This window comes from Spirosoma pulveris (genome assembly GCF_054781875.1).
Window position 1 is genome coordinate 461,372 of record NZ_BAAGTO010000001.1, and the last position, 922,746, is coordinate 1,384,117.

Below are 922,746 nucleotides of genomic sequence, written 5' to 3' on the forward strand. Positions count from 1 at the left end.
TTCGCTGGGAACCGTTTTGCCACCGGCCGATGCCGTAAAAGCTTCCACATTTTTAGCGTATTCGCGAATCAGGTAGGACCCCGGTGTCCAGACCGGCATTTTGATGTCTACATAGCCATTTTTCTTCGCGTTGGTGGCAGCGGCCACGTTCTTCAATTGCATTTCCACCTCAAAATAGTGCGTTTGTGGCTCAGGCATCGAGAGCACATACGTTACGGTGGGTGTGGGTGCCGGTGGATTTTCTTCGGCGGCACGTGTTGGGGTAGCAGTTGATGAAAATGGAGAGAAAAATGTCCAGACAGTAAGTAAATACAGAAGCCGGGCGTTTTTTTTCATACGGAAACAGGAATACCTTCGTTTTTTGTCCAGATTTGACGTGATATTTGTCAATTTGTCGGCGAAACTACGACTCAATTCAGACAAAAAGTAGTTTCAGGGCCATTGTTTCAGGTTTGATTGGGGCTACCCAACGGTTTGCTGTTTTAAGCCGTACGTCAAATTTGTCACACCAACCCGGAAACGTTGAACCAATTTTTGCTCTATGCCCTATTCAACCACCCAAACGGGTCACTACCAATTTTCCAGCATGGTCTTTAATCGGTTGCTGTTCACGCTGACCCTTGGGCTGCTTACTACCCTATCAGCTTTGGCCCAGCGAACCCAGAGTAATGTTGAACCCGACTACCACTACCGAAATGGACTTGAACTCTTCGAGAAAGCCAATTATGCGGCTGCCCGCTATGAATTTCGGCAATACCTGGAGCCCCGGCGGGGCGACGGTGCCAAATCTCTGCTGAATACCAGTGACCAGAACGCAGTAGAAGCAGAATACTACATCGCCCTGACGAGCCTTTATATCGATGAGCCGGGGGCCGAACTTCTGGTTGACCGTTTCGTTAAAAATAACAGCCAGCACCCGAAAGCCGGGCAGCTTTACGGCGATCTGGGTACTTATTATTACAACCGCCAGGATTATACCAAAGCCATCGACTTCCTGGAAAAAGCCGTCCGACAGGGAGGCAGTTCGGTGCAGCAATCGGGTTATAAATACCAGTTAGCTCTCTCCTATTATAATACGCAGAACCTGCAAAAAGCGCTGCCCCTGCTGAATGAAATTAAAGTTGACCCCAACTCGCCCGATGCCCCAGCCGCATCGTACTATGCCGGAACAATAAACTTTCGGAACAAGAACTTTAATGAAGCCGTCGCCGATTTTCGCCGGATCGAGAACAACCCGACCTACCAAAACCAGGTACCAAACTGGATTGCCCAGTCGCTTTACCGGCAGCGTCGGTACGACGATCTACTGGCGTATACCGAGCCTCTGCTCAAACGAAACAATGGTGCGGGTATGAGCGAGGTGGCACTGTTTACGGCAGAAGTGTTTTATCAGCAAAACCAGTTTGCCAAAGCCATTCCTTACTATAAATCGTATATCAACACGGCGGGCGCCAAAGCACCCGGAGCCGTTAAGTTTCGTTACGGGCAGTCGCTCTTCCGCACGGGTGCTTACAATGACGCCATCACCCAGCTTAAAACATTGGCGGGTGGCAAAGATACAACGGCCCAGTATGCAGCGTATACGCTAGGTGTCAGCTACTTACAAACCCAGAACCCGACGTACGCCCTGAATGCCTTCGATCAGGCCGGCCGCTTATCATTTAACCGTGAAATCCAGGAAGAAGCGCGTTTTAACCATGCCAAACTGCAGCTCGACCAGAACAACGGAGCTGATGCGGTAAAAGAACTGACGGCATTTCTGAAGCAATACCCCGACAGTAAGTTTGAGAATGAAGCGAACGAACTGGTTGGCGAAGCGTATTTTGCTTCCAACAATTACCCGGCTGCTATCGCTTACATAGAAGGGCTGAAACGCCGGACCCCGAAAATTAACGCCACCTACCAGCGGCTTACCTACAATCAGGGCATAAACGATTTCAATGCCGAACGGTACCAGCAGGCAGTGGCCAACTTCGATAAGTCGCTGAAATACCCAACTGATACCGGTTTACAGCAGGCCGCCCAGTTCTGGAAGGCGGAATCTTATTCCGCCGGTAAGCAGTACGACACGGCGATTCCCCTCTACGCCAGCCTATCCAAGTCAGGCGGGTCGGATAACTACGCGAACAAGAGCTTGTACGGCCTCGGCTACGCCTATTTCAACAAAAAAGATTATGCCCGTGCTATGCCCTACTTTCGGGATTTTGTGAGTCGTAGTACCGATGCGGAGGACAAAGCCCAGCTTCAGGATGCTACCATCCGGCTTGCCGATACCTACTTTGCGACGAAGCAATACGAAAATGCGCTCCGTTCGTATGATCAGGCCATCACGCAGAACGCCCCAGACAAAGATTATGCCTCGTACCAGAAAGCGGTAATCCTGAGCTATGTTGGTCGGGATGCAGAAGCAAAAGCCCAATTCGACCAGGTTCAGCGCCAATACCCAACTTCACGCTTCGTCGATGAATCCCTTTTCCAGAAAGCGAATGTCGACTTTGAGAAAGGATCGTACCAGGTAGCCATTCAGGGTTTCACGAAATTGATTCAGGATAAGCCAAATAGTGCTTTAATTCCGGCGGCTCTGCTGAAACGGGCCATTGCCTACGGAAACCTGCAACAGTATGATCAGGCGGTGGCCGATTACAAACGTATTCTGGATAACTACGGCGAGTCTGACCAGGCGCAGAGCGCCCTGCTTGGTATTCAAAACACGCTCAACGATGCCGGCAGACCGGAGGAGTTTTCGCAAGTGCTGGGTCAGTATAAAAAGGGTAATCCGGGCAGCACGGATGTAGAGCGGGTACAGTTTGACAATGCCAGGAATATTTATGCCAGTGGTAAATACGAGCAGGCGATCCAGTCGTTCCTCACGTTTATGCAGGAATACCCCGCCAGTCCGAATTTGAATCAGGCTCGGTATTACGTAGCTGAGTCGTATCGTCAGACCAACGATGTAGCAAATGCCCTTCGGTACTACAACATGGTAGTTGCCGATAACAAGTCGGATTATCTGGTTCGAGCCGCTACCCGCGCTGCAGAGCTGGAAGTAAAACAGAAAAACTATGGCCGGGCGGTTCGCAATTACCAACTTATCCAAAGCCGGGCTGGCAGCAAAGCTGAACAGGTTACGGCTCAACTGGGGTTAATGGATACGTATTTTGTATACCCTAAACTGGATTCTGCAGCGGTCATTGCCCGGGAGATCGCGGCTGGCGGCAATGTGGTTCCGGGTGCTCAGAACCGGGCTCAGTTAATGCTTGGAAAAATAGCCCTAAGCCGAAATGACTACAAAACCGCTCAGGCCGATTTTGACAAAACGATTTCCCTCGCCAAAGATGTGTATGGTGCCGAAGCGCAATATTACCTCGGTGAAATTCTGTATCGCCAGAAAAAATACAAAGAGTCGGTAGCGACGCTGTTAAAATTTAACGAGCAGTTCAGCGATTTTGAGTACTGGAAGGGCAAAGCCTTCATTCTGGTCTCGGACAACAACGTCGCTTTGGACGAAATTGCCCAGGCCAAAGCCGTCCTGAACTCCATTATCGAAAATTCATCCGACGAAGCCATCGTTACCGAAGCCAAACAGAAGCTGGCAACGCTGGAGTCAAAAAATTAATGAAAAACGAAGAATGAAATGTGAAGAATTAACCAGTCGTTTTGAAAGGCCTAATTTTTCACGTTTCATTCTCCTTTTTTCACTCAACACGCATCACTTTCCACTATGATCGTACGCCCCCTACTCATCCTCACCCTGCTTGCCGCATCGGCAACGGTTTTTGCCCAGCAACAGCCCAAACGCCCAGTTAAGGAAGGAGAGGTTGACAACCAGGAAATTACCGTTGAAAAGAGCCGAAAGATTGAGCTGCCACCGGCCAATCGAATTTTCAATAAAATTCCATCCAGTAAACCCTCCGTCGAACAACGGAAACTGACCTACGAATTTGAAGACCGGAAACTGACTGTTGGCGACCCTCGGATCACGCCCGGAATTCTGGCACCTACCCTCGGTCAGGCAGATGATACGCCAGCATACAACAACTACCTTAAGCTGGGTGCCGGGAATTACAGCTCGTTTCTGGGAGAAGGTTTTTTCGGGATCAACAACCAATCAAATCTGGCGCTAGAAGGATCGGCCCGGCATTTATCCTCAGCCCTGGGTCCGGTCGATGGCAAGAACTCCGCCCAGAGCGACACCCGCATACGGGTTACCGGGAAGTATCTGGCGGAAGCCTTTAAACTACAGGCCGACCTCGGTTACGACCGCAATGCCTACAATTTTTATGGGTACAGCCGCGAATATGCTGCCCAACCCGCTTTCGATGCCGATCTGATCAAACAACGGCTCAATACGATAAACTTTAAACTGGGCATTGAAAATACGAACTCGGATAATGCCATTGATTATTCCCTGCGAACAGGCGTCACCTCGTTAAAGGATCGCTTTAACGCATCGGAGACGGATTGGGGTACGAATCTGAATGCCTCCGTAGGGATTTCGGATAACTTCTTTGCGCTGCTGGCAGCCGATGCATTCGTTACACAACGGTCTGATGGCTCCATTGTCGATAACCGAAATCTGTTTCGGGTGAAGCCCACCTTTAAGTATACCTCGTCGTTGTTTACGATCACTGCCGGTATCAATGCCGTTAACCAAACGGACCAGCGGCAGGGCATCAACGAAACACGTGCCTTTCCGGTCATTGATGTAGATGTCGTTCCGATTGGTAACGTCCATATTTTCGCCGGTGTCGACGGAGATATCAATCGTAACACCCTTCGCTCGTTGCTCGGTGAGAATAAGTGGCTTTCTCCACAAGTATTGCTGGTTAACACTGTTAAGTCATGGGATATTTACGCCGGTTCAAAGGGAAATCTGGGGGGTGGCTTCTCGTACGAAGGAAAAGCATCGTATGCCCGTTATCGGAACTTCTCGACCTTCAACAACACCAAACCGGACACAACAAAGTTCTTTGTGTTGTACGACGGAGGTGTATCCAACGTGTTAACTTTTTCGGGGCAGCTGGGTTATGCACAGAAAGACAAGTTCCGTTCGACCTTCAAAGCTGATTACTTTAACTACAGTCTCGATAGATTAGAAGCCGCCTGGGGACGCCCTCAAGTAGCCGCAACCTGGAGCAACTCATACATTTTGAACAAAAAATTATTCGTCACCGCAGATTTGTATTTTTATCAGGGAATTAAAAATAAGAATTTCACGTCTGGGACCGTCTACACGTTAAAACCCATTTATGACGCCAATCTGAAAATTGACTATTTCTTAGGAAAACAGATTTCTGCTTTCGTAGCATTAAATAACATATTTGGCCAGAACTACGAGCGGTATTTGTATTATCAGACGCAAGGGCTTAACTTTCTGGGAGGAATTAGTTATTCTTTTTGATAATCCCGAAAAACACTATGGCCGCCGTTAATGAGTACCTCAAGAAGTTGCTGTATCAATACGACTGTGTTGTGGTTCCTGAGCTTGGAGCGTTTCTGACTCATTACCAGCCAGCAGCTTTTACGGAAGCCAGTGGTTTATACCTTCCACCCCGCAAACGGATTGCCTTTAACGAAGCACTACGTTTCGATGACGGTATTCTTGCCAATTACATCATGCTGCATGAACCCCTAACCCGCGAGGGGGCCCAGCGGCATATCAGCCAGTTCGTTTCTGAACTGCGTAAAGAAGTAGAAACGGCAGGTCGGTTTGAGATTGAAAGTATCGGTACATTTACTTATAATGACGAAAACCGTCTGCAATTCGACCCGAGTTTCCGGCATAATTTCTTCGGCGAAGCCTACGGTATGAGTGCGGTGTCAACGCAACTGGTAAACCGTAAGCCTCAATTAGAACCAGCTCTGGAAGCCGTTCCAGTTACAACACTCGGACCGGTTCTGGTTCGAGAGGACGACACTACGCTGACACCCTACCGCCCCGCCCGTACCTACTGGCGTGCAGCCGCAATTGCCTTACTGGTTGGCTCGTTAGGAGCGTTTAGTTATTTCTCGGTTATAAATCCGGGACAGCCTTTCCAAAGTAGTTTGAGTCCGGCTAACCTCATCCAGATCCCAGCGTCGCTGCTTGACCGGTTTACAACAAAAAAAGCTACGGATAAACCAGCAGCCGCTGAAGAAGTAAAGTCTGAAACTGCTGATTTGAATGAGCCTTCACCAGCGGCAACTGTTGCGGTCGTGCCTGAAACGCCGGCTCAGCCCGTTACCGGTACACCCTCTGAAACTGTTGCTATTGCTAAGGAAACTACACTGGCTGAAAAAACAGCTACCAAAGAGGTTGTGGTAGCAGCCAAACCCATTCGTACGGAACCTTACTATACGATCATTGCCGGTAGTTTCACCAGCAAACGAAATGCATTGCGGCTGAAGCGTCGACTCCGTAAAGCAGGTTATGCCGATGCATTTGTGATTGCGCCAGCCCGGAAAGGGCAGCTTTATAAAGTAGCGGCTGCCGGTTCAGCCGATCGGAATGAAGCCATTACCAGCATGGCCGCTATTGACCAACTGGCGGGTGTCGAATCCTGGATTTATAAGAACTAGTCAAAAGCCATTTCATTGTTAGCCTAGTTATAGTAAAAAAGACCGCCTGGACAAGGTGGTCTTTTTTACTTTCGGGAAATAGGTGAACTCCCTTTCCAGAAAGCTTTCCAGCCTTAGGAAAGCACATTCATGAGAATAATAGCGATATGAACGAATGTACTTAGTGCAAAGGCGGGAAAGATATATTTTACGGGCATAGCCGATAAGACAGGAACCAGGATGGCCAAAAAGCCAAACATACTAACCAGAAATTGCCAGTCTCCGCCACCAAAATATGCCATCGTTAGCAGAAGAACCGGCGACAGGATACAACCTTGAATAGCCATAGCGGTAATGGCCCATCCGATTCGGTTGAATTCGGCTTTTTGTACGTAACTGTTGTAAAGCGAGAGCCAGTTTGTTTCGGTTGAACTGGTATACGAGGTTGTTGAATGCGAGAGCGTTGCCATGATTAATTGCGTCTGAATTACATCACAAAGTAAAGACATATGTGCCCGGCGTTGCCTGAAGCAGGTCAGGCAGGGACGTGATTATCATCAGAAAATCGACTGACAAAAAACGAGGAAGCTGCCTGAGTAGCAGCTTCCCCAACTCACTTCGATTTATAGAAACAAACCAACTTTTCAGCAGTCAACTACACGACACCTTCTTTAATTTCTTCCACTACGGCCGGATCGAGCAGGGTTGACGTATCGCCCAGATTACCAAGTTCGCCCTCGGCTATTTTACGCAGAATCCGTCGCATGATCTTTCCGGAACGCGTCTTGGGCAGTCCACCCACAAACTGAATTTTATCCGGTTTGGCAATAGGGCCGATGATCCGGCTCACAGTAGCCAGAATATCCCGCTTCATCAGATCGCTGTCATTGTCAACCGGGGCCTGATCGATGATGACATAAGCGTAAATACCCTGTCCTTTGATATCGTGCGGATAGCCCACCACCGCGCTTTCAACCACACCCGTATGCATATTGATGGCATTTTCTACTTCGGCAGTACCAATTCGGTGCCCGGAAACGTTCAGCACATCGTCCACGCGGCCCGTAATCCGGTAATAGCCGTCCTCATCGCGCAGGCAGCCGTCGCCGGTGAAATATAATCCCGGGTAAGTAGCGAAATACGTTTGTTTGCAGCGTTCGTGGTCGCCGTAGGTTGTTCGCAGCATACCGGGCCAGGGGAACTTGATGCACAGATTTCCGCTCACCCCATTACCCTCAATTTCTTTCCCGTTCTCGTCCACCAGAATAGGCTGAACACCGGGTAATGGCAAAGTGGCGTAAGCTGGCTTGAGCGGTGTGACGTTGGCGATGGGCGAAATCATCAGGCCGCCGGTTTCCGTTTGCCACCAGGTATCGACAATTGGGCATCGGTTTTTACCAATATTATCATCATACCAATGCCAGGCCTCCTCGTTAATAGGCTCACCGACGGAGCCAAGTACTTCCAAACTGCTCAGATCATGTTTATTAACCACATCGAGTCCAAAGCTCATCAGCGATCGGATGGCTGTGGGTGCCGTATAGAGGATATTGACCTTATGTTTGTCGACAATGTCCCAGAAACGACCGGCATCAGGCCAGGTGGGTACGCCTTCGAACAACAGGGAGGTGGCTCCACAGGCTAATGGTCCATAAACTATATAGCTGTGTCCGGTAATCCAGCCGATGTCGGCTGTGCAGAAATGCACCTGCGGACCCGTCCGACCGTCCTCTTTGTACTGGAATACATTCTGAAATGTGTAAGCGGCATAAACCATGTAGCCGCCAATGGTGTGCACAACACCTTTTGGCTTTCCGGTTGAGCCGGAGGTGTATAAGATAAAGAGGATATCTTCGGCGTCCATCTCTTCGGCCGGGCAGTGGGCCGTCACCTGCTTTAACTCCTGCTCCATCCACACATCGCGGCCTTTGAACATAGCAATGGGCGTACGTGTCCGGGTCATGACAATTACCCGCTGCACACTGGGACAACCAAGCAAGGCATCATCTACCGTTCCTTTTAGCGTGATTTCCTTGTTTCCCCGGTAAGCTCCATCGGCAGTAATGACCAGTTTGCATTGCGCGTCGTTGATCCGGTCGGCGATGGACTGGGCGGAGAACCCGCCAAACACGACGGAATGTATGGCACCAATACGGGCACAGGCCAAAACAGATATGGCCAGTTCGGGAACCATAGGCAGGTAAATACAAACACGGTCCCCTTTCTGAACGCCATTGCGTTTCAGCACATTAGCCATCCGGCATACCTGATCATGCAGCATGCGGTAAGTGAGGGTAATACTGGCTTCGTGCGGATCGTTTGGCTCCCAGATGATAGCTGGCTGGTCGCCACGGGTAGCTAGATGTCGATCCAGGCAGTTTTCAGTGATGTTCAGTTTTCCGCCAACGAACCACTTTATATTAGGTTCGGTAAAATTCCATTGCAACGTTTTCTTCCAGGGTTTACGCCAATGAAATTCCTGAGCAATTTCGGCCCAGAAGGATTCAGGATCGTCGACGCTATGTTTGTAAGCCGTCTGGTACTCGTCAAAAGTTTTAATGATCATGGGTAGTGAATGTATTGTTACTGACTAGTAAACTGGTGTAAGGTGGTTCTATGGTTTAGTCGGTCTCGAACAACTGACCGATTCGGCGTCTGGTCAACTCAGCGTTTAGTTCGTCAAGAATCAATGGATCGTCGATCGTGGCCGGGGTTGTGTAGGATTCGCCATCTGCTATGTGCCGTATGATCTTCCGTAGAATTTTGCCAGACCGGGTCTTGGGTAACCGTTTCACCACCAGTGTATTCCGAAAATAGGCGACCGCGCCAATCTGATCGCGAATAAGTGTTACCAGTTCCGCTTCAAGGATGGTTTCATGGGTCTGTACGCCGTCTTTCAGCACAATAAAGCCCACCGGGCGCTGGCCCCGTAGTGGACAGGCAATGCCTACCACGGCGCATTCGGCAACGGCGGGGTGGCTACTGAGGATTTCTTCCATTTCGCCGGTCGACAACCGGTGGCCCGCCACATTTATGACATCATCCACGCGCCCCATAATGAAGACATACCCCTCTTCATCCACATACCCCCCATCGCCCGACAGGTAATAACCGGGGAAGCGGCTCAGGTAAGAAGCGCGAAACCGTTCGTCGTCCTGCCAGAGGGAAGGCAAACAACCGGGAGGCAGGGGAAGCTTTAGACAAACCAGTCCCATTTCATTCGAGCCGAGCCGCTGCCCATCCTCATCCAGTATCTGTAAATCATAGCCACATACGGGCTTAGTAGCGGAACCGGGCTTTACTGGCAGGAACTCTATCCCCAATGCATCAGCGACCATCGGCCAGCCCGACTCGGTTTGCCACCAGTGGTCAATAACCGGCACCTGCACAATCGATTCCAGCCAGTGAAGTGTTGGCGGATCGCACCGTTCTCCGGCAACAAACACACTTTGGAGCGACGAAAGATTGTACTGACGACTCAATACGGCCTCAGGATCTTCTTTTTTGATAGCCCGGAAAGCGGTCGGCGCGGTAAATAATACATGGACCCCATAGGTCTGCACCACCCGCCAGAACGTGCCGGCATCGGGCGTCCGAACGGGCTTACCTTCGAGAATAACCGATGTACAGCCCTGAAGTAGTGGCCCATAAACCGAATAGCTATGCCCAACGGCCCAGCCAAAATCAGACGCGGTAAACATCACCTGTCCGGGTTGTAAATTATACACCGCCTGCATGCTGTACTTAATAGCAACCGCATGTCCGCCATTATCGCGCACGATTCCTTTTGGCTTGCCGGTAGTGCCCGATGTATACAAAATATAGAGCGGATCGGTCGCTTTGACGGGCACACAGTCGGCAGGTTGCGCCTGGCTGACCAGCGAATGCCAGTCGTGGTCCCGACCCTGCTCAAGCTTGGCAACACATTGCATGCGCTGCAAAATCAGGCAATGCTCAGGCTGGAAGCTGGCCCTCCGGAGGGCTTCATTTAACAGGGGTTTGTAGGGAATAATCGTCGTAAACTCGATACCGCAGGATGCCGACAGAATGACTTTGGGTTGGGCATCTTCGATGCGAAGGGCCAGTTCGTGAGGTGCAAATCCGCCAAAGACAACCGAGTGAATAGCTCCCAGTCGGGCGCAGGCCAGCATGGCAAAGGCCGTTTCGGGAATCATTGGCATGTAAATCACGACAGTATCGCCTTTGGTAACGCCCAGCGCCTGCAAAGCTCCCGCCAGTAGAGCAACTTCATCGCGCAGTTCCCGGAAGGTAAACTGCCGAATGGTATTTGTTACGGGTGAATCATGGATGAGGGCTAACTGATCGGCCCGGCCATTCTCAACGTGGTAATCAACGGCGGCATAACAGGTATTGAGCCACCCATCCGCAAACCAACGCGTCAATTCATATTCATCGGTCGAAAGAATTTGCGTGGGAGGAGTGAACCAGGGAATGCTTTTGGCTCGCTCTGCCCAGAACTCCTCCGGATGATTCAGGCTAAACTGATGCCAGTCGGTATACGTGAGAGGAAGGGTCATGAGTGGAAGTCTCCGTTTTTCGGGTTCAGAAATGCTCACTGTCTGTGTGGACCAGCGAATGGCTTATACCTTGGGTTTTATGTTTAATTCGTTGACTTTAGCGATTAGCTCGCGGGTAGAGAACGGTTTGGGGATGTACAGATCAGCCCCCAGATCGAGTCCTTTCTGTATGTCTTTATCCTTACTTTTGGCACTTAGGAAAACAACTTTACAGTGTTGATAATCGGGCGATTGCTTAACAAAGCGGCATACTTCATACCCATCTACCCGAGGCATCATCACATCAAGGAGCAATAAATCAGGCACTTCCTGACGAATAATATCGAAGGCTTCGGCCCCGTCACGGGCAATAAAAACGCGATACCCTTCTTTTTTCATCAAAAACTCCAGCGAGAGCAGAATACTCGGCTCATCATCGACAATCAGCACTTTCATAATGACTTGAAATGATTTTGGCTAATGTAAAGTTTTTATTGACTTTATCTTAACCTAAGCGCCTGCTACCATTAAAACCAGCCTTTAGCATTTGGCAGGCAACGAACAGGTAAACTGCGCACCTTGTCCCGGCACACTGCTAACGGTAATTTGCCCCCTGTGTAATTCAATGATCTTTTTTGAGATAGCCAGCCCCAGACCACTTCCCTTGGGTTTTCGTAGCGTCTGGTTATTCGCCTGATAAAATTTCTCAAAAATCAGTTGCTGCACGTCCGGTTCAATACCAACACCGTTATCGCGGACAGTTAACTCGATCTGCTCATCGTTCAGCATTAAACAAATCGAAACCTGACCCGTACCGGAGGGTGAAAATTTAATAGCGTTGGAAAGCAAATTGATCAGTACCTGCATCAGTCGGTCCCGGTCACCATCTACATAGGCTTGCGTTGGTAAGGGGCAAATTTCCAGCGTTACCGCTTTATCGCGCGCTAATTGCGCCATATTCTCAACAGCCTCCACAATTAAATCTACCATCGAAATTCGCTCGGTAACCAGATTATAGCGCCCTGAATCATACCGTTCCAGATCGAGGACCTGATTGATGAGTCGCGAAAGTCGCTCCGTTTCCCGAATAACCCGGCTTAGAAACTCCTGCCGCGTGGACTCGTCCATATCCGCCTGATCATGAAGGATTTCAGACAGCGCTCGGATCGACGTCAGGGGCGTCCTTATTTCGTGCGTGACGGTCGAGACAAAATCATCTTTCTGCTCATCCGATTGCTTGAGCCGCTCATTGGCCTGACTGAGTTGCAGCGTCATCTGCTGAAGTTCCGCCGATTTCCGCGTCAACTTCTTATTGACCGTCATTAACTCCTGCGAGGCTTTCAGAATATGAATTACCTCGTCTACGGAAAGCGGTTCTTCGTTCGTTACCGATGCCACCAGGATACGGGCCGATGCCGTTCCGATAGCGCCTGCCAGCCACTTTTCGGCATAAGCAACCATTCGCGGGTCGGCGTAGGCACTTTTCGAATCCAGCTGATTCCGCTGACTATACCGGTCGAGCGCCCGCCGGGTGGCTTCTTCCCCAAAGAAAGTGGTCAGCAACGACCGCAAATCGGTGGTTAGGGCCTGTCCATTCCAGGGCGTCGTTTGCTCGGTCGTCCGTGAAAATTGAAATACGTCGACAAAGAGTGTGGCTTGCGACTGATCAAGCACACGCTGCGACCAGTTAAGCGAACCCCAAACGTACGCGCCGATATTGACAAACATCGACCAGAATAACGCGTGCGAGATTGGGTCCAGCCCCGTGAGGCCAAGTAATGCATAGGGTTTCAGGAAGTTCAGTCCCAGAGGGCCTTCGTTCACAAAGGAGTCGGGCAGTAGACCGGCCGTCACCAGGGAGGGTAATATCAGGGTGTATACCCAAATCAGCGCTCCTGCGAGCAACCCGATCTTAGCGCCATAACGGCCACCCCGTTTCCAGAATAACCCACCAATCATTGCCGGCGTAAACTGGGCTACCGCTACGAACGAAACAACCCCCACCGATACCAATGAAAAATGATTACTCACATAATGGTAATAGACATAGGCCAGCAACAGTAAACTGACAATGGTTACCCGGCGGATATTGATGACCAAACCACTTCGCGAAGGTGTGCCGGACGCTGGATCAAATCGTTCCAGCCAGCCGGGCCGACTCACCAGAAGCGGCATGACCACGTTGTTACTGATCATAACGCTAAGGGCAATCGTCTCCACGATAATCATACTCGTTGCCGCCGAAAAACCTCCGATATAGGCCAGTAGCGCCAGATTCGTTTGCCCAAACTGCAGCGGTAGAGATAACACATAGTTATCGGCATCGATTGCCGGACCAAGCATCAGTTTACCGGCAAACATCAGCGGCAGCACAAACAGGTTTATTAAAAACAGGTACAACGGGAAGAGCCACATGGCTTTGTTCAGGTGCTTTTCATCCACATTTTCAACAACGCCAACCTGAAACTGCCGGGGCAAAAATAGTACGGCCATCATGGATAAACAGGAGTACCAAAACCAGTTGGTCGTTGAGGCCGTTGAACTGAAGGTAAACAGCCGCGCCAGCGAGGGCACAGCAGCCGCTCGTTCGAACAGGTCGACGGGTCCGTTGAACAGTACAAACGTGACAAACACCCCAATGGATAAAAAGGCGACGAGTTTAATTACCGATTCAAACGCAATAGCTGTCACCAACCCTTCGTGCCGCTCGGTAGCCTCCAGTTTTCGCGTCCCAAACAAAATGGTGAATAATGCCAGCACCAGACTAATTACCAGTGCCTGGCTGCTTAAGAAAGAAGCCGACGTTCCCGGTACCGACTTCCCGGACATCACGGCAAAACTGTTCGTCACGGCCTTGAGCTGAATGGATATGTACGGAATGGCTCCAAGCACACAAAGTACCGTTGCCATTACGCCAAGGAGTCGGCTTTTTCCGTAGCGCGACGAAATAAAATCGGCAATGCTGGTAATTCGCTGCGTTTTGCAGATTCGAATAATCTTCCGCTGAATCGTCCACCACAGGGGGGCGCCAATGGTTGGGCCGATGTAAGCCGTCAGGTACTCAATACCATCGGAAGCAGCCCGCCCAACACTCCCGTAAAATGTCCAGGCAGTACAATATACGGAGATCGACAGGGCATACAGGTAAGGATTGTTGACCAGACTCCGGCCCGTTTGTGGTCGATGTTCAGCCCAGTAGGCTACCCCAAACAACAAACACAGGTACAACAAAGAGCAAACGACCAGCGTAACACTATTCATTGGGCGTAGTCGATTCGTCAGAGTGAGCCCGGTGGATTAACCACCCGATACCCCCAATTAAGCTGGCCCAAACAGTAAACACGTATAAGTAAAGAACCGGGATACCCAATACTCGCTCAGGTCGGTTCGCGATGGCGAGAATCGGACTATTCAGCAGCAGCAGGAACAAAACGCTGATTAACAAAAGTCGACTTTCTTTCATGGTCTTATGGTGGGCAGAAGGGTTGGGGCATTGGGCGTGGGCAGAGGGCAAGGGGCTTGGAGTTAAGGAAGAGTTTGCTATCGAGATTTTACCACCTCCATACCCGCGCCCCTGCCTATACCCATTGCCCCAACCCCGCTGCCCTTACCTATTTATTCTTCGTCGTAATCGCCGGCGAGTGCGTACCGGCCAAAGGTGATCAAACCACCGACCACAATGGGTACCAATACCAGTAATACCACCCAGCCGAATACATTATCTTCCAGTTTTTCGCTGGCTATTTTGACTAAACTGTCCAGGATTCGGTCGTAGGCTACGAGCAGACCCAATAGAATCCAGACAACCCCCATGTATTTCTTGATTGATTTCATGTGTCTTATAGTTCGGGAAGAAGCCCGCAGTTGCCAGCCTCTGTTCAAGTGAGAATTGTTTAACTTCAGGCAGAGGCAATTGAGGCTGCCTGGCCTTTTGCTTATTTTTAGCGTTGGCTGATCAGGTTCCGTTGTTAGTCGCGCTCGACGGCTTTGGCGCTGTTACTCAGGTAAAGCAAGCCAATCACAAAGGACACACTCGCCACAATGATCGGGTACCAGAGTCCTTCCAGATAAGCTTTGGGAACAACGGGAGCCGCACCAGCCGCTGCCGCAGTTTCATTCGCCTTCGTAGCCGTTGCCACCAGTGCCGTTGCAATAAATGGGACCAGCCCACCAAAAACACCGTTACCAATATGGTAGGGCAACGACATCGAGGTGTAGCGAATACGAGTCGGGAACAGCTCAACCAAAAAGGCAGCTATTGGCCCGTATACCATCGTTACATACAATACCTGAAGTAATACGAGGAAAATCATCACCATTAGATCGCCCGTCGACATCGTCACCGATTTGACTACCTCGGGCTTTGGCTTTTCTACCGATGCATTAGCCGGAACAGTCTGCTTCGACACTTCTTTATAAGCGGTACCATCGGCATAGGCTTTGGTTGTCGTTGTGGTGATCAGCGAATCGGCAGTGTTCGCTACCAACGCTTTTATAACGTCTACCTTCGTCTGTTCAGTCAGCTCCTGTTTCGTCTTCAGATCCGTCAGGCTGTACATTTTCTCGTAGATGGGCCGATACGTCAGAATGCCCAGGGCCATACCGGCCAGCATGATTCCTTTACGACCAATTTTGTCTGACAAACCCCCAAATATGACGAAGAATGGTGTGGCAATCAGCAGAGCCACCGCCACGATAATATTGGACTGAACAAACTCGACATTACAGGCTTTTTGTATAAATGACAGTGCGTAAAACTGTCCGGTGTACCAGATAACGCCCTGTCCCATGGTAGCACCGAACAAAGCCAGTAATACCATTTTCAAATTTTCACGCTTGCCAAAGCTTTCAGCCAGTGGATTTTTAGACGTTTTCCCTTCTGATTTCAGCTTGGTAAATACCGGCGACTCCGACATCTTCAGGCGGATGTAAATAGAAACGCCTACCAGCAAAGCAGATAAGACAAAGGGTACCCGCCAGCCCCATTTGGCAAAATCTTCGACGCCAACCAACTGCCGGGTGGCCACAATCACGCCCAGCGACACGAACAATCCTAAGGTTGCCGTTGTCTGAATAAAGCTGGTGTAATAACCGCGACGGCCTTCGGGAGCATATTCTGCTACATAAGTAGCCGCTCCACCGTATTCACCTCCCAGGGCCAGCCCCTGAATCAGGCGCAGTAATAAGACGAGTAACGGAGCCCAGAAACCGATGGTCTCGTAACCCGGAATCAAGCCGATAAAAAAAGTTGATCCGCCCATCAGCACCAGCGTCACCAGAAACGTATATTTTCGGCCAACGAGATCGCCTAGCCGACCAAACACTAAGGCTCCAAACGGACGCACAATGAAACCGGCGGCAAATGTTGCCAGCGTGGATAGCAAGGCAGCCGTTGGGTTATCTTTTGGAAAAAATTGGGTCGATAGAATAGCCGCCAGACTACCAAAGATGTAAAAATCGTACCATTCAATGAGGGTTCCCAGCGAAGAGGCACCAATTACGCTTAGTAACGTTTTGGTACCGGCTACGGATTTGGGGGTTTGTTCTACAATCATTTTTATTGAGGTATTGAGGGTTTGGAATTCACGTACTAAATAGAGTTTTTAGAAAGAATATACTGTTGTGATCAGCAAACGTGTGTTCGTAATCTGATCCGCCCCGGTCACTTTAGCATCCGTCGATGAGGTGCCATAGCCAGCCGTTGTTAGTTCCAGCTCGGTTCCAACGCGAAACCGGCCCGAAACAACTTCCAGTCGGGGTGCTACCCGAAACAAATTATCGATACCGCCCCGTCCGCCAATGCCGATACCACGTCCGTAAGCAGCAACCGCATTGGAATCATTACCCGTATTTTTTGAATAGCCGACAAATATGGCCGGTATTACAGTTTTACCATTGCCCGTCAATTCAGCCCATACCGATGTAATACCCGTTGGCTTATAGACCGTTTCCAGGGCGGGCGTTGTACCTGTTGCTGCCGTACCATAGGCTAGAAAGCCGCCCAGCATTACATGATCGGTCATGTTCGAGCCTTTGAGGGCTTCAACCTTCAACGTAGTGGTTCGGCCAACTACCTTCAAATACGCCATAATGGCCGAACTACCCACCGTGGCCTTACTCACTACTAAAGAAGTTCCGCTACCCGTCGAAAGTCGGGGCCGAATAACTTTATAATCGAAAGCCAGACCAGCCACTACCCTATCCTGCTTCAGTTGCAGTTGCGCATGCAGATTAGGAACCGCCGAATTCCGAATGTATTCGGACGATCCTCCGTTTATACCAATACTGGTGAAATCGCGTTGCGCGATCACGGCCACTATAAGGCTGACATGTTTTCCCAAGTGTTCGGTAAGCCGAATTTGCGGGCTTCGATTAAACGGCTGAAATGGAATGCCGGTGTTGAAGTTTACCACACCCGGAAATACCTCAGGCACAAACAGAGGATGCCAAAACTGCCCAAACCCCAGTTGCCGCTTTGCCCAATCAAGTTTGGCCCAGGCGTGCCGTAACCGAACCCCGCCCACGGCGGCATCCGACGGCCCAAACCATTCCATTTCCAGCAATCCCGACGTTTTAGCACCAAAGGCATCAGGACCGGTAAATACGGCGCCAAGCCGACTATTAATGGCTAGCATATTGAAATTTGCAACCGCATTGACATCCTGACCATTTATATCAAGCTGTTTATCCCGTGGGTACAAATCCACCGAAGCTTCACGCAGGTTAATTGTCTGGCGGGTATCTAACGAAAAATCGTTTCGTACAAAGCCGGTAAATTTCAGGTTGATGGCCGACGTTTCGGCAGGTTTGTTTGTACCGACAGCCTGTCCGGCATTGGATGGTGGTATCGAATTCAGCGTGGTTACAGGGGTAGTCAGTGTCAACACCTGGGGAGCTGTCGACTGCGACCAGGCAACTTCTCCCAGGAGCAGTCCGATACTCGTAAGCGTAAGCGAATGAGACAGTTTCATGAATCGTAGGCAGGGTTTTGAGAAGTCGTTTGACGATTCAAAACACCCACAAAGCCAGCTAACTGTCAACTGATTGGCATAGATACGGTCAATTGCTATAGATAGCTTTATTTAGCTCTGGTTTTCGTTACCAGACATTTTCCTGAAATTGCCTTCCCTACACTTTTGACTATCTTTTTACTGCCAAGTAGGTATTCATTCCTTGAACCGCTCCCATTTGATAAGCATGAATTTATCACCCAATTCTGTTACGATCATACCGGCTCCCTCTGTATTTTTTCGATCCGAATAAAATTCTACCAACTCTCTGTGGTTAAGTATTTTATAGGTTGGATGATAGGTGTTATTCTCTGGAATCTTGATTTGATACTTCTTCACCCAATTCATGACCGACACATGACTAATACCCAGTAACCGTTCGATCTCGCGAAAGCTAACGCCCTCAATATAAAGCTGTAAGGCTTTGATAACGTAATAAGAGCTGATCCCTTTCCCAACTTTCCCAACCGTAAAGTTATAGCGGCATTTCTTACACCGAAACCGTTGACGCTGGTTTACAACACCATTTCGGACTGCATCCACTGCATCACATTTCGGACATTTTAGCGTTGCCATCTCACCCGTATGGTTATCTATACATATTTAGCAAATATATAGCAAATTAGCAGAATGAGTCATTTTTTTCTGGAAAAAGTCAAATTCATCCGTAAGCTCATCTTCTCTCAATCAGTTGAAACTCATGTTAAAACTTGTATTCCCATTTGAAATCGGAAGCGGTTACTTTACCATTGATGAAAACACTCTCTCGTAAATAATTCGCGGTATAGTCATTTGCTGGTAGGTAACTTGAATTGACTATATGTCTGCCATTAAGGACTCCATCTGTTCATGTTTTGCTTTCATGAACTTTGCTTGTTTGAAACCACGAATGAATTACACATGTTACCCTATGGAATCCCTGTAAGTGGTTCTCTACCATAACCGTAGTTTATCGTCCATAACTACAAGTTGGGCAACACATGAACTAAAAAAGGGGTTTAATCAATTATACTTGCAAAGAAGTCAACGCCGGAGTTTGCCGGCGTTTCGTTTTAATAGATTAGTTGATTAAATCTATAGACTATATACTTTTCCTATGTCTATCCTATTGACCGATAACGTTAGCCCGGCAGCCAGACGCGACATTCTGGATCTTGAGCAAAAAATCAGTTCGTTCCGCTCGGGCGATATAGCCGATGAAGCTTTCCGTAAGTTCCGCCTAACGCGCGGTGTATATGGTCAGCGACAGCCCGGTGTGCAGATGATCCGTATCAAATTGCCTCATGGACGGATCACATCCGATCAACTTGTTCGCATTGCCGACTTGTCGGATAAATATGCAACGGGGAATCTCCATGCCACCACCCGGCAGGATATTCAGTTGCACTTCGTAAAACTGGCCGATTCTCCTCAGTTGTGGGCCGAGCTGGAAGATGCCGGTATTACCCTGAAAGAAGCTTGTGGCAATACCGTCCGTAATGTGACAGGATCGGCCCGCGCCGGGATTGACCCGCTGGAGCCATTCGATATTACGCCCTACGCTTATAAAGTATTCGATTATTTCCTGCGTAACCCAATCTGCCAGGATATGGGTCGTAAGTTCAAGATTTCACTTTCATCGAGTGAAAAAGATTCAGCTTACGGCTACATGCATGATGTGGGGTTGGTAGCACGGATTCAGGATGGCAAGCGGGGCTTTAAGGTTATGCTGGGTGGTGGCCTTGGCGCACAGCCTTTCTCCGCGCAAACGGCCTTCGAATTTCTGGAAGAGGACCGCATTATTCCATTTATTGAAGGCGTAATTCGTGTATTTGATCGCTATGGCGAACGCCAGAAGCGCCACAAAGCCCGCATGAAATACCTCCTCAATGACATCGGTCTGGAGGAGTTGTTACGCCGGATAGAGGAGGAAACGCCTGCCTTGAAAAACAAACTGTTCTCGGTTGACAGTACACCGTCTGTGTCTGAACAGTACGCCGATCGCCCGGAAGTGAGCGGCTATACATTCGAAACCGAGAATCAAAAGCTGAATACCTGGTTCAAAACAAACGTTTTTGAGCAGAAACAGGCCGGTTGGTATGCCGTTCAGCTACGGGTGCTGCTCGGCGATATGCATTCCGACACTGCCAGAGCACTGGCGCAGATCGTGAAGCAGTTTGCCGCCGATGACATTCGGGTAACGGTCAATCAGGGGTATCTGCTACGGTTTATCCGTCCGGAAGACCTACCCGCTGTATTTGATGCGCTTGATGCCCTAGGTCTGGCAGAACCGGGTTTTGATACGACGGCCGACATTACCACCTGCCCCGGTACCGATACCTGTAATCTGGCTATTTCCAGCAGCTACGGAATTACCCGGGCACTGGAACGGATGATGCACGATGAATTCCCGGACCTTGTTTTCAACGATGATATCAAGATCAAGATATCGGGCTGTATGAACGGCTGCGGCCAACACTCCGTTGCGAATATTGGCTATCACGGTTCTTCGTTAAAAAACGGTGCCTATGTACTGCCTGCCCTGCAAGTATTGCTGGGTGGTGGTTTCAACGGTAGAGGTGAAGGATTAATTGCCGACAAAGTCATTAAAATCCCGGCAAAACGCGGTCCGGAATCCCTCCGCTCGCTCCTGCGCGATTTTGAAGCCAACGCTTTCGATGGTGAATACTACAGCGATTACTACGCCCGGCAGGGAAAGAATTACTTCTACCAGTTGCTCAAACCCATCGCGGACTTGAAAACACTGGTTGACAGTGACTACATCGATTGGGACCATACGGAACAGTACGTGACAGAAGTGGGTATTGGCGAGTGCGCCAGTGTACTCATCGATCTCGTGGCTACTACGCTCACCGAAGCCAGCGAAAAGCTGGGCTGGGCGCAGGAAGCCCTTGGTGAAAGCCGCTGGGCCGATGCGTTGTACCATGCGTATAATGTGTTTATCACTGGCGCACGGGCCGCGCTCATGAGCCGCGATATTCCAACCAATACGCAGCACGGCATTGTCAGCGATTTCGACAAAACGTTTGCGGCTGGATCGTCGCAGGGCAATGGAATTAGCTTCCATGAATCAGAAGGCGACTTTAAAGCACTGGTATTCAGTATCAATAAGCAGGAGCCTTCCGAAGAATTTGCCCGTCAGTTCATCGCTAAGGCAGAAACATTTTTGCAAGCCGTTCAAGTCTACCGCAATCAGCAAATTGAGCAGGAAGGCGCACCCGAGTTGCAGGAATTGACTCAAGCACAGGATAGTTAATTGTGTGTATGATATATGCTATAGGGTGTATGCCAAAAACGTAGCATAACCTGCCATATACCATACATCCTACATCATATAGTAAAATGAAACTGACTCTCGTCGGAGCCGGACCAGGCGATCCGGACTTAATAACGGTAAAGGGAATTAAGGCATTGCAACAAGCCGATGTGGTCATGTACGATGCCCTGGTTCACCCCGACTTATTGGAGTACTGCCGCCCCGACACGCTGAAAGTGTATGTGGGGAAACGGCGGGGTGCTTACTCGTGCATGCAGGAGGACATTAATCCCCTCATCGTCCATTATGCTCAACAATACGGGCATGTGGTGCGGTTAAAAGGTGGCGACTCCTTCGTATTTGGCCGTGGGTTTGAAGAAATTGAGTTTGCCCGTCAGCACGGCATCGAGACACAGGTAATACCAGGCTTGTCGAGCAGCTATTCGGTACCGGCAGCAGCTAATATTCCGCTAACTACGCGGGGTATATCTGAAAGCTTTTGGGTGGTAACGGGCACGACGAAGGCGGGTCAGCTTTCCAACGACCTGAGCCTGGCAGCCCAGTCGACTGCTACCGTCGTCATTTTAATGGGCATGCATAAACTGGCTGACATCATGGGGGTTTTTGCACAATATGGCAAAAGCGATACCCCTGTCGCCATTATTCAGAACGGCACCCTCCCCGACCAGCAAATGGTTGTTGGGCGTGTTCAGGATATTATCGAAAAAGTGAACGAATCGGGCGTTGGTAACCCGGCCATCATCGTTATAGGCGAAGTGGCAGGGCTTACATTGTCAGAGATTCGGACTCTGGAAACAGCGCATAAGGCATAGGAAAGCAGTAAATAAAGTGCGCTAAACCAGGACGCCCTTACCAATTTGGTAAGGGCGTCCTGGTTTAGCGCAACCTGACAGCAAAAACAATTAATTTGTAAATGTTTATTCACTTTCTATTGACGACTACCTTAAGCCTTTATCCCTCAACATCTGACTGATTCTATTTGTGAGATCGATGGAAGCTTCAATCTCGGCTTTCCGAATGGCAACACTCTCAACATTAAAGCCAAACGGAATCAAACGTTCAACACAATGAGTGGTAAGCGCTGCTGCAATCTCAAAGCACAACTCTACCGATTTTTCGAGAATATCTTCCGATGTTTTCAACTCCTCTTTCAATTCATCCGGCACGTGAATTCCCAGCCATTCCATAAAATGAAGCGTTTTTACTGAACCACAGGCTGTAATGGTAAAAATGATTGTTGGAGGAGAAATCTGATGCCGGTTGCAACAAAGGTATAGGTCATCGATAAGTTGTTTGGCATAGTTAAGATTGAACACACATTGAGAAATGAAGTATGATACCCCGCATCTAACCTTATCCAATATTCTGACATCCTCATCATTTAGGAGATTATGTCTTTCAGGAATCGTTACTGCACCAATTACGGACGTGTCCCGGTGCTTGCTCCAAATCTTATAGGCTTCCTGGAGACTGGTTTTAACCGGAAAATCAGGGGCTGGCACGCCAACAAAAACAGGATAGAAGTTGTGATCATGAAGTTTCTCCAGCCAAACAACCAACTCCTGAACAGAAAATTTACCGGCGGGTCGATAGATTATTTTGGGGACCGTTAAGGCATCCAGATAGCCGGAAGCAAAAACAAGCGGATCAAGCGCTGTGATAAAGGGAAAGGGCCTTTCTTCTGTAGTGCGCGCTAACTCATCCTGTACATCATAGACTACAAGGGCATCAATATCCAGGTCAGTGATTCGTTCAACGGTTTTTTTGGCAATTTCAGCAACTCGTTCAGGTTGAGTATTAGCTTTTGGTGGTGTAATCCCATAAAGCAAAACGCCTGATGAAGCAGATTTAATCTTCTCTAGAAACATTATTAGAATTTAACTTTAGTTTGCTTAGGTCAGCAACAATTGATGGAAGCCGTTATGACTCCTTTTGTTCCCTGGGCAAAAGTACTTATATACTGAACTTTAACTTGACATCAGATCAATTTAAGCGAAGGCTTGTTTTAAGAGATGGCATCTATTGCCTGAAAAGCCAATAACCGATTAACTGCAAACCGCTTTGTAGCGCATAGGGTCATCTATTGGCTGTTCGCTCACCATGTATTAATCTCACCCATTAACCGAATACAAAAAGCCCTCCCCGTTGCCGGAAAGGGCTTTTAGAATTTACATTAATTAAAACCTCGGTTCAGATTACTTCACTTCTTCGTAAGGCACGTCCGAAACATTGTCCCCGGCGGGTTGGCCCTGGCCGTTGGCTGAGCCGTTGCTACCATCACCACCGAAACCGGCACCATCCATTGGATTAGCCCCTTCGCCATTAGTGGCGCTGTACATTTCGGTAGAAGCCGTAGTCCAGGCTGCGTTCAATCCTTCCAGGGCTTTATCGATAGCCGCTGCGTCACGGGCACCATGTGCGGTGCGGAGTTCAGCAAGAGCCGCTTCAATAGCCGACTTGTTACCTTCCGACAGTTTGTCGCCGTATTCTTTCAACTGCTTTTCGGTCTGGAAAATCATCGAGTCAGCCGCGTTGACTTTCTCAACAGCTTCACGCTCCGCTTTGTCGGCGGCTTCGTTGGCTTTGGCCTCTTCGCGCATCCGGTTGATTTCCGCTTCGGTCAAACCGCTCGACGCTTCGATCCGGATTTTCTGCTCTTTACCGGTGCCTTTATCTTTTGCCGTTACGTGCAGAATACCGTTGGCGTCAACGTCGAAAGTTACTTCGATTTGTGGAACACCGCGGGGTGCTGGTGGAATATCCGACAGAATAAACCGGCCGAGTTGACGGTTCTGAGCGGCCATTGGACGCTCACCCTGCAGAATGTTGATTTCTACACTTGGCTGATTGTCCGATGCCGTCGAGTATACTTCAACTTTCTTGCTCGGAATTGTTGTGTTGGCATCCACCATTTTCGTGAATACACCACCCATCGTTTCGATACCCAGCGAAAGCGGGATAACGTCGAGTAGCAGAACATCTTTCACTTCACCCGTTAACACACCGCCCTGAATGGCAGCACCAATGGCTACGGCTTCGTCGGGGTTAACAGCTTTGGATGGCTTCCGGCCGAACAATTTTTCAACTTCTTCCTGAACTTTAGGAATCCGGGTCGACCCCCCTACCAGAATCACTTCGTCAATCTGGCTGGCCGACAAGCTCGCATTTTTCAACGCACGACGGCAGGGCTCCAGACTACGCTGAATCAGCGAATCGGCTAATTGCTCAAATTTCGCGCGGCTCAGCGTCCGAACCAGGTGTTTGGGGATACCATTCACCGGCATAATGTACGGCAGATTAATTTCGGTCGAGTTCGAGCTCGACAATTCAACTTTCGCTTTTTCGGCGGCTTCTTTAAGACGTTGCAGGGCCATTGGGTCCTGGCGAAGATCGATCGCTTCGTCCTTCTTGAATTCGTCGGCAAGCCAGTCGATGATTACCTGGTCGAAGTCGTCACCACCCAGGTGCGTATCTCCATCGGTCGATTTAACTTCGAATACGCCATCACCTAACTCCAGAATCGAAATATCGAATGTACCGCCACCAAGGTCGAATACGGCAATTTTCTGATCATGATTCGTTTTATCCAGACCGTAGGCAAGCGCTGCGGCTGTTGGCTCGTTGATAATCCGTTTTACGTCCAGACCGGCAATAGCACCAGCTTCTTTAGTCGCCTGACGTTCGGCATCGTTAAAGTAAGCAGGGACCGTGATAACGGCTTCCGTTACGGTCTGGCCAAGGTAATCCTCCGCTGTCTGCTTCATTTTCTGCAGAATCAGGGCCGAAAGCTCCTGTGGCGTATATTGACGATCACCGATACGGACGCGGGGCGTATTATTCGGGCCGTTCTCAACGTCGTATGCGACGTTTTTAATTTCGTTTGTTACTTCGCCGTAGCGCTTACCCATGAAACGCTTAATCGACGAGATCGTATTTTTGGGGTTGGTGATGGCCTGGCGTTTGGCGGGAGCGCCTACTTTGCGTTCGCCGTTGCCGTTGTCCATAAACGCGACTACCGAGGGTGTGGTCCGGGCTCCTTCGGAGTTAGGGATTACGACCGGCTCGTTGCCTTCCATCACGGCCACGCACGAGTTCGTGGTGCCTAAGTCAATACCAATAATTTTTCCCATGACTGGATTTAGTTTCTGTAAAATGCTGTGGTTGTAAACTGACAGACACAACCTATCTATCAATACAAATGCCAGCCCGGAAAAATGTTCGATTTGCTGTCAGATTGGCAGAATAATACAATTAACTGGGCCATCTTGACGGGATATAGGCATATTCATTTAAATTTATGGCAGTCTTTTATGCCTGCTAATCGCCTGAGCCCTCGTTTGTCGAGATGCCCCGAAGCTCCGTTTTTCACAACACATTTTCACCTTGATTATGTATGCAGCTTGTTAAAGCTCTCCATCAACTGATCGCCTTTCTGCTCGAGATAGCCATGCTTATCACGTTAAGCATGTGGGGATTTCACGGCGTTAAATCAACTGTGGCGAAGTGGTTGCCCGGCTTAGGACTACCCATTCTGGCTGCCATATTATGGGGTATTTTAGCCGCTCCTAAATCCAGTTACCGATTAGACCTACCCTATAGATTACTCTTCAGCTTTACCCTCTTCGGAATTACCTCCTTCCTGTTGTATCGGCTGGGGCATACGACGCTGGCTATTCTGTTTATTGTGTTAGCCGTTTTAAGCACCCTCCTCGAACTGGTCTTCGACTAGCAGGCGTTCGAACCAAATCATTTACCATCCAACAAAACAAATACAGGTTGATAATGGATCGAAAAAAAAAGGCAGGCCTGCTGGGCCTACCTTAGTCAATTGCTTACCCATAAAAGTATAAGACGAATTCTATACCTAAACAGTGGTAAGCTCTTTATCCAGCCAATTTGATAGCAGATACTGTTTATTTACCTCCAAACAGACCACCCAGCATTCCACCGAGTCCTCCGCCACCACTGTTACCTCCCTGAGCAACCCGCATAAGATCACTCATATCCAGTTTACCATCAGCCATTGCCGATCCGGCCATGCCCATCCAGTCAATTCCCTGCTTGCCTGTAGCTGCGCCCAAGATTGAGTTTGTATCAACACTGGAATCGTTCGGATCAGCGGCTTTGTTCGCCAGTTTACTCAATACCATTGGGACAACTGCGCTGGCCACCGACATGGCTACCTGTGGCGAAATTCCTAATTTTTCCATCAAGTTCTGCTCAACATGCTGCTGAACACCCTGGGTTACGGGGCTTTGCTGGAGGTTTCCGCCACCATTGGTGAACATACCCAGGAGACCTCCTAATCCCCCCCCCTGAGCCTGCTGACCAAGACCGCTCATAATGCTGCCGGCAACCGTTTGCATTACGCTATCATTTTGACTGTTAGGTATAGCCGGGTTATTGATAACGGCCTGGCCCGACTGCTGCTGAACCAAATTCATTAAGGTCTCTAACATGATTTCTTTGATTTAGAAAAAAGTAAACAGGATTAGGTGGTGAGAATATCCCATCAAAAAATATAGACTCAACAGTATACATCAACCATAAACGGTTAATTTTAGTCTTGAATCTCACTCCTCCTATGACGAACGAAAACCCGAAAAGTAGCGATGATGTTTCTAGAAATGTACTTTTTAATGAATTGGTGAGTCCACTAGTCACTGATTTACTGTATCCGAGCGAATCGGATGAGGCTATAGCTGTGGTCACCTGTTACCTTAAACAGCCAGATCCGCTTACCGTCTCTCAGATCAAAGATTGGCTGACGCTGCCCCCTTCCGTATATGTTGAGGAGATGAAAGAGGCTGACTTCTGGGAACCAGTCATAACCGATCAGGACTGGTATGAAGAAGAGGAGAAAGAGCGGACCACCAGATTTCAGAATCTGAAGCAAGTACTGGAAAGCACCTTAACTGTCCGGCAGGTATTTTGGGTAGGCGAAACAGAAATAGATGTGTATCTGATAGGCCTTCAGGCAGGTGGAGATCGGAGTGGAATTAAAACAAAAATTGTACAAACCTGATAGTAAAAGTGGGAAGTGAGTAAAAGAAGTTAAAGACTCCTATTACTCACTCCCCACTCCTATTACTTATCTCTGTTTACTTCACCTGTGCAACAACGGCAGCAAATGCTTCCGGGTGATTCATGGCCAGATCGGCCAGTACTTTTCGGTTAAGTTCGATACCCGACTTGCTTAGGGCACCCATGAATGCCGAATACGACATACCATGAATACGTGCGCCGGCATTGATACGCTGAATCCAGAGTGACCGGAAATCGCGTTTCTTGGCACGACGGTCGCGGTAAGAATAACCAAGACCTTTTTCGACAGCGTTCTTAGCAACTGTCCAAACATTTTTACGCCGACCAAAATAACCTTTGGCCAGCTTCATTACTTTCTTCCTGCGTGCCCGTGAGGCTACGTGATTGACGGAACGTGGCATTTTTTGTTAAATGTTTTTTGATGATCGGCGGAATCAGAAATAAAAAATGTGGAATGAACAGTAAAAAATTATTCCTCTTCATTCAGGATTTTTCATTTTTCATTCACTTCAAAGCCGGGCATCGGGTGAAACGTGAACCAGACGCAACCGCGTCTTTCTTAATCCTAGACGTTCAGCAACGCTTTGATACGACGCTCGTCTGGACCATCAACTAAAGCCGCGTGTACTAAATTACGCTTCTGCTTAGTCGTCTTTTTCGTCAGGATATGACTGTGGAAGGCGTGCTTCCGCTTGATCTTTCCGGTGCCGGTCAGCTTGAAACGCTTTTTGGCAGCCGAGTTTGTTTTTACTTTTGGCATTGCAGTAACCCGCTTTGTACGGAAATTTAAGTAAACAGGCCGCAAAGATACGAAAAAATCAGCAGACTGTGTGAATGGAGGTAAGTTTTGTAAAGTCTATCCAACAATACGACAAATTCCCTTTAGGAAGCACTGTTAGTTTGCTTCCTAAAGGGAATTTGTCGTAACTATTAACAATCAACAAATAGATTTGAGCCGAGTGTAAGTCATCTCATGCAAAAAATCTGGATCGATTATTTTTTAGGGGTCGCTACTTTAGGCGACAGGAACATGCTCATCCGCTTGCCTTCAAGCTTGGGTTCGGCTTCAATTTTGCCGTATTCTTCCAACCCTTTGGAGAACCGCTCCAGGAGTTGGAAACCCCGATCTTTAAAGACAATGGCCCGGCCAACAAACTGTACGTAGGCTTTTACCTTCGCTCCTTCTTTCAGGAAGTTAATGGCGTGCTTCAGTTTGAATTCAAAGTCGTGGTCATCGGTATTGGGGCCGAATCGTATTTCTTTAATAACGACTTTGGTGGCATTTGCCTTAATTTCTTTCTGCTTCTTCTTCTGCTCGTATTTGAACTTGGAATAGTCAACGATACGGCAGACGGGTGGCACCGCATTGGGTGACACCTCCACAAGGTCTAGGTTTTGCGCTTTGGCCATAGCCTGCGCTTTATTGGTCTCGTAGATTCCCTGCTCTACATTTTCGCCGACTACCCGCACTTCGCGAGCCAGAATGCGCTCATTAACTTTGTAGGGTTCTTCAACCACACGACGGGGTGGTCTCCGCTGGGGTAATGCCATAAATTGTGTTTAGTGTGCTATTTTACTTCGTTTGGAAAACGTACTGTGGCTCAAAAAGTTCGGGAATCTATCGAAAATACTCGTCCGTTGCAAGTTTGATTTGTAAAGTGGTGAAATGGTGAAGTGGTAGAGTGGTTAAACGATAAAATAGTCAGTTGGTCGATCGGCCCAACTTTAGTATTTACAACTACGCCACTCCACCACTCAACCACGCTATACTTTCACCTCAGCTTGAAAAGTCCTGATGAAGTCCGCAATGGGCATACTGCCAAGATCGCCCTGGCCTTTCCGCCGTACGGAAACTGTACCTTCGGCTGACTCTTTATCCCCAACGATCAACATATAGGGTACTTTATTAACTTCGGCATCCCGTATTTTACGACCAATTTTCTCATCGCGTAAGTCGACGAAGCCCCGGATGTCGTTCTCCTGCAAAGTAAAGAACAGATCGTTTGCGTAGTCTTCGTACTTTTCAGAAATGGGCAAGATCGCAATCTGATCTGGCGATAGCCAAAGCGGGAAGTTACCGCCCGAATTTTCGATAAGAATAGCGATAAACCGCTCCATCGATCCAAACGGTGCCCGGTGAATCATAACCGGCCGGTGCTTCTGGTTATCGGCACCAATGTATTCCAGTTCGAATCGATTCGGCAGGTTGTAATCTACCTGAATGGTTCCTAACTGCCATTTCCGCCCAATAGCGTCCCGCACCATGAAATCAAGCTTAGGGCCGTAAAAAGCCGCTTCGCCCAACTCCGTTACGGTTGGCAACCCTTTTTCGGCAGCGGCTTCGATAATAGCCGATTCTGCTTTTTCCCAAAGGTCGTCGGAGCCGATGTATTTGGTTTTATTTTCAGGATCGCGCAGTGAGATCTGGGCACTGTAATCCGAGAACCCAAGCGTATTAAACACGTACAGCACCAGGTCGATTACCTTCATAAACTCTTCCTTCACCTGATCGGGGCGGCAAAAGATGTGGGCATCATCCTGCGTAAAACCCCGTACCCGTGTCAGTCCATGCAGCTCACCCGACTGTTCGTACCGGTACACCGTGCCGAATTCGGCCAAACGCAGGGGCAGATCGCGATACGAACGGGGCTTAGTTTTATAAATTTCGCAGTGATGCGGGCAGTTCATAGGTTTCAGCAAGAACTCCTCGTTCGGGTCGGGAGTTTTAATAGGCTGGAATGAATCCTCACCATATTTTTCCCAGTGACCCGACGTTACATACAACTGCTTACTGCCAATGTGGGGAGTTACCACGGGAGAATATCCCGCCCGGACCTGTGCTTTTCGTAAGAAATTCTCCAGACGTTCGCGCAGCACCGTTCCCTTCGGAAGCCACAAGGGTAAACCCGCGCCAACTTTTTCTGAAAAGGCGAATAATTCAAGTTCCTTTCCTAGTTTGCGGTGATCCCGTTTTTTAGCCTCTTCCAGTAAAAACAGGTACTCATCGAGTTCTTTCTGCTTCGGGTAGGTTACTGCGTAGATGCGGGTCAACTGTTTATTCTTTTCATTTCCGCGCCAGTACGCTCCGGCCACGTTCATAAGCTTAGCGGCTTTAATGAACCCGGTATTCGGGATATGCGGTCCCCGGCACAGGTCGGTAAAATCGCCCTGTGAATAAAACGTAATCGTTCCATCGGCCAGTCCTTCCAATAAATCGAGCTTGTAAGGATCCCCTTTTTCTTCAAAATAAGCAATCGCGTCGGCTTTGCTCATTGGCTTACGGATGTATGCCTGTTTCTGGCGGGCCAGTTCCAGCATTTTATCCTCAACCTTCTTAAAGTCTTCCTGCGAAAAAGGCTGTCCTCCCAAGTCGACATCGTAGTAGAATCCCGTTTCGATGGCTGGTCCGATACCAAACTTTACACCCGGATACAACGATTCGAGGGCTTCGGCCAGTAAGTGTGCCGACGAATGCCAAAAGGTAGCTTTCCCTTCCGAATCATTCCAGGTCAACAACTGAATGTTCGCATCTTCGTTTATGGGCAGAGTAGCGTCCTGCACTACCCCGTTCACTTTGGCAGCCAGCACGTTACGTGCCAAACCTTCACTAATTTTCGTGGCAATATCCAGGCCTGTACTTCCTTTGGGATATTCCCGAACGCTACCGTCTGGCAGCGTCACGCGGATTTGTTCGTCCTGCGCAATCATACGTGTATACTCATTTATTTGTGGGTACCCGCGGCCTACCTACAACTGTAAGCCACTTAATTGTCATGTATACTATTGGCTGTTCGTTCTATAACAGCGGTGATTTCTCTTACGGTTCCTGTTCTGTTAACCTATATCAATTGATCGGTTTAACAGTTCGCTGGAGCGAATCACCAGCCTGAGTTGTCACACGTGCTTTCGGCTGAATGGTTGAAATGCGTACCCGTGTCGTATCAATTTCGGTTCGGTTTCGGCTTTGCCTAGACGCTTTAGCGGCTGTATCCGACAAAAATAAGGAGTTATACGAGTTTTGTGCGTACTGCCTTCGTTGAGAGCGCCATAAACCGGCCGCGGCTTGTCTGTCAGCAGCATTTTGCAGGGTTGCTTTACTGTAGGCGGCTATGGCCAAGTCATACTGCCCCATTTGTTCATGACAGTAACCAATGTACGTATCAATGCGCGGGAACTGTGACCGCAATTGTTGCACTCGCTGATAGTTGTTCAGCGCTGCGTAATAATTTCTATATTTCTGATTGATCAGTCCCATCTGAAAATAGGCCTGATAATAGGCAGGTTGCCTCTTAATCGTTTGTTGATAGTACACCATGGCACTATCGAGTCTTCCTTCCGTATGGTAAATAAGCCCACGTCCATAATACAGCCTTGGATTATGCGGAAAGTACCGTAAAGCCTGACCGTTGTAAACTAAAGCCGAGTTCAAATCTCCCGTTGTTCGGTAGATGGAAGCCAGTTGGTTATAGGTTTCCGGGAAGCGGGGTTTTAAACGAAGGGACTGCTGGTATAAATTCAGTGCTTGAGCAGTATCACCCTGACGAGCCGCCATCAGCGCATTATAAAAATAAGCTTCACCGTCATAAGGAGCCATTTGTAGCGCTTTGGCGACGTACAACTTCGCTTTGTCGAACTGATTCTGTTGTTGTAATAAATCCCCCTGCAGCGTGTAGAGTTCCGGGGTATCGACGCCAAGAATTTCTGCCCTTTGAGCGTTTTGTAAGGCCTTGGCCGGTTGCTGTAAGGCCCGCAGCACCTGAGCACGCGTTAGGTAATAGGCTCCGGAGTTATCATTCCGGCTTATAGCCTCGTCAATGTCGGCCAGGGCTTCGTTCAACCTGCCCATAGCGAGCAGAATAACGGCCCGCTTGGCATACGCTGAGGCTGGCGACGATTGGTTGATCGCCAGCGTAAGTGCCCGCAACGCACCTTCAACCCGGCTGCTATCGCCCGGTTTTGGAAAGTCTGGAATGCGGGCTGACTGTCGATCGTCACTACTACAGGCAAATAAAGAGATTGATACAGCCAGTGGTAAGAAGAAAGAGCGAAAAAGGGGAAGAATGAACGTGTGCGTTCCAGTCAGCGTAAAACGCACGTTCACTTTCCCCCTCGTTCGCTCCTGACTATTTTTCATGATGAAAATCGATAAAATACCCCTAATGGAAGCCGTTTCTGGTAGTTATCCTGCATATAAAGCTCTCCCCATTCCGGGTTGGGCACCTCACCAAAAACCTGATCCATCAGGTTGTCCAGAATAAGCGATGAAAACCCCAGCGAGTACAAATTGATAATAAAGAAAAAGTCATCTCGCTCCAGTAGATCTGCGCAGGATTTAAGAAGGTCATTAAGGTGTTCTTCAAGTACCCACTTTTCTCCGTCCGGCCCGCGGCCATAGGCAGGTGGATCAAGAATGATGCCGTTATAACGATTACCCCGACGAACCTCCCGACGAACAAATTTTACGGCATCTTCCACTACCCAGCGGATATTGTCCAGCTCACTGTGGTCCATATTTTCGCGAGCCCAGCTAATAACCGGCTTCACTGCGTCGACGTGGGTAACATCGGCGCCGGCTTGTCGGGCAGCCAGTGAGGCACCACCGGTGTAAGCAAACAGATTCAGAAATTTAGGTCGGGGAACGTTTGCTGAGATCGACTTTATTTTGTCGTGAATGTATAACCAATTGTCAGCCTGTTCGGGAAAAAGCCCAACATGTTTAAAGGTTGTCAGCGCCAGTTTAAATTTAAGCTTAAGCCCTCCCTGTTGAAATGACACATACCATGGGTCGTGCATATCAGGCGAAGTCTGCCAGTCGCCCCGTTCGGGTGATTGACGGTCCCGCCGAAAAACGGCGTGTGCCCGACGCTCCCAGTCGGCATCACTCATCGATTTATCCCAGATTGCCTGAGGCTCGGGCCGGGCTAAAACATAAGCTCCAAATCGTTCGAGTTTTTGAAAATCTCCTGAATCAATAAGCTCATAATCTGCCCAGGGTGAAGGAGTAATTATTTGAATATCAGCCATAATAGTAGTCCGGTAAAGAATGAAGAGATTAGTTTGCCTTATTTTTCAGCATTCATGCTTACTTCTTCACTCATTACCTGACCCATTTTAAGTATCAGCTCAAACTCGTCGGCCCGAACAGGCATAACCGACAGGCGGGATTGTTTAATGAGGCTTATGGTTGACAACATCGGCTCGGCTTTTATCTGAGCCAGGGTAACGGCTTTTTCGAACGCCATAACCGGTTCCAGTTCAACGGCTACCCAGCGTGCGTCATCCGGTACGGTCGGGTCCTGAAAGTAGTCCCGTACTACCGTAGCCAGACCAACAACGGCCGGATTGGTAACACTGTGATAAAACAGAACCTGATCGCCGATAGCCATTGATTTCAGGTTATTGCGAGCCTGGTAATTTCGAACGCCATCCCAGGTAGCACGGCCTTGTTCAATAAAATGATGCCACCCGTATGTATCGGGTTCAGACTTAACGAGCCAGTAGTTCATGTAGTAAAGTAGGTGATAGTAATGGAATGAGTAGAATTGAAGATGTAATCCGTTGGTTAAAACTCATTCCACAAATTTCACTCACTCCACTCTTACACTACCTGTCAATAATAATCGTCGTGTTCGTGGCTGCTGCCAAAAGGGGAACCATACTCGTCGATATCGTCATCTTCATACCGGGAGCCGCCCACTTTGTAACTCAGGGCTTTCTGGATGATCATGATTTGCCCGGTATGGTACATATCATGGTTAATGACTCCATGCAGCATATCGTAATATGTATAATCCCGACCAGGTACGATATCTTCCAAAAACTCATCGTCATCCCGTTTATCAAGTTCGTTGATAAGCTCTTCCTGACTCAGGCTAAGCTCCATTTCGAGAGCTTCCCATTCAAAATCATCAATTTTATCCGGTAACGCCCCAAAGTTTTTATCGGGCGTTTTAATATCAAATGTTTCATCGCCCTGCATTTTTTTAACGCAGAAAATACGCCAGCTGGTCATGTGGAAAACCAGTTCGGCAATGCTGTGGGTGTTTGGTGCAATTCGTCGCCCGGCCATGTCGGGCGTTACACCTCGAAGGACATCAACTACTGAAGGACCATGCCAGGCTTCTTCACCTTCGTACGTCGTATTCAATAAGTCGATGATACGGATCAATTCATCGTTAGGTATCATAATCAATTTGTCATAGAGTCTCCTGATTGTCAAGACACCTATTCGTCTTTATTTTCAGCAACGTCTATTGTATAACGTCAATTCAATACAAGCTTTTTGAAAATATTTATTCTGACCAAACAATAGACTGATCCATTCTTCCTTAAGACGGGTCGGTCTGTTCAGGCAAACAAAACACAAAGGTAAGGCAATATCAATGGTCTTGCGAAAAACAGACAACACTTTTACCAAGCGTATGTTGCCAGAGCTTTCTCATAATTCAATTTCGTATACGTGAAGAGTGGCATGTTTTATGTTCTATGTTAATCCAGGCCGATCAACGCCCACAAGAATTACACGATCGTACAGAAAGGCAAAGCAGGTAATGGCACACACTCGTTTACGCTTATTTTTTATTTTTTATGTACTGGCATTCCAGGGCTTTAGTCAGGTTCGCAAGCCCGTGCGCTATCGAACCGAACTTGGGAGTTATGTAGCCACATCGGGAGAAACTCCATTCTGGCTCCTGGCGAATCAGTACGGAATTGTGCCTAAGGAAGCGGCTTTGATGACCCTCCGGCAAGCGGTTCGGGTAGATTATCATGACGCACCACAAACTAAACTGGATAGTTTACGGGCTGTTAACCGGCAAATCGACTGGGGCTGGGGTGCGGAGGCAGTCCTTAACGCCGGATATACCTACAAGCTGCTTATTCCGGAAGCCTACGTAAAGGTTAAATTTGGTAAAGCGCTGGAAGCCTGGGCAGGAAGGCGACGTGAACTGGTGGGCCTTGTCGATTCAACACTTACTTCCGGCTCCTATGCCTGGTCGGGAAATGCCCTGCCCATGCTAAAAATCCAGTTGGCTATTCCCGACTATTTACCCCGCCATGCGTTGATTAGCTTTAAAGGTTTTTTTGCTCACGGCTGGTTTGAAGAAGACCGTTTTATTAAAAATGTTATGCTTCACCAGAAGGCAATATACGGCCGATTTGGAAAACCGGGCTGGCGACTCAAACTCTATGGAGGAATAAACCATCAGGTTATGTGGGGCGGAAATACGGAACGCCTGCCGGGATCAGTTATAAAAAATAACCAGTTACCTAACCGTTTCATTGATTACATCGACGTGATTACCGCCAGTTCGCTCGGCAACCGCACCAATGTCGATACGAATCGTGTAAGTTCGTTTGACCGGGAAAACCGAATAGGCAATCACCTGGGTACCGTGGATATTGGCTTTGAGTACGTAGCCCGTCAATTTTCCATTTTCGCTTACCGCCAGAGTATCTATGAAGATGGTTCTCTTTTCCATCTGACCAATTTAAAGGATGGACTGCACGGGCTTCGATTCCGAAATCGGCGGCCTGCGAAGCCTACCGGCTTACGGATTGACCAGTTACTGCTGGAGTATTTGTTTACGCAAAATCAGGGCGGGCCCCTATTCCTGGAAAATGACGCCCAGCGGGGACGCGACAACTATTTCAATCATTCGCAGTATCAGGATGGATGGTCCCGCTTTGGTTTAACCATGGGAACGCCCTTTATTACCCCAACCCAGGACAGTCGAAGCGAGTTGCCTCAATACGGATTTACCAATAATAACCGGGTCGCTGTCATGCACATTGGCCTTTCCGGCAAGGCTTATGACTTTTTAACTTTTCAGGCGAAAGCATCTTACAGCGAGAACCTGGGTACCTACGAAATACCCTTCCTACAACCGATTCGTCAATTTTCATCCGTTTTAAGTCTTTCAGCCCCTGTTTCCAGTTTACACGGACTAACAGCTAACGCATCTGTCGCTACAGATATTGGTGATCTTTATACCAATAACATTGGCTTTTATGTAGGGATTCGAAAAGAAGGGCGAAGCCGGAAATGAGCGCGGAGCAGACCGTTCAGGAATTACGTTTCCGCTCCCAATTGCCTTTCTCAGGTTGGGGACGAAGTAGATACACATCAAGCAGCGCATACGGGCGAGCTAGGTATTCCCGAATCAGGGTGCGCAATGAATATCCATCGGGAACATCCTGGGCGGCAAAGGCAATGGCTTCGATTCCCTCATGATTACCAATATAGAGGGCGCGTGCGTTGTGGAAGTTCTGAGAGATAATCGTAATCTTTTCCTGGTTGAATACGTCTTTACAGCGCACTACTGAATCGAAGGTTCGATAGCCGGCATAATCGAGTGTCATGACTGATGCGGGAATGCCCAGTTTCACCAACGCCCGCTGCATATCGACGGGTTCGTTATAGTATTCAGAATCGTTGTTACCACTCAGAATCAGGTATTTCACTTTGCCTTCTTTCCAAAGCCGGGCGGTGGCTTCCATTCGATACCGGAAAAACAGGTTTTCTTTGCCTGTCCGAACAAATTTGCTGGTTCCCAGAACCAGCCCTACGTCATTGACCGGTAACTCGTGAATATCAAAGTAAATCTGGTTACGTGTGTTATAGACTACCCACCAGTTACTAACCAGCACGACAGTAGCGCCAATAAACCCTAAAGCAATGAGCAACTTAATGACACGCTTGACCGCACGGACTCCAGCCGCTTCACGGGGCATGTCGTTACTGTAGTCCGTTGCCAAGGTCGTATTCATTTAAAGAAGGCTTAAATGGGTATCCTTACCATACCTATATACGCTTTGTTGTAGGCCATTGGATGGCCTACAACTTAAAGTACGTCAATTTTTTAAGAGAACAAGCCCAACTGAATCGACTCTTTCTCTTCTACTTCCGGAGCGGCAACCGTATCGGAATCCACCACAAGTTCCGGAGCAACAGATTCTTTTACAAGTTTTGGTGCCAGCAGTTTTACATCCTTTACTTTGGCAAAAGGCAATTTGTTTCCAAGCGCCTTCCATCCACGAATATCAATAAAGCCTTCCGGCTCCAGAACCATCTTTTCCAGCGGCCCCCGATCTTTCACCTGATGAGTGATTTCAATTCGGGGATAACGGTCGGCGGTAACGGACAGGTTCTTAGACCCTTTTGCATCACCAATGAAGCTAAATTTCTTGTCGATCGTGGTTGTTTCAACTTTAAAGCGCTTCACATACCAGGCCTTCTGATTAGCTTCATAATACACAGCAGACAATACTGTGTCGGGTTCGAATTTAACCAGAATAGCTACCTCATTAGGCTCGTATCGATTGGTCAGGTCGAAACTCGTCAGCTCATACTGCCCTTCCTTATAAACGACGAGTATACAGTCTTTCGCATCGAAGTTACCTAACAGTCTACCGCGCTCATCCCGGTTAAGCCGCCCGAGGTGCTCATCGTACCAGATATCCACACCACCCAGCGTTGAGACGCCACCCGATTTCTGAGTTATTTTACGCACGGGGTATTTGGTTAAAATATTCCCCTGTGCAGACCTGTTTTTGATGCCAACAGAAGCAAAATCAAAGTCAAATTGCTTGATCTTAGCCGTACACTGGGCCGTCAGATTAATCGTAATGACTTCAGCCTCTCCATTATCGTTGGCACTAAAATAGGTCAATTTAGATTTCGGATTACCCATAGTCAGGTCGTATTCCCGATCACGCGTAACGCCCGTTACCGGAAACCGCTTGGTCATCGAAATGCCGGATTTCCCGTCCAGATAAACCAGGTTGTAAATCTTGCGCTCATCGTTCTTCTTGAATACCGAAACATATACAATATCCTTGCCGACAAACACTTTCTCCGCAACTTTAACGACCATACATTTTCCATCACGCCGAAAAATGATGATGTCGTCAATATCCGAACAGTCACTAACGTATTCATCTTTCTTCAACCCATAGCCAATAAAGCCCCCTTCGCGATCGACATACAGCTTTTGGTTGGCAGCGGCCACGATACTGGCGGCAATGGTGTTGAACGCCCGGATTTCCGTTTTGCGCTCGCGGCCTTTGCCGTATTTCTTTTGCAATTCTTTGTAATAGGCGATGGCAAAGCGCGTGATGTTGGCCAGGTTATCTTCGGTTTCGGCTAGTTCCTGCTCCAGCCGACGCATCAACTCTTCCGCCTTGAAGCCGTCGTATTTGGAAATTCGTTTAATTTTAATTTCCGTTAACCGGATCAGGTCATCTTGGGTAATGACTCGATAAAACAGCTTTTTGTGCGGCTTGAGCGCCTTATCGATCGCTTCGAGAACAGCCTCAAAGGTTTCGCATTCCTCAATTTTACGGTAAATCCGGTTCTCGATGAATATCTTTTCCAGCGAACTGTACAGCAGTCGCTCCATCAATTCACTACGCCGGATCTCTAGCTCGCGTTGCAGCAGGTGCACCGTTTGATGCGTGTTCACCCGAAGAATATCGGTTACACTAACAAAATGCGGCTTATCGCCAATGATAACGCAGGCATTGGGCGAAATGGATACTTCACAATCGGTAAAAGCATACAAGGCGTCGATGGTCACATCGGGCGAAACGCCGGGTTGCAGATGAACCAGAATCTCGACGTCTTTAGCCGTGTTATCGACTACTGCTGCTACGTTGCGACTGGGTGCCTTGATCCGGATTTTTCCTAATTCAGCCGCCTTGACAATAGAATCGATCAGTTGTGAGGTTGTCACTCCATACGGAACATCGCGAATGGCCAGAATCTTCTTGTCGACTTCTTCAATTTTGGCCCGCACCCGGACTTTACCACCCCGATGTCCGTCGTTATAATTACTTACATCGATCAAGCCGCCCGTTTGAAAATCAGGAAAAAGCGATACGGGTTTATCCTTAAGAATATTTATTGAGGCTTCAATGAGTTCATTGAAGTTATGGGGCAAAATCTTCGTCGACAGGCCAACGGCGATCCCTTCAACGCCCTGCGCCAGCAGCAGCGGGAACTTGACCGGGAGGGTTACCGGCTCCCGTTTACGACCATCGTAAGACAGTTGCCACTCGGTAGTTTTGTCATTATAAATGGCATCCTGCGCAAACTTGGACAGCCGTACCTCGATATAGCGCGGGGCAGCGGCACCGTCGCCGGTACGCACATCACCCCAGCTTCCCTGCGTATCGAAAAGAAGTTCTTTCTGGCCAATGTTGACCAGCGCTTCCCCAATAGACGCATCGCCGTGGGGGTGAAACTGCATCGTTTGCCCGATCACGTTAGCCACTTTGTTGAAGCGGCCATCATCCATCTCTTTCAGGGCATGAAGAATCCGGCGCTGAACGGGTTTCAAACCATCTTCAACAGCGGGGACCGCCCGCTCAAGAATAACGTAGGAAGCGTAATCGAGAAAGTAATTTTCGTATAAGCCCGACACAACCGTCTGGTCATGCAGCACTTCAGTGGTTGTCTTAATTGGTTGCTCTTCCGGTGCAAGGTCATCAGTCAGATCGGTGCCTTCGGCAGATGGGTTTGCCTCTGGCTGCTGATTGTCGTCCTCTAGCGGTTGTTCATTTTCTTCGTTTATCATTGACTTGCTTCAGGAACTATTCCACAGGATAAGTACGCAGATTTATCAAACAGTGTAATACATGTTGACTCCTTAAATATACAAAAAAAAGTTGAAAAACGGGCATAATTCAGCCAAAACGGGCAATTCACCCCAACTTATACTTAATAGCCCCGGCCTAGTTCGACGGCATTCTGCAAGGACTCCCCCGCCAGGAAGCGTGTTAGGTTTTCGAGAAACAGAATAACTTTACCCGCGTCTTCGTCTGGCTGTCCACCGCCCGTGTGCTGCGTTAATACCACGTTTGGCATCGTCCACAACGGGCTTGCTGTCGGCAACGGCTCCGTATCGGTTACATCCAAAACCGCCCCACCCAGATGCCCGGATTGCAGAGCACTGATTAAAGCTGGTTCGTCGGTTGTGGTTCCCCGACCCACGTTGGCGTATAAACTACCGGGACGCATGGCCCTGATTACGGCTTCAGAAACAAATCCTTTGGCTGTGCCGGGTAGGCAGTTGATGACAATATCCGTTTGGGGTAATTCGTCGATCAGTTCAACGGCTGAATGCAGGTCGGCTGTGTGGTCGGTGCGGGCCAGCATTTTGACAACGCACGAAAACCCGGTAAGCATTTGCCGGACTGCCTGCCCGATGGTTCCCGTTCCCAAAATAATGACCCGTTTATGTGACAACAGGTTAGTATGGGAACGAATGGGAGCCCCAACCCACTCCGACCGGTATTGAAGCAAAGTTAACTCGGGAATGCAGCGGTAAAATGCCAGAATACCTGCCAGCATGGTTTCTGCACAGGGGCGGGCAAAGTAGTCGCCCATGTTGGCAATTGCGGTCTGTATCTGGACATTTTTGTAGCCGTCGAATCCGGCCGAGTCGAGCTGCCAGAACTTCAGAGCGGGCATCTTTTCTGAAAACCAGGCGGCCGGGGGATTGCCCAGGATAAAATCGGCTGACCGGAAAGCCACCTGTTGTTCTTCTTCAGGAATATCCTGCTTAAAGACAGCGTTTATACCAGCCGGAAGTTGTTGCAGAAGGCTGGCTTTAAGGGTATCGTTGAGGGCGGGGTTGACGAAGAGTTGCATACTATATGTACAGAAAATCGGTTATTTTGGTTGCGTTCATCTGTCACACGGCTGAAAAGTCACGCAGAGAAAACCGGCAAGTCCTCCATGACGCATCTTTTCAGCCGTATGTCGCTGTTATTTCAAGCCTTTCAATTGACCAAGCAGCCAATTGGTCATTTTTTCGGTCTGTTCCGGATAGGTCCAGTGGCCCGTATCCAGCGATGATGCGGTGTCCAGCATCTTAGGGCCGGGGATCACGTTGTAAGCCGCGTACATGGAGGTAGGCGGGCAGGTCTCATCATTGAACCCCCAGGAGTAGTAGCCCGGCACGTTTACCTGTCGGGCGAAATTGACCACATCATAATAACCAACCGTTTTGATCCGGTCGGGCTTATTGTTATAGGCCAGATTATCGCCAGCGAACAAATGAGGCCAGCCACCGGCGCGTCCGTTGAGGTAACCTGTCATATCACTCAAAGCCGGATAATAGGCCCCTACCCACTTGATTCTGGAATCCAGACCAGCCGTAACGATACTGAGCGCTCCCCCCTGGCTGCCACCTGTAACAGCCATATTCTGTCCGTCGTACTGCGGCATACTCGCCAGGAAATCCACTGCCCGCACACAACCCAGGTAAACCCGTTTGTAGTAATACCGGTCCTTATCGTCGAGATTAGCGGCTTGGTAGCCATTTAAAGGGCCTCGGCTCAGGTTGTCATACACGATGGGGTCCATCGTTACGGGTACGCCATGAATGCCCACTTCGAGCGTAATAAATCCCTTTTCAGCCTCAGCGATCATCCCCCCGTAGGGACGAACACCAGCGCCCGGAACACGCAATATGGCCGGATACTTACCTTCCTTTTTTGGAATGCACAAGATCCCGTAGAAGCGCGAATTATTGATATTCTGTAAATTGAGTTGATACACATTGGTTAACTCCGTACACCGTTCGGGCAGCAACGTCATGCGGGCATCCATTGGCACTTTGGCCAGATCGGCTTTCGCCTTATCCCAGAAAGCTTTAAAATCGGGGGGATTGGCTACCGTTGGTTTAATGGTTAAAGGCTCGAAGCCAGCCGTCGTTAGCCCCCGGTATTCTTTCCCATCGAGTTCAACGGTGGCAATGCAACGCAGGAAACCGGCGGTTTTCATCGTGCCGCCCTCCAGGGCAAGAGTCCCCTCTTTTAATGTAACGGTTTCTCTCTTGGTCGGCTCCATCTTCTCCGGTCCGATTTCGTACCGAAGTTTAGCCCCACGAAGCAGTACGTTGCTTCGGTAAACCGAAATATTGAATTTGACCGGTTCGCCGGTCTTATAGAGCCAGTCGGCGTGGTCGGGCGTAACGATGACCTTAACGAGCCGTTCGACGGGCTGAGCCAGCCCCATCTGAACCCATATCAGGAGCAGACCGGGCAGTAGTAGTTTTTTCATGGATGATCGATTGCGGGTTTGTTCTTTCATCCGGATAAAGCACCTGCCTCCCCATTTATAACCAGATGCTCATCAGGCCACCCGCATGGGCGTTTGCTGGCCCTGACGCACAGGCTGCATATTCACAAGGCACCGGACAAGCAGTGTTAACGGGAAAACGATGTCGACGCCCCCCGGAATTTTTGACAGAAACATACTCAGCACAAGCAGCAACGCGGTAATTCCGAAATACATCGTCCGGCGTTTGGCGGTAGCTGTTGAACTGGTTGCCCAGTAAATTAGCGGTAGGTGCAGTGGCATCAGAAACAACAGGGTTGGATTCCAGCCCGTAACGCCATCGTCCCGGATTGCCCAGAGCAGCACCAGGAACCAGCCCATAAAGCCACAGATGCTGAATAAAAACCGGTCGAACCAGCGGTCAACCCTCCCGTAGGTTACGTATCGGCGGATCGTGAATACCGCGATAATGATTCCCAGAATGGTAAACACAACGTCGGGATCGAAAAAGATGGGGACTTGCTGCCGAAAGGTTTTTTGCGCGGCATATATCGTCTGGTCATTCTGCACGAATGGGATCAACTGCCCATTTGCCTGACGCACCGTCGCTTTATTGAATTGGTCGTGCACCTGATCGGGCAGGTACATGGCCCGCCAGCCGTCGGTCTGTTCGTTTGCGGGCCAGCCAATGGCCAGATTCATTCCTAACTGATACCAGGGCCGTTCGTTGAGGTAGTCGTTCATCCAATCGCGGTACGACTTGCCCGTCATTCGGTCGCGGGATGGAATGATCAGACTATCTCCACACGCTTCAACGATCATGTCGCGAGGCCGGGTGGCGCAGTTATCGTAGTAGAACTTGTACCGATACTCCCGGTTTTCGGGTTGGTAATTCTTTTGCAAGGCGTCGAAGAGCCGCTGACGCTGGGTGGGTGACAGGTTCAGTTGCTGCTCCCGAATGCTCCGGTTCGTTTGCTGGTAATAGTATGCGACCTGGAATAAATTATGAACGGACACAAAATAAGGAAGCGTACCCCGCAGGAATTTGAGAATAAAATAGTCGGCGCGGTAGTCAAATCCTCCATAGCTATAATCCTGGTCCATGCCCAACGCAGGATCGACAAACCGTATTTCGGTATGTCCAAAGGCCGACGAAATGTCATCATCACCCGGTCCGTATGTTATCAGGCTAACCCGCGCCGAAGGGGATAGCGTCTGGCTAAATGACGACTGATGCAGGCTGAGCGATACGATCAGCGCCATCAGTAGCTTATACATCAGCTTTCCAGTCACCAGGCTCTCAGCTCCCGGCCAACTACTCATCTTCCTCGTCATTTTCGGTATTCTCAAGTTCAGTATCATATACTCGTTTAGCCTTGCCACGGCTTGGTTCTTTGCCCTGTACACAAACGACGAGTTCGCCTTTAATGGTTTTCTGAGCAAAATAAGTAATTAGTTCGGACAACGACCCACGCTGATTTTCTTCAAAGAGCTTGGTGAGCTCCCGCGACACACTGGCCGGACGGTCATGGCCGAACACATCGGCAAACTGCTGAAGGGTTTTTAACAGGCGGTGGGGTGATTCATAAAAAACCATCGTCCGCTCCTCGCCTGCCAGTTCGGCCAGCCGGGTCTGTCTTCCTTTTTTGTGTGGCAAAAAGCCTTCGAAGGTAAACCGGTCATTGGGCAGGCCGGAGTTGACGAGGGCCGGAACAAAGGCGGTAGGTCCGGGCAGACACTCGACCGTTATTTCATTTTTGATGCATTCACGAACGAGCAGGAAGCCCGGATCTGATATACCCGGCGTACCCGCATCAGAAACCAGGGCCAGCGTTTTGCCTTCTTTTAACTGATTGACCAACCGCTGAACGGTTTGGTGTTCATTGAAGATATGATAGCTGTGCAGAGGTTTACTAATATTCAAATGGCGCAGCAGAACACCCGACGTGCGGGTGTCTTCGGCCAGAATGGAATCGACACTTTGCAGGACTTTAATAGCTCGCAGTGTTATATCATCAAGGTTACCGATGGGCGTCGGTACGAGGTACAATTTCATGCTGCAAGATAGTCGATAGTCGGCAGTCAACAGCCGTTTATGGTCTTATTACCGTCTGCACTGGAAACTCCTGACTAACCGACCAGTGCATCAATCGCTCCGGCCATCGTGCGATCTTTTTCGGTTACGACATTACCTGCATCGTGGGTCGACAGTTTGATGGTGACCTGGTTGTATACATTCGACCACCAGGGATGGTGATCCATTTTCTCGGCAATGAGTGCCACGCGGGTCATGAACGCAAATGCCTCACTGAAATCAGTAAATTGAAAATTACGACTAAGCTGGTTATCCTGTTCCTGCCACATAAACGTTAGTTTTTTAGAATGTTCGTTCAATTGACTCCACAAATATGAAAATACTTTAGTATAAACTAGTAGCCATTCTTGGTACTAGTAGCTAATCCAACGTTTGCCATAAATAAACTAAAATATTTTTTTTTAAATTTATGGTTACCATATAATCATTTTTTGTTAACTTTTCAGAGCTATTTTAAATATGTTGTTCTAGTTGCTAGTTAATTCTGAAGGACCAGGATTAGGTAGATCCCACAACTTCAACAAAAAGAGTGCTAGTGGGAGAATGTGGTAGATGAGAGAAAGGTATCAGGGCCAGTGTCTTACGCTGGCCCTGCCTATTTTAGGCGCTTTATAAAAATTCACAAAAAAAGTCTGCAAGAATTACTTGCAGACTTCAACTCAGAGAGGAAGATACGCCAATAGGGCTATAGTATTTCAACTCCTTAATGAAAAACTTACTTTACGTAGCCGTAAAGCCCTAAGTAACCGGGTTGAATTGAAAGGAGTATGTAATTACTACTACTATCGTTGCAACTCACTTGCAACCAAGCCCCTCCTATGTCAGCCTCCGTCAAGGTCATCCTGCACACAAAAAAGTACACGGATGGAACCCAGCCTGTCATGCTCCAGTGCATTGTTAAGTCATTAACGGGTACGATCTGAAAGCGCAGAATCCTCTGCCGGGTGAAACCTCAGCAATTCGACGCCACTGACGGACGTGTCATTAAGCACCCGAATGTACTGGTTTTGAATGCAACCATCATCGATGCATTCAATAAAGAAAAAAAATTGAACATGGCCCTGATGAAAGGGAAGCCCATTGACCCGGCCGATATCATTGCAACTACGGTTGCAACTCTAAATCAGGATGCTTATTTGCTCTTCCACGGCAATCGCTACGTGGAGCGTTGTAGGCAGAAGGGACAGTTTCACACGGCAGAGAAATACGGAGGTCATCTCACCAAACTGGCCGAATACCTCGGTATGAATGCACTGGGTGTGCAGAATGAAATCCATATGGATATCGTCGATGAAGACTTGCTATTGAAGTGGGCTAATTGGCTACGGGTGAATGGTACCAAATCGGTCTATACCCTGCACCGCCGGATTGCCTTTATCACAACCCTTTACAATGATGCCCGCAAGCGCAGGCTGACCACTGGTAATCCAACGGCCTTTCTGGAATTCAAAGAGCAGAAGGTACGCAAGCTCAAGCTCACGCCGGAACAACTGGCAGCACTGGAATCGGTGCCGTTGACGGGGCGGCTCGATGATGCCCGCAATACCTTTCTGATGCAGTTCTTCGCGTACGGTACCCGCATCAGCGATGCCCTTAACTGGCGAAAGGAAAACATCCGTAAGGAAGGCAACACCTGGTATCTGGAGTACACCAGCATGAAGTCCGGCGATCTGATCGATGTCCGTCTCAACCCGAAAGCAAAGGAGATTGTGAGCCGATATTTGGAGAAGGTACCGGGGCTGTTCCTGTTACCCTGGCTGTCGGGCTACGAGGAAGTACCGAAACTCACAGACCAGCAAAACCGGGAGCGGCTCATCCAGCAGATTGAGAGTAAGACAGGGATGGTCAACGTGGCCCTAAAGGAAGTTGCCATTCTTGCTGAAATACCGGTAAATCTCACCACCCACGTGGCCCGGCATACCTTCGCGACGCTAGCTGATAGTAAGATATCGGGCAAACGGAAAATCAGTGCGGCCCTGGGTCATTCAAAGTTAGCAACCACCGAGGTGTACTTGTCGGAATTGCATCAGAGTGATGTCAATGATGCGATAGAGGACGTGTGGAAGTGATTATAATTTCAAGTCAATTTTGTTTAATTTCAAAGTTTTATCAATTGAGTTATGTATAGATTTATAATCATTTTTATTTCTCATTAATAACCATTTAGATTCTAAAAGGTCAACTTCGACATCTTTAAGATATGGTTTAACAATCGTTATTGCATTATGAAATCTTATATTTTCAATTGCGATAGAGAAGTAAAATGCCCCGATTATAAAGTAAAAAAAGCTATTAACGAGAAATAGTGTCAAAATGATTTTTTCAAACAATCTAACACCTTCTTTATTCACAGATAAAGGTTGTCGCTCACGTATCTCTTTGATAGCAAATTTTAAATCATCCTCTAATAATAGTTTATCTTTATCGTCTATTGAAGGAAGATTAATTAGCCCTACAATTTGCAAGACCCTATTATCATAGCGATGTTGTTTTCTATATATGCCATTAAACATAAAAATTGCATAGACCAATATCGCACAGAATATTAATATAAAAATAGTAACAGCGGACAAATCCAATAACGTCCCTTTACTCATTTTCGAATAATATAAATTCGAGAACCTAACACTTACATTTGTCAGGATACCAATTATATAAGGTCCAATATTATTTAGAAATATGTCAATAAAATAGAACACAAAACTACATAGTAAACTAATTAATATAGCTTCTTTATTTCTTTTTAATATTCCCATCACTATATCTTTAAATTGAGTTTTTTGGAGAAATCATTTTACAATCTTTACAACATATTCAGTGGATTCAGGAAGTTCCCTGACTTCCACAGTAGCTGCAAATCTTTCTGCCTTACTAGTTTCATAGGTCCTCGGGCAAACATGAGCCAGTCTGGATCACAATCGATCTCCATGAGTAAGTAAACCATTCGAATCGTCACATCTACTTTCCCCACCTAAATAGCCGAAACAGTTGTCTGATCAATGCTTGGCTTTTCGTCAAACTGGGACTGTGATAAGCCCAGGTGCTTTCTGAACTGACGAAACCGGGTGGTCATGGTGGCGTAGTGCGGGTTGGTGATCGTTGCCATAGGGCACGAAGTTTTGTCGTAGTTTTATTTCCCATATAAAGTGCAGCTCTTTAATATGGGAAATATTCGATTGAATTGTTAAAAAATGAACTGGTTTAACAACGAATTAAAATGAGTCTGTATGGCTTAACGATTCCACTTAAATCCGGCCGTATTAAACTCAATCTGCCTTGTGCCTTCGCTGTAAAACTCAACTTCAATAACCATCTTTTTTGATTTCTTTAGTTTAGAAATCAATGAGCTGGTAGCGTTGAAGAATATTATATCAGAACTATAATCGGCCGCTCCTGATGTTGAATACGTTACAGGCTTACCATCGTCAAATCGAATTCTGGCTGAGCCATCTTCAGCTGAATTGGAAATGAATTGCCCCTTACTAACCTTCAAATAAATATCAGTTTCACCTTTCTTTTTTCGAACAGTAAAGGAGGCTATTGATCCACCATTATAAGGAAAATCAAACTCAAGTGGCTCTTTTGCATCGATTGATGCAATGTGATACTTACTACCCATCTTGTCTGTATCACTGTAGTAACTCCAAGAATTTGTCGGCTCAGAAGGCTCTACGGGAACGGGGGTTGTCGAACTTAGGCTTGTATCAATATCAGTCAGGTTAGTTGTCGTTGTATTTCCTAAATCCTGCTTATTACCTGGTAGTAAAAGTGAGAGCAGCAGTAAGCCAATAAAAATACCCGCTAACCATTTCCAGGCGCTCTTATTGCTCTCCTTAACAGTTACCTGGCTATGAGCGGGGGTGACAGTGGTTGATTGGGCAACGTTTTTAGAAGCGTATGTTTTACTTTCCTGTATCTCCTCCTCAACTTTTTCTTCAGCTTGCAGAATAGCCGCTTTCTGCATGTTAAACTCGGCATCGGTAAGAACTCCCTGCTCTTTTAGCTTAGCCAGTCTTTCTAATTTACTTAATGAGTCTTCGTTCATTTGGTGTGGTTAGTTTAGGTATAGATTATGGATTCAGTAATTTCTTCTTCTGGGCATCGTATTCCTCTCTGGTCAATGCCCCGGCATCGAGAAGTGACTTCAACTTGAGTAGCTCATCGGCTACACTGGCCACGGTAGTTAATGAAGAAGATTTACGAAGAGCGGGCGGGGGAAGAATCTCCCCGGCTTCGATGGCGTTTTCTATTTCGACCTGGTAACGAATCAGCGTACCAGCTCCCACGATTGCAGCCATCGAAAAGCCGGTGCGTTTAAAACCGACCATGTTCAGCTCCTTAATGACCAACCGATTCCCTGTATACTGACTGGGCAGGTAATTTTTTACCAGCTGTCCGGCCCGGTAGACGGCTGACATCGAAGAAGGATTATGATAAGCAAAGGCAAAAGATTTATCGGGCAGGGTGCCCCGTCCCATTTGAAGGGTATCGCCCACCTTGACAATCCATCCGTGAATGGAAGTTTGGTACCCGGCATCAAAGTCTCTTCCAAAGAGTCGTTTGGTGCCTTTCATATCAGCATCGGTTACGGGTGTTTTACGGCTAGATTGCTGGTAATTGTCTTGGGCGCTACTGAAAAACGGAATTAATAGAAGAAAAGCGAAGAATAGTTTCATGGGTTAGTTACGGTTGAGATTGATCATTGAAAGTATATTTACATTAATGACGGCTGTGCTCTTTTCTGTAACATATAAATGTATTTCTATAATTAATATACCCTTAATAGTTAAAGTCATATGGCTTCGCACTATTGAATCTGTTTTCGATTCGAAAACGTTTCATGACTGCAAAGTCTGGATGCGATTTACAAAAAAATGTCACCAAAATTACCAATTATCTATCTTATTTCATTGATGTGATTATCTAGCGAGCAACTGAAAGCCATCACTACCATAGATCTAAAGAGAGTACCTATCTTCTGCAAGACTACTCGGCTTAAAATTCTTTAAGAAGCGGGTATTTAATAAAATAAAGGCTGTTGAGTAGTTAAATAGGTCAATTCAAGACCGTAAAGCATGCGAAATACAGGGAAACAACGCGAGTAATAAACGCATGTAAGCCAATTTCACCATCTGATCATTTCAATAGTTCTTTTATTTATTACCAAGTATTCAAAATCGAACCAAGCGACCTTGAACCTTATTTAAAAGACTACTAATCTAAACGAAAGAATCCCATAACCAGCTAAAAAACAGCTCATTATGGGATTCAATGCAGAGAGGAAGAGATTCGAACTCTCGATACGGTTGCCCGCATACACACTTTCCAGGCGTGCTCCTTCAACCACTCGGACACCTCTCTAAAAACGAAGTCAGCAAGTTGGTTTGCTGACTTCCGGCAGAGAGCGAGGGATTCGAACCCCCGGTACCCTTGCGAGTACTTCTGATTTCGAATCAGACCCATTCGACCACTCTGGCAGCTCTCTTTGTCCTTTTGGGAGTGCAAAGATGCATGTTTGACTGTAAAAACGCAATAGCTAATTTATAAAAAAAGTGATTATTCACTCATTTCGCCACTAATTGGCTGAGCAAGAAGTAAGCGCAGTTTCCCCGCATCCTGTTCCTGGCCAAGCAAAACCATCAGTTTTGTAACAGCGGCTTCGGTGGTTATATCGGCCCCACTAACGACCCCAATTTGCAGCAACTGCTTACTGGTTTGGTATTGGCCCTGGGTTACGCGGCCCCCTTCACATTGCGACACATTGAAAAACACAACGCCCCGGTCAATGGCTCGCTTAATGGTATCCAGAAACCAGCCATCGGTAGGCGCATTCCCAGCACCAAACGTTTCCAGAACCACCGCCCGAAGATTGGGAATGTTCACGATCGACTCGACAACCGGTTGTGTGATTCCAGGAAAGAGCTTCAGAATGGTTATGTTAGAGTCCAGTACAGTGCGAAGGCTCAATCGCAGGCCGGGCTGGTAAGGGCGGATGAACAAGCGATTGTAGTCAATACTCACCCCCGCCGTGGCCAGATGCGGGTAATTTTCGGAGGCAAAGGCATTGAACTGAACACTTTCCTGTTTAGTAGATCGGTTGCCCCGCAACAGCAGCGAATTGAAGTACACACACACTTCCGGTACAATAGGAATACCTTTATGTGTTGCTGATTCGCTACCGTCATAAATCGCGGCCGCAGAGTCCACGGCGGCCGCGATTTCGAGGGCGGTGATGAAATTTTCACGGGCATCGCTGCGGGCCACACCGATTGGCAGTTGAGCCCCGGTGAGAATAACCGGCTTATTCAGCCCAACCAGCATAAAACTCAACGCCGATGCCGTGTATGACATGGTGTCTGTGCCATGAAGAATGACAAAACTGTCATATTCATCGTAGGAGTCCTGGATAATCTGTGCCAATTCGACCCAGATAGCAGGCTTCATATTCGATGAGTCGATGACTTCCTGCAGGGTGAGTATCGTAATATCGAAGTCGAGTCGATTTAACTCTGGTACGCGATCAAGCACCCGATCAAAATCAAACGGAATGAGACCGCTGGCTTTGGGGTCATAGACCATTCCAAAAGTGCCACCGGTATAAATTACCAGCACCGACGCCCTCGATTGTCGGGGCGAAACGGGGCTTATATGAACTGTCTTGTAAGGCATTAGTAATGCTACTATTAATACAAAAAAACGGACAACAGCCGCCCTCTGTGCGCAATTACGCTCTAACCCGGCAATAAATTAGCGTATAAAGCAGGAAGCAACGAAAGCGCGTTGGTCGTTGTGTGCCGGGCTACATCATCAATATTAATTTGCTTAAGGTCGGCTACGCGCTGGGCCACCAGCCGGATGTAAGCCGGTTCGTTGCGCTTGCCCCGATAAGGCACCGGTGCCAGATAAGGAGCATCGGTTTCCAGGACAAGGTGCTCCAGACCGATGTGTGGGAGCACTTTGTCCAGTCCGCCGTTTTTAAACGTGGCTACCCCGCCAATGCCAAGTTTGAAGCCAAGATCAACAGCCCGGTTCGCTTCGTCCAACGTCCCGACAAAGCAATGAAAGATGCCCGTCAGTCCGGATAGAGCCAATTTCTCGATCAGATCAGCCGCTTCGGCGAACGCATTTCGGTCATGACCTGAACGAGTATGCATGGATACCGGCAAGTGCTGTTCTGCGGCCCAGCGAAGCTGCGTCTCAAAAGCGGCAAACTGTTGATCGACGTAGGTCATGTCCCAATAAAAATCCAGTCCGATTTCGCCCACGGCCATGAAAGCATTTCGGTTGAGGGCATCCTCTACTACCGCCAGTTCTTCGTCTACGGTGTCGTTGACATAGGCCGGATGCAATCCCATCATGGGCAGACAACGGTCGGGGTACTGCTCGGCCAGCGCCATCATACCGGGAATGGTCTCTCGGGCGCAGTTCGGCATCCAGATCTGGCTAATCTGCTCTTTCTCAGCTTGGTGGAGCATAGCTTCCCGGTCTTCCTCAAACTGGGAATCGTAAATATGGGCGTGGGTGTCAATTAAAATCATTATCCGTCAGTTGATAAGTGGCAAGTCAGTGATACACCCTTCCTTTCCACTCAATTTTCGTTGGCATCAGGTAGAAAACTACCGCCAGAGGGCCAATGATGAGTTGGTAAATTTCAAATAGCAACGCGTAAGGCCATAAGTTGGTTTGCCTCAACCGGCTCAACCCGAACGAAATGATCATCGTTTGCATGAGTAGCCTGGCGACATACACTCCCACAGCCAATACCGGCGAGAACCAGCCCAACAGGAGAAACAAAGGTGCCGCCAGATACTGAACATAGAGCGAGCTAACCATCCAGATTGGCAACTGGCTGGCTCCGCGCATCCACCGTTTGCGCTGATGCAGAAAGGCAGTCAGAGTGTCAACCGCTTTCGTCCGGGCTAAAACGTCTTCGTTCAGCAAGTTTTTGAAACCGTAGCCTTTGGCTATAATGGCCCGAAAAAGTGTATAATCCTCAACGACCGAAAATTCCAGCGACTCATAGCCGCCGATAGCCTTATATCCTTCCCGACTTACCGCCATGTTGTTTCCCATAGCAGTAACCGGCAACCCCATGCTACTCACCAGGTGCGTAAGTGTCAGGTTATACAGCCAGTCGATGGTTTGAAGCTTATGGAAAATTTGGGAACCTTCGGGAAGGGTAACACCCGTGACAATACCGGTCTGCTTTTGAAATGATTGACCCATACAAGTCAGCCAGTTGGTCGGGACCTGGGTATCGGCGTCGGTAAAAAAAAGCAGTTGGCCGCGAGCCTGAATAGCGAGTTGAGCCAGCACATTGGCCTTGCCCTGCAAACCCACGGCTGATTCGCCGATGTGAACCAGTCGGTAAGCGCGTTTATTTTGAATGAATTTGCTTATGACCAATGCAGTCTGGTCGGTTGATTGGTCATCTCCAATAAGCACCTCCAGCTCATCAATTGGATAGTTGAGGTGACTAATTGCCTCAAGACAGGCAAGAATGGTGTTTTCTTCATTGCGGGCCGCAATCAAAATACTAACACGGGGACTATCCGGCTGAGACGAATCTGACGAGTTAGTAACCGGCATAAACGGGTTGTGGCACAGAGCGGAACGAATATCCACGGGCGGCAAAATAAGCCAGCATCCGGGGCAGAACGTAGCGCATCGTAGGCCAGGCCTTTACACTATCGTGAAACACAACGATAGAACCCGGCCGCGTGTATTTAATAGTTTTCCGCAGGCAGACATCAGCGGGCAGGCTACGGTCAAAATCACCCGTGAGCACATCCCACATTACAATGGAATAATTTTCGAGCACTTCGGCCACCTGCGTTTTTTTTATGCGTCCGTAAGGGGGGCGAAAAAGGGAGGTTTCAACATTTAGCAACGACTGGCATTTTTGGATATTTTCCAGATAGACGGCATCTTCCGTTTTCCAGCCATTCAGGTGATTGAACGTATGATTCCCGACCATATGCCCGGCTTCCAGTACCTTATATAGAATGTCACGATGCTTGCGAACATTGTCACCAATGCAGAAAAAGGTAGCCTGAGCAGCAAAACGGTCCAATTGCTCCAGCACAAACTCAGTCACATCAGGAATTGGCCCGTCATCGAAGGTCAGATAGATCGTTGGTTCAGTCTCCTGATCGATCCTCCACCAGAACTCAGGGTATACCGTCCGGAGTAAAAAATTAGATTTATGCAGAAAGAATGACAAATTAATGTTGATTTAGGATACATGATGCCAGATTTAGTGCCCATGATGCGTTATTATCACACCATTCAGCACCTATCGTTCATCACACATCAAGTAAGATTTCTTCCTTTCCAATGGTACCCCTTTCCCTGAGCGGCCAGACCAAAGAAAATCACATAAAATGGGTATACAAACTGTGTTAGCGGAATGACGTTCACAGACGATTTTTTTTGTAAAAAAACAAGAATCTGCCGTAAAAACAAAAATTCAGGTACAAGCTTTAAACCAATAACGAGTAGTGTTACATTTCCGTTTAAATAATTGAGCCACCAGCCCAAAACAGCGACAATAGGGACAACATTACACAGAAATATAAATACTGCCAGCAACGATGGCAGATAGCTGTCGTAGGCTCGCCATTTACTCGCCCATCGCTTCCGCTGGTTGTAAAATCCCCGCCACGTCTGGTGGGTTCCCGTCCGAACAATAGCCTCCGGACTTTTCAGAAAACGAACACCATCTGAATAGCGCGCCGAAATCTTATGCATCAAAAACTCATCGTCGCCGGAGGCCAGGTGATCGAAACCGGCAAAGCCGCCCACCTCGGCAAACACATCCTTTACGTAACATAGGTTAGCTCCGTTGCACATGGTGGGTACACCAAGCTGCATCGTACACGCACCGGAACCGATAAGACTCGAAAACTCAACTGTTTGCAGGGCATCGAAAACAGTACGCCCGTCGGTGAACGTTACCGGCCCCGATAGCAGTCGGGCACCTGTTTGACGCTGAAATGCAGCAAATGAAGCCAGCCAGTTGGGGCCAACCCGGCAGTCACCATCGGTCGTCAGGATCAACTCGCCGGTGGCCATAGCGATGCTTTGGGTGATGGCCCGTTTTTTTGGCGACGCCGTCCGCTCGTTGGTCAACGGCAATGGGCGGACCGTGAACGAGGCCGATTGTGCATACTCCCGGACAATGGCCAGCGTAGCATCTGTCGACGAATCATCGGCAATAATGACCTCAAAAGAAGCATATGTCTGGCGACTCAGGTCGTCCAGCAGGTTCAGTATATTATCGGCCTCGTTACGAACGGGGATCACGACGGTAATAAGCGGACCACCAGTCGTTTGAGCCGATGGATGAATCGTTGGGATGCGTAACCAGGCAATCCAGAGTACGAAGGTAAACAGCGCATAGAGACCACTGATTACCAGAAGGATGATTGTCATTCAGCGGTTAATTTGAGTTTCCAGACCCAGATCAGGCCTGCCAGTACGGGCGTCAGTACGTTAGCGACCCAAAGCGTTAGGGTGACCGTTATCAGTACAGATGCCGAAAGGCCAAAGGGTGCGAACACCCATAACGAAGCAGCTTCCCGAACGCCCAGATCGCTCAGTAAGTTGAACGCGGGCGTAATGGTTTTTGCCAGAAAGACCAGCCCAATACCGGATGCGGCCATAGCGGGGGGTAGCATCAGCCCAACCAGCCGCATGGCGAAGTAAAACTGGGCGGAGAAAATCAGATACCGTAACCCAGCTACCGCGAGTGCAAGTGCGATTTCCCGGTCCGAATACTGAATAGCCACCTGCCAGTAGTCGGCGAAGCGGTTCAGGCCCGAACGGCCAGCCAGCTGCGATATCATTGACCGACGAACAACTCCGAACAACACCCCACCCAGCGACAAGAGCGTAAGTAACGCCAGCAGCCATTGACCTGTTTGGTTGTTTCGCTCGGGAACAAGGCTAAGGTGCTGCGCCCAGGCAACCGTACCAAACACAATAGCGACGTAGAATTGCATGCCGCCCGACACCAGGGATGCCCCAATGGCACCCGCCCGGTTGGTACGCAGCGACAAAACCCGGCCGGCCGTATCGCCCAGTTGAGCCGGTAAAGTGAAGCCTAGAGAAACCCCGGCCAATACCCCCTGGTACGCCTGCCAGAATCCGGTAGGCACCACCCGACGGAGCAGAATCTGCCATTTAAGGGCCTCAAGCCCCCAGTTGACCGGCGTGAGTAGTACCAGACAAACTGCCCAGCGTTCCGGGTGCTGAACCCCCTTTACTTGTGCCTTGACAACCGCCCAATTGAACGGCTGCTGCCTTAAAACATGGGCGATGTAACCGATGAGGGCTAAAAACACGGCAATTTTTGCCCAAAAGATGATTTTTTTACCCGGTTTCAGCGACAAAATAGAGGAGAACACGTTACTTTGTAATAGAGCCAACACCCAATCATGATTATTAAACCTACTTCATCGATCATTCAGCCAGTCGTTACACCCGAGAAAGTGATTTTGGGGGTCGATCCGGGCACCATGATTGCCGGCTACGGCATTATTTCGGTGAAGGGAGGTACAATGAGCATGATTCAGTACGGCGTGGTTCAGTTGAGCAAATATACAACCTACCAGCTGAAGCTGCAGAAACTCTACGAAACCATCCTCCGGTTAATCGCCGAATACCACCCCGACGAAATGGCGATCGAAGACCCGTTCTTCGGCAAAAACGTGCAAGCCATGCTCAAACTGGGCCGAGCGCAGGGTGTGGTCATGGCGGCTGCGTTATCGCGCAATATCCCCATCGTCGAATACGCACCGCGCCGGATCAAACAATCGGTTACCGGCAATGGAAATGCGTCTAAAGATCAGGTATCTCAAATGGTCGGGCATTTGCTTAAGGAGGACCTCGACCCTAAATTCTTCGACGCTACCGATGCGCTGGCGATTGCCGTTTGTCATCATTTTCACGAAAACGCGCTGCCCGTAGCTCCCGGCAAAAAGAACAAAAAAGGTGCCTGGGGCGCTTTCGTCAGCGAAAACTCCGACCGGATCCTTTAAACCGTTTGGGGTATTCACCGACACATTCCGGCTATAAACCCTCAATTGGGTTAGCCCGTTTCTCTTTTCGGCGAATTCCGAACTAATTTTCCGGTATGAATAACCGGCTCTCGCAGATCGCAATTCACCTGCTGGGGTGCTTAACTTTTCTGGCCCTGCCTTATGTCTTTTCCGACGAAGGCTTTTCCAGACTGGCCGAGTTGCAGCACAACCCGCACGAACAGCGCACACAGGTATCGTACCTGCTGACGATTGCCTTTTTTTACATAAACTTCTACGTACTCATTCCGAGACTCTATTTTGCCAGAAGGTATATCCTGTATGCGCTTGCCTCACTGGGCTGTTTTTTACTGATCGAAAGTACGCTGGCTACCATCAATCGACGGGGCATTAGTCCCTCCGCCAGCCCAACCTCTGCACCTCCACCCTCTCCGGAAAGACCCCGGTACCCCGGAAGTCCGGACGACTTTCCTCCGCCATTTCCGGCCGATCGGTTGCCCCAATCCGGACCACGGCAGCCGGGCCTTCCCTCAGAGCTGACACAAACCTTTTTCCTGACACTGGCCGGGTTTCTAATGGCGCTGGCATTGCGCATCAACAGCCGCTGGCGGGAGACCGAACAGGAAAAAATACAGACGGAACTTTCGTACTTAAAAGCTCAGATCAATCCTCATTTTCTGTTCAATACGCTGAACAGCATCTATTCACTCGCCATTGTTGAGTCGCCCCAAACCGCGGCCGCCTTGGTCGAACTGTCCTCATTTCTTCGGTATGTCATTCAGGATTCGCAGAAAAACCGGGTTTCAGTACACAACGAGCTGGATTATATTCGACAGTACATAGCCTTGCAACGACTGCGGCTGGGCGATACGGCCGAAATAGCGTTTACGATTGAGGGCAATCCCACCCACCAGCAGATTGCTCCCCTCCTGCTGATCTCTTTCATTGAAAATGCGTTTAAATACGGCGTCAGTCCTGAAGAACCCTCACCTATTCAAATTAGTATTAGCCTCGATGGTCAGTCCATTCATTGCCACATAGTCAACAAAAAGGTTAGGGTGTTTCAGCCCACTGCTGTTGCAAGCGGGATTGGGCTAGCCAACACAAAAGCGCGTTTACAACTTTTATATCCGAATAAGCACCAGCTGCGTGTCAGCGATCAGGCAGATCGCTTTACTGTTGATTTATCCATTACACTGTCATGATTCGAGCCATTGCCGTTGACGACGAGCCCCCCGCCCTGCGGATACTCACCCATTTCTGCCAGCAGGCCGGTTTAATAGATTTACGCAAAACATTTACCCGAACCGACGAAGCTTTACAGTATATCGGGCAGTTCCCGGTCGATCTGCTGTTTCTGGACATAAACATGCCGTCTATGTCGGGCATCGATTTTTACCGGGCTATTACGCGCATTAATCCGGCTGATAACCAACCGATGATGGTTATTTTCACAACCGCCTACGGAGAATATGCGGTTGAAGGTTTTACCCTCAATGCCGTCGATTATTTGCTCAAACCATTTACGTTCGAGCGTTTTGTACAAGCGGCCAATAAAGCCGCTGACTTTTACCGCTGGCAACAGCAAGCCGATACGACGAATGAGGCTTATGTGTTTATTCGCGCCGACTATACCCTGCATAAAATAGCACTGGCAGATATTTTATACATCGAAGGGCTGGATGACTACCTCAAAATCCACCTCCGGTCCGAGCAGGCAAGTACAACCAAGGCTGGTGCGCCAAAGCCTATCGTGGCCCGAATGACGATGAAATCCATACTCGAACGGCTGCCAGCCACCAATTTTGTTCGGGTGCATCGGTCCTTTATCGTTCCCCTAAGCCGTATCGAAGCCGTCCGAAACAAGACCATCTCCGTTGATAGCCGTGAAATACCCATCGGAGCCAGCTACGAAGTCGACTTCCTGAAACGTTTCGGTCGTTGAGATAAACCCTAACGTTTACCGACACAATGTTGCCATTTACCTATATCTAGTTAGCCAGTGCAACGAAACAGCCCCTTCCTGCGCTACTGGGAGAAAGCGAATTTAATTCGACTGAAATAAAAACTCACTCTATTTTTCAACGTATTCGGACGAGTTAACTCCATCTTCTGTCTTATGGAACGTAAAGAATTTTTAAAACGTGGTTTTGTCAGTTTGCTGGGCATCACAGCAGTAGCACCGCTCATAGGGGCCTGCTCTTCATCGACGATTAGCCCGGACAGTACGTCCACCACAGGCATTACTACGTCAACGGGGTCTACAAACGGCAACTCATCCAGTAACTGCACCGTTACTCCCTCGGAAACGGAAGGGCCTTTCCCCACCAAAGTACCGTCCAGCCTCGTAACAAAGGATATCCGCTCCGACCGAACCGGGGTTGCCTTCACCATGAATATCACCATCAAAAATGCCAACGCCAGTTGTGCAGCACTGGCCGGTGCGCTCGTTGATGTGTGGCATTGTGACAAAGACGGCTACTACTCAGAATATGGCGGCACCGGCATGCAGAGTGCCGATTTTACGAAAGTAGACTTCCTGAGAGGCCGACAGACTACAGACGTCAATGGGTTGGTTTCATTTACATCAATCTTCCCGGGATGGTACTCGGGTCGGGCACCCCACATTCACGTCCACATCTACAACTCGGCAGGTAAGTCGCTGCTGGTCACGCAAATTGCCTTCCCGTACGATGTTAGTAACACGGTCTACACAACGGCCCAGTCGTACGGCTACACGAAAGGAAAACAGGATACCCTTAACGAACGGGATAATGTTTTTTCGGATGGATTCACCAATGAATTAGCTACGGTTTCAGGGAGTATAGCGGGTGGGTACACGCTCACCCATACAATTGTTGTCAATGCCTGATGAAACCAGGTCAACCTGACGGAATGAAGCACCGGTCTATAGCGCTCGGCATAGTTTATAACTATGTTGGAGCGTTATCCGGTCTCTGACCGGAGTTCAATAGCTAGCCTAAGTATACCGGTGAGAGACCGGATAACACCCGGACATAGTCATAGACTATGCCTGACGTACACCCGCTTATTAGCAATGATCGACCGTACAACGCAGGCTCAACTGTATGTAGCCGACCAACGAGGCTGCTCACAAAGTCGTTTTTTTCGGAGTTATCACACGTTTAACTTCGGGCAGTACGCAAATGCCTGCCGGACTCCTTTTGGCGGGTTACAGGTATTAAATGATGACACCCTTAGTCCGGGAAATCGGTTGTCGGTAACGGTCGATGCCGACACTGCCGTTGTACTGATTCCATTGGTGGGTGGCCTGGAATTCAGCAGCCCGTTTGCCAACAGCTTTTTGGAAGCAGGGCAGATTCAAACGGTTTGGCTAACAAAAGGAATGGCGTACGAGGTCATCAATCCGTATGAAACGGAATTGATCAATTTTGTTCAGCTCTGGTTTTCCGGCAATCCCGAATCGGCTTCCGTCAGCCAATCGGTTATTGACTTGACAACCACAAATCAACTTCTGCCCGCCTTCACCCTAAATCCGCTCAATGACGACACGCAAACCGCAGGTTTAGGCTTTATCGGTAGATTTGACGGACGGTCAGAGGGGGTTTACACACTTAATAATCCCAAGAACGGCGTTTTTGCCTTTGTATTAAGTGGTGTTTTTGAGGTTCAGAACCGATTACTCCATGAACGTGATGGCTTATCGCTGATGACGATCCAAGGTGCTGAGGTAGACTTTGAAGCCTTATCCAACAACGCCCTACTTCTTCTTCTGGAAGTTCCCATGCATGGTTAATGTGTATATGCCGTTACAAACGATAGTATATACTGTACTGAAGGCTTCCGTAAACACGAAAAACGGTTAATACGCAGGTCGATGCGGTAGCCTTGCCATCGTTAAAGGCAGGTTTCCAATTTAGCTTTTCGGGCGTCCACTCGGGCATGTTCCGAATCACCTGCTGCACGTAGGAGACGGCTTCGGGCATTTTCGTATTTTCGGACACGTTCGTATTCAACAATACGCCAATGCCCGTCACCTGCCCGATTTCATTGATGGCAAGTGTAGCGGTAACCCGCCGGATACGTTCGCCATCCACCAGCGGCCCGAGTTTTTGCTTCATATAGGCCGAAAGATCATTGGGTTTCCCCAGAAACTGAGCTGACTGGTAGAAGGGCTCGCACGCTTCCCTGACCCCATCCATTGTAAAGCAACTACTCTGTGTCATACGGCCGTTGCGGTAGTACTCTTTTCGCTTGATAGACCCATCTTCATAAAAGACCATGAACGGGCCGTGGAGTACATCATCTTTGTATTCGCAGGTAATATAAGGCTTCCCGGTGAGGTACATGATTTTCGTAGGGCCATACCGGAATATACGGCTAAGGCTATCCAACCGAAAGCCGTTTGGCAACGTTTGGGGCAAGATTTGATAGGAATCCTGGCGAAATAAAGACCCGTTTTTCAACAGTGTCCGAACTGTAAAGTATTGGTTGCGTTTACCGAAATAGAGAATTTCTTCGTCGTACTCTGCATGTATACGACGCACAGTCTGGCTGTTTTTAGCCAGATCGGGTTGCGCCTGAGCGGGAAGGCAGAACAACAGGCCAAGTAACAGTATGTAAACAGCATTCATAAACCAAACGATCTGTCTATTTTTCGCGCATTTCGCAGTGAGCAATTGCTCAACAATAGGCACAACAGACTTACTACTAATATAGTTATTATCAATTTATGTTTTAATCCTCTTCTGTTTTTTCGGCTATGGCCATTCTCCAGCACACGTTTCAGCTTCCTGCTTATCCACGCGGTTTTCACCTGATCACCAGTACAATAGAACGGGAGTTTGTCGATCTTCGGCGCATCAAGACTGGCTTACTGCAGGTATTTATTCAGCATACATCGGCCAGCCTGACCATCAATGAAAACGCGGACCCAACCGTCCGGGGCGATTTCGAGCGATTCTTCAACCGGACCGTCCGCGAAAATGAACCTTATTACGAGCATGACTATGAGGGTTCAGACGATATGCCCGCCCACCTAAAAGCGGCTCTGCTGGGGCACTCCGTCACCATCCCCATCACAAACGGACGGCTGAACCTCGGCATCTGGCAGGGTATTTATCTGGGTGAGCACCGCAACAACGGCGGTCGACGCACACTTGTTTTAACTGCCTGGGGAGAATAAGCTGCGGTAAGCATTGCCTTAGTGAACTAAATCCCTTACCTCGCCTACGCTCGTTACCGGCAACTGACAAGCCCGGTTATAGCAAACATAAATCGCCGTTTGTCCATCAACCAGACCCCGGTGTTGCAAAAGGGGTAGTCCATCCGGGCCTGTTTCCTGTAAATCGCTCGTGCCGCATAACACCCTGTTCGGGTAATAATCGGCATCCAGCTCGGCCCGAAATGGCTCGGCTTCCGGCCCAACAATGGCAATCTCAGCCGTGGGCCGGGCTCGCAGGGCGAATTGGGCAGCCCAGTTGGTCAGGTAATCGGCGTTTTGCTCCACCAGTGGCTGTACCCGCCCCAGCATTTGATCGGTACGTTCGGCGTAGGCAGGTCGGTCAAGCAGTAAACTCAGGATGTACAAATTTTCGGCCATCATTGAATTGGATGATGGTATAACGTTGTCGAACAGCTCCTTCCGACGGGCAATCAGTTCTTCGCTGTTCTTATCGGTGAAGAACAGGAGCGGCTCCGGACCGGTGAGTTCATCAACGGATGAATCCGCAAAGTTCGTCAGTACATACTGCATAAGCTGATCCGCTTCGGTTAGCCAGCTACGGGTAAACGTGGCCTGGTACAATGCCAGAAGACCGTCGATCACGGCGGCATAATCGTCGAGGAAACCCGCCTGCCGCGCTCGTCCGGTACCGCCTTCGGTCACTTTATAGGTATGCCAGAGTCGACCATTCCGGCTATCGCGTATTTTTTTGAGCAGAAAATATGCCAGTCGCAGGGCGAGCGTCAGAAACTCCGGCTCACCAAAAACGCGGTAAGCCGTAACGAGTCCTTTCAGCATGAGTCCATTCCAGGAACAGAGAATCTTGTCGTCGAGTCCAGGCCGGATGCGTTCGTTACGCACCCGCAGCAGCCGCGTATGGGTGGCATCCAGACGAACATTCAGATCGGCAGCCGACCAGCCCATTCGAGCCGCAAACTCTTCATCGGATTCTATTCGGTGAAGGATGTTTCGTCCATGCTCCCAGTTACCGGCTTCACTAATGGAATAAAGGTCAGCAAACCAGTCGAAATCAGCACCCAGGATTTCTCTCAGTTCGGGGGTAGTAAACGTATAAAATTTGCCCTCTACCCCTTCGCTATCGGCATCAAGGGCCGAATAAAAGCCACCTTCCGGGCTCAGTAATTCTCGCTGGGCAAAGGCAATTGTCTGGTAAACGACATGCTTGTACAGCTTATCTTTCGTCAGGCTGTAGGCTTCTGAATATAGGGTAAGCAGTTGGGCATTGTCGTACAGCATTTTTTCGAAGTGCGGAGCAAACCAGTCGGCGTCCGTCGAATAGCGGGCAAATCCGCCCCCCAACTGATCGTAAATACCGCCCAGCGCCATGCGATCCAGCGTGATACGGACCAGTCCCAGTGCCTGTGCCGCCGTTTCGATGGAATCGGCTGGTTGCCGGGACGAAGTGGCTGCGGCCACGGCCTGGTAGCGAAGCAGGAATCGCCAAACACTGGGCATTGGAAACTTGGGGGCCCGACGCATTCCACCCTTCTCATCGTCAGCTTTTACGGCTACTTTACGGTAAAGTACATCCAGCATTTCGGGGGCAAAAAGCGGGTCGTTCTGCGTCAGACCGTAGCGTTCGGCATCGGATAGGTTCAGTTCGCGAGCAAACCCCTCCGCCGACTGAGCCAGGTCAGCGCGGTGTTCGTTAAACGCATTGTCGATACTTTCCAGCAGGTTCACCCAGTTTTTGGGTGGCAGATAGGTAACCCCATAGAACGGCTTGGCGTCGGGCATGAGGAACACGTTGAGCGGCCAGCCGCCCTGCACACCCATTGCCTGCACGGCATCCATATAAATGGCATCGACATCGGGGCGCTCCTCCCGGTCGACTTTAATGCACACAAAATGCTCGTTCATTACCCGCGCTACGGCTTCCTTCTCGAACGACTCCCGCTCCATAACGTGGCACCAGTGACAGGCCGAGTACCCAATGCTGACAATGATGGGCTTGTCTTCGTCAATGGCTCTGGTCAGGGCTTCGTCGCCCCACGGATACCAGTTTACTGGATTTTCCGCATGCTGAAGAAGGTATGGGCTGGTTTCGTATTGAAGTTGATTAGGCATAAGCTGGAATGGGCATGACGGCACGGGGGGGTGCAACCCACTGATCACAATCCCTGAATAACTATTTTTTTTGACTGAATCTGGTCGCCACTTTGTACCCGGAGAAAATAAATGCCCGCTGGCAAATGCGCTATGTTCAGACGCTCCTCAAGGGTGCTGACCTCCCGTCTAACCACGGGCTGACCACTTGTGTTCAACAATGTGAGGCTGGCGGACGAAGCAGGTAATCTACTGAACTTGACGGTGAGCAGGGTCTGAGCCGGGTTCGGGAACACGATCATCTCGGCCAATAAAGGCTCGTTTGCCGTCACGACGCCCATATCGAATTGGCACAGATACACTTCACGCCCGATGAGTTCGATGGTTTGCTGCCAGGTTTTGTACCGGACCGTCAGTGTAGTTTTAGCGCCTTCTTCGGCATAGGGGTTTTGAGCCGCAACCAGGATTTTATTGCCTTTGGCTACCCCCCGCCAAACGGGAAGTTCTTTATCCAGTAGATCGCGGGCGGGCGTTTCGATGACCAGCTCGTAGGTTCCCTGAAACATATCGGCAAAGCGCGACAGTCGAAACAGTCCATGCGTAAAATGCTCATAAGCCGCGTAGATATCGGTTCGAGTTGGGGCCAGTGTGGGATTTTCCCAGAGCCACAAACCGGCCGCTCCCGAAAAGAACGGGAAAATAGCCGTGGCTTCTGCCATAAACCGCTGAATGAAATTCGGGTAACTGGTCGAACTGTCGTGATAGCGCAGCCAGACCCAGGGTACTACGGGTTTGTTGCTCCAGGCCCGATTGACTTCGACCTGAAACAGCAAATAGGCCAGATACTGTCTGGCAAATGGATTCGGGTAATCGTAGAAATAATAAGCGGATGGGGATAGCGAATTCAGTTGTTCGTAATACGAGCCGCCGATGCTTCGACCCGTCGAATCCTGAACCAGGTAATTCGTCCGGGCGAGATTGGTTGACCAGTCGGCCCAGGAGAATGTTGAAACGTTCATATACGTATTCAGAACGGGCGAGTCGGCGTAACTGGTCAGGCTGATGTTGGTCAGGTCGGCATGTTGGCGCATATACCGGGCGGCTTCGGCATACAGATTCCGCATATCCCGCTTGTAAGCGGCAATGAAGCTGGCGTCGGACAGGCTACGATAGCTTGCCGGGACACGGGTATCGGTTTTAATCCTTAAGATACGGGTATCTGTTTCCAAAATCCGCTCAATATCGAGCGCCAGCCGACTAATGGGCAGTACATACAAACCCGCCGAATTTTTCTGACCACCCGCCAGACCCGACAGGAAACGATCCCAATTGGCGCGGTAAGCGTTCAGATCATTCGCCCACGGACTTTCGATGGTTTCCCAAGGCTGGCCCAGTCCGGTAGCCACGCCATAATACACCACAGCCCGTTGGGCAGGTTTCACGAAAGAACCAAACTCATTATCTTTAACATCGACCAGGTGGCTGAAACCGTGCCGGAGTGGACTCGCCTGTGTATCGGTAAAACGGGGGCCACCGTAAATGATCGGGAAAGGCAGCGAAAATTCAGGAAATTTACTCCACTCAATTTGATTCGGCTGTGTAACCGGGGTAAAGCTTAGTCGCTCGGCACATTGCAACTGAGCCGTGGCCATGGGCATTAGCCCCAGCCAAAATCCAGCAAAACAGAGAAAGAAAAAGCCAAATGAAACGCGCATTGCTTGAAGTTTCGGTAAAACTACGGAATTTTAGGAGCCCAATAAGCGGGTAGCGTTATCCTTTCGGATCAAGTCGATAACGCTGACTCGTTCTAAAGCTGTCCACTCGGTAAACGAATTGGTCAACCTTGCTCGTTACTCTTCTGCGTATGAAACGAAATCAACAACTCCATTCACTTATGTATCCCGTTCGAATTCTTCTTTTCTGTACTGTGCTGTTCAGCATCCTGACCGGTTGCTCGACGGATAACGGCACCGACCCGAATCCAGTCGGAACCTCTCAGTCAGAATTGCTCGTGGCCAACAACTGGGTAACCAATCGGGTATCCACACCCGACGGGCAGGAAATCAATAGAAGCCGCTTAAACCTATCAACCCAGGTGCTGTATGACCTCAATATGCAGTTCCGAAACAACGGAACAGTTCGGGCGCTCGACCCCAAACAGTCCAACTCAGTCGTTAACCAGGGAACCTGGGTGCTGGCGTCCGACAGTAAATCCATCGACGTGGATGTGCAGGGATTTAAAGGCAATTTCCCGATAATTCAACTCACGAAGAACAAGCTCATCCTCCGCCAACGCGCCCCGGTCGACGGGAAAGATGCAGATATTAATCTGGAGTTTATACCAAGCTTGTAAGTGGTGCAGTTGAGAAGTGGTGCAATGGTGTCGGCTCCGGGAACGCCAGCCCGGTCAGACCCAACACCACTGCACAATTTCACCGACTCCACCCACTCCACTATGAAATTTGAAACTGAGCCGGGCTTTTTTATTTATGCCGATGCCTGGGGTGAGCCGGCAAATCCGCCCGTTTTGCTGTTGCACGGGGGCGGCCAAACGCGGCATTCCTGGAGTGATACGGCAAGCGTGCTGGCAGAAGCAGGCTGGTACGCCGTGGCCCTCGATGCCCGTGGTCATGGTGACAGCGACTGGTCGGTGGAGGCCCACTACAGTATTGACTACCTGGCCAGCGACCTCCGAAAAATCTGTGCTACCTTCGACCAGAAACCTGCGCTTGTGGGCGCATCCATGGGTGGTATGACAGCCCTTGTTGCGGAAGGTGAACGAGATCCGGCCTACCCAGCCTCCATTTGCTCGGCCATTGTGCTGGTCGACATAGCCCCGCGTAGTGAGCAGAAAGGCATAGAACGCATTTTCGCTTTTATGAGTCGGAATCTGGACGGCTTTGTCAGCCTCGACGAAGCCGCCGAAGCAGTAGCCGCCTATCTGCCCAATAGACCGCGCCCCTCAGACACCAGTCGTCTGGAAAAGAACCTGCGTCTTCGGCAAGGGCCCGACGGCGGTATGCGTTACTATTGGCATTGGGACCCAAACATGCTGAACATCTGGCGAAACAGCACCGGTCCTGACAAACAGACGAGCAACGAAAATCGATTATACCAGGCCGCTCATTCGCTCACCGTACCAACGCTTATTGTTCGCGGGGGCATCAGTGATGTTGTAAGCGAAAAAGTTATGGCCGAATTTCTGGACGCGGTACCCCATGTGCAAAGTATCAGCGTTGCCGACGCCGGACATATGGTTGCAGGCGATTCGAATCACGCCTTTACCAACGCCGTTATTGATTTTTTAAGTGGCGTTAATGTGGTAAGTAAATAGTGTAGTAAACAAATAGTGTAGCAAGTGATGTAAGTTTGCCAGCCCTTAACCAATAACTTACTTCACCGGCTCCACTTACTTCACCATTTTTAATGAAAAACTCCCCCCGTACATTAACCGCCTGGACGTATTATGACTGGGCTAACTCGGTTCACTCCCTGGTGATTGTATCGAGTATCTTCCCGGTTTATTTCTCCGCCACAGCCCTCAACGATGCCGGTGGTCCGATCATTAACTTTTTGGGATTCTCCGTCAAGAACTCAGTCCTTTTTTCGTACACTATTTCGGCGGCTTTTCTATTTACCGCCCTGCTTTCCCCCATCTGCACGGCCATCGCCGATTACAGTGGCCACAAGAAAGCTTTTATGAAGTTCTTCTGCTATCTTGGGGCCATCAGTTGCAGTCTGCTTTACTTTTTTACGAAGGAAACGACCACAATTTCGGTAATCTGCTTCTGGCTAAGTCTCATTGGCTGGAGCGGCAGCATTGTCTTTTACAACTCTTACCTGCCCGATATCGCTACCGAAGACCAATACGACCGAGTGAGCGCCCGTGGCTTTTCGATGGGGTACATCGGTAGTGTGTTGCTCATGATCATCAACCTGGTCGTTATTCTGAAGCGGGAGTGGTTCGGTAACATCTCCGAAGGCTTAGCCTCCCGAATTGCCTTTCTGACCGTGGGTCTGTGGTGGTTCGGGTTCGCCCAAATCCCCTTTAGCCGACTGCCGGATGGCGAAAAAAAGAATACGGCTGAGGGTCAGGAAGGCAATTATCTGCTGAATGGCTTCAAGGAGCTGCGACAGGTGTGGGCAAGTTTGCAGCAACAACCGCTGGCTAAGCGATTCCTGGTTTCCTTTTTTGTCTACAACATGGCGGTGCAAACGGTCATGTATGTGGCTACCATTTTTGGAAGCGACGAACTAAAACTTCCGGGGCAGAGTCTGATCATTACCGTTCTTCTGATTCAGCTCGTGGCCATACCAGGCGCTTACGGTTTTTCGCGGCTTTCCGAATGGCTCGGCAATACGCATGCGCTGATGGTGGCCGTTGTTATCTGGATCGGTATCTGCGCCGGAGCGTACTATGTACAAACACAATCGCAGTTTTTTGTGCTGGCGGCTATCGTCGGTCTGGTTATGGGCGGTATTCAATCGCTCTCCCGATCCACTTACTCCAAACTTATCCCTGTCACAACCGACACCGCATCTTTTTTTAGCTTCTACGACGTGACCGAGAAGCTCTCTATCGTTTTGGGGACGCTCGTTTATGGCTTGATCGAACAAATTACGGGGAGTATGCGCAATTCGGTACTCGCTCTGTTACTGCTGTTTGTGATTGGTTTTATGCTTTTGTGGCGAATTCCTTCACAAAAAGTTTACCGCACCCATTTGCAGAACGCAGAAGTTTTGTAAGTTTGCAACCCGATCAACGAACATTGACCGGGCTCAAAGGAGGTTAGCTCAGTTGGTTCAGAGCGCTGCTTTGACAGAGCAGAGGTCAGCGGTTCGAGCCCGCTACTTCCTACCAGGACGTGTAGTCCGAAATTTAAAAACCGCGAAAACTGTCTGTTTTTGCGGTTTTTTTATGCCTATCTATACCTTCAGGAAAGGGGTTGAACATAGAATCTTCCGCTACAAGTCAAATCCGTCCGTTCAATACCCAGCATACGTTTTGATTGACAGGCATGACTAAAAAATGGAATGCCCCATAAAACTGCCGCTATGAATCGATCAAAAGCGCTAGTTTTCACATTAGTAACCGGATCAGGTTAGCGGCCTCACTAGGCCCGTCCAGTCTGGTCAAGCGGTTGTAAGCGTCCTTCCGACTCTCAACGGACGAATCATCGAAGCGTTTGTAGGTTGCCCAGTCGACATAGGCAGTGTTTTGATCCACATCGAGAATACCTCCTCCGCCAACGGCCATCCCGTCCAGTTCCGGTTTATAAACGACGGTTAGTGTGATCGCGGCTTCGCCTTTCGGGTAAAAAGTCCAGGAGAGTTTCATTTTTGCGCTTAAGATACTATAGCGTGGTCCCGCTACCGTTTAATTTATTAGTTAAAACTTACTTAGTCGACTAGCAGTTAATATAAGCAGGTATTTCTTTTACGTTTATCCTGTTACCAGTAGTTCATTTGAAACCCATTACAGCATACGATTTTCAACAGGCACAAGCGGATCATCTACGTTTAAATAATCAGTTAAAAGCTAGTTTGTCTAACGAAGCAGCTGATCAGCCCATTCACATCCTGTCTCAATACGCCTGCCCCCTTGGTCGATGGCTCTACAACCATGCCTTGATCGACCACGAAGAGATTGACGAGGTTCGCGAACTGGAGCAGGTTCACGCCTTCCTGCATACCAATAGCCGGGAGTTAGCCGGGGCGTTCAAAGCAGGGCAGATCGAAGAAGCCCGTCAGGGACTACCGGATTTTGAGAAAGCCACAGATCGGCTCGTTGACTTATTACGTATCCTTGACCGTAAACTGCATACCAAAAAACAGAAGAGTGTAGTACTGCCTGCACAGGAGATACTGCACGATCTTTTTATGCAGGCTCCTGCTATTCAATGCATCCTCACCGGCCCCACGCATATTTACACCTTTGTCAACTCAGCTTACGAAGAATTAATTGGCGGACGTAAGTTGCTGGGATTGCCCGTTCGGGAAGCGCTGCCGGAACTGGCTAATCAGAATTTTTTCGAGATACTGGATAGCGTTTATGCACACTCGAAACCCTTCGTGGGTAAGGAGATGTTGACTTTGCTGGATAATGGTCAGGGGTCGATCAGGCATGCTTACTTTGACTTTATTTATCAGCCCATTAAAAATGCCCTCGGGCAATCGGAAGGTATATTGGTTTCGGCTTATGAGGTCACGGAGCAGGTGTCTGCCCGAAAAAAAGTTGAAGAGAGTGAGACCCGTTTCCGCGCCATTATCGAAGAAGCGCCTGTTGCCACCTGTCTCTTTGTCGGGCCCGATATGCGGGTTGACGTTGTCAACGATTTAATGCTTCAGTACTGGGGCAAAGACCGTTCTGTACTGGGCAAACCACTTGCCGATAGTGTTCCCGAAATAGTGGGGCAACCCTTTCTGGATATTCTCGACAGCGTATTTAAAACCGGGAAAACCTACCAGGATAAAGCTGCCCGTGCTGAACTTAGACTGGACGGTGTTTTAGGCACCTACTATTTTGACTTTACCTATAAGCCCCTGTTAGATAAAGATGGGCAGGTATACGCTATTATCGATACCGCCGTTGATGTGACCAATCAGGTACTGGCACAACAACAGCAGCTACAGTTAGCGGCTATTGTCCAGAAAGTGCCCATTTGTGTGATAATTACCGAACTGGATGGCAGTTTTCGGTATGTAAATCCCTTTGGTAAACAGTTACTTGGCCTCACCCCGGACGAAGTAGAGACGAAGCACCTGAACGACTTTATTGTCGAGGAAGATATGAATATGCTGCTCAACGAAGCCGTACCCGCTTTACTGAGCAGTCATCATTGGGAAGGTAAACTTCTAATGCGCCATTTTCAAACCGGGGAGCTAATACCGGTCGATACAACCTCTCTTGCCCTGACCGATCCGGCTACGGGTCACCTGGACGCGTTGGTTGCCGTTAACCGCGACTTACGGCCCGAACTTCAGGCTCTGGAACAACAGAGGCAAATTATGCAGGAACTTCGGGCCAGCGAAGAACGCTATCGGCACTTATCTTCGGAACTGGAAGCACAGGTCAACCTACGCACCGCCGAACTGGCTGCTATAAACGAAGAGCTGGCCGTTACTAACGAAGAACTGGCATCGGCCAACGAAGAATTTGCCGCTACCAATGAAGAACTGGAAGAAGCAAACCAGCTTTTCAGTCGTTCCAACCAAAACCTCGAACGATTTGCGTATATAGCCAGTCACGATTTACAGGAACCCCTTCGTAAAGTCCAGCAATTTGGCGATCTATTAAGCGCTCAATATGGCGCTCAACTAGGTGAAGGGATCAACTACCTCGAACGCATGCAGGCAGCCGCATCGCGCATGTCGACCCTGATTCGGGACTTGCTCAGCTTCTCCCGCATTTCCACATGGCAAAACGTTACGGCGCTGGTTTCGCTGAACAACGCCATAGAAACCGTTCTCAGTGATCTGGAATTGCGTATTCAGGAGACCGGGGCCATTATCGAGGTAGCGCTCCTGCCCAACATTCAGGGGGATCGTTCCCAGTTGGAACAGCTTTTTCAGAATTTGCTCAGCAATGCCCTGAAATTCAGCAAACCGAATCAGGCCCCTCACATTCATGTCCACTACGACATCCTCACCGCAGGAAACTTGCCCGTACTGGTTAAACCTACCCGACAGGCGCGGGCATACTACCGGATACAGGTGTCGGATAATGGAATTGGTTTCGACGAAAAATACGCTGACCGGATATTTCAGATCTTTCAGCGGCTGCACGGCAAAAGTGAGTTTGCCGGAACAGGTATCGGTTTGGCTATCTGCGAGAAGGTAGTTGCCAACCACGGTGGAGCCATCATCGCCAACAGCCAGCCAGGTGAAGGGGCCACGTTCAGTATTTATTTTCCGATCCAGAACTAGGGGGCAGCGACCACATTACCGGATCAAAGGTAAGACAGTCGGGTACGGCAGCCCGATCGCTTTGGCCCTTCTTCGTCTGCCCGTCATAGCCGCACTTTGTGTGCAGGCGAAAATCGTGTACCTTGGGTAATCCTAGTCGATACTCTTTGTTAGCACACCGCCCTATGACTGTCCGCTCAACTTACACACTCCTGCTGATTGTATGTGCGTTGGCACAGGCAGGTGAATCCATCGCACAAGCTAACTGGCTTCCGGCATCTATGGAAAATGCCCCCGATTCTGCCAGGGTATGGGCACTTGGGCAGGTTGGCGATTCGCTGGTCAGCGGTGGACAGCTCAAAAATGCACGTCAGGCCTATCAGCAGGCGCTTCAGCTAGCCCAGCGGCTGGGCAACCCCGCATCGATCGGCCTGGCCTATCGGGGGGTGGGGTACTGGTACGAACACGTGAGCGACTACACTCAGGCCATAGCGTACTACCAGCGGGCCTTGAGTGCGTTCAAAAAAACGAATGACGTCCGCAATATTGCCAGCACTCTGTATTTCATAAGTTTTAGTTATGATCGGCTCCATGATGATAAACAGGCCTTTCACTACGCAGAACTAGGAATGAAACTGGCCAAACAGGCCGGGATCAACGAAGTGTTGGTGCAGTTTTATGAACAAATGGCTCATCTCCTGAGTCACCGAAAAGACGAAAAGCAGGCGGACGCCTACATGCAAAAAGCATTGGCCTACTATAAACAAAAGGGTGATTCGTTAACCTACTATACAGCTTTGTTCAATTCGGCACTGATGGACAAAAACTGGCAGCTATATACCCGCGCCGAGGACAAATTCCGCCAGGCCGAACGGTTTGCCACCAGGGAGAAGGATGGGTATTTTCTTGGGTTTATCTGGGCCAGTATGCCCTACGCACTCATTCCGCAGAACAAACTGGATGAAGCTGAAAAATACTGTAAGCAAGCACTAAAATGGGTTCAGGAAACGGGTACAAATAAGTACAGCGTACTCGCCGACATCAATGACCACCTGAGCCATATTGCGGAAAGAAAGGGCAATTACCAACAGGCCTTGGCTTACTATAAACAACAGGTAATTAACCGGGACAGCATCGTCAATGAAACAAAAAACCGCCAGTTGGCCGAACTGGAAACCCGGTACCAAACGCAGCAGAAAGAGGCCGAGATCAATCAGCTCCTGAAGACCAATGCCTTGCAGGAACGCCAGATCTGGACAGGTATTGCCGGGCTGATAGTACTTACGCTATTACTCGGAACACTTTTTTGGCTTTACAGGCGTGTGCAGCACAGCCGTTTAAAGATCCAGCAGCAGTCCGACCAGATGGCACTGCTAATGAAGGAGTTACACCACCGCGTGAAAAATAATCTGGCCATTGTGTCCAGCCTGCTGAAGCTCCAGTCCAATCGGCTCAGCGACGAAAAGGCGGTGCAAGCCGTTCGGGAGGGGCAGCAGCGGGTCGAAGCTATGGCTATGATTCACCAGCGATTGTACCAGACAGAACAGGTAACGACGGTGGATATGCGGGAATACCTGACCGACCTCTCGGCCAGCCTGATGCGGGCGTATGGACACCAGGCCGACGAATTTGATTTGCTGTTGACGGTCGAGCAACCCAAACTTGATGTAGACGTTGCCATGCCCCTGGGTCTTATCGTTAATGAATTAGCCACGAATGCCTTCAAGTATGCCTACCAAAGTCAGCATAGGCCCTTTCTTCGCATTGCGCTACTGAATCAGGCGTCGGAATCGGGCATTACGCTGGAGGTGCAGGATAATGGACCGGGCATCGATGTAGCCGCCTGGCAACTGACATCGGCTCCATCGTCGTTCGGTAAACGGCTGATCGCTTCCCTCAGCGAACAACTGGAAGGTGAGTTTAAATTTCATCGACAGGATGGCACCCTGTTTCGCCTGTTTGTGCCCGAGGTTCGTCTCCAGGCCTGATGCCTACCCCATTTCGCCAGAGTAAGCGACGCAACTTCCCCGCTTTTTTCGTTGACCTTTTGTATTCCTTTACCTATGATAACTGCTAAAAAACCAGAACCTGCTCACGCAAAGCCCCAAGCATTTACTCATAAAATCCGCATTGTCACTTCGGCCTCGTTATTCGATGGCCACGACGCAGCTATTAACCTGATGCGTCGGCTGATGCAGGCATCCGGGGCTGAGGTTATTCACCTGGGTCACAACCGTTCTGTGGCCGAGATTGTGGATTGCGCCATTCAGGAAGATGTTCAGGGCATTGCCGTGACCAGTTACCAGGGCGGCCACCTGGAATTTTTTAAATACATGTACGACCTGCTCAACGAACGCGGGGCTGGTCATATTAAACTCTTTGGCGGTGGAGGTGGCACGATTCTCCCCTCCGAAATTGACGAACTTCATGCCTATGGAATCGCCCGTATCTACTCACCGGACGATGGCCGGGCCATGGGATTGCAGGGGATGATTGATGATTTATTGACGCAATGTGACTTTGATACCCCCACCCCAACTCAAAACGATACGCCCACCCAAACAGATGCTCAGCAAATTGCCCGGCTGATTAGCCAGGCCGAAAATCACCCGGATCACTTCCTCAAACAGCGGCTCCTTCCCGACTCTACCCGGTATGCTCCCGTATTGGGCATCACCGGCACGGGCGGAGCGGGAAAATCCTCCCTCGTCGATGAACTGGTGCTTCGTTTTTTACGCACCTATCCTGACCGGACCCTAGCCATCATTTCCGTCGATCCGTCCAAACGCAAATCGGGGGGGGCATTGCTCGGCGACCGGATTCGGATGAACGCCATCCACTCCCCTCGCGTGTACATGCGATCGCTGGCCACCCGCCAGTCCAATCTGGCGCTGAGCCGCCATGTTCAGGATGCAATCGACGTATGTAGGACAGCTCAATTCGACCTGATCATCGTGGAAACATCGGGTATTGGGCAGTCCGATACGGAAATCACGGAACATGCCGATAAAACGCTGTATGTGATGACGGCCGAATATGGAGCAGCCACGCAGTTGGAAAAAATCGACATGCTTGACTTCGCAGACGTCATTGCCATTAACAAATTCGACAAACGCGGCTCACTCGATGCCCTGCGCGATGTTCGGAAGCAATACCGGCGAAACCACAATAGCTGGGACATTCCGGATGATGACCTTCCAATTCTGGGTACGATTGCCTCGCAGTTCAACGATGCGGGCATGAACCGGCTTTTCGACCGGCTGATGCGGCTGTTGGGTATGCAACAGCCACCCGCGGAAACGGTCAATCTACACAATACCATCCACCCTACGCCTAAGGCGATTATCCCCACCGATCGGGTTCGCTACCTGGCCGAAATTGTGGAAGAAAGCCGACGTTATGCCGATTTCGTGAACGAACAAACGACGCTGGCCCGACAGCTTTATCAGTTATCAGGTGCTATCGGGCTGCTACCCGACGGCGCCGGGAAAGAAGAACTTCAGCGTTTGTTTGCCGAGCGGGAAGGACGTCTCGATCCAGACTGCCGCCAACTCCTGCAGCAGTGGCCTGCCATGCAGAAACGGTATACGAACGAGTTCTACGAATTCACCGTGCGGGATAAAGTAATTCGTCAGCCGCTTTATACCGAGACGCTTTCTCACCTGAAAATACCCAAGGTCAGTCTGCCCAAATACAGTGATTCAGGGGATGTGCTGCGCTGGCTTTTAACCGAAAATGTGCCGGGCGAATTTCCGTTTACGGCGGGCGTATTCCCCCTGAAGCGGGAAGGCGAAGACCCTACCCGGATGTTTGCCGGCGAGGGTGGCCCGGAACGCACCAACCGGCGGTTTCACTACGTATCGAAAGGCTTACCGGCAAAACGACTCTCCACTGCCTTCGACTCCGTCACCCTCTACGGCGAAGATCCGGCCATGCGACCCGACATTTTCGGCAAAATCGGTAACTCAGGTGTGAGCATCTGTACCCTGGACGACGCCAAGAAACTCTACTCCGGCTTCGACCTCTGCAACCCATCCACATCAGTGTCGATGACCATTAACGGACCTGCCCCTATCCTGCTGGGCTTTTTCCTGAACGCGGCCATCGATCAGCAGTGCGAAAAATGGTTACGGGCCGAAGGGAGGTCCTATACCCGCAAAGCCACTGACCCCATCTACCAGGGAGAACTTCCGGAGGGAAATGACGGGCTGGGCCTGCTGCTTCTTGGCACTACCGGCGATCAGGTGTTGCCGCCTGAGGTGTATGAACAACTCAAAGCCGACACCCTCCGAAAGGTTCGCGGGACGGTTCAGGCCGATATTCTGAAGGAAGATCAGGCCCAGAATACCTGTATATTCTCGACTGAATTCGCGCTGAAGATGATGGGCGATATTCAGCAGTATTTCACGGATAACCGGGTACAGAATTTTTATTCCGTTTCCATATCGGGCTATCATATTGCCGAAGCCGGGGCCAATCCCATTTCGCAGCTGGCCTTCACACTTTCCAATGGGTTCACGTTTGTTGAGTACTACTTGAGCCGGGGGATGCACATCGATGCTTTTGCACCCAACCTATCGTTCTTTTTCTCGAATGGCATGGATCCGGAATACACTGTATTAGGCCGGGTTGCCCGACGAATTTGGGCTAAGGCCATGCGGCATAAATACAAGGGGAACGACCGTTCTCAGAAACTGAAATACCACATTCAAACGTCGGGGCGGAGTTTGCACGCGCAGGAAATTGCCTTTAACGACATTCGCACTACCTTACAGGCGCTGCTGGCCATATACGACAACTGTAACTCTCTGCATACCAACGCTTATGATGAAGCTATTACTACCCCTACCGAAGAATCAGTTCGGCGGGCAATGGCGATTCAGTTGATTATAAACCGGGAATTTGGCCTGACGACAAACGAAAATCCTTTGCAGGGAGCGTTTATCGTCGACGAGTTGACGGAGCTGGTCGAAGAAGCCGTTTATCAGGAATTTCTGGCCATCAACGAACGGGGTGGCGTATTAGGCGCCATGGAGCGGATGTACCAGCGCATTAAGATTCAGGAAGAGTCGATGTATTACGAGACGCTGAAACACAATGGCGACCTGCCGATAGTCGGCGTCAATACCTTCCTCGACCCGGCGGGCTCGCCTACTGTTGTACCTGCCGAAGTCATTCGCTCCACCGATGATGAAAAGCGGTATGCTGTCGACTCCTGCCGGGCTTTTCAGGAACACCATCGGGCTAAAGCCGGGCAGGCACTGCGTGAGCTGCAAACCGCTGCCCTGACTAACGGGAATATTTTTGAGAGCCTGATGGAAGCCACAAAGGTGTGTTCGCTGGGGCAGCTAACCAATGCACTCTATTCGGTAGGCGGAAAGTACCGTCGAAATATGTAAGCAATTTACCATCCTGACTTCCGACAATGACGAACTGATTCGCATCAACCCTCTCTATGTTTACTACTTTTTATATTTTCATTAAAATTCGATTTAATTCTTTATAATTCTGCACTGTAAGTAACTTAAGGCTACCCCATAAAGGCGGTTAAAACGTGCTTATTTCCTTAAAAAGGGCTTGCCGGAGGGCTAGATGATTTACCTCACCGAATCCGCTGACATTCATCAGTGGCCAAGCTGACAAACCACTATACTTTTGAATGAACGTAACGATTAACCTTCATGCTATTATTATTCACAACCCAGGACCAAAACGCCAGCCAACGCAATTTTTCATGGTGGTTTGCCACTATCGAAACGGCTTTAGACGCACTTAGCAGTATTGCATCGCGAGGGGATCAGCTTATGAAAGCAGAGATCATTGACGAAGATCACCGGATTTCCTTACCTGTTGAAGCCTTTGATGGCAGATTCTTATCACCTGTAATCAATGAGCTTGAATCTGAGTGGCAGTATCTGCTAAATGAACCTGTCAGACGCCGGTAGTACCTGATTAGAATGAGGTTAATAATACGCCAATCAAGCATGGACTGATACCCACCGTTTACTTTACTTCACCTCCCGTAACGAAACTGATTAAAAATACCTGGTACCGTAACTTGTAAATACCTGCCGTAACTTGTACATAAACCGTAACTGTTAACTAGTGCCGTAACGCGTAAATACACTGTAATCTGTAAATACTACCGTAACAAAAAACCATGAAAGGCTGAAAAGTCCGGGATTGGGTTATCAAAGGCCCAATCCTGATTAGAGTGATTTCGACTACCGTACCATACCGTTGCTATTACTTATAGTATTTATCCATAGTAGTTATTCAAAAATTCGCTTTAAAACCCGTCTTGAGGGCTAGAAGAGAAACAAGAGTCAGCAGACAGGTACTAAAGTCTCTCCCGAATGGCACGTTAGCCATTCGGGAGAGTTCGTTTACAGTCATCCTGTTTTAGTCTGACCAAACCGCCCAGTAGAAACAGTCATCAACGTCTGTTTTGCTGTTCATTTCTATGCGAACTTTGTAAAGGGTGGTTGCACATAGAAACCCATATCCTTCCTCATGAATACTAACTATGCCAAACGACTCGTCCTGTTGCGCAATCCGGCCGTACAACGGGAACTGGCGCGTCTCGATCCTGTTCGCGACAACCAGCGCATGGTGCATTTACTGACGGCCTATGAATTCCCTTTCGACATTACCCGGTCGCTGGAACTGGCCCTGTTCCACACCTATGCCAGCCCGCGCATATCGGGTTTACTGGCCCGCACCGGCGAATTTGAACGACATGGTCAAAAGCGGTACGACGATACCAGTCGGCTGATTTCTGAGTTTCTGGAGTCGGGCTACGACAGCGAAAAGGGTATGCGGGCCATCACCCACATGAACCACATCCATAATTACTACAAAATCGACAATGCCGATTATCTGTTTGTGCTGGCTACGTTTGTCTTTTACCCCATTGACTGGATACGCCGGTACGGATGGCGGCAACTGACGACAGCCGAAGAACAGGCATTTTTTTATTTCTTCCGGGAGGTGGGCCGACGCATGAACCTGCACGACCTGCCGGATACCATGGCTGATTTTCGGGAAGCTACGGCTGCGTATGAGAAGAGGCACTTTCGGTTTACCGAGAGCAACCGCAAGATTGCGGATGCCACCGTTCGAATTGTTCAGGGCTGGTTTCCCCGCTTTCTGCATCCGGTGGTGCAGCCCGCTTTCTCGGCGCTCATCAGCGATCAACTTCGAACCGCATTCGGGTACCCGAAACCGCCGGGCTGGTTTCTGGGCCTGACATCAGCCGCCTTATGGCTTCGTAAATGGCCTCTTCGCTGGATTACGTTCAAGCCTTACCCTGCCCTCATTGAGAATACAAGCTTCCGCAATTATCCGGATGGACCACCCGCTATCGAAGCTGTTGGCCCGGAAAATATAGTTCGGGAGCTTCGGAAAAACTGATAAGCATCAGTCAGTTTTTCGGGCGGTACGCACCGGCAGAAAGACGTTAACGGCCGGATGCATGGTAAACAGCCGAAATCCAGAACCGTCATTGACCAGAATCCCACTCGACCGATTACCGCCCACAATCGGGTTACCGCAGTATTTTGTCCAGTGAATCAGGTCTTTCGACACCGCTACGTTCGTGGACCACTCGCGCCAATCAGCAAAAGCCGAAGCGTGATAATAGGCATAATAGGCTCCTTTGTAGCGAATAACCTGATTCATGGCCACCGCATGGCGATCGTAATCGGCCGGTCCTTTTGTGAGTACCGGCTCATCCTGCACATTTGTCCAGACGGTTAGGTCTTTGGAAGTTGCGAGCCAGACAGCGGCATCCTTTCGTTCGTAAAAAAGGTACCAGGTACCTTTTTCCTGCCAAATGGTGGGAGTACCGTATGGCCCTGCACTCAGCGGCTGGTGGTTGGTGTAGCGGATGTCAATCGGGCCGCGTTCCAGCCAGTGGATTCGGTCGGTGGACGTAAGCAGGTGTGCCACATCATTCTGCCCTTCCGCAAACATGTAATAGGTAGTACCATATTTCACCACCGACATATCTTCTACCCAGGAGGAAGCATGGATTGGATTCCCCTTGTAACGAGTCCAGGTGAGTCCATCCGGCGAGGTGGCATACCCCAGGGAGCGGGTTTGATTGGTCCCCTCCCGGTAACCCGTATACCACAGGTGGTACAGTCCATCTTCGTACAGAATGTACCCGCGCTCACGAATTTTCTGATCCCAGGTATCGGCACCGGTACCGGTAAAAACCGGGTTGGCCGGGCTTGCCGAGAAGGTAGTCAACTCAGCGGGGAAAGCCGGTGCCGCCGGGTTGTTCAACGGATCGACCGACACAAATGACAAACCAGCCGCCACAAGAACCAAGGCTGGCAGGATAAGATAGCTGGCGATTCTGCCTGGGTTATGCATATGTTTTACGGACAGCAAAGCCTGTCGATAATTTGTCAACGATTTATTCCCGTTACCAGACCAGAGTTGCGACAGCACCACCGGCCAGAGTAGCCTGGGTATATCTATTCTGACTGATAATACGGATTCGCTGCGTGGATGGGCTATCGTTCAGTAGAATCATGACCGTTTTTCCATCAGGTGTCTTAAACGCAACGTTGGGCAGGGACTTAGGCAGGTCTGAATCGATACGCACCGAACCCGGCCGGACAAATTTTGCCGCCAGTGCCACAATGTAATAGGCGGGATTCCGCTTTACGGTATTGTCCCGGATCGTTAACGCTCCCAGACATTGATCACATCCGCCGGGCGTGTGCGGCTTTTGGTCGGGGTCAGCGGCCAGATTCCACTCCAGCACCGTGCGGCTCCAGTTGCGGGTAGCCCCGATAATCAATTCCCGAACATGCCAGTTCAAGTCCCCTTTCAGATTGCCGGGCGCCCCAATCCACTGTTCGGTAAAATAGATATTCTTGTCAGGAAACGCCTGGTGAACCTCCGAAAGCGCGCTGATCGGGCCAGCGTACAGGTGGAACGCCGAACCATCCACGTATTTACGCACTTCAGGATCGGCCAACACCGACAGCGGATAGTCCGGCCGGTCGGCATTGTGATCGTACAGAATAATTTTGGTTTTAATCCCGGCTTTTTTAAAGGCCGGGCCCAGACTTTTCCGGATGAAAAGCGCCTGTTCGGCGGGGAGCATCAGCATACTGGGGTTGTTGCCCGGATGCAAGGGTTCATTCTGAATGGTTATCGCATCGATCGGAATACCTGCTTTCTTCATGCCCTGAATGTACCGGACGAAATACCGGGCATACACATCGTAGTACTCCAGTTTCAGGCTTCCACCTTTTGAATTTCCGTTGGACTTCATCCATACAGGTGGCGACCAGGGTGACCCTAAAATTTTGAGGTTAGGGTTGATTGATAGGATCTGTTTCAGAACGGGAATCAGATGCGGCTCATCCGGGGCCAGACTGAATTTAACCAGGTTCGGGTCCGTTGCCCCCGCTGGCAGATCATCATACGAAAATACCCGTTCATCTAAATCCGATGCGCCAATGCTAACCCGCAGGTAGCTAACACCAATGCCCTTACCTGAAGTCGAAAAGAGTTCGGTGAGGAGGGACATCCGGGCAGTGGGCTCCATTTGGTTTATGAGCAGGGCACTCCCCCCCGTTAACGTGTACCCGAAGCCATCAATAGTTTGATAGGTTTTGGCCGGGTCTACCCGGATAGTTGCCGGTGAGTCAGTCACGTTTTTACTTTCGCGTGATACCAGCGGAGCTTGTTTTTTAAACAAAACCGCATGTACTGGATCGGTCAGCCAGAATTCGACTTGCCCGGAGGTACCCGATTTTAACGGCGACTGGGCCGATACAGGGTGTAAAATGGAATAAATAAGGCTGAGAGAAAGCCAGCAAAGTGGTTTAGATTGGCACATGTGCGAGTTGACGTCGAGCTACAATCCAGGCTCTTGTCCGATCGAAAAGGCAGTTACTCCGGCGTCTCTACTGAATAGAACCGGAAACCGGCAACTTGCTCACCAGTATTACCCTACCCTCGCGTGTTCGGTTGAGCTGGTTCTAAACTACTTTTTCCAACTCGTACCGGATATCGCCTTGATTAACCCAGGCAGCAACTGAATTAAACCATACAGAACTACAGCCACAAGAAATGCCTGATAAGCGCCTATTTTTGTTGTGGCATTGGCTACAATGACGAACAGACCGGCTGGAAAATTATGGCGAAAAAGCCTGACTTATAGTGCCTGAGCGTTTGGGTCGGCTTAACAAGTTCCTTACGTTGGAAGTATTAATTTGATTAGCCGGTCTGCAACGCTCACACGTCAGTATAGGTTACACGGTAGAAGAAGGAGACGAAAAAATAAAAGATTACTTATTGTGATTACGCTTTCTATACCTGAACGCACCTACATACAAACTCACCTGACCGACAATGTCAGCGCTTTACTGCTAAAAGCGGCACCGCCTGGTCTGGATATCAGGAAACTGGCCGCTCAGATAGCTGCCCGGCAAAAAGCGAAAGATAAACTACCCACCTGGTACGCAAATGACGCCCTGGTGTTTCCACCGGGCCTTTCGGTTGAACAGGCATCGTCTGAGGAGACCGCTCAGTATAAAGCTTCGCTCGTGAGTGGGAATCGGTTGCTGGACCTTACCGGCGGCATGGGGGTTGACACCTGGGCTTTTTCCCAACGTATGAAACAGGTTATCTACGTAGAGCGAAACCCGGAACTTGCCAGTCTGGCTGCTTATAACCTGCCGCACCTGGGAACGGCTAACGTAATTATCCATACGGCTGATGGTCTGTCCATCGTAAGGACGTCAGCCGAAGCTCCTGCCGACTGGCTATACCTGGACCCACATCGGCGAGATGAGACGGGGGGGAAAGTTGTTCTGCTTCAGGATTGCGAACCGGACATTACCCAGCCCGAAACGTTGATGGCCTTGCAGGAAGGGTCGAAGCGAATTTTACTGAAAGCCTCCCCCTTGCTCGACATTGATCTGGCGGTTCGACAGTTAGGAAAAACCGTCGAATCCATTCATGTCGTTGCCGTACAAGGCGAAGTGAAGGAAGTCTTATTTGTACTTGGCAGTCAGCCAATTGACTCAAAAAGTATTCAGGTTAACAGTGTTAACCTGATCAATGGACAAGCCTTAACCTTTTGTTTCAAACAAGATGATGAACGATTGGCAGAGGTACCGTTTGGAGACCCGCAGACCTACCTGTATGAGCCCAATGCGGCCGTTATGAAAGCCGGTGTTTTTCGATTGGTCGGTGCCCGATTCGGGTTGACAAAGCTAGCGCCCAACAGCCATTTATATACCAGTACAGAACTTCGCAAAGACTTTCCGGGGCGTGTTTTCAGATTCAATCAGTTGATCAGACCTGATGCAAAAACGGTTAAACTGGCCATCCCTGACTTAAAGGCTAATCTAACCGTTCGAAACTTCCCGCAATCTGTAGCCGAATTAAGGAAAAAATTATCTTTACGCGAGGGCGGAGATATTTACATCTTTGCAACCACCCTTCTCAACGGCGATAAACGTTTGTTAATAACCAAAAAAGTTGCCTGACAGGTTGTTATTTTTTTCACCTCTCCCGGCTAACGACCGGACTTACTCACTATACTCATGAAAATTATTTTACGTTACTGCCTGACCTATTGCCTTTTAACCTATTCTTATTCAACCATTGCTCAAACTATTTATGCGGGCGAAACCACGGTTGAGAAGGCCAAATTACCTGGCTTGTATTTAACCCTTCAGGGCGACGGCAAACAGATTGAAAAAGATTGGGAAACCAAACTTCAAACATTTGGGCGCACTGCGTCGTCCAGAGGGACGTATCGGGTAACTAATGCTAACATCCCCTCCATATCACCAGAGCCAATCAATCTGGTCAGTACGGTCAAAACAACGCGTACCTCGGCAACTATTTTTGCTTCTTTCGATCTTGGCAACGGCAATTTTGTAACGACTGGCGGAACGGGTTATGCTGCTGCTGAGGCACTCTTAAAAGAGTTTTCAACGAATTCATTATACGGTCAGGAGGTTCGACTGGCCGAAAGCAGTTTCGACGAAGCCCAGAAGAATCACCAGAAGCTTGTTCGAAACGGAGAGCGCCTGCAGCGTGAAATCGAACAGAATGCTAAAGAAAAAGAACGGCTGTTAAAACGTATTGACGAGAATGCCAAACAGCTTGAGCAGTTGAACAAAGACATCACGACCAACAAAACCGAGCAGGAAACCGCACTTGTGGAGTTGGATAACCGAAAAAAGAATGTGGAAGCCGTAAAAGCCAAAAAGATCAATTAATAGGCTCCATGTTTAGCTCCCCTTCTACTGTCATGTTTGTAATGCAAACAGATACAAAGTAGGTAGTTTATAAAATATTTTAAATTTAACGCCAAATTTAACCCCCTTTTGCCAACAATCTGTCCACACAAGTCGTTGGAGTACATTAGAGGGCAGGTGACTGCCTTCTTAGGGGTTGCTCAAGTAACTAATTTGAGTGGTTCCTAGGTGTGGATAGATAGCGGAAAGCCCGGTTACTTTGTGGCCGGGCTTTTTTTTCAGTATTCTTCAAAAGGCAATAAAGCCTTAAAATCACCATGCAAGTAGTTTTAAACGCCAACAGCCTTCTTACCCTATTATTATAAATGGTATAGGGAATCAACCGCCCAGCTGCAATGTGGCTGGGCGGTCTTGTTACCAGTGAAACCGGTTTGCATGCACACGCTTAGCGCTACACTCATTTTTTGTAGAACACCGGTTCAGGCCGTTCAGCCTGTCGCTAAATAACCTTATCTTCGCTTTGTCAGCTTCTTTCAGTCAGTTGTCAATTGAACAAATTCGTATGAAGATTTTCAGTTTTGCATTTGCGCTGTTTATTACCCTTTCCAACCTGGCTTCTGCACAGAAAAAGCCGGTCGAAAACGAAAAGTTTGTGCTCCTGAATAACGGAGCCACCATCGGTATGATCATCAAGTCGGTAATGAAGGCCGATAAGCAACGGCTTAAGCTGAGCGAGCAGCAAGTCCCAAAAGCCAAAGAAATTATTACAACTGCCGTCGTCAACTTTAATGACGGGGTGAAAAAATTAAAGGCCTCCGGAATGACAAATAAAAAATTACGGGCGCTGGCTGTTACTGTAGAAACGAATAAAGTCCTTGCATATAAAGCGATACTAACGCCCGCTCAATACGCTATTTTGGCTGCCGGACATAAAAAAACATTTCCGGAAAGTAATGTCTAACGGTACACTGCCTCAATCCTTCACACAAACGATGCGTAGCTATGAACACGACAGTCTTACTCATTGGCTTGACATTGCTTATCGCCTGGTATATCAGGGATAGATTCCTGGAGAAAAACAGTAAATCTCCTGCACCGGGCGACTATCGGGGAGTTGTCCTGAAACGCCCAGGCAGCACAGTAGAGGACAAGCAGTTGATTAATAACAACCCCGAACTAGCTGCCAACCCCACAAATGAGCCTATGGTAGGTCGAGTCTATTATGGGATTCCGGGACAGAGTTATAAAGGGTACATCTGGAAAGGCCGCATCTTTACCGAGAGAAGGTGAACCACAATCAAGCTTTTTCTTAGATCTGGTGACCCCTTCTCAGACCGGTCCAATGACCGGTCCCCCCTTAGTTTCCTTCCTTAAAAAACACCCGTTTGACCCGCTCACTGACGCCGGTCAGAATTTCGTACGGGATGGTGCCGATGCGCCGGGCCAGCTCTGTGATGGGCAGTTCAGGGCCAAAGACAATCACCTCGTCACCTTCACTGACCGACGCTGCTGTTACATCGATCATCGTCATGTCCATACAAATGTTCCCAACGGTTGGGCAGCAGGTTCCGTTTACCCAAACTTCGCCAACACCATTGCCCAGTCGGCGGTCATAGCCATCGGCATAGCCAATCGCCAGGGTGGCAATCCGGGCCTGGTGGTCAAGTACCCCCCGGCGGCTGTACCCAACCGATTCTCCGGCCTCAACCGTTTTGATCTGGCTGACAACGGTCCGTAGAGTACCCACGGTTTGCAGGGCCGTCTGCTCGGTACCGGTTGCTTCGACACCATACAAACCAATCCCTAGCCGAACCATATCGAGCTTGTAATCAGGGAAACGCACAATACCGGCGGAGTTAAGCAGATGACGCGTGGGCAGGTAGCCCAATTCCGTCTCCAGATATGTGGTGCATCGCAGGAAGGTTTCGTACTGCTGTTTGGAGAACGGATTGAACTGCGCATCGTCGGCTCCCACCAGATGACTGAAAACCGTGGCAATGTGCAAATCCGGGTACCGCTTGAGAAAGTCGGTTACGATCATCAACTCACGCTCAAGAAATCCCAACCGGTGCATTCCGGTATCTATTTTCAGGTGGATCGGGTACGGTTTAGAATCATTATTCGCCATACGCTGTCGTTCTCCAGCCAAAAATTCACCCCATTCCCGCAACAGACGCAGGCTATAAATTTCGGGCTCCAGTTGGTGTTCCAGCAAGGTGGCAAAGGTTTCCGGAGCCGGATTCATGACCATAATGGGTAAGTCGACACCATTCTGCCGGAGAGATACGCCCTCGTCGGCATAGGCTACGGCCAGGTAGTCGACCCGGTGAAATTGAAGCAGTTGCGCTACTTCGGCACTACCACTGCCGTAGGCAAATGCTTTGACCATCACCATGATCTTCGTTTCTGATGGTCCATCGCTTCGACTGATCCGTTCGCGGTAGTAGTTCAGGTTGTGGGTCAGCGCATCGAGGTTAATCTCCAGAATGGTTCCGTGTACTTTCCGCTCCAGGCGATGTACGATGCGTTCGAACGAAAAAGGTCTTGCGCCTTTCACCAGAACCGAACTATCCCGAAGGTCGCTAAATGAAAACTGAGTCAGAAAATCGTCCGTCGTAGCGAAAAACTGGCTATTCTCCTTAAAAAATAACTTATTCCGACTCACAACCGGACCGATCCCGATGAACTGCCCCACCTCATTGGCCCGCATCAGATTACTCACCTGCTCGTATAACTCGGCTTCGGGCTGTCCCGTCTGCAACACATCGGACAGTATTACCACGCGTCGACTGCGGGTGCCCTGCTGGTTCAAAAACCGCAGGGCGAGTTGCAGACCCACCATGTCATTATTGTAGGAATCGTCGATTAGCTCGCAGTTGTTGATGCCTTCTTTCTGCTCCAGCCGCATGGAAACGGGCCGTAAGCGGTTCAGCCGGATTTGCAGTTCCGCAGCCGTCCAGGTTCGCAGCGACAGCATCGTAACCAGGCAATGCATAAGGTTTTCGACGGATGCCGGGTCTGTGAATGGCAGAATCAGTGGCTGGTCAATCGTGACGTTTCGGCCGGTCAGGCTTAATTTGTCGCCCTGCACATGGCCCTGATACAACGCATTACGCCCGGTAAGCGACCAGGTAATAAACCGCATGTCCGGGTTTACAGCTCTCAGGAGCATGTTCACCTCTTCATCAATATCTGCGTAATCGGTGCAGTAAACAAGGGCCCCGGCGTGAATAAAGAGCCTTAGCTTTTCGGCAACTTTCTGCTTTCGGGTCCGGAAGCCTTCATCATGGGCGGTGCCTATGTTTGTAAAAATGCCGAGGGTTGGTCGAATGATGGCTTCCAGCGCCTGCATTTCCTGCGCCTTGGAAATCCCGGCCTCAAAAATACCCATCGTGTGGCTTTCGGTCAGTTGGTGTACCGATAGCGGCACACCTAACTGCGAGTTATAGCTTTTGGGACTTCTGGCAATGACATAGTCATCGGCCAGCAGTTGCGCCAGCCATTCTTTTACTATCGTTTTTCCATTACTCCCCGTAATGCCAATGACCGGGATGCGAAACTGCCGACGATGATCGGCGGCCAGCACCTGAAGTGTTTGCAGGCTGCTGTCGACCTCTATAAATTGGGCATCGGCATAGGCGAGCAGTTCTTCACGTCGTTCGGGGGTGAGTGCCGACCGCTCCACGACAAACTGTCGAATACCCTTCCGGTACAGATCGCCAATGAACGCGTGCCCGTCGTGGTGCTCGCCCTGAATTGCGAAGAAAACCGCATCGGTAGCCAACGTATCCGATGCGTGGCCGGTCACCTGCCTCGAATCGGTAAACCAGTGTTGGTTCGTCAATTGAAATTCTTTTGTTAACATAAACAGGTGTCAGCCATCCGGCCTTGACGCAATGCTAGTGCCGAACGGCTCCGGTAATCACATCCATCCGCGTCGTTTGAAATAAATGATTTCGCCAAGGGCAATACACCCCATAACAATCAAGGTCCAAAAATAACCCCAAGGCGACCTTAATTCAGGCATGTTACTAAAATTCATGCCGTAAATACCTGCAATAAAGGTTAGCGGGATGAAAATGGCCGATACGATCGTCAGCGTTTTCATGACCGAGTTCATCCGGTTATTCACGATGGAATAATAAACGTCCATCAAACCGGCTATCATTTCACGATAGGAATCCAGTGTTTCAATGACCTGATTGACATGGTCGGACAGATCGCGCAGGTACGGAATTGTGCTGTGCTGGATCATGTCTGACTCGCCCCGCAGCAGCGTACCCACAATATCCCGGAGCGGGTTGATTGTCCGACGAATGAAGGCGAGTTCTCGTTTAAGTTTGTACAGATTAGACAGCGTCTGCTGGCTGGCCCTTTCCTCCACGATCTCCTCTTCCAGCTCATCCATCTTCTCGCCGATCCGTTCGGTGATCAACAAATAGTGGTCAACCATTACATCCATCAACGCATACAATAAATAGTCGGCCCCATTGCGACGCGTCTTCCCCGAGGAGGCTTTTATCCGGTCGATCACGGGTTCAAAAATATCCTGAGACCGTTCTTCCTGAAACGAGATCAGGTAGTTCTTCCCCAGCACCAGACTCACGTGCTCCACATCGATCTCCTGCCGTTTGCGGCTATGATGCAGGTATTTGAGCGTTATGAATACGACCGTGTCGTCGTACAGATCGAGCTTCGGTTTCTGTTCGGTATTGACCACATCTTCGAGTAGCAGCGGATGCAGATGATACTGCTGACCAATGGCGGATACCACATTGGGTTCGTGAATACCATCTACATCAACCCAGCTTACGAAAGGGGCTTCGGCGGCCGGTATCTTACAGACACTCAGTCTACTGCTATCATCAATGGAGTAGTCTGTAGCGTTGTAATCAATTCGTTTGATTTTTGTGGCGTGTTCGATCTCCTGACCTACGTAGGTGAGCGTACCGGGTGATGTACCAAGCAATTTCTCGGCTGAACGATTGTGTCGGCGTCTCGACATAAAATACCAGATAATCCGTCTACCAGACGGGTGTAAGCAGCTTTTGGAGTTAATCGCTAACGCAAACAGCGGCTAAAGTGTTGCAAAGATAAACCAACTACACGGCTCGTTAGGGAATGTTCAGAAAATGATGTTTTAGCGATCTTACCCTCTTTTCAAACAGCATGTCCTCCTTACCTTTGCCCATCAGCCCAAAGGCTGATTTACGACGCTATACTTCCTATGAAAAAATCGCTCTCCATTGCTGTCCTTTTCCTGACGGTGTTCGGACAAAACCTGCTGGCTCAATCGTCAAAATCTCATCCGTATGTCGTGATCGGTTACGTAACCGGCAGCGGCTGGACCAAAGACCAGATAGAAGCTCAGAAACTGACCCACATCAATTATGCGTTCGGTGTGCCTGACGAAAAAGGCGAAATTGCCCCCCTAACGGCCAAAGATGGCGAGAACCTGGCAAAACTGACCTCCTTGCGAGCCAGTAACAAAGACCTTAAAATTTTACTCTCCATTGGTGGCTGGGGCGGCTGTAAATACTTTTCCGATGCGGCTCTGAACGATGCCTCCCGCCAGAAATTCACAAACAGCGCGGTAGCCATTTTGAAAAAACACCGGCTCGACGGTATCGATATCGACTGGGAATACCCCGACCAGATTGGCGCAGGCAATATTTACCGTCCGGCCGACAAGAAAAACTTTACCCTTTTTCTGAAATCCCTGCGGGATGGGCTGGATAAACAGGGAAAGCTGGATAAACGCACGGGTGCGAATCATTACCTGCTCACTGCCGCCACCGGGGGCGATACAGCCTTTGTGAACCATACCGAACTTGGCAAAGCCCAGAAATTCCTCGACTATGTCAACATCATGACGTACGACCTGTATCACGGTAATGACAAAGTGACAGGGCACCACAGCCCGCTATACCAATCGGCCAAAGGCGACCACGCCCGTAACAGCAGTGCCGACGCCGTCGATGGCCATATTCGGGCGGGCGTGCCGGCCAGCAAAATTGTCCTGGGCCTTCCCTTCTACGGACGCGGCTGGTCTGAAACCCGCGACCAGGATAACGGGCTCTTCCAACCGGCAACGGGCAAACACTACTTTATCAGCTATGACGAACTGATGGCCAAATACATCAATAAAGAGGGGTACACCCGCTACTGGGATGAAGAGGCCAAAGCGCCTTATTTATGGAATCCAACGTCGCGTACGTTTATCTCCTACGCCGACCCGGAGTCGTTCATCTACAAAGTAGCGTATGTAAAGTCGAAGAAACTGGCCGGGGTCATGTTCTGGGAATACATCTACGACCTTCAGCAGAAAAGCATCCTGCTCAATACGCTGGTACAGGAATTAAACAAGCCGAAGTAAAATAGATATACTGAACACCTGGTAGTTTACTTTTTTGGAGATGACGGAAATTAACTCCCCTGCCCTGACGCATCTGGCTCAAGACCCGGTTATGGCTCGCATCATGGCGGAGACGCCCGCGCCTAAGATATTCAACGATTACGCCAGTGATGTTTATCTGGCGCTGCTCGAAAGCATAGTGTCGCAGCAGATTTCGGTAAAAGCAGCCGATGCGATCTTCGCCCGGTTTAGGGCGCTGTTCCCGGAGAACTACCCTCAGGCGAATGAGCTGCTGCTGAAAACAACCGACGAACTACGCAGCGCGGGCTTATCGTTTCAGAAAATCAAATACCTCCAAAGTGTTGCGGAGTTCTCACTGGATAATCCCATCGACCGGGCTCATCTGGATGGTATGACAGACGAAGAGATTGTGCAGTACCTTATTCCAATTAAAGGAGTTGGGCGGTGGACTGTTGAGATGCTGCTCATGTTTGTACTGGATAGACCCGATATTTTCCCCATCGACGATCTGGTTATCCGGCAACGGATGCTTCGGGCCTATCCCGTCCAGACCGAAGGGCTTACCGGAAAAACCCTGTACAAAAAGCTGCATGAGATAGCCGAACCCTGGCGACCTTACCGTACCACTGCCAGCCGTTACCTCTGGCGGTGGCAGGCCAAATAAACAGGTAGCCGCTGGACAATCAAAACCGCTTGACCTTAACGGCTACTTTCGATTGCACTTTGATCAACACCTGAATCCCGTCGGGCCGGACTACGATGCGTTGGGGTACCAATCGGAAAGTATCAATGTTCAACGCTGTTTTCTGCCCCACTTTAGCATTTGCAAATGCGGTTTCAATCTTGTTGGGGATGGATGATATTTGCTGGCGCAGTGGAATGACCATGGCTGCCTGAATGGTATCGCGGAGGTGGTCGTGCAGGAGCCAGTCGGCCGTAGCGAACAGCCGCTCTTTGGTATCGACATCAAAGTCGACCTCGTTCATGCGCAGCGTGTTGGTGAGTGTATCGTACTCGGGATCTCCGTGAAAGAACAGCGACCCTTTCACTTTGCCGCCCACATCGGCCTTTAGAATAAGCTTACGACCACTTCCGTAAACCGACGCACTTTTGATGGTTATGTTGCCACCGGCCAGATTAAGCTTTTGCTTGGCCAGCGTTTGGGCAAGTACCGAATTAACATCCGTATAGGGAATAAAAGCCAGCACCTCAATACGGGCCGAATCGGGCAGACTATTTCTGCGCAACAATCGGGGCAGCATAATTAAGCTGTCGACCATCGGCTTTGGTCCAAGATGCGTTTTCACCCGAAAGGCAATCTGAATGGGTACAGTTATCTGCTTTGCGTTGCCGTAAACGGGTGCCACCGCAATGCTGAACGGTCGGGGAAGCAGCCAGAAATTTTCGGGCACCTTGGCAATGCGCAACGGGTTTTGCATGTCCCGCCAGACTTTACTCACCTCCCGGTCAAGACGCAGTCCGTCGTACACAGCTTTGTCGATGGCCTTCTCAATGTCTGCTTTGCGCTTATCGAGTATTTTCTCGGCAATACCTTTTACATTGACTTTTATGCCTAAAAGCTGCACTTTAGGCTCCTGGAGCCATTGGTAGTTTTCAAACCTGGACCTGGTGGCCAGCCGCCACTGTGTGCCCACGCCAACGGGACTGTTAAACGTTACAGAAAGTGCACAGAGTGTTCGACTTTTGCGTTTCGCACTTTTGCGCAGACCAATCGGATTTGTGTACCAGACTTCAAGCGGGGCCGAGAAATAGACTTTCCGATTGGCGTACCGAATCCGAACGGGACCGGTACGCTCCACCCGAAACCGCCAGGCTTCGCCTTTATGCCCTTCAAAGGTCTCTTCGGGCACCAGTGTTTTCTTCAACGACTTGTTGATCTTCGCTTCTAAATCCCGGATATTGAAGGTTAGATTCCCCGCCATGTAGGACACAGGCTCGGTGACCGCCGGTTCAAATTCTTCCTGAACAGGCGCGTCCGGACGAACGTGTTTGCACGCTTCCAGACCAAAAACAAAAAGGAGTATAGTGAAAAATACGGTTGTTCGTTGAGTATTCATTTGCTCAACAAACAACCGTATTTTAAAAATGTTATACGGAAAATCCAATATTCATTTTTCGGCAGTCTTAACCGACACACTGGTGTCGGTCGCGCAGCCGCAGCCTTTGCCACAGCCTGCTTTTTTAGCCGAAAAGCTCTGGTATGCCCTATTGCCCAAGTAACCGACTGCAACGGCAAAAATCAGAAAAATGATGAGTTCCTGCATTGGCGTAAAAAGATGTAGGGTGTATGATATAAGGCGTCTGATATCACATCATATAGCATACATCTTTTTACACCCATCCGTTCCGTTGGGCCAGTCGGAAAGCGTGCTGGTAATGGTGTTCACCGTGCCACGCATACATAGCGATGACCTCCTGCATAGTGAATGTACGCTGACTGCCCGGATGAAAATAAGTACGGGTCAGTTCGGTTTCGGTGAGTGATTCCAGTACCGTTACCCAGCGATGATGCAGGTTGCGGAGTATGACCAGCGACGGCGCAATATCCAGTTTCGAATCGGGTAATCTGGCCCACTCCCCTTCCTCATAGGGCGAGATGGTCGGGTTCGACTCCGTAAGGGCAAGTTTAGTACGAACGTACGCGTTGATGTGGCTGTCGGCCACATGATGCACAAGTTGGCGAATCGTCCAACCCTCCGGCCGGTAGGGTGTATCGAGCCGGTCATCGCCCCACTTTCCAACCAGCTCCGTTAGTTTGAAAGGCATCTGATCGATTTCCCGGATGTGTTGTTTTGTTTCTTCGGCAGAAAACGACTGGCCATAAGTAAAATCACCAATCGGATATTTGAGGATTTGTAAATCGTCCATAAGACTGATCATGCTTTACTAAATAACGATGTAGAAAGAGATGCAGACTTAACTTAACTTCACTTCACTTCACTGACAGCCAGAGTCTGTCAGTGAAGTTCTTGTTCAACTTTGTTCAAATGTCTTTTCCGCATCACTCAGACGGCTAAAGGCTGTCTGGCAATCAGGACCAAAACTCCTGAATTACCCTGAGTAACTCCGGGTGAACGCCACTGCCGGCAATTACATCCCCACGGAACAGGAAGGCGTCGCCCCCTTCAAAATCAGTGACCCGTCCACCCGCTTCACGAACCAGCAGAACGCCGGCGGCCATATCCCAGGAATTAAGGTTGTATTCGTAAAATGCATCGAAACGGCCGCAGGCTACATACGCCAGATCGATAGCAGCCGACCCCATCCGGCGCAGGCCGTGGGTTTGCTGCATCAGCGACTCCAGAATGTGGAGATACGGCTGCATTTTGTCGAACGTATAATACGGGAAGCCGGTAGCAATAAGGCTCTCACCCAGTTGGGTAGCGGGCGACACAGAAATAGGGCTCTCGTTGCAAAAAGCCCCACCACCCTGCCAGGCGGAAAAACACTCGTTTCGATTGGGATCATAGATCACACCGGCAATGGGTGTGTTCCCCTGCGCCAGGCCAATGCTCACCGAAAAAACGGGCAGATCATGGATAAAATTAGCGGTCCCGTCGAGTGGGTCAATAATCCAGTTCAGGGCCGACTGGTCGGCTTCCTGGCCGGTGGTTCCTTCTTCTGTAATGAATCCGGCTTCGGGCAGCAGCTTGCTTAGTTTCTCGACCAGTTGCTTTTCGGTTTCTTTATCGACGTAGGATACCAGATTGTTCAGGCCTTTGTACTCGATGGCGTCGCGTTGGAAACGGCTGCGCTCCTGTAACAAAAAAGCACCCGCATCCGTAGCGATGGTACTAATCTCGCGGGTAACCGCGGCTAAATCAATTGCCATGTTAAACTTCTTAATTGATCAAAGACATGCTCTTTAGGCGCTGGCGCGCGCATTTGCCCGTGCCAGCGCCCTGCTCAAACACCTTACGCCATTATTTTGCCTAAGGCGTTATTGTATAAATCGTTGGCTTCGGCCAGCGTCATCACCGTTGTGTTATCGACGACAAACGCAGGAGATGTGCCCGTTACCGTTCCCAACAGCATAAAGGGCATGATCGTATCGTGCAGATAACCTTCAACAGTTTTCTGATGTTCGGGCGAGACCGTTACCACAACGCGGCTCTGGCTTTCGCCAAACAGGAACGAATCCAACCGGTGGCGGTCGTCCGATACAATTTCGAAACCTTTATTACCCGCCATCGCCGACTCAGCCAGCGTAACGAACAAACCACCGTCCGATATGTCGTGTGCCGACAGAATCCAGCCGTTTCGGTTCATGGTTTTGATACCTTCCTGAACGTGCCATTCATCGTCGAACTCAAAATAAGGAGCGGGCGACGCTTTGATGTCGAGGTACGAATACAAATACTCTGAGGAGGCAATGTCGTTGGTCGACTGCCCGATGAGGTAGATCAGATCTCCTTCATGTTTAAAGTCGAGCGTCAGTTGGTGAGCCGGATTTTCCATCAGACCGAGCATACCAATGGTTGGGGTCGGGAATACCGGTCCATCGTCGGAACTCTGGTTGTAGAAGCTCACGTTGCCGCCCGTTACGGGGGTACTGAACCGACGGCAGGCTTCGCCCATTCCCTGAACAGCCTCCACGAAATGCCAGTAGACTTCGGGCACGTACGGATTCCCGAAGTTCAGGTTGTTGGTCACGGCCAGCGGCTCGCCCCCGCTGCAAACGATGTTGCGGCAAGCTTCGGCAACGGCGATCATCGCCCCCTGGCGCGGGTTCGCGTTCACGTACCGACTGTTGCAGTCGACCGTAATCACGATGGACTTATCGGTTGCCGGAATGCCGGGGCCTTTCACGCGCACCACGGCCGCATCAGACGGCGCATTTGTGCTTCGGTTGCCTGTACCCACCATAGAATCGTACTGTTCATACACCCACTTGCGCGAACAGATATTGGGATGCGAAAGCAGATGCTCGGCAATTTCCCGGATATCTTCCCGCTCAATATCATCCACATCGTCGATGTCGAACTTGGCGAATTCCTTTATATATGCGGGTTCCTTGTACTCCCGGTGGTATACCGGCGCACCGCCACCCAGCACGAGGTCGTAAGCTGGTACATCGGCCACAAGTTCGCCGTGGCGGTAGAAATGCAGACGGCCGAGGTCGTTCTCCCCTTTGGCCGTCACCTCGCCAATTTGGGCGCAGTTAAGGTCCCATTTGTCGAAGATCCCCTGGATAATGTGCTCTTTGCCTTTCTCAATAACCACCAGCATCCGCTCCTGCGACTCCGACAGCAGAATCTCGAATGGAGCCATATTGGGCTGACGGGTAGGTACTTTATCGAGGTCGATAATCATACCATGTTCCCCTTTGGCGCTCATTTCGGACGTTGAGCAGATGATGCCGGCAGCACCCATATCCTGAATACCGATCACGTAACCCGTTTCAATAATTTCCAGGCTGGCTTCGAGCAGGAGCTTCTCCATGAACGGATCGCCCACCTGAACGGCCGGAAGCTTATCGGTCGATGCGGCCGAAATATCTTCCGAGGCAAACGTAGCGCCGTGAATACCGTCTTTACCCGTTGCCGAACCGACGATGAATACGGGGTTACCAACGCCAAAACTGGTTGCTTTGGCCGATTTGCCTACCTCAACGATACCCGCCGAGAATGCATTGACAAGTGGGTTGGTGTTATAGCACTCATCGAAATACAGCTCCCCGCCAACGGTTGGGATACCGAAGGCATTACCATAGTCGCCGATGCCTTTCACCACACCGCGCAGCAGCCGCCGGGTTTTGGGCAGCGTCAGGTCGCCAAAACGGAGGGAGTTCAGTTGAGCAATGGGTCGTGCACCCATCGTAAAAATATCGCGGTTGATGCCACCCACACCCGTTGCTGCTCCCTGGTAGGGTTCCAGTGCCGACGGGTGGTTGTGCGACTCAATCTTAAACGAACAGGCCAGTCCATCTCCAATGTCGACCAGACCCGCGTTTTCTTCCCCGGCTTTAGCCAGCATCCGGTCGGAGTCGCGGGGCAGCGTTTTGAGCCAGACGATGGAGTTTTTGTAGGAGCAGTGTTCAGACCACATTACCGAGAAGATACTCAATTCAGTGAAATTTGGCCGACGCCCTAAGATTTCGGCAATACGGTCAAATTCTTCGGGCAGCAGGCCCAGTTTCCGGGCGGTCTCAAGCGAGGGTAGCGATTCGAGGGTATCCATTATAGAGAGCGAAAGAGTGAACGAGTGAAAGAGCTGATAGTGAAGACGTTTACATTCGCACGTTCACTTCTGCGCTCTTTCGTTCTTTTAATCGTTGCCCAAAATTACGGTTTTTGAGCGAATTGGGGCCTTAAAGGTTGACAAATCTCAAAACGTTCGTATATTTGCACCCAAGAAAGAGAGATGGCAGAGTGGTCGATTGCGGTGGTCTTGAAAACCACTGACTGTAACAGGTCCGGGGGTTCGAATCCCTCTCTCTCTGCAAAAGTCCCGTTTACATTGTAAACGGGACTTTTTTTATGTTGTAAATAACAATCAGACCCAGTACTTCTCCTGATCGTCTTCCATGAAACCGAAATAAGTTAGTTGTAAAAAAATAAAAATACTGAAGAAGTAACGAGTCACACTTCTCTCTTGCCGTTTTTTTGAATGCCCCATCTCCCGGATCCATTCCTTCATAAATGAGATGACAGCCTCATCCGACTTTTCTGATTGCCCTGTTAGTAGCTGGTAAATCAAGTGAATACACTGCTTTTACCTTTTTGTTAACTAACTCTTTGGATTGTGTACCCATACGCTTTACTGATCGGCAATGGCATCAATAATATTGTCCCTAATAACAGCTGGGCCGATTTGCTGGAAGACATGGTTCAGTTTTGTAAGGTCGGGAATTTAATGAACCATCAGGCTACCAAGCCGTTTCCGCTGCTTTATGAAGAGATTTTCCTTAGATCACTCCAGGTAACCCGGCGTAGGGAAATTGATTTAAAAACGTTCATCGCCCGGAAAGTCGCACAAATTGAGCCCAACGAAATTCATGAGCGTATCCGGGAGTTTGGCACGGATGATATCATCACGACCAATTACGAATTCTCTCTGGAAGGGCAGTTGCCGTTAAAAAACAGCGGGGTGATCGATGAGAAAGTGTACAGCGTGTTCCGCCACTACGAAGTGAATGCAAAACGGTACTGGCATATTCATGGCGACTGTCGGGTACCCAACAGCATTAATTTAGGATTTGAGCATTACGGAGGGCAACTCCAACAGATGCGGAATTATGTGGTAAGCGGCACTCATTACAAAAGTACAGCCTTGCCGAAACACCCCTTTATTAAACGATTGAAAACAAGAGAATCGATGGGTCTATCCTGGATTGACTTGTTCTTCACGACCGATATTTACATTCTCGGCTTGAGCCTTGACTTTGTCGAATCTGACTTATGGTGGTTACTGACTTATCGCGCCCGCCAGCTATATTATCGTAGCCGAGCCGACATCAACAACAAGATCGTATACTTTCTGCCCAGCGAATACGTAGCCAACGCACAGAATAAACTTGATTTTTTTGCGGCCAACGGGGTACAGGTTATCGACACATTATCCGGTGTCGATAAAGTACAGTATTACCATCAGGTACTCGACTATATCGAGCGGGACACTCACTGAAAACGATTAAGGTCAGTAGTTATACGACTTCTTCGGTTTAACACACTTAATCCCGATTGAACTGTTTAAATTTAACCGCATCTTTTGCTTTAGTGGACTATCAGCCACGAATTGAGCAATTATTAATTACCGTCAACCCATGTTTAAAATTTCACTAAGCTTCCTTTCCGCGTTCCTGTTTAGTTTTGGATTAGATGGAAACCTGGGGCAACTCAAAAAACCAGACGTTACCCGAACCGTAGTCCATGCACCGGATTACCCGCCCGATTTGCAGGTAACGAACTTCACGGGTCCTGATCTGACACCCAGCCCCGCCTGTCTGGCGGTGGCACCAACCGGCGAGGTATTTGTTGGCGTCGATAAACAGGGGTCGCTTGGTAAAAAGCCGGACATGGGGGCCATTGTGCGGCTGGTAGATGAAAATAATGACGGCAAAGTAGACCGGCATACAACCTTTGCCAAGGTGAATAACCCACGGGGTATTATTGCCCTGGGCGATCAGGTGTTCGTGCTGCACGCTGTCTTCTCGGCCGAAACCGGCAAAGCAACCGGGATGGATCTGGTGGTCTTCGACGACAAAAACGGCGATGGTGTGGCCGATGGCCCTTCCAAACCACTGGTCGAACACATCAGCAACGTTAAATTCATTCAGGAGCGGGGTGTCGACCATGCGACAAACGGTATCCGGATGGGTATTGACGGCTGGATCTATATTGCCGTGGGCGACTTCGGGTTCCACAATGCCGTAGACCGTTCGGGGAACAAGCTAACCATGCTTGGCGGTGGGATTGTACGGGTACGGCCCGATGGTACAGAAATGGAGGTCTTCTCGCATGGAACACGCAACATCTATGATGTGGCCATTGACCCCTACATGAACATTTTCACCCGCGACAACACCAACGACGGCGGAGGCTGGAACATCCGCTTCAGCCACCAGCTGCAATCGGCCGAGTACGGCTACCCGGTATTGTTTAAGCATTTTACCGACGAGATCTTACCTGCCCTGGTCGACGTAGGGGGTGGTTCGGGCACAGGGGCTTTGTTCATGGATGAGCCTACCTGGCCACAGAAATACAACCAGGTACCCATGATGGCCGACTGGGGGCGGAATCAGCTGTACATCCACCGCGTAACACCTGATAAAGGTACCTTCACCCAACAGGAAGAAGCGTTTATTAAACTTCCGCAGATTACCGATGTAGACGTGGACGGATCGGGTCGGCTGTATCTGGCGGCCTGGAATGGAGCAGGTTACTCGGGCAATCCCGATAAAGGCTACGTCGTACGGGCGGTACCACAAAACTGGACCTATGAGGCTTTCCCGAATCTCAAAAAAGCGTCGGTAAAAAAACTGGGTGCTTTACTTGCCTCGAAGAGTGCCGTGGCGCGTTTGTATGCTTCACAGGAGTTGCTGAATCGGTCCGGAAAACAAGCAGCCAACACTGCCTGGAAGGTAGCGTCGGATCAGAAATTGCCGCTTGCGAACCGGGTGGCTGGTATCTTTACCTACGCCCAGGCCACCGGCGAGCAGGGGATCGACAAGCTGGTACAGTTAACGCAGGATGCGGCCGTGCGGGAGTTTGCCCTCCGTGCGCTGGCCGACCGAAAACCATTGGTCAAAAAAGTCCCCCTGGAGCCTTTTGTGCAGGGTGTGAAAGACCCATCGGATCGGGTGCAGGTGGCTGCGCTGATCGGCCTGGGTCGTCTGGATCGTCAGGAAGCAGCCGCTACCTTACTGCAGGTTAGTGTCCCTAATTCATTTGTTGCACCGGGTAAAGATGTAGAAGGCCCGCACGCTACCCCCAATGCTTCATTGGTACCGGCCCATCTAGCGGTTCGATCACTGGTGAAGCTAAATGCCGTAACGGCCTGTTTACAGGCAATCAACTCCCCCAACGCTACCCTGGCGCTGTGGGCGCTGCGGTACATGCCTACACCGGAAGCTGTCAATGGGCTCATCAGTGCTTACCGGCTGGCTAAAGACGTTACCCTCAAAACCCAAATCCTAACTACCCTTGGCCGTTTGTATAAGCAGGAAGCTCCTTACGATGCATCCTGGTGGTGGAGCACCCGTCCGGATACGCACGGTCCCTTCTATAAATCAGTTGTTTGGGAATCCTCTCCAGCCGTCAAAGACCTCCTGCTAACCGAGTGGAAGCAGACCGCAGATAAGCAGTTTTTCACCGATATGAACAGTCGACTCAGGCTGGACATTCCCGAGTTTGGCGTAGAAGAGCCGGTTGCAGTGCAGCAGGAGAATAAAGTAGACCTGGATAAGATCCGGAGTAAAAAAGGGCAGGTTGGCGAAGCATCCATTGAAGATGTCATGCTGGCGATGGCCAAACTACCGGGCGATGCAGCCGTGGGCAAAACCCTGTTTACCCAGCAAGGCTGCGTAGCCTGCCATAGCCTCTCGAAAAGCGAGACGATGAAAGGTCCGTTTATGGGACAAATCGGATCGATCATGAACCGGGAGCAGATTGCCGAATCCATTCTAAAACCAAATGCATCCATTTCGCAGGGGTTTGCTTCGGTATCGGTTACGGCGAAAGGAAACAAAAGCTATACCGGCTTCATCACGGAAGAATCCGCTACCCGACTGGTTATGCGGGACATCACCGGCCAAGTCTACACTATCAAAAAGGCTGACGTGCTGACTCGTAAGGAACTGGACTCGTCCATGATGCCAACGGGCTTAGCCAATGCACTGTCTTATGACGAGTTTGCGTCGCTGATTACCTTTTTGTCGCAGCAGAAATAGCCCTGACGTATACAAACCGGACGCTCCAAGACCAGTTATTCGCCTGGTTTTGGAGCGTCCGGTTTTATGCATACTATACGGCTGTACATTAAAAATTTCATGCCTGATATTAAATCTACAATCGGTATATACTACAAGCCCACTTACCCGTGTTATTAGTCTTTATAATGACGATATCGGTTTATAAGCGAAACTACTCAAGAAAAAAATTAGACTAACGGAAGAAATTATTGATTTATAGGGAGTCAATATTCCAATTTATTTCTTCTGGATTCTGGCATGATGCCTATGTCTTAACATCCTTGTTATAAGTCACTTAATCTATTCACATTTATTCTTTTACTAAGATTGATCAATTGTCTATTTATATAATTTTTGCATAACTAGTAAACAAAAGAGCGCGATTCTTTTTAACAATTAGATATAAACTGTAAACAACCGTTTATATTTACTAATTGGTTATTCCAATTTCGTAACTTTGCATTTACTTTGTACTACCGTCATAACTAGTTAGCCTTATGAACATTAAGAAGAAATCACTGCTACTGCTACCCGGTCCCTGGACTTTGATAGTTGTTATCTCAGTTTATGTGTTCTATCTATTACTATCGGCTGTTCTGAGTTAATCTTGTAGGCTTATACTTCTTCGCCCAGATTCACACACCAGCCCGGTTCTGTTTGAGAACAGACCGATATATAGTTGCGTCCGAGTCCTTGAAGAATCCTATTTATAGTAAGTGCTTCTACTCAATCTTGTGAGCTAAGATGCTGTTGGGCCTAACGTTCAGGTTTATTTGTAGATTGTATCCGGCTCTGTCGTAGGTACGTTGTTAAAACACTTTTACTTGTTTGCTTTATATTGACTCAGGTCAACCTTGTCTGCTAGTGCTTTATTTTCAGCATTAGGACAGTCCGGTTAATGTACTTACAGCGACAGATGATACCTCAAGCGGCTAATTACCTGCTTTCTCAGTAGAGCACTTCCTCTCCTACCTTTTGTAGTTATTACCCCTTGGCTTGTTAGTTGGCAAGCCCGATTTACGAGCGGCACTTAACGTATATGGAAAAAGTCATTGCAAAATCCCGTTGGTACCGGCTTCTCCCAATTGCTTTTATCACCTATAGTCTGGCTTATTTAGATCGGGCAAATTTCGGATTTGGTGCAGCCAGTGGCATGGCAAAAGATCTGGAGATTACCCCGGCTATGTCATCACTGCTGGGTTCACTATTCTTTTTAGGCTACTTTTTCTTTCAGGTACCGGGAGCAGTTTATGCCGAGAAGAAAAGTGCGAAATCCCTGATTTTCTGGTCCTTGATCCTATGGGGGGGGCTGGCTATGGCAACCGGTTTTATCAGCAATGTCAATCTATTGATTATCATCCGCTTTATGCTGGGCGTAGTCGAAAGTGCAGTAATGCCCTCGATGCTCCTTTTCTTAAGTCGGTGGTTTACTAAAGCAGAACGCTCTCAGGCCAACACATTTTTGATTCTGGGTAATCCAGCTACCATTCTCTGGATGTCCATACTATCAGGTTATCTGGTACAGGCTGTTGGCTGGCGGTGGATGTTTATACTTGAAGGTTTACCGGCTATTATATGGGCATTTTTCTGGTGGCGACTGGTTGATAATAAGCCTGAAGATGCGAAGTGGCTAACCTCCGCCGAGAAAGAAGCCCTTATCGATCAGCTTCAACGGGAACAACAGGGTATTAAACCTGTAAAAAACTATGCAGAGGCTTTCAAGTCCAGGATTGTCATATTGCTTAGTCTGCAATATGCTTTGTGGAGTATCGGCGTTTACGGCTTTGTCATGTGGCTGCCATCTATTCTGAATGCAGCCCCTAACATGACGATCGTTAAAACAGGCTGGCTATCCTCAATACCTTACGTGTTAGCCATCATTGGCATGTTAAGCGCATCCTATTTCTCAGATAAAACGCAGAACCGCAAAACATTTGTCTGGCCTTTTTTATTGATAGGCGCTATTGCCTTTTATGGTTCTTATTTAATCGGTGCCGATAACTTCTGGATTTCATTTACCCTGCTCATTGTGGCTGGTGGGGCTATGTATGCGCCTTACGGTCCATTTTTTGCAATTATCCCTGAATTACTGCCCAAGAACGTAGCAGGAGGAGCTATGGCCCTCATCAATAGCTTTGGTGCCCTGGGTTCCTTTATAGGCTCCTATATAGTTGGCTATTTAAACGGCTCTACCGGTAGCTTTGGCTCCTCCTATCTATTCATGGCAGGCTCTCTTTTGCTCTCCGCTGTTATAACGCTGATTGCACTGAACAAACCAGTCACTATGCCGCAAGATAAACCGGTAACCATTGACTAAGTCCATTTTATCGTCTTGTGAATGGTTACTACCGTCTAATTATTCCTGACCTTGCCTCAGTTAATACCCACGAGATCAATCTCAAAAACGAGTATAGAATTTGCCGGAATATCATTCTGCTCCTGCGCGCCGTAAGCCAGACTTGGCGGCAAAAAGAGTACTATTTTACCACCGGGAGCAATTAATGGAATCCCCTCCTGCCAGCCCACAATAAGCTGGTTCAGGTTAAAGCTTATGCCTTCGGCACTGTCGAATACCTTACCATTTGTCAGTCTCCCCGAGTAGTTAACGGTCACATTAGAACATACGGTAGGCTTTGTACCTACTCCCGCCGACTGTATGGTATAGTAAAAACCCCGACTGTCTGCTTTGGCTTTAATTCCGCTTGTTTCTATGAACAGCTGTAGCGCCTTGATCTCTTCACTTGGCGCTTTAGTCGTAACGGCGGACTCCGTACACGGTCCCCGTTCCGCCTGCTGGCATCCACTGACAAGCACTGACCAGACAACCAGTACGAACCATTTTTTTTTCATCATGCACACCATCTCTAAAAGTATAAACTTTACTGTTTGTCAGGCTTAGACCGACTAAGCCGTTTAGGTTGTCTCACTGCTTACCTGCATTTACTCATGTAAAACTAAACAAACCGATATTTACTACGAGTTTTATTTTTTCGTGGTTAGAAACATGATGTATTTATGATCTGCCAGGAGTCAGTAAAAATCTTTGTACTCTATATGCTTAGTTTCACTAAAGGATAGTTAACGTCAAAAATCAATTCCTTTTCGGGCAATAGCCTGTAAATGATTGACTAAACGGTAAAGATTCAGTTATTGGTGGTTATCTGGTAGGATATCAGTAGGGTTAAACAACCTAAGTTGAATTTCACTACCTGCCCTTAAAATCTTGAAATTAAATTATAGGCACACTAATGCATAAAAATCCTAACATAAATTACTTGAAAATCAAAAAGTTCAAAGAATAAGTCAAATAATAGAGCTCAATTAGCACTCAATACTAACCTACTTAAACTATATATTTATAATAATCAAGATAATAATTCTTCAAAATGAATGTTTATTAAAAATACTAAGTTTAATTTTTTATGATTTCATAATATTTAAAAATAAAGTTATTCATATAATGATTTACGTTAATAAAAAAGTTATTATTGTCTGTCCGTAACCTCAAGATTGCTTTATGCTGTTCACGTTCTCTACAATAAACGCAGACACACAGATACGAAATTATTCGTGGTGGTTTAATAACCTTGAATTTGCATTCGACGCAGTAAGTCTTCTCACGTTAAAAGGCTGCCAAATTATTACTATTGAACTCCATGATGATGAACAACGCATTCAGCTGGCAGCTGAAGCGTTTGATGGAAACCTTATTTCCGACCATATAAAGGCCCTTGAAAATGAGTGGATTGAACTGTTAAACGAGTCAATAAATATGCGTTGATACGTTTCTGGTTAGCTGGGCTAGTACAAGACAATAATGTTCCTATAGCTAATTTGAAAAAGTTTTGGGACGGTTGGGTTAGCCTAAACTATTGTTCAAATATTGACTACATGTAGTTAAATGTCAATTCCTCCGCAGGCTCTATTTAACGTCAAATAGAGCCTGCGGAGGAATTGACATTTAAAGTTCTCTTGTGTTACAGGCCGATCGTTATTCTAGCGTAACATTCTTCAAAAAAGTCCTCCGGGAAGTCCTTTTCTGAGCCCGCTAATTGATGTAAGTACACCAAAGGATATTGACTAGACGGTACTTTTCTATAGACACCGTATGCCGATTCAGATTGATCCGGAAAAATTAGGAGTTAATTATTTGACTCGATAACAAGGTTTATTTTGAAGGAGGATGCCTATTATTCCATTACTAAGAGTTTGATTTATTTTCATCAAAGGAAGTAATATTGAAATTTTCGAAAAGTATCATTTTGATATGAGACCAATCACTCGTTTTTGGTGATTTTATAAAGTTTGCCTATAAATCGCTGATTAAATACCTCATAACGTTTTCTCATATTGTTGTTCTTACACCCAGTTTTTTCCTTTACCCAGCAGCTTCTGCGTTTTCTCTTCCAGGCTTCCGGGCTCGACCCTAAAATCATAAACCCAATTTGCCTGTGGGGGCATACTCATTAGTATAGACTCGGTACGACCATTGGTTTCAAGGCCAAACTTTGTCCCTCTATCCCAGACAAGATTGAATTCGACATAACGGCCACGGCGCAGTAACTGCCAGGCTTTTTCCTGCTCACCGTACGTCAACGCACGATTTTGATGCATAAAATGGGTGTAGATGGGGGCAAACGCTTTTCCAACATCCTGTACGAAATCGAACAATTGCTTTTTACTGCAACTGTCAGTCGGTTTAAGGTAATCAAAGAAAATACCGCCAATTCCTCGCGTTTCCTGCCGATGTGGAATATAAAAGTAATCGTCTGCCCAAGGTTTAAACTTCGTATAATAGGTTGGGTCATGACGGTCGCAAACCTGTTTGAGCGATTGATGAAACCACCGGGCATCCTCTTCTACTATATAATGAGGGGTTAAATCAATACCGCCACCAAACCAATTATGGCCTGTACTCATTTCGAAATAGCGGACATTCATATGTATTATTGGCACGAGTGGACTGTGCGGATGTAAAACGATGGATACACCTGTTGCGTAAAATTCTGCCGGCTCATTGAGGTTCAGCGTACGGAGGGTTGCCTCAGTCGCTTCGCCATGTACGGCTGAGAATCCGACTCCTCCTTTTTCAATGACAGTTCCGTTGGTCATAATTCGTGAACGGCCTCCCCCGCCACCCGGCCGCTGCCAGGAATCCTCCCGAAATTTCCCTCTTCCATCGGCCTGCTCCAGCGATTGACAGATTTGATCCTGAAGTTCTTTAAAGAAGTCCGTAATTTGTTCTTTTGTGATTGTGTCTGTCTCTGTTACCATACTTACAAAGATACTACAAGGATTACTCTGCCAGTTTAAGCGCGTACCGTACCGGGCGAGGTTTATCTATTAAAATAAGCAAACCTCGTTCTGCCAGTTGCCGCAGCAATTTACCTGCTCTATACTCAGATATATTAATAAGTTTCCCAAACTTGTCAGGCGTGATGAATTCGTTCTTTCGAAGGTACTGAATCAGCGTACGTGCCATTGGCGATTTAAGTAGTTCACGATCCGCCATCTGGGGTGTTATGATCAATTTGCTGGTCGGTACTGACTTATCTTTCATTCGAACGTAAATGGTACGTTTACCAGACTCATCCATCACATAGTGTGGTTTATCATCACTTTCGAGTATAGAGATAATTAAAACGATCCGACCATCGGGGGCCATGGTTTCATAGGTTATTGACAAGGCTGGTTCAACCAAACGGTCAGTCGCTTCTTCAATTTTCTGCATCTCTCGAAACTCGGATGTCACACCTACTATCTTTCCATTATCTGCGACACCAATCAAGAGTGTCCCTCCAGATGTGTTGGCCAAAGCAGCCAATGTTCGGGCTATACGATAGGCAGACGAAAGGGTACGTTTAAATTCCAGGCGGGAGTGTTCACCCTGTTCAATTAGATCATTAAGTTGGTTTCGGGTCATATATCAAAATTGTTACCACCTCTACTTTTACCTTTAACAAGAGTATAATTTAGCCAAACCAATATCAGGCATAAAGGACAAATTTTTTATACACATTACCATTTAAAAGAATGACACTACTCCTTTAACAATAGTCAGGACGATCTTTCATAAAATGGAATATATATTTTCATAACTTTTATTAAAATCATACTTTCATATAAATAAACCCTTAACACATATGGCATATATAAATTAATAAGTTAACCATATTTGCCTTCCAGTTAACTTTATTATTTGTGTCTGATATCAGTAAATTAACGAATTTTTCATCAATATATAAACACATATATATGCATTTGTCACAAAGAAATAATTTAATTTTATCGTTTGTACTTGCAGGTTTAAAGAACTCTCATTCCGATCTGTTAATTAATACTTCGATTTATAGGTTCACTGTAACGGTTAAATGCTCTGGTATGTTATAAGCTTTCTCTTTATCACATCCCACTCCCAATTAGACAACATTGTTATAGATGGCTTATCAAGCACGTTAAGTTACTGGGGCTAGTATTTTGATCACCCCTTAATTAATACGTACAAATCAAGCCGCCAGACAGCCAGAATAGGACTTTCCCATTCTACCTATCTGACGGCTTGATTAGATGAATTCAGAATTTGTTCAGCAAAAAAAGAGACTATTCTGCTGAGGCATTTAGTTTCTTACGACCTCGAGGCTTTCCTGTATACTCAGGCTTTGGGTTTTCATTCGTAAATTTCAGCTCATAACCAGTTACACCGTCTTCATAGTCAAATGGTTTTACCACGAAGTTGTATTTCGTCTCTGCGAAATCTATACCTCCCTTCTGTAGTATAATAGGAAGTGAAATGGCATAACTTTTTGCTCCCTGAGCCAGTTCAAACGTTTGCTCTTCGCCTTCGCTTCCTGGGATCAGATATAAAGATTTTATTTTCCGTTTCCCATCCTGCGTACCTACCTTAAACCGGTTGTTGCTAGGATCAAGTCCTAATTGTGAGATCGCTTTTGACGGGAAAACCAATTTACCCGTTGATGAAATATAGCCAGTAACAGGTGATGTCTTGGCAACAGGCTTTTCATCCTTTTTCTTAGCTTCGCTATTCTCATCAGGCGAGAAGAACCGTATTTGCTTCGCTTTCATTCGACAGTGTATTAATTAAAATTGACTAACAGGTTTTGCAAATATAGGTAGTCTTATTTTCAAAAAAGAAAATCTAATCGATAGAATATTTTATAACTGACTTCTTTCCCCAGAATGTAAATTGTTATCGGATAAAAACCACTGTTTATATAATTCTTTTAAAGATAAGCCTGGGATACGCAAAAATGAGAGGTGCAAACTGCCTATTACTTAATAAATCCTATAGTCAATTATCATCAAACCAGTTTTTATCGATCAAAAAAAAACTCAATACAATTAGATGTATTGAGTTTTTTTCCAGTGGAGACGGAGAGATTCGAACTCTCGTCCAGTCAAGGAACCCGTCGTGCCTTCTACATGCTTAGGTACTCTTAGAATTGTCGGGAATCGGCCCGGTGTGTACCAAACCAAGCTTCATCCGTAGGTGCTTGTGTCTTACTCGGCCGTTAACACCATAAACCGAGCCAGCGCTGCGAGTCGATGCCTCCTGATCCAGCCAGCAGCACGTAGGCCGGGGAGACAATGGCTATTGCTTAATCCTCCGGATTAGGCAGCCATGGCGTAGTTATATTCGCCAGTTATTGTTTTGACGATTTGTTTGGGCGGGAAATACCGTCAACTCCCGACATGCTTACACGCGACCTCAGCAAGCTGTCAATTCCGGTCGTCCCCAAATTGTCATGCATACACGAGTGTGCATTTTATGAACTTGAAACTTGGTGTTTTGGTTCAGTTTGCCCGTGATAAAACAACTTAGTTTTATCAAAACAAGTAGAACTAATTTGTATTGAACGAGTTATATTCGTTCATGTTAACCGTTTATCTGCCGTTTTGTCGATACGCATATGACGTTTACGTCTTTTGAAATAACACTTTATCAACAGTTAACGCCTTTTTTTGAGCGGCAGGGATTCGTTTTATTACCTGATAAAAAACAATATCGAAGAACAACCTCAACGGGGTTCCAAACTGTAATGCTCTTGTTTAGTAGTTTTAATGAGGAAATAATACTAGGCGTTACGCTTGGATGTCGTAATGAACAGGTTGAACAAATTGCTCAGCAATTTTTGAGTAATCAAGTTATGAGTCATCAGGATTCAATTACGCTTTCTGTGCCAATCAATCAATTCCGTGACTTCCAATTCGCCCGATTCAAAATTCATAATGACGAAGAGCTGATAGATGCCTGTTGGCAAATCGAGCTTTTCTTCCAAACTACTGGTTTTGCTTTTTTTACATCCTCATGTACTTTGCCAGTATTAGACCGTCTGCTGAATGAACACGCGGCTTATCCCTGCCAGTATGTATTTAACCAATTACACCGTTATTATAAGGGGCTGGTAGCCGCACATCTCGCGCACAACGCGCAGTTCGATAATTTAATTGAGCACTATAGAAACATGCTGGGTAAACAGACGCATAACCCTCATGAACAAATTCAATTTGAACGACTGATCACCTATCTGCATCACTACTATCCGAATTAAATGCGATCGATTCTGCACTGCTAATCTGCGTAAAGGTGTATTGATGACTGGCTTTCAATTACTTCTTCACGAACTTTTCAATACTATCGACGAGTCCTGGTGTAAGTGTTAATGTAGGGTCAGAATAGGTTTTAATATTTTCAGTACGGTTGAGGGGTGCGTTTTTTAAGATATGGCTCATTTGGTCCATTAAAATTAATTCCGCGTCGGGTCGGGCAGCTTTCAGTATTTCAGCCTCTTTCGTAGACACCTGTAGATCATGTTTACCGTTTATAATTAAAACCGGCCCTGAAAATTGCTTTATCACGGTTGCCGGATCATATACCATCCATGAGATCAATCCGGGTTGATTACCTGGATTAAAAAGTCCCATTAAAAACGGATTTATGCGCTTCACGGGATGGCCAGCCTTTAACGAATCCAGTAGAATGTTGGCTACCGCACTGAGTGTGTCGGGGGCACCGGCTTTCACCTGATCCTTTAGTATATCGGCAATATTTCGACCAGCTCCGGCCAGTGAAATGAACTTATCAGCTTTTGTTTTTTCTGCTGCCAGCATACCAACTAACGACCCTTCTGAATGGCCGGCAACAATGACCTTTGAAAAGCGTCTATCTGCCTTTAATTGATCAATAAATCCAATGGCATCGCTTACAAAGAATTCAAAACGATGTTCTGCCGGTTTAATCGTTTTCATGGCCGCCTGAAGATTTGTACCCGATCCACGTTTATCATATCTGGCCACGGCAACGCCTTTATTAACTAAACTGTCGGCCAGCATTTTATAGGTGTTAGGTTTCATTCCATACGGGTTATTGCCATTTCGATCGGTTGGACCGGAGCCGGCAATGATCAACACAACCGGTATTGCCTTTTTAGGATTGGCAGGAATGGCCAATGTTCCTTCCAGCGTTAAGTCGGCGCCAGTTGGCACGGTTATTTTATAGTGAAGAGCCTCTTCAGTTTGGGCCAATGCGTGCAGTGAAAATAATAGCAGAAGTATTAAAATAGAAATATTAAAACGATTCATGATTTGTCGGTTTTAGCGGTTGATAATAGTACTTAGTTGCGTCAGTGTGCTTTTTCCTGCTGAAAATAGATGTATGAGTAGACGGCCGGTACCAGGGTGACAAGCAGAATGAGACCGACGATAACGCCCACTTTGTAAGGCATTGGCAGGAATAGAGCAAGTAGTAGGCTTACCATGCCCCCCGCTACCATTAGCCGACCGCCCATCCGGTGGGTTTTTCGCCAGACAACCTCATTCCCAATCGTCCAGGGGGTGCGGATACCTATAAACCAGTTTGGTTTGATAGTTATCATGTAATTACCAACACCCACAAACGAGAGACTGACGATTATCATCAAAATCGTCATGAAGCTATTGTTGGAAACAGCGTGACCGGCCATATAAAAGACCCAGATCATTATGGCCGATAACATGAGTGTCAACACCACACGCAACTTTTGATAATTTGTCGTTTGCAACTGACCTCCCGAATGAATTCGGGGCAAAAAGCGCAATACCACGTAGAGCAGTAGTGAAATACCGACTGTGAACAGGCAGGCCTGTTCTTTGGCCATCCATCCGTTTGCTTTACCGGATAAATCGTAATGCGTGGTAATCTCAGCGGGAAGTTGATTCCAGCTCATGCCGAAGTAGATCAGGGGGGCCATCAGAAGACCAATGATCAGGACTTCAATGAAAGTAGTATTCGTTTTCATGATTGACAGGGTGTTAACGGATCAGGATGCCTTTTGGGATGTAGTCGATTCTATGGTAGATGTGTCGGTTTTTTGAAAGCTCAGTAGCCAGGCCAGCAATTCATCGAGGACGGTGGTATTGAGGGTATAATTGATAAATTGTCCCTGTTTGGTGGCTTCGACCAGGCCCGACTGCCGTAATAAATCGAGGTGATGTGAAATACTGGGCTTGGACATATCAAATCGCTCGGCAATTTCGCCGGCGTTCATGTCGCCCCCGCGCAGCAGGTCCAGTATCTGCCGACGGGTTGGGTCATTCAAGGCTTTAAATAAGTTGTTCATCAGCGTAGACTTAAACGTTTAGACAAATATCTAATTATTAATTTAGACAACTATCTAAATAGTAGCGAGCGGTAATTATTATGGATAGGCGGTAAAACTCCCTGGCAACCACCAGTCGTAGTCTAAGTGGTAGGTTTCTGGTTAAATGACTTAACCAAAGCAGCCGAATCGGGCTTTGCCATGTCTGTTAATGGAGTTACCTTTGCAGATGTATAGTCAGAGTATTGGCCCTGATGTCAGTGCTTTGGCCTGTTCTACGCTGAGTTACTAGTACACAGGCCTTTTTTAACTGTTGATTTTATTATGAAGCCGCTTCAGATTCGCTTAACCACGCTTACCATTATTGTTCTGGCAACAGCCTTGTTCAGATTAGTGCCGCATTGGTATAATTTCACGCCCATTGCGGCCCTTGCCTTATTTGGAGCTTCCCGATTCGAGCGTAAGTGGCTAGGGCTGGCCGTACCAATGGCTGCTATGCTGCTGAGCGATAGTTTGATTGGATTTCACGGAAATATGGGCTCTGTTTATTTAAGCTTCGGCCTTACCTGGCTTCTCGGACTCTGGGCCTTGAAGCAACCAACAGCCGGGCGTATTGCTGCCGCTTCGGTGGCGTCATCCCTCCTGTTCTTTTTGGTAACGAACTTTTCGGTTTGGTATGGCAGCACGTTTTACTCACAAACGGCTTCTGGTCTATTAACCTGTTACACCGCAGGACTGGCGTTTTATAACGGTACATCGTTCTTTCTAAACGGTATCCTGGGCGACCTATTCTTTAGTGCCATTTTATTTGGGTCATATTACCTGCTCCAGCAGCGATACTCCGTACTGAAACCAGCCAGAAGCTAGTTTTTAATACATACACTTACACTCTTCAATCGATTCCCGCCGATTCAGATTCGCTCTGACTCTCGGCGGGAATCGTTGCATTCGGGCCCCTTGTGTCATTGAATAGGGATTCACTCGATTCCTTGCAAACACTTTCCCCTCAGCCTCACTCCTACCGAAGACTGCCATATTTCCGGTTGATCAGTTCCGCAACTAAACCTGTCCAGCCTGTCTGGTGACTGGCTCCCACCCCCCGGCCATTATCGCCGTCGAAGTATTCGTAAAAGAGTACATAATTCCGAAAATGGGGGTCTTTATATTTTGAATGCTTCCCAAAAGAGGGCCGTTCGCCATGATCATCTTGTGTAAATAAGCTGATAAGTCGGTTGTTCAGCTCTCTGGCCACCTCCCGCAGGGTTATCTGCTGACCGGAACCTATTGGGAACTCGACCGTGAAGCTATCCCCGAAATAGTGGTGGAAGCGTTCGAGGCTTTCGACCATCAGGTAATTCGTTGGCATCCATACCGGGCCACGCCAGTTACTGTTGCCCCCAAACATGCCGCTATCGCTCTCGGCGGGGGTGTAGGTCAATCGAAAGGTGGTATGATCCAGCGTAAATTCATAGGGATTTTCCTGGTATACTTTCGATACAGCCCTTACACCGTGCGGACTTAAAAACTCCTTTTCGTCCAGTACTCTAGCGAGCAGCGCTTTCAGACGGAACCCCCTCAACAGGCTGAGCAGTCGTTTTTCATCAACCCCTTTTTCAGCGTACCGCGACACCTGGTGGTATAAGTCGGGGCGGTGGCCCTGGAACCAGACCATTCGTCCGACAAACTCCGGATTTGCCTGTAAGAGCTCAGCATCCAGCACTTCCACCGCAAACATGGGAATGAGTCCTACTAGTGTACGGACCTTCATCCGGTATATTGTGCCGTCTTCCATACGCAGCTGATCGTAGAAAAACGCGTCTTCTTCATCCCATAAGCCAACGTTTGTATTACCGATATGCGTGATGGCCCCAGCGATATACAGGAAGTGGTCGAAAAATTTTGTAGCCATTTCGTCATAAACCGGGTCATGGCGGGCCAGTTCGAGGGCGATACGCATCATATTCAGCGCATACATGGCCATCCAACTCGTTCCGTCGGCCTGTTCCAGATGACTTCCGTCCGGAAATGCCGTGTTCCGGTCAAACACACCGATGTTGTCCAGGCCAAGAAACCCTCCCTCAAAAATGTTGTTCCCCGACTGATCTTTCCGATTCACCCACCAGGTGAAGTTAAGCATGAGTTTATGGAAGATAGCGCGCAAAAACGTCAGGTCCTGCTCGCCCGGTGGCTTACGCTCCAGTTCGAGGTGGTAGATCCGCCACGCAGCCCAGGCCTGAACGGGTGGATTTACATCCGAAAAATTCCATTCGTAGGCAGGCAATTGCCCATTTGGGTGCATAAACCACTCATTGGTAAGCAGCATTAATTGCTGCTTGGCCAAATCCGGGTCAATGATGGAGAGTGTTATACAGTGAAAAGCCCAGTCCCAGGCAGCATACCATGGGTACTCCCACTTATCGGGCATAGAAATCACCCCCGCATTGATGAGTTGTAGCCAGGTGTGGTTGCGTCCATGCAGGCGCTCGGGGGGCGGAGGTGGACTGTTGGCATCGCCAGCCAGCCACCGGGAAACATCATAGTAATAATACTGCTTGTTCCAAAGCATACCGGCATAAGCCTGTCGCTGAACCAGTTTCTCATCGTCAGTAGCGTTTACCGGCTGAACTTGCGCATAAAATTCATCCGCTTCGTACTTTCGGTTGGCTAACAACGCATTGAACGTGGCGAAAGGTTTTTCAAGACCCACTCCAACCGGTCCGGTCGCTTCGAGCCGAAGGCGAACAACGGTCGAACCACCGGCTGGAATCGTGAGCAGGTAATGCGCTGCGGTTTTCGTTCCTTTTTTCGCTGGATTAACCGTATCGCTACCGTGCAACAGATAGTCATTGATGCCATCTTTAGGATAAGCGGAACCCGAATGTGTGTCATAAAGCCGTACCAGGTTCGACTCATTCTCACAGAACAACCAATCGGGTTGTCCTTCGGCATGAAGGATGTATCGACCCAAGGCTGAATCCTCCACCGACACCGTTCCATCGGGTTGCAATATTAATGACGGATGATAGTTGGGTACGCCATCGGTATCATCACCGAAGATCCACGTATTCCGAAACCAGAGCGTTGGCAGTACATGTAACATAGCCATTTCCGCCCCCCGGTTATGAATGGTAATGGCCATCAGAATATCCTGAGGTCCCGCTTTGGCGTACTCGACAAACACATCGAAATACCGATCCTGATCGAACAGGCCAGTATCCAGTAATTCAAATTCCGGGTCAAGCCGCCCCCGTCGACCGTTTTCTGCGATCAGCCACTCGTAGGGATAAGCCGCCTGCGGGTATTTATACAGCATCCGCTGATATGAATGGGAGGGCGTATTGTCGAGGTAGTAATAAAGTTCTTTCACATCTTCACCATGATTACCCTCGGCATTACTGAGGCCAAAATAACGCTCTTTTAGGATAGGATCCTGCCCATTCCAAAGCACTAACGCGAGGCACAGCTGCTGCTTGTCATCGCAAAAGCCCGCAATGCCATCTTCTCCCCAGCGATAGGTATAGCTACGGGCTTTGTCGTGGGTCACAAAGTTCCAGGCATCTCCATTGGCGCTGTAATCTTCGCGCACGGTTCCCCATTGCCGGTCGGAGACATAGGGGCCCCATTGCCGCCAGGCCGGATCATTCAGACGATTGTGTTCGGTGGTCAACTGCTTACGTGTATGTATGATGCAGGGTATAAAGTATACGGTGTATGTCGCAATATTATACGGTATACTATACCCTACTTCCTATAGCATACGTAGTACGACACACAGCTTCAACTTACCCATTATCAGCGAAACTTTCAAAAACGGTCATGCCGCCGTCGATGAAGATGCTGGCTCCTGTAATATAATCAGATTGATCGGAAGCAAGAAATACAGCCAGATTACCGATATCCGATGGCTGACCGATACGGTTATAGGGAATCAGTGTCATCAGGCTGTTCAGCGCTTGTGGCGTTTCCCAGGCAGACTTATTAATGGGAGTCTGGATGGCGCCGGGGCAAATACTGTTAACCCGAATGCCTTGGGGGCCATATTCCTGGGCCAGCGATTGCATCATTAATTTGATACCCCCTTTAGAAGATGCGTAATTGACATGTCCGGCCCAGGGAATTACTTCGTGTACCGAACTCATACAGATAATTTTACCGGTTGCAGACGAAACTTCTGGTCGTGGTCCACGGCGTAAGAACTCCCGGATGGCTTCCCGGGCGCACAAAAACTGTCCTGTCAGGTTCACCTTGATCACGGTGTTCCACTCCTCAAGAGTCATTTCATGAAATTTAGCATCGCGCTGCAAACCTGCATTATTGATCAAAATGTCAATTGTACCATACTTAGCCACAATATCAGCAAAAAGCTTGGCCACCTCCCCTTCTTCGCTTACGTCGCACTGAATGACTGTTCCGGAGCCACCCGCGTCGGTGATTTCTTTAAGCACCGCATCGGCCGATGACTTACTCTTATCGGAGGAGTGGTTGATAACTACCGTTGCACCCGCTTCTGCCAATGATTTAGCCACACCCGCGCCAATACCACTGCTCGACCCGGTGATTAAGGCAATCTGTCCCTGAAGTACTTTTTCCATACGATTTTATACTTGTTTATACAGTAAGACGAATCAACTGCCTTTGGTTTTGCGGAAACGTTTTGGTTAGCCAGATTTTAATGTCTGTACTTGGATAGTGCGCAACGAATGTGCGGTTGGGGCACGAAAAACGGACCGAGTTTCCGAACTAAAGTGTATCCGAATTAGAGTAAGCGCTCCTCCCGGTTTGCCCTTAAAGTCGGAATAGTTTCGGTCAGTTATTGTGAAAAACGAGCGCTATGATTTAGCCACAAGCACTAACTCTAAATTTATCATTTTCCAGAAATAGGATTATTAGGCACAAAATTAGGTGTACAAACGTATAGAGTACAAAAATTTAAAATTATTAGAAAAATACAATCTATAAGTGAAAAATAGGGACTTGTTGCACTTTTCCAATAAACGTCCTAATTTGCTCAGAAGGAATATAATTAAAATATGAAGTTTTCTTAAATAGCTGGTTATCAGTCGTCGGCCTATTGCGCTGAACTGCCTTTGTCGCACACCTTTGTCACGGTAAAACAAAAAAATTTCAAGCCAATGAAAAAATTCCGTGTAACAATCGCTGTAGTTCTGTCAGTCATGAGTTTAGCCAGTTTCCAGGGTGCCAAAGCTGACACAGGATCAGGAATGAGTGGTGTGAAAGTAGAAAAGTCCGAACAAAAGAAAGTACGTATTTATACACAACCGGGGACACCCGTTGACGTGGCACTGATCGATGCCGACGGCAACGTTCTCTACCGGGGCACCATCTCGAAAAAAGTCAAACAAACTACCTCGTTAAACCTGAACAATCTGCCCGACGGTCAGTATTTTTTGACAGCCAGCAATGATGCCTGGTGGATGTCGCAGGGGTTGACAATCAAAGGAAACGCGGTTAATGTCGACGAGCGGGGATTACAACAACTGACAGAGCCAACTGTAACGGCTTATGAGAAAAACAAGATCGAGCTGACATTACCTGCTAAGAACATCAACGAAGCCAGCGTGGCTATTTACGATGCGCAAAATGTGTTAGTTCAACTTGATTCGTTTAAAGGTTCAGTTCGTCGCTTTGATCTATCGGCTCTCCCCGATGGTGCTTATACCTTCGTTGTAGGTCCAAACGAGAAGAAATTCACGACCCGGGTAGACATCCAGCACTAAGCTGACCATTTATTCTGATAGCCCTCGGGCCATTCATTACTACACCTCATCTTACGAGTGGCCTGTCTTTTCGGACATGACAGGCCGCCACTCCATTCCCGCCCGCTGCTTTCTAACGAACGCAGCGGGCTTTTTTTATGCCAGCTGGCCCCGCAATTTTAAGATGGACAACTCTTTCATCTTCGACTCGAATACAATATCGACCTCCTTCCCATACGTATTCACGGCAGAGTAGAGCCAGTCGGCATGCGCTTCCTTACGGGCTTTGGGGTCTTCATGCTCCTGCCGCGAATCGGAAAAATGAAAAACAGGCCGTACGTCCCAGGTAGCATAGGCCGTTAGGAAAGCTTCCTGCTCGGTCTGCTGACCGGGGTTTAACGAGTGATGGAAATAATCGAAAACGATTGGCGTACCAATGGTGTCGTATAAATACAGTAGATCCTGTACCGTATACAAACTCGGCCGGTCGTCGTTTTCCACCGTCAGGCGGGCGCGTAGATTTTCGGAAAGTAGACCGAAATTTTTAGCAAACCGGGTCAGAGTGGCCCCTTTATCGCCATAGGTCCCGCCCGCGTGGATATTTATTTTGTTCCAGTGTGAGGGCACTAGCCTCATTAGATCGAACAACTCCGACTGGTATTCCAGATCCGTGATGGTGTTGTCCAAGACTTTACCTTGCCCGGCAAGGTGATTGAACGGACCGGGGTGAGTGGTTAACCGAATAGGCCGACTTCCGATTTCCTCAAGGGTTTCCCGAATATCGGCATAGTCGGGCAACGAACTGATTTTATACTCAGAGGCCCATGGAAACAAGTCGGATGAGATCCGAAATAGTTTAAACCCGTGCTCCAGATTCCAGTCGACAATTTTCAGCAAGTCCTGTACGTTTTTCAGGGCTAGTTCCGATGCATAGGCAATTCCTTTCTCGTAGAATGTCTTTTTAATCATTCCCCGATTTGTCGTGATTTTTTCTGCCTGTAAACTCAAATTTATGCAGGCATAGCCAACATTGAGCGGTGTTGATTCCATACGGGGATAACTAAAATGTCCATCTTCCAGTTTTAAGATAATGACCGTTCGTTCAAAAGTCGAGTTAGAAAGTCGGTAGTCATCGACAAGCGACTTATCTTCCCAAAAGAAGTCACACACTGGTTCAAAACATTTTCTGTCAGAAACTCTCCGAGATGAAAGACTTTACACACGACCAGATAAATGATATTGCCATTGCCTATTGCGATATGGCGCGTTCGCTAACTGAATTCCAGGTTTTGCACTGGCCAGAGCTTACCCATGAACAACAATTGGATTTGAATGCTTATCAGAATAGCTTACTGACCAGGGCGCATGATATACAGAATCGAACAACCCGGCCCGCTTTCCCAAATCCCTCTCAGATAGCAACCTGTATCAGGCTGGCTACAGAGAAGGCGCAGAAGAGCCTTCAACGAATTAATAATTTACCGGTTGCCCTAAATGTTGGCGCTATAACTGTGGCTATTGCCTCATATGCTGCCAGGGCTAATGCACAGGGTATCGACGTTTTACTGCGTGAACTGGAGGATTTGGAAAATTACCAGGCAGGCAATTAATCTTTATTGGTTAGCCTGTCAGGATTCTATTGGGAAACGTTTCACCAAAAAACGGTCAGGGCCATAATCTTTAAAAGATTATGGCCCTGACCGTTTCTGAACTAGTTTCTACTTATAGAATCAAACCCGAGGGTGATTTTACACCAACCAGCTCAATGTCAAACGTTAAATCCTGCCCGGCCAATGGATGATTGGCATCCAGCGTCACGTTCGTATCAGTCAACGTACGAACAATAACCGGGATAGGTCTTGGATTTCCATCTTCATGCATATTCAGGGTCATGCCTACCTCAAGTGGTATATCTGCTGGAATATCAGAGCGCTCCAGAGTAAAAATCATTTCTTCATTGGCTGGTCCGTAGGCGTCCTGAACGGGTATGTTAATCGTTTTCTTTTCGCCCTGGTTCATGCCCGTTACACCATCATCGAACCCTTTAATAACCTGCCCACTGCCAACAGTGAACTCCAGTGGTGTACGACCTTCTGATGAATCGAAGATCGTTCCATCACTTAGTGTTCCGGTATAATGTACCTGAACGGTATCGCCAGATTTTGCTTGTGCCATATTGCTATGTTGTTTTCGTAAAAAAGTTAACGTAAAAGTACCGGAACTTCCGGCAAAAGAATGGGCTATACGCTAACTTTTGACCAACTACCTACCGGGTCCAAAAGTTCACGGCTCAGCGAAGCAGTACCATTACGTTTCTATTTGCAACTACTTAATAGGCTGCTTTATAGGCAAAATAAAATTTATACTTAAAAAATTCATCATTTCGCGCTATATATCGGATTCTTTTATATATATTTACTAACAGCAAGTCAAACTAATTGAATTGAAGCCTATGGAACCATCAGGAAACGAGTTTTTGAGAGGTACGCTCAAAACGATCGTACTGAAACTTTTAGCCGAACCAGGACCGGGCAGGATGTATGGCTATGAAATTACACAGGCAGTAAAAGAGCGCACTCAGGGGCAGATTGCGCTTTCGTTTGGGGCATTATACCCTGTTTTGCATAAGCTGGAACAGGAGGGGCTGTTATTAACGGAAACCGAAGAAGTGGAAGGCAGGCTCAGAAAGTACTACTCATTAACCCCTCGTGGCAATGAAGTTGCCGTTCAAAAAGTCTCTGACTTTGAGCGATTTATGGAAGTCATGCGTCAACTCCTGCAATTACCCGTCCAGTTAGCACCAAGTCATTAACCAGTTACTTTCTTCACGGTTTAAACTGAACTATCGTCATGGAAAAACTCAACCCTCAACAACTGGCGACGTTACACAACCATTTGATTCAATCCGGCTCAACAGATGTGCTGATTGAAGAACTTCTCGACCACCTCGCGTGCGAGGTCGAACAGTATCTTTGGCTTGGTCTTTCTTTCGACTCGGCACTTAGCAACGTCCTCGAGCAAGCTAATATTAAAGCCGTCCGGCACCTGCGCGAAACGTACCAGATTGAACTGGCCATGACTGATGAGCAACTGGAGCATGCCAGTTTGGACGATATTGTCTTCGAGTTTCGCAATAAAGCCTATGGCGCCTATGATTTACGACGGGCATACCCGATCAATCTGCGAAATGCCTTTATCATGACTCTTAGCCTGTTCATGATGGGTATGGCTATGATGGATAGACTTGGTCGGCCTACATGGTCGTATTTAAGCCTGAGTGGCGCAGTTTGGCTCCTTGGCCTGTGCGGTGTCACATTTGCAGTTGTTAGCTGGTACCTCCAGCACCTACGTCAACAGCAGCTCTACATGCGGTAAAGGTGGTTCGTGGTAGTTAATAATTGGTAGCTATCCTACACCATTAAGCACCTACGTAGCCTTGAACTGTATTTTCTTAACCACACAGGCACAAAGTGTACAGCGTTCGATTTGGTAAAAGAACGCTGTACACTTTGTGCCTGTGTGGCTATTTAATTTTCAGAAACTTAAGCCTCAATCTATACCTCAATAAGCGCGGGCAAACACAACGCGCCCTGTCGATGGTTTACCCGATAGAATATCGACACCCTCTTCGGCCTCCTGATCAAATGGTATACAGCGGATTGTTGCCTTTGTAGCTTCTTTAATAGCCTCTTCCGTTTCGCTGGTACCATCCCAGTGAGCAAGGATAAACCCGCCTTTATCAAGCTGTGCCTGAAACTCGTCAAACGTATCTACTTTGAAAGTGTTCTCCTGGCGGAAGGTTTTTGCTTTAGTATAGATTGTCTCCTGGATGTTCTCGAGCAGATTCTTAATGTGTTCAGTCAATCCTTCGAACGGGACGGTTTCTTTGGTTTTCAGATCTCTACGGGCAATTTCTACTGTTCCGTTTTCAAGGTCACGACCACCCATAGCCAATCGGACGGGCACACCGCGCAGTTCGTACTCGGCAAATTTCCAGCCGGGCTTGTTGGCGTCAGAATCGTCGTACTTAACCGAAATACCCGCTTTCTTCAACTCCTGAACCAAAGGCTTTATCTTAGCCGATAGCAATTCCAGTTGCTCTTCGGAGCGGTAAATCGGTACGATGACAACCTGAATGGGTGCCAGCTTTGGGGGCAATACCAAACCATCATCATCCGAGTGGGCCATGATCAGGGCACCCATCAGACGGGTAGATACTCCCCAGGATGTACCCCACACATAATCAAGTTGATTCTGTTTGTTCAGAAACTGAACATCAAACGCTTTGGCAAAATTTTGTCCCAGGAAATGTGAGGTTCCGGCCTGTAAAGCTTTCCCATCCTGCATCATGGCTTCAATACACAATGTATCGTCTGCACCGGCAAATCGTTCGTTAGCGGTTTTTGTCCCTTTCACGACCGGTAAGGCCATCCACTCCTCAGCAAACTGTGCGTAGATGTCGAGCATCTGTCGCGTTTCGAATTTTGCTTCTTCGGCTGTAGCGTGGGCTGTATGGCCTTCCTGCCAGAGAAATTCGGCCGTGCGCAGGAAAATTCGGGTACGCATTTCCCACCGAACCACATTGGCCCACTGGTTTATGAGTAACGGCAAATCACGGTACGACTGAATCCAGTTTTTATATGTACTCCAGATAACCGTCTCGGATGTTGGGCGAACGATGAGTTCCTCTTCGAGCTTAGCCTCCGGGTCAACGATAACCCCCGAACCATCTTCTGCGTTTTTCAGGCGGTAGTGCGTTACAACGGCGCACTCCTTGGCAAACCCTTCAACGTGCGAGGCCTCTTTGCTTAGAAACGATTTGGGAATAAACAGCGGAAAGTAAGCGTTCTGGTGACCCGTTTCCTTAAACATGTCATCCAATGCACGTTGCATTTTCTCCCAGATTGCAAACCCGTAAGGTTTGATAACCATACAGCCCCGAACCGCCGAATTCTCGGCGAGATCGGCTCGTTTAATTAACTCATTATACCACTCGGAGTAGTTTTCACTACGGGACGGAATCGCTTTAGCCATGCGTTATTTTAGTCAGTTGCGGTCGAAAATTGCCAGCTTGTTGTCTATATCCTCACCGGGTTCAGCCTGTTTGAAACCAGATGAGGTTACTGTATACCAGCGGATGATTCCGGACCAAAAATTAACTTTTTTTAAGTTGGTTTAAACCTTTTGTATCAAATTGGAATCTAACATGTAGATAACTTGCAAAGATAGGTTTTTACTCTATTTTTGTAATCAAACAGGTCATTCCTGTGTTATATATTGAAGAAGTTCTCTACATGAGCCTTTGTTACTCTAATATCCTGGCCAAATGAAAACGCAACCCTTATATCGCTTCCTGTCACTGGCGGCTTTGTTGGGTATCTGGAGTTGTACCTCCAGTCACCAAACAGCGCAAAACGCGGGTGAAATGGATGATTTGTATGGTAACTCCGGCAATGCGCCCGTGTATGCCAGCAATTCATCAGACTACTCTTCGGTTGCCCCGCTAAACGGTCGGCAGCAACGGCAGCGGTCATCTCGTAACGCTAATCCCGATTATAATGATGATCAGCAATACGGTACAAACGGTGGTACAAATTCAGATGAGTATTACACTGAGTTAAGCGCCCGTAAGTTGAACCGTGGTCTTTCGCCCGATCCGGGTTGGAATGAGACGGATTCCTATAACTCCGGTTTTGTAAACGGCTATAATGCCGCGTCGACCTCTGCTTATAGCTGGAACCGCTGGGGCTTTAACAACACCGGCTTCTACAGTGGGCTGGGACTTGGCCTTGGCCTGGGTGGATTTGGCGGGTACAACCGGTTTGGCTTCGGCTTCGGTAGTCCCTTCTATTCGCCCTATTATGGCAGCGCCTTTGGCTATTCGCCCTTCGGGTACGGCTATGATCCATTTTACAGCTCTTATGCTTACGGTGGATTTGGCGGTATGTACAGCCCATACTACTCACCCTTCGGCTATGGATACGGCAGCTATGGCGGGTATTATGGCAATCCGGTTTATGTAAACAACGTTTATGTATCTGGTGCTGACCCTTACCGAAACAGAACCTATAACAGAACTACAGATCGGACGTCAGGCCGGTACAATGCTGCTTTTGACAACACGGCTCGTACCTACAATCCGAATGGGGGCCGTAGCGCCAATACCGGGTCTGCTTCGTCAAGCAACCGGGGTAACAGCGATGGGTATTATGCCCGTCCGAGCAATGGCAGCAGCCGGGGTTCTTATTACTACGACAACAGCGCGGGTTCCAGCAGCAATGGCCGTTCGGGCAATGCCGTAACGAACGCGCCTTCGTACAACAGTAACTCAGGCGGTGAATATTATGCCCGCCCACGGGAAAGCAGCCGGGGTAGCTATACGCCTTCGAGCGGCAGCGGTCGTAGTGGAAGTGGCTTCTCACAATCACAGCAAAGCTACCAGCAGCCATCTTACCAAAGCCAGAGCCGCAGTTACCAGCAACCAAGTTACCAGCAGCCAAGCTATAGCGCACCGAGTCGTACCTATAGTGCCCCAAGTGCTCCCAGCTATGGTGGTGGTGGAGGGGTTTCCTCCGGTGGCGGAGGTGGCCATTCAAGTGGTGGCGGACGTGGCCCACGATAGTTTTAAAAATTAATGTAAAAAAATCCCCGCTGATCAGGACAATTGGCGGGGATTTTCGTTTTGTAAGTGTTGCGATGACTACGCATTTTATGAAGCCCGATTAAACATTCATTTGATTAATCAGTCTAAGCCCTACAACGTAGTACACGCCACCAATCGCTTTATACACATGAACAAGCAGTTCTATTTTTCGATGGCCCTGGTGCTATCATCTTCGTTGGCATTTGGCCAGGGAGCCGCCTTCGACTACGCAGATGATGCCTTTCGTTTCTCCGATTTTACGCAGAACGGTACTGCCCGTTTCCGGGCACTCGGTGGTAACCATGCTTCCCTTGGTGGCGATGCCAGTAACCTCTTTGGAAATGTCGCCGGGCTGGCCTTCTACAACCGTTCCGAACTAAGCATCAGCCCGAATTTTACGTCGGTCAGCAACCAAAACTCGTTTTTGGGCCAGCAGACAACCAGTACGGGCAGCAAAGTAAACGTAGGCCAGTTTGGTCTTGTACTCGCGGGAAAATCCACGGGAAGCAGCCGTTGGCGACGGACGGCCTTTGGCATTACGTATTCCCAGTCGGCTAACTTCTTTGACTACACGGATGCCAGGGGACTAAATAACAACCCAAACTCATCTATTGCTCAAACGTATATCAATGCGGCCAACAGTGCTCAGTACAGCGAAAAGGAGCTTAGCGATTCGTTCCTTCCAGGAAGCCGGAGTGCAGATTTCAGGGAAGCCGCTGCTTACGGTCTCTATTTGATCAATCCTACCGAATATAGCCCTACTAGTGCTGGTCCGCCTTATACTCGCTTCGATGCTACCCGGCAAAAAGACCAGCGGGCAACCCTTAGCCGTTCAGGTGCTCACTCGCAATGGTCTATTGCGTACGCGGGCAACCTGGATGATAAGCTTTATATCGGTGGCTCCATTGCGTTGACCCATCTACGGTATTCCTCAGAGTACACGTTCCTGGAAATACCCGTCAATGGAACCGTATTTAATAATTACGGACAAGTGAACAGTTTCAGTGTAAAGGGAAACGGGATCAATGCTACCCTCGGCTTAATTTATAAACTTAGCCCTCAGCTTCAGGTTGGTGCCAATCTGATAACCCCTACGTTCAGCAGTGCCAACGAAGTGTTTTCTCAGACCTTAACCGCTGTTGTCAAAAGCCCAAATCCCGAAAATATTACGCTGAAAACGAATAGTGTTGACGTGGTGGACCCATCGAATAACTTCGAGTATTCCTTACAGACTCCTTTACGGGCATCGGGTGGCGCTACGTATTTCCTTGGCAATAACAAAATCGGTTTCATTACCGCTACGGCTGAATATGTAGGCTATCAAGGAATGCGGGTACGGACATCGGCATTTTCAAATCAGCAGGATAACACCGATTTCAAAAATGACGTAAAACGCTTTGTACAGGAAACCTATCAGAACGTGGTCAACGTACGGGCTGGTGCCGAGATCCGGGCAGGTCTGTTGCGGATTCGTGGCGGAGTAGCCTATTTGCCCAGCGCCTATAAGCTAGACCTCGATCGGGTAGCGAAAACTGATCGGGATAAGATTTTGCTATCGGCAGGACTGGGCGTCCGAAATGAACGATTTTTTGCCGATATAGCCGGCTCTTACCTGACCTACAAATCGGGCTTTACAGCCTTCGAACTTCCTAATGCCGTCGATACGCCCACGCTTTCAACTAATAACCGGAACACAAATCTGATGCTTACGGTAGGGGTATTTTTCTGAGCCCAAGTATTTATAATGACAAAAGCGACCCTAAGGGTCGCTTTTGTCATTATAAATACTTCCCAACACGTTGCAGTATTTCTTCTTCCGTTGTTTCGCCTGAAATAATAATGTGGGCCTGTGTGTAAATTGGAAGCCGACTGGTGTGGCGGGCCTTTAAGACCTCCGTCAGTTTTGGATCTGCTGCGTTATTGAGTGGCCTGTCTTCCTGCGCATGCGCCGTTATTCGTTGTACCAGCACATCGACGGGTACATCCAGAAATACTGAAACGCCCGTTGAGTTTATATAGGCCATGTTGTCGTGAAAGCAGGGCATCCCACCTCCTGTTGAAACAACCATATTACCTCCGGGCCGTATTGTGCGCAACACCCGACGCTCGGCCTCTCGAAAATACGCTTCGCCCGATTCGGCAAAAATTTCGGCAATGGTCCGACCTTCCTCTCGTATAATTAGTTTATCGGTATCGACAAATCGATAGTGCAGGGTTTCAGCCACTCGCTTACCCAGTGTACTCTTGCCAGATGATGGCATGCCAATTAAGAAGATATTTTTCAAGGTTAGAAGTCAGGAGTTAGGAGCGAGAAGGGAGAAGTGTGAGTAAGGAGTCATTTTATGACATTTATGATGCGTCAGCAACTCCTCACTCCTCGTTCCTAACTCCTATTTACTTAAAGAAATTACCTCTGCTGCGTCGGGTGTTGAATTAAAGTGCCACTTCCCTTTCACAACGCCATTATCTAATAGCCAGGTACCAGGATTTGACCGCATGATGGTCTTCAGAACGGTGGCATCCGCCTTATAATACGGCACTGTTTCAAGCTGAAATTCTTTACGGAATGCCTTTATCTCGTCATCGCTGGTGGAGGTCAGTATATAGGCTGTCACAGCCGAACCCTTTAGCCCTTCTACCAGAGCCCGGATCGCGGGCAAACTGCCGGCATCAATATCCGCCGTGTTTTTAACAATAATAAACAGTTTTTTTCCCTCGAATGTCTGCTGAGTGAAGTCGCCTTCGTCGTTCCAGATGCGGTAGTCGGTGATTTTGGGTTTGGCATTCGGGTTTACCAGCACCATTTCCTTGAATTTGTAGCTCTGATCGGTCGGGTACTGCTCAAACTCCGCGGTCTTGCCCTCTTTCTCCATCACGTACTTGTACCGCATCGGTTCGGAAGGCTTCATGCCGCCTGGAATGCTTTTGCCAACGGCATAGGGCAACATATCAATTGGCGGCAGAAACTGAACCGCGTATATACCCAGACCAAGCGTGAGCACGATTGTGATACCAACCAGCCAGCCCGTATTCCGGGAACGCAGCCGATTGCGGTGGCCTATGATGAATAAGATGAGCACCATCAGGACGATGTCTTTCGTAAAGGATGTCCAGGGCTTTAATTTTATGGCATCGCCAAAACAACCGCAGTCGGTTACCCGGTCGAAGTATGCGGAGTAAAAAGTCAGGAATGTGAAAAAGGTAATCAGAAAGAACAACAGCCAAACGGTAACTTTGGGTTTGTACGAAGCCAGTAAGGCAACACCAAGAATCACTTCGGCAGCACAGAACAGCACGGACATAGCCAGAGTGAATGGCACCAATGCCATGAAAAAATTGTGCATGAACGGCAGATCTTGCGCAAAAACTTCAAAATATTCCTCAAACTTAATCTGCGTACCTACCGGATCATTCAGTTTGATCAGCCCGGAAAAAATAAAAACGATACCGACCAGAATACGGGCGATACGGGCGGCAATCAACATGGGTGGCGTGCCGGTTTTAACTTTAGGTTGCGCTGTCGGTGTATTCATATTTACAATTACGAATGAAGAGCTATCAATGAAGAACAAGAGAAGATAAGGCTACCTTGTTCTTTACTACGAACTTTTCATTCTTCATTCAATAGTCAATTTGATTAAACAAAAAACGGCGTAATTGATCATATCCATATAATTGGCATCAACCCCTTCCGAAACCAGTGTATTACCCTGATTATCCTCGATCTGCTTGGTACGCAGCAACTTCATCAGGATAATGTCGGTCATTGAACTTACACGCATCTCGCGCCAGGCTTCCCCGTAATCGTGGTTCTTGGCAAAAAGCAGCTCAATAACCTGGCCAACTTCATGATCATACAGCGTTTCGAGTTCGTCGGTGGGAATTTCAGTGCGCTTATCATCTGCTAACCGCAACTGGATCAGAGCCATAACGCTATAATTAATAATCCCAACAAACTCAGGCTCTATTCCCTCACCCACGCGGCTCACGCCCGTTTCCTGCAACGTTCGAATGCGCTGGGCTTTAATATAAATCTGATCGGTGATACTTGGCAGGCGTAATATCCGCCAGGCGGTTCCATAATCCTTGTTTTTTTTAAGGAACAAATCTTTGCAGCGTTGGATAACCTGCCGATATTCGGATTCGGTATTGTGCACGGTTTTCAGTTTACGGTCTTCAGTTCAGCATTGATTTAAGGCTCGTTTACCGTAACCCGCAACCCGCAAACCAAAAACTAATTTCATGCCGAAAGTTACAAAAAAAACGCTGAACTGCCGGGGGCGGCTCTTCGATTTAGGCCAACCGGCCGTCATGGGCATCCTAAATATAACCCCCGATTCATTCTTTGCCGGAAGCCGCGTTTCCCTGGATGAAACCCTTTCCCGAGCTAGCCAAATGATGACAGACGGGGCCTCTTTTTTGGATATTGGCGGGTACTCTACCCGGCCGGGTGCCGCAGAAGTAAGCCCATTGCAGGAAGCGGACCGGGTCCTTCCGGTCATTGAATCAATTTTGAGCAACTTCCCTGAAGCCCTGATCTCCATCGACACTTTTCGCGCTTCGGTAGCCCGGCAGGCTGTCCATGCCGGGGCCTGTCTTATTAATGATGTATCCGGAGGAACACTTGACTCGGCCATGTTCGAAACGATTGGCAACTTGGCCCGTTCGGGGCGGGGCGTTCCCTATGTTTTGATGCACATGCGGGGAACTCCGCAGACCATGCAATCCATGACCACCTATCGACAATTAACGGTTGATGTGATCGATGAACTCGCCATCCAGTTGGCCAGGCTGCGTAGCCTGGGAGCAATCGACATAATTTTAGATCCCGGATTTGGCTTCGCCAAGACGCCCGCACAAAATTTTGAGCTGTTAAGTAAGCTGGACGAATTCCATGTATTCGAGGAACCCCTCCTGGTTGGTTTGTCGCGTAAAACGACCATCTGGAAAACCCTGAATATCAAACCGGAACAAGCGCTGAATGGAACGACAGTACTTAACACGGCAGCCTTGTTGAAAGGGGCATCTATTTTGCGCGTTCATGACGTTCAGGAGGCCGTTGAGGCCGTAAAACTCACTCAAAAAATTAATTTTCTTTGAGTGGGGTATTGCGTTTACCAAAACAATTGCCTACTTTTGCATTCCCAAACGACGAACACCCCCTGTTAGTTAAACGGGAAACGATCTGGTAGCTCAGCTGGTAGAGCAATACACTTTTAATGTATGGGTCCTGGGTTCGAATCCCAGCCGGATCACAAAACTTCAAAAGCCGCTCATTGAGCGGCTTTTTTTATGTCTTCGCCTTAATCCAGCCCCCTTTAGTTTTTTAAGTTTCAGCGTTACATGCTACGCTTGGTAACGACCCCTTCTCTATTCTTTTTCAGCGTTACAAGGACTACGGATACAGGCTCACACCCTAGCTTATACGCTTTTCTCTTAGCTGACTGGCTTGATTTTCCTGCTTCTTTTTTTAGAGTCTGAACCTATTCTTTGAAAAGGCAAAAAATGACAACTATAAGCTACTATTTTAGAGCAAAGTAGACCCATGCTGGTTTACAAATTGTTATTTGCCAAGAAGAATTATAATCAAAATCACAATAAATACCGCCAACTATAAAATTCTGACAAAGGCAGTTTTTGCCAAATTTTTTTAGTAGTATATTGCGTGACTTTGTCACAAACGCCCGTCAGCCCGGTTGTATCTTCTGCTTTAGTTTAACACCAGGCTACCCTGTTAATTTAGATTTTCTTAATTTTCGCCCTAGTTCTTTGCGATTTTGGCAATCAAAGTCAGGATGAACAACGGCCTTACCCAACACTGTTACGACCATGTCTGATCAGGTTGACCAATTGGCGGGGCTCTACCGCCCCGAGTTTGAACACGACAACTGTGGTATCGGCTTTGTGGCCCATATCAAAGGCCGCAAGTCCCACAAGATTGTTTCGGATGCTCTCCAGATGCTTCGGCGTATGGAGCACCGGGGTGCAGTAGGTTCCGAGCCAAATTCTGGCGATGGTGCCGGTCTGCTCATCCAGATTCCGCACGAATTCTTTGTGGATGAAACCCGTAAGCTGGGCGTTCACCTCCCTCCTGCACTCGAATATGGTGTAGGTATGGTCTATTTTCCAAAAGATGTTTGGCTTCGCGAAGAATGCCGGGCCGTGCTTAACCGAAAAATGAAGATGCTCAATCTTGAGCTTCTTTGCTACCGTGTTGTGCCGGTAAACAACAACGACTTGGGGAATGGCTCAAAGTCTGCCGAGCCGCAGATGGAACAGGTGTTTATTAAACGCCCGGCCGACGTAACCAATGCAGACGATTTTGAGCGTAAACTTTACATTCTTCGGAACTATAGTACCCGCATCATCAACGAGACAATTGCGGGCGTAGATACGTTCTACTTCTCGTCGCTCTCGTGCCGGACAATTACCTACAAAGGGCAATTGACGACGCTTCAGTTGGAACCTTATTTCCCGGATCTTCAGAATGAAGAAGTAGTATCGGCACTGGGCGTGGTTCACTCGCGCTTCTCGACCAATACTTTCCCATCTTGGAAACTGGCCCAACCGTTTCGGTACATTGCTCACAATGGGGAGATCAATACGGTTCGCGGAAACGTAAACTGGATGAAGGCGGCCGAAGGTCTGCTGGAATCGTCGAAGTTTACGAAAGACGAAATGGACATGCTGCTGCCCATCTGCGACCAGCGCCAGTCCGATTCGGCTAACCTCGACAATGCCATTGAATTGCTGGTCATGAGCGGGCGGTCCTTGCCGCACGTGATGATGATGCTCGTTCCGGAAGCCTGGGACGGCAACGAACATATGGACCCCATGCGGAAGGCGTTCTACGAATTCCACGCAGCTCTGATTGAGCCCTGGGATGGTCCCGCATCGATTTCCTTTACCGACGGCCGTATCGTTGGCGCTACGCTCGACCGGAACGGTCTTCGTCCGTCGCGATTCTGGGTGACGAATGAGGATGTCGTTATTATGGCGTCTGAAGTAGGTGTACTCGACATTGACCCCGCTACGGTGGTATCGAAAGGCCGTTTACAGCCCGGCAAGATGTTCCTGGTCGATATGGAGCAGGGACGGATTGTGGCCGACGAAGAAATTAAAGCTGAAATGGCCGGTCGTCAGCCGTATCAGAAATGGCTTGACGAAAACAAAGTCCGGATTCAGGATCTGGAAGCGCCCATTCGGCAGTACAGCAATTACGAACCAGCCAAGCTTCTCCGGATGCAGCAGGCTTTTGGCTTCACGTCCGAAGACTTGCGCATGATTCTGGCACCGATGGTCGAAACGGGGAAAGAAGCCCTTGGTTCCATGGGTACCGACGTGCCCCTGGCGATCCTGTCGGAGCAGAGTCAGCACATGAGCCACTACTTTAAGCAGTTGTTTGCGCAGGTGACCAACCCGCCCATCGACTCCATTCGGGAACGGTCGATCATGTCGCTGATCTCATTCGTAGGCGCTACCTACAACCTGCTGAGCGAGTCGCCCAAGCACTGCCGCCAGGTAGAGCTCGACCAGCCGGTACTGACGACCAAAGAGTTTGACAAGCTCCGGTTTATCGACAAGCCAAACTTCCAGGCCAAAACTATCAACTGTCTGTTCACGGCCGATGGTCAGGGTAAATCCCTGGAGCGGGCACTTGACCGGATTTGCCGCTATGCCGAAGATGCCATTCAGGACGGATACTCCATTCTGGTGCTGTCCGATCGGGCCATCGACTCCAGCCACGCGCCCATTCCGTCGCTGTTATCGACCTCGGCCATTCACCACTACCTGATACGTCAGGGATTGCGAGGTAAAGTTGGTATTGTGGTTGAAGCGGGCGATGTGTGGGAAACGCACCACGTCGCTACGCTTATTGGCTATGGCGCATCCGGGGTGAACCCGTACATGGCGTTCGAGACCATCGCTAATATGAAAGAGAAAGGCTTGCTGGCCGTGGATTACGACCTCGACAAGCTCTTCAAAAACTACATCAAAGCGGTTAACGGCGAGTTGCTCAAAATCTTCTCGAAGATGGGCATCTCCACGCTTCAATCGTACCAGGGTGCTATGATCTTCGAGTGCCTGGGGCTGAACGAAGAGGTCGTTAGTCGTTATTTCACCGGCACCGTTTCGCGCATTGGCGGCATGGGTCTGGACGAAATAGCCCGCGAAATTCTGGTGCGTCACTGCGTGGCGTTCCCGGATATGCCCGTGTCGGCACCACGCCTGGAAGTGGGTGGTATCTATCAATGGAAACAGCGGGGCGAAAAGCACATTTTCAACCCGGATACGATTCACCTGCTGCAACAGTCGACCAAGAAGAACGATTACTCGATCTTCAAAAAGTACTCCAAACTGATCGACGACCAGACTCAGAAAGCCATTACGTTGCGGGGTCTGTTGAAATTCAAGAAAGGGGCATCTGTCCCCATCGAAGAAGTAGAACCCATCGAAAGCATCTTCAAGCGCTTTGCGACGGGTGCTATGTCGTTCGGGTCGATTTCGTGGGAAGCCCACACCACCCTCGCTATTGCGATGAACCGCATCGGCGGCAAGAGCAACTCCGGCGAAGGTGGCGAAGATGAACTGCGCTATACCCCGCTTGAAAACGGCGACAGCATGAACTCGGGTATTAAGCAGGTAGCATCGGGCCGTTTTGGTGTCACGAGTTATTACCTGACTAACGCCCGCGAGCTTCAGATCAAAATGGCGCAAGGTGCCAAGCCCGGCGAAGGTGGTCAGCTGCCCGGCTTTAAAGTAGACGACTGGATCGGTCGGACGCGTCACTCAACCCCTGGTGTGGGTCTGATTTCGCCCCCTCCTCACCACGACATTTACTCGATTGAGGATCTGGCCCAGCTGATCTCTGACTTGAAAAACGCCAACCGGGCTGCCCGCATTAGTGTGAAGCTCGTGTCGGAGGCCGGTGTCGGTACTATTGCCGCCGGTGTTGCCAAAGCCCACGCCGACCACATCCTGATTTCCGGACACGATGGCGGTACGGGAGCCTCTCCCCTGTCGTCGATCCGGCACGCGGGTCTGCCATGGGAGCTGGGATTGGCCGAAGCGCACCAGACGCTGGTTCGCAACAAATTGCGCGGCCGCGTAACGGTACAGGCCGATGGTCAGATGCGTACCGGTCGGGATCTGGCGATTGCCGCCCTGCTCGGCGCTGAAGAATTCGGTGTAGCCACGGCCGCACTGGTAGCTACGGGTTGTATCATGATGCGGAAGTGTCACCTGAACACCTGCCCGGTGGGCGTGGCGACGCAGAACAAAGAGCTTCGTGCCCTGTTTACCGGCAAGCCCGAGCATGTCGTGAATATGTTCACCTTCCTGGCAATGGAGCTGCGCGAGATCATGGCTGAACTCGGTTTCCGCACCATCAACGAAATGGTTGGCCAGGCTCAGATGCTCGAACTGCGTGACAATTTGCCGCACTGGAAATACAAGAAGGTTAACCTGAACGCTCTGCTGTATAAAGAGCCCACCAATCTCGATGTGGCACTTTACAAGCAGGAAGAGCAAAATCACTACCTGGATGACGTCCTCGATCGGAAACTGATCGAACTGGCGCAACCGGCGCTGGCAACAGCAGAAGCCGTGTATGGCGAGTTCTCCGTTCAGAACATCGACCGGAGCATAGGCACCATGTTATCCAACGAAATCTCCAAAGTGTACGGTGGTCCGGGTCTTCCCGACAGCACCATCCATATTAAGCTGCGGGGTACGGCAGGACAGAGCTTTGGCGCCTTTGCTACGGCGGGTATCAAACTGGAGCTGGAAGGCGACGCAAATGACTACTTTGGTAAAGGCCTTTGCGGGGCTCAGCTGATCGTCTATCCAGACCGCGCTGCTCAGTTCAAACCGGAAGAGAACAGCATCGTTGGTAACGTATCGTTCTATGGCGCTACCTCGGGTGAAGCCTTCATCCGCGGCATGGCCGGTGAGCGTTTCTGCGTGCGTAACTCGGGAGCCAAAGTCGTGGTCGAAGGCGTGGGCGACCACGGTCTCGAATACATGACAGGTGGTTTAGCCATTATTCTGGGTCAAACGGGGCGCAACTTCGCGGCTGGTATGTCGGGTGGTGTGGCGTACGTGTTCGATAAGGACGGCACCTTTGCCTCTAAAGTTAACCCCGAAATGGTGAACTTGGAATCACTCACCGACGAAGACCAGGGCATTATCCGGGAGTATGTGGAGAAGCATTTCCAGTACACGACAAGTAATCTGGCACTGGCACTTCTTGAAAACTGGAATGAGCAGATCGGCCAATTTGTGAAAGTGATGCCGACCGACTTTAAGAAGGCTCTGGCCGGGCGGGGCATCTCGCTGGCCGATCAGATTCGCGACAAAAACATTGTTTATCAGGACATAACCGTAGATGTGACGCACGGGTAATTGCGAAGTAAGAATATGGGAAAACCTACCGGATTTTTAGAATTTACGCGCGAACTACCGAAAAAGCGCGACCCGCAGGAGCGGATTCACGACTACAAAGAAATTGAAGTTCAGTTTTCTGAACAGGACTCCCAGCGGCAGGCTGCCCGTTGTATGGACTGCGGGACGCCGTTTTGCCACAGCGGTTGTCCCCTCGGGAACATCATACCAGAGTTCAACGACGCGGTCTATGAACAGAACTGGGCTTATGCTTACGAGATTCTGTCAACGACCAACAATTTTCCGGAGTTTACGGGTCGCATTTGCCCGGCTCCCTGCGAAGCATCGTGCGTATTAGGCATCAACAAACCACCCGTTGCTATTGAGTTCATCGAAAAATCAATAGCCGAGGTCGCTTTCGAGCGTGGGTACGTTACGCCTAAACAGCCTAAAGAACGTACCGGCAAACAGGTTGCTGTCGTTGGTTCGGGTCCTGCCGGTCTGGCAGCGGCTGCCCAACTAAATAAAGCCGGACACACGGTAACTGTTTTCGAACGGGCCGACCAGATTGGTGGACTCCTACGCTACGGTATTCCCGATTTCAAACTCGAAAAGTGGACCATAGACCGGCGTCTGGCGGTAATGGAAGCAGAAGGCATTACCTTTAAAACGGGCGTAAATGTGGGCGTTGACATTAAAGCCAATGCGTTGCTGGACCAGTTTGACCTGATCATGCTAACGGGCGGTTCTACTGTTCCCCGCGATCTACCCATTCCGGGCCGGAATCTGAAAGGCATTTACCCGGCGATGGAATTCTTAAGTCAGCAGAACAAACGCAATGCAAATCTGCCGGTGGAAGTTGATCACCAGGGTGCCAAATACGGTGATGGTGAACTGTGGGCTACGAACAAAAATGTGGTGGTCATTGGTGGTGGAGATACCGGTTCTGACTGCGTAGGTACTTCCAACCGACACGGAGCATCCAGTGTGACGCAAATCGAACTGATGCCGATGCCACCGAAAGACCGGGCCGAGAATACACCCTGGCCCAACTGGCCCATGATGCTCCGCACCAGCACCTCACACGAGGAAGGCTGCGACCGGCACTGGTCCATCAACACCAAAGAATTTATCGGCGATGAAAACGGCAATCTGAAAGCCCTGCGTATTGTTGACCTGACCTGGAAAAACGAGAACGGTCGTATGCAGATGGTGGAACTGCCCGGATCGGAGCGCGACATTCCCTGCGAACTGGCGTTGCTGGCTGCGGGTTTTCTACACCCACAACATAACGGCCTGCTGGACGATCTGGGCGTCGAGTACGACGAGCGCGGCAACGTAAAAGCAACCAACTACCAGTCGACGGTGAACCCGAAGGTATTTGCCGCTGGCGACATGCGCCGGGGCCAATCGCTGGTCGTTTGGGCGATTTCGGAAGGCCGCGAAGCCGCCCGTGCCGCAGACTGTTACCTCATGGGTGAAACCAGGCTGGAAGCAAAGGCCGTTTCGATGATTGCAGTGGAGTAGTCAATAACTTTATATTGACAAAAAAAAGCCCGGCGTCAGATGATTCCGGGCTTTTTTATTAAGTTATATTTTCAGTTGTCAGCGAATCTAACATGCACGAATACGCTACCTGTAGCTTAAAAATGACAGACTTCCTGTGGGCCTTTCACACATTAGATTCTATCCGATCATTTACTCGTTCAGCATTAGTTAGACAAAAAACAGCCGGCCAAAATGGCCGGCCGTTTACTCCTCTCCCTTCTTTAAATTAATATCCAAAAGGTCTGTTCCCTGACCCACGATTGTTGCCATACCCTCCGTTGCCATAACCCCGGCCCCGATCAGCCATACGCTCGTAAGGCCGCATCCGCTCAATAACCCGGTCGCGCTGTTCCGGTCCGAGAACGGCCATCATATCGATAAATTCGCGCTGTCTGGCTTGACGGAAGAAGTCGCGCTGGCGTGGATCTCGGGCATTGATATTTTGCGTTTGCTGGCTGAACCGCTCGCGGATTCTGCGTATTTCACGCTCCTGCCGACGAGTCAGGTTCAACTCCCGATCCCACCATTCCAGATGACGTTCAAACTGGTAATCGTCATAGTCGTAATTGTAATTCTGCTGGCCATAACCCGGATAGTTCCTGTTCTGGTTATAGTCTGGTTGCTGGTTGTACCCCGGCTGTGATGGGTAGTTGGAGTTGGGCGAAGGGTAGCCATAGCGCTGTGCCCAGGCGCCAGTAGAAAGTAAGGCAACGAATGTGGCGGCAGTGATCAGTACTTTTTTCATGGTAGTGAATTGTTTCAGGTTGTATTTGTCCTTTTGAACAACTCTCCTACAAATGGTTTAATTAATTCTAAAAATTAATCTAAAAAATGCCCGCTTAAGCGATAAACTACATATTCACCTTCTGATGATTGACTGATTTGTATCTTAGTTACCCATCCGTTTGGTTAAGGGCCCTTATTCACTTACTCTCGTTTAATTGTGGTTATTTATAATGCTAAAGACTGGCTGGGTGCGCTTCGGCATTTTCATACCAGTTATGTTATCCGGGTCCTTCTGCGCCGGGTTCTTCTGGTTGGTGCTTATGGGACACTCATTACCTTCATTGACCAGCACAGAATCAATATCGATTTACCGATTGACGGTACCTTCTTTTCATTACTGGGAATTCTACTGAGTTTACTCCTGGTGTTCCGGACCAACACCGCTTACGATCGATTTTGGGAGGGTCGTCGGCAATGGGGCATGCTGGTCAATTACAGCCGCAATTTTGCGGTATTAATGGATGCCCTTCTCCCCGAGACAGACCGCGAAAACCGGCAGTTCTTTGCCAGGGCGCTATCCAACTTTGCCGTGGCACTCAAAGGGCATTTACGAACCGGTGTCAACATAACGGAGTTGGAAGAAACCGGTGGCAACGACCGGAAAATGCTGGCTCAGTCCAGGCATGTCCCCAGCCGTATTGCTGCCTTGCTGATGCGTCGATTGCAGAAACTGAAACAACAGCGGGTTCTCACTGATGGTGACATGATTACCATCCGTACCTATCATCAGGCTTTTCTGGACATTACCGGCTCCTGCGAACGGATAAAAAATACGCCTATACCCTTTTCGTACAGCTTTTTTATAAAGATGTTTATCACCTTGTACCTGCTCATTATGCCGCTGGTGCTGGTTGAAACGTATGCATATTTCACCATATTAGCGACTACGTTTGCTGCCTATGCCTTGCTCGGCGTTGAGATGATTGGTGATGAAATTGAAGAACCGTTCGGACTGGACTGTAATGACTTACCCCTCAACCAGATCTCCCAGACAATCCGGCGGAACATGCACGAAATCCTGACGGGAGAAATTCCTGTTGCCCAACTAACCCAGTTGGAAGGTGATTACCAGAAGGTTAATTAATGATTGGTGTAGTGGTTGATTCGTGCTGTGAGTGGAGTAGGTAATACCTATTCAACCATTTAACTCACGTCACGAATCAACTAATACTTGTACTCCTCCAAGGGAGCTTCATTTTCCCGTTTCAATACGCGCTCATATCGCGACCGGTCGAATTCACCTTCGTTATTGGCGATGAAGATTGTGGCGACTGTGTTGCCGATGATATTGGTAATCGATCGCGCTTCCGACATAAATCGATCTACACCCAGCAACAAGGCTAAGCCTTCGACGGGTATTACTTTGATAGCCGTGAGTGTACTGGCCAAAACGATGAAACCACTGCCTGTTACCCCAGCCGCCCCTTTTGACGTGACCATCAGGATACCAATTATCGTTAACTCCTGCCCGATTGTCAGGTCGACACCAAATACCTGCGCCAGAAAGATAGTGGCCATGACCAAATAAATCGTCGTGCCATCCAGATTGAACGAATAGCCCGCTGGAACGACCAGCCCCACGACCGAGCGCGAACAGCCCAGACTTTCCAGCTTGTCCATGATCTGTGGCAGCGCCGACTCCGACGATGAGGTACCCAGCACGATCAGCAATTCTTCTTTTATAAATTTCAGGACTGCCCACAGGCTGATTTTATAATAACGAAGGATCAGGTTCAGCACGACAAAGATGAACAGAATCATGGTGGCATAAACCGTTCCCATAAGTTTGGCCAGGGGTAGTAGCGTACTCAGGCCGTATTTACCAATGGTAAACGCCATTCCGCCAAAAGCGCCCAGCGGAGCCAGTACCATTACCACCGCCAGGATATTGAAAAATACTTTTGACAGGCGCTCAAATGTCAAAATAAGTGGTTTGCCGGTTTCGCCCATGCGGGTAAGACCAACGCCGAAAAGAACTGAGAAAACCAGTACCTGCAATATCTCTCCTTCGGCAAACGCCTTGATGGCATTACTGGGAACGATATGAATGAAAAATTCGGTCCAGTCCATACCGGCCCCCTGCTCTGTGTATTTGCTGATGTCGCCCCCTTTCACGGCCGCTGTTTGAACGCCATCGCCCGGCCGAATAAGGTTGGCCAGCACTAACCCAATAGCCAGTGCTCCGGTCGTAACGACCTCAAAATAAAGGAGCGCTTTACCGCCTACCCGCCCTACCTTTTTCAGATCGCCCATATTACTGATCCCCAGCACAATGGTCAGGAATATTATGGGGGCAATGACCATCTTGATCAGATTGATAAAGAGGTCGCCGAGGGGTTTGAGCTTGGCGGCTGTTTCAGGAAAGAAATACCCGGTCAGGATACCCAGCGTAATGGCAATCAGTACGCGAACGGTGAGGTTATTGAGAAGTTTCATTGGGTGAAAGATACTGTAAAATGGATAATGAAGAATGAATATTTGTTTGATATCCACACTAAGAGGTTATTCATTCTTCATTATCCATTTTACATTCTTTATTACACAGCATGTGCTTTCACCACTTGCTGTTTGATTTCATGAATGCGTTCGTTGAAGTTCATACTCAAAAAGTCCAGATTTGGTACCAGGATCGTTTCCAGTAACTCTTTCACCGCTGCATCGTGCGGAATGCGTTTTCCGGTAGCCACACTAACATATTTTGAGGTAACCCATAGTACATTTTTGAGATGGGTCTTGCCATCGTCGGTCATAATGTACTCCGTAACCGTCGTGTCTTCGTTGACATAAATCAACCTGGACAAAATACGCACCCACTCACTCACCCGCGCCGGCCGAACATAGGCAATCTGATGCTGATAAACCACCCAACTGGTTTTCAACTCCTGAAATAGCTGGCCGGGATTGAAATCATATAACTTGGCAACCTGATCTTCACGGGCATTAAAGTAATAATCGAAATACTTCGCGTTGTTCAGATGTTGCAGGGGGTCGCAGTCCTGAAAGCGGATGATAACGCGCGATTCGGTTTCGGTTGGGTAGCTGCGTTGAGGGTCACGTTTGAACATATCTTTTGGCGGGCAATCCCGTCTGAATTTATGGTAGTGTAAAGATTTACTCAGTTGATTAACTCGGTAGGTCGCTCGTGCGCCTTATTCGATATTAATGAATTAGAATACATAAAAATCAACCGAAACATTTCAATCGACAGAAGAATGTCCCTACGCTATCGAGTATCCAGCAGGCATCAAATTGTCATATAAGCCTATCTTTTGGGGCGGGAAACAGCCCAATCAATTGAATCCCAACAATCCAGGTTCAGACAATTTTATGCAATATTTGCGTTAGTACAACAAATTCGTCGTTTTCTATCAATTCATTAACATCCATGAAATCAATACGTTTTTTACTCCCCCTGTTCGTGTTCCTGTTCGCTCTCACTGGTTTCACACCCGTTGACGACTCCGAAGGGGTAGTTGGCACCTGGCTTAATGGCACCAAAAAGGGGCATATACAAATTTACAAACAAGGTGGTACCTATTTTGGCAAGCTGGTCTGGCTAGGTCAACCGGTAGACCCCGCAACGGGCAAGCCCAGAACCGACGAAAAAAACGCCGATGTTTCCAAACGTGCACGGCCGCTGATGAACATGCTTCTGCTGTATAACTTCAAGTACGATGGCGGTAATGTCTGGAGCGATGGAAAGATCTACAACCCGGAAGATGGCAAGGAATATAATTGTAAGATGACCCTCAAAGACCCCAATACACTTGATGTTCGTGGCTATGTGGGTATTTCTCTCCTGGGCAAGACGCAAACCTGGACAAGAATCAAATAAGCACTCGTTCGTAAAACGTTTGTCGGTATGCATACCCTCATCATTGGCGCGGGCCCGGCAGGATTGGCAATAGCCGGTCAACTGGCGCACCGGAACTTACCCTTTACGGTGCTGGAAGCCAGTGAACACATTGGTGTAGCCTGGCGTAATCATTACGATCGGCTACACCTTCATACCGTTAAAGAGTACTCAGCTTTACCCCACTTCCCTTTCCCCACCGACTATCCCACGTACGTACCCCGGCTTGAGTTCGTAGACTACCTCGAACGCTATGCCGAGCATTTTGGTATCAAGCCGGTTTTCAACCAGAAGGTAATCGGCATCCGGCAAAACAAAACGAATAAAAAATGGGAAGTCCAGACCGAAAGCGACCGGTTCACCTCCGAACGCGTTGTGGTGGCTACGGGCTACAATCGGATTCCTAATCTACCGGAATTACCCGGTTTGAGGGACTTCCGGGGGATTGTGTGGCATAGTGTTGACTATCGGAACGGGTCACCTTTTCGGGCTGAGAATGTCCTGATCGTGGGGATGGGAAATACCGGAGCCGAATTGGCGCTGGATTTACTAGAACACGGGGCAAAGCCATTTATATCCGTTCGGGGCCCGGTCAATATCGTCAGGCGGGATACGTTTGGGAAGCCGGCCCAGCCCACGGCTATTTTTCTAAGCAAATTTCCGAACTGGTTTTACGACTTCATGGCGGGTTTGTCCCAGCGACTGAGCGTGGGCGATGTGTCGGCCTATGGCTTAGGCAAACCAAGCCATCCGCCTTCCTACGATACCCGACGGGGTAAGATTGCCGTCATTGATGTGGGTACGCTCGATCAAATAAAAGCGGGTAATATTACGGTTTTGCCGGGAATTGAGCGGATCAACCGGAAATCCGTAACCTTTACCGACGGCCGAGAATTTCCTTTCGACGCCATCATTCTGGCCACTGGTTACCGACCAGGGCTATCGGCTGTGCTTGGGGATACCGTATCAGAGAAAGTCCTGAATGAACGCGGATACCCTAAAAAGCTATGGTTCAATGAACCGGATTTGAAAGGGCTGCACTTTTTGGGCTTTTCAATCCCCATAACCGGGGTTCTTTATCACCTCAACCTGGATTCAGAAAAACTGGCGAAACACATCGCTGAAAACAATTTCGTCACCACTTAGTTCTATTATTGTAATCACGGTGATTACGTAATATCATTCAACGTTATAAACACTACGATCATGAACGAGACAACCCTAAAAGGAGGCTGGAACGAATTGAAAGGTAAAATCAAACAAGCCTATGGCGACCTAACCGACGACGATCTAACCTACCAAGATGGCCAGGAAGACGAAATGTGGGGTAAAATCCAGCAGAAAACCGGCAAGACCAAGGATGAGATCAACAAAGCGATTGCCGATCTATAATATAATTAGTTAGTTCGAGTGAAGAAGCCGAAGCCTTTAGGGAGTCGGCTTCTTTCTTTTTGAGGACTTTCCAACCAACCGGCAACAAAATAGCCAGCTGACAAAGGCAGCTGGCTATTTACTCTCACACCAGAAAAGGCGCTTTTCCAACTAAAAGACACAATGAAACTTACTGCTTCGTTGCGTAAAAACCCATTGAACAATGCTACGCACTGACGTAACAAATGTCATTGTTTATGGAAGACGAATAGCGCTGAAACGATTAGAAAAACATTAGAAATCCGCCCTCGATCTACCATAGGCAGTCCTTTGTTTTTTAATTTTTAAAGGTGTGTCTTAGGCGAAAAGATTTTTTTACCCCTTGATGTGAATTGATAACGGGTAGTTGTCCTGTTGAACTCAGGCAGCATTGTTAAAGGCCCGTGGAAGTTTCACGGTAAACGTACTGCCGTTGGCTAGTTGACTAACCACAGTTATGCTTCCCTGATGAAGCGCAATTATGCGCTGACAAATCGAAAGTCCAATGCCAAACCCATCGTATTTCAGCGCATTACTGGCACGAAAAAATGGTTCGAAAATTCGGGTTATGTCCGCTTCGTTCATACCAATACCAACATCCTGCACCGTAAACCAGCATGAACCCTTATCGGCCCCGATGTAAACCAGCGCTTCGTGATTTGAAGAGTATTTACAAGCATTATCCAGTAGATTCAGTACGACACGCCGAAGCAAATCTTCATTTCCCTGAACTTGCAGCTCTGTTTCGGGCATCATGTCATAATCAACCAGAATCCGGAATGTGGATTGGGTGGCGAGCAACTCGTCCTGAGCCGAAAAGATTATCTCATCGAGCCGGACTGTCGTCAGCTGTACACGAGACAGATTCTCCAGCGTTCGGGCCAGGGATAGCAGGCTGTTGGATAAGGCAATAAGCCGATCGGTATCAGCCAGCAAATTTTGCAGAATGGCTTCGTACTCCTCAGGACTTAGGCGTTGGAGAAGACCGAGCTGAATTTCTGACTTCAAGGCCGTTAATGGTGTTCTCAATTCATGGGAGGCATGAGAAACGAAACTCCGCTGCTGGTCGAAGGCCTGTTCCAGGCGGACCAGCACGTGATTGAAGTTAATCGCCAACTGATCGATCTCGTCCTGCCGTTTTCCTTCATTCAATCGCTGCTGCAGGTTGTTGGCGGTAATGGTCTGCACCTGTTGATTGATCCGGGATATAGGTTGCAGCGACTGACCGGCAAAAAAGAAGCCGAGTGCCAGCGTTAAACCGATCCCCCCCAATAAGCTCCAGATTAGCGTATGTTGCAGGTTGCTGAGTTTGGCTTTCCCAAATTGGTCATAGGCCGATGCCAGCACTACCAGCGACTGTCCATTCTCCTGATACAGCAGGCCAACAACTTCGTTCTCTCCGTCGGTTAGTTCAAGCTGTCGATCCTGACGCACCCGATTAAGCAAGCTCGGCCGGTAATGAATAATCTTATCGTCGATGCTGGCATATATGAGTTTGTCCTGAGAATTAAATATCAATATTTTCTCATCTATAAGCGCAGACAGTGAATTTCGGTCGATGATTTTGAGTAGGTTATGATCAATTTCTTTCACTTCTACCAGAAACCGCATAGTTGTCCGGGCTTTTCGTTTCAGCCGTTCATAAAATTCCTCCTTCCGGTAATGCGCCGACGTGGCGTAAACGACAACCGAAAACAAAAGCAGAATGGAAGCTACAATGAATGAAAATTGCAGTGATATACGGTTTCGGATCGTCATGGACGATTAGTCAGCTTTAAGGGTGTATCCTAATCCGGGACGTGTCTGTATAAGTTTTACGTCAAACTCTTTATCTATCTTTTTGCGGAGGTAGTTGATATATACCTCTACCACGTTAGTACCCGGATCGAAGTTAAAATTCCAGACTTTTTCGGCCAAATCTATCTTGGAAACTACCTTTCCTTGGTGCCGCATAAGGTATTCCAGCAAGGAAAACTCCTTGGGGGTCAACTCAATGAGCGTGTTCTGCCGCCGGACAATCTTTGACGTAACATTCAAGGTCAGGTCAGCTATTTGCAGACTTTCCTCACTCGTTGAACTGACCAGTAAATCGGACCGTCGAAAGCAGGTGGCTACCCGGGCGCTTAGTTCCCGCAGATCGAATGGTTTTACAATATAATCGTCGGCTCCACATTCCAGACCTTCAAGCTTATCCTCAATCTCGCCCATGGCCGTCAGCATGATGATGGGCAGTGTTGGGTGTTCAGCACGAACAGTACGGCAGATTTCATATCCATTTACGTCCGGCAGATTGATGTCCAGGATAATCAGCTCATAGTGGCCGGTCAGCCCAAACGCCCGACCACTATACCCGTCGTAAGCCACCTCAGTGTTGTAACCCAGCAAGCGCAGGCTACGGCTGATGTTCTGAGCAATGCGCCGGTCATCTTCAATTATCAAAATAGTACGCATGGTCAACGACGATCAGAATAGCAAGTATGTCAATCAACAATCTTGACTGGAGTATTTTCAGCTGTGGGCAAGTTAAATGATCATCATGTACCAGTCTTTTCACAAACCAACCGGCCATTCAGCAAAGGTGTTTATCCAGCTGATCAATTCTAAGCTTTTTCTAAGCTATTTTCTTTACACATAAGCGGCATTTGTTCTTCTTTTGCTGGTTGCAAGCTTCTCAAAGCACTCCCTGTTGCTTGCTCAACTCACTGAAAGTAAGATTACTATATTCATGTTCATACTCATCCTGGTTTTTGTTATTGGTTATATTCTTATCACGCTTGAGCATCCTATTCACTTCAATAAGACGGCGACTGCCCTCATTACCGGCGTTGTTTGCTGGATACTATACATCCTTTCCGTACAGGATACCGAACCTGTTCTGGAGCAGTTAGCCCATCACCTTGCCGAAATTGCTCAAATTCTTTTCTTTCTGCTGGGTGCCATGACCATTGTTGAGCTCATCGACATTCATGGTGGCTTTACCATTATCACCGACCGTATTGCGACCCGAAATCCAAGAACACTTTTGTGGCTTATAAGCGGGCTGACGTTTATGCTATCTGCCCTGCTCGATAACCTGGCCTCTGCGATTGTGATGGTTTCCGTTACCCGGAACCTGGTTCGGGATGCCGAACAGCGTCGGTTAATGGCGGGTATGATCATCATTTCGGCTAATGCGGGTGGGGCCTGGTCGCCCATTGGCGATGTAACAACGACAATGCTCTGGATCGGCGGACAGGTGACAACGGCCAATATCATCAGCCAGCTTGTTCTGCCCAGTCTGGTTTGTTTGCTCGTTCCGCTGCTTTGGCTGACATTCTCGATCAAAAACCCTTCCGAAGCAATTGGATCGAATAGCCTTGGCATTAGCCGACCTTATGTTACGCCCGTTCAGCGACGCGATCGGGGCATTATGTTCGGCACTGGACTATTGGCCATTGTTCTGGTACCTGTTATAAAATCACTTACTCATTTACCGCCCTATATGGCTATGATGCTTTCGCTGGGAATTGTCTGGGGAGTCTCCGAAATCATTCACGCAGACAAGGACGAAGAGGATCGAAAACGCTACACGGCGGCCTATGCCCTGAGCAAAGTCGATGTCCCAAGCATCCTGTTCTTCTTTGGTATTTTACTGGCTGTAGGTGCGCTGGAATCGACTGGCATCCTGAAAAATTTAGCCCTTAGCTTGAGTGAAGCGATCAGCAATCTGGATAGTATTGTTCTAATTATCGGCATCGCTTCGGCTATTGTTGATAACGTACCGATTGTTGCTGCAGCCATGGGCATGTATGATCTGGGTACCCACCCTCCCGATGACAAATTATGGGAATTTCTGGCTTATTGTGCGGGAACAGGCGGTAGCCTGCTGGTCATTGGCTCGGCGGCAGGGGTAGCGGTTATGGGTATGGAACGAATCGAGTTCGGCTGGTATCTACGTCGCGTTTCCGGGCTCGCACTGATGGGCTATGTGGCTGGCGCAGCCACGTACTTGCTTATTTACGCCCTTACCCATTAAAGAAAGGCGAAGTTCCTCCCGGCCTGCCTTAGAAAAACCTTAGAATCTGCCAGTTGTAAATCTTTTGCTGTTAACCGTCCGTTTCCTTAAGACAGTATTTAGTCAGACTACAATTTATCAGGTGGTTTGATCATAAACAGCTCAAGGTTATGATTCTTGTAAATTCAGGTAAAGAAACCCTGCTCGATCTGGCAGAAAAGGCCCACGATCAGTCTATTTCCATTTTCATACCGACCCATCGCCGGGGGAAGCAGGTAAACGAAAGGCAAGACCAGATTGCCTTTAAAAACCATGTCCAGACAGTCCGTTTGGCTCTTGAAGCCCGTATGGTACGCAGTAATGACATCGATGATCTTGTGGAACCGATGGAAGCCCTGCTGGACAACCCGCAATTCTGGCGACATCAGCGCAAAGGGCTGGCTGTTTTCAGAAACCCAGATCATTTCTCCATTTTCCACAGCCCAATTCCCTTTACGGATAGCTCGCGGCTTGATTCGCGTTTCCACTTGCAACCTTTACTGCCCTTTGTTCAGGCCTTTACTATCTATTATATACTACAGATCGGCAAAAATGGCGTATCTCTTTACCAGGCAGACCCCTTTTCGATTACGCTGATTGACATAGCGGAGGTAATGCCTTCCGGACTCGATGCCATTACCCAGTACTATGACTTTGAAGAAGAGTTACAGGGACGTACCAAAGGTCGGGGCGGCATGGCTGCGGTGTACACCAGCGACGATTCCAACGAGGATCAAAAAGCAAAGGATCACCTACTGGCTGATTACTTTCGGCTGGTGAACGAGGGCATCATTAAACTGATGGGCACACAAAATGCTCCCCTGCTGCTGGCCTCCGTTGCGTACTACCAACCCATTTACCAACAGGTAAATACTTACCCATATCTTCACGAGGGCGGTATAACGGGCAATTTCGACCACGTAAAGCCCGAAGATATGCATGAAATGGCTAATGAACGGCTCAGCAAGAAGTTCAACGAGACGCAACAGCAACGCATCAACCAGTATCAGAATAGCCTTGGCAGCGATTTGGTTTCGAGTGATCTCCGCCAATTGCTGGAAGCGGCCGTAACCGGCCGTATCGAGGTACTTTTTCTAGAAGAAGATACTGAATTGTGGGGCCAGTTTGACGAAGTTACACTGGCGACAACGATCCACGATGAGCAACTGGACGGCGATGAATCGTTGATTGAAAAAGTAGCGCTGCTTACGCTTCGTCATGGAGGAGAAGTGTATGTACTGGATAAAGCCAGTTTTCCAGACAGTCGTAACTCCATTAACATTACAGCGCTTTATCGGTTTTAATATAAACCGGGAGCTATCTGTAAACTGAAGGCAAACCCAAACAGTAACATAATCCTATGCAGTACTCAGTAGATAGTATCAAAATAGATTTACAAACGGTTGGTTTTAATGAAACGACTGAATTAGTAGAACAAGTTGAGGCCGAACTCCGACGAATCATGCGTTTTCGAAGCGACATCGTTGCAGCAGATATCTACCTGCGGGAAGAAGGCCGCAACCCAACCGACAATAAACTTGTCCGCTGGCGGCTGGGCATCCCCGGAAATGATCTTTTTGCGGAAGGCCATGGCCCGTCGTGGGCAGCCGGACTTAGGGATGCCGGAGATAAGCTACGTCGGCAATTCATCGACTGACCAGTATTGCAATAACGCACAGTCCTGGAGCCAACTCCTTATTAACCAACATATTGACTCCAATTCTCATGGGTATAACTTATCTCTAAAAGGGGCAGGTTGTACCCATCTGCCTACCATGACATTACTTTCCTATGGAGTCTTATAATTTAGTTTTAGTTATTGTAGCCGTTGCCATTTTAGCCGTTGCCTGGCTGCCGTCCTTACTTAAAGAGTATCCGCTTTCGTACCCTATTCTATTCGTTATTGGTGGGTGGCTATTGTACCAGCTACCGGTGTCCTTGCCAGACCCCTCTCCTCTGGCAAACCCAAAACTCACCACCCATCTAACCGAGTTGTGTGTTATCATAGCCTTGACGGGAACGGGCCTGAAGATAGACCGTCGGTTCAGCTTACGCGGCTGGCGGCTTCCCATCCGGCTGGTATGGCTTACTATGGTCGTTACCATTGCCGCTTTTTCGGTTGTGGCCTGGGGTTGGGCTGGCTGGCCGATGGCGTCGGCCTTGCTGCTAGCCGCCAGCCTGGCGCCTACTGATCCCGTTCTGGCAGGGGACGTGCAGGTAGGCGATCCCAATGAAGGACAGGAAGATTCTGTCCGGTTCGCGCTGACGGTTGAAGCTGGCCTCAACGACGGCCTGGCCTTTCCATTTGTGTACATGGCGATTATGCTGGCCCAAACAGTTTCAGCCTCTACCGCCGATTTCACCCATTGGGCCCTGCACGATCTGGCCTTTCGGGTAGGTGTTGGCATACTTGGCGGGTGGTTATCGGGCCAACTCCTCTCCTATCTGATTTTTGGTCTTCCGCAGCGGATCAGTATAAAAACCACCGCCTATGGGTTTGTGGCCCTGGCGGTTACCCTGGTTAGCTACGGGCTCACGGAACTGGCCCACGGGTACGGCTTTCTGGCGGTATTTGTTGCAGCTATTACGGTCCGGAGCCGCGAACGTACACACGAATACCATACGTACATGCATGCGTTTTCGGATCAGATGGAACGGCTATTGATTGCGTTACTGCTGCTCTTATTCGGAGGGGCTATAGCAAAGGGGCTTTTGGCAGCACTCACCTGGCAGGATGCCCTGCTGGGGTTACTACTGGTACTTATCATCCGGCCATTAACAGGCTGGATAACCCTGGCTGGAACTGGGGCACGTGGCCTGAAACGCTGGATAATAGCAGGCTTCGGTATTCGGGGGATTGGCTCGCTGTTTTACATAGCCTATGCGCTGGAACATGCTTCTTTTGCCGATCCTGCCCGTATTTGGTCCTTAACCGGCTGGACAATTCTGATCTCGGTATTCATACATGGCATGTTGTCCACCCCCGTCATGAAACGACTGGATAGAAAAGTGAATGGCGTTGGTGAGGTAAGCTATTAGTTTAACGGCTTACTTCACCAACGCCACTCACTTTTCTGATTAAACCCACTCCACTAACTTAACCATTCTACACCTGCGGTTCCCATCCTTTCTCGTACTGCCGACTCCAGAATTTCATAGCTTCGGCATCTTTGATGTGGCCGTTCTTTGGATCGACCGCAAATGATTTATTTGTCCGGTACGAAATATTGGCCAAATGACAAAGCAAGGTGCTTTTGGCGCCATCGTCGATGGTTGAGTTCTGTTTGGCTTTACCACGGATGGCCTCAAAGAAATTCATCATGTGGAGCGTTGTCATGTCGCCACCACCGCCCAAAGCCGTACCCGACTCCGACCCTTTCGACTTGCTTTCCTTGATGGGTTTACCATCCCGGCTGAAGAGTGTGTAGCCATCCCGGTCGACATATACGCTGCCGTTGGTGCCATAAATAACCGTCCCCCGATCAGAGCCAAACGTTTTATAGCCGTTCCGGCTGTTACCATCCCACTTGATGATTTTATCGCCGGGGAAACGGAACGTGGCATCCATTGTATCGTAAACCGCCCAACCATCACCAGCAAAATATCGTTTGGCCGCTTCTACCGTTACAAATTCCGGATACTCGACCTGTAGCGCCCACCGGGCCATATCCAGTTCGTGGGTGGCATTATTGCCTGCTTCAGCGGTGCCGTACTGCCAGCCGTACCAGTGCCAGTTATAATCCCAGGTATCGTGGGTGTAGGCCGTACGGGGAGCCGGTCCCTGAAATAAGTCCCAATCCAGTCCATCCGGTACGGGGGCCTTCTTCGGAATGGGCACCTCCCCGCGCGAATTGGCGTAAAAGGCAACCGCTTTAAACGCTTTGCCGATCACTCCGTTATGAATCTGGGTCACAATATCAATCGACTCGGGTGCCGACCGCTGCTGATTACCCATCTGAATAACTTTACCGTACTTCTTCTGAATTTCCATCAGAATTTCGCCTTCGCGGGGATTGTGACTGCACGGCTTTTCCACATACACGTGCTTGCCCCCCTGCACGGCCAGCCAGGTACCCGGTGCATGCCAGTGGTCGGGGGTCGCGTTGATTAGTACATCGACATTCTTGTCGGAAATAACCTTCCGGATGTCGTTCTCCAGCTTAGGCGTATAGGTGATGTGCTTGGAAAACTTCTGAACGGCGGCTTCCCGCTGCTTTTTCATTACGTCGCACAAATACACCAGTTCGACGTTGCTTTCTTTTTTGGAGATCGGCTCATAATACGCGCTCAACCGCCGACCCAGCCCGGCAATGGCAACGTTCAGCCGTTCGTTGGCCCCAATTATTTTATTGTAGCTTTTGGCCGTCATTCCATTGGCGAGCCCCCCAAAGGTTACCCCGGCAGTACCTAAGGCTGCTTTTTTTATAAACTCTCTTCGTGAATTTTCCATTAGAACAGGTTTCTACTAAATGAATGGTCAGACTGAATTAGTCCATGATCATCCTGACAGAATAAACGCGGTCGGTGAACGGTTTACGCCTTTCGTTTTCCCGGTTTTGACGTATCACATACCCCTTTAAAGTACCCAACGGATTCGGCAATGCCGGCCAGCGGGTCTTTCATGTCTTTTTCATATTCAAGACTGCAACAGCCATCGTACTTTATTTTACGAAGCATAGTGACAAACGCCGGTACATCAATTACACCCCGTCCCAGTTCGCAGGTTTTTCCTTCTTTGGAGGCTGCTGTAACGTTTTTCAGGTGAATGTCGAATATCCGTTTGGCGTACTTTTCCAGGTCGGCAACCGGGTCATCGCCAAAACGCTTATCGTGGCCCATGTCGAAACAAAGCCCGATACGAGGGTCAAGATCCTTTACAGCGGTATAAACCGATGTGGCACTTGGGAACAGTGGAATGTCGGGGCCGTGGTTATGGATGGCGTAGCGGATGTTATACTCCTTTACTTTTTTGTCGATGTATGGCAGGTCTTCCGGGTTGGGAATACCCACCATCAGGTTGACACCCACCCGCTTGGCATAGTCGAAGCCGTTGTCGATCTCCTGCTTCGTTTTCATGTAGATTGGCCCCACGGCATAACCTGTCACGCCAGACTGCTTCAACTTTTCGTGGAAGGCAGCAATCTCTTCGGCGGTACTGGCGTAGGGAAGATGAAAATCTTTGATACACAAGTAGTGTACATCCGTTTTTTTCATCATCTCAAGGGCCGGGTCAAGCTTAAAATTGACGAATGTAAAGCCTGCCATACCCAGCTTAAATAGGTCATCGCCAGAAGAGCCGCGTGTTTCGGGCGTATTGGCCAACGACAGGGCCGGACTGACACTGGCCAGTGCCAGGCTCCCTCCGGTATGTTTAAGAAATGAGCGTCTTGTGGTCATCCCGATTAAAGAAATAGTGTTGAATCTAAAAAACGCTTCGACCCCTTTTCTACTGACAGAAACGTTCGTTGTCCGTTGGAAAACCTTACAGGGTTTACGGTTGGTATTCCATTAACACGTGAAAAAATCAGCTTAATAATTGATTTTTTCCGTTTCGCGTAAACAAGCGGGTATCTTATTTTGAAAGGTTATTCCTTTGGTCATCCATCCGAAAAAAACATGAATCGGTTTGTCCTTATTGGCCTGTTCCTTTGCTCTTTTACCGCTTCTGCGCAAACGGTACTGTCATCTGTGCAGGAAGCCCTTGCGTTGGCTCGGCGTAACAATCCAGACCTTACAAATGCCCGTCAGAATAGCTTTATACAGGCTCAGCAGCGGTCTGCAAGTCGGGCGGCTCTCTTGCCACAGGCACGGCTATTCACCAACTTCGACTACAACTACGCCCTTCCGGTGCAGTTGGTTCCCGCCGAATTTTTAGGGGGTAAAGCGGGCGAATTTCGCACCCTTCAATTTGGACTACCCTATGTGCTGGCAGCCGGTGCGGAAGTAAACCTCCCCGTTGTTAACAGACCGGCACGGGCCGATGTGGGCATCACTTCCCAAAACCTACAAATTGTTGAGAACCAGAATCTGGTGTTGCAGGATGACATTTCGACCCAAACGGCGCGAGTGTACCACGCGGCCCTGCTCACCCGCTCAGCCATCGCCATCACGCAGCGAAACCTCTCAGCGGCCGATACACTCACGCAAATTGCCCGCGACCGGCTGGAAAAAGGCCTGATCGAACCGCTGGAGTACAACCGCATTCGCTCTGTACAACTAACTACGGCCGATGTGTTGTACCAGAACGAACTGGCATTTGTCCGTAACCGCAATCAGCTCAAACTGCTGCTGGGTCTGACGCTGGCTGATAGCCTCGTGCTTACCGAAGAATTATCCGCTCGTCCGGCGGCCTCGGCCGTTCCCTTATCGGCGACACCGCAAGTCGAACGGCCGCAAGTGAACCTACAGCAGGCGCGGGTTGAACTGGCACGGCTGCAGCTCGACCGCGAACGACTGCAGCGCTGGCCTACACTGTCAGCCTATGGCCGGTACACCCAACAGGCCCAGCGCAGCGCCATTAATTTCCTGAGTACCAGTCAGCCCTGGTTTCAGATTGGCGTAGCGGGCCTTCAGTTGAACTGGCAATTTTATACCGGGGGCCTGCGCACCAGCAACCTGACTCGCGCCCGCCTGCAACTGAAATTAGCCGAGATGCAGCTTACCTACGAGCGCAACAGACAACAGGTCGATACGGAAGATGTACGAAATACGTATAATCAGGCCGTTCGGTCGCTGGAGTTAAACCGGCAGAATTACGAACTCAGCAGCCAGAACGTACAAATTGCGCTGATTAAATACCGGTCGGGCCTGTTTGCCTACGACCAGTACCTGAACGTGTTCAACGAAGCGCTGACCGCCCAAAACCGGTTTCTGTCGAATTTATCCAACACCTTTATCAATCAGACAATATTACAGATCCGAAACGGGCAGTGACCTTATAAACATACCTAAAAGCCGGGCCGACGCTTCGGTTTTCGAGAACGGCAACGGCAGCCCGGCTTTTAGGTAACGTGACACCATGAAAACAAACATCTCCATACTTCTTCTCATTACGATCCTGGGAGCAGCCTGCAAGTCAAGCACAGAAAGCACGACACCCACTTACCGGGAACTGACCGAAGCCGTTTATGCTTCCGGCAATGTGTACCCCCGCAACGAATACACGGTTACAGCCGATGCGACCGGTATGCTGCAACAACGGCTGATCAGCGAAGGCGACTCCATCCGGCAGAATCAACTGTTGTTCGTGCTGGAGAGCGCTTCGGAAGATGCCCGTCAGCAAGCTGCGGCCAACGCGTACCGACAGGCGCGGGCCAATTTAAGCGCCAACTCTCCCATTCTGGCTGAATTGGAAGTACAGGTCCGCAACGCCCGGACCCGCGTTGTCAATGATTCCATCAATTTCAACCGCTTTAAGGAGCTGTACGGCCAAAATGCTACCTCACGAGCCGAACTGGAACGGGCCGAGCTGAACTACACAATCTCCCGTAATAATCTTCGTGCGCAACTCAACACCCTGCAACGCAACCGGAATCAGATTCAGCTCGATGTCGAAAACAACCGAAGCCAACTGGTCACGACCGAAGTGGCCGGCCGCAACACACGCATACGAAGCTTTGTGAACGGCAAGGTGTATGAGGTGTATAAAGACCCCGGCGAGGTTGTACGCGTGGGTGATCAACTGGCACTGGTGGGCAGTGGCAATCAATTGTTTGCACAACTGGCCGTTGATGAAAGCGATTTCGGCCGGATACTGCCGGGGCAGGAAGTTATCCTCAAAGCGGATGTGTATCCCGATAAAGTGTTCAAAGCCCGCGTGAGCAAGATTTACCCGAAGCTCAACCGCACCGATCAATCATTCCGGGTAGATGCCGAATTTACCGGCGAGCGGCCTGCCTCGTATTATGGCCTGACCGTTGAAGCCAACATCATTATCAGCCAGAACAAACACGTGCTGACCATTCCGAAAACGTACGTGATCGGTACCGATAGTGTGTGGGTGGAACAGGATGGAAAGAAGCAGAAAGTGAAGTTTCGAAAAGGTGCCGAGAATTTCGATCTGGTACAGGTGAAGGGTGGCTTGACCGAGGCTTCTAAACTTATTTTGATTGAGTGAACGATAGACTGAGTGAAGATAAACCCCACTAATTCGCTCATTCTATTTTTCATTCAGGCTATCATTTTAAAAATGGATATACGAATCGCATCTCAAATTGCTCAGACGCACCTGCTGGCCAAGAAACGTCAGACTTTGGTTGCCATGCTGGGCGTTACCTTCGGCATTGCGATGTTCATTACGATGATCTCATTCATGCAGGGCGTCAACCAGTTCCTGGAAGATTCGGCGCTGGATGCCAGCCCGCATATCCGGATGTATGACGAAGTGAACACCCAGCGACCGGGCCTGATTGAGCAACTGAATCCGGGTAAGTTTAACGTCATCTACCACCAAAAGCCCAAAGATGAGCAGTCCCGCATTAAAAATGGAATGACCATTGCCGGGCGTATCGAACGGGCACCGGGCGTGTTGGGTGTTTCGCCCCAGGTGGCTACCCAGGCATTCTATAATAACGGACCCATCCAGATTTCGGGAACCATTTCGGGCGTGGATATCGACCGCGAAAACCGATTATATAAATTAACGAGCCGACTTAAATCCGGTAGCCTGAATACCTTAAAGACCAATCCGGACGGCCTGATCATGGGGTCTGTTCTGGCCGAGAAACTCAACGTTCGGGTTGGCGATAAAGTAACGGTAACAACGCCAAAGGGAGGTATCCGAATTCTGCGGGTAGTGGGTACATTTGGGTTCGGCATTGGCACTGTCGACAACACCAAGAGCTACGCTAACCTCTCTACTGTGCAGGAAATACTGCAACGAGACCCGAGCTACATTACCGACATACACATTAAAATGTTCGATCCTTTGCAGGCAATCCCCTTTGGAAAACAGTTACGGGCCATGTATGGGTATTACACAGAAGACTGGGCCACGGCGAACACGGCCATTCTGGCGGGCGAAAAAATCCGGAATATGCTGACCTATGTGGTGTCGATCACGCTGCTGGTGGTGGCGGGATTCGGTATTTACAACATCATGAACATGACCGTTATCAACAAAATCAAAGACATTGCCATACTGAAAGCTACGGGTTTTGAAGGACGTGATATAATTGCTATTTTTCTTTTACAGGCAATTTTTATTGGTTTCACCGGGGGGCTGTTGGGATTAGGCATCGGTTTTGGGCTCAGTTATTTACTGTCAATCACCCCCTTCGATGCCGGTGGTTTTATCAGTATCAAAACATTCCCGGTCATTTTTGAGCCGAAATATTACATCATGGGACTGCTCTTTGGCGTTGTCACGACCGTTCTGGCCGGGTACTTCCCTTCCCGAAAGGCCTCTCAGGTCGATCCCGTTTCCATTTTAAGAGGATAGTTTTATGATGTAGGATATAGGATGTATTCCCTGTCATCTCACCTGTCCTCCTGTATCATACATAATACATCCTACATCCTATATCATACATCTTTTATGAGCATCGTTCTTTCGGCCAGAAACCTCAATAAATACTTCTACGATCCGGAGAAATTTCGGGTGCTGACGGATATTTCCTTCGCTGTTCAGAAAGGTGAATTTCTGTCGATTGTCGGAAAATCCGGCTGCGGAAAATCCACGCTGCTTTACCTGCTGTCTACTATGGATACGGAGTATGAAGGACAAATTGAAATGGCGGGTATCAACTTAACAGGGCGCAGTCAGGACTTTCTGGCGCACTTCCGTAATGAGCACCTGGGCTTTGTGTTTCAGTTTCACTTTCTTCTTCCCGAGTTTTCAGCCCTCCAGAACGTGATGCTTCCCGGCCTGAAGCTGGGTAAATACCCGGAGAAGGAAATCGAAGAACGGGCCATGGCTAAGCTTCGGTTGATCGGTATGGATGCCTACGCCCGCAAACCGGCCAGCAAATTGTCGGGTGGGCAACAGCAACGGGTAGCCATCGCCCGTGCGCTCATCAACGACCCCACCATTATTATGGGCGATGAACCGACCGGCAATCTGGACAAAGCCAATACCGAGAATGTATTCGACATTTTTCGTGATCTTGCCAGTAAAGGGCAGACTATTATTGCGGTTACGCACGACCCGGATTTTGCAGCCGGCACGAACCGAACCATCGAAATGTCGGACGGGCTAATTGTTGGCAATCATGAAAATAAAGTTTAATAAATACGTCGAGTTCCTGCTGCTCTGGATAGCCATGGGCGGACTGGTTGCTCGCCAGTGGATTGTGCCGGACATTACCTGGCAGGTTCAGGCCTTCCTTTTTATAATGTCGTTCATCATGTTGAATCTGGTCTGGATCTTCCATTATCAATTCAACGAATGGTTGAACCGTCGCATGCCGTTTGAGAAAAATGTCCGCAGGCGCATCATTGTCCAGCTTTTAGGCGGCTGGACCATTGTGAAATCCGTTGCCGTTCTTTCCGGTTACTTTGTTGCGCTTCGGTTCTTTCCCCCTGCGTTGACGCTGCTGAATAAATTTGGCTTCATCATTATCGGGATGATGATTTTTCTGGTGAACACCATCATTTGTCTGGGGTTTATTGCCAGCCATTTACTCCGACGCTGGCAGGAAAACGCACTCCGCACGGCCCAGCTTGAAAAAGAAAAGGTACAAGTGCAATTAGACAGTCTGAAAAATCAGGTTAGTCCTCACTTTCTGTTCAACAGCCTTTCGTCGCTGGACAGTCTGATTGATGATAACCCGGTGCTTGCCCGTCAGTTTCTGCAACAGCTTTCGAAGGTATTCCGGTACGTACTACAGCATAAAGAAAAGGCGCTGGTACCCCTCGAAACGGAGTTGGCTTTTATTAAAAACTACATTTCACTCCTGCACACCCGTTTCGACGGTGCGTTCATTGTCAGGTGCGAGGTAAATGCCGGTGCTATGGAACAACTGATCGTGCCGGTTACCCTCCAGATTTTGATCGAGAACGCCATTAAACACAATGTCATCAGCGAAGCGCGACCGCTCACCATTACCCTGAGTACGCAGGGTGGCTACCTATCCGTAACAAACCCAATTCAGCGGAAACGGCAGGTCGAGACATCGAATCGCCAGGGACTGGAAAACCTGAAACTGTTGTACACATTCTTAAGTCAGAAACAGGTAGAGATCGTCGAAACGGATGCTTCGTTCCAGGTTCGGCTCCCGTTGCTTGATGTTGACAAGTAGTTCTTTTAATCAGCATTCCCGCAAACCCTCACACCTCATGACTATTCTGCTGATCGAAGACGAGCCCCTGATTGCCCGACAACTGCACAAACTGGTGAATCAACTCGAGCCGGACGCCGTCATTGACGGGCCAATTTCCAGCGTGCATGGCATTTGTGATTACTTCACCAGCGGACGAAGCCCGGATCTTGTCGTTGCCGATATTCAATTGTCGGATGGAGTGAGTTTCGAAGCCTTTGCCCAGATCAATTTAAAGGCGCCGGTCATTTTCACGACGGCTTATGACGAATATGCCATACGAGCTTTCAAACTGAACAGCATTGACTACCTGCTCAAACCGATCGACCCCGATGAACTTCAACAGGCATTGGCTAAATACCATCGGTGTGCGGCCAACGGGACGGCAGACTTTAGTGAGCAGTTCAGGCATTTCCTGGCCCACATGGCTTCTCCGGCTACAGCACCGCCTTACAAACGTCGGTTCTCGGGGCATTATCTCCGGCAAATTGTTACGGTTCCTCAGGAACATATCGCTTATTTCCTCCGGAACGAACTGATCTATCTCTGTACAACCGAAGGCAAAAAACTAATAACCGATTATAAAACACTTGATGAACTGGAAGAAGTAGTTGATCCTGCCTGCTTCTTTCGTGCCAACCGCCAGTGTCTCGTACACCTGAACGCCATTGAGGGTTACCGGCCTCAGGATAACAGCAAACTTCTGGTCATCCTGAAGTCGCCAAACGAATCGCTTGAGTTGTTGGTGAGTAAACAAAAAGCTGGAGCGTTTAAACACTGGCTTGAAAGTTAGTTTGTACATATAAAAACAGGCAAGCCATTAATTGAACTGTTAAAAACTCTAAAATTTCTTGTTTATCAGGGCTTTATATGTAATTATACGGATAAAATTCCTCACCCTTTTTATTCTATCCGTATGAACTACAATCAAACCCGAACAGGTGGATTTCCGTCGTTGCGGTGCTGCCTGAAACTGCTTACCATTACGCTTCTTCTGGGCAGACCATCCCTCACACATGCGCAGACGACGTCGGCGAAACTTCCCGAAGGCATCACAAAAACAGCATCGGTCGAAGGCATTACCGAATATCAGCTAAAGAATGGGCTGCGGGTGCTGCTTTTTCCGGACCCCTCCAAGCCGACCATCACGGTCAACGTTACTTATCTGGTCGGCTCACGGCATGAGGGCCTGGGTGAAACCGGTATGGCCCACTTGCTGGAGCATATGGTCTTTAAGGGTTCGCCCAAGCACAAAAACATTATGCAGGAACTGACCGAACACGGCACCTGGCCCAACGGTACAACCTGGTACGACCGGACGAATTACTTCGAAACCTTTTCGGCCACCGACGAGAACCTGAAGTGGGCACTCGACCTTGAATCGGATCGGATGGTGAATAGTTTTATCGACAAAAAAGACCTTGAAACTGAATTCACCGTCGTTCGTAATGAGTTTGAGATTGGTGAAAACTCGCCCCAGTGGACGCTTGAGAAACGGGTACTGTCGTCGGCTTACCTCTGGCACAACTACGGTAAATCAACCATCGGCTCGAAAGAAGATATTGAACGGGTACCCATCGAAAGTCTCAAAGCTTTTTACCAGAAGTATTACCAGCCAGACAATGCCGTCTTGCTGGTAGCAGGCAAGTTCGATGAAGCGAAAACCCTCGATCTGGTGAGCCAATACTTCGGTTCTATTGCCCGGCCAGCCCGCCAGTTGGTCAAACCGTATACTGTTGAACCTACTCAGGACGGCGAACGCCAGACGACGCTCCGGCGCGTGGGCGACACCCAGGGTGTAGCAGCTGCTTACCATACCCCATCCGGCTCGCATCCCGATTATGCGGTGATGGACGTGCTGATGGACGTACTCACCAACGAGCCATCCGGCCGACTTTATAAAGCACTGATCGAGAAGAAGAAAGCAGCCTTTCAATACGGCTGGACACCCGCCCTGCACGATCCCGGCTTCGCTTATTTCTACGCCGAACTTCGAAAAGATCAGTCACTCGACTCGGCCCGGACTGTCATGCTGGCCACGCTCGATGAGGTAAGCAAACAGGCACCAACGGCGGAAGAAGTAGACCGGGCAAAAACTAAATTACTGAAGGACATCGACCTGCTCTTCAAGAACACCGACCGCCTGGGTCTGCAACTGAGCGAATGGATCGCAACGGGCGACTGGCGGCTGGTTTTCCTCTACCGGGATGCCCTCCGCAAGGTAAAGCCTGCCGACGTCCAACGGGTGGCTGCCGCCTACTTCAAGCCCTCGAATCGTACCGTGGGCGTATTTATCCCCGAACAGAAACCCGACCGCGCCGACGTGCCCGAAGCGCCTAACGTAGCGGCACTGGTAAAAGATTATAAAGGAGAAGCCGCCGTTTCATCGGGCGAAGCATTTGACGTAACCCCGGCCAACATCGACGCACGCACCAAACGCGGAACAGAAGCCAACGGACTTAAATATGCGTTGCTGCCCAAAAGCACACGCGGCAATTCGGTGAACATGCAGATACGCCTACGCTACGGCGATGAAAAAAGCCTGATGAACCAAAGCCTGGCGGCTCGTTTCACTGCCCAGATGTTGCAACGGGGCACCAAAACCCGCTCCTATCAACAGATTAAAGATGAGCTGGACAAACTAAATGCCCGCGCTTATGTGTATGGTTCCGGCCAGTCGGCCATTGTCCAGATCGAGGCTGAAAAAGACAAACTGCCTGCTGTGATGAAGATTGTCACGGACTTCCTGAAAAACCCAACCTTCCCACAGGCCGAACTGGACAAAGTGAAACAGGAAGCGCTGGCGCAAATTGAATCACAGAAACAGGAACCACAAGCCATTGCCTGGAAAACCCTGAGTCGATTGACCGAGCCATATCCTAAAGGGCATCCATTCTATACCATGACGTTCGACGAGGAAATCGACGCCATCAATAAATTGACGCTGGCCGATTTAACCGCTTTCTACAAAAACTTTTACGGAGCCAACAACGCAACGGTATCTGTAGTGGGTTCGTTTGACGAAGTCGCCGTGCGCAAGCTGATTAAGGACGACCTGGGGAACTGGAAAGCGTCCAAACCCTTTACACGTATCCCACAGACGCTCTTTGCCGACCTGAAACCGCAGACGCAGACAATTCAGACCAATGATAAAACAAGCGCCGTTTTTGCAGGAGGTTTACAGTTTGCCCTCCGCGACGATGACCCCGAATATCCGGCTATGGCCATGGCCAATTACATTCTGGGAGAAGGCATGCTCAACTCGCGGCTGGCTACGCGTATACGAGTGAAAGATGGGTTAAGTTACGGCGTTGGTTCCTATGTTTATGCCGACGACAACGACCGTGTTGGCAACTTCGGTTCGTACGCTATTTACAATCCCGAAAACGGTGAGAAATTTGATAATGCCTTCCGGGAAGAGGTCCAGAAGCTCGTGAAAGACGGCGTAACCGCCGACGAAGTGCGGGCGGCTAAATCGGCCATGCTTCAGGAGAAGCAGTTGGAACGTTCGCAAGACGGGTCGATTGCCAGCAAATGGGCCCAGTATCTGACCAAATCAGAAGGCCGCACGTTTGCATTCGACGCCAATTTCGACAAGAAACTCGAAGCCCTGACGCCTGAGCAGATCAATGCCGCGCTTAAGAAATACCTCGACTATTCAAAACTTACGATGGTAAAAGCGGGCGACTTTGAGAAAGCCGCAAAAAAAGTCGCCGACAAGCAGCCGGCTTCGTCGGTCGGTAGCGGATCGAAAAACTGATTACCGTTTTTATTAATTCAGGATAAGAGGCCAAGGCTTGGAACCACTTATCCTGAATTAATAAAACGATATTTATTTCTACTCATATGCTTTTGCTAAACCTAATAGTTCAGAGACGGCCTTCCACTCTAAAAGTATAATATGACGAATGTGGCCTTTGCTAAAATTAAATTCAGGTGTTACCTCAACTAGTTTGCCACCCGCGTCTTTTTTAGTAAAAGTGGGACTAGTGTTAAATAATTTAAACTTATTATTTCCAGTCATTTTAAACTCTAACTCCCCAACTTTGTGAGGATTTCTCTTTAGATAGCCATAACTATATAATTCCTGTAAGCTAACAGCGGTTTTACTGTGCTTCTCTTCAATAATTTTATCCATAGCCATCAGATCAATAGCCTGATTAACGATTTTTATAGAGGTCTCCTTGTCTAAAGTTTGGGGATTACATACATCATTTACTAGTTGGCCTTTCATTAAAAATCTTGTCTGTTTTAAGATATCACCCCAGTCAAGGGCCAGATCTATATTAATATTTTTGCCTGTTTTATTTTTTATCTTGAGTTTAGTCAGGCATTGAGTAGACAAGTCCCTCACCCGCAACGCTATATTGCTCTTCAAAACGGCCAGATTTTCTATAATTTTTTTATCATTTTCACTTAATTCATCTGACTCATCGTAGTATTCTTTAAACAACTCAATTAAGGAGTCGATAATACTTCCTGAACAGTTCCAACCGCTAATAACTATTTTTAGCTTTGCTTTAAACGCCAAGTTGTCCCTGTTTTCAGTAAACTGTTTAAAAAAATCGTATTTATTTTTGGTATCGAAAAGCCAGTCGTCAGGACTTATAGCCTTTCCCTCATGATTTGTATAGTTAGGGTGGTGCGCCTGTTGAGCAGTAACTTCATTAAAAAAACTTATTTTATCATATCGAAGTCTGCGTTGCTGCTTAACAATGCTTCTTTGTTGTGGATTCACTGACTCAAAGCTTGCCTGTCCAACTCCAGAGCTTTGACTTTTATTGGCAGGTTCTAAATTCAGCTCACTAAACGAACCACTTCGGCTAATCCTTCCTGAAGTTTCCATTATCCTGTTTCGGAAAAAGATCCTAAATGTCTATTATGCCTATGAAATTACTTGAAAGTCATAGGCCAAGCCATTCTATTTTAACAAATGGTAGATTAAACTAATGCTCTGGAAAAGTTTATTCAATAAATCAGTAAGCTCTATAGATGGCACCACTCTTCTTAGACCTTTACCGCTTCGTTGTACAAGACTGTAGCGAACTTAAAAACTTCATTCAGAACCTCGTAGAGCCAATCCAGAATTTCCTGATTTAGCTAATGGATGGTAGTCTTTTCCGCCCAAAAAAATGATAAATTAAGCATCTGAAGAGTAAGATTGCGAAATCCTGATTCACTTTTAGGCTATTTAACTATATTTATCGTTATTTACCTAAAAAATAAGTTTGATTATGAAAACCGGCCTTTTCTTCGTTCTTTTTGGGTTGATTACGTTATCCTGTTTGGCGCAGGACCGAATTGTTTTGCTCCGCGACACCACGCGCTTACACCTTTCGGTAGCGGAATTGAATAAGAAATATCCACCTGCCTTTCCTTCTAAAGTTGGCGAGAAAAGTGTTTTTGAGTGTCATGGAAAGATGTTCATGGACTCGATGCATGCCGGCCAACAGCGCTTTTTCAGCTTCATCGAACGGAATAAAAAACGACTGCCCAAGCCGGGCATCCTCATTCAAACGCAGGAATTCATTCGACCTGATGGAAGTTACGACCGGGTGTTTTGTGATTTCTCCGGTTCGGACTTAACCGATCAACAGGAATTTCAACTCCTCCAGCTTGTGGCGGAGTGGTATGGGCAGCACCCGTTCCCCATAAAAACCCCGGCCGGTTTTCGGTGGGGTGGCATGACAATGCTGGGTAATGTAAATCCCAAACGCACCGTTCGACGGGGAACCGGCATCATTAGCACGTTGGAAGCCGCCGAGAAAACCACTCGGCCCGACACGGTAACCATGCTGGCATTTAACCAATTAAATCTGACGAGTATTCCAGACATTGTGTACCGATTCCCAAAACTGGAAGAGCTGGATTTATCTAAAAACAACCTGCACGAATTACCCGCCCGCCTTACCGCCGATATCCCAAACCTGAAACGTCTGAGTGTATTGTACAATTCGATTCCGAATGATAGCGTATTCATCACGCGCAACAAACACTTGGTTTCACTGAATCTGCAAGGCAACAAACTGACGCGAATCCCTGAATCTGTCCGGCAGAATCGCCGACTTGAGAGTCTTTGGATGGGAAATAACAGATTGGCTGATTTGAACGTCAAAACGCTACGTCGAATGCGCCGTTTAACCGATCTGAACCTCTACAACGCTGGGCTGACTGCCTTGCCAAAGTCCATTGGTCAACTGAAACGGGTTAAGGTGCTGGACTTATATTACAATAAACTTACCCGCTTGCCGGATCGACTCGGCCGGATGAAACGTCTGGAGCAATTAGCCATTGCCCATAATGAGTTACATGAGTTACCCGCTTCGCTGGCTCGGCTGCGCCGGTTACAGGTGCTTTTTGCCCATCACAATCGCATCAGTCAGCTTCCCGACGATTTTAAAAAGCTTAACAAGCTGCGGGTGCTTGATCTGGGATATAACTGGTTCAATGTGGCACCACCAGCCATTGGCTCGCTGTCTGCGCTGGAAGAAGTAGACTTTAATAACAACAATTTACGGGAATTTCCAACGGCACTTATCCTGCTCAGAAACCTGAAAAAAGTGTATCTGGGCAGTAATCCACTTTTTGGAACCGAAGCCATGAGCAGTCCATACGCCAGCCAAATCAGGCAATTGGAAGCCAACAAGACGCAGGTTACTTACTAGCTTCAGTTACAACTTTGACATGATTTTTTATAATCTATTCCAGATAGCATTAAAAATTGATCATCTAACGGATAGAAAATGAGCCTGTTGGTGTTACGAAACATTATCAGTCTCTGTTCGCATGCAAGCCGTCACGTCTCCCGTCTCTACTAACCCAAACCGCGTCACTCTCTGGGCAAACTTAATCTCGGTGTATATTTTATGGGGGTCAACCTATATGTTCATTCACTTTATGACTGAACGGATGCCTCCGCTGTACATGATTTCAGCGCGTTATCTGGTAGCAGGCACGATTCTCTATGGCTATGCACGCTTGACGGGCACCCCCCGCCCTACCCTTGCCCAATGGAAATCATCCGCCATTATTGGCGTCCTGCTGCTCAGTGTCGCAAACGGCTGCCTGTCGTTAGGTATACAGTATATTCCGAGTAGTATGGCGGCTTTACTGGGTGGTTTATTGCCGGTTTTTCTTCTTTCACTCAACTGGGTATCGTTTGGCCGCAAACGTCCGAGTAATCTGGCCCTCGCGGGCCTTGCCATTGGACTGATCGGTATTTTTCTGCTGGTAAAACCTGATAAAATGCAGACAACCAGCGGAATCGACGCCAAGTTGATTGGCTTTGGCCTGGTAGCTCTCGGTAACTTTTCGTGGGCTGTCGGCACGCTGCTGACACCCCGTTTATCGCTACCGTCGGCTACCATTTCGAGCGGTATTCAAATGATATTGGGTGGACTTATCCTGTTACCGGTCAGTTTAGCGCTGGAGCCGGTCAGCCTGCTCAGTATTTTTCACGCCCCCCCCAAAGCCATCTATTCCATGATCTATCTGGTTATTTTTGGCAGTATCATCGGCTTCTCCTCATACTCCTGGCTGGCCCGCAATGCTAGCCCGCAACTCCTGTCGACCTACGCGTTTGTCAACCCCGTAGTCGCGATGTTACTCGGCACAACGTTCGCAGGAGAGATTTTCTCCAGCCAGTCGTTTCTCGGTGCCGCCATCGCCCTGGTTGGCGTGGTGCTGATTACGCTGGGAAGGAAGTAATTGGTGGAGTGGGTGATAGAATGAGAGAATAAAACTTGCGTTAGGTATTCACTCATTCTATCACTCATTCAACATTAAACCGGCGGGGGGCTGATACTTGTCCAGCCTCCATCGACCACCAGACTTTGGCCCGTGATGTGTCGGGATGCGGGCGATACCAGAAATAAGGCGGCATTGGTTATGTCATCTACCGTAGCGGGGCGGCCCATTGGTGTAATGCGGGACCAGATCGGGATGTAAGTCGGATCATCAAGCGTCCGTTCGGTGAGGGTAGCGCCCGGCGCAATGGCGTTGACGGTGATGCCCAGGGGCGAAAAGTCAATGACCAGTTGCTTGGCCAGCATCTCCAAACCCGCTTTGGTCATACTGTAGACCGGCAGACCCGGATGCGCCTGATGCCCCACTACCGACGACATGAACAACACACTTCCCCCTCGCCCCTGCTCCCGCATTTGGTTGGCAGAAAGCTGCGCCAAAAAAAAGCTGCCCCGCAAATTAAGATCCACTATTTTCTGAAACGCTTCGGGTGTTGTGGTGAAGATATCACCAAAAATAGTGATACCCGCGTTGGCAATGGCGATGTCCAGCGACCCGAACGTACGAACCGTCGTCTCGACCATGTGCCGGATGAACTCAACGTCGGACGCATCGCCGGGGCAAGCAATACACTGGCCGGTTTTGCCCGCTTTTTGTTCGCGCTGAATGGCTGAGAGGGCTGCCTGGGCGAGCGTTTCGTCAAAATCATTGAGCACCACATTAGCCCCCTGCTGAACCAGCGCCCGCGCAATGGCGAACCCAATGCCTTGCCCGGCCCCGGTAATGAGTACCGTCTGTTTACTAAAATCGATCATAAAATAGGATTGGTCTTCGACCAGCCTGATTGGCCAGAAAGTTACCTGCTTTTTGGTATGATATGGCCTTTTTTAGCAGGGAAGCCAATCTAATGCGAATCCCGCTTTACTTCGCTGCCCGAAGCACCGCGCAAAAAATCAAAATCAGCGCCCTGGTGGGCCTGGGTTACATGACGGATATACAAGTTTACGTATCCCCGATCGTACCCTAGATCAGCTGGTTTGAAATGCACCAGCCGACCCGCCAGTTCCTGATCCGATACATGCAGGTGTAAACTCCGATTCTCAACATCGAGGGTGATGAGGTCGCCGTTTTGCACCAGCGCCAGATTCCCCCCCACAGCCGACTCCGGCGAAACGTGCAGCACAACGGTGCCAAAGCCGGTGCCACTCATGCGCCCATCCGAAATACGAACCATGTCATGAACACCCTGCGCCAGAATCTTTGCGGGCAGTTGCATATTGCCGACTTCGGGCATGCCGGGATACCCCCTCGGACCCACATTTTTTAGAACCAGCACACAGGTAGGGTCCACATCCAGATCCGGATCATCGATGCGGGCTTTGTAATCGTCGATATCTTCAAACACAACGGCCCGGCCAGTATGCTGCATCAGGGCGGGTGTGGCTGCTGAAGGCTTTATCACGGCGCCATTCAGACAAAGGTTGCCCCGTAAAACGGCAACGCCCGACTCCGGCTTGAACGGCTGATCGACCGAGGCAATAACGGTCGGATCGTAACATTTTGCGTCGGCACAGTTTTCGCCAATTGACTTTCCGTTCACAGTCAGGGCATCGTTATTCAGTACGTCCCGCAACTCGCGGATGATGGCGGGCAAGCCACCGGCATAAAACAGATCTTCGACGAAGTGCTCACCGGAAGGTTGCAGATTGGCCAGCAACGGAATTTTCGCCGATAAGGTGTCAAAATCGTCCAGCGACAGATCGACGCCAACCCGTCCGGCAATGGCCGTCAGGTGCAGAATGAAGTTCGTTGACCCACCCAGTGCCGCATTGACCATAATGGCATTCTCGAACGCCTGCCGGGTTAATAGCTGCGATGGCCGGGTGCCTTCCTTCACCAACTCAACCATCCGGACACCCGTCATGTGCGCCAGCACTTTCCGACGTGAATCGGCGGCAGGAATGGTGGCATTATCCGGCAACGACAACCCCAGCGATTCGACCATAGCGGCCATGGTGCTGGCCGTTCCCATCACGGCGCAATGGCCCTGACTGCGGGCCATGCTTGCTTCGGCGGCTACAAACTCGGACTGGCTCATCTCGCCCATCTTGAACGATTCGGCAAAACGCCAGAGATCGCTTGTCCCGATCTTCCGGCCCTGAAAACGGCCGGCCAGCATCGGCCCACCCGACACCACCATTGTTGGAATATCGACACTACACGCGCCCATCACCAGTGACGGCGTGGTTTTGTCGCAGCCGCACATCAGAATGACCCCGTCGATGGAATTACCCCGAATGCTCTCCTCCACGTCCATACTGGCCAAATTACGGAACAGCATGGCCGTGGGTTTAATCTGACATTCGCCCAGCGACATCACCGGGAACTCCAGCGGGAAACCGCCCGCTTCCCAAACACCCCGCTTGATGGCTTCGGCCAGTTCGCGAAAATGGGCGTTGCAGGGGGTCAACTCCGACCAGGTATTACAAATGCCGATAACGGGCTTTCCCTCAAACTCATGATGCGGGAAGCCCTGGTTCTTCATCCAGGCACGATATATAAAGCCGTCTTTTCCGGTGCGGCCAAACCAATCTCTAGAACGTAAAGGCATTTTAAGTAAGCAATGATCAGTAGGCAGTAAAGTATATCAGGGGTCTATTTTACTTTGAAACCCGAGAAACTATTTACTACCCCGAGAAGTAAGCCAACCGGCCACATACCCGGCTTCAATTCAATACCAGGAGGCAAACGGGCACGATCGTCTCTATCACCCTGATTCCTTCCCTACCGACAGCACTCTTTGTTCGGGTCTTTAAGACAACAGCCAGCATACAGATCAGGAAGATTCCTATTGCAATGGCCTGTACAAGCCCGCCAGCCATTCGATAAACACCATCGCCCTGCCAGTCGCCCAGCATACGCATCAGCAGACCAAGCAGTTGCCCGATACCACCCACGTACAGAATCGGGTGGAAAAAGACGCCTTGTCTGCCCAGAATACCGGGCAGGATGATAGGCGCATGCGCAAAAATCATGGAGAAAACGAAGCCCGCAAAAAACGAATGTAAGCTGGCATCATAGGCAAAAGGAAACGCCGTCGGCAGCGCAAATAACAACCCGCTGAGCAGCAGCCAGCCATACCCAAGCAGTAACATCGTTCCGCTGTAGCGCGACTGACCTGCTTTTCTAAGGGACTTTACAGCCATATCGAACTGCATCAGCCAGGCGGCTACGCCGATCATGCCTATGCCCATTATTCCCTGCCCAACCCCGTGAAAGGGTTTTAACACACCAATTATCACGAGCCCGATGGCTCCCCATAAGAGTAGCCGCTGCCACGGTTTGAGGGGTAAAAAACGGCTTAGTTCAAGGCGTTCGGCAACAATTGTCAGGAGCAGAAAAGCGATCCACCAGGGGGCAGCCAGTGCATAAAAGCCGGTTTTGAGTACCAGTACATGGCCGATAACCAGACAGACACTGCCACCAAACAGCAGGTAATAATAACTATGCCGGAAGCGAACCAGAAACAGATAGGTCATTAGCGCCATGCCCAAACTACCCACAATCAACAGCCAGATTCCGACAACAGGCCATCCCGACAAAAAGGCGGGGAGACTTAATCCGTTCAGCGCGGGTGCTATTAACGCCCAGCGATTTTTGAACACGACGGCCCGTTCGAGTAGTATCACGGTTCCTAAAAATGAGCCAACCATAAGCGCCCCGTGCTGTCCGGCCGTTTCAGACAGAGGTATCGCCCAGCCCAGCCGCACCAACCCCGTCAGCACAGCGAGCACCAGTGAGAGCATGGCAACTGGAAACAGAACCGGGATAAACGAAAATGATTTCATAGTCATCCGCAAAATTAGGCCGGCCCCACCGGCCCGAATCCTGATAAAAATCAGTCAGCCGGCTTTTCTTTGTCAATATCCAGAATAAAAGACCCTATTATCTTTATATCTAAAAAAGCGGTCCACCCCCGCGTACACTATCTGTAAATAGATGATACCATGAAAATGGATTTTGATTTTGAAACGCCTGCCCGAACGGTAGGTGAAATCGTGGCAGCCGACATTCGTACGGCCGAAGTATTTAAACGATTGGGCATTGACTTCTGCTGCAATGGAAAACGTACGCTGTTTGAGGCCTGCGTGCGGGCCGACGTACCCCTAAAGGAGGTTTTAGATGCATTACATAAGCTCCCGACCGACGAACGTCGGTCTGCCGAGCAATTTGATGAATGGGAACTGGGTTTTCTGGCCGATTATGTTTTAAATGTGCATCATGGGTACCTCTACACGAATCTGCCGTTCATTGAAGAACTTGTCCTGAAAGTAACAGCCAAACACGGCGACCGATACCCGACACTTCATCTGGTTGAGCACGCCTATCTGGCCTTGAAAGCCGATTTGCTGTCGCACTTACAGAAAGAGGAAGTCGCGCTTTTCCCGATTATAAAAGAGCTGGCAGCTTTCAGACGAAACCCCGATGCGTCCGTGCCGGTACGACCTTTATCCATCAAGGCCCCCGTCGACTGTATGGAGCACGAACACGAGTATGCCGGGTCGCTGCTATTCCAGCTTAGGGAGTTTACCAATGATTACACCCCCCCGGTCGATGCCTGCAACTCCCACCGCCTGATGCTGGCCAAACTTGCCGAGCTCGAAGCCGATTTGATGCAGCACATTCATCTGGAGAATAACATCCTGTTTCCGAAGGCCATAGCCCTTGAAAACTAAAGCTGTATCCTTAAAACGATTACCCATTCTACCTTCGGCGGATCATTCATGATACACTACCACCCCACACCCTCGCCAGCCAATGCCTGGAAAACAGCGTTGGGCTGGTGGGTCGTGGCTGGCGGCATAGGCGTGTTGATCCGGTACCTGCTGGTCTACCCGGTGGCCAGTCTGAGCTATCCATTTTTACTCCACGCCCACTCCCATGTGGTATTGCTGGGCTGGACATTCAATGCCCTGTTTCTGGCATTGGCTTCCAGTTTCGGGTCAGCAGAACGGATAGCCAGCTATCGAAAAATCTGGTTAGGGTTTCAGGTATCTATCCTGGGTATGCTCGTATTTTTTCCCATTCAGGGCTATGCCATCGGGTCGATTGCAGCATCAACTTTACATGTTTTTATTGCCTATTACATGGCATATTGTCTTTGGCGCGATCTGCGTTCCAATAAACGTCTGTCGGCTTCGCTCGTTCGGTGGGGGCTGTACTTTTTGGTTTTATCGACCCTTGGCCCCTACGCGGTTGGCATCCTCAAAGTCCGACACATGCAGGAAACGATCTGGTACCCGTTGTCCATCTATTTCTACCTGCACTTTCTCTACAATGGCTGGTTCGTATTTGGCTGTCTGGCCTTGCTGTTCCGTTGGCTTGAAAGTTGGCAACTGATGCCCTCCGCCAGGAATGGTAACCGTTTCGTCAGGGCGCTATCGCTGTCGGCTTTCGGGACCCTGGTGTTATCGGCCTTATGGGCCGAGCCTCCCGTTTGGGTGTGGCTGGCAGGGAGTGTGGCGGCCCTGCTCCAGGCGAGTGCCGGAGGGTGGTTTCTGTGGTGGCTCTGGCAAAGACGAGTTACCTTAACCCAGCATCTTGAACCGCAGACGCATGCGCTTGCCAGACTGGCTTTTCTGAGTTTTGGCCTGAAGCTGTTGCTACAACTCCTGTCGGTGCTACCCTGGGCTACCCTATTGGCGTATACGCAACGCAATCTGGTTATTGCCTACCTGCATCTGGTGTTCATTGGCGTCATCACGTTTTTTCTATTGGCCTGGGCAATCCAACAAGGGTACATTCACCGTTCTGTCTTGGCAATACGCCTGATCACACTATTTTTTTTACTGACAGAAAGTGCCCTGGTCGCTGAATCAATGTGTCAACAGGCAGGCAGTTACCTACCCCATATTGGTGAATGGTTGCTAATTTTTTCAGTTGGTTTATGGCTCGGTGTGTGCCTCATCTGGCTCCGGCAGTTCCCGATCAGGTCCAGCAAGTTCTTACCGTTATAGTGAACTAACAGTAATTCGATTGACAGTAGCAACATTACGGCGAGACGGAACGTACTGTTTTCTCACTACATGCAACGCTTAAAACGGTTTTCGGGCGACTACGTCATGGTAAGTGAAAACAAACTTACTTATTCGTAGCAAAGGTTATTGCCTTCTCATCCCAAACGGGTGCATTGACGAGGCTTTCGATCACCTCTTCCGGATGGTCAACAAACGACCACATGTCCAGGTGCTTCTCGTGCATGAAATTTTCACTAACACACTTCTCAAGCATTGTCCGTAATGGGTCATAAAATCCGTTGGTGTTTAGAATAATGATCGGTTTCGTAAACTGCCCGAGCCGCTTGAGTGTAATTGCTTCCAGGAGTTCTTCGAGTGTTCCACTTCCACCGGGCAACGTTACCAGTCCGTCAATGTCTTGTAAAAATTTAGCTTTCCGTTCGTGCATGGTATCGGTAAACTCAAAATCAACCACTTGCTTATGCGCCCATTCGACGTCATTCATGAATTTGGGCATAATACCCTTAATCCTCCCTCCATTCGCTATAACCGTATCCGCAAGCTTACCCATTAACCCAACGGCCCCGCCCCCATACACAACGTCAATAGAAGCCTTGACAAGTTCGATTGCTAATTTTTCGGTTGCATCAAAATAGATGCGATCAACCTTTGCACTTGAAGCGCAGTAAACACAAATTTTCATTTTTTGCTGATTTTAACCCTATCTGATATTAGCACTTCGGATGCCGCCGGGGAATTGGATAGTAACGTCCAAAATTACCACATTAAGAACGAAAGAGTTTGCCGGAAAAGTCACTGAAAATAACGTCAACGAGTTAGACGCTCATGATTTGTCCTGAATCCATGTCCCCGAAATCACTTTTCGCCCCAAAGCTGCTAAATAAACCTAAACGCTGCCTTGTCAGGGCAGTTGGCTTGCTTCCGCGACCTGTTGAATTAACCCTTCAGCCCGCTGCCTGTAGCCCGGCAACCTGCCCACGCCAAACGAACTACAGAACCCTTAGTTTATAATTTCTGCTGTTGGATCCGCATTAATTCTTGCTATGTTTTCGCGCCACGTCTGTAGTTCGTCCGGTGTTAGTCTCACCCAATCGGTGACTTCGCCAACGATTTTCAACGGTGCCAGACTTCGGTACGAGCGGGTTGGATTGCCTGGAAATTTTTTATCTGTAACATTGGGGTCATTCTCAAAACTTCCTGTCGGCTCAACAATGTAAACGCGTTCATTTCCATCACCTTTGGCTAGGGCTGCGGCAAGCCCCGCCCCATTAACCAGGGCAGTGAAATAAATATGATTCATTATGATTTCGGGATTATAATTTGACCTGAACCCTGCTGTGAGCAGATCCCCAATCTTCAAATCCGCTTTCGTTCCGTGATAAAAGGGTCCGTTGCTCAAAATGTCGGACCCGTCAGATGTACTACTTCTGGTTTCCATTCTTATTCACTTTAGTTGTCTTGTCGCCCACGACGTACCCACGCAGAGCGAAACACGATATACTGACAATGCTGCCAACTGATTGCTCACTCTGGTATTGATGATAAAGCCGCGATCAAATCAGGTAGAAACACCGCCAATGTTGGATACTTTTTTCGGTTCGACTCATAACGCTGTAATTGGGCTGTAAAAAAAGGAAGATACATCCAGTTAGCATAGGCTGTGCGGAGTTTCTCCATGACATCGGGTCTTTTAAGCTTTTGTGCGATTCGTATCTCGCCAGCCCGAACCAGATGTTCGTTAAATGAAGTCTCCCAATCACTATATTGAGCTTGTCCCGAAATAGGTCGAAATAAGTGCTTGTAGGCTGCAATACTCGACGCAAAGGTGGGCAGGGCCGTAAGCGGATTGACAAAAGTATGACCAAACTCGTGTACAGATAAATTTCTGATCGCATCGGGATCATCGAAACCAGTATCAATTACCAATCCATTCTGTAACAACTGTTCTTTTAAGGGGGCTGCAATTTGGTTAGCAATTGCCCCATTGGGTGTAAGCACTTACCAGGCCATTCCCCACTCGGCTTTGAAAAAAGGATTTATAACAATACGATAGGCTGCTTTTCTGGCCCCGTAATAAGATTCCATCTGCGGAATGAAATCAGGGGAAGGCAGATTCTGCTTTACCTGCGCTAACGCCATTGCATAGACAGCATGATACTGTCGTTGAAAAGCACCAAACTTGGCATCCTTGTAGAACTGACTGACCAGTTGAATATAATCTTCAACCAGGTATTGGGCTGAATCCGCATTAGCATGAACAGCTTGTAAGATTTCCGGTGATATGGGTGAATGTCGGCGTGGGTTGGGGAATCCTGTGTAAAAAAGCGGAAGTAAATAAACCCCCGTTCCTAACTTATCAGTCATCCAAAGGGTACGTTTTACAGCCTCATGTTGCCGGAATGGTGCAAAATAATTGTAGCTAATCCGCATCAGACGAGTTATGCGGTACATATAAGGGTCTGCTGTCGAGTCCTTAAGAAACTCAGGTGAGTTTTGAACGTTAAGGGCGTTCACTAACTCAACGCCTAAGTCAGTGTCAACCAGAATACGTTGCTTCTGTGCCTGTATAGTTAAAGCAAGACATAATAGCGACGAGCATAAAACGTACCTGAAAGACTTACAGTTTAGTATACACATTGCCAAGTTATTGTGTAGTCCATTAATCACAATTTACTTTTTAGGACGCCCGCCTAACTAACTACGCTACAAGTAGCGATATATCGGCAAAATACACAACACCTGTGGTTACGACTGAACTGATTAATCCAACTTGTAACTTTTCCGTTGGCTGATATTTATTAATCTAATTGTCGAACCTTAATGTATGCCCTTTAAAATCAGATGTGCCGATAATCTTTTGTCTTCCTTCTTTCGTTACTAAATAATCCGTGCCTTTAGATCGCAACGCTACAGTCAACAAAAAAAAACCCGTATTGTCTGTATAAGATTTAACCGTTAAAATAATAGCAATCTATCTACCAGGAGCATTTACTTTTTGCGCCCAGAAGCTTGTACTAAAAGCTACGACTTTGGTAGGCCAGCCAATGACCAAGAGGGCTGATGAATGAGTAAGTAACTAAAACCAAGAAAGGTAGTTGCTGGGTTTACACACTCATTTATTTTGCCTGCAAACTGTCGTACAGGATGCGCTGCCTATCGCCTGAAACTTGCCTTGTGATTTTAGCTTTTGTTAGGCTTCCAAAATACTCCGGGCAAGAAGCCAAACTATAATTTAAAAATGTCAGTGTCAACAGATGGGTTTGCTTCTTTGACGGCTTCGATAAATCTGGCGAAACTACCCTCTAAGGTGGAGGGTAGAACCCTCACGGACTTTAGCTCGTCAGCTAAGTATGTTATCTCTTAATAGCGAACATGGTGCTGGTTTGTCAGCCATGTTAGTTTGATTGATTTAATTGATGAAAGTGGTATTTTGTCTTCCCGGTTTTTTCTGTAGTAGAAATTATCATCGAAATCAATAGGAGAATAAAATTAGCCGAACGTATAATACAGAGATACGGCAATAAATGGTAAAAAATGAAGTAAGTTCTTGATGTCACAAAGGTCTTTCGCTAAAAAAATCTCGACGCTGGCATAAATCAAAGAAAGTAAAGCAACGAGGCTAAACAGTCTTTTAAAGTGCGCCGGATAGTGATTCATCATCTTATCATTTCGCTCACTGGACCGTTTCCCGTGTCAACCGGCACCCGCCTTGAACGCCCTTTTTGGACCCGCCACCAAACGACCATGAGTTCTGATGGTTTTGTAAGCAACTTGACAAAACGCACGATACGTGCAGCTGACCTTTTCACCTTGTTTGAATTGGGTGCCCCGTCGCACTCCAAGTGATTCCTGTCAGAAGTAACACCCCACCACAGACCCGATTACGATGCTCGTAATGCAGCCTCTTTTCTTACAGCTAATTCTGCATTTATACGAAGCGACGACTCAGAGATACCTATAGTTAAACTACCAAAACAAACTAAGCCTAAACCGCAATAAAGTAAAATTCGGTTAGTAGTTTCTAGGTCACTAGTGAACAAATCCCCCTTAAAAGCGTGGAGGAAAAACACTAAAGACAACGCGATTAGGATGCCTTTGAGTACTCGCTGTAGAGTTATTCCAGAACGCACTTGCTGCTCGAGTTCTTCGTTACTGAACTCAGAAAAGGATTTAACTATAAAGGGTCTGCTCATGGTAATGGGAATTCAATGTTTATCATTGGTACTTTGCTTATTGTCGGTAAGCTCCTCTGTCGGCAGGAACGCATTGGCAGACGTGCTGTCCACCAGACTTTTACTTATCAACAGGTACGCGGCAAACTAATAAAAAATCTCACTATCAGCATGTTAATCTGTCGCACGAAACCCGCCCACGCCACTTACCTGGCCGAATCACCCAACACCCGCGAGGGCTGATGGTGGATGAGTTACTTGACTGAATGCACGTACTTCCGACCTTTACACCCTCGCCTTCGTTGGGCTGAGATGCTTACCTTCGGGGGCGAGCAACCTGTCGCCAGACAAGCTGACTACACGAAGCAATGACGACGTACTTTTTACTTGTTTGCGCCCTCAACGTTTTGAAGCTTGGCGAAGTGGCGGAAATCGAAGCACGAATGTTCGGTTTTGCACAATAGTTCAATCGAAGAACCGCCATTAAATTTAGCACCAAATCTGCAATTTTGCCAAACTGCTGCAATAGGTAACGTCATTATATACCTAATTCAATAGATTTTATGTTGAATAAATTTATTTGCCCAATTTTATCTTGATGAATTACTATCGTAAGTTTAGCAGGGTGCTTAAATTTCATTTCACTTAATTTAAATGTCCAAAGCATAATCTTTAATAAATCTTCATCACTTATATTTTTGTGTTCTTTTATTCGTGTTACTCCAGAACCGAAGACAGGAACAGCAACAGGCCTCTGAGCATAAACACGATTAACTCTATCCCAAAAATTAATCAAGAATTCAATGTATTCAGGCATTGTTAAAGTTGCTTTATTATGCTCATCAAATTTAGAAAATGCAGTTAGTATGAATTTTTCATAAACTATAATTGTGCTTAGTTTAAATTGTACATTTTTGCCGCCTAACCTTCTGTATTTTTGAGAGTTAATTACATCTAATTCATCTAAATTTTCTGTAATGAAGGCGTCAAGTTCATTGACTCTCCCACTAAAATGTTTATTAATGAAAATACCATTAAGCGATTTAGAAGATATTACTTTCTCGTCTACTAAAGTGTCAAAATATTCGTTAAATGGAATAACCTTAAGACCTTCCTCAGCAAATAAATCACCACATTTTACATTTACATTACTACCATCAATATCAATATTAATATCCGTAAGTTTATTGGCTATATACCAAATTATTATATATGCTATAATTAAAATAACAAATGATAAATAGCCGAAATACTTTAAATATTCTTTGTGTTCATCAGGTATAATATTAAAAAGTAATACAAATGATAATATTCCAGATATTATTGAAAAATATACCCAAAACTTATTTCTTACCCCTTTGTCAAAAAAATTAACTTTCATTCTAATTAGTGATTATAAAAATAGTCATTAGGCTTGCCACTAGTATCAACTTTAAAAGCTGAGTTATTTAAAGCATTACGTATTAAATCCTTGTTCATTGGAACATGTAGTACAGGCACCTTATACTTAGAATCTCTAAAAACTGGCAATTTATTCCATAAATTTTTAACAATATTGTTTAAATTATTTTTATCATATGTAAGCAGGTCTTCCTTTGTTTTCAAGTCAGGATAAATTACAATGACAGGAAGATTAAGTGTATTAATTCCATAATCAATTTCTTCTCTTAAAGCCCTTGAATTTGAGGTGTAGTCACTTAAAAACAAGATAATATTTCTTGAATTTCTTAGTCTTTGTCGAAGTCTTGGTTTAAGAGTAGTTTCCCAATCACTACTATCTCGAACATTATATGTTGTATCATGAGAATTGTTAAAAGGGAATGAATTATCTAAACCTTTCCATGCTTTTAGCATGTTATAATAACAAAAATCTTTAGTTGCATGAGCACTAAGAGGTGACTCATGGAATGGCTCACTTACGTAAAACGCAGAATAATTGCAGAGTTTACTCATAATTTAAATTTGTTTAGATATTTTTTAGATGATTGTTGGTAAGCTACTGCCTATAACTCGCAGGCTGCCGCACTTTTTATGCAAAATACGCACTTTACGTTTTGTATTACTGTACTAAGGCTTTGCTTGTCGGGACGTTTACACTGTCGACCACAACCTGAAAGCGCAAGCCTAATGCTGCCTAACTAAGGCGTTCGACTTGTCAGCCGAAACCCGGAAATGGAAGCCAAAACCTGACCTCTGCGGCCTGCAACCTGTCGCCCACAACCCGGCACACAAGCACTTTATGGCCGATTCACCCAACATGTTATTATACGCAAAACCACTAAATGTTAATGCACTATTTACCAGTTGGTTAGCATTTAGCGCTCGCTTATAATTGGACTTTCAATTATAAACAAAAATTAGCATAATGAATACAAAATCTGCATTAACATTGATGTAATTTTTGTCAAACCCTCCCTCTCTCTACCGCCAGATTACGGATTGGTCAATATCGGCCAGGGTGGCTTTGCCGGTGAGGGCCATTGTCAATTCCAATTCGGTCCGGAGAATGGTGAGCACTTTTGCGACGCCCGCAGCCCCGCCATAGGCCAGGCCAAAACAGATGGGTTTACCGACTAACACCGCATTGGCACCCAGGGCAATGGCTTTGACGACATCGGTGCCCCGGCGTATGCCGCCATCCATCAAAATGGGCACGCGTTTAGCTACCCGTTCGGCTATACGCGGAAGGGCCTCAATGGTGGCTGGTACCGTATCCAGATTACGTCCACCATGGTTCGAGACGACAATGCCGGATACGCCTGCCTGCACGGCGATTTCGGCGTCGTCGGGATGCAGAATTCCCTTGAGCAGAATTGGGATTTTCGCGAACGATTGCAGCCAGTCGACATCGTTCCAGGTCAGCGACTTCGTGAGCGCGAAGGCATCGGCCATGTGGGGCGTTCGTATGCCCTCCGGCATGGCGAAGTTGACCCGTTGCTGCCGGTTTCGAACGCCCGCAACGGGTGTATCGACCGTCACACAAAGCGCCCGGCAGCCGTGCGCTTCGGCTTCCTGCACTAACGCTTTTGTCCGTTCCCGATCGTCGCTCACGTAAAGTTGAAACCAGAGCGGCTGCGTTGCCACCGAGGCAATGTCGCCCAGGGGGGTGGTTGTAAATGAGCTGACCACATAGAGAGCTTCGGCGGCTCCGGCACCCCGGGCGGTAGCCAGCTCACCCTCGGGGTGCATGGTTCTGTGATAGGCCGTTGGCGCAATGAGGATGGGATAAGCCAGATCGAGTCCGAATAGGGAAACCCGCGTGTCGATCCGACTCACATCCACGAGTACCCGCGTGTTGAGCCTCAGTGCATCCAGCGCCTGCCGGTTCCAGCGAAGCGTAAACTCATCGGCGGCTCCGCTGGCTACATATTCATAGGCCATGGGTGTCATTCGCTCCGCAGCCAGCTTTTCTACATCAAACAGATTGATAAGTTGGTTGACTTCCAACAGATCGCGTTCAGCTACATTCATCGGGCTACGTACCCGTTTACTTTTTTGTGGCGGGTACCGCTTCCATAAGCAGCGCATAGGCTTTATTTAATGCTTTGCCGCCCGCTTGGGCCCCTTTGTAATGCCCCAGCCGAACTACAACCAGTTCATGCGAGGGAATAATTGCCACGGATTGGCCACCCGCACCCAACATCATATAAGCCTCCTTGGGAATGGGCCGGGCACCATCGCCGTTGATCCAGAACAGACCGCCGTAAATGGGCCGACCGTCGGCAACCCAGGATTCGGCCAGCGTGCTCACAAATTTGGTAAAGCCGGGAGCCAGAATCCGCTCGCCGTTCCAGACGCCATCCTGCAGGTACAGATTACCCAGCCGGGCCCAGTCCCGACCCGATGCAAACTCATAGCCCTGGGTCAGGAAATTGCCGTGGGGGTCCGTTTCCATGACCATCGTACGCACCCCGATCCTGTCAAACAAGGCACGTTGCGGAAACGTATGATATACCTCACCCATTTTCTCAATACCCAGGCGATTTAGGTAATTGGTCAGCACAGGGTCCGAATTCCGATAGCGCCCTACTGTATTGGGCAACCATTGCTGGGGCAGATTAGCTGCGTAGTCGAATGAATTACCCGCATCGGTATAGAGGTACAAATGGTCGGGGTAGCCAAGGGCAGGGTCATAATCGGGGTCCTGTGGTGCCCGGCAGTATAAGCCGCTGGACATGTGCATAATGTCCATGATTCTGATTTTGGCCCGGGGATCGCCTTGGCCCTGCCACTGCGGAATGGGTGCCGGTTGTTCGAGTGTATACACACCCTTGTTAATGAGGATACCCAACAAAGTAGCCGACAGGCTTTTGCCCATCGACCAGCTTTCCAGCGGGGTATCTTTCGTGATGCCTTCGCCATAGCGTTCGGCAATGACCCGGCCTTTGTACGTGACCACAAATGCCGCCGTTTGTGCCTCGGCGGGCTCAAAGGCGGCATTGATAGCCTGCTTCACCTTAGCCATATCAACTTCCGCGGGCATAGGTCCCGTTGGCAGCACATCGCCCATGGGCCAGGGCGTTTTGGCCGCGTCAGGCAGATGACGCGGTACTTTTACCGGTTTATAGGCCAACGAGGTTTGTCCTTCGGGCAGGGTTACACAGCCCTGATCACCGGTGTAGATGGCCGTTCGGGTGATGCCATTCGGCAGGGTGATTGACACCGATTTACGGGTATAATCGACAACGGGCTTCCCGACTTTAGCCCGCTCTTCGTACGGACTCGTGAAATAACCCACATTTTCAGCCGCAAAATCGGGCTTCAGTCCCGTAATGAACACGGCCGAACACATGATCTTCGCGTAACCCGAGGTGTGGTGCGACAATGCATCGCCCGGCGGACCTTTGTAAGGCGTTTTTAACGAAAGTTCATTGGCCCGCGCCAGCATTTTATCGCGTACTGTCTGCGCCTTGCCTGATAGGGAGGTTACGACAAAAAACGTAGTTGCAACGATTTGTAGCGGTCGATTCATGGTGTTAAAGGGATGAAATGTATAGGCTGGTACTACTTCTGGAAGGCATCCAGTACGCGTTTCACGATGCCATCCATCGCTTTTGTATCAATCCAGCGAACCACCATAACCAGGTCATGCTCCGTATCGACATAAATCATATTCGTTCCATTGCCCAGATGGTAATAGCTGGTGGCTGATGCGGATGGCAACAGTTTCTGATCCGTGTTTAGGAAGTAGTTCATGTAGCCGTAGGTAGGCTGAGCCGGTGTCGGCGTACGTGACTGGTTAATCCACTGCTCCGAAATGAGCTGCCTTCCGTTCCAGTTGCCTTTATTCAGCGTTAGCAGCCCAAAGCGGGCCATATCCAGCGCGTTGATGAACATACCCCCGCCCCAGTGGCCACCCCCGCTGACCGATTGCACGGCTTGCCCGTCCAGCACGATCCATGAATTGCGGTAGCCCGCCCAGCGCCAGGTGTTCGATGCTCCAATTGGGTCCATCACGTTTTCCTTCAGCACCTGCGGGAGGGGTCTGCGCCAGACGCTGGTGGCGGCTAAAGCCAGGGCATTTACCCGAACGTCGTTATATTCATACACCGCACCGGGCAGATTACGTTTGCGGTTCAGCCATTTGGCGGCATCCGGATCGGGGCGGTCGGCCCAGTCGGGTTTGCCCCAGAGTGTCCCCTCCCAATCGCTGGTTTGGCGCAGCATATGATCCCAGGTAATGGTGCGGTTGTGCGGTGTTTGAAACGGGGTAATCAATTCGGGTTTACCAAAGTCGTCGGCAACGCGCGTAACGGGTTGATTGTACAATTCGATTGGCGGTACATAGCCCGCAACGGTGTCATTCACGCTATGGATCAGCCCTTTATCGACGGCCAAACCAACTACGGTCGACAGAAAGCTTTTGGTCACACTGTGCGTAATGTCGCAACGCTGGGGTTCGCCCCATTCGGCCACAATGTAGCCTTTGTACACAATGACCCCGGTGGGTTCGCCCCGGTCGGCAAACGGTCCTACGGCGTAGCCAAACGGCTCCTTACCGAACGACTGGTAGTGCGACTGCTCCATACTGCGGGGATTTTTTATCTCATTATCCCGATGAAAGGCAATCGCTTCCTGAATTTTGGCACCCGACAGTCCCATCTCGGCGGGAGTTTTGCGGAGCCACTGATGCGCGGCTGGAAAGTACGGACTGGCTTTGGGCGTAACTTTCTTTTGGGCAACGGCAATGGTGCTTACGAGAACGAACAGGAGACTTAACTTCGAGGGCATTTTCAATTGAGGTTGTCTTGTGTAAAGCACCCAATAAACAACATTTTCGGCAATGTTTACACGGCTGAACCAATTGATTGGTCTGATGAGACAACCACTGTCCACTGTCTTTAACGAAATGGCAGTGCTGAGATCCTAACCACTTTTTTACCAGGAAAGACCCCCAAAATTTAACTTTATAGTTGCCCCTCTAAATTAGTGGAACTCAGTTTGTTCGCCATTCTTTCAGCCAAAACTCCCGCTTCATATTAACAATCCCTATATATAATATTGATTATCAAGGCACTAATTAAAACCTAGTTTCGTTATAGACTAATTACCAACCTGATTTAGTTTTGTTGAAAAAAGTAGGATTTCCTCTGTTGATGGCCATCATTCGCCCGGCTGTCACGGTTGCCGCCAAGCTGATTGCACCCGCTGTGGGCTCTTCGGCACTCCCTAATTTTCACCCTTCCAAAACCAGTGCAGTAACGCGGTCTGACGCGACCTGTCTCCTGACTCGCCGGACGGATGTATCTACGATGCTTGTTCCTGCGACAACGAGTGCGCCCGACTTACCGCTCCTCGACGTTAATTTTTGTGGTGAATGTTTACCCCTCGACCAGACCGATGTTGTTGACCGCTGGAAGCATGTGTTCACGCTTTTCCGGAGTCACTCCAGCGATTTAGGTAATCTTCGCCAGCGGGCGGAGGCTTTTTTCCCGATTATCGACCCAATACTGGAGGAATATGAGATTCCGGACGATTTTCGGTATGTTCCGCTTGCCGAAAGTGCCTTACGACCCAAAGCTGTTTCGCGGGCCGGGGCGGCAGGCTACTGGCAGTTGATGCCGGGTACCGCCCGTGCGCTGGGGCTCAAGGTAAGCGGCAAAACAGATGAGCGGTTCAATGTTCAGAAAGCTACTGTTGCTGCCTGCCGGTATCTGCGAAAATTGTACGACCAGTTGGGTTCCTGGTCGCTGGTCGCTGCGGCCTACAATGTCGGGCCGGGCTATATGAAAAATCAGCTTAAACGGAACGACCACCGTGACTACTACCGGATGACTCTGCCGCGCGAAACCCGGTATTATCTATATCGAGTGCTGCTTTATAAAGAGATCCTGTCTCGCCCGGATGATTATTCGTCTTTTTTGACCCCCGAAACGCAAACGGCTTACCATCCGTTTAACCGGTTCGTTCTGGAACGTGCCAGTTAGTACACAAAGCCCTCCATTTTGAGAAAAAGAAGGGTTAACCACAAAGGCCACAGAGAAATAGTCCTCTGTGACCTTTGTGGTTAACCCTTCTTTTCTTCAGTCGTTAAACCAACCGGATACCCTTCTCTTCCAGAACGATCTTACGCTCCCGGTAGAGGGTGCCAATGGCTTTCTTGAACGTCTTCTTGCTCATTTCGAGGGTTTCATAGATTATTTCCGGCGAGGTATTATCCGTAAGGGGAAGAAATCCATTTTCGGCTTTCAACGTAGCCAGAATCCGCCGGGCATTCGGCTCCACGTTTTCGTAACCTGTCCGCTGCAGGCTTACATCTACCCGGTTATCGTCCCGAATATTCTTTATGTAGCCGATCAGCGGATCGCCGGGGCGGACTGTCCGAAATATCTCATTGCTGTATACCAACCCTTTATACCGGTTGTTGATGATTACATTGACGCCCAGATCGGTAAGTTCGTAAGCCAGCAGCTGCACCTCATCGCCAACCTGCAGGTCTCGTACATCCTCGTCCAGAAATCGGCTTACTTTACTCGACGCCACCAGCCGGTTAGTGCTCTCATCAAGATACATGAATACCACGTACCACTGGCCCACTTCCATAGGGCGGGCCTGTTCGCGGTGGGGTACCAGCAGGTCTTTTTCCAGTCCCCAGTCCAGAAACGCCCCCGCACTGGTCACGGCAACGACTTCCAGGCTGGCAAACTCATCCCGCTGAATGGCGGGCGTCAGGGTCGTCGCAATCGGCCGATCTTCCGAATCGGTATATACGAACACATCGATATCATCATCGACCGAAAGTGTGTCGGGAACGTATTTATTCGGAAGTAGTAAATCGTTATTAAAATCCTGCGTCCGTCGGTCAGACAGGTCGCCCAGGAAGTAGCCAACGCTTGTTTCGCGCAGGGCTGTCAGGGTATTTATTCGTCCAATGGTAATCATAAGCAACTGGCCAACCCATCGGCAGACGGGTCATATGGGCTACAAAGGTCGTTTTTTTATGTTCCTTTCCCACCGGTTTCTCTTGATAGATTCCTGATGAGACTATTTCATTAAAAAAAAGGCACATTTGCACAGTTTTTTTACCGCTGAGGCAATTTTTAGTCGGAAAAGTCATGGCAAACCGATTAACTCAAGTTCAACCAAAACCCTAATCGTCTAAATCAGTTATACCTCTACATCCGGCAGGGCGTATCCCGTCGGCTTTCCCTCCATTTTTTGAATGCAGTCTGATACTACAAAAACTACTGGTCGTGCTTCAGATCGGCCCGTTGTTACCCGGCGGCTTGATAGATTTTTACTTGGCTTAGCGGATGTTTCGTCCTTTGTGGGCCGTTTCTTTCGGGAAGCTCTCTTGCCTCCTTACGAATTTAAAGAGATTGTTCGTCAGTGTTACGAAGTCGGCTTTCGCTCGTTGCTGCTGATCTCCACAACGGGCTTCATCACGGGTATTGTCTTCACGAACCAATCCCGCCCGTCTCTATCCGAATTTGGTGCTACATCATGGCTGCCCTCACTCATAGCCATCGCCATCGTTCGGGCGCTGGGGCCGCTCGTAACGGCACTTATTGCTGCGGGCAAAGTGGGATCGAGCATTGGAGCCGAGCTGGGGTCGATGAACGTAACCGAGCAGATCGATGCCATGGAAGTTTCCGGCACCGACCCCTTCAAATTTCTGGTCGTTACCCGTGTTCTGGCCACATCGTTTACCATTCCGCTGCTAACGATGTACACCATTTTTGTGGGCCTGATTGGCGCGTACATCAACGTCAACCAGAACGAGCAGACAAGCTTTACGTCGTTCATGCAGGAGGTTTTTGGCGCGATCACTTACCTGGATATTTTTGCCTCCGTACTTAAATCAATTGTTTTTGGTTTTACCATTGGCATGGTGGGTTGCTACAAAGGCTATCACTCATCGAAAGGCACGGAAGGTGTTGGGAAAGCGGCAAACTCAGCCGTCGTTACCTCTATGTTTTTAGTGTTTATCGAAGAACTCCTCTCCCTGCAAATTGTAGGCGCCATTCGGGGAAGTTGATCAAAAGTGAAAGCGCTCTTATATACAATGACACCATCTACTGAATCTGTAATTTCAATTAAAGGGCTTCGAAAGTCTTTCGGTGATCTTCACGTCCTGCGAGGAGTCGATCTGGAGGTAAGCCGGGGCGAAAATGTAGCCGTACTGGGGCGGTCGGGAACGGGTAAATCGGTGTTGATCAAACTCATGGTTGGCCTGCTCAAACCCGATGCAGGCAAAATCCTTGTGCTCGGACAGGATGTCGAAACCTTGCAGGGTAAAGAACTGGACTTGTTCCGGCAGAAAGTGGGCTTCTCGTTTCAGAGCAGTGCCCTGTACGACAGCATGAGCATCCGCGAAAACCTCGAATTTCCACTGGTGCGGAACGTCCGGAACCTGAGCCGCGGAGAAATTGATAAGGCCGTCGAAGAAGCACTGGACGACGTGGGCCTTTCCCAAACAATCAACCAGATGCCGGCCGAGCTATCGGGCGGGCAACGAAAACGGATTGGTATTGCCCGGACGCTCATCCTGAAGCCTGATATTATGCTCTATGATGAGCCCACGGCCGGGCTGGACCCGATTACAAGTATCGAGATCAACAACCTCATCAATGAAGTCCGGGAGCGATTTGGGGCTACGTCAATCATCATTACCCACGACCTGACCTGTGCCAAAACTACCGGCGACCGGGTGGCTATGCTGCTCGACGGGAAATTTGAGCGGGTAGGTCCGTTTGACGAGGTATTCGCCGACCCTGATGAGCGGATACAGCAGTTTTACAATTACAAGTTTGTGAATTAAACAGTCTGGCACGTTTCCAGTTTTCTGTATACGGTTTATAACATTCACTACTATAAACAGTATACCGTACATTAAAATCAAACCTATTCAATGAGTACAGAATCGAACAAACGCTCCGTTGTCGTTGGCATCTTTGTCCTGCTGGGCATCATCATTTTCGTTGCCGGGGTGTTTGTACTGGGCGGTCAACAAAAACGTTTTACAAAAAGCTTTAAACTCATGGCTGTTTTTAAAGACGTGGGTGGCCTTAAAGTGGGAAACAACGTCTGGTTTTCGGGCGTAAAGATTGGCACTGTTAAGCGAATCAGCTTTTACGGCAATGCGCAGGTTGAAGTGGACATGAACATTGAGGAAAGTTCGAAACAGTACATCCGGAAAGACGCCGACGCAACGATCAGCTCCGACGGGCTGATCGGCAACAAGATCGTGGTCATTGCGGGCGGTACTACCAGCCACCCGGAAGTTGAAGACGGCGACCGGATTAAAACATCGGCCGCGTTGAGTTCCGACCAGATCATGGCAACGCTGCAGGAAAACAATAACAACCTGCTCAAAGTAACCAATGATTTTAAGGAACTGGTTGGTAATCTCCGGCGCGGGAAAGGCACCGTAGGTGCTGTTCTGACCGATTCGTTGGTAGCCGAGAATTTCAAAAAGGCTATGCGTAATCTGGAAGTGGCTTCGGGCAACACGGTAAAAATGACGGGCTCTGTTTCGCAGTTTGCCGCCCGCCTGAATACGAAAGGAACGCTGGCGCACGAATTAGTGACCGATACTACCATTTTTCGACGTCTGAGCCGCTCCGCAGCTTCACTGGAGGGCGCGGCTAAATCGGCTAATACGACGGTAGCTACGCTGGGACAAACGTCCCAAAACCTGAACCGGGCCTCGGAAAAGCTGAACAATACGAACAGCCCACTGGGCGTGCTGCTAACCGACCAGGAAACGGCTGCCAATCTCCGAACTACATTGAAGAATTTAAGTCAGGGATCGGTTTTACTCAATGAAGACCTTAAAGCGGCTCAAAGTAATTTCCTGCTGCGCGGTTTCTTTAAGAAGAAAAACAAAGAAGAAGCCAAGAAAAAGGCGGACAGCACAGCAGCCGTTCAGCCGTAATTGACAGGCAGTTCTACAAGAAACGGGACTTTACTCAATTTTGAGTAAAGTCCCGTTTCTTGTAGAACTGCCTGTCAATCAATGGTTATTTATTCGGCCGTTAACCAATACCTTATTCTTTCTGTACTGAACTGGCACCACTCAGTTGTTGCTGCACCGTTGGTGTACCCCGATAACGTACGGTGCTGGCACCACTGGCCTTGACTACCAGTGAGGTGCCCACATTGATGTTTGCTTTACTGGCCCCCGAAACGACTACATTTGCCTGATCTACGGGGTAGCCAAATGCCTGTATTAACGATGCACCCGACAGGTCGCTCGTGAGGGAAGTTCCCTGTCCGGTCAACCGCAGGACAGAAGCACCGGACAAGACAACATTCAGCCGACTGGCCGGAGCCGAAACCTGACTTTCAGAAGCACCCGATAAGGCGATGTCGAGGTTTTCTATGTTAGAAAAACCACGCACCGTCGAGCGGCTGGCACCGGAAAAATCAACAGCCCGGAGCGTTGGCATTGTAATTGTAAACGCAGTTTGGTACTCCCTCCGACGGGGGTTTCGGTACCGGGCATAGAGCGTACCATTCCGCGTATACACATCAAGGTCATTCAGATTTCGCCGGTCGCCTTCTACCACTACCGAAAAGGTGTTTCCCTGCTGTACGGTGATGTTAAAAGCACTCCCCATATCGACCCGGTCGAATCCGGTGAAAGCATACGTTTGTGTATCACCCTGATAGGGTCCGGCATCCTCGCGGATTAGTGAACAGCTGGCTAAGCTGAGTAACAAAGCGATTAAAATGAGACTGAATAATGGGTTGGACGTTGGTTTCATAACAACTGGTTGTATTTGTTTTTGCTGAATGACAACCAAGTTGAACCTCACCCCTATCTCGTTTCAAAAATTATCAAAAAAAAGGTAAATTTAAATTACAACCACTTAATAATCAACAGATTACCATCAATCCTATTTGAGATTTAAGCTTGACGGTGTTTTTGTCATTCCGACGAAGGAGGAATCGTCGAGTGAGGAGGTGTGCAGTAATTACCGAAGATTCCTCCTTCGTCGGAATGACAAAAACGCGCTTGTTTGGGGTCAATTTGTAAAAGTTTATACAGCTTCATTGGGAAGTGCTATAACCTATTAGCTAAGACACTTTCTTCGGATCAATCACAACGTGTCTAATTCGCTGGCGTTTCCAGGTATAAGTAATCTGAAGCAGGCCATCGGCGGTTTGGATAACCGCCGGATAGGAGTACTCACCGGGGGTATTTTCGAGCACAGCCAGTGTCTTCCAGACTTTACCGTCGGCCGAAATAGCGACTTCCAGCGGGGTACGCAGGCCACCTGACTTCCCAGGTGTCGGTGAAACCGGATTGTACACCAATACCTGCCGACCGTCGGCGAGGGTAACAGCATCCGTTCCGGAATTTGGGTTAGGCAGGGTCGTTTTTTCTAACGGAGACCAGCTTTTCCCCCCATCTTTCGACCAGGTTTCCGCTATGAAACCCGTTTTCTGACTTCGGCAAAGTGCCTGTAACAGCCCGCCGGGATGAAACAGGATACTGGGCTGGATAGCGCCGTCGTTCACACCATCGTTGATCGCTTCGGTTCGCTGCCAGGTTTTGCCCCAATCGCTGGTTTGCTCAAAATGAACCCGCCAGTTATGGTCTTCAGAACTGCTGGGGCACAGCAACACGCCCGAAGCCAGCAAAACCGGTTTATTCTTGATCGGTCCGGCAATTCCATCCGGCAACCGTTCGGCCGCCGACCAGGTCTTCCCGCCATCTGCCGACCGTTTCAGCATCCCCCACCAGGTGGACGGGCTGGGTCCAACTTTGTAGAACAGCAGCAACTCACCTTTAGGTACCTGAAACAAGACCGGGTTCCAGCAGGGGAACCGTTTGCCGTCCGGTTGAACACCGGTAGCCACTTCAACGGGCGTTGTCCAGCCTGAACCTAACCGGTGACTTACCCAGATGCCCACGTCCGGGTGCCGCTCACGCGTCCCACCAAACCACGCAGCTATCAAGCCCTGCTGCGATGTTTCCGCAATGGTAGATGCGTGGCATTCCGGGAAGGGAGCCTGTTCATAAATGAATTCACTTTTCAGAACGGCCGGGCTGGTAGGTTGCGCCCTAAGGTCTTGAAGCGTACAGGCAAGAAAGGCAATGAAGGGGATCAAATATTTTTTCATATCTCAAAAATGCACAACGCAACGGTACCTACTCACAGGAATGTACCCTTGATAAAACATAGCTGGTTTACATTACTTGATCAATGCTGATGGAACACTCGTTCCAGTGGGGTCGCCACGGGCGAATTATCCGGATTCGTCTCCATCAAGTCGGCCATGTAGGCCCACCAGCGCTTCATAATGGGCAATCCGGGCAGATCGGCGGTGGTGTGGTTGGGCAGTCGTTTCTGAACTGCGAACAGGGTTCCTGTATTCCGGTCGAGGTAAATGGAATAATCCCGAATACCAGCCTCTAGTAGGGCCTGGGTTAACTCGGGCCAAATTTCGTCATGACGGCGCTGGTATTCGGCCTCAACGCCCGGCTTTAATTTCATCGTAAACGCTACTTCTTCCATCATCGGGTTTCATTGGTATTAACACAGAAATAGCAGATAGAACGGCTATAAACAGCGGTCCTGATCCGTTACATCCGTGTTCCTATTGTTTCAGTTTATACAATTCCGTACCGGCCAGCAGAAAACAGCCCAGGCCATAATCCTCAAAATCGGGCTTGCTGTCGTAGGTTACCGGCTGACCATCCTTGGGCTCTTTGCCCGTTCCCTGCACATACCCCAGAAAACCATTCGGGTGAACCGATTCGGTAGCCATGGCATTCCAGGCTTTGGTGATGATGGGTTTGTAGACGTTGCCGTCCAGCAAGCCGTGGTTAATCCCCCAGGCCATTCCATAGGTGAACAGGGCCGTTCCGGTAAGTTCTTTGCCACCGAAGTTGGCCGGGTCGTGCAGGCTCACATTCCAGAAGCCATCCGTTCGTTGCAGGGGTGGCAGAGCTTGCATCATCTCAAGGTACGTTTTCTCATACTCGTCGCGATGGGGAGCGTCTTTCGGTAAGATGTCGAGTACCCGAACCAGCGCAGCCACGACCCAACCGTTCCCCCTCGACCAGTAGCAGTCTTTTCCGTTTGGTTCTTTGTAGGGCGGCACAAAATCCTTATCCCGCCACCATAACCCGTCTTTTGGATTATAAAGCCCATTGCCGCCGTGTCGGGTTTTCGAGTACATGTATAGCTGGTACATCTTCTCGAAATAGCTCCGGTCGTTCTCCAGCACGCCTAGCTGTGCAAACACGGGCATCGCCATTTGCAGGGCATCGACCCAGTTCCAGTCATCAACTTTATCGCTCTTCACCATCGCATCGATGGACGCTTTAATGTCGTGCAGTCGTTCGGGCTTTTTATCAAACTGATAAAGGTCAATGTAGGTCTGGCCGCAGCACTGGTCATCCGCATTACGCGTATTGACACCGCTTCGCAAGCCCCACTGGTGTTTTTCGCCCCACTCGAGAGCGTAATCATAACAAGGTTTCTTTTTATCAATTCTGTACAGAGCCATCAGCCCTTCGTAATAGACGGCCCGCGTCCAGATGTTACTGGGGCGTGTTTTGTTGGTTACGATTTCCTGACCGGGATCGGGCCACGTTGCCATGAAGTAGGCATTAGCCAGCGTCATTTTTGCCAGAATCTCCTTCCTGGCAGGAAGTTTCTGCGCCTGTACAGTGAATGCAACAAACAGCCATAACAACCTAAGGCCGCCAGAAAGCGGTTTATTAGTCATATTAAAAAAGTTACCTAAAACAATTTAAGCGACAACGGGCCCCGTATACTTTTTGAGCTCAACGCAATCGGTAGGCATGGGCAGTGCATTCCAGTGATGATGTACAGCCAATGCTGCTCCCAATGCCGACGCCTGAGCTACAGACGCGGCATACACATCCAGGTCAGGAAAAGCGCGGGCGAGGAGGTTCATGTAAATCGGGTTTTTTCCGAAGCCGCCATCGACGAAAATCCGTTTCACCACCACACGGCTGCTGGACGTATCGTTCAGTACCAGATTAGTCGAGACCAGTTGCTGGGCCACAATATCGAGGATAAGCTGATGGTAAGCCTCGTCATAATCAGCAAAATCTGCCAGGTCACGCTGCCCAAATAAAGAGCCCTGCATGGACAAAAGCTGCTTGCCTTTCGCATCGGCTTCGGTCGTTACCTGACTGACATGCTGGCGCAGTTTCTCAATGGTTTCAGGATTGTACCCCACCTTGATGTATTGATCGACGGGAACAGAAAAATGCCCGGCAAGGCGCTTGATCTGCTGTTCGTGCTCGTAACCGGCGAACAACCGGGACGATTTGACAGACTGCCCTTTGTAATGCATGTAGTTCAGACAATCGTACTGCAATTCTTCGGCGGTGAGCGGGCTACTATTGAACGGGTTCATGCTCACGCACCAGGTTCCGGTCGAGATCAGCACAAAGGGGTTTACTTCTCCATCGTTCTGTGTAGAGGCCAGATACGGAATCAAAGCCGCCGAACTGTCGTGCAGTCCCACCCCCACCTGAACGGATTTGCCGCTGAACGTCATCGCTTTGGCCGAATCTGACGGTACGATGGGCGCCAGATATCCGGCCACCTGTTCCCTATCCACCCACTCATGATACCCTTGCCGGTCAAAATCCCAGAGCATGGTATGGCACCCGATGCTGGTCAGTTCAGAAACCGGCCAGTTGGTAATCAGGCTACTTACGTATTGCGGCAAATGCAGCGTGTAGGCCAGCTTCGCCATTACATCCGGCTGTTCGTACCTGAGTCGATACAATTGAAGTCCGGAATTAAGGCTCCCCAGCGAAGGGGAAGCTGTTTTGCGGGTTATACTGGTTTCTGGCCCGTAGGCGTCGAAGAACTGCTGAAGGAGTGCAGGCGGATACGCTTTCAGGTAATTATAAAGGGGACAAAGCGGCTTGCCTTCCTGGTCCACATGGACCATGCTGGCCCCGTACGTTGAGAAGTTTACGGCCCGGACGTCATAATCAGGCAAGGCTAAAACCTCGTCCAGCGCTGTTTTTACCCAGTTTGTGAGCCGATGAACATCTTCGCACAAGTCGCCGTCCTCATCCGTAATCTCCGTAAACTGCTCAGACCGCTCGTGAACAATCCGGTAGCTTTCATCGAAGAGAAACAGCTTCTTATTGGTTTTCCCAATATCGAAGACGGCAATAGCAGACGTTTTTTCCATATAGTATGTCTGATGTATGATATAGGATGCAGGCAGGTATTTACATTGTCACCCATACTGCCTACATCCTGTTTCATACATTTAATTAAAGTCCCGTAGCAACTGTTTTGGCTCCGCGTTCCCCGATCAATTGCTGGCGAACATCCAACTGCCGGTATAAACCAAGGGGATTGAGCGACGCACCCGCCCGCCGACGCGCTTCGGCAACCAGTGGCCGAACATCCGTACGGAAAGCATCCTGTAGAATTTCCTGCGCCCGAACGGCGTCGTTGGCTTCGCGGGCCTCTTCCAGTGCTTCGCGGTCAACTAACAGGGCCTGGGCATACGCCAACTGGATAGCTTCAACCGACTGAAGCAGGTCTTCGAGCGGGTCTTTTACATTGTGGCTGGCGTCGATCATCCAGCCTAGGTCGGTAGCGTGGTTCATACCTTTGGCATCCAGGCCGTCGACCAACTCGGTGAAGATGAGGAAAAGCTGATATGGTTTGATGCTACCCGCCGTCAGGTCGTCGTCACCGTACTTGGAATCGTTAAAATGGAAACCACCCAGTTTGCCCTGATGCAGCAGAATTGCAACGATCTGCTCGATGTTGGCATTGGGCAGGTGGTGACCCAGATCGACCAGCGTATACGCTTTCGGGCCGAGTTTGTTGGCGTAGAGGAAGCTGCTGCCCCAGTCACCAACGGTCATCGAATAAAAGTTGGGCTCGAACGCTTTGTACTCGACAAAGACTTTCCAGTCGTCGGGTAAGGCCGCGTAAATTTCTTCCAGGCTCGACAGTGTCCGGTCGAAGGCTTTCCGGAAATTAAGCTGCCCGGGAAAACAGGAACCATCCGACAGCCAGACGGTGAGGGCCGTAGAGCCCAGTGCTACGCCATGCCGGATCACCTCAATGTTGTGGTCGATCGCCTGCCGACGAACGGCGGGGTCGGCATGCTGGAGCGACCCGAATTTGTAACTCAGTTCGGCATCGGGCTGGTCCTGAAAGGTGTTGGAGTTAACAGCATCAAAACGCAGACCATGTTGAGCCGCAAGTTGTTTGATAGCCTCCGGATCGGTTGGAATGTCCCAGGGAATGTGTAGGGATATAGCACCACTGGCGCGGTTTAGGGCGTGCAGCAGGCCCACATCGGCAATTTTCTCTTCCAGGCTGCGCGGTTCTCCCCCACCCGGAAACCGGCCGAAGCGGGTGCCGCCGGTACCCAGTGCCCAACTCGGTATTGCAATCTGAAAGTCAATTAGCTTCTGGATGATTGGTTCCGCCTTAGCGACCTCTTGTGTCCAGTAAGACAGTTTACGCTGGTGACCTTCCAGCAACGTCTGATTATACTCGGCGATGTGTTCGGGTTGAAGATTCATAAGGGTTTAGATGCTTTTTTGTACCCACTATTCTAAATAATGGAATGTATACAGTTGTCACAAAGAGCGATTGGCATCTTTACCTCGTACGGGTGTACATCCTGAATCAGAAAGAACACCATCGTACAGTTACATTCATGGATGAATTTAACCGGTTTAAGGCCCACTAAGGATTACCAACCGATGATGTTTGATGAATTGAGCAACCGTTAAAATGGTTGATAATGACGCGTGATCCGTTTGACTACCTCACAAATAAATTTGTGGTCAGATAAAAGCTATTTGTGCGGTACGGTTTATGACTTTTAAAACAAAAAGCCATAAACCGTACACTTTTTTTTACCGAACAAAGGCCATGGCTACACCACCGTCGACGTTCAGCACGTTGCCCGTTGACTTTGACAATAAGCCGTTTACGAAAGCCAGACAAGCGTTGGCGATATCATCTGGTAAAATGATTTCGTTCAGCAGAGTACGCTTGGCGTAATAGCCGGGCAGTTCTTCGACCGTCACGCCATAAGCTTTGGCACGACCCTCGGCCCAGGCACCCGCCCAGATTTTGGAATCGGAGATAACGGCGTCGGGGTTCACGACATTGACCCGGATGTGGTCTTTGCCCAGTTCGGCGGCATTCAGGCGACTCAGGTGCAGTTGAGCGGCTTTGGCTGAGCCATAACCGGCATTGTTCGGACCCGAAACCAGCGCGTTTTTGCTGACAATATTCAGCACATCACCGCCCAGTTTCTGCTTCCGCATCACCTCAACGGCTTGCTGAGTTACCAGGAACTGACCTTTCACCAACACGTCGTACAGCAAATCCCAGTCTTTTTCGGTATGTTCTTCAATAGGCTTCGAAATGCTCAGGCCAGCGCAGTTCACCACGATATCGACCCCGCCAAAGGCGAGCGCAGCGGTACTGTAGGCGTTGGCAATGGTGCCGGAATCCGTTACGTCCAGCAGGGCGGCTGCGTAGGCATCTTTGCCATATTGCTTCTGAAATTCGTCGTTGGCACCGGCCAGCCGGTCGGCGTCATTGTCGTTGATCACCACAACGGCTCCTTCGGCCAAAAACGCTTTGGCGATGGCTTTACCGATTCCTCCGGCGCTGCCTGTAATCAGAGCAATTTTCCCCGACAGTGGTTTCGGTTTTGGCATCCGCTGAAGTTTCGCTTCTTCCAGCAGCCAGTATTCGATATCGAATGCTTCCTGCTCGGGCAGGCCCACGTAATCCGAAACCGCTTCGGCCCCTTTCATTACGTTAATGGCGTTGGTGTAAAACTCGGCTGCCACCCGTGCCGTCTGCTTGTCTTTGGCGAAGGTGAACATACCCACACCCGGCCACAAAATTACCACCGGATTCGGGTCGCGAATGGCGGGGCTGTTGTCATGCTTGTTGCGCTCGTAATAGGCCTCGTAATCGGCCCGGTAATCCGCGAAGGCTTTGTCCAGATAGGCGCTGCTCTCTTCACCCGAAAGCTGTTCGGGGTCTAATACCAGCGGGCGGATTTTGGTGCGCAGGAAGTGGTCAGGGCAGCTGGTACCCAGCCGCGCCAGCCGGGGCAGATCGTTGGAGTTAACAAATTCGAGTACCCGTGCATCGTCGGTAAAATGACCGATCATCCGGCGGTGACCCGACGCCAGACCGCGTAAAACCGGCATAAGTGTTGCGGCCTTCGACTTGCGGGTGTCGGCATCTGTATTTTCACGGGCGGGGCCACCAAATACCGGGCGTTTTTTGCCGTAGTTGGCATTCAGGTACTCAGAAGCCTGCTCGATGACTTCCAGCGTATTCATGTACGATTCGTAAGACGTATCGCCCCAGGTGAACAGGCCGTGTCCACCGAGGATAACACCCCGTAGATTCGGGTTATTTTTTACGGTTTCTTCGAGTTTCAGGCCCAGGTCGAAACCGGGTCGCTGCCAGGGAAGCCAGGCAAGCTGGTCGCCCCAGATTTCGTGCATGATGGCTTCTCCATCGCGGCTGGCGGCAATGGCAATCAGCGCATCGGGGTGGAGGTGGTCAATATGTTTGAATGGCAACAAGCCATGCAGAGGTGTATCAATGGAAGGCGCGGCACATTTGGGGTCGAACAGACAATGGTCGAAGAGGCCAACCATTTCGTCTTCAAACTCAAGGCCCCGGTACCGCTTTTTCAACGCATGAAGCCGGTCCACGTAGAGATTAGCGCATCCTTTTTTGGTTAACGTACCAATGTCTCCACCCGATCCCTTTACCCACATCACTTCGACTGGCTCGCCTGTCAGTGGATTAGTTTCCATCAACTTAACTGATGTATTTCCTCCGGCATAGTTCGTTAGGCGCAGGTCGGCACCGAGCAGATTTGAGCGATAGATAAACAGCGCGACTTCGTCGCCAGCCAGTTCTGCCGCCTTTTTATCGTCCCAGAGGTAGCTAACATAATTGAACGCTTGCGTGGTATTCATAGAAATTAAGTAAGTAGTATCCGTCAGCAATCTTGTTTTAGACAAAGTAAGTGCAATATTTTTTCTCCTGCTTCATGTACTCTCCTGTTAGTGTTATTAAATAATTTTATTGATAAGTCCTAAAGAAACGGGCAGGAGAGAACAGGTGAGTTTTGGTAAAGTGAGTCAATACATTCGAAAAAAATTAAGAAAAAGTGGCCGTATTCCTGGGTGTTATCTTTCATGCGCTGGGGGGCTTTGCCTCTGGCAGTTTTTATCTACCGTACAAAAAAGTCCGTGGCTGGGCATGGGAAAGTTACTGGCTGATTGGTGGTCTGTTTTCCTGGTTGGCAGCCCCCTTGCTTCTCGGTTCACTTACCGTACCCAATCTCTTCGATGTGCTGGCTAAATCACCCAGCGACACCATTTTCTGGACGTACTTCTGGGGGGTTTTGTGGGGCTTTGGTGGATTGACATTCGGCCTGGCCATGCGTTATCTAGGCCTGTCGCTGGGTATGGCCGTTACGCTGGGCCTTTGCGCCGTTTTTGGCACACTCGTACCGCCCATCTGGCAGGGTCAGTTTGGCACGCTGGTTGGCACCACATCCGGGCAGGTCATTATGCTTGGACTGGCTGTTTGCGTATTGGGCATTTCCGTTTGCGGCATCGCCGGGATGATGAAAGAACGGTCGCTGACCGATGAACAGAAAAAGGCTGTCATTACCGAATTCGATATCCGTAAAGGGCTGATGGTCGCCGTATTCTCGGGTATTATGAGCGCCTGTTTCTCATTCGGCCTCACCGCCGGGCAGCCCATCGCCGACCTGGCCGTTAAGAATGGGACGGACCCGTTGTACATGAACAATGCCGCGCTGGTCATTATCCTCCTCGGCGGACTAACCACCAACGCCATCTGGACCATCTACCTGAACATCCGTAACAAGACGTATACAGACTATGGGAATATATCCACCCCCATATTGACAAATATTATTTTCTGTGCCATGGCTGGCTTTACCTGGTATTTCCAGTTCTTCTTCTACGGCATGGGCGACAGTAAAATGGGGGAATACCGCTTTTCGGGCTGGACACTCCACATGGCCTTTATTATTGCTTTTAGCAGTTTCTGGGGCCTTTACCTCCACGAATGGCGGGGCGCCAATAAGCCAACCATGCGTACGATCTCGCTGGGCATTACCATGGTTGTGCTCTCGACGGTTATTGTCGGGGTGGGCAACTACCTGGCCGAGTAAAGTCTCGTTTCAAAAAAATGACTGTGGGGGTCAAGTGTCAGCTGCTTAACGCTGACACTTGACCCCCACAATTGGTTTACGGCTTATTTAAAATACCTCCCGCGCAATTTTCATGATATTGTCGGACTTGCCCATGGTGTAAAAGTGCATAACGGGGGCACCCGCTTTTATTAACTCGCGGCACTGCTGAATGCACCACTCCACCCCTACCTGGCGAGCCTGCTGGTCGTTTTCGCAAGCTTCTACGGCGCGGACCAGATCCTCGGGCATGTGCAGATGGAACAGCTTTGGCAGAATCTGAAGATGCTTGCGGGTACTAAGTGGTTTCAGCCCCGGTATAATGGGCACCATGATACCCTCCTGCCGACAACGCTTCACAAAGTTCAGGTACTTGGCATTGTCAAAAAACATCTGGGTTACGATGTAATCCGCCCCTTTATCGATTTTCTGTTTGAGGTACTGAAAGTCGATATCGTGATCAACGGCTTCGAAATGTTTTTCAGGATAAGCCGCTACACCAATGCAGAAATTACTGGGCGCCAGGGCCGTGTCTTCTTCGTGCAGGTAAACACCCCTGTTCATATTGGCAACCTGCTCAACCAGTTCACTGGCGTAGGAATAACCATTTTCTTTGGCTTTGAAGGTCGAGAACGGCTTGGCGGGATCGCCACGAAGTACCAGGGCATTATCGATGCCCAAATAATGCAGGTCGATCAGGAAATCTTCGGTCTCCTCCCGACTGAACCCTCCGCAAAGCACGTGTGGCACGGGGTCCACGCCAAAGCGGTGCATAATGGCGGAACAGATGCCTACGGTGCCAGGTCGTTTGCGGGTCACTATTTTCTGAATGGTGCCATCGGGTAGCGGCCGTTCAATGTATTCTTCGCGGTGGTAAGTGACGTCAATAAAAGGCGGTTTGAACTCCATGAGCGGCTCGATGTTGTCGAGTAGGCTTTTCAGATTGTCCCCCTTGATGGGCGGAATGACTTCAATTGAGAAGATAGGTTTGCCGTTGGCGGCTTTGATGTGTTCAGTAATTTTGGTCATTTCATTAAAACTCACAGATGAACGGCAGGCACCGCTTACTTTTTCATAAAACGCCCCAGTCCCGACAAATAAATAGCCGTTGCAATCATGATAACGACTACCGCAGCGCCAATTACAAGGAGTAACTCTCTTTCTGTTGTGAACCGTTCAATGACAAAGGATAGTCCAAAAAAGATACTTCCAATTCCCACGCAATACAGACCTGCGTAGCGGGCCAGTTCGCCTTTTTTTGACGGATTGACTTGGCGGCTATCCACATTCGATAAAAGATTTATTGCCTTGTATCGCCAGATGTAAGCCCCCAGCACCGCGAGCCCAAGAGCCGTACCCAACATCAGCATGTTCATAGCAGCGTGCGGTTTATTAACGCGAAAACACCGCTAACCGCAGGTAAATTCCATTGGCCAGCCCATTGCTCCAGGGCTGTATATCGAGTCGGCGGCCCAGTTCGCTCTGGTTTTTAACCTCGTGCAGTTTGGGAATTCCCCAACCCACCAGCGAGCCGAATGCAGCTCCCGCCAGTAAATCGGTTGGGTAGTGCAAACCAGCCTCATAACGCAGGATGGACGTTGCCGAAGCCAGCCCCAGAGCCCCTACCCACACCACGGGTTTTAATCGGGAATGCGGGAAATAATGCCGAAAGACTTCGCCGGTGAAGACGGCTGTAGAGAAGGAAATCGTGGCATGGCCGGAGAAAAACGACTGGCTGGCATCCCGTGTTAGTTTCTCTTCCAAAGGAGCTGCAGGATTATAGACAAAAGGCCGGCTCCGTTGTGTAATGGCCTTTATCGTCCGTTCGATACCACTGGATAGCGCCACCGTTTCAATGTACATTACGGCAACGGTTTTAAAATCCTGTCGCATCGGCTTTGTGCCCAAAGCCAGCAAGCCCAGTGTCGCTATATTTCCAGCCAGTGTTACATCGCTAAGTTTATCGGCAGTGGGCGACCAGTGGTAGGTAGCTTTCCGATCGAAGTCGTTAACATCCATGCGGTTAAGACCGGCTACCTGACCAGCTGTCAGCGGGTCAACAGTGGAGCCGAGCAGGACAGATGTACCAAATGGAGCGACACCCGCACCCAGCAGAGTCAGTTCCCGGCCCGTTTTTAAGGCATAAGGCGACTGTGCCAAGGAAACATTAAGGTAGCATGTCGACTGAAGAATAAAGAGTAAGCCTAAAACCTTTTTTCGGCAACCAAATTCTGAAATATTCATCATAGCTTAACTAACAAACATTCTTACAGTACGTTCATCACTTCGGGAACATCCGCCAGGTACACTAATCGTCCTTCCACTTCCGCATAGCCCATATCCCGGTACAAACGGGTAAAGTATTTCAAGGTATCCACAGGCGAATACGTCTTTTCGAATTCGGTTTCCGATTCGGACGTCGTCTGTCCTACCGGCAAACTAACTTTCGATTCATACTGCACCAGCACAATGCGACCATCTGGAAAATGCACTACGCGGTTTGGGGCTCCATGCACCCGTTTATTACTCAGAATACTGCGGTCTGTGTCAATACGCAGGGTTGAATCGAACAGAACGGCTAAAGCCGGATGCGAAACAATCATCCGCAAACTCTGCTTCAGTTCGTCGCACTCCACCTGACGAACGAGGCCTTCGCTCACGAGCTGACGGAGCACTTTGTCGATGCTTTCAGGCCCCCTGATCAGACTCAGTGCCGCGCAAAGCTTACGGTCGCGTTCGCGCGTTCGCTCAAACGTAGCGACATCAAACATCCGGTCGGCCTGTCGGCGTAGCTGTAAGTCCTGCCCCCGATGCCCGCTTACAATTTGATCCAGCACGATTTCATCGAGGGATTCATCCGTTTTATGGTGCGGATAATAATCAGCGCAGAGGCTGATCGGGTAACTGAATACGCCCTCCTGCCAGGCACAGCCGCAGTTGCGGGCCACCTCACTATCCCGCAGAAACGCGTGCAGCCAGTGGCTAATGGTGTTCTGCTGGCCTTTGCTGAAATCCTTAGCTTCGCTGATGACGTACAACCGATCCGTCGGTCGGGTGAAGGCCACGTAGAGCATATTCATATTTTCCAGAAAGGTACGCGTCAGTTCCTCTTCATACTGTGCCGCTACGACAGCCGGGGCACCACGCAGTTTACTGGTCGTGTTGGCGGGTGCCGATATCAGCCGGGTTAGCTCTCCAACACTATCTTCATATGTCAGCATATCGCTCCGAATACCACTCAGGTCGAGCCAGATGGTACTATCGTTGATGGGTTCCACCCGCCAGTTGGCGAAGGGAATAATAACTACAGGAAACTCAAGACCTTTCGATTTGTGAACCGTCTGGATACTTACCGCATTACGGGCGTTGCCCTCCACCGAAATCTTTTGCCGAACGCCTTCCCAATACAATAGAAAGTCGCTCAGGTGGCCGCTCCGCTTTTGGTTAAACGCCAGCACTTCGTCGAGAAACCGAAAGAGGAATGGGTTATGCTCCGCCTGATTGAACAGGTTAAACTGCGCAGTTAGTTGCTCGGCCAGTTCGTACGGGTTGAGTTGCCCCAATGCGTAGGGATCGAGAGGAAATCCTTCTTCGGCCAGGTACGCATAGAGGGCGTCGATGTCACTTTCCGCAACGGCTCGCAGTTTGGCGGTGAGGGTATTATCCGGAAAAATATCCTGCACGACCCGATGGAACAGGTACAGCAATTCATAGCGAAGCAGTTTCTGGTCGGGCCGTTGCAGTAGTTGCATGAGCGTCACCAGCCATTTGACCGGATCGGAGAACTCCAGCGACAGCGAATCGGCCGATACGAGCGGAATTCGCCGGGCATTGAGCTCGTTGGCGAGGGCTTTGGCGTGAGATTTCTTGCGGCACAGAATCGCGATATCACCGTATTTGTAGCCATCATCCAGGGCTTTATTCAGGTGTTCCATCGCTTTTTCGAGCATCCGGGCGGTCAGGTCTTTATCCGTTTCTTCGTCCTTTGCCACAAAGTCGATCTGTACATGCCCGGCGATGTTAGCCTTGGGCTGCGCCTTCTGATGAAACAGTTTCTGCCCATCGAAGACATCGGTCAGCTTCGGGTGGTCTATTTCGAACTTGCGGGCAGTAAACTCAAAAAAGTCGTTGTTGAAGTGAACGATGGGTTCGGCACTGCGCCAGTTGGTATCCAGAAGTTCGTCTTTCAGATGCCCGTCGAGCATATCGATGCGGTCTGCTGTCCAGGAGCCGGGGTTGTGCGCCTGTTTCAGACTATCGAGGTCTTTGCGATGCAGGGCAACAATCTGGTCCATATCGCCACCCCGGAAACGGTAAATGGCCTGCTTTCCATCGCCCACGGCCAGGTTGAAATGGCCCGCACCCAGAGAGTTTTCGATGAGCGGCAGGAGGTTAGCAAACTGCAACCGCGACGTATCCTGAAACTCATCGATCAGGATGTGGTTGTACTTCGTTCCCAGTCGCTCGTACAGGAACGGCACCGGTTCCGATGCCACGATGTTCAGAATTTTCTTGTTGAATTCGGAGATATGTACCCGGCCGTCTTTCCGCAGCAGATCATCGAACTCCAGCCGCATCTGCTTTAGCAAGGCCAATTTCTGCAGATGGGGCAGCAGACAATCGAACAGCGTTACCTGATGGTTACTCTCTTCCCGGATACGATTTATGTGCTCAAAACAGGAACATAATTCGCTGGCGATAGACTCAATTGAATTTGTGATACTAGCTGGAGTTTTAGGCAAACACCATTCTCCAGAATCAATCTGTTTCCGGTGCGTATCCGTTGGCTCTTTTTCAAAATTCTTAAGCGCAATCGTTTTAAAATATGCAGCGACGCTGTTCTTCTTGCCTTTAAAATTATCTTCATCCAGCCCCGCATCGGTAATCAGTTTCCAGGCGCGTTGCCCCTGCCCGATAATATCCGTTTCGATCTGCTGATTGTGGTTCAATAACTGCAACCGAATGGCCCGCAATGCCCCCGGCGATAATTTCTGTGCCGCATTGACAGCTTCATAAAACTGGTCGGAGGTGAGGTTTCGACCAAACTCTTTCAGCAATTCAGGAAGCTGGTTCCAGCTTTTGCCCTCGGCAGCCGTATGGGTGTAGTACTCGCTCAAGATGGTCGTTATTTCCTCCATCTCGTCGGTACCGGCCTTTTCGATGAGGTTGTCAATGGCCAGTTCCAGCACTTCGTCGGTATCCATTTCGACATCGAACGAATAGGGCAACCCAAGTTCATCCGTAAAGGCCATTACGACCCGCTGGGTGAAGGAGTCAATGGTGGTTACGCTAAAATCGGCATACCGGTGCAGAATCGTTCTAAAAACAGAGGAGGCCCGGCTGCATACCTCCATTTTCATTTCCTCGAAAAAGTCGGTGCCCGGCGTAAGGTCGTACAGTTCAGCAACCAATTCGTTGAGGAGCGGGGATTCCTTCTTCCCGGACATCTCCGACAAGTTTTTTAGAATCCGGTTCTTCATCTCGTTGGCGGCTGCGTTGGTGAACGTAACGGCCAGAATACGGCGAAAATAGTCATCCTTCTCACCCGGTCGCAAGGCCAGCTTCAGGTACTCTTTCGTCAGTGTATAAGTTTTCCCCGACCCAGCCGAAGAACTGTATATTTTGAACATGGGTGTTTTTTTAGGAGTGAGGAGTGAGAAGCGAGGAGTGAGAAGCCATCCGGCGGCATTTATGACGCGTCAGCCCTCCACACTCCCCGCTCCAAACTCCTAGTACCCCTTTAAAAATTATACCGCAACCCGATTCCGGTGTTCAGGTTGAGGAAGAAAGGTGCCTGGAGCAGCTCGACATACGCCCCGGTTTCTAGAAAGAATGAATAGGGCTTGTTTACCGGGAAATATTCGAGGCCGCCAATGCCTGAACCACCCAGCGACAGGGTATTCTGATAATCGCCATTGAGCCGAAGCGGATACGTTCGTCGGTTGTTGATCTGCCCGCCAAAGCCGTAGTAGGCCCGAATACTTTCGCTTTTGGTAAGGGCGGTGTGCCACAGATAGTGTCCCTGTATGGCCAGTCCAACCGTTTTGTAATCGCCGGGACCGTAACTTCGTTTGGTGCCGTAGAGACCGCCGTAGGTGCCGATGTTCAGGTCGAAAGCGTGGTTATTGCCAAAATACTTGCGGATGTTTACGCCCGATGGCTCACCCAGCCGGACCCCTACCGACCAGTTGTTGTATTGAGCCATAGCGGCATTCGATGTTGTCAGCCAGCCTAGCAAAGCCAGTGCACTTACCAATACTAGTTTTCTCATAGAGCAATTTAACGTTTGTTCTGCTTAGACCATCTCCACTCCCCAACGTAACAGGGTCAGGATTTACCAGACAGGCCGGTCACGCATTGGACACAAGTTCGGGTTTAGTAGCTTCGTCGCCCGTGCCGAGGGGTAAATTAGTGCTTGGCAGTACGTCGGGCATTTGCCGGAGTACGGCCATCAACCGCTCGTTTTCGGTCGATGTACCCACCGAAATACGCAGACAACCGTCGCAAAGTTTCACATTTGAGCGGTCACGGACAATAACCTGCTGGCCGATGAGGTATTCGAACGTTCCTTTGGCATCCACAAACTGAACGAGAAGAAAATTTGCATCGGAGGAGTGTACGACCTGCACCGCTGGCAACGCCCGTAATGCATCGGCCAGCGACTGCCGTTCGGTGAGGATTTGCGCCACCATGGCATTCTTTTCGGACTCATTGCCCAGGGCTTCGAGGGCCAGTGCCTGCGTGGGTGCCGAGATATTATACGGCGGCTTTATTTTATTCATTACCCGAATCAACTCTTCGGAAGCAAAGCACATACCGAGTCGCAAAGCGGCAAGTCCCCAGGCTTTCGAGAACGTCTGAAGCACAACCAAATTGGGGTAGTTATCCAGCTCGCGGGTCCAGGATGGCGTATCGGCAAAGTCGATATAAGCCTCATCGACAATAACCAGAGCCTGCTTGGCCGCGTCGAGAATTGTACGGATGGCTTCCGGCTGGAGCAAATTACCCGATGGATTATTGGGTGAACACAGCCAGATTAGTTTTGTGGTATCGGTAATGGCGGCCAGCACGGCAGCGGTATCCACCAGAAAATCGGGCGTTAGGGGGACTTTCGTAATCTTAACGTCGTTAATCGACGCCGACACTTCATACATGCCGTAGGTTGGCGGCATTATCAGCACCGAATCGACCCCTGGCGTACAGGTAGCCCGAACGAGCAGGTCGATGGGTTCATCGGAGCCATTGCCCAGGAAAATCTGCTCTGGCCGAACGCCCTTAATGGGCGCCAGCCGTTGTTTGATGGCCCACTGGTGTGGGTCGGGGTAGCGGTTGTAGTTTCCGGTGGTAGTGGAACCCAGCGGATTTTCATTGGCATCCAGAAATACCCCCTCTTTACCGGTATACTCATCACGCGCGGAGGAGTAAGGCATCAGGGTAAGAATGTGCGGGCGGAGGAGGTTGTTGAGACTAAACATGGGCGTACGATCACATAAAAGAATGGCGCAAATATACCGCCTTCCCGCCGACCTAACCAGTTTTGGCCTCAAACAAGCTCATTCATTCCGGACAAGCTTGGTCGTCATTTTCCCATCCAGAGTTTGAAATCACTTACTTTTTCACGGCTGACAAGGGCCTCTTTATCGAAGATGGGTTTTAATTGCAGGGCCAGCCGATTGCCAAAATAAGGCTGAATCTGCTCCACGGCCTGATGCGTCACAATAACCCCCCGATTGATCCGAAAAAAACGGGCCGGATCAAGGGCATCGGAAAGCTCATCGAGAGTGTAATCGACCAAAAACTTCTGCCCGGTATGCATGGCAAAAAAACTGTAGCGATCTTCGGTATAAAAGTACGCAATCTCACCCACCTCTACCGAAAGCATTCGCTGGCCCTGGCGCACCAAAAACCGCTGGCGAAAATCGCGGGATACCTGACTCTGAAGCTGTTGCAAAAGCTTTTCAATATTGACGCTCGGCGTTTCGACAGACCGGCTGCGGAGGTCCTCATATTTCCTGAGGCTGCGCTGCAAATCCTCCCGCTGTACGGGCTTCAGCAGGTAGTCGATGCTATTCACCTTAAAAGCCTGTAGGGCGTACTCATCGTACGAAGTGGTAAAAATAACGGTGCTGCGCACGGTGGTGCGTTCAAAAATCTCGAAGCTCTGTCCATCGGCCAGTTCGATATCCAGAAAAATCAAATCGGGCTCCGGCTTACCGGTCGACCGCAAATTTTCCAGCCAGTCGACGGTATCATCAATGCTTGCGGTTACGCCCGCTACGAGCAGGTCGGGTGCTACTTCGGTCAATAATTTTCTGAGCTTGCGGACCGCTAATTCTTCATCTTCAACTATCAGGGCATTCATAGGTTCGTTTGCGTTTTTGTCAGTAGAGGTAAGGTAACCGTAAAATTATCAGGACCGGCCACGATAGCCAGTTGAGAACAGCCCAGTAGCTGGTATTTTGCCTGGATATTCATCAGCCCGAACTGAGTTGATTCAAACCGGTTCAGGCCCGACCTTATATTCTTCCGCTGGAGATTATTCCGGACGATCAAAAACCCGTCATCGGTCGTTAAAATTTCGATTTTAAGCGGTCGGCTCGCCAGAATGACGTTGTGTTTCACCGCATTTTCGACCAAAAGCTGAAGCGTTAGCGGAGGGATCCGGTGCTGCCGATATCGTTCATTTACATCAATGGTCAACTCTAGTCCGGCCCCGTGTCGTGTTTTGAGCAGGTGGTAGTAAGACTCAATAAACGTCAGTTCACTTTCCAGCGACGTCAGTTGATCGGCATCTTCGTCGTCGGAATCTTCTTCCGCCACTCCCCTATTTTCGTCATTTCGCCGAGTAGCAGACGACCGTTTGGCAGGCTCTCGATTCGTCTGGAGCATGTATCGGTACACACTGGCCATTTCGTTGACAAACTGCTCCGCCCGCTGGGGTTCATCGGCGATCAGTGACGACAGTGAGTTGAGGCTGTTGAACAGAAAGTGGGGATTGACCTGACTTTTCAGCCCTTGTAACTGGCCCTGCAGATTTTCTTTTTTGAGCTTCTCCTTATTCATCTGGTGCTGCTGCCACCGGTAAAGCGAGTAGGCGGTTTCGTAGATGCCAACCAGTAGAAGAATGGCGATGAAATCGAAGATATAGACGTTCGATACGTTATTGTAGGTAAGCTGCGAGCCAAAGGGCCGGTAGTGGATGAAGTACCAGGTGTACACCAGCAGGAACGTACCCGACAAGCCGCAGAATGCAGCCACGGTCAACCCCGCCCGAAGCACCGTTTGTCGCAGACCGGGATACCGATGCGCAATGGCGTTGGCCGCCCAGTCGTGGGTAATGAACGCAATTGTCGACAGTAGCCAGATAAGCAGAGTAGCCCCCACAAACGGCCGCCAATGGCTTAGATACGATTGTCCGATGAGCAAATAACTGATCAGCGGCACAAACCAGGGCATCAGCAGCATGTAAGACCACATCCCACGGGTCGTCAGGCGAAGCCAGCGACGAATACGGTCAACGTGTGTCTTGTTCATGGCTAGTCTGATTGGCTTACCGGGTTAGGTGGAAGGCGGCAATGGGCTGGAATTCGGACAACGAATAAAGATAACGTCAGGGGTCAGAAAAGGCGCGTCTGGCTTGTCTCAACTGGCATAATTGCGGGATGGACTGTAGGCGGAAGCCCATTAGCCGGTGCCCGAAAACAGCAAAGGCAACGCCACCCGATAGTAGGTGTCTGTCGACTCGATGGCAGGCGATTTTTCACTTAACCGCCGGTACTTTGCCGTTAAGCCACTCAGGCCGGGGCCGCCCATCTCCAGCCGGATTACCTTCCGCAGACGGTTGTTGGTTACCTGCAGCCAGCCTTCAGGTGTTACATCAATCCGAATAACCAACGGCTTTTCGGCCGACATCCCATTGTGTTTGATGGCGTTGTCGATCAAGGTTTGCAGTGTTAGAGGTGGCAGACGGTAATCGGTGAAGGGTATTTTTTGCCGGTCTGGTCGCTTGATCTGAAGGCTCTTCCCATAGCGTATCTGGAGAAGGTCGGCATAGGAATCGATAAACTCCAGCTCGGCCAGCAGGGTCACCAACTCACCCGGATCGCCGGTGGATGCCGCATCCATCTGCCGGCCAGGTTGCAGCATGTACCGATACACCGAGGCCAGTTTGTCAACGAACTCTTCTGCCTGGCTGGGCTCCTCACTAATCAATACCGAGAGAGAGTTAAGGGCATTGAACAGAAAATGCGGATTCAGTTGTCCTTTCAGCGAATCGTACTGCCGCTGGATAATCTCGCGCTGAAGTTCTTCATCTTCCTGAAGGTCATTGTTCCATTGGCTGTACATATACACCAGCCCCAACACCATACACAGAAATATGCCAAACAGTAAACCCAGCACCAGAATTGGCTGCATGGCCGACCAGGTAAACGGAGTGCCTGTTAGCGGCACAAGGCTATACACCCACACATCCAGACAGGCCAGTAAGCCCGTCAGTGTAATAACGGTTGCCAGCATAACCAGCATCCTGACCAACGTCTGGCTGGCCGTCGGGTAGCGCTCAATAACCGCCCGGATGGTAAGTGTTAAGGCAACGACAGACAGCCAGTAGAGCCCAACTATCAGACCCGTTCCTACCGCAAACACCAGCGGATCGGTAAAGTAGCGTGGACCGATGAGGTAGTAATTACCAACGGGAAACAACAGGACCATCATCAACAAATGATACCGCCACTCGTATCTGGAGAAGAAACGAGGTCGGCGAATCACCCCTGCAGGACGATTTATCCAGTTGGTACGGTAGGCCATCATAAAATGAATACCGAATTTGGCATTCACGCTGTTCACTGATGGCATAAAATCGAATGAACTGTAAAAATTTCTGTCTGAACTGCGAAAAATAGCGTATGAATTGTTTTGTTATGCCTTTAGCAAGTACTTACTAGTTTATACCATGCTCTTCTCAGAAACTTATCCCGGTCTGGATCTTCAATTCGTTTACGTATGACTGCTTACTTTCTGATATGTTTAAGCTGGTTACTGTTCGGCGCTTTTCATAGTATTACGGCCACCAACTGGTTTAAGAATCTATGTTTACGGTTCATCTCCCAGTCGTATTATCGGCTTCTATACAACGGACTGGCCCTGTTTACCTTTATCCCTGTTGTACAAACCCTTCGTTTGGCCCCCGCCGAGCCGGTTGGTGAGTGGATAGGCTCCGTTTGGATTGGCGGCTACTTACTAACGGTGGGGGCATTCATAACCCTCGTTACCCTGCGTAAATATGACCTGGCCGAATTCATTGGCTGGCCTATCGATCATGCGGAGGCCACCCATAACCAGTTGCAGGAAGGCGGATTGTTCAGGTATGTCCGGCATCCTTTATACCTGGGTACCCTCGTTGGCCTGGCCGGACTCATTGCCCTTCAACCTTATTGGAAGCATATTCTGTTTAGCCTGGCGGCTTTCGGCTACATCCGAATTGGTATTTTTTACGAAGAAAAGAAGTTGATCGAAACCTTTGGCCGACGGTATATCCAATACCAACAGCGGGTTCCAATGCTTGTTCCCACCTTTTAGATACTGCAAATCGCTTCGTTACTTCCTGCCAACCAACTAATTTAAGACCTCTCCTGCCTATTCCGGATTTGGGCGATCAGCCCGTCTCTATAGGTGTTTACGTACAGCATCCTGACAACGCAAAAACACCAGACTCCTCCCTTTTTAGGAGGAGCCTGAGTAAATTCACTTCATTGCAAAGAGAGTAAATTCCGTTCCGGCATCATCCTCCCCTTCAATACTAATTTTAGTACCTTTAATTTTTGCGATCGTATTTCCGTTGTAGTGCAGTTCGATAGTTCCACTGCCAGAATCGACAACAGCTACATCCTCGGCGGCATCATCGGCAAAGGCTTCGTTTGTGGCTTTGTGAACGATAGCCAGTTGAATAGCCACCGTAGTAGCTGTTTGCCGGGTTAGTTCAATGGTTCCCTTCAGATTGGTATCACTGGCCGGATAGGTTTTACCACCGGTTTTGATCTCGGAGTAGGTATACGTCCCGGCTACCTGTGCCCCTAAATCGGGCGATGGGACGACATTATCGCCTTTCTTACAGGCCGTTACTAATGTGGCCACCAGCAGGATGAGCAGGGCCGAAAAGCGAATGTTGAATTGATGGTTCATGAGTAGTTGTTGTGATCAATTAAAAAGAGGAAGAGATCAGACCGGAGACCGGCCCGGTTGAGATTGATTTGCGACCGGGCCGATAGACCCGGCCATGGGTTCGTCAGTATTTAGAACTTCGCGGTGAGGCCCAACTTGAGCGCCGAAACGCCATAGCCTACCTCGGCAAATGCACCGATCTTCGGGCTGAACAAATAGCGCGCACCGGCATGAATTCCAAGCCATATACCGCTGTTATAGCCACTGCCGTAATCGCTGTAACTATAGCCGTACGAATCACGATACTTGGCATGACGGAAACCCAGTGAGGCCCCGATATAGGGGTCGAAGTTCGAATTCTCCACTCTAAGCGCGTCGCCCAGGTGGTACGACACTCGACCACCGGCATAGATAAACGTATAGCCACCCGAGTAGTAACCATAGTTATAGCGGAAATAGTCGATAGAGCCGCCTACCGATACGTTGTTCTTTAAGTCAACTTCGGCCGAAATACCCAGCGGCAACCCGCCACCGTAATACGTTGCCAGACCAACACCGGCATTTACGTAAACATGCTTGTCACCGTTCGCTTTCACCGGTGCGGCCGGGCCGCTTTGGGATGACGACGGTACCACCGCCTGCGACCTGGATTCTGTTTGACGGGTTGCCACGGGTGCAGGAGCCGGTTTTTCCACCGTTGCGGATGGCTGTGCATCCGCCTTGGCGACTGGCGCTGCTGTGGGCGCTGTCGTCATTTTTTTAGTCTGCCCTGCCGACGTCCGGGCGACCGTCGTGGCCGGCTTAACCGCTGGTTTAGTAGCTGTTCGTCGAACGGGCTGTTGTGCCGAAGCAGGACCAAACGAGAGGGAGATAGCAAGGGCTACTAGGGATAATCGGGTAATCGTTTGCATGATTGATAAGTTGTTTCTGTTTTTTTTTGAGGAACGATACAAACCTACGATGCAGGCCGGGGGGGGACCAGCACCGCCTGCCTGAATCGTAGAAAGAGCCGTGTGAAATGCGATGGGAACCTTGTGAAGTGATACTATGGGCTAACAGGGTGTGTTTACCCTTAAAAAATGCCGCTCATAAAGTGTACTCTCCACTAAATAGAGAGATTAAATTAAAACTGGTTGATTTCTATATATTTGCTTATCCTCTTGAGACCCTTTTATCCGATCAATGACCTACGAAGCTCTGTCTCCGCTCTTTCTGGGTATGGTCCTGGCAATGCTGCTGACAAACACGGTGCAGTGGTTCATGTACCGGGAGCGCATCTACGGTATTTATTCATTATACACCATAACCTGGGCGATCTACTTTACGATCAATCATTTCAGCCAGCCCCTGAACATTGCTAATTTTGAGAAACTACTCCTCTCGTATTCGGGCTACATTCTCTACCTTGAATTAGCCAAGATCTTCCTCAATCTTCGCGAGCGCCCTAAGTTTCTCCGCTGGGTAACGGTAGTTCAGGGCCTGCTGGTTGGGTACTGTGTCATCAAAACGTACATCTACCTATTCACGGATTTCTGGCAGTCGCCGGTGCACCAGATTCTGCTTCAGCCGGTGCGCTTTGCGCTGTTGGGCGTTGGGAGTTATATTGTCTACTCGTTCTTCAGGTCGACAGATATGGTGGCCCGATTTTTCGTTGCCGGAACGGCCTCATTACTCCTCAATCATTCCATTACGACCCTGCTGCTGCTACGCTCCCCGGATCTTAACCAGCAGTTGTTGTTCTGGCAACACCCTGATCTGTATGTTCAGACGGGAGTGGTGCTGGACCTGATCTTTTTTGCGTTGGGTATCTCCTACCGGCACCGGCGGGAAGCTGTCAATAAGGCTGTGGTGGAAAAGGATCTGGAGCGCGAACGCGAACAGCACCGTCGGGAATACCTGGAAGCCGATCTGGCCCTTCAACGGATGCATCAGGAAAAAACAGAAATGCAGATGCGGGCTTTACAGAGTCAGATAAACCCTCATTTTCTCTTCAATGGACTGAATACGCTTTCGTCCCTGATCGACGAAGACCCCCGGCAGGCGGGTGAGTTTGTCGATGAATTATCTAAAGTGTACCGGTACCTGCTCCGCAGTAATGAACATGAACTGACAACGCTAAACATTGAGCTACGCTTTATCTCGTCCTACTTCCATCTGCTCAAAACCCGCTTTGGCTGCTCCGTCAGTTTAGACATTGACGTCGATGAAGCGTATCAGGAAGCTCTTTTGCCTCCCCTGACGTTACAGTTGCTGGTCGAGAATGCGGTAAAACACAACGTAATTATCGCACAGAAGCCGTTAAAGATCCGGATTTGTACCACCCCGGATAAGATGCTGGTTGTCGAAAACAGCCTGCAGCGCAAAACGCTGCGCGTTGAATCGAACGGGGTGGGGCTCTCTAATATTACGGTGAAATATCAGCTCCTCAATCAGCAGCAGCCCATTATTCAGGAACATGAAGGCTGGTTTCAGGTGAAGCTTCCCCTACTCTTCGCCACCCAGCCCGTTTCGTTGAAGGAATTTACGTAAGCTTTGTCGGTCGGATACCCTGCTCAAAGCATCTGCTGCATGGTTACCATAGGCCGGTATTCTTCCCGCATTACCTCGAACGACAGCCTGGATGTACCGCATAGGACGAAGCCCATCCGCTCGTAAAATGCGATGGCATCGAGGCTGCTTTCCATGGCTTTGAGCCAGACAACCTGCCGGCCCATCTGCCGGGCGTTCTCAATCACGAATTGTACGATTCGGGTACCTATGCCTTTCCCAGTGGCTGTTTTTTGCAGGTAAATCCGCTCCAGCTCAAGGGCATCCAGTGAAGGCTCACAAGGCGATGACTTGAGCAGATTTAGCTTCAGGAAGCCAACCGGTTTTTCGTGCAGATAGATCAGGTAAAAGCGGGCATTCGTATCAAGCAGCTCCTGGGTCAGCGCTTCGGGCGTGAATGAACGGGCCAGGTACCAGGCCCCACCGTCGTGCCATAAATGCAGGTAATGATCGCAATAAGCCCGAATAGCAACTTCGGATAAACGGGGGGCGTCCGTTACAGAAAGGGCTTCGTAGCGAAGCATTTGTCGGGAAATCATGGTATTTACAGATCAGTACCGGGGGTAGGACGCCACTGAAAAGCCCGTTCGTCGATGGCCCGCATGGTACAGAGAACTCCGTTCAGGTGGTCGTATTCGTGCTGGATCAGTTCGGCGATGCGCCAGTCGGTCACATCCCAGGTGTGGTTCTGCCAGTGTTCGTCGCGGTAGGTTATCGTGAGTTTTTTATGCCGCCGTACCCGTACCAGCAGGTTTGGGAAGCTCATACAATCGTCCCAGAGTTCGTCGGTTTCGTCACTCAGCACCACCAGTTCGGGGTTAATGATAACCTGCGGACGGTCGACATTCAGATAAACCAGCCGTTTCATGATGCCAAGCTGGGGCGCTGCAATGCCACGGCCAAACTGGTATTTGGCCCGAATCTCTTCCATGACATTGTGTAAATCTGCCACCCAGCTCGCCACAAGCGGCAATTCCGATTCGAGAACGGGTTCGCAGGTTTCGTACAGGCGCGGGTCGCCCAGCAGCAGCAAGTCGGCGAGGTGTTTCATTCGAGTGCGTGGTGCAGAGTGTCGACCAGAAGGGCCACTTCTTCGTCGGTATTGAAATAATGGGGCGAAATGCGCAGGGCCGCCGTTAACATGCCTTTTCGGGTGTAATCCAAAATAGCGGCCCCGTGCGTACTAACCGACGTATTGATGCGCTTGCCCGCCAAAGCCGATTTTAAATCAGCAGCCGTTTTCTGTTCACTATACAAGATAATGATACTGGAAAGCTGTGTGCCTTCGTCCAGCAATCGAACACCCGGTAACTGGCTTAGTTGCGTACGTAAAGTGGCGCACAAAGCAGCATTTCGTTCGGCAATCGCATCCAGACCAACGTTAAGCGCGTAACGATGGGCTTCGGCAGCGCCCAGGACCAGTGCATACGGAAACTCCCAATCCTCAAAGCGCCTGGCTGTCGGCTCCAGCCGAAAGGTATCGGCCGACTCCCATTCTGCCCCGTGCAAATCAACGAACAGGGGAGCCATGTTAGCCGCCAGCGCCTTTTCCGATACGTAGAGAAAGCCCATGCCACGCGGTCCCCGCAAAAATTTACGGCAGGTAGCGGTTAGAAAATCGCAGTGAATACGACTCACATCCACGGGCAACTGCCCTACCGACTGGCAGGCATCGACCAGATAAAGTACGTCCTGTTCCTGGCAAAGCTCCCCAATGGCTTCGACCGGCTGCACCAGACCGGAGTTTGTTGGCACCTGCGTTACGGCCACCAGCCGGGGATGAAGCGACTTGATTTTATTGGCCATATCATCCACCGACACGCCACCGTTGCCTTCGTCAGCCGCCCGGACGATTTCTATACCGAACCGTTTTTTTAGCGACAGAAAAGCGATCTGGTTGGATACGTAATCGTTGGTGGTGGTGAGAATCACGTCCCCCTGTTGAAAGGGAATTGACGATAGCGCGCGAGCATACGAGTCGGTTGCATTGGCCGTGGCGGCAATATGCTCCGCTGTTGTGTTCAGCAAGTCGGCGGTGGCGGTATAGAATCCCTGAATCGCTTCTTTCCTGACTTCGGCGGCTTCGTAGCCACCCATCTCTGCTTCCAGCTTTATGTGTTGATAGATAGCGTCGATAACCGGCTGCGGCATAAGCGAAGCACCGGCATTGTTGAAATGACTAACGTGTTGAACGCCGGGAGTATCGGCGCGCCATGAGGTAAGGTCAAGCATGAACCAGAGTCAGGAAGGCTTATAAAATCAATTCCAAAAGGATACTAGCCAGACCACCCAGCTGGCTCATTCTTTTTATCCGTTTAGCCAGCAAAATAACAACATCAAACCGGATTTACTTCGGACAGGCTTGCCATTCGCAGGCTTACGGCCCGTTTGTGGGCGTCGAGGGATTCGGCTTCGGCCATGGCCTCCACGACCGGGCCGAGGTTCTGAATACCTTCCGGGCTGATGTGCTGAATGGTGATCTTCTTCACGAAACTATCCAGCGATACCCCACTATACGCTCGGGCAAATCCGTTGGTTGGCAAGGTATGATTGGTACCCGACGCATAATCCCCGGCCGATTCGGGCGTGTAGTTACCCAGGAAAATAGACCCTGCATTGATGATTTTTTCCGCGACGGCTTCGGCATTGGCAACGCTCAGGATCAGGTGTTCGGCGGCATAAGCGTTTAATAGGTCAACGGCTTCTGCTTCATTTTCAACCAGAATCGCTTTGCTGTTTTCCAGCGCTTTGGCGGCCAGATCCCGACGCGGCAGCTTGCTCAACTGTGTGGGTAACACCAGATTGACCATCGACACGAGTTTTTTACTGGTCGATACCAGCAGCACCTGGCTATCAGCGCCGTGTTCGGCCTGCGAGAGCAAGTCGGCGGCAACGAACGACGGCACCGCTGTATCGTCGGCATAAACAGCCACTTCGCTGGGTCCGGCGGGCATGTCGATTGCCATTCCTTCTTTAGCAACCAGCATCTTAGCCGCCGTCACATACTGGTTGCCGGGACCAAAAATCTTGTAGACCTGCGGTACCGACTCCGTTCCATAGGTCATGGCTGCAATGGCCTGTGCCCCCCCAATCCGAAATACCTTCGTGATGCCAACGAGTTTGGCCGCAAAATAAATGGCCGGGTGATTACTGGGCGTGCAGAGAACCACCTCGCGGCAACCCGCCAGTTGGGCCGGAATGCCCAGCATAAGCACCGTACTGAACAGGGGCGCAGTGCCGCCCGGGATATACAGACCCACTTTTTCGATGCCAACGCTTTTGCGCCAGCAAACGACTCCCGGCATGGTCTCGACTTTCTCGATCGGCTGCTTTTGCCGCTCGTGAAAGGTCCGGATGTTCTGGTAGGCTTGTTTAATGGCCGTCTTCAACTCGTCGCTCAGCTGACTTTCGGCGGCATCAAGTTCCGAAACTGGCACCTCCATCCCCTCCGCCGACAGGTCGACTTTATCAAATTTCAGAGCCAGTTCGGCCAAAGCGGCATCGCGCCCGGCGCGAACCTGGGCAAGAATGGGCGCAACTACCGCTTCAATCTGTTGTGTCGACTGCACCGGGCGAGCCAGCAACGCAGGCCACTCAGCACGATCGGGAAAAGGAATGATATTCATGTTTTTAGGAATGAGGGGGGAGTATTGGGAGTGAGGAGGGCTGACGCCAGTAGTGTTTTTGCGTCAGCCCTCCTCACTCCTCGCTCCTTTTTTAATATATCATTTTTTCAATGGGAATAACCAGAATACCCTCGGCACCGGCGGCCCGGATGGCTTCAATGTTTTCCCAGAATTCATTCTCGTTCAACACCGAATGAACCGAACTCCATCCCTCGGTGGCCAGGGGCGTTACCGTTGGGCTTTTCATGCCGGGGAGTAAGGCCGTAATCTGGTCGAGTGCGTTGTTTGGCGCATTCAGCACGATGTATTTATTATTTTTTGCCGCCTGCACCGACTTGATCCGGAACAGCAGCTTATCGACCAACGCCTGTTTACCCGGATCAAGTTCCGGACGGGCAATGAGGATCGCTTCCGAACGAAATATCGTCTCGACTTCCTTCAGACCGTTGCTGAGAAGTGTGCTTCCGGAGCTGACAATATCGCAGACGGCTTCGGCCAGACCAATGCTGGGCGCAATCTCTACCGAACCGCTGATTTCATGGATTTCAGCCTTCACCCCTTCTCCGGCCAGGTAGTGACCCAACAGGTTAGGGTACGAGGTAGCAATGTTTTTACCATCCAAATCCTGAATACCAGACCACTCCGTACCACGCGGTATGGCAATGGACAAACGGCATTTGGAGAAACCTAACTTATGTACCGTCGTTACCGGTCGACCCGTTTCAACGGCTACATTCTCACCAACGATACCCAGATCAGCCACGCCATCTTCCACGTAGCCGGGAATATCGTCGTCGCGCAGAAACAGAAACTCAGCCGGAAAATTCGATGAAACAGATTTAAGCTTACCGGTGCCGTAGTCGAATCGAATACCACATTCTTTAAACAGCTGGTACGAATCTTCGCTCAGCCGACCGGATTTTTGCAGTGCAATACGTAATACAGAGGACATTACTTGATGGATAATGGGTGTTGTATGCTGTGTGTCATACAGCTCATGACGCCATTCGTTTCCGAAACAGGCACCAGAAACAGGAATTGATTAGGACAACAAAAGTACGTGAAAACGGGGAAGGACCTGTTGATCGTCCAACACATTGGCTTAAAGGCCACGATGATGTCGACGATGTCGAAAAGGAGAATGGGTAGTCCGTTGGGAAATCATGCCGCAAAGATAGAGGAGATGGGATAACTTTTCAAAATCGTTTAGCACTACCCACCAACTCCCTATCTTTGCACTATGCTTTTGACACAGGAACAACAAACTAAACGAACAGATAACCCGTCGACAACCGCGCTGCCCGTAATGGAAGCGTTTTACACGCTTCAGGGAGAAGGAGCGCACACGGGTCGGGCTGCCTATTTTATCCGGCTCGGGGGCTGCGATGTAGGCTGCCACTGGTGCGATGTAAAAGAATCGTGGGATGCCGACGCTCATCCAAAACAGTCGATCAATGGGCTGGTGCAGGGTGCTCTCCAATACCCCGGCCGGATGGCAGTTATTACGGGTGGCGAACCCCTCATGCATGACCTGACGGAGCTTACCGCAGCCCTGCAATCGGCTGGCTTCAGGACAAACATCGAAACATCTGGTGTTTGCCAGAACGTAACGGGCTCATGGGACTGGATCTGCTTCTCACCCAAGAAATTCAAGAAGCCAAACCCAGCGATCTACGAGAAAGCCGACGAGCTGAAAGTAATCATCTATAACCAATCTGATTTTGCGTTTGCCGAGTCGTTCGTACCTTATTTACGACCCGACTGTAAACTCTTTTTGCAATCCGAATGGGGTCGCTCCAATGAAATGCTGCCTCGCATCGTTGATTACGTAAAAGATCATCCGCAATGGCAAATTTCGTTGCAGACACACAAGTTTCTGGATATTCCCTGAAAGGTTTATGGGCGATGGGCATTGCGTACTGGCTTAAGCGACTGCCTGTTTTTGCGCTACTGGTTACCCTCTGCCCTCCGCTCTTCGCCCAATCGACGAAGGCAAAGGAACTGTATGCTCAGTCGATTAAACTTTTTGGCGAACGTAAGGCCAGAGAAGCAATTCCGTTTATGGAACAGGCCATCAAACAGGACCCTGATTTCACGGATGCCTATATCAAGCTGGGACAGCTTTATGAGTTCACCCGGCAGTATGAACCCGCGCTTTCGGCTTATCGAAACGCCATTAAACTCCAGCCCGACAGTCCAGTTTCCGGGGCGGCTTACCAATCGCTGAGCAATACGCTGCTCCGATTAGGCCGCTACAGTGAGGCACTCCCTTTTCTGGAAAAATACCAGACACTTTTTGCTCCCCAATCCGCACAGGGAAAACGGATTGCCCACCAGCTTGAAACGGCCCGCTTTGGTCTGGAGGCCATGCAGCATCCGCAGGCCGTTGACCCTAAACCGTTGTCTTCCGTCCTGCAAACGACGCCCTCCCAATACTTCCCGGTGCTCACGGCCGATGAACAGACCCTTGTTTTTACCGCCCTTAAACCCGAGGGTGATGAAGACCTGATGACGGCCACGTTCAACGGCGAAACCTGGTCTCCGCCGGTATCACTGGCAGCGAGCATCAATACGCCCGAGAACGAAGGCACAGCCAGCCTGTCTGCCGATGGACGAACGCTGGTTTTCACGGCCTGCCAGGGCCGGAAAGGGTTTGGCAGCTGCGATTTGTACGTGAGCCGCAAAACGGGTAGCGACTGGTCGAGTCCGGATAACCTGGGACCTTCCATAAACTCACGCTATTATGAATCCCAGCCCGCTTTATCGGCCGACGGACGCCAACTGTATTTTGTGTCGGATCGTCCGGGGGGCAAGGGACGGCGTGATATCTGGCGGAGCACCCTGAGTACCGATGGCAGCTGGACCGAGCCGGTCAATCTGGGCGAGCCGGTCAACACCAGTGCCAATGAGGCATCGCCCTTTCTTCACGCGAACGGGCAGAGTTTGTTTTTCGCGTCAGAAGGTCATATTGGCCTGGGCGGGTACGATCTGTTTGTGGCCGATAATGGCCCATCGGGCTGGTCGACGCCTACGAACTTAGGCTACCCGATCAACACATCGGAAGATCAGGCATCGCTCTTTGTAACTGCCAACGGCATACGGGCCTATTATTCATTTGAGGAGCAGAAGGATGGCATTTCGCAAAAATCACGCCTGTACACGTTCGATTTGCCGGAGTCGTTGCGGGAGCGCGTGCGGCCCGTGAGCTTTTTAAAGGGAACCGTTGCCGATGCCAAAACAAAGAAACCACTGGCCGCTACCGTTGAGCTGGTGGATTTGAGAACCAATCAGATTGTCTCGCAGGTAAAGGCAGATGCCCAAACGGGTCAGTATACGGCCGTGCTGCCCAGTGGGGGTGAGTATGCACTTTATGTAAGTGTTCCTGGCTACTTATTTAAAAGTCTGTCTTTCGACTTTACCCAGAAAACCAAAGGGGAAGGCCTGACACTGAGCGTACCGCTGGAACCAGTAACAACGGGAGCCTCGGCAAATGAAACGCTGAACAACCTATTTTTTGAATCTGGCCGGTATGACTTGGCAGAAAAATCACGCACTGAACTGGACCGTCTTTCGGTATTTATGCAGGCCAATCCAACCGTAAGCGTTGAAATATCGGGGCATACCGACGACAAAGGCGATGCAGCCGCCAACCTGTCTTTATCCCAGAAACGGGCACAAGCGGTCGTCACCTACCTCACGAAAGCGGGCATCCAGTCAAACCGGATCAAAGCAGTCGGGTATGGCAAAACCCGCCCGCTGGTACCCAACACCACCGACGAAAACAGAAGACTAAACCGTCGGATCGACTGGAGAGTACTTTAAGAGGGATGTATGATGTATGATATAGGATCTTGCGCCAGCAATACATCATACATCTTTCTTCATTCTTCTTCTCTTTGCTTTCCGAGGGATTTTTTTCAATTTTGTGTATGTTGTCAAAATACTCCCGCTTTTTGAGGGAGATTATTTTTTAGTTACCAGACGACTTCGCTCCCATTGCAATGACTTCCGAACATGTAAAGTGCCTTATTATAGGTTCTGGCCCGGCCGGTTACACAGCCGCAATTTATGCAGCCCGTGCCAACGTCCAACCCGTTTTATACCAGGGTGGGCAACCCGGTGGCCAGCTCACCATCACGACAGAAGTAGATAACTTCCCCGGTTACCCCAACGGCGTACAGGGTCCGCAAATGATGCAGGACCTTGAGGCTCAGGCCCGTCGGTTCGGTACAGATATTCGGTACGGTATGGTTACGCAGGTCGTTTTCTCAGCGAACCCGACCCTCGATACTCCCCACCGGGCCATCGTTGACGACAAACACGAGATTACTGCCGACTCCATCATTATCTCGACGGGGGCATCGGCCAAATGGCTTGGACTCCCCTCCGAGATGCGGCTTAATGGCCGGGGCGTGTCGGCTTGCGCTGTCTGCGATGGATTCTTTTTCCGGGGTCAGGACGTAGCCATCGTCGGTGCCGGTGATACAGCGGCCGAAGAAGCGAGCTACTTAGCCAACATTTGCCGGAAAGTTTATATGCTGGTTCGCCGGGACGAAATGCGGGCTTCGCAATTCATGCAGAAGCGCGTTAAAACGGCTCATAACATCGAAATCCTATACAATACCTCTACCGAAGAGGTGCTGGGTGATGAAGACGTGACGGGGGTTCGGGTGAAGAACAGCGAAACAGGCGAAGAACGAATTCTTGACGTGACCGGCTTCTTTGTCGCTATCGGTCACAAACCCAATACCGATATTTTTCAGGACTACCTTGAGCTGGATGAGAATGGATACATTATCACCGAAAAAGGCAGTACCCGAACCAACATACCCGGTGTGTTTGCCTGTGGTGACGCGCAGGATAACATCTACCGCCAGGCAGTAACCGCAGCCGGAACGGGCTGTATGGCCGCCCTGGACGCCGAACGTTATCTGGTCACGCTGGAAATGCAGGGTGAAGAAATTGTTCATTAAAAAACCAGTCGTTAGTTATTGATTATCCGTTATTGGTTAATGACCAATAACGGATAATCAATAACTGGCGAACTTATTTACGTACAATGAGAGAAACCGCTACACGGTGGCTTTTAGCTATCGGGTGCTTGTGTTTGACCGTAACGACACAGGCCCAGGAGCGCGGGCGATTTAAAAATAACCTGCGCATTACGCCAAAAACGGGCTCGAACCCAAATCTTCCGGTCGTCGAACAGCCGCAAAAAGCGGACGACCAATTTGAACAGGAGGCAACACAACTGCGCTTCAACAACCAGTTTGAGCCGAAAAAGGAATTAAACCCGGTTGTCAGTGAAGATACCAGTCAGATTGATCAGGGTGAAACCAGTGTTGTTGAAGTTATTGATTCCGTGCTGGTTGGTACCGAATGGGTTAAAATAGCGGATTATTACGCCGTTTGGGATTCCCGCACCATCGACCCTTATAACATTAATCCCCTCGAGTTTGACGAAGCCATTGACATCAAGCTGTACGACCCTCCTGCCAACCGGTTTTGGTCGCCCCCGCTGAACGAAGGAAAAATGACCTCGAACTTTGGGTATCGCTGGGGACGCTGGCATACCGGAACGGACCTTGACCTGGAAACAGGTAACCCGGTTTACTCTGCCTTCGACGGCATTGTTCGTATTGTTGGCTGGGATGGCAACGGCTATGGCCGTTATGTGCTGGTTCGCCATTACAACGGTCTCGAAACGCTGTATGGGCACATGTCTAAACAAACCGTTGAGCAAGGGCAATTGGTCAAAGCAGGTGACCAGCTGGGCCTGGGCGGTAGCACTGGACGTAGTTCGGGCCCTCACCTTCATTTCGAGACCCGGTATGAAGGCAACCCGTTTAGCCCTTTGAACATCTATTCGTTCCCGGAAAACAAAATCAACTCCGATCACTTTCTGCTGACAGGGTCTGTTTGGGATTACCTGCGTGGAAGCCGCTCATCGGATAACAGCTACAAGCCCAAGTTCAAACGTACGGTATTGCACCGCGTCCGTTCCGGCGAAACCTTAAGCTCCATTGCTGACCGGTATGGCATGTCGGTTGCATCGTTGTCGCGTAAGAACCACATGTCGTCCCGGTCGCGTATCCGGCCCGGCCAGAAACTCCGGGTGCATTAAGCGAGTTTGCGAACGAAACCTTTGATAGTAGGGTAAGTAAGTCAAGCGCCATATCTCCAGGGTATGGCGTTTGACTTACTTACCCTATACCTCAACCCTCATTCAATTCTTTATTTAGTGGCTGACTCAACAACGATCATGAAATCCTTAGTTTACCTGAGCAGCCTGCTGATGTTCCTGAACGGCTCTGGAAAGTCGACCGCTGCATCGAGAGTAGACGCGCTTCCTATTACGGCATTGAATCTATCAGAAACACCTGGGCAAGCGTCTTTGCCCAAGTCGGCTTCCGAAGCCAACCCGTTACCTCCTGCCGGTAAATGGGTGTACGAAACGAAAGTCGATAAGTCGGGGAGCAAGGTATATAAGGCATCAGTCACCTCGCCAACTCCGCTGGAATTCTCTTTTCCCTACGCGGGTGGTTCGGTCGCTACGCTGACAATACGGCATAAGAATGACGATACGTTTCTCTATCTCGAAATATCCAGAGGACAATTTAACCGAACCTTTCAGGGGGGCAATGCGCGTATCGCGTTCGATGACAAACAGGCCCGAAATTATACCTTTTCAGCTGCTGAAAATGGCCGAGCCAACATCATATTTTTCGATGATGCCGCGAAGTTGATCTCGCAGATGAAGAAGGCGCAGAAAATGACTGTCATCGTTGAGTTTTACGCCCAGGGACGCCGTACAATTGACTTCAGCACCACTAGTCTAACGTGGAATCACTGAGTGAGCCATACCTGTCCGAACCATTGCCGAAACCCGGAGGTTATGCCTTCTCAGGAGAAGTTAAGGCCTTATCCTTGACTTAATACGCCCGTGGACCAGACAATCTTACTCATTACACCGCCCTTTACGCAATTAAATACCCCCTATCCGGCAACGGCTTATTTAAAGGGATTTTTACAGACAAAGGACATTAGCGCCTATCAGGCTGATTTGGGTATTGAGGTGATCCTGGCTTTGTTCTCGGCAAAAGGCTTGTCCGCTCTGTTTGCCCAACTCGACGCAGCCGATGCCGAGTTGTCTGATAACAGCTACCGCATCTGTCAGTTGCAGCATGATTACATCAGCACAATAGATCCCGTAATTCGGTTTTTGCAGAACAAAAACCCTACCCTGGCCCATAGCATTTGTGACCGGACGTACCTTCCCGAAGCGTCCCGATTTGCGCAACTGGAAGAACTGGACTGGGCTTTCGGGACGATGGGCCTGCATGATAAAGCCCGCCATTTGGCCACGCTCTACCTCGAAGACCTGAGCGATTTAATTCAGGAAGCCGTAGATCCTCATTTTGGCTTCAGCCGGTATGCTGAACGGCTGGGGCGGTCTGCCACCCATTTCGATGAGTTACACGACGCCCTCCAGGCGCCTTATACCTGGGTTTCGTCACGGCTGGTCGAGCTGCTGGAACAGAAGATTCAGCAATTTCGCCCCACCGCCGTCTGCCTGACTGTACCCTTTCCCGGCAATCTGTTTGGTGCCCTGACGTGCGGCAATTACCTCAAAGAGCATCATCCTAACGTAAAAGTTGTGATGGGCGGGGGGTATGCCAACACAGAACTGCGCTCCCTGACGGAGCCCCGCGTCTTTGATTATGTTGACTTCATCTGCCTCGACGATGGCGAAGCTCCACTGCTGACATTACTTGAACACCTGTCCGGTCGGCGGGACTTAGCGCAATTGAAACGCGTGTTTGCGCGGACCAATGGCGTTGTCACGTATTACAACGGTGCCTCCGAAAAAGACGTACCCCAGCGAGAAACGGGCACGCCCAATTATCGCGATTTACCACTGCATGATTACCTGTCGGTCATTGAAGTTGTCAACCCCATGCACCGGCTCTGGAGCGACGGCCGCTGGAACAAACTAACGCTGGCCCACGGTTGCTACTGGGGCAAATGTTCTTTCTGTGATATAACGCTCGACTACATCAAACGGTACGAACCCGTAACCGCTTCGCTGCTATGCGATCGAATTGAAGAAATCATCGAACAGACCGGACAGACCGGGTTCCACTTTGTGGATGAAGCGGCCCCACCCGCCCTCATGCGCGACCTGGCGCTGGAAATTCTTCGCCGGAAACTTACTGTCACCTGGTGGACAAATATTCGGTTTGAGGTAAGCTTCACGCCCGATTTATGTACTTTATTGAAAGCCTCGGGCTGCATTGCCGTGTCGGGCGGCCTGGAAGTAGCCTCAGACCGCCTGCTGGAACGAATGAAAAAAGGCGTAACCGTTGCTCAGGTGGCCCGCGTAGCCGATGCCTTTACGCAGGCCGGTATTATGGTACACGCTTACCTTATGTACGGCTTCCCGACGCAAACCATGCAGGAAACCATCGACTCGCTGGAAATGGTACGGCAGTTGTTCATGAACGGCATTGTTCAGTCGGGTTTCTGGCATCGCTTTGCCATGACTGCCCACAGCCCGGTTGGCGTTGACCCCGCCGGGTTCGACGTGATGCGCATCGGGCCCGCTGAGCCGGGAAACCGACTGGATGTTTTTGCAGACAACGACCTGGAACACGCCGACCCCACGGGGGCCGACCACGACCTGTTCGCCGAAGGATTACGAAAATCGCTGTTCAATTACATGCACGACGTAGGGTTTGATTTACCCCTGCAAAAGTGGTTCTCGTTTAAAATTCCGGTTACGTCCATACCACCCCGCTACATTGAAAAGGCCATTAGCCAACAGCCGGGCAAAGAACCCCGCTCAAACGCGCTTGTGATCTGGCCGGGAAATCTGCCTACCCTTGAGATTTTCGAATTACAGCAGGGCCGAAAGGTCGTTCGGATGGCCGAGCTGGAGTTTTACAGTAAACAGGGACATTGGCTGCTCGAAACAAACGTCGAAACCGGCCAGTGGCTAGCCGATACGCTTCCTTTACTTTCTCTAAGGCAGCAGGAACCCTGCTCGGTGAGTACCTTAAAGGCGCTTTACGAAGCCGGGCAGGCAGGTAGTTTTTCGGCCTTTATGCAATCTCCTGCCTGGGCAAAACTCCGCGAACAGGGATTGCTACTTGTCTGAGGCAATTACCACCCCCGTAAAGTGGCCCCGGACTTGATCGCTACCGGCGAGCCATCGGCCAGAAAAACAGAATGCGGAGGCTGTTCAAAGAACGGGACAAATGCAGCACCGTATAGTTTGGCTATATCACACCGCACGTCGTAATCCCGCACCGGATATATTGACCAGGGAACATGGACAACTTCATACTCCGACGTTCGGCTTTCGCCTTTCTTCAGCGACGAACGCTGGGTATATCCCCAATAATGTTCGGTAATAAAGGCTTCTTCACTTTCCTGTACCAGGGGATGTCCATTAAGATCGGCCTTAACCTGAATAAAATTCCAGTCAGACCCTACTTTCCAATCATACCGAATTAGTTGAGAATCGCCCTTACGGTCCCAGGTATGGCGCATGGCATGGGTAGCATACGGTTCGCCGTAGAGGGTGTTGGCAACCAATGAGATAGCAAGCTTAGGCACGATCTCTTTCACAAAGACAACCCCCCGTTTCCAGCCATCCTGCGACTTCCGACGTACGTAAAATCGAAGGTTAAACTCCTCGAACTCCTGGTGAAACGGTACGGCAAGCGCTCCGAACATTTTGACCCGCTGAAAATAAAAGCCTACCAGACTCCCATAACAGACACCATTAAACTCATCCAGCTCGGTGCCAAAGGGCACAAGTGGTTCGAGCACCCGACGATCAATGGCATAATTGGCAAAAATTAAATTCCGCCATTCGGCAGTCAGGAATGTAAACGCCATAGAAAGTGAAATCAAGTTGATGAAGTAACAATCATCCAAAAATAGGTTTCAAAGCGCAATTTTTAACAGATTTTTGCGCTTATTGGGCAAAATCATGTATATAGTTCTCAATTTTTGTTAACTTTTCACAGCAATTCGTCAATGGGTTATATTTCAACTTACGGATGAGCTTAGATGAAGAAATAGCGATCTATCAATTCGGGCAAGGGATTATCTCACACGAAGTGCGGGTAGATCATTTTATGCCACTAACGACTGATGAGAAAAAATTCTCCTTTTATGCACTATATAAGCTGATCCGGCAGCTAAATCCACTGGATGCCGATGTTGAGGCAGCCCTTGCTGAAAGCCCGTTAGATACTAGTTACAAGCCCGGTTTTAGCCTCAAATCACGCTGGCTTAACTTGACAAGCTTAGTGCAGTTAGAGGCAGAAAACAATTATGTATTCCTGTTATATTTATTCAAAGCGGCCTATCAGCGACAGTATAAGGTAAACAAGGAAAATCCTGCGACATGGCGGTATCAGGATTTATCTGACCCGAAAATCGTACAAAACATACTGCTGACGCACCAAAACCTAATCGAGACAATTTATTCGGACCCAAGCTATCGAAGCGAGTTTTTGAGTTTAGCCAAACTTTGGCATGATCAAAATAACTTCCAGGATATGAATACGCCGAAAAACGCGCCCGAGCGTGCGAATCACTATATGAATTACGATGACCTCGTGACGGCGTATCTAAATTTGTCTCCGCTAAAAAATATGCGCTCGATCGGGGTACTGCATCACGCAATGAAAAAAGCATTATCGATACAGTATAAAGTAAACATACAACAAGTAGAACGACTAATTACCGAAATAACCGAAATGCATTTACGAGAAAAATACAATACAACTTCAAACCAATAAAAGCAGCTGTCGAACTTTGCAATGGCCAGGCGTACATCGGTAGGCCTGTTGCGCAGTTAATACCCATTATATCCGTAACTCTATGCGTCTGTACATGTACCTATTCTTCTGTCTTGCCAGCAGTACGCTGGCTTTCGCTCAGGACAGGATCATAACGAAAGAAAACGACAAAATTCCCGGGAAGATCACCACGACATCCAGCCACCTCATTCGTTTCTTCAACCGGTTTACCAACCAGCCCGACTCAATAGCAACCGGGCTTGTCCAGGAAATTCGATACAATGATGATTCGCTGCGGGTTCTGGTGATTCCGGAAGTAAGCCGAAATCAGTTTTCGAGCCTCTCCTCATCCGAATTTATGGAGGCTATTTATTTCACAGATTACGCGCTATTACTGCAAACGAAAACTGTCCGGAACGATCTGTCCTTTGCTCCGGGATCGACGGCTAAGACCGCCCGGCTTACAACCGATTCAAAAACAAAACTAGCTGTCTGGGCCGCTTCATTTAAAGTACATCCCGAACTATCCTTTACCATTACGCTGTATTGGGACCCGGCAGGTACCAGTCAGCTCACAGCCGAAAGTCGTGCCAATGCGCTTCGTAGTTTTTTGCTTTCCAGAGGAGTCCTTCCGGCTAACCTGACCGTTCATGCGCGCAGAAAACCAGAACTTTTAGGGGGTAAGGCTTCCGTTGCACAGGGGGTTGAATTCAGGTGTAATGCGGTGAAAGGCATATCCGTTCTCTACGCGGCCCCCTATACACCTGCCCAGCAGCCAGTAGCTCTCCGTCCTGCCCCTCCTCAAGTTGTTCAGACACAGGCGCCTGTGCCTGTTGCGGTCACACCAGCCGCGCCCGTTCAACAAACGTACAAGCCCAGTGAGTCAATTCAATTATTGCCAAGAACGCAAAAACGGTATAGTATCACGGCTTATTTTGAGGGTTTGTATACCTTCCAGCCACTCTCAGCGGATTGGGTTGATCCAAACACGGGACCGGGTAATCTTCAGGGGTTTGGCGGAGGCTTGTTTTACACCTATTACCTGAAACCTCGCCTTGGCTTAACGGCGCAGATCGGCTATTCCTCATGGGCTGTCCGCAGGCGCTACCTAAATGAAAAAGAGGTCGTTATGTTCACCAACGATCAGGTGTTAAGCCGCTTTTCGGCTCAGGTAGGTGTCCGTCTCTATGCTACGTCTTCAGTCTATATTCAGCCGATGGTGGGTGTACAACAACTAACGCTGGTAAGTGAGAATTCGGCAACGCATCCCTATGGCGTTAACAGGCTGAAATTCGATTCGTTTTTGGAGAGTGCCGGGGTGTCCGTGGGGTATAAGGTTAGACGGCAAAGTTTATTATTTGACGTAGCCGCCCAGTACTATTTAGTCCCCAATAAGGCATTTGTTGGGGTTACACAGCCACTCCATTTTTTTGGTCTTCGTTTAGGGATCGGTTACAGGCCAGAAAATTAATAGCTCATTGTCAACGCTTCAGCATTACCTGCACATGAAAAATAATTCCATCCTCCGTACTTGTTCATTAACTTTTTCATTAAAACGGTCATTGTATTCCGTATCGATTCTGCTCACTTGCGTATTTGGTCTTGGCATCAGCAGTTGTCGCCGTATCATTGACCTCCCTGTAGCGAGTCTGAATGCCAAGCCATCGGCGGCTGCTACGGCCAGTATATCGACGAGCCCCGCAGGTCTCGATAAGATCACCTTTTCCGTCGATGTGTTCGTCGTTGATAAAAACGGACGACTCATTACGGGTCTGAAACCGGAAAATTTTAAAATCATCAATAGCGTCGTTAATTCGTATCAGCTCATTGATGTGACAACATCTGATTTGATCTCTAAATCGGGGGGATATTCGGCCATGCTGCTCCTCGACCAGACGGGGAGTATTAGCACAACGGATCCAAATAATCTGCGGATTGAAGCCAGTAAAATCTTTTTAAATAATCTCGGTGCCAATGATTATACGGCCATGATGAGCTTTACGTCCAGTTACTCAGGATTTGTCAAGCTACACAGCGGGTTTAGTAAACAGACAGATGGGATGAAAAAAACGTTGGATACGCTGGCGCTGAACGTAAGTGGCGGAACTCCTCTCTATACCTCATCGATCCAGTCCGTTACTTATACAGCTCAAAAGGGCCCAACATCCAATAAAGCCGTTATCGTGTTCACCGATGGAGAGAACAATGTAACAACCAATACACTGGACGATGCAACGGCGAAAGCCATACAGCTAAAAATTCCACTTTTTACGGTTGGTCTGAGCACCGACGTAAATGTTAATGTGCTTGCTCAAATGGCGAACGAAACCAGTGGCGCTTTTTTCTATGCGAAAGATGCCGGTCAGCTGATTTCAACGTTTGGCACCTTGGGAAACCTGCTTCAGGGAAAGGGCCAAATTTACCGAACAACCTGGTCTGTTACGAAGACAGGTAGTAAATGGGCAGCCGGTCAGATAATAGCAACAACAATCTACGTAACCCTCTTCGACGGGACGGTTATCGAAGTGCCCTTCTGGCTGAAAGTCAAGTAAGTTCATTGCTACGAAAAATGGATGACCAGTACTGGTCATCCATTTTTCGTTTATAGGACATCTGTCGGGTCATTTAACTCCCAAACCAAACCTTACTTCTGCTCGTATTTGTCTTTATACGTCTTGTAAAGGCGTTTATGCCGGTCATCAAGGTTTACTTTCCGGCCCTGAATGAAAACATGCTCGATCACGTTCGTACGCATATCGAGTGCATCGCCAGCCGAGACAAACAGGGTAGCCTGCTTTCCTTTTTCAAGGGTACCAACCAGGGCATCGATACCCAGAATTTTGGCCGTGTTTGACGTAACCATTTTTAGCGCTTCTTCGCGGTCGGTAACGCCAAATCCGGCGGCCGTACCAGCCAGAAACGGCAGGTTGCGTGTACGCCACCACTCGTCGGCATAACTTAAACTGACCAGAATACCGGCTTTGTGTAAAATACCCGGCATACGGTAAGGCAAATCCACATCTTCATCTTCACGATTCGGTAGCCGGTGGAGACCGCTCAGGATAACGGGTACATTGTTATCTTTCAAAAACGAGACAACCCGATTGGCTTCCTCACCCCCTACAATAACGACCTTCTGAACTCCCGCCGATTTGGCAAAAGTTACTGCTTCGATAATGTCCTTGCCATAATCGGCCCGGATGTAGAGGTTCTGTTTTCCCGAAAACAAGTCGCGCATGGCTTCCAGCTTGAGGTTCATGACAGCGGGAGGTGGCGAGGCCGCGTAGGCTTTTGCATCGGCGAAGGTTGCCTGCAAAACATCAATAGCCGGTCCGCGCTTATCGTTTTTCTTGATGACAGTCGTAAAGTCCTCAAAGTTGAAATCACGGGCAAAGTAGGTAGGCCAGTTGAGCCAGATGCCATCGTCTTTCTTCAGAGCGGCATCTTCCCAGTTCCAGCCGTCGGCCATCATAACACTCGAACTTCCGGAAACCGTACCGCCCTGGGGCATGGCCTGTGTAACCAACACCCCATTGTTCCGGATGGTAGGGATGATTTCCGAATCCGTATTGTAGGCAATCAACGCCCGGATGTTCGGGTTCAGGATACCGATTTCCTGCTTATCGACGGTAGCCCGGACTGCGCCGGTTTCCTGCAAACCTACCGTCGACGCCGGAGAGATGATGCCGGGATATACGTGCTTACCCGACGCGTCGATGACCTCCACATCGGTCAGATTCAGCTTGACAAGGGTACCATCGACCACATTTGTGATCACCCCGTTGCTGAACAGCACAATACCATTGGGAATTACCTGCCCGGTGCCTACGTGCACCGTACCACCCATGAGGGCAATCGTTTTGGTCTGCGTTTTGGCTGGGGCTGGATTCTGTCCATAGCTCAGGAACGAGGCCAGCGTAAATATAGAAACTAAGATTTTTTTCATGATTGTTTGTTCTAACCGTCAGCTTATTTACCCTCTTCTCCTTCGGCCATTACGCCTTCAACATCTTCGCAATGCCACATCCGGGCCCTTCGGGGGGTAGGCCGGGTGGTCGATGCGCCGGTCGCTTTCGCTGTCAGCATCTTCTGGATAATCCGAGCCCGTTCGGCCTGCATTTGCTCCCGTTTCTGATCTTCATCTTTCAGACTAAAATAAACGGCCCCGTCGATCATCGTAATTTCCGGACGGGCGTAAATAGCCAGCGGGTTAGCGTTCCAGAGTACCAGATCGGCATCTTTACCCGCTTTAACACTGCCCAGTTTACCATCCAGATGAAGGAGTTTAGCGGGATTGAGGGTTACCATTTTCCAGGCATCTTCTTCGCTCAGTCCGCCGTATTCTACTGTCTTGGCCGCTTCCTGATTCAGGCGACGGGCCATTTCGGCATCATCGGAATTGATCGATACCGTAACGCCCTGCCGGTGCATCAGAGCGGCATTGTACGGGATAGCATCGTGCACCTCCATTTTGTAGGCCCACCAGTCGGCAAAAGACGACCCACCGGCGCCATGTTTCGCCATTTTATCGGCCAGTTTGTAACCTTCGAGAATGTGCGTGAACGTGTTAACCTTAAAATGCAGCGAATCCGCCACCTTGAGCAGCATATTGATTTCCGACTGCACATACGAGTGACAGGTGATGAAGCGCTTATTAGCCAGAATTTCGGCAAGGGCATCAAGTTCAATGTCCCGGCGGGGCATCATTGCCGTTGCCTTTTCCTTCGCATTCAGCTTGTTGTAAGCTGCCCAGCCCGCTGCATATTCCTTGGCGCGGGTGAAATGGTCCATAAATACTTGCTCCACACCCATCCGCGATTGCGGGAAACGGGTCAGGACGCCGGGATTTGGGTAGTTGGCCTGCTTGACGTTCTCGCCGAGGGCAAACTTAATGAATCCGTCCGCCCCTTTGATGAGCATGTTCTCCGGCGATTCGCCCCACTTCAGTTTCACAATAGCCGACTGCCCGCCAATGGCGTTAGCTGAGCCGTGCAGCAGTTGCGAGGTGGTAACGCCACCCGCCAGTTGCCGATAGATATTGACGTCTTCCGGATTGATTACATCCGACATACGCACCTCTGCCGAACTCGACTGCCCACCTTCGTTAATGGACAGCAGGGCAATATGCGAATGTTCGTCGATGATGCCGTTAGTCAGGTGCTTACCGGTTCCATCAACCACCTTAACATTGGCCGGAGCCGTTAGGCTTTTTCCAATTTTAGCGATTTTACCATCGGTGATCAACACGTCCGTACCGGCCAGAATCCCTTCCTTTTCATTGGTCCAGACCGTTGCATTGCGAATCAGCACCGCTTCGGCTTGGGGTTTCTGCGTATTTCCCATACCCACAAACGGATAAAGAATAGCACTTACCGCTGTAGTCGATGTGGCTGTAGCGCTGGTGGCAGAGGTCGATGCGGCCGTTGATGATCGTGGGGTATCCACCGCTTTTACTGCCGACCAGGCAATCGGTTTACCATCCGGCGATTCGCCATCTCCTTTCAGATTTGTGGGTGAAGTCCGGTAGCCCGTCAGGCGAATGGTACCGGGTTTCCGCTTATCGAGTTGTATCTGCATCGAAATCAGATCACCACTTACCGAAACTTTGGGAGTAACTTTAACCGTATCGACCTGAATTTGGTAGTCGGGCTTATCAGCAGACTTGCCTGTAATGTTCAGTTTAAGATTCGATTGGGAGCCCATTGTCAGGTTCCAGGTTCCGCGCAGATCTACCAGATCTTTGTTGTTCACCAGGTACTGTTTGCCCAGCATCCAGTTTTCGTAGATGATATTATCCGCACTGAACAGGTTGCCTGAGGTGATAATGAAGTTCGCCAGCCGCCCTTTCTGTAAAGTGCCCACCAGATCGTCGGCGCGGATTAGTTTGGCCGGTACGGTTGTCAGGGCTTCGAGGGCTTTTTGTTCGGGCAGGCCATTTTCGATGGCTTTCCGCAGGTTTGCCCAGAAATCGGCTTTGTTCCGAAGTCCCGCTGTTGTCAGCGCAAACGGAATATTGGCAGCGGCCAGTCGTCCGGTGTTCATGGGTGCCATTTCCCAGTGTTTTAATTCGGCGAGCGACACGTTGTCCGCATCCCAGGCATCTTCCACATCGTATGGCTGGGGGTAATTCAACGGAACAATGAGCGACGCCCCCGTGGCTTTCACTTCGTCGAGCCGCTGGTATTCATCGCCCGTACTACGGATGATGTACTGAATACCGAACTCGTCACCTATTTTATCAGCGCGAACGATGCCCAGTTTGTCATTGGCCTCAAAAATAGCGGGTAAAGAGCGATTACGAGTCAGCGCATCGAGCGACAAGTTAGCCTGTTCTTTACTACCGGACCGCTTGTACCAATCGGCATCATACATCGCCTGACGCAGCAGAGCAACGACGCCCATCATGGAGTTTGGGTACTGCTGACCGGAGGTGCCTTTGCTGAAGGAGTAATGCGCTGTTGCACTGGGTTTCAGCACGAGCGTGTTCTCCCGGTCATCGGCCAGGGCGACCAGCGCGCCGGTACCACGGGCAATACCATCGTGCAGATGGGTGAGTACGGCACCAAAGCCCAGTTTCCGCAGCTCATCGGCTTTCACAGCATTGGCTTTGAAGAGTACACTGGCTTCGTTTTCGGGCTGGATAGCCTGATTCCAGTAATAGGCTCCTTTCTTGTTCGACTCATACTGGGGTACGCCACCACGTCCACCACCGGCACCACGGGTAATTTCCGGCATCCCGTAATCGGAATCAATGTCGATCAGGGCGGGGTAGATACGCTTTCCTTTTAAATCGGTGGTTACGGTTCCGGCGGGTATATTCACCGATGCGCCCACGGCCTCAACACGCCCATTACGGATAAGCAGCGTCGCGTTTTGAAGGGTAGTTTGTGGATCAACAACGATGGTTGCATTAGTAAAGGCATACATACCCGGTCGTTCATCATAGACACCATTTCGCGGAAAGGTCGTCTGTGCCACAGCCGAGTACGTCAGACCAGCCGCAAAAACTGCTGCCAGAAAATGTTTTGTCATGAACTTGTTTGGTTAGCTGATGTTTGGGGTTAACGCCCAAAAATACGAAAATCAACTGTGCCTTTTGCCACTTTTCCCAAATAATATTTTGTATCTTAGTTGTTACTTACGGTCTTTTTAGATGAAAAAACTGTACTTTAGCTAAAACAGATATTCATTCACCATGCGATTTATTTTTATCTCCCTGAGCCTGCTGCTTCTCAATTTACCAGTCTTTTCGCAAGAGCAGACGGAATACATGACCCAGACCACCCGAGATCGGATCAACTTTGCCAATCTGAATATCAACAACAACGCAACACTTTTTACAATTAAAGGTCCTGCCGGAACATTGATTGGAACCCCCTATCTGGACACAACCTGGCAGGCGGGTAATGTAAAATTTTACAACAAAATAGGCATGTCCCTCACTACCGACTCCCTCGCCGGCGTACCGGTCCGACTCGACTTACTGGCCAACGAAGTTGATGTACGGGCAGGCGCAACCGGCATTAAAGCGGTCAAGGCAAGTGCCGTTCGCTACGTTGACATGAACAATACGTATGGCTCTGTCAGCCGGTTTATCAACGTGCAGGAATTTCAATCGGAAGGCCAGTCGCTTACCGGTTTTTTTGAGCAGGTAGTCGCGGGGAAGTTAAGTCTGCTTATGCACCCTTCCGTTCATATTCAGAAAGGCAATTATAATGTGGCGATGAATGTAGGTAGTAAAGATGATCAACTACTAAAAAAAATGGATTGGTACGTGGCCCGTGGTAAACTGGCAGTTAAATTTTCGCCTGGCAAGAAAGCGATCCTTGAACTCATGGCCGATAGGAAAGACCAAATCGACGCCTTTCTGAAAAACAAAAAGCCTGATTTAAGAACCAGAGATGGGCTGTCCAGCACGTTTGCCTACTACAACAGTTTGTAAACCGACTTAACTAAGTCATGTTGAGCCAATAGCAAGCAAGCAGCACATATTTGCCGTCTTCAACGTATTTCATCTTGGTTCAGCTCACGTTTTTTTTAACGAAACTAAAATAATTATCTAACGGCCACATAACTAATTTTTTCACCAATTTTTGTATACTTATAAATTAAGTAATTCAGTAAATACTTAGCCCTTATTACTCTTTTTGCTCGTGATAAAAGCCGATAAATACTCCCCTGTATTTATCGGCTTTTTTACTATTAAATGTAAGTTAATTGTATGATCAATTACAGAATATAATTTTAATTATTCAAAATACTATTCCGCAATTACCATTCAATTCAAAATAAGAGTTTAACTAATTACCCAATCTCAAACTATTTTTTATGAATCGTGAGCCAATTAGTTTTAGGTGAAAGAGACGTTCTTTTTTAACCTAACACTAATTGTTTATGAGAAAAATTATAGGTCTGAGCTTGCTCTTGATCGGCGTACTCAGCATGACTGCCTGGGCGCAGGATCGACGAGTTATTGGAAAAGTTACCTCCGCAGAAGACGGCTCCCCCCTACCCGGCGTTTCGGTCGTACTGAAAGGCACCACAAAAGGAACGTCGACCGATGCAGGGGGGATCTTCGACATTTCGGTTCCGTCGGCCAAAGGCACTACGCTTGTCTTTAGCTTCGTTGGTGTAGCCAGTCAGGAAATCCCTATTGGCAACCAGTCCGAATTGAACGTCAGTATGGTATCCGACTCCCGTTTACTCACCGAAGTGGTCGTTACGGGTAGCGGGGTTGCTACCAGCAAAGCCAAGCTGGGGATTGCGGTAGAAAGTGTTTCAGCTAAAGACCTACCCCAGACGCCCACCGCTTCGATCGACCAGGCGTTGGTTGGTAAAATACCCGGAGCCCAGATATCTTCTACCAGCGGCAACCCCGGCGATCCGGTCAATATTCTCCTCCGGGGTATCAACAGCGTGCAGGGGGGTACCAAACCCCTTATTATGGTTGATGGTGTTCAGGTAGCCTCCACCGACATCAACTCGCTCGATCTGAGCAACGTCGACCGGGTAGAAGTTGTGCAGGGAGCCGCATCGGCCTCTATTTACGGCGCTCAGGGAGCCAATGGCGTTATTCAGGTCTTCACCAAAAAAGGTAAAAAAGGCCGGACGGCAATCAATTTTTCGACCAGCTATTCAGCAAATGAATTTCTGAACACCGGCAACGTACATAAAGCTCAATTGCACCCGTACCTGACCGATGGCAATAATAATATTGTCGATACACAGGGAAACATATTGGACTATACACAATATGGTGCAATTGAGGGGATTTCCTATCAGTACGGTGGGGCCACTCGCTACGCCATTCAGGATATCCGAAACGTAGCCGACAAACCGTATAATGCCAACCTGAAATACTACGATCACTTCAAACAGGTATTCCAAACCGGTAGTACGACGAACAATACGATCAATATTTCGGGGGCTTCGGAAAAAAGTGATTTCAATATTGCTGCCGCGAACAACCATACAACATCACCGATTCTGACGAAACAGAACGGCGCTATTGACCGCAGTAACCTGTCGGCCAATGTCGGCACGGAGTTGTTCAGAGGATTTACCATTCGTTCCACAACCCAGTTGGTATACACCAAAAATACCCTTAAGCCCGGGCTGGGCGCGAGTTATGGCCCGCTGAATGGTGGTAATGGTCAGGTTGGCTCGGTCTATTCGTTTTTGAATACCTCGCCCTTCTTCGACCTGACCCGCAAACTGGCCGATGGCACCTACCCGGTTTACCCAACAGCGGACTTTCTAAGTGTCAATGCAGGTAATCCCTATTACCAGGCTACTTATACGGACGCCATCAATAACAAGATCGACGTTCTTCAGAACTTCAACGCCAATTATAAGGTCAATAAGTTTCTGGAGCTCGATGCCAAATACGGCATTAATTACCGAAACGAAACCGCCCGCTGGACGTACTTTAACCAATCGCAGAATACAAGCTCTGAGTATTACCAGTCGTGGTCAAGCAACTATGCCCCGGACAATAAAGGTGAAATTGACAACTTCCAGTACAACAACACCTTTCAGAACTTCCTGGGTACGGCCTTTATCCGTACGGATTTTCAGGACGACTTTCATTCGAAGTTACCCATTCAGACCAGCACCCAGATTTCTTTCGATTACCGTAAGAATAAGTCGAATCGGTACGATACCTATGGTTTAAGCCTGAGTACGGCTCCACCCTATAATGTGGCGGCTACGTCGTCGCAGGCAGTGGCGTACGATATTGTTACGCCGTTCATCACTTATGGCTATCTGGTGAATCAGAAAATAGATTTCGGTGATTACGGCGGCATAACGGCCGGTTTCCGTAGCGACTGGTCGTCGGCATTTGGGGGCGGGTCTACCCCGTTTACGTTCCCGCACTTCGATGCACACGTGGCTCCGTTAACGTTCTTTAAGAACAGCGGCCTTAACAATACCCTGCCTTACTTCAAACTGCGGGCGGCATACGGCGAAGCGGGTATTCAGCCGGGTGCGTTTGACCGCTACCCCGTATTGAGCCAGCGTAACCTGGGCACGGGACTGGTGTACACCGTGCCAACAACTACACAGAATCCGAACCTGAAAGTAGAAGTTTCGAAGGAATTTGAGGTGGGTACCGACTTTACTCTGGGCGGGAATGCCGGGCGGTCGTGGTTAAACTCGCTTTCCGGGTCGTTCACGTACTGGAAACGCTCCAGTGAAAATGTAATCTATACGGTAAGTATCCCCCCTTCTCTGGGATCGACGGGGCAGCTGACGAACGCCATTAACATGTCGTCCAATGGGGTTCAGTTCTCGTTAACCTTGCCCGTATACAATTCGAAGGGGTTGAAGTGGGATTTCACCACCAACTTCGGCCACCAGATTTCCATGATCGATGCCATTTCGGGGGGTGCCGACATCATCCTGACCTCAAATGCCGGAAGTACTGCACTGGTGCTAACGGCGGGGCAACCCATTGGTCAAGTCTACGGGTACAAAACCCTCACGAGTCTGGACTTCACCAACCAGGAAGGAGTTAAGTATATAACCGATGCCAACCGGGCCAATTACACCATGGTTGGCAAATACGTTGTGGACAAGACGACCTATCAGCCCCAGTTCACCAACGAAACCTACCCGCTGATGAACCCGAACCCGAAATTCAACGCATCGTTCATCAATGGGTTGAGCTTTAAAAATTTCCTGACCCTGAACGTCCAGTTCGATTGGGTATACGGCAGCCATTTATACAACCAGACGAAAGAATGGATGTACCGCGACGGCATCAGCGGTGATTTCAGTAACCCCATAACCATCGACGGCAAAACGGGGGCGTTTACGGCCTATTACGCCGGTGCCTATTATGGTCTGTGGGGAAGCACCCGGGGTGCGGGCAACAACGCGACGAAAGACTTTTTTGTAGAAGATGCCTCGTTTGTTCGCTTACGCAACATCTCCCTGGCCTTCGATCTGGCGAAAGTGGTTCAGCTACCGTACTTCAACAGAGCGCAGATCGTGTTCACGGGCCGCAACCTGCTCACATTCACGAAATACACCGGCTATGACCCGGAGATCAGCTCAGGAACGTCGAACTCCTCATTCGACCGGGGCGTCGATCATAGTACTCTGCCTAACATTAAATCGTACCAGGTAGGTCTGAATATCGGCTTTTAAGTTCTGACGTCGTACGGCAAAATGTACAATTCGTTTGCCGGCCTAGTCAACTGCGGATAAGTCTCTTACCACTTACAACTCAATTTTGCACAAGATGAAACTCTTCCATAAAAATAGATTTCTTACAACGGCCTGTTTAACGGTAGCACTCCTGAGTGGAGTATCCTGCAAGGAGCAGTTGGATGTTGGCAACCCAAACGCACCAACCACGGCGGCCAACGTCAACACCGAAGCGGGTATTATCTCGTTTGCTCAGGGGGGTGTCTATGTCAATGGTTTTTACAACGGGGACGACTGGCTGGGGAACAGCTATTTCTCGTTGCCCTGGGGCTATAGCGAACTGATGGCCGATAACCTCGGGGCCGATGCGTCCAACAACCAGATCACCACCATCGGCGTACCCGATTATATTATTCTGGATGACGGAACAAAGGTGTCAAATCCGTCTCCGCAGGTGGGCATCATCCGGTCGTATAATACACGGGCGGCTACTGGAGCGGGCAACAACCCGCTTTATTACCAGTGGCTGAATATGTATGCGCTTAACAATGCCTGCAACCAAACGCTGGATCTGGTAGGCACCATTCCGTTTGCGGGTGATGCGGCCAGCCGCTCCAATACGATAAAAGCTTGGGCTTACTGGTGGAAAGGCTATGCGTATGCCTCCATCGGTTCCATGTATTACGCGGGCCTGATTGAGGACAAGGCGGGCGTAACCAATAGTGACTACGTGCTACACGATGCCATTATCAACCAATCAAATACGTATTATAACCTGGCCGCAACTACCCTGACCGCAATCACCAGCAACAGCGATTATCAGGAAGTGATTTCGCAGCTGATTCCGGCGTTCACACAGGTGGGCAACGGGGGCGTTCCCACAATCGATATGTGGAAGCGAAACATCAACACGATGCTGGCCCGTAACATTCTGGTCAATAAACTGGCTCCGTTTGTGAATGGCAATCCGGCAGCCACCATTACTAAATCCTCGACGACAGCCATGACCCCGGCCGACTGGAACAGCGTCCTCACCCTGGCTACTGCCGGAATCAAACAGGGCGATGTTGTCTTTACCGGCCGTAGTACGCCCTCAAACTTTTTCTTCTCGGCTTCGGGCGGAACAACAGCCGCACTGACAACGGGGGTAAATACGTCGACTACCTTCAAGATCAGTGAGCGCTTCATTCAATCCTTCAATGCGGGCGACAAACGACTGTCCAACAACTTCAATACCAACACGACTTATAAGAACAATTATACCTTCACAACCCGGTATAGTTTGACTGCCAATGGGAACGGCATGCCCGGCGTATACGTCTACGGCACCAAAGATGTGGGGGCTTACGAACTTTACATTGCAGGTAGTTATGAAGAAAACCAGTTAATGCTGGCCGAAGCCAACATTCGCCTTGGTAACATCGAAACTGGCTTGGGCTCTATCGATGCGGTCAGAACGTACCAGGGTGCAGGGGTAGCAGCCGTGAAAGGAACCGGCTTAACACTGCCCGGAGCCCTAACCGAACTGACAAAAGAAAGACGCGTTGCCCTGTTCGGGCGCGGGCTGGGCTATTATGATAACCGACGCTGGGGCTGGACGTACGACATCTCCGTGGGCGGTGGCAGCTACGGCAATACGCTGGTGACCACGGCGGGAGTAATTAACAAAAAGGTTACGATTAATTACAACTTCATGGACTACTGGGATGTACCCGCCGATGAAGCCGTATTAAACCCAACGACCTCAACCGTGGCAACGCAAAACCCGAATTACTAAGTTTTAAAACGGTGTAGGGATTTTCAATAAAAAGCGCCCCTGAGAATTAATTCTTAGGGGCGCTTTTTATTGAAAATATGCCTTCCTGAACACAAGTCACTAGCTGGAAGAGCCGGGCGAGTTACCAAATGCTACTACCTGAACCCATTTTTATACGGGTAATCCTTATATTAGCCTGTACGTTTTGTGTAACGTATATTAGCGAAGGACATACAAACCTGTCTGATTTTAAATTAACCACGCTTCAATCAACCCTTTTTACACATTTCAGTGCATCAGGATGTTCCTATTCTAAAAAGCCATTCATGAAATCTGTTTCTAGTTTGCTGGTGGGTGTTCTGGCAATTTGGTCTTCAGCTGCAGTCTATTGTCAGTCCATTCAACTACCGCTTAAGGATTCAGTTTCTCTTGAAAACGCTCCCCGGCGTAAGCCTGTTCAACAGCAGGATATTGCCGACTTTGTTAAACGATTATACCCACGCCTGCACATTACTCCGCACGACTCGGCTACGCTTCAGGAAGGAAAACGCTTTGTGCTGGTCATCCCTCAGGTGGGATATACATTACAAACACGGGCACTGGTAGCTGTGCTGGTGAACACCCCGTTCCGTATGGCAAACGCCAACATGTCGTCCATTACGGGTCAGCTTTCATACACCCAGAACAATCAGATTATACTAACCGCCAACTCATCCATCTGGGCGCGCAACAACCGCTTTCTGTGGACGAACGACTGGCGGCTGATGCACTACCCACAGGCAACCTATGGTTTAGGCATGTACACGACCACCGACCGGGTCATTAACATGGATTATTCGTATTTCAGGTTTCACCAGAACTTTCTACGCAGGCTGGCACTCAATTTATATGCTGGCTTAGGCTATAACCTGGACCTTCACTGGAATATTGATAGTTATAATAGTCGGCGGGAAGTAACCCGCATTTCGAGATATTCCCAGGGAATCGAGGGGCGATCGGTTTCATCGGGGCCTACCGTACATGTGTTGTATGACAATCGTCAGAATGCCATTAATCCAAGTGGCGGACTCTTCGTTAATGCCATGTTTCGAGCCAACCTGAATTGGCTGGGAAGCGACGAAACGTACCAATCCGCCCTTCTGGATGTTCGCAAGTACATCCATCTACCCGGAAATTCTGACAATATACTGGCCCTATGGTCGTATAGTGCTCTCACGTTGAACGGAAATCCACCTTTTCTGGACATGCCCAGTACGGGTTGGGACAATACGGGCAATGTAGGCAGGGGGTTCATTCAGGGGCGATTCCGGGGCAAGAATCTGTTATATGCCGAAACCGAATATCGTTTTAACCTAACTGCCAATCGGCTACTGGGGGCAGTCGTTTTCGCCAATGCCCAAACCGTGTCGGAACTGACCAGCGGCCAATTTGAAAAGGTGGTCCCAGCCGTGGGCGGAGGTCTTCGAATTAAAATGAACAAGATCTCCAGAACCAATCTATCCATCGATTACGGGTTTGGCTTTGACGGATCGAGCGGCCTTTTCTTTAACCTTGGTGAAGTTTTCTAAGTAGGTATTATACGGAGAGGAGGTCCCTGACAACCGGCAAACGGTTGTCAGGGACCTCCTCTCTGTAGTTAACTAAGACCTAAATTAGTTCTCGGCTACTGGAGTTGACTCCGTTGGTTTCCGGGACTGTGTCTGCTGGTTCGCTTCCTGCCCTTCGCCTTTCGGTCCCCGCCGACGTTTTTTACGACGTTTTGATTTCTCGGCCGCATCGCCAGTCGACGTAACGCCACCAACATTCAGAACAGCTTCGGTAGCTACAGCCGCCTTTGGTTCAGCCAACCCGACCGCATCGCCTGTACGCGGCTGCCCGTTTCTGGCGTCATTCCGGCGTTCACCCTGGCTGCGGTCTGCGCCGTTATCCCGACGTCCGTCGCGTCGTCTACCTCCATCCCGTCCTCCCTTACCCCCGGCATTGGCACCACGAGCGTTTCCACCCCGCGAACTATCGCCCCGGCGCCCACTGAACCGCTTTGGATCGAACACCGGCGATTTGCCCATGCCCAGCTCTTCGGTAATGGCTTGTTTGTCTACCTCGCGCTCGATGAGTTTTTCAATGCTGACGATCCGATTCTGATCCTGATCGCTCACGAAGGTAATGGCCGTTCCGGTCGTGGCGGCCCGTGCTGTCCGGCCAATCCGGTGAACGTAATCTTCAGCATCGCGGGGAATATCATAGTTCACGACGTGCGTCAGGTTGTCGATGTCGATGCCCCGCGACAGAACGTCGGTAGCAACCAGGATTGGGAACGCTTTATTTTTAAAGTCCCGCAGTACGACCTCGCGGTCATCCTGCTCCAGATCGGAGCTAATGCCACGGGCTTCGTAATTCAGCTTACTCAATGCACGAACGATGCTATTGACTTCCGATTTACGGGAGGTAAACAAAACCATGCTTTGCACCGGCTTGGTGCTGTTTTTTATTAAATGAGCCAGCAGAGGCAGTTTCTGATTGTCGAACGCCATATAGAACTGCTGATCGATACCCGCAGCCGGTTTCGAAACGGCCAGCCGGATTTCTTCAGGCTCCGTTAATATTTTCTTCGAAAACTCCCGGATTTTATTGGGCATCGTCGCCGAAAAAAGCAGCGTTTGGCGTTTGGCAGGAATCTTCTCGACAATATTCATGATATCGTCCGAGAAACCCATGTCGAGCATCTTGTCGGCCTCATCGAGTACCAGATAGTCGATCTTATCAAATTTTACGTAGCCTAGCTGCATGTGCGCAATCAGGCGTCCGGGTGTGGCAATGATAATATCGGCGCCCGTTTCGAGCGCTTTTCGCTGCTTATCCCAGTCGTCGCCTTTTCCCCCACCGTAAATCGCAATGCTGTTGGCCTGTACGAAATACCCAAAGCCTTCTACCTGCTCGTCGATCTGTTTGGCCAGTTCCCGTGTAGGCACCAGAATGAGCGTACTGGTATGGTCGTGGTCGGTATGGGAGATTTTGTCGAGAAGGGGAATAAGGTAGGCAGCTGTTTTGCCGGTGCCCGTCTGCGCACTGGCGATCAGGTCTTTTCCGGCGAGGATTGTTGGGATAGCCATCTCCTGAATCGGAGTGGCTTTTAAGTAATTCATGGCGTCCACACCGGCCAGCAGGTCGTCGTGGAGATTAAATTCCTGAAATGTCAAGGTTACAGCTTAATGATGGTGAAAAACCGCTGACCTTCACTTCCGGGCCAGCAAACCGCTTGATTTGAAACAAATATAACGAAAAAGCCGTACAAATACCGCATTCTCGGGGCCATCTCTAGCCAGTGATTACGCAATTGGAGCGACTCAAAAAAAATGAACACAGATGTATACCAATATCATAAATTCACAAATTTATAGTGTTGCGTATATACATCTGATATTATTTACTTAATATTGAGATTTATTAAAGTTGAATTTTACATCCACATGCGTAACGTTTACTTAGTCTTTCTTCTAGTACTTAACAGTGCTTTTGTTTTTGCTCAAACCCTGAGCGTTGAATCCATACCCAATGCCTGTTTGGACCAGGAAAGTCTGCTTACCTACAGCTCCACCGCGACCTTTTCTGCCGATAATGTTTTTACCGTCGACATACGCGGTTACTACAACGAATCGTATTCAAAAACATTTACAGCCACCCAAAAAAACGGAAAAATAGCCCTGATCGTCAAGGATCTTAACTTTCCTGACTTTGTCCTTCAGAGTGGATTGCAGATTCGTTTGTCCTCCACGAAGCCCGCGCTAACAAGTGCGTGGTCCAGCTATTTTAACCTGTACCGAAGAGCAACGGTTAAACTCACGGCCCCAACCACTCAGGTCATCAATTCGCTGGAACCAATTGGGTTACCGTTTGTAGCAAATGGATCAGGGCCAATAACTGTTGTCTTATCGGATAGCAGTGAGTTTTCAATCCCGGGTGGTTATTACTCCTCGAGTACCTTTAACGCTACCCAATCGGTGAATCCCAAAGCCACCACTACCTACAGCATTGCCAAGGTCAGTAACATGTGTGGTGTGGGCGTGGGCAATGGGTCCGCTACGGTGCAGGTCAACCCCATCAGTGTTCGAACGGCATCCGTTAATTCCAATCAATTGTGTGTTGGCAGTGAGTTACGCGTCGGGTACTCAACACAGGGCAGTTTTGCGGCTACCAACCAATTCAAGATCCGGCTCACCAGCTACAATGTCTATTCCGGTCAGGAATACCCTTCGATCAGCTACGAGTTCGATGCTGTGCTGGATAATGATCTTTTAAAAGCGACGATCCCGTCCACGGTGTCCGCCCAGTCAAATTATACGGGCTCTTACTATTCCGTCCGGATACGGTCCAGTGCCCCCGCCACCCTCAGCGACCATGCGGGTTATTACGTTGCCATCCGACCTACGCCCACGGTCGAATTCACGACGGAAAGTCGCACGATTGCGCCCGGTCAAAGTGCCGACATGGGGGTTAAATTTCAGGGGCAACCCCCGCTAAGTGCGCTCCTGAGCGATGGAACGATTCTGCGCTCCGAGTATTACACAGATTACCCCGTGTTAACCTCCGTTCGGCCCAGCCGGACCACTACCTACACCGTTCAGTCCTTCCAAACGGGCTGCGGGTCCGTTCCAGTTAAAACAACAAGCAGCGTTGTTATAACCGTCAGTCCGGGAATCACCATCGACTCGGTCAGCCAGGGACCCATTTGCGAAGGGCAAACTCTGCGAATCAAGTTTTTTCATAACCTTACACTCGGTGCCAGCAACCAGTTCATGGTTCGTTTCCGACACAGTTCCGGTGTACTGTCTGAGGCTATCGCGGCACAGCAACAGGGGAACTACCTGATTGTGAAGGTACCCTCGTTTGCCTTATCGACAAGCCAGAACTATCGCAATCAGGCCTTTACCATCCAGGTCAGCAGTACACAGCCGGCTTATAGCTCTGAAGAGAAAGGTTCGTTAACCATTCAAACATATCCCGGAATGCGCTGGTCGGACAATAATATCTATACCCTAGACAAACCGCAGCAACAGGTAAACTGGTACTGGTTTGGCGATGGAGGTGGCCCCTACCAGCTTGAGATGGAAACCGGTGAAAGCGCCGGAACTACCATCTGGGATAATGTGTCAGGGATTTCAGTGCCGGGTAATATGTCCCGAAACTTCCGGGTAAAGTCGATCAAAAATGCCTGTTTCGTTACCAATAACCCCTCTCAGGTGTCGTTGACGGTTAAGAATACGGACGGTTATTTTATTTATGTCAAACCCTATAAAGGGATTGCCTGTCAGGGCGACAGTATGGAACTTAGCTTTGAGACAACCGGCGCGTTTGCACCCGGCAATCAATTCCGTATCCAGGCGCGGGGCGGTAGTTCGTGCTGCGATTTTCCGGATACCTGGGCAACGACCACAACAGCAGGAACTATCAAATTTAAACTCCCAACCGAATTTGGCTGGTACAGCACCGGCGGCAGTGAAGTGGCGTTCCGCATTGCCTCCACAAATCCGGTTGTATTCAGTGAAGATCGGGCTTTGAGCATTCATCGTCCGGTTTATAGTATAAATATCAGCGGGCTGCCGGAAGACCTGCTGCAGCCCGGCACCGTCAACCGAACCATTAGTTACTATGGTGGCACACCAATTACGATTAATTATACCCTCGGGGGAGCCAACTATAATCTCGTCTCATCGGGTTGGTACAGTACAGATATCAGTTACCCGGTTAATAGCACGACAACCTTTACCGTCAATTCAATTGCCAATGCCTGCGGTCCGGTACCGGTCAACCAGTCGACGACCCACCGGATTCTTCCTTATATCTTAAAAACGCCATCCATTGCCGGGCAATCGTACGAACCCGTTTCCTTTTGCGCCGGGAGTACGCTCACCCTACCCTACCTGATGATTGGACAGCCCGATCCGGCCATCAGTATTTCGGTCCAGTATCGGCCAGTCAGCGCCACAGAATTTCGTACCCTGGCGACGTCCATCCGAACAAATCCGGTAGCCATCACGCTACCCGATACCCTGCAGGCGGGCGATTACGTGATTCGGCTGGTTTCGAACCTGGCTATTGCATCGGCTAACCAGACGATTCGGGTGCGCCGAAAAGCAACGGCGCTGGTAACAACAGAAAGTGGCGCTTCAACGCTCGAAATGTATCCCGGCGGGTCGGCCGCCTTACGGATGAACTTTACAGGTTCGCCCGACTGGACCGTTTTGTTTACCAACGGGCTTCGGCAAGTGTTCTCAGCTAGTCCGAGCACAACCTATGTGAACCCTAAATCAAAGACTACATACACTATTCAGGCGGTTTCAAATTCCTGCGGTTATGGTACGGCATCGGGCGAGGTTTCCGTCCGCATCAGACCTACTTTATCGATCAGTTTGAACACCAGTTCGCTCTGCGTTGGCACTAAAATTCCTATCACTTATAATGCCCATGGCGATTTTGAACCCGACAACCGAATAAAAATTGGTTTGGTTGAAGGAACTACGGTGCGTTGGCTCGACTCCACCAAAACCACACAGGGAACCTTTCAGCTTACCCTGCCGGGCAGCCTGACGGCAGGCGGTAATTATACGCTGAAACTGGTTTCTACGAATCCGGTTCAGGAAACACAAACGAGTTTATTACTTTTATCGCCCCCCGTCGTTACCCTCGGTGGCAACGCCATAATCAATCCGCAACAAACCGCCATCATTCGCCTAAACTCAAACCAGCCATTCAACGGCTATAATTACCCCATCCGGTACACATTATCCACGGGTGAGTCGGGCGAATTTTATCCCTGGTCGCCGGTGTTGGATCTAAGCGTCAGACCAACCCAAACCACTACCTATCGATTGGCAGCTGTATCGAATAGTTGCGGGACAGGTCAATTCTCAGGCTCCGCCACGGTAACCGTCAACCCGCCCTCCGACCGTCAGATAACGACCCTGGAAGTCAATAACTCCACAATGATCTGCTCAAATGATACCGTACGGGTAGTTTTTGACACAAAAGGAGCGTTCTCCGCCACGAATCGATTCACGGTACAATTGTCTGATTCGACCGGCACTCAGTTCAGTGACCTAACCACCTTTAATACAACAAGTCCGCTAAAAGCGCTGATTCCGGCCAATATGCCCCGTGGCTCGTTTTATCGGGTACGAGTAGTGGCGTCGGATGCGGGCGTAATCAGCTCAACCAACCCCATACCACTCTTGCTTCGGCTGGCGGCAACAGCCGCTTTTGAATCGGCGACTCTTGGCTTCACTCCGGGAAAGCCGGTGAAGTTGAACATAAACCTGACGGGCGACGCCCCCTGGACAGTCCGGATCGGGAATGAATTCAATCCGGTCACTACGCTGTACGCAAACAGTTCGCCTTATTCCATTGACCTGTCGCCGACGGCGGCCTCTACCATTTACAAATTATATCAGGTAACCAATGGATGCGGGGTCGGTAAATTAGCAGAACCTTCTGTGGTTCAGATCAGTGTACTGACGGCCAATGACCCGGCTCTGGGAAAGCAGTTCGTGGTGTACCCGAACCCAACTACCGGTGCGGTGACGATTCGGCAGGAAGGGTCGGCAACGCCCTATCGAACACGCATAACTGACCTTCAGGGGAATGTGCTACAGCAAAAAAGTTCGGCAAAAGAGATTGACGGACAAGACCTGTCCATACTGCCAACCGGCGTATATTTGCTGAATATTGAAACAGATAAAACCAGTGTAATTTATCGCATTCTTAAACACTGACGGGTTCAGGCAGCAGAAATAACTCCTGTTCCAACCTGTTATCTGTGCTGCAACCTTTGCCCGGTAATGAAAAAAAGACTACTCCTGTTTTGTTTCCAAGTTTGTATTCAATCCGTTTTCGCCCAGACGTCAACGCCCTCACTGGAAGATACCCTTCAGTTAAACGAGGTAGTTGTGCGGGGGTATGCCTCCAACCGTCGATTGCTGGAAACACCGGCTTCGATCGGGCTCCTGTCGCGCCGTGATCTGAACCAACGTTTCGGCACGCCTACGCTGGTACCGGCCCTGAACACCTTACCGGGTGTTCGGGCTGATGAGCGATCGCCGGGGAGTTACCGGCTGGCTATTCGGGGAAGTGCCATCCGGTCGCCGTTTGGGGTTCGGAATATCAAAGCCTACTGGAATGAGCTACCGCTTACCGATGCGGGCGGTAACACACCCCTCAACGCACTGGATGTGCGGGCACTGGGGCGTATTGAGGTCATCAAAGGACCGTCCGGCAGTTTATACGGAGCCGGAACCGGAGGCACCATTCTGTTCAGCGGCTTAGGCGTACCGGCGGGTCAAACCAGTGTGGAAGTATCAGCCCTGGGCGGCAGCTACGGCCTGTACGGCAATGGCATTTCGGTACAGACCGGCAAAAACAACTCGGCCATTTCGCTCAACTATAACCATTTACAATCCGACGGCTATCGCGACCAGAGCGCCGTGGTGCGGGATAACCTGAGTCTGGTGGGCTCGTTTAACGTCAGCCCCAAACGAACCATTTCGGTGCTGGCCCTATACTCCGACCTGCATTATCAGACACCGGGTGGACTAAACGAGGCTCAGTTCCGCGCTAACCCCCGCGCTTCCCGTTTTGCCACTGCCACCTTACCCAGCAGTGCCGCCCAACAGGCAGGTATCTATCAGAAAGTGGGTTACCTGGGCTTTTCGCACGAATACCGCTGGAATGACCGGATTCAGAACACTACGGTTATTTATGGCTCTACCACCGACTTTGCGAACCCATTCATCACCAACTATGAGAAACGCACCGATCAGGGGCTTGGCGGTCGAACCATTACCCAGATACGCTTCCCGAACGGACCACTTCCAACCGTCGTGACAGTAGGCGCCGAATACCTGCGCAACTTCACCGTCGACCGGAATTTCGGGAACCGGGGCGGCATTGCCGATACGATTCAAACCGATGAAGAACTCATTGCCCGGCAGTCGACGGTTTTCCTGCAAACCGAAACGGAGTTGCCCGCTCGTTTCCGGCTAACGGCCGGTTTGAGCCGAAATGACATTCGCTATGGCTTCACCCGTTTTTCAACGCGGGCGGCTGGTGGTGCTCCGGCTATTCCATTAACCCGGAACTTCACGCCCGTATGGTTGCCACGCGTTGCGTTACTGCGCACCTTCGGCCAGAACGTTTCGGCTTTTGCGAGCATCAGTACCGGCTATTCGGCCCCATCGACGCAGGAAGTACGGCCTTCGGCGGGTGGCTTTAACACAACGCTCAATGCCGAACGGGGAACGAGTTATGAGGTGGGCTTACGCGGGTCGGCTTTCCGAAGCCGGTTACGGTTCGACATAGCAGCTTATCAGTTCCGACTAACCGAAACGATTGTCAGGCGGTCGGATGCCGCCGGTGCCGAGTACTTCGTCAATGCGGGTCGCACCGATCAGCGAGGGCTGGAAGCTCAGCTGAGTTACGATTTTTTCTCCCCCGCCTATTACCTGTCGCCAGCTGCGTTTTTCTCGGTGGTAAGGCTCTGGAACAGCCTCACCCTCACCGAATACCGGTTCCGCGATTATAAGCAGGGTACGGCGGATCTATCCAACAACAAGGTTCCGGGCGTAGCGCCGACAACGAACGTAACGGGTTTCGACGCGGAGACAAAACTGGGCATCTATGCACACGTTACGTACCAGTTTCTGTCGCCTTTCTACCTCAACGATGCCAATACTGTCCTTGCCGACCCCACACAGCTGCTTCAGGCCACCCTGGGATTCCGGCATTCGCTTGGTAAAAACTGGACGATCGATGTGTACGCCAGTGGCGATAATCTGCTTGACCGAACCTATTCGTTGGGCTATGACCTCAACGCCGTTGGTAACCGGTACTACAACGCAGCCCCCGCCCGAAATGGCGTTGGTGGCGTTCGGTTACGGGTGAAATGGTAATTTATAAAGGACAATGTATAATGGAGAGTGAAGGATAGTGATTTATATTCTTAATTATCCATTATACATTCTTCACAACACATTACAAAAAGTCTTGTTAACCGTCACCAACTTCACCAAAGCCTACAGCGGTCAACCCGTGCTGACGGTGCCCGAATTGCATTTGCCGCCTGGCTTCCATTATTTCCGGGGTGGGAATGGGTCAGGTAAAACGACGTTTTTTCGAACGGTAGCCGGGCTGCTGCCTTTCTCCGGAAAAATTGAACTCGAAGGTAAATTTGACATTACCCGTGACCCGGTAGCTTACCGGATGCGGGTCAACTATGCCGAAGCTGAGCCCGTTTATCCTACCTTTCTGACCGCCCGCGACCTGTCTGGATTTGTGGGAAAAGCGAAGAAAGCACCCGCCGGACAAATTGAATCGCTGTCGAAACTGCTGGGAGTCGATACATTCTGGACACAGCCAACCGGCGAGTTTTCGAGCGGAATGCTCAAGAAATTATCCCTACTCCTGGCGTTTCTGGGCACCCCTAGTCTGGTGCTTCTGGATGAGCCTCTCACAACCCTGGACGTGGCCACCGCCGATAAACTGTTCGAGTATATCCGGCAACTCCGCACCGATCAAAACGTTTCGTTCCTGCTTACCTCGCATCAGGACATTAGCCTGACCGAACTACCCTTAACGAGTACCTGGCAGGTTGGCAATGGTATTATTGTCCCTACAACTTAAGCCTGGCTATGCTAATCGTATTAAACCGGGTCTTTGTACGTGCCTTTTATGCCCGAAACGCGGGTACGTTTCTGGTCATCCTTCTGCTTGCTTTTGGTTTTTTAAGTGCCGTGGAGCATAAGGCGTTGATTACGGCGGCCCTTGGTTCATCTTTACTGCTGGGCATCGTTTTTGTTTTGTGGGGTCTGTACCTCCTCAAAACCGTATCATTTATCCAGCAGGAATTAACGGTCCCCGAGCACTTGTTTTTGCAAACTTTCTGGCTCATCCCCTCATTGACCAGATGGTTACTATGGCTGATTATTCAGGTAAGTCTGCTTTTACCCATCATTGCTTATGGTGGGTGGATGATTCAGATTGCCAGTGTCTATCAGCGGTGGGATTCCCTAATTGCGATTGTTCTTGTTTTGTCGGGCCTGACTGTTACGGGCGTTGCGCTGGCCGACTATCGGCTGAGGCATCCTAATCCCAGTAGCCTCCGGCTCCCGCAGGTTTCCATTCCATTGCGGTACGAGCTGTTTTTCCCGACCTATTGGCTGCGTCATGAACCCCTATCGCTGGTGCTGACCAAAGCGTTTTCGTGTCTGTTGCTGGTGGGTGTTTGTCGGCTCTACCCCACGGATGACTACGACCAGCGTTTGCTTCTGATTGGACTTTTGCTGGCTGTACTGGGCCATTCACAAGTGGGCAGTCAGGTGAGTGCGTTCGAACGCAAATACCTGCTTTTGTTACAAAACCTGCCCTTTTCCCGTTTACAGCGTCTCAGCCGGTATACACTTATGTATGGACTGATCTGGATGCCCGAGCTACTTGTTCTCCTGCGCAACTGCCCCACCGAGATCCGGCTGGATTATGTCATTTGGCTCTGGCTAACGGGCTGGGGCTGGATTCTGCTGTTGCATGTCCTCGCCTATCCACAAACCATTGATCCTGAACGCTGGCTTTCCGGTGTGCTGGCCGGTTTTATTGGCGGACTGCTGGCCATTATGTTCGGCTTGCCAGTAGGTATCTGGCTAATTGCAGGTTGGTTAGCAGCGTTGGGAGTGTGGTTTCGATCATCTAAATATGATCCACAGTACTAATTAACGTGAATAATTACCGAGTCGGCACGAGATAGCTGAAAGTCATACCTCAAAATCCATTACTTACGTCAATTAGTACTGTACTTAAGTCCGTCAACTTTCCCGTTCAAAAACTTGCCTCTCAAGTACAATCTTTACCAGCCTCATCTTCTACTCGCTCTTCAGCACGTGCGCGGGATTCTTTCGGGCGGCTTTCAGGGTTTGTGAACCAATCAGGAAGAGAGCCAGCAGCATAACAATAAATGCGCTGAGGAGAAGCTCGCTTAAGCCAATGGGTTGGTGATAGGCGAAATTGACCAGAATGACTTTGTCAAAAAAGAAGTAAGTGACCGGCAGGGCGATCAGGGCGGCCACTGCCAGAAGTCCTAAAAACCCCCGACTCAATAAATAGATCAAACCTCCTTCACTGGCACCCAATACTTTGCGAATGCTGATTTCCTTTAGCCGGGTTTCGGCTGTGAATACGACCATACCGAATAAACCCAGCGATGAGATACAGATGGCCAGGAAAGCGATGAAGCCAATTACCTTGAGCATCATCGAATATTGACTATAGGCATGTTCAATCTGGTCATCGTAAAAGGTAGCATCGAGCGGATGAACTTTATCGATCTTCCGCCAGGCATTGTCAATACTGGCCAAGGTACCGGGTATGTCGGTAGTCGAAATTTTTACATTCAGATACCCTCTGTTCTCATTGGAATAATAGCGAAAGGCCATGGGCTCTATTTTATTCTCCACAGTGCCATAATGAAAATCTTTTACGACACCCACAATTGCTAATTTCCGACCATCGGTCGTCACCATTTCACCCAGTGCGTTGACCGGGTTACGATGGGCGATATTGAATCGTTTAAGGAGTTGCTCATTGACAATAATTTCGGTTTCAGCGCCTTCAACGGGTCGAGTCGTAAAGTTTTTACCTGCTATCAACTTGTGCTGGTGCAGCGGCAGGTGTTGTGCATCGACGAAGTTGAGCCAAACCCTGGCTGAATCCTGCATGTCTTTGTACTTCATCGTGGAACCCGACAAACTGCCCAGGCTGGTCACAATGTGCGACCTGGCTATATCTTTCACCGCCGGTATTTCGCTTAGTTCCTTTTTAAGAAGGGTGCTGTTATTTCCCTGCATCCGGATGTTTAAAATATTCTCGGTGGTAAAACCTAAATCAAGCGAAATGAAACTCCGGTATTGCTTGTAACCGATCAGGGTGGTGGAAATGAAGAGTAGCGAGATCGTGTACTGAATAATGATCAATGCCTTTCTTAGGCTAACCCGCCGGAATACTTTAATGGAAGACGCATCCCGAAGCACCTGAAGTGCGTTGATCCGGGCGAAGAACAAAGCGGGCAGGAAACCAGCAGCAAGGCCAACGGCTGTCGCCAGCGCCAAAAAATAGAGAATTAGCCGACCCGACAAGTCAAGGGAAACCATATTTTCTATAAATGGATTGAGGGCCATGAACTGCGTACGCAGTATCAGAAACAAACCTACTGACAGCATAAGGGCCATCAACGCGATGATCACCGACTCAGCCAGAAACTGCCCCAGCACATGACTCTTGAGGGCACCGATGATTTTACGAATACCTACTTCACGCGAGCGCCTTAACGAACGGGCAATGGAAAGATTGGTGTAGTTGAAGCAGGCAGAAAGAATAATCACAAAAGCCAGGCCAGCCAGAATCCAGGCAACTACTGGCGGAATACTGGGGCCAATCTCGTTTGCATAATGCGTTCCTATCGCAATTTTAGAGAGAGGCTGTAGCGAGAGCGTTATTTTTCGGTTTTTCAGCAACACATTTTCAGAAGCACTTAACCGATCCAGATTGCCCTGAATGGTTTGTTGGTTTACATTTTCAGGAAGAACCAGATAAACGTAGTTCGTGTATATATTCTCCCAACTGGCGAGTTCACCATCCATATCCGATTTTATCGATTCAAGCGTCGTAAAGGAAACCAGGGCTTCAAAACGAAGGTGCGACAGCTTGGGAACATCTTTTGCGATTCCGGTAATCGTATACGTGAGGGTATCAAACCGAAGCGACTTACCGAGTGCATTGACATCACCAAATAATTTCTTAGCCGTCTTTTCGGTCAAAACCAGTGAATAGGGTTCTTTCAGTGCTGTAGCCGGGTCGCCCTGGAGCAAAGGAAACGTAAATACCTTAAAGAAGGATTGATCGGCCCATAGGGCTGTCATGGGCACTTTTGTTTCGGCATTTATCTGCGCATCGCCCGAGAACTCCCGCCGAATCAACGTACTTTGTTCAATACCACCGATGGTCTCCCGAATCTTTTTCCCCGCTTTTATCGATGTGGATGCGAAGTTCATCTCAGGCTGACCCACCGATTGATCGTTGGTGACAACTCGAAAAGTCCGATATTTATTAACCTGAAAATCATCATACGTGAGCAAATCCGTCAAAAAAGCAATGACCAGCAGGCCCACAGACATGCTTACGGCCAGCCCGAAAATATTGATGAACGAAAATAACTTGTTGCGTACCAAACTGCGCCGGGAGGTTTTGAGATAGCTGCCAATCATGATCCAGTGAACAAAGAGGTTTATGAAATCGGGTTTGCGAATGGTATACAGTCTGAAGAATTTCAGCACATCAAGGCAGTAGATCAGCCGGGCCTGTTTGGCTCCTTTAGCCAGCACATTCCGGTCAAAGTATTCATTCAGATCGCCCTGAAGGTCTTCCAATAAGTCGGGGCGGCAATACCAGTTGAGCAGCCGTTGTGCCCAGCGGGGCGGCTGCACGGATTCCGGCTGGTTTTTCACGTCATCGTTCTGGCTGGTGGATCGTTTCATATCGAACCCTCCAGGTTAAAACCAGGAATAATCCGCCAGAGGGATTCCCGCACGTCTTTGGCGTGGGTTAGTGCTACTTTTCCGGCATGTGTTACTTCGTAATAACGCTTGCGTTTGCCCCCACGGGCGTTCGTTGCCTCTCCCATCCGGCTTTTTACCAGCCCCTTTTCTTCCAGTCGATTCAAAACGGCATGAACAACGCCCAGCTTTGCCGCCCGCCCCGTGTGCTTTTCCAGTTCATCACAAACAGCCACGCTATACGCATCGTTGACTAAAGCCGCAATGGTAAGCAGCACCAGTTCTTCAAATTCTCCCAGGTTTGTTCCCTTCATGGGCTTACTTTATTTGTAGTAAATCTCATTAATTCACTAAATGTATGTAATATACTTTTATTAATACAGTATTTGTATGTAAAATATTTTCACGCTGAGACGCAATACCTTGCATCTCATTCTCGCATCAGCCAAAACTATACCCTATCCTTATGTTCGACATTATCGTTTATGGTGCTACCAGTTTTGTAGGCCAGATCATTACGCGTTACCTGTTCGAGCACTACGGTGTTGATGGCTCCGTAAATTGGGCCATTGCGGGCCGGTCGGAAACAAAACTTCTGGCGGTAAGAAAGTCCCTGGGCGAGATGGCATCCACACTGCCTTTTATGGTAGCGGACGCGCAGTCGGCCGAAGCACTTTCCGGGTTGTGCAGACAAACGAAGGTCGTCTTATCGACAGTTGGGCCTTATGCGTTATACGGTGAGCCACTGGTAAAAGCCTGTGCCGAAACGGGTACGGACTATTGCGACCTGACCGGTGAGGTGCATTGGGTAAAACAGATGATCGGTCGATACGAAGCCCTTGCTCAGCAAACGGGTGCCCGCATCGTACACTGTTGCGGCTACGACTCAATCCCGTCCGATATGGGCGTTTACTACCTGCAACAACAGTCGAAAGCTCGCTTCGGTACAACCTGCGCTACGGTGACAATGCGCGTGAAAGCTGCCAAAGGGGGGGCATCGGGTGGCACCATTGCCAGTGTTCTCAATCTGGTTAAAGAGGCTTCTTCAGATGCGGACCTGCGCAAAGAGTTGGCTAACCCCTACTCGATCTGTCCGCCAGTCGATTACAAACGCCCCAGACAGCAGCCCGTTTTATCGGTGAAATACGATGTGAATGCAAGGTGCTGGATGGCTCCTTTTATCATGGCGGCCGTTAATGAACGGGTCGTTCAGCGATCCAACGCCTTGCTGCACTATCATAAGGATTTTACGTACAACGAAGCCATGCTGGTGGGAAAAGGTGTCGTTGGCTTTTTAGCTTCTACAGCCGTCACGGCAGGCATTGGGGGCTTCATGCTGGCCGTAGCTACCCGCCCACTCCGATCACTAATCGGCCGATTCCTGCCCAAGCCGGGCGAAGGACCCAGCCCGGAAGCCCAGCGTACGGGCTTTTTCGTGCATGACGTATACGGAAAAACCGAATCCGGGAAGACGATACAGATACGCGTTTCCGGCGACCGTGACCCTGGGTACGGCTCAACGGCAAAAATGATCGCTCAGGCGGGGCTTTGCCTGGCACAGGATCTGGCGAAATCAGACAAACCCGGCGGCTTTTATACACCAGCCACCGGGTTTGGGCATCAACTTATTGACCGGCTCCAGGCTAACGCCGGCTTAACCTTTGCGGTTGTGACTACGGCCTAGCGGCCGGTAATTTGATCGAGAATATAATTGATTCGTGCGGCCGTTTCGCCGGTACTTGTGCTTTTACCAACTCCCCGCAAGTCGCTGACGACTAAGTCGATGAGTGGTTGCTGAACATGTTCAGGAAACGGAATCATGTATTCGTCCAACCCCGTTTCCGTTTCGACACGGATGATAAACTTCTCAAAGAAACAGAACGTGATCTTGCCCCTGGAGCCAATCAGTTGTGTCTGGTCCATACGCTGCTCTTTGTTTACCGTAAAACACCAGCTTCCGGTACCCACAACACCCGATTCAAACTCGAAATTTGCCACTACTATGTCGTCGGCGACATACAGACCAGCCTGGTTTCGGGCAAAACCGCCGGCGGTTTTGATCGGACCGAGTACGTACTCCAGAAAATCGAACTGATGGGATGCCAGATCGTGAAAAAGCCCACCACCCGATACCTCGGGCGAGACACGCCAGTTAGGCTGCGTTTGCCCTTCGGTGACGATGGGTTGCTGGTGCAGCTGAATTGTCACGCACCGAATGTTGCCGATAACTTTTTGGTCGATGAGTTCTTTTACTTTCAAAAAATACGGCAGCGCCCGCCGATAAAAAGCAACAAAAAGTGGCACGCCCGTCTCCCGACTTACCTGGTTCATGGCTTCGCATTCGGCGGCATTGAGAGCCATTGGCTTCTCGACATAAACTGGTTTACCGGCCCGCATGGCCCGAATGGCGTAATCGGCATGGGTATCGGGGGGCGTAGCAACGTAAACGGCGTTAACATTGGGGTTGTTAATGAGGGCGTCGGCATCGCTATACCAGACGGGTACATTATGCCGAAATGCATAATCGGCCGCTTTTTGGGCATCCCTCCGCATCACGGCTACCAATGCAGAATTGGGTACCTTGTTGAAAGCAGGCCCACTTTTCACTTCGGTTACATCGCCACAACCGATTATACCCCATTTTACCTGATCCATATACTTTTTCTGGCAGTTACTGACTAAACGCGTAAAGTGATTATAGAAGCAAAACTATTCATTTCCGGAGACCGTGTTGTACTGACTTCACTAAGTGAATCGAAGATAAACTGTGAACTGCCACAATCGTGTTCGGTTATGCGTATTCAACAGGCAATGTAGACCAATGCAAGTTTGGTTTATGTTGTTGTGGATAGAAAATAAAAACGCTGGCTCTTCTGGGGCCAGCGTTTTTTGTTGCGCGAAAGGGGGACGTTTTTAGCTCTTCTTTTGCTTATTAACGGCAATCTGCTTGTCGGCTATGGCGGTAATGGCGGCCACCAGCCGATCCAAATCTTTAGGAGAATGGTAGATATGGGGCGTTACCCGTACGCCTTTAATGTTCTCCCACTCAATCCCCACCGTATGTATTTTGTACTGGTTCAGCAGTTGGCCGTCTATTTCGGAGGGTTTCATGCCGTCGATGGAAAACAGCGCCACCGCTCCTGCATATTGTGGTTTGAAAGACGTATGAATTTTAACGCCGGGAATGTCTTTGACCCGCTCCATCCAGTAATTTTTGAGGTAGTGTGCCCTGGCAAACTTACGGGCCGAGCCAATGCTGTTATGAAAATCGACAGCCGTTCCAATAGCCATTTCGGAGGCAAAGGAGCGCGTTCCCAGACTTTCGAATTTACGAATATCTGGTCCGTCGGGTTCGTTGTTCGACAGCAGCGCCCAAACGTTCTTAATCTTGTTCTGCCTGATATAAAGCATCCCACTGCCAAAAGGCGCACAAAGCCACTTATGCAGACTGCTCGCAAAGTAATCGCAGCCCAGATCGGGAATTTTGAAATCGAATAACGCAAATGAGTGGGCACCATCGGCAATAACCTCGATACCGCGCTTGTGGGCAGCATCGGCAATCTTTCGAACGGGCATCACCTGCCCGATCCAGTTAATCATATGCGTAACATGCACCACCTTTGTACGGGGTGTGAACGCCCGGATGTACTGTTCGGCCAGCGCATCGTCGTCTTCGCTGGGCAGGTTTAGATCGAGGTAAACCAGCTTGATACCATCCCGTTTTTCGCGCTGTTTCCAGGCATTGAGCATGTTGGGGTAGTCCTGTTTCGTGAGCACGACTTCATCGCCCGCTTTCAAATTCAAGCCGAAGATGACCGTGTTCAATCCTTCGGTGGCATTTCGGTTGATGGCAATCTCTTCTGCCGAACAGCCCCCCAAATCGGCCAGTTTGCTCCGCAGGGCTTCGCGGCCCTGATCCAGAATCCGCCACATATAATAGGATGGGGCTTCGTTGCAATACTGATAAAACCGGATGTGCGCATCCTGTACCACTTTGGGCTGCGGACAAACGCCCCCGTTGTTTAGGTTGAGCAGATTAGGGGACACGGTGTATTCTGACTTTATCCAGGACCAGAAATCTTCATCCTGCGCCCACTCAGCGACCGACTTCAACCCGATATCGGCCATGGCGACCGGGTTGGCAAACGTTTCGGGTAAAAATTGTGGGAGCGTGAGCGCACCGGTCGCTGCGGCTGCTGTTTGGCGGAAGAATGTCCTGCGGGTTGCCATAGTTGCTAGGGTATGTACATGAGGATGAACGTGTTCACGCTAAAACTACAAAAATTTCGCAGATTACTGAACATACACCCCCCGGAATAACGAAGCTGAGCAAGCGGCCCGCCCAGTTAGCCCGATGAACAACCGGATAGCCATCGTCTGTAACGGCTTAACGGCCTTTGAACTTACGCGAACGGGAGTGTGACGGTAAACGTAGTCCCTTTCCCTTCTGTACTTTCTACCTCGATCTGCCCCCCCTGCAGCCTGACATATTCCCGGCAAATAGCCAGACCAAGGCCCGTTCCCTGAATGGCATTTACATTGGTGGCCCGGAAGAATTTATTGAACAAATACCGTAGTTCGTTAGCCGGTATCCCTATTCCATTATCACTAACCAACAGCCTTACTTCCAAAGGCTTAAACTCAAGAATCAGGCGGGGCGGGGTGCTGGAAAACTTAAGTGCATTACTTAGCAGATTGGTTAATACATGGGTAAGCAAATTTTGATCTACCTGTATATCAACAGGGCAGCCACGCACATCGAGTAGAACCGACTGACTATTATCCTGACCCTGGCTAAAGGTGGACTGGATCAACTCCCGGCTCAGGGCTACCAGATCGACCCATTCCAGATGTAGCCGGACTTTTCCCTCATCAATTTTACTTAACGTGAGCGTATCATCGATCAACATATTGAGCGAGCCCACCTTGGTAAACAGCACATCGATGTGGCGGGTGATAAGGGCTAAAGATGGATCGGGCACAAACCGTTTGACGTAGAAGCTTATGAGTTCCGCACTCGAATTAATGACGGTTAAGGGCGTTCGGAACTCATGGGAAGCCGTTTCGATAAACTGTGACTTCAACTGGTTCAGCGTTCGCTCTTTTTCGAGGGACTCTTCAAGAATGCGCTCTTTTTCAATGGTTACCGTGATATCGGTGGCGATCCCGACCCAGCGGATAGGCACGCCGTCCTGATTCCTGGCCAGAAACACCCGGGTATGCATCCAGAAAATGCGCCCGTCGCGATGGCGAATCCGAAAACGGAAGCTGAACTCGGGTTCCGGGCTCAAAAACGACTCCCATACCGCAGCTTGATCTTCCTCCACAATACAGGTCAAAAACGTAAGCGGGTCTTCATATAAAGATTGTGGACTCTGGCCGCTAAACGTTTCGTAAGCCGGGTTCATGTAAAGAAACCGAGGCTCATGCAAATCCCGAATCCAGAAAATCTCATCGACATTATCGGCCATTTCACGAAATCGCTGCTCGCTATCCTGAAGCTCCTGACGAGCTGCCTGCTGGTCTACTTTGGCCTGCAACAATTCAACATAAAGAGCCTGATCCTGAAGCTCCTGCCGTTGTTGCAGCACCTCGCTGGTCCGCTCCCGTATCTGCTTCTGCAAATACACCTGCTGCGCTTTTATTTGCTGAACCCGTAGCCGGTATATGCAGTATAGCGTACATACCATCAACAAGATACTCAAGCCTTTAAACCAACCTGTTTGCCAAACCGGAGGAATAATGTGCAAACGGACAAACGTGCCTACTTTGTTCCACGCCCCGTCGTTATTGGAAGCCCTGACCCGGAACACATAATCTCCCGGATTTAGGTTCGTGTAGCTCACTGTACGCTTGACACCCGCCGGAATCCAATCGGCATCGAAGCCTTCCAGTTTATAAGCGTACTGATTTTTGCCCGAAAGCGTATAATTCAACGCAGCAAACTCAAACGACAGTACCGATTGATCGTAGTTGAGCGTAATATCACGGGTTTCGCTGATAACCTTCTTTAGAACAGACTGCGGGTCGTCAATTCGAACCGACCGGTTAAACAACTGAAAATCGGTAATGTAAACGGGTGGAATGAAGGGATTGTCGCGCAGGCGGTCGGGATTAAAACTATTGAGGCCGCTTACGCCCCCGAAATATAACTGCCCATCCTTTCCCGCAAAACAAGCCATCCGGTTAAAGGAATTTTCCTGCAATCCGTCACTGGCGGTATAATTTCGAATGATCTGAGTAGCAGGCTTAAACGAGCTCAGTCCTTTATTGGTACTTAACCATAAGGTACCCTGTTTATCTTCAAGGATACCTTTTATCACTTCGTTAGCCAGCCCGTTCTCCTGACGGTAAGTGGTAAATGTTCGGGTGCGCGCATTGAATCGACTTAAGCCGCTATTGGTACCAATCCAGAGTTGACCCGACTTGCTTTCAAAAAGGGCATTTACCTGATTATTGGGCAAGCTTCCGGCATTTTTAACATTCCGCATGTACCGGGTAAACTGCTTCGTTCGGGGATCAAGGACATTAATGCCCCCCCCATCCGTGCCCAGCCAGATGTTACCGCTTCGATCCTCCCACAAGGCAGTAATGGTCTGGTAACTGAGCTGGCCAGCCTGATCAGGATGTGCATCAAACTGAGTACTGGTATTTGTTTCAGGGTCATAGCGAATGACGCCCCCTTCGAAGGTCCCCAACCAGAGGATGCCGTTTTTGGCTTCCAGAATCACATTTACACTCAATGGGCTAAAATTCCCCTTTGGTTCAAAGGTGTCCTTTTCCCGGTTGAATAGGGTTAGACCGCCTTTAAAACTACCCGCCCAGATACGCTTCCGATGGTCTTCATAGATGGCGAGGATAAAATTCCGGGGATTTGACGAAGCATCCTGCCCGATACATTGGTAAGCTTTAAAAACAGACTGACCTTTTTGGAGGATATTTATACCTCCGCCATCCGTACCCAGCCATAAGTCGCCCTCTTGGTCGACCCGAACCGTTAGAATATTATTATGGGTCAGCTTACTTGTGTTTTGCGGGCTTCGTTGGTACAGGTTGAATTTTGGCGGGAGGGCGTCCAATTTATTAACACCGCCCGAATAGGTGCCTACCCACATCGTACCAACGGGGTCGCGATACATGGAGTAAATAGAGCCATTGTTAAGGCCGCCGGTATTATCGGCCTGAAAGGTGTAATAGGAGAAGGTACCGTTGGGGTGCATGAGCGTAATTCCCCCATTTTGGGTGCCGACCCATAAGGTATGGTCGTTGCCCTCGGCCAGCACCATTACATCGTTATTGGAGAGCTGCCCCGGCTGCTTCGTAGAATGCTGGATGTGTTTAAAGACCCCCCTGGCTCGGTCGAGGAGATTTAAGCCGCCACCTTCGGTACCTACCCAAAAGTGGCCTTTGGAATCTTCCAGACAGGTGGTTACCCGATTATGGCTTAAGGAGTGAGGCAGAGCCGGATCGTGCTGAAAATGAGTAAAGGAATTCGTTCGCGGATCCAGCCGATCCAGACCGCTGCCATCGGTTCCAATCCAGATAAAGCCGCTCTGATCAATGAAAACAGAACTGACTCGATTGTCAATTAAGCTGGTGGGATTAGCCGCCTGATGGGTAAAATGAGTAAATGTTTTTCGTTGCGGATCAAATCGATCCAATCCCCCCCCGGCCGTACCTACCCAGAGGTACCCATATGCATCCTGGGTGATGGCCATCACCTTGTTATGACTGAGGCTGTTCGTCTTCCCGGCCAAGTGTTTGTAGTTGGTAAAGGTTTCGGTGCTGGCATCAAACAAACTGAGACCGCCATCATCGGTACCTACCCATAAATTGCCTTGTTTATCTTCAAAAACAGTATGTATGAAGTTATGACTCAGGCTATTGACTTTGCGGGAATCATTCCGGTATACGGTATAGGTATAGCCATCAAACCTGTTTAGCCCATCCTGTGTACCAAACCACATAAACCCTCTACGGTCCTGTAAGATACAGGTCACATTGTCCTGAGAAAGGCCATCGCGGGTGGTTAGGTAGATAAACTGCCCTGTTTTCGACTGAGCCTGAAGGGCTTGACCCGGCCAGAGACCAATAAGCAGTAAACAGAATAAAAAGATGGGCATGGTTCGATCGGCGGGACACAAGCAACTTTATAGCAATAATAGATACTAAAATAGAATCATTTATCAATTTTTAATAACTCACAATATACATATTATTCTAATCAGTACATAAAAGCAGAAGGTACCTTCCAGACTGTTTTGGCACCTGCTTCACTAAAACTGCGTATTTTAATCTAATTAAAAATTAGCCATCACGCATATTTATTCTTACTTGCTTATTTTCAACTTATCTATGCAAACTCACCTGTCCACCTAAACATATGAATTTATCAAAACTAAAACAACTGACCAGTATTCAGCTTTTTACAATCTTCCTGCGGTATCTTCTTGGCGGGGCGTTTGTTTTTGCCAGTATTGTTAAAATTCAGGGACTGCGCTTCACTACCGATTCGGGAGCGAATGCCCCAATTCATGATGCATGGCATTTTTTTGAGACCTTATACCAATCAGGTCTCTACTGGCAATTTCTTGGCTGGGGACAATTGATTGCCGGTTTTTTATTGATGACCCAACTTTTCAGCACATTGGGAGCAATGCTATTTTTCCCCATTATCGTGAACATCTTCGTCATAACGATTTCCTATTATTTCGCTGGCACACCCGTTATTACGTTCTTGATGCTTCTGGCAAACCTATACCTGCTTGTGTGGGACTGGAATCGGTTCAGGATAGTAGTATTACCGAATCAGCGAACGTTTGTCGAAGAGGTATACCCGCTCATGCAAAAGTCAGCCTGGGCGTATTTGGGCCTATTTTATGCAGGTCTTTCTCTACTGGCCAAGTTGGCTATCCAGTCGTTCGTAACGCTCCTGCTGGTGTTTGGTGTTGCGTTGGTCGCAGGTCTGGCGGTACTGATTTATACACTGGTAAAACACAAAAAAACGATTTTATTAGTGGAGCATTGACTACCAATCATTGCAACCGTTCGTTACTAATTCGAATCCGGTAATAAGCAGCCTTTCCCAATAAAACGGCTACCAACAGTCCGAATGAACGATCACCTCAAGCTTCTCACTCTATTCGCTCTAACGGCTTTAGGCTTCACGCAGGATGCACCTCCACGGCAGGTACTGCCCACTTTTGTTCAGACCCTGATCAACCAAACAGAAAAACTGCCAGTCTGGAATCCCCCGGCTAGCATCTACCGGTACACCTACAATGGTCAAACGGTGTACTATCTATCAGCCCGGTGCTGCGATATACCCAGTACATTATTCGCTGAAGATGGCCGTATCCTTTGCTTTCCATCGGGAGGGTTTGCTGGCTCCGGGGATGGAAAATGTACCGACTTCTTATCAGCCCGATCGAATGAAACCCTTATCTGGCAGGATACCCGACGAAAAAAATAAGCAAGTTGGTTCGTTGTTATCAGCCCTTAGTTGACAGTTACTGCCTCAGCTATTGACCAACTTACCTAGGCGGCTACATCACGCTCCCGGCTCTTCAGGCTCACCTGCTGAAGTGACTTTGTCAATTGAGTCAGAACCGGGGGTTTTGACATGTACTCATTCATTCCCGCAGCCAAACACAATTCCCGATCTTCCAGCATAGCATCTGCTGTCAGGGCAATGATCCAGGGTTGCGGAATGGGTTGCTCGCGTATGAGCCGCGTTGCCTCCAGTCCATCCATTTCCGGCATTTGTATATCCATCAAAATCAAATCAAATCCCTCGTGCAACCGCAAGAGTACTTCCTGTCCGTTACTGGCAACGGTTGGTGAATAGCCAAGCTTGTTGAGCACCCGAACCAGAAGCTTTACATTGATCGGATTATCTTCAGCAATCAGTATCTGCAAAGGGTACTGATTGGCAAAATCAGCTTTATACGCCGACTGCGAACGGTCGGTATGATGCGGAGATGCACCTACATGGGGTGTAAGTGCCTGATGAATTGACTGCCCCAGGTGGTTGTAATGGATGGGCTTGGTAATCATTCCGGAGAACAAATCGGCATGCGCTTTTCGCCGTTGATCACCTACCCAGCTCAGCAGGATAACCGGCACATCGGGGAAATTGCTTTTTAGTTTTCCGGCCAGTTCAATTCCATCCATTTCCGGCATTTGCTGATCGGTAATAACCAGATCGTATGGACCATGTTGAGCCATTAACGCGAGCGCTTCCCGGCCCGATCCGGCCAGGGCAGGCCGTAGATGCCAGTGCTCAAGTTGCATACGAAGCACCTGAAGACTGGTTTGATTATCATCCACAAGTAGTACCGACTTCCCTGCTATTAGACTATCCGGCCCATATGCAAGACCTTGCTTTTGCTGCGCCACCGTCTGGCATACCAGCGTAAACCGGAAGGTGGTACCTGTCCCCTCTTCACTTTCAACCCGGATGTCTCCACCCATCAGTTCAATCAGTCGCTGGCTGATGATTAGCCCCAGACCCGTGCCGCCGTATTGGCGGGTATGAGACGAATCGACCTGAGAAAACGCCTTGAAAAGTTGACCGAGTTTATTAGCAGGAACACCAATACCTGTATCCCGCACTGTTATGGCTAACTCCACCGTCTGATCAGGCCGTTTAGAAACGAGCTGGACGTGAACCATAACTTCGCCTTCATGCGTAAACTTAACGGCGTTGCCAACCAGGTTTATCAAAATCTGCCGCAGGCGCAGACTATCGCCCAGAATTTGAGGAGGCACCTGCTGGTCAATCTGATAGATCAGATCGAGACCGGTTTGTCCGGCTTTGCCCGCAAACATATCCAGCACTTCTTCCAGGCAGGATCGCAATTCGATGGGTTGTTGTTCCAGCTCCATCTTGCCGGATTCAATCTTGGAGAAGTCAAGAATATCGTTGATCACGCCCAACAAACTTTCGCCACAGCTACGAATGGTCTGGGTGTATTCCCGCTGTTCTTCAGACAGGGGCGTATCTTCCAAAAGCGATGTCATTCCGATCACGCCATTCAGCGGGGTACGAATTTCATGACTCATAGTAGCAAGAAACACACTTTTAGCCTTATTAGCGGTTTCAGCTTCGAGCCGCGCCTGCTGTTCCTGCGCCGATTGCTGGGCTAGTTTTTCGTACTGTTGCTCTAACTTCTCATTCAATATCTGCAAATGAATGGCCTGTTTTTCAAGCTTCATTTTTTGCAGAGTTACTTCGCGGGTTCGCTTATGAACCTGACTTTGCAGAGTTATTTTTTGAAGCCGGATATTATGGACCCGCATTCGGTAGGCTATGTATAAACCACTCAGAAAGATAATCAGGAGCAAGCCTCTGAACCACCAGGTTTGCCAGAAGGGAGGGATAATATGCAGATTAACAAACGTTCCGGTATTGTTCCAGACACCATCGTTATTGGACGCCTTTACCCGAAAAACGTAGTTGCCCGGATCAAGGTTTGTGTAGGTTGCCGTTCGTTTAGTACCTGCCAGTGTCCAGTCTTTGTCGAAACCTTCCAGTTTGTAGGCGTATTGATTTTTGTCGGGGAAAGCGTAATTCAGGGCAGCAAACCCGAACGACAGCACCGACTGGTCGTAATTGAGTGTAATATCGCGGGTAGCGCCAATCAACTTCGTCAGTGGCGACCCCGTATCCTGAACACGAACCGGTTTGTTGAAAATTTGGAAGTCCGTGAGATAAACCGGAGGACTGAATGGGTTATACGCTAAACTATCGGGATAGAAACTATTAAATCCGCTCAGTCCCCCAAAAAAGAATTGACCACTGCTGCGACTCTTAAACATCGATGACCGATTGAACGAGCCCTCTTGCAACCCATCACTGGAGTCGAAGTTTCGTACAGCAAATGTTTGTGGGTTAAAGGACGTCATTCCTTTATTCGTACTGAGCCATAACGTGCCGCTTTTGTCCTCCAGAATTCCCTGGATCACGTCGTTGGCTATCCCTTTCGACCGACCGTAGGCCGTAAACGTCTGCGTCTTCGGATCGAATTTGTTCAGCCCCCCGTTGGTACCTATCCAAAGTTGACCCGTTGAACTCTCAAACAGGGTAGTTACCATATTATTGCTCAGGCTTTTGGGATTCTGACGTTCATACTGGTACTGGGTAAATTTATTCTGGTCCGGATGGAACACATTGATGCCTCCCCCTTCCGTTCCCACCCAGATATTACCGGTATGATCTTCCCAAAGTGTTGTAATCGTATGGTAATTAAGTTGACCAGGCTGTGCCGGATTAGCCCGATACCAAGTTGTGGCCCCCGTCTGTCTATCGTATCGGATAAGGCCATCTTCGAAAGTACCCAGCCACATCGCGCCATTCCGGGCTTCAAGAATAACACTGATACTCAATTGATTAAAATTACCTTTCTGTTCAAATGTGTTGCTGACACGATTAAACAGGTAGAGTCCACCTTTATAATTACCCGTCCATATTTGCTTGTGAGCGTCTTCGTAAATGGCCAGTACGTAATTACGGCCATATAAAGAGGCACTTCGACCTTTATCCTGGTAAGCAGTAAAAACAGATTTACCTTTCTTCAACACGCAAATCCCCCCACCATCAGTCCCCAGCCACAAGTCGCCCCGATGGTCCTCCCGAATGGCAAGTATATTGTTGTTTGTCAAATTGTGGGTGCTGACGTTGGTGTGTTGATAAAGTTTGAACTTTAGCGGAAGAGCATCAATCCTATTTACCCCGCCGGAATAGGTTCCAATCCACATGGCGCCCACCCGATCCCGGCACATGGCATAAATAGAGCCGTTATTTAATCCATCGGCATCATCCTTGTTATATCTATAATGCGTAAATGAACCATCCTGATGGAGCAGATCAATACCTCCGTTTTGCGTTCCAATCCAGATGGTGTGGTGACTGTCTTCGGCCAGCACCATTACGTTGTTCTGGGGCAGTTGAGCCGGATGATCTGACGGATGCTGATAGCGCGTAAACTGGCCGGTTGCGCGGTCAAGCCGATTCAATCCTCCCCCCTCTGTTCCCACCCAAAAGCGCCCTTGTGTATCTTCCAAACAGGTAGTCACCTGATCATGACTCAGAGAACGCGTATCGGATGGGTTATGTCGATAGTGGGTGAAAAGGCTGGAAGTCCTGTCGAACCGATCTAATCCTCCCCCATCTGTACCCACCCAGAGTGCTCCGGAACGATCGATTGAGAGCGAGCTGATACGATCATCGCTAAGACTACCCGGCTTACTGGATTGATGCGTAAAATGCACAAACGATTTTTTCCGGGGATCGAAGCGATCCAGTCCACCACCGGCGGTACCCACCCACAAGTACCCTTGTGCATCCTGGGTTATTGCCATGACCTTATTATGACTAAGGCTGTTTTTTACACCGGGTAGGTGTTGAAAATTAGTGAAGACTTCAGTATCCGTATCAAATAAGCTTAGCCCACCCTCGTCGGTTCCTACCCATAAGCGCCCCTGGGCATCTTCAAAAATTGTGTGTATATAACTGTTGCTCAGGCTGGACGATTTCAGAGGATCGTTCTGATATAGGGTAAAATTATAACCATCGAATTTATTCAGGCCATCGCGGGTACCAAACCACATAAACCCACGCTTGTCCTGTAAAATGCAGGTTACATTATTCTGAGAAAGACCTTGATCAGTTGTTAGATGCGTAAATCGTACGGTATACGACTGCGCCTGAGCTAATCGAAGAACAATTAGCCCGGAAAGAATTAAAAAAAAACGAAAAAACATCTTTAAAGTTTAAGCTACGGCATATTAGTATGTAAATATAGGAATATCTAATGTATTTATTCTATGAAAGGTTACATAATATTTACATACAAGCACTTTTGTTACTAACTCAACATCAGTCAATTGACAGCCTGCTATCGACTACAAAAAATAAGCGGAACCCTCAGGATTCCGCTTATTTTTTGTACAATCAACAATTCATCTGCCGAATTTGGGCACGACAGTTTATCAGGGGAATTTCGGGAATTTACTGAAATCTGGTTTTCGTTTTTCCAGAAAAGCGTCTTTACCCTCCTTTGCTTCTTCGGACAAGTAGTAAAGCAGCGTTGCATCGCCCGCAAGTTGCTGAATACCAGCCTGCCCGTCGAGTTCAGCGTTGAAAGAGGCCTTGAGCATCCGAAGAGCCAGGGGACTCTTTTCCAGCATCTTGCGGCACCAGGATATGGTTACTTCTTCCAGTTGATCGAGGGGGACCACTTTATTGACCAAGCCCATATCCAGCGCTTCCTGGGCGTTGTACTGATCGCATAAAAACCAGATTTCACGGGCTTTTTTCTGCCCCACAACCCGCGCCAGATAGGATGCACCAAACCCACCGTCGAACGAGCCAACTTTGGGGCCTGTCTGTCCAAAACGGGCGTTTTCAGCCGCAATGCTGATGTCGCAAACTACGTGCAGCACATGCCCGCCACCAATGGCGTAACCGGCTACCATAGCGATTACCGGTTTGGGTATACGACGAATCTGCATTTGCAGATCCAGCACATTCAAACGGGGTACTTTATCAGTACCTACGTAACCACCATGCCCTCGTACAGATTGATCACCTCCCGAACAAAAGGCTTCTCCGCCTTCGCCGGTCAGGATGATAACTCCTACACGCTCGTCCTGGCGGGCCAGCTCCATGGCTTCCGACATTTCCGTGACGGTCAATGGTGTAAAGGCATTCCGCTTGTGAGGCCGGTTGATGCTTATTTTAGCGATGCCGTCGTAGTAGCTGAAGATAATTTCCTGGTACTCTTTGATCGTTTCCCAGGGGTAGTTGCTTTGCATAAATTCAAAAGAGTGAAAGGGCGAAAGAGGAAATGAGCGAAAGAATCTACAGCTAACCTATGGCCTTCGTCTCTCGCTCATTCCCTCTTTCACTCATTAAATGAAACTTCGTGATAGTACACATCCCAGGTATGGTCGGCCATCATGCGGACCGTAGCGAGACAGCGTTCAAACGGGAATTTACGGCCCCATTCGTTGGGGGCGATCATAGACAGAAGATCGGTTCCATTTTTGCGCTGATAAAAATAATAGGTATGACCCACTACGGGTTCAAAACTCATCTGGGCCGAATAAATTCGCTCCGATATTTCGACCCGGTTCCGAATGGCAGTGGCCTGTTCAGCAAGCAGTTGCATTTGTTTATACAGCTGGCTCAACTGCATGTCTGTCTGCTCGCGCATGGCCGATACCGCCCGACCCGTAATTTTACCCTTATCTTCAGGACGTATTACGGCCCCGCCCGCTGTGTGCGCATAGGTGAGCAGACCCGGCGATTCGGCTACTTTATCCGGAGAAATCGGGTTGACGAAAATTTTTGCTTCTTCCATACTTGATGATTGGGTAACAGCCCGGCAAACGTCTTTGTTTGCTGTCGTTGAATGACAAAAAATAAAGCATATTTACACCCCTAACAGGCCTAATGCCACAAAAGTACGTTAAAACGAATATGGAAACCACCTTTACCCCCGCAGAGAACACGATAATGCCCCGCCACGAGTTTTTCCGTCTTGTAGGTACAAGTATCGGCGCTATCCTGTTGACCCGTTGCCTGGCGGGCTGTTCTGCGCAGGGAAATTCAGAACCGACCCCAGATCCTGCCCTGAAAATAGATTTCACACTTCGTCTGGACGAAAAAATCAATGAAAATCTGCTCGTTAAAGGGGGCTATGTGATCAAAAACGATATCATTGTGGCCCAAACGAAAGACGGTCAATACGTAGCGGTGTCTGCAAAATGTACGCATCAGGGAACTGAATTGACCTTCAAATCTGTCGAAAACCAGTTTTATTGCCCCCTCCATCAGTCCCGCTTCAATACAACTGGGCAGGTTGTCGTTGGCCCGGCTACCCAAGCCCTCACCCAGTACACTGTTGAGGTTAACGCGGCCGCACAAACAATACGTGTGCATAATTAATGATGACGCTTATCTCGCCTAACCCTAATTCCTGGCCAACACCCGAAACGCCATACGAGGAAGAAGCGTTGGCTTTTTGCCGATCCTGGCTGGGAGGGCAGCAGCAGTTTACGCTGTACACATCCGGCTCAACCGGCACCCCAAAACCCATTCTGTTGACCCGCTCGCAGATGCAGGCGAGCGCTCAGCTAACCGGACAAACACTGGGTTTGCAAGCGGGTGACGCAGCCCTTGTTTGTTTGAACATTCGCTACGTGGCGGGAATTATGATGCTCGTTCGGGGCCTTGAACTGGGTCTGCCCATGACCATTATTGAGCCATCCGGTAACCCCCTGCTCAGCTTTACACCTGGAGCCGACGCGTTTGCGTTTACAGCCCTTGTTCCGCTTCAACTTCAGACCATACTGGAGCAAAGTCGGGATAAGCTTCAACTCCTCAACGGCATGAAAGCGATTCTGGTTGGGGGAGCCGCCACCAGTTCCGCACTCGAAAAAGCCCTGCATGTGGTTAAAGCACCCGTTTATGCCACCTATGGCATGACGGAAACCGTTTCGCACATTGCCCTCCGCCGACTTAATGGGCCTGATGCCAGCGACTTATTTACGGCTCTCAATGGCGTTCAGTTGGGTATCGATGCACGGGGTTGCCTGCACATCACGTCGGCCGCCACTAATTTCCAACGCATCCAGACAAACGATGTCGTTGAACTGCTACCCGATACTGGAACCGGGAACACACAGTTCAGGCTGTTGGGACGAGCCGACCGGGTTATTAACAGTGGTGGGGTGAAGGTACAGCCAGAACAGGTAGAAGATCTCATAAACAACCGATTGACTTACCAATCCACTAAGAATAGAGGGCTGATCCCCCGGCTTTTCGTCGCTGGCCTACCCGACGAACGATTGGGCCAGCGCGTTGTGGTGATCTGCGAGCAGGTAGCCATACCTCCACAGCAATGGGCCCAGATTCTGGAAGTTATCCGGGAGAAGCTTGGCTCCTACGCCGTGCCCAAAGAGTTGATACCTGTTGCCCGATTTCTGGAAACTCCGACTGGTAAGGTTGATCAGAAAGCGACTATAGCCCAAATACCTTAACTTTGCCGGCCTAGTCAACACGACTTCTTATGTCCTTCCAAAGTCTTCAGATTCGTTACCAGACGGCCCGGTCACTGCCCGCGCCGTATTCATACTTTTATACTCTTTCCATAAAAACCATTGCGGCCAATGCCGTCGAGGTAGATCTGGCAATCACGTATCCGGACCGGGACGATATTGACGACGACGAGCTCATTGCCGAAGGCTACACCCGGGATGATGATTTTGCGTGGTCGGGTCGACTTCCGAAAGCCTGGTGGGAAGCCCTTGCCAATCTTGTTCGCAAAACAAAACTACAACCCGGTATCGAGGAGGATTTAGGCGAGGACGATGATTTCTGGGAGATTACCGCGGCAACGGATAAAGGCAACACGACCAGCGGTAGACCCGAAAAACCGGATGACTGGCAGTATCTGATGCAGGAATTGATTCAGGCAACGTACGAAGCAATGGGTCGCGAACGCCCGTTTGAGCTAATCTACCTGAACCTAAGCAATCCATCCGGCGAACATGAATTGCGGCTAACCGCTTCGTTTGCCGAGCGGTCGGTTAACATCACATCCGTTGAAAACCGGAAGGAGCAAACCAAAACCGTACCCTGGTCCACCTTGCTCCACGTGATGAGCCAGGTGTATAATTACGATTACGACCCCGACGATGCGCAGCTGAAACGTCCCCGACGCGACGGGCAGTGGCTCAACCTAGGTACCGAAGAATGGTATGACATCAGCGACTACAAAGCCCTCACAAAACTGTTTCGCGATCTGTAACGACCTGTTTACCAAAAGCTGTTTTAGTGATTGGTTATTCGTTACCGAATTAGCAACCAAAGTATTAACCAGTTACTCACCGGCTCCAAACTTCAGACGAGGCCATCTCGCCAACCTGGGCTTTGCGCTCCAGAAGGGATAAACCTGCATCAGCAAGGCATTGCTGCCAATTTACCAGACTGCTGCTTTGGATACCGGCGATAAGCCTGAAAAATCGGATCATTGTCCATAAGAGCACCTTCTGCCACCAGATTGAAGGCGCTACAAAATCAGTGACCAGCCACGTCCCACCGGGCTTTAGTGCACGAAGTAAGCTGGGAATTAGGCGATTCTGTAGGGTTTGTTCATTGAAAAGGTCCAGTAGAAACGGCGTTATGACCACGTCAAACTGGTCGCTGGCATCGAGTGTTGTTTCGTCGCCTACCCGAAACGTCACAGTACCGGGCAGCGATTTGCGCGTCATTCGTCGGGTGGCGCGGGCTACCATGCGGCTCGATGTTTCGAGATAGAGTACTCGTTCTGGCTTACAATCGACCAGCAGTTGCTCCAATAGCCAGCCTGTTCCCCCACCCACCAGCAGCACGGAGGATTTGGGCGTTACCCGGTCCAGAAAGATACCCTGTGCCCGCTGTAATTTCCGGCCAAAGACCAGAAACGCCAATGTGTCATAAACGGGAGCGATCCAGTTGAAATTACCTCCGGGATTTTTTTTAACGTCCATTTTTGCCGTCGTGAGTGGTTAACAGGTCATCCACTGGTACTAACCGAAAACGGGTTAACCTGTTAACCACGCACAACAACTCAGGCGGCTACTTTCGCAGACACCGTCTGCTGACTCTCCGCTCCAACGACCACCGCTTCGCCAAGCAGTTGTATCGTAATGGGTTGAGAAGAAAAATTGGCCACCGTCACATCCTGTTGGGTAGTGGTAACCTGCAGCAGTACACCCCGATAACGAATTTTAAATGCCAGGGACTGCCAGTTATCCGGGCAATAGGGGTTGAGGACAACCCGGGGATCGGCACCGTCCACCTGTTCAATCCGTAACCCGCCAAATCCTTTCACCACCGCCAGCCACGTACCGGCCATACTGGTAATGTGACATCCATCTTCGGTGTCGTTGTTGTAATCGTCGAGGTCGAGCCGGGCAGTGCGCAGGTACATTTCGTAGGCTTTCTCTTTCATACCCAGTTTGGAGGCCTGAATCGAGTGAACGCAGGGCGAAAGTGACGATTCGTGGACGGTCATCGGCTCGTAAAAGTCGAAGTTCCGGCGCAGGGTGTCCGTATCGAACTCATCTTCGAAGAAATAAAGCCCCTGTAACACATCAGCCTGCTTGATGAAGCACGACCGCAGAATCCGGTCCCAGGACCAGTTCTGGTTGATAGGCCGCTGCCCCTTCGGAATATCCGAAACGGGCATCAGGTCCTTATCCAAAAAGCCTTCCTGTTGCAGAAAAACGCCTTTTTCGTCATCTGCAGGCAGGTACATTTTCTCAATAATTTGCCGGGCCGTAGCCAGTTCCTTCTCTTCCCGGAAGTGAATCCGGTCGATCAGGTCCGCATACTTCTCGGCGTCGAGTACTTTCACTTTCGCCACGGCTTCGGTGGTGTACCGGAGCGTCCAGGCGGCTATGTAGTTGGTATACCAGTTGTTGTTGACGTTGTTTTCGTACTCATTGGGCCCGGTTACGCCTAACATTACGTACTTTTCTTTCTCCTTCGACCAGTTGACCCGCTGGCTCCAGAACCGGCTAATGGCAATAAGGACTTCCAGACCATACTCAACCAGATACTGTTCATCGCCGGTGTAGCGAACATAATCGAAGATGGCATAGGCAATGGCACCATTGCGATGGATTTCCTCAAAGGTGATCTCCCACTCATTATGGCATTCTTCACCGTTCATGGTTACCATCGGATACAAAGCCGCCCCGGCCCGGAAACCGAGTTTCTGAGCATTTTCGATGGCTTTACCGAGTTGCTTGTAGCGGTACACGAGCAGATTTTTTGCTACTTTCTGGTCGGCGGTAGCCAGGTAAAACGGCAGGCAGTACGCTTCGGTATCCCAATAGGTCGACCCGCCGTACTTTTCGCCGGTAAACCCTTTGGGTCCGATGTTCAACCGCTCGTCTTCACCGGTGTAGGTCTGGTTCAACTGAAATATATTGAACCGAATACCCTGCTGAGCGGCAATATCGCCCTCAATGATGATGTCGTTGGTTTTCCATTTATCTGCCCAGGCTTGCTTTTGCTCGAACAGCATTTTCTCGAATCCCTTCCGGGTAATCCGCTGGATGTACTGATGCGCATCCTTAATAATCGTATCCGGGTCGTAGTTGAGCGACGAAATATTTACGGCATACTTATAAATGACCGTTTCCTGCCCTTTCCGGCAGTCGAGCGTCATCCGGTTAGCCACGTACTTTTCGTACTTGAGTGGTTGCGACTGATAGTCGACTTTTACGCCGTCCTGCTCAATTTCAACGCACATGCCGGTAGCCACATGGAAGCCCGTTTTGCGGGTGCGGAGCTCGATATACGCTTCGCCATAACCGGTTTCTTTCCGAACCTCATCCCAGAATGTTTCGTCGTAATTAGCGTCGCGGTTACGAATGTCGCCGTTGATGTAGGGCGTGATGGTGATCTTAGCTTCGAAGTTCAGCGGCTTGATGGCATAGCGAATGGCCCCGGCTTCGTCGTCGACGATGGAACAGAACCGTTTGGCATTTACCTGAAGCTCTTTACCGCTTTTAAGGACAGCCACGAAGGAGCGTTCGAGGTAACCCTCCTGCATGTTCAGCACCCGGCGAAAATCGCGAACTTCGCAGTGATTGAGGTCGAGGGTTTCGTATTCTATATCAATGTCGATACCAATCCAGTTGGCGGCATTGAGGACTTTGGCAAAGTATTCGGGGTAGCCGTTTTTCCACCAGCCTACCCGCGTTTTGTCGGGGTAATACACGCCCGCCACATAATTACCCTGTAGTGATTTACCGGTGAATTTTTCTTCAAAGTTCCCCCGCTGACCAAGCCGGCCATTGCCGAGCGACATCACACTTTCCGTAATTTCATTAAAATCGGGGTGAAACCCGTCTTCAACAATATTCCAGGGGTCCTGAGTTATATAATTTTTCATTCAATAGATGATTGTCTTCGTAGCCTATTTTGCAAAGGTATTTATTTCATCCTTTACACGCATTGCCTGATTCAGATGCCGCTCGGTATGAGCAACCAGCATTCTGAGCGCATCGCCGAGATTGATTTTTAACCAATTGCCAAAAATTGTCATTAGTTTTTCCCGATTCCAGTCCATATAAACGGCTTTATGGAGCATACTGTGCAGTAATGTCTGCAAATCCAGAAACTGTCCCATCACATCGGCGGGCTGCAAATCGGCTGCAGGGCGAGGCCGAATCATGCCCGGCGCGGGAAACTTTAATTTACCCTGCGGATCAACAATATAGAGCAGGGCTTTCCCAACCAGATCACTTTCGAGCCTCTGGTCATCGGGTACGGATTGAATAAACCCCAGTTTTTCGACTTTGTGCTGGATATTGCGAATGTAGAAGCGCTCGGCCAGATTCAAGTGTTGTAAACATTCGACAATGCTCCATTTATCGGGGGCGGGTTTCCAACGCAGTTGCTCGTCGGTGAGGGTCGAAAATTCCCGTTCAACGGTGTCGATGGCTGTCTTGAGCCGCTGTTGAAGGTTTTGGGCAGTAGGCAGTTTTTGCATGTTGATTAGAGCTGCGTTACCACCTGCTGAAACAGATCGAGGTCGCGCTTCGAATCGAGGTCAATGGCCCCGGCTTCAAAAGGCACTTCCACACAATCGTTGCGGTGACGTCCAATTACCCATTTTACGCCTTTATCGTCTTTCAACTGTAGGAGTTCATCAATGTAATTGCGGTGAAAAATAGCAGGTACGCTTAGCTGAGTGCCGTACCGGCAGGCCACAATCCCTTTGGCCTCTTCATGATAGACTTCAAACATATGCAAGAGCAACCCCAGCGAAACCAGCGGCTGGTCGGTATGCAGGATCAGCACGGCGTCGATGTCTTTATGGGTCAGGTAAAAGGCCGCAAGTCCCGTTTTTAAAGACGATGCCTGGCCAGTTGGCCAGCTTGGGTTGTCGACGATCGTAACGGGCAGCCCATCCAGTTCAGGGACAATCTGCGCCCGATTGGCGCCCAGTACAACAATTACCGGACCACGTTGCAGCGCTAAAGCATTTTCGGTTACCCGTCGCATTAGCGACTGCCCTTTATACGTAATCAGCTGCTTGGGATCGCCCCCCATTCGGGACGAATCACCAGCGGCCAATATAATGATGCCAATTTTCAAGAGAAGTTTTTTTTAATTAAATATACCACTTTTTGCTGCACCGACCGTGCTGGTCGGCCCGGATTTCCTTTTCAATCTTCCCCGACCGGGACAACATCTATTGCCTGCCGCGCATGACCTCAGCAGGATACCCGACTTCAACCAACGACAGCCCATCGGCGGGAGCGGCCCTACCCGCGCGTTTGCGGTCGCGGGCCAGAATAATCTGCTCAAAATCAATCACGCTTAAGCGCTCCTGCCCTACCGCCAGCAGCGTTCCTACGATAGACCGCACCATGCCATGCAGAAACCGATTGGCTTTGATATGAAAAAGCAAATCACCATTGGGTTGCTCCACCCAGTAAGCCAGCTCAATCTGGCAATTGAACGTTTTAACATCAGTTTTCACCTTACTAAAACTCTCAAAGTCAATATGGTGGAGCAGCAAACTGGCGGCTTCGTTCATCCGCTCGACGTTCAGGGGCAGGGTAAAAACGTACACCAGCCCGTCACGAAATGGATCTTTCCGCCGACTGATCTGATACTGGTAGTAGCGGGAAAGGGCTGTAAAGCGGGCATGGTCGTCGGGGCGAACCGGGAAGCAATCATACACCGCAATATCGGGCGGAATCATGCTGTTGAGCGATCGAATAAGCTGTGACGGTATAACAACATCGGTATCGAAATGAGCGAACTGTTGTCCCGCATGAACTCCGGCATCGGTCCGGCCACTTCCGACAATAGCGGTTGGCTGTCTCAATACCGTTGACAAAGCCGTTTCGAGAACTTCCTGAACGCTCAACCCGTTCGGCTGACGTTGCCAGCCATGGTAGTTGGTGCCCTTATATGCCAAATGAAGAAAATAACGCATAGGTGGGCAAAAATACAGCTTATCAGTTCGTCAGTCACGAAAAGGGCTTTGGTTTCCGGAAGATCCCGGTACCAAAGCCCAAAATTAAAATAGAGGAAGGAACGAAACGTCAAAAAGCGGTCGGTCGTACAAATCAGTTCTCGAATCCGGACAAATACGCAAATTAGCCAATTGAGTTACGCTTTCTTAACCTGCTACGGAGCGTATAGTTTTATTCTTTTCCTAAATAAAGAAACGATGAGGGAACGGTCGTCCAATCTGCGAAAAAGTCTATTTACAATCGTTCGACTTCAAACCGAAGCTCATCGACCAGTTGTTTCAACCGGTCGGTGTTAGGTGCCGGTGGCGGCAGCTGCTGACTGACGAAGGCGGTCACTTCCCATACTTCCAGAACGTCCTTCAGCACCACTTCCCGATTGGGCACGTCGGCCCGGTCGGCGGTGAGCAGCAGCGTTCCTTTCACTTTCACCTGATTGTACACCCGGCGGCAGCAAATACCCGACCCACCCGTGGTCTCCGACCGATGCGCCTGAATCAGCAGCATATACAACTTACCATCGGCAATATCGAACCAGTTACGGATGAACTTACCGACAAGTAAAGCTTTTGGAAAAACAAAATCATCCCCCGCTTCAAACGCCCGATAATGCCCATCCGGTAAGGTGGGCAGATGCATGGCCGGAAGCCGGTGTAGAAACTCGGCCTGCTGGTAGCGCTGGCAATAATCAGAAAACTGACGTTGCATGACCACCGGAATCGTGGGAGCCATTGGCTGTGCTGGTACCGTTGCCCGCGTGGAAGATGCCGGCCCTTCGTATATATTATTGAACGTCAGCACATCGGCAGAAGAACTGACCGGCGGTTGAGGGGCAGACCGGGGCTCAGGCTGCGAACTGAACAATTCATCGAGCGACGACCGACCCCGTTCGGGGGCGGTGATGACCGGCGGTTCCGGCTTAAACGCAACTGGCTGTTGCCGTTCGGGTGCTCCCTGTACGGGTCGTACGGGGGGAGTAATAACCGGCGGGACAGGAGTTGGTCGCCCTTCGTCTTGTGCCCGGTAGTATTTATTCAGCACCGATGACAGCGGTTGTGGTTCGGGTGCGGGCGGGGTTGGCTGGGCAAAAATATCCGGAAAATCGGGGTGTTGAAATGGGTCGTCTTCGTCGGCATCCAGTCGGCCATCGGTCCGAATTGTTGTCGATCGAGGCTCGGCAGCTTTACCCGGCTGGCCTAACGGTATACTTAAACTGGGTGTTTCGCGAAGTTTGCGCAGGTCCTGGCGGGTCAGCAGTTCAACAGTTGTATTGAACGCTTTGGCGATAGCCTGAATATTTTGTCCGTTCGGGTTAGCGCGACCTTCTTCGTAGGCACCTAATAACGAACGCTTTATGTTAATTTTTCGAGAAAATTGCTCCTGTGTCAAACCGTTCAGTTTGCGCAGGTAGCGGATGTTATCACTAACGAGCGTCATCCGGTTCAGGGTTACTAAAGTTTCAGCTAAGATAAACGATTCACCATTTAAATGCCAATATCGACTAAACAGGCTGTTTTTTTGTACTTTTAACACATCCAGTTGACTCGTTTCCAGACGCTCCCCTTTCTTATGACGACCCAGCCCACCGATACTACCTTAATCTACGACCTGCAATTGGCCTTTGATGTCCAGCGCAGGCACACTCGCCAGATGGCACTTACAACGGCCGATCAGCGGATCGACCGCATCCGGCGAATTCAACAGTGGATTAACGCCCATGAAACCGAGATTCAGCAGTCCCTGTACGACGACTTCCGGAAACCGGCGGCCGAAGTATCGCTGGGTGAATTGATGGCGCTTCATGCTGAAATCAAGCACACCATCCGGCACCTGAAAAACTGGATGAAACCCCAGCGTTTGCCGACGCCAATGTCTCTGATTGGCACGCGGAGCCACCTGATGCATGAACCCAAAGGAAACATCCTCATCATAGCGCCCTGGAATTACCCGTTTGTGCTGTGTATTCGGCCGCTGGTATCTGCCATTGCCGCCGGTAATGTGGCCATGCTCAAGCCATCTGAACTGACACCCAATACAGCCCGACTAATCAAAAAAATGATCGGCGATCTGTTTCCACCCGAGGAGGTTGCAGTTTTTGAAGGCGATGCCCAGGTATCGAAAGCGTTGCTGGAATTGCCGTTCAATCATATTTTTTTCACCGGAAGCCCCGCCGTTGGGCGTATCGTTATGGCCGCTGCTGCCAAACACCTGGCCTCCGTGACGCTGGAACTGGGGGGTAAATCGCCCGCTATCATCGACGAATCGGCGGATGTGAATCAGGCTGCGGGCCAACTGGCCTGGGGCAAGTGCGTCAACAACGGTCAAACCTGCATTGCTCCCGATTACCTGCTGGTTCATGAGTCCGTGAAAGCACCGCTTATACAGGCGCTCAAAGATTCACTAACGGCCATGTACAGCCCCGATGGGCAACCCGTCGAAGCCTCCGGGAGTTACGCCCGAATTGTCAATAAACGTCATTTCGACCGTATCCGGGAGTTGCTGACCGATGCATTGCATAAAGGTGCGACGATAACGCACGGAGGGACCGTCAACCCGGAGACCAACTTTATCGAACCGACGCTGCTGGAGGGTGTTTCAAACGATATGCTCGTGATGCAGGAGGAAATATTCGGCCCAGTGTTACCCGTGCTAACGTTCACAGATATAAACGATGCGTTACAGGTTGTCAACAACCGGGAGAAGCCGCTGGCTCTGTACATCCACAGCCGCAACCGGAAAAGCGTCCAGTATATCCTCGACCGAAGTTCGGCCGGTGATACCGTCGTGAATGACACGCTGGTTCAGTTCGGGAATGTTGAGCTTCCTTTCGGCGGAGTCAATAACAGTGGATTGGGCAAGTCGAATGGGTTCTTCAGCTTTCAGGAATTTTCAAACCAGCGGGGCGTCATGCAACGGGAGTTCGGCACTATGAAATTCATTTACCCACCTTATACCGAGAAGGTAAAGAAGATGATCAATTTCGTTATAAAGTACCTGTAACGTGGCCAAATAGTTGACCCGAAGCGAACGCATTTCAAATTCACTTTCAACTCGCGGCTTCCCGGCCGCGCTCCCTATACGTCCTGTATTATCGTGCAGGGCGTTTTTACTAAAAAACCGTATCTTGTTCCCGCATGATCCGACGACATTTCTGTACCGCTGTTCTTTTATTGGCTGGCGTTAAGACCCTGGCCCAAACCCTGCCCATTCTCGACCAGAATCCCACCAGTCTGCACTGGTACCGCTTGAAAACGCCCCATTTCAGGGTGCTCTATCCGAAAGGGTTTGACTCTACGGCACAGCAAACTGCCCAGCGACTCGAAAGTCTGTACGAACCTACCTCGGCTTCGCTCGGAAAACGCCCCCGTCCTATTTCGGTCCTGCTTCAAAATCAGACAACAAACAGCAACGGTTTCGTAACCCTGTTTCCCCGGCGGTCGGAATTTTTTGCGGTGCCCCCCCAGGACCCTGGTCTGGCGGGTACGCTAAACTGGTTCGATCTGCTGGCGGTTCATGAATACCGCCACGTTGTACAGAATGACAAAGCGCTACAGGGCTATGGCCGGTTTCTTTATACGTTTCTGGGCAATACAGGCCTTTTTCTGCCTTTACTGACCGTACCCGACTGGTTTGCCGAGGGCGACGCCGTCAGTAATGAAACGCTGCTAAGTACCAGCGGGCGCGGTCGAATCCCGAATTTCGATTTAGGAATGCGGGCGAACCTGTTGGCGGGCAAACGGTTCGACTATCCAAAATCCGTTGGCGGCTCCTACCGCGACAATGTACCGAATCATTATGTGCTGGGGTATTTCATGACGACCTACCTCAAACGAACTTATGGCCCCGATGTGTGGAGCCGGGTGTTAAACCGTAACTACCGCCGGTTTCCGTGGCCATTCGCCTTTTCGGCTAGTATCAAAGACGAAACAGGGTTGAAAACGGAAGACCTGTACCGTAAAACGATGGACGACATTACCGAAGTCTGGCAGAAACAGCAGCAAGGACTAACACTCACCCCGTCGGAAGGTTTTTCGATTGATCCCGAAAAAGCGCAATCGCCCCGGCCCGTTTTTACCAATTACCTGCACCCCCAATTCTTGACCGACTCCACGGTGCTTTGCCTTAAAAATGGCCTGGGGGATACGCCACGGCTGGTGATTCTGGATAAGCACCGGCGCGAGAAAACGGTTTTTGTACAGGGGTTTACCAACGATCCGAACCTTTTATCGGCTACATCAACCAAAGCCTGCTGGATTGAATATGGGTATGATCCGCGATGGGGTCAGCGAATCTATTCCAATATTCGGCTGCTCGATCTGCAAACGGGCAAACTAACCCGCCTGACGAACCGGGCCCGGTACACAGCCGTGGCGCTGTCGCCCGACAATTCCAAACTGGTTGCTGTTGACAATACCGACCAGTTCAAAACCCAACTGGTGGTGCTGAATGCCAAAACAGGAACGGTTCAGAAAACGATTCCCAACCCCGCCAATGCCTTTTATCAGCATCCACGCTGGAAAGATGATAACCGAACCCTGATTGCTGTTTCACAGAAAAATGGAAAGAAAACAATTCAAGCCATTGATACAGAATCCGGCTCGGTTACAGATCTGCTGCCCGAGGTGAGTGAAAATATCAGCAACCCGCAGCCCTGGAAACACTATGTGCTGTATAACTCGCCCCGGTCGGGTGTCGACAACATTTACGCCCTGGATACCCGGTCGAAACAGGTGTTTCAGGTAACTTCCCGGCCGTTAGCCGCTTATCACGCGACCCTCTCTCCATCGGGAACCCGGCTGGCGTTTGAGGATTTTACGGCTACTGGTTACCGAATTGCCGACATGCCCATAACCCCGGCCGACTGGAAACCGGTAGCAGAGCCGGGTCAGGAACAGCTCGTTCGTTATTTCGGTACACTGGTCAACACCGAACCGGGGGCAGTAGCCGGACGTCAGGTTCTGGCCGATTCGGTACCAGCTACGACAACCTACTCGCCTTCCCGATTCAGGCGGCTGGCCAATGCGGTCAATGTGTACAGTTGGGGGCCAACTGTTGCCAGTACGGGGCAGGCACTGACGGTTGGCATCAATTCGCAGGATTTGCTGAGTACGACTCAGATCGGTGTGGGCTATACATACAATCAGTCCGAACGGGCCGGGAATGCGTACGCTCTTTTGAGTTACCAAGGCCTCTACCCCATCATCGACCTGAGTTTCCAGCGGGGTACGCGCAGCACGTCGCTTTACATCGACAGACTCCAACCCCTCGATAGTTTACGTACCGATAGCTGGCAATACAACCAGTTTACCGCCGGTTTTCGGTTACCCCTCCAATTGACTAATTCCAAATACAGCCAGGCCATCAATCTATCGGCCTATTATAATTACCTGCAAGTCACGGGTTATGACTTACCTTTCCGGTATGTAACGGAAGTTGGCTCGGCCGGGGCACTCAATGCGCTGACCTACGGGTTTAGTTACTCACATTTGCTGCGGCAGAGTAAGCGCGATGTGGCTCCGCGCTGGGGACAAACGCTTTCGGCAAACTACCGGACAACGCCGTTTGGGGGGAAGCTCACCGGTGAGCAATGGGGTATTCAGGCCAACCTGTTTTTTCCGGGTCTGTCCAAACACCACTCCATCCGACTGCGGGCAGGTTATCAGGAGCAAGCTCGGGGAAGTTATCGGTTTGGCTCACTCGTATTCTTCCCGAGGGGTCAGTTGTACGTCAGCGATGACCAGATTACAGCCACCAGTGCTGAATACCGGCTTCCAATTGCCGACACACACTGGTCGCTGGGCCGCTGGCTGTACATTCAACGAATTAAGGGAGGGGTATTTTATGACCGGGCCGATGGGCGATCCGTGCTCGAAGTGCGCGACGTGTATAACCGGCTCCGGGGTTACGAAACAAATCAGCGGTCATACCAGACAACCGGAGTCGATGTGTCGTTTGTTTTCAACGCCCTGCGTTTACGTACCCCGTTGGAAGCAGGGTTTCGCACCATCTACAACCTGACCACCAGCGAGTTGATTATCCAGCCGCTGGTCATTGATATTGGTTTTTGATTTGGTGTAGGGGTGATTGAGCGGAGTGATGAGTGAGCGAAATGGATGTATTTATTGGAGTGGTGGTGTGAGTGGTGTGGTGTCGGGTCTGAAGACCCGACACCACACCACTCACACCACCACTTACCCCTTATAAAATACCCACTTCGAGAGTTCGCGGAAGGTGACTTTCTTGCCGTACATCAGAATACCCACTCGGTAAATACGGGCGGCCAGCCAGGTGGTTCCTACAAAACCAAGCACCAGCAACGCCATGGAAAGGGCCAGCTCCCAAGCGGGAACTCCAAATGGAATGCGGACCATCATAACCACGGGCGAGGTAAACGGAATCATGGATGTCCAGAAAGCCAGCGGGCCATCCGGGTCCCGAACGGCAATCTGCGCGAAGGCAATAGCCGCAATAATGGGCATCATAATCGGAAACATGAACTGCTGCGTTTCGGTCTCATTATCGACAGCCGCTCCAACAGCTCCGAAAAGCGCACTATAAAGCAAATAGCCGCCCAGGAAGTAGAACAGGAAACAGGAAACGATAAGCGGCAGATTCAGCGTTTCAATAGCTGCCAATACGTCGGCAACCGGATTTTTAGCCGTAGCCATTTTACTCTGCACCTCCTGCCCGCCGGGCATACCGTTCATGCGAGCCGCCATCTGTGACTGAGCCGTTTCTTTAGGCTGGCTGACAATTTTGGAACCGATCGTCATGAGCCCGATCGTGAGTACAATCCAGAGCATGAACTGCGTCAGGCCAACCAGGGCTACCCCGATAATCTTGCCCAGCATCAACTGGAAGGGTTTCACCGAGGAGATGATCACTTCGACAATCCGGTTGGTTTTCTCCTCCATAACCCCACGCATGACCTGCGTACCGTAGATCAGGACCGAGATGTAAATCAGCAACGCGCAAAATCCGCTGATGATCGTTGTGGCAATCCCGTTATTACTCTTTTCGCCCGCGTCGCTCAGGCTAATGGTTTCTGCGTCGACATTAACTTTGGCATCCTGAATAATTTTCTGGGTAATCCCGGCTTCTTCAAGCTTGATGGTTTCAATCTCCTTTCCGATCGCCCGCTCAATGTTGCTTTGCAGCGCCAGGCTGACGCTTTTTTCGGCGAAGATCTTTACCGTTTTAGGTTTCTCGATCACGTCCTTCGGAATGAAGACCAGCGCGTTGTACCCCTGCTTGACAAACGATTTTTTTGCTTCGGCCAGCGATTGTTTGGGGTAAGCGAACAGCGTTTCGTCGTCGTTTTTAAACTGGTTCACGAACCGTCCGCTTTCATCGACAACGGCAATCTTTTTCTGATTGATCGAGCTAACGGCGGCCCAGCCAATAATGGCATAAAAACCAAAAATCAGTACCGGCCCTAAAATCGTCATGATGATGAACGACTTTTTACGAACCCGAACCATGTACTCGCGTTTGATAATAAGAAAAATTGTATTCATCAGTTATACCGACCGGCCCGATCGGCGGAGAAAGCTGTAAAATGAATCATAGACATACATAACCTGTCAGAGCAAGTCCGGGCTAGGTAGTTGGCACCTCGCCCACGGCCTGAATGAATATCTCATTCATGCTTGGAATATTTTCGCCGAATGAGCGCACCGCCACCCGGTCGAGCAAATGCCGGATGAGCTCATTCACGGCGGCATCGGGTGGAATTTTGATATCGGCGCGCATAAACCCATCCTCCAATGGCCGGGTTTTCAGCACGGAGAACGCTGGCGACAGCGTATCGAGGTTACCCTGATATTCGACGTGGTACGTATGGGTCTTAAATTGCTCCTTAATAGCCTGTTTGGGTCCGTCGAGCACTTTATGCGAGCGGTTGATAAGCGCAATATTATCGCATAGCTCTTCCACCGATTCCATACGGTGGGTGGAAAAAATGATTGTCTTCCCTTTATCCCTCAGTTCCAGAATCTCATCTTTGATGAGGTTAGCGTTGATGGGGTCGAAGCCGGAGAAAGGCTCATCCAGGATAATCAAATCCGGCTCATGCATGACGGTAGCCACAAACTGAACCTTCTGCTGCATACCTTTTGACAGGTCTTCCACATTTTTGGTCCACCAGGTTTTTATGTCAAACTTAACGAACCAGATTTTTAGCTTCTCCATCGCCTGCTTTTCAGTAAGGCCCTTTAGCTGAGCCAGATAAAGCAGTTGTTCGCCAACTTTCATTTTCTTGTACAACCCCCGTTCCTCGGGTAAATACCCAATTCGTTTGATGTGGTCGGGATTAAGCCGTTCGCCACCCAGGAAAACCTCGCCCGAATCGGGAGCCGTAATCTGGTTGATGATACGAATGAGGGAAGTTTTTCCGGCACCGTTTGGTCCTAGAAGTCCAAAAATGCAGCCTTTGGGGACAGACAAGCTGACATCGTCAAGCGCCCGATGTTCAGCGTACTGTTTGATAATGTGGTGAGTTTCGAGGATGTTGCTCATCAACGACGTTCATTTAGTTTAGGGAATTGCAACGTACAGTGGGTCAAACTACGGGTATCACCCATTCTTTAACAATCAATTTACGGATGAACTGCCAACCGGCTTTATGGGCGGCAATAAAAAAGGCCGCAGTCTGCATGTGTACGGCCCTTTGTTTGTGCGTAAATGGGGCGGACGACTCAATTATAGTACTCCCGAACCTGAAAAAGCAGCATTAGAAATAACAGGCCAAACAAAATGCCCAGGATGCTGAAGGAGAAGATGCTGGCCAAAATGCTAATCAACTGTGCATAGTAACTGAACACCCAGCCCTGCCGTTTGCGGTTAAATAAGCCGGAGAGTGCCATTGCCCATAGCACCACACGCCCAATCGTAAGTACCATGGAGATGGTATAGTTAAACCCGGCAGCAACGCCACCCAGGTAGGAAAATGGCAGAAAAGCCGTTCCTATGCCCAGAAATATAAGGATGGCGGGCAATGTCAGAATGAGCAGAACGAGCGAAACGATAGGCCAGTATTTGACAAACCCGGCCCGGAATTCAACCGGAAACTGAAAAGGCGCTTTCGTCGTGAAATAAGGAGCCAGTTCGGTCTCCAGGAGAGCAGATTGATTCATGAACACGCAGCGTGAAGGTGAAGGAAGTAATAACTTTAGTGCTTAAAAGTACAGTTTCCTTCACCTTTTCCACCTAACTCACTGATGTTTTATTAAACGGTTACTTCGTCATTTTCAACCGGCTGAACGCGAAACTCACCTTCCCACTTAGAAATCACACAGGTAGCCACGGCGTTCCCGGCAACACTCGTAGCCGAACGGCCCATGTCGAGCACCTGATCGATCCCCAACAACAGGGCCAATCCCTCGATGGGGAGGTTAAACAGCGACATGGTACCGGCAATTACCACCAATGAGGCACGAGGTACGCCCGCAATACCTTTGGACGTAATCATGAGGGTGAGCATCATGGTTATCTGCTGCTCAATGCTGAGAGGCACATGATACGCCTGGGCAATGAATGCGGTGGCGAACGTCATGTATAACATCGACCCATCCAGGTTAAATGAATAGCCCAGCGGCAAGACAAACGATATAATCCGCTCCGAACAGCCAAACCGGCGCAGGGCTTCAATCGTCTGCGGAAATGAAGCCTCCGAGCTGGCCGTACTGAACGAGAGGATAACCGCCGAACGAATCTCTTTCAGCAAGGCAAGGTAGGGTATGCCAACGACCAAACAGATAGCTGACAGAATGACGAAAATAAAGAATAACAGGCCCCCGAAAAAGCAGAGAATCAGGTAAATATAGCCTCCAAGAATCCCCAATCCCTGCTGCGCAACGATGGCAGCTATTGCCCCCAATACGCCAAACGGAGCAAAGGCCATAACATAACTCGTTATTTTGAACATCACGTGCGACAGGGCGTCCAGCGCCTTGATCATGATCTTGCCCTGCGCGCCAATAGCACCCACTGCAATCCCAAAAAAGATACTGAACACGACAATCTGCAGAATTTCGTTGTTTGCCAGGGCATCAATGAAACTGGTTGGCACAATGTGCGTAATGAAGTTCTCGAATGACATTTTCTGCGCTTCGACGCCAACATCTGTACCTTTAGCAGGCAATTGTGTGATATTCATCACTTCGCCCGGACGCATGATGTTGACCACCAATAAGCCTACAACGAGGGATAAAATGGTGGCGAAGTAAAAATAGGCCAGCGTTTTAAGCCCGACTCGACCCACCGTACCAAAATCACCCAGTTTGGCGATTCCCACCACAAGCGTCGCAAAGACAAGCGGCCCAATGATCATTTTTATGAGCCGGAGGAATATTTTTGACAGGATGTTCAGATCGGTTCCGGAAAAGCCAGAACCCGTGTCCGGAAAAAAGTAGCCGATGGCTATACCGAGCACCATGCCCAGAAAAATACGCGTTGTTAGGTTAGGTAGCTTCATGAAGTGAGATTAAAAGACCCCTCGTAGACAAATGTAAAAGAATCCGGGCAGTTCAAAAAGCTTACTGTGTCCTGCTCGAGGGATCGCATTACTTAATTAAGCAGATTTTGGTTTGACTGATTCTTTTTTTGCAAATTTGACCCCCACTTTATATTATCCGTCTTAATCTGTAGATTTATGCTACATTTAGTTACTTGGCGTGCGTGTACGAAACACGCGCTTGTAAATGGGTTTTCGATACGCAAACTGCAGCCAGAGTAATGGATAAAATAAATAGTCGGTCAGTAAAAGCCCGGTTTTAAACGTTATATCGTCAATCACAAGGGTTTGATTAGTTCCGGGTTGGGTTAACCGTTGCAGTCGATGCCGATGTTGCCAGTAAGTCAGGAAAAAGGGTAGTTTAGCCCCCTGATCAATGAAAAAAATCTCTTCGTCACTCGTCTGCTGGTCCGTAATCTCACTAATCCAATCCTGACGAAACAGGAAGAAGTTTAATCGTAAGTGAACAACATCACCCCGCAAACAGCCATCGAACCGAATAACATCAACGGGGGGAAACGGGGGGCTGAGCTGGTTAAAAAGCGAACGGTCAAAACCAGCCCAAACGGCCGGAAGTGGTTGTTCAACCGGAGTACTTAAGCGAATACGCATGGACGATATAAAGAGAAAAATAAATGAAATTAGTGCCCATTTATTTACTTTCAACAAAAATCAATTACCTTAAAGTTAAAAATATCTGCTCAATGGGCTTATCAGTTGATTCAGTTCATAATTAATACCGCTTGCATTGAGCAACTTTCAATTTCACTTATGCGCTGGCTTACCCAATGGGCACTTTTCTGGATACTGTTGCTTGGTTTATCCATGCCGTTGTGGGCATCTCCTGAGCCGGAATACCTAACTGTCCGCAACGGCCTACCCCAGGGATTCGTTAAATCATTAATTCAGGACAAGCGAGGCTTCATCTGGCTGGCCACTCGCGATGGTCTATGCCGATATGATGGTGTCCATTTTCGCATCTATACCCATGCCCCTCAACAGGCCAGATCACTGTCGTTTAGTAGTATTTATGAAATAAAAGATGACCGGCAGGGAAAACTTTGGGTCCGTACTGAAAACAACAACGTTGATTGTTTTGACCCGGTAACTGAACAGACCAAACGGGTTTCTAATTCACTTGCCTTTCAACAGGCATTGGGACGAGACCAACTGGTTGGCATTCAGCCGGACCATGCCGGTAACGTGTGGGTAGCTACGCAAACAAACGGCTTTTTTCGGCTCAATGCAAACGGTAGCGTTTCGAACCGGCACTGGATGATACAGGGCGATAGCAGCCAGCGGACGCTTTATGACCTGCTTCTTGACCGGCATAATCAACTGTGGCTGGCTGCCGCCGACGGTCTATTTCGATTCAATCCGGCACAGCGGCAATTTGCGATCTATCGTTCGGAACAGGGCTTACCCCAAAATGATGTCTTTGCGCTTCATGAGCGATCAACTGGTGAATTACTGCTTGGGTTTCCGGGCCGCTTTGCCATTTTCTCCACAACCAGCGGTCTGGTGCGGCAGGTGGTATCGGTACCCGGTCTGCCAACGGCTGTCCCCCTTTTTGCTAAAGACTACCGAGGCACTGATTATATCAACCAGAATCGACTCACCGACCAGAGTGGGCTAGTTCCGCTCATGGGCGATACTGGAGGCCAAAATGGGTTCAATCTGCTCATTAATCAGCCAGCCACCCTTAGCCGATCTTCCGCCGTTTCATTACTGGTTGATCGAACGAATGTGCTCTGGATTGGCCTGAATGGCGATGGCGTGATCAAATATGACCTTAATAAACGCCCCTTTCAGACGTGGCCGTACACGCAGAACTTTCAGACGGATTGGCTCACCCAGCAGTTTAATGTCCCCCTTAGTGCGGTTCCGGCAGTGATCCGCCAACAATCCTCTGCCGGTATGCGATATCAGTTCGACCGCCAGAAAAACCTGTGGATAACCAGCCCGGAGATGGTCCCCTACCGCTACAATCCCAACCAGCAAACTTTCTCGCCGGTCGAACCAACAGGCATAGAACCGCACTGGTTGCCAAACGGACAGTTTCAGTTTACGGCCCTTTCGGCGGGTGCCCAGGGTGAACTATGGGGTCTTTTAGGACCACATAACCAGGCTGTAGTTCGACACAATCCCGATAAGCAGACCTTCACGGCTTTTCCTTTACCCCTACCCAAAAACCATCCTTATGTTATCACGGCGATGGTTGTGGATGGTGGTCGGGTTTACCTGGCTACAAAAAACCACGGCTTACTGCGAGCCGATTTGTCCGTAAAGCGGCTCATCCAATGGCACAGTGGCGGTACTACCGAACGAAACTTACCTGGAGATGCTCTCCTGTGTCTCGCGCAGGACCCGCTTCAATACAATCATCTTTGGATTGGAACCTTTGGGGAAGGCTTATGTCGGCTCGACAAACTAACGGGTAAAATTCAGCGGTTTCCCGTTGGTCAGGCCCTGTCGAACAACGTCATCTATGCCATACGCGCCGACCGCAACGGTCATTTATGGCTCAGCACCAATCGCGGCTTATGCCGCTTTGATACCCGAACACTGGAAGCCCGCAACTACATGGCCGACGACGGGCTGCCCGGTGAGGAGTTCAAGCAATTTCATGATGTTGCCTTGCCCGACGGACGACTTATTTTTGGAGGAACCGGCGGGTACACCACCTTCGATCCGCGCCGGGTTAGTGAAGACCCCATCAAACCAGTGGTGGCGCTTACCGCCCTGCGTATCAATAACCAATGGGTAAACGCCACAACACCAGGCTCGCCCATTCAACGGGATATCAATGAACTGACGGAACTGACGTTAGACCACTGGCAAAACTTCCTGTCCATTGATTTTTCTGCCCTTGAGTTTAACCAGATCCACAAAAATCAATACCGGTACAAATTGATCGGGTTGGATAACGACTGGGTTTACAGTGGCAATCAGGCAACGGCTACTTATACGAATCTCCCCCCCAACACCTATACATTGATCGTTAATGCGTCGAATACGTCGAGTGTCTGGAGTCCGTATATGCATTCGCTACGCATTGTGATCAATCCCCCGGTCTGGGCAACCTGGTGGGCATATACCGGCTATGCGCTGTTGCTCGTGGGGGCCATTATTTTGTTTGTCTGGGTACGGATCAATCGTATTCGAATGAAGAGTCTGATCGAATTACGGGAGCGGGAGTCTGTTCATTTGAAACACCTTGACGAGGTAAAAACACGCTTTTTCGCCAATATAACCCATGAGTTCCGTACGCCACTAACGTTGATATTAACCCCATTGGAGCAGGTTCTGCACGACTCGGCCGATTCTCCTTTTCACAATCGCCTTTCGCTCATCTACCGAAACGCCAACCGGCTCCTGCGACTGATCAATGAATTACTCGATCTGGCTAAACTCGATGCCGGAAACCTCACCCTCACCCCCGCACCCGCCGATTTACAGGAGTTCATTACCCGTACCGTTCTGGTGTTTACGGACGAGGTTCAACGCAAGCACATTCAATTGATGCAAACGCACCATTTTAATCAGCCTTATTATTGGTTCGATTCCGATAAAGTCGAAAAAATCTTGACGAATCTCTTATCGAATGCATTGAAATTTACCAATGAGAACGGCTCGATCAATGTGCTAACAACTGTATCGTCTACCAATCAAACGACTTTATCAACTCCGGTCGATCTGGTCAAACTGGTGGTACAAAATACTGGCAGCGGGATTCCCAAACACCAGCTACCGCATATTTTCAATCGTTTTTACCAGGCCGATCCCATGACTGAGCAATCTGTGGGTGGCTCAGGAATTGGTTTGGCGCTCGTGAAGGAGCTAGTCGAACTAATGAAAGGCACCATTACGGTAGAGAGTGATCTTCAAACAGGAACTGCCTTTACCGTCGAGCTGCCCTGCCGCCAGGCTCGTGCCGATCTGGTCAACAACTGCCAGCACAATGAACCCGGACAGAGCCTCAACAAGCAACGAGCTGCGGTTAATCAAAGCGGTCAGGAAGATAAGATGCCCTACATTTTACTGGCAGAAGATGATGACGATATTGCCAGCTTTATTCTGACGACCCTCAGCACAGAGTGGCGGGTGTTGCGGGTAAATAACGGGAAGGCGGGTTTGGAAGCCGCCATCATGAACGGCCCGGACTTAATCATCAGCGATGTGCTGATGCCCGAGCTCAATGGCTATGAACTTTGCCATCAATTAAAAAGTAACCCCATAACGAGCCATATTCCGGTACTGCTGCTAACGGCGAAAGTATCTGCCGAAAGCCGTCTGGAAGGATTAAATGCCGGTGCTGATGATTACCTGGCTAAACCTTTCCAGGTCGATGAATTACGCGCCCGCATCCGAAACCGGCTGGCTCAGCAGCAGCAGGCCCGTCATTACTTCCGAAGCCAATTGTTGCGGGAAGGATACCTGCCACTTGCCAGTCAGGCACCGGAAGACGACTTCATGAACCGCGTCTATGCCCTTCTGGAATCTCACCTCGACGATTCTACGTTTGGCGTTGAACCACTCGCTTCTGCCATCGGCATGAGCCGCATGCACCTCAACCGGAAAATTAAAGCGATGACCGGCTTAAGTCCGATTGAATTGATTCGGGCCGTACGATTGAAACGAGCGGCTGAATTGTTAATGACTGGTGCTTCGGTATCCGAAGTTGCCGATCGGGTTGGCTTCGATACCCCTGCTTATTTCTCCAAGGTCTTTAAGGAACATTACCACCTGACTCCCTCAGAATACGTTGAACAACATCGGCAGGAAATGCCGAAATAATTTTTCCATCCGGAATGGAGTCATAAAAATAAGGGGCTCACATGCGTCAAAACAGGCTAAAATCAGGGCTATTTTGTTTAATTGAGGCATTCACCAGCCCAAAATGAAACTTTATTAATTGATGTTACAAATTTTATAGGCTGTGTTACGAAACAGCAAGCCTACAGCGTGGATTGGTTTTAGTATTGCATCAGTTACTTATTAATTAAAGTCTCTGATCAAGTAATACCCCTCACGTATGTCAATATCCACTTTTTCTTTTTCAAATCGAGTTGCCCCAACCGAGTGGCCTCCTCTCAAACTTTACCTACGTGAAACAGGACGACAGTTCTTTTCAGTTTCTGACCTCGTATATCTCCAGGCTGTTGCTAATTATAGCTGGTTGAACTGGGCAGACGGCAGACGCATGCTGATGCCCCGTACCCTAAAATACTATTCACCCCAACTACCAACTGAATTATTTATTCGTCTCCACCGTAACTGTGTTGTTAACCGGCACTTCGTGGAACGGCTGGAACGCACAGACACAGGTGGCCTGGTTCACCTGACTACGGGTGAAGTCCTGCCAGTTTCACGTCGTCGCTGGAGCTTGGTTCGTCGGCAATTAGCCAACAACAGGCCATTGAATTAACGGTAACGTCTTAATTTATTTGCCTATTGGAGTACAATTACGAACGAAATCATGAATGTCAGTAGCCGACTCGCTTTGTGGGAGTCGGCTACTGCTCTTTACGCCTAGGACAAGAACATTTCAGGGTGGGTAGGGTTATAGTCTGTGGCACGATAACGCCAGACTCTTACCCTCTTATGCAATCCAGTTCCGATCTGGCTCACAAAACGCTTGATGCCCATCAGCAGTTAAATGAGCTCTATGGCATTCAGCCCGTTCAGGGCTATAGCGACCCGATGCATGAGCTGATTGGAACGATCCTCTCACATCGAACGACCCACGCCAATGAAGTTACCGCTTACCGAACCATGCGCGAGCGGTTTCCGGACTGGCAACAGGTGCGGGATGCCCCACTTCCGGATCTGATCGATGCCATCCGGTCGGCAAACTACCCGGAGATCAAAGCCCCTTACATTCAGAATTTGCTTACGCACCTTTTTCAGGAAACAGGACAGGCGAATATTGATTTTCTGGACAAACTATCTACCGAAGAAGCCATGGCCTGGCTTACCAAACTACCGGGTATCGGTATGAAAACGGCCACGCTTCTCTTACTTTTTAAATTTCAAAAGCCAGTTCTTCCCGTTGATACCCACGTTCACCGCGTTACCCAACGGCTTGGCCTGATTGGGCCCAAGGTGAGTGCCGAAAAAGCCCACACCCTGCTATTATCCTACTTACCCCCGGATGCGCTGGTGCTGTTCAACTTTCACAAACATTTTTACTGGCATGGTCAGCGTATCTGCACCTGGTACTTTCCCAAGTGCAGGGAATGCGTTTTGCAGACCATGTGCAACTTTTACCAGTCGGGTAGTGCAATGGTACTAAGTAGTACACCCACCCGAAAGAAACCGACTAACGGATAACGCCCTGGACGTAAAACACGAATGCCCTGCCAGCTTGTATGCTCGCAGGGCATTCGTATGATTAATCCATTATTTATCCGATCCGGTCTTGTGTTCGTAGATCGCTTTCGCCTGATTAACCCATTCGTCCCGCTCAATACGACCGGGGAAAAACTCGATCAGTTCATTCACTTTATCAACGTCTTCTTTTGTGAAATTAGCGATCTGACGGTAGGTATAGATGCCCAGGCTGTGAAGTTTACGCTCCAGAAACGGCCCTATGCCTACGATATCCTTCAGATCATCGGCTTCGGTAGCAGTGGCGCGGCCAATCCGGTCGAAGTTAACTTCGCTGGCGCGGGCAGCGATGCGATTCAGGACGGCGGCTTCTGAGTTATCAGGTTTAATGACCACATCGGGAACAACGGTCGGCGTTTCCGGAATAAGCACAACGGGCGATGAACCGTCCGTTGGCTCGACAGAATCAGCATCAATCAAGTCAGGGGTCCCATCGTTCGTAAACTCAGGTAGAAGAGGGTCAGCATGAACAAATGCCGTTGGCACATGAAGTTTGGGTTCAGGCATACCAGGCGTACTCACATTTCCTATCAATTTCGCCTGCCGACATCTTTCCAGCTCGGCCTCGCTTTCGGCCACGGACGAACGTAATGCATTTACCCGGCCAGAAAGTACCATCCGGCCTACCAGCCAGCCCACAAAGGCGGCAAACATGAGCAGCAGTACGATTTCTATGATAGCCACCGGTTGGCTTAGGGGGTCTAATCCAAACATATCAGGATTTTCGTTTAAGAAGGTTTAGTAGCTCATCGGCAGAAAGATGGAGTACCTTTTACCAATTGCCAGAAATAAGAAAATTATTTTTTATATGCCAGTTCCGCAGCCTGCCCTACCCAGTTATCGCGCTCAATACGACCCGGAAAAAACTCGATGATATCATTCACCTGCTCGATATCATCCTGAGCGAAATTGGCAATCTGCCTGAATGTGTAAATCCCGATTGCGTTAAGTTTCTTCTCCAGGAAGGGGCCTATTCCAATAATAACTTTAAGATCATCTGCATCAACAGCGGATGCCATCCCAATCCGACCGAAGTTAATTTCGCTCGAACGGCTCCGGATGCGGTTCAGTATAATGGCTTCTTCATCATTGGTATCGCTCAATACAGGTGTTTTTCGGTAGCAATCGTCCAGATCTCGTTCCGTTGTGAGGAGACTTCCTTCGAGTTCGTTAATGGTACCTCGTTGGGAAACATACCCTATAATAAAGCCTAACACTGCCGCTACAACCAGCATGATCAACTGCTGCAACTGGGCATCCGGTAGGTTAAGGGGATTCATGTCAAACATAATAGTATGCGTTTAAAGTTGGGGCGTTGATGGTGTGCTACGCAGAAAACCATCAACAAAAATGTTTGGTGATGATCATTCTACAACTACGGTAACACGTCGATTGGCTTTTCGACCAGAAATGGTATTGTTATCCGCTTTCGGTTCCGTTTCTCCTTTAGCCCGAACGTCTATCTGGCCGATATCAATGCCGGATTTACGCAATTTGTTCTTAACGTCGTCAGCTCGTTCTTTCGATAGCTGCATGTTAACCGCATCGGGACCTGAATTATCGGTATGCCCGGTTAGAACAAGTTTTTTGTCTTTATGGCCCGACAGGTAAGCAGCGGCTTCCTCAAAGAACTTTTTCGTTTCATCCGTCTGGATGTAGTTTGCCTGGGCCAGGGGGAAGTAGAGGTCGATTGGCTTGAATACCGAGGTGAATTTCTCGGCTTCGGCCAATGCCTTTTCCGTAGTTGGCTCTGTAAGCTTGACAAGAGTCGGTGACGTGGCGGTATCTGATGACACAGGTAGCTTAGCCCCGCTGAACGCAAAATCAACCCCTCCGTAGAGTGAGTCGCCTTTAGCGGCTTGAAATGGCAAGTCCTTTTCTACACCTTTTGTCGTGAGTGAAGCCGCCGGTATTCCCTGCTGAAAAAAGTACTGCCGAATGCTCTCTGCCCGAGCCAGACCCAGATTCGGAAACGTGGTAGTATTGGCTTCAGCCGACGAGTAGTACCCAGTAACTTCGAGGATTCGACCGGGATTGGCTTTCAAATACGCGATCACTGTTTCCAACGAACCACCCAGGGTATTCATATTTGCGTTGGCTCCCGATCTGGCAAAACTGAAGTTTCCGGGCAAATCCAGCCGAAAGAGATCGCCATCCACTATCGAGTACCCTTCAGCATTGGCTGAGGTGCTGTCGGAAGAGAGGTCAGTTGGTGCAGCAACCGGTTGCGGAACATCACCACAGAGCTGCTTGATCTTACAGACGTGCCACCAGGTAGAACCGACCATCCAGAGCAGAAGTAGGATGATCCAGGGAGTTTTGTTTGTCATCATAATATGGGCTGTAGGTTAGTACTAGTTCAGTAGTTATCGTACAGACTGAGACAGCTATGGGCGAGAAAGGTTACCCAAAAATAATTGCAAGACAGGCAAAAGCAAGATTATCACCCCTATTGGGCACATTTCTATCCTGTATCCTCCACTGAATTACTTTTTGACCGATAAAAAACGATTGCCCTCACTCTAAACTAGTCTCGTACGGCATTAACTTGCTGTTTTAAACAGCCTGATTGTAGCTAGATGATTATTGATCTGCGTAGCGATACCGTTACACAACCCACGCCCGCCATGCGCGAGGCTATGTTTACAGCCCAGCTTGGTGACGATGTCCTTGGCGACGATCCAACGGTAATTGCCCTCGAAACGCAGGCCGCTTCTTTGTTTGGTATGGAAGCTGCTCTGTTTTGTGCGTCGGGTACCATGACGAACCAGCTTGCCATCCGTACGCATACCCGCCCCGGCGATGATGTCATCTGCGATTATTTATCCCACGTTTATCAATATGAAGGGGGCGGCATTTCGGTGAATGCACTGGCGTCGGTAAGTCTGGCCCATGGTGAACGGGGTAAACTCACTCCGGCGCTAATTCGGGATTACATTTATAATCCGGCCGACTCACACAAACCGTTGTCGAGACTGGTCGTGCTCGAAAATACGATCAATAAAGGCGGTGGCTGCTATTATACCGTTCCCGAAATTGCGGCAATTCGTAAAGTATGCGATGAACATGGTCTTATTCTTCATCTCGACGGCGCCCGACTGTTCAACGCCCTGGTAGAAACCGGTGAACCAACGGGTGCTTACGGCCAGTTGTTCGATTCGATCAGTATTTGTCTGTCGAAGGGACTGGGGTGCCCGGTAGGGTCGCTGTTGCTTGGTAAAGCCGGTTTCATTCAGCAGGCAAGGCGCTTCCGGAAACTGATGGGTGGCGGCTGGCGTCAGGCCGGCTTTCTGGCCGCAGCGGGCATCTACGCTCTCGACCACCATATCGACCGGTTGAAACTCGATCATTCCCGAGCCCGTAAAATCGGGGCCATGCTCGAACGCCTGCCCGAGGTCGAGGATATTCTGCCCATCGACACCAATATTGTCATTTTTAAATTACCCGAAACCATCCTGGCAGCGGATTACGTTGCAAGGTTAGAAACAAAAGGCATCCGCAGCGTCGCCTTTGGCAAACACCTGGTGCGGTTCGTAACCCACCTAGATTTTACCGATGAGATGCTGGTCGGGATGGAAACAATTCTTAACCGGGATTCTCTCAAGATTTGAAGGATTGAACAAGATTACTGACAGGCAATCCAGATTTTTGTCTTGTTGTAATCTTGATTAATCCTGTTGAAATCCTGGTCCTGACAAACTATGCATATTCAAACCAGAACATTACAGAAAGAAGACTACCACGACCTTAAAGAGGTCATGATTGAAGTCTACAGCGGCATTGGTGGCGACTACTGGCCCAAAAGCTCGATTACCAAACTCCTCAACATCTTTCCGGAGGGGCAGTTTTGCGTAGAAGTCGATGGGAAAGTAGTAGCAATCGCGCTGGCCATCCGGGTAGATTATGCCAAGTTTGGAGATAACCATACCTACCACGAGATTACGGGTGGGTATACCTTCAAAACCCACTCTGACGAAGGGGATTACATGTACGGCATTGAAGTATTCGTTCACCCGGATTACCGCGACCTTCGTCTGGGCAGACGCCTGTATGACGCCCGGAAAGAACTTTGTGAACAACTGAATCTGAAAGGAATTCTGGCCGGCGGGCGCATACCGAACTACAATAAATACGCCGACGAACTGAGTCCGCGCGAATACATTGCAAAGGTGAAGCAGAAGGAAATTTATGACCCCACGCTTACCTTTCAGTTGTCCAACGACTTCCACGTCCGGAAGGTGTTACGCGGTTACCTCCCCGGCGACTCTGAATCAAAAGAATACGCGACGCTGCTGGAGTGGATCAATATTTATTACGTTGTTGAGAAAGACAAAAAGCCGCATACTGATTCAATCATCCGGCTGGGCGTTATTCAGTGGCAGATGCGGTTGTTCAAAAACTTGAATTCATTTCTGGAACAGGTTGAGTTCTTCGCCAACGCGGTCAGTGACTACCGGGCCGACTTTATGGTGCTGCCTGAGTTTTTCAACACGCCCCTGATGGCCGATTTCAACGATCTGCCGGAACCGGTTGCCATTCGGAAGCTGGCTGACTTTACGGAAGCCGTTCGCGATAAACTCTGCGAGCTCGCCATCTCGTATAATGTCAACATCGTAGGCGGTAGTATGCCGCTCGTCGATACGGATGGCAAGCTCTATAATGTGGCCTACCTATGCCGACGCGACGGTTCGTTTGAAGAGTACCGCAAAATTCACATCACACCAAACGAAGTGAAACACTACGGCATGGTGGGAGGCTACGAGATTCGGGCCTTCGATACGGATTGCGGTAAGATTGGCATGCTGATCTGCTATGACGTCGAATTCCCGGAACTGGGACGTATTTTGGCCCAGCAGGGCATGCAAATCCTGTTCGTCCCCTTCCTGACCGACACCCAGAACGGCTACTCGCGCGTTCGGCACTGCGCCCAGGCGCGGGCCATCGAAAACGAGTGTTATGTGGCTATTTCAGGCTGTGTGGGCAACCTGCCCCGCGTTCAGAATATGGACATCAATTACGCGCAATCGGCGGTGTTTACCCCCTCCGACTTTCAGTTTCCAACGAATGCGGTTAAAGCCGAAGCCACGACCAACACCGAAATGGTACTGATCGCCGACGTGGATTTGAGTTTATTGAAAGAACTGCATGAACATGGCTCAGTGCAGGTCTTAAAAGACCGCCGGACTGATCTGTACGATGTAACATTAAAAAAAGCGGCTAAGAAAGCCCTTAAGCAGAAAAAAGCATCGCCTGATAACGACCCGGAACAGGTCGCACCAATCATTGTGGTATCAGATTAGATTAATGTGAATAACAGTCGCCTATCGGACTACTATTTCTAGCCATTGGTGGTCGTGCATGCCAAGCGAGGGCACGACCACCAATGGCTAGAAATTCCCCGCCTCAAAGTCGACCAATTTCCTGATAGTCAACCCATTACTCTCTTATTCGCGCTAAATTTCTTTGTATAGATTGTTACTAGAGTAAACCTAGTGACTGCCAAAGAATTACCAGCAACCAATTGCCAAACCTAAACGCCAGTTTTCCCGACCACTCTGGACTGAATTGGGAGTAAATAGGTTTCCATCACTACGCCAAACAAAACTCCCGCACTGTAGCAAAGCAGATCGCTCCAGACGAAGGTAAAGCCCAACACCAATCCACCCAGGCGAGTAGCCCGCCAACTATCAATCCAGGGTGCGTGGTACAACTGGCTGACTTCTATACTAAATGAGAAGATAATTGATACAAGAGCCAGCGTTTTTACTGACCACCTGGTGAACAGAAAAGCCAAGCCAAAATAGACCATCAGCGCCCATAATGCGTCGCCAACGTAGCTTTTGATAAACTGCACGTCGCTGAAAAAATACCTTGATGCCAATCCGATAAGAATGGTGCATAGTACGAGCAATCCATACAGGAGTCGGTTTCGATTGACGGGCGGTTGAGTGGGCATGTTAACTGGCTTCATCCAAATCAGGACCTAATCTATAAATTTTTGCCGGAAGGGGAATTATTCTCACCCCAAATCTGTAACAATATATATTACATTAATGAACGGACGATTCGCCATATCGATGCACATACTTACGCTGCTGGCAAAAGCCAACGGCGAATGGCTTCCGTCTGACTTGCTGGCGGGTAGTATAAACATCAATCCGGTACTTGTTCGCAAAGAGCTTATTAACCTCCGTAACAAAGGGCTGGTTATTAGTCGGGAAGGGAAAAACGGGGGCAGTATGCTGGCAAAATCAGCCGCTCACATTCGGGTATCGGATGTTTTCCTGGCCACGCGCCAGGGCGCTTTCCTTGGCACATCCCGCAACAGCCCAAACCCGAATTGTCCGGTTGGCAAGCAGATCAACCAACAGTTGGATGGTTTGTATCAGGAAGCTGAAGAGGCTCTCCTTCACAAACTGGGCGATACCACACTGGAAGATTTCAGCCGTCGATTCGACTGATTTTTTTTAACCGAAACTGTAACATTTTACATTACATTATACACATTAACTAACCAATCTATAGTATGAAACTTGCCTTAATTGGAGCCTCCGGCTTTGTTGGTTCTGCCGTTCTGGAAGAAGCCCTGACCCGTGGTCATAACGTAACAGCCATTGTTCGCCACCCCGAAAAAATCAGCCTTCGTCACGAAAACCTTCGTGTTCAGCAGGGCGACGTATATGATGCCACTGCCGTTGCTCAACTGGTAGCGGGACATGACGCCGTTGTCAACGCATTTAATGCGGGCTGGACCAACCCTAACCTGTACAATGATTTCCTGAGAGGGTCGGAAGCGATTGAAACCGGCACCGAACAGTCTGGGGTTAAACGGCTCCTGGTGGTTGGTGGCGCCGGAAGTCTGGAAGTAGCGCCGGGGGTTCAATTAGTCGATACGCCCCAATTTCCGGCAGCGTATAAGCCGGGGGCCACGGCCGCCCGTGACTACCTTAACCATTTGCGCCAGAACACAACTTTGGACTGGACATTCCTGAGTCCCGCCATCAATCTGGCACCTGGCGAACGGACCGGTACATTTCGCTTGGGTACCGACGAGCCCGTTTTTGATGAAAAAGGCGAGAATAACATATCGGTCACTGATCTTGCAGCAGCCATTATCAATGAATTGGAGCAGCCGCAGTTTATTCAAAAACGATTTACGGTTGGCTATTGATTTTCGCGATACGTTAACGCGTCCGGAGGGGTTCGGCCTGAACACTTCCGGACGCGTTAACGTATCTAAACCTACCTGTACACACAAAAACACAACCGATTCGACTCAGTATATACCCCTTTTTTCGACCCGTTAACCACAATTATTCCCGAACGCCAGACTCGGGACATACATTTGCGTAATTCACCTCAAGAACCGAATGACCATCTGGTTACGAGCCCATAGCACCCATGTATTAATCGGCCTTGCGCTGGCAATTCTGCCGCTGATTTACTGTGTCTATGCGGGCGTAAGCTGGTCTCCGCTAAGACCGCACGAGCACCTGATTCAGAATGGTCTGGCGTATTGTTTTCTGGTTCTGTTCTCTTATCTGAATCACACGGTATTTGTACCCCACTGGTTCCTGACCAAACGATACCGGCGATACATATTCATAGCCGTTAGCTGCATACTGGCTGCGGTTTACTTTCCCTATCGTATAGAGCAGTGGATCTACTTCAAATTACCGTCTGAAAATACACCACTGGCCTGGGCCAGACAACTCTTTGTGGAGGAGATGATGCTGCCAAAGCCCGCCGGCCAGTCGCACCATTCGCTTTCCAACGATCACAGACATGCTTTCGAGTCATTCGACAAACAGCATTCTTTAAGTAGCCATCCCTTCGATGCAGGGCACGACGGCCACCATGGCCCACCGTTCACGCTGCTGCTCCCGGTAAAGCTGGCTATCTTTTTTTTGCTGGGCAGTGTTAGTACCCTCATTTCGATTTCCTTTCTGACCGCCAGCCGACTCCATCAGATTGAGAACGATCAGTTACAGGCCGAACTTTACCAACTCAAAGCGCAGATACAACCACATTTTCTATTTAATACCCTCAACAGCATTTACGCACTGGCTATCCGGCAGGATGAACAGACCGCCGATACGATCGTCAAGCTCTCGGAATTCATGCGTTACATCATTCGCGATGCCCACCGGGATAAAGTAGCCCTTGACAAGGAGCTAAGTTATATTACCAACTACATTGACCTCCAGAAAGCCCGGCTGCGCGATGCCGTTCAGATCAACTATCTGTTGGAGGGCAACGCGCAGCAACAGGTAGTTGCCCCGCTACTGCTGTTTTCATTCATTGAAAACGCATTTAAGTACGGGGTGAGCCCCGACGAAGATTCACCGATCGATATTCATGTACGCATAGAGGATACCAGTCTGCACTTGTACGTAGCCAACAAAAAAGTGGCGATCAATCAGTTCGAAAACTCTACAGGTGTGGGACTAAAAAACGCTGGCGAACGATTACGACTTCTGTATCCGGGAGCCCATCAGCTAACCATCGACAACAACGCAACCGACTTTCGTGTCCACCTTACCCTTACTTTATCCTGATGAAAGCCATTGCACTCGACGACGAACGGCCGGCCCTGGATATCATTGACGCTTTCTGTAGCCGTATCGGTTCGGTTGACCTCGTCAAAACGTTCACCCGCACCGGAGAAGCTCGTTTGTATCTTGAAACGAATCCCGTTGATTTGATCTTTTTAGACATCAACATGCCTAAAGAGTCGGGATTGGATTTTTCCAAATCCATCAACCACCAAACCTTCGTTATCTTTACAACCGCTTATAGCGAATACGCGTTGGAAAGCTACGAAGTAGAGGCTGTGGATTACCTGCTAAAACCTTATACCTTCGACCGATTTACCAAAGCGGTGCAACGTGCCCACAGTCGGTGGTATAGTCGTCAGCAAACGGACAATCCGGAAACGGCCGAACCTAAACAGCTCTTTTTCCGGGCTGATTATGGTCTTGTGAAAGTTATCATTGCCGACGTCATCTTCATTGAAGGACTGGATAACTACCTGAAGATCCATTTACGGGAAGCGCCCCCTGTTGTTTTGCGACTCACGTTAAAAGCAATGCTGGACGAGTTACCAGCCGGAAAATTCATCCGTGTTCACCGGTCATTCATCGTAGCCTTGGACAAGATTCAGGCGATTCGCAGCAAACTAATTTTGATAGGCAACGAGGAAATTCCCATCGGCAGCAGCTATGAGAAACAGTTCTTTAACCTTTTCATGAAATAAGCTAGCCAGGTCCAGGTGCGAAGAGTCTAACTACCAGATCGGCCTGCTGTTCAACGGCTTCATTTAGCCCCATATTTTCCTGATTTACCACAAGCTCGGGCTTATTACCCCCGGACGGGTGGGGTTTACCACTCCTTTTCCAATCGTTGTCTTTTACAGGTGACCTTTGTGCTGCAAGCAGGTCTCAGACAGGTCGATGTCAAGCGGTAACCAGCTCATTCACCACAACATTTCAGCTCTTTACCCCAACACAGCATCGGTTATGCAACGGCGATTAACCGTTCCAAGTATTGTACCAGTAAACGATCAGGTGCTGAGGAAAACTTACTCAGCTTACATTATGAAAAATAACAAGCAAACAGTCGTTCTGCTCCTATTCCTGGGAGTCGGCAGTCTCTTGACATCCTGCAAATCAACGGATGTTGACACCAGCAGTTCCACGAGCTCCACAACGAATAGCTCCAGCTCAATCACAACCACGCTATCCGCCACGGCTACCACAACGAGTTGTGCATCAACGGGTGTTGCGAAAATCGTCTGTCTGGCCGAAGCCTTTAAATCGACCCTGAGCAGCACCCAACAATCGACGCTGCAACTAACTTATACCAAAGCAAATGCCCAGAAATGGTCCAACCTGCCCGCCGGTATGTCGGCTCGAAATGGCATCAACCTGGGTTCACTCAGCGACGCGCAGTTGGCAGCTTTCCGTAATCTGATGGTCGCTGTGCTGGCGCTGAATACGACCAACGAAGGGTATGACGAAATGATGGGGAACCTGGTCGCCGATGATTACCTGAACACCATCGGGGGCGGCTCTACCTATGGAGCGGGTAACTATTACATTTCGTTTTTAGGCACGCCCAGCACTTCCAGCCTGTGGGCAATTTTGTTCACCGGTCACCACTACACTCAGCCTTTCACCCTTAATGGCGGGATCAGTACAGGCGTTACGCCTTCTTTCCGGGGCACCGAGCCGCAGGCGGCCGTGACGGCTGGCAGCCGAACCTATGCAGCCTTCGAACAGGAGCGGGTGGCCTTTGCCAATCTGCTGACGGGCCTGAGTACAACCGAGCAGGCAACGGCAAAATTGTCAGGTACGTACAACGATCTGGTACTCGGGCCGGGTCAGGATGGAAAATTCCCGGCTACCAAATCGGGTTTGCAGGTAGGCAGCTTAAGCAGCGACAAGCAGGCACTGGTGCTGAATGCCATCAAGCTTTACGTCAATGACCTCGACGCGAGCCTTGCCGCGGCCGTACTAACCAAATACACCACAGAACTGGCCAGCACCTACGTCGCTTTTTCGGGCACAACGGCCATGAGTACACAGGGCGATTATGTCCGAATTGACGGACCCAGTGTCTGGATTGAGTTTTCGTATCAGGGTGGTATCATCATCCGGAATACGCCCCACTCTCACTCCGTCTGGCGCGACCATACAACCGATTATGGCGGTAACTAGGGGCTTGTTCTAACCACAAAGAAATGAACGCAGCGTCTTTTCTAAGCAATCAGCCAGTCAGCAGCAACAGCCGTCTATCGGGATGGCTGTTGCTATTTGTTAGCCTGCTGTTAGCCTCAGCCCAGCCCGAGCTGGTTACCGCCCATCCCATGCCGAATTCGGTGGTACAGCTCAACGTGCATTCCCACCGGATTGATGCCGAGTTGCAAATTCCGCTTTTCGAACTGCAATCAGCCTGGGGTCATGCCGTAAACGATTCGTCGGTGGGACTGGTAGCACGGCTCGGCCCTCAGCTGCGGGCCTATCTTAAGGCACACATTCGACCACAAAGCCCGGACGGGCGTTTCTGGAAGGTATCGGTTGGGCCAGTGAGCGTTCATGAAAGCCAGAACCCCGTTAATGGGGTATACCGCGAATTGACCGCGCAGGTACAGATGGTACCTCCGGCGGGTAACGATGTGCGGCAGTTCAGGTTCTTTTACGATGTGGTGTTGCATCAGGTAATGACCCATACCATACTGGTGTCTGTTCGTCAAGACTGGGAGCGCGGGCAACTGGCCGAAGCCGAACCGGTGCAGGTCGGCACCATTAGCCTTGATATTGTCAACAACCGTATTCTGCCGTTGCCCGTCAATCTGGCGTCAGGAGACCAATGGACCGGCTTTATAGCTATGGTCAAACTGGGCACGCAGCACATTGCTGAAGGCACCGATCATCTACTTTTTTTACTGGTACTGTTATTACCCGCTCCCCTACTCCGGGCCGGGCAGCGTTGGGGTCAGTTTGGTGGCCTACGGTACAGCTCGAAACGGTTGCTGCTGATTGTCACTGCCTTTACCGCCGGCCATTCCCTTACACTGTTGTTGGGCTCGCTGGCAGCCCGGTATCCCGAATGGGCTGGTATACCAGCGCAGCCGGTCGAAATCCTGATTGCCCTGTCGGTTCTGGTATCTGCCATTCATGCGGTAAGACCTATTTTCGCGGGTCGTGAAGCCGGGATTGCCGCCGGTTTTGGCCTTATTCACGGGATGGCGTTTGCCAGTGTGCTGACAAATCTTCAACTGGACGCCAAGCCGATGGCATTGAGTATTCTGGGCTTCAACCTGGGTATCGAATTAATGCAGCTCTTTATCATTTTACTGATAATCCCCTGGTTACTACTGCTGAGCCGTACTCCTTCCTACAGGATTGTCCGGCTGACGGGAGCATTCCTGGCGGGAATTGCCGCCCTCGCCTGGATAGCTGAGCACGTATCCGGCCAGCGCAACAGCCTGACCAAAAGTATCGAAGAAGTTGTCGGTTATTCAGCCTATGGCCTTATTGCCCTGGTCGTCTTATCGCTCTACCTGAGCTGGCGCAATAGGACCCTACCTAATCCTCCGGTATTATGAAAGCAGGGGGAATTGTCGGAAATTTGATCCGCACACACTCAACCAATGAAGTTTACAAGAATCATTTTTACACTCGTACTTACTTTACTGGCCATTCAGGCAGCGTATGCCCATCTGGGTACGCTTACCGGTACGGTATTCGATGGTACTACGCATCTGCCTCTGCAGGGAGCTACCGTACAATTGGCCGGATTAGATAAAGTAACACTTACCGATGAGCTGGGCCGCTATCGCTTCGATAAACTGGTAGCATCGCCTTATAAAGTCGAGTTCTCGCACGTGGGCTATGCCGCCCACGTGCAGGAGATCACCATTATGGATGACCAGACGACGCACCTGCAAACTACCCTGGCGGTAGCACCGGTAACCTTAAGTTCAGTAACGGTGTCGGCTCTGAAAGCCAATATGCAGCAACTGATCAGTAATCTGGATATTCGATTGCGGCCCATCACCAATTCGCAGGAAATTCTCCGAATGGTTCCCGGCTTATTTATTGGTCAGCACGCGGGCGGGGGAAAGGCCGAGCAGATTTTTCTGCGGGGCTTTGATCTGGACCACGGCACTGACATTCGCCTGACGGTAGATGGTATGCCTGTCAATATGGTTTCTCATGCCCACGGACAGGGTTATGCTGACCTGCACTTCGTTATACCCGAATTGGTTGAAGGTGTGGATTTTAGAAAAGGGCCATATACCACCGATAAAGGTAATCTGGCAACGGCCGGTTGGGCCGATTTTCGGACGCGGACTGCCCTGGATCGCTCCTTCGTTAAGCTGGAGGTGGGACAGTTCAACACCTACCGGGCTGTAGCCGGGCTGGATTTACTGGGTGCACGCGGTAAGGCAAAAAATCAATCAGCTTACCTGGCCTCCGAATACTCGTTCAGCGACTCGTACTTCGATAATCCCCAGCATTTTAAACGAGTCAACGTACTGGGAAAATACCACCGCCATATCGGAGCGAACACGAACCTGACCCTAACGGCTTCGACGTTCTGGAGCAAGTGGAATCATTCGGGTCAAATACCGGACCGGGCCGTGGCGTCCGGATCAATAGGCTGGTTTGGGTCCGTCGACCCGACCGAAGGTGGAGAAACCAGCCGGACCAACGTTAATGCGCAACTCGTCACGGTCACGCCCCGTAATCACACTATCAAAAACCAGTTTTTCTACAGCAATTACAATTTCGAGCTGTATTCCAACTTCACGTTCTTTCTTAAAGACAGTCTCAACGGCGATCAGATCCGTCAGAAAGAACACAGAAATCTGTTCGGTTACAACGGGAGTTACGCCACCCGGACCAACCTTGGCACAACCAGTTGGGCAACGACACTGGGCGCTCAGTACCGGCAGGACATTACCCATGGAACGGAGTTGTCGCACTCCAAAAACCGGGTAGAAACGTTAAATCGGCTTCAGTACGGCAATATCAACGAAATCAATGCCGCCCTTTATGCCGATGAGGTCGTTCAGGTATCCAGTCGCTTCAGCATCAACGCGGGTATTCGGGTCGATTATTTTAGCTCACAATACGAGAATTTACTAATCAATCCTTCAACCAACAGGCGCGCAACGCAGGCAATCGTATCGCCCAAACTGAATTTTTATTACACCATCAATCCGCACGCCCAACTGTATTTAACTACAGGAAAGGGTTTCCATTCCAACGACGCCCGTGTGGTTACAGCGCAGAATGGTCGCGAGATTTTGCCCGGTGCCTATGGCTCCGATATCGGAATCATCGTAAAACCGTTTCCTAAACTGCTCATTAACGCAGCCGCCTGGTATTTGTACCTGAAACAGGAATTTGTATATGTGGGCGACGAAGGCGTTGTGGAACCCAGTGGCCGTTCACGTCGAATGGGGCTGGATCTGTCCGCCCGGTATCAGCTTACCCGCCACTTGTTTGCCGACATTGACCTGAATACGGCCAATCCACGTTCGCTGGATGCCGAAGCGGGTCAGAATTATTTACCCCTGGCCCCGGTATTTACCTCAACCGGTGGGGTATCGCTGCAAACGAATCATGGACTCAGCGGTTCATTACGCTACCGGTACATGGCCGATCGACCCGCCAATGAAGACAATTCAATTGTGGCCAAGGGCTACTTCGTTTCGGATTTGCAGATGAACTACCTGCGAAAGAAATACACGCTGGGTCTAACTATACAAAATCTGCTGAACACACGCTGGAAAGAAACACAGTTCAATACCGAGAGCCGCCTAAGAGGAGAAGCTGAGCCCGTCGAAGAAATTCACTTTACACCCGGTACACCTTTCTTTACCCGGCTGAGCCTAACTTATTTCTGGTAGATGCCGGAAGGCACTGGCTTTCAGAAAAAATGCACATTTCGCAAACCCGGCCACAAACGCCCATACTACCTTTATCCACCCGATAAGCTACAGATTTGCAAAGTCATTCAGAAACTTGACAGATTCGCAAATCCCGTTAAAACGGTAAAAAATAGTTTTATTTCTATAAAAAGCAGATTGAGTTTATTTTTTGTGTTAATTATGCAACCGATTGCATAAACCAACAGACAGACTACATCGATTGGGCAACTAATTGAATGCAATCGTTCAATACGCTTACCAAATGCTTACCTGTCCACCCTAGTGACATGAAATTGACTCTGACTCTGGCTGTCCTACTCCTCTTTTCTGCCGCCAGCCATGCGCAAAGTTTACTGACCAACCAATCACCGTTTGCGGTGACAAAGGCGGTGATTTACGTTGATAACAGCGAAACTGAACTCGTAAAAACATCTGCTGAGTTACTTCAGAAAGACATTGAAAAGATAACCGGAACCAGGCTACCCATCGTTACGGCTGTAGGCCAGAATGGCAAAAACGTCATTGCCATTGGCACCATTCAGCAATCGTCCTTTTTGAAACAACTGATTGCCCAGCGAAAAATTGACCCGGCAAGTCTAAACGGCAAATGGGAAGCCTCGGTGGTGCAAACCCTGACGAACCCGGTTAAAGGCATCCCGAATGCCCTGATTATTGCTGGAAACGACCGGCGGGGCGCGGCCTATGGCGTCTTTGAGTTATCCAGGCAAATGGGCGTATCGCCCTGGTACTGGTGGGCCGATGTGCCGATCCACCGGCAGAAGGAAATCTATTTTAAACAGAACGTCACCCTAACTGATGCTCCCGGCGTAAAGTACCGGGGTATTTTTCTCAATGACGAAGCTCCGGCATTATCGGGCTGGACCAAAGAAAAATTCGGCGGATTCAATCACAAATTTTACGAAAAGGTGTTTGAATTAATCCTTCGTCTAAAGGGGAACTACATCTGGCCTGCCATGTGGGGCAATGCCTTTTATGCCGATGATTCATTAAACATTCGAATGGCTGACAAATACGGCATCGTCATTGGCACGTCACACCACGAACCCCTGATGCGGGCGCATGACGAATGGCGACGGGCGGGTGGCGGTCAGTGGAATTATGAATCCAACCCCGACAAGCTCCGGCAGTTCTGGCGCGACGGGATGAAACGGGCTACCAACGAAAAGATTGTGAGTGTGGGGATGCGGGGCGATGGCGATGCGCCCATGTCGCGCGAGACGGCCACCGCCTTGCTCGAACACGTCGTCACCGACCAGCGAACCATCATCAGCGAGGTAACGGAAAAACCAGCCGCCGAAACGCCACAGCTATGGGCCTTGTACAAGGAAGTTCAGGAATACTACGATAAAGGTATGCGCGTGCCAGACGATGTGACCCTGCTGCTCTGCGACGACAACTGGGGCAACCTGCGGAAACTCCCACGGCCCGACGAAAAACCCCGCAAAGGCGGTTACGGCATCTATTACCACTTTGACTATGTAGGCGGGCCCCGCAATTACAAATGGCTTAATACCAACCCGCTGCCCCGAATCTGGGAGCAAATGAACCTGGCCTGGCAGCACAAGGTGCGCGACATTTGGATTGTAAACGTCGGCGACCTTAAGCCCATGGAGTTTCCGATCTCGTTCTTTCTGGATTTTGCCTGGAACCCTGCTAAGATAGACGCCGACGGCCTCACGGCTTACTCGGAACAATGGGCAGCCGCTCAGTTTGGAAAAGCCCATGCCAAAGACATCGCCTATTTACTGGCCCGCTACGCAAAATTCAACGCCCGCCGAAAGCCTGAATTGCTCGACGCCAGCACCTATTCCAGCCTGAATGAATGGGAAACGGTAGTTGGCGAGTACACGGAGCTCCTGACAAAAGCCGAAAAAATCAATAACGACCTGCCCGCGGCTTACCGGGATGCGTTCTTTCAGTTGGTGCTGCACCCCATCAAAGCCTGCGCTAACCTGAACAACATGTACTACCATGTCGCCCTCAACAGACTGGCCTATCGCAATAAATGGAATACGACCAATGGATTTGCTGGTAAGGTGAAGGAACTGTATGCAAACGACTCATTGATCACGCGACAATATCACCAGCTCAACAACGGTAAGTGGAATCACCTGATGAGTCAGACCCACATTGGGTACACCTACTGGCAGCAGCCGGAGCGCCAGAAAATGCCCTCGGTCAACTACCTTCCCGCCGACTCGGCCGTTGCGCCAAAAGACGTTGTCCTAGCGCCGGCGAACCAGCCTAATGGCCAAAGAGCAGCGGCCGGTTCACGCTTTCAGCAGGTCGCCCAAAAAGGCATTTCTATAGAAGCCGACCATTTTACCCGCGCCATAAACGCCAACGGCATCAGTTGGAAAACCCTTCCCGATCATGGTCGGACGGGATCGGCAATCACGCCTTTTCCGGTTACGGCCAACGAGCAGAAGCCAGAGGGCAAATCGCCCCATTTGGAATATGACATCCAGACCTATAGCAACGGGGAGTTTTCAATCAATGCTTACTTTTCACCAACACTGAACTTCTTCGCGTCGGAGAACGGGCTGCAATACGCCATTTCGGTCGATGACGAAGCTCCGCAGATCATTAGTCTGAACAAGGAAGATAAGACAAGCGACAAAGGCATCTGGAATAAATGGGCAGCCGAGAACATCATCATCAAACCCACCAAACATAAAATTGCCAGGGCAGGGAAACATACCGTGAAATTCTGGATGGTGAACCCCGCTGTGGTGCTGCAAAAGCTGGTCCTTGATTTCGGCGACCTGGAACCCCGCTACCTCGGGCCTGAAGAGACAACCGGACATTGGTCCGATAAATAACTCTGACTTCATTATGCCTAACTAACGTGAATAATGGCTTACTAAAAGATCAAGCACGACTCATTTTTTGTCATCCCGACGCAGGAGGGATCTTCAGTCGAGCCTAATTCCCATTTTCACCGAAGATACCTCCTGCGTTGGGATGACAAAATCAGAATAAGTCCGCTGTCTGATTTTGTGAATTTTATTTTAAGCACTGCCCAACACCCTCTTAACCAAAGCCCTAACAAATTACCCATGAAACGATTACTCGTGCTGTGCCTGCTGTTGGCAGCCCATCTCATCGTACAAGCCCAAATCCGTTTACCCAAATTGATCAGCAACGGCATGGTACTCCAGCGCGACGCCCCTCTTAAGGTTTGGGGATGGGCGAAACCGGGCGAAAAAATTGCCGTTCACTTCAGAAACAAAACCTATAAAAACACGACCGATGCTGACGGGAAGTGGCAGGTAACGTTACCCCCCCTGTCTGCCGGTGGCCCCTTTACGATGGACATAACGGGGAGTTCCAAAATCACACTAAACGATATTTTAATCGGTGATGTCTGGTTTTGCAGTGGGCAGAGCAACATGGTCCACCAGCTCAATATTCATGACGTAACTTATGCAAATGAGATCAAAACAGCCAATTTTCCACAGATTCGGCAGTTTTGGGTACCTACTCTGACGAACCTGCAAGGCCCGCAACCCGATATTCCGAATGGACAATGGAAAGCCGCTGTGGGGGAAGACGTTCGACCGTTTTCGGCAGTAGCTTACTTTTTTGCGAAGAAGATTCATCAAAAATACAACATACCAGTGGGCATTATCAACGCCAGTGTAGGCGGTACACCCATCGAAGCCTGGACCAGTGAGGCAGGACTCGCTGAGTTTCCGGCGCTGAAAACCACCATCGAGAAGAATAAAGATACAACCTACATTAACGGTCTTAACCACCGACCATCCCAGAACACGGCCAACAGATCAGCACCGCCGGTCGACCTGGGGACGGCGGGCCCGGTAAAATGGTTCGACGCTGCGTATGTCCCAAAAGGCTGGCGGCCCATCAACATACCGGGGTATTGGGAAGATCAGGGCCTTAAAGACCTGAACGGCGTCGTCTGGTACCGGCGCGAAATTGATGTGCCCTCTTCCATGACGGGCAAACCAGCGAAAGTCTTTCTAGGTCGGATCGTGGATGCCGACGAACTCTACATCAACGGAAAACAGGTTGGTCGAACGACCTACCAGTACCCACAACGCCGTTACGCAGTTCCCGCCGATCTGCTGAAAGGGGGCAAAAACGTGTTTGTCGTTCGGGTAACCAACGCAGTTGGCAAAGGCGGTTTTGTTCCCGACAAACCCTATTGCCTGTTCGCTGGTGCGGACACCCTTGATCTTAAAGGAACCTGGCACTACAGGGTGGGCACTGCCTACCGGCCCATGTCTGGGGGATTCAGCGGTGGCGGGGCAATCAATGCGCAGAATCAGCCAACGGCGCTGTATAATGCGATGGTGGCCCCGGAAATCGACTACACCATCAAAGGCTTTTGCTGGTACCAGGGTGAAAGCAATGCCGGTAGGCCAGAGGAGTACGCAACCCTGCTGCCCGCCCTGATCAACGACTGGCGAAACAAGTGGAAGCAGGGCCCTCTCCCATTCCTGTATATCCAGTTACCCGGCTTTATGGATTACAATTACCTGCCTTCCGAAAGCGGCTGGGCAGTACTGCGGGAAGCGCAACTCAACGCGCTCAAAATAGCCAATACGAGCATGGTCGTGGCTATTGATCTGGGCGAATGGAACGACATCCACCCCGATAATAAGAAAGATGTGGGCGAGCGACTCGCCCTTTCCGCTCTAAAGACAGCCTATAAGGAACCCATCATATCGTCGGGTCCTATCTATCAATCGGCAGCCGTAGACGGCAACAAGATCGTAGTCAGCTTTACGGATACCGGCGGTGGCTTGATCACCAACGACGGAGAAGACCTGAGCGAATTCGCCATTGCGGGAAGCGACAAGAAATTCGTGTGGGCCAAGGCCAGAATAGAAAACGGTAAGGTGGTCGTGTGGAGTGATGAGGTACCCAATCCTCTTTACGTTCGCTATGCCTGGGCCGACAACCCGGTCAACCCAAACCTCTATAACAAAGAGGGCTTACCAGCCTCGCCGTTTCGAACGGATAAGTAAATGCACTCCTAAACCCTCAATCACATGCACAAACACTTGGTCTTCGGGCTGCTTATGGGCCTTTCGGGCGGGGCTATGGCCCAACAAATGGCCATCGACAGCAGCAAATACCCTCGGCTTAAAACATTTACGGCTATTCAGGATCAGTCCGAGATGATGCAGCAACTAGGCATCAAAAAATTAAGGCCCGGCCCAAGTGGCAATGAAGCCGATCCTAATCACGCCAACTACGACGAATCCAAAGCCGAGCCCTGCCCGCAGTTGCCCGACGTGCTCACCACTCGAAACGGCAAGAAAGTAACCACGCCCGATCAATGGTGGAAGCAGCGTCGACCGGAACTCATCGAGGATTTTGAACGAGAGATGTACGGTAAATTACCCGCCAACATCCCAAAAGTCAACTGGATTGTTAAGGTCACGGACAATGAATTTGTTGGCCGAACTCCTGTAGTTGCCAAACAACTAATTGGCCGGGTCGATAACAGTGCCTACCCGCTGATCAACGTAAACATCAACATGGTGCTGGTGTTGCCGCAGAACGTAAAAGGCCCGGTGCCGGTAATGATCATGCTAGGCTTCCCGACCTTGCCCGCCCCGGCTCAGCCCTCTCCCGCCGATCTGGAGAAGCTGAATGTGGCGTTCAAGGAGATGATGATCAAAAGCAACCCGGAGATGAAGGCCATTTTCGACCGTTATCCAGCTTATGCGCCTATAACGCGCCTGCCGGGGGCCAACTTTTTCGCTCCCCCACCTACCGGCGACTCTCCGCCGACTGAGCAACTGTTAGCGGCTGGCTGGGGATATTGCACCATCGAGCCCGTCAGCATTCAGGCCGACAACGGCGCGGGCCTCACTCGTGGCATCATTGGTCTGGTCAACAAAGGCCAGCCCCGCAAACCCGACGACTGGGGTGCCTTGCGGGCCTGGGCCTGGGGTGCTTCGCGAGCACTGGACTACTTGGAAACGGAGCCGCAGGTTAATGCTAAACAGGTGGGTGTGGAAGGGGTGTCCCGCTATGGTAAAGCCGCCCTGGTAGCCATGGCTTTCGACCAGCGGTTTGCATTAGGGTTAATCGGCTCATCGGGCAAGGGCGGCACTACCTTACAACGACGTGTGTTCGGGGAAGCTGTCGAAAGCCTCGCCGGTAGCGGAGAATACCATTGGATGGCAGGAAATTATTTGAAATATGCCGCTGCCGAGTCATCATCCGGCCCTAAAACCGGCTGCGACCTTCCAATCGATTCGCACGAACTGCTGGCTCTTTGCGCCCCACGGCCTACTTTCGTCAGCTACGGCATTCCCGAAAAAGGCGATGCAAAATGGCTCGACCAAATGGGCAGTTACAAGGCTACCATAGCCGCCGGGCCGGTGTTCAAGCTGCTGGGTGCCCGCGATCTGGGCGTCAGCAATGATTATAACACCGAGAAAATGCCGGACGTACTTACCGGCCTTACAAACGGCGAACTGGCGTGGCGGCAGCACAACGGCGGCCATACTGATGCACCTAATTTTCAATTCGTTATTCCTTGGGCCAGTAAGCTGTTCAAGTACGAACGGATTGCCAAATAACTTAAAGGCAACCAATATCGGTTGCTCTTAAGTTATTTGTAAACACTAACGGGTTGACTCCATATGGAATCAACCCGTTAGTGTTTACAAATAAGTTGCCCCTATTTTACCCGGAGGGTTGATTCCCGGCTGTTGGACATAGTTTGTGACCTTGTCCAACGACCCTGACCCAAATTCGGCATAGCTCCAGTTCTTTGTTTACCCAAATTACGTTACCCCTTTTAGAAGCGAAGGCTTGATTTGCCCGCAAGCAATTCCGATGAGTTGTTTGCGTTAGCCTCGCACCTATCCGCTTAATACAGTACGTTGGCAATTTCCAGGGGCCGGTCGGTCGACATAATGTCAGCGCCATTCTCGACAAACTTTTTATAAACCTGGTCGCCTTTGGCTGCGGCTTGCTTGTCCAGGTTACCCAAGGTGCCTAATATGCAGGCAATGCCCTTTTCGTGGAGGAATTTGTATAGATCAGCATCGGGTTCTTTAACTCCTACAAAAGCCACCATCCGGCTATCAGGAACACCCAGTTCGCGTAGCCGGTCGTATTCGGCGCGGTTACGGATGGTTACCGATATCATCAGGTACGGATCGAGTTTATTCAGTTTAGCCGCATCCTGCGCGTTGTAGGTAATAACCGCCACATAATCGTCGGCACCGGTTTTGTGAATCATGTCGACCACTTTGGCAAACGACACATTCCGTTTAACATCGAGGGTAAATGTCACTTTGTTTTTACCCCAGCGCAGCACCTCTTCCAGCGTGGGAATTTTATACGGCGTAACGTTGCCCTGATTATCCTCCAGCCGGTACTGACTCAATTCGGCATAATTCCGGTCGATGAGTTTGCCGGTGCCCGTTGTGGTACGGTCGAGGGTAGCGTCGTGCATCATCACCATGACGCTGTCTTTTGTCAGATCAATATCGCATTCAATGATGACCGGCATTTTCTTCGCCAGATAATCGAACGACTCGATGCAGTTTTCGGGATAACCTTTCAGATCGCCCCCACCCCGGTGCGCGGAGATTTTCGCTGCCTGATTGGGCTTGTAGCTAAAGAAATCATAGGCTTTCCCGGCCGCGACTTTCGTGTATGTTTTTGGTGAGCAGGCCGACAGAGCTGTAACAACCAACCCAACTGATAACCATGCGAACTGTTTTCTTAGCAATATAAATACACGTCTATACTTCATAAAACCAACGAAACGATCGGATAAACTCGTCTCACTTGTCATAAGGTTGCCTGCCAGCGAATAAGTTCATCTAAAACCGCAATCTGAGCCTGTCCGGCCAGTTGCGGCATCCCCTCCAACTGTCTGTATAAATTCACCATGTGCTCCCAATTAAATGAAACGGCCTCTATAACCTGTAGAGGATCAGCACATAAATAAGCGGCATACCCATTGCTAAACGTAACCGCTCCCACCTGCGAGGGTAGGTTTATTGTTTGGCTGTTAATATAGGCCTTTTGTATTTTATCATTCATGGCCTCAATCTGTCCACCCATTCCCCGTTTTATCCCGCCCCCTCTTTTAGGGCGTCCTGCGTGTTTTTGATCAGGTCCGTATACTCCATCAGTAGCTCTTCGTACAACTCCCGATCCTGATCAAGGCTGAAATACAGCTCATACCGCTGAATAAGCTCATCACCAACCCCTTGCTGTACAGCTTTTTGATAATGCCAGCGAAAAGCATCGATCTCCAAACGCTTAAAGTAAGCCTGTAACTCTTCAATCTCAGGATTGATAACAGCCAGCACACTATCAACCTCCTTGCGGTCATATTTCTTTCCATCGAAGTCGAACGAACGGGTTTGAATCTGCCTGGTTTTGATCTGAAGCAAGGTATTCCGATCGTCGAAAGCGGTAAAGAGCTGCTTCCTTAATTGCCGATTTTCATCCGAAAAAATGGTTTCTTCATCGGGAATGGCACTCGTTTCCAGGGCTATGCTACCGGGCTCAAAAGTGGCTAATAGTCTCCTGTCATAAAAGCCTTTGTACTTTTCGGGCAATTGCGCCCGATTAACTTCGTCAATAACATGATCCACATACTCTGCTGTATGAATGAACTGACGGTTGGCCGATACGTTCAGTTCAACACCAGCATAGAGTCTGTTTGTGAGTTCTTTTTGCCAGTGCTCAGGATTGGTAAACAGCAACCAGGGCGACGATTCATCGGGAATACAGGGAGCCAAAACAGTTCGAATATTTTCTTCACGTTCTTTCTGCGCCGGATGCGATGACCACTGATCTTCATAATTTACCCGACGCGCTACCACCATTTTGCTGGCCTGCTCATCCGTCAGTAAGGGAAGCCCATGCCGTATATCTATGTCAAGTTCCGAAGCCAGCATGTGCATCGTTTTGGTGTGTAACGGGTATATATTTTCAGCGACTTTTGATTCTCCAACCAATCCATTCAGATAGCTTATCATCTGCTGGTAAGCGGCATCACCTAATTCGATCCGGCGAAGGGCGGTTATTACCGGCTGCGCTCCGGCAGCACTTACGGCCACCAGATCAGCCTGATATTCCATTTCTCGCGACAACCCCATATACCGCAGATTCAGCCATTGGTAGGCTTTGCTTAGTACTCTACGGACCAGATTAACTAAAATATGAGTGAGTCCCGCAAACGTCCCCCATAATCCACCCGATTCAGCCCACTTATCGAGCATTGCATCCCAGCGGTCACGGTCGTATACCAAGTTATAGATCACTCGATTAACGATATAGACATAACTACCCAACTTCATAGACCGCTGAGAGAAATGTCCGAATTCGTGCGCTATAACCGCTTTGAACTCACTCATGTTAACGGAATTAACCAGCCCCATCCCGATTTCAAGGTTCTTTTGTACAGGCATGATCAAACTCCAGAAACTGGAATTGTAAAAGACACAGGCATTGACATTGGGCGACAGGAATATCTTGTACGGCTTGGGGGCATTCACCTCTTCGGCCAGTTTATGAATGAATGTCACCAAGTTCGGGTGATCCTCATCGGTAATTTCAATCCGCTGGGCATTCTGATTCCTATATACTGCAAACAGAAATTTTACCAGGAAAAGCAGAAACATGACGCCAAGCGCAATCAGGCCCACGCCAATGATCAATGTGAATTTATTTATGGAAAAGCTTATCAACCAGATCGTACTCAGCACACAAACATACCCAAGTGCTATACCGAACCCGATCAGCAACAGATACAGGCTGGCAAAGCCGATAATTCCTGCCAGCGTTCGTCTGACTTCTTTTCTAAAAGTCGCGGATGGGTCCAGAAAACCGGTATCAGACAGGTCGGGTGCAGGTGGATAGAGTGTTACGTGTGCGTGGTCAACAGGTGGAGAAGGAATCATGCTAAAGGTGTTATGATTTTTGTAGGATAGTTCACTTGTGCTTAATTGCAATTACTGATTTAGTATACAAATAAGCAAAAGATAGGGTAATCATATTTTCATCCTACATCAAAATCAGGGTGTATTCGGATTGATTACTCACTCTTTTTGGTTATTACTGAAAAGCAACGAGCTATGATTCCCTTTTCAGTTCTTGATTTATCGCCCATTGTGGAAGGCAACACCGCCACGCAGGCTTTGCGAAATACATTAAATCTGGCCCAACACGCTGAGCAGTTGGGGTATAACCGTTATTGGCTGGCCGAGCATCACAACATGCCGGGCATTGCGAGTGCAGCTACATCAGTTGTTATTGGCTACGTGGCGGGTGGTACCAAAACCATTCGGGTGGGTTCCGGCGGTATCATGCTGCCTAATCACTCCCCGCTGGTCATTGCCGAGCAGTTCGGTACGCTGGAATCACTCTACCCCGGTCGGATCGATCTGGGTCTGGGACGCGCCCCCGGTTCCGACCAGGCTACCTACCGGGCCTTGCGCCGGACGGCTAACGGACCGGATACCTTCCCGCAGGATGTCGTTGAACTTCAGCATTACTTTCAGCCCGACGATACCAATCAGTTTGTCCAGGCAATACCGGGTACAGGCCTGACTATTCCCATCTGGATTCTGGGCTCGAGCCTGTTCGGGGCTCAATTGGCGGCTATGCTGGGACTCCCCTACGCGTTTGCCTCGCACTTTGCGCCCGCCGAACTATTGCGGGCATTACAGGTGTACCGGACCCAGTTTCAGCCATCAGAACACCTGAAAGCACCCTATGCCATGGTGGCGGTCAACGTCATTGCGGCCGATACCGATCAGGAAGCACAGCGTCTGTTTACGTCGGTTCAGCAACAGTTTCTATACATTCGTCGGGGTAAGGCACGTCAGATGCAGCCGCCCGTCGATAATCTCGAAGAACGCTGGGACCCGTACGAGTTAGCGGGCATTGACTCCGTTCTGCGCTGTTCGGCGGTTGGTTCGCCCGAGACCGTACAACGCGGACTGGTGAGCTTTATCGAACAGACCAAAGCGGATGAGTTGATCATTACCGCACCTATTTATAACCATGAAGCCCGCAAGCATTCGCTGACGCTGACAGCGCAGGTACGCGACGCGCTGGCTGCTCAGGAAGCGGAACCAATTGCTGCCTGAGCGTTGAAACGACGTTTAAAGGGCAAGCACGATACACGCTTCCTGATGTCCCATATACAGGAAAAGCCTCTTCGCATGAAGAGGCTTTTCCTGTATATACCAGTTTGTTTCGTGGTGTCGGGTTCTCAAACCCGACACCACGAAACAAACCTACAAAACCACGTTTACTATCCGTTTGGGCACCACCACCACTTTCTTGGGGGTTTTACCTTCCATCCATTTCTGAACGATCTCGTCAGCCAGCACTTCCCGTTCGATTTCCGTAGGGGCACGGTCGATGGCGAAACTGATCGTTGTCCGTACTTTACCGTTGATCTGAATCGGGTAGTCGAACGAGTCTTCAACCAAATAGTTGGGGTTGAATTTCGGAAATTCGGCCGACGAAATTGTACCCGGCTCGTTACCCAGTGCGGCCCACAATTCTTCTGTTATGTGCGGAGCGTAGGGCGATAAGAGCAATACTAACTCCTGAAGAATGGCTCGTTTGTGGCAATTCAGCGTGGCCAGTTCGTTGACGCAGATCATGAACGAACTTACCGATGTATTGAACGAATACAATTCGATGTCCTCTTCCGTCTTTTTGATCGTCTTGTGCAGCACTTTCAACTCGGCGGGCGTGGGCTGTTCGTCGGTGACTATCCATTGGCTCGCATCCGATGAACCGGCCGGACTATCTTTGTAAAACAACCGCCAGAACTTACGAATAAAGCGATACACCCCGTCGATGCCGTTGGTATTCCAGGGTTTCGCCTGTTCCAGCGGCCCCAGGAACATTTCGTAAAGCCGAAGTACGTCAGCGCCGTATTTTTCCACGATCATATCGGGATTTACGACGTTGAACTTCGACTTCGACATTTTTTCTACTTCAGCACCAACCAGATATCGGCCATCCGGTTCAAGGATAAACTCAGCATTTTCGGTTAAATCCGGACGCGCGCTTTTGAATGCCTCAACATCCAGCACATCGTTTTCAACGATATTAACATCGACGTGTAAAGGCGTTACCTCCCGGCCATTTAATTGATTGAGCGATACAAAAACCGGTGCTGTACCCTCGACACCCGTTCCCTTTACCCGATATACAAAATTACTCCGGCCCTGAATCATGCCCTGGTTGATGAGCTTTTTGAACGGCTCTTCCTGCGGAACGTAGCCCCGGTCTTTCAGGAATTTATTCCAGAAACGGCTGTAGAGCAGGTGACCGGTTGCGTGTTCGGTACCACCAATGTACAGGTCCACGTTCTGCCAGTAATCGATCGCTTCCTTGCTGGCAAATTCAGCGTTGTTCTGTGGGTCCATGTAGCGGTACCAGTACCACGACGAACCCGCCCAGCCGGGCATGGTGCTCAGTTCGTAATCATACTGCCCTTTGTATTTCCAGTCCTCAGCGCGGCCAAGGGGTGGCTCGCCGGTTTCGGTGGGCAGGTATTTATCTACGGCGGGCAACTCCAGCGGCAGGTCGCTCTCGTCGATCAGATAGGGCAGTTTTCCTGTCGAACCACCTTCCTTGAAGTAAACCGGTACGGGTTCACCCCAGTAGCGCTGGCGACTGAAGACGGCATCGCGCATACGGTAATTGACTTTACCCTTACCTAACCCTCGTTCTTCCAGCCACGCGACCAGCGTTGCCGTCGCGTCTTTATAGGTCATGCCGTCAATCATACCCGAGTTGATGTAATGACCCTCCTTGGTATTATCGGCCTGTTCCTCCACGTCTTTCTGACTGTCCAGAATGGGGACGATGGGCAGGTTGAAATGTTTGGCGAAGTTCCAGTCGCGCTGGTCGCCCGAGGGAACGGCCATCACCGCCCCGGTACCATAACCCGCCAGGACATAATCGGCCAGATAAATGGGGACCTTCTCATCATTGAACGGATTGACGCAGTAGCTGCCGGTAAATACACCCGATATAACTTTTGTATCGGCCATGCGGTCGCGCTCCGAGCGGAGTTTGGCAGCATTTACGTAAGCAGCCACGGCTTCTGCCTGCTCCGGTGTTGTCAGTTTCGAAACCAGCTCATGCTCGGGAGCCAGTACCATAAACGTAACCCCGTAAATGGTGTCGACGCGGGTCGTGAATACTTCGATAAACGAAGCAGACGTATCGCCATCGGCCTTCTCCCCCGCTTCCGCAAGGGGGAATTTTACGCTCGCTCCCACCGACTTCCCGATCCAGTTCCGCTGCTGTTCTTTCAGCGATTCGGTCCAGTCGATGGTATCCAGGCCGGTCAGCAGCCGGTCGGCGTAGGCGGTGATGCGCATCATCCACTGCCGCATGAGTTTTTGTTCGACCGGGTAGCCGCCCCGTTCCGAAACGCCGTCTTTCACTTCGTCGTTGGCCAGTACAGTTCCCAGCGCCGGGCACCAGTTAACGACGGCATCGGCCAGGAACGTTAACCGGTATTTGAGCGACATCTCGTACTGCTCCGTTTCGGTCATGGCATTCCATTCCTCAGCCGTGAAGGCAGGGGCGTTTTCATCGCAAACGGCCTGTACGCCGGTCGTTCCATTAGCGGCAAACTTGGCCAGCAGTGTTTCGATGGGTTCGGCCTTATCGGTTTCTTTGTTGTACCACGACCGGAACAGTTCCATGAAAATCCACTGCGTCCATTTGTAGTACGATGGGTCGGAGGTGCGGACTTCGCGGCTCCAGTCGTAACTAAATCCAATGTTTTTTAACTGCTCGATGTACCGGGTCAGGTTCTGTTCGGTCGTAACGGCCGGGTGCTGCCCCGTTTGAATGGCATACTGTTCGGCCGGGAGCCCGAACGAGTCGAAGCCCATCGGGTGCAGAACATTATAGCCTTTCAACCGCTTATAGCGCGACACAATGTCCGACGCAATGTAACCCAGCGGGTGACCAACGTGCAGACCCGCTCCCGATGGATACGGGAACATATCGAGTACGTAATACTTGGGGCGGTCAGTCGTATCAGCGGGTTTATACGTGTGGTTGTCGTCCCAAAACCGTTGCCATTTCTGTTCGGTTTCGCGGTGGTTATAGTCAGCCATAATAGTTATGCGGCCGGAAGGCCGCTCAATTCGCTCAATTTAGATGCGGTAAGAAGCCGCACTATTCATTTTCTTGCAAAAATAGCCGTTTAGCCAGACTTTTGCTCATTGCCCCCGTCTATGAATGTACAATCTCCCGGATGCATCCAGTACAACCGCCAGTCAACCTGTCAAATAAAAACCTGTTTACCCCAACTTTCGGTCATAACACCTGGCTTTGGGCCATTCTCCTGGGCGGGTTAACCGCCCTGCTGGGGATCTGGGTGGTAGGTGATTTCCGGCATCCGCTTTCAGATGGGAACGATACCGATCAGTACGAGTATGTCGGGTATTTTTTCAGTAAGAATCTCAGCCTGTGGCCGTTTCCCCACCTCAACCTGATCAACACCCAAACCTTTTACCCCTATGGCACCAACCAGGTTTTTCTGGACTGGGGCTTTGAGCGGGATTACTGGTACACGCTTCTATATCGACTTCTGGATGGCCCCGGCCCCTATTTGCAGTACTATTATGTCTATAGCCTTGTCGTTACTGCCGTTGGAACGTTTATTCTGTTACGTGTCCGGGCGGGCCTTATGAAATCATTTCTGGCAGGGCTGGCCGTTTCGGTTTTTAACTTTTATGCCCTCTGGAAATTCCCCGTCCACATGAACGTTTGCGTAGCTCATTGGACGGTGCTGTGCATGGTAGCCAGCTACGCGTTCCTGCTTGATGTACTTGACCGTAAATTCATTACCCTGCCGTATCTGCTCCTCTGGGTCGGCCTTCATGTGCTGGTGCTGAGCCAGGAACTGGCGTATGTGGCTGGTTTCGCCCTTACATTTACGACGGTAACTTTACCCATTATTGGCCTAAGTCTGTATCGTCAGTTTCCGGAGATCCGTCGCTGGCCTTCGCTTTTTGGGCAGTATGTTCACGATGAAGTCCGGCGATCTCCGCGTGCCGTTTTTGGGTTGGTGCTGTTTGTGGGCGTTAGTCTCTGGCTGTACCTTCCTCCAACGCTTCAGATTGCGTTTACGGCCTGGTCGTTCAATTTTGAGGTTGTTCCAGAACTCCGCGCCTGGTCGCATCCGATTCGTTTGCTCCTGCCCCATCTACCGGGTATCGACAGTTATTCCGTTCCCTATCAGCTTTGGTTGCGCGATACGTTCGAGAGTTACGGACAAGGCAGCCCCGGCTTGTACCTGGTTATTCTGGCAGGTGTCGGCTGGTGGCAAATCAGGCATGATTGGCTGCGCTGGTTACCAATTACCCTGATGCTGGCCCTTTGCCTGCTCTACCATCCGGTTTTGTTTCCGACACTTAAACTTTTCCCCTGGTTCAGTTTCAACCGGCACGGGGGCCGGGCTTCACTCGTTTACCCGGTGCTGTTCATGTTGCTGGCGTTACCCGTTCGATGGCCCCGCCAATTACCGAGCCAGTTGAGTATGACCCTCTTACTGCTGCTGATGGGCGTGGAATGGTATACCGGTTACTCAAGACGGGTACTGCAACCGATCAATGTTGTTTCGGAACAAACCCTTCGCTACTGCGCCGTTGTTCGGAAGCAACCCGGCGTTGCGGTGCTCGACTGGCCGTTCTGCACCATTGGGGCCAATGGCGTTGGCGATAAAGAAGGGCTTTGCCCGTTTTACAAACAGCAAAATGCCGTGTTCACTTTTCGCCGGTTTTACGACAAGAGTGGTGTCGGCCAATACTTCGGGCGGCTTCACCCCGACCAGATCAAGCCGTTTCTACGCGATGACTGGCCCCGGCTGCTTACTCCCGGCTACGTTTTCACCAGCGAAGACTGGAAGTTTCTGGATGTGTTTTTACAGACAAATAACTTCGCCGGGATTAACCTCTACCCCGATCTGCTCACGCCCGATCAGACCGCGCAATTCTACCGACATTATGGCGTTCCCATTGCAGAAACCACCTTTCCGGCGGCTGGTCAAGTGGTTTTTATTGCACTTAAACACCCGAAAAATCGTTACTAAACCGGTGACGCAACGACTTTCGTGCTTTCGGCGTATACTATATTGAATCAACTCCAATACCGACGCATGGCGTAACTTTTTACGATTGACAAGTCACCAATCTATCTGTTTCGTACGTACCTCATGCGACGTTCTTTATCCCTTTCGACGCTTACTAACGTCGCCCTGATTGGCATTGGCTTGTTGGCCTGCCAAACCGATAGTGATGTAGCCCCTGCCCTCTCGCCCGACTGTCTGGTGAAAGCATCCTCTAACAACGGTGTTGCCATTGCCGGTGAATATATCGTTACCTATCAGCCAAAGCAATCGCTGCCCGTGGCACCTAATGCCCGCATGGCCGCAACGGAAGCGCTGGCTGAATCGCTGCTCAGTACCTATAGCGTGGCAAACCCGCAGGCAACCGTACTGGCAGCGGGCGGGCAGACAACCTTCCTTGCTCACCTCACCGAAAGCGAATCCCAAAAATTACAGCAAGACCCATCCGTAGCAGTCGTTGAGCCCGACCGGATCATGGCCATGTGCAACTGTGTCGATGTATCGACCACCTCTACGCTAACCTGGGACGTAAAACAAACGGGCTACGGTCGCGGTGATCTACAGACGACCAAAACAGCCTGGATTATTGATACCGGCATCGACCTCGACCACCCCGATCTAAACGTGGACACTAACCGGAGCCGATCGTTTGTCAGCGGGCAAACCTCCGCTGATGACGACAATGGGCATGGCACCCATGTAGCCGGTGTTATTGGAGCCAAGAATAATAGCATCGGCATAACGGGTGTTGCTTCCGGAGCAACGCTCGTATCCCTTCGGGTTCTGGATGACGAAGGAGAAGGCCGCTTGTCAGGTATTATTCAGGCCGTAAGTTACGTGGCGCAAAACGGTAAGTCCGGTGATGTTGTCAACCTGAGTTTAGGGGGCGAGGGTACATCAGCAGCTCTCGACCGGGCCATAACCCAGGCGGCAAATTTGGGCATCCTGTTCGCCATTGCATCGGGCAACGATGGGAAGAACAGCAACAATTACTCCCCCGCCCGGGTCAACCACCTAAATGTGTTTACCGTCTCGGCCATGGACAGCAAAAATCAGTTTGCGTCATTTTCCAACTTTGGCAGCAGCGTCGATGTGTGTGCCTATGGGGTTCGTATTACCTCCACCTACAAGGACGGGAAATACGCAACCCTGAGCGGAACGTCTATGGCCGCACCCCACGTAGCAGGTTTGCTGCTTATTCGGGGCAACAACTTACCAACCCACGGCACCGTTACCGGCGACCCGGACGGAACCCCCGATCCAATGGCGGGCGAGTAAGTTTATAAATAATCAGGGCGTCGGGATAATCCCGACGCCCTGCTCGTATTCTACTAATGTAATGCGTAATAGTGCTCCGCTTGACTGAAAAACTCTACGGATTCTGCAAATCCCAGTTCACTTCAGCAACGGGTTTCTCCAGGCGCTCCAGCACTTTCATAGTCGACACCGGCAGGGGTATTTCACCCAGCTTGTTATACCGGCGCATATCTACCCAACGATGACCTTCGTAAAACAGCGAATACATCCGCTCCTTCAGAATGGCATTGATAAGCGCATCCTTCGTTGTCGCCCCAGCGTAAGCCGGAAGCCCGGCGGCCGTCCGAACGATGTTGATGTTCTTCGTCGCTTCAGCAACATTGTTCTGCTGAGCCGCTATTTCGGCGGCTATCAGGACCAGTTCTTCGTTGCGAATGATGGGGACGGGATCGGTGCCTGATGTGTACATGTTCTGAATGTACTTGGTGGTATAGGTCACGCCGGAGCTATAGGTTGCCGGATCGGCCAGTACCCGTACCTTGGCAATACGCTTATCGCCAGCCTCGATTTCATCCCACATTTTCTGAATACCCACAATCCGGATCGTTGCCGTGTTGATGAGCGGATTGGCAAAATCGGGTGGAGTTGGGCTAAAGGTATACTGTGGCCCGGCGGTTAAACTTCCACTCGCGCTGTAAAACGTTTGGGTAAGCAAGGTAGCCGCCTTGGCCCAGTCGGCCTGATAGATCGCCACCCGGAGAGCCAGGGCCCGGTTAAACTGCTTAAACGTGGCCGGGGTATTGAACCCGTTAAAGCCCGCAGGTACCGGAAAGGCAAACGACGCACCGGCCTGATCGAGCTGACTGGCTCCATCGTCCAGAATTTTGGCAATACCCGTCAGCGACTCGGCATACGTTGCCGCTTTGCTTGGCTTAAACGGATCTTCAACACTTAAGCGAACGCCGTTGCTGCCTTGTGCATTCAGCATGTACAAATAAGCCAGCCCTTTGAAGGTATTCGCCATACCGCGGTAGCCGTTCTTCTGCTGATCGGTAACTGAATTAGTTGAATTGAGCGAAGCAATGACAATGTTGGCCTGCCGAACAGGTAAGCCAAAGTCGGTTGTCGCCCGGTTGTAGAAAGCCGAGTTATCAATCGGACGCAGTCCATTCAACTCCGTCATCCAGCGGGATTCGGTGGTGTTGAAGTTGAATAGTTCTTTACCAATCGTACCCACAACCTGTAGATAGGAAGACAGCCCGTTTCTGGCTAATGAAAACTGCCCGACGGCAAGCGCGTCCAACTGTCTTTTGGTGGCATTGTTGGTAACCGACCCCACCGATGGGAAGTTGGGGTCAATAATTAAATCGGTCTTGAGCGGATTACAGGCATTCAGCCCCACGAGAGCCACCGCCGTTAAAAGTGAATATCGAATGAATTTCATATAGAAAACGAAATTTGAATTGTCAGGTAAATCTGGATTTTCGAACCCTGTCGGGTTACACCCTCAGTTGATTACAAATCGATGGCAATGTGGAACATCATCCGGCGAGCCAATGGCGCGCTACCAATGTCGACACCGCTACCCAGTGCCAGTGAACCGAAGTTCGAGTTTTCCGGATCGTAACCCGCTTTGTAGTTCGTCCAGCGCAGGAGGTTTGTACCCGACACACCAATGCGCACGCCCTGAATAACATTACGGAAGGCCGAGCCAAGCACCGCTTTTGGTACTCGGTAGTATAACGAAACTTCACGCATTTTCAGGAAACTGGCAATTGACGGGTTGTATCCTTCGCGCGGCACACCATTGGCATCAAGGCCGTTCACATTCTGGCGGGCAATACCATTTGGCGCCACCTGATCGCCCGAACCCGCTACTTTACCACCATCCGTCAGCCCTAAGCTCGTGCTGTTCCAGTCCGATGTGTTACCGCCTTCATCCCACAAAACGCGCTGCAGCGAAACAACGGTGAACTTGTGCCGGTAATGCAGCAAAGCCGAAAACTCAAAGTTTTTCAGGAACGTGATCCGCTGGTTGAGAGAGAACTCGTATTTAGGCTGCTGATCGCCATAGCTCGTCCAGGATGATGCGTAGCCGGGATCAGTTGTCGGCAATGTACGGGGCTGGCCCACAATCTGGGTGGGTGAATACCCCTGTTTTACGCGCCACTGACCAAACGTGGCCCCAAAGCCACCAGTCAGGCGCTCCGGAATGTCCAGACGGGTGATTTCGGAACGGTTAAACCAGAAGATCGGCTGAACGAACCAGGTAATGGCTTTGCTGCGGATAACCTCAGCGCCAATGGTTAACTCAAGCCCCCGGTTCACTAAATCGGCCGCGTTGATGTTGGTAGACGTAACCCCCGTGGTTGGGGCCGTGGTCAATGGCTGGATCAGGTCGAACACTTTCTTGTTGTACAAGGTAAATTCGCCGGTAATCCGGTTGTTGAACAAGCCGAAGTCCAGACCGTATTCCAGCTCGGTAGCGCGTTCCGGCTTGATCTGGTTGTTACCCAGTACCGTTGAGGGCTGTAACCCGCTCAATCCGCCAATACCGGTCGACCCTAACTGCGAATAAGGTGTTCCCCAGCTTGGCAAACCAGCCGTAGAACCATAGGCAATACGTGGCTTAAGGGCACTGATGGCACCAGATGAAGCAGCAGCCCAATTGCCGAAACGGGTTAGGTTGACCGCCAGCGATGCTTTCGGAAACGCGTAATATTTACCGAAGTTGTTGCCGTTCAAGTCTGATTTGTCGAAACGAATACCGACGGTTCCAATGACTTTATCATCGTAGTTAGCCTCCTGCTGGGCGAAAATACCAACGTCGGTATTAAGCTGGTATTCAGCAGCAATCGATTGTACACCGCCCCGCGCCGGGTTGGAAACACCAACAGGCAGTTTCTGACCCCGTACATAGTTGTAGTTAAAGTCGCGATGCAGACGGACAGCCCCGGCCGACGATGTCAGATTAAGTTTGCCACCCAAAGCTGCATGGGTAAATACACCGGCCACCTGAATATTTGAGTTGTACACTTCGGTACGAGTGTCCTGCGCAAAGCCAGGATTGGGTTCCTGCCGCTGCGACTGAAGGTCGGTTGGTAGCCAGATCCGGGAAAAACCGCTCTGGTAGTCCAGGCCGCCGTTTACTTTGATTGTCAGCGAAGTCGTTGCGTTGTTGATGAGCCGGAAGTTGGCATTGAATCCCTGAATGAAGCGATTTACTTTCTGGTTGTTAACCGCCCGGTCCCGGATAGCCAGCGGGTTTTCGCCTACGCTCGGATCGTTATCGGGATAAACACCGGTTGCGTCCGGGTACAGATTGGTGTAGGGCTTGGTATAGGGCAACGAGTAACCGTAGTTGATGTTTGAGTTATCGTTACCTGTCCAGCCCCGGTCGTTGTTAGAATTGACATAGTTTGTCGAAATGCCAAAATCAATCCAGTTGTTGAGCTTGTGATCAATATTTGCCCGAATGGAATAACGTGTGAAACCCGTATTTTTGATGATACCTGTTTCATTCGAAGCACTTCCGTTGACATAGAACTTGGTTTTCTCATTACCACCCGTCACGCTCAGGTGGGTATTTTTGATCGAACCGGTTTCACCATAAATTACCCGCTCCCAATCCGTATAGGTACCATTCTGTTTGGCAGCCTGTAATTTCGCAACATCAGCGGCCGAGAAATAATTAGTCAGTTTGTCGGCTGTCCAGTCGGCTCCACCATAGTAACTATACGCTTTGGAAAAACCCAAATCCTGGCCAAAGGACACATTGGTCCGACCGCCTTTGCCCCGCTTGGTGGTAATAATAATAACCCCGGCGTTGGCACGGGTTCCATAAATAGCGGCTGCAGACGAGCCTTTCAGCACTTCCATGCTCTCAATATCGTCGGGGTTCAGGTCGGCAAGGCGGTTACCGTTGTTGTCCTGCGAAGCGGTTGCCGAACCGGCCCCGGCTTTGTTAGCCTCCGAGCGGCCACTGGAGTACTGCCCATTGTCAATGTAAACACCATCGACAATATACAACGGCTGCGACGCCGATGAACCCAGGGTGGAAACACCCCGCAATTGCACGTTAAAACCGCCCCCCGGCACCGACCCGTTGGCCTGGATGTTGGCACCAGCGAGTTTACCCTGCATAGCGCCATCGGTGGTTACGGGGGTGGTTACCCCTGTCAGTTGTTTGGCGGATAAACTTGCGACAGCATTGGCTGAATTTGAGCGTTTCACGCTGGTTGCAAGCCCTGTCACAATTACCTCATCGAGTTGTTGATTACCATCGGCCAACTGCACATTTACTACAGATCGGTTGCCGATAGCTACTTCCTGCGTGGTAAAGCCAATAAAGCTAAAGATGAGTGTACCATTGGCGGGTGCATTAAGCTTAAAGCTCCCCGTAGCATCCGTATTTGTACCTACAGAACGCCCCTTCAGTACGACACTGGCACCTGGAATTGGCGTCCCCTCTGCATCGGTCACTTTTCCCGTAACGACTTGTTCCTGAGCGAAAACCAATGTGGTAATACTGAAGAACAACCATACGAATAGTAGTAATTTTCTGTTCATTTTTAGTAAGTTAAGATAAAAAACTATAATAAAACTTAGTGCAAAGTAAGTATTTGTTTCGCACATATTGCTTTAAAGCCATTAATATTTTACATATGTCAACTAATACACCATCTTATTTTGCAGCTTTATACCCTCCCGAATAAGAATAGTGGTTACATTCGAACTCCCATTAAGTATTTTCCACAAGCGCCTATCGTGACCAACTCTCTATTTATTCTGTTTGTTCTATGTCTGAATGTTGTTATCTGCGAATGGCTTACTCAAAAACCCGGCTTCCGACACATCGGAACGGCGCTGCTGGTTATAATTCTAACCGCTATTGAGTCCAACTTTCACCTGATACCAACTACTGAAACGCCAGTTTATGAAGGTATCTTCGGCTACATAGCCCCTTTTTCGTTGTTCCTTTTGCTGCTCAGTGTCAATTTGAAAGACTTACGAAAGGCTGGTCTGCCCATGGTAACGATGTTTCTGCTGGGGTCTTTGGGAACAATTGTAGGCGTCTTTACGAGCTTCTGGCTTTTTTCGGCCCCGCAAACTGTGGGGAAACTGTATTATGCCCTGGCGGGTATGTTTACCGGAACCTATATTGGCGGCAGTGTTAACTTTCACGCGGTTGCTCTCCATTACGGCGTATCTAAAGCAGGCAATCTATTTGTTGCCTCCACAGCAGCCGACAATATTCTGACAGCCTTGTGGATGGCCGCCACCATAGCCCTGCCGCGTTTTCTGCAAAGCCGGTTTCCAAGACATCTGGCAACAGATTCATCAGCTCAGATTAACAACACCACTCCAGAGGCCGACCCCTTTGCCGATGCCGAAACCATCAGCCCTTTTGATCTGTCGCTGCTGCTGGCATTGGGATTTGGCGCCATTTTTCTATCGAAACAACTGGCCACCGTATTGCCGGCAATCCCCTTCGTGCTGATTCTAACCACGATAGCACTCTTGCTGGCTCAGTTTCGCGTAGTTAACAGACTTCGGGGAAGCCGGCTTCTGGGCCTGTTTGGCATTTATATCTTCCTGGCGGTTATTGGCGCCTATTGCGACATCGCTACCCTGCTGCACGACGGTCAACTTGCGATCATTCTCTTCGGAATTATCGTAACCCTGGTGCTTATTCATGCTCTTATTGTTTTTGGCATAGGTGCTTTTTTCAAACAGGACTGGGATGTATTGAGTATTGCCTCTCAGGCCAATATTGGTGGCGCAACGTCCGCACTGGCGTTGGCGAAAAGCCTGAACCGGCCCGACTTACAACTTCCCGGGGTACTAGTTGGCACCCTTGGGAATGCAATTGGTACCTATCTGGGTATTTTGGTTGCCGAAGTTTTGCGGGCAGGTTAAGCGGTTTAATGGCGTTAGCTTGCATCTATTCACTTCCTTTTCGTACCTTTGGGGCACTTCTCAACAAGATTGGCGGTTATACAGGCCAACAAATCATTACTAAACTCAGCGGCACGTATCTGTGCCGTTTTTCATAAGAGAATTAATCCATTAACTCTATAGAGTTTATACCTTATGTCCCAGCGGATTGTCTCTGCAACCGATTCGACCTCTGATTCGCTCACCACGCCCAATCCGGAACTGGACCTGAATGGGCTGACGATCACGATTCAGGGCGTTAATGCCTCTTCACAGGCAGCGATCATTCGGACCACTTTTCCGGCCGCCAGCGTACAGACCGACGCGCCTAGTCCCTTGCTTCGCCGTCGTAACCGCACTGAAATTGCCATTTACATTTTTTCGGCACTGGCGCTGATGCTGGTAGGGCATTTGCTTTTCAGCTACTTTACGCTGGACCGCCTGACGCTTCTGGCCAGCACCATTGATCTCACACCCGACATCTTTTACTTCATCATGGCTGGTTTTGTGGCTCAGATGATTGATGGCGCCCTGGGTATGGCCTATGGTGTTACGGCCACCACCTTTCTGACAAGCGTGGGCATCAGCCCCCTGTTTGCCACGGCCAGTGTACACAGCTCCGAGATTTTCACCAGTGGCGTGTCGGGCTATATGCACCTTAAATTCGGTAACGTAAACAGTCGTCTGTTCAAGATTGTCCTGATTCCGGGCGTTATCGGTGCTGCGCTGGGTGCTTTTCTAATAACTAAACTTGCCGACATGGAGATTGTGGCTCAATACCTGAGCCCGGCCATTTCTGTGTATACGGCCATTTTGGGCATCCTGATTTTAAAGAAAGCCTTAGCTAAAAATCCCAAGAAAAAGCCCGTTCGCCAGATTGGATTGCTGGCCTGGTTTGGCGGGTTTGTCGATGCCATTGGCGGTGGTGGCTGGGGACCAATCGTCAACTCAACGCTTATTGCTTCGGGCAGGCACCCTCGTTATACGATTGGGTCCGTTAACCTGGCCGAGTTCTTCGTCTCGTTTGCGTCATCGGTCGTGTTTGCCCTGTATGCCGGACTAGACAACTACGGAATGGTTATTCTGGGGCTGATTCTGGGGGGTATGATTGCCGCTCCGATAGCGGCCCGTCTGGCTCAGAAATTACCCGTAAAAACCATGATGATCCTGGTCGGAATTGTGGTGATCCTCGTAAGTTTGCGAAAAATTATTAAGTTCTTTTAATGCATGGGCCAAGCGCTGGCTTGACTCGTTAATTTCTAGTGGCCAAGCCGGAGCTTGGCCCAGACAATATGGAAAAACAAACCAAAGCGATTCGGATACAGACGGATAAATCCGGCAACCGGGAACACTCCGTTCCATTATATCTAACATCCAGCTTTACCTTCGAAAGCGCCGAGCAGGGAAAAGCACTTTTTGAGGAAACAGAAGAGGGAAATATCTATTCTCGCTTCTCGAACCCCAACGTGTCGGAGTTTGTCGAGAAGGTTTGTATGCTGGAAAATGCCGAAGATGGAATTGCCACGGGTACCGGGATGGCCGCCGTTTTTGCCAGCATGGCCGCCCTCCTGAAATCGGGCGATCACCTGGTTGCGTGCCGGGCTTTATTTGGCTCCGCTCACCAGATCATCACCCAGATTCTGAGCAAATGGGGTATCACCCATACCTACTTGGATGCTACGGCTACCGAGGCCGAATGGGAAGCGGCCATTCAGCCAAACGCCGAAAGGCCTGCCGCCCGGATGGTGTATCTGGAAACACCCTCCAATCCCGGCCTCGAACTGGTCGACCTGGAAATGCTTGCCCGTTTGAAAGCGAAATACGGTTTTATCCTGAACGTCGATAACTGCTTTGCCACACCCATCCTGCAAACACCGCTCGATTTGGGTGCCGATTTGTCCATACACTCGGCTACCAAGTACATGGATGGTCAGGGGCGCGTACTGGGCGGTATCGTCGTCGGTAGGGCTGATTTGATTCAGCCGATCCGGTTCTTTGCCCGGCATACCGGTCCGTCACTGTCGCCGTTCAATGCCTGGATTTTGTCGAAGAGTTTGGAAACGCTGGACCTTCGCATGGAACGGCATTGCCGCAACGCTCTGCAACTTGCCGAAGCGCTGGACGGTCATGCCGACGTAGAGCGGGTACTTTATCCGTTCCTGCCCTCTCACCCTCAATTTGAACTGGCGAAGAAGCAGATGAGCGCGGGCGGTGCTATCGTTACCATTGAACTGGAAGGGGGTTTCGAGCGCGTAAAAGCGTTTTTCGATGCCCTGACAATTCCAACGCTTTCGTCCAATCTCGGCGATTCACGCACCATCGTGACGAACCCGAACACAACCACCCATGCCAAACTAAAGCCCGAAGAAAAAGCTGCCCTGGGGATCACACCCGGCCTGATTCGGGTTTCGGTAGGACTCGAAGCAATCAGCGATTTGATCGCCGACTTCACGCAGGCGGTGGAAAAGTCGGCTGAAATCATCAAGATAAACGCAGACTAGAACGTAGTCAAACAGTATTGGCACAACAACCTGATTTATAAGAGTAGAAGCGGCATTGCTTTAGTTTTGTAGCGTGAGATGGTATCGCTCAGGCGGCTCCATCCGCGCCACAAAAGACGAAGAAGTGCCACAATCAAATTATTCGGATCGAAGCCAATAAATCAGAAACGCCAGTATGAACTACATTTTTTATTGCCTCACCATGCTGTTTGCCACCACTCAGCTTGTTAATGCTCAACCGTCTAAAAAACCTTTGCGCGTAGGCGTAGTGGGGCTTGTCCACTCGCACGTGCATGGAATCCTGAACAAAGCATTCAAACAGAAGGGGCAGACAGATATTGAGATTGTCGGCATTGCCGAGCCGAATCGGGAACTGGCCGAACGGTTTGCCAGGCAACACGGCTACCCCATGAGTCTGGTGTATACCACCGTGGCCGAAATGATCGAAAAAACCAAACCCGAAGCCGTTACAGACTTCGGTCGGATTGTTGATCATAAAAAGACGGTGGAGTTATGCGCCCCGCGTGGCATTCACGTGATGGTTGAAAAACCACTGGCTACCAGCTATGCCGATGCGCAACAAATGGCCGCGCTGGCAAAAAAGAATAACATTCAGCTGCTCACCAATTACGAAACGACCTGGTACGGCAGCAACCATAAAGCCTACGCCATTGCCAACACCGATAAGGCGATTGGCGACCTGCGTAAGATTGTCGTTCACGATGGACACGAGGGCCCGAAGGAAATCAATGTGAACAAAGAGTTTCTGGACTGGCTGACCGACCCCGCTACCAACGGTGCTGGTGCCCTTTTCGATTTCGGGTGTTACGGGGCTAACCTGTCGACCTGGCTCATGCACAACCAGCGTCCACTATCCGTCATGGCGGTAACCCAGCAGATCAAGCCGGATATCTACCCGAAAGTCGACGACGAAGGCACGATCATCCTGACCTATCCGAAAACCCAGACCATTATTCAGGCCTCGTGGAACTGGCCATTCGCCCGCAAAGACATGGAAGTTTACGGACAAAACGGCTACGTCTTTACGGTTGATGGTACCCGGATGCGTATCCGGCTCAAGGACGACAAAACCGAACGTCCGACCGAAGCAACAGCCGCCGACGCTCCTGCTACTGACCCATTTGCGTACTTCGCCCAGCTGATTCACGGCGAAACTAAAGCCGATGAATTAACGTCTTTAGAGAACAATATTATCGTCATGGAAATTTTGGATGCCGCCCGTCAATCGGCCAAAACGGGCAAGGCGGTAAACCTGTCACAACGGGCATTGGTCCGTTAATTGACTATAAATGCGGGCACAATCCCGCCCTTTTGTATGATTGCTGAACCGACTCACACACTTGAAAGCCTGACCGAACAACTTCACGGTCTGAGCAACGTTGACGCACTGCGAAAACTGGCTGCCTTATTTCCCGGCGAAGTCGTTTTCTCAACCAGCCTCGGCTATGAAGATCAGGTAATTACCGATCTGATTCTGGCCAACGATATTCCCATCCGGATTTTCACGCTTGATACAGGCCGGATGTTCTCTGAGACATATTCGGTTTGGAAGAAAACCAATGACCGTTACGACACCAAAATCGAAGCGTTTTTTCCGGAACGGGCTGCCGAAGAAGCTCTGATGACGACCAAAGGCCCCTATAGCTTCTACGATTCGGTAGAGAACCGGAAAGAGTGCTGTGGCATTCGTAAGGTGGAACCCCTCAATCGGGCACTGAAAGGGCAGAAAATATGGATCACGGGCATCCGTGCCGAACAGTCGGCCAATCGCCAGAGCATGCCCCGGCTCGAATGGGATGCATCGCACAACCTCTTCAAGTTTCACCCGCTGATGGACTGGACGTTTGATGAGGTAAAACAATACGTAAAAGATAACAACGTGCCGTACAATCCCCTGCACGACCGGGGTTTTGTGAGTATCGGTTGCCAGCCCTGTACGCGGGCCATCCAACCCGGCGAAGATTTCCGGGCGGGTCGCTGGTGGTGGGAGGACAACTCCAAAAAAGAATGCGGATTACACGTTCACGAAGAAGTATTTAAAGCTTAATGAGTGATCGAGTGAAAGGGTGAGAAGGCGTTGAGCGCTATTCACCCTTTCACTCATTCGCTCTTTCACTCTTTATTGTAATGAAGTTAGATTATTTAGATCAGCTCGAATCCGAAGCCATCCACATTATGCGGGAGGTTGCCGGGCAGTTTGAGCGTCCTGCGCTGCTTTTCTCGGGTGGCAAGGATTCCATTACCCTGGTTCATCTGGCACTCAAAGCGTTTCGGCCGGGCAAGTTTCCGTTCCCGCTTGTGCATATTGACACGGGCCATAATTTCCAGGAAGCCCTCGACTACCGCGATGCCATGGCGGAGCGGATCGGCGAAAAACTCATCGTTCGGTATGTCGAAGACACCATCCGGGAGAAAAAGCTGAAAGAACCGACCGGCCGCAACGCCACCCGTAACGGGCTGCAAACGTTTACGCTGCTGGATACGATTGAAGAATTTGAGTTCGATGCCTGCATTGGGGGCGCCCGTCGGGATGAGGAGAAAGCACGGGCAAAAGAGCGCGTCTTTTCCGTTCGCGACGAGTTTGGCTCCTGGGACCCCAAACGCCAGCGGCCTGAATTATGGAACCTCTATAACGGCCGAATTCACAAAGGCGAAAACGTTCGAGTGTTTCCTATTTCGAACTGGACCGAACTGGACGTCTGGAATTATATCCGTCGCGAGAAAATCCAGCTTCCCAGCATCTACTTCGCTCACGACCGCGAGTTGCTCATCCGCGATGGTAAACTGATGGCTACTGCCGGGGGCGTAATCAAACCCGAAGCCGACGACCAACTGGTAACCCGCCGGGTACGTTTCCGTACCGTTGGCGACATTTCCTGCACCGCGGCCTCTGAGTCAACGGCCGATACACTCGACGCCGTTATCGACGAAATTCAGGCGACGCGCATCTCCGAACGGGGCGAAACACGCATGGACGACCAGCTTTCCGAAGCTGCCATGGAAGACCGCAAGAAAGGCGGGTATTTTTGAGTATTGACTACTGTAAAGTGAACAATGAATAATAGGCGGATACGATATTATCCATTTCTCATTATTCATTACACATTCAATAAATGGATCTTTTACGATTTATAACTGCCGGTTCGGTTGACGACGGCAAAAGCACGCTTATCGGGCGGCTTCTTTACGATTCCAAATCCATCCTGGCCGACCAGTTAGAAGCCATTGAACGGGCCAGCAAAAGCCGCGATGATGGTGAGATCGACCTGGCCCTATTAACCGACGGGCTTCGCTCCGAACGGGAACAAGGTATCACGATCGACGTAGCCTACCGCTATTTCCAGACGCCGGTTCGGAAGTTTATCATTGTCGATGCACCGGGTCATATTCAGTACACCCGTAACATGGTTACCGGTGCGTCCAATTGCCAGCTGGCGATTGTGCTGGTCGATGCCCGGCATGGTGTTGCTGAACAAACACGCCGGCATTCGCTGATTGCGTCGCTGCTGGGAATTCCGCACATCGTGGTGGCGATCAACAAAATGGATTTGGTTGATTACTCACAGGATGTGTTCTCCGATATCTGCATTCATTACGCCGAACTGGCTCAGAAGCTTAACGTCAAGCACGTAACGTATATTCCAATGAGTGCGCTGAACGGCGATAACGTCGTCGACCGTTCGGAATCCATGCCGTGGTACGAGGGACAAACGCTGCTGGAACATCTGGAAACGGTCGAAATCGCCGATGATGTAAACCTTACTCAGGCACGTTTTCCGGTGCAGTACGTTATCCGCCCGCAAACGCCGGAGTTACACGATTACCGGGGCTATGCCGGTAAAATTACAAGTGGGCAGTTCCGCAAAGGCGACGCCATTACGGTATTCCCATCCGGCGAAACATCGACCATCGATGCCATTGAAATCGCCGAAACACATCTGGAAGAAGCGGCCACGCCCATGTCCGTTGTGCTGCATTTGGCAACCGATGTTGACATTAGCCGGGGCGACCTCATTGTTCGTTCGGACAGCCAGCCCCTGAGCAGTCAAACGGTAGAAGCGATGCTCTGCTGGATGGACAGCAAAGAGTTTAAAGTGGGGAATAAATATGTGTTACAGGTAGGCACTTTCCGGGCGCGCTGCTCGGTGCGGGAGATTGCGTACCAGGTAAACGTCAATACCTATGAACAAATAGAAGGCGTTGAGCAACTCCGGTTGAATGATCTGGCCAAAGTGGTGCTCCGAACCGCCCAGCCAATCAGTTTTGACCCTTACGCCACCAACCGGGCATCGGGTGGGGCTATCCTGATCGACGAAACCTCGAACGTAACCGTTGGGGCGCTGATGCTTGTGGGCGAAGCGTAAGTCGGTTTCCAGCCAGCAGTTAGAAAGAAAGGGAAAAGCAGGCGTGCCACGGTTACAAACCGTGGCACGCCTGCTTTTCCCTTTCTTAAACTCAAAACCAAATTTTACATATTCTCCAGCACCCGCTCCATCGACACTTCCTGACCGATACGGGCTTTCAGTTCGCTGACCGGAATACGAATCTGCTCTGTTGTGTCGCGGTAGCGGATGGTTACAGTATCGTCTTCGAGGGTTTGGTAATCCACCGCAATACAGAACGGCGTACCGATCAAATCCTGACGGGTGTAGCGCTTGCCAATGGCATCGCGTTCCTCATACACCACCCGGAACTCAGATCGGAGACTCTTCACGATCGCTTCGGCTTTCTCGGGCAAACCATCTTTCCGAACCAACGGAAACACAGCCGCTTTGATAGGCGCCAGCGCCGGGTGGAGCTTCAAATACGTACGCTCCTTCTGCTGATCGCCTTCGCCCACAGTTTCTTTCGTGAATGCGTTGCAGAGAACAGCCAGGAACAGGCGGTCGGCCCCTACCGATGTTTCAACAACGTACGGAATGTAATTACCGTACGGCTTCCCGGTGGCGGGGTCAACGTCATTGTCGAAATACTGCTGTTTCTTCCGGCTCAGTTCTTGATGGGCTTTCAGGTCAAAATCGGTGCGGGAGTGAATCCCTTCCATTTCGCGGAAACCAAACGGAAACTTATACTCGATATCCACAGCGGCATTGGCATAGTGCGCCAATTTCTCGTGAATGTGAAATTTGAGTTTATCGGCGGGTAAGCCCACCGCCTGGTGGAACTTCATCCGGGCATCGCGCCAGGTTTCGTACCACTGCATTTCGGTGCCGGGGCGCACGAAAAACTGCATCTCCATCTGCTCAAACTCCCGCATCCGGAAGGTGAACTGACGGGCAACAATCTCATTCCGGAAGGCCTTCCCAATCTGGGCAATCCCAAAGGGAATCTTCATCCGCCCGGTTTTCTGAACGTTCAGGAAGTTCACGAAAATACCCTGGGCTGTTTCAGGACGGAGGTAGATCAGGCTGGCATCTTCGGCCAGGGAACCTACCTGCGTGGAAAACATTAGGTTAAACTGCCGCACTTCAGTCCAGTTGTCGGTACCCGAAACGGGGTCTTTTATACCTTCGGCGATGATGAGGTTCCGAACGCCTTCCAGGTCATTGTCACCGAGTAAGCGGCCCATTTCCTGCAACAGCGCGGTACTTTTTGCTTCATCCCCGGCATTGGCATAGGCTTCGGCTTTCAGTTCGAGGAGTTGATCGGCACGATACCGTTTTTTGGAGTCGCGGTTGTCGATCATGGGGTCGTTGAACGAGTCAACGTGCCCCGACGCTTTCCACGTCAGCGGATGCATGAAAATAGACGCATCAATCCCAACGACATTGTCGTGGAGCTGGGTCATTGCCTTCCACCAGAGCGTTTTGAGGTTATTTTTCAGTTCAACGCCATTCTGACCGTAGTCGTACACGGCTTGCAGGCCATCGTAGATTTCGGACGACGGGAACACGAAGCCATATTCTTTGGCGTGGGCGATAATGTCTTGCAGCGAAGTGGCTGGTGAACCAGCGGCTGGCGTTTGCGGAGTATTCATACGTGGGCGCAAAAATACAACAGTGGGCGAATTAATTCGCCCACTGTTTGAAATCATCAAAACAAGTAACCATTTTTAACAATAAAAACTACTTGACAAATCAATGCTTTCCCGATTCGTCTCCTTCGTTCGCGATTATTTTGGCTTCTCTCACAAGGAGACCAGAGGCTTCATGGTCCTTCTGGTTCTGACGCTGCTTTGCCTCCTCATACCCTTTCTCTATCGATTCGTTGTTATCCGAACGCCTGTTGATACGTCTGCTGCCGACCAGCGGAAGCTCGATAGCCTGGTGGCCCTCATGCAGATCGAAGCCGCCAAACAGCCTCAATACAGCGAACGGTCGGGAAAGGAGAAAACCACTGCCGAACGATTCAGCGAGCCTAAACTATTTGCTTTCGACCCAAACACCGTCAGCATATCGGGCTGGCAACAGCTTGGATTGCCGAAGTGGATGGCGGAGCGAATCGAAAAATACCGCAGCAAAGGCGGGCAGTTCCGCAGGAAAGAAGACCTCCTCAAAATATATGACTTCCCGCCCGACCTGTACGATCAGCTCGAACCCTACATGACTCTGAAAGAAACACCCCGGCCAGACCGCTTTACCCGCGACGCATCGGGCACGGGCAGACCGGCCAGCAACGAGCCTTACCCAGCAGCAAACCGACCGGCTTTTCCGGAACGTCCGGCAAAGCCGGTTCTTCAACCCTTTGATATCAACACGGCCGACACAAGCCAGTTGATCGCCCTGAAAGGCATTGGGGCCACGCTGGCCACCCGGATTGTCAAATACCGCGATGCATTGGGTGGGTTTATTTCAACCGATCAGTTTCGCGACGTTTACGGATTGGACTCGCTCACGATTGACGAACTTGTGAAGTTCGGAAAGATTCGGTCCGGGGTGCGCCGGATTCCCGTGAATACCGCTACAGCCGACGAACTGGACCGGCACCCGTTCCTTTCCCGCCGACAGGCCCAACTGATTGTTAACTACCGGGAGCAACATGGTGCGTACACCTCGGCGGAGTCTTTGAAGCCAATTCGGATACTGGACGCCAAAACCATCGAAAAGATTACGCCATATCTGGAGTTTTAAGTGAGTGGCAAGCGGGTGGTGTCAGTTTTGAGAAACTGACACCACCCGCTTGCCACTCACCTATTGACTCGATACTACCGCTTCGTCAGGACGACTACATTCTCGACGTGATGCGTATGCGGGAACATATCCACCGGTTGTACACCCGTTACAGTATACCCTTCATCCAGAATAGCCAGATCACGGGCCTGGGTAGCGGTGTTACAACTGACGTAAACAATGCGTTCTGGTGCCGCTTTGAGTAACTGACGGGTAACGGCTTCATCCATCCCGGCACGGGGCGGATCGGTAATGACCACATCCGGACGACCATGCTCTGTAAAGAATTCATCGGTCAGAATCGCCTTCATATCCCCCGCAACAAAGGTCGTATTGGTAATGCCATTCACTTCCGCATTGACACGGGCATCGGCTACCGATGCTTCGACATACTCCACCCCAACCACGTGTTTGGCCAAACGAGCCACAAAAAGCGCAATGGTGCCGGTGCCGGTATATAAGTCATACACACGTTCCTGACCGGTAAGCCCGGCAAATTCACGGGCCACTTTGTAGAGGTTGTACGCTTGCTGAGCATTGGTTTGATAAAATGACTTGGGACCTATCCGAAACGTAAGCTCTTCCATTTGCTCTTCGATGTAGGCTTTCCCAGCCCAGTTGATCACCTCCTGATCCTGATAACTATCGTTCTTTTTGGTGTTCAGAATATAGTTTAGGGAAGTGATCTGCGGGAACAGGGTGTGCAAATAGGCCATTAATCCATTGAGCAGCTCGGGGTTGTCCTGAGCTACCTGCAACGTTACCATCACCTGCTGCGTAGTATCGGCAGTGCGGATAATTAGTGTCCGCAGATAACCGGTATGCATTTTCAGGTTGTACAATGTCATGTCATGCTGAAGTACATAGGCATCAATAGCTTCCCGAATGGCGTTGGACGGATCGGGCTGAAGGTAGCAATGCCGAATGGGCAGCACTTTATCAAAGCGACCGGGCACGTGGAAGCCAACCGCCCGCTGGTCCATCGGCTGGTTAGTCCCCACTTCCTTTGTTGTCAGCCAGCGGCCTTCGGCGCAGGTAAACTCAAGCTTGTTCCGATAGTACTGCGTTGGATGAGCCGGCATAATGGGGCGAAACGCGGGCAGTTCCACTTTACCAATACGCGTTAGGTGATCGATCACTTGCTGGTGTTTAAACCCAAGCTGCTCACTGTATTGAATATGCTGCCATTTACAGCCGCCACAAGTTCCAAAGTGCTCACAAAAAGGCTCGGTACGCACCGCAGACCACTCGTGAACACGTTCGGCAACGGCTTCACGGTACTGCTTTTTGGTGTTGGTAATGCGCAGGTCAACCAAATCGCCGGGGGCCACACCTGGTCCGCCGGTGGGGTTTTCAACAAAAATTACGCCTTCGTCAGTACGTACAATACACTTCCCTTCAGCGGCTACGGCATCGATACGAACATGTGCCAACCGTACGGGTGTTTTATGAATCTTCCTACGCATAAGTCCTAAAAAACCGCTAATTTAAGCAGTCGTTTTCGGACGAACTCTATACTGACCTGATTCTGCTTATGCTGAACCTGTACTCTTCCTCAAAATCATTCCTATTTGTTCTTTACTTTTTTCTGGTTTCAGGCCCGTTGGCGCAGGCAACGCATATTGTGGGGGGTGAACTCGAGCTGCGTTACCTGGGCACCCAAACACAATTCACGCATCGCATCAACCTTAATTTATACTTCGACGATGTTAACGGGAATCCGGGAGCCGACGACGGTCTGGTTTCTGTAGGTGTTTTCTCGAAGCGCACCAATCAGCTGATCGGCTATGTACCGCTCATCCGCATCAGCAGCGAATACGTAGCTTATACCCGGCCAGCCTGTTCCACGGGTGCCGTACGAACGCGGTTGATCCGGCACAGTACAGACCTAACCCTTGACCCCAATGTGTTCAACGATGCCGGTGGGTATTACTTGTCGTGGGAACGGTGCTGCCGCAACGGAGCCATTGTCAATATCGAAAGTCCGGGAGCCGCCGGTTCAACATTTTACCTGGAATTTCCGGCTATTATTTCGGGGCAGACCCGCTTCGTCAATTCATCACCCGTGTTTACCGTTCCTAAAGGGGATTACGCCTGCGTTGGCCAACCATTCACACTTGATTTCAGTGCCAGAGACGCCGATGGCGATAGTTTGACGTACGCACTGGCAACACCCTACAATGGTTTCAGTACGACCAATTCCCCAAATCCCGGTGCAGGCTCTACAATAGCGAACCCGTCCTTTTCAGCTGGTCCCTACCCACCAATCCGGTGGACGAACGGCATCTCCCTTGCGAACGAAATACCGGGAACCGTTCCTCTGCGGGTAAACGCCCGAACGGGGCTGCTCAGCGTCACTCCGGACCGGGCGGGATTATTCGTTTTTTCCGTTGAGGTCGGCGAATTTCGAGCTGGCAAACAAATTGGTCGCGTCCGGCGCGACTTTCAGGTGCTGGTCGTTGACTGTCCCAAAAACAACCCGCCCCAGTTGCTGTTTAGGCCGAATGATCAGAAACAGTTTTATAAAGAAGGCACCGTACTCACCCTAGCCGAACAAGATACAAACTGCCTGAGTTTGTACATCACCGACCTCGACCCAAACCAACGCATTTCGATCATCAACATGAGCGGCTCGTTGCCCGGTCTTACCCTGACTCCCGGTGAATTAACCACCCGCACCAACCGCGACACCCTACAGGCGAAATTCTGTTTCGGGCGATGCGTAGGAGGCAATGGAACCCCCATTACATTACTGATTCGGGCTACGGACGATGGCTGTCCACAGGGCCTCAGCGATACGATAAGTATTCGGCTGAATATTATCCCATCGGCGAATAATAAACCCGTTGCCGCTACAGATCTGCCCAACAACAAAGCAAGTATTACGGTAGGCTCATCCCTGACGTTCAACGCTTTCGGCACGGACATCGACAACGACAATGTAACGATTCAGGCCGTTGGACGCGGCTTTACGCTCTCACAGGCCGGAATGAGTTTTGGGTCGGCTTCGGGAGTCGGGAAAGTATCGCAGCCTTTTCTGTGGAAACCAACCTGCACCCAGGCTACCCAGGCGGGTTATATCGTCGATTTTATTGTGACCGACACCCGCTGTAATCGCAACCTTCGAGATACCGTTACGGTGAACCTGGCGGCCACGGGTCTTCCCAGTACCCCACCCACTGTACGAACGACACTAGCCTCTCAGGTTGTGGAGCTGAGCGTAAGTACCAGTGAAACCGACGGACGCACTACTTTCGATGTGCTGGGTAACGACGCAGACCGGGATACATTAAAGCTTACCGCCGTTGGGCGAGGGTTTGATATTAAAGAGGCAGGAATGGCTTTTACCAACAAATTTGGCCTGCCTACCCTGCAATCGCCTTTCGACTGGAAACCAACCTGCGCCCTGATGGCCGGAAAAGCCGAAGCCACCTTTGTGGTCGATTTTGTGGTCGATGATCGTTCGTGTCAACCTAATCATACCGCTTTAACGACGGTAACGTTTACGGTCAAAAACCCATCTTTTAATGCCGAAATAAAAGTACCGAACATCTTCACGCCCAATGGCGACGGTATCAATGACTTTTTTGCCATTAAAGACTTACCGGAAAACTCCTGCGATGAGCAGTTCAATTCCATTGAGATAACGAATCGCTGGGGGCAGACCGTCTTTAAATCATCCGATCCCAAATTCCGCTGGTACGGCACCAGCTCACCCGTTGGCACCTATTATTACCTCCTCCTGACCTCAAAGCGGACCTTCAAAGGTCCACTTACCTTGATGCGATGATTCGGCAAGCAATTGCCAGCTACACTAAAGTTGTATCTTCGCGACTGCAATTATGAAAGATAAAATCGTTCTCATTACCGGTGCTTCTTCAGGCATTGGTCGGGCGCTTGCCTTTGCCTTCGGTCGTGAAGGAGCTACTATTGTTATTTGTGCCCGCAAGGCGGACGCACTTCAGCTGGTGAGTGACGAACTCCGCCAGGCCGGGATCAACACTTTATCGCTAACGGCTGATGTTAGTGTTGAATCCGATGTCAAACAACTCATCGACCAGACGATTGCCCGCTTCGGGCGGCTGGACATCCTGATCAATAATGCGGGCATCAGCATGCGCTCCATGCTAATCGATACAGACCCGGCTGTTATTCAGAAGGTCATGGATATTAATTTCATGGGTACGGTGTATGCTACCCGCTATGCGCTGCCGTACATCCAGGAAGCTAAAGGGTCCATTGTGGGTATCTCATCGATTGCCGGTTATCGGGGCTTACCCGTTCGCAGTGGTTATTCGGCCTCGAAGTTCGCGATGAATGGCTTTCTCGAAGCCGTACGGACCGAGTTGCTGCACACGGGTGTTCACGTTTTGACCGCCTGTCCGGGCTTTACGGCTTCCAACATCCGTTTTTCGGCGCTCGATGCCCACGGGCAGGCTAAAGGCGAAACCATGCGGGATGAAAGTAATATGATGAGTGCAGAAGAATGCGCCGACCACATTTTACAGGCGGTAAAGACCCGCAAACGCGAACTCATCCTGACCGCGCAAGGCAAATTCACCGTGTTTCTGAACAAGTGGCTGCCTAAACTGATGGACAAACTGGTTTACAATACCCTGGCAAAAGAGAAAGACTCTCCTTTGAAAAAGTAGTCAGGAGTGAGTAGCAGGAGGGATGACGCAAGCTAAAAAGAGCACTTTAAGTGCCTGCGTCAGCCCTCCTGCTACTCACTCCTCGCTCCTCAAATAATCCACACATTATCCCGGCGGATGAAATAAAGCTTGTTGTGCCATAACACACGCAGGTAAATGTCCTTTGTACCCAGGATACTAAGCTTGTGACCGCGCCCGATGACCTCAACGATTGGGGCAGCTGCGGAGGGGTCTGTTCGGAGCAGGACCCGGTCATGGCTGGTTATTCCGGACTGAATGCCTTCCGGCAGGTTCGTAAAGATCAATAGCAAAATAAGGTATGCGAAGAAAATCCATTTCTGCCTCCTGAACACCGACTGTTTTCGTACCAGTTTAAGCATAAGGACCGTGAAAACGTAGCCCGCCGGTATAAGCAGAAACAGCAGAAAATAAAGGCCGTATTTCCGATAAAAGAGATAGAAATAGTTCAGGTCATCCGTTTCGTATCCGGTTAGGTTATTGGCTCGGGCGATGTCGTTCATCCGACGCAGCACAATATCGTCGGGGTGGCGTTCGAAATACACATCGAGGTAGTAGAGCAACCGGGGAACGTCGCTCTGTTGTTCGTAAGCACTGGCCAATTTCAACAGCATGGGATCAGTAGCCGTGTGCCCCTCGGCTAAAGCCATTTCATAGATTCGTGCGGCATTTACCTGATCTCCGGCAATAAACAGCGAATCGGCACGTTTGATGGAGTCCACTGAAACTATCTGTGCATCAGCGAGTCCCGAAAAAAAACAAAAAAATAGACTTATTTTAAGAGGAATAGCTTGCAACGAACGAAATAAGGCCATAGTTTTGCACCACAATTAAGAACAACCACCCCAGAAACGGACGGACGTTCAACCGATTTGGTAGCTCAGCTGGTAGAGCAATACACTTTTAATGTATGGGTCCTGGGTTCGAATCCCAGCCGAATCACGAAATGAAAAAAGCCGCTTCTAGCGGCTTTTTTCGTATCCAACCTGCTTAGAATGGCAGATCGTTACTTTCTTCATCGAAGGCTGAGTTGAACGACACGGCAGCGGGTTGATTCGACTGAGCCGACCGCGGCTGTTGTGCTGGAGCCGACCGTGGCGCGGGGGCAGCCCCAGCTTCACCTTCGGCTAACTCAATGCGAAACGCCCGCAGCTCGGTATACCAGCGCTCGTTGTATTCGCGGGATTCGGCACTAAAGGTGGCCTTCAGCGTATCGCCGTTGGCGTACTGTTTCAGATCTGCAACTTTATCGCCCCAAGCCGTCAGGCATACTTTCTTTGGATAGGATGCATCAAGCGTTTCAATAACGAATTCCTGCTTACTCCAGGGACCTTTTTGGCTTTGCCCCGATACTTCAGGCAGAACTTTTATGAGTTTTCCGATTAATTCAAGTGCCATACTACTTGGACTTTTAAACGTGGTTTACAAAGTTAAAAGTACGAAAAATTGCCCATTTTTGGGCCATCCTGAGCGAAAAAAGCAAAAGATTCCGAACTGAGGTTGACAAAACATGAGAAGAATACTATCTTTGCACCCAGAACAAAAAAACGGCCACGTGGTGAAACTGGTAGACACGCCATCTTGAGGGGGTGGTGCTGCAAGGCATGGGAGTTCGAGTCTCCCCGTGGTCACATAATAGTGTACAAATCAAGCGTTTACCTTAGGGGTGAGCGCTTTTTTTGTTACCGATCCGTTTATTGTCATCGAAGACCACTCCCCTTCTAGGCTTGTTGGATAAATACTTGATTTTTGGACGAATCTACTGATCGTCTAAATTCAGGAAGAGACTAATAATCCGTTGGCTCCTCTGCTGGCGGCACTTGAATTTTATAACTGATAACGCCATGCAAAGGTCTATAAAGCTTTTTAGCAATCTCGTTAAGGTATAAAAACCCTTCATGCGAAAGCGAAGTTTTACGTTTATCTTTCGTATAGCCAAACGATAATGGTGTCGCTTTCATCGGCTGTTTATTCACGGATTCGGCAGGTGACTGCATGCTACCGGTTAATTTAACAAGACCGGCGGTGACCGCTAAATGACCCATAAACTCGATCTTCCGGTTAATTTCTCCGGTGCTGACCGGCAAGGCAATCTGTAAACAATCATCACCTGCCGAAAATAAGATTCCCTGCTCAGTCAATATACGCCCAACGACTAAATAAGCCTCCTTGTCGGCCAGATCAGTCGTGATCAAAATCATGTTAGCTCCTTCAAAAAGTTTAGGCTGGGCTTGCACAGAAAATACGGTCAAACTCAGCAGCAGTCCTAAACAGCAAGCATACTGTTTAACTATAACTCGTTTCATTAGTCAGCTGTAAATGGTAGAATGTCGACACTTTGACTAAGTCGGTCAGCAATAGTCATAGTGCTTCCAGAAAAACTTTTCAATCCATTCATTTTATAACCGGGGCTACCACATTTAATCGCCTAACAGACAGTGTTTTACCAATCCGACACCATTCTATAAAAGGTAGATAACCAGCTTACTGTCAGATACTATCTTTTGCTGGTGCTAACAAATTTGTTATCCGTTACGAAAAGAATACGTAACCGGGGTCGTTAAGTTTTCGCATTTTCGAGCAAGCAGTACTTACCTGTAGCCGCTTGTGGCCGATCAATGCCTATCTTTGAAAATGCTTGCTTCTTCCGGTACCAGAGGTCAATTGCTTGTTATTGTCTTTGCTCAATTTGCGGGTACTTCCCTTTGGTTTGCGGGCAATGCGATCCTGCCCGAATTGCAAACGCTGCTCAAAACGACCAGCCTGACGGGCTGGATTACCTCATCGGTACAGCTTGGGTTCATTATCGGCACACTTACCTATGCCATTTTAGCCATACCCGACCGTTTTCGTTCGACCCATGTATTTCTGGTATCTGTATTGCTGGCAGCTTTCGTTAATCTAGTGTGGCTTCTGCTACCGTTGAATGCAGAAACACTATTAGGGAGCCGGTTCATGACGGGTTTCTTTCTGGCAGGGGTCTATCCTGTCGGCATGAAGATTGCCGCCGATCGGTTTAAAGCCGACTTAGGGAAGGCAATGGGCTTTCTGGTTGGCGCGCTGGTATTGGGTACTGCCTTCCCGCACCTGATCCGTGGATTGGGTGGAAATCTACCCTATCGTACCTTGCTCCTATCGGTCAGTTTACTCGCAATAAGCGGTGGTGTTCTGCTAGTTCTGGCGGTACATTCAACTCCAGTAAAAAGGTCTGGTAACCTCTTTCGCTTCGAGGCTCTTCTGGCTGTATGGAAGCCCTCAGCCTTTCGTCCAGCCATGTTGGGTTACTTTGGGCATATGTGGGAACTCTATACATTTTGGGCCTTTCTACCCACATTAGTAGTTTACTACAGTCAGCAACACCCGACAAATAATACATCGATCGCGCTTTGGGCGTTTGGAACCATTGCTGCGGGAGCTGCGGGATGTGTCGGCGGAGGTTTTCTGGCTTTACGGATCGGTAGTGACCGGGTGGCCCGGTACTTTTTGCTCGTCTCAGGTCTGTGTATTGTACTGCTGCCATTCGTGCTGGCGTTGCCACCTTACCTGTTCGGTTTCTTCTTACTGCTCTGGGGAGCCGCTGCGGCTGGAGACTCGCCCCAGTTTTCAACGCTGGTTGCCAGTAATGCTTTTGTCGATAATCGGGGGAGTATTTTAACGCTTGTTACCTGCTTCGGCTTCTTCCTGACAGTACTGTCCATTCAACTGATGGCCTGGCTGATCGGCAAGATTGGGTTATCCGAATGGATTTTCTACCTGCTAATTCCCGGGCCTTTGCTGGGATTACGGGCCATGCGTTCTTACGCTCAGTAAAAGGCCTGTTTCAACTCAGTTACAGTTGTATCGATAGAGCTCGCTGTCAGACGAATAGCCCCAACGTAGCAAATAGATCATTCAAAAAATCTGTTTTTGAGCAATCCAAATTACTCTACTAATCGTATATACTATTCTTTCCGCTCTCCACACCCGACAGGCCGCATTCTTACCGAGAAGCGGTCTGTCTTTTTAAACCAGTTACCCAGCTCAGCATATGTGGGCGTTTTGATTCGACCTAACTGGCTGGTTATTGTTAAGTATTTAAACTGGATTATTTTCGAACCGTTTATTTATCTGCTCTACAACGTACTCGAAATCAGCCGGATGTTTGGCAAAATCCAGCGTATCCACATCAAGAATCAATAAAGGGCCCAGTTTGTAAGACGCGATAAACTCCTCGTAGAGTTGATTCAAACTTCCCAGATACTCATCACTGATGGATTGCTCGAACAACCGCCCTCGTTTTTTTATCTGCTCCCGAAGTTTAGGCAAACTGGCGCGTAAATAAATCATTAGATCGGGTGGGCGAACGAGACTCATCATGTTGGCAAAGAGTTGGCTGTACGTGTTGTAGTCACGCTCACTCATATCGCCACTTACGTACAGGTTTCGGGCAAAAATGGCGGCATCCTCATAAATGGTTCGATCCTGCACGACAGTATGCCGACTGCCGGCGCCAGGCTGGGGCGCATCAAGCTCACCAGATCCGGTTTGAAACGACAGGCGTTGATTAGAAGCCTGAATATCAATAATTCGTTTTACCTGTAGAAATCGACTGTTCAGGAAATAAATCTGAAGATTGAACGACCAGCGTGGCATATCGCTATAAAAATCAGCCAGATAGGGGTTACCTTCCACCGCTTCGTACAATACCTCCCACCCATAATAAGCGGCTAGTTGTTCGGCAAGGGTCGTTTTACCCGCACCAATGTTTCCTGTGATAGCGATATGCATACGATGCCAGTAAAGCGTGAACAGTGGAAGGAGCTCCATTCTAAGGAACCAACTTTAGCAAATTGGGTTTAATTTTGTACATATAAATAAAAATCAGTCGTTTTTCACTGACCGGATTTCCCGACGACACTGTCGGATTAAGGTAAACTTATTTACCACGTTGTCAGACATTTTGCTGTAGCTATGAAACCGTACCGCGTCCTCCTGTACTATATCTATTCGCCCATCGAAAACCCTGAGCACTACCGGGAAGAGCATCACTTGTTGTGCCTCCGCCTGAATCTTCTTGGGCGGATTATTGTGGCTCCTGAAGGATTGAACGGAACCGTATCCGGACTCACGGCCGATTGTGAAGCCTATATGGAAACCCTCAAAGCCGATCCGCGCTTTGCCGGTATTTCCTTTAAAGTTGACGAAAGCGATGGCCATACGTTTCAGAAACTACACGTACGGGTAAAACCCGAAATTGTCCATTCTGATTTACCGGTAGATCCGCTACAGCAAACCGGTGTTTACCTGGAACCGGAAGATTTCCGCCAGTTGAAAAACGATCCGGATGTAGTTCTGGTCGACATGCGGTCTAATTATGAGCATGAGGTCGGCAAGTTTAAAGGTGCCATCACCTTCGACATGGAAAACCTGCGTGAACTGCCGGACCATGTTCATGAACTCGATCACTTGCGTGACAAAAAAATAATTACCTACTGCACAGGAGGCATTAAATGCGAGAAAGCATCTGCTTACCTGCTGGCACAAGGGTTTGAAAATGTGTACCAGCTTCACGGCGGCATTATCCGATACGGTCTGGAAACGGGTGGGGAAGACTTTGACGGCGAATGCTACGTATTCGATAACCGCGTTACGGTGCCCGTAAACCAGATAAACCCGGTTACCGTGTCGGTTTGCTACCGTTGCGGCACCCCCACAAGCCGGATGATCAACTGCGCCAGTCCCGTTTGCAACAACCACGTTACCCTTTGCGAATCCTGTGGTGATGCCTACGGCGGTACCTGTACCGATGCCTGCAAAGAAGACCCCAACCTCCGCCCTTATGATGGAACGGGTTATTATGGTAAACAAACGCAAAGCTACTCTCCAATCCAGGGCTTCAAAAGTCGACTGGGTCAACGCGCAGAAGTAAATTTGTAATCCAACGGGTTCGCGTTTGTCCTTTAGTCGAGATAGGATCATCAAGTTGAGGCCTGAAAAAAGCCTGATTAACCATCGTTGTGGTTAATCAGGCTTTTTTCAGGCCTCATTAATCCGGACCAGCCCCCGACCAGGATGCATCTGGGCATGAATCCTCTTCATCCGGTAGATTCGGTCAGGCGGTCCTTACTCCCACCTATCCAGGCCAAGCAGTCTGCGTCCGAGGGGGGATAACTCGGCGGTTTGGTACCGTTCCTTCTCCCAATTTCGGGGGTCGCCCGGAAAAGCGTATCCTTCGGGAGCCTGCCGATCACGCCACGACATAATGCGCCATTGCCGCAAGGCCTCGTTGTCTTCTTCGGCGGGCATCATGGAAATGTACTGCGCAATGCGCACTTTGTCAGTCGACAGGTTGGGGCGGATACCGTGTGGCTGGGTGCTGTTAAAGATCAGGAGATCACCTGCTTCCATTTTCACTTTTACGAAGTCGAAACCCGTAGTATCGGGCTTGAAATGATCCCGGTCATCGGGCTGCGTTAGCTTCCAGGTATCGTACGTCCGGTAGAGTTCCGGGATACACTGAAAGCCACCCATGTTCTCATCCGTCTGGTCGGCCAGTGCCAGTACGCCCTGTACGTTTTGCGGGCGGGTTTCGGGGTCGTAATCCCAGTGGATGAACCCTTTAAATTCGTGCCCTGGCCGGACAGGAAAATTCAGGTTGGCGCGATCGATGGTTACCCATAACTTCTCGGTTCCCCAAATGTCTACAAAGGCGTCATAGACTCGTGGGTACTGCCGGTTGTCCCACTCAAACTGGTGGTTGTACAGTTCAACCATACCGCTGTTGGTTAGCTCTTTCATCTTCATCTCGGCCCGGGGGGGTGCATACCAGGTGGAGGGGTCGTTCGGGTCTTTTTCTTCAAATTCCCAAATCAGCTGAGCCAGCCGCTCAGCGTTTTCTTTAGGTACTGCCTGCTTAACGACGATATAGCCATTCTCTTTCCAGAATTGCCAATCTGCTTCTGTCAACACCCGGAGCGGTTTCCCGCCTTCCGAGCGATCACTTAATCTCAGTTTACTGCTAGTTGCGGTCGATGGGTTTCCGGGGATGTCTTTGTGAGCATTGTCGGGAATCATTGTAGCAGGCGTCCTTGTGGGAGTCATTGTGGGCTGCATCGTTTCCATGCGTTATTGAGGTTTTAGGGGATTTGATGAATCAAAGTTAGTACCTTATAAGGCGGCTGTGTTAAAACAGATTTGGCTGTTTTTTGCACTATATTGCTCTTTTATTAGCAGTCTCATCAGTAATCTGTCATTTAACAGCAAAATAGACGAATATATGAAAGTCGCCCTTGAGCAAATTTGCCCTGACGCCAACAGTTCGTTTCATTTGTTATTGACGCCACAGCTGAGCGACGTCTTCCTATGGCATTACCACCCTGAATACGAAATCGTTTACATTGAAGGGGCCAATGGTACCCGTCATGTTGGTGATCACATTTCCCGTTACGAAGGCAGCGATCTGGTTTTTATCGGGCCCAATATTCCGCACTTAAATTTTGATTATGGGGTCAAAACAGACCATAAAAAGGTCGTTGTCCAGCTAAAAGAAGATTTTCTGGGCGAGGTACTCTGGCAGGCTCCCGAGTTTGCGGCCATTACCCAACTTTTTGAACGCGCCCGATCGGGCATTTCCTTTTATGGGCATACCAAGCAGGTTGTGGGTGAACAACTTCACCAATTGGCTGACCTTCCTCCTTTTGAACGGCTTATGCAACTACTGTCCATTTTTCAACGCCTGGCAACCAGCACGGAATCAGTATCCCTTCATGGCGAAGCGGTCAGTGCCACCTACAAGCTAACGGAACAACAGCGGCTCAAACGCGTAAACCAGTTTATTGCCGAGCATTACAGCTGCCATCTGTCGATTGCCGACGTTGCCGCCATCGCTAACCTAACCGAAGCCGCTTTCTGCCGGTATTTTAAGCGAATGACCCGACTAACCTTCACCCAATTCCTGAATCAATACCGCGTCAATCAGGCACAAAAATTACTACTGGTCGACAGTACCGTAACGGAAGCCTGTTTTGCCTGTGGCTTTGAAAGCCTCTCTTATTTCAACAAAATTTTTCGACGGGTAACCGGCGAGAATCCTCTTCAGTTTAAAAAGCGGCACCTTTCCTAAAAAAACCTGTTCACTAAACAGAATCACAGGCCATATAGCTGGTTCATCTCACCCTCCTGCCGGTAAATCATTGGGCTCCCGTTCTACCCTAACCCTAACTTTCGGCCAGCGTTCCGGCGTATTTGCGTAGTTTAGCGGTGTGAAAAGCAGGTGACAGATAGTAAGCCAGCCCTGTTGGTATGTAAGCGATTGACCACTACTGTTATCCGCAATTGATCCTTGATATCCTGATTGTATGTCTGATAAAAAACCGCTGATTTTAATAACAAACGACGACGGAATTACCTCCCACGGCATCCGTACACTCGTTGACCTAATGAAACAACTCGGCTCCGTAGTGGTGGTAGCCCCCAACAGCCCGCAGTCGGGAATGGGCCACGCGATTACGATTTCGAACCCGATCCGACTTTACCCATCCGACATTTTTGGTGATGTTCCCGCTTACGAATGTTCCGGCACCCCGGCAGACTGCGTCAAGCTGGCAAAAAACCATGTCCTGAAAGACCGCGCTCCCGATCTGGTGGTGAGCGGCATCAACCACGGCAGCAATTCATCCATCAGCATTCTGTATTCGGGCACAATGTCGGCGGCTATCGAAGCGGCCATTGAGGGCATACCGGCCATCGGCTTTTCGCTTGGTGACTTCACCCACAACCCCGATTTTTCGCATACCCACGAGCACATCCTGACCATTGCCCGTAACGTACTCGAACGGGGCGTTGACCGGGGGACGGCCTTGAACGTTAACTTCCCGGCCCGCACCGCCGAACCCTTGAAAGGCATCCGGATTTGTCGGCAGGCGAATGCCAAATGGCAGGAAGTGTTCGATGAACGACGCGATCCCCATGGCCGTCGGTACTTCTGGCTGGCGGGCGATTTCGTTAATTTCGACACCCATGCCGAGGATACAGACGAGTATGCTCTCTCGCAGAATTATACCTCGGTAGTACCCTGCAAATACGACCTCACCGCTTACGGTATGCTCGATACGTTGAACGAGTGGAAACTTTAACGATGCAGGCAATATGATGTAGGATATAGGATGTATGATGTATTGCTTTCCCGCCAGCTGCATCCTGCCTCATATAGCCTATATCATACATCCTGTATCCTATATCATACATAAACTATGGCTTTATTAGGTAGTATGCTCAAAAACGGGATTCGGTTAACGAATGTCGTCCGACTGCGAACGTTCAGTCCTGTTCGCCAGCAGCGCAAAGTCTTCCGGAAGCTCATCCGAAAAGCACAGTTCACTAAATTCGGTGAAGCGTACCAATTTGACGACCTGCTCCGTGCGGCCGAGTTTGGCAACGATCGCGAATATTACCAAAAGTACAAGCAGCACGTACCCATCCATGACTACAATAAAATGTTCGATGGATGGTGGAAACAGACACTGGCCGGTGAGAAAAACGTGGCCTGGCCGGGCCGGGTCAAATACTTCGCCCTCAGTTCGGGCACTTCAGAAGCGGCTACCAAGTATATACCCGTTACGAAGGCCATGTCCAAGGCTATCCAGCGTACCAGCATCCGCCAGATTCTGACGCTGGGTAAATACCAGAACTTACCCTCAACCCTGTACGAGAAAGGCTGTCTCATGCTTGGTGGCAGCACAGACCTGAGCGTCCGGGAGGGTCACTATGAAGGCGATTTAAGCGGTATAACCGCCAGCAAAATTCCGTTATGGTTCGAGCGGTTCTACAAACCAGGACGGGATATTGCTCAGGAGCGGGACTGGGCGCTCAAGCTGGATGAAATTACGGAACAGGCTGCCAGTTGGGACATTGGTTATGTAGTGGGTGTACCCGCCTGGATTCAGTTGCTGATGGAGAAAATCATTGCCCGTTACAAGGTAAAGACCATTCATGACATTTGGCCCAACCTGATGGTATTTTGCCATGGGGGTGTTTCGTTCGAACCATACCGGCAGGGTTTTGAGAAACTCCTCGCCCACCCCATCACCTACATCGAAACCTATCTTGCTTCGGAAGGTTTCATTGCCTACCAGACCCATCCTAATGCAGAAGGGATGCAACTGGTGTTGAACAACGGGCTTTTTTTCGAGTTCATCCCGTTTAATGAGCAAAATTTCTCGTCAGACGGCGAGCTCACCGAGACGCCCGAGACCCTCATGATCGACGAGGTGGAAGAAGGCAAGGAATACGCCCTTCTTATTTCAACCTGCTCGGGTGCCTGGCGTTACTTAATTGGCGACACCATACGATTTGTCGATAAGAAAAATGCAGAGATTGTCATCACGGGACGGACCAAGCATTTTTTAAGCTTATGTGGCGAGCACCTGTCCGTCGACAACATGAACAAGGCCATTGAAATGGTATCTGAAGAGTTGAGCATCTCCATTCGGGAGTTCACCGTTGCGGGCGTAACGCACGATACACTCTTTGCCCACCACTGGTATATCGGAACGAATGACGCGGTAGATGCCAACGCCCTTCGCGATCGTCTGGATGCCCGATTAAAAGAACTCAACGACGACTATGCCGTAGAGCGTAGGCACGCCCTGAAAGATATCAGCGTGACGGTACTTCCCACCCAAACTTTTTACGATTGGATGGCCTCCAGAGGCAAGATGGGTGGCCAGAATAAATTTCCCCGGGTCCTGAAAAAAGGTATGGTCGCAGAGTGGGAAGCGTTTTTATCTAAGGAGTGAGGAGTCAGGAGCGAGTATTGGGAGGCTGACACTATGTTATTGCTAACGCCGGTCCGCCCTCCCAATACTCGCTCCTGACTCTTATTACCCTCTTTCACCAGTTCAGCGCCTTCGACAGGGGTTCCAGCAGGCGGGTGTAGGCGATGTTGGCAGCTCCGATCAGAAAGACCACGCCGGTCGTGCGGTTGAAGATCAGAACAACACGCGGTGTGAAGAGTCGCTTGAGCCGGTTGGCGTAATAAGCCAGTGCCGATTCGGTCACAAAGACGCCAACGAGTGCGGCAATCATGAAGCCATACTGTTGTATTTCTGAGTAGTGCAGGTGTGAACGGATATAGGCAACGATAGCTACCCACGAAACGAAGTTTACGGGGTTGAGTGCGTTCAGAAAAAAGCCCGTTGTGAAATAGTAAACGAAATTACCGAAACTGGTTTTTGGATAGGCGAGCCGGGGTGTTCCTTTCAGGATATTGACCAGGCCCATGGCAACCAGAAAAATTACGCCAACGGCGGCCATGATGTTTTCAAAACCCTGCACTTTCGGGATAAAAGCGGTACCCAGCAGAGCGGCCAGAACAAAGAGCGTATCGCCGGTAATAACCCCCAGAACGATCTTCATGCCCGAGCGAAACCCATTGTCAACGCTGTTTTGGATCAGGGCAAAGAATACCGTTCCGAACGTCAGGCAAAGCGCAACGCCCACCAGGAAACCGAAAAAAATTGGTAAGAACACAGATAGTTTATTGTTTGAAGTTTATCGTTTGTGGTTTGTCAGTTGATGCGCTGGGTAACCTTTACAGAACATCATCTAACAAACCACAAATACCACACTAAGTTTAGATTCCCCGCAGTCGGGCAACAATCAACAGCGCGCTTACACTCAAGGCGTCAGTAATCCGGCTGGTCATTGCCATGTCAATAGCCTCGGTGAGCGGGAGTTTCCACAGGCGCAGGTCTTCGGTATCTTCAGGTTCATGCTCGCCTTCTGTCAGGTCTTCCGCTATGTACAGGAATCCTTCTTCGTCGGTAGCTGAATTTGAGGTATGAATGCGGGCTATTTCCGTCCAGGTTTTCGCTTCGAGGCCCGTTTCTTCTTTAAGTTCCCGCTTGGCTGAATCAAGAGGAACCGTACCCAGCGGAGAACCTCCTTCGGGTATTTCCCACGAATATTCATTTAATGCATAGCGGTACTGCCCCACCAGATAGGTGTTGCCGTCGGCATCAATGGGAACTACGCCAACGGCTTTGTTTTTAAAGCTGACAACGCCATAAATTCCGGGGGTTCCGGCGGGCGTTATCACCTCTTCGTGACGGATTGAGAGCCAGGGATTTTCGTATGGTACGGATGAATTGAGCGTCTGCCAGGGGTTTTCAGTCGATTTCATATCGGCGAAAGTACGAACAATACCCATACGAATTGTTAGCTTTGCAGTATCTATCATCTATTCTATAAGGCTTCATGAGCGCCAGCCAACAAACTAAATACCGCTGGATGGGCATCTCGCTGGGACTGAGTATTACGCTGCTGGCACTCAAATTCACGGCCTACTTTCTAACCTATTCAACGTCTATTCTAAGTGATGCCGTTGAGTCGATCGTGAACGTAATTGCCAGTGGTTTTGCCTTTTACAGTATTTATCTGGCCGGTCAGCCCCGTGACTTGAACCACCCCTACGGGCACGGGAAAATAGAGTTCCTGTCCTCGGGCTTTGAGGGTGCCATGATCCTCTCGGCAGGCCTGGTTATCGTCTGGCAGGCTGTTCTTAGCTTTTTTGAACCGAAAGAACTCACCAATCTGGATTGGGGGTTTGTTCTGATTGGTATCACAGCCGTAGCAAACGCCTTTGTGGGCTGGATGCTCATCCGGTCGGGTACCCAGACGGATTCGGCAGCCCTTACTGCCGATGGCAAACACCTGCTCACCGACACCTTCAGCAGTGTGGTCGTTATGGCGGGCGTTGCGCTGGTGGGCTACACCGGTAAACATTGGATCGACAGTGCGCTTTCCGTCATCCTTTCCATTGTTATTATTTACAATGGGTTTCAGATTACCCGTCAGTCGGTGGCACGGCTCATGGACGAAGCCGACGTGCCCACCCTTCACCGGGTTGTTACCCTCCTGAACGTCCACAAAGACCATAACTGGATCGACGTTCATAACTTACGGGTTCAGAAATACGGGGCCGATCTGCATATCGACTGCCACCTTACGCTACCCTATTACTGGACACTGACGCAGGTACACGAAGAGGTGCATCATTTTGAAGACACCCTCAAAGACGGCTTCCGGGGCGAAGTCGAAATTTTTGTACATACCGATCCATGCGAGAAAGAGTGCTGCCATTACTGCCGCGTTGCTGACTGCCCCGTTCGGGCCGCTGCTTTCGTCAACGACATAGACTGGAATGCCGACAATCTTCCCCTTAATCAGAAGCATTTTGTTGCCCTCGTCTGACCTAACCGCTGGGGAAAAACTATCGGCCACCTAGACAGACGTTTTTGAACTTTCCGAAGGTATAACGCAATTCAATTATAGCCGCTTACCGACCGGTATAGCCAGGCATGACTCGCTCAAGAAATTTCCTACGAATCTTCATCTTGTAAAAGCCGTATCAATTCTTAGTAGCCTGTTGCTAGGCTCGTTAGCAGCTATTGCCCAATCAACTGACATTCATTTATTGGCCCTTGGCAATGCATTTGAGGAGGCTGTGACAAATCTTCGCTGAACGTGAATCCTTCGTACGGCGATGCAACAGATATTCACCTTGTCTATGAACAGCACAAGTCGGGTGGCCCGACTTGATGATTTTGACAAAAAAGAGTCCAATGGCTATGTACGGGCCAATCAAAATAAATTCTATTTGACTTCCTATACTACGGACCTTAACCGCCCCGTCGCGACTATTACCCAAACGTTTTGGCTTACAAAAGCCGTGAATGTTGTTTTCGAAATGAATTGATCGCGGATACTTGAGGCATTACTTTCTATATTTTTATCAGAAAAGTTGTATTTTATCTTTTTATTTACCAATTTTGTTCCACATGTTGCTAGGGCAGCACACAAAATTGCTTTTTTCAATTCAGGTTGTATTCAAAATACAGCAAAAAACGCCTTCTCCCTGAGGATTGAGGGCGTTTTTTCTTTTATACAGACGGGAAACTATTGCTTTTGTTTCTGCTGAAAAAGGCTGAAGACCGCAGCTATTTATCACAAAGAAATGCTGTACGGCGACAGTAGTAAGAAGCAGGTATTTACGCGTCAGACAGCCTCTGTATGTTGGAGAGGAAGGGGTCTGACAGTCACAAACCGTTTCAAATCAGAAATAGGCAATTCGATATATTTCCAGGATAACCAGGCTATGCCAATTAGCAGGGCCATGCCGCCTGCAATAAAACTGTACTGTGAGCTGCGAATAAATGACGGCAGATGAGCACTAATCGGCTTTAAAAACTCCCAGAAATAGATGTAAAAAACCAAATGATAGAGGTAGATACCATAGCTAATTTTTCCAATAAAGAGTAAGAATTTATTTCTAAATAAGAACGAAAATGGGTAACTGGAACGAGTACCCATCATCATAAAGTACGTAATCAACGAAATCGTTATCAGTGCCACCAAAGTTCTGTTATAGAGCGGGATGTAGCCATCGCCAAGACCGACTGAATTGCATATAATTTGCAGGAAACTTACGATTCCTACAGGCAACAAAATTTTATGGACCCGATTGAGCCATTCCGGCTTGAATGTAATCAGCCAGGCCAGGAGAGCACCCAGTCCGAGTGTATCCAAAACTGTGTAAGGCAGTATGTGTGCAAAATCATCAGAGGGAGACATACGCTGGCTTACTATGCCAACAATGACCATTGAAGCGATGGCAGGCAACAAGTACTTCCTGCTCGTTAACAGAATGAGTAAGGGCCAAAGTAAATAGAACTGTTGCTCAACACCCATTGACCATAAATGGCCCATATCCCCCCACTCCTTATGAATATAGATGTAAAAATTAGTAGTAAAAGTCAGGCAACTTAGATACCCCATTGGTGCCCGACTACCTGGAATCAGTAGATAAGTCAGTAGAATCGTTAGGTAGTAGGCTGGAAATATGCGTAAAGCTCGCTTAATGAAAAAGGTCCTGTATACCACATAATAGGGAAGAGCCAATTTTTCTGCCTTGAGCCGATCATTTAATAAAATTTTGGTAACCAGAAAGCCGCTGATCGTAAAAAATATATTTGGCGCATCAACCCATTCTGATAAATTGTTCAGCAGGCTGCCACCAGGAAACCAGTGATTCATAATGACCGACATAATCGCCAGAGCTCTTAGCGCGTCCAGCTCTTTTATGTACTTCATGTGGTTTCAATGTAAATTATGAAAAACAGAAATCACCACACAATCCATCCACCACACTTTATATTAATAAATACTATTTACAGGATACTTATTAATAAATAATTCATAATAATAAGGGAATTATTACATACTTAGGAAAGTTTTTGATGTCTACTTAACATTATTTTAAAATACTTTCCCTTTACAATATATCTATACGTTTTCCGGAAGTATTCTGTGGCATCCTGAACCACTGCTTTTTGTACTGAAGAACTATCGCTTTCCCGGATGATTATCGATACCAAGATTAAGGGAAATTTTAGGACAGTTATATGACGGAATGCCTATACGTCTCAGCTGCATAGCCTCATTGGTACGGTTTCGGGATTTCCTATTCATTAATAGAACCGTAGCAGACAGATCCTGCCTGCTATAAACCGGTGTCCAACTTTCCAGGTACCTTTTACCATTCAGTAATAGGTCCGAATGCTGACAAACGCCTTAGTCATGTACATGCCACCACGATTGACAGCATAGCTGCCAAGGAAGGAGTAGTTACGCGGAGCTACTTATCGTCCGCAAATACCCTTATAATCACAAAAATGGCAGGTCTCGATCTGGTCTGTTTTTTTGAACGGTTGTTCTGGATCGAGCAGTTGTTGTATCAGTTGACGAAGTAAATCCTCCGAATCTTCAATGTATTGACTTGGGCTATCGTTGTCACCAAAGCGAACGGGATTTGTTTTAAAGCCCCCATCCACATCCCGGAACGAATAAAAGCCAGCTTCGACAGGCATACCGTCGGCCTTAAAAATATCCCGTTTGGCCCGGTCGCGGGGTAAGCCCCCGTACTCACTAATATTTTTTAGGGCCAGATACCGGTACAGCCACAACTGTCGCATCTTACCGGCATCGTCGCCCCCATCGCTCAGCAATCGATCGCTCAGGTCTTTGGGCGTTTTTTCGGACAGTTTAACCTTGCCCGTTTTATAATCGACAATTCGAATTTGATCACCCAGACGTTCGATACGGTCCACTTTTCCCGCAATTCGTACCCGAATAGTCCCCCGCCCCTCTATGGGTACAGTAAGGTAAGTTTCGAGGGTTTGCTCCGTCCCGATGACCGTTAATCCGGGCAACGCATTCTGTTGCCGCTGAAAGTCGAGCATTAGTTTCTGCGCCAGATCGTAAAGCAGCAGGTTCATACCCGATTCAATAACCCGGCCCTTATTGGTACTGGCAAACTCTTCTTCGAGCAGCGTTTTAATGATCGACTCGTCGATGGGCAGAGATTTCAGGCGGTACTCAAGGTCCAGCCGCTCCATCACTTTGTGCAGCCAGCTGCCGAACTCGGCCGCTCCCATTTTTTCTTCGATATCTTCTTCTTCGCTGATGTTTACAATCCGGCTAAAGTAAAACCGCATGGAACAACTTACGAACTGGTTCAGATAAGAAGGATACAAGCCTTTCGTGATGAGCAGGTTAATGAGATCGTCGCGCACCGATTCGGTTTTTGGCACATTCAGCTCGGTCAGACTGGTTTCCTTTTTCTCACTTTCCTTACCGAACCGAACCGTTGGGTAGCTTATCCGAATGCGCCCATTCGCGCGGGGCACCAGCTCGTGTTCCAACTGGCGAATAAAGCGGCTTGGCTCCCCTTTGCTGTTCCCGTATGCATCGGTAGAGGTTGTGTACAGAAGCACCACTTCGCTGGCCCGTTGCAGCAGCCGGTAAAAGTGGTAGGCCATCACGGCTTCCTGTTCGCTGTAGGTTGGCAGTTTTATATTCTCATCGGCCGCTATATCGAACGGGATCAGTGAGTTTAGTTTTCTGGACTGCGGCAGAATTCCTTCGTTCACCGACAGGATAATCACCCGATCAAAATCCAGAACCCGTGTTTCGAGCATACCCATGATCTGCAACTGGCTCTTTCCCTCACTGGTAAACGGAATGCTCGTTTGCCGGATCAGTTCGTACAGAAACTGTTTCAGGCTGCGCACGGTAACAGCGGCCGACGGTTCATGCACATGAAGCAGGGGAGCCGGGAAGCCCGCATCCAGGATAACAGCCCCCCCCTTCCCCCTATTTCGTGCCTTGGGCACCGGTACTCCACGCCCGGTTCCCTGTGTTCCTTCACCCTGCCTGTCCAGCGTTGCTTCCAGTTGTTTGAGCAGGGTAAAGAAAAGGTAGAGGTACTCAATCTCGATGGCATCCTGACTGGTGCGATACACATCACGCAGCAACTCGATCAGGTCATAAAACGTGCGAATGGCTTTCATCGGCTCCTCATTGGGCCACCGTCTGAACAGCACCCGCACGAGTGGGTCATCCTGCCCTAACTCCAGCATATCCCGCTCGGTCAGGTAAACACGCTGATTTTTAACAATCTCTTTGGCAATCCACTGAAAGAGTGGTTCGGGGGGCAGAACTTCGCCCGTTGGCAAGACATTGCCCGGCCACATCAGCCCCCGGATACGCTCGTACTGTTTCAAAAACGGATGATTGAGCAGCTTCACTACATGGCGGTGGTGAAACTTGGGAATCTTGAGGTCGCGCCCGTCTTTGGTCCGAAACTCATGGACTGTCCGCTGCATCTCAAACAGCGTATCGACCAGCGTAAATAACAGCGACGAACGCAACGACAAACCCATAGTGACGTTCAGGTCGGTTACGTTTTCATCCAGCGCGTACAATACCGGCACCAGGAGCGTTTCGTCAGCCAGCACGATAGCGGTCTTCGGCGGGGGCGTTGAAGAATTGCCCTGCCCTGTGTTGTCGGCCCGTTGCCATTCACTATAAATCTTACCAGCTACCTTGGTTTGCATGCTGGCATTAGGCACCCCAACGACACGTATGTTCTTTTCAGAACCGAGCAGGTTGTTGGACAGCTGCGCCAGATCGGCATGGTTTTGTTTCGAAAAAAGCCAGCCATTGTCCTTGTATCGTCGCAGAAATTCGCCGGCTTCCTGCCGCCGGTCATTCATGTAATATAAGTCAGTATCCCAGATCAGTTCGGCTTTTTTGGCATCGACCAACACCCGGATAATTTGCTCTTCTGCTTTACTCAGGGCATTAAACCCTACGAAATAAATGCGCTCATAGGCCAGGTTATCACGAATCAACGGTTCAACCTGCTGCGCCAGTATCCGGTAGGCCATTCCCCGATAGGCCAGTCGCTGCTCATTCAGGCGCTGGTGCAGGGCATGGTAGGCCGTATGTATATTCTCGAAAAGTTTGAAGTATCGGGTTGTGCCGGGCGTTTCGACAATTGGTTTGGCAGATGACGGCATGTCGACCTGCCAGCGTTCGAGTGCCTTGGCGGCCGTCAGGTAGCTGAATAATTCGTGGGGATTAACGAGGTATTGATCAATACGGTCGAAATCGGAGAGCAGTATGGACGCCCAGCCGATAAACTGCTCAAACTCAACCAGCGGGTCAATCTCCTTGAAAACGTCGTATAGCTCGAAAAGCAAACTAACCGAATCGATCAGCTGAACGCCCGCTGCCTGGGTGATAAAATCGTCGACAGCCAGTGTGTGTGGAGCCAGAAAAGGTCTGTCAGAAAGGGCGGCCAGTTCATCCAGAAAGGTGGATACAGCCCGGCGGGTAGGCAAGATCACCCAAACGTCGTTTAAACTGGGACCGTGGGTATCAAAAATGCGTTGGGCCGTTTGTTGAAGAAAAGTCATTAGTTGTCGGTGAGTCGGATTCGTTTTCAGCCGAACAGTAAAGATACAACTTGTCATTCACTGACCAGCCTTTTTACCCGTCAACTCTTTCAATGCATTCGATCACCCCGCACGGCCATCGTGGCCATAATGTCGGCCTCTACGGCAAGAAATTCCTTCCAGCGTTCTCGAACGCGGCTGGCGGGCAGGTAGGTTTCCGCCAGTTCAATAAAGGTGCGGTAATGCCCGGCTTCCGAAATCATCAGTTCCCGGTAAAACTTGCGTAAGCTCTCATCGGCAATATGTTCCGAAAGCAGCTTGAAGCGCTCGCAGCTCCGAGCTTCGATCAAGGCATTGATAAGCAGGTTGTCCATCAGTTGTTCATGCTGATCCCCAATAGACCGGCGCACCCGCGACCGCAGTTCATTCACGTAATCGTCTTTGCGCTGTCGTCCCAGCTTGATGTTCCGTTTGCGCAGTTCTTTCAATACCCGCTGAAAGTGCCCCCATTCTTCGGCAACGATGGGTGTCAGCACTTCCACCAGCTCGACTTTATCGGTATACATGACAATGAGCGATATGCACGACGAAGCGGCTTTCTGCTCGCACCAGGCATGATCGATCAGAATTTCACCGATATTCATACCGGCAATGTCGACCCAGCGCGGGTCGGTGGGGAGTTCGAGACCTAAGGTCGTAAGCGACATAAGGCTTAATGGTTTTCAGTGATGGATACAGCAAAGATAAACATACAGTCACTACTATGATTCGAGAAACGTTTCTCCTGTTAGCCGGCTGGCTGGTTATGGGTACACTCTTATTTCCGGGTTGTCGGCAGCGGACGGATACATCGAACGTCAGCACTGTTATCGATATCAATCCCGCAAAGCTGCCTGCCTTACAGCCCGGTGAAGCCGTAGCCACATTTGCGGGTGGTTGTTTTTGGGCCGTTCAGGAGGAAATGCGATTATTAAAAGGGGTCCGAACTGTTGTTTCGGGCTATGCGGGTGGCGACCTTGCCTTCCCGACCTACGAGCAGGTGGGTACCGACCAAACCGGCCACGCGGAAGCCGTTCAGGTGTATTATAATCCTTCGGTTATTTCGTACGACGTTCTGCTGGATGCGTTCTTTGCCGGTCATGATGCCACGCAGCTCAATCGGCAGGGGCCTGATATTGGCAGACACTACCGGTCGGCTGTTTTTTATCGAAATCCAGGCGAAAAAGCCCGTGTCAACGCGGCTATTCAGCGTGAAAACGTGTCAGGGCACCACCAGGGCCGGGTTGTTACACAGGTCGTGCCTTTAGCGGCCTTCTACCCTGCTGAAATGTATCACCAGGATTACTACCGCCATAACCCGTACAACATGTACATTCACCTCGTTTCGGAGCCAAAAGTAGACACCTTCAGGGAACGGATGGAAAAGTGGCTCCGTGAGTAAGCAGTGACTTAATACCAGGAGTTGCTGTCTTGTATACGGAACAGTCAGGATGAAAAAGAGGGTATGAAGGCTTATCGACTAATACGGGCCAGAAACCGTCATGCCCTGTAGCATTTTGTCAAGTCCCGTAACCGTTCGGCCAAATATGGTATTGTAGGAATGGGGGGAACCTCGTAACATTGCTCAGTCTTTCAACGAACGGGCATCCCACTACCGGGCGACCCCGAAACAACAGACAACTATGCCAGAGCCTGATAAATCACTTGGTCGCAAAATTCTGGGTTTCTTCGTCAAAGAAGAGGAGCCCGCTGTCGCTACAGGAACGCCACCGGCACCCGCACCGGCCACTCCCCGCCCTTCGCCACCCGTTACGGATTCACCGACTATTCCTTCCGCACCAGCAGCAGATGGCGCTACTATTGGTACGACCGGGGCTATAGACCCGAAATTTGCCGAGCATTTCGCCAATGTGCTGGCGCAGAATAATCCGCCCGGTCCTGACTATTTCGAATTTCGCGAAACCCTGCGGAGCCTGAGTAATTTAGGATTACCCGAAGATAAACAGTTTCAGGCAGCCTGGGCGAGTTTCAAAGCCCTGGGGGGCGGCAGCGACCCAAACATACTGAATAACACAGCGAATGGGTATATTTCGGCACTCAACAAAGACCGGGATGGGTTTAGCAAAAGCGTTGAAAACGCCCTGGCAGAACGCGTGGGCGGTTTACAAAATGAAGAAAAACGCCTGCAAACGGAAAACAATGCGCTGGCAAACCAGTTGGTTGAGATTCAGAAACAGATTGATGCTAATACAAACCGCCTGACAGCCATTACCGGTGAAATCTCGGAACAAAGTGCTAAAATCACCCAAAACCGGCAAAATTACGACACTACATTTGCCCATTTTGTGAACCAGATAAAAGACGACATCGCCAAAATGGCGCAATACCTGAAATGATTTACAAAATAAAATGACGTGCTGTGCTGCTTAATTGACGGCTGCTATCAAAACCTGATTACCCATTTTGTAAGTCTTCATTACTGTTAAAAATTGTAAATCCTTACATGGCAACTCCTGATTTTTCCCAACTTGGCGGCAGTGCAGACGCAGAAAAGCGTTCGTTCTGGAGCCGCCCCGAAGGTATTCTGGGCATGATTGTGCTGGCCGGTATGGCCGGTTTTGGCCTCGTCTACTTCAACCGAATCATTGAATTCCTGATTCGGGTAACGTCAAACATCCTCGAGCTATCGCTACTGCTGGGTGCGCTTGGGGTTCTTATTTTCCTATTTACCAGCAAAGATGTTCGGACGGCGGTATTCTTCCTGTTCAAATCGCTGATGCGGAGTATTACAGGTACGGTTATTCAGTTGAACCCAATTGCAATCATGAAAATCTACATTCAGGATTTGAAAGACAAGCGGGAGAAAATGCAGGGCCAGATCAACATCCTGGCCGGGCAACTGGTAAAACTGAACAAGAAAATCAACGAAAACAACGAGACCATTAAGCAGAAGTTTGCCGAAGCCAATAAGGCTAATTCACTGAGCGACAAGCCTGGTATGCGCGAAACAGCTCAACTGGCAACGATTGAAGGGGCTGGCCTGCAGGAAATGAACGAAAAACTGCTACCCCTTCAGCGGAACATGAAAAATGTACTGGCGTTTATGGAAAAGGTCAACCAAAGCGCCGACTATATCATTAAGGAAACTGAAATTAAAGTACGTCTCAAGGAAACTGAGTACCAGATCGTTAAAGACAGCTCGAACGCGCTTAAAACGGCGGTGAGCATCTTCAAAGGCGATCCGGACAAAAAGTTCTATTTCGATCAGTCGATGGAATATATTCAGGATGACATGAGCATGAAACTCGGCGAAATGAAACGGGCGATGGACCTTTCGATGGACTTCATTAATGGTGTCGACATTCAGAACGGCATCCTGTCCGACAAAGGCGAGGCTTTACTGGAGGCTTATAATAAAGGGGAGTTTAAGATGGTACAGTTGGATGCTCCGGCCCAGCCCATCAACCTCGGCCCCGCTCCGCAAAAAGACGCCGGGTATAAAAATTTGCTTGACTAATTCTTACGTGTGAACAAGTGAATGGGCGAACTTTTATGAACGCCGATCCCCATTCACTCCTTCGTTCTTGCATTCTTTCACTCTTTCACTCTTTACATTATGCAACGCTTAACCGTAGCCGGCCGGCTGCTTATTACGGCCCTGATCCTGGCCGCTGCTTTCTTCGCTTTCCGTTATTTTGGCGGTAATGAAGCCCTACGCAAACTCGCGCCTAAAGACAAAGAATACACAGAATCGGAAACGATGCCCCGTGCTGACGATAAAACTGCGGAGGCCGCCGTTGAAGAGTCAAGTGCATCTACTTCGGGTTCGTCGGAGAGTGAAGCCAGCGATCAACCCCGCCAGTCGTTCAGTTACACGGCCCCCGAACCACAAAACGGAAAACTTAAAGGTGTCGTTGAATTAGGCGCCAGCGGGTTTAACTCATTCATTGTTCGAATTGACGACCAGAAACGCTGGAAGCTCGAAAAAGCTGAATTCAATAATAGCCTTGTTATGGAAAATATGGCTACAGACGAAGACATTCGAACGGGACTGAAAAGCTACATCGGCAAAATGCTGGATTTCGGGGTGGGTGGCCGTGATATTCAGTTCGTGGTTAGTTCGGGGGCCGTGAAGGCGGAGGGAACGCCAAAGATCATCCGAGTCCTGAAGTCGTTGAATTACGTGGTGAACATTGTTACCCCCGAGCAGGAAGGGTCTCTGGGACTAAAAGCCGTGCTGCCTGCTGATTTCTACGATAATTCATTTGTAGTCGATATTGGCTCCGGCAACACGAAGATTTCCTGGAAGGAAGGCAGCACTACCAAAGCATTAGAAACGTATGGTGCCAAATATTTTCAGAACAACACCAGCGATGAAACCGTTGCGACGGAGGTAAAAGCCAAAGCAAAGCAAGTTCCGGCCGACCAACGTAAAACCTGCTTTATTATTGGCGGTGTACCCTTCGAACTGGCCAAAGCCGTTCGGAAAGATAAAGAGCGGTATACAGTTCTGGATGCCCCATCGGCTTATAAACTGGAGAATGCGAAGTCTAAAGCAGGGCTTACTATTTACCGATCCATTGCCGAAGCAACCGGCTGCAATCAGTTCGTTTTCGACTGGGATGCCAACTTCACAATCGGGTATTTATTGACCATAAAGTAAGGTCGACAACTCGGTCCGTTGATTAAGAGAAGCGACGGGTGTACGTAATCAAGTCAGAAAGTACTGCGCAGAATGCCTAACTTTGAGGTATGTGCATGCTCCGCTTGATCACGTACACCTTTCTATTTTCGTCTTATACCAACTATCGTTATGACGCTTCGAGATGTATTTGAGACCTTATCCGGCCAGCCTATACTTCTGTTTTTGCTCTTGATGGCCATTCCTACTGGAGCATTTTTAATTAATCTTTGGTCGGGTGAAACGGCCGAAGAAATCTGGAAATGGCGGTACGTATACGCCGTCTTAGCGTACATAGCCTGTATTCCGGGAATGTTTGCCCTCACGCTGAACATCTATCTTTTTCTGTTTGAGCGCCAGAGCATCTGGGATATGAATCTGGCACTACAGGTGCTGCCCATTTTAACAATGGTGGCTACTCTGATGCTCATTAAACGAAAGCTGCCTTTCAACTACATACCGGCTTTCGGGAAGTTATCCAACTTTCTGACGATGATTACGGCACTTATGGGGCTTCTCTGGCTCATCGATCGTACCCGTATTTATGCCATTTCCTACGTTCCCTTCACTTATATTCTGGTTGGTTTTATCGCGTTACTGCTTATCGTCCGCCTTGCCTGGAATCGAATTTTTTAATCGTAAAGAACCTATCACAGCTGACGAAACAGGAAACAGCCTCACATAAAGTATGTACATCCCTATCTTGACAAATTCTTTCCCTAGTATGTCAATCCGGGTATGTATCCTGCTTATTGGCCTATGGGCTGCCTGCAGCGGCTGTCGGTCGGCAGCGGATATGGCTATTCCACCCGCTTACGACTTTATGCCGCTTGAAACGGGCCGGTATATTATCTTCGACGTGCAGGAAATACAGTACGCCCGTAGTACCTCTCCGCTCCTGCGCACGTACCGACTGAAGGAAACAATTGGTCCGGCTTACACCGATGTTACCGGGCAAGTGGCCTACCGTCTTCTGCGCTATCGACAAATCAGCAATGGTCAACCCTGGCAGCCCGATTCGATCTGGTCGGTCCGGTTGGTCAATAATGAAGTAATCCGCACAGAAAACGGTCAGGATTTTGTTAAACTCCTGCATCCGGTAAGTGATGGTTTGCGCTGGAACGGAAACCGGTATAACCTGTTTGGACCCGACGGCTATGAAGCCCGCAACGTTGGGGCGTATTTCAACGTATCGGGGAAAGAATTCCGGAAAACAGTTACGGTGGTTTCCCGGAATGATTCAACGCTGATCGAACAGACCAAACGTATTGACGTCTACGCTCATCAAATCGGAATGATCTATAAAGAACGTACGTATCTTCAATTTTGTACCGACACCCCGGCTTGTTCAGGCAAGAACCAGATTGACTATGGTCTACGGCAAATCTATCGCATTCAGACGTATGGAAAGGAATAAGGTAAGTTTTCTTTTAGTGGTTCTCTTGCTTTGTCAGGTAACGGGTTTTGGGCAGACGACCCGGAAGTTTCTGGTTTTACTGCGCGACAAAGCAAACTCACCCTATAGTCTAAGCCGTCCGGAGCAGTTTCTCTCGCAACGGTCTATCCTGCGTCGGCAAAAGCAGAACATCAGCATTCTGGAGCGCGACCTACCCGTTAATCCGGCTTATGTATCGCAAATTCAGCAGGCCGGAGCCAAAATATGGTTTACCTCACGCTGGCTCAACGCTGTTCTGGTTGAGGCTACAGATGCGACGATAGCCGCCGTTCAGCGACTCCCCATCGTGAAAGGGTTGGAATTTGGCCGCTCGCTGGCCAATGCCCGCCCCAGTGCCGATAAGCAAACGTCGACAGCCAAAACAGTTGGTTCCTTTAGCGCTACTGCCGACACGCCCCTGGATTATGGCAATTCACAAGCGCAGATAACTCAGTTGGGGGCCGATAAAATGCACCAGCAGGGGTATCATGGCGAAGGGATGCTTATTGGCGTTTTGGATGCGGGCTTCCTGAATGGGAACAAAGTAGGCTTTCTGAAACCACTTTTTGATGAGAACCGCATTCTGGCAACCTACGACTTCGTTAAAAAAGAAACGAGTGTCTATGAGGATGATTCGCACGGTCTCTCCTGTCTATCTGCCATTGCCGCCACTGCCGACAAGCAACTGTACGGCACTGCGTACAAAGCATCTTTTGTGTTGATTCGTACCGAAGATGCCGCCACGGAAAAGCAGATCGAAGAAGCGAATTGGGTTTTAGGGGCTGAATATGCCGATAGTGTTGGCGTGGATGTCATCAGCTCATCGCTGGGCTACACCCAGTTCGATGAGGCAACTACCAGCTATACTTATCAGAACCTGGATGGCAAAACAGCCCTTTCGACCCGGGGTGCACAGATTGCGACCGAAACAGGTATGGTCGTCGTAGTGGCTGCTGGCAACGAAGGAAGCAGCGCCTGGCGTTACCTGTCCGCTCCATCCGACGCAGCTTCCGTACTGGCGATCGGTGCCGTCACACAAACCGGTTTGCGGGCATCGTTCAGTTCGTTCGGCCCGTCGGCAGATGGGCGGGTCAAACCCGACCTGGCAGCTCGTGGACAGGGCACTATCGTAGGCAGTCCGGGTGGGCAGATCGTTTCCGGAAACGGCACTTCGTTTGCAACACCCTTAGTTGCCGGACTTGCGGCCGGTTTCTGGCAGGCACACCCTCAACTCACGGCCACTCAGGTAGTCGACGCCCTGCGCCGATCGGGGAACCAGTTTGGAAGCCCTGACGACCAGCTAGGGTATGGCATCCCTAACTTTGAGCGCGCATCAGTCCTCGCCGAATCGTACGGACAGCTGCTGGTTTTCCCAAATCCCTTCAGCGATGAACAACCTCTGGGTGTTCAGTGGGGCGAAATTGCCCCCAACACACCACTTGACGCCACGCTGACGAATGCGGCCGGACGTATTATCTGGCAGAACCGGTTTACATCGGCCGGACTAACTGCTTTCACGTTACCGTTCCTGAATTTATCGGCTGGCATGTACGTTATGACCCTCGTTTCTGGTGATAAGAAACGGACCGTCAAGCTGGTAAAACAGTAGCGAGTTTCTGAATTAGCTGGCTTTGGGAGGGAAAGGCAGAAGATCAGGCCGGGTATAATGCCCGATCACATCGAAATCGAGCTTGCTCTTCAGCACTTCATCCAGGTCCAGATCAGCGGTTAAAATGCCCTCTTTGTCCCAGAGCGGACCAGCAATAAATCCACCCTGCGGTGAAACAATGGCACTTCCGCCCCGACTCAACAATATGTCTTCATCCGTCAAAAACGTCTGATACTCTTCCGGGTAATCAGATCGGGTGAAGAATTGATTGCATCCCAGCACAAAGCATCGCCCCTCGCAGGCAATGTGCTGTAGCGTAGCAGGCCAGGTAGGCCGTGCATCGGCGGTAGGAGCCAGATAAAGTTGTGGAGCCTGCTGATAAATTTGCATCCGGGCTAGGGGCATGTAATTTTCCCAGCAGATTAACCCGCCCATTCGCCCGATTTCGGTCGCAAAAACGTTCATTGAATTTTCGCCGGTTCCTTCGGCCCAGACCAACCGCTCAACACCCGTCGGTTTGATTTTCTGATGCTTTCCCAGATAGCCTTCCGTCGGAGATATATACACGAGTGTGCAGTATAAACTCCCGTTCAGGGAGTCTCGTTCGGTGACACCAATGGCCAGATAAACGCCATTGTCGCGGGCAATTTGCGCCAAACGCTTTAACTCCGGGCTGGGTAATTGCAGGCTGTTTTGCCAGTATGTTTTATAAAGCTCGCGTCCGGCGTCGGTTCGTAAACCGATGGCGGCACCAAACGTAAACTTTCGGGGATAACCAGGAATAAACGATTCGGGAAAGAGCAGGAACTGGCAACCTTGCCGGGCACCGTCAATAACGAGTGATTCAAGTTTATCAATCGTTTTACCTATATCAAAAAATACGGGTGCTGCCTGAATTACCCCTACCTTAACCTTCATCGTTTTCGACGGCTCATTAGTTTGTACCCAAATGTACAAGTGGTTTCAGACAATTTTGTCGAAAACCACTTCTATACTCAACCCATTATAAACGGGACACCTGTTTAGGCTCGATAAAGATTGATAACCAGGTTCGGCGGGCGAGCCGGAAAAAGTAAGGCGTCAAGGCAATCAGCGTTGGCACCAATCCGATCAGATAGTAATCGAGGTCAACACCCAATCCCTGAACAACAATAAAGAACGTGAGAAGGGTATAGATGGTATAAAACGCGTAACTCACGAACATCGATGCCCAGTAAAAACCGGGTTCCGGCATAAAGTTCTCCCCACAATGGGGGCAGTGTTCATGCATCTTGTCAAAATCGCGGGTGAACGCACTGTTTCTTACAAAGAAATCACCTTCCCCACAACGTAGGCATTTATTATATAAAATACTGTGCAAACGGCTATTGGCTGACATGGCGATGTTTTTTTGTTTATGGTACATACCCAAGTTGCTAGGGCAGACGATAGAGTATGAACCCAGTGCAAAAATAGACTGCATCCAATTGTCATAAAAAGACAAACCAAGCCATCCATGGTACAAACCAACGATGATGTCAATAAGAGCCGTAACTCAAGGGCCGTGGTTGATTCACATTTTCATAGTCCTAAAAATAAAACGGGCCACCTGTACTTCAGGTGGCCCGTTTTGGCAATGACTGTAGTCTTTAGTTTCCAACGTTGGTATTGGTTGTATCCGTATTCTTTTGCTTTCTAACATAGTACTCATTCGAAGGCATAACTGGATTTGGTTCGCTTACCCGCTGGATTTTATAATTTCGGTCGGCCAGACTTGAAGCCGGCGTATGATCAACGGTTATACCACCCACCGGCTGAGCGTTTGGCATTTGATTTTTATAGTTTGCATACCGGGCATCGGTAGGCGTCGGCTGCTGTACGGCAACCCCCGCTTTGTTCTCCCAAGTCCGGGCTTTGGCTGCCATGTTCGGATGCTTGTAATTATGGGTCGAATACATCGGGTTATTCAATGGCTTTTTGTTTTCTCCATTCTGCGAAAAGGCCTGGCCCGATATCGCCAACAGGCCAATACCCACTAGTAGTGAAAATAAAGTTTTCATGGCTCTCTCTATGGTTTTGTTGTACGACAAATCTACTGATTCGCTCTCCTTATAAACAACAAAAATCACTACTATATTTATAGTTTTTACACTTTTTTGGCTAGCATCCGCAATATTGACGGTTCGTTAACAAGCTGTTCTGCCTTTTTGAGCGAAAACCATTGAATATTCGTAATTTCATCAGAATTACCAAACGGCTCTGATGGGTCGGCTTCAAACAAAAATCGAATGTCGTAATGGAGGTGAACGGGCACCTCCTTCCGGGCAGGAATCTCATGGATATCGACATCGAAAATGGCATTGGAAAGCAGGTTCAGAGAGGTAAGTCCGGTCTCTTCCTGAGCTTCCCGCAGGGCGACAGCCGCCACATCGGGATCACCATCGGCGTGACCGCCGGGTTGAAGCCAACGGTCAAGTTTTCGATGATGGATAAGGAGTATCTGCTGCCGGTCGGGACTGCAGATCCAGGCGGAGCCAGTGATGTGCCCAACAAGCAACGACCGATCGAAGCAATTGGGATTGGCCCGGACGAAGGCGATAGCTTCCTGTGTCATAGCCCGTTCCCGTTTATCGGCCGGGCTGTGTTGCTGAAGCAACGAAAGCAGGGATTTTCGATACATATGCTGGTTTTTGCGCAAAAAAGTCGCAATTTGTGACTGTTTTTTTAAATAGTCTATAGACAATCATGCGCAAACTTTCGTTAACAGCGGCTACACTTTGTTTAGCTGCTCAATTGACCACCGCTCAAATTAAACTCCCTTCGCCTAGTCCCGGTGCCACGGTTATGCAGACCATTGGTACGACTGATTTGACCATTAGTTACTCACGCCCAAGCTTACGGGGTCGGCAACCGTTCACGGATACGTTTGTACCGGCAGGAAAAGTCTGGCGGACGGGTGCCAATGGCGCAACCCTGTTCACGACCTCAACAGACCTGATGGTAAACGGCAAAACATTACCCGCCGGTAGTTATGCCATTATGTCGATTCCTTCAAGAGAAGCGTTTACCCTGATCTTCAATAAAGACAAATCCGTTACGGAGGCAACTTACAAGCAGGATCAGGACGTGTTGCGGGTTGATCTGCAACCACAGGAAAACAGTGAAAATGTTGAGACCTTCACCATTGCCTTTGGTGATTTAACTGACAATTCGGCCAAGTTGAATTTCATGTGGGCCAATGCTAAAGCTTCAGCTGACCTGCGCGTCGATGTAGATGCCAATGCAGCCGCTAACGTAGACAAAGCCGTAGCCGAGAAACCCGACGATGCTGCTGTGTTGCAGGCAGCCGCCAGTTATAACGTATCTAAAGGACGTAATCTGGACCAGGCTCTGATCTGGATCGACAAGTCGATTGCCAAGCAGGAAAACTTCCGCAACCTGTACATCAAGTCGCAGATACTGGCTAAACAGGGTAAGTACACTGACGCGCTCCCCATTGCCGAAAAGGCACTTGCACTCGGTCAGTCGTCGAACGATCAGGTATTCCCATTTTTCAAGGAGGGCATCGAAAAGAGCGTAACGGAGTATAAATCTAAAATCCCGGCTCTGCCAGCCATGAAAAGCGGCAAGGGAAAAAAGAAGGCTTAACTAAATGTAATGCCTGACCGGTATTACACTTTACCCAATTTACGTATAGTGAGCCCTGAAAGGCCGAGTGAGTTCAGTTTCACTCGGCCTTTCAGGCTATTAATTGAATAAATTTACTAATTTTTAGTACTATATGAACCAGTAAACGGCCTATCCAGTTAACAAAACGATCCATTTACCACCGTTTACGCTATGATTACTAGCCTGTTAGCAAGATTAAGCAACTATATTCAGCGCACGCCTACCGGGCTAACCATTCTGGCGGGCCTTCTGCTGGCGTGTTATCAGTATTGGGTTGGCCCGCTGCCCTTATGGCTTCAGCTTGTCTTTTGTATAAGCCTTCTTATACTCGTTGGAATTCCGCACGGGGCGCTAGACCATCTCATTGAACAGGAACACACCATACGGCAGGCGCAGCCGTTTTCATTGACTCGTTTTATAACGAAATATGTGCTGATGATCGCGGCCTACGGGCTGGCCTGGCTGCTTTTTCCCGTATTGAGCCTGACCCTCTTTTTGTTGATTTCGGCCTGGCATTTTGGTGAAACGGATCTGGAAAATGCCCCCGACGATCGGTACTGGTCGTTGATCAGGTTCGTAGCGGGTGGATTTGTGCTGGCGTTTATCCTACTCACGCACGCCCCTGAGGTTACGCCCATTTTGTCCAGAATCATCCAAAACGATCCACAGGCCATGAAACTGTGGGGCGAGACTGCCAACCGGGCTGGTTCGTTGCTTCGCGGCTGGGCAACCCTCGCGGTTGTGCTGGCTATGCTGGCGCTAGGACACCGGCCTATGAAACTAAACGGGTGGCGGTTGGTACGATTAGGTACGGTGCTTCTTCTTACCTACACACTTCCTTTACTTCCCGCCTTTATGCTGTACTTTGGCGGATGGCATTCGCTTAGTTCGTTTGGAATTATCCAATCCTACATGCAGCAGCCGGGTAAACCAGCACAAACGATCTGGAAACTCTGGCGGCAGTCTATTCCCCTTACGGTCCTTGCATTTGGATTCCTGATGGCCGGGGCAGGTATCTGGTACAGTTACACACCCATCTTTGATCCCTTACCTTACCTGTTTATCTTACTTTCGACGATAACGTTACCCCATATCCAAGTAATGCATCAGCTCGACTTGTTACGTAAATAACTCGTCTTCAGTAAACTAAAGCCATTTTCTTTCCCATCATCAAAAATAAAAAAGCCTGTTACAAGCACGTAGTGGGCTTTTTTGTTTTTGATGAAAATTTATTTTGTTTAATACTTTTTTATAAACGTTAAACAAAATACATTTGATACGTTGTATAATTCTCATTAAAAATTATACATTTCTATTTCATCATTCATCTAACTACAATTATGCTTAACCAAATCTCTTCAATTCTGCTGGAAGTGCTCCAGCCCGGCGACGTAATTGGGTTTACGTTTTTCACGGGCTACATGTCCATGTTCGCAGCTTCGGTATTCTTCTTTATGGAGCGAAGCGAAGTTGATGGTAAGTGGCGCACATCGCTGCTTATCTCTGGGTTAATCACCATGATTGCTGCGGTACACTATTTTTACATGCGGGGCGTATGGCTTGAAACCAAGACATCGCCAACCGAATTCCGTTACATTGACTGGACACTCACTGTCCCCCTGATGTGTGTCGAGTTTTACCTGCTGATTAAGCCATACGGAGGCAAAACATCTACCTTATGGCGGCTGGTTGGTTATTCGGTCTTCATGCTCGTAACCGGCTACATTGGTGAGTCAATCGACCCGGCCCGTACCGTACTCTGGGGAGCTGTCTCTACCCTTGGTTACATTGGCATTGTATATGAAGCAACACTGGGCAGCGTAAAGCAGGTGGCAGATCAGTCGCCAAACCCGGAGGTGTCGAAAGCAGTCCGCCTGCTCCGTAACTTTGTTCTGATTGGCTGGGGTATCTATCCAATCGGATACATGACAATGCCCGGTGGTCTTTTAGGCGGAATGGGCCTAAATCTGGACCTTATTTACAACATCGGCGATGCCGTGAATAAGATTGGATTTGGCCTGGTGGTGTATGGTGCAGCCGTAGCATCGACCAAAAGAGAATCCGTTAGGGTAATGACAGCTGTCAACGCCTAAGCAAGTAGCTGCCAAAGGCCCGATCGTTTGGCATCTTACCAACCGATCGGGCCTTTGGCTTTTTGACACAGTTAATGGCCTGAGCCGGGTGCTTTTCTGATTCAAGAAACAAGGGGCAAAAAAAGCCTGCCGGGGTTTCCAACAGGCATTCACATAAAAAATTTGGCTGATTAGGGCTACTGCACTTCCGGCATATCTGAAGGATCAATCAGCAGGAAACCAGGATTGATGCAGGCCCCATGCCAGCGAACTCCCAGGTGCAGATGCGGCCCCGTTACCCGACCCGTTTCGCCGGTCAAACCAATCGTTTGGCCTTTGGTTACGGTCTGATTTGGCTTGACCGAGTAGCTTTTCAGGTGAAAATATTCGCTGATCAATCCGTTGCCGTGATCAATGTAGACGGCGTTACCGCTAAAAAACTGATTAGCTGCCAGCACTACCCGACCATTTCCAATGCTCAACACCGGCTTACCCACCGCTACCGGGTAGTCCTGACCCGTGTGCCGATCGCGGGGTTGCCCGTCAAACGTTCGGCAGGCACCGAAGTTACCCTCGCCTTTGGGCAGCGGATTGGCGGGTTTGCCCACCGGTAAATCGAATACGGCCGGACGAACCTCAGCTTTGTAACTGATTATCGGATTGACAACGGCAGCTTCCTTAGCCGCTCTCGCCTGGTTCTGTGCCGACACATTCACGTATTCCTTTTTAGGAAAGTTTTTGATGTCTTCCTGCTGACAGGAGTTTTCGGTTACCGTAAGCGTGGCCGACTCCAGTTTTCCACCTGTTGTCCGGCGGGAAATCGTATATTTTCCCGGCTCCATATCCATATCTACCGGATAATAGCAGGTGCCATTGACTGCATCCCAAGCCCTTTTTTCGAAACTGCACCGGAGGCAGTTTCCCGCCCAGCGAGCTACTTCGCCCTGGCCGACCGCCACGGATTTTGCTGATTCGGCAGACGAGGAGTTTTTCGTTTGGCCCATAGCCGATAACGTCAGTAAAACCCCGCTAAAAACTGTTAAGTTAAAGATGCTCATTGTAAATAAAGTTGAGTGCCTTACTTACAACCAGACTTTTCTAAACACTGTTTTAAATCTTAGCCGAGCAGACTTACGGCCAGCGGTTTGCTCATGCGGGACGTGGTATAACCTTTTGGAATATCCAGGCAATGCCCACCACCAGTAAACAGCCGATCACGTTCAGCCACAGAAAAGCGGTTAAATCCAGATACCAGCTAATCACAACGAAGACTTCGGAGATGATCGCCGACCAGAAAGTTGCCCGACCGCCAATGGATTTAACGTAAAAGGCAACCACAAAAACGCCCAGAATCACGCCGTAAAACAGCGACCCCAGAATGTTAACGGCCTCGATCATACTACCCAGCCGGTTGGCGAATTGGGCGACCACAATACAGAATACGCCCCAGCCTACCGTTGCCCAACGGGATACATTCAGGTAATGGGCGTCGTCTGAGTCGTCTTTGATGAGCCGCTTGTAAATATCAACCACCGTCGTTGACGCCAGCGAATTATAGGCAGAAGCAATGCTCCCCATCGATGCGCTGAAGATGACGGCAATGAGCAAACCGATCAGCCCGTGGGGTAGGTAATCGAGTACAAAGCGAAGAAAAACATAATTGACATCGTTGGTATCGGCCGATGGGTTGTTCTTCTTAATTAGACTGGTCACATCGGTCTTCACCTGTTTCAGAGCCTCATCCGTTTCACGCAAAACACTCCCTGCTGCATTCTGAGCAGCTTCGTTATCCGTTTTAAGGGCCACCTGCATATCCAGTACTGCCTTCTGTCGCTGGGTTGTCAGGTTTTGGTGTTTGATTTCGGCGAGTTGGTAAGCCGACGCGTACGGACTCTCTTTCAGGCGATCGGTTTCCTGCTTGTTGAAAAACGTAGGCGACGGATTATACTGGTAAAAGACGAACACCAGCACACCTACCAGCAGAATTAGAAACTGCATCGGCACTTTCAGCAGTCCATTCATCAGCAAACCCAGACGGCTTTGGCCAATGGATTCGCCGGTCAGGTAGCGCCCCACCTGCGACTGGTCGGTGCCGAAGTACGAAAGCTGAAGAAAAAAGCCGCCAATCAGGCCCGACCAGAGGTTATAACGGCTGTTGGGGTCAAACTTCAGGTCGATCAGGTTCATACGTCCCGCTTCACCCGCCACGTGTAGGGCATCGACGAAGCCCACACCTTCGGGCAGCATCTTAACGGTCAGAAACCCGGCCAGCGCCATGGCAAACGTCACAACGGCCATTTGCTGCAGGTGCGTGTAGGAGATAGCCTTGGTACCACCCGTTACGGTATATACGAGCACAATGCCACCCATGAGCAGATTCGTCCAGTAAATATTCCACCCCAGAATGGTTGACAGGATAATGGCAGGCGCATAGATCGACAAACCGGTAGAAAGCCCCCGCTGAAGCAGAAACAGCCCGGCGGTGAGGGTTCGCACGCGGGAATCAAAGCGGGATTCGAGGTATTCGTAGGCTGTATAAATTTTAAGCTTATGGAAAATCGGAACGAACGTAATGGACAGCACAACCATGGCCAGCGGTAAGCCAAAATAAAATTGCACAAAGCGCATCCCGTCCGAAAACCCCTGTCCAGGAGCTGACAGAAACGTAACAGCACTCGCCTGGGTTGCCATCACCGACAAGCCCACGTGGTACCACGGAAGCGACTGCCCGGCCAATAGGTAGTCGTCCATGCTACGGCTTCCCCGGCTACGGATTAGGCCGTAAATGATAATGCCGGCTAACGCAATAACCAATACACTCCAGTCAATAACACTCATGACAGCCAGTGCATTAGCAGGTAGAACAAAATAATTTCGGCAGCTAGGCTCCCAATTACAATAGCATAAAGTTGCGACCAGGAACGGGCAAACGGTGGTAAGTCGGTAGGATTATCGGGCATAGAGGCATGTCTTATCTGACAATAACGGCGAAAATAGTGTAAATCAGCATACCTGTCAGATAATACCCCCAGAACAAATTATTTGCCAATTCTGATGTGACAGCTAACGTAGCGAATAAACAGGACCGATCTGTATACAGCCCAGCCTATAAACAAGGGGAGCATCTACTGCCAGATCAGTCGAATTTCGCCCAGGTTATCCGTTTGGATGATGGCTTCGGCGGTATCCTGCCGGACCAGTTCACCCCGTAGTTGCGTCCCGTCTTTCAGCACGATCGAATACAAGCATTTAGTGCGTTGAGTTTTTTTTGGGTTGGTAATAGTCCTCCTGCGCGAAACCGAGACAGGGCAAAAGCAGCAAAATAAAAGGCAGTTGTTCCCTTTGGCAGGAGTTAGTTACGGCCGATAATTAAATTATATCCAATATAGGGTGATACATAAACCTTGGTCTGATTTTGAGCCGGTAAGGTGGCATAGTAGACATAATTGGACCTTACCGCTGACAGCGCTCCGAGGTCGAAGGCATGACGTTTGCGATTAAGTCGCAGCGCCACCGAGAGTTCGGCACTGGAATTTCCATAGTAGGCATTTAAATAGAATGTGTTGTCGCTCAGGAATGTCAGATTACGGGATAGTTGGTGCATGACCCCCACGGTGATAACCGGAATTTTATTGGATGAAGTATAATCCGGAAAAATACGGAGTCCATAACCCAGCGTTGCATTTCGCTGGCTATCGCCAAACGACATAAGTCCCTGGATCACCAGTTGCTGGGCGATTTGGTAGAAATATCCTTTTTGGCGGGGCTGGTAGGTGGTGTTGATACCAAACCGAAATTGCTCGCCAATAGGAAATGTCAATTTACCGGAGAACCGGAACGTTGGCCCCAGTACTGTTTCCCGTGGGCTAAAAGCGCTCGGCGAGTAACTCCCATAAAATGGATTGACACTCGCGCCCAGGCTCAGATTACGGGTGAGCCCGTACTGAAACTCGTTGAGCAGCAGAAACGTATTCCGGTAATAAAGCCGTCCTTTTTCTGCGTTAAAGGCCGTATTACCGGTCAGTAGCCAGGGCGAAAAGCGGTTCTGAAATGTACGACCCGGCAGGTCGGCAAGCCCGGTGGTGTCGGGGTCAGACCCGGACGAGTCGATGCGGGCCAGTAATTCCGGTTCAAAATAAGTGAGCTGCCCATTGCTCTTTCGTACCGTGATCATTGTGTTATCCTGGCGAACGAATTTTCCGGAAAACCGGGTACCATCCTTGAGTACGAATACCGTTGTGGGAGTCTGAGCCGAACCAGGCAGCCTATCCGGGCGACTGGCCGAGATACGAACAACCTGATCGGCTTCTACGAATGAGCGGTCTCCATTTCGTTTTTGAACCGTAATGACCGAGCTATCCTGCCGAATGATGCGCCCTCGAAGCAGGGTTCCATCCCGAAAAAGCAGGTAGGATTGTTTACGTTCGAGATCCTGTGGTGAGACTTTTATTAGTTGAGCCAACAAAATAGTTGGACTCAGCAACAGGAAAAGAAGAACTGTTTTCATGGTTGTGGGTGTTAAAAATCAAGGAGCAATATTGATAATTTATCATGTATACGGTGACGAACCGGCAACTATTTTTTCAGCATATAGCCCAGACCTCCGATTTTCCTTTAGGGTTGGAAATCGAACGGGCCGAAGGCGTATATCTTTATGGAAAGCAGGCTGATGAGGTCTACATGGATCTTATTTCGGGCATTGGCGTTAGTAATGTCGGGCACCGGCACCCGCACGTCCTGCAAGCCATTCAGAACCAGCTAGACAAATACCTGCACCTGATGGTGTATGGCGAGTATATCCAGACACCCCAGACGGAGCTGGCACAAGCCCTCGCCCAGACGCTGCCGCCCAGCCTGGATACAGTGTATTTTACGAACTCGGGCACCGAAGCCGTTGAAGGCGCCATGAAGCTGGCGAAACGCTATACTGGTCGGACGGAGATAATCAGTTGCTTCAACGCCTACCACGGTGCTACCCAAGGTGCCCTGTCGCTTTCCGGCGACGAAAACTTTAAACGCAACTACCGCCCGCTCCTACCCGACATCCGGCACATCCGGCATGGATACTGGCCCGATATTCATCAGATTAGCGACCGTACCGCAGCCGTTGTTATGGAAGTCGTTTGCGGTGAAGCGGGCGTTCGGGTCCCGGACGCGGCTTATATGCAGGCCGTTCGGCAACGCTGTACCGATACGGGTACCCTGTTGATTTTCGATGAAATTCAGACAGGATTTGGCCGTACGGGCACCTTCTGGGCGTTTGAAGACGTTGGCCCGGTTATTCCTGATATTTTGTTGTGCGCTAAAGGGATGGGGGGTGGAATGCCCATCGGTGCCTTTATCAGCTCGGCCGAGATTATGAGCGTGTTCCGGAATAATCCCATTCTTGGGCACATCACCACGTTTGGCGGGCATCCGGTTTCGTGTGCGGCCTCCCTGGCAACGCTGCAGGTCATTCAGACCGAGAAACTGCACGAACAGGCCGAAACAAAAGGTCAACTGTTCCGGCAATTGCTGACCCACCCGGCTATACGGGAAGTACGCGGCAAAGGCTTGATGCTGGCCGTTGAATTTGACTCGTTCGATGTGCTGAAACCTGTTATTGACCGCGCCATTTTAGGCGGTGTCATTACCGACTGGTTTCTATTCTGCAACAATTCCATGCGAATTGCTCCTCCCCTGGTGATTACGGAAGAGGAGATCAGGAAAGCCTGCGCGGTCATTCTCGAAGCGATTGAGTATGTAACAGTACCTGTAGATTAAGGAAACAGAACCGTAAGCGTACCTACCATCAAAGCGATCACAAACAGAATTAAAAGACCTATTACCACAGTTCGTACTAAACTACCGGGCTTTTTAGGGGATGGGATGGCCATAAATGGGTAAATTGATTATCGGATAAATCCTGTTAAACAGTTGCGCCGAACACTGGTGCAGCTGTTTCGCTTTTAGGCGGACAAAAATGAGCCGTTAACCCGACTTTTGCAACCATTTGCTATCCGGCATCTGTCAAACATGCGTGCTCCCGAATGTAATTGCCGCGTCGGCGGAAGGCAGAACCGGGTGAAATCAGGCTACAATCTTACCCAAAAGGAATAGGCCGCAAAGCAGATTGAATAATCCCGTATTCACGTTACTTTGAGGAAATTTACCGTGACGTATACCGTGCCGCCCCAATTCTGTTTCAACCACCATGGCCAAAGAAGCACTTATCACGTTTATCCAGAGTAACATACCCATTGGGGGGTCAGCACTGACAAACATCATCGACCACTTCGACACGCGAACCATCAAGAAAAATGAGTTTTTCCTGAAAGAAGGGCAGATTAGCAACGACTATTTTTTTCTGGAAGAAGGCTGTATGCGGGCTTTCACGCACGACCCCGATGGCAATGAAGTGACTACCTTTTTTTATGCCCGAAACAGGTACGTCTTCGAAGTGTCGTCGCTCTTCATGCGAACCGTTTCGACCGAAAATATTCAGGCGCTCACCGATTGCCACGGCTATTCCATCACGTTCGAGACGTTGAATAAACTCTTCCATTCATCCCCCGAATTTCGAGAGTTTGGCCGTATGATGCTGGTCAAATCGTTTGCCGTATTTAAAAAGAGGACGCTGGAGCTTATTAACAAAAGCGCCGAAGAACGGTACGAAAATCTGATTAATACGGATCGGGAGGTCTTCAAGTATGCCCAACTTAAACACATTGCTTCGTATCTCGGCATCACGGATACGTCGCTGAGCCGGATACGGCGCGAATACACAAAAAAATAGCCCGCTCGTTATTTCTTGTCATTTGGCAGGTCGCCTAATCTGGGTGCAGTGTTCCTTTGCCTTGTCAATAAATTACAATGTCATGGAACAACTTCCACTCTACATCCCCGTCACGTTCGGGCTTACTGTGCTACTTGCTGGCTGGCTGTTTGCCAAAGCGACGCCTGCAAGTAAAACGTTTCTTATCGTTTTGGCTGGCTGGATTGCGTTTCAGTCGATCCTGGGACTAACCGGGTTCTACACGATTAATACAGTGCCGCCCCGGCTTTTGCTTTTGTTGCTACCGCCCATACTCACCATCGTGGTACTGATGAGCACGGCACGGGGTAAACTTTTTATCGATCGACTGGACATCAGAACATTAACACTGTTCCATGTCGTCCGCATCCCCGTTGAAATCGTGTTGCTATGGCTGTTTATGCACAAAACCATCCCTGAATTGATGACGTTCGAGGGGCGAAACTTCGATATTATTTCAGGCCTATCGGCTCCGCTTGTTTATTGGTTTGGCTTTGTCGGTAACCGGGTTAACAAACCGCTGCTGCTGATCTGGAATACCGTTTGCCTGGCGCTGGTGCTAAATATTGTGATTAACGCGCTGCTCTCTGCACCTACGCCCTTCCAGCAATTCGCCTTCGACCAGCCCAACATCGCCATTAGCTATTTCCCCTTTAACCTACTGCCGTCGTGCCTGGTGCCGCTAGTCATTTTTGCCCATCTGGCCATTTTTCGGCAGCTACTCCGCAACGAAATAGTGTCAACAAGGCAACGACCCTACTCCCATGAATGATAAACATCTGATCACATCGGCTGTCGAGCCTGATAAAATTCAGGCTTCGCCGTTTACGCCGACGCCCAACGCAATCCTGAAAGCTACGTTGGGCGTCGGTAAGTGTACCTCCTCAATCTCTGGGTTGAACCGTTAGTTGCCGGATGACCAATTACAACGGAATATTTCCGTGTTTTTTCTTTGGCAGTGTGGCGACTTTATTTTCCAGCATCGTAAAGGCCCGAATAAGTTTCTGCCGGGTCTGGTCGGGCATGATAACCTCATCGATATAACCCCGGTTAGCCGCCCGATACGGATTAGCAAATTTTTCAGTGTACTCCAGCACTTTCTCCTGCAACTTGGCCTGCGGATCTTCGGCTTCGGCGATCTCCCGCTTAAAGATGATCTCGGCGGCCCCACTGGCTCCCATCACGGCAATTTCGGCTGAGGGCCAGGCGTAGTTCATGTCGGCGCCGATGTGCTTGGAATTCATGACGTCATAGGCTCCGCCATACGCTTTGCGGGTAATGACGGTGACGCGGGGCACGGTGGCTTCACAGAATGCAAACAGCAGTTTAGCCCCGTTGGTGATAATGCCGTTCCACTCCTGATCGGTGCCGGGTAGAAAACCAGGTACATCTTCGAGCACCAGCAGCGGCACGTTAAAGCAATCGCAGAAACGAACGAACCGGGCGGCTTTCGTACTGGCATGTATATCCAGTACCCCCGCCAGTACCGCCGGTTGATTGCCCACCACCCCAATGCTGCGACCGCCAATCCGGGCGAAACCCACCACGATGTTCTCGGCAAAATTCTTGTGAACCTCCATGAAGCTTCCTCCATCGACCAGTTCCTCAATTACCTCCCGCATATCGTACGGCTGGTTCGGGTTTGCCGGAATTATGGCGTTCAGGCCCGGCCGCGACTCATCGCCCGGTTCATAAGCCAGCATAGGCGGTTCATCTTCGCAGTTTTGCGGGATGTAGCTCAATAACTGTTTGAGGCTTTGGATACAGGCCAGTTCGTTCTCGCAGGCAAAGTGCGTCACGCCCGATTTGGTGCTGTGGGTACTGGCCCCGCCCAGTTCTTCGGCCGTAACGGTTTCGTGCGTTACGGTTTTCACGACGTTAGGGCCGGTCACGAACATATAGCTCGTGTTCTCGACCATGAAAATAAAATCGGTGATGGCGGGACTGTATACGGCACCACCCGCACAGGGACCCATAACGGCCGATAGCTGCGGAATAACCCCCGACGCCCGTGTGTTGCGGTAAAATATATCGGCATAGCCCGCCAGCGAGAGAACCCCCTCCTGAATCCGGGCACCGCCCGAATCGTTCAGGCCAATGATCGGGGCACCGTTTTGCAGGGCCAGATCCATAAGCTTACAAATTTTTTCGGCGTGGGTTTCGGAAAGTGCCCCCCCAAAAACGGTAAAGTCCTGCGCAAAGACGTAGGTCAGCCGCCCGTTGACGGTGCCGTAGCCGGTAACCACCCCATCGCCGAGGTAATGTTCCTTGTCGAGCCCGAAGTCGCGGGTACGATGCATCACAAACTTGCCGATCTCCTCGAACGAGCCTTCATCGACCAGCAGGGCGATTCGTTCACGTGCGGTTAGTTTCCCTTTTTTATGCTGGTTATCAATCCGTTTCTGACCGCCACCGAGTTCGGCTTCGGCATTTTTTTGAATCAGGATGTCGGCTTTGGTAAGCGTTGGTGTATCAAGCTGATTAGACTCCAGGTGGTTTTCAGTAGGCATACTGTTGGTCGTAGAAAAACAAGGTCGGACAAAGTTAATTTTTCTTACGGATTACAACCGTTCCAAGTCGATTTGTATCTTGACTGATGAATGAAAATCAAATCATTTATGAGTCGATTGTTGCTGCTGTCTCTGTTGGCTTTCTGCGTCAATGCGACTGCTCAGGACACGGCAATGACGTCTCCCGTCCGGCAACTTCTACTCAAATGGAATCCATTAACCTTATTCGATAAAGAAAGCATGCTTCAGCCGGGATTCGAGTACGCGCTGTCTTCCAGAACGGCGATTCAGGTGGAGGCAGGATATGGACCGCCATTTCTGGATAAACTCTCGCTTTTGAAACAGGGAAAGCTCGATGAACGGCAGGCCTGGCGGGGACGGTCAGAATTCCGGTGTTATCGGCAACCGCGGGCAGGAGTCGGACGGTACTGGGCACTGGAAGGGTTTGTTTTAACCGTAAATGGTCCAAAGTCGGTTTTCGTATCTACGTTCGAGGGTGGGCATGATCAACCCGTTGCCTTCCCGATTCACAAGCGGGTCGTTGGCGGGCACGTTAAAATGGGTCTTCAGCGGGCATTCGGGCGAAGAAATAAGTCAGCAAACCCGTCACGATTTTTGTACGATATCTATGCTGGTCTGGGCCTTCGCCACGAACGTGTCTCTGCCGAAACCGTATCGGGAATACGCTATATCCACCCGGTTGGCAGCCAGTTTTTTGATGTGTATCGTCCCATCAATGCCTTTTCCTTGAGCGCCACCCTGGGCATAAAAGTTGCGTACAGTTTTCGTAAATCTCAACGGCAATCTTTTCCCTGATGCGTGAACGTTTACTCCTCCTTCCTACACTCCTACTGGTGTTGTCCGCATCGGCTCAGGACTCAACCGTTCGGTACGAATACGTTCCGCGGGTAATCATTAAACTGGCTCCGCTCTCGCTTCTTCTCGACCCTGACGCTACACTACAGGCAGGGCTGGAAGTACGCACCGGCAAACGAAATGCCGTGCAGGGCGAAATTGGCTTTGGGCATAAAGGGCTGGCTATCACATCCGACGATAAACAGAACTTTGCCGACTGGTCCATCTGGCGAGTCAGGTCGGAGTGGCGGCATTATACGGGACGCTACCGCTCAAACAGGCGAAAAAACATACATATCAATAGCCAGTTTCCATTGGGTAATTACCTGGCCATTGAGGGGTTTGCCAAGCAGATTAACGCAACAAAAAATCTGATTCTTTACGATCCGGACCCAAACTTTCCTGCTAATCAGGAGGTAATCAACCGGTTTGTCTGGGGAAGTCACGTCAAATGGGGCCGTCAGATTGCGATCCCCTCCGATACACCCAAACACCTGAGCCGCGTCCTGCTCGACGTTTATGTTGGTGTTGGGATTCGGTATGGCCGTACTGAGACCAATTCGCCAACGTCGACCTGCGGGTGCGGACTTATTCCCAGCCGGTTTCAGCCCGGCAACTCCCTTTTGCCCAGCCTGACGGCTGGCCTGAAAATTGGCATTGGTTTATAAGTACGGCATACTCCTTTTTTTCTGACCTTTGCCGTGTACAATCGCGCTGGCTCCTTTGCGTTTTTTTATTTACATCGCCTTTTTTCTGATCGCGTACCAACCGGCCGCATTCGCGCAGTCGTTGGGTGGGCAGCGTATCTTTTCGTTTCTCGACCTGCCGACGCATGCCCGCGTGGCGGCTTTGGGCGGGCAAGTCGCGACCGCCGTTAGCCCGGACGGAGCTTATCACCTCAACAATCCCGCCCTGGCCGATTCGGTCAAGCCAAACCTGCTTTCCATTAGTCTGATGCCGTATCTGGCTGCCGCTAAATATTATACACTTCAGTACGGTTTACCGGCCAAACAAACCAGCCCCGACCGGCACACGGGCTGGGCAGTGGGTCTGCAATACCTGAGTTATGGGCAGTTTACCATGACCGATCCTATTGGAAACACACTCGGCACGTTTTCGGCCAATGACTATGCGCTAAGCCTGACCCACGCCCGAACAGAAGGCAATTTCACCCTCGGCGCTACGATAAAGGCCGTTGGCTCGTCCATCGAAATGTATTCGGCATTCGGCGTTCTGGCCGATCTGGGCGGGGTATGGCGGCATCCGAAGAAGGATCTGACGTTTGGACTGGTGGCCAAAAATGTTGGATATCTGATCAAAAACTACGGTTCGACGGATGCCGATCTGCCGTTCGACTTACAAGCGGGCGTCACGCTTAAACCCCGTCATGCTCCCATCCGTCTAACCCTGACGGCCCATCACCTCCAGCGGTTCGATATTAGTTACAACGACCCCAATCTGAACGTCCGGTACGATTTGAGCGGAAACCCAATTCCGCAAACAACCAGCGTAACAGAAAAAATAGCCCGGCACCTGAGCATCGGAGCCGAATTGCTCCTCAGCCGAAACGTACATTTGCTGGTTGGTTACAATCACCAGAAGCGGGCGGAGGGGAAAGTGACCACAACGGGCCTTGGCGGCTCGGCCTTTACCGGAACCGGTATTTCATTCGGGGCCTCGGTACAGGCACGGGCGTTTCAACTGACCTACGCCCGATTTACGTCCATACCCACGGCGGGTACAAGTCAGTTGTCCGTCCGAATTGATATGAACAGACTTGTAAAGTGACCCGAAAAATGACTCTCGAAGCAGTTTTCTTTCCGCTTTGGCACATTTTCCTGTTTCCGGTGTTTCACCTATAAGAGGGATTTCAACTCACTCCACAGTATCAATGACCGAATTACTTAAAGACCTAACACCCCGGCAGATTGTCGCCGAACTGGACCAGTATATCATCGGCCAGCACGATGCCAAACGTAACGTGGCAATTGCCCTTCGAAACCGCTGGCGCCGTATGAACAGCACTGCCGATATGCAGCGCGAAATAACGCCCAACAATATTCTGATGATTGGCGCTACGGGCGTCGGGAAGACCGAAATTGCCCGTCGGTTAGCCAAAATCGCCGATGCTCCCTTTATCAAAGTCGAAGCCTCCAAATTTACCGAAGTCGGCTACGTGGGTCGCGATGTAGAAAGCATGGTGCGGGACCTGGTGGAGCAGGCCGTCAACATGGTAAAGGCATCGAAAAAAGAAGCCGTTCAGGTGAAGGCTCAGCAGATGGTCGAAGATGTTATTCTCGACATTCTGATTCCACCGGTTAAGCCTGCCAACGGCCATATGGGCTTCGAGAATGAGAAAAAAGATGCCGACGCCGAACTGAACGAGCGCACCCGCGAACGCTTCAGGGAGAAAATCCGCTCCGGCGAAATGGACGATCGTAAAATCGACATCGATGTGCAGCAAAGCCAGACGCCGAACATTGGCATTATGGGGGGCGCCATTGACGACATGTCAATGATGAACATTCAGGAAATGATTGGCGGCATGATGCCCAAGCGGGGCAAAAAACGAAAAGTGAGTATTGCCGAAGCCCGCAAAATCCTGCTGGAAGAAGAAGCCGCCAAACTGATTGACATGGATGAGGTAAAGGAAGAAGCCATCCGAAAAGCCGAAGACGCCGGTATTATCTTCATCGACGAAATAGACAAAGTTGCCTCAGCCCGCTCAGGCAATGGCGGTGGTGGCCCCGACGTGAGCCGGGAAGGTGTGCAGCGCGATCTGCTGCCCATCGTCGAAGGCAGCGCGGTGAACACCAAATACGGTGTCATCCATACCGACCACATCCTGTTCGTAGCCGCCGGGGCTTTCCATGTGGCCAAACCCAGCGATCTGATTCCGGAACTTCAGGGTCGTTTTCCGATTCGGGTGGAATTGCAGAGCCTATCGGAAGACGATTTTTATCAGATTCTGAAAGAGCCAAAGAACGCCCTGACGAAGCAATATGTCGCTATGCTTCAAGCCGAAGAGGTTAGCCTGACCTTCCAGGACGACGCCCTGCGCGAAATTGCCCGGATTGCCTTCGAGGTGAATGGCGAAGTAGAAAACATTGGTGCCCGCCGGTTGCAAACGGTATTAAGCCACCTCATGAACGACTTCATGTTCGACATTCCCGACGTCATCGGGGCCAACGCACATGTCGTGGTGACCAAAGAACTTGTTAATGAAAAACTGAACGGCCTGGTGAAAAATCGGGATCTGAGTCAGTTTATTCTCTAAATTTAATAAGCCATCAGGGTAACCACTCGTTTTTTCGATGCGGTTACCCTGATGGCTTTCTATTATTGTAACACACCAGACACAGGTACGTGCCGGCTCATTTGGCTTCCTTGCTCGTAGCTTCATTAGGTGGAAAAGCCGGTGGTTCAACACCCAGCAGATGACGAACGAAGAAATTCCGTCGTTTGCGTTCTCCATACTCGCCCCCGCTGGAATGGGCCATGTTCGGCACCATCAGAAAATCAAAATCCTTGTTTTCTTTGATCAGCGCATTGACCAGTTGAAGTGTCGACGCTGGGTCGACGTTGTCGTCAACCTCGCCAACCATCAGGAGTAGTTTTCCCTGTAGTTTATCTGCGTGGGTAACATTGGAACAGTTGGCATACTGGGAACCAATGGGGTAGCCCATCCACTGCTCGTTCCACCAGATTTTGTCCATTCGATTGTCATGACAACCGCAGGAAGAAACCCCAACCTTATAGAAATCCGGGTGAAACAATAGCCCCCCCGTGGCACTTTGCCCCCCGGCCGACGTTCCGTAAATACCCACATGCTCCAGGTCCATCGACGGGTATTGCTGCGCGGCTGCTTTCATCCAGGCGATACGGTCGGGAAATCCGGCATCTTTCAGGTTTTGCCAGCACACATCATGAAAGGCTTTTGAGCGATTGGATGTTCCCATTCCGTCTATCTGCACCACAATGAAGCCCAGTTCGGCCAGCTCAAACATGGAGGTGTTATTCGTCATAAAGGACTTGGGCACGAAGGAACTGTGCGGGCCTGCATAGATATTTTCAATAACCGGGTATTTTTTGGCGGGGTCGAAGTTTGTAGGCCGGATAATTATCCCCCAGATGTCCGTTTTACCATCCCTGCCTTTTGCCGTGAATGATTCCGGTGCCCGCCATCCTGCTTTTTCCCATTCAGAAATGTCAGCTTTCTCAATGTCCATGAGCACCGAACCATCCTGAGTCGATCGCAAAACCGTTACCTGAGGCTGATCGACGCGCGAGTAAGCGTCAATTAGCCAGTGTGTATCCGGCGAGATGTAAGCCGTGTGATTGGCCGGTTCAGGCGTTAGCGATACGAGCCCGGTGCCGTCGAAGTTGATTTTATAATAGTGAACAAAGTACGGGTCCTGCCCCGGCGTCATGCCACTGGCCGCAAACAGAATGGTACGTTTTCGTTCGTCCACCTGGAGCACATCGCGCACGACCCACTCCCCTTTTGTGATCTGACTTTTGACCCGGCCCGTCGTACCATCGTAGAGATAGAGGTGATTCCATCCATCGCGCTCCGACATCCAGATAATCTCTTTTCCGTCCGCCACATCGAAACGAAACCGTTTCCCCGAGTTCGAAACGGGGCTGTAGGTGAAGAAGGTTTTGGTCTGCTCATCGACAAGCGCCCGCACATGGCCCGTTGTGGCATTGACCTCCAGTACCCGATATACCTGATGCCCGCGCTGGTTGTATTCCATGGTGAAGGCACGGCTGTCTTTTCGCCATTCGGCTCGGGAGAGTCGGTATTGGCTACTAAACAGTTGGTTATCAATTGGAATTTGTTTTCTCTCAGCAAGTATAAATAACTGCGGTTGCGCAACCGACAGTGTGTCGCCCGGTTTGAGGTAGTCGCGGCTTTCGAGTTTAGGTTGTAATTGATCTTCGGGAGACGAGCGGACGAAATACACCGTATGCTTCTGACCGGGACGAATCTTGTTGGTGACCAGCTTTTTCGAGTCGGGCGACCATTGGACAAAACCAGAATAATAATCCCTTTCCGATCCATCGACGCTTAACTGGGTCTCCTGCTTTGTTTTGACCGACTGGATGAAAAGGTTGTTATTCTTGATGTAAGCCGTCCAGTTGCTGTCGGGCGAGGCAACCGGTTTATCGGTCTGCTCACGGTTGATTTCACCCCAATACCGTTGTTCTTTAACCGGCTCCTTTAACCTAAGTAAATCGGTCGAAGGTGCATAAACCCAAGTGGTGTTTTCGACACTAAACTCAATCTCCTGACTTTTGGGATTGTATGTAAATGTTGAAAACGGTAACGCATAAGGAAGCACCTTCTTATTCGTTACCGACGCTAATTTCCGGGCCAGCTTCTCATGATCGAAAGCGGGTTGGCGGCTTTTTCTCCGAATATCGACGGTCATAAACTCCCTCCCTCGCGGAGTACGTATCATATACCAGGCCATCCGTCCATCTGCTGAACAACTAATTGTAGCGGGTGCATTATAAACGGTTGACCGTAACTGGGTCTTCAGCTTTTCGGCACGTTGATAATCGTCAGGACGCCCTTGCGCTGACAAAAGTGCAGGAATAGCTACGATAAGTAAACTGGCAACAAACTGTTTCATAAAAGAGCCGTTTTGTTTAAGGCCGCCCGGCCATCTTTTAGTCACGTATTTAAAGAAGCAATTTTTTATTACCGCCCTGATTTATTTTCCTGTTCTATTTACTGATTAAGCTCCTCCACATCCACTCCCCTTTCTGAGGTATCGCCCAGAAGATACATTGAAAAATAATCGGCCATTTTCCAGAAGAAGTACTCCGTCATTGGACCGAAGCCATGTCACTAGGGTGGCAGAATGATCATATCGAAGCGTTTGTTGGCTTTGATGAGGGTATCTCAGGCTCGGCTTTACAGGCCAACAATCAACATTTGCTTTTTTTGGGCCAATGATGATATGCGTTTCAGTCAGTTATCAGTCCGACAAGCTGCCCGATACCCCGGTCCACATCATCCCTTTTGCGGTCGGGGGAGTCGAATCGGTTGAATGGCTTCAGCTCGATCACAAAGGTCTCTTCTATCTCATGGGCATCAATGGGTGTATAAAGCTTGTAAGCCGTTACTTTCACCGGCAGCAATCCATGCCTGGTTTTGAACCGGGTCAGCAGGAAAGCCACTAATTTTTCAATGTCCTGTACGGTAACGCCATCAGCAGGAACAAAGCGAACTTCGGCATGATTGCGGTCGACGAGGGTTTGTTCTTTGGGCGTAAAGTGCCCTTCGCAGCTTGAAAATGTGCGCACCAGCCCGGTCTTGTTCAGGGCATCGACCAGTGGTCGAATGCGGGGTTCAATATCTTCCATCAGGGCTCTCCGTCCAGCAACGCTACTTCATCGGCCTCATTCATTGGATGATGACGGTTTTTCCGATGCTGATGCCAAAGCCAGCCAATATAGGCCACGGCTACCAGCGCCAGCACACCCGATACGGCAAAGGACGCATCGATACCGGCTTCCCCGCTCATGTGGTTCAATAGCCAACCCGCAGCTACGGCACCGAGTCCGATACCGGCTTCGAGGGCAATATACATGGTCGCCATGGCCCGGCCCCGCGTTTTCTCATCACTCAGATCAGCCGTCCAGGCCGTTACCGTCGGTGAGTTCATGCCCCACGACATCCCGTAAAAAACGGCCGACACCCAGAACATGAACGGCGACTGGGTAACGATCAGCAATACCATAGATACGGCCAGCACTACCGTCGACACAAACAACACAGGCAAGCGACCGTACCGGTCCGACGATTTGCTGAACACCAGTCGAACAACCAGCGACGCCACGGTATAGACCGTAAAAAACAACCCCTTGTTGGCAATACCCAGCGAGGTGCTCAACCCCGAAACGACGGTCAGGATAACGCCCGACGAGAACGATTGTAACAACAGGACCAGAAAGGGCGGCAGGGCATTCCGGTCAAAAATCTCATCTTTCTTCAACCGTAATAGCCCAAACCGAAACGGCTGGGGGGCGGGCAGGGTTTCGATCATTTGCAGCAAAATACCGATGGACAGCAGCGCAAAGGCCGATGAGGTCCAGAACATAACATTCATGGAATAATCATTGGCCAGCCAGCTACCAATAGCGGGTCCCAGCGACATACCCATGGCGGTAAACAAACCAAGGGTTCCCATGGCTTCGCCCCGGCGGGTAGCCGGTACAATATCGGCCACATACGCCGACGTAGCTGTGGGTTTGGTACCTGTTGAGAATCCGTGAATGAGTCTGAGCGTCAGAAATCCACCAACCGTTAGCAGGTACGGGTAGAGAAACCCACACAGAAAACAAACCAGCGATCCAAACGCCATAACCGGAACCCGGCCGACGGTATCCGTGATTTTTCCACTGAATGGCCGGGAAATACCCGCCGTGAGGGTGAATAAGGCGATAATCCAGCCGATGTATTCCTGTCCGCCCAGCTTTGTCAGATAAGCGGGCAATTCGGGGATCATCATCTGAAAACTGGCCGAGAACAAGAAGTTACTTACGCAGAGTAACCAGAACGAGAACGTGTAGAGGGAAGGCCCGTGTGCAACACGACGCCTGAAAAGAGAAGGAACGACCAAAACGACTTAATTTTGTTCGCTCAAATTTACGACTCATTTCGCAGAGACCTATACGGTTTCTGAAACCTTATAGGTCTTTTTATCACTTCGGTACCGGTGTGGCATTTCCACCATCGAGCACAAACCGCCACTGCCCGTTTCGCTGGCGTTTCCAGACGGTCACATACACCCCATACTGTATTTTTCGCTCACCTGAATTGCCTTTACTGGTCAGCATCCACTGACCAAAGGTATACCCCATTTCGCCTGACTGTGCCGCATCGGCTTTGAGAACCTGCCAGGTCAAAACCGATCCATTAGCGGGCACACGGCTCATCTGTACGCGTATGGAATCGAATCCAACGGTAGGTGCAGCCCCATCGTTTAATTTAATGGCATCATCGGCCGCGTAGGTCGTGAAGGCTTTGGCCAGCCCCTGCTTCTCAGAAAGTCGGCTGAAATTATAGTCGGCCTCCCGAATTTCATCAATAGCTTTCTGACGGGTTGCAGCCGCCGGGTTCATGCTGCGGGGGCTATCGACCCGGGTACGGCAGGACGCAACCAGAACAATACACAGTAAAAGAAGGAATGCACGGGTCATGGGTAGTAGCTTAAATAAGATTTGGCTTAAATTTGCGCAATCTAAAGTGAATAAAGCAAAATGAATAAATAACTACAGGCATTAGGTGACAACCGATGGTGGGTTGTATCACCGGAACTCCAGCGTCTTTATTCATTATTTACATTTTTGTTATGTCTCGTAATTTACAAATCGGTCTTTTCCTCACCGTATCCATCCTCCTAACGACTTTTACGTTTTACTTCTGGCAGGTATTCAGAAGCCCGAATCTGCTGGTTCAGGATAATGATAAAACCTTCGCTTTGCTCATTCCCAGGGGCGCTACCTTTGAGTCGGTCATGGATACGCTCAAGACGCATAAGGTCATCAATGATGAAACCTCGTTTCGCTTTCTGGCCAAGATGATGAAGTACCCTGAACGGGTAAAAGAAGGCCGCTACGAGATAAAACCTAAAATGGGCAACCGTGAAGCCCTCGTTAAACTGCGAAGCGGCAGCCAGGATGCCATGCCGGTTACGTTCAACAGCATGCGCCAGAAAAGCGACCTGATTCAGCGGCTGGGCAGTAAGTTCGAATTTGGTCCGGTCGCCCTGGGCAAACTGCTCAATGACCCGGCCACCTGCCAGAAATTCGGCTTCGACACCACGACGATCGTTTGTCTTTTCCTGCCTAATACCTACGAATTTTTCTGGACCATAAAGCCCGAAGCCCTTCTGGAACGGATGGGTACCGAATACAAGAAATTCTGGACTCCTGAGCGGCAGGCCAAAGCGAAAGCGCTGGGACTTAGCCAAACCCAGGCCCAGATTCTGGCTTCTATCGTAGCCGCCGAGACCAACAAACGCGACGAGCAACCCCGGGTAGCGGGCGTATACCTGAACCGCCTGAAACGGGGTATCAAACTCGAAGCCGACCCAACGGTTATTTTTGCTCTGCGTGATTTTACCATTCGTCGGTTGTTGAACAAACAACTAACCGTCGATTCGCCTTACAACACCTATCGCTACGCCGGTTTACCGCCGGGGCCAATCAACCTGCCAGCTCCGGGAACGATTGATGCGGTGCTCAATGCCGAACAGCATGATTACCTCTATTTCGTAGTGAATGCCAGTTTTAATGGTTACCACACCTTCTCGAAAACACTTGCCGAACACCTGGCCAACGCCCGTCTGTATCAGCAGGCTCTTACACGAATGCAGATCATGAAATAGTCAAATGATTACCTACGACGTTACAGACATCCGGGTCCGTTATTTCGACACGGACCAAATGGGCATTGTTTACTACGGTAACTATGCCCGTTTTTATGAAATAGGGCGGGTCGAGGCCCTTCGCCATCTGGGTTTGAGCTATAAAGAAATTGAAGCGAGTGGTATTTCGATGCCGGTCTACGACCTGAACTCACGATTTATCCGGCCAGCCAAATACGATGACCTGCTCACCATTCGGGTTACAATTCCGCAGATGCCCAAAACACGATTGATGTTTGCTTACGAAATCGTCAACCAGGAGGGCCAATTGCTGAATACAGGCCAGACCACCCTCGTTTTTGTCCGTTCCGAAACGGGCCGTCCGTGTTCGGCCCCGGCAGAATTAGTCGAGGCTGCCAAACCTTTCTTTGAGCAGTAGGTTCAAAATGAAGTAGTAAGTGCAAAAAAGAGCCTATGTACGATAAGTTAATGAGTATAAAGATGATGCGCCACATCCGTGTCTGGCTGTATCAGCATCATCCTTTCAACTCCCGAATCACCTGGTATACTTTTCTGAAAAAGATGCTGGATCAGATTACGGATAACAACACCAGTGAGCGGGCCGCTTCCGTATCCTACAGTCTGATCCTGGCCGTTTTCCCGACGGTTATATTTTTTTTTACACTTATCCCCTTCGTTACCTTCATTCCAAATCTGGAAGACCAGATAATGGGTTTCTTTCGGGAAGTTTTACCGGGCAATACGTTCAGCAGTGTCGATACGACTATCCGCGACATCGTTAGCCGCCCCCGCAGCGGGGTACTTTCCTTTGGCTTTTTACTGGCTTTATACTCCGCTACCAGCGGGTTGGTTGCACTTATGCAAGCCTTTAACTCCTCGTATCATTCGGACGAAAGGCGGGGCTTTTTTAAGGTTAGGCTCGTGGCGATCGGTCTGACGTTTACCCTGGCGTTTGCCTTAATTCTAGCCGTTATCGTCTTGATCATCGGTGGTATTATCAGCGACTATTTACTTCACTTCGGGCTGCTCAATAATGCGCTCTTCATTAACTTACTGGCCATTACGCGGTATCTGGTTGTGTTCGCCGTGTTTGTCGGGACGGTTTCTGTCATTTATCGATACGGCCCGGATGTGCGGATGAAGTGGGTTTTTATTACGCCCGGTGCCGTTACGGCTTCGCTCCTCATTGTGCTTACCACATTAGGTTTCTCGTATTATGTGTCCAATTTTGGCTCCTACAATAAAGTTTACGGCTCTATAGGTACCCTGATTGCCTTGATGATCTGGATAAACCTCATTTCGCTGCTGCTGATCCTGGGCTTTGAGATGAACGTAGCCCTCTATGACTTGGAAGGCGACCAAAGCCCCGACGTGGCGGCTAAAACGACAAACGCCACCCCTGAAATTTGAGATGACGTTTGTGAAACCTAACCCATAAATTTAATTGTACAATATTGGACTAGCACTCCAGTCAACTAATACCAAACTTGCTTAGTTGACATCAGGCTAAAAACGTGCCAACATTTAGGCTTTGCTCTCGATACCGTTTCTTTTTACCCGTTAACTAAAAACATTGATCAAGTCGGTCACAAGCAGGCTTTACTTTGCACGGGTTATCAACTGACCCAGAAAACCGCGCCAGTCAGTAGTTACAGCGCACAGCTTATCGTTTTATGGTTTCCGTTACCGGGCAATCCACTCCCCTGCCAATGAGTCCATTCCTCAACCAGATTAAACCCTGGGTGAGTGTTATTTGCACCTGCTATAATCACCAGTCCTTTGTTAAACAAGCACTGCAATCAGTTGTCGATCAGGACTACCCAAATGTTGAACTGATTGTAATTGACAATGGCAGCATCGATCGGTCGGCCGGGTGCATTGCGGAATTCACTCGGCAGTATCCAGCCACTCGCTTCATTCAAAACCCCGTCAACCTTGGGCTTAACCGAGCGTTCAATCAGGGGTTGGCGTTGGCCGAAGGACGCTATGTAATCGATCTATCGGCGGATGACGTATTGCTCCCCGGCCGACTATCGAAACAGGTTACCCAGTTTGAGAACCTGGCCGGACCTTACGCAGTGGTCTTTTCCAATGCCGCTTATATTGACCGCAGCGGTCGTGAAGTGGGCCTGCATTATGCCGTAGATGCCCACGGTCATGCCTGCTCAACGGTACCGTCCGGAAATGTATTCAGGCCCATTCTGGAATCTTATTTTATCTGCACCCCAACCATGATGATGCGTCGGGATGTGCTGAACGAACTGGGTGGTTACGATGAAACCCTGGCCTACGAAGACTTCGATTTCTGGGTGCGGTCGGCCCGGTTGTATCATTACGCCTATCTGGATGAGGTTTTGACACAGAAACGCCTTCTACCCAGCTCCTTTTCGGCTCAGATCATCAATACAGATACGCCCCTGCTGCACTCAACCCTGGCCGTTTGTCATAAAGCCTTCGAGCGGTGTGCCACTCCCGATGAATTCCGGGCACTGGCCAGTCGCATCAGGCGGTTTATCCGAAAGGCCTTTTATGTAGAGCAGTTTGATTTAGCACTTCAATTTGGCGACCTGCTGCACCATATTGAACAACCGGACTGGCAAAGCAAACTGATTTTAGGCCTGAGTAAGCTTCATTTATCTGTCAATAAACTATACCGGCATTACCACAAATGGAGCCCGGTGCTTCATTCGGCGAAACTGGAATAACCCGTTTCTAGTTAAGGTAGTATGGTTTTCCTGACTGCTGAGGAATACAGTCGACCATAAACTGTAAACCATTACCCCTTATCATGTCTGCCGAATTCATTAAACTTTATCCCAAAAACCCCGATCCACGCCGTATAGAGCACATTGTTAAGGCCCTGCGCGATGGAGCCGTCATCATTTACCCCACCGATACCATTTACGGGATGGGATGTGATATTCATAATACGCGGGCTGTTGAGCGAGTGGCGCGCATTAAAGGCATTAAACCGGCCAAGAATGACTTTTCCTTCATTTGCTACGACCTAAGCCACATCGCCGATTACGCCCGTGTGGGAAACCAGGCTTTTAAGCTGATGAAGAAAGTATTGCCCGGCCCCTTTACGTTTATCCTCGAAGCAACCGGCAGCGTCCCTAAAATCCTGAACTCCACGAAGAAAACAGTTGGTATCCGGGTGCCGGATAATGATATTCCCCGTCAGATTGTCCATGAGTTGGGGAATCCGATTATTACCACCTCTATTCGGGACGAAGATGAAATAATCGAGTACTCGACTGACCCGGAGTTAATTTTTGAGAAATTTCAGAATCAGGTAGACATCGTTATTGATGGTGGCTACGGCGGCAACGTTGCCTCGACAATTGTGGATGCGACAGACGATAACTTTTCCATCATTCGCCAGGGACTAGGTGAATTAATGCTTTGAAAAGTTACAAGAAGACTCTATACTTGCACCGTAGGGTTAGCATTCCTTCTCGTAAGGATGTAACCCTTTTTTTATGAGTCCCATCTTTTTTACCGTATAAGTATGCGCTTTTCTTTAGCTGCGCTTTCAGTATTGACTCTTTGTCAACTTACCAGCTGCTCAACACAATCAAAGGACGAATCGTCAAAAACCGGTACCATTGCCCAGGAGGCATCTGCCAAAAGTCCGGCAACGACAACATCAACTGATTCATCTGAAACACCGGCGGCCCGGCCCGTGGCGGCAACCCGACCGGCGGGGTCTGTTTCTACCGGCGACTCCACCCTCGACTCGCTTACCTTCGCCCCTCCTGCCGGTGCGTTGCTTCCCAAATACCGCATCTTCGCCTATTATGGTAATCCGCATTCCAAAAAAATGGGTGTGTTGGGAAAATACCCGAAAGATGAAATGCTGAAACGGTTGGACGACGAAATCAAAAACTGGCAGAAAGCCGATCCGGCAACGCCTATTCTGCCCGCGCTCCATTTAGTCGCAACATCGGCACAGGGATCACCCGGCAAAGACGGTGGCTACCGAATGCGCATGTCGGATAAGACCATTAAGAAAGTACTTAAGTGGGGCAATGAGCATAAAGCCATCGTTTTTCTGGACATTCAGCGGGGGCATGCCCCCCTCGGTCCCGAAATGGAATACATGACCAAGTACCTCAAGCTTCCCTTCGTTCATTTGGGTATCGACCCGGAGTTTTCGATGGTGACAGGCGCGAAACCAGGGACCAAGATTGGCTCATACGATGCGGCCGACGTTAATCAGGCGGTAAAATTTTTGAGTCGGATCGTGAAGGAAAACAACCTGCCCCCAAAAATTCTGGTGGTTCACCGTTTCACGCAGGGCATGATCAAGAATTACAAAAATATTAAGCTGGACCCGAATGTACAGATTGTGATGGATATGGATGGATGGGGGCCACCGGTACTTAAAAAGGACTCCTACCTGGCTTACATTCAGAAAGAGCCCGTGCAGTACACCGGTTTCAAGTTATTTTACGAGAATGACTTCCGCAAACCAGGCTCCCGCATCATGACCCCCGCCGAGGTACTGGCATTGACCCCCAAGCCTTTGTATATACAGTACCAGTAAGTTATGTAGCGTATAAAAACAGAAAAGGAGACCGGCCGGTCTCCTTTTCTGTTTTTATACGCTATGAGCCACTTCGTCAGCCCAAAAAGTAAAACGGCCCGATCAATGACCGGGCCGTCTCAGCAACAAATTCTAAATACAATCAACGATTCTCAACCAGCGCCTTGAACTCGTCAACGGTGATCTCCTGTGACACAACCGTTATTTGGGTTTTTGTGTACTCGATCACTTTATCGTCATATACCCGGTTAAAGGTATTGGTGTAATTCTGACCGTTGTTTTTCTCGTCCATCAGGTAGTTACGGGCAATGCGGTCGATGGTTTTGTTCATCTCCTCATCTTCGCCACCCATGAAGCCAAATTGCTCCTGAACCATCAGACGCGTTACGGCGAGCACTTCGTCGAACTCAACGTTAATGTCAGCCTTTTCAGCAATCTTGTTTTTGATAAGCTGCAACTTAACTGACTTTGTGAACTCGTCGTACTGCTCATCAATCTGCTCGGGTGTAAACTTACCTTCGTTTACTTCCAGCAACCAGTTCTTCAGGAACTCGTCGGGCAATAGAATCGGCGTGTTGTCGATCAGCGTTTTTTCGATGTCCAGGCGAAGCAACTGAGCCGACTCCCGGCCATAGTTTCCTTTAATAATTTCGGCCACTTTAGCGCGGAACTGCTCTTCGTCAGATACAGCACCAACACCCAGAACCTTATCGAAGAACTCCTGATTCAGTTCAGCAGGTTCATGGCGGGTAATGTCGTCAACCTCGAAGGTAAACTCACCGGCCAGATCAGCGGCTTCTTCTTTCTTCACGCCCGTTGCATTGGCCCGTGCTTTCTCGTCGGGGAAAGCCTGTTCCAGTACGAAGGTCACAACATCACCTTTTTTCTTCCCAACAAACTGACCTTTGGCATCTTCGGCCATTTGGTTGGTTGGGAAAGCGGTTTTTGCCGAGAAGGGGCCATCAACCTGCTTCAGTTCGCCGTAGATGGTATCGCCATCGTTCACTTCTTCGCCGTGAGCATGATTGTGAAAACGCTGCTGAAGGTCGGCAATGGTTGAGTTGATTTCGGTTTCGCCGGCCTGAATTTCGTATTGGGTAACGCTTGGCAGGTCACTGAAAGCGATGTCGAATTCAGAAGCCAAACCCAGCGTATAGCTGAAGGCAAAGTCAGACTGGTTATCCCAATCGATGGCATCGGCTTTTTCTCGATCAGGGACGGGATCACCAACAACCTGGAGTTTATTTTCGCGGATATACTGGCTAACGGTTTTGCTCAACATCGAGTTGATTTCATCCACAAGAATGCTTTTGCCGTACATTTTCTGAACGAGCGAAGCGGGGACGTGACCAGGGCGGAACCCTTTCAGTTGAACCTTACGGCCGTAATCTTTCAGCTTCTTATCTACTTCAGGCTTATAATCGGCCGGTGTCAGCGTTATTTTCAGCGAGGCATTGGTATCGCTGGCTTTTTCTAGGGTAATATCCACGTTTGTATCGGTTTAAAACTGAAAGAGCGAAAGAGTGAAAAAGAGCGAAAGAGTGAATTGTTATGGACAACGCTCTTTCGCTCTTTTTCACTCTTTCGCTTTTAACTTCTGTACGGGCGGAGGGACTCGAACCCCCATGCCTTGCGGCACCAGATCCTAAGTCTGGCACGTCTACCAATTTCGCCACGCCCGCATATTGATGGCCTGAACAGGGAGAATCTGTTCGCTGAATGCCTGATGACCATTAGTCATTCCCGACATTTCAGGGTGCAAAAGTACGAAAAGAATTGAACGTGTCAAGCATTTTCTTGCAAGGTTTTATTTTTAGCAAGTTTTCCGCCCTTTTTCGATTAATAATTTGTTAACTTGTAATACGAGTACAACCCAAGGCTATTACGCAACAAAGCCCACTATGATGAATGCCATCGAGCCTCAAGCCGATAATACAAGCGAACCCGTTATTGATCTGGAACTGGAGCGGCAGGAAATTCTAAAGCGCTATCGCCGGTTATTACGGGCCGCCAAACCTATGCTGAAAGGGGATGACGCCAAGCTGATCAAGAAAGCGTTCAACACCTCCGCCGAAGCGCACAAGAACATGCGACGGCGTTCGGGAGAGCCTTATATCTATCATCCGCTGGCCGTTGCCCAGATTGCAGTTGAAGAAATTGGCCTGGGCACGACAAGTATTGTAGCCGCCCTCCTGCACGATGTTGTTGAAGATACAGATACAACCATTGCCGATATTGACCGGGCGTTCGGGCCAAAAGTGGCCAAAATTATTGATGGGCTGACCAAGATTTCCGGCTATTTTGAATACGGGACTTCCCAGCAAGCCGAAAATTTCCGCAAGATGCTCCTGACGTTGTCGGACGATGTGCGGGTGATTTTGATCAAACTTGCCGACCGGTTGCACAACATGCGTACGCTGGACTCGATGCCTCGCGACAAGCAGTTGAAAATTGCCTCCGAAACGATCTATATCTACGCTCCGCTGGCCCACCGGCTGGGTTTGTACACGATCAAGTCGGAGCTGGAGGACCTGTACCTGAAGCACGTTGAGCCGGAAGCGTATAAAGACATCGCGAAAAAACTGCGCGAAACACGGCTGGCACGGGACCGGTTTATCGGCCGATTTATCGAACCTATCGAAAAAGACCTTGCCGAAACAGGTATAAAATACGTTATCAAAGGTCGGCCAAAGTCGATTTATTCGATCTGGACAAAGCTGAATAAATCAAAGAAACCGTTCGAGGAAATCTATGATCTTTTTGCCGTCCGGATTATTCTGGATGTGCCGCAGGAAGAGGAAAAAGCGGCCTGCTGGCGCGCTTATTCCATTGTTACAGACCATTATAAACCCAACCCCGACCGGCTCAAAGACTGGATCAGTACCCCACGAACCAATGGGTACGAGTCGTTGCACACCACGGTAATGAGCCGCCTGGGGCAGTGGGTAGAAGTGCAGATCCGGACCGAACGGATGAACGAAATTGCCGAAAAGGGCTACGCAGCCCACTGGAAATACAAAGGCAATGACACCCAGACCGGCGCAGGTATTGAGGCCTGGATCAGTCAGGTACGCGATATGATCGAGTCGGCGGGTACTGGCGACAAAAGGGCCGCCATTGAGTTCGTTGATGATTTCAGAAGCAATCTGTACAGTGAAGAAGTCTTTGTATTTACCCCTAAAGGCGACCTTCAGGTGCTGCAACGGGGAGCGACGGCTCTCGATTTCGCCTTCGATATCCATACCCAGATCGGGGCGCGTTGTATGGCTGCCAAAGTCAACAACACCCTGGTGCCCCTGAGTTATGTGCTGCAGAATGGCGATCAGGTAGAAGTAATTACGTCTAACCGGCAGAAGCCCAGCGAAGACTGGCTTCGGTTTGTGGTTACGTCGAAGGCCCGGACCAAGATCAAGGATTTGATCAAGGAAGAGAACAAACGGTTCGTGACCGACGGCCGCGAGCTGGTACAAAAAAAGCTTCGGGTCTTGCGCATGGAAATGACCAATGAAGTCATCAACCAGCTGCGCGCATACTTCGGCTCAAAAACCACCGACGATTTCTTTTACCGGATCGGGAAAGGCCACATCGACGTTGGTGAACTGAAAAAATTCAAATCGGATAAAGAAGCTAAAGAGAACCGGGCGAATAAACTGAATACTGATGCCCTGCCCGATGCCAAGGCGTTTGTCAAAGAACTTAAGAAAATACACGGTGAGCGTGCCGACGCTGATATGCTCCTCATTGGTGAGGACATGGACAAAATCGACTATACCCTCTCGAAATGCTGCAATCCAATTTCCGGCGACGACGTTTTCGGCTTCGTGACGATCAACGATGGAATAAAAATCCACCGGGTTACCTGCCCCAATGCGGTTGAACTTATGTCGAACCACGGCAACCGGATCATCAAGGCAAAGTGGACCTCCCAAAAGGAGTTAGCCTTCCTGGCAGGGTTACGCATTACCGGCACCGATCGGGTTGGCCTGATCAATGATGTTACGCGGGTTATCAGTAACGAACTGCATATTAATATGCGCTCTGTGGCGATTGATTCGAAAGACGGTATCTTTGAGGGAAATATTCGGCTTTATGTCCACGATACGAGCCACCTCGAAATCCTGATGCAAAAACTGGAACGCGTTCAGGGGGTTTTTGAAGTGGTTCGGTTTGATTCTTAAAAATGATGAATCCTGAATGACGAATGATGAAAGCTGTTCCTTAAAGCTATTCACCATTCATCATTCATCATTACTTTTGTCTTATGCCTGCTCCAACGCAAACAAATTTAGACGCTGCTCAAATGATTTTTCGGGCCTATCTGGAGCGGAAGGGTCTTCGGAAAACACCTGAGCGGTTTGCCATTCTTGAAGAGATCTACAATCGTCAGGACCACTTCGATGTGGACGAGTTGTATATCTCGATGAAAAACAAAAAGTACCGCGTTAGCCGGGCTACGGTCTATAATACCCTGGACGTACTGGTTGACTGCGACCTTGTTACCAAACACCAATTCGGCCGAAATCTGGCGCAGTATGAGAAATCGTACGGCTACCGGCAGCACGACCATCTTATCTGTACAGATTGCCACAAGGTTATGGAATTCTGCGACCCGCGCGTTCAGAACATCCAGAATATGGTGGGCGACATGTTAAAATTCAATGTCATGCACCATTCGCTGATTTTCTACGGCTCGTGCGCCCGCGACGTCTGCGAAAACAGACAGATAACCGAGAAAGATCAACAGGGCGTGCAGATTCCAATAGAGGGATAAGTTTTTTTTGTAGGATGTGGGCTGTATGATAGATTGCTACCAGCAGACTATATCTTACATTATACATCCTATATCAAACATCATTCATGCAGCTTGCTCAATTGAATATCTCCCGAATGCTGGCACCGGACATTAATCATCCGATTATGGCTGATTTTGTTGCCCAGTTGGATACGATTAACAAGCTAGCCGAAAAGAGTGACGGGTTCATCTGGCGGCTCACCGGCGACGGAAACGATGCCACCAGCTTACGCCCATTCGACGACGAACGGATTATCGTGAACATGTCTGTTTGGGCTTCGCTGGAGCAGTTACAGACGTTCGTCTTTAAGAGCCTGCATACACCGGTCATGAAAGATCGGCGTAAGTGGTTTGAGAAGCCAGACCAGATGATGACGGTTCTCTGGTGGGTTCCAACAGGCCACATACCCACCGTGAACGAAGCAAAAGAACGGCTCCAGCTCCTGAATTCAACTGGGCCAGGGCCGTTGGCATTTACGTTCCGGGATGTTTGGCCAGCGCCAAATGTGGATTTTGACACAAGTAAAGAATTAGCGTAACCATAGCCGTATCAGCGGCCCAATCAGAATGATCGATGTTTTATTAGGCCTCCAGTGGGGCGACGAAGGAAAAGGTAAAATTGTGGACGTACTGGCTCCGCAATATCAGGTAGTAGCTCGTTTTCAGGGTGGCCCCAATGCCGGACATACCCTCGAATTTAACGGACTGAAGCACGTGTTGCACCAGATTCCGTCGGGTATTTTCCGGAACGATATTCTCAATATTATTGGAAATGGTGTGGTGCTTGATCCCATCGTATTCAAGAAAGAAATCGACGGCCTGGCAAAATATAACCTTGCCCTTACCGAAAACCTGCAAATCTCCCGCAAGGCGTCCATTATCCTGCCAACTCACCGTCTTCTGGATGCCGCCTATGAGCAGGCAAAGGGTGAGTCGAAAATTGGGTCGACACTCCGTGGTATTGGACCAACCTATCAGGATAAAGTAGCACGTCTGGGGTTACGGGTTGGCGATGTTGAATCGCCCAACTTCCGGTCCAAGTACGATAAACTGGTTGCCATTCACAAAGTCATTCTGGAGCAGAACAACTTCGATTATGCCTCCGCTTTGCCTCAAGCCGAAGCCGAATTCTTTGGTGCGGTGGAGTTCATGAAGCAGTTTCAGCTGAACGACAGCGAATACGCCGTCAACGAAGCCCTGACCAGCGGGAAGAAAGTGCTGGCCGAAGGTGCTCAGGGCTCGCTTCTCGATATTGATTTCGGTTCCTATCCGTTTGTTACCTCATCCAGCACCATGGCTGCTGGTGCTTGTACGGGTCTGGGGGTTGCCCCACGGCAAATTGGTGAAGTGTTCGGCATTTTCAAAGCCTATTGTACCCGCGTGGGTAGTGGCCCCTTCCCTACTGAACTCTCCAATGAAATTGGCGAGCAGATCCGGAAGGAAGGCCGCGAGTTTGGCGCGACAACCGGCCGTCCGCGCCGGTGTGGCTGGCTGGATTTACCCGCCCTGAAGTACGCCATCATGATCAATGGTGTTACGCAGCTGGTGATGATGAAAGTCGACGTCCTCAATATCTTCGATGAGATCCAGGTGTGTACGCACTACAAATTGCCGGATGGTACCATTACCGAGCAGATGCCCTATGACCTTTGCGACACGGATGTGACCCCCATTTACAAGTCATTCAAAGGCTGGCAAACGGATTTGACAGACATCCGTTCGTTTGTCGATGTACCTGCCGAATTGGCAACGTATGTTTATTTTCTAGAAGACACACTGGGCCTGCCAATCAACTTTATTTCGACCAGTCCCGACCGTGAAGCTATCATTCACCGTCAGGCGCTGATCGCTTAACCGGGATAATTGGTAGTTAACAACAGACGGCCGCCCTCGTTTTACTAGCGAGGGCGGCTTTTTTGCCTATTTTTGACAAAATGAACCGGGTTCGAGCTAACTGTTATGTCCGTAAAGAATTTCTATCAAACTGTCTATCAGAACGACGCGCTTTTCCGGGTTCCCGGCGAATCGTGGTCAACAACTGCCCCATCAGCACTAGCAGACGGCATAGCTGAAGAAATTTTAGCTGAAGATTCTGTTAATTCAGACCTACTGGCTGAATTGGATGCGTTGTCCATTGGTAAATTTGACGTTGACGCGGATACGCCCCCGACCACTCTTACCGTAGACATCCCGGCGCCCTTGTCCCCTGAGCCAGTGCTGGTCATTGCCACGCCCGAACCATTACCCAAAGAAGTACCACGCCCAAAAACGCCTTCCGTAATCCCACCCGTACAACAGCAGCCCAGAATGCCGCACCTCAATCATAAAGTATTGTTACTAGCCGATGAGGCACTGGACCCCAGTAACCTCCTGTTTCTTGAGCGAGTCCTCAAAGCCGTCAACCTGAACATCGACGGTGTCGACCTACTGAATCTGCACGGAGTGGAGGGGATGAATTTTGCTGAACTGCTGCGGGGAAAATACATCAACCATTTTATTACGTTTGGTGTGCCCTTCGAACGGATCAACCTCGACATTATGATGGATCGCTATTCGCCGGTTCGCTTTGAAGGTATTACGTTTCTTATGGCCGACTCCCTACCAACTATTGAAGCTGATCAGAATTTAAAAAAACAGCTTTGGGGAGCCTTGAAACGAGTATTCCAGCTTTAAACACGTATATTTTGGCTCGATAGACGCTTTATCCGTTATTAACCATTTTTCATCCGTGTGCCAATGACATTATTCCAGCACATTCGCCGGCTTTTAACCAAAAAGTCAGCCTATCCCAGCCAAGGTGAGGTGTCATCCGCTCCGGTTTCTATTCCTGTAGTGCCTGATTATACCCCCCAGCGACCCATAACCGGGACTGATACCAGTCCATTGCCTGCCTATACACAGGAACCATTGCCCGGCTGGCTGGCTGATACCGACGCCCTCCGCGATGAAGGCGTTTTGTTTGGCTTATCGAATGCCCGACCCGATGAAAAAATCGCCCAGATCCGGGCTTACTTTACCCGACAGATTGCTCCACTGGACGAATCCATTGATGAACAGTCCGAGAAGATCGGCGAACTTAATCTCTTCATCGAACAGCGTGAAAATCGAATTCTCAGCCTCCGTGACCAGCTAACCGATCTGCGCGAAAGCCAACCCAAACACACAAACTTGATACGAACAGCCGTAAGCCTGCTGCTCTCTATCGGTATTTGTATCAGTAACTTCTACCTGATCGACGAAACCCTAAACCCCGTTTTTCCAAATCGCTGGATTGCAGTCGGTATATTTCTAGCCGGTATGTTCAATTTGTTCGGTCGCTCTTCGTTCTTTTATGAAGAAGGGGTGGCTGTAACCGCTCGTCGCTTATTGACTGAAATCGGACTTCCTTTCGCGGCATCATTTTTTATTTTGACGCAGGCTTTACAAACGCAGCCGGTTGGCCAGGCCATTGCATTATTTATTTTTATTCTCTTCCTGTTTCTGCTGGCGGGCAGTCTGCTGCTCAGCAATGTAAGCACGTTACAAACAGACCTGACAATCACTAAGGCGAACCGGTTACTGGCACTTAACAAAACTCAGAACATACCCGCTTGGGAAGCAGAAATTGATAGATTGACCCGTGAAGTTGATACCATCCGAACACAAAAGTGGCCAATTGTAACAACTCTGAGCCATACCCAGGCACAGAGGAGCCGGTTGAACACCCAACGTGATGAGTTTGTTAACTTGTTCTTAAGCGAGTTTGAACTCGCTCGCAGCCTCCGCGACCGACTCACGGAGCAACAGCGTAAATCAATGATGAATTATGAATGATTCATAACTCGTCATTCTTAATTGATGAATCTATGGAACCAAGCAATCATCCGGATTTTCAGCATGGCTACACGAGTGGCGTGGAAGGCGTTGATCGGGAAACATACGAAGGTTACTTATCCAGCCAGATCAACACCGACTGGCTATCCGAACGGATTGGCGAAAAGCGGGCGGAAATTTCGTCCATCAATCAACAATTAGCCGAAGCCACCGAAGCCAACAGAGCTGCGTTCACTACGCTGCAAACACATACGCTTCAGGTAGAGAGACTGGCCAAACAAGTTGAGAAGCTGGAAACCGCCAGGCAAGCCATCGAGGCAGATCGGGAGAGTCTGCGGGTAAGGCGCGCCAAAGCATCTCCCGATTATTCACTGTTTGCCGGTTTGCTGTTTCTGGTAGCGGGTATTTCGTTTCTGGCGGGCGACCTGATCATCTCACACGAAATCGTTGCCTACGCCCTCAATATCCGGAATACGAACGAAGCCTGGGCGTTTGCTGTAGGCTTAGCCATGGTTTCTATCTTGCTGAAACCGGCCTATGACCGACTTATTGAAAAGCCGTACCAGGAAAACCCGGAAGTAAATGGGCGCAAATACGGGCGTTTCAAGATTACGCTGGCTGTTTTTGCGGTCCTGACGCTGGCCGTTTTGGGCTGGTTCCGCTACGAAGCGTACCGCACCGACCAACTGAAGGCTGCCATTAACAAATCGATTCGGCAGCTTCAGTTAAGCACCGACCCTACTGCGGCAACACAAACGCTTGATGCCGCGACGATGGGCAAAATCGAGAAACAGTTAAGTGAATCGAGTGAGTTGAACCTTGCCCTCGTCAATAGTCCATGGGCGTTACTGTCATTTGTGCTGAGCGGAATCCTATTCGCTCTGGCCGGTGCTGTGTGTCTGGGAATCGCCTTGCCGGTGCTATCTGCATTCTGGTTTCGATGGTTGCAGGCGGACATAAAACTCTGGAAACTACGCCGTCGGTTGAAACGCTTAGACAAAGAAATAACCCCACTCGAAATACAGTTAGCTGAGCAAAGCACTCAGCAAAACGTTCTGCAGCACAATCTCGATCTGATTCCCGTTCTGGACGATCTGAAACAGCAAAAACAGGACGTCACAACTGAACTCAACGAACTGCTTGCAGAATTAAAACTGGCCCAGACCGATAGCCGGATCAGTAATTTTAATGATGGGTACGGTCAGGGAGAAGCGACACGTACGGTGCTGAGTGACGACGAACAGCGTCAGCTACGTAAGGAGATGCTGCACCTCCAAAATGGCAATCGGCCCCGCATGGCGGATAATCGGCCATCCGGCACGAACGGAAAGCCTCAAGGTATGCGGCCTTACCAGACAATCCGAAAGTTTTTGTCGGACGAGCTTTGATCTGAAAACCGCCCCATTCATTGAAACGCTCCCCGGTACGATACGTACCGGGGAGCGTTTTTCATACCATCACGTTTCGCGATACTGTTTATCATCAACTGACCGATTTAATGAAACGGATCAAATTCTATATCGTCGATGTATTTGCGTCGACCCGCTATGAAGGCAACCAACTCGCTGTGTTTCTCGACATGGACAATCAGTTATCCGACCAACAGATGCAACAGATTGCCAAAGAAATCAATTTTGCCGAGACAACCTTCATCAAAGCAATCAAGGCCAATCTTCGCTTCGTTGTCCGAATATTCACCCCGGAACACGAGGTGCCTTTTGCGGGTCATCCGTCGCTGGGTACGAGTTATATTATTAACAAATTCATCCTGTCCGAAGCCAGCCCTTCCTTGACACTTGAACTGGCTCACACTGATATAGCTATTACACTGGAAGACCCGACGAATCTGGATGAAAGCCTCCTTTTCATGCGGCAGGCACAACCCGAATTTGGCTCGTTCTTTTCCGCAAAAGAGGTGTCTTCGGAACTGAATATACCCTTGGATTTTATTGATACCTCATTACCTATTCAGGAAGTGAGTACGGGGTTGCCGTACATCCTTATTCCACTTAAGGATCTAAACGCCATGAATGCACTTACGCTGGACTTTGTTTCATTTAAAGCGTTTTTAAGTACTCGCAAAAAGTACCGAACAACCAATCAAACCGGCCATTCCACCTCCCTGTTTTTCTTCACCGGAGAAACGATCGAGCCAAAAAACGACTACAATACAAGGATGCTGCTAATCGAAAACAACCGAGTTATGGAAGATGCCGCAACGGGTAGTGCCAATGGGTGTTTTCTGGCTTATCTCCTAACCCACAAGCATCCTGTCATCAACGCAACTGTAGAGCAGGGTTTTCAAATGGAACGAAGATCTTACTTATACCTGAATGGACGATATACGGAAGGTAACTACGAAATCAATATTGGAGGGCGTACTAAATTAATTTCAGAAGGCATCTGGTACGCCTGACGTTTCACAAAATCACCCCGGCCAGCAAGCCGACCAAAATCAGCACATAGGGTGGGACTTTCGTATACAATAACACAGCCATGGTCAGCACCACAACTAGTACAGACGGCCAATGGGGCGCCATGGGTTCGAACAGGGCTAAAGCCGCTGCAGCCGTTAAGCCAGTGCTGGCAGCATTGATCCCTTCCAGAGACGCACGTACAACCCGGTACCGTTTTAACTGCTCCCAAAAGCGGTATACAAAGAAGATGAGGAATGTTCCGGGCAGAAAAATACCGGCGGTAGATACCACACTCCCCCAAAGCTGCCCATGCATACCGGCATCGCGCATGGACAAGGCACCTATATAAGACGCAAAGGCAAAGACAGGACCGGGAACGGCCTGTACCAGGCCAAGACCCGACAAAAACTCTTCGCGGGATAAATAATGTTTGAAGGCAACGAACTCGTTGTACAACATGGGTGTCAGCACCTGCCCTCCTCCAAAAACAAAACTGCCGTTCCTGTAAAAATTTTCAAACAGGCGTACCGGCAATGATTGGGTGAAGGCACCCAGAGTAGCAGCCCCGATGAATACACCCAGCCATAGAAAAAAGTTAGACCACTGCACACGTAGTGGCTGTTTTTCCATTCGCTTTTGTTTTTCGTAGGTCAGTGCCGTCGTAAGCCCCCCTACCGCAATAACGATCGGCGTCATGAAGGGTGACCGAAACAAATATGCCACAACCACGGCAATCAGCGCTAACGCCAGACTCACCTGGTTTTTAATGACCTTCTGCCCAATCCGGTACCCGGCCACGACCATAAACCCTACCGCCATGGGTTGTATGAACCGGGTAAACTGTAATGACAAGTGACGCCGCTCCAGGTAATAAATTCCCATACCGGCAGCGGTCATGATACATACCGCAGGTAAAATCCAAATCAGCAATGTGATGTATGCCAGATTCGGACCACCAATCTTGAAACCGATTGCCGTAATGGTCTGAGTAGACGTAGGGCCCGGCAGCACCTGCCCCAATGCGTTCAACTCCAGCAGTTCATCCTCGGTGAGGTAACGCCGTTTTTGAACCAGACGCTCGTAAAACATGGCCAGATGCACCTGCGGCCCCCCAAAGGTCGTCAGCGCCAGAATCAGCACATCTTTTAAAAAGATGATGTACCGAATTCGGCGGACGGGCTGAACAGTAGACAGGTATGGAAGCATCTATAGGGGAAGGTCAGGAGAAATCAGGGATGTACAGAAAAGGTCGGCTCGTAACGCGGGTCACTGACCGACCTTCCCCGGCGGGAACTGACTATTTTTTCAGGCCAAGTTCCATTAAGCGTTCATCCAGAAATTCGCCCGCTGTCATGTCGACGTAAATCTTCGGATGTTGCGCATCGATACAGCTGTCCAGACTGGTCAGATCCATATCAGCGCGGGGGTGCATAAAGAACGGAATGGAATAGCGCGACTGGTTCATTTTTTCGCGCGGGGGGTTAACAACCTGGTGGATTGTCGACTTAAGTTTATGATTTGTTAACCGGTCCAGCATATCACCTACGTTTACAACTACCTGATCTGGCAGGGCGGTGATACTGATCCATTTACCATCCCGGCGTAACACTTCCAGTCCATCGGCCGATGCACCCATCAGCAACGTAATCAAATTAATATCGCCATGAGGAGCGGCCCGCACGGCGCCATCGGGCGTCGTATCGGGGTCGAGCGGGAAGTAATGCAGCGCCCTCAAAATACTGTCGCCATTCTGGACTTTGTCGTCGAAGTAATTTTCGGGAAGTTCAAGATAAAGGGCAATGGCCCGGAGTAATTGCTTACCGGCATTTTCGAGTGTTCGATAAGCGGTCTGGGTGGCTTCACTAAATTCGGGGAACTCGTCGGGCAGCACGTTGGCGGGCATATTGCCAATCGGTTCTGGTTGCCCGACATGGTAAAACTCTTTTAAATCCGCTACTTTAAACCCTTTTGCGGTTTCTTTACCCTTACCTATATAACCCCGCTGGCCGTTTAGATCAGGGCGTTCGTATTTTTGTTTAAGTGAATCGGGTGATGCAAAAAACGACTGGGCTGAGTCATAAAGCTTTTTGGTCAACTCGTTTGTTAACCCATGATTACGGATTGCGACAAAACCAATCTGGTTGAAGGCCCGACCTAAATCTGATACAAACTGGGCTTTACGTTCGGGGCTCCCTGAGGTGAAATCCGACAAATCCAATGACGGTATTTCATTATATAATTCTTCTGCTGCCATTGACTAAACTATTTACACAAAAATACGAAAGATTGCCTAATCCTACAGGTTCGTATACGAAGAGACGCATTAGCTTGCGTCTTCTGTGGGTTAGTAAACGTATCCGACACAGAAGACGCAAGCTAATGCGTCTCAATATTTACCCATTTTTTTACGCAGCGAAGTGCTTTCCTGCTTTATTCCAGTCGATAACGTTCCAGAAGGCCGTTACGTACTCCGGGCGACGGTTCTGATATTTAAGGTAATACGCGTGCTCCCACACATCAAGTCCAAGAACGGGGGTTCCTTTTTTCTCCGCCAGTGCCATCAATGGGTTATCCTGGTTAGGCGTTGAGATGATCTCAACATCATTACCGTTCTTAATCAGCCAAACCCAGCCCGAACCGAACCGTCCGGTTGCCGCTTTAGCCCACTCAGCTTTGAAATTATCGAACGAGGTGTACTTCTTGTTGATAGCGTCGGCCAGTGCGCCTTTGGGGGTGCCACCTGCATTCGGGCCCATGATGTTCCAGAAAAAAGTGTGGTTCCAATGGCCGCCCGCGTTATTTCGAACCGCGGCTGGTGTGCTGCTGCTTATGCTTTTCACCAAGGCATCAATGTCCATTTTCGCCATGTCGGTCCCGGCAACGGCCTTATTTAGATTGTCGACATATGCTTTGTGGTGTTTACCATGGTGAATTTCCATGGTCATTTTATCAATGTGGGGTTCAAGTGCACCCGCATCATACGGTAATGGAGCTAGTTTAAAGGGTCCTTCTGCCTGGGCAGGTGCAAGGCCAAATGAACGGAAGGCGACTAAACCGGCCGATGCACCGAAGGCCAATTTCAAAAACTCGGAGCGATTCATGCGAATGTTGGTTTAAAAACGAAAAAGCGTCTGTGACGGGTTAGGCTGTATTGACAACAGTCAAAATGCTCAAATGTTCAACAGCTTAATTCGTCACAGACGCAAAGAAACGAGTTTTTTGTATCAGACAGCATCTTGCCGTCAGTATGTTTCGCGAATAGCTCCCAGCAGCCAGAGACGGCTGCATCCGTTAGTCGTAAGCAATTCGGCTCAGGATACTCCGCCCCAGCGTTACCTCATCGGCGTATTCAAGATCGCCACCAATGGGAATGCCGCGTGCAATAGTCGATAGCTTCAGGTTGAATGGCTTGAGTTTCTTCTGAAGATAAAATGCGGTTGTATCGCCTTCCATCGTGGGGCTGATTGCCAGAATAATTTCGCGCACATGTTCGCTTTCTTCGCCACGCAGCCGGGTCATGAGCGAATCGATCTGCAAATCGCTGGGACCGATGCCTTCAACGGGCGAGATGATACCGCCCAGTACATGATACAAGCCTCTGTACTGAGCTGTGTTTTCAATAGCCAGCACATCACGTGTGTCCTCTACGACGCAAATAATCGACTGATCACGTTTGTTACTGGCACAAATTGTACACAGTTCATGATCGGACAGGTTATGACATTTACGGCAGTGTTTCACTTTGGTACGCATGGCCGTCAAGCTCTGGGCCAGCGTTTCGGTTTGTTCTTCATCGCGTTTGAGCAAGTGGAGCACCAGCCGGAGAGCGGTTTTTTTTCCGATTCCCGGCAGCTTCGACACCTCGTTCACCGCGTCTTCTATCAGTTTGGATGGGTATTCCAAGAGGTTGGTGATAAGTTAAAAGTGAAGAATCAAGAATAGCTGGTCGTATTCTCCATCCTTCACCCATCATTCTTAACTAGTTGAGTACCTCCGCCGAAATGCCGCGACGGCAGATTTCGTTACGCATTGGCACAAGTTCTTCCCATGATCCGTTCTTGACGGAGCACTTACCTTTGTAGTGAATGAGCAATGTACACTGCTCGGCCTGCTCGGGAGTATGTCCGCACACATCAATGAGCGTTTCGATGACGTGATCGAACGTATTGACTTCGTCGTTGAAGACCACAAGGTTATGAACGTCGGTTTCAACGACTTGGTCGAGCACGTCCACAACGGTTTCTTCAAAAGGTTGCATAGAAGATAAAATGGTGTTTACTTAGCAAATTTACGGCAAAATGGGCACTAAAAAAAACCTCCGCCGTCCCATAAAATAACTCCATTCAGGCCTGAAAAGTTGCCAGATTTCATATGAATACCACCCTTGCTTTGGTCATTCTGATTGCTTACTTCGGAATGTTGATTGCCGTTTCATTTTATACCGCACGGGGCGCCGATACAAATGCCTTCTTTACCGCTAACCGACAGTCGCCCTGGTGGTTAGTAGCTTTTGGTATGATTGGTACGTCGCTGTCGGGGGTTACGTTCATCTCGGTGCCGGGTGCGGTGGGTAAAATTGGGTTCTCCTATTTTCAGGTAGTGTTAGGCTACATTGTCGGATATTTTGTCATTGGCTCGGTATTAATGCCACTCTACTATAGACTGAACCTGATTTCAATTTATGGGTATCTGGAAAAACGGTTTGGGTTTTGGTCGTACAAAACAGGCGCGGGCTTTTTCCTGCTGGCGCGAACAGTAGGGTCTGCCGTTCGGCTGTATGTAGCCGCTGGCGTCTTGCAGATCGCGTTGTTTAACGACCTGGGTATTCCTTTTGAAGTGGCCGTACTTATAACCATCGCTTTAATCTGGGTATATACGTTTAAAGGCGGTGTTAAAACAATTATCGTAACCGATACGCTCCAGACCGTGTTTCTGGTTACCGCCGTTGTTCTGACAATTGTCCTGATCTCGAAGGAATTGGGTTACTCCTTCGGCGACCTGGTCCGGACGGTGAATGACAGTCCGATGTCGCAGGTCTTCTATTGGGATGCGAATGACCCTAAAAACTTCTTCAAACAGTTTATATCCGGCGCGTTCATTGCCATTGTGATGACCGGCCTGGATCAGGATCTGATGCAAAAAAACCTGACCTGCAAGAACATCGGCGAAGCTCAGAAAAACATGTTCTGGTTCACCGTTACACTTGTTTTCGTCAATTTCATGTTCCTGTCGCTGGGCGTTCTGTTATATGTATACGCCCAACGGGAAGGCATTGCGATTCCAACCCGTACCGATGATTTATATCCCTTACTGGCGCTTAGTCACCTGGGCTTGGTTGTTGGTATTACGTTCCTGCTGGGCATTACAGCCGCTACCTACGCCAGCGCCGACTCCGCTTTGACGGCCCTGACCACCTCCTTTTGTGTCGATTTCATGAATGTTGAAAAGCGGCCCGAAACCGAACGGTCACGTATTAAACAGATTGTTCACATTGGTTTTTCGCTGCTGTTCTACGTCGTCATCATTATCTTTCGTCAGGTCAACAGTAAAGAAGTTATCACGGCCGTTTTCGACATTGCGGGCTATACGTATGGGCCGCTGTTGGGGCTGTATGCATTCGGCATTTTCAGTAAGCGGCCCGTCATGGATCGCTTCGTACCCTGGATTTGCGTGGCTTCGCCCATTTTCACTTACGTAGTCAATGAAAATTCGGCTGCCTGGTTTGGCGGTTACCAGTTTGGCTTTGAGCGCCTTTTGCTGAATGGTCTATTTACATTTATTGGCTTGTGGGTGGTATCGAAACCAGTTGTAAAAGAAGAAGTTATAGCCGTATAGCCCATTGGCTACTCTACCCGATTAGCCGGAAACTCCTCAACACTATGAAGACTAAACATTTCCTGGCCCGCACCGGTCTTTCCTTCGTTCACACAAAAAGAGGCACAAAGTTTAACGTCGCTTCGGTTCTCCTGACCCTGCTTTTTAGCTCGACTTACGTTCAGGCGCAATTCTGTTTCTCGCCGGAAAGACCACAGGTAGGACAAGTGGTGTCCTTTACCTACTCTCCACAAACGACGCCCTTAGCAGCTGATAGTACGCTCGAAGGCCGCTACGTACGGTATGGTGCCCCCAATGTAATTCAACTTAGCCAGCCCACAACCGTTAAACTGGTGCGGCAGGGTAACGACTTTGTTGGCGAACTATTCATTCCGCGTAAAGATGTGGCGGGCATGATGCTCCTTTTCCGAAATAGCAGTCAACCCAAACGGACCGATTTAAATAACGGTCAACTTTACGTTATTCCGGTTTGCGATGCCAGTGGACGTATTGTGCCCCATGCCACGGGTGGTCAGGCATCGGTATTTAGCCGCAGTCATTTTCTCTACGAAGCCGGTGGGCGCCCCGATCCGAACTGGGTGGTAACTCTCTATTCGCATGAACTAGCCCAGAATCCGGACCTGCGCCCTTACTACTGGTCGGACTTGCTAGCCGCTCAGGTGAAACAGAAAAAGCCCGGTTATGGGCCTCTTGTAAAAGCAGGTATCGAAGCGTATCTGGCATCCCGGCCCACGCCAACGGCAACCGAATTAACCACAGCAGCGCAGCTCTACGAAAGCCTGGGCGACTTTCCTAAAGCAAGTGCCCTACGGGAACGGCAGAAATTAGTGGAGCCAACCGGTTCACTGGCGCAGAAAGACCGCTCGATGGCTATTCGAACGGAAGCAAACTGGGAGCGCAAAAAGGCCGCTTATCAGGCTTTCATGACTGAATTCCCGAACTCCTCCTACCTGCCTGCCCTTACGGTAATGATGACCGATGGCTACTTCAAAAACAACGACATTTCGGGCCTGGTTGCTTTTCTAGAAAAGCAACCCACTTCGCATACCGACGTGCTGATGCTGAACACGATCGCCTTCCAACTGGCCGACGAACGTCGTTCGTTACCAGAAGCGGAAAAAATAATAAAGCGGGCGATCGATGTGCTGACATCGCAATCCAGACCGGGCAACAAAGCCGGTAGCTGGGAGGCCGAAAAGCAAACCCGGCAGCGTCAATTGATGAATACGTACGCCCGTGTTCGGGAGCAGCAGGGCGATTACACCGGTGCGTACACGGCCTATCAGACCTTCATCGATCCCAACGATATCGACAACACCGAGCCTCGCCTTACCGAACGCTATTTTCTGTGTGCGCTCCAAACGAATCACGTTGCCGAAGCACGCCCGATGGCCGAAGCCGCCGTTCAGGTTGGCAAAGCAACCTCCGGGTTGAAACGAGCCCTGCACGACTGGTATGCCAAACAGCCCGGAAATACGCCGGCCAAAGCCGACGCTTATCTGACCCAGCTGGAAGCCGATTTACGTGCCGACCAGCGGGACGAACTTCAACAATTGCTCATCAACGAACCGGCTCCGGCGTTTACCCTCACCGATTTACTGGGACGAACCATTTCATCTTCTGCATTTAAGGGCAAAGTGATCGTATTGGACTTCTGGGCAACCTGGTGTGGTCCATGCATTGCTTCTTTTCCAGCCATGCAACAGGCCCAAACGAGATTTCAGGACGACCCGAATGTAAAGTTTCTGTTCGTCAATACCCGCGAGGGCGGTCCGGTACAGCGCGTTCATAATTTTATGAGCAAGCACCCCTATAACTTTGTGGTACCCCTTGACGCGCAGCAAAAAGTTGCCAATGCCTATAAAGTGCAGGGTATTCCGACTAAAGTAGTCATTGGGCCCGACGGGCGTGTACGGTACCGCACCATTGGGTATTCCGGCAACCCCGAATCAACGGTTAATGAATTGAGCCTGGTTGTCGAGATGCTGAAAGAAGGAAAGTAATTATCCACAGCACGGCAGCATTAAAATTTTCAATTGACAATACTATGACAATTCGTCCGGCCACCCTGACCGACCTTCCGGCTCTGATGAACCTGATCCGACATGTTGTTCCCCTTATGCGCAAGTCGGGTAATTTTCAGTGGGACGAACATTATCCTAACCAGACCGTCTTTTCGGAGGATATAGCCAAAGGTCAGCTTTGGGTAGCGTACGTGGATGGGCTACTGGCGGGGGTTGCTGCCCTAACCGAGGATCAGGAACCCGAATATGCTCAGGTGGGCTTTGACCTGAACGAACGAGCCATTGTTACGCACCGTCTGGCGGTTGATCCTGCTTTTCGCGGACGGGGCGTAGCCGCTGGGCTACTGGCTCAGGCCGAGCAACTCGCTCTCGATCGGGGTATTCACTTCCTGCGCATCGACACCAACTCAGAGAATCAGGTTACCCGTAAGCTATTCCCCAAGCTAGGTTATCGGTATGCCGGCGACATAACGCTTAGCTTCCGTCCCGGTTTGCGGTTTCTGGCTTACGAGAAGCAGGTATAGATTCGTACTCGTTACTGGCTCAGAAAAGCAAAGGATTTGCCCTGATAGCGTGGCAGCGTAACACTATTCCGAATGAGCAGAAAGGATTGATAGGCACTGTTGGCAGCGGCCATGTGATCAAGCCATGCTGGAATATCCCCACCCGGATCGACCCGGCAGGTGTAGGTGACATGAATACGCTGTTTGGCAATCGGACGAATCTTCCAGATAGCCAGCCAGTCGGCAATACGAACTGTATTTGGCCGCGTAGCTACCAGATTAGGGACGCCTATACCCTTTACCTGCACCACTTTGGTGCCTGGGTCCTGTTCAAACGTCAGCTGAACACTCATGTCCCGGTCACTTACGGGCCAGGGCAAAGCCGTTACAACATGATACACCAACTCCGTCTCGCTGACACGCTTCACTAGCTGCGCGGACTTGGTTTTGTACATGACGTTTTTGTAGTTGGCTATATCCGACAGCAGAGCCACCAATTGGCTTTGTGTGCCTGACATTGCACATTCAACCTTCAACTCGGTCGACCGACTTCCCGGCACTTCGCGGGTATAGACCAGAATCTGGTCTTTATCTTTTGCCAGACGCCAGCCATCTTTATCCTGCCCGTAAACTGCATTTATTCGTATCGTGAAGCTACTGAACACTAAAGTCAGGTAACAACTTAACTGTACTAACTTCATACCGTATATCCGCCTTTTCAATACGTTAACCCTAGAATTCTTCTCTTTACTAAACGTTGCAAGTCCGGCTTTTGTTGGCTCCGGATCAATTACCTGAACACCATCGGCCGACCTTCTTTGGGAACGACAAATTTGTTCTCCGGGATTTTAGCGGCTACTAATGCTTTACGTAAATCATCGGCGGGTTCGTATAGCCCATCATCACCTTGCTGAAAGGTGCCGAAGTGAATGCCAACTGCCTGCGCCGGGTTCAGATCGACAAACGCTTTTACGGCGCCAGCGGGCGACACGTGTACCGGCGCCATAAACCACTCCGGACGGTACGAGCCAATTGGCAGCAGAGCCAGCTTAATCGCACCTGTTTCTGATGACCGGGCTTGCTCGGCAATTTTCTTAAAATGGGGTCCGTAGCCACTGTCGCCACAAAAAAAGGTCGTACCAAAGCTCGTGTGAAGCAGGTAGCCACACCAGAGGGTTTCCTCCCGGTCGCCCAGTCCACGGTTGCTGAAGTGCTGTGCCTGTGTACATGTCAGTGCCAGCTTTTCATTGATCCGTAACGTATCCTTCCAGTCGAGTTCGCGGGTTACGCGTCCGTTGACTGATTTTGGCAGGTAGGACACGCCCAACGGGGCTACAAAAAGCGGGTTATGTACATTTACAAGCTTCTCGATGGTTGGCAGGTCGAGGTGATCGTAGTGATTGTGGCTGAGCAACACGACATCGATGGGCGGTAACTCTTCAAACCGCAATCCCGGCGGACGCTTCCGTTTGACGCCTAGCCAGGACGTTGGCCCCACCCGCTTCGACCAGACGGGGTCTGTGAGTATATTGAGTCCCGCAGTCTGGATCAGGAAAGTTGAATGGTTCACAAAAGTCAACACCAGACTATCCCCTTCGATCCGTGCAGCGGGCCGGTTACCCACGTAAGCATCAGGTTGTTCAGGCCAGGGACCTTTATCACGGTTAAAAAGCCATTTCAAAAGTCCGCCTGAAGTTCGTTCCGGCATACCGGGGTTAAAGAATTTTTTCCCATCAAAGTGATCCGTAACGGGTCCTTTGTAGCGTGGTGCGCAGGCGGAGAAGGTAAAAAGGAAACCCATAAGCGTCAATCGGGACAATAAAATCGGCATAGTATGGTGAAGCTTGTGTATGGGTGTGTTGTTTTAAAACAGAGACATCTGGCCTGAACGGGCAAAAGCACCTTCATGTTCCAACAGCCACTGTTTCCGCCACAGTCCGCCTGCATAGCCCGTCAGGGAGCCATCGGAGCCAATAATACGGTGGCAGGGCACTACAATCCAGAGTGGATTCCGGCCATTTGCCGCAGCCACGGCCCGAATTGCCTTTTCATCACCCATCCGCCGGGCCAACGTCAGGTAAGAAAGTGTCGTTCCGAAGGGTACGTCCAGCAAGGCTTGCCAAACCGACTGCTGAAAAGTCGTTCCAACTGGATTGATCGGGAAGTCGAACGACGTCAGTTGCCCGGCAAAGTAGGCTTTCAGTTGCTCGGCAGCTACTCGGACAGGCTCATCAATCGGTCCTTCCGCAGCGTTTTCTGCCGGGTTAACATTCGTACAGGTAATGACCGAGACGCCGGTATCATTACCGGTAATAGCCACTAAACCCAGAGGGGAGTCAAAAACGGTAGTTGTCATTTAATCAGGTGTATTTCGAATCGACTGATCCAGTGACAGGCTCGGGCGGTCATCTACAACCATGGTACCCGACATCCGGTCATGCATACCAATTGGCTTTTCGCGAAGAAACGTAAATGTATCGAACGGAATCAGTCTGGCCAGGTTGCGCCATAGACAGGTTAGAAGATCGGGTTTTTGGCCGTTTTTATTGACAACTTTCGTTTTTGTGAGAATCTTACCGGGTGTTTTACCCAGCCATGCTTCAAAGGCCAAATAATAAGCGACATACAACAACATGCTGGTAACACGGTTGATCAATATCTTTGAATCGAGCAGATACGGGCTGATCAGAAACACGATTACACCTACCGTTACCATGATTATATAAAAAAATACAAAATCAATCAGCAGATTCAGAAACCGTTTACCTTGACTGGCGGGCAGGCAAGGTTCGGCAAGTAATTCATCGGCATTCAACAGGTCGCGGGTGTGGAGTTCCATAGTTACGAAAGTCATCAGGTAAGACGGTGTAACTTAACGCCTGTTTCGATAAAACACAAGGCAGAAAAAGCCCGACTGGAGAGAGTCGGGCTTTTTCTGCCTTAAACCATATCCAATTAGTTGGTCACTCAGTTCGCGACCAGTTTCAAAATTTTTCCGGAACCCAGGTCACACATATACAGCTCATTTTTCTGATCTTCACCAAAGGCAGAAATAGCCCCGGCCTGCGCCATCAATTCCTGATTCGTGGCCGTTTTCCCGTCCGTTGTTGTCAAAGCCCAGATCCGTCCACTTGCGTAATCGGCATAAATGTATTTTCCTCGCAGAGATGGATTGGCCGAGCCCCGGTACACGATTCCGCCCGTAATTGATACATCACCGTTGCTATGGCTATACTGCCAGATGGGACCCAGTAGATCGGCTGCGTTGACATTGTTGTCCTTTGCGTCATAATCAGCATTGGCTTCTTTCACACGCCAGCCGTAGTTACCACCTTTTTTAACGATATCCACCTCTTCAATTTTGTTCTGCCCCACATCGCCAACCCATAATCGGCCATCTGCATCAAAACTCATGCGCCAGGGGTTTCGCAGTCCGTACGCAAAAATCTCTTCGCGGTATCCGCTGGAATTACCCTTGAAAGGATTGTCGGCCGGAATCCCGTAATTTCCTTTATCCGTGCTGTTTACATCAACCCGAATAATTTTACCCAGCCAGCTTTTTCGATTCTGGCCGTTGTTCTGAGGGTCTCCCCCGCTTCCGCCGTCTCCGGTGGATACATACAAGTAGCCATCGGGTCCGAACAGCACTTTGCCGCCATTGTGGTTCGAATACGGCTGCTCGAACCGAAAGAGAATTACTTCGGTGGCCGGGTCAACCTGCGATGCTCCGGCTGATGGGGCTTTATAACGGCTTACGATAGTTTCGCGAGGATTATTTTTCGTGTAGTTAACATAGAAATAGCCATTCTGCTTAAAATCGGGATGGAACGCCAATCCAAGCAGGCCCATTTCGCCACCCGAGGCCACCTTACTCCTTATATCCAGATACGTACCTGCCGATGCCGTGTTTGGGTCATTTTCGAAGACCCGGATTCGCCCTTCCTGTTCGATGACAAATACCCGGTTGGTACCATCGTTGGCGTGTGTGTACTCGACGGGCGAAGAAAAGGTAAGTTTAGGATAGGCATTGACAACTTTCGCCGAAAGAGCGCCGGTGCCGCCGGTGCCGGTAGCTATAGAGTCCGGTGCCAGCGTACCCGACTGTGTAGACGACTGACAAGCCGCAGCAACCATCCAGGCAACGCCCGACGTTGCCGCCAGCGAAAGCATAAATGCGATGATTGTTTTACTAAGCATGATGATTAGATTCATTAGTTTCCCTGTTTTACGTACAAATCAAGTTCCAATAAAAGCCTCCGAACTTTGTGGCCCGCATTTTGTTTCAAAAACAGAGAATATGCTCGCGTATACCCATGCATCTACTCGATTAACGAAAGAGTAACCAGTGTAGTGTTTCCACAAAACGGGGTATAAATTCTACCGCATCGGCGGCCTGATTCAGACGATACTATCATGATTACCGACACAAGTACCTTCCTCGAACATCTACAGACCCAGCGGGCACTATACCGGTACAAACTCCCTTCCCGCCCGGATGCCGGCCGATTCATTGACCAGTTGATGCGGCTTATGTTTCCGGTTACGCAGGACTGCAAGTCCATTTCCCAACATGTGGAAGAGACCTACCAGCATCTTAATCAACAACTGATTTGTCTGCTCCAGCCACTCGAAAAAAATTTAACGGAGAGCCCAACGCTGATTACCGAGCGTTTTTTTGAGCGACTGCCAGCTATTTATGATAATCTGTTATTCGATGCTCACGCTATTGCCGATAATGATCCGGCAGCGGTGGGCATTGAGGAGGTAGTTGCCGTGTATCCGGGCTTCTACGCCATTGCCGTCTATCGGATTGCGCACGAACTGATGAAACAGAACGTGCCTCTCCTGCCCCGTATGCTAACGGAATATGCGCATGGACAAACGGGCATAGATATACATCCGGGTGCCCAGATTGGCAAGGCGTTTTTCATCGACCACGGTACAGGCGTCGTTATTGGTGAAACCACAGTCATTGGCGACAATGTAAAAATCTATCAGGGTGTAACTTTGGGAGCCACGCACGTAGCCAAATCAATGGCTCAGAAAAAACGCCATCCAACCATCCAAAATAACGTTGTCATTTATGCCAACGCGACCATTTTAGGTGGTTACACAGTTGTTGGCCACGATTCCGTAATTGGCGGTAACGTATGGCTCACCAGCAGTGTTGAGCCCCATTCGCTCGTGTTCCATCAGCACCAGACCGATGTACGGTTGAAATCCCTGGAAGTGATTGAACCCATCAATTTTGTTATATAACCACAGACTATGAAAGCTATCTCCATCCTCGACACCATTGGCAAAACACCCCATGTTCGTATTAACCGCTTATTTCCGGGTTACGAAGTTTGGACCAAGCTGGAACGGGCCAACCCGGGTGCCAGTATTAAAGACCGTATTGCGCTGGCCATGATCGAAGATGCCGAAGCCAAAGGTTTGTTAACTTCGGATAGCACCATCATTGAACCAACCTCCGGTAACACGGGAATAGGTCTGGCCATGGTTGCTGCAGTGAAAGGGTACAAAATCATTCTGGTTATGCCGGAGTCGATGAGTATTGAACGGCGTAAGATTATGGCGGCATACGGTGCGGAGTTCGATCTGACGCCCCGCGAGAAAGGAATGAAAGGAGCTATTGAGCGAGCGCATGAACTGATTGCTCAAACACCCGGTGCCTGGATGCCCCAACAGTTCGAAAACCAGGCAAACATTGATATCCACGTCAAAACAACGGCCCAGGAGATCCTTGACGATTTTCCGGAAGGTTTCGATGTGCTGATCACGGGTGTTGGCACCGGCGGCCACATAACCGCCGTTGGTCAGGTTTTAAAACAGAAATTCCCAAACCTCAAGGTGTACGCCGTTGAGCCCGAACTGTCGCCCGTAATTAGTGGGGGCGCACCGGGGCCGCACCCGATTCAAGGTATCGGCGCTGGCTTCATCCCTCGGAATCTGCATACCGATATACTGGATGGTGCCATTCAGGTCAGTAAAGACGAAGCGTACGAAATGGCTCGCCGGTCGGCGCGGGAAGAGGGCACCTTTGTGGGTGTTTCTTCGGGTGCATCCCTGGCCGCCATTGCCAAAAAACTACCCGATCTGTCTCCCGGCAGCCGCATTCTGACATTCTGTTACGATACCGGGGAACGGTATCTTTCCATAGACGGCTTATATTAAGTGACAGGCGAGTGCTTGACGAATCAGTAGAGTTGGTAATTAATCGACTCTATTGATTCTCCATTTTAAGAAGTACAAGTTACTTGCAGTCCACTTTCAACAAAACCATTACTCAACTTAATGATCACACAAACCTCTTCTTTCCGTTTAATAAAAGACACTGTATTTATTACTGCCGGTGTGCTCAGCGCTGGCATGGGTATTAAAGGCTTCTTGCTGTCAAGTCATTTTATTGACGGGGGTGTTACGGGTGTATCCATGTTGCTGGCATCCCTTATAGATATCCCCCTACCTATCTGGCTGCTGGTAATCAATCTGCCATTTATTGGCCTCGGATACCGGCAGTTTGGTCGCCAGTTTGCGTTCAAAAGTACACTGGCCATAACAGGTCTCTCCATCAGTCTGGCGGTTATCCCTTACCCGGATGCTACGCCCGACTTGCTGCTGACAGCGGTTTTCGGCGGTTTTTTTATTGGTGCCGGAATTGGCTTGGCCATGCGCGGGGGGGCGGTACTGGACGGCACGGAAATAGCCGCTTTACTCATCAGTCGGAGTAGTCCTATTCTGAAAGTGAGTGACGTTATCCTGGTCCTGAACGTGCTCATTTTCGGAGCTGCCGCTTTCTTCCTAGGCTTAAATCCGGCGCTTTACTCAATGATCACCTATTTCGCGGCCTCCAAAACGGTAGATTTCCTGATTCATGGTATTGAAGAGTATACGGCTATTCTGATCATCTCCAAGCAGAATGAAGAGATTCGGGAAAAAATCATTGAACGAGGCTGGGGCATCACCATCCTGAAAGGTCAGGGAGGATACGGCAAGCACGGTAGTCACCATGAACTGGATACAGTCCTTTATACCGTCATTACCCGACTAGAGATCAGCCGATTAAGAACACTGGTACTTCAGGTTGACCCTAAAGCATTTATTATACAACATAGTGTTGATGATGTGGCGGGGGGTAAAGTCAAAAGCTTACCCATGCATTGATCCCTGCGGGGCAGCCGACTGAAAGAAACATTTACAGACTGGCAGCGAACCGCTCCAGAGTAGTTTCCGGCTTACCCAGTTCAGCCCATGTTTGTCCGGCTTCAAATCTTTCCGGATACTTATTGAGTGCTTCGGTAATATGCCAACCGTAATCCGCCTGGGGGGAAAAGGGTCGTCCCAGTTTCATCAGGAACGAAGGCGTTGTCATTACCCATAGCTTCTCTTTCCGGTAAGCATCGGCAAAACGTTCGGCAGCTTCGTGCTGGGTTACAGCTTCCGGTCCCTGAATTATATATTCTTGGTTTACACCCGCCCCTGCTATTTGAAAAGCCTGGGCAACCTGCTTGCCATAATCATGAGCAGCAATATACCAGGGCTTGACCGGTGAGCGGCCTACTAAAAGTAAAAACGATCCCAGGCGCTGGGTATCGTTCAGGGATTCCATGAAACAGGACGGGTAAAAGATACTATACGGTATACCTGAGTTTTTGATAAGCCGAACCGCTTCGTTTTTTATGGAGAAGACCCACCAGTTAAAACCATTCATCCCCTGATAACGCATAACAATCGAGGATAAATACCCAATACGACTAACACCCACAGACTGAGCAGCCAGTATCAAATTTGTCAGCCCCTGTTTTTCGGTATGAAAATCAGTTTGCTTTTCTGCTTGTTTAATGGAAAGGTTCAGGTAGACTATGTCTATCCCCGTCAAGGCATTGGCGATACTATCAATAGCCTGTAAGTCAGCAAAAACAACATCGGCCATTGGAAAAAGCTGGCGTGCTTTTTCAGGATCACGAGCAATAATACGCACCGAAAAACCAGCCTGGATTAGTTCATGGGTGACTGGCTGTCCAAGCATTCCCGTTGCACCCAGTATAGCTATGGTCATGATACTAAAGGGTAAAATCTGCTTTTATCAGGCGAGCAGACTTTACCACGTTAACAGCCTGATGGCACCAAGAAAGAGGACGGCCATTTAAAGCTTACCTTAATTCACGGACAAACCGGCGCATAGTTTCCCGGTAAATTTGTTCTGACTTGTCGAGTGACTGCTCATCTTTAAGCAGCATTGCCAGCATAATTGTCCCATGAGATACCGACAACCACTGAAAATGCAGCCGTCGTATGCTTTCATCCGCTTTGGGAATAAACGAGAAGATGGCTTCGCGCACCAGTCGACTCACTTCCTGCATGGTCTCCGACTGATAGACAGGTATAGTGCAGAAAGCACCATCCATGTTGTACATTACTTGGTAGATTTCAGGCTGATGACGCGCAAATTCCCATTGAACCAGTGAGATCTCATACAACCGTTTCTCCGGATCACGATAGAGTTTCAGGATGCGTTCGTACTCCTGGTATAAGTGACGAAAACCTTCGTTTCGGATTTCATCCAGAAGAATATCTTTACTATCAAAGTATTCGTAAACTATAGGGGCACTGTATTCAATCGCGTCAGCTATTTTACGGATTGACACGGCTTGCCATCCTTCTTGCCGGGCGATCGCCTTCGCCGTTTTGATTATGCCAGAACGAGCCTGCTCGCGGCTCCGTGGCTTACGCTCGATAGTTTCCATACAAATTTAGTTATTAAGTGGTCAGTTAACGGTGTTAAATCATCCGAAAACTACGTATTTACATGGAAAGAATACAATTTTTCTTAAAAAAGTTAAATAAAGAATGTGATATATTATATAATTCGCTGAATGTCAATTCATTGGACTCTGGTTAACTATACACAGCTATAATCTTTAGTTACAGCCAATGAAAGGGGTACTACTACATTTTGTACGCATGTATCCACACAGCTTCATCTCCCAGGCTAAATGGCTCACATTCAACGGTGCCATAGCAGGCAACTACGTGTAAACCTGCTCTATCGAACAACCGGCAAAGTTCAGCCAGTGTGTATATAAAATGCTGTGCTTTTCGAGTTTGGGTTTTACCATCCTGAATATAGGTTAGGTAAGAGTCGATTCGGCTTTCGAGCGGGTCGTATTCATTCTCAACCAAAAACAGAAGTGGATTATTCTCCTGATCCCCTACTGGCTGCCAGTTCCGGGCCTGGTAATCGGGCAACACCGACTCAGCCAGCATCTCTGAATGCGCCAAAAAGTGTCCGCCGGGTTTCAGAAAGCGGGCAATGCGCGTCAGAAAGGCCAGCATATCTGAATGCGCGAAAAAGCTGAAGCTGTTCCCTAAACAATAAGCCGCATCAAACGTGCCTGATTCTCCAATTTCCGACTCAGGCACAGCCATAAAATCGGCCTCTATTGCGGTTAATGAAAGCTTATCAGCTTTTGCAGCACTTTGTAAATCAGCTATATATTCGCTAGAAATATCAACTCCTGTTACATGCGCACCCATCCGGGCGAGGGGTAATGCATGGCGACCGTAGCCGCAAAAAATATCCAACAGATGATCGCCCGGACCAAAATCAAGGGTCTCAACGAGTAATTCCAGATCAAGCTGCGTTTGATCTTCCGTTTGGGCAGCTCTCCAGGCAATTTGTGGTAATCCGTGAAAAAAATTGTGGTACCAGGCCATTTCTAGTGACGAGTAAATAACGACTCGTGCAGACTAGAGGACTACTACATCCCTTCTTTTGCACGAGTCGCTATTCAGTTTACAATCCTTTAAGTGTTTCCTGGATGGCCTGGAAATTAGGTACATCACCGGCGCTTTCCAGCACTTCAGCATACTTGATAGTGCCTTCCTGATCGACCACGAAAGCTGAGCGCTTACTTACACCTTTTAAGTTCATTACGAATGTTTCGTAATAGGTGTCATACGCCTGAGAAACGTCTTTGTTAAAATCTGATAGTAAGTCGAACGGCAAGTTTTGCTCTTCCTTGAACTTTGCCAGTGTAAACGGAGAATCGACCGAGACGCCCAGAATTTCCGCATTCAAACCTGAATAAACACTGATGTTGTCGCGCATTTCACAGAGTTCGGCAGTGCAAACACTGGTAAATGCCATTGGAAAAAACAGGATAACAACATTCTTCCCTTTAAAATCGACCAGCGATACTTCTTTTTTGTCGCTGCTGAAAAGGGTAAACTCTGGGGCTTTCTGACCGGGGGTTAGCATAGTAACGGGTTAATTTTTGGGCGCAAGGTATAAAGTTGAGCGGATACTTGGTCTGAAAATCCCGGACGACGAGCGAAATTCTGTAAAAGGGCAGGCAAAACCTGTTCTTTTCTCACTCTAGACTTGTCGAGTTGTGCCAATCCAAACGAAGGTTTATAAATTGCGGGCCGTATAGTTCAGTAAAAGAGCTGTCAGAAAAGAGTATATATGCCCGGTTGACGACTATAACCCGTATACAGTCCTGCTCCTGGTTCAGACTAATAGACCGATTTTTTAGATGCAACATTATTGGGGAATTGACCTCGGCGGCACCAAAATAGAAGGTGTAATTTTATCGGCACCCTCACCAGATGCTGTCATTATTCGTAAACGCATTGACACAGAGGCTCATTTGGGATATGACCATATTATGAGTCAGATTATTCGGCTTATTGATATGCTCAAAGCAGAAACCGGCCTTCAGCCCGATCGCATTGGCTTTGGAACACCCGGCACGTTTGACCCCGCCCGGCAAACGATGAAAAACTGCAACACGACCATACTGAACGGCCGACCTATGAAGCAAGACCTGGCCCGCTTGCTTAATGTACCCGTGGCTGTAGCCAATGATGCGAACTGCTTCGCCCTCGCCGAATCGACCATGGGCATTGTACCCGATGTGGTTCCCAACTTTCAAACCGTTTTTGGGGTAATTATGGGTACCGGCGTTGGGGGTGGTGTAGTCGTAAGAGGGCGCGATGGTGTGCCTTTCGTGCTAAACGGTTTGCAGGGTATCGGGGGCGAATGGGGCCACAATATCCTGGAAGAAAACGGGTACGCCTGCTATTGTGGTAAACGCGGTTGCAACGAGCAGGTGATATCCGGCCCGGCACTGCAACGGTATTACCAACAGATTAGCGGAGAAGAGCGGACCATGAAAGAAATTATGGAGCGGTATCAGGAAGGCAACGATCTGGTAGCCAGCCAAACCGTCAATCGAATGCTTGAGTACTTTGGCCGGGCCGTTTCGGTCATCATTAATATTCTCGACCCCGATGCCATTGTCCTTGGCGGAGGGGTTGGCAATGTGGATTTACTCTATACCGAAGGCGTAGAACGCGCAAAGAAATACGTTTTTAACAGCCGCGAAATCAACACACGCTTTCTTAAACCCAAACTAGGCGATAGCGCCGGTGTGTTTGGTGCTGCGTTATTGTAGTTTACTGGAGTAAGTTAAGTAAGTGAAATAGGTGGAGTAAGTGGCTGCCGCATGAATTTTGCCTTCGCGTCAGCCACCTACTCCACCTATTTCACTTACGTCATCTATTAAACTTACTTCACCAATTGCTTATCTTGGCCGACGGGCTCCCCCACCACCGGCAGGTGCAGCTTGTGGCTGTTGTTCACCACCTCCGCCTTCACCACTTTTTATATCGTCGTTGTTGATCGATTTTTTCTGGCGTTGTGGAGAATCGAAACTGAGTTTACCGATTTTATAGCTGAAGTTAACCCGAACACCGGCATTGTACAAACTGGTGGTACTCGACTGGGCAAAAATGGGCGATGACGATTCAGAGTTAACCGTGAACGGATGGTTGAGGAAGTTTTCTGCCGCCACACCGAAGCTGCCGCGTTTGTCTTTCAGGTCTTTTTTGAATCCGATGCTGTAGAAAGCAAAGCCGCCCTGATAGCCTTGTAACTGAACTTGCCGTCCCCGGATAAACCCGAAGCCTTGAACGCCCCAGCCATTTTTCAGGGTCAGGTTTGTAAAAAAGCGCCCTGTGGTCACCCAGCCAGCATTGGAAGCGTTATACACAGACCCCGCGTTATTATTAGTCAGGGTAGCATAATACAAATCAAACCCACCGCCAATCTGCCATTTTGAGAAGAGCGTCGCATTACCGAATACGTTTGTTCCGTAAGCCGATTCGCGGCCAATGTTCAGATAGCTCGTTTGAATAGCCTGTGCCAGGGTTGAAGTAGTTCCTAAACTGGCATCTGCCCTGATGGTATCCCGAACACTGGTAATAGAGTTGTTGGTTTGGCGGGCAAACAGCGACACGTTCAGGTAAACACTTTTAATATAAGCACTAGTACTTAGCTCCAGGTTATCGGTTAATTCGGGCGACAGCAACGGGTTACCTCTTGTAATGCTGGTTGGATTAGAGGTGTTTACGTTCGGGTTCAGAAACTGAATACCCGGCCGCTGCAATCGGCGGTTATAGGCCAGTTTAACCGTTTTGCCGCCTTTCAGCGATTTCGATATGTTGATACTCGGTACCAGATTGCTGTAACTGGGTATGCCCAGATCTTTACCCGCTGATCCCCCCTGCTCGCCCGGCTGATTCTGGCTATAGTTGGCATTAATGGTCGTGTGTTCGTAGCGTGTACCAGCCTTGAACGTATATTTCTTTTTCGTCGTAAGCGTATAGGAAACATAACCGGCCCCAATACTCTGGTCGTAGTTAAGCGTGTTGGCCGCACGCGACGGGTCCGTCATAAAACCTCCCGACCCAACGGAATAGTTGTACGTAAAGGCGCTCTCTACCTGCCGGAAAATACCTTTACCACCAAATTCCAGCAGTTGGTTCTTCCCGATGGGGGTTTGATAATCGCCCTGAATGGTCGACTCCTGATTGAAGCTGTTGTTCAGGTTCTGCTGGCGGGATAGAACCTCCGAAAAATTCGGCGCGCTCATGATATCAGCCGTAAAGTCATTATTACGGTTGTTTCGGCTAAACTGGGCCGATACGCTCAGCTCCTGCTGTGGCTTGAATGTGCGCGTATAATCAATATTAGCATCAACCGTACCGGACAAATCTTTGGTCAATACATTCCGGTCCGACACAATGGGGAAAAGAGAGACCGGCGAAATAGTACGTGTCAGGAAGTTATCCTGATTCTGATAGTTGTTCCGGGCACCGTAGCGCAGGCTGGCGGTAATGGAACTGGTCTTGCTGATGTCGTAATCCCAGCCTAGCGTGTACTGACCAAACAGACCGCGGTTTCGTGTGTTTGCCGTTTGCTCGGTCGTTGTGGTCCCTTTGCTGCTGAATGTTTGCTGCGTATTGGCAAATTTACCAACAACATTGTAGTTCGCCCGGCCAAAACCACTCAGGCTGAATCCCATTTTACCCGTCCGTAAATTTCCGTTCAGGCCAAGGTTGCTGCCCCGGTTACCTACCCCCGAATCGACATTCAGGGTAAAGCCCTGTAAGGTTGTTTTCTTGGTGATGATGTTGATGATACCTGCCGATCCCTCCGCATCGTACTTAGCCGATGGGCTGGTGATGACCTCCACGGTTTTGATCATGTCGGCCGGAATCTGCTTCAGGGCATCGGCCACGCTGCTGGCAACGATCGTGGAGGGTTTGTTGTTGATCAACACCCGCACGTTGCTGCTTCCCCGCAAACTGACGTTACCGTCGAGATCCACGGATAGCAGAGGTACTTTACGCATCACATCCGTGGCATCTCCCCCTTTGGCGGTAATGTCTTTGTCAGCATTGTAGACCAGACGGTCAACTTTTTCTTCGACCAGCGAAGCCTGCCCAACCACTTCTACTTCTTTGAGTGTCCGGACATCAGCCCCCAACTTGATTGCTCCCAGGTTGATATCGCCTTTGCGGTCGAGCTTAACGCTGGAGATGGTTTTGTTGCGATAACCAACGAACGAAATCAGGAGTTGAAAATCACCCTGTGGCAATTTGTTCAGGGTAAACTTACCCTTCTCATCCGCTACCGTTCCATCAATTGGCTTTTTTGTTTGTGCATTGATCAGGGCAATACTGGCAAATTCGACAGGCTTACCCGTTGTAGAGTCCGTTACAACACCGGTTAGTTTAGCGTTTCCACGGGGCGTATTGTCAGTTGACGTACCCGGAATGGCGGCCGGCGGTTGCTGAGCCCCTCCTGGCATTCCCGGAAACTGCGCCCAAACCAGCCTGGGCGTCGTTAACAAAGCAGCGTAAACACATAGAGACAGTACTGTTTTTTTCATATCAGGTTGTAAACAATATTTTGCGTTGAGCATTAAACGTGCCAACTTGGGATAGTCACGCGTTTATGGCCCATGAGGTCAAAATTCGCTACAAATGTCCTGATAAAATCTAATTCTACATAAACGGGTCAACAAGTGGACAAACGGGAGCCATTACCTAGCTAAATAACTGAGGATTACTATTCAATTCTGAATAATCGGAACGCGTCAGCACCTCTGGAACATCACTGGGTTCGGATCTTGATGTGATCCGCTTACTAATGCTGTAGCTATGCATTTTACTGGCCGGGTGCGGTTTTTCCAGCAACGAAAGGGCTTCCTTTTCGGATAAGTTATCGTGTAGCCAGGCGTTTTCAGCCTCGGGAGTCAACACACAAGGCATCCGTTTTTTGGTATTATGGATAGCCGCCAGCAACGGGTTCGCTTCGGTGGTAAGGAGCGTATAGGTTGGTATCAATTCGCCGGTTTCGGGGTCTGGCCATTCGTCCCACAAACCCGCAATCGAGCTGATTTTCTGATCGCTGGAATAGATGTAAAAAGGGTACTTTTTACTTCCCTGTGTATACCACTCAAAAAAGCCGGTCACCGGAATCAGGCAGCGTTTGCCAGCCTGTGCCGCCGATCTAAAGGAGGGCTTTTCGTAAATAGTTTCGGAGCGGGCATTAATCGTTTTTGTACGAATGTCAGCCGCATCCTCTTTACTCCGCGCCCATCGTGGAATAAGTCCCCAACGAATGAGCTGCAGTTTACCCGGCTCCTGCCGTGTTACGATGGGCCAGGCCGGGAAATTATAGGCATTGGCATGATAAACCGGCTGAAAATTAGCCGTTGGCGGCAGCACAGCCGCATAGCGGGCCTCCAGTTCCTCTGCTTTGGCATTTAGCGATTTATGAAAACACATACGAATGGTAAGCCGGTTTAGGACGATGATTGATGTATTCCTGAAGAGACTGATCGCTAAGCTGTGGCACGGCTTTGATTCGTTATTGACAACCAGACTCTTGTCTCAGCCGTGCCATCATTCTAAATGCAATCCCCCGTTAAACGGATAAAACCCGCTTCCGGTTATCTGATTGCGGTATTTAACCAATACCTTGCTAAGACAAACAAATAAAGTATACCATACGTTTACCAGCTTGTACATGGCTTATATGCCTACTTCCACTCGAATGACTTCACCTGAACCCACCGTTTACCCAGGCCCAACCCATTCACTTGCCGATATTGAAAAGGCTAGCTGGCAGCAACTGGCGTCTGTGCTCGACGAGCGTAAAGACGCCCCCCTGGCCCCCGGTTTTAAAACAATGATTGTTGCCTCCCGAACCCAAACCGGGGCCGATGCCCGAATGGTGGTGCTTCGAAAAGTTGATGCCGAGCGTAAATACATCTGGTTCCATACGGACGTCCGGGCCGCTAAAGTAATGCAGTTTGAAGCATTTCCGGACGCTACCCTCCTCTTTTGGGACGAGACGCTGCGGACACAGCTTCGGCTAAGTGTCGAAACGCACCTGCACACCAATGATTACGTTGCCGACGAGCACTGGAAAGAGGTTGGTACCGGCAGCCGCAAGAGCTACCTCTCTGAGTATGAGCCCGGCAGCGAACAGCCCGCTCCGTACCCTGGCTTTCCGCCCGGCCTGGGAGCCAGTCTGCCAACACCCGAAGCCAGTGAAGCAGGCCGGCCAAATTTTGCCGTAATCGAGTGCCGGGTCTTGGCGATGGACTATTTACGACTAAGCCGGGAAGGACAGGTACGGGCAAAATTTCAATATGAGCCGGAGTCAAAAACGGCGTGGCTCGCCCCCTGAAACAGCATCAGGAAATATCCAGCACCGCAAACTGCTCGAAGGCAACGTCGAAGCCGTTTCCATCCGGGGCGGCTGCCATCAGGCCAATCTGTACGGTAACATTGGGCGGAAAGTAAGCCAGCCGGAGCAGTTGATAGGTAAAGTCATCAAAAGAGTAATCAATGCGAACCGAATCGCCCTGGCGGGTCAGTCGCAGGAAGATCGACTCCGGATGATGGGCTTGGGGACTTACCGACCAATCCGAGAACTGGCGTGTAACAACGGCGCTTACATTCTGGAGTTCGTCGACGTACTCGATACCAGTTTTTATCCAGTTCTGCTCATCGAGTCGAAGCATCAGACCAGCCTGATCGTACAGGGATTTATATTGCCCGGTCACTTTAACGCTGGCCACAAAATCACCGCTCTGCTCCCGGAAGTAAAAATGGCCGTTGTCGCGAATGAAGTCGTAATGCGTCACCCGCCAGAAATCCGTGCCGCCATCCACCCGCATAAACACGCTGTCTTTCTCTTCCGACCAGATGGCGGGTTTGTTATACCAAATCATAGGTTGTCAATTTTAGTGGAAAATTAAGCAAATCAGGCAGATCGCACCAGCCGGTTTTAGCCCTTGACGCTTCTTTTTTGTTATACTTACACCACAAAAAAAGAGAGCGTATGCCTGAAAACAACCGCGCGTTCAACTACGATCTTGACTACCGAACGCTGAACCTTCGTGAGCAACCCGAACTTTACCGCGTTGGCAAGGGCGAAATGGGTGTATTGCTGGTACAACCGTATAAAAGCGAAATTTTGCCCTACTGGCGCTTCAAAACACCCGACATTGCTCGTGAATCGTCCGAAAAGATTTACCAGCTATTCCTCAATTACAAGGAAAAAGGAGACTTTATTGGCATGGACATGGCCAGAAAGTTTCTGCAAATGGGCTACACCCGGTCAAGGCGTTACGCCAACCACAAAACCGGCCAGAAATACGAGGGGCCTGTTCCTGATGACAAAAAGGGGCAATCCGGCGCCCATGGCCGCGACCAATTGCCCCGCGAAGAAGACCCCGTAAAAGCGGAATCGGCGCGGATATTTTATGGTAAGTACCTCGAAGCGCGGGAAGATGCTGAATACAAGAAACTGAAAAAGGAATGGCAGGAGAAATACGGGTAGTTTCCTAATCTTTGCGACCTTTGCGGCATTATAGGCGTCGTTGCGGTCAGGAATGATAACCGCAACGGTTCTTACGCTTCTCTACCAACGCAAAGACAACTCTATGCAACTCCTTGACGGTAAGTTTCTCTCAGCACAAATAAAACAGGAAATCGCGGCAGAAGTCGCTCAGATTAAAGAGCAGGGCGGCAAGATTCCGCACCTGGTTGCTATTCTGGTGGGCAACAAAGGAGCCTCAGAAACCTATGTGGCCTCTAAAATGAAAAACTGCGAAGAGGTTGGTATGCACTCCACACTCATCCGCTTCGACCCGTCGGTTACCGAAGATGAACTTCTCGACAAAGTGCGGGAAGTGAACGAAAACCCCGACATGGACGGACTGATCGTCCAGCTTCCTCTCCCCGATCATATCAACCCCGACCGCGTCATGGAAACCATCAACCCCGCTAAAGACGTGGATGGTTTTCACCCGATCAATATTGGCCGCATGGCGAAAGGTTTGCCCGCCTACATCTCGGCCACGCCACAGGGCGTTCTGGAAATGATCAAGCGGTATGACATTAAAACCGCAGGGAAACATTGCGTGGTTGTGGGTCGGAGTCAGATTGTGGGCTTACCCATGTCGATTCTGATGCAACGGAACACGTATCCGGGCAACTGTACCGTAACCATTACCCACAGCCGCACGCAGAACCTCGCCGAGATTTGCCGCTCCGCCGATATTTTGGTGGCTGCCCTGGGTAAACCAGAGTTCGTTACGGCCGACATGGTAAAAGAAGGCGCCGTAGTCATCGACGTGGGTCTGGAACGGGTACCGGATACCAGCAAAAAAAGCGGTTTCTCCCTCAAAGGCGACGTTAAATTCGACGAAGTTGCCCCGAAAACCAGCTTTATTACCCCCGTTCCGGGCGGAGTCGGCCTGATGACGATCTGCTCCCTAATGCAGAATACCCTGAAAGCTGCTCGCGGGGAGATTTATCAGTAAATCTGAATACTTAAAAGGTGAAAATGCTGCCCAATCTATTTCATCAGTTTAAGGCTCATCCGCAAAAGTATTAAGCGATAGACGTTCAAAAATCAACGCCAACACCACATTTAAGCGGTACCGGCGTTGATTTTTCGTTTCTGCTTGACTAAGAACCTATAAAATCAGATTACTGCTGGCGTCGGAAGGTTTCTTAAACCCTCACACTTCATTAACCGTCTTTTGCCGCTCATTCAAGCTAAGCTTTAGCGTAATGTGTTTTTCCAGGCTGTCCACTCAGCCGTTAGTTTTCCGAAAGCAATCTGTGCGTCCTTCACGGCGGATACAGCCTGTGTGGTGGGTGGCATATCGGCATCCTGAAGGATTCCGAACAGCGCACTGAACGCCCGATTGAGCCCGTTCAGGCTCGTTTGCATCTTACTCAAATCTTTCTTCTGGCTAGCCGTCATCGAACGACTCTGCAGGTCCTGCGCTTCTTTCTGCAAAGCCATAACGCTTTTCCGTCCGTCAAATGCGATGAGCGACAGATCGTGTTGCTGTTTCAGTGCGGCCAGACTCGTTTTGACCCGCGGGTCCATAGTCACAACCAGTGACTGGATGTACGATTTACCGCCTACTGTTAAAGTCACCATGTAGGTACCGGGCATAACCCAGGGCGAGGTAAACTCAGGAGCCGTCTGATGAAAAGTTGCCGCAATGGGGTAAGAAGGCGGACCGGGCAGTGGTGTGTAATGCAGATCCCACATGAACCGGTGCGAACCCGCCCCTGCCGACAGAATCTGCTGCGGCCGAATCCAATAGGCAGGCAGGTTTACATCAGGCACATCGTAGGGTTTATCATCACTGCGGAATTGCCTGACAACCGTACCAGCCGCATCTTTGATCGTCAGCGTGACAAGCTGACCGGCATCATCTTTTAGAACATAGTCAATAACGGCTCCATCGGGTGGATTCTGCCCGGCGGGCTCTTCCTGCGGCAGCGGGGTGTCGGGGTTCATGTTCCAGCGGACCCGGTAGGCTCGCTGAGGTTTATACAGGATCGTTTCGGCTTTGGCGAGATCGGCGGTGAGTTGCCTTAACGGGGTGATGTCGTCCAGAATCCAGAATGACCGGCCATGGGTGCCCACTACCAGATCATCGTCTTTAATGACCAGATCGCGAATCGAGGTGGCGGGCATATTGAGCCGCAGCGGCTGCCAATGATCACCATCATCGAACGAAACATGCACGGCGGTTTCCGACCCAGCAAACAGCAACCCTTTCCGTAAGGGGTCTTCACGAACGGCATTAATGGGGTCGTTGGGCAAACCGGTTACGATCTCCTGCCAGGTTTTACCCCCGTCGTGTGTTCGGTAGATATGTGGACGGAGATCGTCGCAGCGAATCCGGTTGACAGCAACATAGGCGGTATTATCGTCGGAATGCCCGGCGTCGATGAGCGATACTTTACTCCAAGAACCAACACCCGGCGGGGTTATATTTTTCCATGTTTTACCGCCATCGCGGGTAATTTGAACCAGTCCATCGTCGGTTCCCACCCAGATGGTGTTGATGGTTTTGTGCGATGGGGCGATGGTGTAAATACCCCCCCGGGCAGGCATCGTCGCCATATCGGCCGTGCGATACACGCCCACGCTTGCCGGAATGTCGGGGTAAGACGTCCGCGTCAGGTCAGGGCTGATAACCTGCCAACTGTTGCCACCATCGCGTGTCTTGAACAGGACATTTCCGGCAAAGTAAAGCTCCTTCGGGTCAATGGGCGAAAAGAGTACCGGGGCAGTTCTAACAAAACGGTACTTGCCCGACCGAACCGCTTCGGGAGCTATGTTCTGCACCTGCCCGGTTCGTTTGTCGAATTTGGTCACCTTACCTCCATAAATAATATTGGGATCAAGCGGGTCGGCTGCCACATAGCCATATTCTTCTACTCCCACCGGGTGCCAGTCATGAAACGTGATCTGGCCGTCGTTTCCCCGGCTGGCAATACCCACCGAGCCACTCTCCTGCTGCCCCCCCAATACGTTATACGGAAAGCTATTGTCCGTACTTACATGGTAGAACTGAGCGGTTGGCTGGTTGTACCATGAACTAAACGTTTGCCCGCCGTTAACGGTGACGATACCGCCCTGATCGCCCGCCAGAAGCAGGGTATTGGGCTCGTTGGGGTTAATCCATAGTCGGTGATAATCGTCGCCACCGGGTGCTCCCCGGAAGTCGTTCCAGGTTTTGCCGCCATCCGTCGATTTCCAGGCCGCCACATCAGCGATAAACACAATATCCGGATTGGTCGGGTGCGCTTTTACCTCCGCTAAGTCGCTCCCCCGGCCCCAGAGCCGCTGGTCGCTATTGATGCGTGTCCAGGACTGTCCCGCATTATCGGAGCGATAGACCCCGCCCAACTCGGGTGCGTCAACTGTTGCGTAGAGCCGATTGGGCTCGCTGGGGGCAATGCAAAACCCAATCCGGCCCAGGCCCTGTTCAACCGTTGGCAAACCGGTAGTCAGCTTTTGCCAGGTCGTACCGCCATCCGTCGATTTGAACAGACCACTTTCGGGACCCTGCCACTGGCCATTTTCCCATGGTCCTTGCCGGGCTGCCCACATATCGGCGTACACAGTGTTCGGATTTTTGGGGTCGATGGTTACCTGAACGGCGCCCGTATTTTCATCTTTATACAGCACTCGTTCCCAGTTTTTACCGCCATCGATGGTTCGGTACACACCTCGCTCTGTATTGGGTCCGTACGGATGGCCGAGAACAGCCGCAAAAACCCGGTTTTCGTTCGTTGGGTCAATACTAATTCCGCCAATCTGCTGCCCATCTTTCAGGCCCAGAAACGACCAGGTCTTCCCGGCATCCGTCGACTTATACATCCCATTCCCCACGGACAAGTCGGGCCGTTGCAGCCCTTCGCCACTAGCGACATAGACAACATTGGGGTTCGAGGGGGCCACCGCCACATCGCCGATGGAACCGGTTGGCTGGTCATCAAAAATGGGTACCCACGTACGGCCGTAATCTGTCGTTTTCCAGACACCACCATTATTGACACCGATATAAAAAACGTTGGGTTGCTGAGGAACGCCGGTAGCGCCAACTGTCCGACCACCCCGATGCGGCCCAATCATCCGCCATTTCATGGCATCAAATAGCTTTGGAGAGAAGGGCTGCGCGTATAGGGTAACCGCAGAAAGAATGTAGGCTACTCCTAAAAATAGCCGGTTAAGCGTATAGTGTATTGCCATAAGGGAGGTTAATTGGGGATAATCAAATGTAGCAAATGGAACGCGGATACAAATGGACAGAAAAATCCGTTTGTATCCGCGTTGCGCAGCATCCGTTAAATCCGCGTTTCTTTACGACTAACTATTTTTTCAAAAACCAGAGAAACAGGCCGGTAACCGTTACAGTGGCGGTGGCCATCGCCAATAAAATGTAAAGAACTTGAGTGACTAGGCCGCCGTAGCGCCCAAAGTGCAGCTCCTCGAAAATATGTTCGGCAATATATTCCAGATCGGCGTCGCGAGCGTCGAATCCGCTTACATAATGCCCATTCCGAGCATCGACCGTAGCCGATACATTGTATTTACCGAGCATTCGCAGACTACCGGGCCTATTGCCCCGGATAACCAGAGTAGTGTCGCCTGGTTTGGGAAAGTCGATCAGTTGGGGTTGAAAATCGGTGATGGAGGCTTTAGCGGAGGCCATTGCCGCATCAACCGGAATTGTTGACAACGAAATTGGAGCAATCTCCTTATTCTCAGGTCTTGGTCCATCGCCAAACTTCCGCTCGATCTGTTCCCAGTGGAAGAATATGCCGGTAGCACTCATCATGAGCATGAACAACAATGCCACAACGCCCAGCCACTTATGAATGTCGGCATAGACGATTCGGGGTGCTTTGTTCCAGCGCACACCTATCTTGAACACGCTTAGCAGCGACCGTCGGTAATACCAGGTTCCGGTCAGTACAGACCCCAGCAGGCAAATACCTGCCAGCCCCATAACGAATCCTCCTACCGGCTCCAGCAACAGATTTTCGTGCAGCTCACGCGCCCGCCGAATTAGTGTTGTCTCGGCATTACGGGCTCCGATGATGGCGCCGGTATATGGATTTATAGACACCCAGATCCGTTCGCCCTTGTCCATCAGATCGGCCCGGACGGCTTCGGAAGGGCTGTCCGATAACCGTATGTTCCGCACCTGAGCCCCCGGATATTGCTGGCTAAGGGTGGCCACAAGCCGGTTGTAGCTTTGACGCTGACCCACGGGTTCAACCTGGGTCAGGTTCGGATTTAGTAAGGTGTCGACTTGCTTTTCAACCACCAGAATGGAGCCGGTAACGGTCAGAAGCAAGATAAACAGGCCACCGATCAGACCAAAAATCCGGTGGTAGCGGTAAATAGCTTTATCAGAAAACATAGGTACTGGTTACTTGTAAGTAGTACCGACCGTCGAACCGTCGAACCGTCGATGCGTCGAACCGTCCCGGTCGGTACTACATATTAATTCAAAATAATAGCGGGTACCTGCTGTTCGGTCACCATTTTATTGAAGCCCGGCACCTGCGTGTTGATGACTTCCTTCAGCTTCGTCAGCGCCGTGTCAATCTGTTTGGACAGATCATCAAACGCCGTGTAGGACGACTTGGTTGGCTTTGTATCGGCCGAAGAAACCACCGAGGCCACCCCCGCAATCTTGTCGTTCAATCGGATTGGATAAGCCAGCGCGTCCTGCGGTGCCTTCGATTTCGGTTGCATCAGCGTCGATTCGATCTTGTCCAGTTCGTCCAGAATGGGTTTAGCCGCATTTTTAAATTTCTCAGCTACTTTTGGTTCCTTTACCCCATTCGTGTACCCGTTGATCTGGGTGCGAATCTGCCGAAGCTGGTTGATGGCTTTATGCGTTTCCGAAAGCTTTCCGTTGATTTTCTGCAACAGGTCAAACTGCTCCTGGTATTCAGCGGCCGTTATGGCCAGGCGTGGGTCTTTCCGGATTTCAATAGGCTGTTCCGAGACCAGCGAATCGCCCAGCAACATCCGCACTTTGTACATACCGGGTATAACTTTTGCGCCCGTCCCGCGCCCCGTCCACATCACGTTGATGCCGTCAACGGCCGTAGCATCCGGATAACGCATATCCCAAACGAACACATTCATGCCCGGACTGGCGGGTATGGAACCGGGGCGGGTTGCGGTTTCGTCCTGATAAAACTCTTTCGCAATTTTGAGGGGCTGCCCTTTTTTATCCTTCGTGCTGGAGTAGGCGCTAATGGTATCCCCGTTCGTAGTCATGTAAATCAGCCGCAGTTCTTTGGTGGGCTTACTTTTCAGGTAGTAGCGCGTAATCACGCCATTCTGGGCGTTTTCACCTTCATCCGACGGTGCAGCCCGACCACGACGGGCGTTTCCGGCACCACCTTCCATGCGGTAAGCATGGCGGGGTTTGAACAAGTGCATCTGAGCTACCGATTTACCACCCTGTTTCAAATCCATCAGTTCGTGCAGTGGTGTAATATCGTCCATGATCCAGAATGCCAGACCGTGGGTCGCAATGACCAAATCTTTTTCGCGCTTCTGGATTTGCAGATCACGCACGGGCGTAACGGGCAGGTTCATGCTCAATTTCTCCCACGAACCACCGTCGTTGAAGGATACATACACCCCGCGCTCAGTTCCGGCGTACAGCAATCCGGGTTTGTTCGGGTCTTCGCGTACCACGTGGCAATGTTCATCCGAAGGAATACCCGCTATGATGCTCGTCCAGGTTTTGCCGTAATCCGTCGTTTTGAACAGATAAGGTTTACGGTCGCCGGACATGTATCGCTTGGCTGCCAGATACGCCTTCCCCGCCGTGTGATCCGATGGGTGAACCATGCTCATAATCGCCATTTCGGGCAGCATGGACGTAGGTGGGGTGATATTCTGCCAGTTTTTGCCGCCGTCCCGGCTGATGTGCATCAGCCCATCGTCGGAACCGGCCCAGAAAATGTTCTTTTCAACCGGCGATTCGGCAAAGGTGAAGATCGTGGGGAAGGTTTCGGCACCGGTATTGTCTTTGGTGATCGGGCCGCCGGTATCGCCCTGCGTTTTGGGGTCGTTACGGGTAAGGTCGGGGCTGATGTCCTGCCACGAATGTCCATTGTCTGTACTCCGGTGCAGATACTGCGAGGTAATATAGAGCGTTTTGGTGTCGTGAGGAGAGAAAACGATGGGGTACGTCCACTGAAAACGGTATTTCCGCGCCGACGACGGGGCTCCCATGAAATACTCAGGATACACATTGATAACCTGATTTTGATCCGTCGCTTTATCGTAGCGGGTAATCAGGCCGTCGTAGCTGCCGCCGTAGGTAACGTTCGGGTTGTTCGGATCAGGCGTAATGTACCCCGACTCGCCACCCGATACCGGATACCAGGCCGACTTGCCAATGGAATACTCAGTCGTGCGGCTGGCAATTCGAATGGAGGAGTTATCCTGCTGAGCGCCGTAGAGGTTATAGGGAAAATCATTGTCGACGGCTACGTGATAAAACTGCGAAGTCGGGATGTCGATATCGGAAAAGGTAGCTCCCCCGTTGTAAGTAATTTCGGCACCGCCATCGTCGGCAATGATGAAGTTTTGCGGATTTTTAGGGTTCCACCAGATGTCGTGCGTATCGCCGTGGTGTACACCAATAGTCGAAAATGTTTTGCCCCCATCGTAGGATTTCAGCGCATTCACGTTCAGCACGATCAGGCCGTTTTCGTCCTGCGGATCGACGGCCAGCATCATGTAATACCACGGCCGCTGCCAGAGATTCTTGTCTTCGTTGATCAACTGCCATGACTCACCGGCATCGTCCGAGCGGTACAGACCACCCTTTGCGTTCTCGACCATGGCATAGAGCCGGTTCGAGTTGGCGGGCGAAACGGTAATACCGATTTTACCCAACAGACCTTTTGGCATACCGGGTTTAGTGCTGAGGTTGGTCCAGGTGTCGCCCCCGTCGGTCGACTTGAACAAACCGCAACCGCGACCGCCACTGCTCATCATGTAGCTGTTCCGATACGCCTGCCACATCGACGCATACACAATCGACGGGTTGTTGGGGTCAAGCTTTACGACGATCGCTCCTGTGCTATCGTTTTTCGTCAGAATAGCCTTCCAGCTTTTGCCACCGTCGGTGGTGCGAAACAGGCCACGCTCCTTGTTGGGGGCAAAGGGATTCCCCAGAGCCGCTACATAGGCCACATCGGGGTTAGTCGGGTGGACTTCAATGCTGGCAACTGCATCAGCCATCTTCAGGCCAATGTGTTTCCATGTTTTCCCCGCGTCGGTCGATTTATAGACACCGTCGCCATTGGCAATATTGCTGCGAATATCGGCTTCGCCCATGCCCACATAAATGGTGTTTGGATCGGAAGGCGCTACAGCAACCGCGCCTACGGAACTGGATTTAAAGGTACTATCCGATACCATAAACCAGTTGGCACCGCCATCGATCGTTTTCCAGACGCCACCGCCTGTTGCCCCAAAATAGTAAGTAAGCGGCTGGCTCGAATGCCCCGAGACCGCCAGCGACCGCCCACCCCGAAAAGGGCCAATGTTACGCCACCGCAAGCCATTGATCAGGCTGTCGGTCGATTGCGAGGAAGTTGATTTAGCAACTGGTTTACTTTTCCGCTGGGCTAAGGCTACATTGACTGTTGAACAGACAATTGCCAAAGCAATTATACTAAATGTAAATTTTCTATTTACCATGAAAAATTCGGTTAGTTAGGGATGATGCAAAATAATACATGGAACGGGAGAAAAGGCATTAAATCGGCTATAACCCCTATTTTTATAACGTGCCTCGCAAGGTAAGTAGCAGATTTCGGCCAGGCGCACTGATGCCCGATGCAAAAACCCGGTAGTTGCGGTCTAGAATATTTTCCAGAGATGCCTGTACCTGTAAATAGCGATTTACCTGATAGCTGGTTCTAAGATTAATCGTTTGCCAGGCGGGCATACCCTGCGGTGTCGCATACACGATGTTGTCTTCCCCGACCAGATTGTAATCCTTCAGGCGTTTCCAGCCATTGAACAACACATTAGCCTCGGCCCGAAACTGTTTGATCGTCATGCGAAGGCCACCTTTACCGTACAGGGGTGGAATATGGTCGAGCGGGTAGCCCGTCGAATCGGTCCGAATGCGGCCTTTTGTGTAGGTCACCGTACCGAAGAGGGTAAGCGATTGAGTCAGGTCGGCCGAAAGCTGGGCGTTGAACCCAAATAACCGGGCCTGCTGTGAATTAACCTGCGTAACGATTCGGCTGATGCGGCCGTTGTAGTCAATCTGCGATTGGCCGTTTAACGTGCCCGGCTGGGTATTGATGGCATTAGTATACAGTGTATAAAACCCTTCGAGGTCGAGCGAAACGCGTTCGGCAATCTGCTTTCGAACACCCGCATCGAAGGTGTAAGTGCGCTCTGGTTTCAAATTGGGATTGGGGATGATCAGATTTCCAGCCACGGACTCGAACACTTTTGCCAGATCATCGACGTTCGGCACCCGATACCCCGACGATAAGGATGTTGCCAGTTGCCAGTTGTCCGGCAGGCGCGTTACCCAGCCCAGACTACCCGTAACGGCACCCGATTGCTGGGTGATATCATTAAACGGAAAGGGGAAGAATGTTTTATCGTTGAATTTGGCGTACAGTCGATTATAGGCATAGCGGGCACCATAGGTCAACGTGGAGCGGCTGCTCACGTCCAGCGTTCCCGATAAATAGCCCGCTAACGACTGGGTATTGGCTCCGCCATCGGGGTAGCGGGTATCCAGCGGGTCAATTTTTCCGGTCTGCACATTTTGCCGGTATGCCGTCGATTGAACGGTATTAAACGTACCTTCCATTCCATACCGCAGCGTGTGGGCTGCCGTCAGTTTTTTCTTCAAATCGGCGTTTAGGGTCCAGACGTTCACCTTTTCGGTTTGGTGCTGCAAGCCATAATTACCGAAGCGCCGGTTATGCCGACTCTCTTCGATCGACTGGTAAGCGGCAACGAGTTTCAGCTCATCGGCTAGACCAGTCGTAAACTGTTTGGTCAGACCGTACGCTGTTAACAGGCGCTTCTGCGGCCCGTAGTACCACTGGGCGTGGACTGGATTCCCTTTCGCATCGACTTCGGTAAGGCGGTCATAACGCGGAATATCACTGCTGGTCGAAAATTGAGCATTCAATAAATGCTGGGTCCGTTCGTTCGGCTGAAACAGCACTTTTTGCAGCAAATCGATTTGTTTATAACCCGATGCTACCTGAACCAGGGGGTCAGGATTCGTTACCTTCACATCGGTATTATTCTCGAATCCAGCGTAGAATGGGCGTAAACCCAGTTGGCCCATATCCGTGTTCCGCTGTTTGCCCTGCCGAAGATCCCCGAAGTCTGAACCGGTTACGCTGGTTGTCAACGCCCACTTCCGAAAACCAATGTTCCAGTCGGCATGGGCGGTTTTTTCATTCATGGCACTGCCATATCGAACAAAGCCATTGGCATTGACAGACATCTTGTCGGAAGCACTCAATTTGGGCGACAGGGTCTGCACAAAAATAACACCGCCCAGGGCATCGCTGCCGTAAACCACCGATCCCGGTCCCAGCGCAACTTCCATCCGCTCCACAGCGGCATTGTCTATGGTCAGTATATTTTGCAGGTGTCCACCCCGAAAGATGGCGTTGTTCATCCGAACCCCATCGACAACCATCAGCACTTTATTAGCCTCAAAACCACGGAGTATAGGACTACCACCACCCAGTTGACTCTTCTGAACCAACACCTGTCCGCTTTGCTGTAATACCTCGGCCATAGTCGGCTGATTCAGGAAGCGCAACTCATTCCGGGTAAAAATCCGGATGGGCTGGGCCACTCGCGAAAGCAGCTCGGTGGTGCGGTTGGCCGCAACAACAACTTCATTAAGATCCAGCTGCTTTTCGGCTAATAACACGTTGAAATTAACTGCCCGAAGCTGCTCCATTGAATACTGAACGGTCTGGTAACCCACCCGGCGAAAAACAACGTTGTCGGTACTGGTTAGCACGGATGCCTCTGCCCGGCCAGAACGATCTGTAAAAACCGGCTGCGGTAACCTATCCGACAGGACTCTGACTTCCACGTTTTCAATAGCCTGAAGTGTGGTTTTATCCCGCACAAATAGCGTCTGGGCATCTACCGTTAAAGGAATTAAACCAAGTATTAAACTGAGAAGTCGTCTCATAAAGGGTAACACATTAAAACTTTTTAATGTGGTAAAGCTATGAAGACTGAGGGCATTCCCGCTGAAAAATTACAAAACCCGCTTACGAATATTTGGCATTCAGGGAAATAGCTACCAAAATAAATTGACTGTCAGCAATCTTTTCAGCTTAAAATAACGGACTGACCTGAAAAATCAGAATATTTTTCTTAACGCTATTTCTGTGAATTGGGATTGGACTTTCCTAAGTTTGCCTGACTTATTCTTAACTGCTACTCCGGCTCCCGCCTATCCAGAAATGGTCTCCCACCAATACAACAAAGAATCTTCGTATTATCATACTCCATCTACCTGTATGAAGCATTTCGCCTTTCACTGTCTAATAATCATTGGCAGTCTTGTACTTAGCAACACACTCTGGGCTCAGCCAGCAACGAAGCCTGATACGATCATTAACCCCGTTTTTAAAGGCATGGCCTGGCGAAATATTGGTCCAACCCGTGGTGGCCGGTCGCTGGGATCTGCCGGGTCGCCGAGCCGCAAACAGGAATATTATTTCGGAGCCGTAGGCGGAGGTTTGTGGAAAACAACCGATGGCGGCCAAAGCTGGTCGCCCGTTACGGATGGGCAGTTGACAAGCTCATCCGTAGGTGCCGTGGCCGTTGCCGAATCCAATCCTGATGTGGTCTACATTGGTACAGGCGAAACCCAGCTTCGGGGCAACATCATGCAGGGCGACGGCGTGTATAAATCGATTAATGCCGGAAAAACCTGGACCAATATTGGACTGAGAAACACCCAGGCCATTGCCCGTGTCCGCATACACCCCACCAATCCCGATATCGTTTACGTTGCTGCGTTGGGACACCCCTACGGCCCTAACGAAGAGCGGGGCATCTTCCGAACTATCGACGGCGGTAAAAGCTGGAAGAAAGTTCTGTATAAAAGCGACAAAGCCGGGGGCGTCGACCTGATCATCGACCGAACGAATCCCAACGTACTGTATGCGTCGCTCTGGCAGGTATACCGCAAACCCTGGAAGATGTGGGGGGGCGGGGGTGACTCCGGCCTATTCAAATCGACCGACGGGGGCGAGACCTGGACCGAGCTGACCCGCAAACCGGGGATGCCTAAAGGAACAGTCGGAAAAATTGGCGTGACCGTTTCGCCCGTCGACCCCAACCGGGTGTGGGCCATTGTGGAAGCCGAAGACGGGGGCGTTTACCGTTCCGATGATGCCGGTATGACCTGGAAACACGTCAACGACGAGCGCAAGCTTCGCCAGCGAGCCTTTTATTATTCAAGAATCTACGCTGATCCTCTCGATAAAAACGGCGTGTACTGCCTCAACGTCGATTTTTATAAGTCGACGGATGGGGGCGTAAAATTCAATAAATCGCTGAAAGTACCGCACGGCGATAACCACGATTTATGGATCGACCCGGCCGATTCGACCCGCATGATTACCTCCAATGATGGCGGTGCGGCTGTTTCGGTCAACGGCGGCAAAACCTGGACCGACGAAAACTTCCCTACCGCGCAACTTTACCACATCACCGTTACCAACGATTTCCCGTATCACGTAGCTGGTGCCCAGCAGGATAATACCACGGTAGCAGTAGCCAGCGAAGGTTGGGGGAATCAACAGGCTCGCAGCAACTCCATCAAAAAGAGCGAATGGACCTACGAAGTCGGTGGGGGCGAAAGCGGCTACATTGCCCAGGACCCCAAGAACCCGAACATCTTTTATGCAGGCAGTCAGGGGGCGTTACTCACCCGATACGACCGCACGACGGGCCAGACCCGCGACGTGCAGGTGTACCCGCGTTTCTTCTCCGGCGAGCCCGCCAGTGCCTTGCCCGAACGCTGGCAGTGGACCTACCCCATCGTCTTTTCGCCCAAAGACCCGAACCGGCTGTACGTCTGTTCGCAGCACGTATGGGTATCGACCAACGAAGGGCAAAGCTGGGATAAAATCAGCCCCGACCTCACCCTTGCCGACACCGCTACACTGGGAAAAAGCGGTGGCGTCATTACGATGGACATGAACGGTCCGGAGATTTACGCGACCGTTTTTGCGCTGGCTCCCTCCTACCACGACGTCAACACGATCTGGGCGGGCTCCGACGACGGGCTCATCCACATCACCCGAGACCACGGCAAGAGCTGGCAGAAAATCACCCCGCCGGATATGCCCAAACACACCCGCGTGAGCCTCATCGAAGCGTCGCGGCACAAACCGGGTACCGCCTATATAGCCGCCAAACGCTACCAGATGGACGACCGCACGCCCTATCTCTGGAAAACGGATGACTACGGGAAGACATGGAAAAAGATTATAACCGGTCTGCGGGCCGATGATTACGCGCATGCTATCCGCGAAGACATCACGCGCCCCGGCCTGCTTTATGCGGGTATGGAACACGGCGTTTGGGTATCGTTCAATGATGGCGAGAACTGGCAACCGCTGCAACTAAAGCTGCCCGATACTCAGATTTCCGACATTCAGGTGACGGAGAAGGACATCGTCCTTGGCACGCATGGCCGGTCGATGTATGTGCTGGACGATGTGGCTCCCGTCCGCGAGTTTACGCCTGATCTGGCAAAGAAGGCCGCTCACCTGTTCAAGCCTTACTACGCTGTTCGGCGGGTACAGCCAGCCGTTTTCCAGTACTATCTGGGGAAGAAAGCCGACAGCGTGAAAATTGAGATTCTCGATGCAGCCGGAACGCTGATTCAGTCGTTTACGGGCAATAAACCCACCTACCCGAAAGAAGATGAGGATGACGACGATTCAGGAAAACCGAAAATCAAGCTACCCACCACGGCCGCTGGGTTGAATCGCTACGAATGGGACTTGCGGTACCCCGGTGCTACTTACTTCAAGGGGATGATTATGTGGGGGGCTCGTCCAACGTCCGGGCCACTGGCCTTACCCGGTCAGTATCAGGTACGATTAACGGTGGGCGATCAAACCTTCACCCAACCCTTCGAAATCAAGCTCGATCCCCGACTAAAAGGCGTTACGGAAGCCGATGTGCAGGAGCAGTTCAAAATGGCGATGAAGCTACGGGACGAAACAAGCAAAGCCAATGACGCTGTCATTCAAATCAGGACGGTAAAGGAGAAGCTGGCCAAACAGCCCGAAAGCCCGGCCAATAAAAAGCTGAAAGAGCAATTGAGCCTCATCGAAGAAAACCTGTATCAGATTCGAAATCAGAGCGGGCAGGACCCGCTGAACTTCCCCATCAAGCTGAACAACCGGTTGGCGGCTCTCTGGCGCAGCATTGAATCCGGCGATGCCAAACCCACCAACGGTTCCTATAAAGTGTACGAAGAACTCACCGCCGATCTGAACAAACAACTGGCCGAACTGGACACGTTGCTAAAAACGAAAACGGTGAAAAATATTGGCATGTGATTGTGAAACTGGCGCGAGTATTTACCGCACGGGCGGCCCCGTCGTGCCTTTTTATGAAGTCAGTATTCACTGACGCAAGCGAATGCTCACTAAATAAAAAGGCACGGGCAAATGCCCGCGCCAGCCTCAACCCCTCATCTCCCAAACTATGTCAAACCGACTATACTATCCCTTCATTTGCCTGTTAGCGCTTCTGAACAGCGTAGCAACGCAGGCTCAAGTAACTCCACCGGCTGTTGACCCCGCACAGGCCTCCATCATGAAGGCCATGCAATGGCGCAACATTGGTCCCTTTCGGGGCGGGCGTTCGGTTTGTGTGGCGGGGCACCCTACCGAGCGACTGGTCTTTTATATGGGTACTACCGGTGGGGGTGCCTGGAAAACGGAAAACGGCGGCATCACCTGGCAGAACATTTCGGATGGTTTTTTCAAGACCGGTTCCGTGGGTGCCATTGCCGTATCTAAGTCAAATCCCAACATCCTGTATGTGGGGATGGGCGAACATACGCTGCGGGGCAACCTGTCGCATGGCGATGGGGTCTATAAATCGACTGATGCGGGGAAAACCTGGAAGCATATTGGCCTGACAGCTACCTACCACATCGGTCAGGTAATTATCGACCCAACCAATTCCGATATCGTTTATGTAGCGGCTCTGGGACATGCATTCGGCCCCAATGAGGAACGGGGTATTTTTCGGACGCAGGATGGTGGCAAAAGCTGGAAGAAAGTCCTTTACAAAAACCCCAATGTTGGTGCGATCGACCTGACCATCGACCCGGCGAACCCCAAAACGCTGTATGCCTCGACCTTCGAATTTCGCCGGTTTCCGTGGGGCGTTCGCAGTGCCGGGCCGGGAGCGGGTATTCATAAATCGACTGATGGGGGCGAGACCTGGACCGATATTACGCGAAACACCGGACTGCCAACGGGTACCAACCGGGGGCGCATAGGACTGGCCCTCTCGCCTTCCAAACCCGATCGCATCTGGGCGATTATCGAAGCCGAGAACGAACAGACGGGCGTGTACCGGACGGACGATGCCGGAAAGAGCTGGCAGCTCGTCAGCCAGTTTGCCGACTTGTTTCAACGCCCCTGGTATTACCATCACCTCGCGGCCGACCCCAAAGACAGCGAAACCATCTGGGTGCTGAACATCGACATGTGGAAATCGAAAGACGGCGGCAAAACCTACAAAAAGGTCGACCCGCCCCACGGCGATAATCACCAGCTCTGGATTGACCCCAACGATACCAACCGGATGGTACAGGCTAACGACGGGGGGGGCACCGTAACCTTCGACGGCGGCAAATCATGGTCGAGCATCTACAACCAGCCTACGGCCCAGATGTACCACGTCATTACGGACAACAAATTTCCGTACCGGGTCTATGGTGCCCAGCAGGACAATTCGACCATTTCGGTACCCAGCCGTTCAGATTACGGCGCCATCTACCCCGACCAGAACTTCGATGTAGGCGGGGGCGAATCGGGTTATATCGCCTTCGACAAGAATGACCCAACGCTCATCTTTGCGGCTAATCACCACTGGCTCACCCGCCTGAACCTGAAGACCAATCAACTCAAAGATGTGTCGGTCATTCCGGACGATATGTACGGCTACGGCTCGGCGGATCTGGCGTACCGTTTCCAGTGGACATACCCGGTCGTTACCTCGCCCCACAACCCAAAAGTCCTGTACGCTACCTCCCAGTTTGTGCACCGGTCGATGGATCAGGGGGCTAGCTGGCAGGTGATTAGCCCCAACCTGTCGCGATCCGACCCGGCCACGCTGGAAAAGACCCCGACGATGGACGACCAGTCGATTGGGAAAGACTGGGGACCAATCAAGCGAGACAACACCGGTGTCGAGTGGTACGGGACGATTTTCGCCCTGGCCGAGTCGCCGGTAAAAGCGGGTATCCTGTGGTCGGGTTCCGATGATGGCTACGTTCAGTTATCGGTTGACAATGGCAAAACATGGAAGAACGTCACACCGAAAGCCATGCCCGACTTCGCCCGGATCAGTATCATAGAACCCTCTCCGCACGACCCAGCAACGGCTTATGTAGCCGCCCTGAAGTATAAACAGGATGATTTTCACCCTTATCTCTACAAAACCAGCGACTACGGCAAAACCTGGACAAAAATCACCCAGGGCATACCGGACGATGAGTTCACCCGCGTGATCCGCGAAGACCCCAAACGACGTGGTCTGCTGTATGCCGGTACCGAAAAAGGTATGTACGTTTCGTTTACCGACGGTGCCCGCTGGCAACCGCTTCAGTTAAATTTGCCCGTGGTGCCGATTCATGACCTGGCCATTCAGAATAACGATCTGGTGGCGGCTACGCACGGACGCTCGTTCTGGATTCTGGACGATCTGACGGTTCTTCACCAATTGACGGACGAGGTGCAGAAATCGGCGGTTCATTTATTCAAGCCCCGGCCAACGGTCCGTTTTAAAGCGGGTCTGGACCCGGCTATCAAACCCGTACCAAGTGGTGCCGACGAACTGGGCAAGAACCCACCCAATGGGGTTAAGGTCGTGTATTATTTGAAAGAAAAGCCAAAAGGACAAATCTCGCTGGCTTTCCTCGATGCCGGCGGTCAGTTGATCAAGTCGTACAAAAGTGCCACGCAGGTTTCCACCTCGACAACGACGTCGAAAGATTCGTCGGGGCGCGTTGAGATGCGTCAACCGGCACCACCGGCCCGCCGGGAAACCACGCTGCCCGCCAACGTTGGCGGCAACACGTTTGTTTGGGAAGACATGCGTTACCCCGACCCTATTTCGTTGCCAAATTCCGTTACTCACGGCCGGGCAAAGGGTCCGCTGGCCATGCCGGGCAGCTACAAGGTTCAGTTGACGGTGGATGGTAAAACGTACACACAGACGTTCGACATCATCAAAGACCCGCGCATCGAAACAACGCCGGAGGAATTCAAGCAGCAGTTCGACATGCTTATCAATATCCGCGAGCGAATCAATGAGCTACGGAATGGCGTGTTAACCATTCGAAAACTGCGCCAGCAACTCGACAGCGCCAGCCACTCCCCCAACGACCCGACGGTTATTGAACTGAAGGACAAACTGTTGCGCATTGAAGATGCGTTGTACCAGTTCCGAGCCAAAGCCAATCAGGATTTAACAAACCATCCCGTTCGATTAAACACTAAATTTACGGCCCTCGGCGGCTTCGTCGAGTCGGACGATTCGAAACCAACGCAGCAGCAAAAAGACCAGTTTAACAGCCTGTCGAAGAGCCTGGACGAGCAACTGAAAGCCCTGGAAAACCTCAAACCAACGATCCAAAGTAAAATCAGACCGAATGGTTGAGATTTGTTAGAGCAATCTCACTGTTAGAAAAGATTGATCATCCCAGACTCATCTTCACCCCTCCCCTTTTTAGAGGGAGGGGCCGGGGGTGGAGTAGCACAAACCTATACATGCCCATCACCCGTAGAAACATAGCCCGCTTTTTCCTCGCCACAGCCACCTTGGCGGTGCTGAGCGTATGCGGCTATTATTACGGGCTCGAACTACTGGCCAAATGGGCGTTTGCGCACAAAGACTATTTCGATGCGGAGGAGCTGATTCTGATTGCCGTCCCCCAAGCCGACCTCACTACCGAAATGGCTCACATACTCCACGAGGGCGAATTTGAATGGAGGGGTGAAATGGTCGATGTGCTGCATCGGGAAATTCGGTCGGATACCCTCTTTGTGTATGGTTTTCGGGACAAAGCCGAAACACAGTTGCGCCGGGAAGCCGCCTGGCTGTACAAAGATGTCAATCATCCCTACCGTCGGTCCAATACCCGAACGAAACGGGTGAAGTGGATAAGCTTGATCAACCCTGTTATCCAAAGTTATTTTGACCCTTTGGCGGCTGTGAAAATTTTCAGCCTACAGCCCTTCTTTTCGTACTCAGCCACTACAGTTACCCCCCCCCTGCTGGAGGTTCCCTACCCTCCGCCCAACGTATAAATTTCTGCCCATTTTTCTTGTCTGGACTTTCGACCAGTAAACTGTCTGTGGTTTTCGCACAGGGTGTTGCAAACGACCTATCTTCAAGAAATGTCGTTTGCAACACCCTGTGCGAAAACCACAGACAACAGGATTTTTATGTCTCTAATTAACAACCTGTATGAAATTTATACATCTCCGCTTTTTCGTTTTTTCAGTATTTATAGTTCTCCTTACCACAACCGGGTATGCCCAAACGACGATAAGTGGCCGAGTAGTTGACCAAACCAACTCCCAACCCATTGCGGGGGCCTCGGTATTGGTCAACGGCAGCTCGCGGGGCACAACGGCCAATGATAAAGGCCAGTTTGAATTAAGTGCCAGCGAAGGCGATCAACTGCAAGTTTCGGCCATTGGCTACCAGACCCAAACGATAAAAATCAAAGCTATAACCCGCACGCTCACCATCGAACTGGAATCGTCGAACATTGACCTTAATGAAGTAATCGTTTCCGGCTACTCAACGCCCCAGACCATTCAGCGAACGGCGGGGGCGGTAGGGCTGGTCACCAGTCGCGACATCCAGCGGACCAACGGTATCCACCTGCAAAACTTCGTGAACCTGATACCGGGGGTGAAAGTAGAGATGAGAACCGTCGCTGCGGGGAACCGCATTGTGATTCGGGGGTATGGCAACCAGACGAACTTCAATGGTGTAGGCTACAAGGCGTACCTGAATGACATCCCGCTGACCGACGGCGACGGCACCACCTTTCTGGACGATGTGGATTTCACGAACCTGAGCCGCGTCGAGATCATCAAAGGACCAGCCTCCAGCTCATACGGCAATGCGCTGGGCGGGGTGGTGAACTTTTATACCGAACGCGCGTCCATCGGCAAGACGAGCGTGAGCCAACAGGTGCTGGCCGGATCGTATGGTCTCTTTCGGACGAACACATCCATCAAAACCGGCTCAGACAACACCAGCCTGAATATCAATTACGGCCACCAGAAGTACGACGGATTCCGGCTGCACGGCACCTCGAAGAAAGACTTCCTGAACATTACCAGCGACACATACCTCAGTCAAAAACGGTCGATGTCGGTCTTTGTGGGTTATACCAATTCGTATGATCTGCTGTCTGGGCAGGTTGATAGTGTCAACCTGATCGTTCACCCCGACACGGCCGAAGTGGCTTATATTGCCAATAATGCCAGTATCAAAACCGAAAGTGCCCGGGTCGGTATTAGCCACAATTACCAGTTTACAGATCGTTTCTCCAACAAGACGACGGTGTTCGTGGGTGGACAAATCATCGACCAACCGTTTGCCGCCGGGGTCAACAAAACCAACAAGTTCAAGTTTGGCGGCCGGACAGTCTTCACATACACCAACGATGCCAATGCGCTGAAACCAACCTTCAGCATCGGGGCCGAATTCCTGAAGAACTTCAACTACGCCAAAGGATATGGCTTGTCGAACGGTATTCTGGGCGCCCTCCGCTCCGACCTCGAAGTGCAGGCCATGCAGTATAACGTGTTTGCTCAGGCAGCCCTGCAACTGGCCCCCCGGCTGACATTATCCGCCGGTGCCGGGCTGAATTTTGTGGAGTATGGCATTACCGACATGCGGGCCAGCACAACGACGCCCGCCTACGTCAACGCGTCGGGTTACAAACGGTTTGATTCGGTGTTGACACCACGTGTTGCCGTCTCGTATCAGGCTACCGACAACGTATCGTTCTACGCCAGTGCCAGCCAGGGGTATTCGGCGCCGGCAACCAATCAGGTGGTTATTGCCCAGACGGGTGTTGTCAATTACAACCTCCGTCCGGAAACGGGTACCAGCTACGAGATTGGCAGCAAAGGGAGCCTGCTAACGAAAGCACTGACTTACGAAATTGCGTATTTCAACATGGCCGTGACTGATAAACTTATCCCGCAGAACTTCCCGGCTACGCCCACATTGCCCGCCTATACCCTGACCACCAACGCGGGTAAAGTTCAGCATAACGGGCTGGAGCTGGCGGTTCAGTATGCCTATCGCCCCAGCGCCGGAGCCATCTCACTGATTCGTCCGTTCGTGTCGTACACCTACAGTGATTTCTATTATAAAGACTACAGGAGCGATAATAATGGTGATGCCAAAACGATCAATTACACCGGCAAGAAAGAGTCCGGCATTGCGCCCAACCTGCTGAACGCCGGTTTCGATCTGGAAGTACGTCCGGGCTTCTACCTGAACGGAACGATGATGTACGTCGACAAGATGCCTATTACGCTGGCTAACGACCATTTTGCCAAAGCTTACACGCTTGTCAATGGTAAAGTCGGCTACCGGAGCGCGCTGGGGAATCATTTCAGTCTGGATGTGTACGTGGGCTCGGACAATATGCTGAGCAGCACCTACTCGTCGCTGATCTTCCTGAACCTGCCCAACCCGGCAAACAACCGGCCGCTGTTCTTTAACCCGGCGCCCAAGATCACCTTCTATTCAGGGGCTATGCTGAAGTACACGTTTTAGTTTGCTGTTTATCTAATCAAAACCTATTTGACTTCTTGTGGTGCTGTCAGTTTTAAGAAACTGACAGCACCACAAGATTTATATCAGAAAAACATTTCAACAAAATTATCCATGAAAATCTCCCAATCGCTTGTACTGATTACCCTGTTTAGTGCGGGCATTCTGTCCTGTACGTCCAGCCAGAAAGATCAGTCTGAAACCACCGGCAAACAACGCATCGTCTGCGTCGCCAAACAGTTAACCGAACTGATTTATGCCCTCGGCGCGGGTGATCAACTGGTAGGTGTCGACCTGTCGAGCACCTATCCGCCAGCCGCGCAGAAGCTGACCAAAGTGGGCTATCACCGGCTGCTGAACGCCGAAGGCATCATTGCCCTGAAGCCGACCGTCGTCTACCACGATGGCAACGTGGCTCCCGAAGCAGTAATGACCCAACTGGAGAAAGTTGGTGTGCCGATGAAAGTGTTCAAAGACGCTCATACCATTCCAGAGGTAAAAGCCTTATTCGACACGCTGGCGGCTCAGTTTGGTGCCCAGAAACAGGCCGACAGTCTGAAAGCGAAACTGGATACCGATCTGGCCAAAGCCGCTACCGATGTGAAGCAATTCAAGACTGTTCCTAAAGTGGCGATCATTCACTTCGGTCGGGTCATCAACAACTACCTCGTGATTGGTAAAGCCGGAACGGCCTCGTATATGCTCGATCTGGCGGGCGGGAAAAACGTGATGGACACGCTGAAAGGCATGAAACCCCTCAGCCCGGAAATCATCAGTAAAGCCCAGCCCGACATTATTTTGGTTACCGACTTCGGCTATGACCGTATGGGCAATGCTGACAAACTGGCTACCCTCCCCGGTATTGCCTTAACCCCGGCGGGTAAAAACAAGAAGATTTATCGCATTGAAGAGCACGACCTGATTTACCTCGGTCCCCGTACGGGCGAGAATGTCCAAATGCTGATGAAGTTGATTCATCAATGAGCTGTTTGTAGGTGTGGTGTCGGGTCCACAGACCCGACACCACAGAGCTCCACCACTCCACTTACTTCACCACTTTCACCTACTCCACGCTCTTCACCCACTATGAAACCACCACCCCTCTCTGCAGGACACTGGTACGGCATCCTCGCGGGGCTGCTTGTCCTCTCCGTTATTGCCGCCCTGCGGATCGGTGCCGTCGATCTGACTTTTACAGATATCAACCACATTCTGCTTAACGGCCTTGGGCTTTCCGGCACAACTGTTGACCCCATTTCGCAGGGGCTCTTTCTGCAAATCCGGTTGCCGCGTGTGCTGCTATGCGCTACGGTTGGGGCTGGCTTGTCAGTGTCTGGGGTGTTGATGCAGGCGCTCTTTCGGAACCCGATTGTGGAGCCGGGACTGGTCGGTACCAGTTCGGGGGCGGCTTTAGGGGCGGCCCTGGTCTTTGTACTGGGCAAAAATATCAACTGGGCCTTCACTGATGCGCTGGGGTTATTTTTGTTGCCCTGTGTTGCCTTTATTTTCGCCTTTGGGGCAACGTTGCTGGTATATCGGATTGCCTCAGTTAGCGGTAAGGTCAATGTGGCAACGATGATTCTGGGGGGTATCGCCATCAATGCGCTGGCTACCGGCGGCACCGGCTTTCTGTCGTACATTGCCCGTGACCCGCAGGCTCGTTCTATCACCTTCTGGAATCTGGGCACGTTTTCCGGAGCCGACTGGACGCAGCTGGCCATCGTTTTTCCCGTAACGTCCGTGGGTATATTACTTTCGTTACGCTTTACCAAAGCGTTGAATATCCTTATTCTGGGCGAGGACGAAGTACGGCACCTGGGCTATAACATCGACCGGCTCAAAATTCAAGTCCTCTTATTGAACACCCTGCTGGTGGCCATTGGTACGGCCATGGTTGGCGTCATTTCGTTTGTTGGGCTGGTTGTACCTCATCTAATGCGCTTGTTGAAAACGTCCGACAATCGGTTTCTGGTGATCTCGTCGGCTCTGCTGGGCGGCTCCCTGCTTACCCTGGCCGATACCATTGCCCGAAGGCTGGTAGCACCCGCCGAGTTCCCGATCGGTGTGATCACTGCCTTTGTGGGCGCCCCCGTATTTATCTGGCTGCTGGTTCGCAATGCCCGCTCGTTTCAGAAAGGAGGTTTTTATGCTTAAAGCCGAACACCTGTCGTTTCAGATTGGCCGTCAGACATTAATTGACGACGTTTCACTCACGCTGCTGCCCGGTGAGTTCACCATGGTGCTGGGTCCGAATGGAGCGGGCAAAAGCACCCTGCTCAAACTGCTGACAGGTACCGAAACGCCAAAAACGGGCCAGATCTTTTATAAAGATATTTTGCTATCCTCCATTCCGCTCGCTACCCAGGCGCGACAGAAAGCTGTACTTTCCCAATTGCTGTCGCTCCCTTTCGATCTGAGCGTATCCGAGGTTATCATGATGGGCCGGTATCCGTATTTCGACCTCAACCCGAGGCAGGAAGATACCCGGATTGCCGACCATTGCCTAGAGTTGGTGGGTATGCTTTCGTTCAAATCCCGTGCATTTGCATCGCTGTCCGGGGGAGAGAAGCAGAAGATTCATTTGGCGCGGGTGCTGGCGCAATTGTACCGCCAGCCGGGCGACGAATCAGTTAAATACCTTTTCCTGGACGAGCCTATTTCGGCCCTGGACATTCACTACCAGCATCAGATTCTGGGATTGGTGCGTGAGCTGGCCACTAAAAAAATGGTCATTTTCGTCATTGTCCACGACATTAATCTGGCCTTTCAATACGCCGATAACGTCATTCTGATGAATCAGGGGCGCATTTTCAATACGGGAAATCCGGAGCAGGTACTGACCAGTGAAGCCATTGATACGGTATTCGGAATCCAGCCGTATTTTACGACACACCCAGAAACCGGGCGTAAGGTGATGATTTATTAGAACGCGAACAGGCCCAACCCCGATTTCCGCTATCTTAGCCAACGTTAATTCAACAAACGGCTTCCTATGCGAAACACCCTACTTGTTCTTTACGCTGTCCTATTAATCAGTCCATTACTAGCCCAAAAACCAAAACTGGCCAAACCGGTTTCTACCTCCAGTATCGAAGGGGCAGAAAATATCGACCCCTACTTCAAGCCCGTTAAATGGCGGAACATCGGTCCCTTTCGCGGGGGGCGCTCCGTGGCCGGGTCGGGCGTGACCAGCGATCCGCAGCTCTATTACATGGGTACCGTTGGCGGTGGGATCTGGAAAACAGAAGATGCCGGTATGACCTGGAAAAACGTTTCCGATGGGCAACTCAAAACCTCATCGGTTGGGGCCATTGGCATCTGCGAATCCGACCCGGCCGTGGTGTATGTGGGCATGGGCGAGCATGCACCCCGTGGTGTGATGACCTCTTACGGCGATGGTGTATATAAGTCGACCGATGCCGGGAAAACCTGGCAGCACCTTGGCCTCGACCTCACCCGCCACATTGCCGCCGTTCGGGTACACCCACAAAATCCGGATGTGGCGTTTGTAGCCGCTCAGGGTGCCTTACACGGTTCGTCCGCTGATCGGGGCATCTATAAAACCATCGATGGTGGTAAGTCGTGGAAAAAAGTGCTGTTCGTGGATGAAAACACCGGCTGCAATGACCTGAGCATGGACATGACCAACCCGCGCATTCTCTACGCATCCATGTGGGATTACCGCCGGTTACCCTGGCAGGTGCAAAGTGGTGGCAAAGGCAGCGGTCTATATAAATCGACGGACGGGGGCGAAACCTGGACGAAGTTGGAAAAAGGGCTGCCGAAAGAATTGGGCAAAATGGGTATCTCGGTGTCAAAAGCAAACCCGAACCGGGTGTACGCGGTGATCGAGTCGGATTCCAAGGCCGATAAAGGGGGCGTTTTCCTCTCCGAAGATGCCGGCAAAAGCTGGAACCGGGTGAGCAAAGACCACCGCACCATCCAGCGGGCCTGGTATTACATTGAAATCTTCGCCGACCCAATCGACGAAAATACGGTGTACATCCTGAACACATCCGTTCTGAAGTCCATTGATGGCGGCAAGACTTTCTCCACCATTCCCGGTTCGCACGGCGACCACCACCACCTTTGGATTAACCCGAAGAACAACAAAAACCTGTTTTTGAGTAATGACGGGGGTGCAGCCGTTTCGTTTAACGGAGGTAAATCATGGTCGTCGGAGAATAACCAGCCAACGGCACAATTCTACCGCGTGAACGCCGATAACCGTTTTCCGTATTATGTATATGGTGGTCAACAGGATAACACCTCCGTCATGATTGCCAGCCGAAGCACAAACGGCAGCGGCATCACGGATAAAGACTGGGAAGCGTCGGCGGGTGGCGAAAGCGCATTCCTGGCCTTCAACCCCGACGACCCGCGCCATGTCATGGGCGGCAGTTATCAGGGTACGATCGAAGTGCTCGATCAGCAAACGCATGAGGGCAAACCCATCATGGTATCGCCCATTCAGTACCAGGCCTTGCAGGCTAAAACCATGAAATACCGGTTTAACTGGAACGCGCCCATCATCTGGTCGAAACACGAGCCCAACGCCTTTTACCATGCCGGAAACCGGCTCTTTAAGACGACTGACCTGGGCAAAAGCTGGTCCATCGCATCGCCCGATTTAACCCGCCACGATTCCACCAAACTCGGTTGGGGCGGTGCACCGTACACCAACGAAGGGGCCGGGGGCGAAAACTACGCGACTATCACCTACGTCCTTGAATCGCCTTCCGAAAAAGGCGTTATCTGGACCGGCAGCGACGATGGACTGGTACACATTACCCGCGATGGCGGCACCACCTGGACCAACGTGACGCCCAGCGGTTTACCCGAAACACTCATCAACTCCATCGAAGTATCGCCCCACGATAAAGCGACGGCCTACATTGCCACCACCCGCTACAAGTTCAACGACTTTGCCCCGGCCATCTATAAAACTACCGACTATGGCAAAACCTGGACAAAAATTGTATCGGGTATCCCCTACGGCGCTTTCACCCGAACCGTTCGCGAAGACCCCGAGCGAAAAGGATTGCTGTATGCCGGAACCGAAACAGGTGTTTATGTATCCTACAATGGCGGCACCAACTGGCGGCCCATGCAGCTCAACCTGCCCGTCAGCCCCGTTACCGACCTGAAAGTGCATCAGGGTGATTTGATTGCGGCCACGGCCGGGCGATCTTTCTGGATTCTGGACGACCTCGGCCCTATTCGGCAGTATAACGATAAGGCCAGCAAAGACAGTTTACTGGTCTATAAACCCGAAGATACTTACCGGGTGTCGGGAGCCAGTGCATTGGACAAAGTGATTGAGGAAGACGACGATGAAGACGCGGGCAGCAGCCCCGGCCGGAATGGATTTGCGGGCACTAATCCCTCAACCGGCGTTGTCATCTATTATCAGCTTCCCGCCAAAGTCGATACCAGCGCCACAATGACTATGGAAATCCTGACGGATCAGGGCGCATCCGTTCGGAAATTGAGCAGTAAGAAAGACAAAAAGTTTGTTGCCTTTCCCGGCGGCCCCTCTCCCGAGCCAACCCTGACGGTGAAACCCGGGCTGAATCGGTTTGTTTGGGACATGCGCGCCGAAACACTACCCGCCATCGAGAAGGTATTTATCGAAGGGAACTACAAAGGCCGCAAACTACCTCCCGGCAGCTATCAGGCAAAAATCAAATTTGGCAAGCAGGAGAAAACAGTACCGTTCAAAATCCTGCCCGACCCACGGCTGAATACCACGCCCGCCGATTACGAGCAACAGCAAAAAACACTGATCGGCATTGAAGATGGTGTTAAAGAAATCCACCTCGGCGTGAACCGGATGCGCAAAGCCCAGAAGCAAATCAACGATCTGGTCGACCTGATTGACGACAAACCAAACCTGAAAGCCGTGGCCGATTCGGGTCGGGCGTTGGCAAAGAAGATCAAACTGTGGGAAGAGAAAGTTATCCAGCCTAAGTCGCAGTCGAACGACGACGTAATCAACTTCGAGAATAAACTTAGCGCTGATTACATCTTCCTGAAAGGCGAACTTGATGTGAATACGCCCTATGTAACGGCCGGCCAGAAAGAGCGCTTATCGGAGCTGAACGCCATCTGGCAACCGCTGAAAACGGACATGAACATGCTGATCCAGAATGACATTGCCCGATTCAATAATCAATGCAGGCAGGCCCAGCTTGAGAAAGTTACGGTGCCGGATGTCGCCATCTCAGCGCCAAAGCAATAGATCACGTTTTGCCTGTTCCGTTATTCATGCACAAAAGCTGACAGTCATCTGTCAGCTTTTGTGCGTTTTTAGCCCTGTATACGGACACTCCAATAAGTTTTTCTTATTGATGAATTATAAAATATGATTAGACTTTAACTACATATTTTTAGATTATTGTAAGTCCGTAATTGCAGCGTCACTTCCGATCTTTTGGTCTTTTTATCATGAACAGTCTGGTAAAATTTGGCTATACCCTTATCCTGCTGGCAATTTTCACCTGTCAGGCTTTTGCACAAAAAGTTCAGACACCGCCAGCGCCGGGCCTGTCGTTTGTGGGTCAGTTGAATGTAAAAATTGGACCGGCCTATGTTGTCGGCGAAACACCGCATGGTATTCGTCGCATCATTCCGATACTGGGTGGCACGATCGAAGGTCCCGGTCTGAAAGGTGAAATTCTGCCCGGTGGTTCCGACTGGCAGGTTGTCCGCAAAGATGGTGTTGCCGAATTGGAAGCCCATTATCAGTTCAAAACCGACGATGGGGTTATCATATACATAAAAAATAGTGGTCTACGTGTCGCCACGCCAGACGTAGCGGCCCGTATTGGCCGGGGTGAGCAGGTGAGCCCGAGTGAATATTATTTCCGGGCGATCCCCAAGTTCGAAGCGCCCGCCGGGAAATACGACTGGATGAACAATGCCATTTTTGTCTGTACGGCCTTTCGAAACCCCGAAAACGTAGTGATTCAGGTTTGGAAAGTCCTTTAACTTTAACGCCATAAATTCATTTATTATGCCCGACCCATCGGCATGGCTGAACGTCGAACAACAAGACGAACTATTGATTGTGACAATCAATCGTCCCGAAAAACGGAATGCGATCAATGACGCCTTATTACTTGGTCTTGAAACCGTTTTCTCAGCCATTCCCGAAGGCGTAAAAGCCGCCGTTTTATGCGCCGAAGGCCCCCATTTCAGCGCGGGCCTTGATCTTTCGGAACTACAGGAACGGGATGTTGTAGCTGGTCTGTACCATTCCCGCATGTGGCATCGGGCACTGGATCGTATTCAGTTTGGAACAGTACCCGTGGTGGCTGTCCTGAAAGGAGCCTGTGTGGGAGGAGGCCTTGAAATAGCCTCGGCCTGTCATATCCGGGTGGCAGAGCAAAGTACATTTTACGCCCTGCCCGAAGGACAACGGGGTATTTTTGTAGGAGGGGGCGCTTCGGTCAGATTACCCAAACTGATTGGCGTGGCCCGCATGGCCGATATGATGTTCACGGGTCGGGTTATTTCTGCCGACGAAGGTGTATGGATGGGCCTTTCGCAGTACATGGTACTGGACGGAGACGGTCTATCAAAAGGCATTGAGCTGGCCAGGAAGATAGCCCAAAATGCCCCTATGACCAATTATGCGCTCATGCATGTGCTCCCCCGCATTGCGGACTCCTCACAATCGGAAGGGCTGTTAATGGAGAGTCTGATGGCGACCATCGCCCAGTCATCGGCTGAAGCGAAAGACAGACTTCGCGATTTTCTGGAAGGACGAGCAAAAAAAGTGGGCGAATAACTACGAGTGCCGAGCTCTCATTGTGAGGAGCCACCATTTAACGTTTATTCGACAAACCGATATATTGATTTTCTCATTCTGCTATTCACATGTCGTTCAAGCAAGTTGCCTTCGGTCCAACAAACACCCACAAGATGGTTCATGCCGACGGATCTATCCGACTGCGGCTTGAACAACCATTGGGTGCTTACCCCGAAAAGTTGACGGAGAAGCTGGTATTCTGGGCGCAGACGAAGCCTGACCAGACGTTTCTAGCCCGGCGGGATGCGTCCGGCAACTGGATTGAATACACCTACGGGAAAGCCATGACTGCGGTCAAATCCATCGCCCAATACCTGTTGAATCAGCACTTCGGGCCGGATGATACGCTGATTATCTTATCCGAAAATAGCCTTGAGCATGCCCTTTTGGCATTGGCAGCGGTGCATGTGGGCATCCCCTACTCGCCTATATCACCTCCATATTCGCTGGTATCGAAAGATTTGGGGCGGTTACAGCATTGCCTGGAGTGCATGACGCCTAAAGTTATTTTCGCGCAGGATAGCGATCGGTACAGTCGGGCCCTTTCCCTGGCGAAGTCACTGTTTCCCGATGCCGTGATCATAACCGCAAATGAGGGGGGTGGTTATGTCCATTTCGCTGATTTACTGGCCACCGAACCAACCGAAATGGTCGAACAGGCATTCTCCCGCGTCAATGCCAATTCGGTGGCTAAAGTGCTGTTCACCTCCGGCTCAACGGGTTCACCGAAGGGTGTTATCAATACCCAGCAGATGTGGTGCGCGAACTTGCAGCAGATCACGCAGGTCTTTCCCTTTATGCAAACCGAACCGCCCGTATTGATCGACTGGCTTCCCTGGAATCATACCTTCGGTGGTAATCATAACCTGGGGCTGGCACTCCACAACGGCGGTACGCTGTATATCGACGATGGCAAACCAACTCCGGCAGGCATCGAAATCACGGTGCAGAACTTGCGCGAGATTTCGCCGACGGTCTATTTCAACGTTCCTAAAGGTTTCGAGATGCTCATTCCCTATTTCGAGCGGGAGCCGGAACTTTGTAAAACATTTTTCGCCAGACTGAATATTCTGTTTTATGCCGGTGCCACGCTGGCACAACCCATTTGGAACCGGCTGGAGGAACTGGCGATGGAAACCATTGGTACACGAATTCCAATCATTACCGGCCTGGGTTGTACCGAGTCGGGGCCATCGGCCATGTTCGCTAACTGGGGCGGCAGTTTTTCGGGCCTGCTTGGTGTGCCGGTGGCGGGGATGGATGTAAAACTTGTGCCCGACGGCGATAAGATTGAAGCGCGGTACAAAGCGCCAAACGTTACCCCCGGCTACTGGCGAAATGCGGAAGCAACCCTTAACGCTTTTGATGAAGAAGGTTATTATAAAACGGGTGACGCCGTTCGCTTTCATGACGAAAATGACCCTAATAAGGGCCTGATCTTCGATGGCCGCATTGCCGAAGATTTCAAGCTCTCGACGGGTACCTGGGTCAATGTGGGTATTCTGAAAGCAAAGATCATTTCGGCCGGAGCACCCATTGTGCAGGATGTGGTCATTGCGGGACTCGATCAGGCATATGTCGGTGTTCTGCTATTTTTGAACGTCGATGCCTGCCGACGGTTGGCCAATCTGCCGCCAGCGTTAGCTGATAAAGACGTACTCGGGCATCCTGCAATCAACGACTTTGTCGATGCACTGTTGATTATCCTTAACAAGACCGCTAAAGGTACTTCTGAGCGAATTGAACGGGCCATGATCGCCCTCGACCCACCCTCGATCGACTTAGGTGAAATCACGGATAAAGGCTCGCTTAATCAACGGGCTATCCTTAAACACAGAGCAGAATTAGTAAACCAACTGTATTACCAATCTGATTGTCATACTGACAAATGAGCGAAGAATAAAGCCTGCTGGTAGCTATGAGAATGCGATTTATTCGCCGTTTCATTTAAAGCTTTATTCTTCACTCCTCATTTTTTAACGCTTACTTCTTTAAAATGAAAACCCCTCCTTTTCGTGCCGACCACGTTGGCAGTTTGCTGAGAACCCCCGAAGTAAAAGAAAACCGCCTGAAATGGAAAAAAGGCGAGATTTCGGCCGAAGAACTGCGCGCTATTGAAGACAGCGCCATCGCCGAAACGGTCAAAAAACTGGAAGCTACCGGTATGCGCTCCATTACAGATGGCGAGTTCCGGCGGGATTATTTTCACCTCGACTTCCTGAAAGAACTGTCGGGGGTAACCGTCACGGGTGGTATCGACGCCAACCCCAATGCCAAAGCGGCCTCCGATGGCTTCACGCCCCCGGTATTGAGTGTAACGGGCAAACTTCAGCATGTGAAAGACATTCAGGTGGCCGATTTCAACTTCCTGAAATCCGTCACGACGCAAACACCTAAAGTGTCGATTCCATCGCCAACGATGATTCACTTCCGGGGTGGTCGGAAATCCATCGACATTAATTCGTACCCGGACATGGACGAGTTCTTCCATGATCTGGCGGTGGCGTATCGGGAAGAAATCGATCATTTGTACAAGGCTGGTCTGCGTTATCTGCAACTGGACGACACCAATCTGGCCTACCTTTGCGACCCAAAAATGCGGGCTGCTGCCGTTGGGCGCGGTGAAGACCCGAACGAGTTGCCCCGCACCTACGCAGCCCTGATCAACTCGGTGATCGACAACCGCCCCGACGACCTGACGGTGGGTATTCACCTCTGCCGGGGCAACTATCGCAGCACCTGGTTTGCTGAAGGCGGCTATGAACCGGTAGCCGAGGTGCTTTTCAATGAAATCAACGTCGACGCTTATTTTCTGGAATACGACGACGAGCGTTCCGGCGATTTCGCTCCCCTGCGCTTTGTACCGAAAGACAAAATGGTGGTACTCGGCATCGTCTCCTCCAAAGTTCGTGAACTGGAAACCATCGAAGACCTTAGCAAGCGCATCGACGAAGCTGCCCAATACATGCCCCTCGATAACCTGTGTGTGAGCCCGCAATGTGGCTTTTCGTCAACGCACCACGGCAACGACCTGACGTATGACGATCAATGGAAAAAGATTGAGCTGGTCGTCAATACAGCTGTAAAGGTTTGGGGAACAGCCTAAGTTGTAGTAGTGCCGACCGTACTGTCGATTACCGATAACCGACAGTACGGTCGGTCGGAACTACTACACAATGCACACCACCATACGCCAGACTGTACGTTTCTTTATACCTGGTTAAAACATGAAATACTATTTTAGCTTGCTGCTGGCATTAAGCCTTGCGACCCATGCCTTTGCCCAGAGCCCGGTTGCCAAAATTGATTCGGGGAGCCTGAAAGGTGCCAGGTATATCATCCTCTACCCACCCAACTGGAAAGGCAAGCTGGTGATGTTTGCGCATGGCTATGAATTTATGGGGTCCGAGCCGCACCAGAGTAAAAACCCCGGTTTCGCTAATGCGATGAAGCCGTTTCTGGAACGGGGTTTCGCCGTGGCGGCATCTGATTATCAGTATCAGGGCTTCGTCATGCCGCAGGCCATTGATGATACCGAAGAATTACGGAAGTTTTTTGTAAAGACTGTCGGCAAGCCGGATACGACCTATATGGTTGGCCAGTCGATGGGAGGAGGAGTTGCCTTGGGCACTATTGAAAACTTCGGTGCTGCCTATAATGGAAGTCTGACACTTTGCGCATTTTCCAGCCGCCCTTATCTGCAATGCCGAAAAGAATATGACATGTATGCCACCTTCAATGGCTTGTTCCCGGGGGTTGTTACGTCCTTGTCAACCATATTCGATCTAAAACAACCCTACCAGGCGCAACCCCGGCAGGCTATGGTGTCGAAAGCGATGGCTATCAAAAAAGCGGTTTTGGCTAAAGACTCGGCATTGGCTTATGCCTTTGCCAAACGCTTTGATCTGAAATTTGAGGACCTGCCGTTCTCGTTGTTTTTTAATGAAAACGTTCTCCGCGACATTGCTCAGAGAGCAAAAGGGAATCCGTTCGACAATACGAACACGGTGTACACGGGTTTCCCGAATGATTTGGAGGTTAATCAAAAAGCAGAGCGATTACCCGCCACTGTTGACCCAAACGTGATTTTTGGGAAATACGACCGAACCGGTAATATTGACAAGCCCGTCGTTTTATTGCATACCATCTACGATCAGCTCATTCCACCAGCTTACGGGGTCGTGAATTTCGAGAATATGGTGCATCAACAGGGGAAAGATCAGTATTTTACGGTCAAATACACCAGTGGGCAGGGGCATTGCAACTTTACACCCCAACAAACGGGACAAACGTTCGACGCCCTCCGAAACTGGGTAAAGAAAGGTACCAAACCAACCCCCGGATATATAAATTGAAGAGCCAAAGGGTGAAGGAGTAGTATGCTATCATGAAAGACAACGCTCTTTCGCTCCACACCGGCGGCCCGGTTTCATTCTTTCGCTCTTTCACTCTTTCGCCCTTATGATCGACCTCGATAAAATAATTGCCATTGATATGCACACGCATGCGGAAGCCTCCTGCTGGCATCCGCACGACGATTTTCGGCCGGAGCTGGACGAGGCCTTTACCAGATACTTCAAATCGGACCACCGCCCAACCATCCAGGAAACGGCCGACTACTACCGGGAGCGGAACATGGCCTTTGTGATGTTTACCGTCGATTCGGAGTTCAACGTGGGCAAGCGCCGTATTCCGAATGAAGAAGTGGCCGAAGGTGCGCAGAAGAACGCCGATGTGATGATCGCCTTCGCGAGCATCGACCCGCACAAAGGCCGGATGGGTGCCCGTGAAGCCCGCAATCTGATCGAGAACTTCGGCGTCAAAGGCTTCAAATTTCATCCGACTGTACAGGGATTTTATCCTAACGATCGTATGGCGTATCACCTTTACGAGGTCATTGCCGAGTATAAACTGCCGATGTTGTTCCACTCAGGCCATTCGGGGTTTGGCTCCGGTGTTCGTGGAGGAGGAGGCATGCGGCTCGAATATTCGAACCCCATTCACCTCGACGATGTGGCGATTGATTTTCCCGACAGCCCTATCATCATTGCGCACCCCAGCTGGCCGTGGCAGGATGAAGCCCTGTCGGTAGCTATGCACAAGCCTAATATCTACATCGACCTCAGCGGCTGGTCACCGAAGTATTTTCCGAAGCAACTGGTTCAATATGCCAATACGATGCTTAAAGATCGGGTGTTGTTTGGCACTGACTTCCCGCTCATCACGCCCGACCGCTGGCTGAAGGATTTTGAAGACGCAGGCTTCAAGGAAGAGGTAAAACCGCTCATTCTAAAAGAGAATGCAATCAGGATGCTCGGTTTAAGGAAGTAAAAGAGCGCTGGCTTTTGCTTCGTCTCTTACTATGGCACGAATCTCTAGCCCGCATAGCCGTACGCTTACAGGTCGTTGAAATGCGAGCCTACGGCTTCGCGGGCTAAAGACCCGTGCTACCAGATAAAATCCCCTTAACTTGAATTAACTACATGGAAGTAAGTGCCAAGACCCTGATTGACCAGCGCCCCCTTTCGCAGCTACAATACGCCACTATCATCATCTGCTTCCTGATGAACATGCTCGATGGCATGGACGTCCTGGTAATTTCATACGCAGCTCCGGCCATCGCTAAAAACTGGAGCATAGGACCCGAAGCGATGGGCGCCGTTTTTAGCTCCGGTCTGTTCGGTATGACGTTCGGTGCGCTTTTTCTGGCCCCCTACGCCGACCTCATTGGGCGAAAAACCCTGATCCTTATTAGCGCAGCAATTATGGGCATCAGCATTTATCTAACGTCTTTTTCGACCGGACTCCTCCCGTTGATCGTCTTTCGCTTTATCAGCGGGCTGGGTATCGGGAGCATGCTGGCGAGTACGGCCGCACTGGCAGCTGAATACACGCCCAACAAAACCCGCGATTTCTGGGTAAGCTTCGTCGTTTCGGGCTATCCGGTTGGGGCGGTGCTATCGGGACTGGTAGCAGCTAAGATCATACCCGTTTCGGGCTGGCAAACCATGTTCCAGATTGCCGGGGTAACCACTTTTCTAGCCCTGCCTCTGATTCAATTCTTCCTGGCGGAGTCGCTGGATTTCTACCTCAAATCGCAACCGGATCAGGCACTTGGAAAAGCGAATAGTATTCTGGAGAAAATGGGGCATTCACTCATTGACGCCTTACCGCACAAACCCGCCAAAGGCAGCGGTATTCCTATTAAATCACTGCTCGATAACGAATACAAAATACCGACCATTCAATTGTGGACGGCTTTGTTTCTTTCTTTCGCAACGCTCTATTTCCTGACTAGCTGGATTCCTAAACTGGCAACCAATGCCGGTCTTCCGATTGAGCTGGCTATTTACGCCGGTACGGTCTTCAACGTCGGGGCGTTTTTCGGCATCACAGCTCAGGGCTATCTCTCCAGTCGGTTCGGTCTAAAGCGAACGATTGGCTTATTCCTGATCATGACGGGCGTTGTTATGGCCGCTTTTCAGCTTTTTATGGGATCATCTACGCTACTGTTGGTCTTTGCTGTGCTTGGCTTCGGTATTCAGGGCGGCTTTGTAGGGCTCTATGCCGTAGCGGCTCGCATGTACCCAACTGAATTTAGAACGACGGGCGTCGGCTGGTCGATTGGTATTGGCCGATTGGGGGGCATCATCGGCCCCGCCGTGGGTGGTATATTGATCGGGATGGGCCTGTCGATGGTAACGAATTTCCTGATCTACGCCGTCCCGACGATTTTCGCCGGCATCATGACGATGTATATTTCGTCGAAGAAGATCAGTTGATACGCTTGGTTTAAGTGGAAATGCCGCAAGCTACAAGTCTAGCAAAACGAGGTCCAGGCCGTCGATCTTCGCAAAACCGGAGTCGAATGTCAATAATGGTATCCCCAAAAATAGGGCTGTAGCGGCAATGACGGCACCGGGTAATTTGATGCGATGGCGTCTGCGAATCTGTATAGTTCTCTCTTTAATGGAAGAAATCAATTCGATTAGACGGCAGTTTTCGTCTTCAATAAAGTACCGAATTTTCTGTTCGCTTTCTTCGTCAAGCTGGGAGAAGCTCAACAATTCGATTTCAGTAATGGCTGAGATATAAAGAATTTCTCCGTCAATTGCGTTGGTCACTTTTTCATTACCATTGAAATAATAAATCAATGCATTTGTGTCAACCAGAATTGCTTTACTCCCACTCATCTCTTACTTTTCTCTGATAAGTAAGCCCATCAATTGGGAATTTGATTTTCCCGGCATATTTCGAAGGATCGAAGCCTTTGCGAGCCAATTTTGGTTGGTTGGCAATTGCTTTCAGGGCATCATCAACGGCCGAGGCTGGTGCGTCTTTGGGAATTCGAATAACCATAGGAACTGTGTTTTAACAAATATAACGAACTTAAGACAAATTTGATTCTGAGCTTTTTATGCAACTTGTCCATAACGCCACACAGAACGTTGACTTAACGGCCATCGTTTCCGAGGGCAACTCCTATACGTATCAGCAGTTACTCGATGCATCCGGTGCTTTTGCCTCGCTCCTGCTAAACGGCGCTACCGATCTCAACGAAGCCCGCGTGGCCTTTATGGTGGCACCAGGTTTCGATTACGTAAGCGTACAGTGGGGCATCTGGCGGGCCGGTGGCGTAGCGGTCCCCCTGGCCTTGTCATATCCATTGCCCTCCCTGCGGTATGTCATCGAAGATACGGGCGCGCAAATTATCGTGGCTGATCAGACATTTGGTGCACTCCTCGCTCCGCTGGCCGACGATAAAGGGTGCCGGTTGATTATTCTGGGCGAAGAAGCAGACGTCGTCGCCGGCATCTCACTGCCCGATTTGCCACCCGACCGCCGGGCCATGATCCTGTACACGAGTGGTACCACCAACCTGCCCAAAGGGGTTGTGACGACCCATGCCAATCTCGAAGCGCAGATTTCAACACTGGTAAATGTATGGCAGTGGTCGTCCAGCGATCATACGTTATGTGTGCTGCCGCTGCACCACGTACACGGCATCATTAACGTAGTAAGTTGTGCACTCTGGTCAGGTGCCACCGTTGAATTCCTGCCTAATTTCTCCGCTGAAGCCATTTTTAATACCTTCCAGCGCGGGCAGATCAACGTCTTTATGGCCGTGCCGACGATTTATTTCAAGCTGATCGCTTACTGGGAAAGCCTCCCCGACGAACAGCGGCATCAGATCACCGAAACCCTGGCCAAATTCCGGCTTATGGTGTCGGGGTCGGCGGCTTTGCCGGTGTCGGTAATGGAGAAATGGAAAACGGTGAGTGGCCATACGTTGCTCGAACGCTACGGCATGACCGAAATCGGGATGGGCATCAGTAACCCGTACGACGGTGAGCGTCGGGTGGGGTGCATTGGCAAAGCCCTGCCGGGCGTGAGTGTACGCCTGGTGGATGAGAACAACGTGGAAGTTGTAGACGGCCAGCCGGGGGAGATTCAGATAAAAGGCGCGACCGTCTTTCTGGAATACTGGAACCGCCCCGAAGCCACGCAAAAAGCCTTCACCGACGATGGCTGGTTCCGAACGGGCGATATCGCCGTGGTCGAAGACGGCTACTACCGCATGTTGGGCCGTGATTCCATCGACATCATCAAATCGGGTGGCTACAAGATTTCGGCCCTCGAAATTGAAGAAGTGTTACGGACGCATCCTGCTCTCAGCGATTGCAGTGTTGTTGGAATTCCGAACGAGGAATGGGGCGAACTGGTGGCCGCCGTGCTTATCCTGAACGATAAAACCGTGTCGCCGGAAAGTATCAGCAGCTGGCTGCGCGAACGGATGCCCGCCTATAAAGTCCCCCGTCAGTACCGCGTAACCGACGACCTGCCCCGCAATGCAATGGGCAAAGTCACCAAGAACGACCTGAAGCCTTTGTTTAACAGCTAATGTAAAATGGACAATGAATAACGTATGACGGTCTATCCATTTCACATTGTCCATTATTCATTATCCATTGTCCATTACCCTTTACCAAACTTGTACTTAAATGATCATTTATGGTGTGGCCATTCTGGCCTTCTGTTATGTAACTGGTCAACTGGCCGGTGAGCTACTTGGCTGGCTGATTGGCGTCGATGCCAATGTCGGTGGTGTCGGCTTTGCGATGCTGCTGCTGATTTTTCTGAATGACTGGTTCACCCGAAAGGGCTTTACCGATAAACTCACTGACCGGGGTATTGAGTTCTGGAGCCAGATGTACATCCCGATCGTAGTCGCTATGTCGGCGGTTCAAAACGTAAAAGTGGCCGTTTCCAGCGGCTCCATGGCTCTTTTCGCCGGTATAGTTCCGGTGCTGATCTGCCTGTCTGTTATTCCTCTTCTTGCCAGGTTAGCCAAATCCCAACCCATCGACCAGAATGGACATTATAACCCGGTTTCTTGAGAAAAATGGCCTGGTTGTCGCCTTTCTGGCGGTAGGGGTTATGATGTATGCCTCGGCGATTATCTCCAACCGGCTGACGAATAAAAAAATCCCGGCCTCCGCCATTGCTATCGTCATGGGTCTGGTGCTGGCGTACGTAGGAGGCATCTACTCTGGTGGCGAAAAAGGCATTGCCGACGTAAAAATCTTCTCCGGTTTCGGGCTGATGGGTGGGGCTATGTTCCGCGATTTCGCCATTGTCTCGACCGGCATGGGGGCCAGTTTCGTTGTCATGAAACGGACAGGCTGGATTGGTGCGCTGTCGCTGTTTCTGGGCATTGTACTTTCGTTCATCGGGGGCGTTGTCGTGGCACTTTTCTGGGGGTATACTGACGCCGTTAGCCTAACAACCATTGGAGCCGGTGCCTGTACGTATATTGTTGGACCGGTAACGGGCGCAGCCATTGGGGCCAGTTCCGATGTCATTGCGCTGAGCATAGCCGCTGGTGTGGTAAAAGCCGTTTTCGTGACCATCGGTACGCCTTTTGTTGCCCGTTACATCGGTCTCGACAATCCGCACACGGCTATGGTATACGGCGGACTTATGGGAACCACGAGCGGTGTATCGGCTGGTCTGGCGGCTACCGATCCTAAATTGGTTCCGTATGGTGCCCTCACGGCTACGTTCTATACGGGATTAGGTTGCCTGGCGTGCCCATCGGTGCTGTATCTATTGATGCGGGTGGCTTTCTAAGAATAACGAAAAAGCTTGCCGAAACGGATAGGACATCGGTTACCCTACACATGCGTACTTAAATCAACTATCTGCACCTACCCCATGAAGGCGTTTATCATAGACAATGCACGCAAATCGACCATCGCTAATCTGATCATCAATACGATAGTTCCATTTCTGGTTTTACTTGGCGATCCGTTTGTCAACGTAAAAGGCACAACGCCTAATCTGGTTTCGGTGCTGGTGCCGGATGTGTTTATGTCGGCGCTTATGACAACCCTGATCACTTTTGGCGTAATGACCAGCCAGCGAAAAAGTGGACGACTGGCACCGGCCTTGACTCACTCTACAGACTGGTTTCCTAAGGCCCTGCTGAATGGAATGGCTATTGGATTGCTCTTTGCATTGCCAGCCTTTCTGCTGATAAAAGGTGTGGAGATTGTTGTTGTCAATGAACCACTTCCGAAGGTGTTAGTAATTATAATCTCAGCGCTGGTTGGGGCTTTAACCGGCTTTTTTTCTTCCTTCGTAGCCGTAAAACGAGCTATTAAACTGAAATCAGCGCCCTTATAAGTCCACCTGCATCTTTCCCAATTTTCGAAATTGACCGGGCGAAAGCCCGGTTTGTTTTTTGAAGAGCCTTGAAAAATAGGCGGGGTCTTTGAAACTCAGCACATACGATATTTCGGACATCGAATACGTTGTGTTGAGCAGGTATTTCTTCGCTTCATTGGTCAGGTTGTCATGGACGATTTGCAGGGCCGATTTCTTAACGACCGATTGGCAAATACGGTTGAGATGAACAGAGGTGATGTTCAACGCATCGGCGTACTCCTGTATTGTTTTGAGTTCATGAATCGACTGCCGGATAAGCTTTTGAAACGCGTTGAAATAGTGAAGCGTACGATTCGTTGACAAGGCCCCCACAATGGCCGACTCCTGCCGCATCCGATACAAATGAATGAGCAACAGGTGAAGTAAAGCCTGAAGCTGCGCCTGTTTCTCTAGCTTGTCCTTGTTCAGCTCCCGGATCAACTGATTCTTGATCCACTGCAGGTCGTCAAGTTCTTCAGAACGCCCTTCAAACGGGTATTGGCTCAGTTGATTGATTTCCAGAAAAACCTGCGGCATAAGCGTTGAAAACGTATCCAGCGACTGCTCGGCAATGGTAAAAACCTCCCCAACCATATTCGACTGGAAAGCAAATCCATGCAGCGTATTGGTGGGAATCAGTAGCACGCAGGGGGGCATAAGCGTTATTCTCCGCAGTTCTGAAATAAGCACGCCATCGCCCGAGGTAAAAAAGAAAAGCTGGATCAAATCGGTGTGCAGATGCTCATCGATGTCCCAATCGTAAAGTTGACTACGGACTTCCAGTAATTCATGATGAATAAACCCATCGGTGAATGGATGACGACTATCGCCGTATAAGCCTTCAAAATTGCGAAGATGAGTCGGCATTTATGTTTAAAATAGCTAAATAAGTGCATAAAAATGCTTCTTATGTTCGATTTATACAAGTCATATTTTTAATAATCCAAGATTATTTATAACCATGAACATAGCTTTGCTGAACGAATTCCTTAACCAGCCACACGTTCGGCATGAGCGAACTTATCTACAATCACTTCGACCGGGAGGTGCACCCGGCTTATATAACGCCTGACTATAAATCGACGGTACTGCGGGGGCCAACAAAGCCGCTGGTCGTTATTAAACAGTCACTTTCGGAGCTAACGGGCCCTGTTTTCGGTGAAACTCATGTCGGTCCGCTCGATCATGATCTGACAAAAAACTCCATTCGGAATGGCGAGCCTTTAGGCGAACGGATCATCGTACATGGTAAAGTCATAGACGAGAACGGGCGTCCTATACCACACACCTTGATCGAGATTTGGCAGGCAAATTCGGCGGGTCGATATGTGCATAAAATCGACCAGCATGACGCACCCATCGACCCTAATTTCCTGGGAACGGGCCGTGTGCTGACCGATGCTGACGGAAACTACCGATTCTATACCATAAAGCCGGGGGCCTATCCGTGGGGCAACCACTACAATGCCTGGCGGCCTAATCATATTCACTTTTCGCTGTTCGGGCCGAATATCACAACGCGTTTAGTCACCCAGATGTACTTCCCCGGCGACCCGCTGTTGCAGTACGACTCTATTTTTCTGGGCGTTCCTCCCAAAGGCCGGGAGTTGTTGATTTCCCAGTTCGACCTGAGCGTTACAGAACCCCATTTTGCCCTGGGCTACCGATTTGATTTTGTGTTGAGAGGAAACAACTCAACGCCTTTTGAAACGGTCTAACCATACACTCCATGCCTTTACAAACACCTTCACAAACCGTTGGCCCTTATTTTGCGTACGGCCTGACGCCGGAGCAATACGGGTACGATTTCAAAAGTCTGGTAGAAAATCAGCTGGTAAATCCACTCGATGAGCCGAACGCCATCACCATTACCGGAAACGTCTATGACGGGGAGGGCGTGATTATTCCCGATGCCATGATTGAGCTCTGGGATGCAAAAAACAAGCTCTTCGGTCGGATGGGGACGGGTACTGACACCCAAAACCGGTTTGTTTTCCATGCGCTAAAACCCGGTTCTGTAGATGGACAAGCCCCTCATCTGTCAGTCATCGTTTTCATGCGCGGACAACCGATTCATTCCTACACCCGACTGTATTTTTCTGACGAAGCAGCCGCCAATGAAACAGACCCTGTTTTGACGTTAGTCCCCGCCGAACGACGCCAGACGCTCATTGCTCAGAAAACTTCGACCGGCTATTTGTTCGATATATACATGCAGGGTGAACAGGAAACCGTATTTTTCGAGATATAACCTATATCCCCAACCATGAGTCTGTATTCCAGCCTGTTTTATAGTTCTGATGTGCAATCGTTATTGACGGAAGAAACTACCGTTGCGCACATGCTTCGGTTTGAAGCGGCATTGGCGACGGCTCAGGCTAAAAATGGGCTCATCCCAGCGACCTCAGCCGAGCTGATTGCGGCTTGCTGCACCGTTGAGTTGCTGGATTGGGAACGGCTCAAAAAAGACATTGCCCAGAGTGGGAATGCGGCAATTCCGCTGGTCAGACAGCTAACGGGCATCGTCCGGAAACAGGATGAAGCAGCGGCTGGATTCGTGCATCTGGGCGCTACGAGTCAGGATGTGGTCGATACCGCAACTGTGCTGATGATCAAAAGCGTACTCGACTGGCTGGACGGCAAACTTTCGGCGCTGGCAGACAGGCTTATTACGCTGACGCAGGCCCATCGCCAGACCGTCATGATTGGGCGGACACTTTTGCAGCAGGCTAAGCCCATTACTTTCGGCTTGAAAACGGCCTTATGGCTGGATGGCCTTGGCCGCAGTCAACAACGGCTGACCGAGAGCCGAAAGCGGGTTTTGGTGCTGCAACTGGCGGGGGCGGTGGGGAGTCGTAACGCGTCGATCCCGTCTTTGGTGCATCAGGAAGTGGCAAATCTTTTGGACATACACCCTTCTGCTTCCTGGCATACGCAACGCGATACAATCGTTGAGTTTGCCACCGTAATGGGCATTCTCACGGGAAGCCTGGCCAAGATGGCGAATGATGTGACGTTGCTTATGCAGACCGAAGTAGCCGAAGTGCTGGAAGGAAAAGCAGTTGGTAAAGGGGGCTCCAGTACGATGCCGCACAAACGCAATCCCGTCACGACCACGGCCATTTTAGCCAATGCCAATCGGGTGCCGAATCTGGTAGCCACAATGCTGTCGGCCATGCCACAGGAACACGAACGATCGGCCGGACGCTGGCATTCGGAATGGGACGTGCTAAACGATATTATGCAACTGACCGCCGGTGCCGTCGAACGCAGTCTTGAGTTACTGGATAATCTGGAAGTGGATGTGCCGCGGATGCGTCAAAATCTCGAACTGACCAATGGCCTGATCTACGCCGAAACCGTTTCGCTGGCGCTGGCCCCTAAACTGGGCAAAGCCAATGCCCACGAATTGGTCGAAAAGGCGTGCGCGGTGGCGGTTTCAGAGCATAAACACCTTAAAGAAGTCCTTTGTGACCAAGCCCTTGAGGGGCCCGACCTCGATGCGCTTTTCCAGCCGGAAAACTCGCTGGGACAGACGCTGGAGATTATTGATTCAATTTTGCAAAAGCATAATCAACGCTAAAGAGCCTCAGGTAACGGAAAACACTCTTTAGCACTTTCGCTACTTTCTATGTCCATTAACTATCAACTGCAGGGAACCCCCAACAGCCCGGTGCTGATCTTCTCCAACTCGCTGGGTGCTGAGATGATGATGTGGGATGACCTGTTACCCTTTTTACTGCCTTACTTCCGGGTGCTTCGGTATGATACGCGTGGGCATGGCGGCAGCGAGACCACATCGGGACCTTACACCATCGACCTACTGGGACAGGATGTAATTGACCTGATGGATAGCCTGAACATCGAACAGGCGTATTTCTGCGGTTTGTCGATGGGGGGGCTTATTGGGCAGTGGCTGGGCATTCATCAGCCTCACCGATTCAAAAAACTGGTACTGAGCAACACCGGCGCTAAAATTGGCAACGACGAACGCTGGAACGGCCGCATTGCTACCATCAACGAACACGGCTTGCAGGCCATCGTCGATGATACCATGGAACGTTGGTTTACCGAGAGTTTTCGAAGGGAAAATCCAGAGCGGGTAGCGGATACAAAAGCCATGTTTCTGCGTTCACCGGTTGATGGCTACGCAGCCTGTTGCGCGGCCATCCGCGATGCCGACTTTCGGGAAAAGCTGGGTCAGCTTTCGGTAGATACGCTGGTCATAACGGGCGATGAAGACCCCGTAACCAATGTTGAACAGGCAGAATTTCTGCGCGATCGAATTCCCAACGCCCAGTTGGCAATCCTGCCCGCCCGGCATTTGGCTAGTACCGAACTGCCCCAACCATACGCGCAGGTGCTGATCAACTTCCTGGTTGGCGAATCGACCTTCGACAAAGGCATGCATGTTCGGCGGACGGTGCTGGGCGATGCGCATGTCGATAAAGCCAATAGCCAGATCACTGACTTTACTGCCGATTTTCAGCAGTTCATCACCAACTACGCCTGGGGGGAAATCTGGACACGGCCGGGGCTGTCCAAACACAACCGTAGCCTGATCACGCTGTCGATGCTGATTGCCCTTAACCGAAAGGCTGAGTTTCAAATGCATGTTCGGGCGGCTTTGAACAATGGCGTCAGCGCGGCCGAGATCCAAGAAGTTATTATGCAATCAGCCCTGTATTGCGGACTGCCAGCCGCCAACGAAGCCTTTCACGCAGCCAGCGACATCCTGAATCAACAGCCATGAACTACCATACACAAGTTGGCATCATTGGGGCCGGCCCCGCCGGACTTTTGCTGGCTCAACTGCTGCATCAGCAGGGAATTCGCTCCATTGTGCTCGAAAACCGGACGAGAGAACGCGTCGAAAGTCGGCAGCGGGCGGGCTTGCTCGAACAAAACACCGTCGACCGGCTTCGGCAGGCGGGAGCCACCGCCCGACTGGACGAGCAGGGGCTGGTGCATGATGGAGTTATCCTCAGCTATAATGGCCAGCGGCACCGCATAGACCTGGCTGGATTGACCGGTAACTCCCGCGTGACGATCTACGCCCAAACCGAAGTCGTGAAAGACCTGATCCAGCTGCGACTAGACACGGGCGAACCCATTTTGTTTGAGGCCGAAGCTACACGCATCGACGGACTGGACGGTATTGCACCAGCCATCCATTACACGCACAAAGGGGAAAACCACACCCTTACCTGCGATTTTATAGCGGGCTGTGATGGCTTCCATGGCATTGCCCGTAAGACGATTCCTGAGTCGCTAACCACCGTTTATGACAAGATTTATCCCTACTGCTGGCTGGGTATTCTGGCGAAAGTACCGCCCTCGACGCATGAGCTGATCTATGCCTACCACGATCGGGGGTTTGCGCTACACAGCATGCGCTCGCCCGAGATTTCCCGACTGTACGTGCAGTGCGATGTGGCGGATACGCTGGAAGACTGGCCCGATGAACGCATCTGGAAAGAACTCCAACTCCGGCTCGGCACGCCGGGCTGGACGCTGCACGAGGGCCCGATTCTGGAGAAAACCATCACACCCATGCGGAGTTTCGTGAGTGAGCCCATGCAGTACGGCCGTCTGTTTCTAGCCGGAGACTCGGCTCATATTGTGCCGCCCACAGGTGCAAAAGGCTTGAATATGGCCGTCGCCGATACGGGGCAGTTGTTCGATGCATTACTGGCCTGGTATCAGAACGGTAGTGCAGCCGAGCTGGCGAATTATACGGCCTGCTGTATGCGTCGGGTGTGGCGGGTGCAGGAGTTTTCCAACTTCATGACGGAGCTGCTTCACCGTAGCCCCGACAAGTCCAGTTTCGATGCTCATTTGCAGGCATCCCGGTTCAATCAACTCATCACCAGCCAGACAGCCTCGACCGTTGTTGCTGAAAACTATGTAGGTCTGGCCGCCAAAAAAGCCGGAGAAGCCTCTCAATCTGTACTTTCTTACGCATGAAAACTGTTCCCATTTTAGACGTTCATAAGGCGGCCCTTCTCGTTAAAGACGGCGATACACTCTTGCAGGGCGGGTTCGGCATGACCGGAAACCCCGTTCATCTAATGCACGCGCTGGCCGAAATCGGCACCAAAAACCTGACTTTCGTAGGTAATAACACCGGCGAAACGGGTTTGGGCGGGGGGCGTCTGCTGCGAAATGGCCAGCTTAAAAAACTGATCGGCTCCTTTTTTACCTCCAACCCTGATGCCGTTAAAGCGGCTCAAAACGGCACGGTCGATTACGAACTGCTCCCACAAGGAACTCTGGCCGAAGCCATCCGGGCGGGTGGCGCGGGTATTGGCGGTTTTTATACGCCAACCTCGGCGGGCACACCGCTGGCTCAGGGTCGAGAAACCAAAGTCATCGACGGGGTCGAGCAGGTGTTTATCAAGAGCATACGGGGCCATGTGGCGTTCATTCGGGCATGGCGGGCCGATACGGCCGGGAACCTGCAATACCGGATGACGGAAAATAACTTCAATAAAGCGATGGCTACGGCCGCCGATCTGGTCATTGCCGAAGTAGAAGAAATTGTGCCGGTCGGCGAAATCGCTCCTGAATTCGTGCATACGCCCGGCTGTTTTGTCGATTACCTGGTGCAGGCAACCTTAACGCTGGAAGACCTTGGCAGTTCGGCATCGGTGTCGTCGTCCAAAAAAGTGGACGAGTCCCGTATGAATATGGCGCGCCGGGCTTTGGCCGAACTGAAGAAAGGTGACGTTGTTAATCTGGGCATCGGCATCCCCACGCTCGTAGCCGATCTGATTACGGAAGAGCAGGGCATCATTCTGCATACTGAAAACGGCATGCTGGGTGTTGGTCCGGTACCGGCCGATGGCGGTGGCGCAATGGATTACCCGGTCAATGCCGGTAAAATTCCGGTAACCGCCCTCAAAGGCAGCAGCTATTTCGATAGCGCCGATTCCTTCGCCATGATACGGGGCGGACATATCGACGTGGCGATCATGGGCGGCCTCGAAGCCGACGAAGCGGCCAATCTGGCGAACTGGGCCGTTCCCGGCAAACCCCTGCTGGGTGTCGGTGGGGCGATGGATCTGGCCAAAGGCGCCAAGCGATTGATCATCACCATGACCCACACCAACCCCGATGGATCACCCAAGATCGTGCCCCAGTGCACCCTGCCCCTCACCGCCATGGGCGTTGTCGACATGGTCATCACCGATCTGGCTGTTTTCGGCTACCCAAACGGAAAACTCACTCTGCTCGAACTCATGCCCGGCGCCATGCTGGAGGAGGTACAGGCTAAAACAAGCGCGCAATTTTTAAAGAGCGAAAGCGTAAAAGAGTGATTCGTATACACTCTTTCACGCTTTCGCTCTTTCATCCTTTCACTCATGTCCGACTCATTCATCATCGACGCCATCCGTACGCCCATTGGCAGTTTTGGTGGCAGTTTATCGCCCATACGTGCCGACGATCTGGCGGCTTTACCGATCAAAGAACTTCTTTCCCGGAACCCAAACATACCCGCCGATGCCATTGACGATGTAATACTGGGTTGCCACAACCAGGCGGGGGAAGATAACCGCAACGTCGCCCGCATGGCGCTGCTGCTGGCTGGTATCCCTTACACAGTACCCGGCGAAACGGTGAACCGGCTTTGCTCGTCGGGTATGTCGGCAGTCATTCATGCCAACCGGGCCATTAAAGCCGGGGATGGCGACGTATTTATTGCGGGCGGCATGGAGCACATGACCCGCGGCCCGTGGGTAATTTCCAAAACGTCGAAGCCCTTCGGTAACGACGCCCAGATGTTCGATTCCAGCTTTGGATGGCGGTTCATAAACCCTAAGATGCAAGCAATGTATGGCACCGATGCTATGGGCGTAACGGCCGAAAACCTGGTCGAGATCTACAGTATCAGCCGCGAAGACCAGGATTTGTTTGCCTACAACTCCCAGCAGAAAGCGGCACAAGCGCAGCAGTCGGGCCGATTGGCGGAAGAGATTATAGGCGTCGAAATCCCGGCGAAGAAAGGACCCGCTACGGTTTTCAATACCGATGAGTTTGTCAAACCGCAGACCTCTCTCGATGTGCTGGCGAAGCTGAAACCAGCCTTCAGGAAAGAGGGCGGTACTGTAACGGCAGGTAACGCTGCCGGGCTGAACGATGGAGCAGCCGCCATGTTCATAGCCTCCAACGAAGCCGTCAAACGCTATGATCTGACGCCTAAAGCCCGCATTGTAACCTCGGCAGTAGTGGGTGTTGAGCCGCGCATTATGGGTATTGGTCCCGTTCCGGCCACCCAAAAGGCATTGCAAAAAGCGGGGCTGACGCTGGCTGACATCGACGTAATCGAGTTAAACGAAGCCTTTGCTGCTCAGTCGCTGGCCTGTATCCGGGCCTTGGGACTGGCCGATAACGACCCGCGTATCAATCCAAATGGTGGCGCTATTGCCCTGGGGCATCCGCTGGGCATGTCGGGTACGCGTCTGGTGCAAACGGCCGCGCTGGAACTGACGAAGCAGAACAAACGCTACGCCCTAGCTACCATGTGTGTTGGAGTCGGTATGGGCTATGCCGTAGTCATTGAACGGGTTTAGGCCACCAACAACCTTATAATTTGACATGAAACACGTACTCACCCTAGTATTTATCTTATTATCAATTTGTTCAATGGCGCAAAATCAGGAAGTAGATGTTGAAAAGCTGGCAATTGAGTCGTCCAGATATTGGCTGGATCTCGATTATGTTGGCGATGGTCTCATCGGTCACAAACTGGATATCCATTTGCCCAAGACGGGCAGTGCGCCATTTCCGGTGGTCATTTGTATTTACGGAAGCGCCTGGCGGGCTAATTCCTGGAAGGCCAATACGTTCAATGAAGCGGGAATAGGCCAACGGTTGCTGGGCAAGGGATTTGCCGTTGTGAGTATTAATTACCGGTCCAGTGCGGATGCCCAGTTCCCGGCGCAGATTCAGGATGTAAAAGCCGCCATTCGATTTATTCGGGCCAACACCTCAAAATTTGGTCTGGATAACGCATTCATCAGCGTTACTGGCTGGTCGTCGGGTGGACATCTGGCAGCCATGGCGGGTGCAACCAATGGTATCAAAAAAACGCAGGTGAACGGACTGGACATCGACATGGAGGGGTCTTTGGGAAAATTCACCCAGGCCGACAGCCATGTCGATGCCGTGGTCGACTGGTTCGGCCCTACCGATTTCCTCATCATGGATGCCTGCGGTAGTACGATGGCCCATAACGATGCCAAATCGCCGGAGTCGATACTGGTGGGTGGTCCTATCCAGGAGAACAAAGACAAAGTGGCACTGGCTAATCCCATCAGTTATGTCCGAAAAAGTAACCCACCGTTCCTGATTTTCCATGGCGATAAAGACCCGCTGGTTCCTCATTGCCAGAGCGAGAAGCTGTACGAAAAACTACGCGCAACCGGCGCAACCAGCCAACTCGTAATTGTACCCGGTGGCGGGCATGGTCCGGGTGTTATGATCGACACCTATTACAATCAGGCACTGGCATTTCTGACTAAACAACGGGAAGCAAGTAAAAAGAAGTAGAGCCGTACTTCACCATACAAACAAATAATCATTCATTTGATTGCCGTTCTGTTTCCTCTTAAAACCATGCAATTTCCCAAAAAATACCTTACCGTAAAGGTTTTGATACTCGCCTGTGTTCTGTCGTTTCCTGCACTGGCTGCGCGCGTGGACACGCTCGATGTGCCCAGCGCTAGTATGAACCGAACGCTCCGGGCAGCCGTCGTTCTGCCGGAACGATATCGCAAAGCGAAACAACCCTTTCCGGTACTCTACCTCCTCCACGGGGGCTCGGGCAACTTTAGAGACTGGCTCACCAAAACACCGGACAAAACGCTGTTACACCGATTAGCCGACCAATATAATATTATCATCGTCACCCCGGACGGCGATCCTACCAGTTACTATTTCGACAGCCCGCTCGTTAAAACCAGTCAGTTCGAAACCTTTATTTCGAAGGAATTGATTGATAAAATTGACAATTCGTACCGAACCGTTCGGGAGAAAAAAGGGCGTATCATCGCCGGGTTGTCGATGGGCGGACACGGGGCCATGTACATTTCCAGCCGCCACCCGGAGTTGTACGCGGCCGCCGGAAGCATGAGCGGTGTCATGAACATCAACACCGCCACCTGGAAAGTCCCCGCCGATTTTGCCAAATCCCGCGCCGATAATTTTGCCAAGTTGCTGGGTCAGCCCAAAGACGGCGACGCCCCCTACCCCGGCTTCACGATGGTTACCCTGGCCGACCAGCTCAAAACCAACAACCTGCCCCTGATTTTCGATATCGGTGTCGATGATTTCCTGATCGAGACCAACCGCGAAATACACCGCCTATTAGTGGCTAACAAAACACCGCACGATTATACCGAACGGCCCGGTGCCCACACCTGGGAATATTGGGGGAACGCCCTACCCTACCAGATGCTGTTTTTCAATAAGATCCTGACCGCCAACCAAGTGACGATTCATTAACTAATGCTATGAAAAAGAGAACACCCATATCGGTCATGGCTTGCTGCATCGTGGCAGGATTTCTATCGTTCACAGCCGTCAACCGCGAGTTTGACGCCGTAAAGGTTACCGGCGGTCTGGTATCCGGCACGGTTAACAAATCCGGCGACATACATATTTTCAGAGGCATTCCGTTTGCAGCCCCGCCCGTTGGCGACCGGCGCTGGAAAGCCCCTCAACCTGTCATTCCATGGTCAGGCGTGCGCAAATGTGACGCTTTCGGGCCGAGCCCGATTCAGGGGACACCAAATCCGTTTGGCCCCTGGAGTGCCGAGTTCCTGATTCCCAAAGAACCGATCAGCGAAGATTGTCTCTATTTGAATGTCTGGACAGGAGCAAAATCAGCGACGGAAAAGAGACCTGTTTTGGTATGGATTTATGGCGGGGGCTTCAACAGTGGTGGTGCCGGAGTACCCATTTATGATGGTGAAACAACGGCGAAAAAAGGAGTCATTTTTGTCAGTATGAATTACCGGGTCGGGCCATTCGGCTTCTTCTCACATCCGGAACTCACCAAAGAATCGGGTCGAAACGCATCCGGAAATTATGGTCTGATGGATCAGATTGCGGCTTTGCAGTGGGTGAAGCAGAACATCGCTCAATTTGGTGGCGACCCTTCCAATGTAACTATCGCCGGCCAGTCGGCGGGGTCCATGAGTGTAAACGCTCTGGTCGCTTCGCCGGTAGCAAAAAGCCTCTTTACGAAAGCCATAGCCGAAAGTGGTGCTAATTTCGCTCGCCCGGCAGCAACGCTTGGTGAGGCAGAGCAGGCCGGTGTGAAGATGGCCCAGGCAATGGGAGCCTCCTCGTTGGCAGACTTACGCGCTTTACCTGCCGACGAAATTCTAAAAAAAGGCCAGGGTCGCGGGCTGGTTATTGACGGATACGTATTACCCCAGTCCATTGCGGCCATTTTTGCAGCCGGGAAGCAGAACGACGTTCGCTTGTTGACCGGTTGGAATGAGGACGAAGGAATGGTATTCGGTCCCGCCAAAAAGGCCGATGACTACCAGAAGCAGATCAACCAGCAGTACGGAGCCAATGCCGAGAACTTCCTCCGGTTTTATCCGGCCGGAACCGATGCCGAGGCCGCATCCTCGCAGGTAAAGGTGTCCAGAGATATGATTTTTGGTGCACAGAACTACCAATGGGCGAACATTCAAAGCCAGAACGGGAAGATAGCCTATGTATATCGCTTCTCCCGAAAAGTGCCCGCTACGGGCGAATACGCCCACTATGGTGCATTTCACACGGGTGAATTGGCCTATGCCTACGACAATCTCAAGTTTATAGACCATACCCTTCGCCCGCTGGAACCAGCCGACACAAGACTGGCCAGCGAGATGTCGGCCTACTGGGTCAACTTCATCAAAACTGGTAATCCAAACGGCAAGGGACTTCCCAACTGGCCGGTTTATTCAACAAAAGACAAGCAGATCCTGGTGTTCGATACGAAGACCGAAGCGAGGCCCTTAGCCGACGGCCCCGCGCTGGAATTTCTGCTGACGACGATGAGTAAACAGTGAAAAAATCCTGTCGAGTATTGAAGAAACATTAACCTCAACCAGCCTTAACAAACTTTAACAGCCCGCCCTAACCCGGTCGGGCTGCTTTTTTGCGTATTTTTGGCCACTACTTACACAAAAGCAGTTCGTTAATCTTCATTTGTATGCAATCATTTAAACGCCTGAACACCCTAACGGGCTGGCTCGTTTTCGCCGTCGCGCTCTTTACCTATGCGATGACCGTAGAACGTACCGCCAGTTTCTGGGACTGTGGCGAGTTCATTGCGTGTTCGTTTAAACTCCAGGTACCTCACCCGCCCGGTGCTCCATTTTTCCTTTTGCTGGGACGACTTTTTTCCATGATGTCGTTCGGCGATTTAACCAGCGTAGCCTACTGGGTCAACATGGCGTCGGTATTAGCCAGTGCTTTTACCATTGCGTTCCTGTTCTGGACCATCACGATGCTGGCCCAGAAACTCCTGGGTAAAGCAGAACGCGATTATACCACCGCCGATACGCTGCTGGTCATTGGAACGGGTGCCGTTGGCGCGCTGGCCTACACCTTCTCCGATACCTTCTGGTTTTCGGCGGTCGAAGCTGAAGTGTACGGCATGTCGTCGTTTTTCACCGCCATCGTCGTTTGGGCGGCCTTCAAATGGGAGCGCATCGAAGATGAAGCAGCCGCCAACCGCTGGCTTATCTTTATCGCTTACCTGACGGGTCTCTCCATCGGGGTCCACTTATTGAACCTCGTTACCCTGCCTGCGCTGGCCCTTATTTACTATTTCAAGAAATACCCCAAACCAACGTTCTGGGGTGGTGCCATGGCGTTTGGTATTGGCCTGGTCATTTTGGGCATTATCAACTCGGGAATTATTCCCGGCTTGCCGGGCATGGCCTTCGCCTTTGAGCGGTTCTTCGTGAATACCCTCGGCCTACCGTTTACGTCGGGCGCTATTTTCTTTACCGTCGTCTTCCTGGGTGCCATCGTCTACGGCATCATCTGGTCGGCCCGGCAGAAGCGGGTTGTATTGAATACCTCCCTGCTGGCGCTGGCGTTCGTGCTGATTGGTTACGCGTCGTACATGCAGGTGCTGGTACGGGCCGACTTTAACCCGCCTATCAACGAAAACGACCCCAGCGATGAACTGAACTTCCTGTCGTATCTGCGTCGGGAGCAGTACGGAAGTCGGTCGTTGCTGTACGGTCCGGTCTTCACGGCCCGCCCCATCGACCAGAAGCAAGGTGCCGCCATGTGGAAAAAACAAGGCAATAAATACGTGGTATTCGACCACCAGCCAGAGTACGTCTACGCACCCGGCGACGAAATGCTGTTTCCCCGCGTTTACAGCAGCCAGCAAAACCACCCGGCGCTGTACCGGCAGATGCTCGGTCTGGCAGAAGGTCAAAAGCCGACGATGGGTGATAACCTGAAATTTCTGTTCAACTACCAGCTAGGACACATGTGGTGGCGTTACCTGATGTGGAACTTTGCCGGACGGGAGAGCGACGAAGAAGGCGCGGGTTACCTCCTCCCCTGGTCAACGGATCAGGGTGCACCGGATTTATTGAAGACCAATAAAGCGCGCGATAACTTCTACATGTTACCGTTCATTCTGGGCCTGTTTGGTATCACATTCCAGTACTTCCGCCGTCGGCGCGACTTCCTGATTGTTGGGCTACTGTTTTTGTTCACGGGTATCGCCCTGCAAGTCTTCCTGAACTCGCCCCCATCGGAGCCTCGCGAGCGTGATTACATCTACGTTGGTTCGTTCTACTTCTTCGCCATGTGGCTCGGTCTGGGCGTTATGTCGATTGCCGAAGGATTACGCAGTGCCTTAAAATCGGATGTAGCCCGCAATGGCGTTGTGGCTGGTGTTTGTCTGCTGGTTCCCGTTATGATGGGCGCCAAGAGCTGGGACAACCACAACCGCGATAAGCGCTACCAGTCGGTCGATTTCGCGAAAAACCTCCTGAACTCGTGCGCGCCCAATGCCGTGCTCTTTACCGGTGGCGATAACGACACATTCCCCCTGTGGTACGTTCAGGAAGTAGAAGGGTTCCGGCGCGACGTTCGGGTGTGTAACCTGAGTTTACTGGGTACGGAATGGTACATCCAGCAGATGAAACGGAAGACCTATGAGTCGGAAGCACTGCCCATTTCGCTCGAATTCGACAACTTTAACAAGGGCAAGAACGACATTGTACCGTTCTACGAAGTGCCGGGCGTTAAAAACGGAATCGACCTCAAGCAATATATCAACCTCATCAAGACGAGCAGTCCGGCGGTTCAGGTACCGCTCACCAATGGCGACATGACGAGCATTCTGCCTTCGTCGGTGCTGTTTCTGCCCATCGACAAAGCTGCGGTAGACAAAGCGAACTTTGTACCGGCTGCCCTTCGTCCGTTGATGAAAGATACCCTGCAATGGACCATTGGCAAGAAGGATCTGTACAAGCCTGACCTGATCATGCTCGATATGATCGCAACCAACAACTGGAAGCGTCCGATTTACTTCTCAAGCACCCTGGCGAGCGACAACTACCTGAGTCTGAAGAACTACATGCAGTTGGAAGGGTATGCTTATCGGCTCATGCCGGTGGCCGTACCGGGTGCAACGGATGGCTATGTCAACTCCGACATCATGTACACCAACATGACGAAGAAAACTTTCTGGCGTGAGTTCAACAACCCGGATGTGTACTATGATGAAACCTACAAAGGACCGCCGGTAATTTCGGCCCGCATTGCCTTCTTCCGTCTGGCGGATCAGTTCATCCGGGAAGGCCGCAAAGACAAAGCCCTGGAGGTACTTAATTACTCGCTGAAGGTTATTCCGGACAAAGCGATTCCGTACGACCAGATTTCGTCGAACTATGTACGCTTCCTGTTTGAAGTGGGCGATAGCAAAAAGGCGCTCGAAATTGCCGAAGTGATGGCCACCCGCGCCGACCAGGATCTGACTTATGCCAAGAGCGGCAACGGGCGATTTGGCAGCCCTGATTCAGACTTGTACATTCTGCAAACGATTGTTGAAGCTTGTAAGGAAGCTAAGCAAACGGCAGCCGCCAACAAATACGAAGCCATTTTCCAAAAGCACATCAACGCTTTTGGTTGATAAGACCCAATTAATCAAAAAGCCCGAACTACAGCTGTGGTTCGGGCTTTTTTAGTTTGTCCAGTATTTTTTAACCACAGAGCCGTAACGTACACAGAGGTCAATTCGGGAAGAAAGTATCTTCAACAACCTCGGTATAGGTTGGGGGTACGTTGGGCATAGTCACAGACTATGCCAACAGGCCACTCTTAAAGGGGCTGTCGTTACGCGGTTAATCGCACTAATTGCTGTGTGAAGGCCTTCAGCCAGCGAGTCTTTTTTAATAGATTGAAAAGCGTGATACCCGTTAAGGCGCAGGTAACTCCGGCCAGCACATCGAGTACATAGTGGTGGCTGGTGTACACGGCAGAGAACCAGATGCCCGCCATAATAATAGCAAAGAACCCGTTTATGATGCCTAATCGGTTCCTGAGTCCGTAATACAGGACAATGACCGGGTACGATGAATGCAGCGAAGGCATGGCGGCAAACACATTGGAACTTTTGGCGTAAATGGAGCTAAATACCGAAACACCCAGAAGCTGATCGAAGTGAGCCAGGCCAGCTGTGTTGCCTGGGGTGTGCGGGTGAAACGTAAACCCATACTGCTGCACATACCAGGGCGGAGCCGCCGGATAGATGTAGTAGATGATAAAGCCTATCAGATTGACCAATACGAAAGTCAGCGCGAAAGGGAAAAACTGAGGTCGGTTGGTAAAGAAAAGAAACGTAGCAAAGGCCAGGGGAATCGGCACCCAGGTAAGGTAAAAAAGGCCGGTTACAATGTCGAGCGAATCCATTCGGTGCGCCAGCCAGAACTCGTTAGGTGTTAAGAGCGATTGCCCGTAGGGAATGCCGAACAGTTCCTTTTCCAGCGAATAAAGGGATTCGATATGTACCGGGTTGTACGCATAATTGGGAAACGCTTTCATGTAATCGAAAACGATCCAGTACACGATGAAGATTGAAAAGCCGATGACAAACTTACGGCTCTGTTCGGACGCATAATACAAACCATTCACCAGCCCGATGAGGACGAGTTGATCCGACTTGAATCCAACAAGCTGATAAGAAAGCAACAGATACCCAAGTGATGCCAGACTTAGCGGCAGAATTCGGCTAAGCGTAGTGGGACGCGTAATGTCGGGCTGTTGATGCATAAAAAGAACCGTGGTACAGGGAACGCTAGACCATGATTCGCTCTACGGTAGACTCTCCCGTCAGCGCATTTGTCCCTTCCAACTGAATGTACTTTACGTTGGGCATCCACATGGTGCCTCCTTCGATCCGGAGATAAATCCGCTTTAAAATCACTTTTTTCTGGTTTACATTGGCGTACACATAATAGTCGTTGGTGCCCGATTTAGCCAGATGAAGGGGTAACTTTTTGTAGGAGACAAAACTCAGTTCATACTCTTCGTTCCGCATCGGCCGCGCTTTAACGCCATAGGCAAATGTCCGCTGAATGTAAGAAAGCTCCTTTTGCTGACTTTGCTCCGTATAACGAATCCAGAAAACGTGAACGGGGTCTTCCTTGTCCAGCTTACCATTCTTCAGATTCAGGGCGCAGATAATGGTATTAGGATTAGGGTCCCTCTGGATATAAAATAACTGATTCGGAATGTTTTTGGGTGTTGGAAAAGCGATCACTGCTTTGTCCTGCGTATTTCCCATTGGAGACTCCTTCGCCGACATCGAGTAACCAGCCACGCTGCTGAGCAGTAAAAACGCCACCATGAGTGCCGTGGGTGGAGTCATTGTTTTTTCTTTTTCCTCCAATGCCTTTTTCGAATCAGTCAGTCGATTAAAAGCCGTAATGTTGGTCATAATGGCCATAACCATGAGCGGCAGAGTAAAGATAGACATGGTTTCAAAGACGTGCACCGGAATACCGGGGATGTACAGTTTATAATCTGGACCCAGCAACGGAGCAAAACAGCCGCATGCCAGTGCCGACACACCAATGGTAATGACCCGTTCGGGTCGTTGCATCAGGCCTCCCTTGCATTCAATGCCCAGGCCCTCGGCGCGGGCACGGGTGTAACTCACCATCATGGAGCCAATCAACGCGATGAAGGCAAACAGCGAGCTGAAAAAATAATGGTGGGCAATCAGGTAGTAACAAATGCCCAAGAAAAGAATCAGCTCACTGTAGCGATCCAGCACCGAATCGAAGAGGGCACCGTAGAGCGAACTCATCTTGCCCAACCGGGCCACCTGCCCATCCAGCATATCGAAAAGTCCGGCAAACAGCACCAGCGCCCCCGCCCAGCCTATGTAGCTAAAATCGCCCCGGTTACCCTGCTCAGCCCCATCGATAAAGATCAGGGCCACGCCGATGTTCAGCACCAATCCGATGGTCGTTACCATGTTAGGCGTTAATCCCAGGCGGATCAACAGCCGGACAAACGGGTTGATAAGGGTATAGATACCCAGTTGAAGTTTGGTTCGAAGTGGAAGTGCCTGCTGCATAGTTGGAATGGATTAAAAATCAAGCGTTGCCCGAGCCCGGATGCCCCAAGCCGACACGTTGGGATTATCTAAATAATTGAGCCGTCGAACCAGGTCGATCCGGAAGAATTTCAGCACATTCGCTACCCCCGCACTGGCTTCCAGATAAGGGGTGCTATTGAGTGTGTACGTATAGGGAACACCCTGGGCATCGACGGGAAACTGGTAGAGCGACGGATTTAGTCGCGGGTCATTCTCGCTTCGTAAGCCCCCATAAAGTGCTTTGAACGAGACGGCCTCCCGCCATTTTAACCGTTTAAATAACGGAATCTTGTTAAAGAAGAATCCATTAAACGAATGATCGATACTCATGCTGGCGTAGTGATCACTAACAAATTCCAGAAAATTCATCAGGTTGTACGAGTTCAACTGATACGCGTACGTTTGGTTGGCCCGGTGGATGGTAAGTAGCGGAAACGGCACCTGTCCCAAAATATAGCCACCCTGAAGTGTCACCACAGAATAGCCGAGTTGGGAGAGCCAGAAGCGTTTGCTGGCTATACCCGTAAAGTTCTGGTAGTTATAAGCGCCATTCAAAAGGCCTTTGATACCCGCCGTATAACGCAGCGTAAACACCGGATAACGGCCAACGATGGGTACGCGATAGATCTTTCCCTGAAAAAACTGTTCGTTCGGAGCCCAGCGGGCTTCTACCGAAAACTCGGAGGTGGTTAGTGTTGGCGAGGGGGCGTTGTCTGCATCCCCAACCCGCTTAAATTCCAGACTTCCTGCCGGTGCCTGCTGCCAGTTCTTAAACCCGATGCTGTAGGAAAAATGGTTTTCGAACTCGTGGACATAGTCGATTCGCCAGGTGTCGTTATACAGCCATTTATCATTCACACCCCGTTTAAATGACAGCAGGAAATTATCTTCCTGAACAAACTGAAGCTCCTGACCCGGAATTTTGGTATCACGCTGGAAACTAGCCCGGATGTAATTCTGCGGAAACTGGTAAATCGACTTATTATTAATGGAATAGGTTCCACTCAGAAAGTACTTCCATCGCTGGTCCCTAAACCCATAAGCCGCGTAGGTTTCCGCATAGTACCGTTTGCTCAGCTCCGGCGTGGTTCGCCCGCCAACCCGTAACCGGAAGCCTTCGATTGGGTTGAAACTGTAGAACGTATTGGCTGGTCCAACCTCAAACGGGCCGAAAGATTTGTATCCGGCAAACACGAACGTGAGGGCCTCCATCGTCCGCCGGAAGGAGGGCATTCGTTTCAGACTGTCGATGTTGGTATACACCTTCGATTCGGCCGCGGACAAGGAGTCGTGTCGGTTCGCGTTCCAGAACTCGTCGGGCTGGCTGGCGGCTGCGGCTTCGACTACCTGCGGCTGACCACTGTAGAATGCAGCAGGTTGTGGTTCGTCGGTCTTATAATTTCGATAGGAAAGCGTGCGCTGACCGAAAATCCCGCCCCCTTTGGTTTTGTTGACGCCAAAGTCGGCCAGCAGATCGCTTTTGCTCAGAAAATAACGCCCATCCGTATGCTGTTCAAACTGTAACCGAATCTGCAGATCCCGAACCCAGTTTAAGTTAATCCGGGGATTGACGGACAGGTTGATCTTCTGCACGGCAAAGTTACTATCCAGCGTTACGTACATTTTCCCCTCAAACAGCATATCCGTTGCGTTGCGGGGTACGAAGTTCAGCCCCACAAGCTTCGTCTTGCCAACCACCAGCGTATCGGCCAGATAATACTGGTAAAACGTTGGGGCGCTGTTGGCAATAGGACTCAGGAACTGGTTGGTCATCAGAAAGATCGAATTTGAATAAATATCCACTTTCGAATACATCCGATTCAGGTAAATGCTCAGGCCGTTACTATCAAAATACTGCCCAAAGTCGACCCGCTTATTTCCTTTAACAATGACTTTGTCGGTTGTTGGGCTTTTGCGGAGGAAGTGTTCCGATAGTTTCTCCTCCAGGTAAACAGGCAGCAGAGATTTACCGGGTAGTGTGGTTGTATCGCGATTGTTGAGCAGAAAGCGGTATTTCTGAAAAATCTTTCGTTCTGATATTTTAGTCGAGAGGCTACTGAGCGAAAACTGTAACTTGTCGTATTCCTCGTACGACGCGTAGGCGTAGCTTCCTAGCTGATTCTTCTCTTTATGACTGATCACATTTCGGATCAGCTCGACGGCCGGATTGTTTTTGTTTCGGTAGCGTTCGCGTTTTCCACTCCTGATAACGACTTCATTCAGCAATTGCGAATCCGGCTCCAGCTTGACCGTAACCGTCTGAGTTGTGCCAGGAATAATGGTTTTTGTGACCGACTTATAGCCAATAAATGAGATGACAACTTTGGTAAACGTACCGGATGCCGTTAAGGTATATATGCCCCGCTCATCGGTAGTTGTACCGATGGTTGTACCCGGAAAAACGATATTGGCGAATGGCAGGGGCTTGTTGGTTGGCCCGTCGATAATGGTTCCGGTAACGGTTGTCGTCTGAGCAAATGTTATCGAACTACTCAAAAACAGCAATCCGCTCAGCAGAAGGAGGGATTGACAGAGTGCGTTGCGGAGCGATTGACTCATGACAGGCTGAAGACAAAGTCCTTCTGAAAAAAATAGTTGTAACTCACGCCAATTAAAATGGCTACCATCGTTTTGGCCACCAGATACCGAACATCGAGAAGTTGGGTGACCATAAAGAGTCCGGCTGCGTTAAGGCCTGTATTGCCAAGCCAGACAAGGACAAACCGACCAAACTGCTGACTAACGGGTTGATTACTTTGTGTAAATGTCCATGATTTCGACATGCCAAAATTAACCAGTCCTCCACCAACAGCACCAATAACGCTGGCAGTTAAGTACCAGCAACCCAACCAATTAACACAAACCACCGTCGTCAGGAAATCGAATCCCGAAGCGACCAGCGAGGTTGCCTGTACCTTAAAGAACGTTCTCATAACTTTATAAAATACTCAATGCCAGAGCAGCCCGCAGCAACAAATTCGCGTAGAGCCCGGCCAATAGATCGTCCAGCATAACGCCCCAGCCACCGGGCAGTTTCTCCAGCTTTCGGATGCCGAGGGGCTTGCCAATGTCGAACAATCGAAACAGCAACAGACCCACCAGCAGACTTTTTACGGTTATCGGGATGAACAGCAAAGTCAGACACATACCTGCCAGCTCGTCGATAACAACCCGATAGCTATCCTTACCCCACTCCTCTTCAACCACCGTAGCCGACCAGATACCAACAGCCGTTAAGGCGATGGTAATCAACCCAGATACTAAAAATATATAACCACCGGGCTGGGCCACATCAGGCTGGGCCGCATCAGGCTGGGCTCCGCTCAACATGACCAGGTACCAGACACCGCAGCAGGCAACGGAAGCGACAGTGCCCCCGCCTTTGCGGATGTAGCCGATGCCCAGACCGGTGGCTATCAGTTTATGCATTATCTACACCGCAGGGGCCAAATCCTGGTAATCTTCCAGATCCAGATGAGCAACCAGGTCCTCACCCATCAGGGAACGAAGGGTATTTTCCAGTTTGAACAACTGTCTGAAAATATCGTGTTCTGGCGCGAGTTCGGGAGCCGTCTGGGGCGACTTAAAGTAGAAGGACAGCCACTCCTGAATACCACTCATATCAGCCCGTTTAGCCAGATCTATGAACAGGGCCAGGTCCAGCACTAAAGGCGCGGCCAGAATTGAGTCGCGGCAAAGGAAGTTGATCTTGATCTGCATCTGATACCCCAGCCAGCCGAAAATATCGATGTTGTCCCAGCTTTCTTTATTATCACCGTGAGGGGGATAATAGTTGATCCGAACCTTGTGGTACAACTCTTTGTAGAGTTCAGGATTCTGCTCAGGCTGGAAAATTTCGTCCAGAACGCTCAGCTTCGATACTTCTTTGGTCTTGAAGTTATCCGGATCGTCCAGCACCAGCCCGTCACGATTACCCAGAATGTTGGTTGAGAACCAGCCGGTAACACCCAATGCCCGTGCTTGTAAGCCCGGTGCCAGGATGGTTTTCATTAGTGTTTGACCGGTTTTAAAATCCTTACCGCAAATAGGCGTATTGGTCAGATGAGCCAGTTCGATCAGGGCGGGTATATCGGCCGTCAGGTTAGGCGCTCCGTTCGCAAAAGGAACACCTGATTTGAGGGCAGCATAGGCATACAACATGCTGGGGGCAATGGCAGGGTCATTATTTCTCAACCCTTCTTCAAAGTTGGCCAGACTGGAGTGTACTGCACTTTCCTCCATGTAGATTTCGGTCGAACCGCACCAGATCATCACCAGCCGACTACAGTCGTTTTTGGTTTTGAACTCTTCAATGTCATCGATCAGCGCCTGGGCCAATTCATAGCGTGTAGCGGCTTCTTTGATGTGTGCACCATCCAGATTCTTGACATAATTACGGTCAAAAGCGGCCTTCATAGGCACAATAGCTTCCAGTTCTGCCCGCACCGCATTCAGCAGGCCCGGCTCCAGCACTTTGGCGTTTACCGCTGCCTGATATACGTTGTCGGAGTAGACATCCCAGCCCCCAAAAACCAGATCGTTCAAATCGGCCAAAGGGACAAAATCCTTAATTCTTGGCCGGTTGTTGTCGGCTTTCGACCCCAGCCGGATTGTGCCCATCTGAGTAAGCGATCCAACCGGCTGTGATAAGCCTTTTTTAATCGCTTCAACACCAGCGATCATTGTTGTTGCCACGGCTCCCAACCCTGGAAGCAGGACGCCCAATCTACCATCGGGTTCTGTAGTGTGTTGTTTCATTGAGTTAGTTTTAATGTTTTTACTGGTGCCCTAAGCCATTATGTCAGAAAAGTCAGTAAGCAAACGCACATTTTTTGGAGCTTGATCCAGAGATTTACACGATTTGGTTAGTACATAAACCCTTTTTTATACCATTAAGTATGGCTAAGGGGTAAAGATTTTATGTTATGGTGTAGCTGCTTTGCTCATATCAAAACATTAATCTGTATGTATTTAACAGCACTTTAAAACGTTTGTTTAAATCAATTGAATAAACATGAATAAAGTTCACCCTTTGGCCAGATTTATAGGATTTATGAATTGAACTTATCTAATGGCTTACTCAGGGCGTTTGCACCATAAACGATCGGTAAAACCAAATGGTTTTAACAAAAAAAACTGATCAAGAACTAGTTAGCTGTAAAGCAGAAAGCCCCGATCAGGAACGACCGGGGCTTTCTGCTTTGAGGTATTTTATCAATCAACCGTGAAAGAAATCTTTCATTTTATCGAAAAATCCTTTTTCGTTTTTATTAGGCCTTGGCTGGAAATTGGGAGAATTACGTAGTTTTTCCAGAATGGAACGCTCCTCCGCCGACAGGATTTTGGGTGTCCAGACGTTTACATGAACGAGTTCGTCGCCACGTCCGTAGCCATTGAGTTCCTTAATTCCTTTCCCCTTCAAGCGCAATATTTTACCACTTTGCGTACCCGGTTCCAAGGTGATTCGTGCTTTCCCATCAATGGTTGGCACTTCAACGCTGGTACCAATGGCGGCATCCACGAAGTTGATGTATAGGTCGAAAACGACATTATTGCCGTCCCGTTTCAAATCAGCATCTTCCTCCTCTTCAATAACGATGAGCAGATCGCCTGCTACACCGCCCCGTGGGGGAACGTTGCCTTTTCCGCCTACCGATAGCTGAATACCTTCGGCAACACCAGCCGGAATTTTGATCGGGATAACATCTTCCTGCAACACACGACCTTCGCCAAAGCAGGCATCGCAGCGGTCGGTCACGATCTTGCCCTCGCCATTACAAGTTGGGCAGGTGCTGGTCGAGACCATCTGCCCGAGCATCGTATTTACGACTTTACGCGTCTGCCCGGTTCCGCTACAGGTGGAGCATGTCTGAACAGCGGTTCCATTTTTGGACCCGTTGCCCCCGCAGGTAGTGCAGGTTACATGCCGTTTTACTTTGATTTTCTTCTCAACACCGTTGGCAACTTCCTGCAAATTCAGCTTCAGTTTGATACGCAGGTCAGAACCGCGCCGAACGCGCTGGCGACCACCGCCCCCACCCTGAGCACCCCGGAAGAAACTGCCAAAAGGAGAATCGTCGCCGAAGACGTCGCCAAACTGGCTGAATATATCTTCCATCGTTGGGCCACCGGCACCGTATCCGCCCCCGGCAGCGCCACTCATACCCGCATGGCCGAACTGGTCATACCGGGCTTTTTTCTGTGGGTCGTTCAGGACGTCATATGCCTCGGCCGCTTCCTTGAACTTTTCTTCGGCAGTAGGGTCATCCGGATTTTTGTCGGGGTGGTATTTGATCGCCATCTTCCGATAGGCTTTCTTGAGATCCTCCGCCGAGACGTTCTTGTCAACGCCCAATATTTCGTAATAGTCGCGCTTCGTTGCCATGTATAGTGATGCATGATGCATGCTATAGGATGTATGACACAACCGGGCATACATCCTATAGCATACATCATACATTATTTAGCTTCCTACAATCACTTTTGCAAACCGAATAACTTTGTCATTCAGGTAGTATCCTTTTTCTATTTCGTCAATCACTTTGCCTTTGAGGTCATCGCTGGGTGCCGGAAACTGGGTAACGGACTCGTGCAGATCGGCGTTGAAGGTCTCCCCTTTCGATACCATTGGCTTCAGGCCTTTGCCTTCCAGGGTTTTAAACAATTTATTGTATATCAATGACACGCCTTCTTTCAGAGCAGCTACGTCATTGGTGCTTTCGATGGATTGCATCGCCCGCTCGAAATCGTCGACAACCGGAATCAGTGCCTTCAATACGCCTTCGTTTGCGTTGCTGATCAGGTCAAGCTTTTCCTTGGCCGTACGACGACGAAAATTTTCGAAATCAGCGTATAAACGGAGATATTTATCTTTCAGTTCGGCCAGTTCACTGCCGACTTTGTCGCGGTCGGCCGTTGCCGTTTCAGCCGCAAATTCTTCTGACGACGGAACTGCCTCATTTTCGGCTGGTTCACCACCATTTACCGTCACGGCTTCTTCCTCTGTCACGTTTTCAGTTGTCAGGTTGTCAGGTTGTTGCGAATCGCCGGATGCCTGTTCATCCAAAATGTCTTTATTTTCCATTACTGAGCTTCTATTTCTCTTCCAGAAATTCATAAGCAAAGATGGTCAAAAGACCGACCAAAACCGCATTTCATGACAACTTGACACATCCCTAAAACCATACAAGCTCCTTATCTGGATTTTTCGGATTTGCAGGATTTATATTCGGCTCGTCCCTGTTTTCCACTCGTCGCGCTATTGGTTTGCCAATACGATACGATTGTAAAGGCAACTAGGCATTGACTGACTAACAGATTCTATTTGTATGCACGCACCCGCACATCACTATTCAAAACTGATTAAAGCAAAGGCCGCTGAGCTGGGTTTTGATTTTTGTGGTGTGGCCAAAGCCGATTTTCTGGAAGAGGAGGCCCCGCGACTGGAAACCTGGCTCAAGAATGGGATGCACGGCCAGATGAATTACATGGCCAATCACTTCGACAAACGGCTCGATCCGCGTTTGCTGGTCGATGATGCCAAATCGGTGATAACGGTGCTGCTCAATTATTACCCCGAGCAGAAATTGCCCGAAGGCGATGACGACCTGAAGCTATCCAAATACGCTTACGGAACCGATTATCACTTCGTCATCAAAGACAAGCTGAAAGATTTGCTGACCTACATCCACGACGAAATTGGCGAAGTGGGGGGCCGGGCGTTTGTCGATTCGGCACCGGTTATGGATAAGGCCTGGGCCAAACGCGCTGGTCTTGGCTGGGTTGGGAAACATACCAATCTGATCAATCGGGAGATCGGATCGTTTTTCTTTATCGGCGAACTTATCCTCGACCTCGAACTGGAACCCGATGGACCTATTACCGACTATTGTGGTACCTGCACCCGCTGCATCGATGCCTGCCCGACAGATGCCATTGTTGGGCCGTACGTCGTCGACGGCAGCAAGTGCATTTCGTATTTTACCATTGAGTTAAAAGAGGCCATTCCTGCCGAGGTAAAGGGGCAGTTTAACAACTGGATTTTCGGCTGTGATATCTGTCAGGACGTTTGTCCCTGGAACCGCTTCGCCCGACCGCACCAGACTCCCGCTTTTGATCCGCATCCCGATTTAGCAGCCTTCACCAAGGCCGATTGGGAAGAAATCACGGAAGATGTTTTCCGGGAAATTTTCCGGCGATCGGCGGTTAAACGGACAAAGCTGGACGGGTTGAAACGGAATATTGGTTTCTTGTAGCCTATATGTGCGGCATCGGCGGCCCGGTGTACAGGTTGTTAGTAGACTGGACCGACCGGGCCGCCGATGTGGCAATACAAGGCTATACAAAACCTTTTAATGCCTCCCCTACGCGCCAGACCTCTTCGAAGGTGTTGTACAATGGGGTTGGAGCCAGCCGGATACAATCCGGTTCGCGCCAATCGCCGATGATGCCCTGTTCGGTCAGGTAGGTAAATAATTCTTTTCCCCTTTTGCGCACTAACAGCGACAGTTGACAGCCGCGCTGGTTGGGATCGTCAGGTGTTAGCAATTGAATGTCCGTGAATGGGCTGAGGATGTACTCCAGGTAGCCCGTCAGTTTTTCACTTTTTTGCCTGAGCGCAACGACACCGGCCTCGGCGGTAATGGAAATAGCCGCCCGATGCAGCGATAACGCCAGTATATTGGGCGTACTGATCTGCCAGCCATCGGCACCCGGTGCGGGAAGAAAACCGGGGGTCATTTCGAACCGACGATCTTCCCGGTAGCCCCACCAGCCCGCCAGTCTGGGCAAGTTTTGCTCATGATGCTTCTCGTGTACAAATACGCCCGATACAGCACCGGGTCCACCGTTCAGGTATTTGTAGGAGCACCAGGTGGCGAAATCGACACCCCAGTCGTGCAGCCGCAACGGCACATTCCCAATGGCGTGGGCCAGATCGAAGCCAACCGGGATGCAATGTTGTCTGGCAGTTTCGGCGATAGCGGCCATGTTGTACACCTGACCGGTATAGTAATTAAGTCCGCTCATCCAGATCACGGCCAGCGAATCGGCATGTTCGGCAATGGCGTTCTGGATATCCGTTGTATGAATCAGCAGATCGTCGGGGTGCGGAGCAATTTCGATGATGACTTCTGATGGCTGTAAGCCATGTTGTTTCACATGCGTTTCGAGTGCGTATTGGTCCGATGGAAAATCGCCCTTGATCGTTAGAATCTTATACTTGTTCGCCGTGGGTCTGTAAAACGACGCCAAAAGCAAATGCAGATTGACTGTTAGGGCGTTCATTGGACAGACTTCGGCCGGTGTTGCCCCAACGATTTCCCCCAGCGCCTTCTTGCAGGTGTCATGGTAGCGCAACCAGGGCTGGTCCGTTCCTTCGGGCACTTCAAACCAGCCTTCAACACCCAGATTTTGCCAGATAGACAGCTCCTGTTCAACAGCCGCCCGAGCGGTTTTAGGTTGCAGCCCCAGCGAATTTCCGCAAAGGTAAATTGCCTCCCGGTCGTTATGCCGGGGTATATGGAAACGATCCCGAAACGATCTGAGCGGGTCAGACTGATCGAGTCCTTGTGCGAAAGCGAGTGAATTTTCGTATGTCATGTGATGCAAATCTAACGGATAGGTAAACCTGATGACAAAGATTCACAAATCTCGTCTCATTATCTCCGGTAGTTCCACCGTTTTCCAACCGGAAGGCACATAAGTGGGTCCGTACAAATAAATCGCTTCACAATGAGCTATTCGCTGATTTCCAACCTTCTGACCGGTGCGCTGATGTGTGTCGGTACTGCTCTTTTCGGGCAGTCAAAAAACATTCCGGCCTCATTTCCAACTTATAATCAAATTAGACCGGCCCGTGAAGAAATCATGGATTATGTTCCCGGTCCCGGAAGGCCAGACTATATAAAGCAGAAAATTGTCTTAAACCTGTTTGATTACCCGGCGGGGTCTGTCACCTACATCATCAATGGAAAACCAACAACGGATGAGAAGTCAGCCAAAGAAGTGGTCAATAAAAAAGGGAACTACGTGACCAAAGCGTCCATCAACGGGCCAACTGAAGATGGAAAACGAACGATCTATATTGATTACACATCGAATAAGTAATCCGGCCTCTTCCTAACAAAAACGCCCGAATCTTGCTGGATTCGGGCGTTTTTTATAATGATGCTGATTTTTACTGATGCTCCATACCGCCACCTTTTTTGCAGCAGCTTGGCAGTTTATTGTAACCGGCTTCATCAGCAGCCACGTCTTCGGCATCGTAGCCCGTCTTACTAATGTTGGCTTTCAACTTGGCCACATCCGTTTTGGCTGAGTTGTATTTGATAGTAACCACTTTGGTCTTCACGTCCAGGTCTGCTTCTTTAACGCCTTTTTCGTATGCCAGATTCCGCTCGATTCGGGCTTTGCACATGCCGCAGATGGCCGACGTCTTGATCTTGACTTCTTTGTCCCTGTCATCGCGGGTTGGAACACCAGCGAACAAAGTGCCCATAAGCATCATCGACGTCAGGGCGGTGAGAAACAGGTTACGTAACATAGTTAGCTTGGTTTATAGTGAATTAAAAACGAAAATTTAATAAAAATGGTGCCGTACAGAGCATTTACATGCTCATTTTGTGATTCCTTTGTTTTTGCCCCGAATGACTCATACTCCGCATCGTCATCAGGCTCGGCGACAGGCGAAGGTAAATTTGCCCGGAAATAGGCATCTTACCGTAAACTGTCTGCAAAGACTTATCAGGCATACCAGCCGTCGCCTGCGCGCCAAGCACCAGATCGGAATTGAGTCGCTGAGCAATACGGTAATTCATGCCGAGTGTCAGGTTATTGATTACATAAGCCCGTTGTCCATCGATTTCACTTGGCAACGTAGTACCAAACAGATTCAGTTCTTCGGCCGATTTACTTACATTTTCATACCGGCCATAAAAAGCCACTTTGTTCATCTGAAGGCTGCTTTCGGCCAGGTATGAGTTTTCGCCCGAACCGTCATGGCTGTTACGCCCCCATACAAAAGCCGAGGTTACGTAACTCGCTGGCCCCAGCCCTTTTCTATGCAAAATAGATGCCGTTGTACGGGTGGTATTCTCGCCGGGATGAGCTTCTTCCGGACTGTGCAGAAAACCCTGCGAGAACTGGAACGCCAGTGAGGGCGATGGATTGACCGAAAGTCGGTATGAATAGCTGTCAAATTTGGGAGTGTCGAAGTTATAGCGGTTCTCATCCGGCTCACGTCCTTTGAATGTAGAGGCCTCCAGCTTTGCCCATTTGTACCGAATACCGGCCGTAGCAACGCCAAACAGAATATGGGTCGCATCCTGCCAGTGGTGGCTCAAGGGCGCATCGGGATTGTTGAACGAGGAAATCCGGTGCATAAAGGCGGGAGGCCCCAGCGCCGGTTCGCCGGGGTAGCCCACGTAGCCATACAGGTCAACGTCTTTACTGAAAGCATGGCTGTAACTTACCGAAAGCTCCGAAACCAGATCATGCGGGTGCTGTTTGTCGATCAACGGCTGGCCTTTGTAGGTTTCGCCGGTTTGAAACAACAACGGGTAGCCGCCATTGCCCACCGTCAGCGGATCGAGGGAGATCATGGCCCGCACCTGAAACAGGCCGCGCTGGCCAACTTTACGCTGGGCCATACCCATGAACCAGTTTGGTGCGCCAAATTGCTGCCCTCGCCCCCGACGATCGGCGTTATTGCTATTCTGACTGGTATAGCGCAGGTAAATGGCGTAATGCAGCATATAGCTCCATCCTTTGGGCGACGGCTTGGTCATGTAGGCATACATGGGGGTATTGTCCGGATGCCAGGACGTGCCCGATCCGTTACGATTCATGGGCAGGTTCCGGGATAAAGAATGCGTCATACCAGGCATGGATGCATCCATTGTCAGCCCTTGGTTGAGCATTTTCATATCACCCACGGTACTGTCCATGTTCATACCCTCCTGTTTCGACATATCCATACCCTCATGATGCTGGTGCTGTCCATAGGCCATACCAGCCAGCATACTCAGAGAAAGACTGAAAAGAATCCGATTCATAACGTTGTTGATGTGTTTAAATAATTGCGGCCCGGATTGTGCCCTCCTGTTCCCACAGACATAACACCCGGTCGTTGGCAAATCGGGTTAATTTAGCGTAAGCGCCCGGCCCCAGCGAAACTGGCTGTGCTTGACCGGGACTAATCGCCCAAAGCTGGCCAGCCTGTTGAAAGACGATGTAATCACCTTTTTTGGTCGAAGCGATCTTCGGGTTCTTGCCAGTTGCCCGCTCGACTTCGGGCTGTCCGGGCTGGGCAGTGAAGAGCTTGTCGGCCCGTCGCCAAACAGTCGAAATTTTCCCGTCTGGCCCAATGGATAATCCGCCACCATCCATTGGGCACGCGTTTAGTGTCCAGGTGCCCTCCCCCAGTTTCTCCGCCTTACCAAACGACTGACCACCATTAGTCGATTGCAGCAGGTACATATCCCGCGAGCCATTCACGAAGTTGCGAAACATGAACGCGACGTGCTTTCCCTGACTTACTGCCGATACCTGACAACACTCACAAATGGTCCCATCGGGCGACTGGTACAGTATGGTATTGGCAGACCAGGTACGACCGCCATCCGTTGAGCGAGCCCCGACCAGCTTATTCCGTTTGTTGTCGCGCAGATCAAGCCAAGCGGCATTGTAGGTATCGTTTGGTCCTGCGGTTACGGCAACGAACCCTTCTTTGGCGATGTCGGGGACGTCATTCACGCGAATGCGTTTCTGCCATTTTCCCGTATCTCTGCGTTGGGCGTACGCCCATATATTCCCGGCTTTGTCGAGGGCCGTAATCACCACAGACTGAGCTGTTGAGGCTATTTGTGGACCGCGCGATGCGCCCAGATGCAAACCCGGCAAACTATCTACTTTTACCGTCGTCCCCGCCTGTTCGCCCGTGCGAAACGTTGTGTAATAAAGGACTTCCCCCTGGCCGTACACAATATGGGCGGTGCTGTTTTGATCCATCGCGACCGACGGATGAATCCCCTTGCCGATCTCCGTGCTGGTGATTAGTGCTGGTTTTACGAAGCCAGTGAACAAGAGATAAAGTATAAGTAGAAGATGGGTCATACAAAGAGGTAGGTTAGGAACGTATTTGGGTGATAGGGCCGAAAAAGCGTAGCATAGCTTTTTCGGCCCTATTTGTTAGGCGTTAGCCGACATTGACCGGCACTCCTCGGCACATTTGCGACAAGCTTCCGCACAGGCTTTGCAATGGGCGTGGTGACCCGCATGTTTTTCGCACTCCTCTGCGCAGGCTTCGCATACTTCGGCACATAGCGCCATAAAATCGCGGGAGAACTCAGAGCCCCGGGCATCTAATCGACCGCATAATGTGCAGATATCGGCACAGTCGCGGCAGAGTTTGATACAGGCTGTCATATCATGACCTTTGCTGTCCTGGTCGCCCATTTCCAGGCAGGCCGTTACGCAGCGTTCGCAGGCTTCAGCGCAGTCAAAGCAAGTGTCGGTGTGGCTGTGGTTGTGTTGCGTCATTTCCATAAGCGTTGAACGTAGTTTAAAGGACCACCGTTGGTCTGACAAAATAACTACCTATACCCGATAGGGTTTTTACATAATTAGGGCCAAAGGTTATAACCACACTGTAAATCCTGGTTGTTAACAGCCGGAGCTACCCGTTTAAGTAGCCGTCATATGGCGTCCAGACTTCGTCTTGACACCTCTGCTGCTTTCCTGAACTGGCCCGGCGTTTGGCCGGTTACCTGCCTGAACTGCGTTGACAGGTGCTGAACACTGCTGTACCCTAACCGCCAGGCAATTTCGCTGAGCGTCAGTTCGTCGTACCGCAGCCACTCTTTCACCTTTTCCAGTTTCAGGGCTATGATGTACTTTTCCAGCGTATGTCCTTCACTCGCCGAAAATAACCCACTCAGGTACGAGTACTCATACCCTAACTTCCGCTCCAGAAAGGTCGAAAAGTTCTCCGAAGGTTGCCGCTCCCCTTTCAGGTGCTGGATTTCGTTAATGAGCAGTACTTTCATGTGTTCTACCAGCGACTGTTTTTTATCATCGATCAGATCGAACCCATTCATCTGCAGCGTTTGCCGAATCATGTCGAGGGATACAGATTCCGGCAAGGCGTCAATGTCTACTTCGCCGAGTTCTACCCGGTTGACGGTCAGCCCCAGTTTTTCGAGTTCTTCACGTACAACCCGCTTGCAACGGTCGCACACCATATTCCGAATGATCAGTGTCATTAGTTCACAGGTTTAAATCGGAAACCCACGTAAATCATGCGTCCGGTAACAGGTCCCCACGCCCGCCCGGCGGCATCGAAATCCGGCCCATACGGGTTATCAGCCGCAAAAATGGGGTTCAACTGACGGAAACCGGTCAGGTTTTCGCCACCCAGATAAATTTCCCACCCGCTCCTGAATCCCCGGCTCAGCTGCGCATTCAGGTTGTAGAAACCCGGCGAGAACTCTTCCGGAGCATTGACACCAAATGGATGCTGGTGGCCTTCCCGCATGTAATGAATCCGGCGGGGGCCATTCCATTGGAGGGTTGCGTCAAATTTCCATTTATCAAATGGCAGGGCGTAGCCTACATTGAGCAGTACCCGCTCGCGTGGCACCATCATTCGGGGTAAGAGTACCGTATCTCCAGCGGGTAAAGCGGTGCTTTGCTGGGTATCGAAGAGCCGGTACGCAAGCTTCAGATCGAAGCGTTTGGCAGGCTGAACGTTCAATTCTGCCTGAAAACTGTTGGCATACGACTTCCCGTGGTGGTATTCATCCCGCAGATTGTAGAAATACAACAGCGATGAATTCTCGACATTAACAACTAGCTGGTTCTGAAAATCCGTCCGGTAGTAGTCCAGCACCAGCGTTGCTTTCATGCCCAGCAGCAATAAATCTTTCGTCACGCTCAATCCGTAATTCCACGATACTTCCGGCTTGAGCGGCCCTAAATTCCAGTTCTGAAACGGCCCGGCATTTCTGTTTTCGTACATGAATACCGACCGCGAACTTACCAGAAAGCCCATATTTTCGCTTAGCGGATTGGCGACCCGGAAGCCCCTTCCCGCCGAGGCTCGCACTGCCAGTCCCTCATTAATAGTGTACTTCAAGTGCGCCCGCGGAGTAAATTGGGCACCAAACAGATTGTGGTAATCGAAGCGGCCACCCACGACAAGAATCAGTTTTTCGGGATACGTATAGGTGTACTCCGCGAATGCGCCCGGCACAGACTCTGTCCGTTTTGTGTGTAAACTGCCTAACGATTCGTGATAATCATCCAGCAAATAACTGATCCCCGCTTTATAGGCATGGTTGGTATTCCCGATGATGTTCTGGTAGATCAGATTGGCGTAAAACGTGCGCTGCTGGCCGCTATAAGGCCGAAAGCCAAGGCGGGCGGTCTGGTCGTGGTGGAGGCCGTTCAAAATGAGACCCAGTCCCTGATACGGTTTGTTCGGATAAAGGATCGCTGTTTTTGAGAAGAATTCAACCCGTTTGGTTGTGTTCCCATATTGGTAACGCCCTACACCCCGGGGGGTGTCGAACGAGGACAGCTGACCACCGTCGCGGTCTTCGTAAAGGGCTTTCACCCCAAACTGGGCCATGAACCGATCGCTGCTGTATTTATATCGGTTAATGGCATTGACCTGTGTGTAAAGCGGCAAATCCCGGAATCCGTCGTTATTCTGGTCAATCTCATTCCGAAGGGTACTGGCATGACCCAACAGACCCATACTCCACTTTTTGCTCAGTGGTTTCGACCAGTTGACATTGCCTTCCAAACGCCCGAAACTGTTAGCATAGCCGTTCAGAAAAAGCGTTTGTTTGTCGTCCGGCTTTTGCAGTTCGACGTTCATCTGGCCACTCATGGATTCATAGCCGTTCACTACCGAACCGGCCCCTTTGCCGACGTCGATGCTCGTAATCCAGGTACCCGGAATGTAATTCAGACCGAAGGTGGTTGCCAGTCCGCGAACGGTTGGAATATTCTCGACATTGGTTTGAACGTACTGGCCACCCAGACCCAAAAACTGAATCTGTTTGGCCCCGGTAACGGCATCGCTATACGAAACGCTGACGGAAGCATTGGTTTCAAAGCTTTCAGACAGGTTGCAGCAGGCGGCTTTGGCCAAGGTTCGCTGGTTGATAAACTCCGTTTGTATGGGGTTAATTCGGTCGATCTGCCCTGGTGCGCCGGATACAGTCACCTCCTGTAAGGTACGCTCGGAGCGTAACGTTACGGATAGTTCTTCGGAAGGATTCGTAATGGCCAGCGTATCGGGCTGATAGCCAACGTAACTGATAATCAATTGCGCGGAGGCAGCCGATACAGGCATCTGGAATCGACCCTCGGCATCGGTTACCGTTCCCGCTGTGGTGCCCGCCCACAGCACGGTTGCGCCCACGAGTGGCACACGTTTGTTATTAACCACTTCGGCAACGTTTCCGCGAATGGTTGCTTTGGGAAGTAAAGTTGAATCGGATTGTGCTAAGGCTGAATCGCACAGAGCCAGCCCGCCCATAAACAGGACAAGCCCTAAATAAAGGAATCGCATGATGTTGCTGATTATGAACAGAAATCACTACAGACCCGCATCAGGATGAAACGGGCAAACAGCATACCAATCAACAAATCAAATGAGGAGACTACGAACGAGTGTAATAATGTCGCGCCCGGAGAGAGAGGGCGGAGACGCAAAGGAAGAAATGGATGTACTGCTTTCGGCAAAGACGACGTCAATAATCCATACTAGAACGGCGGCAACACCGGCTACAACCGTTTCAGCAATGATTTTAACAAACTTGGCAACGAACTGACTCAGCGACGACGAAACATCGATGTTTTCGAACCGCTGGTCGTCCTGGCAGCACTCGGTCTTTTTCACAACCGTTTGCTGCGAGGGCATCGGCCGATTATCGGTAGCGCAACTCGGCTGGGTTTTCATCTCGCTAAACGCAACAACTACCGTCTTCTTCTTTCCACGCATCTGACACGAATGTTCAACCAGACCGAAACCGGTACTGCTGAGCAGTACGACACAGGCCATGAGGAGGTTGAACAATTGGAACAGAGAGCGTTTCATACGGGGACAAATATCTATACCGAACAGATTCAACGCAAGTAATTGGCGCTGAAAGTCAATAATTTCGTACAAACAGAAGGCCATTCTGTAAAGAGTGGCCTTCTGTCGGGTATATTAAACGGATTCGGGTTCGGGACTCAGCACCTCACTGAGTGGACGCAGATTTCGTTTTTCTTCCTCATTATACGGGAATATCTCCAGAATCTTCGTGGTGTTGACATCCGTGATCTCAAACGGGTCCAGTGCCGATTTCAGGCTTGCCTCCACCCGCTCGTAAGCCTGTTTTGGATTTTCGCCGTTGACGAGCATCACGCTGGGCGTTTTTTTCTGCTTACCCGTCTTCTCATCGTCTGTGATAAACATGGCTTTCACCTTATACCATACTTCGCCACCGTCTTCGATGTGGAACACATCGGCCAGTTTCATACGCGAGATGTTCGTAATCTCAAAGTCGGGCGTGTTGGCGGCAATCTCCTGATAAAGCCTGCCTTCGGCATCCGTATAACTAACGGCATCAACCAGATAAGCCTCCGTTACCGTTTTTTGCTTGATAAACTCCTCATTTCGACTACCGACGTTCGAGTCGTCGATGGGCTGCTGATAGCGGATTTTTCCGAGAAACCAGTTAGGCATTTTAACGAATTTTAGTACAATCTTATAACTGAAAAATGGGCACAAAGGTGCCGAAAATTAGTGAAGAATGAAGCGTTGAACGGTAAGAATTAGCGTTGAATAAGCCAACTGCTTTTCAGTCACCTTTCACCATTCTTCACTAATTTTTTATTCTTTTTTACTTGCCCGATTGGCTTGTTTGATGGTTTGCTCGATCGAGTCCCATTGGTCGGTCGTGACCTGTTCCAGGTGGCTGAACTCGCCTGCCATGAGTACTTCACCCCCATCGATGGTAATGCTTTCCCCGGTGATATAACCCGAGAAATCGGACAACAGGAATGCAGCCAGATTTGCCAGTTCGCCGTGTTCGCCAACGCGATGCAGGGGAATGCGGCTGGTGGGGTCCATCATGCTGGCCAGTGGCTCGGGAAAGAGCCGATCCCATGCGCCCTTCGTTGGAAAAGGACCGGGCGCAATGGCATTCAGACGAATACCATACTTACCCCACTCGGCCGCCAGCGATTTGGTCATAATGAGCGCACCGCCCTTGGCCACGGCCGACGGCACCACATAACCCGACCCCGTAGTAGCGTAGGTCGTGGATATGTTCAGTACCGTACCGGGAATCTTGTTTTCGATCCAGTATTTGCCCACGGCCAGTGTGAAGTAATAGGTGCCGCGCAGTACGATATCAACAATGGTATCGAAGGCCTTGTACGACAACCGCTCCGTAGGGCTGATGAAGTTACCCGCCGAGTTGTTGAGCAGCCCGTCGATCCGACCAAACGTGTCAATTGTCCGGGCAATCACGTTCTCAATCTCGGTGGTATTCCGAACGTCGCAGGCTACGGCAAGCACCTGCCCGTTGGTCTCCGCCATCAGTTCCTTAGCCGTCTCGTCGATGACGTTCTGGCGTCGGCTGCAAATGGTTACGTTGGCCCCCAGTTGGAGGAGATACCGGCTGATGGATTTACCAAGGCCTGTACCGCCCCCGGTCACAATAATGGTCTTCCCTTTTAGCGCATCGTCGCGCAGCATCCCGCTTACATTCATGGTTTTGCGTTTGGTACTCCCTAATATCCTTTGTTTATTTTCTTGTTAAACTCGGCCTTGCGCTTTTCTACTGTGGCCTGCATGGCTTCGCTGAAATCGCTGGACTGTAACTGGCTTGAATTCCAGACGGCTACGTATTGCAGGCCATCCTCGATGGATTTATTGAGACTGTAATTCAGCACCTGCTTGGCTCCCTGAACAGCGGTGGCCGGGTTGTCGGCAATTTGCCGGGCCAGCGTGGCAGCCGCTTCAAAAAGCTGGTCGGGCGTTTCGTATACATGATTGACCAGCCCAATGCGTTCGGCAAAGGCTGCGTCGTAATCGGCTCCCGTGAAGGCCATTTCGCGGGTGAAGCCCTGCCCGATAATGGTCGGCAGAAATTGCAGACCGCCAATGTCCGGCGTAATGGCCAGTTTGGCCTCCCGCAAACTGAACCGGGCGTCCCGTGAGCAAAGCCGGATGTCGGCCGCAGCAATCATGTTGACCCCGCCCCCGATGCACCAGCCATGAACGGCGGCAATGACCGGTTTCGGCGATTCATGCATTTTCTGGAAACCCAGCTGCATCTGCCGGATTTGGGCCATCAGATCAACCCGCTGGTGGGCCAGCACCGTACCCGTGGTCATAGACCCCAATCGGGGCATCATCCGCGCAATGTTGAGGCCGTAGCTGAAATGATCGCCACTACCCCGAAAAACAATACATCGAACGTCGGGCATTCGGTTTAATTCATCCATCGCCAGGGGCAGTTCTTCCCAAAACTCCGGCCCCATCGCATTTCCTTTGCCGGGCCCGAGCAGTGCAACGGTCATCACACCCTCGACCTGCTCGAATGATAAAGACTCATACGTTCTATTCATGGACATTAGTATGCAAGCATACGATTTTTGTAAAGGTAATGGAATTACTAAATGCAACGCAATTTGATCGATAGAAGGGTAAGTAACCTGAAAATTTTAGGCACAGGAATCAGCCGGTCATCCGAATGGAATAAGGCCCGGTGAAGTTAAGTTTACCGGCCAGCCGGACGTTTTTTACGGTAATCGTTCGGTCGACGGTGAGGGTATGACCTGCGTTAACTTTAACGTATTCCGTGTCTAATGGTACCCGCCCGATGGACCAAACGCTCCGGTCCTGCCAGTTGCCCGAGGCTATCGTTTCAATGGTATTCGAGAATAACGACACGGTCGAAAATTCCCTGAAAAGCAGCGAGCCCGTAGTTGCACTATCCACCCCAAACCAATCCGTCAGGATATCGCTATACACACGCCGAAAGTCGATCTGCATGCCAATATCCTTGTTGCCGTACGTGCCGATCAGATTAGACAGGTCCGGGTTGCTGCCAACTGTCTGATGCTTAACTTCGGTACCAAAGACAAACATAGGTGCAGCTACGCCATGATCTGTTCCCGCCGAAGCGTTGGCATTAGCCCTGCGTCCAAACTCGGAAAACGTCATCCCAACGACCCGGTTGGCCGTTCCCTGCATTTCCAGATCCCGCTGAAACGAAGCCAGCGCAGCCGATAATTTACTCAGCAGGGAAGCGTGCTCACCCATCGTGGTATCGGTAGGATCTACCTGCGCCGAGTGCGTATCAAATCCATTCATCGACACAAAATAGACCTTGGTTTTCAATCCGCCATGAATCAGCCGGGCCACAATTTTCAGTTGTTCGGCCAGCGAGTTCGTCGTGCTGGGTTCGGGATAAGTAGCCAGATTTTTCCCGGCATCGGCAGCTTTTTTAATTTTTTCGGCGTAGCCAACGGCCAGATTTTGCTGCTTTCGGATAAACGATAGCAGGGCTCCTGTATCCCCCGGCAAAGGCTCTTGGGGCGAAACCGGATCATTGATGCCAACCAGGGCGTAAAAGTTATCTGGGTCGTTGAGGGCAATGGCCATCGACTGTTGGCTACCGAGTAACGCGGTAGAGGTAGTGTACCCGATCTGAATAGCCAGCGGATCGTCCATGAGGGCATTTGGGTAGCTGTTCGGGAAACCCGGAAAGCGATTTTCCAGATACCGGCCCGCCCAGCCGGAAGTAGCGGTTTGGCTGGCATCGACACCTGTCATCCAGATGTCCGTGGAGCGGGCGTGCGACATATCGGGGTTCGGGTACGAAACCGAATGCACAATCGTCAGCTTGCCCTCATTGTACAGGTTTCGCATCCCGCTCATAGCCGGATGAAAACCCGTTACCGGGTTGCCGTCAAGAGCCAGAATTCGATGTTGCGGCAGGGCGATGTTGCTTCGGAGGCCCGTATAAGCCGACAGTTGATCGAGCGGCAGTACTGTGTTCAACCCGTCGTTGCCGCCATTGAGGTACACCATAACCAGCACCCGGTCTGTATTCAGAGCCGATGTTTGCAGTAGAGACTGGACCAATGCCGACTGCCGACTCATGGCTTTCAGGCCAAATCCATTGAGCATAATCGGGAGCATACTGGCTGATGCCGCCGAAAGAAAGTCCCTTCGATTCATTGGAAACGGGGGTTCGAAACTAATGTTATCATATCTGGCAGCGCTATTTAAAAAACCTGGTACTCCGCCATACGAAGCATATACCGCATCAGATTACGTAACCGCCACAGCACGCCAAACTGACTCACGCTATCCGTTGGCTGTCGCCGATAGGCGTTCCATTCGTAGAGCCAATCGGTGCGGGGTACGCCCTGCATCAGGATGGTATCAATTAAAAAATCGGTTTGGGCCGGGCTGAGCTCAACGGCAAACAGGTTTTCCTGCAGCCGTGCCAATACATCGACACAGGTAATGGCTGGCGTCCCGATAACGTCCGAAAAATTAGGCTGGCTCGCCCTCATCCAGGCCAGTAAGTCGATACCCAGTGTGTATCCCGGCTTAATTTCCAACCACCGCCAGATGTAGGCATCGGTCAGGTTTCCCCGCAAACCAATGGTCGTGGTATTGATCCAGAGTCGGGTAAGGCCGGTTTGGTAATAAGCGTCGTACCCCAGCACGGCAGGCTGATCAATAAGCCCCATCTGCATGTCGTTCATTTGATAGAACACAAATTCGAAGTATTTTCGGAAAGCCACCGAGTCCGTGACCATATCTGGAACCGGCTGACTGAAAAACCGCATACTTCCCAGGATCAGCTCTGCCGGTGATTTCACAAACGTGCCGATATTGACCGTATCAAAAAATACCTGGCTCGTCAGCAGTTTTTCAACAACCGGTTGAATGGCAAAATTATTGGCCGGGCTGGCAAAGAAATCGGCAAGTGGGCCGATAACATTGGTTTCGATGGCGGGCGTCACGATCGGGTTGACGTACCAGCGGTATAGTTTTCGACAAATAAACCGGGGACACTGCGGATGCTGCAGCAGCATGGCAACGAGGTCGTTCAGCTCCGCATCGCCCGCTGAGTCGCCGTTGGATGCGGATTCCGCCCGGCCTTGTATAACGGTATTGTTGTAGTGAGCCGAAAAGGATTTATTGGCTGCGTCGTGGAGGCTGCTGGTAAACGTAGTCGAGATACTTGTTGAGCCGATCGCATTCTGGTTTGTATGCCCCCAGCCCGTCAACACTCTGGCAGCGGCTTTCACGTCATCTTCGGTATAATTCATCGCCCCATCCGAATCCACAGCACCTACAGTAAACAGCTCCTGAAGTTCGCGTGCGTAGTTTTCATTCGGCCTACCAACCTGATTCTGGTCGCCGTTCAGGTACGCCAGCATAGCCGGCTCCTTGGTCATCCCAATTACAAGTGCTTGAAAATTGCCCAGTGCATTGGCTCGGATAAACTGAATATACTGGTAAATGAATCGATAATCGCCCACAACGGTCCGGGTTACAACGAAGTGATTCTGCCAGAAAAGGGACAGTTTTTCAAGTAAACCCGGTGCTGTGCCCGATGCAGTCATCAGCGCCAGCCACCAGTACCGTACGCACTGGCCGAGTTCATAATTACGGTCAGGATCAAAAGGTAATGCCATAAACGGCTGGCCAGAGGTTGCTTTCGTTTCGTTGAGATCAACCGGTGGCGGTACCGCAAAGTGACTGTTTCCAATCAGTCGTGCAACCGCTTCCTGAGCGGTCAAGCCCGTGAAATCCCGTATTTCAGCGGGTGTTGGCCCAAAAGTAGCCCGACGCAACAGGTGGGCAGCTGTTGTGACGGTAAGTACGGTCGTGTATGGGGATAGGAACGCCATTCCAGCCTGTTAATTCCAATGGAGATGAAAAAGAAGAACACCGCAGCGAACTATTTGAGTAACGTATGGCGTAATGGCCACAGAAACCACTGAATCTCCGTATACAAAAAATGGGCCGCTTTTCGGTTCTATCCGCTTATGCACTTCGATACCCTCGCCCTCCGCGCTACCCATCAGCCTGACACGGCAACCGGGGCAGTAACCCCACCCATTCACCTGTCAACCACGTTTGCCCGTAACGAGGCCAATGAACTGGCTGGCGACTTTACCTACACCCGGCCAAATAACCCTACCCGCGAAGCACTGGAGAAAGCGATTGCGCTACTCGAAGGCGGAGCGACGAGTATGGCGTTTAGCTCCGGCCAGGCAGCTACCATGACGCTTTTTCAGGCACTCCGCCCCGGCGACCATGTGCTTCTCTCAACCGACGCGTACTATGGCACACCCGCCCTGCTCGAACAGGTATTTCACCCCTGGGGACTGACCTACACCCGCGTCGACATGACCGACCTCGATACCGTTGAGTCGTCCATTCACGAAAATACCCGGATAGTATGGTGTGAAACACCCTCCAATCCGATGCTGACCATAACAGATTTGTTGACAGTAAGTCGGCTGGCGCACGAAGCCGGGGCGCTTTGTGTGTGCGACAACACCTGGGCAACACCGGTACTGCAACACCCTCTCGACCTCAATTGCGATATTGTGATGCACTCGACCACCAAGTATTTCAGTGGCCATTCCGATGTGCTGGGCGGAGCGCTGGTCTTTAAACGAAATGATGAATTTGCGCAGCGTGTGCGACTATTGCAGGGACTTTCGGGAGCGGTGCCTTCGCCGTTCGACTGCTGGCTGGTGAGCCGGGGACTTAAAACACTGGGCGTTCGGGTGAGGGCGCAAAGTCTGACGGCCCAGGCCGTAGCCGATTTCCTGGATGGGCACCCGGCCGTGGAGAAAGTCCATTACCCAGGTTTACCCACCCATCCCGACCGGGCACTGATTCAGCAGCAAATGAACGGGCCGGGTGCTATGCTGTCGGTTCAGGTGAAAGGCGGGACCGATGAAGCCATTGCGTTTATTGGCCGGCTGAAGCTATTCACCCGCGCAACCAGCCTCGGCGGGGTAGAGAGTTTGATTGAACACCGGGCCAGTGTAGAAGGGCCGACTTCCGCCACACCCAAAAATCTGCTCCGTCTCTCCATTGGCCTCGAACATCCCGAGGACTTGATCAACGATCTGGCTCAGGCATTATCATTTTAACCGGAAACACGCCACTCTTCAAGGCTTTTTCGGCAATTCTGGCAGTACTGGTTTCTGTAACGGCTCAGGTGGATCAACCTGCCTGAACGGCCGTCTGAATGACCGCAGCATGGTGTAGTAGGTGGACGTGTCCGGAACCTTGACCGGCATATTATCCAGCGTAGCCCGCACCACGTTGGGCAGGTCTGTCGGATACCGATAAAATGAATTTCGCGGTCGGCTGGTAGGCATCATACCGGGCGATAGCCTGAAGGGTGTATGAACAGCCGGTGGAAAAACCTTGTGAGGCCCCACGTCCGGAAGTGAGTCAAGACGAAAAAACGTCATCGGCGATTGCCCGTAGGCACACCCGACAAGGAGTAGTAAAACCGGCAGTATTTTAATCATCGTACATGTTCGCTAAAGGTATGCCTGAATAGACCCATTTTCCATCCTGTTCGTTGCAACAACGTTCGGCTTTTATCGACTGAAACTAAAGCCTTAACACATCGGTTTCCTATCAAATTGACTGAATTGAAAAATGAAAATTACGCTGATTTCTACTTCATCACGCAAAAACAGCAACTCCCTGCGTTTTGTCAGCTACATGCGCAACCTATTGGTTAGCGAAGGGCAGCACGACGTTTCGATTGTGTCGTTTGAAGACTACGATATACCTTATGTTGGGCAGGGGTCGGTAAAAAAAGACGCCCTGACGCCCTTTCAATCCGAACTCATCAGCGCCTGGGAATCGGCCGATCTGGTGCTCTTTGCCATGCCCGAATACAACTGGACGGCTCCTCCCCAGGCCACCAATGCCATCCACCAGTTGGGTGGTCCGGGCTTCAAGCACCTGTTCGATAACAAAGTGTTTGCCATGGTGGGTATCTCCAACGGCCGGGGTGGCCGCCAGCCCGCGCTGGACATGACCACGGTGGTGAACAAAATTATCAGCTTCACCAACAGCTACTCCATTATTTCGCCGAAGCTATACGAATCGCATGAGACGGATAAAAACATCGACGAAAACGGCCATTTCTATGGCCATGAAGTGTACGAGCGGACCGCAAAAGCTTTTCTGGACTACACCCTGAACGTAGCGCAGCGGTGGGTTGGCAACGAGCAACTCGCCGACAAGTAACGTACTGATAAACCGTACGATAGCAAAAGGGGCACGGAGCAGAAACTACGTGTCCCTTTTGCGTATTTGCTTACCTGAACCTATCCTGCACATGAAAACGGTAAGCTCAATTCTTTTCCTGCTTTTCGGTTTACTCATTAGCTGCCACCAGGCGGAACAAGCTGCACCGGCGACACTCCCGCTTACGCTGGTTGACGGCTATGGCCCATTTAGTCCGGGTTTTTCGAGACTGGGTAATGAGCGTCAAAATAAGTCTGATGACAAGGAGCCATGGCGTAAACTGAGTTTAAACGTCGTAGGGATTCCGGCCAACTGGAGCCATGTCGACAAGGCAATGGTTTGGTTGAATACCAATCAGCTCGTTTACCAGAATTTTATTCAGGGAACATTAACAGAAGCTCAGTATAAAGACTTTCGGAACTATTGGAAGTTGACGGCGGATACAGCTCAACTTTCCCGAAAACCAATTAAATGTTACGTATATACCTTGAGAGGGTTCGATGAGCAGACCGGCAAATGGGCCGTACTGATCGACACAAACAACAACCTTGACTTCAGCGACGAAACAGCTTTTTATCCCGAAGTTATTCAGCGTAATAACCCGTACTCCTACAGGAAGCCTACAATTGTTAATTACGAAGTTTACCAAAAAGGGAAGATCCTAAAGGCATCGCTACCAATGGTGGTAAAAACGTTCGGAAATGACTTCTTTTACAATTTCCCGCAACATGCTCAGACTACCCTTAAACGTGCCGGCAAGACATACAACCTGGCGGTTAGTTTTGGCTTTACCCGGCCCGATTTCGACATCAACGGACTCGTTGACTTGTCAACTTTATCCACTAGTGAGCGAATTTCTGAAGATAAATTGATCGAAGTCAATGAGAACGTATCACTCGATGGAATCACGTACAAGAACAAAGGAGTTGACTTCTACAATAATGTACTGCGGTTAGAGCCCGTCGTCGACGGCAAGCGGGAATACGCGCTACAGGTCGGCTATCCGTTCAAACCCTTTATCGAGCCGGAATTCACGTCCAGACGTCCCATTGCCCTGGCCGATTATAAAGGCAAGTATGTTTACATCGATTTCTGGGGAACCTGGTGCAAAGGATGCGTTGACGATATTCCAAATCTGAAAAAGCTGTATGCAGGCCTCGACAAAAACCAGTTCGAGTTTATTGGCATTGTTCAGGACTCACCGGAACGGCTCACTAAGTTCATTCAGAAACAGGATGTGCAATGGCCACAAATTCTGTCCGACCAGTCCAACAAACTTGTTGAATCCTACCCGTTTAGAGGCTATCCCACATCGGTACTGCTTGACAAGAACGGCATTGTCCTGGCCAGAGACCTGCGGGGAAATGAACTGAGAGACAAATTAAAGGAGTTAACCGTCCAGTAACCGATCCATTAATCAGCGTCCGTCTGTTATACTGCATGAAACAACACATTGCCCACATTGCGTTAGTCGTTGACGACTACGACGAAGCCATCGAGTTTTACACCCGAAAGCTAAACTTCACTTTACTCGAAGATACCATCCTGACTGACACCAAACGTTGGGTACGGGTTGCCCCGCCCGGCTCGTCCGGCACGGGTCTGTTACTGGCGAAAGCGTCCGGTGATGAGCAGAAAAGCCGGGTGGGTAATCAAACGGGCGGTCGGGTCTTTCTGTTTCTCTATACCGATGATTTCTGGCGAGATCACGCGACTATGGTGTCTCAGAACATCCGTTTTGTGCGTGGCCCGGTGGAAGAAGATTACGGTACGGTGGCGGTTTTTGAAGATTTATACGGAAATCTGTGGGACATGATCGAACCTAAAATACAGTGAGCAGCTGACGGCCGTCGGCCAATTTTGCAGAAATGAAACAACTGCTTTAACCGGGCTCAATACCCGGTTTTTTCATGTCTTTCAGTCAAAAAAAAGGTCGACCCAGCTCCCAAAAATGGTCATTCGGATTGATTTAGTTTGTGATCCGTCAGAACAATAGCACTTTCGTAACCGTCAGGCTGGTAGTACCATTTCGTATAAACGGCCCGGCTTTTGTTCACCATCCGTCTGAAGGCGTTGCAATGCCTGTTCCATTCAACTAGACAACCGAATCAATGACTCTGGTAAAATTAGGCATGGCCGGGTTAAGCCTTGTGGCCCCTGCCTTAACTTCAACAGTCCCAAGTACAAGCGTTGGCATGTACATCAGTCAGTTTGACAACGTATTAGGTACATCGCTCACGATCAAAGCCATTGCCACCTCCCTGGTTGCAGCCCGGCAGGCAGAACAGGCCGCGTTAGCTGAAATTGAGCGACTGAGCCAGCTCTTAAGCAGTTACCGGCCAGAAAGTGAATTCAGCCGCTGGCAGGCAACTGAAAACGTAGCTACCCGTATTTCAGCGGATTTATTTTCCGTTTTAGCCCAATTCGACACCTGGTTCGAGCGAACGGAAGGAGCGATCAACGCGGGCGCTGAAGCTGTTAGTCAGGTTTGGCAACAGGCAGCAGCGGCCGGTACACAACCCGCTGAAGCAGAGTTGGCGCGGGCGACCCGTGCCGCTCAGCAATCCCACTGGCAGCTTGACCACACAAACCAAACAGCAACCCGGCTCAGTCAGGCACCTCTCCGACTGCATACTTTTGCGAAAAGCTACGTCCTCGAACGGGCAGCGGAAGCGGCTTTAGCGATTACCGACGTTCAGGGCATTGTATTGAACGGAGGTGGCGACCTTGTGGTTCGGGGAAACTGGGCCGAACCCGTCGGTGTCGCCAATCCACAGGCCGATGCCGAAAACCACGCTGTACTAAGCCGGTTTGCCGTACAGAACGGGACCGTTGCCACCAGCGGCAGCTACCGTAGGGGTGTTCAGTTAGGCGACGACTGGTTTTCGCACATTGTCGATCCGCGTACGGGCCAGCCTGCCAATGCGATAGCCAGCGCCACGGTCGTTCACCCGGATGCGGTGACCGCGGGCGCGCTGGCAACGACTTTTAGCATCCTGACACCGGCCGAGAGTGAGGCCATGGCGGCTACTCTGCCGGGTACCGAATTTTTTATCGTCACAAACAACGGTCAGCAGCACAGCAGCCCCGGCTGGGCTGCGACCGCCACTTCTGCAGCCCCAGTATCCAACGACCTGACTGCGGCCCGCCTGATGCACCTTGCGCCAGCGAAAGACAAGCTATGGAATCCCGACCAGGAAGTGCTGATCAGCCTGGAGCTACCCCAGTTTCCCGGCCGTTCGCACCGCCCGTTTGTGGCCATCTGGGTAGAAGATGAGAAAGGAAACCCCGTCCGAAATCTGGCGCTCTGGTACAACAAACCGCGCTGGCTCCCCGAATTACGGGATTGGTACGCCCAGCGCCGTAACCCCGATTTTGAAGCGGCTTCGGCTTCGGTGACCAGCGCCACCCGCTCGCCGGGGGCCTATACCCTGAGCTGGGATGGCAAGGATAACGCCGGACAGTTTGTGAAGCAGGGTAACTACACGGTTTTTATCGAAGCCGCCCGCGAACACGGCACCTACCAGCTCATTAAGCAGCAAATGGATTTTAACGGAAAACCTAAACAACTGTCGCTACCCGGCAATGTCGAAATTACAACCGCAGCCCTGGACTATCGCAAAAAAAGCGATGCCCGCTGAGCCCTCCGGCGCCCGTACCAAATCGGGAACCAACCCAACCATCAAACGCCGGATCTCTGCCGTAACACGCTGGCTGCACATTTACCTGTCTATGGCCAGTTTCGTGATCGTACTATTTTTTGCCGTTACTGGACTGACGCTCAATCATGCCGACTGGTTCGACGACCAGTTCAGTACGAATGAGTTTACCGGTAAAGTGCCGCTGGCCTGGGTAAAAACCGCCGATACATCCGCTATCAATAAACTGGGCGTAGTCGAACACCTCCGCAACACCCACGGGGTAAAAGGAGCTGTTAGCGATATGCGGCTGGAAGCCGATCAGGTATCGGTTTCTTTCCGGGGGCCGGGCTACACAGCCGACGCCGTTGTAAAACGGGATAACGGATCGTACCAGCTTACCGAAACCCGAATGGGGCTGGTAGCCGTACTGAACGACCTGCACAAAGGCCGCGATACCGGCAAGTCGTGGGCGTGGGTGATTGACGGTTCGGCCATTTTCATGACGCTCATTTCGGCAACGGGACTTATTCTGCTGCTGTTCCTGAAAAAGCGTCGGCTCAGCGGTTTGGTACTGGCCGGGTTTGGCTTTTTGATTGTTTACCTGATCTATGCTTTTGCCCTGGGTTAACATACCCTGATAAAGGCATGTTTATACTGGTCAGTAAGAAAGCGATTGCAGCACTAGCTGCCCATCATAAAAGCGGTTTTCTCCTTACCTTGCTCTGCTAATTGCGTCAAATAGGCATAATCAACAGAAAATTTAATGGCCAACGGTAGTCACGATCACTCGTCCGAAACACACCATCACGAACAACACCTCCATAGTTCCGATTTCATTTCTGATATAGTCATTGGCATGGCCGACGGACTAACGGTACCTTTTGCCCTTGCGGCCGGACTCAGCGGTGCGGTGGCTACTTCCACGCTTGTCGTGACGGCGGGCATTGCGGAAATCGTAGCCGGTTCCATTGCTATGGGTTTGGGTGGGTATCTGGCAGGGCGCACCGCAGCCGATCATTACGAATCGGAACGTCGGCGGGAGGTGCGCGAAGTGGAAACTGTTCCCGAACGCGAAAAAGAGGAAGTGCGGGAGGTATTTGCCGACATGGGCTTACCGCTCCACTTACAGGTTGCCATTGCCGATGAATTGTCAAAGGACAAAACGAAGTGGGTCGATTTCATGATGAAATACGAACTGGGCCTCGATGAACCCGATCCCAACCGGGCCACGAAAAGTGCCCTGACTATTGGTTTGTCGTACGTGGTGGGCGGTCTGGTACCACTGGCTCCTTATTTTTTCAATGCCGCTCCCCATCAGGCGTTAGTATACTCCTGTGCCGTAACGCTGATCTGCCTGTTCGTTTTCGGCTATTTCAAAAGCAAAGTCACCGGACAGCCGCCTGTTGGCGGTGCGTTCAAGGTCATGTTTATCGGAGCACTGGCCGCAGCAGCCGCTTTTGGTGTAGCCAGGCTGTTTTAAGATCCAGAGGCACTCCACTACCTAATACCCTTCATCCGTAACCAGATAGTAGCTTTCGTTTTGGGTCGACTGGTCCTGCAGTTCAACGATGACCGTTAGCCATTCCACATGTGTGTATTCGTTGTAGGGGGAGCTTTGGGTATCCTGAACGGCTAACCCCTGATCGGTAGCCTGCTGGTTGATATACGCGATGGCGTCTTCCCGGGACGAAAATGTTCCCAGTAGATCTCCGAAATTCAGGCTCGGTTCATCATCGGGCAGTTCCCCCGCTAGGTTGGATACCGGCGATTCAGGATGCTCGGTTGGGTTGTTGGCTTCCGGGGCCTTGTACAATTCGATGGTCATAAGCTGAGTTGGTTGGCAGCAGGCAGAGCGAACCTTCGGGTCACAAGCCTGTAGTCAATCAACTCAATAAAGCCACAAGTGTTCCTAAAACTGCAATTCTGACCGTCGATGTGTCGACCGATTGACTTTTTATAAACAATGGGGTGAGACGGCTATTGGGCCTAAATTCGCTTGAAGCTGACGGATCGGGACACCCATTGGCCATTAAGTGGGAATGAGTACCGGTAGTTGAAAACGTTTTCTGCACTGCACGTCATCGTCAACAAATCATCCTTTTGTACTTGCAATGGCCTGATCGAGTAAGCAACGCAATTGCCTTGAAAATCCTGATTCACCAAAGCCTTTCCGAGCGAAACGCTGTCGCCGGGCTGCCCGTTCGAAAAAGCCTGAAGTTTGATCACTACCGAATCGGCAGTAACCCGTTTCAGGGATAACTGAACGGTTTCGCCATTAACAAGGAACGGACCATATAGCGATTTGGCTTCGTAAACACCCTCCAGCGACGTTGCCGGTTCTGGTAGTTTCAGGGTATTATCGTGACACGACCCCCCCCCGATGGCAACGCAAAGAACTCCGATTATACCAAGTAGCCCACTCCGTTTCATGACCGTTCCAACATTTCTCAGAGAACGATCAATTTTTCATTTATAGTATACCTGTAGAGTAGATAAAAAGTCAAGAAATGTAGGTCAGTAAACGGGTGGCTGTGCAGTCGGAGGCCAGTAAACACCCGGCCAGGCTCAAAGACTATGACCACGGCCAGTACCCGTCCTGAACGTCACTTCACTAGCTCTTTCTGGTACAATCCAATCAACGTATCAACGGCATAGTCGATTTCTTCCGTTGTGTTGTATTTTCCAAAGGAGAACCGAACATAGCCCCGGTCGGGATCGAGTCCGGGCAAAGCGGCCAGCACGTGCGAACCCACGTTGGACCCGCTCGAACAAGCCGATCCACCCGAGGCCGAAATCCGGGCAATGTCGAGACTGAACAGCAGCATATCGCTCATGTCCGATGCGGGCAGGCTGACATTCAACACCGTATACAGGCTGTTGTCCAGATCGGCAGAGTCGCCGTTGAACTTAACATCGGGCATTTTGGCCCGAAGCTGGTCGATCATCCGGCTTTTTAGCGAGGTAATGTGCTGGCGGTGGGCGTCCATATCCCGGTAGGCAATCTCAAGTGCTTTTGCCAGCCCGACAATGCCGTACACGTTTTCGGTGCCGCCCCGCATGTTGCGTTCCTGAGCACCGCCGTAAACGAAGGGATGAATTTTAACCCGTTCGGCATTGACATACAGGAAGCCAACGCCTTTGGGGCCGTGAAATTTATGACCGGCACCCACAATAAAGTCGACCGGGAGCTGTTGCAGATTATGCCGAAAATGGCCCATGGTCTGCACCGTATCGGAGTGAAAAATAGCGTCGTGGCTTCGGCAAATCTCCCCTACCCGATTCAGGTCCAGCAGATTTCCGATCTCATTATTCCCGTGCATGAGCGACACCAGCGAACGCCCTTTGTGCGCACCCAGCAACTCGTCCAGATGCGCCAGATCGACATGGCCCTTTTCATCAATATTGACCAGACTTAACCGGATAACCCCCTGTTTTGCCAGGTGCTCCAGCGTATGCAGCACGGCATGGTGTTCGAGAGGTGAGGTAATGGCGTGGGTAAGGCCATAGGTTTCGATACTGCTCCGGATGGCGGTGTTGTCCGCTTCGGTACCACCCGAAGTGAAGAAGACTTCGGCAGGCGATGTATTGAGGAGCATAGCTACCGTTTTGCGTGCTTTTTCGATAGCCGTACGCACCGTACGTCCATGACTATGGATGGACGATGGGTTACCAAACTGCTCGGTCATGAGCGGCAGCATGGCGTCCAGAACTTCGGGGTCGAGCCGGGTCGTAGCGGCATTATCGAGGTAAATAGCAGCGGTAGGTTTCATCATCAGTCAATTGAACTCGCCCGCAAAGATACGGCGAATGGTCCTGCCAATGAAACAGAATCCTGTCTTGCGTCGTTCTACGGCTACGATTGTAACTTGGACTTTATGGATTTTTCTCAGGCACCGGGCCTTATTTACGCCGAACTTTCGCTTTGGCTGCGTAATGCCATTCGCTATTTACCCGAACTGGCCGTGGCCATTATCATCTTCGTCCTCTTCACCTTTGCATCCCGCTGGATAAGCCGGGGGTTTATAGGCGGGCTGAGAAGGGTTAGCACCAATGAGTCGGTTATCAACCTGACGGGGGCCGTCCTGCGGTTCGTTGTCGTTTCCATTGGTCTCTTTATCGCCCTGGGGATTCTGGGGCTCGACAAAACTGTTACGTCGCTGCTGGCGGGCGCGGGTGTCATTGCACTGGCCGTTGGCTTTGCCTTTCAGGATTTGACCGCCAACTTTATTTCGGGGACGATGATTGCCCTGGCCCGCCCCATTCAGGTGGGCGATACGGTCGAAACCAACGGCTACACCGGCAAAGTGCTCGACATTAAACTTCGGTCCATCGTGATGGATAACGGGCAGGGGCAAACCGTGGAGATTCCCAGTAAAGACGTTTTTCAGAAACCGATCACCAACTTTTCGCGCATTGGTCAGCGCCGGATCGAACTGGCTGCGGGCGTTTCGTATCTGGACGATCTGGTCACCGCCCAGAAAATTGCCAAAGCCGCCGTTTCTCAATTGCCGTTTGTTCTGAAAGATCACCCGGTCGACTTACACTATCGACACTTCGCCGATGCCAACATTCAGTTTGTGGTCTGGTTCTGGATCAACCCCACGGCAACGAATCCGCACTTCGCCCTCAGCGAAGCGATCATGGCGGTGAAACGGGCGTTCGATGAGCATCAGATCCTGATCGTCTTCGCCGGACAAACCTTTGACCTGAAGCAGAAGCTGCAGAACGGGCCTATTGGGAGAGATTGAATTAACTCGTTTTCGATTTAATAAAAAAGGGATTACCCTCTGTGGCCATTGTGCCATAACGGCGGACCATCTCTGTGGTTAATCCCTTTTTTATATAAATCAACGTCAACTACCTCACTTTGTAGAACTTGGCCCCGAACAGGAGGATAACTACGTAGCAGATTATAGGCAGATAATAGGCGTTTGCTACATCTTTCTCCGCGGCCATACCCATCAGGAACGGGAACACGGCCCCGCCAACAACACCCATCGAAATGAATGAAGACGCCTGTTGGGTATGTGAACCCAGGTTTTTCAGGCCCAGACTGAAGATGGTTGGGAACATGATGCTGAAGAAGAAGTTGAGCATCATGAGCGCAATGAACGAAGGCCAGCCGAAACTCTGGGTAATGATCAGGCACATGAGGATATTGCAACCTGCAAAAATGGCCAGTAACGTATGGGGCGCAATGACCCGCATCAGGAAGGTACCCACAAAACGGCCGGCCAGCATCAGGCCCATGAAGAGCACCATGTAGTTACCGGCCACCGCATCGGTGAAGCCCATCTTCTCGTGACCGTAGTTGATAAAAAACGCCCAGGTCCCGCCTTGTGCGGCAACGTTGAAAAACTGAGCGGCAACGGCCCAGCGGAAGTGTTTGTGGTCGAAGAGCGATTTACCGGGGGCCACATCCACATTGGCTGCGTCAGGATCGGCAACGGTGGCATGGGGATCGGTTAACGCCGGGACTTTTACAAACGAGAAAAGAATGGCGATGGTGGCGATAACGCTGCCAATGGCAATGTATAACGTCTTTACCGAGGTAAGGTCGGTGCTGCCCGGCGTGTTGTTGCGCAGCAGGAAATACGAGCCGATGGCGGGTCCGATAATGGCCCCCAGCGCGTTGAACGCCTGGGCGAAATTGATACGCTGGTCGCTGGTGCGCTGATCGCCGAGGGAGGCCACAAACGGGTGAGCAACCGTTTCGAGGGTCGAGATGCCGCAGCCTAGAATAAAGAGGGCAATGCCGAAGAACGTGAAGGAAGCAGCCGCAGCGGCCGGAACAAACAGAAACGAACCAGTGGCAAACAGCCCCAGCCCCAGCAAAACCCCGTTTTTGTAGCCAAACCGCTTCATGAACAGTCCGGCTGGTATACCCATCACAAAATAGGCCCCAAAAATGGCAAACTGCACAAAAGCCGATTGCGTTTTGGTCAGGCTCAGCACGTGCTGGAAGTGCTTGTTTAATACATCGCCCATGGTAATGGCGACCCCCCAGAACATAAAAAGAGACGTAACAAAAACGAGGGTTACAAGGTACTTGTTTTCAGTAAAGGCCGCTTTTGACTGGCCTGCGGTAGGGGTTGCCTGCATGGTTTAGGGGTTATGATACGCGGTTTACGTGTTGGTGCAATTGATTCGTTTTGTCCTTACTGCGCACCTCCACGGGTGTAAAGTCTTTTGAAAGGGCAAATTACCGCTTTCGGGCTTAAGTTGCTCTTTTTGTTATATTGCTTTCGGCAGGAAGGGCCGCTTCATAACGAGACTTCGAAATGACTTTTATTCCTGTAAAACAGGAGTCTCCTGATGTACACGCTTTTATAAAACATTAAATTCTCAATCATCAATTTCGCTATGAGCAAATTGCTCTTCACTCTCCTGCTTGTCAGTACACTTCCCGCTTCAGTCGAAGCCAGCACCCGCGATACGCTTCGGCACCAGGGACAAACCCGAATTTATTGGGTTCATATGCCGCTAAGCTACACTAAAACCGATGAGCCAATGCCGCTGGTGATCGCTCTCCACGGGGGTGGCGGTAGTGGACAGCAGTTTGAATCCCAGTCGAAACTGAGCGAAAAAGCAGATAAGGAAGGCTTTATTGTGGTGTATGCCGATGGCCTGCAAAATCCGGGTGTGTTGAAGCTACGCACCTGGAATGCGGGAAACTGCTGCGGCCAGATTGCATCGGCGCAACAAGCCGACGATGTGGGCTTTATCCGTAAACTCATTGATAAGCTAACGACAACCTACCGGATCGACCCGAAGCGGGTGTTTGCTACCGGGCATTCTAACGGGGCCATGCTCTGCTACCGACTCGCCTGCGAACTCTCCGACAAACTGGCAGCCATTGCGGCCAATGCCGGAACCATGCAGATGAAAACGCCCTGCCACCCCTCCCGTGTACTGTCGATTTTGCACATTCATTCCAGGCAGGATAACAATGTTCCCTACACTGGCGGCATCGGCTCCCTAAGCCTCAACAAACAGTGGAACGCCCCCGTCGACAGTACGCTGGCCGTATTTGCCAAACTTGCGGGCTGTACGCCCGAAAAGCCAACCACAAAAACAGCCGGGTTGTATACATCGTACACCTGGACGAATTGCCGGGACGACGTCGCTCTTGAGTACTACCTGACCATCGATGGCGGTCACGCCTGGCCCGGTGGCCAGAAAGGAGCCCGCTTTATTGGCGATACCCCTTCCGAAGCGTTCTTGAACAATGACCTGATCTGGGATTTCTTTAAAAGCCGTTCGCTGCCATAGCGGGCTGTTCTGACAAGTAGTACAATCAATCCTCACGCCCTTCTTTTCGGTTGGCATCGGCCATGCGGACGATTTTGGGGGTGAACTTCGCCAGTACGTCTACAAGATCAAGCTGGGCTCCGATGACGGTGTCGATGTTTTTGTAGACCATCGGCGCTTCGTCCAGGTCGCCCCCCACGAGTTGAACACCGGCTTCCACCAGCGCTTTGTTCCACTGCGAGCGGGTGATGCTGTTGAAGGCCTTCGTTCGTGACATCAGCCGACCGGCCCCGTGCGAAGCCGAGTTCAGCGACTCAACATTGCCTCGCCCACGCACGACGAAGCCCGGCTGTGTCATCGAACCCGGAATGATGCCCAACACACCCGCTCCCGCCGGGGTTGCTCCTTTTCGGTGAACAAGCACCTCCCGTCCATCGGCCAATTGCTCTTTCCAGGCAAAATTATGGTGATTCTCAACCATCACCAGCGGCTTCTCACGCAACGCTTTGGCCAGTTTATGGTGAATCTCGTGGTGGTTCGCTGACGCATACTCGCCCGCCAGATTCATCCCGATCCAGTACTCCTGCCCTTCCTGCGTGTTCAAGTCGAGCCAGGCCAGGTGAGCGGCTTCCTTTGGCAATCTGGTCTTCTGCATTGCCAGTTTGGAATACGTATTGGCAATATTAGCCCCGAACCCACGCGAACCGGAGTGCGACAACAGCGCCATATACTCGCCCGGCGGCAGGCTCAGACCCGATTCTTTCGTCAGGCTATCGTCATGCACTTCCACAATGCCCCACTCAACAAAGTGGTTTCCCGTCCCGGAGGTACCGAGTTGCCGGTACGCTTTGTCTTTTAAATCGCGGATCACTTTGGTCGCCTGCCATTCGGGCAGATCCATCACGCTCTCGTCGAATTTCTCGCGGGTTTCACCCCCCATACCGAATTTAGTCTGCTCGACTAAAATCCGCTTCAGCAAATGCGGTTCGCGGGTTAGAAAGGACGGCGGCAGGTCGAATACCGACAGGCACATTCGGCAGGCAATATCGACGCCCACCGCGAAAGGAATAACTTTGTTCGCTTCCGTCGCCAACACACCCCCAATGGGCAACCCATATCCCTGGTGGGCATCGGGCATGAGGGCACCCGCCACCGAGATGGGCAGACTGGAGGCCGTTTCCATTTGTTTCAACGCGCCTTCTTCAATAAACTCCCGACCGAAAACAGCATACGGCAAGGGTCCTTCACGCAGACCAATCGTTTGTTCGGCCTGTTTTTCCGAACTCACCAGCGCGTAAGGCTCGGGTTCGGCGGGCAAGTAACTGCCCGCCACTTCGCTCAACGGAACGGCAATACCCTGCTTGTTCAGGCCGTAAATCGCCTGCGCCAGATTCGTGACTTTGTTTTTTGAGAAAGCGTATTTTTTCGGGTTTCGAAGCATCTGCGCCAGGAGCGTCATCACCTTCTCTCTGGGGTAATTACCCCGCTGCATCAGCCCATTCGCCACCCGCAGGAAACCCGCCTGCAGCGACTCCGGAATGGGGCCTAACGTTAAAATATCCTCTACTGAAATCGGTGTTTCCATTGGTTTAGTTATTATAAGTATCGCGGGAGGAAACCCCTGTAGCTGAAGGCTAATACCATCCTTTTCCAGCCTTCGGCTACACAGGTTTCCTTCCGCGATACAATACTCATTAATTACCACGCCCTAAAATCTGCTTAAGCTGATCGACCATCGAGCCACTGTTCGAGACAGAAATCGAACTGATTTTGTCCGCGATCTTCTCGACGTATTCCATCTCTTTCAATTTCCAGAGCATCTCATTGTCCTCCATCAGCTTGGCTGTGTTCAGCAAACTCCGGGTCGACGCCGTCTCCTCCCGACGCATGATGACGTTGGCCTGCGCTTTCTTCTCGGCCATCAACACCTGGTTCATGATGTCGCGCATGTCGCCGGGCAGGATGATGTCGCGAATACCACCCGCCCGAAGCTCGACACCCAATTGAGCGGCTTTGTCCGATGTCGCCTTAACCACAAACGGCGCTATTTCACCCTTCTTATCAAGCAGTTCATCGAGGGTAAACCCGCCAACGTACTCACGCAGTGCGAGTTGCACCAACACGTACAACTGTTTGTCGAAGTCCTTATTCTCAACCAATGCTTTAACGACATCTCGCACCTGGTACTGAACGTAGAAGCTCAGGCGTAATGACGCTTTGTCTTTTGTCAGGATTTCCTGTCCGGAGACTTCCATTTGCTGCTGGCGCATATCGACTTTCAGCACTTGAACGGGCGTCGTGTTTTTCCACCAATAGTACGTTCCGGCGGTCAATACCCGGTCGAATTTCCAGTCGATGAATAACACCCCCTGCTCATGGGCCTCTACGCTGAAAGCGCGCACATAGGCCGATAAAGGTTGTGGCATCAGCGAAACCAGGTCGATCGTGGCCGGTATGGCCAACTGGCTCACATCAGCCCGTATATACTGATATTGCTTAACGCCCTTCCAGAAGGCCCATCGACCTTTACGCAGAATAGTCTGAAAAAGCCCATGCTCGTATTGTAACACGATCTCATTGTCGCCCACCTCCAGTACATCGAGCGCATCGGCCACTTCGGGATACTGAAGCAGGACAGACAGATCGCTGGGCGGATTCTGCAATAGCTCGCCCTGGTTATAGATATGCACTGTCTCGTTCGACCAAAGCCAGTACTGACCCGGTGAAAGCAGTTGCTTATAAGCGCCAAACTTGAACACCAGCCCGATTTGCAGGGCCTGAATACGTACCATTTTCATCATTGATAACTTTTTTGCGGCTTTCGGTGCTCAGTATCAGGGTCAGTGCGCGCTATTCCCTCCCCAGATACCGGATACCTAAACCCGATTAACGATTAACAAAACCAGTAAGAAGCCTCCCGTTCGGGCAACGCGGAAGCCGGTGAGCGATGGTTTTGGTGCGCTGGTCCAGAAAATGGGCTGGTTCGTTCCGTAGCTGCCCGAAGGCGGCTCCCAACAACAAACTCAGCGTCTTCTTCTGTCACAGCGCACACCCAACAACCGCGAAACGGGCCTGCTGGCGTTACCCAATCCGGTCGCCGAAGCGACTGCTCTATAGCCATAACAGCCACACAACCGGAGAACTCCTCACTGATCTTTCCCTATGGTGGCCTTTTTAGAAGTGGCCATCTTCCCAACCAATGGATCAACTTTATTCAAGTTGATAGCAGGATTCGAACCTGCATTTTTCTGCTGCTCTACCCCTGAGCTACCCCGCCGAAGCAGGGGAAGGATTCGAACCTCCGACCGACAGCGTAGAGACGAAATCATCCAGCACCAACAGCATAATGTACACCAGCGGTGACGATACTACGGGGCTATACAGAAACCCGCGTCAGGTTTGGTAATGGCCTCTCCCGTCGCTACAAAGGTTAAGCCTACCTGCGCAGTGTTTTTGCGCAGATGAAACTATTTTCTAACTTTTCAAAAAAAACTCAACTATCCATACAGTTTAACATGAACCTGTTTAAACTTTTACTTTGGAAGATAAGGCAGGTGCTTTTTGCTAAATCAATTGGAAAAGTTTAAACAGCTTCTATTCTTCACTCATCATTCCTAATTCCCTCCCGTGCCTGCTAACCGAAACGCCCTTGTCCGATACAAAACACTGGATGCCTGCCTGCGCAACCGGCAACGCAAATGGACGCTCGACGACCTGATCAGGAAAGTGTCCGAAGCCCTATATGAATACGAAGGGCTGGACAAAGGCATCAGTCGGCGCACCGTGCAGGCCGACCTGCAGATGATGCGCAGTGATAAGCTGGGGTACTTTGCACCCATTGTCGTTATCGATAAAAAAAACTACACCTACGAAGACCCCGCCTACAGCATCACCAACATTCCGCTGTCGGATGGCGATTTGTCGCGGATGAACGAAGCGGTCGAGGTGCTCAAGCAGTTCAAGGGATTCTCCCATTTTACGGCCCTGAACGAAGTAGTCCAGAAACTCGAAGATCACGTGTACTCAACCGCCCGGAAGTCACCACCGGTGATCGACTTCGAGAAAAACGAGAACCTGAAAGGGCTGCACTACCTGGATGAACTGTATCAGGCCGTCATTCAGCAACATACGCTCCGGATTGAGTACCAGTCGTTTTCTGCCCGGCAGCCCCAAACACTTACATTTCATGTGTGGTGGCTGAAGGAATTTAAGAATCGCTGGTTCGCCGTGGGGGTTTGTGACAGCAAACGATTCACCATGAACCTGGCCCTCGACCGTATGCTGAACGTGACACCGGCACCCGACGTTGACTACATCGCCAACCAACACCTCGACCCCGATGTGTATTACCGGAATGTGATCGGCGTATCGGTTAGCGAGCGGATGCGCCCTTTTAAGGTCAGGCTATTTGTGAGCCAGTTTCACGCGCCTTATGTCGAAACCAAACCGCTGCATTCGTCGCAGCAGGTGGTTGAGCGACGCCCCGAGGGTATCGTCATTCAGTTGGTGGTCCAGCATAATTTTGAGCTGGAGAAAGAAATTCTGGGCTTCGGCGAAGGCATGCAGGTCCTTGAACCGGAGCGTCTGCGCCGGGTAATTATCAGGCGATTAAAGGCCAGCGTGGATGCGTACACAGAACCGGTGCCAGCACAACCGGTTTCCAATCAAACTTGAAGGTTACCAAAACCGGCAGTAGGTTTGAGGATTAGTTTCACTACCCGAATACCTCAGGAGTACAGGCAGCGCGGTGGCACGACTGAATCAAGCGTCTGATTTTCAATAAAAGATCATGACAATGCCACAAGTTGGCGAGCCGTATCAATACATCCTCTAAAACCGCGAATGAATGGATTTTTGTGACCAGGTATTTACCCAGACTACAAACGAACTGGACCAGTGGTACCGGCATAGTTTTGAGCAATGCACCTTTACTGACCTCGACCTGTCGAAGGTGGCGTTCACCGGTACGAGTTTTGTCAACTGTCGGTTTGTCGACTGTAATCTGGGTATGGCGGTACTGGAGGGCACTAAGCTCGACGATGTGCTGTTTACCAACTGCAAACTGAATGGCGTCAATTTTGGGCAATGCAGCGCGTTTGGCTTTCATGTCGACTTTGAGACCTGTCAACTTGATTATGCTTCGTTTTTCGGCCGCAACCTGAAAAAGGCCCGTTTTGTCGATTGCTCACTGCGGGAAGCCCGTTTTCTGAACTGTGACCTGAGCGGGGCCTCGTTTAAAAATTGTAACCTTGAACTGACGGTCTTTGCTACCAATACACTGACGCAAACCGACTTTTCGAGTTCGTACAACCTGAGTCTTGACCCAGACAATAACAAAATCAAGAAAACGAAATTTTCGCTGCATAGCCTTCCCGGCCTTTTAAGCAAATATGATATTATCGTTACGTAAACAATCGATAAACAAACAACATGGACGTAGAAATCTGGAGTGACGTTATGTGTCCGTTCTGCTACATTGGCAAACGGAAATTTGAGCAGGCACTGAGCCAGTTTGCCCACAAAGAACAGATAAATATCATCTGGAAAAGCTTCCAGCTGAATCCGGACATGAAAACCCAGCCCGGAAAAAGTATCAACCAATACCTGGCCGAAGTAAAAGGCTGGAGCCTTGCCGAAGCCCAGCGCATGAACGACCACGTAACCAGCATGGCGCAAGAAGTGGGACTCTCATACAACCTTAATAAAGCCGTGGTTGCCAATTCCCGTGATGCACACCGGCTGATTCAACTGGCCAAACAAAATGGGCTTGGCGATGCTATGGAAGAACGGTTATTCAAGGCGTATTTCACCGAAGGCCGCGACACCTCCGAACATGCCACTCTGCTCGAACTAGGTACCGAAATTGGCCTGGATGCAGCAGCTGTGCAGCGGTTGCTGGATAGCAATCAGTTTGCGGATGCCGTTGATCGGGATATTTACGAAGCGCAGCAGGTAGGTGCACGGGGCGTTCCCTTCTTTGTGCTGAACCGTCGTTACGCTGTGTCTGGTGCGCAGCAACCCGAAACCTTCCTGGGTGCCCTTAACACTGCCTGGGCAGAGCAGACCTAAACAGGCTATGTATCCGCTTGTAAGTCAACCAAAGGCTACTGAGTTGAGGCAACGTCAAAGACCTAAAAGTTGGCTACCTGAACCGGTAAAATGTGCAGCTGCATCCGTAACACATGTACGCACGGAGGGGCAGGAAAAATAAAACTTTACGAACTAATTTTCCTCGGGGCACCCGCTCGACTAATGACCAATCCCCACATTTAGGACAGTCAGGCAATTTTTTCTTAGGTCTACTTCTTGGAGTTTTAGTTACCTTTTCTGTCATATTACTTATCCCAAGTCACTATATTAAGCATATTTAGCAAATATAATTACCTAAAGACAATGTAAGTAACAAAATACTTAACATTCAACACTGTGTTAACCGTGCCCAAGTTGACACTGAATTGAATTTTACTAACAACAAGCAGCTACATAACACTCCGTCAGATTCCCGACGTCGATCAGAAACTGCGTCTGTACTTCCTTAAAAACGTCAGTCGGTGACTCACCTGCTTAAGCCACTCGCGGGCCATCAGCTCATGGGCAAATACCGTTGGGTGAATGCCATCCCATACCCAGTACTCAATGTTGTTTTTAACAATGGCTTTATCAAGAACGGCGGGATAATCGACAACCACCGCATTGAATTCAGCCGCTAGCTTCCGAATGACCACCTGCCGATTTTGGCTATCGATTTGCCAGCGTTCAACGTTTTCTTTTCGACTCCCCACCGGGTACACGAAGGGAATACCCAGCACAAAAAGTATGTCCGGATTGGACCGTCGGCATTCCTCCAGCAGACTACGATAGATGGCTTCGAACTGCTCCGGGGTTGTCGCATCGGCTGGTTTATTGATGGTCGCTGCAGTATCGTTGATTCCGATCAGGATACTGAGCACATCAGGTTTGAGGTCGAGCGTGTCGGGTTGCCAGCGTTTTTGAAGGTCCGTAATTTTGTTGCCGCTAACTCCCCGGTTGTAAAACATGAACCCCCGCTCCGGGAAATCAGCCCCGATTCGACTGGCTACGGAATACGCATAGCCATGCCCCATAATGTGGTTGGGATCAGTGTTGCGCCCCCGGTTACCGTCGGTTATCGAATCGCCTTGAAACAAAAAGACAAGACCGGCTTCTTTTTCCGGACCTGATCTGGAAGCATCGGCCTCGGCCGGATTTGGCAACAAACCGGGGACCAGCCCCATAAGCGCTGACGATTTTAGAAATATTCGCCGTGAAGTTTTAGTAGGCATGGGTTATTAATAGACGGGCTAGAGACTCCTTTTCAGCAGGCACTGTTTACCTGCGCCACCCGTTTCTGGTTCAAGTGGTCCAGCCTCAATACGGAAGTCTACGCCGTTTTCTGGCCCAGCCGCCATTTCCTGGTAAGAATGATAAGTTGGGGAGTAGCTCCTTCTGTAGCACAGCAGGAAAGCGTTCACAGAAAAAACTACTCCGAAACGGCAAAACGCAATAGCTTCGGTGCAGTTACAATCAGGCCAGTTTTGCTTTAAAAAAGTCGATGGTACGTTTCCAGGCCAGTTCGGCCGCGGCTTTGTCATAACGTGGGGTTGTATCGTTATGAAAGCCATGGTTCGCATTTGGATAGACGTAAGCCGTGTATTCCTTTTTATTCTCTTTTAAAGCGGCTTCGTAGGCTGGCCAGCCTGCATTGACACCTTTATCGAGTTCGCCATAATGCAACAGCAGGGGGGCTTTTATTTTGGCCACATCGTCACCCGTAGGCTGCCCGCCATAAAATGGAACCGATGCTGATAAATCGGGGATCCGCACTGCCATCATGTTGGCAATCCAACCCCCAAAGCAAAAGCCAACAACACCCACTTTTCCGTTACAATCTTTCTGGGTTTTCAGGTAGTCATCGGCCGCTATAAAGTCCTCTAACATTTCATTTCTATCCCGTTTACTTTGCAGCGCACGACCATCGTCGTCGTTGCCCGGATAGCCACCCAAAGGGCTCAACGCATCGGGAGCAATCGAAACAAACCCGGCAAGTGCGGCTCGTCGGGCTACATCGGCTATGTGTGGATTCAGTCCCCGGTTCTCGTGAACGACAACAATACCACCAAGTTTGCCTTTGGCATTGGCAGGCTTCGACAGTAATGCTTTGATCGCTCCTCCCCCTTTGGGCGACTGATAAGTGATGTACTCCGATGTTATGCGGGGGTCATCTTCTTTAATCTGGATTGCGCCCTGATAGTCGGGCATGAGAAAACCCATCAACGAAGCTACCGTAATACCCCCTACGGCGTAGGTAGACAGCTTTTGCACGAAGTCGCGCCGGTCAATACGGTCGTGGGCATAATCATCGTACAGGTCAAACACTTCCTGCTTAAGGTCTTCCTTTTTAATTTCGCTCATGTTCGTCTGAATTCGTTTGCTCTTAAAATTAACAAATTTCCTAACAAACGATCCGTTTCCAACGGAATCCGATTAACGGTCCCGCCAAGCGCTAACGCACGTTACTGCATTCTCTTTATAAACTGCGTTAGCCAGCCTTTATATTATATAAAGTGGGAAGTGGCCTTTGTTTGGTACGTCAACGGTAAATGGCGATTTCTTATGAATCCGAGGCTATTTGCATTGATTTGTACATCGCTCACGGTGCTGTTCGTATCCCGGTCTGGTGCTCAAACGCGTATTCCGGTCAGCGATGTCATCAGCACCGATCTGATTTTTGAGCAGTACAACAGCCGTAACGGCCTACCCGACGACCGTATGCGGGCACTTTTTCAGGATAGTAACGGCTTCCTGTGGGTGGGCACCATGAATGGCCTGGCCCGGTATGACGGGTACTCGTTCACGAACTACTACCACGAAAACGGCGTCAATAGCCTGGCCGGAAGCTGGACCAACGCCATCTGCGAAGCGGCTGATCATTCGCTCTGGATCGGGACGAAAGAAGGCCTGAGCCGGTTCGATCCACGCCGTAAAACGTTTACCAATTATCGAAATATTACCGGGAAGACCAACTCTCTGCTTCATAATCAAATTAATAGCCTTGTATTCGATAATGCGGGGCAGCTCTGGATTGCCACCCCCGAAGGCCTCACCGTTTTTAATCCGGCAACCCAGACGTTCAGGCGGTTTTCGGCTTTACCTTTAACGACACGTATTTCCCGACTGCTTCGCTCCAACGGCGATGTGATTTGGATGACAACCAACGAAGGGCTGGTGAAGTACCATACGCAAACGGATACCTTCGATTTTTTTCCGCTGACCGCCCGGCTGAATCCGTTTGGCGACCGGTTTTCGTCGCTGCTCGAAGTGAACCACGATCTCTATGTCGGTTCGTTCATGGACGGTCTGTTTCGGTTGCACTTCGACGAAAAGACCGGTCGCTATGGCGCGATAGAGCCCATGAAATCCTTCGTTAATGGGCGACCGGAAAAGCGGGATTTGCAAATTCTAGACCTGTGCCAGGCGAAATCGGGCACGATCTGGCTCGCTACCAATAACGGCGTAGCCCGGATCGATCAAATTGTATCCGGTCGGGCTGACCTGCACTATTTCCAGCATAATCTGACAAACGGCCAGAGCCTCAGCAACAATACGGTCTATAAAATTCTGATTGATCGGACGGATGTGCTTTGGTGCGGTACCGAAAACGGCCTGAACAAAACCGATCTCCAACTGCTGCCCTTTACGTATTATACTTTTTTCAACCAGCATGCTCAGGATCAGGTTCGCAGCATCTACTCGTCAACCGGCGAAACCATCTGGTTCGGTACGGTCAAATCGGGTTTGTATCGGTACAATGCCAAAACCGGGGCCACCCAACATATCCGCTTTAGTCCCACCGACTCGTTTTTGAATGAACAACGAGCCATTTACCCGGATGCCGACGGTTCCCTGTTGCTCGGTACACTGGGTGGCGCTATCCGCTTGTCTGCTAATGCCTCCGCTGCCCAGACCGTCGATCTGCCCGGTCTGGCCACCTACGCATTCCTGACCGATTCCCGCAAAAACCAGTGGATAGGTACCAATGTTGGCTTATATCGAAAAAGCCCCAACGGTAAGTCTAATCAACTGCTGCTCAACGGAAAGACCGGCAAGAGCAATTTTGTGCGGGCCATTTACGAAGATCATACCGGCATGATCTGGGTTGGGTACGAAAACGCCGGGTTGTATTGTCTGAATCCCACCACAGGCGTTTTTCGCCAGATAGCCCCCGATCAGGCCAAACAGCGTCTGGCAGGGAATACGGTTTTTACAATTCTTGAGTACCCCAGAAATGTTCTTTGGGTAGGGACCGATGCCGGGCTAAACAAGCTTACACTAGCGGCCGGGAACACATATCAGCTTAAAACGTATGCCGAAACAGACGGCCTGCCGGCGCAAGCCGTCAATAGTATGTTGCCCGACGGGGAAGGGAATTTATGGCTCGGTACCATTAAAGGGCTGGCGCGGTTTTCGCCCCGGCAGGAACAGTTCCGGATCTACCTGAGAGGTAGTAGCTTTCGATACAATGGCGGCTGTCGATTGACGGATGATAAATTGCTTTTCGGTACGTCAGATGGCTTTGTTATCTTCGATCCGGGCGCCATTCATCCCGTTTCCAGTGTGCCGCCGGTAGCTCTGACGGAGTTGAAAGTTGTCAATAATCCAGTGACTATCGGTCAGGTGATCAACGGCGATACTCTACTGCGTCAGGACATCGGGCATACCCCGTCGATCACCCTGAATCACCTGAACAATGTGTTGACCCTGGGGTTCTCGGCCCTGCATTTTTCCAATCCTGCCCGTAATGCCTACGCCTTTAAACTGGAAGGGTTCGATAAAGACTGGGTATACACAAACGCTCAAAACAGGTCCGCTACTTACACCAATCTGGACCCCGGCACCTACCGCTTTCGCGTGAAGGCCGCTAATTACCTCGGCCAGTGGAGCCCCATACCCGCCCTTTTGACGGTGACAGTGCTGCCTGCACCCTGGAAAAGTAACTGGGCAATAGCAACTTATCTGTTGCTGTTTGTTCTGGCTCTGTTGCTGATTGTCCGCTATCTATTGATCCAGTCACGACAGCGGCAGTTGCTGGCATTTACGCAGCGGGAAAAAGAACAGCAGGATCGCCTATATCGGTTTAAACTCCAGTTTTTTACCGATGTTTCCCACGAGTTTCGAACGCCCCTGTCGTTGATCAGTGGCCCCATTGAAGACCTGGTTTTAGCCAAAGAAGTTCAGGGAGCCGTTCGGCAGAAGGTCGAATACGTACAGCGAAACACCCGGAAACTGTTGCAGCTCATTGACGAACTGATGACGTTTCAGAAAATGGATCAGGGAAAGCTCAGGCTGCAACTCGAACGCATTGACCTCCGTAATTTCATTCGCGAAGTGGTGGCCAATTTCGAGCTGCTGGCTCAACAAAAAGGCATTGAGTTCCGGCTGGTGATAGAAGCGTTGCCGCTGCATGTGCCGATTGATTCGGATAAACTGGATAAAATCCTGACGAATTTGCTGTTCAACGCGATGAAATTCACCCCCGCCGGAGGCTACGTTCAGCTCAGCGTCAGGGTAGTACCGGCTGCAACGGAAACCAGCGCGTCGAACGAATGGCTTTGCTTTGCGGTGGAGGACAACGGAAAAGGGATTACGCCAGACGAACAAACGCATCTGTTCGAACGCTTTTTCCAATCCGAAACCATCAAAGGCGGCACCGGGGTCGGGTTATCGCTGGCAAAAGGGCTGGTTGACTTGCACAAAGGACAGATTTCGGTGCAGAGCGAGCCCAACGTGCGCACCTGTTTTACGGTGTTGCTCCCGGTATTGCCAGCCACAGCCATCGAGCCCATCGCGGCCGACCGGGTGTCGATGCCAGTTTTGCCAACGAAGCGGCCACCCCTAAACGAGCCGCCTTTGCCCACCGATGCACTGCGTCCAGCCAGCCTGCTGCTGGTTGATGATAATGTTGATGTGCTGAACTACCTGGAGCTAACCTTCCAGTCGCAGTATACGATTCGCAAAGCGGCAAACGGGCAGGAGGCCCTTCGGCTCATTCAACAGCACGAGCCTGATATCGTCATCAGTGATGTATCGATGCCGGTTATGGATGGGATAGAATTATGTCGGCGGCTCAAAACCGATCTGGCCACCAGCCATATCCCATTTATTCTGCTCACCGCCCGAACCGCCGTCGAAAGCGCTCTGGAAGGTCTGGGTGCCGGTGCCGATGAGTATATGGCCAAACCGTTTCACCCGGGTTTGCTGGCGGTTCGGGTTGAGAAACTGGTTGAGAACCGCCGACAATTGATTCAGAAGTATCAGGCTACCGGCGTTCTTATTCCGGAGAATATCAGCACGAACCCACTCGATCAGGCCTTGCTGCAAAAAATCATCGATACCATCACGATAAACCTCGACAACGAGGAGTTCGGCGTCGAAGCATTGGGCGAATGTGTCAATATGAGCCGCAGCAACCTCTTTCGTAAGCTGAAAGCGATCACCGGCCAGACACCCATCGAGTTCATCTACAACATCCGGTTGACCCACGCGCTGGCGTTGCTGCTGGAGCGAAAACTGAACATTTCAGAAATTACCAACGCTGTTGGGTTCAAAACCCGCTCTTCTTTCACCAAATCCTTCCGCAAGCACTACGGTAAAGCCCCAACGGAATACCTGAATGATATTCTGGCGAATAAAGCCAGGTAATTCTGCCTTCTTACAACATCTCGTCCCTTTTTTGGCACGTCTGGCGCCCTCTCTGGCTGGCAAATTCACGTCTTTTGTGCGTATCATTCTGTACTATTTGCAGATAAAATATACTCATGTTAAGAAGAATGAAGTTGCCATTCATCGTAATAGCCAGTGTACTTGCTGGCGTTGGTATTTTGTCGATGGGGAGCATTGCCCGATGGCAATTGCCGGACAACCCACGGGCCAGTCGGCAGATGATGTACCGCGACACGTCTCGTCTGGGTCGCCCGTTTGCCAAAGATCCGCACGTCATTGCCTTTAAAGGGCGCTACCTCATGTATTATTCGATCCCGGCCGGGCCGTCGAATGCGGGCTGGGGAATCGGTATTGCCGAAAGTAAAGACCTCATCGACTGGCAGCGGGTGGGCGAAATAACACCTGACCCCAACGCGCCGTATGAGAAAAACGGGTTGTGTGCGCCCTGTGCCATTGTGCGCGATGGATCGGTTCACTTGTTTTACCAGACCTATGGCAACCGCGAGAAAGACGCCATCTGCCATGCAGTCTCGCCCGATGGTCTGGCCTTCACGCGGGATGCTACAAACCCCATTTTTCGTCCTACGGGTGACTGGACCTGCGGCCGGGCCATTGATGCCGAAGTGGTTCAGTACAAAGATCAGTATCTGCTCTTTTTCGCCACCCGTAACCCGGCTTACACGACCCAGATGCAGGGCGTAGCAGCCGCCCCGCTGACCACCAACTTCGGTCGCGATGATTGGAAACTCCTCGCCGACTCATCCATTTTACAGCCCGTGCTGCCCTGGGAAAAGAAATGTGTAGAAGGCGCTTCCTGCCTGCCGGTGGGCAAGTCGCTCTATATGTTCTACGCGGGCGGGTACAACAATGAGCCCCAGCAAATCGGGGTGGCGGTCAGTTCGGATGCTGTTCGCTGGCAGCGACAGGGTACAGAACCTCTGCTCAAAAATGGCGAACCGGGCACCTGGAACGCCAGTGAATCGGGCCACCCCCACGTGTTCAAAGACCTTCAGGGACGGATACACCTGTTTTTTCAGGGAAATAACGACAACGGAAAAACCTGGTACATCTCGCAACGGGAAGTCCATCTGGCCAGGGGGAAATGGGTAGTGGACTAAGTAAATGACTAATTGTTTAGTGAACAGACACCACCCCAACCCTTTCCCTTTTTCAAGGGGGGTGGGGTAGTTTTTCCAAAAGCAATTACCCAATTTTTTATTGATCACCTATAAACCAGTACAGTATGAAACAACATGTACACAACGGTCTTGGGCTGGCCGTTCTCCTGCTTTTCCTTGCCTGTATAGCCTTGCCGCTATCGGCTCAGCAACTTGCTTCGGCGCATGTGACGCGCCGGTCGGCGTCTGGTTCTGAACCGGCAAAACTTGCCACTCCGGCGGCACAACAAGTTACGGGCCGCGTTACCGACGAAGCGGGCGTGGGTCTGCCCGGTGCCAACGTAGCCGTGAAAGGAACCACAACCGGAACCGCCACCGACGAGAAAGGCCAGTATCGAATCAGTGTCCCAACGCCCGAGGCCGTGCTTGTCTTCAGCTCCGTTGGCTATCTAAAACAGGAGGTTAGGGTAGGCAATCAGACAACGATAGACATTCAGATGAAGGTTGATAACCAGAGCCTTAGCGAAGTTGTTGTAATTGGTTACGGCGAACAGTCGCGTAAAACCCTGTCGACGGCCATTGCCAAGGTAGAAGGAAAAAATATTGGCATTCAGCCCGTTAGTACACCGGGCGAAGCGTTGGCGGCTCTGGCTGCGGGCGTTCAGGTGCAATCGGACCGGGGCAGCACGCCGGGCGCACCGCCTACAATCCGAATCCGGGGTGTTGGTTCGCTCAGCACGGGTAGCACTCCGCTATATGTGGTAGATGGGTATCCGTTACAGGACCCGGCTCAGTTTGCGCTCATCAACCCAACCGACATCGAGTCGATGGAAATTCTGAAAGATGCCGCGTCGGCTGCTATTTACGGATCACGGGCGGCCAACGGCGTTGTGATTGTAACGACCAAACGCGGTAAAGCGGGTAAAACAACCTTCAATGTGTCGGTGTACACGGGCGTTCAGCAACTGGCCAAAAAAATCCAGCTCCTGAACCGCGATCAATACATTGAAAACGCTATATACTCGTCCAAACTTAAGAACGTACTTTACCCTAAAGTCTTCGAGACCAAACCTGATAGCCTTCCAGACACGGACTGGCAGGATGCTATTTTCCGTCAGGCGATGATCAGTAACTATCAGATTTCGGCCACGGGTGGTACCGATAAGGTTCGCTTTGCGGTATCGGGCGGGTATTTCAAGCAGGATGGTATCTTAAAAGGCTCCTCTTACGAACGGTATAACCTGCGGTTCAACCTCGATGCCGATTTGAGTCCGAAGTTAAAAATGGGGATGTCGGTGGCACCTTCCTACAGCAGCCAGTTCCAGCAGCAGGCCGCCGGTCAGTTTAACGGCTCGAATGGCACCGAAACGAGTGGAACACGGGGGTTGCCAAGTGCTATCATTTCGGCAATCGATATGCCGCCAACGTTGCCGATCTATACGCCCAATGGCGATTATGCGCAGTCATTCAATGGCAATACCAACCCTAATGGTACCAATTTTTACCAGACCAACCTCTACAACCCGCTGGCGGTGCTGGAACTCAGCAAGAACAACCTGAAAGGATACCGGCTCTTCGGGAATGGATTTCTGGAGTGGCAGCCTATCGCCAATCTGCGGCTCAAAACAACCCTCGGCTCTACGCTGAGCATTTTTGACCAGTCGGCGTATATCCCGGCCAATCTGGCGAACGAATCGGCTCCCCGTGCCAATTCAACGAACCCGGTGCTGGGTCAGATTTTTGCCCGCGAATCGCAAACGGTGACCCTCGACTGGCTTTGGGAAAACACGGCTACCTACAACAAAACGTTTGGCAACCACAACATCTCGTTGCTGGGTCTGTATTCGCTGCAAAAACTACAGGCTAAAAATACGGCAACTTCGGGCCGGTCGGGTAGTTACACGACTAGTCTGCTGGATAACCCGCTGGCCTCTCCCGACCGGATTGGTGAGCTGAACTACGACCAGAACGCGTTTTTGTCGATGGGCGGACGGATCACCTACGACTTCAAGAGCAAGTACATTTTCTCGGCAGCTATTCGCCGGGATGCGTCGTCGCGCTTTGGCCCGAACAACCGGTTTGCTTCCTTCCCGTCGGTGTCGGGTGCGTGGCGAATCAGCGAAGAGAAATTCTGGTCGGGCCTGAAGAACACCGTCAGCGAATTCAAGCTCCGGGCCAGTTACGGCGAAACGGGCAACGCCAACATCGGTAGTTTCAACTGGACCAACAGCGTGCAGGGGCGAAACTATAGCTTCAACCAGGCCCGCACATTCGGCTACGCGCAGAATGGATTTGCCAACTATGACCTGACCTGGGAGAAAAACACTCAGACTGACCTTGGTCTGGAAATGGGCTTCCTGAACGACCGGTTTACGCTGGGTATCGACTATTACAACCGACTGACAACCGGTATGCTCTTCCAGAAAGACCTGCCGGGTATCGTGGGCTACGCTACCAACTTCCGCACGAATATTGGCAGCCTGCGCAACCGGGGGCTCGAACTGACCGCACGGGCCAATATCAACGTAGGCGCAATTCGCTGGACGATTGACGGGAACATTTCGGGCAACCGGAGCCAGGTTATGGATCTGGGCGGTCCTGCATCGCTGCCCCCCGTAGCTGCAATTTTTGGCTGGAACAACGTCTATCAGGTTCGGGTAGGCGAACAGTTGGGCAACATGTACGGCTATCAGGTGCTAGGCGTCTTCAAAAACGCCGACGATCTGAGCAAGTACCCTCAGTTTGCCTCGGGTGATAAAGTAGGTAACTGGATCATCAAAGATCAGAACGGCGACAATAAAATTGACGAGGGTGACCGGGTGTATGTGGGTAAAGGCGTTCCAAGCTACATATGGGGTATGACGCACTCTTTCCAGTACAAAAACTTCGACCTCAGTCTTATTCTACAGGGTGTTCAGGGCGTGAACGTCATTAACGGAAACCTGCGGCATATCTGGGCCAATCAGGTGTTTAACACCATTCCGCTTTACTTCCGCAACCAGTTCGACCCGGCCAATCCAACACGCGATACCGACTTCCCGGCGGCTGGAGCGGGTGGCATTCACCCCGGCAATAACCTGACCGACCGGTTGCTCTTCGATGGCTCCTTTGTCCGTATTCGTAACCTCACGCTGGGCTATTCCGTACCGACCGTTTTGCTGAACAAGATCAAGCTTCAGTCGGCCCGCATCTACATAACGGGGCAGAATCTGTTCACCTTTACCAGCTACCCCTGGTATAACCCGGAAACCAATACGGTTCCCGATTCGCCCGTGCAGATTGGTGTCGATCAGGGTACGTATCCGCTGGCCCGTACCTACACCATTGGCCTCAATATCGGATTCTGATCCCACTGACAACTTACTTTTATCGATACTTAATTGCTAAAAACCGTATGGAAGCGTACACAAAATCTATAAAATTACTGGTTCTCACGGGGCTTATTTGCCTCTCGAGCGGCTGTGGGGAGAAATTCGTTGACCTGATTCCTCAGGACGTTATTCCGGTCGGGAGTTTTTACAAGAGTGAAGCCGATATTCGCTCGGCGCTGACGGGTGCCTACGGGAACCTGCGGGGTATTTACAACTCCTATTTTCTCTACACCGAAGTACCGTCGGACAACACCCGGACGTTCGGCGAGAACGAAGTAGGGCAGGGCGAGCTGGACAAGTTCACCTACCTGCCCTCCAGCACCAACATGTCGGGTGCGTGGAACGATGCCTACCGGACTATTTCGAACTGCAATGTTATCCTGGATAAGATAGCCCCGGTTTCGTTTGCCAGCACGGCCACCAAGGATCAGTATGCGGGCGAAGCAAAGTTCCTGCGCGCGCTGATGTATTTCAATCTGGTTCGCTATTTCGGCGATGTGCCGCTGGTGCTGAAAGAGATAACGACGGAAGCTGACGCCTATAGTTACACCCGCAGTCCGGTTGCTACGGTGTATGCACAGATTGAAAAAGACCTGCTGGAAGCCGAAAAAGTGTTGCCCGCCAAATACACGGGAGCCAACATTGGCCGGGCTACGAGCGGAGCCGCTAAATCGCTGTTGGGAAAAGCGTATCTGCAACAGAAGAAATGGCCCGAAGCCGAAGCGAAACTAGCCGAGGTGATTGCTGCCGGAACCTACCGGATTCTACCGAACATTACCGACGTGTTTGGCGTAGGCCGCGACAACAACGATGAGATTGTGTTTGCAGTGCAATACGTGAGCGGAGGTTTTGGTGAAGGAAACTCCTACTCGGCCAACTTTGCGCCCCAGCCATCCGGCACTTCAATTATCGGCGTAACGGGCAACAGTTTCAACACGGGCACGCAGGATTTATTCGACGCCTACGAAAAGGGTGATGTGCGCCGGGATGCCTTTATGGGCATTTACGGAACCACCCCGAACGTGTATTACTGGGCTAAAAAATTCATTTACTACGTGACGCTCCAGAACGAGGGCGAAAACGACTGGCCGGTACTGCGCTACGCCGATGTGCTCCTGATGTATGCCGAAGCCGCCAACAACAACGGCAAAACCGACCTGGCGCTCACGCAGGTAAACACCATTCGTAAACGCGCCGGGCTGGCTGAGAAAACGGGCTTATCAAAAGCCGATACCCAGTTAGCCATTGAGCAGGAACGTCGGGTTGAACTGGCCTTTGAAGGACACCGCTGGTACGACCTCATCCGGTGGGACAAAGAAGTAGCGACCATGCAGGCGTTTAAAGCAAAATACACAGCCATTGACCCGGCCAACGCCAACATGAGCCCGTCTGCTACCAAAAGGCTGTATCCGATCCCCTTCCGGGAAAGGACCCTCAACCCAGGCCTCACGCAAAATCCGGGTTATTGATTCGTTGTGTATTTAGGATCAGACGAATGGTTTATTAATCAACTCCTTACGTTAAACCAGTTTTGTAAGTAAGTCAATTGATTAGTAAACCATTTTTTTGATTGCCAATTCATGGCTACCGGAGCAAATCCCCATTAGCCAACAACTACCTCGTTCGGGCACGTAAAGGTCCTGTTTATTGGTTATGTAAGTGGTTTAAATGACCAATTCATACCAAAATTGCTGACTGCTTACCTGCACGCTTATGCTTGAACTCACGGCGCTTACTGCCTTTATCGGGTACATCATTTATTTGCGCTACTATGCCGATCAACGGTCTAAGGCCGAAATCGAGGCCGAACGCCTAAGAGATGGGATCACTCTATTTCAGAATGATCAATTGGCCGAAGCACTTGCTTATTTCAATGAGGTGATTCGAACAAAGCCCGACTCGTCGGTAGCTTACCTTTACCGGGCCCGCATTTACCGGACGCTGGGCGATACAAAAGCCGCCCTCGACGACCTGAGCCGGGGGAAAAGCTACGATGACACTGTCGCTGAACTACATATCGAAAGTGGACAAATCCATCACCAGGCACATGACTATGTTACGGCATTTCAGGATTTCGACAAAGCGATTTTCCATTCCCACGGTGAAGCCGCCGAGCCCTATTACTGGCGTGGTCTCACGCGCCAGCAACTGCACCAGGATCTGGACGCTCAGCAGGATCTGGACAAAGCCAGCCGGCTTGAGGCACTGGGTCGTAGCAGGGCATTGATTCAGCTACCAGGCAAACGCGCATTCATTGATCGGCAGCTTGTGCTGAACGCTGGCGTTACGGTTATGAGCGGGTTGATTCTGCTTTACATTATCAAGAAGAGTCCGGTTATTCACTGGCCCTACCTGTGGGCTGCGGCTTCGGCCGTTGGCCTTGGTTTTCTTGAGCCACAAAAAGGATGGATGCTGGCCCTACTACAAGCCTTTTTTATTCTGGTTGGCTACTACGGACTGGTTGGGCCAGATCCGGTTAGTACGCATCGGGAGGTCGAAGTATTCAGCCTGTACGGTTCTGTCGGGCTCACGTTTGCCGGTAGCCTGATTGGCAGCGTGCTTCGAAAAGCATACGCAGCCTGAATCTGGCACTAAGCAGGTTCAGGCTGCGTATTGAGCAGGTAATGACGGACATTATACCCGAATCGGCGGGCGTCAACCTTACTTCATGATGAGGGTGTAGCTTTTCCCGGGCTGGGTCGCAAAGTCGTACACCTGCCCGATCCTGGGTTTTGCCAGGATGAGTTGCGCCTGGGGTGAAACGATCGCTTCTTTCACAACAACCGGCTGATAAAATGGATTAGCGTTCGTTGCTGCGTTCAGAACGGTTTTAAAGCCTTTTGCCTGTAACTCATTGGGTACGCGAATCCGGCAGTTACCGCCGAGCGTCGATTTGATGGTTACACTGGCCACCTTGCCCTCTTTCCAGTCGAGCGAAATGATTTCAAATCCACCCCGCGCCCGAAGGCCGCTGATCGTTCCCGCAGGCCAGCGGTCGGGCAGTGCAGGAAGCAAATGAATGGCTTCGTCATGACTTTGCATCAGCATTTCGGCGATGCCTGCCGTGCAGCCAAAATTCCCGTCGATCTGGAATGGTGGATGGGCGTCGAACAGATTGTTATACGTACCGCCAACCCCTGTTCCGCCGGGCCGGTTCCGGCCCTCACTAACGGGAGACAACTGATTTGTAATGAGCCGATAAGCCCGATTTCCATCCAGCAACCGCGCCCACCAGTTTACTTTCCATCCCATCGACCAGCCCGTCGATGCGTCGCCCCGTTGCTCTAAAGTGTTGCGGGCAGCCCGGAATAACTGCGGTGTGCGGAAAGCCGAGAACTGCGCCGATGGATAGAGTCCGTAGAGGTGCGAAATATGCCGGTGCTTATCGTCCGGGCTGTCCAGGTCATCAATCCACTCCTGCAATTGGCCGTGTTTGCCAACCTGCATGGGGGGTAGCTGAGCCAGTTTAGACGCCACAATTTTCACAAATTCGGCGTCGACATTGAGGACTTTAGCCGCCTGAATGGTATTGGTGAAAATATCGAACACAAGCTGATTATCCATCGTGACACCCGCATCGATGGATATACCCGGCCGGGTGGACGGCGCATTCTCGGGCGACATACCAGGGCAAACAACCAGATAATGATGATTGGGGTCTTCGACGAGGTAATCAACGAAGAACTCGGCGGCTCCTTTCATGGCCGGATAAACCGACTTCAGATAGGCTTTATCGCCCGAATACCGGTATTTCTCCCATAGATGCTGGCTTAGCCATGCCCCGCCCATTGGCCACATTGAATAAAAAATGGGATCGACGGTGCCCGTAATCCGCCAGAGGTCGGTGTTGTGGTGCGCCACCCAGCCTTTGGCGCCGTACATAACCCGGGCCGTTTCCTGACCCGCTTGCGAAAGTTCTTTTACCATCTGAACCAAAGGCTCGTGCAGCTCCGTGAGGTTTGTCACTTCGGCGGGCCAGTAGTTCATCTCGGTATTGATGTTGATGGTATACTTACTATCCCAGGGTGGGTCCATCCGGTCATTCCAAAGCCCTTGTAAGGTTGCCGCTTGCCCTACAACGCCGTTGCGGCTGGGCTGCGAAGCCGAAATAAGCAGGTAACGCCCGAACTGAAAATAGAGCGATACCAGTTGCGGATCATCTCCCGAGGCAAACTGCCGAATACGCTCGTCCGTGGGCAGTTTGGCGGCTTCCGATGTGCCCAGATTCAGAGAAACCCGCTTGAAGTAACGTTGATAGGCGGCAACGTGAGCGGCCAGGACAGCGCTGAACGGCCGTTTTTCAGCACGGGTCAAATAGGAATCGGCCAGTGCTTTCGGGTTGGCGGTGAGGGTTTTATAATCCACAACATTTGTTGCCATCGAAACGTACAAAGTTGCCGCATTGGCCCCGTTAATCACCACCGACGTATCTGTTTTGGTGGTTTTCCCACCCTCCGGTACGACCCGTACGTGGGCGTTGAAGTTCACCTGCCCCTTCACACCCTCATGATCGCTGGTGGTACCGGTCATCACAAGTTTACCAGTTCCGTCGATACTCCGCTGAACTTTCTGGGGACTGTTGAGGAAGGCCGTGAATGACAATTTACCCGGCTTGTCGGCCGTCAGTCGAACGGCAATGACCTGATCGGGAGCCGACGCAATGACCTGACGCGTGTACCGAACCCCGTCGATCATATACATCGTTGTGGCAATGGCTTTTTCAATGTCCAGGTCGCGGTAATAGTTCGTGACCGACTCATGTCCCGGAAATGCCAACAGCAGATTACCCACCGGCTGGTATTTCATACCGCTGTTTTTCTTCGACTCAATGTTGGCAGCCGCCAGTTTCTGGGCTTCCGCCTGTTTGCCGGCAAAGATTAGCCGCCGTATTTCGGGCAGGGCAGCAAGCGCATCCGGATTCTCGTTCCGGTTCGGTCCACCCGACCAGACGGTGGCTTCATTCAATTTGATAATCTCCAGCTCGGTATTGCCGTACACCATCGCACCCAGCCGACCATTGCCGACGGGCAGCGCATTGGTCCAGATCTTACCGGCCGGTTGTTTGTACCATAGTTTCAGCGCAGTGGGTTGCTGGGCTTGAACACCAGCCGCCAAGAGGCATAAAAAGAAGGCTTTCTGAAAGTTTTTCACGCAAGATAAAAAGGAATAGATTCGACTAGACTACCATAAGCAGAACGGACTCGATTTATCACCATATACGGCTTGCAATTAGGTTGATCAGCACATTTACGATAAAGGCAAGACCAAAAGAGGACGCAACAGAAAACTCCTTGAGAAGAAAAGCCTGCAGGAACAGAAAGGTGGTAAATCCCAGAAGCCCAATAACCAGCCCCCGTAGCGTTGAGATCGTTGCCGTACTCCCCTGAAGCGTGTGCGAGAAAATAGCCAGAATAGTCGTCATGATGGGGAATGGGGTTAAGATACCGCTCCATTGCGGACCTAATAGCCCCGCTAGTCCGGTAACTGCCAGCACAAACAACGTTGCCACAACCATCCGGATGGGAATGTCGAACGGCAAACGACGGGTGCTGACGGGTGGTCCGTTGGGCACCGGATAGAACCGTAGACTCAGCAGGACGCTTACGATCACGAGGGCGTAGCTCACGTACAGATTCAGCCGAAGGTAATTGAATACCACCGCTGTGAGAGTGTATGAAGTATAGGCGAGCAGCAATGTTGGCAACCACCTGAACCGACGAGAAAAGGCCGAATAGCTGACACAGAAACTGATTAAGGCCAGAATTCCTATCATTGATCCCTGAATGGAATAAATACCGAATGGCTTCCCCTGTTCCAGAATAAAAAAGAAAAGAATGGGTCCGGCTACCCAGGGCATACTCCCGATCAGCCCCCCTATTTTACCACCCCATTTTCGAATTGCCAGGGTAATCAGGGCAATGACGGAGGGCATTAGTGTTACTTTAAGCAGGAGTACATTCATGCGAAAAACCTCGTTAACGGCATATTTACCCGCGAAGTTACAAGCCTTTCCCGTCTGGTAATTGCCCGAGCCGCAATAAGGCTTTACGTTTTTTTGGCTAATATTGACAAGTTGTAGAATATCCTGCCCGCCAATTGTTACGTCCGACAAGCCATCCCCACTTTAGAAAACGCAATTGAGCCTTTGTTCCCATGTATAATGAAAAATACACCCGTAACGATTAAAGACATTGCCCGTTCCCTGAATATTTCTATCTCAACGGTATCGCGGGCGTTGCGGGGCTTACCGGAAATCCATCCGGATACCAGAGCAGCGGTTGTCAAACTCGCTGAAGAGCTTGATTATCAACCCAACCAACTGGCCAAGAATCTGGCCAAAAGCCGTACAAAAACCATTGGGGTCATTGTACCCAACCTGAGCTATCATTACTTCTCCGCCATGCTCAACAGCATTGAGGAAGCGGCCCTGCAAGCGGGCTATAGTGTGCTGGTTTGCCAGACGAATGAATCGTACCTCCGTGAAATCACGAACATTCAGAACCTGCTTCGCAGTCAGGTCGAGGGGTTCATCATCTCCCTTTCCCGCGATACCGACAACTATGAGCATGTGGAGCGGCTGGCCCGGAAGAATATTCCATTGGTCCTGTTCGACCGCTATGTGGAAAGTATTGACGTATCGAAAGTTATCGTCGACAATGAAGCGGCTGCCTTTAAAGCGACCGAACATTTGATCGAAAATGGTTGCCAACGGATTGGTTTTCTGGCGGGACCCGCTCAGCTTTTACTTAGCAATCAACGTGTAAAAGGCTACCGGGCGGCTCTGGAGAAGCATAATCTGCCCATTAGCGATCAATATGTCCTGCACTGCGATTACACCCAGGAGAACACCATCCTGCAAACGCTGGTCCTGATGAGTCAGCCGCAGCCACCGGATGGAGTCGTCACGGTTAGTGACCGGGTGGCCTACCCGGCTATCTATGCGATGAAACAGAAAGGCCTTCGTATTCCGGATGATGTGGCCGTTGTGAGCTTTAATAATGAACCGGTTTCGGCGTTTTTCTCGCCCGGCATCAGCAGTATCAGCCAGCCGATTCAGGAAATGGGGACAGAAACCGTTCGCTTGCTACTCAAACAACTGGAATCGACCCACACCCTCGTTCCCCGGGAGACGAAAGTACTGGAAACTCAACTCATTATCCGGGAATCCTCCCTGCGGACACGCTCCTAAACTAAACAGGTCGGTCAGAGCCGGTAAGTCCGAATATATTCGCCGGGCGGCATGCCCACAATCTCCTTGAACTGCCGGTTGAAGTTCGACAGGTTCGTATAGCCGCAAGTCAGCGCAATCTGGCTGATGTTGTCCTGCGATTCGCGCAAATACCGACAAGCGTGTTCGATACGCACTTCATTAAGCAATTGCGAAAACGTTTTGCGCGTGTGCTGCCGAAAAAAACGGCAAAACGCGCCGGGGGTTAAATTAGCTACGTTAGCCACGTCATCGAGCGAGATAGGGGCCGCATACCGCTGTAGAATAAAGGAAAAAACCTGCTCCAGCCGACGCTGATCATCGGGGCGCTGGGGCTGGGCATAAGCCATAGCCGACAAGACTTCGCGGTCTGGGTTAGCCGCCAGATTATCCATAACCTGCAATAAACTCAATAATTGCTCGAAGGGTCGTTTTTCGTGAATAACCTCCAGCAGTCGGGTAAGGGCATTCCCTGTTCCGCAACGTAACCGAACGCCATGCTGCGCTTCCTGCAAAAGCGTGGTCAGGTGCCGGGTTTCAGGAAGGTTCAGCATCGTCTTTTCCAAATGCTCTGCCTTGAACAACACCGAAACCGAAGTGGCCCGGCGGGTGGACTCGAGCTGAAAATAGTCCGTATCGCTACGCAAAACATGGGGCAGATTAGCGCCTAGCAGCAAGACATCATACGGATTAAACCGGTCAATTTTATCCCCTACAATGAGCGTTCCCTCCCCTTGCTGAATGAGCGTCAACTGAATCTCGGGGTGAAAATGCAGTTGGCCATAAAAGTGAGGAGCATTATCCCGCTCAATCCGAAATGAGCGATCATCGACGGTGGGAACCCGAAAAAGTAGTGCCTTCATCAATACATGTTTGACCTATTTTCTGCAATAATCGCCAAAATGAGTGAAAATAGTATTAGTATAGATGAATTATTCGTAACGGCTTTGGCTAACAATTGCAGAACTTTGATAGACTCAAACCAACAGCCATTACACGAATGAAAGTTTCTGTACAGTGGGAAGGTGTTTACCCCGCACTTCTGACTCCGTTTACGGCCGACGATCAACTTGATCTGCCGCTTTTCGAAAAGAACCTGCATGCCCAGCTCGACGCGGGTGTTCATGGCTTTATCATTGGCGGCTCACTGGGCGAAGCCAGTACACTGCTCAATGAGGAAAAGATCACCTTGCTGGAATCGGCACTTGGCGTCTGCGAGGGGTGCGTACCCATATTGGTGAACATTGCCGAGCAAGGTACCAAACAAGCCATTGCCCGTGCTCACGAAGCAGAAAGCAACGGGGCCGATGGGTTGATGCTGCTTCCGCCCATGCGCTACCCCGCCGACGCACGCGAAACGGTCACGTTCTTCAAAGCCGTTGCCCAGGAAACGTCGCTGCCCATCATGATCTACAACAATCCGTACGATTACAAGATCATGACGACCGTTGCCATGTTCGACGAACTGGCCGAACTGCCCAACATTCAGGCGGTAAAAGAATCAACACGCGACCTGACCAATATTACCCGGATGCGTAACGCCTTTGGAGATCGCTTCAAGCTGATGGGTGGCGTTGACACGCTCGCGCTGGAAGCGTTGTTACTGGGTTGCGACGGCTGGGTTGGTGGCCTGGTCGATGCCTTTCCACAAGAAACAGTAGCTATTTACGATCTGGCCAAAGCGGGTCAGGTTGCCGAAGCACTGGCCATTTACCGCTGGTTTATGCCCCTGCTGGAGCTGGATATTCATCCAAAACTCGTTCAATACATCAAACTGGCAGCCACGGCAACCGGTATTGGCTCGGAGTATGTGCGGGCTCCCCGGCTCACGCTCGTCGGCACCGAACGCGAGCAGGTACAACAGATTATTCAAACGGCGCTGGCCAATCGGCCGGTGTTAACGACGGTTAATTAATATGGCCGAATTCCATTTTTTTTGTATCGACGCGCATACCTGCGGCAACCCGGTTCGGGTGGTTACGGGCGGCAGTATTCCCTTTCTGCAAGGCGAATCCATGAGCGAAAAACGACAGCATTTTCTGCGCGAGTTCGACTGGATCAGGAAGGGGTTGATGTTTGAGCCACGGGGGCATGACATGATGTCGGGCAGCATTCTTTATCCGCCTACCGACCCCGCCAACGATGCGGGGGTTCTGTTCATCGAAACATCCGGCTGTCTGCCCATGTGCGGTCACGGCACCATTGGTACGGTTACAGTAGCCATCGAGCAAAACCTTATTCGACCCAAAACGCCCGGCGTATTGAATCTGGAAGTACCCGCCGGGCTCGTGCGGGCCGAATACCAGCAGGAAGGCAAAAAGGTAACGTCGGTAAAAATCACGAATATAAAGTCGTATCTGGCAGCCGAAAAGCTCACCGTCGACTGCCCGGATTTGGGGTTGCTAACGGTGGATGTAGCCTATGGCGGTAATTTTTATGCCATCGTCGACCCTCAACCCAACTTCCCCGGTCTTGAGCACTATAAAGCCGAGCAACTGATTGGTTGGGCGCGGGTCATGCGCGAACGAATGAATGAGCAGTACACGTTTGTTCATCCCGAAAACCCGACCATTAATGGCCTGAGTCATATTCTATGGACGGGAAAGCCGATACAGGAAACATCGACGGCCCGCAACGCTGTTTTTTACGGCGATAAAGCCATTGACCGATCACCCTGCGGTACAGGAACATCGGCCCGGATGGCACAATGGTACGCACAGGGTCGCCTGAAACCGGGCGAAACGTTTGTGCATGAGAGTATCATCGGATCAATTTTCAACGGACGTATCGAAGCAGAAACGGAACTGGCGACTGTACCCGCTATTGTTCCAAGCATCGAAGGCTGGGCCAGAATTCATGGCTATAATCACCTTATTCTGGATGAAGAGGACCCTTACGTATTCGGTTTTCAGGTAATATGACACATGTTGGTATTGTTGGCGGAGGTATCATTGGGTTAAGTTCAGCCTATTACCTGCACAAGGCGGGTTATCAGGTAACACTCTTTGATCAGAAACCCATTTCAGACGGTTGCTCATTCGGTAATGCCGGCATGATTGTGCCCAGCCACATCATTCCGCTGGCTCAACCGGGCATGATTGCGAAAGGTATGCGCTGGATGCTCAACTCCACCAGCCCGTTCTACGTCAAACCAAGACTAAATCTGGAGTTGGCCCGCTGGGGCTGGCTCTTTTTCAGGAACTCAACCCCCGAGCATGTCGAGCGGTCGATTCCGGTCCTGCGCGACATTAGCCTGCTCAGTAAGGCACTCTATCAGGATTTAGCCGCCAATGGTGATCTGGACTTCGAGTGGCAGGAACGAGGACTGATGATGCTCTACAAAACGGCATCGGCAGAGCATGAAATGGCCGAAGAAGCCGAGGTTGCCAACCGGGCGGGTATCGAAGCCCGCGTCCTGACCAGCCAGCAGGTTCAGGACCTGGAGCCGGAAGCGCGCGTTGATGTTCGGGGCGCGGTATTGTACCCCGGCGATGCCCACCTTAACCCCGGCGAGCTGGTCCGTTCGCTGGTGACCTACCTGCGAAAACAGGGCGTTACCCTGCTTGAAAGTCAGGCGGTAACGGGTTTTGGCAAAGCTGGGACACGTATTTCATCCGTGCAGACAGCCCAGGGGAACTACCCCATTGACCAGCTTGTGGTGGCCGGGGGGGCGTGGTCCCCCACGCTAGCCCGGATGCTGGACCTGAGCCTGTCCATGCAGGGCGGAAAAGGGTACAGTTTTGTCCTTCGAGACGTAACGAAAAACGTGCGGGTTCCAGCCATCATGCTAGAAGCGCGCGCTACAGCCACTCCCATGGGCAGCGACCTTCGTTTTGCCGGTACGCTCGAAGTGGCGGGCACCGACATGACGGTCAATATGAACCGGGTTCGCGGCATTGTCCAGTCGATCAACCAGTATTATCCCGACATTCCGGTTACCATGCCCGAAGTCGATGTCGTCTGGCGCGGTTTGCGCCCCTGCTCGCCCGATGGTCTGCCCTACATTGGCCGGCCCAAACGGTATGAAAACGTGGTACTGGCCACCGGACACGGCATGATGGGCCTGAGCCTTGGGCCTGGTACGGGCAAACTGGTCAGCGAAGAGATTAGCAGTAAAGCAACCAGCATGGATATTTCCGCCTTTAGCCCGGATCGATTTTCGTGATCGCAGGACGTGTTCGCCAGTCAGTGAACGATAGACACGACTGGCGAACACGCTAAACGCGATTAAAAGACTTCGCCCAGATTCAGAAACAGCCCACGCGATCCCCCAATTCCGAATCCATAGTCGATAGCCAGATTTAAATTGGAGTGCTTGTTTACTTTTAAACGAAGACCCACTCCGCCACCGGGTAACAGTCGCCCAAAATGATTCGTCTCCGGGTAATCACTATAGGTTTGCATATTGGCAAAGACGACGCCACCCAGCAAGCCATTCCGTAGCAGGACCGTGCGGTATTCTGTTTCAAGATAGACGAGATTCCGGCCCCTAAATCGCCCCTGGGTGTAGCCTCTGCCCATATTGGAATACGTATCCCATCCGGTACTGGGTAGATCCAGATACGGTGCCTGCCCCCCAAAACTCAGCCAGTTCAGATTCCAGAAGGTTAAAATATGCTTCCCATTTTCAGCCAGGGGTATATATTTCCTAAAATCTGCCAACACCGACTGCCAGTTTTGATCACTGCCTAACCACCGCATATTTGGGCGTACCACAACATTACCAAAAAACCCATTTTGAGGATTATTTGGATTTCGGCGCGTGCTGTATTGCGCACTAAACATCAAGCCTGATGACACAGTCCGGGTACCTGTGCTGTATTTTTCAAAATCGTCGTTCAGTTGCGGGGTATTATTTTCGTCGCGGATATTCCAGTGATAGTCGAGTGCGTACCCCGCCCCTACCGAAAAATTAGGCAAAATTTGCCGTAAAATGGCTTGATGCAGTCTGAGATAGGCATATAATAAACGGTCGTCGACAGCAGCCGGAGAGTTGCCTCCCAGACCGAAGTTGTCTGCGGAATAATCATAATACCGCCAGTCGCTGACGATGTTGTACCGGTTGCCTTTCGTCCAGATATTCGTAACTACCGGAACAATGATCTGCTTATACTGCGTGTACTGAGGTGTTGTAATTATGGTCGAAATATTCTGGTCGGGATTGGTGCTGGTGAATGATAGATTGGCATTCAAGCCAACAGCAAAGCCAGTTTGGAGTGCATAGGCTAGCTCTGGGAAAACAGAGGGATGGAATCCGGCCTGTGCCCGTTCTACAGGACGATGGCCTTTCCGGTTGATAAATTGATAATACACATCCCAAACATCAGCCGATGAATCAGGTACCGATGCGGGTATATTCTCTTGATTTCCCAGTTGGTTTAATTCAGACTGAGCGACACTTTTTATAGATAGACAGGCCGACAGATAAAACCCAATAAAGAGTGTATGTTTCGTGCGTCGGTAGGTGGACAGGCCGTAAGTCGGCTTTTTCATGTTACGGCAAACTAATTTGTTTCGGTTGTGAATGCGCCTGCTAACCTATGCTTTTCTCCTCACTTTTTTCCGGTAAAAATGGAATCCATGCGTATACAGCTCAACGTACTGCAACTAAAAGCTTAACGTACAGGCAATTATGATAATAAGGCCAGCATTTCTTACACGTTGGATGCATTTATAGCAGGTAACGTAACGACCTTTATTTGCCTCTTATCAATAAAAAAAGCTGCCCAAACAGACAGCTTTTTTTATTGATAAGAGGGTTGATTCAATCTTTTTTGTACTGCTGAATGATCTTGTAGAGTGCCTTCTGCTTCTCCAATTCGGGAAAGAACTCGAAGAGTTGAACGTGTGCATCGTAGTCCAGCGAAAGCGCGGCTTCCAGTTGAATCAATGATTCACGATAATGACCGGCATGAATCAAATAAACGGCCGAGCGATAGTACAAATCAGCTTCAGAAGGCATATCATTGATACCCGACTGGATTATATCGTTAGCCCGCAGGAAATCGCCCTGATCGAACGGAACGAGTGACCAGGTCAGGTACACATCCGGGTTTTCAGCATCGACTTCGGCGGCCTTTTCAAAGGCCTCGACACTCGACAGCACATTCCCGATTTTATACTCTGTTTCGGCTACTGCCAGGTAATACTCCCCGTTCTGGTCGCTAAGTTTGACGGCTTTCTGCAAAAAGGGCAGCGCTTCGTACCACTTCCCCGACTCGCTCAGACAAACACCAATACCATACCAGGCTTCGTCCCACATAGCGTCCAGTTTAATGGCCTCCCGATATTCCTTAATCGCTTCTGTAATGCGATCCTGCTTTTCCAGACTGGCTCCCAGATGGCAATAGGTATCGGCGGTGGCTTCTTCAAACTTCAGCGTTTCGCGATAACAGCTTTCTGCTTTCTCGAACAATCCCAGATTCATATAGGTATTGCCCAGATTGAAGTGTGCCGACGCAAAATCACCTTTAATAATTACGGCGTAATCGTACGCTTCAGCGGCCTCAGCATAACGCCCCAATTTGCTGTAAGCGATACCAATATTATACCAGGCATTATACGAATAAGGGTCGGAATCGATCAGTTGCTGGTAGTAAGCCAGACTATTTTCCAGTTCGCCCGTTACATCGAGACAAAATGCGAGTTCGTACAGCGCGTTTTCGTTGTTGATATTCAGCGCAATGGATTTCTTATACTGGGTGATCGCTTCGTCGTATTTACCCCAGTTCTGATAACTCTGCCCTAACTGAAACAAAATATCGTCTTTCTCTTCAGCCCGGTCGAGCAACTCTTCCAACACCTGAATTGATTCTTCGTACCGACCGGCCATGTTCAACACAGAGCCTTGCATAAAGGGGACATCGAGGTCCCCGGGATTAAATAGTGAAGCCCGTTCCAGCAAATCCAGCGACTCATCGAACCGTTGAAAGTTGGCCAGAATCTGGGCTTTGTCGAGCATAAGTTCCAGCGCATAAGGGAAGTTTTCCAGACCGGATTCGGCGGCTTTAAGCGCCTTGTCTAAATCACCCTGATTGAGGTAATGTTCAACCATTTGTTCATAGACGTCCAGGTCGAAAAACTGGCTTTGCTGCTGATCCAGCATTTGCTCAAAACGCCGGATTGATTCCTTGATATCGCCTTCTCGTTCTTCGAACTCTTGCTCCATGCTATTGCCTTCAAAATGTGGGCGGATAGGGGCCGCACCAACGGTGCGATTTATCCTTTGGCAGTGAAATATAAACTCAAAAAAGCAGAACTCCAACCTGAGAACGTAAAATTTACATACCGTCCGAAGGCCGTCCAAAGGCGTTTGCCACACGCCCCAGCGTCTCACTTAATGGCCGATACTGAGTATCAAGTACCTGCCCGATTTTGCGTCCATCGTACTGATACAACGAACTTGCCGACCGGGCTGTTTCCCGAGTTATCAACGGGGTCTTGCCAGTCAATCCCGCCCGAATAGCTTCCAAAGGCCAAAGCAGACGCGTCAACGTGGCCGGAACCCGCCAACCAGGCGGACGTTTACCCAGCACAGCCGCTATCTGTTCTAACAACGAACGATACGGAATGGTGCCCCCGTTTAGGATGAACCGCTGTGCGGTTATGTCAGAGAACATCAGATTGACAAGGCTATCGGCCACATCCAGTACATCAACGTAATTGACCAGACCTGCCGGATAGAACGGCTTTTCCGAATGAACATAGTTGATGAGCTGAAGGCTGCTTTTACTCCAGTCGCCAACGCCTAAAATTAAAGATGGGTTGACGATGACGGCGTTTAATCCCTCGGCAACGCCCCGCCACACTTCCAGTTCAGCCCAGTACTTTGTCTTGGCGTACATAGAGTTGTTCGGCGAATCTTCCCATTTCTGTTCTTCATTGATCACGATGGGTTCCTTAGGCCCTCCACCTTTCGCAACCGGACGACCCAGGGCCGCAACCGAACTGACATAACCCAGTTTTCGTACACCCGCTTTCAAACAAACATTGACAACATTCGCCGTTCCTTCTACATTGATTCGCTCCATCCGGTCGCGATCTTTCGGGACAAACGAAACGACGGCAGCCGCATGGACAACGTCAACCGAAACGCCCGACCGTCCTGGTTGAATGGCCGCTTCGAGCGAAGGAATGTCCATGATGTCGCCTTCACACCAGATGATCTGACCAGCCACATCGCTCAGCAGTCCATATCCGTTTCCGGGTCGGTAAAGCACGGAAACGGTATAGCCATCAGCCAGATAACGCCGGGCAATGTGCGAACCGACAAAACCGGTGGCACCAGTAATAAGAACTGAGTTAGGTAGTGATGATGTCAATTGAAGTTTTTGATTTCGACCGGTTGAGGAAATTATTTGTGTTCGGCGTGGTGTTCTCCATAGCCGCCCGTCTTTTCAATCTGTTTGGCGCAGGGTGTTTTGCGCCATCTGTTTGCGTAAACATAACAACGTTCGGCCCTGAATTGCTAATTTTGCGGCCAATTAGTGGCTGGTGTGTCTTTGCAGGCATCAAACTCCTGACGCCGGAACGAACCAACAGCCCCTAATCACTAACCACTGACTATGTTAGAAAATCCACAACGCTATACCGTTACGGCGGCCCTCATTTACGCCAACGGCCCGATTCACATCGGTCATATTGCCGGATGCTATCTGCCCGCCGATATTTATGTTCGTTACCTTCGCTCGACGGGTAAAGATGTTGCCTTCATCAGCGGCACCGACGAACACGGTGTGCCCATCACCATCAAGGCGAAAAAAGAAGGCATTACTCCGCAGGAAGTCGTCGATAAATACTACGGACAGATCAAGCAGGCCTTCAGCGACTTTGGTATTTCCTTCGATATTTACTCTCGCACGTCGAACCAGATCCACCACGAAACGTCGCAGGAGTTTTTCACTAACCTCTACGAAAAGGGTGATTTTGATGAGGAGGTGACCGAACAGTATTACGATGAAGTAGCCGGGCAGTTTCTGGCCGACCGTTACATTGTGGGTACCTGTCCCGTTTGCGGAAACCCTAATGCTTACGGCGACCAGTGCGAGCGCTGCGGCACCGCCCTCAGCCCCACCGAACTTATTGAGCCACACTCTACCCTATCTGGTTCTAAACCAGTGCTGCGCTCGACCAAGAACTGGTTTTTGCCCCTTGACCGGATGCAGCCAAAGATTGAGGATTACGTTAACAGTCATCCCGAATGGAAAACGAACGTATCCGGCCAGTGCCAGTCGTGGCTTAAAGAAGGCCTTCGCCCCCGTGCCATGACCCGCGACCTCGATTGGGGCATTAAAGTCCCCCTTCCCGACGCCGATGGCAAAGTGCTTTACGTGTGGTTCGATGCCCCCATTGGCTACATATCCATGACCAAAGAATGGGCCGCCGAACAAGGTCGGGACTGGGAGCTGTACTGGCGTGACGAACACACCAAACTGGTACATTTTATCGGCAAGGACAACATCGTTTTCCACTGCATTATCTTCCCCGCCATGCTCATGGCCGAGGGCAGTTTCATCCTCGCCGACAATGTGCCCGCCAATGAGTTCATGAATCTGGAGGGCGACAAGATCAGTACATCCCGCAACTGGGCCGTCTGGCTCCACGAATATCTGGAGGAACTACCCGGCAAACAGGACGTATTACGGTACGTGCTGGCGGCCAATGCCCCCGAAACCAAAGACAGTGAGTTTACCTGGAAAGATTTCCAGACCCGCAACAACGCTGAACTGGTTGGTATATTCGGCAATTTCGTGAACCGGGCGGTGGTTTTGACTCAGAAATTCTGCGATGGAAAAGTACCGGCTATTGGCGAGCTGACCGATTACGACCAACAGGTACTGGATGAGTTAGCCCTTTTCCCCGACCGCATCGGGCAGGCCATTGGGAGTTATAAATTCAGGGAAGCGCTGGGGCACCTGATGGATCTGGCTCGACTGGGCAATAAATACCTGGCTGAAACAGAACCCTGGAAGGTAATAAAAACGGACCAAATCCGCGCCAACACGATCCTAAACATAGCCCTGCAAATTTCGGCGAACCTGAGCATCGTCTGCGAGCCGTTCCTGCCCTTCACAACGCAGAAGCTTCGCAGCCAGCTCAATATTACCGAGCATTTTAACTGGACAAACGCAGGCCGGGCCGATTTGCTGGTTACGGGTACCGAATTGGGTAAAGGTGAGTTACTGTTCGCCAAAATAGAAGACGACGAAATAAACACACAGATTCAGAAATTACTGAATGCCAAACGCATGAATGAGTTAGAAACCAAGACCGTTCCGGCCCTGAGGGACGAGATTACGTACGATGATTTCGCGAAAATGGATATCCGTATCGGTACCATCACCGAAGCCGAACGGGTACCTAAAAGCGACAAGCTTCTGAAATTAAAAGTAGACGACGGCCTGGGCGGACGGCAGATTCTGAGCGGCATCGCCAAGCATTTCACCCCCGAAGAGATCATCGGCAAACAGGTGACCTTCCTGGCCAATCTGGCCCCGCGCAAGATGATGGGCTTCGAATCGCAGGGGATGATCCTGATGGCCGAAGACCGCGATGGCAAACTAGCCCTCATTGCCCCCGGTGATGCTGTCTGGAATGGCGGAACGGTAAGCTAAGCTATTTAGAAACAATATATAAAGAGCCGGAGACACACATTTCCGGCTCTTAGTTCTTTACCCCTTTATCGCATGGTCGGTTTGTACATTTTGCCCCGACCATATTTTCTTGGCCGTCCAGTCGGTTGCGGGGGCCGACCAGAAGGGGTCTATGGCTGATAAACCCAGCGGCAGAAACGCCACTGAACATAAATACAGGCTGCCCGTTGAAATGTAAGTTTCGCCGATAGCGGGCTGATGACCGCACAAACCAATTTGTAGCCAGCCTTTGGCATCAAAGGTACCTTCCCTATCCATAGTTCGGTGAATGACCGCCGTCAGTGCCGAACGTACCTGACCGGGCGACAGCTCTGTCGGAAGATTTTCCTGTAAAGCGATTTGGGCCAGTAACTGAAATGCCCCGCATCGGTATGCCAGCGACCGGCCAAAAGCGGCAAACGAACCGTCGGGCGCAATTAACCGCTCCTGAATAATCGCGTAGCGTTGCGCACGAGCCAGCAGGGTTTCGTACAGTCCCTTTTCCGCTTTTCCGGCCTCGGCCAGCGTCTTAACAATATCGATCAGCATGGGCTGAATAACATAACTGTTGTAATAATTCCAGTGAAAGTCGGGCCCATCGCCGTAAGCGCCATCCCCTTTGTACCACGCCTGGTGCTGCCGGATGGCGTAATCCATACGCAGTTCATCGCCAGCACCGGCATACTTCAATAAAGCCGCTTCGACCATGCCACTAAAGAGTAGCCAGTTATTGTAACCCGGTTTGATAACCCGGCTGGCCTGCAGGGCCTTCACCACGTTGGCCTGTTCGGTGGTACTGAGGGCATGCCATAATTTAGGAGAACGAACCAGGCCATGCGCCAGAAAAGCGGCATCGACCAGCGGTTGTCCTCCTTTGGTAAAATTCAAATAATCGGGCGATTTTGGGTTGACCCCGTTGGCAATTGCCTGCCGCGACAAGTCGAGGTAGCGTTGTCGGAGCAGACTCTCCTGCACATCATCGTCGGCGCTGAGTTCGAGCCAGGGTGCCAGCCCGGCCATAGTCCGGCCCAGTGCTTCGAGGTGTGACACGATCAGGCGACCCGGCTGCTGCCCCGGCGCGGATTCGACGGGCATTGACGCTTTCAGCCGATTCTGCGCCAGCGCCGTTAACACCGGATCGACAACTTTGAGCAAGGTTTGCAACCAGTAAGCCCGGTCCTCATTGGCCGCGTTGGTTGCCGTTGTTGGTTGTAAAAAGCTATCGCTTGCTTTTATCGGGTTAATCCCCAAACTAACCGGCAGGGCGGTAACCAGCCGGGTGAACATACGCCGTTTCATAAATCGTTTTTAAGTCAGACCTTGTCAAATAAAGCGACTGTAATCCGTTTTTACTGCTACCCGATTCCGTTCCGGACCAGACCAAATCATATTTTGGCTGAAACGTTCGGGCTAAAAACGCTGTTACAATTCTGAACTTGCCCTTTTTGGTTACCCCGTGAACGAAGAACAAAAGTCAGGTCGGATTTTCGATCTAGCCATACTCCGACGATTATACGCGTTTATTAAACCCTATCAGACGCGTTTTTACGCGCTGATCGGCATTATTATGCTGGCGGCTTGCCTGGCTCCGCTAACGCCCCTGCTTATTCGTTATACCATCGATAACGTAATCGCCATGGGCGATTATCAGCAACTGACCACCATGCTCATCATCATGATTGGCGTACTGGTGGCTCAGGCGCTCATTCAATTCATGAATACCTACCTATCCGGTTGGTTGGGGCAGTATGTTATCAGGGACATTCGTGTGCAGTTGTATCACAAAATTCTCCACCTAAGGCTCAAGTTCTTCGACAACACGCCTATTGGCCGGTTGGTGACCCGTTCTATTTCGGACGTTGAAACACTGGCCGATGTGTTCAGTGAGGGGATGGCGGCTATCGCGGGCGATATTCTACAACTGGTCCTGATCATCGGCGTGATGTTTTATACCGACTGGCGGCTGGCGGCCATTAGTCTCTCGACCATTCCGCTGATGCTGTTCAGCACGTATGTTTTCAAGGAAAAGATCAAGAAATCATTTAACGAAGTTCGGACGGCTGTTGCCAATCTGAACTCCTTTGTTCAGGAACATATTACGGGCATGAACATCGTCCAGATTTTCGGCAGTGAGAAGATTGAGGCTGAAAAATTCCGGGTTATTAACGACGAGCACCGGGCGGCCAACATTCGCTCCATCTGGTACTACTCCGTGTACTATCCCGTTGCGGATATCATTTCGGCGGTGGCCGTTGGTCTGGTTGTCTGGTACGGTGCCCAGCAAATCATAAGTTCGGATGTTACGTTCGGGACGGTTACGGCCTTTGTGATGTTCATCAACCTGTTTTTTCGCCCGATTCGGATGCTGGCCGACCGCTTCAATACCCTTCAAATGGGTATCGTCAGCACCGACCGTATTCTGAAACTGCTGGATAGCGATGAGTTTACTGTCAACAATGGCTCATACGCACCAACCACCATTCGCGGGGATGTCGAGTTTAACCATGTCTGGTTTGCCTACAACAACGAAGACTGGGTGCTTCGGGATATCTCCTTTCGGGTCAACTCCGGCGAAACGGTCGCGTTCGTGGGTGCCACCGGCGCGGGTAAATCATCGATCATCAACTTGTTGAGCCGCTTTTACGACATCAACAAAGGCGAAATCAAGGTCGATGATGTTGATGTTCACGAATACGAACTAGGCCATCTCCGCCGGAATATCGGCGTTGTGCTTCAGGATGTTTTTCTATTTTCGGACACCATCGAAAATAATATTACGCTGGGCGACAAGCGTATCAGCCGCGAGAAAATAGTCGAAGCAGCCAAACTCGTTGGTGTTCATGATTTTATTGAGCGATTGCCGGGCGGGTACGAATACAATGTAATGGAACGTGGTTCAACCCTCTCGGTAGGACAGCGGCAGTTAATTTCGTTCGTACGGGCCATGGTTCAGGACCCCAAAATTATCGTCCTTGACGAAGCGACCTCCTCCGTCGATACCGAAACAGAGGAGATGATTCAGGATGCTATCGGGAAACTGATGAAAGGCCGCACCGCCATTGTCATTGCTCACCGGTTGTCCACGATTCAAAAAGCAAACAACATTATTGTAGTAGACAAGGGTCGCATTGTGGAGCAGGGCAACCACGAAGAGTTACTTCAGCAGGAGGGCTTTTACGCCAACCTGTACCGAATGCAGTACAAAGAAGTGGTGTGAGTTCACTTACGCGCGCAAGGCATCTTCTTCGTCCTCAGGTCCGGCACCCGTAATTCCTTCAGAAATAATTTCATGACCGGATACATTTGGTTTGTCGTTGGTCGGGCCGGGACCGCTGCCGTCGAGCGCATAGGCAATTGATGCAGCTAAATCGTCAGGAGCTATTTTCGCTGATTTTTCGACTGGTTTTGGGTGGACTTGCTGGGTTGGCGAATTGCCTCCCTGCTGATCAATCACTTCTTCATCAGCATTTGGGTCATTTTCCATACCGGTCGGAACACGGCTGGATGTGTTACCGGTCAACTCATTGGCATCGGGGCTGAAGTGTCGCATGAGTATTGATGAATTTGTTTTCATCTATAACTCGTTTCCTTACAGGTTGTTTACTCTTCGGCCAGCTTCTTAACCAGAATTTTATCGATTCGGCTTTTATCCATATCAATGATCTCGAACCGGTAGTTTTGCCAGACAAAGGTTTCTCCCGCTTTGGGGATGTCTTTAAGAATATGGAGCGCAAATCCGCCGAGGGTGTCAAATCCCGTGAGTTCGCGACGCGCCTGTGCGCTTATATTGATGGAGAAATACGAAATAAAATCTTCGAAAGGTAATTGGGCGTCAATCAGGAAGGTTCCGTCTTCGCGCTCACGAATCTCGTAATCGGAGTTTACATCATCGTTAATATCGCCTACAAGCACGTCCAGAATATCGTTCAGGGTAATAATGCCCAGTACGCCCCCGTACTCGTCAACGATAACCCCAACGTATTGTCTGCGCTCCCGAAATCGCTCCAGTACCTGATACGCTTTATTATTTTCAGGAACAAAAAGCGCATCCCGCTTCATATCTGTCAGGTGCAGGAGTTCATTGTCCAGATCTCTGCCCAAAAAATCTTTTGTATAAATCAACCCAACCACCTCATCAACTCCACCATTGCAGAGCGGGTATACGGAGTGTTTATGTTCGAGAATGCGGGCTTTATTTTCGGCGGGTTCATCTTCCAGATCCAGGAAAACGATTTCCTGGCGGTTGGTCATGAGGGAGGTAATTTTCCGGTCGCCGAGTTGAAAAACATTCTGAACTATTTCCTGTTCAATTTCTTCAATGGCCCCACCGGATGTTCCTTCCTGAATAAGGCTTTTTATTTCCTCTTCCGTTACAGCATTCTCGTTCGGTCGAATATTCAGTATTTTGAGCAGTAAATCACTCGATACTGTCAGGAGCGCAATAAACGGGGATGTTAGCCGGGAGAGAAAAATCATGGGAGCAGCCATGGTTTTGGCAATCCCCTCGGGGTTTGAGAGACCAATTCGTTTGGGCACCAACTCACCGAACACCAGCGAAAGGTACGTAAGCAGCAACAACACCAAAACCACCGCAACAGAGTGTGCGTATGGACGGATAACATCAACCTGCGCCACAAACGCCTGAACATCGGTAGTCAGTTTGTCTCCCGAGAAAATACCCAGTAATATACCAATCAGTGTAATGCCAATCTGTACGGTCGACAGAAAGCGGTTGGGGGAATTCGATAAATCGAGGGCAACCTGCGCCTGCCGATCTCCATTTTTTGCGGCTGTTTCCAGCTTTGATCTACGGGAGGATACCAGAGCAATTTCCGACATTGAAAATACGCCATTCAGCAGTGTCAGAAGAAAAATAATGAGAAGTTCCACAAAGAGGATGATTGACCTGTTGCAAAAATATAGAAATGGAACTGGTTTGCAACAGATATAACCGTATGATAGACCATCTGTTTTAGTACTTTTACAGTTCGAACCGCATATCTTCTAATGATTGTTTTCATAAACGACCGCCCTATCCGGCTCGTTGGCCCCAAAGCCGCAACGCAACTGACCAATCCCGCATTGGCAAATCACCCGACATTCGTGGATTACGATCTGATCGTTGATGCTCGTTTAGAACTGCTTAAACAAGATTCCTTGAACGGTCACTTGCTGCTGCTGAACGCTACTCCGGCTACGGTCAGTAAATTGTTAACGCTACTTCAGAAAAGTGATGCCGACCATTTGCTTTCCGTTACGCTGGGTTGCCTGGATAAAGAAGCCTGCGAGGAAGCCATAAAAAAACCATTCAAGATCATAAAAGCCGCTGGTGGGGTTGTCTTCAAAGGCGATAAAATGCTGCTGATGTTCCGCCGGGGTGTATGGGACTTACCCAAAGGAAAACTGGATGATGGCGAATCCTCCCGGCAGGGAGCCGTTCGGGAAGTGAAGGAAGAAACAGGGGTTCGGGTATCTGTAGGCGAACGCATCTGTACAACCTGGCATACTTATACCCTCAATGGAAGCCGTATTTTAAAGCGGACTAAATGGTACCGGATGCGGGCACTCGACGACAGCCGTATGGCCCCACAGGTTGAAGAAGATATTGAGCAACTCGTCTGGTTCGACCAGCGGGAAACAAAGTTGGCCCTGGCGAACTCCTTCAGCTCAATTCGGTACGTTATCGATGAAGTTAATAAGCTCGTGAACGGCAAGGTTTGATGCACATGAGCAGCCGTGCGCTACCCTGCATTACTTTTCTGTTCCCGGCCTGGCTAACTGATAGGGCAAAAACGCATCGACGTCCTGCCCATACCGGTGCAGATCGCGTATAATGCTGGAACTGATTGGGGCAAGATTTGGCGAAGTGATCAGGAATACTGTTTCGACGTCTTCGTACACGTAACGGTTAACTTGCGAAATTCCGTTTTCATATTCAAAGTCGGTGGTGTTACGAAGCCCGCGCAGTAAAAAGCGGGCTCCCACTTTTCGGGCTACATTAGCCGTCAGGTCATCATAACTGATAACCTTCACGGCAGGTGTAGAACGGAAGGCCTCCTCAATTAACCCGGTCATTTGCTCCAGCGGAAAATAGCGCTCTTTACGGGCATTTCTCCCGATGCCAATAACAACTTCGTCGAACAACTGCAATCCTCGCAGAACAATGTCTTCATGACCACGTGTAAATGGGTCGAATGAACCGGGAAAAAGGGCAATACGCTTCATATAAAGAGAATGAGTGAATCGAATGAATACGAGTATACCTATAGTATTTCTATTCACTCAGTAAACCTAACCCGTATAGACTCAGGTATCGATGATTGGGCAGGTCCTCGAATGCCGATGAGAGCTGAAGACCAGGCGGAATCTGTCCGAATGTCAGTTTCGGCATAAATCGGCTTAATTCGGCGTAGGCTTCGGCAAAGGGAGTTATCTCCCCGTACAGAAAGAGGGGTGTCGACTCCGGTGCCAGGGATTGTGCTTCAAAGACGTACAGTATGTAATAGGTCAGATCCTGCACATTTTTATACCCAAACCGATTGCAGAAGCCTACCTTATGCGCATTTCGGCAGATGATGGTGACAAATTCATCTTCGAAGAATAAATAAACGTTCGCCGATGTCAACGCATGCCGATCCAGATCGGCCGTAGCCTGAATCAATGTGCCGACCTGATGAATATAAACCAGGGGCTGGAGCGGATAAATTTCAGAAAAGAAATCGGCTAAAGGATGCTCCATATTGAATACCGACAGAAACCCTTCGGCAGTATGGGCATAAGATTGGGCAAACTCATGAGCGGGTAATGCACTGCCGCGCATGAGTGCCAGGTAACTTCCGGCGTATTCCTTTCGAAAGAGAGGAGCCGGAATTAATGTAAACGAAGGAGAATTGACCCCGATACGTATTTCCTGCCAGGGACCTGCCGATAACACCGGGTGCTCGCGAAACACATCCGGCAGCACACCGGTTATCGAACGCTCGGTAAGCAGGGATGGAAATGTGTAATCTTCCAGGTATAAACCCTGTCCGCGACTATCCTGCACCATAAACCGAAACCTTTCCCGGCCCACCTCCAGACTTAATACGGATTTACTGGCAAGCCCGGCGTCGAACGAATCGGCGCTAATTTGTACGGTCGGAGATATGGTAACAGCGATTTGCACGGTATCGGGGCAGCCAGTTTTTAGTTGATGGTGAAAAGTAAATCTACAAAAAGCAAACCAGTTAGGACGACGGGTTTATTTCAGATATCCTTTCAATTGAAACACCTCGTCGAGCGAATTACAGTATCGAAACAGGTCGTGTACCTCCTCGGGAGGGTAGCTTTTTATTTCAGCAAACGTCATCAAGCGTACTTCTTCTATAATTTGGCCGCCCAAACTCATTTCGGGGTCTGTTCCCTGATGAAGCTGGCCACCCGTTACGTTAACGGTAAAGAACAGTTCCATAGCGTGCAGGGGAGGCAGCATAAATTCGTTAACGAACAAGAGGTCACCTGGCTCGATCTCCAGTCCTGTTTCTTCCAGAAACTCACGGGTGAGGGCTGCCGGTGCCTTTTCGCCAAACTGGGCTCCCCCGCCTGGCGGACACCAGAATGTGTTGGTAGGGCTAATTCCCCGATGGCGAACCATTAATAACTGATCACCTTCCCGATACAACCCACAAACCCGAAGTCGGAGACGGTTACCATACAACTTAAGTACTTCTTCACGAGGCAAATCGACATTGTCGGCCAATTTGTCACTCCCTAAAGAAACCTTTTCTACCCGCTTCAGCTTATCCGCTACTTCTGTCACAATCTTAAACGTATTTGGGGACGCAAAGGTAACAGATTTTAAGCATTAGTAGGTAAAGGGTAGTAATAGGAGCTAGGAGTGAGGAGTTGCTGACGCGTCATTTGTTTGCTGGCATCAGCAACTCCTCACTCCTAGCTCCCAATACTAATTTAATACGGGCTTCCCGATATATAGCTTTCCAGCGAGTCGATGCGCGTTTTCTGATCGCGTATGATGGCAGTTACGATGTCATTGATAGAGATAATTCCGATTAATTCGCCCTTGTCTACCACAGGTAAGTGCCGAATATGTCGATCAGACATGATCACCATACTTTCTTCCAATGTCTGATCAGGGCCTATCGTAATGACACTGGCCGTCATAACATCGGCAATGCGTGTATCATCGGAATGTCTGTCTTTCAGAATTACCTTACGTGCGTAATCTCGTTCTGAAAATATGCCCGTTAGCTCACCGTCATCGACTACGAGTAAAGCGCCGATATTTTTTTCGGCCATGACCTTGAGCCCATCCAGTACCGTTTGGTCTGAGGAGACACTATAAAGCGCGTTAATGCGCTTTCCCTGAAGTATTTGGCGTATGTTCATGTAGGAGGGTAATTAGTATAGGGTGAAGATAACAAAAAGGTTGAAGGGAGGAAAGGTGAGCTAAAAAAAGGATTAAAAAAATAAAAAGTTGGGGAATCCTGGCTTGTACGTTCTCTTTTCACTTTGGCCCTTTTTTCGTAAATTAGACCCATGAACGAAACCCAAACGGCCGCCCATTTGCTGGCCAAACGTTTCCCTTTTAAGCCTACTCCGGGCCAGGAGCAATTTTTCGAACAGATTGGCCAGTTCATCTCCAAAGAAGAAGTTGCCCATTATCGCGATTGTTTTTTACTGAGAGGCTATGCCGGTACCGGCAAAACAACACTCGTGGGCACGCTTATCAAAGTACTTCCCCGTTTTGGCTATAAATCGGTTCTATTGGCTCCCACTGGACGGGCCGCTAAGGTCATGACCAATTATGCCAAGAAACCAGCCCAGACCATCCACCGAAAAATATATAGACAGGTAGCTGATCCCGGTTCAGGTAATCTGGCTTTTCAACGACAGAAGAATTACCATGAAGACACGCTGTTTATAGTCGATGAGGCTTCAATGATTTCCGATGAAGCCGACTTCGGGGGGAAAGGCCTGCTGACCGACCTGATCGACTTTGTCTTTGAAGGCCCCGGCAATAAACTTATGCTCGTGGGCGATACGGCTCAGTTACCCCCCGTTGGCCGGGAGTTGAGCCCTGCCCTCGACCGGGGGTTTTTGGCCAGTGCTTTCGACATGACTGTGTACGAGCAGGAACTGACCGAAGTCATGCGCCAGGATGAAGAGTCAGGAATTTTGTACAACGCAACGGGCCTCAGGATGCTGCTCGATGGCACCTCTCCTACCCCTAAGGCGGTTGGTTTTGATGCCCTGCTAAATGACAGCGATTCCTCTACTGGAAACGGCGAAATACCGCCCATTCAACTCAACGTCCGTTCATTCAGCGACATTTACAAAATGCCGTTGACTAAGCTGGAAGACGGCATTCGGTACGCGTACGACAAATACGGCCGGGAGAATACAGCGATCATTTGCCGATCCAATAAGTCGGCGGTGCAGTACAACCAGTTTGTTCGACGCATGATTGACCAGTGCGAAGAAGAACTCGACGCCGGAGATATGCTCATGATTGCCCGAAACAACTATACAGTGCTTGAGGAAGACTCCCCGGCAGGTTTTCTGGCCAATGGTGAATTTGCGGAAGTGCAAAAAATCCGCAACAAGGAAGAGATGCATGGTTTTCGCTTCGCCACAGTCACGCTGCGATTGATCGACTACGAAGAGCAACCCGATTTCGATGCCAAAATCATGCTCGATACGCTTCATACGCCGGTCCCCTCGCTGACGGCTGATCAGTATAAGGCACTGTACGAAAGTGTTGCCAAGGACTACTTTTACATTAAAAGCAAGAAAGAACGGTCAGAAGCGATTCGTCGTGACCCTTACCTCAACGCCTTGCAGGTAAAGTTTGCGTACGCACTCACCTGCCATAAGGCCCAGGGGGGGCAATGGAGCGCCGTTTTTGTCGATCAGGGTTTTCTACCCGAGGGCCAGGTGAACGACGAATTCGTCCGCTGGTTGTACACGGCCTTGACCCGCGCCACCGACGAAGCCTTCCTGATGAATTTCAATTCCCAGTTTTTCGGCTGAAACAATCGGTTCGGGTTTCTGGTAGTTAAATTATGGTCTTAGAACCACTGGTATACTTTGAACCATCTACCCTAACGCGTAATTAGTATGTCTCTTGAATGGATAATGAGCGCCTGCGTTGGCGTCGGTCTGGCGGCCTGCTGTGGCTTTCGGGTGTTTGTACCGCTTTTGATTGCCAGTCTGGCCACTAAATTGGGATTTATCAATACCATGACCGGCTTCGAGTGGCTCAGCGGCTGGCCCGCCCTACTGGGGCTAAGCGTGGCTACTCTCTTTGAGCTTGGCGCTTATTACATTCCCTGGCTCGATAACGCGCTCGATACCATTGCCACTCCCACTGCCATCATTGCCGGAACCCTGCTGAGTACGTCTTTTCTTCAAATCGATAATCCGTTACTCCACTGGGGACTTGGTCTGATGCTCGGCGGCAGCACGGCTGGAATCATACAAGCCGGAACGAGTCTACTACGGCTTGGTTCTACCGCTACCACGGGCGGACTGGCCAATCCTGTTGTCGCAACGGGCGAAAATGTGGCCTCTGTCGGGCTGTCCATCTTTAGCATCTTTCTGCCGCTGGTTGCAGCCGTTGTTATCTTTCTGGTACTGATTTTTTTCATCGGGCGTTTAGTTGCTCGCCGGAAAATCTGGTTTACGCGCACCGATAAATCGCCTAAGCTTAGCCCGTAACACCTTTAAAAGCGCTCTGTCCAAGCTGATTTTACCCGACTTTTGGGTCAATCACTTAAAATGGGGCACAAACGATTTCATTAATTCGAAATCGTTTGTGCCCCATTTTAAGTGATAACTACTGATTACTAGGCTAATCCGGCAACCGTCCGTTTCACGAAGGCGGTCAGGTCGGCACCCGTCAGCATATTTTGGGCAAGTAGTGCCAGATCGTACACCTGCTTCACCAGTGCTTTTTGCGCATCGGTATCCGCTTCGGCAAGAACTTTGCCAATCAGCGGGTGGTTTGCGTTGACAACAATGTTGTACGTAACCGGTAGATTACCGTAGAACGACTGCTCGCCCGAGAGAGCGGACATGTCCTTCATCCGACGCATAAACTCAGGCATCGTAATCGTTACGGGCAGTTCGTCAGTTGGCTGGGCCTCCACACTCACCTGCAGCATTTTGTTATCCAGCACCTGCTCAAATACCTCTTTCAGTTTCGTCTGATCGGCCTCCGACAAAACGCTTTCATTGTTCAACCCTTTGTCGATTAACTTGTCGAGCGTATCGGCGTCTACGCGCTGGAAATGCACTTTTTCCAGTTTCTGCTCCAGAGCGTTAATGAAGTGAGCGTCAATAACATTGTCCATCAGGAGCACATCGTAACCCCGGCGTAGAGCCGATTCAATATAGGCGTCCTGTTGTTTCCGATCAGACGTGTACAGCATAACCAGCGTTTCATTTTTGTCTGTCTGGTTGGCCTGTATTTTCTCGCGGTACTCATCCAGCGTGGTGAAAACGCCCTCGGTATTTTTCAGTAGCACAAAGTTTTTGGCTTTCTCCCAGAACTTATCATCGCTCAGAATACCGTATTTGATGAACAGACCAATGTCGTCGAACTTCTCTTCAAAGCCTTTTCGGTCGGCGTTGAAGAGCTCGTTCAATTTATCGGCGACTTTCCGGGTGATGTAGCCGTTGATCTTTTTGACATTACTATCTGCCTGCAGGAAACTCCGCGATACGTTGAGCGGAATATCGGGCGAGTCAATAACGCCATGCAACATCATTAGAAAATCGGGAACTACGTCCTTCACTTCATCGGTAATGAATACCTGGCGGCTGTAGAGCTGGATTTTCTCGCGCTGAAACCGCAGTTCATTCTTGATGCGCGGGAAATACAAAATACCGGTCAGGTTGAATGGATAATCCACATTCAGGTGAATCCAGAACAGCGGCTCCTCCCCCATCGGGTACAGTTCCCGGTAGAAATTCTTGTAATCTTCGTCGGTCAGATCGGCCGGCGACTTCGTCCAGATCGGATTGGTGTTGTTGACAACTTTTCCGTCAAACTCGACGGCAACGGGCAGGAAGCGGGCATACTTGTCGAGAATTCCCTGCAAGCGGCTCTTGCTCAAAAACTCTTCGGAGTCGGGTGCTATGTGCAGAATTATATCTGTACCTCTGTCGGCTCGCTCGGCGGGTGTTAACTCAAACTCTGTAGAGCCATCGCAGGTCCAACGCACAGCCTCAGCACCATCCCGATACGATTTGGTAACGATGTCTACTGTCTCAGCCACCATAAACGCCGAGTAAAAGCCCAGGCCAAAGTGACCGATGATCTGTCCTTTGTCGTCCGTCTTGTCCTTATATTTCTCCAGAAAGTCGGTAGCACCGGAGAAAGCAATCTGGTTGATGTATTTTTTGATTTCATCGGCGGTCATGCCAATGCCATTGTCACTGATGGTAATCGTTTTGGCTTCCTCATCCAGTGAAACCGTCACTTTCAGTTCACCCAATTCACCCCCAAATTCACCGAACGAAGACAGCTGACGCAGTTTCTGAGTAGCATCGACTGCGTTTGAGACTAACTCACGCAGAAATATCTCGTGGTCTGAATACAGGAATTTCTTAATGATTGGGAAAATATTCTCGGTATGGATTGAGATTTGTCCCTTTTCGGTTTGTACAGCTTCCATAATTTATGTTAGTAAGATTATGAGTCTGTTTTGAGGTCGTCAAATCCTGTTCCAGCCTGTTCATTTCTGACAGATTGACAGAGTCGACGTAAGAACAAGTGCATTTGCAACTGATTGCCGCCTGATTGGGTCAGTACGATAAAGCCCCCTTAAATGATATGAATTCGTCTTCACTCCTCCTTTTGGCGCTGCTGTTCGGATGCCAATCGACAACAACAGTCAACCCCGGCGAACGCACTGAGGCTGCTTTTATCACAGACAACAGCAGTATTGCTGATGGTTGTGAAGATTTTGTCCGGCTGGCCATCGATCGAGCAGACACTGCCGGAATAGCCAGTTGGCGTAAACCCACAGCGAGTTCACTCCCTTTGTACCATCAGGCGATTAGTGAGATCCCGCCCTTACCAAACTCGGTGGAACGGGCCGTTTTTGTTCGTTTTGTGGAAACAGGAAAACAAGTTGAGTTACTATGCGGCTGGGGGAGTCGTCAGAAAATAAAGGAGATCGACATCCTGGCAATTTCCAGACGATAGGCTCATCACCGAACAGCCCTTCCGAAAAGTTTGTTATGGCCGTGTATGATCACACACACGTTCACAGATATTACACTTCCCGAACTCGAGAAATTACGGCATGAGCCGCATACCGCAGTTGTTGATGTGCGCGACGAGTGGGAATTTGAGGAATTCAACATAGGTGGTCTGAATATCCCCCTACCTGACATACGAGCCCGAAAAGCAGAACTTTTGCCCTTTTCGACCCTGCTCGTTATTTGTACCAACGGCGTCAGAAGCCGGGTGGCGGCCAAAGATTTGCTCCGCCAACCCGACTTACAGACTAAAGCCATTTACCACCTGCACGGCGGCATTATCGAAGCCGTCGATTAAGATCAGGTCATAATCGTGAAACCCGGCTTGGCAGCCTGTTTTTCGACATGGGGTAGATAAATCTGTAAAATGTCGTGTACATTCACACGAATCAGCTGACTTAACTGATTCAATGGTAAGTCATTGCGTTCTATTCCGAAAGGCTCTTCAATTTCTTCGCCAATCATTTCCAGCCCAACCAGTATGTACGATGTAAGGACAACGGCCGGTATGGTGAGGTAACCAAAGGCAGTTATAACCGTAAAAGGCAACAGCGTTACATAAAGCATGATGAACAACTTGATGAACAACATGTAAGAGAATGGAATGGGTGTGCTCTTGATCCGCTCACAGATGCCGCACACGTCCATCAGCGTCGTTAAATACTGATTCAGGTTAATGTGCTGCGATTCAGATATTTGCCCCTCCCGGTAGAGGATTTCTGTTTTCACCCAGAGTTGGTTCGATACCCCGGCTGGTTTATGATCGAAGTTGCTCAGGTCACGCCGTTCACCTTCTTCGATTATATCCAGCTCACTGGTGTTGCTGCTCTCGCGCAGGTGATTCTTCAGCGCGAAAGGAAAATTAGAAATGGCTTTCGCGTAAAACTCCCGACTTATGACATCGCCTTCGGGTAGAACGGCATTAAAATAAATGGCCAGGTTCCGGCAGTTATTGACCAGTACGCCCCATGCCTGACGTCCTTCGTAAAACCGGTCGTAAGCAGTATTGGTCCGAAAAATAAGCAACAGACTAAGCAGAATGCCCATTGCTCCCAAGAATGAAGAAGGGGTATCTTTCAGACGCATATCTGTATAGTGCATCTCTGCAAACGTGACAACGGTTACATAAATAACGATGATAATCAATCGACCCAACAGCGCTTTTGCCGTAGGTCCGGTGTGAAAATGCCAAATAGATGGCAGTAACCCTTTATTTTTATAAATAATCATTTTCCTGAATAGTGCTGGCAGTTTAATTAACTGCCTAATACACTAAACAGTTATAGTTCCGGCAAAAACACGATTTGCAGGACCAATGAGGTAAATGGAATCGAAGCCACCACCAACCAGTTGGTTAAAGGATACCCGAAGGTTGCCACCGATCGTTCGGATAAAGACGGGAGCAGACATACCCAGTTGCTGGTGAGCGACTAAAGCCACGGCCGTTACACCGGTACCGCAGGAGTAGGTTTCGTCCTCTACCCCCCGTTCGTAGGTTCTGACAAATACGGTATTTTCATCAACTACCTGGGCAAAATTAACGTTTGTGCCGCCCGGCCGAAAAGGTTCGCTGTATCGAATGGCTCGGCCTTCGGCCACGACATCAAACGACTCCAGGTCATCGACAAAGCGCACAACGTGGGGCGATCCCGTATTCAGGAACGTCAGTCCCTGCCGGTCTTCAATACCGGACACGTTAGTCATCTTCAACGAGATACTTTCGTCCGAAACCATCGCCAGATGTTCACCATCTACGGCGATAAAACGAGTTTCGCTGTCGAACAAGCCTAAGTCGTGGGCGAACCGGACAATACACCGGCCACCATTGCCGCACATGCTGCCCTCGGCGCCATCGGCATTGAAATACACCATCCGAAAATCGTAATCCGGATCGTTTTGGAGGAGAATCAATCCATCAGCCCCAATGCCGAAACGCCGATGGCATAGCCGTTCGATAAATGCCTGATCGGCTGCGGGAAACGTTTTGGTCCGGTCGTCGATCAGAATAAAATCGTTACCGGTACCCTGGTATTTAAAGAAGTTCATAGTAATAGCCGCAACAGACTCCGGCCGTTGCTGGTTCACGAGTTACGTCAACAGCCGGAGTCTGTTGCGGCCAACATAAAAAAAGCCGTCTTTACAGACAGCTTTTCAGAATTGACTAATAATTGAAGCAATTATGCGGCTACAACTGCTTTAGGCTTGCGCTCTTTAACCCGAGCGGCTTTGCCCTGACGACCACGTAGGTAGAACAACCGTGCCCGGCGAACTTTACCCAGGCGAACAACTTCAATTTTGTCGATGTTGGGCGACAGAATTGGGAAGATACGCTCTACGCCAACGCCATTTGATACTTTGCGGACCGTGAAAGTCTCGCCGGCGGAACTTGGGTTACGGCGCTGAATAACCGTTCCCGTAAATACCTGAATACGTTCCTTATTTCCTTCGCGGATTTTGACGTGTACGTTTACCGTATCACCCGCCCGGAATGTGGGCAACTCGGTGCGACGCTGCGCGTTGTCTGCCTCCACTAATTTGATTAACTCGCTCATGACCGTATATAAATCGCCAGATAAGTATTTGCGAAATGAGCCGCAAAGATAGTAAATTTATCAGTAGGAGAAAATACTTTTGTGAAATTACGCTCCGATGTCATCCAACAGCTTATGAAAATATTGAACGTTGATCAAATCCGTTCCCTTGACCAATACACAATTCAGCACGAACCCATTGCACCCATTAATTTGATGGAGCGGGCCGCCCTCACGTTTGTCGAGTGGTTTGCCGATCGATTCACAAATAAAACGCCAACTAAAATTTTCTGCGGCCTGGGTAATAACGGAGGGGATGGCCTGGCCATTGCCCGATTGTTACTGGAGCGAGCTTACCCGATTGAAGTGCATGTTGTCCGGTACGCACCACGGGAATCTGACGATTTCATGCACAACCATCGTCGGTTGAAACTCCTAACAGAAATTCATTACATCGAATCAGCCACCGATATTCCAACCATTCGCCATAATGAAGTTGTCGTCGATGCCATTTTGGGATCAGGTTTATCCCGTCCTGCAGAGGGTATCGTTAAAGCGGCTATCGAATCGATTAACCGGGCTCCCGCTACTGTAGTCGCCGTCGATATTGCCAGCGGCTTATACACCGACCAGCCAAACGGACCTACCGATGTGATTATTGAGCCCGACTACACCATTTCATTCCAGTTGCCAAAGCTCGCTTTTGTGCTGCCTAAAAACGGCCCTTTTGTTGGCGAATGGCACACGCTGGACATTGGATTACACAAACGGTTCATTGACAAGGCCCATACCTCCTATTTTTTTACGCAGCCTAAGGAAGCCCGTCTGCTGCTACACAAACGTGATCGTTTTTCAAATAAAGGGACCTTTGGCCATGCCCTGTTACTGGTAGGCAGTTATGGAAAGATTGGTGCAGCTATACTGGCCGCCCGCGCCTGTTTACGATCGGGAGTGGGGTTATTGTCGGTTCAGGTGCCCCAATGCGGTTACGAAGCACTACAAACGATTGTGCCGGAAGCCATGTGCCGCCCCGATCGAAATCAGCATGTATTGTCCGGAAGCAGCCAACTGGACGATGAACCCGACCCAAATAGTTATTCAACCATTGGTATGGGTCCCGGTATTGGCAAAGCTCCCGAGACGCTGGCGATGCTTAAAGAGCTGTTGCCCATGCTGAAAAAGCCCGTCGTTGTCGATGCCGATGCCTTGAATCTGCTTTCTGAAAACCGGGAGTTATTGAACTATCTCCCTAAAAACAGTATTCTTACACCCCATCCAAAAGAGTTTGAACGACTCACTAAAAAGTGGGATAATGATTATGAAAAGCTTGACCTGCTGCGCGAATTCACCCGAAAATATGGCGTAGTCGTTGTCCTAAAAGGGGCTTATTCAGCCATTGCAACGCCCGAAGGAGACATCCATTTCAACTCGACAGGAAATCCAGGTCTTAGTACCGGCGGCACAGGCGATGTACTGACAGGCATTTTGACGGCACTGCTGGCGCAACGTTACGAATCGGTTGAAGCTGCCGTTCTGGGTGTTTTTGCACATGGCCTGGCCGGTGATGTGGTTGCCCGAAAAAGGGGACCCATTGGCATGATTGCTTCGGACGTAATTGATGCGTTGAGTTGGGAATAACAGTACCAAAAAATGTAGAATTCACTCTATGCAATTGAACATGTGAATACGCTTAATCACAAACAGACACAATAATTTGTGATCGAATTATATGCATTTCATGACTATAGAAACAGGTAGTTATACCTACTGGGTAAATTCAGGGTTTCTGCGCTGAAATGTATATCAATAAGGCTTGAAATTTGTGTGCTGTAAACTATAAGTTTTTAGTACGGCACACCATGAAAAACACAACCCACAGGGATTGGCGTTTAAGCCGCCCCATCCGCAGAAATCGCTTTACGCTGGATCAAACGACTGCGTTGGGCGGCTTAACGTTGGCACTGTTTGCGTATATCCTTTGCTACTTTATTTACCCAATGCTCGCCAAAGAACTTCTCTGGTAGTCTACTTAAGGAGCTGGTAGGTAGCAAAAGCGGTTATGTAAGCCAGCGCCATCATATACACCAGTTGAACAGCGGGCCATTTCCAGCTCTTGGTTTCGCGTTGGGTGGCAGCAAGTGTACTCATACACATCATCGCAAAAACGTAAAAGATCAGCAGCGACCAGGCCAGCGCGGGTGTGTACATTGCTTCGCCCGTTTCTGAATTTCGCTCTTGCCGAAGCCGCTCCCGAATGGTTACGCCTTCCTCATCGGCACCACTCCCAATGCTGTAGATTGTTGACATCGTGCCAACAAACACTTCGCGGGCGGCAAATGAACTTAACAGCGCAATGCCTATTTTCCAGTCGTAGCCCAAAGGACGAATGACAGGTTCGATAAAATGACCAAAATTCCCGGCGTAGGATGCCTCCAGCCGTTCGGAAGCGATTCGGTCTTGTAATGCATCGGATGCAGCCGTCGGATTTTGCTGCTTCACCCGTGCTTCGGCTTCGTCCATATCATTGCCGGGGCCATAGCTTGCCACTACCCACAGCACAATGGAGATGGCCAGAATTACACGCCCTGCTTCCCACACAAAGGACCGGACACTCTCCCAAACGGTTAACCCAACATGGTTCCAGCGGGGCAGCTTGAAGGTGGGCAGTTCCATAATGAAGTAACCTCGTTCTTTAGTCTTAAGCAGGACTTTTAGCACATAGGCAGCCAGTAAGGCGCTCACCAGCCCCAGCAGGTACAAGCCCATCAAGGCTATCCCCTGGAGGTTAAATACGCCTGCCACACGCGTGCTTGGTACAACCAGCGCAATAAGTATAGTATAAATGGGCAATCGGGCAGAGCAGCTCATCAGTGGAGTTACCAGTATGGTAATGAGTCGGTCGCGCCGGGTGCCAATACTTCGGGTAGCCATAATAGCAGGAACGGCACAGGCCACACCGGAAATAAGTGGCACCACACTCCGACCGTTGAGGCCGAACTTTCGCATGATACGGTCCATGATGACCATTACCCTCGACATATACCCAGACTCTTCCAGTAAAGCGATCAGCAGGAACAGGAAGGCGATTTGTGGAATAAAGACCAAAATACCACCAAGGCCGGCCAGTACGCCATCCGTCAGCAAATCGGTGAGCGGGCCAGCGGGTAAGCTTTCTTTCAGTTGCCCATTAAGCCAGGCGACACCAGAATCGATGGCGTCCATGAAAGGCTGTGCCCAAGCAAAAATAGCCTGAAATATCAAGAGCAGTACGAATCCAAAAATTGCATAGCCCCAAATCGGATGCAACAGAACCCGATCCAGTTTCTGGCTCCAGGTTGGCTGATTGGCGGGGCGCTGATCGCTTACGACTTCCGTTACAATGGCCGCAATTCGCTTGTAACGAGTAATGGTTTCGCCTGCCTGAAACGTAGTCTCGCTAAACTGATGCTTGTCAATAAGTGCATCCAGCGCTTTCCGTTGGGGTGGGTTCAGGAACGAGAAACCATCATGCTGAATGATATACTGTAAAGCGAGATAATTATTGGTAATCTCATACTGCGCTTTGGTGTCAGCAATTAACCCAGACACGTCATCGGCCGGGTCAAAGAAGAGCTTTCCGGGGAGAACCGGTTCCTGTATCTGACCCAAAACCGCCTTCTTCAACAGATCGACCCCCTCGCCCGTTCGGGCATTGATACGGACAACAGGTACGCCCAGACTCATGGCCAGACGCACCGAATTAACCACCTTGCTTTGTTGCTGGGCAACGTCGAGCATATTGAGCGCCAATACCGTTGGCACACCCAGATCAGCTACCTGCGTGAAAAGAAGCAGATTTCGATGAAGATTCGAAGCATCGACTACCACAACTGACACGTCCGGATAATCCGGATGGGCAGGGTTAGCCAGAATATCAGTTACGATCTGTTCGTCCAGCGACTTTGGATAGATGGAATAAACGCCGGGAAGGTCAATTACGGTTGCCGTATACTGTGCATCAATTGGCCACGTTCCGGATTTTTTATCCATCGTGACACCGGGGAAATTACCCGTTTTCTGACGCAGACCGGTTAACTGATTAAATAATGATGATTTACCGGCGTTAGGATTGCCGACGAGGGCAATGGTGGGAGACGATTTCAAGGCAGTTCACGGTTTACAGCAGAGTGCTCACGGTGGTGAACCACACCCTATAAACGTTTAATTATCGATCAGGATCGTAGCGGCTTCGGACTTGCGCATAGCCAGACAATAACCGGCTACGTTCAGACAAATAGGATCGCCAAGCGGGGCTTTGCTGTGCAGACAAACTTCAGCGCCGGGCAAACAGCCCATTTCGAGCAGTTTAAGCGACATCAATTGATTATTGAACGACTCAATAGTGGCTCGTTCTCCAATTTTCAGGTCAGCTACGCTACGCTTGCTCATGGTGTCAATGAGTCTAATCTTTATTTAGATTCAGTTTAATTAACGCAAGTTTACGACGGAAAGTTTGTTGATGCAAATCTACTTTATCAAATCCCACGCAAATCGCAGAATGGTTGCCGCAATCAACACCAGAAAGAACACCCGGATAAATTGATTCCCTTTCAGAATAGCCAGTCGGGCTCCTAAAAATGCCCCTGATAAATTGGCTAAAGCCATGGGTAAGGCAAAAGTAAAAAGGATTCGACCTTCACGGAAAAAGAACAGCGCGCTCGCCAGATTCGTCGATGCATTCACCAGCTTGGCATGAGCATTGGCTTTCAGGAAGTCGAAGCCAATAAGGGTGATGAACCCAAGTACCAAAAAACTGCCGGTTCCCGGCCCGAAGAATCCATCGTAGAAACCAATCCCGGCCCCCATGAGCCACATGCGCCTACGTTGCTGGCTCGCCGTGACAATCCGATGTGACACCTGACCAAAATTTTTTTTAGTCAGGGTATACATAAACACCCCTATTAAAATTACCAGCGCAAGGGGTTTCATAAAACTATTGGGTACTCGCGTGAGCGTCCATGACCCAAGCCAGGCGGCTGCAAAGGCAATCACCATCATCGGACCAATAAAACGAGCCACTACCGTCACCCGTCGGCTGTACTGAAAGGCACCCATCAGGCTGCCGGATAAAGAGGGTATTTTGGTAGTACCAATAAGCGTAGGAACTGGATACTGTGGCAGGCTGAACAGAATAGCCGGTGTTTGAATCAGCCCCCCTCCGCCAATGATCGCATCGACAAACCCGGCAACGAATGAGAATCCGCAGAGAATAAAACCCGTAGAAAAATCCATTAATAATGCACTCCTTTATTTACTAAACAGGGAGATTCAGCTTGCCCTTAGCCGGAAACATACTCCGTCCGAACTTAAATCCGCCACGCCAACCTGCTATTTTGCTTTTTTAGTAAGGCTAAAAACAGGCGCTTCGTTCACGAAACCTCCTTTTCGGTTGGTTAATTGGCCATTATCCTGCCATAAAGTCGTCTGGTCGGCAATAGCAGATAATATCCGAATGCAGAACCGTAAACTATTTCTTTTTCGCATCAGCATTGCGCCGTAAATTTGCCGAATTAATAGAGAAAGTATGGCAGAATCGGTACGGCAACTGAGTGCGCTGATGCGGAAAGAGTTTCTGCTGGAGTGGCGGCAACGGTATGCCCTCAATGGAATGTTGCTATACATGGTGGGGGCCGTGTTTGTTTGTTACCTGAGCTTTAATGCGCGACGTGGTCAGCTAACACCCATTGTCTGGAATACATTGTTCTGGATTATTTTGTTGTTCACGGCTATCAATGCCATTGCCAAAAGTTTTGTGCAGGAACGGGCCGGACGCCAGTTGTATTATTATACCCTCGCCAGTCCGCAACAGATTATCCTCTCGAAAATCCTTTACAACACTGTCCTGATGCTCGTGCTGGCTTTTTTGGGCTTTAGCGTGTATGCATTCGTATTAGGGAATCAGGCCAACGATGTACCGCTTTACCTGTTGACTCTGGTACTGGGCGCGGTGGGCTTTGCCTCTTCATTAACCCTTGTATCAGGCATTGCCAGCAAAGCCGAAAATCCGGCTACGCTGATGGCGGTGTTGAGCTTTCCGGTTATTCTGCCGCTTTTGTTGATGTTGCTTAAAGTATCGAAAAATGCGCTTGATGGCCTGGATAGAAGCGTAAGCTGGAGCGAAATAGGCACAATACTGGCAATTGATGCCATTGTTCTGACACTTTCCTGGTTGTTGTTTCCGTTTTTATGGCGGAGTTAAGTATGGCGGGCGATCCGCCTTGGCGGGGTAACCCGCGCTGTTAGATTAGATAAGCGGGACTCTCCCGCGCTACTTGATATGAAAAAGAATTGGTGGAAGGCCCTGGCGGTCATCATCCTTACGTATGTTATCTTTCGGGGACTGCTTGGTGTAGTGCCCCGCCAGCCGATTTTGAACGAAAGCATCCGGAACGTGTATTTCCACGTTCCCCTTTGGTTCAGCATGATTGCCCTGCTGCTAACTTCAGCGGTTTACTCCGTCCGCTACCTCCGCAGCGGACGACTCGACGACGACCTGGTTGCCGTTGAATTTGCGAATACAGCCATTCTGTTCGGTCTGCTTGGTTGTCTGACAGGTTCTATCTGGGCGAACTTCACCTGGGGCGAACCCTGGCCAAACGACCCTAAACTGAATAGTGTTGCCATTGGTATGCTGATGTATATGGCTTATCTGGTGCTGCGGGGTTCGTTCGACGATGAACAGAGACGGGGGCGAATTTCAGCCGTTTATAACATCTTTGCTTTTGCGGTCTTTATCCCACTCATCTTTATTGTTCCGCGCCTGACGGATTCGCTTCACCCCGGCAACGGCGGGAATCCGGCTTTCGGCAAATATGATATGGATAACCGGATGCGGATGGTCTTTTATCCGGCCATTATCGGATTTATTCTGCTGGGCGTCTGGATTACGGAGCTGCGCGTTCGATTCAGACGATTGAAAGTGGCTCTGGATGACTAATATTTGCCATTTCCGGAACGGTAGTTCCGGGAATGATTACCCTTATTTTTACGTTATTTTCTTACAATCCGTACAACAATGCGACTGCCTTCCCGCTCCATGTATCTTTTAGCGACTTTGCTTCTGTTTAGCCAGCATTTATTGGCCCAGCAACCCGTTTCCAACGGTGTAGAAATGGCCGACCAACTCCGGGCTGATGGCAAAATATGGGTCGTGGTCGCCGTCATCGCGGCTGTATTCACAGGTATTATTGTGTACCTGATCCGGCTTGATCGTCAGATCGGGAAGTTGGAAGACGAAGTAAGGGATAAAAAGAAGCAGTTTAGTTTATAGTTCGTTGTTTGTGGTTGAATGCCTGACAGCATACCGCCCGTTAACCAGTTAACCAAAATGAAAATCTCTCATATTATCGGCATTATCATTATTGCAGTAGCCATTGGTGTCATTGCCAGCACCGCGGGTGATGCCAGCGTTTACACGACCTTCACGAAAGCCGAGCAGATGAAGAAGGATGGCGACGACAAGATGATTCACGTTGTTGGCAAAGTTCAAAAAGATGCCCAGGGTCGTATTACCGATATGCTGTATAACCCCGCCATTGACCCGAACCACTTCGAGTTTACCCTGATCGACAACGAGAACCGGGCACAGAAGGTCGTCTTTAACAGCCCTAAGCCCCAGGACTTCGAGCGATCGGAGCAGATTGTGATCATTGGCGCCATGCAGGGTGATCATTTTCAGTGCAACAAGATCCTGCTGAAATGTCCATCGAAATACCAGGATGGCAAGCTGGAAACAACGGAACACGAAGCCAAAACGGCACAGTTGTAATTGGCTGAATGATTGAATGACAGATCCGCTCAGGTGGTAAGTCTATGCATTCACTTATTCATTCACTCAACGATTCACTCATTCAATTCATGATACATACCACAGTCGGGCAACTCGGCCACTTTTTTGTAATTCTCTCGTTTGTTACGGCACTCGTAGCAACGGCTGCCTATTTTGTTTCGGCACTCGGTCTGGGGCGTTCCCTACAGGCAGAGGTTGTCGAAGAGCCTCAGCTTGCGTATGCCGGTGAAGCAAGCTTCGGCAACAAGAAGGCCAGGCATTCGGCTAAATCCGTTACAAAAGCAGCCATACAACCCGCCCGCGACGACTGGCGGTCACTGGCCCGATGGGCTTTTTATCTGCATGGTCTGGCTGTGGTCGGGGTAGCGGCTTCCCTTTTTTACATCATCTTCAACCACTACTTTGAGTACCATTATGCCTGGAGTCACTCGTCTCGGGCGTTGCCGGTGCAATACATGATTGCCTGTTTCTGGGAGAGTCAGGAGGGTTCGTTCCTGCTTTGGCTGTTCTGGAATGCCGTTTTAGGAGCCGTATTGATTCAGAAAGCGGGTACCCGTTGGGAAGCCCCTATGATGGCTATTTTTGCGCTGGTACAGGCATTCCTGGCATCGATGATTCTGGGCGTCGTTTTTGGTGATTCATTTAAGATTGGGTCTTCGCCCTTTCTGCTGTTGAGTGAAGCAATGCCGGAAGCACCCATTTTCGCTGCCGACCCTAACTTCATTCCTAAGGACGGTAAAGGCCTGAATCCGCTGCTCCAGAACTACTGGATGGTCATTCACCCGCCTACCCTATTCCTGGGTTTTGCCCTTACCCTGGTGCCTTTTGCCTACTGCATTGCCGGTCTGTGGCGTAACCAACCGCTCGAATGGATTCGTCCCGCGCTCCCCTGGACGCTCTTTGGCGCCATGATTCTGGGAATCGGCATCATGATGGGTGGCTACTGGGCTTACGAAACGCTTAATTTTGGTGGCTACTGGAACTGGGACCCCGTCGAGAATGCGGTCTATGTACCTTGGCTCGTTATGGTGGCGGCCCTGCATACCATGCTGATTGCCAAACGCTCCTCAACGGGCTTAAAGACGGCCATCATTCTGACCATCAGCACATTCCTACTTATACTGTACGCTACCTTCCTGACCCGTAGCGGTATTCTGGGTAATGCGTCAGTGCACTCGTTTACCGATCTGGGACTCTCCGGCCAGTTGTTGATTTACCTGCTGGTTTTTGTGGCCTTGTCTGTACTGCTGGCGGCCCGTAAGTGGAAACAAATTCCGTCGGATGCCGAAGAAGCTTCGGTCTACACCAAAGAATTCTGGGTATTTATTGGCGCTACGGTCCTGTGTCTGGCTTCGTTTCAGGTAATTGCCACAACGTCTATTCCGGTTTATAACAAGATTCTGGAAGCATTCGGAAAAGTATCGAATCTGGCTTTACCTGCGGATCAGATCGCTCACTACAACAAATTCCAGGTTTGGTTCTTTGTTGTGATTGCTTTAATCACCGGTGTTGGCCAGTTTATGTGGTGGCGCAAAATTGAGAACAAGAAATTTGAAGCGCTCATTACGCCGGGTATCCTGACCTTACTCGTTAGTGCCGCTCTCATTGCGTTTGGCGAGATGAAAAACCCGGTATACATGGTACTGCTCGTGGCCTCGGTGTTCGCACTGATGACCAACGGCACTATTTTGCTGGGTGTTATCCGCGGTAATTACCGGCTATCCGGTGGTGCCATTGCCCACATCGGCATGGCCCTGATGCTGATTGGCATACTGTATTCTGCCGGATTCTCGAAGGTAATTTCCATCAATAATACGGGCCTGCTGATTTCGAAGCAGGACGAGTTCACCAAGAACGATAACAAAGAGAATAAGGAAAATACGTTGCTCTGGCTGAACCAGCCCGAGCGGATGGGCCCTTATCAGCTAACCTATCGCGGTCAGCGAATAGAAGCCCGCGACATGCCTGGTTACATTCCCCGTGCCGATGTTGAAGTTATTGAAGGCGACTTCCACGGAATTGCTCTGCGCGACCTTGAGCAGAATGGCAAGATTTACCACAAGAAAGGTGACACACTGGCTTTATATCCGGAGAACACCTATTATGACGTAGAATACCGGGAACCTAACGGCAAGATCTTCAATCTTTACCCCCGCGCGCAGGTAAACGAGCGGATGGGCTTGCTGGCCTCACCCGATATTCGGCATAAGGCAGACCGCGATATGTACACGTTCGTATCGTCGGTACCTGACCCAACGGCCGAGAGTAAATGGGAGAAAACAGAGACCTATTCCGTTGCTATTAAAGACACGTTTTTCCTGAACGATTACGTCGCTATTCTGGACGATGTTGTTCGTACGACGGAAGTCGACGGGGTAGAAATTGGCGCTTCTGATGCTGCTGTTCGGGCCAGGGTCCGGGTGCTCGACAAAAATGGCGAACACATCCTAAACCCGGCCTTCGTCATCAAGGACCGGATGGTAGCTCATCCTGCCGAAACGAGTGATGAACTGGGCGTCCGTATTCAGCTTAATGAAATAGATCCCCGCACCGGCAAATTCACGTTTGCCGTTAACCGGACCCAACGCGATTACATCGTTATGAAAGCCCTGGAAAAGCCCCTAATCAATTTACTCTGGATTGGGACTCTGGTGGTCGTGCTCGGCTTCTTCATTGCCACGGTTCGACGGTATCGGGAATTCAGTAAGATGAAAGGTAAACTGGAGGCATAACAACAAAATGAAACTTTCAGAAATACTGCTTTTAGCTGTTGCGGCTGGCTTTCTGGTCATCTGGATTGCTGAGTACCAACGGACCAGTTTTGGCGACAGTTATTGGTTGTTAATGCTTTTTCTGGGCTTTTTGCTTGCCTTTCAATACGTTCGTACCAAACGGCTTGAACGGGAAAAAGTGGTCTCACCAACCATTAAACAAATGGTGGAAGACCGAAAGAAAAAAAAGAAATGATGACTGACAAATGGTGAATGTTCTGCTCAGGCATACAACTCACCATTTGTCAGTCATCACCGCACCGGCGAACCGGTCATTCGTAAACAATGGAACCCTACGCCCTTTTATTTGGTGCTTTACTTGCGCTAGTGCTGGCTGGTTTTTTCTCGGCTGTCGAGATGGCCTATGTATCGGTCAACCGATTGTATTTTGAGCTGCATAGTAAGCAGGGACCACTCAGTGAGAAACTGGTATCCGGTTTTCTAAAAAACCCCATTCTCTTCGTTGGCACAACACTGACCGGCAATACACTTTTCCTGGTTCTGTATACTGTACTGGGCGTAACCGTTCTCAACCCGCTGCTGACGACCCTTCTGCCAGCCGCCTGGACCGCACATGAGTATGTCATCATTGGCATTGAAACACTGATCTTAACCGTCATTTTCCTGCCCCTGGCCGACTATATTCCAAAAAGCCTGGCACTCATTCACCCCGACCGGTTTCTGGAAGCATTAGCAGTGCCTCTATGGGTTATTTATAAGACAATTGCGCCCGTTGTGCGGGTACTGGTGGGCACGGCGCGGTTCTTTATCCGGTATGTGCTGGGCAAAAAGAACCCGGAAATCCGACCTGTTTTCGGACTGACAGACCTTAATCATTACCTTCAGCAGCTCAATCAAAAAGCAGATGCGGAAAAAGAAGTTGAGGTCGATACGCAGATCTTTAATAACGCTATCGAATTTAGGGATGTACGCGTACGTGATTGTTTGGTACCCCGCACTGAAATCACCGCCGTTGCCGTTGATGATACAGTCGAAGAGCTTCGGCAGGCGTTTCAGGGAAGCGGTCACTCCAAAATTGTTGTCTACCGCGATACCATCGATGATGTAATTGGGTATTGCCATGCGCTGGCTTTATTTAAAAAACCTGCTACCGTCGAGGAGATCATTACGCCCATAATTGTCGTTCCTGAAACAATGCCGGCTCAGGATCTGCTGTTACGCTTTCTGTCAGAACGCAAAAGCCTGGCACTGGTTGTCGATGAGTTTGGGGGTACGGCCGGTATTGTCAGCGTAGAAGATATGGTCGAACAGATTTTCGGTGAAATTCAGGATGAATACGATACCAACGAAGACTGGGTTGAACAGCAACTCGACGAAGCGAACTGGCTGTTAAGTGCCCGCCACGAAATCGAAGACCTGAACAAAACATACGACTGGCATATTCCCGAATCGCCACAATACGATACGCTCGGTGGGTTAATTCTGGCTACCCACGAAGACGTTCCCCAGGTTGGCGAGGTTATTGAGTTTTTGCCTTTTACGTTTACCATTGTTTCAATGGACGGTACTCGAATCGACACGGTAAAGGTCCATCTGAACAAAGAGTAGTCCACCATTGCTTTTATTATTTACTGTTAAATCGTGAGTCAATCGTCCATTCAAAGAACTGTAGCGCGGCATCTGCTGGCGGTACAGGCTGTCCGGCTTAAGCCCAACGAACCTTTCACCTGGAGCTCCGGATGGAAATCTCCCATTTACTGCGACAACCGGGTTACACTGGCATATCCTGACGTACGCACCTACATTAAAAATGCCTTAGCCGACGCCATCCGAAAGCGGTTTCCATCGGTTGAAGTCATTGCGGGTGTTGCCACGGCAGGTATCCCACAAGGTGCGCTGGTGGCCGATGTATTAGACATCCCGTACTGCTACGTTCGGCCGGAGCCCAAGTCGCACGGTATGGGTAAGCAGATTGAAGGGCACCTGACCAGCGGCCAGCGCGTGGTTGTTATTGAAGACTTGATCTCTACGGGTGGTAGTTCGTTAAAGGTTGTCAATGCCCTTCAGGCAGCAGGTGCTGAAGTACTGGGCATGGCGGCTATTTTCACGTATGGATTCCCGGTAGCCGAGCAGAACTTCGCTAATAAAAACATACCACTGGTTTGCCTGAGTAACTACGATGCGCTGCTGCTTGAAGCGCAGGAACTGGATTATATTCCGGCCGAGGCCATGGAATCGCTGGCAGCATGGCGTCAGAACCCAGCTCAGTGGGGCCAGTAGTTGGTTATTCGTTTACTGATTATTAAGTTAGTGGTTGATGACTGTCAACTGACAGCGTATAATAAGTAGGTTTGGTATGACTACCCGTTGACCAATAACTTAATAATCCGAACAACATGGCTCTGATTACCGCCCGAATTGATCGAACACCGTACGAAACCCATCTTTCGACCTCCTCGCAAGTTATTGTTGCTGATGAGCCGATAGAGGTTGGTGGTCAGAACCGGGGTATGGGGCCAAGTGAGTTGCTAGCTGGCTCGCTGGCCTCCTGCACAGTCATGACCGTACGCATGTATGCTGATCGGAAAGGATGGCCGCTCGATTCGGCAGTCGCTCACGTTGAGTTTACCTACAACCCAGTAACCCAACGGTCGCTGTTTACGATGGAACTCATCCTGAACGGTGACCTCACCGACGAGCAACGAACCCGGCTTACCGAGATAGCCGACCGCTGTCCCGTTCATCGCACTTTACAAAATCCGATTGACTTTGAAACGATTCTCGTTGAGGATAACAGCCTGAAACGGTAAGCCTCCGTCCACGAGAAGCCTGCTCCAATCCAAACGCTCCCCTCCTAACCTACATGCTCGATGGCCGACTCAACGCCAACCCCCGACGTTACCAAAACCTATACGAACGGCGAAATTACGGTTGTTTGGAAACCAGCCGTTTGCATTCACTCCAAACTCTGCTGGACGCAGTTGAGTGAAGTTTTCAACCCCAGAGAACGTCCCTGGGTGAAAATGGAAGGTGCCTCTACCGACCGCATTACCGAACAGGTTGACCGTTGCCCATCCAGAGCGTTGAGTTATTACCGGAACGACCAAAACCTGCAAGCCGAAAATATACAAGCCGAAAGCATTGTAGAGCCATTACCCAATGGTCCTTTACTAGTGTATGGCAATTTGACCGTTAAGGGTGCCGATGGGCAGGAAACAAAGAAAAATAAAGTCACTGCGTTTTGCCGCTGCGGAGCAAGCAGCAACAAGCCCTACTGCGACGGATCGCACGTTAAAATAAACTTTGTGGGTTAATCGAGGGCGGTTATTCAATCATCAGGCAGCATCGAACTCAGGTCAGACCCATGCGTTGGGTACGCAAATAACGTCGCTCTCATTTCTTTAGCCTTGATACCATGTTTAATGGCCAGCGTAAACAGGTTAATGACCTCTTCGGAGCTCGACCCTAATACGTGTGCCCCCAGTATCAGGTCAGTTTCGACATCGACCAGGGTTTTGAAAGCAGTAAACGACTCATTGATCCGTCGGCTGCTGTACCAGTCGCTGGTTTCCTGAAACGTTACCTTGACATTACCACCTTTCTCTTTAACCTGCTCTTCGGTTAAACCTACCGAGGCTAGTGTTGGTAAAGTAAAAACAGCCGAAGGCACAGGATTATCTTCATACATCCGGTTATTCCCGTTCAGGATGTTTGCAGCTACGATGCTTCCTTCGTAGGAGGCCAGTGGTGTGAGCGGTAATCCTTTATCGGCTACATCGCCACAGGCATATACAATTGGGTTCGATACGCTCTGGAGGTACTCATTCACGACTATTCCTTTCTTACCTGAAGTAACTCCGGCTTTTTCCAGATTAAGTTCAGCAACATCGGCGATACGTCCGGCAGCATGAACAACCTGGTTCGTTGTAATCGAGTATTCTTTCCCCTGTTGTTCATACAAAACGGTCAATGCATCCGTATCTCTATTTACGGCGGTTACTTTGGCTTCCAAGATGATGTGAATGCCGATGGATTCCATGGCCTTTACGAGCAGCTTGACCAGATCGGCGTCGAAGCCCTCCAGCGGGCGCTGACCCTGGTGGATGATGGTGACATCCGCCCCGGCCCGGGCGGCAATATGCGCAAACTCAAAAGCGATGTAGCCGCCACCGACCATGACAAGTTTAGCCGGTAGCCGGAGAAGTTCCAGGAATCCGGTACTGTCGATCAATAATTCCTCTCCGGGAATGTTGAGCGGCTGTGGCCGCAGACCCGTTGCGAGCACAATATGATGCGCCGTAAGTTCCTCTTCACCAACCCGGATTACGTTGCCGGACACAAACGATGCACTACCGTGAAAAGTCTGAATACCCAGGTCATCAAATTTCGTTTGTGTTCGCTCCGGGACCGGACTAGTGAACGTCTTCTTGAACGCCATCAGATCGGCCCAGTCAATTGTGGCGGGCTGGGTAATGCCTTTTCCTGTTAGTTGTTGCGAACGGGCTATAATTTCGGCTGCTCCTACCAACACCTTTTTAGGATCGCAACCCCGCTGCGAACAGGTACCCCCAAAAGGTAACTTGTCGATAATAGCGACAGATTTACCGGCTTGCCGGGCCGTTTGGGCAACCGTTGCACCTGCCGAGCCGGTGCCAATAACAACTAAGTCAAACGTACGCATACCTGTGAAGAGAACTGAATAGTCATGCGTATAACGCAAAAACTACCCTCACCGGCTAAAAAAAGTGGCTGATTCGTCTGAATCAGCCACTTCACCAAAATCAATTTATGCGTTAACCCGTTAGGCAACAGCTTCGTACAGTTCTTCGCGCTGCGCTTTAACGCGCTCGTCGGTGAGGTATTCATCGTAGGTCATGAGCTTGTCCAGAATACCCGCCGGTGTAATCTCGATAATCCGGTTGGCCACCGTTTGCACAAACTGGTGATCGTGCGAAGTAAACAGAATTGGCCCCTTAAAGTCGATCAGGCCGTTGTTCAGCGATTCGATGGATTCGAGGTCAAGGTGGTTGGTTGGCTCGTCGAGCATCAGGAGATTAGCCCCCGACAGCATCATTCTCGATAACATACACCGCACCTTCTCTCCCCCGCTCAATACAGTTGCTTTCTTTAGTGACTCTTCACCGGAGAACAGCATCCGTCCAAGGAATCCGCGGATGAAGCTTTCGTCTTTCTCAACCGAGTACTGCCGCAGCCAGTCGACCAGGTTAAGATCGGTCTGGAAGAATTTCTCTTTTTCGGCATCCGTCGGGAAGTACGACATCGTGATCGTAATTCCCCAGCGGAAGGTTCCGGAATCGGCCTTGCGCTCACCCGCCAGGATGTCCAGCAGGGCTGAAACGGCCAGTCCATCGCGGCTAAACAGGAATATTTTATCCTGCTTATTCATCGTGAACGACAGGTTTTCAAATAGCTTCGTTCCGTCTTCGGCCGTATAGGTCAGGTTCTCGACCGTCAGGATCTGGTCTCCGGGTTCACGCTCGGCTTTAAAGTTCACGTATGGATACTTTCGCGAAGAAGGTTGAATATCTTCTAGCGTCAGTTTTTCAAGCAGCTTGCCCCGGCTGGTAGCCTGTTTGGATTTCGATGCGTTGGCCGAGAAGCGACGAATAAACTCTTCAAGTTCTTTGCGCTTATCTTCCGTCTTCTTGTTCTGATCCTGCCGTTGCTTCAGCGCGAGTTGACTCGATTCATACCAGAATGAATAGTTACCCGCAAAGAGTTTCACTTTGCTGAAGTCAACATCGACAATCTGCGTACAAACCTGATCCAGAAAGTGCCGGTCGTGGGAAACCACGATAACCGTATTTTTAAAGTTCGCCAGGAAGTTTTCGAGCCACAACACCGATTCCACGTCGAGGTTGTTGGTCGGCTCGTCAAGCAGCAGTACATCCGGGTTACCAAAGAGCGCCTGCGCCAACAGAACCCGTACTTTCTCGGAGCCATTCAAGTCGCTCATCATCGAGTAGTGCAGGTTTTCTTTAATGCCAAGTCCGGACAGTAGGCTAGCCGCATCCGACTCCGCATCCCAGCCGTTCATCTCGGCAAATTCCGATTCGAGTTCGGCAGCTTTTTCGCCATCGGCATCCGTAAACTCTTCCTTAGCATACAGAATATCTTTTTCCTGCATGATGTCATACAGGCGTTTGTTGCCCATAATGACGGTTTGCAACACAGGAAACTCATCGTAGGCGGCCTGATTCTGGTTCAGCACCGACATCCGTTCGCCGGGTGTCATGGCAACCGAACCCGTTTGCGGCTCAATTTCGCCCGATAATATTTTCAGAAACGTTGATTTACCCGCCCCGTTCGCGCCAATGACGCCGTAACAGTTGCCGGAAGTAAATTTTATAGTTACGTCGTCGAAAAGCACCCGCTTACCATAGCGCAGTGAGACGTTTTGTACCGATACCATCTTGTAATTCCCTTTTCAGATTGAGCCGCAAAGATACGAATTTTTAACGGGATTCGGGGCGTTTTGGTCAAGGTTGAGAATAAGACCATTTTCTTTTCCCGGCGGGATTTACTTGTCCCGCACGCACCGGAAACCGAGGTTGTTGCTACCGCTGCTGATTTCACCTTTACCCCGGCTGCCCGCCTTGTAGCGAACGCAATACTGGTCACTACAGAGGAACGAGCCGCCCCGTTGTACGTGTTTTACAGCACCGGGTTCTTCCGGGTCGTAGCTGTCCGAAGGGCCCTGAGGGTCCGTTTTGGGCGATTTCATGTAGTAGTCCGGCCGGTACAAGTCCTGACACCACTCCCACACGTTGCCGTCCATATCGTAAAGACCGTAGGGATTAGCCGGAAATGACTTAACCGGGGCCGCCCCTACAAAGCCATCTTCGTTGGTGTTCTTCGATGGGAAATCGCCCTGGTAGATGTTGGCAATCCATTTGCCCGATGGTTTCAATTCTTCGCCCCAGTAATACGTTCGGTTTCCTTTCCCACCCTGGGCGGCAAATTCCCATTCGGCTTCGGTAGGCAAACGCTTTCCGGCCCATTTGGCGTAGGCAGCGGCATCTTCATAGCTAACATGGATAACCGGCTCGTTCTCGTGCCCTTTTATACTACTTTTCGGGCCGTTGGGATGATTCCAGCTAGCGCCTTTTACATACTCCCACCACTGCAGTGGATTGGCCAGCGAAACCTTTTGGGTGGGTGGTGTAAAAACCGCCGACCCCGGTACCAATTCCTGGGCTGGTACATCCGGATAATCGGCCGGATTCAGCGGACGTTCGGCCACGGTAACATAGCCGGTAGCGGCCACAAAGCGGGCAAATTCGGCGTTGGTTACCTCGTGCGTATCCATCCAGAACGCTTTCACGGTAACCGAATGCACCGGGCGGGCGTCCGGAAATTCGTCGGAACCCATCAGGAATGTACCACCTGGAATGAGGGCCATGTCTGCCGTACTACCAGCCCCGGCGGCTGCACCGGAGGAGGCATTTCGGATGGCGGCTGATCGGGACGGCATTCCCTTCGCCACACAGGCAGCCGCCGAGTCTGCCGCCCGGGCTTGTTCATTCGTTGATTCGTTGGTCGTGTTACAGGCGGCCAGGCCCGCAAGCAGCATGAACCCTAAACAGGCCTTCAGCATAGTACTATCGTTTACTTTCCCCGATTTTGAGGGCGTCATCGTCTTTATAATGGATTTCTTTTGTCCGTTTCGTCTTAAAGTTAGTCCGTCGGGTAGACCTACTGACTTTTTCAATTCTATACTTTAGCCAGTTCCTGCCACGAGATGAGGGCGATAGCTACCACGGCCAGTCCAAGACCAAGCTTATTGGCAGTTGACAATTGTTCCCGAAAAAATAAAGCTGCTACCACCGCTGCCAGCAAGATAACGCCAATGTTGTATAACGGATAAACGAACGCGCCGTTACTACCAAACGCCGAAAGTGCCAGCAACAGGGTATAAAAACTCAGAAAGTTGGGTACGCCCAGGGTTACGGCACCTGCCAGACTCCGAAGCTGGATCTTCTCTTTCCCCTGAATAACGCGTACCAGCAACATCAGCAGTCCGGCAGCTACGGCTCCTAAAACCATAGTGAGCGTTACCTGAACGGTTTTATCGGCCGATGGGATATATCGCAGGTTCATGAAGTTGATCATAGTGTTCGTCGCGCCATAAAACAGAAAAACGGCCACCGGCAAAAGGGCGCTCAGGCCCAGTCGGATTGTTTTTGGTGAAGACCCATCCACCTGCTTTTCAACGGTCGTTTCTTTTTTATACGTGCTCAGCCCAACCGCGACCAAAGCCAGTACCAGGCCCAGGTAGTTTAACCTATCGAACGCAACAGCACCGCCCCCTGCCTGAAAGACGAACAAACTAAAACAGACTGGAATCACCAGAGAGAGGTTATTGGCGAGTGAGGTGGCTGTAATGCCCATACGCTGTGTAGACGCCCCCGACAGGAGAAACGTCAGGATAAATCCTACGCCAAGCCCAAGGGCCAGCCAGGTCCAGGTCTGGGAGAAGTCAACGGAAAATGTTTGCCCGGATGGCAGGAGCAGCAACCCCGTGATGAAGCAGACGGGATAGTTAAAAACAATGGCTTGAAACGTGTTAATCTCGTAGCGCGGGAATAACCGAAAATTCAGCAATAGCAGCACTGATAGCAGAATACTAAGGCTTAAAAAAAGCATGGACGGAGGGTTGCGGGTTGGTAAATTTTAGGCTAAGTTAATTCACACTTCGGTTGTGCGCTTATCTTTAATCAACCGACTTGAAAATGACATCCCCGTTATGAGCAGGAACCTTCTCTTTCTATTAACGCTCGTCTGCTTACCAGCCGCTCTGTGTCTGGGTCAGCGGAAACTGGCTGTTTCGGCGACCGTTGCTCCCACCCTGTCGCATACGAATTATTTATACCGGTACTACTATCCCAACAGCGATGGCCAAATTGTGGAACCTGTATACATGAATGGAATCCGCTGGGCTATGGGGTATTCGGCGGGTGCTTCCGTCGTTTATACGTATGCGCCCGGCTGGTCTGTTTCATCCGGTCTATTATTTCAGCAGTTAACCACTCGCCAGGCCCGACAAATTGCCGCCGGCGACGGTACCACGACTATTCATAACCGGGCCATTCGCATTCCATTGTTCCTGAATTACGCATCTTCGACAAAGTCGCTGTCGCCTTACTTTTCATTTGGTCTGTTGACCGACATTCCTCTGCCCTCGCGCGTCGTGGTTACCCGAATGGGGCAATCGACGCAGTATCTAACACTTGAAACCAGCCCCCGCCCCATACTACACCTCCTGGCGGGCATAGGTGGAAAATACCAGATCAGCAAGCGCTATACCGTGATGGCCCAACCCGTGTGGACCTATAAATTCGGACAAATTGGAGGAGCCAACACCTATAACTCTTCCTTTGAGGTTAGCCTGTTAACCCAGCTGGCTTACACATTTTAGTCCCGTACCAACCATTCTGCCTGGACGATTAGCCAATTCCTGCCCGACACCGGCCGGTTGGTATTACTGCATTATCTATCGTCTGGATGTGTTTAAAAGCAGGATTTTAGAACAAGCAACCGCTTTTAGGTGTACATTTGCGCCCTTTTATTCAGTAAACGACCTGTATTTAGGTGACTCCCTGTATTTTCTAAACAGTGATAAACCATGTGCAGCTATAGTTAAGGCAGCTACGAATGACAAATATTTCCTGCGGAATAGACTTTGGCACCTCCAATTCAAGTATTGCCATTGCCCGCGACGGCAACGTAAACCTGGTGCCGGTTGAGCAGGCGCAGGTTACCATACCCAGCGCCATTTTCTTCCGGCGCATCGACAACAAAGCGGTTTATGGCCGGCTAGCCATCAACATGTTCCTCGATCGGCAGGATGGCCGGTTTATGCGGAGTTTAAAGCGGGTGTTGGGAACATCGCTCATGAAGCAGGGAACGCTTGTCAATGGCGCATCCATGAACTTCTCCACCATTATTACCTCTTTTTTAAAACACATAAAAGACAAGGCCGACGCGGTGGCTGGTCAGGAAATCGATACTGTCGTGATGGGCCGCCCCGTTCACTTTGTCGACAATGATCCACAGGCCGACATACAGGCGCAGGCCGAATTACAAGCCATTGCGCAGCGCATCGGATTTAAAAACATCGAATTCCAGTTTGAACCCATTGCCGCTGCTTTTGCGCACGAAGCCCGGCTCACCAGCGAGAAACTGGCTATCGTTGCCGATCTGGGGGGTGGAACATCGGATTTTACGGTCATAAAGCTGTCGAATCAATACATCCATAAAGCTGACCGCTCACAGGATATTTTAGCCAATACCGGGATTCGCGTGGGAGGTAACGACTTCGACAAAGAGTTGAGTCTGGCGGCTCTCATGCCCGAAATAGGGTATCGCAGTACGTACGGCGACAAGCGGCTGGAGGTACCTCTGAAACCCTTCCATGACCTGGCCGAATGGAGTAAGGTCAATTTTTTGTACACGCCGAAGGTCATCCAGCAGGTACGGCAGTTGCTCCACCAATCGCACGACAAAACACGGTACCGGCGGCTGTTGCAGGTGCTCGAAGACGAGACCGGCCACACGTTACTGTCGGCCGCCGAAGGGACTAAAATCGCCCTCACAGCCGAAACTGCGCACAACGCTCCTTTGGACTTTATCGAAAATGGCTTCTTCATACCGGTTCAACGGGCCCTATTTGAAAAAGCCATCGAAGATGAGGTGGAAAAGATTTCCCTTTCAGCCAGAGAGTGTATCCAACTGGCGGGCATCAGCAATGACGACATCAACCTGGTCATTCTGACGGGTGGTTCCACCGAAGTAAAGTCGATCCAGACCGAGTTTCGTCAGCTGTTCCCAAAAGCCGCCATCGCCGACGAGAATAAACTGTCCAGCGTTGGACTGGGTCTGGCCTACGATAGCCAGTATAAATTTGGCGCCGGTAATCGGGTTAACTTGACAACACCTTGATACCGGCCATGGGTTTGGTAACCCCAAAGGCGACTTAGCGGGAATTAGGACTATGAAATACGTGCAATTTAAGTAGCTTTAGGCAACGAGTTCATCTCCTCTGGCTCTTTGTAAAAAACGCTGCCCAATGCCTTTTTCGCGACTCACGTTTCATTGTCTTTGCCTGTTCACAAGTCTGCTGACGACCCTTACCGGCAACGCCCAGGTAGTTCAAACCTTTAAGACCAATGGACAGATTGATACATTGGTCAGGGCGCTGATGGATAGTGCCCACGTGCCTGGGTTATCGATAGCCGTCATTCAGAATGGCCAGCTACGCTACAGCAAGGGGTACGGTTTAACCAAGTCAGACTCGACCCAGGCGGTTAGCTCAGCAACAATCTTTGATGCAGCTTCCCTGAGTAAGCCTGTATTTGCGTATACGGTGCTACGGTTGGTCGAACAGGGAATACTTGATCTGGACAAACCGCTTTTTGAGTACCTACCTTACCCGGATGTTGCCGACGATGAGCGGTACAAAAAAATAACAGCCCGACTGGTGCTGAGTCATCGAACAGGTTTTCCAAACTGGCGTAAAAACCGAAGGGCACCCCAACTGGCAATGGCAGCCTCTCCCGGTGAACGATTCGGCTACTCGGGTGAAGGCTACGTTTACCTGCAAAAAGTTGTGGAGAAGATTACGGGCAAGTCGTTGAATACGATCGCGACGGAGCTGGTGTTCAGGCCCCTGCAAATGACCCGAAGCAGCTACATCTGGAACCCGGCCTTCGACGCTAACTTCGCCCTGCCGCACAATCAGGAGGGAGCACCCGAAACAAAATACAAATCCAGCCAGGCGAATGCCGCCTATTCACTGCAAACCACGGCCGACGATTACGCACGATTTATACTAGCCATCATGACCTCAAATGGGCTAAAACCGGCCACTATCGACCAGATGCTGACAGCTCAGGGGCGGTTGCCTGCTACCTTTTCGGGTGGTGAAACCCTTTCGCCAACGCTCAGTTGGGGCCTGGGGTTTGGCTTAGAGAACACCCCTACCGGCGACTATTTCTGGCACTGGGGCGACAACGACACGTATAAATGCTATCTGGTAGGCAATCGCAAGCGACTGGAGGCAATCGTCTATTTTACAAATTCAGCCAACGGCTTAAGCCTGATCGACGAGATAACCCGCCGGTTCATGGGTTTCACAACATCGACAGTCAAATTCCTGGGGTATAAATCGTACAAAAAGACTCGAAAGGACTAAGGGTACAGTGTACAATGGCCCGACGGCAACTCTCAGTCACAAAGCAAGTTTTAGTCACCACCATATCTATTAAGTTTACTAAATTTATTCTTAGATGATTTGAGGTAATCCATAAATTTCCTCATAATCACCAGTCAATGCGTTCCGCTTCCCCCATAATCCCAGAAGATCTGAAGCTATAAGAATAAATGTTAAGCATCTAACAGTTAATGACTTACCATTTAGTGATGTTGCGTACAATAATATGTTGGGTGGCGCGAACAAGATGGGCGTTTAAGGCGGGCTACCGGCGACAGGTTGCAGACAGTAAGGTCAACACCGACAGACCAACAGCCCATGTGTGTAAATGTTTCCCTACGGTCGCCATCACCACTTCAAGGCGTTGGGTGAACCCATCTCAAGCCATACACCACAGTCAGTCGGCATTATCGTACTTGTAAGCCATAAACTCGTCTATCCTTTACGTTTACAAAATATAGGCAGTTCTAACTTCGGTTCATGAATCTAAAAACCTAACGCCGGCACATCTTCAGACGTTAGTTTTCCGGGACATACCAGAACGGAATGGTTATTAGCTCTTCGGGTTTGGCGAGAGAGTCGGCTTGGAGGGCGATGCGAAGTGTGTTTTTGCCCGTTTTGAGGTTACTTGGTATGAGAACCGTTTGCCAGCCGCGCTGTTCCAGAGAGCCGCGTCGCGTAAAGAGAAGGTCCGGGTTAGCGTATAAGGAGTCATTGACCGAAATGCGCACCAGTCGGTTGGTTTGCTGGTTACTCCACTCGGCGATGAGTCGTCGCTTCTCGGTTCGGGGTAGCGTGTCGTTCCACTTAGGTTCGGGAGCCAGCCGGGTCAGCAGCGTATCCAGTGCTTTGGGGTAGGCGATGTATAGCCGGATAAAAGGCTCCCGAATCACATCAGCCTGAATAGCGGCTACATCAACATAAGCATCCTCGGCAAGTTGATTATCGTAGGCAGTCGGGTTGACAAATAGACTATCGACGCGGGCCGTGTAGAGATGGCGTCGGTTGAACGTCGAAATCCGCCGATCGGTACGGGCAAGGTCAGACGCATACTCAGTCATGAACAGCACAAAGAAAACAACGACCACCATAGCCATCGTTCGCAGAATTTTCTGATAAGGCAGATGGCTGTAAAATGTATTGGTAATGAACAGGAAGGGACGGTGCATACCCCAGTACATCAATTTACTAACGGTCATTAGCCGGTATTGCCAGGCCGTGCCGGTTGGGGTTGCCCGCACTTTTGGCAGACTTAACACGATGCTGGCCAGCACATAGAGTCCAAAAAATACGGAAGCACCAATCTTGACAATCTGCCAGATTTCTGGCGTCAAGGCGGGCCGCAGTACCGAATAGATCAGGAGGATAAGCAGATAAGCGATCGCCACGAAAAATAGCAGTAGCACAAACAGGAAAGCTATGGCAAAAACGATATTGCACCGCTGGTCGAGTCGAAGGATGTACCGGTCGAGTGGCCCCATCTCATCGGCCATTTTCTTTTGTGCATAAGGGGTTGTGAACGGGATTCGGTCGTAGTGGATGCCGCTCGGGTACACGGCCAGCAACCCAACAAGCCCCACCCAGAATGCCCGCATCACAAAATTGATCAGGAAGGCACCGAACAGCACATAACAGGTTGCCTTCATCATGCTATAAGCCAGCGATGAAAGAAGGGTTTGTACCCCCTGCTCCTGACTCATAAAATTATACCGCAAATAATCGTATGCCTGATCGAACAGGTCTGTCAACTGCAATATTCCGAACAGGGCCGCTCCCGAAATGACGAGTTCAAGATTCCAGCTCTGCGTGGTCAATTCACGTAACTTTTCCTGCTGATCGGGCAGGATTGACGGTTCAGGATTAGGCGATTCGGTCACGAAAGTCGAGTAAAGTTGGGATGGGTATCGTTCAAAAATAGCGAAAAAGGCGAATACTGGTACCTGAATGCACTATTTCAGCGAAGTACAATCCCGTAATTCGCCAGGGAGAATGCACGATTCCTACCGACCAGATGAATCATTTCAAAAATTCAGTGTTTTTAAGGTACAAATTTCACGAACTCATGATTGAAAGACCCCTTACAGACTGGTTGCCTCTGACGATGAAAGAAGTCGAGAAAAGAGGCTGGGACGAAGTCGACATCGTACTGGTATCAGGCGATGCTTACGTCGATCACCCGGCTTTTGGAACCGCTGTGATCGGCCGCATTATGGAAAGCGAAGGATTTCGTGTAGCCATTATTGCTCAGCCTAACTGGAAAGACGACCTGCGCGACTTCAAGAAGTTCGGTAAGCCAAAGTATTTCTTCGGTGTAACGGCGGGCTGCATGGACTCGATGGTCAATCACTACACGGCCAATAAACGCCTGCGCTCCAATGACTCCTATACCCCCGGTGGGGAAGCGGGTTTCCGGCCCGACTATGCCACCATCGTCTATACCAAAATACTGAAAGAACTGTATCCCGATGTGCCCGTATTACTGGGCGGTATTGAGGCTTCCCTGCGCCGGGTTACGCACTACGACTACTGGCAGGATCGGCTGATGCCTTCCATTCTGGTTGATGCCGGCGCCGATATGCTGGTCTACGGCATGGGCGAGCAACCCCTTCGCGAAATCCTGAGGCTGGCCCGGCAGAATGTACCCTTCTCGTCGATGCGCAACATCAACCAGGTGGCTTTTATGCACGACGCCGATACAGAACTGCGGGAGTATAATGATTGGAGTTCGGTCGAACTGGCGAGCCACGAAGTATGCCTGGAAGACAAGATCAAGTACGCTGCCAATTTCAAGATTGTAGAGGTTGAGTCGAACAAATGGCAGGCCAACCGGATTCTGCAACGCGTAGGCAATCAAATTCTGGTTATCAACCCGCCGTTCAAGACGATGGAAGAGGCCGAAATCGATAAATCCTTCGATTTGCCGTACACCCGTCTACCCCACCCCAAGTACAAAAAGCGAGGTCCGATTCCGGCTTACGACATGATCAAGTTCTCGGTCAATATGCACCGGGGCTGTTTTGGCGGGTGTAGCTTCTGCACGATTTCGGCTCACCAGGGCAAGTTTGTGGCTTCGCGGAGCGAAGCGTCGGTACTGAAAGAAGTTGACGAGATCACAAAGCACCCTGATTTTAAGGGGTATATTTCTGACCTGGGCGGTCCATCGGCCAATATGTACAAAATGAAGGGTAAAGATGAGTCGATCTGCGCCCGTTGCCAGAGCCCAAGCTGTATTCACCCGGTAATCTGCTCGAACCTCGACACGTCGCACAAACCTATGACCGAGTTGTACCGCAAGGTAGATGCCAACCCCAAAGTCAAGAAAGCCTTTGTTGGTTCGGGCGTGCGCTATGATTTGCTGGTCGATGATTTCAACAAAAATAACAGCGACGGCAACCACGACGAATACATGGAGCAGCTGGTTACGCGCCATGTGTCGGGTCGGTTGAAAGTTGCCCCTGAACACACGGCCGACGATACACTTCGGGTGATGCGGAAGCCATCCTTCCGGTATTTCAAGCTGTTCAAGCAGAAATACGATAAGATTCAGGAAAAATATAACCTGAAACAACCTCTTATCCCCTACTTCATTTCGTCGCACCCCGGCTGTGAGGAACAGGATATGGCCAATCTGGCGGCTGAAACGAAAGACATGGGTTTCCAGCTCGAACAGGTTCAGGACTTTACGCCAACACCTATGACCGTGGCTGAAGTGATCTATTATTCCGGCGTCCATCCGTATACGCTGAAGCCCGTTAAAACGGCCAAGACGCGGGAAGAGAAACAGGCGCAGAACAACTATTTTTTCTGGTACAAACCAGAATACAAGAACTGGATTCGGAATCGGCTAAACCAGCTTAAACGCCCGGATTTGGCAGAAAAGTTGCTTGGCAGCAGCCGGAAAGAAAGCGCTGCCAAACCATCAAAATTCACCGGCAATTATAAAGGCAAAAAACGATAAAGACTAGTGGACACAGAGCCGCCGGGAACACTGAGGTTAAGTAGTATTAAACTCTTTGTGTTCCCGGCGGCTCTGTGTTCACTGGTTTCGTTTACGCCCGATCGAGACGGTCGGTGTTGTTCATTAACCGCATCCGGTACGCGTTCATGGCCGTCCGGCCGAGCTGATTGACGAGCTGGTAGTTGACCACGATGCCCACAGCGGCTCCAATGCCCGGTATCAACTGTGCCATCTTGGCGAGGTCGATGTAATCTCGGTATTCCTGCTGGAACGTGAGCCAGTCGAACTGATTGATATCCTCGGGTAATTCGCGGCTATGCTGCTCCCAGTTGGCAATGTGCTGATAAACCAATTGCCTGCGTTCCTGGCTGGAAAACGCCAGTTGAAAAATATACAGAATAAATACCCGCTCCCGGTAGTCACTCACCGAAAAACCGTACAAACTGGCTATTTCGAACAGCATTTTCATCTTCAGACCAAGCAGTATTGGGAAATCGGCCAGGCCCAGCAAAAAGCCGCCCGCCCCCGTTACCCCACCTTCGGCAGCGCTTGTTTTCTTGTAAAAGTCAATCCGTCGGGCTACGGCAGCATCGCGCTGGGTTAGCGTTTGCCCTTGTACGGGTGCGCGATTCAGGAACTCCGCCCCGAATAAAACAGCCCGAGTCATTTGCTTGATCGTAGCGGTTATAAGGGCATGAATGCGATCTGGAATGATTCGGTTTATACGACGCTGCAAGGAGGTTGATAACCGGCCAAACCTAGACGGAGGCTTCTGCATGGCCTGTTGCCAGCGAACTAACTCGGTTTGGACAGCTTGTTCGTAAGGGGTCATGTTTCCTATATTTGGCAAAAAGTAGTATCTTCATCGAATCAAAATAGTTGTAAGCTTGTTGATTCTGTATGCATCCTCATAAATCCCGACATCGTAAGTTTGTAGGTATGATGAGCATCCTTTTGGTCATGGTTGCTCTGGTATTCGTTTATTTTGCCGGCACCGGGCTCAAAAGCATACCCAATCCTCCCGCTAAAGCAGCCGAAGCTGTAGCCTCTAAAAGCGGAAAAACAATAGCGCACCTCGACGTCTACGACCAGCTAAATCTAAGCAAAGTTGGCTTAAAGAAAAGCGTTTTTGAATATGCACTTCGTGGCTGGCAAAAAATAGACACGGCAAAGTCCATGCTCACGATCGTTGATCTGAGTCAGCCGTCGAGTCATAAACGGCTGTACGTTGTTGACTTATTCAACAAGAAGCTGCTTTTTAACACCTATGTATCGCACGGCCGCAATTCGGGCGATCTGATGGCCAATCACTTTTCCAATACGGAGTCTTCCTTTCAGAGCAGTCTTGGATTTTACCAGACCCTCAACACCTACATGGGTAAACACGGCCTTTCGCTTCAACTGAAAGGGCTGGAAAAGGGGTTCAACGACAACGTCTACAACCGAAACATTGTCCTTCACGGAGCCGATTATGTTTGTGAGGATATTATTCGTAAGACGGGCCGGTTAGGCCGCAGCCAGGGTTGCCCGGCTGTGCCCTACGCGGAATCTAAAGGTATTATTCAAGCCGTTAAAGGTGGCTCCTGCCTATTTGTTTACTCGCCAAATCCTGACTACCTAAAGCAATCGGCCTACTTATCCAACGAATATACATCGTTGTAAAAACGGAGCTTCCCGGTGGCATCTACATCGGCAACGTTGTAAGCGATAAATACAGGGAATTTCTTCGGAATAGGTAACGTCCGTGGTTTCTGGTCGATCAGGCACTTGTTCATAAAATCGGCATCGAAGGTTTTGGCACCCAATACCAGATTAGCCAGTTCGACCGGTTTCTGCACCCGTACGCATCCGTGACTCCGCCAATGATCCTTGGTAGCTTTAAACAGGTCGCGACTGTTGGTGTCGTGCAAGTAAATAGCCAACGGATTAGCCAGATTGAATTTCAGCAACCCAAGTGAATTTTCGCACCCGGACGCCTGCCGAACGCGGTAAGGGAAATTAGTTTCGGAAAGGGCATCCCAGTCAATTTCTTCCGGGTCGACTTCCTTGTTTTTAGCATCCAGAATCTGGAGGTTCTGATTGTAGATGTACGACAAATCCCGTTTCATACGGGGTAGCATCTCATCAAGCGCAATATTCTGGGGCACATTCCAATAAGGATACATCACAATATCCTGAATATAGGTAGCCATGCAGGGCGTCCGTTTGTCGGGTCGGCCGGTAATCACCTGCATGGGTAACAGGCGCTTGCCCGTCCGATCAAATACGTTCAACTCGCCCGCCGGAATATTGACCAGCACAAACTGATCGGGATCAAACCGATTGATGTACCGATAAAAATTAAGTGTTTGCCGGATAAGCCGTAATGAATCGGCCATAGCTGGATTAGCCGCACTCGATTTCTGTAAACGATTATAATGTGCCGCCAGTTGTTTATACGGTCCGAAAGTCGATACCGTTGCCAACTCGCTGGTGTTTGCTTTGGTTGCCCAGAGTGAGTCAACAGATTCTTTCAACCCGTTGAACTCCATGCGGGACGGTTTCTTGCCATACCGTATTTCCAGAAGCACGTTTGTCAGCCTTGTCTGGTTCTGATCAGCATCCATAGCGGTTGCATATCGACTGGTATCAATCCCAACAGAGGCCGCATACAAACAGGCCTCATGCAGCGACTGTGCCAGTTGCCGGGCTTCTTTTTTAGAGAGATCCTCTTTTTCCTTCTCGACTTTCGCCTGACTTGACTTTTCGGTTTTGTTCGTGATAAAATGACGCCCAACAAAGAAAAGAATGACCAGACCCGCTACCACTGCTACGACAATTCCAATCTTTCTTCCTCGTGTATCCATGCTTGTAAATTCAGTGTGTTTACTTCATATAACACCCTAAACCCATTGATGGTTGTAAATCTATCCACCAATCCGAATTTTCGGTTGCCCACCCGATCGCTAAGATCAATCTATATCTTCGGAAGCCAGTCATCATTTTTTCATCACTGTTATTAAAAAAGCGGTACCCTGAGTTCAACCAGAGCACCGCTTTTTCGTGACTTAATCTAAGCCTGTCACCTACTTCCTGGCTTATTGCCCAGCCGATGTGGGCATCAGTATCGAATCGATTGAATGGACAATGCCGTTGGTTGCTTCAACATCCGCCTGATTGATCGTGGCTGTGCTGCCTGCTCCATCCGTAATGGTGATCGTATCGCCTTGCTTACCTACGGTTAACGTACCACCCGTTACGGTTTTAAGTTTCTGCCCATCCTGTAATTGATCGGCGGTGAATTTGCCTTTCACCACATGGTAGGCCAGTAGCTTGACCAGCTTCGATTTGCCCGCTGGCTTCCATAATTCGTCCATTGTGCCAGCCGGCAATTTTTCAAAAGCTTCATTGGTTGGCGCAAACACAGTATAAGGCCCTTTTCCACTCGCTTGCTCTGTAAGCCCCGATACACGCAGGGCACGAAATAAAATGGTATGATTGGCTGATTTGGCCGCACTGATTGCCAGGTCTTTCCCGGTTGAGCTACCTGACTTTATGGTCGTGGTGGTTGTCGTGGTTGTTTGTGTTGCCGCATTCTGGCTCTGCGCCATAACATGTCCGCCTGTGCCTGCAAAAAGGGCAGTGGCTACCACCCAGCCAAAATATGATTTTCTGTTCATCTGGATTTAGTTGAAAATGGAACAATCGACTCGTTTAATCAACAAGCCCGAAGCAAACGCCCCGTTTTGTTTATTAAACGGTCAATAGGCCAACTAAAATTGTCTTTAAATCGAACAAACTGAGTGAAAGGGAAAATTCAGTCAATGTACTACGGTTAGCTGTCCTCTATACGTATTCGCTAATGGACCTATTCCGGTATGAATCTGATAGGTGTAGATACCACTGTTAACGATCTCCTGCCGGTAGGTACCGTCCCAGGGCTGTGCATATCCTTTCGAATAAAAAACCAGCTCGCCCCAGCGGCTGTAAATAAAGACTTCTGCCTGTGGGAAGGCACTAATGTTGGGAATTATCCAGCGGTCATTTATCCCATCGTCATTAGGCGAAAAAGCGGATGGAATGTATAGCGGCTCCACTACTTCAACGAGGGTAGCGAACGTGGCCAGGCATCCCCCTTCCCCTACCACCGTCAACTGATAGGGCGTTGTCTCGACCGGGCTGGCTTCCGGGCTGGCTACGTCGGTTCGGCTCAGTGCCGTTGGTGGCTCCCATTGATATTGACGGATGGGTTGATCGCTCTGTGTTACCAGCTGAACCGTTGCCCCTTTTGTTATGGCGTATCTGGAAGCCCCCGTAATTCCCGGCGCTGCCGTTACAACAGCCCACCGATTAGCAGAGGCTTTGCACCCATCAATTGATGTAATTGTGTAGGAAAGTCTGTGCCTGCCTACTCCCGCAGCCGTCGGATCGAAACGATTTCCCTGGACACCGGCACCCACATAAATACCCCCGGTGGGTTGTCCCTGTAAAGGAAGAACGGTTGCGTTGGTGATGCAAACCGGTGGCAGCGAATCGAGTTGAACCATCGGGCGGTCAAACTGGCCTATAGAAACCGCATCCGACAGAGCAGTACAACCCATGGGCGAAGTGACGGTAACCTGGTACAACCCTGCCTGACGTGCTTGCAGTAAACGCGATGTGTCCGGCAAGGTTGCTCCATTTTTTTGCCATACATACCGATATCCGTCTGAACTGGCGGCCGTTAACTGAATGGAGGAGTCCGGGCAAAGTTTGGGCGCCGATGCGTTTATCCGGGCGGTAGGCCGTGCATTTATTTTCACGCTGATACTATCGAGACCATCGCAGGCGGCAGCCGTAGTTTTAGACGTTACCTGATAGATACCTGATTCATAGACCCGTATCGTTGACTTGCTCCCTATTATTGACTTGCCATCCCGACGCCACTGGTACTGAGCCCCGGGCTGTTCCTCCGCTTGTATGGTTAATGTATCTCCCGTACAATAGGGAGCCGGGGAGGCTATGGTTAACTTGATCGGGGAGGTATTTGTGAGGGTAACCTTTACCGCCTGCGACATTGTATCATTGGCACACACCTTCGCCTGGCTCTTTACCACGGTATACACTCCCGATTCGGTTATCTTGAGGGTATCCATCGTGGCCCCCCGTAGGTTGGTCCCGTCTTTTTGCCATTGATACGCCCAGACGGCGTTTTTCTCGACCGACAGCACCAACGGTTTTGTAGCACACCAGCTTAAATCGGTTACGGGCACGCCACCCGCCATGACAACCGCCGGAGGGGGCGTATTTTTTGAGCAGTCGACTACCGGCAGCTGGAAATCCCGACGAACAACGCCAATAAGTACGCCATTGCGGTACTCTTCGCACTGTACTGCAAATAAATAAAGTCCTTCCTGATTGGCCCGCACCGTTAGCTGGCCCGTTGCTGAATTGATACTCAAAGGTGGATTACCAGGAATGATGTTGGTTAAGCTATAGCCTGTCCGCCAGGGTATGGTCGGGTAACTGTCCCTGGGTGTGTCATCATAAGTTATGGGTATGCTACGGGTTGTGTAGCCATTTAACGGGGTAACGAGGGAATATTTTAGCTGATCACCGTCGGCATCGGTAGCGCCTGCCTCAAATGTAAAGGGTTTATTGATACAAATGTAATCGCCATTGGGTACCCGAAAATCCGGTGCCGAGTTGGTAAATCTCACCCCATTTTTCGTCATGGGCGGAAATTCCAGGTAAAAAACCATAGCAACGCCAGCCACTATTGCGCTGTTTACATTGGTGAGGTTGTCATTCCGGCAACACCGTTCCCACACCATGTAATACCCATCTGGATCGGTATACTTCGTTACGTCGAATTGATAATTTATATAATATTTGGCCTGCGTAAAACTCAGCTGACGCAGGGCTGCACAGGCTGCATTGTTAAACGTAAGGGGATTCGTTTCCTGAAGCCGGAGCGTAATTCGCTCGATTAGAATGGGGTTTCGCTTGCGATATACCAGTAACGTAACCGACTGATCGCGATTGCCGGAACTTGTTTGGGTTTCATCCCAATACTGATTGAGCTGAAGTCTGAAAAGACCGGGAGTAGTACCCACGGCCCGCATACTTACATCTCCGCCAATGATATGGGTAGCCTGAACACCAATGGATAGCAACAAACCAACGGCCAGCACGATTCCCGTTGTTAACCAACGTGGACTGTCTTTTCTACCCACCTGCATAACACCACTAAAAGTTTGTCAGATCTATTCAGTCTATTTACTATACTACTGAATATACAACGAGTTCGTGGCACTTTGCGTAAGGAGTCCTGATTCTATTTATTGAATGGTTTTCAACGAAACAAGAGCCACAAAAGTGAAATAAGTAGTTAACGTTTTACCTGGATAATATACCCTTGGCTATAAGGTACGGAATCAGGAGCCATAGGAGACCTTTGATCAGGAAGAAAAGAAACCCACCCCATCCAAGCCGTTTGAGCCAGAATTTAAATCGCTCGTTCATAAAGTAAAGTTAGTAATTTCCTGTACCCGTCAAGCACGTGAACTTGAACAGATAAATTAGGGCAAAAAAAGAGGATTAGTACATTTATTAGCGTCTAATAAAGCAACTTTGCCCCGTCGTTTGTTATCAAAGCAAAACTAACATCCGACAAAACCAATCATGAATATTACAAAAGACAAAGTAGCCGCTATCCATTATACTCTACGTGATAGCAACGGTACTATACTGGATTCGAGCGAAGGACGCGACCCATTGTATTACCTTCACGGAGCTAACAACCTGATTCCCGGCATGGAAGAAGGACTGGAAGGCCGTGTAACGGGTGATAAGCTAAAACTGGATGTTGCTCCGGAAAAAGGATATGGAAAGCGTGATCCTCAACTGATCGAAGAAGTTCCGCTGCAGGCATTCGGTGGTCAGCCCATCGAAGTGGGCATGCAGTTCGAAGCGAATGACGGGCAGGTTATCACCGTAACCAATGTCGGCCCGGAAACGGTTACGGTCGACGCTAACCACCCATTAGCCGACCAGAGCCTTCATTTTGACGTTGAAGTTGTAGAAGTTCGGGACGCTACGCAAGACGAACTGGCACACGGACACGTTCACGGTCCGGGTGGACCTCATTAAGAAAACAGGAGCCGGAAAGGGAGCGTAGAAATTCATGCTCCCTTTCCGGCTTATTCCCCTGCTCCTTTTTTATCTCTATCTTTGCACAACGAAATCATGGCACAGATAGGTACGGATACAGGGAAGGCAAAAGAATTTCTGGAAGCGGGAAATGTGGTGGGTATTCCGACAGAAACCGTGTACGGGTTAGCCGGTAATGCCCTCAACACCGACGCTGTTCTACGAATCTTTCAGGTCAAGAACCGACCGTCTTTCGATCCGCTCATCGTTCACACAGATTCCCTCGGCAAGCTCGGACGCTTTGTTACAGATATTCCCGATCTGGCTCAGAAATTAGCTGACACGTTTTGGCCCGGCCCCTTAACCCTGCTGCTTCCCAAGCAAAACCTTATTCCGGACCTCGTCACGTCGGGACTGTCAACAGTTGCCGTCCGCATTCCGAAGCACCCGCTTACGCTGGATTTGCTGCGCTCACTCGATTTCCCACTAGCAGCACCAAGTGCCAATCCTTTTGGCTATATCAGCCCCACTACGGCTCAGCATGTGGCCGATCAGTTAGGCGATCAGGTGCCGTATATCCTGGATGGTGGTCCTGCAGGAGTCGGTATTGAGTCGACGATTATTGGTTTTGACGAAAATATACCGACCGTGTTTAGGCTGGGCGGCATGGCACTGGACCAGATTGAGTCTGTCATCGGGTCGGTTTCGATACGTACGCACTCCACATCGAATCCGCAGGCACCGGGCATGCTGAGCAGCCATTATGCTCCTCGAAAACCGCTTATACTTTTAGCACCGGGAGCAAGTCCACAACCGGGCGAACGTGTTGGTGCGCTGGCATTTCGCGAGCCATTTGGCGGTATTCAGGCCAAACATCAACGGATCCTCTCACCCACCGGCAACCTGAACGAAGCGGCAAAAAACCTCTTTGCCTATCTTCGGGAATTAGATACCCTCGACATTGATGTCATCTACGCCGAACCGCTGCCCAATGCCGGTCTTGGCTGGGCCATGAATGATCGGCTGCGCCGAGCCAGTGTACCGGCAACTACAGCAGTCCCGTTTCAATAGACATTCCTGCCTTCGTAGCCAGTTCAACGATCATGGGTAACAGGTGCCCAAAGCGCGCATCCTGACTGTGCCCCTGTTTCCAGCGAGCGTAGATCTGCTGAGCAATGACGGCGTTTTTGTACAGCCCAAACACGTAGTAGAACAGGCAATTGCTTAAATCGCGTCCGCTTTTGTCCGCGTAGCGACGTACCACTTCCTGTCGGGTAAGGTTGCCCGGAAGCCAGGTCAGATTAAAATTTCTGTAGGCGGAGCTGTCCCCCGCTTCAGACCAATAGGCCAGCGTGGCCCCCAAATCCATGAGTGGATCACCCACAGTAGCCATCTCCCAGTCCAGCACGCCTTTAATAACCGGCAACGGCTCCCCCGTGGCTTCATCGGTGGCAAAGAGGACGTTGTCGAATTTGTAATCGTTGTGTAAAAAGGCCGGGGCCTGTTCAGCGGGGTAATTTTGAAGAAGCCAGTTGCCGGTACGATCCATCGCCGGGATTTCATCGGTTTCGGCATTCCGGTACCGTTTGATCCAGCCTTCTACTTGCCGCTGCACGTAGCCCTCAGGCTTTCCTAATTGTCTGAGGCCAGTGGTGTTTATATCCAGATTATGGATGGCAACGAGATTATCAACCAGCGCTTCAGATAGTTGCCGCATGCGTTCGGGGGCCAAATTCAGCGTTGGTGCCATCGACGCCCGCAAAATCACGCCAGTTATCCGGGTCATTATATAGAACGGGGCACCCAGCACGTCGGTGGTTTCGTCATAGATGATGGGCCGGGGTGTTTGGGTGTAGTGGCCCTGCAAAAGCGACAGTACCCGAAACTCCCGCCCCATGTCGTGCCCCCCTTTAATGGAAGCCCCAAACGGTGGCCGACGCAGTACAAATTCCTCGCTCTCTGTTTGGAGAAGGTATGTCAGGTTGGAGAATCCACCCGAAAACTGACGAATGGTAAGCACTGCACCTATTTCCGGCGCGTTCGCCTGAAGGAACGCGTTCAGCTTTGGTAGATCAAGTTCTTCGCCCGAACGAACCGAACGGGGCAAATCAGGAGTCATCATAAAGAAGTAGTCATCATTCGGCGCTCATCGTTCGCTCGGCCTCCATCAACTGCCGAAACTGACGCAGTTCGCGGGCTTTTTTCTTAACATCCAGACCATAGCTTTTCAGGATATTGATGGCCAGATTCTGCTTGTGCACCTCATCGGCACCATCCCAAATCCGGGCACCCCGCTCGTGCCGGTACATGGCCGACAGTACCGTATCGTCGGTAACCCCCAACGCACCATGCACCTGAATTGCCCGGTCAAGGACCCGCAAAAAGGCGTTCGCCACGTAAAATTTGATGGCTGACACGGCATCCCGTACGTTGCTGACGCCAACGGTATCGATCATGTGCGCCGTGTTGAGAACATACAGGCGGCTGGCATCTATTTCGGCCCGGCTTTCGGCAATAAAGTCCTGAATGAACTGTTTTTCACCAAGCATCACCCCATCTTCAATTTCGCGGGTGGCGGCCCGTTTACACATGAGATCCAGCGCTTTTTCGGCATTGCCAATCCAGCGCATGCAATGGTGAACCCGGCCCGGACCCAGTCGTTCCTGCGCCAGCCGAAAACCCATTCCTTCGCCGGCGATGACATTTGAGACAGGCACGCGGCAATTTGTGTACGTGACCTCGGCATGACTGAACCAACCTTCGCCCGCTTCGCCAAAGACGGGAATATTCCGCTCAATTTTGAAACCTGGTGTATCTGTCGGAACAATGATCATACTGGCTCGCTGGTGCGGAGCGGCATCCGGATTTGTTACAGCCATCACCACGGCAAAAGCGGCTCCATCGGCCGAGGAGGTGAACCATTTCCGCCCGTTAATCACGTACTCATCGCCCTCCCGCACAGCAAGCGTAGCCATACGGGTAGGGTTGGAGCCTGCAAATTCAGGTTCCGTCATCGAGAAGCAGGAACGGATTTCGCCCGCCATCAATGGTTTCAGATACCGTTCCTTCAGCTCGGCTGAGGCAAATTTGTTCAACAGCTCCGTATTGCCAATGTCGGGTGCCTGACAGCCAAATACATAATGGCCGAAAAACGGCGCGTGAGCCAGCGCTTCACTAACCTGTCCGAATTCACAAAGGGTCAAACCGTGTCCACCCTCCTCTTCAGCTAAATGCAGTCCCCACAAGCCAGCAGCTTTAACCTGTTGCCGTTTCTGATCGAGAATGGGGAGAATAGCGCCGAGATTGTGATGCGAAAAGCCGTTTTCAAGTGGAATAAGCTCAGTTTCGACAAAATGACGGACCTGTGCCAGCAACAACCTGACGCGCTCGGTAGTGAATATCGTTTCCATAGTAGGTTCGCCTTCGGGCAAATTATGGTATTTATAGCTTCTAAAGTAGTACTTTTTACAAATGATAGCGACCAACCGTCGCACAGCCACTGGTTCAGCCTATATCCAGCTCACCACTCCTGCCCTGCAGCCCACCGGTATGAACCACCACAACGGAGGCCCCTTCGGGAAAGTAGCCTTTCCGGGCGAGGTCGTAAACTCCGAAAAGCATCTTCCCGGTGTAAACCTGTTCCAAGAGAATACCCGTTCTCTGCTCGAACGTACGGATAAAATTCAGCAATTCCGGCGTCGTTCTGGCGTATCCGCCAAAATGATAATCAGATACCCGATGGCCTCTGGCTGTCGGTGGAAACAAATCTGACAGCCAGAGGCTATCGGGTACTTTTAACACCAGAAAGCCCAACACGCCTGTCTCATTCGGAGCAGACTTTAGCAGACCGGCTACCGTGCCACCCGTACCCACCGGACAACATACGAAATTCGGCGTATGGCCGAGTTGCTGTATAATTTCGGGCATAATTTCCGCAGTACCCTGAATTGCCAGCTCATTCGTTCCACCCTCAGGAATTAGGTAAAACGCCCCAAACCGCGTCCTCAGCTCATCCAGAAAATCGGCATCTTCTTTGCGCCGGTAGTCATTCCGGTTAACGAAATAAAGCTGCATTCCGCATGCCCGGCAGAAAGCCAGTGTACTATTCAGCGGCTTTCCACCAAGTTCGTCTCCGCGCACGACGCCAATTGTTCGAAAACCAAATATCTGTCCGGCGGCAGCCGTTGCATACAGGTGGTTGGAATAGGCCCCGCCAAATGTCAGTAACGTTTCCAGTTTCTGGACGCGAGCTGCCAGCAGGTTATACTTGAGCTTGCGCCACTTATTCCCCGACACTTTTGGATGCAGCAGATCGTCCCGCTTGAGAAACAAACGGATAGCTACTGGCTCAGGAAATGGCGCTTCAATTAAATTAAGAGGTGAGTTGCCTGCCAAATTGGCTAGTTGCCGGGCAAGTTCGTCCATATTCCGTATTTTTGTCGATTCATTACAAACCTAGGCTCTTTTTGAGCGGGAATGGTTTTTTTAGTTATAAAAATGGTGGCGGAAACGGAAGACGAATTACCGGAAGACGACGAATTATACGAGCATCACCGTATTGTGGTGGATAAAGGCCAGAGCCTGCTGCGGATTGACCGCTTCCTGATGGACAGGTTGCAAAATGCCACGCGCACTAAAATTCAGGCCGGTATTGATGCCGAATCGGTTCGGGTAAATGATAAGCCGACAAAAGCCAGCTATAAAATCAAACCCTCGGACATTATTACCGTTTCGCTGCCGCACCCGCCCCGCGAAACGGAAATCAAACCCGAAAACATACCCATTAACATTGTGTTTGAGGACGATGACCTGCTGGTCATTAACAAACCGGCGGGTATGGTTGTCCACCCGGCGCATGGCAACTGGGATGGCACTCTCGTAAATGCACTGGTCTACCACTTTCAGAATCTGCCTACCTCCCGGCATGGCGAAGTCAGGCCGGGGCTGGTTCACCGTATTGATAAGGATACGTCGGGCCTGATGGTAATTGCCAAATCGGAGTTTGCCATGACCTACCTGGCACGTCAATTCTTTGAACACACCATCGAGCGGACGTATAATGCACTGACCTGGGGAGTACCCAGTCCACAAACGGGTACCATCACGGGTTTCATCGGCCGGTCGATAAAAGACCGTAAAGTGCAGGCTATTTACGATGACGAATCAAAAGGAAAGTGGGCCGTTACGCACTACACCACCCTGGAAGACCTGGGTTATGTAGCCCTGGTTCAGTGCAAACTGGAAACGGGACGCACGCATCAGATACGGGCGCATTTCAAGCATATCGGACACCCGCTTTTCAATGATGCCATGTACGGGGGCGACCGGGTTTTGCGCGGCACTCCCGTTGGCAGTTACAAAGCCTTCGTCGAAAATGCGTTTAAACTGCTGCCCCGTCAGGCCCTTCATGCCCGATCCCTGGGTTTCAAACATCCGCGTACGAAGGAATGGCTTCAGTTTGATTCAGACCTCCCCGACGATTTTCAGGCTGCCCTTTCCAAGTGGAAAAGCAGACGGGAAGGCCAGGCGCTTGATATCAACGACTGATCTTACACATTTCAACAAGTCCCATAACGTCCCTCCCTATCACTTAAACAATTACCCAACCCACTCCCTCACATGATTTCAATTCGTCCCGGCACGCGTGCCGACATTCCACAAGCGTTTGATTTAGTTATGGAGCTAGCCGTTTACGAACTGGCTGGCGACCAGGTTTCCAACACCGTTGAGCAGATGGCCGAAGACGGCTTCGGGCCAAATCCATTATTCGGAATGATCATGGCTGAAGATTCAGATAGTCAAAAGATCGTTGGTATGGCGCTGTACTTTTACCGCTACTCCACCTGGAAAGGCAAACGGCTTTATCTGGAAGACATTATCGTGACCGAAGCTTTCCGCGGCTACGGGATCGGCAAACTATTGCTCGATGCAACCATCGAAATGGCCCGCGAAACCAAATGTACCGGTATGATGTGGCAGGTTCTCGACTGGAACGAGCCCGCAATCGGCTTTTACAAGCAGTTTGGCACTCGCTTCGACGATGGCTGGACCAACTGCCATCTGGACTTTTAATTAGTATTAGGCGTGAGGAGCAAGGAGTGAGGAGAGCTGACGCGTCTGATTGGCTGCCTGCGCCAGCAACTCCTCACTCCTCACTCTTCACGCCTAATACTACTTTAAAAACCCTATCTTTGCACTTCCGAGCATAGACACAAAGCATGACGTATCGTCAACGTAAAGCCCTCCGGATTGCAGGCTGGGTATTTTTAAGTATTTTCTTGCTGGCCCTGGTCGGCGCTGGCATTGCGTACTCTAAACGTGAAGCCCTACTGAAAACCGCCTTAGAACGCGGTATCCGAAAAGCCAAACGCGATTACAACCTTGACGTAAAGATTGGTTCTGCAAAATTCACCGGATTAAGCTCATTAGCGTTTACTGATATTTCTGTCGTTCCTGAGCAGGGCGACAGCCTGGCCCGTGTCCAGCGGGTCGAACTGGCAGTTCGATTCTGGCCTTTGCTGGCTGGTAAGATTGGCTTATCGGGCATGACGCTCGAAAATGGACTTATTCAGGTCATCAAGCGAGATTCGTTGACTAACATCGACTTCCTGCTTCATAAAAAACGGGATTCGACAGCAACCGACCCGGCACCGGCGGAAACCCGACGCCGGACTAACCTGGCTGACGTATCGGAGAATTTAATCGATAACATCCTGTCTAAAATACCTGACGACCTTCATATCAACAACCTGGAGTTTCGGGGTGTTGACGTCGGTAACGATACACTCAGCCTGTTAACGCAAACCGCACTCATTGATAACGAAGCCGTTTCATCAACCATTAAATTGAATGGGAATCAGGCAACCTGGCATGTTGCCGGTACGGCTGACCCCGGCGACCGTGAGTATAACCTGGCCTTATACGCCGAAGGTCAAAATGGTCGTTCAGTCCCCATTGAGCTACCGTACATTCAGAAAAAGTATAAACTTAAAGTACAGGCCGATACCCTACGGGCCGAGCTTCGCGATGTAGACCGGTCGCGGGGAGAGTTTCGGCTTGAAGGCGCCGGTTCGGTTCGAAACCTGCGTATCAATCATCCTTCCATTGCCCGGACGGATGTGCTCATTAGCCGGGCCGCCATGGATGCCAACCTCTTTTTTGGTGAGAACTACGTGGGAGTCGATAGCTCGTCTACATTGTATCTGGGAGAAGTGAGCGCCCATCCGTTCCTGAAATACACCTTGCCCGATGTGTCATCTTCGGAAAATTTGGCGCCGGGTAAAATTTTTGACGTGCAGTTGAATACGGGCCCACTTGATGCTCAGGCCCTTTTCAATTCGTTTCCGCAGGGCTTGTTCGAGTCGCTGGAAGGTATGCAGGTGGATGGCAAGCTTAATTACAATCTGGCCTTTCATTTCGATACCGCTTTACCGGATTCGGTTAAGTTTAACTCCAGCCTGACGCAGGATAATTTCCGAATCATTAAAATGGGGCAAACCGATTTCAGCGCGATCAATCGGCCCTTCGTCTATACGCCATACGAGAAAGGTAAACCCGTTCGAGATATTCTTGTGGGACCTGAAAATCCGGATTATACCCCACTCAATCAGATTTCACCCGACTTACGGAATGCTTTATTAACATCGGAAGATTACAATTTCTTTACTCACAATGGCTTCAACGAGAAGGCGTTCCGGGTTTCTATTGCGACCAACTTCAAGGAAAAATCGTTTAAACGGGGAGCCAGCACGATCTCCATGCAGTTGGTAAAAAATGCGTTCCTCAATCGAAATAAAACTATTTCCCGTAAAATTGAAGAAATCCTGATCGTCTGGCTGATCGAAAACGAGCATATTGTTTCGAAAGAACGGATGTATGAAGTGTACCTGAACATCATTGAGTGGGGCAAAAATATTTACGGCATCAGCGAAGCCGCCCGCTATTACTTCGCCAAAACCCCGGCTGACCTTAATTTAGGAGAGAGTATCTTCTTGGCCTTTGTGGTTCCACGACCAAAAGCAGCATTGAGCTGGTTTGTTCCCGACGGCACGTTGCAAGTTCGAAATGTGCGTGGTTATTTCAGACTCATCGGCCGGATTATGGCCCGGCGAGGCCTAACGGCACCCGACTCAGGTGCGTATGGTTTTTATGATGTTCGCCTGCGCGAAGGTTTGCGTCGGCAAGTTGCACCCGTCGACTCCCTCTTTCAGAGCGATAGCCTGATGACCGACCCGGTTGACGTGGACGTTAACGAGGAAGATGGCGGTACAGGAGGCATAGGCAATTTCTTCCGCCGACTTTTTAAAGGCAAGAAAGGTGAGGACAACCGCACCAACGATGAACAGCCGACGGTTCAACCCGAACGAACGGAAGGCGTTTCTGGTGAAGCTGCGCCAGCCGATACGGTAAAAACCCGAAAGCAGTTGCGGCAGGAACGACGCGAACGAAAGCGTCGGGAAAAAGAAGCGCAGCAGGCGCTCGAAAACAACAATCCATAAGCTAGTACTCAGCGAATGAAAGCCCTTGTCAGATTACTCCTGTTTGTACTCATTGTAGGCGGTATTGGTCTTTTCGTCCTATCCAAATACAACCATACTACGCTCAAACCGCAAACCATCGATTTAACCGTCGACTGTTCCGATCTGGACAATATACTGGTCACGAAAGCGGTCAATGTGACGGTCAGAAACCTGTCTTCCCGGTCGCACAGGGATGTACATGTGAAAATCGTTGCTTATGATGCTGCGGGTAAATTAGTACAGGAAAAATTTACCACGTTTTCACGAACACTCCCTGCCCACAGTCTTTACGACAAGCCGGTTACGCTGTCTACTGCTACGAAACGCTGCGATTGCACCATTGTAGACTCCCATCCGGAGTAGCCGAAGTTTGGCTGACATTACCGACCCGTAATCGTTAGGGCTTTGTGCAGGTTTTCCTGGCTCTTTAGCTGATCGAGTAGAAAAGCGGCCACATCGGCGCGGCTGATCCGGGGCATCGAGAATAGTGAGAACGGCAAGTGTTCGCCAAGTCGATACTGCTTGGTAACCGGCCCATTGGTTAACCGAGTGGGGCGAACAATAAGCCAGTCGAGCGTACTTTCCCGCACGGCCTTTTCCTGCTTTTCCTTTTCGGCAATTGGTCCGCTGAGAAACGTTTTAATGAACAGCTTGCTGGGTAGCGGTGCTTCTTCATAACTCGTTCCAACCCCTAACGAAGACACAACAAAAAGTCGGTTTACGCCCGCCTGGTGCATAGCGGCTATCAAATTTCGGGTCCCCTTATCTACCGCTTGGTCTGACTGACCGGGTCGTCCGCCCAACGAACAAATGACCGCATCCTGCCGACGGACCGCGGGTAACAGTGTTTCGAGCTGAAGCACATCGCCGGTCACTACGGTCAGGTTGGGGTGCTGAACAGGAAGTCTGGCTGGATCACGCACGAAAGCGGTTACAAAATGTCCCTGTTCAAGTGCCTGTTCGACTACCTGACGACCTGTTCCGCCCGTGGCGCCAACGACTAGTAATTGCATAAAAAAACTGGTTTTGAGTAGAAATATAACTCAAAACCAGCCAATCAGTTTATGTACTTCCTCCGGCACTTACGGTTCCAGCAAATCGGGCCGTCTTATTCTTGTCCGTTCGAGTGCCTGTTCGTGCCGCCACTCATCTATCTTAGCTTCGTGACCCGACAGTAAAATGTCCGGAACACGGTGCCCTTCAAACTCCGCCGGACGCGTGTAAACGGGTGGGGCAAGCAGATTATCCTGAAATGAATCCGTCAGGGCCGAGGTCTCATCGTTGAGAACGCCTGGCAGTAAGCGGATAATGGCATCGGCTAGCACACAAGCCGCCAGCTCTCCGCCAGACAGTACGTAATCGCCAATGCTTATTTCCTTCGTGATAAACAACTGGCGAACGCGCTCATCAACGCCTTTATAATGACCGCAAAGAATGATCAGGTTTTGCCGTAACGAGAGCGTGTTGGTTGTCTGCTGATTCAATCGTTCGCCATCCGGCGTCATATAAATAACCTCATCATACGTCCGGTCGGCCTGTAAGGTTCGGATACACTTGGCAATGGGTTCGATCTGCATGACCATACCGGCCCCGCCACCAAACGCATAATCGTCTACCCGCCGGTGTTTATCGGCCGTGTAATCACGCAGGTCGTGAACGACTACCTCTACGTAGCCACCCTGCTGCGCCCGTTGCAGAATCGAATGGGCGAAGAAACTGTCTAGCAGCCGGGGCAGGCAGGTAATGATATCAATCCTCATCGGTATCGTCCAGATCGCCGTTCACTTGTTCGTCATCACCAGGCTTGGCATTATCTTCCATATAGATTTCCAGCAAGCCATTGGGCAGCGCTACATTCAGTTTCTGGTTGGCGCGGTCCACCGTCCGAACGATGTCGCTATTAATGGGAATCAGGACTTCTTTTCCGTGATAATCCATCATAATCAAGTCCTGCGCATTCATAGCGTAAACACCCTGCACAACGCCTAATTCACCAGCTTCGGCATCGACAACCCGATACCCCACAATTTCGTGAAAGTAGAAGCGGGTTTCATCCGTAATGGGTTCCAGTTCGTCCAAGGGTAGAAAAGCCCCGCAGTTAATGAGTCGTTCAGCCTGCTCAACGGTATCGACGTCTTCGAAGGCGATGATGGCACGGCTGCCTTTTACGATGGCAATGGACTCAATGAAATACGGAATCAGTTCGCCTTTAACCTCCAGCAGCACCGATTCCAGATCGGCGTACTCGGCCGCGTTGTCAACATCCAAAAAAAGCACTAGCTCACCGCTAACACCATGCGTTTTGGTGATATGTCCGAGCTGATAACAATCGTCTTTAGTCATAAGGTAATGCAGCTGGCAAGCCGCTTAGCGTGCGACGTTCACCGGTATGTCGGTTGGCCGCTTTACGTATAGAAAGAGCCTGTCCAACAACGAACAGGCTCTTTCATAACAGTTTCCGTCGAAAAATTATTCAGCAGCCGGAGCCTCTGGTGTTGAATTTTCTTCAGCAACAGGTGCTTCTGCAACGGGTGCCTCTTCAGCAGCCGGCGCTTCTACTACAGGTTCTTCAACTTTGTTTTTCTTAGCGATAGCTTCCGCACGCGCTTCGTTCACCTTTTTCTCCGCTTCCAGACGAGCAGCACGAGCCTCCTCTTTGGTTTGCGACTTGGTGTCGGCAGCACCGGCTTTCCGGTTTTCTTTTTCACCTTTCCAGCTAGCGAATTTCTCATCAGCCTGGTCTTGCGAAATAGCGCCTTTGGTAACACCTACCTGCAGGTGCTTGCGGTACATGATGCCTTCATGCGACAATACCGAACGAGCGGTATCCGTCGGTTGAGCACCAACCATAAGCCAATAAACGGCCCGTTCCGACTTCAATACGACCGTCGAAGGGTCGGTGTTGGGGTTGTATGAACCGATTTTCTCGATAAACCGGCCATCGCGAGGAGAGGTTGACTCAGCTACTACGATGTCATACATCGCCATTTTCTTGCGTCCGCGACGCGCTAAACGAATTTTAACAGCCATTTGTGCTTGTTTGTTTTTGACGGGAGACGCATCCCCCTTGTAAAACGTGGCCGCAAAGGTAGAAAAAAAATTTGAGGTTTGTTGGTAAATGTTTGACGATTTTTATATCGACACCATCTTTAACCAACAAACCTCAAACGAATTCGATAAAACCCTAGTCCCTACAAGTCTATAAGCCGGGTTCTGTCCTCCAAACAGACCTGACGGCCTGTCCGAATGGCTTATCATTTATCTGGGATGGTCGTCACCGGCCACCTCGTTCGACCTACCCGCGTCGGTATCCGGATTGCTCCGAAACGGAAACGGGCCGCCCCACGTCCGACGCATATTTGGTCTTTCAGCCCCTAAGGTTTATCCTGCCCCGCTGGTCGCCCAGCGAGCGGTAGGCTCTTACCCCACCTTTTCACCCTTACCCGCTCTTCAATGAGTGAATGAGTGAGTATGTCAATGAATGAATAAAATGTTGGTCAACTCGTTACGCATTCACACATTCTATCATTCACTCATTGAAGAGCGGGCGGTATATTTTCTGTGACACTGGCTGTCGAACGGCCGTTCCCAACCGTTCTCCTTCCCGTTAGGAAGTAGGGTGCCCTGCGCTGCCCGGACTTTCCTCGCCCGATTACTCAGACGCGATAAGCCAACTTGTATTGATTAGGGAGGGCAAAGGTAGGGATAAGTGTCGGTTTTAAGAAGTAGTGGTATGGGGTGTGGTGGAGTAAGTGTAGTAGCCATTCACAACACTAATTCCCACCATTCCGCTCACTACACCAAAAACACTACCCCCACTGCACTACAAACCTTCCACTTTCACTTCCACGCGGCCACGGGCGTTCACGACGGCCAGCATGGAGGTGGGCGTCAGGTAAACCTGATCGGGCTTGATTTCGTCGATACGCCCATTGAGCACTACTCCTTTTATGACCTGATTATTTTTCAGCTGCTCCTGTATCTGCTTTTGCATGTCGGCAAGCTGGCTCCCTAGCGGAATGGTCAGTTGTTTTTCGAGCGTTCGGGCAAAGGTTCCTTTTAGCAGCCAGCTTGCCGATTGCTGTAAGATGTTTCGGGTATCCAGATCGTACTTTAAATCTTTCAGCGAGATGGTCTGATCACTGGGGTCGTAGTAAGGCCGACCACTCAGGTAGATATCTCCGTTGATGGTTCCTTTCAACCCTGCTTTGATAATCAGGTTATCGTTCTGGCCATACATATCCATGCTTGTGATCGTAATCGAATAGCGATTCTCACTGAAGGAAAACGATTTCCCGACAAATTCATCACCAGCCAGCTTTGCCGCTTCCGCATAGCTGGCTTCACTTAGCAAACCAATCTGAAAATCATCTTTCACCTGCGAAACCACCGTCAAATCGGGTAGCGAAACAGCGGCCTTAACAGCCGGTTTTGCCCCGGTTGTGGTCAGGGCGTACCCTTCGATCCCGATCGTTGACCGAATGACACGACCTTCAAAACGCAGGGGAGTAATAAGCACGCGTTTGGGCACTACCTGTAGATATGTCCGGTATTTATCGGAGAGTAAATATGGCTCCCTCAGCAGATTCCAGGCTTTCAGCACGGGCGTCCGGAGGTCGACATTCCGGCGCACCTGCTGGTCGAGTGTTTTCGTGATGCTGCCCAGGTTTTTGTCAATCATCCGCGCCACCAGATTGGTGATCGGGATATTCAGGCCCACGAAGCTAACGGTTGGCCGCCTTACCCAGCCGTACCCATCGGCCTCCGTGTGCGTATTAACCGACCAGTCGCGATCAAGATCAAACTTCGTCTTAAAGCGAAGGTCAATCTCAAATTCAGTCTCCTTATACTGCGTGAATCCCAGCACCGACACCCCCGCTTTAACCCAAATACGCAGGGGTACGGTAAAATGAAAAAGGCTGTCCTGCGCGTTGACCAGAATGGTGCCCCGCTTCCAGACCTTTGTCATGAACTGGTCATGATTATTGTCGTCCAGACTGTTGTCTTCGTAAATCAGCCCACTGACCTGCGCATTGATTTGATGCTCAATATCACTTAGCGTAATAGAAACAGGTATGTGAGCCGTCGACAAAAACCGTTCGTTCTGGACTTCCATTTTGGTAGTGTTATAGACTTCTTTAGGCGCTTTAGGGTTCAGACGGTTACCTGATGGCTGGCAGGAAACGATAAAAAGGCTTAGCCACAACGATAGACAAAGAAGGTAAAATACGTTAGCATGTACACGTTGAGCCACTGCCTTTGCGCACCTCATTTTCCCGCTGCGCATCTCTGTGCAACATTCATTTAATCGTAACCTTCGTGGCACCATAGCCGAATTTCTGTTTCTGGGCATCTTCAAAAAACCGAACGTTTGGATGTTTACCCAGGCGTTTGTGCAATTCTGTTCGTAGGGAACCGCTGCCAAGACCATGAATAAACGTGATCTCATTCATACCACTGGCAATGGCATTTTCAAGCGTTTTTTCAAAGGTGTCGAGTTGAAGTTTGAGCAACTCGGCCGGATTTCGGTTACCCGTTCCATTTGGCAGAAGTTTCTCAACGTGCAGATCCACGACGGCAGATGGGCGTTCAAAAGCAACCCCTTCCAACTCCGATTTCGGCTTGAGCATTTCGGCCTTGAGCTCATCGGGGCTGATGCGTTTGGGCTGGGGCTGTGCAGCTCGATTGCTGTTCGGCGCAGCGGCTTGCGGCTGGTCACTTTCGGCATCCAGCTGGGTTAGAAATCCCGGCAGATTGACCACAGGCACCGTTGTTTTTGTCTTAAAAAACGTGGCTGTCCGGGCTTTGAAGCGTTTGATCAGTGGTGCTCGCAGAGATGACTTTCCGGCCCGGAACCACAGGCCCTGCACCACAAATGTTGGCCAGTCTTCGAACGAAGCGTGGACATAGTGGTCGTTCATCTTCTGCTGCGACTTTGGTTTAAGCAAGCCACTATGGAGACCTCTGAACTGCACACCGCCCGTAGCCCCCGACGATTCTTCGCCAAGCACGTAGGCAAACTCCCAGTCCGTATTATTGATAAGATGGAGCGTATACTCCCGGTCGTTTACAGCCAGAAATGCCAGATAGATGCCCTGGTTCGACAGGATCGCCGGAGCTGAAGGCGTAACCGTTTTTTGGGGTGCATAACTGGTCGCTTTAAGTAGTCGTTCGGCTTCCAGTGGCGAAACCGGTACCAGTTCCGAACGCATGACCGGAATCCGGAACCCATCTTCTATTTCAATTTCAATCATTCCGTCGGGCAAAAAGCGCGACACGACACCCTGTTCTTTTGCCCGGAGCAACCGGACTTTATCGCCTATATTCATAATGATCGTTGGTCAAGAGTCCTTTGCGGCTGCTTTTCTGTGCCACAATGACGCGTCAAAAGTATAACGTATATAACCAAAAAACCTTCCCATGGATTTATAAATACGTTGACCAAAGGCGTTCATGACTGAATCTCAGCTGACTTTATTTCGGCAGTTGCGGATAGACATCGCCGGTATCGAGCCCATCATTGTCTTTCAGCGACACACCCGTGAGCTGCATCCGAAAGGCAGCCTGAATAAGGTACATGAGTTTATCTACGGCCAGTTCAGTAGGCAAGCCCTGCTCCCGAATGTTTGAAATACAGTTCCGGCGCTCGTCGGTCAATCCCGGCTGTGGTGCAAACGTAATGTAAGCGCCCATACTGTCGAACGAGCTTAGGCCTGGCCGTTCGCCGATGAAAATAATGGCCAGTCGGGGGCGCAGCCACTCCCCTATGGCATCGGTAATGGCTACCCGCCCCTGTTCCACTACGAGCAGTGGAGACAGCGAAAAACCCGCCTGCTTCACTTTTTCGACAAGCCGTTCAATGATCGATCCCGCATTTTTCATGATGGCCGTTGCCGATAAGCCATCGGCAACAATAAGACAGACATCAGCAGGCGGACTGCCCAATTTTTGAAGCGTTTCAATGGAAGAGGCATTCAGCAAACGACCGAAATCAGGTCGCTGGAGGTATATATCCCGGTTTTCTGCCGCACTTTTAAGGCAGTAAACGGGTAAACCAGTCTTTTCCAGAACCTCCTGAAGCACCGGCACATTCAAATGCGAGTAGACCGCATCTTTGGCGTGGGCGTGGGCCAGTCTGAATTGAAGTGATTCTTTCAGCGGAATGGAAACACCGGTTTTCCCGAGGGCAATACGGGCGTTGGTATACGCTTTCAGTGGCTCCCAATCGTCGGTTTCGGTGCTGTTTCTCTTCGATTCATTCATGCGGTTAGGCTACCAGAGCGGCATACAATAGTTTTTGTGTGTTGCCGGACAGACGGTTGCCCCGATTGTCCATAATTCCCTGCCGAAGCAGCCACTCTTCAAACTCGGGAGCCGGACGCAGGCCAAGTACACGACGCAGGTAGAGCGCATCATGAAACGAGGTCGACTGGTAGTTCAGCATAATGTCGTCGGCCCCCGGAATACCCATAATAAAATTGATTCCGGCAACTCCGAGCAACGTCAACAGCGTATCCATATCGTCCTGGTCGGCCTGGGCGTGGTTGGTGTAGCAAATATCCATGCCCATTGGCAACCCGAGCAACTTCCCGCAGAAGTGGTCTTCCAGCCCCGCCCGAATAATCTGCTTCCCGTCGAACAGGTATTCCGGACCGATAAAACCAACCACGGAGTTCACTAAAAACGGGTTGAAAGTACGCGCTACGGCATAAGCCCGCGTTTCGCAGGTTTGCTGATCGACGTTATGATGCCCATTCGACGAAAGGGCGCTTCCCTGCCCGGTTTCAAAGTACATCAGGTTATGGCCCACGGTACCCCGTTTGAGCGACAGACCGGCCTCGTAGGCTTCCCGCAAAAGAGACAGCGACACGCCAAAGCTTGCATTGGCTTTTTCAGTACCGGCAATGGACTGAAAGATCAGATCGACCGGCACCCGCTCCTCCACCAGTTGCAGGGTGGTAGTTATATGACTCAGTACGCAGTTCTGGGTGGGCATGTCGAAGCGATCCCGTAAGTTATCCAGCATATACAGCAACCGCGCCGTAGCGGCCGGACTATCGGTAGCGGGATTTATCCCGATCATTGCATCGCCACTGCCGTAGAGCAGCCCATCGATAATACTGGCCGCAATGCCTTTGGTATCGTCTGTAGGATGATTAGGCTGTAGCCGAACCGACAAATGACCGGACAACCCCTGTGTATTTCTGAATCGGGTGATGACTTCACATTTTTTTGCCACCAGAATCAGGTCCTGATTTCGCATTAATTTCGATACGGCGGCCACCATCTCGGGCGTCAGGCCGGGGGCTACCTGCCGAAGCATGAGTGTATCGGCTTCATCACCCAGCAGCCAGTCGCGCAAGTCGCCGACTGTAAAGTGGCTGATTGGTGCAAACGACTGCTTATCGTGGGAGTCGATGATCAGGCGAGTTACCTCGTCTGTTTCGTAGGGGATAACGGCCTCCGTCAAAAAGGTAGTCAGGGGCAAGTCGGCCAGGGCCATTTGAGCGGCTACCCGTTCCTCGTAACTATCGGCGGCAAGTCCGGCCAGCACATCGCCCGAACGCAGCGGACTGGCTTTCGCCAGCAACTCTTTCAGGTCGGCAAAGTGGTATGTAAAAGACCCGATAGTAAATGGATACGGCATAGTTTGAACCTATTGATCGTTTAGTCAACTACCTTTTCAACAACGTCGCCCCACTCCTGTCTGATTTTCCGATAGCGACCCGATGCCACAAAGACGCCCGTTACAGCGGCCAACCCACCGAAGAATAGCAGACTCAGCCAGCTATAAAAGTAGATCATGGCGCCCAGCGTGACCACCGCCAGCAACAGCGCAATAGCCGGGAAGAACGGATATAAAGGGGCTTTGAACGACCGGGGCAAGGCTGGTTGGATTTGCCGAAGCCGGAACAGCGACAACATACTGATAATGTACACCACCACCGCCCCGATGGTCGACAGGATGACCAGCTTACTCGTGTCCAGCGCGATCAGGGCAATAATACCAAAAAGAGCCCCGGCGATCAAGGCCCAGACTGGCACCTTTCGGGTTTTACTGACCTGGGCTAATCTGTGAGGTAAATAGCCACTTCGCGCCAGCGCAAAAATCTGGCGGGAATAGCTGATGATAATTCCATGAAACGACGCGATCAGACCAAACAGGCCTACACTGGCGAAGAACTGCGTGAGTGGATTTTGTCGCCCGAGTACAATGGCAACCGCTTCAGGCATGGGGTAATCGAGTCTATCCAGATTTTCCCAGTTCGTAATGCCACCCACGCTGATCATGACCGTCAGGGCCAGAAACGTCAGCGTCAGCACGGCAGATATATACCCTTTGGCGATGGTATTCTTGCCGTCTTTCACCTCTTCGGCTACCATCGCAATGCCTTCCAGACACACGAACAACCAAATGGCGAATGGCAGAGCGGCAAACACCCCCGGCCAGCCAAACGGCATTGGATTGTGTAAAAAAGTGTCGATGCGAGTGTATGGATATACGACGCCAATGAACAGCAGCAGCTCGCCAATAGCAATGATGGTCATGATCAATGAAAACCAGGCCGCTTCTTTGATACCCAGCAAATTGATGACGGTAAACACCATAAATGACCCAATCGAACACCAGACGACCGGCACAGCGGGGTACAAAAAATGGACATAGCTACCCAGCGCCAGTGCAATGGCGGGGGTAGCAAAAAGAAATTCAATGAGCGTCGCATAACCGGCCAGCAGTGCCCCCAATGGCCCGAATGCCTGAAGTGCGTAGGCAAAGGGGCCACCGGCATTGGGAATAGCCGTCGTGAGTTCGGTAAAGCTAAAGATGAACGTAAAGTAAAGCAGGGTGATGAGCAGCGTGGCGATGAGCAACCCGACCGTTCCGGCCACACCCCAGCCATAATTCCAGCCAAAATACTCGCCCGAAATAACGAGTCCAACGCCAATAGCCCATAAGTGAACTGGAGTTAATGCCTTTTTGAGGGTTGGGGTTTCGCTGGACATGGGGAGGTTGACAAGTTGTAGCGTGAAGATGAGCAAGGTGTCTGCCGGTTCGTCATCACGCTACAACTTACGAATTTATCCGTTACCGGCTAGCCAGCACGGGTACCTTTCCCATCAATGGGTCGCTAAAGCCCGCTTTCCCGGTTTCCACCCGCCCGGCATAGCGTTGTTCGAAGGTGTCGAAGCCGGTCACGTTTACACTGAAATCATACCAGTTATAACTGTCTTTGAGAGACAGCACCAGCGACTTGTGCGCTCCGGTAGTGCCTGCTTTGGCCAGAACAATCTGTTGAGGTTTTGCCTGATAGCCATTGTCAGAGATCTGAACGGTGAGCGAACGAGCCGAGTCGTTGTTTTTCAGGTGTAGTACTACATTGCCTGTCAACTTCTTCCTGGCATCTTTTTCATATGCACAGTTAACCTCTATGGCCGGATTAGCTGCACCGCCTTTAAATTCCCGAAAGAATCCATTAGGACCCTGCACGCAGATGTCGAAAGTGTCATCCAGAGGCAACCCATCCCGCAATTCATCCCCCGCAGCCACGGTATACGACCGGATCAAAACATCGTCCGATTTGGGCTGATATACCTGGAAAGGTGCACCAAGCGCCCGTTTTCCGAAGACCTCATTCTTAGCCGACAGCCGGAGCGAGAGCTGTTTGTCCGTTACTAGTCCATCGACATACAGTTCATATGGCAGGGCGCAGGACTTGCGAATGCCTTCTTCCTGAGCAGGCAGATACGGCGATGCCTGACGGGTGTTGCATTGCTGTATTTCCTCGTCGGTCAGGCGTTTGTAGTTCGTGGGTACATCCTTGAACTGGGCTTTGTGGATGGACTCGATAAAGGCTTCTTTATCCACCGATTTCGGCATTCTGATCGTTTCGCCATTATAAGGCCGGAAGGCCGACGAAAGATCCCCACATATAGTGCGACGCCAGGTGCTGATGTTCGTTTCTGCTATCTTTTTGCCCTTCTTGTGACTCAGGAAGTTTTCCAGGAACTGCAGCGTGGAGGTATGATCGAATACTTCCGAACACACATACCCACCCCGGCTCCAGGGCGACACGATCACCAGCGGCACCCGGAAACCCAGGCCAATAGGGCCGGTTCTTCCCCGATTTTTACGGGTCCTTTCCTGCTCCTGCGTCACAAACTCCGGGCGGGTATCGATGTTTGTGCTGGTTTTTCCCGTCTCGGGTTGGTCGGGATGAGCGGGCACAAACGGGGGAACGTGGTCGAAATAACCGTCGTTTTCGTCATAGGCCAGCACAAAAATTGTTTTCTTCCAGATTTCCGGGTTTCGGGTTAGTATGTCCAGCATTTCTGAGATGTACCAGGCTCCGTACCAGGCCGACGACGGGTGATCAGAAAAATTCTCGGGCGCAACAACCCAGGAAACCGTTGGCAGGGCTTTATTTTTAACATCCTCCCGAAACTGGTGCAGCACATCCCCTTTCGGGACGTTCACGGTACGGGTTGTGCTGCCGTCCTGATACGTTAATGGAGTCAATGCACGGTAGTGCGGATCATTGGCATTGGTCGTAAACGCCCGCCGACAGAGGTTTTTTTCGGCAGGAGAAAGCTTCTCGAAATTCGCGGGGCTGTACGTTATCAGATCTGCCTCGACTATCTTCTGCCACTTTTGCTGATTATCCAGTTCCCGCTTTGTCTTCGCGTACTCTTTATCGGTTTCGGCCAGTGTTTTTAATTTTTCTTCGAGTGTAATTAGCCGCTTCGGCAGCACTTTTTCTTCCTCCTGAATGTGACGGTAGTAGGCCGGATGGAAGCGCACCCGGTGCTGCGAAAACCACTCAATGGGGTTATCGGTAAAGTTACCCAGCCAGCCGTCGGCTTCTCCTTCCAATCCGGTGGGCAGACTGATTTCATTTTGATATATTTTCCAGGGAATACCCATCGTTTCCAGTCGCTCAGGAAAGGTAGTCCAATTCACTTCAGCCCCATAGTCGACGTTTTCATTGCGAACGTTGGCAATGGCCTTCGGGTCGCGGGGGTCACGAATGGTTCCCGTCCAGAAAAAGAGCCGGTTGGGCGTGGTGCCCGTTAATGACGAGCAGAAGTTCTGGTCGCAAATGGTGAAGGCGTCGGCCAGGGCGTAATAGAACGGCAGGTCTTCGCGGTTATAATAGCCCAGCGTAAGGGGCATATCGGCATAGGCTTTGTTACCCGACTTTTTGGCATCGAGCCACTTATCGTTCTTTCCTCCGTTGAGAGCATCCACCTGATTTTCCCAGGAATGCGGCAGCGAACTCATCCAGGTCGCTTTCGTATCGCGCATGTTGAGCCGGAAAGGAGCATAGGTTTCACCCGCCCTGTTGGTTTGCAACCATACTTTGTTGCTGTTTGGCAGTCTGATAGCCCGTGGGTCGTTGAAGCCACGGACGCCCTGAAGCGTGCCATATGTATGATCGAAGGAGCGATTCTCCTGCATCAGAATCACTACATGTTCGGCATCCAGGTAAGTGGAGCCGGTTTGTGGATCAATGGCAAACGCTTTTTGAATCGACTCGGGTAAACTACCGGACAGGCCTGCTGACAGCAACGCGGCTTTTTTGAGAAAGTCCCTTCTGGAATCCATACGTTTCGTAACTGACGTGAATGAGCAACTGATTTATAGGACCAAAAATAGCCGGGATATCATCAACTACTCTTTCTGTCAGATTATTAAATCATTTTATCTCACTTTTTGCTTTATAGGTAGGACATTGCAGGTTATAGTATGTAATGGCATTACGGATTATAAGCAAACACCAGCGATCAGTCTTTTCCTTTGTCATCAACATTATGTGGATTCTCTTTGCGTTACTGGCTGCCGTAGCCGCAGCTGTCGTTGTCACGTTGTCCAAAGCGGGCATTAAAGACGTCGATTCCAGTCTGGCGTTTGCCATTCAATCGGTATTGATCCTGATCGTTTCCTGGACCGTTGTGATCAGCCAGGGCAACCTGCCCGACGTGACGCGCATCGAGCGAAAAGTCTGGATTTACCTCATTTCGGCAGGGGTGCTTACGTGCATTTCTTCCCTCCTCTCCTTTCGTGCATTAAAGCTGGGTAATGCGGCCCAGGTATCGCCAATCACCAATGTTTCTCTGCTGTTTGCGGTCATTCTGGCGGTCATATTTCTGAAAGAGAAAATTACCTGGCAGATTGTTGCCGGAGCTGTATTAATGGCTGCCGGAGCCATCGTGATTGCCGTTAGCCGTGAATGACCCCAGCGGATAGATGACCAAAAGGGCTGGAACTCGTCTCGAAAACGAGTATCTTTGTTCATTATGTCCTGTGCGTTTTTATGACCGTTTCCGTTAATGAAAAGCTCGACCTGGCTCACAACTTTGTCCTGCATACCAACCAGAATATTTTCCTGACCGGGAAAGCCGGAACCGGTAAAACAACCTTTCTGCAACAAATCAAGCAACTCAGTGCCAAGCGCCTGGCGGTCGTTGCGCCCACGGGCGTGGCTGCTATCAATGCGGGGGGCGTGACTATTCACTCGCTGTTTCAACTCCCGTTTGGGCCAATCACACCGGGGACTACCCAGCGCGAAGGCAAGAAGTTCAACAAAGAGAAGATCAACCTGCTACGAACCCTCGACCTGCTCGTGATCGACGAGATCAGTATGGTTCGTAGCGATGTGCTCGACGGTATCGATGAGGTACTCCGGCGCTATCGGTCCAGCTCGGCTCCGTTTGGCGGGGTTCAGTTACTGCTCATCGGCGATATGCAGCAGTTGCCACCCGTCATTAAAGAGGAAGACTGGAACTTGCTGAAACCGTATTACGATACCGGCTATTTCTTCGGCAGCAAAGCCCTGCGCCAGACGTCTTACGTACCCATCGAACTGACGCACATTTATCGGCAGTCCGACGAGCGGTTTATCAGCCTGCTCAACAGCATCCGGGAAAAGACCGTCACCCGCGCCCAACTCGACAACCTGAATCAACGCTACATTCCCGACTTTTCGCCCGCCGATGATGAGGGTTATATAACACTTTCGACCCACAATACGGCCGCTCAGCAAATCAACAGCCAGAAATTGCAGGCACTGAAAGGCAAGCCGCGCACATTTACGGCAACCATTGAGGGCGATTTCCCGGCGCACACCTACCCCACCGATGCCAGTCTTGAACTAAAAGTGGGCGCCCAGGTGATGTTTATCAAGAACGACATTTCCCGCGATAAACTGTACTACAATGGTAAGATCGGGCGTATCACCGACATGGATGATTCGGCGATTTACGTCAAAAGCCATCAAAACGGGGAGGAAATTGTCGTTTACCCTGTCGATTGGACCAACATCAAATACACGCTGGACCCAGCCACGAAAGAGATAAAGAGCGAGCCGATTGGCACTTTCCGGCAAATGCCGCTCAAACTAGCCTGGGCCATCACCGTCCACAAGAGTCAGGGATTGACGTTCGAAAAAGCTATACTGGATATATCATCGGCATTCGCCCACGGTCAGGTCTATGTAGCGCTAAGTCGCTGTAAAACGCTGGATGGGCTGGTTTTGCGGAAACCCATTCCGGCGCACAGCATCAAAACGGAGCTGGAACTGGAAGACTTCCACCAGCAGGTTCAACTCCAAACGCCCAACGAACAACACCTGCACCAGGCGAAACTGACTAACCAGCAGCAGCTGTTGCGCGAACTGTTCTCGTTCGAGCGGGCCAACTCATTGCTGTATCGCTGCCGCCGGGTCGTGAATGAACACGCCGGTAGCTTGGACGCTGAATGTCCGTTCATCTTGTCACAGCTGACCGATCTACTGCGCGAAAAAGCCAGCGATGTATCGGGGCGATTCCAGCAACAGCTTCCCAGCTACTTTTCGAACGAAAAGCTACCGGAACACAACGAAGCCTTGCAGGAACGCGTCCGAAAGGCAGGAACCTATTTCCAGTCGCTGCTTGGCTCCGACCTCTTGCCGCTCCTGCAGCGTTGCCCAACCGACTGCGACAACAAGAAAGTGCGCGACCTGCTGCTCGAAGCCCTGGATGAACTGGAAAAAGAACTGTTCTCCAAACTGCTGAGTTTTGAAAGCTGTCGGGAGGGGTTCAATGCGCTGGCCTATTTACAGGCCCGAAATCGCGCCGAGCTGGACTTCCAGCCCGAACGTAAAAAGTTTGAGCCACAGGTCGCCGAAACAACAACTTTGGAAGGCTCCTCGCGTGGCGGATTATACGGTGCCCTCATGAAGTGGCGGAACGATATGGCTGGTGAACACAACACGTCAGGCTTTATGGTGTTGCCCCAAAAAACCATCGTCGAACTGGCACGTGTGCGCCCAACGTCCGAAGCCGAACTACTGGCAATAAAAGGCTTTGGCAAGACGAAAGTACGGCAGATTGGAGCCGACATTCTGCGCATCGTTCAGGAAAACCCCGGTGGTAGGGCAGCAACGGTCGCGACACCCAAGGGGAAGGTAGTGAAAGAAAAACCCGTTAAAGAGCCTAAGCCACTTAAAGAGCCAAAGGAACTTTCGCCCGCCGTCACGCTGGCGTTCTTCAAGTCAGGCAAAAGCATCGAGCAGATTGCCACCGAACGCAGTCTGGCGGTCTCGACAGTAGAAAGTCATCTGGTACGCTACGTAGGCCTCGGTGAATTAACCCTTGACTCGGTACTGCCACCAAAAAAAATCGCTAGCATTCGTTCCTATCTGGAAACCTACCCTTCCGAAACGCTGACCGAAGTGCGGCAGGGTTTAGGCAGCGACATCTCGTTCAGCGACATCCGATTCGTGCAATACGCGATGCGTTCTGAAGCCGCAGCGAGTGGGGAGTAAACAAAGGAGAAATTTAGTATATTTGGGTGGGGGCCTGTTATCGTGAACCCATCTGCTTATACCAGAATATCAGGTTTGGTAAACTCTGCATTACTGGTATACAGATTGCCGCATCGAACATTTAGAATGGTTAGCCCGGGAAACAACAATTGAGGCTGTTAGGATCACACAAAACAGTACTTTTTGATAAATCAAGAACCTTTTCAATGCACGAGCTTGGATACAAACCTGAACGATTATCACCAGAAGCAGAGCGCACGATTAGCCAGGAAAGTCTCCGAGCAGCCCTTGCTGTCGCCCGAAGAATCCATGAAACAAATCCAGCGGCTCAGCAAGCGGAGCCAACGTCCCAAGACGAACGTTGGGAGCTAAACGCTCAGATTCGGATTAAGGAAATAGAAGCGTTGCGTACTTGGGCTTCATCGAATGGTCTATTAATCGGCACGGCTGTACAGTATGTGAGGTAATTTAACTTACACCCGACCAGGACGGACGACACTACAAATACCTAATACCCACCATAGAACTTACGTAAACCCCACTCTACCGCTACCAGCGTAAGCACAACAAAGAAGAGCCAGCGCCAGTTAATGAGTTCGTTCATCTCTTCGGTGCTTGTCAGTCGGGCCGGGTGCGGACGGTTTGTCAGCGTTTGAACGAGCGCATCTGTCTGGCTGGCATTGTAAAACTGCCCGCCCGTTTGCTGCGAAAGCTGACGGAGTAAGCCATGATCGGCCGTGGTGTTGAGAGCTTCGAGTTGCAGGTCGCGCACAACAAACTGACCCGTTGACTGCTCCGCTTTATTATTGACCGTAACACTCGCCTTGAAGCTGTACGCCCCTTCGGGTAACCGGCTGATCTCAAACCGGCTATTCGCTTCGGTTGGGGTGAAGTTGTACGACCGTGTCAGCCCTTTTTCATCGCTAATCTCAAGTCGAACGGGTTTATCGTATAGCCGTTCGTAAATGTCGTTGTAAAGTTCCGTCTCGAAAATAACCTTTTCGCCCGCTACAAATTCATTCCGAATCGGGTAAACGCGCAGTTTACGACGGTCTTCTTTTACCGAAATCAGTTGAATCACTTTTTGAATCAGTTCATCAACCACTTCCTGCTTATCGGTCAGGGCGAACTCTTCAAGACGCCACGCCCAGAGTCCCTCACCCGCCAGCACAGCCGTTTTACGGGGACTTGTCACGTTTAAAGCTAATAGTGGTTTTGTGGTGCGTACACTACCAACCTGCTGCCAAAGCACAACTTCACTGCCTGCCTGCAACCTGAACTCGCCATACGGGACCAGCAAAGGCGGCAGCTTGGCCAGAATATCAAGCCGGGCAGGATCAAGATTGAGTTGCTTGAATTCAGGGTTGAAGAAGCCCGTAACTTTATCACTCTGATTGGGCTGGGCGTTTACCTGCATCACTGGATTCGAGGTATTGAACGGCCCCATTGACGACTGGTTGCCCAACACAAACAACACAGGTGTATTCTTCGCCAGATACTTCTGCAACAGCGCGGTACCTACGCCCCCATTATCGGGAATCTGGTGAAATATAATTAAATCGTATGTTTTGTCGGCAGGGGGCGTGGCTTCGGCGGGTGTGCCGGTTAGAATCCGGATGTCGAGTTCGTAATTCTGATTTTTCTCCAGAATATTCCGCAGCGCTTTTATATCCGGGTGTGGCGAAAGCGCTAGTAGCAGCACTTTCTCTTTGCCGTCGATAACATCGATATACACATCCTGACGATTGTTTCGCGTACTGAACTCACTCGGCTGGGGCAGCACCTCAACCACAAAATGCTGAACGCCCTTTTGGGTAGCCGTCGCCTGAAACGTCAGTTGATCGAACGTGTCATTTTTCCCCAGATTAACCGACTGACGCCCCAATTCTTTGCCATTCTGCCGCAGCACCACTGTGGCGCTTCGGCCCTGAAAGCCATTCGTTATGATTTCTGCTTTTACCGGAAACTGGTTGCCGAGGTAAGCAATCCGGTTGGCAATGATACCCTTAAGCTGTATGTCCTTTTTGGGAATCGTATCACCTAGGCCAATGGTCTGCACCGCAAAAGGATATTGTCCAAACGTTGGCGAAAGTCCCTGGTTAAAAATCCCATCCGACACCAGCACGACATCTGTTAGGTTACGCCCTTCAAAATCCGAGCGAACCCCTGCCAGCAAGCTGGATAAGTCCGTTGTGCGTTGTGTAAAGGCCAGTTGTGTTAAATCGCCATTGGTTACTGAATCGCCAAAAGTCCGAATCGACACGTCCAATCCTTTATCGGCCAGTTGCTGCTGAAGCGTTTGCAAGCTTGCCAGTGCACGTGATAGCGCGGGCCTACCGGCGGCCGCTACGGACTCGGAATTGTCAATAGCCAGTACGACTTTAGGCTTTTCGGTCAGCGTCCGTAAACTCCGGATCAGGGGATTGAGCAACAGAAAGGCCAAAAAGCTGACAACTACGAAGCGTAAGGCCGCCAGTCCGTAAGTAGTCCGCTTGTCGAACCCTCCCATGGCCGTGCCACTGTCCACGAGTCGTGGGAGCGGCTGATACATTGCAAACGCATACACGGCCCCGACGAGCAGGCACACCAGGATCCACCAGGGTGAGGATTGAAAAGTGAAGTTCATTCTTTTAGGGAGTGAGGAGTCAGGAGCGAGAAGTTAGGAGAGAACGAACTCCTCGCTCCTACTACTAGGTAAGCATTCCCCCGTCCACTTGCAGCACCTGACCGGTGATGTAGCGGGAGAGGTCGGAAGCCAGAAAAACAGCGCAGTCAGCGACTTCTTCGGGTTGGCCTCCACGTTTCATTGGAATCTGCTGTTTCCAGTCTTCCAGTGCCTTTTCATTGATTTCACCAGTCATTTCGGTTTCAATAAAACCCGGTGCAATGGCATTGGACCGGATATTCCGGGAACCCAGTTCCAGCGCAACGGATTTGGTGAAACCAATGATACCGGCCTTCGATGCGGCATAGTTGGCCTGCCCCGCGTTACCCCGGAGACCAACCACTGACGTTAGATTGATTATAGAACCAGACTTCGCTTTCATCATGGATTTGATAGCCGCTTTAGTTAGGTTAAAGACCGACTTTAGGTTAACGTTAATTACCGTATCCCATTGTTCTTCGGTCATACGCATCAACAGGCCATCTTTAGTAATACCGGCATTGTTAATGAGCACATCGAGCTTGCCAAAATCGGCGAGTACCTGAGCAATGAGATCTTCGGCAGCTTTGTGGTCTGAGGCATCAGAACGGTAGCCTTTTACCCGACCGCCAAACGCCTTAAGCTCTTCTTCCAGCGCTTGTCCTTTTTCAACACTCGACAGGTAAGTAAAGGCAATATCGGCACCCTCTTTTGCAAATTTTTCGGCCATAGCCCGACCAATTCCGCGCGACGCACCTGTAATCAACGCAACTTTTCCTTTCAGTAAATCCATTTTACGGGGTAATAATAAATAGACGATGAAGAATGGCGTCCTGAATACGCAGTGAGGGCCATTCTATTCAATTTAGTAAGCATCATGTCCTACTAAATTTAGTCAAAAATAGCGGTTTGGTCTAAAACGACAAGGTACGCATTGGTTTTGGTTTCGCCGATAAGCTGTGTTACTTTGTCAAAAATCAGGTAATCCACCATGAACTATCGTCTTGTCCTAGCCCTCCTGTTATCGTCGGTGTCGGTTACACTGGCTCAGAAAATTCATTCTCACAACGATTATGCCAAAGCCCGTCCATTTATGGAGGCTTATGAACAGCGAGCCGACTTTATTGAGGCCGATGTGTGGTTACGGAATGGAAAGCTGGTTGTTTCCCACGAAAAGCCTGAAGAAAGCCCGCAAGTTCCACCAACATTGGATTCGCTGTATTTGCAACCTATTGCCCGATTATTTCAGCAGTACAAAGACAGACCCAGCTCCGATCGGGATTATACTTTCTCACTGGTGATCGACATCAAGGAGAACCCCGCGGGGGTATTGCCCAAGTTGATGGAAAAATTACAGGAAAACCTGATCTGCTTTAATCGGTCGGCCAATTCGAAAGCGATCCAAGTCGTCATTAGCGGTGAACGTCCTAAAATAGATACTTACCTGGATTACCCTCTGCTTCAATTCGACGGTCGGCCCAGCGAAGTCTATGATCAGGAAACGCTGCAACGGGTAGCCATGATCAGCGACAATTTTCAGTCGTACTCCCGCTGGAATGGGGTTGGTGAAATAGCCGACGGAGACCGCGATAAGCTGAAACGGGTCATAAAGCGAGCCCATGGCGACAATAAACCGTTTCGTTTCTGGGCCATTCCTGATACGCCAAATGGCTGGAAGCAATTGAAAAAACTGGGTGTCGATATTATCAATACCGACAACGTAGCGGAAGCCATAAAGGCAAGACGTTGAGTTAAGGGTTTTTAGAGTAAACTCTACCCTAATCCGGCTTATTAAGTAAATCAAGCTATCACTGATTTACCCTATCGCAACGCTACCGGATGGATATTCCTCAACTCAAAAAAGCTCCGCTTGTCTACGACGTAGCCATAGTCGGCTCAGGTGCAGGGGGCGGCATGGCTGCGTACATGCTCGCCAAAGCAGGTGCAAAAGTTGTTCTGCTCGAAGCAGGTGGTTATTATGACCCTGCCGATCCCAAGTACATCACACAACTGAAATGGCCCTGGGAATCGCCCCGCCGTGGTGCCAGCACCGAAGCTCGCTCCGGTGGTGATTTCGATGCCGCCTGGGGAGGCTGGGAAATAGACGGGGAGCCTTACTCCACTAAGTCAGGTACGGAGTTCGGCTGGTTTCGGTCAAGAATGCTCGGCGGACGAACCAATCACTGGGGCCGTATCTCCATGCGCTTCGGCCCCGACGATTTTCGGCGTCGGTCGCTGTCGGGTGTAGGCGACGACTGGCCAATCACCTACGATGACCTCAAGCCGTATTATGATAAAGTAGACCGTCTGATTGGCGTTTTCGGCTCGGTTGAAAATTTCCCGAATGAACCGGATGGCATTTTCCTGCCACCGCCAAAACCTCGTTTGCATGAGTTGATGATCCGGAAAGGTGCTCAAAGTATAGGCATTCCGGTCATTCCATCGCGGTTAAGTATTCTAACCAAGCCCATTAACAAAGACCGGGGCTCCTGCTTCTATTGCCATCAGTGTAACCGGGGCTGTCAGGCTTATGCCGACTTTTCGGCTTCGTCAGTATTGTGTATTCCAGCCGTTAAAACGGGCAATGTTACCCTGATCAACGGGGCTATGGTTCGTGAGGTTCTCACTGATCCACAAACGGGTTTGGCAACAGGCATCAGCTACGTAAATAAACATACGCTGGAAGAAATAACCGTTCGGGCCAAAGCCGTAATGCTGGGCGCCAGTACCTGCGAATCGGCTCGGATTCTGTTGAACTCCAAATCATCACGCTTCCCGAATGGATTGGCAAACAGCAGTGGTGTGGTCGGAAAGTACCTCAACGATTCTACGGGTGCCAGTCGTTCAGGGTTTATTCCTGCCCTGATGGATCGCAAACGTTATAACGAAGATGGCGTTGGCGGTATGCACGTATTCACACCCTGGTGGCTCGATAACAAGAAGCTGGACTTCCCCAGAGGTTACCATATTGAGTATGGTGGCGGCATGGGTATGCCTGGCTACGGATTTGGCAGTGGTGTTGAATCCCTGAATAGCATCATTCCGGGTCGTGACGGTAAAATGAAAACAGGTGGTGGTTATGGCGCGAGTCTGAAAGATGACTACCGTCGATTCTACGGTGCCTATGTTAGCATGTCAGGTCGGGGTGAGCCCGTCCCCCTCGAAACCAACTACTGCGAAATTGATCCGAATGCGGTGGACAAGTATGGTATTCCAACCTTACGTTTTCACTACAAATGGTCGGATTACGAAGTGAAACAGGCCAAGCACATGCAGGATACTTTCGAAGAAATTATCCATGCGATGGGTGGTATTGCGCTCGGCCCTAAACCCGGTCCGAACACAGCACACGGCTATGGATTGGCTGCTCCCGGCCGCATCATTCACGAAGTTGGTACCGTTCGGATGGGGAATGATCCGCAAAAATCAGCCCTGAACAAATACCAGCAGGCCCACGATGTGAAGAATCTTTTCGTAGTCGATGCAGCGCCGTTTGTGTCACAGGGCGACAAAAACGTAACTTGGACAATTCTGGCTAGTGCCATGCGTACTTCCCAGTATTATATTGATATGGTGAAGGCTAAAAGTATTTAATCAAGTAAGGTGTATAGAAACTCGCCTAGCTCAAAGGCCAAGTTTGTGAAAGATAATGTAGGTTTTTTTAGCTAAGCGTATTTCCACCCGCAGTACTTACTAAAAAAGAGGCCTGACTTTCTCAAGTCAGGCCTCTTTATATAGTGAAGATTAGATCTCTATTCAACAGCCACTTCAGGCTTCTTCACCGTAATGGTCAGCGTTTCGCCTTCGCCACTGTAATCGGCCATAATTACGTCGCCTTCTTTGAGTTCACCTTTCAGAATTTCTTCTGCAACGGGATCTTCGAGGTAACGCTGAATAGCGCGGCTTAGCGGACGAGCACCATATTGCGGATCGTACCCTTTCTCAGCCAGGAAGTCTTTTGCCTTCTCGGTCAGTTCGACAGTGTAACCCAAGTTGGTAACGCGGCCCAGGAGTTTACCCAGCATCAGGTCAATGATCTTATGGATGTCTTCGCGTAGAAGCGAGTTAAACACAATCACATCGTCAAGACGGTTTAGGAACTCAGGAGAGAATGCTTTCCGAAGGGCACTTTGAATCGTGCTTTTCATCAGGTCATCCTGCGTTTCAGCCGACTTCTTGGTGGCAAAGCCAATACCTGCTCCGAAATCTTTCAGATCACGAACCCCGATGTTCGAGGTCATGATGATGATCGTGTTCCGGAAGTCAACCCGGCGGCCCAGACCATCTGTCAGAATACCATCGTCAAGCACTTGCAACAGGATGTTAAAGACATCTGGGTGCGCTTTTTCGATTTCGTCCAGCAAGACAACGCTATATGGCTTCCGGCGGATTTTCTCCGTTAACTGGCCACCTTCCTCATAACCAACGTAGCCTGGAGGTGCTCCAACCAACCGGCTTACACTGAATTTCTCCATGTATTCCGACATGTCGATCCGTACCAGCGCATCATCTTTATCGAAGAGATAGGTAGCGAGCACTTTTGCCAATTCAGTTTTACCGACACCCGTTGGACCGAGGAAGATAAATGAACCAATTGGTTTCTTGGGATCTTTCAAACCCACGCGCGTCCGCTGAATGGCTTTCACCAGTTTGTCAATGGCCGACTGCTGACCGATAACCCGGCCTTTCAGTTCGTCGCCCATGTTGACCAGTTTCTTGCCTTCATCATTCGATACACTCGTGACTGGAATACCCGTCATCATCGCTACGACTTCGGCAACGTTTTCTTCATTGACCGTATAGCGACGTTTCTTGGTATCCTCTTCCCACAACTGTTTAGCGCGGTCGAGTTGGTCGATCAGACGCTTTTCCTTGTCGCGAAGCTGAGCAGCTTCTTCGTATTTCTGGCTCTTGACAACCTGATTCTTTTCCTTCTTGATATTTTCAATCTGCTCTTCGAGCTTCAGAATATCTTCGGGAACCGTGATGTTTGAAATGTGCACACGGGCACCCACTTCATCCATTACGTCAATTGCTTTGTCGGGCAGGAAACGATCCGAGATATACCGCTCCGACAACTTCACCGCAGCCTCGATGGCTTCTTTGGTGTAATTGACATGGTGGTGATCTTCGTATTTATCCTTGATATTGTTCAGAATCTCGATGGTCTCATCAATCGAGGTTGCGTCCACCATCACCATCTGGAAACGACGGGCCAAGGCACCATCTTTCTCGATATACTGACGGTATTCGTCAAGTGTTGTTGCACCAATGCATTGAATATCACCACGGGCTAACGCTGGTTTGAACATGTTCGAGGCATCGAGCGAACCCGAAGCACCACCTGCACCAACGATTGTGTGAAGCTCATCAATGAACAGGATCACCTCCGGCGATTTTTCCAGCTCGTTCATAACGGCTTTCATACGCTCTTCAAACTGACCCCGATATTTAGTACCCGCTACAAGCGAAGCTAGATCGAGGGTAACCACCCGCTTACCGAACAACACCCGCGATACTTTCTTCTGAACAATACGCAATGCCAGACCTTCTGCAATGGCTGTTTTACCAACGCCAGGCTCACCGATCAGGATCGGGTTATTTTTCTTCCGGCGGCTCAAAATTTGAGCAACGCGCTCAATTTCTTTTTCACGACCAACAATCGGGTCGAGTTTGCCAACTTCAGCGAGTTTAGTCAGATCACGGCCGAAATTGTCAAGCACGGGTGTGCGCGATTTCTCAGAACCTTTTGGATCTTTTCCTGAACTGGAACTGCTGCTGCCACCAAACATCCCCCGGTCATTATCATCATCGTCGGTATCGCTTGCCATAGTGGGGCGGCTACCGGTTGATTGATATTCCAGCATCTCTTTAATGACTTCGTAGTTAACATTAAACTTGTTAAGAATCTGCGTGGCGACATTGTCTTCATCGCGCAGAATCGATAGTAAAAGGTGCTCCGTACCGATAAGCGGGCTTTTGAAGATCTTAGCTTCCAGATACGTAATCTTGAGCGTTTTTTCCGACTGACGGGTCAGCGGGATATTCGCTAAGTTTTTCACGTTGTTGGTGGCTGTTCCTTTCGTAGCCTGTTCGATAGTAACCCGGAGTTCGTCGAGCGAGATGCCAAGTTTCTTCAGCAACCCGACCGCTACACCCTCACCCTCACGAATCATACCCAGCAACAGATGCTCTGTGCCGATGTAATCGTGGCCTAAGCGCAAGGCTTCTTCCCGACTCAGCGTGATAACTTCCTTGACGCGGTTTGAGAATTTTGCTTCCATTCGTTTTAGGGTCTCCTTAGGTAACCGTACTATAGGCCTAACGAAGAGTTTTAAGGATTTGTTCACTCCTGAAGGCCTGCCAGTAACACATCCGGAGCGGCCGGTCCCTGGCAGAACAACAAGTCAATTATACTAAGATTCGGTACAAATTCTTGGCCAAAATTCTGTTGGTAAACGACTGGCTCATGGAATACATACGTTTCCGGCCCATTTCGTGGATTTACTTTCGATCGAGCGTCAAATAGACCGATTGCCGCACGCTTCTCATACCATTCTGTCAGGTTCACTGACTGTCTAAATCTAATCAATTTCAGACAAATTGTCAGCAGCTCATAATTTAAATCGAACAAAAAAGTCCATTTTTTTTGATACACTGACTCAAAATAAGGGGCATAATACTCAAAAAACGGGGCTTTCCCGTAAGCAGCCTGCAGGCATCGCCAGTGGGTTAGTTGCCAGGGCTGATCATTAGCTATCCGCAAGTCGCGGATGGGTTGGTGGTGGGTTCCCTGTAAAACCGGCACCGTAAGGACGTCAACTTTGTTAGCCGTCAGAACGTAGCATCGATTTCTGTAACTTTGCTTCTGGTAATGTTCCTGGGACTCAAGTTGCACTCGTTCAAACTGCATCAACCCTGATATATAATCAATACAAGGCAAATAATGTAGTTCAATGAGCAGTTCGTTTTCCTGAGACTCGGGTTGGTTTCGTTTCAATCACGCTAGTTTGTATCCGTTTACAAGTAACGCAAAAAAGCGATACTAACAACTGATTGTAGTATTTTTTTAATTTCCCGGCAGATGGAGTTTTACACTCACGTCGGCCCTACATTCGTCAAATGATCTTTTTCCGACTACTGTCGCGTTTGCCACTTTCTGTGTTATATGGCATTTCCGATGTCTTGTCTTTTTTGCTGCTGCACGTTATTCGGTATCGCCGAAAAGTTGTACTCGATAACCTGACACGTTCCTTCCCGGAAAAGACATCAGCTGAGATTCAGCAAATTGCCCGGAGATTCTATAAAAATTTGGGCGACCTCATCGTTGAAAGCATCAAACAAGTTACCCTCCCACCCGAATTTTTCCTGACACATATCAAGTTCCCGAACATCGAACTGATCCAGGAGAAGATATTGGCCGGACACACAATTATCGGGATGAGCTCTCACCAGGCTAACTGGGAATGGATACCAGCAGCTCTGGTCCTGAACAAGATGCCGGTCGATAGTATTTATAAACCTCTGTCCAGCCCGTTCTTCGAGCAACTGATGGTTCATATTCGCTCGCATCTGGGACCCGTTCCGACGCCGATGAACGCATTACCGCGGCAAATGGTCCTTCGCAGGCACATTCCCCGCATTATCGGCCTGATCGCTGACCAGGTTCCCGATGTACCCGAACAAGCATACTGGACCGATTTTCTTCATCAGGACTCCCCATTCTATCCGGGCTCTGAACGACTGGCCCGCAGTCGGAAAATGGCCGTCTATTTTTTCGATATCGTCCGGGTTCGTCGGAGTTATTACGAAGTTACGTTCCGACTCATTTCCGAGCCTCCTTACGACAACCTACCGCTGGGTGCCATCATGGAGGGGTACCGCGATGTTCTCGAAGCCTCCATCCGACGCAATCCATCCGACTGGCTGTGGTCGCATAAACGGTGGAAACACTGGCGGGGTAAATACCCCAGTATCAGTGCAAAACTTGAATAAGCACAAATGCCTGATAGATTAACCATTGGGCATTTGTGCTTACAATTTCCTTATAATGTATCCCGACGCGCTTTTTCGGTCTTTGCCGAATCGCGTTTTGCTTTTAGCCTGTCGGCTTCAGACAGAACAGCATTCTCAGCTTTATCCAGCCCCTTGTTAACGGATTCTCCTACTTTTTGAGCCCCTTTTGTGACGGCTTCATCAGCAACTTTCGCCTTTTCTTTGGCTCCACGACCCACTTCTTTTGCCGCATCGCCAACACTTTGACCAGCGTTTTTAAGCTCGCCTTTTACGCGGGCTTTTCGTTCGGCACGCTCCTGCTGCCGGATTTCTTTCTTACTCAAGGCCGTTGTATCCTGAGCATACGCTCCAACGGTAATCAACAAGGCCAGTGCTATCGTATTTACCAACTTCGTTTTCATAACTTTCAGACTAGATGAACAGGTTGTATGTGTACTCATCTGGAAACCAGAGTATCTCCACCAGGCTATTTCAACTACCCTTGCCTGCGTTTTGTTTCCTCGTACTAACCTAATCGACTAGTTTCCAGCCGTGTAAAGGCAAGTACCTAAACCTGTGTTAGCCGAACATTTACGCTTTGCCTTACGTTTCTCCTACAAATGGACTACGTCACGGAAAACGCTTTTTCCGTACCTTTGCCCGGTCAAACGGCCCTGCCGAAACCTGTATGCTCAATTCGCTGCTTTCTTCATCATCGTCCCTTGTCAGTGCTACGGCTGAAGGGGCTAGCTCACCTGTTCTTTATACCGCTTCGCTCACGCAGTACATTCGCCGGAAAACCAGTACGGTTACGATTGGTGATGTACCTATGGGCTCCGATTATCCCATACGTGTTCAGTCGATGACGACCATCGACACAATGGATACCAACGGCTCAGTTGAACAGACTATCCGGATGATCGAAGCCGGTTGTGAGTATGTTCGCATTACGGCACCCAGCGTAAAAGAAGCTCAGAACCTGGAGAATATTCGGAAGGAACTTCGAGCGCGGGGCTATACAACTCCTTTAGTCGCCGACATTCACTTTACGCCCAATGCTGCTGAACTGGCCGCACGTATCGTGGAGAAGGTTCGGATTAACCCCGGTAACTACGCCGATCGGAAGCGCTTTGAATTCATTGATTATACCGATGCCGCGTACGCTGCCGAACTGGAGCGCATCCGGGATAAATTCCTGCCGCTGGTACGTATCTGTAAAGAATACGGTACGGCCATGCGTATTGGTACTAACCATGGCTCCCTATCCGACCGGATTTTGAGCCGTTACGGCGATACCCCCGTAGGCATGGTTGAGTCGGCACTGGAGTTCCTACGTATCTGCGAGGCAGAAAGCTACTATAACATCACGCTGTCGATGAAGTCGAGCAACCCGCAGGTGATGGTGCAGGCCTACCGTTTACTGGTTCAGCGTCTGGACGAAGAAGGATTGAAGCCTTATCCGCTGCACCTCGGCGTAACGGAAGCGGGTGAAGCCGAAGACGGTCGAATTAAGTCTGCCTTGGGCATTGGTACCCTCCTCGAAGACGGCATTGGCGACACCGTTCGGGTTTCGCTCACCGAAGAGCCGGAACGGGAAGCGCCGGTAGCTAAAGCATTGATCGACCGATACACGAACCGGGCGGCTATCAGCCAGCCGATTCCAACTGTTACGTCCTACCCGATCAACCCATTTCAGTACAGCCGCCGGTTAACACACGAGGTAGCTAATTTTGGCGGGCAGAACGTACCCCGCGTTATTGCCGATTACAGCCAGGTGCCGGTAACGGAGCATAAACATCTACACCCCATCGGACATTTTTATCTGCCCGAGCCTGACAAATGGCGCATGAATGATCTGGGCGCCGACTATATATATACGGGCTCCGACCCGGCGAGGTTCATGTTGCCCAACGGCCTTAAAGAGATCCTTAATTATACGATTTGGCAGACCATTGCCGATCAGACAAATGTGTTTCCTTTGCTGACCACGGCCGAATACCTGGCGGCTCGTGCAGGAGAACTGAAACTGCACGCTCGTTTGAATTTCATCCGGGCTTCGCTGGCAACGTTAACCGATGAATTACTCAGGGCAATTAAGGCAGATCTAACCGTTGTCCTGCTGATCTCGACCGAAAATGCGCACGCTATGCCCGAGTTGCGTCGATTAGTCGTTGAGTTGATCAATCGCGGTATTACCGTTCCCGTTGTTATAAACAGAGGGTATACAGACGTTTCGGAAAGCGACTTACCGCTCTACGCATCTACAGACGTTGGTGGTCTGCTTATCGACGGGCTAGGCGATGGCATCATGCTATCGACACCACAGACATCCCCTTCTGAGGCAGACCTAAAACGATTAAATAGTCTGTCTTTTGGCATTTTACAGGCAGCCCGAACGCGCATTACCAAAACGGAATACATCTCCTGTCCATCCTGCGGCCGGACGCTGTTTGATTTACAGGAAACGACGGCTCTCATTCGTCAGCGTACCGACCACCTGAAAGGGGTTAAAATCGGGATTATGGGCTGTATCGTCAATGGACCGGGCGAAATGGCCGATGCCGACTACGGCTACGTAGGTATCGGGCGGGATAAGATTGCCCTGTATCGGGGCCAGCAAGTCATTAAGAAATCGGTTCCGGCAGACCGCGCCGTCGATGAATTGATCGAGCTAATCCGGGAAGATGATCGCTGGCTGGAACCTACCTTCGAAAACGCCATTTAATCAATGAATATTAAAAGGGTGGGTAATTTTTTACCCACTTTATTTGTTCTCAAGTAGAACAATTATGTTCGACATGGTATTTTCTCAATAATCATCAAGAGCCGCATTCAGCGGTGTTTTAGCCACTTCAGCTTGTGAACAGATTCGTTGATTATTTAAAAATAGGGCCCGTATTCGCTTATTTTCTACGCGTGTTTCGCAAACCCGACCCGAATAGCCCTACCAGCGTAAATCTTCGGATGATGCACGGCATCAATCGAATTTCTATTCTGATGTTTCTGATGGCAATCATTGTATATACCGTTCGCCACTGCGTCCGATGAATACCGAAACGTTGCGTGAGTATTGCATCGGCAAGCCAGCGGTTACCGAGTCTTTTCCGTTCGGTGGCGATGCGCTCGTCTTTAAAGTAGGGGGTAAAATGTTCGCCCTGCTGGCAACCGAGAGCCAGCCAACGACAATAAACCTCAAGTGTGACCCCGAGTTGGCGGTTCAGCTACGGGAAGAACATTCTGCAGTAGCACCCGGCTATCACATGAATAAGACCCATTGGAACACGGTTACCCTGGATGGCCGGGTTCGTTCCAGCGATGTGCAGGAATGGATTGACCACTCGTATGAGCTGGTAAAAAGGAGTCTACCAAAGGCTGTTCAGGCGCAATTAATCTAAACAAGTAGCTTGTCAGGCCAGCCCAAAACGTTTAAATTCGCAAGGCTAGTAAAAACCAGATTCGGTTATGGAAGTTGTACTATTAAGTCTGCTTTTCGGAATCTATCTAACCATCCGGTTCTTCCTGATGGACCACGACACTCCGTCTGATAAAGATCAGAAACGCTTTCGAAAAGGCATAGAAATGGTCCAGAACCGTAACTTTGCCGATGCCTACCGTTATTTCGACGATGCTGTCCGGCAATATCCTAAGTCAGCCATTGCTTACGCATACCGGGGCAAATGTCAGCTTGTTCAGGAGAACCATTATTCGGCGATCTACGACCTCACACAGGCTATCAACCGGGACAATACGCTTGCAGAATGTTACCTCGATCGGGGCGTTGCTTTTTATTATACAGGCGACTACCAACAGGCATTTCGTGAATTTGATAAAGCCGTCTGGCACTTTCGGGACGACAAGCCTGATGCCTACCGGTGGAGAGCCCTGGCCCGCATCCAGGTTCGCCAATTACCACAGGCAGAAAACGATCTCCGCCGGGCAGTTTCCTTAGGCGACGAAAATTCCTTCCATATTTTGCTGCAGCCCCCCTTCACCCGGCCGGTGTATCAGCAAAAATAAATTGAGGTTTCCAATGACTATGATGAATAGTCATTGGAAACCTCAATCGGTAATATAACTCGCTATTTCATTATTTCAGTTTTCCCATCTGCTCCACATTTCTACGGGTATCGAGTTGGGTAGCCTGCGCTAGTTCCATCGATTTCTGAGCCGCTTTCTGGGCATCGGCGGTCTTTCCACCGCGCCGATATGCCTCTGCCATCTCATAATATAAATCAGCCTGTTCTTTGGGAGCCGGCTTCAGCGCAAGCCCTTTGTTCACCCATTTGACAACCGTTGGCGCATCGGCAGCGTCGGGACTAGACCGGTTAAATAACCGACTGATGTAAACGTACTCCGGCACACTCAACTGGTTAGAACTAACCTGGTTATCCATCCGTTCAACGGCTTTTGCAGTCTGATGGGCGCGAAAGTAGGCGTTCACTTCGGGCAGGAGCGTTCGATTGTAGGCTACTTTTGTGTCAATTCCGATCTTGATTAGGTCTTGCCTGATCTGGATGATCTTGGCAATCGGATACTGTGCCCCCCGCCCACTAAACAGCGACGACATCAGGATATTTTCGGCCACCTGCAACGTTTGTTCTGCTCCGTACGCTTTCCGGTAGGTATCCATATGGTTGAGCATGTACTGAAACATCGGATTTTCATAATCCAGAACCAGTTTTTGTAGCGCCAGCCAGTTTGTTTGATTGGCAAACGTAGCTGCCGACTGCTGACGCGCATACTCGTTCATGGCCGCCATATTCGCAACGGTATCTTTCGTAACCCGACCAAACATGGCATAATCGATCAGAAAATTAGCCGACCGTTCACCCTGTTGGTATCGTGCCTTCATTCCTTGGCTTCGCAGTTTTGGGTCAAGGGCATTGCCTCCATGGCGAATCACTTCGTCCGTTGAGTTATTACTCATGGCAAAGTGAATCAGGTTTTGCTGTGGATCGAAGTAAAGAAACAAGGGCAATGACGGTACAAATAACCGGCGACTGGTTAGAAAAGACTGAGTGGCAGGTGAGTTGATATCCAGCTTCGTACTTAAAAATTTAGCGTTATAGAGCTTCCCTACCCGACTATCGGCCAGTGTTGGAATAAAGCTCTGACAGGTATGGCAGGTTGGCGAATAGATTTCAACAAATACGGGCTTACCGGACCGCCGGGCTTCCTGAAAAACACTGTTTATTGGGGCTGTTTTGAACTCAATACCGCCCGGCTTCTGAGCTAACGAAATATGGGCTACCAGCAGTAGCAGAAGTATTTTTTTCATAAAAAATAGCAGTCGTTACGAGGTACGTCTTTGCAAATTAACGGCCAAACTCAGGCGGTTGGTATCTGCTATTGCTGTTGTTGCTTTTGCTGCTTGATCTCCTCCTCCAGCCGCTTGCTCAATACCTTGCAGGTATTTTCGATATCATCCGCCATACGCTGGTCGCCCGTTGCGCTAAGCGCCGTATCAGCAATACCGCTCATAATCTCGATCATGAAACGCTTCATATCGACCACCTCCATATCTTTGGTCCAAAGGTCAATCTTGAGGGTACTGTTATGGTAATGATCCCATAAAGAAATGGCAATAGCCCTCGTATCACTCAGCCCCTCATTTGGGTTATCCGTGGCTTCCCAATAAATTTTCTCGGGGATATTCTGGTTGTCTAATTCAACCGAAAAATGAATGTCTGATTTTTTCATAGTTACAAAAATACGTAGTGCGGCTGTAAACCCGCGACTTAATGGCTAACAAACATCCGTGTTTGCTACGACTGAAAACGACATTTTCGGTACTTTCGTCCCAAATTAATACCCCTCATGTACACATTATACGCCATTCCGAATTGTGACACAGTAAAAAAAGCCCGAACCTGGCTGGCTGGGCAGGGTGTCGACTATCAATTCCATGATTACAAAAAACAGGGCATTGACCGGCAAACGATTGAACACTGGCTGACTCAAAAACCCTGGGAGGAACTGGTAAACCGGTCGGGCCAGACTTGGAAGAAGCTTCTCGATACCGAAAAACCCACCGATACAGTTAGTGCAATGGCGTTGATGATGGAAAAACCATCCGTTATTCGTCGCCCATTGATCGAAGCCGATGGACAAATAATTGCGCTGGGCTTCAATGAAACCACTTATCAGGAAACGTTTTCTATTGGAACCCGGGTTCTGTAGGAAAGAATATATCCATGTCAAAGATAACATTGGATTCTCCGGAAGCAGTACGTTTTCTGGTAGATTCGTTTTACGAGAAAGTACAGGCAGATACGTTCATCGGCCCAATTTTCACCGATGTAGCCCAGGTTGACTGGTCACATCACCTTCCCAAAATGTACGCTTTCTGGGAGTCGCTGATTTTGGGAAATAACGCCTACAACGGCCATCCATTCCGGCCACACTTGATTGTCAACCAGAAACATACACTTACTATCGATCATTTTGAGCGCTGGCTTCAGTTGTTTACTGCTACTCTTTCCGAAAAATTTACGGGCGAGATGGCAGAACAAGTTCGCCAGCGAGCTACACAGATCGCCCTTGTGTGGAACAACAAGCTCGAATACATCAATAATGACTCGTTTATGGAGTCATAAAACGGAGAACCCCGCGTTTGTGATAATTGGCGATGAAGCCTGAACGTCACAAACGCGGGGTTCTGTCTGTATTACATGTATTACTGCTTGCTAAATACTTTCTTCAACAACTCCGTAACCCGCGCAGCCGGATTCTCCCTAATTTTTTGCTCTTCCTGAGCAACCAGAATGAACAGGCCATCAACGGCCTTATTGGTAGCGTATTGCGTTAGGTTCGGATTTACTTTCTGCACAAAAGGTACCCTATTATAGGTGTTCACCAAATCAGCATAGTACCGGGTGGCATTGTTTTTCTTCAGAGTACTATCAATGATAGGCGTAAACTCCGTAACCAGTTGCTGTCCCGAAGTCCGGCGTAAATACTGCGTTGCAGCATCATTCTGACCCCGCAAAATGCCCACTGCATCCTGAATGCTCATGGAGGTAATTGCCTTTATAAACACCGGCTTGGCCTTTTTGGCGGCATCTTCAGCAGCTCGGTTGAGCGATAGTTCAAACTGATCGACTTGCTTGCCGAGTCCTATTTGCCGCAACGTTGAGGCAACCTTCTGCGCTTCGGGTGGAAAAGCGATTTTCAGCAGGGGATTTTTAAAATACCCATTCACAGCCGACGCCTGATCAGACCCTTTACTGATACCAACCTGCAAGGCTTCTTTCAGACCAGAAGCTATATCACTACTTGTCAGACCACCCGCTGTACCTGAGGTGGCTGTGCTTACCGCCTTTAACACTTTACCGAAGATACCGCCACCCGACGATTGTTGTTTGGTTGTGTCTTGTCCAAAAACGACCTGGCTGCTTACCAGAGCAAGAAGGGCGGCTGTGAAAACTTTTTTCTTCATCATAGAATTGAATTATTCAGGTTGCCATTTTATAACGGTCAATGGGCCTAAATCGTTTTTTCGTACTTTTGACAGCACCGAATGGAGAAAGTAAAGTGGCTATTGATAATTTTTTGGTGAATTATTGACAACCCGATCGATAAAACGTCACACTTTCTTTATTTCTTCCTTTCTTATTACTCAGTTAAAATGATCAACACCGTCCGCGCCGAAGTAATCACGATTGGCGACGAAATATTGTTTGGACAAATCACCGACACGAACACCGCCTGGATCGGAACCCAATTAACAAACATTGGTATCCGTGTTGTTCGCAAATCGTCGGTGGGCGACCAGAAAGAAGCCATTTTACAGATTCTTGCCGAAGCTCACCAGCGCGCCGATGTCATTATCATTACCGGCGGCCTGGGCCCAACGAAAGACGACATTACCAAGAAAACACTCTGTACTTATTTTGGCGTGGAGATGGTCCGAAACGAAACGGCATTGGCTTTGGTCACCAGCTTTTTCGAAAAACGAGGCCGTGAAATGACCGACCTCAATCGAGGGCAAGCCGACCTTCCGGCAAACGCCGTATATATTCAGAACGATTGGGGAACAGCGCCCGGCATGTGGTTTGAGCACCAGGATCGGGTGTACGTATCGCTGCCCGGTGTTCCGTTCGAGATGAAGCACCTCATGGAGAACCGAATCTTGCCAAAGCTGACTGCGCACTTTCAAACTCCCATCATCAAGCATAAGATGATTCGGACGGTTGGCATTGGCGAATCGTTTCTGGCCGAACGGATCGAAGCCTGGGAAGATGCCCTTCCTGAACACATTAAGCTGGCTTATTTACCAAGTTTTGGCGGGGTAAAATTACGTCTGACCGCGACTGGCACCGACAATATGCTGCTCGACAGCCAACTTGCCGAACAGGTTGCGAACGTGATGCCCCTCATTGAAAAGAATGTATATGGCTTCGATAATGACGAAATCGAAACCGTTGTGGGTAAGCTGTTACTTAAAAACCATCTGAGCCTGGGCATTGCCGAAAGTTGTACAGGTGGTTATGTATCAGCCCAGATAACGAAAGTGCCTGGTTCCTCCGCTTATTTTTGGGGCAGTGTGATTAGTTATAGCAATAGCGTGAAGATAACTCAATTGGGAGTGCTGCCCGAAACGCTGGAAGCTCATGGCGCTGTGAGCGAAGAAACCATCCGTCAGATGGCAGAGGGCGTTCGTAAATCCCTTGGCACATCCGTTGGCATTGCGACCAGCGGTATTGCCGGTCCGGGTGGCGGTACACTCGATAAACCCGTGGGTACGATCTGGATTGCCTGCTCAACCGAACAGCGCACCGTTACCAGACTCTTAAAGCTAGGTCAGTACCGCGATCAAAACATTCAGCTAACAACGATGTATGTTTTGAATATGCTGCGGGAAGAAATATTGAATCAGTAGTAGGAGTTAGGAGCGAGGAATGAAGAGGGCTGATGCCAGCAACGAACGAGTTAGCTTTCTTCACTCCTCGCCCCCAACTCCGCAATCCTTAAAAAGACATGGCTCTCATCGACATGGTTATGCCCAAAATGGGCGAAAGTATAATGGAATGTACGGTTATTGCCTGGCTCAAGCAGCCTGGTGATCGTATTGAGGCTGATGAATCTGTACTGGAAGTAGCCACCGATAAAGTGGATACAGAAGTGCCAGCTTCACACAACGGCATCTTAAAGGAAATCCTGGTCAAAGAAGGCGATGTGGTTGCTGTGGGTGCATCCATCGCCCGCATTGACACCGAAGCGGCTGTTGAAACAGAGCAAACTCACCACCCATCGACACCGGCTGAGTCTTCGGCGATAGATGCAACCAGCACACCCCTAGGCGTCGGCGATGTTGCCAACGTGCCTGCTCCCCAACCTGATCTGATGCCTGAGCCAGCTGTTGAAACGGCGGCTTATGAACTTGAAACGGGCATTGCCGCTCTAAGCAGCCGCTCAGCACCCGCCGAGAAAGCCGTAGCGACTTCGGCGAAAACATTAGCGGGTGATAGCCCAATTTTCAGCAACCGGTTTTATTCTCCACTCGTACTGAATATTGCCAGAGAGGAAAACGTTTCGCGCGATGAGCTTGACCGCATTCCGGGCTCAGGTGCCGAAAATCGGGTTACGAAGAAAGATATACTCGCTTACGTTATTGACCGCGCTGAAGGCCGGGCACCTTCTGCAAACGAAAACGAGCTGCAACCCGAACAGGCTATTTCATCCACTGTTTCTCAAACGCAACTAGTTCACTCCGCAGCTTCATCAGCCGTGCCGAAACCGGCAGGCAGCCAGCTCAACGGTTCCGTAAACGGACAGGCCGACATTATTCAGATGGACCGGATGCGGAAAATGATTGCCCAGCGGATGGTGGAATCGAAGCAGATTTCCCCGCACGTCAGTTCATTCGTTGAAGCCGACCTGACGCCCATCGTCCAGTGGCGTACCCGAATGAAGGATCAGTTTAAGCAGCAAACCGGCGAAAACCTAACCTACACGCCCATTCTGGTTGAGGCCATTGTGAAGGCAATCAAAGACTTCCCGATGATCAACGTATCCGTTGAAGGCGATGCTATTCTGGTAAAAAAATCGATCAATATCGGCATGGCCGTCGCTTTGCCGAGTGGCAATCTGATCGTGCCGGTCATTCACAATGCCGACCAGTATAACCTTGTTGGTTTAACCAAGCGTATAAATGACTTAACCAGACGCGCCCGCGAAAATAAACTGACCGCCGACGATCTGGCGGGCGGCACGTACACGATCTCCAACATCGGCACCTTTGGCAACCTCATGGGTACGCCTATCATTGTACAACCACAGGTAGCCATTATGGCATTTGGTGCTATAGTAAAAAAACCGGCAGTTATTGAAACGGCGGAAGGAGACTTTATCGGAATACGGCAGCTAATGTTCCTGTCCCATTCCTACGACCACCGCGTGGTTGATGGCTCGCTGGGTGGTCAGTTTGTCCGTCGAGTAGCGGATTATTTAGAAAAATTTGATGTAACCCTTAAACTCTAACCGGGAATTTAACCAGATTCTAAGGGTTAAATTCCCGGTTCTGACTACATGAAAAAACGAATTGCGATTGACATGGATGATGTGATGGCAGACACACACGCCAAGTTCATTAAATTGTATCTTGAAGGCGAAATGCCTCGCTACACGCTTGAGGAATTGAGGGAGAAGTCATTCCACGAATTATTTGATGAGCACGAATACAAAGCAATATCCGAACGAGTCTATGAGCCAGGCTTCTTCCGGGACATTCCGGTCATGGAAGGCGCACAAGAAGTGATTAGTCAACTGATGGAGCGATATGAGGTGTTCGTTGCCTCCGCGGCTCAGGAGTTCCCAAATTCGCTGCGGGAGAAATGGGATTGGCTACAGGAACATTTCCCCGATATATCTTGGCATAACTACATTTTCCTGGGCGACAAAAGTGTCCTTAACACCGACTACTTGATCGACGATCTTCCCCGTAACCTAAAGACGTTTCAGGGCGAAGGGCTGCTGTTTGATGCATTGCATAACCGCGAAGACACCGTATTCAAACGTGTAAAAAGCTGGCAGGATATTGCCGACCATTTGCTGAAGTAAACCGTAAGGCGGGTGGAAACCCGCTTTAACCAGGCTAAAGCTTAACAATGAGGCTTCCCGCCTGCCTTACAACAAAAAAGCTCCGGCCATCAGGTCGGAGCTTTTTATATAAACTAGAACTATTGTCTTAAGCTTCTATCTCTTTCTGAACTTCTTCGACCCGCCGGTCATGACCCACTTCGTACTGAGCTTTCTTAGCTTCAGCGGATGGTCTTAACCGAACGATATGCAGTTTGTGCAAAAGGCCGATTACGGGGAAAGTGGGGTCAAATTCGAACCATTTAGCGCCGAAGTTAGCCGCATTAGGCCGTTTGTGGTGGTTGTTCTGAAACAACTCACCCATCATAACTACGTCCAGAATAAGCGAGTTTTTCGATTGATCCTGATTGTCGAAGTTCGAATAACCGTATTTGTGGCCGCTCCAGTTAATAATTGCACCGTGTACAGGTCCCATTACGAAGTGAACTGGCAGCAGGAAGAAAAACGCCCAGTGCATATCCAGATAGATAAAGGCGAAAATATAAAAGACGCTATAGAGGACAGCCCAGCCAGCGCGCGATACCCACGAATCACCTACTTTTTCGATGAAGCTCCATTCCGGGTAGTTCCGGTCGAACTGGCGCTCTACAGGCTGTTTGCGGTGGAGTACGGCATTGTAAATATCTTTAGTCTTCCACATCATCGTGAAGATGTTCTTCGTGTGATGAGGTGAATGAGGGTCTCTCTCAGTGTCACTGAAGGCGTGGTGCATCCGGTGAAGCACGGCATAAGCCCGCGGACTCAGATACGACGAACCTTGCGATACGTAGGTGAGTGCATAGAAAAAACGCTCCCAAAATTTGCTCATCGAGAACATTTTGTGGGCGGAATAACGATGCAGAAAAAAGGTTTGGCAGAACAGGGACAAATACCAATGCCCAATGAACGCGGCCAGTACAATCACAATAATAAAATTAAAAGGTGAAGTTTACTGATAACATGGGAATACTCCTACAAAACTAACGAAATTTAAAGCGTTTTGGCTTGTCTTCCCGCAATAATACTTTAATTAATTTGTGGTTGTTGCGTATTGCAACAGGTTGGCACCCATACGAAGTGCCTGCTGCCGCACCGGTTCTGGGTCATTATAGACACTCTGATCCTCCCAGCCATTCCCCAAATCGCACTCATAACTATAGAAACAAACCAGCCGTCCCTGATAGATCAGGCCAAAGCCCTGGGGTGCCTTGGCATCATGCTCGTGTACCTTGGGCAATCCAGTCGCAAACTTGAACTTCTGCTGGTAAACCGGGTGATTGAATGGCAACTCTATAAAGTTAAGCTCCGGAAAGACTTTTTTCATTTCACGCCGGATAAATTTATCCAGTCCGTAATTATCATCAATGTGTAAAAAACCACCCGACATCAGGTACCGACGCAGGTTTTGCACATCGGCGTCGCTGAAGGTAACATTGCCATGACCCGTCATGTGTACAAAAGGATACCCGAAAATATCAGGACTGCCCGGCTCAACAATATCTTCTTCCGGGAATATGTTCATGCGCAGGCTGGCATTCGCAAACTTGATCAGATTAGGCAGAGAGGTTTTATTGGCGTACCAGTCGCCCCCACCGTTGTACTTGAGCTTGGCAATTTTATAGGCATACTGTGCATTCGCGATGATTACTGAAACCTGTAGAAGAACGAAAACGAGAAGTAATTTTTTCATTGCTTATCTGACCAACCTGATGCTGGCAATTAGTTACTCAACAAACGGGCCAATTGACAGCTTAGCCCAGAGATGACTGATTAATAAAATTCAATAGCTGGCAGGCCGTCAGTGCGGCTGTTTCGGTACGAAGTCGGTTGGGGCCAAGGGTCACCACCTGAAAGCCAACAGTAAGTGCCTGCTGAATTTCGTTATCGGCAAAATCGCCTTCTGGCCCAATCAAAATAACATACTGCCCGGCTTCGGTTGCTTGTTTCGCCAAATTGACCGGGGGCTGATTAGCTGGCAAGTGAGCAATAAACCGTTGTTCATCCCCTATGGTTTTCAGCATTTCACCAAACGGAACCGCATCGTCTAATTTAGGCAAAAAAGATTGTAACGACTGCTTCATAGCCGCAATCGCGATCTTTTCTATGCGTTCCAATTTCAACACTCGTCGCTCGGAATGCTGACCGAAAAAGAAACTGATTCGCTCGATGCCCACTTCCACCGCTTTTTCAACGAACCACTCGATCCGATCCAGGTTCTTAGTGGGGGCCACGCAAATCCGGATCGAAAAGGGCCGGGGGGGCGTTGTCTGCACAGCTTTTATGCGAAAGGCGCACCGGCGAAGATCCGTTTCATGAATAACGGCAGCATACTGATTTCCGTGTCCATCCGTAACGGTAATCGCGTCGCCAGCCCGCAACCGTAATGTTTTGACAGCATGGCGGGAATCATCTTCCGTTAAATGTTGAGTGGTTTCGCCGGCAATAATCTCGGGTTGATAGAATAGATGCATAGGTTCAGCAAAAATACGAAGCTGCAGCGTCTACACGATCATTTTCCAGCAACATCGGCCCACAACCAGCGTAAGGATTCCGGCAGAATAGAGCCCCCATGCTTACCCGTATGACCACCGGTTCCGCCCACAAATTTGTAATCATAACCACTAAATTTAAGAGCCGCTTCCATTTGCAGATTACTCAGCCACCAATTACCGTGCTGGTTATCCAGATCGTTGTTTCCATCCTGTAAAAAGACTTTTATCGGTCGCTTAGCCGATTTCCGAATCAGTGACGGATACACGTATCCCCCTTTGATATTGGTAAAACTTCCAATGTGGCTTAACACCTTTTGAAAGTAATCAGGCCGTTGCCAGGCAGCGGTAAAAGCACAGATGCCCCCCGATGACAGGCCACAAATGGCTCGCATGGCAGGAGAGTCAGCCAACTTGTAGGTCTTGCTGATTTCGGGAATAAGCTCTTCGATAAGCATTCGGTCGTATTGGTTGGTCACCGTATCGTATTCGAAGCTTCGATTATCGGCTCGAAAAGGGTCTTTGGGTAGCTCTTCGCCATGCTGGCCGGGATTAATGAACAAACCAATCGTAACGGGCATGGCTTTCTGGTGAATGAGATTATCAAACACGATAGGTACTCGAAAATCTCCATCTTCTTTCACGTACGCATGACCATCCTGAAACACCATCAGGGCAGCCGGACGCTGCGGGTCATACTGAGCCGGAACGTACACATAATACTCGCGGACGGTATTGGGGAATACGTTACTTTTCCAGGTGTGTTTCGTTACAAGACCCTTGGGAACACCGGTTTGCCGCTGTGAATCTGGCCCATAGCTAACCGTTTCGCTTACCGGTTTCTGCTGTGCCTGAATACGATGCTGAACTACAACAAATAAACTGCTTATCAGGAGGATAAATAAACGGTATCTCATGGCTAAAAAAGCCGGGTTATCACTTAAACTACCGGCTGAACCATGAAAAACGGAACCCACCCCATCGTTTTTTTGTACTTTTGCAGGATATAGATCTTGCCGTGAAAAAAGTTGCTTTTTATACACTCGGTTGCAAACTGAATTTTTCCGAAACCTCTACTCTGGCTCGTCTGATGGAACAGCAGGGTTTTGAACGGGTGGAGTTCAACCAGCAACCCGATGTTTTTATCATCAACACCTGCTCTGTGACGGACAATGCTGACAAAAAATGCCGGAAGATTGTTCGTGAAGCGCAGAAAATTAATCCTGATGGCTACGTAGCCATTTTGGGGTGCTACGCCCAGCTAAAACCGAAAGAGATTTCGGAGATTCCGGGTGTCGATGCGGTATTGGGTGCCGCCGAAAAATTCCGTCTGCACGAGCTCATGCCCACTTTTGTGAAGGTGCCTACGGGCGAACCTGCTCAGGTATTCAATTCACCCATCGAAGAGGCCATTGATTATCATGCCGCCTATTCGCTTAACGATCGGACACGTACCTTCCTGAAAGTGCAGGACGGCTGTGACTACCCGTGCGCCTATTGCACCATTCCGTTAGCAAGGGGCAAAAGTCGGTCCGATACGATTACCAACGTTGTGAAGGCTGCTCGTGAAATTGCCGAACGGGGGGTCAAAGAAATTGTGCTGACTGGTGTCAATATCGGCGATTTCGGCTTGATCAACGGCCAGCGGGAAGAAACTTTTTTCGACCTTGTTCGGGCTTTGGATGAGGTGGAAGGCATCGAACGTTTTCGCATTTCGAGTATTGAACCGAATCTGCTTACCGATGAAATCATTGAATTTGTTGCCCAGTCGAAGCGCTTTGTGCCGCACTTTCATATTCCGCTTCAATCGGGCAGCAATCGCGTGCTGGGGCTAATGCGCCGTCGGTACAAACGAGAACTCTACGTTGATCGGGTCCAGAAGATCAAAGAATTAATGCCCCATGCGTGTATCGGCGTTGATGTGATTGTCGGACATCCCGGTGAAACCGATGCGGAGTTCAAGGAAACGTACGTATTCCTGACTGAACTTCCAATCTCGTACCTGCATGTATTCACCTACTCCGAGCGGCCGAATACAACTGCATTGACCATTAAACCGGTCGTTCCGGGGCCAATTCGGGCGGAGCGGTCAAAGATGCTGCACATTCTGTCGGATAAAAAACGCAGGGCCTTTTACGATACGCAGGTTGGTCGGGATGCCACCGTACTCTTTGAGGAAGATGTGGCCGATGGGCTGATGCAGGGGTTTACCGAGAACTACGTCCGTGTTGTAGCCAAGTACGACCCTTTGCTCATTAACGAAACGCTGGTCGTTCACTTAAGCGCAGTCAATGCTGCCGGTTTAATGGATGTGACTGAGCCAGAGACCCTACTGGAAACTCATTGACTAACGACGAGTTAAATTGTAAAGTAAGCCGGTGTAACTACCGGCTTTTTTATTGCCCATGGTTTGAAGCAATCACGTTTGACAGTAGTCAGCAAAACCCTGCTAATCAAAAGGTTGATGACATCAAAAATGCCATTTGTGGTGTAATTCTATTGGCGTTTAACGTTCTTGCGTTTTTAGCAACACCTTCTAATCAAACCCTTTACGATATGAAATTAATTTCTGAAATCCTTATTGGAATTGTTGCACTCGAACATCTCTACATTCTATGGCTGGAAATGTTCGCCTGGACTACCCAGGGACGTAAAACCTTCAAATCATTACCAATCGACTTATTCGAGAAAACTAAATCGCTGGCGGCCAATCAAGGGCTTTATAATGGTTTTCTGGCCGCCGGTCTACTTTGGTCGTTATTGATTGACGACGCAGTCTGGAAAATCAACGTTGCTTACTTCTTTCTGGGGTGTGTTGTAATAGCTGGTGTATTTGGCGCACTAACCGCCCAACGTTCTATCTTTTTTGTTCAGGCGCTTCCGGCACTTCTCGCCTTGCTTGCCCTAGCCTTTGCTTAATGACTCCGATTAACGCTGTCCAGTACACTAATCAGACTTTCTGAAATGCCCTTAAAATAGGAAACCGCTCCCAAGTGGGAACGGCTCCATGAGTACAACAAAACCACAGATAAAGCTGTCAGACATTGTAGGCCAGACAGGGTGCCTGTGGCTCAGTTGCTATTGAATATAGGATGTATGATCGGGGTAATGCGTCGGCATATATCCTGTATCACACATCCTATATAAATTTAGGCTTCGATGAGGAACTCGTCGTGCTGGCTTACGTCCAGACCGGTTTTTTCATCTTCCTCCGTAACACGCAGTGGCAGAATCAGATCGGTAACTTTAAGCAATGCGTAGGACATTATGAAAGCGAATACCGATACACCAACCAGCGCAATCATGTGGGTGATGAACAGTTTGGTTTGACCAAATGCCAGCCCTTCGTCAACAACAGCGGAGTTGATGCCTTTGCTCGCGAAGATACCCGTCATAACCATACCTACCATACCGCCAACCCCGTGGCAGGGAAATACATCAAGCGTATCGTCAAGCGTTGACTTCGAACGCAGGTGAGCTACATAGTTTGAAATCATAGCCCCAATCGTACCAATGAAAATGGCCGTTGGGATGGTCACGAAACCGGCGGCAGGGGTTATAGCAACCAGACCAACAACCGCACCGATACAGAAACCTAGAGCCGATACTTTCTTGCCTTTAGCGGCATCAAACAATACCCATGCAAGACCGGCAGCAGCAGCAGCCGTATTCGTAGTAGCGAAAGCCGAAGCAGCCAATGGAGAAGCAGCTACTGCCGAACCAGCGTTAAAACCAAACCAACCGAACCACAGCAGACCTGTACCTAACAAGACGAACGGGATGTTTGCCGGTGGGAAATAGCTGGCTTCGAGGTGCGACTTCCGGCGCTTCAGATACAAAGCACCCGCAAGCGCAGCCCAACCTGCCGACATGTGTACAACAGTTCCACCGGCAAAATCAAGAACACCTAACTTAAACAGGATACCCTCCGGATGCCAGGTCATATGCGCCAAAGGAGCATAAACGAACAGGCTGAACAGAATCATGAACAGAACGTACGAACGGAAGTTGATACGCTCAGCCATCGAACCCGTAACAAGCGCTGGGGTGATGACGGCGAACTTAAGCTGAAAGAAGGCGAAGACGACCAGCGGAATAGAAGCCGCCAGCGACCATGGCTTACCGTCCAGTACCCCTTTGAACATGAAGTGATCCATTGGGTTACCGACAAAGCCACCGATACTGGAACCGAATGCCAGGCTAAACCCAACCACTACCCACAGAATACTGATTACACCCATGGCTACAAAGCTTTGCAACATGGTCGAAATAACGTTTTTGTTGTTAACCATTCCACCGTAGAAGTACGCCAGACCTGGAGTCATCAACAAAACCAGCGCGGTAGCAACAAGCATCCAGGCGGTATCACCAGAATTTATTCCTTCTGTAACAATTTGTGTCGGAACGGAAGGCATAAACACAGCCAATATACTGATAATCAGCAATATGGCGAGAGGGATGTAGTTTGGCTTTTGCATAGAAATTGAGGTTTTTTGTTGTACTAATGAAAGTTGGGTTAAGAAATTGAGTACCAGTTACTAGAATTTGAAGATAGCAGCCATGCCGAGCGTGGCCTGTGAAGTTGTCAACGAACCGTCGTTCTTCTCGAATTTATTGGCGGAATAACTATCAATCCGCAACTCAGGCTTGAGCAGTAAGTGGCCGTCCGCAGCGGTAATATTTCCAGTCACCGTGATCGAATTGACACTAGCACCCAAACCGGCAGCATCGGTCAAGGCACGGGCCCCGTTTTTGTTGTCAAATGTTTCGTAACGAACACCAAGACCAAATTTGTCCGTGAAGGCATAGTTCGAATAAACAGCTACACCACCCCAGCTTTTTGAGGTCGATGGGCCGCCGGTGCCCTGATAATCCCCTTTCTGAGAACCAGAGGCCGCGTTCAGTCCTAAGAAAAACTTAGACGTTACCTGATAGGTAGTGGTTAAATCAAATAATTGATACGTTGCCTTATCGGCGGTGACAGCATCTACATCATTTGTTGCTTCATTCGACACGATAGCGTTCAAATAAACATTCCAGCCCGATACGGGTGAGAAGAACAACTGGCTGATCAGCCCTTTCTTCTTGTTATTGTCGTATAGATTGTCCACGTTATTCACCAACCCTACCATCAGCGATGCCCGGTCACTGAAGGCATATTGTGCTTTCAGGCCGATATGATAGAAAGGACCGTTATTGAATAAGTTAGACAGCGAGTAATTGTAATTCACCGGGGCGTCGATTACTTCATACCCGATATGTGTACCAAACTGGCCAGCCGTGAACGATAGTTTATTCGTTGCCTTGTATGTAATGTAAGCTTGCTTGATCGCTAACGAAGTAGAACCGGGGCCAAGGGGACCAATGTAGTTACCGTAGTTACCCAGATCAGAAAATGGACCGAACGTTAAGTCCATTACGGCATCAACCTTACTGGCCGAGTAAACAGCTTTTGCCTGAATCAATCCAATTCCAAACTGGCCGGCCCGCTGATCGAAGGCACGGGCGTTTCCAGCTTTCCCTGCCCCGCCCAAGCCCAGGTTGGACTGACTTTTGGGATTATTGAAGTTCCCGAAGTAATACGTATCCATGTACCCTGAAAACGTAAACTTCCCTGGAGCAGCAGTGGTCGAATCTTGCGCTTGAGCGGTAAAACCCAAAAACAAAGAACTAAGAAGTAAAATTACTTTTTTCATACTGTTTATTCGGTTGCAGATAATCTTTACTGTGGTCTTATTACGAAGCAAATTTTGTTGAATAATTTATCCTATGCAATAGACTACCCAAAATAATTATGATTTCTGTCCGAAATAAGTCAATTTTATTAAAAATATGCTAAAACTTAGATGTAAAATACCCTAATTTACCTAAAATAAATAATTTTAATATATTTTGTTCAAGAGCGATTAAACCAAATATTATTCTTAATGAAATGCCCTTTTTTTATCTACATAATGCTTATTTTATTAAACAAATATGTCTAAAATGCAAAAAAGCCCAACCAGCGAACTGATTGGGCTTCATTTATAAGAAAGTTGTTTTCTTATGCCTCAGCGTGTAACCACGCTTTCTTGGCTAACAGAATTTCTTCGTCTTCAACATGTTCTGGGTCAGGCACGCAGCAATCCACCGGACAAACAGCAGCGCATTGGGGTTCTTCATGAAAACCCATACACTCCGTGCACTTATCAGATACTATATAATAGAATTCATTGGAAACTGGTGATTGCGGTGCCTTACCACTCACAACCGTGCCATCGCCGAAATCAACTTCGGTCAGTTCGGTTCCACCTCCCCAGGTCCATTCAACGCCACCTTCATAGATAGCCGTATTGGGGCATTCGGGTTCGCAGGCACCACAGTTGATGCACTCATCGGTGATCATGATTGCCATGAGCAGTATTTATTTATTAACGTAAAACAATAGCCTTGTAAATTGAACAACAAATATAACTATTTAAAGGTTGGCGCCAAACTAATATTTAATTACAATAGTTGATGGGGTATTCCATTTGTTTATCCGATTCATGATTTTATCAGAACGACTGCATACGTTCGTTGCCCTGGGCGATTTTCTACGCTCGGCCGACGCTCAACCCGAACTTACTGAAATTGTCCAGCAAGCGTACTATAAAAATAACTGGTTCACGCCCGAAAACTCGAAGAATGCGCTTAGTGCGATTGCCAATGAGTTTCTGACAACCGATAAACTTTCTGCCTGGGTAAATCAATATGATCTTGACTCCACTATCGGCTCCGGTCAACACGTACATGCAGTAGGCGTTGTTATGGCTGGAAATATTCCGGCTGTAGGCTTCCATGACCTGCTTTGCGTTCTCATGAGCGGGCATAAACTCATGGCTAAACTCAGTAGCCAAGATTTTGCACTTATCCATTATTTAATACAAAAATTAAAGGAGATCAACCCGCAGTTTAGCGACCTTATTGAAGAAGCCGACCGTTTGAATGCAGCGGAAGCTTATATCGCAACGGGCAGCAACAATACCGCTCGTTACTTCGAGTACTATTTTGCCAAAAAGCCACACATCATCCGCAAGAACCGGACATCGGTCGGTTTGCTAATGGGTGAGGAGACGGAAGACGAATTTTTAAAGCTTGGTCATGACATTTCGGACTATTATGGCCTAGGTTGCCGTAACGTGTCGACTATTCTGGTACCCGAAGCGTATGATTTCACTCCTCTCCTGCGTACGCTTGAGCCACAGGTGTCTATTTACCTCAACAATCATAAGTACCAGAATAACTACGATTATAATAAGTCGATTTATCTGATCAATGCCGTACCGCATCTGGATAATGGCTATTTACTGCTGACTGAAAATGATGCTCTGGTCTCCCCTATTTCTGTTCTGTACTTTCAGACCTATAAAACTCAGGACGATGCTTCAGCCTGGCTCAGTAAGCATGCAAATCAGATTCAGGTCGTAGCCTCCGCACAGGGCTGGTATCCAGGCAGTGTTCCATTTGGCAATACACAGCGCCCAGGGTTGAGCGACTATGCTGATGGCGTCGATACAATGAAATTTTTGAAGGAGTTATAAGTCAGGAGTTAGTATGTAGGAGCGAGGAGTTGCTGACGCCAGTAGTTTTCTAGCGTCAGCAACTCCTCGCTCCTACATACTAACTCCTTTAAAGATTAATAACGCCAGCTTTTCAGATCGGCGCCCTTAGGGGCGGATTCGTTAATTCGTTTCAAAATTTTGTCGATGTACAGCGTATTATACCGTAGTCGACTAATATAATTTGGTTGTGTTGGATCGCCATTCCAGCAATGTTCAGCCCGATCGCCGTAGGCGACTTCACTGCTGGCAGATGGATTTTGAACACTTTTCAGGAAGTCTTCCATCAAATAGACGGCGTTATTGAGATAATAATTGTCCATATCTCCACAATAGATATGAATCTTGCCTGTCACTTTGGGACCTAAGGTTTTCCAGTCGCGCCGGAGGATATGCAGTAAATCGTAATGGTCTCGCCAATAGAGTGCTACCGTTGGATCAATATCGCCGGTGAGTTTATCCCAGATACGCTTTGGATAACCGTCTGGCCCGGCAGGAGAATAAACAGCCTCCCAAATATCGAACTGGTCTCCCGAACGGGAATGGGTACCCAGTGCCAGCTCACGATGGTTGGTCTCTTCAACGGTTACTTTCACCTGACCGAGGTAGTTCCGCTGACCGGGGCGGGGTGTTCGCCGAAACGGTCCTTCGGCATAATAGGCATTTTTGTCTTTATAGAGATTGAAAACGGTATACGCATCGAACGCAATTGGGTCCGGGCATGCAGCAAAACAACCATTGAACTCATCGGGATAAAAGACCTGTGCCGCCAAAGCCTCCCAACCACCCGTCGACCCCCCATACGTAAAGCGTGCCCAACCCTGCCCTATTCCTCTAAAACGCTTTTCGATTTCGGGTAATAGCTCATACATAATGGCATCGCCATAGGGCCCAAGGTTTTCTGAGTTTACAGCGTATGAGTCGTCATAATAGGGGTTAGCGTGCTGTATTTCAATAATCAGCATGCGTGGAAAGTCCTTGCTCGTCCATTTTTTATAGAAATTATACGCTTCCTGAGCGACTATTTTCTTATAGCCATGGATTTTAAACCGCTCAATGTAGTCGGTGGTGTCCATGTTTGCGGATGGGGGCGTTTCACTAAAGCCATCGAAATTTGACGGAAAGTGACCGTGATTGATGCAAATTGGGTAGCGGGCTTCGGGATGCTCGTCAAAACCGGCGGGTAGCAATATGTGGGCACCAAGGTACATAGGGCGCCCCCAGAACTCGGTCAGGCGCTTACTCTGGATTTTGATATGCTTGATAAACTTCGTGTCTTTCGGCTCATCCAGTGCTGGATTTACCTGATCCAGTACCACCGAAAATGCCTGCTTTGAGCCTGCTTTGATGCTTATTTTCTGGGGTTTACTGAACAGGTTACCCGGTGCGGTTCGCCAGTTCTGCCCCTCTCCCCTGTCCATCGGCAACTTTACGGTATGCCGGGTTCCATTCGGACCGTTCTTGACCTGAAACGTCTCGTACTTATGCAATACAGCCTGTACAAAATAATCGCCGGCGGGCAGGTCTTTGAGACTACGCTTTGGATAACCGAAAGCGCCCGCATCAACAATAGCCAACTGGCCCGGCTTGAGACCATTTACATCGATCCCGAAAAGCTGGGCTGTTTCGACGGCGTCACTTACCTGTTCACGAGGTTCCGGTTTATTGGTTTTAGCCAGAATAAGCAGAACCCGCCCATCCAGCGCCGTTTTGCTTTGCGCATTCGGAAATGAGACAGAAAAGGTTGTTTGGGCAAATACATTGGCTAAAAATGTACAGCCGAAAAGAGTAAGTAGCAGTCGATGCATCGTGTAGAAAGGAGTTAAATGAGTCCTCAAACTACACAAAAAACCGACTTTACAAGCAATGTGCATCTAATTTACAGCTATTTAGCGCTCTTTCACGGCAGTCTGACCATGCTCTTGCACAAGCAGATTAGAAAGCCGTTCATTCAGTTCTTCGACATTACTGCTCCGTTTCAGATTTAGTCGTTTTGTGTGAAGGGTATCCGTTTAAATTTTAGTAAGCTGGTCGGTATAAGAATGAACCAAGACTGGCACATGGGTCTTTTTATTTTCTTCAACTATCAAAAGCCTCCTCGGGGTGGTAGTGCGGGTTACCTGATCAGGTCCGGGAACAAGGGTGTTTGACAAACGTACCACCATCAATTAAAATGGGGTAGCCAGCCTTACGGCCAGCTACCCCATCACTAAAGCGGCTGCTATTTTTTTATTGGTATACGCGTACGTAGTCAACCTCCATACGTTGCGGCCAGATACTTTCATCAACGCCTTTCTGGCCACCCCAGTTTCCGCCAACGGCTACATTCAGGATCAGAAAAAACGGTTGATCAAATGGCCACTGTGCCTCATTACTGCCTAAAACTGATTTTTCTACGCTATAATATTTATGGTCATCCACGAAAAAATCAATTTTATCGGCAGTCCATTCGATGGCGTATAAATGAAATTTAGTTGTTGCATCGTTCAGGGTGGTGGCACTTCCTTTTTCGGTCTTTCTGGCATGGTTATAAGCCTCGGTATGAACCGTTCCATGAATAACACCCTCATCGAATCCAACGTGTTCCATTATGTCAATCTCGCCACTTCTGGGCCAGCCCGCCGTTGATATAGTTTTTCCCAACATCCAGATGGCGGGCCAGGTACCCACACCTTTCGGAAGCTTAGCCATGGCTTCTATGCGGCCATAGGTCCATGTTGTTTTGTTCTGCGTCAGTAATCGGGCAGAGGTATAATTTTTACCCTGATAGGCTTCTTTACGGGCTTCAATGACTAGTTTGCCATTTTCAACACGGGCATTTTCAGGACGCCGGGAAGTGTAAAACTGAAGTTCGTTATTTCCCCAGCCGTTCCCACCTACTTCGTATCCCCATTTGGTTGAATCGGGTAAACCCGGTTTATCAAACTCATCCGACCAGACCAGTTTGCGGGCAGCCGGCATGGCTGTTGTGCTTGGTGGCATGGTTACTTCAGGGCTTTTACAAGCCAAAAACAGAATCAGAACAAGGGTTTTAAGAAGTAACAGGTTTTTCATAGTCGTTTAGCTGCTTTCGGTCAATTAGTCATTCGGCGAAAATGCCCAGCCAAGGAAATCGGGCATTATTTCGCTCCACGTTTCCTGATTATGCTCCCCCCCCTGTATTTCTACATACCGAATGTCGCGGTTACGGTCATACCCTTTTTTAACGAGTTCATCAATCAGGTCGGTAGTATCATCAATGGCATCGATAATACCGTTGTTATTCCGATCGCTGGTTTCGTCTTCGGTACCGGTCTCAAACCAGAATTTTAGAGGTTTGTGATCACTCCCCTTTCGTACCAAATCGTGCATGATCCGGTCGGTTTCATCCCGATAGCCGTCAGCCGTGCTTTTACTGCGCCACCAGAACGAGCCCGAAAAAACCCCCGCCCGACCAAATCGTTCGGGGTGGTGAAAGACGATATCGAAGGCGGACAAGCCCCCTAATGAGAACCCGGCAAATACCGATTGTGCCGGTTCTGTACTCACTCGGTAATGCTTTTTAGTGAAAGGCAACAGCTCTGTCAGGACAAAGTCGGTGTACATACCCGCTTTACTGCCCCTGTTCATATAATCGGCCTGTGCAGCTGTGCCATATTCCTGAATTCGATCACCGGCATGAATAGCAACAAGAATAAAGGGGCGAATACTGTTTTTCTGGTACAGTGAATCCAGAACAGCCGTCATCTTCAGACGCGGTAAATCCTGCCCGTCATTCAGGTATAAAACAGGGTATACCTTCGTAGTTGACAGATAATCTGGCGGCAGTACAATCGTCAGGTGAACTGTTCGATTGAGAGGAACAGAGTGTAGAGAGTCGTCGCGTCGAACCGTTACGGACAGTGGTTCGATGCGGTTAAGGGCCGGTATATTGTCAGCCATAAGCGCCAGTAAAGTCAGAAAGAAGAGAATCACAAGGTGCAAAATTGATGTTTTTTCCGCTCAATAAGTGCCCTTTTTTGTCGGAGCCAGCTATTTCGTCTATTTTCATCCGATTTTACTACGTCCTCAACAAATAGATACAATCGTGCAGGAAGATTATCGTAAGTGGTATTCGCACCATCTGGGCCGCGACATTGAGATGCTGGTTTATGGAAACTGGGGGTATCCAGTCATACTCTTTCCAACCTCGATGGGCCATTACTATGAGTATAAAGATTTTGGTCTGACAGAAACTGCCCGGTGGTTTGTTGAAACAGGAAAAGTCAAATTATACTGTATTGACAGCATTGACCGCGACAGCTGGTACGCCAAACATCTGCACCCCGGCACCCGCATCTGGAACCACGTGTTGTACGATCGCTTTTTGCATGAAGAACTGGTTCCGGGGATTCAGCGGGAGTGCAACGTCCAGAAAATCGGGGTATCGGGCGCTTCGTTTGGGGGGTACCATGCGTTGAATTTTGCCTTCCGGCATCCGGAGCAGGTCGGGCACTTATTAACAATGGGGGCCGCGTTTAATATTCGTTCGTTTCTGGGTGATTATTACGACGAAAACGTGTACTTCAATAACCCGCCCGATTTTCTGCCAAATGCCCAGAACAATGAATTTTACAACATGAACATTGTACTGGGAACATCAGAATACGATTTCTGCAAAGACTCAAATTACCAGATTTCGGGTATCCTCAACCAGAAAGGTATTCGTCATAAGCTGGATGTGACACCCTGGGGCAACCACGACTGGCCCGTCTGGAAAGACCAGTTTCCCCGCTATTTAGGCATGATTTAAGTCTACTATAATAGACGGTTGCGATGAGGTTGAATCTAACAACCACACTGCATTCATTGGGGTTAAGCCCTATAAGGCCCGTTGGTGCCCCTGATGCTGACTGGTCGGCAAGGGAAATAATTTTTAGTACATTTACCCGCGTTGTCATCCTGTAAACAGCACAGGCTACTTTTACTTTCAGATACAACTAATTAATTATCAGCTTTATGAATCGTATTGGAATTTTATTCGGCCAGGAGAACACATTTCCTCAGGCATTTGTAGACCGAGTTAACGAAAAACAAAGTCAGTTTCCGGCTGAGTTTGTTAGCATCGAACAGGTTGAACAGAGCGTTCCCACCGACTATGCCGTCATTATTGACCGGATTTCACAGGACGTACCTTTTTATAAAGCGTTTTTAAAAAATGCCGCGTTAACGGGTACGGCCGTTGTCAACAATCCCTTCTGGTGGAGTGCCGATGAAAAATTTTTCAATAATGCGCTGGCCGTTCAGTTAGGCGTTCCTGTTCCAAAAACGATTCTACTGCCTTCTAAAGAACGTCCGGACGATACCAATCACAATTCATTTCGCAATCTGAAGAATATGAATTGGGAAGGTATTTTTAACCACATTGGCTTTCCGGCATTCATGAAACCTCATGCCGGTGGCGGTTGGAAGAGCGTATATAAAGTTGACAATCCCGACCAGATGTTCAAAGCCTACGATGAAACGGGGCAGTTGGTTATGTTGTATCAGGAAGCGATTGACTTCACCGACTATTTCCGTTGCTACTGCATCGGTGGGAAAGACGTTCGCATTATGCCCTATGAGCCGCGGAACCCGCACCACCTCCGTTACGCTGCAGAAATGCAAACCACCGGCGATGCAGGCAAAAGACTGCTCGAAACCATGACGGACTACGTGTTGAAGCTGAATCACGGTCTGGGCTATGATTTCAACACCGTTGAATTTGCTGTGCGTGATGGGATCCCCATTGCCATTGACTTCTGCAACCCGGCCCCTGATGCCGACATTCACTCAGTAGGTCAGGAAAATTTTGAATGGGTGGTTGAAGCGGCTGCCAACATGGCCATTGAACGAGCCAAACGAGTGAAGAAAGGTCAGGACAATTTAACCTGGGGCACTTTTGTTCGTAACTCGGTATTGAATTCGCCAGTTGAATCTGCTGTTGAAAAGTCGTCGAAAGGGCCAAAGTCGAAAGAAGCGCCAAAGGGTGAAAAAGCCGACAAGGAAAAAGAAGAGACTAAGCCCAAAAAAGGGAAGAAGTAATACAAAAGCGTATCTAGCAAGCACTTGTGCCGGGGCTGGTCATACACTGGTCCCGGCACAATTTGTTTGCAGTAGGCAGGTATCTTCTTAAGAAGCTCAAAGACCAATCGACTTCGGGTCGATTCCAGTATCACGCGCTGATGCCCGCAAAATGGCTATCATTTCAATGTAGCTGAATAAACGCCCATCAATATAGTTCTGCTCCTCCGGGTCGGCAAAGGTTTTCTTCTCCTCCAGATCACGAATATTTGCATGAATGGAGATGAGCACATCCTGAATAAACTCGTTTGCCTGTTGCAGATTCATACCCAAAACGAGGATCTTTTTATACAAGTTAACCATTAACAGGAATTCCCTGTGTATAAGCAATAATACCGAATAATATTGGGGATTTTCAGAGAGTAACGACTTACCGTTCGTCACAAAATAAAAAATCTCTATTAATCGGTTCGCCTTTTTTAGCCATATTCGTGCTTTTTCCGGGCTACTGCATAGGCTCAACCATCAACAATCATTCTCTTTATACATGCAAAGACGAGACTTTATTCAATTGTCTGGCCTGGGTATTGGCAGTCTATTTACGGCTGGCGTCCCGGTTCTCGGCAATACCGTATCGGCGGAGTACCTGCTGGAAGCAAGCGGTCGCGGTGTAGGCATAGACAACGCTGCTAAAAAGCGTTTAGCTGATATCGCCCTTAATGCCGCTAAAAGTAAAGGTGCTACCTATACTGATGTACGCATTGGCCGTTATCTTCAGCAGTTTGTTTTCACCAGAGAAAATCGGGTTCAGAACATTTCCAATGCCGAGTCCTTTGGCGTTGGCATCCGGGTTATTGCAAACGGAACCTGGGGCTTTTCTGCCACCAGTAACGTAACGCCCGATGGTATTGCCAAATGCGCCGAAACCGCCGTTGCTATTGCCAAAGCCAACGCCAAACTCCAGACCGAACCTGTCCAACTGGCGCCACAGAAAGGTGTTGGTGAAGTTGTCTGGAAAACGCCCATCAAGAAAAATGCCTTCGAAATTCCGGTTCAGCAAAAAATTGATTTGCTGATGAACGTGAACGGCGAAGCCATGAAAAACGGGGCCGCGTTCGTTACCTCTAACCTGTTCTTCGTCAACGAACAGAAATATTTTGCCTCAACGGATGGGTCGTATATCGATCAGGATGTGCACCGTATCTGGCCCACGTTTACGGTTTCGGCCGTAGACCGGGCGGTGGGCAAATTTAAAACCCGCGACGCTCTCAGCTCGCCAATGGGCATGGGTTATGAGTATTTGGATGGACTGGCCTCCGAGAAGATCAAAGCCCCTAACGGACTCATCGGCTACCGGAACTCCTACGATATGTTGGAAGATGCTATTCTGGCGTCGAAACAGGCAAAGGAAAAATTAACTGCCAAGACGGTTCAGCCGGGCAAGTACGACCTTGTACTAGACCCTAACCACCTCGGCCTGACCATCCACGAATCGGTTGGTCACCCCACCGAACTCGACCGGGTGCTGGGTTATGAAGCCAACTACGCCGGTACCAGTTTTGCTACCCTCGACAAGTGGAAAACTAAATCTTTCAACTACGGCAGCAAACTGGTTAATATTGTTGCCGATAAAACGCAGCCGTATACCCTCGGCACCGTTGGCTACGACGATGAAGGTGTTCCCTGCAAACAGTGGGATTTGATTAAGGATGGCATTCTGGTCAACTACCAGGCTATCCGCGATCAGGTGGCTATCCTGGGCGAGAAAGAATCGAACGGCTGCTGCTATGCCGACAACTGGGACTCCGTACAATTTCAGCGGATGCCAAACGTGTCTTTAAAAGCAGGTACCGAGAAACGGTCCGTTTCCGACATGATCAAAGGGGTCGACAAAGGCATTTACATCATTGGTCGTGGCTCCTACTCCATTGACCAGCAACGGTATAACTTCCAGTTTGGCGGTCAGTTGTTCTATGAAATCAAGAACGGCGAGATCACCGGTATGCTCGATGACGTAGCTTACCAATCGAACACCCAGGAATTCTGGAACTCCTGCGCGCAGCTTTGCGATCAGGACGACTACCGTACATTCGGTTCATTCTTCGATGGGAAAGGACAACCTTCGCAGGTAAGTGCCGTATCGCACGGATGCCCAACCACCCGTTTCAACGGAGTCAACGTGATTAATACAGGTCGGAAAATATAGTGAAATGGTAAAGTAATAGACGAGTGCAGTTAGTAGGTTCGTCAGTACGGCCCTCCACTCACTTGGTTTACGGCTCCACTTCTACACTTAATGAACTAAACAATGGCAATCTTAACCAAAGAAGAAGCAAAGAAGATAATTGATAAAGTACTGAGCTACTCGAAGTCGGACGAAATGAGCGTCAGCCTGACGGGTGCCCGTACCGGTAACATCCGTTACGCCCGTAACTCGGTTTCGACTAGTGGCGAATCGGACAATCTGGCCCTGGCCGTAACCTCCGTTTATGGCAAACGGTCGGGGACGTCGACCATCAACGAGTTTGATGATGCATCGCTCGAAAAAACCGTTCGTCGGGCCGAAGAAATTGCCAAACTGGCTCCCGAAAACCCCGAATACATGCCCATGCTGGGACCCCAGACGTATCTGGAGACCAATACCTATGCCGAAAGTACTGCCAAGATAAATCCTGACTTCCGGGCTCAGGCCGCTTTCGACAGCCTCGACCCCTGCCGTAAGAAAAACCTTACAGCTGCCGGGTACATGGAAGACACCACCGGTTTTTCGGCTATCGGCAACAGCAAAGGACTATTCGGCTATAATCGGTCCACCAATGTTGATTTTTCCATAACCGTTCGTACGGCGGATGGACTGGGTTCTGGTTATGCAAACCCGGATGTTACTGATGTTAGTAAGCTGAGCACGAAGGCGGCTACCGAGATAGCCATGCAGAAAGCGATGGCCTCGGCCAATGCAAGAGCCCTGGAGCCGGGGAAATACACCGTTATTCTGGAACCGACCGCTTCTGTCGAACTTCTACAAAATATGGTCCGGAGTATGGATGCCCGTTCGGCCGATGAAGGACGGAGCTTCCTAAGCAAGAAAGGAGGAGGTACCCGCCTGAACGAAAAGCTTTTTGATGAGCGGGTTACGTTCATCTCCGACCCCATGAATGCTGAATTGCCCCTCTCGCCCTTTGGTGGAGGAGGTGGTGGTGGCGGTGGTGGCCGCTTTGGTGGCGGTGGTGGCGACGGCCTACCCCAGCAAAAACAAACCTGGATCGAAAAGGGCGTAGTGAAGAATATGTTCTATTCCCGCTACTGGGCCGACAAGAAAGGCGTTCAGCCCATTCCGGCACCGGGTGGCTTCATCATGCTTGGGGGTACGCAATCCCTTGCCGACTTGATAAAAAGCACCGACAAAGGTATTCTGGTGACGCGTTTCTGGTACATCCGCGCCGTTGACCCACAAACCCAACTCTATACCGGCCTGACCCGTGACGGGACGTTCTATATCGAAAACGGCCAGATCAAATTCCCGATCAAGAACTTCCGGTTCAACGAGAGTCCGGTTATCATGCTAAATAACGTCGAAGCCCTGGGCAAACCTGTCCGGGCGGGTGGCAACCTGATACCGCCGATGAAGATTCGTGACTTCACGTTCACGAGTTTGTCTGATGCTGTGTAAGATTTTGCCACAGAGATGCACGGAGGATGAATTAGCAACAATCGTAATTGGGAAAGCCATTGACGTACATCGGGCACTAGGCCCCGGTTTACTTGAATCGGCCTACCAGGGATGCCTGTTTTATGAACTTCATTCCCTTGGTCTCCATGTGGAGCGTGAACTATCAATGCCAATCGTTTATTAAGACATTGTTCTGGAAAATGGCTATCGACTAGACTTGCTGGTCGAAAACAAGCTGGTCATTGAGCTTAAAACCGTAGAAGAACTCAATGACTTACATATGGCCCAGCTACTGACTTACCTGAAGTTTGGCAACTACCGCTTAGGCTTACTTATCAATTTTCGCGTCAGGATGTTACGCGACGGCATTAAACGATTCACAAACTTTTCTCTGTGAATCTCCGTGCGTCTTCGTGCATCTCTGTGACCCAACCAAAACACATGAACCGTCGAGATTTCAACCAACTTATAGGCATGGGAGCTGCGGGCATCCTGCTTCCAAACCTTCCCGCCTTTTCACGAACCGTTAGCCCCGAAGCCCTTCTGGAAGCAGGCCTTGACGTGGCCGTCAAGAAACGCCTGGCTGATGCCGCCCTGAACGCGGCAAAAAGCAAAGGCGCCAGCTACACCGATGTGCGCATTGGCCGGTACCTCAACCAGTTCGTGATCACTCGCGAAGACAAAGTCCAGAACATCGTTAATACTGAATCCTATGGCGTTGGCGTTCGGGTCATTGCCGATGGATGCTGGGGATTTGCCGCCGTCGTTGACGCCAGGAACGAAGCCGACATGGCCAAAGCCGCCGAAAAAGCAGTAGCCATCGCCAAAGCCAACGCCCGACTCATGAAAGAGCCCGTTCAACTGGCTCCCCAGAAAGGGTACGGTGAAGTATCCTGGAAAGCGCCCATCAAGCGCAACGCGTTCGAAGTACCCATCAAGGAGAAAGTTGATTTACTCCTGTCTGTCAACAGCGCAGCTTTGCAAAACGGAGCCAACTATGTGAACTCGGTCATGTTCATGGTGAATGAGCAGAAGTACTTTGCTTCCAGCGATGGCACCTATGCCGATCAGGATATTCACCGCATCTGGCCAAACTTTACCGTTACAGCCATCGACCCCAAGACGGGTAAGTTCGAGACACGCAACACCCTTAGCTCGCCGATGGGCATGGGCTACGAATACCTGCAAGTCAACCCGGCCGATAAAGTAACGGGCATTACCACCCGCTACAACAAAGGATACGACATGCTGGAAGATGTTAAGGCAGCGGCCAAACAGGCCCGTGCTAAACATGCTGCCAAGTCGGTAGAAGCTGGAAAATATGACCTGGTGCTCGACCCGTCGCACCTTTGGCTCACCATACACGAATCCGTCGGTCACCCGCTCGAACTCGACCGCGTACTGGGCTACGAAGCCAACTTTGCCGGGACAAGTTTTGCGACGCTCGACAAATGGCAGTCGAAGAACTTTAATTACGGCAGCAAGCAGGTCAACCTCATCGCCGACAAGACCCAGGTTGGATCGCTGGGCGCAGTTGGTTACGATGACGAAGGCGTCAAAACCAAGCAGTGGGATCTGGTAAAAGACGGCACACTGGTGAACTACCAGGCCATCCGTGATCAGGTACATATCATAGGCGAGAAAGAATCGCAGGGGTGCTGCTATGCCGATAGTTGGAGTTCCGTTCAGTTTCAGCGCATGGCTAACGTATCGCTGGCGGCTGGCAAAACGCCTTTGTCTGTTCAGGAAATGATTAAAGATGTCAAAAAAGGCATCTACATCATCGGCGACGGCTCGTTCTCGATTGACCAGCAGCGGTACAACTTCCAGTTTGGTGGCCAGTTGTTCTACGAAATCAAAAACGGGGAAATTGCCGGTATGCTGAAAGATGTGGCGTACCAGTCGAACACCCAGGAATTCTGGAACTCCTGCGCGCAGGTTTGCGACGAACGCGATTATCGACTCGGCGGTTCGTTCTTTGACGGCAAAGGGCAGCCCTCCCAGTCAAGTGCCGTTTCGCATGGCAGCAGCACCGCACGCTTCAACGGCGTCAATGTGATCAATACCGCACGGAAAATCTAAACGTTATGACACAGCTATTCACGGAGGAACACGGAAATACATTGAGATTTTATTAAAAATTTCCTCTGTGTATCTCCGTGCAGCTTGGTGAATCTCTGTGGCCCAAAACATATGGCTATCATACTCACAGAAGCAGAAGCGAAAGCCCTGCTCACGAAAGTTCTCAGCTACTCGAAAGCTGATGAATGCGAGGTAAATCTAGGTGGCGAAGAGCGTGGCAACCTGCGCTACGCCCGGAATGAAGTGTCTACCAGTGGTTCCCTGAGTAATCAGAACTTACAGGTTCAATCGGCTTTTGGCAAGAAAGTCGGTGTAGCGACTATCGACGAGTTCGATGATGCTTCACTGGAAAAAGTCGTACGCCGTTCCGAAGAGCTGGCTAAACTGGCACCCGAAAACCCCGAGTACGTTGGTGTTCTCGGGCCACAGCAATACCTGAAATCGAATGGATTTTTCGATACTACGGCTAAAGTTACCCCCGACACTCGGGCTGAAGTAGTGGCTAAAAGCCTCGAACTATCCCGTGCCGAAAATCTGGCGGCAGCGGGCTTTTTGCAGGATTATTATGGCTTTTCGGCCATGATGAACTCCAAAGGGTTGTTCGCCTACTATCCTAGCACCAACGTCAACTTCTCCCTGACCGTTCGCACCAATGACGGTAAAGGGTCGGGTTATGTGGCCCGTGGTTATAGCGATTTCAACAAGCTCGATACCGCAGCGGCTACCCGCATTGCCATTCAGAAAGCCAAAGGATCGGCCGAAGCACGGGCTATTGAGCCGGGCAAATACACCGTTATTCTGGAGCCGACGGCGGCCGTCGTTTTGCTGGAGAATATTTTCTACAACATGGATGCCCGCTCCGCCGACGAAGGCCGGTCGTATTTCAGCAAGGCAGGCGGCAAATCCCGGCTGGGCGATAAAATCGTTGACGAACGCGTTACGATTTACTCTGACCCCACCAACCCGGAGTTGCCTGCATCGCCTTGGTCAGGGGATGGACAGGCTCAGGCAAAAACGATGTGGATTGAAAAAGGAGTAGTCAAAAATCTGGCTTATTCACGCTATTGGGCGCAAAAGCAGGGCAAAAAACCGCTGCCTTATCCCAACAATTTCATCATGGCAGGCGGAACGGCTTCGCTGGAAGACATGATCAAGAGCACCCAGCGGGGCATTTTAGTAACCAAGCTCTGGTACATCCGCGAAGTGGACCCGCAAACTATTCTGCTCACCGGCCTCACCCGCGACGGGACATTTTACATTGAAAACGGCAAGATCAAGCACCCGGTCAAAAACTTCCGGTTTAATGAAAGCCCGGTAATTATGCTGAATAATCTGGAGTCATTGGGTAAACCCGAACGCGTTGTGAGCACCGAATCGGATCAGAATTACCTGATACCACCGATGAAAATCCGAGAGTTCACGTTCACGAGTTTATCCGATGCGGTGTAAGCCATTGTTAACATAGAAGTTTGTGTTTAACGTGTAGTACCGACGGTCGGTACTACACGTCAATATTTGACAAGCAGACCAATCTGGAAACGTTACGAACGGATGAATCCGGCTGCTTAATTTTTTTTGTTTTCATGATTGCCATTACCGAAGCTACCGAAACCGACTTACCCATCATCCGCGACATTGCTTACCAGACCTGGCCGTCGACATTCGGCGTAATACTGTCTGCTGACCAAATTGCGTACATGCTCAACATGATGTACAGTATGGACGCTCTCAAGCGTCAGGTACACGAGCAGAAGCACGTTTACCTGCTGGCCCAGGAAGCGGAAAGTAAGGCATTTCTGGGGTTTATCTCCTACGAGTTCGATTATAAGGGGCTGTCAAAAACTAAAATTCACAAGATTTACCTGCTTCCTACCAGTCAGGGTAAAGGAGTTGGTCGGTTGCTGATCGATCAGGTAGCCGGCCTGGCTTTGGCTCGAGGAAACGCTACTCTTTCCCTGAATGTAAACAAGTATAACAAGGCCATTCAGTTTTACGAACGGATGGGCTTTTCCACGGTCGACACGGAGACGATAGACATTGGCAACGGCTTTATTATGGATGACTACGTGATGGAAAAGCCAATGAAAATATAGGCATATCACTCAAAAACAGCTATTTTTAAGCTGAGTAAGGCCTTTTTACAGCTGGTTATTTATGTTCACTACGATGAATATAATAATAACCACTAATAGTAATATCAGTGGTTACCTGTTCAACCATTGACGATTACGCTGACTTAAATACTTTCTCAACAAACGCCTTTGAAACCTTTTTTCTTTACCCGTATTCAGTACACATCCGGCAATTGGGATACCGACCAGCGGATGCCGTCGAACCTGCTGCATTCACTGGTTGAATACACAACCCTGCCGATTGATCAGAAGGAAAAGGTGGTACAGTTGAGTAGCCCCGACTTGTTCAAAAGTCCTTTTTGCTACCTGAGCGGGCATAAGCTGGTGGAGTTTTCGGCACAGGAGCGCGACCACTTCAAACGTTACGTACAAAACGGCGGCTTCGTTTTTGTCGACGATTGTAACCACGATGTCGACGGTTTATTTGCCAAGTCGTTCGAGCAGGAAATGGGCCGTACGTTCGGACAGAAGGCGTTACAGAAAATCCCGAACACCCATCCTATTTACACCTGTTTTTTCAAGTTCGATGAGGGCCCGCCAACCACCTCATTCGAGCTAAACGGCTGGGGCGATGACCTTGTCCATGACTACCTGAAAGCTATAACCGTAAACGGCCGGATCGGGGTCTTATACAGTAATAAAGACTATGGCTGCGAGTGGGATTATGACTTCCGAAACAAACGATTTCTGGCCGAAGACAATACCAAATTTGGCGTCAATATTATTACTTACGCGCTGACTGCGTAAAATATGTATGATGTAGGATATATGATATAGCCCATACACCATATATCCTACATCATACATCCCTCTAACTGCAACCTGAACGATAGAACATTGAATTCAACAGATCTAACTCACTACAAAGCACTGGTGGCCAAGCTGCCCCAGCTACGCAAGGAAATCGGAAAGGTGATTATCGGGCAGCAGGAGGCCATCAGTGAAGTTCTGATTTCGCTTCTGGCGGGTGGCCACTGCCTGCTCGAAGGGGTTCCCGGCCTCGCCAAAACGCTCATGGTAAAAACCATGTCCGACGCGCTGGCGATGCGTTTCAAGCGTATACAGTTTACTCCCGACCTGATGCCCGGAGACATCGTTGGAACGGAAGTTCTGGAAGATGACCATGAGACGGGCCACAAGGTCTTCGTCTTCAATCGAGGGCCTATTTTCGCCAATGTCGTGCTGGCCGATGAAATTAACCGGACGCCCCCCAAAACACAGGCGGCCATGCTCGAAGCCATGCAGGAATACAAGGTTACGTACGGCGGCAATGATTATGTGCTGCCCAAACCATTCCTGATCATTGCCACCCAAAACCCTATTGAACAGGCCGGTACGTATCCCCTACCCGAAGCCCAATTGGACCGTTTTCTGTTGTATATCAAGCTAAACTACCCGTCGGAGCGCGAAGAGCTGGAAGTTCTGAAAAGTACAACCGGCACCGCCCGCCCTGAACTGCAAACGATACTGTCTGACGAAGACATTATCCAGCTACAAAAGCTAACCCGTCAGGTGCACATCAGCGATGAGCTGATCGACTACATCAACCGACTCGTTCGGGCGTCGCGCCCTGTAGATTCGCCATCGGCCTATGTGAAGCAATGGGGCGAGTGGGGAGCAGGTCCACGAGCGGGTCAGGCATTGGTCTTGTGCGCCAAGGCGAGAGCCGTCCTGAACGAACGATTCTCAGTAATTCCCGACGATATTCAAACGCTGGCTTACCCAATTCTACGGCACCGCATTGCCCTTAACTTTCGTGCCGAAGCCGAAGGCATCACCACCGATCAGGTCATCAAGGAGCTATTATCGACTGTGAAATAACCTGTCCTGATGCTCATAACCGAACTCATTAAACTCAACAACCTGCAACTGGCCAGCAAACTGGTGAGCGACGAGTTGCTGCTGGGTATTCAAACCAGTCGGCGGTCAGGAATTGGAACTGAGTTTGAGCAATTTCGTCACTATACCCCCGGCGATGATCCGAAACGCATTGACTGGAAACTCTTTGCCAAATCGGGCCATTACCTCGTTCGGGAATCGGCAACGGAAAGTAATCAGCAGGTCCGTTTCCTCATTGACCTATCGGGTTCCATGAACTACACCGAAGGGAACATAAGCCGGTTGCAATACGCCAAAATTTTGCTGGCCTCGCTGGCCTACCTGAGTAACCGGCAAGGCGATCAACTTAGCCTGTTCTCCCTGCAAAATGGGCTGGTACAGGCCATGGTACCGGCGGGCAAGCAGGCATTCCAGAAAATCGTGGCGACGCTCGAAACCAGTTCGGCCGCTGGTGCCTGGGATAAAAGAAGCCCGTCGATTCCCGAATTTGGACGAAAGCAGACCGAAGTGCTCATCATCGCATCCGACTTTTTACAGGTTGATGACGAATGGATTGAACTTATACAACGCATAGCGGCTCCTCGTCGGGAAATCGTCCTGTTTCAATTACTGGGCGACGAAGAAGTTAATTTTTCGATGAATGGCTTTTACCGCTTTCAGGATTTGGAAACGGGTCGCGAAATTGAATTGCAGGCCGATGCCATTCGGGAAACCGTTCGGGAGCGGGCCACCACGTACCTGACCAAACTTGAGGAGAATTTACGCATTCCGCATGTCCGGCTTATCCGTGTTCGGTTAAGCGACCCAATTGCCTTGGTGTTAAAACAGTTTTTAACCAGTTAAGCCACGTTCCAGATTATGCAGTTTGTTGAGCCGTTTTTGTTGTGGGGTGCGTTAGCCGTCACGATTCCGGTGGCCATTCACTTCTGGCACCAAAAGCAGGGAAAACCCCTGCCCTGGGCGGCTACGCAATGGCTCATCGAAAAACAACAGCAGCAAAGTCGCGGCCTCCGACTCGATAACATTCCCCTGCTGCTTGTCCGATGTCTGCTGTTAATTCTGCTGGCGGTTTTACTGGCACAGCCCATTATTGGCTGGTTTCAACAAAAGCCCACAATTCAGAAAGTACATCTGGTGCAGCCTGACAAAGCCGTTGCCGACAATTATAAGTTTGAACTTACCGAAGCCCGAAAGAAAGGGGAGAAAGTCATCTGGGTCGATGATCGCCTAAGCGCGATGAATGACGCCCCGTTCACGGGTCAACAAGCCAAACGGTTCGGCCCGTTACCGTTACAAACCGCCATCAATAGCCTGGATATTAAACATATTGAACTCCATCTTTACTTAGTCAATAGTCAGAAATTAGCTGATGTACCGGCCATTACCGTTCCGGCTTCATTCCGTTTGCACACGGTAGTCGACTCTTCGGGGCAGCTTCGTCCGTATCTGGTAGTAAAAAATGACCGCAAGCTGTTTGTTAATCGGATCGGCAAGCTGGTAAGCCTTCCAGCCCTCGACCCAACAGGTAAATTTCAATCGACACCCGTCCACTCCGGACCAATAAACGTTTTAGTTGGGTATCAAAACCTGCGAGAGCAGCAAACCGTTAAAGCATCCCTTGCCGCGTTGTCGGATGTGTACGCATTTGACTTTTCGATCGACGAGAAACCAACGCCTAACCGCCACTACGACTGGATACTGACAGATAAACTCCCGGCCCGACCATCGACTCAAACCTTATATACCGTTTCGGGCGTAGCGCAGATTGATGGACAGCCTAATATAACGTTTACGAACGAGACCTTAACGCCCCAAACCTCAGATCGGGCTGCTACGGGGCAGTTACCCGAATGGCTGGGGGTGCAGTTGTTGCATCACTATGGCCTCGGATCGCTTGATGAACCTCTCGGACCTAAAGACTTACAATCACTGTTTATTCCGACAACTAAACCTACAACCGAACAACAGGCAGGCATACAACAGGCCCTCTTGTTGGTTTTTATTGGCTTGCTTGCCGCTGAACGCTGGATCGCCTTAACGAAAAACGCATGAACGAACTGAAACGCCTTGTCTCGTCGGTCACGTACCAACTCTACGCCAACGCCCTGCTTCGCTGCCTGTTGCTGGCCATCTCAGCTTATTTTCTGGTGGCCACCTTTACAGGGCCATCGGCGGTGGCTATCCTATCCGCTCTGGCAGGCTTTGGTGTAGGTGCTTTCCTAAGCAAGCTTTATCAGGATAAGAAACCACAAGCCATTCGGCTTATTCACCAGACTGTGGGCGATGTCGAATACAGCCTGCCTCTCCTGACCAAGCAAGAGCTTAATCTGGCCGAACAACTGCAACTTGACCGGCTGAACAGTCATATTCAAGGGGTACGTATCCCGATGGTGGTGCTGTCGAAAGCCGGTGCATACGGACTGGTTTTGCTCACAGCGCTGGGCGTTTACGTCGGCTATCCCCTATTAAAAGACAATGATGTAAAGAACCCGCCCACCAAGGGGTTTCTTGCTACATCTACCCCCGACAAGAAAACAGAGGCTCCATCTTTCGAATCAGCATCACTTCGTATTGAACCACCCGCCTATACAAAACTGCCTGAAACAAACTCATCGAATCTGAATGTGTCGAGTGTTGTTGGTGCAGTGCTTTCCTGGCGGTTACAGTTCAGTCACAGCAACCAGCTTTCTGTTCGACTAGTGAATGGGCGTGGCCAGGAACTCCCCTTTCGGCTAACCGGTGACGGCTATACGTATCAGGATCGACTGGTCAACTCCGGTCTGTACGCCATCAAAGCCTATTGGCGAACCGATGCCAAGAAAGATTCGGTCGTTTATCAATCTGACTTTTACCGCTTGGAAGCCCGTCCGGATTTGGCGCCCAAGATTGAACCCGATTCGAAAGAACTGTATCGGTTTCATACCATCAAAGACCCAAAGACGCTGACAGTAGGTGCCCATATTTCGGATGACTTTTCGGTTTCCAACACATTCCTGGTTGCTACCGTTGCGCGGGGGTCGGGCGAGAATGTCAAATTTCGGGAGGTTAAGTTTCCGCTTAATCAGGCTAATTTCAAAGAGGCCAGACTAACCAAAACCCTTGACCTCAACGAACTGAAATTTGCTCCCGGCGATGAACTGTACTATTACTGGGCTGCCTTCGATAACCGCCAACCTGAGCCTAACTTCACAAAATCCGACACCTATTTTCTGGTATACAAAGACACTACTCAGGTTGAAGAAAGTGAACTGGCAACTATGGCAGTCAACATCATGCCAGAGTATTTCCGAAGCCAGCGGCAGATTATCATCGATACCGAAAAACTGATTGCCAGCCGGAAACGCATGACGACAAAAAGTGGTGTCAGCCATCCCTTCAAGAGCCAGTCCAACGAGATTGGTTTCGACCAGAAGGTGTTGCGGCTACGTTACGGTCAGTTTCTGGGCGAAGAGTTCGAAACATCAGCCGGGGGGGGTCATATTGAACCAACCGATGAAGGTGGCGACCCGCTCAAAGGGTTTGTTCACGCCCACGACACCGGCGAAGAACATGGGGAAGCGCACCACGTTGAAGAACCGCATCACGACCACGGCCCCTCCGGTCCTGAATCAGATAAAGACCCCATTGCAGCCTTGATGGAACAGTACGTCCACTCCCACGACAATGCCGAGACCAACACTTTCCACGAGGAGTCGACGCGGTCGTTATTGAAAATGGCGTTGGAGCAGATGTGGCAATCGGAGTTGCACCTGCGCATGTACGAACCCGAAAAAGCCCTGCCGTTTGAGCAGAAGGCCTTGGAGTACCTCAAGTTGTCGCAGCAAAAAGCCCGGTCGTACGTTAAGAAAACCGGCTTCGACCCGCCCCAAACGAAAGAAAAGGAAACGCGGCTAACGGGTGAGTTCAAGAATGTGACCACGGCTTTCAATCAGGAACGGGTCTATACGAAAGAACGGGTCGAGTTGCTGGTGGCGCAGGCCATTGGATATCTGGACCTGCCCAGTATGAATTCTCAGCAGCGACAGACCTTTCAACAACTTGGCAACGCTCTGGCAAACGGGGTCGTCAATAGTGGTCTGCAAAACTGGTCAGTGCTGGCTTCCCTACAAAAATTAGCGGGAGGAAAGGTGCTTACATCGACGGAGCAAGCCCAATTAAAAACGAAATTATACGCCCTGACGGGTGCGTCGGAGCGAACCGGCCCTACGTACGTCAGTGATCGCGCTCTTCAACAAGCGTTCTGGCAGCACATCAACTAGCCGCTGGCTTATCTGAATCACGAATGCAAACACCTGTAAACTGGACCGAGCCGATTACCTGGTTCATTGTCCTGTCGTTAGTCATCTTATTGATTGGCCAAATCTGGCTCATCAGCCGGAACCAGTCGTTGTCTTCAGGTCGAAAGGGACTTAGGGCAGGGTTGAATATACTGCTCTGGCTGGTGGTGGTTGGTTATTTTCTGCAAGTTCAATGGCAGCGCGATCGTCCGGCCTCGCATGCCCTGCTCGTGGGCGACGAAGTTCCCTCAGCCGTTGCCCGTCAAATTCGAGACAGCCTCCATATTCGGGATAGTTTTACCAGCCGCAATCTTAAAGACGATTATGATTCATTGACCCTGATTGGCCAACGCTTTTCAGCGGCAACCCTTACGCAGCTTAGTCAGTCAGCTTTGCAGTGGATACCCTATGCGGAACCCAACACAGTGCAGAGCCTCCACTGGAAAGGCGTTGTTCGTCAGGGCGAAATTCAGAACGTAACAGGACGGATTCAGTCGGCAGAAAAGGGTTTACTTCGATTGAAATTTGGCGGCCGAACATTGGACAGTGCAGCGCTACACGAAGGCGAGAATACGTTTACGCTTCAGTTTCCGGCTTTTTCACGCGGACGCACGCAAACTGAGTTAGTGCTGGGACAGACCACGCTTGATACGATTCGTTTCTTCACCCGACCAACGGAGCCACTCAACGTTTTATTTCTGCTTAACAGTCCCGATTTCGAAAGCAATACATTAGCCGGTTGGCTGGGTAAACAGGGGCACATCGTTCAGGTGTCAACTACTCTATCGAAGGATATCAGCAGTAACGTCAGCATTAATAAAGCAGGAAAACCCAATGGCAAAACTCCGCCAGACCTGATTATTACGGAATCAGCCAATGCTGCAAACCCCAGCGTCCGCAAAGCGGTTGCCGATGGGAAAGCCGTTTTATTTATCAATATCGTCAATCCGGAAGCCGAAAGCCGGGGCATCAATCAGGCCTTGGGCAGCCGCTGGCAGGTTAGAAAAACGTCGAACGAAGCAACCGTCCCGGTGGGCAATGGACTGAATGCCCTCCCCTATCGATTCGCCGAAAGCCTGAACCAGTTTTCGGTGACGGGCTATCCAATTGCTGTGCAGCGGAGCAATCGCGGATTGGCCGGGCGCATTGGCATGAGTTTACTGAGCGAAACCTATCCGTTATCGCTCAGTGGCGATAGTGTTGGGTATAACCGTGTCTGGACTGCCGTACTGGCCCGACTTTCCTCTGCTGACAAACCCACAATCCAGGTTAATTCGCCCGTTTACGGTGGCTTGCAGCAGGAAATTCTGACCAATAACTCCATGGAGTCGGCACGCCAACTGATTATTGGCCCAGACACCGTGACTCTGCGTCAAACGCCTTTCAACGAACGTTCGGCTTCAGGTTTATCCTTGTTCCGGCAAACCGGCTGGCAATCGGTGCAGGACTCGCTGGCACTCTTTGTCAATGCCCGTTCTCAAACGGATCCCATTGCCAACAGGCAGACGGTCAGCCGATTTATACTCGCTCATGCACAGGCTCAATCGACGGCTGTCCAACATGACCGAACGACTACCACTCGCGTGCCGGATTGGGTTTGGCTCGTTTTATTCCTTGGCTGCTTCACGGCTCTTTGGATAGAGCCTAAACTAGTATAACCTTCGACTCTAAGGCTATCCTGAATCCTAGGTTATACTGTTGGGAAGCTACCGTGTTTCTACTGAACCTGATTTTGGTGACTCCCCATTTTGGTTTGTATCCCCACAAGCTCCGTCACGGCCATAGCCGTTGCCGTAATAATGGCCATGACGGTGAGCCCATGGCCCACGATGGTTTCCGCCAAAACGGGGACCAACAAAAGCCATCAGGCTTCCAAATGTTAGAGCGGCTGTCAGGACGACAACCCAAGGGTTTAAGCGATTTCTCATTTGTCGTGTTGTTTACTGGTTAGGTGTATTTTCTGATTTTCCCTGGTCTGAAGCGTCGCTCCAACGTCCTCTATAACGCTGCTTGAATTCGGTGTATTCAGCATCGCTCATCTGGCGAATCCGGTCGGCAAAGGCAGGCATGTGTCCGTATCCACGCCCCCAACCCCTTCGGAAACGTCCGGCGCCGAATAATCTGAATAACGCGCCAACGATGAGGAGGAAGAACGCCAGTCGGATCAGAAAGAATGGCATGATAAACAGGGCTAGTCCAAGAAGAAAGCCTGCTACAATGGATCTTACAAGATTATTGTTCATTGTATTTATTGGATGATTGTTGTTCTACTAAGGATGACGGACTGGAGAAGAAATTACTTTAAACTGCATAAAAAAACCCCGTAGGATTGCGCCTGCGAGGTTTGAAAGTAGATGGGATCAGGATTCTGATTCAGGTTTATTATGGCATCGTTTGTTCCATTCGCTCCTGAACTTTCGTCGGTCGTCGTCGCTCATCTGACGCCATTTTTCCCGCCAGGGTGGTCCGCCACCGGCTCCACGGAAACCACCAGAACGAGGACCAAACTTAAAACCGCCTAAAAGTAGTCTCGACAAAATCAATAAGCCTACAGCCTGCCAGAACGTAACCGACTTAACCGGCACGACCGCTACCAGCACCGTATTCCAAAGCCAGTAAACGGCATATGAAACAGCCAGCAGTGCCAGCAGGATAAAAAGCGGTATAAAAAATCGTATGCGCCTGTAAGGGGTTCTCATAACTTATAGGTTATCAAGTTCGTCGTATAGTCGTTGTAATCGCTTTCGCAGGTGCTGAACGGCATAGCGTTTCCGGGAGATGATCGTTTTCAGATTGTCTCCCGTTTCATCGGCGATCTCCTGAAGGGTTCGATCTTCGAGTTCATTCTGAACAAAAACAGTTCGCTGATTTTCGGGTAACTCATCCAGCGCCTTCATTAGTTCTTCCCAAAAGATATCCTTAAAAAACTGGTCTTCGGGCGTTTCAGCATCGGCCAGAAGTATTTCCCGAAAGCGGAAATCATCGTTATCCTCGTCGCCCATCAAATCCGACAACGATTCATCTTTTTTCTTCCGGTAGGTGTCGGTAATTCGATTTCTGGCCACCTGAAACAGCCAGCCACTTATGCTTTCAATCCCATCGAGGTCAACGACTCGAGCAAGTTGATACCAGACATCCTGTAATATATCTTCGGCGTCCTCCTCGGATTTTACCTGCCCGCGAATGAACCGAGACAGCCGATTTCCGTACTGCTTTACTGTCTCAAGAATGGTTCTTCGGGGCGTTTCAGCCATGGTGGGGTAAATAAACTAATGAGCAAACGGCCAGGGATCGATGAGCAAAACCAGGAAAGCATAACACCCAATTCAACCGCCAATCCCTGACCATCGACCAACACACACTTGCCCGTTTAATGTTGATCGCGTCTATCCAGCTCGCGCAAAACGTCGACCATCGTTCGAAAGCGGTTAGCATCGCCAATGAAACCCAAACCGGTCATAATAAGTGCAAAACCACCCGTACTTACCCAAAACCAGGGATCCTCGTTGGCTTCCTTCATTTTAGAACCGTGAAGCAACACGGCCAGCCCGCTACCCAGCAGCATAGCACCACCCCCACCAAATAGCCAATATTTTGTTAAGAGTTTTTTTTCTCGCTGTGTTTTCATACAGAAATTGGTTTGAGTTTCAATTGGTCAAAAAACCATTTATAGCGTATCAGGTTTACAAAAAAAATGTATCTTACCACTAGTTCAGGCCGTTTTCAGTAGCCTGCCAGTCACTAACCTTAACGTCTATGCCCGTTTTCACCCTAGGAATTGAAGAAGAGTTTCAAACGATAGACCCAAATACGGGCGAGTTACGGTCTCACATGTCGAAGATTGTAGATGGCGGTCAAATTGTTCTTCAGGAGCGTGTAAAGGCCGAAATGCACCAGGCCGTCGTTGAGGTTGGTACGAATATCTGCAATAATATTCAGGATGCACGCCAAGAGGTCACGTATCTCCGAAAGATGATTATTGAACTGGCGGATAAGCAGAACTTAAAGATCGCGGCTGCCGGGACTCACCCTTTTTCGGATTGGCAGGAGCAGTTAATTACCCCTAATGAACGGTATGACAGGCTCATCGACGAACTGCGCGATGTAGCCCGCTCGAACTTAATCTTTGGCTTGCACGTACACGTTGGCATCGAAAACCGGAATGAAGGCGTTCAGATCATGAACGCTGTACGTTACTTCCTGCCACATATCTACGCGCTTTCAACCAATTCGCCGTTCTGGCGCGGCCGTAACACGGGCTTTAAGTCATACCGATCAAAAGTGTTTGACAAATTTCCGCGTACCGGTATCCCGGATTTCTTTTCATCGGCTGCGGAATATGACGAATACATCAATTTACTGGTGAAAACCGGCTGTATCGACAACGGTAAGAAAATCTGGTGGGACATACGCCTGCACCCATTCTTCGACACCATTGAGTTCCGTATCTGCGATGTGCCAATGCGGGTCGATGAAACCATTTGTCTGGCGGCCATTATGCAGGCACTGGTAGCTAAAATTTATAAACTTCACCAGCAAAACCTCAACTTCCGACCCTATCGCCGGATTCTAATCAATGAAAACAAATGGCGCGCGGCCCGGTATGGTATTGGGGGAAAACTAATTGACTTCGGAAAGCAGATTGAAGTGCCAACCCACGAACTGATTCATGAATTGCTAAATTTTATCGACGACGTTGTTGACGAACTCGGTAGCCGTTCTGAATGTGAATATGTCCTTAAAATCCTGGAAATGGGAACCGGCGCGGACCGTCAACTGGCTGTTTTTCAGCAAACGAATGACCTCAAACAGGTTGTAAATTACATAGTTGAAGAAACTTCTTTTGGTATTATATAGTTATTTCTTGATTCATTATTAACTAGTAGTTAGCCGTAACATATACTCTATGAGCTCATTAAAAATTGCTGTTCTCGATATGAATAACAACCATGCCAACGAGGGCATGCGTTGTATTTTGCACATAATTCGAAACGTACAGGGAAGTGATCACGCAGATTTAGCATTCGATGTTTTTGACGTTCGTGCCAACAATGACCTCCCCGACCTGGATTACGACATTTATATTTCGTCTGGTGGACCAGGTAGTCCTTTGGCCTCCACCGAAGAGTGGGAAACCCGTTATTTCGAGCTTATAGACCAGATTTTTGCATGGAACGAAAATAATGAACGGAAGAAGTATGTGTTCCTCATCTGCCATTCGTTCCAATTGGTTGTGCGTCATTTTGGTTTAGGTCTGCTGAGTCGCCGTAAATCAACGTCATTTGGTATTTTTCCGGTACACAAAACCGATGAAGGTGATTCGGAAACGTTACTGGAGGGGTTGCCAGATCCGTTCTTCGCTGTCGATTCCCGCGATTACCAAATCACCAGCCCTGATGTTGAGCGAATGAACGAGATAGGGGCAGAAATTTTGTGTCTGGAAAAAATCAGGCCCCATGTGTTACTGGACCGGGCGGTTATGGCCATACGTTTCTCCCCCGAAATTATCGGAACGCAGTTTCACCCCGAAGCCGACAATGAAGGTATGCTTCGCTATTTCCTGCAGCCCGAAAAGCGCAATCATATCGTCCTGAATTTTGGTCAGGAAAAATATGACGACATGGTGTCTTACTTACAGGACCCGAATAAAATTGCACTGACAGAGTCGGTTATTCTGCCTGCTTTTTTGCGGCAGGCCATTCAATCGCTGTCGTCAACTCTCGAAGAACACGAAGTGGCTTAACCGCACAGTGGCGGTGTTCATCTCACGGGATAAACACCGCCACTGCGTTATACGGAGCCAGAAGCCAGCCTTGACTATTCCGGTCCGATTTACCCAATCCCTTTATGATTAAGTCCGTTAGAGAAGCCTTCAACCAAGCCTTTAGCCCGGAGAGCTACCGGGCTTTTTTGGCTAAAGTAGATACTGATTTTCCCGGCCAGTTGGATTTCCGGGTAGCTGAAACGCCCATTTTCGTCCCGAAAGTATTGACCGACAAGCTTCTAAAGGCTTGTGACGATATTATTTCTGTTGTCACCCGTGATGACTTTAAAGTCCTTACTGACAAAGCTATACCAGAAGACCAACGGGTTCCGAATGAGGACGAACATACGCAGTTTATGGCTGTCGATTTTGCGGTTTGTTTGGATGAGCAGGGTGAATTAACTCCCCAGTTAATCGAACTTCAGGGCTTTCCGTCATTGTACTGTTTTCAGCCTTATCTGGCCAGTTTGTTCCGGAGCCTGTATCCCATCCCCGAAAACCTCTCTCACTTATTCACGGTTACCGACAATGCGGCTTATCTGGAGCAGTTACGCCAGCTGATTGTGGGTGATGAGCAACCCGAAGAGGTCATTCTTTTGGAAATCTATCCGGAGAAGCAAAAAACCCGGGTCGACTTTGTGCTGACCGAGAAATACCTTGGAATACCAGCCGTTTGTGTCACGAAGATAAAAAAAGAGGGACGGGCTTTATACTATGAAAAAGACGGTCGCTTGATTCGCATCAAACGTATTTATAATCGTCTGATTTTCGACGATCTCCAGAATTATCCTGATCTCCAGACCGACTTTCACCTGACCGATGATGTTGACGTAGACTGGGTTGGGCACCCAAACTGGTTTTTCCGGATTAGTAAGTACACCCTGCCTTTATTGAAAAGCCCCTACGTACCCGCCAGTCATTATTTGTCAGACTTGAACACGTATCCGGCCGATCTCGAAAATTATGTATTAAAGCCCTTATTTTCCTTTGCTGGCAGTGGCGTCAAACTGAACATTACTCCCGATGACCTGGATTCCATACCCGCTCATCAACGGGAAGGTTATTTACTACAGCGCAAGGTCAAATATGAACCTGTTATTCAATCGCCGGATGGCCTGGTGAAATGTGAAATCCGAATGCTCTTTATCTGGCATAAAGAGGACCGGCAGCCAACCTTACTGACCAACCTCAGCCGCCTGAGCCGGGGCGAAATGATTGGCGTAAACTTCAACAAAAACAAAGATTGGGTTGGCGGTTCAGTCTGCTTTTTCGAAAAATAATTGCCTAATTATCGAGTCTTACCTGATTTTTCAGGAATGCGCTGAACTCCGGCTGCTCTGGCAAACCCATGGCAGCCTTTCTTTTAATCCCTTTTCAACATGGAAACAAACCCTACAGTAACTATCGAAAAAGCTATTTTTGACCTTACCGGCAAAGTGGCCATCATCACCGGTGCCAGTAAAGGTATTGGCGAGGACATGGCCCGGGTATTTGCCAAATTCGGAGCAAAAGTCATTATCAGCAGCCGCAAACAGGATGCCTGCGACGCACTTGCCAGCGATATTAGGGCTCAAGGTGGTGAAGCTACGGGCATAGCAGCCCATGTAGGCGATATGGATCAGCTTCAGCAGTTGGTCAACAAGAGCATCGCCACGTATGGAGGCATTGATATTCTCGTCAATAATGCTGCATCGAATCCGGTTTTCGGCCCCTCGCTCGACTGCGATGGAGCGGCTTTTGACAAGATCATGCAGGATAACGTAAAGGCTCCTTTTGAATTGAGTAAACTTTGTTATCCCAGCATGAAGGCACGGGGCGGAGGCAGCATTATTATGATCAGCAGCATTGCCGGACATACGCCCGACCCTGGCCTGGGTATGTACAGCGTGAGTAAAGCATCGCTCAACATGCTCACGAAAGTGCTGGCAAAGGAATGGGGCCCTGATGGCATTCGCGTTAATGCCATTTGCCCTGGTCTCATTAAAACAAAATTCAGTCAGGCCCTTTGGCAGAACGAAAAGATTCTGGAACACTTTACAAACCGCATCCCCATTGCCCGCATGGGAACCGTGGATGAGATCAGTCCGTTGGCCCTTTTTCTGGCTTCCGGTGCGTCATCTTACAGCACGGGTAGCCTGTTTTATGCAGATGGTGGCACTGTAATCTGAGTTAACTTTTATGTCAACAGAAACGCGCGAAGTCTGGCTAAGGGGACCACTTTCTGACATCCCTGCTTTAGTACAACCCATTGCCCATGCCCTGATGCAGGCACGTGAAGAGGTACACACGTTGATGGCAGATTTTCCAGAATCACGACTTTGGGAACGCCCAGCTGGTGTGGCTTCGGTTGGCTTTCATTTACAGCACCTGACAGGCGTCCTTGATCGTTTGTTCACGTATGCCCGACAGGAATCGTTGTCGGATGTTCAGTTAGCAGCTTTACATTCGGAAGGAAAGCCCGAGGATACTATATTATCTACGCCGGAACTGATTCAAAAATTTGAGAAACAGGTGGAGGATGCCCTTGACCAACTACGCCTGGTTGATGAAAGAACATTGACCGACATACGGGGCGTTGGTCGGGCGCAACTGCCCTCAACGGTGCTTGGTTTGCTAACCCATGCGGCAGAGCATACCATGCGGCATGTTGGACAGCTATCCGTTACGGTCCGTTTCCTAACAGTTTAACCTTTTTTTAAGTTATCCTTTATCGGCATTTAATTTATCAGGCCGACCTTTCACCTGGAAAGTCCGCCAGTGTGGTGGATAGGAACTTAAAACCATTCTCAATCGTATGAAAACGTCCATTCTGGCTGCCTTCGTCGTAGCCGCACTCGGTGTAAATAATGCCTCTGCCACGGCCCCATCGCAGACCAAGCCTGCCAGCAAAACAATGACAACGACGGTAAAGAAGTCAACGCCGGTTAAATCGACGGCGACGACCAAATCGGTTCATAAAAAACACGTTAAGACATCTGAATAGGCTTTGCCATCCCTAAAAAAAGAGACCCCGCCTGGCGGGGTCTCTTTTTTTAGGAAGTACAGTTTGTCCGTTTATTCGACGGCTATAATCTTGAACTCGGTACGTCGATTTTGCTGGTGTTCACCTTCCGAACAATTTACGCCATCGACACAGCCATTAATAATTTCAGATTCGCCATAACCCCGCGCAACCAGTCGATTAGCCTGCACACCTCTTGAAACCAGGTAGTCCATAGCGGCTCTGGCACGGTTTTCTGACAACCGGATATTGTAGGTGTCCGTAGCTCGGGAATCGGTATGCGACCGCAACTCGATCTTCATTTGCGGATATTCTTTTAAAATGGCCAGCACGTGATCCAGTTCATGAGCGGCATCGGCACGAATAAAGAACTTATTCAGATCATAATAGATATTTTTCAACTGGAATACATCTCCCACACCATACAGACCAAGTGAATCGGTAATGACCTGCGCTTTGCGTTTCGTTTTGTTGTATTGGGCTTTTTTAGTGGCGTATCGATCTTTTTGCGCTGTGATGGTATACGGAGCATTCGGTTTAACGTCAAACTCATAACCGCCATCCGGGCCTGTGGTTACGGTTTGCTCCGATTTATCTTTTTCGTTCCGAAGTGTCACTTTTACACCGGTTGCTGGCTGCTGGTTCACTTCTGTCTTAATTACCCCTTTTACCACCGTATTCTCGGAGCGTTCCAGGTAAATCGATACATTTAATACCGGCTTAGGTGACTGTGTGAGGGTTGAAAAACGAACGCTGTTTATGGCAAATCCTTCCTTGATGGCTCTGAATTCGTACTCCGCATTTGAATCTACACACAGGTCAGTGCGCCCGGCTTTATTCGTTACCCGAAGTTCCTGATTTACCCCATTTCGCAGAATACGAACATCTGCACTTTCGAGAGGTGTATTGGTCTTAGCATCATAAACCAGAATATTAAGCTGTTTGCAGGACCGCCTGAACGAATAAATATCATCATCACTGATCCCTTTCTTACGGTTACTGCTGAAGTAGCCACTTGTACCATTCTTGTCCGTAATGAAGCCAAAGTCATCTTTCTCTGAGTTAATGGGAGCACCGGCGTTTTGAACTCCTTTGTAGGCAATTCCATCTTTTAGCTCGGCCACGAATACGTCCAGACCACCCAAACCCTCATGCCCATCGGAGGAGAAATAGAGATTGCCACTTTCGGCAGCAAAAGGAAACATCTCATTGCCTTCAGTATTGATTTCTTTACCCATATTCACCGGACTACCCCATTGGCCATCCGTATATTCTACAACATAAATGTCCGTTCCTCCGAAGCCACCTGGCATATCCGATACAAAGTATAGCTTGCTATCGTCTGGCGCAAAAGCGGGGTGTCCCACCGAGTATTCACTGTTGTTGAACGGTAGTTCCTGTATATCGACCCACTTTCCGTTCTTATTGATAGCAGAATATAACTTCAGCTTTTTTACTCCTTCCGAGCTTTTTCCTGATTTTCCCTTGCTGGCGTTGTTGCGGGTAAAGACAATAACATTCTGGTCTTTTGTGAAGGTCATCGGCCCTTCGTGATATTTGGTATTGAGTGTCCGGCTAAAGATTTCAGCTTTCGACAAAGCTATATTCTCGTTTGCCGCTTCACCGCTTTCCTCCCTGGCTTCGGTACCACTACCTACTACCGCCGAATTAACCAGACCAGCTCCGGGCAACCGAAGTTGATTTGTATCGGGATGGAAGTATATATCCAGGAATGGCGTTTGATTCCAGTTGAACACGCGCTTGATCGCGCCCGACTCATCGCGTGAGGACACAAACACAAGTCCGCCTTTGTAATACATGGGGCTAAAATCGGCCTGGCGCGAATTAATGGGGAGGTTTTGAATCCTATACGAAGAAGAGTCCTGGTAAAACCGACTCATATCCATATACGAAACGGTAAAACGACGGCCGCGTAAATCCTGGGCCTGTTTTTCGCCATATTGACTGTACATTTTCTGCGAATCACGGTACTTCCCGTTGGCCGCCAGCGCCTGCGCAAAATAAAGATATATCTCGCTATCCAGATCGGTATAGGTTTTTACAAGTTCACCATACACTCGCTCAGCATTGCGGGTATCCTGAAGTTTACGGTAGCTGTACCCAAGTTTTATTAACGCATCCCGTGTATCAGCAGCGTCCTTCTTTTTGTCGGTCCGTAAAAATTCTTCATACGCCCGTACTGCACTGACGTAGCTAAGATTATCAAATTGCTTATTTGCCGCTCGTAGCCGCGTACTCTGGGCCTGAACAGTCAGACTCGACAAGGCTAATCCCGCAAGTAGCAGGATACACACAATTCGGTTCATAAATAGTAGTGAGTTGTAAGAAAATATGGGCTCATTCATCTAGCATCAAATAGAATGCCAACTTTTTAGACCTACTGGCAATTCTCATATCAGCCAGCTCATATAATCAACTCACCGACTATCAGATCTACTCTTTCAGACTCCATGTAAACTTCCCGATTCGGCGCGTGCTATTGGTGATTCTAAACGAATGGGCTATTCGACGCCCAATCACCCAGACAATTTCACTTCCCGATAGAAGTACAGCGGTCTGTTCACGTTCAGACCGGCTCAGTTTCAGATCATTCAGTAAGTCGCTAACCAATTTATATCCGTTTAAACCAATTGGTCGAATCTTATCCCCCTGTTGCCAGAGCCGAATCGTTAGCGGGAACGTTAGTTGATCAGCGTCAAGACAGGCTACCTCTGGCTCAGTCGGAATAGCATAGTCAATCGGTTTATTGAATACGTTGACCATTAGCGTAAAACGGTTTTCGACAAGAATAGGTCCATCCGGCCAATCAACCAGTTGAATTTCGAACTCGCCGGATTGTGCGACGGGCTCAAGCAGCAGGCCGTTCCGTTCGTGGGTTACCCGGTGGGTGGCCGACATAAACACTTGCCCCACTGGCTGTGAAAGCGCAGTAACTAATAACGAAGCCTGATCGCTTGTAAAGCCAAATGGCTTCATCCACTCCATCAGTCTAAAAGACAGCTCAGATTGGGCGAGCAGCTTGGCTCGGGGAAGCAGGATGGCACTCCCCCGAGCTTCGGCAGTTGCCTGCCAGGAGCGGTCCAGTTCGGCTCTCATGAGCGTTTCGGCAGCTCTCAACCGCTCAACGGTCCGGGGCAGTGTTTGCCAGAGACCAGGGTTCAGGTCGGTAAGCACAGGCACGACAAAGTGGCGAATTCGATTCCGGGCATATTTAGTGTCGGCGTTTGAGCTATCCTCCCGATAGTCCAGGTTATTCGCAGTTGCATAAGCCGTTACCTGATCCCGGCTGGCAAATAACAAAGGCCGTACAACCTGATTTTGGTGGGGTAGAATGCCATGTAAACCAGCCAATCCGGTGCCACGTGTCAGGTTGAGCAACAACGTTTCGAGAACATCATTCTTATGATGCGCCGTTGCCAGACAGGTATATGAAAAGTCGCGGAGCAATTGTGCAAACCAATCATATCGAAGTTCACGTGCGGCCATTTGAATGGACATACCCCGCTCACGAGCTATCGCCTTCGTATCGAAACGAATCAGGTGAAACGGAACCCCATAACGCTCGGCCTTGTTTTGAACGAAAACAGCATCAGCTTCTGAAGCGGCTCCCCGCATTGAAAAGTTAACATGAGCGATCGCAAACGGTTGGCCAGACCGATAGAACAGCTCTGCCATAACAATTGAGTCGATACCGCCACTGACTGCCAGAAGCACCCGATCGCTCGGTTTGAAGAGTTGATTGTCGTTAATAAATCCTAAAAATCCTTCTTCAATCATTTGGAGTCGGCACTAAGCCGTAGTTTTGTCACTATGATTCGTTTGCTTACCCGTTTTCTTGTCGCTTTCGTTCTCCTTGGTTCGCTACTTGTTTCAGCCGATTTGCTGGCTCAAGTGGGCGCTCCACCGTCCGGACGCCCATCAACGCCCGGTAGCGCAGCCGATAAAGTTGAGCTGCTGCCGGGTTCCGATAGTCTGGTTGGCATGAACGTACCCGGTCAGGTTGTTCGTAAAATATACAATAACGTCCGTTTTCGCCAGAAAGGAGTACTGATGTATTGTGATTTGGCTATTCAGAACGCAACGACGAATGTGATCGAAGCCTATGGAAATGTTCAGATCATTCAGGGAGACACCATTACCGTTAGGGGCGATACTTTGTTTTACTATGGCAATACCCGACAGGCAAACGTACGTGGTCGGGTAAGCTTACGCGATCGTAAAATGACGCTGACGACCGCTCAACTCGATTACGACATGCTGTCGGGTATTGCGCACTACCCTACCCCTGGTCGAATTGTTGACAAAGAAAACGTGCTTACCAGCCGGGAAGGTTATTACGACACCCGAACCAAACTGTTTACTTTCCGCCAGAACGTACGGCTGGTGAACACTAAAGGCACACTCACGGCTGATTCGCTGCTCTATAACTCCATAACCCGAATTGCTACCTTTCAGGGACCAACGCGCATAACCAATAAAGATGGCGTCCTGACGGCGGTAGCTGGTCAGTACAATACGACGTCCGGCATATCAAACTTCCAGCGAAGGGCGACGGTTGAAACGCCCAAGTACCGCCTAACAGGCGATTCGCTCTATTATGATAACGTATCGGAGCTGGGAATTGCTAAAGGCAATGTGATCATGGTTGCCAAAGATCGTCAGGCGGTGATTACCGGCGATCATGTTCGGTACAACGGCAAGGCCGGGATTTCGCGGGTAACAGGCCATCCCGTTGCCAAAAGCCTGGCTAATGAAGCGGCCAAAGACACACTTTATTTACGGGCAGATACCTTATTTTCTTTCGACAATAAGGTAACAAATACACGCCGGTTACTCGGCCAGAAAAACGTTCTTCTGTATAAATCAGACCTGCAAAGCAAGTGCGATTCACTCATTTACGACACCGCCGATTCAACAATTTATTTCTTTAAAAAACCGATTGTCTGGAGTCAGAATAAGTACCAGATGGAGGCCGATTCCATGCGGGCGGTGCTCAAAAATAACAGGATACAGACCATGTATCTGAAGGCGAAATCATTCGTAATTTCTCTCGATACACTCAAGAATTATAACCAGATAAAAGGGCGTACTATTACGGCGTATTTCGCAACTAAAATCGCGTCAACAACGCTGCATGCAGCAGGGCAGCCACCTATACAAGCTTCGTCCAAAACAAATTCTCCCCATTCTGTATCTACGGTTGCAACGAATGGCCTACCAAAGCGCGTATTGGCATCAAAAAGCAGTTCACCTGCGTCAACCACCGTGCTCAATCAGGAGCAGACAGTGCTGGATCGGGTGCTGGTTGATGGCAACGGACAAAGCATATATTATGCCGTTGATGAGAAGAATAAATTAATTGGCTTGAATCACGTAGAATCGAGCCGAATGAACATTGAATTCGAGGATAATAAAGTTGGCCGAATTCGGTTTTACGGCCACCCGGATTCTCAACTTATTCCGCCGAAAGAATTGACACCGGATGTCCAGCAGCTCGATGGTTTCCGTTGGCGGGAAGCGGAAAAACCAACTAAGAATCAGGTATTATGGCTTGAAGTACCCCCGGCGGAGCAACCGTTAATTAGAAAGCCATTAAAAAATAAGAGTACAAATAAACCTTTGGCCCAAAAATTGGTTCGAAAAGGTAATAATTGACTCATTTAACAATTTTTTAGACAACGGCCCGTTGACTTTGTCTTTCAAGATGAATAGGTTTGTGTTGTATAGATGTGTACCTGAAGTAGACTTACATGAAACAAATTATACTTATTGGTGTATTGATGGGCTTGCTAACCGCAGTTGCCCCGCTCCAGGCGCAGGTCGCCCAGCGGGATTCTGATGCGCGGAAAGGGAGCCGACTCGAACTGGGTCGTACCTCGTCAGTACGCAAACCAACAACTGGCTTGCCAGCCCAGCGATTCTCGATCGCTCCCAGCCCGTCTCTTTCGGGTTTGGACCGGTCGATGGCGTTGCATAAAAACAGTGCCATCAATGAGCATTACCGCTCGATCATGATGACGCATAGCGGGGCCAAAATTCCAACGCATACCACAGCGGCTGAAAGCACCCCAACAGTTGAAAGTGTTCCCCGGACATCGGCTATCGCTCAGGAAGGTAAAGCGGAAAATCGGCTGTATACCAACGAAAAAATATGGGTGTCCAACGCCTACCCAAATCCGGCTGACGACGTTGCTGAAATCGACTATCAGTTCAATGGAACGGGCGATGCAAAACTTGTTTTGCTCAACGTGTTAGGGGCTCCCGTGGCCGAATACGAACTGGAGCGCAATGAACGTAAAGTTCGAATTGGAACGCGCTTGCTCGATACCGGTTACTACCTCTATCAATTGTCGGTCGATGGCAAAAAAGTGGCGACTAAACGACTGCTTGTCCGCCATCAGTAAACCGGATAGTAATTGTTAAAATACGCTAAAATAAGTTGTATCCTTTATCCTTTCCAGCACTATACAGGGCTTCATCCTCGTTAATTCGATGAAGCCTTTATTTTTTTTGTATCTTTGCAAGCATATGCAAAACCGTCATATTGGTAAAATCCTGTTGGGGATTGGGGTCGTATTTCTGCTTGGCTCATGCAGCCCGTTTTCGAAATTGCAGAAAAGTGGAAGTGATGACGCGAAGTACAAAGGTGCGCTTGAATACTACAAAAAAGGCGAATGGTATCGGGCAGGCCTCTTGTTTGAGGAGTTGATCCCTGTGCTTAAGGGTAGTAACGAGTCTGAAATGGCTCAGTTTTATTATGCTTATACGCAGTATCAGCAACAGCAATATCTGCTGAGTGCCACGCTGTTCAAGAAATTTTATGAGACGTTTGCGCGGTCTGAGTACGCGCAGGAGGCTATGTATATGTATGCCTACTCGCTTTACAAAGATACGCCTTCTTTCAACCTCGATCAGTCCAACACTTTGACGGCGACGTCGGCACTTCAGGATTTTATCAATGCATATCCGGATAGCAAATACAAAGAGGAGTCGACCAAATTAATTCTGGAGCTGCGCGGGAAACTGGAGCGGAAAGCGTACGAGAAAGCCAAGTTGTACTATAAAACCAGCGGTTTCAACATTGCCTCTTACAAATCAGCTGTTATTGCCATCAATAACTTTCAAAAGGATTTCCCGGATTCTGAATACAACGAAGAACTGTCTTACCTGAAAGTTGACGCCGAGTTTAGCCTTGCGCAGAACAGCATGGAAATAAAGCAAAAGGAACGTTACCAGGAAGCGATCAGTTATCATCAGGCATTTGTTGACAAATACCCCAACAGCCAGTTCCTCAAGCAGTCCGAAAAGATGTTTGAAACCAGCCAAAAAGAAATTGAACGTTTGGATAAGCTGGAGCAGGAGCGTGAAAAAGAAAAGGCGCGATTAAAAGACGCCAACCGCCCAGCAAAAGTAACAGCGGCTAATTAATACAGTTTACGGGCTGAAGCGTGCGGTCACACTACTTCAAAACCCCAACGTTGATTGACTATTTACCAAATACCGACTATAAACTATTATGGCAACAAATCCATCAATTATCACCCGTAATAACGACAAGATTGCGGCTCAAACCGGAAACCTGTACGAATCGGTATCGATCATTTCGAAGCGTGCCCGTCAGATTGCCACTAAGAACAAAGAAGAATTGAGCAACAAACTATCGGAATTCGTTTCGGCGGTTGATAACCTTGAAGAGGTCTTCGAAAATCGGGAGCAGATCGAAATCTCCAAGTTTTACGAGCGCATGCCCAAGCCTACATCCATTGCTACAGATGAGTTTCTGGAAGGTAAAGTGTACTGGCGTTATAATGACGAAGAGGCTCAACAGTAAACCAACTGTATAGCTTTTCAATGACCGCACAGTATAACGCTGTGCGGTCATTGGTGTTTTATATCCGGTTACTGGCCATTGAGTTATTCGCAATGGAACCAGTAACTGATAACCATTAACCACCAACCAATGTCATTAGCAGGGAAGCGAATTCTTTTGGGTGTAACAGGCAGCATATCGGCCTACAAGTCGGCCTTATTAGTTCGGCTTCTCGTAAAGGCCGGTGCTGAGGTACAGGTTGTTATGACGGCATCGGCCCAGCAATTTATTACTCCCCTTACGCTGGCAACCTTATCGAAACGCCCTGTTTTATCGACATTCGTGAATATCGACTCGAACCGTCCCGGCGATGGACGCTGGAATAATCATGTTGACTTAGGACTCTGGGCTGACGCGTTCGTGATTGCTCCGGCCTCGGCTCATACGCTGGCTCGCTGTGCAATGGGTCTTTGCGATGATTTACTTTCAGCGGTTTATTTGTCGGCACGGTGTCCGGTATTTTTTGCACCTGCCATGGATGTCGACATGTACAGCCACCCTTCAACGGTCGACAACCTGCGTCGGCTTAGTAGCTTTGGCAATCACATTATCAAGGCCGAACATGGCGAGCTTGCCAGTGGTCTGGTTGGTGAAGGTCGGTTGGCTGAACCCGAAACAATTACTCGGATTTTAACCGACTTCTGGTCAGACACGCCACTGGGGGAACCGAGTAAACCAGGCGCTCTGGCCGGCAAACGGGTCCTGATCACAGCGGGGCCTACGCAGGAACCCATCGATCCTGTACGTTACATCAGCAATCATTCAACGGGTAAAATGGGATATGCCATTGCAAAAGCCTTTGCCGAAACCGGCGCCGAGGTAACGCTGGTGAGCGGGCCGACTGCCCTCCTTATCCCCGCCCCTGGTATAAAACGGATTGATGTCCGGTCGGCGCAGGAGATGTTCGAGGCCACGGAAGCGGAATTCAGCCGAGCCGATATTATTGTCCTGAGTGCCGCCGTAGCCGATTACACTCCGGCTCACCCTTCCGACCGGAAGATTAAGAAGTCAGAAACGTTTTTTTCGATCGAATTGACCAAAACAACCGACATTGCAGCGACACTTGGAAATCGCAAACAACCCGGACAGTTGTTGATGGGTTTCGCGTTGGAAACGGACAATGAGCAGGCCAATGCACTTAAGAAACTTTATGCTAAGAATTTAGACTGGATTGTGTTAAATTCACTTCGTGATTCAGGGGCCGGTTTCGGGCACGACACCAACAAGATTACCGTTATAGATAAAGACGAACAAATCCATGCGTTTCCACTTAAAACAAAAGACGAAGTGGCACTAGATTTGGTTACGTTAGTCGTAAAGTCGCTCTGACACAGTAAGGTCTCATCCATGAAAGCAATACGCATTTTACTGTTAGTTAGCTGTTTGGCGTCCTCGGCAAGCGCTCAGGAGCTAAACTGTCAGGTTACGATCAACTCCGATCAGCTATTTGCGCAGCAGAAAACTGATTTCTCTTACGTAAACCAGTTAAAAGGCATCATTACCGAGTTCATGAATAACCGGCGATGGAGCAACGACCAGTTTTCTGTAGCCGAACGAATTAACTGCTCAATAAACATAAACCTGCTGAAGTCATTGACACAGGGGGCTTTTGAAGCAACGGCGCAAATCATTGTGACTCGTCCTGTATATGGCACAACGTACGAAACAACTACGTTCAGCTATGTTGATCGGGCATTTAACTTTGTTTACTTACCAACAACACCCGTTTATTACCGGGAAAATCAGTTTTCAGACGACCTTACTTCTTTGCTGGCGTTTTATGCCAACATAATTATGGCTGTCGACTACGACACCTTCAGCAAACAAGGCGGAAATCAATTTATTCAACGTGCTTATGCCATTACAAATCTGGCCCAGCAAGGATCGCCTAATGGCTCCTGGCAAACCGGGGGCGACCGCAGAAACCGGTACTGGCTCATTGAGAACTTGCAGAACCAGCAATTATTACCCTTCCGGGATGGGCTTTACACCTATCATCGCCAGGGCCTTGATGTCTTTGCGGCTAACCCCGTGCAGGTTCGCAAACAAACGATAACCTTATTGAATACCATACGAACCATTGGCCTGCAACTACCGAATTCCGTTCTGATCAATTCGTTTTTTGATGCCAAGTCGCAGGAACTATTCAATATCCTTTACGAAGGAACACCGACCGAACGAAAACAGGCATTCGACTTATTGTCATTTCTCGACCCGGCCAAAACAGAAAACTACCGAAAACTAATCCAGTGAGTTACTGACGGTACGTAATTTTACCTTTATTTACCGCCCCTGCTCACTGTTAACTATTCGCTGATTTTGCTTTCGCATTTATTCATAAAGAATTACGCACTGATTGACGAACTGGAACTTTCACCCGACCGTGAACTCAATATTGTAACGGGCGAAACAGGTGCAGGAAAGTCAATTATTCTCGGTGCCATTGGGTTGCTGCTTGGCAACCGGGCCGATACACGCGTCTTGTATAACCCCGAACAGAAATGTATTATCGAGGGAACATTTGGCGTATCCGGCTACCGAATCGAGCAAATCTTTGACGACGAAGAACTCGATTATTCAGATACATGCATCGTCCGTCGGGAAATTGGAGTGAGTGGTAAGTCACGGGCGTTTGTTAATGATACGCCCGTAAATCTGGAAACGCTTCGACGAATTACCAGCGAAATGATGGATATTCACTCACAACACGATTCGGTGTTGCTGGGCTCGAATGAATATCAGCTGGAAATTGTAGATACCTACGCACAAAATGAAGCGTATTTACGTACCTACCGAGCTGACTATCAGGTTTATCGAACTAAAAGAACGCACTATGACCAGCTTCAGTCTGAGGCTTCGGCTATGCGGAAAGAGTTCGATTACAATAACTTCTTGTACGAAGAACTGGTTAAAGCGCAGTTACTGCCCGATGAGCAGGAAACGCTTGAGCAGGAGCTGACAATCCTGGAAAACGCTGAAGATATTAAGGAGCGCCTGCAGGTAGCTTACGAATACCTGGACAATACAGAACAATCGGTTATCGACTTCCTGAAAGGTACGGTTAGTAATCTGACCTACATCAGCAAGTTATCTAACCAATACGAACAACTCCTGCAACGGGCCCAGAGCAGCCTGATCGAGCTGCGTGACCTGGCGGATGAAATAAGCGTTGAGCAGGACCGTGTTGACATAGACGATACCCGCGCCGATACGATTCGGGAACGCCTGAACCTGATGTACCAGCTTCAAACCAAACACCAGGTTAAAGACGTAGCGGGGTTGATTGACTTACGTAACGAACTTGGTCAAAAGGTAAGCAAAGTTCTTAACCTGGACGATGCCCTTACCGATGCCAAAGCACAGGCGGAAGCGGCTCGGACTCAATTGCAGATTAGCGCTGATGCGTTATCTGCCTCCCGGAAAGTCGTTTTGCAGTTAATTGAAAGTGAGATTGGCAAACTCCTCAACGACTTGGGTATGCCAAATGCATCCCTGAAGATCCAGGCAGAAACCAGTAAGCCCAGCTTAACGGGCATTGATACCATTTCTTTTTTGTTCAGTGCCAACAAAGGTGTCAAACCCCAACAGCTGAAAAACGTAGCCTCGGGTGGCGAGTTTTCCCGGCTTATGATGGCCATCAAGTACATTCTAGCCAGCAAGCGCTCCTTACCAACCATCGTTTTCGACGAAATTGATGCAGGTGTGTCCGGTGAAATCGCCATCAAGATGGGGAACATGATGCGCGATATGGCCCATAGCCACCAGATCATTGCCATCACTCACCTTCATCAGATAGCGGGACAGGGTACGGCACACTATTTTGTATACAAAGATCATTCGGCTGCGAAAACGGTTAGCCGAATCAAGAAACTGTCCCTGGATGAACGCGTCAATGAAATCGCTCAGATGATTGGCGGCAAAAATCCTTCAGCCAGTGCGCTTAAGAATGCACGTGAAATTTTAAAACAACGCCCTACGTCAGCTGTCAAATGACGTAAGGCGTACCTAATCTAATTACCCTTACTATTTCCTAAACTATGACACAACGTTTCCTTGCCTTTGCCGGGCTGCTTCTGGTATCCAGAAGTTTTTACGCGTGTAAATCAGCAGAAGACACCGTTAAAGAAGCAGAAAATGAAGTTTTTGCCATTCATGATCAGGTAATGCCTAAAATTGATGACATCATGAAACTTCGCAAACAACTTAACCAACGCATCACATCTTTGGATAGTCTGAAAGCAAGCGGCTCCACGGCAGCAACCCTCCGCACAGACGAAGAGCGAGAACAGGCACAGCGATTACGTACTAATTTAGCCGTTGCTGATAGCCTCATGATGGATTGGATGGGCCGATATAACGGCGATACACTTGCCAAATTATCTTCTGACGATGCCCTTCGTTATTTAAACGGGCAAAAAGATCAAATCACCGATGTTAAGACAAAAGTTAATACCAGCATTGAACAGGCTCGCCAGTTTTTGGGCAAAAAATAGCGTTTGGATTCTCGTTCTCAGTACCTGTGGCCTGCTTGAGGCCTGCAATGGTTCATCCGGCGACACGCTGCCTATTCTTGGCCAGCGGGAGGCAGTTACCAAAGTAGTCAACGGTAAATCTGTGACAGATTCAGTTTATCAGTCTGTTCCGGATTTCAGCTTTCTAAATCAGTATGGCGATACGGTTACGGCCAAAACCCTCGATAATAAAATCTACGTCGCAGATTTTTTCTTTACCACTTGCCCTACAATCTGCCCTAAAATGAAGGTGCAATTAAAACGGGTATACGAAAAATTCAAGGGCAATCCCGAGGTGATGCTCCTTTCGCACACCATCGATCCGGCTCACGATTCGGTGGCTGTTTTAAAGGAGTTCGCCCAGAATCTGGGGGTTACGGGCCACCAATGGCTATTTGTAACGGGCGACCGGGAAAAGATTTACGACATTGGCCAGAATAGCTACATGGTGACGGCTCAGGCCGATTCTACTGCACCGGGTGGCGTTGTGCATAGCGGTGCGTTTATTCTGGTCGACAAAGCCAAGCATATTCGCGGCATTTATGATGGCACAACTGAGGATGGTGTCGACAAACTAATGAATGACATGGATCGGTTATTAGCCGAATATAAAAAATGAGTCGACTGACAGGAATAGTAGTAGCGGGTATCCTCTTCATCAACTTGTTTTCCTGCCAGAGCGATGAAGAAATAAAGCGGCAGCGGTACATCACTGAGGGAATTTTTCTCTATAAAAATAACTGTGCCAACTGCCACCAGAACAAAGGAAAAGGACTGGCCGCCCTATACCCACCCCTTGCTGGTTCAGATTATTTGAAAGATAAGAAAAGCGTTATTTGTTTAATTCGGTACGGTCAAAAAGGCCCGATTGTCGTAAACGGGAAGCATTACAACCGCCCGATGCCTGCTCAACCGCAACTGAGCGATCTTGAAATAGCGGAGATTGTTACCTATATCTACAAAGAATGGGCGGGCGAAACGAAGATAACTGACGTTAAAACTGTTACACCAATTCTGGAGCAGTGCAAACAATAAACGTATCTGGTCAACTACCGGGGCAGTTGACCAGATACGCTAAATTCCTCCCTCCATATTAAACACGCCGGTTGGCTTTCGAATCGAATACTGACTGAAGTCCTGATTCGCATCCAGGCCAATGCCGTAGAGTTTTTCGCCTGTCAACTGGCTGAGAATCGTAACGCGTTTATCGGTATATACCTTCTTGGTCTGCGGCTTCCAGCTTAGTTCGGGCGTGAGTAATTTCTCCTGTTTTTGTTTGTTAACAACCACAACATTGCCCGTTACAACATACACATCTTTGGCTTTGTCGTAGCGTCCGGAATCGGAGCGAATAGTGGTTATTTCCTCCCCCGCGGGATTATAGAATACTATATTGACTGGCTTAGGATAGCGCCGATCATCGTTAATGTACCGAAACTGCTTCGCGGTTGTCAGCTTTACTTTTAATTTGGCAGCCTCACTATAGAGTAGCTTTACATCATTTATTTCCTCAATCGGCCCTGAATATGGATTTACTTTTTTAGCTTGTTTAGTCTCTTCGCAACCGAATAACAGGCACGAAACATAAACAATACAGCTTACTCTGAGCAGCCTATTTTGTAACCAGGATACTTTTGTATTCATTCTATTAGAAGCTACATCACTCATTTAAGTTCTTAACAGAAAGTAAAAAACTGGCGGTAAACCCCATTTGATTAGTTTGTCAGGCTATCAGTAAATTAACAAGTAGCCAGCGACCTATACAGTAAAAAAGCAGATACTCACAGAGAAAGGTCTGCGCTTATCTGCTTTTATAATTTGCTGGCTTACAAGTCGCAGACAGAATGCCGATCCGCTACGTGCTTTACCGAAATTAGTCAACGGCTATCTTACGGAACCATACGTCATTCAGGGAGAATCCAAGCCCGATACGTACATATTGTTCCTTGATCTGCGTACCAGACAGTACGCCCCGCTGTCCGCCGACCAGAGATAGCGTTAAGTGATTTACAAAATAAGCGCCGAGTGGTAAAGAGATTCCCAAACTACCGTTAACATCGGTAAGTTGCGAACCACCGGCCATGTAAGGTAATTTGTTGTATTGGAACCCCGCCCGATACGTGATTAAATCGCGGTACCGGTTGGATGTTGGTTTGGGAGTATACTCAAGCCCGGCGGCAACATTCATCCCATCGGCCAGATTACCGGGTTTGTTTTCTGCAGTTCGGAATTGACTCCACTTCTGAAAACCAACATCGACGCCCAAAAGCAGCGTATTCCCTTTTTCGATACTTGCGCCGAAATGCATCTGTTGAGGTAAAGTAGCCTGGGCATTCGAATTAAGCCGCATCGTATCAGGCAACGAAATCGCCTGACCCGTTAAAGTCGTTTGCTGGTAGATATCCGTTTGTGATGCCTTGATACGTATTTGCGGATCGTATGTAGCGCCCAGATTAAGCGTCCAGGTATTGTTTAGCTTAGGTCGCCAGACTGCGCCAACCTTCCCGATAAGATCACTGTAATTTGCTCTGTTCAAGTGCGTCACCCGAATATCAGAACTACCGCTAACGACGGCTCTGGCATCAGACGAGTTGGTAATATTACCAAACAGGAATGACCCTTCTACCCCCAGATATATATTTTTGGTAACCCTGAATCCATTAGCGAATGTAACTTTATTTAAACCACCTTTCCCTGTATAGTTATATTCTGCTGTGTAAGGTGTTCCGGCAACGGCCTCTACTTTCTGAATGTTGTAGTTTACATAGGTGTACGGTTTCAGGCTAAGCGACATATTCCAGCGCGAGTTTGCCGGGAATGACAAGGCCAGATACCCTAAGTTTGCCCCAAAATTACTCTGGCTCTTAGTGCTGTTACTAATTGTCTGACTTATTGATTTTGATTGACCCATCAGACCAACCTCAAATATCGTGAATCGGCCTCTACGGGCTAAAAGGGCAGGGTTTTGCAGATTTAGATAGAACGCGTTGGTATTACTGATACCTACATCGCCCATACCCATGTTTGCGACATTGCCGGGGCTGTACAGTTCTCCAATACCCAGCGCCGAATACGGGGAGTTCCCTAATCCCTGCGCCATTACCATGGGCGATGTCGCGGCAACAGCCAGCAAACTATGCGTTAACGTCTGGCGTATTCGCTTGTAAATTCTCAACATTATAGCGTAAAATTCGATTCAATCCAATCAGCACCAATTCAGGCACTACAAATATCGGGGGTTTAAGACGACTTTCAAAGGAAGATGCATCACCCCCGCACAACAGCACGACAATACCCGGTATTTCCCGACGATAGTTTTCGATCAGGCCGTTCATTTCCAGAGCCAGACCGTTCAACACACCACTCTGCATAGCTTGCCGGGTGTTCTTAGCGGTCAGTACTGGCCATGCCTCCGTTACGTTAACCGGAACATCAACCAAAGGCAGGCGGGCCGTTTGCTCATGCATGGCCCGAAAGCGCATGTGTACCCCCGGCGAAATGAGCCCCCCCTGAAATACCAAATCACGATCGATAACATCTGCCGTCAGACAGGTACCCAAATCGAGAATCAGGCAATCCTGGTTGGGAAACAACGTTGTAGCCCCTACCGCTCCAGCTACCCGATCGGCTCCCAGTGTGGTGGGGGTGTCGTAAGCGTTGCGTATGGGTACGGGCGTTTGGCTATTCAGTATCCATACATTGGCTCCCATCCCGGTTAGCTGTTGCGTTATTTCATCGCCGGACCGACTTGTTGAAGAGACCAGCACCTGCTTTACCGGACGCTTCTCAAAGTCGTTTAACATCGCGTCAACTGAGCTATAGAATTCGACATCCAACAAGTCCGGACCGGCAAACCAGCCAGTCTTCAACCGCGAGTTTCCCCAATCAATAACAAGATACCTGTTTGTCGTTGGGGAATCATAAAGTAGTCTGGTTTCCATTTCTGTCTGCTAAGGTCAACGTTTTATCGGAAACAAAATTTGTCATTCCCCGTTGATTTAAGGATTTTTAACGGCATAAAAATCCCCCCGGTTATTGAATAAAAAAACGACTGTGGAAACATTTATATCAGAATAACGTTATGATGTTAAAATCGGAACAAAATACTATCTTTGCTACCATCAATCCGGTCAGCAAGTAGTGCTTCTACCAAAGCAGCGCCCATCGCTACGGCGGACCTCCGTTTTCCAAACGTTTTAACAACCTCCGCGTCTGGCCCCACCAGGCGGTTGTGTTTGGATTAAGCAAACCACCCCAATTTATAGTTTAGGTTTATTTTCATCACGTAATCGCTTGAACCTGTTTAGGTTAATTTGGCTTGATAAATCAGTGACCCCGCTTTTAGACTTGTAGTCGTCTGCCAACTTGCCTGTTAAAACGGCCCATTCATACAACAAATCCCATACTTTCATTCTTACCGCTTCGGCGGTCCTATTTAGGTTTATTGCTAACCTGACCTCTATGTTTAAGAAAGAAGAATTAGATATGAAGCTCCTTTCGGAGCTTCACCCCATTGCCGAGCAATTTGGCATTCGTAACATCAGCAAATTCACGAAAGAAAAACTCGTTTACGAAATTATAAAGCAACAGTCCGAAAGCCCCGCAGCTGTTGAAGAGACTCCTTCTCCAGAAGAGGCTCCCCGTCGTGGACGGCGCACAAAACCCGTTACACCAGCCGATGCAGCCCCAGCACGTCTTCCCGAAGAGAATTCACCTGCAGCAGATACATCTGCGGCCGCTACGATAGAAACACCCGCTTCTGAGCTTACCAGGCCCCGGCAACGGAGTCGGCGTGAACGCGATACGGTGGTTAATGAAACGGTATCCCCTACCGAATCCGTTCAGGCTCAGGAGAACCAAACCGAGGCATCCGTCTCAACAGCACCGCCCTCGGCTACCGTTGAACAGACACCCGTTTCACCCGCATCGGATTCGGCTTCACCTGCTGAAACCAGCCCAACCGGGCCGGCACCCGAAACACCACAGGCCGTACGCCAACCCCGCGAAAATCGGGAACGGATCGTAAACCCAGGTCAGCGCCCTACTTCGTTTAACCAATCCGTTCGCAATCGTAACGAGGGTGATGGCTCACCTTCCGACCGCAATTTCCGGACGGGAAATCCTCGAAATGACCGCAACGGTAATGGTCGCCCGGATCTGAACCAGCAACGCCCCCCCCGGCCGGATGGCTCAACACAGGGGCCACGGGATGCCCGCCCTCGCTTTGATGTAAATCGCGACCGCAATAGCAGTGATAGTTCACGCGACAATTCACAACGCAGGGATCAACGGCCTCGTACACAGCGTATAGTTACTGATGAATCGGGCCTGAACTATGGGGGTCAGCCAGACGAGGAGTTCATGACACCAACGGTTGTTACAGAAGATAACGCGGCTAATATGCAGACAGCAGGCCAGTCAGTTGCGACAGAAACAACTGCCGTGGCCGAGCCAACCGAAGCACCGTCCGAAACTCAGGAAGGTCAGCCTCAGTCAGAATCCAGCCAGACCGACCAGCCTGCTCAGCCCCAGCTTTCTCAACCCTTGCGGGAGGCTCAGGAATACCAGAATCGGATACGTCGGCAGTACAATCAGCATATTCGTGAATTCGACGGCATTATTGATAACGAGGGCGTATTAGAGATTATGCAGGATGGCGGCTACGGTTTCCTACGCTCAGCCGACTACAATTACCTGGCTAGCCCCGATGATATTTATGTATCCCCTTCGCAAATCAAGCTGTTTGGTTTGAAGACCGGCGATACTGTACGGGGAGCTATTCGCCCACCGAAAGAAGGTGAAAAATATTTTGCACTGCTCCGGGTATCGACGGTTAATGGCAAGACGACGGAAGAAATCCGGGATCGAATTCCGTTTGAATACCTGACTCCACTTTTCCCGGAAGAGCAACTTCATCTGAGCAACCGCCCCGAAAATTATTCTTCCCGCGTACTGGACCTGTTTGCCCCTATTGGTAAAGGACAGCGTGGTATGATCGTGGCTCAGCCCAAAACCGGTAAAACAGTTCTTCTGAAGGAGATTGCCAACGCCATTACAAAGAACCACCCGGAGGTGTACCTGATTGTCCTGCTGATCGATGAACGGCCCGAAGAGGTAACCGACATGGCGCGCAGCGTGAACGCTGAAGTAATTTCATCAACCTTCGACGAACAGGCCGACCGGCATGTAAAAGTATCGAGCATGGTGCTTGAGAAAGCGAAACGGATGGTTGAGTGCGGTCATGATGTAGTGATTCTGCTGGATTCAATTACACGTCTGGCGCGGGCTTACAACACCGTTGTTCCATCGTCGGGTAAAATACTATCGGGCGGTGTTGACGCGAATGCTTTACACCGGCCCAAGCGTTTCTTCGGAGCAGCCCGTAATGTAGAAAATGGTGGTTCACTTACCATCATTGCTACGGCATTGATTGATACGGGTTCTAAAATGGATGAGGTTATCTTTGAAGAATTCAAAGGTACTGGTAACATGGAACTTCAACTCGACCGTAAGCTGGCTAACAAACGCGTTTATCCGGCTATTGATGTCATGGCATCGGGTACGCGTCGTGAAGACCTCTTGCTGGACAAAGAAACGCTGCAGCGGGTCTGGATTCTTCGCAAACATATGTCGGATATGAATCCTATGGAAAGCATGGACTTCCTGTTGGGCCATATGAAAGGTACACGAAGCAATGAAGAGTTTTTAATCTCGATGAATCGATAGGTTCTAAACTCATTTGAAAGGCACAGGAAACAGGAAGTTGTTTAAGCTCCCTTTTTCTTGTGCCTTTGCTTTTACCATTCACAAAAAAATAGACAGATATGCAGCCACAAACCATTAGATTGCATTATATACAGGAATTTTATGCGTGATCTAATTCAATACGCCATCCCCGGATTCATTATTCTGCTCGTTACTGAGGTTGTTATTACGGCTATTCAACATAAAGACTACTATGACCGGAATGACACGTTTGGTAGCCTGAGTATGGGGATCGGGAATGTTGTTATCGGGTTCATTGGCAAAGCTATCGTTTTCGGTTCTCTTTCCCTGGTCTATCAGTTTCGGTTACTCACGGTTGATATGACCCAATGGTGGGCGTGGGCAATTCTCTTTTTTGCTGATGACTTCAGTTATTACTGGTTTCATCGGATAAGTCACAGCAGCCGGTATTTTTGGGCGTCGCATGTGGTGCATCACTCTTCGATGAAGTACAATCTGGGGACGGCACTGCGCCAAACCTGGACAGGTAACCTTACCGGGTCGTTTGTATTCTGGTTATGGCTGCCCCTTGTCGGCTTTTCGCCGGTGGCGATAATGACCATGCAGTCCATAAGCCTGCTGTACCAGTTTTGGATCCATACTGAGCATATTAACAAGTTTCCGGCCCCTATTGAGTTTTTCTTTAACACGCCTTCCCATCATCGGGTACACCACGGCTCAGACCTCGACTATCTGGATAAAAACCATGCGGGGGTCCTTATCATATGGGATCGTATCTTTGGTACGTTTGCACGGGAGCAGAACCGTCCTACTTATGGATTAACCACCAATATCCATTCCCATAACCCCTTTCGGATCGCCTTTCATGAATGGGTGTCCATTGGTCAGGATCTTCAACGTGCTCCGTCCGTACAAGCTGCTTTGGGCTATCTCTTTGGCCCTCCGGGCTGGAGTCATGACGGCTCCAGAAAAACAACAAAACAGCTGAGGCAGAAACCTGTCCAGATTCCAAAACACGAAAGCACGCCCTCATTGTAGCAGATAAGCTACAGTGAGGGCGTGCTTCAGAATAAAGCAGGATTAGTCAGGAAACGAAACGCAGCTCCTTCAAGTATCAGAAGAAGCGCGTATTGGTCGAGTAATTAATGAGTTGCTGGGTATTATAGACGTTGTTGAGCAGGTTTATGTTGTTCAATTGTGCCTGCTGATACGTCCGGATCTTATCCAGATAATCCAGTAATCCAATGGTCCGGGCGTTATAGGCTTTAGTTGCCTCTACCGAAATGTTTCGAATCCTATCCAGATACCCCGCCGGCTGGGTGTTAAGCTGCTCATAAAAAGTGTTGAGCTTATCATACGCATTCAGTACATCGCTTTGAACGATGGTTTGTTGATTCTCCAGACCACCCGTCACACTTTTCAGGGTCGTCTCTGCCGACCGTATCGCTCCTTGATTTCGGTTTCGAACCGGTAAATCCATGGCTAGCTGAAGGCCCGTGAAATTGTTATAGGCATTCCCGTATTTTTCAAACAAAATGCCAGTCGTCAGGTCGGGCGTACGCCGGGCTTTTTCAAGCGCAAGGCTTCGTTCGGCGTTGTTGATCTGCTCCTGCGACAGGCCCATATCCGGTCGATTCGTCATGGCGGAATCGATCGCCGTTGCCAGTGCCGGAAGCGTTACCCGCAGGGGGGGTAACTCAGTGGGTAGGATAAACGTACCGGCGGGCTGACGCAACAATACCCGAAGGGTAGCTTGTTCATCAGCAATTTGCGTTCGGTAATTAGCGCTGTTAGCCTGCAAATCACGCATAGCCACTTCAAGCCGGGTCACTTCGTAAGCTGGCACCCCTCCGGTTCGGAGAACGATCCGGTACGATTCGAGTAACCGCTGCTGGCGGATCATTTCATCCTCAAACAGGCGCAGCACCTGTAAGTCATAGTACAAATTGGCGTAGGTTGTGTACAGTTGATAATGCAGCGTTCGCATAATATCCTTAAACGCAAGCCGTGACAGTGCCTTATTGCTTTCCGCCAGAGCTACCAGCTTACTGCGTTTGCCCGCCAGTAAGATCACCTGCTGTAACTGAACGGCATAATAACCACTATTGTAGATGCCCGCATTCTTATCGGCCTGGGTGGGTGGCGCGTACGGCAGCACCTTTCCGGTATTTGGGTTAAAGAGGTTGCCCTGAAACCATAAATTTGGATTCGGCCGCAACCCTGCCTGTGTAATAGCCGCATCGGCAATATCAATTTGATAACGCTGGGCAATGAGTTGGAAATTCCTCTCCAGAAACTGCTGTTCAAGCTGAGGCAGACTTTGGCGGATTGTATCCGGCACAGCACTGACACCAGATGTCTGCGCGAATAAAGACGCTATCGTGCCCAGCCAAAAGGCAAAGAGTGCAGAAACAAAGTATGTAGTTGAGCGTAACCGATCCATAAAATAACGCCAGCCGGAATATAGTTCGGCTGATTCGGCCGCAAGTAGCGATGCTATCGTTAAGGTGTAGTTAAAGCGCTATTAATAAGACCTTAAAAAAAATGGCTATTCTTCTAATAGTGTCACCTTATTGTGGTTGGTTTGAATTTTAAAGAAGTTTTAATTAGGCTTTAAACTAGCTTTAAAGTTTCCCACTCACCTTTGCCATTGACTGTTAACCAAACTCAACGGGCGCATGAAGATTCTTCTTATTCAAAGTGATGCAGATTACCTCGACGTTCTCCATCGAACGCTGGCCGAACGACAGTATACGCTTGAACTGGCCAGCGACGGGTACACCGGTCTGGCGATGGGATTGCACGCTCGATTCGACCTGATCGTGCTCGATACACATTTGACCCGTATGAACGGCCTTGATGTAATCCGGCGACTTAGGCAGGAAAATGATTCAACGCCCGTTCTATTGCTGTCGCGGTTTGGCGAATCGGCCGATAAGGCAAAAGGCCTTTATGCCGGTGCCGATGATTACCTGGTTAGACCATGCGACTCTGACGAATTACTCGCCCGTATTTATGCGCTGCATCGCCGAAGAATTGGTGGATTTAACGCGCCTTCCGTACTGACCGTAGATAACCTCGAGCTTAATGTGGCGGAAAAAGTGGCTTATCGAGCCAATCAGCGCATTAAATTAACGGCCCGTGAGTTTCAGTTGCTCGAATTTCTAATCAAAAATGCTGGTCGTGTTGTTACTAAAGCGCAGATACTTGAGAAGGTATGGGATAACGCAGCCGTAAATAGCACGAATAAAGTGGAAGTGTACATCAATTTTCTACGCAAAAAAATTGACCGCGACTTCGACCATAAACTCATTCACACAGCTATGGGGGTTGGCTATCTGCTTCGCTCAGGATCTTAATGATTTAGTACTGCTGATGCATGATGCATTTTGGCTTAAATGAATTATGCATAGAGTTCACTTAACCGCTGAACTGATTTTCGTCTAAAAAGTCAACATGTTGGCTGTTTGTCTACTTTCTTTTTCGTTACTCTCATTTCGGTCCGACTCAATTGTTCCGGCTGATACCACACGCCCACCTCATTTCCGGATCAAACCTGCGTTCAACCTTGATTTTCGGGATTCGTTCCTTGAGCAGCAGCACGTTAATATTTGGGGAGTCAATGCAGGTATCGAGTTTGGCCCTAAACGGCATCAGTTAACCATAGGCTACTACTGGATCAATTATGCCACGTACCTACGCCTGATTGACTGGCGACGCGATGCAGCAAAACGAATCAATCTTACCTATTATACCCGGACCGATTTATGGTTTATCAGTACCCAGTATTGGTGGAATCTAATCAACAATAAGCGATGGATGGTAAGCTTCCCGGTAGAACTTGGCGGTGGTGTAGCGTATGCAATTCCTTTGAATCTGGCAAAAGATAACCCAATTGACCGTACTCGCCGAAGCTTTTTTGTGCCCCTTCAGGCCGGTGCCTACGCCCAATGGAAAGCTACGCGCTGGGTAGGCCTGACCGCTCAGGTAGGATACCGAGTTTCGGTTTTCCAAACCGATATTGACCAGAATTTTAATGGAAGCTACTACAGTATTGGTATTTCCATTTATCCGGCCCTGCCGGCAGACATTTGGCGATGGGTACGAAAAGGAGACCGTATTTCGCCCGTACATCCACCAAAAGCCCAGCAGTCCGCCGGAAAATATATCCGTTAATCTCCTGAAATCAATGTTGATGATGAGCCCCTTTTCGGGAACAACTCATGCAGGCTATTCATCAGAAATCGCTGGTATTATACGCCGTCGAAACAACTCGATTCCAGGCTGGGTGGCGTTTTAAATATGCGTCCACGAATGGGCAAAGCGGAACAATTTTAAGATTGTTCTGCTCAGCATACTGCAATACCTCTTCCACCAGTCGGGAGCCAACGCCGTGCCCTTCCAAAGCAGGATCTACTTCCGTATGCGTTAATGCCAATGTTTCATCGTCTACTTTCTGATAGGCAACTATAGAGCGTTTCCCATCTGTTTCCAGTTCAAATTGCTGGCGGTGCGTATTGTTGGTAATGTGTTGCTCGTTCATGTTATTCATACGTTTATTAGCCATTCTACACAAAAAAATGCCTACTTGTTCAAATGAAGGATTGTAATTTGCAAACGGCTTAACCCTTCTGTCGCTATGAACCGTCTAGACCGCCTGACCGCCATCCTGATTCATCTGCAAACCAAGCGTGTGGTGCGCGCACAGGAACTGGCAGACCGTTTCGGCATTAGTCTTCGTACAGTTTACCGCGACATCCGGTCACTGGAGGAAGCGGGCGTTCCGATCGGAGCAGAAGCGGGTGTTGGCTATTTCCTTACTGACTACCATCTGCCTCCTGTAATGTTTACGAATGCGGAAGCAAGTGCGTTACTTTTTGGTGGAAAACTAATTGAAAAACTAACAGATCAGTCCGTACAGACGGAGTTCGAATCGGCTTTATACAAAATAAAGTCTGTCCTAAAACGTCCGGATCAGGAGCATCTGGATAGCCTGGAAGCTCATATCGATGTAGCCAAGTCTTCGTATCAAACTACCGATGGAGAGGGCTCACTAAATAAGCTTCAGCATGCTATTGCGCAACAACATGTGCTGGAACTTCAGTACTATTCGCACTACAACAACGCTGAAACCCGGCGCCGGGTGGAGCCAGTAGGACTGTATCATTACCACTCGAATTGGCACTTGATCGCATTTTGCCAAATTCGTCAGGACTATCGGGACTTCCGTGTGGATCGCATTCGCCAGCTTACTGACACAGGGGAATACTTTTCACGACGAGACCGTTTATCGTTACAGGAATACCTCGATCGGGTAGGTAAACAGGATATGACCGTCATGGAAGCTACGATTGTTTTTCCAAGATCGGCCACTCGGTATATGCAGGAGCAAAAATATGCATATGGTTTTCAGTATGAAGAAGACCTTGGGAATTTCGTTCGAATTCACTTTCAAACACCCTATCCCGAAGGCCTTTCCCGTTGGCTAATTATGTATGGCAATCTGGTCACAATTGAGAAACCAGACTCCCTAAAAGAAATGATTCAAATATTAGTGGATGAGTTGCATACTCATTACATGGGCAGTAAAGTCTTTCCGGTAACTTAGATGTAGATGCAATAAAAATTCCTTGTAAATTTTTTATTGCAAAAAATGACATGTATTTACTACAATTGTAATAGTAAAAATTTTTTACTGGCTAAGAACTCAACTTACTTAGCTACTATTAGGTGGGGGATTACAAAACAAACCCAACCAATAGTATTGACCAACAAATTTTTATCATAAAGCCATTTTACAAAAACTAAAAAATGGTGCATAAATTAAATATCCCACATTTCAGTTACTAATGTAATCTCGAAGAAAATACTTTACAATTCTAATTAAAAACTGCTAAGAAATTACTTCATGTGCTGATTATCTGTTTTTTATTTAGTAGTAAATGAGCTTGTGGTTAGCACCAAGTTTTTCATACAAATTAAGTCCTTCTATACACTTAAAACTTATTTTGTTTAGCATACATGATTTGCACTTTCTCACGGCTTCGTTTAAGACGCATCTTAACCGCGCTTGCCGTAATGCCGTACAACTTAGCAATATCATTAATACTTAGTCCCTGCTCATATTTTAGCCTGAGTAATGTCTGCTCCTTAACGGCCAACGTATTCATGGCAACTCTGAAAAGTTGAAGTTTGTCTTCGTGAATCTGTGCCCAATTGGAGTCGGGGATATTTAGCTGAGAATCATCATCAATCGAACTCGTCAGCATTCGTTTAGCTATCCTGATCTGATCCAGGCAATGATTACTGACAATTGTATATAGCCAAGTTGAAAAACTGGATCGCTCTTGGAATGCATTAAGCTTGACAAACACTTTTAGAAATATATCGTGTGTAAAGTCCTGCGCCTGGTCAGCATCTTTTATAATTGACAAACAATGACGGTACACCTTCGTTTCGTAACGTTTGTATAAAATTTCGAAACAACAATTTGGCTGATTCGGCAAATAATGACGAATCATTTCTTCGTCGGATAAAGTTGTTTTCATGAATTCGGTTAAGTACCATTACGGGTAGGCAATAAAACATGGCCCTGATTATTAACTGGATTTATACAAATTCAATTAAAATTCAGGGTTACACTAGCATCAAACTAGCGAATGCTAAGTTGATGAAGTTTTATTCTGTACAATAGAATAACCTATGGTGAAACACGTTACAATAGCTATTATACAAGTTCACAATCAACATATAAGTTATTCGTTTGAATATAGTCAGCATATATTCTTAAGTTACAGAATATTTAACTAATTGAATATTTACATACAGCTAGCTTACATATAGCTAAACCGAGATTTGAGGGGGAAAGATAAACAAGTTATTTTCATTCACGATCGTGAATTCTAGGGATATAGGCTGAGTGAGGACAATCGACCAAAATTGGTAAACATTCAGCATTTATTTCTCTAAAATGCATCCATTGTTTATTAGTACACTTCTACTAATAAATAGCTGGTTTATATTCTTAATCTATTAAGTATAGAATACAAGCCAAGGCTCCTTTTATATCGTCAGGGCACTTTCAAGTTGTAAACCTATGCATCAATCCGAATGCGTTACTGCGTGAGAAAATACTGACCTTTTGAACAAAATGGTAACTTGAAGCTTATCAATATCCTTGAAAACCAGAAAGACTTTTAATATTTATTTTTTGATCGTTTCCATTTAGGAATAACATTACAATGGTTGACTAATGGAAGGGTGTCAATTTTCGGCGTTCGTCTCATACCGAACCGGCAGGTACTTTAACTGGCTAAGCTAACTATCGGCCTGATTAATGTAAGGGGGACATTTGTCAAGCTTTTTGTCAAAATTAATTCCTTCAATTGGGTACTTATTGGCGAAATAGGAGTCAACCGAAATATTAGTCTCCATCTCTCAATTAGCACAAACCACGTGCGACAGCTGGATGTCTAACCCAGTAGCGGTGCAGACAAAATGGCCATTGTGATTATCAGCAGCCTATGTTCCTCCGATGTTTTCTTTAATAACTTAGTCGAGGGTATACCCGTTGGGTCTAACCTCTTGTAAAGGCCTTAGCTTATATATAGAAATGCAGATCAAACTAGTAATTGTTAATACCTTATAAGTTTTTCGAAGAACTCAACTATAAATTTTAAGAACCAGTCTCACTATAAAGGTTCATAGCACAACCAGCAAATAAGTATCCATTAGTGAATATTTGTTGATAAATTACTGTGACTTTTCGGCTTGCTCCCCGTATTAACTATATATCTGCTGTGGTAGATGAGTTGTAGGTATGAATTGTATGTAAACTACCCAGCTTGCTATTTATAACGGTTTACTATACACCACAAACAGCTCATTAAGCCACCCAGAAATAACATGGATAGTTACCTAACACCCTCAATTCTTATTATTGAAGATAATCTAGTTGATGCCTCCTGGCTTAACGAAGTATTGGTAACCATGGGTTTCAGATCACTTGTTGTCGTGCATGATATAGATTCCGCAGCCAATATCATTGCCTGTCAACGTCCTAACTTAATGATCTGTGACCTTTTTTTCAATGGAAGACCGGACGGGTTAACCTTATTGAAGCAATTTTCAGCATTAAGCAGGCAGTTTATAGTAACAACAAATTCCTACGAAATCAGGCATTACGAACAAACACGGGCAATAGGTGTAGGTGGTCATCTAATTAAGCCATTTCACCCGCTTACCCTTCGTTCTGTAATTGACCAGTTGCTCATCCCTTCGCCAAATCCGCATTCAAATTCCCATTTGTTTATCCGTGGCGCTCAGAACAAACAGGTACGAGTCCATTTAGACGAAATACTGTTCTTATATTCCGAACGTAACTATACGTTTATCAAAACAAGACAAGGGCGGTTTACTATAAAGCGATCGCTGAATAAAATGCAGGAGGAGCTAGACAAGCGTTTTCTTAGAATTCATAATAGCTATATCATCAATGTAGATTTCCTGAAGTCTATATCAACGAATACAGTCTTAATTGACAAAGATATAATACCATTAGGAAGGGCTTACCGTAAAAACCTGGTTCCACTATTGCATTCCAATCGGGAGGAGAAAGAAAACTGAGTCAGTAACTTATCCTATCCAGATCGTATTATCTATAGAACCTTCATTTTGTGGTCTGGCGCCGTTTTATCTATGTATTAATTTATTTTTAACTCTCCTTTCGCATTCAACCTACACACACATAGTCACTTGATTAAGAGGAAGTCAAGTTTTCACTATCAAACGGAATGACAGTAAATACGTAGGTAAACATGGCTATAAATAACTAATTTGAACTTATAATTAGGCCTCTTCAGGAACTAAAGTTATTTTTAGACTGTAAATTTAAGCTTGTCAACCATTCTCTGAGTGTACGGTTAAACTTTATTCTTAAACGAAAAGACTATACTGTGTCATCAAAAGGAGTTCTGGAAAATCGTCGAGAACTACCCGTAGAGGACTATCCATGGTATGCCCGTTCAGCAGTAAACAGTTTCCATTATTCATACATCCGGCTCTAAAAGACGCAACAGATTTAGTTTTTTCGGAGAAGGGATACAATCAACGTGTCTGGCTAATGAAATGACATAGTCCACTCACACTCAATACGTTTAGCCTTAGAACAACATGTCTCATCAATTCCCAATCCTGTTAGTAGACGATGATCCATTAATTGCTGACATATTACAGCGAGCTTCATCAAGTAACTTTCCTGAAGCGACGTTTATACATGTCAGCAGTTTCGAGGATGCCAAAACGTATATTGAAGGATTACAGGGTAAAGGTCCCAAAATTGTTTTACTCGATATCGACCTTCAGGATAAAGTCGACGGCTTAGACTTTTTAGCATTATTAAGGGCCCATCCTAAAGGAAGAGTTTTGCCGGTTGTGATGCTTTCGGCAAATAAAACACCTGCTCTGGTCGAGCGTGCCTATTCCTTTGGTGCTTCTTCATTTACAATCAAGCCGTTTAGCTACTCGGACTGGAAGATGTACCTGAGCAATCTACGAACATACTGGTACGAGACCGTAACCCTGTTAGACATACGGCACTACAAAGAAGATGCTGCCGAGTAGGTATTTGATTCGGCAGCAACTACCTTGTTGCGCACGAAATAAAGAAGAGATACAGTACACCTTTTAACCAGATTACCTTTACTCGGGTAGAGTCATGTAATAGGTCTTTCCTGTTTACATGACCCTGCCCGCATTTATTTTTATTCCGTTGTAACCGCCCCTGACAACATGAGAACGTTTTCCCTTATTTGCCTTATTTTTTGTGTATTCCTAACTCTTAGTTGTTCGAAGAGTTCTGACACCAACACAACCGAATCAACCACTGCTGATGGGACATCAGGCCGACTGAAAATTTCGCTGGATCTGGTTGACAATAATTACCAGAACCAGGCTCGTTCCAGATCCGTGTTAACGCTTACAAACACAGGTGATGAAGAGCTTCCGGCAACAGGCTGGAAGCTGTTTTTCAACGGTGGCACACCGGCACCCCTCGATTCATCAGTGGCGAACGTAACGCTGTTCAACGGCGATTTACACTATATAAGCCCCGGCCGCAACTTTAAGGCGATTCCTCCCGGACAATCGGCCAAATTGGAAGTCTTAGCGGGTAAAATCCGAAACAAAACTGATTTCCCGATTGGGTTTTACCTCGTTCTGGATAAAGATCCGCTACAGGCATTTCCAGTCGAGCTAACAATCAACTCCGGTCATATCTTCGAGAAATCGGATCGTAGCCTGGCCGAAACCATATTCAATGAAAATCAGAAAATACAGGCTATACCGGACGACAAAATACCACACGTTTTTCCTACTCCCGCTTCGTATCAGCCACAGGGAACACCGTTTGTCCTGACAGACCAGGTAGTCATTATTTCCGAAAAAGAGTTCAGGCCTGAAGCCGATTATTTGGCTACTCGTTTAACAATGGTGTTAGGCAAGAAGCCCGCCATTCAGGAATCGGGAGCCGGAAAAGCCATTTTTTTTCAGAAAAAAGCCGGACTCGGTCCGGAAGCCTATGAGTTAACCGTCGATCAGGACGGTATTCGGCTGGCAGCCGCTACACGGGCGGGTATTTTTTACGGTATCCAGTCCCTGCAAACGCTGTTACCAGCAGACGCTCTCGCAGGCAAAACACAGTCTATTTCTCTTTCGGGGGTTAAGGTGACAGATGCGCCCCGCTTCCCCTACAGGGCACTTATGATGGACATGGCCCGAAATTTTCAGCCTAAATCAGAGGTATTTAAAGTGCTGGACGTAATGGCCCTTTATAAACTCAACACCTTCCACTTCCATTTCAGTGAAGACGAAGGCTGGCGGGTCGAAATGCCTTCCCTACCCGAGCTCACCGAAGTAGGTGCTAAACGAGCACACTCAACCGATGAGACCAAAAATCTAATTCCCTCCTACGGCTCCGGCCCATCGACCAGCAATGCATCGGGAACCGGCTTCTACAGTAAAGCCGACTTTATTGAAATCCTGACCTACGCCCGTGAGCGGCACATTGATGTAATTCCGGAAATTGAATCGCCGGGGCACGCCCGAGCGGCTATCAAAGCGATGGATGCCCGCTACGACCGGCTACTAAAAGCAGGAAACAAAGCCGAAGCAGAGAAGTACCTGCTGCGTGACCTAGCCGACAAATCGGTGTATCGATCGGTGCAGGGCTGGAATGACAATGTCATCAATGTATCGCTGCCTTCGGCGTATTCCTTTATGGAGCGGGTGGTCGACGATTTGCGGGCTATGTACAAAGAAGCAGGCGCTCCGTTGAAAACCATTCATTTCGGGGGCGACGAAGTTCCGGAAGGCGTATGGCAAAAATCGCCCGCTGTGCAGAAGTTGATGGCGGGTAATTCTTCCGTGAAAACTACTGACGATTTGTGGTATTACTACTTCGGAAAAATCAATCAGATTCTGAAAAACCGGGGCTTATTTTTGTCGGGGTGGGAAGAAATCGGGCTAAGAAAGGTAACTCAAAACGGGAAAGTTACCTGGATACCAAACAAAGCGTTTGCTTCGGAAAATTTCCGGGTGAATGTCTGGAAAAACAGCCCTGGGTCCGGGGCGGAGGATCTTGCCTATCGGATGGCCAACGCGGGCTATAAAGTCATCCTGACGGGTGTTACCCACATGTATCTAGACCTTGCTTATAATTCCTCGTCCGAAGAACCCGGCCAGTATTGGGGTGGATATGTGGATACGGAGAAACCTTTTTCGTTTATCCCGTATAACTACCTGAGAAATCTAAAGGACGACTTCACCCGAAAACGCATTGCCCCCTCCATGATTAAAAGCCGTGAATCAGTAACCGAAGCTGGAAAGGCAAATCTGGTAGGTATTGAGGCTCCGCTCTGGTCCGAAACGAACCGGACACCCCAGCAATTCGAATACAAACTTCTACCGAAACTGCTGGCCGTTGCCGAGCGCGCATGGGCAAAAGACCCGGCCTGGGCTCTTGAAAAAGACGATGCCAAAAGCGATCAGCTTTACAACCAGGCCTGGTCTGAGTTTTTACATGTTGTCGGGAAACGGGAGCTTCCCCGCTTAGACGTTTATGCTGGTGGTTACCAATACCGTATCCCCGCCGTAGGTGCTAAAGTTAGCAATGGTAACGTAGCTGCCAACGTTCAGTTTCCAAGCCTTACCATTCGCTACACGACTGATGGAACGGAGCCGACCGCCCAGAGTGCCGTTTACAGCGAACCGGTTGTCCTCACCAATACTGTTAAATTTAAAGCTTTTACGGCCACCGGCCGCTCCGGCCAAACGGTGACAATCACTAAGTAGCGTGCTAATGACCGCGCAGCGAATTAACATTAGCGCCACTTAAAGCCCTATACACACGCGGTAGTATAGACGCGTTTAACCAAAGAGACGCAACGCACACCCAGGTTGACACAGAGGGAAGTACTTCTATCAACCACGGTGTGCGTTGTGTTTGCTGCCAACTGCACCACAAAAAACAATTTCATTATCTCTTCTTCCTGATGCAGCGTATCGACCGGATGCCGGTTCGCTTGATAAAATACATCCTCAATTAGGTTCCGGGGCACGTTTAAACCGCTGAGCCAATTGATAAAAGTAGCCGTATGGAGAAGCTTAAAACTCCGATAAATAAAATTTACGGCAGCTAAACTAACGAAAGCCCCCATAGTTGACGTTTATAAGGGAATAATCCCTCCAAACAGTCTGCACATGGCAAATAAGCCCGGTGGTTGGCTCAGTAAGTTGAGTAACCTGATCATTCCGCCCAGCCAAACCGATACCAACTCTACCTCTGTTGTTACCAATAAACGTATCCTGGACGAACTAATCGCCAGCTTTGAAGACTCGTTAAGTCGGGAGTCTTTCGGGACAAGTTTGCTGTTCAATGCACACTTTCTGATTATTATGCACCCCGACACCTACGAAGAACGGCAGAATGCCTTTCCAGTTGTGGTAAATGAAGCCGTTCAGGCATTTAATGCTATCATTGGCACACATAAAAGTAAATACGGCCGGATATCGCCGGTGGCGTCGAGCTGGTTTTTTAAGTTTGGTGCCGGACAGGAGTTCAACGGCGAACCGGTCGGCCCTACCGAATTAAAAGTCATTGGTGCCTTAACCGGAATTCTGCCCGGTAATGGTCCCGCCGGTGCTGCTACCGAGAAGGTGAATGTAACCCGCCGGGTAAAACAAACGAACCTGTACGAAAAAGTTGATGTCGATGTCAATGCCTTTCAGCACATTGATTTCCGCGAACCGGGGGCCTTTGTTGTGAAATTCAATTTCGACAGCCCGATAAATATTGTTGGGCAGCCCCCCGTCAACGTATCGTCGCGGGTGGCACCAGCAGCGACCCCGCTTCCCCGCAGTCTCGACGCGGGACTGGCACAAATAAGCTATTACATTGCTGAATTAAATAAGGAAGACACCTACCTGATGCGTGATCGGGAAATTGTGGTTGCCCGCAAAGAACCCGACAACGAGCACTTCCCGAATTATCTGTTACTCGAATCGGTCTACGTATCAAATCCACACGCCCGGATTCGGTACAATGACTCGACGCACTCGTTTCAGATTGCCTCATTCAGCCGTAATGAAACGCGGGTCAATGAGCAGCTTATAGCCCGCAGCGAACCAGCTAATCCTCAGTGGTTTGACTTATCCGACAGAGCCCAGATTTTGCTTAACAGCATGGTAACGCTTCACTTTCAACGCAGCTTCTAACACCATGGTCGATTTTCTCCTTGTCCTGCTCCTTTTCCTGTTTGTCCTTTTTCTGGTATTCAGGCATTTTCAGGACTTGCCCCGATAAAACCAAACCAACCGGTTTGGGCGGAGTTGTAGTAAAACTGAACCACTTATCCGATCACTTTTTTCGTTTCGAATGAATGACTTACTAATCGCCGGCTTAACGGATGTTGGCCAACGCAGGAAGGACAATCAGGACACGTTTATCTGCACCCCACTCTGGTCGGAGTCGAGCGCGTTACTGGCGGTAATCGATGGTGTGGGCGGCTATGCCGGGGGCGACCGGGCAGCTGCCATTGCCCGGGAGGCCATTGAGCGGTACATGGCAACACCCAACGGCGACCCCCTGTCCATGCTGCGCGAAGCGGTTGTGTTTGCCAATAATCAGATCAACGAGCAACGCCAGCAAGACCCTAAGCTGGGCCAGATGTGCTGTGTGTTAACAGCCGCTCTGGCCGATACAAGTACCAATAAGCTGTACTATGCCCACGTGGGCGATACACGGCTGTACCGTTACCGGCGGGGCGACCTGATGAAACTCACACACGACCATTCGATGGTGGGCATTCGGGAAGATGCCAACGAACTGACCGAGGTCGAAGCTATGGCGCACCCCCGCCGTAACGAAATTTTACGTGAAGTGGGTCTTACCACTCATCGGGTTGATGATGCCGATTTTTTGGAATCAAGCGAAACAACGTTCCTGCCGGGCGATCAGTTGCTGTTGTGCAGCGACGGCCTGACGGATATGATCACCCAAGCCCAGATTAAAGCGATCCTGAACCAGAGCGTTTCGCTGGATAAGCAACTCTCCGAATTGATCCGGCTCGCCAACCACCAGGGCGGTAACGATAATATTACCGTAGTACTCGCCCGACACAATACCCCGGCAAACGGGCCTGTTACTACCGAAACAAACACTGTCATTCCTTCCGAACGGGCCAGCGAAACGGCCGTTTCGCCAGTTGTAGATCCTATAAAATCGGAACCGGTCAAGCCCTCTTCAACAGGTCGGTGGCTGGCTATGATCATTGTTCTGCTGTGTTTGGCGGGTGGTATTTACTGGTATCAATCCTGGCCATCGGAAACCGCATTCATCCCCTCCGATAGCCTGAACACCGCGGTTTCAACGGCCGATACGGTCGATTTAACGGTACAGGCCACCCCTAAACTTGACTCCCTGGTACAGGCGGCCCACCGAAGCACAGACCATCGGCTGGTACTGGCCGATGATACAGTCCGCATCAACCAGCCGCTCCTGATCACCGATTCCTTGCTGGCTGTATTGGGCAGCAACCGGATGACCGTCCTCATACCTGCCGACACAGCCAGCGCCCGGCTAGCCCTTCGGGTGAACCGACAGGGTGCGACCAGCCTCGACAACCTGATTATCAATGGATTTGACACGGGCATTGAAACAAACGGCAACGCCATCCTCCAACTAAAAAATGTATATTTCAGGCAAGTCGGGATGCCCGTGCGGGCGGCTATCCGGCAGGACACTTGTCTGAATACCATCGTTACGGTTTCTGTGCAAAAGCAATCCGTGCCTGCTCCGACTAAACCCCTGCGTCCCTGATGACTACCGTACGCTTCGACACCCGATTCCCCGGCTATGAAATTTTGAGTGAGTTGGGCCGCAGCAATGCCCGAATCCTCAAGGCACGTCACCTGGATACGGGCGAACTGGTCGCTATCAAACACTTTGCGCTGAATACCGATGATGAGACACTCCGCCGATTTCAGCGGGAATCGGCTATTATGACCAGTATCGCCCACCCCAATATTGTGAAAGTCAGGGAGGTGCAACTGGAGGCCGAACTGCCCTTTATTGTTATGGAGCTGATCGAGGGTGGGAGCGTTTGTGACCTTCTCAAAGCACAGGGCCACCTGGATATTCCAACAACCATTCGGCTCGGCCTGCAAATGGCCAGTGCATTCAGGGCCATTCACGCTCAGGGAGTTATTCACCGGGATATTAAGCCCGACAATATTCTGTATCGCCACCTGCCCAGTGGAGAACTGCACTTCCTGTTGACCGATTTTGGTGTGGCACGGCTGCACGAGCAGTCAAACACGTTAACGGGACAGTCGCTGATGACCTACGAATATGCCTCTCCCGAGCAGTTCAATAACCCCAAGGGTGTCAGCACCGCCACCGATTATTATTCGCTGGGCGTGGTGTTGTACGAATGCCTGACGGGTAAAGTTCCGTTTGCCATGGGCGACCATTCGGGGATTGTTACTTTTATGAATAAGGTGCTGACCGACGCCCCGCCCCCATTGACTGTTTCGGCAAATGGACAGTCGCTGGGTTTGTTTACGCCCCTGCTGGAAAGTCTGCTTAAGAAGAATCCCGCCGAGCGACTGAATGACGCGGATGAGTTGACCTGGTTGCTCAAGCAGGCCGAACTGGCGTATCTGGAAGCGGGCCGATCGAACCGCGCCACCGTAATTCGTCCGGTGGTTGAAACGCCTAAACCGATCGTTCCAACTCAGCCCAGTCAGCCAACGCCGACACAAACTTCGGCCTCGGGATCCCATCAGGAACGAGCATCCCGAAAGGGAATCAGTGCCGTAAAGCTTATGGGTTTCATTGCCTTAGCGGTGATTATGCTGGCGGGCGTGTATTACCTCACGGCAAAGCGCGACCCGGAATCAGAAGGTAATTCGTTCCGGGCCGAACAACCAACAACGCGCAATCCTGCGGCCTCGACTGCCCAATCCGACACCGCAGCCGCCCGGATCAGCCAACAGGAAGAAGAAGCCAGACAGCGGGCAAAAATCCGTCAGGAAGCTTTGGCCGCGGTGAAAAATATTAGGGCTAAAGCCGTCGATTTCAGGGTCGGACTGTTTGGAGGGATCAAGCATTTGCAGATTCAGTTGAATAATCCAACCCGGCTGTCGTTTACCTATGTGGTGGTCCAGGTTAGCTATTATAAAGATGGCGGTGGCCTCTACAAAACTGAAAAAGTATATTTTAATCATGTGGAGCCCAATTCATCACCTATTCAGGCGGCTCCTAACAGCGATCGGGGAACGCGCGTAACCTGTAAAGTAGCGAGCTATGAGTCGCGGGACATTCCACCGGCTTCCGATTCACTGACGTCATCCCAATCTGAGTCGTTTTAATAAACTACCAATGCCAACTGTAAGCGTCAACACCCATTTTCCGGGTTACGAAATTATAGGCGAACTCGGTCGATCCAATGCCCGCGTGCTGAAAGCGCGGCATTTGGACTCGGGCGATTTAGTAGCCATCAAGCATTTTACCCTGAACACCGATCCTGAAACCCTCCGCCGATTTCGGGTCGAATCGGAAATAATGACCAGCATCCGCCACCCTAATGTGGTACGGGTTCGGGAAGTGCAATTGGATATGCCCCTTCCGTTTATTGTGATGGAATGGGTAGAGGGCGGAAACCTGCGAACGCTTATTCAGGAACAGGGGCAGTTGAGTGTAGCAACCACCATCCGGCTGGGCTTGCAGATGTCCGAAGCGTTTCATGCCATTCACCCGCAGGGGATCATTCACCGGGATATTAAGCCCGAGAATATCCTGTACCGGCCCCTGCCCAGTGGCGAACTCCATTTCCTGCTGACCGATTTTGGCGTGGCCCGATTACGGGAACAAACACAGACCATGACGGGACAGTCGTTGATGACTTACGAATATGCCTCCCCTGAGCAGTTCGATAATCCCAGAGGAGTCGATGTCGCCACGGATTACTACTCGCTGGGGGTGGTTTTTTACGAATGCCTGATGGGTAAAGTGCCGTTTTCAATGGCCGACAGCGCCGGGATTGCTACCTTCATGGGGCAGGTACTGCGAACAGAACCGCCGGCGCTGGCACTTCCATCGGGGCAATATCTACCACCCAGTCTGGTAACGCTCATTGACTGGACGCTCGTTAAAGATCCGTCTCAACGCCTTAGCGACATTACCGAACTGGCCTTGTTGTTTGGTCAGGCTAATGTTGAACTGCTGCAAGCCAACCGATCCGGTATTCGGCAGGCACCTGTACCAACGCCACGAACGCAGACAATGGCAGCACCCGTGCCGGTAACCCCGCCAGTCGAGCCTTACGAACCTACCTCCACGTATGAGCCCGCTCCTCAGTCAAACACCTGGCTGATTGCACTGGCCGTTGTTGTTGCGGGGCTGATTATCGGATTTGCCATTTATTACAAAGGACTCGATAAAGAAACCCCGGCCTCGACGTTAGCAGATTCGACCGCGCTCAACCGGGATTCAACGGCGACCGAGGAATTCGTACCGCGCAGAGACACAGCAGCCACAACAGAACCGGAATCGGAAGAAGAAACAACGACAGATTCGGTAGAGATCACGCCAGTACCACCAGCAGTAACGCCAAACAGTGGTTCCACGGCTACGCCCGATTCAACGGCTGTGCAGGACTCCATCCGGTAGTTTTTCCTGTCCTGTCTACTAACCAACACTGCATGAAATCACTCACCGAACGTTTGTATTTACCTGTTGCCTCGGTCATGCTTTTGCTGCTGTTTTATCGGCTGTATACTAACTTCCGACCAGCACTTAATGAGGCCAAACAGGCTTATGCCAGCGGGCAGGCCCTCAACCTGACAACGGACCTAAAGTCGGCGGCTATTGAACGGCTTTTAACGAGTGGCAACTACTACACCGACGCCAAAGACGTTACTCTCATTGCCGATTCACTCCCCGCTAAACTGGCGCAGAACGGCCCACTCGACAATCTGGGTGCTATAAATAAACGTCAGTTTTCAATAGTCGCCCCGGTAAAGTGGCGGAGCCGCATTGGTGGTACCGACTTCCAGAGCCGCTTACGGTTATCCCGGCAGCAAATGGGCTTCGATTCGATCTTGTACAACCGGGAGGTAACAAACCCCAAAGCCTATCCGTCCAGCGTAAACACTGGCAGCGGCACAGCAGCTTTTAGCGGGAAAGTCACGAAAGACGATGAACCCATGCCGGGCGTGCTGGTTCAGCTCAAACGCCACCCGGCCACCGCTCAGCCGGATACCCTGGCCGACCGGTACATTTACGCCCGTACCGATGCTGACGGAAATTTCACCTTTACGGGGCTGAAGGCGGGCTTAGGGTATAGTGTCGTGCCACTAAAGCCCGGATTCGAGTTTGGCACTCGCAAGGGCACGTCGCATCTCACCGGTAATCAGGATGTCCGCTTTACCGCACGTCCGCACCAATTGCGGCTTATTGGGTCCACGGTTTATAGCCAGCTCAAAACCGACCATGCCCTTACCGTTCGTAATCCGGATACCTTTATCCGGCAGTTCTGGATCATTGTGGGCGGGTTTCTGCTGGCTTTCTGGATCGTACAGCTAGTCTGGACAATTCGTCGTTTCCGGCCCGATCCACTGTTGCTTCCCATTCTGATGCTGTTGACCGGCTTATCTGTCCTGACGTTACTTGCTATTCAGGACCCTTTGCAGGATATGCTTTACGCCGGGCAAACTGTACAGGGTATAGCCCTTGGCCTGCTGGGCATGACCGTGTTGTCGCAATTGAACATTGGCCGTTTCTACGCTACCTGGCAGTACGACTGGCTTTTTTCATACAGAAACCACAACGCGGTGAGGCTTTCGGGCTGGACATGGCTGGTATTGGCAGCCGGGTTAGCGGCCTTTACCCTACTGCTGGGCTCAGGGCCGGAAGGCAGTGGAGTACGCGTCAATTTGTCATTTCTGGGATTGACATTCCAGCCTAGTGAAATAACCAAATACCTGCTTTTGCTCTTTTTTGCGGGTTTCTTTGCCGCTAATGAGCAGCAACTTCGGCAACTTCCCGATTTGCGCTGGCGGTTTACCGTGAGCTTTGGCGCACTGGCAGGGGCCGGGCTGCTCATGTTGCTGTACCTGTTACTGGGCGATATGGGACCGGCGCTGGTAGTCTGTTTTACCTTCCTGCTTTTCTACAGTATTGCCCGGGGAAACCTCCCGATCACCCTGGCAACGGGGATAGGCTACAGCCTGGCGCTGTGGCTCCTACCGGGCTGGCTCGCCACCGTGCTTAGTCTGGGAGCTGTCATTGCGTACTTATTTCTGAAGGGGGATGCCCGTTCGAAAACCGGACTGGGTTGGGCGGCTCTCCTGGCCGAAGCCCCAATTCTATTACTGCTGGTGATGTCCATGTTTGCCTTCGGCGATCGGTTACCGTCCGTTGGCGACCGCCTTGCCGATCGAAAAGCCATGTGGCTCAACCCCTGGAACAACGATGTGTACGGGGGCGACCATCTGGCACACGGCTACTGGGCACTGGCCTCAGGAGGTTGGTCGGGACAGGGTTTGGGCAAGGCCTTTGCCAATTCCATTCCAGCCGCTCATACCGACATGATCCTCCCCAGTCTGGGCGAAGAACTGGGTGGTTTGGGTGTTGTGTGTGTCTTTCTGCTGTTTGGCGTGCTGCTTCACCGGATGTTTCTGCACGCACGTCGGGCGGGGCAGCCGTTCAGTTTTTTCCTGATTGCCGGTATTGCCATCGCCACCGGAACGCAGTTTCTGATCATTGCCGGCGGCTCCATTGGCTTACTGCCGCTTACCGGCATCAGCGTACCGTTTCTGAGCTACGGTAAAATTTCACTCATCATCAACCTCACGGCCATGGGAGCCGTGTTCAGCGTTGCCCACCGACCGGGGCAGGCCGAACAGCGTGAATACCTCGAAAAACATTACGACGTTGTGCTGATGGCCGGCATCGTCGGTTTTCTGGCGGGCGTTGTGGTATTGATTGGGCATTTACTGCCAATCATCAGTTGGCGTGGTCGCGACTACATCGTTCGGCCTGCCCGGGTCATTACGCGCAACGGCGACCCGGTGTACAGCTACAACCCCCGCATCGAACGACTTACACGAGCGATAGCTGCCGGCACCATTTACGACCGCAACGGGCTCGTTCTGGCAGCAAGCTCACCGGATGTTGTGACGCAGCAACTCGGAAAACTACAAGAAAGCGGCTTGAAAGAAGATGTTGTTGAGAGCCTTACGAAAAAACGACTCCAGCGGTATTACCCATTTGGCAACCAGCTCTTCTTTTGGGTAGGCGATCTTAACACGCAGCTCTTCTGGGGCCAGAGCAACGGGTATTATGCCGAAGCTGCCCACCTCAGCGAGTTACGGGGCTTCAACAGCCGCCCCCGTAAGACAGATCTGGTCACCACCGATTTCCGGGCCGACCGATTCAGTCCGTCGGTACAGCAAACGCGAACGCTGTCGGTCTATGATTACAGCGAACTGGCCCCAGCCTTACGCGCCGGACTCGATAGCCGCGAAGTAGCCGAACGGAAAGCCAAAAACCGGGACTTACACCTTAGTGTAAATGCGGAGTTACAGGTAGCCATTCAAAACGCGCTGGCTAAATCCAGCTTTCGGGATAAACGGGTTTCGGTAGTGGTGCTGGATGCCGCTTCGGGCGATGTGCTTACATCCGCTACGCACCCACTCCCTAATCTTCAAACCCCCGATGCCATGCTGCTGGCGGAACGGGACCGGCAAAAATTACCGTATCTGGTCACCGAACGGGACCTGGGCATGACCTACCCCACGGCTCCCGGCTCAACGGCCAAAATACTCACGGCGATGGCGGCCTTCAACAAACTGGGTTCGTCGGCTTCGGACGTTAGCTACCGGATCTCCTGCGAGGAAATTATTCGGCGGGGTACGCGGGAGTCTGAGCCCTGCAATGAAACGGTCGACATGCGAAAGGCCATTGTTCGGTCGAGTAACGTTTACTTTATTCGTACGGCCAATGACCACAAGCTGGATAACCAATTGGCCGATCTGTACCTGGCTACGGGCATGAACATCGACTTTGTAGGCGGCTATTCCTTCTCCGACACCCGTACCGAATCCGAACGCAGCGCCATACGCGAACACTGGCGCGACTCATCGTTCGTTATTCGCCGAAACCTGTACAACAGTACCCAATATCCCCGGCGGTACCGCAGTGAGTTTTCGGGCTTAGCCTGGGGGCAGGGGCAGTTAACGTCCACCCCGGCGGCTCTGGCGCGAATGGCGGGCGCTATTGCTAATGGAGGGATTTTACAACCTTCGCGGTACCTGCTGGACCTGGCCGGAAAGCCCCAGCCGATAGCAGCCGGACAGCCGATAGCCAAACAAGCCAACTACGCGAAACAACTGGAATCGTTCATGATCGATCAGTCGAATTCATCCGAAGGCCGGTCTAAAATCAGCGTAGCAAGGGTGGCGGGTAAAACCGGTACGCCGGAGCGTATCGTGCAGGGCGTTCGACGGAATGACGGCTGGTATGTTTTCTTTGCGCCCACACCTGATGGCCGGTCGCATACGGTGGTTAGTGTTCGCATTGAATTAGGGGAATCGTCGGCAGAAGCCGTTCAGCTTGCCAACAGCATTGTGGCCCCGATCCTGAAACAGCAGGGGTATTTAGGAAGTTTTTAACGGCTAATTTTGGTTTCCCTCAAACGGAATCGGATGGTATGCCACTACACGGAAAGACTATGAGCCTGCTGGATAGCGTCAAAAACTTATTTGGGTTTACACCCGCCCAACCCGCTAAACCGGAGTCCGGATTAGAGCAAGCCCAGGAAACGCCAAAGCCCGTTTCGAAAGGACTACCTCCCGCCGGACAGCAACGCGACCGCCTGCTTCGGTTCGTTATCGACAAGTTACGTCCTTATCAAAACGAACCCGAAACGGCCCCCGTGAGCCTTAATTTGTGCATCCTCAGCGCAACTACCGAGGAAGAGGACGTGTATAACGTTGCTCTATGGGCCAATCAGCCGGGTAAATTCCGGAGCGAGCTTGCCAGGCAACTAGCGGATAATTACATCCAACTGCCAGCCGACTGGCGTTTTGCGTATACATTTTATTCGGATGCATTGCCACCTTGTACCTACCGGGACGGTAATCTGGGGCTGATTATTCCCGAAAAGGGTAAACCGGATACCTCGCCCCTGCTGGCTCGACTTGTGGCGGTAAAAGGGCAGACCGAACAAGATGCCTATCTACTCGATCCCGCGCAAAAGACGAGCTACTGTATCGGGCGGGGTCATTCGACTCAAACAGCATCGGGACGAGTTCGGACAAATGATATTGTTATCGTGAACGCGGATGATCCTGGCTTCGATGCCGAACGGGGCGCGGGCAACGGGGCCGTTAGCCGGGCACACGCCACCATCCGATATGATGCCGCCCGACGACAATATTCGCTGCTGGCCGACCCCGGTGGTTTACCGGCCAGCGGGAATAAAACCAAGATTTTCCATCTGGACGGCAGCCTGGACCGTGCCGACATTCCCGGCATGGGGTATCCGCTGCAACCCGGTGACCAGATTGAGCTGGGTGGCGAAGTGACACTTCTGTTCGAAGCCGTTTAAACGTAATTTGTGCCATTGACTTCCTGAACGGGTAACGTTAATTTATCGAGTCCTGCCTAATTGTCTCGGCGGCTGCTTCGTGAGCAGTTGCGGATGTTCTAAGCCCGTTGAATCAGTAAAAGTGGTAGGAACATCTGTAATCTGTATACCACTTATTTCAGCTACTAATCAGATATTTGTACATTCCTCACCTAATCCGGACGCTGGTGATTAGCACCCGGCAGAAACTGGTTCTGAACGCATTCCAGTGGCCGTTCCTGCAAGCGCCTAAGGCGGAAGTATTGACAGGTAACCGTTTTTATAAACGCTTAGTACATATCCTTAACCAGTTTTCACCTTGGCAAAGTATACGTTAAAAATCAACGGAAAAGTCAGGCCGGTGGACGTGGATCCATCTACGCCAATGCTTTGGGTTCTGCGTGACCACCTCAATCTTGAAGGCACCAAATACGGCTGTGGAATGGCCCAGTGTGGAGCCTGTACGATCCACCTGGACGGCACGGCTGTGCGCTCCTGCCAGTTGCCCGTTTCGGTCGTCGGCAAAGGCGCCATTACGACAATTGAAGGCTTATCGGCCAACGGCGATCACCCGGTTCAGAAAGCCTGGCTGGAACACGATGTGGCTCAGTGTGGCTACTGCCAGGCGGGCCAGATCATGAGTGCCGCTTCCTTGCTGAAAGCCAATCCTAATCCGAGCGACGCCGATATCGACGCCGGCATGAGCGGCAACATTTGCCGATGCGGCACGTACCTGCGCATCAAAGAAGCCATCAAATCAGCCTCGGCCAAATAATGGATAGTGAATAATGGGCCATTAACTACTGAACATCAGCCATTATGCATTGTACATTTTCCATGATCCCTTACTGACATGAAAACGACTAAGACAACATATAACAGGCGGTCTTTCCTGAAAGCTTCACTGCTTTCGGGTGGCGGTATGCTACTCAGCGTTAGCTGGTTATCGAGCGCAAAAGCTGCTGACAAACTGGAGGCTCTGAACCTGCCCGAGCAGTGGGTCGAACTCAATGGATACATCCAGATTACCCCCGACAACGTCATTAAACTTCTGTGCCCCAATCCAGAGTTTGGCCAGAATGTAATGACTTCGTTACCCATGATGGTGGCCGAAGAACTGGATGCCGACTGGAAAAACGTGGTCGTGGAAATGGGACCGCACGACAACGCGAAGCTGGGTCCCCAGTTTACGGGGGGCAGCAATTCGGTTCGGATGTACTGGAAACCCCTCCGCGAAGCGGGAGCAGCCGCCCGGCAAATGCTGTGTGAGGCAGCCGCCCAAACGTGGAATGTGCCAGTCGCTGAAGTAACGACCAAAGCGGGTGTATTGCATCACTCGAGCGGCAAATCAGCGAAATATGGCGAAATGGCCAGTAAAGCGGCTACTGTTGCCGTGCCCAAAGGCGTGAAATTAAAAGACCCGAAGGATTTTACCATTGTTCGGAATTCGAAGAAAAACGTCGAGGGTCTCAAGGTCATTACCGGCAAACCCCTGTTTGGATTGGACTATCGGGCAGATGGTATGTTGATCGCCATGATTCAGCACCCGCCGGCTTTTGGCATGAAGCTTAAGTCGTTCGATGCGTCGCAAGCCATGAAAATGCCGGGCATTAAAGACGTTTTTAGTCTGAAACTGTACCAAGATGGTTTCGAGCAAGGTGGCTTCGACACCCGCACCTTCAACGATCTGCTGGTTATTGTAGGCAAAACGACCTGGGAAGTGATGAATGCCCGCAAAAAGCTGGTAGCCCAATGGGAGCCAGCCGGTGCCACCAAAGATACCATGGCGGGGCGGGGCGGAAAACGCGAGGTTACTGTTCCGGGTGAGTTGGAGAGTACGACTGCCCAGCTCGAAAAAATGCAGGAGTACGCCAAAAGACCGGCTCAGCAATTACGAAAAGACGGTGACCCCGAAACGGCGTTTAAAAATGCGGCTCAGATTATTGAACGCACCTACAACGCTCCATTTCTGGCGCACAACTGCATGGAGCCAATGAACTTCTTCGCCCATGTAATGGATGACAAAGCCGTATTTGTTGGCCCCATACAGGCACCGGGATGGGTTGAACCCACGCTGTCGAAAATTCTCAATCTTCCTGCCGACAAGATTGAGATTAAAATGACGCGCATGGGTGGTGGCTTTGGTCGCCGGGCATATGCTCATTATATGTCCGAAGCGGCTCTAATCTCGAAGAAAGTCAAAGCGCCGATTAAGCTGATCTACACCCGCGAAGATGATATGACGTATGGCATATATCGCCCGATGTACACGGCCACGTATCGGGCGGCTTTGGATGCCAATAAAAACCTGATCGGTTTCCATGTTAAAGGGGGAGGTATACCGGAACATGCCATTCATGCCAACCGTTTCCCGGCCGGAGCCGTGGACAATTACCTGGCCGAAGGCTGGGAGATTCCGTCCAATATTACCATTGGGGCCTTCCGGGCACCACGTTCGAACTTCAACGCAGCCGCCGAACAATCCTTTCTGGATGAAGTGGCCGAGGCTATGGGCAAAGACCCGATCGAGTTTCGGTTGGAGCTCTTGAAACGGGCAAAGGAAAATCCGGTAGGCAAAAATAATGAATATGATGCCGACCGATACGCAGGTGTACTCACCCTGGTGCGGGATAAATCGGGCTGGAACAAGGCGGGCGGATCGACGCCCGGACAAGAGAAATACCATCGGGGTGTGGCGGCTTATTTCTGCCACAACTCCTACGCGGCTCACGTGGTCGATATGGTGACCCGCGATGGGCAGCCGTATGTGGAGCGGGTATTCAGTGCCATTGACTGCGGTATCGTGGTCAACCCCGATTCAGCTAAAAACATGGTGCAGGGAGCCGTCGTCGATGGCATCGGCAATGCGTTTTACGGGGCGCTTACGCATAAGAACGGGGCTCCTGAACAAGGTAATTTTCATAACTACCGCATCATTCGCCATAACGAAGCGCCGAAGCAGATCGACGTTCATTTTGTGGAAAACGACATCGACCCAACCGGCCTGGGCGAACCGCCTTTCCCACCGGTGTTTGGTGCCGTGGCCAACGCCTTGTATAAAACCACTGGCAAACGGCACTATAACCAGCCGTTCAAGCCCGAGTTAGACAAGCGGATCTAAACGCTAGAACTGGCTACTATCTCTAAATCTAAAAGGGGACTTTGTTCACGTTCGAACAAAGTCCCCTTTTAGATTTAGACGTATTTCGTTTTGAATGAATCGGTGGTCTGAATCCCAATCTTACCAAACCACGATTCTGTCCTTTTCCGCCTTATACATTTTATCGCCCGGTTTTACATCAAAGGCATTGTAAAATGGGGTAAAGTTCATTAGCGGGCCATTTACGCGCCACTTGGCTGGCGAGTGAGGGTTGGTGTTCACGTACATACTCATGTAGGCATCTCGGGTTTTCACGCGCCAAATCCGGGCGATCGAGATAAAGAACCGTTGATCGGGCGTAAAGCCATCGAGTTTTGTTGTACTTTTTCCCTGCTCGGTCAGCTTAAACGCATCGTAGGCAATAGCCACCCCGGCAATGTCTGCCGTGTTTTCGCCCACGGTCAAGGCCCCTTTTACGTGCACAGAATCCAATACCGTGAACTTGTCATATTGGTCGATTACCTGATTTGTTCTGGCTTTGAATTTGGCATAATCGTCTTTTGTCCACCAGTTTGTTACGTTGCCAACTTTGTCAAATTGCGCGCCCTGATCGTCGAACGAGTGCGTTATTTCGTGACCAATTACCATGCCGACACCGCCGTAGTTCAGTGCATCATCGGCATTCACGTCGAAATAAGGTGGTTGTAATATACCCGCCGGGAAAACGATCTCATTGAGCGGAGGATTGTTGTACGCTGTTACCGTGGGTGGTGTTGTATGCCATTCCGTCCGGTCGACCGGCTTCCCTACTTTCACCACGCTTTGGAGGTACTCATTTTTGTTTGCCGACAAGCGGTTTTCAAAATAAGCATTGCGTTTAACGTCCACCTTCGAGTAGTCTCTCCATTTGTCGGGATAGCCGATTTTCTCGGTAAAGGCGTACAGTTTTTCTTTCGCCCGGGTTTTGGTCGAATCACTCATCCAGTCCAGCTTGTTGATCCGGGCTTCAAAAGCTTTTTTAAGGTTGTTGACTAAAGCCGTTATCCGTTTTTTGGCTTCTTCCGGAAAGTATTTTTTTACATATATCTGGGCCAGTGCCTCGCCGAGCGATCCATCGACCACCTGCGTCATTTCCTCCGCCCGAGTTTTTTTAGCCGCCTGTCCGGTTAGTATTTTCGAATACACAAATGACTCGTTCACAAAGGGTTGACTCAGGTAACCGGCATAGTTAGTGAGGGCATGCGCTTTCAAATACACTTTCCAGTCATTTATGGAAACGGATGTCAGCAGCGTGTTCAGCTTGTCATAATACCCCGGCTGCGCAACGTTGACGGAATCAGCCTGTACGCCCAAGTTGGTCAACAACGCTGGCCAGTTTAGGGCAGAGTGTCTTTTGGCAAGATCAGCGACCGCCAGTTTATTGTAGTTAGCTTTTACGTCCCGGCGCTCAATATTCGTCCGGTGGGCGGTGGCCAGCTGCTTTTCAATATCATAAGCGGTAGCCGCATTTTTCCGGGCTGTGGCTGCGTCAGTACCGGTCAGTTCAAACAGGCGGGTGAGGTAGTTTCGGTAAGCCTTCTGAATTGAACCGGTTGACGAATCGGTTTTAAAGTAATAATCCCGTTCGGGAAGGCCAATTCCGGTTTGACTAAACTCCGAAATATTGATCGAACTCCGTTCATTGTCGGGGCCAACGTAAAAACCAATAATGGACCAATTCTCTGCTTTCTGTTCTTCGGCCACCAGCTTCATTAACCCGGACACATCGGTCAGCGCATCAATACGGCCGAGCAGGGGCTTAATGGGATCATACCCTCGTTTATTGATGGCGGCTGTATCCATGCCTGACGCGTAGAAATCGCCCACCTTTTGTTCGATGCTCCCGGCCGGAAATTGCCGGGACGAAACGCTGTCCAGAATTCCCTGCAGCCGAATTCGTTGCGGGTAATTCATGAAGGAATATGCCCCTACGCCTGCCTGACTTTCGGGTATCCGGGCGGTATCCGTCCAGATGCCATTGGCGTATTTAAAAAAATCATCGCCGGGTTTTTTAGTCGGGTCGATACCCGTTATAACGACGCGTTTTGTTGTCGGAATAGTTGTCGTTGGCGTGGCCGCTCGTTGACAGGCGACTGCCAACAAGAGCGTTAGAGAGAAGTAAACTAGACTTTTACAGTTTGTCATGTGTAGGTGCTGGTCAATGTGTACCGCCTAAAGATAGTCAATTTAGGCACGGGGCATATTCTGGCCAACGTATTCATTTGCTCTGCTGCATCAGTAGTCCAACGGTGTCCATTGGCCGATACAGTCTCCCGTTCAGGAACCACTACTTGATCTTCATATCGGGCACAAGCGGCACCGTCTCTACTAGTTCCAGCGACTTCACCATGTCTTTCGTTCCGGTTTTGTATTTCAGAAAATGGGGCGTCTGGATGTGCGCCTTGTAAGCAGCAGAATCTGCGTAGATTTCCAGAATCGTGATGTGTGTCGGATTGTCCTTTTCCGTCATGGCATATAGTGTCAGGACACCGGGCTCAAGGCGCACAGAGGCTTCGATTTCCTCTTTTAGAAGAATCTTGTAGTGTTCCAATTGAACCGAGTCAACTACAATTTTAGCCATTCGTACCATCCGGGATTTGGGTTGACAGAGAGTCGGTCCAGCCGATAGCAGTAACAGCATGCTTACCGTCAGCACCCGCCATAGCCGTAAGCCGCTGAAACGATGCGTATTTGTCATTCGCTCTTGATTCGAAAGGTTGTAGTTGTTCATCCTGATTTTGCGCTGCGATATGGCTGCTGGTTAGGGTAACGTTCTTAACGTTTTACTAAAATTATAAGCCAGCATCACGTTCCACATAAAGTCTTTGTTGCCCGGAATGTTGGAATTGATGGTCTGGTTGATGGTGGACTGAATCGTGAATGGTACGTTTTTCTTCGACAGTATGGCCGTTCCAGAGAAATAGCTGCCCTCATGCCCATCAAGATACAACAGATACACCGTTGGGATGAGGTTGAGTTTGAAACTGCCCCCTACGTTGATGTTTGAAATAGTGTTATTCAAAAAGAACACATTGGTGTTTTGAGGCCCATGATTTTGAAGGCCACTCCCGTGCAGGTAAACGGCTCCGATGCTCCAGTTTGGTCTGATTGTGTAGGTTGGAACCACTTCAACGGCGGCAAATCGCAGCATTTCGGTAATTTCGCTATCGGTGCCGTTATCACTGATGGTTTTCCTGACCAGCGAAAAAGCCGGATGGGCACCCACCCGCAAACTGAATTTCTTTTTCTCGATCAGGCGGTAGCGAAACCAGAAAATAAAGCCCCCTTTACTGGCATCCGATACCAGGCGAATGTCGGGATCGAAACTGAATCGGTTCTTCCGCCAGTAAAAATTCATAACCGTCGCCGGTCTGTTTAGCGAGAAAGTTGGAACAATGGAGAACCCATTGTTGGTAATTCCCACAGAACCCGAAAACGTAGAAACGGCCTCTAGAGAGGTAGACACGGGAGCTGTAGATGCGCCCCCCATGAATGCGCCCCCTGTGGATACGGCCACTGTGGCTATTCCCGCTGTGGATGCAATTTGGGTACTATCGGTAGCTTGTCCGGTGCTTATCTCCGGTAAAAAAGCGATCGAAATTAGGAGTAAAGAGGTAAGTAGTTGTCTCATTTATACGATGGTCTCAAACAAGTAGGTCGGTATGGCACAAAGGTACTTTGCGCTCAAACGCTCGTTTGTATACATCTTACGGTATTACTTACCACTATTACCGATAACGGCAGGACTGAGTATTTTCCGCATTGCTTTTACATAAAAAGGCACTCACTGACTGTCATAAAGCGCTGGCTTATTAGTTATTGTGGATCATACGGTATTCGTTGGGCGATTGACCAACCCGTTGTTTAAACAGTCGGTTAAAGTGCTGGGGATACTTAAAGCCTAGTTCATAAGCGATTTGACTCACCGATTTGCCGGGGTCAAAAAGGCGCGCTTTGGCGACATCCATCACCTTCAACTGAATGTACTCCTGCGCCGTTTTGCCTGATTCTTTTTTCACCAGATCACCAAAATAGTTGGCCGACAGGTTCAATTCGCCGGCGCACCAGGCTACTGAAGGCAATCCAATGGTGAGGGGCTTGTCAGTCAGATAATAGGCGTTCAACAAGACTTCAAACCGTTCCAGAACGCCCTGATGCACGGTATCACGGGTAATGAACTGCCGGTCGTAAAAACGGACACAGTAATTCAATAACAGTTCAATGTTGGAAACAATCAAGCGTTTACTGTGCTTGTCAACGGCATGTTCCAATTCGTAGTCGATTTTCGAAAAGCAGTCCAGTACGATTTTCCGTTCTCGCTCCGATAAATGCAGCGCTTCGTTGGACTGATACCCGAAAAACGAATAGTCCTGAATGTGCCGACCAAGAGCCGTGCCATGAATGAGATCGGGATGAAAGACAACGGCATAGCCCTTGGGTTGATAGATTTCCCCTGCATTTTCAACGCTGATTACCTGCCCGGGGCCAATGAACACCAGGGTACCTTCCTGATAATCATACGTATGCCTACCATAGCGAAGATCACCGCATTTTACATCTTTTAATAGGATTGCATATAAACCATAATACATGGTCGAGATCTGCCTTGGGTGAGCCTTCGACATATCTATTACACTCACCAGCGGATGACGTGTTTCTGTATTGTTGAAGACATTGTAGTCATTCACGTTCTCAAATCGTCGCAAAAGGTCCATAGCACGGTTTGTTTATCTAGCTCAAAATTACCGCTTTTTTTACCCCGCCCGGTACCACCATCTTCCTATCCGGAATATTGGTAGTAATCACTGTAATCTGTATACCATCCGGGCAAAAAAATGACCGGACCTTTGTACTACAAACGTAAACAACCAATGCAACACGTAGTATTGAACAATGGGGTAGAAATGCCTATTCTGGGATTCGGCGTTTATCAGGTTCCCGATCCCGCCGAGTGTGAACGGAGCGTACGGGATGCCATCGACACCGGCTATCGGCTGATCGACACAGCGGCTGCGTATAATAATGAGGAAGCAGTAGGACAGGCCATTAGAAAAAGTAACGTATCCAGAGAAGATTTATTTATTACCACCAAGCTCTGGATACAGACCAACGGCTACGATGACACGCTGAAAGCCTTCGAGCTGTCGATGAAGAAGCTGCAACTGGACTACCTGGATTTGTACCTGATCCATCAGCCCATAGGCGACGTGTACGGCGAATGGCGGGCCATGCAGGAGCTGTACAAAGAAGGACGCATCCGAGCCATTGGCGTGAGTAACTTCCACCCCGACCGGCTGATTGACCTGATCGGTCATAACGAGATCGTTCCGGCGGTTAACCAGGTCGAAACCCATCCGTTCCACCAGCAGATCGACACGCAGCAGTTTATGATCGACAACAAGGTGCAGATCGAATCGTGGGGCCCATTTGCGGAAGGCAAAAATAACCTGTTCGGCAATGAACTTCTCGGAACAATCGCAACGAAGTATAACAAAACCACTGCCCAGGTTGTCCTGCGCTGGCTAACCCAACGGGGCGTTGTCGCCATCCCTAAGTCAGTACGCAAAGAACGGATGATCGAGAACGTCAACAGCCTCGATTTTCAACTCAGTGCGGACGATATGGACGCCATCAAAACGCTGGATACAAAGGCCAGTCTATTCTTCGACCACCGCGACCCGGCTATGGTAAAATGGTTAAGTAGTTATAAAGTCGGCAGCTAACGTCATTCATACAAAAACGCAAGCGTAACCACAGTTCTATCAACAACATGATAACAAGAACATTAGGGAAAAGTGGCCTGGACGTATCAGCCCTTGGACTGGGCTGTATGGGTCTGAGCTTTGGCTACGGTCCGGCCACCGAAAAGGGCGAGGCTATTAAATTGATTCGGGCCGCCGTTGAGCAGGGCGTGACTTTCTTCGACACGGCCGAGGTGTATGGCCCCTATACCAACGAGGAACTGGTTGGCGAAGCCCTCGAACCGTTCAAAGGCAAGGTAGCCATTGCCACTAAATTCGGATTCAACTTTCAGGAGGGGAAACAGGCCGGGCTAAATAGCCGTCCCGAGAACATACGAGCCGTTGCCGAAGCCTCCCTAAAACGGCTGAGGGTCGACGTCATCGACTTGTTTTATCAGCATCGCGTTGACCCCAATGTACCGATTGAAGACGTGGCAGGGGCCGTAAAAGACCTGATTCAGGAAGGTAAGGTGAAGCATTTCGGTCTGTCGGAAGCAGGCGTCAACACCATTCGCCGGGCGCATGCCGTGCAACCCGTAACGGCTCTGCAAAGTGAATATTCGCTCTGGTGGCGCGAACCGGAAGCCGAAATTCTGCCTACTCTGGAAGAGCTGGGTATTGGCTTTGTCCCCTTCAGTCCGTTGGGTAAAGGGTTCCTGACCGGAAAAATCGACGAGACAACGGTCTTCGACCAAACGGATTTCCGGAATACAGTTCCCCGTTTTTCGGAAGAGAACCGAAAAGCAAACGCAGCGCTGGTCGAGTTGCTCGGCAGTATGGCCAGTGAGCGAAGCGCCACACCCGCCCAAATTGCGCTAGCGTGGCTGTTGGCCCAAAAACCGTGGATCGTTCCCATTCCGGGCACTACCAAAATACACCGGCTGAACGAAAACCTTGGGACCGTTAACATTACACTGAGCGCCAACGACCTCGCATCCATCGCAGCGGCTCTTTCCCGCATTGACGTGCAGGGCGGACGGTACTCCGAGCAGGCCCAAAAGATGATTGACCGCTAGAGACATATGGGTAAAGCTGAAGTATATACTAGCACCTAAGCGATGCAACTTACATTCATCATAGACAAAGCTTACTGATGATTCTACGTCAAACAGCGTTGACAGCGGCTCTATTGGCAGTCTCTGTATGCAGCGCCTTACAAGCGAACCAACCAGCAACGGCAGTTCCTATGCAAACGAAACAAACCGAACCGCAATTGACCCAAAGCCAACAAGCGATCGTTACCATTTCGGCCTTCATGGCCCAGGGTAAAATACCTCAGTTGACGAAAGCATTGAATGCGGGTCTGGACGCTGGCCTGACCATCAGCGAGGTTAAAGAAGTTCTGGTGCAGCTCTACGCGTATGCCGGATTCCCCCGCAGCCTGAACGCCCTGCAAGCGTTTATGGACGTGCTGAAAGAACGTAAGCAACGGGGTATCAATGACCCGGCAGGTAAAGAACCCTCACCCCTGCCGGCGGATCAAAACAGACGGCAGTTTGGCACGGACAATCAAACTAAGCTCATCGGAATGCCCGTAAAAGGGGGTCTTTTTGAGTTTGCACCGGCTATTGACCAGTTTCTGAAAGAACACCTGTTTGGTGCTATCTTCGGACGGGATAACCTGGACTGGAAAACCCGCGAACTGGCCACCATTTCGGCGCTCGCCAGTCTGGGTGGTGTTGACAGTCAATTACGCAGCCATTTGAATATCGGCTTGCATAACGGGCTCACCGAAGGAGAGCTTACGCACCTGGTTTCTATCATTCAAACCCGTGTTGGCGAAAAAGAAGGGGACGCAGCAAGCCAGGTATGGCGAGCGGTACGCCAGGAAAGAGCCGGAAACCCGTCGACGAAGTAACTAACTGAATGATGATTAAAGAGGTGCCAGAGAACTGGCAAACAGGTTAAGCCAAGCTCGAATTAGCTTTTTAATCACAGAGGCACAGAGGCCACAGAGGATTGAGTTCTCTGTGGCCTTTGTGCTTCTGTGATTAAAAAACTAACGTTGTTTAGTCAATTAATATCCCTGATTCTGCGGGAAAGTTGTCTTGTTGTTATACGTATCGATTTCCGACTGCGGAACCGGGTACAGGGTTCGGTAAGCAGGCATGGTGATCCCCGTTACTTTGATGGCTTCCACGGCCGTACCCGTCCGAATCAGATCGAACCAGCGGTCGTTCTCCAGCGCCAGTTCCAATCGGCGCTCGTTAATGACTGCCGTACGAAAAGCGTCTTTGGTGGCCAACTGCGTTCCGGTATAATTAGGAACACCCGCCCGCGTACGCACCAGATTGAGCGTCCGGAATGCCTCTCCATCGGCCTGATAACCCACTTCGTTCAGTGCTTCGGCATACAACAGCAGTACGTCGGCAAAGCGCAGCACCGGGAAGTCATTACCTACGTCGTTCGTACCTGACAGTTCATCGTAAAACTTCCGGGGTATAGCGTTGATACTGGTTGGCACCGGCACCTGAACTGTTAGCGGAAGCCGCTTATCGGTTGGCAGATAAGCCGCCCGCAGCGACGGTTCGATGTTGTCGCCAATGCTGGTGCCGTACCAGGAACCGTGTCCTTCGCCCTGTAAGCCGCCTTTTTTGAACTTCACCGCGAACAGTATCTCTGCATTGTTCTTGTTGCTAACCAGAAAGACATCGGCCACATTGGGCAGCAGCCGATAGGTGGTGCCGTTCACAACATCACGCAGGGTCGATACGGCCAGGTCGTACTTTTTCTCCGTCACATACACCTTGCCCAGCAATCCTTTGGCAGCACCGGACGTAGCCCGGCCAACGTCCACACCCGCATAGGTAGCAGGTAAACCGGCAGCCGCATCGGTCAGGTCTTTTTCAATGGCTGCGTAAATTTCGGTTACTTCGTTGCGCACATACGACCGGGCCTCGGTGGTTGAACCGGCTTTCAGCACGAGCGGCACTTTCCCCCACAACCGAACCAGGTTGAAGTACGACAACGCCCGGATAAACTGGGCCTCCCCTTTGTATCGGGCTTTCAGTGTCGCATCCATCGACACAGCGTCAATCTTGTCCAGAATCAGGTTGCAGCGGTTGATGCCGGTGTACAGACTTCCCCAGGTGTCGCGCAGGACCGAGTTTGTAGTTGGTTCAATAAATCGGTCGATATTATAACGCAGTCCGGCACTCGACGAGGGGTCGTTATCCAGAACATTATCACTTCGGGCCTCCACGATGGTGTTGTAATCGCCCCCGTACTGACTCGCACTCTGGAGCGCATCGTAAGCACCATTGACCGCGTTGCCGAAGTCGTTGGCTGTTTTATAAAAATTATCAGCGTTGGGCTGCGACAGCGGCTTTAAGTCTAGAAAGTCTTTCCGGCAAGCCGAAAGCCCGATAATGAAGGCTAGTAAAACGGTTATCTTTTTCATAACTAAGGCTAGAAGGATAAGTTGATGCCAACCGAAGTTGTGCGGGGCAATGGATACGTGCCATAATCCTCTCCCGACGACAGCGCGCTGTCGGGGCGGCTGTTTACCTCTGGGTTGTAGCCGAGGTATTTGGTGAAGGTGAACGGGTTTTGGGTGGTCACATACAGGCGGGCGCGGCTCAGACGAATTTTCTGAAGCAGGGCCGTTGGCAGCGCATACCCGAGTGTAATGGTCCGAATACGCACATACGAGCCACTTTCAATGTGCCAGGTCGAGATTTCGCCATTGGAGCCGGAGGCCAGACGGTTCGCCCGGTTCACCAGCCCATTCCCCGGATTATCGGGCGACTGCCAGCGGTCCAGCGCGCCCCGGAACAGGTTGCCATTACCCTCCATGTTGTAGATGTAACGTCGGATCAGGTTCAGGATTTTATGCCCCTGAACGCCCTGAATGGCAACGCCCAGATCGAAGCCCCGGTAGGCGAAGTTGTTGGTAAACCCAAACGTGTATTTCGGGAAGTAGCTGCCCGTAACGGCCCGGTCGCTGCTGAAGTCAATTTTACCGTCGCCGTTGTTGTCCCTGAATTTAAAATCGCCGGGGCGGGTGGTCGTGGTATGAGGATAGGCGTCTATTTCGGCCTGATTTTTAAACACACCATCGTTGATCATCGTATAATACTCGCCAATAGGTCGGCCAATCTGAGTGATAAACTGTGCACCCGCCACACCACCGGCCACAATGATCGGATCGCCGGAAGGCCCCAGCGCGATCACTTTGTTGCGGTTGGCGGCTATGTTGGCACTGGCCTCCCAGCGGAAACGCCCGAACGTCTGACGGGTTCCCAGTGTAAGTTCAACACCCTGGTTGTTGACTTTACCAATATTCTGCAACTCGGTACTGAAGCCCGACGCACGCGGAACGGGCACGTTCAACAATAGATCGGAGGTGTTGGCGTGGTAGTAATCGAAGGTCAGGTTCAGCTTGTTACGCAGGAAACTCACGTCGAAACCCACATCGAACATGGCCGTTTTCTCCCATTTCAGCTTGTCGTTGGCCGAGTTGGTGGGCGCTAACCCGCTCACAATGGTTTCGGGGCCGAGAATGTAGTTCTGATAGCCCAGCAAACTCACCGAGCCATAATTTGGAATCTGGAAATTACCCGTCAGACCGTAGCTGGCACGCAGCTTTAGATCGCTCAGCCAGGTGGCTGATTTCAGAAACGTTTCCTGGGAGACATTCCAGCCCGCCGACACCGACGGGAAATACCCCCAGCGGTTCGCTCGCCCAAAGCGCGACGACCCATCGGCCCGAATAGCAGCCGACAGCAGGTATTTCCCGTTGTAATCGTACTGAACCCGACCAATGTAGGAGAGCAATGACCACTCCTGAATATCCGAACTCCCGGACGAAACCTGACCGGCGTTGAGCGTCTGGACTAAGTCATTGGGGAAGTTGGTGGCCGTTAATTCATTGGCCACCCGCCTGTCCTTCTGCGACGAGAAACCCGCCAGTGCCGAGACATTGTGCACCCCGAACGACCGGTTGTAGTTCAGCGTATTTTCGACCAGCCAGTTCACGAAGTTTTGGGCTCTGGAAAAGCCCGTTGGCACGGACGGCCCTTTCCGGTCGCGGATTTCAAGCGTCGATGGTCGGTAATAATCGCGTTGAAAACTGTTGATATCAGCCCCCAGGCTCAGTCTGTACGATAATCCTTTCAGAATATCGTACTGCGCATACGTATTGCCCAATACCCGCAGCTGGCTCAATTTATCGCTCACCTGGTTGGCAATTGCCACCGGGTTCAGAATCGATGTGGCGCCGTACCCCCAGCCGTTATTGCCGAAATTATAGGAGCCGTCGGCGTTATACACCGGAAAAATCGGGGCCATCTGCAACGCCAGACCCACTACCCCTTCGCCCAGGTAGGGACCTTCGGCCTTAATGAGATCGTGGTATGAATAGGTTGGATTCAGGTTGACCCCTACCGTAAGCCGGCCACTTTTCACGTCGACATTTGCCCTGGCACTGTACCGTTTAAAACCCGAGTTGATAACCACCCCACGCTGATCGAGGTAGTTTCCCGATACGTAGAACTTTACATTTTCTTTCCCACCCGAAACTGAAATCGTGTGATTCTGAATTGGTGCCGACCGGAAGATGGCATCCTGCCAGTCGGTATTTGTCAGGCCCGGCTGCCCGGAAAGGTAGGGCACAATTTCGGGTTGAATAAGTGTACTGGGTGCCCCTACCCCTTTAGTCCGGATATCATTCGAATCGGTTGGTTTGCCAGTTGGATTCCGGTCGATATAGGCATTATTCTTAGCTTCGTAGCTCAGTTGGGCATACTCATAGGCATTGAGCATATCGATCTTCCTGGACACCTGCTGAATGCCAAGGTAAGAGTCGTAGCTCACCACCGTTTTGCCTTCCTTACCCCGCTTGGTAGTCAGAAGTACAACCCCATTGGAACCGCGGGAGCCATAGATGGCCGCTGCCGATGCATCTTTAAGCACTTCAATACTCTCGATATCATCGGTATTGAGCGTGCTTAGTACGTTGATCGGGTTGTCGGGAAACTGCGTGTTGGTACCGCCCGTTGCAAATTTGGTATCGCGCGAGAGCGGAATCCCGTCTACCACATACAGCGGATCGTTACCCGCACTGATGGAGCCCGTACCCCGCACCCGAATAGACAGCGCAGCACCCGGCGCACCGGACGTTTGCGTGACCGTTACCCCGGCAATCTTTGCTGCCAGCGCCTGATCGAAACTGGCCACTGGCTGGTTAGCCAGATCTTTCGCTTTTACAGAGCCAATGGCGGTAGTGACATCGCGCCGGTTTTGCACCCCGTACCCGACTACTATCACTTCACTCAGCGCGTTATCTGAACTACTCAGCTTCGCGTCGACCACGCTGCGATTGCCAACCGTAACTTCAGCGGGTTGATAGCCAATGAACGAAAAAATCAGCACTTTCCCTGTGGCAGGTAACGAAATCTGGTATTGTCCAGCCGCATTGGTAGTTGCCCCAACGTTGGTTCCCTTAACCTGAACAGTTGTACCAGCCATAGCCTCACCGGTAGTGGCATCGGTTACGGTACCTGTAATGGTGGATTGCGCATAACTAAGCTGTACGGCGAACAAAAATAGAGGAACGAGCAGCCACTTCCATCGTCTGTTCCTGGCATAATCAGGTAATGAATTCATCATAACGAGTTAGTTTAATAGATCTATCAGCGCTCCGGATTTAGTTAAAACACAATGAATTGGGTCAACTTGTCAGAACAGCGTCTTACAATAATATCTATAACTCGCTTATTTTCGGGGTATTTCCCACTTAAAATATAGTTTATATATTTTTACCTATTTTTTCTATAAAAAATAACATATTCAGATATATATAACTGTTACTCGAGAGGCAGCAATGGTCAAACGGTAGTGAGGCAACAAACTCTGTTAGCTTCGTTTGAAAGTAAGTGTCCCAAGCTGCTCCCCCTGCTGTGAAGTAGCTACTCGTTGACTATAGCTATATAAATAGAGTTCCCATGACTTACGAAAAGTACCTCGACGCGGATGCAGCTGTTCACACAGTTGGCGGAGCGGTATTTATTAAGTTAGTAGTTACCCACTGGCTTCGCTATGAAATAGCGGTAAAATCAGCCTGGTTTCATTTACGCTTGCGGGCCTCTTTGGTCATCATATACAATAGCAGGATCAGACATATAGGAAACAAAAAAAATGAATCTATATATCCGAACAGGCTAAACGGCATTAATATCCCAGCCACGAGCAATGTAATTAACAAAGATTTAGGCATGATAAGTACCCTGTAGGACGGTGTAGGCGTTGGTTAAAGGTAAATCAAACGGGTTGTTTGCTATTCGTTTTTTATATAGACGGCAATCATAATCCATATACGTGCTTATTAGCCCTACGCCTGCCACCTTGTCATTCCGGAAAAATAAACAGCACTTAAGGTCAGTAACGGCCACTCGTTTCCTCTTGATGTTCTGTGCAAAACTCATCTAAAATAATTAATCACTCTACATTTTACATGTGCCATTTTTAAACAATATAGACACTATTAAGGTATTAAATGATTTTTTTGATAACTTTTAGTACTTCAATAGAGTAGATAGAGTAAATTTTACCATATAATCAGTTTTGTTGGTATACATTGTACTCAACATGCATTAACCTATATCTTTGGATGAGTTTAGTATGCTATCTATATAGACTAATGGGCAAGAGAAAATATAAATCCCGCAAAGTGTATTCTGATCAGAATCAGCACTTGTCGATCATAACCTTTGAGCAGTTACTGGCTCATTATAGAAAAAAGGTTTGGGAGCTGGCCATAACGCCTACCCTTATAGGTTCCGATTCGTACGCGAATTGACAGACAGCCAACTCCAGTTGAAGGGCCTTCGGAAGACTGAGCAAAGGCACTTAAAATTGAATTACGCGCTCATAAATCAAGGGTAAGCTGGCCATTTTCAGGACGCTCGCCCGACTGTAGATTTGATAACGACACGCCCAGCAGTCGAATACCTTTAGGTAGCGGAAACAAAGTGGTTAGCAGATCAACGGCAATCTGGGTCAGCATAGTTTTACTGGAAAGTATACCCAATGTTGTGCGACTGCGTGTAATCTGCTCAAAATCGGCGTACTTCACTTTCAGCGTGAGGGTTCTTCCCCGCACGGATGTTCGTTCGCAATAACTCCAGACACTATCGACCAGCGGAATCAACTGATCAATCAATTGGTCCTGTTCCGTTAAATCGTCAGCAAACGTATTTTCGGACCCAACCGATTTACGAATTCGGTTGGGGGTTACCGGCCGGTGGTCAATTGCCCGTGCAATACAGTAATAATGATGACCCACTTTACCAAAATGCCGGGTTAGAAATGCTTCGGTCTGCCCCCGCAAATCCAAACCGGTAAAGATGCCAAGCTGATTCATCTTTTCGGCGGTGACGCGCCCGATGCCATGAAACTGACCGACCGTTAATCCCTCCACAAACCCCGGTCCCTGTTGCGGCTTGATCACATACAAGCCATCTGGTTTTCGGTAATCAGACGCTAGTTTAGCCAGAAATTTATTGTACGAAACACCCGCTGATGCGGTTAGGAGGGTCTCCTGTTTAATTTGCTCTTTGATGAGTTGGGCAATCTGGGTAGCCGATGAGTTTTCCGGTAAGTTATCCGTAACATCCAGATACGCTTCGTCCAGCGAAAGCGGTTCTATCTGGTCGGTATGACGGGCGAAAATAGACCTAATCTGATTGGAAACGGCTTTATAAACGTCAAACCGGGGTTTAACGAACACTAAATCAGGGCACTTTCGCAGGGCAATAGACGAGGCCATGGCCGACCGGACACCAAACTGTCGGGCTTCATAACTGGCCGCGGCCACCACCCCGCGCTGCCGGGATCCCCCAACGGCCAGTGGCCTGTTTCGTAATTCAGGATTATCCCGCTGCTCAACGGATGCATAAAAAGCATCCATGTCGATGTGAATAATCTTTCTATTATCTGGCTGCTTCACAACTCGCTCCCTAAAGAACGCTAATTTACGACCTTAGCCGGTTCCATTCCGCATTCACTAACCTATTTGAATGATCGAATTCAAACGAACTTAATTACCAGTTCGCTCGCCGAAGTTTATCCGGCTCCACAAGCCGTATGCCTGCGCTACTCATTTCAATCAGTCCATCATGCTTGAATTCGGTCAGAATCCGAATCAGGGACTCCGTCGCCGTACCAATTACAGCTGCCAGATCGTCGCGGGATAGCTGTATTGGCGGTACCGGCTCACCGTCTGGCGAAGTGCCCAGCCGCAGGAGTGTATCGGCTACCCGACGGCGCAGTGAGCTGTAGGCCATACTCAGCAACTGTTCCTCTTTACCACTGATATGGCCCGCCAGCATATGGACAAACTGACGCCCGGCTTCGGGCTGTATGGCCAGAATCTGCAAAAATTCGTTTTTAGGAATGTAGATCAGCTCCGAATCATCCAGTGTAACCGCAGAATCCGAATAATTTATATTCTCCAGCAGTGCCCGGTAACCGATGAAACTGTTCGGGCCGAAAAGATCGGTTACCAGTTCCTTCCCATCGTTGCTGGTGCGGACAATTTTCACCCGTCCGCTTTTTAGAAAATAAAGCCGCGTCGGTTCATCTCCATCGCTGTAGATAAACTGCTTTTTGGGTACCCGGTGCAACTTACGATTAGCAATCAGCGCCTGAAACCATCCATTTGTGGGTGCCTCCACAGCTGAACGCCCTGGTCCCTCCTCTCCCGTACCGCTATCTGACAACAGCATAGTAAATCGGTTTAGCCGACTCTCAATGGCACTCAGTAGCTCACTTTCGCTGAACGGCTTAGTCAGGTAGTCATCGGCTCCCAATTCCATACCCCGCCGGAAATCATCGCGCTCCGATTTTGCGGTCAGAAAAATAAATGGAATACCGGTAAGAGCGGGGTTTTTATTAACGATATGCAAAACGCCATATCCATCCAGCACGGGCATCATAATATCGCAGATGATAAGATCGGGACGGTCGACAAGCGCGAGTTCAACCCCTACTTTACCGTTATTGGCCGTTAGGACCCGGTAACCGGAGAGCTCCAGAATTTCAGCCGTATTTTCACGGATTATATCATTATCTTCAATTAGCAGAATAGTTTTCATGGGGGAGTAAAATAGTTACGGTCGTTCCTTCACCTAACTGGCTTGACAGTTCAATTGACCCATTCAACAGTTCGATGTACTTGGCAACGATATGAAGGCCTAGGCCGGTACCTGCGAAATTGGTGGCATTCTTAGCGCGAAAAAAGCGTTCAAACAGCCGCTTTTGATCGTCTTCCGATATCCCGATTCCTTCGTCACTGACGATTATTTGTACACCATTAGCCCGGACGTTCACTTTTAACTCAACTGTTTTATCTTCAGCTGAGTACTTGATGGCATTCGACAGGAGGTTTACGATTATCTTCCGAATTAGGGATTTGTCCGTCAGAACGGGTTCCGGACAGTTGAAGTCGGTTTGAATTCGCTGACCTTTTTTCAGCATATCCTCCAAATCGGCCATGGCCTCATTCAGTATTCTGGGTAGCTCAACCCACGACTTTCTGGGCTCGATACGCCCTTCTTCCAGCCTGCCGACCGATAGAAACTCCTCGAGAATATCGTTCATGTGGTTAACAGAGGCCCGAATTCGTTGAATGTGACGGAGCCGCTTTTCCTGCTGGTTAACGTCGGGGTATTTTTCAACCAGCGATGCCGATGTGAGAATAGCGCTTAGGGGCGTTCTAAATTCGTGAGAAGCCATCGATACAAAGCGAGATTTTAGCTCGCCCAGCTCACGCTCGGTATCCAAGGCCTTTGCCAGCTCGTTTTTGGACAGTTCCAGTTGGTTTAATGTCGCCATGAGGGCGCTCGTCCGGTTAACTACCTTTTGTTCCAGTTCACTGTTTAACTGCTCAATTCGGCTTTTCTGTTCAAGCAGAGCATATTCAGCATCCTTTTTAAAAGTGATGTCGAGAATATAAGCGACTACAAATAAGGATTCCGCCTGGCGGAAATAGCTAAGACTTATCTCGGCAGGGAAAACGGTATCGTCCTTACGACGGGCGTACAGATCACGGCCGTGGCCCATGGCCCGGACTTGCGGATCGGCCAAAAAATTGGCCCGCAACTGTTTGTGCCGGCTGGTAAGGGTTGAAGGTACCAGGGCATCGATACTTAGGCTACTCATCTCGCCCGGCTCATAACCAAAGAGATTATGTGCAAACTGGTTTGCCGACATGATACTCCCCTGTTCATTGGAAACAATGATTGCGATGGTAGCATGCGAAAAAACAGCCTCAAACGAGTCGCCTGACATACAGTTTTCTAGTTTCGGAATACAAAGTAAGTACCTGGTCAGGCTACGTACCTGAGTAGAATCAGCTTTTAGACTGATCTATCTCAACAACCGTCATTTTAGAAACCATCAATTTTACATTCATCAACCGGCAAATTGTTATGTTAACTCATTCTGCACTGCCAAAACCGGCATCCCAACGACCTGTTCTGCTGGTAGTCTCGCCTTCAGGAGTGGGAAAGTGGGCTGAAGTAGATCAGGTAATGGAAAGAATTCGGACAGGATTGGATCCAGCGGTTCAGATTATGCGAATTACGGATACGACCCACCCTGAGGTTGTGCGAAGCTTTAATTTTAACGCCTTACCAGCTTTTGTCCTGTTACAACAGGGACAGGAATTGTGGTGGCACACAGGACAGATTGATAGTCCCGATATTTTTCACGAATTGTATCAACAGGTCGAAATCGTCCTACATAAAACCATTAAAGGCTCTCAAGCATGACACACACTGCTCAAACGATCCCTGTAAGTTTACCCATCACGACTACCAGCTGTCATCAGGATAATCAGCACTGGAAACAGATTATCCGGCAACAGGAAGAAGAAATCCTTCAGCTTCGTGCTCTTTTGCACGATGTCATGGAACAGCACAACTGCCGTAGTCTTCGGTATGATGCCGTCGATTATGACCAGGCTTTGAATCACCTTCAGGGAGACATTAATCAGCTTCGACGGAATATAATCTGCGAAAGCAACGAGTGCATCTATCACTCAAAAAATACGGCCTGCAAAGACACCCGATTTGGTCTCTCGGCTACTATTGAGCGCCATGCCACGCATGTCATCAACGAATTTACGCGGGTTAAAGACGGCTGCCTGCAATTTTTATCGGGCATGATGAGCCTCAATCTACTTTAATTCAACAAGTTACCTTATAAACATAAATCAGGGGAGAAGCCAGTATATTTACTGGCTTCTCCCCTGATTTATGTTTGACTGGCTGGGTTACGCCAACCATTTGCCATCCTTGTGGTACCCCGCCCGTGCCACTTCGTTTTAGTTGGAAGCAGGCTTATCAGGAAGCTCTTTCGGCAGATCGCAACCGGCAGATATGTTTGTCTGAAAAATTGGCGGATAATCGCTTTCTTCGTACAAACAGTTAATCCGATTAACCTTTGCCTGCAACTATGATGGACATAACACAGGTTTTCGAAAAGAATAAAAAGTGGATTTCCGAAAAGCTGGCTGTCGATGAGAATTATTTCTCGGATCTGTCGAAAGGCCAGCACCCGGAATGCCTTTACATTGGCTGTAGCGACAGTCGGGTAACGGCTGAAGATTTGATGGGAGTACAACCGGGAGAGGTATTCGTTCACCGCAATATTGCCAATCTGGTTGTTAGTACCGACAACAACATTAATGCCGTCGTGCAATATGCGGTCGAGTATTTACAGGTAAAACACATTATCGTGTGTGGCCATTATGAGTGTGGTGGTGTCAAAGCAGCGATGAATCCCAGCGATATGGGCCAACTGAACAGCTGGCTGCAAACCTTGCGGGATGTGTACCGCTTTCATCAGAAAGAACTGGACTCGATCTCGGACTATCAGCAAAAATTCGATAGGCTCGTCGAACTCAATGTGAAGGAGCAGTGCATCAATATTATTAAAATTGACCACGTACAACGAGCCTGGTACAAAAATGGGGTTCCCCAAATTCATGGCTGGGTATTCGATGTTCGAACGGGAAGGCTCATCGACCTCAAGCTAAATCTGGTCGACGAGTTTTCCAGCATCCGGAAAATTTACGACCTCAAGCCTGCCGGGTAAATGATCGAGTGGATTTGTAGTGAGGTAATATGTTTAAAAAGCACCTGACCATCCACCGGCGTTCCTTACGAACATCGGCTTTTGGTTAGGTGCTTTTGTTTGCCATTTAGGGTTGGCTCACCTGGAAAGGGACGGAATAGTCGGTAATGGGTAATATTAGCTGGCCAGGAAATTAACAGCCTGTTTCAGAACGCGTTCGTTATGATTTTCGGGATCGTTGTAGGAGCGCTCACCTACTTCGATAGTCAGTTCTTTGCCAATCAATTGCTTGGTATCGAGTTCTTTTCCTTCCTGAGCAGAGATACCTACCATGTCGAATAAGCTAATGATAGCTGGCATACCCGCCTGCGACTGGTAGAACCGGTGCGATACATAGCCGTCTTCGTTTTCGAAACGAACCGCAAAAAATGGAATCCCTTTATATTCACTGGTACCTTCTTCAATATCCGTGATGGTAACCTGCTGCCGACCATCTTCTAGCAAGGTCTTATCCTGACCTTTCTCTACTGCAATTTTCATAGCGTTGAGTGTATGTTTTATCTATATCATATAACTGATAGCATTATCATTTGTTTATAATCTGCGCAAAGAAATTCAGAGATTTCATGGATGTAACGGCTAAATCGCTCAAGAACAATCTAGTAGTTACTATATTTTAGTTATATTATAATAGCTCAGAAAATGTGAAAATAACAGTGTATCAGGCATGAAAGGCATGGCAAACCCTGACACTGGAAAAAGAAGCCCACTGTGCAGGTACGATGAAAAACAATACCTTTGGTCTTATGGAAAATACACCCGATCTCCAGCCCGGGACTGAGAATCAGCCTTCACCTCAGCTCATTTGGCTTGAGAGAGCCAACGATTTCCTGGAAACCTGCGACCGCATCTCGACAGGCTACGAAAGCGGGCTTTATTGGGACGATGTGCAACGGGCTCTACGCATTGCCGCCGGATTGGAAAAGTGGCCCGACTGAGTCAGGCCACTTCGTTAAAATCAATGAGCTAGTAACCACTCCCGCACGCGCGGATTGAAGTCGTCGATACACTCCCAATGGAAGGCATGACCCGCGTCGTCATATAGATGCAATTCGCTGTTTGGAATAGCAGCTGCTACCTCCTCGGTCATCCAGACGGGGGTAAAAATATCTTTTCGGCCACCTATCACCAGACAGGGCTTGTCTATTGAGGGTAAATCGGCCAGGGTATTGTGCGTGATACAGGCTTCAGCCTGGCCCTCCAGACCGTGTAACGGCTGTGGCATGGGATCGATGGCCGCCTGTTGCCGCCCGTCCAGTAAACCAGCAAAGGTAGCATCATCATCCCAACTACGTTTGGCGTAAATAAGGAATTGAATGTAGTTGGTAAATTCTTCGGGACGGAGCCGTGCTTTGATCGTAGCCATGTGCCGAAAGATGGCTTCGGCGGTACGGTCGCAGCGCGCCCACGGACATAACAGCACCAGCGAATGTACTTTATCAGGGTGTCTCAACGCTAACTGCTGGGCAATGGTACTGCCCATGGATACCCCCGCCACACGCACTTTACCCAGGCTGAGTTTATCGATCAGGCCGGCATAATCGTCGGCCATCTGAGCAGTTGTGTAAGGGCCTGCCGGTTTATCGGACCGGCCTACCCCCCGGTTATCACCCAGAATACAGCGAAAGTGATGCTGCCAGTCGTCGGCATGTTTCGCCCACACGGAGCCAGGGGCGGTGATGCCCATTATCAATAGCAGCGGCTCACCACTCCCGCACTCTTCGTAATATAAATTGATGCCGTTGGTTTCTACGTAAGGCATATTATTTGTAACATTTTGTGGTGTCAGGTGTAAGCACCTAACACCACTATATTACTTAAGTACTCAACTAATTACTAGACCGATGGAAGCAACGTTTCATACACCCAGCGGCCATCGTGAAGGGTAACCCCGTCAGGGTCGTCCATGGCTTCGGGGCCTTCGTCTTCGCAGATGATCCAGCCGTCGTATTCCTGCTCGATCAGCCACTTCGTAATACTCACGAAATCAACCTTCCCCTTCCCCAGCAAGGCAAATTCAGGTTCTCCATTCCAGTCTTTATAATGGACCAGATTGATGAGCGACGCGTATTCCTTCATCTTGGTCAGCGGGTCCATACCGCCATTGATAAGGTGCCCCACGTCCGGTGTCCAGCCCGTTACCGATGCATCCAGCGATTCGAGGATAACCCGGTAATCTTCTTCCGTGCGCGTAATGGACGAATGCGGGGAATTGGGGTGGAAGCTACAAGGCACTCCCTGATCCACCGCCCGGCGCGATACGCGGTTGACGATGTTGACCAGATTCCGTCGGCGGGTTTCGAGTTCGTGCCGCCCCGTTGGCTTCTGGACAGTGCAGAGCAACGCCCCCGGAAAATGCTTCAGCAGGGCAATGGCCCGGTCGGCTTCGTAGCGTTCCTGTTCGGTTTCTTCGGTGCCGTTCCAGTCGAGGGCGAGAGCGATCGCGGCTAATTCAACCCCCTGCTCGGTAAGTTTATGACCCAAACTTTCCGGATCAGGCAGATCACCCATCCAGTTGAAGATGGGCTCGATACCCGCAAAACCCGCCTGCGCCGTAATGTCGATCATGTGCCCCTGCCGGTTGGCGTGGGTCAGACCGTTGTTATTCATGAACCAGGTATACGCTTCGGCACCAAAGCGAAAAGAAACAGGTGTAGGCATAGTTATGCGTTAGTGTATTTAGCCTGCATGGCTTTGATGAACTTGAGACCATTTTCCGCAATGTCCCACGGTTTGCTGAACTCCCGCCAGACGTTGATGGAATTGGCAAAATTGATGTCGTTGCGGGTAAACGCTTCGATGGTCATCCATCCGGAATAATTAAGTTCGGAGAGCGTCCGAAAGGTATCATCCCAGGGGATATGCCCATCACCGGGGGTACCCCGGTCGTTTTCGCTGATGTGTACGTGGGCCAGCAACGGAGCAATGGTCTTCAGCGCGTCGGGGAAGTGTTTTTCTTCCATGTTGGCGTGGTGAGTATCGAACATGGCCCGTACATTGGGGTGATCTGCTTTACGCACCAGCTCGGCCAGTTGGCTCATGGTGTTGCAGAGGTAACACTCAAAGCGGTTGAGGGCTTCGGGTGCCAGGACGATATCAGCCTGTTTGGCATAATCGCCAACGGTATGCAGCACCTCCGCGCTGTAGGCGTACTCGTCGGGTTGCGGCTCACGTCGGGAGAACGTGGCAAAGGCCGAATGAAACGGCCCGCAGATGACCGTTGCCCCCAGCGCATGCGCCCGGTCGACTACACCTTTCAACTGAACAACCGCCTGTTCGCGCACTTTAGCCGATTCGCTGGCGGGATTCTCGTCCGGCCCGACAACGGTAACGCAGGTACTTTTCAGACCGAGTTGCTTCAGATGGTCGCCAAATTTTTGATAGACACTAACGTCCTGCTGGTCAATAAAACATTCAACGCCGTCGTACCCAATCGTTTTCAGCCGTTCGGCGATGGGGTTCATTTCTTCGGATATGGCGGCTGTCCAGACTAACAGATTGAAGCCAATCGGTGCCCATTGGCCAGCCGGCATACCCGATGCAGTGTTCGATAAAGACATAAAATAAAGCTATTATTTGTAGGCAATAGGTTAGCGCGAGAGTTCGACTTAACCGATTTCCCTTACTCCATTACTCAACCAAATTACTATTTCGTGCTGGCCGACTTAACCCCGTCTTCGGTACCCATTGGGTGCTCCTTGAGGAGTTGCGTTGGCGTATAGAAATCCACTTTCCGTTCCGTAGCAGCACGGACTTTCTTCACCGTTGCTGGGCTGACGGCCGAGGCTTTGTTTCCAAACGCATTTCGAACGTAGGTCAGCACGGCGGCTATTTCATTGTCCTTCAGCAACCCGCCGAAGGGCGTCATGGGTACCTGTCCGGGGTAGTTTTTACCAGCCACTTCAATCGGCCCCATAATACCTTTCAGTACAATTTTGATCATTCGCTCTTCACTACCTGTTACCCAGGGCGTACCACTGAGGGGAGGGAATCCGGAAGCGGCCAGCCCTTTTCCATCGGGCTGATGACAGGTGGTGCAATAGCCTTCTTTGGCGTAAATCTGCTTTCCCAAATTGAACATGGCCAGTTCCTGCCCTTTCAGCGACGATACCTCCTGTACTTCTTTTTCTTTTGGCACGTTCATGTCTTTCAAGTGAGCCACCGCTGTTTTATGGGCGTGGATCATCCAGTCGTCGAGCGGTTTTTTCGCGGCTTCGGCCAAAATGGGCAGCCCTTTTTCCTTACCGATCCAGGAAGCGGCCACGATGGCATCAAGTCGTACGCGGCTATTTTCGTCACGGGCGGCCTGCATCAGCAAATCAGCCTGGTCGGGCACCTGATGGCCGGTGTAGCGAACCACCTGAACAGCAGCCGCCCGGGCGTGATAATCCTTCGCTTTCAGCAGCTGACGCAGCAGATTCTGGTCTACTTTGTCCATGCCCCAGCTCACCCAAAGGCCTTCCAGCAGATGGTGTTCGTAGCGGGGATCTTTTTTATCCAGTCCGGCAACCCAGGTTTTCAACTTAGCCAGCACCTCGGAGGCATTTCGACCCCGGAGTTCGCGCCGGGTGCGGTAACGGGTACGGTATTCAGGTAGTTTGAGGTTATCCAGCAAGGTTTCTACCGAGGCTCCGTCAATTTTAGCGGGTGTCACGAGCGGGCGCGACGGGTACGTAATCCGGTACACCCGACCCCGCGAATGGTCGCGCAGGGGGTCGCGGGCGTTGTGCTGCATGTGCCCGATGAGGATATTGTGCCAGTCGATCAGGTACAGCGACCCATCGGGCGCAAACTCCATATCGACGGGCCGGAAATTCCGGTCTTCGCTTACAACCAGATCCATCCGGTGCTTGCTTTTATAGCCTGTACCATCGTCAACCAGCGTATGCTCTTTCATACCGAGGAATCCAATGGTATTGTTGATCAGAAAATCACCCTGCAGCTCGTCGGGGAAGTGACGGCTGGAGACGAATTCCAGACCGGACGTTGGCCGCACGCGGTGAGCTTCTTCGATCAACTGCACCGATTTGTGGGTGGCTTCCCCGTAGCGCGGCAATACTGTGCCGGGCATCATCCACCGAACATCGGGGCTGGATGTTTCGGCAAAGAAGGGCTGTCCCCAATCGTCGAAGGCTATTCCCCACGGGTTCGGAATTGAAAGCTGAGCCGTCCGTTCCAGTTTGTGCAACTGAGGAGCGTAGCGGTAAAAACCACCATTGGTCGCCCGAACCGGACCGTACGACGTTTCGACATTGGTGTGCAGGAAAACGCCCTCACCCGAATAAATAGCCCCGGATGGATCGACGGTAAAGGCGTGGCTGTTGTGGTGGGTGTCGTGGTCGTCATAGCCGCTCATTAGGATTTCACTCTTATCGGCCTTATCGTCCCCGTTGGTGTCGGTAAACAGTTTGAGGTTTGGGCCCTGCGAGATGTACACCCCTTCTTTGGCGATCTCAAACCCGAGCGGCAGGTGCAGATGGTCGGCAAAAACGGTTTGCTTATCGGCTTTCCCGTCGTTGTTGGTATCTTCCAGGATCAGGATTTTGTCGTTCGGCTTGGGATCGCCGGGTTTATAGTGCGGGTAACTCGGCATGGCCGCCACCCAGAGACGCCCTTTGTTGTCGAACGACATCTGCATGGGTTTTGCCAGATCAGGAAACTCCTCTTCCGACGCAAAAAGCTCAATTTTATAGCCCTGCGGGACTTTCAGTTTACTCAAGGCTTCTTTTCCGCTGAGGTAAGTCAGACTCCCGTTTTTCTCCGGATTGAAATTGGTTTTCACCTCGGGCAGTTTCCGGGTACGCGCATCGGCAGCGGCAATATCAATCGTCTGCCCTTTGGTAGCGGCCAGCCAGACGGCCGTGTCCCGAATGGCGGTCATCTGCCGGATCTTCTCGATTTCCGCCGGATAGTTATCAGGGCCAAACGGATTGTAGCGACGCCCGTAGACGTGAACGCCGTTGGGGATTTTATAATCGTTGTGCCACATCCAGTTTTTCTCCATCACCGTCTCGTGTATCAGCTTCCGATTGGATTCGGCCTTGGGAGCCGCTTTACCGAAAAGCTGATCGGCCAGCAAAAGCCCGAGCTTTTTATAGCCTTCCTCGTTCAGTTGGGAGCCGTCGATGGTTAGTGGCTCTTTGGTGGTATTGTACCACTGCTGCGACGGCGTGAAGGCATCGACAAACAATACCTTATTCTGCTCGGCCACTTCCTTCATGGCTTTGGTATAGAGCAGGATGTTGGCGTTCTCTTTTTTACCATTGGGCAGGTCGAGGGTAGCCGATAGATCTTCGAAGGCAATGGGCGACACGATGGCCAGTTGCGGGGCCGTTTTGCCGTTGTACTTCTGGCTCAGCGTGTGTTTAATAAACGCGTCCAGTTCGGCTTTGTAGTTGGCCAGACCGGCGGGTCCCTGGAAGGACTCATTATAGCCGAAGAACGAAATTATAATATCGGTTTTGAGCCGGGTCAGCCATTGATCGGGTGATTCGAACTCGCCCTGGCTATCAGACGGGTTGGCGTACTCGGTCTGGAACTTCTCGGCACCCGGAAACGCCCAGGGGGAGAACCGGCTCGAACGGGGCCTGAAACCGGGGGTATCACCTGGGTCGCACATGTTGCGGATGTACAGCATACTGTCCGGGTAGCGAACCTGCATTTCGGTTTCAAACTGCCCGTAGTTCATCATCCTCGACCCCAGGTTATTGCCAATCAGCATAATGTGGGCCTCCTTTTTGAGCTTCAGCGAATCCGATGCGTAGAACTTAAATGCGCTGATACCCAGCCCTAACAGGCCCAGTAAGGCAAGCATCGCGTAGATATTGGTTTTCCTGCTAACAAAAGCTTTCATAGAAGTTAGGATTTACTGGGATGGCCATAAGGAACGTCAATCGCTAATTTACCTTTCCACTTTTTGGGAATTGGCTTGCCAAGCTCCCAGTGAATAGCGTTGATAATCAGGCGCTGGAACGACTCCACCTGAAAATCTTCGGGATGACCCAGGGTCGTCATAAAGGCTTTGCCGCCCCACTGGTTTTTCCAGGTCCAGGCAACGGGGTTATCGATGGCCTCTTTATCCGGGTTAACCGATTTACCCATGAGCAGGGGCACGGCTCCCTTTGCCGGATAATCGGGCAAGACGCGGTAGAGCCAGGAAGCCACATGAAAGGATGGGGCTACACCCGTTAGAATCGGATTTTTGGCTGCTTCGGGAATAACGGTCACATCGGTCGTGCTTTTGTGTCCGTAGTGCGTGTGCTTCGCGGCTCCACCCCAGCCCGGAGGAGCCCCAAAGGCAAACTCCCCGAACGCGTTCCAGCGTTTGCGATCGTCGCCGTCAGGGTAGTTGAAGGCGTGTGTTGTGGTTCGAAAGCCCATAACCGGTTTCCCTGACTTCAGGTAATCGTCGATGTACTGAAGCTGCTCCTTGGGCAACAGACGCCAGCGCAGAAAGAAAACAGCCAGATCGGCCTCTTTCAGAGCTTCCAGACCGGGAATGTCCTTTTCCGCATTGTAGTCGGGATAGGCTTTCAGGACTTTCGTCCGCATTCCGTAGTTTTTTTCCAGCTCCTCGGCAATGTACGGCAGTGTCAGTTCACCACTGTACTCATGGTCGCCGGTAACAAATACCACGTACGGTTTGTCCGCTTTTTTACCGGTCAATTTCGAATGGCTGGCAAGGACTTCACCAATACTCAGGGTGCCAAGTGCCAGCAGGCCGGCAGCGTGTTGTAGAAAATCTCGGCGGTTGTTTTTCATGCGGGGCTGTTGGGTTGTAGCGGGTCAGGCTTCTAGTCTAAGGACGTTCAATACAAAATTTACTTACCTGCCAGTGGGTAATGTTAACCAAGCGATACCATGGCTTTGATGACGCCATTGGCGGGGTCCAGCCAGCTATCGAACTCGCGTACAATCTGATCGAAACCAACGCGGTGCGTAATGTAGGTAGTTGGCTTAACCAGCCCTGCTTTCATCGAGGCAATGACATGGTCGAAGTCGGCGCGGGTGGCGTTGCGGCTGCTCATGAGCGTAGCCTCCCGCTTGTGCAGTTCCGGGTGACTCACACTGATGTCACCTTTCTGCAAGCCCACCAGCACATACCGTCCCGTATGCGCCAGGTACGAAAAGGCCGTATTAATGGCGCGTAAGCTGCCGGTGGCGTCGATGACAACCGTAGGCATATCGCCGTTGGTGATAGCCGCCAATTGCTCCATAACATCCGGCGACTGTGCGTTGATGGTATGATGAACGCCCAGTTGCGTTCGGCAAAAGTCCAGCCGACCCGCGTTAATGTCCAGTGCAATGACCGTTCCACCGGCTATCCGGGCGAACTCCATTGTTCCTAAGCCAATGGGCCCCGCACCAACAACAAGTACGTTTTCGCCCGGCTGGACATCGGCCCGACGAACACCATGCGCTCCAATCGACAGGGGTTCTACCAGCGCCAGCTCATCATGCGATAGGCCCTGTCCATGCACCAGCGTGTGTACCGGAACGGAATAATATTCGACCATACCGCCGTCGATATGCACGCCAACGGTCTGCAAACGAACGCAGCAGTTTGGCTTTCCGGTGCGGCAGGCAATGCAATACCCACAGTTGAAATAAGGCAGAAAGGTAACGGCCTCACCTACCGAAAAACCGGGGGCATCGTCTGCATCGACCAGATCGGCAGCCAGTTCGTGGCCCAGAATACGGGGATACGTAAAATAAGGTTGAGTGCCCTCAAACGCGTGCAAATCGGTTCCACAGATGCCAATCCGTCTGATCTTGAGAAGGGCATGTCCCGGCTTAAGGTCCGGCTTTTGCACTTGCTGATACGCCAGTTGTCGGGGCGTTACACACACTACTGAATCCATCATAACAGGGTTAATATTTATATAAAGGAACTGACCCGAACGAAAACGTCGGGCTGCTCTCTCTTTATTAATGCGACACCGCCAGTTTCACGTTGGTTACGGTGCTGTTCTTTAGCGCGAAATAGAAGACGACCAGGAAGCAAAGTGCCGGTACGACATAAGCGATCTGAATAGTCGTCAGGTCGGAGATACGGCCCATGATGACCGGAAATACGGCCCCGCCCACAATGGCCATGATAACCAGCGACGACCCGATTTTCGTTTTCGACCCCAGCCCCCGGATGCTCAATGCGAAAATGGTTGGGAACATGATCGACATAAAGAACTCGACACCCACCAGCGCGTAAATCGGTATCATGCCCTCCGTGACGATGGCGAACCCGAGCAAGATCACATTAATGATGCTATAAATGGCCAACAAACGCGGTGGTGCGATGAACCGCATGAGGTAAGTACCAAAAAACCGACCGATCATAAACGCCAGCAATGACCCGGATAAATACAGAGCCGCCGTTTTTTCGTCTACTCCCGCTACTTTGTCGGAGAATCGAATAAAGAAACTACTGATGCATACCTGAGCGCCCACGTAGAAAAACTGCGCCACAACGCCCAGGACCAGGTTTTTCTCGCTCAGGACAGAGCCTGATGCCTGTTCCGGCGTGTCCTCTTCATCAATAATATCCGGCAATGGGGTGCGCCAAAGGACAATCGCGACAATTAATACGACAATACCGATGATCAGAAAAGGGACTTCCACCGATGCGGCTTCCTGACTCAGATACGTATCGAGTTGCCCCGGCGACATGGCCGTTTGCTCCTGTTCCGTCAGGTTTTTGCCCGACAGGATAAACGTACCACCCATGAGCGGGGCCAGAAAAGCGGCCAGTCCGTTGAACGACTGAGCGAAGTTCAGCCGTTGCGTGGCGGTGTCGCTATCTCCCAGTACGGTAATGTAAGGGTTAGCAGCCGTTTCCAGCAGTGTGAGTCCACTGGCAATGATGAACAGGGCTACCAGAAAAAACCCAAACATCCGTTGTTCGGCTGCGGGGTAAAAGAGAAAAGTGCCAAAGGCAAAGAGCAGCAGGCCGAGCGTAATCCCGGATTTATAGCCGTACCGTTTCATGAAAAGGCCCGCTGGCAGTGCCATCAGAAAATAAGCGATGTACGAAGCCGAGTCGATTAGTGCCGATTGCAGATCGCTGAGCTGACAGGCTTTTTTAAGGTGCGGAATCAGAATCGGGTTTAAGTTGAGCGCAAATCCCCACAGAAAAAACAGGGAAGTAATTAAAATGATAGCCAGGCGGGTCTTACGGTCAGACATAGGTAGAAACGAAAATAAGGGTGATTTCGGAATCAATCCCGCATATTGAACAATACAAAGGAAAAGTATTTACGAATAAGGATACTAGCAATAATTATCCAATAAGTAAGGGATATTAACCTTATACCGGAAGATAGAAGCCAGTTGATGTATATTTCTCACCATGAAGACCCATCTGTTTACGCTTTGAATTGAACCAGCCTGGTCGTCCAGTATCAGGCGTCAAACATTATCAATTGACGAAGGGCAGGCTAACCCTTCATAACGTCTATACTTAGCTGCGTAAGACCGGATAGTTGGAGACTGCTCGCTACCAGTTTATAAACCAGAAATGGCGGACTCAAAAGCCCGCCATTTCTGGTTTACAAAACCCTGCTCCTCCACGGTGTTGACCATAGTCTGTGACTACGGTCGGGGGTTATCCGGTCTCCGACCAGTATAGCTTCAGTGGTGTTTGGTATGAGGACCTAACACCATCTGTTAACCTCTCCGTTTCCGGATAAGATATACCAATCTGGTCGGAAACCGGATAACCCACCGATATCGTCATAAACGAGGCTTCTAAAACCTCACCGGTCAGGCTAAAGAAGCTAACCGCACATGAATACCCTACTTCATACTCAAAACGGGCTTTTTGTACGTAGCGGTGCGGGCATCCTGAATGACGCCTTTCCAGTTCAGACCGAAGCCAAAATCGTAGGTATTACCTTCCGAATCTTTATAGGCGGTCATGTCGCGGGGGACGTCTTCAGCCTGGGTTTCCACCGTTTTCATGTCAGCGGGGAATTGCATGGGCAGGAGTGCGGAGGGCTCATGAGCGCCCGTCATGATCTCCAGTAAGGCCTGGTCCTGCACGCCAAAATGCGCCAGAATGGCGTTCGACTGCGCTTCGAACTCCTTCGCCACCGTTGGATTGGATACCTGAAGGGCCACAATAACCGGCTTGCCCTTCATTTTGGCGTAGGTTTCGGTAACCATCGTCAGGTCGCTGCTGTTAATGGTCTTCGCCGTTTTGCCGGCATACGTCCGGTTGGTGAACTTCTCCATCGGATCGCCACCCGCAATACTTGGGTTGCGGGTGTCCTGAGCGGTATAGTCGCCGTACTGCAAACTTACCGGAACGTAGCCCGTCCCGCCCGCCTTGGCCTGTTCCGAATCGTACCCGCCCCCCGAATTCGGACTTTGGATAAAGACCAGTGCGTAATCGGCTTCGGCCGGGTTGTCGGTCACGGTAAAGTATTTTTTGATGACAGCCAGATTGACCGGGTATTCCAGTTTTTCGGGCGTTTGCATCCCCAGAAAATTGCGCCCCGCTGGCGTGAACCGCTTGGGAATGTAAACGGTCTTCCCTTTGGTGAGGGGTAATGCCTTTGCCTTGTTCTTGAGCATCACCACCGATTCCAACTGTGCCTGATACCCGGCTTTCATGAACTCGGGCGTACCCACGGCTTTCTGCGATACCTGCGGATCCAGGTAGGGATTTTCGAAAAGCCCAACGCGGAAGATATTCTTCAGCAATCGCACCGCCGACTGTTCGAATCGGGTGCGCATAAACGATTCGCCATGCTCTTTAACGCCCATCTGATACGCGTCGGTAACGGGTTTTGCTTCGTTGTTGCCGCCAAACTGGTCGACACCGTTCATCAGGATTTTGTAGTGCCGCTCCGCAACGGACAACTTCTCGACACCCCAGGATTTACCCGTCAGGAACACATCGACAGCCGTTTCATCGGCGGTGATGAGCCAGTCAGTGCAGACGACGCCATCGTATTTGTACTTCGTCCGCAACAGATCGTGGATGATGTATTTGTTGTAGCTGTTGCCCACATTTTCGCCGTACTTTTTGTCCTGGTTGTAGGAGATGGTGTAGTACGGCATTACGGCCGACGCCATGCCCGTTTTGCCTTTCAGTTTGAAGGCTCCGTTGAGGAACGGCATGAAGTGCGTCTGGAAGTTATTGCCGGGATAAACCGCGTATTTACCGTACCCATAGTGTGCATCCCGGCCCCCTTCGCCCGAGCCACCACCCGGCCAGTGTTTTACCATGGCGTTGACACTGGCGTAGCCCCACCCGCCGGTGATCTCATTGGCACCAGTTGAGGTTTGAAAGCCGTCGATGTACGCACGGGCCATGTCCGTTGCCAGATTGGGATCTTCGCCGAACGTACCACTGGCCCGGTTCCAGCGGGGGTCGGTGGCGAGGTCGACTTGTGGCGAGAGGGCCGTAGCAATGCCCAAAGCCCGGTATTCCGTAGCGGCAATCTGACCGAATTTCTGCACAAGTTGAGGGTTGAACGTAGCGGCCAGTCCCAGCGAGCCCGGCCACATGGAAATAGCGCCACCCGCCCCGGCATTGTATTCGGCATCGGCGCGGGTGCCGTGCCGGGGGTCGGAGCTGCTGTTTATTGGAATACCCACGCCCAGCCCTTCGACTAGTGCCTGTGCGTTGTTGTTCCAGACGGCAGCCGCTTCCGGGCTTTGAACCGAGGTAATGAGCACGTGCCGGAGGTTATCTTTTGTCAGAAACTCCCGTTGCTGGTCCGACAGATCAGACACATTGGCTCCGCTCTGCGCAAAGATTTTGCCGTTATAGGTGCCCGCAAACGGTCCCCCAGCTGCAGCCGGAATGGGCTGGTGTCTGCTGTACAGCATTAATCCGGCAATCTGTTCGACGCTGAGTTTGGCCGCCAGATCTTTAGCCCGAACCTCGACCGGCAAACGCCAGTCTTCGTATTTATCCAGCTTCCCGTTCTTATTCAGGTCCTTGAACGCAAAGCCTTTGTCAGACAGCAATTTAACACCCGATATGGGCGAATAGCCGAGCGTTTGACCGCCTTTGTTCGTCACTTTTACCCAGTTGCCCGTCTTGCTCTCGGTCCAGTTTTGACCGAATGTGACGGAGACCGTGAGCAGGCTGAGTAAACCGATACTGATTCTCTTTTTTCTCATAGTTAGTTGGCTTTAATCAATTTACACGGCTACATCTTCTGCCGATTTCAGCACCACCGGACCGATGAGGCCGGAATCCAGCAGGGGCGAGTCTTTCTTATAATGTTTCCAGGTGGTGAATGTCACCCGGCCATCGGCTGGTTTGGGCTTCCCTTCTTTGTACCAGGCGGGCAGCTCCACGATGGCACCGTTGTTCAGGCTGGCAATGCCACTGGACCCACCTCCGGGGGTAAACTTATCGGGGTCCGGCAACTGCTCGTCGCCGATCAGGCGGTTGGGCCAGAGGTTAGTAACAGCAATTTCCAGCGTATTGGTACCGGATTTTACGGCATCGGTAATATCGACCAGAAACGGACGCTTCCAGAATACACCCAGATCATTCCCGTTTACCCGAACACCCGCCAACACCTCCACACGACCCAGATCCAGCATGAGTTTCTTTCCTTTCGCGAGCGAGCCGGCCGCCACCGTGAACGATGTGCGATAACTGGCCGTACCCGAAAAATACTTTACGCCATCCTGCTCATGGCTGCTCAGCGACAGCAGTTTGGGAAGGGTAATCTGCGCCGGTGCGCCCAGATTTGGGGGGAAGCTCACCTGCCACGGACCAGTCAATTCTTTTGGCGGAGCAATTCCGGCAACGGTTACAGGCGTCGTACGGCTATCGCTGTGTTGCAGCGTGTAGCGGCCATTCTGCCAGAAACGCAGACCCGGTACGCCGTTCGCAGCCAGTTGCACAGCAGGCATGGTTTCGGATTTCGGCCGGGGCTGGGTGGCGAGTTGTCGAACGCGTTCTTCCGTTATGGCTTCCGCAATCAGCTGCGGTTCGCTCAGGTCGCCGTTGTAGAACGACGCGCCATCACGCAGGTACGCTTGCCCCAGACCGGGGTGAACAAGGCTACCGGCGGCTTTCCCGCGCTGAATTAGTTTGCCGTTGACATACACTGCCGGAACACCATCGGTGTACACCAGCGCAATGTGCGACCAGCCGGATATGTCTGCCGGAGCAGCCAGTTTAAAGACGGGGTTGCCGGTTGTGCGCTCCCAGACCGCCACGCCGTTTCGCCCGATGGCTAACCCGCAGACCGCGTGCCCCTCCCCGTACAAGTCCGTACCGGCGGGTGGATACAGGGCGTAGAAATCCGTCCAGGCACCTTTCACCGTGTCCAGAAACCCACTCGTCGACAGCATGATATTCAGCTCCGGCTTGGCCCACAGGCTGATGGCAAAGTTATTTGACACGTCTTTATAGAGCTTCCGGGCAGGAACTGAAAAGGGTTTATTCGTCAGGACAAGCTCGCTTCCGTTGCTGACCGATTGGAGTTGTTTTGACTTGGCAGCCGAGCGGAATACGATAAAAGCGGAGCCAGCCGGGTCGAGTTGGACTGGTACCTGCGTTTGCCCATTGGCCGTGGCATAAACGGGCAACGGTGTCTGTTTACCCGTTGCCGCATCCCACAGTTCGGGCTGCATCCCGTCGACGCGGAAGGTGCAAACCAAGTCTTCAGGGGTGCGTCGCTGATTGGCCAGAAAGTATACCTGCGTCTTCCCGATGCGCCGGTGAATATAGGTAACGGGCGCATCGCCGGAGCGGGATGTAACCTCGAAATCGGGTTTGATGGCCAGCGCCGACAGTACCGTTTCAATAGGCTGCTTCAAGAATACACGCCCCTTCCCCAACCGATTTTCAGGACGGTTGCCAGCTCCCCAGATTTCGTTCACCAGCCGCTGGAATTCATCATTTCCCTGCGTTTTCGTTCGTAAGCCCAACGACATCGCTGGCCTCGAACCGATCAGAGTCAGCCCGCCATTGACCAGCTCCCGTAGTTTGCGAACCAGTTCGATACTTAATGCTTTGTGGTCCTGCAGTACCAGCAGCCGATAGCTCATGCCGTCGGGCAGGGTCAGGTTTCCGTTCAACACGCTGGCCCGTTTTATGATCGTTTCGGCATTGATGAGATCATAATCGTAGCCCTCCGGTGGGGTTGGCGTTAATTCGTGGGGCTCCACTTTCGTGTACTGATTGCCGTCTTCGCCGGTGAAATAGGCGAGATCGGCAACGAACAGCCCCTGTTGTAACAAACTCTGGCAACGGGCAATGTAATCCAGCCACGATCGTCCCTGATGCCACCAGGTCGTTGTCCGGTCGAAGTGAATGCCCCACGGCCCCATCGTCATGCCCGGCACGGCGGTCGGGTGGGGCTGGTGCGCGTACCGGTGAAAAATAATCTTGTTCAGTCCCTGGGTGAACATCTTGTCGCCCAGGGCTTTCATAGCAAAGGGATACTCCTGCCAGCGCGCCGATTCGGGTTCGCCGGTGAAGGCTTCCGCCCCCACCACCTGTGGGTTTTCGGGGGTACCGCCACCCGCAACACGCCCGTTGATATGCGCGATCGAAGCCGCCAGCTTAGTGGTCCGGCGCATGGTCAGGTTATTCTGGAAGATGGCCGAAAGACCGTTCCAGAATTCGCCCATGTTCACGTCGACGCGGGCACCGATCTGCATTTCTTCCATTGGCCCCCGGTCGTACGGTTCGGTGTAGGCCGTAATGCCGTTTTTATGGCACAACTCACGGAATCGACCGTAGTAATTATCTGCAATGAGGTCGGCCTGGGTTCGGCGCACATCCCACAAAAACCGCTCGGTGGTGTCGACATCGCCCACGATGCGTCCGGTGAATGCCGGGAGGTAGTTCAAAAGCGAATAGCCCGAGCGGGCCTGAAACGCCTGCGGAAACTGTGCCGTCCAGTTCTGCATACCCACTTCATAACTGTCGATGAGCATCCCGACGCGGCCTTTTTTCGCTATCGGCCCGAGCGTTGGCAGTAGGTTTTCCATCATTTTATTGAAATGGAAATCAATGGCTGCTGCACTGTATTTATCGCATTCCAGCCCCACACCCGTATCGGGTGCCGATCGGTTCATCTCGCCGTTGGGCGTGTAGCCCATCCGAAGTACCGTCCAGTTGCCCGCCGGTGCCGCCCAGGTAAGCACTCCGTCTTTCATGAATGAACTGAGATCGACAAGCGCATCCAGCCGGATAGCCGCTTTGGTAGTGCCGTCGGGATCGGGCGTAACGCCCATGACACCAAAGGCACTGTTGGCTTTCTTTCGCCAGTCGGCCAGCCGTGCCGCTCCCGAAAAACGAAGCTGAGAAAACTGACGCGCTCCGGGCGATGTCAGCCGGAAAAACTTCGCTTTTGTAACCGGGAACTCCGCCAGGCTCAGCGACAGATCTGACGAACGCCCGGTACCAATCGACGTTAGCTTCCGAAACGTCTGCCCATCGTCCGACAGTTCGAGCGTTAGCTGGGGACCGCCACCAAAACCACCGGCTGGTCGGGGTTTGCCCAGGGGTTTACTCAAAAACGCAATGGAGCGCACTTCGTAGGGCTGATTGAATTCAATAAGCAGCGTAACGGGTTTATCGTCGGCCTCGGCCATAATCGACACGCCTTTGCTACCGGCCAGTTCATCGGCAGAAACCGCCCCTCCCCCATTGGCACTAACCTGCTGGACAACTGCTGATAGCGGCACTTCGCCGGGGAGCGACGGGTAGGCAATCACCGCCACATCCCGGTAATAATTCAGATTGGTGAGCGGTTGCGCCAGCGGGATGGTTACCGTCTGTCCACCCGTCACAAAAGTTTCACTCCAGCTCACCTGCTGCATGGCAAGTTCGGGCGTAATCCACGGCCCGCCACTCGACGACCAGCCGGGGCAGTTGTGCATGGTAAATTCCAATCCCAGCCGCTCTGCTTCTTTCATGGTATGCTCCTTCAGCCGGAGCCATTCGGGGCTTAGATACACCACAGGACCTTTGGGAATACCCGTACCAGCATCGAAGTTCTGAAACCCGCCCAGCCCGATCTGTTTCATAGCTTCGAGATCGCGGGTGATCCCGTCGGCGGTGACGTTGCCATTCATCCAGTGCCACCAGCATTGCGCCCGTGCCGACGCTGGCGGATTGAGGAAGGCGTCGGCGAACGATTCGGCAACGGCGGCTGGTTGTGCAGACTGCTTTTTACGAATGTCCAGGATGCCGGTTGGCGTGATGAGGGCCATCAGCCCGGCTGTGGAGCTGTTTTTAAGAAAACTGCGTCTTTTCATGAAGGCGGTACAAGTCGGGAGATACGAACGCTGGATTCAGGAAGCCGGTCCCTGATCGCAGGTAGTTAGCGAAACAGTAATGGGGCAAACGTGTGTAGATTAGTACGCCACGCCAGGAACGAGTGCCCGCCGGGCACTTCGACATATTGGTATTTTATACCGTTCTTATCGAAGAGGGCCATCATATTCTTGTTGTTCGGGTAAGCAATATCGGCTGGGCCACCCATGGCAATCCAGACTAATTTGATCCGGTTGATTTCCGGATTTTTTAATACGGCCTGATACTTCTCTTCCAGCTCCTTAATGACAGGCGGGAAGTAGCCGGTACTCAGTGGAAGCACATAGCTGAATTTCTCCGGATGCCAGAGGGCAATATTCAGTACCTGGATACCTCCCATCGACAGGCCCGCAATAGCCCGGTCTTCACGACGGGTCGATACACGGTATTGCTTTTCAATGTAAGGCATCACGCTACCCATAAAATCAATACAAAACGGGTCTTGCTCCGGGCCAGCGCCCATGTGTATGCCGGGTGTGGGCGTGTGTCCCGCGGGCATGACCACCAGCATGGGCTTCATCTTGCCTTCGGCCAGCAGGTTATCCAGAATGAAATTGGCCCGTCCCACAGTCATCCAGCTGGCATCGTTATCGCCCCCGCCATGAAGCAGGTACAAAACCGGTAGTTTGGCCGTCGACTTCTCGTAGCCTGGTGGGGTATACACGTGCATTCGGCGGGTTATACCCAATGAAGCCGATGGATACCAGACAATCTCGACCCGGCCATGCGGTACATTTTTTTCAGTCACGTAATCGGTCTCTTTTCCCGGTATCGTAACCAGGTTCGACAGACCGTTCAGGCTCTCTTTATACTGCGGATTTTTTGGATCGAACGTTTTGATGCCGTCCACCGTAAAATCGTACGTATACAGATTGGAGGCCAATGGCCCAACGGTGGTTGTCCATACGCCATTGGCTTGTTTCGTCAGACTGGCGGCTGGCTGCCCGGCCATAAAGTCGCCGTTCACCGTTACCTCGGTGGCTTTGGGGGCGTAGATACTGAAGCGAATCCGGCTGTCAGGTAAAATTCTAGTCGAAACCAGGGTATCATTGGGCGACGGGGTGCGTGCCGGAAAATTCTGTCCCTGCGCCAGTCCGGTAGCCAGCAGGCTAAGGCAGACGATAAGTTTTTTCATACAAGTCACGGGTAGATCAGGGAACAACAATGCCGTTTTGCTTCAATATTTTGCTAAAAAACAAGACATGCGACGGGAGCGAATTTTCCCAATAGTCCCAGGTATGCGCACCAGGATGCTCGGTGTAATCGTGGGGAGTCTGGTTGTACACCAATCGACGGTGCAGTTCCCGGTTCGGCTCGATCAGAAAGTCGTCAACCCCACAGTCAATGATCAGTGGCAGGGCGTTGGCTTTCAGTTTGTCGGCCATGTTTACGACCGAGTTAGCCGCGTATAGATCGGGGGTTGCCCCAACGGGTCCCAATATCCGGGTGAATCCCGGCGCAATCTGTTTAGCGAACTCCGGTGTAATTTTCCAGTGCGTCGTTGACAGATCGAGTGCTCCGCTCATGCTACCGGCAGCACAGTAAAGCTCCGGATGACGGCCTGACAGGTACAAGGCACCATGACCACCCATGCTCAGGCCCGTAATGACCCGCCCTTTACGGTCGCGGATAGTACGGTAGGTGTTATCGATTTTTTCGACGACCTCTTTTGTTATGTAGGTCTCGAAAAGGTTATCTTTCTGAATGGGGCTATCCAGATATCCGCTTAAGGGTTCCCCTTCCGGCGTCACGATAATGATATTGTATTGATCGGCCAGATTATGCAGGAGCATTTTATCGGGCGTTTTATTCAGCCAGTCGTTGAACTTCCCGCCACCCCCATGCAGCAAATACAAAACGGGATAGTTGGCTTTGCCTTTGGCGTAAGAATTCGGCAGCACCACAGCCGCCCGCAGATTCTTCTTCATCACGGCCGATGGCACGTCCAGCGAATCGACTTTAGCAGCCAACGAAAGGGTAGAAAAGCACAGGAGAAAAAGTAGTAAACGTGATCGAGCTGGTGTCATGAGGTAGGTTGGAGAATGGTTAAAAAACACCCCACAGCAACGGCGTACCGTTTGGGGTGGGGTATTTTTCAAAATCAAATTTCACTTACTTAAACAGCAGTGGCACATACTCATTGAGGTACTGGCGCCAGTTGATCCAGGTGTGGCCGCCGGAGGTTTCTTTGTACTGGTATTTGATCTGATGCTTGTCGAGAAGGGCCAGCGTTTTCTTGTTGGCATCCATCACGAAATCATCTTTACCGATGGCGATCCAGAACAGTTTTTTGTTCTTGTTGAACGAAGGATCGTTCAGCGATTTGGCATATTTGGTTTCGGCTTCGTCGATAGAAGCCCCGAAAAATCCGGAACTAAATACGCCCACGTAGTTGAACAATTCGGGCCGGGTGAGCGACACGTCGAGCGTCTGGAAACCACCCATACTCAAGCCCGCCAGTGCCCGATTTTCGCGATTGGGCAATGTGCGGTAGGTTTTCTCCATCATTGGCATGATGTCGTTGAGCAAATCATTGGCAAACATAGACCGGATGGTATTCATGGCCTGAGGATTCATTCCACTCGATGGGGGCAGCGGCATACTCCCGTTAGGCATGACCACAATCATGGGTTTGGCCTGTCCCGCAGCCAGTAAGTTGTCGAGGATAAAACCCGCCCGGCCAATGGTTTTCCAGCCCGAATCGTCATCCCCGGCACCGTGGAGCAGGTAAAAAACAGGGTATTTGGTATTCCCTTTTTCATAACCCGGTGGCGTGTACACGTGCATCCGGCGCATCATGTTGAGCGATTTCGACGAATACCAGACTTCCCGAACTTCGCCGTGAGGCACAGCCTTGTTATCCTCAAAAGCGGTTTCGGCACCCGGCACGAGCATGATATTTTCGAGACTGCTGATGCCCTGTTTAATAATCGGATTCTTGGGGTCCATCGTCCGAACGCCATCCACCAAGAGTGTATACGAATAATAATCCGGGCGGAGCGGGCTGGTCGTCGCCGACCAGACGCCCACGTCATTCTTGGTCAGGCTGATGGGCTTACCCCCCGACAGGAAGTCGCCACCCACGCTTACCTCGCTGGCTTTGGGTGCGTAAATCTGAATCATGACCCGCTTGTCGTCCAGCACTTTGGGTGACTTGAGCGTGTCGTTGGGTGTGGGGGTCCGCTGGGGTGCCTGCGCCAGAGCGCCCACGGCAATACCCGTTGCGAACAGGGTTACCAGCAAACGTGGAGTGGTCATATTGATTTTCATATACTTGGTTTTATTTTCATTCGCCATCATTGTCATTGCCGCCAGAGGTTGGGCAGTAATTTGTAATACAGCAGATGCCGCCAGGTACCCCAGTCATGAGCCCCTTCGCCACCGACGTAGTAATCATGCTTGATACTATGCTTTTGCAGCGCTTCATGTAGGGCTACGGCCCGTTTACCGATTGTTTCTACCTCACCGGTTCCCTGCCCTACCAGGAGGTAATCAACTTTCCGGTTCGCGGCCGGGTCATTGAGGAAAGCCGCACTAACTTTTTCCGTTTCCAGATCGCCCGCACTCAGGACACCGAAGGCGCTGAACAGGTCAAGATTTTTCAACCCAACCAGCTGCGTATGCCGCCCTCCCATGGACAGACCCGCCAGGGCACGTCCTTTACGGTCGGCACGGGTGCTGTAGCTCTTGTCGATCAGCGGAATGATCTGCTTTTTCAGCTCCTCTTCCAGCAACGGGAATGTTTTCTCAGTATGCGCAGGATCGTTGCGGTGAACCACCTGATTGTTTGGCATGACAATGAGCATTGGCACCATTTTACCTTCGGCAAGCAAATTATCGGCGATGAAATTGGCCCGACCATCGAGTGCCCATCCGGAAGCCAGCTCACCGCTGCCACCCATCAGGTACAGCACCGGATACTTCTTTTTGGGGCTATAACCGGGGGGCGTGTATACGTACATTTCCCGCTCGCCATTAAGCACATCCGAGTGGTAGATATGACGCGTAACAGCCCCGTGCGGAACTGGTTTCGCATCATAGTAAGCAGGGCCGTCGCCCTGAACAACCAGATTGCTGTAACCGGGCTGGTCATTAAAGCCTGTAAGTGTGTTGTTCGGGTCGACAACCTGCACGCCGTCGATACTGAATTTATACACGTATATGTCAGGCTTGAGCGGCCCAACCGTCAGCGACCAAAGTCCTTCGTCGCTCTTTTGAAAGGGAATGGGGTCCTTTGCCTTCAAGGCCAGCAGCATAGGACCACCGGTTAACAGAACGGTCCGGGCTTCGGGGGCTTTGAGTCGGAAAGTAACAGTGCGGTCGTCACGAACTTCAGGAGAGATGACGCTGGCACCGAAAGGCAGCAAGTTCTGGGTATTCTTCTGTGGATTCCAGTCAAGGTTTACATGTGCCTGCTGCGCCTGTGCCCAGTAGTTTCCGACCAACAGTAACGCGATAAGCTGACTAACTATCCGATTCATAGGCATCATTTTTTCCTTTGTGTCAAAAGTACATAAAGTTCCTGTTCAACCTCATAGAGACGGCGACATTTTGTGAATTTTTCATGACTATTTATTACAATTTGTTGGCATGGAATATCTTCCTACAGCGGTCTGTCAGCAGTATCGGTTCTTTGGGTGCATTGGCTGGCATCGTTACCGGGAACGATTGCACAAAAAAAAGGCAGGCTTTCCTTGAACGGTTGCTGAATTTAAGGTCACTTTCGCGAATTGTTATCAACTGTTCAACCGGATAGATAGTCAGACATCACCCCCGTTTTGACCGCTTTCCGGTCGCCCCTTTTATGAAAACTGCCACTGGACTCGCTACCCTGTTTTTTGTTGCCATCGCCCAACTTGTGTCGGCCAGACCGGCAGACTTACCGAAAGCCGTCCTGCCTGCTTTCCGGAAGGACACTTTAAACATCGCCCGGTTAGGCGCCGTTGCCAATGGCCTTACCCTGAATACAGCCGCCATCAACAAGGCTATCGACCAGTGCAGTAAAGCCGGTGGGGGCGTCGTATTGATTCCGCGTGGACTGTGGCTAACGGGTCCGGTTACGCTTAAAAGCAATGTCAATCTCCATCTGGCTAAAGGTGCGTTGCTTCAGTTTACGAACCGACGCGAGGTGTATCCGCTGGTGAGCACGACCTGGGAGGGTGAAGAAGCCATTCGAAATCAGGCCCCGATTTCGGGCGTAGGCCTGGAAAATATCGCCATTACCGGCGAAGGTATTATCGATGGTGCCGGGGAAGCCTGGCGGATGGTTAAGAAAGGCAAACTTACCTCCGACCAGTGGAAAAAGCTGGTTGCCTCCGGTGGCGTGTTGAATGATAAACAGGATACCTGGTACCCAACAGCGCAATCGCTGAACGGAGCCAGTGAACCGGTAAAAGCAGGGCAGCCCATGGCATACTACGAGCGCATCAAGGATTTTCTGCGTCCCAACATGCTGAGCCTAACCCGCTGCAAGCGCATTCTGCTGGAGGGCGTAACGTTTCAGAACTCCCCCGCCTGGTGCCTGCACCCGCTGCTCTGTGAAGACATCACTCTTCGCCGGGTTACGGCTAAAAATCCGTGGTATGCCCAAAATGGCGACGGCCTGGACCTAGAATCCTGCCGGAACGGATTGGTTGACGACTGCACGTTCGATGTAGGGGACGACGGTATCTGTATCAAATCGGGCCGCGATGAGCAAGGCCGCAAGCGGGGCGTTCCCACCGAAAACATCACCGTTCGGAATAGCCGGGTGTACCATGCCCACGGCGGGTTTGTGATCGGCAGCGAAATGTCGGGCGGAGTAAAAAACCTGTACGTATCGAACTGTACATTCATGGGCACGGATGTCGGGCTTCGTTTCAAGACGGCGCGGGGCCGGGGTGGTGTTGTCGAAAACATCTTCGTAGATGGTATCGACATGACCGATATTGCCGGAGAAGCCATTCTGTTCGACATGTATTATGCTGCTAAAGACCCGGTGCCGCAACAGGGTGAAAGCAATGAGTTACCCAGTATTCCGGCGCAGCCCCTTTCCGAGGCAACCCCTCAATTCAAGGCGTTTCAGATTCGGAACGTTACCTGCAAAGGTGCCGAAACGGCGATTCTGATCCGGGGGTTACCCGAAATGGCCGTCAAGGATATTTTGATTGAAAATGCGGTGCTGCAAAGTCGGAAAGGGCTGGTTTGCATCGAAGCAGAGAATATCCGGCTGAAAAACGTGTCGCTGTTTACCAGCAACAAAACCGTCATGCAGTTGCAGAACAGCCGCAACCTGACCCTCGACGCAATTCAGTATGCAAACAATGCAGATTTGCTGATGCACATTGCAGGGGCGCGTTCCAGTGGCATCCGGCTCCTGAATACCGACACGTCCCACGCAAAAAGAACGGTAGAATCCGACGCATCTGCCCCGGCAAACGTCATGACGATGAAAGAGGAGTAATCCGCACCGACTACCTCACCTTATAATCCGTTAGAATCCCCTGGCACATCCAGTTAGCCAGGGCCTGCCGGTTCTGTGCCTGCAAAAACCGGCGCTGGTCCAGTGCGTTCTGGATATTACCCAGTTCAATAAAAACCGTGGGTGGATGGCTGTTCTTCACGACGTATAAGCTCCCCCGGCTGCTCACCCGGCCCATGTAGGGGCGGGCGGGGCGATGGCGCCGGTAGTTAGCCAGAAACGTTTTATGAATATGGCGTGCCAGGCGCAACCCAACTTTACTCTGCGGGTGGTGGTAGAAAAACACATCGGTCGTTTCACCTTTACTCCGGCTATCGACGTGAATGGTGATGAACCGCTGGTATTGGCCTTTATGGCGGGCATATTCTGCATTCACTGCCGTAGTTGTCTGCCGTAGTCGACTGGTTTGATTTAAGGGTATGGCCTGATTTGGGTAGGCCACTTCATCGTAATCAATGGGTAACACGGCCGCATCCCGAATCCCATCATTTCGATCCTGCACGATCATGTACACCGTTGCGCCGTGCTGAATAAGCAGCCGGGCGAGCCGCAGGGTTACGTCATACGCGTACTCATCTTCGGGAAGCCGCTGTTTACCGTAGCGGCCAATGGCTCCCGGATCGGGGCCGCCATGCCCGGAGGCCAGGTAATAGACCGTTCCGCCAAGCTGGCCATCCAACGTCGGAATGGTCGCGTACCGGCTGCCCATGATAGCGAGCCGTCGGCTCACGGGCAAGGCTACTTTTTTAATGGCTGGCTTTCTTTTCCTGACCGGCGCAACCGGGCGAATGCGTTTGGGCAATCGCTTGGATTGGGTAGCTTTCCTGGATTTCGGACGAACCTGAAGGCGCTTGTTGGTACTGATTTTCCGTACCCTCTTCGTTTGCCGGGTCGGTTTTCTCACCTTCTTCTTTTTCTGACCCGCTTGCTGATTGTGGCTGATACCCCGCACACGATAAGACGAGCTAAGAATGGTTGCCGGAGATGTAGTTCCTGAGAGTGTCAGGTAAACGATAAATAGGGCTATTAGATGCAATAGACTAAATTAACAATTGAGTAATCGGGACAACTCTTTCACAATAAGGCTACTATTCGGACGAGACCGGCCAATCAATGTCACAATGACGCAGGAATTTCGTTCAACGTCCCCAAAACGACAGCCTGGCGTCCGCAAGTACACAAAGTTCTAATTCGCTGCCTGTTTTAAGTCATCAGGCTGAGAAATATTACTTACAGGCATACTGCATCTTCAAGAGATTCATAAATTTCTAAAAAAATGTCAATTTGGTTCAGGGGATGTAGACAACAGCGTTCAAGTCCAATCGAAAACATCCCGTAAACCCGCTGAAACCGGCAATCTGGTACGCGCCGTGCTGTCGGTTTCTTAAAACCTGCCTTGTCAGGCTACCAGCTATCCGCTTGAGGATTTGAGAAACCTTGCCGGTCGGTTTTGAGAAACTGACCACACAGCACGTCGACGGAGAAAAGAACATTTGAGTACCCTAAGCTTTACTACCTTCAAGTCAATAACCTCATTTCTAACCCTTTTTCAATAGTCTTGAAACGATTCCTGCTCCTCGTTATCGTCCTGGCCGTGACGCTCGGCCTTCGTCAGCCGATCAGTCCGGCGTCGCGGCCACCCTCGGCTCCCAATATCATTTTCCTGCTGGCCGATGACCAGCGATGGGACGCCCTGGGTGTTGCCGGGAACAAGACGATCCAGACACCCAACCTCGACCGGCTGGCGCGGGACGGGTTCTACTTCCGGCGCTCGTATGTGACTACGCCCATCTGCTGCATCAGCCGGGCCAGTATCCTCAGCGGGCAATACGCCCGTCGGCACGGGATTGTGGATTTTGTTACGCCTTTTACCGATTCTGCACTGGCGCAGACGTACCCGGTGCTGCTCCGCAAAGCGGGGTATCGAACGGGTTTCATTGGCAAGTATGGCGTGGGCAATATAATGCCCGTTGACGCTTACGACTACTGGCGGGGTTTTGACGGGCAAGGAAACTATGCGGCAAAGGATGCACAGGGGAAACCAATTCACCTGACCGATCTGATGGGTCAGCAAATGGACGAGTTCGTTCGGGATAACCCATCGGGGAAGCCGTTCTGCCTGTCGGTGAGCTTTAAAGCACCCCACGCACAGGATGGGGCCAACCCCGAATTTCCCTACGCCGAGCGATTCGCCAATCTCTACCGCGACCAGACACTGAAACAGCCCGCAGCAGCCGACGACAAATATTACCGGCAGTTTCCGGACTGGTTCCGACACAACGATCAGAACGAGTCCCGCATCCGCTGGAGCCGACGTTTTGCTACGGATTCCATGTTTCAGCAGACCACCAAATCGTATAACCGGCTGATTACGGGCATTGACGACGTGGTGGGTAACCTCCGCCGAACCCTACGGGAACGGGGGCTGTCGGATAACACCATCATCGTATACACGAGCGACAACGGATTTTATGAGGGCGAATATGGATTCGCCGATAAATGGTACGGCCACGAGTTATCGATTCGGGTGCCGCTCATAATCTACGACCCCCGCCGACCGGAGCGGCAAGGGCGCACCACCGACCGCTACACCCTAAATATTGATTTTGCTCCTACCCTGCTCACGCTGGCGGGTATCCCGGTGCCGGGCCGGATGCAGGGCCGCAGCCTTACACAACTCATGGACAATCGCGACGGCGCACCGCTCAAAACGCCCTGGCGAACGGAGTTCTTTTTCGAGCACATGTTCAATTCTCCAGCCGTATTTATTCCACAAACGGAAGGCGTTCTGAGTGCCGACAGAAAGTACGTCCACTATTTCAACCTCCGCCAACCGACGGATAGCTACGAGGAAGTGTATAACCTGAGAACCGACCCGCTGGAACTCCGCAATCTGGCGGTTGAGCCACAGGGAAAGGCATTAAAAAAATCGCTGTTACCCATTTTCGACCGGCTCAAGGCAGCCGCCCGTTAAGTCATCAAACCCGACCATCAACTATGGATTCTGTTACCCTCTGCGTAGCCGGTGCGCTGTTAACCGGTCTGCTTGCCTGGAAGCCATCGCCTGCACCCACCCGACACGAACGCAGTAAGGCCGTAGCGCGCAAGCCCAATATCGTGATCGTTATGGCCGACCAATGGCGGGCACAGGATCTTGGCTACGCGGGCAATCGGGAGGTGAGAACGCCCAATCTGGATAAACTGGCCAGGGAATCCGTCAACGCCCGCTTATGCGTAGCCGAAGTACCGGTTTGCTCCCCTAGCCGGGCCAGCCTGTTGACCGGACAACACGCCACCACCCACGGGGTATTTTACAACGACCGCCCCCTGCGCAACGAAGCCGTCACCCTGGCCGAAGTGTGCCAGCAGAACGGTTACAAAACCGGCTTCATTGGCAAATGGCACATTAACGGCGGTTTAGCCAAAGATTTTGCGGCTGGTCGGCTGGCACCGATTCCGGCCGACCGCCGGCAGGGTTTCGAGTACTGGCGGGGGCTGGAATGCACCCACGACTATAACAACTCGCCCTATTACAATGAAGTAAACAAACGATTTGTCTGGCAGCAATACGATGCCATCAGCCAGACCGATTCGGCCATTTCATTTATGACCCGGGCACGCAAAGAGCCGTTTCTGCTAGTGCTGGCCTGGGGACCACCGCACGACCCCTACCAGACGGCCCCGAAAGAATACCGCCAGCGGTACGCCAGCAAAACGTTGTCTCTGCGTCCCAATGTTCCCGTTAAAGACACGATGGAAGCTAACCGGGCGTTGAAAGGCTACTACGCCCACATCAACGCCCTCGACGATTGCATTGGCCGGTTACAGGCCGCACTAAAAGGGGCTAATCTGGACGAAAATACCATTTTCGTGTTCACCTCCGACCACGGCGACATGCTGTATTCGCACGACCAGATCAACAAACAAAAGCCCTGGGACGAGTCCATCCGGATACCGTTTCTGCTCAAATACCCGGCGGGCCTGAGCCGAAAAGGGCGTACTCTGGATGTACCCATCACGCTTACGGATGTGATGCCTACCGTCTTGTCGCTGAGTGGCCAGACCATTCCAGCCAGTGTACAGGGGCAGAACGTCGCCAGCCTGATTCGCCAGCCTCGTGCCCCCAAGCCAGACGATGCTGCCATGATTGCCTGTATCGTACCGTTCCACCAATGGAATTACGGGCGGGGAGGTCGCGAATACCGGGGCGTTCGTACGGTGCGCTACACCTATGTACGTGATCTCAAAGGGCCATGGCTGCTGTACGATAACCAGCAGGACCCGTTCCAGCTCAAAAATCTGGCCAATGAGCCCCGCATGGCGGAGACCCGAAAACGACTTGAGGGCATTCTGACGCAAAAGCTCCGGGCGGCCAACGACACCTTCCAGGCCGGAAACGTGTACATGGACAAATGGAATTACCCCTGGGCCTACATCGACTCACTGGGCAATCCGTATTATAAGTAGGTCATAGCCTATCTGCTACTTATAGTGTCCATATACCCATTCACTCTATGAATTTCGCCCGGCTTATTGCGTTAACCGTCTGGTTAATAACCTCTATCATAATGGTTTTAGTCACGTCATCGGAGGCAATTTCCGCTCACCTCACACCCGTTCATTTACGGACAGAGTACAAACAAAACCCGGTCGTCGACGTCGACAAACCCCGCTTAAGCTGGGAACTGACGGCTACCGGACGGGGGCAGGTTCAATCGGCTTATCAGATACTGGTCGCATCGTCGGTGGCGTTACTAAATGCCGGAAAAGCGGATTTATGGAATTCCGCCAAAGTAATGGGCAATGCCACAAATCAGGTGGAATATGCCGGGAAGTCACTGACCGCCCGAACAGTCTGTTACTGGAAAGTACGAAGCTGGAACAAAAACGGCCAACCCGGCCCCTGGAGTGCCGTTTCGACTTGGGAAATGGGCCTGCTCACCAAAGCCGACTGGACAGCCGACTGGATCGGGAACGACCTGACCGCATTAGGCAAAGGGAAAACCTACCACCTGCCGCCCGCACCTTTTTTCAGGAAAGACGTTCAACTAACCGCCCCGGTCAAAAAAGCCCGGCTGTATGTCACGTCGCTGGGGTTATACGAGTGTCAGATCAACGGCAAACGCATCGGCAACGACTATTTCACTCCCGGCTGGACCGATTACAACAAACGGGTTTACTACCAGACCTACGACGTGACCGCCGATGTAAAGACCGGCAAAAATGTACTGGGGGCCATCGTTGCCGATGGTTGGTACGCAGGCTATCTCGGCTATGCCCTACTCGTCGGGAACCCGGTTGTGAAGAACTTCTACGGTGACGTCCCCCTGCTGAAAGCTCAGTTGGAAGTCGAATACACTAACGGCAAAACCGAAACGATTGTCACCGATCAAAGCTGGAAGACAAGCCAAGGCCCCATTCTGGAAGCCGATATCCTGAACGGCGAAACCTACAACGCCAATCTGGCCTTTGTCAACTGGAGCAAACCGGGTTTCAACGACGCAGGCTGGAAGAGCAGCACCATTTTCCCGGATAAAGCCGACCGGCAGATTGAAGCGTATCCGGGAAACCCGATTCGGGTGTTTCAGGAGTTGAAAGCCAAAACGGTTACACCGAAATCGGGCGGACATTACCTATTCGACTTGGGTCAGAATTTTGCCGGTATGGTGCGGCTGCGGGTAAAAGGCAACAAGGGCGATACCATTCGCCTACGATTCGGCGAAGTGCTGTTTCCCAACGGCGACATCATGACCGAGAACCTGCGCAAAGCCCGCGCCATGGACACGTATATACTCCGGGGAGATCCGCAGGGCGAAACATGGACCCCGAAATTCACCTACCACGGCTTTCAATATGTCGACGTCTCCGGTTTCCGAACGGCACCTACAACAGACGCCATTACCGGAGTCGTTCTAACCTCCGCAACCCCCGAAGCGGGCGGGTTCGAAACGGATAACCAACTCATAAACAAACTATACCAAAACATTGTCTGGACACAGCGTTCAAACTATTTTGAAGTGCCTACCGATTGTCCGCAGCGGGACGAGCGGCTGGGCTGGACCGGCGATGCCCAGGCTTACGTTCAATCGGCCACGTATAACAACGACATTTCTGCGTTTTTCACCAAATGGCTGGTTGACCTCAACGATGCCCAACGCGCCGATAATGCCTACCCGATCTACGCCCCCGCGCCCAATGTCCGCAAAACGGATACCTACTCGCCGGGCTGGTCGGAGGCCGGAATCATCTGCCCGTACACAATCTACAAAACCTACGGCGACACCCGCGTGATTGAAAAATTCTGGCCGAATATGGTGGCATACCTTCAGTTTATGGAAGCCAAAAGCAAGGGCACCTTCGTCTACAAAGAAGGTTCTTTCGCCGAAGTTTCGCCCAAAGGTGGGTTTGGTGACTGGCTTTCAGTCGGCAAAAAAACACCCCCCGACATGCTGGCAACCCTATACTTCGGCTACGCAGCCTCCATGATGGCCGACATGGCCAGGGCTATTGGCAAGTCGGAGGAGTCGGCATATTACGAAGGGGTGTTCAGGAAGATCAAACAGGCGTTTCTGGCGCATTACGCCGATTCGGAGGGCCGTTTTAAAACAAACAGTGCTGCTTACGGAAATGGCGAAGGCTATGTGGATGGTGAGATGGGTTTCGAAGGGCACACGCAAACCGCCTACGCCAATGCCATTTACATGAACATGATCGGCCCCGATTTGACCTCTAAAGCCGGAAACTGGCTGGCCGAACTGGTTAAAGCGAATAACAACAAACTCTCGACCGGATTTCTGGGCGTGAAACCGCTGTTGCCGTCACTGTCAATGACGGGGCACACCAACGAAGCTTACAAACTTTTGCTGAGCACGGAGTACCCGTCGTGGGGTTTTGAAGTGGTAAACGGAGCCAATACCATTTGGGAGCGCTGGAATAGCTACATCAAAGGAAAAGGCTTCGAGAACAATGCGGGTATGAACTCCTTCAACCATTACGCCTTCGGATCGGTGAACGAGTGGCTGTTCGGGAATGCCGCCGGGATAAAAACAGCAGAAGCGGGTTACCGGACATTCACCATAAAGCCCGAGATTGCTCCGCAAGGCATAAACTTTGTGAAAGCTACCTACCAATCCATCAACGGGACAATTGTATCGTCCTGGAAAAAAGAAGGGAATCGAATCCAGTTGCAAGTGGTAGTCCCGGTAAACACCACCGCCACGGTTTTTATCCCGACTACCAATCCAAACAGCGTCTTAGAAAGCAATAAACCCCTGAAAACAAGCCCTGACATCCAACCCAATGGCAGCAAAGACGGGTACCTTCAGGTAACGATTGGTTCCGGAGCCTACCAGTTCAGCGCGGTAAACTAAGGTGGATTGTACCCGACAGCATAGCTTTGGCCACTCCGCTTGCTGTCGGGTACTTTTTTACTTCGACGAAGCCCGCACCACCAGCTGGGTTGGGATTTTGATTGAGTTGGGTTGTGGGACCTTCTGTTTCCCTTCGATCAGGTTGATCAACTGCTCGGCGGCCACCTGACCAATATCAAGAGCCGGTTGCTCAACGGTAGTTAGCGCTGGAGCCAGCAGATCAGCAACCGTACTGTTCGTAAAACCGATCAGTGACACATCGTCGGGGATGCTAATGTTCCGTTTTTTTAAGGCCCCCAGGCAGCCCAGTGTCAGTCGGTCGCCAGCCGCAAAAAACGCATCGGGAGTGTACATCAACAGTTCATCGACCAGCGGTTCTACTTCATCCTGTCCAAACCAGCCGTAGCGAACCAGATTCTCATCGTATGCCAGCCCGTACTGTTCCAGTGCCGCCCGATAACCGGCCAGCCGTTCCTGCGTAACCGAAATGTGGGAAGGCATGGTGAGGTGGGCAATGCGCCGTCGACCGCTGTTGATCAAATGCTCGGTTGCGGCAAACGCCCCGGCAAAGTTATCTGCCGACACACTCGGGCTATCCAGTTGAGCCGAGACCCGGTCGAAGAGCACAATGGGTAATTTTTTATCCTGCAACTCCCGCAGGTAGGTCACATCGAGCGTGCCGCTGGAAAGCGAAATAAGCAAGCCATCGGCTTTGCGGGCCACCGCCTGCTGTACCGTTAGCAATTCCCGCTCATACGATTCGTGACTCTGGAAAATAATGACGTGGTACCCCCGGTTATAAGCAATTGCCTCGATGCCGTTGATTACCTGAGAAAAGAAATTATTGGCAATCTGCGGGACGATGACAGCAATAACCCGGCTACGGTTTTCCTTTAAACTCAGAGCAATGGGATTGGGCCGATAGTTGAGCCGCTCCGCGTATTCGGTAACCAGCCGTTTTGTTTCGGGATTGATTTCGTAGCTATCCCGCAGTGCCCTCGAAACGGTTGAGGTCGAGAGATTTAAAGCGCGGGCAATATCTTTTATCGTTATCGTGTCCAAGTGAAGATATTAATAAAATCCAAAAACCGGAAAGTGAGTGGAAGGCGTGCTTCAATAAGGCTACCTCGTCTATTTGCTACCCATAACCTGATCTTACAATATCCTGCCAAAAAATGGTAACGTTCCCGATAACGTTTGCGTGAATAAATATGGACTAATTCTTCTATTTAATGAATAGCCTGCTTACTCTTAGTAGGCCTGTCCTGAATCAGGGGCATATCCATTCCCGGATTTTTCCACGAAAAAGATAATTTCCAATCATTTCCGGCGCTTAAATTACTCCCTTAAAACCTATGCATTCCTTATCGATCGCGTCCTTATCTACGAGCCCGTTCAGCCCGGCCAGTAACCTTCCTCCAACGAATAGCCAGCAACTGCCCGAGCGGGTATTACAGTTTGGAACGGGCGTTTTACTGCGTGGCTTGCCCGACTACCTGATTGATAAAGCGAATCGGCAGGGTATCTTCAACGGGCGCATTGCCGTGGTGAAATCGACAGACGGGGGCGATATGACCGCCTTCGCCCGGCAGGATAATCTGTATACGCTCTGCATTCGAGGCATCGAAGCAGGTGAGACCGTCGAAGAAAATATAATCTGTTCGTCCATAAGCCGCGTCTTATCGGCCAAACAGCAATGGAACGAGATTTTGACGCTGGCAGCCAGCCCTGATCTACAAATCGTCATTTCCAATACGACTGAAGTGGGGATTCAGCTGATCCGGGACGACATCCGACAGTCGCCACCGGAGTCATTTCCCGGTAAGCTCCTGGCCGTTTTATACGCCCGTTACAAAGCCTTTTCCGGCGACCCGAATAAAGGATTAATCATAATTCCAACCGAGCTTATCCCCGATAACGGAACGCTACTGCGGTCTATATTGCGGGAACTGGCGCAGCAAAATGCACTCGAATCGGCATTCATCGACTGGCTGGAAACGGCAAACCCCTGCTGCAACTCGCTGGTTGACCGGATCGTTCCGGGCCGTCCGGACCCAGCTACGTATCAGTCGCTTTCCGATGAGTTGGGTTACGAGGACGAGCTGCTGACGGTTTCGGAAGTGTATCGTTTATGGGCCATTGAAGTACCGGCCAACTCCGATGAAGAGCATGTAAAAAACGTGCTGTCCTTTCACCGGGCCGATCCGTCTGTTTACATACGCCCTGATATCGGCCTGTTTCGGGAACTGAAACTACGACTGCTCAACGGCACCCACACCCTGAGTTGCGGGCTGGCGTTTCTGGGCGGCTTCACTACCGTTCGGGAGGGGATGGAGAATGACCGGCTGTCGACATTCATCAGCCGGGTAATGCTGACCGATGTGGTTCCGGGGATTCCCTACGCCGTTGATGAGGATGCCGCCCGTCACTTTGGATTGCAGGTTCTCGACCGGTTCCGTAACCCGTTCATCGAACACCGCTGGATGGCGATCACCATGCAGTATTCGGCCAAGATGAAAATGCGGATCATTCCAGTGCTGCTTCATCTATATGCGCAGCCTCAACCGGCAGTCCCTCAATACATCGCGCTGGGTTTCGCGGCTTACCTGCTGTTTATGCGGGGAACGACGCAAAAGGACGGCGTCTGGCAGGGTGAACATGATGGAGAGCTGTACCCGATCAACGATGCGCAGGCCGCTTACTTTGCCGACGTATGGGCTCGGTTGCCGCCCTCGGAGCTTGTCGATACCGTTCTGCAAAACACGTCGCTTTGGGGAGCCGATCTACACGCATTACCCGGTTTTGCCGAGACCGTCGACACGTACCTGACGCAGTTACTCGATCAGGGCGTAAGGGCTACGCTGACCGAAAACCAGAGTCTATCCGTCTATCTTTAGGCAACACAAAATCGTACAACAGACTACGCTCTGGCGGTTTTTAGGGATTATTTTGGGTATAGAACGCCCGAAAAATGCTCTTTCCCCTATAAGCTTACCAGGTTCGGTTGACCGATACTTCTTACTTTATGACCAAAATCTGCTGCTTCGGCGAATTATTATTACGGTTTTCACCCATTGCCAATGGTGAATGGATTCGACAAACGTCGATGCCCGTTTTTGTGGGGGGGGCCGAATTGAATGTGGCCACGGCCCTGGCCAAATGGGGCATTCCCGTTAAATATAGCACGGTGCTTCCACAGAACTCCCTGGCCGACGATATCATACGCCACATCGATGCGAAAGGCATCGAATCATCGGGCATTGTCCGATTTGGTCAGCGGGTAGGCACGTATTACCTGCCGCAGGGCACCGACCTTAAAAACGCGGGCGTCATCTACGACCGGGCCCATTCGGCGTTTTCTGAACTGGCCCCCGGCAAGGTAGACTGGAACACTGTTTTACAGGATACCGAGTGGCTGCACGTTAGTGCAATAAGCCCCGCTCTAAGTGCTGAAGTGGCCGATGCCTGCCGGGAACTGATGGCGGTGGCCTCGGCCAAAGGCATCACCATTTCGATTGACCTCAATCACCGGGCGCGACTCTGGCAATACGGTCTTTCGCCCACCGACATTATGCCGGGTCTGGTTGAGTATTGTGATGTGGTGATGGGTAATATCTGGGCGGCCAATGCGCTGCTGGGGATTCCCGTCGATGAACACATTCATGCCAAAGGGCAGCCATCCGATTACCTGGCCCATGCTCAAGCCACGTCGGAAGCCATTCAGAAGCGGTTTCCCCGGGTCAAAGTCATTGCCAATACATTTCGGTTCGATACGCCCCCAACGGGCCTTCGGTACTACACAACCCTGTTCACTGAGGGACAACAGTACGTGTCGCCCGAGTTACTGACCGACTCTGTCGTTGACCGGGTGGGCAGTGGCGACTGCTTCATGGCCGGGTTGATTTATGGCCTCTACAACCAGCATTCCCCGCAGGAGGTGGTCAATTTTGCCGCTGCTGCTGCTTTTGGTAAACTGCAGGAGTTGGGCGATGCCACCAACCAGACTATTCCCGACATTACAAACCGCTATTTTCCAATAACAGCCTTATCCTAACCTCTTATGTCTGCATTTACGCCCGAAAAAATTCTTGACCTGGTGAGCAATCACCCGATTGTACCCGTTTTTTATCATCCCGACAGTGCCCATGCGCAGTCTATCGTTCAGGCTTGCTACAATGGTGGCCTTCGGGTATTTGAGTTTACCAACCGGGGGGCCATGGCGCTGCCCGTATTTACCGATCTGGTGAAATACGTCCGGGTCAACTGCCCCGATATGGCCATGGGTATCGGTACCATCCTGACCCCCGCCGACACCGAACTTTTTCTGGATGCCGGGGCCGATTTTGTGGTGCAGCCCGTTACGACGGCCTCCGTGGGCGATGTTTGTCACGAACGGGGTGTATCCTGGGTTCCGGCGGGTTCGACACTGAACGAACTGTATCAGGCTACGCTGCTGGGTGCCAGTCTGGTGAAAGTCTTCCCCGGTAACGTAGTGGGTCCGGGCTTCATCAAGGCCATCAAAGGGCCAATGCCAGGGCTCAAGCTCATGGTAACGGGTGGCGTTGAACCCACAACCGACAGTCTGACGGCCTGGTTTCAGGCGGGTGTAACGGCGGTAGGCATTGGCTCACAATTATTCTCGGGTCAGAACTTAACGCCCGAAGCCTTGCAGGAACGGGTAGCGGGTCTGGTTCAGCATATTTCAACTTTTACGCCTAAATCTGCATGAACAAGCCCCTGGGAAATTATCGCTGGACCATCGTCGCGCTTCTCTTCTTTGCGACGACCATCAACTACCTCGACCGGCAGGTAGTGGGCTTACTGAAACCCACGCTGGAAAAAGAATTCAACTGGTCGGAGCTGGATTACAGCCGCATTGTGCAGGTCTTTTCGGCGGCTTACGCCATTGGGTTACTCGTTTTTGGTCGGTTCATTGACCGGATTGGCACAAAGACCGGCTATTCGCTCGCCATTATTTTCTGGAGTATCGCGGCAATGGCGCATGCCCTGGCCACGAGTACGATGGGATTTATCTTCGCCCGCATTGGCCTTGGTCTGGGCGAAGCCGGTAACTTTCCGGCGGCTATCAAAACGGTGGCCGAATGGTTTCCCAAGAAAGAACGGGCGCTGGCAACCGGCATCTTCAACTCCGGCGCCAACATAGGCGCTGTGGTTGCCCCTATTCTGGTTCCCTGGATACTAGGCATCTACGGTTGGCAAATGGCCTTCATCGTTACCGGAGCGGTGGGATTTATCTGGCTGATATTCTGGTATGTCAGCTACGAAATACCCGCCAAACAGGCTAAACTTAGTAAAGAAGAATTCGACTACATCCACAGCGACAACGAAACCACCCCCGATGACCTTGCCGACCACGGCAAGCCGGTTTCCTGGAGTGAGTTGCTGAGTGTTCGCCAGACGTATGCGTTCGTATTTGGCAAGATGCTCACCGACCCGATCTGGTGGTTTTTCCTTTTCTGGTTGCAGGACTATTTCTCCACCACCTTCCACCTGGATACCAAAAAACCCAACCTGTATCTGGCCGTACTTTACACGCTGGTCAGTATCGGCAGTATTGGCGGAGGGTACCTGTCGTCGGCGTTGATTAGCCGGGGATGGAGCGTCTGGAAAGCCCGAAAAACGGCCATGTTCATCTTTGCGTTGCTGGTTATTCCGGTTATCGCCGTCCGTTTCGGGCCGGGGATCTGGACAACCGTTGCCCTGATTGGTCTGGCCGGTGCGGCTCACCAGGCGTGGAGCGCTAATATTTTCACCACCGCTTCCGACATGTTCCCGAAGCGGGCGGTTAGCTCAATCGTTGGCATTGGCAGTATGGCGGGGTCTGTAGGGGGCATTATTTTCCCCGAAATCGTCGGTCGTATTCTGGACAGCTACAAAAAAGCGGGCGATGTGCAGAGTGGCTACGGCATCATTTTTCTGATGTGCGGCTCTGCCTATATGCTGGCCTGGCTTGTCATGCACCTGCTCGCGCCAAAAATGCAACCCGTTCAATTGGGGAGACCCGAAACCGAGCCGGTGGCGTAACATCAACCCTGTAAGGTCACTAGGGCCTTATAGGGTTCTCACAACACACTTTTAAAAGCCTATTGATAACCTACGCATAAAATGTAATACTCAATCAGACCTCTACTCGTATTCAGTATGGAAATCACGGCTTCTCACCCATTGGCATTGCCCGTTGGCGTTACCCTCGACCGGTACATCATGCACCGGCAAACGGCTTTCCCCTACGCCACCGGCGAACTATCGCAGTTACTGCGCGACATTGCATTGGCCGGCAAAATCATTCACCGGGAGGTAAATCGGGCGGGTCTGATTGACCTGACGGGCGGCATGGGCGTTCAGAATGTGCAGGGAGAGAGCCAGCAGAAGCTCGATATGATTGCCAATATCCGCTTTAGCCGGGCCCTGAAAAACGGGGGCGAAGCCTGCGCCATAATTTCGGAGGAAGACGAGGATATCATTTTTACCGGCAACAACAACGGCAAATATGTGGTCGCGATTGACCCGCTGGATGGGTCATCGAACATTGATGTTAACGTGTCGATTGGGACGATTTTTTCTATTTACCGACGAATAACTCCTGTTGGTACTGAGCCTTCCCTGGCCGATTTCTTACAGGGAGGTCGCCGGCAGGTGGCTGCGGGGTATATTCTATACGGTTCATCGACCATCATGGTCTATACAACCGGGCATAGCGCCAATGGATTTACTTACGATGCGTCGCTGGGTGAGTTCATCCTGTCGCACCCTGATATTCACAGTCCCGCCGACGGGCAGACTTACTCCTGCAATGATGGAAATCTGGATAGCTACGAAGCGGGTATTCGGGCGTACCTGACGATCTGTCGGCAGAAACAATTTACCGCCCGGTACATTGGCTCGCTGGTAGCCGACTTCCACCGCAACCTGCTCAAAGGGGGGATTTACCTGTATCCGCCCACCGAAAAGTCGCCGACGGGTAAACTGCGCTTGCTCTACGAGGCTTTCCCGCTGGCGTTTTTGGCCGAAAAAGCAGGTTGCCTGGCCACATCGGGACACCAGGCCATTCTGGATATTAAACCCACGAGTCTGCACCAGCGCACCCCTTTGTTCATAGGAGCGCCACGTATGGTCGAAAGCTTAATGGGGTATCTCGATTAGTCCAACTTCCTGAACCAATAAAATCTTTTAGGAATTACTGCCTGTCTTACCTGAAATTCGTATGCCTCACCCCTCCAAACTCATTGCCTGCCTGTTGCTGGTGGCGCTTTGTTCGTTTACGCACCCGCCCGCTGCCATCACCGTTTACCTGATTGGCGACTCGACCATGTCGATCAAACAGGTGAAGGCCTATCCCGAAACAGGCTGGGGCATGCCGTTTGCCAATTTTTTCGATGAAAGCGTTACGGTAGACAACCGGGCGCAGAACGGCCGCAGCACCCGCACCTTCATTGAGGAGAACCGATGGCAGTCGGTAGTTGATAACCTGAAAGAAGGTGATTTTGTGTTCATTCAGTTCGGCCATAATGACGAGGTAAAAAGTAAGAAGAGTTATACGACGGAAGATGAATTTCAGAAGAATCTGAATCGGTTCATTAGCGAAAGCCGGGCAAAAAAAGCGACTCCTGTGCTGCTGACACCCGTTGCCCGTCGGCAGTTCGACCCCGCCGGAAAGATTGAGGATACGCACACCGTCTATGCCGAACTCACCCGCTCCGTTGCCCGTAGTGCCGGGACGCCACTGATCGACATGAGCAAACAGAGCATGGACCTATTACAGGCCTTTGGCCCCGAAACATCGCGATTGCTGTTTCTTCAGCTGGCACCGGGAGAACACCCCAATTACCCCGATGGCAAGGAAGACAATACCCATTTTAATGAACTCGGCGCCCGAAAAATGGCGGAATTGGTGCTGGCAAACATCAAATCCCTGCAACTCGATCTGGCAAATCGAATTGTGAAACCTCAGGCTAAGTAGCCTTTGGCTTATCAGCATCAACCTTGTTGTTTTAGCAGCGTGGCCGGATCGCCGGTTATGCTCAAAAAATTAGTCTCTATGACAAAAGCCGTCCTTTTCTTTTTCCTGACCCACTTACTATGGGCGACTCCCCTACTCGCTCAGCCAGTCAACGGCCTGACGGGTGTTCGGGACACGTCGTTTGCCGTTTGGAGCACCCATCAGAAATTAAAAGGGCAATACCCGGCTATTCAGATCGTAAAGCCGCTACTGCCGCCGGGTGTCAAAGCGGCCCAGAACATTGCCTATTGCCAGCGAAACGGACGCTCGCTGCACCTCGACGCTTTTTATCCGGCTCAAACCGCCCGTAATAAACGGCGTCCGGCAGTGCTGCTGATTCACGGTGGCGGCTGGCGTTCCGGCGACCGTTCGCAGCAGGTGCCAATGGCGCAGTACCTGGCAGCCCATGGCTACGTGGCCGTAACAGCCGAGTACCGGCTATCGACAGAAGCGCTTTATCCGGCGGCCGTTCATGACCTGAAAGCGGCTATCCGGTGGCTGCATGCTCATGCCAGGGAGTACACCATCGACACCACCCGACTGGCCGTGCTGGGGTGTTCGGCAGGTGGACAGCTGGCAGCCCTGCTGGGTGCCACTAATGGCGTATTGGCGCTGGAGGGCAGCGGCTGCGCGGATGGGCATTCGAGTACAGTACAGGCGGTAGTCGATGTAGATGGCGTGCTGGCTTTCGACCATCCCGAATCAGCGGAAGGAAACGACAGTAAATCCATCTCGGCCGCTACGTACTGGTTTGGCGGCCCCAAAGCCCAGACGATTGATTTGTGGCATGAAGCGTCGGCACTGACGTATGCCCGTCAGCAAACCGTACCGATTCTGTTTCTCAACAGCTCGGCAGAACGCATGCATGCCGGACGGGACGACCTGCGGAAGGAACTGGACAGCCGGGGTATCTACTCTGAAGAACATACGTTTGCCGATGCTCCTCACCCATTCTGGCTGTTTCATCCCTGGTTTGAGCCAACCATGACGTACACAATCGGCTTCCTCGATAAAGTGTTCAAAAACTAGATTAGGTTCGTGCATCTACGGCCCCAACCTCAGGAATGATCGCCTTCTCCGACAAATAGATTCTAAAAAAGTGATAAGTAGGTTTCTAAAAAAACCATATTTATAGCTGTTAAGGGGCTTTAACTGCTTTTCTTACAGGAACGTCAGTGCCACGTTCTATCTCCCTGCTACAACCTGATGATTCATTACACACATCCCAATAGAATACTTGTTGCGTTAGACTGTATTATTTTCGGCTATGATGGCGAAGAACTCAAGCTCCTGCTCATCAAACGAAACTTTGATCCGGAGCGGGGTAAGTGGTCATTAATGGGTGGTTTTTTGAAAGAAGAGGAAGACCTCGAAGCAGCCGCCCAGCGCATTCTGTACGATCTGACAGGGCTTACGAACACGTATCTGGAGCAGTTGCAGACATTTGGGGCTGTAAACCGTGACCCCGTCGAGCGAACGATCTCGGTCGTTTATTATGCGCTGGTCAACATTCAGGATCAGGACGTGAATGCGATCCGGGCTCACAATGCCTACTGGATTGGCCTGAATGAGAAGCCAACCCTTATTTTCGACCACAACGCCATGGTCGAACAGGCGCTCAACCGGCTCCGGTACAAAGCGGCTCTGCACGCTATTGGCTTTGAACTTATGCCGGAGAAATTCACGATTCCCCAACTTCAACGCGTTTACGAAGCCATTTACACCAAGCAACTCGACCGTCGGAACTTCAGTCGCAAGATCCTGTCCACCGACCTGCTGATTGGAACGGGAGAAAAAGATACAACCTCCGTGACCAAGAAGGGGCAACTCTATCGGTTAAACGTTGAAAAATACCAGCAGTATCTCACAGATTACGTTAGCTTTTTCCCGGAGTTAACCCTGGCTTAGTAGACTACCATCCTTTGTCACTTTGTCCTATTTGTAAATAACCCATCTCAATAGCTTTAGAAAAATAGCATGTTCCCTCATGAAATTAGCTAATATTGTAGTAGTATTGTGTCAAACATACACTATTCCTAAAATAGCCTTTCTCATGAAGGAGCTGCCCACCGATTTATTCCTTCGGCAGTTCGATAAACTTCTATTATGACGAATTCTTATGTTATTGGCGTCGACTTCGGTACTGACTCGGTCAGGGCGCTGGTTGTCAATGCCCAAACCGGCGAAACTGCCGGTACCCACGTTCATGAATACGCTCGCTGGAAACAGGGTCTTTATTGCAATCCTGCCACGTCGCAGTTCCGGCAGCACCCGCTCGATTACCTCGAAGGACTGGAAGCAACCATAACCGGTGCACTGGCCGGTGTGTCGGAAGCGGTTCGAAATGGGGTTGTGGGCATCTCGATCGACACTACGGGTTCTACACCCGGTCCGGTCGACGAAACGGGGTTACCCCTCGCCCTGCGACCCGATTTTGCCGAAAACCCCAACGGGATGTTTATCTTGTGGAAAGACCATACGGCCAATTCAGAAGCGGAAGAGATCAACAACCTGGCCCATCATTGGGATACCGATTACACGAAGTATGTAGGCGGCATTTACTCTTCCGAGTGGTTCTGGGCCAAGATGCTCCGTACCCTGCGCGTCGATGAAGCCGTTCGGGAACACGCCTTCTCCTGGATTGAACACTGCGACTGGATGTCGGCGGTCCTTACCGGGAACACCAACCCGCTAACCCTGCGTCGGTCGCGCTGTGCAGCTGGCCACAAAGCACTCTGGCATAGCGAGTTCGACGGCTTACCCTCCACCGAATTCCTGACGAAACTCGATCCATTGCTGGGCGACATGCGCGAGCGTCTGTTCAGCGATACGTTCACTTCCGATCTGCCCATGGGTAATCTGTCGGCAGAATGGGCGGGCAAATTAGGCCTGTCAACGAATGTTGTTGTTGGGGTTGGCGCCTTCGATGCGCATATGGGAGCCATTGGGGCCGAGATTGAGCCGTACGCTTTCGTCCGGATCATTGGCACATCGACCTGCGACATTCTGATGGCCCCGAACGAAGAGATTGGCCACCGGCTGATCCGTGGCATCTGCGGGCAGGTGGATGGGTCCGTCGCGCCGGGGATGCTTGGCCTGGAAGCAGGTCAATCGGCCTTTGGCGATGTATATGCCTGGTTTTCCCGTCTGATCACCGGTCCTGTCCGCGACCTGCTGGGCAACGAAGCTGCCGACGCCCTGTCGAAGCAGTTGATTCCCCATCTGTCGACACAGGCCGCTAAACTGCCCGTTACGGAAAACGACATTGTAGCCCTCGACTGGATCAACGGACGCCGGACGCCCGACGCCAACCACACGCTTAAAGCCGCTATTTCGGGGTTAAATCTGGGTACGGATGCCCCGCTCGTTTTCAAAGCACTGGTTGAAGCAACCGCGTTCGGATCGCGGAGCATCGTGGAGCGGTTCATCGAAGAAGGTGTTCCCATTAAGAAGGTGATTGCCATTGGCGGGGTCGCCAAAAAGTCACCTTTTGTGATGCAAACCCTCGCCGATGTCCTGAACAAGCCCATTCAGGTAGCCAGCGCCGACCAGGCCTGCGCTTTGGGTGCGGCCATGTGCGCATCCGTTGCGGCTGGTGTTCACCCAACTATGGAAGCCGCCCAGAAAGCCATGGGTTCGGGTTTCGACGCTGAATACCACCCGCGCCCCGAACAGGTTGCTACCTACGATGTGCTGTATCAGAAGTATCTGAAACTAGGTGAATTTGTAGAGAATAAGTGAATTTTTGTAGAACGGAGTGGTACTCCGTTCAGCCGTGCAAGCGGCTAATTAGTAGCTAAATAGGTAGCCTGACGGCGGAACGGAGTACCACTCCGTTCTACAAAAGATAAGAACATAATGCTCGATCTGAAACAATTTGAAGTCTGGTTCGTCACGGGAAGCCAGCATTTATACGGCGAAGAAACCCTTCGTCAGGTAGCCGAACATTCGCAGGTTATTGCCCAGTCGTTCAACCAGTCGCCAACCATTCCGGTGCGGGTGGTATACAAGCCGGTCGTTAAAACGCCGGATGAAATTTATGCCATTTGTCAGGAGGCCAACGTAGCCCCCAACTGTGTGGGCATCATTACCTGGATGCACACGTTTTCGCCTGCTAAAATGTGGATTCGGGGATTATCGGTGCTGAAAAAGCCCCTGCTCCATCTGCATACCCAGTTTAACCGCGATATTCCCTGGAGTTCCATCGACATGGACTTCATGAACCTCAACCAGTCGGCTCACGGCGATCGGGAATTCGGGTTTATTATGTCGAGAATGCGGCTGAATCGTAAAATCGTTGTTGGCTATTGGGAGCAGGAAGACGTTCTGGCCAAAATTGCCGACTGGAGCCGGGTTTCGGTAGCGGCTTACGAGCTGAAAACGATGAAAGTTGTACGCTTCGGCGATAACATGCGGCAGGTAGCCGTAACCGACGGCGATAAAGTAGCAGCTGAGATCACCTTCGGCATGTCCGTTAATTCGCATGGCATCGGCGATCTGGTATCCGTTATCAACCAGATATCCGATGCAGAGATTGACCAGCTGGTAACCGAATACGCGGACAGCTACACGCTCATGGACTCGCTGCTGCGCGGGGGCGCTCAGCACAGCTCGCTTCGGGATGCCGCTAAAATTGAGCTGGGCCTGCGGGCCTTTCTGAAAGACGGCAACTTCACCGCCTTTACGGATACCTTCGAAGACCTGCATGGCATGGCCCAGCTGCCGGGTATTGCCGCCCAGCGACTGATGGCCGATGGCTATGGCTTTGCGGGCGAAGGCGACTGGAAAACGGCAGCCATGGTGCGTACCATGAAAGTGATGGCCTCCGGCCTGGCAGGCGGCAACTCGTTCATGGAAGATTACACCTACCATTTCGATCCGTCGAACCCGCTGGTGCTGGGTTCACACATGCTCGAAATCTGCCCGTCCATTGCCGCTGATAAACCAACCTGCGAGATCCATCCGCTGGGCATTGGCGGCAAAGCCGACCCGGTTCGGCTGGTGTTCAATGCGCCCGCCGGTCCGGCCCTCAACGTGTCGCTGATTGACATGGGCAACCGTTTCCGGATTCTGGTCAATGAAGTCGAGGCTATTGACGTACCGGAAGCGCTGCCCAAGCTCCCCGTTGCGCGGGCCATCTGGAAACCCATGCCCGACATGCAAACGGGTTGTGCCGCCTGGATTCTGGCGGGAGGAGCGCACCATACCGTGTACAGCCAGAACCTGACCACGGATCATATTGAAGATTTCGCCGACATCTTCGGCGTTGAGCTGGTTGTCATTGATCGCAACACCAACCTCCGGCAGTTGAAAAACGAGCTTCGTTGGAGCGAAGTGTATTATAAATAAAGCGCATGAAAAAACAAATCCTTACTCTTTCCTTTGCCTGCCTGACCCTCCTGGCCTCGGCGCAGACTAAAGTGGCCATCAACGCCGGAGACGGTAAAACGGTCATTAGCAAACATATTTATGGACACTTCGCCGAGCACCTGGGCAGAAGTATCTATGACGGCTTTTATGTTGGCGACAACAACACCAAAATTCCCAATAAAAATGGGGTTCGGCTGGACGTTGTCAGCGCGCTGAAGAAGCTGAAAATCCCGAATCTGCGCTGGCCGGGTGGCTGCTTTGCGGATACTTACCATTGGAAAGACGGCATCGGCCCGAAAGCCAAACGCCCTAAAATCGTGAACACCTGGTGGGGCGGTGTTACGGAAGACAACAGCTTCGGAACCCACGATTTCCTGAATATGTGCGAACTGCTGGGCACCGAGCCCTATCTGGCCGGGAACGTGGGCAGTGGCACCGTGCAGGAACTGTCGGACTGGGTCCAGTACGTCAATTTCGAGAAGAACAGCCCCATGGCGAACTTACGCCAGCAGAACGGTCGTCAGGCTCCCTGGAACGTGAAGTACTGGGGTGTAGCCAACGAAGCCTGGGGTTGTGGCGGCAACATGAAACCGGATTATTACGCCAACCTGTATCGCCAGTACAGCACCTTCATGAACAACAAGGTGGGCGATGGCAAGATTTTCCGGATTGCATCGGGAGCCAGTGATAATGATTACACCTGGACCGAAACGCTGATGAAAAACATCCCATCCACTATGATGGAAGGATTGGCTATGCACCATTACTCGGTGCTGTCGTGGGGCGAAGGCAAGAAAAGTTCGGCGACGCAGTTTACGGACGAGGAGTATTTCAAAACGATGCAGCAGGCCCTGTTGATGGACGAGTTGATCGAGAAGCATTCGGCCGTGATGGACAAGTACGATCCGGAGAAGAAGGTAGCCCTCATTGTCGATGAGTGGGGCGGCTGGTACAACGTAGAGCCAGGCACCAATCCGGGATTCCTGTATCAGCAAAACACCATGCGCGATGCCGTACTGGCCGGGTCTACGCTCAACATTTTCCACAAACATGCGGAACGTGTGCGTATGGCCAATCTGGCGCAGGCCATCAACGTATTACAGGCAGTCATTCTGACCAAAGGGGACAAAATTCTGCTGACTCCAACGTATCACGTGCTGGAAATGTATAACGTCCACCAGGATGCCACGCTGCTGCCGGTGAGTGTTAAGTCGGAGGATTTCGCGTTTGGGAAAGATAAGCTGCCCGCCGTGTCGGTGTCGGCCTCTCGTGATAAAGCGGGAAAGGTTCACATCTCGCTCGTCAACATCGACCCAACGAAGGCACAGGAAATTTCGGTCGACCTAAACGGCATCAAGGCATCCGGGCTTACAGGCCGTATCCTGACCTCGGCCAACGTACGCGACCATAATACGTTCGAGAATTTAACCAAAATAAAGCCGGTCGCTTTTAACGGGGCAAAAATCAGCAACGACAACCTTACAGTAACGTTGCCCCCGGTATCGGTGGTGGTGCTGGAACTATAGTAAGTGAAAGAGTGAAAGGCGAAAGAGTGAATGAGCAAAAATTTGCCATCTTCTTTCACTTTTTCACTCTTTCGCCCTTTCACTCTTTCGCTCTTTAACCATGTATACATCCCTAAAAGAAGAATGTTACGAGGCCAATATGCAGCTTCCCAAACTTGGGCTGGTGCTGTTTACGTTCGGGAACGTTAGCGCGGTTGACCGGGAGCGGGCCGTGTTTGCCATAAAGCCCAGCGGGGTGCCTTACGACACCTTGACAGCTGACGACATCGTGATTTGTGATTATGATGGTCGTGTAGTTGACGGGCAGCTGCGTCCATCGTCGGACACAAAAACCCACGCGCTGCTCTATAAAACATGGAATACCATTGGTGGTATTGCTCATACGCACAGCACGCATGCCGTGGCCTGGGCGCAGGCGGGTATGGATATTCCGATCTTCGGAACCACGCACGCCGACCATACCCACCAGGATATTCCCTGTGCCCCAGCCTTGACCGACGAAATGATCCAGGGCGATTACGAACATGAAACGGGTCACCAGATCTTCAACTGCTTCGCCGAAAAGGGGCTGGTCAATACCGAAATGGAAATGGTTCTCCTGCAAAATCACGGGCCGTTCACCTGGGGCAAATCGGCGGAGAAAGCGGTTTACAACTCCGCTGTACTGGAAGAACTAGCCCGAATGGCCTATCTAACCTTACAGATAAACCCCAATACCCCCCGTATCAAAGACACGCTCCGGTTGAAACATTACGAGCGCAAACACGGCAAAAACGCCTACTACGGCCAGGGCTGCTAACCCCGTGTAGGGTATGAATAGGCCCCGTCATTCTTTTCAAATTGAGTTCACGTGAAGGCGAGACAAATAAAACTTTGTGTAGCTCTTTATTCTTTGTGAATCGCTGTGACACAACATGACCAAACCCCTTAATTCTCAATAGTTCATGAAGTTTTTGCCCCAACTCCTATCGCTGGCTCTGTTAACAAGTTGCTTAACTATGACCTCCTGTTCATCCAAAAAAGAAAACGAATCCGACGACCAGAAGCCGGGTATCGAAAAAACGACCTACGGACAACTTCCCGATGGCCAAACGGCTGATCTGTATACCCTGCGCAACGCAGCCGGTATGACGGCCCAGATTACCAACTACGGCGGCATTATCGTGAGCCTGAAAACGCCCGATAAAGACGGCAAGTTTGAGGATGTTACCCTTGGGCAAGACTCGCTGTCGAGTTACGTAAAGAATAATCCCTACTTCGGCGCGCTGATTGGGCGATATGGTAACCGGATTGCCAAAGGAAAATTTACCCTTGATGGCAAGACCTACAACCTGTTCATCAATAACATGGGCAACCACCTGCATGGTGGTAAAGTCGGTTTCGATAAAGTATTGTGGACTGCCACCCCGGTCGAAGGCGACGAACCGGCTCTTAAACTGGCGTACACCGCCAAAGATGGTGAGGAAGGGTATCCCGGCAACCTGTCTGTAGAAGTGACGTACACGCTGCAAAAAGACAATGCGCTCAAGATCGACTATAAAGCCACAACCGATAAGCCAACGGTAGTCAACCTGACCAATCACACGTATTTCAACCTGACGGGTGGTGCCAAGCGCGACATTCTGGACCATGTGGTAACGCTCAATGCCGACAAGCTGATCGCCGTAGACCAGACGCTGATTCCGACCGGCGAACTGAAGCCGGTAGCGGGCACGCCGTTCGATTTTCTCAAGCCAACGGTTGTTGGAACACGCATCAATGATTCGACGGATACCCAAATTAAATACGGTGGCGGCTATGACCACGGCTGGGTGCTGAACGGTTCGGGCGATTCGTTGAAACTGGCGGCCACTGTTTACGAGCCTACGTCAGGCCGGGTCATGGAAGTACGCACGACGGAGCCCGCCATCCAGTTTTATACAGGTAATTTTCTGGATGGCAGCGTTACCGGCCGGGAAGGCTTCCCGTACAAAAAACGGTATGCGCTCTGCCTGGAGACCGAACATTATCCCGATTCGCCGAACCATCCGTCGTTTCCAACGACCGTGCTGAAACCCGGCGAAACCTATAAAACAACGACCATCTATCAGTTCTCGACAAAGAAGTAGTCGAGGAAGAACGGATTTTAACCACAGAGGCACAAAGAGCACAGAGGAGTCAGCAAGAAAATCTCTGTGTCCTTTGTGCCTCTGTGGCTAAAACCCTAACAGTATTCTCCCCTTTTCACCTCTGGTTGTGTCGACGATCTTGTTGGCATGACCTTTTTCATTTCGTTTATGGCCGAACAACACCTCGCAGACCGTGCTAAAATGCCCCAGGCGCACAACCCCGTTCTTGAACGCAGAACCGTCGAAAACGCCAATCGGAATCTGCTAAAGTATTTAAGGCCGGGGCTGTCTGTTCTCGACGTAGGCTGTGGCTCGGGAGCTATTACCCGCAGCATTGCCGAGAAAACCGGAGCGAATGGGAGTGTGCTGGGAATTGATCCAAATCCAAACCTGATCGCACTGGCAAAACAACAGGCCGGAGATACGCCCGCCCTTGACTTCCAGCAGGCCGATGCGTACGCGTTTGACACCCCGGAGCGGTTCGATCTGGTTACCTGCGCCCGAACCCTCCAATGGCTCACTCAGCCTGAGCTGGCACTTCGCAACATGAAGCGTTTCGTGAAGCCCGGCGGGCATTTAGCCATTCTGGACTTTAATCATGAGAAGATTTCCTGGACACCCGAGCCCCCTAAGGCGATGCGAACCTTTTACGACGCCTTTCTGAAATGGCGGCAGGACGCCGGATTCGACAACGCCATTGCCGATAACCTGAAGACACTGATGCACTTCGTCGGCTTTGACTGGGTACAGGTTGAAGAGCAATTCGAAGTAACCGAAAAAAATGACCCGAAATTTAGCGTAGCCAGCCGGTTATGGGCCGAAGTTGCCGAACTGCGTGGCCCCCAGTTAGTTCAGGATGGCTACATTACCGAAGAGCAACGGCTGACAGCCATTCGCGAGTATGATACCTGGATTGCCACCGTTGGGGAGTCCATGACCGTGTATTTATTAGCCGTTGAAGGCCAGCAACCCATATAAGTTAATGGTGTACCGTGTGGTGTCGGTTTTGAAAAGCCGACACCACACGGTACACCATTAAATAGAAATTACCCGATCGCGCGAGATGGTGCGCCACTCGCCCGAAAGGACACCGTTTTCAATTGTGTAAGCCCGTTCGTATAGGGCCACCGTAGGACAAATATGGTTAGGCAGTCCATAAAGTACATCCCCTACTTTGTAGGCATGACCTTCACCCGCTTCCACCACCAGATGCTCCTCGCTCTGGCCGATGGCCTCCAGTTCGGGAGCGTTCAGAAACATGATCCGCTGACTTAATTCCCCCTCGGCAGCAATGGATTTGTGGCCGACATCAAGACATATTTTCGTAGCATCGGGCAATGATATAACCCGTGTTACGACCAGCCCCGCTGGTAAAAAAGGCTGCTCAGCCAGCGCCGTTTGGTAGCCTTTATCCCAGTAGATAAACGTACCGGGGCTGCACTCAACGTCAGGTCGTTTGGCGTGGATGGGAAACGTTGGGCTCCCCCCCACAACAAGAATGGGTCTACCCAGTCCACGGGCCGAAATCGTATCGCTCAGCAGTTTGACGGGCCAGAAAGCTGCATCGCACTGAGCCGTCCGGACGGCCAGATCCGGGTCGCGGAGGTGACCGTCGTAGGCATGAAGGCCCATTGGCTGGATACCGGGCAACGCTGATAGTTCGGTATAAAGCGCCAATACGGCTTCGCCGGGCGAAATACCCGTGCGGTTCATGCCTACATTTAAATCGACATAAACGGGCACGACTACTCCGGCCGCCACGGCCAGTTCAGAAAGTTGACGGGCGGTGTTGAGGTTATCGACCAGACACGAAAATTTCGTTTCAGGATACGCGTTTATGAGACTCAGCAGCCGGTGCATTTTGGCTTCGTTAGGCTGGTAAGCCAGCAGCACATCGGGCGCGCCAACAGATGCCAGCATTTCGGCCTCGGCAATGGTAGCACACTTAAACTTGCGAATACCGGCATCCATCAGCAACTGCGAAGCCTCCCGCGACTTACTGGTTTTAACGTGCGGGCGCAACCGATCAACGCGGTCAACCGACCGGACCAGCAGGGCGATATTCTGTTTCACCCGTTCCGGATAAACTACCAGCGCGGGTGTATCGAGCCGGGCAATATCGGCAATCGAATACCAGGGCGTTTGCTCCATCAGACCAGTTCGAACAGGGCTTCTATTTCAACCGGAATATTATCGGGAAGCGAGCCCATACCCACTGCCGACCGCACGCCAATGCCGTTATCAGCCCCCCAGATGGTGGCAAATAGTTCGCTACAGCCATTAATAACGTACGGATGACGACCAAAATCGGGAGCACAGTTAACCATACCGAGCACTTTAATGACCCGTTTTACCCGATCAAGGCTGCCCAGGTTGGTACGGATGGTCGATAAAATAGTTAGCCCTACCTGCCGGGCGGCCAGTTTACCCTGCTCGATATCCATGTCAACCCCAATACGGCCAATGATCAGGCTTTTATCATCCCGAACCGGACCATGTCCGGATATATACAGGTATTTACCGTCAATCAGATAGGGCTTGTACACGCCAAGTGGTTGTGGTGCCGGAGGCAATGTAAGGCCGGTATCAGCAAAGTTTTTTTCGGGCGAAGGGCTGTCAGCTTGCATCATTGAGTGAATTATTAGACGAATAATTAAGTAGGTGTGCAAACTTAATTGAATACCGGGTTATTTTACCAGAAGCGGTTAATAGTTCGGATAGAATGTCAGGCTTTCTGTAAGCTGTCTCGTAACAAACTACGGCCTATTTGGATTAAGCATTTAAGAGTCGGACTTTGCTGTTTATGTACCGACCTTTGCAAAAACTCAACACCAGTGTATACCCGTTCATGAAACCCATACATACATCCACACTTATTCTCGTCACTGCCTTTCTCTGGATTGCTGCCATCGTTCCCCAGCGCCCAACGCTGTACCTGATCGGCGATTCGACCGTCAAAAACTCAAACGATAAAGGCGAAGGGGGCATGTGGGGCTGGGGCCATTTTATCGACGCCTATTTTGATACGACCCGCATTAATGTCGAGAATCAGGCCATTGGAGGCCGGAGTAGCCGCACATTCCTGACCGAGGGGCGCTGGGAGAAAGTCCGGGCAGCCCTGAAACCCGGCGATTTTGTGATGATGCAGTTTGGCCATAACGATGCAGGCGCTGTCAATGACACCCTTCGGGCACGAGGAACCCTGAAAGGTATTGGCGAAGAAACTGAAGAAATTGACAACCTGATCACCAAAAAACACGAAGTTGTGCACAGTTACGGCTGGTACCTGCGCAAATACGTGGCCGAAACAAAAGCGCGTGGGGCTACTCCCATTGTCCTTTCACTGGTGCCCCGGAATGGCTGGAGAGACGGCAAAGTGATGCGGGGGTCTGACAATTACGGCAAGTGGGCGTCCGATGTAGCGAAAGCCGAGGCCGACGGCAGGATAAAAACATACTTCATTGACCTGAACGAATTGGTTGCCCGTAAATACGACGTCGTTGGCGATTCGGCCCTGCTGCAGGCCACGTATTTTGTGAAAGATAATGTCCATACGAATGCCGCCGGGGCGAAACTGAATGCGGCCGCCGTTATAGACGGCCTTAAACAGTTGAAATCATGCCCGCTCAACCAGTATGTAAAACCGTAAACTGACTGGTAACCGTCGTCCGTTTTTTAGTTGACCATTCCGCGAATTCCGGCGGCAGGCACGCGTTCTTCACGTGCGAATGCCGCTATCCCGAAACAAAGCGGACACATAGAAGTTGGAGATTTACTACCTGCACACGACTATGCCTACACTAGACTCCGATAACCCAACTCCCCTGGCCGAGTTAGTTTCGTACTTTTTTACTCGCCGGGAAGCAATCCTGAACAACTGGCGCATCGCCTGCGAACAGGATACTTTTTTAGGAAAAGTATCCACCTTGAGTCGTGATGAATTCAATAACCTGATTCCCATCGTTCTGGGTATTCTTGAAAAACGATTGCTCAATAAATCGGAAGATGTCAACCCGACCATTGTTGCGACGTCACACGGATTACACCGCTGGCAAAAGTCGCACGCGTTGTTGGAAACGATTCGGGAGTTAAACCACTTTTCACAGACACTTTATAATGAGCTGGAGACATTTCGCGGTCTATTTCCGAAAACAGACGCTGGCTTTCTGCTCCGGGTTCACCGACTGATTGCTCAGTTCATGAGTGAAACCATTGATGGCAGTGTTGAAAAATATGATGAGTTGCAACGACTGGAAGCGGCCAACCGTGCCTCTTCTCTTCAAAAGGCCATTGACCAGATGACAGAGCTGTCTCGCACGCGGGGTACTATGCTGCGTACCACGTCGCATGACTTGCGGGGTAGTTTTGGGATCATCAATAGTGCCGCCTATCTTCTTAAAATGGATGGCCTGAGTCAGGAAGAACGCGAACAGTATCTGGATATGCTGAACCGCAACCTGACAACGGTGCAGGCTATGCTGGGAAACCTGACGGATTTATCGCGACTGGAAGCCGGAGAGGACGTGTTGCAGATTCAAACGGTTGACGTTGTTCAATTGCTGAACCAACTGATCACAGCTGTCCAGCCGATGGCCAGCGAGCGTGGTCTGGTCCTGTCTGCCGATGGACCGGCATCAATAGACGTGCAAACCGATCCGGAAAAGCTTGAGCAAATTGCGTATCATCTGCTTCAGAACGCCATTCAATACACACCTTCCGGGTTCATATCCGTATCCTGGACAATGGAGAATGACTTTCGCTGGATTTTTAGTGTTCAGGATTCCGGACCGGGTATAACCGGTAATTTGACCAGCCTGTTAACCAAACAGCTTAAACCAAATGTAGAAACGGTCAGCGTAATGTCGCCGGAGCAGAGTGACCCCGTTTCGGTTGTTCCGAATGATGAGCATACCATACCGGAAGGGCCGGTTCTGGCGCAGAAGGCCGCTGGTTCAACTCATCGGGAGGGCGTCAGTCTGCAAATAGTGAAGCGATTGTGCGAACTGCTGGATGCCAATCTGGAAATGGAAACTGAAGAAGGACGTGGTACGTTATTCCGCATCCGTTTTCCCATTCAGTACGACAACTAAAGCGGAAGGCTCACCGTCTGCCACCAGTATTGCCGTAAAGCCTGAAAATAAGCGAGCCACTGCTGAAAACTGCCGGGCTTAACGATATAGGAGGTCGCTCCCTGGTCGTAAGATACCTGTATATCTTCGGCCAGACTGGAGTTACTTAGAACAGTTACGGGAATAAGCCGATAAGGTGAGTTACTTCCTTTCAGAAGCTGTAATAGCTGCAAGCCTTCATCCCGAACCGGAAAGTACAAATCCAGTAAGATCAATCGGGGTAGACTTTCCTTGGCCTCCTGGCAGTTTTTGAGTTGAGCTATGGCCTCTTCCCGGGTATTCGCAGTCAGTAAATGAGCATCGGGCATACACTCCTGTAGTACGGTTTCGATCAATACACAGTGGTCAGGGCTGTCATCGATTAACAAAATTTTATTTCCCCTGTGCGGACGTCCCATTTGGGCTTTCGTTCCTTCGTTCATTCTGACTGCTACTAAGATATAGGCTTTGTAGATAGATAATGAGCTAACTGTTACATAAAGCAGGTAGTTACTTAAGGTGTTTTCTTATAAATAACTATTCGGGCTTAAATCTGGCAAAACTACCTTAACATACCAAATATTGTTGGTTATATATTGCCCGGATAATGTTGACTGATGGCTTCAGATACGAATACACGACTGTATTTTAGCCGAAAATGATTGGTCGCTGCCGCAACACCCGTCTATTTTACCAATCAGTCCTCAGCGTTACGTATAGGTCTACGGTATCGTACTTACGCTTAATAAAGTAATGCTGATTATTCGGCGATAACCAAGTAGAAAAAAGCCCCGGGCGTATTCATATTACGATTATGTCAACATGTTAATGAGTTATAAGCGACCGTTTGCCCTCATCCAACCGATGCACTATTATTTACTGCTGTTTCTTATTGGTTGTCTGACCACCGGGGCCACAGGACAAACGCTAAAGCCCGATAGTTCTTTTCGGCAACTGGCCCGCAACCAGGCTGTACTTGCCTACGAACAGGACCTGCGTGAACAGGCGCATGTGTATGAGGGCAATGAGTACATTGCCCACGACCACCGCATTAAAATTCATCCTTTCTTCGGCGTCGACAGTATTCTGTCCTGTACGATTGTGTATCGGGGTGCCCAGTACTCAGGTATAAAGATGCTTTACGACATTGTGCGTGACCAGTTGGCCATTCAGCCACCGGGTGGCGGCTTTCGACTCCGGCCACGCAACGACTACGTAGCGTCCTTTATCATGGGCCGGCATCAGTTCATACGCATTGTAGGCGACAGCGCAGCCGGCGTCCCCACGGGTTTTTACGAAGTCCTGCACAATGGCCGCGTCAAAGCACTGGCCCGTCGGATTAAAGTGGTTCACGAAGACATTTCGAGTGGAAAATACCAGGCTGACTACCTGGTGAAAGACCGTTTTTTTATTCTGAAAGAGGGCGTCTATTACGAGGTAAAATCCAAACGATCACTGCTTCAGGTGTTTCCTGAACAGGCCAAAACACTCCGCAAATTCATGCGTTCGAAGGGGCTCAAATTCAATGAAGAGAAACGAGAAGAAGCCATTTCACAGGTAACAAACCGGTATGAAGACCTACTGCAGTAACTATGATTCAACTTTACCGGACCACACTCCTTTACATCGGCTTGCTTTGCTTACTGACACCGTCATTTGGTCAGACTCCCACCGACAAACCCATTAGTGGCGACTTTTCGAATAGCCGCTTTACGCAGTTTGTTCAGCAAGTTGAAGCGCAGTCGCCCTATCGATTCTTTTATGACCCCACCGATGCCGATAGTATCCGTATGGATATGCGCGTTGATAAACAGCCGCTCCGGTTAGTACTTCAGCAACTGTTCAACGGCACTAAATATGCGTTCTCCATCGACAACCGGCAGCGGGTTTATATTACCACAACCCGGCCCATCCGTACCGAACTGCCCATTGGTTTCTTCACACGCGGAGGGACAGGTACCGAAGTCGATTCAACCCTGGCGGGTTACCTCACCGAGAGCCAGAAGAAACAGGTGGAACCGGAAACAAAGGTGTACGAAATTGGTAAACCCACCACACCTATCCGGCCGGGGCGGGCTACGCTGGCGGGTTACGTTCGTAATGCATCGTCGGGCGAGCCCATCGTAGGCGCGGCAGTCTACCTCGAAAATCCGCGTATCGGGACCATATCCGACCAGTTTGGCTATTATTCCATTACCCTGCCGCGTGGCAAACACGACCTGAAACTGCGGAGCATTGGTCTGAAAGATACCCGACGCCGGATTATTCTGTACGCAGATGGCAAATTCGATATTGAGATGGAAGACGACGTCATTGCGCTCAAAGAGGTCATTATCGAGGCCGAAAAAGACAAGAATATTTCGGGCCTTCAGATGGGTCAGGAACGGGTCGATATCAAAAGCATCAAGCAAGTTCCTACCGCACTGGGCGAAGCCGATCTGCTTCGGGTTATCCAAACGCTGCCGGGCGTTAAAACCGTTGGCGAAAGCTCTACGGGACTCAACGTTCGCGGGGGCGCTACGGATCAGAACCTGATTCTGTACAACGACGCCACCATCTATAATTCTTCACACCTATTCGGTTTCTTCTCGGCGTTTAACCCGGATATGATCAAAAGCGCCGAACTCTATAAAAGCGCCATTCCTTCGCGCTTTGGCGGTCGGTTATCGTCGGTTCTGGATGTGCAGACGCGGGATGGCAACAAAAAGAAGTTTGTCGGCTCGGGTGGAATTGGCCTGCTCACCGGTCGCCTGACGCTGGAAGGCCCGATCTTCAAAGACAAAACGTCGTTTATTGCGGGTGTTCGTTCGTCGTATTCCGACTGGCTGCTTCGGCAGCTTCAGAATGCCTCGTTTCAGAAAAGTCAGGCGCAGTTCTACGACATCAACCTGCACATCACCCATGAGGCCAACGAAAAGAACACCTTTTACCTCACCGGCTACCTGAGCCGCGACCAGTTCAAGCTTAACAGCGATACGTCGTACCGGTATCAGAACCAGACCGCAACGCTGAAATGGAAGCACGTTTTCAACAACAAGCTGTACAGCGTTTTCACGGGTAGTTACAGCGGCTACAAGTACGATGTAGCGAGCGATAAAAATCCGGTGAACGCCTACCAGCTCGACTTTTCGATCAGGCAATCGCAGCTAAAAGCCGATTTCAATTACTACCCGACCAACCAGCATGCCGTGGATTTCGGCATCAGCAGTACCCACTACCGGATCTCGCCCGGCAATTTTCAGCCTAAAGGCCGTGAATCGCTGATTCTGCCCGATGTTGTGCCAACAGAACAGGCGCTGGAGAGTGCGGTGTATATCGGCGACCGATTTGATATCAATCCCCGGCTATCGATCAGTGGCGGGTTACGGTATTCGGTATACTCCTATCTGGGGCCGAATTCAATCTATCAATATGCACCGGGTTTACCGAAGTCCATAAATACCATTATCGACACACTTGCCTACGGCAACAATAAATCCATTGCTACGTACCAGGGACCGGAATACCGGCTGGCCATTCGCTATGCGCTCTCGAATACTGCTTCGGTAAAAGCCAGTTTCAACCGGACCCGGCAATACATTCAGATGCTTTCCAACACGACGGTCATCTCCCCTACCGACATCTGGAAACTCAGCGACCCGAACATCAAACCGCAGGTGGGTGATCAGTACGCGGTGGGCATCTACAAGAACAACCGGAACAACACCATCGAGTTTTCGGCAGAGGCCTATTACAAGACCATGCAAAACCTGCTCGACTACCGGGGTGGAGCTTCATTAATCCTTAACCACCATATTGAAACCGATGTCGTGCGGGCAGAGGGCATGGCTTACGGGGTTGAATTTCTGGTCAAAAAAATGACGGGCAAACTGAACGGCTGGATAAGCTACACCTACGCCCGAACCCTCCTGCGAACCAACGGGCTGAGCAGCAGCGAGACGATCAACCAGGGCAATTTCTACCCGAGCAGTTACGACAAGCCGCATGATTTCACGATGATCAGCAATTACAAGATTAACCGCCGGTTTAGCCTGTCGTTGAATTTCACTTACAGCACAGGCCGCCCTATTACGCTGCCGGTGGGCAAATACACCCTCGACAATGCCGCCCGCCTGCTATACTCTGAGCGCAACCAGTACCGGATTCCGGATTATTACCGTGCTGATTTTGCCATGAATATTGAAGGCAACCACAAGGTAAAGAAGCTGGCGCATAGTTCCTGGACGGTGTCGGTCTATAATCTTCTGGGTCGGCACAACGCCTACTCGGTCTATTTCAAATCGGAGAATGGGCGGATCAATGGGTACCAACTGTCCATTTTTGGCAACCCGATCCCATCAATTACGTATAACTTCAGATTTTAAAAGTGAGTCACAGAGATGCACAGAGGAAAACGAATATGCACAGAGATGGTTTTTATAAATTTTTCTCTGTGCATCTCCCTGTGTCTTGGTTCATCCGCTTCGGCGGTCCCATCTGTGGCTTGACTCGTGTATTATGAAAAATACAGCGATAAAAATAGTATCCTGGTTTTTGGTCCTGCTTGTTGGCGGGTGCGTTGATCCGTACCGCCCACCCGAAGTGGCGACACCCAACAGTTACCTGGTCGTGAATGGTTTCTTCGACAGCACACCGGGTGCCCCAACGACCATCCGTCTGTCGAGAACGCAAAATCTGGCCGACACTAAAGCGCCCACTGTCGAAACCAAAGCAGTTGTAACGATCGAGAGTCAGAACAAAGCCATTTACACCCTCGCCGAAGGCGCTGCGGGTACGTATGTGCTGGCGGGCGTTACACCCAGAACTGGCGAAAACTACAGGCTGCATATCCGCACAGCGAAAGGAGTCGAGTATTTTTCAGCCTATGTGCCTGTTATTCAGACCCCGCCCATCGACAGCGTTAGCTGGCGGAAGGAAAATAATGGCGTGCAGATCAATGTAAACGCCCACGACCCAACGAACAATACCCGGTATTACCGCTGGGAATTCGATGAGACCTGGGAGTATTACTCGGCCTACACATCCACCTACGAGTTGATCAACAACCAGCTTGTCAGCCGTGCTGTACAGGTCGATCAGTGCTGGAGCAGCGCAAGCTCAACCAATATCATGACCACCTCAACTGCCCGCTTGAGCCAGGACGTGGTGAGCCAGTTCCCATTAACGTTTATTCCCGGCAGTTCGATAAAGCTGGGCGTCAAGTACAGCATCCTGGTCCGGCAGATCGCACTGAGCCAGACGGGCTTCGACTACTACGACCAGCTCGCCAAAATAACGCAGAACATCGGCTCCATTTTTGACCCGCAACCTTCGCAGATCACCGGCAATTTGTATTGCGCCACCAACAGCAATGAACTGGTACTGGGATTTTTCCGGGTAGGCTCGATCGCAACGAAACGAATCTTTATCAACCGGACGCAAGTCCCGGATTTTCGGGCCATTACGGGTTACGAAGGCTGTAGGACGGATACCCTTACCCTGGCTGAAATCCGAAAGGATCAACCGGCGGTCATCACCATGTACGACATGACGCGCTACCTGACCACTTCTATCAACTGTGTGGATTGCCGCCTGCGGGGTGGTGTTATCAAAAGACCTGACTTCTGGTAATAAGCCCCTGCACCAAACGCCCTCCCCTATGCCTATTTATATGCCCCGCGTTCTCTTCACCCTGCTTCTCCTCGTTCCGGTGCTGGCCTGGGGGCAGTCTCTGCCATCGGGCAATGGGCCTGTGCAGTCGTTTGATCGGTACCGCCAGCAAGCACTTCAGGAAAAGCTGTTCGTTCATACCGATCAGGCGTTTTACCTCACCGGCGAAACCATGTGGTTTAAAATCTATTACGTCGATGGCGTCCGTCACCAGCCGCTCGATGTAAGTAAGGTCACCTATGTCGAATTGCTGGACAAGGAAAAAAAATCGGTGCTGCAAACTAAAGTAGCCCTCCATCCTGACGGCGGCAACGGCAGCCTGTTTCTACCCTCCTCATTGAATTCGGGCAATTACCTGCTTCGGGCTTATACAAGCTGGATGAAGAACTTCAGCGCGGAGTTTTACTTTGAAAAGACGCTTACGGTTGTTAATCCCTTTAAGCCGCTGGGCCTGCCACTGCTGCGGGAACCGACCGATTATGACGTTCAGCTTTTCCCAGAGGGTGGCAATCTGGTGCAGGGACTTCCCGGCAAGGTAGCGTTTAAAGTAGCCGACGCATCGGGCCGTGGAGTGGCCGTTCAAGGCTGGCTGGTTTCGGAGAAAAACGATACCCTGGTCCGATTCAAATCCCATAAATTCGGGATCGGCACGTTTACCCTGACGCCAAATGACAAGACATACAGAGTCGTTTTCCGCGATAAACAGGGCCGCACCGTATCCCGGCCGCTTCCTGCTGCGTATGCTCAGGGCTACACCATGCAACTCGACGAGGGCAACGGCAATCAGCTATCCCTGACGGTTCGCACCAACGTGCCGGGGGCATCGTCTGTGTTGCTGTTCGCCCACACCCGAAACGACATAAAGGTGGCCGAATCCCGACCTGTTCAACGCGAAGCAACCTTCTCGATTGACAAAAAAATACTGGGTGAGGGCATCTCTCACCTGACCGTGTTCAATGCTGAAGGCAAACCCGTTTGTGAGCGGTTGTACTTCAAACGGCCCACGCAGCCGCTGGCGATCGCCCTCAAACCGGACCAACCCACCTATGCTTCCCGAACAAAAGTAACGTTGGACGCAGCAGTGTCTGCTGCGGCTCAGGGCCATCAGGCAGGTTTGTCGATGGCGGTGTACCGGGTCGATTCCCTGGCCGAAACCAGTTCCGGTAACCTACTCAGTTACTTGTGGATGACCTCCGATCTACAGGGCCGGGTCGAATCGCCCGACTACTACCTGCAAGCCGGTAACGAGGATGTGACTCAGGCCACGGACAACCTGATGCTCACGCATGGCTGGCGTCGGTTTAGGTGGGAGGATGTCCTCAGCAGCGCTGTTGCGGGGAAGAATTCACTCAAACGCCCGTTCACTGCCGAACATAACGGACTACTCATTCAGGGCACTGTAATCGACAGCCTGACCGGAAAGCCGGTACCGAGTGTGATCACCTACCTGTCATCAGTCGGGAAACCCGTTCGGCTGTACGTCTCGCGGAGTGACTCAGCGGGCAGGATTCGCTTTGAGATGCAGGATTTTTACGGTGCCCGCACTATCATCGTTCAGACCAATCCGAAGGACAGTATTTATAAAGTAGCCATAGCTAATCCATTTTCCGGCACGCTTTCGACCACCCGCTTACCCGCGCTGTCTGTTGCCGAGTCGCAAGCCGATCAACTCCTCAACCGCAGTGTAGCCATGCAGGTACAGGCTACGTACTGGGGAGACCGGGCTATTCAATACCAATACCCAGTGGTCGATAGCTCGGCGTTTTACGGCAAGCCCGGCGAATCGTACCTGCTGGATGTCTATACCCGTTTCCCGCGTATGGAGGAGGTTTTGCGGGAATATATTCTGGGCGTGATGCCCCGAAAAAAGCAGGGACATTTCCGGCTTTACGTACCGAACGAGCCCTACCGGACTATTTTTGAAGATCCTTCGCTGGTTATGCTGGATGGCGTACCCCTTTTTGACATGGACAAAATCATTGAGTTCAGTCCGTTGAAAGTGAAGCAGATCGATGTCGTCACCAACCAGTTTTTTATTGGCCCGGCTCTGTTCCCCGGCGTAATCAGTTTCATGACCTACAAGGGTGATCTGGCGGGTTATCCGCTCGATGCCCGTCTGCTGAAGCTGGATTACGACGGCCTGCAAGTACAACGGGAGTTCTATTCGCCCCACTACGACACAGCCCGGCAGCTAAGCAGCCGACTGCCCGATGGCCGGACGCTTCTTTACTGGAATCCAAACCTGAAAATTGATGGGCAGGGCAAGGGCCGTGCCGAATTTTACACGTCCGACCAGACCGGCACCTATGTTGTTGAGGTGAATGGGTTAACCACCGATGGACAGGCAGGCAGCCAGCGGACGCTCTTTGAGGTAAAAAATAGTCCGAAGTAGGTGCGTACAGTATGGGTATATTGAGCCAGATTTGTTCCTTGCGAGACGCCTTCAGCCCTCCGTTAATTCATGAAGTATTCAGTTTTTGCAACCTTATTCCTCCTTTTGTGGCGGCCCATTTCTCCAGCCGCCGACGCACAGTCTCAAAAAGTCACACCAGCACAGCAGGCAAAAGGGAACCCGGCAAAACCCTGGACCTATTGGTGGTGGATGGGAAATGCCGTCAATGCATCGGACATCACCTACCAGCTCGAGCAGTTTGCCAAAGCCGGGCTCGGTGGCGTTCATATCATCCCGATTTACGGCGTCAAAGGCTACGAAACTGAATTTATTCCGTACCTGTCCAACAAATGGCTGGCCGTCTTTGGGCATACCGTTCGAGAAGGCAACCGACTGGGGCTGGGTGTCGACCTGACTACGGGCACGGGCTGGCCCTTTGGCGGGCCGGACGTATCGACGGCGATGGCGGCAAAGGAATGGAAGCTCGCAGCGGGCAAACTAACGGCCGTCCCCACCAAACAACAGGTCAAACGTCCCGCTCCGGGTGCCCAGGGGCCAGTTATCGATTATTTCAGTAAACAGGCTCTCGAGCAGTACCTGCTTCGATTCGATTCGACCCTGGCGCACTCGTCCTGGCAGCCCCGCGCCGTTTACAACGACTCTTACGAGGTGTATGGCGCAAACTGGACGGATAATTTCCTGATTGAATTCAAGGCCCGGCGCGGCTATGACCTCAACAGCCAGCTAACCGCTTTTCTGGATACGACTCAGACCGAAACCAGTATTCTCGTTCATCAGGACTTTCACCAAACGTTGGCCGAATTGCTGCTCGATGGCTTTGCGAAACCCTGGGACAACTGGGCGCATAAAGCGGGCTACCGAACCCGCAATCAGGCACATGGCTCGCCCGGAAACCTGATTGATCTTTATGCAGCCACCGACATTCCCGAAACCGAGTCTTTTGGTTCCAGCCGGTTTCCTATTCCGGGCCTGCGCGTGGATGCCAACTACGAAGTGGACCGCTTTGGAACACCCAACCCACTGGCCATGAAATTTGCTTCGTCGGCGGCTCACCTGATGGGCAAGCCACTGGTCAGTTCCGAAACCGGCACCTGGCTGGCCAACCATTTTCAGGTGTCGTTATCGCAGATAAAACCGCAGGTCGATGAGTTGCTGGCGTCGGGGATCAACCACATTTTCTACCACGGCATCCCCTACTCACCCCCTGCCGAGAACTGGCCGGGCTGGTCGTTTTATGCCTCCACGAACTACGGACCAAGCTCGCATTTCTGGCCGCATCTGCCGTTGCTCAATCAGTACATCGAACGCTGTCAGGCGCGTTTGCAACGTAGTAGACCCGATAACGACGTGCTGGTTTATTTCCCGATCCATGATCTCTGGGCAACCCCGGCCAAATCGGCGGGCGGGATTCATCAACTGGAAGTTCACCATGTGGAACGCTGGTTGCTCCCCCAGCCGTTCGGGCGTTTGTGCGAGCAGCTGGCGGAGCACGGCTATGCGTTCGATTACATCTCCGACGACCTACTCAAGAGTCTGATCGTCACTAAACAGGGTATTCGGGCAGCCAGCGGAGCCATCTATCAGGTTATTGTCGTGCCGAAAACCAACTATATTCCCACCACTACCCTTGAGCTGTTGGACAAACTGGCTCAGCAGGGTGCCCGGATTGTTTTTGATGGACAGTTACCCCGCCAAGCGGCTGGCTTTCAAGATCACACGGCCCGAACAGCCACGGTAAACCAACTCGGCCAAACCCTTCAGAAACGCCCGACCGTGACGGTCAGCCCCAATCTGTTTAAGACCCTGACTACATTGGGCGTTCGCGTGGAAACCTGGGCAGCTCAGGGCTTGTCGTTCATCCGCAAACGACAGGATACGGGTCTTAATAAAGCCGGCCTTTCGGCAGATACCACCCACTATTTCATTACAAATCTGAACAATCGCTTTCATCAGGGCTGGATTACCCTTTCGGCAGCGGGCCGGGTTAGCCGCTACGACCCGCTGACCAATTTAACCGCCGGGCTACCCACCCGAAAAGGGAAAGGTGGTAAAGCCGAAATCTATCTGTCGCTTGAGCCGGGCCAATCGTGCTTCCTGGATGTTAGTTTGGGAACGCCCAAATTTGCCAATACAACCGCACAGCAACGGGTCACACATTCTCCCGGAGCAGCCATTGCGCTAAAGAATCCCTGGCGTATTCAGTTCGTCAGACCAAATCCGGAACAGGGACAAACCGCTTTCAAGCTGTCGGCTACGCTACCAGCCCTCACCGACTGGACGACACTATCCGAATCGGCGGGTTATTTCTCCGGCACCGCCCGCTATACCACAACCGTCAGCGTACCTGCCGGTGCTGCTGTCTCTGCCTACGTTCTCGACCTCGGCGATGTACGGGAGGTAGCCGAAGTCTGGCTAAACGGACAATCTCTGGGAACAGCCTGGTGCATCCCCTTCCAGCTAACGATACCTGCCAACCGACTGAAAGCCGGCGATAATCAACTGGAAATCGACGTGACCAACCTGTCGGCCAATTACATGCGGCTTTATGACCGCCAAAATCCGGGCTGGAAAAAGTTCTACGATATAAACATTGTCGATATTCGCTACAAACCCTTTGACGCCACCCGCTGGCAGGCACTGCCTTCCGGTTTGCTCGGGCCGGTAACATTAACCCCAACTTCGGCCAGGTAGGCATCGGATAAGACAAAAAAGGATCGGGTATACGCTGTATAGTGCGTATACCCGATCCTTTTTTTATCGGAAGAATTTTGAGCTACATATGGCCTGGGTGGACGTCCGTATGGACTTGAAAATCAGGAGAAGTACGCAGCCTAAAACGGGTGTTTATACGGAGTTAACTATCAACTGGTTTGCTGAAATTAGATGCACTCTACGACTCACCTTTCCACGTCATGATACCATCTCGCCCCCTGGATCCTACAACACTTTATCTTGCTGACAAGGCTGCAACTCATTATGCTGATCATGCCAATGAAATAGACAAAATTACCCAGCGAATTACAGAGAATCGATCCGGTATACGCTCGCTGACGGACATCACGGATGATAAATCCCGCCTGATCAAACGCGCAGCCCGGGAAGGCGGGCAATTTGAACAGGCACTGGAGCGAATCAATGGCATTCCTGATTTTCAGGACATCGCTACGCTGAGAAAGATTGTGCGAGCCTCGGCCAGTGTCTGCCGAATCATATTGCAGGGTCCTACCGGTATTACCGGTTATGGCACCGGTTGTCTGATCGCCCCGAATGTACTGATCACAAACAACCATGTCTTCCCGGACCCTGATACAGCCAGTCGCGCCATTGCTCAGTTTAATTACGAACTCGGCGACAATGGCCAGGTGCTTTCCCCCGTTTCGTTCCGTTTGCGGCCAGACTTGTTTTTTCTGACTTCACCTTATACCGAACAGGCTAATATACCCTTTAGCGGTCGTGATTTCACACTGGTGGCTGTTGAGTCAACCAGTACGGAAGGAGGCAGTCTCAATCCGTTCGGATTTATCAGGCTGGACCCATCGCTGGGCAAAATCATTGAGGGCGAGAATTGCGTTGTTATTCAGCATCCTAAAGGAGATTATAAAAAAATAGTTCTGAAGGATATCCGGCTGATCACCTTTACTGACAACTTCCTGATTTATGAAGCCGATACGCAGCCCGGCTCATCAGGCAGTCTGGTACTCGGGCTGGGTACGGCTGATGCGGTTGCCCTGCACCACAGTGCAGTCCCTAACAAAGATGCCAACGGAAACTGGCTTCGAAAGGACGGCAGACCCCGCCAGCCGGGTGACACCGACGACGACGTTGACTGGATAGGAAACGAAGGCGTACGGGTAAGCTGCATCGTTGAAGCCTTCAACAAATTAGCAATACCTGATCACATGCTGCCTTATCGGGCCAAAATTGTTGAGGCTCAAACCCCACCCCTTCTTGTTAATAGCCCTTCTATGCTTACGATGCCTCCCCCAACAATCGTGTCCGGCAATGCCCCACGTGCCGAAGTCATTCCAACTACGCCTGCTGTTTCTGCCGCATCAGCACCCCCAGCTAAATCCAGTGAGCTACTGTATTTTGAAGTCCTGCTGACAGACCAAACCACCCTGCAAAACGACTGGACTAAACGAGCTAGCGAACTGGTTCCCGGCTTCATTGACCAAACGACTTTGTTTCCAGTATCGCAGGAGACAGTTGCCCGACGTATGGTCTACGTAACGGTAAAATCCAGCGAAAATCCGTGGGCACTGGCAGCCACCATTGAAGGCCTGCCGCACGTTGAAGCTTGTCGACCCGACCTGCAAAGCCTGACCGATATTGGTCGGAACAGCACAGAAGCCGGGGCATCTGTACGTGCTACAGAATCTGAATTTGTTATCAATAATGGTACCGAAGAACCCAACGAAAAAAGATTCCTGGAAACATGGGGCAAATCCATTCAGGTACAGGCAGCGCTCAACAACGGTGCCGATCGACAACGCTGGTGGCACTGGTCGGCTATCAACTGGACAGATCTGGACAAAGGGGGAATGGGTCTGAACAAAGACGAGCTTAACCAATTGCGCGAACGGCTGGTCCGGATGCGGTTGATCCAATTGGACACCGGCTATTCAGACCATTCCAAAGTGGCGAATGGGTATAATACCGATCTGGATTTCGACTTTATTGACAACGATAACGACGCCCGGGATGAGCTGGCTAGTTTTGGCGTCAAATTCCCTTACCATGGTACCCGAACGGCCAGTCTTGTGGTGGGCGGCTCCCTGGCCGATACTACCAGCAAACTGGATGGTAATAACGGTTTGCTGGTTGAACAGGGAAAGTGCTTAACCCGGCTGATTCCGTACCGAATTGCACAGTCAGTTATTCTGATCGGGAGAGGAAAGCAGGTAGTTGACGGGGTCAATTATGCTATTCGGAGTGGAGCCGATGTGCTGTTTATGTGCATGGGCAGCTATCCACGGCTCATGCTCGAAGCCATTGCCCGCGAAGCCTACGAAAAAGGGGTTATCTGGGTCTGTGCTGCCGGTAATGAAGTGGGCCTGGTCGTAGCACCGGCTTTGTACCCGGGCACTATTGCCGTAGCCGCCACTAACCCTGAGGATAAGCCCTGGTCGGGCAGCAGCCACGGGCCATGCGTAGACATTGCCGCGCCGGGTGAAGATGTGTACGTACCCTTTCTGGATAAAAAAGGGCAGGAGATTATGGTGTACGGCAGTGGAACCAGTTATGCCACTCCTCAGGTAGCCTCCGCAGCCATGCTCTGGAAAGCCCGACATTATGAGCAGTTGAGCGATTACTTACCCTGGCAGGTTGTCGAAGCGTTCCGGCATACGCTAAAGGCATCAGCGCGTCAGCCGAAAGAGTGGCCCGAAGCCTACGGAAAAGGTATTATCGACATCACCGAACTGCTGAATACCAAACTACCCGAAAAGGATAGCCTGAAACATGCGTACGCAGAACAGAAAGACGTTGGCCCGCATAGTGTTGGCATTGCGGAGGCTGTTCATTTCATCTGGAATATATTCAGTAAAAACGTGTTGCCGGGCGCTACCGAAAGCACAATAGGATCTGTACCCCTTACACAACGCGGGCAGCAGGCGCTTGCGGCTTTCTCCAGTTCTTCAGCCTCGGGTGGACGGGAAAGTAGTGCGCCCATAACGGATTCTGACGCGCTTCTTCGCTATTATTTTAATCAGTAGTACCCATTTATCCACCTTTCTTAGAGAAACTACAACTATGGCCAGCCCTGTTTTTTTCGACTTTCACCTGCATCCGGTCTTCAAAAAATTTATTTGTAAATACGAGGAAAGCTACCCTTCCACTCGTTCGCTGGATGATCTGACAGGACAGTTTGATCTGACCAGCCCTCTTGTGAAACTGCTCGATGAGGAGCTGCTCCATATACTGGGCAGTCAATCCTGTATCGATCAGCTAAGCGAGGGGAAATTAACGGTGGGGGTTGCCGCCATCGCACCCATCGAACGGTTGTTCACCAACAAGGCCGATGGGGGATTGTTTGGTAAAATCCTCAACTCCAACCTGACAAAACCGCTGGACCTGACGTACATGAACAATGTTCGTGAGGGGAAAGTATCGTACTATCAGCTTTTTATCCGGGAGGTGAATATTTATAAACGTCTGCACGAAACCGGGAAGATACATATGCTTTCCCGGAAAGCCCCCCAAGCGCTAGACATTCCGAAATCAGTACCCCATTTAGCACTCAGCCTTGAAGGTGGTCATGGGTTATGCCGCACGTTAATCGGTCAGCCAGGGAAGCCGGATAACTCGCTGGTGGTTCCACCGGGCACTGAAGATTCGCTTTCAAAAGATTTTACGACGGCTTTTACCAGCAATCCGGCTAAAAGTCTGGAGCAGCTACAACAGGCACTCTGGGAACAGGAGCTGGATCTGTGCTACCTTGTGCTTACGCACCTTTCACATATTGACGAGCAGTTGCTGGCCACCCATGCCTATGGCATGAAGATGATCAGCGATGTAAGTAGTTACCCGATGGGCAACGGTATTACGCTCAAAGGCCGACAGGTTATCGATGCAGCTTATACGCTGCAAGTAACCATAAACGGCACGAAAACGCCAGCGCCAATATTGATCGACATCAAACACATGAGTCTTAAATCACGGCTCGATCTCTACGCTTACCGAAAAGAGAAAGGGTATACGTTACCCCTTATTGCCAGCCACATCGGGGTAACGGGCTATTCGGTCAGTGCCTGGAAAGCAGCCCTCAACGAAGCCGGCGCCATGCGACTTTCATCCGGCGAGCCGGTGGTAACCATCAATATAGACCGTAAAACGGCGGGTTTCTGGGGGGTTGTCAACAAAGAGTTCACGTATAATGCCTGGTCCATTAATTTAATGGACGAAGACATTGAAGCCGTACTGGTCAGTCACGGGTTGATCGGCATAAGCCTCGACGTTCGGATCTTGGGCTGGCAGGACCTCCTGAGCAAAGGAGATAAAGCCGAATTTATGTCGGCTGAGGAGTTCCGTTTCTTTTTCCCGGAACGAGCTCGTCAGTTGGTTCCCACCACCGTTGAGTCGCAGCTTGTCCCAACACGCGAAGAACGCCATCCACTAGCTCTTTGCTTCAATATACTTCACGTGGTGTCTGTAGGGCTCATTCGTACCGATCAAAATCCCTGGAAAAACATCTGTATAGGCAGTGATTACGATGGTCTGATCAATCCGGTTATCAACTGTCGGGATGTAAGCCAACTGTCGGTGCTGGAAGAGAACCTGATCCGGTGGCTACCCATTGCAGAACGGGCTTATCGCAAAGAAAATGGTGGTGGACCTTTGCTTGACCGCCACCCAAATGGCGAAGTAGAGACAACCTATTTAAAAGGTCTTGTTCGGGATATCCTGTACACCAACGGCGAACAATTCATGAAACGCTGGCTAACTAAATTTCCATAACTCTATCGCTCCAAACAAAGCTTTCCTTCAATTTCTCAGTCTTCATCTTCAGCCCTTATCCGCTTACGAGCAGCCAATGAACCGGCGTTTTTCATAGAGAATGGGTAAAAATAAGGGGGGTAAATCCTCTAATAGAAAAGCCGTTCCATGAAAACACTAACAGCACACAGGACAAAGTCCGCTGTACCGTTCCTGATTGTCTGTCTTTTAGTTCTTCTGCAACTAAACCAAATTAGCCATGCCCAAACGCTTTTCCCGGCCAACGTGCATCGGGTCTTGTTTCTGGGCAACAGCATTACCTATGCAGGTAGCTATGTTACGGACATCGACGCTTATTTCCGGCTGCACTACCCTAATCAGGCCGTTGAGTTCATCAACGTTGGCCTTCCCAGCGAAACGGTTTCGGGCCTTTCCGAAGAAGGGCATGCCGACGGCAAGTTTCCCCGTCCCGACCTGCACGAACGCCTGGAGCGTGTCCTTAAACTTACCAAGCCAGACTTCGTATTTGCCTGCTACGGCATGAATGATGGCATTTACCTGCCACTGGATGTAGATCGGTTCCAGAAGTTTAAGGATGGAATGAACTGGCTCCATACTGAAATTGTAAAGCTTGGCATCCCCATCGTTCACCTGACACCGCCAATCTACGATGAACAGCGCGGCAACAGCAAAGGCTACGCGGCCGTCCTCGACCGCTATTCGGATTGGCTATTGGAGCAGAAAGCAACAGCAAACTGGTCGGTTATCGACCTGCATTATCCCATGAAGACCTATCTGGAAGCGCACCGGAAAGTGGATGCCAGCTTTGCGATCAACGGTTTCGCACTGGCCAACGACGGTGTTCATCCGGGCGAGGTCGGGCATTGGATCATGGCCAAAAGTGTTCTGCTGGGTATGGGCGAGAAAGCCGTAGCCAGTGCCCCGGACTTGGCCGCTTCGGTAGCTACGGTTCCTAACTCGGGTCAGGTTATTAAACTGATTGCTACCCGCCAAAACCTAATGAAAGATGCGTGGCTCACCGCCACCGGCCACAAACGCCCCGGCATGAATGTGGGATTACCGCTAGCCGAAGCTCAGGTCAAAGCCAATGAGTTGGATTTGCAAATCAGGAAGTTGATACCGTAGATCAATGTCTCTTCCAGTCAATACAATAGTATTTAACCAATTCGAAATGTATGCTCAAATGGCGTAACGGCCGTCAGGTATACATGAACGCCGTCGGTTTTCAGGCTACCAAAATGAGATGAATAGACTTCTCCTTCGAGGCCAGTTGTTTTTGTGTGCTTAACTAGCCCCGGCCCAAACTGGATGGTGTCCTTTCCAACGGTATACTGCCCTGAATCGGCCTCTATGAAGTAGCTATCTGCCGAACCGGGTATTTTTTTCAGTCCCTTCACCTCCCCCCCCGCTTTAAAGCAAAGCTCGATCGTCACCAATACGCCAGCCGCCCCTTTGGCCGAAAACCGAAGCTCATTGGCTCCGTTGGTTTCCCGAATACCGATGCGGGTTTCAATCGTTTTGATGTTACTCTGTGGCCGGTGCTCAAAATCCATTTTGTTCCAGAAACGCCCATCGGTACTCGGCGCGTGTTTGTAGTTGCCTGATGCGAGTTTATACTTGTTGGGTAACGGCTGGTAGTAGGGTGCTTCGATTTTCTGATGCAACACATACTCACCCTGTGAATACGTAATGCCCTGACTGTGAAAATAGCCCGTGCTAAAAAAGCTGGTCGACAGCCGCATGTAGTTCAAAACAGCCTCTCCCTTCCGGAACGCAAAGAAATTAGGGCTGTTCGACCGGCCGGATGCCACAATAATAGGAAAGTCCGTTCCGCCGAAAATCGTTGTTGTCGTCTCGTTCCGCCGGATTCTGACCAGGTTCGTATCCCGGAAGAATTTTTCGAAGTTTACCGGTGGTGCTTTGGGGGTTGGTAATAGCTTTTTATAAAGGGGTGTTTCCAGAAAGTAAGGCAGCAGGTCGTTGCTGATGCGTTCGTCAAAGCCCTTTACCGTTTCAATGTACCGGGTAATGGCAGCAAACTCCGGATCGGCATCCTGAATGGCCATGAACCGATAATCGTGGTAGTAGGGAAGGCAGTTAACGGTCATAAACTGGTCCTGTCGTCGCGAATCATTCGAAACAAGGTCGCCGTTAGGCTCCAGATAGAAGTAGGTCATTTTCAGATTCCGACGAACAGGCTCCAGCAGATTCGGGCGTTTGAGCAAGTGCGCTATCGTAATCAGGCAGCGGTCGATCACCTCCGAATAGATCATGCTCCGTTCAAGGTAATGCCCGTCCTTATCAATGAAAACCCCTTCCGAAAGCCATTCATCAATACGCCGGACATAGCCCGGATTCGGGAACAGCTCATTTATCTTCGCCAATGCCGCCGAAACCACCCATCGGTGATTGGGCGTGTGAATACCCCCGGTTCGCAGGGCTTCCCCCGCTTTCAGGATGAACTGTTTGAGTTGTCCTTTTACTACCGAAAGCGATGGCAGATCGGCCGTTTTCAGGATAGTCGCTGCCGTGCAAAGCGGCTCCAGAATGAACGCCGTGTCGGGTGGAGACGCCAGATTACCCAGGTCGAGGGTACCATCGTCCTGCTGTTTTGCTACCAGAAAGCGAATGACCTTTTCCATGGCCGGAATCAACTCCGGCTTCCGGTAATACGGTGAACTGGGTTCACTGAAAGCAGCCGACAAATTTGCGAGATCAAAGCCTAACCGACGGCGAAGCTCGGTTATATCCGACGCAAAGGTTTGAAGGAGTTGATTGACTTCTCTGGTATTCGCCAGAACCACTTTCTGATAAAAATCGTCATCCGCCTGTTCATCGGTCTTCCAGGCAATTAATGGCGACAAAGTTAGTACAGTACCTAAGCCGGTCAGTTGATGCAGGAAGGTCTTTCTTGTAATGTCTTTCATGGTTGATTGAGTTTGTAATACCGTAACGACGGCCCGGCAATCATCCTGGGAAGGCGAACTAGACCAGCAGCAAGTTAGTCAAGTTCGCCCGACCGGGATGGTCGCCGGGCCGTCGTTACGGTATTACCCAATTTGGTATTACATCAGTACCCCGGATTCTGTACCAGAGATGGATTAACCGTAAACGCGCCCGTTGGAATTGGGAAGATTCGCTTATTAACGTCAGAGTCCGTTTTGAAGCCCCATTTGCCTTCAAATTTACCAAACCGGATCATGTCGTTCCGATGCCAGGTTTCCCAGGCAAACTCACGGCAGCGTTCACTATAAATATCCTCAAGTGTCACATTGGTTAAAGCGGGGGATGTTGTCCGGTTAGCCCGCAACTGGTTCACCAGCGAAAGGGCTGTTTGACCCTGTGTGGGCGCCCCTCCTCGCAGTATGGCTTCCGCTTTCATGAGGATAATATCGGAATATCGGAACAAGGGTACATCGTTATTCTGGTTACGTGAGGTCGACGTAGCATCGGGGAAAAACTTGATATTCCGGTAGCCCATATTCCAGGCAATTTCGTCGTTGCCGCAATCGTACGTTGCTACATCCTGACGGAGCGTAACATCGGGCGTCAAGTTCACCTGATAGGTGTAGGGTGCCGCTCCATCAGAGCCCGTATAGAACTGGTCGTACCCTTTTTTGGTGGTCGTCACCGTTAGTGGCGTCACGCCATCGGCCATGAACTGAAGCCCGGTGAGCCACTGGTTGTTCCGGATATCGTTCGGATCTTTGAAGTTTACAAAGAACTCAGGCAGCGTACTTCTTGGCGCACTCGGCGTAAATGGCAGACTAAATCGCTTGGTATGTGAGCGAGGTACGTCATACCGGGCGTGGTACATGTTACTGTTGGTGCCAGGCAGCCCCCCGGCAGCCGGGTCGTACGGAATCGCAAAGATGAACTCCTTCATTTGCGGCCCGTTGTTTGGGTAGAACATTTGCAGATACGTTGCCCGGGGTTCAATGGCATACAGACCCGAATTGATCACGCTGTCGCAGGCAACAATGGCTTCGTTATACCGCTTTGTGCCGGTGTAATATTCCGAGTTCAGGTACATCTTGGCCAGCAGGGCAAACCCTGTGAATTTGTTGGCGCGGCCATAAATCGCCTGACCCGAGGCCCGACTCAGATTCGGCATTGCAGCCTTTACTTCCCGCTCAATAAACGAAAACACCTGCGCTCTGGGTGTATTCGGGCGTGGCGCAAAATCGCCGTAGGTCGTGTCGATGGGCACGTTACCGTATAAATCCATCATCATGAAATACGACAGGGCGCGAACCATTCTCAGTTCGGCCAGATTCATTGCTTTTCCGGGCGTCGAGGCTGGTATGGTCGAGTTCAGGATCGACATCGCCTGGTTGGTTGTGCCAATTACCAGCGACAGCCAGTTCCAGGTACTGTTTGTTGTACCATGATCTTTGGTCCAGTCGTGGTAGTGAAGCATCCGGTAGCCCTGGTTGTCGTACCAGTTTCCACCCCGGGCGGGTAGAATGGCCTCATCGCTGCTCAACGACTGCATGAACCAGTAATCGAGCGAGAAATTACCACGCAGGGCTGCATAGGGCGGTCCCGATGCCTGAATAAACTGCGAGGTGTTCTGTGGAAAAATATCGGGGGTCAACGAGGTCGTGATGGGTACATTAACATCATGACAGGCCGAAAACAGGTACGTTAGCAATACCAGTAACGTGCCGAAGGATATATATTTTTTCATTGGTTTTCCTGGCTAATAAGTTAAAATGACACGTTTACACCCAGAAGGAATGTACGGGTTTTGGGGTAGAAATTGTACGCTTCGATACCCGGAGCCAATCCGCCCTGATTGATTTCAGGATCAATCCCTTTGTATTTGGTGATCACAAACGCGTTGTTGACCGATGTGTAGATGCGCACGTTGCGGATGTACTGACCCAGATTTTTGAGGGTGTAGCCCAACGTGGCATTGTCGAGCCGAACGTAGCTGCCATCTTCAATGTAGCGGCTGGAGTACTTGAACGAGTTCACATCAGTTGCTTTTTCATCGGCGGCATCGACCAGAATGTTGGTAAACTGAGCCGTGCTCGGACGGAACAGATCGGCGCGGGTGGCGTTGAAGATTTTGTTACCGAAAACGCCCCGGAAAAATACGTTCAGATCGACGTTGCCATACCGCAGCGTGTTCGTCCAGCCAACCAGCAGTTTGGGCTGTGGGCTACCCAGGTATTTATAGTCCGTCCCGATGACCGGTGTAGTAGTGAGTGAACCGTTGCGGCTTACGTACTGCGAAACACCTTTGTCGTTTTTACCGGCATACTCAAGCGAGAAGAACTGACCCAGCGGCATACCTGCTTTCAGGATTTGCAGGGTACTGCCCGTTTGTCCGGCCCCTTCAGGCTGCGTGGTCCTGACGGAGTCACCACCCACGAACAGTGGGTTCGTTAAACTGTTGATCCGGTTACTGTTGTGCGCCAGATTCAGACCTGTTGTCCAGCTGAACTTACCCTCTTGCACCGGTGTCGCGTTTAGGCTGAACTCAATCCCTTTATTGCTCATGCTGCCCCCATTGGCAATGATGCTGCCGGCGGGTACCAGTACCGGGTTAACCCGGTAGGCATAGATCATGCCGGTGGTTTCTTTGTTATATACTTCAAGGGTACCGCTTAATTTGCCCTTCAGCACGGTGAAATCAAGACCGATGTTAGCCGTGGCCGTTTTTTCCCAGCGTAAATCGGGGTTGGCCGCCTGCGTAGGACCATAGGCGGCTGTTTGGATACCGTTGTAATAATAGGTACCCAGGCTTCCCGAAATAAACTGCGCCGTGTAGGCATTGAAGCCCGATGAGTTACCCGTTACCCCGTAGCTGGCCCGGAATTTCAGGTCGCTGAACAGGTTCTGGTTCTGCATGAATGACTCCTGGTCGATGCGCCACGCAACACCTGCTGCCGGGAAATAACCCCAGTGATGGTTGTCGCCGAATACCGAGCTGCCATCGCGTCGGATCGAGCCCTGCACCAGGTATTTGTTTTTGAAGTTGTAGTTCAACCGGGCAAAATCGGAGATTAGCCGCGTTTCCTGGTAGATACCGTCCGGGCCGAAGTTAATCCGGTACGACGAAACGGCGTAGGGGTTACTCAGCGCAAAGTTGTTGTAGCCAATGTTATCGACGGGGAAGTTGGTCGTCGACGTCTGGAAGCCATCACCCGAGACATTGCCCTGCCACGAATACCCTAAAACAGCGTTGATGGAGTGGTTCCCAAACTCCTTGTTCCAGGTAAAGAAGGTTTCCAGCACCTTGCGCGTCGTCTGGTAGGTGTTTCGCAGTGCCGATCCGTTGGTGCCGAAGTTGAGCAGACTATGAACGAGTGGCGGGTCGGGGTAGTTATAGAAGTTGGCGCTGTTGTATTGGGTGTAATAGCTGGCGTACGATTCTCCGTGCAGCGACGTATTGCTCTGGTACGACAGGTTGAGATCGTACGAAAGGCCAAATGGCAGTTTTACCTGCGCAAACAGAGAACCGACCAGGTTATTGTACTTCGTATTGTCCTTGGCGTAATTGATCATCGCTACCGGGTTGAAATAGCCCGTATTCTGGAAATTCTCAAAGTAGCTGCCATCCGGATTGGTTACTGGCGAAACCGGCAGGTGGTTCACCATCTGGTTCAGTACGTTGTTGCGGAGGGGCGTGTTGTTGGCGTTGCTGCTGGAGTTCGTAACGTTGAGGCCGATCTTCAGTTTGTCATTAAAAGCCATTTGCTCAACGGCAAGGCGGGCAATAACCCGATTCAGGGAGCTGCTTTGCAAAATACCCTGCTTGTCGAGGTAGTTGATACTGGCGCTGTACGTACCGTGTTCCGTGCCCCCGCTGATGGAGATATTGTGGTTGTGCGAAACGGCGGTACTACGCTGAACGGCGGCCTGCCAGTCGGTATTGGCATTGAAATCATCTCTGGGAGAAAACGACTGACCGTTAGCGGTTAAAAACGCCCGCAGTTGGGTAGCGTCCATCATTTTCAGTTTGCTCGACACTTTTTCGATCCCGGCATAGCCGCTGTACGTAATCTGCATCTGGCCTTTTTTGCCGCGTTTCGTCGTCACCATGATAACGCCGTTAGCCGCCCGGTTTCCGTAAATAGCTGTGGCAGCGGCATCTTTCAGAACATCGATCGACGCAATATCGTCGGGAGCAATAATCGAGATATCCGCGCCGGGCACACCATCGATTACATAAAACGGTCCCTGCGAGCTGTTAATCGTAGACGCTCCGCGCAGAATGACGGCGGCTGGTGCGTTCGGGTCACCATTGGCCGAAATGTTCAGGCCCGGCACTTTACCCTGCAGTAACTGCCCCACATCGCTGATCGCCCCCCGGTTCAGTTCTTCGGGTTTTATGGTGCTTACGGCGCTGGTCAGGTTTTTCCGTGACTGCGTACCGTATCCCACCACCACCACTTCGTTCAGGGATTTGTTGTCGGGCTGAAGCTGAATGTTCAGCGTTGTCCGGCTGCCTACCTGGGCTTCCTGCGTGACATAGCCCACAAAGCTGAACACCAGCGTTGTGCTGGCATCGGGCACGGTCAGTTGATAGCGTCCATCGGCGTCGGTATTGGTGCCCCTAATGGCGCCTTTGATCACGACGTTGACACCCGGCAGACCTTCGCCTTTCTCGCTGGTTACGCGGCCACTCACCCGAATATCAGCCGGGCCTTTTTCGGTCAGCGTTAAGGGCTGGAGTGATGATACACCTGTCTCACCGGCGGGCACCATTCCGCTTTCCGACTGGATCAGTTTAACCGAGGTCGTATTTTCTTTGGCAGGAGTTTTAATCACGTAATACGCTTGTCCACCCATTTTCTGGGCAGTCAGTCCGTACGGTTTGAGTAGCAACTGCAGTTGCTTTTCTAGCTTTCCGGCCCCCATCCGAAAATCGGCGGGTACAGAAATGCCTTTTACGGTAGCTTCTTCAAACACTATACTGACCTGATACTGCCGACTTAAATCGGTAAGTACTTCCTTGAGCTTCTGGCTCTCGGCGGGCGGTGTCTGGGTAAAGTCATTGACTTTACGCTGTTGACGGGCAAAAACGACAGCCTGTGCCGTAGCTAGTTGCTGACATAGCAAACCAAGCAGGACAAGACTTATTTTAGGTAGACGTAGAAGTGGCATTGGCACTAGGTTTGTTTAATAGTTCGTAATTCGATATGGTGGCGGGTCTTCACAACAGTTAGCTGGAGCAGTTCGGCTAACACTTCCAGCAGGTCGTCGGCTTTCTCGGCTTTGAAATTGCCGGCAATCCGCTTCTGGGCGAGTTCCATTTCAGGAACGACGACTTTTACGCCGAATCGCTCCTGAATCTGAATGGCTATTTCGGACACGGGCGTATTGTCGAAATAAAACCAGTGCTCTTTCCAGGCAACGAACGGGCGGGCAGGGACCAGCTGACGCAACTGGTAGCGGCCCGAGTTGGCCACGGTGACCACGTTGCCGGGTTTCATGTACACCTGCTGCCCCTGGGCAAGTTCGAGTTTTACCTTGCCTTTGGTGAGGAATACGCGTTTCCCCCGTTTGCGGGCATACACAACGAATTCGGTACCGAGCACTTCCACCTGAAATTTATCGGCGGTGCGCACCACGAAACGCTGGTTGTTTTCGGTATGCGTTACGGCAAATTCCCCCTCCCCTTCCAGAAACACCTCGCGGGTATTGGAGCCAAACCCAAACCGAGGCACTCGCAGGAACGAGTTAGCATTGAGCGTTACGGTTGTGCCATCCGATAGTTGGTAAACAGCCGTTTGCCCATAAGCCGTCCTGTAGGTTTTGTATTGAATTTGAGCCCGAAACAGATAGGCTCCAAGCAAGCTTACCAGCAGTACCGAAGCGGCCATGCTCCACCCCAGCCAGTTATTTGTCCAGAAAGCCGGGCTGCTTTTGACCACAACGGGTTGCGGAGGTCGTGGCTGGGTTTCCTGCAAGATCTGCTGGAAGGCCCCGAAAGCTTTTTCAGAATCGACCGCAAATTGGGGCCGCTGGCTTTCCCATTCATCCAGATACTGATAGTAAAGCTCCTGATTCACTTCATCAGCTATCCAGGCTTCAATGTATTTTCGCTGGATAGCCGTAGCTTTTCCGTCAAAAAAGTCAAATATTATATGTTTCGTAAGCGACGGCTTCATAGCTGATTCATGGTTTGTCTGGAAGACAGATAACGTATACGTTTGCTCATCCCGGCATGCAGAAGTAATCGACTCCGATCGATACGATCAGCGCAATAAACCAGTCTGCTTTTAAGTCCTGCCGAAGCTTGCTAATGGCCCGAATGAGTAATTTTTCGACAGCGCTGTTGGTAATTTTCATATCCTGCGCTATCTCCGAGTACTTCTTGCCTTCGATGCGGCTTAGTAAAAAAGCACGCTGACATTGGGGGGGAAGGTTTTGAATAATCGACTCGATTTTCTGGTGTAGTTCACTGTAATGTAGCACCTGATCGGGTTGTAGAGAGGCCGGAATTGACTGTTTATCAGCCGACTCAAGCGAATCTGACTCGCGCAGTTCCCAGCGCAGGTAGTTGTAGGCCCGGTGTCGAACAGCCTTATAGAGGTACGCCCTGTATGAGGTGGTTATCTGCTCGTATGTTCGATCCTGCCAGAAAACCGTGAATACCTCGGCAACCAGGTCCTCGGCCACTTCTTTTGAATAAACGAACCGAACTGCGTGATTGACCAAGTTCGTATAGTAACGCCGGAACAACAGGGCGCAGCCACTCATAGCATTCTCAACAAACAACTGACGAAGGATCAATTCATCATCTGTTACCTTAATTAAAGGCTCGGGTTGCTCATTATCCAGTGACAACGTCGGGCCATCGGCTCTGGAATGCATAAAAGGCAACGGTAATAGCTGCATACAAACTTCCGTTAATCGGGTAGTACTTCTGGTAGACAAGTTTAGGCTGCCTTACCTCACATTGATTATCACTATTTTTTCAGAATAAAATCAAAAAACACGCCTGTTACGCCTGTTGGTGGATTTTGGCATAAAAAAAACGATAAGTTATAAGGGGCATCTGTAAAATGGGTATCCTTTTGGCCCTTGTTGATAAGCAAACGGATGCTTGTGCGTTGGGTCAACACAACCCAAATCCAACGGTAGCCAATCGTTTGTCAAGCCCGTTTTCGGAAAGCACTGGGTGTACTCCCTGTGTATTTCCGAAACTGCTTACAAAGGTGACTTTCATCGGTGTAGCCAAACTCATCCGCAATCTGGGCCAGCGTTAGCGGACTATAAAGCAAGCGGGCTTCAATGAGTTTAATTCTGTGCTTAACAATGTACTGCTTCAGTGACTCGCCCGTCTGCTTTTTAAAAAACAGGCTAATGTAGGCTGGGGCATAGTGGAATACATCGGCTAAGTGGTCAATGGTGAGCATGCCGGGCTGGTAGATATGCTCCCGGATGTACATCAGGATTGCATCTACCGAATCGTTCGTCTGCGGGCTGGCCGGGGTCTGGCTGAACAGATTTCGGGCCAGAATCATGAGCATACTGCGCAACAGACTGTGCCGAATGATGGCAAAATACGGCGACTGCTCCCGTTTATATTCCTCCTCCAGCACCGTTAGCAGACAGTGCAGTTTCTGCTTCTCCTGTTTATCCGCCACAAGGGTACCCCGACTCTGGGAAGCGGTTGCCAGCAACGTTTTTATGATCGGCTGCCAGGGAGTTTCTTTTTCTTCGGCCGGGTACTTCTGGACTGATTCATTAAATCGAATAAAGCAGAACTCGGTTACTTGCTGAATGGCAAAATCATGGTAATCCTCCGGTCCTAGCAGAAACACATCCCCTTCGCTGTACGTGAACGTATTTCCGTTGATATTATGAATGCCGCAGCCCTTCAGGATAAAAATAATCTCGAAGTAGGTATGCTTGTGGACCGCGTGCATCCAGTTCGTTGCTTCGAAGTGGTAGATATTAAAGGGGGTGTGTAGAATGTAGCGTTTCATAAACCTATAGGGGAGTGATAAAGCTACCAATAAAGGATGGATTTTTACAATTTATCACCGTTCAGCCGATCGTAGTTTTGCTGCTGTGTAATCCGTTATTCTACCAAAAACAAGCTCCACATGATACACCTCTTACTACTGATCGTCAGCCTTTTACTAACAATTCCTATTCCAGCCAAACAAAAACCGGATGAATGGGTGTCTCTTTTAGACAAAGACCTGAGCCAATGGGAAACCTATCTCAGCTATGCTCACAAGAATGACTATAATGGAAATATACCAAAAGATGCATCGGGTGCGCCCATTCAGCCAATCGGCTATAACAAAGATGAAACCCATGTATTTTCTGTGTTGGCGGAACCAGGCGGTCCTGTTTTGCGGATAAGCGGTGAGAAATATGGTTGCCTGTTCACCAGGCAGGAGTATGAAAATTACCACCTGAAGCTGCAAGTAAAATGGGGAACCCGGAAATATGAACCCCGGAAAACCAAATTACGAGATTCGGGCATACTCTATCATTCCATTGGCGAAGCCGGGGCAGAATACTGGCATTCGTGGATGCTTTCACAGGAGTTTCAAATCATGGAGGGGCACATGGGTGATTTCTGGTGCCAGGCCAACTCCGCTATCGACATCCGTTCGTTTCAGTCGGAGGGCGTTATGAACCGGGTGGCCGACGAAAAACAACCCTTCGGTGCGTTTAAAAAAGGGAGTGATTCCTATTGCATGCGGTCGGCCAATTACGAAAGTCCGGCGGGGGAATGGACAACTCTGGAGCTGATTTGCTTTAACGGCAAAAGCCTGCATATCGTTAATGGACATGTAGTGATGGTCCTTAAAGACTCCCGCTACACGAAAGACGATGGCCAGGAGGTGCCCATGAAACGGGGCAAGATCCAGTTGCAAAGCGAAGCGGCCGAAGTATTTTACCGGGACATTCGTATCAAGCCCCTGTCAGCCATGCCCAAAGCCTATGCTGGCTTATTTTAGCCCCAGCTTCATGGCCTTACCGAAATTTTCCTGCCTGGCTAAAAAAACAGGTTGAAGGAGTCAATTATATAGACTCCTTCAACCTGTTTTTTTAGCCAGGCAGAATCGTTTACTGCTTAACAATAATTTTCTTCGTGTAACTCTTACTTCCCTGCTGAACCCGTACAATGTACAGGCCAGCGGCTAAATCAGGCAATGCAACCTGAACCGTATGGGAGGAGGTTACTACATGCTTTAGCGGAATATTACGCAACCCACTCGTGATGGAAACAGCCAGGTCGGCGCGTTGCGTGTCTATTCCATCAATCGTTATACTCTCCGACGCCGGATTAGGATAAGTCTTGATAACAAGCTCATTACCAGAAAACAAAATATTACCTGGTCTGGCTCCGGCAGTAGTGGCGGTGACCGGAATTACTTCAAGCCCGGAAACCTTAGGCCACTCCTGACTTCCTGTCCGAAAATCCAAATTGAGCATATTATCCGTTACTGTCACGGTGAACTCCTTCTGTAAAGCGGTTAGTTCTCTACCTGCTTCGGCCGTTATATCGAATTCCGAAAGCTTCCGCTGGCCTTCAATATCGACGTTAAATCTGCGTCTGCCGATTCCGGTCGTGAATATTTCCGCAAAGTGTAATATGACTTTGTATTCGCCATTCGTGTTTATGGGGAAGTTGTACGAGAAATCGCCGTAGCGTTCACTGTGATAAATATTATCACTGAGCGTTTTATCAATATCTGACGGACTATTCTGAACGTACACATTACCACCGCTACTAAACGCGTCGGCACTAAAAACGGTACCATCGGGCAATGTATAACTACCTCCCCCGGCGTTGATCCGATATACAGATTGTCCGTCTGTTTCGGTCTCGGGCTCCTTTCTGACCAGCACGACCCAATCCTGCGTAGGCGAATTAGGCGGATTGCCAATCGATTTTGTGCCATTTCCCGTGTGTTCAGTGACTGATCCGTCTTGCAGTTCGCCACCATTCCGGGGGTCGTACCATTGCACGCTATAAGTACCTTCGGAATTAATCGTGAGGTTTGCACTGCCTCCATTCTTCAGATAAATAATATACAGCTTCCCTTCCCTTCCCAATAGCCAACCCTTGCTCACCTGGTTAAGCGGACTCAGGTCGGGAAGGGGAAGTGAGACATATTTTTTGAAAAAATCGAGCGCATGTCGGGTATACCGCCACATGGTAGCCCGCGACCGGTAATCCTGAGCCGTCAGATCGGTTTCACCCGTTGCATACCCAAAATAATATTCGACGCCAGCTCCCGAGGCCATCAGGTTGCCCCAAAGCACATCTTTTCGTATCTCGTTTTGGTTATCGGCCACCGTTCCTCTATTTCCGGGATAGGTTGCATCTGCAGCAACGCCAACTTCGGCACTACCCTGTTCATCGTTTGCCACTACCCACTTTTTCCCGGCCTGTGCTGACTTTTCCATCCATTTTTTTGTGTCTTCATAAACCCGGTCCCACATGGTCTGAATGGATGCTCCGGAGTATTTCGAAGTCCCGCCCAGCAATGGGGTATACACATCGTCATGATCTTTTACCTGTGGGTAGGTGTGAATAACAATATGATGTTGGTACGGATCATGACTGTATAGATACGCTGCACAGTCTTTCCGCTGCGCTGTGGATTGTTGGTTTTCTTCGCCCACATTCCAATTTAAGGCAAGATGGTGGCTGAAGCGTGCGATCAACTCACGATAGTATACCTTACGAAGTACGCCGAGATTCCCCCCGTCGAGAAGTCTGTCGTTTTCGGTCTCCTGCATTTTAACATGTAAATACATGCCCATGCGATCGGCATGCTCAAAAACCGTTTCCCACTGGTCGAGCTTTGAGCAATCGAAGCGGGTAAAATCGGTGGCTGTTACGTACGGATAAACGTTCTGATCGTCTCCCTGAATGTTCATCGTGAGAAACGAAAACACATTCAGCCCCTGCCCCGACAAATAATTAATAGCACCGATAATCCCTTTCCCCTTTTCACCTTTCCAGGTGGGGTCTCCGGGGCGCCAATCCTGCACATGCGGTCCCCAGCTCTTCCGGCGATTGCCTATATTGGGTGTATTATCGAAATCCGCGTAGGCTAAGAAGTTCTCAGGGGAATCGACACCTGCTTTCAAAAAATAATCACCTTTTTCGGCAAACTGCAAATAATGTTCGCCCACATACCTCAACCGGCCTTTCCCGCGTAAATCAACCCCCGACTTATCCGTGGCAGAAATGACAAACGTGCCGGACTTACCATCAATCAACTCTACCGGAACACCCGCCGACGGATCATCGCTTACGGCAACGTTAGTACCGGCCCGCATGGAAACACGATACGTCCAGGTTCCGGCTTCATCTGGTGCAAAATGAACTTTCCAGATACTGCCCGCATCTGCACTTGTCTCCCCTGCCTTGCCATCAGCCGAAAAGTAGCCCGGCACCTGGTAGTTGATGGACCCATTCGTGAACGTCACATTCAGCCTGTAATTTAGAAATGGATTGTTGGCTCCTGCTTCCGAACTGGCTGGCCCATTGATGGTCAGCGTAACCTTGTGCCATTTTTTTAGTTCTCCCCCCACAACAATTTCGCCAGTGCCTACTTCGGGTTCACCACCGTCAACCGGCGGGCTGGCAATGACATTAAAGGTGACGGTCAATGGGGTGCCCGCTTTCCCTTGCGAATTATAAGGAGTGGCGGTTAATGTGTGGGTGCCTATTGATGGAGTCCAGTCGTAATAATCACCATCTGTATCACCAGCCAACGAGTATGGGGCGACCACTTCTGTGCGATAGTTAGACTTCCCGTCCAGCGAAAATACCACTCTTCCCGTAACCAACGGAACGGTATTAGCTCGTATATTAAGCCTTGATCCGGTCTGGCTCAGGTCGATTACATCCCCATCAGCGAGTTGTTTTATATCGGTGTCCGAAGCTGAATTAATCAGAGTAAGGCCTGAAATGCTATCGGCATAAACTGATCCGCAAATTGAAAGTGAAGCAATAAAGCAGAGGAAAAAACACAATAAAACTGTTGATTTTTGTAGTTGCTTGTCCATAATTAATTTGATCTACCGAAATAATTTTAAACAAGACGGATTACCGCCTTTCACCTTCTGTATTACAATAAAAAAGAGGCCTCAGCGAAACGCTTTCGCTGATTAACTAATATATCTGACGAGTGTATCGCCAACATTATTCTGATTCCTATTGGTTGACTCATTAATCTATCTCATCAACAAACACCATGTTCAGAGATTGACGAACGATTAGTTATTTAACTACTGGCCCAGAGAAAGCTAGAAATAGAATTATTAGACCACTTAATTACGTTTCGATCAATGAATATTGATGAAACGTAAATTTCTAATTTTACTAGCAGGGCCTTTAAGAGATTGTGGACTATTCTTACAAAACAACTCAAAATATTTAGGCTTTGATAATGAGACTGATATCGAGTATACGACGACTTAGATTGCCGTTTAGTAATAATCCATTGATAATCAAATATATATCTATATAGAAAAGAATCTACCTGTAACAATTTCTTTATTAAACGGGCTTTAATACTTTTTTAATACAATTACTTCAACATGTGTAACTACTTTAAATTGAGTCACTATGCCCTATTATATTGAGAATTCAACGCTGTTAATTAAGCTGGAGAATTGGTCAAAATGTGCAATAATTAGTAAAAGCGTAGTTTAATATTTTAGCTAACAGATTACAAAAAATAAACAATAATAACCGAACGGGAATACCTAAACTATTCCAAATTTCCGGCAAAAAGCGTTTACCACTAAAGATGCGACTTAAGGTTATCGTTGTGTAAATGGGCGAGCAATTTACTCGACCCGATCAAAGCTAAATGGCCGAGTTTGATTGAGGTGATTTTTTATAAAAATTATCTGAACTCATACTAGAAATTGGATATGCTTATCGGTCAGGATATCAGTCTGGTTCAGCAAACAACAATAAAATACCGTTGAGGCTACCGTTCTTATCGAACCGCACAGCCTTTAGTGAACACGCGATTAATGATGGAATTTGCTTTTCAGATTGACCTCTTAAAACGGCAAGTTGCCTAGAACCTATACCTCAACTGAGCCTGTAGACTTAACATATACGAATGTGCGTAAACGTAATTGGCCGACTTCGCATTCAGGCTGTACTCCAGCATGGGCTGGACCACTAGAGAAGCGTTTTTCCTAACCTGGTAAATTATTCCTGCACCCACCATCAATGGGCCATTACGAATAGCCTTACCCACCTTTATGGGTATTTCCTGCCCGTTGACATAGGCATAACTGGTCGATCGAAAATTCGCGGAAGTACCTACCGACAAATAAGGCGAAAGGCGTTTGATTGCCCAGGTGTAATTAAGGAGAACCGGTATCCTGTAATTATACTCGAAAGGATGACTGCTCTGAATATGAATTGTATTCCTGTTGTTATTTAGCTCAAAATCGCTCTTTGATGAAAGGTTTGCCGTGGCCCAGATACCAGCCGATACAGACCATTTGGAGGAGAAGTTATAATGGCCCATCAGCCCGAAGGAATAGCCCAGACCATGTGATCGGGCAACTAATGTAGTCGTCGGATAAGCAGGATCGGTAGAAAAGGGGAAAACGGCTTTGGAATCAGAATGCCCGTAAACAGGCGCAAGGCTGACAGAAACAGAGAATCGACTTTGTCCCAAAGCCGGGGTTATCCACGCGGTCAGGATGAGTATCAGCAAAGCCAAAAAGAAGGGTTCAGTTTTCATCGTAATGACAAACGGGAAGTTGCTCCATTAACAAACCCGTGTGTTCAGTTGAGTTAGTACACGAAGCCATTTTCAAGCCAACTTTACTCGCAGTCAATCCGTCCAATCAAGGTGCCGGCAACGTATTGACCGGCAAGGCCGATTGATACGTTGCCGGGTAAATACACTGATGCAATTAATATCGGTAAAATTTGATCCGGACAATACTATACGCTCCGTTCTTTTCTTTTTGAAAACGCAGTGACCCGGCTCTGTTATTTTTTACACCAAACGGGCCAATTCCTCCCCCCCCGGTTCCTTCATCGCCATTCAGACGTCGGCGGGGAACCCATTTGGCATTCACGAACGATCCTTCCTCCATAACGTCCAAATCGACGCGTGGTTTTTGTGGGTCGGGGCTGGTGGGCGTAAACGTTAGTTCATAGTCGCGGCCAACGGCAATGAACTCATCCGGCCCTGCAGCGAAGAGAATTCCTCCGGCAAAAGGTGCTTTCTTCTCCGTCGATGCGGCACCGGCGAAACCTCTGGGCACAACCAGATTTGCTTTCACCATAAATCCATTCAGGGAAAAGCTTTGCGACATAACCGTTGAATCGACAAAAACACCGGCCATTGTCCCTTTTCCCTGATGCTGCAGGATAAGCTCTTTTACCTGCGCCACGGCCGCGAAGGTCTTCGTAAAAGGGTCCTCCTCGGCCGGGCTGTCGTCAATGCCGAAAGGGGCAACGCATAGCGCATCGTGCTGACCATACAGCCAGAACGCCAGATTAGCGGCTTCGGGACCCTGCTTGATTTCCGGAATAAACAACGGATTGCCCGAGCGGTGGTATTGTTCGGCCAAGGCATAGACGCCCTGTTTGGACGCATATACATTCGGCGTAATAAAATCAATGGCCGGGGCATTGGCACGCCAGATATCGAGCAGGTGCGGCACTGGCCCTCCGCTCGGGTACTTGCCGGGGGTACTCATTAGCCCGGCGGCTTTTGGCCAGGCGTTTATGAACATGGGAATCGGGTAGGCTTCTTTACCGGCTGCTGCTACTTTGCCAATAAATTTCGTGTAATAATACGCGGTAAATAACTCTTCAGGGAAGTAGGATAGCCCATTGGGCGTTTTATCATCCAGCACACTTTTGCCAAAGACATCTTCCCAGCCGCCGGTCATCTTGTACCCGTTTGCTTTCCAGACACTATCCAGACCAGGCTGCAGCTTTGCTCTATTCGTTGCCAGATAGGCCATCAGGTCGGCTGGTACACCTTCCTTGTAGGCTTTTCCGGCTTCGTCGCTGTAATCGCGGGGGCTATAGAACAGGCCGGGCTCGTTTTCTACCTGAGCCAGTATAACGGTCTGCTGCTTTGCGTCGATTTGCCGGATGTGCTGCATCAGTCGGATAAACGCCCTTGCATTGGCCTGTAGCGCATTGGCCGAAAAGACCGAAACGACCGGCGTGGGCTCCCCTTCTTTGTTTTTTACCCTTGGGAACCTGGCCAGGTTAGCTTTAACCCACAGGGGTGCATAGGTAGAATACGTGGTTTTGAACAGACCAAACCACAGAATTCCCAGATGAAGATTTTGTTTCCGGGCTCCCAGAATCAGACTGTCTACCAAAGTGAAATTGAAGGTACCTTCCTGAGGCTCCAATAATTCCCAATATATGGGTACCAGAAGGGTGTTCACATTCTTCGCCTTCATTTTCGACCAAATGGGACGCATATAATCTGCCGTCGACACACTTGAATTATGCAGTTCGCCCCCTAGAGCCAGAAATGGCTTGTCTTTGACAATCAATTGGATTGTATTCCCCTGCTGTGCCAGATGGGGCGGCTTGTACGACTGAGCCCCGACCGAAGTGCCGGTTGCCAGTAAGATTATCAGAAACAGGAAATTCCTCATGGGTCTAATGGGTGTAATGGTCGATGCGGGTAAATGAGCAAACACTCAGATACGCAAAAACGCGTATCCCTTATGGGCCAGCAGCCCAAGCACAGATCGTTGATTTTTACAGAAAAAACTTGATTTACGACAAATTTAAGCGATCAACCGGTAGCCTGACGAGTCAAAACGAATCCGTTAATTGTCAAAAACAATCAAAAAAATTGGCGGTAATGCTTTTTCATTGTAAACTCACCGACCAAGTTTACCAGCTACTCGTTGATGCCCCCTTCTGTATGCCCGATAAGACAGAACCTGTTCCTATTCTCACACCCGGTGCCTTGAAGGAAGTTGCATTTAAGCAGCCCAACTGGCCAACACTGCATCTCAAATCGCTTCATTACTTTCACATCAATCCGCTTGAGGATGTTCGGGAAGCCCTGAATTTTCCTACCCTGCCCCACCGTAAAACCGTAATTGACTTTATGGTCGTTACTCAAGGTCAGCTCATTCGACGGATTGGATTGACCCGTCACACTATTTCCCGAAATCAGATCGTCTTTATTCCGGCTCATCAGATTTATAATGAAGAGTGGATGAGTGAGGATGTGAAAGGGTATTACTGCCATTTTGAACCTGATCTGGTAAGTCATTCCTGGCTAAAATCCGATATGGAGAAGGAGTTTTCGTTCCTCCATGTTGGCCGGGAATCGATCCTGATACTCAGTGACGAGATGCTCGCGGTGATCCTTTCCCTGTTAGAGCGACTAATGAGGCTTGTCGACAACAAAAGCGCCGATTTGCCCTTACTGGTCAGGCTGTATGTATTAACCCTGTTGACCGAGTTGAAGCAGGCCAGTACGCTGGCGACAGCGCGGGATGCAATACACCGGAATGCCGCCTTTCGGATTACGCAGCTATATAAAGAGGCATTAACGAAATCTATTTATGAGACGTATACCGTGTCGGCTTACGCAACGCTGTTGAACGTCAGTCCCAACCATCTGAATAAATCGGTGAAGCTGGCTACCGGTCTCTCCGCCCACGATCTGCTGGAGGAAATGCTCCTGCTGGAAGCCAAAGTGTTGCTGACACAAACCGAGTTAAGCATCGGAGAAATCGCTTACCTGATCAAAAAGCAGGACCCGGCCAATTTCACTCGCTTTGTCCGAAAAAAGACCGGACTTACGCCAAAAGAGTACCGGCGGAGTCATGTCGGTTAGTTAAACTTTACCCCTTTACGGACGTTAAGATGAGCACGATGATGGATAAGTAGATAGTGATGCCATTAATTTTTCAATAACCATCAACCATAATTAGTACCCTTCGCATGACGCAGAAACGAATATTTTTTACAGGGGGATCGGGAAAAGCAGGAAAGCACGTAATTCCATATCTGCTCGATCAGGGACATAAAGTACTGAATGTAGACCTGACGCCTTTGGAGCACCCAGGGGTAGATAATCTGATTGCTGACATTACCGATTCGGGCCAAATGTTTAATGCCCTGAGTTCGTACGCAGGTCTGGATGAGTTGGAGCCAGGGCATGGCGTACCCAAATTTGATGCGGTTGTCCATTTTGCGGCCATACCCAGAATCCTGATCAAGCCGGATAATGAAACGTTTCGGGTCAACACCATCGGCACCTACAACGTAATCGAAGCCGCGGTTAAACTTGGTATCAAAAAGATAATTATTGCCTCCTCAGAAACAACCTATGGTATCTGTTTTTCCGATGGCCCGACCGACCCTAAGGTACTGCCGCTGGAAGAAGATTATGACGTTGATCCCATGGATAGTTACGGCTTATCGAAGGTCGTCAATGAGAAAACGGCCCGCAGCTTCCAGCGACGGTCGGGAGTCGATATCTACGCTCTTCGCATCGGGAATGTGATCGAACCCCACGAATACGCCGATCTGTTTCCCTATTATTTTAATCATCCTGAAGTTCGGCGCCGGAATGCCTTCTGTTATATCGATGCGCGCGATTTAGGCCAGATCGTGGACTTATGTTTGCAAAAAGACGGTCTCGGTTATCAGGTTTTCAATGCCGGAAACGATCAGAATGGAGCCGTTATCCCCAGCAAAGAACTGGCGTCAAGGTTTTTTCCCAATGTACCCATCACCCGCGATCTGGGGGAGCATGAAGCCCTGTTCTCCAACCGCAAAATCCGTGAAGTGCTGGGATTCAGCGAACAGCATAACTGGCAGAAATACGTTAAATGGGAGTAGCGCAACATTGGCGCTCAAATGACTTCCCGGCGGCCAACGATTACGCCGTCTAAATCACTTAATCGGGGCCGCCGGGATAGCTCATGATACTACCGTTCAGGTGTTACAATGCCTCTTCCCGGTAAAACCGGCCAGGTTCCCGACTGTCGACTTCCCCGGCATAGTACTGGAGACAAAAAAAGATACCAATGGATTACAGTCGAGTCCTGTTAGTAGACGATAATAAAGAGCTGGCCGAGTTGACGGCTAAAATCATGCAGACGCTTGGCTATGAAGTGCATACATGCTTTAATGGTCAGGATGCAATTGAGGCAGCAAAAACCTGGCAACCCGATGTAATGCTACTGGATATTGGCCTGCCTGACCTGGATGGGTACGCAGTCTGTGCCTATATTCGCCGGCAATCCTGGAGCCGCTCTTTACCCATTATTGCCCTCACAGGCTACGGTGAGGAGTCCGACAAACAGCGCAGCTTGTTGGCTGGGTTTGATACCCATTTGCTCAAACCCATCGATTACACGACACTTGCCCAACTCATCTGCCGGACAATAGCCGCTAAAAAACAGGCCCCATCGTTACCCGCTAGTTTTTAACAACAGACTATCAGATACTTCCGCGGCTCTTCACGTCTAAGGCTAAATCGTTTTACGCTAGCCATTCACCTTTGCCCGAACCCATGCCGTGTTCGCTTGTCTGTACAATCCTGCTTCTGCTACTTAGCAATCCGCTGATCATGTGGGCGCAATCCGGTGCCAATAACCCCGACCCTACTCGCTGGATCGACTACGCCCGGCCATACATAAAGCTACCCATTGTCGAAAACGGCTTGTATCGGGTCACACCGGCTGAGTTACGTCTTGCCGGTGTTCCAACTGATCGACTAAACCCCAGAACGGTTCAGCTCTTTCATCGGGGCGTCGAACAGGCCATTTTTATTCAGGGTGAAGCGGATGGGCGCTTCGATGCCAGCGACTTTCTGGAGTTCTACGGTCGCCGGAATGATGGTGTGTCGGACTCCCTGTTGTACCATCCCTTTTCCGCACAGCCTCACCCCTATTATAGCCTTTTCAGCGATACGACGGCTTATTTCCTGACCTGGGGATCGGCTACAGTTGGTAAACGCATGACCGCTTATGCCGATTCGTCGGATACCGGTCTCCTTCCTGAGCCGTTTCACTGGGCGGAAGATTTGCGACTTTTTACCGACAATTATCCCGGTTGGCCGAACGGGATAACCCCCAAAACGGAATACAGTTTTTACGAAGCGGGCGAAGGCTATACAGGTAGTATTCAACGAAAAGACACCCCTTATTCCCTGACGTTTTCACTAATGAATGCAGCGCGCAGCGGTCCCAACCCAGAAGTAACGGTACTGCTCGCAGGTCGGGACTACACCAATCACCGGGTCGACTGCCTGCTCGGCCCTATACCTGATACCCAGCGACTAGCCGATTCAATCCGTTTCTCAACCTACAACAATGCACTTTTACAACCGTTGCTAAAGTGGACTGACGTTGGCCCCGATGGAAAACTACTAATCTCGACCGTTTCGCGGGGAGAAAACACGTCTGTCGATACCTATTCGATCTCGTATATCCGCGTTCGTTATCCGCAGACCTTTGCGATGAACGGACAGCAGGAGCAAACTTTCCGGCTGGTGGCTAATTCGGCTGGGCGGTCGTTGATTTCCGTTCGGAATCTCTCGCCCAACACTCGTTTCTGGGACATTACGGACCCCACCAATCCAATTCAGCTTAGCCAGCCAATTCAAACTGATTCGACCAGACTAGTTATCCATCACACCGAAATCGCCCGGACACTCCTCGGCACTTCTCAGCCCAAACGTGTATCGAAACTTTCGCCCGTACACTTCACCGACCTGTCGGGGCGTCGGCCGACCTATGTGCTCATTACCCACGAAGACCTGATGACGCCAATACCTGACTCATCGACGGGCCGGATTACCAATGCGGTTGAGGCCTATGCCGCTTATCGGGCTTCGGCAACGGGCGGTGCCCACAACACGCTGATGGTTACTATGTCGCAACTTATCGACCAGTATAACTACGGCGAACGAAGCCCGCTGGCGATCCATCAGTTCATGAACCAGATGCGGCAACAAAGCCGCGAAAAATTACGCTACCTGCTGCTCATTGGCCGGGCGCGCAGCACGCCCGGTATTCGAAATAATCCAAACCAGTCTATTCTGGACATGGTCATGACGGCCGGTTACCCCGGCTCCGATGGGTTGTTTACGGCCGGGACGGATGGTGTACCAACCGTTCCAACGGGCCGCATCAATGCCAGAACACCGCAGGAGGTATTGGACTACCTGAACAAGGTAAAAGACTATGAGAGTCAGGCCGATGAGGCTGGCTGGCGGAAGAAACTGCTTCACCTGAGCGGAGGGCTATCGGCGGGCGAGCGGGATCTCTTCCGGCAGTTGGTTGACAGCTACCGAAAACCAGCAACAGCGGGATTGCTGGGCGCACAGGTATCGACGGTTTCCAAAGAAACGGATAACCCGATTGAATCCATTCGTGTGTCGACACAGGTCAACGAGGGTATCGGCCTGATGACGTTTTTCGGCCACTCGGGTTTAGCCGTTACCGATTTGGCAATCGGATTCTGCTCCAACGATGCGCTCGGCTACAGAAATAAGGGTCGGTACCCATTCCTGATCGTCAATGGATGTGCCATTGGGGATTTCTTTTTTGGTCGGCCAACGCTGTCCACCGATTGGGTACTCACGCCAAACCGGGGAGCCATTGCTGCGCTGGCAACTAGTCACCTTGGCCAGACGGATGTAATGCACCGCTATACAACAGCCTTTTATAATCTGCTGGCCGACAGCGCTCAACTCAACAAATCTATTGGGCAGTTGCAACAGGAAACCATTCGTCGTGTTTTGGCAACCTCAACCGATGGGCGCGATTTGGCAAATTGCCAGCAAATGGTTCTACAAGGTGACCCCGCCATCCAACTTTTCCCATTCAGCACGCCCGACTATGTTTTAACAACCGGTGGGCTAACGGTTCAGGGCAATACCGGACCTGCAAGCGACCCGCCGTTAACGGCCCTGAGTGATTCGGTACAAATAAAAGCCATCGTTCAGAATGCGGGACTTTACCGAAATAAGCCGCTTCCGATTCGAGTTCGGCGCCGGGCGAACGGACGGGAGCTGGGCGTATTCAACACGGTTATTTCCCGCTCCGTTGTCTTTCGGGATACACTGGTGATTACCTTTCCTAACGAACGCGACGCAGAGGGCGATAATGAATTTGAGGTACTCATCAATCCAGCCGACTCTCCGTTGATGCAAACAGAACGAAATCAAACCAATAATCAGGCTCGTTTACGTCTGACAATTCCCGGACAGAGTCCCATTCTGGTTTACCCGCCCCCGAACGGCAGCATACAGTCGTCTACTATCCGGCTAACGGCACACTACCCATCCAACAGTCCCTATCTGGCTGATATTGAACTTGATACCACTGGTACGTTCAATAGTCCCTTTAAACAAATACGGCGCATAACCGCCACGAACATCATCAGTATGCCGGCCCGGTTACTGGCTCAACCGAATGTTACTTATTACTGGCGCGTCCGATTGGCAGACAGCACCGCATCCGGCCAGAATCGGGCATGGTCGATAGGCTCGTTTGTGTATTCACCCATGAGTATGCCGAAGGGCTGGCCGGAAGGGCAACTGTGGCTGGCCGATACGTTGCCGACGGATGCACAACAGGGCGACGTTGTTGCTGTTCAGGCTCTATTTGCCAACCTGAGTCCGGTTCGGTTTACGGATTCCCTGATTGTCCGGCAAACGCTTTACGGAGCAGGCCTGACGAACCTACAACAACAGCAGTGGGCGGTTCTCGCCCCGGCAGGTAGCGATACGATTCGGATAAAAACCCGAATCGACACCCGGCAACTCCCCGGCCTGAACCGGGTTCTTTTAACGGTCAACCCGCGCCTGCAACCCGAATACTCGTTTATCAACAACACCCTCGACTTTCTTTTGCCGGTTAAACCCGACCGGACAGGACCTATACTGGAAGTTGCCATTGATGGTTCCCGAATTACGGATGGTTCTGTTGTTTCGGCTCGCCCGATCATTGACCTGCTGCTTATCGATGACAACCGTTCGCTGTTGCGGCAAGATACCTCGGGCGTAAACTTGTATTTGCAGGGACCGGGACAAAAGGCGGGCTTTCACCGACTGAACTGGCGCGGCTCTGTCTTTGAACCCGCTACAACTGCCAATGAATTCCGAATTCGATACACCTCACCCCGATTAGCCGAAGGAAATTACCGATTGCTGGCTACCGCCGGGGATGTTGTGGGAAATCTGGCAGTGCCTTATCAGGCGAACTTTCGGGTGGTCAACGAACGCGAACTCACCAGCCTGACCGTTTACCCCAACCCGTTCCACGACAGGACTTTGTTTTCAATCCGGCTGACCGGCGAACAGGCCCCGTCCAGTCTGACCATCCAGCTATTCAATCTGGCCGGTCAACCCGTGCGACGGTTGAACCTATCTCCCCGAATCGGCCAGACGGACGGTGTCTGGGATGGACGCGACGATCTCGGGAACCCGCTTCCGGCGGGTGTTTATTTCTATACCATCAGGCTAAAGGATACCCTAAACTGGCCCCTTGCCGACAACTTGAATCGTAATCTGAGCGGCCGGGTCATCCTGCTCCGCTAATAAGTGGAGGGAATGGTGGAGTGTGTTTCCCAACAATGACTACATCACTCCCTTCAGGCCACGAAACACAGCCTCCGGAAAACGGATCAACTCACCGCAACCGGTTCAATATACACTTGTCGAATGGTGGGTTCAGCCGCCTGAATCGTTTGCCGAATCCGGTTGATCCCATCGACAATAGCATCTGTTTTAAGCTCGGGCTGGAAAGCAACACGTTGAATCAGCACAACCTCCTCCGGTCCCATTTGAAACGTAAATGCGTTCACTGTTTTCAGCACGTCGGCATCAGCATTGGCTAAGGCTATGGTTTGCTGAACAATGACCGGGGCAGCCGCTTCACCCATCAACAAACTGCGGCTTTCGCGGGCCAGCAATACGGAGACCGCCATTAACAGAATACCGATCAGAATAGACGCTGCACCGTCCAGGTACGGGTTATTGAGTTGATGCCCCAGAAAAACACCCAAAAACGCGATGATCAGTCCCAGCACATCGGAGACATCTTCAAAGAGCACCACAAACGTAGCCGGATCTTTACTTTCTTTCACTGCCGACCAGAACGGCTGGTCGCCCCGCTGGGCATTAAACGCCCTGAAAGCCGTTACCATAGAGATACCGTCCAGCACGATGGCTACGCCCAGCACGATGTAGTTCCAGAGGGGATTTTCGATGGGATTTGGATGCTGTAGATGGGTTATTCCTTCGTAGAACGAAACCCCGCCCCCAACGGCAAAGATGAGCAGCGAAACCACGAACGACCAGAAATACAACTCCCGCCCGTACCCGAAAGGCCGTTTGGCATCGGCCGGTTTCTGACTTCGTTTCATGCCCAACAGCAACAATACCTCATTGAGTGTGTCGACCATCGAGTGAATTCCTTCCGAAACCATGGCGGAACTCCCCGTGACGCCAGCGGCTATAAATTTGGTAATGGCTATTGCCAGATTAGCCCCTAAGGCCGTGTAGATTGCGGTTTTCGTTGATGCCATGCTGGTTCAACTACCGATGATCAATTTATGTTTACCAACGGACGCGTAAAGCAGACAACTGCAGCGCTTCCCGCAGATTGGCAGGTACATAAATGTGATTTCGGGGTACAAATGGCCCGGCAGGCACAACCCTGTCCGATTGGCCAATGATAAGTCGGCGTACTTAATCCCAGCACTCCATAATGAGCAGATCGCCGGTTTGGGCTTCAACACGAACGAAACCGTCACGGGCGGCTTCGTTGCTGCTGCTGGTATTATAGCCCAGGGTGAGCGTGGCATTCTGAAGATCGTATTTCAGGCCTTCGGAGGTATAGCCGGTTACAGTGCCAACGGGAATCAGCGAGATGGGCGTTCCAGCCTCGTACCATTTCTCGAATCGGCCGACCAACGGAAAAATCTTCGAGTGGTCATCAATCATCACGATACGAATCTGGTCTTTGTACCGGACAATATTAGTCATGTTAGTCAGGCTATGGTCTGCCCGCCGACCGGTGGCCCAAACGATATTCACCGCCGGGTAGCCGCGCTCAATCAGGTAGTCGATACCTTTATCGAGGTCTGTTTTATCCTGATTGGGCGTATGAACGATTTCCAGCGGGTATTGCTGCGCCCGAATGGCGTCCAGATCCAGATCGCGGTCGAAATCACCGAGCAGCACATCGACTTTGATACCCAGATCCAGCACCCGCCAGATGGCACTATCGAGCACCACCACCGTTGGACTCCATTCCAGAAGCTGACCCAGCAACTCGGCACTACAGGCCTCGCCGTTGGCAATCAGCAGGGCGGGTTCCTGCTTTTCGCGGACGATGTGATGTGAGGACATACGCGCTAGACCAATCCGCTTTGTAAAATCTTCTCAATATCTTCCGGGCTATCGACGCTCGGCGTCTGAAAGTCAGTAGACACGAGTTTGATTCGATACCCGGCTTCCAGCCAGCGTAACTGTTCCAGCGATTCGGCCCGCTCCAGGGGTGATGGAGGTAGCTGTGTCAGCTTTTCCAGCACATCCACCCGGTAAGCGTATAAGCCAACATGACGATGATAGGCATGATGCGCGTGCCATTGATCGGGTTCGACGCCCCACAAATACGGAACTGCCGAACGACTAAAATACAAGGCTTCGTTCTGACTATTAATGACAATTTTGGCTTCTTTCGGGTCGTGAAGCATCTCCGCCGAATCGACCGTTGCCATCTGCGTAGCCAGCTCCACGGTGCCGTCCAGAATAGCGGCCAGTTCGTCAATCTGCGCCGGGTCCAGGAAGGGTTCATCGCCCTGAATATTCAGTACGTAATTGGTCGCATCGTCGGCAATAAGTCCATCTGCAACCAGCCGGTCGTAGGCCTCCCAGCAACGATCGGTACCGCTGGGGTGATCCGTTCGGGTCATCACCGCTTCGTAACCAAGTCGGCGTACAGCTTCGGCGATGCGATCATCGTCCGTTGCCACCACAACTTTCGAAAGCGATGCTGACTGACTTGCCTGTTCGAGTACCCGCTGAATCATAGTCTTGCCGCCAATGTCGGCCAGGGGTTTGCCAGGAAAACGGGAGGACCCGTATCGAGCGGGGATTATTCCGATAATCATACTTTAAAAGTTATGCCACAAACCGGGCCACTAGAGCGGATGCCCCGAGATAACACAGAGATTCGCACAGGGTTTATTCGCTGTGCTTATTTAGGTTCCGGACCCTTGGGGCCTATTGTCCAGTAGCTCGGCTCGATGGCCTGCCGCTGCTGGTAATATTGGTCGTAAACGGGCTTGTAGCGTAGTCGCTCGGCCATGACGGTGTCAAACTGGCCAAGCAGGCCCAATATAAGTTCGGAACCTTCCCGCACGGCAAACTGCCCGCTCTGGGTACCGGTTATGTAATCGACCAATCCGTTGGTTACTACGTAATTCATGAATAAAGGATTGGCCTGTCGCCGAATCATGATGCGTACACCAACGACTTCGGCCACGGATAGGTCCAGGGCATCGTCGAAGAAGAAGGCCACCTCTTTCGGTTCCAACTCATGCTTTTCCAGCAGATGGGCCAGCACATCGACTTTGTGCTTAGCCTGTGAATAACAGGCATGAAAATGCTCGCGACCCACAAGCGTATCGGCTTGTGCATTGGTTACGCCGGTAATGACAGCCGCTACGGGTAACTGCCCTCCCTGTTGCAGCCAAAGCCCAAACCGGAGCAGGTTAGTACCCATCGAGTCGACTTCGCTGAACGAACTGCTGCCCGCTTCGGTCTTGGTGCCATCGTTGAAAACGCCGTCCCAGTCGAACACAATAGCCTTTACTAACCGAAGCTTCTCGGTCAGTACATCGGCAGATGTAACAAATTGACCGCCCAGGGCGGTGAAAGTTTTTTCGATGTCAACCATGAGAGGGCTAAAAGATGTATGATATAGGATGTATGATGTGTTAGCAGCCAAAACATCATACATCATACATCCTATATCTTTTAGGCTAGTTCCGGCAATGTGTTGCGGTATTTTACTTCAACCGCGTGGAGTTCGATGAGGGGCTTCATAAACTCTTCCAGATACCGGATGTCCAGTTGGCTTGCGGCATCGCAAAGAGCTTCGGATGGGCAGGTGTGCGTTTCCACAAACAGCCCATCGACACCGGCAGCCACACCGGCCCGAGCCAGTACGGGCAGGTATTCCCGCGCACCACCTTTCGCATCGGCCGATGGAATACCGTACTTTCGGATGGCATGGGTTACGTCGAATACAACAGGGTAATTGGTGCGCGCCATGTGGTAGAAAGCGCGTGGATCAACCACCAGGTCATTATACCCAAAGGTGAAACCCCGCTCGGTCAGGATGATCTGTTCGTTTCCCGAATCTTCAATTTTTTTAACCGGGTGTTTCATGTTCTCCGGTGCCAGAAACTGTCCGTGCTTAACATTCACAACTTTACCCGTCTGGGCGGCTGCTACCACCAGCATCGTCTGCATACACAGATAGGCCGGAATTTGCAGTACGTCGACCACTTCGGCAGCGGGAGCGCACTGGTCCGGGTAATGCACATCGGTAAGCAGCGGGAAACCAAACTGCTCTTTTACCTTGGCCAGAATCTTGATGCCTTTTTCAAGACCGGGACCGTTGTAGTAGTTCAGGCTGGAGCGGTTATCCTTCTGAAACGATGATTTATAGATAATCTTGATGCCGAGCCGTTCCTGAATTTCGCGGAGCTGCTCAGCCACCGTCATCATAATTTTTTCATCTTCAATAACGCAGGGACCGCTGATGAGGAACAACTCATCCGAACCGCATTCAATGTCGCCAACGCGAACGATTTTTTGAGACATAATTGTGAAGGGGTTGGGCCACAGAGATTCGCACAGAATCTCTGTGGCAAAATTAAATTTACAGCCGCCGGAACAAGTCCTTTAGCACATCAATGGTGATCGTCTCCTGCCAGTTGTCGCCAATGGCGTGCAGCCACATGTGTGGCAGATTATACGATACATGTGCCATCTGGGTGATGGTGTCGTCGCTCCAGTCTTTCGACAGGCCCTGCGGCAGGTCGATCTGGTGATAGGCGACCATCTCTTTGAACTCGGCAACACCCTGCGGATAATAATCTTCGAGGTGATTCATGATCAGGCAATTGGCATAACAATGCCGGGTTCCCAGAATCTTCGACAGGCCGTAGCTGAGGGCATGACAAACGCCCACTTCCGAATACGTCAGGCTTAAGCCGCCCATCATGGAGGCAACCATCAGTTTGTCGTCGTTCTCCGGCGTTTGACCCGAGTTTTCGCCCAGATAAATTTCCCGGCAGAGCTTCATGGACTGTTCGGCAAAGGCGTGTGAATACGCGTTGTTCAACCGACCGTTTTCCGATTCGATGCAGTGTATGTACGTGTCCATACCGGTGTAAAACCACCAGTTGCGGGGTACACTGGCAATGAGTTCGGGGTCGAGAACGATCTGGTTAAAAACCGTCCATTCGCACTTTAGGCCCAGTTTCTTTACCGGCCCGGTCAGGACCGCAGTCATCGACACCTCGGCACCGGTACCCGAAATGGTGGGTACGCCGACGTGGTAAACGCCCGGTTTCTTGATCAGATTCAGACCCTGGTACAAGGTAGAAGAGCCTTCGTTGGTGAGCATCAGCGATAACGCTTTGGCAATGTCCATGATGCTGCCCCCCCCAATGCCAACAACACCGGAGGGAAGCCCTTTCTTCGCCAGAATCTCGTCGCGCAGCTGATCGATCTGGTCGGTAGTGGGCTCGTGTTCTTCAACACTGATGTAGTATGTCAGGTCTTCAGCATGAGCCGGAACCTGTCCTTCGAGCGGTTTGCCCTTAAAGTAATTGTCGACCAGAAAGACGAAATAGCCTTCGTTTTCGGTCCGGACCGGTGCGATGATCTCATCGAGTTGCGAAAAGCTCCCCCGACCAAAAACGGTCTTCTCGACCCCTTTAAAATTTTTATGCGTGGTTTGTGTTGCTACCATTGTATCGTTAAGCCGTAGTGGCTGAAAAAATTTACGCTTCAACCAATGTTGCCTTCCGAATGGCAGCTTCGATGTTCGATGCCAATGTTGCGACTTCTTCCGACGTCCAAGTGGCCCGGATGCCGAACGAAATCAGTCGGCCGATGGTCGTCTGTGCGTTGGGGATGTCGAGGTTTTTATAATCCTGGGGTGCACCAAACTTTTCGATGGGCAGCGCAGAAGCCGTCCGCATTTCCTTGATATGATCCCACTGGTTGATGAAGTGGTACATATTCGTAAACCAGTAGTTGAACCCGCCAATACCGGCCGCGTTCATTTCGGCGACAACCCGCTGGGCTGTTTCCGTATCGGGCAGGAGCATGTTCAGGAACGTAGCCGAATCACCATCAGCGTCGGGAATACGGGCGAACTCCACACCGGGCACTTGTCCCAGAGCGGCCATCAACTGGCGTTTGTGGGCGTTGTTGCTTTTGATAATTTCGGAAACCCGGCGCGTTTGCACCAGACCCACAGCCGCGTGCAATTCACTAATGCGGTAGTTGAAGCCTAGAATCGGATGTTGTTCCATGCCCCGGTTGCTGCCGATATGGTCGTGGCCGTGGTCGGAATATGAATCGGCATGTTTGTAAGCCGTCTCATCGTTGGTCACCATGATACCGCCTTCGCCCGCCGTGGCAATCTTGAAGAAGTCAAAGGAGTAGGCACCGGTTTTACCCCAAAGGCCGGTCGAAACACCTTTGTAGCTGGCACCCATGGCTTGGCCGGCATCCTCTACCAGCACCAGGTTGTGTTCATTGATGACCGCCATGATGCCATCCATATCGGCCATTTGACCGCACATATGCACCAGACAAACGCCTTTGGTTCGGGGTGTAATCGCCTTGCGAATACCATCGGCGCTTAAACAAAGCGTTTCGTCGATATCGGCGAAAACGGGCAGCGCACCGACCATTAACACAGCTTCGATGGTAGCGATATAGGTGAAGGGCGGGACGATGACTTCATCGCCGGCACCGATGCCGGCAGCAGCCATGGCGCACAAAGCCGCCGTTGAGCCGCTCGAAACGGCGTGGGCGTACTTCGCGCCAACGAGTTTGGCTACCTCAGCCTCAAACTCGCGGGCTTTGTAAATATTATTTCGTTGTGCTTCGTGATTATACCGAAACAGGATGCCGGTCTCGAGCACATCGTTGATTTCTGTGCGCTCAGCGGCTCCGAAAAATTCCATTCCTGGCATGACGTAATCCGTTTAGAGGGCCGCCTGGAAACGTACTCTTGCCCGGCGACCATTTATACGGCAAAAGTACGGTTTTTCACCCGAGAACGAACACATGCGTTCAAGGGTACTTGCTATTCCTTTAATACGGTATTCGCTTTTCGAGTGCTACCCACTCCTTAAATACAGCCTCCGCTTCGTCGCGCAGAAGCTGGTGCATAGGAATGTGCCGGTGCTCGTGCGGCTTGTCGATCTCTTCGTAAATAAACTGATCGTCGAAGCCCACGTTGGCCGCGTCGGCATGTTGGGCCGCATAGACAACGCGGCTCGGGCGCGCCCAGTAAATGGCTCCCAGACACATTGGGCAGGGTTCACAGGAAGCATAGAGGGTACAGCCATCCAGTTGAAACGTGCCCAGATTCCGACAGGCATCACGAATGGCTACCACCTCGGCATGGGCCGTTGGGTCGTTGGTTGAGGTGACCATGTTAAAGCCTTTCCCAACAATTTCGCCATCGCGAACAATGACGGAACCGAATGGCCCGCCCTGATCGGTCGTCATCCCCTCGCGGGCGAGCTGAATGGCTTCCCGCAGAAAAATTTCATCCTGATTGGTCATGATTAGTATTGAATAGTGGTCAAATACTGTGTAACGGCTGTCTGTGCTTTTGTGTGTCTATGTAACGCAACCGGTGCCAGTTCGTCCCGTAATTCTTCGTACAGGTTCATTGCTTCGGTCAGGCTGGCAAAAAGGCTCTTCCGGTCGGGGCTGGCAACAGTTTTTTGCAACCGGCTCAACTCCATTGAAGTAAATGTCGTTTCGGCCCGCCGGACCCCTCTTGGCAGTCCTTTGTGTTTAAGATGGAGCATCGGCCCCAATACCATAATGCGTATAAACGATAAAAAATCCATCGCTTCGAAGTACTCGCCCCGGCCAATTTTCAAAGCGGCATAGTGTATCCAGACCCAGAAGCGATCTTCTGTTCCCTGAAAATCAAACGGAGGATAGGCGCTCTCCGACTTAGCTAAGATAGTCGACAGCCGTTCATCACGCTCCCACAAAATTACCGGATTTTCAACCCGCTCATAAAATTCATCGAGTGTCAGAAACTTAATATCAACATGCAGCAGTGGGGATTCATACAGAGCGATCAGCAGACGTGGTTCACCTACATGGTCGCCCCGGAACGAGGCCAGCAAAGACCCAAATCGGGCCGCATACGCCCGCATCCGTTCGGTATCGGGCGCCAGTTTCTGGCGGAGAACCAGCACCAGGTCCAGATCGGAGTAGGCATCCAGCTCACCCGATGCCCATGAACCACCCGCGGCCAGCCCAATTGCTTCCGGGTCTTGCCGACATACATGGATAGCCGATTCGATAAATGGTTGAAAAAGCGATAGATGAGCTGTCATAGTCTGGTTGAGGCTGGTAAATTATCGGAGAACAGCCCTCCATTTCCTTTAGTTCGGCCAGCTTTACCGAATGGGCACCACCACTCCAACACCGTCTGGGGTAGTCGAAAGGAGAAGTCGTTCCTGTTTGTCGCCCCGGTTTTTAAAGATGAAGTAGTTGACCAGATCGAAGGCGAATAGAAACCCACCCTGAAGCATGATCGATTTCCCATACCCCCGCAGTTGATCGGCCTTGTCGGGCCGATTCGCTCCCCGCTCCCGGAGGTAAGCACCTCCCACAACATAAGCGACGTCGAGGCCGGTGTTGAGCAGCAGGATTTTCTTCATGTTTTCGTGCTGTTTCACCGCATCGGCCAGCGTTTCAGAACCGGCGTTCGCCTTGCGCGATCCCAATAGCCCAGCCCCGGCGATACCCAGGTTGACCAGATTCCAGTACACGTTCATTTTATGAAAATACTTCGCTTCGCCCGAGGTTTGTCCGGCGGCAACGGCCCCAACGGCAATAGTAGCCAGCGCATAACTGCCAAGAGTAAGTCCCAGGGTTTTCTGATGCCGGATGCGTTGTTCGGTGAATATTTGCAAGTCAGGAGATGGTGTCACACGCTGGGCCGAGGCTCCCATGCTTAAGAGAACAGAACCAGTTGCCAGGATGAGTTTCTTGATTTTTGTCACAGAGCTACACGGAGTATTTTTTGCTTAAGCAATACCAGGACTTTCGCTTAGCCCCTGCCACGGTTACTCTATAACTTACGAGGTGACCGTGGCAGGGGGCTAAACGAGAGCCCTAAATGCATATAAGTCAGAAATCAACGACGTTGTTTCAGTGCTGCTCTGGCTTCGGGGTCATTGACGTTCGTCAATTCGCGACGATCCGGCACGGTTATGATTTGCACATCGTTCTGCATAAGGAGCTTCCGGGGCGAAACGGCACCGTTGACAAACGCCTGATGGAGAATCGGACCGAAAGCGGACTCATAAATACCCAGCAACGGCTCAGGAGACAGCCCATCGGAATCATAGAAGACAGTCGCCATTTTGTTCGGTGCGCGGTTTGTCAGCAGGGCGTCGATGGAGAGGCTGGTCAGCAGCGGCATGTCGCAGGCTACCACCAGCCAGGCCGCCGAAGGCTCGGTTTGAAACGCCGACAGGATGCCATTCAATGGGCTCATCAAGTCGTACAGATCAACAACAAGTGGGTGGTTCGTCGGGCTGATTTGACGCGCCTGATCGGCATTCACCGACCAGAAAACCGTTTCACAATAGGGTCCGAGCAGTTCCGTGAGGTATTCGCGCTGGGGTTTGCCGTGGTAATCCAGCAGCGACTTATCTTCCCCCATCCGGGTACTTCGCCCCCCGGTCAGGATAAGTCCATTAAGCACGGTGGAAGTCCCGTTTGCCGCCCGTTTTTTCCATCAGCTTCGTCTCTTTGATGATGATATCGTGCGAAAAGGCTTTGCACATGTCATAAATCGTCAGGGCTGCAACCGATGCGCCCACCAGCGCTTCCATCTCCACGCCCGTTTTCCCTTCGGTCGACACCAGACAACTAACAATGGCGTCATCGCCATCGGTCGTAATGGTAATCTGACAGTTATCCAGACCAAGTGAATGGCAAAGGGGAATTAAATCGTCGGTACGTTTGGCGGCCATGGTTCCGGCAATGATGGCCGTTTGAAAGACCGGGCCTTTTTTGGTAGTAATATCAGCCCCATTCAGGTGCTGCATAATGTCGGGGCCGAGGGTTACAACGGTTTGAGCGCGGGCCGTCCGTCGGGTAACCGTCTTGGCGCCCACATCGACCATAGCCGGGTTGCCTTCCGCGTTGAGGTGTGTAAATGAGTTCATAGTTTTTAGGGAAACAGATCAGGCAAAGGTAACCGCTCCTGCTCAGGATTGGGTCTCTGTTATCCGGCGACCTTCTAAATAGTTCGTCTGACGATTGCCCACCCCAGGCTCTGTATCCGGCCTTTACCTCACTAGTTTGCAACCTACAGCCAGACTGCTTGTATTACAGGATGACAAAGCTACAGTGCTATTAATTCATCCTTTACTCAATGAAAAACAGTTTCATGAACAACTTTAAAACACCTTCGGAGTTCAGCACTCCCAGGCGTGCCTTTCTGCGCACAGCCACCGCTGCGGCCGTTACGGGTGGGCTTCTGACAGCCTGTTCGACGGCTACCCCCGACATTAGTCCGAATGGCGGACGGGTGCCAGGCGATGTGATCACACTGCCCGGCGGTGATCTTGGCATTCTCAACTATGCCTTCGTGCTGGAACAGATCGAATCCCGCTTTTATGAGTTAGTACTGGCCAATCCTTATTCGGGCATGACCGCATTGGAAATGCAGTTATTTCAGGATTTGCGCAATCACGAAGTAACGCACCGGGCCTTTTACCGGGCAGCTTTGGGCAGTGCCGGTATCCCGGACCTGACGCTGAATTTCAGCGACATCAATTTTCGGGAGCGTACGGATGTGCTGGAGGCATCGCGAAAGTTTGCTGAAATCGGAACGGCAGCCTATAACGGCGGGGGCAAGTACCTGACTGACCCCGAAAATCTGGCGGTGGCGGGTAAAATTGTTTCGGTAGAAGCCCGGCACGTGTCCATCATCCGCGAAATCGAATACATGAATCAAACCGCGTTCTCCGGCGACAATATTGTGATCGAGGGACGGTTCATTAAGCTAGAACCGGCAGAAGTAGTCCCCATTGCCCAGAAGTATGTTCTCGAAATCATAGATGCTCACAACCTGCCATCAGTCGCAGCCTAACCCGTTTCTCCAGTTATGAATCTCCAATCCATTTTTACTGAACTCGAACAGGTTGACGGCGATTTCTTCGACCGGCTGGAACATGTATCCCGCCGAGGTCTGTTCAGTACCCTCACCCGTAAAACGGTGGCTGTGGCCGCTCCGGCCATCATGGCGTCGGCCCTGACGAACGCCTACGGACAGAGCAGCCAACTACCGCAGAATGTGGTGGATGTGCTGAACTTTGCCCTCTTGCTCGAATACCTTGAGTCGAACTTTTACGAAATTGGCACCAACACGCCCGGCCTGATTCCCGACCCGTATAAACCGGCATTTGAATACATTCGGCGGCATGAGGAACTGCACGTCAAGTTGCTCAAGACGGTATTGGCTGACAAGGCAATTCCAAAACCGGCTTTTGACTATTCTGCCAAGGGTAACTTCCCCGATACGTTTTCTAATTTCCAGACGTTTGCGGCCGTTTCACAGGCGTTTGAGGATACGGGCGTTCGGGCGTACAAAGGACAGGCCCCGAATCTGATGAACGATAAACCGATTCTTGAAACCGCCTTGCAGATTCACGCTACGGAAGCTACTCACGCGGCCCGCATTCGTTTCCTGCGCGGTCAGAAAGGCTGGATCTCCTTGGCCAGCCCGTCGGGATTGCCACAGGCGGCCGCAGCCGTATACGCAGGTGACGATAATGTGGTACAGAAAGGAATCAACCTGGCCAGTCTATTGGATGGACAGGTACCCCTGGAAGGCATCACCGAAGCCTTCGACGAACCACTCACCCGCGAGCAGGTGACCGCCATCGTGGCGCCATTCCTGGCGTAAAATGCCGTTTTCCTGGTTTCCGCCACATTTGTTTTTTCTGCCTGCCATCCCAAAGCCGCCGTGCTTGTGGGATGGCAGGTTTTTGGCGTACCTTGCTTCGTATTTATTCAGCTACAACCCATGCTTTCCGTTGCCGACGCCTTTGCCATCACTCAACAACAGCTGTTAACGCTCCCCACCGAGACGGTGCCTTTACCACTCGCCAACGGCCGGGTACTTCGCGAAGCTGTCCGCGCCGATCGCGACTTCCCCCCGTTCGACCGGGTAGCGATGGATGGAATTGCCATTCGATTTGCCGACTATTCAGCGGGCCAGCGCACGTTTACTGTGGCGGGTATTCAACGCGCCGGTCAGCCGCAGCAAACGCTGACCGAGGCCAATACCTGTCTGGAAATCATGACCGGGGCCATGCTCTCCATCGGCGCAGACACCGTTGTTCGCTACGAAGATGTGACCATTGCGGATGGACAGGCAACGATCACGATCGACGATGTACAGGCGGGTCAGCACATACACCCCCGGGCAACGGACCGGCGTACGGGCGACGAACTGCTCTCGGTTGGCATGCGGCTCGGGCCTCCGGAACTGGCGGTGGCGGCATCGGTCGGACAAATAACAGTACGTGTAACGGCCCTGCCCAACGTGGCGCTCATCTCTACCGGCGATGAACTGGTCGATATTGCCGATACGCCCCTGCCCTACCAGATTCGCCGGTCGAACACCTACATGCTCAGGGCGGCTCTGGCGTCGCTGGGAATTGAGGCTTCGCTGCATCACATTATTGACGATGAAGCTATACTGTCCAGCCAGATTGCCGGTCTTCTGGCGGCTAATGATGTGCTGATTTTAAGTGGGGGTGTCTCTGCCGGAAAGGCTGACTTTGTACCGTCTGTTCTGGCACAACTTGGTATTCAAAAACACTTTCACAAGATCGAACAACGGCCGGGCAAACCGCTCTGGTTTGGCTCAACACCAACGAAAACCGTCTTTGCACTACCGGGAAATCCCGTGTCGACGGTGTTGTGCGCGTATCGGTATGTGCTGCCTTACCTACGGGCATCCCTTGGGTTACCCGCACAGGCAACACGTTACGCGCAACTGGCCGAACGGGTTATTTTTAAGCCGAGTATTACCTATTTCCTACCCGTCCGGTTAACGTCTGAACCCGATGGCCGCACACTGGCCCATCCCCTGCCCGGCTCCGGCTCGGCCGATTTTGCCAACCTGCTGAACGCCGACGCGTTTATGGAACTCCCCGCCAACCGCTCTGAATTTGATGCCGGTGAAGCGTTTCAGATCTGGTCAACCCGGTAATTTATTGAGTACAGAGACACGGCGATTCATATAACGCGGATAACGGATGATTAGGGAAGTGAAACAAGCACATTTCTGTCATCCTGACGTCGGGATGACAGAAATGGTTTTATTGAATCTGCACAGAAGCCATCATTCGCATCAACTCATTGGTCGTCAGCATTTGACCCTAAAAGTCTCCATACCACAAGAGTGGGCAGGCCGTCTCTGTGTTCATGTTGATTTACTTACTGAAGAACAGGAATACGCTCAGGAAGGCCAGAATAGACGTCACAAAACCGAACATGAAAACAGTATAGGCCACCCGCAGGAGCTTGTACTTTTTTGCCAGCACGAGCCCTAAATAATAGATGTCGCGGGTCATTGTGCCATAGAGATAACTGCTATCCTGCATCAGCTCCTGAATGCCCCATTCGTATTCGCCCAGACTCATACGGTGGAAGTTGCCGAAGAACAGCAGATTGCCTTTCTTCTGCTGAATATCCTCATGGCTGAATGTACCCTGCGTAACGTTGGGGCGGGTGGCCAGAATAGCGAAAACGATTGTCAGCACAGACGTCGTCAGGAATAGAGCCGTCGGTATCATCAGGTTCGGATTTTCCTCAATCCGGCGCGGGAGGATCGACACCAGAATAGACACCATGATTGAGTTGACAGAAATCATGATGTTGGCTTTGCTATCTGCAATTTCACTCAGCCGTAAATGATTGGACGAGGTTGTCCGAAACATCGTTTCAACACCCCGATCCGATTTACTGTCTTTGCTTTTTTTCTTATCTGCCGCTGGTGATGGCTCCGTCGCAACCGACGCCGGACTAGCGGCCGGTTCGGGGTTTACAATAGCTTTTGTCGATTTTACCGGCTTATCATCGCCGTTCTTTTCAGCCTGCTTTTCTTTTAACCGATGCAGGTTGGCTGCCCGCCCTTCCTCCAGATGATTTCGGGCATATTTGGTGAAGTACACATGTGTTTCGAGCAGGGCGATATTTTTTTGCCGCCACTCGCTTCCTGAAATAGCAGTACCCGTCAGGTTCTCTTTTTCCTTTCGAAGCAGTTTCTGTTTGTCTTTATAATCGTCACTGGCCAGGTGAAACATGTCGGCATCGCAAAGAATTTCCTCGAGCCGGTTTCGTGGCGATTGTGGTAGTTTAGTAGCGCGGATACACCCTTTCACCTGCTCGATAATGCCAAGCGACACCCCCAACTCCGTAAGAAACTCGGCGGCAAGCGTTGCGCTGCGTTCCTCATGGTCTTCGGGCGGGCCGCTCAGATACCCCACATCATGAAACCAGGCAGCCGCCAAAACGACCAGCTCTTCGGTTTCGTCCAGTTTATAATGTTTTACCAGTTGTTCCGCTGCCTGAACAACGCCCCGGGTGTGGGCGAGGGTATGGTAGGTCAGATCGGGACGGGGGTTGTCCCTGAACGACTGAACGATGTGGGCCTCAATCTGGTGTACAAGTTTAGGAGTCATAAGAGAACAGTTGATATCAGAATCGGAAACCCAGCGATACATAGGGCAATGCCCCTTCGTCCGAAAAACCAACGGAGGCTGTTACCAGCAATAAACTGGCGGGTGTTACGTATAAACCACCTCCGTATCCATTGTGCCATTTTTTCGATGTTTCGCCCTTGAGCCATACCCGCCCAACGTCGTTGAACGCCAGTAAGCCCACACTCCCCGGAAACAGGAACGACTGAAAATCGAACAGCTTCAAGCGCGCTTCCAGGTTGTAATAAAATAAATTATCTCCGGCAAACCGATACGTTCGGAAACCCCGCAAATTATCCTGTCCACCCAGGTAGAGTAACTGGTAAAATGCCGGATCGCCATAGGTCAGTCCGCCCCCAACCCGGTTGACCAGGACAAAGTTAGCCGCCTGACTGAAACTGGTGTACACCGCCAGTTCCGAGCGTAGTTGCGTAAAGTGATTCGCCTGCTCACTAAATCCCTGCATACCGAGCAGCGTGGTGTTCCAATAGAACCCTCGGGACGGCTGCACGGGCTTATTACGCTGGTCAATCTGTAATCCAGCCTGTAGCCCACCGTAACTTTCCCGTCTCAGGAATTTCTCCGAATCGGGCAATTGGCTGACGTAGGTGTCAATAAAGCGGCCGGCATTCTCATCGGTATCCAGACTAAAGTGCTGAAAAACCGGCCCCGCCATCAGCTGTATATGGGCGCCCACATTCCGTTTTAGTAATACGGCCAGGTTGATCAGGTCGTAGCGGGTCCGATAGTAGCGAATTCGGCGTTGTTTCTCGAAGACGGTTTCATTGCCGGGGCCAAAGAAGTTGGTCACATTATCGGGGGCTTTGACCGATGCGTTCACCCACAGGTCATTCTTACCAATGGCATCGGTAAAGATGCCATCGTACTTGAGCGAGATCGCTTCGGTGGCCAGCGCCCGGCTGATCATCAGGCGGTTCATCGACGCATAGGGCGTTTTCCGAAACCCCTGCTTTATCCACTGACCGCCCACACCCAGCAGCAAGCCATCATCCAGATTATAGCCAATCGTAGCGAGTGGCAGCAGCCTGTCGTATTTGAACACATGGGGATCGTAAGCATTGACGGCTTTATCCGTCGATAGATGCAAATGGGCCAGATGGGGCTCCGGCAGCGTATTTTCTTCTGTACTCAGATCATAGATGAGCGGCTTGCCCGGATGCCCCTCCACCACAAATGTATCGTCGCCTTTTCCACCAATAAGCCGAACGGTAATGTTAGCCGCTTCCGGGCCGCTAACCTCGAAACGATCATCGCCCTTCTGGCCGTACAGCCTAACCTCTTTCGTGATCGATGCATCGAAGGTGCGGCTGTACATCTGTGGCCCTACCGACCCGTCTTTTGTCAGCTTGAAAACCGAAACGACCAGTTGATCGTCGTTGATGTGCTGCACCCGAAACAGCTCTTTCTTGTCCGATCCGGGAATGTCAACCGCTTTGGCCAGAAACCGGTAGTATTGCAGTCCTTTCTCCAGCAGCCAGCCCCGCCGGACTTTAAGGGTTTCGAGAATCCGGTTGCCCGACTCCCGACGAATGGTATCGGGAAGTTGGTTGATGGCCCGTTGCAGCACATCGTCCGTGAGCGAATCCCGAAGGTTGGTGATTTCGGTCATCCAGTCCTGGGCGTTAAGGTCGTGCATGAAAAGCCGGTCGAAAAACCGCCCGTTATTCATGAAGCCGTTTACATTATCCAGCCGAGTAGTGAACCCCTGAAATTTTGGCTGTATCCAGGGCACCGATGCTATAGCCGGGAATACTCCGCCCGCCCGAAAAAAAACCTGATCGCGGTCGCGGGGGATTGGAAAATAAACTTTGCCTCCGGCGGTTTTCCGGCTTCCCCAGCGCCACTGGTCTTCGTGGCGGTCCCAGTCGCCAATAAACAGGTCGAGCATTCGGGCGCGCAGGACAGCACGCTGATCGACGCGGTCGTCATTATCTTTTTCGAGCGTTTCGAGGAGTTTTACGGTGCTGATCGACTTCCCGTCGCCGGGGTTTCGTTCTTCGAACAGGCAAACGGTCTTCCCAAAATCGGCCTGATAGATACCCAGCGCCGGGTCGTCGGGAACGTATACCAGTCTCGGATTGGCGTGGGGGATGCCGATAGCCTCCGCCAGTGTGGGCACCACCAACGGCGCAAACGGATGACCGGCCGAAATTTCGTCCTGCAACACATCTTTGGCGATAGTTTCGCGCAGGGGAGCGGGCAGCGCCCCCGCCGGATCTTTCTGGATACTTCGCAACACCCACTCCTTCCCGCTGGCGTCTTCGAGCCGCAGCGACTTTGTCTGTTGACCGCCCCCGCGCTGCAAGATTTTGAATCCGCCGTTGGTACGGGTCAGGTTAAAGACGGGCAGGTTGACGGTGGTGGCCCACTCTTTCCGGTAATTGGTGCCAAATAACAGGCGATGCATAGCCCCGACACTATCATAGGCGGGGGCAATGGCTACCTGTACGCTATCCGGCCAGGTTCGGGGCTGTGACTTTACGCTTAGTGAATCGCCGATGGGTGATACAGAAAAGAGCGTAGCCCTATGCGCTTCGGTAGCTGTGGCGGCTTCATCGACGGTGTAGAACGTAGCTTTCAGCGTCCCGTTTGTCAGCTCATCCAGCAGTACATACCCCCACTCGCCACTCACAAACCGGGCCAGCGCTCCATTTTTCACCCGCTCCCGGTTAATTCCCGAACCACTCACAATGTAATTCCGGGACCCGTCGACGATGTGCTGGATAGCATGATCATGGCCGGAAACAAACACCACATTGGGTGCCGGTGCCATGGCTTTTTCCATCACCTGAACCATGTGTTTGTAGGTCGGATTCGGCAAATCCTGAATATTGCCGAATACCCCACGCACCAGCGGGTAGATGGAACCAATGACGGGCAGGGGAATATATAGCTTCGACGAAAACTCCGTCAGCGGAAAAATATGCTGCTTGAGGGTATAATAGCCGCCATGAATCCCGTAGCTCCGAAAGGGATGATGCGTCGCGACAATAATGGCTTTGCCCTTGTTCCGGTATGCAATGTCCGTCAGTCGGGCAATGACTTCATCCTGATTTTTGCAGTTACAGTCCGAATCGGCACCCGGCTTTGCGTACGGATGGAGCCACCATTGCGTGTCCATAATGACCAGCAATAAACTGGAACTCAGCTGTATTTCTTCAGGACCGGGGCATCCGTCTGCCGGGAGCAGCTTGATGTTCGGCGCGTTCAGGCTGTCGATCCACTTCCCCTGCCGAACGATCCGTTCCCAGCCATCGGGACGCCCCTTGCCCCAGTCATGATTACCGGGAATTAACAGGACCCGGCTGGTTGCAGGTGGCAAACCGGGGCTTACCTGATACCGCAGGATAGCGGCCAGTGAAGCGTAGTCCGGGCTGCTTTCGTCGGAGAGTCCATGCGGGTAAACGTTATCGCCAAGGTAGAGCAGCGTCGTGCGCGAATTGCTGAAATCATAACGTGCCTTCACCGCATCGACGACCGGATTGGTGCCGTCTCGTAACCGACCGGCATCCCCGATCAGGACAACCCGGTGCCGAATGGAATCAGCGGGCACCAGCTGTCCTAAAGCCGTTGTCAGGCTGCTTACAATACCCAGTAAGCCAAGTAACCAATACCGTACCATGTCCGCGTGTTTCATGATTGGGCGGAGTCTGTATAGTTGATACGGACGCGTAGTGCCTTAAGATGAACAACGCCCTGAAGCGGTTCGAGATCAAGGTATTCCAGCTCAGGATGTAGTGCGCCCCGCGCCTGCATGTCGGCAATAAATGGCAGATAATCCGTTACTTCAGATAGTTGACTGTACACAATGGCAATGGTGTTGGGTTGGGTGAGCCGCTCCTGCGTCCCTTCGATATAGGCTTTATCAATTCGTTTTTTCAGCACTTCATACCGAATACTATACGACCCTTCTACATCGAACCGGCGCTCGTCCTGCCGGAAACTAATGTCAACGGGTTGGGAATAGGCCAGAATCAACTGGGTCGTTTGCAGCGGAAGCGGCAAGCCCGACAGCAGCCGGTGCGTCAGATGCGCTACCTCAACCATTGAGGTTAGCTGCCAGTGGAGCAACCGCAGCCGGATACCGGGCGTAAACGGATTGTCGGGCGCAATGGATTGCCCGAGGTAAATCGAGTATTCCGTCCCATCCGTTCGATACCGCTCAAAGTAATGCGGATAAATTGTCTGGAGTTTCTTCTCCTCTTCGTCGATATATTCGTTTACGGCCGCATTGAGCCAGTCCATGCTTCGTTCGTACCGTTTCAGTGCCTGATTGAAAAGACCCGTTACGGGGTCGGTCTGGGCAAAGTACGCTTGAATCGGGCCTTCGAGCAAGGGTTGATGCGGGAGCAAATAGCGAAAATACACATTCACTTCTTCGACCAGAAAAAGGGCTACCTCGGGTTCATCTTCCGGTAAAAGGCCGGTCGTCAGTTTATGTCGGCACTGGAAATTCCCGTCTCTTAGCTTTTCGGGACGGAACCCGTTCGAGGGAAATTCGGGGAGCGCAAAAATGGCTTCTACAACCGCTACCTGCCGGGCCAGGTCCTGCTGAACAGCCTTGTGTCGCTCAACCGATGAGTTACGGATATCGACCGCTCCGTAGAGCGGATACACCGCCGGGAACCGTACCGGAATCGCTTCACCAGCGCCACCGTTCCGTTGTTCCTGACTGAGATGCGACCAGGCTGCTTCGTAAAATTTCCACTCGACGGCGGGCTGAAGGGAGGTGAATTTTTTGCGTATAAGTTGTTCCAGATTTGTATTGAACTGATTGAGTTGGTAGCGCAGTAACTCCTGAATGAGCGGCAGGATACTCTCGATTTTAGCCAGGATCGCTTCACTGAGGGCAAAGGCCCGCGGGCTTCCCATTTCCAGAATACCCAGCACCTCATTGCCCGTCCCGATCGGATAGAGCATAAAACTTCGGATACCTTTCCCGATTAGTGCCTCCTGCACGGGTTCAGGCAATCCACCCAAGTCAGGAAACAGGTAAGGCACCGAACTTCGCGTTAGCTTTCGAACCATCATCTGTGCCATCGGACTCTTGTAATCCATGCCCGATGTACCGGCGTATTGAAGAAAAATGCTCCGGTTTTTGCTGTTGGGCGGATACACGAAATGGCCATTCACCTGCGACATGGGAATAATGCCGATCTGAAGGTCGGGCTGGCCGCAGAGGTTTCGCAGAGCCGACTCGAACCGATGGTAGATCATGGGTTCGGTATCGGAATGCAGGTGTACAAAGACCTCCCGTAACTGCTGAATAGTTTCCGTCTCGGTGACGTCTTCCAGCTGAAAAAAAGCGAACCCTTCAAACGTAAATAGCTCCAGCGGCAAAGCCTCTTCGCCGACGGGTAACTCGCCCAGCCCTTTGGCAAAGTCAACCCAGCTCTCTTGCAGCTCAGGCTGTCGTTGACCAACCTTCGGCTGAACAAAGGAGTTGTTGATATCGAGCCGATAAAATTTCGTGATGCCATTCAACTTTTTCTGGAATTGAAACGACTGCCCAACGGTATGGTCGAACGGTATGCCGTAACATTTTCCCAGTATCATCTGGTAAGCCAGCCGTTGCCGATCCTGTTGCTTAATCTGGTCGGGCAAATCCATCAGGAAGTCCGGAAATCGATTGATCAATTCCTCAAACGCCGATGAATAATGAAATAAGGTTAGGGGAACCGGGATGCCGAAGGCGTATGAGATCTCGCGTCTGCTATGATTTAAGGGTAACACGGCCAACGTTGCGAGTTGAAAAAGCTCCGTCAGTCGCTTTTCGTCAATGGTCTCGTTTTGGTCTTCGAACAGAACGATAGCCGAGGTAAACTGATCGATCAGATAGGTGTATAATTGACGGAGTCCATCCGTCGTGGCCAGGGTACGCTGCTCTTTCAAGAAGCGCACAAAGGGCTTGAACGACAACTGGAATCGTAATATCAGACCATCTAATTTGGGAAGAGTAAATAATGTTTCCATATAAAATCAATCATTGTGGAGCACCCATGCGTTTTTCGCATCGTGAATAAAGTATCGGTTAGTAACGCAGTCGGGTAGCCCCAAACCGCCGTTCTGATTCTCTAAACTCCACTGCCTTGTCAAACAAAAACCGCTTTTGAGGCTGGATGACGCCGTTTTTAATCGATTGCCTTTCGGAAAACGGAACGCCCCGATTCAAAATGATATCAGCGATGGATACTCATCGGGCTCAGGAAAGCAGGTGTAGATTTGTTTTTCAACAACAACCAGTCAAACGTAGTTCGTAGAAATTGACTAAGAATATCTATATAGAAGACTTTGCGCAGGCTGACTAGTAAGCTAGTGCGGGCCGGTTTTGCCAGCCTAGTGAAATGCATCATAGCCGAAGGCCAACATGCAGCTTCGGCTATGCTGTGTTTCTTCAACCGATAAAGTGTATACGCCCTCCCTTTCGGGAGGCATCAGCGGTTACGCGATCTGGCTTCCATCGAGAAATAGTTCGCCGGCAACATATGTTTTTAACTGACCAAAAGTTTCCAGTTTCCAGAAGTCTTCGTCTGGAATGCGAATACCAAAATACGTTTCTACCTGAAGCAGCAAGTCCGTAATATCCAATGAATCGAGACCCAGATCACGGCTAAAATGGGCTCCATCGGTTAGGGCATTCTGGCTGATGCCCATGTCTGTCAATACTTTGAAAAGGCGGTCGTTTAGTTGAGAAAGTGTCATGATGTACGGATCGAGGTTTATAGTGATCTACAAGAATCGGCTACTTCGACCCGGCCACGGGGTTAGCCGTAGCCGGGTCGAAGTAGTATGACTTAATGAACGGGCTCAGCCGTTGCAACCGGTGAATTGACTTGCTTTTTTGAACGAAAGGCTGCCCATTTTTCCCCAATCCGGTCCACGACGTAATACATCATGGGAACCAGATAAATGGTGAGCACCATCGAGCTGCTCAGACCACCAATCAGCACCCAGGCCAGCGAGTTTTTCCACTCGGCACCGGCCCCCGATGCGGTGGCGATCGGAATCATACCGATTACCATGGCAATGGTTGTCATCAGGATCGGACGTAGACGTTCCTCGCCCGCATGCAGGATAGCCTGCCGGAACGGAACGCCCTGCTCTTTCTGCTGATTGGCAAAGTCGACGATCAGAATGGCGTTTTTCACGACCAGACCAATCAACATCAGCATTCCGAGCATGGCGAAAATGCCGATGTTGGAGGAGGTCAAGGCGAGTGCCAACAGAGCACCGATAATGGCGACCGGCACCGAAAAGAGGACGACAAACGGGTATACAAAACTATCGTAGAGCAGGACCATGATGAAGTACACGAGCATCAGACCGGCCAGCATGGCAATACCCAGCGACCCAAAGCCTTCACTCTGGTTCTTGGCATCGCCCCCCCAGCTAACCGTTACCCCCGCAGGCAGCGGATTTTTGGCCAGATCGGCCTGAATCACGCTGGTCAGTGTACCCGAGCCTGTGCCCAGCGTGTTGGCCGTTACCGTTACCGACGACCGGCGGTTTTTCCGCTCCAGCAGCGACGGGCCGTTGCTCAGGGTAACGTTGGCAAACTCCGCCAGCCGCACCGGACGATTGGTGGACGGACTGAAGAAATTGATATTCTTCACGTCGTCGGGATTCTTTCGGTCGAACGCATCGAGCATTATCCGGATGTCGTAATCTTCGCCCCCATCGCGGAATTTGGAGTCGTCGTTACCGGCAAAAGCGTTTTGCAGCGTGCCGCCAACGGTCTGAATAGACAACCCTAATTTCGCCATTTTTTCCCGGTCTATATCGACTCGTACTTCGGGGTTGCCCGATTCAACAGATACGTTTACGTCGTTGGCACCGGGTGTTCTCCGGATTCGATTGGCCAGTTCTTCCGCAGCAGCCAGGTTCTGGCTTACGTTATTGCCACTCAGGAAAATCTCGATTGGTGCGGTACCGGAATTGACGATACCCACTACCGAGGAATTGAATTCAATGGCCGGAAAACGAGCGGCCAACTCCTGACGAACGTCGATCATGTACTGCTCGGTGAGTTTATGGCCGGGGCGCTCACTGGCATCGGCCAGTTGAATGGTCAGCTCTGTCCGATTGGTTTCGCCCTGCCCGGTGCTGTTCATACCGGTACTGGCGCCCCCCACGTTGGCGAAGATCGTCTCGACTTCCGGTTTCTTGCGAAGGTAATTCTCAATGTCCCGGGCCATCAGGTTGTTTTGCTGAAGGGAAGCGCTCTTGTCGAGCTTCAGGGTGAGCAGAAATTTACCCTGATCGCCCTGCGCGACGAATTCCGACCCAATAATGCCCAGACGCATAACCCAGCCGGTGAATACAAAAATAGCGACCAGTATTCCCGTGAAAGCCAGCTTATGCGTGATCACCCAGCCCAAACTACGGTGATAGCCACTGGTTAGCGCGGTCAGCCCTTTCTCAAACCAGAGCAAAAACGCCTGAAATGGATTTTTCGGGTTCAGGTGCTCCAGCCGGGCCATCTTCGAGGTCAGCCAGGGCGTCAGCGTGAAACTGACCACTAAACTAACCAGCGTCGCAAACGCCACCGTGAGGGAGAACTGACGCAATAAGTCTGCAATAACTGAATTCACGAACGTGATCGGCACAAAAACCACCACGATTACGAGCGTAATGGCAACGGCCGCAAAGCCAATTTCACTCACCCCGTCGAGGGTAGCGCGCCAGCGGTCTTTTCCCATTTCGAGGTGTCGCTGGATGTTTTCGAGGACCACAATCGAGTCATCGACCAGAATACCGATCACCAGTGAGAGAGCCAGCAGGGTCATGAGGTTGAGCGAGTAGCCCATGACGTACATGAACAGGAAGGCCGAAATCAGCGAAGCCGGTACCGAAACCATGACGATGAACGCATTCCGGAAACTGTGCAAAAACAACAGCATCACAATGGCCACCAGGCCAACGGCCAGTAGCAGATCGTGGGTTACGGCTTCAACAGAGGCCAATGTGAATACACTGCTATCGTAAGCAATGGCAAAATGGACGTTATCTTTGGCGTTTTCTTTCTCTACCACCGCCAGCTTTTCCTGTACCAACCGGCTTATCTCCACCGCATTCGCATCCGACTGTTTTTTAATAAACAACCCGATACCGTCCTGCCCGTTAAACCGGCTGATACTGGTGGCTTCGGTCAGGCCATCGGTTACTTTCGCCACATCACTTATGCGAATGGGGCTGCCGTTAGGCGGTGTGACAATGACTAGTTTCCGAATGTCGTCCAGCGACCTGAATTTACCCGCCAGCCGAAGCGTCATGTTCTCGGAGGTGCTTTTTACCTTTCCGGTTGGGAAATCGAGGTTGGCCTGGTTGATGGCTTGCGATACCTGAAGCAGCGACAAGCCGTAGTAATTCAGCTTGTCATCGTCGACGTTAATCCGGATCTCGCGCTTGTCGCCCCCCACCATCGCAATATCGGCAACACCTTTAATCTGCTGAAGAACGGGCAGGTACTTATCCTCCACCTGCTGATAGAATACTTCGTTGGGCAGCGTGGACGTTGCCAGCAACTGCATGATGGGCTGATCGCTGGGCGATATTTTCGACAGCGACGGCTGTTCGGCATCGTCGGGCAGATCGCTCACCATTTTGTCAATTTCCCGTTGGGCGTCCTGCAAAGCCAGATCGATATCGGTCCCGGCCTTAAACTGCACCACGAGTACCGATGCGTTTTCGAACGAGTTGGATTTCACATCATCGAGGTTATCCAAACCCGAAACGGCATCTTCAATTTTTTTACTAATCTCCGTTTCCACTTCCGACGGAGCAGCTCCCGGATAAATGGTGGTTATGGTGATAACCGGCGTAGAGAACTCCGGAAGCAACTCATAACTTAGCAACCGATAGGAAAACAGGCCACCAATGGTCAGAATCGCGAACAGTACGATAATGAGCGAGGGGCGTTTTATGATGGTTTCAACAAATTTCATAACTGTAAGGTCTATTGAGCGATTACCGGCGTACCATTTTGCAGATTGATCTGGCCGCTGGTCACCACCTGATCACCGGCTTTCAGTCCATTCGTTATCTCATAATACTCGTTCGTTGTCGTTCCGATACCCACCGATCTCAGGACGGCTTTCCCCGCTTCGACCACGAATACCTGCGGCTGTTTTTCCGAGCCTATAATGGCCTGACGAGGTACCGCCAGCGTTTGTCCTTTCAGCTTGTTGGTATTGGCAATGGAGCCATACATACCGGCACGCAGTTGATTTTTGCCGGAGTTCGGTACCGTGATTTCTATAGGGTAATTATGGGCCGCATCCCCCTGAGCGGCAATCATCGAGACATGGCCCACGAAACGGGCATTGGGGTATACCTCCGTTGTAATAGGCAGCGACTGCCCCACGCGAAACTGATTGATGGCTTTTTCGGGCACCTGAACAACTAATTTAAGCGTTGAGATGTCGGTTATTTTGGCAATGGGCGACCCCACTGAAACGACAGATCCTTTCTCCACCATTTTGTCGGTCACAATTCCCGAGAAGGGTGTCGTAACGGTTGTGTTGGCCAGTTGTTTCTGAAGCTGTTTGATCTGTGCCTGGGTTGAGCGAATGCTGAGCTGAGTTCGTTCCAGATTGATAGCGGGAGTGGCATCCCCTTTTACCAGTACTTCGTAGCGTTTGAGGTCGTTCTGATAGCCTTCCAGCGTTACCATCAGTCCTTCAATTTGGTAGCGCAGCTGTTCGTCATCCAGTTTGGCAATTAAACGTCCGGCTCCCACCATCTGGCCTTCCTCAATGGGCAGCGAGACGATCTGACCACCGGCTTGTGGTCGGATCTCGATCTCCCGATTTGGGGAAAATGAGCCCAGGAATTCGGTTTCCTGAGACAGGTTCTGCAGAGTAGCCACCGCCGTCCGAACGCCTACTTTTTGATCGGGATTAGGTTTGTATACTTTTTCTTCAACTTCTTTTTTGTTATTGACCAGTGTCCAGGCGGTTAAACCCAGCGTGGCAACGAGCGCGAGTACTGTGATAATGCGTTTCATAACTTTTCGGGATTCTGGTTGTGAGTCGGTTATTGGTTGATTAAGCTGCCGGTCGCTTTTTTCCAGTCCAGTTCGGCGGTGCGCAGGCTGACGAGTGTGTTGAGGAAATTATTTTGCGCTTCGCGGAGGGAGTTTTCGGCCTGCACCACATCCGTAATGTCGACCGTGCCTTCTTTGAATTGCAGTTGCGTCTGGGTATATACTTTTTCGGCCAGGGCCACCTGCCCCCGGTTGGTGGCCAGGTTGCGTTGCTGGACCAGAAACTGATTTCGGGAGTTGGCAATGTCCATCGAAATCGACTCGCGTGTCTGCCGAAGCTGCACGTCCAGCTTCTGATCATCAATGCGTTTCTGGGTTAGTTTTGCTTTGCGGGCCATACCATCGAAGACATTCCAGTTCAGTTGCAGACCGAGCCAGTAGCCGGGCACATTCTTGATATAGGAATTATCGCCACCCGTGGCATAGACCGTGCTGTTGGCCAGCCCATACGCCGAGACAGTCGGCACAAAACCCGCTTTTATGTTTCGTTGCTCAAGTCCGTTCAGGTCTTTCTGACGGTCGAGTAGCTGGAGGTCCGTTCGATTAATGGTGTATTCGTTGGCGGGCGTTACCGGAACGGTCTCGTCGATGGCTGTCCGAACGGTGAGCGAGTCGGCTTGGGGGATGCCGGTCAGTAGTTTGAGCGTATTCAGCAACTGATTATAGGTAGCCTGAAGCGATTCAATTTGCGTTTGGGAGGAAATTTTGCTCAGTTGCAGGCGATCGACATCGACCCCTTTGGCTAATTTGTTTTGCCGAAGCAGGTCCGTGATCTGGATAAGCCGCTCGGTAGACGCGAGGTTTTTCTGAAGGAAGGCAATCTGCTGCGCCGTTGTTTGCAGATTGTAATACGTGGCAGACACATTGTAGGCAACTTCTTCTTTGGTCTTCTGCGTTTGCAAGGCCGACAGATCGCGGCTGGTTTTCGCCACTTTCGTCGCAATCATCAGCGACTGATTATACAAAGCCTGCGAGGCCTGAACGCTGGTAGAAAGATTATAAGGCAATCCGAAAGCCAGTACGGAGTAGGAACCTTCCGGCCCACCAAAAGCTGAGGCAGGAACGACCTGACCCGGTATTTTCAAATACCGTTTGTAGTCGCCGGTGAGGTTAACCTGCGGACGGGCACTGGCTCTTACCTCCGAAATTTGCGCATCGGTTCTGATCTCGTCCAGGCGGGCAGCCTGAACACTATAGTTGCCCGTCAGCGCTTTATTAACCAGCTGATCCAGCGTTACATCCTGCGCATTCACCGCCGAACATCCCAGCAAAAGGGCAGTAGACACATACCATCGAAAGATTTTCATAATAAAGTTGATTAAACTGTTTTAAATAGATTTATTAATTTTATATTTTAAATATTTGTTTAATTAATGGGCAAAAAAAAGGATCACTCCTTTTTAAAATCAAACAAATAAGACGTTACCATGTCAATGACAATCTGCTTGTGCTCATTGATAAACTGGTCAAAACCAGCTTCATCCATCTGCCACATTTTCATGTGCATCTGTTTTCCAATGAACAAAAACTGGATATTGGCGAATGCCATAGGCATCACATGCAAGGCTTTAATAGGACGAACGTTGCCCAGGCTGATCTCATGCTGTAGCTGTTGCTCGAACATGGAGTGATGAATTTCCTTCATTACCCCTATACAACTTGCCATCCGGTCTGGATTACGGTGAACTTCATTCATAATGAAATTCGACAGGTTGGGATTATTCTTTAATAACTGAAAGTCATGTTCGATCAACTCGGCTATCTTATCCCGCAAACTGATCGGTTTATTCATGATCTCGACCATGCCATTGAAGAACAACTGAACCAGATCTTCAAAGATTTGCATGAACAGCTTTTCCTTGCTTCGGAAATAGTAATTCGTCAGCGCAATGTTGATACCAGCGGCTTCGGCAATGTCTCGCGAGGTAGCCCCGTCGAATCCCTTCTCAAGAAAGACCCGCTCGGCGGCTTCCCTGATCCGTAATTCAGTAGACTTTGACGTTAGACAATCCATTGGTTTTTTCATTTGGTGTTTCAAAAGTATGTTGTCAATAAGTAACAAACAAAGTATTCAAATGGTTTTTTTAAACATCTGTTTAAATACTAAAAAACAAGCAAAATTAACTATAAATATTTATAAAAGTTGATTAAAAATGGTGAAGACAATTAGGAAGCAAAGCTCTCAACGCGATTGGTAGAGGCTGGTTCTTCGGACATTACCAGTTAAAACCGCTATCTTTGCGATTGATTAACCGCCTATGAACGCCACTTTCGCCAACAATCTGTTCCGCCAGAGTATTCAGGACTACCACCTGACCGACAACGTCGATACCCCGATTCAAAACCCCTATTCACCTGATGCCATCGCCTTTTTGCTATACCAGAAAAACTGGATCGATACGGTTCAATGGCATCTGGAAGATATTATCCGCAGCCCAACTATACGCCCTGACGAGCTGGTGGCCGTGAAGCGCCGGATCGACCAGTCGAATCAGGACCGGACCGATACCGTGGAGCAGATGGACGCGTGGTTTTTTGATCAGTTTCAGGGCATTACACCAAAGTCCGGCGCTCGCTTAAACTCGGAGACCCCCGCCTGGCTGCTGGATCGAATGTCGATACTACAACTCAAGATCTATCACTTTCGCGAGCAGGTAGACCGGCCATCGGTATCTGATGAACACCGCCAGAAAGCCAGTCAGAAATTAGCCGTACTTCTCGAACAGGAAAGTGACCTGGCAAAGTGCTTCGATGAACTACTCGACGACATCCGTCAGGGCGACCGGTACATGAAGGTCTACCGACAGATGAAAATGTATAACGACCCTACTCTAAACCCGGTTCTTTATACCAGTCAGGCATAGACAAGCGTGGTCAGGCATGGTCAAAAATGAGCAAGTACGGTCAAAACTAGTCAAGCAGGGTTGAACAAAACCTGACCACAATTGACCTGATCACAAATGACCCCATCTGACCACGAAAAACTACATCTGCCAATTTTTGACCCTACCTGACCACTTTATGAAGCATCTGCTTCTTTTACGCTTCTCGGCCATGGGCGATGTTGCCCTGCTGGCCCCTGTTGTTCAGGCCTTCACCCAGCGTTACCCCGATGCCATCATCACGTTGGTGACACGGGCTAAATTTGCCGTTTTCTTTGAGCAGCTACCGGGGGTTCGTGTCATAGGAGCTGACTTTGACGGACGCCATAAGGGGTTACCAGGGCTGTTTCAATTGGTGAGCGAACTGCGGCAGATCGCTTCTTTTGATGTCGTTATCGATGCGCACCAGAACCTACGCTCTGCGGTACTGAAACGGTTATTTCAATTAGCAGGTGTACCATCATTTACGATCAATAAGGGCCGTGCCGAAAAGAACGCACTGACCCGAAAGGCTAACAAAATCCGCCGGAAACTACTCCATAGCGTAGACCGGTATGCCCAGGTGTTTACGGCTGCCGGATTTGATCTTGAGCCTGCAAAGTCTTTTGCATTTACACCAGCATCAACCGCCGATGTTGAACTTGACGCTTTTTTAAAGCGTCATGCGGTGTCTACCGATACCCCCTGGCTGGGCATTGCTCCTTTTGCGCAACATACCCAGAAGATGTGGCCTTTTGAGTTCTTCGCACCATTATTGGCACAACTGTATTATAATCAACCCATAACTTTGTTCTTATTAGGGGGTGGTGTTGAAGAGATAGCCCGATTGGAGACCCTACAACACCAGTTTCCACAAGCGGTTCTGGTAGCCGGGCAGCTTTCACTGGCAGCCGAGTTATCTCTGATCAGCCGGTTGACCGGAATGCTGTGTATGGACTCCGGGAATATGCACCTGGCAGCGTTGAGCGGAGTGCCGGTCGTGTCGATCTGGGGATCTACTCATCCAGATGCGGGTTTTGGGCCGTGGGGTCAGGGCGAAGAAGCCATTCTGCAGATTTCTCCCGATGTGCTTCCCTGTCGTCCCTGTTCCGTGTTCGGTAATAAACCCTGTTTTCGGGGCGATTTGGCCTGCCTGAACTGGATTTCGGTCGATATGGTAGCTAATAAAGTTCAGCAACTGTTGGAACGTTCAGGCATGACCAGCGCAATCTAATCCTTTTGCCTTTTCAGAAACGCATGATTTGGATAACCCGCGAACGGCCAAAGATAGATCGACTAGCTTGCCCCTGGCTTATCCAGCGGTTTATTGACCCAACGGCCGACATTCGTTTTGTGCCCGAAATGCAGGTTCAGGCAGAGGCCAAAGCGTTGAACGCTATCCCTTTCGATATACCGGGCGTAGAATACAGCCACTACGAAGACCGGTGCACATTCGATTACTTCCTGCAAAAGCACAAACTGGATGATCCGGCCCTGCAGCGTATTGCCGCCATTGTGCGGGGCGCCGACACCGACGATCATACGTTAGCTCCCGAAGCGGCTGGTTTATGGGCTATTTCGGCGGGGTTAGCGTTCAACATTAGTGACGATCAGCAGTTACTCGCCCAGGGAACGCTCATTTACGACGCACTCTATAGTTGGGCCAACCATTTACAGACGGTCAAACACACCCAGAGTCCAACGGAACGGCTTCTGCTGGGGGTTCTGCATTCCTACCAGGCAAGTCCGGGTAAGCGGAAGACGCCCGCCTGGGTAAGAGAGCTAAAGGAATTGATTCAGGATCAGATCGATACGAACTTAACCCTTAGCCTCAACGAGCTATCCGAAAGTTTGGCGGTCAATCCAGCGTACGTGTCGCGGGCTTTTTCGCGTTACTTCGACGATCTGTCGTTCGGCGAATACATCCGTAAGCTGCGCATTGAGAAAGCCCTGTTTCTTCTCGAAACAACCCCCTATAGTCTTTCTGAAATTGCCTACCTGACGGGCTTCTCAGACCAAAGCCACTTTACCCGGATATTTAAAAAACTCGTCGGCGAGAACCCGTCCGATTACCGAAAAAATCAGCGAAAAGGTAAATCAGATACAAAAGGTTAAATTCATTCTATTTCTGGCTGAGCAAACGACTTAATCTTGCAGCATCACCTGCATAAGCCGTTATGAAACAGATCAATCAACCCATTTTTCATCTATTCCTGTTAGCTATTTTTCGCTTAGTTTTATTTTCATCAGCCACGCAGGCGCAGACAACCTCGCCCCCCGCCTATCCACGTATGACGGGCTATTTGGGCGTACTTCATCCAATCATTACCTTTAATAAGCAGGGCAGCGAAACTAATTTCAACACGTACTATGCCGTTGGCTTTCCAATTGGGCTAAACCTGTGGAAGACCAAACAGATTGGCTTTTCGGTTGAAGTGGTGCCCCTGATCCGGGCCGAAAACGGAAGCAGCCGGGTCACCAATGTGCTCTTTCATCCGGGTGTATTAGTGAACCTGGGCAACGACTTTACGCTGGCCAGCCGCCTTGCCTTTGAAACATCAGGCCGCTACGGATTTACACCCGTACTTAATAAAATTGTGAAGCGAGGACCAACAATCAGTTACTTTGTGGCAGTTCCCATTCCAGTTCGCTTTGGCAACGACCGCCCCACCTCACTGACGGCGGCTCTACAGTTTGGCATTGTTTTTTGACCCGCAACAGTCAGCATTACAGTATGGAATCAACGAGGCTATCGTATACGAAAACAGACCTGATTTACTATTTTCTGTATCTGGGCACGACTGGCTTCGGCGGCCCCCCGGCACTGGTCAGCGCCATGCATCGGGATCTCATTATAGAACGCGGGTGGATTAGTGAAGAAGATTACCGCGAAGGTCTGGCTCTGGCACAGTTAGCCCCCGGTCCGCTGGCGGCTCAACTGGCCATTTATCTTGGCTACGTTCATTACAGCCTGCTGGGTGCTACCCTGGCGGGACTCGCTTTTGTGCTGCCTTCGTTCGTTCTGGTTGTCTTGTTAGGCTGGACCTACCGGCAGTTTAACGGGCTACCCTGGATGCAGGCTGTTTTCTACGGCATTGGGGCCGCCATTATTGGTATTATCACCGTTGGAACATATAAGCTCACGACCAAAACGATTGGGAAAGACCTGTTGGGGTGGTGCTTATTTGCCCTTTCGGCAGTAGCGACCGTAATTACGGAATCAGAACTGATCTGGCTGGTTCTCTTATCGGGAGGCATTTACTGGTTTGTCAAATCGCCATCCATACGGTTCAATTCGGGTGCGGGAACTAGTATCGCACCGTTTTTTGCGCAGGTGCTGGCTCTCCCCACCGATTCTGTTCTTTGGAAACTGGCGCTCTTTTTCACTAAAGCAGGCGCCTTTGTTTTCGGGAGCGGGCTGGCTATCGTTCCGTTTCTTTATGGAGGTGTCGTAAAAGAATATGGCTGGCTCAACGAACAGCAGTTTCTGGATGCCGTAGCCGTAGCCATGATTACGCCGGGCCCCGTGGTGATTACGGTTGCCTTTATCGGTTATCTGGTGGCTGGTTTTCCCGGTGCGTGCGTTGCCGGGCTGGCTACGTTTCTTCCCTGTTACCTTTTTACGATACTGCCTGCCCCCTACTTCAAACGATGGGGAAAACATCCGGGCGTCAAAGCCTTTGTGGATGGGGTAACGATTGCCGCAATTGGGGCCATTGCCGGTGCCGTCGTTGTGCTGGCCCGACGGCAGTTGATCGATGTACCTGCTCTCCTGATCGCGCTGTTTACGGTAGGACTGCTTTCCCTAGTCAAAAAACTTCCTGAATTAGGTGTCATAGGTGGTGCCGCCGTTGTAGGCTTACTCCTGCGGTACATTAGCTAACGGCTGATTCGACGCAACCACTGTCAGCTTGTTTTTCGTTACTCGAAATTTTTCTTTTTGGTACGCAGTTCCTTCACATCGAAGTTGAAAGACAGCGTGTTCATGCAATTGAAATGTTTCATTGGGCACTCGTCGGAGCCCGTTGCAGAGCAGGGACGGCAACCCAGCCCAACAGCTTCGAGCCGGACGTGCGGAGTTTTGTACGGGTAGTACCCGAATTGAGGTGTCGAGCTGCCCCAGATGGAGTACACTTTTTTGCGGAAAGCCGCAGCAATATGCATCAGTCCGGTATCATGGCAAAACACAATGCGAGCGCGTTTAAGGATGGATGCCGACTGATTGATGTTGAAATAACCACAGGAGTTATAGATCTGTTTTTTGCCAAGAGCCCGCACAATTTCATCACCTGCCTTCCGGTCGTTCTTATCCCCCAGGAGCACGATGGGGTGGTTTATTTTGCGGCACAGCTCAATCATGCGAGCCAAGGGCAATCGTCGGGTTGCGTGCTGCCCCCCAATAGCGAACGCAACGTAATCATTCTGGTGGGTGGCCGGCAACCAGTCGAACTCAATTTCATCCTTATAAGGTATAAAGTAGTCCAGGCCACGCCCATCGTTTTCGATACCCAGCGGCTGCACCGTTGCCAGATACCGATCAACCATATGCTGCTCGGAGAGTGCGTTTACTTTAAAGCGTACGTAGAGCCAATTACGAAATGATTGTTTTTCAACACTATATGATGGCACACCCAGTGCGGTCTTGATCAACCGGCTGATAAACGTATTCTGTAAGTCAATGACGTAATCGAACTTTTGAGCCCTTAACTGCCGAATCAACTCAACGACGTTGCCATCTAGGTAATGCCGTTCGGATATATAAGGATTATGAAGAACAAGGGACTGATAATCAGGCCTTGTACAGTAATGTATGACCGCATTGGGAAGCTGCTGCTTCAGACAACGTACAACTGGCGATGTTAAAACAACATTGCCTATGGATGCAAATTGGAGAATCAGGATGTTTACCGGGGAAGCCATGGTGTAATCATTTCCACAAATCTATTTTATTTGCCGCACCTCACCAAACCGATTAATAAGTCCAAAAACGTGGTTTGATGGGCGTTCGGTAAAGGGAGTTTTCGCAAACAATACAGGAGGGGTTTGTTGGGTAGGGAATAACGGTTGGAAAATCCAGACTGGGTGATCCCTTCCCGTCGGTCCGGTCTACATACAGAGAGCTCACCGAAACACCCACAGCGCCGAAATACCCATAAACGGGTTCTCCCGGTGTCGTAACACATTTTATGTTGCCCTGCACCGACGACGGAGCCACGTCAAACAATCCGCCCGTATTGCTGGTCAGCTGTTGTACACTTTTCCAGAACAGGTAAGCGTTTTTGCTTAGGGACTGCTGCTCCACTTCCAAATAATATCGACTAAGTGATGTAAAGGGAACACTGGTAATCGATTGCCGACTGATCGCTTTCCCGTTGATGTTCACATCCGAATTGATATTGACGCAGGTATAGCAGCGGGTAATATCCCAGCAGTCAGTACAACAGGAGATGCCGGAATAATAGCTTCCGGATGAGACAAAGGTTTTCTTACAGGCAGTGGGCATCTCATAATGCGTCCAGCTCCACTTATAGTAGTTTCCGAGGGTGTCGGGATCTTTGGTATCCAGATAGACGTCCCAGGTTTGCCGTGCGTTGGTTATTCCGCTGGCCGGTACGTAGTTGGATTCGTAATATAATTTTTGGATCGGTGGTGCGGCCGGCATCACCTCCGACTCCGAAACATAGCGCTTCCCGGCCTTTGTCTGGATCGTTAGTGTATACCGTCGGCCCGGCACGCCCCGCAGGCCATTCGCACTCGTCTGGTACACGCCCCCCGGCGCTTGTTCCTTCAGCGTTTCCTGATTGCCCATATTATCGGAGATAACGACTGTAGCACCGGGCTCCAGCAAATTGACACTCCGGATCGAATAATCGGACGTTCGGGTAAGCCTGATGGTGTACGGACCGGGCTGGTCTGTAATCTGCCCGTCTACAATCAACATCGGATCAACTTTAACCGTGTCCGGCTGAAAAGGAGTTATACAGGAAATCAGGCAGGCTATAAGTCCCAGCAGGCCAAGACCTTGTTTTACTATTCGTGTTGTCGTTAACATGAGTTGGGTATTCATCATAATTGCCACCAGCGCGGCTTATTGGGTGTTCGGTACAAACTATTCTCGCAGGTGGCACAACCCACCGGCTGAAAAACCGTGACCGGCGGGTCAATATCAGGAAATCCCTCCCCCGCACTTCGGTCGACGTTGATGTATTGTTCGGATAGTCCAGCCGCGCCAAAATAGCCGTAAACCGGTTCAACTGGATCGCTGGTGCAGTGCACATTACCCCGAACGATTGAAGGAGCTGCATCGAACAGCCCTCCCGTATTTTCTGTCAGCTGCCGAACGCTTTTCCAAAACGCATAGGCTCCTGCACTGATCGCCTGTTGCTGAATTTCCAGGTAATAGGAACTCGTCGATTTGAAAGGCACCCGACTAATAAACTGGCGACTGATCGCCTGTCCGTTGATATTAACATCCGAACTGATAGTTACACACGTATAACAGCGGGTAATATCCCAGCAATTCGAACAGCAACCCAGCCCGGTGATTACCCCATTGGCTAATTCCCGTTTCAGGCAAATTGTTGTAAACTCATAGTGTGTCCAGCTCCACTTGTAGTAATTTCCGAGGGTGTCGGGGTCTTTAGTATCCAGATAGACATCCCATCCCTGTTTTTTTGCTTCGCTCAGCCCGGTCGGCTCTTTGGTGTACTGGTAATACAATTTTCGAATAGGAGGAGCGGCCGGCAGTACTTCCGCATCCGATTCATACCGCTTTCCGGCTTTGGTCTGAATGGTTAGTTTGTACGTATGCCCAACTACGCCCCGCAGACTGGAAGTCAGGTAAACACCCCCCGGCGACTGTTCTCTCAGTGTCTCCCGATTACCGAGATCATCCGAGATAACGACCGTAGCACCCGTTTCGAGCAGGTTAATACTTTTAAAGGAATAATCGGCCGTGCGGGTAAGCTTAACGATATATGGACCCGGCTGGTCAGTCACCTGCCCTTCAACAATCAGGGCTGGCGAAATAGTGACCGCATCGGGCTGGAATTCCGTCACGCACGAAACGGCGAACAGTACAATAAGTAGTCCGGCGTACTGCCCTACTTTCAGTATACCCTTTCCATTTTTCATACGTTAAGTCGACTGTAAATAATAAGACCGGACAAAACAAGGCACACAACTGGTGAGGTACGACTATGGGGTCGTGCCTTGCTCAGAACTTGAAATTATAGGTCAGCGATGGGAAAGCCGATCCAAAAATTGACAGCTTATACGCATCCGATAGAGAGGCCGGACTCAACTTATAAAAGATTGAATACGCATTTTTATGCGCGTACACGTTATAGATGGAGAAAACCCAGCTGCTCTGATTCTTCTTTTTCTTGAGCGGATTTTGCTCAAACGTCATCGAAAAGTCGAGCCGATGGTAATCCGGAACGCGTTGCTGGTTTCGGTCAAGGTAAATAGGTACGAGTATGCCGGCCACCCGGGCAATGGCGGATGGCTGGGTGGTTGGCCGGCCCGTGCTGTACGTAAAATTCAACGACATGCTAAACCAGGTCGTTGGACGATGTGTAGCCAATACGTTGAGCGTATGGGGCTTATCGTAGTTAGCGGCATAGGCCATCCCATTATTGACCCGTTCACTGGCATAAGGGCTATCCATGGTTAAAAATGTACGGGCATAAGTATAGCTCATAAAGCCCGTCCAGCGTCCTTTATTTTTCCGGAGCAATCCCTCAAAACCATAGGCTTTTCCGCTCCCCTGCACAATCTGGGTTTCAACGGCCTGTGCCAGTTGTAGTTCAGCTCCATCCCGGTAATCGATAGCGTTGGTCAGTGTTTTGTAATATACTTCGCCTGAGGCTTCGATGGCATTGTCGGTTGTGTTGGTGAAGTACCCCAGCGACCACTGGTCGGCAATAACGGGCTTCGTATACATATCGCTCAGGTGCCAGCGCGAGGTGGGCAGGGCCGCCGTTGTGTTTGTTACCTGCTGAATGTACTGACGCAGACGGCTATACCCGGCTTTGATGGCTCGCCCGTCGCCTACCGTCCAGCGAACCGCCAGTCGGGGTTCCAGTCCTCCGGCAGAATGGTATATGTTACCCGCGTCATAAGTTTTTGTCGACGTAACCGCTTCGTCTTCCTTCGGCCCGTTTTCCTGATATGTACGTACGGTGGCAGGGCCCCGGTTCAATAAAGCCGAGTAACGAAGCCCGGCAATAATGGCCACATTCGTGTTCAGTTTCCATTCGTCCTGAATGTAAGCGGCCAGTTCGTAGGCACGTTCGCGGGCAAGGTCAACGGGCAGCACGTTGGAGAAAGGCCCCGGTATGCGCGTGTTTGGTTGTAGCAGATAATCGATAGCACTTACCCCCACCTGCCACTGGTGAACTTCGTTGGGCGTAAACGTCAGATCCGATTTTACCTGCCGGTGCCAGACACCCGACTTCAACTGAAACGCATTGGATGAATCGGGCGAGGATAGATCAGCCTGATAGCGGCTGAAAATTACGGATGATGCCAGATTGATCTGCTTACTTATAAAGTAATTCCAGCGCAGCACCGCATTCATCGTTTGATAGTTGAACCGGGTTGACGATGCGTTGATCTCCTGACCGGACAGCGAGTCGGAAGCGAGTTTGAAAACGTCGGTACTCAGGTATCCGGTAAGCGTTATGGTATTCTTTTCGTTGGGCTGGTATTTAAGTTTCGACGTCAGGTCATAAAAATTAGCCTGTGTTCCTTTCAAATTCGGCGGGGCCAGTTTAAAGAGAAAGTCATTGAACGAAGCTCGTACAGCGGCCAGAAAAGAAAGTTTGTTCTTGATGAGTGGTCCCTCAACACCCAATCGGCTCGAAATAATCCCGATTCCGCCATTAATGCCCCATTTCTGGGCATCAGGTTCTTTGATTTTCACATCCAGCACCGACGACGCCCGACCACCGAAGGCTGCGGCCACCCCGCCCCGGTTCAGGGTTACATCCCGCACTACATCGGGATTAAATACCGAGAAAAAGCCCATTAAATGGCTCGAATTGAACACCGGGGCCTCGTCGAAGAGAATTAAGTTCTGGTCGGCACCGCCCCCCCGTACGTTGAAGCCGGGTGCGCCCTCACCCACGGTGGTCACCCCTGGCAGGAGCAGCAGTGAACGCACCACATCGACTTCCCCCATTAGGGGCGGAATGCGCCGAATGCTGCGAATGGATAGCTGGGAGACACCTATTTCAACTTTACGGACGTTACGATCGGGCGATTCGCTGGTTACCACCACCTCTTCAAGATCTTTGGAATCATCGTCCATCGTTATCTCACGAAACAGCGTTTTCTGAAGCGAAATTGTATCCTGTTTTGGTCGATAACCTACGTGCGAAAAGCGTAGTATGTAATTACCGGGGGGTAATTGAATCGTATAGAAACCATCTTTTGCCGTTACATACCCCTTCGATACGTTCAGCACAACAATGTTCACACTCTGAATTGGCTTTCCGGTTTTCCCATCCCGTACATAACCCGTAGCCGAAAACGTAGCCGGGTTAGCCTCTGAATTTGTTCGTTGTTGGGCTAACGCCCCGTTGAGCAGACTGCTTGAAAACAATAGTAAAAGTAAAAAACGCATAGAGCGGGGCTTAGGAAGTGCGGAATTGGGTGATTATGAGTATGAAAGGTAACAAATTAAGGAAATAAAGCAACGTATTTACCCTATTTCCTATATTCATTAACCAACAATTAATCCTTTTTTATCCCAATTCTTTCCAGTCACCTATTTATCTCTGCCCGACGTCGTTGTAAATACACCCCCATTTCCGCCAAGGGTAGCGCATTGAAGGTCATGGCTTTGGTTAAGCCGCCTTTTCGACCGATGGCAACGCCATAATGCATATCCAGCAAACCGGCAAAATCATGGGCATCGGGATTTATACTGAGCATGACACCCTGCTGCATGGCGTACTCGATCCAATGCCAGTCGATGTCGAGCCGATAAGGACTGGCGTTGATTTCGATGATGACCTTATGCTCCGCACAGGCGTCGATGATAGCCCGGTGGTCGATGGGATAACCTTCGCGGGCCAGGAGCAACCGACCCGTTGGATGCCCCAGAATAGTCGTGTACGGATTCTCAATGGCCCGCAACAATCGGTTTGTAGCCTTCTCCTGCGTCATGGTCAGCGTCTGGTGAACTGATGCCACGACGTAATCGAACGTGGCCAGTGTCTCATCGTCATAATCCAGCGAGCCATCGCCCAAGATATCCGATTCAATGCCTTTAAAAATCCGGAAGTCAGAACCGAAGGTTTTATTTATTTCGTCAATTTCAAGCTGTTGCTGACGAACACGCTCGGCATCCAGACCTCCCGCATAGGAAGCCGTTTTGGAGTGATCGGCAATACCAAAGTAGGTTAACCCTAACTTCCGGCAATAGGCTGCCATATCCGCCACCGATTGCTTCCCATCCGACCAGGTACTGTGGTTATGCAGCGTTCCCTTCAGATCATCCCAGGTAACAAGTTCTTCGTTTTTATAGCGGCTGGCCCAGCGGAAGGCAAAGTCATCTTCGCGCATTTCGGGCACGATATACGGCAACCCGGCTTTTTCGTAGATAGCGGTTTCAACTTGCGTTACATCGGCAGTATCGGCCGTTTCAGGCAAAACACCGGCATAGGCGACCTGTAACAAAGGAATGCCCCCTGTGCCGGCCTGTTTCAGGTGCGCTTCGGCAGCCGTCTGAATAAATAATTGCCGACTCATTTGTTCGGCGGGATAGAACAATAACTCCACCAGCACATCAAAACCAGCCAGGTGCCCGCGCCACGCGAACGGCGATGAATCGCGAACATCCTGTTCCAGATTATCGAATCCGTTCAATACCAACATAGCCGAAACGGGGTCGCTGGTTTGGATAAGCAATTGAACAATATCCACTTCCTGTGCTTTCCGGCGCACCTGACCGCTGATCTCAACCCGCTCAAAGTGGGGGGCTACCTGCTCCACAAGAAGGTTGGCAATCATGGCGGCCTTATCCATACGGACTTTACCCTGTTGTTCCTGAAGGAACTCCAAAGCCGTTAGAATTTTTTCCTGCGTACTGGCTCCAAACCCTTTAATCTTCGCAATCTGACCGTTTTCGCCTGCCAGTTGAAGATCGCGCAGGTTCGTTATGCCCAGCTCATGCCAGAGAGTGCGCACCTTTTTGACGCCCAGACCTTTGATGCGGAACATATCCAGAACGCCCTGGGGTGTTTGAGCCAGTAACTCATCAAGCTCCGTCAGGCGGCCCGTTTCGGCAATCTCACGAATTTTCTGGGCAACAGATTTACCAACGCCCTGTAGCTTCACCAGTTCATCAACGGGCAAATTGGCAAGGTCGGCGGTGGATTTATCCAGGTTGAACGCGGCTGTCTGGTAAGAGCGCGTTTTGAACGCATCGCGGTCGTGGAGTTCCATTAACCGGCCGGTGAGTTCGAGCAGGTCAACGATTTCAGAATTGGTCATGCTTAAGGGGGGATTCACTCCGCAAGTTAGGCAATTGGTCAGATTTCAGGGAAACACGTTGGCTGGGTATAGCAACTTTGTCGGGTCAACTTAAAACGACGATCAACCTTTAGCAAAGACGACGATGGAAACGAACCAGCCTACACCCCAACGCGACCCTTATTTATGGAAACAAGCGAAAGCCCGTGTCGGTTTTCGCATTCACCTGCGGTCTTATTTCGTTGTCAATACAGGACTTTGGCTTATATGGGCCTTCAGTGCATTTGTCATCAACACCACGAGTGGTCATGCCGGCACCCTTTTCCCGTGGCCCATTTTTCCGATGTTAGGCTGGGGTATCGGGCTAGTATCGCACTATCTGGCCATTCATTACGGCAACGAACGGGACATGATCGAGCGGGAATACCAGAAGCTGGTGAATCAATAGTGTAGGATGTAGGATGTATTATATATCCTACATCACACTGCTACCGGTGCTTTGATGGCCGGATGCGGGTTATAGTTTTCGAGGGTGAAATCGGCATAGGTAAAGTCGAATACCGAACGAACATCGGGGTTTAGCCGCATGGTCGGCAGAGGGCGGAAGTCGCGGGCGAGCTGGGTTTCTACCTGCTCCAAATGATTTAGATACAGGTGTGTATCGCCCCCGGTCCAGATGAATTCATGAGCCTCCAGGCCACACTCCTGTGCGATCATCATCGTAAGCAGCGCATAACTGGCAATATTAAAGGGAACGCCTAAAAATACGTCGGCGCTCCGCTGATAAAGCTGACACGACAGCTTGTTATCGGCTACATAAAACTGCATCAGCAGATGGCAGGGTGGCAACGCCATGCTGGGCACATCGGCTGGATTCCAGGCCGAAATGATGATTCGGCGCGAGTCCGGTGTATTTTTAAGCTGGCGCAACACATCCTGCAACTGGTCGATCACTTGCCCCTGCGGACCGGCCCAACTGCGCCACTGCTTGCCATAAACCGGCCCCAGATCGCCGTTTTCGTCGGCCCACTCGTCCCAGATCGAAACACCGTTGTCTTTCAGGTATTTGATGTTGGTATCGCCTTTAATAAACCAAAGCAGTTCATGAATAATCGACTTTGTATGTACTTTTTTGGTTGTTAGCAGGGGAAAACCATCCTGCAGGTTAAAGCGCATCTGGTAACCAAATACGCTGATGGTGCCTGTACCGGTGCGGTCTGTTTTGCGGGTTCCGTTAGCCAGAATGTGGCGAAGCAGGTCATGATATTGTTGCATAGACAAAAGTCGTAATACAAACTTTATAAAAAAATAAAACCCCTCGCCAAAAGGCAGAGGGGTCGGCTAAATACATACGGCAGTGAGCTTTTTATGCCTGTGCTTTCTTCAGGCAACAGGTGTGTGTAGTACCCTTTTCGCAGGAGGTTTTCTCACAATTTGTCGTCGTAACTTTTTTTGTCTTCTTTTCTTTCCGGATTTCACCGGCAAAGGATACTGTCGTAAGGGCGGTCAGCAGAGCCAGACCAAGTAAGGCTTTTTTCATTGTCTTTGCAAGTGATTAAGTTTCTGGCGCAAAAATGCGCTTCAACCGAATTTGTGCAAAAACTAAGCCATTGTCCCACCGATTAAGAAAGCAAAGGAAGAGTAGGCTTATTACCTACTCTATTGATTTTATTCCTGTATCTCAAACGAATAGGTAATCTCGGCCGATGGGCGAAACTGGGCCGTTGCCGAGCAGTATTTATCCATCGACAGATCGATTGCCCGCTTCACTTTGTCCGCGTTCAGCTGACCTTTGAGCAGGTACGTAATGTGAATCTTTTTAAAAGGCGCCGGTACCGCGTCTTTCTCCCGCAACCCATCTACTTTGAGCCGGAAGTCTTCGATTACCTGTTTCTGTTTTTTAAGAATCAGGATCACGTCGATCGCCGAGCAGCCAGCCAGACCCATCAATAACATTTCCATAGGACGCGCCCCGGCGTTATGCCCGCCAATATCGGTGGCAGCATCAATGTGCTGGGCTACGCCCGATTTACCAATTGCTTCAAAATGAAACCCATCGTCGACGCGTACCAGTTCGACCTGCATGGTATTAAATTCCTGAGTGGTCTCAACCGGTTGTGTATCAAGCATTGTCTTTTTTGCGTTTAAAGTAAAGAATTCGTATTTTCACCTGCCCAAATGGCAGAAAATCATGTCCGAGAAATTCACAGACGACCTTTTCGACCTCAAAAACGACCGGCGGCTCAGCATCTACCTGTATCGGGCAGGATTTGCGGCCTGGCTGCTGTACATCGTATCCGGGGCGACGTTCATGCAGTCTGTGCGTATGTACCGAACAGATTTTGGGGTATTCTCGTTCTTTTTGATGGTCATGGGCCTATCGGCTTCCATGATTTATGATTATCACCATCATCCGGTAGAGTTCGCTCAAAAGAGAAAATGGCTGGCCTTCAGTTATTTAGTATTGGCTGGTCTGGTTTATTTTCTTATCCTGCATAACAAGCCGGTCGCTCTGCCACATTTCTTCGGGCAGGGTCTATTCTGATTTCGCGTTCGCATTTCCGTCAAATTATCTGATTTATTGGGTCGGCAGCTGGCTGCTGCTCGGTTTACTCTTGTCCGAATAAACATTTTCGGGTATGCTGTACAGTAGCGTTCCGGCTTCCGGCTCTTTCTGCTTTTAGATTATTCCCGGATAATCTGGTACCCATCGAAAAACGGAAACGCCCCGCTTCAATGCTGATTAATGATTCTTTACAACCTACAGACCTATCATCAAAACTTGATCAATTCTGGGCACTCTCCGGCCAGAAAATACAACTCATTGACAACGAGTACGATGTAAGTAAAGGCTCTCCCGTTTTTACCGTACAGGGAAAATATACGACAAGGGGCTGGACCGAGTGGACACAGGGCTTTCAATTCGGTTCGGCGATTTTGCAGTTCGACGCCACTAACGAAACGAACTTCCTGGAGGCCGGACGACAGAAAACCCTTGCCGTCATGGCTCCCCACATCAGCCACATCGGTGTGCACGACCATGGGTTTAACAATGTGAGCACTTATGGAAACCTGCTTCGCCTGATGCGGGAAGGCAGAATTGAATTCAATGAGTGGGAGAAAAATCTCTACGAACTGGCTATCAAGATTTCCGGTGCCGTACAGGCCAGCCGCTGGACACCCATCAAAAACGGTCCGGATGGCGCAGCGGGCTTCATTAGCTCGTTCAACGGTCCGCACTCACTTTTTGTCGATACCATCCGTTCGTGCCGGGCGCTGGTGCTGAGCCATTCGCTGGGACATGTTTTTCAGGGCGAAGGCGATCTAAAAATCAACCTGCTCGACCGGGCTCTTCAGCATATCAAAGCCACCGCCGACTACTCGGTCTTTTACGGCGAAGGTCGCGACTCCTACGACTTATGGGGCCGCACGGCGCACGAAAGCGTGTTTAACGTGCGGGATGGCAACTTCCGCTGCCCAAACTCGCAGCAGGGATACTCGGGCTTTACCACCTGGACTCGCGGCCTGGCCTGGGCCATGTGCGGCTTTCCTGAACAACTGGAATGGCTGGCCACCCGCGACGATGCCGAACTGGATGCATTTGGCGGGCGGGCGCACATTGAAGCCTATATGCTCAAAGCCGCAACCGCCACCTGCGATTTCTATATTGACCATACGCCAACCGATGGCATCCCTTACTGGGATACCGGAGCGCCCAACTTATACCGTCTGGGCGATTACCTCAACCGCCCCGCCGACCCATACAACGACTTCGAACCGGTCGACAGTTCAGCCGCTGCCATTGGTGCCCAGGGCCTGCTTCGACTTGGAAACTATCTGATCGAAAAAGGCGATCCCGACGCTGGCAAACGGTATTACCAGGCAGGACTGACCGTACTGAACACCTTGTTTGATGAGCCTTATCTGAGTACCAACCCAGCGCACCAGGGCTTGCTGCTTCATTCGATTTACCATCAGCCCAACGGCTGGGATTATGTACCCGCTGGCAGCAAAATTGCCAATGGCGAGTCGAGCATGTGGGGCGATTACCACGCCCGCGAAGTAGCCCTCTACCTGCAACGCATTATCCGCAACGAACCGTACTACACATTCTTTAATCGGATTGCCGAACCACGGATTGCCGAACCACGGATCGTCTGACCGCCCCTACCGCAATGAGTGAAAAATACAAACCCGCCTACCCCCGCATGGCTCAGTTAAAAACGGCTGACGACCTGCGGAACTACCTGACGAAAAACGACATCGACCTGCCGTTTGACGATACCTTGTTACCCCCGGCAGAAAGCCCTTTCAACCGGCCAATCCCCCTCAAGTCGGGCCAAACCATCGGCAATAGCCTTTGTATTTTACCGATGGAAGGCTGGGACGGCACTCTGGATGGCCGACCAACCGATTTTACCCGCAATCGCTGGAAAAAATTTGCGATCAGTGGAGCCAAACTGCTTTTCGGCTGTGAGGCTGTGGCCGTCTGCCATTCGGGCAAAGCCAATCCGAATCAGTTGGTAATGAACGACGAAACATTCCCCGATTTTGTCGAACTACGGCAACTGCTTCTCGATGAGCATACCGCAGCCTTCGGTAAAACAGACGATTTAGTCATTGGCCTCCAACTCACACACTCAGGGCGTTTTTGTAAACCGAAAAGTCATAAGGCGTTCGAGTCCAAAATCCTGTACAGCCACCCGTTTCTAAACAGCAAGTTCGGCATGGAGGCCGATTATCCGACGCTGACAGATGACGAGATCGACCGGATCATCGAACAATATGTAGAAGCGGCTGTACTGGCCCAGAAAGCCGGGTACGACTTTGTCGATATAAAACACTGCCACGGCTATCTGGGCCACGAGTTTCTCAGCGCTGTGAGTCGCGAGGGGCGTTATGGCGGGTCATTTGAGAACCGAACGCGTTATTTACGGAACATCGTTGCGGGTATCCGGGAAGCGGCTCCAGGGCTGGGCATCGGTATTCGGTTGAGTGCCTTCGATATGCTGCCTTTTAAAAAAGGACCGGCGGGCGCGGGTATTCCTGAACCCAGCGAGCAATACCCTTTTGCCTTTGGCGGGAAAGAGAACGGCGTAGAGCTGGACCTCTCGGAGACCAAAGCCTTCCTGTCATTGGCAGAATCCCTTGGCATACAATTGGTGTGCATTACCGGTGGAAGCCCCTATTACAATCCACACCTCATGCGCCCGGCCCTGTTCCCGCCTTCTGATGGCTACCTGCCCCCGGAAGATCCGCTGCTTGGCGTAAAGCGGCAAATTGACGTAACAAGTGAGTTGAAACAAGCATTCCCGGAACTGGTCTTTATTGGCTCAGGCTATTCATACCTGCAGGAGTGGTTACCCAACGTAGCGCAGCAGGTATTGCAGAAAGGCATGGCCGATAGCGTCGGTTTTGGCCGCATGGTGCTCTCCTACCCGACCATGCCCGCCGACATGCTGGCAGGCAAGTCGCTCGTCCGTAACCTCATCTGCCGCACCTTCTCGGACTGTACAACGGCTCCTCGCAATGGCCTGATTTCGGGTTGCTATCCGCTGGATACGCTTTACAAGAAAGGCCCCGAAGCCGAGCAGCTTAAAGCCATTAAAGAGAGCCTGTAACGATGGAACGCCGTCCGGTAGCATGTATAACAGGAGGTAGCCGCGGAATTGGCTACGGCATCGCCGAGCAGCTGGCCGATGCCGGATTTGATCTGGCCATCAACGGTGTTCGGCCGGAAGATGCCGTACGGGACGCTTTGGACGCCTTACGAAGCCGGGGCAGCGATGTGCTTTACTGCCCCGGTGATATTGCCTCACCCGAGGCCCGCGCAGATATGATCACGTCGATCAACACTCATTTTGGTCGGCTGAATGTACTGGTGAACAATGCGGGTGTCGCGCCCAAAGAACGGCGGGATATTCTGGAAGCCACTGAAGAGAGCTTTCAATATGTACTGTCCACAAACTTACAGGGGGCTTACTTTCTGACGCAGGCAGCTGCCAACTGGATGATTGCGCAACGCGTCGAACAGGCTGATTTCTGGGGTTGTATCATCAACGTTTCGTCCGTTTCGGCCACGGTAGCGTCGGTAAACCGGGGCGAGTATTGCGTGGCAAAAGCGGGCCTGAGCATGGCAACCCAACTCTTTGCCGCCCGACTGGGAGAGTATGACATTCCGGTATACGAAGTCCGGCCGGGCGTTATCAAAACAGATATGACGGCGGGTGTAACGGCCAAATATGACGCGCTCATCGACAGCGGGTTGGCCGTGCAAAAACGTTGGGGGTTGCCCTATGACGTAGGTCGCGCCGTGGCCTCCCTGGCCAAAGGTGATTTCCCTTACTCGACCGGTCAGGTCATACTGGTCGATGGAGGCATGACAATACCGAGACTATAAACCCTTTCCTAAACCTGTTATCAATCATGAACGAAAAACAAGTTTCCCGACGATTTGTCCTCAAGGCCGGGGCGGTCAGTTCGCTGGCGGCAATCGGTATGCCAACCTTTGTTCCGGCGCGTGCGTTCGGTGCGAACGACCGGGTGCGCGTGGGCGTCATTGGCATCAACGGCCGCGGCAAAGACCATATTCAGGGTTTTTCTCGCCTGAAAGATGTGGAAGTCGCCACGCTCTGCGATGTTGATAGCAACGTACTTCAGGCCGGAGCCGATGCATTTGAAAAGAAGTACAACAAAAAAGTAAAAACCCAGGCCGACCTTCGGCAGGTCTACGACGACAAGGACATTGATGTGGTAAGTATTGCCACCCCCAACCACTGGCATGCGCTGGCGGCCATCTGGGCCTGTCAGGCGGGTAAAGATGTGTACGTGGAGAAACCCGGTGCACACAACCTTCGCGAAGGACGCAAGCTGGTCGAAGCGGCACACCACTACAAGCGAATTGTGCAGCATGGTGTACAACTGCGGAGTTCCGTAGCCATTCAGGAAGCCATCAAACACCTGCGCGACGGGCTGATCGGCAATGTGTATATGGCCCGGGGGCTGGTGTACAAATGGCGTCCGGATATTGGCAATCAGGGCACCTCGCCCGCTCCCGCAGAGCTAAACTGGAACATGTGGCAAGGCCCGGCCCAGGTAAAAGAGTTCAGCAAAAACTACGTTCACTATAACTGGCACTGGTTCTGGGATTACGGCAATGGCGACATTGGTAACCAGGGCATTCACGAAACGGACCTGTGCATGTGGGGGCTGGATGTAGGACTACCCGAAGAGATCACCTCGGCGGGTGGCAAATTCCTCTGGAAAGACTGCAAGGAAACGCCGGAAACACTCACCTCGGTGTACAAATATCCATCGTCGGGTAAGGTGATCCAGTTTGAGGTTCGCCCTTGGATGACTAACAAAGAAGACGGTGTCGAAATCGGCAATATCTTCTATGGCGATAAGGGCTATATGGTCATCAACGGCTATTCCGACTACAAGACGTTCCTGGGTAAAGAGCGGGCACCCGGTCCGGCCCGCAATGAAGGGGGTGATCATTACCTGAACTTCATCGAAGCCGTTCGGGCGCGGGACACCTCGAAGCAAAATGGCCCCGTCGAAACGGCGCACCTGGCTTCGGGCATTGCCCACCTCGGCAACATTGCTTACCGCCTGGGCCGTACCCTACATTTCGACCCAAAAACCGAAGTGTTTGTCGGGGACAAAGAAGCGAACCAGATGCTGACCCGCAAATACCGGGCACCATTTGTCGTACCGGAAAAAGTGTAACTGAAACTCGTAGCGCGGGCGGTAGCCTGCGCTACGAAGATAGGTACTGGCTAGAGGTTTCGAATGTACTTCTGTCCTCCCAGGTACCGCATTTGCCGGGCAATCTGCCGGGTTCGGCGCTGGATATAATTGGATGGGTGTTTGATGGAAAACAACCGCGGGTTAGGCAGTACGGCCGCAATCCGGGCGGCTTCATCGCGAGAGAGCGATACCGACGAATGCCCATAATACCGTTGCGATGCGGCTTCGACACCAAAGGTCATCGGTCCGGTTTCGGCTACGTTCAGGTAGACTTCCAGAATGCGTTTCTTTCCCCAGATCAGCTCAATCAACGCGGTGAAATACACTTCAAGGCCTTTACGAAGGTAACTGCGACCATTCCACAGAAACACATTCTTGGCTACCTGCTGCGAAATGGTACTGGCCCCGCGTGGCCGCTTGCGGGTTTGGTTTTCCTTGATCGCATCCTGAATCTCGTCGAAATCGAATCCCCAGTGCGTTGGGAAATTCTGATCTTCTGATGACACGACGGCCAAAGCGGCCTCTTTGCTGATTTTTTCGTAGGGCCGCCATTTTTTATATACATGGCTGCTCTCATCGGTGCCAAAGGTGTCAAACCAGCGTGTAACAATCAATGGCGTTACCCAAACCGGCACGTACTTCAACACAATTACATAGGCGAATGACCCAAAGAAAAGCACCAGAAACGTTTTCAGGATAAACCAGTAAACTCGCTCCAGCAACGGTCGTTCACGAATGAACCGCCGAACCTTTGCCAACCGCCCCGAACCTCGTTTACCTGCCGATGAAGCACGCCCGGCTGATACAGGACGCTGAGCAGGCGCAGTCCCCGCCTTCGGGCGCGGCCCTTGCTGGGGAGGTGTACGGAAAGTGTTGGCAGGACGTTGCGGATTCATACAAGTGAGGGCATACCGCGAAAATAATAGCAAGGCGGCTGTAATCCCGCACTTTGCGAAGAATTAACGTCAAATTTGACGAAAAAGCGGATTTATTCGTCCACGAATAAGGAAGCGGCCACCCGGTCGGCAAAAAGTTTACCGGCCGGAGTCAGCAACAGTTTATCATTTTGACGAACGAGCCAGCCGGTTTTGTACATGGCGTCCAGATCACGGGCTTGAATCGCCGAGAAATCGCCTGCCAGTAGGGTATCCAGTTCGGTTATAGAGCAACCCCACTGGGTTCTCAAACCAGTTAACAGGTATTCGTTTACCTGATCAGCAACGGTCAATTCCTCCCGTGTTGCGGGTAATTGCCCCTGTCCGATTGCGGCTATGTACCGGGCATTATTGGCTACATTGTACTGCCGCGAAGGGCCATTATAGGAATGAGCGCTCGGCCCGATGCCCAAGTAAGGCCGTCGTTGCCAGTAAGCGGTATTATGGAGGGCGTATTGCCCATCCCGCGCAAAGTTCGATATTTCGTAATGGGCGTAGCCCGCCGTTGTCAGGGCATTTGTTAACTCGTCAAATTGCTCGGCAGCAATGTCCTCATCGGCAGGCAGCAATTTTCCTTTTTTTTGCCAGCGTCCAAAAGCGGTATCGGGTTCAATAGTCAGAGCATAGGCAGACAGGTGGGGTACGTTGAGTGCCAGCATTTTTTGCAGATCAAGTTGCCATGCCTGCTTATTTCTGCCAGGAATGCCGTAGATCAGATCAACACTCATGTTGTCAAATCCCGCTTGCCGGGCCAGTTCAACGCAGACTTCCGCTTCCGTTGCGGTATGCGCACGATTCATCCAGCGAAGTGTGCTTTCATCGAACGTTTGAATGCCGATACTCAACCGGTTGACGTATTGGCGAAGCATCTGAAGCTTCTCCAGTGTAAGATCGTCGGGGTTGGCTTCGAGGGTGATTTCGGCGGTTGGCAAAACCAAAAAATGAGCCTGAATAGCAGAAAAAATCTCCGTCAACTCCCTCTCTGTCAATAAGGAAGGGGTACCTCCACCAAAATAAATCGTTTCCAGCGGCTGGTTAGGCAGGTAGCTTTTTTGCAGGGCAATTTCCGTACAAAGCGCATCGACCAGCGCTGACTTCAGTCCCAGACTCGTACTAAAATGAAAGTCGCAATAATGACAGGCCTGCTTACAGAACGGTATGTGGAGATAGAGATGCATCTGCCCTTATGACAACAAAGCAGGGCCTTGGGTTCCGTTTATAGACGCTTCTCCAGAACAATGGTGAGCCCGTGTTTGCCCTGTAGCGTACCCGTAATATCGAAGCCGTGCCGAAGATTAAGGATTAGCATCCCCCGCCACTGGTTGTACGTTTGGGTGCGGATGGTCTGGTATCCTTGTTGCTGGCACCAGGCATGCTGCCGACGCATGAGTTCAGTGGCGATGCCATGACTTCGGAAATCGGGATGAACACCCCCTAGCCAGCTGTAATAATGACCAGGCTTGCGTTCGTAACCCAGTTTGCATCCAACAACTTGCCCATGGCTAAGGGCCAGCATGGTTTGCAGACCGGTTCGGGAATGTTGGTAAGTTAATTCTGCCTGTATTTCAGCAACCGATTGGTTGGAAAATATTCCAGCGAGCAACACGAGTAGTGATGCCAGGCAGGGTTCCGTCGGTAAGTCCTGGTAATGTACATAACTCAGTTCCATCCAACGAAGATGGCGAAAAAGGGCTGCCAGAACAAAAAGCAGTCCTGATCAATCCGGGCATTTCTTGCAGCGTTTTCCCTTTTTATATTTCTTACAGCACTTCTTCAGGACACACTCCTGACTCAGAAACGGATTGGCCTGAATGAGCGTCTTCGCGTTGGCAGACAATTCAGGATAATCAGATAAATTTAATTCGGCAGTCATTCGTACACGTTGATTTACACAACAAAAGTACGCTTGTTTAGATTTATTACAAATTAAAATAGTGAATAAAAATTGAATCAGGCAGGAACGCAGATCGACCGAATAGTACGGATAGCGGTAACAAAATCAGCTCTACCCTATCACATTCGTTCGATCCGCGTTCCCATCCGATCTTACAAATGAATTTCGCCCGTGAGGTACAACTGAACCTGCCCTGCAATATCGACTCGGGCTGGTGTTTCGCCGTTGTCATTTAGCTTGCAGCGCAGATAACCACCCCGTTTAGAAAGCTGTCGGGCGGTGAGTTCAGTTTTTCCGAGCCTTTCGGCCCAGTAAGGTACCAGCGTTGTATGAGCTGAACCGGTTACCGGATCTTCATCGATACCGGATTGCGGGCCAAAGAAACGCGACACAAAATCAACGGCATCGCCCTCCGTATTTCCCGGTGCCGTCACAATGACACCCCGGGCGGGTACGCTGCTCATCTCCCGAAAATCAGGGTCCAGCGCTTCAATTTGGGCCTGTGTTTCATAAACAAGCATGTAATCGGTTTTGCCTTTAAAGATGGCTATCGGCTTCTCGCCCATACTCGTAATTAGAGCGGGGGGCTGCACATTGGCTTTCTGCACGACATCAGCCGGAAAGTCCAAGGTTAACCAGGCATTTTCGCCCCGACAAACTTTCAACTGACCGCTCCGTGAATTAAAATAGATCTGATCCGTTTCAAGCCCTTTATTTTCCAGAAAAAACACAACATAGCCGGTAGCCAGCGTCGCATGACCACATAGGTCTACTTCTACAGTAGGCGTAAACCACCGAATATGATAGGTATCGGGCTGATCTGCTTTGACATAGAAAGCCGTTTCGGCGAGGTTATTTTCGGCGGCAATCTGCTGCATTTGTTCATCGGACAGCCATTCACTGAGCGGAACGACAGCCGCCGGATTACCCGCAAACAGCTTGTCGGTAAAGGCATCCAGTTGATAAATTTTCATACAATTTATAGGGTGCACAAAGCACGGTTTAGGAAACTGGGAAAGCTTATTCGTTTACCAGAAATTTCTCGAACAGACTGGTCGAAAACGCCGTCAGGGAAGGTATGATCTGATCGGCGATGGCAAACTTCGGGTCATTGTATTCAAATTCAGCAGGGACCGCTACGGTACGCATACCGGCCGCATAGGCTGACTTCAGGCCGTTTCCGGAATCTTCAAACGTAATGCAAGTGGCAGGTAACACATTCAACTTCCGGGCAGTGCCCAAGTATACGTCGGGAGCCGGTTTGTTGCGCGCTTCCAGGGTGGCCGAGTGCCATAACGTTAATAAATGGCGAATCCCTAACCGATTGACCACAACTTCAATCAGGCTCATAGGCGATGCAGATGCAATGGCAGTTGGAATGCCCCGATCAGCAAAGAATTGTAATGCCCCGATGGCACCGGGCATGGGCTCGGCCAGCGTGGCAATTCGTTCATGAACACCATCGGTAATGGCGTCGGCAAGGTCCTGGTGCGTCCGTCCGGCTGCGACCTCTTTGGTCCATGGGGCACGGGCAAACCAGTAATCTATAACGTCCGGAATGGGCAGACCCGTCGTTTGTTTGCATTCTTCGTCGGTCAGATATAAGCCAACTGTGGCAAAAACGACTCGTTCCATAGCACGCCAGTGGGGTTCAGAATCCACCAGCAGCCCATCCATATCAAATATCGCTGCGTTTATCAAAATTCGTACTGTCTTATCTAAGGTTTACTCTTACGTAATCAACGGGCACGTTCAGTTTGTTTAAAACGGACCGAATCATTGACTTCCAGCGTATCGTCGTCAACTACGGTCGTGTCAATGGGGACAGTTGTTGCCTTTGTGTCTGTCTTATGCCCACAGGCTATCAGCCCACCCAACACCATGAGGAGGGCAATACCGGCAAAAAAGCGGCATCGTAATGCGGAAGCGCTTATTTTTATAGAAGGCAAAACCGGCTTCGGGTCACACATCTGCCTGGCGGAAAGGCTTTACATCCACTTTCTCCCAAACATCCTGTACGATATAGGGATCTGTTTTGAGGTATTCCTGAAGTTGCTCCTCAGAATCTAAATCCAGAACGAGCATCGACCCGATCATGGTTTCTTCGGGACTAAGGAGCGCCCCGCCCAGTATAAACTGGCCTTTTTCTTTTAATTGGCGGACATAGGCAAAATGGTCAGGGCGGGCGGTCATCCGGCGGGCGAGGGCTTCGGAATCGGTATGGTCGTAAGCGTGTATAACGTACTTCATTGACTGGATTACGGGTTCATTAAGCAAGATACCATCTTTCAGAGTCCAGCCAATACTAACTTACCGGATTTTGAGCAAAATAAACGATGGTTTGGTCGTAGAAAGGCCGGGAATCATCCAGCAGCAGTTGTGCTTCTGCTTCGCTTAGAAAGGTCTCCATATTATAATCGGCAGACTGCCTGGCAGCCAAACTGCTTCCTGCGATCTTACTCGCCTGAACATCAAATCGGCCTGTTTTGACGAAAAACTCGCTGGATTTTGCCCTGGCAGCCTGATATTTTTTCGTTGTTATCCCTTCGGTAGCCAACAAGGCACATATGCAATAAACTTATAGCGTAATAAGCCCGGTTAACGATGGGTTCGATGGACGGATTAATACGCGTTTTCATAACGAAAAGTAAGTCTTTCGACGTTTTCTTCCTAATTTCCGGCTTTTGCACATCCTCTCACCTCGTTCGTCAATGCACCGTCTCTTTACTTTGCTCGCGCTGTTGGTCAGTGCACCTATTTTTGCGCAGTCTACCCCGCCGAAACCGACAACACTAACCGTCGAAACCATCATGCAGGACCCGAAAATCTGGATCGGGACCGCCCCTTCCAACCCTTTTTGGTCCGACGACTCGCAAACCCTTTATTTTAACTGGAATCCGGATCGCGCACTGGGGGACTCGCTCTATAAAGTGACCTTCACCAGTTCAGCTCCCCGGTCTGGCCGTGCCAAATTACTGACGGCCTCACAGCCGGTGAAAGTAAGCCCAACGGAACGCCGGGCACTGCCCGCGCCCCCTACGTCAGCCTTTAACCTTGCCTACACCCAACGAGTATTTGACCGACAGGGAGACCTTTTTTTACTTGACCTGAAATCCGGTTCGGTACGTCAACTGACGAATACCGCCGAAGTCGAAATAGACCCCGTATTCTCGGGCGATCAGAAACAGGTGATATTCCGGCGAAGCGGTTCCAACCTATTCAGTATCGACCTGAAAACCGGAGAACTAACCCAACTCACCGACTTTAAAACAGGCTCAAAAAAGGCAGAAGCGAAACTTACGGATGAAGAAAAATTCCTCAAACAAGACCAGCTTCGCCTGTCGTCTGTATTGAAAGAACGCAAGGAAAAGAAAGACGAAGCCGAACGAATTAGCAAGGCCGACCAGCCCAAACGCCCCAAAGAGATCTATCTGGACGATAAAACCCTCGTCAATCCAACGCTCAGCCCCGACGGTCGTTTCATTACCTACCGACTCACCAAGCGGCCCATCAATGCCAAAACGGCACAGGTACCCAACTACATAACCGAATCCGGCTATACCGAAGAAATTGCGGCCCGTACGAAGGTGGGGGCGCCCGTTACCAGCCAGGAGTTTTTCGTATATGACATTGCCAAAGACACTGTCCGGACGGTTTCGGTGAAGGATATTCCGGGCATTTCGGATAAGCCCGCTTACCTGCAATCGGCAAAAACAGCCAAGGCAGATACCGCAAAAAAAGTACGCCCGGTGGTAATCAGCAGCCCTCTATGGTCGGAAGATGGTAAATTTTGCGTGGTCGTCGTTCGATCGCTCGACAACAAAGACCGCTGGATCATGCGGCTCCAGCCCGAAACGCTGAAGTTATCCCTGCTCGACCGCCAGCACGAAGATACGTGGATTGGCGGGCCGGGAATTGGTTCGCAGAACTCGCCGGGCAACATGGGCTTTCTGGGCGATAACCAAACGTTATGGTTTCAGTCGGAAGCCGATGGTTACTCGCACCTGTATACCGTCAATGTCCTCACGGCGGAGAAAAAGCAGCTGACTTCCGGCAAGTTCGAGGTGCAGCAGGTCCAATTGTCGAAAGATAAAAAGTACTTCTACTTGCAAACGAATGAAGTCCATCCCGGCGAGCAGCATTTATACCGAATGTCGGTAAATGGTGGTGAACGTACCCGCCTGACGAACATGACCGGAGCCAACGACGTAACGCTCTCGCCCGATGAAACCCGGATGGCAATCCGGTATTCTTCCAGTAATCAGCCCTGGGAGTTGTATGCGATGGAGATCAACCAACCCGCTACCGACTCTAAAACGGCCAAATCAGCTACCGCCGGTACAGCTGTCAAACTAACCAACTCCCTGACCGACGCTTTCAAAGCCTATCCCTGGCGGGAACCCTCGCTGGTTACCATCCCCGCTCGCGACGGTCAGCCGATTTACGCCCGCTTATACAAACCAACTACCTCTAACGGAAAGTCGGTGGTTTTTGTGCATGGTGCCGGGTATTTGCAGAACGCACACAAATGGTGGAGCCAGTATTTTCGGGAATACATGTTCCATAACCTGCTGGTCGACAAAGGCTACACCGTTCTCGACATCGACTACCGGGCCAGTGCGGGCTACGGTCGCGACTGGCGCACAGGTATTTATCGGTTTATGGGTGGTAAGGATCTGGAAGACCATGTCGACGCGGCCAAATGGCTGGTGCAAACGCAGGGCGTCGATGCCAAACGAATTGGTATTTATGGCGGCTCGTACGGCGGGTTTATTACGCTCATGGCTATGTTTACCACGCCTGATGTGTTCAAAGCCGGAGCCGCTCTTCGTCCCGTAACCGACTGGGCAGCCTATAATCATCCGTACACCGCCAACATCCTGAACGAACCCCAAACCGATTCACTGGCCTACCGACGCTCTTCGCCCATCAACTTTGCCGAGGGCTTGAAAGGCCATTTACTCATCTGTCATGGTATGGTCGATGTAAACGTTCATTTTCAGGATGCCGTCCGGCTGGCTCAGCGGCTTATTGAGTTGAAGAAGGAAAACTGGGAACTGGCCCCCTACCCCGTCGAAGACCACGGCTTTGTGGAACCCACCAGTTGGATGGATGAATACAAGCGGATTTTGAAACTGTTCGACGAGCGGCTGTGAGGAAGCTTAGTAATGGGTAATGGACAGTTAAATTTATTTTTAATAAATCATTGTCCATTATTTTATAATTATTCCACTACAACCCGCAGCACCGACTGGCGTTTATCTGCATTTACTTTCAGTAGGTAGTTACCACTCATGACACCCGTCAGTGGCCATTCGGCCTGTTTCTTCCCTGTAAACGCCGGCAGCTGACCCGTCATGACGATCCGGCCCGACGCATCCAGTAACTGGAGCGAAATGGACGATCGTTCGAGCTGTTCAACTTCCAGCCGTAACCCGTCTACGATAGGGTTTGGCAGTACCCGAACGGCCAGCGAGGTAAGCGGTTCGGGTAAGGCTGTCAGAATGAAATTTATCGAGTCGGATGGAGCTGATGAACAGCCATTTGCTGTTACAACCGCGTAATACTGTCCACTCTGGAAAGGCACTAACGTTGAACCGGTTGCATCGGGAACGGGCTTTGCCGGATTATTTCCCAACCGTATGTACCACTGTACGCCCGCCGACTGATCGGCTACCAGCGTACTGCTCCCAGTCATGGAAATGGTTGGTTTGGCGGGTATAGGAAACTGAGCTTTCAACGGCACAAAAAGGGTAGCCGATGAGCATCGGTTGCTGTCGACCACGCTCACGGTGTAGGTTCCCGCCACCAGGGCCGTTTGGGTAGCGATAAAGGGCCGGAGTGTATCCCGCCGTTCCGTTGCCCAGTAATACGTGAACGGTTTGGTACCGCCCACCACCTGAACGGTTGCTTCTCCGTCATTCCCCCCGGTACAGCTTACATCTTTCAGTCGACTAACAGAAAGTGTGAGCGCATTTCCGTTGGTCACAACGGCCGCAGTAGTGTCTGTGCAACCGGCTTCATCGACCACCCTGAGCCGGTACGTATTGGGGCGTAGACCTGTTAGGGTACTGGCCGACTGATACGGCTGGCCGATAAGTTGATACTGGCGGGCCGTACCAATACCGCCCGTCGTGCTCAGTCGAAAACCACCCGTTGCGCACACACAGCAAGTTGCGGGAATAGGCACCACCTGAATTTTAAGGGGCTCAGCTATGCCCACTGTCACAGAGGCAAGACTGGTACAACCATTCGCATCTACGCCAACAATTGTGTAGTCGCCAACCCCAATGCCCGCAAAAACAGGGTTGCTTTGGAGGGCACTTCCACTGCTGAGCTGATACCTTACCGCTCCGGTACCCCCCGTCGGGGTAATCCGGATAGCCCCGCTGTTCGGGCCCTGACAGTTCACGGGAACGGCCGTTAGGGTCAGCTGTAACGGAGCGGGCTGTCCGACCACGACCGATTGCCTGCCCTCACAACTAGACCCGTCCACTACTGTAACTTCGTACGAACTGGCAGCCAGTCCCGTAAACTGAGAGCCTGTCTGCAACGGCCCGGTCCCGATTCGGTACTGGTAATTTCCTGCCCCACCCGTGGCCGAAACCATCACAATGCCATCGGCAGAACCAGGGCAGCGGGTTGGCGTCGATGTCAGTTTTATCGTAAACGACCCCGGCGGACTAATCACCACATCCCGGAAGAGTACGCAGTTGTTCTTATCGGCAACAATAAGCGAGTAGGTTGTATCGGCCTTGAGGTTAATAAACGTACCACTCACCTGGGGCGCACTTCCGTTAAGCAAAAATCGGTAATCACCAACTCCACCCGATGCAAAAGCGATAATCCCCCCGTCGGACCGGCCTAAACAACTCGGCGGAACAGTGGTCGTTGTAGCAGACAAAGCGGGGGGTTGTTTAACCTCCACAGCTCCCTGTACCTGGCATCCCAGCGCATCTTTTACAGCAACGGTATAGGTGCCTGCTGCCAGACTTCCAAAGGTACTGTTTACCGACTGGAATGGCTGACCGTTAAACTGATATTGCAGTACACCCGTGCCACCACTGGCATTAATGGCTACCTGCCCATCTTTGCCGCCATTACAAAGGACTGATAACGAAGCTACCGGACTTATTCTGATTGGCGGGTACACCTGAACGGTGGCAGTAGCGGTCGTTGTCGTGGCTACCGGGCTGGTCTCCGTACAGGTGGCCGTGTACGAAGTCGTTTGAACAGGCGCTACAACAAGGCTACTTCCCGCCCCGGTAGTTGACCATTGAATAACCCCGCCCGTTGGGCAACCAGTTACGGTAAGTGTTGTACTCGCACCCGCGCAAACCGTTGCCGAACTCAACGATATACTTAGTACCGCTGGTGCCTGACCAGGTATTGGAGCGGTTGCCCATGCCGCCGATATGGTCAGTCCGATAAACAAGCCGAAGCCGATTAGGCAGGTTATTATCTGATAAAAAAAATATTGGCAACGTAACTGTAAACGATCATCCATAGAGTCCATTTTTAGCGAAACCAATATAGGTGTAGAACTTCAAATAGCCATTTCATAGAGATGGTCGGATGAAACTATTATTTTTATATAGATGGATATAAAAAGCCGCTCAGTATAAACCGAGCGGCTCCTAAACTCATTAGCCGGTTGCTTAGTAAAAAAGGCCCCAGTCGTCGGGGGCGTCGTTATCTTTATCGAACCCATTTACCCACTCAACAAATAGCAGCCGGAACTGCTCAATCTCATCGCGCAGTACGTTCAGGTAAGCCGTTTGAGCTAGTTTTTCGGCTTTGCAGTAAGACGTCTGGGCAAGAAGTTCACGAGCGTGCATTTTAATGATCACGGCATTTTCCATCCGTAACGTGTACAAGTCCCCCCCTTCTGCACCAACGATTTTTGGCGCCAGCATCATGGCATTCGCCAGCATCTGCTCATGCATCATCAATACGTCTTCTTCCTTATTGATGGTCTCAACAATGGCTTGCGTCAACTCCATCAATTCGTTAGCCTTCCGCAGGATAGGCAGATTCTTGATGCGCCGGTTCTCGGCTTCCATCTCGGCGCGAGTTTCTTCGGGGTCGTAGTCCTCATCGAAGCCATCCCAGTCCATGAAGCTATCGTCGTCGTCTTCGTCGTCAAAGTTCATTGCAAAATGGGCAGAGGGAATAAAAACCTTCTGGTTTTCAAAGTAACACAATCGTTTACCAAAATCAAACCGTTCCTGACCAAAACCTATCTGTTATCTACGATAATGATTAAATGACTGGCTTCTGAATAACTAGTTGATACTTTTCCTAAAAAGTAGTTTTCTAAATTATAACCGAATGACTATCAGAACGATACACATCCAAAGAAAATGTTTCTTAAGATATTCAGATAAGATACAGCTACTAGTCTGCCGAAATGTAATCCGGGCGTTTATGTATGCGTAGATGACATTTTAATGGTCTCGGACGCTAGCATTTTCGATAAATCGGACGGGTAAACCAAACAAAAACGTGGGCATCCTGTATATTTGTTGGGTTTATGTTCCGGAGTAACTACTCCTGTTTTCCCACTGTATAGAATGACATATTGTTTAGGAATTAAAGTTGCCTCGGGTCTTGTTGCCATCGCCGACAGACGATTGACCTCGGGTTCTGAAGTATCATCGAATCGAAAAATCTCGGTTCATGAGGTCGAGAACCACTCGTTGTTTATCATGACATCGGGCCTGCGTTCCGTACGCGACAAAGCGATTACGTATTTTAAAGAAGTACTTTCCGAACAGGATCGCTCCTTCAATAAACTATACAAAGCTGTCAACGCCTTCGGAGAGCAGGTAAAACGGGTTGCCCTGGAGGATAAAACATCGATCGTAGCCAGCGGCCTCAACTTTAACCTAAACGCCATTGTGGGCGGTCAACTGGAAGACGATGAAGAACATAAACTTTTCATGCTCTACCCCGAAGGTAACTGGGTAGAGGTTGACCAGGGATCTCCTTTCAAAATAATTGGCAACTCAGGTTACGGTAAGCCACTGCTTTTCAGGAACTTATCTTATGAGTCGTCTATGGCCGATGCGCTGAAGATTGGTTTTCTGGCCTTCGATGCCACCCGCGTTAGTGCCAACGACGTTGATTATCCGCTCGATGTGGTGATTTACCCAAAAAATAGCTTCCATATGACCGAGTATCGGCTTGAGAAAGAAGATATGGACGAAATCTCGCACCAATGGAGCGCCCTGTTGGGTAATTCGGTTCGAAAAGTACCGACCTACTGGATGGACCCTATTTTCGAGAAGGTGCGTTCCAGTAAAAATGTATGATGTACGGTGTATGATATAATTGGCAGAGATCGTGAGCTGGCCGATGCTGCTCATCACTGACAATACACCCTATATCATACTTCGTACATCTTACAAATTATACTTCTCAACGCATGAATCTTCACGTTCGGCATACCTCCGAATACACCTACGATATTCCTGTTGCACTTAGTCCGCAAACCCTTTATCTGTATCCAAGGACCTATCCTTACCAGCGACTACTCACGTATGAACTGACAATTGACCCCCAGCCATCCCGGATCGTACGAAACGTCGATGTGGAGGGGAACGTCCAGCAGGTGGTTTATTTTAATCATCCAACTTCTCATTTGCGTGTAACGGCAGAAATGGAGCTTCAGTCCGACGAATTTAATTCATTCGATTTTGTGCTGTTCCCGTTCGACACCCAGCGGGTTCCTTTTCAGTACCCGAAAGCGGTAGAAGATTTGCTGCAACCGTATCTAAAACGGGTGGGCGTATCGGAAAAAGTAGAAAACTGGGCCAGGCAGCTAGCCGCCGATGCAGACGGGCAAACAACGGCTTTCCTGATTCTATTGAATCAGACAATCCGGCAGTTTACCTACGAGATTCGTGAGTTGGGAGCCCCTTTACCGCCGGAACAAACCCTGACCCTGCGGAAAGGGTCGTGTCGGGATTATACAACCCTGTTTATGGCAGCTTGCCGGAGTATGGGTCTGGCAGCACGTTTTGTAAGTGGCTATTTATTTGGTAATCCACAACAGGAACACCAGCTTCATGCCTGGGCTGAGGTATATTTGCCGGGAGCGGGTTGGCGGGGTTTCGACCCCACGCAGGGCTCGCTGGTTGTTAACCGACATATATTCCTGACGTCGACGGCCAAACCGGAGCTGGCGGCTCCCATAAGCGGTACGTTTCAGGGACATGCGAACTCCACACTTCACGCTGAGTTACTATTCATATGAATTACCAATGTTGATAGAACTTTCAGTACGCTTGTTAACTAATTCGTGACAACTATCGGCTATCGACTATCTTTGCATACTTATCCAAAAATTACTTACAAACCCAACACGTGACATTAATTAAGTCTATTTCCGGGATTAGAGGAACGATTGGGGGGCGCAGCGGAAACGGACTGACGCCCCTGGATGTAGTCAAATTTACGGCTGCATTTGGCCAATGGCTTCGGCAACGTAACCCAGACCGGCTAACGGTTGTTATTGGCCGGGATGGCCGGTTGTCGGGCGAGATGGTATCAAAACTGGTGGCAGCCACGTTGCAGGGACTTGGGCTGAACGTCATTGACCTTGGGCTATCCACTACGCCAACGGTAGAGATAGCTGTACCGGGCGAAAACGCATCGGGTGGGATCATTTTGACCGCCAGCCACAACCCTATTCAGTGGAACGCGCTTAAACTCCTTAACGAAGCGGGTGAGTTTATTTCGGCGCAGGACGGTGCAGAAGTGCTCGATATTGCGGAAAACGAATCGTTCGACTTTGCCGAAGTACGGAAATTAGGCAAGTATCATGCTGATAATACATGGCTTCAAAAACACATCGATCAGATTCTGGCGCTGCCACTGGTTGATCGGGAAGCTGTGGCATCCCGAAACTTCAAGCTTGTAGTAGATGCCGTCAACTCTACCGGTGGTATAGCAGTGCCCATGCTCCTAGAGGCTCTCGGCGTTGAGCATATCACGAAATTACATTGCGAACCAACCGGAAACTTTGCCCATAACCCAGAACCTCTGCCTGAAAATCTACGCGACATCATCAAAGAAATGGAAAAGGGCAACGCCGACCTTGGCATTGTCGTCGATCCTGATGTTGACCGACTGGCCCTTATCTGCGAAGATGGCTCAGCCTTTGGCGAAGAATACACCCTGGTAGCCGTTGCCGATTACGTACTTAAAAACAGGGCTGACGGTAGTTCCGGTAATACGGTTTCCAATATGTCAAGTACCGTTGCGCTGCGTGACGTAACGCGTAAATACGGCGGAGAACATTTTGCCTCTGCCGTGGGCGAAGTGAATGTCGTAGAAATGATGCGCGAAAAAGGAGCGCTCATTGGTGGCGAAGGGAACGGGGGTATTATTTATCCCGAATTACACCACGGCCGCGATGCGCTGGTTGGTATTGCCCTCTTCCTTACTCATTTGGCGAAATCCGGAAAATCAGCGTCCATGCTTCGCCGGACATACCCCAACTATTACATTTCCAAGAATAAGATAGAACTAACGCCCGATATCGACGTGGACGCAGTTCTGGAACGTATTCAAACAAAATACGCCCGGAACCCAATCAATACCATTGACGGCGTTAAAATTGAGTTCGACAAAGAGTGGGTTCATCTGCGAAAGTCAAATACCGAACCGATCATCCGAATTTATTCTGAATCAGATACGCTGGCTACCGCCGACCATCTGGCAGGCAAAATCATC

746 protein-coding genes, 8 tRNA genes, 2 other RNA genes and 2 pseudogenes (2 of these 758 only partly in view) are annotated in these 922,746 nt (G+C 50.3%); 384 read left to right on the forward strand and 374 right to left on the reverse strand.

Going from position 1 to position 922,746, the window contains the following annotated elements; all coding sequences use genetic code 11:
• Positions 1–336, reverse strand: the 5' end (the start) of a protein-coding gene (locus ACYVJM_RS01840) for a M61 family metallopeptidase (protein ID WP_461146501.1). 1,521 nt of this gene lie to the left of the window's left edge; the window shows 336 of its 1,857 coding nt (coding positions 1–336); the start codon lies at positions 334–336; its stop codon lies beyond the left edge, outside the window.
• Between the two features lie 205 nt (positions 337–541).
• On the opposite strand from ACYVJM_RS01840, the gene ACYVJM_RS01845 reads away from it, so the two are divergent.
• From ACYVJM_RS01845 to ACYVJM_RS01855, 3 genes are all read left to right on the forward strand, one after another.
• A complete protein-coding gene (locus ACYVJM_RS01845; RefSeq protein ID WP_461146502.1) occupies positions 542–3,616 on the forward strand; it encodes a tetratricopeptide repeat protein in 3,075 nt (1,024 codons plus the stop codon).
• Between the two features lie 105 nt (positions 3,617–3,721).
• Positions 3,722–5,401, forward strand: coding sequence for a TonB-dependent receptor (locus tag ACYVJM_RS01850; protein WP_461146503.1), 1,680 nt, complete (start codon positions 3,722–3,724; stop codon positions 5,399–5,401).
• A gap of 17 nt (positions 5,402–5,418) precedes the next feature.
• Positions 5,419–6,558: an HU domain-containing protein gene (locus tag ACYVJM_RS01855; RefSeq protein WP_461146504.1), complete on the forward strand. Its 1,140-nt coding sequence runs from the start codon at positions 5,419–5,421 to the stop codon at positions 6,556–6,558.
• 113 nt (positions 6,559–6,671) lie between these two features.
• Here the strand turns inward: ACYVJM_RS01855 and ACYVJM_RS01860 are convergent, their stop codons facing one another.
• From ACYVJM_RS01860 to ACYVJM_RS01905, 10 genes are all read right to left on the reverse strand, one after another.
• Positions 6,672–7,007, reverse strand: a complete 336-nt coding sequence (locus ACYVJM_RS01860; RefSeq protein ID WP_461146505.1) for a hypothetical protein — start codon at positions 7,005–7,007, stop codon at positions 6,672–6,674.
• 185 nt (positions 7,008–7,192) lie between these two features.
• Positions 7,193–9,103: an acetate--CoA ligase gene (gene acs, locus ACYVJM_RS01865; protein WP_461146506.1), complete on the reverse strand. Its 1,911-nt coding sequence runs from the start codon at positions 9,101–9,103 to the stop codon at positions 7,193–7,195.
• Positions 9,104–9,158: 55 nt separating this feature from the next.
• The gene (locus ACYVJM_RS01870) at positions 9,159–11,075 is read right to left on the reverse strand and encodes a propionyl-CoA synthetase (protein ID WP_461146507.1); all 1,917 of its coding nucleotides are present in this window, start codon (positions 11,073–11,075) and stop codon (positions 9,159–9,161) included.
• A 63-nt stretch (positions 11,076–11,138) separates the two neighbouring features.
• Positions 11,139–11,510 (reverse strand): response regulator transcription factor, encoded by a 372-nt coding sequence (locus ACYVJM_RS01875; protein WP_461146508.1) that lies wholly within the window; start codon positions 11,508–11,510, stop codon positions 11,139–11,141.
• Positions 11,511–11,594: 84 nt separating this feature from the next.
• Entirely contained in the window at positions 11,595–14,315 is a 2,721-nt protein-coding gene (locus ACYVJM_RS01880) for an ATP-binding protein (protein ID WP_461146509.1), read from the reverse strand.
• Complete coding sequence (locus ACYVJM_RS01885) at positions 14,308–14,517, reverse strand: hypothetical protein (RefSeq protein WP_461146510.1); 210 nt, start codon at positions 14,515–14,517, stop codon at positions 14,308–14,310. Before ACYVJM_RS01885 ends, ACYVJM_RS01880 begins: the two co-directional genes overlap by 8 nt.
• Positions 14,518–14,669: 152 nt before the next feature.
• Positions 14,670–14,888: a DUF6814 family protein gene (locus tag ACYVJM_RS01890; RefSeq protein WP_461146511.1), complete on the reverse strand. Its 219-nt coding sequence runs from the start codon at positions 14,886–14,888 to the stop codon at positions 14,670–14,672.
• A gap of 134 nt (positions 14,889–15,022) precedes the next feature.
• Positions 15,023–16,609 carry an MFS transporter gene (locus ACYVJM_RS01895; RefSeq protein WP_461146512.1) on the reverse strand — a complete coding sequence of 529 codons (1,587 nt, stop codon included), beginning with the start codon at positions 16,607–16,609 and terminating at the stop codon, positions 15,023–15,025.
• Positions 16,610–16,657: 48 nt separating this feature from the next.
• Positions 16,658–18,025: a hypothetical protein gene (locus ACYVJM_RS01900; RefSeq protein ID WP_461146513.1), complete on the reverse strand. Its 1,368-nt coding sequence runs from the start codon at positions 18,023–18,025 to the stop codon at positions 16,658–16,660.
• A 195-nt stretch (positions 18,026–18,220) separates the two neighbouring features.
• Entirely contained in the window at positions 18,221–18,640 is a 420-nt protein-coding gene (locus ACYVJM_RS01905; protein ID WP_461146514.1) for a transposase, read from the reverse strand.
• Between the two features lie 520 nt (positions 18,641–19,160).
• Here ACYVJM_RS01905 and ACYVJM_RS01910 point away from each other — a divergent pair.
• Positions 19,161–21,320 (forward strand): nitrite reductase, encoded by a 2,160-nt coding sequence (locus ACYVJM_RS01910; protein ID WP_461146515.1) that lies wholly within the window; start codon positions 19,161–19,163, stop codon positions 21,318–21,320.
• Positions 21,321–21,406: 86 nt separating this feature from the next.
• Positions 21,407–22,153: a uroporphyrinogen-III C-methyltransferase gene (cobA, locus tag ACYVJM_RS01915; RefSeq protein ID WP_461146516.1), complete on the forward strand. Its 747-nt coding sequence runs from the start codon at positions 21,407–21,409 to the stop codon at positions 22,151–22,153.
• A gap of 126 nt (positions 22,154–22,279) precedes the next feature.
• On the opposite strand, the gene ACYVJM_RS01920 is transcribed toward cobA, so the two are convergent.
• Together ACYVJM_RS01920 and dnaK are read right to left on the reverse strand one after the other, a co-directional pair.
• Positions 22,280–23,209, reverse strand: coding sequence for a methylenetetrahydrofolate reductase (locus ACYVJM_RS01920; protein WP_461146517.1), 930 nt, complete (start codon positions 23,207–23,209; stop codon positions 22,280–22,282).
• A gap of 327 nt (positions 23,210–23,536) precedes the next feature.
• Positions 23,537–25,471 (reverse strand): molecular chaperone DnaK, encoded by a 1,935-nt coding sequence (gene dnaK / locus ACYVJM_RS01925; RefSeq protein ID WP_461146518.1) that lies wholly within the window; start codon positions 25,469–25,471, stop codon positions 23,537–23,539.
• Positions 25,472–25,734: 263 nt separating this feature from the next.
• On the opposite strand from dnaK, the gene ACYVJM_RS01930 reads away from it, so the two are divergent.
• Complete coding sequence (locus tag ACYVJM_RS01930) at positions 25,735–26,070, forward strand: YrdB family protein (RefSeq protein ID WP_461146519.1); 336 nt, start codon at positions 25,735–25,737, stop codon at positions 26,068–26,070.
• Between the two features lie 184 nt (positions 26,071–26,254).
• On the opposite strand, the gene ACYVJM_RS01935 is transcribed toward ACYVJM_RS01930, so the two are convergent.
• Complete coding sequence (locus tag ACYVJM_RS01935) at positions 26,255–26,800, reverse strand: hypothetical protein (protein ID WP_461146520.1); 546 nt, start codon at positions 26,798–26,800, stop codon at positions 26,255–26,257.
• A 125-nt stretch (positions 26,801–26,925) separates the two neighbouring features.
• Between ACYVJM_RS01935 and ACYVJM_RS01940 the strand changes: the two genes are divergently transcribed.
• The gene (locus ACYVJM_RS01940; protein ID WP_461146521.1) at positions 26,926–27,366 is read left to right on the forward strand and encodes a nuclease A inhibitor family protein; all 441 of its coding nucleotides are present in this window, start codon (positions 26,926–26,928) and stop codon (positions 27,364–27,366) included.
• 76 nt (positions 27,367–27,442) lie between these two features.
• On the opposite strand, the gene rplT is transcribed toward ACYVJM_RS01940, so the two are convergent.
• The 8 genes from rplT to ACYVJM_RS01980 form a co-directional block, all read right to left on the reverse strand.
• Entirely contained in the window at positions 27,443–27,787 is a 345-nt protein-coding gene (rplT, locus tag ACYVJM_RS01945; RefSeq protein WP_461146522.1) for a 50S ribosomal protein L20, read from the reverse strand.
• A gap of 164 nt (positions 27,788–27,951) precedes the next feature.
• Positions 27,952–28,146, reverse strand: a complete 195-nt coding sequence (gene rpmI, locus ACYVJM_RS01950) for a 50S ribosomal protein L35 (protein ID WP_012926783.1) — start codon at positions 28,144–28,146, stop codon at positions 27,952–27,954.
• A 233-nt stretch (positions 28,147–28,379) separates the two neighbouring features.
• Positions 28,380–28,937, reverse strand: a complete 558-nt coding sequence (infC, locus tag ACYVJM_RS01955; protein ID WP_097125603.1) for a translation initiation factor IF-3 — start codon at positions 28,935–28,937, stop codon at positions 28,380–28,382.
• A 213-nt stretch (positions 28,938–29,150) separates the two neighbouring features.
• Positions 29,151–31,094: a threonine--tRNA ligase gene (thrS, locus tag ACYVJM_RS01960; RefSeq protein ID WP_461146523.1), complete on the reverse strand. Its 1,944-nt coding sequence runs from the start codon at positions 31,092–31,094 to the stop codon at positions 29,151–29,153.
• A gap of 136 nt (positions 31,095–31,230) precedes the next feature.
• Positions 31,231–32,520, reverse strand: coding sequence for a tetratricopeptide repeat protein (locus ACYVJM_RS01965; RefSeq protein ID WP_461146524.1), 1,290 nt, complete (start codon positions 32,518–32,520; stop codon positions 31,231–31,233).
• The gene (locus ACYVJM_RS01970) at positions 32,517–33,410 is read right to left on the reverse strand and encodes a class I SAM-dependent methyltransferase (protein ID WP_461146525.1); all 894 of its coding nucleotides are present in this window, start codon (positions 33,408–33,410) and stop codon (positions 32,517–32,519) included. Before ACYVJM_RS01970 ends, ACYVJM_RS01965 begins: the two co-directional genes overlap by 4 nt.
• Before the next feature lie 38 nt (positions 33,411–33,448).
• Positions 33,449–33,892: an EVE domain-containing protein gene (locus tag ACYVJM_RS01975; protein WP_461146526.1), complete on the reverse strand. Its 444-nt coding sequence runs from the start codon at positions 33,890–33,892 to the stop codon at positions 33,449–33,451.
• A gap of 104 nt (positions 33,893–33,996) precedes the next feature.
• Positions 33,997–34,572: a DinB family protein gene (locus tag ACYVJM_RS01980; RefSeq protein WP_461146527.1), complete on the reverse strand. Its 576-nt coding sequence runs from the start codon at positions 34,570–34,572 to the stop codon at positions 33,997–33,999.
• Between the two features lie 364 nt (positions 34,573–34,936).
• On the opposite strand from ACYVJM_RS01980, the gene ACYVJM_RS01985 reads away from it, so the two are divergent.
• Positions 34,937–36,433 (forward strand): capsule assembly Wzi family protein, encoded by a 1,497-nt coding sequence (locus ACYVJM_RS01985; RefSeq protein WP_461146528.1) that lies wholly within the window; start codon positions 34,937–34,939, stop codon positions 36,431–36,433.
• Positions 36,434–36,449: 16 nt separating this feature from the next.
• Here ACYVJM_RS01985 and ACYVJM_RS01990 read toward each other — a convergent pair whose 3' ends face one another.
• From ACYVJM_RS01990 to ACYVJM_RS02020, 7 genes are all read right to left on the reverse strand, one after another.
• On the reverse strand, positions 36,450–37,154 hold the full coding sequence (locus ACYVJM_RS01990) for a SanA/YdcF family protein (RefSeq protein WP_461146529.1): 705 nt from the start codon (positions 37,152–37,154) through the stop codon (positions 36,450–36,452).
• Between the two features lie 92 nt (positions 37,155–37,246).
• Entirely contained in the window at positions 37,247–39,961 is a 2,715-nt protein-coding gene (locus ACYVJM_RS01995; protein ID WP_461146530.1) for a DNA gyrase/topoisomerase IV subunit A, read from the reverse strand.
• Positions 39,962–40,104: 143 nt separating this feature from the next.
• Positions 40,105–41,037: a D-2-hydroxyacid dehydrogenase gene (locus ACYVJM_RS02000; protein ID WP_461146531.1), complete on the reverse strand. Its 933-nt coding sequence runs from the start codon at positions 41,035–41,037 to the stop codon at positions 40,105–40,107.
• Positions 41,038–41,154: 117 nt separating this feature from the next.
• Complete coding sequence (locus ACYVJM_RS02005) at positions 41,155–42,453, reverse strand: acetylxylan esterase (RefSeq protein ID WP_461146532.1); 1,299 nt, start codon at positions 42,451–42,453, stop codon at positions 41,155–41,157.
• A 72-nt stretch (positions 42,454–42,525) separates the two neighbouring features.
• Positions 42,526–43,773 (reverse strand): Lnb N-terminal periplasmic domain-containing protein, encoded by a 1,248-nt coding sequence (locus ACYVJM_RS02010; RefSeq protein ID WP_461146533.1) that lies wholly within the window; start codon positions 43,771–43,773, stop codon positions 42,526–42,528.
• The gene (rsmI, locus tag ACYVJM_RS02015; protein ID WP_461146534.1) at positions 43,766–44,506 is read right to left on the reverse strand and encodes a 16S rRNA (cytidine(1402)-2'-O)-methyltransferase; all 741 of its coding nucleotides are present in this window, start codon (positions 44,504–44,506) and stop codon (positions 43,766–43,768) included. The genes ACYVJM_RS02010 and rsmI overlap by 8 nt, the downstream gene beginning before the upstream one ends.
• Before the next feature lie 74 nt (positions 44,507–44,580).
• Positions 44,581–44,844, reverse strand: a complete 264-nt coding sequence (locus tag ACYVJM_RS02020) for a 4a-hydroxytetrahydrobiopterin dehydratase (RefSeq protein ID WP_461146535.1) — start codon at positions 44,842–44,844, stop codon at positions 44,581–44,583.
• A 645-nt stretch (positions 44,845–45,489) separates the two neighbouring features.
• Here ACYVJM_RS02020 and ACYVJM_RS02025 point away from each other — a divergent pair.
• Entirely contained in the window at positions 45,490–46,614 is a 1,125-nt protein-coding gene (locus ACYVJM_RS02025) for a tyrosine-type recombinase/integrase (protein ID WP_461146536.1), read from the forward strand.
• On the opposite strand, the gene ACYVJM_RS02030 is transcribed toward ACYVJM_RS02025, so the two are convergent.
• From ACYVJM_RS02030 to ACYVJM_RS02085, 12 genes are all read right to left on the reverse strand, one after another.
• Positions 46,615–47,142 carry a hypothetical protein gene (locus tag ACYVJM_RS02030; RefSeq protein WP_461146537.1) on the reverse strand — a complete coding sequence of 176 codons (528 nt, stop codon included), beginning with the start codon at positions 47,140–47,142 and terminating at the stop codon, positions 46,615–46,617.
• A gap of 374 nt (positions 47,143–47,516) precedes the next feature.
• On the reverse strand, positions 47,517–47,651 hold the full coding sequence (locus tag ACYVJM_RS02035; RefSeq protein ID WP_461146538.1) for a helix-turn-helix domain-containing protein: 135 nt from the start codon (positions 47,649–47,651) through the stop codon (positions 47,517–47,519).
• 126 nt (positions 47,652–47,777) lie between these two features.
• Positions 47,778–48,590: an SHOCT domain-containing protein gene (locus ACYVJM_RS02040; protein ID WP_461146539.1), complete on the reverse strand. Its 813-nt coding sequence runs from the start codon at positions 48,588–48,590 to the stop codon at positions 47,778–47,780.
• 25 nt (positions 48,591–48,615) lie between these two features.
• The gene (locus tag ACYVJM_RS02045) at positions 48,616–49,221 is read right to left on the reverse strand and encodes an SHOCT domain-containing protein (protein ID WP_461146540.1); all 606 of its coding nucleotides are present in this window, start codon (positions 49,219–49,221) and stop codon (positions 48,616–48,618) included.
• A 598-nt stretch (positions 49,222–49,819) separates the two neighbouring features.
• Positions 49,820–49,906 (reverse strand) — tRNA-Ser (locus tag ACYVJM_RS02050).
• A gap of 37 nt (positions 49,907–49,943) precedes the next feature.
• Positions 49,944–50,030 (reverse strand) — tRNA-Ser (locus ACYVJM_RS02055).
• A 71-nt stretch (positions 50,031–50,101) separates the two neighbouring features.
• Positions 50,102–51,214 carry an asparaginase gene (locus ACYVJM_RS02060; protein ID WP_461146541.1) on the reverse strand — a complete coding sequence of 371 codons (1,113 nt, stop codon included), beginning with the start codon at positions 51,212–51,214 and terminating at the stop codon, positions 50,102–50,104.
• 62 nt (positions 51,215–51,276) lie between these two features.
• Positions 51,277–52,083 (reverse strand): TatD family hydrolase, encoded by an 807-nt coding sequence (locus ACYVJM_RS02065; RefSeq protein WP_461146542.1) that lies wholly within the window; start codon positions 52,081–52,083, stop codon positions 51,277–51,279.
• A gap of 25 nt (positions 52,084–52,108) precedes the next feature.
• Positions 52,109–53,134, reverse strand: coding sequence for a glycosyltransferase (locus ACYVJM_RS02070; protein WP_461146543.1), 1,026 nt, complete (start codon positions 53,132–53,134; stop codon positions 52,109–52,111).
• Complete coding sequence (locus ACYVJM_RS02075) at positions 53,121–53,768, reverse strand: polysaccharide deacetylase family protein (protein WP_461146544.1); 648 nt, start codon at positions 53,766–53,768, stop codon at positions 53,121–53,123. Before ACYVJM_RS02075 ends, ACYVJM_RS02070 begins: the two co-directional genes overlap by 14 nt.
• 89 nt (positions 53,769–53,857) lie before the next feature.
• Entirely contained in the window at positions 53,858–54,979 is a 1,122-nt protein-coding gene (locus ACYVJM_RS02080) for a glycosyltransferase (RefSeq protein WP_461146545.1), read from the reverse strand.
• Complete coding sequence (locus ACYVJM_RS02085) at positions 54,976–55,938, reverse strand: lysylphosphatidylglycerol synthase domain-containing protein (protein ID WP_461147721.1); 963 nt, start codon at positions 55,936–55,938, stop codon at positions 54,976–54,978. Before ACYVJM_RS02085 ends, ACYVJM_RS02080 begins: the two co-directional genes overlap by 4 nt.
• 45 nt (positions 55,939–55,983) lie before the next feature.
• On the opposite strand from ACYVJM_RS02085, the gene ruvC reads away from it, so the two are divergent.
• The 5 genes from ruvC to ACYVJM_RS02110 all read left to right on the forward strand — a co-directional run bounded on the left by ruvC (position 55,984) and on the right by ACYVJM_RS02110 (position 60,364).
• Positions 55,984–56,586, forward strand: coding sequence for a crossover junction endodeoxyribonuclease RuvC (gene ruvC, locus ACYVJM_RS02090; RefSeq protein ID WP_461146546.1), 603 nt, complete (start codon positions 55,984–55,986; stop codon positions 56,584–56,586).
• A 95-nt stretch (positions 56,587–56,681) separates the two neighbouring features.
• Positions 56,682–57,791 (forward strand): sensor histidine kinase, encoded by a 1,110-nt coding sequence (locus ACYVJM_RS02095; protein WP_461146547.1) that lies wholly within the window; start codon positions 56,682–56,684, stop codon positions 57,789–57,791.
• The gene (locus ACYVJM_RS02100) at positions 57,788–58,531 is read left to right on the forward strand and encodes a LytR/AlgR family response regulator transcription factor (RefSeq protein WP_461146548.1); all 744 of its coding nucleotides are present in this window, start codon (positions 57,788–57,790) and stop codon (positions 58,529–58,531) included. The genes ACYVJM_RS02095 and ACYVJM_RS02100 overlap by 4 nt, the downstream gene beginning before the upstream one ends.
• A 174-nt stretch (positions 58,532–58,705) precedes the next feature.
• Complete coding sequence (locus ACYVJM_RS02105) at positions 58,706–59,458, forward strand: dioxygenase family protein (protein WP_461146549.1); 753 nt, start codon at positions 58,706–58,708, stop codon at positions 59,456–59,458.
• A 186-nt stretch (positions 59,459–59,644) separates the two neighbouring features.
• Positions 59,645–60,364, forward strand: coding sequence for a pirin family protein (locus ACYVJM_RS02110; protein WP_461146550.1), 720 nt, complete (start codon positions 59,645–59,647; stop codon positions 60,362–60,364).
• Positions 60,365–60,377: 13 nt separating this feature from the next.
• Here the strand turns inward: ACYVJM_RS02110 and ACYVJM_RS02115 are convergent, their stop codons facing one another.
• Positions 60,378–61,202 carry a toxin-antitoxin system YwqK family antitoxin gene (locus tag ACYVJM_RS02115; RefSeq protein WP_461146551.1) on the reverse strand — a complete coding sequence of 275 codons (825 nt, stop codon included), beginning with the start codon at positions 61,200–61,202 and terminating at the stop codon, positions 60,378–60,380.
• Between the two features lie 128 nt (positions 61,203–61,330).
• Here ACYVJM_RS02115 and ACYVJM_RS02120 point away from each other — a divergent pair, with 128 nt between their 5' ends.
• Positions 61,331–61,753: a secondary thiamine-phosphate synthase enzyme YjbQ gene (locus ACYVJM_RS02120; protein ID WP_461146552.1), complete on the forward strand. Its 423-nt coding sequence runs from the start codon at positions 61,331–61,333 to the stop codon at positions 61,751–61,753.
• Between the two features lie 18 nt (positions 61,754–61,771).
• On the opposite strand, the gene ACYVJM_RS02125 is transcribed toward ACYVJM_RS02120, so the two are convergent.
• Together ACYVJM_RS02125 and ACYVJM_RS02130 are read right to left on the reverse strand one after the other, a co-directional pair.
• Positions 61,772–63,880, reverse strand: coding sequence for a thioredoxin domain-containing protein (locus tag ACYVJM_RS02125; protein WP_461146553.1), 2,109 nt, complete (start codon positions 63,878–63,880; stop codon positions 61,772–61,774).
• 44 nt (positions 63,881–63,924) lie between these two features.
• On the reverse strand, positions 63,925–65,574 hold the full coding sequence (locus ACYVJM_RS02130; RefSeq protein ID WP_461146554.1) for a T9SS type A sorting domain-containing protein: 1,650 nt from the start codon (positions 65,572–65,574) through the stop codon (positions 63,925–63,927).
• Positions 65,575–65,723: 149 nt separating this feature from the next.
• On the opposite strand from ACYVJM_RS02130, the gene ACYVJM_RS02135 reads away from it, so the two are divergent.
• From ACYVJM_RS02135 to ACYVJM_RS02150, 4 genes are all read left to right on the forward strand, one after another.
• Complete coding sequence (locus ACYVJM_RS02135; RefSeq protein ID WP_461146555.1) at positions 65,724–66,212, forward strand: hypothetical protein; 489 nt, start codon at positions 65,724–65,726, stop codon at positions 66,210–66,212.
• A gap of 102 nt (positions 66,213–66,314) precedes the next feature.
• Positions 66,315–67,193 (forward strand): alpha/beta fold hydrolase, encoded by an 879-nt coding sequence (locus ACYVJM_RS02140; RefSeq protein ID WP_461146556.1) that lies wholly within the window; start codon positions 66,315–66,317, stop codon positions 67,191–67,193.
• 92 nt (positions 67,194–67,285) lie between these two features.
• Entirely contained in the window at positions 67,286–68,605 is a 1,320-nt protein-coding gene (locus ACYVJM_RS02145) for an MFS transporter (protein ID WP_461146557.1), read from the forward strand.
• 37 nt (positions 68,606–68,642) lie between these two features.
• Positions 68,643–68,720: transfer RNA gene (locus tag ACYVJM_RS02150), tRNA-Val, on the forward strand.
• Positions 68,721–68,939: 219 nt separating this feature from the next.
• Here the strand turns inward: ACYVJM_RS02150 and ACYVJM_RS02155 are convergent.
• Complete coding sequence (locus ACYVJM_RS02155; protein ID WP_461146558.1) at positions 68,940–69,197, reverse strand: hypothetical protein; 258 nt, start codon at positions 69,195–69,197, stop codon at positions 68,940–68,942.
• 206 nt (positions 69,198–69,403) lie between these two features.
• On the opposite strand from ACYVJM_RS02155, the gene ACYVJM_RS02160 reads away from it, so the two are divergent.
• The 5 genes from ACYVJM_RS02160 to ACYVJM_RS02180 all read left to right on the forward strand — a co-directional run bounded on the left by ACYVJM_RS02160 (position 69,404) and on the right by ACYVJM_RS02180 (position 79,177).
• Positions 69,404–71,785 (forward strand): ATP-binding protein, encoded by a 2,382-nt coding sequence (locus tag ACYVJM_RS02160; RefSeq protein WP_461146559.1) that lies wholly within the window; start codon positions 69,404–69,406, stop codon positions 71,783–71,785.
• 164 nt (positions 71,786–71,949) lie between these two features.
• Positions 71,950–73,752 carry a tetratricopeptide repeat-containing sensor histidine kinase gene (locus tag ACYVJM_RS02165; protein ID WP_461146560.1) on the forward strand — a complete coding sequence of 601 codons (1,803 nt, stop codon included), beginning with the start codon at positions 71,950–71,952 and terminating at the stop codon, positions 73,750–73,752.
• A gap of 75 nt (positions 73,753–73,827) precedes the next feature.
• The gene (locus ACYVJM_RS02170; RefSeq protein WP_461146561.1) at positions 73,828–77,163 is read left to right on the forward strand and encodes a methylmalonyl-CoA mutase family protein; all 3,336 of its coding nucleotides are present in this window, start codon (positions 73,828–73,830) and stop codon (positions 77,161–77,163) included.
• A 282-nt stretch (positions 77,164–77,445) separates the two neighbouring features.
• A complete protein-coding gene (locus ACYVJM_RS02175; RefSeq protein ID WP_461146562.1) occupies positions 77,446–77,709 on the forward strand; it encodes a hypothetical protein in 264 nt (87 codons plus the stop codon).
• Between the two features lie 568 nt (positions 77,710–78,277).
• Positions 78,278–79,177 carry an oxygenase MpaB family protein gene (locus ACYVJM_RS02180; RefSeq protein ID WP_461146563.1) on the forward strand — a complete coding sequence of 300 codons (900 nt, stop codon included), beginning with the start codon at positions 78,278–78,280 and terminating at the stop codon, positions 79,175–79,177.
• Between the two features lie 6 nt (positions 79,178–79,183).
• On the opposite strand, the gene ACYVJM_RS02185 is transcribed toward ACYVJM_RS02180, so the two are convergent.
• Together ACYVJM_RS02185 and ACYVJM_RS02190 are read right to left on the reverse strand one after the other, a co-directional pair.
• Complete coding sequence (locus tag ACYVJM_RS02185) at positions 79,184–80,143, reverse strand: glycoside hydrolase family protein (RefSeq protein ID WP_461146564.1); 960 nt, start codon at positions 80,141–80,143, stop codon at positions 79,184–79,186.
• Between the two features lie 52 nt (positions 80,144–80,195).
• On the reverse strand, positions 80,196–81,626 hold the full coding sequence (locus tag ACYVJM_RS02190) for a glycoside hydrolase family 30 protein (protein WP_461146565.1): 1,431 nt from the start codon (positions 81,624–81,626) through the stop codon (positions 80,196–80,198).
• 460 nt (positions 81,627–82,086) lie between these two features.
• On the opposite strand from ACYVJM_RS02190, the gene ACYVJM_RS02195 reads away from it, so the two are divergent.
• From ACYVJM_RS02195 to ACYVJM_RS02210, 4 genes are all read left to right on the forward strand, one after another.
• Positions 82,087–83,283: a THUMP-like domain-containing protein gene (locus ACYVJM_RS02195; RefSeq protein WP_461146566.1), complete on the forward strand. Its 1,197-nt coding sequence runs from the start codon at positions 82,087–82,089 to the stop codon at positions 83,281–83,283.
• A 57-nt stretch (positions 83,284–83,340) separates the two neighbouring features.
• Complete coding sequence (locus ACYVJM_RS02200) at positions 83,341–84,024, forward strand: hypothetical protein (RefSeq protein WP_461146567.1); 684 nt, start codon at positions 83,341–83,343, stop codon at positions 84,022–84,024.
• A 541-nt stretch (positions 84,025–84,565) separates the two neighbouring features.
• The gene (locus tag ACYVJM_RS02205) at positions 84,566–84,964 is read left to right on the forward strand and encodes a hypothetical protein (RefSeq protein WP_461146568.1); all 399 of its coding nucleotides are present in this window, start codon (positions 84,566–84,568) and stop codon (positions 84,962–84,964) included.
• Between the two features lie 41 nt (positions 84,965–85,005).
• Positions 85,006–85,293 carry a hypothetical protein gene (locus ACYVJM_RS02210; RefSeq protein WP_461146569.1) on the forward strand — a complete coding sequence of 96 codons (288 nt, stop codon included), beginning with the start codon at positions 85,006–85,008 and terminating at the stop codon, positions 85,291–85,293.
• 67 nt (positions 85,294–85,360) lie between these two features.
• Here ACYVJM_RS02210 and ACYVJM_RS02215 read toward each other — a convergent pair whose 3' ends face one another.
• Both ACYVJM_RS02215 and corA read right to left on the reverse strand, forming a co-directional pair.
• The gene (locus ACYVJM_RS02215) at positions 85,361–87,868 is read right to left on the reverse strand and encodes a bifunctional UDP-N-acetylmuramoyl-tripeptide:D-alanyl-D-alanine ligase/alanine racemase (RefSeq protein WP_461146570.1); all 2,508 of its coding nucleotides are present in this window, start codon (positions 87,866–87,868) and stop codon (positions 85,361–85,363) included.
• A 57-nt stretch (positions 87,869–87,925) separates the two neighbouring features.
• Positions 87,926–89,008 carry a magnesium/cobalt transporter CorA gene (gene corA, locus ACYVJM_RS02220; protein ID WP_461146571.1) on the reverse strand — a complete coding sequence of 361 codons (1,083 nt, stop codon included), beginning with the start codon at positions 89,006–89,008 and terminating at the stop codon, positions 87,926–87,928.
• Positions 89,009–89,230: 222 nt separating this feature from the next.
• Here corA and ACYVJM_RS02225 point away from each other — a divergent pair, with 222 nt between their 5' ends.
• Both ACYVJM_RS02225 and ACYVJM_RS02230 read left to right on the forward strand, forming a co-directional pair.
• A complete protein-coding gene (locus tag ACYVJM_RS02225; RefSeq protein WP_461146572.1) occupies positions 89,231–90,379 on the forward strand; it encodes a glycoside hydrolase family 18 protein in 1,149 nt (382 codons plus the stop codon).
• A gap of 40 nt (positions 90,380–90,419) precedes the next feature.
• Entirely contained in the window at positions 90,420–91,043 is a 624-nt protein-coding gene (locus ACYVJM_RS02230) for a DNA-3-methyladenine glycosylase family protein (protein ID WP_461146573.1), read from the forward strand.
• Positions 91,044–91,062: 19 nt separating this feature from the next.
• Here the strand turns inward: ACYVJM_RS02230 and ACYVJM_RS02235 are convergent, their stop codons facing one another.
• From ACYVJM_RS02235 to purL, 5 genes are all read right to left on the reverse strand, one after another.
• Positions 91,063–92,457: a DUF4403 family protein gene (locus tag ACYVJM_RS02235; RefSeq protein WP_461146574.1), complete on the reverse strand. Its 1,395-nt coding sequence runs from the start codon at positions 92,455–92,457 to the stop codon at positions 91,063–91,065.
• 51 nt (positions 92,458–92,508) lie between these two features.
• On the reverse strand, positions 92,509–92,664 hold the full coding sequence (locus tag ACYVJM_RS02240; RefSeq protein ID WP_461146575.1) for a FeoB-associated Cys-rich membrane protein: 156 nt from the start codon (positions 92,662–92,664) through the stop codon (positions 92,509–92,511).
• A gap of 67 nt (positions 92,665–92,731) precedes the next feature.
• A complete protein-coding gene (locus ACYVJM_RS02245; RefSeq protein ID WP_461146576.1) occupies positions 92,732–93,268 on the reverse strand; it encodes a YfiT family bacillithiol transferase in 537 nt (178 codons plus the stop codon).
• A gap of 163 nt (positions 93,269–93,431) precedes the next feature.
• Positions 93,432–94,232, reverse strand: a complete 801-nt coding sequence (locus tag ACYVJM_RS02250; RefSeq protein ID WP_461146577.1) for an inositol monophosphatase family protein — start codon at positions 94,230–94,232, stop codon at positions 93,432–93,434.
• 83 nt (positions 94,233–94,315) lie between these two features.
• Entirely contained in the window at positions 94,316–96,580 is a 2,265-nt protein-coding gene (gene purL / locus ACYVJM_RS02255; protein ID WP_461146578.1) for a phosphoribosylformylglycinamidine synthase subunit PurL, read from the reverse strand.
• Positions 96,581–96,757: 177 nt separating this feature from the next.
• On the opposite strand from purL, the gene ACYVJM_RS02260 reads away from it, so the two are divergent.
• The 4 genes from ACYVJM_RS02260 (at position 96,758) to ACYVJM_RS02275 (ending at position 103,128) form a co-directional block, all read left to right on the forward strand.
• Positions 96,758–96,842, forward strand: a tRNA-Ser gene (locus ACYVJM_RS02260).
• Positions 96,843–97,144: 302 nt separating this feature from the next.
• Positions 97,145–98,026 (forward strand): SIR2 family protein, encoded by an 882-nt coding sequence (locus ACYVJM_RS02265; protein ID WP_461146579.1) that lies wholly within the window; start codon positions 97,145–97,147, stop codon positions 98,024–98,026.
• 139 nt (positions 98,027–98,165) lie between these two features.
• On the forward strand, positions 98,166–100,790 hold the full coding sequence (locus tag ACYVJM_RS02270) for a DUF7133 domain-containing protein (RefSeq protein ID WP_461146580.1): 2,625 nt from the start codon (positions 98,166–98,168) through the stop codon (positions 100,788–100,790).
• 1,060 nt (positions 100,791–101,850) lie between these two features.
• On the forward strand, positions 101,851–103,128 hold the full coding sequence (locus tag ACYVJM_RS02275) for an MFS transporter (protein WP_461146581.1): 1,278 nt from the start codon (positions 101,851–101,853) through the stop codon (positions 103,126–103,128).
• Between the two features lie 56 nt (positions 103,129–103,184).
• On the opposite strand, the gene ACYVJM_RS02280 is transcribed toward ACYVJM_RS02275, so the two are convergent.
• Entirely contained in the window at positions 103,185–103,664 is a 480-nt protein-coding gene (locus ACYVJM_RS02280; RefSeq protein ID WP_461146582.1) for an FKBP-type peptidyl-prolyl cis-trans isomerase, read from the reverse strand.
• Between the two features lie 664 nt (positions 103,665–104,328).
• Here ACYVJM_RS02280 and ACYVJM_RS02285 point away from each other — a divergent pair.
• Complete coding sequence (locus tag ACYVJM_RS02285; RefSeq protein ID WP_461146583.1) at positions 104,329–104,592, forward strand: hypothetical protein; 264 nt, start codon at positions 104,329–104,331, stop codon at positions 104,590–104,592.
• Between the two features lie 578 nt (positions 104,593–105,170).
• Here ACYVJM_RS02285 and hemF read toward each other — a convergent pair.
• The 4 genes from hemF to ssrA all read right to left on the reverse strand — a co-directional run bounded on the left by hemF (position 105,171) and on the right by ssrA (position 108,566).
• Positions 105,171–106,085 carry an oxygen-dependent coproporphyrinogen oxidase gene (hemF, locus tag ACYVJM_RS02290; RefSeq protein WP_461146584.1) on the reverse strand — a complete coding sequence of 305 codons (915 nt, stop codon included), beginning with the start codon at positions 106,083–106,085 and terminating at the stop codon, positions 105,171–105,173.
• Between the two features lie 22 nt (positions 106,086–106,107).
• Positions 106,108–106,734 carry an RNA-binding domain-containing protein gene (locus ACYVJM_RS02295; protein WP_461146585.1) on the reverse strand — a complete coding sequence of 209 codons (627 nt, stop codon included), beginning with the start codon at positions 106,732–106,734 and terminating at the stop codon, positions 106,108–106,110.
• A 677-nt stretch (positions 106,735–107,411) separates the two neighbouring features.
• Complete coding sequence (locus ACYVJM_RS02300; RefSeq protein ID WP_461146586.1) at positions 107,412–107,894, reverse strand: hypothetical protein; 483 nt, start codon at positions 107,892–107,894, stop codon at positions 107,412–107,414.
• 298 nt (positions 107,895–108,192) lie between these two features.
• Positions 108,193–108,566, reverse strand: a transfer-messenger RNA (tmRNA) gene (ssrA, locus tag ACYVJM_RS02305).
• A 173-nt stretch (positions 108,567–108,739) separates the two neighbouring features.
• Between ssrA and ACYVJM_RS02310 the strand changes: the two genes are divergently transcribed.
• The gene (locus ACYVJM_RS02310; protein ID WP_461146587.1) at positions 108,740–109,381 is read left to right on the forward strand and encodes a hypothetical protein; all 642 of its coding nucleotides are present in this window, start codon (positions 108,740–108,742) and stop codon (positions 109,379–109,381) included.
• 58 nt (positions 109,382–109,439) lie between these two features.
• Here ACYVJM_RS02310 and ACYVJM_RS02315 read toward each other — a convergent pair whose 3' ends face one another.
• From ACYVJM_RS02315 to ACYVJM_RS02325, 3 genes are read right to left on the reverse strand one after another with little or no spacing between them, the layout of a single operon-like run.
• The gene (locus tag ACYVJM_RS02315; protein ID WP_461146588.1) at positions 109,440–110,411 is read right to left on the reverse strand and encodes an alpha/beta hydrolase; all 972 of its coding nucleotides are present in this window, start codon (positions 110,409–110,411) and stop codon (positions 109,440–109,442) included.
• 41 nt (positions 110,412–110,452) lie between these two features.
• Positions 110,453–111,106 (reverse strand): SdpI family protein, encoded by a 654-nt coding sequence (locus tag ACYVJM_RS02320; RefSeq protein ID WP_461146589.1) that lies wholly within the window; start codon positions 111,104–111,106, stop codon positions 110,453–110,455.
• A 21-nt stretch (positions 111,107–111,127) separates the two neighbouring features.
• Positions 111,128–111,427, reverse strand: a complete 300-nt coding sequence (locus ACYVJM_RS02325) for an autorepressor SdpR family transcription factor (protein WP_461146590.1) — start codon at positions 111,425–111,427, stop codon at positions 111,128–111,130.
• 303 nt (positions 111,428–111,730) lie between these two features.
• On the opposite strand from ACYVJM_RS02325, the gene ACYVJM_RS02330 reads away from it, so the two are divergent.
• A complete protein-coding gene (locus tag ACYVJM_RS02330; RefSeq protein WP_461146591.1) occupies positions 111,731–112,273 on the forward strand; it encodes a DUF6580 family putative transport protein in 543 nt (180 codons plus the stop codon).
• A gap of 151 nt (positions 112,274–112,424) precedes the next feature.
• Here the strand turns inward: ACYVJM_RS02330 and ACYVJM_RS02335 are convergent, their stop codons facing one another.
• Complete coding sequence (locus ACYVJM_RS02335) at positions 112,425–115,073, reverse strand: MGH1-like glycoside hydrolase domain-containing protein (protein WP_461146592.1); 2,649 nt, start codon at positions 115,071–115,073, stop codon at positions 112,425–112,427.
• A 115-nt stretch (positions 115,074–115,188) separates the two neighbouring features.
• On the reverse strand, positions 115,189–115,998 hold the full coding sequence (locus ACYVJM_RS02340) for an SDR family oxidoreductase (RefSeq protein WP_461146593.1): 810 nt from the start codon (positions 115,996–115,998) through the stop codon (positions 115,189–115,191).
• Positions 115,999–116,538: 540 nt separating this feature from the next.
• On the opposite strand from ACYVJM_RS02340, the gene ACYVJM_RS02345 reads away from it, so the two are divergent.
• Positions 116,539–117,144, forward strand: coding sequence for a T9SS C-terminal target domain-containing protein (locus tag ACYVJM_RS02345; protein ID WP_461146594.1), 606 nt, complete (start codon positions 116,539–116,541; stop codon positions 117,142–117,144).
• A 135-nt stretch (positions 117,145–117,279) separates the two neighbouring features.
• Here the strand turns inward: ACYVJM_RS02345 and uvsE are convergent, their stop codons facing one another.
• Complete coding sequence (gene uvsE / locus ACYVJM_RS02350) at positions 117,280–118,173, reverse strand: UV DNA damage repair endonuclease UvsE (RefSeq protein WP_461146595.1); 894 nt, start codon at positions 118,171–118,173, stop codon at positions 117,280–117,282.
• Between the two features lie 155 nt (positions 118,174–118,328).
• On the opposite strand from uvsE, the gene ACYVJM_RS02355 reads away from it, so the two are divergent.
• Positions 118,329–118,733 carry a hypothetical protein gene (locus ACYVJM_RS02355; protein WP_461146596.1) on the forward strand — a complete coding sequence of 135 codons (405 nt, stop codon included), beginning with the start codon at positions 118,329–118,331 and terminating at the stop codon, positions 118,731–118,733.
• A gap of 112 nt (positions 118,734–118,845) precedes the next feature.
• Here ACYVJM_RS02355 and ACYVJM_RS02360 read toward each other — a convergent pair whose 3' ends face one another.
• Positions 118,846–119,298 (reverse strand): FKBP-type peptidyl-prolyl cis-trans isomerase, encoded by a 453-nt coding sequence (locus ACYVJM_RS02360; RefSeq protein WP_012926864.1) that lies wholly within the window; start codon positions 119,296–119,298, stop codon positions 118,846–118,848.
• Positions 119,299–119,575: 277 nt separating this feature from the next.
• Here ACYVJM_RS02360 and ACYVJM_RS02365 point away from each other — a divergent pair, with 277 nt between their 5' ends.
• Together ACYVJM_RS02365 and ACYVJM_RS02370 are read left to right on the forward strand one after the other, a co-directional pair.
• Positions 119,576–119,935 carry a PadR family transcriptional regulator gene (locus ACYVJM_RS02365; RefSeq protein WP_461146597.1) on the forward strand — a complete coding sequence of 120 codons (360 nt, stop codon included), beginning with the start codon at positions 119,576–119,578 and terminating at the stop codon, positions 119,933–119,935.
• 38 nt (positions 119,936–119,973) lie between these two features.
• Positions 119,974–120,498, forward strand: coding sequence for a hypothetical protein (locus tag ACYVJM_RS02370; protein WP_461146598.1), 525 nt, complete (start codon positions 119,974–119,976; stop codon positions 120,496–120,498).
• A 186-nt stretch (positions 120,499–120,684) separates the two neighbouring features.
• On the opposite strand, the gene proS is transcribed toward ACYVJM_RS02370, so the two are convergent.
• Positions 120,685–122,157, reverse strand: a complete 1,473-nt coding sequence (gene proS / locus ACYVJM_RS02375) for a proline--tRNA ligase (protein WP_461146599.1) — start codon at positions 122,155–122,157, stop codon at positions 120,685–120,687.
• A 292-nt stretch (positions 122,158–122,449) separates the two neighbouring features.
• Between proS and ACYVJM_RS02380 the strand changes: the two genes are divergently transcribed.
• Complete coding sequence (locus ACYVJM_RS02380) at positions 122,450–123,745, forward strand: hypothetical protein (protein ID WP_461146600.1); 1,296 nt, start codon at positions 122,450–122,452, stop codon at positions 123,743–123,745.
• Positions 123,746–123,914: 169 nt separating this feature from the next.
• Entirely contained in the window at positions 123,915–125,495 is a 1,581-nt protein-coding gene (locus ACYVJM_RS02385) for a hypothetical protein (RefSeq protein ID WP_461146601.1), read from the forward strand.
• Positions 125,496–125,544: 49 nt separating this feature from the next.
• Here the strand turns inward: ACYVJM_RS02385 and ACYVJM_RS02390 are convergent, their stop codons facing one another.
• From ACYVJM_RS02390 to ACYVJM_RS02400, 3 genes are all read right to left on the reverse strand, one after another.
• The gene (locus ACYVJM_RS02390; protein ID WP_461146602.1) at positions 125,545–126,051 is read right to left on the reverse strand and encodes a shikimate kinase; all 507 of its coding nucleotides are present in this window, start codon (positions 126,049–126,051) and stop codon (positions 125,545–125,547) included.
• Between the two features lie 105 nt (positions 126,052–126,156).
• Positions 126,157–127,299 carry a BT_3928 family protein gene (locus ACYVJM_RS02395; protein WP_461146603.1) on the reverse strand — a complete coding sequence of 381 codons (1,143 nt, stop codon included), beginning with the start codon at positions 127,297–127,299 and terminating at the stop codon, positions 126,157–126,159.
• An 84-nt stretch (positions 127,300–127,383) separates the two neighbouring features.
• Entirely contained in the window at positions 127,384–127,923 is a 540-nt protein-coding gene (locus tag ACYVJM_RS02400) for a DUF1599 domain-containing protein (RefSeq protein WP_461146604.1), read from the reverse strand.
• Positions 127,924–128,008: 85 nt separating this feature from the next.
• On the opposite strand from ACYVJM_RS02400, the gene folP reads away from it, so the two are divergent.
• The 4 genes from folP (at position 128,009) to ACYVJM_RS02420 (ending at position 135,676) form a co-directional block, all read left to right on the forward strand.
• Positions 128,009–128,866 (forward strand): dihydropteroate synthase, encoded by an 858-nt coding sequence (gene folP / locus ACYVJM_RS02405; RefSeq protein ID WP_461146605.1) that lies wholly within the window; start codon positions 128,009–128,011, stop codon positions 128,864–128,866.
• Between the two features lie 82 nt (positions 128,867–128,948).
• Positions 128,949–129,021 (forward strand) — tRNA-Lys (locus ACYVJM_RS02410).
• A 574-nt stretch (positions 129,022–129,595) separates the two neighbouring features.
• The gene (gene gltB / locus ACYVJM_RS02415) at positions 129,596–134,170 is read left to right on the forward strand and encodes a glutamate synthase large subunit (protein WP_461146606.1); all 4,575 of its coding nucleotides are present in this window, start codon (positions 129,596–129,598) and stop codon (positions 134,168–134,170) included.
• Positions 134,171–134,185: 15 nt separating this feature from the next.
• Positions 134,186–135,676 (forward strand): glutamate synthase subunit beta, encoded by a 1,491-nt coding sequence (locus ACYVJM_RS02420; RefSeq protein WP_461146607.1) that lies wholly within the window; start codon positions 134,186–134,188, stop codon positions 135,674–135,676.
• A gap of 247 nt (positions 135,677–135,923) precedes the next feature.
• On the opposite strand, the gene ACYVJM_RS02425 is transcribed toward ACYVJM_RS02420, so the two are convergent.
• On the reverse strand, positions 135,924–136,442 hold the full coding sequence (locus ACYVJM_RS02425) for a hypothetical protein (RefSeq protein ID WP_461146608.1): 519 nt from the start codon (positions 136,440–136,442) through the stop codon (positions 135,924–135,926).
• Between the two features lie 198 nt (positions 136,443–136,640).
• On the opposite strand from ACYVJM_RS02425, the gene ACYVJM_RS02430 reads away from it, so the two are divergent.
• A complete protein-coding gene (locus ACYVJM_RS02430; protein WP_461146609.1) occupies positions 136,641–137,567 on the forward strand; it encodes a bestrophin family protein in 927 nt (308 codons plus the stop codon).
• Between the two features lie 80 nt (positions 137,568–137,647).
• Here the strand turns inward: ACYVJM_RS02430 and ACYVJM_RS02435 are convergent, their stop codons facing one another.
• Both ACYVJM_RS02435 and ACYVJM_RS02440 read right to left on the reverse strand, forming a co-directional pair.
• On the reverse strand, positions 137,648–138,919 hold the full coding sequence (locus ACYVJM_RS02435) for a dicarboxylate/amino acid:cation symporter (protein ID WP_461146610.1): 1,272 nt from the start codon (positions 138,917–138,919) through the stop codon (positions 137,648–137,650).
• A gap of 101 nt (positions 138,920–139,020) precedes the next feature.
• Positions 139,021–139,548: an acyl-CoA thioesterase gene (locus ACYVJM_RS02440; protein WP_461146611.1), complete on the reverse strand. Its 528-nt coding sequence runs from the start codon at positions 139,546–139,548 to the stop codon at positions 139,021–139,023.
• A gap of 320 nt (positions 139,549–139,868) precedes the next feature.
• Here ACYVJM_RS02440 and ACYVJM_RS02445 point away from each other — a divergent pair, with 320 nt between their 5' ends.
• From ACYVJM_RS02445 to ACYVJM_RS02455, 3 genes are read left to right on the forward strand one after another with little or no spacing between them, the layout of a single operon-like run.
• Positions 139,869–140,318: a DUF2147 domain-containing protein gene (locus ACYVJM_RS02445; protein ID WP_461146612.1), complete on the forward strand. Its 450-nt coding sequence runs from the start codon at positions 139,869–139,871 to the stop codon at positions 140,316–140,318.
• 27 nt (positions 140,319–140,345) lie between these two features.
• Positions 140,346–141,482 carry a flavin-containing monooxygenase gene (locus tag ACYVJM_RS02450; RefSeq protein ID WP_461146613.1) on the forward strand — a complete coding sequence of 379 codons (1,137 nt, stop codon included), beginning with the start codon at positions 140,346–140,348 and terminating at the stop codon, positions 141,480–141,482.
• Positions 141,483–141,542: 60 nt separating this feature from the next.
• Positions 141,543–141,728: a CsbD family protein gene (locus ACYVJM_RS02455; protein WP_012926446.1), complete on the forward strand. Its 186-nt coding sequence runs from the start codon at positions 141,543–141,545 to the stop codon at positions 141,726–141,728.
• A 399-nt stretch (positions 141,729–142,127) separates the two neighbouring features.
• Here ACYVJM_RS02455 and ACYVJM_RS02460 read toward each other — a convergent pair whose 3' ends face one another.
• Together ACYVJM_RS02460 and ACYVJM_RS02465 are read right to left on the reverse strand one after the other, a co-directional pair.
• Positions 142,128–143,504: a sensor histidine kinase gene (locus ACYVJM_RS02460; protein ID WP_461146614.1), complete on the reverse strand. Its 1,377-nt coding sequence runs from the start codon at positions 143,502–143,504 to the stop codon at positions 142,128–142,130.
• 6 nt (positions 143,505–143,510) lie between these two features.
• Positions 143,511–144,197, reverse strand: coding sequence for a response regulator transcription factor (locus ACYVJM_RS02465; RefSeq protein WP_461146615.1), 687 nt, complete (start codon positions 144,195–144,197; stop codon positions 143,511–143,513).
• A gap of 274 nt (positions 144,198–144,471) precedes the next feature.
• Here ACYVJM_RS02465 and nhaD point away from each other — a divergent pair, with 274 nt between their 5' ends.
• The 4 genes from nhaD to ACYVJM_RS02485 all read left to right on the forward strand — a co-directional run bounded on the left by nhaD (position 144,472) and on the right by ACYVJM_RS02485 (position 148,818).
• Positions 144,472–145,761 carry a sodium:proton antiporter NhaD gene (gene nhaD / locus ACYVJM_RS02470; protein WP_461146616.1) on the forward strand — a complete coding sequence of 430 codons (1,290 nt, stop codon included), beginning with the start codon at positions 144,472–144,474 and terminating at the stop codon, positions 145,759–145,761.
• A gap of 149 nt (positions 145,762–145,910) precedes the next feature.
• Positions 145,911–147,083 (forward strand): baeRF7 domain-containing protein, encoded by a 1,173-nt coding sequence (locus tag ACYVJM_RS02475; RefSeq protein WP_461146617.1) that lies wholly within the window; start codon positions 145,911–145,913, stop codon positions 147,081–147,083.
• A 56-nt stretch (positions 147,084–147,139) separates the two neighbouring features.
• On the forward strand, positions 147,140–147,436 hold the full coding sequence (locus ACYVJM_RS02480; RefSeq protein ID WP_461146618.1) for an HPF/RaiA family ribosome-associated protein: 297 nt from the start codon (positions 147,140–147,142) through the stop codon (positions 147,434–147,436).
• A gap of 134 nt (positions 147,437–147,570) precedes the next feature.
• Positions 147,571–148,818 carry a cation:proton antiporter gene (locus tag ACYVJM_RS02485; protein ID WP_461146619.1) on the forward strand — a complete coding sequence of 416 codons (1,248 nt, stop codon included), beginning with the start codon at positions 147,571–147,573 and terminating at the stop codon, positions 148,816–148,818.
• A 67-nt stretch (positions 148,819–148,885) separates the two neighbouring features.
• Here the strand turns inward: ACYVJM_RS02485 and ACYVJM_RS02490 are convergent, their stop codons facing one another.
• Together ACYVJM_RS02490 and ACYVJM_RS02495 are read right to left on the reverse strand one after the other, a co-directional pair.
• Positions 148,886–150,229 (reverse strand): Gfo/Idh/MocA family protein, encoded by a 1,344-nt coding sequence (locus ACYVJM_RS02490; RefSeq protein WP_461146620.1) that lies wholly within the window; start codon positions 150,227–150,229, stop codon positions 148,886–148,888.
• Between the two features lie 83 nt (positions 150,230–150,312).
• A complete protein-coding gene (locus ACYVJM_RS02495) occupies positions 150,313–151,176 on the reverse strand; it encodes a sugar phosphate isomerase/epimerase family protein (RefSeq protein WP_461146621.1) in 864 nt (287 codons plus the stop codon).
• A gap of 219 nt (positions 151,177–151,395) precedes the next feature.
• Between ACYVJM_RS02495 and ACYVJM_RS02500 the strand changes: the two genes are divergently transcribed.
• The 7 genes from ACYVJM_RS02500 (at position 151,396) to ACYVJM_RS02530 (ending at position 160,794) form a co-directional block, all read left to right on the forward strand.
• Positions 151,396–152,712, forward strand: coding sequence for a TolC family protein (locus ACYVJM_RS02500; protein ID WP_461146622.1), 1,317 nt, complete (start codon positions 151,396–151,398; stop codon positions 152,710–152,712).
• 85 nt (positions 152,713–152,797) lie between these two features.
• Positions 152,798–153,895, forward strand: coding sequence for an efflux RND transporter periplasmic adaptor subunit (locus ACYVJM_RS02505; RefSeq protein WP_461146623.1), 1,098 nt, complete (start codon positions 152,798–152,800; stop codon positions 153,893–153,895).
• A gap of 72 nt (positions 153,896–153,967) precedes the next feature.
• Positions 153,968–155,218 carry an ABC transporter permease gene (locus ACYVJM_RS02510; RefSeq protein ID WP_461146624.1) on the forward strand — a complete coding sequence of 417 codons (1,251 nt, stop codon included), beginning with the start codon at positions 153,968–153,970 and terminating at the stop codon, positions 155,216–155,218.
• A gap of 96 nt (positions 155,219–155,314) precedes the next feature.
• Complete coding sequence (locus ACYVJM_RS02515) at positions 155,315–156,004, forward strand: ABC transporter ATP-binding protein (protein WP_461146625.1); 690 nt, start codon at positions 155,315–155,317, stop codon at positions 156,002–156,004.
• Positions 155,988–157,016 (forward strand): sensor histidine kinase, encoded by a 1,029-nt coding sequence (locus ACYVJM_RS02520; RefSeq protein WP_461146626.1) that lies wholly within the window; start codon positions 155,988–155,990, stop codon positions 157,014–157,016. Before ACYVJM_RS02515 ends, ACYVJM_RS02520 begins: the two co-directional genes overlap by 17 nt.
• 37 nt (positions 157,017–157,053) lie before the next feature.
• The gene (locus ACYVJM_RS02525) at positions 157,054–157,827 is read left to right on the forward strand and encodes a LytR/AlgR family response regulator transcription factor (protein ID WP_461146627.1); all 774 of its coding nucleotides are present in this window, start codon (positions 157,054–157,056) and stop codon (positions 157,825–157,827) included.
• Between the two features lie 123 nt (positions 157,828–157,950).
• Positions 157,951–160,794: a M16 family metallopeptidase gene (locus ACYVJM_RS02530; protein WP_461146628.1), complete on the forward strand. Its 2,844-nt coding sequence runs from the start codon at positions 157,951–157,953 to the stop codon at positions 160,792–160,794.
• Positions 160,795–160,872: 78 nt separating this feature from the next.
• On the opposite strand, the gene ACYVJM_RS02535 is transcribed toward ACYVJM_RS02530, so the two are convergent.
• Positions 160,873–161,880, reverse strand: coding sequence for a hypothetical protein (locus ACYVJM_RS02535; protein WP_461146629.1), 1,008 nt, complete (start codon positions 161,878–161,880; stop codon positions 160,873–160,875).
• Between the two features lie 388 nt (positions 161,881–162,268).
• On the opposite strand from ACYVJM_RS02535, the gene ACYVJM_RS02540 reads away from it, so the two are divergent.
• The gene (locus tag ACYVJM_RS02540; protein ID WP_461146630.1) at positions 162,269–163,699 is read left to right on the forward strand and encodes a leucine-rich repeat domain-containing protein; all 1,431 of its coding nucleotides are present in this window, start codon (positions 162,269–162,271) and stop codon (positions 163,697–163,699) included.
• A 121-nt stretch (positions 163,700–163,820) separates the two neighbouring features.
• Positions 163,821–164,741, forward strand: coding sequence for an EamA family transporter (locus ACYVJM_RS02545; protein ID WP_461146631.1), 921 nt, complete (start codon positions 163,821–163,823; stop codon positions 164,739–164,741).
• Positions 164,742–164,815: 74 nt separating this feature from the next.
• Here the strand turns inward: ACYVJM_RS02545 and ACYVJM_RS02550 are convergent, their stop codons facing one another.
• The 3 genes from ACYVJM_RS02550 to ACYVJM_RS02560 all read right to left on the reverse strand — a co-directional run bounded on the left by ACYVJM_RS02550 (position 164,816) and on the right by ACYVJM_RS02560 (position 168,625).
• Positions 164,816–165,592, reverse strand: coding sequence for an SDR family NAD(P)-dependent oxidoreductase (locus tag ACYVJM_RS02550; RefSeq protein WP_461146632.1), 777 nt, complete (start codon positions 165,590–165,592; stop codon positions 164,816–164,818).
• An 89-nt stretch (positions 165,593–165,681) separates the two neighbouring features.
• On the reverse strand, positions 165,682–167,388 hold the full coding sequence (locus ACYVJM_RS02555) for an IlvD/Edd family dehydratase (protein WP_461146633.1): 1,707 nt from the start codon (positions 167,386–167,388) through the stop codon (positions 165,682–165,684).
• 115 nt (positions 167,389–167,503) lie between these two features.
• Complete coding sequence (locus ACYVJM_RS02560; protein ID WP_461146634.1) at positions 167,504–168,625, reverse strand: hypothetical protein; 1,122 nt, start codon at positions 168,623–168,625, stop codon at positions 167,504–167,506.
• Positions 168,626–168,784: 159 nt separating this feature from the next.
• Between ACYVJM_RS02560 and ric the strand changes: the two genes are divergently transcribed.
• Together ric and ACYVJM_RS02570 are read left to right on the forward strand one after the other, a co-directional pair.
• Positions 168,785–169,513: an iron-sulfur cluster repair di-iron protein gene (ric, locus tag ACYVJM_RS02565; protein ID WP_461146635.1), complete on the forward strand. Its 729-nt coding sequence runs from the start codon at positions 168,785–168,787 to the stop codon at positions 169,511–169,513.
• Positions 169,514–169,561: 48 nt separating this feature from the next.
• Positions 169,562–170,794 carry a hypothetical protein gene (locus ACYVJM_RS02570; RefSeq protein ID WP_461146636.1) on the forward strand — a complete coding sequence of 411 codons (1,233 nt, stop codon included), beginning with the start codon at positions 169,562–169,564 and terminating at the stop codon, positions 170,792–170,794.
• A gap of 124 nt (positions 170,795–170,918) precedes the next feature.
• Here ACYVJM_RS02570 and ACYVJM_RS02575 read toward each other — a convergent pair whose 3' ends face one another.
• The 3 genes and pseudogenes from ACYVJM_RS02575 to ACYVJM_RS02585 form a co-directional block, all read right to left on the reverse strand.
• The gene (locus ACYVJM_RS02575; protein WP_461146637.1) at positions 170,919–171,497 is read right to left on the reverse strand and encodes an LOG family protein; all 579 of its coding nucleotides are present in this window, start codon (positions 171,495–171,497) and stop codon (positions 170,919–170,921) included.
• Positions 171,498–171,815: 318 nt separating this feature from the next.
• Positions 171,816–172,253: an NAD(+)--rifampin ADP-ribosyltransferase gene (gene arr / locus ACYVJM_RS02580; RefSeq protein ID WP_461146638.1), complete on the reverse strand. Its 438-nt coding sequence runs from the start codon at positions 172,251–172,253 to the stop codon at positions 171,816–171,818.
• 86 nt (positions 172,254–172,339) lie between these two features.
• Positions 172,340–173,452 (reverse strand): annotated as a pseudogene (locus ACYVJM_RS02585) (DUF4932 domain-containing protein).
• A 1,571-nt stretch (positions 173,453–175,023) separates the two neighbouring features.
• On the opposite strand from ACYVJM_RS02585, the gene ACYVJM_RS02590 reads away from it, so the two are divergent.
• Positions 175,024–175,230, forward strand: a complete 207-nt coding sequence (locus ACYVJM_RS02590) for a hypothetical protein (protein ID WP_461146639.1) — start codon at positions 175,024–175,026, stop codon at positions 175,228–175,230.
• Positions 175,231–175,525: 295 nt separating this feature from the next.
• Here the strand turns inward: ACYVJM_RS02590 and ACYVJM_RS02595 are convergent, their stop codons facing one another.
• From ACYVJM_RS02595 to ACYVJM_RS02615, 5 genes are all read right to left on the reverse strand, one after another.
• Complete coding sequence (locus ACYVJM_RS02595) at positions 175,526–176,368, reverse strand: macro domain-containing protein (RefSeq protein WP_461146640.1); 843 nt, start codon at positions 176,366–176,368, stop codon at positions 175,526–175,528.
• 5 nt (positions 176,369–176,373) lie between these two features.
• Entirely contained in the window at positions 176,374–176,940 is a 567-nt protein-coding gene (locus ACYVJM_RS02600; protein ID WP_461146641.1) for a TIR domain-containing protein, read from the reverse strand.
• Positions 176,941–177,408: 468 nt separating this feature from the next.
• The gene (locus tag ACYVJM_RS02605; protein ID WP_461146642.1) at positions 177,409–178,458 is read right to left on the reverse strand and encodes an alpha-hydroxy acid oxidase; all 1,050 of its coding nucleotides are present in this window, start codon (positions 178,456–178,458) and stop codon (positions 177,409–177,411) included.
• Positions 178,459–178,474: 16 nt separating this feature from the next.
• On the reverse strand, positions 178,475–179,959 hold the full coding sequence (locus tag ACYVJM_RS02610) for a serine hydrolase domain-containing protein (RefSeq protein ID WP_461146643.1): 1,485 nt from the start codon (positions 179,957–179,959) through the stop codon (positions 178,475–178,477).
• A gap of 32 nt (positions 179,960–179,991) precedes the next feature.
• Entirely contained in the window at positions 179,992–181,218 is a 1,227-nt protein-coding gene (locus ACYVJM_RS02615; protein WP_461146644.1) for a serine hydrolase domain-containing protein, read from the reverse strand.
• 338 nt (positions 181,219–181,556) lie between these two features.
• On the opposite strand from ACYVJM_RS02615, the gene ACYVJM_RS02620 reads away from it, so the two are divergent.
• Entirely contained in the window at positions 181,557–182,414 is an 858-nt protein-coding gene (locus tag ACYVJM_RS02620; protein ID WP_461146645.1) for a lytic transglycosylase domain-containing protein, read from the forward strand.
• A 103-nt stretch (positions 182,415–182,517) separates the two neighbouring features.
• On the opposite strand, the gene ACYVJM_RS02625 is transcribed toward ACYVJM_RS02620, so the two are convergent.
• Complete coding sequence (locus ACYVJM_RS02625) at positions 182,518–183,369, reverse strand: CvfB family protein (protein WP_461146646.1); 852 nt, start codon at positions 183,367–183,369, stop codon at positions 182,518–182,520.
• Positions 183,370–183,649: 280 nt separating this feature from the next.
• Between ACYVJM_RS02625 and ACYVJM_RS02630 the strand changes: the two genes are divergently transcribed.
• From ACYVJM_RS02630 to ACYVJM_RS02640, 3 genes are all read left to right on the forward strand, one after another.
• Positions 183,650–184,465, forward strand: coding sequence for an MlaE family ABC transporter permease (locus tag ACYVJM_RS02630; protein ID WP_461146647.1), 816 nt, complete (start codon positions 183,650–183,652; stop codon positions 184,463–184,465).
• Positions 184,466–184,492: 27 nt separating this feature from the next.
• Positions 184,493–185,248 (forward strand): ABC transporter ATP-binding protein, encoded by a 756-nt coding sequence (locus tag ACYVJM_RS02635; RefSeq protein WP_461146648.1) that lies wholly within the window; start codon positions 184,493–184,495, stop codon positions 185,246–185,248.
• Between the two features lie 90 nt (positions 185,249–185,338).
• The gene (locus tag ACYVJM_RS02640; RefSeq protein WP_461146649.1) at positions 185,339–186,364 is read left to right on the forward strand and encodes an MlaD family protein; all 1,026 of its coding nucleotides are present in this window, start codon (positions 185,339–185,341) and stop codon (positions 186,362–186,364) included.
• A gap of 112 nt (positions 186,365–186,476) precedes the next feature.
• On the opposite strand, the gene ACYVJM_RS02645 is transcribed toward ACYVJM_RS02640, so the two are convergent.
• From ACYVJM_RS02645 to ACYVJM_RS02675, 7 genes are all read right to left on the reverse strand, one after another.
• Positions 186,477–187,196, reverse strand: a complete 720-nt coding sequence (locus ACYVJM_RS02645) for a head GIN domain-containing protein (protein ID WP_461146650.1) — start codon at positions 187,194–187,196, stop codon at positions 186,477–186,479.
• Between the two features lie 313 nt (positions 187,197–187,509).
• Entirely contained in the window at positions 187,510–188,559 is a 1,050-nt protein-coding gene (locus tag ACYVJM_RS02650; RefSeq protein WP_461146651.1) for a sialidase family protein, read from the reverse strand.
• An 80-nt stretch (positions 188,560–188,639) separates the two neighbouring features.
• Positions 188,640–188,954, reverse strand: coding sequence for an L-rhamnose mutarotase (rhaM, locus tag ACYVJM_RS02655; protein ID WP_461147722.1), 315 nt, complete (start codon positions 188,952–188,954; stop codon positions 188,640–188,642).
• 82 nt (positions 188,955–189,036) lie between these two features.
• Positions 189,037–190,173, reverse strand: coding sequence for a glycoside hydrolase family 88/105 protein (locus ACYVJM_RS02660; RefSeq protein WP_461146652.1), 1,137 nt, complete (start codon positions 190,171–190,173; stop codon positions 189,037–189,039).
• A 24-nt stretch (positions 190,174–190,197) separates the two neighbouring features.
• Positions 190,198–191,628, reverse strand: a complete 1,431-nt coding sequence (locus ACYVJM_RS02665) for an FGGY-family carbohydrate kinase (RefSeq protein ID WP_461146653.1) — start codon at positions 191,626–191,628, stop codon at positions 190,198–190,200.
• An 85-nt stretch (positions 191,629–191,713) separates the two neighbouring features.
• Entirely contained in the window at positions 191,714–192,988 is a 1,275-nt protein-coding gene (locus ACYVJM_RS02670; protein WP_461146654.1) for a sugar isomerase, read from the reverse strand.
• Positions 192,989–193,327: 339 nt separating this feature from the next.
• Positions 193,328–195,433: a bifunctional aldolase/short-chain dehydrogenase gene (locus tag ACYVJM_RS02675; RefSeq protein WP_461146655.1), complete on the reverse strand. Its 2,106-nt coding sequence runs from the start codon at positions 195,431–195,433 to the stop codon at positions 193,328–193,330.
• A gap of 194 nt (positions 195,434–195,627) precedes the next feature.
• On the opposite strand from ACYVJM_RS02675, the gene rhaT reads away from it, so the two are divergent.
• Entirely contained in the window at positions 195,628–196,665 is a 1,038-nt protein-coding gene (rhaT, locus tag ACYVJM_RS02680) for an L-rhamnose/proton symporter RhaT (protein WP_461146656.1), read from the forward strand.
• Positions 196,666–196,752: 87 nt separating this feature from the next.
• Here the strand turns inward: rhaT and metF are convergent, their stop codons facing one another.
• The 9 genes from metF to ACYVJM_RS02725 form a co-directional block, all read right to left on the reverse strand.
• Complete coding sequence (gene metF, locus ACYVJM_RS02685) at positions 196,753–197,712, reverse strand: methylenetetrahydrofolate reductase [NAD(P)H] (protein ID WP_461146657.1); 960 nt, start codon at positions 197,710–197,712, stop codon at positions 196,753–196,755.
• 35 nt (positions 197,713–197,747) lie between these two features.
• Positions 197,748–198,059 carry a hypothetical protein gene (locus ACYVJM_RS02690; protein ID WP_461146658.1) on the reverse strand — a complete coding sequence of 104 codons (312 nt, stop codon included), beginning with the start codon at positions 198,057–198,059 and terminating at the stop codon, positions 197,748–197,750.
• 16 nt (positions 198,060–198,075) lie between these two features.
• Positions 198,076–198,843, reverse strand: a complete 768-nt coding sequence (locus tag ACYVJM_RS02695) for a phosphatase PAP2 family protein (protein WP_461146659.1) — start codon at positions 198,841–198,843, stop codon at positions 198,076–198,078.
• Between the two features lie 107 nt (positions 198,844–198,950).
• The gene (locus ACYVJM_RS02700; protein ID WP_461146660.1) at positions 198,951–202,313 is read right to left on the reverse strand and encodes a UvrD-helicase domain-containing protein; all 3,363 of its coding nucleotides are present in this window, start codon (positions 202,311–202,313) and stop codon (positions 198,951–198,953) included.
• Between the two features lie 110 nt (positions 202,314–202,423).
• Positions 202,424–202,954 carry a hypothetical protein gene (locus tag ACYVJM_RS02705; RefSeq protein WP_461146661.1) on the reverse strand — a complete coding sequence of 177 codons (531 nt, stop codon included), beginning with the start codon at positions 202,952–202,954 and terminating at the stop codon, positions 202,424–202,426.
• Positions 202,955–203,033: 79 nt separating this feature from the next.
• Positions 203,034–204,158 carry a histidinol-phosphate transaminase gene (hisC, locus tag ACYVJM_RS02710; protein WP_461146662.1) on the reverse strand — a complete coding sequence of 375 codons (1,125 nt, stop codon included), beginning with the start codon at positions 204,156–204,158 and terminating at the stop codon, positions 203,034–203,036.
• Positions 204,159–204,262: 104 nt separating this feature from the next.
• Entirely contained in the window at positions 204,263–205,045 is a 783-nt protein-coding gene (locus ACYVJM_RS02715; protein ID WP_461146663.1) for a LytR/AlgR family response regulator transcription factor, read from the reverse strand.
• Positions 205,042–206,217: a sensor histidine kinase gene (locus ACYVJM_RS02720; RefSeq protein WP_461146664.1), complete on the reverse strand. Its 1,176-nt coding sequence runs from the start codon at positions 206,215–206,217 to the stop codon at positions 205,042–205,044. The genes ACYVJM_RS02715 and ACYVJM_RS02720 overlap by 4 nt, the downstream gene beginning before the upstream one ends.
• Before the next feature lie 150 nt (positions 206,218–206,367).
• Complete coding sequence (locus tag ACYVJM_RS02725) at positions 206,368–207,540, reverse strand: sensor histidine kinase (protein WP_461146665.1); 1,173 nt, start codon at positions 207,538–207,540, stop codon at positions 206,368–206,370.
• A 147-nt stretch (positions 207,541–207,687) separates the two neighbouring features.
• Between ACYVJM_RS02725 and ACYVJM_RS02730 the strand changes: the two genes are divergently transcribed.
• A complete protein-coding gene (locus ACYVJM_RS02730) occupies positions 207,688–208,263 on the forward strand; it encodes a methyltransferase family protein (RefSeq protein ID WP_461146666.1) in 576 nt (191 codons plus the stop codon).
• 165 nt (positions 208,264–208,428) lie between these two features.
• Here the strand turns inward: ACYVJM_RS02730 and ACYVJM_RS02735 are convergent, their stop codons facing one another.
• Both ACYVJM_RS02735 and ACYVJM_RS02740 read right to left on the reverse strand, forming a co-directional pair.
• Positions 208,429–208,866, reverse strand: a complete 438-nt coding sequence (locus tag ACYVJM_RS02735; protein ID WP_461146667.1) for a hypothetical protein — start codon at positions 208,864–208,866, stop codon at positions 208,429–208,431.
• 110 nt (positions 208,867–208,976) lie between these two features.
• Entirely contained in the window at positions 208,977–209,756 is a 780-nt protein-coding gene (locus ACYVJM_RS02740; RefSeq protein WP_461146668.1) for a hypothetical protein, read from the reverse strand.
• Positions 209,757–210,027: 271 nt separating this feature from the next.
• On the opposite strand from ACYVJM_RS02740, the gene ACYVJM_RS02745 reads away from it, so the two are divergent.
• Positions 210,028–211,374, forward strand: a complete 1,347-nt coding sequence (locus tag ACYVJM_RS02745; RefSeq protein WP_461146669.1) for a sensor histidine kinase — start codon at positions 210,028–210,030, stop codon at positions 211,372–211,374.
• A 23-nt stretch (positions 211,375–211,397) separates the two neighbouring features.
• Here the strand turns inward: ACYVJM_RS02745 and ACYVJM_RS02750 are convergent, their stop codons facing one another.
• The 5 genes from ACYVJM_RS02750 to hisG all read right to left on the reverse strand — a co-directional run bounded on the left by ACYVJM_RS02750 (position 211,398) and on the right by hisG (position 215,970).
• A complete protein-coding gene (locus ACYVJM_RS02750; protein ID WP_461146670.1) occupies positions 211,398–211,931 on the reverse strand; it encodes a GNAT family N-acetyltransferase in 534 nt (177 codons plus the stop codon).
• A 5-nt stretch (positions 211,932–211,936) separates the two neighbouring features.
• Positions 211,937–212,443: a peptide deformylase gene (locus tag ACYVJM_RS02755; RefSeq protein WP_461146671.1), complete on the reverse strand. Its 507-nt coding sequence runs from the start codon at positions 212,441–212,443 to the stop codon at positions 211,937–211,939.
• Positions 212,440–213,624, reverse strand: a complete 1,185-nt coding sequence (locus ACYVJM_RS02760) for an aminotransferase class V-fold PLP-dependent enzyme (protein WP_461146672.1) — start codon at positions 213,622–213,624, stop codon at positions 212,440–212,442. Before ACYVJM_RS02760 ends, ACYVJM_RS02755 begins: the two co-directional genes overlap by 4 nt.
• 104 nt (positions 213,625–213,728) lie before the next feature.
• The gene (gene hisD / locus ACYVJM_RS02765) at positions 213,729–215,018 is read right to left on the reverse strand and encodes a histidinol dehydrogenase (protein ID WP_461146673.1); all 1,290 of its coding nucleotides are present in this window, start codon (positions 215,016–215,018) and stop codon (positions 213,729–213,731) included.
• Between the two features lie 91 nt (positions 215,019–215,109).
• Positions 215,110–215,970 carry an ATP phosphoribosyltransferase gene (gene hisG / locus ACYVJM_RS02770; RefSeq protein WP_461146674.1) on the reverse strand — a complete coding sequence of 287 codons (861 nt, stop codon included), beginning with the start codon at positions 215,968–215,970 and terminating at the stop codon, positions 215,110–215,112.
• Between the two features lie 288 nt (positions 215,971–216,258).
• Between hisG and ACYVJM_RS02775 the strand changes: the two genes are divergently transcribed.
• From ACYVJM_RS02775 to ACYVJM_RS02800, 6 genes are all read left to right on the forward strand, one after another.
• Entirely contained in the window at positions 216,259–216,909 is a 651-nt protein-coding gene (locus ACYVJM_RS02775) for a 7-carboxy-7-deazaguanine synthase QueE (protein ID WP_461146675.1), read from the forward strand.
• Complete coding sequence (locus ACYVJM_RS02780) at positions 216,864–218,840, forward strand: OmpA family protein (RefSeq protein WP_461146676.1); 1,977 nt, start codon at positions 216,864–216,866, stop codon at positions 218,838–218,840. Before ACYVJM_RS02775 ends, ACYVJM_RS02780 begins: the two co-directional genes overlap by 46 nt.
• Positions 218,841–219,019: 179 nt before the next feature.
• Positions 219,020–219,991, forward strand: coding sequence for a thioredoxin-disulfide reductase (gene trxB, locus ACYVJM_RS02785; RefSeq protein WP_461146677.1), 972 nt, complete (start codon positions 219,020–219,022; stop codon positions 219,989–219,991).
• A gap of 86 nt (positions 219,992–220,077) precedes the next feature.
• Positions 220,078–221,142: a peptidoglycan DD-metalloendopeptidase family protein gene (locus ACYVJM_RS02790; protein ID WP_461146678.1), complete on the forward strand. Its 1,065-nt coding sequence runs from the start codon at positions 220,078–220,080 to the stop codon at positions 221,140–221,142.
• Between the two features lie 138 nt (positions 221,143–221,280).
• Positions 221,281–221,871: a hypothetical protein gene (locus ACYVJM_RS02795; protein WP_461146679.1), complete on the forward strand. Its 591-nt coding sequence runs from the start codon at positions 221,281–221,283 to the stop codon at positions 221,869–221,871.
• A 90-nt stretch (positions 221,872–221,961) separates the two neighbouring features.
• Positions 221,962–224,175, forward strand: a complete 2,214-nt coding sequence (locus ACYVJM_RS02800; RefSeq protein WP_461146680.1) for a B12-binding domain-containing radical SAM protein — start codon at positions 221,962–221,964, stop codon at positions 224,173–224,175.
• Positions 224,176–224,180: 5 nt separating this feature from the next.
• On the opposite strand, the gene ACYVJM_RS02805 is transcribed toward ACYVJM_RS02800, so the two are convergent.
• Positions 224,181–224,921 carry a YqjF family protein gene (locus tag ACYVJM_RS02805; RefSeq protein ID WP_461146681.1) on the reverse strand — a complete coding sequence of 247 codons (741 nt, stop codon included), beginning with the start codon at positions 224,919–224,921 and terminating at the stop codon, positions 224,181–224,183.
• Positions 224,922–225,085: 164 nt separating this feature from the next.
• Between ACYVJM_RS02805 and ACYVJM_RS02810 the strand changes: the two genes are divergently transcribed.
• From ACYVJM_RS02810 to ACYVJM_RS02820, 3 genes are all read left to right on the forward strand, one after another.
• Positions 225,086–225,832 carry a DUF5958 family protein gene (locus ACYVJM_RS02810; protein ID WP_461146682.1) on the forward strand — a complete coding sequence of 249 codons (747 nt, stop codon included), beginning with the start codon at positions 225,086–225,088 and terminating at the stop codon, positions 225,830–225,832.
• An 82-nt stretch (positions 225,833–225,914) separates the two neighbouring features.
• Complete coding sequence (locus ACYVJM_RS02815) at positions 225,915–227,303, forward strand: autotransporter outer membrane beta-barrel domain-containing protein (protein WP_461146683.1); 1,389 nt, start codon at positions 225,915–225,917, stop codon at positions 227,301–227,303.
• Positions 227,304–227,337: 34 nt separating this feature from the next.
• Positions 227,338–228,384, forward strand: a complete 1,047-nt coding sequence (locus tag ACYVJM_RS02820; protein WP_461146684.1) for a vWA domain-containing protein — start codon at positions 227,338–227,340, stop codon at positions 228,382–228,384.
• A gap of 92 nt (positions 228,385–228,476) precedes the next feature.
• On the opposite strand, the gene ACYVJM_RS02825 is transcribed toward ACYVJM_RS02820, so the two are convergent.
• Together ACYVJM_RS02825 and ACYVJM_RS02830 are read right to left on the reverse strand one after the other, a co-directional pair.
• Positions 228,477–229,778: an amidohydrolase family protein gene (locus tag ACYVJM_RS02825; protein WP_461146685.1), complete on the reverse strand. Its 1,302-nt coding sequence runs from the start codon at positions 229,776–229,778 to the stop codon at positions 228,477–228,479.
• Positions 229,779–229,801: 23 nt separating this feature from the next.
• Positions 229,802–232,864: an amidohydrolase family protein gene (locus ACYVJM_RS02830; protein ID WP_461146686.1), complete on the reverse strand. Its 3,063-nt coding sequence runs from the start codon at positions 232,862–232,864 to the stop codon at positions 229,802–229,804.
• Positions 232,865–233,027: 163 nt separating this feature from the next.
• Between ACYVJM_RS02830 and ACYVJM_RS02835 the strand changes: the two genes are divergently transcribed.
• From ACYVJM_RS02835 to ACYVJM_RS02850, 4 genes are all read left to right on the forward strand, one after another.
• Entirely contained in the window at positions 233,028–233,774 is a 747-nt protein-coding gene (locus ACYVJM_RS02835) for a hypothetical protein (RefSeq protein ID WP_461146687.1), read from the forward strand.
• 452 nt (positions 233,775–234,226) lie between these two features.
• Complete coding sequence (locus ACYVJM_RS02840) at positions 234,227–237,484, forward strand: SusC/RagA family TonB-linked outer membrane protein (protein WP_461146688.1); 3,258 nt, start codon at positions 234,227–234,229, stop codon at positions 237,482–237,484.
• A gap of 94 nt (positions 237,485–237,578) precedes the next feature.
• The gene (locus ACYVJM_RS02845; RefSeq protein WP_461146689.1) at positions 237,579–239,261 is read left to right on the forward strand and encodes a RagB/SusD family nutrient uptake outer membrane protein; all 1,683 of its coding nucleotides are present in this window, start codon (positions 237,579–237,581) and stop codon (positions 239,259–239,261) included.
• 305 nt (positions 239,262–239,566) lie between these two features.
• Positions 239,567–240,808: a BamA/TamA family outer membrane protein gene (locus ACYVJM_RS02850; RefSeq protein WP_461146690.1), complete on the forward strand. Its 1,242-nt coding sequence runs from the start codon at positions 239,567–239,569 to the stop codon at positions 240,806–240,808.
• Positions 240,809–240,892: 84 nt separating this feature from the next.
• Here ACYVJM_RS02850 and ACYVJM_RS02855 read toward each other — a convergent pair whose 3' ends face one another.
• Positions 240,893–242,383, reverse strand: coding sequence for a DEAD/DEAH box helicase (locus ACYVJM_RS02855; protein ID WP_461147723.1), 1,491 nt, complete (start codon positions 242,381–242,383; stop codon positions 240,893–240,895).
• 324 nt (positions 242,384–242,707) lie between these two features.
• Here ACYVJM_RS02855 and ACYVJM_RS02860 point away from each other — a divergent pair, with 324 nt between their 5' ends.
• The 4 genes from ACYVJM_RS02860 (at position 242,708) to ACYVJM_RS02875 (ending at position 250,990) form a co-directional block, all read left to right on the forward strand.
• Positions 242,708–247,006: a T9SS type A sorting domain-containing protein gene (locus tag ACYVJM_RS02860; RefSeq protein WP_461146691.1), complete on the forward strand. Its 4,299-nt coding sequence runs from the start codon at positions 242,708–242,710 to the stop codon at positions 247,004–247,006.
• Between the two features lie 66 nt (positions 247,007–247,072).
• On the forward strand, positions 247,073–249,178 hold the full coding sequence (locus ACYVJM_RS02865) for a TonB-dependent receptor (protein WP_461146692.1): 2,106 nt from the start codon (positions 247,073–247,075) through the stop codon (positions 249,176–249,178).
• Positions 249,179–249,272: 94 nt separating this feature from the next.
• Positions 249,273–249,908, forward strand: coding sequence for an ABC transporter ATP-binding protein (locus ACYVJM_RS02870; RefSeq protein WP_461146693.1), 636 nt, complete (start codon positions 249,273–249,275; stop codon positions 249,906–249,908).
• Between the two features lie 8 nt (positions 249,909–249,916).
• On the forward strand, positions 249,917–250,990 hold the full coding sequence (locus tag ACYVJM_RS02875; RefSeq protein ID WP_461146694.1) for a hypothetical protein: 1,074 nt from the start codon (positions 249,917–249,919) through the stop codon (positions 250,988–250,990).
• Between the two features lie 150 nt (positions 250,991–251,140).
• Here ACYVJM_RS02875 and ACYVJM_RS02880 read toward each other — a convergent pair whose 3' ends face one another.
• Positions 251,141–253,807: an ABC transporter permease gene (locus ACYVJM_RS02880; RefSeq protein WP_461146695.1), complete on the reverse strand. Its 2,667-nt coding sequence runs from the start codon at positions 253,805–253,807 to the stop codon at positions 251,141–251,143.
• Positions 253,804–254,139 carry a PadR family transcriptional regulator gene (locus ACYVJM_RS02885; protein WP_461146696.1) on the reverse strand — a complete coding sequence of 112 codons (336 nt, stop codon included), beginning with the start codon at positions 254,137–254,139 and terminating at the stop codon, positions 253,804–253,806. Before ACYVJM_RS02885 ends, ACYVJM_RS02880 begins: the two co-directional genes overlap by 4 nt.
• Before the next feature lie 152 nt (positions 254,140–254,291).
• Between ACYVJM_RS02885 and ACYVJM_RS02890 the strand changes: the two genes are divergently transcribed.
• Positions 254,292–255,509, forward strand: coding sequence for a saccharopine dehydrogenase family protein (locus tag ACYVJM_RS02890; protein ID WP_461146697.1), 1,218 nt, complete (start codon positions 254,292–254,294; stop codon positions 255,507–255,509).
• Here the strand turns inward: ACYVJM_RS02890 and ACYVJM_RS02895 are convergent.
• The 3 genes from ACYVJM_RS02895 to ACYVJM_RS02905 all read right to left on the reverse strand — a co-directional run bounded on the left by ACYVJM_RS02895 (position 255,506) and on the right by ACYVJM_RS02905 (position 261,948).
• The gene (locus ACYVJM_RS02895; RefSeq protein WP_461146698.1) at positions 255,506–256,480 is read right to left on the reverse strand and encodes a Gfo/Idh/MocA family protein; all 975 of its coding nucleotides are present in this window, start codon (positions 256,478–256,480) and stop codon (positions 255,506–255,508) included. The genes ACYVJM_RS02890 and ACYVJM_RS02895 overlap by 4 nt on opposite strands.
• Positions 256,481–256,738: 258 nt before the next feature.
• Positions 256,739–258,055: an aminotransferase class V-fold PLP-dependent enzyme gene (locus tag ACYVJM_RS02900; protein ID WP_461146699.1), complete on the reverse strand. Its 1,317-nt coding sequence runs from the start codon at positions 258,053–258,055 to the stop codon at positions 256,739–256,741.
• Between the two features lie 173 nt (positions 258,056–258,228).
• Positions 258,229–261,948, reverse strand: a complete 3,720-nt coding sequence (locus ACYVJM_RS02905; protein ID WP_461146700.1) for a sensor histidine kinase — start codon at positions 261,946–261,948, stop codon at positions 258,229–258,231.
• A 260-nt stretch (positions 261,949–262,208) separates the two neighbouring features.
• Between ACYVJM_RS02905 and ACYVJM_RS02910 the strand changes: the two genes are divergently transcribed.
• Both ACYVJM_RS02910 and ACYVJM_RS02915 read left to right on the forward strand, forming a co-directional pair.
• Complete coding sequence (locus ACYVJM_RS02910; RefSeq protein WP_461146701.1) at positions 262,209–262,853, forward strand: hypothetical protein; 645 nt, start codon at positions 262,209–262,211, stop codon at positions 262,851–262,853.
• Positions 262,854–262,937: 84 nt separating this feature from the next.
• Positions 262,938–263,297 (forward strand): DUF6970 domain-containing protein, encoded by a 360-nt coding sequence (locus tag ACYVJM_RS02915; protein ID WP_461146702.1) that lies wholly within the window; start codon positions 262,938–262,940, stop codon positions 263,295–263,297.
• Positions 263,298–263,362: 65 nt separating this feature from the next.
• On the opposite strand, the gene ACYVJM_RS02920 is transcribed toward ACYVJM_RS02915, so the two are convergent.
• From ACYVJM_RS02920 to ACYVJM_RS02930, 3 genes are all read right to left on the reverse strand, one after another.
• Positions 263,363–267,589, reverse strand: coding sequence for a hybrid sensor histidine kinase/response regulator (locus ACYVJM_RS02920; protein WP_461146703.1), 4,227 nt, complete (start codon positions 267,587–267,589; stop codon positions 263,363–263,365).
• A gap of 228 nt (positions 267,590–267,817) precedes the next feature.
• Positions 267,818–268,642 (reverse strand): 1,4-dihydroxy-2-naphthoyl-CoA synthase, encoded by an 825-nt coding sequence (gene menB / locus ACYVJM_RS02925; protein ID WP_461146704.1) that lies wholly within the window; start codon positions 268,640–268,642, stop codon positions 267,818–267,820.
• 89 nt (positions 268,643–268,731) lie between these two features.
• Positions 268,732–269,190: a DUF2452 domain-containing protein gene (locus ACYVJM_RS02930; protein WP_461146705.1), complete on the reverse strand. Its 459-nt coding sequence runs from the start codon at positions 269,188–269,190 to the stop codon at positions 268,732–268,734.
• Positions 269,191–269,309: 119 nt separating this feature from the next.
• On the opposite strand from ACYVJM_RS02930, the gene ACYVJM_RS02935 reads away from it, so the two are divergent.
• Genes ACYVJM_RS02935 through ACYVJM_RS02945 form a run of 3 tightly spaced genes read left to right on the forward strand, consistent with a single transcriptional unit; the run spans position 269,310 to position 271,641 of the window.
• On the forward strand, positions 269,310–269,777 hold the full coding sequence (locus ACYVJM_RS02935; protein ID WP_461146706.1) for a QcrA and Rieske domain-containing protein: 468 nt from the start codon (positions 269,310–269,312) through the stop codon (positions 269,775–269,777).
• 2 nt (positions 269,778–269,779) lie between these two features.
• Complete coding sequence (locus ACYVJM_RS02940; protein ID WP_461147724.1) at positions 269,780–270,871, forward strand: AMP-binding protein; 1,092 nt, start codon at positions 269,780–269,782, stop codon at positions 270,869–270,871.
• Positions 270,872–270,900: 29 nt separating this feature from the next.
• Entirely contained in the window at positions 270,901–271,641 is a 741-nt protein-coding gene (locus ACYVJM_RS02945; RefSeq protein WP_461146707.1) for a hypothetical protein, read from the forward strand.
• A gap of 76 nt (positions 271,642–271,717) precedes the next feature.
• Here ACYVJM_RS02945 and ACYVJM_RS02950 read toward each other — a convergent pair whose 3' ends face one another.
• From ACYVJM_RS02950 to ACYVJM_RS02975, 6 genes are all read right to left on the reverse strand, one after another.
• A complete protein-coding gene (locus tag ACYVJM_RS02950; protein ID WP_461146708.1) occupies positions 271,718–272,362 on the reverse strand; it encodes a class I SAM-dependent methyltransferase in 645 nt (214 codons plus the stop codon).
• A gap of 80 nt (positions 272,363–272,442) precedes the next feature.
• Entirely contained in the window at positions 272,443–274,779 is a 2,337-nt protein-coding gene (locus tag ACYVJM_RS02955) for a glycoside hydrolase family 65 protein (protein WP_461146709.1), read from the reverse strand.
• Between the two features lie 24 nt (positions 274,780–274,803).
• Positions 274,804–275,379, reverse strand: coding sequence for a DinB family protein (locus tag ACYVJM_RS02960; RefSeq protein WP_461146710.1), 576 nt, complete (start codon positions 275,377–275,379; stop codon positions 274,804–274,806).
• A gap of 5 nt (positions 275,380–275,384) precedes the next feature.
• Entirely contained in the window at positions 275,385–275,987 is a 603-nt protein-coding gene (locus ACYVJM_RS02965; protein ID WP_461146711.1) for a nucleotidyltransferase family protein, read from the reverse strand.
• A 97-nt stretch (positions 275,988–276,084) separates the two neighbouring features.
• Positions 276,085–276,837 (reverse strand): tRNA pseudouridine(38-40) synthase TruA, encoded by a 753-nt coding sequence (gene truA / locus ACYVJM_RS02970; protein ID WP_461146712.1) that lies wholly within the window; start codon positions 276,835–276,837, stop codon positions 276,085–276,087.
• Between the two features lie 274 nt (positions 276,838–277,111).
• Positions 277,112–278,311 carry a helix-turn-helix domain-containing protein gene (locus tag ACYVJM_RS02975; protein ID WP_461146713.1) on the reverse strand — a complete coding sequence of 400 codons (1,200 nt, stop codon included), beginning with the start codon at positions 278,309–278,311 and terminating at the stop codon, positions 277,112–277,114.
• Between the two features lie 132 nt (positions 278,312–278,443).
• Between ACYVJM_RS02975 and ACYVJM_RS02980 the strand changes: the two genes are divergently transcribed.
• The gene (locus tag ACYVJM_RS02980; protein ID WP_461146714.1) at positions 278,444–279,874 is read left to right on the forward strand and encodes an aldehyde dehydrogenase family protein; all 1,431 of its coding nucleotides are present in this window, start codon (positions 278,444–278,446) and stop codon (positions 279,872–279,874) included.
• A gap of 134 nt (positions 279,875–280,008) precedes the next feature.
• Complete coding sequence (locus tag ACYVJM_RS02985; protein WP_461146715.1) at positions 280,009–282,942, forward strand: TolB family protein; 2,934 nt, start codon at positions 280,009–280,011, stop codon at positions 282,940–282,942.
• A 123-nt stretch (positions 282,943–283,065) separates the two neighbouring features.
• Here ACYVJM_RS02985 and ACYVJM_RS02990 read toward each other — a convergent pair whose 3' ends face one another.
• The 5 genes from ACYVJM_RS02990 to ACYVJM_RS03010 form a co-directional block, all read right to left on the reverse strand.
• Complete coding sequence (locus ACYVJM_RS02990; RefSeq protein WP_461146716.1) at positions 283,066–284,391, reverse strand: ABC transporter permease; 1,326 nt, start codon at positions 284,389–284,391, stop codon at positions 283,066–283,068.
• Between the two features lie 82 nt (positions 284,392–284,473).
• Positions 284,474–285,391: an ABC transporter ATP-binding protein gene (locus tag ACYVJM_RS02995; protein WP_461146717.1), complete on the reverse strand. Its 918-nt coding sequence runs from the start codon at positions 285,389–285,391 to the stop codon at positions 284,474–284,476.
• Between the two features lie 179 nt (positions 285,392–285,570).
• Positions 285,571–286,008 carry a chromate transporter gene (locus ACYVJM_RS03000; protein WP_461146718.1) on the reverse strand — a complete coding sequence of 146 codons (438 nt, stop codon included), beginning with the start codon at positions 286,006–286,008 and terminating at the stop codon, positions 285,571–285,573.
• 92 nt (positions 286,009–286,100) lie between these two features.
• Positions 286,101–287,348 (reverse strand): dicarboxylate/amino acid:cation symporter, encoded by a 1,248-nt coding sequence (locus tag ACYVJM_RS03005; protein WP_461146719.1) that lies wholly within the window; start codon positions 287,346–287,348, stop codon positions 286,101–286,103.
• A 186-nt stretch (positions 287,349–287,534) separates the two neighbouring features.
• The gene (locus ACYVJM_RS03010) at positions 287,535–287,999 is read right to left on the reverse strand and encodes an SRPBCC family protein (RefSeq protein WP_461146720.1); all 465 of its coding nucleotides are present in this window, start codon (positions 287,997–287,999) and stop codon (positions 287,535–287,537) included.
• A gap of 159 nt (positions 288,000–288,158) precedes the next feature.
• Between ACYVJM_RS03010 and ACYVJM_RS03015 the strand changes: the two genes are divergently transcribed.
• The 3 genes from ACYVJM_RS03015 to ACYVJM_RS03025 all read left to right on the forward strand — a co-directional run bounded on the left by ACYVJM_RS03015 (position 288,159) and on the right by ACYVJM_RS03025 (position 293,720).
• Positions 288,159–292,184 (forward strand): hybrid sensor histidine kinase/response regulator transcription factor, encoded by a 4,026-nt coding sequence (locus ACYVJM_RS03015; protein WP_461146721.1) that lies wholly within the window; start codon positions 288,159–288,161, stop codon positions 292,182–292,184.
• Positions 292,185–292,422: 238 nt separating this feature from the next.
• Positions 292,423–292,815, forward strand: a complete 393-nt coding sequence (locus tag ACYVJM_RS03020; RefSeq protein WP_461146722.1) for a LytR/AlgR family response regulator transcription factor — start codon at positions 292,423–292,425, stop codon at positions 292,813–292,815.
• 176 nt (positions 292,816–292,991) lie between these two features.
• Entirely contained in the window at positions 292,992–293,720 is a 729-nt protein-coding gene (locus ACYVJM_RS03025) for an endonuclease III domain-containing protein (protein ID WP_461146723.1), read from the forward strand.
• Positions 293,721–293,789: 69 nt separating this feature from the next.
• On the opposite strand, the gene ACYVJM_RS03030 is transcribed toward ACYVJM_RS03025, so the two are convergent.
• From ACYVJM_RS03030 to ACYVJM_RS03040, 3 genes are all read right to left on the reverse strand, one after another.
• Positions 293,790–294,491 carry a hypothetical protein gene (locus ACYVJM_RS03030; protein WP_461146724.1) on the reverse strand — a complete coding sequence of 234 codons (702 nt, stop codon included), beginning with the start codon at positions 294,489–294,491 and terminating at the stop codon, positions 293,790–293,792.
• 83 nt (positions 294,492–294,574) lie between these two features.
• A complete protein-coding gene (locus ACYVJM_RS03035; protein ID WP_461146725.1) occupies positions 294,575–295,066 on the reverse strand; it encodes a hypothetical protein in 492 nt (163 codons plus the stop codon).
• A 75-nt stretch (positions 295,067–295,141) separates the two neighbouring features.
• The gene (locus ACYVJM_RS03040) at positions 295,142–296,110 is read right to left on the reverse strand and encodes an OmpA family protein (protein ID WP_461146726.1); all 969 of its coding nucleotides are present in this window, start codon (positions 296,108–296,110) and stop codon (positions 295,142–295,144) included.
• A gap of 246 nt (positions 296,111–296,356) precedes the next feature.
• Between ACYVJM_RS03040 and ACYVJM_RS03045 the strand changes: the two genes are divergently transcribed.
• Together ACYVJM_RS03045 and ACYVJM_RS03050 are read left to right on the forward strand one after the other, a co-directional pair.
• Positions 296,357–297,388 (forward strand): threonine aldolase family protein, encoded by a 1,032-nt coding sequence (locus ACYVJM_RS03045; RefSeq protein ID WP_461146727.1) that lies wholly within the window; start codon positions 296,357–296,359, stop codon positions 297,386–297,388.
• Positions 297,389–297,478: 90 nt separating this feature from the next.
• On the forward strand, positions 297,479–299,077 hold the full coding sequence (locus ACYVJM_RS03050) for a GNAT family N-acetyltransferase (RefSeq protein ID WP_461146728.1): 1,599 nt from the start codon (positions 297,479–297,481) through the stop codon (positions 299,075–299,077).
• A gap of 230 nt (positions 299,078–299,307) precedes the next feature.
• On the opposite strand, the gene ACYVJM_RS03055 is transcribed toward ACYVJM_RS03050, so the two are convergent.
• Positions 299,308–299,733, reverse strand: a complete 426-nt coding sequence (locus tag ACYVJM_RS03055; RefSeq protein WP_461146729.1) for a ribosomal maturation YjgA family protein — start codon at positions 299,731–299,733, stop codon at positions 299,308–299,310.
• Between the two features lie 97 nt (positions 299,734–299,830).
• On the opposite strand from ACYVJM_RS03055, the gene ACYVJM_RS03060 reads away from it, so the two are divergent.
• The 10 genes from ACYVJM_RS03060 (at position 299,831) to ACYVJM_RS03105 (ending at position 314,804) form a co-directional block, all read left to right on the forward strand.
• Entirely contained in the window at positions 299,831–300,238 is a 408-nt protein-coding gene (locus ACYVJM_RS03060; RefSeq protein ID WP_461146730.1) for an RrF2 family transcriptional regulator, read from the forward strand.
• Positions 300,239–300,303: 65 nt separating this feature from the next.
• Positions 300,304–300,948, forward strand: a complete 645-nt coding sequence (locus ACYVJM_RS03065) for an NAD(P)-dependent oxidoreductase (RefSeq protein ID WP_461146731.1) — start codon at positions 300,304–300,306, stop codon at positions 300,946–300,948.
• A 199-nt stretch (positions 300,949–301,147) separates the two neighbouring features.
• Positions 301,148–302,335: a sensor histidine kinase gene (locus tag ACYVJM_RS03070; protein ID WP_461146732.1), complete on the forward strand. Its 1,188-nt coding sequence runs from the start codon at positions 301,148–301,150 to the stop codon at positions 302,333–302,335.
• On the forward strand, positions 302,335–303,033 hold the full coding sequence (locus tag ACYVJM_RS03075; protein WP_461146733.1) for a LytR/AlgR family response regulator transcription factor: 699 nt from the start codon (positions 302,335–302,337) through the stop codon (positions 303,031–303,033). The genes ACYVJM_RS03070 and ACYVJM_RS03075 overlap by 1 nt, the downstream gene beginning before the upstream one ends.
• A 340-nt stretch (positions 303,034–303,373) precedes the next feature.
• Positions 303,374–304,495 (forward strand): DUF3500 domain-containing protein, encoded by a 1,122-nt coding sequence (locus ACYVJM_RS03080; protein WP_461146734.1) that lies wholly within the window; start codon positions 303,374–303,376, stop codon positions 304,493–304,495.
• 23 nt (positions 304,496–304,518) lie between these two features.
• A complete protein-coding gene (locus ACYVJM_RS03085) occupies positions 304,519–305,886 on the forward strand; it encodes a HupE/UreJ family protein (protein WP_461146735.1) in 1,368 nt (455 codons plus the stop codon).
• Positions 305,887–305,931: 45 nt separating this feature from the next.
• A complete protein-coding gene (locus tag ACYVJM_RS03090) occupies positions 305,932–308,199 on the forward strand; it encodes a TonB-dependent receptor (RefSeq protein WP_461146736.1) in 2,268 nt (755 codons plus the stop codon).
• Positions 308,200–308,507: 308 nt separating this feature from the next.
• Positions 308,508–311,063 carry a glycosyl hydrolase 115 family protein gene (locus ACYVJM_RS03095; protein WP_461146737.1) on the forward strand — a complete coding sequence of 852 codons (2,556 nt, stop codon included), beginning with the start codon at positions 308,508–308,510 and terminating at the stop codon, positions 311,061–311,063.
• A gap of 237 nt (positions 311,064–311,300) precedes the next feature.
• Positions 311,301–313,235 (forward strand): sialate O-acetylesterase, encoded by a 1,935-nt coding sequence (locus ACYVJM_RS03100; RefSeq protein WP_461146738.1) that lies wholly within the window; start codon positions 311,301–311,303, stop codon positions 313,233–313,235.
• A gap of 24 nt (positions 313,236–313,259) precedes the next feature.
• Positions 313,260–314,804 carry a glucuronyl esterase domain-containing protein gene (locus tag ACYVJM_RS03105; protein ID WP_461146739.1) on the forward strand — a complete coding sequence of 515 codons (1,545 nt, stop codon included), beginning with the start codon at positions 313,260–313,262 and terminating at the stop codon, positions 314,802–314,804.
• Positions 314,805–315,097: 293 nt separating this feature from the next.
• Here the strand turns inward: ACYVJM_RS03105 and ACYVJM_RS03110 are convergent, their stop codons facing one another.
• From ACYVJM_RS03110 to ACYVJM_RS03120, 3 genes are read right to left on the reverse strand one after another with little or no spacing between them, the layout of a single operon-like run.
• Positions 315,098–315,991 (reverse strand): glycerophosphodiester phosphodiesterase family protein, encoded by an 894-nt coding sequence (locus tag ACYVJM_RS03110; RefSeq protein ID WP_461146740.1) that lies wholly within the window; start codon positions 315,989–315,991, stop codon positions 315,098–315,100.
• A gap of 38 nt (positions 315,992–316,029) precedes the next feature.
• A complete protein-coding gene (locus ACYVJM_RS03115; protein ID WP_461146741.1) occupies positions 316,030–316,284 on the reverse strand; it encodes a hypothetical protein in 255 nt (84 codons plus the stop codon).
• Positions 316,285–316,313: 29 nt separating this feature from the next.
• Positions 316,314–318,155, reverse strand: a complete 1,842-nt coding sequence (locus tag ACYVJM_RS03120) for a M48 family metallopeptidase (protein WP_461146742.1) — start codon at positions 318,153–318,155, stop codon at positions 316,314–316,316.
• 174 nt (positions 318,156–318,329) lie between these two features.
• Here ACYVJM_RS03120 and ACYVJM_RS03125 point away from each other — a divergent pair, with 174 nt between their 5' ends.
• Complete coding sequence (locus tag ACYVJM_RS03125; protein WP_461146743.1) at positions 318,330–319,346, forward strand: LLM class flavin-dependent oxidoreductase; 1,017 nt, start codon at positions 318,330–318,332, stop codon at positions 319,344–319,346.
• Positions 319,347–319,496: 150 nt separating this feature from the next.
• Here the strand turns inward: ACYVJM_RS03125 and leuS are convergent, their stop codons facing one another.
• Positions 319,497–322,358 (reverse strand): leucine--tRNA ligase, encoded by a 2,862-nt coding sequence (leuS, locus tag ACYVJM_RS03130; RefSeq protein WP_461146744.1) that lies wholly within the window; start codon positions 322,356–322,358, stop codon positions 319,497–319,499.
• Positions 322,359–322,498: 140 nt separating this feature from the next.
• On the opposite strand from leuS, the gene ACYVJM_RS03135 reads away from it, so the two are divergent.
• Positions 322,499–324,337, forward strand: a complete 1,839-nt coding sequence (locus tag ACYVJM_RS03135; RefSeq protein ID WP_461146745.1) for a hypothetical protein — start codon at positions 322,499–322,501, stop codon at positions 324,335–324,337.
• Between the two features lie 123 nt (positions 324,338–324,460).
• Positions 324,461–325,651, forward strand: coding sequence for a S8 family serine peptidase (locus ACYVJM_RS03140; RefSeq protein ID WP_461146746.1), 1,191 nt, complete (start codon positions 324,461–324,463; stop codon positions 325,649–325,651).
• Positions 325,652–325,745: 94 nt separating this feature from the next.
• Here the strand turns inward: ACYVJM_RS03140 and ACYVJM_RS03145 are convergent, their stop codons facing one another.
• Both ACYVJM_RS03145 and ACYVJM_RS03150 read right to left on the reverse strand, forming a co-directional pair.
• On the reverse strand, positions 325,746–327,074 hold the full coding sequence (locus ACYVJM_RS03145; protein ID WP_461146747.1) for a RagB/SusD family nutrient uptake outer membrane protein: 1,329 nt from the start codon (positions 327,072–327,074) through the stop codon (positions 325,746–325,748).
• Positions 327,075–327,145: 71 nt separating this feature from the next.
• Positions 327,146–330,199 carry a SusC/RagA family TonB-linked outer membrane protein gene (locus tag ACYVJM_RS03150; RefSeq protein ID WP_461146748.1) on the reverse strand — a complete coding sequence of 1,018 codons (3,054 nt, stop codon included), beginning with the start codon at positions 330,197–330,199 and terminating at the stop codon, positions 327,146–327,148.
• Between the two features lie 198 nt (positions 330,200–330,397).
• On the opposite strand from ACYVJM_RS03150, the gene ACYVJM_RS03155 reads away from it, so the two are divergent.
• From ACYVJM_RS03155 to ACYVJM_RS03185, 7 genes are all read left to right on the forward strand, one after another.
• On the forward strand, positions 330,398–331,549 hold the full coding sequence (locus tag ACYVJM_RS03155; protein ID WP_461146749.1) for a DUF819 family protein: 1,152 nt from the start codon (positions 330,398–330,400) through the stop codon (positions 331,547–331,549).
• A gap of 174 nt (positions 331,550–331,723) precedes the next feature.
• Entirely contained in the window at positions 331,724–332,791 is a 1,068-nt protein-coding gene (locus ACYVJM_RS03160; protein ID WP_461146750.1) for a sulfite exporter TauE/SafE family protein, read from the forward strand.
• Between the two features lie 68 nt (positions 332,792–332,859).
• Positions 332,860–334,068 (forward strand): trans-sulfuration enzyme family protein, encoded by a 1,209-nt coding sequence (locus ACYVJM_RS03165; RefSeq protein WP_461146751.1) that lies wholly within the window; start codon positions 332,860–332,862, stop codon positions 334,066–334,068.
• A 175-nt stretch (positions 334,069–334,243) separates the two neighbouring features.
• Positions 334,244–335,368 (forward strand): Gfo/Idh/MocA family protein, encoded by a 1,125-nt coding sequence (locus tag ACYVJM_RS03170; RefSeq protein ID WP_461146752.1) that lies wholly within the window; start codon positions 334,244–334,246, stop codon positions 335,366–335,368.
• A 36-nt stretch (positions 335,369–335,404) separates the two neighbouring features.
• Entirely contained in the window at positions 335,405–336,136 is a 732-nt protein-coding gene (locus ACYVJM_RS03175) for a phosphoadenylyl-sulfate reductase (protein WP_461146753.1), read from the forward strand.
• An 80-nt stretch (positions 336,137–336,216) separates the two neighbouring features.
• Positions 336,217–337,119 carry a sulfate adenylyltransferase subunit CysD gene (gene cysD, locus ACYVJM_RS03180; RefSeq protein WP_012926293.1) on the forward strand — a complete coding sequence of 301 codons (903 nt, stop codon included), beginning with the start codon at positions 336,217–336,219 and terminating at the stop codon, positions 337,117–337,119.
• Between the two features lie 83 nt (positions 337,120–337,202).
• Positions 337,203–338,453, forward strand: a complete 1,251-nt coding sequence (locus ACYVJM_RS03185; RefSeq protein WP_461146754.1) for a sulfate adenylyltransferase subunit 1 — start codon at positions 337,203–337,205, stop codon at positions 338,451–338,453.
• A gap of 104 nt (positions 338,454–338,557) precedes the next feature.
• Here ACYVJM_RS03185 and ACYVJM_RS03190 read toward each other — a convergent pair whose 3' ends face one another.
• A complete protein-coding gene (locus ACYVJM_RS03190; protein WP_461146755.1) occupies positions 338,558–340,066 on the reverse strand; it encodes a glycine--tRNA ligase in 1,509 nt (502 codons plus the stop codon).
• 103 nt (positions 340,067–340,169) lie between these two features.
• On the opposite strand from ACYVJM_RS03190, the gene ACYVJM_RS03195 reads away from it, so the two are divergent.
• Complete coding sequence (locus tag ACYVJM_RS03195) at positions 340,170–341,159, forward strand: helix-hairpin-helix domain-containing protein (RefSeq protein WP_461146756.1); 990 nt, start codon at positions 340,170–340,172, stop codon at positions 341,157–341,159.
• A 74-nt stretch (positions 341,160–341,233) separates the two neighbouring features.
• Here the strand turns inward: ACYVJM_RS03195 and rlmD are convergent, their stop codons facing one another.
• Positions 341,234–342,664, reverse strand: a complete 1,431-nt coding sequence (rlmD, locus tag ACYVJM_RS03200) for a 23S rRNA (uracil(1939)-C(5))-methyltransferase RlmD (RefSeq protein WP_461146757.1) — start codon at positions 342,662–342,664, stop codon at positions 341,234–341,236.
• A 68-nt stretch (positions 342,665–342,732) separates the two neighbouring features.
• Between rlmD and ACYVJM_RS03205 the strand changes: the two genes are divergently transcribed.
• Together ACYVJM_RS03205 and ACYVJM_RS03210 are read left to right on the forward strand one after the other, a co-directional pair.
• A complete protein-coding gene (locus tag ACYVJM_RS03205) occupies positions 342,733–344,988 on the forward strand; it encodes a gliding motility-associated C-terminal domain-containing protein (RefSeq protein WP_461146758.1) in 2,256 nt (751 codons plus the stop codon).
• 52 nt (positions 344,989–345,040) lie between these two features.
• A complete protein-coding gene (locus ACYVJM_RS03210; protein ID WP_461146759.1) occupies positions 345,041–345,850 on the forward strand; it encodes an SDR family oxidoreductase in 810 nt (269 codons plus the stop codon).
• An 89-nt stretch (positions 345,851–345,939) separates the two neighbouring features.
• On the opposite strand, the gene ACYVJM_RS03215 is transcribed toward ACYVJM_RS03210, so the two are convergent.
• Positions 345,940–346,683, reverse strand: a complete 744-nt coding sequence (locus tag ACYVJM_RS03215; RefSeq protein WP_461146760.1) for a hypothetical protein — start codon at positions 346,681–346,683, stop codon at positions 345,940–345,942.
• Positions 346,684–346,737: 54 nt separating this feature from the next.
• Between ACYVJM_RS03215 and ACYVJM_RS03220 the strand changes: the two genes are divergently transcribed.
• Positions 346,738–346,810, forward strand: a tRNA-Lys gene (locus tag ACYVJM_RS03220).
• A gap of 48 nt (positions 346,811–346,858) precedes the next feature.
• Here the strand turns inward: ACYVJM_RS03220 and ACYVJM_RS03225 are convergent.
• The gene (locus ACYVJM_RS03225; protein WP_461146761.1) at positions 346,859–347,266 is read right to left on the reverse strand and encodes a DUF3127 domain-containing protein; all 408 of its coding nucleotides are present in this window, start codon (positions 347,264–347,266) and stop codon (positions 346,859–346,861) included.
• 151 nt (positions 347,267–347,417) lie between these two features.
• Here ACYVJM_RS03225 and ACYVJM_RS03230 point away from each other — a divergent pair.
• Positions 347,418–347,499: transfer RNA gene (locus ACYVJM_RS03230), tRNA-Leu, on the forward strand.
• A gap of 156 nt (positions 347,500–347,655) precedes the next feature.
• On the opposite strand, the gene ACYVJM_RS03235 is transcribed toward ACYVJM_RS03230, so the two are convergent.
• Positions 347,656–348,174, reverse strand: coding sequence for a hypothetical protein (locus ACYVJM_RS03235; protein WP_461146762.1), 519 nt, complete (start codon positions 348,172–348,174; stop codon positions 347,656–347,658).
• A 328-nt stretch (positions 348,175–348,502) separates the two neighbouring features.
• On the opposite strand from ACYVJM_RS03235, the gene ACYVJM_RS03240 reads away from it, so the two are divergent.
• Positions 348,503–349,678 carry an MFS transporter gene (locus ACYVJM_RS03240; RefSeq protein WP_461146763.1) on the forward strand — a complete coding sequence of 392 codons (1,176 nt, stop codon included), beginning with the start codon at positions 348,503–348,505 and terminating at the stop codon, positions 349,676–349,678.
• Between the two features lie 264 nt (positions 349,679–349,942).
• On the opposite strand, the gene ACYVJM_RS03245 is transcribed toward ACYVJM_RS03240, so the two are convergent.
• Positions 349,943–350,635 (reverse strand): deoxynucleoside kinase, encoded by a 693-nt coding sequence (locus tag ACYVJM_RS03245; RefSeq protein WP_461146764.1) that lies wholly within the window; start codon positions 350,633–350,635, stop codon positions 349,943–349,945.
• Positions 350,636–350,818: 183 nt separating this feature from the next.
• On the opposite strand from ACYVJM_RS03245, the gene trhO reads away from it, so the two are divergent.
• A complete protein-coding gene (trhO, locus tag ACYVJM_RS03250) occupies positions 350,819–351,784 on the forward strand; it encodes an oxygen-dependent tRNA uridine(34) hydroxylase TrhO (protein WP_461146765.1) in 966 nt (321 codons plus the stop codon).
• A 186-nt stretch (positions 351,785–351,970) separates the two neighbouring features.
• Here trhO and ACYVJM_RS03255 read toward each other — a convergent pair whose 3' ends face one another.
• Entirely contained in the window at positions 351,971–352,969 is a 999-nt protein-coding gene (locus ACYVJM_RS03255; protein ID WP_461146766.1) for a phytanoyl-CoA dioxygenase family protein, read from the reverse strand.
• 154 nt (positions 352,970–353,123) lie between these two features.
• Between ACYVJM_RS03255 and ACYVJM_RS03260 the strand changes: the two genes are divergently transcribed.
• From ACYVJM_RS03260 to ACYVJM_RS03270, 3 genes are all read left to right on the forward strand, one after another.
• On the forward strand, positions 353,124–353,969 hold the full coding sequence (locus ACYVJM_RS03260; RefSeq protein WP_461146767.1) for an AraC family transcriptional regulator: 846 nt from the start codon (positions 353,124–353,126) through the stop codon (positions 353,967–353,969).
• A gap of 235 nt (positions 353,970–354,204) precedes the next feature.
• Positions 354,205–354,981, forward strand: coding sequence for a 5'/3'-nucleotidase SurE (surE, locus tag ACYVJM_RS03265; protein WP_461146768.1), 777 nt, complete (start codon positions 354,205–354,207; stop codon positions 354,979–354,981).
• A gap of 117 nt (positions 354,982–355,098) precedes the next feature.
• A complete protein-coding gene (locus tag ACYVJM_RS03270) occupies positions 355,099–356,643 on the forward strand; it encodes a GH3 family acyl-acid amido synthetase (RefSeq protein WP_461146769.1) in 1,545 nt (514 codons plus the stop codon).
• A 94-nt stretch (positions 356,644–356,737) separates the two neighbouring features.
• Here ACYVJM_RS03270 and ACYVJM_RS03275 read toward each other — a convergent pair whose 3' ends face one another.
• Positions 356,738–357,376 carry a LysE family translocator gene (locus ACYVJM_RS03275; RefSeq protein WP_012926261.1) on the reverse strand — a complete coding sequence of 213 codons (639 nt, stop codon included), beginning with the start codon at positions 357,374–357,376 and terminating at the stop codon, positions 356,738–356,740.
• A gap of 103 nt (positions 357,377–357,479) precedes the next feature.
• The gene (locus ACYVJM_RS03280; protein ID WP_461146770.1) at positions 357,480–358,028 is read right to left on the reverse strand and encodes an NUDIX domain-containing protein; all 549 of its coding nucleotides are present in this window, start codon (positions 358,026–358,028) and stop codon (positions 357,480–357,482) included.
• Between the two features lie 74 nt (positions 358,029–358,102).
• Here ACYVJM_RS03280 and ACYVJM_RS03285 point away from each other — a divergent pair, with 74 nt between their 5' ends.
• Positions 358,103–359,098: a cation diffusion facilitator family transporter gene (locus ACYVJM_RS03285; protein ID WP_461146771.1), complete on the forward strand. Its 996-nt coding sequence runs from the start codon at positions 358,103–358,105 to the stop codon at positions 359,096–359,098.
• Positions 359,099–359,414: 316 nt separating this feature from the next.
• Positions 359,415–359,603 (forward strand): hypothetical protein, encoded by a 189-nt coding sequence (locus tag ACYVJM_RS03290; RefSeq protein ID WP_461146772.1) that lies wholly within the window; start codon positions 359,415–359,417, stop codon positions 359,601–359,603.
• A 299-nt stretch (positions 359,604–359,902) separates the two neighbouring features.
• Here the strand turns inward: ACYVJM_RS03290 and ACYVJM_RS03295 are convergent, their stop codons facing one another.
• The 3 genes from ACYVJM_RS03295 to ACYVJM_RS03305 all read right to left on the reverse strand — a co-directional run bounded on the left by ACYVJM_RS03295 (position 359,903) and on the right by ACYVJM_RS03305 (position 365,351).
• Positions 359,903–360,997, reverse strand: a complete 1,095-nt coding sequence (locus ACYVJM_RS03295; RefSeq protein ID WP_461146773.1) for an acyltransferase family protein — start codon at positions 360,995–360,997, stop codon at positions 359,903–359,905.
• A 548-nt stretch (positions 360,998–361,545) separates the two neighbouring features.
• Positions 361,546–364,665 carry a PD-(D/E)XK nuclease family protein gene (locus ACYVJM_RS03300; protein WP_461146774.1) on the reverse strand — a complete coding sequence of 1,040 codons (3,120 nt, stop codon included), beginning with the start codon at positions 364,663–364,665 and terminating at the stop codon, positions 361,546–361,548.
• An 89-nt stretch (positions 364,666–364,754) separates the two neighbouring features.
• The gene (locus tag ACYVJM_RS03305; RefSeq protein WP_461146775.1) at positions 364,755–365,351 is read right to left on the reverse strand and encodes a MiaE family protein; all 597 of its coding nucleotides are present in this window, start codon (positions 365,349–365,351) and stop codon (positions 364,755–364,757) included.
• 56 nt (positions 365,352–365,407) lie between these two features.
• Between ACYVJM_RS03305 and msrA the strand changes: the two genes are divergently transcribed.
• The 7 genes from msrA (at position 365,408) to ACYVJM_RS03340 (ending at position 372,369) form a co-directional block, all read left to right on the forward strand.
• A complete protein-coding gene (gene msrA, locus ACYVJM_RS03310) occupies positions 365,408–366,085 on the forward strand; it encodes a peptide-methionine (S)-S-oxide reductase MsrA (RefSeq protein ID WP_461146776.1) in 678 nt (225 codons plus the stop codon).
• A 241-nt stretch (positions 366,086–366,326) separates the two neighbouring features.
• On the forward strand, positions 366,327–367,040 hold the full coding sequence (locus tag ACYVJM_RS03315; protein ID WP_461146777.1) for a hypothetical protein: 714 nt from the start codon (positions 366,327–366,329) through the stop codon (positions 367,038–367,040).
• A gap of 107 nt (positions 367,041–367,147) precedes the next feature.
• Entirely contained in the window at positions 367,148–368,161 is a 1,014-nt protein-coding gene (locus ACYVJM_RS03320) for a hypothetical protein (protein WP_461146778.1), read from the forward strand.
• 99 nt (positions 368,162–368,260) lie between these two features.
• Positions 368,261–369,307, forward strand: coding sequence for a hypothetical protein (locus ACYVJM_RS03325; protein WP_461146779.1), 1,047 nt, complete (start codon positions 368,261–368,263; stop codon positions 369,305–369,307).
• A gap of 150 nt (positions 369,308–369,457) precedes the next feature.
• Positions 369,458–369,961, forward strand: coding sequence for a hypothetical protein (locus ACYVJM_RS03330; RefSeq protein WP_461146780.1), 504 nt, complete (start codon positions 369,458–369,460; stop codon positions 369,959–369,961).
• A gap of 88 nt (positions 369,962–370,049) precedes the next feature.
• On the forward strand, positions 370,050–370,742 hold the full coding sequence (locus tag ACYVJM_RS03335; RefSeq protein WP_461146781.1) for a hypothetical protein: 693 nt from the start codon (positions 370,050–370,052) through the stop codon (positions 370,740–370,742).
• Entirely contained in the window at positions 370,729–372,369 is a 1,641-nt protein-coding gene (locus ACYVJM_RS03340; RefSeq protein ID WP_461146782.1) for a S8 family serine peptidase, read from the forward strand. Before ACYVJM_RS03335 ends, ACYVJM_RS03340 begins: the two co-directional genes overlap by 14 nt.
• 12 nt (positions 372,370–372,381) lie before the next feature.
• On the opposite strand, the gene ACYVJM_RS03345 is transcribed toward ACYVJM_RS03340, so the two are convergent.
• From ACYVJM_RS03345 to ACYVJM_RS03360, 4 genes are all read right to left on the reverse strand, one after another.
• Positions 372,382–373,287: a carbon-nitrogen hydrolase family protein gene (locus ACYVJM_RS03345; protein WP_461146783.1), complete on the reverse strand. Its 906-nt coding sequence runs from the start codon at positions 373,285–373,287 to the stop codon at positions 372,382–372,384.
• Between the two features lie 85 nt (positions 373,288–373,372).
• Positions 373,373–373,639, reverse strand: a complete 267-nt coding sequence (locus ACYVJM_RS03350; protein WP_461146784.1) for a DUF983 domain-containing protein — start codon at positions 373,637–373,639, stop codon at positions 373,373–373,375.
• Positions 373,640–373,997: 358 nt separating this feature from the next.
• Positions 373,998–374,408, reverse strand: a complete 411-nt coding sequence (locus ACYVJM_RS03355) for a hypothetical protein (RefSeq protein ID WP_461146785.1) — start codon at positions 374,406–374,408, stop codon at positions 373,998–374,000.
• 86 nt (positions 374,409–374,494) lie between these two features.
• Positions 374,495–375,028 (reverse strand): NUDIX hydrolase, encoded by a 534-nt coding sequence (locus ACYVJM_RS03360; protein WP_461146786.1) that lies wholly within the window; start codon positions 375,026–375,028, stop codon positions 374,495–374,497.
• 65 nt (positions 375,029–375,093) lie between these two features.
• On the opposite strand from ACYVJM_RS03360, the gene ACYVJM_RS03365 reads away from it, so the two are divergent.
• The 3 genes from ACYVJM_RS03365 (at position 375,094) to ACYVJM_RS03375 (ending at position 378,110) form a co-directional block, all read left to right on the forward strand.
• Positions 375,094–375,996: a DUF2911 domain-containing protein gene (locus tag ACYVJM_RS03365; protein ID WP_461146787.1), complete on the forward strand. Its 903-nt coding sequence runs from the start codon at positions 375,094–375,096 to the stop codon at positions 375,994–375,996.
• 192 nt (positions 375,997–376,188) lie between these two features.
• Entirely contained in the window at positions 376,189–377,148 is a 960-nt protein-coding gene (locus tag ACYVJM_RS03370; protein ID WP_461146788.1) for a Brp/Blh family beta-carotene 15,15'-dioxygenase, read from the forward strand.
• Between the two features lie 209 nt (positions 377,149–377,357).
• A complete protein-coding gene (locus tag ACYVJM_RS03375; RefSeq protein WP_461146789.1) occupies positions 377,358–378,110 on the forward strand; it encodes a bacteriorhodopsin-like in 753 nt (250 codons plus the stop codon).
• Positions 378,111–378,286: 176 nt separating this feature from the next.
• On the opposite strand, the gene ACYVJM_RS03380 is transcribed toward ACYVJM_RS03375, so the two are convergent.
• The 3 genes from ACYVJM_RS03380 to ACYVJM_RS03390 all read right to left on the reverse strand — a co-directional run bounded on the left by ACYVJM_RS03380 (position 378,287) and on the right by ACYVJM_RS03390 (position 382,596).
• A complete protein-coding gene (locus ACYVJM_RS03380) occupies positions 378,287–379,147 on the reverse strand; it encodes a M23 family metallopeptidase (protein ID WP_461146790.1) in 861 nt (286 codons plus the stop codon).
• Positions 379,148–379,238: 91 nt separating this feature from the next.
• Positions 379,239–380,927 carry a sodium:solute symporter family protein gene (locus ACYVJM_RS03385; RefSeq protein ID WP_461146791.1) on the reverse strand — a complete coding sequence of 563 codons (1,689 nt, stop codon included), beginning with the start codon at positions 380,925–380,927 and terminating at the stop codon, positions 379,239–379,241.
• Positions 380,928–381,441: 514 nt separating this feature from the next.
• Complete coding sequence (locus tag ACYVJM_RS03390) at positions 381,442–382,596, reverse strand: hypothetical protein (protein ID WP_461146792.1); 1,155 nt, start codon at positions 382,594–382,596, stop codon at positions 381,442–381,444.
• A gap of 44 nt (positions 382,597–382,640) precedes the next feature.
• On the opposite strand from ACYVJM_RS03390, the gene ACYVJM_RS03395 reads away from it, so the two are divergent.
• The 4 genes from ACYVJM_RS03395 to ACYVJM_RS03410 all read left to right on the forward strand — a co-directional run bounded on the left by ACYVJM_RS03395 (position 382,641) and on the right by ACYVJM_RS03410 (position 385,790).
• A complete protein-coding gene (locus ACYVJM_RS03395; RefSeq protein ID WP_461146793.1) occupies positions 382,641–383,852 on the forward strand; it encodes an aspartate aminotransferase family protein in 1,212 nt (403 codons plus the stop codon).
• A gap of 430 nt (positions 383,853–384,282) precedes the next feature.
• Positions 384,283–384,864 carry a Crp/Fnr family transcriptional regulator gene (locus ACYVJM_RS03400; RefSeq protein WP_461146794.1) on the forward strand — a complete coding sequence of 194 codons (582 nt, stop codon included), beginning with the start codon at positions 384,283–384,285 and terminating at the stop codon, positions 384,862–384,864.
• An 82-nt stretch (positions 384,865–384,946) separates the two neighbouring features.
• Positions 384,947–385,654, forward strand: coding sequence for a hypothetical protein (locus ACYVJM_RS03405; RefSeq protein ID WP_461146795.1), 708 nt, complete (start codon positions 384,947–384,949; stop codon positions 385,652–385,654).
• Positions 385,647–385,790: a hypothetical protein gene (locus ACYVJM_RS03410; RefSeq protein ID WP_461146796.1), complete on the forward strand. Its 144-nt coding sequence runs from the start codon at positions 385,647–385,649 to the stop codon at positions 385,788–385,790. The genes ACYVJM_RS03405 and ACYVJM_RS03410 overlap by 8 nt, the downstream gene beginning before the upstream one ends.
• Positions 385,791–385,805: 15 nt before the next feature.
• Here ACYVJM_RS03410 and ACYVJM_RS03415 read toward each other — a convergent pair whose 3' ends face one another.
• Entirely contained in the window at positions 385,806–387,392 is a 1,587-nt protein-coding gene (locus ACYVJM_RS03415) for an acyl-CoA carboxylase subunit beta (protein ID WP_461146797.1), read from the reverse strand.
• A 108-nt stretch (positions 387,393–387,500) separates the two neighbouring features.
• Between ACYVJM_RS03415 and ACYVJM_RS03420 the strand changes: the two genes are divergently transcribed.
• From ACYVJM_RS03420 to hslU, 4 genes are all read left to right on the forward strand, one after another.
• Positions 387,501–388,208 carry a hypothetical protein gene (locus ACYVJM_RS03420; RefSeq protein ID WP_461146798.1) on the forward strand — a complete coding sequence of 236 codons (708 nt, stop codon included), beginning with the start codon at positions 387,501–387,503 and terminating at the stop codon, positions 388,206–388,208.
• Positions 388,208–388,915 (forward strand): hypothetical protein, encoded by a 708-nt coding sequence (locus tag ACYVJM_RS03425; protein WP_461146799.1) that lies wholly within the window; start codon positions 388,208–388,210, stop codon positions 388,913–388,915. The genes ACYVJM_RS03420 and ACYVJM_RS03425 overlap by 1 nt, the downstream gene beginning before the upstream one ends.
• Before the next feature lie 55 nt (positions 388,916–388,970).
• The gene (porQ, locus tag ACYVJM_RS03430) at positions 388,971–390,035 is read left to right on the forward strand and encodes a type IX secretion system protein PorQ (RefSeq protein WP_461146800.1); all 1,065 of its coding nucleotides are present in this window, start codon (positions 388,971–388,973) and stop codon (positions 390,033–390,035) included.
• Between the two features lie 103 nt (positions 390,036–390,138).
• Positions 390,139–391,524 (forward strand): ATP-dependent protease ATPase subunit HslU, encoded by a 1,386-nt coding sequence (hslU, locus tag ACYVJM_RS03435; protein ID WP_461146801.1) that lies wholly within the window; start codon positions 390,139–390,141, stop codon positions 391,522–391,524.
• Between the two features lie 97 nt (positions 391,525–391,621).
• Here hslU and ACYVJM_RS03440 read toward each other — a convergent pair whose 3' ends face one another.
• The 4 genes from ACYVJM_RS03440 to ACYVJM_RS03455 all read right to left on the reverse strand — a co-directional run bounded on the left by ACYVJM_RS03440 (position 391,622) and on the right by ACYVJM_RS03455 (position 396,461).
• A complete protein-coding gene (locus ACYVJM_RS03440; protein WP_461146802.1) occupies positions 391,622–393,886 on the reverse strand; it encodes a S9 family peptidase in 2,265 nt (754 codons plus the stop codon).
• 337 nt (positions 393,887–394,223) lie between these two features.
• The gene (locus tag ACYVJM_RS03445; protein WP_461146803.1) at positions 394,224–394,622 is read right to left on the reverse strand and encodes a hypothetical protein; all 399 of its coding nucleotides are present in this window, start codon (positions 394,620–394,622) and stop codon (positions 394,224–394,226) included.
• Positions 394,622–395,881, reverse strand: a complete 1,260-nt coding sequence (locus ACYVJM_RS03450; protein WP_461146804.1) for an MFS transporter — start codon at positions 395,879–395,881, stop codon at positions 394,622–394,624. The genes ACYVJM_RS03445 and ACYVJM_RS03450 overlap by 1 nt, the downstream gene beginning before the upstream one ends.
• An 82-nt stretch (positions 395,882–395,963) precedes the next feature.
• Positions 395,964–396,461, reverse strand: a complete 498-nt coding sequence (locus tag ACYVJM_RS03455; RefSeq protein WP_461146805.1) for a YybH family protein — start codon at positions 396,459–396,461, stop codon at positions 395,964–395,966.
• A 152-nt stretch (positions 396,462–396,613) separates the two neighbouring features.
• Between ACYVJM_RS03455 and mltG the strand changes: the two genes are divergently transcribed.
• From mltG to ACYVJM_RS03485, 6 genes are all read left to right on the forward strand, one after another.
• Positions 396,614–397,651: an endolytic transglycosylase MltG gene (mltG, locus tag ACYVJM_RS03460; RefSeq protein WP_461146806.1), complete on the forward strand. Its 1,038-nt coding sequence runs from the start codon at positions 396,614–396,616 to the stop codon at positions 397,649–397,651.
• 4 nt (positions 397,652–397,655) lie between these two features.
• Entirely contained in the window at positions 397,656–398,069 is a 414-nt protein-coding gene (locus ACYVJM_RS03465; RefSeq protein ID WP_461146807.1) for an acyl-CoA thioesterase, read from the forward strand.
• Positions 398,070–398,104: 35 nt separating this feature from the next.
• Positions 398,105–399,061, forward strand: coding sequence for a YihY/virulence factor BrkB family protein (locus ACYVJM_RS03470; RefSeq protein WP_461146808.1), 957 nt, complete (start codon positions 398,105–398,107; stop codon positions 399,059–399,061).
• Positions 399,062–399,360: 299 nt separating this feature from the next.
• Positions 399,361–400,356, forward strand: a complete 996-nt coding sequence (locus ACYVJM_RS03475) for a glycosyltransferase family 2 protein (RefSeq protein ID WP_461146809.1) — start codon at positions 399,361–399,363, stop codon at positions 400,354–400,356.
• An 83-nt stretch (positions 400,357–400,439) separates the two neighbouring features.
• Complete coding sequence (locus ACYVJM_RS03480) at positions 400,440–401,060, forward strand: L-threonylcarbamoyladenylate synthase (RefSeq protein ID WP_461146810.1); 621 nt, start codon at positions 400,440–400,442, stop codon at positions 401,058–401,060.
• Positions 401,061–401,162: 102 nt separating this feature from the next.
• Positions 401,163–402,200 carry a hypothetical protein gene (locus tag ACYVJM_RS03485; RefSeq protein WP_461146811.1) on the forward strand — a complete coding sequence of 346 codons (1,038 nt, stop codon included), beginning with the start codon at positions 401,163–401,165 and terminating at the stop codon, positions 402,198–402,200.
• A 142-nt stretch (positions 402,201–402,342) separates the two neighbouring features.
• Here the strand turns inward: ACYVJM_RS03485 and tig are convergent, their stop codons facing one another.
• Positions 402,343–403,689 (reverse strand): trigger factor, encoded by a 1,347-nt coding sequence (gene tig, locus ACYVJM_RS03490; RefSeq protein ID WP_461146812.1) that lies wholly within the window; start codon positions 403,687–403,689, stop codon positions 402,343–402,345.
• A gap of 111 nt (positions 403,690–403,800) precedes the next feature.
• Positions 403,801–403,882, reverse strand: a tRNA-Leu gene (locus ACYVJM_RS03495).
• A gap of 219 nt (positions 403,883–404,101) precedes the next feature.
• Here ACYVJM_RS03495 and ACYVJM_RS03500 point away from each other — a divergent pair.
• The 8 genes from ACYVJM_RS03500 (at position 404,102) to ACYVJM_RS03535 (ending at position 413,221) form a co-directional block, all read left to right on the forward strand.
• Positions 404,102–406,378, forward strand: a complete 2,277-nt coding sequence (locus tag ACYVJM_RS03500) for a RelA/SpoT family protein (protein WP_461146813.1) — start codon at positions 404,102–404,104, stop codon at positions 406,376–406,378.
• Between the two features lie 83 nt (positions 406,379–406,461).
• On the forward strand, positions 406,462–406,971 hold the full coding sequence (locus ACYVJM_RS03505) for a Fur family transcriptional regulator (protein ID WP_461146814.1): 510 nt from the start codon (positions 406,462–406,464) through the stop codon (positions 406,969–406,971).
• A gap of 86 nt (positions 406,972–407,057) precedes the next feature.
• The gene (locus tag ACYVJM_RS03510) at positions 407,058–407,531 is read left to right on the forward strand and encodes a DUF3291 domain-containing protein (protein ID WP_461146815.1); all 474 of its coding nucleotides are present in this window, start codon (positions 407,058–407,060) and stop codon (positions 407,529–407,531) included.
• 28 nt (positions 407,532–407,559) lie between these two features.
• Positions 407,560–408,846, forward strand: a complete 1,287-nt coding sequence (locus ACYVJM_RS03515) for an adenylosuccinate synthase (protein WP_461146816.1) — start codon at positions 407,560–407,562, stop codon at positions 408,844–408,846.
• Positions 408,847–408,951: 105 nt separating this feature from the next.
• On the forward strand, positions 408,952–409,665 hold the full coding sequence (locus ACYVJM_RS03520) for a hypothetical protein (protein WP_461146817.1): 714 nt from the start codon (positions 408,952–408,954) through the stop codon (positions 409,663–409,665).
• A gap of 63 nt (positions 409,666–409,728) precedes the next feature.
• Positions 409,729–410,805: a hypothetical protein gene (locus ACYVJM_RS03525; RefSeq protein WP_461146818.1), complete on the forward strand. Its 1,077-nt coding sequence runs from the start codon at positions 409,729–409,731 to the stop codon at positions 410,803–410,805.
• A 32-nt stretch (positions 410,806–410,837) separates the two neighbouring features.
• Positions 410,838–412,193: a hypothetical protein gene (locus ACYVJM_RS03530; protein ID WP_461146819.1), complete on the forward strand. Its 1,356-nt coding sequence runs from the start codon at positions 410,838–410,840 to the stop codon at positions 412,191–412,193.
• A 20-nt stretch (positions 412,194–412,213) separates the two neighbouring features.
• Entirely contained in the window at positions 412,214–413,221 is a 1,008-nt protein-coding gene (locus tag ACYVJM_RS03535; RefSeq protein WP_461146820.1) for a PhzF family phenazine biosynthesis protein, read from the forward strand.
• A gap of 4 nt (positions 413,222–413,225) precedes the next feature.
• Here ACYVJM_RS03535 and chrA read toward each other — a convergent pair whose 3' ends face one another.
• From chrA to ACYVJM_RS03560, 5 genes are all read right to left on the reverse strand, one after another.
• A complete protein-coding gene (gene chrA, locus ACYVJM_RS03540; RefSeq protein WP_461146821.1) occupies positions 413,226–414,428 on the reverse strand; it encodes a chromate efflux transporter in 1,203 nt (400 codons plus the stop codon).
• Positions 414,429–414,519: 91 nt separating this feature from the next.
• Entirely contained in the window at positions 414,520–415,476 is a 957-nt protein-coding gene (locus tag ACYVJM_RS03545; RefSeq protein ID WP_461146822.1) for an isopenicillin N synthase family dioxygenase, read from the reverse strand.
• Between the two features lie 151 nt (positions 415,477–415,627).
• Entirely contained in the window at positions 415,628–416,323 is a 696-nt protein-coding gene (locus ACYVJM_RS03550) for a superoxide dismutase (RefSeq protein WP_461146823.1), read from the reverse strand.
• A 190-nt stretch (positions 416,324–416,513) separates the two neighbouring features.
• A complete protein-coding gene (gene recR / locus ACYVJM_RS03555; protein ID WP_461146824.1) occupies positions 416,514–417,125 on the reverse strand; it encodes a recombination mediator RecR in 612 nt (203 codons plus the stop codon).
• A gap of 76 nt (positions 417,126–417,201) precedes the next feature.
• The gene (locus tag ACYVJM_RS03560) at positions 417,202–417,480 is read right to left on the reverse strand and encodes an ATP-dependent Clp protease adaptor ClpS (protein ID WP_012926198.1); all 279 of its coding nucleotides are present in this window, start codon (positions 417,478–417,480) and stop codon (positions 417,202–417,204) included.
• Between the two features lie 113 nt (positions 417,481–417,593).
• On the opposite strand from ACYVJM_RS03560, the gene ACYVJM_RS03565 reads away from it, so the two are divergent.
• From ACYVJM_RS03565 to ACYVJM_RS03575, 3 genes are read left to right on the forward strand one after another with little or no spacing between them, the layout of a single operon-like run.
• Positions 417,594–419,057: a sodium:solute symporter gene (locus ACYVJM_RS03565; RefSeq protein ID WP_461146825.1), complete on the forward strand. Its 1,464-nt coding sequence runs from the start codon at positions 417,594–417,596 to the stop codon at positions 419,055–419,057.
• 44 nt (positions 419,058–419,101) lie between these two features.
• Entirely contained in the window at positions 419,102–421,060 is a 1,959-nt protein-coding gene (locus ACYVJM_RS03570) for a redoxin family protein (protein WP_461146826.1), read from the forward strand.
• Positions 421,061–421,104: 44 nt separating this feature from the next.
• Positions 421,105–421,605, forward strand: a complete 501-nt coding sequence (locus tag ACYVJM_RS03575; RefSeq protein ID WP_461146827.1) for a GNAT family N-acetyltransferase — start codon at positions 421,105–421,107, stop codon at positions 421,603–421,605.
• Positions 421,606–421,616: 11 nt separating this feature from the next.
• On the opposite strand, the gene ACYVJM_RS03580 is transcribed toward ACYVJM_RS03575, so the two are convergent.
• From ACYVJM_RS03580 to ACYVJM_RS03600, 5 genes are all read right to left on the reverse strand, one after another.
• Positions 421,617–422,285 (reverse strand): START domain-containing protein, encoded by a 669-nt coding sequence (locus tag ACYVJM_RS03580; RefSeq protein ID WP_461146828.1) that lies wholly within the window; start codon positions 422,283–422,285, stop codon positions 421,617–421,619.
• Between the two features lie 89 nt (positions 422,286–422,374).
• Positions 422,375–423,415, reverse strand: coding sequence for an MBL fold metallo-hydrolase (locus ACYVJM_RS03585; RefSeq protein WP_461146829.1), 1,041 nt, complete (start codon positions 423,413–423,415; stop codon positions 422,375–422,377).
• A 33-nt stretch (positions 423,416–423,448) separates the two neighbouring features.
• Positions 423,449–423,940, reverse strand: coding sequence for a methylated-DNA--[protein]-cysteine S-methyltransferase (locus ACYVJM_RS03590; RefSeq protein WP_461146830.1), 492 nt, complete (start codon positions 423,938–423,940; stop codon positions 423,449–423,451).
• Entirely contained in the window at positions 423,941–424,438 is a 498-nt protein-coding gene (locus ACYVJM_RS03595) for an RDD family protein (RefSeq protein WP_461146831.1), read from the reverse strand. It lies immediately after the preceding gene.
• A gap of 113 nt (positions 424,439–424,551) precedes the next feature.
• Positions 424,552–425,796, reverse strand: coding sequence for a PQQ-dependent sugar dehydrogenase (locus ACYVJM_RS03600; protein ID WP_461146832.1), 1,245 nt, complete (start codon positions 425,794–425,796; stop codon positions 424,552–424,554).
• A 201-nt stretch (positions 425,797–425,997) separates the two neighbouring features.
• Here ACYVJM_RS03600 and epsC point away from each other — a divergent pair, with 201 nt between their 5' ends.
• The 3 genes from epsC (at position 425,998) to ACYVJM_RS03615 (ending at position 428,751) form a co-directional block, all read left to right on the forward strand.
• Positions 425,998–426,843, forward strand: a complete 846-nt coding sequence (epsC, locus tag ACYVJM_RS03605) for a serine O-acetyltransferase EpsC (RefSeq protein WP_461146833.1) — start codon at positions 425,998–426,000, stop codon at positions 426,841–426,843.
• Between the two features lie 9 nt (positions 426,844–426,852).
• Positions 426,853–427,761, forward strand: a complete 909-nt coding sequence (gene cysK / locus ACYVJM_RS03610; RefSeq protein ID WP_461146834.1) for a cysteine synthase A — start codon at positions 426,853–426,855, stop codon at positions 427,759–427,761.
• A gap of 120 nt (positions 427,762–427,881) precedes the next feature.
• A complete protein-coding gene (locus ACYVJM_RS03615; RefSeq protein ID WP_461146835.1) occupies positions 427,882–428,751 on the forward strand; it encodes a YitT family protein in 870 nt (289 codons plus the stop codon).
• Positions 428,752–428,782: 31 nt separating this feature from the next.
• On the opposite strand, the gene ACYVJM_RS03620 is transcribed toward ACYVJM_RS03615, so the two are convergent.
• The 4 genes from ACYVJM_RS03620 to ACYVJM_RS03635 form a co-directional block, all read right to left on the reverse strand.
• Positions 428,783–429,646, reverse strand: a complete 864-nt coding sequence (locus ACYVJM_RS03620; protein WP_461146836.1) for an SDR family oxidoreductase — start codon at positions 429,644–429,646, stop codon at positions 428,783–428,785.
• Between the two features lie 94 nt (positions 429,647–429,740).
• Entirely contained in the window at positions 429,741–430,334 is a 594-nt protein-coding gene (locus tag ACYVJM_RS03625) for a TetR/AcrR family transcriptional regulator (protein WP_461146837.1), read from the reverse strand.
• 202 nt (positions 430,335–430,536) lie between these two features.
• A complete protein-coding gene (locus ACYVJM_RS03630) occupies positions 430,537–431,304 on the reverse strand; it encodes a class I SAM-dependent methyltransferase (RefSeq protein WP_461146838.1) in 768 nt (255 codons plus the stop codon).
• 79 nt (positions 431,305–431,383) lie between these two features.
• On the reverse strand, positions 431,384–431,848 hold the full coding sequence (locus ACYVJM_RS03635; protein WP_461146839.1) for a redoxin domain-containing protein: 465 nt from the start codon (positions 431,846–431,848) through the stop codon (positions 431,384–431,386).
• Between the two features lie 277 nt (positions 431,849–432,125).
• Between ACYVJM_RS03635 and ACYVJM_RS03640 the strand changes: the two genes are divergently transcribed.
• A complete protein-coding gene (locus ACYVJM_RS03640) occupies positions 432,126–433,046 on the forward strand; it encodes an ROK family protein (RefSeq protein WP_461146840.1) in 921 nt (306 codons plus the stop codon).
• 129 nt (positions 433,047–433,175) lie between these two features.
• Here the strand turns inward: ACYVJM_RS03640 and ACYVJM_RS03645 are convergent, their stop codons facing one another.
• The gene (locus ACYVJM_RS03645) at positions 433,176–435,827 is read right to left on the reverse strand and encodes a TonB-dependent receptor (protein WP_461146841.1); all 2,652 of its coding nucleotides are present in this window, start codon (positions 435,825–435,827) and stop codon (positions 433,176–433,178) included.
• Positions 435,828–435,984: 157 nt separating this feature from the next.
• Positions 435,985–436,728, reverse strand: coding sequence for an SOS response-associated peptidase (locus tag ACYVJM_RS03650; protein ID WP_461146842.1), 744 nt, complete (start codon positions 436,726–436,728; stop codon positions 435,985–435,987).
• Between the two features lie 268 nt (positions 436,729–436,996).
• Between ACYVJM_RS03650 and ACYVJM_RS03655 the strand changes: the two genes are divergently transcribed.
• Positions 436,997–437,635, forward strand: coding sequence for a pyridoxamine 5'-phosphate oxidase family protein (locus ACYVJM_RS03655; RefSeq protein WP_461146843.1), 639 nt, complete (start codon positions 436,997–436,999; stop codon positions 437,633–437,635).
• 7 nt (positions 437,636–437,642) lie between these two features.
• Here ACYVJM_RS03655 and ACYVJM_RS03660 read toward each other — a convergent pair whose 3' ends face one another.
• Positions 437,643–438,182, reverse strand: a complete 540-nt coding sequence (locus tag ACYVJM_RS03660) for a DUF1349 domain-containing protein (protein WP_461146844.1) — start codon at positions 438,180–438,182, stop codon at positions 437,643–437,645.
• Between the two features lie 110 nt (positions 438,183–438,292).
• Between ACYVJM_RS03660 and ACYVJM_RS03665 the strand changes: the two genes are divergently transcribed.
• Together ACYVJM_RS03665 and ACYVJM_RS03670 are read left to right on the forward strand one after the other, a co-directional pair.
• Positions 438,293–438,793, forward strand: a complete 501-nt coding sequence (locus tag ACYVJM_RS03665; protein ID WP_461146845.1) for a DUF4385 domain-containing protein — start codon at positions 438,293–438,295, stop codon at positions 438,791–438,793.
• Positions 438,794–438,896: 103 nt separating this feature from the next.
• Positions 438,897–439,778, forward strand: coding sequence for a bifunctional 5,10-methylenetetrahydrofolate dehydrogenase/5,10-methenyltetrahydrofolate cyclohydrolase (locus ACYVJM_RS03670; RefSeq protein WP_461146846.1), 882 nt, complete (start codon positions 438,897–438,899; stop codon positions 439,776–439,778).
• Positions 439,779–440,023: 245 nt separating this feature from the next.
• On the opposite strand, the gene ACYVJM_RS03675 is transcribed toward ACYVJM_RS03670, so the two are convergent.
• The 4 genes from ACYVJM_RS03675 to ACYVJM_RS03690 form a co-directional block, all read right to left on the reverse strand.
• Entirely contained in the window at positions 440,024–443,023 is a 3,000-nt protein-coding gene (locus tag ACYVJM_RS03675) for a WD40/YVTN/BNR-like repeat-containing protein (RefSeq protein WP_461146847.1), read from the reverse strand.
• A 121-nt stretch (positions 443,024–443,144) separates the two neighbouring features.
• Positions 443,145–444,200 carry a PepSY-associated TM helix domain-containing protein gene (locus tag ACYVJM_RS03680; protein ID WP_461146848.1) on the reverse strand — a complete coding sequence of 352 codons (1,056 nt, stop codon included), beginning with the start codon at positions 444,198–444,200 and terminating at the stop codon, positions 443,145–443,147.
• Positions 444,201–444,283: 83 nt separating this feature from the next.
• Entirely contained in the window at positions 444,284–447,520 is a 3,237-nt protein-coding gene (locus ACYVJM_RS03685; RefSeq protein WP_461146849.1) for a WD40/YVTN/BNR-like repeat-containing protein, read from the reverse strand.
• An 82-nt stretch (positions 447,521–447,602) separates the two neighbouring features.
• Complete coding sequence (locus ACYVJM_RS03690; RefSeq protein WP_461146850.1) at positions 447,603–450,017, reverse strand: TonB-dependent receptor; 2,415 nt, start codon at positions 450,015–450,017, stop codon at positions 447,603–447,605.
• Positions 450,018–450,351: 334 nt separating this feature from the next.
• Here ACYVJM_RS03690 and ACYVJM_RS03695 point away from each other — a divergent pair, with 334 nt between their 5' ends.
• The 15 genes from ACYVJM_RS03695 to ACYVJM_RS03765 all read left to right on the forward strand — a co-directional run bounded on the left by ACYVJM_RS03695 (position 450,352) and on the right by ACYVJM_RS03765 (position 474,502).
• A complete protein-coding gene (locus ACYVJM_RS03695; RefSeq protein WP_461146851.1) occupies positions 450,352–453,417 on the forward strand; it encodes a VPS10 domain-containing protein in 3,066 nt (1,021 codons plus the stop codon).
• Between the two features lie 148 nt (positions 453,418–453,565).
• Positions 453,566–456,757: a WD40/YVTN/BNR-like repeat-containing protein gene (locus ACYVJM_RS03700; protein ID WP_461146852.1), complete on the forward strand. Its 3,192-nt coding sequence runs from the start codon at positions 453,566–453,568 to the stop codon at positions 456,755–456,757.
• Positions 456,758–456,867: 110 nt separating this feature from the next.
• Positions 456,868–457,407 (forward strand): hypothetical protein, encoded by a 540-nt coding sequence (locus tag ACYVJM_RS03705; protein ID WP_461146853.1) that lies wholly within the window; start codon positions 456,868–456,870, stop codon positions 457,405–457,407.
• Between the two features lie 160 nt (positions 457,408–457,567).
• Positions 457,568–459,910 carry a TonB-dependent receptor gene (locus tag ACYVJM_RS03710; RefSeq protein WP_461146854.1) on the forward strand — a complete coding sequence of 781 codons (2,343 nt, stop codon included), beginning with the start codon at positions 457,568–457,570 and terminating at the stop codon, positions 459,908–459,910.
• A 111-nt stretch (positions 459,911–460,021) separates the two neighbouring features.
• Positions 460,022–460,891, forward strand: a complete 870-nt coding sequence (locus ACYVJM_RS03715) for a heme/hemin ABC transporter substrate-binding protein (RefSeq protein ID WP_461146855.1) — start codon at positions 460,022–460,024, stop codon at positions 460,889–460,891.
• A 102-nt stretch (positions 460,892–460,993) separates the two neighbouring features.
• Positions 460,994–462,061, forward strand: coding sequence for a FecCD family ABC transporter permease (locus ACYVJM_RS03720; RefSeq protein ID WP_461146856.1), 1,068 nt, complete (start codon positions 460,994–460,996; stop codon positions 462,059–462,061).
• The gene (locus ACYVJM_RS03725; RefSeq protein ID WP_461146857.1) at positions 462,054–462,833 is read left to right on the forward strand and encodes a heme ABC transporter ATP-binding protein; all 780 of its coding nucleotides are present in this window, start codon (positions 462,054–462,056) and stop codon (positions 462,831–462,833) included. The genes ACYVJM_RS03720 and ACYVJM_RS03725 overlap by 8 nt, the downstream gene beginning before the upstream one ends.
• A gap of 66 nt (positions 462,834–462,899) precedes the next feature.
• Positions 462,900–466,148: a WD40/YVTN/BNR-like repeat-containing protein gene (locus ACYVJM_RS03730; protein ID WP_461146858.1), complete on the forward strand. Its 3,249-nt coding sequence runs from the start codon at positions 462,900–462,902 to the stop codon at positions 466,146–466,148.
• A gap of 206 nt (positions 466,149–466,354) precedes the next feature.
• Positions 466,355–466,897 (forward strand): DUF3237 domain-containing protein, encoded by a 543-nt coding sequence (locus ACYVJM_RS03735; RefSeq protein ID WP_461146859.1) that lies wholly within the window; start codon positions 466,355–466,357, stop codon positions 466,895–466,897.
• Between the two features lie 25 nt (positions 466,898–466,922).
• Positions 466,923–467,699, forward strand: a complete 777-nt coding sequence (locus ACYVJM_RS03740; RefSeq protein ID WP_461146860.1) for a crotonase/enoyl-CoA hydratase family protein — start codon at positions 466,923–466,925, stop codon at positions 467,697–467,699.
• A gap of 89 nt (positions 467,700–467,788) precedes the next feature.
• Entirely contained in the window at positions 467,789–469,612 is a 1,824-nt protein-coding gene (locus ACYVJM_RS03745) for a feruloyl-CoA synthase (protein ID WP_461146861.1), read from the forward strand.
• Positions 469,613–469,716: 104 nt separating this feature from the next.
• Positions 469,717–470,826, forward strand: coding sequence for a 5-methyltetrahydropteroyltriglutamate--homocysteine S-methyltransferase (locus ACYVJM_RS03750; protein ID WP_461146862.1), 1,110 nt, complete (start codon positions 469,717–469,719; stop codon positions 470,824–470,826).
• A gap of 121 nt (positions 470,827–470,947) precedes the next feature.
• Positions 470,948–472,075, forward strand: a complete 1,128-nt coding sequence (locus ACYVJM_RS03755; protein WP_461146863.1) for an alpha/beta fold hydrolase — start codon at positions 470,948–470,950, stop codon at positions 472,073–472,075.
• 106 nt (positions 472,076–472,181) lie between these two features.
• Complete coding sequence (locus ACYVJM_RS03760) at positions 472,182–473,051, forward strand: amidohydrolase family protein (protein WP_461146864.1); 870 nt, start codon at positions 472,182–472,184, stop codon at positions 473,049–473,051.
• A gap of 152 nt (positions 473,052–473,203) precedes the next feature.
• On the forward strand, positions 473,204–474,502 hold the full coding sequence (locus tag ACYVJM_RS03765; protein WP_461146865.1) for an MFS transporter: 1,299 nt from the start codon (positions 473,204–473,206) through the stop codon (positions 474,500–474,502).
• Between the two features lie 30 nt (positions 474,503–474,532).
• Here ACYVJM_RS03765 and ACYVJM_RS03770 read toward each other — a convergent pair whose 3' ends face one another.
• Positions 474,533–474,913 carry a type II toxin-antitoxin system VapC family toxin gene (locus ACYVJM_RS03770; RefSeq protein WP_461146866.1) on the reverse strand — a complete coding sequence of 127 codons (381 nt, stop codon included), beginning with the start codon at positions 474,911–474,913 and terminating at the stop codon, positions 474,533–474,535.
• Complete coding sequence (locus tag ACYVJM_RS03775; protein WP_461146867.1) at positions 474,900–475,079, reverse strand: hypothetical protein; 180 nt, start codon at positions 475,077–475,079, stop codon at positions 474,900–474,902. Before ACYVJM_RS03775 ends, ACYVJM_RS03770 begins: the two co-directional genes overlap by 14 nt.
• Before the next feature lie 58 nt (positions 475,080–475,137).
• Here ACYVJM_RS03775 and ACYVJM_RS03780 point away from each other — a divergent pair, with 58 nt between their 5' ends.
• The 4 genes from ACYVJM_RS03780 to ACYVJM_RS03795 all read left to right on the forward strand — a co-directional run bounded on the left by ACYVJM_RS03780 (position 475,138) and on the right by ACYVJM_RS03795 (position 478,406).
• Positions 475,138–476,622, forward strand: a complete 1,485-nt coding sequence (locus ACYVJM_RS03780) for an acyl-CoA synthetase (RefSeq protein ID WP_461146868.1) — start codon at positions 475,138–475,140, stop codon at positions 476,620–476,622.
• Positions 476,623–476,722: 100 nt separating this feature from the next.
• Positions 476,723–477,118: a malonate transporter subunit MadL gene (gene madL / locus ACYVJM_RS03785; RefSeq protein WP_461146869.1), complete on the forward strand. Its 396-nt coding sequence runs from the start codon at positions 476,723–476,725 to the stop codon at positions 477,116–477,118.
• Complete coding sequence (gene madM / locus ACYVJM_RS03790; protein WP_461146870.1) at positions 477,093–477,851, forward strand: malonate transporter subunit MadM; 759 nt, start codon at positions 477,093–477,095, stop codon at positions 477,849–477,851. Before madL ends, madM begins: the two co-directional genes overlap by 26 nt.
• Before the next feature lie 84 nt (positions 477,852–477,935).
• Positions 477,936–478,406, forward strand: a complete 471-nt coding sequence (locus ACYVJM_RS03795) for a hypothetical protein (protein WP_461146871.1) — start codon at positions 477,936–477,938, stop codon at positions 478,404–478,406.
• Here the strand turns inward: ACYVJM_RS03795 and ACYVJM_RS03800 are convergent.
• Positions 478,401–479,294 (reverse strand): helix-turn-helix domain-containing protein, encoded by an 894-nt coding sequence (locus ACYVJM_RS03800; RefSeq protein WP_461146872.1) that lies wholly within the window; start codon positions 479,292–479,294, stop codon positions 478,401–478,403. The genes ACYVJM_RS03795 and ACYVJM_RS03800 overlap by 6 nt on opposite strands.
• Positions 479,295–479,437: 143 nt before the next feature.
• Here ACYVJM_RS03800 and pcaH point away from each other — a divergent pair, with 143 nt between their 5' ends.
• From pcaH to ACYVJM_RS03855, 11 genes are all read left to right on the forward strand, one after another.
• Positions 479,438–480,145 (forward strand): protocatechuate 3,4-dioxygenase subunit beta, encoded by a 708-nt coding sequence (gene pcaH / locus ACYVJM_RS03805; protein WP_461146873.1) that lies wholly within the window; start codon positions 479,438–479,440, stop codon positions 480,143–480,145.
• 11 nt (positions 480,146–480,156) lie between these two features.
• Positions 480,157–480,678 (forward strand): peptidase associated/transthyretin-like domain-containing protein, encoded by a 522-nt coding sequence (locus ACYVJM_RS03810; protein ID WP_461146874.1) that lies wholly within the window; start codon positions 480,157–480,159, stop codon positions 480,676–480,678.
• A gap of 15 nt (positions 480,679–480,693) precedes the next feature.
• Positions 480,694–482,010: a 3-carboxy-cis,cis-muconate cycloisomerase gene (gene pcaB, locus ACYVJM_RS03815; RefSeq protein ID WP_461146875.1), complete on the forward strand. Its 1,317-nt coding sequence runs from the start codon at positions 480,694–480,696 to the stop codon at positions 482,008–482,010.
• Positions 482,011–482,058: 48 nt separating this feature from the next.
• Positions 482,059–483,180 (forward strand): bifunctional 3-oxoadipate enol-lactonase/4-carboxymuconolactone decarboxylase PcaDC, encoded by a 1,122-nt coding sequence (gene pcaDC / locus ACYVJM_RS03820; RefSeq protein ID WP_461146876.1) that lies wholly within the window; start codon positions 482,059–482,061, stop codon positions 483,178–483,180.
• Entirely contained in the window at positions 483,177–484,394 is a 1,218-nt protein-coding gene (locus tag ACYVJM_RS03825; protein WP_461146877.1) for a 4-hydroxybenzoate 3-monooxygenase, read from the forward strand. Before pcaDC ends, ACYVJM_RS03825 begins: the two co-directional genes overlap by 4 nt.
• Positions 484,391–485,746 carry a 3-oxoacid CoA-transferase gene (locus tag ACYVJM_RS03830; RefSeq protein ID WP_461146878.1) on the forward strand — a complete coding sequence of 452 codons (1,356 nt, stop codon included), beginning with the start codon at positions 484,391–484,393 and terminating at the stop codon, positions 485,744–485,746. The genes ACYVJM_RS03825 and ACYVJM_RS03830 overlap by 4 nt, the downstream gene beginning before the upstream one ends.
• A gap of 45 nt (positions 485,747–485,791) precedes the next feature.
• Positions 485,792–487,000, forward strand: a complete 1,209-nt coding sequence (pcaF, locus tag ACYVJM_RS03835) for a 3-oxoadipyl-CoA thiolase (RefSeq protein WP_461146879.1) — start codon at positions 485,792–485,794, stop codon at positions 486,998–487,000.
• A 73-nt stretch (positions 487,001–487,073) separates the two neighbouring features.
• Positions 487,074–487,979, forward strand: a complete 906-nt coding sequence (locus ACYVJM_RS03840) for an alpha/beta fold hydrolase (protein ID WP_461146880.1) — start codon at positions 487,074–487,076, stop codon at positions 487,977–487,979.
• A 66-nt stretch (positions 487,980–488,045) separates the two neighbouring features.
• A complete protein-coding gene (locus tag ACYVJM_RS03845) occupies positions 488,046–488,933 on the forward strand; it encodes an alpha/beta hydrolase (protein WP_461146881.1) in 888 nt (295 codons plus the stop codon).
• Between the two features lie 8 nt (positions 488,934–488,941).
• A complete protein-coding gene (locus tag ACYVJM_RS03850) occupies positions 488,942–490,498 on the forward strand; it encodes a carboxylesterase/lipase family protein (protein ID WP_461146882.1) in 1,557 nt (518 codons plus the stop codon).
• A gap of 143 nt (positions 490,499–490,641) precedes the next feature.
• Complete coding sequence (locus tag ACYVJM_RS03855) at positions 490,642–493,596, forward strand: glycosyltransferase family 117 protein (RefSeq protein ID WP_461146883.1); 2,955 nt, start codon at positions 490,642–490,644, stop codon at positions 493,594–493,596.
• 203 nt (positions 493,597–493,799) lie between these two features.
• Here the strand turns inward: ACYVJM_RS03855 and ACYVJM_RS03860 are convergent, their stop codons facing one another.
• The 8 genes from ACYVJM_RS03860 to ACYVJM_RS03895 form a co-directional block, all read right to left on the reverse strand.
• Positions 493,800–494,735, reverse strand: a complete 936-nt coding sequence (locus ACYVJM_RS03860; protein WP_461146884.1) for a phosphatase PAP2 family protein — start codon at positions 494,733–494,735, stop codon at positions 493,800–493,802.
• A 25-nt stretch (positions 494,736–494,760) separates the two neighbouring features.
• On the reverse strand, positions 494,761–496,047 hold the full coding sequence (locus ACYVJM_RS03865) for a DUF4833 domain-containing protein (protein ID WP_461146885.1): 1,287 nt from the start codon (positions 496,045–496,047) through the stop codon (positions 494,761–494,763).
• A 12-nt stretch (positions 496,048–496,059) separates the two neighbouring features.
• Complete coding sequence (locus tag ACYVJM_RS03870) at positions 496,060–498,627, reverse strand: DUF5686 and carboxypeptidase-like regulatory domain-containing protein (RefSeq protein WP_461146886.1); 2,568 nt, start codon at positions 498,625–498,627, stop codon at positions 496,060–496,062.
• Positions 498,624–499,001 (reverse strand): GtrA family protein, encoded by a 378-nt coding sequence (locus ACYVJM_RS03875; protein WP_461146887.1) that lies wholly within the window; start codon positions 498,999–499,001, stop codon positions 498,624–498,626. Before ACYVJM_RS03875 ends, ACYVJM_RS03870 begins: the two co-directional genes overlap by 4 nt.
• A 4-nt stretch (positions 499,002–499,005) precedes the next feature.
• Positions 499,006–499,497 (reverse strand): phosphatidylglycerophosphatase A family protein, encoded by a 492-nt coding sequence (locus tag ACYVJM_RS03880; protein WP_461146888.1) that lies wholly within the window; start codon positions 499,495–499,497, stop codon positions 499,006–499,008.
• A gap of 3 nt (positions 499,498–499,500) precedes the next feature.
• Positions 499,501–500,826 (reverse strand): inositol-3-phosphate synthase, encoded by a 1,326-nt coding sequence (locus tag ACYVJM_RS03885; RefSeq protein ID WP_461146889.1) that lies wholly within the window; start codon positions 500,824–500,826, stop codon positions 499,501–499,503.
• A 460-nt stretch (positions 500,827–501,286) separates the two neighbouring features.
• A complete protein-coding gene (dnaJ, locus tag ACYVJM_RS03890; RefSeq protein WP_461146890.1) occupies positions 501,287–502,453 on the reverse strand; it encodes a molecular chaperone DnaJ in 1,167 nt (388 codons plus the stop codon).
• Between the two features lie 78 nt (positions 502,454–502,531).
• Positions 502,532–503,152 carry a nucleotide exchange factor GrpE gene (locus ACYVJM_RS03895; RefSeq protein ID WP_461146891.1) on the reverse strand — a complete coding sequence of 207 codons (621 nt, stop codon included), beginning with the start codon at positions 503,150–503,152 and terminating at the stop codon, positions 502,532–502,534.
• Between the two features lie 244 nt (positions 503,153–503,396).
• Between ACYVJM_RS03895 and queG the strand changes: the two genes are divergently transcribed.
• The gene (gene queG / locus ACYVJM_RS03900; RefSeq protein ID WP_461146892.1) at positions 503,397–504,323 is read left to right on the forward strand and encodes a tRNA epoxyqueuosine(34) reductase QueG; all 927 of its coding nucleotides are present in this window, start codon (positions 503,397–503,399) and stop codon (positions 504,321–504,323) included.
• A gap of 82 nt (positions 504,324–504,405) precedes the next feature.
• Here queG and kynU read toward each other — a convergent pair whose 3' ends face one another.
• Complete coding sequence (gene kynU, locus ACYVJM_RS03905; protein ID WP_461146893.1) at positions 504,406–505,668, reverse strand: kynureninase; 1,263 nt, start codon at positions 505,666–505,668, stop codon at positions 504,406–504,408.
• Between the two features lie 132 nt (positions 505,669–505,800).
• Here kynU and ACYVJM_RS03910 point away from each other — a divergent pair, with 132 nt between their 5' ends.
• On the forward strand, positions 505,801–506,175 hold the full coding sequence (locus tag ACYVJM_RS03910; RefSeq protein ID WP_461146894.1) for a hypothetical protein: 375 nt from the start codon (positions 505,801–505,803) through the stop codon (positions 506,173–506,175).
• Positions 506,176–506,245: 70 nt separating this feature from the next.
• Here ACYVJM_RS03910 and ACYVJM_RS03915 read toward each other — a convergent pair whose 3' ends face one another.
• The 12 genes from ACYVJM_RS03915 to ACYVJM_RS03970 form a co-directional block, all read right to left on the reverse strand.
• Positions 506,246–506,611 (reverse strand): heavy-metal-associated domain-containing protein, encoded by a 366-nt coding sequence (locus tag ACYVJM_RS03915; protein WP_461146895.1) that lies wholly within the window; start codon positions 506,609–506,611, stop codon positions 506,246–506,248.
• A gap of 64 nt (positions 506,612–506,675) precedes the next feature.
• A complete protein-coding gene (locus ACYVJM_RS03920) occupies positions 506,676–508,121 on the reverse strand; it encodes a hypothetical protein (protein WP_461146896.1) in 1,446 nt (481 codons plus the stop codon).
• Positions 508,122–508,137: 16 nt separating this feature from the next.
• Complete coding sequence (locus tag ACYVJM_RS03925; protein WP_461146897.1) at positions 508,138–509,181, reverse strand: sialidase family protein; 1,044 nt, start codon at positions 509,179–509,181, stop codon at positions 508,138–508,140.
• Positions 509,182–509,256: 75 nt separating this feature from the next.
• Positions 509,257–509,613 carry a four-helix bundle copper-binding protein gene (locus ACYVJM_RS03930; protein WP_461146898.1) on the reverse strand — a complete coding sequence of 119 codons (357 nt, stop codon included), beginning with the start codon at positions 509,611–509,613 and terminating at the stop codon, positions 509,257–509,259.
• A 149-nt stretch (positions 509,614–509,762) separates the two neighbouring features.
• Positions 509,763–510,329 (reverse strand): AraC family transcriptional regulator, encoded by a 567-nt coding sequence (locus tag ACYVJM_RS03935; RefSeq protein WP_461146899.1) that lies wholly within the window; start codon positions 510,327–510,329, stop codon positions 509,763–509,765.
• A complete protein-coding gene (locus ACYVJM_RS03940; RefSeq protein ID WP_461146900.1) occupies positions 510,329–512,647 on the reverse strand; it encodes a TonB-dependent receptor in 2,319 nt (772 codons plus the stop codon). The genes ACYVJM_RS03935 and ACYVJM_RS03940 overlap by 1 nt, the downstream gene beginning before the upstream one ends.
• Positions 512,648–512,725: 78 nt before the next feature.
• On the reverse strand, positions 512,726–513,175 hold the full coding sequence (locus tag ACYVJM_RS03945) for an HYC_CC_PP family protein (protein WP_461146901.1): 450 nt from the start codon (positions 513,173–513,175) through the stop codon (positions 512,726–512,728).
• Between the two features lie 114 nt (positions 513,176–513,289).
• A complete protein-coding gene (locus tag ACYVJM_RS03950; RefSeq protein WP_461146902.1) occupies positions 513,290–513,808 on the reverse strand; it encodes a DUF4494 domain-containing protein in 519 nt (172 codons plus the stop codon).
• Positions 513,809–513,955: 147 nt separating this feature from the next.
• Positions 513,956–514,840: an SDR family oxidoreductase gene (locus tag ACYVJM_RS03955; RefSeq protein WP_461146903.1), complete on the reverse strand. Its 885-nt coding sequence runs from the start codon at positions 514,838–514,840 to the stop codon at positions 513,956–513,958.
• Positions 514,841–514,860: 20 nt separating this feature from the next.
• Positions 514,861–515,700: a crotonase/enoyl-CoA hydratase family protein gene (locus ACYVJM_RS03960; protein ID WP_461146904.1), complete on the reverse strand. Its 840-nt coding sequence runs from the start codon at positions 515,698–515,700 to the stop codon at positions 514,861–514,863.
• A gap of 109 nt (positions 515,701–515,809) precedes the next feature.
• On the reverse strand, positions 515,810–517,318 hold the full coding sequence (locus tag ACYVJM_RS03965) for a DUF1501 domain-containing protein (RefSeq protein WP_461146905.1): 1,509 nt from the start codon (positions 517,316–517,318) through the stop codon (positions 515,810–515,812).
• Positions 517,319–517,365: 47 nt separating this feature from the next.
• A complete protein-coding gene (locus ACYVJM_RS03970) occupies positions 517,366–519,009 on the reverse strand; it encodes a DUF1800 domain-containing protein (RefSeq protein WP_461146906.1) in 1,644 nt (547 codons plus the stop codon).
• Between the two features lie 138 nt (positions 519,010–519,147).
• On the opposite strand from ACYVJM_RS03970, the gene ACYVJM_RS03975 reads away from it, so the two are divergent.
• On the forward strand, positions 519,148–520,269 hold the full coding sequence (locus ACYVJM_RS03975; protein WP_461146907.1) for a trans-sulfuration enzyme family protein: 1,122 nt from the start codon (positions 519,148–519,150) through the stop codon (positions 520,267–520,269).
• 18 nt (positions 520,270–520,287) lie between these two features.
• Here the strand turns inward: ACYVJM_RS03975 and ACYVJM_RS03980 are convergent, their stop codons facing one another.
• On the reverse strand, positions 520,288–520,656 hold the full coding sequence (locus tag ACYVJM_RS03980; protein WP_461146908.1) for a hypothetical protein: 369 nt from the start codon (positions 520,654–520,656) through the stop codon (positions 520,288–520,290).
• 133 nt (positions 520,657–520,789) lie between these two features.
• On the opposite strand from ACYVJM_RS03980, the gene ACYVJM_RS03985 reads away from it, so the two are divergent.
• The 6 genes from ACYVJM_RS03985 (at position 520,790) to ACYVJM_RS04010 (ending at position 526,510) form a co-directional block, all read left to right on the forward strand.
• Entirely contained in the window at positions 520,790–521,389 is a 600-nt protein-coding gene (locus ACYVJM_RS03985; RefSeq protein ID WP_461146909.1) for an NAD(P)H-dependent oxidoreductase, read from the forward strand.
• 91 nt (positions 521,390–521,480) lie between these two features.
• Entirely contained in the window at positions 521,481–522,794 is a 1,314-nt protein-coding gene (locus ACYVJM_RS03990; protein WP_461146910.1) for a peroxiredoxin family protein, read from the forward strand.
• A gap of 35 nt (positions 522,795–522,829) precedes the next feature.
• Positions 522,830–523,225 carry a VOC family protein gene (locus tag ACYVJM_RS03995; RefSeq protein WP_461146911.1) on the forward strand — a complete coding sequence of 132 codons (396 nt, stop codon included), beginning with the start codon at positions 522,830–522,832 and terminating at the stop codon, positions 523,223–523,225.
• Between the two features lie 275 nt (positions 523,226–523,500).
• Positions 523,501–525,030, forward strand: coding sequence for a DUF2271 domain-containing protein (locus tag ACYVJM_RS04000; protein ID WP_461146912.1), 1,530 nt, complete (start codon positions 523,501–523,503; stop codon positions 525,028–525,030).
• Complete coding sequence (locus ACYVJM_RS04005) at positions 524,975–525,658, forward strand: PepSY-associated TM helix domain-containing protein (RefSeq protein WP_461146913.1); 684 nt, start codon at positions 524,975–524,977, stop codon at positions 525,656–525,658. Before ACYVJM_RS04000 ends, ACYVJM_RS04005 begins: the two co-directional genes overlap by 56 nt.
• 135 nt (positions 525,659–525,793) lie before the next feature.
• Entirely contained in the window at positions 525,794–526,510 is a 717-nt protein-coding gene (locus tag ACYVJM_RS04010) for a VIT1/CCC1 transporter family protein (RefSeq protein ID WP_461146914.1), read from the forward strand.
• 21 nt (positions 526,511–526,531) lie between these two features.
• Here ACYVJM_RS04010 and ACYVJM_RS04015 read toward each other — a convergent pair whose 3' ends face one another.
• The 3 genes from ACYVJM_RS04015 to ACYVJM_RS04025 form a co-directional block, all read right to left on the reverse strand.
• Entirely contained in the window at positions 526,532–526,855 is a 324-nt protein-coding gene (locus ACYVJM_RS04015; protein WP_461146915.1) for a hypothetical protein, read from the reverse strand.
• 161 nt (positions 526,856–527,016) lie between these two features.
• The gene (locus tag ACYVJM_RS04020) at positions 527,017–527,460 is read right to left on the reverse strand and encodes a hypothetical protein (RefSeq protein ID WP_461146916.1); all 444 of its coding nucleotides are present in this window, start codon (positions 527,458–527,460) and stop codon (positions 527,017–527,019) included.
• A 173-nt stretch (positions 527,461–527,633) separates the two neighbouring features.
• On the reverse strand, positions 527,634–528,800 hold the full coding sequence (locus ACYVJM_RS04025; protein WP_461147725.1) for a cysteine desulfurase family protein: 1,167 nt from the start codon (positions 528,798–528,800) through the stop codon (positions 527,634–527,636).
• 105 nt (positions 528,801–528,905) lie between these two features.
• Between ACYVJM_RS04025 and ACYVJM_RS04030 the strand changes: the two genes are divergently transcribed.
• Complete coding sequence (locus tag ACYVJM_RS04030) at positions 528,906–529,778, forward strand: mechanosensitive ion channel family protein (RefSeq protein WP_461146917.1); 873 nt, start codon at positions 528,906–528,908, stop codon at positions 529,776–529,778.
• A 109-nt stretch (positions 529,779–529,887) separates the two neighbouring features.
• On the opposite strand, the gene ACYVJM_RS04035 is transcribed toward ACYVJM_RS04030, so the two are convergent.
• Entirely contained in the window at positions 529,888–531,132 is a 1,245-nt protein-coding gene (locus ACYVJM_RS04035) for a sugar MFS transporter (RefSeq protein WP_461146918.1), read from the reverse strand.
• A gap of 261 nt (positions 531,133–531,393) precedes the next feature.
• Between ACYVJM_RS04035 and ACYVJM_RS04040 the strand changes: the two genes are divergently transcribed.
• Complete coding sequence (locus ACYVJM_RS04040; protein ID WP_461146919.1) at positions 531,394–532,302, forward strand: extracellular catalytic domain type 1 short-chain-length polyhydroxyalkanoate depolymerase; 909 nt, start codon at positions 531,394–531,396, stop codon at positions 532,300–532,302.
• 25 nt (positions 532,303–532,327) lie between these two features.
• On the opposite strand, the gene ACYVJM_RS04045 is transcribed toward ACYVJM_RS04040, so the two are convergent.
• Both ACYVJM_RS04045 and ACYVJM_RS04050 read right to left on the reverse strand, forming a co-directional pair.
• Positions 532,328–533,866 carry an RtcB family protein gene (locus tag ACYVJM_RS04045; RefSeq protein WP_461146920.1) on the reverse strand — a complete coding sequence of 513 codons (1,539 nt, stop codon included), beginning with the start codon at positions 533,864–533,866 and terminating at the stop codon, positions 532,328–532,330.
• Positions 533,867–533,975: 109 nt separating this feature from the next.
• Positions 533,976–535,082, reverse strand: a complete 1,107-nt coding sequence (locus ACYVJM_RS04050) for a slipin family protein (RefSeq protein ID WP_461146921.1) — start codon at positions 535,080–535,082, stop codon at positions 533,976–533,978.
• 826 nt (positions 535,083–535,908) lie between these two features.
• Between ACYVJM_RS04050 and ACYVJM_RS04055 the strand changes: the two genes are divergently transcribed.
• From ACYVJM_RS04055 to ACYVJM_RS04065, 3 genes are all read left to right on the forward strand, one after another.
• A complete protein-coding gene (locus ACYVJM_RS04055; RefSeq protein ID WP_461146922.1) occupies positions 535,909–536,955 on the forward strand; it encodes a helix-turn-helix transcriptional regulator in 1,047 nt (348 codons plus the stop codon).
• Positions 536,956–537,127: 172 nt separating this feature from the next.
• Entirely contained in the window at positions 537,128–537,691 is a 564-nt protein-coding gene (locus ACYVJM_RS04060; RefSeq protein ID WP_461146923.1) for a pentapeptide repeat-containing protein, read from the forward strand.
• Positions 537,692–537,711: 20 nt separating this feature from the next.
• The gene (locus tag ACYVJM_RS04065; protein ID WP_461146924.1) at positions 537,712–538,350 is read left to right on the forward strand and encodes a DsbA family oxidoreductase; all 639 of its coding nucleotides are present in this window, start codon (positions 537,712–537,714) and stop codon (positions 538,348–538,350) included.
• A 443-nt stretch (positions 538,351–538,793) separates the two neighbouring features.
• On the opposite strand, the gene ACYVJM_RS04070 is transcribed toward ACYVJM_RS04065, so the two are convergent.
• Positions 538,794–539,582 (reverse strand): SGNH/GDSL hydrolase family protein, encoded by a 789-nt coding sequence (locus ACYVJM_RS04070; RefSeq protein WP_461146925.1) that lies wholly within the window; start codon positions 539,580–539,582, stop codon positions 538,794–538,796.
• 241 nt (positions 539,583–539,823) lie between these two features.
• Positions 539,824–540,711, reverse strand: coding sequence for a dienelactone hydrolase family protein (locus ACYVJM_RS04075; protein ID WP_461146926.1), 888 nt, complete (start codon positions 540,709–540,711; stop codon positions 539,824–539,826).
• 201 nt (positions 540,712–540,912) lie between these two features.
• Here ACYVJM_RS04075 and ACYVJM_RS04080 point away from each other — a divergent pair, with 201 nt between their 5' ends.
• From ACYVJM_RS04080 to ACYVJM_RS04100, 5 genes are all read left to right on the forward strand, one after another.
• Positions 540,913–544,998, forward strand: a complete 4,086-nt coding sequence (locus tag ACYVJM_RS04080; protein WP_461146927.1) for a hybrid sensor histidine kinase/response regulator transcription factor — start codon at positions 540,913–540,915, stop codon at positions 544,996–544,998.
• Positions 544,999–545,126: 128 nt separating this feature from the next.
• Positions 545,127–546,137 carry a family 43 glycosylhydrolase gene (locus ACYVJM_RS04085; RefSeq protein WP_461146928.1) on the forward strand — a complete coding sequence of 337 codons (1,011 nt, stop codon included), beginning with the start codon at positions 545,127–545,129 and terminating at the stop codon, positions 546,135–546,137.
• A gap of 125 nt (positions 546,138–546,262) precedes the next feature.
• Complete coding sequence (locus ACYVJM_RS04090; protein WP_461146929.1) at positions 546,263–549,484, forward strand: SusC/RagA family TonB-linked outer membrane protein; 3,222 nt, start codon at positions 546,263–546,265, stop codon at positions 549,482–549,484.
• A 47-nt stretch (positions 549,485–549,531) separates the two neighbouring features.
• Entirely contained in the window at positions 549,532–550,977 is a 1,446-nt protein-coding gene (locus tag ACYVJM_RS04095; RefSeq protein ID WP_461146930.1) for a RagB/SusD family nutrient uptake outer membrane protein, read from the forward strand.
• Positions 550,978–551,221: 244 nt separating this feature from the next.
• On the forward strand, positions 551,222–552,091 hold the full coding sequence (locus ACYVJM_RS04100; protein WP_461146931.1) for a tetratricopeptide repeat protein: 870 nt from the start codon (positions 551,222–551,224) through the stop codon (positions 552,089–552,091).
• Positions 552,092–552,169: 78 nt separating this feature from the next.
• On the opposite strand, the gene ACYVJM_RS04105 is transcribed toward ACYVJM_RS04100, so the two are convergent.
• Together ACYVJM_RS04105 and ACYVJM_RS04110 are read right to left on the reverse strand one after the other, a co-directional pair.
• Positions 552,170–554,659: a glycoside hydrolase family 95 protein gene (locus tag ACYVJM_RS04105; protein WP_461146932.1), complete on the reverse strand. Its 2,490-nt coding sequence runs from the start codon at positions 554,657–554,659 to the stop codon at positions 552,170–552,172.
• Between the two features lie 58 nt (positions 554,660–554,717).
• A complete protein-coding gene (locus ACYVJM_RS04110; protein WP_461147726.1) occupies positions 554,718–555,470 on the reverse strand; it encodes a hypothetical protein in 753 nt (250 codons plus the stop codon).
• A gap of 198 nt (positions 555,471–555,668) precedes the next feature.
• Here ACYVJM_RS04110 and ACYVJM_RS04115 point away from each other — a divergent pair, with 198 nt between their 5' ends.
• Positions 555,669–556,697: a LacI family DNA-binding transcriptional regulator gene (locus tag ACYVJM_RS04115; protein ID WP_461146933.1), complete on the forward strand. Its 1,029-nt coding sequence runs from the start codon at positions 555,669–555,671 to the stop codon at positions 556,695–556,697.
• Positions 556,698–556,711: 14 nt separating this feature from the next.
• Here the strand turns inward: ACYVJM_RS04115 and ACYVJM_RS04120 are convergent, their stop codons facing one another.
• Complete coding sequence (locus tag ACYVJM_RS04120; protein WP_461146934.1) at positions 556,712–557,578, reverse strand: AraC family transcriptional regulator; 867 nt, start codon at positions 557,576–557,578, stop codon at positions 556,712–556,714.
• A gap of 137 nt (positions 557,579–557,715) precedes the next feature.
• Here ACYVJM_RS04120 and ACYVJM_RS04125 point away from each other — a divergent pair, with 137 nt between their 5' ends.
• Genes ACYVJM_RS04125 through ACYVJM_RS04135 form a run of 3 tightly spaced genes read left to right on the forward strand, consistent with a single transcriptional unit; the run spans position 557,716 to position 560,880 of the window.
• On the forward strand, positions 557,716–558,630 hold the full coding sequence (locus tag ACYVJM_RS04125; protein ID WP_461146935.1) for a dihydrodipicolinate synthase family protein: 915 nt from the start codon (positions 557,716–557,718) through the stop codon (positions 558,628–558,630).
• Between the two features lies 1 nt (position 558,631).
• Positions 558,632–559,636, forward strand: a complete 1,005-nt coding sequence (locus tag ACYVJM_RS04130) for a 4-hydroxyproline epimerase (protein WP_461146936.1) — start codon at positions 558,632–558,634, stop codon at positions 559,634–559,636.
• Positions 559,633–560,880 carry an NAD(P)/FAD-dependent oxidoreductase gene (locus ACYVJM_RS04135; RefSeq protein ID WP_461146937.1) on the forward strand — a complete coding sequence of 416 codons (1,248 nt, stop codon included), beginning with the start codon at positions 559,633–559,635 and terminating at the stop codon, positions 560,878–560,880. The genes ACYVJM_RS04130 and ACYVJM_RS04135 overlap by 4 nt, the downstream gene beginning before the upstream one ends.
• 62 nt (positions 560,881–560,942) lie before the next feature.
• Here the strand turns inward: ACYVJM_RS04135 and ACYVJM_RS04140 are convergent, their stop codons facing one another.
• The 3 genes from ACYVJM_RS04140 to ACYVJM_RS04150 form a co-directional block, all read right to left on the reverse strand.
• On the reverse strand, positions 560,943–562,208 hold the full coding sequence (locus ACYVJM_RS04140; RefSeq protein WP_461146938.1) for a BamA/TamA family outer membrane protein: 1,266 nt from the start codon (positions 562,206–562,208) through the stop codon (positions 560,943–560,945).
• A 271-nt stretch (positions 562,209–562,479) separates the two neighbouring features.
• Positions 562,480–563,883, reverse strand: coding sequence for a tetratricopeptide repeat protein (locus ACYVJM_RS04145; protein WP_461146939.1), 1,404 nt, complete (start codon positions 563,881–563,883; stop codon positions 562,480–562,482).
• 112 nt (positions 563,884–563,995) lie between these two features.
• Positions 563,996–565,036 carry an NAD-dependent epimerase/dehydratase family protein gene (locus ACYVJM_RS04150; protein ID WP_461146940.1) on the reverse strand — a complete coding sequence of 347 codons (1,041 nt, stop codon included), beginning with the start codon at positions 565,034–565,036 and terminating at the stop codon, positions 563,996–563,998.
• Here ACYVJM_RS04150 and ACYVJM_RS04155 point away from each other — a divergent pair.
• Together ACYVJM_RS04155 and metG are read left to right on the forward strand one after the other, a co-directional pair.
• Entirely contained in the window at positions 565,027–565,263 is a 237-nt protein-coding gene (locus ACYVJM_RS04155; protein ID WP_461146941.1) for a hypothetical protein, read from the forward strand. The two genes, ACYVJM_RS04150 and ACYVJM_RS04155, sit on opposite strands and share 10 nt — an antisense overlap.
• Positions 565,264–565,279: 16 nt before the next feature.
• Positions 565,280–567,328 carry a methionine--tRNA ligase gene (gene metG / locus ACYVJM_RS04160; protein WP_461146942.1) on the forward strand — a complete coding sequence of 683 codons (2,049 nt, stop codon included), beginning with the start codon at positions 565,280–565,282 and terminating at the stop codon, positions 567,326–567,328.
• 57 nt (positions 567,329–567,385) lie between these two features.
• Here metG and ACYVJM_RS04165 read toward each other — a convergent pair whose 3' ends face one another.
• A complete protein-coding gene (locus ACYVJM_RS04165; protein ID WP_461146943.1) occupies positions 567,386–568,645 on the reverse strand; it encodes a DUF2264 domain-containing protein in 1,260 nt (419 codons plus the stop codon).
• A gap of 157 nt (positions 568,646–568,802) precedes the next feature.
• Between ACYVJM_RS04165 and ACYVJM_RS04170 the strand changes: the two genes are divergently transcribed.
• The gene (locus ACYVJM_RS04170) at positions 568,803–570,563 is read left to right on the forward strand and encodes an ABC transporter ATP-binding protein (RefSeq protein ID WP_461146944.1); all 1,761 of its coding nucleotides are present in this window, start codon (positions 568,803–568,805) and stop codon (positions 570,561–570,563) included.
• 6 nt (positions 570,564–570,569) lie between these two features.
• Here the strand turns inward: ACYVJM_RS04170 and ACYVJM_RS04175 are convergent, their stop codons facing one another.
• Positions 570,570–570,896 carry a hypothetical protein gene (locus ACYVJM_RS04175; protein ID WP_461146945.1) on the reverse strand — a complete coding sequence of 109 codons (327 nt, stop codon included), beginning with the start codon at positions 570,894–570,896 and terminating at the stop codon, positions 570,570–570,572.
• Between the two features lie 50 nt (positions 570,897–570,946).
• The gene (locus ACYVJM_RS04180) at positions 570,947–572,236 is read right to left on the reverse strand and encodes a hemolysin family protein (RefSeq protein WP_461146946.1); all 1,290 of its coding nucleotides are present in this window, start codon (positions 572,234–572,236) and stop codon (positions 570,947–570,949) included.
• A 117-nt stretch (positions 572,237–572,353) separates the two neighbouring features.
• On the opposite strand from ACYVJM_RS04180, the gene ACYVJM_RS04185 reads away from it, so the two are divergent.
• Positions 572,354–573,067, forward strand: a complete 714-nt coding sequence (locus ACYVJM_RS04185) for an NUDIX hydrolase (protein ID WP_461146947.1) — start codon at positions 572,354–572,356, stop codon at positions 573,065–573,067.
• Positions 573,068–573,097: 30 nt separating this feature from the next.
• Here the strand turns inward: ACYVJM_RS04185 and coaD are convergent, their stop codons facing one another.
• The 4 genes from coaD to ACYVJM_RS04205 all read right to left on the reverse strand — a co-directional run bounded on the left by coaD (position 573,098) and on the right by ACYVJM_RS04205 (position 575,731).
• Positions 573,098–573,571 carry a pantetheine-phosphate adenylyltransferase gene (gene coaD, locus ACYVJM_RS04190; RefSeq protein ID WP_461146948.1) on the reverse strand — a complete coding sequence of 158 codons (474 nt, stop codon included), beginning with the start codon at positions 573,569–573,571 and terminating at the stop codon, positions 573,098–573,100.
• Between the two features lie 49 nt (positions 573,572–573,620).
• Positions 573,621–574,511: a DUF3822 family protein gene (locus tag ACYVJM_RS04195; RefSeq protein ID WP_461146949.1), complete on the reverse strand. Its 891-nt coding sequence runs from the start codon at positions 574,509–574,511 to the stop codon at positions 573,621–573,623.
• 75 nt (positions 574,512–574,586) lie between these two features.
• Complete coding sequence (locus tag ACYVJM_RS04200) at positions 574,587–575,084, reverse strand: NUDIX domain-containing protein (protein WP_461147727.1); 498 nt, start codon at positions 575,082–575,084, stop codon at positions 574,587–574,589.
• A 209-nt stretch (positions 575,085–575,293) separates the two neighbouring features.
• Complete coding sequence (locus ACYVJM_RS04205; RefSeq protein ID WP_461146950.1) at positions 575,294–575,731, reverse strand: CBS domain-containing protein; 438 nt, start codon at positions 575,729–575,731, stop codon at positions 575,294–575,296.
• Positions 575,732–575,881: 150 nt separating this feature from the next.
• Between ACYVJM_RS04205 and ACYVJM_RS04210 the strand changes: the two genes are divergently transcribed.
• Together ACYVJM_RS04210 and ACYVJM_RS04215 are read left to right on the forward strand one after the other, a co-directional pair.
• Complete coding sequence (locus tag ACYVJM_RS04210; protein ID WP_461146951.1) at positions 575,882–577,375, forward strand: ATP-dependent DNA helicase; 1,494 nt, start codon at positions 575,882–575,884, stop codon at positions 577,373–577,375.
• A gap of 87 nt (positions 577,376–577,462) precedes the next feature.
• A complete protein-coding gene (locus ACYVJM_RS04215; RefSeq protein WP_461146952.1) occupies positions 577,463–578,062 on the forward strand; it encodes a DUF4126 domain-containing protein in 600 nt (199 codons plus the stop codon).
• A gap of 128 nt (positions 578,063–578,190) precedes the next feature.
• Here the strand turns inward: ACYVJM_RS04215 and htpG are convergent, their stop codons facing one another.
• Positions 578,191–580,023, reverse strand: a complete 1,833-nt coding sequence (gene htpG / locus ACYVJM_RS04220) for a molecular chaperone HtpG (protein ID WP_461146953.1) — start codon at positions 580,021–580,023, stop codon at positions 578,191–578,193.
• Positions 580,024–580,181: 158 nt separating this feature from the next.
• Between htpG and ACYVJM_RS04225 the strand changes: the two genes are divergently transcribed.
• Together ACYVJM_RS04225 and ACYVJM_RS04230 are read left to right on the forward strand one after the other, a co-directional pair.
• On the forward strand, positions 580,182–580,556 hold the full coding sequence (locus ACYVJM_RS04225; protein ID WP_461146954.1) for a hypothetical protein: 375 nt from the start codon (positions 580,182–580,184) through the stop codon (positions 580,554–580,556).
• 45 nt (positions 580,557–580,601) lie between these two features.
• Entirely contained in the window at positions 580,602–580,910 is a 309-nt protein-coding gene (locus tag ACYVJM_RS04230) for a rhodanese-like domain-containing protein (protein WP_461146955.1), read from the forward strand.
• 2 nt (positions 580,911–580,912) lie between these two features.
• On the opposite strand, the gene ACYVJM_RS04235 is transcribed toward ACYVJM_RS04230, so the two are convergent.
• The 3 genes from ACYVJM_RS04235 to rplS form a co-directional block, all read right to left on the reverse strand.
• Positions 580,913–581,842 carry a bestrophin family protein gene (locus ACYVJM_RS04235; protein ID WP_461146956.1) on the reverse strand — a complete coding sequence of 310 codons (930 nt, stop codon included), beginning with the start codon at positions 581,840–581,842 and terminating at the stop codon, positions 580,913–580,915.
• A gap of 42 nt (positions 581,843–581,884) precedes the next feature.
• Positions 581,885–582,658, reverse strand: a complete 774-nt coding sequence (gene dapF, locus ACYVJM_RS04240; RefSeq protein ID WP_461146957.1) for a diaminopimelate epimerase — start codon at positions 582,656–582,658, stop codon at positions 581,885–581,887.
• Between the two features lie 131 nt (positions 582,659–582,789).
• Positions 582,790–583,164 carry a 50S ribosomal protein L19 gene (gene rplS / locus ACYVJM_RS04245; RefSeq protein ID WP_012926055.1) on the reverse strand — a complete coding sequence of 125 codons (375 nt, stop codon included), beginning with the start codon at positions 583,162–583,164 and terminating at the stop codon, positions 582,790–582,792.
• Between the two features lie 114 nt (positions 583,165–583,278).
• Here rplS and ACYVJM_RS04250 point away from each other — a divergent pair, with 114 nt between their 5' ends.
• Both ACYVJM_RS04250 and ACYVJM_RS04255 read left to right on the forward strand, forming a co-directional pair.
• On the forward strand, positions 583,279–584,781 hold the full coding sequence (locus tag ACYVJM_RS04250) for an NAD(P)H-hydrate dehydratase (RefSeq protein ID WP_461146958.1): 1,503 nt from the start codon (positions 583,279–583,281) through the stop codon (positions 584,779–584,781).
• Positions 584,782–585,002: 221 nt separating this feature from the next.
• Entirely contained in the window at positions 585,003–585,167 is a 165-nt protein-coding gene (locus ACYVJM_RS04255; protein ID WP_461146959.1) for a hypothetical protein, read from the forward strand.
• Between the two features lies 1 nt (position 585,168).
• Here ACYVJM_RS04255 and feoB read toward each other — a convergent pair whose 3' ends face one another.
• The 3 genes from feoB to ACYVJM_RS04270 all read right to left on the reverse strand — a co-directional run bounded on the left by feoB (position 585,169) and on the right by ACYVJM_RS04270 (position 588,414).
• The gene (gene feoB / locus ACYVJM_RS04260; protein ID WP_461146960.1) at positions 585,169–587,286 is read right to left on the reverse strand and encodes a ferrous iron transport protein B; all 2,118 of its coding nucleotides are present in this window, start codon (positions 587,284–587,286) and stop codon (positions 585,169–585,171) included.
• Positions 587,287–587,343: 57 nt separating this feature from the next.
• A complete protein-coding gene (locus ACYVJM_RS04265; RefSeq protein WP_012926051.1) occupies positions 587,344–587,571 on the reverse strand; it encodes a FeoA family protein in 228 nt (75 codons plus the stop codon).
• A gap of 78 nt (positions 587,572–587,649) precedes the next feature.
• Positions 587,650–588,414 (reverse strand): sulfite exporter TauE/SafE family protein, encoded by a 765-nt coding sequence (locus tag ACYVJM_RS04270; protein WP_461146961.1) that lies wholly within the window; start codon positions 588,412–588,414, stop codon positions 587,650–587,652.
• Between the two features lie 292 nt (positions 588,415–588,706).
• Here ACYVJM_RS04270 and ACYVJM_RS04275 point away from each other — a divergent pair, with 292 nt between their 5' ends.
• From ACYVJM_RS04275 to ACYVJM_RS04320, 10 genes are all read left to right on the forward strand, one after another.
• Entirely contained in the window at positions 588,707–589,381 is a 675-nt protein-coding gene (locus ACYVJM_RS04275) for a heme exporter protein CcmB (protein ID WP_461146962.1), read from the forward strand.
• Positions 589,382–589,459: 78 nt separating this feature from the next.
• The gene (gene ccsA, locus ACYVJM_RS04280) at positions 589,460–590,119 is read left to right on the forward strand and encodes a cytochrome c biogenesis protein CcsA (protein WP_461146963.1); all 660 of its coding nucleotides are present in this window, start codon (positions 589,460–589,462) and stop codon (positions 590,117–590,119) included.
• Positions 590,120–590,197: 78 nt separating this feature from the next.
• Positions 590,198–590,452 carry a CcmD family protein gene (locus tag ACYVJM_RS04285; RefSeq protein ID WP_461146964.1) on the forward strand — a complete coding sequence of 85 codons (255 nt, stop codon included), beginning with the start codon at positions 590,198–590,200 and terminating at the stop codon, positions 590,450–590,452.
• 57 nt (positions 590,453–590,509) lie between these two features.
• A complete protein-coding gene (locus ACYVJM_RS04290) occupies positions 590,510–590,950 on the forward strand; it encodes a cytochrome c maturation protein CcmE domain-containing protein (RefSeq protein ID WP_461146965.1) in 441 nt (146 codons plus the stop codon).
• An 89-nt stretch (positions 590,951–591,039) separates the two neighbouring features.
• Positions 591,040–593,703, forward strand: a complete 2,664-nt coding sequence (ccsA, locus tag ACYVJM_RS04295; RefSeq protein ID WP_461146966.1) for a cytochrome c biogenesis protein CcsA — start codon at positions 591,040–591,042, stop codon at positions 593,701–593,703.
• Between the two features lie 7 nt (positions 593,704–593,710).
• Positions 593,711–593,938 (forward strand): hypothetical protein, encoded by a 228-nt coding sequence (locus ACYVJM_RS04300; protein ID WP_012926042.1) that lies wholly within the window; start codon positions 593,711–593,713, stop codon positions 593,936–593,938.
• 89 nt (positions 593,939–594,027) lie between these two features.
• The gene (locus ACYVJM_RS04305) at positions 594,028–595,311 is read left to right on the forward strand and encodes a hemolysin family protein (RefSeq protein WP_461146967.1); all 1,284 of its coding nucleotides are present in this window, start codon (positions 594,028–594,030) and stop codon (positions 595,309–595,311) included.
• A gap of 33 nt (positions 595,312–595,344) precedes the next feature.
• The gene (gene pyrE, locus ACYVJM_RS04310) at positions 595,345–595,983 is read left to right on the forward strand and encodes an orotate phosphoribosyltransferase (protein ID WP_461146968.1); all 639 of its coding nucleotides are present in this window, start codon (positions 595,345–595,347) and stop codon (positions 595,981–595,983) included.
• Positions 595,984–596,099: 116 nt separating this feature from the next.
• The gene (locus ACYVJM_RS04315; RefSeq protein ID WP_461146969.1) at positions 596,100–596,513 is read left to right on the forward strand and encodes an OsmC family protein; all 414 of its coding nucleotides are present in this window, start codon (positions 596,100–596,102) and stop codon (positions 596,511–596,513) included.
• 60 nt (positions 596,514–596,573) lie between these two features.
• On the forward strand, positions 596,574–597,017 hold the full coding sequence (locus ACYVJM_RS04320; RefSeq protein ID WP_461146970.1) for a (4Fe-4S)-binding protein: 444 nt from the start codon (positions 596,574–596,576) through the stop codon (positions 597,015–597,017).
• 14 nt (positions 597,018–597,031) lie between these two features.
• On the opposite strand, the gene ACYVJM_RS04325 is transcribed toward ACYVJM_RS04320, so the two are convergent.
• From ACYVJM_RS04325 to ACYVJM_RS04340, 4 genes are all read right to left on the reverse strand, one after another.
• Complete coding sequence (locus ACYVJM_RS04325; protein WP_461146971.1) at positions 597,032–598,384, reverse strand: dihydrolipoyl dehydrogenase family protein; 1,353 nt, start codon at positions 598,382–598,384, stop codon at positions 597,032–597,034.
• 120 nt (positions 598,385–598,504) lie between these two features.
• Entirely contained in the window at positions 598,505–600,136 is a 1,632-nt protein-coding gene (locus tag ACYVJM_RS04330) for an ABC-F family ATP-binding cassette domain-containing protein (protein ID WP_461146972.1), read from the reverse strand.
• A gap of 108 nt (positions 600,137–600,244) precedes the next feature.
• On the reverse strand, positions 600,245–601,321 hold the full coding sequence (locus ACYVJM_RS04335) for a formylglycine-generating enzyme family protein (protein ID WP_461147728.1): 1,077 nt from the start codon (positions 601,319–601,321) through the stop codon (positions 600,245–600,247).
• Between the two features lie 116 nt (positions 601,322–601,437).
• Entirely contained in the window at positions 601,438–602,370 is a 933-nt protein-coding gene (locus ACYVJM_RS04340; RefSeq protein WP_461146973.1) for an EamA/RhaT family transporter, read from the reverse strand.
• Between the two features lie 100 nt (positions 602,371–602,470).
• Between ACYVJM_RS04340 and ACYVJM_RS04345 the strand changes: the two genes are divergently transcribed.
• The 3 genes from ACYVJM_RS04345 to ACYVJM_RS04355 all read left to right on the forward strand — a co-directional run bounded on the left by ACYVJM_RS04345 (position 602,471) and on the right by ACYVJM_RS04355 (position 605,917).
• Positions 602,471–603,142 (forward strand): PorT family protein, encoded by a 672-nt coding sequence (locus ACYVJM_RS04345; protein ID WP_461146974.1) that lies wholly within the window; start codon positions 602,471–602,473, stop codon positions 603,140–603,142.
• Between the two features lie 236 nt (positions 603,143–603,378).
• Entirely contained in the window at positions 603,379–604,665 is a 1,287-nt protein-coding gene (locus ACYVJM_RS04350) for an Hsp70 family protein (protein ID WP_461146975.1), read from the forward strand.
• A gap of 127 nt (positions 604,666–604,792) precedes the next feature.
• Positions 604,793–605,917: a serine hydrolase domain-containing protein gene (locus ACYVJM_RS04355; RefSeq protein ID WP_461146976.1), complete on the forward strand. Its 1,125-nt coding sequence runs from the start codon at positions 604,793–604,795 to the stop codon at positions 605,915–605,917.
• A gap of 536 nt (positions 605,918–606,453) precedes the next feature.
• Here the strand turns inward: ACYVJM_RS04355 and ACYVJM_RS04360 are convergent.
• Entirely contained in the window at positions 606,454–607,812 is a 1,359-nt protein-coding gene (locus ACYVJM_RS04360; protein ID WP_461146977.1) for a carbohydrate-binding protein, read from the reverse strand.
• A 185-nt stretch (positions 607,813–607,997) separates the two neighbouring features.
• Here ACYVJM_RS04360 and ACYVJM_RS04365 point away from each other — a divergent pair, with 185 nt between their 5' ends.
• Positions 607,998–609,893 (forward strand): YgiQ family radical SAM protein, encoded by a 1,896-nt coding sequence (locus tag ACYVJM_RS04365; RefSeq protein WP_461146978.1) that lies wholly within the window; start codon positions 607,998–608,000, stop codon positions 609,891–609,893.
• 91 nt (positions 609,894–609,984) lie between these two features.
• On the opposite strand, the gene ACYVJM_RS04370 is transcribed toward ACYVJM_RS04365, so the two are convergent.
• Positions 609,985–610,725, reverse strand: a complete 741-nt coding sequence (locus ACYVJM_RS04370; protein ID WP_461146979.1) for an EcsC family protein — start codon at positions 610,723–610,725, stop codon at positions 609,985–609,987.
• A gap of 107 nt (positions 610,726–610,832) precedes the next feature.
• On the opposite strand from ACYVJM_RS04370, the gene ACYVJM_RS04375 reads away from it, so the two are divergent.
• Positions 610,833–611,555, forward strand: coding sequence for a murein L,D-transpeptidase catalytic domain family protein (locus ACYVJM_RS04375; protein ID WP_461147729.1), 723 nt, complete (start codon positions 610,833–610,835; stop codon positions 611,553–611,555).
• Here the strand turns inward: ACYVJM_RS04375 and ACYVJM_RS04380 are convergent.
• From ACYVJM_RS04380 to ACYVJM_RS04390, 3 genes are all read right to left on the reverse strand, one after another.
• On the reverse strand, positions 611,525–612,739 hold the full coding sequence (locus ACYVJM_RS04380) for a L,D-transpeptidase family protein (RefSeq protein ID WP_461146980.1): 1,215 nt from the start codon (positions 612,737–612,739) through the stop codon (positions 611,525–611,527). The genes ACYVJM_RS04375 and ACYVJM_RS04380 overlap by 31 nt on opposite strands.
• Positions 612,740–612,970: 231 nt before the next feature.
• On the reverse strand, positions 612,971–613,552 hold the full coding sequence (locus tag ACYVJM_RS04385; RefSeq protein WP_461146981.1) for a fasciclin domain-containing protein: 582 nt from the start codon (positions 613,550–613,552) through the stop codon (positions 612,971–612,973).
• A 141-nt stretch (positions 613,553–613,693) separates the two neighbouring features.
• Positions 613,694–616,093, reverse strand: coding sequence for a gliding motility-associated C-terminal domain-containing protein (locus tag ACYVJM_RS04390; protein ID WP_461146982.1), 2,400 nt, complete (start codon positions 616,091–616,093; stop codon positions 613,694–613,696).
• 442 nt (positions 616,094–616,535) lie between these two features.
• Here ACYVJM_RS04390 and ACYVJM_RS04395 point away from each other — a divergent pair, with 442 nt between their 5' ends.
• Together ACYVJM_RS04395 and ACYVJM_RS04400 are read left to right on the forward strand one after the other, a co-directional pair.
• Complete coding sequence (locus ACYVJM_RS04395; RefSeq protein ID WP_461146983.1) at positions 616,536–617,003, forward strand: FKBP-type peptidyl-prolyl cis-trans isomerase; 468 nt, start codon at positions 616,536–616,538, stop codon at positions 617,001–617,003.
• Positions 617,004–617,099: 96 nt separating this feature from the next.
• Positions 617,100–618,074: an L-threonylcarbamoyladenylate synthase gene (locus tag ACYVJM_RS04400; RefSeq protein ID WP_461146984.1), complete on the forward strand. Its 975-nt coding sequence runs from the start codon at positions 617,100–617,102 to the stop codon at positions 618,072–618,074.
• On the opposite strand, the gene ACYVJM_RS04405 is transcribed toward ACYVJM_RS04400, so the two are convergent.
• From ACYVJM_RS04405 to ACYVJM_RS04415, 3 genes are all read right to left on the reverse strand, one after another.
• Complete coding sequence (locus tag ACYVJM_RS04405) at positions 618,052–619,125, reverse strand: phosphotransferase family protein (protein ID WP_461146985.1); 1,074 nt, start codon at positions 619,123–619,125, stop codon at positions 618,052–618,054. The two genes, ACYVJM_RS04400 and ACYVJM_RS04405, sit on opposite strands and share 23 nt — an antisense overlap.
• A gap of 13 nt (positions 619,126–619,138) precedes the next feature.
• On the reverse strand, positions 619,139–620,413 hold the full coding sequence (locus ACYVJM_RS04410) for an acyl-CoA dehydrogenase family protein (RefSeq protein ID WP_461146986.1): 1,275 nt from the start codon (positions 620,411–620,413) through the stop codon (positions 619,139–619,141).
• A 94-nt stretch (positions 620,414–620,507) separates the two neighbouring features.
• Positions 620,508–621,428, reverse strand: coding sequence for a 1-aminocyclopropane-1-carboxylate deaminase/D-cysteine desulfhydrase (locus tag ACYVJM_RS04415; RefSeq protein WP_461146987.1), 921 nt, complete (start codon positions 621,426–621,428; stop codon positions 620,508–620,510).
• A gap of 72 nt (positions 621,429–621,500) precedes the next feature.
• Here ACYVJM_RS04415 and ACYVJM_RS04420 point away from each other — a divergent pair, with 72 nt between their 5' ends.
• The 4 genes from ACYVJM_RS04420 to ACYVJM_RS04435 all read left to right on the forward strand — a co-directional run bounded on the left by ACYVJM_RS04420 (position 621,501) and on the right by ACYVJM_RS04435 (position 625,885).
• On the forward strand, positions 621,501–622,550 hold the full coding sequence (locus tag ACYVJM_RS04420) for an RluA family pseudouridine synthase (protein WP_461146988.1): 1,050 nt from the start codon (positions 621,501–621,503) through the stop codon (positions 622,548–622,550).
• A 72-nt stretch (positions 622,551–622,622) separates the two neighbouring features.
• Positions 622,623–623,075, forward strand: coding sequence for a GNAT family N-acetyltransferase (locus tag ACYVJM_RS04425; protein ID WP_097124997.1), 453 nt, complete (start codon positions 622,623–622,625; stop codon positions 623,073–623,075).
• Positions 623,076–623,221: 146 nt separating this feature from the next.
• A complete protein-coding gene (locus ACYVJM_RS04430) occupies positions 623,222–625,501 on the forward strand; it encodes a transglycosylase domain-containing protein (RefSeq protein WP_461146989.1) in 2,280 nt (759 codons plus the stop codon).
• Positions 625,502–625,516: 15 nt separating this feature from the next.
• Positions 625,517–625,885 carry a hypothetical protein gene (locus ACYVJM_RS04435; protein WP_461146990.1) on the forward strand — a complete coding sequence of 123 codons (369 nt, stop codon included), beginning with the start codon at positions 625,517–625,519 and terminating at the stop codon, positions 625,883–625,885.
• Between the two features lie 17 nt (positions 625,886–625,902).
• On the opposite strand, the gene ACYVJM_RS04440 is transcribed toward ACYVJM_RS04435, so the two are convergent.
• From ACYVJM_RS04440 to ACYVJM_RS04490, 11 genes are all read right to left on the reverse strand, one after another.
• Positions 625,903–626,535 (reverse strand): NAD(P)-dependent oxidoreductase, encoded by a 633-nt coding sequence (locus ACYVJM_RS04440; RefSeq protein WP_461146991.1) that lies wholly within the window; start codon positions 626,533–626,535, stop codon positions 625,903–625,905.
• 69 nt (positions 626,536–626,604) lie between these two features.
• Entirely contained in the window at positions 626,605–627,282 is a 678-nt protein-coding gene (trmD, locus tag ACYVJM_RS04445; protein ID WP_461146992.1) for a tRNA (guanosine(37)-N1)-methyltransferase TrmD, read from the reverse strand.
• Complete coding sequence (gene rimM / locus ACYVJM_RS04450) at positions 627,272–627,865, reverse strand: ribosome maturation factor RimM (protein ID WP_461146993.1); 594 nt, start codon at positions 627,863–627,865, stop codon at positions 627,272–627,274. Before rimM ends, trmD begins: the two co-directional genes overlap by 11 nt.
• Positions 627,866–627,991: 126 nt before the next feature.
• Entirely contained in the window at positions 627,992–628,552 is a 561-nt protein-coding gene (locus ACYVJM_RS04455; RefSeq protein ID WP_461146994.1) for a 30S ribosomal protein S16, read from the reverse strand.
• A 156-nt stretch (positions 628,553–628,708) separates the two neighbouring features.
• Positions 628,709–629,204, reverse strand: an RNA gene (gene rnpB, locus ACYVJM_RS04460) — RNase P RNA component class A.
• Positions 629,205–629,345: 141 nt separating this feature from the next.
• On the reverse strand, positions 629,346–630,638 hold the full coding sequence (locus ACYVJM_RS04465; protein ID WP_461146995.1) for a DUF4403 family protein: 1,293 nt from the start codon (positions 630,636–630,638) through the stop codon (positions 629,346–629,348).
• Between the two features lie 184 nt (positions 630,639–630,822).
• Positions 630,823–631,851 (reverse strand): Smr/MutS family protein, encoded by a 1,029-nt coding sequence (locus ACYVJM_RS04470; protein WP_461146996.1) that lies wholly within the window; start codon positions 631,849–631,851, stop codon positions 630,823–630,825.
• Positions 631,852–631,996: 145 nt separating this feature from the next.
• Positions 631,997–632,785 carry an ethanolamine ammonia-lyase subunit EutC gene (eutC, locus tag ACYVJM_RS04475; RefSeq protein ID WP_461146997.1) on the reverse strand — a complete coding sequence of 263 codons (789 nt, stop codon included), beginning with the start codon at positions 632,783–632,785 and terminating at the stop codon, positions 631,997–631,999.
• 4 nt (positions 632,786–632,789) lie between these two features.
• Positions 632,790–634,169 (reverse strand): ethanolamine ammonia-lyase subunit EutB, encoded by a 1,380-nt coding sequence (locus tag ACYVJM_RS04480; protein ID WP_461146998.1) that lies wholly within the window; start codon positions 634,167–634,169, stop codon positions 632,790–632,792.
• A 20-nt stretch (positions 634,170–634,189) separates the two neighbouring features.
• Positions 634,190–635,527 carry an ethanolamine permease gene (eat, locus tag ACYVJM_RS04485; protein ID WP_461146999.1) on the reverse strand — a complete coding sequence of 446 codons (1,338 nt, stop codon included), beginning with the start codon at positions 635,525–635,527 and terminating at the stop codon, positions 634,190–634,192.
• 82 nt (positions 635,528–635,609) lie between these two features.
• Positions 635,610–638,126 (reverse strand): phosphocholine-specific phospholipase C, encoded by a 2,517-nt coding sequence (locus ACYVJM_RS04490; protein ID WP_461147000.1) that lies wholly within the window; start codon positions 638,124–638,126, stop codon positions 635,610–635,612.
• A 206-nt stretch (positions 638,127–638,332) separates the two neighbouring features.
• On the opposite strand from ACYVJM_RS04490, the gene ACYVJM_RS04495 reads away from it, so the two are divergent.
• The 3 genes from ACYVJM_RS04495 to ACYVJM_RS04505 all read left to right on the forward strand — a co-directional run bounded on the left by ACYVJM_RS04495 (position 638,333) and on the right by ACYVJM_RS04505 (position 641,697).
• Positions 638,333–638,755: an EamA family transporter gene (locus tag ACYVJM_RS04495; protein WP_461147001.1), complete on the forward strand. Its 423-nt coding sequence runs from the start codon at positions 638,333–638,335 to the stop codon at positions 638,753–638,755.
• An 80-nt stretch (positions 638,756–638,835) separates the two neighbouring features.
• A complete protein-coding gene (locus tag ACYVJM_RS04500) occupies positions 638,836–641,325 on the forward strand; it encodes a helix-turn-helix domain-containing protein (RefSeq protein WP_461147002.1) in 2,490 nt (829 codons plus the stop codon).
• A gap of 216 nt (positions 641,326–641,541) precedes the next feature.
• On the forward strand, positions 641,542–641,697 hold the full coding sequence (locus tag ACYVJM_RS04505; protein ID WP_461147003.1) for a hypothetical protein: 156 nt from the start codon (positions 641,542–641,544) through the stop codon (positions 641,695–641,697).
• Positions 641,698–641,833: 136 nt separating this feature from the next.
• Here the strand turns inward: ACYVJM_RS04505 and ACYVJM_RS04510 are convergent, their stop codons facing one another.
• Both ACYVJM_RS04510 and fabG read right to left on the reverse strand, forming a co-directional pair.
• Complete coding sequence (locus ACYVJM_RS04510) at positions 641,834–643,951, reverse strand: VWA domain-containing protein (protein WP_461147004.1); 2,118 nt, start codon at positions 643,949–643,951, stop codon at positions 641,834–641,836.
• Positions 643,952–644,015: 64 nt separating this feature from the next.
• A complete protein-coding gene (gene fabG / locus ACYVJM_RS04515) occupies positions 644,016–644,762 on the reverse strand; it encodes a 3-oxoacyl-[acyl-carrier-protein] reductase (protein WP_461147005.1) in 747 nt (248 codons plus the stop codon).
• A 198-nt stretch (positions 644,763–644,960) separates the two neighbouring features.
• Between fabG and ACYVJM_RS04520 the strand changes: the two genes are divergently transcribed.
• Positions 644,961–645,719: a phosphatidylinositol-specific phospholipase C/glycerophosphodiester phosphodiesterase family protein gene (locus ACYVJM_RS04520; protein WP_461147006.1), complete on the forward strand. Its 759-nt coding sequence runs from the start codon at positions 644,961–644,963 to the stop codon at positions 645,717–645,719.
• Positions 645,720–645,808: 89 nt separating this feature from the next.
• A complete protein-coding gene (locus tag ACYVJM_RS04525; protein ID WP_461147007.1) occupies positions 645,809–647,563 on the forward strand; it encodes a GMC oxidoreductase in 1,755 nt (584 codons plus the stop codon).
• Positions 647,564–647,721: 158 nt separating this feature from the next.
• Here ACYVJM_RS04525 and ACYVJM_RS04530 read toward each other — a convergent pair whose 3' ends face one another.
• Together ACYVJM_RS04530 and ACYVJM_RS04535 are read right to left on the reverse strand one after the other, a co-directional pair.
• Positions 647,722–650,253, reverse strand: a complete 2,532-nt coding sequence (locus ACYVJM_RS04530; RefSeq protein WP_461147008.1) for an ATP-dependent Clp protease ATP-binding subunit — start codon at positions 650,251–650,253, stop codon at positions 647,722–647,724.
• 62 nt (positions 650,254–650,315) lie between these two features.
• On the reverse strand, positions 650,316–650,882 hold the full coding sequence (locus tag ACYVJM_RS04535) for a WbqC family protein (RefSeq protein WP_461147730.1): 567 nt from the start codon (positions 650,880–650,882) through the stop codon (positions 650,316–650,318).
• A 209-nt stretch (positions 650,883–651,091) separates the two neighbouring features.
• Here ACYVJM_RS04535 and ACYVJM_RS04540 point away from each other — a divergent pair, with 209 nt between their 5' ends.
• Positions 651,092–651,964 carry a lysophospholipid acyltransferase family protein gene (locus ACYVJM_RS04540; RefSeq protein WP_461147009.1) on the forward strand — a complete coding sequence of 291 codons (873 nt, stop codon included), beginning with the start codon at positions 651,092–651,094 and terminating at the stop codon, positions 651,962–651,964.
• A gap of 50 nt (positions 651,965–652,014) precedes the next feature.
• On the opposite strand, the gene ACYVJM_RS04545 is transcribed toward ACYVJM_RS04540, so the two are convergent.
• Entirely contained in the window at positions 652,015–652,386 is a 372-nt protein-coding gene (locus tag ACYVJM_RS04545; protein WP_461147010.1) for a hypothetical protein, read from the reverse strand.
• Between the two features lie 266 nt (positions 652,387–652,652).
• On the opposite strand from ACYVJM_RS04545, the gene ispG reads away from it, so the two are divergent.
• The 4 genes from ispG to ACYVJM_RS04565 all read left to right on the forward strand — a co-directional run bounded on the left by ispG (position 652,653) and on the right by ACYVJM_RS04565 (position 655,981).
• Positions 652,653–654,689 carry a (E)-4-hydroxy-3-methylbut-2-enyl-diphosphate synthase gene (gene ispG / locus ACYVJM_RS04550; protein WP_461147731.1) on the forward strand — a complete coding sequence of 679 codons (2,037 nt, stop codon included), beginning with the start codon at positions 652,653–652,655 and terminating at the stop codon, positions 654,687–654,689.
• 134 nt (positions 654,690–654,823) lie between these two features.
• Complete coding sequence (locus ACYVJM_RS04555; protein ID WP_097124964.1) at positions 654,824–655,012, forward strand: DUF6728 family protein; 189 nt, start codon at positions 654,824–654,826, stop codon at positions 655,010–655,012.
• Positions 655,009–655,359: an MmcQ/YjbR family DNA-binding protein gene (locus ACYVJM_RS04560; RefSeq protein ID WP_461147011.1), complete on the forward strand. Its 351-nt coding sequence runs from the start codon at positions 655,009–655,011 to the stop codon at positions 655,357–655,359. The genes ACYVJM_RS04555 and ACYVJM_RS04560 overlap by 4 nt, the downstream gene beginning before the upstream one ends.
• A gap of 67 nt (positions 655,360–655,426) precedes the next feature.
• A complete protein-coding gene (locus tag ACYVJM_RS04565) occupies positions 655,427–655,981 on the forward strand; it encodes a tetratricopeptide repeat protein (RefSeq protein WP_461147012.1) in 555 nt (184 codons plus the stop codon).
• Positions 655,982–656,051: 70 nt separating this feature from the next.
• On the opposite strand, the gene ACYVJM_RS04570 is transcribed toward ACYVJM_RS04565, so the two are convergent.
• A complete protein-coding gene (locus ACYVJM_RS04570) occupies positions 656,052–657,242 on the reverse strand; it encodes a thioredoxin family protein (protein ID WP_461147013.1) in 1,191 nt (396 codons plus the stop codon).
• 68 nt (positions 657,243–657,310) lie between these two features.
• Positions 657,311–657,664, reverse strand: a complete 354-nt coding sequence (gene gldC / locus ACYVJM_RS04575) for a gliding motility protein GldC (protein WP_461128973.1) — start codon at positions 657,662–657,664, stop codon at positions 657,311–657,313.
• Between the two features lie 117 nt (positions 657,665–657,781).
• Between gldC and ACYVJM_RS04580 the strand changes: the two genes are divergently transcribed.
• Both ACYVJM_RS04580 and ACYVJM_RS04585 read left to right on the forward strand, forming a co-directional pair.
• Positions 657,782–658,144 carry an ArsC family reductase gene (locus ACYVJM_RS04580; RefSeq protein ID WP_461147014.1) on the forward strand — a complete coding sequence of 121 codons (363 nt, stop codon included), beginning with the start codon at positions 657,782–657,784 and terminating at the stop codon, positions 658,142–658,144.
• A 14-nt stretch (positions 658,145–658,158) separates the two neighbouring features.
• Positions 658,159–658,560, forward strand: a complete 402-nt coding sequence (locus ACYVJM_RS04585) for a group III truncated hemoglobin (RefSeq protein WP_461147015.1) — start codon at positions 658,159–658,161, stop codon at positions 658,558–658,560.
• A gap of 80 nt (positions 658,561–658,640) precedes the next feature.
• Here the strand turns inward: ACYVJM_RS04585 and ACYVJM_RS04590 are convergent, their stop codons facing one another.
• Entirely contained in the window at positions 658,641–659,405 is a 765-nt protein-coding gene (locus ACYVJM_RS04590; RefSeq protein ID WP_461147016.1) for a DUF4197 domain-containing protein, read from the reverse strand.
• Between the two features lie 186 nt (positions 659,406–659,591).
• Between ACYVJM_RS04590 and ACYVJM_RS04595 the strand changes: the two genes are divergently transcribed.
• The 3 genes from ACYVJM_RS04595 to ACYVJM_RS04605 all read left to right on the forward strand — a co-directional run bounded on the left by ACYVJM_RS04595 (position 659,592) and on the right by ACYVJM_RS04605 (position 663,025).
• Positions 659,592–660,845, forward strand: a complete 1,254-nt coding sequence (locus ACYVJM_RS04595; protein ID WP_461147017.1) for a competence/damage-inducible protein A — start codon at positions 659,592–659,594, stop codon at positions 660,843–660,845.
• 98 nt (positions 660,846–660,943) lie between these two features.
• Positions 660,944–662,446 (forward strand): dihydrolipoamide acetyltransferase family protein, encoded by a 1,503-nt coding sequence (locus tag ACYVJM_RS04600; RefSeq protein ID WP_461147018.1) that lies wholly within the window; start codon positions 660,944–660,946, stop codon positions 662,444–662,446.
• A 48-nt stretch (positions 662,447–662,494) separates the two neighbouring features.
• Entirely contained in the window at positions 662,495–663,025 is a 531-nt protein-coding gene (locus ACYVJM_RS04605) for a 5' nucleotidase, NT5C type (protein ID WP_461147019.1), read from the forward strand.
• A gap of 127 nt (positions 663,026–663,152) precedes the next feature.
• Here the strand turns inward: ACYVJM_RS04605 and ACYVJM_RS04610 are convergent, their stop codons facing one another.
• The 4 genes from ACYVJM_RS04610 to ACYVJM_RS04625 all read right to left on the reverse strand — a co-directional run bounded on the left by ACYVJM_RS04610 (position 663,153) and on the right by ACYVJM_RS04625 (position 666,449).
• Positions 663,153–663,968, reverse strand: coding sequence for an acyl-CoA desaturase (locus ACYVJM_RS04610; RefSeq protein ID WP_461147020.1), 816 nt, complete (start codon positions 663,966–663,968; stop codon positions 663,153–663,155).
• Between the two features lie 105 nt (positions 663,969–664,073).
• A complete protein-coding gene (locus ACYVJM_RS04615; RefSeq protein ID WP_461147021.1) occupies positions 664,074–664,733 on the reverse strand; it encodes a DUF4159 domain-containing protein in 660 nt (219 codons plus the stop codon).
• Positions 664,734–664,794: 61 nt separating this feature from the next.
• Positions 664,795–665,514 (reverse strand): 16S rRNA (uracil(1498)-N(3))-methyltransferase, encoded by a 720-nt coding sequence (locus ACYVJM_RS04620; RefSeq protein WP_461147022.1) that lies wholly within the window; start codon positions 665,512–665,514, stop codon positions 664,795–664,797.
• 38 nt (positions 665,515–665,552) lie between these two features.
• Positions 665,553–666,449 (reverse strand): alpha/beta hydrolase, encoded by an 897-nt coding sequence (locus ACYVJM_RS04625; RefSeq protein ID WP_461147023.1) that lies wholly within the window; start codon positions 666,447–666,449, stop codon positions 665,553–665,555.
• A 101-nt stretch (positions 666,450–666,550) separates the two neighbouring features.
• Here ACYVJM_RS04625 and mtaB point away from each other — a divergent pair, with 101 nt between their 5' ends.
• The gene (mtaB, locus tag ACYVJM_RS04630; RefSeq protein WP_461147024.1) at positions 666,551–667,879 is read left to right on the forward strand and encodes a tRNA (N(6)-L-threonylcarbamoyladenosine(37)-C(2))-methylthiotransferase MtaB; all 1,329 of its coding nucleotides are present in this window, start codon (positions 666,551–666,553) and stop codon (positions 667,877–667,879) included.
• Between the two features lie 209 nt (positions 667,880–668,088).
• Positions 668,089–668,451: a DUF1304 domain-containing protein gene (locus tag ACYVJM_RS04635; RefSeq protein WP_461147732.1), complete on the forward strand. Its 363-nt coding sequence runs from the start codon at positions 668,089–668,091 to the stop codon at positions 668,449–668,451.
• Between the two features lie 230 nt (positions 668,452–668,681).
• On the opposite strand, the gene ACYVJM_RS04640 is transcribed toward ACYVJM_RS04635, so the two are convergent.
• The 3 genes from ACYVJM_RS04640 to ACYVJM_RS04650 form a co-directional block, all read right to left on the reverse strand.
• Positions 668,682–670,010 carry an ammonium transporter gene (locus tag ACYVJM_RS04640; RefSeq protein ID WP_461147025.1) on the reverse strand — a complete coding sequence of 443 codons (1,329 nt, stop codon included), beginning with the start codon at positions 670,008–670,010 and terminating at the stop codon, positions 668,682–668,684.
• A gap of 60 nt (positions 670,011–670,070) precedes the next feature.
• Positions 670,071–671,228, reverse strand: coding sequence for a porin (locus ACYVJM_RS04645; protein ID WP_461147026.1), 1,158 nt, complete (start codon positions 671,226–671,228; stop codon positions 670,071–670,073).
• Between the two features lie 347 nt (positions 671,229–671,575).
• Positions 671,576–671,926 carry a 4Fe-4S dicluster domain-containing protein gene (locus ACYVJM_RS04650; protein ID WP_461147027.1) on the reverse strand — a complete coding sequence of 117 codons (351 nt, stop codon included), beginning with the start codon at positions 671,924–671,926 and terminating at the stop codon, positions 671,576–671,578.
• Positions 671,927–672,059: 133 nt separating this feature from the next.
• Here ACYVJM_RS04650 and ACYVJM_RS04655 point away from each other — a divergent pair, with 133 nt between their 5' ends.
• Positions 672,060–673,094, forward strand: a complete 1,035-nt coding sequence (locus ACYVJM_RS04655) for an acyl-CoA reductase (protein WP_461147028.1) — start codon at positions 672,060–672,062, stop codon at positions 673,092–673,094.
• A gap of 95 nt (positions 673,095–673,189) precedes the next feature.
• Here ACYVJM_RS04655 and ACYVJM_RS04660 read toward each other — a convergent pair whose 3' ends face one another.
• The 3 genes from ACYVJM_RS04660 to ACYVJM_RS04670 form a co-directional block, all read right to left on the reverse strand.
• The gene (locus ACYVJM_RS04660) at positions 673,190–674,920 is read right to left on the reverse strand and encodes an alpha/beta hydrolase (RefSeq protein ID WP_461147029.1); all 1,731 of its coding nucleotides are present in this window, start codon (positions 674,918–674,920) and stop codon (positions 673,190–673,192) included.
• 421 nt (positions 674,921–675,341) lie between these two features.
• Positions 675,342–676,166 (reverse strand): glycoside hydrolase family 16 protein, encoded by an 825-nt coding sequence (locus ACYVJM_RS04665; RefSeq protein WP_461147030.1) that lies wholly within the window; start codon positions 676,164–676,166, stop codon positions 675,342–675,344.
• A gap of 24 nt (positions 676,167–676,190) precedes the next feature.
• Entirely contained in the window at positions 676,191–677,033 is an 843-nt protein-coding gene (locus ACYVJM_RS04670) for an alpha/beta hydrolase (protein ID WP_461147031.1), read from the reverse strand.
• A gap of 145 nt (positions 677,034–677,178) precedes the next feature.
• Here ACYVJM_RS04670 and ACYVJM_RS04675 point away from each other — a divergent pair, with 145 nt between their 5' ends.
• Both ACYVJM_RS04675 and ACYVJM_RS04680 read left to right on the forward strand, forming a co-directional pair.
• Entirely contained in the window at positions 677,179–677,883 is a 705-nt protein-coding gene (locus ACYVJM_RS04675) for an esterase family protein (protein ID WP_461147032.1), read from the forward strand.
• A 206-nt stretch (positions 677,884–678,089) separates the two neighbouring features.
• Entirely contained in the window at positions 678,090–679,154 is a 1,065-nt protein-coding gene (locus ACYVJM_RS04680; RefSeq protein WP_461147033.1) for an ATP-grasp domain-containing protein, read from the forward strand.
• A gap of 96 nt (positions 679,155–679,250) precedes the next feature.
• Here the strand turns inward: ACYVJM_RS04680 and ACYVJM_RS04685 are convergent, their stop codons facing one another.
• Complete coding sequence (locus ACYVJM_RS04685) at positions 679,251–679,460, reverse strand: hypothetical protein (RefSeq protein ID WP_461147034.1); 210 nt, start codon at positions 679,458–679,460, stop codon at positions 679,251–679,253.
• A 220-nt stretch (positions 679,461–679,680) separates the two neighbouring features.
• On the opposite strand from ACYVJM_RS04685, the gene ACYVJM_RS04690 reads away from it, so the two are divergent.
• From ACYVJM_RS04690 to ACYVJM_RS04745, 12 genes and pseudogenes are all read left to right on the forward strand, one after another.
• On the forward strand, positions 679,681–681,339 hold the full coding sequence (locus ACYVJM_RS04690) for a TldD/PmbA family protein (protein ID WP_461147035.1): 1,659 nt from the start codon (positions 679,681–679,683) through the stop codon (positions 681,337–681,339).
• Between the two features lie 102 nt (positions 681,340–681,441).
• On the forward strand, positions 681,442–682,803 hold the full coding sequence (locus ACYVJM_RS04695) for a TldD/PmbA family protein (protein WP_461147036.1): 1,362 nt from the start codon (positions 681,442–681,444) through the stop codon (positions 682,801–682,803).
• Positions 682,793–683,200: pseudogene (locus ACYVJM_RS04700) on the forward strand (GxxExxY protein). The gene ACYVJM_RS04695 and the pseudogene ACYVJM_RS04700 overlap by 11 nt, the downstream one beginning before the upstream one ends.
• A gap of 44 nt (positions 683,201–683,244) precedes the next feature.
• Complete coding sequence (locus ACYVJM_RS04705) at positions 683,245–684,885, forward strand: TldD/PmbA family protein (protein ID WP_461147037.1); 1,641 nt, start codon at positions 683,245–683,247, stop codon at positions 684,883–684,885.
• A gap of 111 nt (positions 684,886–684,996) precedes the next feature.
• Positions 684,997–686,334 carry a TldD/PmbA family protein gene (locus ACYVJM_RS04710; protein WP_461147038.1) on the forward strand — a complete coding sequence of 446 codons (1,338 nt, stop codon included), beginning with the start codon at positions 684,997–684,999 and terminating at the stop codon, positions 686,332–686,334.
• Between the two features lie 134 nt (positions 686,335–686,468).
• A complete protein-coding gene (locus ACYVJM_RS04715) occupies positions 686,469–686,978 on the forward strand; it encodes a GNAT family N-acetyltransferase (RefSeq protein ID WP_461147039.1) in 510 nt (169 codons plus the stop codon).
• Between the two features lie 168 nt (positions 686,979–687,146).
• On the forward strand, positions 687,147–687,764 hold the full coding sequence (locus ACYVJM_RS04720) for a DUF4159 domain-containing protein (RefSeq protein ID WP_461147040.1): 618 nt from the start codon (positions 687,147–687,149) through the stop codon (positions 687,762–687,764).
• Between the two features lie 90 nt (positions 687,765–687,854).
• Positions 687,855–688,838, forward strand: coding sequence for an AAA family ATPase (locus tag ACYVJM_RS04725; protein ID WP_461147041.1), 984 nt, complete (start codon positions 687,855–687,857; stop codon positions 688,836–688,838).
• 9 nt (positions 688,839–688,847) lie between these two features.
• Complete coding sequence (locus ACYVJM_RS04730; RefSeq protein WP_461147042.1) at positions 688,848–689,699, forward strand: DUF58 domain-containing protein; 852 nt, start codon at positions 688,848–688,850, stop codon at positions 689,697–689,699.
• A 15-nt stretch (positions 689,700–689,714) separates the two neighbouring features.
• Positions 689,715–690,908, forward strand: coding sequence for a BatA domain-containing protein (locus ACYVJM_RS04735; protein ID WP_461147043.1), 1,194 nt, complete (start codon positions 689,715–689,717; stop codon positions 690,906–690,908).
• Entirely contained in the window at positions 690,905–693,115 is a 2,211-nt protein-coding gene (locus ACYVJM_RS04740; RefSeq protein ID WP_461147044.1) for a hypothetical protein, read from the forward strand. Before ACYVJM_RS04735 ends, ACYVJM_RS04740 begins: the two co-directional genes overlap by 4 nt.
• Before the next feature lie 23 nt (positions 693,116–693,138).
• Positions 693,139–694,791 carry a hypothetical protein gene (locus ACYVJM_RS04745; protein WP_461147045.1) on the forward strand — a complete coding sequence of 551 codons (1,653 nt, stop codon included), beginning with the start codon at positions 693,139–693,141 and terminating at the stop codon, positions 694,789–694,791.
• A 282-nt stretch (positions 694,792–695,073) separates the two neighbouring features.
• On the opposite strand, the gene ACYVJM_RS04750 is transcribed toward ACYVJM_RS04745, so the two are convergent.
• The 4 genes from ACYVJM_RS04750 to ACYVJM_RS04765 form a co-directional block, all read right to left on the reverse strand.
• Positions 695,074–695,376 carry a hypothetical protein gene (locus tag ACYVJM_RS04750; protein WP_461147046.1) on the reverse strand — a complete coding sequence of 101 codons (303 nt, stop codon included), beginning with the start codon at positions 695,374–695,376 and terminating at the stop codon, positions 695,074–695,076.
• Positions 695,377–695,493: 117 nt separating this feature from the next.
• Positions 695,494–695,832 (reverse strand): hypothetical protein, encoded by a 339-nt coding sequence (locus ACYVJM_RS04755; RefSeq protein ID WP_461147047.1) that lies wholly within the window; start codon positions 695,830–695,832, stop codon positions 695,494–695,496.
• 3 nt (positions 695,833–695,835) lie between these two features.
• On the reverse strand, positions 695,836–696,387 hold the full coding sequence (locus ACYVJM_RS04760; protein ID WP_461147048.1) for an RNA polymerase sigma factor: 552 nt from the start codon (positions 696,385–696,387) through the stop codon (positions 695,836–695,838).
• A 116-nt stretch (positions 696,388–696,503) separates the two neighbouring features.
• Positions 696,504–696,761: a hypothetical protein gene (locus ACYVJM_RS04765; protein ID WP_461147049.1), complete on the reverse strand. Its 258-nt coding sequence runs from the start codon at positions 696,759–696,761 to the stop codon at positions 696,504–696,506.
• A gap of 128 nt (positions 696,762–696,889) precedes the next feature.
• On the opposite strand from ACYVJM_RS04765, the gene ACYVJM_RS04770 reads away from it, so the two are divergent.
• The 6 genes from ACYVJM_RS04770 to ACYVJM_RS04795 all read left to right on the forward strand — a co-directional run bounded on the left by ACYVJM_RS04770 (position 696,890) and on the right by ACYVJM_RS04795 (position 701,880).
• The gene (locus tag ACYVJM_RS04770) at positions 696,890–697,990 is read left to right on the forward strand and encodes a carboxylate-amine ligase (protein WP_461147050.1); all 1,101 of its coding nucleotides are present in this window, start codon (positions 696,890–696,892) and stop codon (positions 697,988–697,990) included.
• Between the two features lie 49 nt (positions 697,991–698,039).
• Positions 698,040–698,876: a type 1 glutamine amidotransferase gene (locus ACYVJM_RS04775; protein ID WP_461147051.1), complete on the forward strand. Its 837-nt coding sequence runs from the start codon at positions 698,040–698,042 to the stop codon at positions 698,874–698,876.
• A 104-nt stretch (positions 698,877–698,980) separates the two neighbouring features.
• On the forward strand, positions 698,981–700,177 hold the full coding sequence (locus ACYVJM_RS04780; RefSeq protein WP_461147052.1) for a hypothetical protein: 1,197 nt from the start codon (positions 698,981–698,983) through the stop codon (positions 700,175–700,177).
• 99 nt (positions 700,178–700,276) lie between these two features.
• On the forward strand, positions 700,277–701,065 hold the full coding sequence (locus ACYVJM_RS04785; RefSeq protein ID WP_461147053.1) for a glucose 1-dehydrogenase: 789 nt from the start codon (positions 700,277–700,279) through the stop codon (positions 701,063–701,065).
• Positions 701,066–701,075: 10 nt separating this feature from the next.
• Positions 701,076–701,585, forward strand: coding sequence for a DinB family protein (locus ACYVJM_RS04790; RefSeq protein WP_461147054.1), 510 nt, complete (start codon positions 701,076–701,078; stop codon positions 701,583–701,585).
• Between the two features lie 106 nt (positions 701,586–701,691).
• Positions 701,692–701,880, forward strand: a complete 189-nt coding sequence (locus tag ACYVJM_RS04795) for a hypothetical protein (RefSeq protein ID WP_461147055.1) — start codon at positions 701,692–701,694, stop codon at positions 701,878–701,880.
• A gap of 71 nt (positions 701,881–701,951) precedes the next feature.
• Here ACYVJM_RS04795 and ACYVJM_RS04800 read toward each other — a convergent pair whose 3' ends face one another.
• The gene (locus ACYVJM_RS04800) at positions 701,952–704,225 is read right to left on the reverse strand and encodes an OmpA family protein (RefSeq protein ID WP_461147056.1); all 2,274 of its coding nucleotides are present in this window, start codon (positions 704,223–704,225) and stop codon (positions 701,952–701,954) included.
• 127 nt (positions 704,226–704,352) lie between these two features.
• The gene (tilS, locus tag ACYVJM_RS04805) at positions 704,353–705,696 is read right to left on the reverse strand and encodes a tRNA lysidine(34) synthetase TilS (RefSeq protein ID WP_461147057.1); all 1,344 of its coding nucleotides are present in this window, start codon (positions 705,694–705,696) and stop codon (positions 704,353–704,355) included.
• A gap of 33 nt (positions 705,697–705,729) precedes the next feature.
• On the opposite strand from tilS, the gene ACYVJM_RS04810 reads away from it, so the two are divergent.
• The 10 genes from ACYVJM_RS04810 (at position 705,730) to ACYVJM_RS04855 (ending at position 715,335) form a co-directional block, all read left to right on the forward strand.
• On the forward strand, positions 705,730–707,574 hold the full coding sequence (locus ACYVJM_RS04810; protein ID WP_461147058.1) for an OstA-like protein: 1,845 nt from the start codon (positions 705,730–705,732) through the stop codon (positions 707,572–707,574).
• A gap of 95 nt (positions 707,575–707,669) precedes the next feature.
• Positions 707,670–708,323, forward strand: a complete 654-nt coding sequence (locus ACYVJM_RS04815; protein WP_461147059.1) for a T9SS type A sorting domain-containing protein — start codon at positions 707,670–707,672, stop codon at positions 708,321–708,323.
• Positions 708,324–708,447: 124 nt separating this feature from the next.
• Entirely contained in the window at positions 708,448–709,347 is a 900-nt protein-coding gene (locus tag ACYVJM_RS04820; RefSeq protein WP_461147060.1) for an outer membrane protein assembly factor BamD, read from the forward strand.
• A gap of 88 nt (positions 709,348–709,435) precedes the next feature.
• Positions 709,436–709,750, forward strand: coding sequence for a DNA-directed RNA polymerase subunit omega (locus ACYVJM_RS04825; RefSeq protein ID WP_461147061.1), 315 nt, complete (start codon positions 709,436–709,438; stop codon positions 709,748–709,750).
• Between the two features lie 129 nt (positions 709,751–709,879).
• Positions 709,880–711,118: a bifunctional phosphopantothenoylcysteine decarboxylase/phosphopantothenate--cysteine ligase CoaBC gene (gene coaBC, locus ACYVJM_RS04830; RefSeq protein WP_461147062.1), complete on the forward strand. Its 1,239-nt coding sequence runs from the start codon at positions 709,880–709,882 to the stop codon at positions 711,116–711,118.
• An 18-nt stretch (positions 711,119–711,136) separates the two neighbouring features.
• Complete coding sequence (gene porD, locus ACYVJM_RS04835) at positions 711,137–712,042, forward strand: type IX secretion system protein PorD (RefSeq protein WP_461147063.1); 906 nt, start codon at positions 711,137–711,139, stop codon at positions 712,040–712,042.
• A gap of 66 nt (positions 712,043–712,108) precedes the next feature.
• Positions 712,109–713,782, forward strand: a complete 1,674-nt coding sequence (recN, locus tag ACYVJM_RS04840; protein WP_461147064.1) for a DNA repair protein RecN — start codon at positions 712,109–712,111, stop codon at positions 713,780–713,782.
• 44 nt (positions 713,783–713,826) lie between these two features.
• On the forward strand, positions 713,827–714,282 hold the full coding sequence (locus tag ACYVJM_RS04845; protein ID WP_461147065.1) for a viral A-type inclusion protein: 456 nt from the start codon (positions 713,827–713,829) through the stop codon (positions 714,280–714,282).
• Positions 714,248–714,919, forward strand: coding sequence for an SCO family protein (locus ACYVJM_RS04850; protein ID WP_461147066.1), 672 nt, complete (start codon positions 714,248–714,250; stop codon positions 714,917–714,919). Before ACYVJM_RS04845 ends, ACYVJM_RS04850 begins: the two co-directional genes overlap by 35 nt.
• A complete protein-coding gene (locus tag ACYVJM_RS04855) occupies positions 714,916–715,335 on the forward strand; it encodes a c-type cytochrome (protein ID WP_461147067.1) in 420 nt (139 codons plus the stop codon). Before ACYVJM_RS04850 ends, ACYVJM_RS04855 begins: the two co-directional genes overlap by 4 nt.
• Positions 715,336–715,374: 39 nt before the next feature.
• Here ACYVJM_RS04855 and lptC read toward each other — a convergent pair whose 3' ends face one another.
• The 3 genes from lptC to ACYVJM_RS04870 form a co-directional block, all read right to left on the reverse strand.
• Positions 715,375–715,944, reverse strand: a complete 570-nt coding sequence (lptC, locus tag ACYVJM_RS04860) for an LPS export ABC transporter periplasmic protein LptC (protein WP_461147068.1) — start codon at positions 715,942–715,944, stop codon at positions 715,375–715,377.
• A 229-nt stretch (positions 715,945–716,173) separates the two neighbouring features.
• Entirely contained in the window at positions 716,174–717,478 is a 1,305-nt protein-coding gene (locus tag ACYVJM_RS04865) for a hypothetical protein (RefSeq protein ID WP_461147069.1), read from the reverse strand.
• Positions 717,435–718,241 carry a type III pantothenate kinase gene (locus ACYVJM_RS04870; RefSeq protein WP_461147070.1) on the reverse strand — a complete coding sequence of 269 codons (807 nt, stop codon included), beginning with the start codon at positions 718,239–718,241 and terminating at the stop codon, positions 717,435–717,437. The genes ACYVJM_RS04865 and ACYVJM_RS04870 overlap by 44 nt, the downstream gene beginning before the upstream one ends.
• Before the next feature lie 520 nt (positions 718,242–718,761).
• Between ACYVJM_RS04870 and rho the strand changes: the two genes are divergently transcribed.
• Entirely contained in the window at positions 718,762–721,026 is a 2,265-nt protein-coding gene (rho, locus tag ACYVJM_RS04875) for a transcription termination factor Rho (protein ID WP_461147071.1), read from the forward strand.
• 141 nt (positions 721,027–721,167) lie between these two features.
• Positions 721,168–722,064, forward strand: coding sequence for a sterol desaturase family protein (locus ACYVJM_RS04880; RefSeq protein WP_461147072.1), 897 nt, complete (start codon positions 721,168–721,170; stop codon positions 722,062–722,064).
• 76 nt (positions 722,065–722,140) lie between these two features.
• On the opposite strand, the gene ACYVJM_RS04885 is transcribed toward ACYVJM_RS04880, so the two are convergent.
• Positions 722,141–723,469 (reverse strand): TolC family protein, encoded by a 1,329-nt coding sequence (locus ACYVJM_RS04885; RefSeq protein ID WP_461147073.1) that lies wholly within the window; start codon positions 723,467–723,469, stop codon positions 722,141–722,143.
• Between the two features lie 235 nt (positions 723,470–723,704).
• On the opposite strand from ACYVJM_RS04885, the gene ACYVJM_RS04890 reads away from it, so the two are divergent.
• Positions 723,705–724,385 carry a response regulator transcription factor gene (locus ACYVJM_RS04890; RefSeq protein WP_461147074.1) on the forward strand — a complete coding sequence of 227 codons (681 nt, stop codon included), beginning with the start codon at positions 723,705–723,707 and terminating at the stop codon, positions 724,383–724,385.
• Between the two features lie 97 nt (positions 724,386–724,482).
• Complete coding sequence (locus ACYVJM_RS04895; RefSeq protein ID WP_461147075.1) at positions 724,483–725,202, forward strand: hypothetical protein; 720 nt, start codon at positions 724,483–724,485, stop codon at positions 725,200–725,202.
• 61 nt (positions 725,203–725,263) lie between these two features.
• Here the strand turns inward: ACYVJM_RS04895 and ACYVJM_RS04900 are convergent, their stop codons facing one another.
• Positions 725,264–725,569 (reverse strand): GNAT family N-acetyltransferase, encoded by a 306-nt coding sequence (locus ACYVJM_RS04900; RefSeq protein WP_461147076.1) that lies wholly within the window; start codon positions 725,567–725,569, stop codon positions 725,264–725,266.
• A 96-nt stretch (positions 725,570–725,665) separates the two neighbouring features.
• On the opposite strand from ACYVJM_RS04900, the gene ACYVJM_RS04905 reads away from it, so the two are divergent.
• Complete coding sequence (locus ACYVJM_RS04905) at positions 725,666–726,634, forward strand: helix-turn-helix transcriptional regulator (protein ID WP_461147077.1); 969 nt, start codon at positions 725,666–725,668, stop codon at positions 726,632–726,634.
• A gap of 388 nt (positions 726,635–727,022) precedes the next feature.
• Here ACYVJM_RS04905 and ACYVJM_RS04910 read toward each other — a convergent pair whose 3' ends face one another.
• Positions 727,023–727,574 carry an RNA polymerase sigma factor gene (locus tag ACYVJM_RS04910; protein ID WP_461147078.1) on the reverse strand — a complete coding sequence of 184 codons (552 nt, stop codon included), beginning with the start codon at positions 727,572–727,574 and terminating at the stop codon, positions 727,023–727,025.
• 1,357 nt (positions 727,575–728,931) lie between these two features.
• Between ACYVJM_RS04910 and ACYVJM_RS04915 the strand changes: the two genes are divergently transcribed.
• The 11 genes from ACYVJM_RS04915 (at position 728,932) to ACYVJM_RS04965 (ending at position 747,333) form a co-directional block, all read left to right on the forward strand.
• The gene (locus ACYVJM_RS04915) at positions 728,932–729,651 is read left to right on the forward strand and encodes a LytR/AlgR family response regulator transcription factor (RefSeq protein WP_461147079.1); all 720 of its coding nucleotides are present in this window, start codon (positions 728,932–728,934) and stop codon (positions 729,649–729,651) included.
• Positions 729,652–730,197: 546 nt separating this feature from the next.
• Positions 730,198–730,647, forward strand: a complete 450-nt coding sequence (locus tag ACYVJM_RS04920; protein WP_461147080.1) for a response regulator — start codon at positions 730,198–730,200, stop codon at positions 730,645–730,647.
• Between the two features lie 345 nt (positions 730,648–730,992).
• Positions 730,993–733,374, forward strand: coding sequence for a family 20 glycosylhydrolase (locus ACYVJM_RS04925; protein WP_461147081.1), 2,382 nt, complete (start codon positions 730,993–730,995; stop codon positions 733,372–733,374).
• Positions 733,375–733,782: 408 nt separating this feature from the next.
• Positions 733,783–734,796, forward strand: coding sequence for an FHA domain-containing protein (locus tag ACYVJM_RS04930; RefSeq protein WP_461147082.1), 1,014 nt, complete (start codon positions 733,783–733,785; stop codon positions 734,794–734,796).
• Between the two features lie 160 nt (positions 734,797–734,956).
• The gene (locus ACYVJM_RS04935) at positions 734,957–736,399 is read left to right on the forward strand and encodes a PP2C family protein-serine/threonine phosphatase (RefSeq protein WP_461147083.1); all 1,443 of its coding nucleotides are present in this window, start codon (positions 734,957–734,959) and stop codon (positions 736,397–736,399) included.
• Positions 736,399–737,952 carry a serine/threonine protein kinase gene (locus ACYVJM_RS04940; protein WP_461147084.1) on the forward strand — a complete coding sequence of 518 codons (1,554 nt, stop codon included), beginning with the start codon at positions 736,399–736,401 and terminating at the stop codon, positions 737,950–737,952. Before ACYVJM_RS04935 ends, ACYVJM_RS04940 begins: the two co-directional genes overlap by 1 nt.
• A 10-nt stretch (positions 737,953–737,962) precedes the next feature.
• The gene (locus ACYVJM_RS04945; RefSeq protein WP_461147085.1) at positions 737,963–739,252 is read left to right on the forward strand and encodes a serine/threonine-protein kinase; all 1,290 of its coding nucleotides are present in this window, start codon (positions 737,963–737,965) and stop codon (positions 739,250–739,252) included.
• Between the two features lie 32 nt (positions 739,253–739,284).
• Positions 739,285–743,256, forward strand: a complete 3,972-nt coding sequence (locus ACYVJM_RS04950; RefSeq protein WP_461147086.1) for an FtsW/RodA/SpoVE family cell cycle protein — start codon at positions 739,285–739,287, stop codon at positions 743,254–743,256.
• Between the two features lie 38 nt (positions 743,257–743,294).
• On the forward strand, positions 743,295–744,194 hold the full coding sequence (locus ACYVJM_RS04955; protein ID WP_461147087.1) for an FHA domain-containing protein: 900 nt from the start codon (positions 743,295–743,297) through the stop codon (positions 744,192–744,194).
• 337 nt (positions 744,195–744,531) lie between these two features.
• Positions 744,532–744,987 (forward strand): (2Fe-2S)-binding protein, encoded by a 456-nt coding sequence (locus ACYVJM_RS04960; RefSeq protein ID WP_461147088.1) that lies wholly within the window; start codon positions 744,532–744,534, stop codon positions 744,985–744,987.
• 78 nt (positions 744,988–745,065) lie between these two features.
• Positions 745,066–747,333: a xanthine dehydrogenase family protein molybdopterin-binding subunit gene (locus tag ACYVJM_RS04965; RefSeq protein ID WP_461147089.1), complete on the forward strand. Its 2,268-nt coding sequence runs from the start codon at positions 745,066–745,068 to the stop codon at positions 747,331–747,333.
• Positions 747,334–747,453: 120 nt separating this feature from the next.
• Here the strand turns inward: ACYVJM_RS04965 and ACYVJM_RS04970 are convergent, their stop codons facing one another.
• The 4 genes from ACYVJM_RS04970 to ACYVJM_RS04985 all read right to left on the reverse strand — a co-directional run bounded on the left by ACYVJM_RS04970 (position 747,454) and on the right by ACYVJM_RS04985 (position 752,066).
• Positions 747,454–749,496: a M13 family metallopeptidase gene (locus ACYVJM_RS04970; protein ID WP_461147090.1), complete on the reverse strand. Its 2,043-nt coding sequence runs from the start codon at positions 749,494–749,496 to the stop codon at positions 747,454–747,456.
• A gap of 142 nt (positions 749,497–749,638) precedes the next feature.
• A complete protein-coding gene (locus tag ACYVJM_RS04975) occupies positions 749,639–750,049 on the reverse strand; it encodes a putative quinol monooxygenase (RefSeq protein WP_461147091.1) in 411 nt (136 codons plus the stop codon).
• Positions 750,050–750,112: 63 nt separating this feature from the next.
• Positions 750,113–750,982: a hypothetical protein gene (locus ACYVJM_RS04980; RefSeq protein WP_461147092.1), complete on the reverse strand. Its 870-nt coding sequence runs from the start codon at positions 750,980–750,982 to the stop codon at positions 750,113–750,115.
• Between the two features lie 181 nt (positions 750,983–751,163).
• A complete protein-coding gene (locus tag ACYVJM_RS04985; RefSeq protein WP_461147093.1) occupies positions 751,164–752,066 on the reverse strand; it encodes a helix-turn-helix domain-containing protein in 903 nt (300 codons plus the stop codon).
• 156 nt (positions 752,067–752,222) lie between these two features.
• Between ACYVJM_RS04985 and ACYVJM_RS04990 the strand changes: the two genes are divergently transcribed.
• From ACYVJM_RS04990 to ACYVJM_RS05000, 3 genes are all read left to right on the forward strand, one after another.
• Positions 752,223–753,074: an aldo/keto reductase gene (locus tag ACYVJM_RS04990; protein ID WP_461147094.1), complete on the forward strand. Its 852-nt coding sequence runs from the start codon at positions 752,223–752,225 to the stop codon at positions 753,072–753,074.
• 47 nt (positions 753,075–753,121) lie between these two features.
• A complete protein-coding gene (locus ACYVJM_RS04995) occupies positions 753,122–754,108 on the forward strand; it encodes an aldo/keto reductase (protein ID WP_461147095.1) in 987 nt (328 codons plus the stop codon).
• Between the two features lie 170 nt (positions 754,109–754,278).
• Positions 754,279–754,950 carry a carboxymuconolactone decarboxylase family protein gene (locus ACYVJM_RS05000; RefSeq protein ID WP_461147096.1) on the forward strand — a complete coding sequence of 224 codons (672 nt, stop codon included), beginning with the start codon at positions 754,279–754,281 and terminating at the stop codon, positions 754,948–754,950.
• Positions 754,951–755,109: 159 nt separating this feature from the next.
• Here the strand turns inward: ACYVJM_RS05000 and ACYVJM_RS05005 are convergent, their stop codons facing one another.
• The 5 genes from ACYVJM_RS05005 to ACYVJM_RS05025 form a co-directional block, all read right to left on the reverse strand.
• A complete protein-coding gene (locus ACYVJM_RS05005; RefSeq protein WP_461147097.1) occupies positions 755,110–756,492 on the reverse strand; it encodes a RagB/SusD family nutrient uptake outer membrane protein in 1,383 nt (460 codons plus the stop codon).
• A gap of 8 nt (positions 756,493–756,500) precedes the next feature.
• Positions 756,501–759,701, reverse strand: a complete 3,201-nt coding sequence (locus tag ACYVJM_RS05010; protein ID WP_461147098.1) for a SusC/RagA family TonB-linked outer membrane protein — start codon at positions 759,699–759,701, stop codon at positions 756,501–756,503.
• A 1,258-nt stretch (positions 759,702–760,959) separates the two neighbouring features.
• Entirely contained in the window at positions 760,960–762,039 is a 1,080-nt protein-coding gene (gene dinB, locus ACYVJM_RS05015) for a DNA polymerase IV (protein WP_461147099.1), read from the reverse strand.
• Positions 762,040–762,133: 94 nt separating this feature from the next.
• The gene (locus ACYVJM_RS05020; protein WP_461147100.1) at positions 762,134–763,186 is read right to left on the reverse strand and encodes a response regulator; all 1,053 of its coding nucleotides are present in this window, start codon (positions 763,184–763,186) and stop codon (positions 762,134–762,136) included.
• Positions 763,164–764,381: a PAS domain-containing sensor histidine kinase gene (locus ACYVJM_RS05025; protein ID WP_461147101.1), complete on the reverse strand. Its 1,218-nt coding sequence runs from the start codon at positions 764,379–764,381 to the stop codon at positions 763,164–763,166. The genes ACYVJM_RS05020 and ACYVJM_RS05025 overlap by 23 nt, the downstream gene beginning before the upstream one ends.
• A 140-nt stretch (positions 764,382–764,521) precedes the next feature.
• On the opposite strand from ACYVJM_RS05025, the gene ACYVJM_RS05030 reads away from it, so the two are divergent.
• From ACYVJM_RS05030 to ACYVJM_RS05040, 3 genes are all read left to right on the forward strand, one after another.
• On the forward strand, positions 764,522–764,863 hold the full coding sequence (locus tag ACYVJM_RS05030) for a thioredoxin domain-containing protein (RefSeq protein WP_461147102.1): 342 nt from the start codon (positions 764,522–764,524) through the stop codon (positions 764,861–764,863).
• The gene (locus tag ACYVJM_RS05035) at positions 764,860–765,279 is read left to right on the forward strand and encodes a hypothetical protein (RefSeq protein WP_461147103.1); all 420 of its coding nucleotides are present in this window, start codon (positions 764,860–764,862) and stop codon (positions 765,277–765,279) included. Before ACYVJM_RS05030 ends, ACYVJM_RS05035 begins: the two co-directional genes overlap by 4 nt.
• 269 nt (positions 765,280–765,548) lie before the next feature.
• Positions 765,549–766,190, forward strand: coding sequence for a carbonic anhydrase (locus ACYVJM_RS05040; RefSeq protein WP_461147104.1), 642 nt, complete (start codon positions 765,549–765,551; stop codon positions 766,188–766,190).
• 156 nt (positions 766,191–766,346) lie between these two features.
• On the opposite strand, the gene ACYVJM_RS05045 is transcribed toward ACYVJM_RS05040, so the two are convergent.
• On the reverse strand, positions 766,347–766,709 hold the full coding sequence (locus tag ACYVJM_RS05045) for a hypothetical protein (RefSeq protein ID WP_461147105.1): 363 nt from the start codon (positions 766,707–766,709) through the stop codon (positions 766,347–766,349).
• A 266-nt stretch (positions 766,710–766,975) separates the two neighbouring features.
• Here ACYVJM_RS05045 and ACYVJM_RS05050 point away from each other — a divergent pair, with 266 nt between their 5' ends.
• Entirely contained in the window at positions 766,976–767,167 is a 192-nt protein-coding gene (locus ACYVJM_RS05050) for a hypothetical protein (protein WP_461147106.1), read from the forward strand.
• Between the two features lie 20 nt (positions 767,168–767,187).
• Here ACYVJM_RS05050 and ACYVJM_RS05055 read toward each other — a convergent pair whose 3' ends face one another.
• From ACYVJM_RS05055 to ACYVJM_RS05115, 13 genes are all read right to left on the reverse strand, one after another.
• Positions 767,188–767,991, reverse strand: a complete 804-nt coding sequence (locus ACYVJM_RS05055) for an alpha/beta fold hydrolase (RefSeq protein ID WP_461147107.1) — start codon at positions 767,989–767,991, stop codon at positions 767,188–767,190.
• 74 nt (positions 767,992–768,065) lie between these two features.
• Positions 768,066–768,890: a sugar phosphate isomerase/epimerase family protein gene (locus ACYVJM_RS05060; protein ID WP_461147108.1), complete on the reverse strand. Its 825-nt coding sequence runs from the start codon at positions 768,888–768,890 to the stop codon at positions 768,066–768,068.
• Positions 768,891–768,892: 2 nt separating this feature from the next.
• Positions 768,893–769,789: a sugar phosphate isomerase/epimerase family protein gene (locus tag ACYVJM_RS05065; protein WP_461147109.1), complete on the reverse strand. Its 897-nt coding sequence runs from the start codon at positions 769,787–769,789 to the stop codon at positions 768,893–768,895.
• Between the two features lie 86 nt (positions 769,790–769,875).
• Complete coding sequence (locus ACYVJM_RS05070; protein ID WP_461147110.1) at positions 769,876–773,082, reverse strand: PVC-type heme-binding CxxCH protein; 3,207 nt, start codon at positions 773,080–773,082, stop codon at positions 769,876–769,878.
• Positions 773,083–773,087: 5 nt separating this feature from the next.
• The gene (locus ACYVJM_RS05075; RefSeq protein WP_461147111.1) at positions 773,088–773,990 is read right to left on the reverse strand and encodes a ThuA domain-containing protein; all 903 of its coding nucleotides are present in this window, start codon (positions 773,988–773,990) and stop codon (positions 773,088–773,090) included.
• 83 nt (positions 773,991–774,073) lie between these two features.
• On the reverse strand, positions 774,074–775,090 hold the full coding sequence (locus tag ACYVJM_RS05080) for a zinc-binding alcohol dehydrogenase family protein (RefSeq protein ID WP_461147733.1): 1,017 nt from the start codon (positions 775,088–775,090) through the stop codon (positions 774,074–774,076).
• Between the two features lie 67 nt (positions 775,091–775,157).
• Positions 775,158–776,411: an L-fucose:H+ symporter permease gene (fucP, locus tag ACYVJM_RS05085; RefSeq protein WP_461147112.1), complete on the reverse strand. Its 1,254-nt coding sequence runs from the start codon at positions 776,409–776,411 to the stop codon at positions 775,158–775,160.
• A 609-nt stretch (positions 776,412–777,020) separates the two neighbouring features.
• Positions 777,021–779,360: a glycoside hydrolase family 3 protein gene (locus ACYVJM_RS05090; protein ID WP_461147113.1), complete on the reverse strand. Its 2,340-nt coding sequence runs from the start codon at positions 779,358–779,360 to the stop codon at positions 777,021–777,023.
• 21 nt (positions 779,361–779,381) lie between these two features.
• Positions 779,382–783,470 (reverse strand): glycosyl hydrolase, encoded by a 4,089-nt coding sequence (locus ACYVJM_RS05095; protein ID WP_461147114.1) that lies wholly within the window; start codon positions 783,468–783,470, stop codon positions 779,382–779,384.
• 65 nt (positions 783,471–783,535) lie between these two features.
• Positions 783,536–784,663 (reverse strand): esterase, encoded by a 1,128-nt coding sequence (locus tag ACYVJM_RS05100; protein WP_461147115.1) that lies wholly within the window; start codon positions 784,661–784,663, stop codon positions 783,536–783,538.
• Between the two features lie 16 nt (positions 784,664–784,679).
• Positions 784,680–785,555 carry an alpha/beta hydrolase gene (locus ACYVJM_RS05105; RefSeq protein ID WP_461147116.1) on the reverse strand — a complete coding sequence of 292 codons (876 nt, stop codon included), beginning with the start codon at positions 785,553–785,555 and terminating at the stop codon, positions 784,680–784,682.
• 85 nt (positions 785,556–785,640) lie between these two features.
• Complete coding sequence (locus tag ACYVJM_RS05110) at positions 785,641–786,786, reverse strand: esterase (protein WP_461147734.1); 1,146 nt, start codon at positions 786,784–786,786, stop codon at positions 785,641–785,643.
• Between the two features lie 44 nt (positions 786,787–786,830).
• A complete protein-coding gene (locus ACYVJM_RS05115; RefSeq protein ID WP_461147117.1) occupies positions 786,831–788,009 on the reverse strand; it encodes an esterase in 1,179 nt (392 codons plus the stop codon).
• A 323-nt stretch (positions 788,010–788,332) separates the two neighbouring features.
• Here ACYVJM_RS05115 and ACYVJM_RS05120 point away from each other — a divergent pair, with 323 nt between their 5' ends.
• Positions 788,333–789,970, forward strand: coding sequence for a glycoside hydrolase family 28 protein (locus tag ACYVJM_RS05120; RefSeq protein WP_461147118.1), 1,638 nt, complete (start codon positions 788,333–788,335; stop codon positions 789,968–789,970).
• A gap of 10 nt (positions 789,971–789,980) precedes the next feature.
• Here the strand turns inward: ACYVJM_RS05120 and ACYVJM_RS05125 are convergent, their stop codons facing one another.
• On the reverse strand, positions 789,981–791,024 hold the full coding sequence (locus ACYVJM_RS05125; protein WP_461147119.1) for an N-acetylmuramoyl-L-alanine amidase family protein: 1,044 nt from the start codon (positions 791,022–791,024) through the stop codon (positions 789,981–789,983).
• Between the two features lie 522 nt (positions 791,025–791,546).
• Between ACYVJM_RS05125 and ACYVJM_RS05130 the strand changes: the two genes are divergently transcribed.
• From ACYVJM_RS05130 to ACYVJM_RS05140, 3 genes are all read left to right on the forward strand, one after another.
• Positions 791,547–792,962, forward strand: coding sequence for a sulfatase family protein (locus ACYVJM_RS05130; protein ID WP_461147120.1), 1,416 nt, complete (start codon positions 791,547–791,549; stop codon positions 792,960–792,962).
• A 23-nt stretch (positions 792,963–792,985) separates the two neighbouring features.
• Positions 792,986–794,455: a sulfatase family protein gene (locus tag ACYVJM_RS05135; protein WP_461147121.1), complete on the forward strand. Its 1,470-nt coding sequence runs from the start codon at positions 792,986–792,988 to the stop codon at positions 794,453–794,455.
• A gap of 101 nt (positions 794,456–794,556) precedes the next feature.
• A complete protein-coding gene (locus ACYVJM_RS05140; RefSeq protein ID WP_461147122.1) occupies positions 794,557–797,358 on the forward strand; it encodes a family 78 glycoside hydrolase catalytic domain in 2,802 nt (933 codons plus the stop codon).
• A 57-nt stretch (positions 797,359–797,415) separates the two neighbouring features.
• On the opposite strand, the gene ACYVJM_RS05145 is transcribed toward ACYVJM_RS05140, so the two are convergent.
• Entirely contained in the window at positions 797,416–798,420 is a 1,005-nt protein-coding gene (locus ACYVJM_RS05145) for a LacI family DNA-binding transcriptional regulator (RefSeq protein WP_461147123.1), read from the reverse strand.
• A gap of 293 nt (positions 798,421–798,713) precedes the next feature.
• Here ACYVJM_RS05145 and ACYVJM_RS05150 point away from each other — a divergent pair, with 293 nt between their 5' ends.
• The 14 genes from ACYVJM_RS05150 (at position 798,714) to ACYVJM_RS05215 (ending at position 815,360) form a co-directional block, all read left to right on the forward strand.
• Entirely contained in the window at positions 798,714–800,255 is a 1,542-nt protein-coding gene (locus ACYVJM_RS05150; protein WP_461147124.1) for a tagaturonate reductase, read from the forward strand.
• Positions 800,256–800,383: 128 nt separating this feature from the next.
• A complete protein-coding gene (locus tag ACYVJM_RS05155) occupies positions 800,384–801,412 on the forward strand; it encodes a sugar kinase (RefSeq protein ID WP_461147125.1) in 1,029 nt (342 codons plus the stop codon).
• A 6-nt stretch (positions 801,413–801,418) separates the two neighbouring features.
• Positions 801,419–802,087, forward strand: a complete 669-nt coding sequence (locus ACYVJM_RS05160; protein WP_461147126.1) for a beta/alpha barrel domain-containing protein — start codon at positions 801,419–801,421, stop codon at positions 802,085–802,087.
• Entirely contained in the window at positions 802,084–803,403 is a 1,320-nt protein-coding gene (locus ACYVJM_RS05165; protein WP_461147127.1) for an MFS transporter, read from the forward strand. The genes ACYVJM_RS05160 and ACYVJM_RS05165 overlap by 4 nt, the downstream gene beginning before the upstream one ends.
• Positions 803,404–803,520: 117 nt before the next feature.
• The gene (gene fbp / locus ACYVJM_RS05170) at positions 803,521–804,522 is read left to right on the forward strand and encodes a class 1 fructose-bisphosphatase (RefSeq protein WP_461147128.1); all 1,002 of its coding nucleotides are present in this window, start codon (positions 803,521–803,523) and stop codon (positions 804,520–804,522) included.
• Positions 804,523–804,583: 61 nt separating this feature from the next.
• Complete coding sequence (locus ACYVJM_RS05175) at positions 804,584–805,339, forward strand: rhamnogalacturonan acetylesterase (protein ID WP_461147129.1); 756 nt, start codon at positions 804,584–804,586, stop codon at positions 805,337–805,339.
• A 78-nt stretch (positions 805,340–805,417) separates the two neighbouring features.
• On the forward strand, positions 805,418–806,407 hold the full coding sequence (locus ACYVJM_RS05180) for an alpha/beta hydrolase fold domain-containing protein (protein ID WP_461147130.1): 990 nt from the start codon (positions 805,418–805,420) through the stop codon (positions 806,405–806,407).
• A gap of 177 nt (positions 806,408–806,584) precedes the next feature.
• Entirely contained in the window at positions 806,585–807,286 is a 702-nt protein-coding gene (locus tag ACYVJM_RS05185; RefSeq protein ID WP_461147131.1) for an NUDIX hydrolase, read from the forward strand.
• 198 nt (positions 807,287–807,484) lie between these two features.
• Positions 807,485–809,119 carry a ribulokinase gene (locus ACYVJM_RS05190; RefSeq protein ID WP_461147132.1) on the forward strand — a complete coding sequence of 545 codons (1,635 nt, stop codon included), beginning with the start codon at positions 807,485–807,487 and terminating at the stop codon, positions 809,117–809,119.
• 117 nt (positions 809,120–809,236) lie between these two features.
• Complete coding sequence (gene araA, locus ACYVJM_RS05195; RefSeq protein WP_461147133.1) at positions 809,237–810,727, forward strand: L-arabinose isomerase; 1,491 nt, start codon at positions 809,237–809,239, stop codon at positions 810,725–810,727.
• Positions 810,728–810,732: 5 nt separating this feature from the next.
• Positions 810,733–812,274 carry an alpha-N-arabinofuranosidase gene (locus ACYVJM_RS05200; protein ID WP_461147134.1) on the forward strand — a complete coding sequence of 514 codons (1,542 nt, stop codon included), beginning with the start codon at positions 810,733–810,735 and terminating at the stop codon, positions 812,272–812,274.
• A gap of 100 nt (positions 812,275–812,374) precedes the next feature.
• Entirely contained in the window at positions 812,375–813,073 is a 699-nt protein-coding gene (locus ACYVJM_RS05205; protein ID WP_461147135.1) for an L-ribulose-5-phosphate 4-epimerase, read from the forward strand.
• A gap of 145 nt (positions 813,074–813,218) precedes the next feature.
• Positions 813,219–814,382 (forward strand): aldose epimerase family protein, encoded by a 1,164-nt coding sequence (locus ACYVJM_RS05210; protein ID WP_461147136.1) that lies wholly within the window; start codon positions 813,219–813,221, stop codon positions 814,380–814,382.
• A gap of 147 nt (positions 814,383–814,529) precedes the next feature.
• Positions 814,530–815,360: a class I SAM-dependent methyltransferase gene (locus tag ACYVJM_RS05215; RefSeq protein WP_461147137.1), complete on the forward strand. Its 831-nt coding sequence runs from the start codon at positions 814,530–814,532 to the stop codon at positions 815,358–815,360.
• A gap of 57 nt (positions 815,361–815,417) precedes the next feature.
• Here ACYVJM_RS05215 and ACYVJM_RS05220 read toward each other — a convergent pair whose 3' ends face one another.
• Positions 815,418–816,533, reverse strand: a complete 1,116-nt coding sequence (locus tag ACYVJM_RS05220; RefSeq protein ID WP_461147138.1) for a D-TA family PLP-dependent enzyme — start codon at positions 816,531–816,533, stop codon at positions 815,418–815,420.
• The gene (locus ACYVJM_RS05225) at positions 816,533–817,009 is read right to left on the reverse strand and encodes a RidA family protein (protein ID WP_461147735.1); all 477 of its coding nucleotides are present in this window, start codon (positions 817,007–817,009) and stop codon (positions 816,533–816,535) included. Before ACYVJM_RS05225 ends, ACYVJM_RS05220 begins: the two co-directional genes overlap by 1 nt.
• Positions 817,010–817,230: 221 nt before the next feature.
• On the opposite strand from ACYVJM_RS05225, the gene ACYVJM_RS05230 reads away from it, so the two are divergent.
• Positions 817,231–818,031, forward strand: coding sequence for a rhamnogalacturonan acetylesterase (locus ACYVJM_RS05230; RefSeq protein ID WP_461147139.1), 801 nt, complete (start codon positions 817,231–817,233; stop codon positions 818,029–818,031).
• Between the two features lie 142 nt (positions 818,032–818,173).
• Entirely contained in the window at positions 818,174–819,472 is a 1,299-nt protein-coding gene (locus ACYVJM_RS05235; protein WP_461147140.1) for a sensor histidine kinase, read from the forward strand.
• On the opposite strand, the gene ACYVJM_RS05240 is transcribed toward ACYVJM_RS05235, so the two are convergent.
• On the reverse strand, positions 819,469–819,933 hold the full coding sequence (locus tag ACYVJM_RS05240) for a response regulator (RefSeq protein WP_461147141.1): 465 nt from the start codon (positions 819,931–819,933) through the stop codon (positions 819,469–819,471). The genes ACYVJM_RS05235 and ACYVJM_RS05240 overlap by 4 nt on opposite strands.
• Before the next feature lie 421 nt (positions 819,934–820,354).
• Here ACYVJM_RS05240 and ACYVJM_RS05245 point away from each other — a divergent pair, with 421 nt between their 5' ends.
• From ACYVJM_RS05245 to ACYVJM_RS05280, 8 genes are all read left to right on the forward strand, one after another.
• A complete protein-coding gene (locus ACYVJM_RS05245) occupies positions 820,355–821,080 on the forward strand; it encodes a hypothetical protein (protein WP_461147142.1) in 726 nt (241 codons plus the stop codon).
• A 2-nt stretch (positions 821,081–821,082) separates the two neighbouring features.
• Complete coding sequence (locus tag ACYVJM_RS05250; protein WP_461147143.1) at positions 821,083–823,854, forward strand: TonB-dependent receptor; 2,772 nt, start codon at positions 821,083–821,085, stop codon at positions 823,852–823,854.
• Between the two features lie 133 nt (positions 823,855–823,987).
• A complete protein-coding gene (locus tag ACYVJM_RS05255) occupies positions 823,988–825,100 on the forward strand; it encodes a DUF4249 domain-containing protein (protein WP_461147144.1) in 1,113 nt (370 codons plus the stop codon).
• 28 nt (positions 825,101–825,128) lie between these two features.
• Positions 825,129–827,531: a hypothetical protein gene (locus ACYVJM_RS05260; RefSeq protein ID WP_461147145.1), complete on the forward strand. Its 2,403-nt coding sequence runs from the start codon at positions 825,129–825,131 to the stop codon at positions 827,529–827,531.
• Between the two features lie 69 nt (positions 827,532–827,600).
• Positions 827,601–830,243: a glycosyl hydrolase gene (locus ACYVJM_RS05265; RefSeq protein WP_461147146.1), complete on the forward strand. Its 2,643-nt coding sequence runs from the start codon at positions 827,601–827,603 to the stop codon at positions 830,241–830,243.
• A 221-nt stretch (positions 830,244–830,464) separates the two neighbouring features.
• A complete protein-coding gene (locus tag ACYVJM_RS05270; RefSeq protein ID WP_461147147.1) occupies positions 830,465–833,266 on the forward strand; it encodes a S8 family serine peptidase in 2,802 nt (933 codons plus the stop codon).
• A gap of 37 nt (positions 833,267–833,303) precedes the next feature.
• Positions 833,304–835,007, forward strand: a complete 1,704-nt coding sequence (locus tag ACYVJM_RS05275; protein ID WP_461147148.1) for an amidohydrolase family protein — start codon at positions 833,304–833,306, stop codon at positions 835,005–835,007.
• Positions 835,008–835,154: 147 nt separating this feature from the next.
• On the forward strand, positions 835,155–836,132 hold the full coding sequence (locus ACYVJM_RS05280) for an SGNH/GDSL hydrolase family protein (RefSeq protein WP_461147149.1): 978 nt from the start codon (positions 835,155–835,157) through the stop codon (positions 836,130–836,132).
• Between the two features lie 32 nt (positions 836,133–836,164).
• Here the strand turns inward: ACYVJM_RS05280 and ACYVJM_RS05285 are convergent, their stop codons facing one another.
• From ACYVJM_RS05285 to ACYVJM_RS05310, 6 genes are all read right to left on the reverse strand, one after another.
• Positions 836,165–837,934, reverse strand: a complete 1,770-nt coding sequence (locus tag ACYVJM_RS05285; RefSeq protein ID WP_461147150.1) for a hypothetical protein — start codon at positions 837,932–837,934, stop codon at positions 836,165–836,167.
• Positions 837,935–838,077: 143 nt separating this feature from the next.
• Entirely contained in the window at positions 838,078–839,697 is a 1,620-nt protein-coding gene (locus ACYVJM_RS05290; protein WP_461147151.1) for a RagB/SusD family nutrient uptake outer membrane protein, read from the reverse strand.
• A gap of 20 nt (positions 839,698–839,717) precedes the next feature.
• Positions 839,718–843,125 (reverse strand): SusC/RagA family TonB-linked outer membrane protein, encoded by a 3,408-nt coding sequence (locus tag ACYVJM_RS05295; protein ID WP_461147152.1) that lies wholly within the window; start codon positions 843,123–843,125, stop codon positions 839,718–839,720.
• 5 nt (positions 843,126–843,130) lie between these two features.
• On the reverse strand, positions 843,131–844,132 hold the full coding sequence (locus tag ACYVJM_RS05300) for a FecR family protein (protein WP_461147153.1): 1,002 nt from the start codon (positions 844,130–844,132) through the stop codon (positions 843,131–843,133).
• 46 nt (positions 844,133–844,178) lie between these two features.
• A complete protein-coding gene (locus ACYVJM_RS05305; protein WP_461147154.1) occupies positions 844,179–844,862 on the reverse strand; it encodes an RNA polymerase sigma-70 factor in 684 nt (227 codons plus the stop codon).
• 257 nt (positions 844,863–845,119) lie between these two features.
• Positions 845,120–845,956: an AraC family transcriptional regulator gene (locus ACYVJM_RS05310; RefSeq protein WP_461147155.1), complete on the reverse strand. Its 837-nt coding sequence runs from the start codon at positions 845,954–845,956 to the stop codon at positions 845,120–845,122.
• 120 nt (positions 845,957–846,076) lie between these two features.
• Between ACYVJM_RS05310 and ACYVJM_RS05315 the strand changes: the two genes are divergently transcribed.
• Positions 846,077–846,946, forward strand: coding sequence for a 3-keto-disaccharide hydrolase (locus ACYVJM_RS05315; protein ID WP_461147156.1), 870 nt, complete (start codon positions 846,077–846,079; stop codon positions 846,944–846,946).
• Positions 846,947–847,055: 109 nt separating this feature from the next.
• Here the strand turns inward: ACYVJM_RS05315 and ACYVJM_RS05320 are convergent, their stop codons facing one another.
• The 3 genes from ACYVJM_RS05320 to ACYVJM_RS05330 all read right to left on the reverse strand — a co-directional run bounded on the left by ACYVJM_RS05320 (position 847,056) and on the right by ACYVJM_RS05330 (position 853,616).
• Positions 847,056–849,740, reverse strand: coding sequence for a malectin domain-containing carbohydrate-binding protein (locus ACYVJM_RS05320; protein ID WP_461147157.1), 2,685 nt, complete (start codon positions 849,738–849,740; stop codon positions 847,056–847,058).
• 1,301 nt (positions 849,741–851,041) lie between these two features.
• On the reverse strand, positions 851,042–851,722 hold the full coding sequence (locus ACYVJM_RS05325; RefSeq protein WP_461147158.1) for a hypothetical protein: 681 nt from the start codon (positions 851,720–851,722) through the stop codon (positions 851,042–851,044).
• 175 nt (positions 851,723–851,897) lie between these two features.
• Entirely contained in the window at positions 851,898–853,616 is a 1,719-nt protein-coding gene (locus tag ACYVJM_RS05330; protein ID WP_461147159.1) for a GH35 family beta-galactosidase, read from the reverse strand.
• A 275-nt stretch (positions 853,617–853,891) separates the two neighbouring features.
• Here ACYVJM_RS05330 and ACYVJM_RS05335 point away from each other — a divergent pair, with 275 nt between their 5' ends.
• From ACYVJM_RS05335 to porU2, 4 genes are all read left to right on the forward strand, one after another.
• Positions 853,892–854,818 carry a helix-turn-helix domain-containing protein gene (locus ACYVJM_RS05335; protein ID WP_461147160.1) on the forward strand — a complete coding sequence of 309 codons (927 nt, stop codon included), beginning with the start codon at positions 853,892–853,894 and terminating at the stop codon, positions 854,816–854,818.
• Positions 854,819–854,925: 107 nt separating this feature from the next.
• Positions 854,926–855,828, forward strand: coding sequence for an NAD-dependent epimerase/dehydratase family protein (locus ACYVJM_RS05340; RefSeq protein WP_461147161.1), 903 nt, complete (start codon positions 854,926–854,928; stop codon positions 855,826–855,828).
• Positions 855,829–856,016: 188 nt separating this feature from the next.
• On the forward strand, positions 856,017–856,421 hold the full coding sequence (locus ACYVJM_RS05345; protein WP_461147162.1) for a response regulator: 405 nt from the start codon (positions 856,017–856,019) through the stop codon (positions 856,419–856,421).
• An 83-nt stretch (positions 856,422–856,504) separates the two neighbouring features.
• Positions 856,505–860,539, forward strand: coding sequence for a putative type IX secretion system sortase PorU2 (gene porU2, locus ACYVJM_RS05350; protein WP_461147163.1), 4,035 nt, complete (start codon positions 856,505–856,507; stop codon positions 860,537–860,539).
• 86 nt (positions 860,540–860,625) lie between these two features.
• Here the strand turns inward: porU2 and ACYVJM_RS05355 are convergent, their stop codons facing one another.
• The 12 genes from ACYVJM_RS05355 to moaC all read right to left on the reverse strand — a co-directional run bounded on the left by ACYVJM_RS05355 (position 860,626) and on the right by moaC (position 870,468).
• The gene (locus ACYVJM_RS05355; protein ID WP_461147164.1) at positions 860,626–861,528 is read right to left on the reverse strand and encodes a cation diffusion facilitator family transporter; all 903 of its coding nucleotides are present in this window, start codon (positions 861,526–861,528) and stop codon (positions 860,626–860,628) included.
• Between the two features lie 163 nt (positions 861,529–861,691).
• Positions 861,692–862,354: a thiamine diphosphokinase gene (locus ACYVJM_RS05360; RefSeq protein ID WP_461147165.1), complete on the reverse strand. Its 663-nt coding sequence runs from the start codon at positions 862,352–862,354 to the stop codon at positions 861,692–861,694.
• Between the two features lie 5 nt (positions 862,355–862,359).
• Positions 862,360–863,118 carry a 3-deoxy-manno-octulosonate cytidylyltransferase gene (gene kdsB / locus ACYVJM_RS05365; protein ID WP_461147166.1) on the reverse strand — a complete coding sequence of 253 codons (759 nt, stop codon included), beginning with the start codon at positions 863,116–863,118 and terminating at the stop codon, positions 862,360–862,362.
• A gap of 86 nt (positions 863,119–863,204) precedes the next feature.
• Positions 863,205–863,906 carry a phosphatase gene (locus tag ACYVJM_RS05370; RefSeq protein WP_461147167.1) on the reverse strand — a complete coding sequence of 234 codons (702 nt, stop codon included), beginning with the start codon at positions 863,904–863,906 and terminating at the stop codon, positions 863,205–863,207.
• Positions 863,907–863,986: 80 nt separating this feature from the next.
• Positions 863,987–864,838 carry a 3-deoxy-8-phosphooctulonate synthase gene (gene kdsA / locus ACYVJM_RS05375; protein ID WP_012927347.1) on the reverse strand — a complete coding sequence of 284 codons (852 nt, stop codon included), beginning with the start codon at positions 864,836–864,838 and terminating at the stop codon, positions 863,987–863,989.
• Between the two features lie 58 nt (positions 864,839–864,896).
• Positions 864,897–865,994, reverse strand: coding sequence for an iron-containing alcohol dehydrogenase family protein (locus ACYVJM_RS05380; protein ID WP_461147168.1), 1,098 nt, complete (start codon positions 865,992–865,994; stop codon positions 864,897–864,899).
• A gap of 31 nt (positions 865,995–866,025) precedes the next feature.
• Positions 866,026–867,231 (reverse strand): DegT/DnrJ/EryC1/StrS family aminotransferase, encoded by a 1,206-nt coding sequence (locus ACYVJM_RS05385; protein ID WP_461147169.1) that lies wholly within the window; start codon positions 867,229–867,231, stop codon positions 866,026–866,028.
• Between the two features lie 121 nt (positions 867,232–867,352).
• Positions 867,353–867,829: a nucleoside deaminase gene (locus ACYVJM_RS05390; protein WP_461147170.1), complete on the reverse strand. Its 477-nt coding sequence runs from the start codon at positions 867,827–867,829 to the stop codon at positions 867,353–867,355.
• Positions 867,830–867,831: 2 nt separating this feature from the next.
• On the reverse strand, positions 867,832–868,623 hold the full coding sequence (locus ACYVJM_RS05395) for a nucleotidyltransferase domain-containing protein (protein WP_461147171.1): 792 nt from the start codon (positions 868,621–868,623) through the stop codon (positions 867,832–867,834).
• 63 nt (positions 868,624–868,686) lie between these two features.
• Positions 868,687–869,295, reverse strand: coding sequence for a DUF6992 family protein (locus ACYVJM_RS05400; RefSeq protein ID WP_461147172.1), 609 nt, complete (start codon positions 869,293–869,295; stop codon positions 868,687–868,689).
• Between the two features lie 134 nt (positions 869,296–869,429).
• On the reverse strand, positions 869,430–870,002 hold the full coding sequence (locus ACYVJM_RS05405; protein ID WP_461147173.1) for an NTP transferase domain-containing protein: 573 nt from the start codon (positions 870,000–870,002) through the stop codon (positions 869,430–869,432).
• Entirely contained in the window at positions 869,995–870,468 is a 474-nt protein-coding gene (moaC, locus tag ACYVJM_RS05410) for a cyclic pyranopterin monophosphate synthase MoaC (RefSeq protein WP_461147174.1), read from the reverse strand. Before moaC ends, ACYVJM_RS05405 begins: the two co-directional genes overlap by 8 nt.
• 209 nt (positions 870,469–870,677) lie before the next feature.
• Between moaC and ACYVJM_RS05415 the strand changes: the two genes are divergently transcribed.
• The 3 genes from ACYVJM_RS05415 to ACYVJM_RS05425 all read left to right on the forward strand — a co-directional run bounded on the left by ACYVJM_RS05415 (position 870,678) and on the right by ACYVJM_RS05425 (position 873,527).
• Positions 870,678–871,397: a ferritin-like domain-containing protein gene (locus ACYVJM_RS05415; protein WP_461147175.1), complete on the forward strand. Its 720-nt coding sequence runs from the start codon at positions 870,678–870,680 to the stop codon at positions 871,395–871,397.
• Between the two features lie 15 nt (positions 871,398–871,412).
• Positions 871,413–872,213, forward strand: a complete 801-nt coding sequence (locus ACYVJM_RS05420; protein ID WP_461147176.1) for a ferritin-like domain-containing protein — start codon at positions 871,413–871,415, stop codon at positions 872,211–872,213.
• Between the two features lie 120 nt (positions 872,214–872,333).
• On the forward strand, positions 872,334–873,527 hold the full coding sequence (locus ACYVJM_RS05425) for a molybdopterin molybdotransferase MoeA (protein WP_461147177.1): 1,194 nt from the start codon (positions 872,334–872,336) through the stop codon (positions 873,525–873,527).
• 223 nt (positions 873,528–873,750) lie between these two features.
• Here ACYVJM_RS05425 and ACYVJM_RS05430 read toward each other — a convergent pair whose 3' ends face one another.
• The 8 genes from ACYVJM_RS05430 to ACYVJM_RS05465 form a co-directional block, all read right to left on the reverse strand.
• Positions 873,751–875,001: a Pycsar system effector family protein gene (locus tag ACYVJM_RS05430; RefSeq protein ID WP_461147178.1), complete on the reverse strand. Its 1,251-nt coding sequence runs from the start codon at positions 874,999–875,001 to the stop codon at positions 873,751–873,753.
• 16 nt (positions 875,002–875,017) lie between these two features.
• Positions 875,018–878,677: a BamA/TamA family outer membrane protein gene (locus ACYVJM_RS05435; RefSeq protein ID WP_461147179.1), complete on the reverse strand. Its 3,660-nt coding sequence runs from the start codon at positions 878,675–878,677 to the stop codon at positions 875,018–875,020.
• Entirely contained in the window at positions 878,674–881,013 is a 2,340-nt protein-coding gene (locus ACYVJM_RS05440; protein WP_461147180.1) for a GAF domain-containing protein, read from the reverse strand. The genes ACYVJM_RS05435 and ACYVJM_RS05440 overlap by 4 nt, the downstream gene beginning before the upstream one ends.
• A 468-nt stretch (positions 881,014–881,481) precedes the next feature.
• A complete protein-coding gene (locus ACYVJM_RS05445) occupies positions 881,482–881,742 on the reverse strand; it encodes an acyl carrier protein (protein ID WP_461147181.1) in 261 nt (86 codons plus the stop codon).
• A gap of 92 nt (positions 881,743–881,834) precedes the next feature.
• Positions 881,835–884,984 carry an efflux RND transporter permease subunit gene (locus ACYVJM_RS05450; protein ID WP_461147182.1) on the reverse strand — a complete coding sequence of 1,050 codons (3,150 nt, stop codon included), beginning with the start codon at positions 884,982–884,984 and terminating at the stop codon, positions 881,835–881,837.
• A gap of 11 nt (positions 884,985–884,995) precedes the next feature.
• The gene (locus tag ACYVJM_RS05455; protein WP_461147183.1) at positions 884,996–886,045 is read right to left on the reverse strand and encodes an efflux RND transporter periplasmic adaptor subunit; all 1,050 of its coding nucleotides are present in this window, start codon (positions 886,043–886,045) and stop codon (positions 884,996–884,998) included.
• A 29-nt stretch (positions 886,046–886,074) separates the two neighbouring features.
• On the reverse strand, positions 886,075–887,391 hold the full coding sequence (locus tag ACYVJM_RS05460) for a TolC family protein (RefSeq protein WP_461147184.1): 1,317 nt from the start codon (positions 887,389–887,391) through the stop codon (positions 886,075–886,077).
• Positions 887,392–887,474: 83 nt separating this feature from the next.
• On the reverse strand, positions 887,475–888,110 hold the full coding sequence (locus ACYVJM_RS05465; protein ID WP_461147185.1) for a TetR/AcrR family transcriptional regulator: 636 nt from the start codon (positions 888,108–888,110) through the stop codon (positions 887,475–887,477).
• 232 nt (positions 888,111–888,342) lie between these two features.
• Between ACYVJM_RS05465 and ACYVJM_RS05470 the strand changes: the two genes are divergently transcribed.
• The 5 genes from ACYVJM_RS05470 to ACYVJM_RS05490 all read left to right on the forward strand — a co-directional run bounded on the left by ACYVJM_RS05470 (position 888,343) and on the right by ACYVJM_RS05490 (position 892,828).
• On the forward strand, positions 888,343–888,948 hold the full coding sequence (locus ACYVJM_RS05470; protein ID WP_461147186.1) for a DUF4254 domain-containing protein: 606 nt from the start codon (positions 888,343–888,345) through the stop codon (positions 888,946–888,948).
• 157 nt (positions 888,949–889,105) lie between these two features.
• Complete coding sequence (locus ACYVJM_RS05475; RefSeq protein WP_461147187.1) at positions 889,106–890,179, forward strand: glycosyltransferase family 9 protein; 1,074 nt, start codon at positions 889,106–889,108, stop codon at positions 890,177–890,179.
• Positions 890,180–890,202: 23 nt separating this feature from the next.
• Positions 890,203–891,060, forward strand: coding sequence for a chromate resistance protein ChrB domain-containing protein (locus ACYVJM_RS05480; protein WP_461147188.1), 858 nt, complete (start codon positions 890,203–890,205; stop codon positions 891,058–891,060).
• A 62-nt stretch (positions 891,061–891,122) separates the two neighbouring features.
• The gene (locus tag ACYVJM_RS05485) at positions 891,123–891,656 is read left to right on the forward strand and encodes a hypothetical protein (RefSeq protein WP_461147189.1); all 534 of its coding nucleotides are present in this window, start codon (positions 891,123–891,125) and stop codon (positions 891,654–891,656) included.
• 23 nt (positions 891,657–891,679) lie between these two features.
• A complete protein-coding gene (locus ACYVJM_RS05490; RefSeq protein ID WP_461147190.1) occupies positions 891,680–892,828 on the forward strand; it encodes a chromate transporter in 1,149 nt (382 codons plus the stop codon).
• Between the two features lie 38 nt (positions 892,829–892,866).
• Here the strand turns inward: ACYVJM_RS05490 and ACYVJM_RS05495 are convergent, their stop codons facing one another.
• The 5 genes from ACYVJM_RS05495 to ACYVJM_RS05515 all read right to left on the reverse strand — a co-directional run bounded on the left by ACYVJM_RS05495 (position 892,867) and on the right by ACYVJM_RS05515 (position 900,447).
• Positions 892,867–893,865 (reverse strand): glycosyltransferase family 9 protein, encoded by a 999-nt coding sequence (locus ACYVJM_RS05495; protein WP_461147191.1) that lies wholly within the window; start codon positions 893,863–893,865, stop codon positions 892,867–892,869.
• Positions 893,866–893,917: 52 nt separating this feature from the next.
• The gene (locus tag ACYVJM_RS05500; protein WP_461147192.1) at positions 893,918–894,997 is read right to left on the reverse strand and encodes a DUF4249 domain-containing protein; all 1,080 of its coding nucleotides are present in this window, start codon (positions 894,995–894,997) and stop codon (positions 893,918–893,920) included.
• Positions 894,998–895,011: 14 nt separating this feature from the next.
• The gene (locus ACYVJM_RS05505; RefSeq protein WP_461147193.1) at positions 895,012–896,079 is read right to left on the reverse strand and encodes a DUF4249 domain-containing protein; all 1,068 of its coding nucleotides are present in this window, start codon (positions 896,077–896,079) and stop codon (positions 895,012–895,014) included.
• An 82-nt stretch (positions 896,080–896,161) separates the two neighbouring features.
• On the reverse strand, positions 896,162–898,573 hold the full coding sequence (locus tag ACYVJM_RS05510; RefSeq protein ID WP_461147194.1) for a TonB-dependent receptor: 2,412 nt from the start codon (positions 898,571–898,573) through the stop codon (positions 896,162–896,164).
• Positions 898,574–898,713: 140 nt separating this feature from the next.
• Entirely contained in the window at positions 898,714–900,447 is a 1,734-nt protein-coding gene (locus tag ACYVJM_RS05515; protein ID WP_461147195.1) for a helix-hairpin-helix domain-containing protein, read from the reverse strand.
• Between the two features lie 124 nt (positions 900,448–900,571).
• On the opposite strand from ACYVJM_RS05515, the gene ACYVJM_RS05520 reads away from it, so the two are divergent.
• On the forward strand, positions 900,572–900,874 hold the full coding sequence (locus tag ACYVJM_RS05520; RefSeq protein ID WP_461147196.1) for a 2TM domain-containing protein: 303 nt from the start codon (positions 900,572–900,574) through the stop codon (positions 900,872–900,874).
• A gap of 32 nt (positions 900,875–900,906) precedes the next feature.
• Here ACYVJM_RS05520 and ACYVJM_RS05525 read toward each other — a convergent pair whose 3' ends face one another.
• The 3 genes from ACYVJM_RS05525 to ACYVJM_RS05535 form a co-directional block, all read right to left on the reverse strand.
• Complete coding sequence (locus tag ACYVJM_RS05525; RefSeq protein ID WP_461127706.1) at positions 900,907–901,701, reverse strand: thymidylate synthase; 795 nt, start codon at positions 901,699–901,701, stop codon at positions 900,907–900,909.
• Between the two features lie 91 nt (positions 901,702–901,792).
• Positions 901,793–901,966, reverse strand: a complete 174-nt coding sequence (locus tag ACYVJM_RS05530; RefSeq protein WP_461147197.1) for a hypothetical protein — start codon at positions 901,964–901,966, stop codon at positions 901,793–901,795.
• A gap of 128 nt (positions 901,967–902,094) precedes the next feature.
• On the reverse strand, positions 902,095–902,556 hold the full coding sequence (locus ACYVJM_RS05535) for an OsmC family protein (protein WP_461147198.1): 462 nt from the start codon (positions 902,554–902,556) through the stop codon (positions 902,095–902,097).
• 61 nt (positions 902,557–902,617) lie between these two features.
• Here ACYVJM_RS05535 and ACYVJM_RS05540 point away from each other — a divergent pair, with 61 nt between their 5' ends.
• From ACYVJM_RS05540 to ACYVJM_RS05560, 5 genes are all read left to right on the forward strand, one after another.
• Positions 902,618–902,971, forward strand: coding sequence for a hypothetical protein (locus tag ACYVJM_RS05540; protein WP_461147199.1), 354 nt, complete (start codon positions 902,618–902,620; stop codon positions 902,969–902,971).
• 191 nt (positions 902,972–903,162) lie between these two features.
• On the forward strand, positions 903,163–904,587 hold the full coding sequence (locus ACYVJM_RS05545; RefSeq protein ID WP_461147200.1) for a glycosyl hydrolase: 1,425 nt from the start codon (positions 903,163–903,165) through the stop codon (positions 904,585–904,587).
• Positions 904,588–904,601: 14 nt separating this feature from the next.
• Positions 904,602–906,047 carry an oxidoreductase gene (locus tag ACYVJM_RS05550; RefSeq protein WP_461147201.1) on the forward strand — a complete coding sequence of 482 codons (1,446 nt, stop codon included), beginning with the start codon at positions 904,602–904,604 and terminating at the stop codon, positions 906,045–906,047.
• 2 nt (positions 906,048–906,049) lie between these two features.
• Entirely contained in the window at positions 906,050–906,826 is a 777-nt protein-coding gene (locus ACYVJM_RS05555; RefSeq protein WP_461147202.1) for a 3-ketoacyl-ACP reductase, read from the forward strand.
• Between the two features lie 26 nt (positions 906,827–906,852).
• Positions 906,853–908,157: a Gfo/Idh/MocA family protein gene (locus ACYVJM_RS05560; protein WP_461147203.1), complete on the forward strand. Its 1,305-nt coding sequence runs from the start codon at positions 906,853–906,855 to the stop codon at positions 908,155–908,157.
• A gap of 50 nt (positions 908,158–908,207) precedes the next feature.
• On the opposite strand, the gene mtgA is transcribed toward ACYVJM_RS05560, so the two are convergent.
• The 7 genes from mtgA to ACYVJM_RS05595 form a co-directional block, all read right to left on the reverse strand.
• Entirely contained in the window at positions 908,208–909,074 is an 867-nt protein-coding gene (mtgA, locus tag ACYVJM_RS05565) for a monofunctional biosynthetic peptidoglycan transglycosylase (RefSeq protein WP_461147204.1), read from the reverse strand.
• A 92-nt stretch (positions 909,075–909,166) separates the two neighbouring features.
• Positions 909,167–910,291 carry a radical SAM family heme chaperone HemW gene (gene hemW, locus ACYVJM_RS05570; RefSeq protein ID WP_461147205.1) on the reverse strand — a complete coding sequence of 375 codons (1,125 nt, stop codon included), beginning with the start codon at positions 910,289–910,291 and terminating at the stop codon, positions 909,167–909,169.
• Between the two features lie 38 nt (positions 910,292–910,329).
• Positions 910,330–910,782 (reverse strand): GNAT family N-acetyltransferase, encoded by a 453-nt coding sequence (locus ACYVJM_RS05575; protein WP_461147206.1) that lies wholly within the window; start codon positions 910,780–910,782, stop codon positions 910,330–910,332.
• A 48-nt stretch (positions 910,783–910,830) separates the two neighbouring features.
• Positions 910,831–910,986, reverse strand: a complete 156-nt coding sequence (locus ACYVJM_RS05580; protein WP_461147207.1) for a hypothetical protein — start codon at positions 910,984–910,986, stop codon at positions 910,831–910,833.
• A 173-nt stretch (positions 910,987–911,159) separates the two neighbouring features.
• Positions 911,160–911,981 (reverse strand): PhzF family phenazine biosynthesis protein, encoded by an 822-nt coding sequence (locus ACYVJM_RS05585; protein ID WP_461147208.1) that lies wholly within the window; start codon positions 911,979–911,981, stop codon positions 911,160–911,162.
• Between the two features lie 46 nt (positions 911,982–912,027).
• Positions 912,028–912,708: a hexitol phosphatase HxpB gene (gene hxpB, locus ACYVJM_RS05590; protein ID WP_461147209.1), complete on the reverse strand. Its 681-nt coding sequence runs from the start codon at positions 912,706–912,708 to the stop codon at positions 912,028–912,030.
• Positions 912,709–912,969: 261 nt separating this feature from the next.
• Positions 912,970–913,257, reverse strand: a complete 288-nt coding sequence (locus ACYVJM_RS05595; protein WP_461147210.1) for a YciI family protein — start codon at positions 913,255–913,257, stop codon at positions 912,970–912,972.
• 461 nt (positions 913,258–913,718) lie between these two features.
• On the opposite strand from ACYVJM_RS05595, the gene ACYVJM_RS05600 reads away from it, so the two are divergent.
• Complete coding sequence (locus ACYVJM_RS05600) at positions 913,719–916,163, forward strand: S9 family peptidase (RefSeq protein ID WP_461147211.1); 2,445 nt, start codon at positions 913,719–913,721, stop codon at positions 916,161–916,163.
• Positions 916,164–916,231: 68 nt separating this feature from the next.
• Here ACYVJM_RS05600 and ACYVJM_RS05605 read toward each other — a convergent pair whose 3' ends face one another.
• Positions 916,232–918,514, reverse strand: a complete 2,283-nt coding sequence (locus tag ACYVJM_RS05605) for a T9SS type A sorting domain-containing protein (protein WP_461147212.1) — start codon at positions 918,512–918,514, stop codon at positions 916,232–916,234.
• Between the two features lie 151 nt (positions 918,515–918,665).
• Positions 918,666–919,160, reverse strand: coding sequence for a hypothetical protein (locus ACYVJM_RS05610; protein WP_097124765.1), 495 nt, complete (start codon positions 919,158–919,160; stop codon positions 918,666–918,668).
• Positions 919,161–919,580: 420 nt separating this feature from the next.
• On the opposite strand from ACYVJM_RS05610, the gene ACYVJM_RS05615 reads away from it, so the two are divergent.
• The 3 genes from ACYVJM_RS05615 to glmM form a co-directional block, all read left to right on the forward strand.
• Positions 919,581–920,321 (forward strand): peptidase, encoded by a 741-nt coding sequence (locus ACYVJM_RS05615; RefSeq protein WP_097124764.1) that lies wholly within the window; start codon positions 919,581–919,583, stop codon positions 920,319–920,321.
• 113 nt (positions 920,322–920,434) lie between these two features.
• The gene (locus ACYVJM_RS05620) at positions 920,435–921,265 is read left to right on the forward strand and encodes a transglutaminase family protein (RefSeq protein ID WP_461147213.1); all 831 of its coding nucleotides are present in this window, start codon (positions 920,435–920,437) and stop codon (positions 921,263–921,265) included.
• A 110-nt stretch (positions 921,266–921,375) separates the two neighbouring features.
• Positions 921,376–922,746, forward strand: the 5' portion of a protein-coding gene (glmM, locus tag ACYVJM_RS05625; protein WP_461147214.1) for a phosphoglucosamine mutase. 36 nt of this gene lie beyond the right edge of the window; only the first 1,371 of its 1,407 coding nucleotides appear in the window; it begins with the start codon at positions 921,376–921,378; the stop codon falls past the right edge of the window.

Excerpts from the sequence above, each read along its gene's own strand:
- ACYVJM_RS01845 (WP_461146502.1), top strand. The coding sequence starts at position 542 with ATGCCCTATTCAACCACCCAAACGGGTCACTACCAATTTTCCAGCATG.
- ACYVJM_RS01850 (WP_461146503.1), top strand. The coding sequence starts at position 3,722 with ATGATCGTACGCCCCCTACTCATCCTCACCCTGCTTGCCGCATCGGCA.
- ACYVJM_RS01855 (WP_461146504.1), top strand. The coding sequence starts at position 5,419 with ATGGCCGCCGTTAATGAGTACCTCAAGAAGTTGCTGTATCAATACGAC.
- ACYVJM_RS01860 (WP_461146505.1), bottom strand. The coding sequence starts at position 7,007 with ATGGCAACGCTCTCGCATTCAACAACCTCGTATACCAGTTCAACCGAA.
- acs (WP_461146506.1), bottom strand. The coding sequence starts at position 9,103 with ATGATCATTAAAACTTTTGACGAGTACCAGACGGCTTACAAACATAGC.
- ACYVJM_RS01870 (WP_461146507.1), bottom strand. The coding sequence starts at position 11,075 with ATGACCCTTCCTCTCACGTATACCGACTGGCATCAGTTTAGCCTGAAT.
- ACYVJM_RS01875 (WP_461146508.1), bottom strand. The coding sequence starts at position 11,510 with ATGAAAGTGCTGATTGTCGATGATGAGCCGAGTATTCTGCTCTCGCTG.
- ACYVJM_RS01880 (WP_461146509.1), bottom strand. The coding sequence starts at position 14,315 with ATGAATAGTGTTACGCTGGTCGTTTGCTCTTTGTTGTACCTGTGTTTG.
- ACYVJM_RS01885 (WP_461146510.1), bottom strand. The coding sequence starts at position 14,517 with ATGAAAGAAAGTCGACTTTTGTTAATCAGCGTTTTGTTCCTGCTGCTG.
- ACYVJM_RS01890 (WP_461146511.1), bottom strand. The coding sequence starts at position 14,888 with ATGAAATCAATCAAGAAATACATGGGGGTTGTCTGGATTCTATTGGGT.
- ACYVJM_RS01895 (WP_461146512.1), bottom strand. The coding sequence starts at position 16,609 with ATGATTGTAGAACAAACCCCCAAATCCGTAGCCGGTACCAAAACGTTA.
- ACYVJM_RS01900 (WP_461146513.1), bottom strand. The coding sequence starts at position 18,025 with ATGAAACTGTCTCATTCGCTTACGCTTACGAGTATCGGACTGCTCCTG.
- ACYVJM_RS01905 (WP_461146514.1), bottom strand. The coding sequence starts at position 18,640 with ATGGCAACGCTAAAATGTCCGAAATGTGATGCAGTGGATGCAGTCCGA.
- ACYVJM_RS01910 (WP_461146515.1), top strand. The coding sequence starts at position 19,161 with ATGTCTATCCTATTGACCGATAACGTTAGCCCGGCAGCCAGACGCGAC.
- cobA (WP_461146516.1), top strand. The coding sequence starts at position 21,407 with ATGAAACTGACTCTCGTCGGAGCCGGACCAGGCGATCCGGACTTAATA.
- ACYVJM_RS01920 (WP_461146517.1), bottom strand. The coding sequence starts at position 23,209 with ATGTTTCTAGAGAAGATTAAATCTGCTTCATCAGGCGTTTTGCTTTAT.
- dnaK (WP_461146518.1), bottom strand. The coding sequence starts at position 25,471 with ATGGGAAAAATTATTGGTATTGACTTAGGCACCACGAACTCGTGCGTG.
- ACYVJM_RS01930 (WP_461146519.1), top strand. The coding sequence starts at position 25,735 with ATGCAGCTTGTTAAAGCTCTCCATCAACTGATCGCCTTTCTGCTCGAG.
- ACYVJM_RS01935 (WP_461146520.1), bottom strand. The coding sequence starts at position 26,800 with ATGTTAGAGACCTTAATGAATTTGGTTCAGCAGCAGTCGGGCCAGGCC.
- ACYVJM_RS01940 (WP_461146521.1), top strand. The coding sequence starts at position 26,926 with ATGACGAACGAAAACCCGAAAAGTAGCGATGATGTTTCTAGAAATGTA.
- rplT (WP_461146522.1), bottom strand. The coding sequence starts at position 27,787 with ATGCCACGTTCCGTCAATCACGTAGCCTCACGGGCACGCAGGAAGAAA.
- rpmI (WP_012926783.1), bottom strand. The coding sequence starts at position 28,146 with ATGCCAAAAGTAAAAACAAACTCGGCTGCCAAAAAGCGTTTCAAGCTG.
- infC (WP_097125603.1), bottom strand. The coding sequence starts at position 28,937 with ATGGCATTACCCCAGCGGAGACCACCCCGTCGTGTGGTTGAAGAACCC.
- thrS (WP_461146523.1), bottom strand. The coding sequence starts at position 31,094 with ATGATTGCGCAGGACGAACAAATCCGCGTGACGCTGCCAGACGGTAGC.
- ACYVJM_RS01965 (WP_461146524.1), bottom strand. The coding sequence starts at position 32,520 with ATGAAAAATAGTCAGGAGCGAACGAGGGGGAAAGTGAACGTGCGTTTT.
- ACYVJM_RS01970 (WP_461146525.1), bottom strand. The coding sequence starts at position 33,410 with ATGGCTGATATTCAAATAATTACTCCTTCACCCTGGGCAGATTATGAG.
- ACYVJM_RS01975 (WP_461146526.1), bottom strand. The coding sequence starts at position 33,892 with ATGAACTACTGGCTCGTTAAGTCTGAACCCGATACATACGGGTGGCAT.
- ACYVJM_RS01980 (WP_461146527.1), bottom strand. The coding sequence starts at position 34,572 with ATGATACCTAACGATGAATTGATCCGTATCATCGACTTATTGAATACG.
- ACYVJM_RS01985 (WP_461146528.1), top strand. The coding sequence starts at position 34,937 with ATGGCACACACTCGTTTACGCTTATTTTTTATTTTTTATGTACTGGCA.
- ACYVJM_RS01990 (WP_461146529.1), bottom strand. The coding sequence starts at position 37,154 with ATGAATACGACCTTGGCAACGGACTACAGTAACGACATGCCCCGTGAA.
- ACYVJM_RS01995 (WP_461146530.1), bottom strand. The coding sequence starts at position 39,961 with ATGATAAACGAAGAAAATGAACAACCGCTAGAGGACGACAATCAGCAG.
- ACYVJM_RS02000 (WP_461146531.1), bottom strand. The coding sequence starts at position 41,037 with ATGCAACTCTTCGTCAACCCCGCCCTCAACGATACCCTTAAAGCCAGC.
- ACYVJM_RS02005 (WP_461146532.1), bottom strand. The coding sequence starts at position 42,453 with ATGAAAAAACTACTACTGCCCGGTCTGCTCCTGATATGGGTTCAGATG.
- ACYVJM_RS02010 (WP_461146533.1), bottom strand. The coding sequence starts at position 43,773 with ATGAGTAGTTGGCCGGGAGCTGAGAGCCTGGTGACTGGAAAGCTGATG.
- rsmI (WP_461146534.1), bottom strand. The coding sequence starts at position 44,506 with ATGAAATTGTACCTCGTACCGACGCCCATCGGTAACCTTGATGATATA.
- ACYVJM_RS02030 (WP_461146537.1), bottom strand. The coding sequence starts at position 47,142 with ATGAGTAAAGGGACGTTATTGGATTTGTCCGCTGTTACTATTTTTATA.
- ACYVJM_RS02035 (WP_461146538.1), bottom strand. The coding sequence starts at position 47,651 with ATGGCAACGATCACCAACCCGCACTACGCCACCATGACCACCCGGTTT.
- ACYVJM_RS02040 (WP_461146539.1), bottom strand. The coding sequence starts at position 48,590 with ATGAACGAAGACTCATTAAGTAAATTAGAAAGACTGGCTAAGCTAAAA.
- ACYVJM_RS02045 (WP_461146540.1), bottom strand. The coding sequence starts at position 49,221 with ATGAAACTATTCTTCGCTTTTCTTCTATTAATTCCGTTTTTCAGTAGC.
- ACYVJM_RS02060 (WP_461146541.1), bottom strand. The coding sequence starts at position 51,214 with ATGCCTTACAAGACAGTTCATATAAGCCCCGTTTCGCCCCGACAATCG.
- ACYVJM_RS02065 (WP_461146542.1), bottom strand. The coding sequence starts at position 52,083 with ATGATTTTAATTGACACCCACGCCCATATTTACGATTCCCAGTTTGAG.
- ACYVJM_RS02070 (WP_461146543.1), bottom strand. The coding sequence starts at position 53,134 with ATGCCGGTTACTAACTCGTCAGATTCGTCTCAGCCGGATAGTCCCCGT.
- ACYVJM_RS02080 (WP_461146545.1), bottom strand. The coding sequence starts at position 54,979 with ATGACAATCATCCTTCTGGTAATCAGTGGTCTCTATGCGCTGTTTACC.
- ruvC (WP_461146546.1), top strand. The coding sequence starts at position 55,984 with ATGATTATTAAACCTACTTCATCGATCATTCAGCCAGTCGTTACACCC.
- ACYVJM_RS02095 (WP_461146547.1), top strand. The coding sequence starts at position 56,682 with ATGAATAACCGGCTCTCGCAGATCGCAATTCACCTGCTGGGGTGCTTA.
- ACYVJM_RS02100 (WP_461146548.1), top strand. The coding sequence starts at position 57,788 with ATGATTCGAGCCATTGCCGTTGACGACGAGCCCCCCGCCCTGCGGATA.
- ACYVJM_RS02105 (WP_461146549.1), top strand. The coding sequence starts at position 58,706 with ATGGAACGTAAAGAATTTTTAAAACGTGGTTTTGTCAGTTTGCTGGGC.
- ACYVJM_RS02110 (WP_461146550.1), top strand. The coding sequence starts at position 59,645 with ATGATCGACCGTACAACGCAGGCTCAACTGTATGTAGCCGACCAACGA.
- ACYVJM_RS02115 (WP_461146551.1), bottom strand. The coding sequence starts at position 61,202 with ATGAATGCTGTTTACATACTGTTACTTGGCCTGTTGTTCTGCCTTCCC.
- ACYVJM_RS02120 (WP_461146552.1), top strand. The coding sequence starts at position 61,331 with ATGGCCATTCTCCAGCACACGTTTCAGCTTCCTGCTTATCCACGCGGT.
- ACYVJM_RS02125 (WP_461146553.1), bottom strand. The coding sequence starts at position 63,880 with ATGCCTAATCAACTTCAATACGAAACCAGCCCATACCTTCTTCAGCAT.
- ACYVJM_RS02130 (WP_461146554.1), bottom strand. The coding sequence starts at position 65,574 with ATGCGCGTTTCATTTGGCTTTTTCTTTCTCTGTTTTGCTGGATTTTGG.
- ACYVJM_RS02135 (WP_461146555.1), top strand. The coding sequence starts at position 65,724 with ATGAAACGAAATCAACAACTCCATTCACTTATGTATCCCGTTCGAATT.
- ACYVJM_RS02140 (WP_461146556.1), top strand. The coding sequence starts at position 66,315 with ATGAAATTTGAAACTGAGCCGGGCTTTTTTATTTATGCCGATGCCTGG.
- ACYVJM_RS02145 (WP_461146557.1), top strand. The coding sequence starts at position 67,286 with ATGAAAAACTCCCCCCGTACATTAACCGCCTGGACGTATTATGACTGG.
- ACYVJM_RS02155 (WP_461146558.1), bottom strand. The coding sequence starts at position 69,197 with ATGAAACTCTCCTGGACTTTTTACCCGAAAGGCGAAGCCGCGATCACA.
- ACYVJM_RS02165 (WP_461146560.1), top strand. The coding sequence starts at position 71,950 with ATGACTGTCCGCTCAACTTACACACTCCTGCTGATTGTATGTGCGTTG.
- ACYVJM_RS02170 (WP_461146561.1), top strand. The coding sequence starts at position 73,828 with ATGATAACTGCTAAAAAACCAGAACCTGCTCACGCAAAGCCCCAAGCA.
- ACYVJM_RS02175 (WP_461146562.1), top strand. The coding sequence starts at position 77,446 with ATGCTATTATTATTCACAACCCAGGACCAAAACGCCAGCCAACGCAAT.
- ACYVJM_RS02180 (WP_461146563.1), top strand. The coding sequence starts at position 78,278 with ATGAATACTAACTATGCCAAACGACTCGTCCTGTTGCGCAATCCGGCC.
- ACYVJM_RS02185 (WP_461146564.1), bottom strand. The coding sequence starts at position 80,143 with ATGCATAACCCAGGCAGAATCGCCAGCTATCTTATCCTGCCAGCCTTG.
- ACYVJM_RS02190 (WP_461146565.1), bottom strand. The coding sequence starts at position 81,626 with ATGTGCCAATCTAAACCACTTTGCTGGCTTTCTCTCAGCCTTATTTAT.
- ACYVJM_RS02200 (WP_461146567.1), top strand. The coding sequence starts at position 83,341 with ATGAAAATTATTTTACGTTACTGCCTGACCTATTGCCTTTTAACCTAT.
- ACYVJM_RS02205 (WP_461146568.1), top strand. The coding sequence starts at position 84,566 with ATGAAGATTTTCAGTTTTGCATTTGCGCTGTTTATTACCCTTTCCAAC.
- ACYVJM_RS02210 (WP_461146569.1), top strand. The coding sequence starts at position 85,006 with ATGAACACGACAGTCTTACTCATTGGCTTGACATTGCTTATCGCCTGG.
- ACYVJM_RS02215 (WP_461146570.1), bottom strand. The coding sequence starts at position 87,868 with ATGTTAACAAAAGAATTTCAATTGACGAACCAACACTGGTTTACCGAT.
- corA (WP_461146571.1), bottom strand. The coding sequence starts at position 89,008 with ATGTCGAGACGCCGACACAATCGTTCAGCCGAGAAATTGCTTGGTACA.
- ACYVJM_RS02225 (WP_461146572.1), top strand. The coding sequence starts at position 89,231 with ATGAAAAAATCGCTCTCCATTGCTGTCCTTTTCCTGACGGTGTTCGGA.
- ACYVJM_RS02230 (WP_461146573.1), top strand. The coding sequence starts at position 90,420 with ATGACGGAAATTAACTCCCCTGCCCTGACGCATCTGGCTCAAGACCCG.
- ACYVJM_RS02235 (WP_461146574.1), bottom strand. The coding sequence starts at position 92,457 with ATGAATACTCAACGAACAACCGTATTTTTCACTATACTCCTTTTTGTT.
- ACYVJM_RS02240 (WP_461146575.1), bottom strand. The coding sequence starts at position 92,664 with ATGCAGGAACTCATCATTTTTCTGATTTTTGCCGTTGCAGTCGGTTAC.
- ACYVJM_RS02245 (WP_461146576.1), bottom strand. The coding sequence starts at position 93,268 with ATGGACGATTTACAAATCCTCAAATATCCGATTGGTGATTTTACTTAT.
- ACYVJM_RS02250 (WP_461146577.1), bottom strand. The coding sequence starts at position 94,232 with ATGGCAATTGATTTAGCCGCGGTTACCCGCGAGATTAGTACCATCGCT.
- purL (WP_461146578.1), bottom strand. The coding sequence starts at position 96,580 with ATGGATACCCTCGAATCGCTACCCTCGCTTGAGACCGCCCGGAAACTG.
- ACYVJM_RS02270 (WP_461146580.1), top strand. The coding sequence starts at position 98,166 with ATGTTTAAAATTTCACTAAGCTTCCTTTCCGCGTTCCTGTTTAGTTTT.
- ACYVJM_RS02275 (WP_461146581.1), top strand. The coding sequence starts at position 101,851 with ATGGAAAAAGTCATTGCAAAATCCCGTTGGTACCGGCTTCTCCCAATT.
- ACYVJM_RS02280 (WP_461146582.1), bottom strand. The coding sequence starts at position 103,664 with ATGATGAAAAAAAAATGGTTCGTACTGGTTGTCTGGTCAGTGCTTGTC.
- ACYVJM_RS02285 (WP_461146583.1), top strand. The coding sequence starts at position 104,329 with ATGCTGTTCACGTTCTCTACAATAAACGCAGACACACAGATACGAAAT.
- hemF (WP_461146584.1), bottom strand. The coding sequence starts at position 106,085 with ATGGTAACAGAGACAGACACAATCACAAAAGAACAAATTACGGACTTC.
- ACYVJM_RS02295 (WP_461146585.1), bottom strand. The coding sequence starts at position 106,734 with ATGACCCGAAACCAACTTAATGATCTAATTGAACAGGGTGAACACTCC.
- ACYVJM_RS02300 (WP_461146586.1), bottom strand. The coding sequence starts at position 107,894 with ATGAAAGCGAAGCAAATACGGTTCTTCTCGCCTGATGAGAATAGCGAA.
- ACYVJM_RS02310 (WP_461146587.1), top strand. The coding sequence starts at position 108,740 with ATGACGTTTACGTCTTTTGAAATAACACTTTATCAACAGTTAACGCCT.
- ACYVJM_RS02315 (WP_461146588.1), bottom strand. The coding sequence starts at position 110,411 with ATGAATCGTTTTAATATTTCTATTTTAATACTTCTGCTATTATTTTCA.
- ACYVJM_RS02320 (WP_461146589.1), bottom strand. The coding sequence starts at position 111,106 with ATGAAAACGAATACTACTTTCATTGAAGTCCTGATCATTGGTCTTCTG.
- ACYVJM_RS02325 (WP_461146590.1), bottom strand. The coding sequence starts at position 111,427 with ATGAACAACTTATTTAAAGCCTTGAATGACCCAACCCGTCGGCAGATA.
- ACYVJM_RS02330 (WP_461146591.1), top strand. The coding sequence starts at position 111,731 with ATGAAGCCGCTTCAGATTCGCTTAACCACGCTTACCATTATTGTTCTG.
- ACYVJM_RS02340 (WP_461146593.1), bottom strand. The coding sequence starts at position 115,998 with ATGGAAAAAGTACTTCAGGGACAGATTGCCTTAATCACCGGGTCGAGC.
- ACYVJM_RS02345 (WP_461146594.1), top strand. The coding sequence starts at position 116,539 with ATGAAAAAATTCCGTGTAACAATCGCTGTAGTTCTGTCAGTCATGAGT.
- uvsE (WP_461146595.1), bottom strand. The coding sequence starts at position 118,173 with ATGGAATCAACACCGCTCAATGTTGGCTATGCCTGCATAAATTTGAGT.
- ACYVJM_RS02355 (WP_461146596.1), top strand. The coding sequence starts at position 118,329 with ATGAAAGACTTTACACACGACCAGATAAATGATATTGCCATTGCCTAT.
- ACYVJM_RS02360 (WP_012926864.1), bottom strand. The coding sequence starts at position 119,298 with ATGGCACAAGCAAAATCTGGCGATACCGTTCAGGTACATTATACCGGA.
- ACYVJM_RS02365 (WP_461146597.1), top strand. The coding sequence starts at position 119,576 with ATGGAACCATCAGGAAACGAGTTTTTGAGAGGTACGCTCAAAACGATC.
- ACYVJM_RS02370 (WP_461146598.1), top strand. The coding sequence starts at position 119,974 with ATGGAAAAACTCAACCCTCAACAACTGGCGACGTTACACAACCATTTG.
- proS (WP_461146599.1), bottom strand. The coding sequence starts at position 122,157 with ATGGCTAAAGCGATTCCGTCCCGTAGTGAAAACTACTCCGAGTGGTAT.
- ACYVJM_RS02380 (WP_461146600.1), top strand. The coding sequence starts at position 122,450 with ATGAAAACGCAACCCTTATATCGCTTCCTGTCACTGGCGGCTTTGTTG.
- ACYVJM_RS02385 (WP_461146601.1), top strand. The coding sequence starts at position 123,915 with ATGAACAAGCAGTTCTATTTTTCGATGGCCCTGGTGCTATCATCTTCG.
- ACYVJM_RS02395 (WP_461146603.1), bottom strand. The coding sequence starts at position 127,299 with ATGAATACACCGACAGCGCAACCTAAAGTTAAAACCGGCACGCCACCC.
- folP (WP_461146605.1), top strand. The coding sequence starts at position 128,009 with ATGCCGAAAGTTACAAAAAAAACGCTGAACTGCCGGGGGCGGCTCTTC.
- gltB (WP_461146606.1), top strand. The coding sequence starts at position 129,596 with ATGTCTGATCAGGTTGACCAATTGGCGGGGCTCTACCGCCCCGAGTTT.
- ACYVJM_RS02420 (WP_461146607.1), top strand. The coding sequence starts at position 134,186 with ATGGGAAAACCTACCGGATTTTTAGAATTTACGCGCGAACTACCGAAA.
- ACYVJM_RS02425 (WP_461146608.1), bottom strand. The coding sequence starts at position 136,442 with ATGAAAAAAGTACTGATCACTGCCGCCACATTCGTTGCCTTACTTTCT.
- ACYVJM_RS02435 (WP_461146610.1), bottom strand. The coding sequence starts at position 138,919 with ATGAAACTTCTCAATAACCTCACCGTTCGCGTACTGATTGCCATTACG.
- ACYVJM_RS02440 (WP_461146611.1), bottom strand. The coding sequence starts at position 139,548 with ATGTTCAAACGTGACCCTCAACGCAGCTACCCAACCGAAACCGAATCG.
- ACYVJM_RS02445 (WP_461146612.1), top strand. The coding sequence starts at position 139,869 with ATGAAATCAATACGTTTTTTACTCCCCCTGTTCGTGTTCCTGTTCGCT.
- ACYVJM_RS02450 (WP_461146613.1), top strand. The coding sequence starts at position 140,346 with ATGCATACCCTCATCATTGGCGCGGGCCCGGCAGGATTGGCAATAGCC.
- ACYVJM_RS02455 (WP_012926446.1), top strand. The coding sequence starts at position 141,543 with ATGAACGAGACAACCCTAAAAGGAGGCTGGAACGAATTGAAAGGTAAA.
- ACYVJM_RS02460 (WP_461146614.1), bottom strand. The coding sequence starts at position 143,504 with ATGACGATCCGAAACCGTATATCACTGCAATTTTCATTCATTGTAGCT.
- ACYVJM_RS02465 (WP_461146615.1), bottom strand. The coding sequence starts at position 144,197 with ATGCGTACTATTTTGATAATTGAAGATGACCGGCGCATTGCTCAGAAC.
- nhaD (WP_461146616.1), top strand. The coding sequence starts at position 144,472 with ATGTTCATACTCATCCTGGTTTTTGTTATTGGTTATATTCTTATCACG.
- ACYVJM_RS02475 (WP_461146617.1), top strand. The coding sequence starts at position 145,911 with ATGATTCTTGTAAATTCAGGTAAAGAAACCCTGCTCGATCTGGCAGAA.
- ACYVJM_RS02480 (WP_461146618.1), top strand. The coding sequence starts at position 147,140 with ATGCAGTACTCAGTAGATAGTATCAAAATAGATTTACAAACGGTTGGT.
- ACYVJM_RS02485 (WP_461146619.1), top strand. The coding sequence starts at position 147,571 with ATGGAGTCTTATAATTTAGTTTTAGTTATTGTAGCCGTTGCCATTTTA.
- ACYVJM_RS02490 (WP_461146620.1), bottom strand. The coding sequence starts at position 150,229 with ATGGAAAATTCACGAAGAGAGTTTATAAAAAAAGCAGCCTTAGGTACT.
- ACYVJM_RS02495 (WP_461146621.1), bottom strand. The coding sequence starts at position 151,176 with ATGACCACAAGACGCTCATTTCTTAAACATACCGGAGGGAGCCTGGCA.
- ACYVJM_RS02500 (WP_461146622.1), top strand. The coding sequence starts at position 151,396 with ATGAATCGGTTTGTCCTTATTGGCCTGTTCCTTTGCTCTTTTACCGCT.
- ACYVJM_RS02505 (WP_461146623.1), top strand. The coding sequence starts at position 152,798 with ATGAAAACAAACATCTCCATACTTCTTCTCATTACGATCCTGGGAGCA.
- ACYVJM_RS02510 (WP_461146624.1), top strand. The coding sequence starts at position 153,968 with ATGGATATACGAATCGCATCTCAAATTGCTCAGACGCACCTGCTGGCC.
- ACYVJM_RS02515 (WP_461146625.1), top strand. The coding sequence starts at position 155,315 with ATGAGCATCGTTCTTTCGGCCAGAAACCTCAATAAATACTTCTACGAT.
- ACYVJM_RS02520 (WP_461146626.1), top strand. The coding sequence starts at position 155,988 with ATGAAAATAAAGTTTAATAAATACGTCGAGTTCCTGCTGCTCTGGATA.
- ACYVJM_RS02525 (WP_461146627.1), top strand. The coding sequence starts at position 157,054 with ATGACTATTCTGCTGATCGAAGACGAGCCCCTGATTGCCCGACAACTG.
- ACYVJM_RS02530 (WP_461146628.1), top strand. The coding sequence starts at position 157,951 with ATGAACTACAATCAAACCCGAACAGGTGGATTTCCGTCGTTGCGGTGC.
- ACYVJM_RS02535 (WP_461146629.1), bottom strand. The coding sequence starts at position 161,880 with ATGGAAACTTCAGGAAGGATTAGCCGAAGTGGTTCGTTTAGTGAGCTG.
- ACYVJM_RS02540 (WP_461146630.1), top strand. The coding sequence starts at position 162,269 with ATGAAAACCGGCCTTTTCTTCGTTCTTTTTGGGTTGATTACGTTATCC.
- ACYVJM_RS02545 (WP_461146631.1), top strand. The coding sequence starts at position 163,821 with ATGCAAGCCGTCACGTCTCCCGTCTCTACTAACCCAAACCGCGTCACT.
- ACYVJM_RS02550 (WP_461146632.1), bottom strand. The coding sequence starts at position 165,592 with ATGATCGATTTTAGTAAACAGACGGTACTCATTACCGGGGCCGGGCAA.
- ACYVJM_RS02555 (WP_461146633.1), bottom strand. The coding sequence starts at position 167,388 with ATGCCTTTACGTTCTAGAGATTGGTTTGGCCGCACCGGAAAAGACGGC.
- ACYVJM_RS02560 (WP_461146634.1), bottom strand. The coding sequence starts at position 168,625 with ATGAAATCATTTTCGTTTATCCCGGTTCTGTTTCCAGTTGCCATGCTC.
- ric (WP_461146635.1), top strand. The coding sequence starts at position 168,785 with ATGAAAATGGATTTTGATTTTGAAACGCCTGCCCGAACGGTAGGTGAA.
- ACYVJM_RS02570 (WP_461146636.1), top strand. The coding sequence starts at position 169,562 with ATGATACACTACCACCCCACACCCTCGCCAGCCAATGCCTGGAAAACA.
- ACYVJM_RS02575 (WP_461146637.1), bottom strand. The coding sequence starts at position 171,497 with ATGAAAATTTGTGTTTACTGCGCTTCAAGTGCAAAGGTTGATCGCATC.
- arr (WP_461146638.1), bottom strand. The coding sequence starts at position 172,253 with ATGGAAACCAGAAGTAGTACATCTGACGGGTCCGACATTTTGAGCAAC.
- ACYVJM_RS02590 (WP_461146639.1), top strand. The coding sequence starts at position 175,024 with ATGTTTATCATTGGTACTTTGCTTATTGTCGGTAAGCTCCTCTGTCGG.
- ACYVJM_RS02595 (WP_461146640.1), bottom strand. The coding sequence starts at position 176,368 with ATGAAAGTTAATTTTTTTGACAAAGGGGTAAGAAATAAGTTTTGGGTA.
- ACYVJM_RS02600 (WP_461146641.1), bottom strand. The coding sequence starts at position 176,940 with ATGAGTAAACTCTGCAATTATTCTGCGTTTTACGTAAGTGAGCCATTC.
- ACYVJM_RS02605 (WP_461146642.1), bottom strand. The coding sequence starts at position 178,458 with ATGAATGTAGCTGAACGCGATCTGTTGGAAGTCAACCAACTTATCAAT.
- ACYVJM_RS02610 (WP_461146643.1), bottom strand. The coding sequence starts at position 179,959 with ATGAATCGACCGCTACAAATCGTTGCAACTACGTTTTTTGTCGTAACC.
- ACYVJM_RS02615 (WP_461146644.1), bottom strand. The coding sequence starts at position 181,218 with ATGCCCTCGAAGTTAAGTCTCCTGTTCGTTCTCGTAAGCACCATTGCC.
- ACYVJM_RS02625 (WP_461146646.1), bottom strand. The coding sequence starts at position 183,369 with ATGATTACCATTGGACGAATAAATACCCTGACAGCCCTGCGCGAAACA.
- ACYVJM_RS02630 (WP_461146647.1), top strand. The coding sequence starts at position 183,650 with ATGCAGTCTGATACTACAAAAACTACTGGTCGTGCTTCAGATCGGCCC.
- ACYVJM_RS02635 (WP_461146648.1), top strand. The coding sequence starts at position 184,493 with ATGACACCATCTACTGAATCTGTAATTTCAATTAAAGGGCTTCGAAAG.
- ACYVJM_RS02640 (WP_461146649.1), top strand. The coding sequence starts at position 185,339 with ATGAGTACAGAATCGAACAAACGCTCCGTTGTCGTTGGCATCTTTGTC.
- ACYVJM_RS02645 (WP_461146650.1), bottom strand. The coding sequence starts at position 187,196 with ATGAAACCAACGTCCAACCCATTATTCAGTCTCATTTTAATCGCTTTG.
- ACYVJM_RS02650 (WP_461146651.1), bottom strand. The coding sequence starts at position 188,559 with ATGAAAAAATATTTGATCCCCTTCATTGCCTTTCTTGCCTGTACGCTT.
- rhaM (WP_461147722.1), bottom strand. The coding sequence starts at position 188,954 with ATGGAAGAAGTAGCGTTTACGATGAAATTAAAGCCGGGCGTTGAGGCC.
- ACYVJM_RS02660 (WP_461146652.1), bottom strand. The coding sequence starts at position 190,173 with ATGACTAATAAACCGCTTTCTGGCGGCCTTAGGTTGTTATGGCTGTTT.
- ACYVJM_RS02665 (WP_461146653.1), bottom strand. The coding sequence starts at position 191,628 with ATGGAAAAAACGTCTGCTATTGCCGTCTTCGATATTGGGAAAACCAAT.
- ACYVJM_RS02670 (WP_461146654.1), bottom strand. The coding sequence starts at position 192,988 with ATGAATCTTCAACCCGAACACATCGCCGAGTATAATCAGACGTTGCTG.
- ACYVJM_RS02675 (WP_461146655.1), bottom strand. The coding sequence starts at position 195,433 with ATGAATACCACGCAAGCGTTCAATTATGTTAGCTACCTCTGGGACGAT.
- metF (WP_461146657.1), bottom strand. The coding sequence starts at position 197,712 with ATGACCAAAATTACTGAACACATCAAAGCCGCCAACGGCAAACCTATC.
- ACYVJM_RS02690 (WP_461146658.1), bottom strand. The coding sequence starts at position 198,059 with ATGAACATGCTGATGTTGGGTACGGCTCTTGGGCTCGCGGTGCTGGGG.
- ACYVJM_RS02700 (WP_461146660.1), bottom strand. The coding sequence starts at position 202,313 with ATGTTCAAAATATACAGTTCTTCGGCTGGGTCGGGGAAAACTTATACA.
- ACYVJM_RS02705 (WP_461146661.1), bottom strand. The coding sequence starts at position 202,954 with ATGAGAAAACTAGTATTGGTAAGTGCACTGGCTTTGCTAGGCTGGCTG.
- hisC (WP_461146662.1), bottom strand. The coding sequence starts at position 204,158 with ATGTTTAGTCTCAACAACCTCCTCCGCCCGCACATTCTTACCCTGATG.
- ACYVJM_RS02715 (WP_461146663.1), bottom strand. The coding sequence starts at position 205,045 with ATGAATGCCCTGATAGTTGAAGATGAAGAATTAGCGGTCCGCAAGCTC.
- ACYVJM_RS02720 (WP_461146664.1), bottom strand. The coding sequence starts at position 206,217 with ATGAACAAGACACACGTTGACCGTATTCGTCGCTGGCTTCGCCTGACG.
- ACYVJM_RS02725 (WP_461146665.1), bottom strand. The coding sequence starts at position 207,540 with ATGCCATCAGTGAACAGCGTGAATGCCAAATTCGGTATTCATTTTATG.
- ACYVJM_RS02730 (WP_461146666.1), top strand. The coding sequence starts at position 207,688 with ATGACTGCTTACTTTCTGATATGTTTAAGCTGGTTACTGTTCGGCGCT.
- ACYVJM_RS02735 (WP_461146667.1), bottom strand. The coding sequence starts at position 208,866 with ATGAACCATCAATTCAACATTCGCTTTTCGGCCCTGCTCATCCTGCTG.
- ACYVJM_RS02740 (WP_461146668.1), bottom strand. The coding sequence starts at position 209,756 with ATGCAAACGATTACCCGATTATCCCTAGTAGCCCTTGCTATCTCCCTC.
- ACYVJM_RS02745 (WP_461146669.1), top strand. The coding sequence starts at position 210,028 with ATGACCTACGAAGCTCTGTCTCCGCTCTTTCTGGGTATGGTCCTGGCA.
- ACYVJM_RS02750 (WP_461146670.1), bottom strand. The coding sequence starts at position 211,931 with ATGATTTCCCGACAAATGCTTCGCTACGAAGCCCTTTCTGTAACGGAC.
- ACYVJM_RS02755 (WP_461146671.1), bottom strand. The coding sequence starts at position 212,443 with ATGAAACACCTCGCCGACTTGCTGCTGCTGGGCGACCCGCGCCTGTAC.
- ACYVJM_RS02760 (WP_461146672.1), bottom strand. The coding sequence starts at position 213,624 with ATGCTTGACCTTACCTCATGGCGCGCCGATACTCCCGGCGTTCAACAC.
- hisD (WP_461146673.1), bottom strand. The coding sequence starts at position 215,018 with ATGAATATCATTCCTTTTCCCGATCGTGCTGAGTGGCCTGCGTTGCTG.
- hisG (WP_461146674.1), bottom strand. The coding sequence starts at position 215,970 with ATGTCCTCTGTATTACGTATTGCACTGCAAAAATCCGGTCGGCTGAGC.
- ACYVJM_RS02775 (WP_461146675.1), top strand. The coding sequence starts at position 216,259 with ATGCTTTTGACACAGGAACAACAAACTAAACGAACAGATAACCCGTCG.
- ACYVJM_RS02780 (WP_461146676.1), top strand. The coding sequence starts at position 216,864 with ATGGCAAATTTCGTTGCAGACACACAAGTTTCTGGATATTCCCTGAAA.
- trxB (WP_461146677.1), top strand. The coding sequence starts at position 219,020 with ATGACTTCCGAACATGTAAAGTGCCTTATTATAGGTTCTGGCCCGGCC.
- ACYVJM_RS02790 (WP_461146678.1), top strand. The coding sequence starts at position 220,078 with ATGAGAGAAACCGCTACACGGTGGCTTTTAGCTATCGGGTGCTTGTGT.
- ACYVJM_RS02795 (WP_461146679.1), top strand. The coding sequence starts at position 221,281 with ATGAAATCCTTAGTTTACCTGAGCAGCCTGCTGATGTTCCTGAACGGC.
- ACYVJM_RS02805 (WP_461146681.1), bottom strand. The coding sequence starts at position 224,921 with ATGGCGTTTACATTCCTGACTGCCGAATGGCGGAATTTAATTTTTGCC.
- ACYVJM_RS02810 (WP_461146682.1), top strand. The coding sequence starts at position 225,086 with ATGAGCTTAGATGAAGAAATAGCGATCTATCAATTCGGGCAAGGGATT.
- ACYVJM_RS02815 (WP_461146683.1), top strand. The coding sequence starts at position 225,915 with ATGCGTCTGTACATGTACCTATTCTTCTGTCTTGCCAGCAGTACGCTG.
- ACYVJM_RS02820 (WP_461146684.1), top strand. The coding sequence starts at position 227,338 with ATGAAAAATAATTCCATCCTCCGTACTTGTTCATTAACTTTTTCATTA.
- ACYVJM_RS02825 (WP_461146685.1), bottom strand. The coding sequence starts at position 229,778 with ATGAAAAAAATCTTAGTTTCTATATTTACGCTGGCCTCGTTCCTGAGC.
- ACYVJM_RS02830 (WP_461146686.1), bottom strand. The coding sequence starts at position 232,864 with ATGACAAAACATTTTCTGGCAGCAGTTTTTGCGGCTGGTCTGACGTAC.
- ACYVJM_RS02835 (WP_461146687.1), top strand. The coding sequence starts at position 233,028 with ATGCGATTTATTTTTATCTCCCTGAGCCTGCTGCTTCTCAATTTACCA.
- ACYVJM_RS02840 (WP_461146688.1), top strand. The coding sequence starts at position 234,227 with ATGAGAAAAATTATAGGTCTGAGCTTGCTCTTGATCGGCGTACTCAGC.
- ACYVJM_RS02845 (WP_461146689.1), top strand. The coding sequence starts at position 237,579 with ATGAAACTCTTCCATAAAAATAGATTTCTTACAACGGCCTGTTTAACG.
- ACYVJM_RS02850 (WP_461146690.1), top strand. The coding sequence starts at position 239,567 with ATGAAATCTGTTTCTAGTTTGCTGGTGGGTGTTCTGGCAATTTGGTCT.
- ACYVJM_RS02855 (WP_461147723.1), bottom strand. The coding sequence starts at position 242,383 with ATGAATTACTTAAAAGCCACTCCGATTCAGGAGATGGCTATCCCAACA.
- ACYVJM_RS02860 (WP_461146691.1), top strand. The coding sequence starts at position 242,708 with ATGCGTAACGTTTACTTAGTCTTTCTTCTAGTACTTAACAGTGCTTTT.
- ACYVJM_RS02865 (WP_461146692.1), top strand. The coding sequence starts at position 247,073 with ATGAAAAAAAGACTACTCCTGTTTTGTTTCCAAGTTTGTATTCAATCC.
- ACYVJM_RS02875 (WP_461146694.1), top strand. The coding sequence starts at position 249,917 with ATGCTAATCGTATTAAACCGGGTCTTTGTACGTGCCTTTTATGCCCGA.
- ACYVJM_RS02880 (WP_461146695.1), bottom strand. The coding sequence starts at position 253,807 with ATGAAACGATCCACCAGCCAGAACGATGACGTGAAAAACCAGCCGGAA.
- ACYVJM_RS02885 (WP_461146696.1), bottom strand. The coding sequence starts at position 254,139 with ATGAAGGGAACAAACCTGGGAGAATTTGAAGAACTGGTGCTGCTTACC.
- ACYVJM_RS02890 (WP_461146697.1), top strand. The coding sequence starts at position 254,292 with ATGTTCGACATTATCGTTTATGGTGCTACCAGTTTTGTAGGCCAGATC.
- ACYVJM_RS02895 (WP_461146698.1), bottom strand. The coding sequence starts at position 256,480 with ATGGATCAGGTAAAATGGGGTATAATCGGTTGTGGCGATGTAACCGAA.
- ACYVJM_RS02900 (WP_461146699.1), bottom strand. The coding sequence starts at position 258,055 with ATGGCAACCCGCAGGACATTCTTCCGCCAAACAGCAGCCGCAGCGACC.
- ACYVJM_RS02905 (WP_461146700.1), bottom strand. The coding sequence starts at position 261,948 with ATGCCCATCTTTTTATTCTGTTTACTGCTTATTGGTCTCTGGCCGGGT.
- ACYVJM_RS02910 (WP_461146701.1), top strand. The coding sequence starts at position 262,209 with ATGAATTTATCAAAACTAAAACAACTGACCAGTATTCAGCTTTTTACA.
- ACYVJM_RS02915 (WP_461146702.1), top strand. The coding sequence starts at position 262,938 with ATGAACGATCACCTCAAGCTTCTCACTCTATTCGCTCTAACGGCTTTA.
- ACYVJM_RS02920 (WP_461146703.1), bottom strand. The coding sequence starts at position 267,589 with ATGTTTTTTCGTTTTTTTTTAATTCTTTCCGGGCTAATTGTTCTTCGA.
- menB (WP_461146704.1), bottom strand. The coding sequence starts at position 268,642 with ATGCAAAGCAACTACCCCTGGGAAACGATCAAAGAGTACCAGGAAATT.
- ACYVJM_RS02930 (WP_461146705.1), bottom strand. The coding sequence starts at position 269,190 with ATGGAAGAAGCAAAAATTTTCGTCAACCCGATTTCTCCGGATAAAGTA.
- ACYVJM_RS02935 (WP_461146706.1), top strand. The coding sequence starts at position 269,310 with ATGGAAACCACCTTTACCCCCGCAGAGAACACGATAATGCCCCGCCAC.
- ACYVJM_RS02940 (WP_461147724.1), top strand. The coding sequence starts at position 269,780 with ATGACGCTTATCTCGCCTAACCCTAATTCCTGGCCAACACCCGAAACG.
- ACYVJM_RS02945 (WP_461146707.1), top strand. The coding sequence starts at position 270,901 with ATGTCCTTCCAAAGTCTTCAGATTCGTTACCAGACGGCCCGGTCACTG.
- ACYVJM_RS02950 (WP_461146708.1), bottom strand. The coding sequence starts at position 272,362 with ATGGACGTTAAAAAAAATCCCGGAGGTAATTTCAACTGGATCGCTCCC.
- ACYVJM_RS02955 (WP_461146709.1), bottom strand. The coding sequence starts at position 274,779 with ATGAAAAATTATATAACTCAGGACCCCTGGAATATTGTTGAAGACGGG.
- ACYVJM_RS02960 (WP_461146710.1), bottom strand. The coding sequence starts at position 275,379 with ATGCAAAAACTGCCTACTGCCCAAAACCTTCAACAGCGGCTCAAGACA.
- truA (WP_461146712.1), bottom strand. The coding sequence starts at position 276,837 with ATGCGTTATTTTCTTCATTTGGCATATAAGGGCACCAACTACCATGGC.
- ACYVJM_RS02975 (WP_461146713.1), bottom strand. The coding sequence starts at position 278,311 with ATGACGCTCGTTAGTGATAACATCCGCTACCTGCGCAAACTGAACGGT.
- ACYVJM_RS02980 (WP_461146714.1), top strand. The coding sequence starts at position 278,444 with ATGACGACCCAGCCCACCGATACTACCTTAATCTACGACCTGCAATTG.
- ACYVJM_RS02985 (WP_461146715.1), top strand. The coding sequence starts at position 280,009 with ATGATCCGACGACATTTCTGTACCGCTGTTCTTTTATTGGCTGGCGTT.
- ACYVJM_RS02990 (WP_461146716.1), bottom strand. The coding sequence starts at position 284,391 with ATGAATACAATTTTTCTTATTATCAAACGCGAGTACATGGTTCGGGTT.
- ACYVJM_RS02995 (WP_461146717.1), bottom strand. The coding sequence starts at position 285,391 with ATGAGCAACATCCTCGAAACTCACCACATTATCAAACAGTACGCTGAA.
- ACYVJM_RS03000 (WP_461146718.1), bottom strand. The coding sequence starts at position 286,008 with ATGAATCAATCTGCTCTCCTGGAGACCGAACTGGCTCCTTATTTCACG.
- ACYVJM_RS03005 (WP_461146719.1), bottom strand. The coding sequence starts at position 287,348 with ATGAAGCTACCTAACCTAACAACGCGTATTTTTCTGGGCATGGTGCTC.
- ACYVJM_RS03010 (WP_461146720.1), bottom strand. The coding sequence starts at position 287,999 with ATGCGTATTCGCTTAAGTACTCCGGTTGAACAACCACTTCCGGCCGTT.
- ACYVJM_RS03015 (WP_461146721.1), top strand. The coding sequence starts at position 288,159 with ATGCGCTGGCTTACCCAATGGGCACTTTTCTGGATACTGTTGCTTGGT.
- ACYVJM_RS03020 (WP_461146722.1), top strand. The coding sequence starts at position 292,423 with ATGTCAATATCCACTTTTTCTTTTTCAAATCGAGTTGCCCCAACCGAG.
- ACYVJM_RS03025 (WP_461146723.1), top strand. The coding sequence starts at position 292,992 with ATGCAATCCAGTTCCGATCTGGCTCACAAAACGCTTGATGCCCATCAG.
- ACYVJM_RS03030 (WP_461146724.1), bottom strand. The coding sequence starts at position 294,491 with ATGTTTGGATTAGACCCCCTAAGCCAACCGGTGGCTATCATAGAAATC.
- ACYVJM_RS03035 (WP_461146725.1), bottom strand. The coding sequence starts at position 295,066 with ATGTTTGACATGAATCCCCTTAACCTACCGGATGCCCAGTTGCAGCAG.
- ACYVJM_RS03040 (WP_461146726.1), bottom strand. The coding sequence starts at position 296,110 with ATGATGACAAACAAAACTCCCTGGATCATCCTACTTCTGCTCTGGATG.
- ACYVJM_RS03045 (WP_461146727.1), top strand. The coding sequence starts at position 296,357 with ATGATTATTGATCTGCGTAGCGATACCGTTACACAACCCACGCCCGCC.
- ACYVJM_RS03050 (WP_461146728.1), top strand. The coding sequence starts at position 297,479 with ATGCATATTCAAACCAGAACATTACAGAAAGAAGACTACCACGACCTT.
- ACYVJM_RS03055 (WP_461146729.1), bottom strand. The coding sequence starts at position 299,733 with ATGCCCACTCAACCGCCCGTCAATCGAAACCGACTCCTGTATGGATTG.
- ACYVJM_RS03060 (WP_461146730.1), top strand. The coding sequence starts at position 299,831 with ATGAACGGACGATTCGCCATATCGATGCACATACTTACGCTGCTGGCA.
- ACYVJM_RS03065 (WP_461146731.1), top strand. The coding sequence starts at position 300,304 with ATGAAACTTGCCTTAATTGGAGCCTCCGGCTTTGTTGGTTCTGCCGTT.
- ACYVJM_RS03070 (WP_461146732.1), top strand. The coding sequence starts at position 301,148 with ATGACCATCTGGTTACGAGCCCATAGCACCCATGTATTAATCGGCCTT.
- ACYVJM_RS03075 (WP_461146733.1), top strand. The coding sequence starts at position 302,335 with ATGAAAGCCATTGCACTCGACGACGAACGGCCGGCCCTGGATATCATT.
- ACYVJM_RS03080 (WP_461146734.1), top strand. The coding sequence starts at position 303,374 with ATGAAAAATAACAAGCAAACAGTCGTTCTGCTCCTATTCCTGGGAGTC.
- ACYVJM_RS03085 (WP_461146735.1), top strand. The coding sequence starts at position 304,519 with ATGAACGCAGCGTCTTTTCTAAGCAATCAGCCAGTCAGCAGCAACAGC.
- ACYVJM_RS03090 (WP_461146736.1), top strand. The coding sequence starts at position 305,932 with ATGAAGTTTACAAGAATCATTTTTACACTCGTACTTACTTTACTGGCC.
- ACYVJM_RS03095 (WP_461146737.1), top strand. The coding sequence starts at position 308,508 with ATGAAATTGACTCTGACTCTGGCTGTCCTACTCCTCTTTTCTGCCGCC.
- ACYVJM_RS03100 (WP_461146738.1), top strand. The coding sequence starts at position 311,301 with ATGAAACGATTACTCGTGCTGTGCCTGCTGTTGGCAGCCCATCTCATC.
- ACYVJM_RS03105 (WP_461146739.1), top strand. The coding sequence starts at position 313,260 with ATGCACAAACACTTGGTCTTCGGGCTGCTTATGGGCCTTTCGGGCGGG.
- ACYVJM_RS03110 (WP_461146740.1), bottom strand. The coding sequence starts at position 315,991 with ATGAAGTATAGACGTGTATTTATATTGCTAAGAAAACAGTTCGCATGG.
- ACYVJM_RS03115 (WP_461146741.1), bottom strand. The coding sequence starts at position 316,284 with ATGAATGATAAAATACAAAAGGCCTATATTAACAGCCAAACAATAAAC.
- ACYVJM_RS03120 (WP_461146742.1), bottom strand. The coding sequence starts at position 318,155 with ATGATTCCTTCTCCACCTGTTGACCACGCACACGTAACACTCTATCCA.
- ACYVJM_RS03125 (WP_461146743.1), top strand. The coding sequence starts at position 318,330 with ATGATTCCCTTTTCAGTTCTTGATTTATCGCCCATTGTGGAAGGCAAC.
- leuS (WP_461146744.1), bottom strand. The coding sequence starts at position 322,358 with ATGGCTGACTATAACCACCGCGAAACCGAACAGAAATGGCAACGGTTT.
- ACYVJM_RS03135 (WP_461146745.1), top strand. The coding sequence starts at position 322,499 with ATGCATCCAGTACAACCGCCAGTCAACCTGTCAAATAAAAACCTGTTT.
- ACYVJM_RS03140 (WP_461146746.1), top strand. The coding sequence starts at position 324,461 with ATGCGACGTTCTTTATCCCTTTCGACGCTTACTAACGTCGCCCTGATT.
- ACYVJM_RS03145 (WP_461146747.1), bottom strand. The coding sequence starts at position 327,074 with ATGAAATTCATTCGATATTCACTTTTAACGGCGGTGGCTCTCGTGGGG.
- ACYVJM_RS03150 (WP_461146748.1), bottom strand. The coding sequence starts at position 330,199 with ATGAACAGAAAATTACTACTATTCGTATGGTTGTTCTTCAGTATTACC.
- ACYVJM_RS03160 (WP_461146750.1), top strand. The coding sequence starts at position 331,724 with ATGTCCCAGCGGATTGTCTCTGCAACCGATTCGACCTCTGATTCGCTC.
- ACYVJM_RS03165 (WP_461146751.1), top strand. The coding sequence starts at position 332,860 with ATGGAAAAACAAACCAAAGCGATTCGGATACAGACGGATAAATCCGGC.
- ACYVJM_RS03170 (WP_461146752.1), top strand. The coding sequence starts at position 334,244 with ATGAACTACATTTTTTATTGCCTCACCATGCTGTTTGCCACCACTCAG.
- ACYVJM_RS03175 (WP_461146753.1), top strand. The coding sequence starts at position 335,405 with ATGATTGCTGAACCGACTCACACACTTGAAAGCCTGACCGAACAACTT.
- cysD (WP_012926293.1), top strand. The coding sequence starts at position 336,217 with ATGAAGTTAGATTATTTAGATCAGCTCGAATCCGAAGCCATCCACATT.
- ACYVJM_RS03185 (WP_461146754.1), top strand. The coding sequence starts at position 337,203 with ATGGATCTTTTACGATTTATAACTGCCGGTTCGGTTGACGACGGCAAA.
- ACYVJM_RS03190 (WP_461146755.1), bottom strand. The coding sequence starts at position 340,066 with ATGAATACTCCGCAAACGCCAGCCGCTGGTTCACCAGCCACTTCGCTG.
- ACYVJM_RS03195 (WP_461146756.1), top strand. The coding sequence starts at position 340,170 with ATGCTTTCCCGATTCGTCTCCTTCGTTCGCGATTATTTTGGCTTCTCT.
- rlmD (WP_461146757.1), bottom strand. The coding sequence starts at position 342,664 with ATGCGTAGGAAGATTCATAAAACACCCGTACGGTTGGCACATGTTCGT.
- ACYVJM_RS03205 (WP_461146758.1), top strand. The coding sequence starts at position 342,733 with ATGCTGAACCTGTACTCTTCCTCAAAATCATTCCTATTTGTTCTTTAC.
- ACYVJM_RS03210 (WP_461146759.1), top strand. The coding sequence starts at position 345,041 with ATGAAAGATAAAATCGTTCTCATTACCGGTGCTTCTTCAGGCATTGGT.
- ACYVJM_RS03215 (WP_461146760.1), bottom strand. The coding sequence starts at position 346,683 with ATGGCCTTATTTCGTTCGTTGCAAGCTATTCCTCTTAAAATAAGTCTA.
- ACYVJM_RS03225 (WP_461146761.1), bottom strand. The coding sequence starts at position 347,266 with ATGGCACTTGAATTAATCGGAAAACTCATAAAAGTTCTGCCTGAAGTA.
- ACYVJM_RS03235 (WP_461146762.1), bottom strand. The coding sequence starts at position 348,174 with ATGAAACGAGTTATAGTTAAACAGTATGCTTGCTGTTTAGGACTGCTG.
- ACYVJM_RS03240 (WP_461146763.1), top strand. The coding sequence starts at position 348,503 with ATGCTTGCTTCTTCCGGTACCAGAGGTCAATTGCTTGTTATTGTCTTT.
- ACYVJM_RS03245 (WP_461146764.1), bottom strand. The coding sequence starts at position 350,635 with ATGCATATCGCTATCACAGGAAACATTGGTGCGGGTAAAACGACCCTT.
- trhO (WP_461146765.1), top strand. The coding sequence starts at position 350,819 with ATGAAACCGTACCGCGTCCTCCTGTACTATATCTATTCGCCCATCGAA.
- ACYVJM_RS03255 (WP_461146766.1), bottom strand. The coding sequence starts at position 352,969 with ATGGAAACGATGCAGCCCACAATGACTCCCACAAGGACGCCTGCTACA.
- ACYVJM_RS03260 (WP_461146767.1), top strand. The coding sequence starts at position 353,124 with ATGAAAGTCGCCCTTGAGCAAATTTGCCCTGACGCCAACAGTTCGTTT.
- surE (WP_461146768.1), top strand. The coding sequence starts at position 354,205 with ATGTCTGATAAAAAACCGCTGATTTTAATAACAAACGACGACGGAATT.
- ACYVJM_RS03270 (WP_461146769.1), top strand. The coding sequence starts at position 355,099 with ATGGCTTTATTAGGTAGTATGCTCAAAAACGGGATTCGGTTAACGAAT.
- ACYVJM_RS03280 (WP_461146770.1), bottom strand. The coding sequence starts at position 358,028 with ATGAAATCGACTGAAAACCCCTGGCAGACGCTCAATTCATCCGTACCA.
- ACYVJM_RS03285 (WP_461146771.1), top strand. The coding sequence starts at position 358,103 with ATGAGCGCCAGCCAACAAACTAAATACCGCTGGATGGGCATCTCGCTG.
- ACYVJM_RS03290 (WP_461146772.1), top strand. The coding sequence starts at position 359,415 with ATGAACAGCACAAGTCGGGTGGCCCGACTTGATGATTTTGACAAAAAA.
- ACYVJM_RS03295 (WP_461146773.1), bottom strand. The coding sequence starts at position 360,997 with ATGAAGTACATAAAAGAGCTGGACGCGCTAAGAGCTCTGGCGATTATG.
- ACYVJM_RS03300 (WP_461146774.1), bottom strand. The coding sequence starts at position 364,665 with ATGACTTTTCTTCAACAAACGGCCCAACGCATTTTTGATACCCACGGT.
- ACYVJM_RS03305 (WP_461146775.1), bottom strand. The coding sequence starts at position 365,351 with ATGTCGCTTACGACCTTAGGTCTCGAACTCCCCACCGACCCGCGCTGG.
- msrA (WP_461146776.1), top strand. The coding sequence starts at position 365,408 with ATGATTCGAGAAACGTTTCTCCTGTTAGCCGGCTGGCTGGTTATGGGT.
- ACYVJM_RS03315 (WP_461146777.1), top strand. The coding sequence starts at position 366,327 with ATGCCAGAGCCTGATAAATCACTTGGTCGCAAAATTCTGGGTTTCTTC.
- ACYVJM_RS03320 (WP_461146778.1), top strand. The coding sequence starts at position 367,148 with ATGGCAACTCCTGATTTTTCCCAACTTGGCGGCAGTGCAGACGCAGAA.
- ACYVJM_RS03325 (WP_461146779.1), top strand. The coding sequence starts at position 368,261 with ATGCAACGCTTAACCGTAGCCGGCCGGCTGCTTATTACGGCCCTGATC.
- ACYVJM_RS03330 (WP_461146780.1), top strand. The coding sequence starts at position 369,458 with ATGACGCTTCGAGATGTATTTGAGACCTTATCCGGCCAGCCTATACTT.
- ACYVJM_RS03335 (WP_461146781.1), top strand. The coding sequence starts at position 370,050 with ATGTCAATCCGGGTATGTATCCTGCTTATTGGCCTATGGGCTGCCTGC.
- ACYVJM_RS03340 (WP_461146782.1), top strand. The coding sequence starts at position 370,729 with ATGGAAAGGAATAAGGTAAGTTTTCTTTTAGTGGTTCTCTTGCTTTGT.
- ACYVJM_RS03345 (WP_461146783.1), bottom strand. The coding sequence starts at position 373,287 with ATGAAGGTTAAGGTAGGGGTAATTCAGGCAGCACCCGTATTTTTTGAT.
- ACYVJM_RS03350 (WP_461146784.1), bottom strand. The coding sequence starts at position 373,639 with ATGCATGAACACTGCCCCCATTGTGGGGAGAACTTTATGCCGGAACCC.
- ACYVJM_RS03355 (WP_461146785.1), bottom strand. The coding sequence starts at position 374,408 with ATGAAAACTTTATTTTCACTACTAGTGGGTATTGGCCTGTTGGCGATA.
- ACYVJM_RS03360 (WP_461146786.1), bottom strand. The coding sequence starts at position 375,028 with ATGTATCGAAAATCCCTGCTTTCGTTGCTTCAGCAACACAGCCCGGCC.
- ACYVJM_RS03365 (WP_461146787.1), top strand. The coding sequence starts at position 375,094 with ATGCGCAAACTTTCGTTAACAGCGGCTACACTTTGTTTAGCTGCTCAA.
- ACYVJM_RS03370 (WP_461146788.1), top strand. The coding sequence starts at position 376,189 with ATGATTACTAGCCTGTTAGCAAGATTAAGCAACTATATTCAGCGCACG.
- ACYVJM_RS03375 (WP_461146789.1), top strand. The coding sequence starts at position 377,358 with ATGCTTAACCAAATCTCTTCAATTCTGCTGGAAGTGCTCCAGCCCGGC.
- ACYVJM_RS03380 (WP_461146790.1), bottom strand. The coding sequence starts at position 379,147 with ATGAGCATCTTTAACTTAACAGTTTTTAGCGGGGTTTTACTGACGTTA.
- ACYVJM_RS03385 (WP_461146791.1), bottom strand. The coding sequence starts at position 380,927 with ATGAGTGTTATTGACTGGAGTGTATTGGTTATTGCGTTAGCCGGCATT.
- ACYVJM_RS03390 (WP_461146792.1), bottom strand. The coding sequence starts at position 382,596 with ATGAAAACAGTTCTTCTTTTCCTGTTGCTGAGTCCAACTATTTTGTTG.
- ACYVJM_RS03395 (WP_461146793.1), top strand. The coding sequence starts at position 382,641 with ATGTATACGGTGACGAACCGGCAACTATTTTTTCAGCATATAGCCCAG.
- ACYVJM_RS03400 (WP_461146794.1), top strand. The coding sequence starts at position 384,283 with ATGGCCAAAGAAGCACTTATCACGTTTATCCAGAGTAACATACCCATT.
- ACYVJM_RS03405 (WP_461146795.1), top strand. The coding sequence starts at position 384,947 with ATGGAACAACTTCCACTCTACATCCCCGTCACGTTCGGGCTTACTGTG.
- ACYVJM_RS03410 (WP_461146796.1), top strand. The coding sequence starts at position 385,647 with ATGAATGATAAACATCTGATCACATCGGCTGTCGAGCCTGATAAAATT.
- ACYVJM_RS03415 (WP_461146797.1), bottom strand. The coding sequence starts at position 387,392 with ATGCCTACTGAAAACCACCTGGAGTCTAATCAGCTTGATACACCAACG.
- ACYVJM_RS03420 (WP_461146798.1), top strand. The coding sequence starts at position 387,501 with ATGAGTCGATTGTTGCTGCTGTCTCTGTTGGCTTTCTGCGTCAATGCG.
- ACYVJM_RS03425 (WP_461146799.1), top strand. The coding sequence starts at position 388,208 with ATGCGTGAACGTTTACTCCTCCTTCCTACACTCCTACTGGTGTTGTCC.
- hslU (WP_461146801.1), top strand. The coding sequence starts at position 390,139 with ATGACCGAATTACTTAAAGACCTAACACCCCGGCAGATTGTCGCCGAA.
- ACYVJM_RS03440 (WP_461146802.1), bottom strand. The coding sequence starts at position 393,886 with ATGAAACAGTTTGTTGCCAGTTTACTTATCGTAGCTATTCCTGCACTT.
- ACYVJM_RS03445 (WP_461146803.1), bottom strand. The coding sequence starts at position 394,622 with ATGGAAGATATTGAACCCCGCATTCGACCACTGGTCGATGCCCTGAAC.
- ACYVJM_RS03455 (WP_461146805.1), bottom strand. The coding sequence starts at position 396,461 with ATGACCCGTGCATTCCTTCTTTTACTGTGTATTGTTCTGGTTGCGTCC.
- mltG (WP_461146806.1), top strand. The coding sequence starts at position 396,614 with ATGTCTCGTAATTTACAAATCGGTCTTTTCCTCACCGTATCCATCCTC.
- ACYVJM_RS03465 (WP_461146807.1), top strand. The coding sequence starts at position 397,656 with ATGATTACCTACGACGTTACAGACATCCGGGTCCGTTATTTCGACACG.
- ACYVJM_RS03470 (WP_461146808.1), top strand. The coding sequence starts at position 398,105 with ATGTACGATAAGTTAATGAGTATAAAGATGATGCGCCACATCCGTGTC.
- ACYVJM_RS03475 (WP_461146809.1), top strand. The coding sequence starts at position 399,361 with ATGAGTCCATTCCTCAACCAGATTAAACCCTGGGTGAGTGTTATTTGC.
- ACYVJM_RS03480 (WP_461146810.1), top strand. The coding sequence starts at position 400,440 with ATGTCTGCCGAATTCATTAAACTTTATCCCAAAAACCCCGATCCACGC.
- ACYVJM_RS03485 (WP_461146811.1), top strand. The coding sequence starts at position 401,163 with ATGCGCTTTTCTTTAGCTGCGCTTTCAGTATTGACTCTTTGTCAACTT.
- ACYVJM_RS03500 (WP_461146813.1), top strand. The coding sequence starts at position 404,102 with ATGATGAATGCCATCGAGCCTCAAGCCGATAATACAAGCGAACCCGTT.
- ACYVJM_RS03505 (WP_461146814.1), top strand. The coding sequence starts at position 406,462 with ATGCCTGCTCCAACGCAAACAAATTTAGACGCTGCTCAAATGATTTTT.
- ACYVJM_RS03510 (WP_461146815.1), top strand. The coding sequence starts at position 407,058 with ATGCAGCTTGCTCAATTGAATATCTCCCGAATGCTGGCACCGGACATT.
- ACYVJM_RS03515 (WP_461146816.1), top strand. The coding sequence starts at position 407,560 with ATGATCGATGTTTTATTAGGCCTCCAGTGGGGCGACGAAGGAAAAGGT.
- ACYVJM_RS03520 (WP_461146817.1), top strand. The coding sequence starts at position 408,952 with ATGTCCGTAAAGAATTTCTATCAAACTGTCTATCAGAACGACGCGCTT.
- ACYVJM_RS03525 (WP_461146818.1), top strand. The coding sequence starts at position 409,729 with ATGACATTATTCCAGCACATTCGCCGGCTTTTAACCAAAAAGTCAGCC.
- ACYVJM_RS03530 (WP_461146819.1), top strand. The coding sequence starts at position 410,838 with ATGGAACCAAGCAATCATCCGGATTTTCAGCATGGCTACACGAGTGGC.
- chrA (WP_461146821.1), bottom strand. The coding sequence starts at position 414,428 with ATGCTTCCATACCTGTCTACTGTTCAGCCCGTCCGCCGAATTCGGTAC.
- ACYVJM_RS03545 (WP_461146822.1), bottom strand. The coding sequence starts at position 415,476 with ATGGCAGCAGAAGAATTATATAATGAAATACCGTCATTGGATTTGTCG.
- ACYVJM_RS03550 (WP_461146823.1), bottom strand. The coding sequence starts at position 416,323 with ATGAATCGCTCCGAGTTTTTGAAATTGGCCTTCGGTGCATCGGCCGGT.
- ACYVJM_RS03560 (WP_012926198.1), bottom strand. The coding sequence starts at position 417,480 with ATGCAACCTTTTGAAGAAACCGTTGTGGACGTGCTCGACCAAGTCGTT.
- ACYVJM_RS03565 (WP_461146825.1), top strand. The coding sequence starts at position 417,594 with ATGAATACCACCCTTGCTTTGGTCATTCTGATTGCTTACTTCGGAATG.
- ACYVJM_RS03570 (WP_461146826.1), top strand. The coding sequence starts at position 419,102 with ATGAAGACTAAACATTTCCTGGCCCGCACCGGTCTTTCCTTCGTTCAC.
- ACYVJM_RS03575 (WP_461146827.1), top strand. The coding sequence starts at position 421,105 with ATGACAATTCGTCCGGCCACCCTGACCGACCTTCCGGCTCTGATGAAC.
- ACYVJM_RS03580 (WP_461146828.1), bottom strand. The coding sequence starts at position 422,285 with ATGAAGTTAGTACAGTTAAGTTGTTACCTGACTTTAGTGTTCAGTAGC.
- ACYVJM_RS03585 (WP_461146829.1), bottom strand. The coding sequence starts at position 423,415 with ATGCCGATTTTATTGTCCCGATTGACGCTTATGGGTTTCCTTTTTACC.
- ACYVJM_RS03590 (WP_461146830.1), bottom strand. The coding sequence starts at position 423,940 with ATGACAACTACCGTTTTTGACTCCCCTCTGGGTTTAGTGGCTATTACC.
- ACYVJM_RS03595 (WP_461146831.1), bottom strand. The coding sequence starts at position 424,438 with ATGACTTTCGTAACTATGGAACTCCACACCCGCGACCTGTTGAATGCC.
- ACYVJM_RS03600 (WP_461146832.1), bottom strand. The coding sequence starts at position 425,796 with ATGAATCTAATCATCATGCTTAGTAAAACAATCATCGCATTTATGCTT.
- epsC (WP_461146833.1), top strand. The coding sequence starts at position 425,998 with ATGATTACCGACACAAGTACCTTCCTCGAACATCTACAGACCCAGCGG.
- cysK (WP_461146834.1), top strand. The coding sequence starts at position 426,853 with ATGAAAGCTATCTCCATCCTCGACACCATTGGCAAAACACCCCATGTT.
- ACYVJM_RS03615 (WP_461146835.1), top strand. The coding sequence starts at position 427,882 with ATGATCACACAAACCTCTTCTTTCCGTTTAATAAAAGACACTGTATTT.
- ACYVJM_RS03620 (WP_461146836.1), bottom strand. The coding sequence starts at position 429,646 with ATGACCATAGCTATACTGGGTGCAACGGGAATGCTTGGACAGCCAGTC.
- ACYVJM_RS03625 (WP_461146837.1), bottom strand. The coding sequence starts at position 430,334 with ATGGAAACTATCGAGCGTAAGCCACGGAGCCGCGAGCAGGCTCGTTCT.
- ACYVJM_RS03630 (WP_461146838.1), bottom strand. The coding sequence starts at position 431,304 with ATGGCCTGGTACCACAATTTTTTTCACGGATTACCACAAATTGCCTGG.
- ACYVJM_RS03635 (WP_461146839.1), bottom strand. The coding sequence starts at position 431,848 with ATGCTAACCCCCGGTCAGAAAGCCCCAGAGTTTACCCTTTTCAGCAGC.
- ACYVJM_RS03640 (WP_461146840.1), top strand. The coding sequence starts at position 432,126 with ATGCAACATTATTGGGGAATTGACCTCGGCGGCACCAAAATAGAAGGT.
- ACYVJM_RS03645 (WP_461146841.1), bottom strand. The coding sequence starts at position 435,827 with ATGAAAAAAACAGTACTGTCTCTATGTGTTTACGCTGCTTTGTTAACG.
- ACYVJM_RS03650 (WP_461146842.1), bottom strand. The coding sequence starts at position 436,728 with ATGTGTTTTCATAAATCGCTAAATGCCAAAGCAGAGGAACTGGAGGCC.
- ACYVJM_RS03655 (WP_461146843.1), top strand. The coding sequence starts at position 436,997 with ATGACTTCACCTGAACCCACCGTTTACCCAGGCCCAACCCATTCACTT.
- ACYVJM_RS03660 (WP_461146844.1), bottom strand. The coding sequence starts at position 438,182 with ATGATTTGGTATAACAAACCCGCCATCTGGTCGGAAGAGAAAGACAGC.
- ACYVJM_RS03665 (WP_461146845.1), top strand. The coding sequence starts at position 438,293 with ATGCCTGAAAACAACCGCGCGTTCAACTACGATCTTGACTACCGAACG.
- ACYVJM_RS03670 (WP_461146846.1), top strand. The coding sequence starts at position 438,897 with ATGCAACTCCTTGACGGTAAGTTTCTCTCAGCACAAATAAAACAGGAA.
- ACYVJM_RS03675 (WP_461146847.1), bottom strand. The coding sequence starts at position 443,023 with ATGGCAATACACTATACGCTTAACCGGCTATTTTTAGGAGTAGCCTAC.
- ACYVJM_RS03680 (WP_461146848.1), bottom strand. The coding sequence starts at position 444,200 with ATGTTTTCTGATAAAGCTATTTACCGCTACCACCGGATTTTTGGTCTG.
- ACYVJM_RS03685 (WP_461146849.1), bottom strand. The coding sequence starts at position 447,520 with ATGGTAAATAGAAAATTTACATTTAGTATAATTGCTTTGGCAATTGTC.
- ACYVJM_RS03690 (WP_461146850.1), bottom strand. The coding sequence starts at position 450,017 with ATGAGACGACTTCTCAGTTTAATACTTGGTTTAATTCCTTTAACGGTA.
- ACYVJM_RS03695 (WP_461146851.1), top strand. The coding sequence starts at position 450,352 with ATGAAGCATTTCGCCTTTCACTGTCTAATAATCATTGGCAGTCTTGTA.
- ACYVJM_RS03700 (WP_461146852.1), top strand. The coding sequence starts at position 453,566 with ATGTCAAACCGACTATACTATCCCTTCATTTGCCTGTTAGCGCTTCTG.
- ACYVJM_RS03705 (WP_461146853.1), top strand. The coding sequence starts at position 456,868 with ATGCCCATCACCCGTAGAAACATAGCCCGCTTTTTCCTCGCCACAGCC.
- ACYVJM_RS03710 (WP_461146854.1), top strand. The coding sequence starts at position 457,568 with ATGAAATTTATACATCTCCGCTTTTTCGTTTTTTCAGTATTTATAGTT.
- ACYVJM_RS03715 (WP_461146855.1), top strand. The coding sequence starts at position 460,022 with ATGAAAATCTCCCAATCGCTTGTACTGATTACCCTGTTTAGTGCGGGC.
- ACYVJM_RS03720 (WP_461146856.1), top strand. The coding sequence starts at position 460,994 with ATGAAACCACCACCCCTCTCTGCAGGACACTGGTACGGCATCCTCGCG.
- ACYVJM_RS03725 (WP_461146857.1), top strand. The coding sequence starts at position 462,054 with ATGCTTAAAGCCGAACACCTGTCGTTTCAGATTGGCCGTCAGACATTA.
- ACYVJM_RS03730 (WP_461146858.1), top strand. The coding sequence starts at position 462,900 with ATGCGAAACACCCTACTTGTTCTTTACGCTGTCCTATTAATCAGTCCA.
- ACYVJM_RS03735 (WP_461146859.1), top strand. The coding sequence starts at position 466,355 with ATGAACAGTCTGGTAAAATTTGGCTATACCCTTATCCTGCTGGCAATT.
- ACYVJM_RS03740 (WP_461146860.1), top strand. The coding sequence starts at position 466,923 with ATGCCCGACCCATCGGCATGGCTGAACGTCGAACAACAAGACGAACTA.
- ACYVJM_RS03745 (WP_461146861.1), top strand. The coding sequence starts at position 467,789 with ATGTCGTTCAAGCAAGTTGCCTTCGGTCCAACAAACACCCACAAGATG.
- ACYVJM_RS03750 (WP_461146862.1), top strand. The coding sequence starts at position 469,717 with ATGAAAACCCCTCCTTTTCGTGCCGACCACGTTGGCAGTTTGCTGAGA.
- ACYVJM_RS03755 (WP_461146863.1), top strand. The coding sequence starts at position 470,948 with ATGAAATACTATTTTAGCTTGCTGCTGGCATTAAGCCTTGCGACCCAT.
- ACYVJM_RS03760 (WP_461146864.1), top strand. The coding sequence starts at position 472,182 with ATGATCGACCTCGATAAAATAATTGCCATTGATATGCACACGCATGCG.
- ACYVJM_RS03765 (WP_461146865.1), top strand. The coding sequence starts at position 473,204 with ATGGAAGTAAGTGCCAAGACCCTGATTGACCAGCGCCCCCTTTCGCAG.
- ACYVJM_RS03770 (WP_461146866.1), bottom strand. The coding sequence starts at position 474,913 with ATGAGTGGGAGTAAAGCAATTCTGGTTGACACAAATGCATTGATTTAT.
- ACYVJM_RS03775 (WP_461146867.1), bottom strand. The coding sequence starts at position 475,079 with ATGGTTATTCGAATTCCCAAAGACGCACCAGCCTCGGCCGTTGATGAT.
- ACYVJM_RS03780 (WP_461146868.1), top strand. The coding sequence starts at position 475,138 with ATGCAACTTGTCCATAACGCCACACAGAACGTTGACTTAACGGCCATC.
- madL (WP_461146869.1), top strand. The coding sequence starts at position 476,723 with ATGATCATTTATGGTGTGGCCATTCTGGCCTTCTGTTATGTAACTGGT.
- madM (WP_461146870.1), top strand. The coding sequence starts at position 477,093 with ATGGACATTATAACCCGGTTTCTTGAGAAAAATGGCCTGGTTGTCGCC.
- ACYVJM_RS03795 (WP_461146871.1), top strand. The coding sequence starts at position 477,936 with ATGAAGGCGTTTATCATAGACAATGCACGCAAATCGACCATCGCTAAT.
- ACYVJM_RS03800 (WP_461146872.1), bottom strand. The coding sequence starts at position 479,294 with ATGCCGACTCATCTTCGCAATTTTGAAGGCTTATACGGCGATAGTCGT.
- pcaH (WP_461146873.1), top strand. The coding sequence starts at position 479,438 with ATGAGCGAACTTATCTACAATCACTTCGACCGGGAGGTGCACCCGGCT.
- ACYVJM_RS03810 (WP_461146874.1), top strand. The coding sequence starts at position 480,157 with ATGCCTTTACAAACACCTTCACAAACCGTTGGCCCTTATTTTGCGTAC.
- pcaB (WP_461146875.1), top strand. The coding sequence starts at position 480,694 with ATGAGTCTGTATTCCAGCCTGTTTTATAGTTCTGATGTGCAATCGTTA.
- pcaDC (WP_461146876.1), top strand. The coding sequence starts at position 482,059 with ATGTCCATTAACTATCAACTGCAGGGAACCCCCAACAGCCCGGTGCTG.
- ACYVJM_RS03825 (WP_461146877.1), top strand. The coding sequence starts at position 483,177 with ATGAACTACCATACACAAGTTGGCATCATTGGGGCCGGCCCCGCCGGA.
- ACYVJM_RS03830 (WP_461146878.1), top strand. The coding sequence starts at position 484,391 with ATGAAAACTGTTCCCATTTTAGACGTTCATAAGGCGGCCCTTCTCGTT.
- pcaF (WP_461146879.1), top strand. The coding sequence starts at position 485,792 with ATGTCCGACTCATTCATCATCGACGCCATCCGTACGCCCATTGGCAGT.
- ACYVJM_RS03840 (WP_461146880.1), top strand. The coding sequence starts at position 487,074 with ATGGCGCAAAATCAGGAAGTAGATGTTGAAAAGCTGGCAATTGAGTCG.
- ACYVJM_RS03845 (WP_461146881.1), top strand. The coding sequence starts at position 488,046 with ATGCAATTTCCCAAAAAATACCTTACCGTAAAGGTTTTGATACTCGCC.
- ACYVJM_RS03850 (WP_461146882.1), top strand. The coding sequence starts at position 488,942 with ATGAAAAAGAGAACACCCATATCGGTCATGGCTTGCTGCATCGTGGCA.
- ACYVJM_RS03855 (WP_461146883.1), top strand. The coding sequence starts at position 490,642 with ATGCAATCATTTAAACGCCTGAACACCCTAACGGGCTGGCTCGTTTTC.
- ACYVJM_RS03860 (WP_461146884.1), bottom strand. The coding sequence starts at position 494,735 with ATGCATCAACAGCCCGACATTACGCGTCCCACTACGCTTAGCCGAATT.
- ACYVJM_RS03865 (WP_461146885.1), bottom strand. The coding sequence starts at position 496,047 with ATGCAGCAGGCACTTCCACTTCGAACCAAACTTCAACTGGGTATCTAT.
- ACYVJM_RS03870 (WP_461146886.1), bottom strand. The coding sequence starts at position 498,627 with ATGAGTCAATCGCTCCGCAACGCACTCTGTCAATCCCTCCTTCTGCTG.
- ACYVJM_RS03875 (WP_461146887.1), bottom strand. The coding sequence starts at position 499,001 with ATGAGAACGTTCTTTAAGGTACAGGCAACCTCGCTGGTCGCTTCGGGA.
- ACYVJM_RS03880 (WP_461146888.1), bottom strand. The coding sequence starts at position 499,497 with ATGCATAAACTGATAGCCACCGGTCTGGGCATCGGCTACATCCGCAAA.
- ACYVJM_RS03885 (WP_461146889.1), bottom strand. The coding sequence starts at position 500,826 with ATGAAACAACACACTACAGAACCCGATGGTAGATTGGGCGTCCTGCTT.
- dnaJ (WP_461146890.1), bottom strand. The coding sequence starts at position 502,453 with ATGGCAACGAAGCGCGACTATTACGAAATATTGGGCGTTGACAAGAAC.
- ACYVJM_RS03895 (WP_461146891.1), bottom strand. The coding sequence starts at position 503,152 with ATGGAAAATAAAGACATTTTGGATGAACAGGCATCCGGCGATTCGCAA.
- queG (WP_461146892.1), top strand. The coding sequence starts at position 503,397 with ATGCACGCACCCGCACATCACTATTCAAAACTGATTAAAGCAAAGGCC.
- kynU (WP_461146893.1), bottom strand. The coding sequence starts at position 505,668 with ATGACATACGAAAATTCACTCGCTTTCGCACAAGGACTCGATCAGTCT.
- ACYVJM_RS03910 (WP_461146894.1), top strand. The coding sequence starts at position 505,801 with ATGAGCTATTCGCTGATTTCCAACCTTCTGACCGGTGCGCTGATGTGT.
- ACYVJM_RS03915 (WP_461146895.1), bottom strand. The coding sequence starts at position 506,611 with ATGTTACGTAACCTGTTTCTCACCGCCCTGACGTCGATGATGCTTATG.
- ACYVJM_RS03920 (WP_461146896.1), bottom strand. The coding sequence starts at position 508,121 with ATGAATCGGATTCTTTTCAGTCTTTCTCTGAGTATGCTGGCTGGTATG.
- ACYVJM_RS03925 (WP_461146897.1), bottom strand. The coding sequence starts at position 509,181 with ATGACCCATCTTCTACTTATACTTTATCTCTTGTTCACTGGCTTCGTA.
- ACYVJM_RS03930 (WP_461146898.1), bottom strand. The coding sequence starts at position 509,613 with ATGGAAATGACGCAACACAACCACAGCCACACCGACACTTGCTTTGAC.
- ACYVJM_RS03935 (WP_461146899.1), bottom strand. The coding sequence starts at position 510,329 with ATGACACTGATCATTCGGAATATGGTGTGCGACCGTTGCAAGCGGGTT.
- ACYVJM_RS03940 (WP_461146900.1), bottom strand. The coding sequence starts at position 512,647 with ATGCGATTCCTTTATTTAGGGCTTGTCCTGTTTATGGGCGGGCTGGCT.
- ACYVJM_RS03945 (WP_461146901.1), bottom strand. The coding sequence starts at position 513,175 with ATGAAACGCTCTCTGTTCCAATTGTTCAACCTCCTCATGGCCTGTGTC.
- ACYVJM_RS03950 (WP_461146902.1), bottom strand. The coding sequence starts at position 513,808 with ATGCCTAACTGGTTTCTCGGAAAAATCCGCTATCAGCAGCCCATCGAC.
- ACYVJM_RS03955 (WP_461146903.1), bottom strand. The coding sequence starts at position 514,840 with ATGAATGTAAGCGGGATGCTGCGCGACGATGCGCTAAAAGGGAAGACC.
- ACYVJM_RS03960 (WP_461146904.1), bottom strand. The coding sequence starts at position 515,700 with ATGAATAGAACGTATGAGTCTTTATCATTCGAGCAGGTCGAGGGTGTG.
- ACYVJM_RS03965 (WP_461146905.1), bottom strand. The coding sequence starts at position 517,318 with ATGAATCGAAGGGACTTTCTTTCGGCGGCATCAGCCAGTATGCTCCCG.
- ACYVJM_RS03970 (WP_461146906.1), bottom strand. The coding sequence starts at position 519,009 with ATGGCGTTCCTATCCCCATACACGACCGTACTTACCGTCACAACAGCT.
- ACYVJM_RS03975 (WP_461146907.1), top strand. The coding sequence starts at position 519,148 with ATGCACTTCGATACCCTCGCCCTCCGCGCTACCCATCAGCCTGACACG.
- ACYVJM_RS03980 (WP_461146908.1), bottom strand. The coding sequence starts at position 520,656 with ATGATTAAAATACTGCCGGTTTTACTACTCCTTGTCGGGTGTGCCTAC.
- ACYVJM_RS03985 (WP_461146909.1), top strand. The coding sequence starts at position 520,790 with ATGAAAATTACGCTGATTTCTACTTCATCACGCAAAAACAGCAACTCC.
- ACYVJM_RS03990 (WP_461146910.1), top strand. The coding sequence starts at position 521,481 with ATGAAAACGGTAAGCTCAATTCTTTTCCTGCTTTTCGGTTTACTCATT.
- ACYVJM_RS03995 (WP_461146911.1), top strand. The coding sequence starts at position 522,830 with ATGAAACAACACATTGCCCACATTGCGTTAGTCGTTGACGACTACGAC.
- ACYVJM_RS04000 (WP_461146912.1), top strand. The coding sequence starts at position 523,501 with ATGACTCTGGTAAAATTAGGCATGGCCGGGTTAAGCCTTGTGGCCCCT.
- ACYVJM_RS04005 (WP_461146913.1), top strand. The coding sequence starts at position 524,975 with ATGTCGAAATTACAACCGCAGCCCTGGACTATCGCAAAAAAAGCGATG.
- ACYVJM_RS04010 (WP_461146914.1), top strand. The coding sequence starts at position 525,794 with ATGGCCAACGGTAGTCACGATCACTCGTCCGAAACACACCATCACGAA.
- ACYVJM_RS04015 (WP_461146915.1), bottom strand. The coding sequence starts at position 526,855 with ATGACCATCGAATTGTACAAGGCCCCGGAAGCCAACAACCCAACCGAG.
- ACYVJM_RS04020 (WP_461146916.1), bottom strand. The coding sequence starts at position 527,460 with ATGAAACGGAGTGGGCTACTTGGTATAATCGGAGTTCTTTGCGTTGCC.
- ACYVJM_RS04025 (WP_461147725.1), bottom strand. The coding sequence starts at position 528,800 with ATGAAACCTACCGCTGCTATTTACCTCGATAATGCCGCTACGACCCGG.
- ACYVJM_RS04030 (WP_461146917.1), top strand. The coding sequence starts at position 528,906 with ATGGATTTTTCTCAGGCACCGGGCCTTATTTACGCCGAACTTTCGCTT.
- ACYVJM_RS04035 (WP_461146918.1), bottom strand. The coding sequence starts at position 531,132 with ATGCAGGCAACCCCTACCGCAGGCCAGTCAAAAGCGGCCTTTACTGAA.
- ACYVJM_RS04040 (WP_461146919.1), top strand. The coding sequence starts at position 531,394 with ATGAGCAAATTGCTCTTCACTCTCCTGCTTGTCAGTACACTTCCCGCT.
- ACYVJM_RS04045 (WP_461146920.1), bottom strand. The coding sequence starts at position 533,866 with ATGGAAACACCGATTTCAGTAGAGGATATTTTAACGTTAGGCCCCATT.
- ACYVJM_RS04050 (WP_461146921.1), bottom strand. The coding sequence starts at position 535,082 with ATGATGAAAATGGTACGTATTCAGGCCCTGCAAATCGGGCTGGTGTTC.
- ACYVJM_RS04060 (WP_461146923.1), top strand. The coding sequence starts at position 537,128 with ATGGATTTTTGTGACCAGGTATTTACCCAGACTACAAACGAACTGGAC.
- ACYVJM_RS04065 (WP_461146924.1), top strand. The coding sequence starts at position 537,712 with ATGGACGTAGAAATCTGGAGTGACGTTATGTGTCCGTTCTGCTACATT.
- ACYVJM_RS04070 (WP_461146925.1), bottom strand. The coding sequence starts at position 539,582 with ATGCCTACTAAAACTTCACGGCGAATATTTCTAAAATCGTCAGCGCTT.
- ACYVJM_RS04075 (WP_461146926.1), bottom strand. The coding sequence starts at position 540,711 with ATGAGCGAAATTAAAAAGGAAGACCTTAAGCAGGAAGTGTTTGACCTG.
- ACYVJM_RS04080 (WP_461146927.1), top strand. The coding sequence starts at position 540,913 with ATGAATCCGAGGCTATTTGCATTGATTTGTACATCGCTCACGGTGCTG.
- ACYVJM_RS04085 (WP_461146928.1), top strand. The coding sequence starts at position 545,127 with ATGAAGTTGCCATTCATCGTAATAGCCAGTGTACTTGCTGGCGTTGGT.
- ACYVJM_RS04090 (WP_461146929.1), top strand. The coding sequence starts at position 546,263 with ATGAAACAACATGTACACAACGGTCTTGGGCTGGCCGTTCTCCTGCTT.
- ACYVJM_RS04095 (WP_461146930.1), top strand. The coding sequence starts at position 549,532 with ATGGAAGCGTACACAAAATCTATAAAATTACTGGTTCTCACGGGGCTT.
- ACYVJM_RS04100 (WP_461146931.1), top strand. The coding sequence starts at position 551,222 with ATGCTTGAACTCACGGCGCTTACTGCCTTTATCGGGTACATCATTTAT.
- ACYVJM_RS04110 (WP_461147726.1), bottom strand. The coding sequence starts at position 555,470 with ATGAATGTACTCCTGCTTAAAGTAACACTAATGCCCTCCGTCATTGCC.
- ACYVJM_RS04115 (WP_461146933.1), top strand. The coding sequence starts at position 555,669 with ATGAAAAATACACCCGTAACGATTAAAGACATTGCCCGTTCCCTGAAT.
- ACYVJM_RS04120 (WP_461146934.1), bottom strand. The coding sequence starts at position 557,578 with ATGAAGGCACTACTTTTTCGGGTTCCCACCGTCGATGATCGCTCATTT.
- ACYVJM_RS04125 (WP_461146935.1), top strand. The coding sequence starts at position 557,716 with ATGAAAGTTTCTGTACAGTGGGAAGGTGTTTACCCCGCACTTCTGACT.
- ACYVJM_RS04130 (WP_461146936.1), top strand. The coding sequence starts at position 558,632 with ATGGCCGAATTCCATTTTTTTTGTATCGACGCGCATACCTGCGGCAAC.
- ACYVJM_RS04135 (WP_461146937.1), top strand. The coding sequence starts at position 559,633 with ATGACACATGTTGGTATTGTTGGCGGAGGTATCATTGGGTTAAGTTCA.
- ACYVJM_RS04140 (WP_461146938.1), bottom strand. The coding sequence starts at position 562,208 with ATGAAAAAGCCGACTTACGGCCTGTCCACCTACCGACGCACGAAACAT.
- ACYVJM_RS04145 (WP_461146939.1), bottom strand. The coding sequence starts at position 563,883 with ATGGAGCAAGAGTTCGAAGAACGAGAAGGCGATATCAAGGAATCAATC.
- ACYVJM_RS04155 (WP_461146941.1), top strand. The coding sequence starts at position 565,027 with ATGATGTCAATTGAAGTTTTTGATTTCGACCGGTTGAGGAAATTATTT.
- metG (WP_461146942.1), top strand. The coding sequence starts at position 565,280 with ATGTTAGAAAATCCACAACGCTATACCGTTACGGCGGCCCTCATTTAC.
- ACYVJM_RS04165 (WP_461146943.1), bottom strand. The coding sequence starts at position 568,645 with ATGAAACGGCGTATGTTCACCCGGCTGGTTACCGCCCTGCCGGTTAGT.
- ACYVJM_RS04175 (WP_461146945.1), bottom strand. The coding sequence starts at position 570,896 with ATGCGACACTTCAGCCCCGATGCCAATGAGTTGACCGGTAACACATCC.
- ACYVJM_RS04185 (WP_461146947.1), top strand. The coding sequence starts at position 572,354 with ATGATTGTTTTCATAAACGACCGCCCTATCCGGCTCGTTGGCCCCAAA.
- coaD (WP_461146948.1), bottom strand. The coding sequence starts at position 573,571 with ATGAAGCGTATTGCCCTTTTTCCCGGTTCATTCGACCCATTTACACGT.
- ACYVJM_RS04205 (WP_461146950.1), bottom strand. The coding sequence starts at position 575,731 with ATGAACATACGCCAAATACTTCAGGGAAAGCGCATTAACGCGCTTTAT.
- ACYVJM_RS04210 (WP_461146951.1), top strand. The coding sequence starts at position 575,882 with ATGAACGAAACCCAAACGGCCGCCCATTTGCTGGCCAAACGTTTCCCT.
- ACYVJM_RS04215 (WP_461146952.1), top strand. The coding sequence starts at position 577,463 with ATGTCTCTTGAATGGATAATGAGCGCCTGCGTTGGCGTCGGTCTGGCG.
- htpG (WP_461146953.1), bottom strand. The coding sequence starts at position 580,023 with ATGGAAGCTGTACAAACCGAAAAGGGACAAATCTCAATCCATACCGAG.
- ACYVJM_RS04225 (WP_461146954.1), top strand. The coding sequence starts at position 580,182 with ATGAATTCGTCTTCACTCCTCCTTTTGGCGCTGCTGTTCGGATGCCAA.
- ACYVJM_RS04230 (WP_461146955.1), top strand. The coding sequence starts at position 580,602 with ATGATCACACACACGTTCACAGATATTACACTTCCCGAACTCGAGAAA.
- ACYVJM_RS04235 (WP_461146956.1), bottom strand. The coding sequence starts at position 581,842 with ATGATTATTTATAAAAATAAAGGGTTACTGCCATCTATTTGGCATTTT.
- dapF (WP_461146957.1), bottom strand. The coding sequence starts at position 582,658 with ATGAACTTCTTTAAATACCAGGGTACCGGTAACGATTTTATTCTGATC.
- rplS (WP_012926055.1), bottom strand. The coding sequence starts at position 583,164 with ATGAGCGAGTTAATCAAATTAGTGGAGGCAGACAACGCGCAGCGTCGC.
- ACYVJM_RS04250 (WP_461146958.1), top strand. The coding sequence starts at position 583,279 with ATGAAAATATTGAACGTTGATCAAATCCGTTCCCTTGACCAATACACA.
- ACYVJM_RS04255 (WP_461146959.1), top strand. The coding sequence starts at position 585,003 with ATGAAAAACACAACCCACAGGGATTGGCGTTTAAGCCGCCCCATCCGC.
- ACYVJM_RS04265 (WP_012926051.1), bottom strand. The coding sequence starts at position 587,571 with ATGAGCAAGCGTAGCGTAGCTGACCTGAAAATTGGAGAACGAGCCACT.
- ACYVJM_RS04270 (WP_461146961.1), bottom strand. The coding sequence starts at position 588,414 with ATGGATTTTTCTACGGGTTTTATTCTCTGCGGATTCTCATTCGTTGCC.
- ACYVJM_RS04275 (WP_461146962.1), top strand. The coding sequence starts at position 588,707 with ATGGCAGAATCGGTACGGCAACTGAGTGCGCTGATGCGGAAAGAGTTT.
- ccsA (WP_461146963.1), top strand. The coding sequence starts at position 589,460 with ATGAAAAAGAATTGGTGGAAGGCCCTGGCGGTCATCATCCTTACGTAT.
- ACYVJM_RS04285 (WP_461146964.1), top strand. The coding sequence starts at position 590,198 with ATGCGACTGCCTTCCCGCTCCATGTATCTTTTAGCGACTTTGCTTCTG.
- ACYVJM_RS04290 (WP_461146965.1), top strand. The coding sequence starts at position 590,510 with ATGAAAATCTCTCATATTATCGGCATTATCATTATTGCAGTAGCCATT.
- ccsA (WP_461146966.1), top strand. The coding sequence starts at position 591,040 with ATGATACATACCACAGTCGGGCAACTCGGCCACTTTTTTGTAATTCTC.
- ACYVJM_RS04300 (WP_012926042.1), top strand. The coding sequence starts at position 593,711 with ATGAAACTTTCAGAAATACTGCTTTTAGCTGTTGCGGCTGGCTTTCTG.
- ACYVJM_RS04305 (WP_461146967.1), top strand. The coding sequence starts at position 594,028 with ATGGAACCCTACGCCCTTTTATTTGGTGCTTTACTTGCGCTAGTGCTG.
- ACYVJM_RS04315 (WP_461146969.1), top strand. The coding sequence starts at position 596,100 with ATGGCTCTGATTACCGCCCGAATTGATCGAACACCGTACGAAACCCAT.
- ACYVJM_RS04320 (WP_461146970.1), top strand. The coding sequence starts at position 596,574 with ATGGCCGACTCAACGCCAACCCCCGACGTTACCAAAACCTATACGAAC.
- ACYVJM_RS04325 (WP_461146971.1), bottom strand. The coding sequence starts at position 598,384 with ATGCGTACGTTTGACTTAGTTGTTATTGGCACCGGCTCGGCAGGTGCA.
- ACYVJM_RS04330 (WP_461146972.1), bottom strand. The coding sequence starts at position 600,136 with ATGGTATCGGTACAAAACGTCTCACTGCGCTATGGTAAGCGGGTGCTT.
- ACYVJM_RS04335 (WP_461147728.1), bottom strand. The coding sequence starts at position 601,321 with ATGCTGAAGGCCTGTTTAGGGTTCATGCTGCTTGCGGGCCTGGCCGCC.
- ACYVJM_RS04340 (WP_461146973.1), bottom strand. The coding sequence starts at position 602,370 with ATGCTTTTTTTAAGCCTTAGTATTCTGCTATCAGTGCTGCTATTGCTG.
- ACYVJM_RS04345 (WP_461146974.1), top strand. The coding sequence starts at position 602,471 with ATGAGCAGGAACCTTCTCTTTCTATTAACGCTCGTCTGCTTACCAGCC.
- ACYVJM_RS04350 (WP_461146975.1), top strand. The coding sequence starts at position 603,379 with ATGACAAATATTTCCTGCGGAATAGACTTTGGCACCTCCAATTCAAGT.
- ACYVJM_RS04355 (WP_461146976.1), top strand. The coding sequence starts at position 604,793 with ATGCCTTTTTCGCGACTCACGTTTCATTGTCTTTGCCTGTTCACAAGT.
- ACYVJM_RS04365 (WP_461146978.1), top strand. The coding sequence starts at position 607,998 with ATGATTGAAAGACCCCTTACAGACTGGTTGCCTCTGACGATGAAAGAA.
- ACYVJM_RS04370 (WP_461146979.1), bottom strand. The coding sequence starts at position 610,725 with ATGACCCCTTACGAACAAGCTGTCCAAACCGAGTTAGTTCGCTGGCAA.
- ACYVJM_RS04375 (WP_461147729.1), top strand. The coding sequence starts at position 610,833 with ATGATGAGCATCCTTTTGGTCATGGTTGCTCTGGTATTCGTTTATTTT.
- ACYVJM_RS04380 (WP_461146980.1), bottom strand. The coding sequence starts at position 612,739 with ATGGATACACGAGGAAGAAAGATTGGAATTGTCGTAGCAGTGGTAGCG.
- ACYVJM_RS04385 (WP_461146981.1), bottom strand. The coding sequence starts at position 613,552 with ATGAACAGAAAATCATATTTTGGCTGGGTGGTAGCCACTGCCCTTTTT.
- ACYVJM_RS04390 (WP_461146982.1), bottom strand. The coding sequence starts at position 616,093 with ATGCAGGTGGGTAGAAAAGACAGTCCACGTTGGTTAACAACGGGAATC.
- ACYVJM_RS04395 (WP_461146983.1), top strand. The coding sequence starts at position 616,536 with ATGAATATTACAAAAGACAAAGTAGCCGCTATCCATTATACTCTACGT.
- ACYVJM_RS04400 (WP_461146984.1), top strand. The coding sequence starts at position 617,100 with ATGGCACAGATAGGTACGGATACAGGGAAGGCAAAAGAATTTCTGGAA.
- ACYVJM_RS04405 (WP_461146985.1), bottom strand. The coding sequence starts at position 619,125 with ATGATGACTCCTGATTTGCCCCGTTCGGTTCGTTCGGGCGAAGAACTT.
- ACYVJM_RS04410 (WP_461146986.1), bottom strand. The coding sequence starts at position 620,413 with ATGGAAACGATATTCACTACCGAGCGCGTCAGGTTGTTGCTGGCACAG.
- ACYVJM_RS04415 (WP_461146987.1), bottom strand. The coding sequence starts at position 621,428 with ATGGACGAACTTGCCCGGCAACTAGCCAATTTGGCAGGCAACTCACCT.
- ACYVJM_RS04420 (WP_461146988.1), top strand. The coding sequence starts at position 621,501 with ATGGTGGCGGAAACGGAAGACGAATTACCGGAAGACGACGAATTATAC.
- ACYVJM_RS04425 (WP_097124997.1), top strand. The coding sequence starts at position 622,623 with ATGATTTCAATTCGTCCCGGCACGCGTGCCGACATTCCACAAGCGTTT.
- ACYVJM_RS04430 (WP_461146989.1), top strand. The coding sequence starts at position 623,222 with ATGACGTATCGTCAACGTAAAGCCCTCCGGATTGCAGGCTGGGTATTT.
- ACYVJM_RS04435 (WP_461146990.1), top strand. The coding sequence starts at position 625,517 with ATGAAAGCCCTTGTCAGATTACTCCTGTTTGTACTCATTGTAGGCGGT.
- ACYVJM_RS04440 (WP_461146991.1), bottom strand. The coding sequence starts at position 626,535 with ATGCAATTACTAGTCGTTGGCGCCACGGGCGGAACAGGTCGTCAGGTA.
- trmD (WP_461146992.1), bottom strand. The coding sequence starts at position 627,282 with ATGAGGATTGATATCATTACCTGCCTGCCCCGGCTGCTAGACAGTTTC.
- rimM (WP_461146993.1), bottom strand. The coding sequence starts at position 627,865 with ATGACTAAAGACGATTGTTATCAGCTCGGACATATCACCAAAACGCAT.
- ACYVJM_RS04455 (WP_461146994.1), bottom strand. The coding sequence starts at position 628,552 with ATGGCTGTTAAAATTCGTTTAGCGCGTCGCGGACGCAAGAAAATGGCG.
- ACYVJM_RS04465 (WP_461146995.1), bottom strand. The coding sequence starts at position 630,638 with ATGGAAGTCCAGAACGAACGGTTTTTGTCGACGGCTCACATACCTGTT.
- ACYVJM_RS04470 (WP_461146996.1), bottom strand. The coding sequence starts at position 631,851 with ATGAATATAGGCGATAAAGTCCGGTTGCTCCGGGCAAAAGAACAGGGT.
- eutC (WP_461146997.1), bottom strand. The coding sequence starts at position 632,785 with ATGAATGAATCGAAGAGAAACAGCACCGAAACCGACGATTGGGAGCCA.
- ACYVJM_RS04480 (WP_461146998.1), bottom strand. The coding sequence starts at position 634,169 with ATGCCGTATCCATTTACTATCGGGTCTTTTACATACCACTTTGCCGAC.
- eat (WP_461146999.1), bottom strand. The coding sequence starts at position 635,527 with ATGTCCAGCGAAACCCCAACCCTCAAAAAGGCATTAACTCCAGTTCAC.
- ACYVJM_RS04490 (WP_461147000.1), bottom strand. The coding sequence starts at position 638,126 with ATGGATTCCAGAAGGGACTTTCTCAAAAAAGCCGCGTTGCTGTCAGCA.
- ACYVJM_RS04495 (WP_461147001.1), top strand. The coding sequence starts at position 638,333 with ATGTGGATTCTCTTTGCGTTACTGGCTGCCGTAGCCGCAGCTGTCGTT.
- ACYVJM_RS04500 (WP_461147002.1), top strand. The coding sequence starts at position 638,836 with ATGACCGTTTCCGTTAATGAAAAGCTCGACCTGGCTCACAACTTTGTC.
- ACYVJM_RS04510 (WP_461147004.1), bottom strand. The coding sequence starts at position 643,951 with ATGAACTTCACTTTTCAATCCTCACCCTGGTGGATCCTGGTGTGCCTG.
- fabG (WP_461147005.1), bottom strand. The coding sequence starts at position 644,762 with ATGGATTTACTGAAAGGAAAAGTTGCGTTGATTACAGGTGCGTCGCGC.
- ACYVJM_RS04520 (WP_461147006.1), top strand. The coding sequence starts at position 644,961 with ATGAACTATCGTCTTGTCCTAGCCCTCCTGTTATCGTCGGTGTCGGTT.
- ACYVJM_RS04525 (WP_461147007.1), top strand. The coding sequence starts at position 645,809 with ATGGATATTCCTCAACTCAAAAAAGCTCCGCTTGTCTACGACGTAGCC.
- ACYVJM_RS04530 (WP_461147008.1), bottom strand. The coding sequence starts at position 650,253 with ATGGAAGCAAAATTCTCAAACCGCGTCAAGGAAGTTATCACGCTGAGT.
- ACYVJM_RS04535 (WP_461147730.1), bottom strand. The coding sequence starts at position 650,882 with ATGCAGTTTGAACGAGTGCAACTTGAGTCCCAGGAACATTACCAGAAG.
- ACYVJM_RS04540 (WP_461147009.1), top strand. The coding sequence starts at position 651,092 with ATGATCTTTTTCCGACTACTGTCGCGTTTGCCACTTTCTGTGTTATAT.
- ACYVJM_RS04545 (WP_461147010.1), bottom strand. The coding sequence starts at position 652,386 with ATGAAAACGAAGTTGGTAAATACGATAGCACTGGCCTTGTTGATTACC.
- ispG (WP_461147731.1), top strand. The coding sequence starts at position 652,653 with ATGCTCAATTCGCTGCTTTCTTCATCATCGTCCCTTGTCAGTGCTACG.
- ACYVJM_RS04560 (WP_461147011.1), top strand. The coding sequence starts at position 655,009 with ATGAATACCGAAACGTTGCGTGAGTATTGCATCGGCAAGCCAGCGGTT.
- ACYVJM_RS04565 (WP_461147012.1), top strand. The coding sequence starts at position 655,427 with ATGGAAGTTGTACTATTAAGTCTGCTTTTCGGAATCTATCTAACCATC.
- ACYVJM_RS04570 (WP_461147013.1), bottom strand. The coding sequence starts at position 657,242 with ATGAAAAAAATACTTCTGCTACTGCTGGTAGCCCATATTTCGTTAGCT.
- gldC (WP_461128973.1), bottom strand. The coding sequence starts at position 657,664 with ATGAAAAAATCAGACATTCATTTTTCGGTTGAATTAGACAACCAGAAT.
- ACYVJM_RS04580 (WP_461147014.1), top strand. The coding sequence starts at position 657,782 with ATGTACACATTATACGCCATTCCGAATTGTGACACAGTAAAAAAAGCC.
- ACYVJM_RS04585 (WP_461147015.1), top strand. The coding sequence starts at position 658,159 with ATGTCAAAGATAACATTGGATTCTCCGGAAGCAGTACGTTTTCTGGTA.
- ACYVJM_RS04590 (WP_461147016.1), bottom strand. The coding sequence starts at position 659,405 with ATGATGAAGAAAAAAGTTTTCACAGCCGCCCTTCTTGCTCTGGTAAGC.
- ACYVJM_RS04595 (WP_461147017.1), top strand. The coding sequence starts at position 659,592 with ATGATCAACACCGTCCGCGCCGAAGTAATCACGATTGGCGACGAAATA.
- ACYVJM_RS04600 (WP_461147018.1), top strand. The coding sequence starts at position 660,944 with ATGGCTCTCATCGACATGGTTATGCCCAAAATGGGCGAAAGTATAATG.
- ACYVJM_RS04605 (WP_461147019.1), top strand. The coding sequence starts at position 662,495 with ATGAAAAAACGAATTGCGATTGACATGGATGATGTGATGGCAGACACA.
- ACYVJM_RS04615 (WP_461147021.1), bottom strand. The coding sequence starts at position 664,733 with ATGAAAAAATTACTTCTCGTTTTCGTTCTTCTACAGGTTTCAGTAATC.
- ACYVJM_RS04620 (WP_461147022.1), bottom strand. The coding sequence starts at position 665,514 with ATGCATCTATTCTATCAACCCGAGATTATTGCCGGCGAAACCACTCAA.
- ACYVJM_RS04625 (WP_461147023.1), bottom strand. The coding sequence starts at position 666,449 with ATGAGATACCGTTTATTTATCCTCCTGATAAGCAGTTTATTTGTTGTA.
- ACYVJM_RS04635 (WP_461147732.1), top strand. The coding sequence starts at position 668,089 with ATGAAATTAATTTCTGAAATCCTTATTGGAATTGTTGCACTCGAACAT.
- ACYVJM_RS04640 (WP_461147025.1), bottom strand. The coding sequence starts at position 670,010 with ATGCAAAAGCCAAACTACATCCCTCTCGCCATATTGCTGATTATCAGT.
- ACYVJM_RS04645 (WP_461147026.1), bottom strand. The coding sequence starts at position 671,228 with ATGAAAAAAGTAATTTTACTTCTTAGTTCTTTGTTTTTGGGTTTTACC.
- ACYVJM_RS04650 (WP_461147027.1), bottom strand. The coding sequence starts at position 671,926 with ATGGCAATCATGATCACCGATGAGTGCATCAACTGTGGTGCCTGCGAA.
- ACYVJM_RS04655 (WP_461147028.1), top strand. The coding sequence starts at position 672,060 with ATGATTTTATCAGAACGACTGCATACGTTCGTTGCCCTGGGCGATTTT.
- ACYVJM_RS04660 (WP_461147029.1), bottom strand. The coding sequence starts at position 674,920 with ATGCATCGACTGCTACTTACTCTTTTCGGCTGTACATTTTTAGCCAAT.
- ACYVJM_RS04665 (WP_461147030.1), bottom strand. The coding sequence starts at position 676,166 with ATGAAAAACCTGTTACTTCTTAAAACCCTTGTTCTGATTCTGTTTTTG.
- ACYVJM_RS04670 (WP_461147031.1), bottom strand. The coding sequence starts at position 677,033 with ATGGCTGACAATATACCGGCCCTTAACCGCATCGAACCACTGTCCGTA.
- ACYVJM_RS04680 (WP_461147033.1), top strand. The coding sequence starts at position 678,090 with ATGAATCGTATTGGAATTTTATTCGGCCAGGAGAACACATTTCCTCAG.
- ACYVJM_RS04685 (WP_461147034.1), bottom strand. The coding sequence starts at position 679,460 with ATGAATCTGCAACAGGCAAACGAGTTTATTCAGGATGTGCTCATCTCC.
- ACYVJM_RS04690 (WP_461147035.1), top strand. The coding sequence starts at position 679,681 with ATGCAAAGACGAGACTTTATTCAATTGTCTGGCCTGGGTATTGGCAGT.
- ACYVJM_RS04695 (WP_461147036.1), top strand. The coding sequence starts at position 681,442 with ATGGCAATCTTAACCAAAGAAGAAGCAAAGAAGATAATTGATAAAGTA.
- ACYVJM_RS04705 (WP_461147037.1), top strand. The coding sequence starts at position 683,245 with ATGAACCGTCGAGATTTCAACCAACTTATAGGCATGGGAGCTGCGGGC.
- ACYVJM_RS04710 (WP_461147038.1), top strand. The coding sequence starts at position 684,997 with ATGGCTATCATACTCACAGAAGCAGAAGCGAAAGCCCTGCTCACGAAA.
- ACYVJM_RS04715 (WP_461147039.1), top strand. The coding sequence starts at position 686,469 with ATGATTGCCATTACCGAAGCTACCGAAACCGACTTACCCATCATCCGC.
- ACYVJM_RS04730 (WP_461147042.1), top strand. The coding sequence starts at position 688,848 with ATGCTCATAACCGAACTCATTAAACTCAACAACCTGCAACTGGCCAGC.
- ACYVJM_RS04735 (WP_461147043.1), top strand. The coding sequence starts at position 689,715 with ATGCAGTTTGTTGAGCCGTTTTTGTTGTGGGGTGCGTTAGCCGTCACG.
- ACYVJM_RS04740 (WP_461147044.1), top strand. The coding sequence starts at position 690,905 with ATGAACGAACTGAAACGCCTTGTCTCGTCGGTCACGTACCAACTCTAC.
- ACYVJM_RS04745 (WP_461147045.1), top strand. The coding sequence starts at position 693,139 with ATGCAAACACCTGTAAACTGGACCGAGCCGATTACCTGGTTCATTGTC.
- ACYVJM_RS04750 (WP_461147046.1), bottom strand. The coding sequence starts at position 695,376 with ATGAACAATAATCTTGTAAGATCCATTGTAGCAGGCTTTCTTCTTGGA.
- ACYVJM_RS04755 (WP_461147047.1), bottom strand. The coding sequence starts at position 695,832 with ATGAGAACCCCTTACAGGCGCATACGATTTTTTATACCGCTTTTTATC.
- ACYVJM_RS04760 (WP_461147048.1), bottom strand. The coding sequence starts at position 696,387 with ATGGCTGAAACGCCCCGAAGAACCATTCTTGAGACAGTAAAGCAGTAC.
- ACYVJM_RS04765 (WP_461147049.1), bottom strand. The coding sequence starts at position 696,761 with ATGAAAACACAGCGAGAAAAAAAACTCTTAACAAAATATTGGCTATTT.
- ACYVJM_RS04770 (WP_461147050.1), top strand. The coding sequence starts at position 696,890 with ATGCCCGTTTTCACCCTAGGAATTGAAGAAGAGTTTCAAACGATAGAC.
- ACYVJM_RS04775 (WP_461147051.1), top strand. The coding sequence starts at position 698,040 with ATGAGCTCATTAAAAATTGCTGTTCTCGATATGAATAACAACCATGCC.
- ACYVJM_RS04780 (WP_461147052.1), top strand. The coding sequence starts at position 698,981 with ATGATTAAGTCCGTTAGAGAAGCCTTCAACCAAGCCTTTAGCCCGGAG.
- ACYVJM_RS04785 (WP_461147053.1), top strand. The coding sequence starts at position 700,277 with ATGGAAACAAACCCTACAGTAACTATCGAAAAAGCTATTTTTGACCTT.
- ACYVJM_RS04790 (WP_461147054.1), top strand. The coding sequence starts at position 701,076 with ATGTCAACAGAAACGCGCGAAGTCTGGCTAAGGGGACCACTTTCTGAC.
- ACYVJM_RS04795 (WP_461147055.1), top strand. The coding sequence starts at position 701,692 with ATGAAAACGTCCATTCTGGCTGCCTTCGTCGTAGCCGCACTCGGTGTA.
- ACYVJM_RS04800 (WP_461147056.1), bottom strand. The coding sequence starts at position 704,225 with ATGAACCGAATTGTGTGTATCCTGCTACTTGCGGGATTAGCCTTGTCG.
- tilS (WP_461147057.1), bottom strand. The coding sequence starts at position 705,696 with ATGATTGAAGAAGGATTTTTAGGATTTATTAACGACAATCAACTCTTC.
- ACYVJM_RS04810 (WP_461147058.1), top strand. The coding sequence starts at position 705,730 with ATGATTCGTTTGCTTACCCGTTTTCTTGTCGCTTTCGTTCTCCTTGGT.
- ACYVJM_RS04815 (WP_461147059.1), top strand. The coding sequence starts at position 707,670 with ATGAAACAAATTATACTTATTGGTGTATTGATGGGCTTGCTAACCGCA.
- ACYVJM_RS04820 (WP_461147060.1), top strand. The coding sequence starts at position 708,448 with ATGCAAAACCGTCATATTGGTAAAATCCTGTTGGGGATTGGGGTCGTA.
- ACYVJM_RS04825 (WP_461147061.1), top strand. The coding sequence starts at position 709,436 with ATGGCAACAAATCCATCAATTATCACCCGTAATAACGACAAGATTGCG.
- coaBC (WP_461147062.1), top strand. The coding sequence starts at position 709,880 with ATGTCATTAGCAGGGAAGCGAATTCTTTTGGGTGTAACAGGCAGCATA.
- porD (WP_461147063.1), top strand. The coding sequence starts at position 711,137 with ATGAAAGCAATACGCATTTTACTGTTAGTTAGCTGTTTGGCGTCCTCG.
- ACYVJM_RS04845 (WP_461147065.1), top strand. The coding sequence starts at position 713,827 with ATGACACAACGTTTCCTTGCCTTTGCCGGGCTGCTTCTGGTATCCAGA.
- ACYVJM_RS04855 (WP_461147067.1), top strand. The coding sequence starts at position 714,916 with ATGAGTCGACTGACAGGAATAGTAGTAGCGGGTATCCTCTTCATCAAC.
- lptC (WP_461147068.1), bottom strand. The coding sequence starts at position 715,944 with ATGAATACAAAAGTATCCTGGTTACAAAATAGGCTGCTCAGAGTAAGC.
- ACYVJM_RS04865 (WP_461147069.1), bottom strand. The coding sequence starts at position 717,478 with ATGTTGAGAATTTACAAGCGAATACGCCAGACGTTAACGCATAGTTTG.
- ACYVJM_RS04870 (WP_461147070.1), bottom strand. The coding sequence starts at position 718,241 with ATGGAAACCAGACTACTTTATGATTCCCCAACGACAAACAGGTATCTT.
- rho (WP_461147071.1), top strand. The coding sequence starts at position 718,762 with ATGTTTAAGAAAGAAGAATTAGATATGAAGCTCCTTTCGGAGCTTCAC.
- ACYVJM_RS04880 (WP_461147072.1), top strand. The coding sequence starts at position 721,168 with ATGCGTGATCTAATTCAATACGCCATCCCCGGATTCATTATTCTGCTC.
- ACYVJM_RS04885 (WP_461147073.1), bottom strand. The coding sequence starts at position 723,469 with ATGGATCGGTTACGCTCAACTACATACTTTGTTTCTGCACTCTTTGCC.
- ACYVJM_RS04890 (WP_461147074.1), top strand. The coding sequence starts at position 723,705 with ATGAAGATTCTTCTTATTCAAAGTGATGCAGATTACCTCGACGTTCTC.
- ACYVJM_RS04895 (WP_461147075.1), top strand. The coding sequence starts at position 724,483 with ATGTTGGCTGTTTGTCTACTTTCTTTTTCGTTACTCTCATTTCGGTCC.
- ACYVJM_RS04900 (WP_461147076.1), bottom strand. The coding sequence starts at position 725,569 with ATGAACGAGCAACACATTACCAACAATACGCACCGCCAGCAATTTGAA.
- ACYVJM_RS04905 (WP_461147077.1), top strand. The coding sequence starts at position 725,666 with ATGAACCGTCTAGACCGCCTGACCGCCATCCTGATTCATCTGCAAACC.
- ACYVJM_RS04910 (WP_461147078.1), bottom strand. The coding sequence starts at position 727,574 with ATGAAAACAACTTTATCCGACGAAGAAATGATTCGTCATTATTTGCCG.
- ACYVJM_RS04915 (WP_461147079.1), top strand. The coding sequence starts at position 728,932 with ATGGATAGTTACCTAACACCCTCAATTCTTATTATTGAAGATAATCTA.
- ACYVJM_RS04920 (WP_461147080.1), top strand. The coding sequence starts at position 730,198 with ATGTCTCATCAATTCCCAATCCTGTTAGTAGACGATGATCCATTAATT.
- ACYVJM_RS04930 (WP_461147082.1), top strand. The coding sequence starts at position 733,783 with ATGGCAAATAAGCCCGGTGGTTGGCTCAGTAAGTTGAGTAACCTGATC.
- ACYVJM_RS04935 (WP_461147083.1), top strand. The coding sequence starts at position 734,957 with ATGAATGACTTACTAATCGCCGGCTTAACGGATGTTGGCCAACGCAGG.
- ACYVJM_RS04940 (WP_461147084.1), top strand. The coding sequence starts at position 736,399 with ATGACTACCGTACGCTTCGACACCCGATTCCCCGGCTATGAAATTTTG.
- ACYVJM_RS04945 (WP_461147085.1), top strand. The coding sequence starts at position 737,963 with ATGCCAACTGTAAGCGTCAACACCCATTTTCCGGGTTACGAAATTATA.
- ACYVJM_RS04950 (WP_461147086.1), top strand. The coding sequence starts at position 739,285 with ATGAAATCACTCACCGAACGTTTGTATTTACCTGTTGCCTCGGTCATG.
- ACYVJM_RS04955 (WP_461147087.1), top strand. The coding sequence starts at position 743,295 with ATGCCACTACACGGAAAGACTATGAGCCTGCTGGATAGCGTCAAAAAC.
- ACYVJM_RS04965 (WP_461147089.1), top strand. The coding sequence starts at position 745,066 with ATGAAAACGACTAAGACAACATATAACAGGCGGTCTTTCCTGAAAGCT.
- ACYVJM_RS04970 (WP_461147090.1), bottom strand. The coding sequence starts at position 749,496 with ATGACAAACTGTAAAAGTCTAGTTTACTTCTCTCTAACGCTCTTGTTG.
- ACYVJM_RS04975 (WP_461147091.1), bottom strand. The coding sequence starts at position 750,049 with ATGACAAATACGCATCGTTTCAGCGGCTTACGGCTATGGCGGGTGCTG.
- ACYVJM_RS04980 (WP_461147092.1), bottom strand. The coding sequence starts at position 750,982 with ATGAGACAACTACTTACCTCTTTACTCCTAATTTCGATCGCTTTTTTA.
- ACYVJM_RS04985 (WP_461147093.1), bottom strand. The coding sequence starts at position 752,066 with ATGGACCTTTTGCGACGATTTGAGAACGTGAATGACTACAATGTCTTC.
- ACYVJM_RS04990 (WP_461147094.1), top strand. The coding sequence starts at position 752,223 with ATGCAACACGTAGTATTGAACAATGGGGTAGAAATGCCTATTCTGGGA.
- ACYVJM_RS04995 (WP_461147095.1), top strand. The coding sequence starts at position 753,122 with ATGATAACAAGAACATTAGGGAAAAGTGGCCTGGACGTATCAGCCCTT.
- ACYVJM_RS05000 (WP_461147096.1), top strand. The coding sequence starts at position 754,279 with ATGCAAACGAAACAAACCGAACCGCAATTGACCCAAAGCCAACAAGCG.
- ACYVJM_RS05005 (WP_461147097.1), bottom strand. The coding sequence starts at position 756,492 with ATGAAAAAGATAACCGTTTTACTAGCCTTCATTATCGGGCTTTCGGCT.
- ACYVJM_RS05010 (WP_461147098.1), bottom strand. The coding sequence starts at position 759,701 with ATGATGAATTCATTACCTGATTATGCCAGGAACAGACGATGGAAGTGG.
- ACYVJM_RS05020 (WP_461147100.1), bottom strand. The coding sequence starts at position 763,186 with ATGAAAACTATTCTGCTAATTGAAGATAATGATATAATCCGTGAAAAT.
- ACYVJM_RS05025 (WP_461147101.1), bottom strand. The coding sequence starts at position 764,381 with ATGTCAGGCGACTCGTTTGAGGCTGTTTTTTCGCATGCTACCATCGCA.
- ACYVJM_RS05030 (WP_461147102.1), top strand. The coding sequence starts at position 764,522 with ATGTTAACTCATTCTGCACTGCCAAAACCGGCATCCCAACGACCTGTT.
- ACYVJM_RS05035 (WP_461147103.1), top strand. The coding sequence starts at position 764,860 with ATGACACACACTGCTCAAACGATCCCTGTAAGTTTACCCATCACGACT.
- ACYVJM_RS05040 (WP_461147104.1), top strand. The coding sequence starts at position 765,549 with ATGATGGACATAACACAGGTTTTCGAAAAGAATAAAAAGTGGATTTCC.
- ACYVJM_RS05045 (WP_461147105.1), bottom strand. The coding sequence starts at position 766,709 with ATGAAAATTGCAGTAGAGAAAGGTCAGGATAAGACCTTGCTAGAAGAT.
- ACYVJM_RS05050 (WP_461147106.1), top strand. The coding sequence starts at position 766,976 with ATGGAAAATACACCCGATCTCCAGCCCGGGACTGAGAATCAGCCTTCA.
- ACYVJM_RS05055 (WP_461147107.1), bottom strand. The coding sequence starts at position 767,991 with ATGCCTTACGTAGAAACCAACGGCATCAATTTATATTACGAAGAGTGC.
- ACYVJM_RS05060 (WP_461147108.1), bottom strand. The coding sequence starts at position 768,890 with ATGCCTACACCTGTTTCTTTTCGCTTTGGTGCCGAAGCGTATACCTGG.
- ACYVJM_RS05065 (WP_461147109.1), bottom strand. The coding sequence starts at position 769,789 with ATGTCTTTATCGAACACTGCATCGGGTATGCCGGCTGGCCAATGGGCA.
- ACYVJM_RS05070 (WP_461147110.1), bottom strand. The coding sequence starts at position 773,082 with ATGAAAGCTTTTGTTAGCAGGAAAACCAATATCTACGCGATGCTTGCC.
- ACYVJM_RS05075 (WP_461147111.1), bottom strand. The coding sequence starts at position 773,990 with ATGAAAAACAACCGCCGAGATTTTCTACAACACGCTGCCGGCCTGCTG.
- ACYVJM_RS05080 (WP_461147733.1), bottom strand. The coding sequence starts at position 775,090 with ATGGATTCAGTAGTGTGTGTAACGCCCCGACAACTGGCGTATCAGCAA.
- fucP (WP_461147112.1), bottom strand. The coding sequence starts at position 776,411 with ATGTCTGACCGTAAGACCCGCCTGGCTATCATTTTAATTACTTCCCTG.
- ACYVJM_RS05090 (WP_461147113.1), bottom strand. The coding sequence starts at position 779,360 with ATGAGAAAAAAGAGAATCAGTATCGGTTTACTCAGCCTGCTCACGGTC.
- ACYVJM_RS05095 (WP_461147114.1), bottom strand. The coding sequence starts at position 783,470 with ATGAAAAGACGCAGTTTTCTTAAAAACAGCTCCACAGCCGGGCTGATG.
- ACYVJM_RS05100 (WP_461147115.1), bottom strand. The coding sequence starts at position 784,663 with ATGAAAAAACTTATCGTCTGCCTTAGCCTGCTGGCTACCGGACTGGCG.
- ACYVJM_RS05105 (WP_461147116.1), bottom strand. The coding sequence starts at position 785,555 with ATGACACCAGCTCGATCACGTTTACTACTTTTTCTCCTGTGCTTTTCT.
- ACYVJM_RS05110 (WP_461147734.1), bottom strand. The coding sequence starts at position 786,786 with ATGACCACTCCACGTTTGCTGGTAACCCTGTTCGCAACGGGTATTGCC.
- ACYVJM_RS05115 (WP_461147117.1), bottom strand. The coding sequence starts at position 788,009 with ATGAATCGGATAGTTAGTCAGCTTATCGCGTTACTGTTGGTCGGAAAC.
- ACYVJM_RS05120 (WP_461147118.1), top strand. The coding sequence starts at position 788,333 with ATGAAAACTGCCACTGGACTCGCTACCCTGTTTTTTGTTGCCATCGCC.
- ACYVJM_RS05135 (WP_461147121.1), top strand. The coding sequence starts at position 792,986 with ATGGATTCTGTTACCCTCTGCGTAGCCGGTGCGCTGTTAACCGGTCTG.
- ACYVJM_RS05140 (WP_461147122.1), top strand. The coding sequence starts at position 794,557 with ATGGTTTTAGTCACGTCATCGGAGGCAATTTCCGCTCACCTCACACCC.
- ACYVJM_RS05150 (WP_461147124.1), top strand. The coding sequence starts at position 798,714 with ATGCATTCCTTATCGATCGCGTCCTTATCTACGAGCCCGTTCAGCCCG.
- ACYVJM_RS05155 (WP_461147125.1), top strand. The coding sequence starts at position 800,384 with ATGACCAAAATCTGCTGCTTCGGCGAATTATTATTACGGTTTTCACCC.
- ACYVJM_RS05160 (WP_461147126.1), top strand. The coding sequence starts at position 801,419 with ATGTCTGCATTTACGCCCGAAAAAATTCTTGACCTGGTGAGCAATCAC.
- ACYVJM_RS05165 (WP_461147127.1), top strand. The coding sequence starts at position 802,084 with ATGAACAAGCCCCTGGGAAATTATCGCTGGACCATCGTCGCGCTTCTC.
- fbp (WP_461147128.1), top strand. The coding sequence starts at position 803,521 with ATGGAAATCACGGCTTCTCACCCATTGGCATTGCCCGTTGGCGTTACC.
- ACYVJM_RS05175 (WP_461147129.1), top strand. The coding sequence starts at position 804,584 with ATGCCTCACCCCTCCAAACTCATTGCCTGCCTGTTGCTGGTGGCGCTT.
- ACYVJM_RS05180 (WP_461147130.1), top strand. The coding sequence starts at position 805,418 with ATGACAAAAGCCGTCCTTTTCTTTTTCCTGACCCACTTACTATGGGCG.
- ACYVJM_RS05185 (WP_461147131.1), top strand. The coding sequence starts at position 806,585 with ATGATTCATTACACACATCCCAATAGAATACTTGTTGCGTTAGACTGT.
- ACYVJM_RS05190 (WP_461147132.1), top strand. The coding sequence starts at position 807,485 with ATGACGAATTCTTATGTTATTGGCGTCGACTTCGGTACTGACTCGGTC.
- araA (WP_461147133.1), top strand. The coding sequence starts at position 809,237 with ATGCTCGATCTGAAACAATTTGAAGTCTGGTTCGTCACGGGAAGCCAG.
- ACYVJM_RS05200 (WP_461147134.1), top strand. The coding sequence starts at position 810,733 with ATGAAAAAACAAATCCTTACTCTTTCCTTTGCCTGCCTGACCCTCCTG.
- ACYVJM_RS05205 (WP_461147135.1), top strand. The coding sequence starts at position 812,375 with ATGTATACATCCCTAAAAGAAGAATGTTACGAGGCCAATATGCAGCTT.
- ACYVJM_RS05210 (WP_461147136.1), top strand. The coding sequence starts at position 813,219 with ATGAAGTTTTTGCCCCAACTCCTATCGCTGGCTCTGTTAACAAGTTGC.
- ACYVJM_RS05215 (WP_461147137.1), top strand. The coding sequence starts at position 814,530 with ATGACCTTTTTCATTTCGTTTATGGCCGAACAACACCTCGCAGACCGT.
- ACYVJM_RS05220 (WP_461147138.1), bottom strand. The coding sequence starts at position 816,533 with ATGGAGCAAACGCCCTGGTATTCGATTGCCGATATTGCCCGGCTCGAT.
- ACYVJM_RS05225 (WP_461147735.1), bottom strand. The coding sequence starts at position 817,009 with ATGCAAGCTGACAGCCCTTCGCCCGAAAAAAACTTTGCTGATACCGGC.
- ACYVJM_RS05230 (WP_461147139.1), top strand. The coding sequence starts at position 817,231 with ATGAAACCCATACATACATCCACACTTATTCTCGTCACTGCCTTTCTC.
- ACYVJM_RS05235 (WP_461147140.1), top strand. The coding sequence starts at position 818,174 with ATGCCTACACTAGACTCCGATAACCCAACTCCCCTGGCCGAGTTAGTT.
- ACYVJM_RS05240 (WP_461147141.1), bottom strand. The coding sequence starts at position 819,933 with ATGAACGAAGGAACGAAAGCCCAAATGGGACGTCCGCACAGGGGAAAT.
- ACYVJM_RS05245 (WP_461147142.1), top strand. The coding sequence starts at position 820,355 with ATGCACTATTATTTACTGCTGTTTCTTATTGGTTGTCTGACCACCGGG.
- ACYVJM_RS05250 (WP_461147143.1), top strand. The coding sequence starts at position 821,083 with ATGATTCAACTTTACCGGACCACACTCCTTTACATCGGCTTGCTTTGC.
- ACYVJM_RS05255 (WP_461147144.1), top strand. The coding sequence starts at position 823,988 with ATGAAAAATACAGCGATAAAAATAGTATCCTGGTTTTTGGTCCTGCTT.
- ACYVJM_RS05260 (WP_461147145.1), top strand. The coding sequence starts at position 825,129 with ATGCCTATTTATATGCCCCGCGTTCTCTTCACCCTGCTTCTCCTCGTT.
- ACYVJM_RS05265 (WP_461147146.1), top strand. The coding sequence starts at position 827,601 with ATGAAGTATTCAGTTTTTGCAACCTTATTCCTCCTTTTGTGGCGGCCC.
- ACYVJM_RS05270 (WP_461147147.1), top strand. The coding sequence starts at position 830,465 with ATGATACCATCTCGCCCCCTGGATCCTACAACACTTTATCTTGCTGAC.
- ACYVJM_RS05275 (WP_461147148.1), top strand. The coding sequence starts at position 833,304 with ATGGCCAGCCCTGTTTTTTTCGACTTTCACCTGCATCCGGTCTTCAAA.
- ACYVJM_RS05280 (WP_461147149.1), top strand. The coding sequence starts at position 835,155 with ATGAAAACACTAACAGCACACAGGACAAAGTCCGCTGTACCGTTCCTG.
- ACYVJM_RS05285 (WP_461147150.1), bottom strand. The coding sequence starts at position 837,934 with ATGAAAGACATTACAAGAAAGACCTTCCTGCATCAACTGACCGGCTTA.
- ACYVJM_RS05290 (WP_461147151.1), bottom strand. The coding sequence starts at position 839,697 with ATGAAAAAATATATATCCTTCGGCACGTTACTGGTATTGCTAACGTAC.
- ACYVJM_RS05295 (WP_461147152.1), bottom strand. The coding sequence starts at position 843,125 with ATGCCACTTCTACGTCTACCTAAAATAAGTCTTGTCCTGCTTGGTTTG.
- ACYVJM_RS05300 (WP_461147153.1), bottom strand. The coding sequence starts at position 844,132 with ATGAAGCCGTCGCTTACGAAACATATAATATTTGACTTTTTTGACGGA.
- ACYVJM_RS05305 (WP_461147154.1), bottom strand. The coding sequence starts at position 844,862 with ATGCAGCTATTACCGTTGCCTTTTATGCATTCCAGAGCCGATGGCCCG.
- ACYVJM_RS05310 (WP_461147155.1), bottom strand. The coding sequence starts at position 845,956 with ATGAAACGCTACATTCTACACACCCCCTTTAATATCTACCACTTCGAA.
- ACYVJM_RS05315 (WP_461147156.1), top strand. The coding sequence starts at position 846,077 with ATGATACACCTCTTACTACTGATCGTCAGCCTTTTACTAACAATTCCT.
- ACYVJM_RS05325 (WP_461147158.1), bottom strand. The coding sequence starts at position 851,722 with ATGAAAACTGAACCCTTCTTTTTGGCTTTGCTGATACTCATCCTGACC.
- ACYVJM_RS05330 (WP_461147159.1), bottom strand. The coding sequence starts at position 853,616 with ATGAGGAATTTCCTGTTTCTGATAATCTTACTGGCAACCGGCACTTCG.
- ACYVJM_RS05335 (WP_461147160.1), top strand. The coding sequence starts at position 853,892 with ATGCCCGATAAGACAGAACCTGTTCCTATTCTCACACCCGGTGCCTTG.
- ACYVJM_RS05340 (WP_461147161.1), top strand. The coding sequence starts at position 854,926 with ATGACGCAGAAACGAATATTTTTTACAGGGGGATCGGGAAAAGCAGGA.
- ACYVJM_RS05345 (WP_461147162.1), top strand. The coding sequence starts at position 856,017 with ATGGATTACAGTCGAGTCCTGTTAGTAGACGATAATAAAGAGCTGGCC.
- porU2 (WP_461147163.1), top strand. The coding sequence starts at position 856,505 with ATGCCGTGTTCGCTTGTCTGTACAATCCTGCTTCTGCTACTTAGCAAT.
- ACYVJM_RS05355 (WP_461147164.1), bottom strand. The coding sequence starts at position 861,528 with ATGGCATCAACGAAAACCGCAATCTACACGGCCTTAGGGGCTAATCTG.
- ACYVJM_RS05360 (WP_461147165.1), bottom strand. The coding sequence starts at position 862,354 with ATGTCCTCACATCACATCGTCCGCGAAAAGCAGGAACCCGCCCTGCTG.
- kdsB (WP_461147166.1), bottom strand. The coding sequence starts at position 863,118 with ATGATTATCGGAATAATCCCCGCTCGATACGGGTCCTCCCGTTTTCCT.
- ACYVJM_RS05370 (WP_461147167.1), bottom strand. The coding sequence starts at position 863,906 with ATGGTTGACATCGAAAAAACTTTCACCGCCCTGGGCGGTCAATTTGTT.
- kdsA (WP_012927347.1), bottom strand. The coding sequence starts at position 864,838 with ATGTCTCAAAAAATCGTTCGCGTTGGCGACATTGAATGCGGTTCGGAT.
- ACYVJM_RS05380 (WP_461147168.1), bottom strand. The coding sequence starts at position 865,994 with ATGGTAGCAACACAAACCACGCATAAAAATTTTAAAGGGGTCGAGAAG.
- ACYVJM_RS05385 (WP_461147169.1), bottom strand. The coding sequence starts at position 867,231 with ATGCCAGGAATGGAATTTTTCGGAGCCGCTGAGCGCACAGAAATCAAC.
- ACYVJM_RS05390 (WP_461147170.1), bottom strand. The coding sequence starts at position 867,829 with ATGACCAATCAGGATGAAATTTTTCTGCGGGAAGCCATTCAGCTCGCC.
- ACYVJM_RS05395 (WP_461147171.1), bottom strand. The coding sequence starts at position 868,623 with ATGACAGCTCATCTATCGCTTTTTCAACCATTTATCGAATCGGCTATC.
- moaC (WP_461147174.1), bottom strand. The coding sequence starts at position 870,468 with ATGAACTCATTTACACACCTCAACGCGGAAGGCAACCCGGCTATGGTC.
- ACYVJM_RS05415 (WP_461147175.1), top strand. The coding sequence starts at position 870,678 with ATGAAAAACAGTTTCATGAACAACTTTAAAACACCTTCGGAGTTCAGC.
- ACYVJM_RS05420 (WP_461147176.1), top strand. The coding sequence starts at position 871,413 with ATGAATCTCCAATCCATTTTTACTGAACTCGAACAGGTTGACGGCGAT.
- ACYVJM_RS05425 (WP_461147177.1), top strand. The coding sequence starts at position 872,334 with ATGCTTTCCGTTGCCGACGCCTTTGCCATCACTCAACAACAGCTGTTA.
- ACYVJM_RS05430 (WP_461147178.1), bottom strand. The coding sequence starts at position 875,001 with ATGACTCCTAAACTTGTACACCAGATTGAGGCCCACATCGTTCAGTCG.
- ACYVJM_RS05435 (WP_461147179.1), bottom strand. The coding sequence starts at position 878,677 with ATGAAACACGCGGACATGGTACGGTATTGGTTACTTGGCTTACTGGGT.
- ACYVJM_RS05440 (WP_461147180.1), bottom strand. The coding sequence starts at position 881,013 with ATGGAAACATTATTTACTCTTCCCAAATTAGATGGTCTGATATTACGA.
- ACYVJM_RS05445 (WP_461147181.1), bottom strand. The coding sequence starts at position 881,742 with ATGACACTTTCTCAACTAAACGACCGCCTTTTCAAAGTATTGACAGAC.
- ACYVJM_RS05450 (WP_461147182.1), bottom strand. The coding sequence starts at position 884,984 with ATGAAATTTGTTGAAACCATCATAAAACGCCCCTCGCTCATTATCGTA.
- ACYVJM_RS05455 (WP_461147183.1), bottom strand. The coding sequence starts at position 886,045 with ATGAAACGCATTATCACAGTACTCGCGCTCGTTGCCACGCTGGGTTTA.
- ACYVJM_RS05460 (WP_461147184.1), bottom strand. The coding sequence starts at position 887,391 with ATGAAAATCTTTCGATGGTATGTGTCTACTGCCCTTTTGCTGGGATGT.
- ACYVJM_RS05465 (WP_461147185.1), bottom strand. The coding sequence starts at position 888,110 with ATGAAAAAACCAATGGATTGTCTAACGTCAAAGTCTACTGAATTACGG.
- ACYVJM_RS05470 (WP_461147186.1), top strand. The coding sequence starts at position 888,343 with ATGAACGCCACTTTCGCCAACAATCTGTTCCGCCAGAGTATTCAGGAC.
- ACYVJM_RS05475 (WP_461147187.1), top strand. The coding sequence starts at position 889,106 with ATGAAGCATCTGCTTCTTTTACGCTTCTCGGCCATGGGCGATGTTGCC.
- ACYVJM_RS05480 (WP_461147188.1), top strand. The coding sequence starts at position 890,203 with ATGATTTGGATAACCCGCGAACGGCCAAAGATAGATCGACTAGCTTGC.
- ACYVJM_RS05485 (WP_461147189.1), top strand. The coding sequence starts at position 891,123 with ATGAAACAGATCAATCAACCCATTTTTCATCTATTCCTGTTAGCTATT.
- ACYVJM_RS05490 (WP_461147190.1), top strand. The coding sequence starts at position 891,680 with ATGGAATCAACGAGGCTATCGTATACGAAAACAGACCTGATTTACTAT.
- ACYVJM_RS05495 (WP_461147191.1), bottom strand. The coding sequence starts at position 893,865 with ATGGCTTCCCCGGTAAACATCCTGATTCTCCAATTTGCATCCATAGGC.
- ACYVJM_RS05500 (WP_461147192.1), bottom strand. The coding sequence starts at position 894,997 with ATGTTAACGACAACACGAATAGTAAAACAAGGTCTTGGCCTGCTGGGA.
- ACYVJM_RS05505 (WP_461147193.1), bottom strand. The coding sequence starts at position 896,079 with ATGAAAAATGGAAAGGGTATACTGAAAGTAGGGCAGTACGCCGGACTA.
- ACYVJM_RS05510 (WP_461147194.1), bottom strand. The coding sequence starts at position 898,573 with ATGCGTTTTTTACTTTTACTATTGTTTTCAAGCAGTCTGCTCAACGGG.
- ACYVJM_RS05515 (WP_461147195.1), bottom strand. The coding sequence starts at position 900,447 with ATGACCAATTCTGAAATCGTTGACCTGCTCGAACTCACCGGCCGGTTA.
- ACYVJM_RS05520 (WP_461147196.1), top strand. The coding sequence starts at position 900,572 with ATGGAAACGAACCAGCCTACACCCCAACGCGACCCTTATTTATGGAAA.
- ACYVJM_RS05525 (WP_461127706.1), bottom strand. The coding sequence starts at position 901,701 with ATGCAACAATATCATGACCTGCTTCGCCACATTCTGGCTAACGGAACC.
- ACYVJM_RS05530 (WP_461147197.1), bottom strand. The coding sequence starts at position 901,966 with ATGAAAAAAGCCTTACTTGGTCTGGCTCTGCTGACCGCCCTTACGACA.
- ACYVJM_RS05535 (WP_461147198.1), bottom strand. The coding sequence starts at position 902,556 with ATGCTTGATACACAACCGGTTGAGACCACTCAGGAATTTAATACCATG.
- ACYVJM_RS05540 (WP_461147199.1), top strand. The coding sequence starts at position 902,618 with ATGTCCGAGAAATTCACAGACGACCTTTTCGACCTCAAAAACGACCGG.
- ACYVJM_RS05545 (WP_461147200.1), top strand. The coding sequence starts at position 903,163 with ATGCTGATTAATGATTCTTTACAACCTACAGACCTATCATCAAAACTT.
- ACYVJM_RS05550 (WP_461147201.1), top strand. The coding sequence starts at position 904,602 with ATGAGTGAAAAATACAAACCCGCCTACCCCCGCATGGCTCAGTTAAAA.
- ACYVJM_RS05555 (WP_461147202.1), top strand. The coding sequence starts at position 906,050 with ATGGAACGCCGTCCGGTAGCATGTATAACAGGAGGTAGCCGCGGAATT.
- ACYVJM_RS05560 (WP_461147203.1), top strand. The coding sequence starts at position 906,853 with ATGAACGAAAAACAAGTTTCCCGACGATTTGTCCTCAAGGCCGGGGCG.
- mtgA (WP_461147204.1), bottom strand. The coding sequence starts at position 909,074 with ATGAATCCGCAACGTCCTGCCAACACTTTCCGTACACCTCCCCAGCAA.
- hemW (WP_461147205.1), bottom strand. The coding sequence starts at position 910,291 with ATGCATCTCTATCTCCACATACCGTTCTGTAAGCAGGCCTGTCATTAT.
- ACYVJM_RS05575 (WP_461147206.1), bottom strand. The coding sequence starts at position 910,782 with ATGGAACTGAGTTATGTACATTACCAGGACTTACCGACGGAACCCTGC.
- ACYVJM_RS05580 (WP_461147207.1), bottom strand. The coding sequence starts at position 910,986 with ATGACTGCCGAATTAAATTTATCTGATTATCCTGAATTGTCTGCCAAC.
- ACYVJM_RS05585 (WP_461147208.1), bottom strand. The coding sequence starts at position 911,981 with ATGAAAATTTATCAACTGGATGCCTTTACCGACAAGCTGTTTGCGGGT.
- ACYVJM_RS05595 (WP_461147210.1), bottom strand. The coding sequence starts at position 913,257 with ATGAAGTACGTTATACACGCTTACGACCATACCGATTCCGAAGCCCTC.
- ACYVJM_RS05600 (WP_461147211.1), top strand. The coding sequence starts at position 913,719 with ATGCACCGTCTCTTTACTTTGCTCGCGCTGTTGGTCAGTGCACCTATT.
- ACYVJM_RS05605 (WP_461147212.1), bottom strand. The coding sequence starts at position 918,514 with ATGGATGATCGTTTACAGTTACGTTGCCAATATTTTTTTTATCAGATA.
- ACYVJM_RS05610 (WP_097124765.1), bottom strand. The coding sequence starts at position 919,160 with ATGAACTTTGACGACGAAGACGACGACGATAGCTTCATGGACTGGGAT.
- ACYVJM_RS05615 (WP_097124764.1), top strand. The coding sequence starts at position 919,581 with ATGACATATTGTTTAGGAATTAAAGTTGCCTCGGGTCTTGTTGCCATC.
- ACYVJM_RS05620 (WP_461147213.1), top strand. The coding sequence starts at position 920,435 with ATGAATCTTCACGTTCGGCATACCTCCGAATACACCTACGATATTCCT.